This is a genomic window from Streptomyces canus (assembly GCF_030816965.1).
Classification (GTDB): Bacteria; Actinomycetota; Actinomycetes; order Streptomycetales; family Streptomycetaceae; genus Streptomyces; species Streptomyces canus_E.
This window is the reverse complement of record NZ_JAUSYQ010000002.1, coordinates 3,869,836-4,745,000: the sequence shown is the minus strand read 5'-3', so window position 1 is coordinate 4,745,000 and position 875,165 is coordinate 3,869,836. Positions and strand designations below refer to the sequence as shown.

The 875,165-nt window shown below is 70.2% G+C and carries 799 protein-coding genes, 7 tRNA genes, 5 rRNA genes, 1 other RNA gene, 25 pseudogenes and 2 riboswitches (1 of these 839 running past the window's edge); of the genes and pseudogenes, 456 read left to right on the top strand and 381 right to left on the bottom strand.

The features are described from left to right. The first annotated feature begins 249 nt into the window (after positions 1–249). Together QF027_RS22730 and rrf (QF027_RS22725) are read left to right on the top strand one after the other, a co-directional pair. Positions 250–3,372, top strand: a 23S ribosomal RNA gene (locus tag QF027_RS22730). A gap of 70 nt (positions 3,373–3,442) precedes the next feature. Next, positions 3,443–3,559 (top strand): 5S ribosomal RNA (gene rrf / locus QF027_RS22725). A gap of 132 nt (positions 3,560–3,691) precedes the next feature. Here the strand turns inward: rrf (QF027_RS22725) and QF027_RS22720 are convergent. Next, positions 3,692–3,889: a hypothetical protein gene (locus tag QF027_RS22720; RefSeq protein WP_307076630.1), complete on the bottom strand. Its 198-nt coding sequence runs from the start codon at positions 3,887–3,889 to the stop codon at positions 3,692–3,694. Positions 3,890–4,048: 159 nt separating this feature from the next. On the opposite strand from QF027_RS22720, the gene QF027_RS22715 reads away from it, so the two are divergent. Continuing rightward, on the top strand, positions 4,049–4,594 hold the full coding sequence (locus tag QF027_RS22715) for a GNAT family N-acetyltransferase (protein ID WP_307076628.1): 546 nt from the start codon (positions 4,049–4,051) through the stop codon (positions 4,592–4,594). A 57-nt stretch (positions 4,595–4,651) separates the two neighbouring features. After that, positions 4,652–5,509, top strand: a complete 858-nt coding sequence (locus QF027_RS22710; RefSeq protein ID WP_307076626.1) for a GNAT family N-acetyltransferase — start codon at positions 4,652–4,654, stop codon at positions 5,507–5,509. A gap of 3 nt (positions 5,510–5,512) precedes the next feature. On the opposite strand, the gene QF027_RS22705 is transcribed toward QF027_RS22710, so the two are convergent. The 9 genes from QF027_RS22705 to QF027_RS22665 all read right to left on the bottom strand — a co-directional run bounded on the left by QF027_RS22705 (position 5,513) and on the right by QF027_RS22665 (position 16,842). Further along, positions 5,513–7,033, bottom strand: coding sequence for a type VI secretion protein (locus QF027_RS22705; protein WP_307082466.1), 1,521 nt, complete (start codon positions 7,031–7,033; stop codon positions 5,513–5,515). Positions 7,034–7,049: 16 nt separating this feature from the next. Further along, entirely contained in the window at positions 7,050–8,459 is a 1,410-nt protein-coding gene (locus QF027_RS22700; RefSeq protein WP_307076624.1) for an ATP-binding protein, read from the bottom strand. A 10-nt stretch (positions 8,460–8,469) separates the two neighbouring features. Further along, positions 8,470–10,029 carry an SCO6880 family protein gene (locus QF027_RS22695; RefSeq protein ID WP_307076622.1) on the bottom strand — a complete coding sequence of 520 codons (1,560 nt, stop codon included), beginning with the start codon at positions 10,027–10,029 and terminating at the stop codon, positions 8,470–8,472. After that, on the bottom strand, positions 10,026–11,357 hold the full coding sequence (locus QF027_RS22690; protein ID WP_306979365.1) for a hypothetical protein: 1,332 nt from the start codon (positions 11,355–11,357) through the stop codon (positions 10,026–10,028). Before QF027_RS22690 ends, QF027_RS22695 begins: the two co-directional genes overlap by 4 nt. Continuing rightward, the gene (locus tag QF027_RS22685) at positions 11,347–12,180 is read right to left on the bottom strand and encodes a hypothetical protein (RefSeq protein WP_306979366.1); all 834 of its coding nucleotides are present in this window, start codon (positions 12,178–12,180) and stop codon (positions 11,347–11,349) included. The genes QF027_RS22690 and QF027_RS22685 overlap by 11 nt, the downstream gene beginning before the upstream one ends. A gap of 165 nt (positions 12,181–12,345) precedes the next feature. Beyond that, positions 12,346–12,654, bottom strand: coding sequence for a hypothetical protein (locus QF027_RS22680; RefSeq protein WP_007383036.1), 309 nt, complete (start codon positions 12,652–12,654; stop codon positions 12,346–12,348). A gap of 338 nt (positions 12,655–12,992) precedes the next feature. Continuing rightward, positions 12,993–14,267, bottom strand: a complete 1,275-nt coding sequence (locus tag QF027_RS22675) for a S53 family peptidase (protein ID WP_306979368.1) — start codon at positions 14,265–14,267, stop codon at positions 12,993–12,995. Between the two features lie 345 nt (positions 14,268–14,612). Next, on the bottom strand, positions 14,613–15,956 hold the full coding sequence (locus QF027_RS22670) for a S53 family peptidase (protein WP_306979370.1): 1,344 nt from the start codon (positions 15,954–15,956) through the stop codon (positions 14,613–14,615). Positions 15,957–16,227: 271 nt separating this feature from the next. After that, positions 16,228–16,842, bottom strand: coding sequence for a TetR/AcrR family transcriptional regulator (locus QF027_RS22665; RefSeq protein ID WP_306979372.1), 615 nt, complete (start codon positions 16,840–16,842; stop codon positions 16,228–16,230). Positions 16,843–16,914: 72 nt separating this feature from the next. On the opposite strand from QF027_RS22665, the gene QF027_RS22660 reads away from it, so the two are divergent. Beyond that, positions 16,915–17,829 (top strand): oxidoreductase, encoded by a 915-nt coding sequence (locus QF027_RS22660; RefSeq protein WP_306979374.1) that lies wholly within the window; start codon positions 16,915–16,917, stop codon positions 17,827–17,829. Positions 17,830–18,104: 275 nt separating this feature from the next. Here QF027_RS22660 and QF027_RS22655 read toward each other — a convergent pair whose 3' ends face one another. Next, positions 18,105–18,998: an alpha/beta fold hydrolase gene (locus QF027_RS22655; RefSeq protein ID WP_307076620.1), complete on the bottom strand. Its 894-nt coding sequence runs from the start codon at positions 18,996–18,998 to the stop codon at positions 18,105–18,107. A 109-nt stretch (positions 18,999–19,107) separates the two neighbouring features. Between QF027_RS22655 and QF027_RS22650 the strand changes: the two genes are divergently transcribed. The 3 genes from QF027_RS22650 to QF027_RS22640 all read left to right on the top strand — a co-directional run bounded on the left by QF027_RS22650 (position 19,108) and on the right by QF027_RS22640 (position 21,795). Beyond that, complete coding sequence (locus tag QF027_RS22650) at positions 19,108–19,833, top strand: trypsin-like serine peptidase (RefSeq protein WP_307076617.1); 726 nt, start codon at positions 19,108–19,110, stop codon at positions 19,831–19,833. An 87-nt stretch (positions 19,834–19,920) separates the two neighbouring features. Continuing rightward, positions 19,921–20,928, top strand: coding sequence for a C40 family peptidase (locus QF027_RS22645; RefSeq protein WP_306979379.1), 1,008 nt, complete (start codon positions 19,921–19,923; stop codon positions 20,926–20,928). A gap of 168 nt (positions 20,929–21,096) precedes the next feature. Continuing rightward, positions 21,097–21,795 (top strand): phosphatase PAP2 family protein, encoded by a 699-nt coding sequence (locus tag QF027_RS22640; protein ID WP_306979380.1) that lies wholly within the window; start codon positions 21,097–21,099, stop codon positions 21,793–21,795. Positions 21,796–21,805: 10 nt separating this feature from the next. Here the strand turns inward: QF027_RS22640 and QF027_RS22635 are convergent, their stop codons facing one another. Next, entirely contained in the window at positions 21,806–23,362 is a 1,557-nt protein-coding gene (locus tag QF027_RS22635) for an FAD-binding oxidoreductase (protein WP_307076615.1), read from the bottom strand. 297 nt (positions 23,363–23,659) lie between these two features. On the opposite strand from QF027_RS22635, the gene pstS reads away from it, so the two are divergent. The 4 genes from pstS (at position 23,660) to pstB (ending at position 27,775) form a co-directional block, all read left to right on the top strand. Next, a complete protein-coding gene (pstS, locus tag QF027_RS22630; RefSeq protein WP_306979384.1) occupies positions 23,660–24,784 on the top strand; it encodes a phosphate ABC transporter substrate-binding protein PstS in 1,125 nt (374 codons plus the stop codon). Positions 24,785–24,899: 115 nt separating this feature from the next. Beyond that, a complete protein-coding gene (pstC, locus tag QF027_RS22625; protein WP_307076613.1) occupies positions 24,900–25,904 on the top strand; it encodes a phosphate ABC transporter permease subunit PstC in 1,005 nt (334 codons plus the stop codon). Beyond that, positions 25,901–26,962: a phosphate ABC transporter permease PstA gene (pstA, locus tag QF027_RS22620; protein ID WP_306979388.1), complete on the top strand. Its 1,062-nt coding sequence runs from the start codon at positions 25,901–25,903 to the stop codon at positions 26,960–26,962. Before pstC ends, pstA begins: the two co-directional genes overlap by 4 nt. 36 nt (positions 26,963–26,998) lie before the next feature. Beyond that, entirely contained in the window at positions 26,999–27,775 is a 777-nt protein-coding gene (gene pstB / locus QF027_RS22615) for a phosphate ABC transporter ATP-binding protein PstB (RefSeq protein ID WP_306979390.1), read from the top strand. 103 nt (positions 27,776–27,878) lie between these two features. Here pstB and QF027_RS22610 read toward each other — a convergent pair whose 3' ends face one another. Continuing rightward, positions 27,879–28,877, bottom strand: coding sequence for an inorganic phosphate transporter (locus QF027_RS22610; protein ID WP_306979392.1), 999 nt, complete (start codon positions 28,875–28,877; stop codon positions 27,879–27,881). Between the two features lie 8 nt (positions 28,878–28,885). Next, positions 28,886–29,506 carry a DUF47 domain-containing protein gene (locus QF027_RS22605; protein WP_030043659.1) on the bottom strand — a complete coding sequence of 207 codons (621 nt, stop codon included), beginning with the start codon at positions 29,504–29,506 and terminating at the stop codon, positions 28,886–28,888. A gap of 201 nt (positions 29,507–29,707) precedes the next feature. On the opposite strand from QF027_RS22605, the gene QF027_RS22600 reads away from it, so the two are divergent. Continuing rightward, entirely contained in the window at positions 29,708–30,046 is a 339-nt protein-coding gene (locus QF027_RS22600; RefSeq protein ID WP_306979395.1) for a metal-sensitive transcriptional regulator, read from the top strand. A 35-nt stretch (positions 30,047–30,081) separates the two neighbouring features. On the opposite strand, the gene QF027_RS22595 is transcribed toward QF027_RS22600, so the two are convergent. The 9 genes from QF027_RS22595 to QF027_RS22555 all read right to left on the bottom strand — a co-directional run bounded on the left by QF027_RS22595 (position 30,082) and on the right by QF027_RS22555 (position 38,548). Then, positions 30,082–30,258, bottom strand: a complete 177-nt coding sequence (locus QF027_RS22595) for a hypothetical protein (RefSeq protein WP_167363066.1) — start codon at positions 30,256–30,258, stop codon at positions 30,082–30,084. 98 nt (positions 30,259–30,356) lie between these two features. Beyond that, positions 30,357–31,187 (bottom strand): hypothetical protein, encoded by an 831-nt coding sequence (locus tag QF027_RS22590; protein ID WP_306979399.1) that lies wholly within the window; start codon positions 31,185–31,187, stop codon positions 30,357–30,359. A gap of 314 nt (positions 31,188–31,501) precedes the next feature. Then, complete coding sequence (locus QF027_RS22585) at positions 31,502–31,927, bottom strand: NUDIX hydrolase (RefSeq protein ID WP_307076610.1); 426 nt, start codon at positions 31,925–31,927, stop codon at positions 31,502–31,504. Positions 31,928–31,944: 17 nt separating this feature from the next. Next, positions 31,945–33,009 (bottom strand): CHAD domain-containing protein, encoded by a 1,065-nt coding sequence (locus QF027_RS22580; RefSeq protein ID WP_307076607.1) that lies wholly within the window; start codon positions 33,007–33,009, stop codon positions 31,945–31,947. Continuing rightward, positions 32,990–35,224, bottom strand: coding sequence for an RNA degradosome polyphosphate kinase (locus QF027_RS22575; RefSeq protein WP_306979405.1), 2,235 nt, complete (start codon positions 35,222–35,224; stop codon positions 32,990–32,992). The genes QF027_RS22580 and QF027_RS22575 overlap by 20 nt, the downstream gene beginning before the upstream one ends. 276 nt (positions 35,225–35,500) lie before the next feature. Next, positions 35,501–36,328 (bottom strand): hypothetical protein, encoded by an 828-nt coding sequence (locus QF027_RS22570; protein ID WP_307076605.1) that lies wholly within the window; start codon positions 36,326–36,328, stop codon positions 35,501–35,503. Next, entirely contained in the window at positions 36,325–37,254 is a 930-nt protein-coding gene (locus tag QF027_RS22565) for a hypothetical protein (RefSeq protein ID WP_307076603.1), read from the bottom strand. Before QF027_RS22565 ends, QF027_RS22570 begins: the two co-directional genes overlap by 4 nt. Continuing rightward, on the bottom strand, positions 37,251–38,165 hold the full coding sequence (locus QF027_RS22560) for an ABC transporter ATP-binding protein (RefSeq protein ID WP_307076601.1): 915 nt from the start codon (positions 38,163–38,165) through the stop codon (positions 37,251–37,253). Before QF027_RS22560 ends, QF027_RS22565 begins: the two co-directional genes overlap by 4 nt. Then, positions 38,162–38,548 (bottom strand): GntR family transcriptional regulator, encoded by a 387-nt coding sequence (locus tag QF027_RS22555; RefSeq protein WP_059206816.1) that lies wholly within the window; start codon positions 38,546–38,548, stop codon positions 38,162–38,164. Before QF027_RS22555 ends, QF027_RS22560 begins: the two co-directional genes overlap by 4 nt. 111 nt (positions 38,549–38,659) lie before the next feature. On the opposite strand from QF027_RS22555, the gene QF027_RS22550 reads away from it, so the two are divergent. The 5 genes from QF027_RS22550 to QF027_RS22530 all read left to right on the top strand — a co-directional run bounded on the left by QF027_RS22550 (position 38,660) and on the right by QF027_RS22530 (position 43,531). After that, entirely contained in the window at positions 38,660–39,211 is a 552-nt protein-coding gene (locus QF027_RS22550; protein WP_307076599.1) for an RNA polymerase sigma factor, read from the top strand. Positions 39,212–39,629: 418 nt separating this feature from the next. Then, positions 39,630–40,457: a zf-HC2 domain-containing protein gene (locus tag QF027_RS22545; protein ID WP_307076597.1), complete on the top strand. Its 828-nt coding sequence runs from the start codon at positions 39,630–39,632 to the stop codon at positions 40,455–40,457. Continuing rightward, positions 40,454–41,317 carry an ABC transporter ATP-binding protein gene (locus QF027_RS22540; RefSeq protein ID WP_307076595.1) on the top strand — a complete coding sequence of 288 codons (864 nt, stop codon included), beginning with the start codon at positions 40,454–40,456 and terminating at the stop codon, positions 41,315–41,317. Before QF027_RS22545 ends, QF027_RS22540 begins: the two co-directional genes overlap by 4 nt. Then, entirely contained in the window at positions 41,314–42,858 is a 1,545-nt protein-coding gene (locus tag QF027_RS22535) for an ABC transporter permease (protein ID WP_307076593.1), read from the top strand. Before QF027_RS22540 ends, QF027_RS22535 begins: the two co-directional genes overlap by 4 nt. 37 nt (positions 42,859–42,895) lie before the next feature. Continuing rightward, the gene (locus QF027_RS22530) at positions 42,896–43,531 is read left to right on the top strand and encodes an ABC transporter (protein WP_307076591.1); all 636 of its coding nucleotides are present in this window, start codon (positions 42,896–42,898) and stop codon (positions 43,529–43,531) included. A 366-nt stretch (positions 43,532–43,897) separates the two neighbouring features. On the opposite strand, the gene mshD is transcribed toward QF027_RS22530, so the two are convergent. Beyond that, complete coding sequence (gene mshD, locus QF027_RS22525) at positions 43,898–44,824, bottom strand: mycothiol synthase (protein ID WP_307076588.1); 927 nt, start codon at positions 44,822–44,824, stop codon at positions 43,898–43,900. 174 nt (positions 44,825–44,998) lie between these two features. Between mshD and QF027_RS22520 the strand changes: the two genes are divergently transcribed. The 3 genes and pseudogenes from QF027_RS22520 to QF027_RS22510 all read left to right on the top strand — a co-directional run bounded on the left by QF027_RS22520 (position 44,999) and on the right by QF027_RS22510 (position 50,552). Beyond that, positions 44,999–46,813, top strand: a complete 1,815-nt coding sequence (locus tag QF027_RS22520; protein WP_307076587.1) for a bifunctional metallophosphatase/5'-nucleotidase — start codon at positions 44,999–45,001, stop codon at positions 46,811–46,813. A gap of 70 nt (positions 46,814–46,883) precedes the next feature. Continuing rightward, entirely contained in the window at positions 46,884–48,020 is a 1,137-nt protein-coding gene (locus tag QF027_RS22515) for an LmeA family phospholipid-binding protein (protein WP_307076586.1), read from the top strand. 746 nt (positions 48,021–48,766) lie between these two features. Beyond that, positions 48,767–50,552: pseudogene (locus tag QF027_RS22510) on the top strand (ABC transporter ATP-binding protein). Positions 50,553–50,569: 17 nt separating this feature from the next. Here the strand turns inward: QF027_RS22510 and QF027_RS22505 are convergent. From QF027_RS22505 to QF027_RS22460, 9 genes are all read right to left on the bottom strand, one after another. Then, positions 50,570–52,333 carry an immunity 49 family protein gene (locus tag QF027_RS22505; RefSeq protein WP_307076584.1) on the bottom strand — a complete coding sequence of 588 codons (1,764 nt, stop codon included), beginning with the start codon at positions 52,331–52,333 and terminating at the stop codon, positions 50,570–50,572. Positions 52,334–52,422: 89 nt separating this feature from the next. Beyond that, the gene (locus QF027_RS22500) at positions 52,423–54,480 is read right to left on the bottom strand and encodes a pectinesterase family protein (protein ID WP_307076582.1); all 2,058 of its coding nucleotides are present in this window, start codon (positions 54,478–54,480) and stop codon (positions 52,423–52,425) included. A 78-nt stretch (positions 54,481–54,558) separates the two neighbouring features. Then, on the bottom strand, positions 54,559–55,416 hold the full coding sequence (locus QF027_RS22495) for a hypothetical protein (protein ID WP_306979435.1): 858 nt from the start codon (positions 55,414–55,416) through the stop codon (positions 54,559–54,561). Positions 55,417–55,840: 424 nt separating this feature from the next. Continuing rightward, entirely contained in the window at positions 55,841–57,316 is a 1,476-nt protein-coding gene (locus tag QF027_RS22485; protein WP_307076580.1) for a sensor histidine kinase, read from the bottom strand. Further along, positions 57,313–58,050, bottom strand: a complete 738-nt coding sequence (locus QF027_RS22480) for a response regulator transcription factor (RefSeq protein WP_306979439.1) — start codon at positions 58,048–58,050, stop codon at positions 57,313–57,315. The genes QF027_RS22485 and QF027_RS22480 overlap by 4 nt, the downstream gene beginning before the upstream one ends. A gap of 100 nt (positions 58,051–58,150) precedes the next feature. Next, on the bottom strand, positions 58,151–58,333 hold the full coding sequence (locus QF027_RS22475; protein ID WP_306979440.1) for a hypothetical protein: 183 nt from the start codon (positions 58,331–58,333) through the stop codon (positions 58,151–58,153). Between the two features lie 29 nt (positions 58,334–58,362). Next, a complete protein-coding gene (locus QF027_RS22470) occupies positions 58,363–59,529 on the bottom strand; it encodes a S1C family serine protease (RefSeq protein ID WP_307076578.1) in 1,167 nt (388 codons plus the stop codon). Between the two features lie 130 nt (positions 59,530–59,659). Next, positions 59,660–60,682, bottom strand: a complete 1,023-nt coding sequence (locus QF027_RS22465; RefSeq protein WP_306979445.1) for a LacI family DNA-binding transcriptional regulator — start codon at positions 60,680–60,682, stop codon at positions 59,660–59,662. Between the two features lie 117 nt (positions 60,683–60,799). After that, entirely contained in the window at positions 60,800–61,600 is an 801-nt protein-coding gene (locus QF027_RS22460) for a response regulator transcription factor (RefSeq protein WP_306979446.1), read from the bottom strand. Between the two features lie 118 nt (positions 61,601–61,718). Between QF027_RS22460 and QF027_RS22455 the strand changes: the two genes are divergently transcribed. The 3 genes from QF027_RS22455 to QF027_RS22445 are packed head-to-tail and all read left to right on the top strand — an operon-like array spanning position 61,719 to position 64,337. Next, positions 61,719–62,618 (top strand): alpha/beta hydrolase, encoded by a 900-nt coding sequence (locus QF027_RS22455; protein ID WP_306979448.1) that lies wholly within the window; start codon positions 61,719–61,721, stop codon positions 62,616–62,618. A gap of 37 nt (positions 62,619–62,655) precedes the next feature. Beyond that, a complete protein-coding gene (locus QF027_RS22450; protein WP_007382997.1) occupies positions 62,656–62,910 on the top strand; it encodes a MoaD/ThiS family protein in 255 nt (84 codons plus the stop codon). Next, a complete protein-coding gene (locus QF027_RS22445; protein ID WP_373432426.1) occupies positions 62,910–64,337 on the top strand; it encodes a hypothetical protein in 1,428 nt (475 codons plus the stop codon). Before QF027_RS22450 ends, QF027_RS22445 begins: the two co-directional genes overlap by 1 nt. On the opposite strand, the gene QF027_RS49645 is transcribed toward QF027_RS22445, so the two are convergent. From QF027_RS49645 to QF027_RS22415, 7 genes and pseudogenes are all read right to left on the bottom strand, one after another. Next, positions 64,334–64,471 carry a VOC family protein gene (locus tag QF027_RS49645; RefSeq protein WP_373432425.1) on the bottom strand — a complete coding sequence of 46 codons (138 nt, stop codon included), beginning with the start codon at positions 64,469–64,471 and terminating at the stop codon, positions 64,334–64,336. The genes QF027_RS22445 and QF027_RS49645 overlap by 4 nt on opposite strands. A gap of 79 nt (positions 64,472–64,550) precedes the next feature. Further along, positions 64,551–64,742, bottom strand: a pseudogene (locus QF027_RS49640) (VOC family protein); the annotation flags it as partial. 10 nt (positions 64,743–64,752) lie between these two features. Further along, the gene (locus tag QF027_RS22435) at positions 64,753–65,013 is read right to left on the bottom strand and encodes a DUF3099 domain-containing protein (RefSeq protein WP_306979455.1); all 261 of its coding nucleotides are present in this window, start codon (positions 65,011–65,013) and stop codon (positions 64,753–64,755) included. A gap of 74 nt (positions 65,014–65,087) precedes the next feature. Further along, the gene (locus QF027_RS22430) at positions 65,088–65,375 is read right to left on the bottom strand and encodes a DUF1416 domain-containing protein (protein ID WP_020122955.1); all 288 of its coding nucleotides are present in this window, start codon (positions 65,373–65,375) and stop codon (positions 65,088–65,090) included. 58 nt (positions 65,376–65,433) lie between these two features. Further along, positions 65,434–66,273 carry a sulfurtransferase gene (locus tag QF027_RS22425; RefSeq protein ID WP_306979458.1) on the bottom strand — a complete coding sequence of 280 codons (840 nt, stop codon included), beginning with the start codon at positions 66,271–66,273 and terminating at the stop codon, positions 65,434–65,436. 430 nt (positions 66,274–66,703) lie between these two features. Then, positions 66,704–67,432 (bottom strand): LmeA family phospholipid-binding protein, encoded by a 729-nt coding sequence (locus QF027_RS22420; protein ID WP_307076576.1) that lies wholly within the window; start codon positions 67,430–67,432, stop codon positions 66,704–66,706. 134 nt (positions 67,433–67,566) lie between these two features. Continuing rightward, a complete protein-coding gene (locus QF027_RS22415) occupies positions 67,567–67,929 on the bottom strand; it encodes a DsrE family protein (protein WP_037711040.1) in 363 nt (120 codons plus the stop codon). A gap of 183 nt (positions 67,930–68,112) precedes the next feature. Here QF027_RS22415 and QF027_RS22410 point away from each other — a divergent pair, with 183 nt between their 5' ends. The 6 genes from QF027_RS22410 to ygfZ all read left to right on the top strand — a co-directional run bounded on the left by QF027_RS22410 (position 68,113) and on the right by ygfZ (position 72,879). Further along, the gene (locus QF027_RS22410) at positions 68,113–68,871 is read left to right on the top strand and encodes a hypothetical protein (protein ID WP_307076574.1); all 759 of its coding nucleotides are present in this window, start codon (positions 68,113–68,115) and stop codon (positions 68,869–68,871) included. Continuing rightward, positions 68,868–69,713, top strand: coding sequence for a hypothetical protein (locus tag QF027_RS22405; RefSeq protein ID WP_307076572.1), 846 nt, complete (start codon positions 68,868–68,870; stop codon positions 69,711–69,713). Before QF027_RS22410 ends, QF027_RS22405 begins: the two co-directional genes overlap by 4 nt. After that, positions 69,710–70,642, top strand: coding sequence for a hypothetical protein (locus QF027_RS22400; protein WP_307076569.1), 933 nt, complete (start codon positions 69,710–69,712; stop codon positions 70,640–70,642). Before QF027_RS22405 ends, QF027_RS22400 begins: the two co-directional genes overlap by 4 nt. 214 nt (positions 70,643–70,856) lie before the next feature. Further along, entirely contained in the window at positions 70,857–71,432 is a 576-nt protein-coding gene (locus QF027_RS22395) for an FABP family protein (protein WP_306979469.1), read from the top strand. Between the two features lie 33 nt (positions 71,433–71,465). After that, complete coding sequence (locus QF027_RS22390; RefSeq protein ID WP_057608747.1) at positions 71,466–71,903, top strand: Fur family transcriptional regulator; 438 nt, start codon at positions 71,466–71,468, stop codon at positions 71,901–71,903. 10 nt (positions 71,904–71,913) lie between these two features. After that, the gene (ygfZ, locus tag QF027_RS22385; RefSeq protein WP_306979472.1) at positions 71,914–72,879 is read left to right on the top strand and encodes a CAF17-like 4Fe-4S cluster assembly/insertion protein YgfZ; all 966 of its coding nucleotides are present in this window, start codon (positions 71,914–71,916) and stop codon (positions 72,877–72,879) included. A 15-nt stretch (positions 72,880–72,894) separates the two neighbouring features. Here ygfZ and dtd read toward each other — a convergent pair whose 3' ends face one another. Then, positions 72,895–73,320 (bottom strand): D-aminoacyl-tRNA deacylase, encoded by a 426-nt coding sequence (gene dtd / locus QF027_RS22380; RefSeq protein WP_306979473.1) that lies wholly within the window; start codon positions 73,318–73,320, stop codon positions 72,895–72,897. Positions 73,321–73,478: 158 nt separating this feature from the next. Between dtd and QF027_RS22375 the strand changes: the two genes are divergently transcribed. Together QF027_RS22375 and QF027_RS22370 are read left to right on the top strand one after the other, a co-directional pair. Further along, positions 73,479–74,105: an RsiG family protein gene (locus tag QF027_RS22375; protein ID WP_306979474.1), complete on the top strand. Its 627-nt coding sequence runs from the start codon at positions 73,479–73,481 to the stop codon at positions 74,103–74,105. A gap of 67 nt (positions 74,106–74,172) precedes the next feature. Continuing rightward, positions 74,173–75,420 (top strand): GNAT family N-acetyltransferase, encoded by a 1,248-nt coding sequence (locus tag QF027_RS22370; RefSeq protein ID WP_307076567.1) that lies wholly within the window; start codon positions 74,173–74,175, stop codon positions 75,418–75,420. 224 nt (positions 75,421–75,644) lie between these two features. Here QF027_RS22370 and QF027_RS22365 read toward each other — a convergent pair whose 3' ends face one another. Continuing rightward, complete coding sequence (locus QF027_RS22365; RefSeq protein WP_307076565.1) at positions 75,645–75,830, bottom strand: hypothetical protein; 186 nt, start codon at positions 75,828–75,830, stop codon at positions 75,645–75,647. A 185-nt stretch (positions 75,831–76,015) separates the two neighbouring features. Between QF027_RS22365 and QF027_RS22360 the strand changes: the two genes are divergently transcribed. Next, positions 76,016–76,933, top strand: a complete 918-nt coding sequence (locus QF027_RS22360; RefSeq protein ID WP_307076563.1) for a winged helix-turn-helix domain-containing protein — start codon at positions 76,016–76,018, stop codon at positions 76,931–76,933. Positions 76,934–76,968: 35 nt separating this feature from the next. Here the strand turns inward: QF027_RS22360 and QF027_RS22355 are convergent, their stop codons facing one another. Beyond that, entirely contained in the window at positions 76,969–77,157 is a 189-nt protein-coding gene (locus QF027_RS22355) for a hypothetical protein (protein ID WP_053851924.1), read from the bottom strand. Between the two features lie 165 nt (positions 77,158–77,322). On the opposite strand from QF027_RS22355, the gene QF027_RS22350 reads away from it, so the two are divergent. From QF027_RS22350 to QF027_RS22320, 7 genes are all read left to right on the top strand, one after another. Next, complete coding sequence (locus QF027_RS22350) at positions 77,323–78,204, top strand: winged helix-turn-helix domain-containing protein (protein ID WP_307076561.1); 882 nt, start codon at positions 77,323–77,325, stop codon at positions 78,202–78,204. Then, the gene (locus QF027_RS22345) at positions 78,153–78,938 is read left to right on the top strand and encodes an HAD family hydrolase (protein ID WP_306979484.1); all 786 of its coding nucleotides are present in this window, start codon (positions 78,153–78,155) and stop codon (positions 78,936–78,938) included. Before QF027_RS22350 ends, QF027_RS22345 begins: the two co-directional genes overlap by 52 nt. Positions 78,939–79,173: 235 nt before the next feature. After that, positions 79,174–80,055, top strand: coding sequence for a GntR family transcriptional regulator (locus tag QF027_RS22340; protein WP_306979486.1), 882 nt, complete (start codon positions 79,174–79,176; stop codon positions 80,053–80,055). Between the two features lie 176 nt (positions 80,056–80,231). Next, a complete protein-coding gene (locus QF027_RS22335) occupies positions 80,232–82,457 on the top strand; it encodes an aminoglycoside phosphotransferase family protein (protein WP_307076560.1) in 2,226 nt (741 codons plus the stop codon). Between the two features lie 104 nt (positions 82,458–82,561). Further along, positions 82,562–82,771 carry a hypothetical protein gene (locus QF027_RS22330; protein WP_307076558.1) on the top strand — a complete coding sequence of 70 codons (210 nt, stop codon included), beginning with the start codon at positions 82,562–82,564 and terminating at the stop codon, positions 82,769–82,771. Positions 82,772–82,801: 30 nt separating this feature from the next. Further along, positions 82,802–83,410 (top strand): TetR family transcriptional regulator, encoded by a 609-nt coding sequence (locus tag QF027_RS22325; RefSeq protein WP_306979488.1) that lies wholly within the window; start codon positions 82,802–82,804, stop codon positions 83,408–83,410. 56 nt (positions 83,411–83,466) lie between these two features. Further along, complete coding sequence (locus QF027_RS22320; protein WP_307076556.1) at positions 83,467–85,512, top strand: HelD family protein; 2,046 nt, start codon at positions 83,467–83,469, stop codon at positions 85,510–85,512. A gap of 80 nt (positions 85,513–85,592) precedes the next feature. Here the strand turns inward: QF027_RS22320 and QF027_RS22315 are convergent, their stop codons facing one another. Then, complete coding sequence (locus tag QF027_RS22315) at positions 85,593–86,444, bottom strand: nitroreductase/quinone reductase family protein (RefSeq protein ID WP_307076554.1); 852 nt, start codon at positions 86,442–86,444, stop codon at positions 85,593–85,595. Positions 86,445–86,637: 193 nt separating this feature from the next. On the opposite strand from QF027_RS22315, the pseudogene QF027_RS22310 reads away from it, so the two are divergent. The 3 genes and pseudogenes from QF027_RS22310 to QF027_RS22300 all read left to right on the top strand — a co-directional run bounded on the left by QF027_RS22310 (position 86,638) and on the right by QF027_RS22300 (position 88,566). Further along, positions 86,638–87,262, top strand: a pseudogene (locus tag QF027_RS22310) (RraA family protein). Positions 87,263–87,285: 23 nt separating this feature from the next. After that, the gene (locus QF027_RS22305) at positions 87,286–87,777 is read left to right on the top strand and encodes an HAD domain-containing protein (protein ID WP_307076552.1); all 492 of its coding nucleotides are present in this window, start codon (positions 87,286–87,288) and stop codon (positions 87,775–87,777) included. Positions 87,778–87,840: 63 nt separating this feature from the next. Next, positions 87,841–88,566 carry a class I SAM-dependent methyltransferase gene (locus QF027_RS22300; RefSeq protein WP_307076550.1) on the top strand — a complete coding sequence of 242 codons (726 nt, stop codon included), beginning with the start codon at positions 87,841–87,843 and terminating at the stop codon, positions 88,564–88,566. Positions 88,567–88,944: 378 nt separating this feature from the next. On the opposite strand, the gene QF027_RS22295 is transcribed toward QF027_RS22300, so the two are convergent. Continuing rightward, positions 88,945–89,685, bottom strand: coding sequence for a VOC family protein (locus QF027_RS22295; protein ID WP_307076548.1), 741 nt, complete (start codon positions 89,683–89,685; stop codon positions 88,945–88,947). Between the two features lie 150 nt (positions 89,686–89,835). Here QF027_RS22295 and QF027_RS22290 point away from each other — a divergent pair, with 150 nt between their 5' ends. The 3 genes from QF027_RS22290 (at position 89,836) to QF027_RS22280 (ending at position 91,607) form a co-directional block, all read left to right on the top strand. Further along, positions 89,836–90,360: a helix-turn-helix domain-containing protein gene (locus QF027_RS22290; RefSeq protein WP_306979524.1), complete on the top strand. Its 525-nt coding sequence runs from the start codon at positions 89,836–89,838 to the stop codon at positions 90,358–90,360. An 83-nt stretch (positions 90,361–90,443) separates the two neighbouring features. Beyond that, the gene (locus tag QF027_RS22285; RefSeq protein ID WP_307076546.1) at positions 90,444–91,124 is read left to right on the top strand and encodes a hypothetical protein; all 681 of its coding nucleotides are present in this window, start codon (positions 90,444–90,446) and stop codon (positions 91,122–91,124) included. Between the two features lie 144 nt (positions 91,125–91,268). Further along, positions 91,269–91,607 (top strand): DUF2516 family protein, encoded by a 339-nt coding sequence (locus QF027_RS22280; protein ID WP_280858520.1) that lies wholly within the window; start codon positions 91,269–91,271, stop codon positions 91,605–91,607. A 130-nt stretch (positions 91,608–91,737) separates the two neighbouring features. On the opposite strand, the gene QF027_RS22275 is transcribed toward QF027_RS22280, so the two are convergent. The 3 genes from QF027_RS22275 to QF027_RS22265 form a co-directional block, all read right to left on the bottom strand. After that, positions 91,738–93,033 carry a PP2C family protein-serine/threonine phosphatase gene (locus QF027_RS22275; protein WP_306979529.1) on the bottom strand — a complete coding sequence of 432 codons (1,296 nt, stop codon included), beginning with the start codon at positions 93,031–93,033 and terminating at the stop codon, positions 91,738–91,740. A 341-nt stretch (positions 93,034–93,374) separates the two neighbouring features. Then, positions 93,375–94,448 (bottom strand): C40 family peptidase, encoded by a 1,074-nt coding sequence (locus QF027_RS22270; RefSeq protein ID WP_307076544.1) that lies wholly within the window; start codon positions 94,446–94,448, stop codon positions 93,375–93,377. A 317-nt stretch (positions 94,449–94,765) separates the two neighbouring features. Next, complete coding sequence (locus QF027_RS22265; protein WP_307076542.1) at positions 94,766–95,596, bottom strand: class I SAM-dependent methyltransferase; 831 nt, start codon at positions 95,594–95,596, stop codon at positions 94,766–94,768. A gap of 212 nt (positions 95,597–95,808) precedes the next feature. On the opposite strand from QF027_RS22265, the gene mshA reads away from it, so the two are divergent. Together mshA and QF027_RS22255 are read left to right on the top strand one after the other, a co-directional pair. Next, entirely contained in the window at positions 95,809–97,146 is a 1,338-nt protein-coding gene (gene mshA, locus QF027_RS22260; RefSeq protein WP_306979535.1) for a D-inositol-3-phosphate glycosyltransferase, read from the top strand. Further along, entirely contained in the window at positions 97,139–97,639 is a 501-nt protein-coding gene (locus QF027_RS22255) for a YbjN domain-containing protein (protein ID WP_306979537.1), read from the top strand. Before mshA ends, QF027_RS22255 begins: the two co-directional genes overlap by 8 nt. A 26-nt stretch (positions 97,640–97,665) precedes the next feature. On the opposite strand, the gene QF027_RS22250 is transcribed toward QF027_RS22255, so the two are convergent. Continuing rightward, entirely contained in the window at positions 97,666–98,163 is a 498-nt protein-coding gene (locus QF027_RS22250; protein WP_306979539.1) for a hypothetical protein, read from the bottom strand. Between the two features lie 24 nt (positions 98,164–98,187). After that, on the bottom strand, positions 98,188–99,036 hold the full coding sequence (locus QF027_RS22245; RefSeq protein ID WP_306979541.1) for a helix-turn-helix transcriptional regulator: 849 nt from the start codon (positions 99,034–99,036) through the stop codon (positions 98,188–98,190). Between the two features lie 49 nt (positions 99,037–99,085). Here QF027_RS22245 and QF027_RS22240 point away from each other — a divergent pair, with 49 nt between their 5' ends. Further along, entirely contained in the window at positions 99,086–99,511 is a 426-nt protein-coding gene (locus QF027_RS22240; protein WP_307076540.1) for a DUF2000 domain-containing protein, read from the top strand. Positions 99,512–99,515: 4 nt separating this feature from the next. Here QF027_RS22240 and QF027_RS22235 read toward each other — a convergent pair whose 3' ends face one another. After that, positions 99,516–100,775, bottom strand: a complete 1,260-nt coding sequence (locus QF027_RS22235; RefSeq protein ID WP_307076538.1) for an MDR family MFS transporter — start codon at positions 100,773–100,775, stop codon at positions 99,516–99,518. Positions 100,776–100,925: 150 nt separating this feature from the next. Here QF027_RS22235 and QF027_RS22230 point away from each other — a divergent pair, with 150 nt between their 5' ends. Next, a complete protein-coding gene (locus QF027_RS22230; protein ID WP_306979546.1) occupies positions 100,926–101,687 on the top strand; it encodes a phosphoglyceromutase in 762 nt (253 codons plus the stop codon). 80 nt (positions 101,688–101,767) lie between these two features. Here the strand turns inward: QF027_RS22230 and QF027_RS22225 are convergent, their stop codons facing one another. The 4 genes and pseudogenes from QF027_RS22225 to QF027_RS22210 all read right to left on the bottom strand — a co-directional run bounded on the left by QF027_RS22225 (position 101,768) and on the right by QF027_RS22210 (position 106,100). Then, entirely contained in the window at positions 101,768–101,953 is a 186-nt protein-coding gene (locus tag QF027_RS22225; RefSeq protein WP_307076536.1) for a hypothetical protein, read from the bottom strand. 392 nt (positions 101,954–102,345) lie between these two features. Next, positions 102,346–103,343 (bottom strand): annotated as a pseudogene (locus tag QF027_RS22220) (tyrosine-type recombinase/integrase); the annotation flags it as partial. Between the two features lie 30 nt (positions 103,344–103,373). Continuing rightward, positions 103,374–104,186, bottom strand: a complete 813-nt coding sequence (locus QF027_RS22215; protein WP_307076534.1) for a hypothetical protein — start codon at positions 104,184–104,186, stop codon at positions 103,374–103,376. A gap of 33 nt (positions 104,187–104,219) precedes the next feature. Beyond that, positions 104,220–106,100: a serine/threonine protein kinase gene (locus QF027_RS22210; protein ID WP_307076532.1), complete on the bottom strand. Its 1,881-nt coding sequence runs from the start codon at positions 106,098–106,100 to the stop codon at positions 104,220–104,222. 190 nt (positions 106,101–106,290) lie between these two features. On the opposite strand from QF027_RS22210, the gene QF027_RS22205 reads away from it, so the two are divergent. Continuing rightward, positions 106,291–107,436 (top strand): FHA domain-containing protein, encoded by a 1,146-nt coding sequence (locus tag QF027_RS22205; RefSeq protein WP_306979554.1) that lies wholly within the window; start codon positions 106,291–106,293, stop codon positions 107,434–107,436. 1,243 nt (positions 107,437–108,679) lie between these two features. After that, positions 108,680–109,225, top strand: a complete 546-nt coding sequence (locus QF027_RS22200; protein WP_307076530.1) for a GIY-YIG nuclease family protein — start codon at positions 108,680–108,682, stop codon at positions 109,223–109,225. Positions 109,226–109,486: 261 nt separating this feature from the next. On the opposite strand, the gene QF027_RS22195 is transcribed toward QF027_RS22200, so the two are convergent. The 5 genes and pseudogenes from QF027_RS22195 to phoU form a co-directional block, all read right to left on the bottom strand. Then, positions 109,487–110,338, bottom strand: a complete 852-nt coding sequence (locus QF027_RS22195) for an MBL fold metallo-hydrolase (RefSeq protein WP_307076528.1) — start codon at positions 110,336–110,338, stop codon at positions 109,487–109,489. Positions 110,339–110,391: 53 nt separating this feature from the next. After that, positions 110,392–110,594: pseudogene (locus tag QF027_RS49635) on the bottom strand (hypothetical protein); the annotation flags it as partial. 145 nt (positions 110,595–110,739) lie between these two features. Beyond that, entirely contained in the window at positions 110,740–110,988 is a 249-nt protein-coding gene (locus tag QF027_RS22190) for an SCO4226 family nickel-binding protein (protein ID WP_306979560.1), read from the bottom strand. A gap of 171 nt (positions 110,989–111,159) precedes the next feature. Continuing rightward, positions 111,160–111,318, bottom strand: a complete 159-nt coding sequence (locus QF027_RS22185) for a hypothetical protein (RefSeq protein ID WP_167348002.1) — start codon at positions 111,316–111,318, stop codon at positions 111,160–111,162. Between the two features lie 156 nt (positions 111,319–111,474). After that, a complete protein-coding gene (phoU, locus tag QF027_RS22180) occupies positions 111,475–112,164 on the bottom strand; it encodes a phosphate signaling complex protein PhoU (protein WP_266563049.1) in 690 nt (229 codons plus the stop codon). A gap of 223 nt (positions 112,165–112,387) precedes the next feature. Between phoU and QF027_RS22175 the strand changes: the two genes are divergently transcribed. Then, on the top strand, positions 112,388–113,641 hold the full coding sequence (locus tag QF027_RS22175; RefSeq protein WP_307076525.1) for a sensor histidine kinase: 1,254 nt from the start codon (positions 112,388–112,390) through the stop codon (positions 113,639–113,641). After that, positions 113,638–114,318 (top strand): response regulator transcription factor, encoded by a 681-nt coding sequence (locus QF027_RS22170; protein WP_307076523.1) that lies wholly within the window; start codon positions 113,638–113,640, stop codon positions 114,316–114,318. The genes QF027_RS22175 and QF027_RS22170 overlap by 4 nt, the downstream gene beginning before the upstream one ends. 84 nt (positions 114,319–114,402) lie before the next feature. On the opposite strand, the gene QF027_RS22165 is transcribed toward QF027_RS22170, so the two are convergent. Continuing rightward, positions 114,403–115,047: a DUF461 domain-containing protein gene (locus QF027_RS22165; RefSeq protein ID WP_306979569.1), complete on the bottom strand. Its 645-nt coding sequence runs from the start codon at positions 115,045–115,047 to the stop codon at positions 114,403–114,405. A 597-nt stretch (positions 115,048–115,644) separates the two neighbouring features. Here QF027_RS22165 and QF027_RS22160 point away from each other — a divergent pair. From QF027_RS22160 to QF027_RS22135, 6 genes are all read left to right on the top strand, one after another. Then, positions 115,645–116,127, top strand: a complete 483-nt coding sequence (locus QF027_RS22160; protein ID WP_003953493.1) for a CarD family transcriptional regulator — start codon at positions 115,645–115,647, stop codon at positions 116,125–116,127. A 317-nt stretch (positions 116,128–116,444) separates the two neighbouring features. After that, on the top strand, positions 116,445–117,209 hold the full coding sequence (gene ispD / locus QF027_RS22155; RefSeq protein ID WP_266563052.1) for a 2-C-methyl-D-erythritol 4-phosphate cytidylyltransferase: 765 nt from the start codon (positions 116,445–116,447) through the stop codon (positions 117,207–117,209). Then, a complete protein-coding gene (gene ispF, locus QF027_RS22150) occupies positions 117,199–117,690 on the top strand; it encodes a 2-C-methyl-D-erythritol 2,4-cyclodiphosphate synthase (protein ID WP_306979571.1) in 492 nt (163 codons plus the stop codon). Before ispD ends, ispF begins: the two co-directional genes overlap by 11 nt. A gap of 48 nt (positions 117,691–117,738) precedes the next feature. Continuing rightward, positions 117,739–119,136, top strand: a complete 1,398-nt coding sequence (cysS, locus tag QF027_RS22145; RefSeq protein ID WP_307076520.1) for a cysteine--tRNA ligase — start codon at positions 117,739–117,741, stop codon at positions 119,134–119,136. Positions 119,137–119,238: 102 nt separating this feature from the next. Continuing rightward, complete coding sequence (gene rlmB / locus QF027_RS22140; RefSeq protein WP_306979575.1) at positions 119,239–120,180, top strand: 23S rRNA (guanosine(2251)-2'-O)-methyltransferase RlmB; 942 nt, start codon at positions 119,239–119,241, stop codon at positions 120,178–120,180. A gap of 120 nt (positions 120,181–120,300) precedes the next feature. Next, on the top strand, positions 120,301–121,938 hold the full coding sequence (locus tag QF027_RS22135) for a DoxX family protein (RefSeq protein WP_307076518.1): 1,638 nt from the start codon (positions 120,301–120,303) through the stop codon (positions 121,936–121,938). Between the two features lie 139 nt (positions 121,939–122,077). On the opposite strand, the gene QF027_RS22130 is transcribed toward QF027_RS22135, so the two are convergent. From QF027_RS22130 to QF027_RS22115, 4 genes are all read right to left on the bottom strand, one after another. Then, on the bottom strand, positions 122,078–122,809 hold the full coding sequence (locus tag QF027_RS22130) for a nucleotidyltransferase family protein (protein ID WP_306979579.1): 732 nt from the start codon (positions 122,807–122,809) through the stop codon (positions 122,078–122,080). A 60-nt stretch (positions 122,810–122,869) separates the two neighbouring features. Beyond that, positions 122,870–123,328 carry a hypothetical protein gene (locus tag QF027_RS22125; protein WP_307076516.1) on the bottom strand — a complete coding sequence of 153 codons (459 nt, stop codon included), beginning with the start codon at positions 123,326–123,328 and terminating at the stop codon, positions 122,870–122,872. Between the two features lie 216 nt (positions 123,329–123,544). Next, the gene (locus tag QF027_RS22120) at positions 123,545–124,684 is read right to left on the bottom strand and encodes an ABC transporter ATP-binding protein (protein WP_307076514.1); all 1,140 of its coding nucleotides are present in this window, start codon (positions 124,682–124,684) and stop codon (positions 123,545–123,547) included. Positions 124,685–125,001: 317 nt separating this feature from the next. Continuing rightward, complete coding sequence (locus QF027_RS22115) at positions 125,002–126,291, bottom strand: RNA-guided endonuclease InsQ/TnpB family protein (RefSeq protein ID WP_306979584.1); 1,290 nt, start codon at positions 126,289–126,291, stop codon at positions 125,002–125,004. Between the two features lie 173 nt (positions 126,292–126,464). Between QF027_RS22115 and QF027_RS22110 the strand changes: the two genes are divergently transcribed. Beyond that, a tRNA-Thr gene (locus QF027_RS22110) sits at positions 126,465–126,540 on the top strand. A gap of 11 nt (positions 126,541–126,551) precedes the next feature. On the opposite strand, the gene QF027_RS22105 is transcribed toward QF027_RS22110, so the two are convergent. Both QF027_RS22105 and QF027_RS22100 read right to left on the bottom strand, forming a co-directional pair. Then, a complete protein-coding gene (locus QF027_RS22105) occupies positions 126,552–127,667 on the bottom strand; it encodes a sensor histidine kinase (protein WP_306979586.1) in 1,116 nt (371 codons plus the stop codon). Beyond that, a complete protein-coding gene (locus tag QF027_RS22100; protein WP_307076512.1) occupies positions 127,660–128,355 on the bottom strand; it encodes a response regulator transcription factor in 696 nt (231 codons plus the stop codon). The genes QF027_RS22105 and QF027_RS22100 overlap by 8 nt, the downstream gene beginning before the upstream one ends. Positions 128,356–128,469: 114 nt before the next feature. On the opposite strand from QF027_RS22100, the gene QF027_RS22095 reads away from it, so the two are divergent. Together QF027_RS22095 and QF027_RS22090 are read left to right on the top strand one after the other, a co-directional pair. Further along, on the top strand, positions 128,470–128,697 hold the full coding sequence (locus tag QF027_RS22095) for a hypothetical protein (RefSeq protein ID WP_307076510.1): 228 nt from the start codon (positions 128,470–128,472) through the stop codon (positions 128,695–128,697). A gap of 35 nt (positions 128,698–128,732) precedes the next feature. After that, positions 128,733–129,800: an endonuclease/exonuclease/phosphatase family protein gene (locus QF027_RS22090; RefSeq protein ID WP_307082461.1), complete on the top strand. Its 1,068-nt coding sequence runs from the start codon at positions 128,733–128,735 to the stop codon at positions 129,798–129,800. 18 nt (positions 129,801–129,818) lie between these two features. Here QF027_RS22090 and QF027_RS22085 read toward each other — a convergent pair whose 3' ends face one another. The 3 genes from QF027_RS22085 to QF027_RS22075 are packed head-to-tail and all read right to left on the bottom strand — an operon-like array spanning position 129,819 to position 132,270. Beyond that, positions 129,819–130,862, bottom strand: a complete 1,044-nt coding sequence (locus QF027_RS22085; RefSeq protein WP_307076508.1) for a DUF4037 domain-containing protein — start codon at positions 130,860–130,862, stop codon at positions 129,819–129,821. Continuing rightward, complete coding sequence (locus tag QF027_RS22080) at positions 130,859–131,338, bottom strand: GNAT family N-acetyltransferase (protein WP_306979591.1); 480 nt, start codon at positions 131,336–131,338, stop codon at positions 130,859–130,861. The genes QF027_RS22085 and QF027_RS22080 overlap by 4 nt, the downstream gene beginning before the upstream one ends. Beyond that, positions 131,335–132,270: an aminoglycoside phosphotransferase family protein gene (locus tag QF027_RS22075; protein ID WP_373432048.1), complete on the bottom strand. Its 936-nt coding sequence runs from the start codon at positions 132,268–132,270 to the stop codon at positions 131,335–131,337. The genes QF027_RS22080 and QF027_RS22075 overlap by 4 nt, the downstream gene beginning before the upstream one ends. On the opposite strand from QF027_RS22075, the gene QF027_RS22070 reads away from it, so the two are divergent. Next, on the top strand, positions 132,269–132,922 hold the full coding sequence (locus QF027_RS22070; RefSeq protein ID WP_307076504.1) for a rhomboid-like protein: 654 nt from the start codon (positions 132,269–132,271) through the stop codon (positions 132,920–132,922). The two genes, QF027_RS22075 and QF027_RS22070, sit on opposite strands and share 2 nt — an antisense overlap. An 11-nt stretch (positions 132,923–132,933) precedes the next feature. Continuing rightward, positions 132,934–134,331, top strand: coding sequence for an NAD(P)/FAD-dependent oxidoreductase (locus tag QF027_RS22065; protein ID WP_307076502.1), 1,398 nt, complete (start codon positions 132,934–132,936; stop codon positions 134,329–134,331). Between the two features lie 71 nt (positions 134,332–134,402). Here QF027_RS22065 and QF027_RS22060 read toward each other — a convergent pair whose 3' ends face one another. From QF027_RS22060 to QF027_RS22050, 3 genes are all read right to left on the bottom strand, one after another. After that, the gene (locus QF027_RS22060) at positions 134,403–134,531 is read right to left on the bottom strand and encodes a hypothetical protein (protein WP_307076500.1); all 129 of its coding nucleotides are present in this window, start codon (positions 134,529–134,531) and stop codon (positions 134,403–134,405) included. A gap of 121 nt (positions 134,532–134,652) precedes the next feature. After that, positions 134,653–135,645, bottom strand: coding sequence for a zinc-binding dehydrogenase (locus QF027_RS22055; protein ID WP_307076498.1), 993 nt, complete (start codon positions 135,643–135,645; stop codon positions 134,653–134,655). A gap of 41 nt (positions 135,646–135,686) precedes the next feature. Beyond that, the gene (locus QF027_RS22050) at positions 135,687–136,847 is read right to left on the bottom strand and encodes an NAD(P)-binding protein (protein ID WP_307076495.1); all 1,161 of its coding nucleotides are present in this window, start codon (positions 136,845–136,847) and stop codon (positions 135,687–135,689) included. Positions 136,848–136,977: 130 nt separating this feature from the next. On the opposite strand from QF027_RS22050, the gene QF027_RS22045 reads away from it, so the two are divergent. Then, positions 136,978–137,691, top strand: coding sequence for a pentapeptide repeat-containing protein (locus tag QF027_RS22045; RefSeq protein ID WP_307076493.1), 714 nt, complete (start codon positions 136,978–136,980; stop codon positions 137,689–137,691). Positions 137,692–137,919: 228 nt separating this feature from the next. Here QF027_RS22045 and QF027_RS22040 read toward each other — a convergent pair whose 3' ends face one another. Beyond that, positions 137,920–138,420 carry a hypothetical protein gene (locus QF027_RS22040; protein ID WP_306979607.1) on the bottom strand — a complete coding sequence of 167 codons (501 nt, stop codon included), beginning with the start codon at positions 138,418–138,420 and terminating at the stop codon, positions 137,920–137,922. A gap of 40 nt (positions 138,421–138,460) precedes the next feature. Here QF027_RS22040 and QF027_RS22035 point away from each other — a divergent pair, with 40 nt between their 5' ends. Then, positions 138,461–139,867: a M1 family metallopeptidase gene (locus tag QF027_RS22035; protein ID WP_307076491.1), complete on the top strand. Its 1,407-nt coding sequence runs from the start codon at positions 138,461–138,463 to the stop codon at positions 139,865–139,867. A gap of 27 nt (positions 139,868–139,894) precedes the next feature. On the opposite strand, the gene QF027_RS22030 is transcribed toward QF027_RS22035, so the two are convergent. The 4 genes from QF027_RS22030 to QF027_RS22015 form a co-directional block, all read right to left on the bottom strand. Beyond that, the gene (locus QF027_RS22030) at positions 139,895–140,416 is read right to left on the bottom strand and encodes a GNAT family N-acetyltransferase (protein WP_306979611.1); all 522 of its coding nucleotides are present in this window, start codon (positions 140,414–140,416) and stop codon (positions 139,895–139,897) included. Positions 140,417–140,463: 47 nt separating this feature from the next. Next, positions 140,464–141,057, bottom strand: coding sequence for a Uma2 family endonuclease (locus QF027_RS22025; protein WP_307076489.1), 594 nt, complete (start codon positions 141,055–141,057; stop codon positions 140,464–140,466). A 49-nt stretch (positions 141,058–141,106) separates the two neighbouring features. Further along, positions 141,107–141,955, bottom strand: a complete 849-nt coding sequence (locus QF027_RS22020) for a helix-turn-helix domain-containing protein (protein ID WP_306979615.1) — start codon at positions 141,953–141,955, stop codon at positions 141,107–141,109. A gap of 202 nt (positions 141,956–142,157) precedes the next feature. Beyond that, positions 142,158–142,619 (bottom strand): ATP-binding protein, encoded by a 462-nt coding sequence (locus tag QF027_RS22015; RefSeq protein WP_307076487.1) that lies wholly within the window; start codon positions 142,617–142,619, stop codon positions 142,158–142,160. Positions 142,620–142,774: 155 nt separating this feature from the next. Between QF027_RS22015 and QF027_RS22010 the strand changes: the two genes are divergently transcribed. Beyond that, complete coding sequence (locus QF027_RS22010) at positions 142,775–143,629, top strand: helix-turn-helix domain-containing protein (protein WP_307076485.1); 855 nt, start codon at positions 142,775–142,777, stop codon at positions 143,627–143,629. Beyond that, positions 143,626–143,826 (top strand): DUF397 domain-containing protein, encoded by a 201-nt coding sequence (locus QF027_RS22005; protein ID WP_307076483.1) that lies wholly within the window; start codon positions 143,626–143,628, stop codon positions 143,824–143,826. Before QF027_RS22010 ends, QF027_RS22005 begins: the two co-directional genes overlap by 4 nt. A gap of 57 nt (positions 143,827–143,883) precedes the next feature. Here the strand turns inward: QF027_RS22005 and QF027_RS22000 are convergent, their stop codons facing one another. Then, positions 143,884–144,459: a TerD family protein gene (locus QF027_RS22000; protein WP_062044736.1), complete on the bottom strand. Its 576-nt coding sequence runs from the start codon at positions 144,457–144,459 to the stop codon at positions 143,884–143,886. Positions 144,460–144,633: 174 nt separating this feature from the next. On the opposite strand from QF027_RS22000, the gene arfB reads away from it, so the two are divergent. Together arfB and QF027_RS21990 are read left to right on the top strand one after the other, a co-directional pair. Beyond that, the gene (gene arfB / locus QF027_RS21995; RefSeq protein WP_307076480.1) at positions 144,634–145,071 is read left to right on the top strand and encodes an alternative ribosome rescue aminoacyl-tRNA hydrolase ArfB; all 438 of its coding nucleotides are present in this window, start codon (positions 144,634–144,636) and stop codon (positions 145,069–145,071) included. Positions 145,072–145,173: 102 nt separating this feature from the next. Beyond that, on the top strand, positions 145,174–146,016 hold the full coding sequence (locus tag QF027_RS21990; protein ID WP_306979625.1) for a sigma-70 family RNA polymerase sigma factor: 843 nt from the start codon (positions 145,174–145,176) through the stop codon (positions 146,014–146,016). Here the strand turns inward: QF027_RS21990 and QF027_RS21985 are convergent. Further along, a complete protein-coding gene (locus QF027_RS21985; protein ID WP_306979627.1) occupies positions 146,013–146,492 on the bottom strand; it encodes a GNAT family N-acetyltransferase in 480 nt (159 codons plus the stop codon). The two genes, QF027_RS21990 and QF027_RS21985, sit on opposite strands and share 4 nt — an antisense overlap. Before the next feature lie 43 nt (positions 146,493–146,535). Beyond that, entirely contained in the window at positions 146,536–147,111 is a 576-nt protein-coding gene (locus QF027_RS21980; protein WP_306979630.1) for a flavin reductase family protein, read from the bottom strand. A gap of 339 nt (positions 147,112–147,450) precedes the next feature. On the opposite strand from QF027_RS21980, the gene cdgB reads away from it, so the two are divergent. Then, a complete protein-coding gene (gene cdgB / locus QF027_RS21975) occupies positions 147,451–149,109 on the top strand; it encodes a diguanylate cyclase CdgB (RefSeq protein ID WP_306979632.1) in 1,659 nt (552 codons plus the stop codon). Between the two features lie 121 nt (positions 149,110–149,230). Then, complete coding sequence (locus tag QF027_RS21970) at positions 149,231–150,202, top strand: carbohydrate-binding protein (RefSeq protein WP_306979634.1); 972 nt, start codon at positions 149,231–149,233, stop codon at positions 150,200–150,202. Positions 150,203–150,451: 249 nt separating this feature from the next. Here QF027_RS21970 and QF027_RS21965 read toward each other — a convergent pair whose 3' ends face one another. The 3 genes from QF027_RS21965 to QF027_RS21955 all read right to left on the bottom strand — a co-directional run bounded on the left by QF027_RS21965 (position 150,452) and on the right by QF027_RS21955 (position 153,642). Then, entirely contained in the window at positions 150,452–151,381 is a 930-nt protein-coding gene (locus tag QF027_RS21965) for a 1-phosphofructokinase family hexose kinase (protein ID WP_306979636.1), read from the bottom strand. 78 nt (positions 151,382–151,459) lie between these two features. Further along, the gene (gene nagA / locus QF027_RS21960) at positions 151,460–152,590 is read right to left on the bottom strand and encodes an N-acetylglucosamine-6-phosphate deacetylase (protein WP_307082459.1); all 1,131 of its coding nucleotides are present in this window, start codon (positions 152,588–152,590) and stop codon (positions 151,460–151,462) included. A 107-nt stretch (positions 152,591–152,697) separates the two neighbouring features. Next, positions 152,698–153,642, bottom strand: a complete 945-nt coding sequence (locus QF027_RS21955) for an ROK family protein (protein ID WP_306979638.1) — start codon at positions 153,640–153,642, stop codon at positions 152,698–152,700. Positions 153,643–153,740: 98 nt separating this feature from the next. On the opposite strand from QF027_RS21955, the gene QF027_RS21950 reads away from it, so the two are divergent. Continuing rightward, positions 153,741–155,018: an ABC transporter substrate-binding protein gene (locus tag QF027_RS21950; RefSeq protein WP_307076478.1), complete on the top strand. Its 1,278-nt coding sequence runs from the start codon at positions 153,741–153,743 to the stop codon at positions 155,016–155,018. 33 nt (positions 155,019–155,051) lie between these two features. Then, on the top strand, positions 155,052–155,285 hold the full coding sequence (locus QF027_RS21945) for a DUF3263 domain-containing protein (protein ID WP_057608619.1): 234 nt from the start codon (positions 155,052–155,054) through the stop codon (positions 155,283–155,285). 13 nt (positions 155,286–155,298) lie between these two features. On the opposite strand, the gene otsB is transcribed toward QF027_RS21945, so the two are convergent. The 3 genes from otsB to QF027_RS21930 all read right to left on the bottom strand — a co-directional run bounded on the left by otsB (position 155,299) and on the right by QF027_RS21930 (position 158,886). Further along, entirely contained in the window at positions 155,299–156,141 is an 843-nt protein-coding gene (gene otsB / locus QF027_RS21940; RefSeq protein WP_306979642.1) for a trehalose-phosphatase, read from the bottom strand. Positions 156,142–156,439: 298 nt separating this feature from the next. Next, positions 156,440–157,846: an alpha,alpha-trehalose-phosphate synthase (UDP-forming) gene (locus tag QF027_RS21935; protein ID WP_307076475.1), complete on the bottom strand. Its 1,407-nt coding sequence runs from the start codon at positions 157,844–157,846 to the stop codon at positions 156,440–156,442. Positions 157,847–157,941: 95 nt separating this feature from the next. Next, entirely contained in the window at positions 157,942–158,886 is a 945-nt protein-coding gene (locus QF027_RS21930; protein WP_307076473.1) for a glucosyl-3-phosphoglycerate synthase, read from the bottom strand. 137 nt (positions 158,887–159,023) lie between these two features. Then, positions 159,024–159,182: riboswitch (SAM riboswitch) on the top strand. A 17-nt stretch (positions 159,183–159,199) separates the two neighbouring features. Between QF027_RS21930 and thrC the strand changes: the two genes are divergently transcribed. The 6 genes from thrC (at position 159,200) to QF027_RS21900 (ending at position 167,221) form a co-directional block, all read left to right on the top strand. After that, complete coding sequence (gene thrC / locus QF027_RS21925; RefSeq protein WP_307076471.1) at positions 159,200–160,483, top strand: threonine synthase; 1,284 nt, start codon at positions 159,200–159,202, stop codon at positions 160,481–160,483. Positions 160,484–160,529: 46 nt separating this feature from the next. Continuing rightward, complete coding sequence (locus QF027_RS21920) at positions 160,530–160,805, top strand: ubiquitin-like small modifier protein 1 (protein WP_057608614.1); 276 nt, start codon at positions 160,530–160,532, stop codon at positions 160,803–160,805. 443 nt (positions 160,806–161,248) lie between these two features. After that, complete coding sequence (locus QF027_RS21915; RefSeq protein WP_007382895.1) at positions 161,249–161,455, top strand: cold-shock protein; 207 nt, start codon at positions 161,249–161,251, stop codon at positions 161,453–161,455. Positions 161,456–162,481: 1,026 nt separating this feature from the next. After that, entirely contained in the window at positions 162,482–164,107 is a 1,626-nt protein-coding gene (groL, locus tag QF027_RS21910) for a chaperonin GroEL (RefSeq protein ID WP_057608613.1), read from the top strand. 376 nt (positions 164,108–164,483) lie between these two features. Further along, positions 164,484–165,605 (top strand): NADH:flavin oxidoreductase, encoded by a 1,122-nt coding sequence (locus QF027_RS21905; protein WP_307076469.1) that lies wholly within the window; start codon positions 164,484–164,486, stop codon positions 165,603–165,605. An 89-nt stretch (positions 165,606–165,694) separates the two neighbouring features. Continuing rightward, a complete protein-coding gene (locus QF027_RS21900; protein ID WP_307076467.1) occupies positions 165,695–167,221 on the top strand; it encodes a carboxylesterase/lipase family protein in 1,527 nt (508 codons plus the stop codon). Positions 167,222–167,233: 12 nt separating this feature from the next. Here QF027_RS21900 and QF027_RS21895 read toward each other — a convergent pair whose 3' ends face one another. From QF027_RS21895 to QF027_RS21875, 5 genes are all read right to left on the bottom strand, one after another. Continuing rightward, positions 167,234–167,803 carry a hypothetical protein gene (locus tag QF027_RS21895; protein ID WP_307076465.1) on the bottom strand — a complete coding sequence of 190 codons (570 nt, stop codon included), beginning with the start codon at positions 167,801–167,803 and terminating at the stop codon, positions 167,234–167,236. Between the two features lie 125 nt (positions 167,804–167,928). Beyond that, positions 167,929–168,741 carry a hypothetical protein gene (locus QF027_RS21890; RefSeq protein ID WP_307082457.1) on the bottom strand — a complete coding sequence of 271 codons (813 nt, stop codon included), beginning with the start codon at positions 168,739–168,741 and terminating at the stop codon, positions 167,929–167,931. Positions 168,742–169,010: 269 nt separating this feature from the next. Then, entirely contained in the window at positions 169,011–169,544 is a 534-nt protein-coding gene (locus QF027_RS21885) for a DinB family protein (RefSeq protein WP_307076463.1), read from the bottom strand. 25 nt (positions 169,545–169,569) lie between these two features. After that, a complete protein-coding gene (locus tag QF027_RS21880; RefSeq protein ID WP_307076461.1) occupies positions 169,570–169,764 on the bottom strand; it encodes a DUF397 domain-containing protein in 195 nt (64 codons plus the stop codon). Next, positions 169,748–170,587, bottom strand: coding sequence for a helix-turn-helix domain-containing protein (locus QF027_RS21875; RefSeq protein ID WP_307076460.1), 840 nt, complete (start codon positions 170,585–170,587; stop codon positions 169,748–169,750). Before QF027_RS21875 ends, QF027_RS21880 begins: the two co-directional genes overlap by 17 nt. A gap of 116 nt (positions 170,588–170,703) precedes the next feature. On the opposite strand from QF027_RS21875, the gene QF027_RS21870 reads away from it, so the two are divergent. Genes QF027_RS21870 through QF027_RS21860 form a run of 3 tightly spaced genes read left to right on the top strand, consistent with a single transcriptional unit; the run spans position 170,704 to position 172,461 of the window. Next, positions 170,704–171,096: a hypothetical protein gene (locus tag QF027_RS21870; RefSeq protein ID WP_307076458.1), complete on the top strand. Its 393-nt coding sequence runs from the start codon at positions 170,704–170,706 to the stop codon at positions 171,094–171,096. Positions 171,097–171,105: 9 nt separating this feature from the next. Further along, positions 171,106–171,792 carry a class I SAM-dependent methyltransferase gene (locus QF027_RS21865; RefSeq protein WP_307076456.1) on the top strand — a complete coding sequence of 229 codons (687 nt, stop codon included), beginning with the start codon at positions 171,106–171,108 and terminating at the stop codon, positions 171,790–171,792. A 30-nt stretch (positions 171,793–171,822) separates the two neighbouring features. Continuing rightward, positions 171,823–172,461 carry a dihydrofolate reductase family protein gene (locus tag QF027_RS21860; RefSeq protein WP_306979669.1) on the top strand — a complete coding sequence of 213 codons (639 nt, stop codon included), beginning with the start codon at positions 171,823–171,825 and terminating at the stop codon, positions 172,459–172,461. Between the two features lie 5 nt (positions 172,462–172,466). Here QF027_RS21860 and murQ read toward each other — a convergent pair whose 3' ends face one another. Beyond that, positions 172,467–173,402: an N-acetylmuramic acid 6-phosphate etherase gene (gene murQ, locus QF027_RS21855; protein WP_307076454.1), complete on the bottom strand. Its 936-nt coding sequence runs from the start codon at positions 173,400–173,402 to the stop codon at positions 172,467–172,469. A 34-nt stretch (positions 173,403–173,436) separates the two neighbouring features. Then, complete coding sequence (locus tag QF027_RS21850) at positions 173,437–174,324, bottom strand: MurR/RpiR family transcriptional regulator (protein WP_373432049.1); 888 nt, start codon at positions 174,322–174,324, stop codon at positions 173,437–173,439. Positions 174,325–174,379: 55 nt separating this feature from the next. On the opposite strand from QF027_RS21850, the gene QF027_RS21845 reads away from it, so the two are divergent. Together QF027_RS21845 and QF027_RS21840 are read left to right on the top strand one after the other, a co-directional pair. Next, on the top strand, positions 174,380–174,763 hold the full coding sequence (locus tag QF027_RS21845) for a hypothetical protein (RefSeq protein WP_307076452.1): 384 nt from the start codon (positions 174,380–174,382) through the stop codon (positions 174,761–174,763). Next, positions 174,760–175,020 carry a DUF4031 domain-containing protein gene (locus QF027_RS21840; protein WP_059206699.1) on the top strand — a complete coding sequence of 87 codons (261 nt, stop codon included), beginning with the start codon at positions 174,760–174,762 and terminating at the stop codon, positions 175,018–175,020. Before QF027_RS21845 ends, QF027_RS21840 begins: the two co-directional genes overlap by 4 nt. On the opposite strand, the gene QF027_RS21835 is transcribed toward QF027_RS21840, so the two are convergent. Both QF027_RS21835 and QF027_RS21830 read right to left on the bottom strand, forming a co-directional pair. Beyond that, positions 175,017–176,120, bottom strand: a complete 1,104-nt coding sequence (locus QF027_RS21835) for a GNAT family N-acetyltransferase (protein WP_307076448.1) — start codon at positions 176,118–176,120, stop codon at positions 175,017–175,019. The two genes, QF027_RS21840 and QF027_RS21835, sit on opposite strands and share 4 nt — an antisense overlap. A gap of 26 nt (positions 176,121–176,146) precedes the next feature. After that, positions 176,147–176,791 (bottom strand): HD domain-containing protein, encoded by a 645-nt coding sequence (locus QF027_RS21830; RefSeq protein WP_307076447.1) that lies wholly within the window; start codon positions 176,789–176,791, stop codon positions 176,147–176,149. Positions 176,792–176,834: 43 nt separating this feature from the next. Here QF027_RS21830 and QF027_RS21825 point away from each other — a divergent pair. Both QF027_RS21825 and QF027_RS21820 read left to right on the top strand, forming a co-directional pair. Then, positions 176,835–177,546 (top strand): annotated as a pseudogene (locus QF027_RS21825) (maleylpyruvate isomerase family mycothiol-dependent enzyme). Between the two features lie 89 nt (positions 177,547–177,635). Further along, positions 177,636–178,328, top strand: coding sequence for a copper homeostasis protein CutC (locus tag QF027_RS21820; protein ID WP_307076445.1), 693 nt, complete (start codon positions 177,636–177,638; stop codon positions 178,326–178,328). Between the two features lie 106 nt (positions 178,329–178,434). On the opposite strand, the gene QF027_RS21815 is transcribed toward QF027_RS21820, so the two are convergent. Together QF027_RS21815 and QF027_RS21810 are read right to left on the bottom strand one after the other, a co-directional pair. Further along, positions 178,435–179,133 (bottom strand): hypothetical protein, encoded by a 699-nt coding sequence (locus tag QF027_RS21815; protein WP_307076442.1) that lies wholly within the window; start codon positions 179,131–179,133, stop codon positions 178,435–178,437. 447 nt (positions 179,134–179,580) lie between these two features. Further along, positions 179,581–181,551 carry a HelD family protein gene (locus QF027_RS21810; RefSeq protein ID WP_307082452.1) on the bottom strand — a complete coding sequence of 657 codons (1,971 nt, stop codon included), beginning with the start codon at positions 181,549–181,551 and terminating at the stop codon, positions 179,581–179,583. A gap of 376 nt (positions 181,552–181,927) precedes the next feature. Between QF027_RS21810 and QF027_RS21805 the strand changes: the two genes are divergently transcribed. Together QF027_RS21805 and QF027_RS21800 are read left to right on the top strand one after the other, a co-directional pair. Continuing rightward, entirely contained in the window at positions 181,928–182,116 is a 189-nt protein-coding gene (locus QF027_RS21805) for a hypothetical protein (protein WP_306979686.1), read from the top strand. A gap of 72 nt (positions 182,117–182,188) precedes the next feature. Then, positions 182,189–182,551, top strand: a complete 363-nt coding sequence (locus QF027_RS21800) for a hypothetical protein (protein WP_307076440.1) — start codon at positions 182,189–182,191, stop codon at positions 182,549–182,551. Positions 182,552–182,564: 13 nt separating this feature from the next. Here QF027_RS21800 and QF027_RS21795 read toward each other — a convergent pair whose 3' ends face one another. Next, entirely contained in the window at positions 182,565–184,214 is a 1,650-nt protein-coding gene (locus QF027_RS21795) for a DNA repair helicase XPB (RefSeq protein WP_307076438.1), read from the bottom strand. A 138-nt stretch (positions 184,215–184,352) separates the two neighbouring features. Here QF027_RS21795 and QF027_RS21790 point away from each other — a divergent pair, with 138 nt between their 5' ends. Next, complete coding sequence (locus tag QF027_RS21790; RefSeq protein WP_307076436.1) at positions 184,353–184,901, top strand: hypothetical protein; 549 nt, start codon at positions 184,353–184,355, stop codon at positions 184,899–184,901. A 3-nt stretch (positions 184,902–184,904) separates the two neighbouring features. On the opposite strand, the gene QF027_RS21785 is transcribed toward QF027_RS21790, so the two are convergent. Beyond that, positions 184,905–185,804, bottom strand: a complete 900-nt coding sequence (locus QF027_RS21785) for a UTP--glucose-1-phosphate uridylyltransferase (RefSeq protein ID WP_306979694.1) — start codon at positions 185,802–185,804, stop codon at positions 184,905–184,907. Positions 185,805–185,904: 100 nt separating this feature from the next. Continuing rightward, entirely contained in the window at positions 185,905–188,427 is a 2,523-nt protein-coding gene (locus tag QF027_RS21780) for a helicase C-terminal domain-containing protein (RefSeq protein ID WP_307076434.1), read from the bottom strand. A 133-nt stretch (positions 188,428–188,560) separates the two neighbouring features. Between QF027_RS21780 and QF027_RS21775 the strand changes: the two genes are divergently transcribed. Both QF027_RS21775 and QF027_RS21770 read left to right on the top strand, forming a co-directional pair. Next, positions 188,561–189,619 carry a hypothetical protein gene (locus tag QF027_RS21775; RefSeq protein ID WP_307076432.1) on the top strand — a complete coding sequence of 353 codons (1,059 nt, stop codon included), beginning with the start codon at positions 188,561–188,563 and terminating at the stop codon, positions 189,617–189,619. Positions 189,620–189,671: 52 nt separating this feature from the next. Continuing rightward, positions 189,672–190,316, top strand: coding sequence for an HAD family hydrolase (locus QF027_RS21770; RefSeq protein ID WP_307076431.1), 645 nt, complete (start codon positions 189,672–189,674; stop codon positions 190,314–190,316). Here QF027_RS21770 and QF027_RS21765 read toward each other — a convergent pair. Next, the gene (locus tag QF027_RS21765; protein ID WP_057608587.1) at positions 190,283–190,543 is read right to left on the bottom strand and encodes a hypothetical protein; all 261 of its coding nucleotides are present in this window, start codon (positions 190,541–190,543) and stop codon (positions 190,283–190,285) included. The genes QF027_RS21770 and QF027_RS21765 overlap by 34 nt on opposite strands. A gap of 163 nt (positions 190,544–190,706) precedes the next feature. On the opposite strand from QF027_RS21765, the gene QF027_RS21760 reads away from it, so the two are divergent. After that, the gene (locus QF027_RS21760; protein WP_007382863.1) at positions 190,707–191,090 is read left to right on the top strand and encodes a cold-shock protein; all 384 of its coding nucleotides are present in this window, start codon (positions 190,707–190,709) and stop codon (positions 191,088–191,090) included. Next, positions 191,090–191,548, top strand: a complete 459-nt coding sequence (locus tag QF027_RS21755) for a hypothetical protein (protein WP_307076428.1) — start codon at positions 191,090–191,092, stop codon at positions 191,546–191,548. Before QF027_RS21760 ends, QF027_RS21755 begins: the two co-directional genes overlap by 1 nt. Here the strand turns inward: QF027_RS21755 and QF027_RS21750 are convergent. From QF027_RS21750 to QF027_RS21735, 4 genes are all read right to left on the bottom strand, one after another. After that, positions 191,541–192,389, bottom strand: a complete 849-nt coding sequence (locus QF027_RS21750) for a 1,4-dihydroxy-6-naphthoate synthase (RefSeq protein ID WP_306979708.1) — start codon at positions 192,387–192,389, stop codon at positions 191,541–191,543. The genes QF027_RS21755 and QF027_RS21750 overlap by 8 nt on opposite strands. Beyond that, positions 192,379–193,044 (bottom strand): futalosine hydrolase, encoded by a 666-nt coding sequence (locus QF027_RS21745; protein WP_306979710.1) that lies wholly within the window; start codon positions 193,042–193,044, stop codon positions 192,379–192,381. Before QF027_RS21745 ends, QF027_RS21750 begins: the two co-directional genes overlap by 11 nt. 19 nt (positions 193,045–193,063) lie before the next feature. Then, positions 193,064–193,567 (bottom strand): hypothetical protein, encoded by a 504-nt coding sequence (locus QF027_RS21740; protein WP_306979713.1) that lies wholly within the window; start codon positions 193,565–193,567, stop codon positions 193,064–193,066. Positions 193,568–193,638: 71 nt separating this feature from the next. Then, on the bottom strand, positions 193,639–194,982 hold the full coding sequence (locus QF027_RS21735; RefSeq protein ID WP_307076426.1) for an MFS transporter: 1,344 nt from the start codon (positions 194,980–194,982) through the stop codon (positions 193,639–193,641). A 371-nt stretch (positions 194,983–195,353) separates the two neighbouring features. On the opposite strand from QF027_RS21735, the gene QF027_RS21730 reads away from it, so the two are divergent. Next, positions 195,354–196,280, top strand: coding sequence for a DUF3027 domain-containing protein (locus QF027_RS21730; protein ID WP_306979716.1), 927 nt, complete (start codon positions 195,354–195,356; stop codon positions 196,278–196,280). Positions 196,281–196,568: 288 nt separating this feature from the next. Here QF027_RS21730 and QF027_RS49630 read toward each other — a convergent pair. After that, a pseudogene (locus QF027_RS49630) lies at positions 196,569–196,751 on the bottom strand (ALF repeat-containing protein); the annotation flags it as partial. A 620-nt stretch (positions 196,752–197,371) separates the two neighbouring features. Here QF027_RS49630 and QF027_RS21720 point away from each other — a divergent pair. The 3 genes from QF027_RS21720 (at position 197,372) to QF027_RS21710 (ending at position 203,351) form a co-directional block, all read left to right on the top strand. Then, entirely contained in the window at positions 197,372–197,872 is a 501-nt protein-coding gene (locus tag QF027_RS21720; protein ID WP_306979720.1) for a hypothetical protein, read from the top strand. Beyond that, positions 197,872–200,079 carry a S1 family peptidase gene (locus tag QF027_RS21715; RefSeq protein ID WP_307076422.1) on the top strand — a complete coding sequence of 736 codons (2,208 nt, stop codon included), beginning with the start codon at positions 197,872–197,874 and terminating at the stop codon, positions 200,077–200,079. The genes QF027_RS21720 and QF027_RS21715 overlap by 1 nt, the downstream gene beginning before the upstream one ends. Before the next feature lie 137 nt (positions 200,080–200,216). Beyond that, positions 200,217–203,351: a sacsin N-terminal ATP-binding-like domain-containing protein gene (locus QF027_RS21710; RefSeq protein WP_307076420.1), complete on the top strand. Its 3,135-nt coding sequence runs from the start codon at positions 200,217–200,219 to the stop codon at positions 203,349–203,351. Between the two features lie 5 nt (positions 203,352–203,356). Here the strand turns inward: QF027_RS21710 and QF027_RS21705 are convergent, their stop codons facing one another. Both QF027_RS21705 and QF027_RS21700 read right to left on the bottom strand, forming a co-directional pair. After that, positions 203,357–203,593 (bottom strand): DUF7683 domain-containing protein, encoded by a 237-nt coding sequence (locus QF027_RS21705; protein WP_306979725.1) that lies wholly within the window; start codon positions 203,591–203,593, stop codon positions 203,357–203,359. Further along, positions 203,590–203,835, bottom strand: coding sequence for a DUF7683 domain-containing protein (locus QF027_RS21700; RefSeq protein WP_307076418.1), 246 nt, complete (start codon positions 203,833–203,835; stop codon positions 203,590–203,592). The genes QF027_RS21705 and QF027_RS21700 overlap by 4 nt, the downstream gene beginning before the upstream one ends. Positions 203,836–203,926: 91 nt before the next feature. Between QF027_RS21700 and QF027_RS21695 the strand changes: the two genes are divergently transcribed. Together QF027_RS21695 and QF027_RS21690 are read left to right on the top strand one after the other, a co-directional pair. Beyond that, complete coding sequence (locus QF027_RS21695; RefSeq protein WP_306979730.1) at positions 203,927–204,781, top strand: calcium-binding protein; 855 nt, start codon at positions 203,927–203,929, stop codon at positions 204,779–204,781. Positions 204,782–204,914: 133 nt separating this feature from the next. Beyond that, the gene (locus tag QF027_RS21690) at positions 204,915–205,715 is read left to right on the top strand and encodes a hypothetical protein (RefSeq protein ID WP_307076415.1); all 801 of its coding nucleotides are present in this window, start codon (positions 204,915–204,917) and stop codon (positions 205,713–205,715) included. Between the two features lie 58 nt (positions 205,716–205,773). Here QF027_RS21690 and QF027_RS21685 read toward each other — a convergent pair whose 3' ends face one another. Beyond that, a complete protein-coding gene (locus QF027_RS21685) occupies positions 205,774–208,170 on the bottom strand; it encodes a cation-translocating P-type ATPase (RefSeq protein ID WP_307076414.1) in 2,397 nt (798 codons plus the stop codon). A 112-nt stretch (positions 208,171–208,282) separates the two neighbouring features. Next, a complete protein-coding gene (locus QF027_RS21680) occupies positions 208,283–208,567 on the bottom strand; it encodes a DUF2530 domain-containing protein (RefSeq protein ID WP_306979737.1) in 285 nt (94 codons plus the stop codon). A gap of 117 nt (positions 208,568–208,684) precedes the next feature. On the opposite strand from QF027_RS21680, the gene QF027_RS21675 reads away from it, so the two are divergent. Further along, positions 208,685–210,079 (top strand): NCS2 family permease, encoded by a 1,395-nt coding sequence (locus tag QF027_RS21675; RefSeq protein WP_306979739.1) that lies wholly within the window; start codon positions 208,685–208,687, stop codon positions 210,077–210,079. 7 nt (positions 210,080–210,086) lie between these two features. On the opposite strand, the gene QF027_RS21670 is transcribed toward QF027_RS21675, so the two are convergent. Further along, positions 210,087–210,269 carry a hypothetical protein gene (locus QF027_RS21670; protein WP_030317890.1) on the bottom strand — a complete coding sequence of 61 codons (183 nt, stop codon included), beginning with the start codon at positions 210,267–210,269 and terminating at the stop codon, positions 210,087–210,089. A gap of 151 nt (positions 210,270–210,420) precedes the next feature. Between QF027_RS21670 and QF027_RS21665 the strand changes: the two genes are divergently transcribed. Together QF027_RS21665 and QF027_RS21660 are read left to right on the top strand one after the other, a co-directional pair. Further along, positions 210,421–210,858, top strand: coding sequence for a MarR family winged helix-turn-helix transcriptional regulator (locus QF027_RS21665; RefSeq protein ID WP_306979741.1), 438 nt, complete (start codon positions 210,421–210,423; stop codon positions 210,856–210,858). Positions 210,859–210,883: 25 nt separating this feature from the next. Then, positions 210,884–212,224 (top strand): MFS transporter, encoded by a 1,341-nt coding sequence (locus QF027_RS21660; RefSeq protein ID WP_373432050.1) that lies wholly within the window; start codon positions 210,884–210,886, stop codon positions 212,222–212,224. Positions 212,225–212,227: 3 nt separating this feature from the next. On the opposite strand, the gene QF027_RS21655 is transcribed toward QF027_RS21660, so the two are convergent. Next, positions 212,228–212,758 (bottom strand): GNAT family N-acetyltransferase, encoded by a 531-nt coding sequence (locus QF027_RS21655; RefSeq protein ID WP_307076412.1) that lies wholly within the window; start codon positions 212,756–212,758, stop codon positions 212,228–212,230. A gap of 26 nt (positions 212,759–212,784) precedes the next feature. Between QF027_RS21655 and thpR the strand changes: the two genes are divergently transcribed. Continuing rightward, entirely contained in the window at positions 212,785–213,357 is a 573-nt protein-coding gene (thpR, locus tag QF027_RS21650; protein ID WP_307076411.1) for an RNA 2',3'-cyclic phosphodiesterase, read from the top strand. Between the two features lie 174 nt (positions 213,358–213,531). Here thpR and QF027_RS21645 read toward each other — a convergent pair whose 3' ends face one another. After that, positions 213,532–214,524, bottom strand: a complete 993-nt coding sequence (locus tag QF027_RS21645; RefSeq protein ID WP_307076409.1) for an aldo/keto reductase — start codon at positions 214,522–214,524, stop codon at positions 213,532–213,534. A gap of 121 nt (positions 214,525–214,645) precedes the next feature. On the opposite strand from QF027_RS21645, the gene QF027_RS21640 reads away from it, so the two are divergent. Continuing rightward, positions 214,646–215,575: a nuclear transport factor 2 family protein gene (locus QF027_RS21640; RefSeq protein ID WP_307076408.1), complete on the top strand. Its 930-nt coding sequence runs from the start codon at positions 214,646–214,648 to the stop codon at positions 215,573–215,575. Positions 215,576–215,850: 275 nt separating this feature from the next. Here QF027_RS21640 and QF027_RS21635 read toward each other — a convergent pair whose 3' ends face one another. The 4 genes from QF027_RS21635 to QF027_RS21620 form a co-directional block, all read right to left on the bottom strand. Then, entirely contained in the window at positions 215,851–216,771 is a 921-nt protein-coding gene (locus tag QF027_RS21635; protein ID WP_307076406.1) for an RNA polymerase sigma-70 factor, read from the bottom strand. A gap of 23 nt (positions 216,772–216,794) precedes the next feature. Next, positions 216,795–217,178, bottom strand: coding sequence for a DoxX family protein (locus QF027_RS21630; protein WP_307076403.1), 384 nt, complete (start codon positions 217,176–217,178; stop codon positions 216,795–216,797). A gap of 74 nt (positions 217,179–217,252) precedes the next feature. Further along, complete coding sequence (locus QF027_RS21625; RefSeq protein ID WP_307076401.1) at positions 217,253–217,882, bottom strand: maltokinase N-terminal cap-like domain-containing protein; 630 nt, start codon at positions 217,880–217,882, stop codon at positions 217,253–217,255. 33 nt (positions 217,883–217,915) lie between these two features. Then, entirely contained in the window at positions 217,916–218,089 is a 174-nt protein-coding gene (locus QF027_RS21620; protein ID WP_307076399.1) for a hypothetical protein, read from the bottom strand. 115 nt (positions 218,090–218,204) lie between these two features. Between QF027_RS21620 and QF027_RS21615 the strand changes: the two genes are divergently transcribed. Next, positions 218,205–218,516, top strand: coding sequence for a DUF4111 domain-containing protein (locus QF027_RS21615; RefSeq protein WP_373432424.1), 312 nt, complete (start codon positions 218,205–218,207; stop codon positions 218,514–218,516). On the opposite strand, the gene QF027_RS21610 is transcribed toward QF027_RS21615, so the two are convergent. After that, positions 218,509–219,243 (bottom strand): GbsR/MarR family transcriptional regulator, encoded by a 735-nt coding sequence (locus QF027_RS21610; protein ID WP_306979760.1) that lies wholly within the window; start codon positions 219,241–219,243, stop codon positions 218,509–218,511. The genes QF027_RS21615 and QF027_RS21610 overlap by 8 nt on opposite strands. Positions 219,244–219,490: 247 nt before the next feature. Between QF027_RS21610 and QF027_RS21605 the strand changes: the two genes are divergently transcribed. The 3 genes from QF027_RS21605 to QF027_RS21595 are packed head-to-tail and all read left to right on the top strand — an operon-like array spanning position 219,491 to position 221,936. Beyond that, a complete protein-coding gene (locus tag QF027_RS21605; RefSeq protein WP_307076397.1) occupies positions 219,491–220,159 on the top strand; it encodes a DUF4097 family beta strand repeat-containing protein in 669 nt (222 codons plus the stop codon). 38 nt (positions 220,160–220,197) lie between these two features. Beyond that, positions 220,198–221,154: an ATP-binding cassette domain-containing protein gene (locus tag QF027_RS21600; RefSeq protein WP_307076395.1), complete on the top strand. Its 957-nt coding sequence runs from the start codon at positions 220,198–220,200 to the stop codon at positions 221,152–221,154. Continuing rightward, positions 221,151–221,936, top strand: a complete 786-nt coding sequence (locus QF027_RS21595; RefSeq protein ID WP_306979766.1) for an ABC transporter permease — start codon at positions 221,151–221,153, stop codon at positions 221,934–221,936. Before QF027_RS21600 ends, QF027_RS21595 begins: the two co-directional genes overlap by 4 nt. 106 nt (positions 221,937–222,042) lie before the next feature. Here QF027_RS21595 and QF027_RS21590 read toward each other — a convergent pair whose 3' ends face one another. Beyond that, complete coding sequence (locus QF027_RS21590) at positions 222,043–222,720, bottom strand: GDSL-type esterase/lipase family protein (protein WP_306979768.1); 678 nt, start codon at positions 222,718–222,720, stop codon at positions 222,043–222,045. 114 nt (positions 222,721–222,834) lie between these two features. Here QF027_RS21590 and QF027_RS21585 point away from each other — a divergent pair, with 114 nt between their 5' ends. Beyond that, positions 222,835–223,824: a WD40 repeat domain-containing protein gene (locus QF027_RS21585; RefSeq protein WP_307076393.1), complete on the top strand. Its 990-nt coding sequence runs from the start codon at positions 222,835–222,837 to the stop codon at positions 223,822–223,824. Here the strand turns inward: QF027_RS21585 and QF027_RS21580 are convergent. Beyond that, complete coding sequence (locus tag QF027_RS21580; protein WP_307076391.1) at positions 223,807–224,580, bottom strand: TetR/AcrR family transcriptional regulator; 774 nt, start codon at positions 224,578–224,580, stop codon at positions 223,807–223,809. The two genes, QF027_RS21585 and QF027_RS21580, sit on opposite strands and share 18 nt — an antisense overlap. A gap of 275 nt (positions 224,581–224,855) precedes the next feature. Here QF027_RS21580 and QF027_RS21575 point away from each other — a divergent pair, with 275 nt between their 5' ends. The 4 genes from QF027_RS21575 to QF027_RS21560 all read left to right on the top strand — a co-directional run bounded on the left by QF027_RS21575 (position 224,856) and on the right by QF027_RS21560 (position 230,036). After that, on the top strand, positions 224,856–225,821 hold the full coding sequence (locus QF027_RS21575) for an ATP-binding cassette domain-containing protein (protein ID WP_307076389.1): 966 nt from the start codon (positions 224,856–224,858) through the stop codon (positions 225,819–225,821). Beyond that, on the top strand, positions 225,818–226,627 hold the full coding sequence (locus QF027_RS21570) for an ABC transporter permease (protein ID WP_306979777.1): 810 nt from the start codon (positions 225,818–225,820) through the stop codon (positions 226,625–226,627). The genes QF027_RS21575 and QF027_RS21570 overlap by 4 nt, the downstream gene beginning before the upstream one ends. 111 nt (positions 226,628–226,738) lie before the next feature. Beyond that, positions 226,739–228,253 (top strand): cellulase family glycosylhydrolase, encoded by a 1,515-nt coding sequence (locus QF027_RS21565; protein WP_307076387.1) that lies wholly within the window; start codon positions 226,739–226,741, stop codon positions 228,251–228,253. A gap of 166 nt (positions 228,254–228,419) precedes the next feature. Continuing rightward, entirely contained in the window at positions 228,420–230,036 is a 1,617-nt protein-coding gene (locus tag QF027_RS21560) for an alpha/beta hydrolase (protein ID WP_307076385.1), read from the top strand. 347 nt (positions 230,037–230,383) lie between these two features. Here QF027_RS21560 and serC read toward each other — a convergent pair whose 3' ends face one another. Beyond that, on the bottom strand, positions 230,384–231,502 hold the full coding sequence (serC, locus tag QF027_RS21555; protein ID WP_307076383.1) for a phosphoserine transaminase: 1,119 nt from the start codon (positions 231,500–231,502) through the stop codon (positions 230,384–230,386). Between the two features lie 91 nt (positions 231,503–231,593). Here serC and QF027_RS21550 point away from each other — a divergent pair, with 91 nt between their 5' ends. The 3 genes from QF027_RS21550 (at position 231,594) to QF027_RS21540 (ending at position 236,125) form a co-directional block, all read left to right on the top strand. Further along, positions 231,594–234,464, top strand: coding sequence for an FAD-binding and (Fe-S)-binding domain-containing protein (locus QF027_RS21550; RefSeq protein ID WP_307076381.1), 2,871 nt, complete (start codon positions 231,594–231,596; stop codon positions 234,462–234,464). A gap of 140 nt (positions 234,465–234,604) precedes the next feature. Then, positions 234,605–235,066 (top strand): GNAT family N-acetyltransferase, encoded by a 462-nt coding sequence (locus tag QF027_RS21545; RefSeq protein WP_307076380.1) that lies wholly within the window; start codon positions 234,605–234,607, stop codon positions 235,064–235,066. Between the two features lie 129 nt (positions 235,067–235,195). After that, positions 235,196–236,125: an EamA family transporter gene (locus QF027_RS21540; RefSeq protein ID WP_306979790.1), complete on the top strand. Its 930-nt coding sequence runs from the start codon at positions 235,196–235,198 to the stop codon at positions 236,123–236,125. Between the two features lie 99 nt (positions 236,126–236,224). Here QF027_RS21540 and QF027_RS21535 read toward each other — a convergent pair whose 3' ends face one another. Genes QF027_RS21535 through QF027_RS21525 form a run of 3 tightly spaced genes read right to left on the bottom strand, consistent with a single transcriptional unit; the run spans position 236,225 to position 238,060 of the window. Continuing rightward, positions 236,225–236,968: a class I SAM-dependent DNA methyltransferase gene (locus QF027_RS21535; RefSeq protein WP_307076378.1), complete on the bottom strand. Its 744-nt coding sequence runs from the start codon at positions 236,966–236,968 to the stop codon at positions 236,225–236,227. Between the two features lie 43 nt (positions 236,969–237,011). After that, on the bottom strand, positions 237,012–237,200 hold the full coding sequence (locus QF027_RS21530; RefSeq protein ID WP_307076376.1) for a DUF397 domain-containing protein: 189 nt from the start codon (positions 237,198–237,200) through the stop codon (positions 237,012–237,014). Between the two features lie 8 nt (positions 237,201–237,208). After that, a complete protein-coding gene (locus tag QF027_RS21525) occupies positions 237,209–238,060 on the bottom strand; it encodes a DUF5753 domain-containing protein (RefSeq protein WP_307076375.1) in 852 nt (283 codons plus the stop codon). A gap of 204 nt (positions 238,061–238,264) precedes the next feature. On the opposite strand from QF027_RS21525, the pseudogene QF027_RS21520 reads away from it, so the two are divergent. From QF027_RS21520 to QF027_RS21480, 9 genes and pseudogenes are all read left to right on the top strand, one after another. After that, a pseudogene (locus QF027_RS21520) lies at positions 238,265–238,677 on the top strand (ATP-binding protein). A 377-nt stretch (positions 238,678–239,054) separates the two neighbouring features. Next, positions 239,055–239,849: a TIGR03084 family metal-binding protein gene (locus QF027_RS21515; protein WP_307076372.1), complete on the top strand. Its 795-nt coding sequence runs from the start codon at positions 239,055–239,057 to the stop codon at positions 239,847–239,849. After that, entirely contained in the window at positions 239,846–241,519 is a 1,674-nt protein-coding gene (locus QF027_RS21510) for an acyclic terpene utilization AtuA family protein (RefSeq protein ID WP_307076370.1), read from the top strand. The genes QF027_RS21515 and QF027_RS21510 overlap by 4 nt, the downstream gene beginning before the upstream one ends. Next, entirely contained in the window at positions 241,516–243,114 is a 1,599-nt protein-coding gene (locus QF027_RS21505) for an acyl-CoA carboxylase subunit beta (protein ID WP_307076368.1), read from the top strand. The genes QF027_RS21510 and QF027_RS21505 overlap by 4 nt, the downstream gene beginning before the upstream one ends. 11 nt (positions 243,115–243,125) lie before the next feature. Continuing rightward, positions 243,126–244,967: an acetyl/propionyl/methylcrotonyl-CoA carboxylase subunit alpha gene (locus QF027_RS21500; protein ID WP_307076366.1), complete on the top strand. Its 1,842-nt coding sequence runs from the start codon at positions 243,126–243,128 to the stop codon at positions 244,965–244,967. A gap of 34 nt (positions 244,968–245,001) precedes the next feature. Continuing rightward, complete coding sequence (locus QF027_RS21495) at positions 245,002–246,132, top strand: acyl-CoA dehydrogenase family protein (RefSeq protein WP_307076364.1); 1,131 nt, start codon at positions 245,002–245,004, stop codon at positions 246,130–246,132. Between the two features lie 17 nt (positions 246,133–246,149). Continuing rightward, on the top strand, positions 246,150–247,718 hold the full coding sequence (locus tag QF027_RS21490) for a 4-coumarate--CoA ligase family protein (RefSeq protein ID WP_307076362.1): 1,569 nt from the start codon (positions 246,150–246,152) through the stop codon (positions 247,716–247,718). After that, positions 247,715–248,449 carry an enoyl-CoA hydratase family protein gene (locus QF027_RS21485; RefSeq protein ID WP_307076360.1) on the top strand — a complete coding sequence of 245 codons (735 nt, stop codon included), beginning with the start codon at positions 247,715–247,717 and terminating at the stop codon, positions 248,447–248,449. Before QF027_RS21490 ends, QF027_RS21485 begins: the two co-directional genes overlap by 4 nt. Beyond that, the gene (locus tag QF027_RS21480) at positions 248,437–249,051 is read left to right on the top strand and encodes a TetR/AcrR family transcriptional regulator (RefSeq protein ID WP_306979819.1); all 615 of its coding nucleotides are present in this window, start codon (positions 248,437–248,439) and stop codon (positions 249,049–249,051) included. Before QF027_RS21485 ends, QF027_RS21480 begins: the two co-directional genes overlap by 13 nt. Here QF027_RS21480 and QF027_RS21475 read toward each other — a convergent pair. Then, on the bottom strand, positions 249,048–250,160 hold the full coding sequence (locus QF027_RS21475; RefSeq protein WP_306979823.1) for a citrate synthase 2: 1,113 nt from the start codon (positions 250,158–250,160) through the stop codon (positions 249,048–249,050). The two genes, QF027_RS21480 and QF027_RS21475, sit on opposite strands and share 4 nt — an antisense overlap. 127 nt (positions 250,161–250,287) lie before the next feature. On the opposite strand from QF027_RS21475, the gene pdxH reads away from it, so the two are divergent. Then, on the top strand, positions 250,288–250,959 hold the full coding sequence (gene pdxH / locus QF027_RS21470) for a pyridoxamine 5'-phosphate oxidase (RefSeq protein ID WP_307076358.1): 672 nt from the start codon (positions 250,288–250,290) through the stop codon (positions 250,957–250,959). A gap of 20 nt (positions 250,960–250,979) precedes the next feature. Here pdxH and QF027_RS21465 read toward each other — a convergent pair whose 3' ends face one another. The 3 genes from QF027_RS21465 to QF027_RS21455 all read right to left on the bottom strand — a co-directional run bounded on the left by QF027_RS21465 (position 250,980) and on the right by QF027_RS21455 (position 254,398). Next, positions 250,980–252,380 carry a PAS domain-containing protein gene (locus QF027_RS21465; protein WP_307076356.1) on the bottom strand — a complete coding sequence of 467 codons (1,401 nt, stop codon included), beginning with the start codon at positions 252,378–252,380 and terminating at the stop codon, positions 250,980–250,982. A gap of 121 nt (positions 252,381–252,501) precedes the next feature. Continuing rightward, positions 252,502–252,966 carry a GNAT family N-acetyltransferase gene (locus tag QF027_RS21460; RefSeq protein WP_307076353.1) on the bottom strand — a complete coding sequence of 155 codons (465 nt, stop codon included), beginning with the start codon at positions 252,964–252,966 and terminating at the stop codon, positions 252,502–252,504. A gap of 655 nt (positions 252,967–253,621) precedes the next feature. Further along, the gene (locus QF027_RS21455) at positions 253,622–254,398 is read right to left on the bottom strand and encodes an SIS domain-containing protein (protein WP_307076351.1); all 777 of its coding nucleotides are present in this window, start codon (positions 254,396–254,398) and stop codon (positions 253,622–253,624) included. Between the two features lie 205 nt (positions 254,399–254,603). Here QF027_RS21455 and QF027_RS21450 point away from each other — a divergent pair, with 205 nt between their 5' ends. Continuing rightward, on the top strand, positions 254,604–255,296 hold the full coding sequence (locus QF027_RS21450) for a metal-dependent transcriptional regulator (RefSeq protein ID WP_057608532.1): 693 nt from the start codon (positions 254,604–254,606) through the stop codon (positions 255,294–255,296). Between the two features lie 548 nt (positions 255,297–255,844). Next, positions 255,845–256,783, top strand: coding sequence for an alpha/beta fold hydrolase (locus tag QF027_RS21445; protein ID WP_307076349.1), 939 nt, complete (start codon positions 255,845–255,847; stop codon positions 256,781–256,783). A 364-nt stretch (positions 256,784–257,147) separates the two neighbouring features. Here QF027_RS21445 and QF027_RS21440 read toward each other — a convergent pair whose 3' ends face one another. The 3 genes from QF027_RS21440 to QF027_RS21430 form a co-directional block, all read right to left on the bottom strand. Next, positions 257,148–258,737, bottom strand: coding sequence for a transporter (locus tag QF027_RS21440; RefSeq protein ID WP_307076347.1), 1,590 nt, complete (start codon positions 258,735–258,737; stop codon positions 257,148–257,150). After that, positions 258,734–259,504, bottom strand: coding sequence for an ABC transporter ATP-binding protein (locus tag QF027_RS21435; RefSeq protein WP_306979840.1), 771 nt, complete (start codon positions 259,502–259,504; stop codon positions 258,734–258,736). Before QF027_RS21435 ends, QF027_RS21440 begins: the two co-directional genes overlap by 4 nt. 63 nt (positions 259,505–259,567) lie before the next feature. After that, positions 259,568–260,230 carry a bifunctional DNA primase/polymerase gene (locus QF027_RS21430; protein ID WP_306979842.1) on the bottom strand — a complete coding sequence of 221 codons (663 nt, stop codon included), beginning with the start codon at positions 260,228–260,230 and terminating at the stop codon, positions 259,568–259,570. A 293-nt stretch (positions 260,231–260,523) separates the two neighbouring features. Here QF027_RS21430 and QF027_RS21425 point away from each other — a divergent pair, with 293 nt between their 5' ends. Then, entirely contained in the window at positions 260,524–261,909 is a 1,386-nt protein-coding gene (locus QF027_RS21425; RefSeq protein ID WP_306979844.1) for a transcriptional regulator, read from the top strand. Between the two features lie 170 nt (positions 261,910–262,079). Then, complete coding sequence (locus QF027_RS21420) at positions 262,080–263,840, top strand: hypothetical protein (protein WP_307076345.1); 1,761 nt, start codon at positions 262,080–262,082, stop codon at positions 263,838–263,840. 33 nt (positions 263,841–263,873) lie between these two features. On the opposite strand, the gene QF027_RS21415 is transcribed toward QF027_RS21420, so the two are convergent. Continuing rightward, the gene (locus QF027_RS21415; RefSeq protein ID WP_307076343.1) at positions 263,874–265,211 is read right to left on the bottom strand and encodes an ABC transporter substrate-binding protein; all 1,338 of its coding nucleotides are present in this window, start codon (positions 265,209–265,211) and stop codon (positions 263,874–263,876) included. A 118-nt stretch (positions 265,212–265,329) separates the two neighbouring features. Between QF027_RS21415 and QF027_RS21410 the strand changes: the two genes are divergently transcribed. Next, positions 265,330–265,830 carry an SCO4402 family protein gene (locus QF027_RS21410; RefSeq protein WP_307076340.1) on the top strand — a complete coding sequence of 167 codons (501 nt, stop codon included), beginning with the start codon at positions 265,330–265,332 and terminating at the stop codon, positions 265,828–265,830. Between the two features lie 46 nt (positions 265,831–265,876). Continuing rightward, positions 265,877–266,746 carry a formyltetrahydrofolate deformylase gene (gene purU / locus QF027_RS21405; protein ID WP_306979851.1) on the top strand — a complete coding sequence of 290 codons (870 nt, stop codon included), beginning with the start codon at positions 265,877–265,879 and terminating at the stop codon, positions 266,744–266,746. A 139-nt stretch (positions 266,747–266,885) separates the two neighbouring features. Here the strand turns inward: purU and QF027_RS21400 are convergent, their stop codons facing one another. Both QF027_RS21400 and QF027_RS21395 read right to left on the bottom strand, forming a co-directional pair. After that, positions 266,886–268,247 (bottom strand): zf-HC2 domain-containing protein, encoded by a 1,362-nt coding sequence (locus QF027_RS21400; RefSeq protein WP_373432505.1) that lies wholly within the window; start codon positions 268,245–268,247, stop codon positions 266,886–266,888. A 401-nt stretch (positions 268,248–268,648) separates the two neighbouring features. Then, positions 268,649–269,230, bottom strand: coding sequence for a sigma-70 family RNA polymerase sigma factor (locus QF027_RS21395; protein ID WP_307076338.1), 582 nt, complete (start codon positions 269,228–269,230; stop codon positions 268,649–268,651). Between the two features lie 315 nt (positions 269,231–269,545). Here QF027_RS21395 and QF027_RS21390 point away from each other — a divergent pair, with 315 nt between their 5' ends. Both QF027_RS21390 and QF027_RS21385 read left to right on the top strand, forming a co-directional pair. Then, entirely contained in the window at positions 269,546–269,926 is a 381-nt protein-coding gene (locus QF027_RS21390) for an STAS domain-containing protein (protein WP_306979855.1), read from the top strand. A gap of 164 nt (positions 269,927–270,090) precedes the next feature. Next, a complete protein-coding gene (locus QF027_RS21385) occupies positions 270,091–270,603 on the top strand; it encodes an EF-hand domain-containing protein (RefSeq protein ID WP_306979856.1) in 513 nt (170 codons plus the stop codon). Here QF027_RS21385 and QF027_RS21380 read toward each other — a convergent pair. Beyond that, positions 270,582–272,090, bottom strand: coding sequence for a class I adenylate-forming enzyme family protein (locus QF027_RS21380; RefSeq protein ID WP_307076336.1), 1,509 nt, complete (start codon positions 272,088–272,090; stop codon positions 270,582–270,584). The genes QF027_RS21385 and QF027_RS21380 overlap by 22 nt on opposite strands. A gap of 139 nt (positions 272,091–272,229) precedes the next feature. Here QF027_RS21380 and QF027_RS21375 point away from each other — a divergent pair, with 139 nt between their 5' ends. The 4 genes and pseudogenes from QF027_RS21375 to QF027_RS21360 all read left to right on the top strand — a co-directional run bounded on the left by QF027_RS21375 (position 272,230) and on the right by QF027_RS21360 (position 275,676). Then, positions 272,230–273,363, top strand: coding sequence for an acyl-CoA dehydrogenase family protein (locus QF027_RS21375; protein ID WP_306979858.1), 1,134 nt, complete (start codon positions 272,230–272,232; stop codon positions 273,361–273,363). A gap of 1 nt (position 273,364) precedes the next feature. Beyond that, positions 273,365–273,835: pseudogene (locus QF027_RS21370) on the top strand (acyl-CoA dehydrogenase family protein); the annotation flags it as partial. Between the two features lie 111 nt (positions 273,836–273,946). Beyond that, complete coding sequence (locus tag QF027_RS49625; RefSeq protein WP_373432504.1) at positions 273,947–274,705, top strand: acyl-CoA dehydrogenase family protein; 759 nt, start codon at positions 273,947–273,949, stop codon at positions 274,703–274,705. A gap of 509 nt (positions 274,706–275,214) precedes the next feature. Continuing rightward, complete coding sequence (locus QF027_RS21360) at positions 275,215–275,676, top strand: ATP-binding protein (RefSeq protein WP_306986641.1); 462 nt, start codon at positions 275,215–275,217, stop codon at positions 275,674–275,676. A 317-nt stretch (positions 275,677–275,993) separates the two neighbouring features. Here the strand turns inward: QF027_RS21360 and QF027_RS21355 are convergent, their stop codons facing one another. After that, positions 275,994–276,920 carry a cyclase family protein gene (locus QF027_RS21355; RefSeq protein ID WP_306979860.1) on the bottom strand — a complete coding sequence of 309 codons (927 nt, stop codon included), beginning with the start codon at positions 276,918–276,920 and terminating at the stop codon, positions 275,994–275,996. A gap of 85 nt (positions 276,921–277,005) precedes the next feature. Here QF027_RS21355 and QF027_RS21350 point away from each other — a divergent pair, with 85 nt between their 5' ends. From QF027_RS21350 to QF027_RS21335, 4 genes are all read left to right on the top strand, one after another. Continuing rightward, complete coding sequence (locus QF027_RS21350) at positions 277,006–277,872, top strand: SDR family oxidoreductase (RefSeq protein ID WP_307076334.1); 867 nt, start codon at positions 277,006–277,008, stop codon at positions 277,870–277,872. A gap of 109 nt (positions 277,873–277,981) precedes the next feature. Continuing rightward, positions 277,982–279,133 carry an acyl-CoA dehydrogenase family protein gene (locus QF027_RS21345; protein WP_307076332.1) on the top strand — a complete coding sequence of 384 codons (1,152 nt, stop codon included), beginning with the start codon at positions 277,982–277,984 and terminating at the stop codon, positions 279,131–279,133. After that, complete coding sequence (locus tag QF027_RS21340; protein ID WP_306979867.1) at positions 279,133–280,182, top strand: Zn-dependent alcohol dehydrogenase; 1,050 nt, start codon at positions 279,133–279,135, stop codon at positions 280,180–280,182. The genes QF027_RS21345 and QF027_RS21340 overlap by 1 nt, the downstream gene beginning before the upstream one ends. A gap of 76 nt (positions 280,183–280,258) precedes the next feature. Further along, on the top strand, positions 280,259–281,542 hold the full coding sequence (locus QF027_RS21335) for an MFS transporter (RefSeq protein ID WP_307076330.1): 1,284 nt from the start codon (positions 280,259–280,261) through the stop codon (positions 281,540–281,542). Here the strand turns inward: QF027_RS21335 and QF027_RS21330 are convergent. Continuing rightward, entirely contained in the window at positions 281,429–282,478 is a 1,050-nt protein-coding gene (locus QF027_RS21330; RefSeq protein ID WP_307076328.1) for a GlxA family transcriptional regulator, read from the bottom strand. The two genes, QF027_RS21335 and QF027_RS21330, sit on opposite strands and share 114 nt — an antisense overlap. A gap of 71 nt (positions 282,479–282,549) precedes the next feature. Here QF027_RS21330 and QF027_RS21325 point away from each other — a divergent pair, with 71 nt between their 5' ends. Then, on the top strand, positions 282,550–283,866 hold the full coding sequence (locus QF027_RS21325; protein ID WP_373430983.1) for an MFS transporter: 1,317 nt from the start codon (positions 282,550–282,552) through the stop codon (positions 283,864–283,866). A gap of 209 nt (positions 283,867–284,075) precedes the next feature. Continuing rightward, the gene (locus QF027_RS21320; RefSeq protein ID WP_307076326.1) at positions 284,076–285,605 is read left to right on the top strand and encodes a multicopper oxidase family protein; all 1,530 of its coding nucleotides are present in this window, start codon (positions 284,076–284,078) and stop codon (positions 285,603–285,605) included. 42 nt (positions 285,606–285,647) lie between these two features. On the opposite strand, the gene QF027_RS21315 is transcribed toward QF027_RS21320, so the two are convergent. After that, a complete protein-coding gene (locus QF027_RS21315) occupies positions 285,648–286,241 on the bottom strand; it encodes a flavin reductase family protein (protein WP_306979877.1) in 594 nt (197 codons plus the stop codon). 81 nt (positions 286,242–286,322) lie between these two features. On the opposite strand from QF027_RS21315, the gene QF027_RS21310 reads away from it, so the two are divergent. Continuing rightward, positions 286,323–287,234 (top strand): hypothetical protein, encoded by a 912-nt coding sequence (locus tag QF027_RS21310; RefSeq protein WP_307076324.1) that lies wholly within the window; start codon positions 286,323–286,325, stop codon positions 287,232–287,234. Positions 287,235–287,237: 3 nt separating this feature from the next. Here the strand turns inward: QF027_RS21310 and QF027_RS21305 are convergent, their stop codons facing one another. From QF027_RS21305 to QF027_RS21290, 4 genes are all read right to left on the bottom strand, one after another. Then, positions 287,238–288,029: an enoyl-CoA hydratase/isomerase family protein gene (locus QF027_RS21305; RefSeq protein ID WP_307076322.1), complete on the bottom strand. Its 792-nt coding sequence runs from the start codon at positions 288,027–288,029 to the stop codon at positions 287,238–287,240. Beyond that, positions 288,020–290,245, bottom strand: a complete 2,226-nt coding sequence (locus QF027_RS21300; protein ID WP_307076320.1) for an acetate--CoA ligase family protein — start codon at positions 290,243–290,245, stop codon at positions 288,020–288,022. Before QF027_RS21300 ends, QF027_RS21305 begins: the two co-directional genes overlap by 10 nt. 106 nt (positions 290,246–290,351) lie before the next feature. Then, positions 290,352–291,848 carry a flavin monoamine oxidase family protein gene (locus QF027_RS21295; RefSeq protein WP_307076318.1) on the bottom strand — a complete coding sequence of 499 codons (1,497 nt, stop codon included), beginning with the start codon at positions 291,846–291,848 and terminating at the stop codon, positions 290,352–290,354. Between the two features lie 148 nt (positions 291,849–291,996). Beyond that, on the bottom strand, positions 291,997–293,190 hold the full coding sequence (locus QF027_RS21290) for a flavin-containing monooxygenase (protein ID WP_307076317.1): 1,194 nt from the start codon (positions 293,188–293,190) through the stop codon (positions 291,997–291,999). A gap of 328 nt (positions 293,191–293,518) precedes the next feature. Between QF027_RS21290 and QF027_RS21285 the strand changes: the two genes are divergently transcribed. From QF027_RS21285 to QF027_RS21270, 4 genes are all read left to right on the top strand, one after another. Continuing rightward, positions 293,519–293,965: a DoxX family membrane protein gene (locus QF027_RS21285; RefSeq protein WP_059206620.1), complete on the top strand. Its 447-nt coding sequence runs from the start codon at positions 293,519–293,521 to the stop codon at positions 293,963–293,965. Then, the gene (locus QF027_RS21280; RefSeq protein WP_307076315.1) at positions 293,965–294,372 is read left to right on the top strand and encodes a Zn-ribbon domain-containing OB-fold protein; all 408 of its coding nucleotides are present in this window, start codon (positions 293,965–293,967) and stop codon (positions 294,370–294,372) included. Before QF027_RS21285 ends, QF027_RS21280 begins: the two co-directional genes overlap by 1 nt. An 8-nt stretch (positions 294,373–294,380) precedes the next feature. Further along, positions 294,381–294,977: a GNAT family N-acetyltransferase gene (locus QF027_RS21275; RefSeq protein ID WP_307076314.1), complete on the top strand. Its 597-nt coding sequence runs from the start codon at positions 294,381–294,383 to the stop codon at positions 294,975–294,977. 62 nt (positions 294,978–295,039) lie between these two features. Continuing rightward, entirely contained in the window at positions 295,040–295,918 is an 879-nt protein-coding gene (locus QF027_RS21270) for a GNAT family N-acetyltransferase (protein ID WP_307076311.1), read from the top strand. On the opposite strand, the gene QF027_RS21265 is transcribed toward QF027_RS21270, so the two are convergent. Beyond that, the gene (locus QF027_RS21265) at positions 295,897–296,562 is read right to left on the bottom strand and encodes a pyridoxine/pyridoxamine 5'-phosphate oxidase (protein ID WP_307076309.1); all 666 of its coding nucleotides are present in this window, start codon (positions 296,560–296,562) and stop codon (positions 295,897–295,899) included. The genes QF027_RS21270 and QF027_RS21265 overlap by 22 nt on opposite strands. Positions 296,563–296,565: 3 nt before the next feature. Beyond that, positions 296,566–296,991, bottom strand: a complete 426-nt coding sequence (locus tag QF027_RS21260; RefSeq protein WP_306979899.1) for a pyridoxamine 5'-phosphate oxidase family protein — start codon at positions 296,989–296,991, stop codon at positions 296,566–296,568. A 40-nt stretch (positions 296,992–297,031) separates the two neighbouring features. On the opposite strand from QF027_RS21260, the gene QF027_RS21255 reads away from it, so the two are divergent. Next, positions 297,032–298,354, top strand: coding sequence for a hypothetical protein (locus QF027_RS21255; protein ID WP_307076308.1), 1,323 nt, complete (start codon positions 297,032–297,034; stop codon positions 298,352–298,354). Here QF027_RS21255 and QF027_RS21250 read toward each other — a convergent pair. Beyond that, complete coding sequence (locus QF027_RS21250; RefSeq protein WP_306979903.1) at positions 298,351–299,520, bottom strand: thiolase C-terminal domain-containing protein; 1,170 nt, start codon at positions 299,518–299,520, stop codon at positions 298,351–298,353. The two genes, QF027_RS21255 and QF027_RS21250, sit on opposite strands and share 4 nt — an antisense overlap. 81 nt (positions 299,521–299,601) lie before the next feature. On the opposite strand from QF027_RS21250, the gene QF027_RS21245 reads away from it, so the two are divergent. Both QF027_RS21245 and QF027_RS21240 read left to right on the top strand, forming a co-directional pair. Continuing rightward, complete coding sequence (locus QF027_RS21245; RefSeq protein ID WP_307076306.1) at positions 299,602–301,131, top strand: acyl-CoA dehydrogenase family protein; 1,530 nt, start codon at positions 299,602–299,604, stop codon at positions 301,129–301,131. Continuing rightward, positions 301,128–301,598, top strand: coding sequence for a nitroreductase/quinone reductase family protein (locus QF027_RS21240; RefSeq protein WP_307076305.1), 471 nt, complete (start codon positions 301,128–301,130; stop codon positions 301,596–301,598). Before QF027_RS21245 ends, QF027_RS21240 begins: the two co-directional genes overlap by 4 nt. 73 nt (positions 301,599–301,671) lie before the next feature. Here QF027_RS21240 and QF027_RS21235 read toward each other — a convergent pair whose 3' ends face one another. Continuing rightward, positions 301,672–302,307 (bottom strand): TetR family transcriptional regulator, encoded by a 636-nt coding sequence (locus QF027_RS21235; protein ID WP_306986643.1) that lies wholly within the window; start codon positions 302,305–302,307, stop codon positions 301,672–301,674. A 135-nt stretch (positions 302,308–302,442) separates the two neighbouring features. On the opposite strand from QF027_RS21235, the gene QF027_RS21230 reads away from it, so the two are divergent. From QF027_RS21230 to QF027_RS21220, 3 genes are all read left to right on the top strand, one after another. Continuing rightward, the gene (locus tag QF027_RS21230) at positions 302,443–303,192 is read left to right on the top strand and encodes a VOC family protein (protein ID WP_307076303.1); all 750 of its coding nucleotides are present in this window, start codon (positions 302,443–302,445) and stop codon (positions 303,190–303,192) included. 170 nt (positions 303,193–303,362) lie between these two features. Further along, a complete protein-coding gene (locus QF027_RS21225; RefSeq protein WP_306979912.1) occupies positions 303,363–305,714 on the top strand; it encodes a serine/threonine-protein kinase in 2,352 nt (783 codons plus the stop codon). Between the two features lie 73 nt (positions 305,715–305,787). Next, on the top strand, positions 305,788–306,225 hold the full coding sequence (locus tag QF027_RS21220) for a hypothetical protein (RefSeq protein ID WP_307076301.1): 438 nt from the start codon (positions 305,788–305,790) through the stop codon (positions 306,223–306,225). Between the two features lie 41 nt (positions 306,226–306,266). Here the strand turns inward: QF027_RS21220 and QF027_RS21215 are convergent, their stop codons facing one another. Genes QF027_RS21215 through QF027_RS21205 form a run of 3 tightly spaced genes read right to left on the bottom strand, consistent with a single transcriptional unit; the run spans position 306,267 to position 308,597 of the window. Then, on the bottom strand, positions 306,267–307,052 hold the full coding sequence (locus QF027_RS21215) for an enoyl-CoA hydratase/isomerase family protein (protein WP_307076298.1): 786 nt from the start codon (positions 307,050–307,052) through the stop codon (positions 306,267–306,269). Continuing rightward, positions 307,037–307,444, bottom strand: coding sequence for a Zn-ribbon domain-containing OB-fold protein (locus QF027_RS21210; protein ID WP_307076295.1), 408 nt, complete (start codon positions 307,442–307,444; stop codon positions 307,037–307,039). Before QF027_RS21210 ends, QF027_RS21215 begins: the two co-directional genes overlap by 16 nt. A gap of 1 nt (position 307,445) precedes the next feature. Beyond that, positions 307,446–308,597 (bottom strand): lipid-transfer protein, encoded by a 1,152-nt coding sequence (locus tag QF027_RS21205; protein WP_307076293.1) that lies wholly within the window; start codon positions 308,595–308,597, stop codon positions 307,446–307,448. Between the two features lie 105 nt (positions 308,598–308,702). On the opposite strand from QF027_RS21205, the gene QF027_RS21200 reads away from it, so the two are divergent. Beyond that, positions 308,703–310,253 carry a FadD3 family acyl-CoA ligase gene (locus tag QF027_RS21200; protein ID WP_307076292.1) on the top strand — a complete coding sequence of 517 codons (1,551 nt, stop codon included), beginning with the start codon at positions 308,703–308,705 and terminating at the stop codon, positions 310,251–310,253. An 83-nt stretch (positions 310,254–310,336) separates the two neighbouring features. Here QF027_RS21200 and QF027_RS21195 read toward each other — a convergent pair whose 3' ends face one another. Continuing rightward, positions 310,337–310,525, bottom strand: coding sequence for a hypothetical protein (locus tag QF027_RS21195; RefSeq protein WP_307076290.1), 189 nt, complete (start codon positions 310,523–310,525; stop codon positions 310,337–310,339). Between the two features lie 200 nt (positions 310,526–310,725). Beyond that, a complete protein-coding gene (locus QF027_RS21190; protein WP_444876108.1) occupies positions 310,726–313,617 on the bottom strand; it encodes a BTAD domain-containing putative transcriptional regulator in 2,892 nt (963 codons plus the stop codon). An 892-nt stretch (positions 313,618–314,509) separates the two neighbouring features. Between QF027_RS21190 and QF027_RS21185 the strand changes: the two genes are divergently transcribed. The 7 genes from QF027_RS21185 to QF027_RS21155 all read left to right on the top strand — a co-directional run bounded on the left by QF027_RS21185 (position 314,510) and on the right by QF027_RS21155 (position 322,678). After that, positions 314,510–315,751: an amidohydrolase family protein gene (locus QF027_RS21185; protein WP_307076288.1), complete on the top strand. Its 1,242-nt coding sequence runs from the start codon at positions 314,510–314,512 to the stop codon at positions 315,749–315,751. After that, a complete protein-coding gene (locus QF027_RS21180) occupies positions 315,751–316,665 on the top strand; it encodes an LLM class F420-dependent oxidoreductase (protein WP_307082444.1) in 915 nt (304 codons plus the stop codon). The genes QF027_RS21185 and QF027_RS21180 overlap by 1 nt, the downstream gene beginning before the upstream one ends. A gap of 11 nt (positions 316,666–316,676) precedes the next feature. Beyond that, complete coding sequence (locus QF027_RS21175; RefSeq protein WP_307076286.1) at positions 316,677–317,447, top strand: SDR family NAD(P)-dependent oxidoreductase; 771 nt, start codon at positions 316,677–316,679, stop codon at positions 317,445–317,447. Between the two features lie 117 nt (positions 317,448–317,564). After that, complete coding sequence (locus QF027_RS21170) at positions 317,565–318,683, top strand: LLM class flavin-dependent oxidoreductase (protein ID WP_373430987.1); 1,119 nt, start codon at positions 317,565–317,567, stop codon at positions 318,681–318,683. Between the two features lie 14 nt (positions 318,684–318,697). After that, entirely contained in the window at positions 318,698–320,428 is a 1,731-nt protein-coding gene (locus QF027_RS21165; RefSeq protein WP_307076283.1) for an N-acyl-D-amino-acid deacylase family protein, read from the top strand. Positions 320,429–320,496: 68 nt separating this feature from the next. Further along, a complete protein-coding gene (locus QF027_RS21160; RefSeq protein WP_307076281.1) occupies positions 320,497–321,966 on the top strand; it encodes an aldehyde dehydrogenase family protein in 1,470 nt (489 codons plus the stop codon). A gap of 175 nt (positions 321,967–322,141) precedes the next feature. Further along, positions 322,142–322,678: a DUF3455 domain-containing protein gene (locus tag QF027_RS21155; RefSeq protein ID WP_306979936.1), complete on the top strand. Its 537-nt coding sequence runs from the start codon at positions 322,142–322,144 to the stop codon at positions 322,676–322,678. An 87-nt stretch (positions 322,679–322,765) separates the two neighbouring features. Here the strand turns inward: QF027_RS21155 and QF027_RS21150 are convergent, their stop codons facing one another. From QF027_RS21150 to QF027_RS21125, 6 genes and pseudogenes are all read right to left on the bottom strand, one after another. After that, a complete protein-coding gene (locus QF027_RS21150; protein WP_307076279.1) occupies positions 322,766–323,266 on the bottom strand; it encodes a cupin domain-containing protein in 501 nt (166 codons plus the stop codon). A 36-nt stretch (positions 323,267–323,302) separates the two neighbouring features. Then, the gene (locus QF027_RS21145) at positions 323,303–324,247 is read right to left on the bottom strand and encodes an NADP-dependent oxidoreductase (RefSeq protein WP_307076278.1); all 945 of its coding nucleotides are present in this window, start codon (positions 324,245–324,247) and stop codon (positions 323,303–323,305) included. Then, the gene (locus QF027_RS21140; protein WP_307076276.1) at positions 324,244–325,110 is read right to left on the bottom strand and encodes a helix-turn-helix transcriptional regulator; all 867 of its coding nucleotides are present in this window, start codon (positions 325,108–325,110) and stop codon (positions 324,244–324,246) included. Before QF027_RS21140 ends, QF027_RS21145 begins: the two co-directional genes overlap by 4 nt. Positions 325,111–325,476: 366 nt before the next feature. Beyond that, positions 325,477–325,659 (bottom strand): annotated as a pseudogene (locus tag QF027_RS21135) (helix-turn-helix domain-containing protein); the annotation flags it as partial. Positions 325,660–325,768: 109 nt separating this feature from the next. Beyond that, on the bottom strand, positions 325,769–326,593 hold the full coding sequence (locus QF027_RS21130) for a helix-turn-helix transcriptional regulator (RefSeq protein ID WP_306979945.1): 825 nt from the start codon (positions 326,591–326,593) through the stop codon (positions 325,769–325,771). A gap of 139 nt (positions 326,594–326,732) precedes the next feature. Further along, positions 326,733–327,125, bottom strand: coding sequence for a nitroreductase/quinone reductase family protein (locus QF027_RS21125; protein ID WP_306979948.1), 393 nt, complete (start codon positions 327,123–327,125; stop codon positions 326,733–326,735). 104 nt (positions 327,126–327,229) lie between these two features. On the opposite strand from QF027_RS21125, the gene QF027_RS21120 reads away from it, so the two are divergent. Further along, positions 327,230–328,057, top strand: coding sequence for an endonuclease/exonuclease/phosphatase family protein (locus QF027_RS21120; RefSeq protein ID WP_306979950.1), 828 nt, complete (start codon positions 327,230–327,232; stop codon positions 328,055–328,057). On the opposite strand, the gene QF027_RS21115 is transcribed toward QF027_RS21120, so the two are convergent. The 4 genes and pseudogenes from QF027_RS21115 to QF027_RS50040 all read right to left on the bottom strand — a co-directional run. Further along, positions 328,049–328,213, bottom strand: a complete 165-nt coding sequence (locus QF027_RS21115; protein ID WP_307076274.1) for a DUF397 domain-containing protein — start codon at positions 328,211–328,213, stop codon at positions 328,049–328,051. The genes QF027_RS21120 and QF027_RS21115 overlap by 9 nt on opposite strands. Before the next feature lie 10 nt (positions 328,214–328,223). Further along, positions 328,224–328,367 (bottom strand): hypothetical protein, encoded by a 144-nt coding sequence (locus tag QF027_RS21110; RefSeq protein WP_307082783.1) that lies wholly within the window; start codon positions 328,365–328,367, stop codon positions 328,224–328,226. A 525-nt stretch (positions 328,368–328,892) separates the two neighbouring features. Beyond that, a complete protein-coding gene (locus QF027_RS21105) occupies positions 328,893–329,213 on the bottom strand; it encodes a hypothetical protein (protein WP_307076270.1) in 321 nt (106 codons plus the stop codon). A gap of 300 nt (positions 329,214–329,513) precedes the next feature. Then, positions 329,514–329,723: pseudogene (locus QF027_RS50040) on the bottom strand (IS110 family transposase); the annotation flags it as partial. 543 nt (positions 329,724–330,266) lie between these two features. Here QF027_RS50040 and murJ point away from each other — a divergent pair. Continuing rightward, on the top strand, positions 330,267–332,099 hold the full coding sequence (murJ, locus tag QF027_RS21100; RefSeq protein ID WP_373432423.1) for a murein biosynthesis integral membrane protein MurJ: 1,833 nt from the start codon (positions 330,267–330,269) through the stop codon (positions 332,097–332,099). 109 nt (positions 332,100–332,208) lie between these two features. Here murJ and QF027_RS21095 read toward each other — a convergent pair whose 3' ends face one another. Continuing rightward, positions 332,209–333,342, bottom strand: a complete 1,134-nt coding sequence (locus QF027_RS21095; RefSeq protein ID WP_307076268.1) for an FAD-dependent oxidoreductase — start codon at positions 333,340–333,342, stop codon at positions 332,209–332,211. A 554-nt stretch (positions 333,343–333,896) separates the two neighbouring features. Here QF027_RS21095 and QF027_RS21090 point away from each other — a divergent pair. The 3 genes from QF027_RS21090 (at position 333,897) to QF027_RS21080 (ending at position 338,063) form a co-directional block, all read left to right on the top strand. Continuing rightward, a complete protein-coding gene (locus QF027_RS21090; protein WP_307076265.1) occupies positions 333,897–334,739 on the top strand; it encodes an LLM class F420-dependent oxidoreductase in 843 nt (280 codons plus the stop codon). 58 nt (positions 334,740–334,797) lie between these two features. Continuing rightward, positions 334,798–337,410, top strand: a complete 2,613-nt coding sequence (locus QF027_RS21085) for a bifunctional FO biosynthesis protein CofGH (RefSeq protein WP_307076263.1) — start codon at positions 334,798–334,800, stop codon at positions 337,408–337,410. A 92-nt stretch (positions 337,411–337,502) separates the two neighbouring features. Then, a complete protein-coding gene (locus QF027_RS21080) occupies positions 337,503–338,063 on the top strand; it encodes a hypothetical protein (protein WP_306979966.1) in 561 nt (186 codons plus the stop codon). Here QF027_RS21080 and QF027_RS21075 read toward each other — a convergent pair. Then, entirely contained in the window at positions 338,056–338,562 is a 507-nt protein-coding gene (locus QF027_RS21075; protein ID WP_306979967.1) for a DUF2165 domain-containing protein, read from the bottom strand. The genes QF027_RS21080 and QF027_RS21075 overlap by 8 nt on opposite strands. A 155-nt stretch (positions 338,563–338,717) precedes the next feature. Here QF027_RS21075 and QF027_RS21070 point away from each other — a divergent pair, with 155 nt between their 5' ends. From QF027_RS21070 to QF027_RS21060, 3 genes are all read left to right on the top strand, one after another. Then, a complete protein-coding gene (locus QF027_RS21070; protein ID WP_307076261.1) occupies positions 338,718–340,814 on the top strand; it encodes a LamG domain-containing protein in 2,097 nt (698 codons plus the stop codon). Between the two features lie 151 nt (positions 340,815–340,965). Continuing rightward, entirely contained in the window at positions 340,966–343,440 is a 2,475-nt protein-coding gene (locus tag QF027_RS21065) for a tetratricopeptide repeat protein (protein WP_307076259.1), read from the top strand. 261 nt (positions 343,441–343,701) lie between these two features. Further along, entirely contained in the window at positions 343,702–344,820 is a 1,119-nt protein-coding gene (locus QF027_RS21060; RefSeq protein ID WP_307076257.1) for an ADP-ribosylglycohydrolase family protein, read from the top strand. Positions 344,821–344,906: 86 nt separating this feature from the next. On the opposite strand, the gene QF027_RS21055 is transcribed toward QF027_RS21060, so the two are convergent. The 3 genes from QF027_RS21055 to QF027_RS21045 form a co-directional block, all read right to left on the bottom strand. Further along, on the bottom strand, positions 344,907–347,012 hold the full coding sequence (locus QF027_RS21055; protein ID WP_307076255.1) for a hypothetical protein: 2,106 nt from the start codon (positions 347,010–347,012) through the stop codon (positions 344,907–344,909). Positions 347,013–347,096: 84 nt separating this feature from the next. Next, positions 347,097–348,662 carry a sodium:solute symporter family protein gene (locus tag QF027_RS21050; protein ID WP_306979980.1) on the bottom strand — a complete coding sequence of 522 codons (1,566 nt, stop codon included), beginning with the start codon at positions 348,660–348,662 and terminating at the stop codon, positions 347,097–347,099. Positions 348,663–348,788: 126 nt separating this feature from the next. Further along, positions 348,789–349,577 (bottom strand): SDR family oxidoreductase, encoded by a 789-nt coding sequence (locus QF027_RS21045; protein WP_306979982.1) that lies wholly within the window; start codon positions 349,575–349,577, stop codon positions 348,789–348,791. 78 nt (positions 349,578–349,655) lie between these two features. Here QF027_RS21045 and QF027_RS21040 point away from each other — a divergent pair, with 78 nt between their 5' ends. Beyond that, complete coding sequence (locus tag QF027_RS21040; RefSeq protein WP_307076253.1) at positions 349,656–350,495, top strand: hypothetical protein; 840 nt, start codon at positions 349,656–349,658, stop codon at positions 350,493–350,495. Between the two features lie 14 nt (positions 350,496–350,509). On the opposite strand, the gene QF027_RS21035 is transcribed toward QF027_RS21040, so the two are convergent. Both QF027_RS21035 and QF027_RS21030 read right to left on the bottom strand, forming a co-directional pair. After that, on the bottom strand, positions 350,510–352,363 hold the full coding sequence (locus tag QF027_RS21035; RefSeq protein ID WP_307076251.1) for an MFS transporter: 1,854 nt from the start codon (positions 352,361–352,363) through the stop codon (positions 350,510–350,512). Between the two features lie 154 nt (positions 352,364–352,517). Beyond that, positions 352,518–355,001, bottom strand: a complete 2,484-nt coding sequence (locus tag QF027_RS21030) for a D-alanyl-D-alanine carboxypeptidase (protein WP_307076249.1) — start codon at positions 354,999–355,001, stop codon at positions 352,518–352,520. Positions 355,002–355,236: 235 nt separating this feature from the next. Between QF027_RS21030 and QF027_RS21025 the strand changes: the two genes are divergently transcribed. From QF027_RS21025 to QF027_RS21015, 3 genes are all read left to right on the top strand, one after another. After that, a complete protein-coding gene (locus tag QF027_RS21025; protein ID WP_057608460.1) occupies positions 355,237–355,992 on the top strand; it encodes a GOLPH3/VPS74 family protein in 756 nt (251 codons plus the stop codon). A 319-nt stretch (positions 355,993–356,311) separates the two neighbouring features. Then, positions 356,312–357,181, top strand: coding sequence for a helix-turn-helix domain-containing protein (locus tag QF027_RS21020; protein ID WP_306979992.1), 870 nt, complete (start codon positions 356,312–356,314; stop codon positions 357,179–357,181). A gap of 190 nt (positions 357,182–357,371) precedes the next feature. Continuing rightward, entirely contained in the window at positions 357,372–357,563 is a 192-nt protein-coding gene (locus QF027_RS21015; RefSeq protein WP_266518024.1) for a DUF397 domain-containing protein, read from the top strand. A gap of 214 nt (positions 357,564–357,777) precedes the next feature. Here the strand turns inward: QF027_RS21015 and QF027_RS21010 are convergent, their stop codons facing one another. Together QF027_RS21010 and QF027_RS21005 are read right to left on the bottom strand one after the other, a co-directional pair. Next, positions 357,778–358,281, bottom strand: a complete 504-nt coding sequence (locus tag QF027_RS21010; RefSeq protein ID WP_307076247.1) for a glutathione peroxidase — start codon at positions 358,279–358,281, stop codon at positions 357,778–357,780. Beyond that, entirely contained in the window at positions 358,278–359,282 is a 1,005-nt protein-coding gene (locus QF027_RS21005; protein WP_307076246.1) for an ArsR/SmtB family transcription factor, read from the bottom strand. The genes QF027_RS21010 and QF027_RS21005 overlap by 4 nt, the downstream gene beginning before the upstream one ends. Positions 359,283–359,353: 71 nt before the next feature. On the opposite strand from QF027_RS21005, the gene QF027_RS21000 reads away from it, so the two are divergent. Continuing rightward, a complete protein-coding gene (locus QF027_RS21000; protein ID WP_307076244.1) occupies positions 359,354–360,592 on the top strand; it encodes an MFS transporter in 1,239 nt (412 codons plus the stop codon). A gap of 43 nt (positions 360,593–360,635) precedes the next feature. Here QF027_RS21000 and QF027_RS20995 read toward each other — a convergent pair whose 3' ends face one another. Both QF027_RS20995 and QF027_RS20990 read right to left on the bottom strand, forming a co-directional pair. Further along, positions 360,636–361,781, bottom strand: a complete 1,146-nt coding sequence (locus QF027_RS20995; protein WP_307076242.1) for a DUF2235 domain-containing protein — start codon at positions 361,779–361,781, stop codon at positions 360,636–360,638. A 118-nt stretch (positions 361,782–361,899) separates the two neighbouring features. Continuing rightward, positions 361,900–362,817: a peptidoglycan recognition protein family protein gene (locus QF027_RS20990; protein WP_306980003.1), complete on the bottom strand. Its 918-nt coding sequence runs from the start codon at positions 362,815–362,817 to the stop codon at positions 361,900–361,902. Positions 362,818–363,014: 197 nt separating this feature from the next. Between QF027_RS20990 and QF027_RS20985 the strand changes: the two genes are divergently transcribed. Beyond that, positions 363,015–363,791: an SAM-dependent methyltransferase gene (locus QF027_RS20985; protein ID WP_306980006.1), complete on the top strand. Its 777-nt coding sequence runs from the start codon at positions 363,015–363,017 to the stop codon at positions 363,789–363,791. A gap of 110 nt (positions 363,792–363,901) precedes the next feature. Here the strand turns inward: QF027_RS20985 and QF027_RS20980 are convergent. Together QF027_RS20980 and QF027_RS20975 are read right to left on the bottom strand one after the other, a co-directional pair. Further along, positions 363,902–364,572, bottom strand: a pseudogene (locus QF027_RS20980) (polysaccharide deacetylase family protein); the annotation flags it as partial. Further along, complete coding sequence (locus QF027_RS20975) at positions 364,572–365,240, bottom strand: glycoside hydrolase family 11 protein (RefSeq protein ID WP_307076241.1); 669 nt, start codon at positions 365,238–365,240, stop codon at positions 364,572–364,574. The gene QF027_RS20975 and the pseudogene QF027_RS20980, both read right to left, overlap by 1 nt. A gap of 309 nt (positions 365,241–365,549) precedes the next feature. Between QF027_RS20975 and QF027_RS20970 the strand changes: the two genes are divergently transcribed. The 3 genes from QF027_RS20970 (at position 365,550) to QF027_RS20960 (ending at position 368,589) form a co-directional block, all read left to right on the top strand. After that, a complete protein-coding gene (locus tag QF027_RS20970) occupies positions 365,550–365,750 on the top strand; it encodes a hypothetical protein (protein ID WP_307076239.1) in 201 nt (66 codons plus the stop codon). A gap of 58 nt (positions 365,751–365,808) precedes the next feature. Then, on the top strand, positions 365,809–367,962 hold the full coding sequence (helR, locus tag QF027_RS20965) for an RNA polymerase recycling motor ATPase HelR (protein WP_306980014.1): 2,154 nt from the start codon (positions 365,809–365,811) through the stop codon (positions 367,960–367,962). 267 nt (positions 367,963–368,229) lie between these two features. Further along, positions 368,230–368,589, top strand: a complete 360-nt coding sequence (locus QF027_RS20960) for a hypothetical protein (RefSeq protein ID WP_306980017.1) — start codon at positions 368,230–368,232, stop codon at positions 368,587–368,589. Between the two features lie 268 nt (positions 368,590–368,857). On the opposite strand, the gene QF027_RS20955 is transcribed toward QF027_RS20960, so the two are convergent. Continuing rightward, positions 368,858–369,424, bottom strand: a complete 567-nt coding sequence (locus QF027_RS20955) for a Uma2 family endonuclease (protein ID WP_306980019.1) — start codon at positions 369,422–369,424, stop codon at positions 368,858–368,860. Positions 369,425–369,723: 299 nt separating this feature from the next. Between QF027_RS20955 and QF027_RS20950 the strand changes: the two genes are divergently transcribed. From QF027_RS20950 to QF027_RS20935, 4 genes are all read left to right on the top strand, one after another. Next, entirely contained in the window at positions 369,724–370,443 is a 720-nt protein-coding gene (locus QF027_RS20950; protein WP_306980022.1) for a Crp/Fnr family transcriptional regulator, read from the top strand. Positions 370,444–370,567: 124 nt separating this feature from the next. After that, on the top strand, positions 370,568–371,320 hold the full coding sequence (locus QF027_RS20945; RefSeq protein WP_307076237.1) for a hypothetical protein: 753 nt from the start codon (positions 370,568–370,570) through the stop codon (positions 371,318–371,320). Between the two features lie 13 nt (positions 371,321–371,333). Beyond that, positions 371,334–373,463: a hypothetical protein gene (locus tag QF027_RS20940; protein WP_307076234.1), complete on the top strand. Its 2,130-nt coding sequence runs from the start codon at positions 371,334–371,336 to the stop codon at positions 373,461–373,463. Then, positions 373,460–374,341 (top strand): hypothetical protein, encoded by an 882-nt coding sequence (locus QF027_RS20935; RefSeq protein WP_306980028.1) that lies wholly within the window; start codon positions 373,460–373,462, stop codon positions 374,339–374,341. Before QF027_RS20940 ends, QF027_RS20935 begins: the two co-directional genes overlap by 4 nt. Before the next feature lie 18 nt (positions 374,342–374,359). Here the strand turns inward: QF027_RS20935 and QF027_RS20930 are convergent, their stop codons facing one another. Continuing rightward, entirely contained in the window at positions 374,360–374,899 is a 540-nt protein-coding gene (locus QF027_RS20930; protein WP_306980030.1) for a hypothetical protein, read from the bottom strand. A 100-nt stretch (positions 374,900–374,999) separates the two neighbouring features. On the opposite strand from QF027_RS20930, the gene QF027_RS20925 reads away from it, so the two are divergent. Further along, positions 375,000–376,049: an OmpA family protein gene (locus QF027_RS20925; protein WP_307076231.1), complete on the top strand. Its 1,050-nt coding sequence runs from the start codon at positions 375,000–375,002 to the stop codon at positions 376,047–376,049. Between the two features lie 121 nt (positions 376,050–376,170). Beyond that, positions 376,171–377,355 carry a hypothetical protein gene (locus QF027_RS20920; RefSeq protein ID WP_307076229.1) on the top strand — a complete coding sequence of 395 codons (1,185 nt, stop codon included), beginning with the start codon at positions 376,171–376,173 and terminating at the stop codon, positions 377,353–377,355. Positions 377,356–377,687: 332 nt separating this feature from the next. On the opposite strand, the gene QF027_RS20915 is transcribed toward QF027_RS20920, so the two are convergent. The 4 genes from QF027_RS20915 to QF027_RS20900 form a co-directional block, all read right to left on the bottom strand. Then, positions 377,688–377,760: transfer RNA gene (locus tag QF027_RS20915), tRNA-Arg, on the bottom strand. A 744-nt stretch (positions 377,761–378,504) separates the two neighbouring features. After that, positions 378,505–379,239 carry an SDR family NAD(P)-dependent oxidoreductase gene (locus tag QF027_RS20910; RefSeq protein WP_307076227.1) on the bottom strand — a complete coding sequence of 245 codons (735 nt, stop codon included), beginning with the start codon at positions 379,237–379,239 and terminating at the stop codon, positions 378,505–378,507. A gap of 328 nt (positions 379,240–379,567) precedes the next feature. Then, positions 379,568–380,584, bottom strand: coding sequence for a hypothetical protein (locus QF027_RS20905; protein ID WP_307076225.1), 1,017 nt, complete (start codon positions 380,582–380,584; stop codon positions 379,568–379,570). Between the two features lie 114 nt (positions 380,585–380,698). Further along, positions 380,699–381,523 carry an SDR family oxidoreductase gene (locus QF027_RS20900; protein WP_307076223.1) on the bottom strand — a complete coding sequence of 275 codons (825 nt, stop codon included), beginning with the start codon at positions 381,521–381,523 and terminating at the stop codon, positions 380,699–380,701. 93 nt (positions 381,524–381,616) lie between these two features. On the opposite strand from QF027_RS20900, the gene QF027_RS20895 reads away from it, so the two are divergent. Further along, the gene (locus tag QF027_RS20895; RefSeq protein WP_307076221.1) at positions 381,617–382,237 is read left to right on the top strand and encodes a TetR/AcrR family transcriptional regulator; all 621 of its coding nucleotides are present in this window, start codon (positions 381,617–381,619) and stop codon (positions 382,235–382,237) included. Here QF027_RS20895 and QF027_RS20890 read toward each other — a convergent pair. The 6 genes from QF027_RS20890 to QF027_RS20865 form a co-directional block, all read right to left on the bottom strand. Next, positions 382,227–382,583: an MFS transporter gene (locus tag QF027_RS20890; protein WP_373432503.1), complete on the bottom strand. Its 357-nt coding sequence runs from the start codon at positions 382,581–382,583 to the stop codon at positions 382,227–382,229. The genes QF027_RS20895 and QF027_RS20890 overlap by 11 nt on opposite strands. A 206-nt stretch (positions 382,584–382,789) precedes the next feature. Next, complete coding sequence (locus QF027_RS20885) at positions 382,790–383,080, bottom strand: DUF4190 domain-containing protein (RefSeq protein ID WP_307076216.1); 291 nt, start codon at positions 383,078–383,080, stop codon at positions 382,790–382,792. 1 nt (position 383,081) lies between these two features. Then, positions 383,082–383,246: a hypothetical protein gene (locus QF027_RS20880; protein WP_307076214.1), complete on the bottom strand. Its 165-nt coding sequence runs from the start codon at positions 383,244–383,246 to the stop codon at positions 383,082–383,084. Positions 383,247–383,484: 238 nt separating this feature from the next. After that, positions 383,485–384,501, bottom strand: a complete 1,017-nt coding sequence (locus QF027_RS20875) for an NAD(P)/FAD-dependent oxidoreductase (RefSeq protein WP_307082440.1) — start codon at positions 384,499–384,501, stop codon at positions 383,485–383,487. A gap of 68 nt (positions 384,502–384,569) precedes the next feature. Continuing rightward, the gene (locus tag QF027_RS20870) at positions 384,570–384,713 is read right to left on the bottom strand and encodes an alpha/beta fold hydrolase (RefSeq protein WP_307076212.1); all 144 of its coding nucleotides are present in this window, start codon (positions 384,711–384,713) and stop codon (positions 384,570–384,572) included. A gap of 170 nt (positions 384,714–384,883) precedes the next feature. Next, on the bottom strand, positions 384,884–386,515 hold the full coding sequence (locus QF027_RS20865) for an MFS transporter (protein ID WP_307076210.1): 1,632 nt from the start codon (positions 386,513–386,515) through the stop codon (positions 384,884–384,886). Positions 386,516–386,773: 258 nt separating this feature from the next. On the opposite strand from QF027_RS20865, the gene QF027_RS20860 reads away from it, so the two are divergent. Together QF027_RS20860 and QF027_RS20855 are read left to right on the top strand one after the other, a co-directional pair. After that, a complete protein-coding gene (locus QF027_RS20860) occupies positions 386,774–387,394 on the top strand; it encodes a TetR/AcrR family transcriptional regulator (protein WP_307076208.1) in 621 nt (206 codons plus the stop codon). A 192-nt stretch (positions 387,395–387,586) separates the two neighbouring features. Next, on the top strand, positions 387,587–387,859 hold the full coding sequence (locus QF027_RS20855; RefSeq protein ID WP_307076206.1) for a hypothetical protein: 273 nt from the start codon (positions 387,587–387,589) through the stop codon (positions 387,857–387,859). A gap of 180 nt (positions 387,860–388,039) precedes the next feature. Here QF027_RS20855 and QF027_RS20850 read toward each other — a convergent pair whose 3' ends face one another. Both QF027_RS20850 and QF027_RS20845 read right to left on the bottom strand, forming a co-directional pair. After that, entirely contained in the window at positions 388,040–388,690 is a 651-nt protein-coding gene (locus QF027_RS20850; protein ID WP_307076204.1) for a TetR/AcrR family transcriptional regulator, read from the bottom strand. Between the two features lie 258 nt (positions 388,691–388,948). Further along, positions 388,949–389,316: pseudogene (locus QF027_RS20845) on the bottom strand (GH32 C-terminal domain-containing protein); the annotation flags it as partial. 42 nt (positions 389,317–389,358) lie between these two features. Here QF027_RS20845 and QF027_RS20840 point away from each other — a divergent pair. Both QF027_RS20840 and QF027_RS20835 read left to right on the top strand, forming a co-directional pair. Further along, the gene (locus QF027_RS20840) at positions 389,359–389,535 is read left to right on the top strand and encodes a hypothetical protein (RefSeq protein ID WP_307076202.1); all 177 of its coding nucleotides are present in this window, start codon (positions 389,359–389,361) and stop codon (positions 389,533–389,535) included. After that, a pseudogene (locus tag QF027_RS20835) lies at positions 389,529–389,775 on the top strand (IS5-like element IS4811 family transposase); the annotation flags it as partial. The gene QF027_RS20840 and the pseudogene QF027_RS20835, both read left to right, overlap by 7 nt. 63 nt (positions 389,776–389,838) lie before the next feature. Here QF027_RS20835 and QF027_RS20830 read toward each other — a convergent pair. The 3 genes from QF027_RS20830 to QF027_RS20820 all read right to left on the bottom strand — a co-directional run bounded on the left by QF027_RS20830 (position 389,839) and on the right by QF027_RS20820 (position 392,444). Further along, on the bottom strand, positions 389,839–390,561 hold the full coding sequence (locus QF027_RS20830) for a methyltransferase domain-containing protein (RefSeq protein WP_307082438.1): 723 nt from the start codon (positions 390,559–390,561) through the stop codon (positions 389,839–389,841). A gap of 494 nt (positions 390,562–391,055) precedes the next feature. After that, on the bottom strand, positions 391,056–391,550 hold the full coding sequence (locus QF027_RS20825) for a hypothetical protein (RefSeq protein WP_307076200.1): 495 nt from the start codon (positions 391,548–391,550) through the stop codon (positions 391,056–391,058). 270 nt (positions 391,551–391,820) lie between these two features. Next, positions 391,821–392,444, bottom strand: coding sequence for a TetR/AcrR family transcriptional regulator (locus QF027_RS20820; RefSeq protein WP_307076198.1), 624 nt, complete (start codon positions 392,442–392,444; stop codon positions 391,821–391,823). Positions 392,445–392,569: 125 nt separating this feature from the next. On the opposite strand from QF027_RS20820, the gene QF027_RS20815 reads away from it, so the two are divergent. The 5 genes from QF027_RS20815 (at position 392,570) to QF027_RS20795 (ending at position 397,426) form a co-directional block, all read left to right on the top strand. Then, a complete protein-coding gene (locus QF027_RS20815; protein ID WP_307076196.1) occupies positions 392,570–393,388 on the top strand; it encodes an oxidoreductase in 819 nt (272 codons plus the stop codon). Positions 393,389–393,668: 280 nt separating this feature from the next. Further along, positions 393,669–395,345 (top strand): FAD-dependent oxidoreductase, encoded by a 1,677-nt coding sequence (locus QF027_RS20810; protein ID WP_307076194.1) that lies wholly within the window; start codon positions 393,669–393,671, stop codon positions 395,343–395,345. 11 nt (positions 395,346–395,356) lie between these two features. After that, complete coding sequence (locus QF027_RS20805) at positions 395,357–396,814, top strand: ATP-binding protein (RefSeq protein WP_373432502.1); 1,458 nt, start codon at positions 395,357–395,359, stop codon at positions 396,812–396,814. Next, the gene (locus QF027_RS20800) at positions 396,811–397,161 is read left to right on the top strand and encodes a UBP-type zinc finger domain-containing protein (protein WP_307076190.1); all 351 of its coding nucleotides are present in this window, start codon (positions 396,811–396,813) and stop codon (positions 397,159–397,161) included. The genes QF027_RS20805 and QF027_RS20800 overlap by 4 nt, the downstream gene beginning before the upstream one ends. A gap of 25 nt (positions 397,162–397,186) precedes the next feature. Further along, complete coding sequence (locus QF027_RS20795) at positions 397,187–397,426, top strand: alpha/beta fold hydrolase (RefSeq protein ID WP_307076188.1); 240 nt, start codon at positions 397,187–397,189, stop codon at positions 397,424–397,426. Positions 397,427–397,601: 175 nt separating this feature from the next. Here QF027_RS20795 and QF027_RS20790 read toward each other — a convergent pair whose 3' ends face one another. Then, entirely contained in the window at positions 397,602–397,763 is a 162-nt protein-coding gene (locus tag QF027_RS20790; protein ID WP_307076186.1) for a hypothetical protein, read from the bottom strand. A 23-nt stretch (positions 397,764–397,786) separates the two neighbouring features. Between QF027_RS20790 and QF027_RS20785 the strand changes: the two genes are divergently transcribed. The 9 genes and pseudogenes from QF027_RS20785 to QF027_RS20745 all read left to right on the top strand — a co-directional run bounded on the left by QF027_RS20785 (position 397,787) and on the right by QF027_RS20745 (position 405,225). Further along, entirely contained in the window at positions 397,787–398,107 is a 321-nt protein-coding gene (locus QF027_RS20785; protein WP_307076184.1) for a hypothetical protein, read from the top strand. 236 nt (positions 398,108–398,343) lie between these two features. Continuing rightward, positions 398,344–398,631, top strand: a complete 288-nt coding sequence (locus tag QF027_RS20780; protein WP_307076182.1) for a hypothetical protein — start codon at positions 398,344–398,346, stop codon at positions 398,629–398,631. Further along, on the top strand, positions 398,628–399,563 hold the full coding sequence (locus QF027_RS20775) for an alpha/beta fold hydrolase (RefSeq protein ID WP_307076180.1): 936 nt from the start codon (positions 398,628–398,630) through the stop codon (positions 399,561–399,563). Before QF027_RS20780 ends, QF027_RS20775 begins: the two co-directional genes overlap by 4 nt. Positions 399,564–399,631: 68 nt before the next feature. Continuing rightward, positions 399,632–400,664 (top strand): annotated as a pseudogene (locus QF027_RS20770) (NAD(P)/FAD-dependent oxidoreductase). Between the two features lie 97 nt (positions 400,665–400,761). After that, entirely contained in the window at positions 400,762–402,261 is a 1,500-nt protein-coding gene (locus QF027_RS20765; RefSeq protein WP_307076178.1) for an MFS transporter, read from the top strand. 231 nt (positions 402,262–402,492) lie between these two features. Continuing rightward, positions 402,493–403,035: a hypothetical protein gene (locus tag QF027_RS20760; protein ID WP_307076176.1), complete on the top strand. Its 543-nt coding sequence runs from the start codon at positions 402,493–402,495 to the stop codon at positions 403,033–403,035. A 17-nt stretch (positions 403,036–403,052) separates the two neighbouring features. Then, the gene (locus tag QF027_RS20755; protein ID WP_307076173.1) at positions 403,053–403,598 is read left to right on the top strand and encodes a dioxygenase family protein; all 546 of its coding nucleotides are present in this window, start codon (positions 403,053–403,055) and stop codon (positions 403,596–403,598) included. 58 nt (positions 403,599–403,656) lie between these two features. Further along, a complete protein-coding gene (locus QF027_RS20750) occupies positions 403,657–404,451 on the top strand; it encodes a maleylpyruvate isomerase family mycothiol-dependent enzyme (RefSeq protein WP_307076171.1) in 795 nt (264 codons plus the stop codon). 378 nt (positions 404,452–404,829) lie between these two features. Continuing rightward, a complete protein-coding gene (locus QF027_RS20745) occupies positions 404,830–405,225 on the top strand; it encodes a transposase (protein WP_307076169.1) in 396 nt (131 codons plus the stop codon). A gap of 146 nt (positions 405,226–405,371) precedes the next feature. Here QF027_RS20745 and QF027_RS20740 read toward each other — a convergent pair whose 3' ends face one another. The 4 genes from QF027_RS20740 to QF027_RS20725 all read right to left on the bottom strand — a co-directional run bounded on the left by QF027_RS20740 (position 405,372) and on the right by QF027_RS20725 (position 409,614). Beyond that, positions 405,372–406,853: a hypothetical protein gene (locus QF027_RS20740; RefSeq protein ID WP_307076167.1), complete on the bottom strand. Its 1,482-nt coding sequence runs from the start codon at positions 406,851–406,853 to the stop codon at positions 405,372–405,374. Continuing rightward, positions 406,846–407,793, bottom strand: a complete 948-nt coding sequence (locus QF027_RS20735) for a hypothetical protein (RefSeq protein ID WP_307076165.1) — start codon at positions 407,791–407,793, stop codon at positions 406,846–406,848. Before QF027_RS20735 ends, QF027_RS20740 begins: the two co-directional genes overlap by 8 nt. A 329-nt stretch (positions 407,794–408,122) precedes the next feature. Next, entirely contained in the window at positions 408,123–408,812 is a 690-nt protein-coding gene (locus tag QF027_RS20730; RefSeq protein ID WP_307076163.1) for a hypothetical protein, read from the bottom strand. Between the two features lie 280 nt (positions 408,813–409,092). Continuing rightward, on the bottom strand, positions 409,093–409,614 hold the full coding sequence (locus QF027_RS20725; RefSeq protein ID WP_307076161.1) for a hypothetical protein: 522 nt from the start codon (positions 409,612–409,614) through the stop codon (positions 409,093–409,095). A gap of 463 nt (positions 409,615–410,077) precedes the next feature. Between QF027_RS20725 and QF027_RS20720 the strand changes: the two genes are divergently transcribed. Beyond that, positions 410,078–410,419 (top strand): helix-turn-helix domain-containing protein, encoded by a 342-nt coding sequence (locus QF027_RS20720; RefSeq protein ID WP_307076159.1) that lies wholly within the window; start codon positions 410,078–410,080, stop codon positions 410,417–410,419. Positions 410,420–410,430: 11 nt separating this feature from the next. Here QF027_RS20720 and QF027_RS20715 read toward each other — a convergent pair whose 3' ends face one another. Both QF027_RS20715 and QF027_RS20710 read right to left on the bottom strand, forming a co-directional pair. After that, positions 410,431–411,186 (bottom strand): hypothetical protein, encoded by a 756-nt coding sequence (locus tag QF027_RS20715; protein ID WP_307076157.1) that lies wholly within the window; start codon positions 411,184–411,186, stop codon positions 410,431–410,433. A gap of 12 nt (positions 411,187–411,198) precedes the next feature. Further along, on the bottom strand, positions 411,199–412,083 hold the full coding sequence (locus QF027_RS20710) for a DNA-processing protein DprA (RefSeq protein WP_307076155.1): 885 nt from the start codon (positions 412,081–412,083) through the stop codon (positions 411,199–411,201). Between the two features lie 203 nt (positions 412,084–412,286). On the opposite strand from QF027_RS20710, the gene QF027_RS20705 reads away from it, so the two are divergent. The 5 genes from QF027_RS20705 (at position 412,287) to QF027_RS20685 (ending at position 418,113) form a co-directional block, all read left to right on the top strand. Next, positions 412,287–412,724, top strand: coding sequence for a hypothetical protein (locus tag QF027_RS20705; RefSeq protein WP_307076153.1), 438 nt, complete (start codon positions 412,287–412,289; stop codon positions 412,722–412,724). Beyond that, positions 412,721–414,736, top strand: coding sequence for a hypothetical protein (locus QF027_RS20700; protein ID WP_307076151.1), 2,016 nt, complete (start codon positions 412,721–412,723; stop codon positions 414,734–414,736). The genes QF027_RS20705 and QF027_RS20700 overlap by 4 nt, the downstream gene beginning before the upstream one ends. Positions 414,737–414,924: 188 nt before the next feature. After that, positions 414,925–415,515, top strand: a complete 591-nt coding sequence (locus tag QF027_RS20695) for a hypothetical protein (RefSeq protein WP_307076149.1) — start codon at positions 414,925–414,927, stop codon at positions 415,513–415,515. Beyond that, positions 415,512–415,874, top strand: coding sequence for a hypothetical protein (locus tag QF027_RS20690; protein WP_307076147.1), 363 nt, complete (start codon positions 415,512–415,514; stop codon positions 415,872–415,874). The genes QF027_RS20695 and QF027_RS20690 overlap by 4 nt, the downstream gene beginning before the upstream one ends. Before the next feature lie 343 nt (positions 415,875–416,217). Then, positions 416,218–418,113 (top strand): hypothetical protein, encoded by a 1,896-nt coding sequence (locus tag QF027_RS20685; protein WP_307076145.1) that lies wholly within the window; start codon positions 416,218–416,220, stop codon positions 418,111–418,113. Between the two features lie 27 nt (positions 418,114–418,140). On the opposite strand, the gene QF027_RS20680 is transcribed toward QF027_RS20685, so the two are convergent. The 5 genes from QF027_RS20680 to QF027_RS20660 all read right to left on the bottom strand — a co-directional run bounded on the left by QF027_RS20680 (position 418,141) and on the right by QF027_RS20660 (position 423,636). Beyond that, a complete protein-coding gene (locus QF027_RS20680; RefSeq protein WP_307076143.1) occupies positions 418,141–418,554 on the bottom strand; it encodes a hypothetical protein in 414 nt (137 codons plus the stop codon). 137 nt (positions 418,555–418,691) lie between these two features. Continuing rightward, positions 418,692–419,120: a hypothetical protein gene (locus QF027_RS20675; protein ID WP_307076141.1), complete on the bottom strand. Its 429-nt coding sequence runs from the start codon at positions 419,118–419,120 to the stop codon at positions 418,692–418,694. A gap of 368 nt (positions 419,121–419,488) precedes the next feature. Beyond that, a complete protein-coding gene (locus tag QF027_RS20670; protein ID WP_307076139.1) occupies positions 419,489–420,112 on the bottom strand; it encodes a hypothetical protein in 624 nt (207 codons plus the stop codon). A 523-nt stretch (positions 420,113–420,635) separates the two neighbouring features. After that, complete coding sequence (locus QF027_RS20665) at positions 420,636–422,261, bottom strand: IclR family transcriptional regulator domain-containing protein (protein ID WP_307076137.1); 1,626 nt, start codon at positions 422,259–422,261, stop codon at positions 420,636–420,638. Between the two features lie 97 nt (positions 422,262–422,358). Further along, positions 422,359–423,636: a M6 family metalloprotease domain-containing protein gene (locus QF027_RS20660; protein WP_307076135.1), complete on the bottom strand. Its 1,278-nt coding sequence runs from the start codon at positions 423,634–423,636 to the stop codon at positions 422,359–422,361. 254 nt (positions 423,637–423,890) lie between these two features. Between QF027_RS20660 and QF027_RS20655 the strand changes: the two genes are divergently transcribed. Further along, on the top strand, positions 423,891–424,553 hold the full coding sequence (locus QF027_RS20655) for a TetR/AcrR family transcriptional regulator (RefSeq protein WP_306980042.1): 663 nt from the start codon (positions 423,891–423,893) through the stop codon (positions 424,551–424,553). Between the two features lie 113 nt (positions 424,554–424,666). Further along, positions 424,667–426,208, top strand: coding sequence for an MFS transporter (locus tag QF027_RS20650; protein ID WP_306980044.1), 1,542 nt, complete (start codon positions 424,667–424,669; stop codon positions 426,206–426,208). Between the two features lie 106 nt (positions 426,209–426,314). On the opposite strand, the gene QF027_RS20645 is transcribed toward QF027_RS20650, so the two are convergent. Continuing rightward, on the bottom strand, positions 426,315–426,824 hold the full coding sequence (locus tag QF027_RS20645; RefSeq protein ID WP_306980046.1) for a MarR family winged helix-turn-helix transcriptional regulator: 510 nt from the start codon (positions 426,822–426,824) through the stop codon (positions 426,315–426,317). A 117-nt stretch (positions 426,825–426,941) separates the two neighbouring features. Between QF027_RS20645 and QF027_RS20640 the strand changes: the two genes are divergently transcribed. After that, positions 426,942–427,733 carry a dioxygenase family protein gene (locus QF027_RS20640; RefSeq protein ID WP_306980048.1) on the top strand — a complete coding sequence of 264 codons (792 nt, stop codon included), beginning with the start codon at positions 426,942–426,944 and terminating at the stop codon, positions 427,731–427,733. 16 nt (positions 427,734–427,749) lie between these two features. Here the strand turns inward: QF027_RS20640 and QF027_RS20635 are convergent, their stop codons facing one another. Next, entirely contained in the window at positions 427,750–428,280 is a 531-nt protein-coding gene (locus tag QF027_RS20635) for a GNAT family N-acetyltransferase (protein WP_306980050.1), read from the bottom strand. A 193-nt stretch (positions 428,281–428,473) separates the two neighbouring features. Between QF027_RS20635 and QF027_RS20630 the strand changes: the two genes are divergently transcribed. Further along, positions 428,474–429,472 (top strand): sigma-70 family RNA polymerase sigma factor, encoded by a 999-nt coding sequence (locus QF027_RS20630; protein ID WP_306980052.1) that lies wholly within the window; start codon positions 428,474–428,476, stop codon positions 429,470–429,472. Between the two features lie 603 nt (positions 429,473–430,075). Here the strand turns inward: QF027_RS20630 and QF027_RS20625 are convergent. Further along, the gene (locus QF027_RS20625) at positions 430,076–431,053 is read right to left on the bottom strand and encodes a helix-turn-helix transcriptional regulator (protein ID WP_306980056.1); all 978 of its coding nucleotides are present in this window, start codon (positions 431,051–431,053) and stop codon (positions 430,076–430,078) included. A gap of 62 nt (positions 431,054–431,115) precedes the next feature. On the opposite strand from QF027_RS20625, the gene QF027_RS20620 reads away from it, so the two are divergent. The 5 genes and pseudogenes from QF027_RS20620 (at position 431,116) to QF027_RS20600 (ending at position 437,169) form a co-directional block, all read left to right on the top strand. After that, complete coding sequence (locus QF027_RS20620; protein ID WP_306980058.1) at positions 431,116–432,648, top strand: MFS transporter; 1,533 nt, start codon at positions 431,116–431,118, stop codon at positions 432,646–432,648. A gap of 194 nt (positions 432,649–432,842) precedes the next feature. Continuing rightward, positions 432,843–433,604 (top strand): DeoR/GlpR family DNA-binding transcription regulator, encoded by a 762-nt coding sequence (locus QF027_RS20615; protein ID WP_059206550.1) that lies wholly within the window; start codon positions 432,843–432,845, stop codon positions 433,602–433,604. Continuing rightward, the gene (gene pfkB, locus QF027_RS20610) at positions 433,601–434,548 is read left to right on the top strand and encodes a 1-phosphofructokinase (protein WP_306980062.1); all 948 of its coding nucleotides are present in this window, start codon (positions 433,601–433,603) and stop codon (positions 434,546–434,548) included. Before QF027_RS20615 ends, pfkB begins: the two co-directional genes overlap by 4 nt. Before the next feature lie 184 nt (positions 434,549–434,732). Next, positions 434,733–436,815, top strand: a pseudogene (locus QF027_RS20605) (PTS fructose transporter subunit IIABC). A gap of 99 nt (positions 436,816–436,914) precedes the next feature. Next, positions 436,915–437,169, top strand: coding sequence for a hypothetical protein (locus QF027_RS20600; RefSeq protein ID WP_069763917.1), 255 nt, complete (start codon positions 436,915–436,917; stop codon positions 437,167–437,169). A gap of 78 nt (positions 437,170–437,247) precedes the next feature. On the opposite strand, the gene QF027_RS20595 is transcribed toward QF027_RS20600, so the two are convergent. The 4 genes from QF027_RS20595 to QF027_RS20580 form a co-directional block, all read right to left on the bottom strand. After that, positions 437,248–437,994, bottom strand: coding sequence for a DUF6227 family protein (locus tag QF027_RS20595; protein WP_306980068.1), 747 nt, complete (start codon positions 437,992–437,994; stop codon positions 437,248–437,250). A gap of 177 nt (positions 437,995–438,171) precedes the next feature. Then, positions 438,172–439,398, bottom strand: a complete 1,227-nt coding sequence (locus QF027_RS20590; protein WP_307076133.1) for a L,D-transpeptidase family protein — start codon at positions 439,396–439,398, stop codon at positions 438,172–438,174. A gap of 710 nt (positions 439,399–440,108) precedes the next feature. Continuing rightward, positions 440,109–441,140, bottom strand: coding sequence for a P1 family peptidase (locus QF027_RS20585; RefSeq protein ID WP_307076131.1), 1,032 nt, complete (start codon positions 441,138–441,140; stop codon positions 440,109–440,111). A gap of 95 nt (positions 441,141–441,235) precedes the next feature. Continuing rightward, a complete protein-coding gene (locus QF027_RS20580) occupies positions 441,236–442,435 on the bottom strand; it encodes a low temperature requirement protein A (protein WP_306980074.1) in 1,200 nt (399 codons plus the stop codon). Between the two features lie 113 nt (positions 442,436–442,548). Here QF027_RS20580 and QF027_RS20575 point away from each other — a divergent pair, with 113 nt between their 5' ends. Continuing rightward, entirely contained in the window at positions 442,549–442,725 is a 177-nt protein-coding gene (locus QF027_RS20575; protein WP_294014523.1) for a hypothetical protein, read from the top strand. A 22-nt stretch (positions 442,726–442,747) separates the two neighbouring features. Here the strand turns inward: QF027_RS20575 and mscL are convergent, their stop codons facing one another. The 6 genes from mscL to QF027_RS20545 form a co-directional block, all read right to left on the bottom strand. Then, positions 442,748–443,215: a large conductance mechanosensitive channel protein MscL gene (gene mscL, locus QF027_RS20570; RefSeq protein ID WP_307076128.1), complete on the bottom strand. Its 468-nt coding sequence runs from the start codon at positions 443,213–443,215 to the stop codon at positions 442,748–442,750. Positions 443,216–443,353: 138 nt separating this feature from the next. Beyond that, complete coding sequence (locus tag QF027_RS20565; RefSeq protein ID WP_307082436.1) at positions 443,354–443,890, bottom strand: hypothetical protein; 537 nt, start codon at positions 443,888–443,890, stop codon at positions 443,354–443,356. 181 nt (positions 443,891–444,071) lie between these two features. Beyond that, positions 444,072–444,905, bottom strand: a complete 834-nt coding sequence (locus tag QF027_RS20560; protein WP_307076126.1) for an S-methyl-5'-thioadenosine phosphorylase — start codon at positions 444,903–444,905, stop codon at positions 444,072–444,074. A 99-nt stretch (positions 444,906–445,004) separates the two neighbouring features. Further along, the gene (locus QF027_RS20555; RefSeq protein WP_306980081.1) at positions 445,005–445,331 is read right to left on the bottom strand and encodes an FmdB family zinc ribbon protein; all 327 of its coding nucleotides are present in this window, start codon (positions 445,329–445,331) and stop codon (positions 445,005–445,007) included. A 67-nt stretch (positions 445,332–445,398) separates the two neighbouring features. After that, on the bottom strand, positions 445,399–446,667 hold the full coding sequence (locus QF027_RS20550) for an MFS transporter (RefSeq protein WP_307076124.1): 1,269 nt from the start codon (positions 446,665–446,667) through the stop codon (positions 445,399–445,401). A gap of 209 nt (positions 446,668–446,876) precedes the next feature. Next, positions 446,877–448,382, bottom strand: a complete 1,506-nt coding sequence (locus QF027_RS20545) for a potassium/proton antiporter (RefSeq protein ID WP_306986647.1) — start codon at positions 448,380–448,382, stop codon at positions 446,877–446,879. Between the two features lie 353 nt (positions 448,383–448,735). Here QF027_RS20545 and QF027_RS20540 point away from each other — a divergent pair, with 353 nt between their 5' ends. Further along, positions 448,736–451,552 (top strand): penicillin acylase family protein, encoded by a 2,817-nt coding sequence (locus QF027_RS20540; RefSeq protein WP_306980086.1) that lies wholly within the window; start codon positions 448,736–448,738, stop codon positions 451,550–451,552. A gap of 124 nt (positions 451,553–451,676) precedes the next feature. Here the strand turns inward: QF027_RS20540 and QF027_RS20535 are convergent, their stop codons facing one another. Next, positions 451,677–452,300 (bottom strand): 5-formyltetrahydrofolate cyclo-ligase, encoded by a 624-nt coding sequence (locus QF027_RS20535; protein WP_306986648.1) that lies wholly within the window; start codon positions 452,298–452,300, stop codon positions 451,677–451,679. Positions 452,301–452,393: 93 nt separating this feature from the next. Between QF027_RS20535 and galU the strand changes: the two genes are divergently transcribed. From galU to QF027_RS20500, 7 genes are all read left to right on the top strand, one after another. Beyond that, positions 452,394–453,296: a UTP--glucose-1-phosphate uridylyltransferase GalU gene (galU, locus tag QF027_RS20530; RefSeq protein WP_306980089.1), complete on the top strand. Its 903-nt coding sequence runs from the start codon at positions 452,394–452,396 to the stop codon at positions 453,294–453,296. A 4-nt stretch (positions 453,297–453,300) separates the two neighbouring features. Then, positions 453,301–454,623 (top strand): molybdotransferase-like divisome protein Glp, encoded by a 1,323-nt coding sequence (gene glp / locus QF027_RS20525; protein ID WP_307076122.1) that lies wholly within the window; start codon positions 453,301–453,303, stop codon positions 454,621–454,623. Positions 454,624–454,685: 62 nt separating this feature from the next. Beyond that, positions 454,686–455,165, top strand: a complete 480-nt coding sequence (moaC, locus tag QF027_RS20520; RefSeq protein ID WP_053852462.1) for a cyclic pyranopterin monophosphate synthase MoaC — start codon at positions 454,686–454,688, stop codon at positions 455,163–455,165. Continuing rightward, positions 455,162–455,668 carry a MogA/MoaB family molybdenum cofactor biosynthesis protein gene (locus tag QF027_RS20515; RefSeq protein ID WP_306980098.1) on the top strand — a complete coding sequence of 169 codons (507 nt, stop codon included), beginning with the start codon at positions 455,162–455,164 and terminating at the stop codon, positions 455,666–455,668. The genes moaC and QF027_RS20515 overlap by 4 nt, the downstream gene beginning before the upstream one ends. Continuing rightward, on the top strand, positions 455,665–456,303 hold the full coding sequence (locus QF027_RS20510) for a GNAT family N-acetyltransferase (RefSeq protein ID WP_079072327.1): 639 nt from the start codon (positions 455,665–455,667) through the stop codon (positions 456,301–456,303). Before QF027_RS20515 ends, QF027_RS20510 begins: the two co-directional genes overlap by 4 nt. A gap of 208 nt (positions 456,304–456,511) precedes the next feature. After that, positions 456,512–457,753, top strand: coding sequence for a divisome protein SepX/GlpR (gene sepX, locus QF027_RS20505; protein ID WP_307076120.1), 1,242 nt, complete (start codon positions 456,512–456,514; stop codon positions 457,751–457,753). Positions 457,754–457,842: 89 nt separating this feature from the next. Beyond that, a tRNA-Ala gene (locus QF027_RS20500) sits at positions 457,843–457,916 on the top strand. A gap of 60 nt (positions 457,917–457,976) precedes the next feature. Here the strand turns inward: QF027_RS20500 and QF027_RS20495 are convergent. Next, positions 457,977–458,453 (bottom strand): GNAT family N-acetyltransferase, encoded by a 477-nt coding sequence (locus tag QF027_RS20495; RefSeq protein ID WP_307076118.1) that lies wholly within the window; start codon positions 458,451–458,453, stop codon positions 457,977–457,979. A 66-nt stretch (positions 458,454–458,519) separates the two neighbouring features. On the opposite strand from QF027_RS20495, the gene QF027_RS20490 reads away from it, so the two are divergent. Beyond that, positions 458,520–459,323 carry an exodeoxyribonuclease III gene (locus QF027_RS20490; protein ID WP_307076116.1) on the top strand — a complete coding sequence of 268 codons (804 nt, stop codon included), beginning with the start codon at positions 458,520–458,522 and terminating at the stop codon, positions 459,321–459,323. On the opposite strand, the gene QF027_RS20485 is transcribed toward QF027_RS20490, so the two are convergent. Continuing rightward, positions 459,320–459,964 carry a MerR family transcriptional regulator gene (locus tag QF027_RS20485; RefSeq protein WP_306980106.1) on the bottom strand — a complete coding sequence of 215 codons (645 nt, stop codon included), beginning with the start codon at positions 459,962–459,964 and terminating at the stop codon, positions 459,320–459,322. The genes QF027_RS20490 and QF027_RS20485 overlap by 4 nt on opposite strands. 126 nt (positions 459,965–460,090) lie before the next feature. Here QF027_RS20485 and QF027_RS20480 point away from each other — a divergent pair, with 126 nt between their 5' ends. The 4 genes from QF027_RS20480 to QF027_RS20465 all read left to right on the top strand — a co-directional run bounded on the left by QF027_RS20480 (position 460,091) and on the right by QF027_RS20465 (position 463,704). Further along, positions 460,091–461,617 carry a flavin-containing monooxygenase gene (locus QF027_RS20480; protein ID WP_307076115.1) on the top strand — a complete coding sequence of 509 codons (1,527 nt, stop codon included), beginning with the start codon at positions 460,091–460,093 and terminating at the stop codon, positions 461,615–461,617. Continuing rightward, on the top strand, positions 461,614–462,531 hold the full coding sequence (locus QF027_RS20475) for an alpha/beta fold hydrolase (protein WP_307076113.1): 918 nt from the start codon (positions 461,614–461,616) through the stop codon (positions 462,529–462,531). Before QF027_RS20480 ends, QF027_RS20475 begins: the two co-directional genes overlap by 4 nt. Beyond that, complete coding sequence (locus QF027_RS20470) at positions 462,528–463,412, top strand: SDR family oxidoreductase (protein WP_307076111.1); 885 nt, start codon at positions 462,528–462,530, stop codon at positions 463,410–463,412. The genes QF027_RS20475 and QF027_RS20470 overlap by 4 nt, the downstream gene beginning before the upstream one ends. A gap of 88 nt (positions 463,413–463,500) precedes the next feature. After that, complete coding sequence (locus QF027_RS20465) at positions 463,501–463,704, top strand: hypothetical protein (protein ID WP_306980116.1); 204 nt, start codon at positions 463,501–463,503, stop codon at positions 463,702–463,704. A 61-nt stretch (positions 463,705–463,765) separates the two neighbouring features. Here the strand turns inward: QF027_RS20465 and QF027_RS20460 are convergent, their stop codons facing one another. Then, entirely contained in the window at positions 463,766–467,026 is a 3,261-nt protein-coding gene (locus QF027_RS20460) for a S41 family peptidase (protein WP_307076110.1), read from the bottom strand. 184 nt (positions 467,027–467,210) lie between these two features. On the opposite strand from QF027_RS20460, the gene QF027_RS20455 reads away from it, so the two are divergent. Together QF027_RS20455 and QF027_RS20450 are read left to right on the top strand one after the other, a co-directional pair. After that, positions 467,211–467,816 (top strand): TetR/AcrR family transcriptional regulator, encoded by a 606-nt coding sequence (locus tag QF027_RS20455; RefSeq protein WP_306980121.1) that lies wholly within the window; start codon positions 467,211–467,213, stop codon positions 467,814–467,816. A gap of 105 nt (positions 467,817–467,921) precedes the next feature. After that, the gene (locus QF027_RS20450) at positions 467,922–470,120 is read left to right on the top strand and encodes an MMPL family transporter (RefSeq protein ID WP_306980123.1); all 2,199 of its coding nucleotides are present in this window, start codon (positions 467,922–467,924) and stop codon (positions 470,118–470,120) included. A 42-nt stretch (positions 470,121–470,162) separates the two neighbouring features. On the opposite strand, the gene QF027_RS20445 is transcribed toward QF027_RS20450, so the two are convergent. Then, the gene (locus QF027_RS20445; protein WP_306980125.1) at positions 470,163–470,792 is read right to left on the bottom strand and encodes a GNAT family N-acetyltransferase; all 630 of its coding nucleotides are present in this window, start codon (positions 470,790–470,792) and stop codon (positions 470,163–470,165) included. 110 nt (positions 470,793–470,902) lie between these two features. Here QF027_RS20445 and QF027_RS20440 point away from each other — a divergent pair, with 110 nt between their 5' ends. The 3 genes from QF027_RS20440 (at position 470,903) to QF027_RS20430 (ending at position 472,860) form a co-directional block, all read left to right on the top strand. Beyond that, positions 470,903–471,400, top strand: a complete 498-nt coding sequence (locus QF027_RS20440; protein WP_306980127.1) for a YbaK/EbsC family protein — start codon at positions 470,903–470,905, stop codon at positions 471,398–471,400. Continuing rightward, complete coding sequence (locus QF027_RS20435) at positions 471,397–472,242, top strand: DMT family transporter (RefSeq protein ID WP_307076108.1); 846 nt, start codon at positions 471,397–471,399, stop codon at positions 472,240–472,242. The genes QF027_RS20440 and QF027_RS20435 overlap by 4 nt, the downstream gene beginning before the upstream one ends. A gap of 342 nt (positions 472,243–472,584) precedes the next feature. After that, entirely contained in the window at positions 472,585–472,860 is a 276-nt protein-coding gene (locus QF027_RS20430; RefSeq protein ID WP_307076106.1) for a DUF1876 domain-containing protein, read from the top strand. Between the two features lie 3 nt (positions 472,861–472,863). On the opposite strand, the gene QF027_RS20425 is transcribed toward QF027_RS20430, so the two are convergent. The 6 genes from QF027_RS20425 to QF027_RS20400 form a co-directional block, all read right to left on the bottom strand. Continuing rightward, positions 472,864–474,024, bottom strand: a complete 1,161-nt coding sequence (locus QF027_RS20425; protein ID WP_307076104.1) for a serine hydrolase domain-containing protein — start codon at positions 474,022–474,024, stop codon at positions 472,864–472,866. A 35-nt stretch (positions 474,025–474,059) separates the two neighbouring features. Then, positions 474,060–474,506 carry an organic hydroperoxide resistance protein gene (locus QF027_RS20420; RefSeq protein WP_306980138.1) on the bottom strand — a complete coding sequence of 149 codons (447 nt, stop codon included), beginning with the start codon at positions 474,504–474,506 and terminating at the stop codon, positions 474,060–474,062. Positions 474,507–474,613: 107 nt separating this feature from the next. Beyond that, complete coding sequence (locus QF027_RS20415; protein WP_307076102.1) at positions 474,614–475,075, bottom strand: MarR family winged helix-turn-helix transcriptional regulator; 462 nt, start codon at positions 475,073–475,075, stop codon at positions 474,614–474,616. Further along, positions 475,072–475,833: an energy-coupling factor ABC transporter ATP-binding protein gene (locus QF027_RS20410; protein ID WP_307076100.1), complete on the bottom strand. Its 762-nt coding sequence runs from the start codon at positions 475,831–475,833 to the stop codon at positions 475,072–475,074. Before QF027_RS20410 ends, QF027_RS20415 begins: the two co-directional genes overlap by 4 nt. Then, positions 475,821–476,582: a cobalt ECF transporter T component CbiQ gene (cbiQ, locus tag QF027_RS20405; RefSeq protein WP_307076098.1), complete on the bottom strand. Its 762-nt coding sequence runs from the start codon at positions 476,580–476,582 to the stop codon at positions 475,821–475,823. Before cbiQ ends, QF027_RS20410 begins: the two co-directional genes overlap by 13 nt. Position 476,583: 1 nt before the next feature. Continuing rightward, a complete protein-coding gene (locus QF027_RS20400) occupies positions 476,584–477,624 on the bottom strand; it encodes an energy-coupling factor ABC transporter permease (protein ID WP_307076095.1) in 1,041 nt (346 codons plus the stop codon). Between the two features lie 168 nt (positions 477,625–477,792). Here QF027_RS20400 and QF027_RS20395 point away from each other — a divergent pair, with 168 nt between their 5' ends. After that, positions 477,793–478,140 carry an SsgA family sporulation/cell division regulator gene (locus QF027_RS20395; protein WP_306980151.1) on the top strand — a complete coding sequence of 116 codons (348 nt, stop codon included), beginning with the start codon at positions 477,793–477,795 and terminating at the stop codon, positions 478,138–478,140. On the opposite strand, the gene QF027_RS20390 is transcribed toward QF027_RS20395, so the two are convergent. The 3 genes from QF027_RS20390 to QF027_RS20380 form a co-directional block, all read right to left on the bottom strand. Next, positions 478,137–479,810 (bottom strand): penicillin-binding transpeptidase domain-containing protein, encoded by a 1,674-nt coding sequence (locus QF027_RS20390; protein WP_307076093.1) that lies wholly within the window; start codon positions 479,808–479,810, stop codon positions 478,137–478,139. The two genes, QF027_RS20395 and QF027_RS20390, sit on opposite strands and share 4 nt — an antisense overlap. Positions 479,811–479,906: 96 nt before the next feature. Beyond that, positions 479,907–481,529, bottom strand: a complete 1,623-nt coding sequence (locus tag QF027_RS20385) for a penicillin-binding transpeptidase domain-containing protein (RefSeq protein WP_307076091.1) — start codon at positions 481,527–481,529, stop codon at positions 479,907–479,909. 125 nt (positions 481,530–481,654) lie between these two features. Beyond that, a complete protein-coding gene (locus tag QF027_RS20380) occupies positions 481,655–483,394 on the bottom strand; it encodes a dolichyl-phosphate-mannose--protein mannosyltransferase (RefSeq protein ID WP_306980158.1) in 1,740 nt (579 codons plus the stop codon). A gap of 85 nt (positions 483,395–483,479) precedes the next feature. Here QF027_RS20380 and rsmI point away from each other — a divergent pair, with 85 nt between their 5' ends. From rsmI to QF027_RS20340, 8 genes are all read left to right on the top strand, one after another. Then, the gene (rsmI, locus tag QF027_RS20375; protein ID WP_306980161.1) at positions 483,480–484,328 is read left to right on the top strand and encodes a 16S rRNA (cytidine(1402)-2'-O)-methyltransferase; all 849 of its coding nucleotides are present in this window, start codon (positions 483,480–483,482) and stop codon (positions 484,326–484,328) included. Positions 484,329–484,575: 247 nt separating this feature from the next. Then, positions 484,576–484,968: a hypothetical protein gene (locus QF027_RS20370; RefSeq protein WP_307076089.1), complete on the top strand. Its 393-nt coding sequence runs from the start codon at positions 484,576–484,578 to the stop codon at positions 484,966–484,968. A gap of 46 nt (positions 484,969–485,014) precedes the next feature. Further along, entirely contained in the window at positions 485,015–485,899 is an 885-nt protein-coding gene (locus tag QF027_RS20365; RefSeq protein ID WP_307076087.1) for a TatD family hydrolase, read from the top strand. A 118-nt stretch (positions 485,900–486,017) separates the two neighbouring features. Next, positions 486,018–487,412, top strand: a complete 1,395-nt coding sequence (locus QF027_RS20360) for a resuscitation-promoting factor (RefSeq protein ID WP_307076085.1) — start codon at positions 486,018–486,020, stop codon at positions 487,410–487,412. 33 nt (positions 487,413–487,445) lie between these two features. Beyond that, positions 487,446–488,321: a 16S rRNA (adenine(1518)-N(6)/adenine(1519)-N(6))-dimethyltransferase RsmA gene (gene rsmA / locus QF027_RS20355; RefSeq protein WP_306980169.1), complete on the top strand. Its 876-nt coding sequence runs from the start codon at positions 487,446–487,448 to the stop codon at positions 488,319–488,321. Beyond that, the gene (locus QF027_RS20350; protein WP_306980171.1) at positions 488,318–489,211 is read left to right on the top strand and encodes a 4-(cytidine 5'-diphospho)-2-C-methyl-D-erythritol kinase; all 894 of its coding nucleotides are present in this window, start codon (positions 488,318–488,320) and stop codon (positions 489,209–489,211) included. Before rsmA ends, QF027_RS20350 begins: the two co-directional genes overlap by 4 nt. Positions 489,212–489,295: 84 nt before the next feature. Then, a complete protein-coding gene (locus QF027_RS20345) occupies positions 489,296–491,098 on the top strand; it encodes an ABC-F family ATP-binding cassette domain-containing protein (RefSeq protein ID WP_307076083.1) in 1,803 nt (600 codons plus the stop codon). A gap of 232 nt (positions 491,099–491,330) precedes the next feature. Beyond that, the gene (locus tag QF027_RS20340) at positions 491,331–492,008 is read left to right on the top strand and encodes a helix-turn-helix transcriptional regulator (RefSeq protein ID WP_306980175.1); all 678 of its coding nucleotides are present in this window, start codon (positions 491,331–491,333) and stop codon (positions 492,006–492,008) included. 126 nt (positions 492,009–492,134) lie between these two features. Here the strand turns inward: QF027_RS20340 and QF027_RS20335 are convergent, their stop codons facing one another. Together QF027_RS20335 and QF027_RS20330 are read right to left on the bottom strand one after the other, a co-directional pair. Beyond that, positions 492,135–492,455 (bottom strand): hypothetical protein, encoded by a 321-nt coding sequence (locus QF027_RS20335; RefSeq protein WP_306980177.1) that lies wholly within the window; start codon positions 492,453–492,455, stop codon positions 492,135–492,137. A gap of 21 nt (positions 492,456–492,476) precedes the next feature. Beyond that, complete coding sequence (locus QF027_RS20330) at positions 492,477–494,165, bottom strand: sodium:solute symporter family protein (protein WP_306986649.1); 1,689 nt, start codon at positions 494,163–494,165, stop codon at positions 492,477–492,479. 112 nt (positions 494,166–494,277) lie between these two features. On the opposite strand from QF027_RS20330, the gene galT reads away from it, so the two are divergent. From galT to QF027_RS20310, 4 genes are all read left to right on the top strand, one after another. Next, positions 494,278–495,339 (top strand): galactose-1-phosphate uridylyltransferase, encoded by a 1,062-nt coding sequence (gene galT, locus QF027_RS20325; RefSeq protein WP_307076080.1) that lies wholly within the window; start codon positions 494,278–494,280, stop codon positions 495,337–495,339. Beyond that, the gene (gene galE / locus QF027_RS20320; protein ID WP_306980182.1) at positions 495,336–496,304 is read left to right on the top strand and encodes a UDP-glucose 4-epimerase GalE; all 969 of its coding nucleotides are present in this window, start codon (positions 495,336–495,338) and stop codon (positions 496,302–496,304) included. The genes galT and galE (QF027_RS20320) overlap by 4 nt, the downstream gene beginning before the upstream one ends. After that, entirely contained in the window at positions 496,304–497,458 is a 1,155-nt protein-coding gene (gene galK, locus QF027_RS20315) for a galactokinase (protein WP_306980184.1), read from the top strand. Before galE (QF027_RS20320) ends, galK begins: the two co-directional genes overlap by 1 nt. Before the next feature lie 88 nt (positions 497,459–497,546). Then, entirely contained in the window at positions 497,547–498,335 is a 789-nt protein-coding gene (locus QF027_RS20310) for a hypothetical protein (protein WP_307076078.1), read from the top strand. Here QF027_RS20310 and QF027_RS20305 read toward each other — a convergent pair. Next, complete coding sequence (locus QF027_RS20305; RefSeq protein ID WP_307076076.1) at positions 498,325–498,783, bottom strand: GNAT family N-acetyltransferase; 459 nt, start codon at positions 498,781–498,783, stop codon at positions 498,325–498,327. The two genes, QF027_RS20310 and QF027_RS20305, sit on opposite strands and share 11 nt — an antisense overlap. 273 nt (positions 498,784–499,056) lie before the next feature. Here QF027_RS20305 and QF027_RS20300 point away from each other — a divergent pair, with 273 nt between their 5' ends. Beyond that, the gene (locus QF027_RS20300; RefSeq protein WP_306980189.1) at positions 499,057–499,824 is read left to right on the top strand and encodes a LuxR C-terminal-related transcriptional regulator; all 768 of its coding nucleotides are present in this window, start codon (positions 499,057–499,059) and stop codon (positions 499,822–499,824) included. Here QF027_RS20300 and QF027_RS20295 read toward each other — a convergent pair. After that, on the bottom strand, positions 499,783–500,280 hold the full coding sequence (locus QF027_RS20295) for a MarR family winged helix-turn-helix transcriptional regulator (RefSeq protein WP_007382615.1): 498 nt from the start codon (positions 500,278–500,280) through the stop codon (positions 499,783–499,785). The genes QF027_RS20300 and QF027_RS20295 overlap by 42 nt on opposite strands. Before the next feature lie 89 nt (positions 500,281–500,369). Here QF027_RS20295 and QF027_RS20290 point away from each other — a divergent pair, with 89 nt between their 5' ends. From QF027_RS20290 to QF027_RS20280, 3 genes are all read left to right on the top strand, one after another. Further along, positions 500,370–501,170, top strand: a complete 801-nt coding sequence (locus QF027_RS20290; protein WP_307076074.1) for a trans-aconitate 2-methyltransferase — start codon at positions 500,370–500,372, stop codon at positions 501,168–501,170. Then, on the top strand, positions 501,170–501,523 hold the full coding sequence (locus tag QF027_RS20285) for a VOC family protein (protein ID WP_307076071.1): 354 nt from the start codon (positions 501,170–501,172) through the stop codon (positions 501,521–501,523). Before QF027_RS20290 ends, QF027_RS20285 begins: the two co-directional genes overlap by 1 nt. Positions 501,524–501,587: 64 nt before the next feature. Continuing rightward, on the top strand, positions 501,588–501,761 hold the full coding sequence (locus QF027_RS20280; protein ID WP_306980207.1) for a CsbD family protein: 174 nt from the start codon (positions 501,588–501,590) through the stop codon (positions 501,759–501,761). A gap of 61 nt (positions 501,762–501,822) precedes the next feature. Here QF027_RS20280 and QF027_RS20275 read toward each other — a convergent pair whose 3' ends face one another. After that, positions 501,823–502,503: a TetR/AcrR family transcriptional regulator gene (locus QF027_RS20275; protein WP_306980209.1), complete on the bottom strand. Its 681-nt coding sequence runs from the start codon at positions 502,501–502,503 to the stop codon at positions 501,823–501,825. Further along, the gene (locus QF027_RS20270) at positions 502,500–503,510 is read right to left on the bottom strand and encodes an acyl-CoA desaturase (RefSeq protein ID WP_307076070.1); all 1,011 of its coding nucleotides are present in this window, start codon (positions 503,508–503,510) and stop codon (positions 502,500–502,502) included. Before QF027_RS20270 ends, QF027_RS20275 begins: the two co-directional genes overlap by 4 nt. Positions 503,511–503,817: 307 nt before the next feature. On the opposite strand from QF027_RS20270, the gene ppc reads away from it, so the two are divergent. Continuing rightward, positions 503,818–506,559: a phosphoenolpyruvate carboxylase gene (ppc, locus tag QF027_RS20265; RefSeq protein WP_306980214.1), complete on the top strand. Its 2,742-nt coding sequence runs from the start codon at positions 503,818–503,820 to the stop codon at positions 506,557–506,559. A 63-nt stretch (positions 506,560–506,622) separates the two neighbouring features. Here the strand turns inward: ppc and QF027_RS20260 are convergent, their stop codons facing one another. The 7 genes from QF027_RS20260 to QF027_RS20230 form a co-directional block, all read right to left on the bottom strand. Then, positions 506,623–507,312, bottom strand: coding sequence for an LPXTG cell wall anchor domain-containing protein (locus QF027_RS20260; protein ID WP_307076068.1), 690 nt, complete (start codon positions 507,310–507,312; stop codon positions 506,623–506,625). A 138-nt stretch (positions 507,313–507,450) separates the two neighbouring features. Continuing rightward, positions 507,451–507,954 (bottom strand): hypothetical protein, encoded by a 504-nt coding sequence (locus QF027_RS20255; protein WP_307076066.1) that lies wholly within the window; start codon positions 507,952–507,954, stop codon positions 507,451–507,453. Positions 507,955–508,006: 52 nt separating this feature from the next. Continuing rightward, on the bottom strand, positions 508,007–508,609 hold the full coding sequence (gene pth, locus QF027_RS20250) for an aminoacyl-tRNA hydrolase (RefSeq protein WP_307076064.1): 603 nt from the start codon (positions 508,607–508,609) through the stop codon (positions 508,007–508,009). Positions 508,610–508,732: 123 nt separating this feature from the next. Next, positions 508,733–509,326, bottom strand: coding sequence for a 50S ribosomal protein L25/general stress protein Ctc (locus tag QF027_RS20245; protein WP_306980222.1), 594 nt, complete (start codon positions 509,324–509,326; stop codon positions 508,733–508,735). Between the two features lie 184 nt (positions 509,327–509,510). Further along, positions 509,511–510,491, bottom strand: a complete 981-nt coding sequence (locus tag QF027_RS20240; RefSeq protein ID WP_057610401.1) for a ribose-phosphate diphosphokinase — start codon at positions 510,489–510,491, stop codon at positions 509,511–509,513. Between the two features lie 75 nt (positions 510,492–510,566). After that, complete coding sequence (gene glmU, locus QF027_RS20235) at positions 510,567–512,015, bottom strand: bifunctional UDP-N-acetylglucosamine diphosphorylase/glucosamine-1-phosphate N-acetyltransferase GlmU (RefSeq protein ID WP_307076062.1); 1,449 nt, start codon at positions 512,013–512,015, stop codon at positions 510,567–510,569. Between the two features lie 115 nt (positions 512,016–512,130). Further along, positions 512,131–512,202: transfer RNA gene (locus QF027_RS20230), tRNA-Gln, on the bottom strand. Positions 512,203–512,422: 220 nt separating this feature from the next. Here QF027_RS20230 and QF027_RS20225 point away from each other — a divergent pair. Then, positions 512,423–513,730 (top strand): sensor histidine kinase, encoded by a 1,308-nt coding sequence (locus QF027_RS20225; RefSeq protein ID WP_307076060.1) that lies wholly within the window; start codon positions 512,423–512,425, stop codon positions 513,728–513,730. A 52-nt stretch (positions 513,731–513,782) separates the two neighbouring features. On the opposite strand, the gene QF027_RS20220 is transcribed toward QF027_RS20225, so the two are convergent. Next, on the bottom strand, positions 513,783–514,277 hold the full coding sequence (locus tag QF027_RS20220; protein WP_306980231.1) for an SUKH-3 domain-containing protein: 495 nt from the start codon (positions 514,275–514,277) through the stop codon (positions 513,783–513,785). Between the two features lie 92 nt (positions 514,278–514,369). Beyond that, on the bottom strand, positions 514,370–514,942 hold the full coding sequence (locus QF027_RS20215; protein ID WP_307076058.1) for a YwqJ-related putative deaminase: 573 nt from the start codon (positions 514,940–514,942) through the stop codon (positions 514,370–514,372). Between the two features lie 324 nt (positions 514,943–515,266). Between QF027_RS20215 and QF027_RS20210 the strand changes: the two genes are divergently transcribed. The 3 genes from QF027_RS20210 (at position 515,267) to QF027_RS20200 (ending at position 520,614) form a co-directional block, all read left to right on the top strand. After that, positions 515,267–516,259, top strand: a complete 993-nt coding sequence (locus QF027_RS20210) for an SMI1/KNR4 family protein (RefSeq protein WP_307076056.1) — start codon at positions 515,267–515,269, stop codon at positions 516,257–516,259. Positions 516,260–516,262: 3 nt separating this feature from the next. Beyond that, complete coding sequence (locus tag QF027_RS20205) at positions 516,263–519,511, top strand: SUKH-4 family immunity protein (RefSeq protein ID WP_307076054.1); 3,249 nt, start codon at positions 516,263–516,265, stop codon at positions 519,509–519,511. Between the two features lie 215 nt (positions 519,512–519,726). Beyond that, the gene (locus tag QF027_RS20200) at positions 519,727–520,614 is read left to right on the top strand and encodes a cellulose-binding protein (RefSeq protein WP_307076052.1); all 888 of its coding nucleotides are present in this window, start codon (positions 519,727–519,729) and stop codon (positions 520,612–520,614) included. A gap of 127 nt (positions 520,615–520,741) precedes the next feature. Here the strand turns inward: QF027_RS20200 and QF027_RS20195 are convergent, their stop codons facing one another. The 3 genes from QF027_RS20195 to QF027_RS20185 form a co-directional block, all read right to left on the bottom strand. Further along, positions 520,742–522,349, bottom strand: a complete 1,608-nt coding sequence (locus tag QF027_RS20195; RefSeq protein ID WP_307076050.1) for a sodium/solute symporter — start codon at positions 522,347–522,349, stop codon at positions 520,742–520,744. Then, positions 522,346–522,753, bottom strand: coding sequence for a DUF485 domain-containing protein (locus QF027_RS20190; protein ID WP_307076048.1), 408 nt, complete (start codon positions 522,751–522,753; stop codon positions 522,346–522,348). Before QF027_RS20190 ends, QF027_RS20195 begins: the two co-directional genes overlap by 4 nt. 252 nt (positions 522,754–523,005) lie before the next feature. Beyond that, positions 523,006–524,508 (bottom strand): MFS transporter, encoded by a 1,503-nt coding sequence (locus tag QF027_RS20185; RefSeq protein WP_373432422.1) that lies wholly within the window; start codon positions 524,506–524,508, stop codon positions 523,006–523,008. 415 nt (positions 524,509–524,923) lie between these two features. Between QF027_RS20185 and QF027_RS20180 the strand changes: the two genes are divergently transcribed. The 4 genes and pseudogenes from QF027_RS20180 to QF027_RS20165 all read left to right on the top strand — a co-directional run bounded on the left by QF027_RS20180 (position 524,924) and on the right by QF027_RS20165 (position 533,644). Continuing rightward, complete coding sequence (locus QF027_RS20180; RefSeq protein ID WP_059206461.1) at positions 524,924–525,712, top strand: ABC transporter ATP-binding protein; 789 nt, start codon at positions 524,924–524,926, stop codon at positions 525,710–525,712. After that, positions 525,709–528,288, top strand: coding sequence for an ABC transporter permease (locus QF027_RS20175; protein ID WP_307076045.1), 2,580 nt, complete (start codon positions 525,709–525,711; stop codon positions 528,286–528,288). Before QF027_RS20180 ends, QF027_RS20175 begins: the two co-directional genes overlap by 4 nt. A 255-nt stretch (positions 528,289–528,543) precedes the next feature. Then, positions 528,544–532,074: a transcription-repair coupling factor gene (gene mfd / locus QF027_RS20170; protein ID WP_306980248.1), complete on the top strand. Its 3,531-nt coding sequence runs from the start codon at positions 528,544–528,546 to the stop codon at positions 532,072–532,074. A gap of 294 nt (positions 532,075–532,368) precedes the next feature. After that, positions 532,369–533,644: pseudogene (locus tag QF027_RS20165) on the top strand (RNA-guided endonuclease InsQ/TnpB family protein). On the opposite strand, the gene QF027_RS20160 reads toward QF027_RS20165, so the two are convergent. Further along, positions 533,641–534,258 carry a TetR/AcrR family transcriptional regulator gene (locus QF027_RS20160; RefSeq protein WP_307076043.1) on the bottom strand — a complete coding sequence of 206 codons (618 nt, stop codon included), beginning with the start codon at positions 534,256–534,258 and terminating at the stop codon, positions 533,641–533,643. The pseudogene QF027_RS20165 and the gene QF027_RS20160 sit on opposite strands and share 4 nt — an antisense overlap. A 118-nt stretch (positions 534,259–534,376) precedes the next feature. On the opposite strand from QF027_RS20160, the gene QF027_RS20155 reads away from it, so the two are divergent. From QF027_RS20155 to QF027_RS20140, 4 genes are all read left to right on the top strand, one after another. After that, positions 534,377–535,291, top strand: coding sequence for an SCO6745 family protein (locus QF027_RS20155; RefSeq protein ID WP_307076041.1), 915 nt, complete (start codon positions 534,377–534,379; stop codon positions 535,289–535,291). Positions 535,292–535,309: 18 nt separating this feature from the next. Beyond that, complete coding sequence (locus tag QF027_RS20150; RefSeq protein ID WP_306980254.1) at positions 535,310–535,918, top strand: nucleotidyltransferase family protein; 609 nt, start codon at positions 535,310–535,312, stop codon at positions 535,916–535,918. A gap of 307 nt (positions 535,919–536,225) precedes the next feature. Continuing rightward, entirely contained in the window at positions 536,226–536,948 is a 723-nt protein-coding gene (locus QF027_RS20145) for an HNH endonuclease family protein (protein WP_306986650.1), read from the top strand. A gap of 127 nt (positions 536,949–537,075) precedes the next feature. Then, positions 537,076–537,819, top strand: coding sequence for a GNAT family N-acetyltransferase (locus QF027_RS20140; protein ID WP_307076039.1), 744 nt, complete (start codon positions 537,076–537,078; stop codon positions 537,817–537,819). 66 nt (positions 537,820–537,885) lie between these two features. Here the strand turns inward: QF027_RS20140 and QF027_RS20135 are convergent, their stop codons facing one another. Continuing rightward, the gene (locus tag QF027_RS20135) at positions 537,886–538,680 is read right to left on the bottom strand and encodes a hypothetical protein (RefSeq protein WP_307076037.1); all 795 of its coding nucleotides are present in this window, start codon (positions 538,678–538,680) and stop codon (positions 537,886–537,888) included. Between the two features lie 107 nt (positions 538,681–538,787). Then, a complete protein-coding gene (locus tag QF027_RS20130) occupies positions 538,788–539,486 on the bottom strand; it encodes a hypothetical protein (protein ID WP_307076035.1) in 699 nt (232 codons plus the stop codon). A 213-nt stretch (positions 539,487–539,699) separates the two neighbouring features. Between QF027_RS20130 and QF027_RS20125 the strand changes: the two genes are divergently transcribed. From QF027_RS20125 to QF027_RS20055, 15 genes are all read left to right on the top strand, one after another. Next, on the top strand, positions 539,700–541,952 hold the full coding sequence (locus QF027_RS20125; protein ID WP_307076033.1) for an N-6 DNA methylase: 2,253 nt from the start codon (positions 539,700–539,702) through the stop codon (positions 541,950–541,952). Positions 541,953–542,046: 94 nt separating this feature from the next. Then, on the top strand, positions 542,047–542,631 hold the full coding sequence (locus QF027_RS20120) for a hypothetical protein (protein ID WP_307076030.1): 585 nt from the start codon (positions 542,047–542,049) through the stop codon (positions 542,629–542,631). A gap of 38 nt (positions 542,632–542,669) precedes the next feature. Continuing rightward, positions 542,670–544,160 carry a serine/threonine-protein kinase gene (locus QF027_RS20115; RefSeq protein WP_307082434.1) on the top strand — a complete coding sequence of 497 codons (1,491 nt, stop codon included), beginning with the start codon at positions 542,670–542,672 and terminating at the stop codon, positions 544,158–544,160. A gap of 146 nt (positions 544,161–544,306) precedes the next feature. Further along, on the top strand, positions 544,307–545,134 hold the full coding sequence (locus QF027_RS20110; RefSeq protein WP_306980266.1) for a glycoside hydrolase domain-containing protein: 828 nt from the start codon (positions 544,307–544,309) through the stop codon (positions 545,132–545,134). Positions 545,135–545,278: 144 nt separating this feature from the next. Next, positions 545,279–545,926, top strand: a complete 648-nt coding sequence (locus tag QF027_RS20105; protein WP_306980268.1) for a SurA N-terminal domain-containing protein — start codon at positions 545,279–545,281, stop codon at positions 545,924–545,926. A gap of 147 nt (positions 545,927–546,073) precedes the next feature. Beyond that, a complete protein-coding gene (locus QF027_RS20100) occupies positions 546,074–547,099 on the top strand; it encodes a nucleoside triphosphate pyrophosphohydrolase (protein WP_306980270.1) in 1,026 nt (341 codons plus the stop codon). Then, positions 547,096–548,424, top strand: a complete 1,329-nt coding sequence (locus QF027_RS20095; RefSeq protein WP_373432053.1) for a cytochrome P450 family protein — start codon at positions 547,096–547,098, stop codon at positions 548,422–548,424. The genes QF027_RS20100 and QF027_RS20095 overlap by 4 nt, the downstream gene beginning before the upstream one ends. 192 nt (positions 548,425–548,616) lie before the next feature. After that, positions 548,617–549,597, top strand: a complete 981-nt coding sequence (locus QF027_RS20090; protein ID WP_307076029.1) for a transglycosylase family protein — start codon at positions 548,617–548,619, stop codon at positions 549,595–549,597. A gap of 206 nt (positions 549,598–549,803) precedes the next feature. After that, positions 549,804–549,971, top strand: a riboswitch (cyclic di-AMP (ydaO/yuaA leader). 3 nt (positions 549,972–549,974) lie between these two features. Then, positions 549,975–550,655, top strand: a complete 681-nt coding sequence (locus QF027_RS20085) for a LysM peptidoglycan-binding domain-containing protein (RefSeq protein WP_307076027.1) — start codon at positions 549,975–549,977, stop codon at positions 550,653–550,655. A 294-nt stretch (positions 550,656–550,949) separates the two neighbouring features. Beyond that, positions 550,950–552,236, top strand: a complete 1,287-nt coding sequence (gene eno, locus QF027_RS20080; RefSeq protein WP_306986654.1) for a phosphopyruvate hydratase — start codon at positions 550,950–550,952, stop codon at positions 552,234–552,236. A 101-nt stretch (positions 552,237–552,337) separates the two neighbouring features. After that, positions 552,338–552,814: an FtsB family cell division protein gene (locus QF027_RS20075; RefSeq protein ID WP_306980277.1), complete on the top strand. Its 477-nt coding sequence runs from the start codon at positions 552,338–552,340 to the stop codon at positions 552,812–552,814. 30 nt (positions 552,815–552,844) lie between these two features. Then, positions 552,845–553,450 carry a DUF501 domain-containing protein gene (locus QF027_RS20070; protein ID WP_306980279.1) on the top strand — a complete coding sequence of 202 codons (606 nt, stop codon included), beginning with the start codon at positions 552,845–552,847 and terminating at the stop codon, positions 553,448–553,450. Then, positions 553,447–554,388, top strand: a complete 942-nt coding sequence (locus tag QF027_RS20065; RefSeq protein WP_307076025.1) for a Ppx/GppA phosphatase family protein — start codon at positions 553,447–553,449, stop codon at positions 554,386–554,388. Before QF027_RS20070 ends, QF027_RS20065 begins: the two co-directional genes overlap by 4 nt. Before the next feature lie 433 nt (positions 554,389–554,821). After that, entirely contained in the window at positions 554,822–556,198 is a 1,377-nt protein-coding gene (locus QF027_RS20060) for an NAD(P)/FAD-dependent oxidoreductase (protein WP_306980285.1), read from the top strand. 203 nt (positions 556,199–556,401) lie between these two features. Beyond that, positions 556,402–557,700 carry an SAM-dependent methyltransferase gene (locus tag QF027_RS20055; RefSeq protein ID WP_307082432.1) on the top strand — a complete coding sequence of 433 codons (1,299 nt, stop codon included), beginning with the start codon at positions 556,402–556,404 and terminating at the stop codon, positions 557,698–557,700. 333 nt (positions 557,701–558,033) lie between these two features. Here the strand turns inward: QF027_RS20055 and QF027_RS20050 are convergent, their stop codons facing one another. Both QF027_RS20050 and QF027_RS20045 read right to left on the bottom strand, forming a co-directional pair. After that, on the bottom strand, positions 558,034–560,562 hold the full coding sequence (locus tag QF027_RS20050; protein WP_307076024.1) for an ABC transporter permease: 2,529 nt from the start codon (positions 560,560–560,562) through the stop codon (positions 558,034–558,036). After that, complete coding sequence (locus QF027_RS20045) at positions 560,562–561,323, bottom strand: ABC transporter ATP-binding protein (RefSeq protein ID WP_306986655.1); 762 nt, start codon at positions 561,321–561,323, stop codon at positions 560,562–560,564. The genes QF027_RS20050 and QF027_RS20045 overlap by 1 nt, the downstream gene beginning before the upstream one ends. Before the next feature lie 426 nt (positions 561,324–561,749). Here QF027_RS20045 and QF027_RS20040 point away from each other — a divergent pair. Then, positions 561,750–561,833, top strand: a tRNA-Leu gene (locus QF027_RS20040). A 49-nt stretch (positions 561,834–561,882) separates the two neighbouring features. Here QF027_RS20040 and QF027_RS20035 read toward each other — a convergent pair. After that, positions 561,883–562,143, bottom strand: coding sequence for a hypothetical protein (locus tag QF027_RS20035; RefSeq protein WP_280851067.1), 261 nt, complete (start codon positions 562,141–562,143; stop codon positions 561,883–561,885). Positions 562,144–563,081: 938 nt separating this feature from the next. Then, on the bottom strand, positions 563,082–563,474 hold the full coding sequence (locus QF027_RS20030; RefSeq protein ID WP_306980292.1) for a helix-turn-helix domain-containing protein: 393 nt from the start codon (positions 563,472–563,474) through the stop codon (positions 563,082–563,084). A gap of 232 nt (positions 563,475–563,706) precedes the next feature. On the opposite strand from QF027_RS20030, the gene QF027_RS20025 reads away from it, so the two are divergent. The 6 genes from QF027_RS20025 to QF027_RS20000 all read left to right on the top strand — a co-directional run bounded on the left by QF027_RS20025 (position 563,707) and on the right by QF027_RS20000 (position 569,474). Beyond that, positions 563,707–563,922 (top strand): hypothetical protein, encoded by a 216-nt coding sequence (locus QF027_RS20025; protein WP_225886303.1) that lies wholly within the window; start codon positions 563,707–563,709, stop codon positions 563,920–563,922. A gap of 51 nt (positions 563,923–563,973) precedes the next feature. Then, positions 563,974–564,192, top strand: a complete 219-nt coding sequence (locus tag QF027_RS20020; protein WP_007382551.1) for a hypothetical protein — start codon at positions 563,974–563,976, stop codon at positions 564,190–564,192. A 108-nt stretch (positions 564,193–564,300) separates the two neighbouring features. Continuing rightward, positions 564,301–566,244 (top strand): hypothetical protein, encoded by a 1,944-nt coding sequence (locus QF027_RS20015; protein ID WP_307076021.1) that lies wholly within the window; start codon positions 564,301–564,303, stop codon positions 566,242–566,244. A gap of 151 nt (positions 566,245–566,395) precedes the next feature. Beyond that, complete coding sequence (locus QF027_RS20010) at positions 566,396–567,070, top strand: hypothetical protein (RefSeq protein ID WP_307076019.1); 675 nt, start codon at positions 566,396–566,398, stop codon at positions 567,068–567,070. A 186-nt stretch (positions 567,071–567,256) separates the two neighbouring features. After that, positions 567,257–568,432, top strand: a complete 1,176-nt coding sequence (locus QF027_RS20005) for a 4-hydroxybenzoate 3-monooxygenase (RefSeq protein ID WP_307076017.1) — start codon at positions 567,257–567,259, stop codon at positions 568,430–568,432. A 148-nt stretch (positions 568,433–568,580) separates the two neighbouring features. Further along, complete coding sequence (locus QF027_RS20000; RefSeq protein WP_306980305.1) at positions 568,581–569,474, top strand: Bax inhibitor-1/YccA family protein; 894 nt, start codon at positions 568,581–568,583, stop codon at positions 569,472–569,474. A 65-nt stretch (positions 569,475–569,539) separates the two neighbouring features. Here the strand turns inward: QF027_RS20000 and QF027_RS19995 are convergent, their stop codons facing one another. Continuing rightward, the gene (locus QF027_RS19995) at positions 569,540–569,770 is read right to left on the bottom strand and encodes a DUF4287 domain-containing protein (protein ID WP_007382546.1); all 231 of its coding nucleotides are present in this window, start codon (positions 569,768–569,770) and stop codon (positions 569,540–569,542) included. A 104-nt stretch (positions 569,771–569,874) separates the two neighbouring features. Between QF027_RS19995 and QF027_RS19990 the strand changes: the two genes are divergently transcribed. Then, positions 569,875–570,186, top strand: a complete 312-nt coding sequence (locus QF027_RS19990; RefSeq protein ID WP_306980308.1) for a hypothetical protein — start codon at positions 569,875–569,877, stop codon at positions 570,184–570,186. 3 nt (positions 570,187–570,189) lie between these two features. Here QF027_RS19990 and QF027_RS19985 read toward each other — a convergent pair whose 3' ends face one another. From QF027_RS19985 to QF027_RS19975, 3 genes are all read right to left on the bottom strand, one after another. Next, positions 570,190–570,984 carry a hypothetical protein gene (locus QF027_RS19985; protein WP_306980310.1) on the bottom strand — a complete coding sequence of 265 codons (795 nt, stop codon included), beginning with the start codon at positions 570,982–570,984 and terminating at the stop codon, positions 570,190–570,192. Between the two features lie 289 nt (positions 570,985–571,273). Beyond that, positions 571,274–572,494 (bottom strand): acetyl-CoA C-acetyltransferase, encoded by a 1,221-nt coding sequence (locus QF027_RS19980; protein ID WP_306980312.1) that lies wholly within the window; start codon positions 572,492–572,494, stop codon positions 571,274–571,276. 254 nt (positions 572,495–572,748) lie between these two features. Further along, positions 572,749–573,780 (bottom strand): SGNH/GDSL hydrolase family protein, encoded by a 1,032-nt coding sequence (locus tag QF027_RS19975; RefSeq protein ID WP_307076014.1) that lies wholly within the window; start codon positions 573,778–573,780, stop codon positions 572,749–572,751. 162 nt (positions 573,781–573,942) lie between these two features. On the opposite strand from QF027_RS19975, the gene QF027_RS19970 reads away from it, so the two are divergent. Beyond that, on the top strand, positions 573,943–575,331 hold the full coding sequence (locus QF027_RS19970) for a cystathionine beta-synthase (RefSeq protein ID WP_307076013.1): 1,389 nt from the start codon (positions 573,943–573,945) through the stop codon (positions 575,329–575,331). 346 nt (positions 575,332–575,677) lie between these two features. On the opposite strand, the gene QF027_RS19965 is transcribed toward QF027_RS19970, so the two are convergent. Further along, the gene (locus QF027_RS19965) at positions 575,678–576,511 is read right to left on the bottom strand and encodes a helix-turn-helix transcriptional regulator (RefSeq protein WP_307076010.1); all 834 of its coding nucleotides are present in this window, start codon (positions 576,509–576,511) and stop codon (positions 575,678–575,680) included. Between the two features lie 150 nt (positions 576,512–576,661). On the opposite strand from QF027_RS19965, the gene QF027_RS19960 reads away from it, so the two are divergent. Beyond that, on the top strand, positions 576,662–577,426 hold the full coding sequence (locus QF027_RS19960) for an SDR family oxidoreductase (protein WP_307076008.1): 765 nt from the start codon (positions 576,662–576,664) through the stop codon (positions 577,424–577,426). 8 nt (positions 577,427–577,434) lie between these two features. Here QF027_RS19960 and QF027_RS19955 read toward each other — a convergent pair whose 3' ends face one another. The 5 genes from QF027_RS19955 to QF027_RS19935 all read right to left on the bottom strand — a co-directional run bounded on the left by QF027_RS19955 (position 577,435) and on the right by QF027_RS19935 (position 581,227). Next, on the bottom strand, positions 577,435–577,866 hold the full coding sequence (locus QF027_RS19955; RefSeq protein ID WP_307082430.1) for a hypothetical protein: 432 nt from the start codon (positions 577,864–577,866) through the stop codon (positions 577,435–577,437). Between the two features lie 80 nt (positions 577,867–577,946). Beyond that, entirely contained in the window at positions 577,947–578,876 is a 930-nt protein-coding gene (locus QF027_RS19950) for an ABC transporter substrate-binding protein (protein WP_306980321.1), read from the bottom strand. 11 nt (positions 578,877–578,887) lie between these two features. Further along, positions 578,888–579,550: an ABC transporter permease gene (locus tag QF027_RS19945; protein ID WP_306980325.1), complete on the bottom strand. Its 663-nt coding sequence runs from the start codon at positions 579,548–579,550 to the stop codon at positions 578,888–578,890. A 1-nt stretch (position 579,551) separates the two neighbouring features. Beyond that, positions 579,552–580,193, bottom strand: coding sequence for an ABC transporter permease (locus QF027_RS19940; RefSeq protein ID WP_266518422.1), 642 nt, complete (start codon positions 580,191–580,193; stop codon positions 579,552–579,554). Continuing rightward, a complete protein-coding gene (locus QF027_RS19935) occupies positions 580,190–581,227 on the bottom strand; it encodes an ABC transporter ATP-binding protein (protein ID WP_307076007.1) in 1,038 nt (345 codons plus the stop codon). Before QF027_RS19935 ends, QF027_RS19940 begins: the two co-directional genes overlap by 4 nt. A gap of 141 nt (positions 581,228–581,368) precedes the next feature. Between QF027_RS19935 and QF027_RS19930 the strand changes: the two genes are divergently transcribed. The 3 genes from QF027_RS19930 to QF027_RS19920 all read left to right on the top strand — a co-directional run bounded on the left by QF027_RS19930 (position 581,369) and on the right by QF027_RS19920 (position 584,441). Then, positions 581,369–582,916 (top strand): aromatic amino acid ammonia-lyase, encoded by a 1,548-nt coding sequence (locus QF027_RS19930; RefSeq protein WP_307076005.1) that lies wholly within the window; start codon positions 581,369–581,371, stop codon positions 582,914–582,916. Further along, the gene (locus QF027_RS19925; protein WP_307076003.1) at positions 582,913–583,764 is read left to right on the top strand and encodes a MurR/RpiR family transcriptional regulator; all 852 of its coding nucleotides are present in this window, start codon (positions 582,913–582,915) and stop codon (positions 583,762–583,764) included. Before QF027_RS19930 ends, QF027_RS19925 begins: the two co-directional genes overlap by 4 nt. A gap of 83 nt (positions 583,765–583,847) precedes the next feature. Then, complete coding sequence (locus tag QF027_RS19920; RefSeq protein WP_306980334.1) at positions 583,848–584,441, top strand: hypothetical protein; 594 nt, start codon at positions 583,848–583,850, stop codon at positions 584,439–584,441. A 16-nt stretch (positions 584,442–584,457) separates the two neighbouring features. Here the strand turns inward: QF027_RS19920 and QF027_RS19915 are convergent, their stop codons facing one another. From QF027_RS19915 to QF027_RS19895, 5 genes are all read right to left on the bottom strand, one after another. Then, positions 584,458–584,832 carry a hypothetical protein gene (locus QF027_RS19915; RefSeq protein WP_307076001.1) on the bottom strand — a complete coding sequence of 125 codons (375 nt, stop codon included), beginning with the start codon at positions 584,830–584,832 and terminating at the stop codon, positions 584,458–584,460. 20 nt (positions 584,833–584,852) lie between these two features. Beyond that, a complete protein-coding gene (locus QF027_RS19910; protein ID WP_307075999.1) occupies positions 584,853–585,374 on the bottom strand; it encodes a roadblock/LC7 domain-containing protein in 522 nt (173 codons plus the stop codon). Positions 585,375–585,408: 34 nt separating this feature from the next. Next, positions 585,409–586,347: a hypothetical protein gene (locus tag QF027_RS19905; RefSeq protein ID WP_307075997.1), complete on the bottom strand. Its 939-nt coding sequence runs from the start codon at positions 586,345–586,347 to the stop codon at positions 585,409–585,411. Then, a complete protein-coding gene (locus tag QF027_RS19900) occupies positions 586,344–586,760 on the bottom strand; it encodes a hypothetical protein (RefSeq protein WP_306980345.1) in 417 nt (138 codons plus the stop codon). Before QF027_RS19900 ends, QF027_RS19905 begins: the two co-directional genes overlap by 4 nt. A 147-nt stretch (positions 586,761–586,907) precedes the next feature. Then, positions 586,908–588,299, bottom strand: coding sequence for a diaminopimelate decarboxylase (locus tag QF027_RS19895; RefSeq protein ID WP_307082428.1), 1,392 nt, complete (start codon positions 588,297–588,299; stop codon positions 586,908–586,910). 169 nt (positions 588,300–588,468) lie between these two features. Between QF027_RS19895 and hutU the strand changes: the two genes are divergently transcribed. The 4 genes from hutU to hutI are packed head-to-tail and all read left to right on the top strand — an operon-like array spanning position 588,469 to position 594,012. Next, positions 588,469–590,133, top strand: coding sequence for a urocanate hydratase (gene hutU / locus QF027_RS19890; RefSeq protein WP_306980347.1), 1,665 nt, complete (start codon positions 588,469–588,471; stop codon positions 590,131–590,133). 56 nt (positions 590,134–590,189) lie between these two features. Then, positions 590,190–591,392, top strand: a complete 1,203-nt coding sequence (locus QF027_RS19885) for an allantoate amidohydrolase (RefSeq protein ID WP_307082426.1) — start codon at positions 590,190–590,192, stop codon at positions 591,390–591,392. Beyond that, the gene (locus tag QF027_RS19880; protein ID WP_307075995.1) at positions 591,389–592,726 is read left to right on the top strand and encodes a formimidoylglutamate deiminase; all 1,338 of its coding nucleotides are present in this window, start codon (positions 591,389–591,391) and stop codon (positions 592,724–592,726) included. The genes QF027_RS19885 and QF027_RS19880 overlap by 4 nt, the downstream gene beginning before the upstream one ends. Next, complete coding sequence (gene hutI, locus QF027_RS19875) at positions 592,723–594,012, top strand: imidazolonepropionase (protein ID WP_307075993.1); 1,290 nt, start codon at positions 592,723–592,725, stop codon at positions 594,010–594,012. The genes QF027_RS19880 and hutI overlap by 4 nt, the downstream gene beginning before the upstream one ends. 27 nt (positions 594,013–594,039) lie before the next feature. Here hutI and QF027_RS19870 read toward each other — a convergent pair whose 3' ends face one another. Further along, entirely contained in the window at positions 594,040–595,563 is a 1,524-nt protein-coding gene (locus tag QF027_RS19870; protein ID WP_307075991.1) for an RICIN domain-containing protein, read from the bottom strand. A 166-nt stretch (positions 595,564–595,729) separates the two neighbouring features. Beyond that, a complete protein-coding gene (locus QF027_RS19865) occupies positions 595,730–596,632 on the bottom strand; it encodes an RNA polymerase sigma factor SigF (protein ID WP_306980353.1) in 903 nt (300 codons plus the stop codon). 250 nt (positions 596,633–596,882) lie between these two features. Between QF027_RS19865 and QF027_RS19860 the strand changes: the two genes are divergently transcribed. The 5 genes from QF027_RS19860 (at position 596,883) to QF027_RS19840 (ending at position 601,432) form a co-directional block, all read left to right on the top strand. After that, the gene (locus QF027_RS19860) at positions 596,883–597,263 is read left to right on the top strand and encodes an STAS domain-containing protein (RefSeq protein ID WP_069764043.1); all 381 of its coding nucleotides are present in this window, start codon (positions 596,883–596,885) and stop codon (positions 597,261–597,263) included. Between the two features lie 225 nt (positions 597,264–597,488). After that, positions 597,489–597,983 carry an ATP-binding protein gene (locus tag QF027_RS19855; protein WP_306980356.1) on the top strand — a complete coding sequence of 165 codons (495 nt, stop codon included), beginning with the start codon at positions 597,489–597,491 and terminating at the stop codon, positions 597,981–597,983. Between the two features lie 132 nt (positions 597,984–598,115). Then, positions 598,116–598,811, top strand: a complete 696-nt coding sequence (locus tag QF027_RS19850) for an LPXTG cell wall anchor domain-containing protein (RefSeq protein ID WP_307075989.1) — start codon at positions 598,116–598,118, stop codon at positions 598,809–598,811. Positions 598,812–599,033: 222 nt separating this feature from the next. Further along, positions 599,034–600,125 (top strand): hypothetical protein, encoded by a 1,092-nt coding sequence (locus tag QF027_RS19845; RefSeq protein WP_307075987.1) that lies wholly within the window; start codon positions 599,034–599,036, stop codon positions 600,123–600,125. Positions 600,126–600,127: 2 nt separating this feature from the next. Next, positions 600,128–601,432, top strand: a complete 1,305-nt coding sequence (locus tag QF027_RS19840) for a hypothetical protein (RefSeq protein ID WP_307075985.1) — start codon at positions 600,128–600,130, stop codon at positions 601,430–601,432. A gap of 98 nt (positions 601,433–601,530) precedes the next feature. On the opposite strand, the gene QF027_RS19835 is transcribed toward QF027_RS19840, so the two are convergent. Next, a complete protein-coding gene (locus QF027_RS19835) occupies positions 601,531–603,075 on the bottom strand; it encodes a peptide MFS transporter (RefSeq protein WP_307075983.1) in 1,545 nt (514 codons plus the stop codon). A gap of 296 nt (positions 603,076–603,371) precedes the next feature. Here QF027_RS19835 and QF027_RS19830 point away from each other — a divergent pair, with 296 nt between their 5' ends. Both QF027_RS19830 and QF027_RS19825 read left to right on the top strand, forming a co-directional pair. Then, on the top strand, positions 603,372–604,049 hold the full coding sequence (locus tag QF027_RS19830; RefSeq protein WP_057611579.1) for a response regulator transcription factor: 678 nt from the start codon (positions 603,372–603,374) through the stop codon (positions 604,047–604,049). Between the two features lie 30 nt (positions 604,050–604,079). Then, positions 604,080–605,356: pseudogene (locus tag QF027_RS19825) on the top strand (ATP-binding protein). A gap of 42 nt (positions 605,357–605,398) precedes the next feature. On the opposite strand, the gene QF027_RS19820 reads toward QF027_RS19825, so the two are convergent. Continuing rightward, the gene (locus QF027_RS19820; RefSeq protein WP_306980370.1) at positions 605,399–605,917 is read right to left on the bottom strand and encodes a GtrA family protein; all 519 of its coding nucleotides are present in this window, start codon (positions 605,915–605,917) and stop codon (positions 605,399–605,401) included. A 165-nt stretch (positions 605,918–606,082) separates the two neighbouring features. Between QF027_RS19820 and QF027_RS19815 the strand changes: the two genes are divergently transcribed. The 3 genes from QF027_RS19815 to QF027_RS19805 are packed head-to-tail and all read left to right on the top strand — an operon-like array spanning position 606,083 to position 608,924. Beyond that, positions 606,083–607,222 (top strand): 5-(carboxyamino)imidazole ribonucleotide synthase, encoded by a 1,140-nt coding sequence (locus QF027_RS19815; protein ID WP_307075980.1) that lies wholly within the window; start codon positions 606,083–606,085, stop codon positions 607,220–607,222. After that, positions 607,219–607,740: a 5-(carboxyamino)imidazole ribonucleotide mutase gene (gene purE / locus QF027_RS19810; RefSeq protein ID WP_306980374.1), complete on the top strand. Its 522-nt coding sequence runs from the start codon at positions 607,219–607,221 to the stop codon at positions 607,738–607,740. The genes QF027_RS19815 and purE overlap by 4 nt, the downstream gene beginning before the upstream one ends. 5 nt (positions 607,741–607,745) lie before the next feature. Further along, complete coding sequence (locus tag QF027_RS19805) at positions 607,746–608,924, top strand: dipeptidase (protein WP_307082424.1); 1,179 nt, start codon at positions 607,746–607,748, stop codon at positions 608,922–608,924. On the opposite strand, the gene QF027_RS19800 is transcribed toward QF027_RS19805, so the two are convergent. Beyond that, positions 608,873–610,012, bottom strand: a complete 1,140-nt coding sequence (locus tag QF027_RS19800; protein ID WP_307075978.1) for an alkene reductase — start codon at positions 610,010–610,012, stop codon at positions 608,873–608,875. The two genes, QF027_RS19805 and QF027_RS19800, sit on opposite strands and share 52 nt — an antisense overlap. A 57-nt stretch (positions 610,013–610,069) precedes the next feature. On the opposite strand from QF027_RS19800, the gene QF027_RS19795 reads away from it, so the two are divergent. Beyond that, positions 610,070–610,429, top strand: a complete 360-nt coding sequence (locus QF027_RS19795) for a MerR family transcriptional regulator (RefSeq protein ID WP_307075976.1) — start codon at positions 610,070–610,072, stop codon at positions 610,427–610,429. 104 nt (positions 610,430–610,533) lie between these two features. Next, positions 610,534–611,015, top strand: a pseudogene (locus tag QF027_RS19790) (membrane dipeptidase); the annotation flags it as partial. A 15-nt stretch (positions 611,016–611,030) separates the two neighbouring features. Here the strand turns inward: QF027_RS19790 and QF027_RS19785 are convergent. Both QF027_RS19785 and QF027_RS19780 read right to left on the bottom strand, forming a co-directional pair. Beyond that, positions 611,031–611,414: a VOC family protein gene (locus QF027_RS19785; RefSeq protein WP_307075974.1), complete on the bottom strand. Its 384-nt coding sequence runs from the start codon at positions 611,412–611,414 to the stop codon at positions 611,031–611,033. Positions 611,415–611,442: 28 nt separating this feature from the next. Then, entirely contained in the window at positions 611,443–611,802 is a 360-nt protein-coding gene (locus tag QF027_RS19780; RefSeq protein ID WP_306980381.1) for a VOC family protein, read from the bottom strand. Between the two features lie 116 nt (positions 611,803–611,918). Here QF027_RS19780 and QF027_RS19775 point away from each other — a divergent pair, with 116 nt between their 5' ends. Beyond that, positions 611,919–612,428, top strand: coding sequence for a CGNR zinc finger domain-containing protein (locus QF027_RS19775; protein WP_307075972.1), 510 nt, complete (start codon positions 611,919–611,921; stop codon positions 612,426–612,428). 36 nt (positions 612,429–612,464) lie between these two features. On the opposite strand, the gene QF027_RS19770 is transcribed toward QF027_RS19775, so the two are convergent. From QF027_RS19770 to QF027_RS19750, 5 genes are all read right to left on the bottom strand, one after another. Continuing rightward, on the bottom strand, positions 612,465–613,154 hold the full coding sequence (locus tag QF027_RS19770; RefSeq protein WP_307075970.1) for a cupredoxin domain-containing protein: 690 nt from the start codon (positions 613,152–613,154) through the stop codon (positions 612,465–612,467). Next, complete coding sequence (locus tag QF027_RS19765; protein WP_306980387.1) at positions 613,151–613,609, bottom strand: hypothetical protein; 459 nt, start codon at positions 613,607–613,609, stop codon at positions 613,151–613,153. The genes QF027_RS19770 and QF027_RS19765 overlap by 4 nt, the downstream gene beginning before the upstream one ends. Before the next feature lie 119 nt (positions 613,610–613,728). Then, the gene (locus QF027_RS19760; RefSeq protein ID WP_307075969.1) at positions 613,729–614,754 is read right to left on the bottom strand and encodes a cupredoxin domain-containing protein; all 1,026 of its coding nucleotides are present in this window, start codon (positions 614,752–614,754) and stop codon (positions 613,729–613,731) included. Between the two features lie 42 nt (positions 614,755–614,796). Then, positions 614,797–616,116: a copper resistance CopC/CopD family protein gene (locus QF027_RS19755; RefSeq protein WP_307075967.1), complete on the bottom strand. Its 1,320-nt coding sequence runs from the start codon at positions 616,114–616,116 to the stop codon at positions 614,797–614,799. Then, positions 616,113–616,760, bottom strand: coding sequence for a hypothetical protein (locus tag QF027_RS19750; protein WP_307075965.1), 648 nt, complete (start codon positions 616,758–616,760; stop codon positions 616,113–616,115). The genes QF027_RS19755 and QF027_RS19750 overlap by 4 nt, the downstream gene beginning before the upstream one ends. Positions 616,761–617,377: 617 nt before the next feature. Between QF027_RS19750 and QF027_RS19745 the strand changes: the two genes are divergently transcribed. Next, positions 617,378–617,749: a nitrilase-related carbon-nitrogen hydrolase gene (locus QF027_RS19745; RefSeq protein ID WP_307075963.1), complete on the top strand. Its 372-nt coding sequence runs from the start codon at positions 617,378–617,380 to the stop codon at positions 617,747–617,749. Between the two features lie 252 nt (positions 617,750–618,001). On the opposite strand, the gene QF027_RS19740 is transcribed toward QF027_RS19745, so the two are convergent. Continuing rightward, positions 618,002–619,345: a UDP-glucose dehydrogenase family protein gene (locus QF027_RS19740; protein ID WP_307075961.1), complete on the bottom strand. Its 1,344-nt coding sequence runs from the start codon at positions 619,343–619,345 to the stop codon at positions 618,002–618,004. A gap of 178 nt (positions 619,346–619,523) precedes the next feature. Here QF027_RS19740 and QF027_RS19735 point away from each other — a divergent pair, with 178 nt between their 5' ends. The 3 genes from QF027_RS19735 (at position 619,524) to QF027_RS19725 (ending at position 622,200) form a co-directional block, all read left to right on the top strand. Then, on the top strand, positions 619,524–620,681 hold the full coding sequence (locus QF027_RS19735; RefSeq protein ID WP_307075960.1) for an acyl-CoA dehydrogenase: 1,158 nt from the start codon (positions 619,524–619,526) through the stop codon (positions 620,679–620,681). 178 nt (positions 620,682–620,859) lie between these two features. Beyond that, on the top strand, positions 620,860–621,222 hold the full coding sequence (locus tag QF027_RS19730; protein ID WP_306980399.1) for a four-helix bundle copper-binding protein: 363 nt from the start codon (positions 620,860–620,862) through the stop codon (positions 621,220–621,222). Between the two features lie 204 nt (positions 621,223–621,426). Then, entirely contained in the window at positions 621,427–622,200 is a 774-nt protein-coding gene (locus QF027_RS19725; protein WP_306986662.1) for a class I SAM-dependent methyltransferase, read from the top strand. A gap of 12 nt (positions 622,201–622,212) precedes the next feature. On the opposite strand, the gene QF027_RS19720 is transcribed toward QF027_RS19725, so the two are convergent. Further along, complete coding sequence (locus QF027_RS19720; protein WP_306980401.1) at positions 622,213–623,529, bottom strand: LCP family protein; 1,317 nt, start codon at positions 623,527–623,529, stop codon at positions 622,213–622,215. A gap of 119 nt (positions 623,530–623,648) precedes the next feature. Here QF027_RS19720 and QF027_RS19715 point away from each other — a divergent pair, with 119 nt between their 5' ends. After that, positions 623,649–624,206, top strand: coding sequence for an acyl-CoA thioesterase (locus QF027_RS19715; protein WP_306980404.1), 558 nt, complete (start codon positions 623,649–623,651; stop codon positions 624,204–624,206). Between the two features lie 34 nt (positions 624,207–624,240). Here the strand turns inward: QF027_RS19715 and QF027_RS19710 are convergent, their stop codons facing one another. Continuing rightward, positions 624,241–625,701 carry an LCP family protein gene (locus QF027_RS19710; protein ID WP_307075958.1) on the bottom strand — a complete coding sequence of 487 codons (1,461 nt, stop codon included), beginning with the start codon at positions 625,699–625,701 and terminating at the stop codon, positions 624,241–624,243. 131 nt (positions 625,702–625,832) lie between these two features. Here QF027_RS19710 and QF027_RS19705 point away from each other — a divergent pair, with 131 nt between their 5' ends. Further along, a complete protein-coding gene (locus QF027_RS19705; RefSeq protein ID WP_307075956.1) occupies positions 625,833–626,858 on the top strand; it encodes a glycosyltransferase family 2 protein in 1,026 nt (341 codons plus the stop codon). A 30-nt stretch (positions 626,859–626,888) separates the two neighbouring features. Here QF027_RS19705 and QF027_RS19700 read toward each other — a convergent pair whose 3' ends face one another. The 6 genes from QF027_RS19700 to QF027_RS19675 all read right to left on the bottom strand — a co-directional run bounded on the left by QF027_RS19700 (position 626,889) and on the right by QF027_RS19675 (position 636,115). Then, the gene (locus QF027_RS19700; RefSeq protein WP_373432421.1) at positions 626,889–628,520 is read right to left on the bottom strand and encodes an LCP family protein; all 1,632 of its coding nucleotides are present in this window, start codon (positions 628,518–628,520) and stop codon (positions 626,889–626,891) included. Positions 628,521–628,583: 63 nt separating this feature from the next. Then, positions 628,584–630,317 (bottom strand): LCP family protein, encoded by a 1,734-nt coding sequence (locus QF027_RS19695; protein WP_307075954.1) that lies wholly within the window; start codon positions 630,315–630,317, stop codon positions 628,584–628,586. A gap of 160 nt (positions 630,318–630,477) precedes the next feature. Then, positions 630,478–632,079, bottom strand: coding sequence for an LCP family protein (locus QF027_RS19690; RefSeq protein ID WP_306980412.1), 1,602 nt, complete (start codon positions 632,077–632,079; stop codon positions 630,478–630,480). A gap of 98 nt (positions 632,080–632,177) precedes the next feature. After that, entirely contained in the window at positions 632,178–633,923 is a 1,746-nt protein-coding gene (locus QF027_RS19685) for an LCP family protein (RefSeq protein ID WP_307075952.1), read from the bottom strand. A 153-nt stretch (positions 633,924–634,076) separates the two neighbouring features. Further along, positions 634,077–635,261 carry an LCP family protein gene (locus QF027_RS19680; RefSeq protein WP_307075950.1) on the bottom strand — a complete coding sequence of 395 codons (1,185 nt, stop codon included), beginning with the start codon at positions 635,259–635,261 and terminating at the stop codon, positions 634,077–634,079. 119 nt (positions 635,262–635,380) lie between these two features. Next, on the bottom strand, positions 635,381–636,115 hold the full coding sequence (locus tag QF027_RS19675) for a TIGR03089 family protein (protein WP_307075948.1): 735 nt from the start codon (positions 636,113–636,115) through the stop codon (positions 635,381–635,383). Between the two features lie 129 nt (positions 636,116–636,244). Between QF027_RS19675 and QF027_RS19670 the strand changes: the two genes are divergently transcribed. Beyond that, positions 636,245–637,765, top strand: a complete 1,521-nt coding sequence (locus QF027_RS19670) for a peptidoglycan recognition protein family protein (protein WP_306980420.1) — start codon at positions 636,245–636,247, stop codon at positions 637,763–637,765. A 159-nt stretch (positions 637,766–637,924) separates the two neighbouring features. Further along, entirely contained in the window at positions 637,925–639,007 is a 1,083-nt protein-coding gene (locus QF027_RS19665; RefSeq protein ID WP_306980423.1) for a nucleotidyltransferase family protein, read from the top strand. 266 nt (positions 639,008–639,273) lie between these two features. Here QF027_RS19665 and QF027_RS19660 read toward each other — a convergent pair whose 3' ends face one another. The 4 genes from QF027_RS19660 to QF027_RS19645 form a co-directional block, all read right to left on the bottom strand. Next, positions 639,274–640,281, bottom strand: coding sequence for a DNA-3-methyladenine glycosylase family protein (locus QF027_RS19660; protein ID WP_306980425.1), 1,008 nt, complete (start codon positions 640,279–640,281; stop codon positions 639,274–639,276). Positions 640,282–640,401: 120 nt separating this feature from the next. Continuing rightward, positions 640,402–641,712: a coenzyme F420-0:L-glutamate ligase gene (locus QF027_RS19655; protein WP_373432501.1), complete on the bottom strand. Its 1,311-nt coding sequence runs from the start codon at positions 641,710–641,712 to the stop codon at positions 640,402–640,404. A 386-nt stretch (positions 641,713–642,098) separates the two neighbouring features. Then, positions 642,099–643,058 carry a 2-phospho-L-lactate transferase gene (cofD, locus tag QF027_RS19650; protein ID WP_307075946.1) on the bottom strand — a complete coding sequence of 320 codons (960 nt, stop codon included), beginning with the start codon at positions 643,056–643,058 and terminating at the stop codon, positions 642,099–642,101. A gap of 34 nt (positions 643,059–643,092) precedes the next feature. Next, complete coding sequence (locus tag QF027_RS19645) at positions 643,093–643,602, bottom strand: cysteine dioxygenase (RefSeq protein WP_306980428.1); 510 nt, start codon at positions 643,600–643,602, stop codon at positions 643,093–643,095. A gap of 700 nt (positions 643,603–644,302) precedes the next feature. Between QF027_RS19645 and QF027_RS19640 the strand changes: the two genes are divergently transcribed. From QF027_RS19640 to QF027_RS19630, 3 genes are all read left to right on the top strand, one after another. Continuing rightward, on the top strand, positions 644,303–644,566 hold the full coding sequence (locus QF027_RS19640; protein WP_003990679.1) for a WhiB family transcriptional regulator: 264 nt from the start codon (positions 644,303–644,305) through the stop codon (positions 644,564–644,566). Positions 644,567–644,749: 183 nt separating this feature from the next. After that, on the top strand, positions 644,750–648,406 hold the full coding sequence (locus QF027_RS19635; protein WP_307075944.1) for a glycosyltransferase family 2 protein: 3,657 nt from the start codon (positions 644,750–644,752) through the stop codon (positions 648,404–648,406). Further along, entirely contained in the window at positions 648,403–649,884 is a 1,482-nt protein-coding gene (locus QF027_RS19630; protein WP_307075942.1) for a DUF5719 family protein, read from the top strand. Before QF027_RS19635 ends, QF027_RS19630 begins: the two co-directional genes overlap by 4 nt. A gap of 22 nt (positions 649,885–649,906) precedes the next feature. Here the strand turns inward: QF027_RS19630 and QF027_RS19625 are convergent, their stop codons facing one another. Further along, a complete protein-coding gene (locus QF027_RS19625) occupies positions 649,907–650,350 on the bottom strand; it encodes a metallopeptidase family protein (protein WP_088245448.1) in 444 nt (147 codons plus the stop codon). 355 nt (positions 650,351–650,705) lie between these two features. Here QF027_RS19625 and QF027_RS19620 point away from each other — a divergent pair, with 355 nt between their 5' ends. The 7 genes from QF027_RS19620 (at position 650,706) to QF027_RS19590 (ending at position 658,382) form a co-directional block, all read left to right on the top strand. Next, positions 650,706–651,080 carry a DUF3499 domain-containing protein gene (locus QF027_RS19620; protein ID WP_266518537.1) on the top strand — a complete coding sequence of 125 codons (375 nt, stop codon included), beginning with the start codon at positions 650,706–650,708 and terminating at the stop codon, positions 651,078–651,080. 135 nt (positions 651,081–651,215) lie between these two features. After that, positions 651,216–652,832 carry an L-lactate permease gene (locus QF027_RS19615; RefSeq protein WP_307075940.1) on the top strand — a complete coding sequence of 539 codons (1,617 nt, stop codon included), beginning with the start codon at positions 651,216–651,218 and terminating at the stop codon, positions 652,830–652,832. A 114-nt stretch (positions 652,833–652,946) separates the two neighbouring features. Continuing rightward, positions 652,947–654,314, top strand: coding sequence for a phosphomannomutase/phosphoglucomutase (locus QF027_RS19610; protein WP_307075938.1), 1,368 nt, complete (start codon positions 652,947–652,949; stop codon positions 654,312–654,314). A 287-nt stretch (positions 654,315–654,601) separates the two neighbouring features. Further along, the gene (locus QF027_RS19605) at positions 654,602–654,772 is read left to right on the top strand and encodes a Trm112 family protein (protein WP_306980442.1); all 171 of its coding nucleotides are present in this window, start codon (positions 654,602–654,604) and stop codon (positions 654,770–654,772) included. A gap of 156 nt (positions 654,773–654,928) precedes the next feature. Continuing rightward, positions 654,929–656,056 carry an SIS domain-containing protein gene (locus tag QF027_RS19600; RefSeq protein WP_306980444.1) on the top strand — a complete coding sequence of 376 codons (1,128 nt, stop codon included), beginning with the start codon at positions 654,929–654,931 and terminating at the stop codon, positions 656,054–656,056. A gap of 45 nt (positions 656,057–656,101) precedes the next feature. Further along, positions 656,102–657,253 carry a mannose-6-phosphate isomerase, class I gene (gene manA / locus QF027_RS19595; protein WP_307075936.1) on the top strand — a complete coding sequence of 384 codons (1,152 nt, stop codon included), beginning with the start codon at positions 656,102–656,104 and terminating at the stop codon, positions 657,251–657,253. Positions 657,254–657,398: 145 nt separating this feature from the next. Then, positions 657,399–658,382 carry a cation diffusion facilitator family transporter gene (locus QF027_RS19590; protein WP_306980448.1) on the top strand — a complete coding sequence of 328 codons (984 nt, stop codon included), beginning with the start codon at positions 657,399–657,401 and terminating at the stop codon, positions 658,380–658,382. A gap of 90 nt (positions 658,383–658,472) precedes the next feature. Here QF027_RS19590 and QF027_RS19585 read toward each other — a convergent pair whose 3' ends face one another. After that, a complete protein-coding gene (locus tag QF027_RS19585) occupies positions 658,473–660,653 on the bottom strand; it encodes a fructose-specific PTS transporter subunit EIIC (protein WP_307075934.1) in 2,181 nt (726 codons plus the stop codon). A 490-nt stretch (positions 660,654–661,143) separates the two neighbouring features. Here QF027_RS19585 and ahcY point away from each other — a divergent pair, with 490 nt between their 5' ends. Beyond that, positions 661,144–662,601, top strand: coding sequence for an adenosylhomocysteinase (ahcY, locus tag QF027_RS19580; protein WP_307075932.1), 1,458 nt, complete (start codon positions 661,144–661,146; stop codon positions 662,599–662,601). A gap of 132 nt (positions 662,602–662,733) precedes the next feature. Continuing rightward, positions 662,734–663,363: a hypothetical protein gene (locus QF027_RS19575; RefSeq protein WP_306980454.1), complete on the top strand. Its 630-nt coding sequence runs from the start codon at positions 662,734–662,736 to the stop codon at positions 663,361–663,363. Positions 663,364–663,432: 69 nt separating this feature from the next. Here QF027_RS19575 and QF027_RS19570 read toward each other — a convergent pair whose 3' ends face one another. Next, a complete protein-coding gene (locus QF027_RS19570) occupies positions 663,433–664,443 on the bottom strand; it encodes an RDD family protein (RefSeq protein ID WP_307075930.1) in 1,011 nt (336 codons plus the stop codon). Positions 664,444–664,573: 130 nt separating this feature from the next. Between QF027_RS19570 and QF027_RS19565 the strand changes: the two genes are divergently transcribed. From QF027_RS19565 to rrf (QF027_RS19550), 4 genes are all read left to right on the top strand, one after another. Next, complete coding sequence (locus tag QF027_RS19565; protein WP_306980459.1) at positions 664,574–665,581, top strand: stage II sporulation protein M; 1,008 nt, start codon at positions 664,574–664,576, stop codon at positions 665,579–665,581. 561 nt (positions 665,582–666,142) lie between these two features. Next, a 16S ribosomal RNA gene (locus tag QF027_RS19560) occupies positions 666,143–667,668 on the top strand. Between the two features lie 303 nt (positions 667,669–667,971). Then, positions 667,972–671,092: ribosomal RNA gene (locus tag QF027_RS19555) — 23S ribosomal RNA — on the top strand. Between the two features lie 70 nt (positions 671,093–671,162). Beyond that, positions 671,163–671,279 (top strand): 5S ribosomal RNA (rrf, locus tag QF027_RS19550). Together the 16S, 23S and 5S rRNA genes form the textbook arrangement of a ribosomal RNA operon. A gap of 98 nt (positions 671,280–671,377) precedes the next feature. Here the strand turns inward: rrf (QF027_RS19550) and QF027_RS19545 are convergent. From QF027_RS19545 to QF027_RS19525, 5 genes are read right to left on the bottom strand one after another with little or no spacing between them, the layout of a single operon-like run. Further along, complete coding sequence (locus QF027_RS19545; RefSeq protein ID WP_307075928.1) at positions 671,378–672,688, bottom strand: DUF58 domain-containing protein; 1,311 nt, start codon at positions 672,686–672,688, stop codon at positions 671,378–671,380. Beyond that, the gene (locus QF027_RS19540; RefSeq protein WP_306986666.1) at positions 672,688–673,677 is read right to left on the bottom strand and encodes an AAA family ATPase; all 990 of its coding nucleotides are present in this window, start codon (positions 673,675–673,677) and stop codon (positions 672,688–672,690) included. Before QF027_RS19540 ends, QF027_RS19545 begins: the two co-directional genes overlap by 1 nt. Further along, a complete protein-coding gene (locus tag QF027_RS19535) occupies positions 673,677–674,879 on the bottom strand; it encodes a DUF4350 domain-containing protein (protein ID WP_307075926.1) in 1,203 nt (400 codons plus the stop codon). Before QF027_RS19535 ends, QF027_RS19540 begins: the two co-directional genes overlap by 1 nt. After that, the gene (locus QF027_RS19530) at positions 674,876–675,589 is read right to left on the bottom strand and encodes a DUF4129 domain-containing protein (protein ID WP_307075924.1); all 714 of its coding nucleotides are present in this window, start codon (positions 675,587–675,589) and stop codon (positions 674,876–674,878) included. Before QF027_RS19530 ends, QF027_RS19535 begins: the two co-directional genes overlap by 4 nt. Positions 675,590–675,620: 31 nt before the next feature. Then, a complete protein-coding gene (locus QF027_RS19525; protein ID WP_307075921.1) occupies positions 675,621–676,934 on the bottom strand; it encodes a glycerophosphoryl diester phosphodiesterase membrane domain-containing protein in 1,314 nt (437 codons plus the stop codon). A 140-nt stretch (positions 676,935–677,074) separates the two neighbouring features. On the opposite strand from QF027_RS19525, the gene mtnA reads away from it, so the two are divergent. The 8 genes and pseudogenes from mtnA to QF027_RS19485 all read left to right on the top strand — a co-directional run bounded on the left by mtnA (position 677,075) and on the right by QF027_RS19485 (position 686,892). After that, positions 677,075–678,223: an S-methyl-5-thioribose-1-phosphate isomerase gene (gene mtnA, locus QF027_RS19520; RefSeq protein ID WP_306980467.1), complete on the top strand. Its 1,149-nt coding sequence runs from the start codon at positions 677,075–677,077 to the stop codon at positions 678,221–678,223. A 158-nt stretch (positions 678,224–678,381) separates the two neighbouring features. Further along, the gene (gene mtrA, locus QF027_RS19515) at positions 678,382–679,059 is read left to right on the top strand and encodes a two-component system response regulator MtrA (protein WP_009333493.1); all 678 of its coding nucleotides are present in this window, start codon (positions 678,382–678,384) and stop codon (positions 679,057–679,059) included. A 1-nt stretch (position 679,060) separates the two neighbouring features. Further along, positions 679,061–681,151, top strand: coding sequence for an MtrAB system histidine kinase MtrB (mtrB, locus tag QF027_RS19510; RefSeq protein ID WP_307075918.1), 2,091 nt, complete (start codon positions 679,061–679,063; stop codon positions 681,149–681,151). After that, positions 681,141–682,985, top strand: coding sequence for an LpqB family beta-propeller domain-containing protein (locus QF027_RS19505; RefSeq protein WP_307075917.1), 1,845 nt, complete (start codon positions 681,141–681,143; stop codon positions 682,983–682,985). The genes mtrB and QF027_RS19505 overlap by 11 nt, the downstream gene beginning before the upstream one ends. A 363-nt stretch (positions 682,986–683,348) precedes the next feature. Then, positions 683,349–683,660 (top strand): annotated as a pseudogene (locus QF027_RS50035) (ComF family protein); the annotation flags it as partial. 393 nt (positions 683,661–684,053) lie between these two features. Then, positions 684,054–684,938 (top strand): ComF family protein, encoded by an 885-nt coding sequence (locus QF027_RS49620; protein ID WP_373432420.1) that lies wholly within the window; start codon positions 684,054–684,056, stop codon positions 684,936–684,938. Positions 684,939–685,250: 312 nt separating this feature from the next. Beyond that, a complete protein-coding gene (gene hpf / locus QF027_RS19490; protein ID WP_069766607.1) occupies positions 685,251–685,943 on the top strand; it encodes a ribosome hibernation-promoting factor, HPF/YfiA family in 693 nt (230 codons plus the stop codon). A 202-nt stretch (positions 685,944–686,145) separates the two neighbouring features. Then, complete coding sequence (locus tag QF027_RS19485) at positions 686,146–686,892, top strand: response regulator (protein ID WP_059210138.1); 747 nt, start codon at positions 686,146–686,148, stop codon at positions 686,890–686,892. A 12-nt stretch (positions 686,893–686,904) separates the two neighbouring features. On the opposite strand, the gene QF027_RS19480 is transcribed toward QF027_RS19485, so the two are convergent. Further along, the gene (locus QF027_RS19480; protein WP_307075915.1) at positions 686,905–688,116 is read right to left on the bottom strand and encodes a winged helix-turn-helix domain-containing protein; all 1,212 of its coding nucleotides are present in this window, start codon (positions 688,114–688,116) and stop codon (positions 686,905–686,907) included. 50 nt (positions 688,117–688,166) lie between these two features. Next, positions 688,167–688,739, bottom strand: a complete 573-nt coding sequence (locus QF027_RS19475; RefSeq protein ID WP_306980482.1) for a GNAT family N-acetyltransferase — start codon at positions 688,737–688,739, stop codon at positions 688,167–688,169. A 271-nt stretch (positions 688,740–689,010) separates the two neighbouring features. Between QF027_RS19475 and secA the strand changes: the two genes are divergently transcribed. Then, entirely contained in the window at positions 689,011–691,848 is a 2,838-nt protein-coding gene (secA, locus tag QF027_RS19470) for a preprotein translocase subunit SecA (protein WP_306980484.1), read from the top strand. A 133-nt stretch (positions 691,849–691,981) separates the two neighbouring features. Here the strand turns inward: secA and QF027_RS19465 are convergent, their stop codons facing one another. After that, the gene (locus QF027_RS19465) at positions 691,982–692,761 is read right to left on the bottom strand and encodes an Rv3235 family protein (protein ID WP_307075913.1); all 780 of its coding nucleotides are present in this window, start codon (positions 692,759–692,761) and stop codon (positions 691,982–691,984) included. Between the two features lie 305 nt (positions 692,762–693,066). On the opposite strand from QF027_RS19465, the gene QF027_RS19460 reads away from it, so the two are divergent. Together QF027_RS19460 and QF027_RS19455 are read left to right on the top strand one after the other, a co-directional pair. Continuing rightward, on the top strand, positions 693,067–693,582 hold the full coding sequence (locus tag QF027_RS19460) for a DUF6912 family protein (protein ID WP_307075911.1): 516 nt from the start codon (positions 693,067–693,069) through the stop codon (positions 693,580–693,582). Between the two features lie 88 nt (positions 693,583–693,670). Beyond that, positions 693,671–694,336, top strand: a complete 666-nt coding sequence (locus tag QF027_RS19455; RefSeq protein ID WP_307075909.1) for an HAD family hydrolase — start codon at positions 693,671–693,673, stop codon at positions 694,334–694,336. A gap of 48 nt (positions 694,337–694,384) precedes the next feature. Here the strand turns inward: QF027_RS19455 and QF027_RS19450 are convergent. Then, positions 694,385–694,823, bottom strand: a pseudogene (locus QF027_RS19450) (DJ-1/PfpI family protein). Between the two features lie 457 nt (positions 694,824–695,280). On the opposite strand from QF027_RS19450, the gene QF027_RS19445 reads away from it, so the two are divergent. Then, positions 695,281–700,230, top strand: a complete 4,950-nt coding sequence (locus tag QF027_RS19445; RefSeq protein ID WP_307075907.1) for an NAD-glutamate dehydrogenase — start codon at positions 695,281–695,283, stop codon at positions 700,228–700,230. 74 nt (positions 700,231–700,304) lie between these two features. Here QF027_RS19445 and QF027_RS19440 read toward each other — a convergent pair whose 3' ends face one another. After that, entirely contained in the window at positions 700,305–701,120 is an 816-nt protein-coding gene (locus tag QF027_RS19440; protein ID WP_306980494.1) for an ABC transporter ATP-binding protein, read from the bottom strand. Continuing rightward, entirely contained in the window at positions 701,113–702,030 is a 918-nt protein-coding gene (locus QF027_RS19435; RefSeq protein WP_280858030.1) for an ABC transporter permease, read from the bottom strand. The genes QF027_RS19440 and QF027_RS19435 overlap by 8 nt, the downstream gene beginning before the upstream one ends. Before the next feature lie 279 nt (positions 702,031–702,309). Here QF027_RS19435 and QF027_RS19430 point away from each other — a divergent pair, with 279 nt between their 5' ends. Then, the gene (locus tag QF027_RS19430; protein WP_306980495.1) at positions 702,310–702,948 is read left to right on the top strand and encodes a TetR/AcrR family transcriptional regulator; all 639 of its coding nucleotides are present in this window, start codon (positions 702,310–702,312) and stop codon (positions 702,946–702,948) included. 7 nt (positions 702,949–702,955) lie between these two features. Here QF027_RS19430 and QF027_RS19425 read toward each other — a convergent pair whose 3' ends face one another. The 4 genes from QF027_RS19425 to QF027_RS19410 form a co-directional block, all read right to left on the bottom strand. Continuing rightward, complete coding sequence (locus QF027_RS19425) at positions 702,956–703,294, bottom strand: Crp/Fnr family transcriptional regulator (protein ID WP_307075905.1); 339 nt, start codon at positions 703,292–703,294, stop codon at positions 702,956–702,958. A 518-nt stretch (positions 703,295–703,812) separates the two neighbouring features. Then, positions 703,813–704,385: a dihydrofolate reductase family protein gene (locus QF027_RS19420; protein ID WP_307075903.1), complete on the bottom strand. Its 573-nt coding sequence runs from the start codon at positions 704,383–704,385 to the stop codon at positions 703,813–703,815. A gap of 449 nt (positions 704,386–704,834) precedes the next feature. Continuing rightward, a complete protein-coding gene (locus QF027_RS19415) occupies positions 704,835–705,041 on the bottom strand; it encodes a hypothetical protein (RefSeq protein ID WP_307075901.1) in 207 nt (68 codons plus the stop codon). 294 nt (positions 705,042–705,335) lie between these two features. After that, positions 705,336–705,749 carry an organic hydroperoxide resistance protein gene (locus tag QF027_RS19410; RefSeq protein WP_306980504.1) on the bottom strand — a complete coding sequence of 138 codons (414 nt, stop codon included), beginning with the start codon at positions 705,747–705,749 and terminating at the stop codon, positions 705,336–705,338. Between the two features lie 125 nt (positions 705,750–705,874). Here QF027_RS19410 and QF027_RS19405 point away from each other — a divergent pair, with 125 nt between their 5' ends. Both QF027_RS19405 and galE (QF027_RS19400) read left to right on the top strand, forming a co-directional pair. Continuing rightward, entirely contained in the window at positions 705,875–706,363 is a 489-nt protein-coding gene (locus tag QF027_RS19405; RefSeq protein ID WP_306980506.1) for a MarR family winged helix-turn-helix transcriptional regulator, read from the top strand. A gap of 98 nt (positions 706,364–706,461) precedes the next feature. Further along, a complete protein-coding gene (gene galE / locus QF027_RS19400; protein WP_307075899.1) occupies positions 706,462–707,442 on the top strand; it encodes a UDP-glucose 4-epimerase GalE in 981 nt (326 codons plus the stop codon). Positions 707,443–707,576: 134 nt separating this feature from the next. On the opposite strand, the gene QF027_RS19395 is transcribed toward galE (QF027_RS19400), so the two are convergent. The 5 genes from QF027_RS19395 to QF027_RS19375 all read right to left on the bottom strand — a co-directional run bounded on the left by QF027_RS19395 (position 707,577) and on the right by QF027_RS19375 (position 717,894). Further along, positions 707,577–709,835, bottom strand: a complete 2,259-nt coding sequence (locus tag QF027_RS19395; protein ID WP_307075897.1) for a bifunctional glycosyltransferase/CDP-glycerol:glycerophosphate glycerophosphotransferase — start codon at positions 709,833–709,835, stop codon at positions 707,577–707,579. Positions 709,836–709,975: 140 nt separating this feature from the next. After that, positions 709,976–710,884, bottom strand: coding sequence for a carbohydrate ABC transporter permease (locus tag QF027_RS19390; RefSeq protein WP_306980511.1), 909 nt, complete (start codon positions 710,882–710,884; stop codon positions 709,976–709,978). Continuing rightward, positions 710,881–712,224: a carbohydrate ABC transporter permease gene (locus QF027_RS19385; protein ID WP_307075895.1), complete on the bottom strand. Its 1,344-nt coding sequence runs from the start codon at positions 712,222–712,224 to the stop codon at positions 710,881–710,883. The genes QF027_RS19390 and QF027_RS19385 overlap by 4 nt, the downstream gene beginning before the upstream one ends. A 4-nt stretch (positions 712,225–712,228) precedes the next feature. Then, the gene (locus QF027_RS19380) at positions 712,229–713,623 is read right to left on the bottom strand and encodes an ABC transporter substrate-binding protein (protein ID WP_306980515.1); all 1,395 of its coding nucleotides are present in this window, start codon (positions 713,621–713,623) and stop codon (positions 712,229–712,231) included. 188 nt (positions 713,624–713,811) lie between these two features. Continuing rightward, positions 713,812–717,894 (bottom strand): FHA domain-containing protein, encoded by a 4,083-nt coding sequence (locus tag QF027_RS19375; RefSeq protein ID WP_307082418.1) that lies wholly within the window; start codon positions 717,892–717,894, stop codon positions 713,812–713,814. Positions 717,895–718,225: 331 nt separating this feature from the next. Here QF027_RS19375 and QF027_RS19370 point away from each other — a divergent pair, with 331 nt between their 5' ends. From QF027_RS19370 to QF027_RS19355, 4 genes are all read left to right on the top strand, one after another. Further along, entirely contained in the window at positions 718,226–719,914 is a 1,689-nt protein-coding gene (locus QF027_RS19370) for a serine/threonine-protein kinase (protein WP_306986668.1), read from the top strand. Between the two features lie 108 nt (positions 719,915–720,022). After that, a complete protein-coding gene (locus tag QF027_RS19365) occupies positions 720,023–721,279 on the top strand; it encodes a serine/threonine-protein kinase (RefSeq protein ID WP_307075892.1) in 1,257 nt (418 codons plus the stop codon). 76 nt (positions 721,280–721,355) lie between these two features. Then, positions 721,356–722,462 carry a peptide chain release factor 2 gene (gene prfB / locus QF027_RS19360; RefSeq protein ID WP_306980519.1) on the top strand — a complete coding sequence of 369 codons (1,107 nt, stop codon included), beginning with the start codon at positions 721,356–721,358 and terminating at the stop codon, positions 722,460–722,462. A 292-nt stretch (positions 722,463–722,754) separates the two neighbouring features. Further along, positions 722,755–723,453, top strand: a complete 699-nt coding sequence (locus QF027_RS19355) for a hypothetical protein (RefSeq protein WP_307075890.1) — start codon at positions 722,755–722,757, stop codon at positions 723,451–723,453. 118 nt (positions 723,454–723,571) lie between these two features. On the opposite strand, the gene QF027_RS19350 is transcribed toward QF027_RS19355, so the two are convergent. Beyond that, a complete protein-coding gene (locus QF027_RS19350; RefSeq protein ID WP_053851796.1) occupies positions 723,572–723,763 on the bottom strand; it encodes a hypothetical protein in 192 nt (63 codons plus the stop codon). A 236-nt stretch (positions 723,764–723,999) separates the two neighbouring features. On the opposite strand from QF027_RS19350, the gene ftsE reads away from it, so the two are divergent. From ftsE to QF027_RS19320, 6 genes are all read left to right on the top strand, one after another. Beyond that, entirely contained in the window at positions 724,000–724,689 is a 690-nt protein-coding gene (gene ftsE / locus QF027_RS19345; protein WP_007382424.1) for a cell division ATP-binding protein FtsE, read from the top strand. A gap of 42 nt (positions 724,690–724,731) precedes the next feature. Further along, positions 724,732–725,649: a permease-like cell division protein FtsX gene (gene ftsX / locus QF027_RS19340; RefSeq protein WP_306980525.1), complete on the top strand. Its 918-nt coding sequence runs from the start codon at positions 724,732–724,734 to the stop codon at positions 725,647–725,649. Positions 725,650–725,717: 68 nt separating this feature from the next. Further along, positions 725,718–726,896, top strand: a complete 1,179-nt coding sequence (locus QF027_RS19335) for a S41 family peptidase (RefSeq protein ID WP_306980527.1) — start codon at positions 725,718–725,720, stop codon at positions 726,894–726,896. 142 nt (positions 726,897–727,038) lie between these two features. After that, on the top strand, positions 727,039–727,587 hold the full coding sequence (smpB, locus tag QF027_RS19330) for an SsrA-binding protein SmpB (RefSeq protein ID WP_057610801.1): 549 nt from the start codon (positions 727,039–727,041) through the stop codon (positions 727,585–727,587). A 96-nt stretch (positions 727,588–727,683) separates the two neighbouring features. Then, positions 727,684–728,070, top strand: a transfer-messenger RNA (tmRNA) gene (gene ssrA, locus QF027_RS19325). Positions 728,071–728,155: 85 nt separating this feature from the next. Next, the gene (locus QF027_RS19320; protein WP_307075888.1) at positions 728,156–728,785 is read left to right on the top strand and encodes a hypothetical protein; all 630 of its coding nucleotides are present in this window, start codon (positions 728,156–728,158) and stop codon (positions 728,783–728,785) included. A 50-nt stretch (positions 728,786–728,835) separates the two neighbouring features. Here the strand turns inward: QF027_RS19320 and QF027_RS19315 are convergent, their stop codons facing one another. Next, positions 728,836–729,243 (bottom strand): nitroreductase family deazaflavin-dependent oxidoreductase, encoded by a 408-nt coding sequence (locus tag QF027_RS19315; RefSeq protein WP_306980530.1) that lies wholly within the window; start codon positions 729,241–729,243, stop codon positions 728,836–728,838. A gap of 58 nt (positions 729,244–729,301) precedes the next feature. Here QF027_RS19315 and QF027_RS19310 point away from each other — a divergent pair, with 58 nt between their 5' ends. Beyond that, positions 729,302–729,991, top strand: coding sequence for a hypothetical protein (locus QF027_RS19310; RefSeq protein WP_307075886.1), 690 nt, complete (start codon positions 729,302–729,304; stop codon positions 729,989–729,991). A gap of 31 nt (positions 729,992–730,022) precedes the next feature. On the opposite strand, the gene QF027_RS19305 is transcribed toward QF027_RS19310, so the two are convergent. The 6 genes from QF027_RS19305 to QF027_RS19280 all read right to left on the bottom strand — a co-directional run bounded on the left by QF027_RS19305 (position 730,023) and on the right by QF027_RS19280 (position 738,196). Beyond that, the gene (locus QF027_RS19305) at positions 730,023–731,027 is read right to left on the bottom strand and encodes a LacI family DNA-binding transcriptional regulator (RefSeq protein ID WP_306980533.1); all 1,005 of its coding nucleotides are present in this window, start codon (positions 731,025–731,027) and stop codon (positions 730,023–730,025) included. After that, entirely contained in the window at positions 731,027–733,276 is a 2,250-nt protein-coding gene (yicI, locus tag QF027_RS19300) for an alpha-xylosidase (protein WP_307075884.1), read from the bottom strand. Before yicI ends, QF027_RS19305 begins: the two co-directional genes overlap by 1 nt. Positions 733,277–733,289: 13 nt before the next feature. Beyond that, positions 733,290–734,114, bottom strand: a complete 825-nt coding sequence (locus tag QF027_RS19295; protein WP_306980537.1) for a carbohydrate ABC transporter permease — start codon at positions 734,112–734,114, stop codon at positions 733,290–733,292. Beyond that, positions 734,111–735,055: a carbohydrate ABC transporter permease gene (locus QF027_RS19290; RefSeq protein WP_307075882.1), complete on the bottom strand. Its 945-nt coding sequence runs from the start codon at positions 735,053–735,055 to the stop codon at positions 734,111–734,113. Before QF027_RS19290 ends, QF027_RS19295 begins: the two co-directional genes overlap by 4 nt. Continuing rightward, complete coding sequence (locus tag QF027_RS19285; RefSeq protein WP_307075880.1) at positions 735,052–736,344, bottom strand: ABC transporter substrate-binding protein; 1,293 nt, start codon at positions 736,342–736,344, stop codon at positions 735,052–735,054. Before QF027_RS19285 ends, QF027_RS19290 begins: the two co-directional genes overlap by 4 nt. A 511-nt stretch (positions 736,345–736,855) precedes the next feature. Further along, positions 736,856–738,196 carry an MFS transporter gene (locus QF027_RS19280; protein ID WP_306980544.1) on the bottom strand — a complete coding sequence of 447 codons (1,341 nt, stop codon included), beginning with the start codon at positions 738,194–738,196 and terminating at the stop codon, positions 736,856–736,858. An 89-nt stretch (positions 738,197–738,285) separates the two neighbouring features. Between QF027_RS19280 and QF027_RS19275 the strand changes: the two genes are divergently transcribed. From QF027_RS19275 to QF027_RS19260, 4 genes are all read left to right on the top strand, one after another. Beyond that, complete coding sequence (locus QF027_RS19275; RefSeq protein WP_373432500.1) at positions 738,286–739,293, top strand: LysR family transcriptional regulator; 1,008 nt, start codon at positions 738,286–738,288, stop codon at positions 739,291–739,293. 157 nt (positions 739,294–739,450) lie between these two features. Beyond that, a complete protein-coding gene (locus tag QF027_RS19270) occupies positions 739,451–740,473 on the top strand; it encodes a hypothetical protein (RefSeq protein ID WP_307075875.1) in 1,023 nt (340 codons plus the stop codon). A 307-nt stretch (positions 740,474–740,780) separates the two neighbouring features. Continuing rightward, positions 740,781–742,982, top strand: a complete 2,202-nt coding sequence (locus QF027_RS19265; RefSeq protein ID WP_307075873.1) for a glycosyltransferase — start codon at positions 740,781–740,783, stop codon at positions 742,980–742,982. Beyond that, positions 742,979–744,199 (top strand): acyltransferase family protein, encoded by a 1,221-nt coding sequence (locus QF027_RS19260; protein WP_306980552.1) that lies wholly within the window; start codon positions 742,979–742,981, stop codon positions 744,197–744,199. The genes QF027_RS19265 and QF027_RS19260 overlap by 4 nt, the downstream gene beginning before the upstream one ends. A gap of 160 nt (positions 744,200–744,359) precedes the next feature. Here the strand turns inward: QF027_RS19260 and QF027_RS19255 are convergent, their stop codons facing one another. Beyond that, on the bottom strand, positions 744,360–745,181 hold the full coding sequence (locus QF027_RS19255; RefSeq protein WP_307075871.1) for a MerR family transcriptional regulator: 822 nt from the start codon (positions 745,179–745,181) through the stop codon (positions 744,360–744,362). 833 nt (positions 745,182–746,014) lie between these two features. Here QF027_RS19255 and QF027_RS19250 point away from each other — a divergent pair. The 3 genes from QF027_RS19250 (at position 746,015) to QF027_RS19240 (ending at position 749,244) form a co-directional block, all read left to right on the top strand. Continuing rightward, positions 746,015–746,374, top strand: a complete 360-nt coding sequence (locus QF027_RS19250) for a hypothetical protein (RefSeq protein WP_307075869.1) — start codon at positions 746,015–746,017, stop codon at positions 746,372–746,374. Between the two features lie 234 nt (positions 746,375–746,608). Then, entirely contained in the window at positions 746,609–747,991 is a 1,383-nt protein-coding gene (locus QF027_RS19245; protein WP_306980559.1) for a nitrate/nitrite transporter, read from the top strand. Between the two features lie 98 nt (positions 747,992–748,089). Beyond that, complete coding sequence (locus tag QF027_RS19240; protein WP_306980561.1) at positions 748,090–749,244, top strand: uroporphyrinogen-III synthase; 1,155 nt, start codon at positions 748,090–748,092, stop codon at positions 749,242–749,244. A gap of 22 nt (positions 749,245–749,266) precedes the next feature. Here the strand turns inward: QF027_RS19240 and QF027_RS19235 are convergent, their stop codons facing one another. Then, positions 749,267–749,764 carry an anthrone oxygenase family protein gene (locus QF027_RS19235; RefSeq protein WP_307075867.1) on the bottom strand — a complete coding sequence of 166 codons (498 nt, stop codon included), beginning with the start codon at positions 749,762–749,764 and terminating at the stop codon, positions 749,267–749,269. Between the two features lie 199 nt (positions 749,765–749,963). Between QF027_RS19235 and QF027_RS19230 the strand changes: the two genes are divergently transcribed. The 6 genes from QF027_RS19230 (at position 749,964) to QF027_RS19205 (ending at position 757,040) form a co-directional block, all read left to right on the top strand. Beyond that, on the top strand, positions 749,964–750,584 hold the full coding sequence (locus QF027_RS19230; protein ID WP_306980565.1) for a CGNR zinc finger domain-containing protein: 621 nt from the start codon (positions 749,964–749,966) through the stop codon (positions 750,582–750,584). Between the two features lie 318 nt (positions 750,585–750,902). Then, the gene (locus QF027_RS19225; protein ID WP_010039908.1) at positions 750,903–751,424 is read left to right on the top strand and encodes a sigma-70 family RNA polymerase sigma factor; all 522 of its coding nucleotides are present in this window, start codon (positions 750,903–750,905) and stop codon (positions 751,422–751,424) included. Further along, positions 751,424–752,251 carry an anti-sigma factor family protein gene (locus QF027_RS19220; protein WP_373430993.1) on the top strand — a complete coding sequence of 276 codons (828 nt, stop codon included), beginning with the start codon at positions 751,424–751,426 and terminating at the stop codon, positions 752,249–752,251. The genes QF027_RS19225 and QF027_RS19220 overlap by 1 nt, the downstream gene beginning before the upstream one ends. Positions 752,252–752,314: 63 nt before the next feature. Further along, positions 752,315–754,705, top strand: coding sequence for a HelD family protein (locus tag QF027_RS19215; protein ID WP_307075866.1), 2,391 nt, complete (start codon positions 752,315–752,317; stop codon positions 754,703–754,705). A 342-nt stretch (positions 754,706–755,047) separates the two neighbouring features. After that, positions 755,048–756,463, top strand: a complete 1,416-nt coding sequence (locus QF027_RS19210) for an NAD-dependent malic enzyme (RefSeq protein ID WP_306980571.1) — start codon at positions 755,048–755,050, stop codon at positions 756,461–756,463. 295 nt (positions 756,464–756,758) lie between these two features. After that, a complete protein-coding gene (locus QF027_RS19205; protein ID WP_007382399.1) occupies positions 756,759–757,040 on the top strand; it encodes an HU family DNA-binding protein in 282 nt (93 codons plus the stop codon). A gap of 102 nt (positions 757,041–757,142) precedes the next feature. On the opposite strand, the gene murA is transcribed toward QF027_RS19205, so the two are convergent. Beyond that, complete coding sequence (gene murA, locus QF027_RS19200; protein WP_306980573.1) at positions 757,143–758,489, bottom strand: UDP-N-acetylglucosamine 1-carboxyvinyltransferase; 1,347 nt, start codon at positions 758,487–758,489, stop codon at positions 757,143–757,145. A 253-nt stretch (positions 758,490–758,742) separates the two neighbouring features. On the opposite strand from murA, the gene QF027_RS19195 reads away from it, so the two are divergent. From QF027_RS19195 to QF027_RS19140, 12 genes and pseudogenes are all read left to right on the top strand, one after another. After that, positions 758,743–759,315, top strand: coding sequence for a YqgE/AlgH family protein (locus QF027_RS19195; protein ID WP_306980575.1), 573 nt, complete (start codon positions 758,743–758,745; stop codon positions 759,313–759,315). Between the two features lie 363 nt (positions 759,316–759,678). After that, positions 759,679–759,957, top strand: a complete 279-nt coding sequence (locus QF027_RS19190) for a DUF3039 domain-containing protein (protein WP_057610823.1) — start codon at positions 759,679–759,681, stop codon at positions 759,955–759,957. A 182-nt stretch (positions 759,958–760,139) separates the two neighbouring features. Next, positions 760,140–761,435, top strand: a complete 1,296-nt coding sequence (locus QF027_RS19185) for an extracellular solute-binding protein (protein WP_306980578.1) — start codon at positions 760,140–760,142, stop codon at positions 761,433–761,435. Further along, positions 761,432–762,322 (top strand): carbohydrate ABC transporter permease, encoded by an 891-nt coding sequence (locus QF027_RS19180; RefSeq protein ID WP_307075864.1) that lies wholly within the window; start codon positions 761,432–761,434, stop codon positions 762,320–762,322. Before QF027_RS19185 ends, QF027_RS19180 begins: the two co-directional genes overlap by 4 nt. Next, complete coding sequence (locus tag QF027_RS19175; protein ID WP_306980583.1) at positions 762,319–763,152, top strand: carbohydrate ABC transporter permease; 834 nt, start codon at positions 762,319–762,321, stop codon at positions 763,150–763,152. The genes QF027_RS19180 and QF027_RS19175 overlap by 4 nt, the downstream gene beginning before the upstream one ends. A 1-nt stretch (position 763,153) precedes the next feature. Continuing rightward, positions 763,154–764,785 carry a beta-N-acetylhexosaminidase gene (locus tag QF027_RS19170; protein ID WP_307075862.1) on the top strand — a complete coding sequence of 544 codons (1,632 nt, stop codon included), beginning with the start codon at positions 763,154–763,156 and terminating at the stop codon, positions 764,783–764,785. A gap of 244 nt (positions 764,786–765,029) precedes the next feature. Beyond that, positions 765,030–765,923, top strand: coding sequence for an FAD binding domain-containing protein (locus QF027_RS19165; RefSeq protein WP_306980588.1), 894 nt, complete (start codon positions 765,030–765,032; stop codon positions 765,921–765,923). Then, positions 765,920–767,695, top strand: a complete 1,776-nt coding sequence (locus QF027_RS19160) for a 2Fe-2S iron-sulfur cluster-binding protein (RefSeq protein ID WP_307075860.1) — start codon at positions 765,920–765,922, stop codon at positions 767,693–767,695. Before QF027_RS19165 ends, QF027_RS19160 begins: the two co-directional genes overlap by 4 nt. After that, positions 767,692–770,001 carry a xanthine dehydrogenase family protein molybdopterin-binding subunit gene (locus tag QF027_RS19155; RefSeq protein WP_307075858.1) on the top strand — a complete coding sequence of 770 codons (2,310 nt, stop codon included), beginning with the start codon at positions 767,692–767,694 and terminating at the stop codon, positions 769,999–770,001. Before QF027_RS19160 ends, QF027_RS19155 begins: the two co-directional genes overlap by 4 nt. Then, a complete protein-coding gene (locus QF027_RS19150) occupies positions 769,998–770,126 on the top strand; it encodes a hypothetical protein (protein ID WP_306980595.1) in 129 nt (42 codons plus the stop codon). The genes QF027_RS19155 and QF027_RS19150 overlap by 4 nt, the downstream gene beginning before the upstream one ends. Continuing rightward, a pseudogene (locus QF027_RS19145) lies at positions 770,126–770,658 on the top strand (AAA family ATPase). The gene QF027_RS19150 and the pseudogene QF027_RS19145 overlap by 1 nt, the downstream one beginning before the upstream one ends. Positions 770,659–770,790: 132 nt before the next feature. Next, positions 770,791–771,948, top strand: coding sequence for an SUKH-4 family immunity protein (locus QF027_RS19140; protein WP_307075856.1), 1,158 nt, complete (start codon positions 770,791–770,793; stop codon positions 771,946–771,948). Here QF027_RS19140 and QF027_RS19135 read toward each other — a convergent pair. Further along, positions 771,903–772,496, bottom strand: a complete 594-nt coding sequence (locus tag QF027_RS19135) for an FABP family protein (RefSeq protein ID WP_307075854.1) — start codon at positions 772,494–772,496, stop codon at positions 771,903–771,905. The genes QF027_RS19140 and QF027_RS19135 overlap by 46 nt on opposite strands. 103 nt (positions 772,497–772,599) lie before the next feature. Further along, a tRNA-Cys gene (locus QF027_RS19130) sits at positions 772,600–772,671 on the bottom strand. A gap of 216 nt (positions 772,672–772,887) precedes the next feature. Here QF027_RS19130 and QF027_RS19125 point away from each other — a divergent pair. The 4 genes and pseudogenes from QF027_RS19125 (at position 772,888) to QF027_RS19110 (ending at position 777,372) form a co-directional block, all read left to right on the top strand. Continuing rightward, positions 772,888–774,342, top strand: coding sequence for an MFS transporter (locus QF027_RS19125; protein WP_307075852.1), 1,455 nt, complete (start codon positions 772,888–772,890; stop codon positions 774,340–774,342). A gap of 46 nt (positions 774,343–774,388) precedes the next feature. Then, positions 774,389–774,517, top strand: a pseudogene (locus QF027_RS19120) (death-on-curing protein); the annotation flags it as partial. Between the two features lie 120 nt (positions 774,518–774,637). Beyond that, on the top strand, positions 774,638–776,428 hold the full coding sequence (locus tag QF027_RS19115; protein WP_307075850.1) for a DEAD/DEAH box helicase: 1,791 nt from the start codon (positions 774,638–774,640) through the stop codon (positions 776,426–776,428). 302 nt (positions 776,429–776,730) lie between these two features. Beyond that, a complete protein-coding gene (locus QF027_RS19110; protein WP_057610834.1) occupies positions 776,731–777,372 on the top strand; it encodes an IclR family transcriptional regulator in 642 nt (213 codons plus the stop codon). A 121-nt stretch (positions 777,373–777,493) separates the two neighbouring features. On the opposite strand, the gene QF027_RS50030 is transcribed toward QF027_RS19110, so the two are convergent. Then, positions 777,494–779,368, bottom strand: a complete 1,875-nt coding sequence (locus QF027_RS50030; RefSeq protein ID WP_444876090.1) for a PucR family transcriptional regulator — start codon at positions 779,366–779,368, stop codon at positions 777,494–777,496. 99 nt (positions 779,369–779,467) lie between these two features. Here QF027_RS50030 and QF027_RS19095 point away from each other — a divergent pair, with 99 nt between their 5' ends. Genes QF027_RS19095 through QF027_RS19085 form a run of 3 tightly spaced genes read left to right on the top strand, consistent with a single transcriptional unit; the run spans position 779,468 to position 782,181 of the window. Then, the gene (locus tag QF027_RS19095; RefSeq protein WP_307075848.1) at positions 779,468–780,241 is read left to right on the top strand and encodes a chorismate synthase; all 774 of its coding nucleotides are present in this window, start codon (positions 779,468–779,470) and stop codon (positions 780,239–780,241) included. Then, entirely contained in the window at positions 780,238–781,347 is a 1,110-nt protein-coding gene (menC, locus tag QF027_RS19090; protein WP_306980629.1) for an o-succinylbenzoate synthase, read from the top strand. Before QF027_RS19095 ends, menC begins: the two co-directional genes overlap by 4 nt. Before the next feature lie 42 nt (positions 781,348–781,389). Next, positions 781,390–782,181, top strand: a complete 792-nt coding sequence (locus QF027_RS19085; RefSeq protein WP_306980632.1) for a S16 family serine protease — start codon at positions 781,390–781,392, stop codon at positions 782,179–782,181. Here the strand turns inward: QF027_RS19085 and QF027_RS19080 are convergent. The 7 genes from QF027_RS19080 to QF027_RS19050 all read right to left on the bottom strand — a co-directional run bounded on the left by QF027_RS19080 (position 782,178) and on the right by QF027_RS19050 (position 787,278). Beyond that, positions 782,178–782,360, bottom strand: coding sequence for a hypothetical protein (locus tag QF027_RS19080; RefSeq protein WP_307075846.1), 183 nt, complete (start codon positions 782,358–782,360; stop codon positions 782,178–782,180). The genes QF027_RS19085 and QF027_RS19080 overlap by 4 nt on opposite strands. Positions 782,361–782,372: 12 nt before the next feature. Continuing rightward, on the bottom strand, positions 782,373–782,945 hold the full coding sequence (locus QF027_RS19075) for an ArsR/SmtB family transcription factor (protein WP_307075844.1): 573 nt from the start codon (positions 782,943–782,945) through the stop codon (positions 782,373–782,375). A gap of 70 nt (positions 782,946–783,015) precedes the next feature. Further along, positions 783,016–783,972, bottom strand: coding sequence for a glycine betaine ABC transporter substrate-binding protein (locus QF027_RS19070; protein WP_307075842.1), 957 nt, complete (start codon positions 783,970–783,972; stop codon positions 783,016–783,018). An 88-nt stretch (positions 783,973–784,060) separates the two neighbouring features. Further along, positions 784,061–784,876, bottom strand: a complete 816-nt coding sequence (locus QF027_RS19065) for an ABC transporter permease (protein ID WP_306986670.1) — start codon at positions 784,874–784,876, stop codon at positions 784,061–784,063. A gap of 17 nt (positions 784,877–784,893) precedes the next feature. After that, positions 784,894–786,138 (bottom strand): betaine/proline/choline family ABC transporter ATP-binding protein, encoded by a 1,245-nt coding sequence (locus QF027_RS19060; protein WP_307075840.1) that lies wholly within the window; start codon positions 786,136–786,138, stop codon positions 784,894–784,896. Continuing rightward, positions 786,131–786,778 carry an ABC transporter permease gene (locus tag QF027_RS19055; RefSeq protein ID WP_307075838.1) on the bottom strand — a complete coding sequence of 216 codons (648 nt, stop codon included), beginning with the start codon at positions 786,776–786,778 and terminating at the stop codon, positions 786,131–786,133. Before QF027_RS19055 ends, QF027_RS19060 begins: the two co-directional genes overlap by 8 nt. Before the next feature lie 20 nt (positions 786,779–786,798). Continuing rightward, positions 786,799–787,278, bottom strand: coding sequence for an Lrp/AsnC family transcriptional regulator (locus QF027_RS19050; RefSeq protein WP_057610843.1), 480 nt, complete (start codon positions 787,276–787,278; stop codon positions 786,799–786,801). Between the two features lie 126 nt (positions 787,279–787,404). Here QF027_RS19050 and hppD point away from each other — a divergent pair, with 126 nt between their 5' ends. From hppD to nthA, 5 genes are read left to right on the top strand one after another with little or no spacing between them, the layout of a single operon-like run. Continuing rightward, entirely contained in the window at positions 787,405–788,550 is a 1,146-nt protein-coding gene (hppD, locus tag QF027_RS19045; RefSeq protein ID WP_306980645.1) for a 4-hydroxyphenylpyruvate dioxygenase, read from the top strand. Positions 788,551–788,574: 24 nt separating this feature from the next. Beyond that, positions 788,575–789,432: a phage baseplate protein gene (locus QF027_RS19040; RefSeq protein WP_307075835.1), complete on the top strand. Its 858-nt coding sequence runs from the start codon at positions 788,575–788,577 to the stop codon at positions 789,430–789,432. A gap of 18 nt (positions 789,433–789,450) precedes the next feature. Next, positions 789,451–789,732, top strand: a complete 282-nt coding sequence (locus QF027_RS19035; RefSeq protein ID WP_057610845.1) for an SH3-like domain-containing protein — start codon at positions 789,451–789,453, stop codon at positions 789,730–789,732. Then, complete coding sequence (locus QF027_RS19030) at positions 789,725–790,033, top strand: SH3-like domain-containing protein (RefSeq protein ID WP_306980648.1); 309 nt, start codon at positions 789,725–789,727, stop codon at positions 790,031–790,033. Before QF027_RS19035 ends, QF027_RS19030 begins: the two co-directional genes overlap by 8 nt. Beyond that, positions 790,023–790,607, top strand: coding sequence for a nitrile hydratase subunit alpha (nthA, locus tag QF027_RS19025; protein ID WP_307075833.1), 585 nt, complete (start codon positions 790,023–790,025; stop codon positions 790,605–790,607). Before QF027_RS19030 ends, nthA begins: the two co-directional genes overlap by 11 nt. Here nthA and QF027_RS19020 read toward each other — a convergent pair. Beyond that, positions 790,585–792,015: a tetratricopeptide repeat protein gene (locus QF027_RS19020; protein ID WP_307075830.1), complete on the bottom strand. Its 1,431-nt coding sequence runs from the start codon at positions 792,013–792,015 to the stop codon at positions 790,585–790,587. The two genes, nthA and QF027_RS19020, sit on opposite strands and share 23 nt — an antisense overlap. Before the next feature lie 92 nt (positions 792,016–792,107). Between QF027_RS19020 and QF027_RS19015 the strand changes: the two genes are divergently transcribed. Next, positions 792,108–793,514: an FAD-binding oxidoreductase gene (locus tag QF027_RS19015; protein ID WP_306980653.1), complete on the top strand. Its 1,407-nt coding sequence runs from the start codon at positions 792,108–792,110 to the stop codon at positions 793,512–793,514. Positions 793,515–793,533: 19 nt separating this feature from the next. Here the strand turns inward: QF027_RS19015 and QF027_RS19010 are convergent, their stop codons facing one another. After that, the gene (locus QF027_RS19010; RefSeq protein ID WP_306980655.1) at positions 793,534–794,016 is read right to left on the bottom strand and encodes an SsgA family sporulation/cell division regulator; all 483 of its coding nucleotides are present in this window, start codon (positions 794,014–794,016) and stop codon (positions 793,534–793,536) included. 275 nt (positions 794,017–794,291) lie between these two features. Here QF027_RS19010 and QF027_RS19005 point away from each other — a divergent pair, with 275 nt between their 5' ends. Further along, on the top strand, positions 794,292–796,046 hold the full coding sequence (locus QF027_RS19005; RefSeq protein WP_307075828.1) for an RDD family protein: 1,755 nt from the start codon (positions 794,292–794,294) through the stop codon (positions 796,044–796,046). A gap of 89 nt (positions 796,047–796,135) precedes the next feature. After that, positions 796,136–796,765, top strand: a complete 630-nt coding sequence (locus tag QF027_RS19000; RefSeq protein WP_307075825.1) for an RDD family protein — start codon at positions 796,136–796,138, stop codon at positions 796,763–796,765. A 591-nt stretch (positions 796,766–797,356) separates the two neighbouring features. Here the strand turns inward: QF027_RS19000 and QF027_RS18995 are convergent. Next, positions 797,357–797,629, bottom strand: coding sequence for a hypothetical protein (locus tag QF027_RS18995; protein WP_306980662.1), 273 nt, complete (start codon positions 797,627–797,629; stop codon positions 797,357–797,359). 337 nt (positions 797,630–797,966) lie between these two features. Between QF027_RS18995 and QF027_RS18990 the strand changes: the two genes are divergently transcribed. Together QF027_RS18990 and QF027_RS18985 are read left to right on the top strand one after the other, a co-directional pair. Continuing rightward, positions 797,967–800,321, top strand: a complete 2,355-nt coding sequence (locus QF027_RS18990; RefSeq protein WP_307075823.1) for an immune inhibitor A domain-containing protein — start codon at positions 797,967–797,969, stop codon at positions 800,319–800,321. 113 nt (positions 800,322–800,434) lie between these two features. Further along, positions 800,435–800,779 (top strand): hypothetical protein, encoded by a 345-nt coding sequence (locus tag QF027_RS18985; protein ID WP_062050903.1) that lies wholly within the window; start codon positions 800,435–800,437, stop codon positions 800,777–800,779. 11 nt (positions 800,780–800,790) lie between these two features. Here QF027_RS18985 and QF027_RS18980 read toward each other — a convergent pair whose 3' ends face one another. After that, positions 800,791–801,378, bottom strand: coding sequence for an isochorismatase family protein (locus QF027_RS18980; protein WP_307075820.1), 588 nt, complete (start codon positions 801,376–801,378; stop codon positions 800,791–800,793). Between the two features lie 75 nt (positions 801,379–801,453). Then, positions 801,454–802,800, bottom strand: a complete 1,347-nt coding sequence (locus tag QF027_RS18975; protein WP_306980669.1) for a nicotinate phosphoribosyltransferase — start codon at positions 802,798–802,800, stop codon at positions 801,454–801,456. Positions 802,801–802,939: 139 nt separating this feature from the next. Between QF027_RS18975 and clpS the strand changes: the two genes are divergently transcribed. The 7 genes from clpS (at position 802,940) to QF027_RS18945 (ending at position 808,013) form a co-directional block, all read left to right on the top strand. After that, positions 802,940–803,257 carry an ATP-dependent Clp protease adapter ClpS gene (gene clpS, locus QF027_RS18970; RefSeq protein WP_007382360.1) on the top strand — a complete coding sequence of 106 codons (318 nt, stop codon included), beginning with the start codon at positions 802,940–802,942 and terminating at the stop codon, positions 803,255–803,257. A 199-nt stretch (positions 803,258–803,456) separates the two neighbouring features. Further along, positions 803,457–804,059 carry a DUF2017 domain-containing protein gene (locus tag QF027_RS18965; protein ID WP_306980671.1) on the top strand — a complete coding sequence of 201 codons (603 nt, stop codon included), beginning with the start codon at positions 803,457–803,459 and terminating at the stop codon, positions 804,057–804,059. A gap of 341 nt (positions 804,060–804,400) precedes the next feature. Beyond that, a complete protein-coding gene (locus tag QF027_RS18960; RefSeq protein ID WP_307075818.1) occupies positions 804,401–805,855 on the top strand; it encodes an amino acid permease in 1,455 nt (484 codons plus the stop codon). Between the two features lie 81 nt (positions 805,856–805,936). Continuing rightward, a complete protein-coding gene (locus QF027_RS18955) occupies positions 805,937–806,365 on the top strand; it encodes a M67 family metallopeptidase (RefSeq protein ID WP_306980676.1) in 429 nt (142 codons plus the stop codon). 163 nt (positions 806,366–806,528) lie between these two features. Further along, a complete protein-coding gene (locus QF027_RS49615; RefSeq protein WP_311717690.1) occupies positions 806,529–806,624 on the top strand; it encodes a putative leader peptide in 96 nt (31 codons plus the stop codon). A gap of 153 nt (positions 806,625–806,777) precedes the next feature. Next, the gene (locus QF027_RS18950) at positions 806,778–807,056 is read left to right on the top strand and encodes a MoaD/ThiS family protein (protein WP_007382355.1); all 279 of its coding nucleotides are present in this window, start codon (positions 806,778–806,780) and stop codon (positions 807,054–807,056) included. 6 nt (positions 807,057–807,062) lie between these two features. Next, on the top strand, positions 807,063–808,013 hold the full coding sequence (locus QF027_RS18945; RefSeq protein ID WP_306980679.1) for a PLP-dependent cysteine synthase family protein: 951 nt from the start codon (positions 807,063–807,065) through the stop codon (positions 808,011–808,013). Positions 808,014–808,017: 4 nt separating this feature from the next. Here QF027_RS18945 and QF027_RS18940 read toward each other — a convergent pair whose 3' ends face one another. Next, positions 808,018–808,467 carry a type II toxin-antitoxin system PemK/MazF family toxin gene (locus QF027_RS18940; protein WP_306980681.1) on the bottom strand — a complete coding sequence of 150 codons (450 nt, stop codon included), beginning with the start codon at positions 808,465–808,467 and terminating at the stop codon, positions 808,018–808,020. A 234-nt stretch (positions 808,468–808,701) separates the two neighbouring features. Between QF027_RS18940 and QF027_RS18935 the strand changes: the two genes are divergently transcribed. Next, positions 808,702–809,454, top strand: a complete 753-nt coding sequence (locus tag QF027_RS18935; protein ID WP_307075816.1) for an MBL fold metallo-hydrolase — start codon at positions 808,702–808,704, stop codon at positions 809,452–809,454. A 72-nt stretch (positions 809,455–809,526) separates the two neighbouring features. Here the strand turns inward: QF027_RS18935 and QF027_RS18930 are convergent, their stop codons facing one another. Next, positions 809,527–810,780, bottom strand: coding sequence for a PTS transporter subunit EIIC (locus QF027_RS18930; protein ID WP_306980685.1), 1,254 nt, complete (start codon positions 810,778–810,780; stop codon positions 809,527–809,529). 196 nt (positions 810,781–810,976) lie between these two features. Here QF027_RS18930 and QF027_RS18925 point away from each other — a divergent pair, with 196 nt between their 5' ends. The 4 genes from QF027_RS18925 (at position 810,977) to rdgB (ending at position 813,220) form a co-directional block, all read left to right on the top strand. Beyond that, the gene (locus QF027_RS18925; RefSeq protein WP_307075814.1) at positions 810,977–811,210 is read left to right on the top strand and encodes a PTS glucose/sucrose transporter subunit IIB; all 234 of its coding nucleotides are present in this window, start codon (positions 810,977–810,979) and stop codon (positions 811,208–811,210) included. Between the two features lie 86 nt (positions 811,211–811,296). Then, a complete protein-coding gene (gene rph / locus QF027_RS18920; protein WP_306980687.1) occupies positions 811,297–812,034 on the top strand; it encodes a ribonuclease PH in 738 nt (245 codons plus the stop codon). Between the two features lie 145 nt (positions 812,035–812,179). Beyond that, positions 812,180–812,584, top strand: coding sequence for a hypothetical protein (locus tag QF027_RS18915; protein ID WP_306980689.1), 405 nt, complete (start codon positions 812,180–812,182; stop codon positions 812,582–812,584). Between the two features lie 33 nt (positions 812,585–812,617). Further along, on the top strand, positions 812,618–813,220 hold the full coding sequence (gene rdgB, locus QF027_RS18910) for an RdgB/HAM1 family non-canonical purine NTP pyrophosphatase (protein ID WP_307075812.1): 603 nt from the start codon (positions 812,618–812,620) through the stop codon (positions 813,218–813,220). A gap of 65 nt (positions 813,221–813,285) precedes the next feature. Here rdgB and QF027_RS18905 read toward each other — a convergent pair. Both QF027_RS18905 and QF027_RS18900 read right to left on the bottom strand, forming a co-directional pair. Continuing rightward, positions 813,286–813,368, bottom strand: a tRNA-Leu gene (locus tag QF027_RS18905). A gap of 54 nt (positions 813,369–813,422) precedes the next feature. Next, the gene (locus tag QF027_RS18900; protein ID WP_306980693.1) at positions 813,423–814,427 is read right to left on the bottom strand and encodes an HNH endonuclease; all 1,005 of its coding nucleotides are present in this window, start codon (positions 814,425–814,427) and stop codon (positions 813,423–813,425) included. Between the two features lie 92 nt (positions 814,428–814,519). Here QF027_RS18900 and QF027_RS18895 point away from each other — a divergent pair, with 92 nt between their 5' ends. Next, positions 814,520–815,026, top strand: a complete 507-nt coding sequence (locus tag QF027_RS18895) for a GNAT family N-acetyltransferase (protein ID WP_306980695.1) — start codon at positions 814,520–814,522, stop codon at positions 815,024–815,026. Here QF027_RS18895 and bcp read toward each other — a convergent pair. Further along, positions 815,007–815,474 (bottom strand): thioredoxin-dependent thiol peroxidase, encoded by a 468-nt coding sequence (gene bcp, locus QF027_RS18890; RefSeq protein ID WP_306980697.1) that lies wholly within the window; start codon positions 815,472–815,474, stop codon positions 815,007–815,009. The genes QF027_RS18895 and bcp overlap by 20 nt on opposite strands. A gap of 93 nt (positions 815,475–815,567) precedes the next feature. On the opposite strand from bcp, the gene QF027_RS18885 reads away from it, so the two are divergent. Together QF027_RS18885 and QF027_RS18880 are read left to right on the top strand one after the other, a co-directional pair. After that, the gene (locus QF027_RS18885) at positions 815,568–815,897 is read left to right on the top strand and encodes a DUF3618 domain-containing protein (protein WP_307075810.1); all 330 of its coding nucleotides are present in this window, start codon (positions 815,568–815,570) and stop codon (positions 815,895–815,897) included. Between the two features lie 44 nt (positions 815,898–815,941). Further along, the gene (locus QF027_RS18880) at positions 815,942–816,292 is read left to right on the top strand and encodes a GroES family chaperonin (protein ID WP_123761009.1); all 351 of its coding nucleotides are present in this window, start codon (positions 815,942–815,944) and stop codon (positions 816,290–816,292) included. A 61-nt stretch (positions 816,293–816,353) separates the two neighbouring features. Here QF027_RS18880 and QF027_RS18875 read toward each other — a convergent pair whose 3' ends face one another. Continuing rightward, complete coding sequence (locus tag QF027_RS18875; RefSeq protein ID WP_307075808.1) at positions 816,354–818,771, bottom strand: transglycosylase domain-containing protein; 2,418 nt, start codon at positions 818,769–818,771, stop codon at positions 816,354–816,356. A gap of 203 nt (positions 818,772–818,974) precedes the next feature. On the opposite strand from QF027_RS18875, the gene QF027_RS18870 reads away from it, so the two are divergent. The 4 genes from QF027_RS18870 to QF027_RS18855 are packed head-to-tail and all read left to right on the top strand — an operon-like array spanning position 818,975 to position 822,436. Next, positions 818,975–819,775, top strand: a complete 801-nt coding sequence (locus QF027_RS18870; RefSeq protein ID WP_306986672.1) for an ABC transporter permease — start codon at positions 818,975–818,977, stop codon at positions 819,773–819,775. Then, complete coding sequence (locus tag QF027_RS18865) at positions 819,768–820,589, top strand: ABC transporter permease (RefSeq protein WP_306980703.1); 822 nt, start codon at positions 819,768–819,770, stop codon at positions 820,587–820,589. The genes QF027_RS18870 and QF027_RS18865 overlap by 8 nt, the downstream gene beginning before the upstream one ends. A gap of 2 nt (positions 820,590–820,591) precedes the next feature. Then, positions 820,592–821,587 (top strand): ABC transporter ATP-binding protein, encoded by a 996-nt coding sequence (locus QF027_RS18860; RefSeq protein ID WP_306980704.1) that lies wholly within the window; start codon positions 820,592–820,594, stop codon positions 821,585–821,587. 33 nt (positions 821,588–821,620) lie between these two features. Beyond that, positions 821,621–822,436 (top strand): DUF1707 SHOCT-like domain-containing protein, encoded by an 816-nt coding sequence (locus QF027_RS18855; RefSeq protein WP_307075806.1) that lies wholly within the window; start codon positions 821,621–821,623, stop codon positions 822,434–822,436. A 44-nt stretch (positions 822,437–822,480) separates the two neighbouring features. On the opposite strand, the gene QF027_RS18850 is transcribed toward QF027_RS18855, so the two are convergent. Beyond that, entirely contained in the window at positions 822,481–823,815 is a 1,335-nt protein-coding gene (locus QF027_RS18850) for an SGNH/GDSL hydrolase family protein (RefSeq protein ID WP_307075804.1), read from the bottom strand. Positions 823,816–824,010: 195 nt separating this feature from the next. On the opposite strand from QF027_RS18850, the gene QF027_RS18845 reads away from it, so the two are divergent. Both QF027_RS18845 and QF027_RS18840 read left to right on the top strand, forming a co-directional pair. Further along, positions 824,011–825,378 carry a DUF445 domain-containing protein gene (locus tag QF027_RS18845; RefSeq protein ID WP_306980712.1) on the top strand — a complete coding sequence of 456 codons (1,368 nt, stop codon included), beginning with the start codon at positions 824,011–824,013 and terminating at the stop codon, positions 825,376–825,378. Positions 825,379–825,445: 67 nt separating this feature from the next. Continuing rightward, entirely contained in the window at positions 825,446–826,903 is a 1,458-nt protein-coding gene (locus tag QF027_RS18840) for an MFS transporter (protein WP_307075802.1), read from the top strand. A gap of 1,005 nt (positions 826,904–827,908) precedes the next feature. On the opposite strand, the gene QF027_RS18835 is transcribed toward QF027_RS18840, so the two are convergent. Then, entirely contained in the window at positions 827,909–829,363 is a 1,455-nt protein-coding gene (locus tag QF027_RS18835) for an alginate lyase family protein (RefSeq protein WP_373432419.1), read from the bottom strand. 155 nt (positions 829,364–829,518) lie between these two features. On the opposite strand from QF027_RS18835, the gene QF027_RS18830 reads away from it, so the two are divergent. After that, positions 829,519–829,890: a VOC family protein gene (locus tag QF027_RS18830; protein ID WP_307075800.1), complete on the top strand. Its 372-nt coding sequence runs from the start codon at positions 829,519–829,521 to the stop codon at positions 829,888–829,890. A gap of 4 nt (positions 829,891–829,894) precedes the next feature. Here QF027_RS18830 and QF027_RS18825 read toward each other — a convergent pair whose 3' ends face one another. Beyond that, the gene (locus QF027_RS18825) at positions 829,895–830,197 is read right to left on the bottom strand and encodes a hypothetical protein (RefSeq protein ID WP_266564142.1); all 303 of its coding nucleotides are present in this window, start codon (positions 830,195–830,197) and stop codon (positions 829,895–829,897) included. Positions 830,198–830,368: 171 nt separating this feature from the next. Here QF027_RS18825 and QF027_RS18820 point away from each other — a divergent pair, with 171 nt between their 5' ends. Next, complete coding sequence (locus tag QF027_RS18820) at positions 830,369–830,794, top strand: Hsp20/alpha crystallin family protein (protein ID WP_306980719.1); 426 nt, start codon at positions 830,369–830,371, stop codon at positions 830,792–830,794. Between the two features lie 119 nt (positions 830,795–830,913). After that, positions 830,914–831,327: a DUF2267 domain-containing protein gene (locus QF027_RS18815; RefSeq protein WP_307075799.1), complete on the top strand. Its 414-nt coding sequence runs from the start codon at positions 830,914–830,916 to the stop codon at positions 831,325–831,327. Between the two features lie 18 nt (positions 831,328–831,345). Here QF027_RS18815 and QF027_RS18810 read toward each other — a convergent pair whose 3' ends face one another. After that, complete coding sequence (locus QF027_RS18810; RefSeq protein WP_307075796.1) at positions 831,346–831,726, bottom strand: hypothetical protein; 381 nt, start codon at positions 831,724–831,726, stop codon at positions 831,346–831,348. Positions 831,727–831,913: 187 nt separating this feature from the next. Between QF027_RS18810 and QF027_RS18805 the strand changes: the two genes are divergently transcribed. Together QF027_RS18805 and QF027_RS18800 are read left to right on the top strand one after the other, a co-directional pair. Beyond that, positions 831,914–832,771, top strand: coding sequence for an alpha/beta fold hydrolase (locus QF027_RS18805; protein WP_307075794.1), 858 nt, complete (start codon positions 831,914–831,916; stop codon positions 832,769–832,771). Further along, positions 832,768–833,343, top strand: a complete 576-nt coding sequence (locus tag QF027_RS18800) for a GNAT family N-acetyltransferase (protein ID WP_306980726.1) — start codon at positions 832,768–832,770, stop codon at positions 833,341–833,343. The genes QF027_RS18805 and QF027_RS18800 overlap by 4 nt, the downstream gene beginning before the upstream one ends. A gap of 111 nt (positions 833,344–833,454) precedes the next feature. Here the strand turns inward: QF027_RS18800 and QF027_RS18795 are convergent, their stop codons facing one another. The 4 genes from QF027_RS18795 to QF027_RS18780 form a co-directional block, all read right to left on the bottom strand. Then, the gene (locus tag QF027_RS18795; RefSeq protein ID WP_307075792.1) at positions 833,455–834,120 is read right to left on the bottom strand and encodes a nitroreductase; all 666 of its coding nucleotides are present in this window, start codon (positions 834,118–834,120) and stop codon (positions 833,455–833,457) included. 89 nt (positions 834,121–834,209) lie between these two features. Then, complete coding sequence (locus QF027_RS18790) at positions 834,210–834,869, bottom strand: MSMEG_1061 family FMN-dependent PPOX-type flavoprotein (protein WP_307075791.1); 660 nt, start codon at positions 834,867–834,869, stop codon at positions 834,210–834,212. 147 nt (positions 834,870–835,016) lie between these two features. Beyond that, a complete protein-coding gene (locus QF027_RS18785) occupies positions 835,017–835,796 on the bottom strand; it encodes a hypothetical protein (protein ID WP_307075789.1) in 780 nt (259 codons plus the stop codon). Between the two features lie 46 nt (positions 835,797–835,842). Further along, positions 835,843–836,259 (bottom strand): SsgA family sporulation/cell division regulator, encoded by a 417-nt coding sequence (locus QF027_RS18780; protein WP_306980733.1) that lies wholly within the window; start codon positions 836,257–836,259, stop codon positions 835,843–835,845. 196 nt (positions 836,260–836,455) lie between these two features. Here QF027_RS18780 and QF027_RS18775 point away from each other — a divergent pair, with 196 nt between their 5' ends. Together QF027_RS18775 and QF027_RS18770 are read left to right on the top strand one after the other, a co-directional pair. Continuing rightward, complete coding sequence (locus tag QF027_RS18775) at positions 836,456–838,234, top strand: sigma-70 family RNA polymerase sigma factor (protein WP_307075787.1); 1,779 nt, start codon at positions 836,456–836,458, stop codon at positions 838,232–838,234. After that, a pseudogene (locus QF027_RS18770) lies at positions 838,186–838,305 on the top strand (SAM-dependent methyltransferase); the annotation flags it as partial. The gene QF027_RS18775 and the pseudogene QF027_RS18770, both read left to right, overlap by 49 nt. Positions 838,306–838,764: 459 nt before the next feature. Here the strand turns inward: QF027_RS18770 and QF027_RS18765 are convergent. From QF027_RS18765 to QF027_RS18755, 3 genes are all read right to left on the bottom strand, one after another. Beyond that, positions 838,765–839,067: a zinc-ribbon domain-containing protein gene (locus QF027_RS18765; protein WP_306980737.1), complete on the bottom strand. Its 303-nt coding sequence runs from the start codon at positions 839,065–839,067 to the stop codon at positions 838,765–838,767. A 64-nt stretch (positions 839,068–839,131) separates the two neighbouring features. Then, positions 839,132–839,443: an NUDIX domain-containing protein gene (locus tag QF027_RS18760; protein ID WP_307075785.1), complete on the bottom strand. Its 312-nt coding sequence runs from the start codon at positions 839,441–839,443 to the stop codon at positions 839,132–839,134. Positions 839,444–839,509: 66 nt separating this feature from the next. After that, positions 839,510–840,502, bottom strand: coding sequence for a BtrH N-terminal domain-containing protein (locus QF027_RS18755; RefSeq protein ID WP_307075783.1), 993 nt, complete (start codon positions 840,500–840,502; stop codon positions 839,510–839,512). A 144-nt stretch (positions 840,503–840,646) separates the two neighbouring features. Here QF027_RS18755 and QF027_RS18750 point away from each other — a divergent pair, with 144 nt between their 5' ends. Continuing rightward, positions 840,647–841,291 carry a class I SAM-dependent methyltransferase gene (locus QF027_RS18750; protein WP_307075781.1) on the top strand — a complete coding sequence of 215 codons (645 nt, stop codon included), beginning with the start codon at positions 840,647–840,649 and terminating at the stop codon, positions 841,289–841,291. Between the two features lie 10 nt (positions 841,292–841,301). On the opposite strand, the gene QF027_RS18745 is transcribed toward QF027_RS18750, so the two are convergent. The 6 genes from QF027_RS18745 to QF027_RS18720 form a co-directional block, all read right to left on the bottom strand. Further along, positions 841,302–842,180: a hypothetical protein gene (locus QF027_RS18745; RefSeq protein ID WP_307075779.1), complete on the bottom strand. Its 879-nt coding sequence runs from the start codon at positions 842,178–842,180 to the stop codon at positions 841,302–841,304. A gap of 471 nt (positions 842,181–842,651) precedes the next feature. Further along, complete coding sequence (locus QF027_RS18740) at positions 842,652–843,164, bottom strand: nucleoside deaminase (RefSeq protein WP_307075777.1); 513 nt, start codon at positions 843,162–843,164, stop codon at positions 842,652–842,654. Positions 843,165–843,204: 40 nt separating this feature from the next. Next, positions 843,205–843,753 (bottom strand): hypothetical protein, encoded by a 549-nt coding sequence (locus tag QF027_RS18735; protein WP_307075776.1) that lies wholly within the window; start codon positions 843,751–843,753, stop codon positions 843,205–843,207. Then, a complete protein-coding gene (locus tag QF027_RS18730) occupies positions 843,750–845,480 on the bottom strand; it encodes a hypothetical protein (RefSeq protein WP_307075774.1) in 1,731 nt (576 codons plus the stop codon). Before QF027_RS18730 ends, QF027_RS18735 begins: the two co-directional genes overlap by 4 nt. Positions 845,481–845,555: 75 nt before the next feature. Further along, positions 845,556–845,783 (bottom strand): DUF397 domain-containing protein, encoded by a 228-nt coding sequence (locus QF027_RS18725; RefSeq protein ID WP_307075772.1) that lies wholly within the window; start codon positions 845,781–845,783, stop codon positions 845,556–845,558. Then, the gene (locus tag QF027_RS18720) at positions 845,784–846,629 is read right to left on the bottom strand and encodes a helix-turn-helix domain-containing protein (RefSeq protein WP_307075770.1); all 846 of its coding nucleotides are present in this window, start codon (positions 846,627–846,629) and stop codon (positions 845,784–845,786) included. Between the two features lie 218 nt (positions 846,630–846,847). Here QF027_RS18720 and QF027_RS18715 point away from each other — a divergent pair, with 218 nt between their 5' ends. Beyond that, a complete protein-coding gene (locus QF027_RS18715; protein WP_307075768.1) occupies positions 846,848–847,480 on the top strand; it encodes an ATP-binding protein in 633 nt (210 codons plus the stop codon). Here the strand turns inward: QF027_RS18715 and QF027_RS18710 are convergent. After that, positions 847,477–848,226 (bottom strand): HNH endonuclease, encoded by a 750-nt coding sequence (locus QF027_RS18710; protein WP_307075765.1) that lies wholly within the window; start codon positions 848,224–848,226, stop codon positions 847,477–847,479. The genes QF027_RS18715 and QF027_RS18710 overlap by 4 nt on opposite strands. Before the next feature lie 161 nt (positions 848,227–848,387). Here QF027_RS18710 and QF027_RS18705 point away from each other — a divergent pair, with 161 nt between their 5' ends. Further along, complete coding sequence (locus QF027_RS18705; RefSeq protein ID WP_307075763.1) at positions 848,388–849,443, top strand: DNA cytosine methyltransferase; 1,056 nt, start codon at positions 848,388–848,390, stop codon at positions 849,441–849,443. Between the two features lie 9 nt (positions 849,444–849,452). On the opposite strand, the gene QF027_RS18700 is transcribed toward QF027_RS18705, so the two are convergent. The 4 genes from QF027_RS18700 to QF027_RS18685 all read right to left on the bottom strand — a co-directional run bounded on the left by QF027_RS18700 (position 849,453) and on the right by QF027_RS18685 (position 852,942). Then, positions 849,453–849,842, bottom strand: a complete 390-nt coding sequence (locus tag QF027_RS18700; protein WP_373432418.1) for a very short patch repair endonuclease — start codon at positions 849,840–849,842, stop codon at positions 849,453–849,455. 65 nt (positions 849,843–849,907) lie between these two features. Further along, positions 849,908–850,504 carry a hypothetical protein gene (locus QF027_RS18695; protein ID WP_307075758.1) on the bottom strand — a complete coding sequence of 199 codons (597 nt, stop codon included), beginning with the start codon at positions 850,502–850,504 and terminating at the stop codon, positions 849,908–849,910. Between the two features lie 41 nt (positions 850,505–850,545). After that, complete coding sequence (locus tag QF027_RS18690; RefSeq protein ID WP_307075756.1) at positions 850,546–851,934, bottom strand: PIN-like domain-containing protein; 1,389 nt, start codon at positions 851,932–851,934, stop codon at positions 850,546–850,548. A gap of 42 nt (positions 851,935–851,976) precedes the next feature. Further along, positions 851,977–852,942: a NaeI family type II restriction endonuclease gene (locus tag QF027_RS18685; RefSeq protein ID WP_307075753.1), complete on the bottom strand. Its 966-nt coding sequence runs from the start codon at positions 852,940–852,942 to the stop codon at positions 851,977–851,979. A 636-nt stretch (positions 852,943–853,578) separates the two neighbouring features. Here QF027_RS18685 and QF027_RS18680 point away from each other — a divergent pair. The 5 genes from QF027_RS18680 (at position 853,579) to chvE (ending at position 857,672) form a co-directional block, all read left to right on the top strand. Then, positions 853,579–853,911, top strand: a complete 333-nt coding sequence (locus QF027_RS18680) for a hypothetical protein (protein WP_307075751.1) — start codon at positions 853,579–853,581, stop codon at positions 853,909–853,911. A 95-nt stretch (positions 853,912–854,006) separates the two neighbouring features. Beyond that, a complete protein-coding gene (locus QF027_RS18675) occupies positions 854,007–854,855 on the top strand; it encodes a WXG100 family type VII secretion target (RefSeq protein ID WP_307075749.1) in 849 nt (282 codons plus the stop codon). 259 nt (positions 854,856–855,114) lie between these two features. After that, positions 855,115–855,498 carry a hypothetical protein gene (locus tag QF027_RS18670; RefSeq protein ID WP_307075747.1) on the top strand — a complete coding sequence of 128 codons (384 nt, stop codon included), beginning with the start codon at positions 855,115–855,117 and terminating at the stop codon, positions 855,496–855,498. Between the two features lie 177 nt (positions 855,499–855,675). Continuing rightward, positions 855,676–855,954 (top strand): hypothetical protein, encoded by a 279-nt coding sequence (locus QF027_RS18665; RefSeq protein WP_307075745.1) that lies wholly within the window; start codon positions 855,676–855,678, stop codon positions 855,952–855,954. Positions 855,955–856,580: 626 nt separating this feature from the next. Continuing rightward, positions 856,581–857,672: a multiple monosaccharide ABC transporter substrate-binding protein gene (chvE, locus tag QF027_RS18660; RefSeq protein WP_306980754.1), complete on the top strand. Its 1,092-nt coding sequence runs from the start codon at positions 856,581–856,583 to the stop codon at positions 857,670–857,672. Positions 857,673–857,834: 162 nt separating this feature from the next. Here the strand turns inward: chvE and QF027_RS18655 are convergent, their stop codons facing one another. Beyond that, complete coding sequence (locus tag QF027_RS18655) at positions 857,835–858,683, bottom strand: hypothetical protein (protein ID WP_306980756.1); 849 nt, start codon at positions 858,681–858,683, stop codon at positions 857,835–857,837. A gap of 340 nt (positions 858,684–859,023) precedes the next feature. On the opposite strand from QF027_RS18655, the gene QF027_RS18650 reads away from it, so the two are divergent. Continuing rightward, positions 859,024–859,503, top strand: coding sequence for a hypothetical protein (locus tag QF027_RS18650; RefSeq protein WP_306980758.1), 480 nt, complete (start codon positions 859,024–859,026; stop codon positions 859,501–859,503). Positions 859,504–859,832: 329 nt separating this feature from the next. Here the strand turns inward: QF027_RS18650 and QF027_RS18645 are convergent, their stop codons facing one another. Then, complete coding sequence (locus tag QF027_RS18645) at positions 859,833–860,843, bottom strand: SEC-C domain-containing protein (RefSeq protein WP_307075743.1); 1,011 nt, start codon at positions 860,841–860,843, stop codon at positions 859,833–859,835. Positions 860,844–860,944: 101 nt separating this feature from the next. After that, a complete protein-coding gene (locus QF027_RS18640; RefSeq protein ID WP_306980761.1) occupies positions 860,945–862,417 on the bottom strand; it encodes a beta-1,6-galactanase in 1,473 nt (490 codons plus the stop codon). 310 nt (positions 862,418–862,727) lie between these two features. Between QF027_RS18640 and QF027_RS18635 the strand changes: the two genes are divergently transcribed. Continuing rightward, positions 862,728–863,516 (top strand): class E sortase, encoded by a 789-nt coding sequence (locus tag QF027_RS18635; protein WP_307075741.1) that lies wholly within the window; start codon positions 862,728–862,730, stop codon positions 863,514–863,516. A gap of 5 nt (positions 863,517–863,521) precedes the next feature. Here QF027_RS18635 and QF027_RS18630 read toward each other — a convergent pair whose 3' ends face one another. Further along, positions 863,522–863,719, bottom strand: coding sequence for a hypothetical protein (locus QF027_RS18630; protein ID WP_373432055.1), 198 nt, complete (start codon positions 863,717–863,719; stop codon positions 863,522–863,524). Further along, a complete protein-coding gene (locus tag QF027_RS18625) occupies positions 863,716–865,107 on the bottom strand; it encodes an MFS transporter (protein ID WP_307075739.1) in 1,392 nt (463 codons plus the stop codon). Before QF027_RS18625 ends, QF027_RS18630 begins: the two co-directional genes overlap by 4 nt. A 67-nt stretch (positions 865,108–865,174) precedes the next feature. Here QF027_RS18625 and QF027_RS18620 point away from each other — a divergent pair, with 67 nt between their 5' ends. The 4 genes from QF027_RS18620 to QF027_RS18605 all read left to right on the top strand — a co-directional run bounded on the left by QF027_RS18620 (position 865,175) and on the right by QF027_RS18605 (position 867,835). After that, positions 865,175–865,702 carry a winged helix-turn-helix transcriptional regulator gene (locus QF027_RS18620; RefSeq protein ID WP_307075737.1) on the top strand — a complete coding sequence of 176 codons (528 nt, stop codon included), beginning with the start codon at positions 865,175–865,177 and terminating at the stop codon, positions 865,700–865,702. A 43-nt stretch (positions 865,703–865,745) separates the two neighbouring features. Further along, positions 865,746–866,057 carry a DUF6412 domain-containing protein gene (locus tag QF027_RS18615; RefSeq protein ID WP_306980768.1) on the top strand — a complete coding sequence of 104 codons (312 nt, stop codon included), beginning with the start codon at positions 865,746–865,748 and terminating at the stop codon, positions 866,055–866,057. 90 nt (positions 866,058–866,147) lie between these two features. Continuing rightward, a complete protein-coding gene (locus QF027_RS18610) occupies positions 866,148–866,861 on the top strand; it encodes a YidC/Oxa1 family membrane protein insertase (protein ID WP_306980771.1) in 714 nt (237 codons plus the stop codon). A gap of 116 nt (positions 866,862–866,977) precedes the next feature. Beyond that, positions 866,978–867,835, top strand: a complete 858-nt coding sequence (locus QF027_RS18605) for a fumarylacetoacetate hydrolase family protein (RefSeq protein ID WP_307075735.1) — start codon at positions 866,978–866,980, stop codon at positions 867,833–867,835. Between the two features lie 122 nt (positions 867,836–867,957). On the opposite strand, the gene QF027_RS18600 is transcribed toward QF027_RS18605, so the two are convergent. Genes QF027_RS18600 through QF027_RS18590 form a run of 3 tightly spaced genes read right to left on the bottom strand, consistent with a single transcriptional unit; the run spans position 867,958 to position 870,441 of the window. Next, complete coding sequence (locus QF027_RS18600) at positions 867,958–868,815, bottom strand: LLM class F420-dependent oxidoreductase (protein ID WP_307075733.1); 858 nt, start codon at positions 868,813–868,815, stop codon at positions 867,958–867,960. 46 nt (positions 868,816–868,861) lie between these two features. Beyond that, on the bottom strand, positions 868,862–869,371 hold the full coding sequence (locus tag QF027_RS18595) for a heme-degrading domain-containing protein (RefSeq protein WP_306980778.1): 510 nt from the start codon (positions 869,369–869,371) through the stop codon (positions 868,862–868,864). Continuing rightward, the gene (locus tag QF027_RS18590) at positions 869,368–870,441 is read right to left on the bottom strand and encodes a Gfo/Idh/MocA family protein (RefSeq protein WP_307075732.1); all 1,074 of its coding nucleotides are present in this window, start codon (positions 870,439–870,441) and stop codon (positions 869,368–869,370) included. Before QF027_RS18590 ends, QF027_RS18595 begins: the two co-directional genes overlap by 4 nt. A 48-nt stretch (positions 870,442–870,489) precedes the next feature. Here QF027_RS18590 and QF027_RS18585 point away from each other — a divergent pair, with 48 nt between their 5' ends. The 6 genes and pseudogenes from QF027_RS18585 to QF027_RS18560 all read left to right on the top strand — a co-directional run. Continuing rightward, positions 870,490–871,752, top strand: a complete 1,263-nt coding sequence (locus QF027_RS18585) for an ROK family protein (RefSeq protein ID WP_373432417.1) — start codon at positions 870,490–870,492, stop codon at positions 871,750–871,752. 83 nt (positions 871,753–871,835) lie between these two features. Continuing rightward, positions 871,836–872,636: a hypothetical protein gene (locus QF027_RS18580; protein WP_307075728.1), complete on the top strand. Its 801-nt coding sequence runs from the start codon at positions 871,836–871,838 to the stop codon at positions 872,634–872,636. 113 nt (positions 872,637–872,749) lie between these two features. After that, the gene (locus tag QF027_RS18575; protein ID WP_280851281.1) at positions 872,750–873,529 is read left to right on the top strand and encodes an HAD-IIA family hydrolase; all 780 of its coding nucleotides are present in this window, start codon (positions 872,750–872,752) and stop codon (positions 873,527–873,529) included. Positions 873,530–873,616: 87 nt separating this feature from the next. Beyond that, complete coding sequence (locus QF027_RS18570) at positions 873,617–874,156, top strand: hypothetical protein (RefSeq protein ID WP_307075725.1); 540 nt, start codon at positions 873,617–873,619, stop codon at positions 874,154–874,156. Between the two features lie 6 nt (positions 874,157–874,162). Further along, on the top strand, positions 874,163–874,864 hold the full coding sequence (locus QF027_RS18565) for a class F sortase (protein WP_307075723.1): 702 nt from the start codon (positions 874,163–874,165) through the stop codon (positions 874,862–874,864). Positions 874,865–875,105: 241 nt separating this feature from the next. After that, positions 875,106–875,165: pseudogene (locus QF027_RS18560) on the top strand (IS200/IS605 family accessory protein TnpB-related protein); its annotated part runs 198 nt beyond the window's last position; the annotation flags it as partial.

Genomic DNA, 875,165 nt, shown 5'->3' with positions numbered 1-875,165 from the left:
GACGGTGGTTGCTCATGGGTGGAACGTTGATTATTCGGCACACTTGATCGTCTTCTCCTTCTAGTACTGCTCTTCGGAGCGTGGAACGTTGAGGGGAGCGGGGAGTGGGCCGGGCACGCTGTTGGGTGTCTGAGGGTGCGAGCGTTGCTCGTCCTTCGGATGCCGGCCCCAGTGAACTCGGAGTGAAGCTCCGGGGTGATGGGTGGCTGGTCGTTGTTTGAGAACTGCACAGTGGACGCGAGCATCTGTGGCCAAGTTTTTAAGGGCGCACGGTGGATGCCTTGGCACCAGGAACCGATGAAGGACGTGGGAGGCCACGATAGTCCCCGGGGAGTCGTCAACCAGGCTTTGATCCGGGGGTTTCCGAATGGGGAAACCCGGCAGTCGTCATGGGCTGTCACCCATACCTGAACACATAGGGTATGTGGAGGGAACGCGGGGAAGTGAAACATCTCAGTACCCGCAGGAAGAGAAAACAACCGTGATTCCGGGAGTAGTGGCGAGCGAAACCGGATGAGGCCAAACCGTATGCGTGTGAGACCCGGCAGGGGTTGCGCATACGGGGTTGTGGGATCTCTCTTTCACAGTCTGCCGGCTGTGAGACGAGTCAGAAACCGTTGATGTAGGCGAAGGACATGCGAAAGGTCCGGCGTAGAGGGTAAGACCCCCGTAGTCGAAACATCAGCGGCTCGTTTGAGAGACACCCAAGTAGCACGGGGCCCGAGAAATCCCGTGTGAATCTGGCGGGACCACCCGCTAAGCCTAAATATTCCCTGGTGACCGATAGCGGATAGTACCGTGAGGGAATGGTGAAAAGTACCGCGGGAGCGGAGTGAAATAGTACCTGAAACCGTGTGCCTACAAGCCGTGGGAGCGTCGGACATCAAGCTTGCTTGGTGTCTCGTGACTGCGTGCCTTTTGAAGAATGAGCCTGCGAGTTTGCGGTGTGTTGCGAGGTTAACCCGGGTGGGGTAGCCGTAGCGAAAGCGAGTCCTAATAGGGCGTTTGAGTAGCACGCTCAAGACCCGAAGCGGAGTGATCTAGCCATGGGCAGGTTGAAGCGGAGGTAAGACTTCGTGGAGGACCGAACCCACCAGGGTTGAAAACCTGGGGGATGACCTGTGGTTAGGGGTGAAAGGCCAATCAAACTCCGTGATAGCTGGTTCTCCCCGAAATGCATTTAGGTGCAGCGTCGTGTGTTTCTTGCCGGAGGTAGAGCACTGGATAGGCGATGGGCCCTACCGGGTTACTGACCTTAGCCAAACTCCGAATGCCGGTAAGTGAGAGCGCGGCAGTGAGACTGTGGGGGATAAGCTCCATGGTCGAGAGGGAAACAGCCCAGAGCATCGACTAAGGCCCCTAAGCGTACGCTAAGTGGGAAAGGATGTGGAGTCGCAGAGACAACCAGGAGGTTGGCTTAGAAGCAGCCACCCTTGAAAGAGTGCGTAATAGCTCACTGGTCTAGTGATTCCGCGCCGACAATGTAGCGGGGCTCAAGCGTACCGCCGAAGTCGTGTCATTGCAGCAATACGCCCAACGGCGGCTGTGATGGGTAGGGGAGCGTCGTGTGCCGGGTGAAGCCGCGCCGGAAGGCAGTGGTGGACGGTTCACGAGTGAGAATGCAGGCATGAGTAGCGATACACACGTGGGAAACGTGTGCGCCGATTGACTAAGGGTTCCTGGGTCAAGCTGATCTGCCCAGGGTAAGTCGGGACCTAAGGCGAGGCCGACAGGCGTAGTCGATGGATAACCGGTTGATATTCCGGTACCCGCTGTGAAGCGTCAAACACCGAACCTATTGATGCTAAGGCCGTGAAGCCGTTCCGGACCCTTCGGGGAATGGAAAGTGGTGGAGCCGCCGAACCAAGGTGGTAGTAGGTGAGTGATGGGGTGACGCAGGAAGGTAGTCCAGCCCGGGCGGTGGTTGTCCCGGGGTAAGGGTGTAGGCCGTGCGGTAGGTAAATCCGTCGCACACAAGGCTGAGACCTGATGCCGAGCCGATTGTGGTGAAGTGGATGATCCTATGCTGTCGAGAAAAGCCTCTAGCGAGTTTCATGGCGGCCCGTACCCTAAACCGACTCAGGTGGTCAGGTAGAGAATACCGAGGCGTTCGGGTGAACTATGGTTAAGGAACTCGGCAAAATGCCCCCGTAACTTCGGGAGAAGGGGGGCCATCACTGGTGAGAGGACTTGCTCCTCGAGCTGGGGGTGGCCGCAGAGACCAGCGAGAAGCGACTGTTTACTAAAAACACAGGTCCGTGCGAAGCCGTAAGGCGATGTATACGGACTGACGCCTGCCCGGTGCTGGAACGTTAAGGGGACCGGTTAGTCCGACTTCGGTCGGGCGAAGCTGAGAACTTAAGCGCCAGTAAACGGCGGTGGTAACTATAACCATCCTAAGGTAGCGAAATTCCTTGTCGGGTAAGTTCCGACCTGCACGAATGGCGTAACGACTTCTCGACTGTCTCAACCATAGGCCCGGTGAAATTGCACTACGAGTAAAGATGCTCGTTTCGCGCAGCAGGACGGAAAGACCCCGGGACCTTTACTACAGTTTGATATTGGTGTTCGGTTCGGCTTGTGTAGGATAGCTGGGAGACTGTGAACTCCGGACGCCAGTTCGGGGGGAGTCGTCGTTGAAATACCAGTCTGGTCGTGCTGGATGTCTAACCTGGGTCCGTGATCCGGATCAGGGACAGTGTCTGATGGGTAGTTTAACTGGGGCGGTTGCCTCCTAAAGAGTAACGGAGGCGCCCAAAGGTTCCCTCAGCCTGGTTGGCAATCAGGTGTTGAGTGTAAGTGCACAAGGGAGCTTGACTGTGAGACCGACGGGTCGAGCAGGGACGAAAGTCGGGACTAGTGATCCGGCGGTGGCTTGTGGAAGCGCCGTCGCTCAACGGATAAAAGGTACCCCGGGGATAACAGGCTGATCTTCCCCAAGAGTCCATATCGACGGGATGGTTTGGCACCTCGATGTCGGCTCGTCGCATCCTGGGGCTGGAGTCGGTCCCAAGGGTTGGGCTGTTCGCCCATTAAAGCGGTACGCGAGCTGGGTTTAGAACGTCGTGAGACAGTTCGGTCCCTATCCGCTGCGCGCGCAGGAATATTGAGAAGGGCTGTCCCTAGTACGAGAGGACCGGGACGGACGAACCTCTGGTGTGCCAGTTGTTCTGCCAAGGGCATGGCTGGTTGGCTACGTTCGGGAGGGATAACCGCTGAAAGCATCTAAGCGGGAAGCCTGCTTCGAGATGAGTATTCCCACCCCCTTTGAGGGGTTAAGGCTCCCAGTAGACGACTGGGTTGATAGGCCGGATCTGGAAGCCCAGTAATGGGTGGAGGTGACCGGTACTAATAGGCCGAGGGCTTGTCCATATTTGCTCGCGTCCACTGTGTTAGTTCTGAGGCAACGACTGTGTGTTTTCCGGTCTGTGTTTCATAGTGTTTCGGTGGTCATAGCGTGAGGGAAACGCCCGGTTACATTCCGAACCCGGAAGCTAAGCCTTACAGCGCCGATGGTACTGCAGGGGGGACCCCGTGGGAGAGTAGGACACCGCCGAACAATTTTTGAGAAAACCCCCGTTCCATTCGAAACGGGGGTTTTTCTATTTCACCAGCTTTGTTTCGTACGCCAGGATCACCATGAGTTTTCACGGTTGACTCCGCCAGAGGTGAGGGCTTTCGCCGCCATTCGTCAGACGTCCCGCCGCTCCAGGGTCACTGCGGCCGCGGCCAGGGAGGCCGCCGCCCACAGGGACATGGCCAGCAGGGCCGGTCCCGAGGAGGACGAGCCCGCGGTGGTGAGGGTCTCCATGGCGCGGCCCGGAAAGTGACGGACGGCGTCGTCGACGCTGTCGTACGGCAGTATGGCCAGCACCTCGGGGAAGATCATGGCGTAGGCGCGGCCACCGCGGTTTTGTCGCCGTAGCGTTTGGTGAGGTCCTGTGCCGTAATCATGCTTCGATGCTCGCGCGGGCCGGGGCGGCGGGCATCGGACCGCGGGCAGTATTCCAGGTGAGGCGGCTAGTACCCGGGTACTACTGTGGCCCGCATGAGCTACGTGATCCGATCCGTCCGCGCCGACGAGTGGCCCGCAGCGAAGGAGTTGCGGCTTGCGGCGCTTCAGGATCCGGTCGCGCCTCTCGCCTTCCTGGAGACCTATGAGGAGGCCGTCGAACGACCGGACTCCTACTGGCGGGAGCGGACGGCAAAGGGCGCCGAGAGGGCGGACGGGGCCCAGACGGTCGTCGCCGAGGCGCCGGACGGGCGGTGGGTGGGGACGGTGACGGTGCTGCTGGAGGAGCCCGGGACCACGGACTGGGCCGGTTTTCCCGTGGAGCGCAAGCAGGGGCATCTCGTCGGGGTGTTCGTACGGCCCGAGGAGCGCGGCAGCGGGCTCACCGATGTGCTGTTCGACGCCGCTGTGGAGTGGGCGTGGGCGCACGGGGCCGAGCGGGTGCGGCTGATCGTGCACGAGGACAACGGGCGGGCGCAGCGGTTCTACCGCAAGGTCGGGTTCGAGCCCACGGGTGTGGTCGTGCCTCTGGGGTCGGCTCCGGGGGAGTCGGAGCTGGAGTTCGCGCTGGAGCGCGCCTGACGCTCTGCTCCGCGGATTCGCCGTCCGGGCCGCCGGGCCCGTGAGGGATCATGGGGCATGCGCCCGGACGACTGGTACCTCACCGAAGACATCGACGACTTTCTCGCTCGAGCCGGGGAGTTCCTGCGCTCGCGACCTGTCCCGCACATCATGCAGCTGACCTGGACCGCGAGACTGCGCACCCGTGGGGCGGCCGCGTACGACGCCGAAGCCGCCGCGTTCGGTCTGCTGGAGCGGGCGGGCGAGGTGCAGGCGGCCTTCTACCGGCTGTCGCCCGATCGCGGACTGGGCCTGACTCCGCTCACCGCCGGGCAGGCCGACGCCCTCGCCGCCCGGCTGGTCGCGCTCGGGCACTCGGTTCCCTCCGTCAGCGCGGACGACGCGACCGCCGCGGGTTTCGCCGCGGCCTGGCAGCGGCACACGGGGGCGACGCCGAGCGTGTGCGTCCGGCTCTGTCTGCACCGGCTCGGCACGCTCGTCCCGCCGGACCCGTTCCCGGCGGGCCGGGGCCGGGCCGCGGGGGAACGGGACCTTGAGCAACTCATGGACCTGTGCCGCGGGTTCGCCGCGGACGTGGGAGAAGCTGTCACCATCGACGCCGACTCCTGGGCCGACACCCGCTTCGCGGACAAGCACTACACGTTCTGGGAGGCCCCGGACGGTACGCCCGTCTCCATGGCGGGCACGAACCCGATGGTCGCCGGGCTGGTCCAGGTGGACCCCGTGTACACGCCGGCCCGCCTGCGCGGGCGTGGATACGCGGGCGCCGTGACGGCAGAGGTGAGCCGGGCCGCGCTGGCGGCCGGTGCTGAGCATGTCGTGCTGTTCACGGACGCGGCCAACCCCACCAGCAACGCCCTCTACCGGCGCCTCGGGTATGTACCGGTCGTCGACTGGGCGGTGTACGACTTCTGAGCTCTACGTCGGGAGGTCCGCGTCCGGCCAGCGGGTGCGGGCCTGTTCGCGGGACCGGAGCAGGGCCAGGGTCGGTAGCCCCCGGTCCGCTCCGGCGGCCAGCAGCTCCGGGAGCTGGGGAAGCGGAGCCACGGCTGCGACGTCGTCCAGGACGAGCGTCAGTGGTGGGTCGAGGCGACCGGAGGATGACCGTTCGGCCATGCGCCGGCCACGCTCGACCACGCTTGAGGTGAGGGCCGTCAGAAGGGGCATCGCGCCCGGATTGGTCCTGGGGTCCTCGATGGATTCACCCACCACATAAAGCGTGCCCCCTTCGTCGACGAAGGAATCCAAGGCGAGGGCATCATTTCGGTTGGGAGTGCATGCCTCGCGGATGTTGACCGTGAAGAGGGCGGAGAGGGCCCGGCTGGTCAACTCCTGGGCGATGTCGCGGCGTTCGGGATGCGCGGTGAGAGCGGCTTCGAGCTCGCCCGCGGAGCCGGGGGCCGCCTTGGGGTTGGTGCGGAGGGTTCTCACGGCGTCCTGGATCTGGGCGCCCTGGCACCAGCGGTGGACGTGGCGGATGGTGCGGGCTTCTATCGCCGCGGCATGGAGGTAGCTGCGCAGGAGCGTTTCGGCCACGTCGGCCACGGCCTGGTCGATCTTTGCGGTGGGGCGAACGGGGGCGAGCAGGGCCTGCGCCCTTGCCTTGGCTGTCTCCTTGGTCTCGCAGCCTGTGGTGGGGGACCAGTGGAGGCGGGCCGGGGTGTCGCAGAGGTGGGTGGGGTCGTAGACGTGGACCGGGCCCAGTTTGGCTCGGGCGTCCTTGGTGTCCTGCCAGATCGCGGGGTTCGAGGTGACGATGAGGGCGGGGCCTTCCGCGTCCCTGACGGCCTGGGTCGCGGTGGGGTGGCGGGATTCTCTCGGGGCGTAGAGGACCGCGCCATCGGGGCGAGGTGTTTCCCACCCGGCCATCGGTTCACCCTTGGACAGGGAAGTGCGCAGCTTGGCAGCCGTCGGTGTCGTGAGGACTGGCTCGGTGGGCTGTGGGGAGCTGGGGGCGGGAGCTGTGGCCGGTTGTGGCTGCGGCTCTGGCGTCGGTCTCGGGATCGGTACCTCGTGGACCGGTCCCGGCTGCGCACGTCGCTCCCGTGCCGCCAGTTTCTCCGCTCTCGTCCTCGCCCGTACCGCCCTCCAGCGAGCCAGTGTTCCCATCACGAAGATCGTCAGGACGCCCAGGATCAGCAGCTGGCCGATGAACAGGCCCCAGACCAGGCCGTAGCCGGAGAGCTGGCCGGCGGGGGTGTCGGGCCAGGCACCGAGGATGTCCTCGGGGTGGCCGATGAGGTGGCGCATGGCCTGGGGGGTGCGGGTGAAGGTGACGTCCTTGGGCCAGGTGCCGTGGGCGAACAGGCCCGCGAGGCCTGTCGCCGTCCAGACCAGCAGGGTCATGCCGAGGAGGAAGGCCAGTATGCCGACCAACAGCCCGTCCGGGACGCCTCCCTGGCCTCCCTGACCGCTCTGGTGGCGGTCGTCCGGTCTCACCACTTGCCCGCCCCTCCTACGCCACCGTCGACTCGGAGTCGCCCAGGTGCTGCTCCACGAAGGCCGCCGCCCGCTCCTCCGCCTCCAGCTCCGCGGCGCGCAGGGCGTCGTCGGTCAGGTCGCTGGAGGACTCCGTCATCGCGCGGTCGGTGTAGACCAGGGGGCGTTCGGTCTCGGTGACCAGGTGTTTGACCACCTGGACATTGCCGTTGACGTCCCAGACGGCGATGCCGGGGGTGAGGGAGGGGATGATCTCGACCGCCCAACGGGGCAGGCCCAGGACCCGGCCCGTCGCACGCGCCTCGTCCGCCTTCTGGGCGTAGATCGTCCTCGTCGACGCCATTTTCAGGATCGCCGCGGCCTCCTTGGCCGCCGCTCCGTCCACTACGTCGGACAGGTGGTGGACGACCGCGACGAAGGACAGGCCGAGCCGTCGGCCGAACTTCAGCAGCCGCTGGAAGAGCTGGGCCACGAAGGGGCTGGCGATGATGTGCCAGGCCTCCTCGACCAGGAAGATGCGCTTCTTCCGGTCGGGGCGGATCCAGGTGTGTTCCAGCCAAACTCCGACGATCGCCATGAGGATGGGCATGGCGATGGAGTTGCGGTCGATGTGGGACAAATCGAAGACGATCAGCGGCGCGTCCAGGTCGATGCCGACCGTTGTCGGGCCGTCGAACATGCCCCGCAGGTCACCGTCGACCAGGCGGTCGATGACCAGGGCGACATCGAGCCCCCACGCGCGGACGTCCTCTATGTCGACGTTCATCGCCTCGGCCGACTCGGGCTCGGGGTGCCGTAGCTGCTCCACGATGTCCGTGAGGATCGGCTGGCGGTCGACGATCGTCTCGTTGACGTAGGCGTGCGCGACCTTCAGCGCGAAGCCGGAGCGCTCGTCGAGGCCGTGGCCCATCGCGACCTCGATGATGGTCCGGAGCAGGGCGAGCTGACCGGTCGTCGTGATCGCTGGGTCGAGCGGGTTGAGGCGGATTCCCATGTCCAGGGCGGCCATCGGGTCCAGGCGGATGGGAGTTATCCCCAACTCCTGCGCGATCAGGTTCCATTCACCGACGCCGTCCTCGCCCTGGGCGTCCAGGACGACGACCTGGCGGTCGCGGAAGCGCAGCTGCCGTAGGACGTACGTCTTCTCGAGCGCCGACTTGCCGTTGCCGGACTCGCCCAGGACCAGCCAGTGAGGTGCCGGGAGCTGCTGGCCGTAGAGCTGGAAGGGGTCGTAGATGTAGCCCTTGCCGGAGTAGACCTCGCGGCCGATGATCACGCCCGAGTCGCCGAGGCCCGGCGCTGCGGTCGGGAGGTAGACCGCCTGCGCCTGGCCGGTGGAGGTGCGGACCGGCAGGCGGGTCGTCTCGACCTTTCCGAAGAGGAAGGACGTGAAGGCCTCGGTGAGGATGGACATCGGATCCCGCATGCGGCAGCCCCTACCTTCGAATGCCGGTGGCGAACGGAAGGGTGTTCACGAAGGCGCGATGGTGCTCGCGGTCGCACCACTCCAGTTTCAGGTACGACTTTCCGGCCGAGGCCCGGATGGTCCGCTTGTCGCGGGCCAGGGCCTCGGGGTTACGGGAGGAGACGGTGATGTAGCCGACCAGGTTGACGCCGGCCGCGCCGCTCGCCAGGTCCTCGCCGCGCTGGTCGAGCCGGTTGTGGGCGGCGATGTCGCGCGGGTCCACGGTCCGGTTCATCTTGGCTGCGCGGGAGGCCTCCGCCTCGTCGTTCGTCTTCTCGGTCAGCATGCGCTCGATGGCGATCTCGGTGGGTTCGAGGTCCATCGTGACGGCGACCGTGCGGATGACGTCCGGGGTGTGGACGAGCAGGGGCGCCAGGAAGTTGACGCCCACCGGGGTCATCGGCCACTCCTTCACCCAGGCCGTGGCGTGGCACCAGGGCGCGCGGGTGCTGGACTCCCGGGTCTTCGCCTGGAGGAACGTCGGTTCCATGGCGTCGAGTTCGGCCGGCCAGGCGTTGCGCTTGGTCATCGCCTGGATGTGGTCGATGGGGTGGTCCGGGTCGTACATGGAGTGGATGAGGGACGCGAGACGGCCCTGGCCGAGGGGCTGGCGGACCCGGATATCGGCCTCCTGGAGGCGCGAGCAGATGTCGGTCAGCTCACGGGCCATGACGACGGCGAGCCCCGCGTCCCGGTCGAGCTTGCGGCCGGACTGGGGGCGGGCCGCGCGGGCCATCGCCTGGGCCTCTGCGGCGAGTTCGCGGTTGAAGTGCATGCAGGCGACGAGGTAGGCGCGGTGCTGCTCGCTGCTGGTCGACACCATCGACTGGAGTTGGTCGTACGACGACTGCAGCCATGGCAGTGCCTTCTCGTCCCCGCGCATCGCGACGTCCTTGGCGTGGGCGTCGGGGTCGGCGGGGAGGGTGCGGGCGAGCATCTGGATACGGGTGACGAAGCCGTCGCCGTTGGCCACGTGCTTGAGGAGGGTGCCGAAGCGGTCGACGAGGGCTTCCTGGTCCTCGGAGTCGCGCAGGCCGACGCCGGGGCCCTCGATCTCGATCGCGGCCGTCACCGTGCGGCGGTCCGCGTGGAGCAGTACGGCGATCTCGTCGGGGCCGAACGGGGCGGCGAGCCAGTTGATCCGGCCGATGCCGGGGGGCGGGCCGACCTCGACCTCGCGGCCGTCGACGTGGGTGCCGGCCTCCATCACGGAGGAGCGGTAGGTCGTGCCCTGGCGCAGGGTCCGTTTGTAACTGCGGTTGATCTCGAACCACTTGTAGAACGTGCGGCGCTTGTAGGGCACGTAGACCGCGGCGAGAGCGACGAGCGGGAAGCCCATCAGCAGCACGATGCGCAGGGAGAGCACCGGGACGAGGAGCCCGCACATCATGCCGAGGAACGCGCCCACGATGATGAGCGCGATCTCGCCCGTCTCGCGGTTGCGGCCGACGATCGCGTTCGGCCGGGCGCGGCCGATCAGATATGTACGGCGGGGCGTGACCGTATGCGACACGTGGGACTCGGTCGTCAACGCCCGTCACCTCCTGTGCTGTTGCTACTGCTGTTGCGGGTGTTGCCGGCGTGCGGGCTGTTCACCGGGTTGCTCGAGCGCGGGGCGGGAGCGGCGGAGGGGACAGATCCGCCGCCTCCGTTCGGGGTGCGCGAGCTGTGGGCGGCGACTCCGCCGGACGCCGGGTTGCTCGGGCGGGCGCCCGAACCTCCGGAGGCCTGACCGTTGTTGTCGGCCCGGGAGCTGTGGGTCTTGATGCCCTGGGCGACCAGGGTGGCCGGGGAGCTGATCACCGCAGCGGCCTTGCCCTCGGCGTTCTGCATGATGCGGTTGTTGCGGGAGCCGGCGATCTCGTCGCCGAAGCCGGGGACGAAACGGTAGATCATCGCGCTGGCGAAGATGGCGAGCAGGATGATGGCGAGGCCGGAGACGACGGCGGAGAAGGCGTCGGGGCCGTCGTCGGAGGAGAGCGCGCCGGCGAGGCCGAGGACGATGACGATCACCGGTTTGACCAGGATGACGGCGATCATGATGCCGGCCCAGCGGCGGACGTGGCCCCAGAGGTTCTTGTCGACGAGGCCGGCGTAGACGACGGTGCCGAGGAGGGCGCCGACGTAGAGGAGGGCGGCTCGGATGACGAGCTCCAGCCACAGGACGCCGGCGGCGAGGATGCTGACCAGGGAGACGACGATCAGCATGATGGGGCCGCCGCCGATGTCGTTGCCCTTCTCCAGGGCGCCGGAGAAGGTGCCGAAGAAGGTGTCGGTCTGGTCGCCGGTGGCCTTCGCGAGGACCTCTGAGACGCCGTCGGTGGCGGAGACGACGGTGTAGAGGATGAGGGGGGTGAAGGCGGACGCGAGCACGGTCAGCCACAGGAACCCGATCGCCTCGCTGATGGCGGTGGTGAGGGGGGCGCCTCGCACCGCGCGCTTGGCTACGGCCAGCAGCCACAGGAGAAGGGTGAGGATGGTTGATGCCGCGAAGACGACCGCGTACTGCTGGAGGAACTTCTGGTTGGTGAAGTCGACGTTCGCGGTGTTCTTGACGGCCTCGCTGAGCTTGTCGATGGTCCAGGCGGCGGCCTTCGCGCAGCTTTTGGCCAGGGAGGACATGGGGTCGAGGGTGGAGGTGGGATCGTCGTTGATCGATCCGCCGTTCGACTTGCTGTTGCGGTCGCTCTCGCACAGGGAACGGGCGGTGCCGGTGATCAGGCGGCAGGCGTCGTCGCTCGTCGTGGGAGACGGTGAGGGCGACGGGGCCGCGAAGGCCCGGCCCGCCAGCAGCACGGTCGCGGTCTGCACGGCTGTGGCCGCCGCGGCGGCCTTGAGTACGTAGCGACTACCGGGCATAGGTGAACCCTCCGTACTCCGCGACAGCCTTCGCCATCTCGTCGGCGCTGGAGGCCGTGTCGTCGCCTGGGACGGGCGCCGGGCCTTCTTTCTGGGACTGCGTGACGACCTTCCAGTCGTCGGCGGTCCACTCGAGCTGCATGGTGATGGTGAACCAGCTGTTGGTGACGGGGTTCGTGGACTTCTCGCCTGCCATGCCGAGCAGCCCGCTGCACCAGACATCGACGGTCGCGCTGTTCTGGGAGGACTGGGTGACCTTGGTGCCGACCGGACTGGTACGGGACACGAAGGTGTAGCCGACCGGCGTGGAGCCGTCGTCGTTCAGTCCGATGCTTTTGCTGAAGGCCGGGGTGTAGGCCTTGTCCAGAGTCGACGTGAAATCGGCGACATGGGTGGGGGCGATGATCGTCTGCAGGGTCGCGTCGCGCTTGGCCTTGTTGAACATGTCGGCCGAGCCCAGCGCGACGGCGTAGTTCGCTGCCGCGCTCTGCGCGCCTTGGACGTCATGCGTGTAGCCCGTGGGAATCACTCCCGGCGTGGACTGCACCGGTTTGGTCCCGCTGGGTGCCGTCGACGCGACGTCCGGCTGGCCCCCCGCACCCTCCGCCGAAGAAGAGGCACCGCCTCCCCCACGGTTCGCGAAGGCGATCGCGGCGATCAGGAGGACGATGACGCCGACCACGGTGACCAGGCTTCGGGAGGACGAGCGGCCGGAGCGGCGGGCGCCGCCGTAGACGTCGCTGCCGCCCTCCGGGTACCGGGTGCGGGTCTGGCCCGTGCCGCCGTAACCGCCGGAGCCCTCTTGGTCGTCTCCGAGGCTCATGCCGCTCACGTCCCCTCGACGTCGTACGAAAACCCGTAGGAGTACGACGGTAGCCGCGCTGGTTTCCGCGCGGGTGCGGTGTGGTGACTCGACATCAGGGAACGCGACCTCAGCCGGTGGGTACTGCGGACGGGTGGGTTGGAGGGGCTGTACCGGACGCGGCGGCTATACGGCCATGCCGTACACGATGGTGAAGAGCGTGCCCAGGGAGCCGATGATGAAGACTCCTGTCAGCCCCGCGATGATGAGGCCCTTGCCCTGTTCCGCGCTGAAGGTGTCCCGCAGTGCGGTGGCGCCGATGCGCTGTTTGGCGGCGCCCCAGATGGCGATGCCGAGGCAGAGCAGGATGGCGACCGCCATGACGACCTGGATCATCGTCTTCGCCTCGGTCCCCAGCGCCCCGAAGGGGCCCCAGTCCGGAGCGATCCCGCCGATGATGGTGTTGATGTCTCCCTTGTCGGCCGCAAAGAGCATGTAAGTCACCGCCCCTGGTGGGTAGTTCCGTCTCCCCTGCGTGTGCGCAGAGGTCAGGCCTCATTGTCGCCGACAATTCCGCCGTCGTATGTCGACTTGGCGGCATTGGTTGGCGGGTTTCGTACGAATGACTGTCTGGTCACTCTGTGTATCACGGCAGGTAACGCCGGGCAATGAGGCCTGAGCGGAACCTGCCGTGTGGTTCCGTCGTTGACCCCTCTTACGACCTGCGGCGCTTCTGGCACCGATGTTCTGCGGGTGAAGGCTAACCCGGAGGACCACCGGCATGGCGAACGGGCCGCGGTAGGGGAGCCCGCGGCCCGTTCGTTGACGGAGAGTCAGCTGGTGAAGGCGCTTACTCCCTTCGGGGTGCCCCACCCGGTCGGGCCGTCGTAGCCCGAGGTGGCGGTGCAGAAGTAGCTCGTCGAGCAGCTGCCGTTGTTGCCCGATGTCACGTCGTTGAGGGAGGACGTGTGCCGGTAGGGGTACTGGGCCGGGTAGTCGCTGCTGCCCGGGATGCCCGCGAGGGCGTAGACGGCCGCGATGATCGGGGACGAGGCGCTGGTGCCGCCGAACGTGTACCAGCCGGCGGTGACGCCGTAGGAGTCGTAGACGGAGACGCCGGTGGCCGGGTCGGCGACGGCGGAGACGTCCGAAATCATGCGCTTGGTGCAGCCGGTGTCGGTCTGCCAGCTCGGCTTGGCGTCATAGGACGAGCAGCCCGAGCCCGTGCCCTCGGTGCTGCTGGTCTTCCAGACGGTCTCGGTCCAGCCGCGGCTGTTGGAGGCCGCGGAGAGCGCGGTGCCGCCCACGGAGGTCACGTACTTGGAGGCGGCCGGGTACTCGGCGCCGTAACCCCCGTCACCGGCGGAGACGGTGATGGCCACGCCGGGGTGGTTGAAGTAGGAGGAGTCGTAGGAGGTGTCCGAGGAGGACTCGGAGCCGCCGTAGGAGTTGGAGACGAACTTCGCGCCCAGGGTGACGGCCTCGTTCACCGACTTGCCCAGGTTGGCCATGGTGGCCGACTTGGCCTCGACGAGGAGGATCTTGGCGTTCGGGGCGATGGCGGAGACCATGTCGAGGTCGAGGGAGATCTCCTCGGACCAGCCGGCGTCGCTGGAGGGCAGGGAGGTCGTGGAGCCGGTCTGGGAGACCTTCTTGAAGCAGCCGTTGGCGGTGGTGCAGGCCGGCAGGCCGTAGTACGAGCGGTACTTGGCGAGGTCCGCCTCGGCGTTCGGGTCGTTGTAGGCGTCGACGATGGCGATGGTCTCGCCGGAGCCGTTGGCGGCGGCAGCGGCGGTCAGGCCGTACGCCGACTGGAGGTCGCTCGGGCCGTAGCCGGAGGGGGTGGCGGCGTCGGCGGCCTTCGGGGTGATGCCCCGGGCTTTCTGGAAGGCGGTGGCGCCGCCGGTCACGCGGAGGGAGTTGCAGGCGAGTTCGCCGGTCTTCTTGGGGGTGGCGCAGGGGGTCGCGGCCCAGGTGACCTTGGACGAGGTCGTCGCGTCCGCGTGGACCGCGGTGCCGGCGCCGGCGAGGACGAGGGCGGCGGTGACGGCCGTGGCGGAGCCGACGCGGTGCCATCTCAGGCGTACGTGGGGGAAGGTGGAACGCAAGGTGCAGCCTCCTGATGGTGAGGAAACAGGGGCGGTGCGGGTGCGTGCCGTCGGTACGGTTTCCCCGGCGGCGGGCGGCGGCCTGCGACGACGGTCCACCTTGTTCCGTACGCGACAACAGAGAATGGCTGGAATTCTGACCTCCGCCATACCGAAAGTTGTCCCGGGCTTACTCGTGCATGGCCGCTCGATGGACTGCGGGCGGTGGTGACTTGACTCGCGGGGACACGGCGAACGGGCCGCGACCGGATGTCGCGGCCCGTTGCCGTTGTGCCGCCGAGGGAACCCCACGTCCCCCTCAAGGGCGGCGCCCCCGTGACCCGACGGGGGCACTCGTGGACCGGATCAGCCGGTGAAGGCGCCCAGGCCTTCCGGGGTACCGAGGCCGGTCGGGCCGTCGTAGCCCGACTTGGCGGTGCAGAAGTAGCTCGTGGAGCAGGTGCCGTTGTTGCCGGAGGTCACGTCGTTGAGGGCGGAGGTGTCCTCGTAGGGGTACTGGGCCGGGTAGTCGCTGCTGCCCGGGGTGCCCGCGAGGGCGTACACCGACGCGATGATGGGGGCGGAGGCGCTGGTGCCGCCGTAGGTGTTCCAGCCCGTGCCGTCCGAGCCGTAGGAGTCGTAGACGGAGACGCCGGTGGCGGGGTCGGCGACGGCGGAGACGTCGGCGATCATGCGCTTGGTGCAGCCGGTGTCGGTCTGCCAGCTCGGCTTGGCGTCATAGGACGAGCAGCCCGAGCCCGTGCCCTCGGTGGAGCTGGTCTTCCAGACGCTCTCGGTCCAGCCGCGGGAGGTGGAGGAGGTGGACAGCTTGGTGCCGCCGACCGCGGTGACGTACTTGGAGGCGGCCGGGTACTCGGCGCCGTAGCCCTCGTCGCCGGCGGAGACGGTGATGGCCACGCCGGGGTGGTTGAAGTACGAGGAGTCGTAGGAGGTGTCCGAGGAGGACTCGGAGCCGCCGTAGGAGTTGGAGACGAACTTCGCGCCCAGGGTGACGGCCTCGTTCACCGCCTTGCCCAGGTTGGCCATGCTCGACGAACTCGCCTCGACCAGCAGGATCTTGGCGTTCGGGGCGATGGCGGAGACCATGTCGAGGTCGAGGGAGATCTCACCGGCCCAGCCGCTGTCGGCGGTGGGGAGAGAGGTCGTGGAGCCGGTCTGGGAGACCTTCTTGAAGCAGCCGTTGGCGGTGGTGCAGGCCGGCAGGCCGTAGTAGCTGCGGTAAGTGGCCAGGTCCGCCGCGGCGTTGGGGTCGTCGTAGGCGTCGACGATGGCGATGGTCTCGCCGGAGCCGTAGTTCGCGGACGCGTCGGTCAGGCCGTAGGCGTCCTGGAGGTCGCTCGGGCCGTAGCCGGTCGGGCTCGCGGAGGAGGCGTTCGGCTTGAGCGTCCTGGCGGTCATGCCCTTCAGCGCGGCCTGCTTCTCCATGTACGCGGTGGTGCCGCCGGTGACGCGCAGGGCGTTGCAGGCGGCGTAGCCCTTCTTGGGGGTGGCGTCACAGGCGCTCTCGTACTGCACATGGGCCTTGGCGACGGCGGTGGCGACGGCTTTGGCGCTCACGTGGTCGGGCGTGGCGGCGGTCGCGTGGACGGCGGTGCCGAGTCCGGCGAGGACGAGGGCGGAGGTGGCCACGGCGGTGGAGCCGATCCGACGCCATCTGCCGGACATGTGGGGGGAGTTGGGAGTACGCAACGTACAGCCTCCTGAGAGTGGTTGCAGAGGCCTGCGGTGGGGGGACCACCGGTGAGGTTCCCGGTGGGGGCGGCGACCCGCGTAGACCATCGCCTTGTTGAGTACGTGACAACAAGACGGGCGGTGCAATCCTGACTTCCGCCATACCGAAGGGCGTTGGGGGATTGCTGATCAATGGCGGGCGGATGGGCGGGGGATGGTCACGGCTTGACCATCTACACGCGTCGCACACAATCCCCGGATGCGTGGCGGGGGCGGGCGGGACTCCGGATCAGCGGGGCTTGAGGCCGTACATCAGGTGATGGACCAGTCCTGACACGGCGGTCATGGCGGCCTCGGTGGTGAACTTGCCGGTGACGGCGAAGGACGCCAGGCCGTGGAGGGCGGTGCCCACGACGAGGGTGAGCTGCTCGGGGTCGCCGTCGACGATCTCGCCGCGCTGCTGGGCGGCGGCGACGGCCCGCTCCAGGGCGCCCACCGTGCGGTCGATCGCGGCGGCCATCTGCTCGGCGGCGTCGGGCTCGTGCTTGCGGGCGTACATCAGTTCAAGGAGCTCGGCGTTGTCGATGGCGAAGCCAAGGTAGGCCCGGGCCAGGACGGTGAGGCGGTCCTGGAGGGGGAGCGCCGGTTCGTCGGCGGCTTCGAGGGCCTCGGCCATGCGGTCGTATCCGACCAGGGCGAGAGCGTTGAGCAGGGCCTGCTTGTCCTTGAAGTGCCGGCCGGGAGCGGCGTGGCTGACGCCGAGGTCGCGGGCGAGTTCGCGCAGGGAGAGGGAGGCGCTGCCCTTGTCGCGGAGGGTGCGCTCGGCGGCGGCGAGGAGGGCGGAGCGCAGGTCTCCGTGGTGGTAGGGGCGGGTCTCGGGCTTCTCGGCTGGCATGGATGCCATCGTATCCGGATGTAGGCGATGCCAGCATTGTTGTCATTGACAGCATTGTTGGCGGCGTCTACATTCGAGCGTATGGCTACCGACAAGCAGCAGAAGTGGAACGCGACCCGCCTCCCCGACCAGACCGGCCGCACGGCGGTGGTCACGGGGGCGAACAGCGGTATCGGACTGCGGGCCGCGCAGGCCCTGGCCGGGGCGGGCGCGCACGTCGTGTTCGCCGTACGGGACCCCGAGCGCGGTGAGGCGGCGGCGAGGACCGTGAACGGCAGCACGGAGGTCCGGCGGCTGGATCTGGCGGACCTGTCGTCGGTGCGGGAGTTCGCGGCGGGGTGGGACCGCCCGCTGGATCTGCTGATCAACAACGCGGGCGTGATGATGATCCCGCAGCAGCGGACGGTGGACGGCTTCGAGATGCAGTTCGGCACGAACCATCTGGGCCACTTCGCGTTGACGAACCTGCTGTTGCCGTATGTCACCGACCGGGTCGTGACGGTGTCCTCGGGTGCGCACCGCTGGGGCGACCAGCGGATCCACTTCGAGGACCTGAACATGACATCGGACTACGACCCGAGGGGCGTCTACGGCCAGTCGAAGCTGGCGAACCTGCTGTTCGTGCTGGAACTCCAGCGGCGGCTGACGGAGTCGGGCTCCGGGGTCCGTGCCCTGGCGGCCCACCCCGGCTACTCGGCCACCAACCTCCAGAGCCACGCGGCGAGCCCGGCGGCCCGGGTGTTCATGAAGTTCGGCAACAGGTTCCTGGCGCAGGACGACCGCGCGGGCGCACTGCCCACGCTGTACGCGGCGACGCAGGAACTGCCGGGGGCGAGTTATGTCGGGCCGGACGGGCTCGGCGAGATGAGGGGCGCGCCGACCCTGGTCGGCCGGAGCACGGCCGCGAGCGACCCCACCGTCGCCCGGCGCCTGTGGACGGCGTCGGAGGAACTGACGGGGACGCGCTTTCCACAGGGTGTGGGGACGCGGGGCTGAGTCGGTCGTTCGGTGTCCCTGTCGGGCTCAGGGTGATGTGGTCGGGTGTTCGGTGTTCGGCCGGAATGCGGGGATGCGGGGGTGAGTCGGTTCGCTCGGTGTCCGTGTCGGCCTCGGGCGATGCGGTGTCTGGCGTTGGCCCGGAATGCGGGGACGGTGGGGCTGAGTCGGCCCGGTGTCCCTGCCGGGCTCAGGATGATGTGGTCGGGTGTCTGGCGGTGGCCCGGAATGCGGGGACGCGGGGCTGAGTCGGTCGTTCGGTGTCCCTGTCGGCCTCAGGGTGATCCGGTCAGGTGTTCGGTGTTCGCCCAGAACGCGCGCAGTGCGCTGACGAGTTCCTCCGGGGCCTCCTCGGCCATGTGGTGCCCGGAGTCGATCGGACCGCCCTCCAGCCGGGCGCCCGCCCAGTCGCGCCAGACGGCCAGGACGTCGCCGTAGAGGTCGGTCATGTCGTCGCGGGTGGCCCACAGGACCTGCAGCGGGCTGTTGATGCGCCGGCCGGCCCGGCGGTCGGCGTCGTCGTGCCCCCGGTCGACACCGAGGCCGGCCCGGTAGTCCTCGCACATGGCGTGCACGGTGGCCGGGTCGTGGATCGCGTGCCGGTAGTCCTCGTACGCCTCGGCGCCCATCTGCTCGGCAGTGGCCGTGTACCAGGCGTCGGGGTCGGCGTTGATGACGCGTTCGGCGGGCTTGTCCGTCTGGCCGAGGAAGAACCAGTGCCACCAGCTCGCCGCGAAGCCGGCGTCGCAGCGGCGCAGGGCCTCCCCGATGGGGACGGCGTCCAGCACGCTGACGGCGGACACGGCCCCGGGGTGGTCGAGGGCGAGCCGGGTGGCCACGTACGCGCCCCGGTCGTGCCCGACGACCGTGAACCGCTCGTGCCCGAGGCGGCGCATCACCGCGAGGCAGTCGCCGGCCATGGCGCGCTTGGAGTACGGACGGTGTTCCGGATCGGTCGCGGGCTTGTCGGACCGGCCGTAGCCGCGCAGATCGGGGCAGACGACGGTGTGACCGGCCGCGGCCAGCAGCGGGGCGACGCGGTGCCAGGTGGCATGGGTACGGGGATGTCCGTGCAGGAGCAGCACGGCCGGGCCGCCGCCGCCGTGCCGCACCCGCAGCCGGACCCCGTCGTCGCCCTCGCACCGCGTCAGCTCGAAACCGTCGAACACACAGGCCTCCCGGGTTCGGTCGTCGAGGTCCGGCTGCCCTGGAGCGCGCGATCCACACGGTGACCACGGCCTTGCTCGCCCCTTGACGTGTTTCTCACCTTCGTGCGGAATGCTTCCCTCCGTGAAGCGCACGCCACGTCTCGCTCTCCACGCCGCCGCCGTCCTGCTCACCGTCACCTCGGCCTCGGAAGCCGTCGCCGACGACGGGGCGGGGCCCTTCGGGGTGACGACCGTCGCCGCGGCGACCTCGCCGAACGCCCGGGTGGGCGCCCTGTTCGACGGAGAACAGCACCACTGCACCGCCTCCGTCGTCCGCAGCCCGCACCGGGACCTCATCGTCACCGCCGCGCACTGTCTCGACGACAGCGACCGCGACCTCGTGTTCGTGCCCGGTTACCGGGACGGCAGAGCGCCGTACGGGAAATGGAAGGTGCTCAAGCGGTACATGCCCGAGGGGTGGTCCAAGGGGCAGGACGAGGACAGTGATGTCGCCTTCGCCACGGTCCAGGGGGACATCCAGGACGCCGTCGGCGGGAACCGGTTCGTGACCGGCACCGCCACCGGGGCCACCGCCGTCACCGTCACCGGGTATCCCTCCTCCCGTGACCTGCCGATCAGCTGCACCAACAAGCCGACCGCGCACAGCCGCACGCAACAGCGCATCGACTGCCCCGAGTTCACCGGCGGGACCAGCGGCAGTCCCTGGGTGAACGGGAACGGGCAGGTCGTGGGGGTGCTCGGCGGGCACGAGCAGGGCGGGGCGACGCCCGACGTGTCGTACAGCGTGGTCCTCGGGGCGGAGGCCGCCGCGCTCTACCGGGACGTGGTCTGCTGATCCTCGCGCCGCCCCGCCGAGTACCACGGTTTCCCGCGGGGAAGCTCCTAGACTGACGCGGGCGGACTCCCAGTGGGCGAGGGGCGGTTGACGGTGCGTAAGGCGTGGCTCGTGGCGGGCGCCGTTCTCGGGGCGGGGCTCAGCTTCGTGATGCTGCTCGTCGTGGGGGTCTACGTCGTCGCCGGCAACCTCGCCGGCGGGGTGGGCGGAGCCACCAGAGCCCTGGCCAAGGGCGCTGTTCCGGCCGCCTATCAGAACCTCGTGCAGAAGTGGGGCAACCTCTGCCCCGCCATCAACCCGGCCCTGCTCGCCGCCCAGCTCTACCAGGAGAGCGGATTCAATCCGAAGGCCCAGAGCGCCGCGGCGGCGCAGGGGATAGCGCAGTTCATTCCGGGGACCTGGGCCACGCACGGGGTCGACGGGGACGGCGACGGCGACAAGGACGTATGGGATCCCAAGGACGCGATTCCCTCGGCGGCTTCCTACGACTGCTCGCTCGCGTCCTATGTGAAGGACGTCCCGGGGAACATCACCGAGAACATGCTCGCCTCCTACAACGCGGGCGCCTACGCGGTCATCAAGTACGGGGGCGTGCCGCCGTACAAGGAAACCCAGAACTACGTGAAGACCATCACGACCCTGGAGGAGAGCTTCGCGGCGCCGGTGAGCCGGGTCGATCCCTCCAAGCAGGCCGCCGGGGCCATCTACTACGCGCAGAAGAAGCTCGGGACGCCCTATCTGTGGGGCGGGACCGGTACCGCCGAGCAGGGCGGGCGCTTCGACTGTTCGGGGCTGACGCAGGCCGCGTACGAGAGCGTGGGCGTCACGCTGCCGCGCGTCGCGAACGATCAGTACAACGCCGGGCCGCATCCGGCCAGAAGTGAACTGTTGCCGGGGGACCTGGTGTTCTTCTCCACGGACCTCACCAACTCGCGCGCCATCCACCATGTAGGGATTTATGTGGGCGGCGGGTACATGATCGACGCACCGAGAACAGGTGCTGTGATCCGGTTCGACCCGATCGACACTTCTGAGTACTTCGGTGCCACCCGGGTCACCGAAGATGGCGCGAAAGCATTGCCCACGACGGTGTGACCGAGCGTGAAACCCACCCCTGAGCTGCGGCGATGTGTCTCTCTTCGATAACGTCTGCGTGATCATTCAGTGGAGAGTGGAACGTATTAACGGAAGCCATGCGTTCCTGAGGGCGTAGCCGAGCGCACATGGGTACGCCGGGAAAGACGACGAAGGGGCCGCAGCACCATGGCTGTTCTCGCCGAATCCGGGTCGAACCCCGACGTCGACCTGCTCTACGACATCAACGGCCTGGCCAAGGACGCCCCGCACTGGTTCGACCGGGTCATGGAGTACGTCGGGGAGTACGGCATCCTGCTCGGGATGGTGCTGCTCATCCTGTGGTGCTGGTGGGCGGGCCGCCGGCGTGGGGGTCCGGACGCGGCTTCCTCCGTGGCCGCGTTGGTGTGGGCGCCGCTCGCCGCCGCGCTGGCCGTGCTGGTGAACGTGCCCATAAGGGGGTTCGTCGAGCGGCCCCGGCCGTTCCGGACCCATGAGGGGCTCGAGGTCCTGGTTTCCGGGAAGACCGACTACTCCTTCGTGAGCGACCACGCGACGATCACCATGGCCATGGCTGCCGGGTTGTTCGTGGTCAACCGGAAGTTCGGGCTCTTCGGCATCGCGCTCGCGCTGCTCGAAGGGTTCTGCCGGGTGTACATGGGTGTGCACTATCCGACGGACGTCATCGGCGGGTTCGCGCTCGGGACGGCGGTGGCTCTGTTGTTGTCGCCGCTTGCGATGGCTCTTCTCACGCCGGTGATGAAGGCGGTCGAGGGGTCTTCCAAGGGGGCGTGGATCGTCCGCGCGCGAGGCGTCGGGCGGGGGGCCCCGGTGATTCCCGGGGCCCGGCAGGAGGCCGCGGCCTCCGAGAGGGATCTCGCCGCGTAGCGCATGACGGCTACAGCGACTGCGGGTAGGTGAAGAACCCCTGCGGGTCGTACTGCTTCTTCACCTTGGTCAGCCTTGTCGCCGCGTCGCCGTAGTACGCCTTCCGCCAGTCCTTCAGCGTCGGGTCCGTGTAGTTCTGGTAGGCCGCGCCCGAGGCGTACGGCTTCATCGCGTCGTGGGCTCCCGTCAGCCAGGACCGGGCCGTCGTGCCCGTCGATCCCGCCTTCCAGGACGCTATGTACTGGGCCAGCATGCGGGAGCGGCGGTGGACGAAGGCCGTCGCGGTGGGGGAGACGCGGTTGACCGCTCCGCCGAGGGCGGTCAGGGCGATGCTGCCCGAGCCGCCCCGGACCGAGGCGATCTGCCTCAGGAGGGTCTGGATGCCCGCCGCCGAGAGCGAGCGGTCGAAGAAGTCCGAGTGAGCCGCGTAGGTCTCGCGCCCCAAGGCGCCCTGGGGGGAGCGGCCCGGGGTGGAGCCGGGCAGGTGGCACCTGGCGTCCGTGGCGAAGGACGAGCAGCCCGCGTACGCCTCCATCGCGCTCTCGTAGGAGTGCCGCCTGAGCCTCACGCTGCGGGCCGGTGAGCCGATCCTGTCGGCCAGGCGGTCGAGCGCGTTCTGCAGCTCGCCGTAGGTGCCCAGGGAGAACGCCGCGACCGCCACGGAGGGCGAGCCGCCGTTCTCCAGGTGGCAGGAGGACCAGATCTCGTCGGGCTGGGTGGGGCCCCACTCCTGCCATGCCTTCACCACGGCGGCCGCCCTGGACCACGGCCAGGTCGCGTACGCGGTCACGCCCTGCGGGGCGGGGTGGGTCCTGAAGTGCAGTTCGGTCACCACGCCGAAATTGCCGTTGCCCGCGCCGCGCAGCGCCCAGAAGAGGTCCTTGTTCGTGGACGCGTCGGCGGTCAGCTCCTTGCCGTCGGCCGTGATCAGCGTCGCCCGGGTGAGGCTGTCGCAGGTCAGTCCGTAGGCCCGGGAGGCCACGCCGTGACCGCCGCCCAGGGTGAGACCGGAGACGCCGACCGTCGGGCACGAGCCTCCCGGGATGGTCACGCCCTTGGCGGTGAGAGCCCGGTAGACGTCGATCAGCTTGGCGCCGGCGCCGACCACCGCGGTGCCGCCTGAGGCGCGCACGCGGTTCAGCCGGGAGACATCGACGATCAGCCTGTTGTTTCCCGAGGACCAGCCGGCGTAGGAGTGTCCGCCGTTGCGGATCGCCACCCGGATGCCGTGGGCGCGGGCATAGGCGAGAGTGGTACGTACGTCGTCCGCATGCGTCACGTACGCCACCGCCGCGGGCTTCAGTGAGTCGAAGCGGGTGTTGTAGAGCTGCCGGGCCGTCGCCCAGTCGGCGTCGCCGGGGCGGACCAGCGGGCCGTCCAGGTCGCGGGCGAGGGCCGACCAGTTCGCGGCGGCCGCGGCGGGCGTACGGGAGGAGAGGGGCTGGCCGACGGTGGACTGGCCGACGGTGCTCGGCGCGGCGCCGGCGCTCCCCCCGCCGTCGCACGCGGCCGTGGTCACCGCCGCGATCGCGGCCACGCCGCCCCCGATGAACGTACGCCGTTCCATGTGTCCGTGCCTTTCGTCGGCCTCGTCGGCTTCCGTGGTACGAGACGGGACTGAGGGGGTGAGGGTTCCCTGGAGGGTTCCGGAATCACACTGTGCCCTCGACGTAAGCGTTCCGTGACCTCACCGCACCTTCTGCAGGGGTTCACCCGCAGTTCACTTCCGGCCATGAACGCCTTCACCTGATCTGCCTAATTTCGGCCTTACGCGATGCGTGGTGCGTCACGAATGCGCATCCGTGTCTCCCAGACTTCGCGCACGCCGCCGGATTCAGGACGGCGGCTCCCGGAAGGAACTCAAGTGAAGCTTCAGCGCAAGAACCGGCGGGCCCTCGCCTTCGGTGCTCTCGCCGTCTCCGGCGCCCTGGCCCTCACGGCGTGCGGCTCGGACGACACCGGCGACGGCGGTGGCAGCGGCGCGTCCTCGACCGCCAATGCCAGCAGCGTCAAGTGCGACGACGCCAAGGGCCAACTGCTCGCCGACGGCTCCTCCGCGCAGAAGAACGCGATCGACGCCTGGGTCAAGCAGTTCACGCAGGCCTGTGGTGTGCAGATCAACTACAAGGGCAGCGGCTCCGGCGCCGGCATCACCGCCTTCACCAACGGCCAGGTCGCCTTCGCCGGTTCCGACTCCGCGCTGAAGCCGGAAGAGGTCACCGCCTCCAAGAAGGTCTGCTCCGGCGGCCAGGCCATCGACCTCCCGATGGTCGGCGGCCCGATCGCGATCGGCTACAACGTCCCGGGCGTGGACAAGCTCACGCTGGACGCCCCGACGCTCGCGAAGATCTTCAACAACAAGATCTCCAAGTGGAACGACCCGGCGATCGCGAAGCTGAACGCCGGCGCCAAGCTTCCCGACCTCAAGATCCAGGCGTTCCACCGTTCCGAGGACTCCGGTACCACGGACAACTTCACCAAGTACCTGATCGCCACCGCCAAGAGCGACTGGCCCTACTCGGGCGGCAAGGCCTGGCAGGCCGCGGGCGGCCAGTCGGCCTCCGGCTCCTCCGGCATCGCCCAGCAGGTGAAGCAGACCTCCGGCGCGATCGGCTACATGGAGCTGTCGTACGCCAAGGACGGCATCAACCCGGTCAGCATCGACACGGGTGCCTCCGCCCCGGTCGAGGCCAGCGTGGAGAACGCCACCAAGGCCATCGCCGACGCCAAGGTCGTCGGCACCGGCTCCGACCTGGCACTCCAGCTGAACTACGCCACCAAGGCAGAGGGCGCCTACCCGATCACCCTGGTGACGTACGAGATCGCCTGTGACAAGGGCAACAAGGCCGACACCCTGGCCGCCACCAAGGCGTTCCTGCGCTACATCGCCTCCGAGGACGGCCAGAAGGTTCTCGCGGACAACGACTACGCGCCGATCCCCGACGACATCATCGCCAAGGTCCGCACCACCATCGAGGGCCTGAGCTGACCTGAGCGTGTGGTCGGACCGGGCCCGCGTCGAGGGACCCGGTCCGACCGCACCGTCCGGTGCACCGCCGCCAGGAGCCGTACATCGCGTGTGGCTCAGCAGACCGGAGAACCCGATGGACACCACACAGATAACAGACGCATCTCCCCCCACCCCCCAGCAGACCGAGGCCGAGCTGAAACGCGCGGCCCGCGGCGCCACCCGGCCCGGTGACCGGATCTTCCTCGGTCTCTCCCGGGGGTCGGGCATCCTGCTGCTGGCGATCATGGCCGCGATCGCCGTCTTCCTCACCTACCGCGCCTCGATCGCGATCGGCAAGGACGACGGGAACTTCCTCACCACCTTCGAGTGGAACACCGGTCTGATCCCGCCGAAGTTCGGCATCGCCGTCCTCGCCTTCGGCACGATCGTCTCCTCGATCATCGCCATGGTCATCGCGGTCCCGATCGCGGTCGCCATCGCCCTGTTCCTCACCCACTACGCGCCGCGCAGGCTGAGCGGTCCGATCGCCTATGTGATCGACCTGCTCGCCGCCGTGCCGTCCATCGTCTACGGCCTCTGGGGCGCCCTGATCCTCGTCCCGCACATGAACGGCCTCTACGGCTGGCTCGACGACTACCTCGGCTGGACCGGCATCTTCGAGTGGCAGGGCGGCGCGCCCCGCTCGATGCTCACCGTCGGCATCCTGCTCGCGATCATGATCCTGCCGATCATCACCAACGTGAGCCGCGAGGTCTTCCGCCAGGCCCCGCAGATGATCGAAGAGGCGGCCCTCGCCCTCGGTGCCACCCGCTGGGAGGTCATCCGCATGGCGGTGATCCCCTTCGGCCGCTCGGGCGTGATCTCCGCGTCGATGCTCGGTCTCGGCCGTGCGCTCGGCGAGACGATGGCCGTGGCCACCGTGCTCTCCCCGACCTTCACCATCCAGGCCAGTCTGCTCGACCCGGGCGGCGGTACCTTCGCCCAGAACATCGCCAGCAAGTTCAGTGAGGCCAGCGACCTCGGCCGGGACGCCCTCATCGCCTCCGGTCTGGTGCTGTTCGTCATCACGCTGCTGGTCAACGGCGCGGCCCGCATGATCATCGCCCGCCGCAAGGAGTACTCGGGGGCCAACGCATGAGCAACGCCGTCATCGCCGACAAGCCCCGCAGCACCCTGCGCGGCGCCAGCCTCCCCAAGTGGAGCCCGTACGCCATCGCCGTCGGCTCGGTCGCCCTCGGCCTCGGTATCAGCGCGGCCGCCGGTCTGAACAGCAGCATCCAGTGGGCCCTGATGGCCGCGGCCCTGTTCGTCCTCGGCACGTACGTCGTCGCGGCCCGCGTCGAGGGGCGCCGGCAGGCCAAGGACCGGGTCGCGACCGCGCTCGTCTGGGTCGCCTTTCTGATCGCCCTGGTCCCGCTGGTCTCCCTGGTCTGGACGACCGTCGTGCGCGGTGTGAAGGTCCTCGACGTCTACTTCCTGACCCACTCGATGGGTCTGGTCTCCGACACCGAGCCGGGCGGCGGCATCTACCACGCGATCCTCGGCAGCCTGGAGCAGGTCGGCCTCGCCACGGTGATCGCGGCGCCGGTCGGTGTGCTCACCGCGATCTACCTCGTCGAGTACGGGCGGGGCAACCTCGCCAGGGCCGTCACGTTCTTCGTCGACGTGATGACCGGTATCCCCTCGATCGTCGCGGGTCTGTTCATCCTGTCGATCATGCTGATGTTCGACATGCAGCCCTTCGGCTTCGCCGGCTCGCTCGCGCTGGCCATCCTGATGATGCCGGTCGTGGTCCGCTCCACGGAGGAGATGCTCAAGCTCGTCCCGAACGAACTGCGCGAGGCGTCCCTGGCGCTCGGTGTCCCGAAGTGGCGCACCATCCTGAAGGTGGTCCTGCCGACCTCGATCGGCGGCATCACGACCGGCATCATGCTGGCGATCGCCCGTATCGCGGGCGAGACCGCGCCGGTGCTCCTCCTGGTCTGGGGCAACTCGCTCATCAACCCCAACCCCTTCGAGGGTGCGCAGGCCTCGCTGCCGCTGTACATCTACCAGCAGTACGCGAACAGCGCGGGCTCCGGTGCGGCCTACGACCGTGCCTGGGCGGCGGCGCTGACGCTGATCGCCTTCGTGATGATCCTCAACCTTGTGGCGCGCGGCATCGCCCGCTGGAAGGCCCCGAAGACCGGTCGCTGACGCGACCCCAGCGACTGATCTGGAAGTGAAGTAGTCATGGCCAAGCGAATCGACGTAAGCGGGCTCACCGCCTACTACGGCTCCCACAAGGCGATCGAGGACATCTCGATGACGGTCGAGCCGCGCTCGGTGACGGCCTTCATCGGCCCCTCCGGCTGCGGCAAGTCGACGTTCCTGCGCACCCTCAACCGGATGCACGAGGTCACCTCGGGCGGCCGGGTCGAGGGCAAGGTGCTCCTGGACGACGAGGACCTGTACGGCCACGGCATCGACCCCGTGTCCGTCCGCCGTGAGGTGGGAATGGTCTTCCAGCGCCCGAACCCGTTCCCCACGATGTCGATCTTCGACAACGTGGCGGCGGGCCTGCGCCTGAACGGCTCGTACAAGAAGAGCGAGCTGTCGGAGGTCGTCGAGAAGTCCCTCAAGGGCGCGAACCTCTGGAACGAGGTCAAGGACCGTCTGAACAAGCCGGGTTCGGGTCTCTCCGGTGGTCAGCAGCAGCGTCTGTGCATCGCCCGCGCGATCGCGGTGGAGCCCAACGTCCTCCTCATGGACGAGCCCTGCTCGGCCCTGGACCCGATCTCCACCCTCGCCATCGAGGACCTGATCGGTGAGCTGAAGGAGCGCTTCACGATCGTCATCGTGACGCACAACATGCAGCAGGCGGCGCGTGTCTCCGACCGTACGGCCTTCTTCAACCTGGCCGCCGTCGGCCGGCCCGGCAAGCTGATCGAGATCGACGAGACGGAGCGGATCTTCTCCAACCCGTCGGTCCAGGCCACGGAGGACTACATCTCCGGCCGCTTCGGCTGAGCCGACACCGACCCCTCGCGGTGCTGCATGGCGGTGCCACCGCGAGGACACAGAGGGCCCGCCCCCGGAATCCGGGGGCGGGCCCGTGTTACGTGCGCGGCTCCTACAGGAACGCCAGGCTCACGATCCAGAAGGCGCCGGCGGCCACGATCGCCGCCGCCGGCATGGTGATGAACCAGCCGAGGACGATGTTCTTGGCGACGCCCCAGCGGACCGCGTTGACGCGCTTGGTGGCGCCGACGCCCATGATCGCCGAGGTGATGACGTGGGTCGTCGAGACCGGCGCCTTGAACAGGTAGGCGGTGGTGAACATGATCGCCGCACCGGTCGTCTCCGCGGCGAAACCCTGCGGCGGATCGAGCTCGATGATCTTCCGGCCCAGGGTGCGCATGATGCGCCAGCCGCCCGCGTACGTGCCCAGCGACAGCATCACCGCGCAGGCGATCTTCACCCAGACCGGGATCGCGTCGCCGTACGTCTTGTGGCCGGAGATCACGAGGGCCATCACCACGACACCCATGGTCTTCTGGGCGTCCTGGAGGCCGTGACCGAGGGCCATACCGGCCGCGGACACGGTCTGCGCGATCCGGAAACCCCGCTTCGCCTTGTGCGGGTTGGCCCGCCGGAAGATCCACATGATCGCGGTCATCACCAGGTAACCGGCGATCAGGCCGACGACCGGCGAGAGGAACATCGGGATGACGACCTTGTCGAGCACACCGTTCCAGATCACTTCGGTGCCGCCCGCCAGCGCGGCCCCCACCATGCCCCCGAACAGCGCGTGCGAGGACGAGGAGGGCAGCCCGAAGTACCAGGTGACGAGGTTCCAGACGATCGCGCCGACCAGTGCCGCGAAGAGGATCCCCATCCCCTTCGAGCCCTGCGGCGTCTCGATCAGGCCCTCACTGACGGTCTTGGCGACCCCGGAGCCGAGGAAGGCTCCTGCCAGGTTCATGACCGCCGCCATGGCCAACGCGGCCCGGGGGGTCAGCGCCCGCGTCGACACCGAGGTCGCGATCGCGTTCGCCGAGTCGTGAAAGCCGTTGGTGTACGTGAAGAAGAGCGCGACCAGGATGGTCACGACCAGAGCGAAGGTGTCCATGGAAGAGGTCAGGACTCCTTGACGGCGATGGTCTCCACCGTGTTCGCCACATGCTCGAACGCGTCCGCGGCCTCTTCGAGGACGTCCACGATCTGCTTGAGCTTGAGGACTTCGATGGCCTCGTACTTGCCGTTGAAGAGCATGGCGAGCAGCTTGCGGTGGATCTGGTCCGCCTGGTTCTCCAGCCGGTTGACCTCGATCCAGTACTCGGTGAGGTTGTCCATGGTCCGCAGGTTCGGCATGGCCTCGGCCGTGAGCTCGGCGGCCCGCGCGAGCACCTCGATCTGCTGCTCGACGCCCTTGGGGAGCTCCTCGACGTTGTAGAGGACGACCAGGTCGACGGCCTCCTCCATGAAGTCCATGATGTCGTCGAGGGAGGACGCCAGGTTGTAGATGTCCTCGCGGTCGAACGGCGTGATGAACGAGGAGTTCAACTGGTGGAAGATCGCGTGAGTGGCGTCGTCACCGGCGTGTTCAGCGGCCCGCATACGCTCTGCGATCTCGGCCCGGCCGGCGGTGTCCGCGCCGAGCAGTTCCATCAGGAGCTTCGAGCCCGTGACGATGTTGTCCGCGGAGGCGGCGAACATGTCGTAGAAGCTCGTCTCCCTGGGGGTCAGACGAAAGCGCACAAGGGGTCCTCGGGGTGCATCGGTTTCGGTCAGGCTGATGCTAAGTGCATCATCCGGCCACGGCTAATGGGGCCGTCCCCCAGTGTCGCCCATCAGGCACAGTGGTTGGCACGGGGGCCGTCCGCAGGCCCTATACCCGGGAAAATTCGGTACGATATACCCAGGAGGGGTATAAGAATGCCCCTTGTTGTGGAGGACGCGATGACGACGACCGACACCGGCGCCCCGGCGCCCTCCGAGGCAGTGGCCGAAAACGTCACGCACGGCTACCACAAGCAGAAGGACGAACACCTCAAGCGCCTGCGGCGGATCGAGGGCCAGATCCGTGGCCTGCAGCGGATGGTCGACGAGGACATCTACTGCATCGACATACTCACGCAGGTCTCCGCCTCCACCAAGGCCCTGCAGTCCTTCGCCCTGCAGCTCCTGGAGGAACACCTGCGGCACTGCGTCGCGGACGCTGCCGTCCAGGGCGGCGCCGAGATCGACGCGAAGGTCGAGGAGGCCACGAAGGCCATCGGCCGGCTGCTGCGGACCTGAACCGGCCTTCCCTGCGACGGGACGGGCGCCCCGGCTCACTTGCCGGGGGCGCTCGCGCGTTCTTCGGCCACTTTCAGCACCTCGTCGATGCTCTCCAGGCTGAGCCGGTCGTCCGCGGCCGACGCCGCGATGATCAGCTCTCCGCACAGTTCGATCTCGGCGAGGGCCACGTGGTCCTGCACCGCCGTACCGCCGACCGGAGCCACGCGCATCACCTCTTCTCTGCCGTTACCGACTTCCTAGAGTAGGGAGCGGCATACACACCGCGCATGGCACGGACGGGCTAGTCCTTGACGCCCGTCACGGCCGCTCACCCCTCGGAGATCTCGCCGGCGTAGATGTCCCGGGCGGCCGGCAGACGTACGTCCGTGGCGATCCCGAAGTCGTACAGGAGGGTCGTCGAGGCGACCGCGACGGTGCCCTGCTGCCGGCTGTTGACGAAGCTGAAGCGGTGGCGGATCTTGCGGATGCGGCCCTGGTCGTCGAGGTAGACGTCGAAGGGCACCGCGGCCGTGGCGAACCCTTTCGCCGCCGCTGCCAGGACACCCTGGTTGGCGCCGGAGGCGCCCTTCGCCGCGGCGGCGAGGTCCGCCGTACCCCGGTAGTGCCGCACCTCGGTCCCCGCGAGCTCGGTCGTGCCGACGTACGTCGCCGTCCTGGTGCCGCGCAGCACCTCGGCGGCGGCGAACGGATCGGTGGCCCCGCCGGTGACGAGGTTGCCGTCGGAGAGGGTCGCGGTGTCGACGCGCACCCATTTGTCGGCGGGCACCCCCGCGCCCCGGTTCTTCATGAACAGCGCGCCGGGGGCGAGGAGTTCGGTGATCGGCCGGTGCTCGCTGGTGCCGGCCGGGTCCTGCGGCAGCATCACCTTCAGCCGCCCGAGCCGCTCGCGGTAGTCGTACACGCCCTCGCCGCGGATGGTGACCCGGGTGCCGCCGGTGGCCATCTCCATCGACGTGCTCGCCTTCGAACTGCCCGCGTCCTCAAGGGCGTCGGCGGCCCGGCGCAGGGTCCCGACCGGGTCGGCCGCGCGCGCGTCGTCGAGCGTGGCGCCGCTGCCCGAGCAACTGGTGGCGCAGGCGATGAGCACCGCCGCGACGACGACCGACCCGCCGGCCTGCCTCTGCTGCCGCTCCGTCATCGCCGCCTGCCCCCAGCCGATACGTCCGTCAAGGACCCCCTGTCGTTTCGCCTAACGACGGGCAGGAGGGGGTCGTCACGCGCATACCAGGCCTTTACCCGCGGTGGGTAACGTTGTCGGCGTGGCGCAGCAGGACAGGATCCCCCCACCTCCCTCCGACCGACCGGCCCACCACACGCAGATGGTCGAACAAGGCCGTTTCTGCCTGGCCCGGTGCACCTGCGGCTGGCGCGGACCGGCGCGCAGAGCCCGCAGCCAGGCACGGGCGGACGCGGAGGGGCACGCACCGGTCTGAGAGCCGCCCCCGCAAGGCCCTACGTGCGTTCGAGCACCCGCACCAGGAGCTCGTCGACGAGTGACCTGTCCCGGGGCTGGGTCAGCCGGTTCCTCGCGGCCGCCGGGGAGAGCCAGAGGATGCGGTCGACCTCGTCGTTCGGAGCGAAGGCGCCGGTGGTGGCCTCGGCCGCCCAGTAACGGACCTGCTTGGGGCGGCCGTTGGCGTAGTACTTCGCGGCGGAGAGCGGGACGCCGGGTGCGGCCCGGTACCCGGTCTCCTCCTCCACCTCGCGCAGCGCGCCGGTGAGGGCGTCCTCGCCGCGCTTCAGCTTGCCTTTGGGGTGCGACCAGTCGTCGTATTTCGGCCTGTGGACCAGGCAGACCTCCAGCTCGCCGTCGATCGGGGAGCGGCGCCACAGCACGCAGCCGGCCGCCTGTACGGGGGGTTGCGGGGTCTCGGTCACGGGAGTCGCTGCCTCCTTCAGGTGCTGACGGCCTGTTTCTGCCAGCACTGCTGGAACGCGAACCGGGCCGCCTCCACCTCGTGGCGCTGGTCGGCGTGCAGAACGCCGAGGGCGTAGGCGGTGGCCGGGGCGATGCGGGGGGTGCGGGCCGCTGCCGCGGCGGCGGCCGCGGCCTCCGAGGCGTCGCGGTGGCGGTCCAGGGCCTCACCTGCCGTCAGGAGCCGTAGCTCCACCGGGGGGTTGGCGCCGCAGAGGACCTCCCGCGCGTATCGGTGCAGGCGAAGGAGGAGGCGGACCTGGTGCCAGGGGGCGTCCTGGGGGTGGGGAGAGGGGTCCGGGGAGAGGCCGTGGATGAGGGCTTCGGCGTTGTAGGGATGGCCCGCGGTGACCAGGGGGAGGGAGGTCACCGCGTCCTCGAGGCGTTCCTGGGCCGTGGTGGCCATGGGCTGGAGGTCGGTGGTGACGGCTGTTTTCGTCAGGGGGACTTCGCTTGCCAGTAAGGCGATGTTGTCGGCGACCGCGTGGAACCGGGAGGAGCCGAGGGCCTGGAGGGCGGTGCTGTGGGCTCGGGTGCGGGCGAGGGTGAGCCGGCGGTCGAGGAGGGCGCCTGCTTTCGCGGCGCCCACGGTCAGGTTGCCGCGGTCCGGGGCGGGCACCGGGTGGTCGGGGGAGCCGGCGGTGACCACCGGGGCACTCGCCGGCTGCGTCGGAAACACCGCCCCCGACAGCCTGTGCAGGGCCAGCAACAGGCGTTCCAGACGGGACTCGTACGCGTGCTCCATGCCCAAGGTCCCTGACAGCCAGGCCAGTTCGGGGCGGAGGGACTCCGACCAGTCGGGGTCCAGGAGCGGGCGGAAGGTATGGAGGCTGGCGCTGATGCGGCGGACCGAGCGGCGCAGGGCCCGGGCCGCGGCGACGGGGTCCTCCGCGCCCGCCGCCGAGGCACCGCCGGACTCCCGGTGCTGGCGCAGGGCGCGGAGGAACTGCGTGGCCTGGGACCGCAGGTAGCCCGCGAGGGCGTCCCCGGTGATCCCGACGTGCCCGGCCAGCGGATCCGTCGGTTCAAGGTGTTGCTGTGCCACGCCGGCGCCTCCGGGCGTCTATGAGCATCTCCTGGACGTTGCGCAGGGGCTGGCCGTCCGCATCCGTGGCGTGCCGGGTCCACTCGCCGTCCGGGCCGAGATGCCAGGACGCGGTGGTGTCGGACATGCCGGTCTCCAGCAGCCGGTTGAGGGCCGCCCGGTGGGCCGGGTCGGTGACCCGGACCAGGGCCTCTATCCGGCGGTCGAGGTTGCGGTGCATCATGTCGGCGCTGCCGATCCACATCTCGGGCTCGCCGCCGTTGCCGAAGCCGAAGACCCGGGAGTGTTCGAGGAACCGGCCGAGGATCGAGCGGACCCGGATGTTCTCGGACATGCCGGCGACGCCGGGGCGGATCGCGCAGATGCCGCGCACCCAGACGTCGACCGGCACACCCGCCTGGGACGCGCGGTAGAGCGAGTCGATGAGCGCCTCGTCCACCATGGAGTTGACCTTGATGCGGATGAAGGCGGGACGCCCTGCGCGGTGGTGCTGGACTTCCTTGTTCACGCGGGAAATGAGGCCGTCGCGAAGGGACTTGGGCGCCACGAGGAGTCGGCGGTAGGTCTCGCGACGGGAGTAGCCGGACAGCCGGTTGAACAGGTCGGAGAGGTCCGCGCCCACCTGCGGGTCGGCGGTGAGCAGGCCAAGGTCCTCGTAGAGCCGTGCGGTCTTCGGGTGGTAGTTGCCGGTGCCGACGTGGCTGTACCGCCGGAGCGTGTCGCCCTCCTGACGGACCACCAGGGACAGTTTGCAGTGGGTCTTCAGGCCGACCAGACCGTAGACGACATGGCAGCCCGCCTCCTCCAGCTTGCGCGCCCACTTGATGTTGGCGTGCTCGTCGAAGCGGGCCTTGATCTCGACCAGGACGAGGACCTGCTTGCCGGCCTCGGCGGCGTCGATGAGGGCGTCGACGATCGGGGAGTCGCCCGACGTGCGGTACAGGGTCTGCTTGATGGCCAGGACGTCCGGGTCGTCGGCCGCCTGCTGGAGGAAGGCCTGGACGGAGGTCGAGAAGGAGTCGTAGGGGTGGTGCAGCAGGACATCTCGGGCGCGCAGGGAAGCGAAGATGTCGGGCGCGGACGCCGATTCGACCTCCGCCAGGTCGCGGTGGACGCCGGCGACGAACTTGCGGTACTTCAGCTCGGGGCGGTCGAGGCCCGCGATGCGGAAGAGGCCGGTGAGGTCGAGGGGGCCGGGGAGCGGGTAGACCTCCGCCTCGGAGATCTTCAGCTCGCGCACCAGCAGGTCGAGGACCTCGCGGTCGATGGACTCCTCGACCTCCAGGCGCACCGGCGGGCCGAAGCGGCGCCGCATGAGCTCCTTCTCCAGGGCCTGGAGGAGGTTCTCGGCGTCGTCCTCCTCGACCTCCAGGTCCTCGTTGCGGGTGACCCGGAAGGTGTGGTGCTCCAGCACTTCCATGCCCGGGAACAGCTCCTCCAGGTGGGCCGCGATGACGTCCTCGATGGGGACGTAGCGGCCGGGGGAGGACTCCAGGAAGCGGGACAGCAGCGGCGGGACCTTGACCCGGGCGAAGTGGCGCTTGCCGTTGACCGGGTTGCGCACGATCACGGCCAGGTTCAGCGACAGGCCGGAGATGTACGGGAAGGGGTGCGCCGGGTCGACCGCGAGGGGGGTCAGGACCGGGAAGATCTGGTGCCGGAACAGGGTGAAGAGGCGGGCCTGCTCCTTCTCCTGGAGTTCGCTCCAGCGGACCAGGTGGATGCCCTCTTCGGCCAGGGCGGGGGCGACGTCCTCGTGGTAGCAGGCGGCGTGCCGGGCCATCAGCTCGCGGGAGCGGGCCCAGATCATCTCCAGGACCTCGCGCGGCTGCAGGCCGGAGGCGGAGCGGGTGGCGACGCCGGTGGCGATACGGCGCTTCAGACCGGCCACCCGGACCATGAAGAACTCGTCCAGGTTGCTGGCGAAGATCGCGAGGAAGTTCGCGCGCTCCAGCATGGGGGTGTTCGGGTCCTCGGCGAGTTCCAGGACACGTTCGTTGAACGCGAGCCAGCTGCGCTCCCGGTCGAGGAAACGACCCTGCGGGAGCTGGGCGGCCCCGTCGACCGGGACCTCCTCGTACGCGTCGAGATCGGCGTCGAGGTCTGGCTCCAGATCGGAGACGGTGGCCGACACGGTGTGCGGGCGGTGCGCGGCTATGGAGCCCACGGAGGGCTGCACGTGCTGGACCTCTGCCTGGGTGTTCGACTGGCTCATGACCCCATTCTTCCGCGCCGGAAGCCAAACGGGCGCGTCGGAGGCGGCGAGCGGGAGCACGACGGCGACCGGGGCGTCCCCGTTCCCCGCGGATCCCTCGGGTGGCGGCGAAGGCTCTGGCACGGCGGGCTTCATTCGGTGAGGGTCGCAAGCCCGTCTGAACCAATGGTTACGGCGACATGGCGTTCGGGATATCGGAGGACGGCTCCCGAGCGTCCGCACCCCTGAACCGCACGTCCTTCCCGCTGCCGGGGGACGTGCGGTTCAGGGGCGTTCTCAGGCGGTACGGCGGCGCAGTACCCGGAAGGCGGCGGTGGTCGCGAGCGCGGTGACGGTGAGGACGACGCCGGTCTCGACGAGGTGCAGGGGCCAGAAGTGGGACGCGGGGTGGTAGCCGCCGCTCCGGGTCTGCCACAGGCCGGCGGACGCCTTGGCGCCGCCCGCCGTCGGCCAGAAGTCCTCGCGGTACCGCTCGACACACTGGTTGAGCACGATCATCACGGTGACCGCGACCGCGAGGGCGGGCAGGGAGCGTCGTAGGAGCAGCGCGGCGAGCGTGCCGACCGCCAGTGCGCACAGGCCGTACGCCACCACGGCCGGGCCGCGTGCGGCGAACACGTCCGGGAAGGACCAGTCGTCGCCCATCAGGTCCCGGTGCGCCGACCAGGCCCAGCGGTAGACGGGGACGAACACGGCGCCGGCGAGGACGATCAGCCCGGCGGGCACGGCGAGCTTGACGGCCAGCCAGCGGGTGGGCGTGCAGGACTGCGTCCAGGCCAGTCGCGCGGTGCCCGACTCCAGTTCACGGCCGATCAGCGCGCCGCCCGCCCAGGCGGCCACGGCCCAGAAGCTGTAGTACATGAACGTACTGATCCAGCCCATGGGCTCGGTGTAGTCGCGCCAGGCCCCGACACCGCACAGGCCCGGGCCGTCGTCGGGGCAGGCGGCCAGGGCCGCGTGGACCGAGTCGGCGGTGACCTCGGTCAGCCAGACCAGGTAGCCGACGGAGGCGAGGACGAAGACGCCCCACGCCACCAGGGCCGTGCGGTGCAGCCGCAGCACGGTCCGGGTGAGCCCCTGCCGGTGGAGCGTCGGGGTGCTCATCCGGTGGCTGCCCGCCTGCGCAGGATGCCGAACGCGAGGGCGACGGCCACGGCGGTGAGGGCGAGCAGGACACCGGTCTCCAGGAGCTGGCGGGGCCAGTAGTCGGGGGACGGCAGGTACTCGCGGGTGAAACGGACGACGTCGTGCTTCGCGAGGCAGGCCTTGTCGACGTAGCAGCCCGGGTCGCGGATCTCGGTGCCGGCGGAGGTGATCGCCCGGCTGCGCGAGCTGAGCTCGGGCTGCTGGTAGCGGCCCTGGAAGGGCCAGTGGTTGCCGCGGAAGGCGTAGACCAGGAAGTACGCGAACCCGCTGAAGGCGAGGGCGGGCAGGGTGCGGCGGGCGGTGAGGCCGATCAGGGCGCCGAGGGCGAGACCGAGCAGTGGTGCGGCGACGGTGGCCGGGCCGAGGGAGAAGTAGAGGGAGCGGGGGGCGATGCCGGCGATGAGCAGGTCGCTGTGGGTGGACCACAGCTGCTGGTACAGGACGGTCAGCAGGGTGGTGCCGAGGACGATGAAGGCCGCGGGGACGGCCAGCGCGGTGGCGAGCCAGCGTGCCGGGGAGACCGACTGGGTCCAGGCGAGCTGTGCCGTGCCGCTCTCCAGTTCGCGGGCGATCAGCGGGCCGCCGGCGAACAGGGCGATGGCGAAGGAGGCCACGGTGATCAGGGTGTCGGGGTAGTAGAACAGGTCGCTGAACTCGGTCGCGGGGCTGTCGGCCATGAGCAGCCCGGCGTACCCGTAGACGGCGAGCTTCCGCTGTGCGGGCTCGGCGCCGGGACCGAGGAGCCAGAGCAGGAAGCCCGCGGTGGCGGTCACGAAGGCGAGCCAGATCCACAGGGCGCCGCGGTGCAGGCGCAGGACGGTGCGGACCAGGCCGCGCGGTGTGCGCGCGGAAGCGGGGGGCGCTTCGAGGACGGCGGCGCTCATGCGGACACCGCCTCGGGTGCCGTGGTGCTCGGGGTGAGCAGGGCCGGGGCCTCGGGGGCGCGGAGATGGGCGAGCAGCAGTTCCTCCAGCGAGGGCTCCTCGGTCGCCCAGCCCTCGCCGACCGGACCGTTGCGGCGGATCAGGGCGGTCAGACCGCGGCCGGCGGTACGGGACTCGATCACCGTGTGCGGGGACAGGTCGGCGGGTGTGCCGCGGCCGGTGACCAGGGTGTGGGCGGCGAGCAGGTCGTCGATGCCGCCGCCGAGCCGGACCCGGCCGCCGCCCAGGAGCAGCAGGTGGTCGCAGGCGTCGGCGAGCTCGGCGACGATGTGCGAGGACATCAGCACGGTGGTGCCGCGCTCGGCGGCGTCCGCCATCAGGGTGCCCATCAGCTCGTGCCGGGCGAGCGGGTCGAGGTCGGCCATCGGCTCGTCGAGGAGCATCAGGTCGGGCCGCTTGCCGAGGGCGAGGGCGAGCGCGACCCGGGTGCGCTGGCCGCCGGAGAGCCCGCGGATCCGGGACTTCGGGTCAAGGTCGCCCTGTTCGACGATCCGGGCGGCGCGGGCGGCGTCCCAGCGGGACGGGTTGAGCTCGGCGCCCATGCGCAGGGTCTCGGCGATGGTCAGCTGGGGGTACAGCGGCTTGTTCTGGGCGAGGTAGGCGATCCGGTCGCGGGCCTCGCCGGGCGCCCCGCCGAGGACGGTGAGCGTGCCGGCGGTGTGGTGCAGCAGGCCGGCGGCTATCGCCAGGAGGGTGGACTTTCCGGCGCCGTTGGGGCCGACCAGCGCGCTGATGCGGCCGGTGGGCAGCCGGAAGGAGCAGCCGTCGAGGGCGGCGGCCCGCCTGCCGTACCGCTTGCCCAGGCCGGACGCCTCCAGGGCGACGGCCGGGGTGGTGCTGGTGGAACTCACTGGTCCCCCTTCGGGAAGTGCTCATCGAGTACGGCCGTGAAGAACGCGTCGACGTCCTCGCGCCCGAGGCCCGCGGACCGGGCGCGCTTCGCCCAGTCGTCGAGCTCGGCGCGCAGGGGCGTGTCGGCCGTGTGGGCGCCGAGCGTCCTGCGGACGAAGGTGCCGAGGCCTCGGCGGGCCTCGACCAGGCCCTCGCGCTCGAGTTCGCGGTATGCCTTGAGCACGGTGTTCGGATTGATGGCGGTGGCCTCCACGACCTCGCGGGCGGTGGGGAGCTTGTCGCCTGGTTCGAGCAGGCCCAGTCGTAGGGCCTGCTTGGTCTGCTGGACGATCTGCACGTAGGTGGCGACGCCGGAGCGCCGGTCGATGCGGTACTCGACCACGCGGACAACCACCCTTTCACTAATTGAGTAGTGAAAGGGTGGTTGAAGGGGGTCGTGAAAGTCAAGCGTGATGGTGTGAACCGGTCGGCGGGGGTCGTCCGATGAAGGGGCGTGAGGGAAACGGAAAGCGACGGGGATCTGCTGCGGGCCATCGCGGCGGACGGGGACCGGCGTGCCTTCGAGGAGCTGTACCGGCGGTACGCGCCCTGGCTGCTCGCGCGGCTGCGGGGGCGGTGCGCGGACGCGGCCCTGGTCGACGACGTCGTGCAGGAGACGTTCCTCGCGGTGTGGCGGGGGACCGCGCGCTACCGCGAGGAGGGGTACTCCGATGACGCAGCGGGGTGGCTGTGGCGGATCGGCTCGCGCCGGCTGATCGACGCGCTGCGTGGTGACGGGGCGCGGGGGCGGCTCAGGCAGGCCCTGTCCCGCCTGCGGCACCGGGACGAGGCGTCCGCGGAGGAACGCGTGCTCGCGGGGGTGGAGCACGGGGACCTCGCAGGTGCCCTCGTCCGGCTGTCACCGGAGCTGCGGGCGGTCCTTCAGGCAACGGTCATCGACGGCCTGACCACCCGCGAGGCCGCCGTCCTGCTGGGCATCCCGCCCGGCACGGTCAAGACCCGGGCGATGCGGGCCCGCAAGCAGCTGAGGGAGGCACTGACGTGAGCACGGACGAACGAACGCGGGCCGCTGCGCGGGGCTTGGCGCGGCGGATGGTCCTTGGGGACGGAGCGTGGGTGTCGGGGCGGCGGATGGTCCTTGGGGCTGGAGTGCGGGTTCCGGGGCGGCGGACGGTGGCTGCCGCCGCGGCGCAGGGCTTGGGGCGGCGGACGGTGGCTGGGGCCGGAGTGCAGGGCCCGGGACTGCGGACGGTGGCGCGGGCCGGAGCGTGGGTTCTGGGACTGCGGACGGTGGCTGCCGCCGCGGCGCAGGGCTTGGGGCGGCGGACGGTGCCTGCGGCCGGAGTGCAGGGCTTGGGACGGCGGACGATGGCGCGGGCCGGAGCGTGGGTTCCGGGACCGCAGACGATGGCCGGGGCCGGAGTGCAGGGTCCCGCGTGGGGGCGAGTGAAGGAGGTGGCGGCATGAGTTGGCATGTGGCCGAAGGTGATCTGCGGGCTTATGCCCAGGGCGAGTTGGCCGCCCCCCTGCTCTGGTCCGCCGACACCCACCTGGCGGCCTGCGCCGAGTGCCGGGGGCTGCTCGCCGAGGTCACCGACCCGGTGGCGCTGGACGCCGTGTGGGAGCGGCTGGACGCCGAGCTGGACGCGCCCCGGCCGGGATGGCTGGAGTCGCTGCTGACCCGGGCCGGGATCGCCGACCACACCGCGCGGCTGCTCGCGGCCACGCCGGTGCTCAGGCGCTCGTGGCTGGCGGCCGTCGTGTTCCTGCTGCTGACGACCGTCGGCGCGGTGCGCACCACCGAGTCGCCGACCCTGTTCCTCGCCCTCGCCCCGCTGCTGCCGCTGGTCGGCGTGGCCCTGTCCTACGGCCCGGCGCTCGACCCGACCTACGAGATGACGGTCGTCGCGCCCACCCACGGCTTCCGGCTGCTGATGATCCGCACGCTCGCCGTGCTGGTCGCGGGCCTCGGCCTCAACGGGCTCGCCACCCTCGCCCTGCCCGGCTACGGCCTGCGTGCCCTCGCCTGGCTGCTGCCCGCGCTCGCCCTCACCGCGACCGGCCTCGCGCTCACCCCGCGGCTCGGCCCGGTCCTCGCACCGTCCCTGGTGGGCGGCGCCTGGGTCGCCGTACTCCTCGCCGCGCAGGCCGCGCAGCAGACGGCCGCCGACCCGCTCGCACCCTTCACCGCGGCCGGGCAGGGCGTGGCCGGGACCGTCGCCGCGCTCGCCGCCGGGCTGCTCTTCCTCCTCCGTGACCGCTTCGACCTCTTCAACGGGAGCGCCGAATGACCGCCGCCGTCTCCGCCTCCGGGCTCCATCTCCGCTACGGCGGCACCCGCGCCCTCGACGACGTGTCGCTGCGGCTGACGCCGGGCGTGACCGGGCTGCTCGGGCCCAACGGGGCCGGGAAGACCACTCTGTTGAGGGTGCTCGCCACTGCCGTGCCCGCCGACCGGGGCACCTTCACCGTCCTCGGCCACGACCCCGGCACCTCGCGCGGCCGCCAGGAGGTCCGCCGCTCGCTCGGCTATCTGCCGCAGACCCCGGGGTTCCACCCGGACTTCAGCGCCTTCGAGTTCGTCGACTACGTCGCGATCCTCAAGGAACTCACCGACCGCACCGCACGCCACCGCGAGGTACGACGCGTGCTGGAGGAGGTCGACCTCGGGGACGTACGCGCGAAGCGCATCAAGAAGCTGTCCGGCGGGATGCGGCAGCGGGTCGCGCTGGCCGCCGCCCTCGTCGGCGACCCCGGGTTCCTCGTCCTCGACGAGCCGACCGTCGGTCTCGACCCCGAACAGCGCATGCGGTTCCGGGAGTTGATCGCCCAGGCCGGAGAGGGCCGGACCGTGCTCCTGTCCACCCACCAGACCGAGGACGTGGCGATGCTCTGCCACCGCGTCCTCGTCATGGCCCGCGGCCGCATCCTCTTCAAGGGCACCCCCGCCGACCTGACCGCCCGCGCCGCCGGCCGGGTGTGGAGCAGCACGGAACGCGCCCCGGACGCGAAGGCGGGCTGGCGCACCGGCACCGGCTCCTTCCGCAACGTGGGTGACCCGCCCGCCGGCGCCGACCTCCTCGAACCCACCCTGGAGGACGGCTACCTGCTCACCCTGGACGACACGGACGCGCAGGTGGCGGCCGCATGAGCCTCGCGACCCGGACGGCGGCCGAGTCCACCGCCGTACCCCAGGACGACCCGAGGCGCTCCTGGGCGGCCGTGTTCGCCCTCGCCCGCTTCGAGACACGCGACCTGCTGCGGTACATCCCGGTACTGGTGACGCTCATGCTGTACGTCGGCTACACCGCATGGACGCTGTTCCACGAGAAGGAGGGGATGGACGCCTTCCCGGCCCTCCAGGACGCCGACCGCGCCACCCAGACCGGGCCCCTGCTGCTCGGGATCGCCCTGTTCGTGTGCGTCAACCGGTGCACGCTGCGCTCCCGCAGGCGCGGTACCGACCGGCAGTTCGACGTGCTCGTCATGGAACCGTGGCGGCGGACGGTCGCGCATGTGCTGTCGGTGGTGCCCTTCGCCGCCGTCACCGCGCTGGTCGTGCTCGGCGAGTTCACCCGCCAGGCTCTGCGGCCGGGCGCGGTGGGCCACGGCTCACTCGCCGAAATGGCCGTCGGCCCCCTGTACGTGCTGCTGTGCGGTGCGTTCGGAGTGCTGCTCGCCCGGCTGGTCCCCTCCACGTTCGCGGCGCCGGTCGGCGTGGTCGGACTCTTCGTCTTCAGCGTGTTCATCTCCGCGGGCACCGGCGGCGCGGAGTGGTCGCGATGGCTGTCCCCGATCGTGGGCGAGAACAGCGGCAACACGGTCCTGCCGTCGGACCTCGTCGGCCGTCCCGCCGCCTGGCACGCCCTGTATCTGACCGGGCTGGTCCTGCTCCTGGCCCTCGGCGCGGTCCTGGCGAGCGGCGGGCGCACGCTGTATCTGAAGGCCGGCGCGGCGGGCGCGCTCGCGCTGACGCTGGCCGGCGCGGTGGGCCAGTCCGGGGGCGTGTCGGCGCAGTTGGCCGCCGCCCGCGAGCAGGCCTCGGTCTCCCCGCAGCGGGACCAGACCTGTGTGCAGCGCGGAGACTCGACGTACTGCGCCTTCCCCGAGTGGACCGGCCGCGCGGGCACCTGGGCGGAGGTCGTGGACCGCGTCCAGCCGCTGGCCGGGGGTACGGCCGCCCGGCAGCCCCTTCTCGTACGGCAGCGGGTCGAGGCCCGTTACGGACTGAGCGGCGACGGGGCGATCGATCCGCTCACCGCGCCGGGCCAGGTGACCGTCGGCACGCGCTGGGGCGGCAACCGGGTCCCCGAGTTCGCGGTCGGCGTCGCGTCCGTGCTGGTCGCCGGTGACGAGTCGAAGGGTGGCGAGCTGTGTGACGGGCGGGTGGTCACGACGATGTGGCTGGCCCTGGGCGGAGCCTCCCACCCGATGACCGACCTCGCGAACGTCCGCCTCGACGACAGTGTCACCGGGTCGGCGTACGTCCTGGCCCCGACCAGCGGGCTGTACATGACGGCCGGACAGACCGATGTTCTGCGGGAGTTGCTGGAACGCCCGCGCGGTGAGGTGACGGCTTCCGTGAAGCAGCACTGGACCCAGCTGACCGCGTCCGGGGTCTCGACGGCCCAGGTGGCGCGGGTGCTGGGGGCCGAGGTGCCGAAGGGGGCGAAGGACTGTGCGGAGGAGTGAGGGAGGTGTCGGGCCGGGGAGAAAGACCCCGCGAGGTGTGAGCTCGGCATTGGTGGTGGCCGTGGCACGGACCGTGCCGTGGCGGGCGGTCGCTGCCGGGGCGGTCGTGGGGCTGCTGGTGGCAGGTCTGCCGCGGGTGCTGTCCGGGACGCTCGACGCGTGGCTCGGTCTCGCCCTCCTCCGGGCGGCCGCGCTCGCCTTCGCCCTGGGCCTGACCTTCCTCCTGGACGATCCGGCGCGGGAGCTCACCCTCCCCGTCCCCACCCGGCGTTGGGTCCGGACGGGAGTGCGGGTCGCGCTGGTGGTGCCGGTCGCCGCGCTGTGGTGGACGGCCGCACTGAGCCTCCTGCCGGCACACGCCCGGCCCCCCGTCGGCGCGGTCACCCTGGAGGCCGCGGCGACGGCCGCCGTCGCCCTGGCCGCCGCGGCGGTCGCGGTCCGCTTCACCGACGAGCCCAGGCCCGGCCCGTCGGTGGCGGCGGGCCTGCTGACCCTCGCCCTCCTCGCCCCCCACCTGCTCCCGACCCGCTGTGACCTGTTCGTCCTGGTGGGGGACCCCGGCTGGGCGGTGGCGCATCTGCGGTGGGCCGTGGTGCTGGCGGGCGCGGTTCTGCTGGGAGCGGCCTGCGCTGTGGAGCCGCTGCGCGGCCTCAGATCACGCCCGGCGTCCTGACCGTACGGTGTCGCCGTACCGTCCCACCGGGCAGGACGACGCTCCGCCGCCAGGGTCGGTCCAGATCGCGACACCACCCACCAGGGCCGCCCGGGCCGGGCGCCAGGTGCCGGGTACGACGGGGAGGCCGAGGGCGTACAGCTCGACGTAGACGTCGGGGATTCGGTCGGCGAGGAAGAACAGCAGTTCGGGGGGCGGGGCGGGTCGGGTCCACGCCGAAGCCGACGGCCATGCCCTCGGTATCGTGGAGGAGGACTTCCGTCCAGCCTTGGTCCAGGGGGGAGTACGAGACCGTCGGGGTCGCGGGTGACCCGGCCGAAAGGTCGGTGAGGACCGAATCGACGAGTTCGCTCAGCCGCATCGCGCTCACGTCTCCGTGCGGTACATCAGGTCGGTCTCGTACGTCGTGAAGCCGAGGCGTTCGTAGACCGACACCGCCGCCTTGTTGTCGGCGTCGACGTACAGCATCGCCGTCGGCAGACCTTGGGCGGCGAGGTGGCGCAGGCCGATCGTGGTGAGGGCCTTGCCGAGGCCGCCGCCCTGGGTGCCGGGGCGGACGCCGAGGACGTAGACCTCGCCGAGCTGTTCGGCCGCATGCACCTTGGTCCAGTGGAAGCCGACCAGTTCGCCGTCGCGGAAGGCCAGGAAGAAGCCCTCGGGGTCGAACCAGGACTGCGCCTTGCGGTCGTCGAGGTCGCGCTGGGTCAGGGAGCCCTGTTCGGGGTGGTGGGCGAAGGCGGCCGCGTTCACCGCGAGCCAGGCGGCGTCGTCCTCGCCGGGGACGAAGGCACGGACCGTCACGCCCTCCGGGAGCACCGGGTCGGGCAGCTCAAGGCCGGTCAGGGGGCGCCGCATCTGCCGTAGTTCACGGAACAGGGTCAGGCCGAGGACCTGGGCGAGATGGCGGGCGGCGCTGTGGCCGCCGTGCGCCCACACCCGCAGCCGCTTGCCGGAGGCGGCGAGCAGGGCCGAGCCCAGGGCGCGGCCGTGGCCGTGGCCCCGGTGGGCCGGGTGGACGACCAGTTCCGCGGCCGGGGCCTCCACCGGGTCGGTGTCCTCCAACTGGGCGTAGCCGACCAGTTCGTCACCGACACGCAGCAGCAGATGGGACACGCCCTCGCGGGCACCGCCCCGCAGCTGCAACCTGCCCTGTTCGGACACCGCCTGCTGGCCGTCGTCGTGCGCGGCCTCGGCAAGGAGCCCGAGAACCGCCTCGGTCTGTTCCGGCGAGAGCGCCGAAAGGGTCTCGATGGAGCGGGAGATGCCGGGGCGTGCGATGTCGTCGCTGGTCATGGCTACGAGGGTAAGGGGAGGTCCGGGCAAAGCGGCGGCAAAGAAGCAACCAGGATGTAACCACGAAACCTCTGTCGCGCTACGCGCGTTGACCCTAGGCTGCGCCGGGACGGGGGCACTTCCTCATCCGGAATCACCGGAATCACCGGATTCAGCAGAAGCTCAGGGGGGCGTATGCCAGCCATATCCCAGCCGCACCAGCCGGACGCCGGTCGTCGCAGACGTCGTACGTACCGTCTGGTCGCCGCAGCCGCCGGTCTCGCCACCGTCGGCGCCCTCGGCGCCGCGCTGCCCGCCGGCGCGCACGACAACCAGCACGGCAAGCCGCTGCCGAGCCGCTACCAGGACGTCCAGCTGCTGTCCTTCAACGACCTGCACGGCAACCTGGAGCCGCCGTCCGGTTCCTCCGGCCGGGTCACCGAGCTCCAGGCGGACGGGACCACCAAGACGATCGACGCCGGTGGTGTCGAGTACCTCGCCACCCATCTGCGGGAGGCGCGCAAGGGGAACGCGTACTCCATCACCGCCGCCGGTGGTGACATGGTCGGCGCGTCTCCGCTGATCTCGGGTCTGTTCCACGACGAGCCCACCATCGAGGCGCTGAACAAGCTCGACCTGGACGTCACGTCCGTCGGCAACCACGAGTTCGACGAGGGTGCCAAGGAGCTGGCCCGTCTGCAGAACGGCGGCTGTCACCCCACTGCCGGCTGCTACAACGACGAGGGATTCGAGGGCGCCGACTTCCCCTACCTCGCGGCGAACGTCCTGGACGACAAGACCGGCAAGCCGATCCTCAAGCCGTACTGGGTGTGGAAGAAGAAGGACGTCAAGGTCGGCTTCATCGGCGTCACCCTGGAGGACACCCCTGGTGTCGTCTCCGCCGAGGGCGTCAAGGGCCTGAAGTTCAAGGACGAGGTCGAGACGATCAACAAGTACGCCAAGGTGCTGCAGAAGCAGGGCGTCAAGTCGATCGTGGCCCTCATCCACGAGGGCGGGCAGCCGGCCTCGGGCTCGTACAACTACAACTGTGACTCCCCGGGCGCCGGTGACGGCATCTCCGGCCTGATCGTCGACATCGCCAAGAACATCTCACCCTCGGTGGACGCCCTGGTCACCGGCCACACGCACGCCGCCTACGTGTGCACGATCCCCGACCCGTCGGGCAAGCCCCGCATGGTCACCTCGGCCGCCTCCTTCGGCCGGCTCTACACGGACACGACGCTGACGTACGACCGGTTCACCGGCGACATCGCCCGTACGGCCGTGAAGTCGGCGAACCACGTGGTCACCCGGACCGTCGCCAAGGCGCCCGACATGACCCAGCTGATCGGCAAGTGGAACACCCTCGCGGCACCCATCGGCAACCGCGCGGTCGGCTACATCTCCGCCGACGTCCCGAGCGCCGGCACCGAGTCGCCGATGGGTGACCTGATCGCCGACGCGCAACTCGCGTACGGCAAGGAGCTCGACCCCGGGACCGACCTCGCGCTGATGAACCCGGGCGGTGTCCGGGCGGGCCTGACCTACGCGGCCAAGGGGACCGAGGGCGACGGCGTGGTGACGTACGCCGAGGGCTTCACCGTGCAGCCCTTCTCCAACACCGTGAACCTCCAGGACTTCACCGGGGCCCAGCTGATCAAGGTGCTCCAGGAGCAGGTGAGCGGGTCGAACGCGGCCTCGCCGAAGATCCTGCTGCCGTCCACCGGCCTCACCTACACGCTCGACCTGACGAAGACCGGCGCGGACCGGATCGTCGTCGACTCCGTGAAGCTGAACGGCACGGCCGTCGACCCGGCGGCCACCTACCGTGTCGCGACCAACAGCTTCCTCGCGGGCGGCGGCGACGGCTTCACCACGCTGGGCCAGGGCACGAACGACCTCGTCGGCGGCGACGACCTCGCCGCTCTCGTGGAGTACCTGACGGCCAACTCCTCGGCGAGCAGCCCGATCGCGCCGCCGGCCGCGAACCGGATCACGGTCGTTCAGTAGATCGTGAACTGAGTCGCACAGGCCCGGGGTGGGTTGCGGGTGGGGGGCGTTCGCATGATCGGATGGATCGATGCGTTCCCCCCACCCCATACCCACGCATCCCCACCCATATGACGTCCCGCACGAAGAACCCCAGGCCCCGCCGACCACCCACCGCCGCACCGGGCGGAGGCGTCGGCGGGGCCGCTTCACCGGCCTGCCCTTCGCGCTGAAGACGGTCGCCTCGCTGCTGGTGCTGGCCGCCTTCCTCACCCTCGCCGACCGCTGGGCCGTCCTGTACGCCGAGCACAGGGCCGCGGACACGCTCAAGGACCGGCTGCGGCTGACCGCGGCGCCCGAGGTGGAGATCGACGGCTTCCCCTTCCTGCCGCAACTCGCGGGCAGGCGACTGGACTCGGTCAAGGTGACCGTCCCGGACGTGGCGGCCGACCGGGTCACGCTGGCCGCGGTGTCGGCGACGGCCCATGACATACGGCTCGACGGCGACGGGCCGACCTCCGTGCGCGGGGCGCGAGTTCCCCGCCTCGACGGCGACGTCCTGCTCTCCTTCGCCGACCTGAACCGTGAACTCGGCGCGTCCCAGGTGACGTTCACGGGAGCGGGCCGGGACCGGGTCGCCGTGCGCGGCACTCTTCCGGTCGCCGGACACGACCTGCGGCTGCGGGCCGACGTGCGCGTGGCGCGCGACGGGGAGCGGGGCGTCGACACCCGGATCGGCGGGATGCGCCTGGACATCGGGGAGCTGGCGACCTACCGGCCGGGCACGCGCTCCTCGCAGGGCCTGCATCTGACCCGTGCGTCCGCGGCGGCCCTGGCCCGGCAGACGCGCAAGGCCCGTGCCGTGCTGGCGGTCCCTTCCGTGGTGCGCGCGCTGGGCGTGCCCGACGCCACCGTGCGTGAGGCGCAGCGCTCCGACGCGGCGCTGTCCCGTCTGACCGGACGCCCGGAGTTCGTACGGCAGGCCATGCGCCTGAACCTCCTGGACCTGGCCCTGGCCCACCCCGAACTCCTGGACCGCCTGGGCCTGGATCCGGCACTGCTCGACGCCCTCTCCCGGCTGACCCGCCCGGTCCTCGCCGACCGTCTCTCCCTCGGCTTCCGGCTGCCCGAGCCGCCGAGCGGTGAGCTGCGCCTGCGGGACGTACGCGTGGCGAAGGACGGCATCAGGGTGCGCATCGAGGGCTCCGGACTGGCAGTCGGTCCGTAGATGTCCGTCCTTAAATTCTGTGTCAGCCTTTCGATTCTCAGGCGACGCACATCCAATCTTATTGAGGTCTAAGGCGGAATGGCTTTTTCGGCGGCAGGAATGCCGTAGTGTTTTCCATGTCGAAAGCGAACGACGCAAACGCAAAGGAGAGCATGATGAGCTTCCGCAAGATCGCTCCGGTGAAGAAGGCCAGCAAGCCCGCTCCGGCCCCCAAGAAGGCCCAGCCGAAGAAGGCGACGCCGAAGCGCCGCCCGGTCGGTCACAAGTAAGTTCCGCCTAAAACACGCCGAAGAGAAGGATGCAGTCATGAGCTTCCACAAGGTCGTCCCCGTCAAGAAGGCCGCCAAGCCCGTTCCGGCCCCGAAGAAGAAGGCGCCGAAGAAGCACGCGCCGAAGCGCCGCCCGGTCGCCCACAAGGGCTGACACAGAATTCACTGAAGTAAATCAAATTCATTCATAGGGAATTGCAGCAGATCGGTAGAGGAACTGTTGCAGAACCCGGACAGAGAAGGATGCAGACATGAGCTTCCACAAGGTCGTCCCCGTCAAGAAGGACGCCAAGCCCGTTCCGGCCCCGAAGAAGAAGGCGCCGAAGAAGCACGCGCCGAAGCGCCGCCCCATCGCCCACAAGGGCTGAGGGAGCACGCCGCGAGGCGGGGCCACCGGCAGCGAGCGCGTCTCGCGTCGGGGGCCCCGCCTCGGCCGTCTCCGCCACCCGCGACCGCCGCACACGAAAGGAAGTCGTCATGAGGGAAGTCCGCGAGGCGTTCCGCCGTTTCTGGCCGCTGACCCGCGGCGACCGCAAGTGGCTGGCGGCGATCGTCGCGTGCGTGGTGGTGTCCGCGCTCGCCGAGACCGCCGCGATCCTGCTGTTCGCGGAACTCACCGACACCGCCCTGAAGGCCGGTTCGCTCTCCGCCTTCTGGGGGCCGGCCGGCGCCTGGCTCGGTGTCGCCGCGCTCGGCGCGTTCGTCGGCTACCTCGGCAACTCGCTCGCGACCTGGACCGCGGAGAGATTCGTGCTGCGCCTGCGCGCGAAGGTCTTCCGGCACATCCAGGACCTGCCCCCGCACTTCTTCCAGAAGCACCGCCAGGGCGACCTGGTCGAACGCCTCACCGGTGACGTCGAGGCCATCGAGCAGATGGTCGTGTCCGGCGTCGTCGGCACGGTCGCCGCCGCCTTCTCGGCCGTCTTCTACTCGGCGGCCGCCCTGTACCTGCGCTGGGACCTCGCCCTGGCCACCTTCGTCCTCGCGCCCCTGTTCCTGTTCGCCGCCCGCCGCTTCTCCGGCCGCATCAAGGAGGCCTCGCAGGACGAGCGGGTCGCCGACGGCGCGATCACCTCCGTGGTGGAGGAGTCGCTCGGCAACGTGGTCCTCACGCAGGCCTACAACCGCCGCCGCGACGAGGAGAGGCGCCTCGACCGCGAGGCCCGCGCCTGGATGAGGGCCTCCGTGCGCGGGGGCCCGGCTGAGCGAGATGTACGAGCAGTTCGTCGAGGTCGTCGAGACGCTGTGTGTGCTGGCCGTGATCGGTCTGGGCGTCTGGGAGATCTCGGCCGGCCGTATGACCCTGGGTCAGCTCCTCGCCTTCGCCGCCTTCATCGGCTACCTGTACCCGCCGGTCCGCAACCTCGGCCAACTGGGTCTGACCCTCACGGCCGCCACCGCGGGCGCCCAGCGCCTGAACGAGATCCTGGACGCGAAACCGTCGGTCGGCGACCCGGCCGAACCCGTCCCCGTCTGGCCGGTCCGCGGCTGGGTCGGCTTCCACGGCGTGCACTTCCGCTACCCCACCGCCCGCCGCGACTCCCTCACCGACGTGTCCTTCTCGGCCGCGCCAGGCGAACTGGTGATCATCACGGGCCCGAGCGGCGCCGGCAAGTCCACCCTGTCCAAGCTCCTCACCCGTTTCTACGACCCCTCCGCGGGCGTGATCACCCTGGACGGCGTCCCGCTCACCCACATGGGCCTGGAGTTCCTGCGGGAGCAGGTCGCCCTGCTCCCGCAGGAGACCCTGATCCTCAACGGAACGATCCGCGAGAACATCGGGACGGGCCGGCCGGGCGCGAGCGACGAGGAGATCGAACAGGCGGCCCGGTCGGCGGCGGCCCACGACTTCATCTCCTCGCTCCCCGAGGGCTACGACACCGAGATCGCCCCCGGCACGGCGGCACTGTCCGGCGGCCAGCTCAAGCGGATCACCATCGCCCGCGCGATGCTCCGGGCCGCGCCCGTCCTGATCCTCGACGAGCCCACCGCCGGCCTCGACTCGGTCGCCGCGCGCCAGGTCGTGCACCCCCTGCGCAGACTGATGTCGGGCCGTACGACCATCATGATCACCCACGATCTGAGCCTGGCCCCCGACGCGGACCGGATCCTCGTGGTGGACGGCGGACGCCTGGTGGAGTCGGGCACCCACGCCGAACTGGTCGCCCGCCGAGGCTCCTACGCCCGCCTCCTGGGCCCGCTCCCGGAGGACACGATGATCCTCAGGAAGCTGCCGGACGACACGATGATCCTCAGGCGCTGACGCGCAGGCCGTACACGTCAGAACGGCTCCGCCGCCCCCACGATCCGGGCCGGCAGATACGGTGACCGCACTCTGATCCCCCAGCCCCGCCGCCGGGCGTGACAGACGAGGGCCAGGATGTCGAGGCTCAGCGCGGCGTCGGGGTCGGCGGGGCGGTCGGCGACGGCGTAGTGGTCGCGGTGGACCGTGAGAGCGTCCAGGAGGGCCAGGTTGAAGCTCTCCTCGTCGCCCTCCACGAGCTGGGAGAAGAGCACCGCGGGCGGCGGCAGGACACCCTGGTCGCGGGCCTTCCCGGCGTCCCGCAGCGCCAGGTCCGTGGCGGGCTCGGGGTCCTCGCCGCGCAGATAGGCGTGCAGGGCCCGCCGGTAGGAGGCCGGCACCGAACGGTCGGGGCCGACACGCTCCGGCCCGGCCAGGACCAGCGGCGCCAGATGCTCCCGCCGCCCCGTGACCAGCGCGAGGTGCACCGCCCGGTGCCAGGCCTCCGGCCCGGCGTCCTCGTCCCGGCAGGCGGGGTAGGTCACGGTCCTGCCGTCGATCGTCACCGGCACGTCGGTACCGGGCTCCGCCAGTGTCGTACGGAACAACGCCGCCCCCAGCTCCGCGGCCAGCCGCAGATTCTCCAGCTGGGCGTCGCTCGCGTCGGGCGTGTGCGAGGCACGGGTCCGGAAGAGGAGCTCCTGGTAGGTGACGGCGTAGGCCAGCTCGAAGGTGGTGAGCGACTTGCCGGGCATCGGGGTGATGGCGTCCCGGGTGTACCGCTCGAACTGCTCCTCACTGTCCGGGTCCAGGGGACGCGGCTCCAGGAGCCGCCCGAACTCCACCACCCCCGCGGCGAGTTCGGCCACCGCGTCCGGGCGGCGGTCCCGGCCGTAGGGCCCCACCCGCGGCGGGGTGGCCTTGAAACCGGTGACCAGCGCGTCCGGCAGATAGTCGCTGTCGACGGCCGGCGGCCAGCCCTCCTCGCGGTACGCCAGTGCCGCGAGGGCGATCGGGAGGAGGGGGAGAAGACTGCCCGGACGCGCTCCGGGCCCGGGAGTGCCGGTCAGCGGCCTCAGCAGTCGTACGACCGCCTCGTCGAACCCCTCCCGGTCACTCGCGGTCAGCGCGCGCAGCGCCCGCAGCCCGATGCCGTACGGCTGGTCGGCGAGGTGCTCGCCGGTCTCCGTCTCCCGTGCCCGGACCCGGTCGAGCGCCGCGTCGAGCGCTTTGAGCTTCTGCTTGCGGGAGGGCGGGTGGGTGACGTCGTCGTCGCCGGTGTCGCCGATGACGCAGGCCATGAAGCCGTTGATCAGTTCGGCGTCGGGGTGGCCGGAGCGGCCCTGCTGGGGGGCCTCGCGCGCGAACTGGAAGGCCTCGCCGTGCCGTTGGGTCCTCTCGGCGAGGATCGCCAGGCAGAAGGCGTCCAGCCACTTGGCGGCCGTGACCGGCTCCGGGGTGCCGTCGGGCTCGCGGTCGTAGACCAGGCCCCAGTCGGGGTAGGTGAGGAAGACCTCGAAGTGGTCGCGGGGGAAGTACGCCGCGTACGCCACCGCGCCGGCGGCCGCCTCGGCGGCGTCCTCCAGGACCGCCTTCGCCTCAGGAGAGTGCAGATCGGGGGTCTCCACCGAGAGCGCGCCAAGATACTCGACGAACTCCTGGGCGATCAGCCACCACTCCCACGCCGTCACCGGGCCGGCCTTGGACATGGAGTGGACCTGCGAACCGATCCTGTTCGCGAAGTCCTTCCGCACCGCCGAAACGGCCGCCTCGCCGACCCGATGCCTTTCGATACGTACCACTTTCCGCTCCCCCGTCCGACTTCTGATCTACGGAACCAGCCTAGATCGAGGGTCTGACACTGGAGCGGAAATCCGGTGAAAACACCAGGTCAGGACGGACTCGGTGTCCAGTCGCCCAGCCAGTCCGCGACTTCCTGGCCGGCGGCCTGCGCGTCGGTCAGCTGCGGCCGGCTGCTGCTCGCCGCACCCGAGCCCGCGCCGGTGTTCTTGTACTCCGCGAACCGGTCGTCCTTCCAGGAGAACCCGCTCATGTCGGTCCACGGCGTGGACTTGATCGCGGCGCTCAACGACGTGTTCCGGACCGTGGTCTGCGGATCGAGGCTCGCGTCACCGCCGGCGTGCCAGGGGCGGCCCAGGTAGAAGCTCGCGGAGGAGACGTCCCCGTTCACGGTCGAGTTGGCGATGAGGATGCCCTTGCGGCCCGCGGCGGTGCTGGGCGCGGTGACGTAACCGGCCGAGGTGCCGTTCCAGCGCTTCTTCAGCGTGATGACGGACTTGTCGATCACCGCGGTGGCTCGCCCGAAGATGAAGTCGACGTTGCCGATGACGTAGGAGTTGGTCATGTAGACCCGGCCCAGCTTCTCCTTGGCCGCGGTGTCCACGAGGAGCGTGTCCTGGTCGCCGCTGACGATGACCCCGTCGAGGAACACCTTGTCGGCGGCGGTGCGCAGGGCGACCGCCTGGTTGGCTATGTCCTGGTGACTGGCCTCGTCGAAGTCGTTGGAGATCGTCAGGTTGCGGGCCTGGAAGTCGTCGGCCTCGACGGCGACGGTGGCGCTGCCGCCGGTGCCGTAGGTGCCCGAGCCGTCGGGCTTGGGGGTGCCGGACGCGTTGTTGTAGACGATCACCGTGTCGCTACGGCTGCCGCCCGACCCCTGGATGGTGACGTGCGGTTTGTTGGACGGCACCTTGACCAGCTCGCGGTAGGTCCCCGGCTTCACCGAGATCACCACACGGGAGGCGTTGTTGGCCGGTACCGCGTTCACCGCTGCCTGCACGGTCGAGTACTGCCCGCTGGCGTCCTTGGCGACGGTGAGTGTGGTCGCGGCGGCGGCCTTCGTCGAGGCGGTCGCCGTCGTACCGATCGAACTCCGTGGCCCCACGCCGGACTTGAGAAGCGCCGGTACATCGGCCGTCTTGTCGAGCGTGTAGGCGTAGTACGTCGTCGGGTCGAAGGCGGTGCCTCCGCTCTCGTTGCGCCCGCTCGTCCCCACGAAGGTGTTGCCCTTCTGGACGATGCTCGCGGTGCTGTCCTTGATGACGGGGTTCTTGAAGCCCTGGAAGTAGGAGTTCTCCAGGACCATCCTGGTCGCGCCGCGCGAGTAGTTGCCGTAGGAGGAGTTGATGTCCGTCCCGGCCACGTCCTCCAGGAAGTTGTTGTAGAGGTGCGCGTGGGCCGCGTTGTCCGTGGACGGGTTGCGCTGCTCGGTCTCGCGGATCCAGTTGTGGTGAATGGTGATGTCGGTGACGACGTTCTCCGTCCAGCCGATGCCGAACGCCTTGTTGTCCTGGCTGAGTTTGTTCCAGGAGACCGTCACATAGGTGCTGTCCTTGCGGACGTCGATGAGTCCGTCGGCCATGTGCCGCAGGTCGTTGTGGTCGATCCACACGTGGTGGGCGCCGTCCATCTGGATGGCGTCGAAGTCGTGTTCCTTGTCGTTCCACACGCCCTGGTAGGCGTCCCGGATGGTGAGGTTGCGGATGATCACGTTGTGCACCCCGGTACCGAGGAAGAAGCCGCCGCCGACGATCTGCCCGGAGGTCCCGGACCCGACGATGGTCTTGTTGCTCTGGACCTTGATCTCTTTCCCGACCGGGTCCATGGTGATGGTCGCGGCGACGACGATGACGTACGGCTCGCTCGCCGTCGCGTACTTCTCCAGGTCGGCGAGCGTCTTCACGGTGACGATCTGACCGCCCCGGCCGCCGTAAGTGCCGTTCTGACCCAGCGCGTTGACGGAGGCGAAGCCGTCCGCGGTGGCGGTGGCCCAGACGGGGGCGGCGGTGGTGGCGGCGGCCGCCCGGGTCTGGGCGCCGGGCAGGGCGCCGTAGCCCATGACTCCGGCGGCGCTCAGCGCCAGCGGGACACCGACCGCCAGGGCCGTCTTCCTTCTGCGGTGGCGGGCCTTGCTGCGTGTCTCACTCATCTGCGGTTCCGTTCCGTGCGGGGGATGGACCGCAGTGCAGTCGCCGCCCCCGCACGGAAGGTTGCCGCTCGAATGCGCCTACTGGGCGCAGGACTTCGGGTCGAGGTCCTCCTGCCACTTGTCCTCACGGCCGTCGGGCTGGCCGTTGGGCAGGAGCTTGTCGGAGATGCCGTCGATGTAGTAGCCGTACGAGTAGATCGTCTTCCAGCTCGCGTCCCGGCCACGCCAGGTGTGCGTGGTGACGTCGCCGTCGCCCTTGTTCCACTGGTAGTCCTCGACGTAGAACACCGGGTTCACGCGGACCACCCGCTGGTACGGCGTCCACGTGGTCGCCACCTGGGTGCACGGCGGTATGGACTTCTCGCTGCGCCGCTCGAAGGACGAGGTCTTCTCCCAGCCCCACTCGTAGCCGGCGCTGCCGCCCAGGGTGCCGGAGAAGATGCTCTTGGCCAGGGACAGGCTGATGTTGGCGCCGACGCTCTTCTTGGCGAAGGTCTTGGTGCTGTACCCGCTGACGAAGGTCACCTTGTCCTCGGTCGTGCCGTGGTTGCCGGTCCACTCGGAGGTGCGGACGGGCTCGCCCTTGACGGACCAGGTGGAGGCCTGCGCGTACCCGCACCAGCCGCGGAACAGCTCCCACGGCCCGGCGGGCACCCACAGCCCGATCACGTCCCGCAGGTACTCGTCCTGCGTCTTGAACTCGCCGGTGTCGACGTTGAGCGCGCCGTAGACCCCGGTCAGGCTGGTCTCCTGGCTGCACAGCTGGTCCAGCATGACGTCGGTGTTCCCGGGGTCCACGCCCCGGACGTTCTGGGCCCCGCCGGGACCGGCCGCCTGAGCGGTCCCCGAACCGGCCAGCACACCGGCCAGCGCGAGGGCGGTGGAGGCGGCAACGAGGGCTGTTTTCTTCAGAGTTGACGTGCGGATGAGTCGCATGGGGGGTGGCTCACTTCCGAGTTCCGGCGACAGCTGCGTGGGGCGGCTGTCTGACAGCTCTGGAAGATTGCAGAGAACCCGTGAGTAGGGTCGAAAACGCGTGACGGTTGACAGGACATTGACAGAAAGCTGGCCGGATCCGGCACGGCACGAAGTTCTGATGGAGAGGGTGCGAGGCCGTTACGGTCGTAGACACGGCACGTCGAAGGAGGACATCGGCCATGGCTGCTCACGCAGCGGAAACCGATTCGGTCGTCCCCCCGATGCCCGATCGGACGCCGAAGGCGTTGCGCAGGGCCATTGCCGAGGATGCCCCGCACCTCCTCCCCGACTTCGACTCGCACTGGCGGCGGGCGATCGGCGACACGTACGACCTTGGACCTTCGCCCGCGTTCATGGCCCGCTGGTGGTGCGAGTACCGGAGTCACCCGACGGCAGGGGAGTGGCTGTCCGGCGGAGGAGTCGGCGCCCCGGGCAGTCGTACGGTCGCCACCATGCCGCCGCCCTCCGCGTGGGCCAGCGTGACCTCACCGCCCGCCTGCTCCACCGTCCGCGCGACGATGGACAGCCCCAGGCCCGAGCCGGGCAGCGCGCGGGCGCTGGGGGAGCGCCAGAAGCGGTCGAAGACGTGGGGGAGTTCGTCGGCGGGGATGCCGGGGCCGTGGTCCCGGACGGTCAGGACGCCCTGGGTGAGCTGGACGTCGATGATCCCGCCCTCGGGGCTGAATTTCACCGCGTTGTCCAGGATGTTGACCACCGCGCGCTCCAGGGCGGCCGGTTCGGCGCGGGTGTACCAGGGCTCCAGCGAGGCGTTGATGGTCAGCTCCGGGCCTCGCAGCCGTGCCCTGCGCAGGGCCGACTCGACGGCGTCCTCCAGCGAGACGACCTGTACCCGCTCACCGCGCTGGCTCTCCGAGCGGGACAACTCCTGCAAGTCACCGATCAGAGACGCCAGTTCGGTCATCTGCGCCTTCACGGACGCGAGCAGCGCCTTGCGGTCGGCCTCGGGGATGGGGCGGCCGGTCTCCTCGCTGCGGGTGAGAAGCTCGATGTTGGTGCGCAGGGAGGTGAGCGGAGTGCGCAGCTCGTGACCTGCGTCGGCGATGAGCTGCTGCTGGAGCTCGCGCGAGTTGGCGAGGGAGCTCGTCATCGAGTTGAAGGAGCGGGACAGCCGGGCGACCTCGTCCTCGGCGTCCTCCTCGACGGGGATGCGGATGCTCAGATCCTCGGTCCTGGCCACGTGCTCGACGGCCTCGGTGAGCTTGTCGACGGGGCGGAGACCGGCGCGGGCGACGGCGAGGCCTGCGGCACCGGCACCGAGGACTCCTACGCCGGAGACGAGGAGGAGGATGAGGGCGAGTTCGTTGAGGGTGGACTGGGTGGTCTTCAGAGGAACGGCCACGGTGAGCGCGGCCTCGGTGTACAGCTGGGGCTGTGAGCCCGGGCCCTGGCTGACGTACAGGGGTGTCGTCAGCACTCGTACGGTGTTGCCGTCAGAGTCGGTGCCGTTGCGAAGGACCCCCCTCTTGCTGGTCGCGTCCTTGACCACGTTCTCGTCGGCGTCGGTGGTCTTGACCCTGCCCAGAGAGTTCGACGAGACGCAGGCCTTGCCGTCCGCCTGCACCAGCTGGAGGTAGACCTCGTCCCTGATCCGGAAATCGCCGAAGGTCTCCACCGGTGTCTGGGGGCACTCGCTGAGGGTGGCCACGACCGCCTGTGCCTGCTGCGGCCGCGCCGCCTTCTGCAGATCCTCGTCGAGCTGGTCGTACAGCTTCCCCTGCACGATGAACCAACACGTCACCGACACCGCCGCCACCGCGAACGCCACCGCCGCCGCCACGAGCAGCGCCAGCCGTGACCGGATCGGAAGGGACCGATAACGGCGAACGACCCTCTTCACTCCGCGCCGCCCTGCCGCAGCACATACCCCACGCCGCGCACCGTGTGCACGAGCCGCGGCTCACCGCCCGCCTCCGTCTTGCGGCGCAGATACATCACGTACACATCCAGCGAGTTGGACGACGGCTCGAAGTCGAAGCCCCACACGGCCTTCAGTATCTGTTCCCTGGTCAGCACCTGGCGCGGGTGCGCCATGAACATCTCGAGCAGGGTGAACTCGGTACGGGTCAGCTCCACCGGCCGCCCCGCACGCGTGACCTCACGGGTCGCGAGATCCATCCGCAGGTCGGCGAAGCTGAGCGCCTCGTCGTCCTCGACGGACCCCGCACCGGCCGCCGCGGCGTACGAGCTGCGCCGCAGCAGCGCACGGACCCGGGCGAACAGCTCGTCGAGCTCGAACGGCTTGACCAGGTAGTCGTCGGCGCCCGCGTCGAGCCCGGTGACCCGGTCACCGACCGTGTCGCGGGCCGTCAGCATCAGGATGGGGGTCGTGTCGCCCGCGCCGCGGATGCGCCGGGCGGCGGTGAGGCCGTCCATGCGGGGCATCTGGATGTCGAGGACGACCAGGTCGGGCTGGTACGCGGTCGCCTTGTCGAGCGCGTCCGCGCCGTCCACGGCCACTTCCGTGTCGTAGCCCTCGAAGGCGAGGCTGCGCTGGAGTGCTTCGCGTACCGCCGGCTCGTCGTCGACGATCAGGATGCGCTGGGGGTCACGGTCGCCTTCGGCGGGGCTCATGGCTGGGGATTCCTCGGGTGCGGTGGGACGGCAGGGGGCTGAAGACAGTGAACGCTTTCAGCCTCGCATGGTTCCGGGCCGGTGCGTTCAGGGCAGGGGTTCAGCCGCGTGCGGGGCTGCGGCGGCGGCTGCGGGCGGTGCTCACCCCGCGGCGGGCCACCGTCACGGACGCCACCTCGGGCGCCCGCGTCACCGGCGGGTGCAGTTCGTACGCCACCTCGAGGGCCAGGGTGAATCCGGCCGGGCCGGTGCCGGCCGCCGGGTGCGAAACCTGCTTGATCATGACGTACTCCTCGCGAAGGTCAGGGGGTGTCAGTTGTCGGCGCCGCCGGCCCGCAGCGTGGCCAGGTCGGACTTGACGGTGTTGATCGGGATGGAGAAGCCGAGGCCCGCGCTGCCGGCCGTGGAGGAGTCCGAACTGGCGGAGTACATCGCGGAGTTGATGCCGATGATGTTGCCGTTCATGTCGATGAGCGCGCCGCCGGAGTTGCCCGGGTTCAAGGACGCGTCCGTCTGGATCGCCTTGTACGTCGTCGTGGACGAACCGGTGTCGCCGTTGAACTGCTGGCCGCCGAACTCGAACGGCCACTGGCCGTTGCCGCCGCCCTGGCCCTGGGTCTGACTCTGGCCCTCGTCGGTCGCGACGGTCACGTCCCGGTTCAGGGCGGAGACGATGCCGCTGGTCACGGTGCCGGTGAGGCCCTCGGGGGAGCCGATCGCCACGACCTCGTCGCCGACCTGGACGCCGTCGGAGTCGCCGAGGTTGGCCACGGTCAGGCCGGAGGCGTTCTCCAGCTTGATGAGGGCGAGGTCCTTCTTGCTGTCGGTGCCGACGACCTTCGCGGTGTAGGTCTTGCCGTCGCTGGTGCTCACCTTGATGGAGGTGGCGCCGGAGATGACGTGGTTGTTGGTGATGATCTCGCCGTCGCTGGTGATGATCACGCCGGAGCCGGTGGACTCACCTGCGTTCGAGGTGGCGTTGATCTCGACGATGCTCGGGCTGACCGCCTTGGCGACCCCGGAGACCGTGCCCTTGGCGGAGGACGGCACCACGTTGGTGCTGGTGCTGCTGCTGGTGGCGACCGTGTCGTTGCCGGTCAGCTCCTGGATGCCGTAGGCGGTGCCGCCTCCTATCGCCGCGGCGACGATCGCGACGGCGGCGAGGAGGGCGAGGGGGCCGCGGGTGCGCTTCTTGGGGGCGGGGGCCGCGGGCTCGGCCGGGGCCGCGGTGAGGAGAGCGGTCCCACCGCCGTTGCCGTCACCGCCGTACGAACCGGCGCCCTCGGAGGCGAAGGCGGCGGGCTGGGCCTGCGCCAGGGCCTGTGGGGGCACGGCCTGCGGGGTCGTAGTGGCGGGCGGCTGGGCCGGCGGGGGCGGCCACTCGGGGTTCACGGGCGAGGAAGCGTGCTGCTGCTGGGCGCCCTGGTAGGGGGTCTCGTACTGCTCGTACTCGCCGTCGCGGCGGAAGCTCTCGGTCATGGCAAAAAGCTTGTCGCCCCACCATGAGAGCTCCCTGAGTGCTCCCTGAGAAGCCCGGCAGAACCTCGTATGCCCGATATAAAGCCGCCGCTGGCCTCCGGCCAGATGTTCTCAGACGGTCCTCAGAAACTCACTCGCACCCGCAGGACCGCCGCACGACCAGCTTCGACGGGAACACCTTCAGCCGCTCCCGGCGGGACCCCGCGACCCGGAGTCCGTCGTCCAGCACCAGATCCACCGCGGCCCGGGCCATGGCCGACCGGTCCGACGCCATGGTCGTCATCGGCGGATCGGCGAGCGCGGCTTCCTTGATGTCGTCGAACCCGATGACCCCCAGCTCGCCCGGCACGTCGATGCGCAGCTCGCGCGCGGCCCGCAGCAGGCCGATCGCCTGGTCGTCGGTGGAGCAGAAGATCGCCGGGGGGCGATCGGGCCCGGAGAGCACCCCGAGCGCCACCTGATACGCGTCGTAGCGGTTGTACGGCGCCTCGAAGAGGCGTCCCTCGGTGGGGAGCCCCGCCTCTTCCATGGCCCGTCGCCAGCCCTCGACGTGATCGGAGACCGGGTCGCCCACGGCGGGAGTGTCGGCGGTACCGCCCATACAGGCGACGTAGGGGTATCCGTGGCCCAGCAGATGCTCGACGGCGGTCTTCGCGCCGGAGAGGTCGTCGAGGACGACAGCGACGTCGTCGATCGCCTCCGGCCGCTCATGCAGCAGCACGACCCGGGCGTCCCATGCCTCGATCTCGGCGGCGGCGTTGTCGTTCAGCGCGTGCGAGACCAGGATCAGCCCGGACACCCGCATCCCGAGGAACGCCCGCAGGTAGTGGACCTCGCGCTCGCCGATGTAGTCGGAGTTCCCGACGAGCACCATCTTCCCGCGCTCGGACGCGGCCTGTTCGACCGCGTGCGCCATCTCCGCGAAGAACGGCTGGCGCGCGTCCGGCACGATCAGGCCTATGAGATCCGTACGCCGGGACGCCATCGCCTGGGCGACCCGGTCGGGCCGGTACCCCAGCTCCTTGATCGCGGCGAGGACACGCTCGCGCGTGGCCGGGGCGACCGGCCGGGGTCCGTTGTTGATGACATAACTGACTACGGCGGTGGACGTTCCCGCCAGTCGCGCCACGTCATCCCTGGTTACCTTGGCCACGCGCGGAGTCTACGCGGATGGACCCGCTCTGGGCAGGGCGTGAAGGAGGCACTGTGCCCCCGCGAAGGCCTACCGGGAGGTAGCCGGTGCGGGAGCCATGCCCAGGCGGAGAACCCGCTATGCCTCGGCCGGTACCTCGGAGGCGTCCAGGGCGGCGCTGTCGTCCGCATCCTCCGTGTTTGCCTGGCCGGAAGCACCGGTCGCGGCGCCCTTGGCCTTGGCGTCGTCGCCCGCGCCGACGCTGCCCTTCTCCGGCGTAACGAATCGATAACCGACGTTCCGTACGGTCCCGATCAGCGACTCGTGCTCGGGTCCGAGCTTCGCGCGCAGCCGTCGTACGTGGACGTCGACCGTCCGGGTGCCGCCGAAGTAGTCGTACCCCCAGACCTCCTGGAGGAGCTGCGCGCGGGTGAAGACGCGGCCGGGGTGCTGGGCGAGGTACTTCAGGAGCTCGAACTCCTTGAAGGTGAGGTCGAGGACCCGGCCCTTGAGCTTGGCGGAGTAGGTCGCCTCGTCGACCGACAGGTCGCCGTTGCGGATCTCCATGGGGGAGTCGTCGTTGACGATCTGCTGGCGGCCCATGGCCAGACGCAGGCGCGCCTCGACCTCCGCCGGTCCGGCGGTGTCCAGCAGTACGTCGTCGATGCCCCAGTCGGCGGTGACGGCCGCGAGGCCGCCCTCGGTCACGACGAGGATGAGCGGACAGCCGGGCCCCGTGGAGCGCAGCAGCTGGCACAGGCTGCGGACCTGCGGCAGATCACGGCGCCCGTCGATGAGGATGACGTCGGCACCCGGGGTGTCGACGAGGGCGGGGCCTTCCGCCGGAGCCACACGCACGTTGTGCAGGAGCAGGCCGAGGGCAGGCAGCACCTCCGTCGATGGCTGGAGGGCATTGGTCAGGAGCAGCAGAGAACTCATATGTCTGGTTCCTCCTCGGTCCCGCGAGGTCACGGCTTTCGTATACAGGGGTATCCGAAAGCACAAAAGGACCCGGGGGCTGCATTGCCCGAGTCCTCTTCCGACGAGAATAGCCCACATGAGCATTGATCCGGCAGGTCGTGTGGCGCGTTCCACGGGGAGTCCGCACTCTGAGACGCGCAGACATGCACCTATACGGACGTTTCTGCACACCGACGACGGTGTGACGATCGATTCCGTATACGACCCGCCCTCCTTCGTATACGACGCCTCCCGGCCACCTGCGCATGACCTGGTGTTCGTGATCGCGCACGGCTTCACCGGCGATGTGGATCGTCCTCATGTTCGCCGGGTGGTGAACGTGTTGACGCGGTACGGCGCCGTGGTCACCTTCTCCTTTCGCGGCCACGGAGCCTCCGGCGGGCGCTCGACGGTCGGCGACCGCGAGGTGCTGGATCTGGCCGCCGCGGTGGGGTGGGCACGCGAACTCGGCCACGCGCGCGTGGCGACCGTCGGCTTCTCGATGGGCGGCTCGGTGGCGCTGCGGCACGCGGCGCTCTACCGGCCCGACGGCGGTCCGGACGGGCCGGGGCGCGAAGGGCGCACGGGGCGCGAGAGGCACACGGACGCGTACCCGGACGCGGTGGTCTCGGTGAGTGCGCCGGCCCGCTGGTACTACCGCGGCACGGCCCCCATGCGAAGACTCCACTGGCTGGTGACCCGGCCCGAGGGCCGCCTGGTGAGCCGCTACGGATTCCGTACGAGGATCCATCACCGCGAGTGGGACCCCGTCCCGCTCTCCCCGGTCGAGGCGGTCCCGGAGATCGCCCCGACCCCGCTCCTGATCGTGCACGGCGACCGCGACGGCTACTTCCCCCTCGACCACCCGCGGATGCTCGCGGAGGCCGCCGGTGACCACGGCGAGCTGTGGATCGAGCCCATGGGCCACGCCGAGCACGCGGCCGGCGACGAGCTGCTGGGCCGTATCGGGGACTGGGCTGTCACAGCGGGCGGCTAGCCTGGCCCCGTACACCATCGATCGATTGAGGAAGCGGATGCCAAAGGTCACGGTGCGCTACTGGGCCGCCGCGAAGGCCGCGGCCGGGATCGCCGAGGAGCCCTTCGACGCGGCCACGCTCGCCGAGGCGCTGGACGCGGCGCGCGAGCGACACCCCGGTGAACTGGTGCGCGTCCTGCGGCGATGCTCGTTCCTCGTCGACGGTGACCCCGTGGGCACCCGCGGACATGAGACGGTACGGCTGGCCGACGGCGGCACGGTCGAGGTGCTCCCGCCGTTCGCAGGAGGGTGATGATGACGAACCAGCCGTACGACGACTACGAGCAGTATCCGCAGCAGGGCTGGCCGGCCCAGCACGGTTACGACGAGGACGCCCAGGCAGCCCAGCAGCACACCCAGCAGTGGCAGGGCCAGACCTGGGACACCCAGGTGCACCGACCGGTCCAGTCCGCGCCGGAGACGGCGTACCTGCCGCAGCAGGACTACGAGGGCGAGCCCCAGGGGTACGCCCCCGGCTACGGGCCCGCGCAGGGGGCTCCGGGGGCCGGCGCGTACGGCCCCGCGGCGTACGGTTCCGCGCCGGCTTCTTCCGACCGCGCGGGTCATGGTCATGCGTCGGCGGCTCCCGGCTCTGCCGGGTACGGTTCCGCGCCGACTTCTTCCGACCGTGCCGGTCATGGTCATGCCTCGGCGGCTCCCGGTCCCGGAGGTCACGGGCCAGGCCCGATGGCCCCTGGCCCCGCCGGTCACGGATCTGCGCCGATGGCTCCCGGCTCCGCAGGCCACGGGTTTGCGCCGACGGCCTCCGGCCACGCCGGGCACGCTCACGCCCCGGCGAGTGGGAGCCCCGTCCATGGGGCCGCCCAGGCACATCCCGGCGCCGCCGCGCACGGGTCCGTTCCGGCGGACCCCGCTTCCGACCCCTCCGGCTACGGCCCCGCCACCCTCGCCGGCAACGCCCGCGTCACCGACGCCCAGCGTGCCCGCCTCGAGGGCCGCTCCCCGATCATCGAGCCCGGCATCCAGCCCGCCGCCCTCACCGCGCTGCTCGGCCTGCTGCTCTCCGGAACGGCGGCCGTCGGCTCGTACGCCCTCCTCGTGCCCCTCGTCGTCCTCCAGGCGGTCACCGCGGCCGGCTGGTTCCGGCTGAACGGCATGTGGCCCGCCCGCCAGGGCATCGCGCTGGCGTTCCTCGGGGCGCTGGTGGCGGACGCGGCACTCCTGGCGGCCGGCCGGGAGAACGCGCCCGCCGCGATCCTCGGCACTCTCGGCGTCTGGGTTCTGCTCAGCCTGGTGATGCAGCTCCGCTCGCACGCCGACCCCGACGAGCGGATGTACGGCCTGATGGCGACCGTCGCCTCGGCCGCCCTGGCGATCGTGGCGACCGGCCACCTCGCGGCGGACCCGGACGCGGTGACGGTCGGCGCGGCCGCGGTGGCGGTCGCGGTCCTGGCCCGCGCGCTGCCCCTGCCGACCCCGGCCTCGGTGGTCGTCTCCCTGCTCGCTGCGGCGGGCGCGGGCATCGCGGTCGGCGGGATGACGGGGCTCGGCGCGAAGGGCGCCCTTCTCGGCGCGGGCGCCGCGGTGTGCGCGCTGATCGGCCACCGGGTCGCGAGCTACGACTACCCGTCCCGCTTCGTGCACTTCACGGCGGGCGTGGCGCTGCCGCTGGCCGCGGCGGCTCCGGCGGTGTACGTGCTGGGCCGGACGATCGGCTAGGTCGGCCCAGGCGTCTCGGTCCACAGGCAGAAGGGGTGCCCGGACGGGTCGAACAGGACCCGGACGTCGTCCTGCGGCTGGTACTCGGCGAGCCGCGCCCCTTCCGCCACCGCCCGCGCGGTCTCGGCCGCCAAGGCGTCCGGGCCCGCCGTCGACCTCGATGTCCAGGTGCAGCATCATCTGCTGATCGCCCGGCGTGCGGGTGGGCCACACGGGCGGCACGTACTCGGCTTCGGTCTGGAAGGCGAGGGAGGTGCCCCCGATGCCGGGCGGCGGTCCGAGGAGGACCCAGTGCGGCTCCTCGGCGCGCACCACGTACCCGAGGAGGCGCTGGTAGAAGGCGGCGAGCTCGTGCGCGTCGTGCGTGTCGAGGACGACGGTGGACAGCCTCACGGAAGCAGACATGGGGGCCTTCCTACTGCCGCCGCTTCTTTCCGTCCAGCTCGTCCCACCACTCGTCGGACTTCGGGTCGCCGGAGGGGTCGTCCCACCAGCGGTCGTCGGGCCCGCGCCGGTTCGCGACGATCGCGGCGAGCGGGGGGATCACCATGGCCACCACGCACATTCCCACGGCCGCCGGTACCGACCAGAGCCGCACGACCCCCCAGGCCAGGACGAACAGCCCGATGCACGTGCCCATCATGGCGAAGTAGACATGCCGCCGTCGCGCCAACATAGGTCCAGCGTAGGCCTGGAAAGGCCGGAGGGCCGTACCCCTGGGGTACGGCCCTCCGGTGTCGGTCAGGTGCCTCAGACCGCGATCGCGACCTCGGCCAGGCCGCCCTGCTGGGCGACGACCGTGCGGTCGGCGGTGGCGCCGGGGACCAGGGCGCGGACGGTCCAGGTGCCCTCGGCCGCGTAGAAGCGGAACTGGCCCGTCGCGGAGGTCGGGACCTCCGCCGTGAACTCGCCGGTCGAGTCCAGGAGGCGGACGTAACCCACCACAGGCTCGCCGTCACGCGTCACCTGACCCTGGATCGTGGTCTCACCGGGCTTGATCGTCGAGGCGTCCGGGCCGCCGGCCTTCGCTCCACACATGTCGTTCTCCAAAGAGGGGTCTGACCGGAAGGAAGGCCGGTCGGGTTGGACGGGTGTCTTACTTGTTGGCGCCGAGCTCGATCGGAACGCCGACCAGGGAGCCGTACTCGGTCCAGGAGCCGTCGTAGTTCTTGACGTTCTCGACACCCAGCAGCTCGTGCAGCACGAACCAGGTCAGGGCCGAGCGCTCACCGATACGGCAGTACGCGATGGTGTCCTTGGCGAGGTCGACCTGCTCCTCGGCGTAGAGCTCCTTGAGCTCGTCGTCCGACTTGAAGGTGCCGTCGTCGTTGGCGTTCTTCGACCACGGGATGTTGCGGGCGGACGGGACGTGGCCCGGACGCTGCGACTGCTCCTGCGGCAGGTGGGCCGGGGCGAGCAGCTTGCCGGAGAACTCGTCGGGGGAACGGACGTCGACCAGGTTCTGCGAACCGATGGCCGCCACCACGTCGTCGCGGAAGGCGCGGATGGACTTGTCCTGCGGCTTCGCCGTGTAGGTCGTCTCGGCCCGCTCCGGGACCTCCTCGACCAGCTCGCGGGCGTCCAGCTCCCACTTCTTGCGGCCGCCGTCGAGAAGCTTGACGTTCTCGTGGCCGTACAGCTTGAAGTACCAGTAGGCGTAGGACGCGAACCAGTTGTTGTTGCCGCCGTAGAGGATCACCAGGGTGTCGTTGGCGATGCCCTTCGCCGACAGGAGCTTCTCGAAGCCCTCCTGGTCGACGAAGTCGCGGCGGACCGGGTCCTGCAGGTCCTTGGTCCAGTCGATGCGGATCGCGTTGCGGATGTGGTTCTTCTCGTAGGCGGACGTGTCCTCGTCCACCTCCACGATCGCGATGTTCGGGTTGTCGAGGTTGGCCTCGACCCAGTCGGCATCGACCAGGACGTCGCTGCGGCTCATGCTCTTTCTCCTCCGGGGCAGTTGCGGCGGGGCGTGCGGAAGGGTGCGCGGGGCGCACGGATGCCTGAGAGTGCCAGGGCAGGGGGATGCGGAGGTCGGTGCCGTCCGCTCAGAAGGGGCGACAGAGCATGGCGGCGACGCGGCACAGGTCTACTGCCCGCCGCTTCGTGAGATCCGCCTGTCGCTTCATAGTGGTCGATCGTAGGGACGGACATACCGGCATGTCACCGGTGTGTCGCATACTGAGATGCGATCGTCCGGAATGTGGGACCAGGAAGCCGCCCGGGCCGTGGTCCCACGGTTCCCGGGCGGGTGTGTCGCCCTCACGCCTACGCTACGGACGTCACCGTCTCGCCTGTCGGACGCGCGGCGTCCGGCGTACGCGTCCGGCGTCGGGGTACGGGGTACGGAGTACGGCCCGACGCTCGTCCTACCCGGCGAGCTTGACGTCCGAACCCTTCACGGCGATCTCCACACCGTCCGCACCCGCTTCGACCTTGTCGAGCTTGATACCGCCCGGCAGGCCCTCGATCTTCTGGTCGAAGTCGGCGATCGAACGGACGTCGGAGTCGGCGAGGGTGATGTTGCCGAAGCTCGGGATCGAGTCGGCGTGCACCCGTACGGTGTCCCCGTCCACGACGCTGACGGTGCTGAGCACGGAGACGGGCTGCTCCAGGGCGCTGACCTTGATGTCGACCTTGATCTTGCCGTTGCCGCCGTCGGAGAGACCGACGACCTTGGCGGTGACGCCCAGCGGGAGCTGGGTCTCCTCCGACCTGGCCGCCTTCAGCAGCTGGTCGTAGGCGATCGCCGCCGTGCCGGCGGCGGTGGAGGCGGTGGCGGAGCTGTAGTCGCCGGAGAACGCGACGCCCTTCATGGCGGCGTTCAGGTCGTCGATGCGGATCGTGCCGCCGCTGGTCCCGGTGTCCGCGTCGTAGTCCTTCATCCCGACCTCGACGTCGTCGAGCTCACCGCCGGCCACCTGGGTCAGGAACGGGAACCCCTTGATGTCCACGCTCGGCGTCGTGGTCAGCCCCTCCTGCGTCTTCAGCCGGTCCGCGACCTCGCCCTCCGCGAAGTGGACCGCCAGACGATCGGCGGCGACGAACAGCCCGCCGAGAATCACGGCGGTGATCAGAAGTATTCGCAGGGCGCGCATGCGGTGGGTCCCCCCGGGGCGGCGGTCTTGTCGACGGACGGGTGGCCGTCCAGCGTGAGACTAACCCCGCCGGGTAAGACGCCCGGCAATTTGTCGATCACCTGTGACAGGCCGCGGTCCCGCTCGGTGTCCGCTCAGTAGACGAGCGCCTGCGTCTCCTCGGCGAGCGCCTCCTGGACGAACACCTGTGCCCCCGCGATCCGTACGCCCTCGATGACGTCCTTCTCCGTGATGTCCCGGCGGGCCGCGCACTGCGTGCACAGGGTGAGCCGTCCGCCCGCGAGGATCGAGTCCAGCAGGTCGGGCAGCGGGGCCGCGTGCGGCAGCTCGAACTCGGCGGCCCGCCCCGGCAGCGCGAACCACGCCGACTCCCCGGTCAGCCACAGCGAGACGTCCACCCCACTGGCCACGGCCACCGCCGCCACGGTGAACGCCTGCGAACAGCGCTCGGGGGCATCGGCCCCGGCGGTCACCTTGATCACGAGCTTCTTCGCCATGCCGGCAGCGTAGTGCGTACGGCGGTCACGTCGTCGCGACGCAACCCGGACGGCGGCGCGTGCCGGGACGTTGCCCACGTGTCCGGATCGTGATCAAGTCGGCGTACAACCCTGGGTGTTGACCAGCAGTCTCCTGTGGAGCGTGCATACGGAATGCGCGCTTCACGTCTTGTGGGGAACGCGTTGGAAGTACTCGAAGTGCCCGAAGAGCCCGAGATACCCGAAGAGAGACCCCGTGCGCGTCGCCGGGGCCGTACGACACTGCTGATCGTCGCTGCGGCCGTACTCGGTGTCGTCGCCGGGACGTGCACGGGATACCTGATCCAGACCGACCGCGAGCCGACGAAGCTGGCCTCGCTCTCCCAGCCGGCGCTGGCACAGGCCAAGGGCCCGGCGCCCGAGCCGCTGCCCGCCTCCCAGGACCGCCGCGTGAAGACCGACGGCGACCTGCGCAAGCTGCTGCTGAAGAAGCCGGCCGGGGCGAAGACCGGCGACTGGGTCAGTGACGACCGCTGGTTGACGCTGGCCGAAGTCGCGGAGACGGCCGACAAGCCGGGCGGGGCGTTCGGCGACCTCGTCTCCAAGGAGTTCCGCCGCGCGGCGGACACCGGCTGGCGGGTCGGCAGCACCTACGGCGTCGAGATCCGCCTCGTGCAGTACAGGCAGGAGGAGGCGCCGGAGGCCTCCGACGCGGCCGACGGCGAGAACTACTACGAGGACTCCAAGGCCGGAACCGACAGCTGGTCGGTGCCGGGCAGCGGGAACGCCACGGCGTACGTCCACACGAGGCCGGACACCGAGCCCGGTTATCTGCCGCAGTACAACGCCGCGGCCGTCGCCTGGCGTGGGGACATCCTCATGAAGATCTTCGTCTGGGACACCAAGCCCATATCGAAGGCGAAGATCATGGATCTGGCCGAGCGGCAGGTGAAGAAGCTGTGAGCGAGAGCGAGAACCAGCAGGTGGGTGAGGTCGGCCCCGCCGAGCTCACCGCCTCCGTCGAGCCCGTCGAGCCGGGGGCGCCTGCCGCGAAGCCCGTTCGCCGTGGCCGCGTCGCCGCAGTCGTCGGGTCCGTGGTGCTGGTCGCCGCCGTCGTCGTCGGGGTGGGCTGCACCGTGGTCACCGTCGACGGTGCCGACCGTGACGCGGGTGCTCCCGTGTGGAAGTTCCCGAAGGGCGGGTCCGCCAAGGCGACGGCGGCGCCCGTGAAGGGGCTCGCGGGGATGCTCGTGCCGTACGGCGCCGACGGGTGGAGCCGTGGGCCCGACATCGGGGAGTACGGCTACGAGGCCCAGCTCAGCGGGGCCGAGGCCACCGCCCTGAGCAAGGAGTCGCTGAGCGGGCTGCCCCGGACCCAGCGCAAGGCGCTGGAGAAGCAGATCGACAAGCAGCGCCTCACGGGCATCGCGATGCGCAGTTACGTCAGCACCGACCAGCTCTCCTCCGTCTACACGGACAAGGCCTCCACGGTCACCATCGAGCTGAGGCAGCTGGACAACAAGGCGGCCGCGCGCGGGATCACGGAGTTCCAGAACGACTTCCTCGACGCGCTCGGCGACGTCCTGCGCGACGGGCCTCGGATCGAGGGTCACAAGGACGCGCGCTGTTTCCTGACGCCCAAGGACGCCGACACCAAGCTGGACTCGATGTTCTGCTTCGCCCTCCAGGGAAACGTCCTGGTCGACTTCACCGCCGACAGCGCCAGGCCCATGCAGCAGAGGGGGATCTCGATGCTCCTGCGTGAGCAGCTCGACCGGATCGCGGAGCCGGGGGAGTCGGTATGACCGACCAGACGGAAGAAAAGCCGGACCTCGTGCCGTCGCCGCGTCCCGACGCGCCGTCGTCCCACGCCCCCTCGTCCGAGCCGGCGCCCGAAGCGGTGGCCGTACTCGACGTGCCCGGCACCGCGCCCCTCTCCGCACCGGAGCCCGCACCCGCCTCCGTCCCGAAGGACCGCCGTGTCCTGCGGGCGACCCTGCGCTGGACCGCCGCGGTGCTCACCTTCGCGGTGATCGGAGCCGGTACCGCGTACGGGATCTCGGGGATGGAGCGGACGGACCTGCCGGGACTGGCGACGAGGGCGGACGGGCGGTGGGTGTATCCGACGCTGACGAAGGCGCCGTTGCCCTCCGGAAAGCCGGGACCGTTCGCCACGGAGAACAAGGCCGGCAGTCACTACGCCGATCTGCGGTCCCTGGTGCTGCCCGCACCGAAGGGAGCGACCGAGGACAAGGCGCTGCGCGGCACGGACGGCTGGCTCGCGGCGAAGGACCTCCTCGCGGAGTACGGCGAGAAGGAGGACCGCGAGGAACTGGGGGACAAGCTCTCCGACAACGGTCTGCGGCACATAGCGGCCCGCGGCTGGACCACCCCGGACGGTACGCACACCCGGATCTACCTGCTCCAGTTCGACACCGCGGCCGTCGTGGACGACCTGTTCGGCAAGGACATCGCCCCGTACGGCAGCCCCGGCTACGAACTGCGCGACGCCGCCACGTCCGTCTCCGACGAGCACTTCCCGAGCGCGGCCCGGATCCAGGACATCACCGCTTCCGTCTACATCGAGTCCAAGCCGTACGGCAGCGAACAGACCCGGCACGCCTACCTGTCCTCCGGCGACGTACTGGCCCTGGTCGTCCAGTCCCGCAAGGGCGCCGCGAACCCCGTCCCCTTCCAGCAGACCGTGACCCTCCAATCCCAGCTCCTCGGCTGAGGAGACCTCTACGGACCCCCGGGCCCCGGCCGCGTAAGCTGGGGCCCGGCCCGTGTACATGCACCGCACCACGCTCATCCGAGGAGCACCCCGTGGATATCTTCTTCGAAGCCCTGCTGGTCCTGGTCTGCGTCGGCGTTCTCGCCTTCGCCGGGCTGACCGTGAAGAAGCTGTACCAGGGCCAGCGCTGACCCCCCGCTAGGAACCGCCACTCATGATCGAGATCCCGTCCGACCTCCACAAGGACCTCGTCCCGCTCGCCTTCCTGCTCGGCAACTGGGCGGGCGCGGGCGTGTACGACTTCCCGGGCTCGGAGAAGTGCAACTTCGGCCAGGAGGTGACCTTCGGCCATGACGGCCGGGACTTCCTGGAGTACGAGTCCCACACCTGGGTGCTGGACAACGACGGCAACAAGGTCCGCCCGCTGGAGTCCGAGCACGGCTTCTGGCGCATCGACGCCGACCGCAAGGTCGAGGTGACGATGGTCCGCGACGACGGCGTCGTCGAGATCTGGTACGGCGAGATGGCCGACCAGAAGCCGCAGATCGACCTGGTGACCGATGCCGTCGCGCGTACGGCCGCCTCGGGGCCGTACAGCGGTGGCAAGCGCCTGTACGGCTACGTCAAGAGCGACCTCATGTGGGTCGGCGAGAAGCAGACCCCCGAGGTCGAGCTGCGCCCCTACATGTCGGCCCACCTGAAGAAGGTCGTCACCCCGGAGGAGGTCGAGCGCTGGGCCAAGGCCCTGCCCGACGACCTTCCGGACGACGGGATCGCCTTCTTCAAGTAAGCCTTCCGCCGAGTGGGTCCTAGACTTTCCGGTGTGGTGAGCACCGATTGGAAGAGCGACCTCAGGCAGCGCGGCTACCGGCTGACCCCGCAGCGCCAGCTTGTCCTCGAAGCTGTGGACACCCTGGAGCACGCGACCCCCGACGACATCCTCACGGAAGTGAAGAAGACGGCGTCGGGGGTCAACATTTCCACGGTCTACCGGACCCTGGAGCTCCTGGAGGAGCTCGGTCTGGTCAGCCACGCCCATCTCGGGCACGGGGCGCCGACGTATCACCTCGCCGACCGCCACCACCACATCCACCTGGTCTGCCGCGACTGCCAGAACGTCATCGAGGCCGACATCAAGGTGGCCGCCGACTTCACCGCGAAGCTCCGGCAGGAGTTCGGCTTCGAGACCGACATGAAGCACTTCGCGATCTTCGGCCGCTGCAAGGACTGTTCTCTCAAGGCTTCAACTACCGAGTCGTAGGCTTAGTCATATGAAGAGCCCTCTGCTGTCCCTGCCCGGTGCCGTCCCCGCCGAGGGCGTGGACGAAGGCGTTGCCGCGCACTACGGCGACCTGTTCCGCGAGCAGCGCGCCCTCGCCGAAGGCGCCGGATTCGTCGACCTCTCGCACCGCGGGGTCGTGTCCGTCACCGGCGACGACCGCCTCAGCTGGCTGCACCTGCTGCTCACCCAGCATGTCAGCGACCTCCCGACCGGCCAGGCCACCGAGGCGCTCATCCTCTCCGCGCACGGACACATCGAGCACGCCCTGTATCTCGTCGACGACGGCACGACCGTCTGGGCGCACGTCGAACCCGGCACCCAGGGGGCACTGATCGCCTACCTGGAGTCGATGAAGTTCTTCAACCGGGTCGACGTCGCCGACCGCACGGACGAGTTCGCCGTCGTCCACCTTCCCGCCGGTTCCATCGCCGAGGTGCCGGAGGGGGTCGTCGTACGCGAGACGCCGTACGGCCGTGATCTCTTCCTGCCGCGCGCCGACCTGGAGTCGTACGCCGAGAAGTCCGGACCCGCGATCGGCCTGCTCGCCTACGAGGCGCTGCGGGTCGAGCACCACCGCCCACGCCTCGGTTTCGAGACCGACCACCGCACCATCCCGCACGAGCTCGGCTGGATCGGCACCGCGGTGCACCTCCAGAAGGGCTGCTACCGGGGCCAGGAGACCGTCGCCCGGGTGCAGAACCTGGGCAAGCCCCCGCGGCGCCTGGTCTTCCTGCACCTGGACGGCAGCGAGGTGCATCTGCCGCCCGCCGGGACCGACATCCGGCTCGCGGACGAGGGGCCCGACGGCCGCAAGATCGGTTTCGTGACCACGTCCGTACGGCACCACGAGCTCGGCCCGGTGGCGCTCGCCCTGGTCAAGCGGAACGTGCCCCTGGACGCGCGCCTCGTCGCCGACACGACGGCCGCGGCCCAGGAAGTGGTCGTGGAGCCGTAGGACCACCGCGAAGGGTCACATCTCCAGCAGGACCGTGAACGGGCCGTCGTTCGTCAGGGACACCCGCATCCGCGCACCGAAGCGACCGGTGGCCACCGTCGCTCCCAGGGAGCGGAGCTGGGCGACGACCTCGTCGACGAGCGGCTCGGCGATGTCGCCGGGGGCGGCGGCGTTCCAGGTGGGGCGGCGGCCCTTGCGGGCGTCGCCGTACAGGGTGAACTGGCTGATCACGAGCAGCGGGGCGTCGATGTCGCTGCACGACTTCTCGTCGTGCAGCATGCGCACCGACCAGAGTTTGCGGGCGAGTTGGGCCGCCTTCTCCTTGGTGTCCTCGTGGGTGACCCCGACGAGGACGCACAGTCCCTCGCCGTTGATCTCCCCGACCGTCTCACCGTCGACGACGACGCTCGCGCCGTCCACCCTCTGCACCACTGCACGCATGTGCCCATCATGCCGGTCGCGCAGGAAGTACCCGTGTTCGGGTTTATTTTTGATCCTTAACCCCTCATCTGGGGCCGTTCGGGGGCACTCGGTCACATAGCGGCCACTTGGGGTGGCACGATGCTTCCACACGCCGGTCGAGGGGACGGTAGAAGCGCATGAGCACACCGAGTACCGGGCAACTGGGGCCCGTCCGCGTTGCCCACAGGGCGGAGCCGGAGACAGCCCGGCCGCCCGCGCAGCGTACGGACAGCCACCCGCTGCCCCCAGATCCGACCGAACATGATCTCGCCTCGCTGAGCCTGCCCGAGCTGCGCACTCTGCGCCGGGACGCCCAGCGGGACGAGGCCGACCTCAGCTATGTCCGACGGCTGCTGCAGGGCCGTATCGACATCCTCCGCGCGGAACTGCTGCGCCGGTCCCCGACGGGCGCGGACTCGGTGCTCGAACGCCTCCCCGAGGCCTCGGTGGTCGACCGGCTCCCGGAGATCCTCACCGACGCCCCGGCCCGCCACCGCTCCTCGGCCCGCCACGTCACGCTGGGCACCCCGCACAGCGAGGAGTACCGGCTGCTGGCCGCCGAGACCCTCGCCGAGGTCGAGCTGTCGGACCTCTCCGCGCGGACCGACCTGGAACTGAGCACCGCGATGGGCCGGCTCGTGCGGTACGAGCAGCAGGTGTCCGGACGGCGGCAGCGGTTGCAGCGGACAGCGGACGAGTGCAGCGGGGAGATCGCGCGGCGGTACCGGGAGGGCGAGGCGCAGGTGGCGGATCTGCTGACCTGAAACGTCGCGACGGGGCCTGGCAGAAAATCGAGGCGACACCTCATCCCCTCCCGCCTACCGTGGCCCCATGAGTGCCCCCGCCGACATAGACGTCCGTCCGGTCACCGAGGCCGAGCATCCCGAATGGCTGCGTGCCGTGCATGCCGGGTTCCTGCTGGAGCCGGCGGTGTCGGAGACGGAACTGGAGGCTCGCAGAAGCCAGTTCGAGCCGGGGCGGCTGCTCGGGGCCTTCGACGGGGACCGTTGCGTGGCGACCTTCCGGTCCTTCGCGCAGGAGGTGACGGCCGTCGGTGGTGAGTACGTGGCCGCCGACGCGATCACCGCCGTCACCGTGACCGCCACCCACCGCCGGCGCGGGCTGCTGACCCGCATGATGAGCCAGGACCTCGCCGCCGCGAAGGAGCGCGGAGACGTCCTGGCGACGCTGATCGCCGCCGAGCACCGGATCTACGGCCGCTACGGCTTCGGCCCCGCCACCTCGGCCGCCGAGTGGACGATCGACGTCCCGCGCGCCGGCCTCGACCCCTGTGGCCCGGATCTGGACGGCGGCCGTATCGATCTGGTGGAGCCCGGCGACGTACGCAAGCTCGGGCCGGAACTGCACGACCGGATGCGCCGTGCCATGCCGGGGGTGATCAGCCGGGACGACTGGTTCTGGCAGCTCAAGACGGGGGCCGTACGCCCCGACCCGAAGTGGACCGAGCCGTTCTTCGCCGTGTACCGGGCGGCGGACGGCACGGTGGAGGGGCTGATGGCGTACGAGGTGGACGACAAGTGGGCGGACATGCAGCCGTTGAACACGGCGAGCGTGCGGAGCCTGATCGCCTCGACCCCGGCCGCCGAGCGAGCCCTGTGGCACTACCTGTGCTCGATCGACTGGGTCGTGCAGGTCAAGAGCGGCTGGCGGGCCCCCGACGACCTGCTCCCGCTCCTGCTGCCCAATTCCCGGGCGGCCAGGATCACCATGCAGTCGGACTGGCTGTGGGTGCGGATCCTGGATGTCGTACGGGCCCTGGAGGCGCGGACGTACGAGGGGGAGGGCGCGCTGGTGCTGGAGGTCGTGGACGGATCCGGGGTGGCCGGCGGCCGGTACCGGCTGGAGGCCTCGCCCGACGGGGCCACCTGCACGGAGACGACTCGGAGCGCCGATCTCACGCTGGACGTACGGGAGTTGGCGACGCTGTGGCTCGGTGACGAGTCGGTGGCACGGCTCGTGGCGCTCGGGCGAGTGCGGGAAGAACGAGCGGGCGCCGGCCGGGGGGCCGACGCCCTGCTGCATACATCCAGGCGTCCTTGGTGCCCGGACATGTTCTGACGTTCCCTTCTGGCGGGGACGGTGGGCTGTTGCCTCGCATCCGTAGCGAGCTGTTCAGTTGTGGCTGTTCGTTGTTGCTGTTCAGTTGTGGCTGTGCGGTGTGTGCAGCTGGCGCTGCTGTTCAGTTGTCGGTGTTCAGTTGTGACTGTGCAGACCGACCGGGCTCCCGGCTCCCCTCCGGAAGGGAGCCCGATCAGCCGGATCCTGGGCCCGGCGGGCGGGAGTCATCCGGACTGGGCGAGCAGCATCACGAGGATGACCGCTCCGATGCCACCGATCGCGACGTTCTTGGACTTGACGCCGATGGTCAGCGCGACGAACGCCACGATGCCCATCGCACCCCACTTCCACTGCACGAGTGCCTCGAAGCCGACGGCAAGGGCGGCGATGGCGATTGCGATGAACGGCATGACGGTCCCCCCTTCGGGACGGTGGCCCCTGTCGGCCGCCGAGTTGGCCAACCCTGTGAAGTTTTGACCATGTTTCTCAAGGTTGCTCAAGTTGGCGACCAACTTCTCTGTACTTATCTCCGCTTGGATGCGGCTCATAACCACCTTCCGGTGAACTGCCCAAAGATGGCGGGAAGTTGTAGTGTTTGGTCGTGGACCCGAAACACGCCTCCGTCAATGGACGGAAGAGGTCGCAGCGGCCACACACGTCACCTCGCGAGGTGGCCGACGAGCTCCGCGCCCGGATCCGGTCCGGCAGGCTGCGGGCAGGTCAACGCATGCCCACACAGGCGCGGCTGGCCGACGAGTTCGGCGTCGAGCGCGGGGTCGTACGGCAGGCGCTGTACCTGCTGCAGACGGAACACCTGCTCACCGACGTCTCCAAGGGAAGCCCGGCGACCGTCGCCCCCGACCTGGGGCTCAGCGGGGCGCTCACCGGCCCCGGAGCCGTGCCGCAGCCCACGATGGTCGCCCTCGGCCCCCGGATCGCCACCGCCTTCGCGGCCCCGCACGTCGAGATAGACGCCTTGTGCCTGACGTCGGTGTCCCTCAACCTCGCCATCGGCGAGGGGTTGCGCCAGATCCACGCCGGGCGACTGAATCCGGCCAAGATCGACGTCCGCGTCCTGCTGCCGGGCCGGGACATCGACCTCGCCTTCCCGGTGTCGGTCGAGGACCGTGGCGACGACGACCCGGTCCACGAGCGCTGGCTGGCCCAGCGCAACGCGCAGGGCCAGGTCCTCCGGCACAACCTCCTGGCCCTGCGTGCCACGCACGACATCGACGTCCGCGTCTCCTTCCGCGCCCTGCCCTTCACACCACCGGTGAAGCTCTACCTCCTCAACGGCATGGAGGCGCTGTTCGCGTACTACACGCTGACGCGCCGCAAGGAGGAGATCGACCACGAGCACCTGGAGCTGTACGACTCCGAGGGCACCCAGTCGATGCTGTTCGCCTTCGAACAGGGCGCCGGCCTGCGGGACACGACCTTCGTGGAGCAGTCCCACCTGTGGTTCAACGCACTGTGGGAGACGATCAGTTCGGAGCTGGCGCTCACGGGCTGAGGTCTCCCACAGTGGCGTATCCGGGCGCGTTCGGGTCACAGGGCGGGCCCCGCGACCAGCAGAGCGAGCACCACGGCCCCGGTCGAACTGATCGCGGGGTTCTTGGCCTTGATGCCGATGGTGAGCAGGAGCATCCCGATGATGCCGCTGGCGCCGTACTTCCACTGCAGGGTCTGCTCGACGCCGACCACGAAGACGGCGGAGAGGAGAGCGAGGGCCGGCATGTTGGTTCCCCCTTCGGACTGCGGGCGGGCGAGGCGGGCGAGGAGGTAAAGCTTCCGCCAACTCATCCAAGTTGGCAACCAACTCTGCCTATGTTGTCCCCACTTGGTGGGGGTTGATAAACAACTTCCAGACAACTCCCGATAGATGGATTGGAGTTGTAACGTTTGGTCGTGACCCAGGAGAACGTGGCAGTGAACGGCAGCAGAAGGCTCTCGCCCCAGGAAATCGCCGACACCCTGCGGGAACGCATCCGCATGGGCGACCTCAGGGCCGGCGACCGCCTCCCCACGCAGGCCGAACTCGCGGAGGAGTTCGGCGTGGAACGGGGCGCGGTCCGCCAGGCGCTGCGCGCACTGCAGGAGGACGGGTTGCTCAGCAATGTGAGCAAGGGGAGTCCGCCGCGGATCGCGGAACGGGTGCCCGGGCTGTCGGGGGAGCCGCAGCCGACGATGGTCGGCCTGGCCCCCCGCCTCACGGAGGCCTTCTCCAGCCCGCACGTCCGCATCGACGCGGCTTGCCTGACCGCGGAGACCCTGATGGTGGCCCTGAGCGAGCCGGTCCGCCTCATTCACGAGGGCCGGATCCACCCCGAGTCCATCGATGTCCGCATCCTGCTGCCCTCCCGCGACATCAACCTGGCCTTCCCCGTCCCGGTGGAGGCCCTTGACGACGACAACCCGGTCCACCAGCGCTGGCTGGAGATGCGCAACGCCCAGGGTCACGTCCTGCGACACAATCTCCGTTCCCTGCGCTCCTCCCACGGGATCGACGTCAAGGTCAGGTTCCGTGCCCTGCCGTTCACCCCACCGGTGAAGCTGTACCTGCTCAACCAGGCGGAGGCGTTGATCGCGTATTACATGGTGGCGCGCCGGGAGGAGGCCACGGATGCCGGAATGCTCGACATGTACGACGTTCTCGGCACTGAATCGCTCCTCTTCTCCTTCGACAAGAACGCCGGGCAACGTGACGCCGCGTTCGTGGAGCAATCGCAGAAGTGGTTCGACGCCCTCTGGGAAACCATCACGACGGACCTGACACTCTCCTAGTGACTCCTGAGACGACGCACACTGAACCGGTGACAGCAGAGACAGCACGACTCGCATCACTGGTCGCCTCCGCTCGGTACGTGCTCTGGGACATGGACGGGCCGATGTGCCGGTTGTTCGCGGGGTATCCGGCGCATGAGATAGCCGGGCAACTGGTCGCCATGATCGACGGGTTGGGCATGGGCGCCCTCCTGACCGAGCAGGAACGATCTGGCGACGATCCACACGTAGCGCTGCGTGGTGTCCATGAACGGCACCGCGGAAGCGATCTGGTTCTTGCGCTGGAGGAGTGGCTCACCCGGCGCGAACTGGAGGCCGTCTCGAAGGCGATGCCCACCCCGCATGCCGACCCGCTGATCAGGACGTGGTCGGCGCGCGGAGTCAGGTTCGCGATCACCACCAACAACGCCGGCCTCGCGGCAGCGGCATACGTCGAGAGCCGCGGACTGGTGGGCTGCTTCCCGTACGTCTACGGCCGCACGGCGAACCTCGATCTGATGAAACCGAACCCGCATTGCCTGGAAGAGGCCATCAAGGCCATGGGCGCCGTGCCGTCGGCCACGCTGATGATCGGCGACGCGGCCACGGACCTCGAAGCCGCGCAGCGGGCCGGAGTGTCGTTCCTGGGCTACGCGCGTAATGCGGGCAAGGAGCAAGTTCTGAGGGATGCGGGCGCCGAGGTCGTGGTGCGCTCGTTGGAGCAGGTGCTGGAGGTCCTGCGCAGCCTTTCCTGAGCTGCCGGGCGCACCATCTGCGCGTAACCGGTCCACCATGCCGTCCACCGCCTGTCCACTTTGATGAAGCTGATCAATTAACGGTCCAATTGGACTGGTTGCCTTGAATCTGGTTGTGCCCTGACCGCTTGATCGACTAACCCGCCTGTAAATATTGGGCTGTTGGCCGGGCCGGGTTGACTGCCTGTGGACTGAAAGCGGTTTGAGTGGCCGGTGAGGGAGGTACGGTCGCGGTGTGAGCGAAGAACGCGGCAAGGGAGCCACCATCCTGGCGACGCTGCGGTCGCGTATCTCCGGCGGCGAGTACCGGCCGGGGTACAACCTGCCCGCGCAGCGGGCTCTCGCCGAGGAGTTCGAGGTCTCGCGCGACACGATCCAGCGCGTTCTGGAGGAACTGAAGACCGAGGGCTGGATCGAGTCCCGTCAGGGCAGTGGCTCGAAGGTTCGAGTGACGCTCCCCATCCATGTGACGACGCAGCCGAAGGTGTCTCCTGGCCGTGTGGCGCTCGGACCTTTCGTCGCCCGCGCTTTCGCTCAGTCCGTCGTGGAGCTGGATGTCTTCACGTTCACCTCGGAGAGCCTTGACACCCAGGTGCGGGTGCAGGCCGATGGAATCCGCAACGGGCAGATTCCTGCCCCTGAGCGCATCGCGATCCGGATACTGCTGCCTTCCGATTCGGCCGAACTGCCGTATCCGCGGGCGAGAGTGCGGGACTCCACCGCCGACGTGGAGGAGCTGGATCGGATCCTCCAGGCACGTACGCGGGAGATCATCCGACGGCACACCTCCTCCCTGCGCGACGCCCTGCGCAACCTCAAGACGGATGGACTGGTTCCCGACGTGGTGGTCTCCGTGCGCGAGGTACCGCTCGTGCCGACCCACAAGCTGTATCTGCGGCGCGGTGTCGAAGGGCTGATCGGTCCGTACAAGATCGTGGAGCGCAGGATCCTGATGGACGACGACACCGAGATCGACGCCTGGGATGTCCTGGGACTGGGATCCACCCTGATACGGCATGTGCAGGACGACGGTGACCCCAACGCGACCGGATCGGTGTTCATGCGGAGCTGGCAGGACTGGTTCGACTCATGTTGGCACCGCTATGAACCGTCTTGACCGAGGTCGCTGTTCGTTACATAGCTCGAACGGTGTGACGCCCAGGAGTGAAGACTGTTTCATCTGGGTAGCCAGTCCCGAATAAGCCCCGTCGGGGTCGCTTGGGCACTACAGTGTGGTCCCTCTCGTGCTGCGCATGAAAATCGGAGGCGCCGCATAGTTGCTCAGGAGTGCCCGTGGGTGGTCCATCCGGGCCCGCTGCCGCGTTCGCGGGGCGGGCGGCCCGCGAGGCGCTCGGTGAGCTGGTCTCCCACGCCAGGTCCGCGGGGAGGCTCACCCGCGGTCACCACAACCTGAACTACATTGTTCCGCCGCCCTCCTGGCTTGATCAGCTGACGGATCTCAAGTTCATCATGGTGCGTGAGCGTCAGCGCTCCGCGTTGCCGGTGGTGATCCGGACCTGGCAGGACGAAGCGGAGATCCTCAAGGCGATCGGCGGCGTTCTCCCCCATGTGCCGCGGTGCCTGTCGAAGTACGGCGACATCGCGGTCATGAGTTACGTCGACGGCGTCCCTCTGTCGAGCGTCTGCCCCAACGGCAAGCCCGTGGACCAGCATCTGGTCCGGGCCCTCGCCGAACTGCTGGCGGACATGACACAGGTCGGCCGCAAGGAGCTGCCCCCCCTGCCGCAGTCCTGGCCCCGGTCCAGCCGGGACAGCCGGGCCTTTCTGCGCACGCTGGCCCTGGCCACGGAAACGCAGGTCCGCCAGCGCAACTGGGCCAGGTTCGGCGGACTGTTCGCGATGCTGGGCATCCCCGAGGACGCCATGGTGCGGTTCGCGCAGCGCGTGCCCGCGATGATCAGCCGCCCTTTCAGCCTCCTCCACACGGACCTGCACCGCGACAACGTCATCGTGTCGTACGAGTCGGGTCCCCCGCTGATCTGCGTCGACTGGGAACTTGCCACGTACGGCGACCCGCTGCACGACCTCGCCACCCATCTGGTGCGCATGGGCTACCCGAAGGGACAGTGGGACGAGGCTGTCCACACTTGGCGCTCGGCGATGGCACTGAGGCGCCCCAAGGCCGTCAACGGCCTGGAGCGCGACCTGCGGCACTATGTGGCCTTCGAGCGCGCCCAGTCGGTCTACCCGGACGTGATGCGCGCCGCCACATCTCTGGGTGAATCGTTCGACCAGAAGGACCTGGACGCCGCGACCGAGGCGGTGTACTGGGCGTTGCAAGCGGCCGAGGAGCCCCTTCGGCTGAAGAACGTTCCGGACGAGAAGGCCATCGAGCGCATTCTTTTCCGCTGGAACGTTTCCCACGGCAAGCGCCACAGCCGTGACCGTGCGGTCTCGTCGATCTCCTGGGTACGTGATCCCAGGGTCCCCGAGCATCCGAAGTTCCCGGCGGCGGCCGTGCAGGAAGCGCTCTTCGAGGAGGGCGCCGCCTCGGCCGACCGAGTGTTCAAGGGGACGGCACATCTCAGTACGGCGGTGCGGGTGGAAGGCGTGCCGTACCCGGTGATGGTGCGGCGCAAGGTGGGAGCCGGCAACTCACGGGAGCGTCGGTTCCTGAACGAGCACGTCGTGCTGCGGGCGATCGAGGACTCGGGCGTGGCGGTGCGCGCGCCGCGCGTACTGGCGTTGGGAACCAGTGAACTCGGAGACCAGTTCACCATCCACTCCTTCGAGGGTTCGGAGGGTGAGATCCGGTATCCCGATCACCCCGCGAGCGGTCTTCTGCCGCACGAGGCGGACGACCTCGTGAACCAGCTCCACGCCCTCACAGAGGTCGACTGCGCGAAGCTTGCGGAGGACAGGTACGCACCGGTCGCGGGGTTCCATGAGCAACTGTGCGGCGAACTGATCCGGATGGTGTCGGAACTGCCGAAGGAGACACTTCAGCTGGCGGGGCAACTCGGCCTTCCCACGAGCAGCTTCCGCCTCGAACAGCTTCTCCGCCGGCACGTGGTGACCCCTCGACGTGCCGTACTTCTCCACGGAGACCTCAACCCGTGGAACATGATCCGCCGGGAGGACGGCACGGGACTGACCCTGATCGACTGGGAGATGGCGATGGTGGGCGACCCTCTGTACGACCTCGTCCGCCACATGCACCTGACGCCGACCCTCCCCGAGATCCGAACGCGCATGTTCGACCGCTGGTCGCAGCTGCTGCCGGAGGACTGCACGAGGGGCTGGCGTCTCGACTGGCGCGTCTACCGCCGGATCGAGACCGTGCGCTCTGCATATGTGGACCTGGACCGGCTGGTGACCCGGGACAGTCTTGAAGCCCCCAACGTCAGCCGCGCGGTGGACACATACGCCATGACTCTGACCGCGGCCACTGCGACGCTGGGGATCAGGTCCAAGTCGACGGCCAAGCCGTACCTCGCGCTTGCGCTCCCGCATGTGGATCAGGAGAAGGCGCCGGCCGGGAGTCCCTCAGGGGCATGACCCAGAAGCCGGTCTGCGAGGCGACATGAGGTGTTTCGCGAGTTCGGCATCCCAGCTCACGGGCCGAGTGACCCAATTCCCGGTTCCTCACGCGATTGGCCCTCGTGCGCAAGGACGCACTGCCCTCGCCGCCGGCTGAGTGGTCGCGCAACGAGAGGGACAGCCGGGCCTGTCTGGACCCGCTCGTGCGGCATGCGAAGCAGCGGATGTTCATCCCCGACCGGACTGCGATGACCCTGTCCGCCGCCACGGGCTCTCTGGGGCTGCGCAGGCGTGTCGTGCCGAGGGCGCCCGCCTCGCTCAGGGCGTCCTGACTGCCGGCCCCGGTGCGTAGGCTCACGACCATGAATGACCTCGGCCTGCGCCAGCGCAAGAAGCAGCGGATGTACGAGACCCTGTCGGAGATCGCCATCCGTCTCTTCCTGGAGAAGGGCTTCGACGCCGTCTCCGTGGCCGAGATCGCCGCCGCCGCCGAGGTCTCCAAGCCCACCCTCTTCCGGTACTTTCCGGCCAAGGAGGACCTCGTCCTCCACCGGATCGCCGATCACGAGGACGAGGCCGCGCGGGTCGTGGTGCAGTCGGACGAGGCGCCCCTCGTCGCCCTGCGGCGGCACTTCCTCGAAGGGCTGGAGCGGGACGACCCCGTCACCGGGCTCAACGATCACCCCAATGTCCTCGCCTTTCACTCGCTTCTCTACGGCACCCCCGCCCTCGTCGCCCGTGCCCACGGGCACCTGGAGCGGCAGGAGGCCGCGCTCGCCGAGGCACTCGGCGGGGATCTCGACGCGCGGCTGGCCGCCGGGCAGATCATCGCCGTGCGGCGGATTCTCGCCATGGAGAACTGGCGGCGGATCTCGGCGGGGGAGCGCTCGGAGGACGTGCGGGGGGATGCCGTGGCCGCGGCCGAGCGGGCCTTCGGGGTGCTGGCGGACGGGTTGCCGTGGCTCACCTGAGTAAGATCGAGTAAAAAATTTAACCCGGTTTTATTTTCTCGCGTACGCTCGTCACCATGACGTCAGCCGACCCCGCTCCGAACCCCGCCCTGAAAGAGGCCCTCCACCGCGAGCGCATCCACCACGACCGTTGCCGCACCGCCCTCGCCGCCATGATCGACGGAGCCCAGGAGCAGGTCGTCGTCGGCGAGGACGTCTCCGCCTCCGGGGCGGACGCCGAGGTGCTCGGGTATCAGCTGCGTAGTCAGGCCAAGGAGATGCGGGAGCTGCCCGAAGGACCTCTGTTCTTCGGGAAGCTGGAGTTCGACCACGGCGATCATGCCGGGCAGGCGTATCACCTGGGCCGGCTGCGGATCACCGAGCATCCCGCCGCCCCGCCCCTCGTCGTCGACTGGCGCGCGCCCGTCTCCCGCGCCTTCTATCAGGCGAGCGCCCGCGATCCGCAGGGCGTCGCCGTGCGGCGGCGGTTCGGGTGGGCGCCGGGGAGCAAGGGGGAGTCCGCCGATCTCACCGGGCTGGAGGACGAGCACCTCCGGGACGGCGGGCCGCCGCAGGTCAGCGACATCGTCACCCGCGAGATCGAACGGCCCCGCGTCGGCCCCATGCGGGACATCGCCGCGACGATCCAGCCCGAGCAGGACGATCTCGTACGAGGGGACCTCGCCGTCTCCGTATGCGTCCAGGGGGCTCCCGGGACCGGCAAGACCGCCGTCGGGCTGCACCGGGCCGCCTATCTCCTCTACACGCACCCGCAGCGGATGCGGCGCGGCGGGCTCCTCGTCCTCGGGCCCAACCGGACCTTCCTCTCCTACATCGCGCAGGTGCTGCCCGCGCTCGGCGAGACCGGCGTACGGCAGTCCACACTGCAGGACGAGATCGCCCGCCACCCGGTCACCGCCACCGACGCCCACCCCACCGCCGTCCTCAAGCACGACCCCCGGATGGCCGCGGTGCTGCGCCGGGCGCTGTACGCACGCGTGTCGAGCGAGGGCGTCCACTCCCTCGACGTTCCGGATGGTTCGTACCGGTGGCGGGTCGGCGCGGAGGAACTCACGCGGATCGTGGCGGACGTACGACAGGAGGAGCCGCCGTACGGTATCGGGCGGGAGCGGGTGCGCAGCCGGGTGGTGCGGAGTGTGCAGCTGCAAGCCGAGCGGCGGGCCGGGCCGCAGAGCGGTGCGTGGGTGCAACGGGTCTCGCGGTCCCGGGTGCTCGGGGCGTTCCTCGACGCCGTGTGGCCCAAGGCGCGGCCCGAGGAGATCGTGGCCGAACTGCTCGGTGACCGCGAGGAGTTGGCGGCCGCCGCCGACGGGATCCTCGACTCCGAGGAGCAGAGGAACCTGCTGTGGACCAAGCCGCCGCGGTCGTGGAAGTCGGCGCGCTGGTCGGCGGCCGATCTGGTGCTGCTCGACGAGGTCGCCGGGCTCGTGGAGCATCCCGAGAGCTACGGCCATCTCGTCGTGGACGAGGCGCAGGACCTGTCTCCCATGGAGTGCCGGGCGATCGCCCGCCGGGCCCGTTTCGGGTCGGTCACCGTGCTCGGTGACCTGGCGCAGGGGACCACGCCCTGGGCGGCCCGCTCGTGGCACACCGTCCTGCGCCATCTCGGCAAGCCGGACGCGGCCGTCGTACCGCTGACCATCGGGTTCCGTGTCCCGCAGGCCGTCGTCCAGCTCGCCAACCGGCTTCTCGGGCAGCTGGATGTGGCGGTGCCGGAGGGGCGATCCCTGCGCGGGGACGGGGAGTTGAGGATGCGCCCCACATCCCTGGACGCCCTGCCGGACGCGGTCGTGGACGCCGTACGGGAATCCCTCGCACACGAGGGGTCCGTGGGGGTCGTCGCCGCCGACGCCGATGTGGAACGCGTACGGCAGGCCCTCGACGCGGCCGGGATCGTCGCGGCCGGACCGGACGAGCTCGGTGCGCGGGTGAGCGTCGTACCGGCCGGTGCGGTCAAGGGGCTTGAGTACGACCATGTCGTGGCCGTCGAGCCGGCCGCGATCGCGGAGGCGGAGGAGCGCGGGCTGCACCGGCTGTATGTCGTGCTGACCCGGGCGGTGTCGCGGCTGGTCGTGGTGCACGGGCGGCCGCTGCCGTTCTAGCGCGGTGGCGGCCGTCCGTGGGAGCCGGGTGGGGGCCGCCCGTGGACAGCCCACCTGATGGCGGGCCGCCCGTGGGCGGGTCAGGCGCGGTCGAGGAGCGGGATCAACTGCTCTTCCTCGTACGTCAGATGGGCCTCCAGCTCGGTCGTCAGGCGGTCGACCTCCGTGCGGACGAAATCGACGTCGGTGCCGGAGAGCGCTTCACGCAACTCCTCGACCAGGGCCGCGATGTGCTCATGCTCGGAGCGCAGGCGGTCGATGGCCGGAGCCGCCTCCGGGTGGCGGTCGGCCAGGAACGGGAACATCGCCACGTCCTCGCCGGTGTGGTGATTGTGCAGGCCCTGGCAGAACGTCAGGCAGTTGACCCGCAGTTGCGCGCCGAGGGTGCTGCCTCCGTCGCTCCTGGAAACCAACTCCGTTCGGATGAGGGCGAGTTCGCGGCGGAAGGCGTCGTGGACGAGCCTGATGGCCTCGCCCGGGGACGAGGCGTTGATGTTCGGCGGGCCCGGGCGGGCGATCTCGTGCAGGGCGACCACGGGGAGGACGCGGTCGGTCTTCTCCTGGTACGCGGCCCAGCCGCGGTCCGACTCCACGGCCCGTGCGAAGGCCCGGTCGCGCTCCTCGCCCGCCAGGACGACTGCCTTCGCCTCGTACGTGAACACCCCGCTCTCGACGGTGACGTGAGGGTGCGCGACGAGGTTGCGGTACCAGTCGGGGTGGCGGGGCGAGCCGCCCGCCGAGGCGATCACGAGGATGCGGTCGCCGCCGTCGGGGAGGTAGCCGACGGGGGTGGTGTGCGGGGTGCCGGTGCGGGCGCCGGTGGTGGTGAGGAGGATCAGGCGGCCGCCCTCGAAGGGCCCGCCGACCCGGCCGTGGTGGGCGCGGAACTCGTCGATGATCCGCCGGTTGAAGTCCTGGATGGGGTTGGGCACTCTCTCTGCTCTCTCTGGTCTCCGGTCATTTCCTGGACGACTCAGAGAAAGCGGCGGACTCCTGGCCCTCCCCCACTCTCGACTGCGCTCGAGCGGGGGGACCCCCATCGGCCTCACTCAGAGGCCGGGCACCCAACTCGCTCACGGCGCAAGGCCGACCCGGCAGTCATGTACACACGGTAACGTCCGGGGCGTGATCGAGACCACCGAGTTTGCGGACATTCCCACGACCACCTTGGCCGATCTGCTCGGTCGGGACCAGGTCATGGACATCGGGATCCGGCCACTGTGGGGGCCGGTGCCGAGGATGGCGGGGCCGGCCTTCACCGTACGGTGCCCTCCCGGCGACAACCTCATGCTGCACGCCGCGATCCACCGGGCACCGGCCGGCTCGGTCATCGTGGTCGAGTCGGGGGACCTCGACCACGCCCTGGCCGGCGGGAACGTGTGCGCGGTCGCGCAGCGGCGGGGTATCGCAGGGCTCGTGGCCGACGGGCTGATCCGCGACCTCGCCGAGGTGCGGGAGGCCGGTTTCCCGGTGTTCGCCCGAGGGGTCATCCCGATCCCGGGCGCGAAGAAGGCCGTGGCGCCGCTGGGCGGGCGGGTGCGGTGCGGCGGGGTGCGGGTCGAGGCCGGGGACGTGGTGGTCGCCGACGAGGAGGGGGTCGTGGCCGTCCCCCGCCGCGCGCCGGTCCGACGTCCTCGCCGCTGCCCGCACCAAGCTGGCGAAGGAGGCGGTCGAGACGCTTGCCGCGTGGGAGGCGGCGCATCGGGCGCGTATCGACGAGATCCTCGCGGAGGCCGGGTTCGAGGGGTGAAGGATGAGGGATGGAGGCTGAGCGTGCTTCTCTTCCTGGACATCGACGGGACACTGCTGCCGTTCGGGGCGACGGGGCCGTATCCCCTGTACGAGCCGGCCTTTCCGCCCGCCGCGGCCGGCACCGGCCATCCGCTGCTGCCCCGTGTCGATCCCGCGCTCGGCGCGCGTCTGACGTCGCTGGGCTGTGCGCTGGTGTGGGCCACGACCTGGGGGGACGACGCCAACACCGCTCTGGCCCCCTGGCTCGGACTGCCCCGGCTGCCGTTCGTGGACTGGCCGGACTCGGACGACGACGAGACGACCGGCCTGCACTGGAAGACCCGCCCTCTCGTCTCCTGGGCGGCCGGACGACCGTTCGTCTGGGTCGACGACGAGATCACCGACGCCGACCGGGTCTGGGTGGCCTCCCATCATCCCGAACGGGCTCTCCTGCACCGAGTGGATCACCAAGTGGGACTCACCGAAGGGGACTTCGCGGTGCTGGAGGAGTGGCTGACGAGAGGCGGGCGGTGACGGTGACGGTGACCGGACGATATCGGGTGGTCGGCCGGGCCCCGCTCCCCTACGGTCGCCCGCATGGCTGACGAAGGCTTCACCCATCCACGGCTCGCCGCGATCTACGACGCGCTTGAAACCGATCGCAGCGACCTCGACGCGTATCTCCGGATGGTGGAGGAGTTCGGGGCGCGGCGGGTGCTGGACATCGGCTGTGGGACGGGGGTGTTCGCGCTGTTGCTGGCCGGGCGGGGAATCGAGGTGGTGGGGGTCGACCCCGCCCTCGCCTCGCTCGACGTGGCCCGGGGGAAGCCGGGGAGTGAGCGGGTTCGCTGGATCCATGGGGACGCGTCCGAACTTCCGCCGCTGCGCATCGACCTGGTGACCATGACGGCCAACGTCGCCCAGCAGATCGTAGAAGCGGATGCCTGGCGCGAGACGCTGCGGGGTGCCTACACGGCGCTACGGCCCGGTGGGCGGCTGGTGTTCGAGACGCGGGACCCTGCACGGCGGGCCTGGGAGGAGTGGCACCGGGAGGCGTCGTACGCCGTGACGGACGTGCCGGGTGCCGGAGCGGTGGAGAACTGGGTCGAAGTGACCGGCGTGGACGGGCAGTTGGTGACGTTCCGATGGAGCTATGTGTTCGCCGCGGACGGGCGGACACTGACCTCGGACTCGACCTTGCGCTTCCGGGAGCGGGGGGAGATCGAGGCGGAGCTGGTCGCGCGGGGGTTCGTGGTGGAGGACGTACGGGATGCGCCGGACCGGCCGGGCAAGGAACTGGTCTTCGTGGCGCGGCGCCCCTGAACCTAGTGCTGAAGCGGCTCAGTCGGACAGGCAGCCGCGCGCTCCTGCTGCGCGCTGAAGTCGCGTCGGCAGGGGCACCCAGCGGCGGGGGGGGGGCGTGGCCGTCGACCGCGTCCCGCCCGTCGCTGATCCGCAGACCCGCCCCGGCGCAGCAGTAGGCGAGGACGTCGGCGCCGTAGGGGAACGCGTGCTTGCGCTGCCAGAAACGGAAGGTCCAGTAGGCGTCCGGGTCCACCCCGTAGGCGGTGGTCCCCGCCGATATCGCCCGCAGCACGGCGTCATCGCTCGGCATGTACCCGTTCTGTGCGATCACACAGCCGCCGGGGGCACCATCGGGAACTTGCTCACCGGTGTCGGCCGACCAGGGACGCCCCCCCGTCAGGACGGAGAGAGGACGCAGAACTCGTGGCCCTCCGGGTCGGACAGACATGTCCACGGGACGTCGCCCTGGCCGAGGTCGAGGTCGGTGGCGCCCAGGGCACGCAGCCGGGCCACCTCCGCCGCCTGGTCGTCACCGGAGTGCGGCAGCAGGTCGAGATGGACGCGGTCCGGCACGCTCTTCGCGTCGGGCGTGCGGAGGAACTCGAGGTACGGGCCGACGCCCTCGGCGGAGCGCAACGACGCCTGATCGTCGGTCACTTCGTACAGGGTCCAGTCCGTCGCCGCGCCCCAGAACCGGGCCATGGCCCGCGGATCCGCGCAGTCGACCACCACCGCGGCGATCGGCCCGGTGTCCCGGTAGACCTCGCGAGGCTCCAGCACACAGAACTCGTTGCCCTCCGGGTCGGCGAGGACCGCCCACGGCACCTCGCCCTGGCCCACGTCGACGGGCGTCGCGCCAAGCGCCTCCAGGCGCGCGACCAGCTCCGCCTGATGGGCCGCGGAGGTGGTGGCGAGATCGAGGTGCACACGGTTCTTCGTCGCCGTCTTGGCGTCCGGGACGGGAACGACGTCGATGCCGACACCGACCGGGTCCGGCCACACGAGTCCGCCCGCGGGGCCGACGTAGGTGGTCACACCGGGGCGGTAGGCATTCCAGCCGAGCGCCTCCGCCCAGAACCGGCCGACCGCCGGCCCGTCAAGAGCCTTGATGTTCACCTGAACCGGTCGCAGCGCCATATCGGCGATCCTATGCACCACCCCTCGTGAGCTCGGACAGCCGCTTCCCGGGTCGCTGTTCTTGCGTGGCGCCTCTCCAAACGAGTGGCGCGACACACTATTGCAAGCGCCTGCTTGCAATAGTTAGCGCGGGTGGTGCACAGTGGGGACATGGCATCGCTCAACGTCGGCAATCTCGGTGAATACCTGCGTGAACAGCGGCGCACCGCGCAGCTGTCGCTCAGGCAGCTCGCCGATGCCGCCGGGGTGTCCAATCCGTATCTGAGCCAGATCGAGCGCGGGCTGCGCAAGCCGAGCGCGGAGGTGTTGCAGCAGGTCGCCAAGGCCCTGCGGATCTCCGCCGAGACCTTGTATGTGCGGGCCGGCATCCTCGACGCCGAGCGGGACCGGGACGACGTGGAGACACGTGCGGCCATCCTCGCCGATCCCACGCTCAACGAGCGGCAGAAGCAGGTGCTGCTCCAGATCTACGAGTCCTTCCGCAAGGAGAACGGCTTCGAGATCGCCCCGCCGGACGCGGCACCCGCCGCGCAGAGCGACGGTACGGCGGACACCCGGGAGGCCCTTCGGGACAGCGACGTCCAGGACAGTGACGTACTGGACGACGACACCGCCGTAGAAGACCCCCGCACCACCGACGGCAGCGACGCCGACCCGCACCGGACGGCCAGTTGAGGCGCGACACGCCTCACAGCACGCCGACTGGCGCCGCGGGACCCAAAACCCTCATCAGAAAGCGATCCGGGAGGACCACCACCATGGCCATCACCGACGACATCCGCAAGGCCGTCACGGACCCGACCCCGCTCTACTTCCTCGCCGGCGCCGGTGACCTCGCCCTCCAGGAGGCCAAGAAGGTGCCCGGCCTGGTGGAGCAGCTGCGCGCCGAGGCGCCGGCCCGTATCGAGGCCGTGCGCGGCACCGACCCGAAGGCGGTCCAGGAGAAGGCCCAGGCCCGTGCCAAGGAGGCCGGCGCCAAGGTCAAGGAGACGCAGGAGACCCTCCAGACCAAGGTCGGTGAGTTCATCACCAACCTGGACGGGGACATCAAGAAGCTCGGCACCACCCTCGACGCGGACCTGAAGAAGCTCGGCGAGTCCGCCCAGGACTTCGCCCTGCGCGGCGTCGGCGTCGCCGCCGAGTACGCCGTCAAGGCCCGCGAGACCTATGAGAAGGTCGCCGAGCACGGCGAGCAGGCCGTCAAGACCTGGCGTGGCGAGGCCGCCGAGGAGATCGAGGAACTGGCCATCGCCGTCGAGCCGAACGCCGAGCCGGGCGAGGTCAAGAAGCAGGCGACCGCGACGCCGGCCGCGAAGCCCACCCCGGCCACGGTCGCTGTCCCGGCCCCGGCGAAGAAGACGACCACCACCACCGCCACCGCCAAGAAGGCCACCCCGCGCAAGACCACGGCGAAGAAGACGACCCCGCCCGCCAAGTAAGGCACCGCGGGACACTTCAGGACTCAGGGCCGGGCACTTACCGAGTGCCCGGCCCGTTCTGCGGGTAGCGGACTCGCGGGAGCGGGTACGGTGACCGCGTAATCGCGAAATGACGAGCCGAGTCAGGTGGTGGACGTTGTGCTGATGCAGGGGTTCGCAGGCTTCATGTGGCTGCTGAGCATGGCCCTGATCGTTTTCAGCGGCTTCGCGCTGTTCGACGCTGCCATCCGCCGTGAGGACGCCTACCGCGCGGCCGACAAGAAGACCAAGCCCTTCTGGCTGATCATCCTCGGGCTCGCCTTCGTGGTGAACCTGATCTTCAACATCCTGTCGTTCCTGCCGATCATCGGCCTCATCGCGACGATCGTCTACATGGTCGACGTACGCCCGGCCATCCGCGCCCTCCCGGGCGGCGGCCGCAGCGGTGGGGGCAGGGGTTCGAGCAGCGACGGTCCTTACGGCCCGTACAACGGCGGCAGGTGATCATGCGGGCCGAGGGCGGCGCCCCTCAAGGGGCGCGGGCCGTGTCGCTGTGCGGCTCCGCCGCGTGGACGCGACCAGCCACCACGCACCTGCGGCCGGCACACGACAGCCACCCCTACGGCGCGAACCGCTAACCCTCCCGGTCGAGCAGCAGCACCGCCACGTCGTCCGCCAACTCGCCCCCGTTCAGCGAGCGCACCTCGTTCACCGCGGCCCGCAGCAGCGCCTCGCCGCGCAGCCCTTCGGACAGCTGGCGACGGATCATGGCGACCATTCCGTCCTGCCCCAGCCGCTCGCCGCCCTCTCCGACACGCCCCTCGATCAGCCCGTCGGTGTAGAGCATCAGACTCCACTCGGCCCCCAGCTCCACCTGCATCCGCGGCCACCGGGCCCCCGGCAGCAGGCCCAGCGCGGGTCCGTTGTTGTCGTACGGCAGCAGCCGGGCGGGCCGCCCCGGCCGGGCCACCAGCGGCGACGGGTGCCCGGCGAGACACAGCCCCGCCCGCCGCCCGTCGGGCGCGATGTCGACCGTGCACAGCGTCGCGAAGATCTCGTCGTCGGAGCGCTCGTGCTCCAGCACCTGCTGCAGCGTGCCGAGCAGCTCGTCCCCGCACAGTCCCGCCAGGGTCAGCGCACGCCAGGCGATCCGCAGCTCCACGCCGAGCGCCGCCTCATCGGGGCCGTGCCCGCAGACGTCGCCGATCATCGCGTGGACGGTCCCGTCGGGAGTCCGTACGACGTCGTAGAAGTCACCGCCGAGCAGCGCACGCGACCGGCCGGGCCGGTATCGCGCGGCGAACCGCAGCGACGACCCCTGCAGCAGCGGTGTGGGCAGCAGCCCGCGCTCCAGGCGCCGGTTCTCCTGCGCCCGCACCCGTCCCTCGGCGAGCCTGCGCTCCGCCGTGTCGGAACGTTTCCGCTCCACCGCGTACCGGATCGCCCGGCTCAGCAACCGTCCGTCCAGCTCGTCCCGGAAGAGATAGTCCTGGGCGCCCACCCGCACCGCCTCCGCACCGCGCTCGGCGTCGCCGGACGCGGTGAGCGCGAGGACGGCGTGCCGGGGTGCGAGCTCCAGGACATGACGGAGTACGGCGAGCTCGTCGTCGTCGGAGCGGCCGGGCGCGGGCAGCGCGAGGTCGAGCAGGATGCAGTGCACGTCGTCCGTGAGCAGCCGCTCCGCCTCGGTGAGGTTGCGGGCGGTGCGGACGCGGATCGGCTTGCCGGCCGAGTCCAGGAGTTCGGGGACGACTGTGGACCCGCCGGGATCGTCCTCGATCACCAGCAGGCTCAGTTGGGTGGTGGCGTTGTTGTCGACCGTGGCTTCCTTGCGCGGGGCTTCCTTGGAGGGGGCGTCCTTCGGTGCGGCCGGCGCCTGACCACTTTCCACGGCCGGGATCGCTCGCTGCCGCGGTATGGGTACGGGCATGGTCTCGGATTCCTTCCCTCCCCCCGAGGGCACGGTGGAGCGAGGGACCTCGATCCACCGACGGGGACCATAGCGGGTGCCGGGGCGGGAAAGGAATGGCGTAAGACACGACGCTTGGCCGGTGGCCACTGTCATATGCCGCGTTATCCACCGCAGTTGGACAGATGGCGCGTGCTGCGGGGATGACGAACGTCACGTTCGCGGAAGGTTTGCGGGGCCGTCAGGCGTGCCCCGCATCACATGTTCCGGGTCTCACCTGATCCCAGGCCTCACCTGATCCCAGGCCTCACTTGATCCCAGGTCTCACTTGATCCAGGTCGCGCTCGGTCGCGCGGCGGCGCTCACGCGTCCGGCCGCACCACTCCGAGTATCGGCATCGACCCCGCCCCGGCGATCGTCACCGTCCGTCCCGGCCGCGGCGCGTGCACGATCGCGCCCTCGCCGAGATACATCGCCACATGGCTGGCGTCGTCGAAGTAGATGATCAGGTCCCCGGGCCGCATGTCCTTGACGTCGACGTGCTTGAGCTGCTTCCACTGCTCCTGCGAGGTGCGCGGAATGGGTTTGCCGGCGCTCGCCCAGGCCTGTGAGGTCAGTCCTGAACAGTCGTACGAGTCAGGGCCCTCGGCGCCCCATTCGTACGGTTTGCCCATCTGGGTCGTAGCAAAGGCGACCGCGATCTTCCCGGCCGCGCTCGCCTTGCCGTCGATCTCGTCGAGGATGCCGGAGTCCAGCCAGGCGGTCTGCGCCTGATGAGCGGCCTGCTCCTCCAGTTCGGCGAGGCGCTTCTTCTCCTGCTCCTCCAGCTGGGACTCGAGCTCCTCGGCCGCCGCGATCTGCTGCTGGACCTTCTTCTTGGCCGTCGCCTTCGCCTTGCGGTTCGCCTCCAGCTTCGTCCACTGCGCGGAGGCGTCGTCGGCGTACTGCTTCAAGTCCTGCTGGGTCCGGGTCAGTTCCGCGATGAGCGCCTTGGTGGCGCGCTGTCCCTGCAGCACGCGGCCGGTGTTGTCCAGGAACTGCTGCGGATCGTCGCTCAGCATCAGCTGCGCCTCGTCCGACAGCCCGTAGCTGCGGTACTGGGCGGCGGCCGCGGCGCCCGCGCGGGCCTTCAGCTTCGCCAGCTTCTCCTGGCCCTTGACGATCTTCTGGGCCAGCGCGACGATCTGCGCCGACTGCTGCTCGGCCTTCTCCTCGGCGGCGTTGTAGGCGTCGGTGGCGACGGCCGCGTCGTGATAGAGCGCGTCGAGCTGCCGGCGTACGGCTTCGATGTCCCTGTTGGTCACCGCGGTCGGCGAAGTCGTGGGGCTGGGGGTCGGACTCGGGGCGGCGAAGGCGGTACCCGGTGCCGCCAGCACGGCTACCGCGCCGATCACGGTCACGGCCGTGGTGATCAGACCGCGCTTGCCCGTTCCCATACCCCTGCCCCCAAAGCTGATTTACCGTCAGTAACTTACGGTGCTCGGGGGATCGTGCCACGTCATGGCCGAAAGCGACAGAGGCGGGCCTGCCCGGCGTTTCCCTTCACGACCTGGCGCTTCCCGGTGCATCCCCCTCTCCCCGCCCCCCCCGAAGACGATCTCCCCGCCTTTGTGACGAACGACTCACACAGATCGTTCCCCGCAGGTCACCCCGGAGGGGTTCACCCGCCAGGCGCACCGGAGTTCACGCGTGCGGTGCTCCCCGCGGCGCACCGGAGTTCACGCGTGCGGCGCTCCCCGCGGCGCGCCGGAGCTCACGTGTGCGGCACCAGGCGCGGTGCCAACGCCCCCCACGCCACCGTCACTTCCCCCTGCCGCCACCGCGAAGGCCCGTCCACCACCGGCCAGTCGGCCGTCAGGTCCCGTACCGTCCGGATCCACCGCTGCCGGGCGCCGTACGACGCGTAGGGCGCGGCGGCCGCCCACGCGCGGTCGAAGTCGCGCAGGAAGGAGTGCACCGGCTCGCCCGGGACGTTGCGGTGGATCAACGCCTTCGGCAGCCGCTCGGCGAGGTCGGAGGGCCGCTCCAGCGAGCCCAGCCGGGTCGCGAAGGTGACCGTCCGCGGTCCCTCCGGACCGAGCGCGACCCATACGTGCCGACGCCCGATCTCGTCGCAGGTCCCCTCGACGAGCAGCCCGCCGCGCGACCCCCGCGCCGGATCGGCCGGCGCCAGCCGGGCACACAGCCGCTCCCATACGGCGGCCACCTCGGCCTCGTCGTACTGGCGCAGCACATTGGCCGCCCGGACGAGCAGCGGCCGCTGGGCGACCGGGATCTCGAAGCCGCCGTGCCGAAAGACGAGCCCCTCCCGCTCGTACGGTTTCGCCGCCGCCACCCGGGCCGGTTCGATCTCGACACCGACCACACGCGTGCGTGGAGCTTCCGCACGGAGCCGGGCGAGCAGCTCGACGGCGGTCCAGGGCGCGGCGCCGTACCCGAGATCGACGGCGACCGGATCGCCGGCGCGACGCAGCTCGGCGCCGTGTGCGGCCGCGATCCAGCGATCCATGCGGCGCAGCCGGTTGGGGTTGGTCGTCCCGCGCGTGACCGTGCCCACAGGACGGGAGGCGGCGCGGGATGTCATGCCTATGAGGGTATGCGGCGGGCGACGGGCCACCGCTCGCTCTCCCGGACCGCGCCGCGACGCACCCCGTCCTCGAACGGTTGAGCGAAATACGGTAATGCCTCGGCAAAAACCGCCCCGCACGGAATGGGAATGCCGACTTCCGGTGTTGCCTCCCTCGGAGGGTCCCCACGACCTGCGTCCGGCATGTCCGCAGCAAGGAGGAACGCCACGTGAGCCAGTACGTCAGCAGGCTCCAGCGTCGCTCCCAGGCCGCACCCCACCGGTTGCGCCTGCACCGCCGCCCCCGCCGCGTCGCCATGCTCTCCGTGCACACCTCACCGCTCCACCAGCCCGGCACCGGCGACGCGGGCGGCATGAACGTCTACATCGTCGAACTCGCCCAGCGCCTCGCCGCGATCAACATCGAGGTCGAGATCTTCACGCGCGCGACGGCGGGCGGTCTCCCGCCGACCGTCGAGATGGCCCCCGGCGTCCTGGTCCGCCACATCGACGCGGGCCCCTATGAGGGCCTCAACAAGGAGGACCTCCCCGCCCAGCTGTGCGCCTTCACCCACGGTGTGATGCAGGCCTGGGCCCGCCACCGCCCGGGCCACTACGACCTGGTCCACTCGCACTACTGGCTCTCCGGCCACGTCGGCTGGCTCGCCGCCCAGCGGTGGGGCACCCCGCTCGTGCACGCCATGCACACCATGGCCAAGGTCAAGAACGCCAACCTCGCCGACGGCGACACCCCCGAGCCCGCCGCCCGGGTCATCGGCGAGACCCAGATCGTCGCCGCCGCCGACCGCCTCATCGCGAACACCGCCGAGGAGCGCGAGGAACTCGTACGGCACTACGCCGCCGATCCCGCCAAGGTCGCCGTCGTCCACCCCGGCGTGAACCTCGAGCGCTTCCGCCCGGCGGACGGCCGAGCGGCGGCCCGAGCCCGTCTCGGTCTGCCCCAGGACGCCCTGATCCCGCTCTTCGCGGGCCGCATCCAGCCCCTGAAGGCCCCGGACATCCTCCTGCGGGCCGTGGCGGTGTTGCTCGACCAGCGCCCCGACCTGCGCTCCCGCATCCTCGTCCCGGTCGTCGGCGGCCTCAGCGGCAGCGGCCTCGCCAAACCCGAGGGCCTGCAGAAACTGGCCTCCCGCCTCGGCATCGCGGATGTCGTACGGTTCCACCCGCCCGTCGGCCAGGAGCAACTCGCCGACTGGTTCCGGGCCGCGTCCGTGCTGGTCATGCCTTCCTACAGCGAGTCCTTCGGCCTGGTCGCCATAGAGGCCCAGGCGGCCGGCACCCCGGTGCTCGCGGCGGCGGTCGGCGGGCTGCCGGTGGCCGTGGCCGACGAACGCACCGGTTTCCTCGTACGCGGACACGATCCGGCCGCCTACGCGCGCGTGCTGCGCGATTTCGCCGACAACCCGGCGCTCACGCCCCGCATGGGCGAGGCGGCCGCGCGGCACGCCCAGTCCTTCGGCTGGGACACCGCCGCCGCGGCGACGGCGGACGTGTACGTGGCCGCGGCCCAGTCGTACCGGCGTCACGTACGCTCCCACCATGGCTGAGGCAGAGAAGGCAGCGCAGGTCATCGAGGGCGTCCTCAAGGACGCCGAGGTCGAGTGGGAGAGCCCCGCACCCGGCAACTACGTCGTGCAGCTCCCCGGTACCCGCAAGCTGAAGACGACCGTCTCGCTTCTGGTCGGCCGCCACTCGCTGTCGCTGAACGCCTTCGTCATCCGCCACCCCGACGAGAACGAAGCCGGCGTCCACCGCTGGCTCCTGGAGCGCAACCTCAAGCTGTACGGCGTCAGTTACGCCGTCGACCGGCTCGGTGACGTCTACGTCGCCGGCAAGCTGCCCCTCGCCGCGGTCACCGCCGACGAGGTCGACCGCCTCCTGGGCCAGGTCCTGGAGGCGGCCGACGGCAGCTTCAACACCCTGCTGGAGCTGGGTTTCGCCACCGCGATCCGCAAGGAGTACGAGTGGCGCGTGGCCCGGGGCGAGTCGACGCGCAACCTGGACGCCTTCGCCCATCTGACCCAGCGCGCGCAGGACTGACAGCGGGGGTTTCCGCGGTCCTGGGCCTAGTTGGGCGGAAGCGACTCGGTGGGCTGAGGACCGTCGGTCGGCTCTTCGGTCCCGCCGGGATCCCCGGGCGCGGCCGGCTTGTCCAGCTGGTCCGCGAAGGCCCGCAGCGCGTCGGCGAGTTCCTTCTTGGTGGGCAGCTCGTCGACCTTCTTGTCGAGCTCGGCGATACGGCGGTTGAGCTCCGCCAGCTCGCTCGGGGCGGAGGGTTCGTCGGTGACCGGGGGTTCGTCGGGGGACGTGGAGGTCGGGCTGGGATCGGAACCGCCGGTGGAGCTCTCGTCGCCGCCACCGACCGTGCCGCCGTCGGTGCCACCACTGCCGCCGACCGTGCCTTCGTCCGGCGGGAGGCTGGTCGACACGCTCGGCTCGGCGCTGGGCTCGTCGTCGGAGTTCGCGGCGAGGGCGCCGCCGACGCTGAGGGCGACCAGGGCGGCCGCGCCCGCAACGGCCACGGAGAGACGTCTGAACGGTAAGGAGTTCTGTCTGTCATCCATGCCGACGACGCTAATCGGTGTCGATCACCGGACGGATACCTTCCGTCGAACTCCTGTCTCATCCGGCCTGGAGCTGTTGCGATAGCGCCCCGGCGTCACCCCCACCAGCCGCTTGAAGTGCCGGGTGAGATGGGCCTGGTCGTGGAAACCGGTGAGCGCGGCGACCTCGGCGGGACCCTGCCCCGCGAGCAGCAGACGCCGGGCCCGGCCGACACGGCGGGAGGTGAGGTACTGGTGCGGCGCGATGCCGTAAGCGGCACTGAACGCCCGTACGAGATGCGCCGGATGAGCCTGGACCACCCCTGCCGCCTCCTCCAGCGACAGCCCCTCCACGACCCGCTCGTCGAGGAGTTCGCGCAGCCGGCGGGCGAGGGCGGGATCGCGGCGTGCGGGCCCGTCGTGCAGCGGCGGCCGCAGGAGCGTCCTGAGCCGGTCGCCGATGAGCGTCAGCCTGCTCTCCGCCTCGAACTCCTCACCGGGCCTGGTCAGCGCCGCGTGCAACTGCCCCACCCGCTGCCGCAGTACGGGATCACGCAGATCGGGGCCGTCGACGGCGGGCCCGATGAGCTCGTCGCCGAGATGGGTGCCGTCGAGATAGACGACCCGCTTGCGGAAGCCGTCCGGCGACACGGGCGAGCCGTTGTGCGGGACGTGCGGCGGCAGCAGCGACACGGTGTCGTCCGGCGTGCCGTGCTCGTGCCGGTCGAGGTCGTACCGTACGGCCCCGTCGTCCACGATGAGCAGCGTCCACGCCTCGTGCACATGCATCGGATACGCGTACTCGGTGAAGTGGGCGTGGAAGACCTCGGTGACGCCCGGAACGGCGGGGCGCCACGCGGTGACCTCCTGCGCGGGCATGGTTCTGGCCGCCATGCAAAGAACGTACAAGACGAGGCCGTACGACGCCCGCGAGTCTCATCCCATGAGCACTGAACCCATCCGCTTCGACACGAAGATCGCCGTCCTGCTGCGCGAGGACCTGGAGACCTGGCAGCGACTGAACGTCACCGCGTTCCTCGTCAGCGGCCTGGGCACCCAGGCCCCGGAGGTGGTCGGCGAGCCGTACGAGGACGCCGACGGCGTGCCCTACCTGCCGATGTTCCGGCAGCCGGTGCTGGTCTTCGAGGGCACCAAGGAGACGCTGAAGACGGCCCACGCGCGCGTGCTGTCCCGTTCGCTCCCGCGCGCGCTCTTCACGAGCGACCTGTTCGCGACGGGCAACGACGGGGACAACCGCGCGGCGGTCCGGGCGGTCGCGACGGGGGAGCTGGACCTGGTGGGCCTCGCGGTGTACGGGCCGCGCAACGCCGTGGACAAGGTGCTCAAGGGTGCGCGGATGCATCCGTGACGGATCAGGCCGCGCTGGCCTCGGTGGCGGCGGACTTCTCGGATACGGCGGTCTCGGCGGCCGTTTCCCCGGACAGGCGGCGCATGAGGGCGGCGTATCCCACCGCCGCCACCGTCCCGACGACCGCGCACAGCCCCCACAGCCATTCCGCCCCGAACCGGTCGATGACGAAACCGGACATCAGGGGCGCCACGAGGGCGGCGACGGACCAGGACAGGGTGTACATGCCCTGGTAGCGGCCGCGGCCGTGGGCGGGGGAGAGGCGGACGACGAGCCCGGTCTGGGTGGGCGCGTTGATCATCTCGCCCAGGGTCCACACGCAGACGGTGAGGGCGAAGAGGCCGACGGACCCGGCGAAGGCGGTGAGCCCGAAGCCGTATCCCGCCAGCAGGGACGAGACAACCAGGAGTCGCTGGGGGTCCCGGTCCTGGATGAACCGGGTCACCGGGATCTGCAGCGCGACGATCAGAACGCCGTTCAGGGCGATGGCCAGGCCGTAGTCGGCGGGCGTGAACCCTGCCTCGCCCATCGCGACGGGCAGTCCGATGGAACCCTGCTGGAAGATCACGGCGACCAGGAAGGACAGCCCCACGACACTCATGAACCGCCGGTCGCGCAGGACGGTACCGAGGCCGACGTTGTCGGTGGCCTGTGCGGTCCGTGGCGTCGCGGGCCGGGACTCGGGCAGCTTGAGGAAGACGAGGACCGCGCAGACGGCGGTCATCCCGGCCTCGATCAGGAAGCCCGCGAGATAGCTGTACTCGGCGATGAACCCGGCGGCCATGGAGGAGACGGCGAAACCGAGGTTGATGGCCCAGTAGTTGAGCGAGAAGGCCCTGACCCGGTCCTCGGGCCGCACGATGTCGGCCATCATCGCCTGCACGGCCGGCCGGGAGGCGTTCGAGGCCATGCCGACCAGGAACGCGACGGCGGCGATGGCGACGGGGTGGTGCATGAAGCCGAGCAGCGCGACGGAGGCGGCGGTGGCGGACTGCGCGACGAGCAGGGTGGGCCGCCGCCCGAGCCGGTCGGTCATCACCCCCGCCCCGATCGACGACACGACCCCGCCCAGCCCGTGCAGCGAGGCGACGAGACCGGCGTAGGAGGCGGAGTAACCGCGGTCGAGGGTGAGGTACAGCGCCATGAAGGTGGCGACGAAGGCGCCGAGCCGGTTGACGAGGGTGCTGATCCACAGCCACCAGAACGCGCGGGGGAGCCCGGAGACGGTCTCGCGGGTAGCGCGTCTCAGGGTGGTGAGTGGCATGGACGATCCCCCGGGTGTAAGTGGCTCAGATGGTGAGCACAACTTACGAAGGCGAGGTGGTCACGGGCCACTCAATTAACAGATCCCGTCAACCGTCCGTCTGTCGAGCGGGCACCACCCCGACCGAAGGTGTGGATTACGCTCATACGCATGGCCGACGCACCGTACAAGCTGATCCTCCTCCGCCACGGCGAGAGCGAATGGAACGCGAAGAACCTGTTCACCGGCTGGGTGGACGTCAACCTCAACGAGAAGGGCGAGAAGGAGGCAGTCCGCGGCGGCGAACTCCTGAAGGACGCCGACCTCCTGCCCGACGTGGTCCACACGTCCCTCCAGAAGCGCGCGATCCGCACCGCCCAGCTGGCGCTGGAGTCCGCGGACCGCCACTGGATCCCGGTCCACCGCTCCTGGCGCCTGAACGAGCGCCACTACGGCGCCCTCCAGGGCAAGGACAAGGCGCAGACCCTCGCGGAGTTCGGCGAGGAGCAGTTCATGCTGTGGCGCCGCTCCTACGACACCCCGCCGCCCCCGCTGTCGGACGACTCCGAGTTCTCCCAGGCGTCGGACGCGCGCTACGCCACGATCCCCCCGGAGCTCCGCCCCCGCACGGAGTGCCTGAAGGACGTCGTCGTCCGCATGCTCCCGTACTGGTACGACGGCATCGTCCCGGACCTCCTGACGGGCCGCACGGTCCTGGTCGCGGCCCACGGCAACAGCCTCCGGGCCCTGGTCAAGCACCTCGACGGCATCTCCGACGCCGACATCGCGGGCCTGAACATCCCGACGGGCATCCCGCTGTACTACGAACTCGACGCGTCCTTCAACCCGGTCACCCCGGGCGGCAAGTACCTGGACCCGGAGGCGGCTGCGGCGGCCATCGAGGCGGTCAAGAACCAGGGCAAGAAGAAGTAACGCGACACCAGCAAGCCCCCGACCTGCGAAGTTCTCGCGGGGCGGGGGCTTTTTGGTGGGGCTGGGCCGTCCCTGGGCCGTCAGGCTCGGGTGGGCCTACGCGTCACGTGCGCGCGCAGGCGGAAGGCGATGAGGAAGCCGACGAGCGCGGCAGCCTCCTGCGGGAGGTCGATCCAGATGGGCAGCATCGCGATCACGCAGCCGATCAAGGGCATCGGCAATGCGTAGGGGGAGATGTGGATGGTGAGCCCCGTGCGTGCGAACATGGGTGTCCTCCAGGTGTTGGTATGCGCTACTTGCATTCATGGAGACAGGGCCGCTCCCCGGCAGGAGCGGCCCTACATTTCAGGCTGACTTTATTTGGCTTTATCTGTCGCCTGCAAATCTCCAGGTGGGGCCTAGTGGTGTCGAGTGGTTGCCTCGTCATGGGCTAGCTCGCGGGCGTCTCGGCTCAGCTTCGTGAGGCGCTTTCTGATCTTGCTTGTGCATGCATGCACGCACGCGGCGTGCATGCATGCACACAGGTGAGGGGTGTGCCAGTGAGTCAGTCGCGAAAGTTAGTCGCTCGATTCATTTGCCGCCCAAATGGCGTGACGGAAATCTAGGTGCAACATTTGCCTCACATTTGAAATGCTGGCGATGTGCAATGTTGCAGTCATCAAATGCTCGTCGAATCGGCGGGGTTGCAATTTTGCTGCGCGCTGAAGATTTGAGCCACGGCATTTCGGGTGCCTTCCTGGCTGGACGGCATGAGGTGCGCGTACACCCGGAGCGTCAGGCCCGGGTCCGAGTGGCCGAGGTACTCGGCGAGGGCCTTGATGTTCTCTCCGGCGTCCAGGAGCACCGAGGCGTAGAAGTGGCGGAGCGCGTGCATGCAGTTCTCGCGCGACTCGGCGTACGACTTGCCCGGCTTCCGTCGGGGATGACTCCAGCTGAGGCCAGCGCCCGCTTCCACACCTCCTCGTTGAGGGACGTCCGCCAGACGTGACCACCGCGCGGCCCGGTGAAGATCAGCCGCTTGGTCACCGGAGGCCCGTCCGCCACCTTCCACGGCAAGGTGACCTCGATCGGCGGGAACTGCTTCATGTGAGCCCGGAGCGCATCTGCGACCGGACCGGGCAGCGGCATGTCCCGGAGCTTGCCACCCTTGGGCGGGGCGAACACGGCCTTGCTCCGGCTCAGCTTGAGTTGCTGGACCACGTGGAGCGTGCCCGACACGAAGTCGATCGCATCGACGGCCACACCGAGGATCTCGCCCTGTCGCAGCCCGCAGCCGCCACCTAGGTCGACCATGGCCCGGAACCGCTCGGGCATGCCGGCCCGGACGGCGAAGACACGCTCCGGTGTCCAGGGAGCGACGCGCCTGTCATCGACAGTCGGGGGCCGGACCGATCGAGCCGCACAGGGATTCCGGGGAAGGTGCCCGTCGTCCACGGCCGCGCTGAGGGCGGCACGCACGTTGGCGTAGATGGTGCGGGCGTACGAGCCCCGGATGCCGTTCTCGCTCAGCTGCCGCACCCAGTCTCGGATGTGCGCAGGCTGGAAGGAGCCGAGTGGGCGCGATCCCAGGTACAGGAAGGCGCGTAGCCGAAGCTGCGACTCCATCGAGGCCTGGGTGTTTGGGTCAGCCCCCTGTGTGGATACCCAGGTCTCGGCGGAACTGCCAGGCCCGCGGTCGTCGGTGACTCACCCAAGGCGCTGGGTGATGCGTGACCACACACTGGGCGAGCCGGAGGGCATGGGGGCGGGCCGACGGTCGCGGAGCTGCTTCCACGTCGGCTTCGGGCAGCGTCCCTTGGGCCGGGCACCGGTGAACTTCTCGTAGGGCACCCGGCGCGGGAGAAGACCGATCTCGACCCAGTGGGCCTTACCGGAGGTGAAGTCCCAGCCGTCGTTGGGGATGCGGATGTGGTCCGCGCGGTCGTCCTTGTTCTGGCTGGTGATCTGGAGCACCTCGACGTGGCGGAGGCGGGGTCTCATGACCACGCAGTAGTGGGGCAGTTCGCCGTCCGAAGCCCGGAAGGGGACCAGAGCGTGCCAGATCTCGCCCGCGGCCGGGCGGCGCCGGCCGCCGTTGAGGCCGCCGTCCTCCCACCAGCGCGCCGCGCGGTGGCAGAGGAGAGCGGCGAGGCCGGCCGCCCCGCTCTGGGCCAGGGAGCGCGAGCTCCAGTCGGGTGAGTCGAACCGGGCCCCGGCCCAGGCGACGGCCGCCTGACTCAGGGCGACAACGGCCGCCGTCCGGGCAAGGAAGACCCACGGTGGGCAGGGGCGGGTCCGGCACGTGAACGCCGTCACGGCTGTGGCGGCCACGACGGGAATCCCGTACAGGACGGCGTACTGGTCGAGGCCGTGCACCTCCTGCGGAGGCTTCTGAGCGGCCATCAGGTCGGGCACAGTGGCCGGAAGCGCCAGGGCGTAGCCGACCAGAACCCACAGGTTCAGCTGCAGGTAGACCTTGACGGCGATGCCCAGGCAGGACGAGTTCGTACGACGGGACACGGATTCCTTCCGCTTCGTTCCCCGGCGGCCGGGTCAGGGCGCCTTCCAGAGGGTCAGTTCCGTGACGTAGTCGCGTGCCTTGTAGCCCGCGTCGTCCTTCTGGATGACGACGTCCTTGATGTTGAGCATCGCGAGGTTGTCCTCGTCGGTGACGGTGCACAGCACCGTGCCCGGGGTCAGCAGTTCGCCCTGGTCGTCGCCGTCGAGCTCGGAGGGCAGCGCGTTGGCCGCCGCGCCCTCGGCACACTCCTCGGGGGTGGTGCCCGCGCTCTTTCCCATGGTCGTCAGGAAGCGCAGGGTGTAGTTGCCGCCGAGCTCCTCGTACTGCAGCTCGTTTCCCTTCCCCTCGCTGAGGGCGTTCGTGTCGATCTTCGGCGCGTCCAGGTCGACGGTGGTGTACGAGAAGCGGGTGTCGGTGAACTGGGCGCGCAGGGTGAGCGGCTTGTTCTTGAAGATCTCCGTGTAGTCGTTCGACGCCGCGTTCGCTGTGGGCGACGCGTCGGTGCTCGGCGTGGCGGTGGCCTGGGATCCGTCGGACGCCGACGAGGCCGCCCCGCCGCCGCTGCCCTTGGCGTCCTTGTCGGTGTCGTTGTGCTGGGTGAAGATCCAGGCGCCTGCCGCGACCACCACCACGGCCAGCGCGACCGCGCCGACGCTCAGCGGGGTCCGGCTGCGGGCTGGTGCCGGCACCGTTGGCGGGCCGGAGGGGTGCGGTGCTCCCTGCGGGGGCGGGGCGGCGGATCTGGTGGGCGGCACCGGGGGCGCCGGGGCATGGTGCGGCTGGTCGCCGGGCCGGGAAGCAGCTGTGGGTGTGTACCCGCCGGACGCCGCAACACCCGGCGGTGCAGTATCGGCCGCCGCCACGAAACCGGGAGGCACGGCCGCCGCCACGGAATGGGGAGCCGTGGTCGCGGCTCCCGCCACGGAACCGGGAGCCATGGTCGCCGCCCCCGCCGCGTCCTCGGAGTCCGGTCCGGGCTCCGTCTCGATCTGCTGCCGGGCGAGTCTCTCCCGGTGGGCGATCTCCGCCGCGACGGGCGCGGGCAGCCAGCCGGTGAAGTCCCGCAGTGGCCGTCCACTCAACTTCTGGCAGAGTTCGGCCAGTTCGGCGGGCGTGGGCCGGGCGGCCGGGTCGGCGGCCAGCGTCCGTTCCAGGACGGTACGCAGCGGCTCGGGATACGCCGTCAGATCCGGCGGGCGGAACTCGGTGTTGGCGATCTTGGTGGCCAGGGTGATGGCCCCGGAGTCGCCGTAGGGGTGGCGGCCGGTCGCGGCGACGGCGGCGATCAGGCCGAGCGAGAAGACGTCGGTCGCCGGGGTGAGATCATCGCCGTTGGCGTGTTCCGGTGACATGAACTGGGGCGTGCCGATGAGCCCGCCGCTGCGGGTGAGCTGGGTGGCGTCGGCGGCCCGGGCGATGCCGAAGTCGATGATCCAGGGGCCTTCGGAGCCGATGAGGATGTTGCTCGGCTTCATGTCGCGGTGGATCACGCCCGCCTTGTGCACGGCGTGCAGTGCCTCCGCCGCGCAGCCGGTCAGCTGCAGCACCGCGGGCAGCGGGAGCGTTCCGTGCCCGGTGAGGATCTGGTCCAGGGCGAGGCCGGGGACATAGGTGGTGGCCAGCCAGGGCTGAGGGCCGGTGGTGTCGTGGTCGACGACGGGGACGATGTGGTAGCCCTGGACCCGGCGGGCGGAGGTCGCCTCCTGCTCGAAGCGGCGGCGGAACTCCTCGTCCTGGGCGTATTCCCGGCGGATCACCTTCAGGGCGACCGGCTGTTTGCCGCGCGTACGAGAGAGGTAGACGGATCCCATGCCGCCCTCGCCGATCCGGGCGAGCAGGCGGTAACCGGCCACTTCGCGCGGGTCGTCGGGGCCCAGCGGGCTCAACCCACCAGCGATTTCAGCACTGTTCAAGGATTCAACCTTCCCGTCGCTGGCGTGATCATAGTGGCGCGACGCCGCCAGCGGTACACATCTGTGGAGATCAAGTAAAAACAGCCAAGACCAAAGGGAATCAGGGAGGTTGGCGGGATTCATCCTGATGGCGGGGTGCCGACGGGCGGCCGTACAGTGACACCCCCTGCCGTCGGACAGCGAGGCGTTCATGGAACATCACCTGGCCACGTCGGCGGAGCGAGCCGACTATCTGGTGGAGCTCTCCAACATCGCCCGCGACACCTCCATCGGCCCACGCGGGCCGCGCTCCCTGCGCCGCCTCGGGCTGGTCCTGCGGGCCCTTATGGAGCTCACCGGGGATCCCGACGTCTCCGTCTACTTGGTCGCCGACAACAGCCTTCTGGGCGGGCACCGGGAGTTCGGCGACCAGGCCGAGGTCCGGCGGCTGCGGGGCTGGGTGGCCGACGGGCTGGTCGAGGAGGTCGACGACGCCGACGAACGCGTCCTCGACCTGGCACGCATGACCGCGACCCCGGTCATCACCGGCGACCAGTACGTCGACCATCGCGCCGGGCACCCGTGGATCCAGGGCAACACCTGGCAGTTCCTCAGACCCGAAGCGCGCCCCGACGGATCCGTCACCCTCGTCGCCATGGACATGGGCGTGCGCTCGGCGGCCGAGATCTCCCGCAAAATGGAACTGTCCGCGTTGAAGAAACAGGGTCTCCTCGGGCCCTCCAGGACGCCGCTGACCGACGTGATCATGCAGAGCTGGCGCTGTCCGGAGCCCCGCTGCTCCCTCTACGACATCCGCCGCGGCGACCGGATCCTGTTGCCCCGCATGCGGCGCGGCGTCCCCACCTGCGAGCTCCACGGCACGCCCTTGGAGAACGATGGCCCGCGCCTGGGCACCACCCAGCTCAAAGCCGTCATCGACGGCACCTGCGTGGCCCGCTACACCCTCGACGAGGGCTCCGAAGCATACGTCGGCCGACTGCCGGGTCCGGCGGGCATCGCCCTGCACAGCCTGCTGTCCCCACAGGTCGCCCAGCAGGTCAGCCGCAGGCATCTGGCCGTCTCCGCCCGGAACGGAACGGTCCTGATCCGCGACATCAGCACCTACGGCACCCGGATGCGTCGCACCGGCAAGCGCGGCGGGTTCGGACCCTGGGAGGCGCTGCCCCCGCAGACCGACCGTCCCTTCCGCCCCGGCGACGAGGTCGAACTCGCACCCGGCGTCGTCCTCACGCGCAGCGGCCGACGCTTCCCCGCCGAACTCGCCGACGCCTGGCGCACGCAAGCCGCCCGCACCCCGATGACGCCCATCGCGGCAGCGCCCACCCGCCGGGCCTGACCACCGCGATCGACTGATGGGTGATCCGCCGAGGAGCGAAACGGCCGCGGAGGCAGGGGTGTTCACGCCTCCTCGGTGATGAGCAGCTGGGCCCGTTCCACAACCACCTCGGCGAGGACCACCCGCACTCCAGGAATGTCCCGGTGGGCGGGCCGCGGAGCGAGGAGTGCGGTAAGGGCTCGGCACAGGCCGTCCTCGTCGCCCTTGGACGGGTTGGTGAGCGGCGACTACTCGTTGCTGACTGCAGATGCGACTGCCAGGCTGTGGCGACCCCCATCCCCTCCGCCTGGCTGACGAGGTGATTTTGAACGTCCCCGTGCGCATCGCGCAGCGTACGAATGCCGAGCTGCTCCATCCGAGCCAGGACTTGCGGAAGCTCGATGCGCACGGTCTTCATCCGGGTTGTGGGTAGCAGCTCAACCACCCATCCCCCCGCAAGGCCTTCCTCGATCCAACGACCGCCACGGGTCATGCTCTTCCAGAGCGTGATCGATTCGGCGTCAGCAGCAGCCGTGACCTCCAAGGCCGCGTACCTGTTGCGATCGCGGACGAGATCGAAGTCATGCCTGTTCGGGCGGGAACCGTCATCGTGGGGACGCACTTCCACGCCTGGGAGCGCAACCTGAAGGCACCTGCTCACCCACTGCTCATCTTCCCGAACCCTCAGGGCGGTTCATGCGAGACGCGAGTCCGGGACGAACCCGCAAGCCAGCCGCCGATGAACCCAGGTGAACGCCCACGCACGCACCTCGCCACCCCACCAACCCAGTTGGAAAGCGTGCGTCTGCTTTCGCAGGGCGCTGCTCGGTGCGCGGCCGGCGCTGGCAGGTCTCTCCTTAGCCATCGACGAAGCCCGACCGTTGGTTAGGTCCCGGGCCCTACCCGGGCCACCCCCAACAGAGCCGGGGATGCAGCTGCTCTACAGAGCTGGACACCTCGGGAGCCGGCCGCGCGTCTGAGACCTTAGCCACGTCCACTGACAGCACGCCCCGAGCATGGTCTCGACGCCGTGCGGCCTGCACCACAAGCGCACCAGATCAGCGGGGAACAGCGGGGAATCACGGTGAAGGCCAGTGGGGCCGACGAGGCTCGGACGCGACCGTTCGCCCAGGTCAGCCCCCGAACCACCCCCAAATGCCCGCAGCTTCCCAAGCTGATGTCACGCGGCTGCGTAGGCGAGGGATGTTCTGTCAGCGGTGACCAGTAACCTGCGACGATCAGCCGTCACGTGCCTGGAGGTGCCGTGGAAGCCACTGCTCTCGCCAGCCCCGATCAGTTGTGGTCGGCGCAGGAGGTCTTGGTGCGTCCGAGTCCTGTACCGGCGGCGGCAGGGGTCTACGGGTGGCACTTCGAGCAGCCGCCCCACCCCGACCTGGACGCTGGGCGCCTGCTGTACGTCGGTATAGCCCCGCGGTTCATGGCGAACCGGACCAGCACGCAGAACCTTCGCAAGCGGGTGCGTTACCACTACCGGGGCAACGCGGCCGGCTCGACGCTGCGGCTCACCCTCGGATGCCTGCTCGGACTTGAGCTGCGCCGGGTGGGCAGCGGCAAGCGAATGACCTTCGGCAAGGCCGGCGAAGCCACCCTGAGCAAGTGGATGGCGGACAACGCTCGGGTGTGCTGGATCGAGCAGAGCGAACCATGGGACCTGGAGTCACAGCTCATCGCCCAGCTCGACCTCCCGCTGAACCTCGACCAGAACCGCCACAACGCGTTCCACAGCCGCCTGAAGGAGATACGAGCCCAAGCACGCCAGCGAGCACGAGCGTTGCCCATCAGCTCGTAAGCCGCCAAACGGGCCGTTGCCTGGGCCGTCCGAGGCCGCTCGACAGTGGCCGATGACGACCAATGACGACCACCAAGCGCCCGGGACCACCGCTCCTGAGCAGCGAAAACGCAGGGCACCAAGATTCCCGGCAACACCCAGGGCAAGAAGAAGCAGCCATTGCGATCATGCCTCCCACCTGCGCGGGTGGGAGGTATTTTCACGCCAGCCGACCGCGTCACCAAGCTGTCGGGCAGCACCCCTGGAGGGCCACGGCCGCAGTCACGTCCCCGACGGGCGTGGTTGTTCCGGTGGCACCGAGCTCTCGGCAACCGCCATCCACTGGTCCAGGTCGGCCTGGGTGAACTCTGCCCACGGGGGGATTCCAGGGAGTTGGCGGAGGAGGTCGTAGGCCTCGGAGATCTGGGCTCCGCGGAGGACCGGGCAGTGGCAGCCGGCGATGACCTCGGCGTTCAGGTGCTGGAAGTCGGTGACGACCGCCCCGAACTTCTGGGCGTCCAGCAGGGCGACCCAGGGGGAGACCAGCCGTCCGCCGAAGAACTGGCCGTCGCGGAATTCGTCCGGCGACAGCGCCGCCGTTTCGGGCATGGGGGTCGGCACGTTCGTGGCGAAGGTGTCAACGGCCCACAGGACGTTGGCCTTCGGGTCGAAAAGGGCGCGGGTTGTGGGGTTGTCGTACAGGGGCGGTCGCTTGGCGACCAGGGTGCGATCGCCCGCGTCGATCGTGTCGCCGTCGGTCATGAAGCGGCACCGGTTGACAGGGGTCTCCCACTCCTCGGCCATGCGGCCGATGGAGAACCATGTCGTCAGCAGGGTCGCGTTCGGGCATTCCGCGAGGACCGCCAGGAGGTTGCCGGCGTGGTCGCGGTCGTCGTGGGTGAGGAAGATCCACCGTACGTCCAGGGGATCCACGACGGACCAGGCTGCCTCCAGCCACTGGGAGCGCACTGCGGGCGCCCCGGTGTCCACGAGGACCGGTTCGGTTCCCCGGATCACCATCGAGTTCATCGGGAAGTGGCCGACCGGCGGGGCCTCAAGGGCCCACGGGATGACGAATGTCTCCTCAGCGATCTTGTACGGCTGCAGAAGGTCGAAACTCTCCATGGTTGTCATCGCTGCTCTCCTTGGAACGGAGTCGCGTCGAGCCATCGTCAAACGCAGAACGTTCATGAGCCCTCGTTGGTGTGCTGACGGGGACTCTGTGTGTCGAACCGGTCGAATGCCCGGGTGATCTTGCCGGTCCAGGGCCATCGGGTCGCTGAGGCGGAGCCTGCGGCCGGGGCCGGGGGTGACGAGCGGGGGAGCCGCGGGCCTTACCGGTCAGGGCGAGCATCGGCATCCAGGCGAGTTGGTCGAGTGCGAGGGAGACGCGTCAGCGGCGAGCGCCCCGACGCCGGGCGGGCCGAAAGCGGCGGCGGTCTCCGTCGCCCGCAGCCACGTTCGCCGGATCCAGTTCCACGAGACGGGCGCGCGCCGTGGGCGCGAGGGCAGCAGGCCGGGCGTTCCGGACGTGGTCAAACCGACAACGGCACCGCGTGGATCTCGTCCGCCTTGTGGCCCGCCCGTTCGTGGATGCGTTGGACCGCCTCCGCCGACGGTGCCTCCGAGAGGCAGTACACGAGACCGGCCTCGGGGTCCGCCCAGGCGCGCTCGAAGTGCACGCTCTCGTCCTTCTCTATCGCCAGGTCGGCCTGGTGGGCCTCCATCAGCTGGTCGGCCGTGATGCCCTGCATCCCTCGGTGTACGTCCATGAACTGAGCCATGGCCTCCACCTTCCTGCCATTCCCCGAGCCGAACGGTCGTCCCCCGTCCCTCACCTTCATGCTCCTCCTCCCCGCTCGCCCGGTCGACCCGGGCAGGTCACGTGACACGACGAGGGGCCCCGGTGTCACCCGGGGCCCCTCGTCGTCGTACCAGATCCAGCCGTACCAGATTCAGCCGCACTGGCACGGATTGCCCGACTGGCACCCGCACCCGCAGCCCGAGCCGCAGCCGCACGCGCCGATGACCGTCAGGGTCCTGATCGCGGCGGGCTGCTCGGTCGGGCGTTCCTGCGTGGGGTCGGGCTGGGGAGTGCTGGGGGATTCGGCCATGGGTCCCTCCTCGATGCGAGGGCCAGAACGTCCCGACTGTCGGACCAGGCCCTGTACCCATTGCATGCCCGCTCCACTGGGCGCATCAACGGCGCACAGAGGCTTGCGCACGTCCCGAACGGGACCCGGCACACGCCAGGAACACTCCAGGAGTGGTCAGGCCCCCTCCACTCCCGTCACCGGCTGGATGTCCTGCTGCAGGTCGTCCGCGTGCTCACCCGTCACCAGGTACACCACCCGCTTGGCGACCGACACCGCGTGGTCGGCGAACCGCTCGTAATAACGGCCGAGCAGCGTCACGTCGACCGCCGTCTCGATGCCGTGCTTCCACTTGTCGTCCAGCAGGTGCTGGAAGAGCGTGCGGTGCAGCAGGTCCATCTCGTCGTCGTCCTGCTCCAGCTGGAGCGCGAGGTCGACGTCCTTGGTGACGATGACCTCGGCGGCCTTCGCCATCAGACGCTGGGCGAGCTGGCCCATCTCCAGGATGGTCGCGTGCAGGTCGTTCGGGATCGCACGCTCCGGGAAGCGCAGCCGGGCCAGCTTCGCCACGTGCTGGGCCAGGTCGCCGGAACGCTCCAGGTCGGCAGACATGCGCAGTGAGGTGACGACGATGCGGAGGTCCGTCGCCACCGGCTGCTGCCGGGCGAGCAGCGCTATCGCCCGGGCCTCCAGGTCGTGCTGGAGGTCGTCCACCTTCTGGTCGGCCTCGATCACGCTTTCGGCCAGCTTCAGGTCGGAGTCGAGGATGGCCGTCGTGGCGCGTCCGATCGCCGAGCCGACCAGCCGGGCCATCTCCACCAGACCGTCGCCGATCGAATCCAGTTCCTCGTGGTACGCGTCCCGCATCAGGGTTCCCTCTCGTACGTCATTCCTGTGGGTTCCAGGGGCCAAAACCGGCCGTGAAACCGGTGCTGCGTACCCCACGCTCCCACGTTCGGCCCTGCACGCGTCCGTTTCCGCCCTCCCAAATGAACCAATACTGGCTCCAAGGTGAACTCTGGGCGACGAGTGTTCGAGCTCGCACTCGGACGGCTGTGGCCAGGACCGATCCCATGCCTAACCTGGAGGCATGGACGTGAACGCGGCGGTCGCCGCAGCGGCGGCGATCGCCGGTGTGCTCACCGGTGTCATCGCCATGCTGGCGTTCCGCTGGAGCGAGCGGGAGCAGAAACGCCCCACCCGCACCTCCCTGCACACGGACCCGGTGCTTCCGCCGGGCGTGGACACCGTCCTGTCCGTGCTCCGCTCCTCCGCCGTCGTCCTCGACGAGGCCGACGCCGTCGTCAAGGCCAGCTCCGCCGCGTACGCCCTCGGGCTGGTCCGCGGCGGCAAGCTCTCCGTGGAGCCCATGCTCCAGATGGCCCGGGACACCAGGAGGGACGGGGAGATACGCCAGGTCGAGCTGGACCTGCCCAGGCGGGGGACCGGACGCGGCGAGGCCCTCGCGGTCTCCGCGCGCGTCGCGCCCCTCGGCTCCCGGCTGGTGCTGCTCCTCGTGGAGGACCTCACCGAGGCCCGGCGGATCGAAGCGGTACGACGCGACTTCGTCGCGAACGTCAGCCATGAGCTCAAGACCCCCGTCGGGGCGCTCTCCCTCCTGTCCGAGGCCGTCATGGACGCCTCGGAGGACCCGGAGGCCGTGGAGCGCTTCGCCGGCCGGATGCAGATCGAGGCCACCCGCCTGACCAGCCTGGTGCAGGAGATCATCGACCTCTCCCGGGTGCAGAACGACGACCCGCTGGAGGACGCCGAGCCGGTCCGCGTGGACGAGCTGGTCGCCGAGGCCATCGACCGCTGCCGGCACCAGGCCGGCAGCAAGCAGATCACCATGGCCGCCGCCGGCGCGGCCGAGCTGCGCGTCTGGGGCAACCGCGGCCAGCTCGCCGCCGCCCTCGGCAATCTCGTCGAGAACGCCGTCAACTACTCGCCCGCCCGCACCCGCGTCGGCATATCCGCCCGCCGGGTGGCCGTGCCGAGCGGCGACCTCATCGAGGTCGCCGTCACCGACCAGGGCATCGGCATCTCCGACAAGGACAAGGAGCGCATCTTCGAACGCTTCTACCGCGTCGACCCGGCCCGCTCCCGCCAGACCGGCGGTACGGGCCTCGGCCTCGCGATCGTCAAGCACGTGGCCGCCTCGCACGGCGGGGAGGTCACGGTATGGAGTTCCGAGGGACAGGGCTCCACGTTCACCCTCAGGCTGCCGGAGGCGGGCGCGGCCCGCGACCGCGCGCTCCAGCACCCCGACCTCGACGACGAGGACGGGCCCACCCCCGAGTCGGCTTCTTACGACCCGCTTCCCGCCCCGGAGGTCCTTCCGTGACCCGAGTGCTCGTCGTCGAGGACGAGGAGTCCTTCTCCGACGCCCTTTCGTACATGCTCCGCAAGGAGGGCTTCGAGGTCGCCATCGCGGCCACCGGCCCCGACGGACTCGACGAGTTCGAGCGCAACGGCGCCGACCTCGTCCTCCTCGACCTGATGCTGCCGGGCCTGCCCGGCACGGAGGTCTGCCGCCAGCTGCGCGGCCGCTCCAACGTCCCCGTCATCATGGTGACCGCCAAGGACAGCGAGATCGACAAGGTCGTCGGCCTGGAAATAGGAGCCGATGACTATGTCACCAAGCCGTTCTCCTCGCGCGAGCTGGTCGCCCGCATCCGCGCCGTCCTGCGCCGCCGCGGCGAGCCCGAGGAGGTCGCCCCGGCCGCCCTGGAGGCCGGTCCGGTCCGCATGGACGTGGACCGCCACGTGGTCACGGTCTCCGGCTCCAAGATCGACCTGCCCCTCAAGGAGTTCGACCTGCTGGAGATGCTGCTGCGCAACGCCGGCCGCGTCCTGACCCGCATGCAGCTCATCGACCGCGTCTGGGGCGCCGACTACGTCGGCGACACCAAGACCCTCGACGTCCACGTCAAGCGCCTGCGCGCCAAGATCGAGCCGGACCCGGGCGCGCCGAGGTACCTGGTGACGGTGCGGGGTCTCGGCTACAAATTTGAGCCGTAAAGAGGAACGCCTCACGTACGCCGAAGGGCGGGACCTCCTCGGAGGTCCCGCCCTTGGTGTCGTACGACGGTCTCGTACGGCCGCTCAGTGGCTCGCGGCCGACTCGGTGGCCGTCGCGCTCGCGGACGCCGCGTCGGTCGGCGTGACGGAGCCGCTCGGGGTCGCGGAGCCGGTCGGCTTCGGCGAGGTCTGCGGCGCCGACGGGACGGCGGTCGGGCCCCACTTGGTGAAGTAGCTGTCGGCCGGGACCACGAACGCGCGCAGGCTCACGTCACCGGTCGTGCTGAAGGTGAAGGTGACCTTCTGGGCGTTGCCGTCCTTGACGCTCTCGCCGATCTCGGCCACCGCGGCGGAGGCGTTGCCCTTGCCGCCCAGGATCACGGAGCCGTGCGCCGGGACGGTCACCTTGCCCCTGCCCTTGGCCGGCGTGATCTCGGCGCTGCCGCCGCCCTCGATGCTCACGGCGTCCAGCGTCTGGGCGGTGCCGGTGGTGTTGAAGACGGTGGCGGAGACCACGGCGGGGCCCTTGGTCTCGCCAGAGGCCTCGGTGGCGGGCTGGGTGATGACCACGACGTTCTGGAGCCTGATGCCGCCGACGCTGGTCTCCGCGTTGTCCGGCTTGACCTCCAGCGTCTGGGCGTCGGTTCCGGCCGCGCACGCGGAGAGCGCGGTGACCGAGAACGCGATGGCGGCGGCGGCGAGGACGCCGCGTCGAAGGCTGCTGCTCACGGCGGCGGCAACTCCTTGACTTGAGCGAGGCGGCCGTAAAGCCGCGCTAAGTGTCTGTCAGCGGCCTCAGGTTACCGAGCCGTTCCCGCCGGGCCGCACCCGACCCTCCCCAAGAGGCGTATCTCTCCGGTCACTCGGGTTCACAAGTGACTCGTGAGTCGCTTCGGCCCCGCACTCCGGCGCTCGTCCGGCATTCACATAAGAGCCTTCGGCATCCAGTGGCAAAACTTCCGTGAAGGAATGCGCGATCACCCCCGGAATTGATCACCGGCTGATCCGACCGGCTCGTGTGATCAATTCCTGAATCGGCGCGGAACCGACTCCTGGCTCGAACGGAGTAGCGTAAGTCGCACACTTGGAACCGGACATTTGTGGACGTTAGCCCGTCTGGAAGGGCTTCCGGATGTGTGTAACGTACGCGTTTCACCTCCCCCGGAGAGCCGCTCCGACCTGCGAATACCTTCTTCCGCTCGCCCCGCGCAGCACGTTCCTGTTGCTGTTGTCAAGCCCCGAGATATGCCCTGACCTGCGAAAACGCCATTCAGAACCCGCAGTTTCCGTGTTACCCTGGATAGCCACGGAAGGGGTACCTGTCACATGACGTTCAAGGTTGGCGACACCGTGGTCTATCCCCATCACGGGGCCGCGCTGATCGAGGCTATCGAAACTCGCCAGATCAAAGGCGTGGACAAGACCTACTTGGTTCTGAAGGTCGCCCAGGGTGACCTGACGGTGCGTGTGCCAGCGGACAATGCGGAGTTCGTCGGCGTGCGTGATGTGGTCGGTCAGGATGGGCTGGACCGGGTCTTCGAGGTGCTGCGCGCACCGTACGCCGAGGAGCCCACGAACTGGTCCCGTCGATACAAGGCAAACCTGGAGAAGCTCGCCTCCGGCGATGTCATCAAGGTCGCGGAAGTCGTGCGCGACCTGTGGCGTCGTGAGCGCGAGCGCGGACTCTCCGCAGGTGAGAAGCGCATGCTCGCCAAGGCTCGGCAGATCCTGGTGAGTGAACTCGCCCTCGCGGAGAACACGAACGAGGACAAGGCCGAGGCGCTGCTCGACGAGGTTCTCGCGTCCTGAGCGCTCCCTGTGCAGGCACCTTGCCCGCTCAGCTCAGCACACACTGAATCCGAATTGCCGCACTGAAATGCCGCGGTGCCCGATGACGCAACAGCTGTCGCCGGGCGCTGCGGCATGTCTGTCTCCGGATGCCGGACCTACGACGCCCCGTAGTGACGTGCGCGTGTTCCTCTCGGAGAAAGATCCCCCGATACTTGGCGTGCCGGGCCCGGGCAGCTGGCTCGACCGGCGTCACGGAAGGGTCCGGTCAAGGCGTCGCGCCCGGCACGCTGTCTCCGTACCCACGTTGGCCGAGCACACAAACCTGACAGGAACCGATGTCTGACGTTTCGCGCCCTTCGCCCGCCGAAGCACGTGCGGAAGCCCGCACCGCGGTGGTGATTCCGGCCGCCGGAAGGGGCGTACGCCTCGGTCCGGGCGCCCCCAAAGCGCTCCGCGCGCTGAACGGCACCCCCATGCTGATCCACGCGGTCCGCGCGATGGCCGCGTCCCGCGCCGTCTCCCTGGTAGTCGTCGTGGCCCCGCCCGACGGCGCCGGCGAGGTCAAGTCGCTCCTCGACGCCCACGCGCTGCCCGAGCGGACGGACTTCCTCGTCGTCCCGGGCGGTGACTCCCGCCAGGAATCGGTCAGGCTCGGCCTGGACGCCCTGCCCCCCGACTTCGGCATCGTCCTGGTCCATGACGCGGCCCGCCCGCTCGTCCCCGTCGACACGGTCGACGCGGTCATCGAGGCCGTACGGGAGGGCGCGCCCGCCGTCGTCCCGGCGCTGCCCCTCGCGGACACCGTGAAGGAGGTCGAGCCGGCGACCGCTCCCGGCGCGCCGGAGCCGGTGGTGGCGACCCCGGTCCGCGCGCGCCTGCGTGCCGTACAGACACCGCAGGGCTTCGACCGGGCGACCCTGATCCGCGCCCACGAGACGGTCACCGAGGACGTCACCGACGACGCGAGCATGGTCGAGCAGCTGGGTCTCACGGTCATGGTCGTGCCCGGCCACGAGGAGGCCTTCAAGGTGACCCGCCCGCTGGACCTGGTCCTCGCGGAGGCGGTCCTGGCCCGCAGGAGGCTCAACGATGGCTTCTGAGTCCGCGTTGCCGCAGGTCGGCATCGGCACCGACATCCACGCCTTCGAGGAGGGCCGCGAGCTGTGGTGTGCGGGCCTGAAGTGGGAGGGCGAGGGCACCGGCCTGGCCGGCCACTCCGACGCGGACGTCGTCGCCCATGCCGCGTGCAACGCCCTCTTCTCCGCGGCCGGACTCGGCGACCTCGGTCAGCATTTCGGCACCGGGCGCCCCGAGTGGTCGGGTGCATCCGGCGTCACCTTGTTGACGGAGGCGGCCCGGATCGTCCGCGCGGGGGGCTTCCGGATCGGCAACATCGCCGTGCAGGTGGTGGGTCCGCGCCCGAAGATCGGCAAGCGCAGGGACGAGGCGCAGAAAATCCTGTCGGAGGCGGCGGGGGCCCCGGTGTCGGTGTCGGGGGCGACCACGGACGGCCTCGGCTTCCCCGGGCGCGGCGAGGGCCTGATGGCGGTCGCGACGGCCTTGGTCGTAAGGGAAGGGTGACAAAAGGACTGCTCCCCGCACCCCCTTCGGCCCACTACCCTAGGTCCCGTGACTATTCGCCTGTACGACACCAGCGCCCGGCAGATCCGTGACTTCGCCCCGCTCACGCCGGGCTGTGTCTCGATCTACCTCTGTGGCGCCACGGTGCAGGCGGCCCCGCACATCGGCCACATCCGCTCCGGCCTGAACTTCGACATCATGCGCCGCTGGTTCGAGTACCGCGGCTACGACGTCACGTTCATCCGCAACGTCACCGACATCGACGACAAGATCATCGCCAAGGCGGCCGACCAGGGCCGCCCCTGGTGGTCCATCGGCTACGACAACGAGCGCGCCTTCAACGACGGCTACAGCGCGCTCGGTTGCCTCCCGCCGACGTACGAGCCCCGCGCCACCGGTCACGTCACCGAGATGATCGAGATGATGCGCGGCCTCATCGACCGCGGACACGCCTACGAGGCCGACGGCAGCGTCTACTTCGACGTGCGCTCCTGGCCCGCCTACCTGGAGCTGTCGCGGCAGGACCTGGACGAGATGCGCCAGCCCGCCGAGGAGGGCATCACCGGCAAGCGCGACCCGCGGGACTTCGCCATGTGGAAGGCCGCCAAGCCCGGCGAGCCGGACTGGGAGACCCCGTGGGGCCGCGGCCGCCCCGGCTGGCACCTGGAGTGCTCGGCGATGGCCCACAAGTACCTCGGCTCCGCCTTCGACATCCACGGCGGCGGCCTGGACCTGATCTTCCCGCACCACGAGAACGAGATCGCCCAGGCCAAGGCCTACGGCGACGAGTTCGCCCGGTACTGGGTGCACAACGCCTGGGTCACCATGAGCGGCGAGAAGATGTCCAAGTCGCTCGGCAACTCTGTCCTCGTCAGCGAGATGGTCAAGCAGTGGCGCCCGATCGTGCTGCGCTACTACCTCGGCACCCCCCACTACCGCTCGATGATCGAGTACAGCGAGGAGGCCCTGCGCGAGGCCGAGTCGGCGTTCGCGCGGATCGAGGGCTTCGTGCAGCGGGTGGTCGAGAAGGCCGGTGACGTGGAGCCCGCCGCCGAGGTGCCGCCCGCGTTCGCCGAGGCCATGGACGACGACCTGGGCGTCCCCCAGGCGCTCGCCGTCGTGCACACCACCGTCCGGCAGGGGAACTCCGCCCTCGCGGCCGACGACAAGGAGGCCGCGGTGGGCCGCCTCGCCGAGGTGCGCGCCATGCTCGGCGTCCTGGGCCTGGACCCGCTCGACGCGCACTGGGCCGGCGAGACCGACCGCGGGGACGAGCTGCACGGCGTCGTCGACAGCCTCGTCCACCTGGTCCTGGACCAGCGCGAGGCGGCCCGCGCCCGCAAGGACTGGGCCACCGCGGACGCCATCCGCGACCAGCTCGGCCAGTCGGGACTGACCATCGAGGACGGCCCCCAGGGGCCGCGCTGGACGCTGGGTCCCCGCTAGCCCCTTTCTTGATCGATTGTGCCGCCCGGCCCTCCGGGCGGCACACTGCATAGACGTACGAACATTTCACCGACGTAGACACTCACGTAGAACAGGTAGGTCATGGCAGCCAACAACCGCCGCATGTCCGGCAAGAAGGGCGCGCAGGTCGGCAGTGGCGGCCAGCGACGCAGGGGTCTGGAGGGCAAGGGGCCGACCCCGCCCGCCGAGATGCGCAAGGGCCACAAGAAGAACCGTGTCGCCAACGCCAAGTCGAAGCAGGCGGTACGCCGTCCCGTGGCGCGCGGCCGGGGCGGCAAGGGCACCTCGGAGATGGTCGTCGGCCGCAACCCCGTCGTCGAGGCGCTGCGCGAGGGCGTGCCCGCGGTGACGCTCTACGTCCAGCAGTTCATCGACAACGACGAGCGGGTGCGCGAGGCGCTCCAGCTCGTCGCCGACCGGGGCGGCGTCCACCTCATGGAGGCCCCCCGCCCCGAGCTCGACCGCATGACCAACGGGCTCAACCACCAGGGCCTGGTCCTCCAGGTCCCGCCGTACGAGTACGCCCACCCCGAGGACCTCGCCAACGCCGCCTACGACGAGGGGCAGGATCCGCTGATCGTGGCCCTCGACGGCGTGACCGACCCGCGCAACCTCGGTGCCGCCGTACGCTCCGTCTCCGCCTTCGGCGGCCACGGCGTCCTCGTGCCCGAACGGCGCGCGGCCGGCATGACCGCCGGGGCGTGGAAGTCGTCCGCCGGTACGGCCGCCCGCACCCCTGTCGCCCGCTGCACCAACCTGACGCGCGCGCTGGAGGCGTACAAGAAGCAGGGCATCGCGGTCGTCGGCCTCGCCGCCGACGGCGAGCACGAGGTCGGTGAGCTGGCAGCCCTCGGCGGTCCCGTCGTCATCGTGGTCGGCAGCGAGGGCAAGGGCCTGTCCCGCCTGGTCGGCGAGACCTGCGACTTCCGGGTGCGGATCCCGATGCCGGGCGGCGCCGAGTCGCTGAACGCCGGTGTGGCGGCGGGAATCGTGCTGTACGAAGCGGCTCGTCGGCGGGCCTGAACGGCCGTTCGGCGCCGTCCCCCACATGGGGGTGTTCCTGGCGTACGGGGCAAGCTTGACGGGGTCCGGACAGATCCGGGCGAGTCAAAGCAGTGTCCTAAGCACACGTCACTCTGTTAGATGAGTGTGGACACCAGAACACCCCGCACACCCACGGGGGGCAGCTCGTCGGGATTCGATACCGGGTTCGATGACGCTCCCGCGCTGAGCATGGTGAAGGTGCCGAGCGATCCGGCGCAGATCATCGTCAACCACGCCAGTTTCCGCGTCCAGTTGGGCGCGTCGACCCGGCGTGCTGCCCAATCCCCGCGGATCGCACGGCACTTGAGCGCCACCGAGGACACCGCACGCATCCCGGCCGTCGGCGGGGCGCCCGCCGCGGGGCGCCGCCGGCCCGTCGTGTGGAGCGGCAGGTCCGCCCCCGACGACACCGGCGCGCACCGCCTGCTCCAGGCCGTGCGAGGCGGCAGCGTCGGCCACGCCGAGCCGCCCGCCGCCGACGCCGGAGCCACCCAGGTCATCCCCCGCATCGACGCCGACCACGGCTACCAGGCCGACTACGGCGGCGAGTTGGCCCAGACCATGGCGACCCCGGTCGTCGGCGCCCAACGCACACCCGTCGGCGAGGGCACCCGACTCCTGCCCCAGATGCGCTCAGGCGGCAGCGCGTACGACGAACCCGCCTACGAGGGCGCGGAGTTCGACGACAGCTTCGAAGAGACCCCCGCCGACCGCGCCACGAGGCGACAGGGCGACGAAGCCGCACGACACGCGTACTTCCCGGGCCGCCGGATGAACCTGGGCGTCGTCCTCCTCCCGCTCCGCATCTTCCTCGGCTTCATCTCCATCTACGCCGGCATGGGCAAACTCTGCGACCCCGTCTACTTCGACGGCGGCAAACGCGGCTCCATGGTCAAGTGGCTCAACACCCTGCATCCGTGGGAAGTGGCCGAACCACTGCGCCAGTTCGCCCTCCAGCACCCCGTCGGCTCCGGCCTCGTCATCGCCTTCCTCCAGGTCATCGTGGGCGTCCTCACGATCCTGGGCTGCTGGCAGCGCGTCGCCGCGGTCGTCGGCGCAGGCCTGTCCGCCGCGCTCCTCGTCACCGTCAGCTGGAAGAGCGTCCCCGCCTACGACACCCCCGACATCATCTACCTCGCCGCCTGGTCCCCGCTGATCATCGCCGGCGCCCCCGTCTACTCCATCGACGGCCGCCTCGCGGGCAGCGCCTGGCGCCGCCTCGGACCCCTCTCCGACATCTGGGAGCTGCGCCGCTACGTCCTGCGCCGCGGCGCCCTCATCACCGCCATCGCCACCGGCCTCACCCTTCTGATCGGCTCCGTCCTCGGCGGAGCCGTCCGGGACGCCGACCGCGTGATCGTCCCCGGCCCCGGCGAGGCCCCGCGCAACGAACTGCCCGGCTCCCCGCTCCCGCAGGACTCCGCAAAGCCCCGCAAGAAGAGCCCGTCGGCGTCCACCTCGCCGAGCCAGGGCGTCACGAGCGGTCCGTCCGCCGGTATCTCGGCCACCCCCGACGCCCCCCGCGACACCGGCGTCACCACCGGCGGCTCGCCCAGCCAGACCCAGGGCACCACAGGCGAGACCTCGTCCCAGCAGTCCTCCCCGGTCCAGCAGGCCCCCAGCACCACATCGGGCCCCACCGGAGGCACAAGCACCTCCGGCGCTTCGACAGGCGGTCCCGACACTGGAGGCTCCTCCTCCGGCGAACCGGGCCTGGTGGGCGGCCTGTTGGGGTAGGCGGGCCGGTGGGCAACGTACTGGGCAAGCCCACCGGCTGAGAGACAACAGGCCCACGAGAAGGTCCCGCACCCATGGAGGTGCGGGACCTTCTCGGCGTACGACGCCTCTATCGACGACGCCTCTACCGACGACGCCTCTATCGACCGAGCGCCGCCAATTCCTTCGCCGCCGCGGTCAGATCCTTCGCCGTGTCGATGGCCCGCCAGTACGCCCCCTGAGGGATCGGGAACCCGGCCAGCCGCAGCTCACGCGCAAGCGTGGGGAACGTCGTCCGCTCATGATCCCCCCGCTCCGGCAGCAGATCGGCGAACGCGGGCGAGAAGACGTACACACCCGCGTTGATCTCGAACGTCGACGGCGGCGCCTCGATGAAGTCCGTGATGTGCCCGAACCCGTCGGTCTGCACCGCCCCCCACGGAATCCGCGGCCGCGCCAACGCGAGCGTCGCGACCGCGTCGCGCTCGGTGTGGAAGTCCGCCATGTCACGCAGCGAGAAACGGGTCCAGATGTCACCGTTCGTCGCGTACCACGCCCGGCCCGGGTGCGGCAGATGCGCGGCCGCGTACTTCAGGCCGCCACCCCGCCCGAGCGGCTCCGTCTCGATGACCGTCCGGACGCGCAACGGCAGCTCGGCCGTCTTCAGCCAGTCCTGCAGCACCTCGGCGAGATGCCCACAGCTGACCACGACGTCCGTCACACCCTCCTCGGCGAGCCAGACAAGCTGATGGCCGATGATCGGAGTCCCCGTCCCGGGGATCTCGACCATCGGCTTGGGCCGGTCGTCGGTGTAGGGACGCAGCCGGGAGCCCTGGCCGCCGGCCAGGATCACGGCCTGGGTGGGACGGGACGCGGCGTTCGGATCGGTCATGACCGGAACTCTACGGCGCGCCCCTTCCCCCACCTCGGTCGGCATTCCCCTCTCACGGAGTCAGCTGTGCGCGGCCGCCACACCCGTCGCGAAGGACGTGTCGCAGACCGGGCGGGCATACGACTGCGCGCGCGTGGGGCCGTACACACGGACCGCCGCGCGGCCCAGGGCCTTCGCGATGGACACGCAGTGCCTGGCGAGCGACGGACGCTCGTTCACGGCCTCCTGGAGGTGCGTGAGAGCGATGCCCGGGTTCTTCTCCTGGAGCTCGGTCAGGAGCTGCTCGCGCAGGACGTCCTGCGGCGCGAGGGGCGCGCTGCGCGGCTTGCTGTCCGAGACCGTGGCGTCCGCGGCGGTGAGCACCGAGGAGCTCGAGGGATTCCCCGACCAGTTGACTCGGGTGACCGCGAGGGTCCCGGAGAGCACCAGGACGACGGGCAGGACAAGGGCGAGGGAGCGGCCGATACGGCGGGCGGGGCCCCGGCCGCGTCGCGTCTGTTGGTTAGTGGTGTGCTTCACGCGTGTGAGGGTAGCGCGGGGTAATGATCTGGCGACACGGGGTCACCGGTTCGGGGGATGAGAAGGGGCCGATTTTTGGGTAGAGCGTTGACGCACACTGCTCGAAATGACCGGTGTGCCGGGGTATTTGTCGACAACCCCCCGACGCGAGAAGGGCCCCGCAGATGGTCTGCGGGGCCCTCTTCGTCAACCCGGGTGAATCGTTGCCGTACGTCCTCAGTCGGAGAGGCGCTCGCCCGTGGAGGTCGAGAACACGTGGGTCTCGCCCGGACGCGGCACGACGTGCAGCGTGGCGCCCTTCTCCGGGACCGCACGGCCGCTGACGCGGACGACCAGGTCCTTCAGCTCGCCGTCGACCTTGGCGGAACCGTAGACGTAGCCGTCGGCGCCGAGCTCCTCGACGACGTTCACGGAGACCGCGAGACCGGCCGGAGCGTCCTCGGTGTCCTTGGAGAGGGCCGAGGCGGCGGCGCCGTTGTGCTCGACGATGTCGAAGTGCTCGGGGCGCACACCCACGGTCACCGTGGTGTCACCCTTGTCGGAGGCGGCCTTGAGGGCCTCGCGGTTGACGGGCACCACGCTGTTGCCGAACTTCACGCCACCGTCGGTGATCGGAACCTCGACGAGGTTCATCGCCGGGGAGCCGATGAAGCCGGAAGCGACGAAGAGGTTCGCCGGGCGGTCGTACATGTTGCGCGGGGAGTCGACCTGCTGGAGCAGACCGTCCTTGAGTACGGCCACACGGTCGCCCATCGTCATGGCCTCGACCTGGTCGTGGGTGACGTAGACGGTGGTGATGCCGAGACGGCGCTGGAGCGAGGCGATCTGCGTACGCGTCGACACACGGAGCTTGGCGTCCAGGTTGGACAGCGGCTCGTCCATGAGGAAGACCTGCGGCTCACGCACGATGGCGCGGCCCATCGCGACACGCTGGCGCTGACCACCGGAGAGCGCCTTCGGCTTGCGGTCCAGGTACTCGGTGAGGTCGAGGATCTTCGCGGCCTCCTCGACCTTCTGCCGGATCTCCGCCTTGTTGATGCCGGCGATCTTGAGCGCGAAGCCCATGTTGTCGGCGACGGTCATGTGCGGGTAGAGCGCGTAGTTCTGGAACACCATGGCGATGTCCCGGTCCTTCGGCGGCAGGTGCGTCACGTCGCGGTCACCGATGCGGATGGCGCCGCCGTTGACGTCCTCGAGCCCCGCCAGCATGCGGAGCGAGGTGGACTTGCCACAGCCGGACGGGCCGACCAGGACGAGGAACTCGCCGTCCTCGATGTGGATGTCGAGACCGTCGACGGCGGGCTTCGTGGAACCCGGGTAAATGCGGGTCGCCTTGTCGAACGAAACAGTGGCCATGGCTCAGAGGCCCCCTTCTACCGGCAGGAACGTGCCGGACGATCCGTTGTAGGAAGGTGGTGGTGTAGTCCACACGAGTGGACTGGCTCAGGACGGTACCCGGCGTTCACGCGTATGTCAGTACCTGGGCCACTGTGAACTTCGCGGAAACTTTCGAATGGGGCAGAGCAACTCACTTTTGACCGTGCCCAGCGGCTTCCTGCTTCAACACCCACTGCCACCCACGCACAGCTACGGTGAGCTGGGCCTGACCGGTCTTACACGGACTCCACAGGCATTCCGGCCGACGGCCCGTCGGTCCGTACAGCAACGGCTGCCTACGCGGCCAACAAACGCAAACCCTCGTCCCGAAGGTTCACGGCGGCGTTCACGTCACGATCGTGCAGGGCCCCGCACCCGGCGCACGTCCACTTGCGAACCGAGACGTCCAGTCTTGGCCCCGTGACATGGCAGGCGGAGCACCGCCGTGTCGAGGGGAAGAAGCGATCTACAACCACCAGCGTCCGGCCGTACCACTCGCACTTGTAGCGCAGCTGCCGTAGCAACTCTCCCCACGAGGCGTCCGTGATCGCCTGATTCAGCTTCGCCTTCCGTCCTTGCCCCTTGCCGCGCGCCACCCGCATCAAGGTCTTGACCGACAGGTCTTCCACCACGAGCACTTGGTTCTCGCGCACGAGGCGGGTGGTGAGTTGGTTCAGCATGTCCCTGCGTACGTCACTGATCAAGGCGTAGAGCCGCGCGATCTTCTCCCGAACCTTCTGCCGGTTCTTCGATCCCCGCACCTTCCTGTGCAGCTCCCGCTGCAACCGCGCCAACTTCTCCGCGTACCGCTTCAACAACCGCGGATGATCGAACTTCGTCCCGTCATCCAGGATCACCAGCGACGCCAGCCCGACATCCACCCCCACTGCTTTCGGCTCCCGCGTCCCCGGCACGAACACCACAGGCAGCTCCGCTATCCGCTCCTCCACCAGCACGGACACGAAATACCGGCCCGCCCGATCCCGCGTCACCGACAACCGCACCGGAACCTCCCCGGCAGGCAACGCCCGAGACCACCGGATGTCCAACGGCACCGACTGCTTCGCCAACGTGATCAGCCCAGTCCCCGGCCGCCCCGGATCCTCCACCCACTTGAAACCCGTACGCACATACGTCGCCGTATCCCGCGAACGACCCTTCTTCTTCCGCCTCGGATACCTGGCCACACCCTTGAAGAAACGGCCGTACGCCTGATCCAGATGACGCAGAGACTGCTGAAGCACCGTCGACGACACATCCCCCAACCACGCCGTCGCCTCCTTCCGCTTCCAGCCGGTCAACGCCCGACACGTCTCCGCGAACCCCACATTCACCCGATGCCGCTCCCAGGCCCCCGAACGCAGCGCCAACCCCTCGTTGTAGACCCACCGACACGCCCCGAACGTCCGCTCCAACTGCTCGGCCTGCTCCTCGGTCGGATAGAAGCGGAACCGGTACAGACGGTGATGCGTGTCGGGTGCCTTGGCGTGGGACTTCAGCGGAGTCGCCTTGCGTGTGTGGTGCTTCCGGCGCTCGCCGATGCCGAGGACCTCGCGCTTGACGCGCTCGGCCTCTGTCTCCCCCATGACCCCTCCCTGACGATCCGATCTTCGGAACAGCACGTCAGCTCGATCAACGAACGGGTGCACGGATGGTTACGCACGGTTTTGAAGTCGGGTTGGGCGGAACTTCGTGGCTTGGGGAAACCGGCTCTGTGTACAGTGGTGCAGCCTTCGCGTACCGCGTTGCGATACGCGATGCCGCCTTAGCTCAATTGGTAGAGCGGGATCCTTGTAAGATTCAGGTCGTCGGTTCGATTCCGACAGGCGGCTCCATAAAGCCCAGGTCAGATGCTATCTGACCTGGGCTTTTGTGTTGGCAGCTCTACGCTGATGCGCAGCCCGCCCGCCGCGCGCGGGGTGAGGGTGAGCCTGCCGTCGTGGGCCTGGGTGATGGTCTTGACGATGGCCAGGCCGAGGCCGACGCCCGCGTGGTCGGTGTGAATGCGCTCGGTGCCGCGCTGGAACGGTTCGGTGAGGGTCGAGACCAGTTCCGGGGCGAGCTTCTCGCCGGTGTTCTCGACGGTGAGCACCACTGTTGCGGGGCGGGCGTCGGTGGTGATCCACACGGTGCCCCGGTCGGGCAGGTTGTGGACGATCGCGTTGTGGACGAGGTTCGTGGTGAGCTGGAGGAGAAGGGCTTGTGATCCGGTCGTCGGGGTGATGTCGCCGCTGGTTTCGAGGGTGACGCCGTGCTTCTCCGCGAGGGGGAGGAGTGTTTCGGTGGCCTCTTCCGCCATGAGGGACAGGTCGACACGTTCTCGGGTGAAGGACCGTTGCTCGGCGCGGCTGACCAGGAGCAGTGCCTCGGTGAGGTTGATCGCCCGGGTGTTGACGGTGTGGAGGCGGTTGATGAGTTCGGCGGTGTCGTGGTTCGGATCGGTGCGGGCCACGTCGAGAAGTGACTTCGTGATGGCGAGGGGGGTGCGTAGCTCGTGGGAGGCGTTGGCTGCGAATCTGCGCTGTTCGGCGACGTGTGCTTCGAGGCGCGTGAGCATGGTGTCGAAGGCGTCGGCGAGTTCGCGGAATTCGTCCTTGCGGCCCGGGAGCCGGATGCGGTGGGAGAGGGATCCGTGTGTGGCCCTGCGTGTGGCGTCCGCGAGGTGTGTCAGGGGGGCGAGCATGCGGCCGGCGAGGATCCAGCCCCCGACGAGGCCGAACACGAGCAGGAAGGCCAGTACGGCGGCTGCCCTTGGAGCGAATACGGCCAGGAGGGCGGAGCGGATGGGAAAGACACCGCCCGTGGGCATGTCGTCGGGGTTGTAGAGCATGGCGCGGTTGGGGACGTAGCGCAGGAGGAAGAGCCATACCGCGGCGAGCAGGAGCACCCCGGCCAGCATGAGGAATCCGGCGTAGCTGAGGGTGAGTTTGAGGCGGACGCTCAAGCCTGGTGCCCTATCCACGCTGGTCTCCCTGGTGGTCGGGGTCCGGTTGGACGTCGATGCGGTATCCGGCGCCGGGCACGGTGGCGATGACCCAGGGTTCGCCGAGCCGTTTGCGCAGGGCCGAGACGGTGATGCGTACGGCGTTGGTGAAGGGGTCGGCGTTCTCGTCCCACGCGCGTTCGAGGAGTTGTTCGGCGCTGACGACGCCGCCTTCGGCGGCGACGAGGACTTCGAGGACGGCGAACTGTTTCCTGGTCAGTGCGACGTAGCGGCCGTTCCGGTAGACCTCTCTGCGGAAGGGGTCCAGGCGTAGGCCTGCGATTTCCCGTACGGGTGGTCTGCTGTGGGCGCGTCGGCGGTCGAGTGCTCTGAGTCTGAGGGCGAGTTCCTGGAGTTCGAAGGGTTTGGTGAGGTAGTCGTCGGCGCCGAGTTCGAAGCCGGTGGCTTTGTCGTCGAGGCGGTCGGCGGCGGTGAGCATGAGGATCGGCATGCCGCTGCCGGAGTCGATGATGCGTGTGGCGATCTCGTCACCGGAGGGGCCGGGGATGTCCCGGTCGAGGACGGCGATGTCGTAGGTGTTGATGTTCAGCAGTTCCAGTGCGGTGTCGCCGTCGGGGGCGATGTCGGCGGCGATCGCTTCGAGGCGTAGACCATCGCGGATGGCTTCTGCCATGTAGAGCTCGTCCTCGACGATCAACACACGCATGCCTTCGATGCTACGAGTGGGCGCATATCGTCGGCGTATCGAAAACCGCATACGTGCCGGCAACAGTGCGTCGCTTTGACTGGCGGCATGATGCGAACGTCACTGTCAGCAGGCATGGCCATCCGTCGGGTGCACCGGTTCCCGGACCTCGTCCTGACCGGGGCGCCGGGTGAGGCCGATGGTGCGGTGCCGCTCGGGGCGACGTCTGCCGACGTGGGGTACGGGCTGGGCCGGATCTGCCGCAGCGAGCCCTGGCATGACGAAGTGCGCTTCGAGGCGGTCGGTCTCGGCTGCCCGCGTATGTGTGCCGACCCCACTCAGGATCCGGGGGTGCAGTGGTGAGCGACGCAGTGACCGACGGTGAGCGAGGTCGGGCGATGGCCCGGGTGGACGCGGTAGAGCCGGGAGAGGGCGGCGCGGACACCGCCTCCGGTGTCCGGCGCGAGGTCGTCCGCCGGGTCGTCCGCGTCGTCTCCCGGCCGGGTCCCTGGAAGCGCGGCCCGGTGCTCGCGGCGCTGGCGTTGCTGCTCGGCCTGCTGATGCTGCTGCATGCGGAGATCACGGACTACGGGGGGCTCGGCAGTCTGGTGGAGACCTTCCTGCCGTGGTTCGGCCTGTTCGTGCCGGTGCTGTTGGCCGGGGCGCTGTGGCGTCGCTCCGCCTCCGCGGTGGTCGCGCTGCTGCTGCCGGTCCTGGTGTGGCTGAGTCTCTTCGGCGGGCTGCTCGGTGACAGGTCCCGCTCGGGCGGTGATGTCGTCGTGGCCGGCCACAATGTCGGCGCCGACAACCCGGACCCGGTCGGTACCGCTCGCGACCTGGTCGCCTCCGGGGCGGATGTGCTGGGTCTGGAGGAGATCACCCCGCAGGCGAGGCCGGTGTACGAGAAGGCTCTGGCGAGGGCGTATCCGTACCACACGGTGCTGGGCACGGTCGGGCTGTGGAGCAGGCTGCCGCTGTCGGACGTCCGGCCGGTGGACACCGAGATGGACGCCGGGCCGCTGGGGGAGACCAAGCCGGCCGCCGTCAAGCTGGGCTACAACCGCGCGTTGCGCGCCACGGTGGCGACGAGCCGGGGTCCGCTGGCGGTGTACGTGGCGCATCTGGGGTCCGTACGGGTGATGCCCAGGACCGGCTTCTGGACGGGCAGCCGGGACCGTAACGCGAAGGCGCTGGCCAAGGCCGTGGCCGCTGAGCCGAACGGGCGGGTGGTGCTGCTCGGTGATCTGAACGGCACCACGGACGACCGTGCGTTCGCCGGCCTGACCTCGCGGCTGCACTCGGTTCAGGAGGCGGCCGGGGACGGTTTCGGTTTCACGTGGCCGGCGAAGTTCCCGGTGGCGCGGATCGACCAGATCCTGGTGCGCGGTGTGGAGCCGGAGAGTTCCTGGGTGCTGCCGGCCACCGGCAGTGACCACCGGCCGGTGGCGGCCGGGATCAGCTGGTGAAATGCACGCAGAGGCTGTCTACAGCTGTGTCTCCGGTTCGGTGTCCGCCGGTTCCGGCAGCGGCAGTTCACGGATCGTCCGGTCGGCGACGCGGGCCGTCAGGGCCTGCGCGAACCGTTCCGCGTGCAGGACGCGGTAGGGGCGTGAGTGGTACGGCCTTGTCGTCGGGTCGACCCGGTCGGTGAGGCCGAGCTGGTTGTGCAGGTCGGCGACGGTTTCGTAGGCGGCGGCGAGATGGCCCTCGCGGTCGTGCCAGTCGGTGGCCGCGAGGGCCGCCCTGAGGACCGGGGTGAGGCGGTCGCCCGCGGCGGTGTGGGCGAAGGCGCTGCCGAGCCATTTGCCGTACGGCGGATAGCGGCGGTCCATGAGGAGGCACAGGCGCATCAGGTGGCGGGTCAGGCGGGCGGCGACTACGGCCGAGCCGAGTTCGTCGCCGACCTCGCCGCAGCGGCCGACGAAGGCCTCCTCGTGGGAGATGCGCTGCCACTGGCGGGCCAGGACGTGGAGCCACAGGTCGTGCGGGTACCAGCGCAGGGCGGCGCGGGCGGGGGCGAGGGCGTGCAGGCCGTCGTGGAAGACGGCTCCGGCGGTGACCTCGGCGAGGCGTTGGGTGGGGGTGCGGAGCCAGTGGGCGGGGGTGATCGCGCGGGTCGGGTCGAAGCCGAGCGTGTCGGTGAACCACGAGGAGACGTGGGTGACCTCGATGCGGTGGTGGACAGGGCCGTCGGTGGTGCGCATGACGCGGATGTCGCGGGTCTCGCCGGTGGGTGCGAAGTGCGTGGGCCAGCCGTGGAAGGTCTTCGGGAGGTGCTCGGAGAGGACGTGTCCGATACGGTCCGCGTGGCGCGGGACGTCCTGGGAGCGCAGGAAGATCTGGAGGCGCGGGCCCCATTCGTGGTCGGCGGAGCGCGGGGTGTCGTAGCCGAGGACTTCGGAGCCGGGGCCGATGCGCGCGGCGGAGTGCGGGATCCCCGGGGCGGCTTCCTCCAGTAGGGGGCCCACGGTCTCGGCGTAGAAGCGGCGGGAGAGTTCGAGGCCGGGGAGGAAGGCGGGCGTGCTCACGATGTGCCGGATGCCTTGGCGAGGGCTTCGTCGGTCAGGCGGTACACCGTCCATTCGTCCTGGGGGCGGGCGCCGAGGGCCTGGTAGAAGTCGATCGCGGGGGTGTTCCAGTTCAGGACGGACCATTCGAGGCGCTGGTAGCCGCGCTCGACGCAGATGCGGGCGAGTTCGGTGAGCAGGGCCTTGCCGTGGCCGCCGCCGCGGGCTGTGGGGCGGACGTAGAGGTCCTCCAGGTAGATGCCGTGGACTCCGCGCCAGGTGGAGAAGTTGAGGAACCAGATCGCGTAGCCGATCACCGCGTCTGTCGCGTCGTCGGTCGCGACGTGCGCGTAGGCCGCGGGGCGGGAGCCGAAAAGGGCTTCGTGGAGTTGTTCCTCGGTCGCCTTCGCCTCCTCCAGTGCCTTTTCGTATTCCGCGAGTTCGCGGATGAGGGCGTGGATCGCGGGGATGTCGGCGGGGGTGGCGGGGCGGATCATGGCTGTCGGCTCCGGTGGGTGCGCAGGCGGTGGGCGATTTCGAGTTGGCGGGGTTCTACGGGGCGGCCGTCCTCGATGTCCCAGAGGCTGTTCTGGAGCAGCCGTCCCAGGGTCCAGGCACGCGCGCGTGCGCGGTCCAGGCCGAGGATGTCGGTCATGGCGTCGAAGCGCCAGGTGATCTCGTCTGCGTCGAAGCGGTTGTCGAGGGCGGGCCAGAGTTCGAACCCGGGGTCGCCGGCGAGGGGTTTGGGGTCGATGGCGAGCCAGGGCGCGCGTTCGGAGGCGAGGACGTTCTCGTCGTGCAGGTCCCAGTGCAGGAGCCGGTCGCCGGGTTCGTCGACGACTTCGCGTACGGCGGCCGCGCAGTCGGCGACGGTACGTCGGGTCTGGGCGTCGGGGACGCGCCTCAGGGCCTCGGGGGTCTTGTCCAGCATGGCCTGTGCGATGTCGCCGAGGTGCCGTAGACCGGCTGGGGCCGGGGTGGCGGTCAGGTGGGCGAGCAGACCGGCGATGACGAGGACCGCGTCGCGGGTGCCGGGCAGGGTGGACAGCATGCGGTCGGAGTCGAGGCGCTCCAGGAGCATGGTGTGGGTGACCGGGTCGTGGTCGAGGAGGCGGACCGCGCCGTCGCCGTCCCAGAGGCGCAGGGCGACGGGTTCGCCGATGCTCTCGTTGTCGAGGAGCTGGAGTTTGAGGGCGGCCGGGGTGCCGTCGGCCCGGCGGACGACGGGCAGGACCAGCGCGGCGACGCCGTGCATCGGGGAGCCGTCCGGTCTGAGCTGCCAGCGCTCCAGGAAGTCCTCGATCAGGGTCGGCAGTCCGGCGATGAACTCCCGGCCCTTGTCGCCGTTGTAGCGCTCCTGTGCCGCCGCCAGTTCCTCCGGGATGTCGATCACGTGCCGGACCCTACCGGCGTGGGTGAATCGCCTCATGCGAATTAACCGGGGTGCCCACCGGGTGTGGGCCTACGTCCGCAGCGCCCCCGGCACCTATGTGTGGCTGGCGGTCCTGTTCGTGACGACGGTGGCGCTGCACCACATGTCGCCGGAGTTCGAGGAGGAGTTCCTGCGGCAGCGCTCGACCAACATCCATGAGCTGTCGAGCAATCCGGTGCGGGTGCTGGTCGCCAGCGCGATGTGGATCGACGGCGGGCACTGGCTGCCGTACGTCGTCCTCTATTCCGTCTTCCACGCGCCGGCGGAGCGCTGGCTGGGGACCGCGCGCTGGCTGGCGGTGTGTGCGGCGGCGCACGTACTGGCCACGCTGATCAGTGAGGGGGCGCTGCTGTGGGGGATCCGGCACGGGATGGCGCCCGCGTCCGCGGTCAACACGCTGGACATCGGGGTGAGTTACGCCCTGGCCGGGGTGATCGCCGTGCTCGTGTACCGGATTCCGGCGCCGTGGCGGTACGTCTACGGGTTCGCGGTGCTCGTCGTGTACGGGGTGCCGCTGGTGACCGGGCGGACCTTCACCGATCTCGGGCACTTCACCTCGGTGCTGATCGGGTTCGGGTGTTGGCCGCTGGTCGGGGGGCGGGAAAAAGCACGGAATCCGAAGGAGACAGCGGCCGCGCCGACGGGTTAACGTCCCAGGCCATGAGCAGCACTGCCGTGAACGGCGGCATCTCCTTCTGGTACGCGGCCGACGGCTTCCCCGAGGCGCGGGAGCCGCTCGGCGGTGACGCGTCGGCGGACGTGGTGATCGTCGGCGGCGGGTACACGGGACTGTGGACGGCGTATTACCTGAAGAAGGCCGTGCCCTTTCTGCGAATCACCGTCCTGGAGCAGAAGTTCTGCGGCTACGGCGCCTCCGGGCGCAACGGCGGCTGGCTCTACAACGGCATCGCGGGCCGCGACCGGTACGCGAAACTGCACGGCCACGAGGCCGCCGTACGCCTCCAGAAGGCCATGAACGACACCGTCGACGAGGTCGTCCGGGCCGTCGGCGAGGAGGGCTTCGACGCCGGGCTGCACAAGGGAGGCGTCCTCGAAGTCGCGCGTACGCCCGCACAGTTGGCGCGGCTGAGGGCCTTTTACGAGCATGAGCTGGCGTACGGCGAGAAGGACCGTGAGCTGTACGGCGCCCGGGAGACGGCCGAGCGGATCCGGGTCGCGGACGCGGTCGGGTCGTCGTGGACGCCGCACGGGGCGCGGGTGCACCCGGTGAAGCTGGTGAAGGGGCTCGCGGCGGCCGTCGAGGCGCTGGGCGTGACCATCCACGAGCAGACGCCGGTGACGGAGATCCGGCCCAAGCACGCGGTGACGCCGTACGGCACCGTCCGCGCGCCCTATGTCCTGCGCTGCACCGAGGGCTTCACCGCCGCTCTGAAGGGCCAGAAGCGGACCTGGCTGCCCATGAACTCCTCGATGATCGCCACCGAGCCGCTGACCGACGCGCAGTGGGCGGCGATCGGCTGGGAGGGGCGTCAGACGCTGGGGGACATGGCGCACGCCTACATGTACGCGCAGCGCACCGCCGACGGGCGGATCGCGCTGGGCGGTCGCGGGGTGCCGTACCGCTTCGGTTCGCGCACCGACAACGACGGGCGGACGCAGGCGGCGACGGTCGAGGCGCTACGGGAGATCCTCGTGGGGTTCTTCCCGATGCTGGCCGGGACGCGGATCGCGCACGCCTGGTCGGGGGTGCTCGGTGTGCCGCGCGACTGGTGCGCGTCGGTGACGCTGGACCGGTCGACGGGTATCGGCTGGGCGGGCGGTTACGTCGGTTCGGGCGTCGCCACCGCCAACCTGGCCGCCCGGACCCTGCGTGATCTGGTCCAGCAGGACTCCGGACAGGGCGGCCGGACCGAGCTCACCGAACTGCCGTGGGTCGGTCACAAGGTGCGCAGGTGGGAGCCGGAGCCGCTGCGGTGGCTGGGCGTGCAGGGCATGTACGCCACGTACCGCACGGCGGACCGGCGCGAACGCACCAGCCACCGCGCGGAGTCGTCCCGGCTGGCGCGGTGGGCGGACCGGATCGCCGGGCGGCACTGAGCCTGCGGCTCAGATCACCGACTCCGGTACCGGGGCTTCCGAGGGAGCGTCCTGCTTCGGTGGTTTCGCTGTCACCTCAGGCCCGGGACCCGGCCGGCGAGGAGTGGAGTGAGCCGCAGCCGGTTGGCGTCGGACATGCCCAGGTCCTGCTGTGCGGAGGGGAGCGCGATGGTCACGATGGTCGCGTCGAGGACGACCATCAGCCGGGCGAGGGCGATGACCGTCAGGCCCCACCAGCGACGGGGTCGGCCGATTCGGGCGACTGGGTGACGCTCGTCTGGTCAGAAGGCCATGGATCGGTACGCGTCGCATCTGGACGTCTCATGGCTCCAGGACCACCTTTCCGGTCGTGCCGCGGGTCTCCAGCGCCCGGTGCGCGGCGGCCGCCTCGGCGAGCGGGAAGCGCTGTACGGCGGGGGTGAGACGGCCCGCGGCGGCTTCGGCGAGGGCGCGCAGTTCGAGGGTGCGGATCGGGTTGGGCCCGCCGGCCTTCTGCGCCATGACGGGCCCGAGGACCTGTTCGGAGACGCCTTCGACGAGGTACGGCTGTCCGTCGTGGATTCCCTCGCCGGACCAGCCGAAGACGATGTGCCGGCCTTGGTGTCGGCCTTGGTGGCCGAGAAGGCCGACGCACTCGCGGGCGACCTCGCCGCCCACGCCGTCGAAGACCACGGTGGCGGGCCGGCCGCCGAGGAAGGCGCGGACCTTCCCGGGCCACGCGGAGTCCTTGTAGTCGACGGCGAGATCGGCGCCGTTGGCGTGCACCTGTGCCGTTTTCGACGGCCCGCCCGCGAGGCCGACGACGGTCGCTCCGGTGTTCTTCGCGTACTGCACGAGCAGCGTGCCGATGCCTCCGGCGGCCGCCGGGATCACGGCCACCGAGTCCGGGCCGAGCTCGGCGAACTGCACGATCCCCATCGCCGTACGGCCCGTGCCGATCATGGCGACGGCCTGGGCGAAGTCGAGGTTCCCGGGGACCTCGTGGACGCGGTCGACATCGGTGACGGCGAGTTCGGCGTAACCGCCGGGGGCGAAGCCGAGGTGGGCGGCCACGCGCTTGCCGAGCCACAGTTCTGCGACGCCGTCACCGAGGGACTCGACGACTCCGGCGACCTCCCGGCCGGGGATGGTGGGCAGCGTGGTCGGTTGGGGCAGCGGTCCCTGCTGCCCCTCGCGCAGGGCGGTGTCCAGGAGGTGGACACCGGCCGCCCGTACGGCGATACGGACCTGACCGGGGGCCGGGACCGGGTCGGCGGTCTGCTCGTAGGTGAGGTTCTCGGCGGGGCCGAAGGCGTGCAGGCGGATGGCGTGCATGGAGGGACTCCCTCTGTAGGCAGGACACCCACCCTCCGACCTCAAGCATGCTTGAGGTCAAGGGCGTTCCGGCCGAGTGCCAGCGATACGGCGGTGAGCGCGCTGTTGAAGGAGACCTCCGAGAGCACCCCGGGCGCCGCGACCTGGTCGCCCGCGAGATAGACACCGTCGCCCCGGTCGACGGCCGGCCGGTCGCGCCAGTTCGTGCCGGGCAGGTCGACGGCTCCCGTACGGCCGTTCGCGACGGACTCACGCCGCCAGGTGACGCGTTCGCGCCAGCCGTCGAAGGCGAGATCGAGCAACTGTTCCGCGCGCGCGACCCCGTCCGCCCTGGTCTCGTGCGGGGCGATCGGGATCTGCCCCTGGAGGAGCTGTTCGCCCGCGGGTGCCAGGGTGCGGTCCTGGGCGGTGAACCGTTCGATCCAGCCGGGGGAGTCGAGGTCGGAGACGGCGAAGGCGTCACCCCGCCGGGTGCGCAGGGCCAGGTCGAGGAGTGTCGTACGGCCGCTCGGCCAGGTCAGCGAGTCGTCGCCGAGGAGCCGACGGGCCGCACCGAGGGAGGTGGCGACGACGACCGGGGTGTCGGTGGGCAGCGTGTCGACACGGGACAGGGTCTCCATCCGGACGCCCATGTTCCAGGCGCGGGCGGCCATCCGGTCGACGACGGTGGCCCAGCCGCCGCGCGGGTAGTGCGCCTCGGGCGGCAGCTTGGTGGCACGCCGCAGCCGTTCCTGCACGAACGCGGCGGACAGGGCGCCCGGGTCGTGATGGAACAGGGCGACGGCGGAGTAGTGGGCGGCTGCGCGGGCGCCCTCCTCGCCGGCCTGCCCGGTGGCCCAGGACATGAAGTCCACGTCGACGGGGGCCTGTTGGGCACTGTGACGCAGCAGCTTGAGCATCGCGAAGGGCGGGGTGCGGCGCAGAACGCCCTTGTGCCTCAGACGCAGCCGGGCCGCCTCCAGAGGCGGGAGCGGTGCGAGGGGTCCGATGAGGTCGCGCTGCCGGAGCCAGGACCAGTGCGGGCCGCCGTTGTAGAGAGCGTGCGGGCCGTCGTTCGTGCGGTACGGCCCCTCGGCGGTCCGGGCCCGGCCGCCGAGCGTGTGATGGGCCTCGTACACGGTGACCTTGGCGCCCGCCTCGGCGGCGGAGATCGCCGCGGTCAGCCCGGCGAGGCCACCGCCGATGACGGTGATGCGATGCATGGCTGGGGTCTCCCTCTGCTCGGGGGTGGGGTCCGTCGTCGGTATGACTGATTGAGGGCTCCGGAATGTGACATGGGGGCTGTCTGTGCAGGTCAGGCGGATTGTCAGTGGTGGGGTGCAGGATGGGGGCATGGCGAGGAGAGCGACGGCTGGGGCGAGCGGTACCGGTGGCGCCGGCGGTGCGGGCGGCTCGCGGGTGAAGGGGGCGCGGCGACCGGAGGTGCGGCTGCCACCGCTGGAGCCGCATGGGGGAGAGGAGCTGGAGCCGGACGGAGACTACGACGGGCTGGAGTTCCTGGAGGCGGACTTCGCGGGGCAGGACGGGGCGGGGGCCCGTTTCATGGACTGCGCGCTGAGAAGCTGCGCGCTGGACGAGACCCGGCTCCATCACGCCCGCTTCCTCGACTCGGTCCTCACCGGCATACGGGGCGTGGGCACCGACCTGGCGGAGTCGACCCTGCGCGACGTGGAGCTGATCGACGCCCGCCTGGGCGGAGTGCAGTTGCACGGCGCGGCCCTGGAGCGCGTCGTGATCCGAGGCGGCAAGATCGACTACCTGAACCTGCGCACGGCCGTCCTGAAGGACGTCGTCTTCGAGAGCTGCGTCCTGGTGGAACCGGACTTCGGCGGCGCACGGCTGGAGCGCGTGGAGTTCGTGGACTGCACCCTCAAGGGCGCGGACCTCACGGCGGCGACCCTCAAGGACGTGGACCTGCGCGGCGCCGCGGTCCTGGAGATCGCCCGGGGGATCGACCGGCTGGCCGGGGCGGTGATCAGCCCGTCACAACTGCTGGACCTGGCACCGGCGTTGGCGGCGGAGGTGGGGATCCGGGTGGAGGGGTGACGCGGGCGCGGGCGGGCCCGCACGCTCTCTTCCGAGCTGCCGGAAGTGAGGCCGAGCCTTGGGTTCCGGGCGCAGTTGTGGGCGTCGGGTCGGTCCGCGGTGCGCGGTCGCCCTGGCCGACGTGCGGCCTTGTGCGCACTCCCTGGTGGAGCAGCACCAACCCCTTCGACCAGGGCACCGGCCCGACCGCAGCAGATCCTCGTCGACCGGGATGCCGGCTCTCCGTGATCACTTCACCCTCGGGAACCGTGCCTGGAGCGTCCAGATCGCCGGGTTCTCGCCCAGGTCGTCGTGGAGGTCGATCAGGTCGGCGATGAGGTCGTGCAGGAAGTCGCGGGCCTCGCGGCGCAGGTCCGCGTGGGAGAAGGTGAGCGGGGGCTCCTCCGCCGGCATCCAGTCGGCCTCGATGTCCACCCAGCCGAAGCGGCGCTCGAAGAGCATGCGGTCGGTGGACTCGGTGAAGTCGAGCTCCGCGTGCTGGGGGCGGGAGGCACGGGAGCCCGCCGGGTCGCGGTCCAGGCGTTCCGCGATGTCGCACAACGCCCACGCGAAGTCGAGCACCGGCACCCATCCCCAGGCTGTGGACAGTTCCCGGTCCTCCTTGGTGTCCGCGAGATAGACGTCCCCGCAGAACAGGTCGTGCCGCAGCGCGTGGACGTCCGCGCGGCGGTAGTCGGTCTGCGGCGGGTCCGGGAAGCGGTTGGAGAGGGCGTAGCCGATGTCGAGCACGTACGAGATGGTGTCACGCGGCCTCTCATAGGATCACCGCGTGTCCCGATCCGCGCCGCTCGTCCCCACCGCCCTGCTCCCCACCGCCCTCCTCCTCGCGAGCGCCCTCACCGCGTGCGGCGGCGGAGTGCACGGCACCCCCGGCGGCTCCGGCCTGCGCGACCCGTACTTCCCGAAGGCCGGCAACGGCGGCTACGACGTCACCCACTACGACCTCGACCTCGCCTACGACCCGGACACCTCGAGGCTCTCCGGCACCGCGACCCTCACCGCCCGCGCCACCCAGGACCTCTCCGCCTTCCACCTCAACCTCGACGGCCTGGAGATCGAGAAGGTCACCGTCGGCGGAGCCAAGGCCCGCTGGAACCGCACCGGCCAGGAGCTGACGGTGCGCCCGCACGACGACCTCGACGAGGGCAGCGCCTTCCGCGTGACGGTCGCCTACTCCGGCACCCCCAAGACGATCACCGACCCGGACGGCTCCGAGGAGGGCTGGCTGCCCACCGAGGACGGCGCGGTGGCCCTCGGCGAACCGACCGGCTCGATGGCCTGGTTCCCCGGCAACCACCACCCCTCCGACAAGGCGTCCTACGACCTCACGATCACCGTGCCCGAGGGCCTCCAGGCCGTCTCCAACGGCGAGTTGACGGCGAGCAGGACCAGCGGCGGCCGTACGACCACCACTTGGCACACCGCCGAACCCATGGCGAGCTACCTCGCCACCCTCGCGATCGGCGACTACGACATCCACCGCACCACCACCCCCGACGGCCTGCCCGTCTTCATCGCCGTCGACCCGGCGGAGGCCGAAGCGAGCCGGAAGGTGCTGGCCCAGATCCCGGCCGTCATGGCCTGGTCCGAGGACACGTTCGGCCCGTACCCCTTCTCCTCCACCGGCGCGATCGTCGACCGCGAGGGAGACGCCGAATACGCGCTGGAGACCCAGAACCGCCCCTTCTTCCCCGGCGCCCCCGACACCGGGACCCTCGTCCACGAACTCGCCCACCAGTGGTACGGCGACTCGGTCACCCCGAAGACCTGGCGGGACATGTGGCTCAACGAGGGCTTCGCGACCTACGCCGAATGGCTGTGGGCCGAGGACCATGGCGGCGACAGCGCCCAGAAGACCTTCGACGCGCTCTACGACCACGGCGAGGACACCGACAAGGACCTCTGGGACTTCCCGCCCGGCAAGCCGTCGAGCGCCGCGCACCTCTCCGACAGCCCCGTCTACCAGCGCGGTGCGATGGTCCTCCACAAGATCCGCCAGCAGCTCGGCGACACGGCTTTCCGGGCCCTCCTCCGCGACTGGCCCACCACCCACCGCCACGGCACCGCGGACACCGACGACTTCACGTCGTACGTCGAACACCTCGCCCCCGACGAGGACTTCGGCCCGATCTGGGAGGAGTGGCTGTACGGGGGCGGGAAGCCGGAGCGGCCGTAGCGACGGGGCCTGGTCCGGTCAGGCCTGTCAGCCCTCCGACAGCGGCTTGCGCAACACCGAGCAGGGGCGCCCGCGTTGCAGGTCCGAGCGGTGGTCGATGACCTCGTAGCCGAGAGCCGTCCAGAAGGCGAGGGCGCGGTCGTTGCCGTCGAGGACGGCGAGGCGTACGGCGGTGCGGCCCTCGGTGCGGAAGCGGTCCTCGACGAGGGCGGCGAGCCGACGGCCGTAGCCCTGCCGGTGTACCTCCGCGTCCACCATCAGCAGCCCGATCCACGGGTCCGGGTCGGCCGGGTCCGGATGCTGGGCGAGCGTGATGGCCACCCCGACCAGCCGGCCCTCACTGCGCGCCAGCAGCACCTCCGCGTCCGGATGCGCGAGCTCCTCGGCCAGCGCCGCCGCCACCTGCTCCGGGCGGATGTCGTCCGGCTCCGGGAAGTCACCGCTGAGCGCGAAGAACTCGTGGTTGGCGGCGTAGAGGGCGGTGAGTCCGGTCAGGAGGGGGGCCGGGATGTCGTGGTCGGGGGTGAGGTCGAGGGGGGTGAGGAGCATGCCGGGCAGAGTAGTTGAGGCTCTGCGGCACCGACGGTGATGTCCGGCTAGTCCTTGTAGCGTGGCAGGCCGTCCGTCGAGATCGTCCAGTCGCCGATGGTGACGTCCTCTCCGTAGACGAAGTCCTTGCGGGTGGCGTAGCGGGGGCCGTCGGGCGTGGCGTGGATGTCGGTGAGGACGGCGCCGGTGGCGGTGCGCGGGTCGAAGATCGCGTAGATGGGGATGCCGATCAGGGGGTAGTCGCGCATCTTTCCGACCCAGTCGTTGTCGGGGTTTGAGCGGGAGACGACCTCGATGGCGGCGATGAGGGTATGTGGATCGATGGAGCCCTCGACGTTCAAGTCGTCCCATGCGATCACCATGACGTCGGGGTGACGCGTGATTCCCTCTGGTTCGTTCTCCACGTCCGGTGTGCCGTTGTGGGCCAGCAACTCGTCCGGCATGACCCTCTCCAGACGGCGGCTGACGTGGGCTGCCGTCACTTCGTGGGGTCCCCCCGGCGACATCATGTCGTGGACGATTCCTTCCTTGGTGATCTCGAATTTGCCGGGGAGGTTGTCGTCCATGGACTGAACGAGATCTCGCATGGCCCGGTAGACATGGGAGCCGCTCCGACGCGCGTCGTCCGGTGCGATGGTCATGGCGCTCGCTCCTCGTCTGTGCCCAGGGGCAAGGATCGTCACGTCCATGCTAGGCGGCCTCCCAGAGATCGCCTCGGCAGTCGCGGCAGCGGCCGGGTGCGGGGGCGCGGAAGACGCGGTCGCAGCCGTCGCAGTTCTGGAAGGGGTGTCGGATCTCCGGGGGCCGGGCGGGGGCCCGGTACGGGGGCGGTGGCGGGAGCCGGTCGGTCAGGCGGTGGGCCAGGAGGGCGGCCGGGCGACGCAGGTCCTCCGGGGGCAGGTCCGCGGTGAGGGCGTGGCGTATGGCGGTGGGGGTGACCTCGCGTTCCAGCCAGGCGGCGACGCCGGGGGCGAGGTGTTCGGCGTCGGTGGCCGACAGGAGCAGGCGGGGATCGTGGCGGCGCAGGGTGACGAGGACCTCGGTGGCGATGCGGAGGAGCTCCGGAGCCGGGTGACCGGGCTGGGGGACCGGAGGGAGTTTTCTGCGGGGCTTGTCCGGCGTGGGACGCCGGGCGGCCTTCCTGGGCCGGTCCGGCTCGGCGTCACGTCGGCCGGGCTGGTTGCAGGACGTCGTACGGGTGATGACACGGCCACCCGGGATGCGTACGCGTTCACGGCGCAGGTAGCCGTGGGTCTCCAGCTCGCGCAGAGCCGCCGCGATACGTGTCGTGCCCTCGGGGAAGCGGGCGGCGAGGGTCCGGATGTCGACGCGGGCCCCGGCGGGCAGGGACTGGAGGTACAGGGCCAGCCCCCTCGCGACGAGCGACAGCTCCGGGTGCTGGGCGAGGTGGTTGCCGATCACCGTGAAGCGGGTGGTGTGCCGGGCGTTCTCGTGAACGAGGCCACCCGCTTGGGAGTGTTTTTCGCCCGCCTTGCGGGACTGGGCGCGCGTCGGCGCGCTAGGGTTTTGGGTGTCCATCGGGAAGGTTTCGTCTTCCTTGGTGGTCAGGCCCTCGCATCGGGATGCCAGTCCCGGCGAGGGCCGTTGCATGTCTGCGGTTGTGTTGCGCCGACTGTAGGGCAGGCAACCGGGGCGAAATCCAGCTGAGTTGGTGATGTTCACCCGCGCGGGTGAGCTGCGCTTCGAGGCGGGAGGAAAGGTGGGGCTTGGTCGGGTTCTTTCACCCTGGAGTTCTTTGAGAAAGACCGCCCGCACCACCGAAGTACGGGTTTCCGGGACCCGGTGAGAGGTCGATTTCCGCCCACACCGTCTTGCGCGGACGGGGTCCCGGCGCCACGCCCCAACGGTCGGCGAGCGCGTCCACGAGCACGAGACCTCGGCCCGACTCGGCGTCCGGTGCGGGGAGTTCGGTGCGTGGCAGACGGTCACCCCGGGTGTCCGTGACCTCGATGCGCAGGGTGACGCCGACGACGTAGAGCGTGAGGCGGAAGTCGCGGCCCGGGACCCGGCCGTGTGTGGATGCGTTCGCCGCCAGCTCCGCCACGATGTGCTCCGCCGGGTGCAACGGCATTCCCCACTCGCGGAGTTGCTCGACCGCCAGCAGTCGGGCCAGGCGGGCTCCGCGGGGCGTGGGGGACAGCAGGATGCTGAAGTTCCGGATGACGGCGGTTCCTTGATTCACGTCACTCAGCGTGGCCGTCACTGCTTACCGTGAACAGTGACGATGCCGATGCGTACGGTGACTGTCCGGAGCTTGTCCGGTCGTGTCCGGGCTGTCGGGGGCGGTCGTCGGGGTAGGAGCGTCGCGGGTATGGACGTACGGCGGAGGGGCGCGGAATGAGCGTGGACGGCGAGGCGGTCGACCCGGGGTGGGAGGTCGACCCCGACGACGAGTGGGGCGTGGCCGTGATCGCAACGGTGGGTCGCCAACTGAAGCTGCGGCGGGAGGCGGTGGGGATGCGGGCCGCCGAGTTCGGGGAGGCGGTCGGGTACGGCGAGGACCTGGTCTACAAGATCGAGGGCGGGAAGCGGATTCCTCGACAGGAGTATCTGGACAGGGCCGACGAGGTGTTGGGGGCGGGCGGGCTCATCACCGCGACTTGGGAGGACGTCAAGAAGGTCCGGTACCCCAAGAAGGTGCGCGAGCTGGCCAAGTTGGAAGCGCAGGCGGTTGAGATCGGCGTGTATGAGCCCAACAGCGTCCATGGGCTGTTGCAGACGGCAGAGCATGCGCGGGCTCTGTTCGAGGCAGCGCAGCCGCCGTACTCGCAGGACGACGTGGAACGGATGGTGGTCGCCCGCTTGGCCCGGCAGTCAGTCTTTGATCGTGACCCGGCTCCCTCCATCCACTTTGTGCTGGAGGAGGCGGTCGTACGCCGACCAGTCGGGGGCACAATGGTGTGGCGACAGCAGCTCGAACGTCTGCTGGAGGTGGGGAGGCTGCGCAACGTCACGCTTCAGATCATGCCGACGAACAGCGACGCCCACCCGGGTCTGGACGGCAAGATCGAGCTGCTGAAGTTTCCCGACGGAACAGCGGTGGGGCGTTCGGACGGCGCCTTCAACGGCCGCCCCATCACCGACCCGAAACAACTCCGCATCCTTGAACTGCGGTATGGCACCATCCGGGCTCAGGCACTCCCTCCACGGGAGTCGCTGGCCTTCGTCGAGCAACTGCTGGGAGAGACATGATCCGCAAGTCCGCTGTCGGGGACGCCTCCGAGCTGGTGTGGTTCAAGAGCAGTTACAGCAGCGGCACGGACGGCAACTCCTGCGTCGAGATAGCGGCCACCCCCGGCACGGTTCACGTCCGCGACTCCAAGCAGACCACCGGCCCCCGCCTCAGCTTCGCCCCAACTGCGTGGAGCGCCTTCGTCTCGCAGGCCTAGAACGCCAGGAGCCCCCGGCCGACACGACCAGGGGCTCCAGCTCAGCGCAGCGAGACGTCAGACGTTCACGCCGAAGTCCGTCGCGATGCCCACCAGGCCGGACGCGTAGCCCTGGCCCACCGCGCGGAACTTCCACTCCGCGCCGTTGCGGTACAGCTCGCCGAAGACCATCGCCGTCTCCGTGGCCGCGTCCTCGGAGAGGTCGTAGCGGGCGATCTCGGCGCCGCCGGCCTGGTTGACGATGCGGATGTAGGCGTTGCGGACCTGGCCGAAGTTCTGCGAGCGGTTCTCCGCGTCGTAGATCGAGACCGGGAAGACGATCTTGTCGATGTCGGCCGGGAGGCCGGCCAGGTTGACGTTGATCGCCTCGTCGTCGCCCGCGCCCTCGCCGGTGCGGTTGTCACCGGTGTGGACGATGGTCTGGTCCGGGGTCTGCTTGTTGTTGAAGAAGACGAAGTGACCGTCCGAGTAGACCTTGCCCTCCGTGTTGACCGCGATCGCGGAGGCGTCGAGGTCGAAGTCCGTGCCGGTGGTGGTGCGGACGTCCCAGCCGAGGCCCACGGTGACGGCGGTCAGGCCCGGAGCCTCCTTGGTGAGCGAGACGTTGCCACCCTTGGACAGGCTTACAGCCATGGTTTGGGAGTCCTTCCCTCGTTTTTGTACGGCAAGTACGGGCTTGAAGTTACAGCTACCCCCATGAACGCCGCGAGGGGCGCCGAAGGTTCCCCGTGTCTTTACTTTCTTTACCAAAGAGTGAGCGGCCGCCCGGCGATATTCGGGTGACGTGGACCGGACAGAGCCGGGAACATGGAGTCCATGTCCGGTCCCTACGTCATCCGCGGCTCCGTCTCGCTTCCCGAGGCCGAGCTCATGTGGCGTTTCTCGCGCTCCTCCGGCCCCGGTGGCCAGCACGTCAACACCAGTGACTCCCAGGTGGAGCTGCGCTTCGACCTGGCCCGCACCGAGTCCCTGCCCGACGTGTGGAAGCAGCGGGCGCTGGACAAGTTGGCCGGGCGGCTCGTCGACGGGGTCGTCACCGTCCGCTCCTCCGAACACCGTTCACAGTGGCGCAACCGCGAGACCGCCGCCGTACGGCTCGCGGCGCTCCTCGCCGAAGCCACCGCGCCGCCGCCCAAGCCACGGCGGGCGACACGCATCCCGCGCGGAATCAATGAGCGGCGGCTTCGGGAGAAGAAGGCGCGATCGGACACCAAGCGGGGACGGCAGGGGCGGGACTGGGGGTAACCCCGGTCCTGCGACACATCATCAACAGACCTGCGTGTGTCACATCTCCCCCGTCCCGTCCGTCAACTCACCGACGGCGGACGACGACGAGAGCGGTGGCCCATGGGCGACGACGACTTCCTGGCCGAACGGTTCGAGGCGCACCGCGGGCAGCTGCGGGCGGTGGCGCGGCGGATGCTCGGGTCGGGAGCCGAGGCCGAGGACGCGGTGCAGGAGACGTGGGTGCGGATGAGCCGGTCGGACACCACGCACGTCGACAACCTCGGCGGCTGGCTGACGACCGTCGTGGGCCGGGTCTGCCTCGACATGCTCCGCTCCCGCAGGTCCCGTGCCGAACAGCCCCTGGAGCCCGAGGCGCCGGTCCCGGCCGTCACTCCCGACCCCGAGCAGGACGCCGTGCTCGCCGACTCGGTCGGCACCGCCCTTCTCGTCGTCCTCGACACCCTCGGCCCCGCCGAACGGCTCGCCTTCGTCCTTCACGACCTCTTCGCCGTCCCCTACGACGAGATCGCCGGCGTCATCGGCAAGTCCCCGGCGGCCACCCGCCAGCTCGGCAGCCGGGCCCGCCGCCGGGTGCGGGGCGCCCAGGTCACCGACACCGATCGGACGCGCCGGCGTGAACTCGTCGACGCCTTCCTCGCCGCCGCGCGCGACGGTGACTTCGACGGGCTGCTGGAGGTCCTGGACCCGGATGTCGTGGTGCGCACGGAGGTCGGGGTGACGACGGGGGCCCTGGCCGTGGCCAAGGGGGCGACGAGCTACTCGCGGCACGTCGTCGGCGTCGCGGTACCGGCTCTCGTCGAGGGTCGCACCGGTATCGCGCTCCTGCGGGACGGCCGGGTGTGGCGGACGCTGGCGTTCACGTTCGTACACGACCGGATCGCCGTGATCGACATCACTACGGACCCGGAACGGGCGGCGCGGCTGGACGTCACCTTCGTCTAGCGGGGACCGCCGAGGTCCAGTACCCCGACCGTCTCGTCCGCGCTCAGCTCCCCGGTCCGGCGGAAACCGAGCCTCAGGTAGAACTCCGCCGGGCCGTCGGCGCCCTCGTGCCAGGTGACGTACAACTCCTTCGTGCCCCGGCGGCGCAGCTCCGCGGCGACTGACTCGACGGCGAAACGGCCGTAGCCCCTGCCCTGGGCGTCGGCCGCGATGTTCAGCCGCCACAGGCCGGAGCGGACGACGCTGCCGCCGTCGGTGCGCCAGTCGATGTCGAGGAAGGCCATCAGGAAGCCGACGGTGCGGTCACCGTCGACGATCAGACGGGGCCAGGCGACGCCCGTGGGATGCACGTAGGCCTCGGCGAGGGACTGCATGACCGGGGAGACCGCGAATTCCTGCTCAGGGCGGACCCGTATGCCGGTCGCCGTTTCGAAATTCCCGGGTGTGATCTCTTCGAGGCGGGGTGCGAATGTCATCCGGTGACCTTATGCGGGGGTACCGGCGAGCGGCCATGGAATTTCATCCCAGCCGGCGGTACCTGCCCCGGAAATAGGTCAGCGGTCCGCCGTCCGCGCTCGGCACGTCGGCCGTGAGGACGCGGCCGATCACCAGGGTGTGGTCGCCGGCCTCCACGCGCTGTTCGGTGCGGCACTCCAGGGTGGCGAGGGCGCCGCCCACCAGTGCGGCGCCGGTGGCCGCGCCGCGGACGTACGGGATGTCCTCAAACAGGAGGCGGTCGCTGATGCGGCCCTTCATGGCGAAGCGGCCGGCGATGTGGCGCTGGCTCTCGGACAGGACGGAGACCGCCCAGTGGGGTTGCTCGTCGAGCAGGTCGTCCATGCGGGAGCCCGTACGCAGGCTGACCAGCACCAGAGGCGGATCCAGGGAGACCGACAAGAACGCCGTGGCCGTCATGCCGACGTCCTCGCCCCCGGGTCCCTCGGCGTCGAGCGGGGGCTCGAACGCGGTCACCAGGACCACGCCCGCGGCCAGCCGGGCCATGGCGGCGCGGAACTCGTCGTTGCTCACCCCCACAGCATGCCCGGAAGCGGGCGGAGGGATCATCGGGGCGGTGGCGGGGGGAGTGTTCGGCACGCCGGAAACGCTAATGTCCGGTCCGTGCGCTCCGCATCGGGCCTTCGTCCGAGGCCGGACCTAGGTCTACCGGCGGAGATGGACAGGGCGTTCACAAACGCCCAAAGTTTGCGTTCAGTAAACGCACAGGGAAAGCGCAGAAACCCCACTCAATTGTTCATCTTTCGCTGTGACTTGAGTCACAAGGGGCGGTATTTGTTGACCCTGTGTACCGAGTGGGCAGCGCGCTGTGATTCAGTGGCGGGGAAGGACCGACGAAGCCGCACCAACGAAGGCGCACTGAAGATACGCCGAAGAGAACCCTTGATTCGCTGCGAGGTCTCGGGGGGAGGGCGAGCAATGGAGAGCGAGTCGGAGCCGTACGTCCGTCTTGCGTCCCTGCGACAGCTGCACCAGGTCATGGCCGACATGAACACGGCCCGCAGCCTGGCCGACACACTGCAGACCGTCGCGAACGGCGTGGTCACCGCACTCGGTTACGAACTGGCGTGCGTCAATCTCGTGCGCCCCGACGGCGACCTCGTGGTCGCCGCCTTCTCCGGGAACCAGGCCGCCGAGTCGCTGATCACCGGCCGGGTGGGCTCCCGCGAGTCCTGGGATCGCCGGCTGAGCATGGGGGAGACCTGGGGCGACCTGGTCTTCATCCCGCACACCGAGGGCTGGGTCCTCGATGACGACGACGTCCCGCAGTGGTACACCGACGGCCCCGCGCCCCGCTTCGAGGACGAGTGGCACCCCTCGGACCGGCTGTTCGCGCCGATGTACACGCCGGGCGTGCAGGGCGGTCAGTGCGGCGAGCTGATCGGCGTGCTCTCCGTGGACCGGCCGCGCAACGGCCGCAGGCCGGGGGCATGGGGACGCGAAGCGCTCCAGATGTACGCGTTCCAGGCCGCCATCGCGATCAGCAACGCGCGTCTGCGGTCGAACATGCAGCGCGCACTGGTCAGGCTCGAAAGGGAGCAGCAGGCCCTCAGGGCCAGTGAAGAGAGCTTTCGGCAGGCCTTCGAGTACGCCCCCTCCGGCATGGCCATCGCCGAGATGGGCGGCGACCAGCACGGCCGGATCCTGCGTACCAACGACGCCCTGTGCCGCCTCCTCGGCCGCCCCGCGTCCGCGATGCGCCGCTACTCCTTCTCCGACCTGGTCCACCCCGAGGACATAGGCACCCTGCTGCGGACCTCGGCGGAAGGCGGGCGCGCGGAGCTCCGCCTCGGGCGCCGGGACGGCACCTACCTCTGGGTGTCCCTGCGCAACTCGGTGGTCGCCGACGCCGCCGACGGGCCGCGCTTCCTGCTCACCCACGTCGAGGACATCGAGGAGCGCAAGCGCCGCGAGCTCCAGCTCGCCCACCGCGCCTCCCACGACTCCCTGACCGGCCTGCCGAACTCCGCCGAGCTGCGCTCGCGGCTGTCCTCCCGGCTCTGTCAGCAGCGCTCCACCCACACGGGCGCGCTGGAGTCGATCGACGCGGCCTTCGGCCACCCGGCCTTCGACGCGAACGGCCATGGTTTCGACTTCCGGCCGGGCGGCGCTGAGGCGTTCGACACCTTCGACCACCATGTGCACACCGTCGCCCCCGAGGGCGAGCGCGACGACGGCACCAAGGGGCTCGCGGTGCTCTTCTGCGACCTCGACGGCTTCAAGTCGATCAACGACCGGTTCGGGCACAACGCGGGTGACGCGGTGCTCATCGAGGTCGCCCGGCGGCTGTCGCAGTGCGTGCGCGACGGCGACACCGTGGCCCGGCTCGGCGGCGACGAGTTCGTGATCCTCGCCGACGGCCTCGGCAAGGCGGACGCCGCCGACCTCGCCGTACGTCTGCGCAGCGAGATCATCCAGCCGATCCGTGCCGAGGGACGGGCCGTCCGGGTCGGTGCCAGCTTCGGCATCGGCTGGGCGCACTGCGGCATGACGGCGGACGAAGTGCTGAAGTCCGCCGACGAACGGATGTACGTCGAGAAACGATCTCGTCCCAAACAGCACAGACGCGCGGGATAAGCCCCAGGTCAGCGAGCTGATGCGATCCGAGTCACCCGTTTGGGCCATCAGGAGCGGGTAGGCTCGCCATTCTGACCATCCGTATCGCATCCGATGCCCATCTGTTTGAGGAGTACCTGGGATGACGTCCGGCAACAACGGGGCGAGTGCGCCCGAGGACGACGACCCGTTCGGCTACCTCTACGCCGACGGCCAGGCCAACGGCGCCCAGCCGCCGTCCGGCGGCGGCTACGGCTACGGCTACCCGAACTCCGTCAACCGGACGCGCTCGGTCGGCCAGCGGCAGTACGGCCAGCAGCAGGCGCCGGCCGCGCCGAACGGCCCGTACGGCCAGGTCCCGCAGCAGCAGGGCCAGACCGGCTACAACCAGCCCAGCGCCCACTACGCCGCCCCCGAGACCTTCCCGGGCGGCGCCCCCACCAGCCAGCAGCCCATGCCCGGCTACAGCGGTGGTGGCGGCGGCCGGAGCGGTGGCCCCAACACCAAGGGCCTGCTGATCGGCGCGATCGCGGTGGTCGCCGCGGTGGTCATAGGCATCGGCATCGCGATGGCGGGCGGCGACGACCAGAACGACGACAGCGGCAACCAGGCGGCGACGACCCCGACCACGTCACAGAGCTCGGAGCCGAGTCCGTCGAGCAGCGGCGACGCGGACGTCAAGGAGCTGCCCAAGATCGACGCCAAGGCGCTGAACCTCGGCACCGGTGTCACCCTGGCCTCGGACGTCGAGGGCGCCACCGCCGACGGCGGCGTGTACGTCTCGGGCCTCAATCAGACCGGCGCCTCCGTCACCTGGAACGTCAGCGGCATCCCGAAGAGCGGGGTCTACACCCTCTTCGCGCACTACAGCACGGCCGACGAGGACCAGTCGATGACGCTCACCGTCAACGGCAAGGATTTCGGCAGCAAGGTGAACTTCGGCAACTTCGCCCGTGCCAAGGACGGCGACTTCGCCAAGGGCTGGACCAAGACCTACGTCTGGCCCTCCTTGAACAAGGGCACCAACACGATCTCGGTCTCCTGCCAGGACGGAGACAAGTGCAACATCCTGCTGGACCAGTTCTGGCTGAAGGCGGGTCAGGTCAAGAACTAGTTCGTGCACGCCTGAAACGGCCGCCGGAGTGTCTGCACTCCGGCGGCCGTCATGTTCAGCGCTGTCAGATGCGTCCGACTTCGACGCACCTGGCGGCAACCCAGCCAGTTTTGCCAGCCCAATGGACCTTGTACCAGTCGTCGCCGGAAGGACCACCAGACCAGCACGTGTGAGAGGTAGATCATTGGTCGCCGATGATCTTAGGCGTCACGCAGGACGGGCACAGTCGACTTCCGGTCGTAGCCGGGCTCACGCCGCGCTGACCTCACCCGTGACCGTGACCCGGGCCAGCAGTTCCTCGTAGGCCGCGCGGTCGAACTCGCCCGCCACCGGGGCCAGTACGGTCGCGGCGGACAGGGCGACCGCCCGGGACAGCCGGTCCGGCCAGGGCAGTCGCTCCGCCAGACCCGACAGCAGGCCCGCCACCGCCGAGTCGCCGGCCCCCGTCGGATTGCCCTGGACAGGAGTCGGGGGAGCGGCGCGCCAGCGGCCCTCGGGAGTCGCGGCGAGGAGGCCCTCCTTGCCCAAGGACGCGATCACGGACTGCGCGCCCCTGCGGCGGGCGTCCTGCGTCGCGCGCAACGGCTCGTGGGAGCCGGTCAGTTCGGACAGTTCGTCGGCGTTCGGCTTGAGGATGTCCGGGCGGGCGGCGACCCCGCGGCGCAGTGCCTCTCCGCTGGTGTCCAGCAGGACCGGCACCCCGGCCGCCTTCGCCGTGCGGATCAGGCCCGCGTACGCCCCCACCGGCACCCCCGGCGGCAGACTCCCGCACAGGGCCACCGCCGAGACCGACGGGACGAGATCCCCGTACGCCTCCTGGAAGGCCGACCACTCCGCCGGCGTCACCGTCGGGCCCGGCTCGTTGAGCTGGGTGGTGTCGCCGGACTGTTCGTCCACCACGGCGATCGTGCGCCGGGTCGGTCCGGCGACCGGGACGAGCGCGTCCACCAGGCCCGGTACGGCGGTGAGCCGGTCCTGGACCATGCGGCCCGTGGCGCCGCCGGTGAACCCGGTGACCGTCACCTCGTGGCCGAGCGCGGCCAGCACCCGGGCCACGTTCAGGCCCTTGCCCCCGGGGCGTTCGGTGACCTCGGTGACCCGGTGGCTGGCGTGCGGCCGCAGCGACGGTACGCGATAGGTGATGTCGAGAGCGGTGTTCAGCGTGACGGTGAGGATCACCTGGGCCGACCTCCCCCGAAAGACAGAATGTGCCCGTCCAGTCTCCCAGGCTGCCGCCGGGCCCAACAGCGGGACACATCAGCCCAGTTGGGGATCGACCACCCATTCTCCCCGGCGCATGACGCCCTTGAGGTCGAATTGATGGTCGAGGAGGACCAGGTCGGCGTCCTTGCCGGGCTCCAGTGAGCCGATGCGGTCGGACATGCCCAGCAGACGGGCCGGGTTGGCGGAGATCGCCGCGACCACGTCCTCGACGGGGAGCCGGTCGACGGACACCGCCCGCTTGAAGGCGCGATCCAGGGTGAGCGTCGATCCCGCGATCGAACCGCCCTCCACGAGCCGGGCGACTCCCTCGCTGACCTCGACCTCCAGGGGACCGAGCATGTAACGGCCGTCGCCGAAGCCGGCCGCGTCCATGGCGTCCGTGATGAACGCGACGCGGTGTGCCGCCGCGTGGTGGAACGCGAGTTGCAGTGCGGCCGGGTGCAGATGCGTGCCGTCGTTGATCAGCTCGACCGTGATCCGCTCGTCCTCCAGGAGGGCGGCGATGGGGCCGGGGGCGCGGTGGCCGAGCGGCGGCATCGCGTTGAAGAGGTGGGTGGCCACGGTGGCGCCCGCGTCGATGGCCTCGAGGGTCTGCTCGTACGTCGCGTCCGTGTGCCCGATCGCCGCGATGACGCCGTGCTCGGCGAGGAGCCGTACGGAGTCGATGCCGCCGGGGAGTTCGGTGGCGAGCGTGACCATCTTCGCCTGTCCGCGAGCCGCGTCGACCAGCTTGCGGACCTCCGCCGGGTCGGGGTGGCGCAGGAGGTTCTCCGAGTGCGCGCCCTTGCGGCAGGGGGAGATGAACGGGCCCTCGAAGTGGATGCCGGCGATGTCGCCCTGCTCGGCGAGTTCGCTCAGCAGACCGGCTCGCTGGGCGAGGAAGTCCATGTCGCCGGTGACGGTGGAGGCGACGAGGGTGGTGGTGCCGTGGTTCTGGTGGGTGCGGATGCCGGTGACCACGTCGTCCGCGGTGCCTGAGGTGAACGAGGCTCCGCCGCCGCCGTGGTTGTGGATGTCGACGAAGCCGGGGACCAGCCAGTGGTTGGTTACGTCGATGACCTGGGCGTTCTCCGGGGCGGTACCGGTGATGCGCGTGCCCTCGATGACAACTTGGCCGTTCTTGACCGTTCCCGTGGGCAGGACCACGTCGGCGCCGGAGAGCACCAAGGGGGTTCCGTCCGTTGCGGGGTGCGGGAGCGTCGTGGCTGGTCGCGCTCGCGCGGCGGTAGCCGCACATTCAGCGCCGTCCCGCGCCCCTGGCTGGGCTGCCATCAGGGGGTTACCTCCGTACCGTCGGTGTTGTCCAGGAGATCCCAGGCCAGCAGGCCCGCGCCCAGGCATCCCGCCGTGTCGCCCAGGGCCGCGGGGACGATCGTCGGCAGCTTCTGGAAGGTGACCCGTCGGCGGACCGCCTCCCGCAGGGGTGTGAACAGGGTGTCCCCCGCCTCCGCCAGGCCGCCACCGATGATCAGGGTGCGGGGGTCCAGGAGGGTGAGCGCGGTGACCAGGCCGTCGGCCAGGGCGTCCACGGCGTTCTGCCAGACCTCCCGGGCTTTCGGGTCCCCGCCGTCCACCGCCTTCGCGCAGTCCGCCGCGTCCGTGTGAGGGTCGCCGGTGGCGTCCGACCACGCCTGCGACACGGCCGCCGCGGAGGCGTACCGCTCCAGGCAGCCCCGCTGGCCGCATGGGCAGGGCGTGCCGCCCGGGCGTACGACGATGTGGCCGATCTCGCCCGCGAAGCCGTGGGCGCCCGACTCCACCCGCCCCGCGATGCCGATCGCGCCCGCGATGCCGGTTCCCAGGGGGACGAAGAGGAAGCGGTCGGCGCCCTTGCCTGCGCCGATGCGGCCCTCCGCGAGGCCGCCGGTGCGGACGTCGTGGCCGAGGGCGACCGGGACGCCTCCGAGGCGGTCGGTGAGCAGCCCGCGCAGCGGGAGGTCCCGCCAGCCCAGGTTGGCGGAGTAGGCAGCGATGCCCTGCTCCTCGTCGACGATGCCGGGCACGGCGACGCCGGCCGCGAGCGCGGGGGCGCCGAGGTGCTCGATGCCGTACCCGCGCAGCTCGACGGCGAAGTCGAGGATGCCGTCGACGACCGCGTCGGGGCCGCGGTCGCGGCCGGTCGCCCGGCGCGCCTGGTGCAGGAGCTCGCCGCCCGCGCCGACCAAGGCCGCCTTCATCCCGGTGCCGCCCACGTCGAGGGCGATGACATGTCTCACAAGGACAGTGTGGCCCTTCGACCCGCAAGAGGTCTAGTCCACTCGCGTGGTGTAGACCTTACGTCCGAGATATGTATGACTTTTCGAAAGTTTCGAACATGAGTGTGGGGCGGTTGTCGGTGCGGCGGCGTAGGACGGGAACGATCGCGGCGGTGTCCGCGCTGGGCATGACGGCGGTCCTCGGCGGCTGCGGGCTGGGGAGCGGGACGGACGAGGTGACGCTGAGGCTGGTCGCCGCCGACTACGGCGACAGCTCGGCCAACAGCTCCCAGAAGTACTGGGACAAGCTCGTCAAGGAGTACGAGGCCGCGCACCCCGGCGTGAGGATCGACGTCAGCGTGTACTCCTGGACGGACGTGGACCGCAAGGTCAAGGAGCTGGTCGACGCCGGGAAGGCACCCGACATGGCGCAGATCGGCGCGTACGCCGACTACGCGGACAAGGGGCTGCTGTACAAGGCCGACGACCTGATCGGGATCCGGGAGCAGGCCGACTTCGTCGCGCAGCTGGCCTCGGCGGGGCGGATCAACGGGATGCAGTACGGCATGCCGTTCGCCGCGTCCACCCGGCTGCTCTTCTACAACAAGACCCTCTTCGCCGACGCCGGACTCACCCCGCCGACAACGTGGAAGCAGCTCGCCGCGGACGCCGAGGCGCTCAAGGCGGACGGCGTGAAGTACCCGTACGCGCTGCCCCTCGGTCCTGAGGAGGCGCAGGCCGAGACCATGCAGTGGCTGCTGAGCGGGGGCGGCGGATACATCGACTCCGTCGGGACGTACGCCATCGACTCCGTCGAGAACGTCACGACGCTGACCTGGCTCAAGGAGGACCTCGTCGGCAAGGGGCTGACCGGGCCGGTCGCGCCCGAGAACCTCAACCGGGCCGCCGCGTTCTCCGCGTTCGCCGCCGGGGACGTCGGGATGCTCAACGGGCACCCCTCGCTGATGAAGATCGCTGCCGAGAAGGGGGTGAAGTTCGGGATGGTGCCCATGCCCGGCGCCCACGGGGAGACCAAGAACTCCATGGGCGTGGCCGACTGGATGATGGCCTTCAAGCAGAACGGGCACGCCGAGCAGGTGGGCGACTTCCTCGACTTCGTGTACAGCGAGAAGAACGTGCTCGCGTTCTCCCGGGAGTACGACCTGCTGCCGGTGACCAACTCCGCGTCCTCGGTCATGAGCCGGGCCTCCCGGGACGCCGACCTCAAGCCCTTCCTCGACGCGCTGCCCAACTCCGAGCTGCCTCCGGTCGGCAAGACGTCCTGGGCCTCGGTCAGCGCGGCCGTGAAGAAGCAGATCGGGTCGGCGGTGAGTTCGGGCGGGAGCCCGTCTGAGGTGCTGCGCGCGCTGCAGCTGACCGCGCAGAAGGCGGAGTAGTCGCTGTCAGTGGCGGGCGTTACGGTTCCGGACATGGAGCATCCGGAGCTGGACCGCAGGGAGCGGGACATCCTCGCCCTGGAGCGCCGCGGCTTCCCGGGGCCCGGCGCCAAGGAGCGGGCGATACGGGAGGAGCTGGGGCTGGCACCGGTCCGCTACTACCAGTTGCTGAACGCGCTGCTGGACGACGAGCGCGCCCTGGCCTTCGACCCGGTGACGGTGAACCGTCTGCGCCGGGTCCGGGAGGCGCGGCGGCAGGAACGCTGAGGGCGGGTGAGGGTCAGGTGAGCCGTTCCGCCAGGGCGCGCAGCAGGCTCACCACGCCGCCCGGGCCGTCCACCACCAGGTCCGCCCGTTTACGCAGTTCCGTCACCTCGTCGCTGCCGCTGCAGACCAGGAGGCCGGGGGTGCCGGTGGCGCGGAGGTCGTCGACCGCGGAGAAGGCCGGGAGGTCACCCAGGTCGTCACCGCCGTAGAGGACGGACGTGGCGGCCAGTTCGCGGACATGGGTCAGGAGGGCCACGCCCTTGTCCATGCCCGGGGGACGCAGCTCCAGGACCAGCCGGCCCGGTTCGACGATCAGGCCGTGCCGGGTGGCCAGGTCGGTGAGGGGGGTGCGCAGGGCGTCGAAGGCGGCCTGGGGGTCCGGGGCCCGGCGGGTGTGGACCGCCACCGCCCGGCCGCCCTTCTCCTCGATCCAGGCGCCGGTTTTGTCGAGGAGCTCCGGCAGCTCGGCACGGACCGCGGCCACGCCCGGGTGCGGTTCGGGCGCCGTGACCTCGCCCGTCACCGCGTCCCAGCGTTCCGCGCCGTAGTGGCCGAGGACCGTCAGGTGCTCCAGACCGGGGACGCCCGCGAAGCCGCCGTAGCGGACCGCGATCTCGGCCGGGCGGCCGGTGATCACCGCGACGGAGGCCACCTTCGGTGCCAGGGCGGCGAGGACGGCCACCGCCTCGGGATGCGCCCGCGCCCGCTCCGGGTCCGCCACGATCGGCGCCAGCGTGCCATCGAAGTCGAGCCCGATGACCGCCCGCTGCGGCTCCGCGAGAAGCGCGCGCAGGCCGTCCCGCCCGACGGGCGTCGCCGGGCTCGGCAGGGCGCCGGGGTCGGTGTGGCTGCTCATGGGATCCCTCTCCGGGGGTGAAGTTCGGCAGTCGAGACAGTCGAGGCAGTCGGGGCATCGGTCAGTGGCCGCAGTCGGCTGGTGGCCGGGTGGCCAGGTGGCCGGGTGGCCCGGTTGGCGCAGTCGGCCAGTCGCCTGGCGGCGCAGTCGCCGCTCTCAGGGTCACCCGTTCACGGCGTTCGGCTGCTGTCCGGGGTCACTCGTTCACGGCGTTCGGCCGCTGTCCAGGGTCACTCGTTCACGGCGTTCGGCCGCTCACCAGGGTCACCGCTCACGGCGCTCAGGCGCTCCACCGCGGTCACCCACCCACCGCTTTCAGCGCGTTCAGTTGGTCCAGGAACCACTGGGCCGGCGGCAGTGCCGTCGCCGCCGCGGCGAGCCTCTTCGCGCGTTCGGCCCGTTCGTGGGCCGGCATCGTCAGGGCCTCGTGCAGGGCCTCCGCCGTCTGCTCCACGTCGTACGGGTTCACCACGAGCGCGTCGTCACCGAGCTCCTCGAACGCCCCGGCCTCCCGCGACAGGACCAGCGCGCACCCCTCGTCGGACACCAGCGGAACCTCCTTCGCGACCAGGTTCATGCCGTCCCGGATGGGGTTGACCAGTGCCACGTCGGCCAGCCGGTACGCGGCCAGCGAGCGCGCGAAGTCGTCCTTGACGTGCAGCACGACCGGGGTCCAACCCGGCGTCGCGTACTGGGAGTTGATCTCCTCCGCCACGCGCTGCACCTCGGCCGTGTAGTCCCGGTACACCGCCAGGTCCTGCCGCGACGGATACGCGAACGCCACGTGTACGACCCGCTCCCGCCACTCCGGCCGCGACTCCAGCAGCCGCCGGTAGGAGAGCAGGCCGCGCACGATGTTCTTCGACAGTTCGGTGCGGTCGACCCGGACGATCGTCTTGCGGCCCGCGCCGATCTCCTCGCGCAGGTCGACGATGCGCTCCTCGACGTCGGCCTCGTGGGAGCGGGCGCGCAGGAAGTCCGCGTCCGTGCCCAGCCCGTGCACCCCGATCCGGGTCTCCCCGAGCCCGTCCGCGAACTCCGTACAGCAGGCCGTGAAGGCGTCCGCCCAGCGGCGGGTGAGGAAACCGAGCCGGTCGGCGCCCAGCATGCCGCGCAGCAGTTGGGACGCGATGTCGTCCGGCAGCATCCGGAAGTAGTCCACCGGTGCCCACGGCGTGTGCGAGAAGTGGGCGATGCGCAGGTCGGGACGGAGCTCGCGGAGCATCCCCGGCACCAGGCACAGGTGGTAGTCCTGGACCAGGACCGCCGCCCCCTCGGCCGCCTCCTCGGCGAGCGCCTCCGCGAAGGCGCGGTTGTACGTCTCGTACGACCCCCACTGCCGCCGGAACTCCGCGTCGAAGGCCGGCTCCAGCGGGGTCTGGTACAGGAGATGGTGGACGAACCAGAGGACCGAGTTCGCGATGCCGTTGTACGCGTCCGCGTGCACGTCGGCCGGGATGGCGAGCATGCGGACGCCGTCCTCGCCGACCCCCTGCCGTACCGCCTCGCGGTCGCCGTCGGACAGCGCCGAGCACACCCACAGCGCGCCCGCCTCCGGACCGATCACCGAAAGCCCCGAGACCAGTCCGCCGCCACCCCGTTTGGGGCTCAGCGAACCGTCCTCCTTGACCTCGTACGAGACCGGGCCGCGGTTGGACGCGACCAGCACCTGGGCAGCACCCTGCACGGAAGACGTGGAAGCCATACGCCTCAACCTAGCCCGGCCCGGAAACGCTCAAACGTACGGGTGCGCTCAGTGCGCGGGCGTATACGGAACGCCCCGTTCTGCCACCCGGTCCGTCACGCGACCCTACGCTTCGCGTACTCCGCGATCTCCACCATCGGCGGCCGTTCCTCCGTGTCCACGGAGTACGTACGCGGCTCGAAGCCGTCCCGGCCCCGCTCGAACTGGGTGAGGGAGGGCCGGATCATATGGCCGCGGGCCAGCCTCAGCTGGGCGGTGCGGTAGATCGCGGCGGACATCCGGCCCAGGGCCTGCCCGTCCTGGTGACGGTGCTTGCGCACACCGACGTCGACCTGGGCGAGCGCGTCCAGGCCCACCAGATGCAGGGCGTCGACCAGCATGCCCAGCTCGACCCCGTACCCGACGGGGAACGGGAGCTGTTCCAGCAACGACCGCCGGGCCGCGTACTCGCCGCCCAGCGGCTGCACGAAACCGGCCAGCTGCGGCCAGTGCATGTTCAGCAGCGGACGGGCCATGAGCTCGGTGACCCGGCCGCCCTGCCCGGCAGCGCCGCCCAGGGGACGGTCGTACATGCCCTTGACCAGGTCGACCTCGGGGTCGGTGAGCAGCGGGCCGACGATGCCGGAGACGAATTCCGAGGAGAACTCCTTCAGATCGGCGTCGATGAAACAGACGATGTCCCCTGATGTGGCGAGCAGGGAGCGCCACAGGACCTCGCCCTTGCCGGGCACGGCAGGTATGCGCGGGAGGATGTCGTCGCGGTGGACGACCCGCGCACCGGCCGCGGCGGCGACCTCGGACGTGCGGTCGGTCGATCCCGAGTCGACGACGACGATCTCGTCGACGAGCGGGACCTGCTGCATGAGGTCATGACGGATCACGGCGACGATGTCACCGACCGTCTCCTCCTCGTTGAGCGCGGGCAGGACAACACTGACCGTCCGGCCCGTGCCCCGCTTCGCCGCCATGATCCTGTGCAGCGGGCGATCGGTCACGGACCAGGAACGCGTGGCCAGCCAGCGCTCGACTTCGTTCAGCACAGTGCGCGGCTCCTCTGCCTTTGATCCATCTCGCGGTTCGGACGTCTCTCTCAACTGTCCTGGCCGTCGGTTACAGTCTTGAACAACGCGGATGACCATCGCATGTCCTGGGTGGCCCGCCGTTCACAACTTCATACCGCTCATCCAGAGGGGCAGAGGGATACGGCCCGATGAAGCCCCGGCAACCCTCCAGTCGGTTCTCGTAGCGATCGCTGACGATCGTTTCCGCGAGGCTCCCGACTCGGGAAGGTGCCAAATCCGTCTCACGGCGAGATGCGTCGTGAGGAAGATGAGGAGAAAGGGCCTCGCCTCCATGGCTGTGCAGACTGTTGCAAGCACCACGAACTCCGTCGATCTGGGTCCCGCTGCAGCGCTGAGCTGCCGCGAATGCGGCCACCGCGTCCCGCTCGGCCCGGTCTTCGCCTGCGAGGAGTGTTTCGGCCCGCTCGAGATCGCGTACGACTTCTCGGCCTACGACACCGAGGAGCTCCGCAAGCAGATCGAGGCGGGACCCGCGAACATCTGGCGTTACGCCCCACTGCTGCCCGTCCCCGTTGACGTGGCGGACAAGCCGAACATCAACCCCGGCTGGACCAAGCTCGTCAAGGCCGACAACCTCGCCCGCGAGCTGGGTGTCGACGCCGGCAAGCTCTTCGTGAAGGACGACTCCGGCAACCCGACGCACTCCTTCAAGGACCGGGTCGTCGCGCAGGCCATCGAGGCCGCTCGCGTCTTCGGCTTCACCACCCTCTCCTGCTCCTCCACCGGCAACCTCGCCGGCGCCGTGGGTGCCGCCGCGGCCCGGGCCGGGTTCCGCTCCTGCGTGTTCATTCCGCACGACCTGGAGCAGGGCAAGGTCGTCATGGCCGCGATCTACGGCGGCGAGCTCGTCGGCATCGAGGGCAACTACGACGATGTGAACCGCTTCTGCTCCGAGCTGATCGGCGACCCGGCGGGCGAGGGCTGGGGTTTCGTCAACGTCAACCTGCGGCCGTACTACGCGGAGGGGTCCAAGACCCTGGCGTACGAGATCTGCGAGCAGCTGGGCTGGAAGCTCCCTGATCAGCTGGTCGTGCCGATCGCCTCCGGCTCGCAGCTCACGAAGATCGACAAGGGTCTGCAGGAGCTGATCAAGCTCGGGCTCGTCGAGGACAAGCCGTACAAGATCTTCGGTGCGCAGGCCGAGGGGTGCTCGCCGGTGTCGGTCGCGTACAAGGCGGGCCACGACGTGGTCCGGCCGCAGAAGCCGAACACCATCGCCAAGTCCCTCGCGATCGGGAACCCGGCGGACGGTCCGTATGTGCTGGACATCGCGCGTCGTACCGGCGGTGCGGTGGAGGACGTGAACGACGAGCAGGTCGTCGACGCGATCAAGCTGCTCGCGCGGACCGAGGGGATCTTCGCGGAGACCGCCGGTGGCGTGACCGTCGGCGTGGCGAAGAAGCTGATCGACAACGGTCTGCTGGATCCCTCGCTGACGACCGTCGTGCTGAACACCGGTGATGGTCTGAAGACGCTGGACGCGGTGGCGGGTACGGGTCTCACCGCCACGATCCGCCCCAACCTGGATTCGTTCCGCGAGGCTGGACTCGCGTAGTCGCCCGCGCCCCTGAAAGCCCTCACCCGACCGGAGGTCCTGAACCATGAGCGTTTCCGTCCGTATCCCCACCATCCTGCGCACCTACACCGGCGGGCAGGCCGAGGTGCAGGCCGAGGGCGCGACCCTCGCCGACGTCATCGCCGATCTGGAGAAGAACCACACCGGTATCGCCGCGCGCGTTCTCGACGACCAGGGCAAGCTGCGGCGGTTCGTCAATGTGTACGTCAATGACGACGATGTGCGGTTCGAGCAGGGGCTGGAGACGGCGACGCCCGACGGGGCCGGCGTCTCGATCATTCCGGCCGTCGCCGGAGGGTGACCGTATGACTGGTCATTACCTTCGGTAACGGTAATTACCCAGTGTTCATCGGATTGCCCCCTCTGCGAGAGAAGCGGAGGGGGCAATTCTCTATGGTTGAGCGCGGTACAGTTGGGGAAGCGGCGGCTTTCTTCTTGCCGCGTGCATATGAGTTCTCGCTCCACATGCGATGAGAAGTAGCCAAAGTGTGTGCGTCTTAAGTGCCTTATGTGTCTTTTATGGGGCCCGACTTGCCCCGAATTCAGGCGAATTCTCACTACATTCCGGACCTCCTCCGTCCAGAATTCTCGTCCGATTGACCTGTTGCAGACGGCAGTTGGACAGATACATTCAGCCGCGGTCGACGCGTTCCGGCGCACGCCCCCAACCATGTGGGGGGTGAGGTCTGACCCGGATCCACGAAGTGTGGATCCGTGCAAGGGCCAGTAATAGGGGAGTTAGGCATGGCTCAGGGCACCGTCAAGTGGTTCAACGCGGAGAAGGGGTACGGCTTCATCGCGGTCGACGGTGGTGCGGATGTATTCGTCCACTACAGCGCGATTCAGATGGACGGCTACCGCACCCTTGAAGAGGGCCAGCGGGTCGAGTTCGAGATCTCGCAAGGTCAGAAGGGGCCGCAGGCGGACATGGTTCGCCTGGCGACCGGCTGAAGCACGCGCCGGGTAACAACAGCGTCGTTCTTCTGTTCTTCTTCGAAGGGCTCGTACCCCATAGGGAGTCATGGGGCACGGGCCCTTCGGCATGCCCGGCGTCCCGACGAGTGCCGGGGGGAGCGGCTTTCGTGCCGCTGCGGGTCGCGGCCGTGATCGGGCCCGGGTCGCCGCCGGCGGTCCGGGATGGTGGACCGCACCTGCCGATCACCGGTCATGCGGACGGCGGCGGGCTGTCGTGTACGGCACGGGTACGGCCCGTGATGCCCGGATGCAGTGGCGTCGTTCGGCCGTACGGGCCGGTATCGAGCCGTCGCTGTCGCCTGGTAGCAGAGGTCGCACCGGCCGCGCACGGCCGAACGCTCGGTCGTCCACCGGACCGGCGAGGCGGCACCCGCGGCGGACGTCCTCCGGGCGCTGCTGCGGGGCGGCTCCGGCGCCCCGCCGCCGTGACCGGCTCCGCCGGTACCGTCCACGCGACCGCCCCCGTGCGGAAGGGGGGCGGCCGGGTCTCCTGCAGCGCTCGGCGGGGCGCCCGGGCCGTCGTGCAGGGCACTGGTACGCCCCCGTGGTCCACGGATGCCGTGGCGTCGGTCGGCCGTACGGGGCGGTATCGAGCCGTTGCTGTCGCTCGGCGCCCCCGTGCGGACGGAGCGGTCGGGATTCCCGCAGCGCTCGGCGGGGTGCCAGGAGGGCAGCCCGTGAGGCTCGGCCGGCCGTCGTGGGCGGCGTCGGTGCGGTCCCGTGGTGCCCGGACATCGTGGCGTCGGTCGGGCCGTACGGGCCGGTAACCAGCCGTCGCTGTCGCTCGGCGTCCTGCCCGATCCACGAGAGGCGCTTGCACTCGACCATGCCGAGTGCTAATCATTGGCGTTAGCACTCTGAAGGTGAGAGTGACAAAGATGGACCGGGTCGGTGAGGCCCGCAGGCCTTGTGGGGCAAGGATCCACAGGCCGGCGAGCCGTCCGTCGCGGGCGCGGGCGCGGTCCGAAGGAATCACCCCCAGTCCTGGAGGGACCACTTCACATGGCCAAGATCATCGCGTTCGACGAGGAGGCGCGGCGCGGCCTCGAGCGCGGCATGAACCAGCTCGCGGACGCCGTCAAGGTGACGCTCGGCCCCAAGGGCCGCAACGTCGTCCTCGAGAAGAAGTGGGGCGCCCCCACGATCACCAACGATGGTGTCTCCATCGCCAAGGAGATCGAACTCGAGGACCCGTACGAGAAGATCGGCGCCGAGCTGGTCAAGGAAGTCGCCAAGAAGACGGACGACGTCGCCGGTGACGGTACGACCACCGCGACCGTGCTCGCCCAGGCCCTGGTCAAGGAAGGCCTGCGCAACGTAGCCGCCGGCGCCAACCCCATGGCCCTCAAGCGCGGTATCGAGAAGGCCGTCGAGGCCGTCTCCGCCGCCCTGCTCGAGCAGGCCAAGGATGTCGAGACCAAGGAGCAGATCGCCTCCACGGCCTCCATCTCCGCCGCCGACACCCAGATCGGCGAGCTCATCGCCGAGGCGATGGACAAGGTCGGCAAGGAAGGCGTCATCACCGTCGAGGAGTCCCAGACCTTCGGTCTGGAGCTGGAGCTCACCGAGGGTATGCGCTTCGACAAGGGCTACATCTCGGCGTACTTCGCCACCGACATGGAGCGGATGGAGGCGTCGCTCGACGACCCGTACATCCTCATCGCCAACTCCAAGATCGGCTCCGTCAAGGACCTGCTCCCGCTCCTGGAGAAGGTCATGCAGTCGGGCAAGCCGCTGCTGATCATCGCCGAGGACGTCGAGGGCGAGGCCCTGTCGACCCTGGTCGTCAACAAGATCCGCGGCACCTTCAAGTCCGTCGCCGTCAAGGCCCCGGGCTTCGGTGACCGCCGCAAGGCCATGCTCGGCGACATCGCCATCCTCACGGGCGGCGAGGTCATCTCCGAGGAGGTCGGCCTCAAGCTGGAGAACGCGACCCTGGACCTCCTGGGCCGCGCCCGCAAGGTCGTCATCACCAAGGACGAGACCACCATCGTCGACGGTGCCGGTTCCTCCGACCAGGTCAACGGCCGGGTGAACCAGATCCGCGCCGAGATCGAGAACAGCGACTCGGACTACGACCGCGAGAAGCTCCAGGAGCGCCTGGCGAAGCTCGCCGGTGGCGTCGCCGTCATCAAGGCCGGTGCCGCGACCGAGGTCGAGCTCAAGGAGCGCAAGCACCGCATCGAGGACGCCGTGCGCAACGCCAAGGCGGCCGTCGAGGAGGGCATCGTCGCCGGTGGTGGCGTGGCCCTCATCCAGGCCTCCTCGGTCTTCGAGAAGCTGGACCTGGAGGGTGACGAGCTGACCGGCGCCAACGCCGTGAAGCTGGCCCTGGAGGCCCCGCTCAAGCAGATCGCCGTCAACGGTGGTCTCGAGGGTGGCGTCATCGTCGAGAAGGTGCGCAACCTGCCCGTCGGCCACGGCCTGAACGCCGCGACCGGTGAGTACGTCGACATGATCGCCGAAGGCATCATCGACCCGGCGAAGGTCACGCGCTCTGCCCTGCAGAACGCCGCCTCCATCGCCGCGCTGTTCCTCACCACCGAGGCCGTCATCGCCGACAAGCCGGAGAAGGCGGGCGCTGCCCCGGCCGGCGGCGGCATGCCGGGCGGTGACATGGACTTCTGATCGACCCCCGGCCGCCAGGCCTGACGGTTGATCAACGTCCTTCCCGGGGGCGGCACTTCCTGGAAACAGGGGGTGGCCGCCCCCGGTCTTTTCCTGCGCTATGCTTGATCACGAGCCGCTCGACGTGAATTCCCGTCGGTCGACTACGCGTTGGTGGTCCAAGGAAAGACGCCCCGCTTCCTGCGGGGAGATGCAGGTGCAAGGCCTGCCCGGCGCTCGACACGAAGCCCGTCCCATGGTTGTGGGACGGGCTTCTTCCATGCGTGGCCTCCATGCGTGGCCGGAGTCACAGCGCACCGGGAAATCGTGAGACGGATACGGCGGTTGGCGCCTGGGTAGTGTCCATGCGCATGCACATACCGAGGAGTACTGCCACGTGACCGCCCCCACCACCTCCCGCGCCGCCGAGATTCTCTCCCGGCCGGCCCACATCAACGGCCTGACCGTCCCGAACCGCATCGTGATGGCGCCCATGACCCGGATGTTCTCCCCGGGCGGCGTCCCCGGCGCGGACGTGGCGTCGTACTACTCCCGCCGCGCGGCCGCCGGAGTCGGTCTGATCGTCACCGAGGGCACCTACGTCGGCCACGAGTCGGCCGGGAACAGCGACAGCGTCCCGCGCTTCCACGGCGAGGAGCAGCTGGCGGGCTGGGCGAAGGTCGCCGAGCAAGTGCACGCGGCGGGTGGCACCATCGTCCCGCAGCTGTGGCACATCGGCATGGTCCGCAACCAGGGCGAGCCGCCGTACCCGGACGCCCCCGCCGTCGGCCCCTCCGGCATCCGCCCCGGCGCCGACGAGCCCACCGGCAAGGCGATGACCCAGCGCGACCTGGACGACGTCATCGGCGCGTTCGCCGAGGCCGCGGCCGCCGCCGAACGCATCGGCTTCGACGGTGTGGAGCTGCACGGCGCCCACGGCTACCTCCTCGACCAGTTCCTGTGGGCGGGCACCAACCGCCGCACCGACGCCTACGGCGGTGACCACGTCGCCCGTACGAAGTTCGCGGCGGAGATCGTGGCGGCCGTACGGGAGACGGTGTCGCCGGAGTTCCCGATCATCTTCCGGTACTCGCAGTGGAAGCAGGAGGCCTACAAGGCGCGGCTCGCCGAGACGCCGGAGGAGCTGGAGGCGATCCTCGCGCCGCTCGCCGCGGCCGGAGTCGACGCCTTCCACGCCTCCACGCGCCGCTACTGGCTACCCGAGTTCGACGGCTCCGACCTCAACCTCGCCGGCTGGACCAAGAAGCTCACCGGCAGGACCACCATCACCGTGGGCTCGGTCGGCCTCGACGGCGACTTCATCCGCGGCTTCATGGGCGAGGGCTCCCCGGTCAAGGGCATCGACGACCTGCTCGACGCCCTGGAGCGCGAGGAGTACGACATGGTCGCCGTCGGACGGGCGCTGCTTCAGGACCCGCAGTGGGCCGCGAAGGTGCTGGCGGGCCGTTTCGACGCGCTTGAGCCGTACGACGCATCCGCGCTGAAGTCGTTGAGCTGACGGCACAGGGTCCGCCGACTTGGTTGACTCACGCAAGGGTAAGGGGCTGAAGTGAATCGAACAGCCCCTTACCCGTGAGGAGTTCGACGATGACGTCAGCCGAGGATCTCGAAGTGCGCACCGCGGCCGGTGCCGTGCGCGGGCGGGCCGAGGGCGGACTGGTGGCCTTCCGGGGGATCCCGTTCGCCGAACCGCCGGTGGGCGAGGCGCGGTTCCAGGCGCCACGGCCCGCGAAGGGCTGGGAGGGGACCCGGGAGGCGTACGACTTCGGGCCCCCGCCCCCGCAGGAGTCGGGCTTCCAGGGCCGTGCCGCCGAACTGCCGGTACCCACCGGCGACGACTGGCTGACGGTCAACGTCTGGACGCCCGGTACGGACCCCTCGGCCCGCCGCCCGGTCATGGTCTGGATCTACGGCGGTGCCTACAAGCTGGGTCACGGCGGCAGCCCCGGCTACGACGCCCAGCACCTCGCGCGCGCCGGTGACGTGGTCGTCGTGACCTTCAACTACCGCGTCGGGATCGAGGGGTTCGCCCTGCTGGAGGGGGCGCCCGCGAACCGGGGGCTGCTGGACCAGGTCGCCGCGCTCAAGTGGGTGCGGGACAACATCACGGCGTTCGGCGGGGACCCCGGGCAGGTCACGGTGTTCGGGGAGTCGGCGGGGGCGGGATCGGTGGCCTCGCTCCTGGCGATGCCGAGCGCGCGGGGGCTGTTCGGGCGGGCCGTGGCGCAGAGCGTGCCCGGCACGTACTTCTCCGCCGAACTCGCCCGGGACATCGCGGTGGAGATCGGCAAGGAGGCGGGGCTGGCTCCGACGGCAGCCGCGTTGTCCGCCGTGGACCCGCTCGAACTCCCGTCGGCGGGCGAGCGGTTGAGCCTCAGAATGCGCGACTACGACGACCGGTGGGGACAGGTGGCGCCGACCGCCACACCGTTCTCGCCGGTGGTCGACGGCGAGGTGCTGCCGACCACCCCCTGGGAGGCGCTGGCGGCCGGCGCGGCCCGGGACGTGGAGCTGCTCGTCGGGCACAACCGGGACGAGTACCGGCTCTTCCTCGCCCTCGCCGACCAGCTCGGCAGGATAACCGAGGAGCAGGCGGCCTCGGCCCTGCGCATGTTCGCGCCGGGCCCGGACGGCGAACGCGCCTACCGCGAGGCCTTCCCGGACGCCACACCGACCGAACTCTACGAACGCGTGCAGACGGACTGGCTGTTCAACATGCCCTCGCTGCGCCTGGTCGAGGCGCAGGTCGCGGGCGGCGGCCGCGCCCACCTCTACGAACTGGCCTGGCCCGCCCCGGGGTTCGGCGGCGTGCTCGGAGCGTGCCACGGGTTGGACATCCCGCTGCTCTTCGGCACGTACGAGGCCGACCTAGGGAACCTGCTGTTCGCGGGGAGCGGGGTGCCGGACGAGGCGAGGGCACTGACCGCGCGCTTCCAGGCGGCGTGGACGGGGTTCGCGCGGACCGGGGATCCGGGGTGGCCGGCGTATGACGTGGCGGGCGGCCGGCTGACCCAGGTCCTGGACGCGGAGCCGGAGGTGCGGCCGTATCCGGAGGAGGTCTCCCGGCGGCTGTGGGAGACGTACGACTTCCGGACGCTCCCCCTGCTGCAGTAGGTCTCCCGAGCGCTAGAGATTGCCGAGCGGCTCGATGTCCACCTTGACCGGGGTGCCCCACACCCGCAGCACCTCGTAGTCGGTGAACTCGTGCACGAGCCGGTACGCCATCGCGGCGCGCGGGCCACGTCGCTGGGCGTTGATGTAGAGCTCGGCCTCGTGCCGGTCCCGCCTCGGGGTGCCGCACAGCTGCCACTCCTGGCCGGTCCACTGCTCCGGCAGCCAGCGCTGCTGGGGCTGGGGCCGGTCCTCCCGTACCCCGTACCTGGAGGGGGTGGGGCCGGCAGTCCTCGGGCGCGCGCCGGGACCGTTGATCTCGGCACGGCGGGCCGCCCGGCGCCGGGTCTCGCAGAGCAGGCACAGGTCGGTGGCGTTCTTGTCGACCGGGCCGTTGGGGTGCTCGGCGCAGCGGGTGGTGGGGGCGGCGGCGGTGACGCTGTCCTCCAGGAGGTCCAGGGCCCGCTTGATGTCCGCCTTCACTTCGTGCAGCTTGGCGTCGGGGGTGTCACCGGTGAGCGACTCGCCGTGCTCGCCGAGGAGACGGAGGGCGCGGCCCAGGGCGGTGAGCTGGGCGTGGTTCATGGGATGGCTCCGGGAATCTCGGGGCGGTCTCACGCGATCGCTGTGGCTCTTCCGGCTTGTTCACGACTGTACACACACAAGGGTCCTTACCTGGGGCGGGTCAGTCGGCGCAGCCCTGAGCGCGGTCACACAGGCGTCCCTTCTTCTCGTTTCCGGGACATCGCGGCCCGGATCTCGTCCGCGCGGGCGTGGATCACGGGGGCGGGCAGGAGCGAGGCGGGGCGCGCGGGGGCGTATCCGTCGCGACAACCGCCGCAGACGCCCCCTGGCAGGGACTCCGGACGCCCGGGCACTCCGCAGTCCGCGCACTCCAGGATCCGGCGGGGCTGCTGTGGGGTGGGCGGTTGCGGTGGGAGCTTGTCGGTCAGGCGGCGGCGGAGCAGGGCGGCCGGGTGGTGGACCGGGGTCGGCAGCCCGCTGGTCAGGGCGTGCCGTACGACCTCCTCGGTGGCCCCCCGGGCGAACCACTCCGTCACCAGCGGGGCGAGGGCCGCGCAGTCGGCGGCGGAGAGGGACAGCGAGGGGGTCTCGCGGCCCAGCGCGGCGAGGAGGATGTGGGCACGGGAGCGGGTGGGTGGGGGCGGAGTGTCCTCCGGTACGTCGCCCCGCGTGAAGGCGGCCCACCAGTCGTCGTCGCGTGCGGTACGGGACCACCACGATCGGGTGATCCAGTGGGCACTGCCCGAGTCGGCGGCCAGCTTTTCGCGCCCCCGGCGCAAGTGCCCTGCCTGTTGAAGGCGGTTGAGGGCTGTGCCGAGGGCGCATTGCCCGTACGGCAGCGTCTTGGCCAGTGTCTTTACGGAGATGTCGGCGCCGTCGGGGAGGCGGTCGAGGTACGCGGCGATGGCGGCTTCGCGAGGGGGGAGGTGGGTGAAGTCGTGCGCGGTGCGGGGGCGTTGGTCCGGGGCGGAGCGTTTGCCGTACCCAGGGTTCGCCATGGGGTGCGGAGACGCGTGCGCGGGCGGGGAGGCAGGACTAAGCTTGGCATCAGCCACGGGATCCCCTTGAGATCTCGTAGGTCAAGCCCCCGCAGGTGTTGGCGCACCTGGCGGGGGCTGTTCGGTATGTGGGCACGCTAGACGATCGTGACTGTGCGTGGCAAGCCGGTCGCTTCACGTCAACACGCGGGGTGGGTGGGCGGGTTGAGGCCCCTCACCCACTCCTCAGAAAGAGATCTCGGACCTCGACGCCTGAGCTTCGGGACCGGTCAGCCCATGCTCTTGGCGCCGTCCAGGGACTCGCGGATGATGTCGGCGTGGCCCGCGTGCTGGGCGGTCTCTGCGGCGATGTGCAGCAGCGTCCTGCGAGCCGACCATCGACCTCCGGGCTTGTTCCATGGCGCCTCGGGCAGCGGATGGGTGGCGTTCAGGTCGGGCAGGGCCATTACGAGTTCGTCGGTCCGGCGGGCCGTCTCGTCGTAGTCGGCCAGCACACCGGCCAGTGTCTCGCCGGGCAGCATCCGGAACTCGTCGGCCCGCCGGGCGAAGTCGTCCTCGGTCATGGCGGTGAAGTCGGGCATGGCCGAGGGGCCGTTGAGGATGAAGTCCGCCCAGTGCCGTTCCACCGACGTGACGTGTTTGATCAGGCCGCCCAGGCACAGCTCGCTGGGGGTGGTTCGCTGTCCGGCCTGCTCGTCGGTGAGGTCGCGGGTCGTGAAGCGCAGGAAGCGCCGGCTGTGGGCCAGCGCCTCCAGCAGGTCGGTGCGCTCGTCGGTGGTGATGGCGTGTGTGGTGTCGGTCATGGGTCCACGCTAGGAGCCGTTTAGGTCAGATCCTGACCTCTATGACCGCCTCGACGAAGGCGGACCATGCCTCGGGCCGGAGCATGAGCTTCGGGCCGTGGGGGGTCTTGGAGTCGCGGACGGGGACGGCGGTGGGGTGGCCCACGGCCACTTCGAGGCAGTCGCCGCCGCTGCCGCCGCTGTAGCTGGACTTGCGCCAGGACTCAGGGATGTTCCTCATGTGCGTAATCCTGCGCCATCGCCTCGATCAGGGCCAGAGACTTCTGAGGGGAGAGGGCGGCGGCCATCAGGAGCCGGTAAGTGAAGCGTTGGTGCCTGACGATGGCCGGATCGTCCTCCAGCCGCCCGGTGCCGACGCTCTCGAAGTAGACAAGCGGAGGGGCATCCTCGAACTCCATGAGCTTGGTGGAGCCCTCCATCGCCGCATGTGCTCCCGCATCGAATGGCAGCACCTGCACGATCACCCGGCCTCGGCGTGCCAGCTGAGCGATGTGGTGCAGGGCTTCCGTCATCACCGTGCGCCCACCCGTCACCCGACGCAGCGCCGCCTCGTCAACCACCGCCCACAACATCGGCTCTGTTGGATCGTCGAGGAGTCGAGCCCTCTCCATCCGGGCCGCCACCAGCTTCTCGATCTCCTCCTCCGGAGCCGTCGGCTGATACGCGCGGCACACCGCCCGTGCGTACGCGGCCGTCTGTAGCAACCCCGGGATCAGCAGCGGCGCGTACTGACTGATCGCCGAAGCCCGAGCCTCCGCCTCCGCCGCCTCGGCAAAGTGCTCGGGATACTTCGACTTCGCCGCCGCCCCACAGTTCCGCTGGAAGAAGTCCTCCGTCCCCAACACCTCGTCCAGCAACCGCGCATACTCCGGTTGCATCCTCCGCGTACCCGCCTCCAACTGCCCCACGAACGACCCGCTTACGAACAGCCGCTGCCCCAACTCCTCCTGACTCAGCCCGGCTTTTTCTCTCGCGTACCGCAACTCCGCGCCCAGCAGCGCCCTCGGTGACGACGACGGGTCGAGGTCCTTCGGTCCCGGCATGTGCGACTCCCCATCCACCAAGTGAGGTTGTTGGGCTGGCCCGTATGGCCAGGTTAGGGGCGCGCCGGACACGCTGTGTTGCGAACAGTGAACTCACCGTACCGATGGAGGAGAGCATGCGGTCCACGCAAGAAGTCCTGGAGTCCCTGCGAGCAGCCCTCGTCGGCGTAGGTGTCGTCCTGCCGTCCCTCGCCGTCGACCCCCTCACCGGCGCCGGTGACGAACCCTTCCCCCTGGTCGACCTCGGGCGGTGCAACGTACGCACGGCCGAGCGGCTGGCGTCCGTGCTGCGCGGGGAGAGGCCGCCCGTGGGGTCGTACGTCGTCGACGAGCGGGACGGACGCGTGGGCGAGGTGATGGGCCACCTGGGTGGAAGAGTGCAGCTCAGGCCCCTCGGCGGGGGCCGGGAGTGGGAGTGCGAACCCGGGTCCACCAAGCCCGCCCCGCAAGGCGACGTGCTGCGGGCCAGGGTGCGCAAGGTCAACAACGAGGGCCGCATGCCTTGTTGAATCGAACCCATGCCTCTCCTGGACGCCCTCGCTCGCTTCAACGACGCCCACCCCTGGTCCCACAACGCCCACTTCCACCCGTGGCTCATGCGGCAGCTGCCCCGCCGCTTCGACCGCGCCCTGGACGTCGGCTGCGGTGCCGGAGATCTCGTGCGGCTGCTGGCAACCCGCGCGACACATGTGCACGGCATCGACAGTGATGAGCGAATCATCGTCAGGGCACGGGAGTTGACCGATCCCGGCCTCCCCGTCACCTTCTCCGTCGCGGACGGGCTGTCGTACGGCGAAGGTGCCCCCTACGACGTCATCACGTGCGTCGCCGTACTCCACCACCTCCCCCTGACCGAGACCCTCACGCGCTTCAGACAACAGCTGGCCCCCGGCGGAACACTGGTGATCGTCGGGCTGACGCGAGAAGACACCCGCGTCCAGACACTCCTCGGCCTCGCGTCCGTCCCGCTCAACCTGGTCACCGGTTGGGTCAAGAACAGGGGACGTACGGCACCGCAGCGCCCCGTCGCGATGACCGCCCCGACCCGCCCGGCGGACGTCCCCTACACCGAGTTCGCCCGCGAGGTCCGCCGTATCCTCCCCGGCGCCCGGCTGAGGCGGCGGCTCTTCTGGCGCTACACCCTCGTCTGGAAAAAGGTGCGCGGGGATGTCGATCCCGGCAGGCTCGGAACGACGCAGAGGTGAGAGCACGACACCACACGAGAGGCGAAGACCATGCCCAAGGTCCGGGTACACAACGTGACGATCTCCCTCGACGGCTTCATGGCCGGTCCGAACCAGCGACTGGACGCCCCCTTCGGCGACGGCGTCGGCTGGGGCGACGACCTGCACAGCTGGTTCATGTCCGCGTCGCAGGACGCGGCCGCGGGGAAGTCCGGGATCGATGTCGACTACTTCGTCCGCGGTGATCAGAACATCGGCGCCACGATCATGGGGCGGAACATGTTCGGGCCGCAGCGCGGGCCGTGGGAGGACGAGTCCTGGCAGGGCTGGTGGGGCGACAACCCGCCGTACCACCACGACGTCTTCGTGCACACCCACCATCTGCGCCCGGCCCTGGAGATGGCCGGCGGGACGACCTTCCACTTCACCGACGAGCCGCCGGAGGCGGTCCTGCGGCGCGCGTTCGACGCCGCGGACGGCAAGGACGTCCGGATCGGCGGCGGGGCGGCGGTCATCCGGCAGTATCTGCGCGCCGGGCTGATCGACGAACTCCACCTGGTGATCGCGCCGCTCCTCATCGGACGCGGGGAGCGGCCGCTCGACGACCTGGGCGCCGGGATCGAGGGATACCGGGTGTCCGAGCTGGTCAGCTCACCGAACGTCACCCACGCGATGCTCGTCCGCAGCTGAGCCGGCTAGCGGGTCGTCGCCGCCAGTGCCGCCCGCAGATGGCCCCCCGACTCCTCAAGGAGCCGGGCCGCCGTGGGGCCGTCCACGTCGGCCAGGATGGTCAGGATGGCGTTCTTCACCTCGCCGTCCGTGGCGGCCAGGGCGCGCTCGACCTCCTCGTCGTCGGCGCCGGTGGCGAGGGCGACGATACGGCGGGAGCGGGCGCGCAGCTTCTCGTTGGAGGCGCGGACGTCGACCATCAGGTTTCCGTAGGTCTTGCCGAGGCGGATCATCGTGATCGTCGACAGCATGTTGAGGACGAGCTTCTGGGCCGTGCCCGCTTTGAGGCGGGTCGAGCCGGTGAGCAGCTCGGGACCGACGACCACCTCGATGCCGTGATCGGCGGCCGCGGCGAGCGCGCTGTCCGCGTTGCAGGACAGGCCGACCGTCAACGCGCCCTGCGCGCGGGCGTGTTCCACCGCGCCCACCGCGTAAGGGGTACGACCGGACGCGGACACCCCGACCACCGTGTCCACGTCCGTCACCGCGAGCCCGTCGAGGTCGGCCCGCGCCAGCTCCGCCGAGTCCTCCGCCCCCTCGACGGAGGTGACCACGGCCTCGGGGCCGCCCGCGATCAGGCCCACGACCTGGGCGGGGTCGGTGTTGAAGGTCGGCGGACACTCGGAGGCGTCCAGCACGCCGAGGCGTCCGGCGGTGCCCGCACCGGCGTAGATCAGCCGTCCGCCGCGGGCCATCCGGTCGGCGATCGCGTCGATGGCGGCGGCGATCTCGGGCAGTCGTCGCGCGACGGCGGCGGGGACGGTGGCGTCCTCGCCGTTCATCAGCCGGGCGATGTCGAGGGTCGGCAACTGATCGATGTCGGCGAGCTCGGGCCGGAAGGCCTCGGTGGTGAGCGACTCCAACGCGGCACGCAGCTCACGGGAAGGGGACGTGGACGTCATGGCGGTGACTCTTTCAGAGGTGCGTTCCGATCAACTATCGACGGTGCCGGTGCGCCAGCGCCTCGTAGGACGCGGCGAGCGCCGGCGCCGCCGTCTCGTACGTCCGCTGCGCCACCCCCACGAACAGACAGTCCACCACCAGCAGCTGACTCGTCCGCGAGGACATCGCGGCCGGCCGCAGCTCACTCTCCCGGGCCGTGGACGTCGTCAGCACATGGTCGGCGTACTGCGCCACCGCCCCGCCCGGCCGCCCGGTGATGGCGACGGTCGTGGCCCCGTGCTCGAAGGCGACCCGCAGCGGCTCGATGACATCCCCGGTCGCCCCGGAGTGCGTGATCGCGATCGCCACGTCGCCCGACCGCAACTGAACGGCGTTGGTCACGGCGAGATGCGGATCGCTGTGCGCCTGGGCTATCAGCCCTATCCGCAGCAGCTTCTGCGTGAGGTCCTGCGCGACGAGACCGGAGGCCCCCACTCCGTACACGTCGATGCGCCGCGCCGAGGCCGTCGCGGCGACCGCCGCCCCCAACTGCACGGTGTCCAGCCCGGCCGCCGTGTCCGCGAGGGTCTGCTGCTCGTCGTAGGCGAGCTTGGCGACCACGTCCGCGAGCGTGTCGTCCACCGCGATGTCCGTGGTGATCGCGGGCGCCCGCCCGGACTGCTGCTGCGCGGCCAGCCCGGCGAGGGCGAGCCGCAGGTCGCGGTACCCGGGATACCCCAGCAGCCGCGCCGTCCGCACGACGGTCGCCTCGCTGGTCCCGGTCAGTTCCGCGAGGCCCGTGACGGTGAGCGCCGCGCACCCCGCGGGGTCCTTCGCGACGGCCTCGGCGACCCGCTGCATGGAGCGCGTCATGGACGGACCCAGCGTGCGCACCTTCGCGGCGAGAGCGCTGCCGAAAATTTCCTTCACTTCCTGGGGCACGTATGAAAGATATTTTCGGCTCGGGCTCGTGGTCAAGAGCGCGCACAATGGCACCATGGAGTCGATCGATCCACTGGAACAGAGCCTGCACACGGCCCGTGCCCGCGTACTCGCCGACCTGGCCGCCGGTGAGGTCGCCGCCGCGGACGTGGTGTCGATGGTCGAGGACTCCGTCGTACAGCGGCGCTGGTGGGTGGAGCAGTGGCCCGAGGGTGCGGAATTCCTGGCGTGCCTGGTCGCCCAGGACGTCCAGGACGCCCTGCTGGAAACCTACGGCCGCTGGCCCCTGTGCCCGGTGTGCGGCTCCGGCGATCCGCACGCCCTGGAGGTCGAGCCGGAGCTCGGCCCCGACCCGCACTGGGTGTGCCACAAGGCGGGTGTGAAGGTCGCGGCGGTCGGCTCGCTCGGGACCGCGTCGGGCGGGACCTCCTCCTCGTGACCGTCTACATCGACCCACCCACCTGGCCGGGACACGGCCGCATGTGGTCCCACCTGATCAGCGATGCCTCCTTCGACGAACTGCACGCCTTTGCCGATGAGTTGGGCGTCCCGAGGCGCGCCTTCGAGCGCGACCACTACGACATCCCCTCGCACCGGTACGCGGACGTCGTGGCGGCCGGCGCGGTGGAGGTCAGCAGCCGCGAAGTGGTGCGGCTGCTGACGGGTGCGGGGTTGCGGCGGCCCAAAGGCCGTTAGCCGGCCCGGCCGGGCAGCACGTACAGCCGAAGGCCCGGTTCCGCCTCCGCGTACGCCTGCTCCTCCTCCACCGTCGCCCGAACGTACCCGGCCCGGGCGATCACCCGCTGCGAGGCGGCGTTGTCGGGTTCGATGGTGGCGCAGAGGCTGTGCACGTCGTCGCGGGCCAGGGCCCAGTCGCTGAGGGCGCGCAGGGCCTCCGTGGCGTAGCCCTGGCCTCGGGCGCTCTCGGCGAGGTCGTAGCCGACCTCCGCGCGGCCGTCCTCGTCGGGGGCGCCGTGGAAGCCCATGCCGCCGATCGCGCGGCCGTCCTCTCGCCGTACGAGGGCGAAGAGGCCGAACTCCGGGCGGTGGACGCCGCCTTCGTAGGCCTTGATGGTCATCCCGGCGGCCTCGCGGGTGCCTTCGAAGGGGCCGTCCTCGACCCACTCGAAGTCACCGTCGCCTCCCGCGGCCAGTTCGGCGGCCGAGGCGGGGGTGATGCCCTGGAGGGTGAGGCGTTCGGTGGGCAGGACGAGGTTGTTGCTCCAGCGCCACTCCGTGCGCGGGGCGCGGCCGGGCAGGTCGCCGCGACCGGTGGCCCACAGGAGGGTGCGCCAGGGGTCGGGGCCCGGCTGGACCTCGGGGAAGATCCGGGTGAGGACGTACTCGGGGAGGTGGGCGGGGGGCTCGTAGTCGAGGTCCAGGCCCTGCGCGATGTCGTACGTGTGCAGCAGCACCTCGGTGACGCCCATCGCGGCGAAGCCCGCGCGGTTCGCGCTGCGGAAGGGGTAAGGGTGGAAGGCGCGGGCCTCGCGGGGCGCGGTGCGGACCGCCGCGGTGAGCAGGGCGCCGCCTGTCTCCAGGACATGCAGCAGGCCCGTGTTGTCGGTGCCTTCGTCGAGCGTGATGTGGAAGGGGACGTAGGCGTCTTGGGCGCCCCCGGCCAGGTTCGCGGCGTACGCGATCAGGCAGCCGCAGATGTGGAAGGCCGTCTCGTGGACGTTCCACTCCATCCCGGCCGGCTTCACGGCCGTCCAGTCCTGGTCCACCGCCGCCCGCAGCACCGCCACCGCGTCCGCGACGGCCTCCGTCACCCGTTCCCCGCCCATGTCTGCCATGCGGGCAGGCTAAGGCGCCGGGCGCCTCAGAGCGACAGCATTTCCAGCTCCGAGGTGAGGTTGTAACGGGCTGTGGCCTCCCATTCCCGTTCCCCGTACGGCGTCCTGAACAGGCGTGGCAGATCCAGCAGTTGGCTCAGGATTCCGGACCGGCCCTCGCGGAAGGCGTCGGTCGGGACGAAGCCGTACTCCTCGCGTACGGCGGCCGTGTAGGCGGCGTAGGCGGAGGGCGGGGCGGCGAGGATCGCGAGGTCGGCGTCGCAGAGGACCTGGCCGTTGCGGTCGTCGTCGGCGGGGGCGTGGGTGGTGGTGAGGCGGACGAGGCGGGCTACTTCGGCCGTGCCTTCCTGGGAGAGTCCGGCCTCGGGGAGGGCGCGTTCGGCCAGTCGGGCGGAGCGCTCCTCGTTCTCCGAGCGGTCCGGGAGGTAGACGGCGTCGTGGAACCAGGCCGCGAGACGCACCAGATGCGGGTCGTCCGCGTACTCCTCCAGCACGTCGATGTGGTCGAGGACCGCCGTCAGGTGGTGGACGGTGTGGTACCGGCGCTGCGGCTCCTGCCAGCGGGTGAGCAGGTTGTCGGCGTACGGCCCCGGGTCGGGCCCTTCGGCCCCGGGACGGGCCCTCTCCAGGGCATGGGCGAAACGGTCGCGGAGGTCGTCGAGATCGGCCATGGCCTCATTGTCCCGCGCGGCGCGCCTTGGCAGTTTGACCCCCATGACTACGGACGTGGCTACCGACGCCGTACGTGATCCCGACCTCCCCGGCCGCCTCCTGACCAGCGAGCGCGCGACGCCCTGATCCCCCTCCTGCGCTCCCGCCCGGACGCCGATTTCGCGCTGCCGACGCGGGCGTGTCAGGGGTGGAGCGTGCGGGACGTGCTGGCGCACTGTTCGTCCGCGCTGACGCGGGTGGTGGAGGGCCGGTTCGAGAAGGGGGTCTTCTCGCCCGCGTCGAACGACCGGGACATCGCCGAGCGCGCGGACGGGTCGAACCGGCAGGTCGTGGACGAGCTGGAGCGCGGGATGACGGAGGCCGGGCCGGTGATCGCCGGAGCAGGTGGGGTGCTGGACATCATCGCGTTGGGGGTGGGGGTCCCCCCACGCCCTTAAGGCAGTGGGGGAGGGTGCATGCGGGGGATGTACGGGACGTCCTCGGGGAGCCGGGGGCGTACGCGGGTGCCGGCCTTCCGGACGCGCTCGCCCTGCTGGCCCGGACCACCTGGGAGCGCGGTCACCTGCCCCTCCACGCCGACGTCGACGACCTGGACGAACCGCTGCGCCTGGGCGATGTGGCCGGTGACCGCACTCCGGCGCGGTACATCGGGGACGCGGCGACCCTCGTACGGCTGTACTCGGGGCGTCCGGTGGAGGGGCGGGGGTACGAGCTCGCGGGGGCTGAGGCGAAGGAGCTGAACATCTTCGGCTGAGATGCGCTGGTGAGCGGGACCCCGGAGCGGCGTATTCTGGAATTGGACTAGACCTGTAGCCGCCCGAGACCGTCGACGAATGGGGTCCCATGAGCAAGCGTGCAGTCCTGGAGGTGATCGCCCTGGACGCCGAGGACGCGATCGCCGCCCAGGCCGGAGGCGCGGACCGGCTGGAACTGGTGACCGACATGGCGGCGGACGGTCTGACGCCGACGGTCTCGACGGTCGCCGCGATCCGGGCCGCCGTGGACATCCCGGTGCGGGTGATGCTTCGGCTGTCGGACGGGTTCGGGGCGGGGGACGTCTCGCGGGTGGCCCGGGCGGCCCGGGAGGTGGCGGACGCCGGGGCCCAGGAGTTCGTGCTGGGGTTCCTGGACGTGTCCGGTGAGGTGGACCTGGCGGCCGTCGAGCGGGTGGCCGCGGAGGTGGACGGCTGCCGCTGGACCTTCCACCGGGCCATCGACCACGCGGCGGACCGGGACGCGCTGCGCAAGCAGCTCGCGGACCTGCCCGGCCTGGACACGTACCTCACGGCAGGGTCGGCGGCCGGAGTCGACGAGGGGCTTCCCGTGCTGCTCGCGGAGGCGGCGCGGGCGGGGGAACCGGGGTACGAACAGCAGCTCCTCGTCGGTGGGGGGCTGCGGCTGGACCATGTGCGGGGGCTGCGGGCGGCGGGGATCGACGCGTTCCACATCGGGGGTGCGGCGAGGCCGGGCGGCTGGGAGGCACCGGTGTCGGCGGAGGCGGTACGGGAGTGGCGGCGGGTCCTGGACGAAGGGTGAGCAGAACTTCTCGGGGCCGCGGGGCTGTGACGTCAGCGGCTCCGCGCGGGGCGCGACCAGCCGCGACTAACCCGCGCCCGGCGGACGGCAGTGCGAGGCGGCCCCGTCAGCCCTTCAGTGGGCGCAGACACAAGGGCCTGTCGTGGTCCTTGCTGTACATCGGGCCGACGGAATGGTCCCCGGACGTGCACGTGTCGTTCGTCCAGGGATGAACGCGGTACTGCGCGGCCGAGGAGTCACAGGGCTCGGCCTTGAGGTCCTCGTAGGGCCAGGTCGCGTCGTTGCGGGCACACGAGCCGACGGTCAGGGTCGGGTAGACCTGGTTCGGGTAGTCGGACAGCCCACCGCTCTCACTGCTTTTGCTGCTCTCCCGGCTCGGCCCGACCACCGCGCCGATGATCACGAGCAGTGTGAACGCGAACACCGCCAGGCCCAGCAATCCCATCGGGATCAGGGCCAGGATGCCCGCCGGCCGCTTGAACACCGGCTTGCCGGGGTCCAGGGGCGGCCGGAAACCCGGCCCGACCGGTTCCGGGATCCGTCGGATGCCGGACAGCGCGCCGAGGTTGGTCAGCAGGGTGAAGGGCGTGATCAGCAGCGACAGCGGACCCCACCAGCCCAGCACCATCGTGTCCGCCTGCATGTCCCGGAAGCTCGCCAGCGCGCAGGTGCGGCAGAACAGCCCCTCGCGTTTCAGGAACTTCATGATCACCACCATGCCCTGGTGACCCCGGACCGTCACCGGCGCGGCGGGTGCCGCCCCGCAGATCTGACAGGCCGCCGGTCCCGGTCCGCCCGCGGGCATCCCACCGCCGTACTGCTGCGGCCGACCGGGGGCGGGCATCTGCTGGTACGGGCCGGGGGCGGGTGCTTGCTGGTACGCCCCGGGCGTCGGCCCTTGCTGGTACGCCCCGGGCGTCGGCCCTTGCTGGTACGCCCCGGGAGCCGGTGGCTGCTGATACGGCCCCGGAGCGGGCGTCTGCTGGTACGGCCCGTGCTGGTACGGCCCGGGGGTGGGAGCCTGCTGAAACCTCCCGGGAGCCGGCAGCTGCTGATGCGGCCCCGGAGTCTGCTGGTACGCCCCAGGAGCCGGTGGCTGCCGATAAGGCCCCGGAGCGGGCGCCTGCTCATACGTCCCCTGAACCGGCGTCTGCGGATAAGGCCCCGGAGTAGGCGGATTCACGGGATGCGAGGGCGGTGGCGTGCTCAACGGGGGCCTCTCCGGGGGGACATGGCGGAACGGAGCAGCACCCTACCCGGCGAGCGCCGCCGGCAACGGCGCCGCGTGGGTGACGATCAGCCCCGACACCGCTCGGGTCAGCGCCACGTACAGCCGCCGCAGGCCCGTGCGTTCGTCCGGTTCGCCGTCCACCACCGCCTGCGGCTCGTCCAGGACGACGTAGTCGTACTCGAGGCCCTTGGCGAGGGACGCCGGGACCAGGGTCAGACGGGTTTCGGCCGTCGTCTCCTCACCGGGGGCCAGGTGGCCGATGCCGGCCGTGGTCAGCGCCGCCGCCAGCTCCGGGACGCGGGCGTCGGCGGCGATCAGACCGGTCGAGCCCTCGTTGCGCAGCAACTCCTCGCACGCGGCGACCACTTGGTCCGTGGTCTCCACGGGGCGGACATCGAAGAAGCCCGGGTTCTCCCGGACCGACGCGACCGGGGTCAGGCCCGGCGCGATGTGCGGGAGGAGGCGGGAGGCGTAGGTGATGACGTCCGTCGGCACGCGGAAACCCGCCGTCAACTCCTCGATCACCCCGTCGGACTTGCCCAGGTGGGCCAGCGCCTCGTCCCAACTCCGCGTCGCCCAGGGTGTGGTGCCCTGCGCGAGGTCGCCGAGGACGGTCGCCGAACCCGTGGAGCAGCGGCGGCCGACCGCGCGGTACTGCATGGGGGACAGATCCTGCGCCTCGTCGAGGACCACGTGCCCCAGGGAGTGCGTGCGCTCCACGATGTCCGTCGCCTCGTCGATCAGCACCGCGTCCGCGGCGGACCACTTGGCCGACTTCACGCTCCGGACCGGCTTGCTCCACAGAATCGTCTTCTGCTCGTCCTCGTCGAGGATCCCCTCCGCGTGGACGGCGAGGAAGTCCGCGTCCGTCAGCAGCCGGAGCACCAGCTTCGCCGGATCCACCGGCGGCCAGATCGCCTTGACCGCCGCCTTCACCGCCGCGTTACGGGCCACCGCGTCCTGCACCCGGTCGTCCGGCGCCTCCCCGGACCGCTCCATCTGCACCAGCACGGCGTGCGCGATGCGCTGCGGGAGCGCCTCGCGGGCGGCGCCGTAACGGATGCCCCGGTCGAGCAACTCCCGGACGATCTCCTCGATCTCGTACGCCGGGACCCGCCACCTGCGCGACCCGCGGACGACCATCACCGGCTCGGTGGGCATGGTCACGTGCGCGTACACGGCCCGCTTGAGCACCTCCGCCATCCTCGCGTCGCCCTTGAGGACGGCGGCGGCCGCGTCGTCGGTGCCGCGCACCTCCAGGCCCGCCGACACCAGGTCGTCGACGGTCGCCTGCTTCACCGTCAACTCACCCAGAGCGGGCAGCACTTGCTCGATGTAGTGCAGGAAGGAACGGTTCGGCCCGATGACGAGGGTGCCGGTGCGGGCGAGCCGCTCGCGATGGGCGTAGAGCAGATACGCGACCCGGTGCAGGCCGACGGCGGTCTTCCCGGTGCCGGGACCCCCCTGTACGCAGACCGTGCCGCCGAGTCCGGACCGTACGATCTCGTCCTGCTCGGGCTGGATGGTCGCGACGATGTCGCGCATCGGGCCGACGCGCGGGCGCTCGATCTCCCGCTGGAGCAGCTTGCTGGTGGTCGCGGCCTCGGCGGGGTCGGAGAGGTGCTCGTCCTCGTAGGCCGTGATCTCGCCGCGCGTGTAGCCGAAACGTCGGCGCAGCCCGATGTCCATCGGGTCCTTCTTGGACGCCCGGTAGAACGGCTGCGAGACCGGCGCACGCCAGTCGATCACCATCGGGTCGCCGTCGTGGTCGTGGACGTGCCGGCGGCCGATGTAGAAGCGCTCGCCCTCCGCGCCTTCCGCCCGGTCGGCGCCGGGGGAGTGCAGGTAGTCGAGGCGGCCGAAGAAGAGGGGGGTGTCGCTGAGGTCGGCCAGCGACTTGATGCGCTCGCCGATCTGGCGGGCCAGGACCTCGGCGTTGACCCAGTTCGCGGTGACGTCCTTGATGTCCAGCGACTCGGCGTCCTCACGCATGGCGCGCAGTGCGGCACGGGAGCCGGCGAGGTGGGAGCGTTCGCGGGCGAGGGGGTCGTCGGCTACGGGCACGGGCGTGGGCGGCCTGGACAAGGGGGTGCCTCCGAAGGTGCTGCGGGGTGGATGGCTGCCGGGTGGACGGCAGCGGTGTGCCGGCCGGTTTCCGTCCGGTCGGCGGCGCTCCGGGAGGGAGGCGGGCAAGAGCGGAGATTCTAGACCGGCGGGGTGTGAGGCGGCCAACGAATTTTCCCGCGTCTCAGGGTCGGGCCCGCCGTCCCGTAGGGGTGCCTCCACCCAGGGGGTGTACTCAGGTAGCACAGGAAGTGGCTACCTGGGACCGATGCCCTCCTTATGCCTCGAAGGCCACTATGGAGACATGAGTGCAGCGACCTTCACCCCAGCTCCCGGTCGCCCGTCCGGGGCGACCCCCCTCTCCGGCCTCACCCACCGCCACCGCGTCGGCCAGGCCCTGCGAGCCGTCCGCGTCATCGCCGGCGCCGCCTTCGACGTGGTCATACTCGGCGAGTACGGCGAGGAGGCGGGCGTCGTCCGGCGTCACCGGTGAGTACGGGGCACGGTCCGGGATGAGTACCCGAGCCGATGCCTGTCCGTCCCCTCGGGCGGTTCACTCGGACGCATGACGACAGCGACCGCACCGGTTCACGCCACCGACCAGGACCGCCACGCCTGGGTGGCCCCCCTCATCGCGACGATCCTCCTGGTCCTCCTCGGACCGCCCGCCCTCCTCTTCGGCGGCCTGTCCGCGATGGCCGGCGACTCCTGCGGCCCCGACGGCTGCCCGTCGGCACTGACGACCTCCGTGACCGCGATCTACGCGACCCTGGGGTTCGGGATCCTGGTCACCCTGCCCGCGCTCGTCGCCTCCTGGGCGCTGCCCTGGCACCGCCGCTGGTCGGCCCTGCGTGCATGGCTGGCGGCCCTGGCGGTGCTGCCGCCGCTGACCGTACTGGTGCTGGTCTTCACGCTCCCGATGCCGTGACCCGGGCTCCGATTCACGCGCTGTCGTCGGCCAGGATCTCGTCCGCGTCCACGATCCGGTAGGCGTACCCCTGCTCGGCGAGGAACCGCTGGCGGTGGGCGGCGAAGTCCTGGTCGAGCGTGTCGCGGGCGACGACGGAGTAGAAGTGCGCCTGGTGGCCGTCCGCCTTCGGGCGCAGTACCCGCCCCAGCCGCTGCGCCTCCTCCTGCCGTGATCCGAACGTCCCCGAGACCTGGATGGCGACCGTCGCCTCCGGCAGGTCGATCGAGAAGTTCGCGACCTTCGACACCACCAGCACGCTGATCTCGCCCTGCCGGAAGGCCTCGAAGAGCTTCTCGCGCTGGGCGTTGGAGGTCTCGCCCTTGATGACGGGAGCGTTCAGATGCTCGCCGAGTTCGTCGAGCTGGTCGATGTACTGGCCGATCACCAGGATCTGCTGGCCCGCGAACCGCCGAACAAGAGCCTCCGTGACCTTCCGCTTCGTCGCGGTCGTGGCACAGAAGCGGTACTTCTCCTCCTGCTCGGCGGTGGCGTAGGCGAGCCGCTCGGAGTCGGTCAGGTTCACCCGCACCTCGACACAGTCGGCCGGCGCGATGTACCCCTGCGCCTCGATCTCCTTCCACGGCGCGTCGAACCGCTTGGGCCCGATGAGCGAGAAGACGTCCGACTCCCGCCCGTCCTCCCGCACGAGGGTCGCGGTCAGCCCGAGTCTGCGCCGGGCCTGGAGGTCGGCGGTGAACTTGAAGACGGGCGCCGGCAGCAGGTGCACCTCGTCGTAGAGGATGAGCCCCCAGTCCCGGGAGTCGAAGAGTTCGAGGTGCGGATAGACGCCCTTCCGCCGGGTCGTCAGCACCTGGTAGGTGGCGATGGTGACGGGCCGGATCTCCTTCCGCGTCCCGCTGTACTCGCCGATCTCCTCCTCGGTCAGGGAGGTGCGCTTGATGAGCTCGTGCTTCCACTGCCGGGCCGAGACGGTGTTGGTGACGAGGATGAGGGTGGTCGACTTGGCCTGCGCCATGGCCCCGGCGCCGACGAGGGTCTTACCGGCACCACAGGGCAGCACCACGACCCCGCTGCCGCCGTGCCAGAAGTTCTCCACGGCCTGCTTCTGATAGGGCCTGAGCGCCCACCCGTGCTCGTCCAGCTCGATCGCGTGCGCCTCGCCGTCGACGTACCCCGCGAGGTCCTCGGCGGGCCAGCCCAGCTTCAGCAGCGTCTGCTTGATCTGCCCGCGCTCGGAGGGGTGCACGACCACGGTGTCCGGGTCGAGCCGCGCCCCCACCAGCGGGATGATCCGCTTCGAGCGCAGGATCTCCTCCAGCACCGGCCGGTCGGTGGTGGTGAGCACGAGCCCGTGCGCGGGGTGCTTGCTGAGCGTGAGCCGCCCGTACCGGTCCATCGTCTCGGCGACGTCGACGAGCAGGGCGTGCGGCACCGGATACCGGCTGTACTGCACCAGCGCGTCGACCACCTGCTCGGCGTCGTGTCCGGCGGCCCGCGCGTTCCACAGCCCCAGCGGGGTCACCCGGTAGGTGTGGATGTGCTCGGGCGCCCGCTCCAGCTCCGCGAACGGCGCGATGGCCCGACGGCACTCGTCGGCCTGCTCGTGATCGACCTCGAGCAGCAGGGTCTTGTCGGACTGGACGATGAGAGGACCGTTCACGTACATGCATCCTTCCGCACGGGCCAAACGTCCAGTGTGCCTCAACCAGGGACGATCAAGGGAGCTCGGCGGCGTGCAACCCCGTCCCCTGCTCGTGTGTCTTGACTGACGGGAGCGGGGTGGGGAGGACACATGGGGATGTCTGCGGGCAGATGGGTGGTCGGCGGGGGAGCGGTCGCGGTGCTGGTGGCGACCGGTGCCTACGCGATGTGGCCGGCGACCGACGTCGACACACGGCTGTGGGACGAGGTCCGGCCGTTGATCGAGGCCCGGATCACGGCCGACGCGCGGGGCAGTGGATACGGCGAGACGGTGCCCGCCCTGAAGGCACGCTGGTTCTGCCGGGCGGAGGCGCTCGGCCTCCAGGAGCACGGGGACGACGTGCGGGCGGACGTCACCACGCTGTGCGTGGAGTACGGCGTGCGCCACGACACCCTGGTGGAGTGCAGCGCCGGGCAGGTCCCGCAGGTGGTGCGGCTGGAGCGGGATCACGCGGCCGCGGGCGGCTACCGGGTCGTGTCCCAGGAAGAGGCTCCCGACGGTGCCGGGAACGCCCGGTGGACGAGGGACCGCTTCGGGATCGTCGGTGCCTCGCTCGCGCAGGACGCGATGTCCTCCGGCGCCCTGGAGGACAAGGCCCGCACCCACTTCGGCCTGCCCGCGGGCGCCGCCGTCGTGGACTGCTGACCGTCAGGGCCGGTCCTCGGCGAGTTCGGCCAGCCGGCGCAGGTGGGGGCCGTACTCCGGGTCGGCGAGCGCGGCGGCGAACTGGGCCGTGAGGTAGGCCAGCGGATTGCCGGTGTCGTACCAGCGGCCCTGGATGACCTGGCCGTAGACGGCCTTGCTGCTCGCGTAGGCGTTGATGGCGTCCGTCAGGTAGATCTCGCCGGTCCGGTGCTCGTACCAGCGCTCGGTCTGGCTGCGCAGCTCCTCGATGATGCCCGGGGTGATGACATAGCCGCCGATGGCCGCGTAGGCGGAGGGCGCGTCCTGCGGCTTCGGCTTCTCGACCAGGCCGGTGATGCGCAGCAGCCCGTCACCGAGGTCCTCCTTGACCCGGGGCACGCCGTAGCGCTGCGAGTCGGCCGGGTCCATCGGCAGCAGGGCGAGGACCGGGCAGCTGGTCGCCTCGTAGGCGCGGATCAGCTGCTGGGCGCGCGGGACCTCGGCCACGAAGACGTCGTCCGGCCACAGGACCAGGACCGGCTCGTCGCCGACGTTGCGCGCGGCGTTGAGGACCGGGGTGCCGTTGCCGTACGGGCCGTGCTGGTCGAGGTAGGTGATGTGCCCGAGCCGGGAGAGCTCGCCGACCTCCTCCACGGCGTCCGCGTAGGCCGTCTTGCCGTCCGCCCGCAGCTGCGCGACAAGGGCCGGGTTGGGGCGGAAGTGGTCCTGGATCAGGCCCTTGCCGCCGGAGACGACGATGGTGATGTCGGTGATGCCGGACGCCACCAGTTCCCGGACGGTGTGCTCGATGACCGGCTTGTCGCCGACCGGCAGCATCTCCTTCGGGGTCGCCTTCGTCAGGGGCAGGAGACGGGATCCCAGCCCCGCCGCGGGGATGACCGCCCTGCGGATCGTCGTTGCCATGAAATCCCCTTCGCCGAAGACACCGAGTGTGCCGGACACGCGGTCCTGTCCAGGAGAGCGTTTCCCCTCCGCCCCCTCCCGGAAGCGCCGGTTTCGAGCCCTACGTCTCCTCCGCCAGCTCCGCCACCCCGGTCACCCGGTGCAGCGGATAGGTGCGGACCTCGTCCGCGGTGTGGTCGTAGGCCGTGACGAAGCCGCCCTCGACACGGACGGGGGCGATGAGGCGTTGGCTGGCGGCACCTTCGGCGTTGACGTAACCGATCCACAGGGCCTCGCCGGTGAGGACGGCGGCCTGCATGGTGGCGAGGGTCTCGGCGGAGTTGGTGCGGGGCAGCTCGCCGGTGGCGGGCGGGGGCCGGTCGGTCTGTCTGCGGGGGGTCGTCGAGGCCAGGTCACCTGCCCGGATCGCCCGGATCGCGGCCGACAGGAGCGTCGCGTCGGGGATCGGCGGGCCGTCCGGGACGGGTTCGGGGGCCGTGCGGAGCGGGGTGCGGTGGGCGTGGGCGCGGGTGATCAGGACGTCGCCCTCCGCGGACTCGGCGGCCGGGGCGAAGCCCATCGCGCGCAGGCCGTCCAGCAGTGACGCCGGGTCGGCCTGCGCGGCCAGCACCGTCGGGGCCAGGCGGCGCAGACGCAGGCCCGCGGCGCGCTTGTCGGCGAGGATCTCGTTGAGGACGGCGTCGTCGTCGCAGCGGACGTAGGCGGAGGCCGCGCCGACCCGCAGGTGACCGTGCCTGCGCGCCACGTCGTCGATGAGATACGTCAGTGGCTGCGGCACCGGCGTCCGGGCGTGTGCGGCGAGGAAGGCGTGCAGGTCGGAGGCGGACTGGCCGGCGTCCAGAGCACGGCGTACCGAGCCGGGGGTGAAGCGGTAGACCGTCGCCCCGCCCTTCGACTCCACGTCGGCCAGCACGTCCAGCACGTCGGCCAACGACCGTTGCAACGGACCGGGGGCCACCGCGGTCAGGTCGGCCTGGAGCAGGACGTGGTCCAGCGGCTCGGGCAGCAACGGCGCGAGCAGCCGGGCGGCCGCGGCGGACGCGGTGGCCTGCTCGGCGGGGGAGAGGGGTTCCGCGACGGTGGGGCGATGGTGCACGGGCAGCTTGTCCCCGGGGCCCTGCGGTGCCTGGTCCGGTGTCTTCGGGGCGGTCGCGCCCAGCAGCGCCCGCCCGTGCCCCGACAGCGCCCCCCGTCCCGTCACTCCCAGCAGCTCCGCCTCTGCCAGCGTCCACTCGGCGAGCCGTGACCGCAGGTCGTCCTCGCGCTGCGGACCCCGCAGCGGACGCTCCCAGCGCAGCCGGGCCAGCACCGACTCCTTCGACGGCGACGCGCCTTCCGGCAGCCCCGCCAGCAGCGTCAGCACCCGGTGCCGTACCTCTGGCGCCGCACCGCGGTCGAGTCCCGGGCCCAGCGTCGACAGCGTGCGTTCCTTCGCGTCCCGGCCGCCCACCAGGCCGGACACCCGCGTCGCCGTCAGCCAGGCCTCCACCAGACGGACCCAGCGCTGTGCCGCGGGCTGCTCCAGCCACTCGTCGTGGGCCGGGGTCGCCGCGTACCGTTCCTCCGCCTCACCGTCGGAGGCCAGCAGGCCCGCCGCGTACGCCAGCTCGACCCAGAACGCGGCGACCGGTTCCGCCACGTCCAGGGCGACGGCCGTGCGCTTGAGGTCGCGGACGCTGAGGCCGCCCGCTCGCAGCACCGCGGGCCCGCCCTCGTCCCAGTCCTTCAGCAGCTCCTCGACGGTCGCGAGCGCGGTGTACGCCTGCCCGGCCGCCGTCGCGTCCACAACCTGTGGACGGTGCGTCGCCGCGGGTTCCACGGTCGGCGGCAGCGGCTCCACCGCGCGGTGCGCACGGCCGCCGCGCAGATGCAGGGCCACTTCCCGCGGGAGTACGACCGTCCCGGGCGCCGTCGGCACCAGCAGCCCCAGGTCCAGCAGGCGCCGCAGATGGGCCGCCGGGTCGGCGGTGACCTGGCCGTACGGCGGGCCCCACACCAGCCGGGTGAGCACCTCCCGTGACTCCTCCGGGAGCCCGGCGAGCAGCGCGGACATCCGCTTGCTGTCCCTGAACAGGGCGGTCAGCGACGCCACCGCCGACACCGCGTCGTGGGTCGAGCCGAGCCCCGTCGCCGTCACGATGTCCTGGATGCGGCCCGGCGACATCCCCGCCGTGGCCTCCTGCACGGTCGGCCCGAGCCCGGTCGGCGACGGATGCTGCGGCGAGGGCGCGAGCAGCTCCCGGGCGGTGCGCACCAGCCGCAGCCGGTCGTCGTCGCCCCACACCAGGGCCTGCTCCCGCAGCGTGGCAAGGGCACGAGGGAGCGCCGAAGAGACGGCCGGGTCGCCGCCGTCGCCGGTCAGCAGCGCCCGCAGTTCCTCGTACGGCGCCGGGTCCGCGGCCACGGCCAGTGCCTCCGCCGTCTGCAACGCGAAACGGTCCAGCCGCTCCAGCGCCCGCACCACCGACGCCCGCGTCCCGGCCCGGGTCGCGAGCTGCGTCAGGTCCGTGGGAACGGGGGTGATGAGGTCGGGGCGGGCACGCAGAAGCGCGGCCAGGGAGGCGTCGTCCCTGGCCCGGAGCGCTTCCGCGAGGGAGCGCGGCGGTACGGCCGGGTTGCTCATCCGACCAACGGTAGCGGGTTGCCTGCGGCGGCCGGGCCGAGCAGGTGCGGTCCGCGGGGGTGCGCGTCCCCGGGGGCGGTGCGCTAGTTTCGTCCCACGAGGGAGCCAACGCACCAACCCCGGAGGGGACTTCGTGGGTATCGAGAGCGACCAGGTCGTCTACGAGTATCTGAGCCGCGTCGGAGACGTCGCGCAGCAGCGGCAGTTGCCGTCGTCCACCCGGATGAGACTCGTCTCGGAGTTGCGCAACGAGATCGACCGGCGGCGCGCCAAGGTCACCGTGGACTCGCCCGCCGCCGTGCGCCGGATCATCGCCAGGCTGGGCAGCCCCGACGAGGTGGTCACCGCCGCCGGAGGCACGGCGGGCAGTGCCCCGCAGACGCCGGTCGTCTCCATGCCCGTACAGCGGAACCGTGAGCCGGAGGAGACCGAGCGGCCCAAGGGCCTGCGCAAGGTCGTCCCCCGGCCGCGCCCCGGGACCCCGCCGCAGCCCGCCCCGGCCGCCGACCGCGACCCGTCCCACGGGCCGCATCTGGCCGGCCTTGACGAGCTCGGCGACAGTGCGGCGCAGCCCGACTGGTGGCGGGTGGACAGCAGTCCCTTCGGTGTCGGCGACAGCGTGCCGGGTTTCGTGGGCGGAGTGGAGATCCCGGAGCTGCTCAAGCCCCCGCCGCCCAAGGAGGAGAAGAAACCCGAGCTCGCGCCGGCCGTGGAGCAGGCGGCGCAGGCGCCGGTGGTGAAGACCCGTACCGCCTGGTGGAGGCCGAAGACGGTCGCGAAGGCCGCGGAACCGGTCGTCGAGGCCGTCCCGGCCCGCAGGCGCCCCTTCCTCCGGGCCGTCGGCTCGGGAGCCGGCGGCTGGAGCAACCCCCTCCTCCTGCTCGCCGCCGCCCTGCTCGTCGCCGGTGCCGTGCTCGGCAACCTGCTCGTCCTGATCGTCGGCTGGCTCATCGCCTGGGCCTCGCGCCGGCTGTCCGACACCGAGACCAAATGGGCCGTCGTGTTCCTGCCCGGCCTCTCGCTCACCGCGGGGCTCGTCTGGCTGTGGGGGAGGAACGAGGGCCGCTGGGGCGAGCCCATCGCCCAGGGCCACATGAACGACGCGATCTCCGAGACGTGGCCATGGGTGGTGCGGGGCGCGGCCGTGGCGTCGGCGCTGTTCCTGGTGTGGCGCTCGCAGCGGCAGCGGTAGGCCGCGTAAATCCGGTGTCCGCTCACCCCGCCGCCCGGGCACAATGGCCCATATGGCCTCTGCGAGCATCACCGCCCCGACCGTCGGCTTCGACCTCGACATGACGCTCATCGACTCCCGCCCCGGCATCCGCGCCTGCTGGGTGGAGCTGTCGGAGCGGACGGGGACGTACGTCGACGCCGACCTGGTGGTCACGCGGCTCGGGCCGCCGCTGGAGGAGGAGATGGCGTACTGGTTTCCGGCGGACCGCATCCCGGCCATGTCGGACCTCTACCGCGAGCTCTACCCGTCGTACGCCATCACCGGCACCCTGGCGATGCCCGGCGCCCGCGAGGCCATAGGCGCCGTACAGGCGGCCGGCGGGCGGGCGATCGTCGTGACGGCCAAGTGGGAGCCCAACGCCAAGCTGCACATGGAGCACCTGGGCCTGGAGCCGGACGCGGTGATCGGCAACCTGTGGGCCGAGCAGAAGGGCGAGGCGCTGCGCGAGCACGGGGCGCGCGTGTACGTCGGCGACCACACCGGCGATGTGCGCGGGGCACGAATCGCCGAGGCGCTCTCGGTCGCGGTGCCCACGGGACCGTGCACCGCCGAGGAACTCAGCGAGGCCGGAGCCGATGTCGTCCTCGGAGATCTCACCGAGTTCCCGGGGTGGTTTTCGGACTACCGTGCGGGCTGTCTTCCGGCCCGCGCCTGACGCCTTCCCGCCGCGACCGATTGCAGCACGCCCGCACCGGCCACCACGAACCCGACAGCCATGAGCATGCTCAATCCGAACATGTACGTCGGAAAAGGCGTCGTTCCGAGCAGGAACGGGGCCACGGTGACCAGAGTGGCCACCGCACCGATGAAGAAGACGATGGCTCCGGCACGGATCAGTCGGTCACCGGGAGCGGCGGAATTCGGTTGGGTTTTGTCACGCACCGGACCAGGGTAGTTCCCTGCGCGAAGGAACAACCGGGCGACGTCTTGTCACCGGCCTGAAGACCATTAGCCTGGGAACCGGCGGGTCCCGACGACCCGCCCCAGTGCTATCAAGAGCCGTTTCAGAAGCAGTTTTCCGACGAGTACGAGGACGAGGACAGACGTGCCTACCGGCAAGGTCAAGTGGTTCAACAGTGAGAAGGGCTTCGGCTTTCTCTCCCGCGACGACGGCGGTGACGTCTTCGTCCATTCCTCCGTCCTCCCTGCCGGAGTCGAGACACTGAAGCCCGGACAGCGGGTGGAGTTCGGGGTGGTCGCCGGGCAGCGCGGTGACCAGGCACTTTCGGTGGCCATCCTCGACCCGACCCCCTCGGTCGCGGCGGCGACCCGCAAGAAGCCGGACGAACTGGCCTCCATCGTCCAGGATCTGACGACCCTCCTGGAGAACATCACGCCGATGCTGGAGCGCGGCCGCTACCCCGACAAGGCCGCCGGCGGGAAGATCGCCGGTCTCCTGCGAGCGGTCGCCGACCAACTCGACGTGTAGTGAGCGAGACAGAGGCCGAGGCGCCGTCCCCGCAGCTGCTGGAGCGCGTCCGGCGGCAGCGGCGGCACACCCTGGAACTGCTCACGGTGTGCGCCGTGGGCCTGGTCCCGTGGACGATCCTGCTGGCGTTCACGCTGCCCAGCGGTTACACGGTGCGCCAGTGGCGCACCACCTGGGTCGGCTTCGACGTCCTGCTCCTGGTGGCGATGGCCGCCACGGCCCTGCTCGGCTGGCGTCGCCACCGGGGGGTCGTGGTGGCGGCCGTGTCGACGGGTGCCCTGCTGGTCTGCGACGCGTGGTTCGACGTGTCGCTGGCCCTGGGCACCCCGGAGGTCTGGTGGTCGGCGGCACTGGCGGTGTGCGTGGAACTGCCGCTCGCCGGCTTCCTGATCCACCGAGTCCTGGGAATGCTGAAACTGGCCCAATGGCCGAGCGCCCCGCGAGGACGCGTCAGGTGAACGACAACGCGTCGGGTCCCAAAGCGGGCACAAGGCCTTCCGCGGCCGCCCGGGTCAGCAGCCCCCGGATCGCGGCATATCCGTCTTCCCCGAGGTCCGCGGTGAACTCGTTGACGTACAAACCAATGTGCTGATCGGCGACAGCGGGATCCATCTCCTGCGCATGTTCCATGACATAAGGCCGGGACATCTCGGGCTCGTCCCAAGCGGCCCGCACGGACGTGCGGATGGACTCGGCGAGCGACTCCAGCCTCGTGGCACCGAGAGCGCGCTTGGCGATGATCGCCCCCAACGGAATCGGCAACCCCGTCGTCGACTCCCAGTGCTCGCCCATGTCCGCGAGCTTGTGCAGCCCGTAGTTCTGATACGTGAACCGCGCCTCGTGAATGACGAGCCCGGCGTCCACGCGGCCGTCCCGCACGGCCGGCATGATCTCGTGGAACGGCATCACGACGATCTCCCCGACCCCGCCCCCGAGGACGTCCGCCGCCCACAGCCGGAACAGCAGATACGCCGTCGACCGCTCGGACGGCACGGCGACGGTACGGCCGGTGAGGTCCACGCCGGCCTCCCGCGTCAGCACCAGCGGCCCGCACCCGCGCCCCAGCGCACCCCCGCAGGGCAGCAGCGCATACTCGTCGAGGACGTACGGCAGCACGGCGTACGACACCTTCAGCACATCGAACTCACCGCGCTCCGCCATCCCGTTGGTGATGTCGATGTCGGCGAAGGTCACGTCCAGCGAAGGCGCCCCCGGCACCCGGCCGTGGGCCAGCGCGTCGAAGACGAACGTGTCGTTCGGGCAGGGCGAGTACGCGATCTGCAGCGGCTCAGTCGTCATGGTGTTTCCAACCCTCCAGTACGGGCGTCAGCTTCCCGAACCCCTCGGTCAGGGCCGCGAGCGCGTCGCCGATCCGCCAGGCGGCCCGGTCGCGTGGACCGACCGGATTGGAGACGGCCCGGATCTCCAGCACGGGCACCCCGTGCGCCCCGGCCGCCTCGGCGACGCCGAAGCCCTCCATGGCCTCGGCGAGGGCGGTGGGATGGCGTTCGCTCAGGGCCATCGCGCGGGCGGCCGTACCGGTCACCGTGGAGACGGTGAGCACGGCCCCGGCCCGGCCCCCGGTCGCGGCCACGGCGGCACGTACGAGTGCTTCGGGCGGACGGTGGGTGACGACCCCGAACCCCAGGTCGGTCACCGGCACGAACCCCTCGGCGGTCTCGGCCCCGAGGTCGGCCGCGGTGATCTCGTCGGCGACGACGAGCGACCCGAGTGGCGCGTGCGGCAGAAACCCGCCCGCGATCCCGGCGGAGACGACGAGGCCGTAGGGAGCACCCTCCACGGCGGCCATGGTGAGCGCGGTGGCGGTGCGGGCGGCGGCGAGAGCGGGCCCCACCCCCACGGCGACGACGTCGACGGCCGACGCCGTGCCCTCGAACGCGCGAGCCACCGCGTCCCGTTCGACCGGGACGGCGGTGGCCACGAGGATGCGCATCAGCTACGGCTCCGACGGATCAGTAGTCGGAGTTCTCCAGCTTGAAGTTCCACACGCCCTTGTGTTCCTTGCTCTGGCCCGAGGTCGTCTTGTCCTGCTCGACGATGCTGATGTACAGCGTCTTCTGCGGGGCCTGGCCCTGCTGCTGGGCGAAGAGGTCGACGCCGTCGAAGGCGTAGTACGACTTCTTGTACACGTAGGTCATCTGCTGGCCGTTGATCCACAGGGCCCAGCCGGTGTCCGCGATCTTCTGGTCGACGCCGACGCGCAGGGTCTCGCTCTGCTTGACCTTGATCGTCTTGGCGTCGCCTTTCTCCAGGGCGCACTTGGCGGCCTTCGCCTGGCCGAGGTCGTTGCCGTCGTCGTAGCAGACGGCCTCGGAGCTCACCGAGGTCGAACCGACCGTGACGGTGACGCGCGGCGTCGGCTTGTCGCAGGCCGACAGGACGAGCAGTCCGGCGGAAACGAGGCCGGCGGCGGCGACGGCACGGCGGCGTCGCACATCGGATTGCAGCGTGGTCATGGCGGAAGGCTATCTGGCACGTCCTACGGTCGCCTTATGCGGGGTACGGCGTGCCGTGCGTCGGCGGCGGGTCAGGCCACGCGCGCCTTGGGCGCGTTGCCGTGCCGGGCCGAGCTGAGCAGTCCCTTCGCGGTGGCCAGCCAGCCCGCGGCGACGACCGCGGCGGCCACGGACAGGCCCAGGTAGCCGTTGAGCGGCATCACGATGCCGACCGCGCCGCCGAACACCCAGGACACCTGGAGCAGCGTCTCGGAGCGGGCGAACGCCGAGGTGCGGACGAGTTCGGGCACGTCCCGCTGGATCAGCGCGTCCAGGGACAGCTTGGACAGGGCCTGTGAGAATCCGGCGACCGCCGTCAGACACGCCACCAGGAACGCCCCGAAGAAGATCGCCGCCGTGATCGCCGCGCCCAGCACGAACGCCACCACCGTCACGATGATGATCTCCGGCGCTCTCGAGCGCAGCCAGGCCCCGACCGCCGTACCGAGCGCGTTGCCCGCGCCCGCCGACACGGCCACCAGGCCCAGGGAGACCGCCGCGCTCTCACCGGTCAGCGGATGCTCGCGCAGCAGGAAGGCGAGGAAGAAGGTGAGGAAGCCGGAGAGCCAGCGCAGGGCGGCGTTCGCGCCGAGGGCGTGGGTGACGGCGGTGCCGACCGTGCGCAGCCCGGGCCGCTTGACGGGCTTGAGGTGCGGTCCGTGCAGATGTTCCTCGTCGGCGGCGAGCAGCGCCACGTCCTCGCCCCTGGCCGAGTCGACCTTCGGCGGCAGGGAGAAGGACAGGAACGTCCCGGCGATGAAGATCACGAAGGCGCCGTAGAGCGGCCAGCGCGGTCCGACGGCCTGGAGCCCCGCGCCGATGGGGGCCGCGACACCGGTGGCCAGGAGGCCGCCGAGGGTGACGCGGGAGTTGGCCTTGACCAGGGAGAAGCGGGGCGGGAGCAGCCGGGGCACGACCGCGCTTCTGACGACGCCGTACCCCTTGGAGGCCACCAGTACGCCCAGAGCCGCCGGATACAGCTCCAGGCTGCCCGTGGCGACCGCCCCGGCGATGATGAGCGCGAGCATCGCCCGGGCGAGCATCGCGCCCGCCATGGCCGCGCGGCGGCCGTGCGGGAGGCGGTCCAGGAGCGGGCCGATCACGGGCGCGAGGACCGTGAAGGGCGCCATGGTGATGGCGAGATAGAGCGCGACGCGCCCACGGGCCTCGTCGGTCGGCACGGAGAAGAACACGGTCGAGGCGAGCGCGACGGTGATCATCACGTCACCCGCGCCGTTGACGGCGTGCAGTTCGATCAGCTTGCCGAGACCGGACTCGCCCGCCCCGTGCGCGTGGGTCGCCTTGCGGATCCCCCGGGCCGTACCGGTGAACGGGAGGTGCAGGGCACGCCCGACGGCACGGACGGACCCTGTCATCCGGCCCGTACCGCCACTGGTCCCGGTGGCTCCCTGGGGTGTCCTCGCCGCTGCCACCCCGTCATAGTGCCCCGAGAAAGCTGTGAGTAGTGCGCTTACCGCGCGTATGAACGCATATGAAGCGCCACCGGAGGCAACGGATCATCACGTCGGTGTAGGCCGAGCGGCGGCGAACAGGTAGCGTGCGTAGCGCGCCGTGGCGAACGTTCTCGGCCGCGCGCCTCTCTGACATCCCGCAGAATGGATAGGAGCAGGTGCGCCCGAGCGCGATCGGGCGCGGACGTCGACGCGGTCCTCTGGTCCGCTCCGTCCGCACCCGCCGCCTTCAGGCCGGCGCACCCGAGTGACGGCGTAGGAGAGAAGCGATACCTGTGAGCGCAGCGACCACGCGAAGCCGCACCCCCGACCGCCTGTGCGCCGAGGCCGTCGACCTCGCCCGCGCCGCCGCCGAGGAGGCCGCCGCGCCCGGTGTGGTGGGCGAGCACTCGGGCCTGGTCTCCGAGGGCGATCGTGTCGTCACGCACTTCTTCGAGTGCAAGGAGCTCGGATACCGGGGCTGGCGCTGGGCCGTCACGGTGGCGCGCGCCTCCCGCGCGAAGCTGGTGACGCTGGACGAGGTCGTGCTGCTCCCCGGCCCCGACGCGCTGCTGGCGCCGGAGTGGGTGCCGTGGAGTGAACGCCTGCGCCCCGGCGACATGGGCCCCGGCGATCTGCTCCCCACCGACGCCGAGGACCTCCGCCTGGAGCCCGGCTACACCGGCGAGGACGAACCGCTGCCGAGCGCGCCCGTCTCCGAGGAGATGGCCGAGCTGGTCGAGGCGGAGGACGCGGAGCTCACGGCGGGCACCCCCTCGCACCTCCCGGTGGCCCCGACCCGCGGCTCGATCGCCGCGGTCGCCGAGGAACTGGGCATGCGCCGCGCCCGGGTCCTGTCCCGCTACGGCCTCCATGTCGCCGCCGACCGCTGGGAGGAGTCCTTCGGCGCGCAGACGCCGATGGCCCAGGCGGCCCCGGCGCCCTGCGTCAGCTGCGGCTTCCTGGTCCCGCTCGGAGGTTCGCTGGGCCAGGCCTTCGGCCTGTGCGCCAACGAGTTCGCCCCGGCGGACGGCCGCGTGGTGTCCCTGTCCTACGGCTGCGGAGGCCACTCGGAGGCGGCGGTCATGCCGAAGCCCCCGCAGCCGGCCCCGCCGGTGATCGACGAGACCCGAGTGGACCCGTTCCCGCTGCGCCCGGCACCGGACTCGGGGTCGGTGCCGGTGCTGGCGGACGAGGACGCGGCGGAACTGGGTCACTCGTAGGAGCCGCCTTCGGCCGCACGTGTCCGCGTGACGTGGAGTCGAAGAGCGAGCTCCCGCAGGTCTCCTGCGGGGCGCGTGACGTGATGTCGGGCCAGAGCGCTGCCCGTTGTCCAGGACCTCGTGGATGTCGGAGGCGCTGCCGTCCAGGGCCTCGGCGGCGGTCTGCTCCACCAGGGTGCCGCCGACGTTCATGACGGCCGGCGTCTCGACGCGCTCGTCCTCCGCCACGGCCTTCGCCGGCCCACCCGTGAGGAACGCCTCCTGGGCTTCGGTGGAGCCGCTGTCCAGCGCCGCCTGTCCGGCCTTCTGCACGGCACGCCCGCCGGTGTTCACCTCGCGCAGCACCGCGACCCGCAGATCGTCGTCGTTCGGGGCCTGCCAGCCGGTCGTGAAGAAGGTGCTGATGTCCTCCGCGGTGCCGCCCAGGGCCTGCTGCGCGGCGGCGCGGACCCCCGGGCCGCTCTGGTTCATCAGGGTCAGGACCTCGACGCGGTCGTCCTCCTCGGACGCGATCCGCAGGTCTGTCTCCAGGAACGACTTCACCGCGGCGTCGGAACCGGTCAGCGTCTGCTCGGCGGCGTCCCGGGTGGCTCGCCGCCGAAGCGCCAGGCGGCGAGCACCTGCCCCCGCTCGGAGACGGTGGTCCCGGAAAGGGTCGCGGCCATCACGAGGGCTGCGACCGCCATTACCCGTCATGGTGGCCGGGACCGTCTGTGCGGCCTTCTGATCGTCAGCATTGACCCCACTTTTCTTCACCGGTCGAAAATCGCGGAAGAAGGATCACGCGTGTTATGCCGCTGAATTCACTCGAGGTGGGAAAAGTGCCCGCTTTGTCTGACGGAGCGGAAGGGCAAGTGGCCCAGGTCACGCGATTTTGGGGCCCCTTGTGGGGCCTTTCGGCGGTTTCATCCGACTGGACAAAGTTCAAGCAATGGGGTTGCATAGTCCGGCCAAAGGGTGGGCTCTGGCAATTTTTGTTTTGACGGGGGTTTTACGGGGGGTGTTGAGGTGCCCATATTTCGTGCTGCCTTTATTTCCCGGCCTTTCCTCCACGTTCCGCGTATTCGACGGAACCGACGACTAGGACAGTTATGAAGGCACGCAGCGCGATCACACGCGCTCTGGGTACCGCCGTGGGGGCGGGCGCCCTGGCTTGGCTCGTGATGGCAGGCGCCCCGGCCGCCACCGGCGGCACCTCGGCCGTCGCCGACGAGGCCCCCGGCTACGCCGTGGAGAACTTCGACTACCCGGGGGCCGACAAAATCCTCGCGGAGCGGAACATCACCCTCAAGCGCGGCGACGGCCACATCGTCCTCGCCGACTGCGCGAGCCAGACCGGCCTGCTGGAGGTCTGGGCCCGCAGCCATGACAAGGTCTGCTTCCGCGTCACCGGCAACTCGGGCTGGCTGACCCTGGAGATCCCGTCGGTCTACGGCGTCAAGGGCAACGACTACGCGACCACGGTCGACATGACCGTCGCCGACGAGGAGAAGTCGTACGACGTCGAGGAGAACGCCTGGACCGCGGTGGGCGAGAGCGCCGACGAGCAGGGGCGCGAGTTCATGCTCGTGGAGATCAGGAGCACCAAGTGATGAGACGCACCGCACCCCTTCGCCGCTCCGCGCTGGCCGCGGCCCTGATCGCCGGGCCCCTCGCGCTGTGCGCCACGCCGGCCGCCGCCGTCACCGGCCCCGCCGCGACCGGTACCACCTTCGCCTACACCGCCCAGCTCGACATCGGCGGCAACACGCACGGCTGCTCCGGCGTCCTCGTGGCCGCCGACTGGCTGCTGACCGCGGCCAGTTGCTTCGCCGACAATCCCGCCGCGAGCCTCGCGGTGCCCGCCGGCAAGCCCGCGCTGAAGACGACGGCGACCATCGGCCGTGCCGATCTCACCACCACCGAGGGCGCGGTGCGCGAGGTCGTGGAGCTCGTCCCGCGCACCGACCGAGACGTGGTCCTGGCCCGCCTGAACCGACCGGTCACGAATGTCGCCCCCGTCGCGCTGGCCACCGCCGCCCCGACCGCGGGCGAACAACTGAGCTTCGCCGGCTACGGCCGTACGAAGGACGAGTGGGCGCCGCTGAACCTGCACACCGGCACACTCTCCGTGGACTCCGCCGCCACCACGACCGCCACGGTCACCGGCAAGGACGGCGCGGCCGCGTGTGCGGGCGACGCCGGCGGCCCCGTGGTCCGCGTCGTGAGCGGCACGCACCAGCTGGCCGCGCTCAGCAGCCGGTCGTACCAGGGCGGTTGCTTCGGCATCGACACGGCCGAGACCCGTACCGGCGGGATCACCGCCCGGGTCGACGACCTCGGCTCCTGGGTGACCGCCAAGACCGACGCCGCCCGGGTCACCGACTTCAACTGCGACGGCGTCGAGGACATCGCGATCGCCGACCCCAAGGGCACCGTAGGCGGGAACGCCGGCGCCGGTCTCGTCCGCATCGTGTACGGCGGCGGCAAGGGCACCGCCGAGATCAGCCAGGCCCTCGCCTGGGTCTCCGGCTCCGCCGAGGCGAACGACGCCTTCGGCGAGGCGATCGACACCGTCGACTACGACGAGAACGGCTGCACCGACCTCGTCGTCGGCACCCCCGGCGAGGACCTCGGCACCGCCACCGACGGAGGCATGGTCGACATCCTGCACGGCGCCCCCGGCGGCCTCGGCACCGGCACCGTGAAGGTCACGCACTTCCAGCAGGGCGAGGGCGCGGGCTCCATCGCCGCGTCGAGCTCCGAGTCCGGCGACCGCATGGGCCACGCCCTCGCGGCCGGGGAGACCGCGGCAGGTGAGCCGTACGTCGTGATCGGTGTGCCCGGGGAGTCCCTCGGCACCATGACCAAGGCGGGCATGGCCTTCTACCTGCGCGGCAAGATCAACGCGAGTGTCCACCAGGACAAGACCGACGTCCCCGGCACCGCCGAGACCAACGACGGCTTCGGCACCTCGGTCGCGGCCGACGCCAACCACATCGCGATCGGCGCCCCCAACGAGGACATCAGCGGGGACGCGGCCTCCGGCAACCTCGCCGTCTTCTCGCACACCCTGCACGCCGACGGCCACCCCAAGCCGCTGTTCGGCCTCGACCAGGACCTCGACACCGTCTCCGGCGGCTCCGAGGCGGGCGACGAGTTCGGCAAGTCGCTCTCCCTGACCGAGTACCGCCCCGCGGGCGCCGCGGCCGCCACCGACTCGATCCTCGCGATCGGGTCGCCCGGCGAGGACCTGCCGGTCGGCGACTCCCCCAACCCGGACGCGGGCCGGGTGATCCTCTTCCGCGTCACCGCCGCAGGGGCCGGCAGCCAGCTGGCCGAGCTCAAGCAGGGCACCGCCGAGGACGACGTCAGCGGCTCCGCCGAGCCCGGCGACCGCATGGGCGAGACCGTCACCGCGATCAACACCGCGCCGCGCTCGGTGAGCACCACGGCGACGATGAAGCTCGCGGTCGGTGTCCCCGGCGAGGCCGTCGGCTCGCTCGCCAAGGCCGGCGCGGTCCACACCTTCTCGCTGCTCGGCACGCCGGGCGCGAACGACCGCTGGCTGGAGGCCGGCGACGGCGACGGCATCCCCGGCACCCCGGGCGCGGGCCAGGCCGTCGGCAGCAGCATCCACTTCACCGGCACCAGCCTGTACGTCGGCATGCCCAACGGCCCGTCCACGTACGGCGCCCTGCACGCGCTGCCGCTGTCCAACGTGACCGCCGGCGGCACCGTCGCCGCGGTGACCACGTACCAGCCCGGCACGGGCGGCCTCCCGGCCGCCGGCAGCCGCTTCGGCTACGCGGCCCGGTAACCCGGCACGTACCTCCACACCGACGGGCGGCGGGGCGCACACCCCGCCGCCCGTTCGGCGTCCGCGAACCCTCCCTGAGTCACGGTCCCCGCCCATCGCGGTACCTTCGTCGTCACGCCGACGAGGAGAGTGTGAACGTGAGCAAGTTCGTGCGGCCCGCCGCCGAGGGTGCCGACCCGTTCGGGACCGCCCGGCTCAGGCGAGGGGTGCTGGACGCCTGGGCCACCAGCCCCGCCCGGTTCCGGGAGGACGCCAACGCCGAGGAGGACCTCGTCCTCGGCGGGTACCGGGACCGACTCGTCGTCGAGCTCGCGCAGAACGCCGCCGACGCGGCGGCCAGGGCGGGCGTGCCGGGACGGCTCCGGCTCACCCTCCGCGAGGGCGTCCTGTTCGCCGCCAACACCGGTGCCCCGCTGGACGCGGCCGGTGTCGAGTCCCTCTCCACCCTGCGTGCCTCCGCCAAACGCGACAACCAGGACGGCTCGATCGGCCGCTTCGGCGTCGGCTTCGCCGCCGTGCTCGCCGTCACCGACGAGCCCGCCCTGGTCGGCCGGCACGGCGGGGTCCGCTGGTCCCTCGCCGAGGCCCGCGAGCACGCCGCCGACACGGCACGGCACAGTCCCGGGCTCGGCGACGAGATCCGCCGCCGCGACGGCCATGTCCCGCTGTTGCGCCTCCCGTTCGCCGCCGAGGGCACCGCGCCCGACCCCTACGACACCGTCGTCATCCTCCCGCTGCGCGACACCGCCGCCGCCGACCTCGCCGAGCGCCTCCTGAACGCCGTCGACGACGCTCTCCTCCTCGCCCTCCCCGGGCTCGAGGAGGTTGTGATCGAGACGGACACGACCCGCACGATCAGCCGCCGCACCGAGGGCGACCTCATCGTCGTGGAGGACTCGCGAGACGGTACGACCCGATGGCGTACGGCGTCCGCGCACGGGCCGCTCACCCCCGAACTCCTCGTCGGCCGACCCGTCGAGGAGCGGCTGCGGCCGCACTGGTCGCTCACCTGGGCCGTGCCCGCCGACACCGACGGCACCCCGGCCCACCCCCGCACCAGCCCCGTCGTGCACGCTCCGACGCCCAGCGACGAGCCGCTCGGTGTTCCCGCGCTGCTCATCGCGTCCTTCCCGCTGGACACCACCCGCCGGCACGCGGCACCCGGACCGCTCACCGACTTCCTCGTGCAGCGTGCGGCGGACGTGTACGCCGAACTCCTCGCCGGCTGGCGGCCGGTGAGCGAAGGGATCATCGGGCTGGTGCCCGGCCCGTTGGGGAAGGGTGAGCTGGACGGGGCGCTGCGGCAGGCGATTCTCGACCGCCTCCCGCGAACCGCGTTTCTCCCGCCCGCCCTCCCGGCTGTCCTCCCGCCCGCAGACGAACCCACCGACGATCTCCCGGAGGTCCTCCGCCCGCGCGAGGCCGAGGTCGTCGAGGGCGCCGGTGCCGACACCGTACGGGTGCTCGCCGAAGTCCTGCCCACCCTGCTGCCCGCCGGTCTCGAACGGCGTGTGGAACTGCGGACGCTGGGCGTCGCCCGTATCCCGCTGACCGACGCCGTCGACCGGCTCGCAGGGCTCGAGAAGGAGCCGGAGTGGTGGCAGCGGCTCTACGACAGCCTCGCGGGCGTCGACCCCGACCGGCTCTCCGGCCTTCCCGTGCCGCTCGCCGACGGGCGTACGACCATCGGGCCCCGGCAGGTGCTGCTGCCCACCTCGGACGGGCCCCTGATCGACCCCGAGATCCTCGCCCGGCTCGGCCTCAAGGTCGCCCACCCTGCCGCCGCCCACCCGCTCCTCGAGAAGCTCGGCGCGCTGCCCGCGACGTCGCGCGCGGTGCTCACCACGCCCCAGGTACGGGCTGCCGTGGCCGCCTCCCTGGACGACGACGGCGGGATGAGCTGGGAGGAGGACACCCCGGACGCCGAGGAGCTGGCCGACACCGTCCTCGCGCTCGTCCGGGACGCGGGACTCGAGCCCGGCGACGAGCCGTGGCTGGGCGCCCTCGCCCTGCCGGACGAGGAGGGTGAACTGGTCCCCGCCGGTGAACTCGTCCTGCCCGGCAGCCCGTTCGCCCAGGTCATGCGTGAGGACGAACTCGCCTACGTGGACGCCGAACTGGCCGGGAAGTGGGGCGAACAGCCCCTCGCGGCCTGTGGAGTGCTCGCCAACTTCGCCCTGGTCCGGGCCACGGACGTGGTGTTGGACCCGGACGAACTGGAGCCCCGCGAGGGCGACTTCGCGGAACCGGACGACGCCGGTCTCCTGGACGCCGTGGACGTGTGGTGCGAGGACATCCTCGACCGCTTCCCGGACACGCCGGTACCGCCGGTCGCCACCGAACTGGTCGCCGTACGCGACCTCGACCTGGTCGACGAGGACAAGTGGCCCGAGGCGCTGGCCCTGCTGGCCCAGCCGCCTCTCCGGGACGCGATCACCCAGCAGGTCCGCATCCTCCTGCCGGACGGCACACATGAACTCGTACGGCCGTACACCGCCTGGTGGTTGCGCGGGAACCCGGTACTCGACGGCCGCCGCCCCGCCGGTCTGCTGGCGGCCGGGGGCGACCCCCTCCTCCGCGGCCTGTACGACGAGGCGGACGCGACCGGGTTCGACGACGAGCAGGTCCTGCGGGCGCTGGGGGTGCGGACGTCGGTGGCCGCGCTGCTTGCGGAGCCGGGCGGAGCGGCGGAGCTGCTGGACCGCCTCGCCGACCCCGACCGACCGGTGACCGGATCCCAACTGCACGCCCTCTACAGCGCCTTGGCCGACCTGGACCCCGAACAGGTCACCCTCCCCGACGAGCTGCGGGCCGTCACCGACGGCCGGGTCGAGGTCGTGGACGCGGCCGACGCGGTGGTCGTCGACTCGCCTGACCTGCTGCCCTTCACGGAGGGCGTCCCCCTGCTGCCGGTCCGCCCGTCCCGGGCCGCGGAGCTGGCCGAACTCTTCCAGGTCCGCCGCCTGAGCGAGTCGGTGACGGGTTCGGTGGACTCCGAGGGCACGGAGCACGAGGTCCCGGAGTCGGTACGGATCCTGCTGGGCGCGGGCACCCCGTCCTCATATGTCGAGCACGAGGAACTCGTCGTCGACGGCGTGGAGATCGACTGGCGCCTGACGAACGACGGCGTCCTGCACGCGTCCACCCTGGAGGGCGTGGCGGCGGGCCTCGCCTGGGCGGCCCGTCAGTGGCCACGGCGCTTCGAGGTGGCGGCCCTGCTGGAGGACCCGACGCGCACGGAGGAACTGGCCAGGGACCGCTGGTTCGACTGAGCGTCTCAGCCGGAGCTGGGGTCCAGGAAGTAGTCGTACGTCTCCAGGTCGAGCGTGATTCCGGTCAACTGCCGGACACGCTCGGCATGCTCCTGTGTCAGGGGCACATCGCCGACGAGCTCGGCCGGCGGAATGCCCACGAGGTCCGCGAGGACGTCCACGCCGACGGCGGTGACGTCAACGGACGAATCGAGGAACCCGTCGTCCTTCGGGAAGCGGGAGATGGCGAGTCGGCCGTTCACAGGGACGGGTCCTCCTCCGGCTCCAGGAAGTACTCGTACCTCTCCAGGTCGAGCGTGACACCGGTGAACTGCCGGACACGCTCGGCGTGCTCCTGCGTCAGGGGATACACGTCGACCAGTTGCTCCAGCGGGGTTGTCAGGAGTTCTGCCCAGGCTTGCCCGCCGACCGCGGTGACGTCGGTGGTTGAGTCCGGATAGTCGTCATCCTTCGGATAACGGACGAGGGCGTAGACGATGCTCACACAAAACTCTTACCAGTCGTGCAACCTTTCGCCCCACTGGTTTATCTGATCAGTGGGTCACACAGACTCACTCATCTCACGTGGGGAACACATGCGTATACGTGCCACCGTGGCCGCCGTCACCGGCGCCCTGGCCCTTTCCGCCCTCGCCGTTCCGGCCGCGCAGGCCGCCGACGGAGGTATCGACAAGACCACCGCCGCCGAGCGCTTCGGCGTCTCCCGGTCGGCGATGAGCACGGCTGCCGCCGCGGAAGAGCTGCCGGTCGTCTCCAAGGTGACGATCAACGGTGCCAAGGGCGTCGTCGTCGGTACGACGGCCGCCAAGAAGTTCACCGTCTCCCTGACGGCCAGCCACTCCGCCGGCATCCAGGACGCCTACATCGACCTGTGGCACGGCAAGGACCTGGACAACGTCGACGGCTGGCTCCCGCCGAACGAGGAGGCAGCCAGCTGCACCGCGGTCAACGCCACCACCTCGAACTGCAAGCTCACCATCACGGCTGTCCCGGGCAGCGACCTGTACATGAACGCGCTGGCCGGTACCTGGCACGTCACGGCCGGTGTTCTCGCCAACGACGAGGCCGGCAGCGTCTACTGGAACGACTTCTACAGCACCCACCGGGTCCAGCGCCTCTCGAAGCTCACCGTCAACGCGTCTCCCGAGCCGGTGAAGAAGGGCAAGACCATCACCGTCACCGGCAAGCTGACGCGGGCCAACTGGGAGACCCGCAAGTACGCCGGTTACACGGCCCAGCCGGTGAAGCTGCAGTTCCGCAAGAAGGACTCCAACACCTACACCACCGTGAAGACCATCAAGACCAACAACAGGGGTGACCTGAAGACCACGGTCAAGGCCACGGTCGACGGCTTCTTCCGCTGGAGCTTCGCGGGCACGTCCACCACCCCGGCGGTCAACGCCGCGGGCGACTTCGTCGACGTCAAGTAGGTCGAAGAGAAGTAAAGCGTTGCGCATGTGCGGACAAAATCATGCCCCACGCGTACAACCAGTCGCGTGAGTGACGGATCTACGGACTGAGTCATCAGACTCCGAGATCCTTCTCTCCTCATGGGGAACGCACATGCGCATACGCGCCCTCGTCCTCGTCGCCTCCGGCGCCGTGGCACTCTCCGCCTTCGCCGTGCCGGCCGCGCAGGCCGCCACGGCCGGGCCCGCCGTCACCTTCTCCAGCCTGAAGGTCAACAGCGGCAAGAACATCGTGGTCGGCTCGACCGCGATGGTCACGGTCTCCGCGACCTACACCGTGAACAAGCCCGAGAACCTGAGCGCGAGCTCCTTCCAGACCGGGCCCGTGCTCTACCGCGGCACCACGCTCGGCGAGAACTCCGACGACGTGCTCGGCGGTGACACCCCCGGCACCTGCACGGCGTCCTCCTCGACGGTGCTGAAGTGCACGGCGAAGATCCAGTTCCGTCCGAAGGGCTCCGACGAGGACGGCGACCTCATCAGCAGTGAGGCGGGCACCTGGAAGCTGGGCGCCCTCGCGGTCAACGCCGACAACGGCGTCACCTGGCAGGGCGGTCTCGGCACCACCCACCTCCAGCGCAGGTCCACCCTCACCGTCAACGCGTCCCCCGAGCCGGTGAAGAAGGGCAAGACGATCACCGTCACGGGCAAGCTCGCCCGTGCCAACTGGGACACCAACACCTACGCGGGCTACTCGACCCAGCCGGTGAAGCTCCAGTTCCGCAAGAAGGGCGCCAGCACCTACACGACCCTCAAGACCATCAACACCAGCTCAACCGGCGCCCTGAAGACCACGACCACCGCGACCGTCGACGGCTACTACCGCTACAGCTTCGCGGGCACGACAACCACCCCTGCGGTGAGCGCGGCCGGCGACTACGTAGACGTCCAGTAAAACGCGCCCCTTCAGGGGCGCGGGGCTGTGCTGAGAACTACTCGGCCAAAGCCCAGCGCTAAGCGGAACCGCGGCGGTCCACCCACCTCCACAGGAGTTCCAGGGCGGCCGCCGCCACCACCGAGATGCCGACCGCGATCCACGGCATCGTCACCCCCACCAGCTTCAGCGCGAAGAAGTCCTGGAGCCACGGCACCGCCAGGACCAGGACGAACCCGAGGCCCATCGCCGCGACCAGCGCGAGACGCCACCAGGTGTACGGGCGGGCGATGATCGCCAGCACCCACATCGAGATCAGGAACAGGGTCAGGGTCGCCGCGCTCGTCTCCGCGTCCAACGCGCCGGTGCCCGTGTAGTGGTGCCGGGCGATCAGATACGTCACGAAGGTCGCGATCGCCGCCACCACCCCGCCCGGGACCGAGTACCGCATCACCCGCCGCACGAAGTGCGGTCGCGCCCGTTCCTTGTTGGGCGCGAGGGCCAGGAAGAAGGCCGGGACGCCGATCGTCAGCGTCGACAGCAAAGTCAGGTGCCGTGGCAGGAAGGGGTATTCGACCTGCCAGCACACCACGAAAATCGCCAGCAGCACCGAGTACACGGTCTTCACCAGAAACAGCGTCGCTACCCGGGTGATGTTGCCGATGACCCGTCGCCCCTCGGCGACGACGGACGGCAGCGTCGCGAAACTGTTGTCGAGCAGCACGATCTGCGCGACCGCCCGCGTGGCCTCCGACCCGGAGCCCATCGCCACCCCGATGTCGGCGTCCTTCAGGGCGAGCACGTCGTTGACCCCGTCACCGGTCATCGCGACCGTGTGTCCGCGCGATTGCAGAGACCCCACCATGTCCCGCTTCTGCTGCGGGGTGACCCGCCCGAACACCGTGCCCTCGTCGAGCGCCTTCGCCATCCCGTCCGGGTCGGCGGGCAGCTGACGTGCGTCGACCACGCTGCCGTTCAGCCCGAGCTTGGCCGCCACCGCCCCGACCGACACCGCGTTGTCGCCGGAGATGACCTTGGCGCGGACGTCCTGGTCGGCGAAGTACCGCAAGGTGTCGGCCGCGTCGGGCCGCAGCCGCTGTTCCAGTACGACGAGGGCGGTCGGCCGCGCTCCCCGGGCGACCTCGGGATCGTCGAGGTCGCGGGAGGCCCGGGCCAGCAGCAGCACCCGCAGTCCCTGCTCGTTGAGCCGCCCGGTGTCGGCGAGGGCGGGGTCGCCGGACGCCAGGAGCACGTCCGGCGCTCCCAGCAGCCACGTGCTGGACTCGCCGTCGCCCTCGCTGAAGGAGGCCCCGCTGTACTTGCGGGCGGAGGAAAAGGGCAGCGACTCGGTGCAGCGCCACTCCTCGACGTCCGGGTAGGCGTCGATGATCGCCTGGAGGGAGGCGTTCGGCCGCGGGTCCGACTCACCGAGGGCGCCCAGGACTTTTCGTACGTACGACTCGTCGGCGCCCTCCAGCGGCCTGAGCTCGGTGATGTCCATGCCACCCTCGGTGAGGGTGCCGGTCTTGTCGAGGCAGACCGTGTCGACGCGGGCGAGGCCCTCGATGGCCGGAAGTTCCTGGACGAGGGCCTGTTTCCGGCCAAGGCGGATGACGCCGATGGCGAAGGCGACGGAGGTCAGCAGGACCAGCCCCTCCGGGACCATCGGCACGATCCCGCCGACCGTCCGGGCGATGGAGTCCTTGAGGTCGTTGTCCTTCACGAACAGCTGGCTGATGACCAGGCCGATCGCGGTCGGGACCATCATCCACGTCACGTACTTGAGGATCGTGGAGATGCCCGAGCGTAGTTCGGAGTGGACCAGGGTGAACCGGGAGGCCTCCTCGGCGAGCTGGGCGGCGTAGGCCTCGCGGCCGACCTTGGTCGCCTCGAAGGCGCCGCCGCCGGCGACCACGAAGCTCCCCGACATCACCCGGTCGCCGGGCCGCTTCACCACCGGGTCGGCCTCACCGGTCAGCAGCGACTCGTCGATCTCCAGGCCGTCGGCCTCGACGACCACCCCGTCGACCACGGCCTTGTCGCCGGGCCCGATCTCGATGAGGTCGTCGAGGACGATCTCCGAGGTGCTGACCTGGGACGCGGTCCCGTCCCGCCGTACCGTCGGCCGGGCCTCGCCGATCACCGCGAGCGAGTCGAGGGTCTTCTTCGCCCGCCACTCCTGGATGATGCCGATCCCGGTGTTGGCGAGGATGACGTACCCGAACAGGCTGTCCTGGAACGGCGCGACGAACAGCATGACCAGCCAGAGCACACCGATGATCGCGTTGAACCGGGTGAAGACGTTCGCCCGGACGATCTCCCCCAGGCTCCGGCTGCTGCGCACCGGCACGTCGTTGACCTGTCCTCGCGTCACCCGCTCGGCGACCTCGGCCGCGGTGAGTCCGCCCGCGGCCGGTGCCCGGAGCGTCGTGGGGTGCACAGGGTCGAGTTCGGCGCCCGCGTCGGTGTGCGTCATGCATTCGACGGTACGTGCGGTTTTGCGGCTTCACCCGCCGAGTGACCGGAAGTTCCGACCTGGGGAGGAGACGGGAAGGGGCGAGTGATGCCGTGGTACTAGGGGACGCTCGTCACTCGGCAGCAGGGGTGGCGGCGGAGTCGGTGGTGGCCGCGTTCTTGATCGCCGCGTCCCGCTTCCGCACGTACCAGGTGCCGTACAGCCCGAGCACGCCCCCGGCCAGGCAGGTCCACAGCCACCAGGTGTGGTCGTGGTCCGCGAACCAGCCGTAGAAGGGAAGCTGCACGAGGAAGAGCACGAACCAGAGGATCGTGCCACCGGTGACGGTGGCGACGACGGGCCCTTCCAGCGGCTCCGGCGCCTCGTGCCTGATGGGTCCCGAAAAAAAACCGGCCATGGGGACAGCTTACGAGGCGATCACATCTACGCGCGGAGATGGTCCTGGTCGACGTATACGTTCATACTGAAACGGTTTATGTCTGTCCTTGTCTCATTCCACTCGTAGGAACATCCAATGCCGACCGCCCTCGACCGCTACTTCAAGATCTCCGAGAGGGGCAGCAGCCTGCCCCGGGAGATCCGGGGCGGCTTCGCCACGTTCTTCGCGATGGCCTACATCATCGTGCTGAACCCGATCATCCTCGGCAGCGCCAAGGACATGTACGGCCATCAGCTGGACAACGGCCGGCTGGTCACCGCGACCGCCCTCACCGCGGCCTTCACCACGCTCCTCATGGGCGTGGTCGGCAACGTCCCGATCGCGCTGGCCGCGGGCCTCGGTGTGAACTCGGTCGTCGCGCTCCAGCTCGCGCCCCGGATGTCCTGGCCGGACGCGATGGGCATGGTGGTCCTGGCGGGCTTCGTCGTGATGCTGCTGGTCGCCACCGGTCTGCGCGAGCGTGTGATGAACGCGGTGCCCTTCGGGCTGCGCAAGGCGATCTCCATCGGTATCGGCCTGTTCATCATGCTGATCGGGCTCGTGGACTCCGGCTTCGTCTCCCGCATCCCGGACGTCGCCCAGACCACCGTCCCGCTCCAGCTCGGCACCGACGGCCACCTCGACGGCTGGCCCGTCCTGGTGTTCATCCTGGGCGCCTTGCTGACCCTCGCGCTCATCGTCCGCAAGGTCTCCGGCGCCATCCTGATCTCGATCGTCACCATGACCGTCGTGGCGATGATCATCGAGGCGGTCGCCAAGGTCCCCTCCTGGGGGCTCACGGCCCCGAAGTGGCCCGGCAACCCGGTCGCCACCCCCGACTTCGGTCTGCTCGGCAAGGTCAGCCTCTTCGGCGGCTTCGACAAGGTCGGCGTGCTGACCGGCATCCTCTTCGTCTTCACGGTCCTGCTGTCGTGCTTCTTCGACGCGATGGGCACGATCATGGGCGTCTCCGACGAGGCCAAGCTCACCGACGCCCAGGGGCAGATGCCCGGCATCAACAAGGTGCTCTTCGTGGACGGTCTCGCGGTCGCCGCGGGCGGCGCGAGCTCCTCATCGGCCACCACCGCCTTCGTGGAGTCCACGGCCGGCGTCGGCGAGGGTGCTCGCACCGGCCTCGCGAACCTGGTCACCGGCGGTCTCTTCGCCTTGGCCCTCTTCCTGACGCCCGTCGCCACCATGGTCCCGTCGCAGGCCGCCACCCCTGCGCTGCTCGCGGTCGGCTTCATGATCCTGGCGAACTCGGTCCGCGACATCGACTGGGCCGACTACACCATCGCGATCCCGGCCTTCATCACGATGGTGATGATGCCGTTCACCTACTCGATCACCAACGGCATCGGTATGGGCTTCATCACCTTCGTGGTGCTGCGGCTGGCGGCCGGGCGGGGCCGGGAGGTTCCGGTGCCGATGTACGTCGTGGCCGCGGTGTTCGGCTTCTTCTACCTGATGCCGGCGCTGGGCCTGACGTGACCCGCTCTCACGTGACGCCGTAGAACTTCTCGGTCTCGTCGACGGCGGTCTGGAACCGCTCGTCGAAGTCGTCCCGGATGAGCGTTCGGATCACATAGTCCTGGACGCTCATCCCCCTTTTGGCCGCATGGTCGCGGAGCCGCTCGAGCAGCTCCCCGTCTATCCGCAGGCTGAGCACGCTGGTCCCCATGAGGACGAGGGTCGCCGCCCGCGCCGAGCGGCGTTCACATTCCGCCGTCGACTCACTCGTATGGGTGAAGATCGGGTTTCAGTGGCCGGAGTCACGGGAATCCCCGTGCGCGCGAGCTTGTTTAGCGAGAGTAATGAGTTACGCTAAAGAGATGCCGGACCTTACCCATGGCGACGACGTTGCCGCCGTGAACTCCCTGCGATCAGCCGTGATGCGACTGTCCCGTCGGCTCAAGCACCAGCGGGTCGACGAGTCGCTCAGCCCCACCGAGATGTCGGTGCTGGGCACCCTCTCCCTCTGCGGCAAGGCCACCCCGGGCGAGCTCGCCCGCAAGGAACACGTCCAGCCGCCGTCGATGACCCGCATCGTGGCGCTGCTTGAGGCCAAGGGACTCGTCCGGCTGGAGCCGCACCCCGAGGACCGGCGCCAGAAGGTCGTCACGAAGACCGAGCAGGCCGAGGCCATGCTCGCGGAGAGCCGCGTCAAGCGGAACGCCTTCCTGGCCACCCTGGTCGACGGCCTCGACGAGGACGAGTGGGCGAAACTGCGCGAAGCCGCCCCCGTGCTGGAGAAGCTCGCACACCTGTAAGCCACAAAGAGGAGGCGAACGCACTTTGAGTACGGGATCCGGAGCACACTCCGCCCCCGCACCGACCACCCACGACCCCCGCAAGTCCTCGATGTTCAGCTCGCTGAAGGTCAGGAACTACCGCCTGTTCTTCGTCGGCCAGGTCGTCTCCAACATCGGCACCTGGATGCAGCGCATCGCCCAGGACTGGCTGGTGCTCAGCCTCACCGGCTCCGCCACCGCCGTCGGCGTGACGACGGCCCTGCAGTTCCTGCCGATGCTGCTCTTCGGCCTCTACGGCGGTGTCCTCGTCGACCGGCTGCCCAAGCGCCGCGCGCTGCTGTTCACGCAGTCCGCGATGGGCGCCACCGGTGTCGTGCTCGCCGCCCTCACTCTGACCGGCCACGTTGAGGTCTGGCACGTCTACCTCGCCGCCTTCGTCGTGGGTCTCGCGACCGTCGTCGACAACCCGGCCCGCCAGTCCTTCGTCTCCGAGATGGTCGGCCCCGACCAGTTGCAGAACGCGGTCAGCCTGAACTCCGCGAACTTCCAGTCGGCCCGTCTGGTCGGCCCCGCGGTCGCGGGTGTCATGATCACCGGCGTGGGCACCGGCTGGGCGTTCCTCGCCAACGGCCTGTCCTTCGTCGCCCCGCTCATCGGCCTGATGATGATGCGGGCGCGTGAGCTGTACGTCGTCGAGCGCGCCCCACGCGCCAAGGGACAGCTGCGGGAGGGCCTGCACTACGTGGCCGGCCGCCCCGAGCTGATCTGGACCATCGTCCTGGCCGGGTTCGTCTCGACCTTCGGCTTCAACTTCCCCGTCTACCTGTCCGCCTTCGCCGACGACGTCTTCCACGCGGGCGCCGGCTCCTACAGCCTCTTCAACACGCTGATGGCCGTCGGCTCCCTCGCCGGCGCCCTGCTCGCGGCCCGGCGCGGCACCGCCCGGATGCGGGTGCTGCTGGCGGGCGCGGTGGCCTTCGGGACGCTGGAGATCGTGGCCGCGATCGCCCCCTCGCTGTGGCTGTTCGCCCTGCTCATGGCCCCGATCGGGATGTTCGGCATGACGGTCAATGTCACCGCCAACAGCAGCATCCAGATGAGCACCGACCCGGCGATGCGGGGCCGCGTGATGGCCCTGTACATGATGGTGTTCATGGGCGGAGCGCCGGTGGGCGCGCCGATCGCCGGCTGGATCACCGACGCGTACGGCGTCCGCGCCGGCCTCGCGTCGGGCGGCGCGATCGCCGCGGCGGCGGCCGTCACGATCGGCCTGGTCCTGGCCAGGGTCGGCAACCTGCGCCTGTCGGTGGGCTGGAACCACGGTCACCCGCACGTCCGGTTCGTGCCGCGCGAGGCGCAGGAGCAACTGGCCGCGGCGGCCTGAGTTCTACGGCAGCACCCGCATGGCCAGTACCTGGCCCGGCCAGTCGTTGTTCGCCCCGGCGGTGTAGGTCTCCGTCGGGGCGAAGCCGTTGGCCTCGTAGTAGGCGACCAGCTTGCGGTCGTCGCCCGCGTAACAGTCCACCCGCAACAGGGCGACGCCCGCGCGCCGGGTTTCCTCGGCGGCGTGCGCGAGGAGGGCACTGCCCACGCCGTGGCCCTTGAAGCGGCGGTCCGAGGCGAGCCAGTGGATGTACCGCTCGGGCTCGCCGGGCGGCGGAAGACGGTCCAGATAGGCGCCGGGCGCGTCGGTGATCGTGAGGGTCGCGGCCGGGACGCCGTCGGCCTCTGCGATGAACACCGTGCCCTCGTCGATGTACCGGGCGACGGACTCCACGGTCCTGGGGCTCCTGGACAGCGGCTCGGTCCCCCACTGGCCGGGACGTCCCTGCGCGACCAGCCACTTCACGCAGCTGTCGAGCATGCCGAGGATCACGGGTATGTCGTCGGGCCCGCCGTCCCTGATGCTGATCTCCATGCCCTCATGGTGACAGGCTGATCCCCATGAGACTCTTCGCCGCGGTGCTGCCCCCGCCGGATGTCACCGAGGAACTCGCCGCCGTGGTCGCCGAGTTGAGGAAGCTGCCCGGCGCGGAGGGGCTGCGTTGGACCGGCCGCCCGGGCTGGCACTTCACGCTCGCCTTCTACGGCGAGGTCGACGACGACGTCGTACCGGAGCTGTCGGAGCGGCTGGAGCGGGCGGCTCGGCGGACGGCTCCCTTCCCGCTGGCCGTGCGCGGCGGTGGGCAGTTCGGGCACGGGAGGGCGTTGTGGGCGGGGGCCTCGGGCGAGCTGCCGGCGCTGCGGTTGCTGGCGGAGCGGGCGGAGGCGGCGGGGCGGAAGGCCGGGGTGGAGATGGGGGAGCACCGGCGCTACAAGGCCCACCTGACCTTGGCGCGCAGTCGGGAGGCGGTGGACGCACGGCCGTGTCTGGAGGCGCTCGACACGTTCACGAGTCGTACGTGGACCGTGGAGGAGCTGGCGCTGGTGCGGAGCAACCTTCCGAAGTCCGGGGTGCCGGGGGAGCAGCCCCGCTATGAGGTGGTCGGCCGTTGGGCGCTGGGTGGGGCCGGTTAGGCTCGAGGCGTGGACCCGAAGACCCGGAACCGGATCATGGCCGGTGTGCTTGTGATGATGTTCGTCGTCGTTGCCTTGGCTGCTGCGCTCGGCAGGTAGGGGAACTGCGGCCAGTTGCCGGGCACGCGGGCCCGTCGTGGCTGGTCGCGCAGTTCCCCGCGCCCCTGCGGGGCGCTACCAGGCGAAAGCCTCCGGAGACGGACCCGGGCCCGGGAAGATCTCGTCCAGGCCTGCCAGGACCTCCTCGCTCAGCTCCAGCTCCACCGCGCGGATCGCCGACTCCAGTTGCTGTGCCGTGCGCGGGCCGACGATCGGACCCGTCACGCCGGGGCGGGTCAGCAGCCACGCCAGGGCCGCCTCGCCGGGCTCCAGGCCGTGCTTCTCCAGCAGGTCCTCGTACGACTGGAGGCGCGCGCGGGCGGCCGGGTCGGCGAGGGTGTCGGCGGCGCGGCCGGAGGCGCGGCGGCCGCCCTCGGCCTCCTTCTTGATGACACCGCCGAGCAGGCCGCCGTGCAGCGGCGACCAGGGGATGACACCGAGGCCGTACTCCTGCGCGGCCGGGATGACCTCCATCTCGGCGCGCCGCTCGTAGAGGTTGTACAGGCACTGCTCGCTGACCAGACCGATGGTGCCGCCCCGCCGGGCGGCGATCTCGTTGGCCTGGGCGATCTTGTAGCCGGGGAAGTTGGAGGACCCGACGTAGAGGATCTTGCCCTGCTGGACGAGGGTGTCGATCGCCTGCCAGATCTCCTCGAAGGGAGTGGCGCGGTCGACGTGGTGGAACTGGTAGATGTCGATGTAGTCCGTCTGGAGCCGCTTGAGCGAGGCGTCGACGGCACGGCGGATGTTCAGCGCCGACAGCTTGTCGTGGTTCGGCCAGGCCTCTCCGTCCGCGGCCATGTTGCCGTAGACCTTGGTGGCGAGGACGACCTTGTCGCGGTGGGCGGCGCTCTTCGCGAACCAGTTGCCGATGATCTCTTCGGTACGGCCCTTGTTCTCGCCCCAGCCGTAGACGTTGGCGGTGTCGAAGTAGTTGATTCCCGCGTCGAGAGCCGAGTCCATGATCGCGTGGGAGTCGGTCTCGTCGGTCTGCGGGCCGAAGTTCATGGTGCCGAGGACGAGTCGGCTGACCTTGAGTCCGGTGCGTCCGAGCTGCGTGTACTTCATGACTACCCAGCCAACGGCGTGGAGTGCGCTCTAGGCAAGCGATCTTGACGCTAACTACGAGTTAGTGCTTTCCTGTGGTGCGTGTGAGCTTGAAGTTTCAATATTAGCCTCAGGAGATCCAGTGCCCCCCACCAAGCCCGTCCGCAGGACCCTCGCCGGCCTCGTCGCCTCCGCCGCGCTCCTCGGTGCCGCCGCCGTACCGGCCGTGGCTGCGCCGCACACCGCTCCTTCCGTGCAGGCCGGCTACGGCGACTCCGCCCGCCTCGGCTACCAGAAGGCCGTCGCCGTCGAGGTGCTCAAGGGGGTGTTCGAGCGGGGCGACACCAAGGTCGTGGACCGTTTCGTACGGCCCGACTACATCCAGCACAACCCCCTCGCGCCCGACGGCGCCGAGACGCTGAAGAACCTCGGCACGTTCGTGCACCAGCAGTTCCCGGACGCCGAGTACCGCGTCCAGCGGGTGATCTCCGAAGGTGATCTCGTGCTGGTGCACTCCAACGTGGTGATGACCCCGGGGACCCGGGGGACCGCCGTCTTCGACATCTTCCGCTTCCAGGGCGGGAAGATCGCCGAGCACTGGGACGTCGGGCAGAACGTGCCGGACACCACCGCCAACGGCAACGACATGTTCTCCACGGTGAGTTGGCCGCAGGCCTCGTGGCCCGGCCCCGGTTTCCTCACCACGTACAACAAGAAGCTGGTGGCCACCGCCTTCGACCAGCTGATCGTGAAGAAGGACCTGTCCGCGCTCGACCGCTACTGGGCGCCCGGGTACGAGCAGCACAACCCGACCATCGCGAACGGGCTGTCCGGGGCGAAGGCCGGGCTCGGGGCGTACTTCAAGGCGGCGCCGCAGCTGAAGGTGGAGCCGAAGCGGGTCATCGCCGAGGGCGACCTCGTGGCCGTCCACAGCCACTACATCCCGGCGCCGGGAGAGCGGGGGCAGGCGGTCCTGGACCTGTTCCGGGTACAGGGCGGCAAGATCGTGGAGCACTGGGACGTGATCCAGGACGTGCCGACGACTTCGGCGAACGGTAACGGGATGTTCTGAGCCAACGTCCTGGAACGCGCTCCAGGCAAGGGGGTCTCCTTGCCGCCGGTGATGTCGGTCAGTCGGCGGTGCCGGCGGGGGTGACCCACGATGTCGGCTGTCCGGTGACTGAGGTTCCCAGGCTCACCTGATTCCTTTGGAAACTTACTTTCTGTTGCCCCCGCAAACCGCGACGGACTTCCGCCGGCGGTCGGTCCCGTCGGCCGGGGTGCCGTTCGTGGCGGGGGAGTTGTTGTGGGAGGCGGCAGGCCGGACGCTGAGGGCGTGACCGGAGGTCATCTCGCGGGGCGGCTCGCCCGGACCTCCCGGTCGATCGCCCACGCGTCCGCCACCGGGCCCACGTGTCGGAGCTTGTCTGGGTTGATGACCGTGCGGATCGTCTGGATGCGGCCGTCGAGGATGTCGAGGGCGAGGGTGTGGAGGACCTTGCCGTCGCGGTCGTAGAAGATCGCGCCTGGCTGGCCGTTGAGCTGGTGCGGCTCGAAGGTCACCTCGATCCGGGCCATCCGCGGGAAGACCGAGCCGAGCAGCCGGGCCACGTTGTCCGCGCCGACGACCGCCCTCGCCAGCTGTGGCGCCTTGCCGCCGCCGTCGCCGACCATCGAGGCGTCGGCGGCGAGGAGTCCCTGGAGGCCGTCGACGTCGCCCTCACGGAGGGCGTCGAAGAAGCGGGACGCCAGTTCCGCGCGTTCTTCCCGGTCCGCCTCGAAGCGGGGGCGGCCCGCCGCCATGTGGCGCCGGGCCCGGGACGCGAGTTGACGGCAGGCCTGTTCGGAGCGGCCCACCGCCGACGCGACCTCGGGGAAGCCGAAGTCGAAGACCTCCCGCAGGACGAACACCGCGCGCTCCAGCGGACTGAGCCGCTCAAGGAGCAGCAGGGCCGCCATCGACACCGAGTCGGCCAGTTCCGCCGCCCGCGCGGGGTCTTCGTAGGGGTCGTCGAGGAGGGGCTCGGGGAGCCAGTCGCCGACGTACTGCTCGCGGCGGACGCGCGCCGAGCGCAGTACGTCGATGGCGATCCGGGTCACCGTGGTCGAGAGGTAGGCCTTCACCGATCTGGGCTCGGTCGCGGTGGACTCGTAGCGCAGCCAGGTCTCCTGGACCGCGTCCTCGGCCTCGCCGACGCTGCCGAGGATCCGGTAGGCGATCGAGAACAGCAGCGGCCGTAGCTCCTGGAACTCCTCGGTCCTGCTCATACCTGTTCCTCGGTTGTCGTGGGTCAGCCGGTGAAGGATTCGGGGCCGAAGCGGCCCCACGCGACGAACACCGCGAGGGCCAGGTAGGCCAGGTTCAGCACGACGAGCGCGGACTCGCCGCGGCGGCCGTGGGTGATCATCGCGCCGATCATCAGGAGGATCCAGCAGATGGCGGTCACGGGGACCAGGACCGGTGCGATGTCGAGGGCGGCGGTCAGGACCAGGCCGGCCGCGGCCAGGAGTTCGAGGATGCCGAGGGTCTTCACGAAGGCCGTGCCGACCTCCCCGGTCCATCCTCCGCCGTGGGCCGCGGCCAGCTTCTCCCTGGGCACGAAGGTCTTGGTGACACCGCCGGTCAGGGCCACCGCGGCCAGCAGTCCGGCGGCGATCCACAGCGCGAGGTTCATCGTCCACTCCTTGATCGAGGTTTGCCTGCACCTCTCGGGACGAGACAGCTGCCTCCGCTGTGACATCCCCGGTCTCAGAGAGTGCGCAGGGTCGCGAACACGGCTCGGGCGCGGGTGCCGTCCGGGGCGTCCCAGGCCGCGGAGACATGGCCCGCCGTTCCCTCGGGGGCTGTGGGCAGCAGGCGTCGGTGCACGCGGAGAACCGTGCCGTGCGGTAGGGCGAGCCCGGTGCCGTCCTGGTCCTCGGTGACCTCGGCGGGGCCGGTCGCGAGGCCGGGGCCCGTGTAGGAGTGGGTGACCTCGTGGTCGGGGGTCTCGCTGATGCTCTGGGCCATGGCCTGGGTGCGGCCCTCGAACAGGGCGAGGAGTTCGGTGCGCAGGACCGGGTCGTGGCTGCCGTCGTAGGCCCACCGGGGGCCCAGGACGCCGTGTTCCATGGTGCCGACGAGGGCGTGGTCCGCGCCGGGGAGCGGGGCGGCGCGGTAGGTGAGGGGGGCCAGATAGGCGACGGGTTCGGGGCCGGAGGTGTCGATGGCCACCATGAACTCGATCCCGACCTCGCCCTCCGGGTCGTCCAGCCGGAACCCGCCGCCCTTGGTCAACTCCGGTGTGCCGGTGCCCGTGTACCACGGGCGGGTGGGCAGCCAGGTGGTGAGCAGTTCCAGCTTGGTGGGCTTGAGGGTGGTGTGGTGGATGATCGCCATACGGCGGATTCTGTCAGTCAGTCGCGGGGGAACTCATCGGTTTTGAGGGTGAGGCCGACGACGGACGGGGACTTCCGCCGTGGCGTAGGCGGTCTTCTTCGGGCCGTAGTCGTTGGCCGCGGTTCCCTTGGAGATCACCTCGGCGACGAACTCGACGTCCTCGTAGGACCAGTGGCCGCCCTCCGCCCTGGTGGCGCCTTCGGCCATCACCGTCACATCGGTCGCGCACGTCGGACTTCACGCGCTTCCGCGGGTACTTGGTCCGCAACTGCTCGTAGATGACGGACCTGCGCCCGCCCAACTCCTCGACCCCGTACCCCTCGTGGACCTCAGGCGCGCGATCGTCGCCGGGGTTCCGCAGCTCATGGCGGACCTGGACCACGACACCCGCAACGTACTGCTCACCCTCGCCCGTGTCTGGACCACCCTCGCCACGGACAGCATCCTGTCCAAGGACGCCGGCGCCGACTGGGCACTCGAGCGGCTGCCGTTCCGACACGGGGCCGTCCTCGCCTACGCCCGGGCCATCTACCTCGGGGAGGAGAAGGAGCGGTGGGACGGCGAGCTGCGTGCCGGTGTCCGGCCCTGCGCCGGCTTCCTCGTCGGCGCCATCGGGCGTCAGTGGCTCACGTAGCGCTGTCCGAGGGTGTCTCCGGTTTCGTGTGCAGGACCTCGCGGGCCTGGTCCGCGGCGCGGGCGATGCTCTCGGAGACGAAATCGAGGAAGCGGGCGATGTTTTCGAGGCGGACGGCGGCCGGGGTGCCGGGGCCGAGGACTCCGACGCCGTCCCGGGCGGTCTCGGCGACCTGGGCGGTGCCACGGGCGCTGGCCATCATCGATTCGTACATGATGTCGTCGTCGACGGTGTAGCGCTCGCGGCGGCCCGCGTCGCGTTCCCGGCGGACCATTCCCTGGCTCTCGAGGAACGCGACCGCTTTGGAGACGGACGCCGGGCTGACCTGGAGGCGCTGGACGAGTTCGGATGCGGTGAGGCTGCCCGCGTCGCTGAGGGTGAGGCCGGCCATCAGCCGGGCCGCCATCGTGGGCGTGCCCGACTGTATGAAGACGGTGGTGAGCGTCTCCTCATATGCGCGCACGGCCTCGGGGTCGCGCCCGTGGGCCTGCGGCCGCGCCTCCGGCCCCCGGGGTACGGCCTGCTTGCGACGATGAGCGCGACGTTCGGTGGCACGGTGGGCGAGGTCGGCGCGGTAGCCGGTGGGGCCGCCGTTGCGCATGACCTCGCGCGTGATCGTCGAGGTCGGTCGGTCCAGGCGTCGGGCGATCTCCGCGTAGGCGAGGCCGTCGGCCAGTCCCAGCGCGATCTGCTGGCGGTCCTGCTGGGTGAGTCTGCCTCCCGGCATCGCGGTCTCCTTCGTGCGCCCTTCTTCGGTGCCTCCACTCTAGCGTTCACTTCCAATCCATTGCAACGAGCGGCGCAGGGAATGTTGCATTAAGCTCGGGACCGTTGCAACGATTTAGCGGTAGCCACCTGCAATGATGGAAATTCAACGCAACGTCTGTGTTGTCGGATCATTGAATGCAACGTAGCTTTCCATCATCGGAAACAGCGGGCCGACGGAGCGCCCACTGCAGAAGAAGGAGAGCACCATGCAGAAGTTCGAGACCCCCGCCCCCGTCTCCGCCGTCCTCGACATCCCCGCTGGACGCATCCAGTTCATCGCCGCCGACCGCGCCGACACCACGGTCGAGGTTCTGCCCGCGAACGTCGCCAAGAGCCGCGACGTGAAGGCGGCGGAGGAGATCGAGGTCGTCTACGGTGACGACGGCGTCCTGCGGATCGAGGCCCCGGCGGCGAAGAACCGGACCCTCGGCAACTCCGGATCCGTCGAGGTCACCGTCCAGCTGCCTGCCGGCTCGGGCATCGAGGCGAAGACGGCCGCCGCCGAACTCCGGGCCGTCGGCCGGCTCGGCGACATCGCCTTCGAAGGCGCGTACCGCCAGATCAAGATCGACGAGGCCGCGAGCCTGCGCCTCACCGCGGTCGACGGCGACGTCGAGGTCGGCCGGCTGGGCGGCCCCGCACAGATCAGCACCGCGCGGGGCGACATCCGGATCACCGAGGCCGTGAGCGGCACGGTCGTGCTGCGCACCGAGTCCGGCGACATCTCGGTCGGCGCCGCCGCGGGCGTCTCCGCCGCCCTGGACGCCGGCACCGGCCACGGCCGCATCAGCAACGCCCTCAAGAACGACGGCACCACCGAGCTCGACATCCGCGCCACCACCAACAACGGCGACATCACCGCCCGCAGCCTCTGACCGCCCGTACCCACGAACAAAAAAAGGGGGCACCTCTCATGACCGACCTGGCCATCGCGGCGAACGGGCTGTGCAAGTCCTACGGCGACAAGACCGTCCTTGACGGCATCGACATCGCCGTACCGGAAGGCACGATCTTCTCCCTCCTCGGCCCGAACGGCGCGGGCAAGACCACCGCCGTCAAGATCCTCTCCACCCTGATCAGCGCCGATGGCGGTCGGATCCGCGTCGGCGGCCACGACCTGGCCGCCGCGCCACAGGCCGTGCGTGCCGCGATCGGGGTCACCGGGCAGTTCTCCGCCGTGGACGGGCTGATCACCGGTGAGGAGAACATGCTCCTGATGGCGGACCTGCACCACCTGCCCAAGAGCGAGGGACGGCGGGTCGCCGCCGAACTGCTGGGGCGCTTCGACCTCACCGAGGCCGCGAAGAAGCCCGCCTCCACCTACTCCGGTGGCATGAAGCGCCGCCTCGACATCGCCATGACCCTGGTCGGCGACCCGCGGATCATCTTCCTCGACGAACCGACCACCGGCCTCGACCCCCGCTCCCGGCACACCATGTGGCAGATCATCAGGGAGCTGGTCTCCGACGGCGTCACCGTCTTCCTCACCACGCAGTACCTGGAGGAGGCCGACGAACTCGCCGACCGCATCGCCGTTCTCCACGACGGCAGGATCGCCGCCGAGGGCAGCGCCGAGCAGCTCAAGCGCCTGGTTCCCGGCGGTCACGTCCGCCTCCGCTTCACCGACCCGGACACCTACCGGAGCGCCGCCTCCGCACTGCGCGAGGTCACAAGGGACGACGAATCCCTGGCCCTTCAACTCCCCAGCGACGGCAGCCAGTCGGAGCTGCGCGCGATCCTCGACCGGCTCGACGCGGCCGGCATCGAGGCCGACGAGCTGACCGTGCACACCCCCGACCTCGACGACGTCTTCTTCGCCCTGACCGGCGGCGCCGACGTCACCGACCAGCCCAAGGAGACCGTCCGATGAGCAACCTCTCCCTCGCCGTACGCGACTCGTCCACGATGCTGCGCCGCAACCTCCTGCACGCCAGGCGCTACCCCTCGCTCACCCTGAACCTGCTGCTCACGCCGATCATGCTGTTGCTGCTCTTCGTCTACATCTTCGGCGACACCATGAGCGCGGGCATCGGCGGCGGCGACCGCTCCGACTACATCGCCTATCTCGTCCCGGGACTGCTGCTGATGACCATCGGCTCGACCACGATCGGCACCGCGGTCTCGGTCTCCAACGACATGACCGAGGGCATCATCGCCCGCTTCCGGACCATGGCGATCCACCGCGGTTCGGTGCTCGTCGGACATGTCGTCGGCAGTGTGCTGCAGTCGATCATCAGCGTGGTCCTGGTCGGCGCGGTCGGCGTGGCCATCGGCTTCCGCTCCACCGACGCCGGCGTCCTGGAGTGGCTCGCGGCCTTCGGACTGCTCGTGCTCTTCGCCACGGCGCTCACCTGGATCGCCGTCGGCATGGGCCTGATCAGCCCCAACGCCGAGGCCGCCAGCAACAACGCCATGCCGCTGATCTTCCTGCCGCTCATCTCCAGCACGTTCGTCCCGGTCGACGCGATGCCGGGCTGGTTCCAGCCGATCGCCGAGTACCAGCCCTTCACACCGGCCATCGAGACCCTGCGCGGACTGCTCCTGGGCACCGGGATCGGCCACAACGGCTGGCTCGCCGTCGCCTGGTGCCTCGGCCTCGCGGTGCTCGGCTACCGCTGGTCGACCGCGAGGTTCAACGCCGACCCGAAGTAACCGCCATGACAGCGCGGGCCGGCTCCCGCACCCCGTCCCACCCCGGGGCGGCGTACCCCGACACCTCGTCGGAGTGCGCCGCCCCGTTCGTGTGCGAAGCGCCGAATCAGTCGGCCTCGTAGGGCCCGCCCAGATCCCACGCCTGGTGCATCGCCTCCGCGAAAGCCGCGGCGATCTTGCGCTCGCCGCTCGCGTTCGGGTGGGTGCCGTCGTAGGTGTCGTGGTTGATGTCGTACGACTCCGGGGGCGAGACCGGCAGCAGGGGGGATCGGGGCTCGTCCAGGTCCGCGATCGCCTTGGCGAGGAGTTCGTTGAAGCGGGTGACCTCCGTCGCGAAGGGCGTGTCCGACTCCGCCCGGACATTGGGGATCACCGGGAGGACGGCCATCCGGATCCGGGGGTCGGCCCGGCGGGCTGCGGCGACGAAGGCGCGGACGTTCTCCGCCGTCTGTTCCGCGTTCGTGTAGAAGCCCAGGTCGATCAGGCCCAGCGACACCAGGAGCACGTTCGCGCGGTGTGCCCGAACCGCGTCGCCGATCAGCGGGGCCATGTGCAGCCAGCCCTCGCCCCAGCCGGCCAGGTGGGCCCGGGGGAAGTCGGGATCGGCGTACGCGTACGACGTCGGGGCGTCCGCCGCCTTGTCGTACAGCGTCTCGCGCGGGCCCACGAGGGTGAAGGGGCCGCCGCAGGTGTCACGCAGGTGCTGCCACATCCGGTAACGCCAGGTGTGCTCGCCCGCGCTTCCGATCGTCATGGAATCGCCGACCGGCATGAATCTGAGCATCCGCTCATGATGGATCATCGGCGGGGACGCCGGCATGTGAGTCCGGCCACGCCTCCCCCCGGGCCTGTCCGGCCTCGCGCCTTCACACACATGTCGGGATGGCAGTCTTGGGGCATGCGTCGACCCTTCGCCCTCCTCGCCGGATCCCTGCTCGTGGGCGCCTTCACCCTGCCCGCCGCCGTGCCCGCCTCCGCCGCCGACGGGGACGGGAAGGGGGACAAGGGCTTCACCATCAGCGATCCCCGGATCACCGAGTCCAGCGGGCTCGCCGCCTCGCGGCAGCACCCGGGTATCTACTGGACCCACAACGACCAGGACACCGGCGCGTACCTGTACGCCGTCGACGGCTCCACCGGCAAGACCGTCGCCAGGATCACCATGACCGGCGTGGGTACCCCGCGTGACGTCGAGGCCATCGCCATCGGGCCCGACAACCAGATCTGGGTCGGCGACATCGGCGACAACGACGGGGTCACCTGGCCCTATGTGTGGATCTACCAGCTGCCTGAGCCGAAGGTCCTCAAGGACCAGTCCGTCAAGGCCACTCAGTACGTCGTGAAGTACACCGACGGCTCGCGCGACGCCGAGTCGATGGTCGTCCACCCCAAGACCGGGCGCGTCTACATCATCGACAAGCACGAGGACGGCGGGCATCTCTACGAGGGGCCCACCACCCTCTCCCCCTCGGGGACGAACGTCTTCAAGCCCGTCAAGCCCGTCGACCTGTGGGCGACCGACGCCGCGTTCTCGCCCGACGGCCGGCAGCTCGTCGTACGCGGGTACCTCGGCGGTGTCTGGTACGACTGGAACGGCGGCGACATCAAGCGCGGCGGCCGGATCAGCGTGCCGCTCGGGCAGGGGGAGTCCGTCTCCTACTCGCCCGACGGGACCAAGATCCTGCTCGGCATGGAGGGCGCGGACAGCGAGGTGGAGGCGCAGGACGCGCCCGGGGACGGAGGCTCCAAGTCGCCCTCCGGGAGCGGGAGTTCCTCGGCCTCCGGAAGAGACGGCGGGAACTCCGACGACACCATCAAGATCGGCGCCCTCGCCCTGGGGGCCGTCGCGGCCCTCTTCGGACTCCGGCGGCTATTCAGGCGCTCGTGAGCCCTCGCGCCGGCCGGCCACGAACACCTCGAGCCCGTCCAGGATCCGCTGGAGTCCGAACTCGAAGTGGTCGAACTCCGGGCTCCACGTGTCCTCGGCGAGGGAGCCGAGGACCGGGTAGCGGCCGGTGGCCATGACCTTCTCGATGAACGGGGCCTGGGCCGCGAAGAAGTCCGCGGTCGTCATGCCCGAGGTGCGCTCCGCCTCCCGCTGGTAGACCTGCGTGCGCGCGGCCCCGACGACGTACCCGTCGACCATGATGACCGCCGACACCAGCTCGGGGTCGGTCAGGCCCATCGGGCGGATCCGGCCGAGCACCTTCTCCATGCCGTCCAGCGCGCTCGGGCCGAGCAGCGGGCGGGCCTGGTTGACGCCGAGCAGCCAGGGGTGGCGGGTGTAGAGGGCGAGCGTGGCGTGGGCCATGGCCTCCAGGGCGGAGCGCCAGGTGCCGTCGCCGAGGTCGGCCGGGTTCTCGGAGGGGCGCTGGACGCGGTCGAGCATCAGGTCGAGCAGTTCGGCCTTGCCGGGGACGTACCGGTACAGGGACATCGCGCCGGTGCCGAGCTCGGTGGCGATCCGGCGCATCGAGACCGCGTCGAACCCCTCCTCGTCCGCGATCCGGACGGCCGCTTCCACGATCCGGTCCAGCGTCAGACCCGGTTTGGGCCCCCGGCTGGGGCGCGGGGCCCCGTCCCACAGCAGCTCGAGCGTGCGGACGATGTCCCCGCTGCCACTGGTGTCCCCGCTGCTCGTCATGGGGGCAGCCTAGGGCCTGCCCGGCGGATCAGTCCGGCGTCGCGGGGTCTGGCACGCACATCTGCGGCGTTGTCGTCGGTTGCCGACGCTCCGCGTCGACGCCCTCCTCCGCCTTGCAGTTGCACGCACCAGACCCCGCTCACCTGTGCTGATGAGGTGCCGTTCCTCCAAGCCGGCCTGATCCGCCGGACAGGCCCTGGTTCCGGAGAAAAATTGAGTACAGCGTACGCGTAACCGGGTACGCTGTACTCAATTAAGGAGCGAAGGGGGAACCCATGACCGACCACGGATACGCCGTCCATGCCGAGGGACTGGAGAAGCGCTACGGCGAGAAACGCGCCCTCGACGGCTTCGACCTCGCCGTGCGCGAGGGCACCGTGCACGGCCTGCTCGGGCCGAACGGCGCGGGGAAGACCACGGCGGTCCGCATCCTGTCCACGCTGATCCGGCTGGACGGCGGCCGGGCCACCGTGGCCGGCCTGGACGTGGCCCGGCAGGGGCGCGAGGTGCGGTCGCGGATCGGGCTGACCGGGCAGTACGCCGCCGTGGACGAGGTCCTCACCGGCCGGCAGAACCTGGAGATGTTCGGGCGGCTGTTCCACCTCGGCGGGAAGCGGGCCAAGCAGCGGGCCGCCGAACTCCTGGAGCAGTTCGACCTCACCGACGCCGCCGACAAGGGCGTAGGCAAGTACAGCGGCGGTATGCGGCGCCGGCTCGACCTCGCCGCCTCCATGATCCTCGCACCCGCCGTACTCTTCCTCGACGAGCCGACGACGGGCCTCGACCCCCGCAGCCGCGGCGAAGTCTGGGATTCCGTGAGGGCGTTGGTGGCGAGCGGCACCACCGTGCTGCTGACCACGCAGTACCTGGAGGAGGCCGACAATCTCGCCTCCCGCATCACCGTCATCGACCAGGGCCGGGCCATCGCCGACGACACCCCGGACGGGCTCAAGGACCGGGTCGGCGGCGACCGTATCGAGGTCGTGGTCGCCGACCGGTCGGAGATCCCACGCGTGGTGAAGGTCGTCGCCCGGGTCTCCGACGGCGAACCCGAGGCGGAGGAAGGGGAGCTGCGGGTGCACGCCCCCGTGGTCGACCGTGTCTCCGCGCTCACCGAAGTCGCCCGCACCCTCCAGGACGAGGGCGTGCGGGTCGAGGACATCGGACTGCGCAGGCCGAGCCTCGACGACGTGTTCCTGCGCCTGACCGGACACCGGACGGAGAAGGAGACGGCTGCATGAGCACCATGGAGGCCACCCGCGGCCGTACCTACTGGGTCCTCGCCGACGTGTGGAACATCGTCCGCCGCGGCCTCACCCACTACCAGCGCCAACCCATCAACATCGCCTGGCAGCTGGGCTTCCCGATCCTCTCCGTCCTGCTCTACGGCTATGTCTTCGGCAGCGCCATGCAGGTGCCAGGCGGCGGGGACTACAAGGACTTCCTGATGCCCGGCATGTTCGTGATGACGATGGCCTTCGGCTTCATCAACACGGCCACGCTCGTGGTGTACGACGCCACGAAGGGCGTGATCGACCGGTTCCGCTCGATGCCGATGGCCTCGTCCGCGGTGGTCGCGGGGCGCGGGGTGACCGATCTGCTCGTCGCCTGCGCCGAGTTGGCGATCATGATGCTCACCGCGGTGGCCATGGGCTGGCGGCCCGACGGCGGGCTCGGCTTCCTCGCCGCCTTCGGACTGCTGCTGTGGCTCAGGTTCGCGCTGATCTGGATCGGGGTGTGGCTGGGCCTGATGGTTCCCAACCCGGAGGCGGCGGGTGGCCTGTTCGCGGTCGCCTTCCCGCTCACGATGATCTCCAGCATCTTCGTCGCACCGCAGCTGATGCCCGACTGGCTGGGCGCGGTGGCCGCGTGGAATCCGATCTCCTCGACCGCTGCCGCCAGCCGCGACCTGTTCGGCACGCCGGTGGGCGGCGGGGACTCCTGGGTCGAGCAGCACGCCCTGCTGATGGCCGGGGTGTGGCCCGTGGTGCTCACGGCGATCTTCTTGCCGCTTGCGGTACGGAGGTTCCAGAAGCTGAGCAGGTAGCGTCCAGCGTCTTGACGTGTCCATGTGACCTGACTTCCATGGGAGGTGCAGGGTGGTGGGAGCGCTCCCACCGAGTTCCGGGCCCGCGCCTCCCGAGAGGAAGCAGCGAACATGTTCCGCAGCTTGCGAAGAGCGCTGTGCGCGGTGGCGGCGGCGTGCCTGTTAGCGCTGGGGACCGCTGGTCTTCAGTCGGCCCACGCCGCCGAGACGGCCGGTGCCGGCTACTGGCACACCAGCGGACGCCAGATCCTGGACGCCTCCGGGCAGCCGGTCCGGATCGCCGGGATCAACTGGTTCGGCTTCGAGACCAGTAACCACGTCGTCCACGGCCTGTGGTCCCGCGACTACAAGTCCATGATCGACCAGATGAAGTCGCTGGGCTACAACACGATCCGCATCCCGTACAGCGACGACATCTTCACGTCGGGCACCGTCCCCAACAGCATCGACTTCTCCAGCGGCAAGAACGCCGACCTCCAGGGACTCAACTCCCTCGGCGTCCTGGACAAGATCGTGTCGTACGCCGGCCAGGACGGCCTCAAGGTCATCCTCGACCGGCACCGCCCGGATTCCGGCGGCCAGTCGGCGCTCTGGTACACGGCCGCGGTTCCGGAGTCGACGTGGATCACCAACCTCAAGGCGCTCGCGACGCGTTACCAGGGCCAGAACACGGTCGTCGGCATCGATCTGCACAACGAGCCGCACGACCCGGCCTGTTGGGGCTGCGGGGACACCGCCACGGACTGGCGCCTCGCCGCCCAGCGAGCCGGGAACGCGGTGCTGTCGGTCAACCCCGAGCTGCTGATCTTCGTCGAGGGCGTCCAGACCTTCAACGGCGTCTCCGGCTGGTGGGGCGGCAACCTGATGGGCGTCGCGCAGTACCCGGTGCAGCTGAACGTCGCGAACCGGATCGTGTACTCCGCCCACGACTACGCCACCAGCGTGGCCCAGCAGAGCTGGTTCAGCGACCCGTCCTTCCCCGCCAACATGCCGGGGATCTGGGACAAGTACTGGGGCTACATCTTCAAGCAGAACATCGCCCCGGTGTGGGTGGGCGAGTTCGGCACCACCCTGCAGTCGACCGTGGACCAGAAGTGGCTGGCGGCACTGGTCTCGTATCTGCGGCCGACATCGACGTACGGCGCCGACTCCTTTCACTGGACCTTCTGGTCGTGGAACCCCAACTCCGGTGACACGGGCGGGATCCTGAAGGACGACTGGCAGACTGTGGACACCGTGAAGGACGGGTACCTCGCGAGTGTGAAGGCGCCGGGATTCCCCAGCTCGGGCGGAGGGACCGATCCGGGTGACCCAGGCGGCGGCACGGCGGCCTGCACCGCCGCCTACACCGTCAGCAGCGACTGGGGCGGCGGCTTCAACGCCGAGGTGAAGGTGACGAATTCGGGCTCGACGGCTCTCTCCTCCTGGAAGGTGACCTGGACCTGGCCGGGTGCACAGAAGGTCACCTCCATGTGGAACGCGTCGTACACCCAGACCGGCTCGACCGTGACCGCGACGAATGCCTCGCACAACGGCTCGCTCGCGGTGGGCGGTTCGGCGAGCTTCGGGTTCGGGGGAGCACCCGGCGGTGGTGGGGTGCCGAGTGTGAGCTGTACGGCGACGTGAGGTGTGCGTGACGGGGGCGCTCGGTGGGTTCCGAGCGCCCTCAGATCAAAGGAGTTTCAAATCTTTCGTTGAGATCATTCTCATCTGCGTGCATCTTCGGGAAGATCCGGTCCGGATCGTGAACTTTCCGGTCCTGACCCAACCCCCCATGGTTTGAGAGAACTTCATGAGAAGAAGCGCAGTCGTGCTGTGCGGCGCGACCGTCGTCCTGGCCGGGACACTCACCGCCGTCCCCGCCGAGGCCGGCACCTCGCTCTCCGCGGCCACCGCACAGGCAGTGGCCAAAGTCAGCTGGAAGAAGTGCGGCACCGACGACTACCCGACGCTCCAGTGCGGGTCGGTGAAGGTGCCGCTCGACTACGCCAAGCCGCAGGGCCGGAAGATAACCCTGGCCCTGTCCCGGGTCCCGCACACCGCGAAGAAGTACCAGGGCCCGCTGCTGGTCAACCCCGGCGGCCCCGGCGGCAGCGGTCTCACCCTCGCCGGCTTCGTCGCGGGCTCGCTGCCCAAGGCGGTCGCGGCGCAGTACGACGTCATCGGCTTCGACCCGCGCGGCGTGGGCGACAGCAAGCCCGCCCTCGACTGCGTGCCGGGCAACTTCAACCCGGTGCGCCCCGCCAGCGTCCCGAGCACGCCCGCGATCGAGAAGGCCAACCTGGAGCGCGCCAAGTCCTTCGCCGCCGCCTGCGGCCGCAAGTACGCGGACGTGCTGCCGTACATCAACACGATCAACGCCGTGAAGGACATGGACTCGATCCGCAAGTCCCTCGGCGCCAAGAAGATCAACTACTTCGGCTACTCGTACGGCACCTACCTGGGTCAGGTCTACGCCAAGCTCTTCCCGACCCACGTGCGCCGCCTGGTGCTGGACTCGATCGTCGACCCCGACGGGGTCTGGTACGACGCCAACATCTCGCAGGACTACGCCTTCGACGCCCGCCAGAAGGCGCTCATGGCGTGGATCGCCAAGTACAACTCCACCTACAAGCTCGGTACCGACCCGGCCAAGATCGAGACCAAGTGGTACGCGATGCAGGCCGAGTTGGCCAAGAAGCCCGCGGGCGGCAAGGTGGGCGCCGCTGAGCTGGAGGACACCTTCATCCCTGGCGGCTACTACAACGGCTACTGGCCCGCCCTGGCCGACGCGTTCGCGGCGTACGTCAACGCCAAGAACGCCGCCCCGCTGGTCAAGGCGTACGAGAACTTCGCCGCGATCGACGCCTCCGGCGACAACGGCTACAGCATCTACGCGGCCGTGCAGTGCCGTGACGCCTCCTGGCCGCGCGACTGGAAGCAGTGGCAGAAGGACAACTGGGCGGTCTACAAGAAGGCGCCGTTCATGGCCTGGAGCAACGCCTGGTACAACGCGCCGTGCGCGTTCTGGCCCACCAAGTCGCTGAAGCCGGTGAACGTCGCCAACTCCAAGCTCCCGCCGGTGCTGCTGTTCCAGGCGACGAACGACGCGGCCACCCCGTACCAGGGCGGCGTCACCGTCCACCGTCTGCTCAAGCACTCCAGCCTGGTCGTCGAGCAGGGCGGCGGCAACCATGGCATCTCGCTGAGCGGCAACGCCTGCCTGGACAAGTACCTGGCGAAGTACCTGACCGACGGCACGGTGCCGCGCGGCCACGGCACGGCCGACGCGGTCTGCAAGAAGCTGCCCGACCCGAAGCCGCCGACGACCCAGTCGGCGAAGGAGGCGGCCCTGAGCGGCACATCCGCTCCGCTCACCTCGGTGACCGGCGGCGCCACCCTGCACGGGATGCTCGGCTTCCGCGGCTGACCCTGAGCTGAACAGAGTGAGGGCGCCCGGCACTGCCGCCGGGCGCCCTCACTGTCGTCGGATGGACAGCGTCTTTCGCGTCCAAGTGGCCCACGACGAAGACGGCTTCCTGCTCGCCGTCGAGTCACAGAGCAAGCCGGACCCGGACAAACGCGGCAGGAAGTCTCCGACGCCGTCCGGGACCGGATCATGGGCTGCACCGACCTCGACGTGCTGACCGTCTGGTTCGACCGTGCCCTGACCGTGGCCGGCGCCGAGGAGCTGTTTTTCGAGGAGTAGCCGGAAGCGCGAGAAGGGGCGCCCGGTGTTCGCCGGGCGCCCCTTCGTCGTCGTAGCGGAAGCGGGGGTTACAGCTTCTCGATCACGTAGTCGACGCACTTCGTCAGCGCCTCGACGTCCGCCGGGTCGATCGCCGGGAACATCGCCACGCGCAGCTGGTTGCGGCCGAGCTTGCGGTAGGGCTCGGTGTCGACGATGCCGTTGGCGCGCAGGACCTTGGCGATCGCGGCGGCGTCGATCTCGTCCGAGAAGTCGATCGTGCCGATGACCTGGGAGCGCCTGGCCGGGTCGGTGACGAACGGGGTGGCGTGCTTGGACTCCTCCGCCCAGCCGTAGAGGCGGGTCGAGGAGTCCTTCGTGCGGGCCGTGGACCAGGCCAGGCCACCCTGGCCGTTGATCCACTCCAGCTGCTGGTTGAGCAGGAAGAGGGTGGCGAGGGCCGGGGTGTTGTACGTCTGGTTCTTGCGGGAGTTGTCGATCGCCGTCGGCAGCGAGAAGAACTCCGGGACGTGGCGGCCGGACGCGTGAATCCGCTCGGCGCGCTCGATCGCCGCCGGGGAGAACACGCCGATCCACAGGCCGCCGTCGGAGGCGAAGGACTTCTGCGGGGCGAAGTAGTAGACGTCCGTCTCGGCGATGTCGACCGGCAGGCCGCCGGCGCCGGAGGTGGCGTCCACGAGGACCAGCGCGCCCTCGTCCGCGCCGGCCACACGCTTGATCGGGGCCGCGACACCGGTGGAGGTCTCGTTGTGCGTGAACGCGTACACGTCGACGCCCGCCTCGGCCCGCGGCTCCGGGTGCGTGCCGGGGTCGGAGGAGATGACGGTGGGCTCGGCCAGCCAGGGGGCCAGCTTCGAGGCCTTGGCGAACTTCGAGCTGAACTCGCCGAAGGTCAGGTGCTGCGACTTGTTCTCGATCAGGCCGTGCGTCGCGATGTCCCAGAACGCGGTCGAGCCGCCGTTGCCGAGGACGACCTCGTAGCCCTCGGGGAGGGAGAAGAGCTCACTGATGCCCTCGCGGACCTGTCCGACCAGGTTCTTGACGGGGGCCTGGCGGTGGGAGGTGCCGAGGAGGGAGGTGCCGGTCGCGGCCAGCGCGTCCAGCGCTTCCGTCCGCACCTTGGAGGGGCCCGCGCCGAAACGACCGTCGGCGGGCTTGATGTCAGCGGGAATCTGGATCTCAGCCACGAGGGGAGCGTAGCCGTTGGAGGAAACCTGGTCGAAACGTAGTCCGTCGGGTGAGACGCGGCGGTGTTGACCGGACTGGTTTGCTGGAGTCATGACGGATCTTGAGGCCGATCTGCGCAAGGCCGTCCGGGGCGAGGTCGGTTTCGACGTCACCTCCCGGGCCCTGGTCACCATGGACGCGTCCAACTACCGGCGCGTCCCCCTCGGGGTCGTCGCCCCGCGGGACGCCGACGACGTGGCCGCCGTCCTGGAGGTTTGTCGTGGTCATGGCGTCCCCGTCGTCCCGCGCGGTGGCGGTACCTCCATCGCCGGGCAGGCCACCGGTACCGGAGTCGTGCTGGACTTCACCCGGCACATGAACCGGGTCCTGGCGCTGGACCCGGAGGCGCGTACCGCCGTCGTCCAGCCCGGCCTCGTGCTCGACCGGCTCCAGGACGCCGCCGCGCCGCACGGGCTGCGGTTCGGGCCCGACCCCTCCACCCACAGCCGGTGCACGCTCGGCGGGATGATCGGCAACAACTCCTGCGGCTCGCACTCGGTGGCGTGGGGGACCACCGCGGACAGCGTGAGCGAGCTCGACGTCGTCACCGTGCGCGGTGCGCGGCTGCGGCTCGGGCGGGGGTGGGCCGGGGCGCCGGCCGGGTTGCGGGAGCTGGTCGACGGGGAGCTCGCGCGGCTGCGGACCGGCTTCCCCGAGCTGCCCCGGCGGATCTCCGGATACGCCCTGGACGCCCTCCTGCCGGAACACCGGGCCGATGTCGCCCGGTCCTTCTGCGGCAGCGAGGGCACCCTCGGCGTGCTCACCGAGGCCGTCGTCCGGCTGGTGGAGGCGCCACGCGCGCGTACGCTCGCGGTCCTCGGGTACGCGGACGAAGGCGCGGCCGCCGATGCGGCGGCGGGGCTGCTGGTGCACCGCCCCCTGACGGTGGAGGGCATGGCGGCCGACCTGGTGCCCTCGGCGGCCGTGCTGCCCCGGGGCGGCGCCTGGCTGTTCGTGGAGACCGGCGGCTCCTCCGAGAGCGAGGCACGCGCGCGTGCGGAGGAGATCGTGCGCGCGGCCGACGTCCTCGACGCGCTCGTGGTGACCGACCCGGCCGGGCAGCGGGCCCTGTGGCGCATCCGCGAGGACGCCAGCGGTACGGCGACCCGGATGCCGGACGGTTCCGAGGCCTGGCCCGGCTGGGAGGACTGCGCGGTGCCACCGCAGCGGCTCGGCGCCTATCTGCGGGACTTCCGCGGACTGCTCGTCTCCCACGGCCTCAGAGGCACCCCGTACGGACACTTCGGCGACGGCTGCATCCACGTCCGCATCGACTTCGACCTGCTGACGCGGGCGGGGATCACGAGGTTCCGCCGTTTCTCCGAGGAGCTCGCCGACCTCGTGACGGCGCACGGCGGGTCGCTGTCCGGGGAGCACGGGGACGGGCAGGCGCGGGCCGAGCTGCTGCCCCGGATGTACGGCGACGAGATGGTCGCTCTCTTCGAGCGGGCGAAGGCCGTCTGGGACCCGGACGACCTGCTCAACCCCGGGATGCTGGTCCGCCCGGCCCCCCTCGACACCAACCTCCGCTTCTCCGTCCTGCCCCGCGAACCGGTCGAGGTCGCCTTCGGCTACCCGGCCGACGGCGGTGACTTCTCCGCCGCCGTACGGCGCTGCGTCGGGGTCGCGAAATGCCGTACGACATCGGCGACCGGGTCCGCCGTCATGTGCCCGTCCTTCCGGGCCACCGGCGAGGAGGCGCACTCCACGCGCGGGCGTGCCCGGCTGCTGCACGAAATGCTCGCGGGCGAGGCGGGCGGGCCGGTCACCGACGGCTGGCGGTCCGAGGAGGTGCGCGAGGCGCTGGACCTGTGCCTGTCCTGCAAGGGCTGCCGCTCCGACTGCCCGGTCGGGGTCGACATGGCCACCTACAAGGCGGAGTTCCTGCACCACCACTACGCCGGGCGACGGCGCCCGGCCGCCCACCACAGCATGGGCCGGCTGCCGCAGTGGCTGCGCCGGGTTGACCGGCTGCGGTTGGCTCCGCTGGTCAACGCCCTCGCCGCCGTGCGGCCGTTGGCGGCCGTCGCCAAGCGGCTCGGCGGGATCGCGGCCGAGCGGCGGATCCCGAAGCTGGCCACGGAGACGTTCAGCCGGTGGTGGGACCGGCGGAAGGCCGGCGGCACCGGTGACCTGGTCGTCCTGTGGCCGGACACCTTCACCGAGCACCTCTCGCCGTCCGTGGGGCGGGCGGCCGTACGCGTGCTGGAGGCGGCCGGACTGCGGGTGGCGCTGCCGCCCACCGTGCACCTGGAGCAGGCGCCGGTGGGCGACGGCAGGACGGTCGCCCTCGACCCGGTGTCCCTCCTGCGCGGCCGGGGCCGGGTCTGCTGCGGCCTGACGTACGTGTCGACAGGGCAACTCGACCGCGCCCGTACGGTGTTGCGCCGCACCCTCGACCTGATGGCTCCGGTGCTGGAGACCTCGGCCCCGGTCGTCGTCCTGGAACCGAGCTGCGCGGCCGCCCTCCGCACCGACCTGCCGGAACTGCTGCACGACGATCCGCGGGCCGCCCGGCTCGCCTCCCGGGTCCTCACCTTCGCGGAGGCGCTGGAGCAACTCGCCCCCGGCTGGCGGCCACCGGCCCTGAACCGGCCGGTCGCCGGCCAGACCCACTGCCACCAGCACGCCGTCCTCGGCGACGCGCCCGACCGCCGGCTGCGCGAGGCCGCGGGACTCACCGGCGACCTGGCCGGCGGCTGCTGCGGACTGGCGGGCAACTTCGGCTTCGAAAAAGGGCACTTCGAGGTGTCGCGGGCCTGCGCGGAGGAGCAACTGCTGCCGTCGGTACGGCAGGCGCCCGAGGACGCGGTGGTGCTGGCCGACGGATATTCCTGCCGTACGCAACTGGAGCAGCTGGCCGGGGCGCGGGGGCGGCATCTGGCGGAGGTGCTGGCGGAGGAACTTGACCGAAGGCCGTGAGCAGGCGGGGAGCGGGCGGGGAGCAGGCGCAATCCGCCCCGTGACCGGTGGACGACTGCCTGAACGCGCTCGCCCGGGGGCAGGGCCCGAGGAGCGGGACGGCTGGACCGGTTCCCGGGAGCCGTTGCGATACTCCCGCCGTGGAAACGAGCACCCTTCTCCCGAACTGGACCCTGCGTCCCGCGCACCCCGCCGACGTCGAGCCGATAGCCGAGTTGCGGGCCGTGGTGATGCGCCCGGACCTGGAACGGCTGGGGCGGTTCGACGAGCACCGGGTACGGCAGCGCTTCCGGGACTCCTTCGTCCCAGCGCACACGTCGGTCGTCCTGGCCGAGGGCCGATTCGCCGGCTGCGTCGCCCTGCGCCCCGCCGAGCACGAGCACTGGCTGGAGCACTTCTTCCTCGACCCCGCCCTCCAGGGCCGCGGCCTCGGCTCGGCCGTCCTGCGCAGCCTGCTCACCCGGACCGACGCCGACGGCCAACTCGTCCGCCTGAACGTCCTCCAGGGCAGCGCGGCCCGACGCCTGTACGAGCGCCACGGTTTCACCGTGGAGACCGAGGACCCCGTGGACGTCTTCATGGTGCGGGGACCCCGCCGGTAGCCGTTCGGGGCGGCCACCGAGCCGCCCGGGACAGTCGTATAACGGGTTTACGCACATGACCAGGTCCACTACCGTGGACCTGGTAGTGCATCATGATGGACGAACCCCGAGCCGATCCCTGGAAGCCTCGTGACCACCTCCAGCAGCGCCCCGACGTCGTCGCCGACCTCGGCGGCCACTCCACTCCCGGGCGGGCCCCGCCGCTCCAGCTCCCTCGGTCCCGTCGGCCTGGTGCTCGCCGGAGGCGTCTCCGTGCAGTTCGGCGCGGCGCTCGCCGTGACCCTCATGCCACGGGCGGGCGCCCTCGGGGTCGTGACCCTGCGGCTGCTGGCGGCCGCGCTCGTCCTTCTCGTCCTCTGCCGGCCCCGGCTGCGCGGGCACTCCCGCACCGACTGGGGCACGGTCGTCGTCTTCGGCCTCACCCTGGCCGCGATGAACGGCCTCTTCTACCAGGCCGTCGACCGCATCTCCCTCGGTGCCGCCGTGACCCTGGAGTTCCTCGGTCCCCTCGCCCTGTCGGTGCTCGCCTCCCGCCGCGCGGTCAACACCGTCTGGGCCGCGCTCGCGCTCGCCGGTGTCTTCCTCCTCGGCGGCGGCGACTTCGGCGACCTGGACCCGGCCGGTGTCGCCTTCGCGCTGGGCGCGGGAGCCATGTGGGCGGCGTACATCGTCTTCAGCGCCCGCACCGGCCGCCGCTTCCCGCAGGCCGACGGCCTCGCCCTGGCGATGGCGGTCGGCGCCCTGGCCTTCCTGCCGCTGGGCATCGCGGAGTCGGGCACGAAACTCCTCGACCCGGTGACCGTGGGCCTCGGCGCGGCGGTGGCCCTGATGTCCTCCGTCCTGCCCTACACCCTCGAACTCCTCGCCCTGCGCACCCTGCCCGCCTCCACCTTCGCGATCCTCATGAGCCTGGAGCCGGCCCTGGCCGCCCTCGCGGGCTTCCTGATCCTCGACCAGGCCCTGTCCGCGCTCCAGGCGCTCGCCGTCGCACTCGTGATCGCGGCGAGCATGGGAGCGGTCCGTACGCAGGTGGGGCGGGGCGACCCAGGGACTCCCTAGGAATCGCCCTGGACGCGGGGCGGGACGTACGCGCGGCTGTACGACGCGGACGGAAGGGATGCCGAGCTGTACGACCGCTCCGGCTGACCCGGAACCCGATCAGTCCGCGGCCTTCTCCCACACGGAGACATGCTGACGGCTGTCGTGGGTGAACGGCTTCCGTCCCCAGTCCTCCCACCGCTCCCGCAGCCGCATGCCCGCCAGCCGGGCCATCAGGTCGAGCTCGGCGGGCCAGACATACCGGAACGGGATGGACCAGAAGGAGCCCTGCCCGTCCTTTGTGACCTTGACGTGGTGGGAGGACATGGCCTGGGTGGCGAGGTCGTAGGTGTCGAAGCCGAGGCGGTGGTCGCCGACGTGGAAGGGGACGGTGTTCTGTCCGGGCGGCAGTTTCCGCAGGTCGGGAACCATGACCTCGACGACGAAGGTCCCGCCGGGCTTTAGGTGCCGGGCGACATTGCGGAAGCAGTCCACCTGGGCGTCCTGGGTGGTCAGATTCATGATCGTGTTGAAGACGAGGTAGGCGAGGGTGAAGTCGCCGGGCGCGCGGGCCGTGGCGAAGTCCCCGATGGTCACACCGACCGCGTCCCCGCCGGGCTTGTCCCGCAGCCGGTTCGCCATCGCCCGGGACAACTCGATCCCGTGCACGTCGACACCTCGCGCCGCCAACGGCAGGGCGATCCGCCCGGTACCGATGCCGAGTTCAAGTGCCCGGCCTTCACCGGCGAGCTCTGCGAGCAGCGCAACCGCGGGCTCCACGGCGTCCGGGGCGAACATGTCCGCGGTCGAGTCGTCGTAGGTCGCGGCGATGGGTTCGGAGAAGTAGCCGTCGTTGTCGGTCACCGGAGGACGGTACTGCGGGGGTGGGGGTGGGGGCGCGCGAATTTCAGCGGGGTGTCTTGAGGGCGGATATGAAGGTGGCGAAAGCGGTGCGGGGGAAGATGAGGGTGGCGTAGGTGCGGTGCTTGGAGTCGCGTACGGCGATGTGACTGTTGCGGTGGGCTATCTCCACGCAGGCGTTGCCGTCGCCGCTGCCGGAGTAGGAGGACTTCCTCCAGTCGCCGAGTATGGTCATCGGGTGCCTCACAGTTCTTTGGCCAGGCTGTGGATGAGGTCACGCGACCGCACGGGGTCGAGCGACATGCCTTCAACTCTATGGAAGAGCGCTCGAAAGACGCCGAGCTGTGCCTCGGAGTCGATGAGAAGCGTGCCGTGAGGACCGTCGCGCACCACGGTGTCCAGCTTCGGGACCGCACCGCCGACGTACACCATGGCGGCGGTGACGTCGGCAAAGTCGTCCAACTCGAAGGGGATGACCCGGACGGTGACGTGCTCGGACTCGGAGAGTTCCAGGATGTGGGCCAGCTGCGCCCGTGAGGCGGCCCGGCCACCGACCCTGATGCGCAGTGCCGCCTCGTGGATCACGGCCTCGTACGGGATCGGCTGCGGAGAATCGAGGACAGCCCGTCGCTGCATCCGATGCCTGACGCGCAACTCCAGGTCCTGAAGGGGGAGTTCCGGGATGCGGCGGGAGAAGATCGCCCGCGCGTAGTCCTCCGTCTGGAGAAGGCCCGGTACATGCAGGAAGTCCACGTCCCAGCGGAACGAGGCGTGATGCTCCAGTTCGGACAGGTCCAGGAACGACGTGGGCAGCAGCCCCTGGTACTCCTCCCACCAGCCGCGTGTGCGATCGGTGGCCATCACGACCAGGGCGTCGATGAACTCGGCGTCCGTGCAGGGGTAGTGAGCCGCGAGGCTGCGCAGCCGCTGCTCGCTCACGCCCGTGAGGCCCGTCTCGATGTGAGTGATCTGGACTCGCCCCGTCCCGATCAGCGCCGCCGCCTCGGCGGCCGACAGCCCTGCCGCGTCTCGGAGTCTGCGGAGTTCGGTGGCCAAGCGCATCTGGCGTGCCGTGGGCTCGCGCCTCAGGACCATCAACTGCTCCTCGGTTCAACACGCCTGGTGGGGCGACTCGTTCGAGGGGCAGGTTACGTGACCGGCTTGCCCCGGATGACATGATAGCCCTACTGTCAGTGACGCAACGCACACTCTGCGGAAGCGCACCGCCCCGTCCTGCCATGACGGCCGCGGCACTGCCACCGCCCGTCGAACCTCCCTCACCCGAACGGAGTCACCCGCATGCCCGAAGCCGAGCCCGAACCCTGGGAGTACGTCCTCCACGTCCCCAACGATCCCCGAGCCGTCACCGTGAGCCGCCGCACCCTCCGCCTGATCCTGACGATGCACGGCCTGATCCGCGTCGTGGACGTGGCGGAGCTCCTCGCAACGGAGCTGGTCTCCAACGCCGTACGCCACACAAAGGGCCCGGCCGCCCTCAGGATCCGCTGGTCGGCGGGGGTGCTGCGGATCGGCGCATGGGACGCGAGCCCGAACCCCCTGAACCTCCGGGGGAGTTGGAAGTAATGACCGACGCGGAGGAGGGCCGTGGCCTGGCGATGGTCCGAGCCTGCGCCGATCTGTGGGGCTGGCACCCGCTGGCCGGACACGGCAACCGGGGCAAGCTCGTGTGGTGTGAGTTGGCCGCGGTGTAGGGCGACGGCCGCCACGGCGAGACCGTCCGAGCCCTATGCCGTGAGCAGCACCGACGCGGTCGCCGCCTCCCGCCGCTTCCGCGGCCCCGTCCCGTCCCGGCGCACAGCGAAGACGTGCACCCGCAGCGCCACGAAGCGCCCCACGCCCGCGAGGCCCGACACGCCGAGTAGACGGCCTGTTCCGTCGGCAGGCCGGGGGACGACCGCACCAGGTGCAGGACGAGCACGGCGATGCTGGTCACCGCGTACGCCGCGGTGGCCGAGCCCGCCGACTGCCAGTGCTCGCGCCATCCGGCACCGCGCCCTTCGCTGAAGGTGGAGCGGGAATTAATGCAAGCATGCTTGCTTGTTTTGAGCCCCGCTGCCATCCTCGCCCCATGGCCGACCCCACCCCCGTCATCGACGATCTGTGCGCGGAGAGCGAGGAACTCGACCTGCTCGTGGCCGGGTTGAGCGCCGAGCAGTGGGCGCTCGCGACCCCCGCCGCCGGCTGGACCGTCGCCCACCAGATCGCCCACCTCGCCTGGACCGACCACTCCTCCCTGCTGGCCGTCACCGACCCGAAGGCCTTCTCCCGCGAGGTCGAGAAGGCGCTGGCCGCACCCGGGGACTTCGTGGACGAGGGCGCCGAGGAGGGCGCCCGCAAGCCTCCGGCGCGACTGCTCGCCTACTGGCGGGCCGGACGCGAGGACCTCGCGGAGGCCCTGCGCGCGGCACCCGAGGGCGCCCGTTTCCCCTGGTACGGCCCGCCCATGTCCACCGCCTCCATGGCCACCGCCCGCCTCATGGAGACCTGGGCCCACGGCCTGGACGTGGCGGACGCCCTGGGCGTGACCCGCACCCCCACCGACCGGATCCGGCACATCGTCCGCCTCGGCGTCCGCACCCGCGACTTCGCCTTCGGAGTCCACGGACTGACCCCGCCGTTCGAGGAGTTCCGCATCGAACTCACCGTACCTTCCGGCGAGTTGTGGACCTTCGGCCCCGAGAACGCCACCGACCGCGTCACCGGTCCCGCCCTCGACCTCTGCCTCCTGGTCACCCAGCGGGCCCACCGCGCCGACCTCGCCCTGCGCGCGGAGGGCGAGGACGCCGACCGGTGGCTCGACATCGCCCAGGCCTTCGCAGGTCCGCCGGGCAAGGGCCGCCCGCCGAAGGGGACCGCCGGATGACCCTGCGCATAGGCAACGCCTCCGGCTTCTACGGCGACCGCTTCGACGCGATGCGCGAGATGCTCACCGGCGGCGAACTCGACGTCCTCACCGGCGACTACCTCGCCGAGCTGACCATGCTCATCCTGGGCCGGGACCGGCTGAAGGACCCCGGGGCCGGATACGCCCGCACCTTCCTGCGCCAGCTCGAGGAGTGCCTCGGCCTCGCGCACGAACGGGGCGTGCGGATCGTCGCCAACGCGGGCGGCCTCAACCCATCCGGACTCGCGGACCGCATAAGGGAGTTGGCCGAACGCCTGGGCCTGCCGGTCCGGGTCGCCCATGTCGAGGGCGACGACCTCACCCCGGGACACCCGGGCGCGCTCGCCGCCCACGCCTACCTCGGCGGCTTCGGCATCGCGGCCTGTCTGCGGGAGGGCGCCGACGTCGTGGTCACGGGGCGGGTGACGGACGCGGCCCTGGTCACCGGGCCCGCCGCCGCCCACTTCGGCTGGTCGCCGACGGACCACGACCGGCTCGCCGGGGCCGTCGTCGCCGGCCACGTCCTGGAGTGCGGGACCCAGGCGACCGGCGGCAACTACGCCTTCTTCAGCGAGGGCCGGCACGATCTGAGAAGGCCCGGCTTCCCCCTCGCCGAACTCCACGAGGACGGCACCGCCGTCATCACCAAGCACCCCGGCACCGGCGGCTTCGTGGACGTCGGCACGGTGACGGCCCAGCTGCTCTACGAGACCCAGGGCGCCCGGTACGCGGGCCCCGACGTCACCGCCCGCCTCGACACGGTCCGGCTCACCCAGGACGGCCCCGACCGCGTCCGGATCTCCGGCGTGCACGGCGAGGCCCCGCCGCCCACCCTCAAGGTCGGTCTCAACCGCCTCGGCGGCTTCCGCAACGAGGTCACCTTCGTGTTGACCGGCCTGGACATCGAGGCCAAGGCCGCGCTGGTGCGGGAGCAGATGAGCCCCGCCCTCGCCAAGGCCGCCCACGTCGACTGGGACCTGGTCCGCACCGACCGCCCCGACGCCGGGACGGAGGAGACCGCCAGCGCCCTGCTGCGTCTGGTCGTCCGGGACACGAACCAGGAGATCGTCGGACGCGCGCTCAGCGGGGCCGCCGTAGAACTGGCCCTGGCCAGCTACCCCGGGTTCCACGTGCTGGCACCACCCGGCAAGGGCTCGCCCTATGGGGTCTTCGAGGATGTGTACGTCCCCCATGGAGCCGTCAACCATGTGGCCGTCCTCCACGACGGCCGACGAGTCCCCGTGGCCCCGGCCCAGGAGACCGCCGTACTCGACCATCCACCGACACCACCCCTGCCCGAACCGCTGCCGGAAGGCCCCACCCGCCGGGCCCCCCTCGGCCTGATCGCCGGTGCCCGCAGCGGCGACAAGGGCGGCAACGCCAACATCGGGGTCTGGGCCCGGACGGACGAGGCCTGGCGATGGCTCGCCCACACCCTCACCGTGGACCGACTCCGCGAACTCCTTCCGGAGACACGGGAGTTGAACGTCGTCCGGCACGACCTTCCCCACCTCCGCGCCCTGAACTTCGTCGTCGAGGGCATCCTCGGCGAGGGCGTCGCCGCGCAGCACCGCTTCGATCCGCAGGCCAAGGCCCTCGGCGAATGGCTGCGCTCCCGCCACCTGGACATCCCGGAGTCTCTGCTGTGACGATCCTGCAGACCACCCTCGACACGACCGGACCCGACTACCGGACGAACCGCGAGGCCATGCTCGCGAAGCTGGACCAGCTGACCGCCGAACACGCCAAGGCGCTCGCGGGCGGAGGCGAGAAGTACGTCCAACGGCACCGCAAGCGCGGCAAGCTGCTCGCCCGGGAGCGCATCGAGCTGCTCCTCGACCCCGACACGCCCTTCCTGGAACTGTCCCCCCTGGCCGCCTGGGGCAGCGACTACACGGTCGGCGCCTCACTCGTCACCGGCATCGGGGTCGTCGAGGGCGTGGAGTGCCTGATCACCGCCAACGACCCGACCGTGCGCGGCGGCGCCAGCAATCCGTGGTCGCTGAAGAAGGCCCTGCGCGCCAACGACATCGCCCTCGCCAACCGGCTGCCCTGCATCAGCCTGGTGGAGTCCGGCGGTGCCGACCTGCCGTCCCAGAAGGAGATCTTCATCCCGGGCGGCGCCGTCTTCCGCGATCTGACCCGGCTTTCGGCGGCCGGAATCCCGAGCGTCGCCGTCGTCTTCGGCAACTCCACCGCGGGCGGCGCCTACGTCCCCGGCATGTCCGACCACGTGATCATGGTCAAGGAGCGGGCCAAGGTGTTCCTCGGCGGCCCGCCCCTGGTCAAGATGGCCACTGGCGAGGAGAGCGACGACGAGTCCCTCGGCGGCGCCGAGATGCACGCGCGCGTGTCGGGCCTCGCGGACTACTTCGCGGTCGACGAACAGGACGCCCTGCGTCAGGCACGCCGGGTCGTGGCCCGCCTCAACCACCGCAAGGCGTACGGCGATCCCGGCACCGCCGAGCCACCCAAGTACGACGCGGAGGAGCTCCTGGGCATCGTCCCCGGCGATCTCAAGGTTCCCTTCGACCCGCGCGAGGTGATCGCCCGGATCGTCGACGCCTCCGACTTCGACGAGTTCAAGCCCCTCTACGGGACGAGCCTGGCGACCGGCTGGGCCGAGCTGCACGGCTACCCGGTGGGCGTGCTGGCGAACGCCCAGGGTGTTCTGTTCTCCGAGGAGTCCCAGAAGGCGGCCCAGTTCATCCAGCTGGCCAACCAGCGCGACATCCCGCTGCTCTTCCTGCACAACACCACCGGCTACATGGTCGGCAGGGAGTATGAACAGGGCGGCATCATCAAGCACGGCGCGATGATGATCAACGCGGTGAGCAACTCGAAGGTCCCGCACCTCTCCGTCCTCATGGGCGCCTCCTACGGGGCCGGCCACTACGGCATGTGCGGCCGCGCCTACGACCCCCGTTTCCTCTTCGCCTGGCCCAGCGCCAAGTCGGCCGTGATGGGCCCCCAGCAGCTCGCCGGCGTGCTCTCCATCGTCGCCCGCCAGTCGGCGGCCGCGAAGGGACTGCCGTACGACGAAGAGGGCGACGCCGCCCTGCGGGCCATGGTGGAGCAGCAGATCGAGTCCGAGTCGCTGCCCGTGTTCCTGTCCGGGCGGCTCTACGACGACGGCGTCATCGACCCCCGCGACACCCGGACCGTACTGGGAATGTGCCTGTCCGCGATCCACACCGCGCCCTACGAGGGCGCACGCGGCGGCTTCGGCGTCTTCCGGATGTGAGGAACCCTTCAGTGATCACTTCTGTGCTCGTCGCCAACCGGGGCGAGATCGCCTGCCGGATCTTCCGCACCTGTGCCGAGTCGGGAATCCGAACCGTCGCGGTGCACTCGGACCCGGACGCGAACGCCCTCCACACGCGCGTGGCGGACGCGGTCGTACGACTCCCGGGAGCGGCCCCCGCCGACACCTATCTGCGCGCCGACCTGATCGTGAAGGCGGCGATCGCCTCCGGCGCCGACGCCGTGCACCCCGGGTACGGCTTCCTCTCCGAGAACGCCGACTTCGCGCAGGCGGTTCTGGACGCGGGCCTGGTCTGGATAGGACCGCCGCCGTCCGCGATCGAGGCGATGGCGTCCAAGACACGTGCGAAGGAACTGATGGGGCTGGCGCTCCTCAGGGACGTGACACCGGCCGATCTGCCGGTGCTGGTGAAAGCGGCCGCGGGCGGCGGAGGCCGCGGAATGCGCGTCGTCCGCCGTATCGAGGACCTGACCGCCGCCCTGGAGAGCGCACGCGCCGAGGCCGCGAGCGCCTTCGGCGACGGCGAGGTCTTCGTCGAGCCGTACGTCGAGGACGGCCGCCACGTCGAGGTCCAGATCCTCGCCGACACCCACGGCACGGTGTGGGCCCTGGGCACCCGCGACTGCTCCCTCCAGCGCCGCCACCAGAAGGTGATCGAGGAGGCCCCGGCCCCCGGACTCCCGGAGGACCTCAGGGAGGAACTGCACGAGCTGGCGGTACGAGCCGCTCGCGCGGTGGACTACGTGGGCGCGGGCACGGTCGAGTTCCTGGTCTCCGGCACCAAGGCCCACTTCCTGGAGATGAACACCCGTCTCCAGGTCGAACACCCGGTGACGGAGGCGGTGTTCGGCATCGACCTGGTGGCGGAACAGATCCGCGTCGCCGAAGGGGTCCAGCTGCCCGACGAGCCGCCACGCGCGCGTGGCCACGCCGTCGAAGCGCGCCTCTACGCCGAGGACCCTTCGCGGGACTGGACTCCCCGGACCGGCACCCTGCACCACCTGTCGGTCCCCCCGTCCGTCCGCCTGGACACGGGCTACGAGAACGGCGACGACATCGGCGTCCACTACGACCCGATGCTCGCGAAGGTCGTCGCGTACGCCCCCACACGCGCGGAGGCGGTCCGCACACTGGCGGGCGCCCTGGAAAGGGCGACGATCCACGGCCCGACCACGAACAGGGACCTGCTGGTGAACTCCCTGCGCCACAAGGAGTTCGCGACGGCCCGCATGGACACGGGCTTCTACGACCGTCACCTGCCCGAACTCACCGAGCCGCACTCCGACCCGTACGCCCCCCTGGCCGCGGCCCTTGCGGACGCGGTCGGCCGCTCCCGCTTCGGCGGCTGGCGCAACCTGCCCTCGGCCCCGCAGACGAAGCGGTACGCGATGGCGGGGGAGGAGCACGAGGTCCACTACCGCCACACGAGGCAGGGCCTGGAGGCGGACGGGGCCCGGGTGGTCCACGCGGACGCGGCTCTCGTCGTCCTGGAGGTGGACGGCATACAGAGGAAGTTCGAGGTGTCCAGGTACGACGATCAGGTGTATGTGAACGGCACGACCCTGAAGGTCCTACCCCGCTTCCCCGACCCGACGGCCCAGCACGCACCGGGTTCCCTCCTGGCTCCGATGCCGGGAACGGTCGTCCGCGTGGCCGACGGACTGGCCGTAGGGACCGCCGTACAGGCGGGAGAGCCCCTCCTGTGGCTGGAGGCGATGAAGATGGAACACAAGATCACGGCGCCCCACGCAGGAACGCTGAGTGAGCTTCACGCACTGACCGGCCAGCAGGTGACGGTCGGTGAACTGCTGGCAGTAGTCGAACCCACCTAGGGGAATTGCGCGACCAGCCCCACCAAGGAGCCACATGCCCACGACCGAAACCGATGAGCACAAGTCCCTACGTGAAGCGGTAGCCGCCCTGGGCAAACGCCACGGCCGCGACTTCAACCGAGAAGAACTCTGGTCCGAAGCCGCCAAACTCGGCTACCTGGGAGTCAACCTTCCCGAGGAATACGGAGGCGGTGGCGGCGGCATCGCCGAACTCTCCATCGTCCTGGAAGAGTTGGGCGCAGCCGGTTGCCCCCTCCTCATGATGGTCGTCTCCCCGGCCATCTGCGGCACGGTGATCGCCCGTTTCGGCACGGAAGCCCAGAAACAGGAGTGGCTCCCCGCCCTCGCCGACGGCACCCGCACCATGGCCTTCGGCATCACCGAGCCGGACGCCGGTTCCAACTCCCACCGCATCACCACCACGGCCCACCGCGACGGAGCCGACTGGCTGCTCACCGGCCGCAAGGTCTTCATCTCCGGCGTGGACATAGCCGACGCCACCCTCATCGTCGGCCGCACCGAAGACTCCCGCACCGGCCGCCTCAAGCCCTGCCTCTTCATCGTCCCCCGAGACGCCGAAGGCTTCACGCGCCGCCGGATCGACATGGAACTCCAGGCGGCGGAAAAGCAGTTCGAGCTCACCCTCGACGACGTACGCCTCCCCGCCGAGGCCCTCGTGGGAGACGAGGACGCGGGCCTTCTCCAGCTCTTCGCCGGCCTCAACCCCGAACGCATCATGACGGCCGCCTTCGCGATCGGCATGGGCCGCTACGCCCTCGCGCAGGCGATCACCTACGCCCGGGACCGCACGGTCTGGAACACCCCCATCGGCGCCCACCAGGCCATCGCCCACCCCCTCGCCCAGGCACACATCGACCTCGAACTCGCCCGCCTGATGATGCAGAAGGCCGCACACCTCTACGACGAGGGCGACGACGTGGCCGCGGGAGAGGCCGCCAACATGGCGAAGTACGCCGCGGGGGAGGCCTGTGTGAAGGCGGTGGACCAGGCGGTCCACACCCTCGGTGGCAACGGCCTCACCCGTGAGTTCGGGCTCGCCTCGTTGATAACGGCCGCGCGCGTGGCTCGTATCGCACCGGTGAGCAGGGAGATGATTCTCAACTACGTCTCCCACCAGACCCTGGGCCTGCCCAAGTCGTACTAGGCGCTCTTGGAGGAACCGTGTTCCGCAGCGAGTACGCAGACGTCACGCCGGTAGAACTCCCCATCCACGAGGCGGTGTTGGCGCGAGCCGCCGAGTTCGGTGAGGCGCCCGCCCTGATCGACGGGACCGACGGCGCCACCCTCACCTACGGACAGCTAGACCGGTTCCACCGCCGGGTCGCCGCGGGCCTCGCGGAGGCGGGCGTCGCCAAGGGGGACGTGCTGGCACTGCACAGCCCCAACACGATCGCCTTCCCGGCCGCGTTCTACGCCGCCACGCGCGCGGGTGCCTCCGTCACGACCGTGCACCCGCTCTCCACGCCCGAGGAGTTCGCCAAGCAGCTCAGAGACTCCGCGGCCCGCTGGATCGTCACCGTCTCCCCACTCCTGGAAACGGCACGGCGGGCCGCCGAACTCGCGGGCGGGGTACGGGAGATCTTCGTCTGCGACAGCGCGCCCGGTCACCGTTCCCTGATCGACATGCTGTCCTCGACGGCCCCCGAGCCGGACCTCGCCATCGACCCGGTGACGGACGTCGCGGCACTGCCGTACTCCTCGGGCACCACCGGCACCCCCAAGGGCGTGATGCTCACCCACCGGCAGATCGCCACCAACCTCGCCCAGCTCGAACCGCTGATGGCGGCGGGCCCCGAGGACCGCATCCTCGCGGTCCTGCCCTTCTTCCACATCTACGGCCTCACGGCCCTCATGAACGCACCCCTGCGCCTCGGCGCCTCCGTCGTCGTCCTGCCCCGCTTCGACCTGGAGACCTTCCTCGCGGCGATCCAGAACCACCGCATCACCGGCCTGTACGTGGCCCCGCCGATCGTCCTCGCCCTCGCCAAGCACCCGCTGGTCGAGCACTACGACCTGTCGTCCCTGCGCTACATCGTCAGCGCCGCCGCCCCCCTGGACGCCCGCCTCGCCGCCGCCTGTTCGGCCCGGCTCGGCCTCCCGCCCGTCGGCCAGGCCTACGGCATGACCGAACTCTCGCCCGGCACCCACGTCGTCCCCCTGTCCGCGATGCGCGAGGCACCCCCGGGGACGGTGGGCAAGCTCATCGCCGGCACCGAGATGCGGATCGTCTCCCTCGACGACCCCGACAAGGACCTCGACGTCGGCGAGCCCGGCGAGATCCTGATCCGCGGCCCGCAGATCATGAAGGGTTACCTCGGCCGCCCCGACGACACCGCCGCGATGATCGACCCCGACGGCTGGCTGCACACCGGCGACGTCGGCCATGTCGACGCCGACGGCTGGCTGTTCGTCGTCGACCGGGTCAAGGAGCTGATCAAGTACAAGGGCTTCCAGGTGGCCCCCGCCGAACTGGAAGCCCTCCTGCTCACCCACCCCGGCATCGCCGACGCGGCCGTCATCGGCGTCTACAACGACGACGGCAACGAGGTCCCGCACGCCTTCGTCGTCCGCCAGCCGACCGCCACCGAACTCTCCGAGGGCGAGGTCATGATGTACGTCGCCGAGCGCGTCGCCCCCTACAAACGCGTCCGCCAGGTCACCTTCATCGACGCGGTGCCCCGGGCCGCCTCCGGCAAGATCCTCCGACGACAGCTCAGGGAACGCGCATGACACTGATCGGCCGCACACGCGCGCGTGGCATCGAAACCCTCACCCTCGACTCCTCGCACAACCGCAACGCCCTGTCCGCGGCGCTGGTGGGGGAACTGGCCTCCAGCCTGGCGGACTGCGCCAAGGACGACGCCGTGCGCGCGATCGTCCTCACTCACACCGGCAACACCTTCTCCGCGGGCGCCGATCTGAAGGACCCCCCGGACCCCGACGCCCTGGTCGGGCTCCTGCGGCAGATCGTGGAACTCGGCAAGCCGGTCGTCGCACGCGTCACCGGCCACGTCCGCGCGGGCGGCCTCGGCCTCCTCGCCGCCTGCGACATCGCCGCCGCGTCCACGCAGTCGACGTTCGCCTTCACCGAAGTACGGATCGGGCTCGCCCCGGCGGTCATCTCGCTGACACTGCTGCCCCGCGCCGACCCCCGCGCCCTCGCCCGTCACTACCTCACCGGCGAGCGCTTCGACGCCGCCGAGGCCGCCCGCATCGGCCTGGTGACGACGGCGGGCGACGACGTGGACGCCGTACTCGAACCGATCCTGGACGGTCTGCGCCGGGCCGCCCCCGAGGCCCTGGCCGAGACGAAACGGCTGCTCACGGCTAAGGTGCTGGAGACCTTCGACCGGGACGCGGCCGACCTGACCGCGCTCTCGGCACGGCTGTTCGCCTCATCGCACGCGCGCGAGGGCATGACGGCCTTCCTGGAACGACGGGATCCCTCATGGCTGGTGTGACCACGATCGGCGACCGCGCCGAACGCGTGCCCAAGCAGGACCGCAGCCGGGCCACCCGGCAGCGCCTCCTCGAAGCCGCCGTGGCCTGCCTCGCCGAACACGGCTGGGCCGGCTCCACGGTCACCGTCGTCGCCGAACGCGCCGGCGTCTCCCGAGGCGCCGCCCAGCACCACTTCCCCACAAGGGAGGACCTCTTCACGGCGGCGGTCGAATACGTGGCGGAGGAGCGCTCCACGGCCCTGCGCGCCCTGTTCCCGCAGGGCGCGGCACAAGACCGCCGCGCGGTGATCTCAGCCCTCGTGGACCTCTACACCGGCCCGCTGTTCCGCGCCGCCCTCCACCTCTGGGTCGCCGCCTCCAACGAGGAACAACTGCGCCCCCAGGTCACCGAACTGGAGGCGCGCGTAGGACGGGAGACCCATCGGATCGCCGTGGACCTGCTCGGCGCGGACGAGTCACGCCCAGGAGTCCGGGAAACGGTCCAGGGCCTCCTGGACATGGCAAGAGGCCTGGGCCTGGCCAACCTCCTCACCGACGACGCGGCCAGACGCGACCGTGTGGTGACGCAGTGGGCCGTACTGCTGAACGAGGCGCTGGCCTAGTCGGCGATGCCTCCGTACCCCTCGATGTCCCGGGGATCCCGCGCCGAGGGCCCCACATACCGCGCCGAAGGCCGCACCAGCCGCCCCGTCCGCTTCTGCTCGAGAATGTGCGCCGACCACCCCGCCGTACGCGCACACGTGAACATCGACGTGAACATGTGCGCCGGCACCTCCGCGAAGTCGAGCACGATGGCCGCCCAGAACTCCACGTTCGTGGCCAGCACCCGGTCCGGCCGCCGCGCATGCAACTCCGCCAGTGCCGCCTTCTCCAGCGCCTCCGCGATCTCGAACCGCGGCGCCCCCAGCTCCCGCGCGGTACGACGCAACACGCGCGCGCGGGGATCCTCGGCCCGGTACACCCGGTGCCCGAACCCCATCAGCCGCTCACCCCGGTCCAGCGCCTGCTTCACGTACGCCTCGGCGTCCCCGGTGCGCTCGATCTCCTCGATCATCCCGAGCACCCGGGAGGGCGCCCCGCCGTGCAGCGGCCCCGACATGGCACCCACGGCCCCGGAGAGCGCGGCGGCGACATCGGCCCCCGTGGAGGCGATCACCCGCGCGGTGAACGTGGACGCGTTCATCCCGTGCTCCGCGGCCGACGTCCAGTAGGCGTCCACGGCGGCCACATGCTTGGGATCCGGCTCCCCCCGCCAGCGGATCATGAACCGCTCGACGACGGACTGCGCCTTGTCGATCTCCCGCTGCGGCACCATCGGCAGCCCCTGCCCGCGCGCGGACTGGGCGACGTACGAGAGGGCCATCACGGCGGCCCGGGCCAGGTCGGCACGCGCCTGCCCGGCATCGATGTCGAGCAGCGGCCTGAGCCCCCACACCGGGGCGAGCATGGCGAGCGCCGACTGGACGTCCACGCGGATGTCCCCGGAGTGCACCGGGATCGGGAACGGCTCGGCGGGCGGCAGACCGGGGTTGAAGGCGCCGTCGACCAGCAGCCCCCACACGTTGCCGAACGAGACATGGCCGACCAGATCCTCGATGTCGACGCCCCGGTACCGCAGCGCGCCGCCCTCCTTGTCCGGTTCGGCGATCTCCGTCTCGAACGCGATGACTCCTTCGAGGCCAGGGACAAAACCGGGGTCGAAGTCGGACATCAGGCGGCTCCTCATGATGTGTACGACGGATGACGCCACGATATCCCCGAGTGCCACCCTTGGGGAGTCTCTGCGGCACTCAGTGCCACCATCGGTGGGCGAGCCATCCGTACGGCAAGATGACCGCGTGACCGACGCAGCAGACGCCGCCGCCCCGGACCCCGCCTCCATGCGCCAGCAGTACCGCGCGGAGGGTCTCGCCGAGACCGACCTGGCCGCCACCCCCGTCGAACAGTTCGCGCGCTGGTTCAAGCAGGCGGCCACCGAGGCGCACCTCTTCGAGCCGAACGCCATGGTCGTCTCCACCGCCGACGCCGAGGGCCGCCCCAGCTCCCGCACCGTGCTCCTCAAGCAGTTCGACGAACGGGGCTTCGTCTTCTACACGAACTACGACTCCCGCAAGGCGAGGGACCTCGCACAGAACCCGTACGTCTGCCTGCTCTTCCCCTGGCACCCCATGGGCCGCCAGGTCATCGTCACCGGCCTCGCCCGCCGCACCGGCCGCGACGAGACCGCCGCCTACTTCCGCACCCGCCCCCACGGCTCCCAGCTCGGTGCCTGGGCCAGCGCCCAGTCCTCGGTGATCGACACGCGCGAGCAGGTCGACACCGCCTACGCCGAACTGGCCGCCCGCTACCCCGAGGGCGAACAGGTCCCGGTCCCCCCGAACTGGGGCGGCTTCCGAGTGGCGCCGGACAGGATCGAGTTCTGGCAGGGCCGCGAGAACCGCCTGCACGACCGGCTGCGCTACGTGGCGCAGGCGGACGGAAGCTGGCGGGTGGAGCGGCTGAGCCCCTGAAAAAGCGGCTCAACGCAGCCCTACGCCCGACCCACCACGCCGCCCAGATCCAGCGCCGCAGCGATCCGTACCGCCACGTCCTCCGCGTACACCGCGTCGCCCCGCTCGAACTGTCCCCTCCCGGACCCCCGCAGGAACGTCACGACGCCCAGCGTCCGCCCCCGGCTCCGCAGCACCGCGCACAACGCGTGCACCACATCCGGAGGCCACTGCCGGGTCAGGGCCCACTCACGGGCCTGTTCACCCGACACCGACCCCACACTCGCGCGCACCGAACCGATCCGGTCCACGCACTGCAACGCCGGATGCCCCTCCCCGTACCGCACGGGCAACCCGGCCTTGCCCGACGCCTGCAGACTCGGCCCGGGTGCCCCGGAGGGCGTCGCGGCGACCCGTACGAGACGGACCGGGCCCGTCTCCTCGCCGTCGGCCACCGCGTCCCCGGCCACCCGGTCGATCAGCGCGTGGTCGGCGAACCCGGCAAGGGCGAAGTCCAGATGCACGACGGCAGCCTCGACCGGATCCTCGCACTCCGCGGCCGCCCGGGCCGCCCGGTGCAGCTGATTCGTCCGGAACCGCAACAGCGAGGCCTCCTGCTCGCTCTGCTTGGCCTCGGTGACGTCCTGGAACAGCCAGCCGACACCCAACGGCACCGGCTCCTCCGCGAGCGGCGAGGCCAGCCGTACGAACCCGCAGCGCCAGCAGCGCCGCTTCTCGCCGTCCGGTGTCCGCACCCCCACCCAGATCTCGGCCGGCGCCGGTGGCGCGCCCTCGGCCAGCACATGGGCGAGGGCGCTCTCCAGCTCCTCCACGCCCTGCGCGAGGAGCTCTCCGAGGGGCCGCCCCAGCACGGACGTACGCCCGATGCCCAGCGACCGGGCCGCGTGCGCGTTGACCACGGCGGGCCGCAGATCGGCGTCGACGAGCACGACACCCCACGAGGCGTCCTCGAACAGCGCCTCACTCAGCGCGATCGACCGCTCCAGGTCGATCTGCGTGTGCACCTCGCTGAAGGCGCAGTACACCCCGGCCGGCCTCCCGTCGGGCCCGCGTACGGCCGCGGACTGGGTGCGTACGAGCACCCGGCCGCCGTCCTTGGTCAGCAGCGCGAACTCGTGCACCTGCCGCCCGGGCGCCTGCATGGCGGACATCAGCCGCCCCTCGACCTCCTCGGCGTCCGCCCGCCGTACCGCCCACCCGGCGAACCCGTGCCGCCCCACGGCCTCGGCCGCGGTCCAGCCCAGGATCCGCTCGGCCTCACGATTCCAATGGGTGACCACACCGTCCGCGTCGAAGGCACACAGTGCCGCGTCCATGCCGTCCAGCAACGCGGCGAGCAGATCGGAACCGCCCGAGCCCTCCGGCCCGGGCCCGTCCGGCCCCAGCTCGTCGGTGGTCCCACTACGCCGGGAAGCACTCACCTGGACCCCCTGCCGACTGCTTCACTCACTAACAATCATTCAACTCGAACGTGACGCAGCACACACCAGGTTCCCGCAAGATTGAAGGAATCGTTGTACGCCGGAAACGCTCCGAATCCCCTTAAACCGCTCTCCGGTCCGGCTCCAGCCGCAGGTCGATCCACTCGTCGCTCTCGCCGTCCAGCACATACCGGTCGACCTCGACGAACCCGCGCGCCAGCGCGAACCGCACTCCGTCCCCATTGACGGCCAGCACACATGTCTCGATCACCCGGGCGCCGAGCACGCGCGCATGATCAAGACCCTTCTCGTACAGTGCCGTCCCGAAACCCCGCCCCCGGTAATCGGGCAGCACGCGCGCGATGACGGTCGCCACGGCGCCCTCCCCCTCCGGCGGCCGAACCGTCGAACACCCCACGAGCGTGTCCCCGAGATAGGCGTTCTCCAGCCGGTACCGCCGACTGCGCTCCCGTACGTCGTCGAGCCCCATGGCGGCGGGCGGAACGATCACGTTGTGCACGAATCGCCACTCCTCGGCCATCTCGTCCCCTACGACGGATTCGATCCGCAGGTCAGTCACGGTCACCACTCCCCCTCCGGGCGTACACCTCTGTCTCGATCTTCATCCTGGGTCGGCAAGGCCGCCGGACATGAGCGTCATCGCGGCCGAGCGGACCTCGGGTTCGAAGTCGTCCCGGACACGTGCCCCCGGTCCCCGTCGACCACGGGACCGCTCATGATCGCTCGTCGCGATCGGGTATGCCACCGGGGATCTCGTAAGAGCCAAGGTTCCGACTGTAACTGGGCCGGCACATGGACCGGCCGCATCTCTGTCCGAGCCAACGGACAGCACAGCCTCACCACATCAGCGGGCCGATTCAACGTTCGTCATCGGAATCTGCGGCTCATGCAGCGGGGCGACGGATACGGCTACAGCAGCCGACCGGAGCCCGCAGAGGCAACTTTGCGGAAAACCTGTTGATCGGGTGGCTCGCCCTTTCTTAGGGTGTGGAGCACCGAAGAAGGGAGGTGGTTCGGAGCATGTATGCATACCGGACGTCGGAGGTGGCTGCGGGCTAGCGCCCGTCACCCACTGAGTGCGGTGCCGGACCAGCGTGTACGAGATGCACGCAGCCGGCCAATCCAACGCAGTCACCCGACCCGCGAGCTCGCCGGTACGTCCGGCCGGCTCCCTCGCCGCAAGGCAGAGGGACCTGAGCTCGCGGGTCGTCTGCGTTCTGTCACTGCCGGTAGAAGATCCGGTCCCCGTACTCCTCGAACACGCGCTCATTCCACTCCAGCCCGCCGTCCACGTTCCCCGACCGCAGCAGCGGCGGCTCGATCCCCCGCTCCGCCAGCGCTCCCGCCGCCGTAGCCATCACCGCCTGGAGCAGTGCCGAGGTCACGACCGTGGAGGCGGGGGCGAAGGGGGCCGGGATGGTGTCGAGGGAGAGTTCCGCGTCGCCGACGGCGATCTTGGAGTCGAGGACGACGTCGCAGTGGTCCTTGAGGAAGGTGCCGGAGCTGTGGCGGGGCTTCGTCTGCGTCGTGTAGGCGACCGACGTGACGCCGATGACCTTCACGCCCAGCGAGCGCGCGGTCAGGGCCATTTCCACGGGGAGGGCGTTGCGGCCGGAGAGGGAGATGATCACGAGGGCGTCGCCCGCGCGGAGGGGCGAGCAGTTCAGGACCGCGCTCGCGAGGCCGTCGACGCGTTCCAGGGCGGAGCCGAGGGTGGCCGGCATGACGTCGACGCCCACGGCGCCCGGCACGGTCAGCAGGTTCATGAGGGCGAGTCCGCCGGCCCGGTAGACGAGGTCCTGTGCGGCGAGCGAGGAGTGTCCGGCGCCGAAGGCGAAGAGGCGGCCACCGGCGGCGACGGTGTCGGCGAGGAGTTCACCGGCCGTCGCGACGGACTCGGCCTCCTCGTCCCGGACCCGTTGCAGCAGCTCGATCGCGGCGTCGAAGAACTGCCCGGACAGCTTGCCGTCACCGCTCGCGGAGCCCGTCTCGCCCATGCGTCGTCCAACCCTTCGTCGCCGTGTCGCGGATCACCGTGCGGTCTGGACCAGTGGGATGTCAATACGGCCGCGCGCCTGGTCGTAACCGCTTGGTTTCAACGGCGCGGCACGCTTGTCAGTGGTATCCGGCAGAATTGATGCCAGGGCCAGCGCACGCGCCGGGAAGCTGTCGTGCTTCCGGCAATCTCATCAAGGGGCACGTATGTCCGGACTGATCGACACCACGGAGATGTATCTCCGCACCATCCTCGAGCTGGAGGAGGAAGGTGTGGTCCCCATGCGCGCCCGGATCGCCGAGCGGCTCGACCAGAGCGGGCCGACGGTCAGCCAGACCGTGGCGCGGATGGAGCGCGACGGGCTGGTGTCGGTCGCCAGTGACCGGCATCTGGAGCTGACGGACGAGGGCCGGCGGCTGGCCACGCGCGTGATGCGCAAGCACCGGCTGGCGGAGTGCCTGTTGGTCGATGTGATCGGCCTGGAGTGGGAGCAGGTCCACGCGGAGGCGTGTCGCTGGGAGCACGTGATGAGCGAGGCGGTGGAGCGCCGGGTGCTGGAGCTGCTGCGTCACCCCACCGAGTCGCCGTACGGCAACCCGATCCCTGGTCTGGAGGAGCTGGGCGAGAAGGACGGTGCCGATCCGTTCCTGGACGAGGGCATGGTGTCGCTGGCCGAGCTGGATCCGGGTCTCGACGGCAAGACGGTCGTCGTGCGCCGTATCGGTGAGCCGATCCAGACGGACGCGCAGCTGATGTACACGCTGCGTCGGGCGGGTGTGCAGCCCGGTTCGGTGGTGAGCGTGACGGAGTCGGCGGGCGGGGTGCTGGTGGGCAGCGGCGGTGAGGCCGCCGAGCTGGAGTCGGATGTTGCCTCGCACGTGTTCGTGGCCAAGCGCTGACGGCCGCCGGGTAGCTCAATTGCTGGGAGCTGTGGGGCAGTTGTGGCTTTCCTGAGCCTCTTGCCGGGGGTCGTCGAATCCAAGATTCACACTGCGGAATCGCAGCGCTTCGACGCTTCCCGTGCGAGGCTGTCGCGTGGGGCATATGACCTGAGGGGGCGGGCGGATGTGCCGTAGGCGTATGGATGGCCCCGGCACCTTTCGGCGCCGGGGCCGGTCCTCCCCTGTGCTGACCCGGAGCCCCGAGCTCTCAGGGTCATTCCCCTCGGACCGATTTCCCCGAGCGGTCCGCCTCCCGTTGAAGATCTCCCCTCGGTGGCGGCGATCATTCCTTGAGGGAGGTCACTCGAACGAGGGGTGTTGCCGTCCCGCGGACCTGTCTTCGAATGCGGATTCGATAATCTGCGAGTGACGGGACGCACGGGGCGTGCGCTGCAGGGATGTACGGCACAACAGCAACGACAGTCAGGACAGGCACGGCAGTCAGGACAGGGTTCACAGGGTGGCCCGAGCGGGGCGGGCGTCCGGGCGGAGCTAGGGGGGTGCCAATGGCGCGGCGCATCGACGTGACCGGGGCGGGCGGCGTACGTCTTGCGGCCTGGGAGTTCGGGGACCCTCCCAAGACCGACCTGACCGACCTGACCGACCCGACGGATCCGGCGAGGGAGCTCCCGCAGGCCCCGGAGGAACGACCACCCGGGGTGCTGTTACTCCACGGCCTGATGGGCCGAGCCTCGCACTGGGCGTCCACCGCCCGCTGGCTCTCCGAGCGCTACCGCGCCGTCGCGCTCGACCAGCGCGGTCACGGCCAGAGCGACAAGCCCCCTCGGGCCGCTTTCACCCGTGACGCGTACGTCGAGGATGCCGAGGCCGCCCTCGAACAGCTCGGTCTCGCTCCGACCGTCCTGATCGGCCATGCCATGGGCGCCCTCACCGCCTGGCAGCTGGCCGCGCGGCGGCCCGACCTGGTCCGCGGGGTGATCATCTGCGACATGCGGGCCTCCGCGCTCGGCGCCGCCTCGCAGCGGGAGTGGGGTGAGTGGTTCAAGGCCTGGCCCGTCCCCTTCGCCACGCTCGCCGACGTACGCAAGTGGTTCGGCGAGGACGATCCCTGGGTGGAGCGGCCCAACCCGGCGCGCGGCGAGTTCTACGCCGAGGTGATGGCCGAGTCCCCCGACGGCTGGCGCCCCGTCTTCGATCCCGAGCAGATGCTGTCCTCCCGCGAGACCTGGGTCTACGACGCCCACTGGGAGGAACTGACCCAGGTCAGGTGCCCGGCTCTGGTCGTCCGCGGCCTCGACGGCGAACTGGGCCGCGCCGAGGCCCAGGAGATGGTCCGCGTTCTGCCCCGCGGCGAGTACGCCGAGGTCGCCGACGCCGGCCACCTCGTCCACTACGACCAGCCGGAGGCATGGCGGGCCGCCATAGAGCCCTTCCTGGACGGCCTGGACGGCCTGGACGCCCCGGACGACAGGGACAACGACTGACGGCCCGCGGTCATCGCCATCCCCTCCCGTGGCGGGCGTGCCCGCCGCCGCGGCTTCCTGCCTTCCGCGGCGGGCATGTCCGCTGCCACGGCTTCCCGCGGCCGGCGCGTGTTCTGCCATGGCTTCCCGCGGTCGGCGCGTGTTCTGCCACGGCTTCCCGCGGTCGGCGTGTCTGCCGTTACGGCTTCCCGCGGCCGGGGCGTGCCCCGTCACGGCTTTCCGCGGGAGGCGTGTCCACCGGCCGCGGCCTCCCGCATCCCGCAGCCGACGTATCCGCCGCCAAGGCCTCCCCCGGCCGTCACCGCGGGCCCCGGGACCGGACAGTGGGACCGCACCGCGCGGCCTGCCAGCCCGCGTCCGCACGTCAGCCCTTGCTGACCGCCACCAGGATCTCCGGCAGGTGGCGTGCCGTTCGCGGGGCCGCCAGCCGTAGTCCCGCCAGCGTGATCACGGTGCCGTACACCGCGCCGATCGGCAGCAGCACCCAGCTCCACTCGTCGCCGTCCGCGCTGAGGTTGGCCCAGATCGTCAGGGCGATCACGGGAGCGCACAGCAGGGCGGCCGAGACCATCCCTCCGACGACGGCGGCGGCGGCGAGGCCGGACTGTCCCGGGGCCACGTTCTTGTAGCCCTCCTGCGGAATCGAGTACGGAAAGCGCGCTGACGTCCACGCCCCGGTCGCCAGCATCGCCCCGAGCAGCGCGAAGGACACGCCGAGCACCTCGGGCAGCTTCGGCCAGTCGTCGATCAGCGCGGTCGTCAGAACCGTGACGAGCGTGGCGTACGGCAATGTGATCACCAGCAACGCCAGCGCCCGTCCCCGCAGTTCGACGTAGGCGTCCCGCGTCGAGGAGATGGTCATCGCGACCATCCAGAACGCGGAGGTGTCCTGTCCGAACTGGTTGTACATCTGCACGCCGAGCATTCCCGCGGCGAAGCACGCGAAATAGATGGACCCCGTGCCCTGCACCGCGTTGAACACCGGCACGATCAGTCCGATGGCCAGCGAAGTCACCCACGCGGCCTTGGTCTTGGGGTCGCGCCACACATAGCGCAGGCTGCGTTCCATGACGGTGCCGGTGCGGCCGGCCGGCAGCAGCCGGGCGAGCCCCGCCGAGTTCCGCTCACGGGCGGCCCCCTGGGAGGAGGGGAGGGTGGAGCCGTCGGGGGAGGTCATCAACCGGGTCAGATGGCGGGACCACAGGGCGAGCAGCCCGATCAAGGCTGCTGCGGACAGGGACAGTTGGAGGACCGCGATCCCGTACGACCCCTCGCTCGCCGAGTCGGCCGCCCCGATCGCCGAGGCGGGCGGGATCCACTTCAGCACCTCGGCAGGCCCGTCCAGCTGCCCCAGTCCGCCCGAACCGAGCCGTTGCGCGCCGAAGTTCACGACCTGCGCGCCGACCGCGATGACCAGTCCGCTCAGCACCGCCAGATCGCGGCCCTTGCGGCTGGTCAGCAGCCGGATGTTGGCCACGGCGACGGCCCGCGCGAGGGCCACGCAGACCAGCAGCGCGAGCGCGACACCGATCACGGAGACGACGTACGCCGGCGCGCCGTGCGCGACCGAGACGACGGCCCCGACGAGTACGCAGAGCGTGAACACCGGTCCGATGCCGACCAGCGAGGCCGCCAACAGCGCCCGTACGAGGGGCCGGGGCCGCAGCGGCAGCATCACCAGGCGGGTGGGGTCGAGGGTCTCGTCGCCGCCGGGGAAGAACAGCGGCATCACGGCCCAGCCGACCGCCAGCACGGCGACCAGCGGGACGACGACGGAGGCGGCGTGCTCGTCGCCGCGCAGGGCGATGAGGCCGAGCAGCTGAAGGACGGAGAAGAGGAGTACGGCGACGGCCGAGGCGATGTATGCGGCCCGCCGTCCGCCGGACTGCCGCAGGCCGTTCCTGAGCAGCGACAGCTTCAGCCGTACGACGACCGGGGTGATGTCTCCGGTCATCGGGCCCCGCCGCCCAGCCAGTCGAGGTTCGCGCCGGTGTCCTGCGCCTGCGCGCCGACCAGTTCGAGGAACGCCCGTTGCAGTGAGGGCGCGCCACCGCGCACCTCGTCGAGCGGCCCGTGGGCGCGGATGCGGCCGGCGGCCATGACGGCCACCCAGTCGCACAGGGACTCCACGAGCTCCATCACATGGGAGGAGAAGACGACGGTGGCGCCGGAGGCCGTGTACCGCTCCAGCACGCCCCGGATGGTCTGTGCGGAGACGGGGTCGACGCCCTCGAACGGCTCGTCGAGAAACAGCACTTCGGGGTTGTGGAGCAGGGCCGCCGCGAGCCCGATCTTCTTCCGCATCCCGGTGGAATAGTCGACGACCAGTTTGTGCTGGGCCCCGGCCAGATCGAGGACGTCGAGCAGCTGAGCGGCCCGCCGGTCGACCTCGGCCCCGGGCAGCCCCCGCAACCGGCCCGAATAGGCGAGCAGTTCACGACCCGACAGCCGCTCGAACAGCCGCAGCCCCTCGGGCAGGACGCCGATCCGCGCCTTGACGTTCACCGGGTCCCGCCACACGTCCTGCCCGACGATCTCGACAGACCCCTGATCGGGGCGGAGCAGTCCGGTGACCATGGAGAGAGTGGTGGTCTTCCCGGCGCCGTTGGGCCCGACAAGCCCGATGAACTTCCCAGCCGGCAGTTCGAGATCAATCCCGGCGACAGCGACCTGCTGCCCGAACCGCTTCCAGAGCCCACGCACACTCACAGCCGACGTCATGAACGCCAACCTTAGGGGCGCGGGGGCCGTGCCTTTTCCTGCGGCTCCGCCGCGTGGCTCACGTCACCTGTCCCGACCGCACGCATAGGCAAGCGGGGAGATCAACTCCTCGGCATCCGGAAGCCAACGGTTCGCGGGCGTCGGACGGCAGGCCCACTGAACGGCACCGGACGACCCGTACCGAGTAGGGGGACCGGCGACATACGACCCTTCCCCCAGCGCGATCAGATCAAGCGACGAGGGAGTCCAGCCAAGATGCCGGACCAACTCCGGCATCTTCACCGACGCCCCCGGCAGCACGAAGAAGTGCATCCGGCGATCGGGCGTCACCGTCACGGGCCCCAGAGTCGCCTCCATGCGCTCCAAGCGGGCCAGCGCCAGAAACCCCGCCGTCTCCGGAACGGAGATCGCGTCGAACGTCCGGCCGGTCGGCAAGAGAATCGAAGCCGCAGGCTGCTTCTGCCACATCCGGCGCGCGACCGTCGCACTGCCCGTGGCCTGCGTCGCCCAGTCCTCCCGAGTGGGATGCGCCCCGGGCACGGCGCACGCGGCGTCACCGCAGGAGCACCGCTGCACCCCGTCGACGGCTTCCAGCCAGGTGCCGGGGACGACGTCCCAGTGGCGGTCCTCGGCGTATCGAACGGCTGTATCCAGCAGCGATACCCCGCGCTGCTTCGGAATCTGAGCGGCTTCGGTGCCCGCGATCGTCTCTTCCACGCTCAGCACAACTCCCGCGCCCACCTCGGGTTACGGCCAGGCCAGGACCTGCGCGCGGGGGCAGCGCATCGATTCCGCATTTGGGGCGCATGGATGCATGCGCGGGGGCGCAGAGGAGGAACCTCGGCGTGAGCTGGGTAACCACGTGTGGGGGTAGGTACGAGTCTTTACCCCGGCAATCCTCGCATGCTTCGCATTTTCGACATCTCGGCGGGGCATTGATCTTCACGGCCGGAACTTTTCGGTGGAAGACACGTCAACTCGGTGCGTGGGCAGGCACCGCAGCCACAGGGGGTACGCCAATGGCCGCAAGGCCTCTCGTCGCGCGGCAGCCGAACGAACGGCTGCAGGCGCTCATCCAGGAGGCGGGGTGCTCGAACGCCGGGCTGGCCCGCCGGGTCAACATGTGCGGCGCCGAGCACGGCCTCGACCTGCGCTACGACAAGACGTCCGTGGCCCGCTGGCTGCGCGGACAGCAGCCGCGGGGCAGGGCGCCCGCGATCATCGCGGAGGCTCTCGGGCGCAAACTCGGCCGTACGGTCACGATCGACGAGATCGGCATGGCCAACGGCAAGAACCTCGCCTCCGGTGTCGGGCTCCAGTTCTCGCCGACGGTACTGGGCGCCATCGAGCAGGTGTGTGAGCTGTGGCGCAGTGACGTGGGCCGCCGGGACTTCCTGTCCGGCTCCTCGGTGGCCGCGTCCGCGCTGGTCGAGCCGAGCCGCGACTGGCTGATCTCCTCGCCCGACTCGCAGGTGGCGCGCCAGGCGGGCCCGCGCGTGGGGCAGTCCGACGTGGCGGCCGTGCGCGCGATGACCCAGGCGCTCGTCGACCTCGATCACCAGTACGGCAGCGGGCATGTGCGCCCGGTCGTGGTGCACTACCTCAACAGCGTGGTCTCCGGGCTGCTCGCGGGGTCGTACCGGGAAGCGATCGGGCGTGACCTGTTCGCCGCCGTCGCCCGGTTGACGGAGCTCGCGGGGTACATGGCGATCGACACCGGGCAACCGGGCCTGGCGCAGCGGTACTACATCCAGGCGCTGCGGCTCGCGCAGGCGGCGGGCGACCGCGGATACGGCGGTTATGTGCTCGCCGCGTCCATGAGCCACCTCGCCGCGCAGCTCGGGAACCCGCGCGAGATCGCCCAGTTGGCGCGGGCGGCACAGGAGGGGGCGCGGGGTCGGGTGACACCGCGCGCGGAGGCGATGTTCTACGCGGCGGAGGCCCGCGGGCACGCACTCATGGGCGATGTGCGGGCCACCCAGGCGGCCTCCGGGCGGGCCGTGCACGCGCTGGAGGCGGCGGATCCCTCCTCCGGCGACGACCCCGCCTGGATCGCGCACTTCGACGAGGCCTATCTGGCCGACGAGTTGGCCCACTGCCACCGCGACCTCGGCCAGGCCGAAGCGGCGGCGCGGTGCGCGCAGGAGTCCCTGGACGGGCTCCCCGAGAACAAGGCGCGCCGGCGGGCCATCGGTCTGGTCCTGCTCGCCTCCGCGCAGGTGCAGCAGCGCGAGATCGAGCAGGCCTGCAACACCGGCCTGAAAGCGGTGGAGTTGCTGGAGACCGTCCGTTCCAACCGGGGCGCGGAGTACCTCGACGACTTCCAGCAGCGCCTCGAGCCGTTCCGGGACGAGCCCGTCGTAAGGGAGTTCGGGGCCCGGCTGGACCTTCAGGCGGCCGCGTAGAGGAGGACATATACAGCGGATACGAGCCCGGAACCGTCACGTGATCTCCCGGGATTTGTTACTGCGGTCACAGGGACGCAGGTCACGTCCTGTGCTACGTGGCACCGGGCTCGGAGGACCCGGTAGCGTGAGCCGACGATTCCGAAGTTCCCCCATAAGTAGGAGTCCCGGTGACGCAGAGTGGACAGGGCGAGCAGCCCTCGGCGCGCGAAGCGCGCGAAGGCATCGTGCTGCCCTCCGACGGCGGGGAACCCCTGCTGCCGGGACAGACGGGTGGGCACGGCGGTCCGCAGCCCGGATACGGGCCCCCGCAGCAGGGCGGTTATGGCGGCCCTCCGCAGCCGGGCCCGCCCGGCCCGGCGCCCGACGCGGCGTACGGCCAGCCGCCCGGCGGTCAGGCGTGGGGCACCCCGTGGGGCCCCGGCCGGCAGCAGGGCCAGGATCAGCCCGGCCAGGACCAGCCGCAGGCCCAGGACTGGTCGCAGCCGCCCGCCCAGACCTGGGGCACGCCCCAGCGGCCCGACGGCATACCGCCCCTGTCCCAGCCCGCGCCGGGTTACGACACTGACGAGCCGACCTCGTACTACCTGCCGCCCGTCGGCCAACCTGCCCCCCAGTCCCAGCCACTGCCCCCGCAGCAGGGCCAGGTCGCGCCCTACGGGGCTCCCGGGACCGGTGCTCCGCAGCAGCCCGCGCCGGGCTATGACTCCAACGAGCCGACCTCCTACTACCTCCCGCCCGTGGGTCAGCCCCTGCCGTCGGCCTCCGGCACACCCGCCTCCGCGCCCCTGCCGCCCGCCGACGAGGGCGCCACGCAGTTCATACCGCCGGTCACGGCCACCCCCGCCGCGCACGAGGGAGCCACCCAGTACCTGCCGCCCGTCCGCCCCGGCGCGCTCCCGCCCGAGGTGTCCGCCGAGGCGGCGCACTACCCGAGGCCACACCCGCAGGCCCCGTACGGCGCGCAGCCCCCGCAGAACGCGGCCCCCGGACCCGGTGCGCCGAGCGGTCCCGACGCCGAGGCCACGCAGTTCATCGCGCCCGTGCCCGGGCAGGCCCCCGGCGCGCCCTACGGCGGGGAACGGCAGCCGCCCTCCGAGTTCGACAACCTCTTCCGCGGTGGGCCGGGCGGTGACGGCGGGGCCGCGTCCACGCAGCAGATGCCACGGTTCGCCCAGCCCGAGACCGTACCGCCCGCGTACGGGGCCCAGCAGCCGTCGTACGGGGCCCAGCAGCCGTCGTACGGCGCCCAGCCGCCGTACGGCCCGCCGGGCGGTGACGTCTACGACGACGGCGACCGAGGGGGCCGCGGGCGGTCGCGGGCGGTCGTCATCGCGGCCGTGGGCATCGGAATCGTCGTGCTCGGCATCGGTGCGGGCGCGCTGCTCGCCGGGGGCGGCGACGGCGGCGACAAGAACCAGACCGTGTCGGCGACGGCCCCCGCGACCGACGGCTCCGCCTCGCCGTCCGCCGATCCCGCGAAGGCCCAGGCCGCCGAGCTGGACAAGCTGCTCGCCGACAGTGGCAACAGCCGTTCCTCGGTGATCAGCGCGGTGGCGAACGTGAAGTCCTGCAAGAACCTCGGCCAGGCGGCCAAGGACCTGCGGGACGCGGCGGCCCAGCGCACCGGACTGGTGACCCGGCTCAAGGCGCTCCCCGTCGACCGGTTGCCGAGCCACGCCGAGCTGACCGACGCCCTCACCAAGGCCTGGCAGGCGTCCGCGTCCGCCGACAACCACTACGCGGCCTGGGCCGACCAGGCCGCCGGCAAGAAGGGCTGCAAGAAGGGCCAGGCCCGCATCACGGGCCAGACCCAGGCCGGCAACCGGGACAGCGGCACCGCCAGCACCGAGAAGGCCGAGGCGGCCCGGCTGTGGAACGCGATCGCCAGGAAGTACAGCCTGACCGAGCGCACGGCGACCCAGCTCTGAGCGGTCCGCGGGGGGCGTCGCGCCCCCCGCGGGTCAGTTGACGTCCGCGTTCTGGAGCGTCCTCGTCACGTCGGTGAATCCCTTGCGCGCCGCCACGAGCTGGCCCTGACGCACCACCTGGAGCGTCACATGGGCGTTGACCATGCGCGGGAAGCCGACCGAGGCGAGGTCGTCGGCGGAGCTCCAGGTGTCCCGAGTGGTCCACCGCAGGGTCGGCGTCAGACCACCCGTCGGGGTCTTGAGGCCGTCGTTGAGGGTGGCGCGGACGCTGCCGGCGGACACCTCGCCGCTGGCGAGCGACTCGACGGCCTTCGTGAACACCGTGTAGGCGATCCAGGTGGTCTGCACCCCCGCGTCCGCCGAGTCGATGCGGTTGTCGCCGAAGGCCTCCTCGCTGATGACCTTCTTCATCGCGGCCCAGCGGGCATCGCTCTCCACGGGGTACCAGCCGGTGATGTACGACCCCTCGTAGGGTCCCGAGGCCCCGCCGGACGCGTCGATCACCGTCTGGTCGACGCTGCCCATCGCCATGGCCGTGCGTACCTGCGGGTACTCCTCGCGGGCGCGCCGGAAGGAGTCCATGAAGGTGCTGGTGCGGTCGCCGAGCGCGGGCACCACACATCCCTGCTTCGAGCCGGAAGCCGGGGCGCCGGACGTCGAGCCGTCGAGGGCCTTCGTGGACTGCGCCGAGTACTCGGTGGCGTCGTCCGCCGCCCGCACGTCGTCCGCGGCCCGGTGTCGGCCGGTGGTCAGTCCGGAGTCCAGCAGTACGGGCAGCTCGTCGCCCGCGATGGTGTCGGGCCGTACGAGGGTGACGTTGCCGCAGGTCGTGGCGAGCGCCTTGCCGAGGCCTGCCAGCAGGGTGGGCTGGCCGCCGTTGACGGGGTAGGACAGCGGGCTGGTGAACTCGGCGTTGGTGACGCCGTAGCCGCCTATGTAGGGGATGCCGGCGGCCTCGAGGGGCGGGAAGAAGGAGTCGGCGTACTGGCTGTAGGAGCCGACGACCGCGACGACGTTCTCCTTGACCGCGCGCCGGGCGCATTTCGCCGCGGACACTCCGTCGTTGTGGTCGTTGCAGGTCAGAACAGTGAGCTTACGGCCGTTGATGCCGCCCTTGGAGTTGATCCAGTGGGCGTACGCCTGGGCGAAGGCGGGCATGCCGGGCTTGTTGGTCGCCTTGGTGTCCGACGGGGCCCAGGTCATGACCTTGATCGGGCCGTCCTCGGAACCCCCCGCGGTACCGGGGACGACCCCGCAACCGGCGGCGAGGGAAGCACACGCCAGGAGTGCCCCCGCCGCGAGGGCGGTGGCTCTGACGGGCCGGTGGTGCCGGGGGAGGAAGGGGCTGCGGATGCGTCGCCTGCCGGTCATGGACCCACACGCTTCCGTCACATCGCCAACTCGGAAGTGACCCTCGGTAGATGAAGGGTGACGTAAAGGTGAACACCGGGGGCCTGTGAGGCACGTATGGGGGAAGAACGTACGATCGGTGACCGTGCAAGGTTCGGAGAACTCTTCCCGTCGCGGCCGTCGCTCCTCCACCATGGGCGGCATGCCACTGAACGACATGCCGTGGTGGCGCTGGCGCAGCAATGTGCGCTCCGCGCTGCACATGCTCTCCGACCCGCAGTTCCAGCAGAACGTCTGGCTGGCCGGCGTCGAGGGGTACGGGGACGTGACCGACGCCGTGTACCGCCTCGTCGAGGACACCTGGCTGGACAACTGGTCCGCCGAGAAGTACGTGGGCACGATCTTCCGGGACTCCCAGGAGGCGGCCCTTGTCGACACCGCCGTCCTCAGGGTGCTGCGGATCATGCACCAGGTCGGCCCGGACGCCCCCGTCTCCGTGTACATGGAGAACCCGGGGTGGCCGGACGCGGTGCGGGCGGCGCGGGACGCGCACGTGCGGATGGCGACGGCCGACGGGGAGGACCCGGACGTGCCGCCGCGCACGCTCCAGGTGCTGCAGATCATGACCCGGTCCGCGTGACGGACGCGATGTTTGCCGCACCGGTGGATATGCGACCCTGTCCTGCATGAACGAGCAGTCCGCCCCCGCCGACCAGTACGTCCTGACCCTGTCCTGCCCCGACAAGCCGGGCATCGTGCACGCCGTGTCGAGCTACCTCTTCATGACCGGCTGCAACATCGAGGACAGCCAGCAGTTCGGCGACCCCGACACGGGTCTGTTCTTCATGCGCGTCCACTTCTCGGCGGAGGCGCCGGTGACGGTGGACAAGCTGCGGGCGTCGTTCGCCGCGATCGGTGACTCCTTCCACATGGACTGGCAGATCAACCGGGTCGAGGACCGGATGCGGGTCGTGCTGATGGTCAGCAAGTTCGGGCACTGCCTGAACGACCTGCTCTTCCGCGCGCGCATAGGTGCGCTGCCGGTGGAGATCGCCGCGGTGGTGTCCAACCACACCGACTTCGCCGAGCTCGTAGGGTCGTACAACATTCCCTTCCACCACATTCCGGTGACGCGGGAGAACAAGGCCGAAGCGGAGGCGCGGCTGCTGGAGCTGGTGCGCGAGCAGGACGTCGAGCTCGTCGTGCTCGCCCGGTACATGCAGGTGCTGTCCGACGATCTGTGCAAGCAGCTCAGCGGCAAGATCATCAACATCCACCACTCGTTCCTGCCGAGCTTCAAGGGTGCGAAGCCGTATCACCAGGCTCATGCGCGGGGCGTCAAGCTGATCGGGGCGACGGCGCACTATGTGACCGCGGATCTCGATGAGGGGCCGATCATCGAGCAGGAGGTCGAGCGGGTGGGGCATGGCGTGACGCCGGACCAGCTCGTGGCGATCGGGCGGGATGTGGAGTGCCAGGCGCTGGCCCGGGCCGTGAAGTGGCATGCCGAGCGCAGGATCCTGCTGAACGGGCGGCGGACGGTCGTGTTCGCCTAGGAGCTCGGGGGCTGCTGCTTCGTGGGCGGCTGCGGGGGGTTCGTGGTTGCTCGCGCAGTTCCCCGCGCCCCTCAAGGCACGTTCCGCTGAGGTCTTTCAGGGGCGCGGGGAACTGCGCGACCAGCCCCCGCCCGCCCTCCTACATCCGGCTCAAGCTCGCCGCCGCGAACAGCACGTCCCTGATCGCCTCACGATCACCCAGCTGCCCCGCCGCAGCCTCCGCCGGCGGCACATGGCCCGCGGCCAGCTGGCAGAACTCCACGCCGTCCAGCGCCACATGGGCGACCTCGTGCTCCGCCGAACCCACCTCCGCGGGGGAGTCCAGGGGGATCAGCCACTCGCCCCCACCCAGGCCCTCGATCTCCAGACGCAGAGTGCGGCCAGGGCCTCCGGCGCTCACGAGATGCCGTCCATGGATCGGTGACGCCAGACCCTTCTGTCGCCGTTCCGCCAGCACTGCGGGCAGCACGCGGGCCGCCAGGTCGATCATGCGGTTGAGGTGGCGGGGGGACGGCGGCTCGTAGGGGTAGTCGACGGCCTCCGCGATGTCCTCCGCGTGGACCCAGCACTCGAAGGCGCGGTCCAGCATCGCGTCGTGGAGGGGGAGGACGAAGTCGCCGTAGTCCACCTCGAGTTTGCCGGAGGTGCCGCCGGTGAACGACACCGTGCGGACGAGATCGTGGCTCTGCTCGCGCCAGGGGGTCCGGACGGAGCGGGTCGGCGGGAAGTGCGACGCGCGCCAGTACGCCTCGGTGCGGCCGGCCGGCGTGGGCGCGTCCGCGGGGACCTCGCCCATCGGATCGTCCAGGCCCAGGGCGACCGCGACGAGGCCGTCGACCGACATCAGGTGGGCTATGACCCCGGCGACCGTCGTACGGCGGCTCGTCGCCTCGTCGGCGTCGAACCAGCGCAGCCGCACGGGCGCGTGCCACTCGGCGTCGCCGAAGTCCTGCAGCAGGGCGTCGAGGCGGGCGGTCTCGGCGTCGTAGGGCGTGGCCCACTCGGGCATCGGGATGCGCGGCGGGCGCCGGTCGAGGCAGCTGTCGAGGACGCGGGTGCGCAGGCCGGGGTCCAGGTCGAGGCTCTCCGGGCGCTGCAGCAGGCCCACCGCCCCGCGCAGCCGCAGTGCCTCGTCGGCGCAGGCGCCGCAGACGCCGAGGTGGTCCTCCACGGCGGCCGTCTCCTCCGCCGAACACGCGGCCAGCGCCCACGCCCCGAGCAGCGCCTTCAGCACACGGTGCTCCAGGACGAGGGGAGCGGAGGGGGCCGGCTCCTCCAGCACGGGCAGCGGACGGCCGGTGTCCTCGACGGAGGCGCGGGGGAGCGGTATGCGGGGTGGGTGCTGGGGGCCGGTGCCGTGCGAGGTGTTGCCCGCGGGGTCGTCGGGGTTGTCGGGTCCGCCGTCGCCCGCACTGCCCGCGCCTCCGGCGCCGGGACGGGTCGGGTCGCCTTCGCCGTCGGTCCCACCGGGGCCGGGGTTGCCCGGTCGGCCTGGGTCCAGGGGGGACGGATCGCCGGTGCCTCCCGTGGCGGGGTTGTTGGGGTCGGTGTTGGGGTGCGTGTGCGTGGCGGGGTTGTGCGGGTCGGTGTTGGGGTGCGTGTGCGTGGCGGGGGTGTTCGGGTCGGTGTTGGCGTGCGTGTCCGTGCCGGGGGTGTTCGGGTCGGCTTTGCCGTACTCGTCTGTGCCGGCGCGGGCAGGGTCGCCGGTGCCGTGCTCGTCCGCGCCCCGACCGCCCTCGTGGTCGTCGCCCGGGCCGTGGGGGCTGTCGTCGCCCTTTCCGAGGCCGTCGCTCAGTTTCTCCGTGCTCTCGGGAAACACCCCACGGTCCCCCGAACCCTCCCGCGCCCCCCTGCCCTCGTACCCGTCGTGCTCGTCGTGCGCCTCGAAACCGCCTGCTCCGCTCACGCCGCGCCTCCGTATCCCGGCGGCGCTCCAGGCGCTCCCGTGTCGTGGGCCGTGGACAGGAGTTGCAGGCCCAGGCGGAGGCGGCGGCGGGCCTCGTCCTCGGTGATGCTGAGGTCGGCGGCCGCCTGGCGGTAGTCACGGCGCTGGAAGTAGGCCAGCTCCAGGGCGGCCCGCAGCGGGGTGGGCATGGACTGGACGATGTAGTCGGCGCGGGCGGCGACCGAGGCGTGGCGCACCTTGCGCTCCAGTTCCTCGGTGGAGCCGTCGGTGCCCTGGGTGAGCGCGGCGGTCTCGGTGGCGCGCAGCCGCTGCACGGCCAGGCGGTGGGTCAGCCCGGCGACCCAGGAGCGCAGCGGGCCCTGCTTGGGGTCGTAGGCCTCGGGGTGCTCCCAGACGTGGACGAAGACCTCCCGTGTGATGCCGTCGGCCGCGCGTTCGTCTCCGAGCACGCGATGGGCGAGGCCGTGCACGAGTGAAGCGAAACGGTCATAGAGCTCGCCGAGGGCGGCCGCCTCACCGCGTGCGAGCCGCTGCTGCATCTTGCGGTCCCAGCGGGGCGGTGCGTCCTTCTTCGCCATGCGGCCCCCTCACCCCTGGAAGTGTCCGGGTCAAGCCTGCGCCCACCGTCTCCTCGAATGTAGTCGGCACCTCCGGCAGCGCACGCCCCTTTGTTCCAATGCACGCCCCCTGAGGGGCCGCAGGTGGTAGTGGGCCTTCCCCTACCCGCCCACTCACTGATCAGACCTGATCGAACAGGACCGAAGGCGACTAAAACAAGCCTCTTTCGAACGATTTCCGTTTCTCGGTCTTTGTTTCAGGGAACGGCCGCTGGGCAGCCGCGCTGCAAGGAAGCGTAGGAAAGGCTTCCGTTTGCTTTCCGGCGAGCGAAGGGCATGGTGGTGGCGTTCAATGTGACCGGCAATGAGCAGGGCGACTGGACCGTGCTCAGTGTCTCGGGCGAGCTGGACCTGGTGACCTCGCCGGTGCTCCGCCAGCGCGTCCACGACGTGGTGGCCGAGGGGCGCCACAGTCTCGTCCTCGACCTCTCGGATGTGTACTTCTGTGACTCCAGCGGTGTCGGCGTCCTCATCGCCTCCCGCCGTCTGATCCGCTCCTGCCAGGGTGATCTGCGCCTGATACTGCCGGCCCAGGGCGCCGCCGACGGCTCCCACGTCAACCGCGTCCTCGGCGCCCTCGGCGTCCGCCGCCTGTTCGAGGTCCACCCGGACCTGGACTCGGCGACCGACGAGGAGGCGGGACCACTGTCGGCCTGAGCACGTACACCGGTGGTGACCTGGGGCACCCCGACTGCCACACCGTTGTCCCGAAATCCCTCCGGTCCTGGCACAGGCGCCGCCTTCCGGCCCCCGGGGCGCCGCCCGCGTCGTACGCTCCGTGCGAGACGCACCCGATGTGATGTGAGGCGGCCCGAAGAGACATGGTCAGCAGCGAGTACGAGCGCAGGATCGCCGGCCGGTTCGTCACCTTCGACCAGGACGGCAACGGCTACATCGACCGCGAGGACTTCAACGTGGCGGCCAAGGCGCTGCTCACGGAGTTCGGTACCGCGGCACGCTCCGACAAGGGACAGGCGCTGTACGTCGGCGCGGAGGCGTTCTGGCAGGGCATGGCCGGGATCGCGGACCGGGACGGAGACCAGCGGATCACCCGGGACGAGTTCGTGAACGGCGCGGTCAAGCGGCTGCGCGACAACCCGGAACGCTTCGCCGAGATCGCCCGGCCCTTCCTGCACGCCGCGCTTGCCGTCGCGGACCAGGACGGCGACGGACGCGCCACCGTCGAGGACACCGCGCGCGTGCTGAGGATCCTCGGTGTGAGCGAGGACATCGCGCGGGCCGCCGCGGCCACCCTGGACACCGACGGCGACGGCAAGGTCGGTGAGGACGAGATCGTGCCCGCCTTCGCCCGCTACTTCACCGTGCCCGAATAGCGCTCCCTGAGCTTGTATTTCAGGACCTTCCGCAGGGTCTCGTTGCGCGGGAGGGCGTCCACCACCTCCACCTGCTCCGGCAGCTTGTGGGTCGACAGCCCTTCCGCGCGCAGATACGCGGTCACGGCGTCCAGGGTCAACCTCCCGGCCCCCTCGGGCTGTTCCACCACGGCACACACGCGTTCCCCGCGCTCGGCGTCCGGCAGCCCGATCACCGCCACGTCCCCGACGGCCGGATGCGCGGCCAGCAGGTCCTCGATCTCCTTCGCCGAGATGTTCTCGCCCTTGCGGATGATCACGTCCTTGAGCCGTCCGGTCAGCACCAGGTGGCCGGTGGCCGTGAGACGTCCGAGATCACCTGTGCGCAGGTAGCCCTCCTCGTCGAAGGCCTCCGCCGTCTGGGACGGGTCGAGATAGCCCTGACACACCGCCTCCCCCTTCAGCCGCACCTCCCCGTCCACGATCCGCACGGACATCCCCTGCGGCGGCCGTCCCTCGGTCGTCGCCAGGTTCTCCACCGTGTCGTCCGGATCGCCCATGGTGATCATCGGCACCTCGGTCATGCCGTACCCGTGTGTCAACTGCACCCCCAGCTCCCGTACGACGGCGTGATAGACCTCCGGCGGCTTGGGTGCCCCGCCGCCCGCGAGCAGCCGCAGGGAGGGGATGATCTTCTCGCCCGGCCGCTTGCGCTGCTCGGTGAGGAACATCGAGTAGAACGCCGTCGAACCGCCCGCCACCGTCACCCCGTGGCGGCGGTATCCCTCCAGCGCCTCCGGCAGGGCGAACTGCTCGAACATCACCGCCGGGAAGCCGTACAGCAGCAGCATGACGGTGTAGTCCGGGCCCGCGATGTGCGCGTACGGGAAGGCCATCGACCCCACGTCGTCCGCCGTGAGGCGCAGCGCGTGCGCGAGGCAGGAGCCGCCCGCGATCAGCGAACGGTCCGTGTGGAGAACGCCCTTGGGGTCGGAGGTGGTTCCCGAGGTCCAGTAGATCCACCGGACGGAGGTGCCGTCGGCGGGCGGGGCGGGGAGGACGGCCGGATCGCCGTCAGGGAGGTCGTCGTACGCCTCGAAGACGCCCTTCGCGCCGAGCCGCCGGGCCATCTCCGTGTGGTCGAAGCCGCGCCAGAGGCCCGGTACCGCGAAGAACTCCGCCTTCGACTCCCTCAGGGCGAAGGCGACTTCGCGGTCCCGGTAGAAGGGGATGACGGGCGACTGCACGGCGCCCAGACGGGCGAGCGCGAAGGAGAGCAGGGCCGTCTCGATACGGGTGGGCAGCTGCCAGGCGACGACCGTGCCGGGGCGTACGCCCATGTCGTACAGGCCGGCCGCCACCCGCTCGGCACGCGCGCGTAGCTCGCCGAAGGTGAGCGCGCGGTCATCCTGGAGAAGGACCCGGCGGTCGGGGGTCAGGTCGGCGCGGCGGGCGACCAGCTCCCAGAGGGTGCGGGACGCGCTGAGCGCGTGGGCGATGTCGGTCACGGCGGCCCCCTTGTAGAGCTGACGGGTAGTCAGAGCGTGGGCAGAGCGTAGGGCGGGACGCCTTGTCGGTCCAGGGGTGCGGGACTTAGCCTTCCGGTGCGAGCGGTATCTGACGGGTTATCAGATATGGAGTGCCGTCATGGATCTCGCGTACACGCCGGAAGAGGAGGAGTTCCGGGCGCGGCTGCGGGAGTGGCTCGCCAAGGCGCTCCCCACGCTGCCGCCGAAGCCCTCCCCGGAGGACTGGCCCGGGCGCAGGGCCTACGACCTCGGCTGGCAGCGCATGCTGTACGACGCCGGGTACGCGCACGTGCACTGGGACGCGTCGCCCACCACGCGGCTGATCTTCCTGGAGGAGACGGAGGCCGCGGGCGCGCCCTATGTGGGCGCCGGATTCGTCGGACTGCTCCACGCGGGACCGACGATCGCCGCCGAGGGCACCGCCGAGCAGCGGGAACGCTGGCTGCCGCCGATCCTGCGGGGCGAGGAGGTCTGGTGCCAGGGGTTCAGCGAACCGGACGCCGGGAGCGACCTCGCGGCGCTGCGCACGCGCGCGCGTAGGGACGGCGACGACTATGTGGTGAGCGGGTCGAAGATCTGGACCTCGCACGCCGAAGTGGCCGACTGGTGCGAGCTGCTGGTGCGGACGGATCCGGCGGCTGCGAAGCACCGGGGCATCACCTGGCTCGCGATGCCCATGTCCTCGCCCGGTGTCGTGGTGCGCCCCTTGCGCACGCTCGCCGGGTCCGCCGAGTTCGCCGAGGTGTTCCTCGACGAGGTGCGAGTGCCGGTGGCGAACCGGGTGGGCGAGGAGAACGACGGCTGGCGCGTGACCATGGTGACGCTGTCCTTCGAGCGCGGTACGGCCTTCGTGGGCGAGGTCGTCGCCTGTCGGCGGGTGCTGGGCGAACTCGCCCGTACGGCACGGGAGAACGGGCGCTGGGACGATCCCGTGCTGAGGCGGCGGCTGGGGCGGCTGAACGCCGAGTTCCGTGCGTTGTGGCGGCTGACGCAGTGGAACGTGAGCGAGGCCGAGGCGAGTGGCGGGGTGCCGGGGGTGGGGGGGTCGGTGTTCAAACTCCGCTATTCGCACGCCCGCCAGGAGTTGTACGACGCCGCTGCGGACGTACTGGGGCCGGACAGCCTGGATCTCGAACGGCCTTGGGTGCTCGACCGGTTGTCCTCGCTGTCGTACACGATCGCGGCCGGGACCTCGCAGATTCAGCGGAACATCGTGGCCGAGCGGATTCTCGGGCTGCCGAAGGGGCGTTGACGTGCGCTTTCAACTGACCGAGGAGCAGAAGGCGTTACGCGCCGGGATGCGGGAGCTGCTCGCGCGGCGCTTCGACGGGGCTGCGCTGCGGGCCGCCGCGGAGGAACCCCGTCTGGACCGGGCGCTGTGGCGGGAGTTGGGTGCGGCCGGGTTCTTCGCGCTGCGGATGCCGGAGGCGGACGGCGGGGTCGGGCTGGGGTTGCCGGAAGCCGTGTTGGTCTTCGAGGAGGCCGGGCGGGCCCTGCTGCCGGGGCCGCTGGTGGCCACCCACCTCGCGGCGGGCACGGTACCGGGGGCGGCCTCCGGCGAGGCGGTGGTGACGGACGTCGACAGCCGCGGGTTGGTCGAGTGGCTGTCCGAGGCGGACGTCCTACGCGGGGACGCCACGGCGGCCGTACCGCTGCGGTCCGTGGACCCGTTGACACCGCTGCACCGGATTCCCGGAGCGGGGTGCGGGCCGGGTCGGGCCGAGCCCGCGTGCGAACCGGCGACGGGGGCGGGGCAGGAATCCTCGGTGCCGTTTCCGGGGACGGGGGTGGGACAGGGCTCCTCCGTGCGGCTCCCGGCGACGGGCCCGTCGCCGATGCCCGGGTCGCCGTCGGCTGCCGCGCCCGGTTCGCCTTCCCTCGCCGCTGCCGGTGCGTCTTGCGTGGCCGCGCCGGGCTCGTCTTCCGTCGAGGGCGCCGGTTCGTCTTCCGCGGCTGTCGGTGGTTCGTCGTCGGCTGGCGCGTCCGGCTCGGCTTTCGTCGCCGGTTCCGGTTCGCGTTCGGCGGCTGTGCCGGGCTCGTCTCTCGTCGAGGGCGCCGGTTCGTCTTCCGCGGCTGTGTCTGGCGTGTCTTCCGGCGAGGCTGCCGGCCGGTCCTCCGCCACCGCCCCCGCGCGCGACCCCGCACCGTCAGTTCTCCCCGTGTCCCGATCCCCCCGCTGCGCCGACCCCGTCGCCGTACTCCTGACCGCCGCCGAGCAGCTCGGTACCGCCACGCGCGTGTGTGAGCTCGCCGTGCAACACGCCGGGACGCGGGAGCAGTTCGGGCAGCCGATCGGGGCCTTCCAGGCGGTCAAGCACCTGTGTGCGCAGATGCTGGTGCGGGCGGAAACGGCCCGGGCCGCGGTGTACGCGGCCGCCGTGACCGCCGACCCGGTGGACGTCGCCGCGGCCCGGCTGCTGGCCGACGAGGCCGCCGAGCGGGGTGCCCGGGACTGTCTCCAGGTGCACGGAGGCATGGGCTTCACCTGGGAGTGCGAGGTGCAGCTGCATCTGAAGCGGGCCTGGGTGCGGGCCCGGAGGGCCGGCGGCGGTGCGGAGAGTGAGGAGTTGCTCGCCGTCGATCTGTTGGCCTGAGGCGCCCGGGACCGGCCCGTTTCCCGGCGGGTCCGGAGCGGATGTCGCGGATTGTGGCATACCGGAATCACGGAGCGTTGGTATCGGGTTGTGTCCTATGTGTGACTCGTCACGTCCTGGAGTCGGCGCCCCGCTCCGGTACCTTGTGTGAGATGCGAGTGGTTCCGAGCATGAGCCATGCCGGTGTTGCCGAAGAGGCGGCCCCGGGCCCGGCGATGCGCGCCGCTGCTCCCGAGGCGGGAGGCCCTGCGGCTACCGCCTGTTCGACTTCCCGTGGCGGGCGTCGCACAGTATCCCGCACGGGTAATCCTTCGCGCTGGAATATGCCCGAAGCGCTTGTTGGCGTGACTGTACGTCAACCATGCTGCCCTGTAAGGGATTCACGTTCTGTGACCCCGGCTTTGGTCATTGTTCTGGTCATGCAAAAAATGGCTACGATCGTGGCCCTCGTGAGGCGCGAGGCCATGTGCCCGCCGGTTCGGATGGTGTGAGCGGTGCAGGTGCTTCAAGTGCAGCTGGAGATCCGGCCCGACCCCGCAGAGGTGGGGCGAGCCCGGCGGTGGGCCCGTTCGCGGCTCGCCGTATGCGGGATAGAGGTCGACGAACCGCTTGCCGAGATCCTGATCCTCCTCGTGTCGGAGCTCGTCACCAATGCCGTGGTGCACACCGGCCGACCGGCCGTTCTGCGGCTGTCCCTGCCGGATGCCGAGGTGGAGTCGACCACCGTCCGCCTTGAGGTCGCCGACCGCAGCGGCCGGGCCCCGGTGCCGCGCTGCGTCGACGGTGAGGCGACCGGCGGCCGCGGCCTCGCCCTCGTCGACGGCCTCGCGGACCGCTGGGGCTGGAGCCCCGAAGGTGCAGGCAAGAGCATCTGGTGCGAACTCGACCGCTGCGAGCAGCCGCGAAGGAGCGCGGACGCCTACGACATCGAGGCCTCGCCCTACGAGGGGTTCGCGTTCGAGGCGGTGTGACCGGCGCACGGTCGCAGAGAGCGCCGTCACCCTTTGCTCGGGGCGGGTCGGTGCGCCGGGACGTGCATCCGTGCGCGGTCGTGGCAAATAGGTCGTAAGTAATAAATCCCCGTACCGGTGTTGACGCAGCGTGTTCGAATGATGACGCTGGTGGTCAGCGATTCGCCGCGAGGGGACGCCGAGGGCTTCGGTGACGGAAGCCCCCGACGAGTGCGGATCGTGACGCGGTGTCGATTTCCTCAGGGCGGAAGGAAGTCGATGACGGCGGCGCGCGAGACCGTGCTCGGGGCGGATCTGCGCGCCGCCGGCCGACCTCCTCACAGAACGGCCACCGGGGCCACGGGCGTTCCGGTGCCGCCGGCGAACGGCTCGGGCATCGCCGACAGCAGGAACGCGTACCGGCCAAGTTGTCCACAGGCTGTGGACAATTCCTCCAGGTTCCAGTTCTGGCCCTGCAGCATCCCCATCTCCACCAGGTCCAGGGCATGCACCGGCAGCCACAGATCCTCGATCTCGGGCGGGAAGATCTCGAACGTGAGCGTGTCGTTGGCGACCGCCGCGACATCGCGCGCGTGGAACCACTCCGGGGTGCGGACCGACAGGCCCGGCGACGGATAGGCGTACGCCTCCTTGTCCCCGGCGAGATACACCTGGATCTGTCCGGTCCGTACGAGCACGATGTCGCCGGCACGCACGCGCGTGCCCGCGAGTTCCTCGGCGGCCTCCAGGTCCTCGGGGGTCACGGCGTGGCCGCCGTCGAGCCGGTCCACACCCCGCGCGCGGGCCACGTCGAGCAGCACCCCGCGCGAGACGACGTGCCGCGCCTTGTCGATCCCGCTGAACTCGGCGCCGCCGTGCGGGGTGATGGTGCCGGCCGGGCGTCCGTTGTAGAGCATGCCGGAGTGCGAGACGTGGGTGAGTGCGTCCCAGTGGGTGGCGGCCTGCAGGCCCATGGTCACCGCGTCGTCGCTGCACGCGACCGTCCCCGGGCCGAAGATCTCCTGGTTGATCTGCACCATCACATGCAGGGGGTTGACCCGGCCCGGCATCATCCCGGTCTGCACGCCGTCCTGCCTGAGCGGCAGGGCGAGGGGGATGCGACAACCCGTGCGGACGGTCGCGGCGGCCTCGCGGACGACCTCGTCGGTGATCAGGTTCAGGGTACCGATCTCGTCGTCGGCGCCCCAACGACCCCAGTTGTTCACGCGCTTGGCGATGTCGTGGAACGCGGCCGGAAGTGACATCGGGCCCTCCCCGGGGCTTGTGTCCGCACATCTGACGGGTCATAAAATCTAACGGTCCGTCAGAAACCGCGGGAAGGGGCCGGGCATGGGGAACTTCTTGGCAGGCAGGGTCGTCGCCGTGACCGGTGCGGGGCGGGGGATCGGGCGGGCGGTCGCGCTGGCCGCGGCGAGGGAGGGGGCGCGCGTCGTCGTCAACGACTACGGCGTCTCCGTGGACGGGGCGTCCCCTGCGAGCGATGTCGCTTCGGGTGTGGTGAAGGAGATCGAGGCGGCCGGGGGCGAGGCCGTCGCCGTGGCCGACGACATCTCGACGATGGCGGGCGGTCAGCGGGTGGTCGATACCGCGTTGTCCTCTTACGGGCGGCTCGACGGTGTCGTCTGTGTCGCCGGGATTCTGCGTGAGCGGATGCTGTTCAACATGACCGAGGAGGAGTGGGATCCGGTCGTCGCCACGCATCTGAAGGGGACGTTCACGGTGTTCCGGGCGGCCTCCGCGGTGATGCGGAAGCAGCGGGCGGGGACGTTGATCGGGTTCACCAGCGGGAATCACCAGGGGTCGGTTTCGCAGGCGAATTACAGCGCGGCGAAGGGCGGGATCATTTCGCTGGTCCGCAGTGCGGCGCTCGGGCTGCACAAATACGGGGTGACCGCGAACGCGGTGGCGCCCGTCGCCCGTACGCGGATGTCGGCGAACGTGCCGTTCGAGCTGACGGAGATCGGGGAGCCGGAGGACGTGGCCGCCATGGTGGTCTACCTGCTGTCGGCGCGGGCTCAGGAGATCACCGGGCAGGTGTACACCGTGGCGGGGCCGAAGATCGCGGTGTGGGCTCAGCCTCGGGAGCTGCGCGCCGCGTATGCCTCCGGCGGGTGGACGCCGGAGACGATCGCGGAGTTTTTGCCGGGGAGCGTGGGCGTGGATCCGATGCCGTTGCTTTCTGGGCCGGGTGCCTAGTGGGTCGGGGGTGATGGGTGTGGGGCGGCTGCGGGTTGTGTGTGGCTGGTCGCGCAGTTCCCCGCGCCCCTAGGTGGGACACCGGGTCCGGGCTGGAGAGGAGACGTTCGTGGAATTTGGGTTCACCGATGAGGATGAGGCGTTCCGAATCGAGGTCCGGGAATGGCTCTCCAGTCACGCTGATGGTTCTCAGGACCGTCGTAGTTGGGAACGAACCCTTGGGAAGTCCGGGTGGATCGGTCTTGGTTGGGGTGAGTCCGGATACGGGAATCGGACTGCCACGCTTACCCAACAAGTCGTCTGGGCCGAGGAATATGTGCGGTCGGGGGCGCCGGCTCGGTCCGGGCATATTGGGGAGAAGCTGCTGGCTCCCACTCTCCTCGCGCACGGTACGGACGAGCAGAAGGCGCGCTTTCTTCCTCCCGTCGCCGCCGGGGAGGAGTTGTGGTGCCAGGGGTACAGCGAACCCGGGGCGGGGTCCGACCTCGCGGGGGTGCGGACCAGGGCCACGCGGGTCGAGGACGGGACGTATCGGATCAGCGGACAGAAGATCTGGACGTCCCTCGCTCACGAGGCGGACTGGTGTTTCGTCCTCGCACGGACCGATCCGGAGTCCCGTCGGCATCACGGGCTGTCGTTTCTCCTCGTTCCCATGGACCAGCCGGGGCGCATCGAGGTGCGGCCCATTCGGCAGCTGACCGGGACCAGTGAGTTCAACGAGGTCTTCTTCGACGGGGCACACGCGCGCGCGGAGCATGCCGTCGGGGGCGAGGGGCACGGCTGGCAGGTGGCGATGAGTCTGTTGGGGTTCGAGCGCGGGGTGTCCACGCTGGCCCAACAGGTCGGGTTCGCCCAGGAGTTGGAGCGGGTGGTGCAGGCCGCCGTACGGACTGGCGCGGTTTCCGATCCGGTCGTGCGGGCGCTGCTCGTGCGGCAGTGGGCCGAGTTGCGGACCATGCGGTGGAACGCCCTGCGGACGCTGGGGGGTTCGGGGGACGCCGGGGCATCCAGCGTGGCCAAGCTGCTGTGGGCGGGGTGGCATCAACGGCTCGGCGAGCTGGCGATGCTCGTGCGGGGGGCGGAGGCTGCGGTCGGGCCCGGGGACTGGTCCCCTTCCTCGCCGTACGAACTCGACGCCCTGCAGCACCTGTTCCTGTTCTCGCGGGCCGACACCATCTACGGCGGCTCGGACCAGATCCAGCGCACCATCATCGCCGAGCGGGTGCTCGGTCTGCCCAGGGAACCCAAGGGGGTCGTCTGATGCGCGGCGTGCTGTTCGACGGGAGGCAGATCCAGGTCGTCGACGATCTGGAGGTGCGGGATCCGGGGCCGGGCGAGGTGCAGGTCGCGATCTCGGCGGCCGGACTGTGCCACAGCGACCTGTCCGTGGTGGACGGAACCATTCCGTTTCCGGTTCCGGTGGTGCTGGGGCATGAGGGCGCGGGCGTGGTGGAGGCGGTGGGGGACGGGGTCACCCATGTCGGGCCCGGTGACCATGTGGCGCTGTCCACGCTCGCCAACTGCGGTGCCTGCGCCGACTGCGACCGGGGGCGGCCGACCATGTGCCGCAAAGCCATCGGGCGGCCCCAGAAACCCTTTTCACGGGGCGGGGAGCGGGTGTTCCAGTTCGCGTGCAACTCCGCCTTCGCGGAACGGACCGTGGTGAAGGCCGTCCAGGCGGTCCGGATCCCGAAGGACATTCCGCTGCCGTCCGCCGCGCTCATCGGGTGCGGGGTGCTGACCGGGGTGGGGGCCGTGCTCAACCGGGCCCGGGTGGACCGGGGGGAGAGCGTGCTGGTCATCGGGACCGGGGGGATCGGGCTCAACGTCATCCAGGGCGCGCGGATCGCGGGGGCGTCGCGGATCGTGGCGGTGGACGCCAACCCGGCGAAGGAGGCGATGGCCCGGCAGTTCGGGGCGACCGACTTCCTGACGTCGGCGGAGGGAGTGCGGGACCTGCTGCCGCACGGCGTGGACCACGCCTTCGAGTGCGTCGGGCGGGTCGAACTCGTGCGCGCCGCCGTGGACTTGCTGGACCGGCACGGCCAGGCGGTCCTGCTGGGGGTTCCGGCGGCGGGCGCGGAGGCGTCCTTCGTCGTCTCCTCGATGTTCCTCGACAAGTCCATCCTCGGCTGCCGCTACGGATCGTCGCGGCCGCAGCGGGACATCCCGCTGTACGCGGAGCTCTACCGGCAGGGACGGCTGCTCCTCGACGAGCTGGTCACGGAGACCTACCCCATCGAGGACTTCGAGAAGGCGGTGGGGGACGCGGAGGCGGGGCGGGTGGCCCGGGGGGTGCTCACGTTCTAGGCAGCGGGTGCGGGGTTGTCCACAGGCCCTGGAAAACCCTTGGAGCGATGTCGGTGCCGGGCCCTAGCTTCGACGCATGACTTACCGAGACGTCGCCTCCCCACAGGTCCTGAGCTGGGCCTGCACGTCCGTCGGCGCCCGTATGCCGGTGGCGATGGCTCCCCTGGCCCTCGTCTTCCTGGTGCGCGAGAGACCAGGAGGGTATGCGCTCGGAGCGGTGCTCGCGGCGGCCTACGTGATCGGTGAGATCGTCGGCGCCCCGGTGCTCGGGATGCGGCTGCCCCCGGAGCGTCCCCGGCCCCAGCTGGCGGTGGGGCTCGCCACCGGGGCCTTCGGGTTCGCGGGGCTCGGGGTGCTTCCCGACGCCCCCTCCCTGGTGCTGGGCGCGTTCGCGTTCCTGGCCGGGGCCGCTCCCGCCGCTGCGACCGGCGGGCTGCGCGCACTGCTCACCGAACTGGTCCCGGAGCGGGCCGTCGCGCAGGCGCTGTCCACCGAGTCGATGCTCAACTCCGTCATCTGGGCCGTCTCCCCGGCCGCCGTCGCCGGCCTCGCCCTCCAGGCAGCGCCCCACGTCCCCCTGTTGCTCGCCGCCGCGCTGATGGCGGCGTCGGTCGCGGGGCTGTGGCTGCTCCCGGCCGGATGGACGGTGGAGGACTCGGCGGGCGGCGCGTGGTCCGGCGGATCGCTGCCCCGGCTGCTGCTGGGCGCCTGGCCGGTGTACGTCACGGGCGCGGCCAGCCTCAGCCTGCTGGGTCTCGCCGAACTCGTCCTGCCCGCCCTGCTCGAACAGCGCGGCATCCCTGTCGGCTGGTCGGGACCGCTGCTGACCGGGCTGGCGGTGGGCGCCGGACTCGGGGCCTTCCTCTACGGCCTGCGCACCTGGCCCGGTCTGCTGCGCACCCGCAGTGTCGTGCTGATGTGCGGCACCTCGGTCTGCGTGACGCTCATCGCGTTGATACCGAACACCGCCGGGATCGCGTCCGCGCTGGCCGTGGGTGGCCTGCTCCAGTCAGGCGCGCTGCTCACCCGCAACCTCGCCTTGCGCGACGCGCTTCCGCCCGGCGCCCTGGCCGCCGGCTACTCGGTGATGTACGCGGCGGCGGGCGCGGGTTACGCGGCCACGGGTTCGCTCGCCGGAGCCCTGCTCAAGGTGACGGTGCCGTCCACCGCCGTCCTGGCCGGAGTGGCGTTGACCCTCGCACTGACAGGGGTCGGCTGGTCGGGGGAGGTGCGCCGCGCGGGGAGCTCAGCGCGGGGCGCCGACGTCGGCGTAGTGCCCGGACGTGTGGTCGAGGGTCCCGCTTCCGGCGCGGAAGGTACGCCGATAGGCGGTCGGTGTGACGCCGAGGGCTGTCTGTAGGTGCTGGCGCATCGACTGGGCGGTGCCGAAGCCCGCGTCGTGGGCGACCTGGTCGACGGAGAGGTCGGTGGACTCCAGGAGGTGCCGGGCGCGTTCCACCCGTTGCTGGGTGAGCCACTGGCCGGGGCTGACGCCGACCTCCTCGCGGAAGCGGCGCGTGAAGGTGCGTACGGACATGGCCTCCTGCTCGGCCATGTCGCGCAGCTGGATCGGCTCGTGCAGACGGCCGAGCGCCCAGGCGCGGGCCGAGGTCGTGGTCGCCTGCTGCGGGTCGGGCACGGGCCGGTGGATGTACTGCGCCTGCCCGCCGTCGCGGTGCGGCGGTACGACCGTGCGGCGGGCCACCTCGTTGGCGACCGCCGTGCCGTGGTCGCGGCGCACCATGTGCAGGCACAGGTCGATCCCGGCGGCGACGCCCGCGGAGGTCAGGACGTCCCCGTCGTCGATGAACAGGACCTCAGGGTCGACCTTGACCTGCGGGAAGAGCCGCTGGAGACGGTCGGAGTCGGCCCAGTGCGTGGTGGCCGGGCGCCCGTCGAGAAGGCGCGCGGCGGCCAGGACGTAGACGCCGGTGCAGATCGAGGCAAGCCGGGTGCCGGGGCGGATGTGGGCGAGGGCGGCGGCCAGTTCGTCGGTCAGCACGCCCTGCTCGAAGACCGGGCCCAGTTCGTACGACGCCGGGACGATCACCGTGTCGGCGGTGGCCAGGATCTCCGGGCCGTGCTCGACCTGGACGGCGAAGTCGGCGTCGGTCCGCACCGGGCCCGGCGGGCGGATCGAGCAGGTGAGGACCTCGTACAGCGAGCGCCCCTCGGCGTCCCTGGGGCGGCCGAAGATCCGGTGCGGGATGCCCAGCTCGAACGGCAGGACACCGTCCATGGCGAGGACGACCACGCGGTGCGGGCGGAACTCCAGGGCACGAGGGTCAGGGCTCATGGCCCGATCCTAACGAATGCTGTCCTTCGGGCCAATGGATCCCGGGCGGCCCAGGACGGAAGCTCTATGTCGTGACCCAGACAAGCGATGCCGCCGTGCAGGCAGCCCACCCGGAAAACCAGTCGGCCCCTCGTATCCACCGCGCCTGGTTCGTCGCCGCCGTCACCTTCGTGACGATCATCGGCGCGGCCGCCTTCCGCTCCCTGCCGGGTCTGCTCATCGACCCCCTGCACGACGACTTCGGCTGGTCGCGCGGCACCATCAGCGCGGCCGTCTCCGTCAACCTCGCGCTGTACGGCCTGACCGCGCCCTTCGCGGCGGCGCTGATGGACCGCTTCGGCATCCGGCGGGTGGTCGCGGTCGCGCTGACCGTGATCGCGGTCGGTTCGGGACTGACCGTGTGGATGACCGCGGCCTGGCAGCTGATGCTGTACTGGGGCCTGCTCGTCGGTCTCGGCAGCGGCTCGATGGCACTGGCGTTCGCCGCGACCGTCACCAACCGCTGGTTCACCGAGCGGCGTGGCCTGGTCACCGGCATCCTGACCGCCGCCTCCGCCTCCGGCCAGCTGATCTTCCTGCCGGTGCTGTCCTGGATGGTCGAGAAGCACGACTGGCGCCCGGCGGCGATCACGGTCGCCCTCGCCGCCCTCGCGGTCGTCCCCTTCGTCTGGCTGCTGCTGCGCGACCACCCGGCCGACGTGGGCCTGAAGCCGTACGGCGCCAAGGAGTTCGTACCGAAGCCGGAGCCGGTCCCGGGCGCCGCGCGCCGAGCGGTGACGGTCCTGTTCAAGGCCGCCCGCACCGGCCCCTTCTGGCTGCTGGCCGGCACCTTCGCGATCTGCGGCGCCTCCACCAACGGCCTGATCCAGACCCACTTCGTGCCCGCCGCCCACGACCACGGCATGCCCGTCACCGCGGCCGCCTCACTGCTCGCGGTGATCGGCGTGTTCGACGTGGTCGGCACGGTGGCCTCCGGCTGGTTCACCGACCGCTTCGAGCCCCGCCGCCTGCTCGCCGTCTACTACGCCCTGCGCGGCATCTCGCTCCTGTTCCTGCCCATGCTGCTGGCCCCCTCCGTCCACCCGCCGATGCTCTTCTTCATCGTCTTCTACGGCCTCGACTGGGTCGCCACCGTCCCGCCCACCGTCGCCCTGTGCCGCGAGCAGTACGGCGACGACAGCGCGATCGTCTTCGGCTGGGTCCTCGCCTCCCACCAGGTCGGCGCGGCGCTGATCGCCTTCCTCGGCGGTGTCGCCCGGGACGTGTTCGGCTCGTACGACATGATCTGGTACGCGTCCGGTGCGCTGTGCGCGGCGGCGGCGCTGATGGCGCTGGTGATCAGGCGGCGGCCCGCGGTGCCGCTCCCGGCGGTGCCGGCGGCTGCGTGAAGGCGACCGCGGAGGGCGGGCGCCCGGCGCGCTGAGGGTGCGGCGGGGCAGGCGGGCGGCACCGAGTGCGGCAGGGATGCGTGGGCGGCAGGGACGCGGCGGCGGTGGCTCGCAACCCGCCGGTGATTACTCCACGTTCCGGGCGACCGCGTTCCGTAATGTGAGGCTCTCCGGTCCGCGCTGCCGTTCGCTGCCTGTGGAGGCGCCTCATGACAGCCCTGTCCCGTCGTGGCGTACTGAAAAGCCTGCCTCTCGCTGCCGGGGCCGTCGTGGCCGCAGGGGCGGCCGGTCCGCCCGCGGCGGCGCGACAGTCGACCGACCCCGCCTTCCCGGCACCGGAAACACGCAGTTCGTCGCCCGGCACCGGGCGGCTGGAGACCGAACTGACCGTCCGGCTCACAGAGCTGGACGTCCCCGGGGTCGGCCGCGTGTCCACCCGCACCTACGAGGGGACCGTCCCGGGGCCCACGCTGCGGGTGCACCCCGGGGACTCCCTGGAGATCACGCAGATCAACGCGCTGCCGGCGAACGGCGACGCGGCGCACCAGGCCATGAACGTCCCGCACCACTTCAACAGCTTCAACCTGCACACCCACGGCATGCACGTGGACCCCACGGGCGAGGCGGACAACGTCTTCCGTGTCTTCGGGCCCGCCGGCGCGCCGGGGGCCGTCGGCACCCACCGCAGCCGCATCGACGTGCCGGCCGATCATCCGGCCGGAACGTTCTGGTACCACCCCCACCTCCACGGGTCCGCCGCGACCCAGGTGCTGGGCGGCATGGCGGGAGTGCTCGTCGTCGACGGGGACGTCGACGCGGTGCCCGAGATCGCCGCCGCCCGGGAGGTCGTCGTCTGCATCAGCGAGCTCAAGGTGTCCGGCGGACGGGTCCCGGACCTGACCTCGCACGGCGTCTACGACGGCATCGCCTCGACCTTCCTGGTCAACGGCGCGAAGAAGCCCGTGCTGACCATCGCCCCGGGGGAGATCCAGCGGTGGCGGGTCGTCAACGCCGGCGGGCTCACGGCTCACTTCCTGAGCCTGGGCGGCCAGGAGATGCACCAAATCGCCTGTGACGGCATCACCTTCATGGAACCCGTCGCGACCACCGGAGTGACACTGCCCGTGGGCGGACGGGTGGACCTGCTGGTCCGCGGCGGCATGCCGGGCACCTACAAGCTGACCGGCGGTGGTCCCTCGCACCACCTGCTCACGCTCGTCGTCACCGGCGCCGCCCGCACCATGTCGCTGCCGGGCCGTCTGCCCGGGCGGCCCACCGAGCTGCCCGAGCCCACGCGTACCCGGACGCTGACCTTCCGCAGCTACGAGAACGTTTTCTCCGGCGCGTTCCCGAACGCCTACCGCATCCTGGGTGACGGCGAGACCCCGCCCGCCGGCCCCCAGGGCGGCCGGGGCGACGTCGCCTGGGGCCGCTACTCGCCCGGCTTCGTCAACCAGCGGGTGCGGCTGGGCGAGGTCGAGGAGTGGACGGTCGTCAACGACTCGCACGCCCACCACCATCATCCCTTCCACCTGCACACCAACCACTTCCTGCTGACCGCCGTGGACAACCGCCGGCTGGAAACGCCCGTCTGGCACGACACCGTCGCCGTCCCGTCGAACGGCTCGGTCACCTTCCGGCTGCGCGCCGAGGACTTCACCGGCCGCTCGATGGCGCACTGCCACCAGCTCCAGCACGGCGACGAAGGCATGATGCAGATCGTCGAGTACGTGAACTGAACGGCGCACAACCTGACGGCGGGCGGGCGGCGGGCGGCGGTGTCAGAGGAACCGGCCCCTGTGGAACAGGAGAGGCGGTTCGCCGTCTCCGTCGCCCGGCCCGAGCGCGTCCACCCGCCCCACCACGATCAGATGGTCCCCGCCGGTGTGCACCGCGTGGATGGTGCAGTCGATCCAGGCGAGGGTGCCCGCGAGGCGGGGTGCGCCGGAGGCCGGGGCCGGGTCGTGTGCCACGCCCGCGAACTTGTCCGCGCCGCTCACCGCGAACGCCCTGCACAACCCGCCCTGCTGCGCGCTCAGGACGTTCACGCAGAAGACGCCCGCCTGGGCGATGCGGGGCCAGGTCGTCGACGTACGGCCCACCATGAAGGCGACGAGCGGCGGGTCGAGGGAGAGGGCGGAGAAGGACTGGCAGGCGAAACCGGCCGGTTCCTCGCCGGGTGCCCCGGGTGCCGTCACCACGGTCACGCCGCTCGCGAACGATCCCAGCACGCGCCGGAACTCGGCCTGCTCGACGGGCGCGCGCTCGTCCTCTCGCACACACCGCAGCTCCGGGCGGGGCAGCGCCTCGACCGCGAGGGTCCTGCCGGACCGGAGGTAGCGGACGGCGGCCTCGGCCATTCCTGCTTGTCCCATCACACCCCCATTGAAGCTGACGGTATGTCAGATGAAAAGGGGCGGGGCACGCGCACATGAGACCACCCGTACGCTGCGTCCATGGGGTGGGGGAACGCACGGCTCAACGAGGCCGCCGCGGTGTGCGCGGCGCAGCTTCCGGCGACCGGCCTGATCTGGTGGATCGGGAACCTGCTCGGCGACGACTACGCGTACGCGGGCGCCTACGGGGCCCTCGCCGTGTTCGCCCTGGCGTGTCTCCTCGTCGCGGCGCCGCTGATCCTGCCGGTGCTCGGTCTCGCGCACGCGATGGCCCAGATCGTGCCGGCCGAGGCACTCGCGCGGCTCGCCGTCCGCCGCGCGCGAGGGCCCCTGTGGGCCTGGCACGTGTTGTGCGCGGCGGGGCTCGGCGTGGGCTGGGCGGCACTCGCCGGGCTGCTGTGGGACTGGCCGTTCACCGTCACGGCACCGCTCCTCGCCGCCCTCGGCGTGCTCCCGGTGCTCGGCCTCGGGTGGCTCCGGAGACGTACCCGAGGCTTCTGGGGCGTGTGGCTGCCCTCCCTGTTCGCCTCCGTCGGCCTGTTCCTCCTGGTGTTCCTCGGCGGCGTGCTGGCCACGACCACGGGAATCGTCGAGGAGTACGAGCCTCCCGCGCTGTCCGCCGGGCAGCTCACCGGGGTCTGGCGGGGCGACGAGGGCGCGGTCCTCAGCCTCGGCACGGGCGGCCGGGCCGAACTCACCGACCTGCCCACCGAGCCCGGGTCCGCCGACCCATACGCCGAGCCGCTCTTCGCCGTGTGCGACGGCACCGGCACCTGGCTGCTCGACGACAAGGGCGCCCACAACCCCTACGGCGACGCCTCCGAGGGGCGCGCCGGTGTCGTCGTACGGCTCGACGGTGAATGCGGGCGGGAGACGTACTGGAGGATCGGCGGGACCGAGTCCGAGCCCGAGCTGTTCGTGCCGTTCGGGGACCCGGACGCGCCGGACGTGCGGATCCTGACACAGGACTGAGTCTCAACGGCCCCGGTACTCGGGGCTCCTGCGCTCGACGAAGCTCGCCACGCCCTCCTGCGCGTCCTGCGTCGTCATGTTGATCTCCTGGGCGGCGGCCTCCGCGGCGAAGGCGGTGGCGCGGTCGGTGTCCAGGGAGGCGTTCACGAGCTGTTTCGTCAGGGCGAGGGCGCGGGTCGGGCCGGTGGCGAGGCGCTCGGCCCATGCGCGGGCCGTTTTGGTCAGCTCCTCGTCCTCCAGGACCCGGTTGACCAGACCCAGACGTTCGGCTTCGCGAGCGGTGAGCGCCTCGCCGAAGAACATCAGCTCCTTCGCCCGCCGCGGGCCGATCAGACGGGGCAGGAGATAGGCGCCGCCGCCGTCGGGGACCAGACCCCGGCGTACGAAGACCTCGATGAACTTCGCCGACTCGGCGGCCAGGACGAGATCGCAGGCGAACGCGAGGTGCGCGCCGAGACCGGCCGCGGTGCCGTTCACCGCGGCGATCACCGGCTTCTCGCAGTCGAGGACGGCCGCGATCAGCCGCTGGGCCCCCAGCCGCAGAGTGCGGGCCACATCGCCGGCCACGCGTTCTCCCGCACCGGAGGTCCCTCGCAGGTCCGCACCCGCACAGAAGCCGCGGCCGGTTCCGGTGAGGACGACGGCTCGCACGTCCGGATCGGCGGACGCCCGGCCCAACAGCTCGACGAGCAGGTCCCGTTGACCGGGGGTGAGGGCGTTGAGCACCTCGGGCCTGTCGAGGGTGATGTACGAGACCTGGCCGTCGACGATGTGCCGCACCTCGCTCACCGGCACACCACCAACGCGTCCAGCGCCACCGCGCCCTGCCCCCGGGGCAGCACCATCAGCGGGTTGATGTCGAGCTCCGCGACCTCGTCCCCCAGCTCGAGGGCCATGCGCTGCACGCGCAGTACGACCTCCACCAGGGCGTCGAGATCCGCGGGCGGCCGCCCCCGGACCCCGTCGAGCAGGGCCCGCCCCCGCAGGTCGCCCAGCATGTCCCGGGCCTGCTCCTCACCGAAGGGCGGCACGCGTACGGCGGTGTCCCGCAGCACCTCGACCAGCACCCCGCCGAGCCCGACCGTCACCGTCGGCCCGAACAGCTCGTCGTGCGCCGCCCCGACGACCATCTCGACGCCCCGCTCGACCATCTGGCAGACCAGGACGCCGTCCAGCGGGACGTCCTCGTAGCGGGCGATGTCGGTCAGCTCTCGGTAGGCGTCCCGGACCTGGCTGGCCGAAGTCAGGCCGATCTTCACCAGGCCCAGCTCGGTCTTGTGGGCGATCTTCGCGCCGGAGGCCTTCATCACGACCGGATAGCCCACCAGGCCCGCCGCGCGCACGGCCGCCGCCGCGCTGGTCACCAGCTGCTCGCGCGGCACCCGGATCCCGTACGCCCGCAGCAGTTGCTTCGCCGCGTGCTCGCTCAGCTGCTGGCCCGGGCGCATCAGGGCCTGCGCCTTGCGGAAGGACGGCGAGGGGGAGCGCGGGGCCTCGTCGAAGGGGGAGCGGTAGCCGCTGACGAAGCGGTGGTGGTCGAGGTAGGCGCGGACCGCGGTGATGCAGTTGCCGACCGTGCGGAAGGTGGCCACCCGGGAGGAACCGAGCAGGACCTCGCGGTAGGCCGGCTCCGTGCCCACGGGCGAACCCCACACCACACAGACCAGCTTGTCGGTCTGCTCGGCCGCGTCCACCAGGTCCTGCACCAGCCGGTCGCTCAGCGGAGGAAAGGGCCCGGTGACCGGACAGATCAGTACCCCGACCGACGGGTCCGCGAGGATCGCGTCGATGATCTTCCGGCCGCGCCAGTCGCCGACCGGGTGCCCGCCGTTGTCGACGGGGTTGGCCACGCTCAGGAACTCCGGTATCCACTGGTGCAGTTCGGCCTGCTTCGCCTCCGAGAGGGCGGGGAGCCTGAGCCCCGCCTCCGTCGCCAGGTCGGCGAAGTGCGCGCCCGTGCCGCCCGAGATCGAGTAGACGACGACCCCTTCGGCGCGCGGTGGCCTTGCGCGGGCCAACAGGGCCGCGGTGTCCTGGAGTTCGTCGAGACCGTCGACGCGGATCACGCCGTACTGCCGCATCGCGGCGTCCACCACCGTGTCCGCGCCGGTGAGTTTGCCGGTGTGGGAGGCGGCCGTGCGGGCGCCGGTCTCGGTGCGGCCGACCTTGACCGCGACCACCGGCACCTTGCGGCGGGCGGCCCGGTCGGCGGCGAGCAGGAAGGAGCGGCCGTCTTTCAGGCCCTCCAGGTAGCAGGCGATGGCGCCGACCTCGGGACGCTCGGCGAAGTAGGAGAGGAAGTCGGCACTCTCGAGATCGGCCTCGTTGCCGGTGGGGGCCCAGTGCGTGAGGCGGATGCCGAGTTCCTGGAGGGCGAAGACCGGGCGGCCCTGGTGGCCGGACTGGGTGATGAGGGCGATCCCGGGCCCGTCGAGGTCGTCGCGGAACGACGAGAAGGCGTTCAGGTTGGTGTTGGGCCCCAGCAGCCGCATCCCGGACTCCGTCACGGCGGCGGCGAGACGCTCCTGCGCCACCGCCCCCTCCTCGCCGGTCTCCGCGAAGCCGGAGGCGAAGACGACCGCGAACTTCACCTTGGCCTCGGCCAGCTGCCCGATCAGCGGAAGTGGCTCCGCGACCAGCAGGACGGCGAGATCGACCTGCTCGGGCAGGTCGGCGACGGATGCCACGCAGGGGACGCCGAAGACCGACGGGCGGGTCGGATGGACCGGGTGCAGCCGGGCTCCCACCCGGTCCGCCCAGTCGATCAGCTGCCGGGTGACACCGGTGTTCGGCCGGTCCTCGGCGTCCGAGGCGCCGATCACGGCGACCGACTCCGGACGGAAGAAGCGGTCCAGATCGGGGACGTCGGCGTACAGCGGACGGCCGCCGACGTCGAGATCGTCGACCTCGGCGGGCCGGCCGTGGACGGCGGGCCCGGGTTGCTCGCCGCACGCGACGACCCGGGCCCGGCGGGAGTCGGTGGTGAGGGTGCCGTGGGTTGATCCAAGCATCGGTCCGCCCGCTCCTGTCGTGACAGCACAAATAACTGACGCAGTGTCAGATTACAGAACTGACGAGGTGTCAGGAACGGGCGTGCACGCAAAGTTGATGCGCCGACTACAGGACCGCGAGAACCTCCTTGGCCACTCGCTCGCCCGACCGCACCGCACCGTCCATGAAGCCCATCCAGTGCAGGGACGTCTCCGTCCCGGCCCAGTGGATGCCGCCGACGGGGGCGCGCAGGGCGGGACCGTACTGGGTGAGCACTCCGGGCGCGCCGATGGAGACGGGGCCACCGCGGGTGTAGGCCTCGTTGTTCCAGCGTTGTAGGACGAAGGAGGTGGGGGAGGCCGCTTTCGAGCCGAAGTACGTCACGTAGTCCTTGAGGACGGCCGCCTTGACCTCCGCCTCGCTCGCCGCGTCGTACTTGCGGGCCTCGTCGGCCTCGATGAAGCCCATCAGGGCGCCGTAGGAGGCGTCGGGCGGGGAGTTGTCGAAGGTCGAGCTGATCACGCCGGTGTCGCTGACGACCTGGCCGTTGAGGCCGTCCGCCCGCCAGAAGGGGGTGTCGTAGATCGCGATCGCCTTGCCGACCGAGGCCATCGGGAGGCGCTGGGTGAGCTGGTCGCGGGCGGCGGGCAGCAACGGGTCGTAGGTGATGCGGGCCGCGAGCGGCGGCGGTACGGCGACGACGACCCGCTTGGCGGTGACGGTGACCCCGTCGGCCGTGACGACGTACTTCGAGCCGGACTTGGCGATCGTGCGCACCGGGGCGTTCAGCACCACCCGGTCGCCCAGCGTGGCGGCGAGCTTGATCGGCACCAGCTGGGAGCCGCCGACGAAGCGCAGTTCCTGGGCGCCGCCCGCGGTCTCGGTGAGGCGTTCCAGGGTGCCGGGCGTGGTCTCGTTGCCGGCCGCGGCGATGTAGAAGAGGACGAACAGGAGGGAGAGTTCACGGGGTTCGGCCGAGAAGATCGACGTGCAGGCCACGTCCAGGAGGAACTTGGCCGACGGGATCACGGCGTTGGCGCGCAGCCAGGTCTCGAAGGTCTGCCGGTCCCACTCCTCGGCCTTGGCCGCGGTCCAGGGCGCGTCGAGGGGGATCGTCTTGGCCATGTCGTCGAGGGAGGCCTGGACGATCGCCGCGTTGGCGAGACCGGCCGCGTCGATCGGCGGGACCGAGCCGAGGATGCCGTCGGTGGCGTAGGGGGTCTTCTTGCCGTCCTTGTAGAGAAGGTTGTTGCCGGTGTTGTAGGTGGCGAAGGTTCCCACCCCGAGCGAGTCTGCAAGGGCCTTGATGCGGTCCTGGGTGGGGCCGATGAACTCGCCGCCGCCCTCGGTGACACCGCCGTTGGCCAGGGGCAGGTTGAGGACCCGGCCGCCGACCCGGTCACGGGCCTCCAGTACGGCGACGGTCTTTCCGCCCGCGACCAGGTCACGGGCCGCGGTGAGCCCGGCGAGACCGCCGCCGACGATCGCGACGTCCACGTCACGGGTGGCGGCGGAGGCGGGGGAGGCGGCGGTGCCGGTCAGGGTGACGGCACCGGCCGCCGCGGCGGCACCGCCGAGCAGGGAGCGCCGGGAGAGCGGGGGGAGCTGTCTTTCGCGTGCCACGTGCGTCCTCCGTAGTGGAGAGAGTGTGGAGCTAGAACATGAGAAGTGTTCACATTCTGGCCCCGCACGATGGCACACGACAACGCTCCCGTCACATCTGACACAGGAGTAACGGGAGCTTTACTGAAGAGAGTTGAGGTTTTCTACGTCAGGCGGGAAGCCGCGAGAGCCCGTCCGCGCCGTCCTTCTCGACGGCCTTCGCGATCTTCTCCGCGTCGAGGGCCACTTCGCGGAAGGTGCCGCTGATGGGAGTGACGTAACCACTGAAGAAGAGGCCTGGGGCGTCGGCGGGGCAGCGGGAGCCGTTGACGACCGGTCTGCCGTGGGCGTCGAGGACGCCGAGGTGGCCGACCAGGCCCTCCAGCGAGCGGGCGTACCCGGTGGCCGCGATCACCGCGTCCGGGGCGACGCGGGTGCCGTCGGCGAGCAGTACCTCGCCGTCCTCGAAGCCCTCCACGGCGGCCACCACCTCGACCTTGCCCGTGCGGATCGCGTCGATGAGGCCGACGTCCTGGACCGGGATGGCGCCCTCCTTGACCCGGCTGTAGAGCCCGGTGTCGGGACGGGGCAGCCCGTGCTCCGACAGGTCGGGCACGCTGAGCTTCGCCATGGGCCGGGCCAGCCGGTCCACGAGGCCGACCGGCAGCCGCCGTACGAGAACGCCCGTGTACTGGGCGGCCCAGCCGGCCGTGGAGCGGCGGACGATGTGCGGGGCGGTGCGCACGGACAGCCGTACCCGCGAGGCGCCGCCCTCGACCAGGTCCACGGCGATCTCGGCGCCCGTGTTGCCCACGCCGACGACGAGGACGTCACGGCCGGCGTAGGGCTCGGGGTTGCGGTACTCGCCGGCGTGCCGGAGCTCGCCCTTGTAGGTGTCGCGGCCCGGCCAGTCCGGCAGCAGGGGGGTGTGGTTGTAGCCGGTGGCGACGACCACTGCGGCGCCGGTCAGCTCGCGGCCGCCGGTGGCGTGCAGCAGCCAGCCGGTGCCGTCGGGGGTGCGCTCGACGCGGGAGACCTCGACGCCGGTGACGGTCTCCAGCTCGTGGAACTCGGCGTACTTCTCCAGGTAGCGCACCACGTCGTCGCGGGCGACCCAGCGGCCGAAGCGGCGGGGTATCGGGAGGCCCGGCAGGGCCGACAGGCGGCGGGTGGTGTGCAGGTGCAGCCGGTCGTAGTGGCGCCGCCAGGAGGCGCCGACGTGCTCGGACTTCTCCAGGACGACCGCGCGGATGCCCCTGGCGCGCAGCGCGTACGCGACGGAGAGTCCGGCCGGACCGCCGCCGACGACGTAGACGGGACGATCGGGCTGGTCGGGGCGGTCTGCGGGTGTGGAGTCGGCCATGAGCGCGAGCGTAATCAGACAGCGCGTTGATGGGTCTCGGTCAAGACGGGAATTGGTTGCGGATCGATCACGGCTGTAGGAGGGCCGGGTGGGGCTTGTGGCGTAGGTCACGTGGTTGTGTGCGTACGGAAAAGGCCACGGCGCCGGGCCCGCGGGTGCGGGGCTCGGCGCCGTGGTGTGCGGCGGCCGGAGGCTGACGGGAAACCGGAGCCGCGGTACGGGGTGTCCTGGGGCAGGGGGCTACGCACAGGTTTCTCTCCTGCGGCCTTACCGAAACCGCTCCCCCGGGCCTTCCGGGCAACCGTCATCTGACGTACCGTCAGATTTCATGGACACGATCTGGCTGACCGGCGCGCAATGGCTGGCCGTCCTGCGCATCGGCCTCGGGCTGTGGTGGCTGGAGAGCTGGCGGCACAAGGACAAGAGGACGTGGTTCGAGGGCGGCGGCATCACCTGGGCCGCGGACATCGCCGCCAAGCACCGCTGGACCCCGGTCCGCAGCGGCTTCGACGTGCTGGTCGCCCCCCGCCCCAGGACGATGGCGTACGTCGTCGCGTACGCCGAACTCGCCCTCGGCGCGGGCCTGATCCTCGGCTTCCTGACCCCGCTCGCGCTGGTCGGCGGCCTGCTCCTGAACGTCCTCTACTTCACGCTCATGATCCACGACTGGGCCGAACAGGGGCAGAACTCGATGATGGCCCTCATCTCGCTCGTGGCCCTGTTCGCGATGTCCTGGCAGACGTGGTCGCTCGACGCCGCGCTGGGCTGGTTCTGATGGGCGCGAGGTACGACCTGCCCGAGGCGGACGCCTTCACGCGGACCTACTGGGACGCGGCGGCGCGGGGCGTCCTGCTGCTCAGGCGCTGCGGGACATGTGCCCAGGTCCACCACTACCCCCGTGAGTTCTGCCCGCGCTGCTGGAGCGAGGACGTCACGTGGTCCGCGGCCACCGGCCGCGCCACGCTCCACACCTGGTCCGTCGTCCACCGCAACGACCTGCCGCCCTTCAAGGACCGCACCCCCTACGTCGCCGCCGTCGTCGACCTCGCCGAGGGCCCCCGGATGATGACGGAGATCGTCGACTGCGCGCACGAGGACCTGCGGGCCGGGCTGGACCTGGAGGCGGTCTTCCCGGACGGGGTACCGAAATTCAGGCCGCGCGGGACGACCGCGCCGGTTTGAATGGGCGGATGACCGACGTCGACGATCAGCACCGCATCCGCCCCTTCACCCCGCTGCACGGCCACGGCTTGCGCCTGTGCGCCTGGGACGCGGACTCCGACACCCAGGCCCAGGACTGGCTGCGCGGCTCGCTGGACCCCGAGTTCGGGCGCTGGAACACCCCGCTCACCCTGATCCACGACCTCGACGGCGCCCGTGCCGTCATGCGACGCAGGGCCGCACAGGCGGCGCAGGGAACGAGCGTGTCGTACCGGATCACGGACGAGTCGAGCGGTACGACGCTCGGACACCTCGGCATCAACGTCATCGACCACGTCCTGCGCACCGCCCGCGTCGGCTACTGGGTGCTGCCCGAGGCCCGCGGCCACGGGGTGGCCACCCGCGCCCTCCGCCTCGGCGCCCGCTGGGCCCTCACCGACCTCGGCCTGTACCGGCTGGAGCTGGGTCACGCCCTCGGCCACGGGGCCTCCTGCACCGTCGCCGGACGCTGCGGCTTCCGTTACGAGGGCACGCTGCGGGGCGCGATGTTCGAGGCGGGGCGGCACGACGCGTTCCGGGACGTGCACCTGCACGGCCGACTGGCGACGGACCCGGAACCGTCGTGATGACGGACCCGGAACCGTCGTAATGCGGAGGCGTCCGGCGCGCTCGCGCAGGATCATGAGACATGCCTCCCACAGCTTGGTACTCCACCGAAGACCTCGACGAGTTCCTCACCCGCGCCGGTGACTTCCTGTACTCCCGGCCGGACCTGCACACCGTCGTCCTCACCGTGACCGAGGGGCTGCGCACCCGCGGGCTCCGGGCGTACGGCGACGAGACGCCCCGCTTCGGGCTGCTGGAGGAGGACGGGAGCGTGCGGGGCGCCTACTTCCGGACACCGCCGTACCGGCTGTATCTCACGCCCCTGACCACCGGGCGGGCCGACTCCCTCGCCGCCCATCTGACGGCCCTGGGCCATGCCGTGCCCGGCGTCAGTGCCGAGGCCGCGACCGCGGAAGGTTTCGCCGAGGCATGGCGGCGCCGGACCGGAGTGGAGGCCGTGCCGTATCAGCGCCAGCGGCTGTACCGGCTGGACACGCTGACCGAGCCGGAGCCGGTGCCGCAGGGGCGGCCGAGGATCGCGGGGGAGGGCGACCGGGAACTGCTGGTGCGCTGGTTCCGGGAGTTCGTCCGGGACATCGGAGAGAGCGAGAACGACTCCGTGCGCGCCGAGTCCTGGGCCGACGCCCGCCTCGCCTACGGCGGCGTCACCCTGTGGGAGGCCCCCGACGGCACCCCCGTCTCCATGGCCGGCCTCACTCCCCCCGTCGCCGGCCAGATCCGGGTGGCGCCCGTCTACACCCCGGCCGGCCTCCGCGGCCGCGGGTACGCCGGTGCCGCCACCGCCGAGGTCAGCCGGCTGGCGCGGGAGCGGGGCGCCGACGAGGTGCTGCTCTTCACCGATCTGGCCAACCCGACCAGCAACGGTCTCTACCAGCGCATCGGGTACCGGCCGGTGGCGGACTTCGCGGTGTACGACTTTCAGGGCCAGAGCAGTTCCTGAGCCCAACCCTGGCCCGAGCGCCGGTAGTTGAGCCTGATGTGCCGCCTGCGCTCGTCTCCCTGGAAGAACTCCACCTCGTCCGGAAGCAGTCGGTACAGCGTCCAGGACGGGACCGGCACCTCCGGCTCCCGCTGCGCCCGCTCCCAGGCCTCCTCGGACACCCGCGCCAACTCCCCGAGCGAGCCCAGGACTTCGCTCTGCCGTCCGGTGAGCGCGGCGGCCAGTGCGCCGGTCGAGCGGGCGTGCAGGTCGGCCTGGCCCTCCTCGGAGGGCGCGGCGCTCACCGGCCCCTTCACCCGCACCTGCCGGCCGAGGACCGGCCAGTAGAAGCCGAGGGCGGCGTACGGCCGTACCGACAGGTGCCCTCCCTTGCGGCTGTGGGAGTGGCTCGCGAAGGCCCAGCCGTCCTCGTCCGCGCCGTGCAGCATCACGGTGCGGACGTCCGGCCGGCCCTCCCCGTCCGCCGTCGCGAGGGACATGGTGTGCGGCTCGGTCTGCCCGGCGGCCACCGCCTCCGCGAACCAGGTGGTGAAGAGCTCCAGCGGGGTCGCGGGCGCGGTCGCGGGGTCGAAGGAGGGCAGCGAGGTGACCTCCGGGTCCCACACCCGCAGCGACCTGAGCAGCTCGTGAAGATCCGTTGCCATGCCTCAGACGGTACCGAGGTCGGACGTCACCCACCTTTCGGGCCGCATCCGGATGATCACCGATTCGCCGTGGTTCTTGGCGGCGAACTCGACGTACCCTTCGACCTTCTCGGCCGGCAGGTACCGGGCGGAGATCTCCTGGAGGTGTGCGAGGGTGCCGGGCACGGTGTCGAGGACCGGTCCCTCGACGGACACGTACCGGATGGTGGGCTCGAGGCGGTCGACCAGCAGGGAGAAACGGCCGGCCGCCCGGATCAGCTCGTGCTTGCGGGAACCGGCACCGGTCATGATCCAGACGTCGCCGCCCGGCGCGTACTGGTACCAGATCGGCACGGTGAGCGGCGCGCGCCCCTCTCCCGCGTCGACCGCCAGCGCGGCGACATGAGGCTCGGCCAGGAACTGTTCACGTTCTTCGCGAGTCAGGGCCATAGAGTGCAGGATACTTCGGCCGCCGGAGGAAGGGGGTGCGGTGAAGCGCTTGTTCAGTACGGCAGTTGGCGCGGTCGGCGTCCTCCTTCTCGCGTCCCTCGCCGCCTGCGACTCCACCACCGCGAAGTCCTCCCTGACCGTCCCCGAGCTCTACTACCTGCGTCCCTACGGCGACAAGTCCGGCCCGAAGGACAAGATGCCCTTCTCCGTGACGGCCGAGGACGGGAACGGGCCCGGGGTCCGCCGGCTCACGGTGGACGTGGCCCCCGACGGGCTGGACGTGGTCCGGTTGAAGAAGTACGGCCGTTGCGAGGGCGACTTTGCGCATCTGACCTGCGAGGTCGACGGCGACTACAGCAACTGGGCGGACAACGCCCGTGCGCAGCCGTACGCCGTCAAGGGCGCCGAGGCCGGTGCCACGGCCGTCGTCCGCTACACCTACACCACGAAGAGCGGCAAAAAGCTCACCGCACGGACCCGGTTCGTCGTCGGCGAGCCGGTGGTCGAGGCGGTGGCGCCCGCGTACGCGAAGGATCTCCTGCGGCCCGGCTCCGAGCTGGTCTCCCCGCTCGTCGTGCGGAACACCGGCGAGGTGCCGGTCAGGGGACTCGGGATAGCGATGACCGCCAACGGGACGGAGTTCACGCGGCGGTACGACAACTGCCGTTACCCCGAACTGCAAAAGGGCCACCTCGCGGTGTGCGAGCTGCCGGAGGTGACGATCGACCCGGGAGAGACGCTCGTCGTCCGCCCCGCCATGAGACTGCGCGTCCCCGCCGCGCAGATGTACCCCTCCTACGGCCGGCACGTCTGGGCCCTGGACATGGGCCCGGGGCAGTATCACAACTACACCAAGGGCGGCGGCCCCGGCGACGGACCGGCCCTGGAGGCCGAGCCGACCGCCGGCACCGGGGGCGCCTTCTTGGGGGGCGGCGGATCCACCCAGCTCGTCGTCGACACCCACGCCGACTACCAGGTCTCCGACGTCGAACTGCGCGGCGGTCCCGGCACCCGGCGCACCTTCCGCATCGAGGTCCGCAACAACGGCCCCGCCGACGCCGGTACCACGGCCGAGCTGGTCTTCGAGCCGCCCTTCGAGCTGAGGGTGGTGGAGGAGCCCATGGAGGAGTACGACGACGGCGTCTACCAGGCGTACTGCGACAACAACGGCTTCACCTACACCTGTGAGGTGCCCGACCTGAAGCCGGGCCAGACCCGTTCCTTCGAGTTCACGGCCGAACTCGGCGCCCCCGGAGAGGGCACCCTGAGCCTCCTGGAGAAGGACCGCTCCAGCCCGTGGGACGTGGGGCGCAGGGACCCGGACACCTCCAACGACAAGGCGGCCATCCGGGTCGTGCCCTAACGCCCCAGCACCACCGTCCCCGACGAGCAGAACCAGCCGCCCGTCCCGGATGCCACCGCCAGATGCGGCGCCGACCCGTCCGGGCGCCGCACCTGCCGTGCGCCCGCCTCCCCGCGCACCTGCCGTACGGCCTCCACGAGCAGGAACAGCCCGCGCATGCCCGGGTGCTGGGCGGACAGCCCGCCGCCGTCGGTGTTCACCGGCAGGTCCCCGCCCTCGACCTTCAGCCGTCCCTTCTCCACGAAGGAACCGCCCTCGCCCTTGGCGCAGAAGCCGAGGTCCTCCAGCGTCACCAGCGTCATGTAGGTGAACGCGTCGTAGATCTGGGCGAGTTCGATCTCCTCGGGGCGTACGCCCGCCCGCTCGAAGGCCAGCCGTCCGCTCACCGCCGCCGGGGACACGGTGAAGTCGGGCCACTCGGACATGCTGACGTGCGAGACGTACTCGCCGGTGCCCAGTACCCAGACGGGAGCGGTACGGCAGTCCCGTACGTACTCCTCGGCCGCGAGCAGCACCGCCGCGCCGCCGTCGGAGCGGATGCAGCAGTGCAGCTTGGTGAAGGGGTCCGCGATCATCGGGCCGGACAGGACGTCGTCGACGGTGATCGGGTCGCGGAACATCGCGTCGGGGTTGAGGGCGGCGTTGGCGCGGGCCTGGACCGCTATCTGTGCCAACTGCTCGATGGTGGTGCCGTGTTCGATCATGTGGCGGCGGGCCGCCATCGCGTACTTGGCGATCAGGGTGTGACCGTAGGGCACCTCGAACTGGAGCGGGCCGCGGGCGCCGAAGGAGAGGGTGCCGGTACGGCGGCCCGCCCTGATGTCGGCGCGGGCCGTGGAGCCGTAGACCAGCAGGACCGCGTTCGCGTGTCCGGCGGCGATCGCGTCGGCCGCGTGCGCCGCCATGACCTCCCAGGTGGAACCGCCGACCGAGGTCGAGTCGACCCAGGTGGGGCGCAGGCCCAGGTACTCGGCGATCTCGACGGGGGCGAGGGTGCCGGTGCCGGCCGAGGCGAGGCCGTCGACCAGCGAGCGGTCCAGGCCGGCGTCGGCCAGGGCGCGGCGGGCGGCCTGGGCGTGCAGGGCGTAGGGGGTCGTGTCGTCCACGCGGCCGCAGTCGGCCAGGGCCACGCCGGTGATCGCGACTTTCCGGCTCCCGTGGGGCATGAGGGGCTCCTGCCTCTGGGCATCTGGTGCGGGCGCTTCTAATATGACGGACCGTCAGATCGGGAGGGAAGAGGAAGAGCCATGGACGCTCGCTTCAGCGCCGAACAGGACGAGATCCGGCGTGCCGTGCGGGAACTGCTGCGGAGGCGCTGCGGGTCCGGGGAGTCCAGGAGTGCGGTCGACACTCCGGCCGGTTACGACCCGGCGCTGTGGACGGCCCTCGCCGAACAGCTGGGACTGCCGGGGCTGGCGCTTCCCGAGACGTACGGCGGTGTGGGGTGCTCGGTGACGGAGCTGGCGCTGGCCTGCGAGGAGACGGGGCGGGTGCTGGCGGCCACGCCGTTGCTGGGCACGGCGGTTCTCGTGGCCCCGCTGGTGCTGGCCCTGGGGACGGAGGAGCAGCGTGCCGGTCTGTTGCCTCGGATGGCTTCCGGCGCTTTGACCGCTGCCCTTGCGGTGCCCCCCGGGGCGGCGCTGGGGCTCACCGGCGACAACGGGGCCGAGTGGGCGGGCGGCGGGCGCGCGGGCGGGGTCCAGGCCCGACGGTCCGGCGGTGCGGGTGGGGGTGTCGTCGGCGGCCCGCGCGCGGCCGGTGCCGCTCACGGCGGGCCGGGAGGTGCCCCGGCGGCAGGACCGTCCGCGGCGATGAAGTGGGTGGAACCGCCCGTCGCCGGGCCGCGCTCGGCCGGTGCCGCTCTCGGCGGGCCGGGAGCCGCCCGGGCGCCACGACCGTCCGCGGTTACGGAGGGGGCGGGGGCGCCCGTCTCACCGCAGTTGTCGCGAGCTACGGAAGGGGCGGGACTGCCCGTCTCACCGCGGTCGTCGCGATCGGCCGCGGCTCCCTCGGCGTCACCGCCGACCCACCTCGCGCGGTCGCGCCCCGGAGATCAACCCCACGCTCCCGGCTGGCGGTTGTACGGCGAAGTCGATCAGGTCCTCGACGGCCACAGCGCCGACCTCCTGCTCGTCGCCGCACACGCCGGAGGGTTCGCCCGGTCCCGTACCCTCCTCTTCCTCGTCCCCGGTGACGCCGCCGGGCTCGTGCGCACCCGGCAGCGCGCCCTCGACGCCACCCGCCCCCGGGCCCGCGTCCAGCTGCGGGACGTCGAAGCCGAGTTGCTCGGCGACGAGGACGGGGCCGATGTCCTGGGGGCCCTCGCCCGCACCGGGGACACCGCCGCCACCGTCCTCGCCTGTGAGGCTGTCGGGGCCGCAGACCGTGTGCTGGAGATGACCGTCGAGTACGTCAAGCAGCGGGAGCAGTTCGGGCGGCCGGTCGGGTCCTTCCAGGCCGTGAAGCACCGGCTCGCCGATGTGTACGTTCAGCTTCAGGCGGCCCGTTCCGCTGCCTACTTCGCCGCCTGGGCCGCCGTGCACGACGAGCGGCGGGTCGGTGGGCTCGCCCTCGCCCAGGCCCTCGAAGCCCTGCGCACGGCCGCCGCCGAGGGCATTCAGCTGCACGGAGGCATCGGGTTCACCTGGGAGCACGAGGCGCAGCTGTACTTCAAGCGCGCCACCGGGGACGAGCTGCTCTTCGGCCCCGCGCACCGGCTGCGGGCGCACGCCGCCGACGCGGCGCGGCTCTTCGAGCGGGCGGAGGTTTCGGTGTGATCGGGGCGCGGGTGGTCCAGCGGGTGTCGTCCACGCGCGGCTTCGCCAAGGTCGCACCGCACGTGATTCCGGCCCTGGACCGGGCCGTGCACCGGATCACGCGGGGGAAGTTCCTGCTCAGCGCGCAGATGCTGCCGGGGCTCGTGCTCACCTCGACGGGGGCGAGGAGCGGGCTGTCCCGCCGGACCCCGCTCGCCTGCATGCCCGAGGACGAGGGCCGTACCTGGATCCTCATCGGCTCCAACTTCGGCCGCGACGGCCACCCCGCCTGGACCGCCAACCTCCTCGTCCACCCCGAGGCCGCGGTCAGCTGGAAGGGACAGGACATCGCGGTGACGGCGACGCTGCTGACGGGGGAGGAGCGGGCGGCCGTGTGGAAGACGGCGCTGGCGTTCTGGCCGCCGTACGCCACCTATCAGGCACGGGTCGAGCGGGAGATACGGCTCTTCCGGATCACCCGGAGGTGATGGCCGGACGCACGACAGGCGGCTGTCCACCCGTGTGAACAGCCGCCTGCCAGACAGGACTTGGATTGGGCCGTTATTTCGTCGGCTTCTTGCCCGTCACGCCCAGGTGCACCAACAGCGCCAGGTTCGGCTTGAGTTCGGCCTGCTTGACGCCCCAGGTCTGGAAGCCCTTCTGGTGCGAGGCCACCGCCGCGAGCATCGCGACGAGCGAACCCGCGACCGCGGCCGGGTTGACGTCCTTGTCGACCTTGCCCTTGGACTGGAGTTCGGTGACCGCGTCCACAAGGGAGTTGTTCACGGAGTTGAGGATCTTCATGCGGATCTTGTAGAAGCGTTTGTCGCCCTCGGCGGCGCCGAGGTCGACCACGCGCAGGATCGCGTCGTTCTTGCGCCAGAACTCGAGGAAACCCTCCACGAGTTCCTGCGCGGTCTGCCATCCCGCCTTGCCGACCCACGACCGGCCTTCGAGCAGCCGGGTCAACTGACCGCCCTCGGTGGCCATGTGCTCGGCGATCTCCAGGACGGCGCCCTCGACGTCCGGGAAGTACTGGTAGAAGGTCGCGGGTGAAGTGCCCGCCTTCCGGGCGACATCGATGACCTTGACGTCCCGGTAGGGGGAGGAGCTGAGCATCTCGCTGAGGCAGTCGAGCAGCTTCTGCCGGGTCGCCTGCCCACGCCGGCCGGCCACACGGCCGTCGACGGTACGCACTTGTCCTGTCATGCCGTCAGCTTACCGAGGGGTGATCGGAGCGCGATTCGGCCGACTGCAAATGGGGTGCACGGGGCCGGGGAGACGGGTGTGCCTGGTCCTGCGGGGTGCGTGCGACGCCGTTACTTTGGCGGTATGGCCGAAAACAGGGCATCCGCAGACGGAACGGGATACGGCGAGGGCGTCCCCTGCTGGGTGGACGCGCAGCTTCCCGACGTGGCCGCCGGACAGCGGTTCTACGGTGAGCTCTTCGGCTGGACCTTCCACGACCGGCCGGACGCCCACGGTTCCGTGTGGGCCCACCACAAGGGCCGCCCCGTCGCCGCCCTCGCCCACAAGACGGACGGCCGTATGCCCACCGTGTGGACGGTCTACTTCGCCACCCCGGACATCGAGGGCCTCGCCGACCGGATCTGGGCGGCCGGCGGACAGGTCGTCACCGCGCCCGTGCCGGTGGCGGAGCTGGGTACGTCCGCGCTGGTCACCGATTCGGAGGGGGCCGTCTTCGGCCTCTGGGAGCCGGGCAGCCACCCCGGGTTCGGTGTGCGGCACGAGCCCGGCACCTTCGCCTGGGCCGAGCTGTACGCGCGCGACACCGAGGCCGCCAACACCTTCTACGGCGGGCTCTTCCACGACGCCCTCTTCGGACCCGAGGCTCACCCCGACTTCGGCCGCGCCCTCGTCTCCGACGTGTTCCCCGACGAGATGCCGCCCCACTTCCTCGTGCACTTCGGTGTCGAGGACTGCGAGACCGTGCTCGGGACGGTCAACCGGCTGGGCGGGCGGGTCCAGGCGCCGCCATTCGAGACGTCGTACGGAAAAGTGGCGGTCGTCACCGACAATCAGGGGGCGTCGTTCGCCATCCTGGAGCGATCGGAGCGGTAGAAGGTTCCGCTTTGAGGTGAGACATCCCAATTGACCCCGGGTTCGCCACCAGGCCTCCGGCCAGGAAGAATCAGGGTTGCGTGCCGCCACGGCGGTGCGGTGGTGAGACGCTGCACGGGGTCGCGTACATATGTGGGTGGCGCGGCTTGTACGGGGAGGTGGCAGGCAGAGTGGTGGATCAGCTGACGCAGCACGATCCGCGCAGGATCGGGCCGTTCGAGGTGCTGGGACGGCTGGGTGCCGGCGGCATGGGGCTGGTCTATCTCGCGCGCTCGGCGTCCGGCCGGCGGGTGGCGATCAAGACGGTCCGGACGGAGCTCGCCGAGGACCAGCTCTTCCGGGTCCGCTTCACCCGTGAGGTGGAGGCAGCCCGGGCGGTCTCCGGTTTCTACACGGCCGCCGTGGTCGACGCCGACCCGCGCGCGGCCGTGCCGTGGCTGGCCACGGCGTACGTCCCCGCGCCCTCCCTCGAAGAGATAGTGAACGACTGCGGACCGCTCCCGGCCCAGGCGGTGCGCTGGCTCGCGGCGGGCGTCGCGGAGGCGCTGCAGTCCATCCACGGCGCCGGGCTGGTCCACCGTGACCTCAAGCCCTCCAACGTCCTGGTGGTCGAGGACGGCCCCCGGGTGATCGACTTCGGTATCGCCTCCGGTGTCTCGAACACCCGTTTGACGATGACGAACGTCGCCGTCGGCACCCCCGCCTACATGTCCCCCGAGCAGGCGAAGGACTCCCGCAGCGTCACCGGTGCCAGCGACGTCTTCTCGCTCGGCTCCATGCTGGTCTTCGCCGCCACCGGCCACCCGCCCTTCCACGGCGCCAACCCGGTCGAGACGGTCTTCATGCTGCTGCGCGAGGGCCCCGACCTCGAGGGCCTCCCGGACGAGCTGCGTCCGCTCATCGAGTCCTGTATGCAGATGGAGGCCACCGGGCGTCCCAACCCGGCCGACCTCCAGGCCCAGCTGGCACCCCACCTCTTCGGCTCCGGTTCCGACGACAGCGGTACGGCGTCGGCGTGGCTGCCCGAGAAGGCCGTGGCCATGATCGAGTCGCGGCGCGGCGGGCGCCCGGCGCCCACCCAGGCCGGTGGTGCCCGCAGCGGAGGCGGCCGCCCCGCCGCCGTACCGCCGCCGCCCGCCTACGACCCGCCGCCGCCCGCTCCCGTCCCCGTCGGCGCCCCCGACGCCGGCCCCGTGCGCCTCGCGGGGGCCCAGGTGCCCATCGGGCCCGGGCCGCGCGTCGCCGACGCCCGGGCCGCCGCCGTGAAGGCGCCCCCGCCGGAGGCCGGCCTGGTCGCCACCTGGACCCGGCCGCGCCCCGGCGTCAACGGCACGGAGCCCGCCGTGGGCCCCGCCGTACCGGCACCCCCGCCCGCGCCGCCGGAGAACTCGGGCGGCTGGCGGCCCTGGCGGTTCCGCATGTCGAACGACGTGTGGGGCACCCCGGCCGTCGCCGGGGACCTCGTCTACGTCACCTCCTTCGAGGTGCACGCCCTCGACGTCGGCACCGGCCGCCGTCGCTTCAAGACGCGGGACGTGGCCTGGTCGATGGCGGTCGCGGACGGCCGTATCCACGCCTCCGACGGCCCTACGCTCTTCGCCCTCGACGCCCGCGAGGGCGCCGACCAGTGGCGGCTGAGCACGGACGCGTGGGTGTACTCCCTCAAGGCCGAACGCGGGACGGTGATCACCGGGACCCGCGGCGGCGGCGTACAGGCATGGGAGGCCGCCACCGGCCGGAAGCTCTGGGAGCTGGCCGGCTGCCAGACCGACTTCGAGTCCCCCGAGGCCGGCCCCGCGCTCCACGAGGGCACGGTCTACGTCTGGCAGGAGGGCCGCCTGCGGGCCCTGGACGCCCGCACCGGCGAGGAGCGCTGGGCGTTCCCCATCGGCGACGCGGCCTCCTGCGGCGGGGTGCCGGTCCGGGTGGCGCAGGCCCACGACGGGTTCGTGTACATCTCGGCCGGGACGCGCGTCATGGCCCTCGACGTGGCGAGCGGACGGGTGCGCTGGCACTTCGAGGCCCCGGCGGTCTTCCTGTGCCCGCCGACCTTCGTGCCGGGGGCCGCGGTCACGGGCGGCGGGGTGTACCTCGCCGACTACCTGGGCACGGTCTACGCCCTCGACGCGACCGACGGCCGCGACCGCTGGCGCATCGCCACCGAGGCCCGGGCGTCGGTCGAGCCGGTGCTGGTGGCCGGGGGACATGTCCATGTGGGCAGCGGCAAGGGGCTGTACACGCTGGACGCGGTCACCGGTACGCCGAAGTGGCGGTTCCAGGCGGGCGGGGACATCGTGGGGGCGCCCGCGGTGGCCGAGGGCCGTATCCACTTCGGGTCCACCGACCATCTGCTCTACACCCTGAAGGCCGACGACGGCCGCCTGCGCTGGAAGCTCGCGACCGGCGGGGAGATCACCGGGTCGCCGGTGGTCAAGGACGGGGTCGTGTACGCGTGCAGCAAGGACCGTTGCGTGTACGCGCTGGACGCGGAGAAGGGGACGGGGACGGCCAGGGCCACCTGAGCGCGATGTCGGAGGCCCCCGTTAGAGTGATCGCATGCATTCACGGGGGCGTGTTCTCAGGTTTACGGCAGTCATGGCAGCGGTGGTGCTCGCGCTGACCGGTTTCTCCAGCGGGCACAAGAGCAGCGGGCGGCACAAGAGCAGCCACAGGGACAGTGACAGCGGCGGTGGCTGCAGCAGTTCCCGCCAGAACCACGACAGCTATACACCCCGCACCACCAGCACCCACCGCAGCTCGGCACTCAGGGACGGCACCGCGCTGGTGGTGAGCTGCGCGACGAAGGCGACCCCCTACGCGACGGTCGAGGTCACCAACCCGAACAGCCGCCAGGCCACCTTCGAGGTCGAGTTCGCCTTCGCGGACGCGGCAGGCACGGCGCTGAGCTCGCAGACCAAGCGGATCACGGTGCCCGCGAGGGGCACGTCGAACATCCAGGTGAAGGCGAGCCAGTCCCTCCTGGCCGAAATCGACCACTGCCAGGTCGAGCCGGAAGCCGACCTGGTGAACTGAACCACGGGGCGAGCACACGCCTGCATGGGGCACCGAAATTGCTAACGCAATCTGAATCCGGACTGCCGGGAACGGAACAGTTCGGCCTGCCGGTCCAGGGGGAGGTTCCCGAGGGAGACAAGGTGCGGTGCCTGCGCGAAGCCCTGTTTCACGGCGGCCTCTTTGGCGGCCCAGAGCGCGCGGACCGTGCCCTGCACCCCTTCCGGCGGATACCCGGCGATGACCTCGGCGGCGGCGGTCGCGGCGGCCAACGCCCCGCCCGGTGACGTGAGTTCGGTGACGAGCCCGATGGCGTGGGCGCGCTCGGCGGAGAGCCGTTCCGCCGTTCCCATCAGCGCCAACCGCGCGGCCTCCCCGTGCGGCATGACCTGCGCCATGAGCACCGACTCGTAGGCGCTGACCATCCCGTAGGTGGTGTGCGGGTCGAAGAACGTGGCGGCCGGGTCGGCGACCAGGAAGTCGCTCTCCCCCAGCAGGTAGAAGGCGCCACCGCAGGCCATCCCGTTCACGGCGGCGATGACCGGTTTCCACAGGTCGTTGGACTTCGGGCCGATGTGGAGGAGCGGATCATCCGCCATGTAGGGGGAGCCCGGCTGCGGGACCTCGGCGTTCCGGTCCAGGCCCGTGCAGAAGGCCCGCTCCCCGGCACCGGTCAGGACCACGGCCCGTACGGAGTCGTCGAAGCGCAACTCACGCCAGGTGGCGATGAGTTCGTCCCGCATGCCCAGATCGACGGCGTTCAGCCGGTGCGGCCGGTCCAGGGTGACGACGGCGACACCGGTGTCCTTGTCGGCGGTGACCCGCAGGCCGGTCACGACAGCACCCACTGCGGAAGCCCGTCGGCGAACACCACGTGCACCCGGGCGCCGATCCGGATCCGGCCCGGATCGAGGGAGTTCAGCGGTGCCCCGGCCACGGTGACCAGGTTCCCGACCAGCCGTATGCGGGGAGCCTCCTCCAACGCGACGACGACCACGTTGTACGGCGCCTGCGCCGCGTAGTCGGGCAGGAGGGGCGGGTGGGGGACGACGTAGGACCAGACGCGGCCGCGGCCGGAGACCGGGCGCCACTCCTCGGCGAACGACTGGCAGTGCGGGCAGCAGGGCCGGGGCGGAAAGCGGAGTTCCCCGCAGTCGGCGCAGGCCTGGACGCGCAGTTCGCCCCGGGCGGCGTACTCCCAGAAGGGGGCGCCCGTGGCGTCCTTCACCGGTTCGAGCATGTCAGCTCCTGTTGGTCAGCAGCAGGGCGGAGGTGGGGACGCCCTCGCCGGCGGTGACGAGGCAGGTGGTGGCGTCCGGTACCTGGGCGGTACTGGTCCCGCGCAGCTGTCGTACGCCCTCGTCGATGAGGTTGAAGCCGTGCACGTAGGCCTCGGACAGTCCCCCGCCCGACGTGTTGATCGGCAGCCGTCCGCCGATCTCCAGGGCCCCGCCCTCCGTGAAGGAACCGCCCTCTCCGCGACCGCAGAATCCGTAGCCCTCCAGGGAGAGCGGGACGAGGGAGGTGAACGCGTCGTAGATCTGGGCCACGTCGACGTCCTGCGGGGTGAAGTCGGCGTGCTTCCACAGGTGTCGGGCGGCGGTCCAGGCGGGGCCGGTGAGCGGGTCGTCGTTCCAGTAGTTGACCATGCCGTGGTGCTGGGCGGGCAGGCCCTGGGCGGCGGAGTGGACGTAGACGGGGGTGCTCGGGCAGTCGCGGGCGCGCTCCCGGCCGACCAGCACACAGGCCAACGCCCCGTCCGTCTCCAGGCAGTTGTCGAAGAGGCAGAGGGGTTCGCTGATCCAGCGGGAGGACATGTACATCTCGCGGGTCAGGGGGCGGTCGTACATGATCGCGGCGGGGTTCTGGTTGGCGCGGTTGCGGCAGGCGAGGGCGACGTTGAAGAGGTGGTCGCGGGTGGCCCCGTACTCGTGCAGGTAGCGGCGGGTGAGCATGGCGATCTCGTCGGCGGGGCGGAGCAGGCCGAAGGGTCTCGTCCACTGGGCCGGGGTGGGGAGCTGGACGGTGGTGTTGGTCCAGGGGCGGGGCCCCGAGCCGCGCTTCCGCGACCGCCAGGCGACGCCGACGCTCGCCTGGCCGCTCGCTATCGCCGCCGCGAGATGCGCGACCGTCGCGCACGAACCGCCGCCGCCGTAGCCGACCTTGCTGAAGAACGTGAGGTCGCCGAGGCCGACGGCCTTGGCCAGCTCGACCTCGTCCGTCTCCTCCATGGTGTACGAGGCCAGGGCGTCGACCTCGCCGGGGGCGATCCCGGCGTCGTCGAGGGCGGCGAGAACGGCCCGGCAGGCCAGGGTTCGCTCGTCCTCGGCGAGGTGTCTGGCGAAGGGGGTCCGTCCGATGCCGACGATCGCCGTGGCGTCCTTGAGGGTCACGCTGCTCGCACCTCCGCACACTGTGAGGCCTGCTGACAGCCCGTCAGGCTACAGCTAATCTGACGGGTAGTCAGCTAGCGTGTTGCCGCTTTCGGGGAGGCCGATGTGGAGTGGCGGAGCATCCCGGAGCTGGTCGCCCGGGCCGCGGAGCGGTACGCCGCCGCGGAGGCGGTCGTGGAGGGCCGCAGCCGGGTCACGTACGGCGAGTTGGGCGCCCGCGTGGAGCGGGCGGCGGCCGCCTGCATCGCCAACGGCGTGCGGCCGGGTGACCGGGTGGCCGTCTGGGCCCCCAACTCCCTGGACTGGATGGTCTCGGCGCTGGGCGCGGTGTCGGCGGGCGCGGTCCTGGTGCCCCTCAACACCCGCTTCAAGGGCGCCGAGGCGGCGGATGTGCTGCGCCGGAGCGGGACCCGGCTGCTGTTCGTGACCGGCACCTTCCTGGGGACGTCGTACGTGGCGTCCCTGCGCCGGGCCGTCGCGGAGGGTCCGGCACTGCCAGAGCTGGAGCAGGTGGTGGTGCTGTCGGACGACGCCCCGGCGGACTTCCGTACCTGGAAGGACTTCCTGGCGAGCGGGGACGGGGTCGGTCAGGCCGAGGCGCGGGCCAGGGCCTCGGCGGTCGAGGGGTCCTGGCCCTCGGACATCGTCTTCACCTCCGGGACCACCGGCCGCCCCAAGGGCGCGGTGATCACCCACGAGCAGACCTTGCGGGCGTACGACGTCTGGTGCGAACTGGCCGGGCTGCGGCAGGGCGACCGCTACCTGATCGTGAACCCCTTCTTCCACACCTTCGGTTACAAGGCCGGAGTGATCGCCTGTCTGATGCGCGGGGCGACGATGATCCCGCAACCGGTGTTCAACGTCGACACCGCGCTGGCGAACATCGCGGCGGAACGGGTCTCGGTGCTGCCGGGCCCGCCGACCCTCCACCAGTCGCTCCTCGACCATCCGGCGCGCGATTCCCACGACCTGTCCGCGCTGCGCCTGGTGGTGACGGGTGCGGCGGTGGTGCCGCTCAGGCTGGTCGAGCAACTGCACGGCGAGCTGGGCGTGGAGACGGTCCTGACCGCGTACGGCCTCTCGGAGGCGAGCGGCATCGTGACGATGTGCCGGCGCGGCGACCCGCTGCCGGTGATCGCGTCGACGTCCGGGCGGGCCATCCCCGGGACGGAGGTACGGGTCGAGGCACCGCCCGGCGAGCCCGGCGAGGTCCTGGTCCGCGGCTTCAACGTGATGCGCGGCTACTACGAGGACGAGGCGGCCACCGCCGAGGCCGTGACGGAGGACGGCTGGCTGCGCACCGGTGACATCGGCGTCCTGGACGCGGCGGGCAACCTGCGGATCACCGACCGGCTCAAGGACATGTTCATCGTGGGCGGCTTCAACGCCTACCCGGCGGAGATAGAGCAACTGCTCGGGCTGCACCCGGCGGTGGCCGACGTGGCGGTCGTCGGCGTGCCCGACGCACGGCTCGGCGAGGTCGGCAAGGCGTACGTGGTCCGCCGCCCGGGCTCGGTCCTCACCGCCGACGACCTGATCGCCTGGGCCCGCCGGGAGATGGCGAACTACAAGGTGCCGAGGTCGGTGGAGTTCGTGGCGGCGCTGCCGCGGAACGCGAGCGGGAAGGTGGTGAAGGGGGAGCTGCGCCGGTTCTGAGTGACCGGCCCCGGACATGCCTCGGCCGCGACGGCTCCCCCTCCGCGCCGCCGCGGCCGATCCCCGTGCGAGGTAAGTCCTTGTCAGGCCTCTTCGTCCGTGGCGTGGTTGTCGAGCGGCTTGACCGTGCCGTCCGTCGTGCCGACGGCCAGGGTGACGACCTTCTCGGCGCCCGTGGCGTGGTTGTCGAGCGGCTTGACCTCGTCCTCGGTCCCCGTGGCGTGGTTGTCGAGCGGCTTGACCGTGCCGTCCTGCTTCTCGGTTGCACTCATGGGTGGTGACTCTCCCGTTTGTGTGATGGGCGAAGCCCGCCCGGCGACTCCCCCGAGGGCCGCCGGGCGGGCATGTCAGGGTCGGTAACCCTAGCGATGGAGACCACCGCTGACCCGTCTGCCCCCCGACGCGACGGATCGACAACCTGAGGGTGCCGTGCGGCGATAAACGAACGATGAACGCCGGTCCGCCGGGCGCCCTACACGGTGGCCGACGGGGTGAGCAGGAGCCGTACGTCGGCCGCCTCCGGCGAGCCCAGCTGCTCGAAGATGCCGAGCGCCTCCTCCCAGCACGCCTCCGCCCGGCCGGGCTGCCCGAGCCCGCTGAGGGCGCGGCCGAGGACCGTCAGGACGTTGCCGCGCCGCCACTCGCCGCCGATGCCCCGCAGTACGGCCAGGGCCTGCTCGGTCAGGGCGGCGGCCTGCGCGGGCCTGCGGCCGACGAGGTGTGCCTCGGCGAGCCGGAAGAGCGTCATGCCCTCCCACAGTCGCTGCCGGCTGTCGCGGAAGACCTCGAGCGCCTCCGTCAGCCGGTCCACGGCGGCGTCCAGGCGCCCCTGCCCGGTGAGCGCCAGGCCCAGCGCGTACCGGCCGTTCGCGCCGCGCAGGGCGTGCCCGAGCCGGTCGTAGATGGCGATGCCCTGCTGGGCGAGTTCCACGGCGCTGGTGCTCTGCCCCATGGCCAGGTGGATGCGGGAGAGGTTGCACAGCGCGCTGGCCTCGCCCGCGAGGTTCCGGTCGAGCCGGAAGCTCTCGATGGCCTCCTTCAGATACGCCTCGCCCTCGGGGTGACGCCCTTGGTAGAGCGCGATGATGCCGCGGTCGTTGGCCGCCCAGCAGCGGGGCGCCAGGTCGTCCGCCGCGCGGGCGAGGTCCATGGCCAGCCGGGCCTCCGCGTCGGCCTGCTCGAAGCGGCCGGCGACGAGGTGGACGGCGGTCAGGGTGGTGAGCGCACGCGCGCGGCTGCGCGGGTCGTCCGCCGCGTCGGCCGCGTCCCGCAGGGCGACGGCGGCGACCTCGTACTGCTTGGAGTTGGCCCCCGACTCGGCCAGGTCCTTCGCCACCCACAGCAGATCCACCGCGCGCCGCAGCAGGGCCCCCTTCGCGCACTGCTGGACGAAGGCGAGCAGGGCGTTGGCCTCCGCGTACAGCCAGTCCTGGGCGGTGTGGCGGTCCGCGAAGGACAGCCCGGGGTAGCGGATCTCCTCCAGGTGCTCCACCAGCCGGTCGCCGGGACGCTCGATGGCGTACACGGCGGCCGCGGTCGAGAGATAGAAGTCCAGCAGCCGGGACAGCGCCGCCTCCCGCTCACTGGGCGGCCACTCGTCGCGTTCGGCGCACGCACGCGCGTAGAGCCGTACGAGATCGTGGAACCGGTAGCGGCCGGGCGCCGCCGACTCCAGCAGCGAGGTGTCGACCAGGGCCTCCAGAAGGTCCTCGGTGTCCTCGACGGGCAGGTCCAGTACGGCGGCGGCCGCGGCGAGCGAGATGTCCGGGCCGTCGGCGAGGCCCAGCAGGCGGAAGGCGCGGGCCTGGGCGGGCTCCAGCTGGCCGTAGCCGAGTTCGAAGGTGGCCTTCACCGCGAGGTCGCCGGCCTGGAGTTCGTCGAGGCGGCGGCGTTCGTCGGCGAGCTTCGCCGCGAGGACGGAGACCGTCCAGGTGCGGCGGGCCGCCAGGCGGGAGGCGGCGATGCGGATGGCGAGCGGGAGGAACCCGCAGGCGGCGACCACGTCGAGGGCGGCCTTGCGCTCGGAGGCGACCCGTTCCTCGCCGACGATCTTGGTGAACAGCTGGAGGGCCTCGTCGGGGGACATCACGTCCAGGTCGACCAGGTGGGCTCCGGCGAGGTCGACCATGCGGACCCGGGAGGTCACCAGGGCCGCGCAGCCTTCCGTGCCCGGCAGCAGGGGCCGTATCTGGGCCGCGTCGCGCGCGTTGTCGAGCAGGACCAGGACCCGGCGGCCGTCGAGGACCGAGCGGTACAGGGCGGACCGCTCCTGAAGGGAGTCCGGGATCGCGGAGTCGGCGGTGCCGAGGGCTCTGAGGAAGGCGCCGAGGACCGTCTCCGGCTCGGCCGCCCGGGACCCCGCGCCCTGGAGGTCGACGTAGAGCTGCCCGTCGGGGAAGGCCGCGCGGCACTGGTGGGCCACGTGCACCGCGAGGGTCGTCTTGCCGACGCCGCCGATGCCGGCCAGCGCGGAGACCGCCATCACGCGGCCCTCGGAGCCTGAGGCGAGCACCTGGCTCAGTTCGGTGACGAAGGACGCGCGGCCGGTGAAGTCCGGGACCGTGGCCGGTAGTTGGGCGGGCCGGACGGGGGCGGCGACCGGTTCGGGCTGCGGGGAGGAGGGGGCCGCGAGGCCGGGGTCGGCCTGGAGGATGCGCTGCTGGAGTTCGCGCAGGCCGGGACGGGGGTCGACGCCGAGTTCGTCGGCGAGCAGGCGGCGGGTGTCGGCGTAGACCGCGAGGGCCTCCGCCTGGCGGCCGGAGCGGTACAGGGCCAGCATGAGCAGCTCGCGCAGGCGCTCGCGCAGGGGGTGTTCGGCGGTGAGGGCGGTGAGTTCGGAGACCGCCTCCGCGTGGCAGCCCTGCTCCAGGTCCATGTCGAGGCGGGTTTCGAGGAGTTGCAGCCGCCACTCCTGAAGACGCACGCGCTGTGCCTCGGCGTACGGCCCCGGCACTCCCGCGAGCACCTCGCCGTCCCACAGGGCCAGCGCCCGGGTCAGCGCGTCCCGCGCATGGCCCAGGTCCCCGGTGCTGCGGGCCTTCTCCGCCTCGGTGGCGAGTTCCTGGGCGGCGGCCAGGTCGAGCGCGTCCTCGCCGAGCCCGCGGATCGCGTAACCGCCGGACTCGCTGACCAGGATCCCGGGGCCGAGGATCTTGCGGAGCCGGGAGGCGTACGTGCGCACGGCGGCCAGGGCCTGGGAGGGCGGTTCCTCGCCCCACAGGGCGTCGATCAGCTCGGCGGCGGTCGCGGTACGGCCCTCGCGCAGCAACAGGGCGGCGAGCAGCGCGCGTTGCTGGGGTGAGCCGGTGTTCAGCACCTCCTCGCCACGCCGGGCACGCACCGGCCCGAGCACGCTGAAGCGCAGCGGTGCGGGCGCCGTCGCGGGGTTGGTGTGCTGCTCGGATCCGGTGGCGGGGTTGGTGTGGTGCGCGGCTCCGGTGGCGGGGTTGGTGTGTTGGCCGGCTCCGGTCGCGGCGCCCGGGCTATCCCCGACTTCCGCCACGGGGCCCGCATGTTGCCCGGCTCCCGCCGCAGGGTCCGTGTCCTCTCCGACTCCCGTCGCGGGGTTGGTGTGTTGTCCGGCTCGCGCCGCGGGGTCCGTGTGCTGCTCGGCTCCGGTCGCGGGGCTCGCGTGTCGCGCAAGTCCCGCCGCCGAGTCTGTGTCCTCTCCGACTCCCGTCGCGGGGTTGGTGTGTTGTCCGGCTCGCGCCGCGGGGTCCGTGTGCTGCTCGGCTCCGGTCGCGGGGCTCGCGTGTCGCGCAAGTCCCGCCGCCGAGTCTGTGTCCTCTCCGACTCCCGTCGCGAGGTTGGTGTGTTGACCGACCCCCGCCGCGAGGCCCGCATGTTGCCCGGCTTCCGCCGCAGAGCCCGGGCCCTCCCCGACTCCCGCCACGGGGCCCGCATGTTGCACGGCTCCGCTCGCGGGGTCCGGGCCCTCCCCGATCCCCGCCGCGAGGCCCTCGTACCCCCCGGCCCCCGCCACGGAGCCCGTGTCCTCCCCGGCCCCCGCCGAGGAGCCGGGACGCCTCTGCTCCGGCACCCGCGGTACACCGTCCATCGCCGTCCCCCTAGGGCCTGTTTACAACTCGGTCAGTTTGCCTTGTCCATGGCGGATGCGTCAGCTGTGGGGAGGCTGATCACAGATGGGCGCGCGGTATATCACAAGGCCCTCACTCTCTCTCCGCACACTTCCGCACGGGAACCGTCGGCATCGGCCGCCGCACACCTAGCTGACGGGCCGTCAGATCGGCGCTACCGTGAGCGCCATGGAGACCACGACGGCACTTCCGAAGATCATCTCCGTCGACGACCACACGGTGGAGCCCTCCGACGTCTGGCAGAACCGGCTCCCGAAGAAGTACCTCGACACCGGCCCCCGCATCGTCCGCGCCCCGCTCAAGGAGATCAGCTTCCTGGGCGGCCGCTTCAAACCCGTGATGGGCGCCCCCGGGGACGACGGACCCCTCGGCGACTGGTGGCTGTACGAGGGACTCCAGCGCCCCCTCACCCGTCTCGACACGGCGGTCGGCTACAGCAGGGACGAGATCAAGCTGGAGGTCATCACGTACGAACAGATGCGCCCCGGCTCCTACGACGTCCCGCAGCGCCTCGCCGACATGGACGTCAACCACGTCCAGTCGGCCGTCTGCTTCCCGACCTTCCCGCGTTTCTGCGGCCAGACCTTCACCGAGGCCAAGGACCACGAACTGGGCCTGCTCTGCGTCCAGGCCTACAACGACTGGATGGTGGAGGAGTGGTGCGGCCCCGACGCGCAGGGCCGGCTCATACCGCTCACCCTGATCCCGCTCTGGGACGCCGAGCTGGCCGCCGCGGAGGTCCGCCGCAACGCCGCCCGAGGCGTTCGCGCCGTCGCCTTCTCCGAGATACCCCCGCACCTGGGCCTGCCCTCCGTCCACTCCGACGACTGGGACCCCTTCCTCGCCGCCTGCGACGAGACCGGCACGGTCATCGCGATGCACATCGGCTCCAGCAGCCGTATGCCCTCCACCTCCGCCGACGCCCCGCCCGCCGTCGGCTCCACGATCACCTTCGCCAACTGCTGCTTCTCGATGGTCGACTGGCTGATGAGCGGCAAGTTCGAGCGCTTCCCGAACCTGAAGATCATGTACGCCGAGGGTCAGATCGGCTGGATCCCCTACATCCTGGAGCGCGCCGACGTGGTCTGGGAGGAGAACCGCGGCTGGGGCGGCGTCGCCGACAAGGTCCACCGCCCGCCGTCCGAGCTCTTCACCGAGCACGTCTACGGCTGCTTCTTCGACGACGCGTTCGGCCTGAAGAACCTCGCCGCGATCGGCGTGGGGAACGTGCTGTACGAGACCGACTACCCCCACTCCGACTCGACGTGGCCCAAGTCGAGGGAGGTCGGGGAGGCCCAGATGGGGCACCTGGACGCCGACGTGGTGGAGCGGATCGTCCGCGGCAACGCCATCGACCTGCTCGGCCTCACCCCGGACGGCCTCTGGGACGGCCCGAAGTGATCGAGTACGGCATCCAGCTCCCCGTCCAGTCCCAGAGCACGATCTACGCCGAGCCCTGGGAGGCCGGCGCCGGGCCTGAAGACCTCGCCGAGGTGGCCGGGGCCGCCGACCGTGCCGGGTTCGCGTACATCGCGGCCTGCGACCACGTGGCCGTCCCACGCCGCCTCGCCCCCGCGATGAGCACGGTCTGGTACGACCCGGTCGCCACCCTCGCCTTCCTGGCGGGCGTGACCGAACGGGCGCGGCTGCTGAGTCATGTGGCGGTGGTCGGGCTGCGGCACCCCCTGCTCACCGCCAAGCAGTACGCCACCCTCGACCATCTCAGCGGCGGCCGGCTGATCCTCGGCGTCGGCGCCGGACATGTGCAGGAGGAGTTCGAGGCGCTCGGGGTCGACTTCGCGGGTCGCGGCGCCGTCCTCGACGAGTCGATCGACGCGCTGCGAAAGACCCTGGGGCCCGAGGAGTACCCCGAACACCACGGCAAGCTCTACGACTTCGAGGGCCTCGGCCAGCGGCCACGGCCCGTGCAGTCCCGCGTACCGGTGTGGGTCGGCGGGTCCTCTCCGGCCGCCGTACGCCGGGCCGCGCTCAAGGGTGACGGGTGGCTGCCCCAGGGGGACCCCCGGGACCGGCTGCCCGCACAGATCGAGCGGATACGGCGGCTGCGCGCGGAGGCGGGCATCGAAGGGCCGTTCAGCGTCGGGGCCATCGCCGAGCCGCTCTACGTCGGCACGCCCACGTGGGACGTCGGCAGCCGGACGCTCAGCGGCGCGCCCGACGCACTCGCCGCGTCACTGCGTGCCTACCGCGCGATGGGCGTGGACCAGATCCAGGTGCGCTTCCGCAGCCGCGGACGTACCGAACTCATCGACCAGATCTCGGCGTTCGGCGCCGACATAGGCCCCCACCTCTGAGGAGTCACCGCATGGGCAAGCTGGACGGACGCGTCGTCCTCGTCACCGGCGCGGCGCGCGGGCAGGGCGAGCAGGAGGCCCGGCTGTTCCGGGAGGAGGGCGCCGAGGTCGTCGTAGGAGATGTGCTGGACGAGCAGGGGAAGGCGCTCGCCGAGGAGATCGGGGCGCTGTACGTCCACCTGGACGTGAGCCAGGAGCCCGACTGGCGGCGGGCGGCACAGACCGTGGTCGAGGAGTACGGCCGGGTCGACGGGCTCGTCAACAACGCCGGCATCCTGCGCTTCAACTCCCTTCTCGACACCCCCCTCGACGAGTTCATGCAGGTCGTGAACGTCAACCAGGTCGGCTGCTTCCTCGGCATCAGGACCGTGGCGCCGGTCCTGTCCGACGGCGGCACGATCGTCAACACCGCCTCCTACACCGGGGTGACCGGGATGGCGGGCGTGGGCGCCTACGCGGCCTCCAAGCACGCGATCCTCGGGCTCACCCGGGTCGCCGCGCTGGAGCTGGCACCGCGCGGTATCCGGGTCAACGCCATGTGCCCGGGTGCCGTGGACACCGCGATGTCCAACCCGGCGGTCCTGGATCCGTCGGCGGACGGCGAGGAGGCATCCCGGGGGCTCGACCGGTTCTACCGCAAGGTCGTCCCGCTGGGCCGGATCGGGCGGCCGGAGGAGGTGGCGGCGCTCGCGCTCTTCCTGACCTCCGCCGACTCCTCGTACATCACCGGCCAGCCGTTCGTGATCGACGGCGGGTGGCTCGCCGGGGTCTCCGTCATCTGACGGCCCGTCAGCTATTGACGGTGTATGCGCCCGGTGCCACAGTCGGCGGCGGATCAGAAATCTGACGGTGTGTCAGAAACAGGAGTGTCAGAGACAGACTGGGGACGGTGAACCTCCTTGGAATTCGGGCTCTTTGTACAGGGATACGTGGGCAAACGTGCCGAGACCGACCCGCTGGCCGAGCACAAGGCGCTGATGGAGGAGACCGAGTACGTCATCCAGGCGGACCGGTCCGGCTTCAAGTACGCCTGGGCGTCCGAGCACCACTTCCTGGAGGAGTACTCGCACCTCTCCGCCAACGACGTGTTCCTCGGGTACCTCGCGCACGCGACCGAGCGGATCCATCTCGGCTCCGGCATCTTCAACCCCCTTGCGCAGGTCAACCACCCCGTGAAGGTCGCCGAGAAGGTGGCCATGCTCGACCATCTCACCGAGAACCGCTTCGAGTTCGGCAGCGGGCGCGGGGCGGGCTCGCACGAGATCCTCGGGTTCATACCGGGCGTGACCGATATGAACTACACCAAGGAGATCTGGGAAGAGACCATCGCGGAGTTCCCCAGGATGTGGCTCCAGGACGAGTACGCCGGCTTCCAGGGCAAGCACTGGCAGCTGCCGCCGCGGAAGGTGCTGCCGAAGCCGTACGGGAAGTCGCACCCCGCGATGTGGTACGCGGCCGGGTCACCGCCGTCGTACGCCATGGCCGCGCGCAAGGGGCTCGGGGTGCTGGGCTTCAGCGTGCAGAAGGTCTCCGACATGGAGTGGGTCCTCGAGCAGTACAAGACGGCGGTGGTCGACGCCGAGCCGATCGGGGACTTCGTCAACGACAACGTGATGGTGACGACCACGGCCATCTGCGCGCCGACGCACGCCGAGGCGATCGAGATCGCCGTGAACGGGGGGCTGCACTATCTGCCGTCCCTGGTGTTCCGGTACCACGACACCTTCCCGCGACCCGAGGGGTTCCCGGTGTGGCCGGAGACGCTGCCCGAGTACACCGCGGAGTTCGTCGAGGTGCTCATCGAGGAGGAGCTGCTGATCTGCGGGGACCCGGACGAGGTGGTCCGGCAGTGCAAGCGCTGGGAGCAGGCCGGGGCGGACCAGCTGAGCTTCGGGCTGCCGGTGGGGGTGCCGAAGGAGGAGACGCTGCAGACGATCCGGCTCATCGGGGAGCACGTGATTCCGAAGATCGACACGGATCCGGTGCACCGGACCACGCGGTTCCGCGAATCTGCGTAAGGGGGTTCGGTTCCATGCTCGACCACCTCATCAAAGGGGCGACCGTCGTCGACGGCACGGGCGCCCCCGCCCGCATCGCCGACGTCGGCATCCGTGACGGTCGTATCGCCGTCGTCGGCCACGTCACCGAAGACGCCCGCACCAGCGAGGACGCCACCGGACTCGTCCTCGCCCCCGGGTTCGTCGACCCCCACACCCACTACGATGCCCAGCTGTTCTGGGACCCGTACGCGACCCCTTCCCTCAACCACGGGGTCACCACGGTCGCCGCCGGGAACTGCGGCTTCACCCTGGCGCCGCTGAACCCGGGCCGCCCGGACGACGCCGACTACACCCGCCGGATGATGTCCAAGGTCGAGGGGATGTCGCTGGTCGCTCTGGAGGAGGGGGCACCCTGGAGCTGGCACTCCTTCGGCGAGTACCTGGACGCTCTCGAAGGCCGGATCGCGGTCAACGCCGGTTTCATGGTGGGCCATTGCGCGCTGCGGCGGTATGTCATGGGGCCGGAGGCCATCGGAGGGCAGCCGTCCGAGGAGCAACTCGCCCAGATGCTGCGGCTGTTCCACGAGGCCATGGACGCCGGCGCCTGGGGTTTCTCCACCACCCAGTCGTCCACGCACTCCGACGGCGACGGAAAGCCCGTGGCGTCCCGGCACGCGCTGCCCGCCGAGCTGCTGGCCCTGTCACGGGCCGTCGGGGAGCACGAGGGGACGCAGATCGAGGCGATCGTCGCCGGGTGTCTCGACCAGTTCAGCGACGCCGAGATCGAACTGTTCGCGGAGATGAGCGCGGCGGCCGGGCGGCCGTTGAACTGGAACGTGCTGACCATCGACTCGTCTGTGCCGGAGCGGGTGCCGCGGCAGCTGTTCGCGAGCGAGCAGGCCCGGAAGGCGGGCGGCCGGGTGGTGGCGCTGACCATGCCGATCCTCACCCCGATGAACATGTCCCTGGGCACCTTCTGCGCGCTGAACCTGATCCCCGGCTGGGGACCGGTTCTCGCACTGCCCGTCCCCGAGCGGATCGAGCGGCTGCGCGATCCCGACGTACAGAAGGAACTGCTCAGGCAGTCCCAGTCCAAGGAGGCCGGGGTCTTCCGACGGCTGACCAACTTCGGGCGGTACGTCATCGGCGACACCTACAGCGAGACGAACCGCGGACTCAGCGGGCGGGTCGTGGAGGACATCGCGGCCGAGCGCGGGCAGGAGCCCTTCGCCGCGCTGGTCGACATCTGCGCGGCCGACTCGTTGCGTACGGTCCTGTGGCCCATGCCCACCGACAACGACCCGGCGTCCTGGGCGATGCGTGCCGAGGCCTGGCAGCACGAGGACGTGCTGCTCGGCGGGTCCGACGCCGGCGCGCATCTGGACCGGATGTGCGGGGCGCCGTACACGACCCGCTTCATCGGGGACTGTCTGCGCGGGCGGCGGCTGACGTCGTTGGAGCAGGCCGTGAAGATGCTCACCGACGACCCGGCCCAGCTGTTCGGCCTGCGCGAGCGCGGACGGATCGAGGAGGGCTTCCATGCGGACCTCGTGCTCTTCGACCCGGAACGGATCGCCGCGGGCACGGCCACCCTGGTGCACGACCTGCCGGGTGACAGCCCGCGGCTCGACTCCAAGGCCATCGGGGTACGGGCCGTGTGGGTCAACGGGGTCGAGGCGATCCGGGACGACGTGGTGAGCGGGGCCGTACCGGGCCGGGTGCTGCGGTCCGGGCGGGACACGCGGACGGTGAGCACGAGGTGACTCCGTCGGGCGGTGCTTCGGGTGGTGGTTCCGGTGGTTCCGGTGGTTCTTCGGGGGGTGCCCGCCAGGTGACCGGCTCGGGTGGTTCCTCGGACGCGCAGAAGCTGTTCGTCGGTGGGGAGTGGGTGGCGCCCGACGGCGGCCACTACGCGGTGGTCGATCCGGCCACCGAGGAGACCGTCGGGTGGGCTCCGGAGGCCTCGCGGGATCAGGTGCACGCGGCCTGTGCCGCGGCCCGCGAGGCCTTCGGGGCGTGGTCGCGCACGACGCCGGAGGAACGGGGCGCTTTGCTGGCCCGGGCCTCCGACATCATCCGTTCCCGCCTGGTGCCGTACGCCGAACTCGCCCAGGCCGAGACCGGCGCGACCACGGGTGTGGCCCGAGGGATGCAGGTCGGCGTCGCCGCCGCCCGCTTCCGGCGGTACGCGCAGGTCGAGCCCGCCGAGTGGGCGATCCCGCCGCAGATCAACGAGGCCGGGCCGATGGGGAAGGCCGCGGTGATGGGCGCGCTGGCCGTCCGGCAGCCCGTGGGGGTCGTCACCTGCATCACGTCGTACAACAACCCCTGGGCGAACCCGGCGGGCAAGATCGCCCCCGCGCTCGCCATGGGCAACACGGTGGTCGTGAAGCCCGCCCCGCAGGACCCCCTCTCCGTCTACCGCATGGCGGAGGCGCTGGAGGCCGCCGGGGTGCCGCGCGGGGTCGTGAACGTGGTGAGCGGCCGTTCCGTGGAGGTCGGTGAGGCCGCGGTCGACTCCCCGGACGTCGACATGGTCAGCTTCACCGGCTCCACGGCGGTCGGACAGCGCATCGGCGAGGTGTGCGGGCGGTCCATGAAGCGGCAGTTGATGGAGCTGGGCGGGAAGGGAGCGGCGGTCGTCTTCGAGGACGCGGATCTCGCGTCGGCCGTGGCCGGGATCGGAACCACCTTCTCCTTCTACAGCGGACAGATCTGTACGGCACCGACGCGGGTGCTGGTGCAGCGGGGCATCTACGAGCGACTCGTCGATCAACTGGCCGGATACACAGGCAGATTGAAGGTCGGCAACCCCCGGGAGGCGGGGACGGTCGTCGGGCCGGTGATCTCGGCGGCGCACCGGGAGCGGGTGGAGTCGTACGTCGAACTCGGCCGCAAGGAAGGCGCCCGCGTGGTCGTCGGCGGTGAACGTCCTGCTCTCGACCGCGGTTTCTACGTCGCCCCCACCCTCCTCGCCGACTGCCACCGCGACATGCGGGTCGTCCGCGAGGAGATCTTCGGCCCGGTCGTGACCGTGACGCCCTTCGACGACGAGGAGGAGGGCATCGCGCTCGCCAACGACAGCGACTACGGCCTCATCGACTACGTCTGGTCCGGGGACGTCGCCCGCGCCTTCCGAGTGGCACGACGACTACGAGCTGGGGGAGTCGGGGTCAACACGGTCGGCCGCAACATGGAGGCGCCGTTCGGAGGCTTCCGCAGCAGCGGGGTCGGACGGGACTGCGGGTCGTACGCGCTGCACGCCTACAGCGAGGTGCAGTCGATCGTCTGGCCGGGGTGAGGCGGCTTCTCGGGACGGGGAGGCGGCTTCTCTGGACGGGGAGGCGGCTTCTCTGGACAAGGTTCGGCCAACTGGCCGGTAACCCTCGGGCGGGCCCGTAGAGTCCCGCACCGGGGGCGGCGACATCGATGTCGCTGTACTGAAGGCCAGTCAAGAACCCTTCCGGAGAACCGTTTTGAAGCTCACCAAGCGTCTCGCCCTGACCACCGCAGCCCTCGCCGCCGCGACCGCCTTCCTGGGGACGACCGCCGGTAACGCGGCCCCCGCGGACGCCGCGCCGAAGCCCGTGAAGGCCCCCGCGGCCCTCAAGGTGCCCGACGGCAACAAGCTGACGGGCGTCTACCCGGCCCGGGGCGTGCAGACCTACACCTGCACCGACGGTGCCTGGAAGCTCCTGGAGCCGGCCGCCACCCTGTCGGACAGGAGAGGCCGCACGGTCGCCCTGCACTCCCGTGGCCCCGTCTGGGTCTCCACGGTGGACGGCAGCGCGGTGAACGCCGCGGCGATCGCCAGCTCCCCCAAGACCGGCACCATCCCCGAGCTCCTGCTCCAGGCCACCGCCACCCGGGGCGCGGGCGTCTTCGCGGGCGTCTCCTACATACAGCGCCTGAACACCACCGGCGGTGTCGCCCCGGCCACCGCCTGCACCGGCACGGACCAGGTGAGCGTGGCGTACACCGCGACGTACGCCTTCTACAAGCCGGCGAAGTGACACATGTGACCTTCTGAGCGGCGCGGCGGTGGCTTCCCGCTGGAGCGGGGGCCGCCGCCGCGCCGCTTGCTCATGTGCTCCTGCCCCTCACAGGAACTCGCTCCGGTACGTCGAGGCCAACTCGACCGCGCGGCGGCGGCGCTCCATGAGCTCGTCCTCCGACAGCTGCGGCGGCGGCGCGTCCTTGCCCGCGACGACATCGCCGATGCGCGTGAAGTACTCGTCCTGGCCGGCGGGGGTGCACATGCACAGCATGCGGGCCGGCGCCCCCGAGGCGTTGCGGAAGTTGTGCGGAGCGTTGGCCGGGATGTTGACCGTGGACCCGGCCCGCACCGTGTGCTTCTCGCCGCGGAAGGTGAACTCGATCTCGCCCTCGAGGATCGTGAACATCTCCTCGAAGTCGTGCCGGTGCGGCGGCGGGCCGCCGCCGTCGGGGACGCGCATGTCGATCAGGCAGTACCGGCCGTCGGTCTGCTCGCCGGTGACCAGCATGGCGTACGTGTTGCCCACCAGAGCGATGTGCGTCGTGCCGGGATCGTCGGGGTCCGCCACGGTCAGCGAGCGGGACGGGTCATCGTCGGGAATCATCGGGGGCGTCTCCTTCAAGGGGCGGTCAGGTGAGGATCAGGTGCCGGGCGCGACGATGACGACCTTGCCGTGCAGCTCGCCCGTGGCGGCCCGGGTGTGGACTGCCGGCAGCTCCACCAGCGGCACTCGCTGCGCCACGTCGACGCGCAGCTCGCCGGAGTCGACCAGCGACACCAGCCGCGACAGCTGTTCGGCGTCGCTGTTGACGAACAGGTCGATGCCGCGCACGCCGCGTGGTTCGTCGCTGGGCGCGGGCATCCACACCGTGGTGTTCACCAGCACTCCACCGGAACGGATCACGGTGAGCAGCCCGGCCAGCTGCGCCGGCTCGATCGGCGCGAGGTTGAGCACGACGTCGACCGGCTCGGTCACCGCCGCGGTCACCTCGGTGGCGGTGTGGTCGACGACCTCGTCGGCACCCGCCGTCGCGACGTGCTCGCTGCTGCGCGGGCCGGCTGTGGCGATCACGTACGCGCCGGCGTTCTTGGCCAGCTGCACGGCGTAGCCGCCGACCGCGCCGCCCGCGCCGTTGATGAGCACGCGCTGCCCCGGCGCCAGCTTCGCGTGGTCGAACAGGGCCTGCCAGGCCGTGAGACCCACCAACGGCAGCGCGGCGGCGTCGGGCAGCGGGATGCTCCGGGGCGCCGGCGTCAGTATCTCGGCCGGAGCCACCACGTACTCCGCGGCAGCGCCGGTCTCCGCCATCGGCAGGAAGCCGACGACCCGATCGCCGATCTCGAGGCCGGCCACGCCCTCACCCAGCGACTCGACCGTGCCGGAGACGTCGATGCCGGGAGTGTGCGGCAACGTCACCGGGATGGGGCCCTGCATGAAGCCCCCGCGGATGTTGCCGTCGACACCGTTGAAGGAGGTCGCGGCGACCCGGATCAGAACCTGGCCCGCGCCGGGTACGGGCTGCTCGACGTCCTCGTGACGCAGGACGCTCGGTTCGCCGAACTCGTGGAAACGTACTGCCTTCATGGGAAATCCTTTCGAAGCACTTTTGGGTCATGCGATGCCTGAGCGCCCACGGCGGGCAGGAGTTGGAGCTTTTCGTAGCTGGGTGAGCCGGGTGTGGCGGAGAAGACGAGCAGTTCCTGGGCCTGGTCGGGGTCGATCAGGCGCTGGCAGTACAGCTCCAGTTCGCCCAGCTCGGGATGGCGGTAGCGCTTGAGGTCGTTGTGGTGGGTGACGTCCACCTCGTGCAGCCGCCAGACCTCGGCGAACTCGGCGCTGGTGGCCAGGAGCGCCGCGACGATCTCGCCGGCCCGGCCCTGCGGGTCCGCGGTGTACACCGTCCGCAGGTCGACGGTGAAGACCCTGCCGCGCAGGGCGTGGTCCTCGGCGGGGTAGAGCGCGCGTTGTGCGGGGTCGGTGAACCAGCGGTAGACCAGGTAGCGGGACATTCCGCTGAAGCGGGTGTAGTCGCCCAGCAGAGCGATGGCCGGACGGGTCTGCAGCAGCGTCTCGTTGAACCGGGACATCACCAACGCCGGTGTGTCCGCGAGCCGTTCGACGATGCGCATCATGGTGGGGCTGACGTGATCCCCGCGCAGGACCCGACGTGGCGCCGAGTGCCCGGCGAGGTCGAAGAGGTGGTCCCGTTCGCTCAGGCTGAGGTGCAGTCCCCGGGCGAGCCCGGCGAGCACCTGCTCGGACGGCATCGGACCGCGCTGCTGCTCGATCCGGCTGTAGTAGTCGACCGACATGCCGGCCAACGCGGCGACCTCCTCGCGCCGCAGCCCCCCGGTACGACGCCGCGGCCCGCGGGGAAGCCCCACATCCTCCGGCTGCAGCACCTCCCGGCGTGCCCGGAGAAAGTCGGCCAGCAGCGCCCGGTCCATCTCAGCCTCCCTTGTTCGACTGAGCAAGCGTGGCGTTGATCAGAACCCGGATGAAGGCCTTACTTATCCACGGACAAGTTGTCCGTGGCAGACCGAGCGGTGCAGGTGGAGATGACTCGTTGCCGCATCAGGCAACGTTCGCCCTGTCATGAGGCATCGCTCGGTGGTGTGTGTCAGATGAGCGGGCCGAGGGCGAAGTCTCCGTCGGTAGCCGCACTCACCCATCCCTCCCAGACCCAGCCCTGTTGACGACCTCGCGGAGGCGTTCGTCGGCGGCATGCTTGTTCCGCCAGATGATGCAGCGGCGGATCACGCTGCCCTGCTGTTTGTGGCTGGCGTGGTCGGTGCCGTCGTGCGTAGTAGCGCGGGCCTGCCGCCCTTGTACTTCGGGTAGAGCGCCTCGAAGCCATCCGCGTTGAAGTTGTGGATCACATCCGGACCCGGTCCGCACTGGTGAACGTCGCCTCGGCGATCTTCGCCACGGGCATGCTTTGCGCGGAACAGCACCATCTGGGTCCGCCGCCAGGTCACCACCGAACCGGTGCCCCTGCACCCGTTCAGCCACGTGATCATTCTGGCCGCCCGATGCCGCCCGATGCCGCCCGACGCAGCAACCGAGCGCTGCATCACGGCAGGGCGAACGTTGCCTGATGCGGCACTAGTCCCGCACGGTGGCCAGGAGTTGGAGCTTTTCGTAGCTGGGTGAGCCGGGTGTGGCGGAGAAGACGAGCAGTTCCTGGGCCTGGTCGGGGTCGATCAGGCGCTGGCAGTACAGCTCCAGTTCGCCCAGCTCGGGATGGCGGTAGCGCTTGAGGTCGTTGTGGTGGGTGACGTCCACCTCGTGCAACCGCCAGACCTCGGCGAATTCCGGGCTGACCTCCAGCAGTGCGGTGACGATCTCACCTGCGGTTCCCTGAGGGTCCGCCGTGTACGCCGCCCGGATCTCCGAGGTGAAGACCCTGCCTCGTAGATCGTGGTCCTCGGCGGGGTAGAGCTCGCGTTGTGCGGGGTCGGTGAACCAGCGGTAGACCAGGTAGCGGGACATTCCGGTGAAGCCGGTGTAGTCGCCGAGCAGGGCGACCGCCGATTGATTCTGCAGCAGCGTCTCGTTGAAGCGGGACATCACCAACGCCGGTGTGTCCGCGAGCCGTTCGACGATGCGCATCATGGTGGGGCTGACGTGGTCCTCGCGCAGGTGCCGCCGCGGTGCCGAGTGCCCGGCGAGGTCGAAGAGGTGGTCCCGCTCGCTCAGGCTGAGGTGCAGTCCCCGGGCGAGCCCGGCGAGCACCTGCTCGGACGGCATCGGACCGCGCTGCTGCTCGATCCGGCTGTAGTAGTCGACCGACATGCCGGCCAGCGCGGCGACCTCCTCGCGCCGCAGCCCCCCGGTACGACGCCGCGGCCCGCGGGGAAGCCCGACGTCCTCCGGTTGCAGCACCTCCCGGCGTGCCCGGAGAAAGTCGGCCAGCAGCGACCGGTCCATCCTTCTCTCAGCCTCCGCGAACACAACACATGCCGAAGGGACTGTCCGGTTCGGCGCGATCCACCGTATCGGAAAGGGCCTTACCCAGAGCCTGATCGTCCCAGGACAGGTCTTGCTCGCTGCCTAGTTGGCAGGCTCCTCAGCGGTCCAGATCCACCCGCACGGTCAACTGCCCGGCCCCTATGGCCCGTACCGCCGCGCTGTTCATCAGGGGCAGCGAGCGCAGTCGTACGGCGGTGTCGTCGTCCGGCATGAGATGGGCGGTCCCGGCGTGCCACCGCCCCCGGATGCGCACCCGCACCCGGGGATCCGCCTTGATGTTGCGGACGTACTGCGAACGCTCGCCGAACTCGGAGACCAGCCAGAAGGACTGGCCGACCCGCTTGCCGCCCACCGGGGTCCTGCGGGGCAGGCCCGAGGTGCGGCCGGTGGTCTCCAGGACGGTCTGGAGCGGCAGTCGGCGCATGATCGGGTTGAGGCGGCGCTGGAAGGCCGTGGCTGCGCGGTACTTGCGCTCGGCGTCGCGGGACATGGGTGGTGAGACTCCTGTCTCTGGTCTTCTCTCCGGTCTTCCGTAACCTGACCGTCGGCCTCGATGATCTCAGGGTGCGGCCGGGCGGACGAGGGGTGTAGGCGATGCGCGTGGTGACCTGGAACCTGTGGTGGCGCTTCGGACCGTGGGAGGAACGCCAGAAGGCGATCCTGACGGTGCTGCGGGAGCTGCGGCCGGATGTGGTGGGCCTGCAGGAGGTGTGGTCGGCGGGCGGTTCAGGTGGTGAGAACCTCGCGGAGTGGCTCGCGGGCGAGCTCGGCCTGCACTGGGCGTGGGCCCCGTCGCCCGCCTCGGAGCGCTGGCAGCGGCGGATCGGCGACCCGGGGGTCGAGGTCGGCAACGCGGTGCTGAGCCGCTGGCCGGTGATCGACCAGGCGGTCCTGCGGCTGCCGGCCCCCGATGCGCTGGACGACGGCCGCCTCGCCTTCCACACCCGGCTGGCCGGCCCGTCGTACGACATCCCCTTCTTCACCACCCACCTCACCTCGGCCCCCACCGCCTCTGCGATCCGCTGCCAACAGGTCACAGCGCTGGCGGAGTTCGTGGCCGCCCACCGCTCCGGCACCGAGTTCCCCCCGGTGATCACCGGCGACTTCAACGCCTGGCCCGACTCCGACGAGGTCCGCCTCTTCGGCGGCTACAAGACGGCCCCGGCCGCCCCGGACCAACTCTTCCTGGACGCCTGGGAGTACGCGGATCCGACGGCACCCTCCGCGACGTGGGACCCGGCGAACCCGTACGTCCGCGTGGCCCCACCGGTCCGTATCGACTACATCCACGTGGGCCCGCCAGGGGCTAGGGGGCTGGGCCATGTCCTGGGCGTCCGGCGCGCGGGCGACGGTCCGGTGGACGGGGTCTGGCCGTCGGACCATGCGGCGGTGGTGGCGGACCTGGCGGACGGGTCAGAGTGACTTCAGCAGGGCGGCGAAGGCGCCGTGGCTGACGGTGACGATGATTTGGGCGGCATCGGAGTCCGTGATGTGAACTTTGTTGAGGTCGGTGGATATGTGGACGCAGGCGTCGCCTTCCTGGCAGTAGGACGACTTCTGCCAACGGTCCGTGATCATGTCGGCTCCCTCACAGGTTCTGGGCGATGGAATGGATCAGATCCCGGGACTTCTCGGGACTGAGGGCGGTGGCTTCCACGATGTCCAGCAGGTTCCGGTACTTCGTCAGAAGGGCCTCGGCATCCAGCAGCACTGGCAGCTGCCCCTGCCGCACGAAGGGGCCGTACGCCTTCCGTCTCCTGTCGCCGTCCCTCGGGCGGGTCCGGGTAGCCGTCTGGGACACCGACCCCCGGGTCCCACCCGGCTTCACGACCGACAAGCCTCCCGCCGCCCCGGACGCCGAGAACGGCCGCGGCCTGCACTTGGTGCGGGCCTGCGCCGACGCGACGGGCGTGTCGGTACTGCGCGAACTGGGCGCGTGGAAGGGCGGGAAGCTGCTGTGGGCGGAGTGCGGGACGGGGGGACGGCATGGTGAACGGGACGATGCCGCTGCCGCCGATCCGGATCGGGGACGACCTGCGCAGCGCCCTGAGCCGGTACGGCTTCTTCGGGGAGCCGGCAGCGGCCACAAGGGCTCCCACACCCATACCGCCGACGTCATGAGCGCAGAACCGGCAGGCCGTCAGAACAAGGCGAAACGGCCCGTCAGTTGAACTGACGGGCCGCCATGAATGCCGGGGGGTGAAAGCGTGAGACGGACGTATTCAGATCCGCCGTTGCATCAGCGGCGAACTGCCTCTCAGCATCCTTCGGTGATGCTTATCACCCCGGCGTCGAAGACCGCGCTGCCCTTGCCGGCCGGGGTGAGCCAGCACGAGCTTCCCGAGCCGACATGCACCCTGACATATATCCCGCTGGAGCAGTGGTTGTTGTAGTAGATCGTGGTGGACGTGATTCCGTCGCTGAACGAGTAATTGGCGTAGTTACCTTGTGGCAGGGTGCATGCGAAGCTATAGCTCGTTTTAGGGCTCACGACGTCCGGGTGGTCAGCGGAGTCGGTCTGGGTTGACGCCGTGCTGACACCAGTTCCAAGTGCGAGCAGGAAACCTGTCGCTGCCACAGTCGCCACTATTCGACGCACTCGTTTTCCTCTCGTGAAGAGACGGTTTACCGGGCCTGATTTCATGTGCGGTCGCTAACTATCCATGAGGCACCCAACAGTGACCAGAGATTGTTTTCGGTCGAGGTGGATAAGGATTGGCGAGAATCGATCTTTCTTGACCTGCATTTCGCCCGAATTTGTCGCAATTTAAGTAGTTGTTGCTAGTGGAAGGTAAGTGCGGCACCGAGCAGAGTAAGAATTCATGCCACCTCGGGAGTCGCCCATCTCGGACCTGTAACTTGGGTCGCGCACGCCGCCGGCTTGTCGTCTCGCGAGGCAGAGGAGGGCTTGGGTGTGGTGCCTTCCCCGAGCGTTCTTCTTGTCGTAGCGAGCGTTCTTCTTGTCGCAGGTGGCCCGCGAGACCGGGTCGGCCGAGGCCGTGCAGGTGGCCAGGAAGAAGGCCCGCTTGAGCTGCTTGGTTCCTCGTCGGGAGGGCTGCTCACTCCGGATTCGGGAAGCCGAGCTGCGGGCGCCGCGAGGGTGGTGAAGACGTCGTCGATCAGCCGCTCGGCCGTCCGTGGGGCCTCGCCGGCCTCGCCGGCCACGTCGTCGTCGAAGCCGACGGCCTTCAACTTGCCGAGAACTCCGTGGTGTTCGGGTTCGCTGTCGGGCGGCCGCTGGTCGGGAGCCTTGACGTGCAGTCGGCGGTCGTACTCGCCCGGCCTGGGCACGGCAGCGATCGCCACATCCGCATGACGAAGAGCCTTGCTGTCTCTGAAGAGGCCGGAAGCCCCATTGCGGGGCTACGAAGAAGGTGATGGGGGACTGATGCGGGGCTTCCCGCACTCCTCGTCCGGGTGGGCGGATGCGTACGCGGGCACTGGGGAATCGAGAATCTCAACGACCACGGCAGAGATGTGGTGTCTGACGCCGAGTTGAAGGCTGAGGCATTACGGAGTCGAAGCACGCTGTCCGCAACGTCCGGCGGGCTTCGCAGAGTTGCCGCGCCGGTAGGGTGACGTGGCCGTAGCGGTAGTCGGAGATATGGATGGATGGAGCGATGGATCACGCATGAACATTGAAGGTGAGGGCAGCCGCACAGCCGCCTCGGAGCCCGGGCTACGGGAGCGTGTCCGGAATCCCGTGCCGGACAGGGCTGCCCGCGACTTCGAGACGCTCCAGCTTCGCCGAGTGTCCGGTTCTGCCTCAGCCATGAATTCTGTCGTGACTGACGCGATGCCAGTTGCTGGACAGAGCTCCGATGGCAAGCAGTCCGCCGGTCTTATGAAGTCCAGTGCTGTGATGGCGGCTGGAACTCTGGTGTCACGCTTGACTGGTTTTCTGCGCACTCTGGTCATGGGGGCGGCGCTGGGTGTGGGAACGCTAAATGACACCTACCAGGTGGCCAATACGCTGCCCACCATGATTTACGTGTTGGTGGGCGGAGGCGCCCTCAATGCGGTCTTCATTCCACAGTTGGTGCGATCGATGAAAGAGGACTCCGACGGAGGTGCTGCATACGCCAACCGTCTCATCACCTTGGTCATCACATTCCTCGGTTCGACCACCCTGATATGTGTCGTTGCAGCGCCGGAATTAATCCGTGTCATGGCGCCGTCCATGGCCGCCCATCCTGACCAATTCCGTGTCGCGGTAATCTTCGCCCGTTACTGCCTGCCCACCATGTTCTTCATGGGGATTCATGTGGTGATGGGGCAGATCCTCAATGCGCGCGGGCGGTTCGGGGCCATGATGTGGACGCCCGTTCTGAACAACATCCTGATCATCGTCGCTTTCGGGTCATTCCTCTGGGTATTCGGCACGGCTACACACTCGGGTATGTCGGCATCATCGATCACGCCGCAGGGAGTGCGCCTGCTTGGTGTCGGCACCCTTCTGGGGCTGACGGTTCAGGCTCTGGCCATGGTCCCCTATCTGCGTGAATCAGGATTTCGGATCCGCCTCCGCTTCGACTGGCGTGGCCACGGTCTAGGGAAAGCTCTTGGCCTCGCGAAATGGACCTTCCTGTTCGTGCTCGTCAATCAAGCCGGCATGGTCGTCGTGACGCGTCTTGCCACCGCCGCCGGCGCAGTCGCAGAGCGGGCCGGGCACCCCGGTACCGGCATCACTGCGTACAACTACGCGCTCCTGCTGTGGCAGATGCCGCAGGCCATCATCACCGTCTCTGTGATGACAGCCATCCTTCCCCGCATCGCCCGCGCAGCCGCCGACGGCGATCACGGAGCAGTGCGAGACGACATCTCACAGGGGCTGCGTACGTCGGCAGTCGCTATCGTTCCCTGTGCCTTCGCATTTCTTGCTCTCGGAGTGCCGCTGATTCGGCTGCTCTACGCCGGAGCCGGCGAGGAAGGCGCCCGCAACATCGGCTTCGTCCTGATGGCCTTCGCCTTGGGGCTGATCCCCTATTCGGTGCAGTACGTAGTACTGCGCGGCTTCTATGCGTACGAAGACACCCGCACCCCCTTCTTCAACACCCTCATCGTCGCGCTGGTGAACGGCGTTGGATCTTTTGCTGCCTATCTCCTGCTTCCCGCGCGGTGGGCCGTGACCGGCATGGCCTGCGTATACGGCCTGGCCTACGTCATCGGCGTCGGCATCGCCTGGAAACGACTCCGCAGCCGGCTCGGCGGCGACCTCGACGGTCGTCACGTCATCCGAACTTACGTGCGCCTCATTGGGGCGAGCCTCCCCGCGTCCCTGGCAGCCGGAGCGATCGCCGCCTGGCTGATGGCAGCGATTCACCCCCCCGTTGTCGCCGCGCTCACCGCACTCGCCGCCGGAGCGACGGTGCTGGTCGCTCTGTTCATCACCCTTGCGCGCATGCTGCGCATCAACGAAGTCAACGCCATGGTGAACATGATTCGCTCACGCCTTGGCCGCTGAAGGGACGCAGCGGGGCTGCACGAGGATTCCACCGCCGTCGACCTGGACGGATCGTAGACGTGGTCTCTGAGCTCCGTGGGTCACGGTTCCACCGAAGGCGGGCCGTGGCTCAGGCGCTCTCCCCCTGACCCGTGAACATGCTCAGCAGCCCATGGGGTGTGGTTTCGCCGAACATGAACTCGTACAGTTCGGCGCCCTCGGTGGCGGCCTCGGTGCTGCGGGGGAACATGGCCTGCTCGTACGCGATGAGCGCGGTCTCGAGGTTGTCGGGGTGGGCGGCCAGGGCCTGGCCGAGTTCGGCGCCGTCGAGCATGGCCAGGTTGGCGCCCTCGCCATTGGGGGCCGCGAGGTGGGCGGCGTCGCCAAGGAGGGTCACGCCCGGGACCCGGTCCCACCGGTGTTCGGCCGGCAATGCGTAGAGGGGGCGCAGGACCGGTGCGGTGTCGGTGTCGGTGATCAGGGCGGTGAGTTCGGGGGCCCAGCCATCGAACTCCGCCGCGATGCGGGTGGTGGCCGCGGCGGGGTCGGTGAAGTCGACGGCGGCGAACCAGTCCTGCGGCCGCGCGAGCATCGTGTAGGTGTGCAGGGTGCCGCCCTTCTCGCGGTGCGCGGTGAGCCCCTTTCCCGGCACCAGCGCGAACAGTGCCCCGTCGCCGACCGCCTTCGCGGTGGCCGGGCGCCGGATGTCGGCGTCGTACAGGTAGGTCTCGACGGACGACATGCCGGTGTACTCGGGTGTGGCGGTGGAGAGCAGTGGCCGCACCCGTGACCAGGCGCCGTCCGCGCCGACCAGCAGACCGGTGACGACGCTCCCGCCGTCGGCGAAGGTCACCTCGTGGCGGCCCTCGCCGAGAGCCCGGACGCCGCTGACCTTGTGGCCCCAGCGGACCGTGCCGGCCGGGAGCGAGTCCAGCAGGAGTTGACGCAGCTCGCCGCGCTGCACCTCGGGGCGGCCGCCGGTGCCGTCGTCGGCCTTCTCGAACAGGACGGTCCCGTCCCGGTCGAGCAACCGCGTCGCCTCACGACCCTCCAGGATGAGACCGCGGAACTCGTCCATCAGGCCGGCCGCCTGGAGGGCGAGCTGTCCGTTGTAGTCGTGGATGTCGAGCATCCCGCCCTGCGCACGCGCCGACGGTGAGGACTCCGCCTCGTAGACGGTGGCCGGGATGCCGTTGACGTGCAGGACGCGGGCGAGCGTGAGGCCGCCGAGTCCGGCGCCGATGATCGTGACGTGGGTGGTCATGGTGACTCCTTGAGGGGTGTGGGGCCGGTCGGGTGGTCACCGGCCGTCTCCAGAAAGGTTCCGGGGCCCCATCGACAAGCCGCCGACATCGGACCGACACCCCCGACAGATGACCGACCCCGAACCGGTCGGTCCCCCGCCGACAGGCGCTCGCCCCGGCCCTGGCCGACCGACACCGCACCGGTCCCCGGGCGACCGACACCCGCACCGGCCACCGTCGGCAGGCGCCCGCACCGGTCCCCGGCCGGCAGGCGCCCGCACGGCCACCGCCGGCAGGCGCCCGCACCGGTCCCCGGCCGGCAGGCGCCCCCACCGGCCCCCCGCCGACGGGCGCCGCACCGCCCCGCCCGACAGGCACCGCTCCCGACGCACCCGCCCACCGGGCCCACCCGGCCACTCGGCCCACGGCCCACTCGGTCCGCCCACCCGGCCCACCCGGTCCGTCCCCCGGCTCACTCCGCCCACTCCACTCACTCCGCCCCTCCACAAAGTCCCGCCCAGATGCCGACCAGTCGGTATGGACATCCCGGCCCCCGCCCGGTACAGATGCAGTCATGCGCATTTCCGTGACGATCTTCCTCACCGACGAGACCATCACCCCGACCCGGATCGCCCGTGAGCTGGAGGCGCGGGGCTTCGCCGGGCTGTATCTGCCCGAGCACACCCACATCCCCGTCGAGCGGACCACCCCGTACCCGGCCGGCGGCGACCTGCCGCGCGAGTACGGCCGTACCCTCGACCCCTTCGTCGCGCTCGGCCAGGCCGCCGCCGTCACCGAGCGGCTCGGTCTCGGCACCGGCATCACGCTCGTTGCCCAGCACGACCCGATCGACCTCGCCAAGCAGATCGCGACCCTCGACCACCTCTCCGGCGGACGGTTCACGCTCGGGCTCGGGTTCGGCTGGAACGTCGAAGAAGCCGCCGATCACGGCGTCGAGTGGCGGACGCGCAGGGAGCTGGTCCGGGACCGGATGGCGCTGATGCAGGCGCTCTGGGCGGACGAACCGACGGCCTACGAGGGGGAGTTCGGGAGTGTCCGGGCCAGCCACGCCTTCCCCAAGCCCGTTCGGAAGCGGACTCTCGTGGGCGGCGCCGCAGGGCCGAAGCTGTTCTCCCACATCTGCGAGTACGCCGACGGCTGGCTGCCCATCGGCGGCCGCGGCCTGACCGAGTCCCTGCCCGTGCTGCGCACCGCTTGGGCCGACGCGGGCCGCGACGCGGCCGCCCTCCAGGTCGTCCCGTACGCCGTCGTCCCCACCCCCGGCAAGCTCGCCCACTACGCCGAGCTCGGGATCGAGGAGGTCGTGCTGCAGCTGCCCCCGGCGGGGGAGAGCGAGGTGCTCAAGGTGCTTGACGAGTATGCCCGTTATGTCCAGGGGGATGGTGAGAGCGTGTGACGTCACCCACCTTCGGGCGACACCTCTGCCCTGATCACACCGCTCGTATGCTCGAAGGATGACGACTTCCGCGACCTCCGGAACCGGCCCCACCGACCGCCCCGGCGGTACCGGCCCCACCGAGAACTCCATGCGTCGCGCTCTCAAACGTGCCCGGGACGGCGTCGCCCTCGACGTCTCCGAGGCCGCGGTGCTGCTCCAGGCCCGCGGCCCGGCCCTGGACGACCTCACCGCGTCGGCCGCCCGCGTCAGGGACGCGGGCCTCGCCCAGGCGGGCCGCCCCGGTGTCATCACGTACTCGAAGAGCGTCTTCATCCCCCTCACCCGGCTGTGCCGGGACAAGTGCCACTACTGCACGTTCGTGACCGTGCCCGGCAAGCTCCGCCGGGCCGGCCACGGCATGTTCATGTCCCCCGACGAGGTCCTGGACGTGGCCCGCAAGGGCGCCGCGCTGGGCTGCAAGGAAGCCCTGATCACCCTCGGTGACAAGCCCGAGGACCGCTGGCCGGAGGCGAGGGAGTGGCTTGACGCCCATGGCTACGACGACACCATCGCCTACGTCCGGGCGATCTCCATCCGCATCCTGGAGGAGACGGGCCTGCTGCCCCACCTCAACCCGGGCGTGCTGTCCTGGACCGACTTCCAGCGGCTGAAGCCCGTCGCGCCGAGCATGGGCATGATGCTGGAGACGACCGCCGAGCGGCTCTGGTCCGAGCCCGGCGGACCGCACCACGGCTCCCCCGACAAGGAACCCGCCGTACGGCTGCGGGTCCTGGAGGACGCCGGGCGTTCGTCGGTGCCTTTCACGAGCGGCATCCTCATCGGGATCGGGGAGACGTACGAGGAGCGCGCCGAGTCCCTCTTCGCGCTCCGGCGCACAGCACGGGCGTATCACAGCATCCAGGAACTGATCATCCAGAACTTCCGCGCCAAGCCGGACACCGCGATGCGCGGCATGCCCGACGCGGAACTGGACGAACTGGTCGCCGCGGTGGCCGTCGCCCGCCTCATCATGGGCCCGGCCGCCAACATCCAGGCCCCACCGAACCTGGTCGACAGCGAGTACGAGCGTCTGATCGGGGCGGGGATCGACGACTGGGGCGGGGTCAGTCCGCTCACCATCGACCACGTGAACCCCGAGCGGCCCTGGCCGCAGATCGAGGAGCTCACCGAGCGGTCCGCGGCGGCCGGTTTCGAGCTGCGGGAACGTCTCTGCGTGTACCCCGAGTTCGTGCAGCGCGGCGAGCCCTGGCTGGACCCACGGCTGCGACCGCACGTGGCGGCGCTGGCGGACCCGGAGACGGGCCTGGCACGCCCCGACGCCCTTCCGCGGGGACTGCCCTGGCAGGAGCCGGAGGAGGTCTTCGTCCCGTCCGGCCGCACGGATCTGCACGCCACGATCGACACCGAGGGCCGTACGTCCGACCGCCGCGACGACTTCGACGAGGTCTACGGCGACTGGGGCGCCCTGCGCGAGGCGGCCGCCCCCGGCATGGTGCCCGAGCGCATCGACACGGACGTACGGGAGGCGCTGCGGGTCGCCGCCGACGACCCCACGCGCCTGACCGACGAAGAGGCCCTCGCCCTGCTGCATGCGGACGGGCCCGCCCTGGACGCCCTGTGCCAGGTGGCCGACGACGTCCGCAAGTCGGTGGCCGGAGACGACGTCACGTACATCGTCACGCGGAACATCAACTTCACCAACGTCTGCTACACGGGCTGCCGGTTCTGCGCCTTCGCCCAGCGGCGCACCGACGCCGACGCCTACACCCTGTCCCTGGACCAGGTGGCCGACCGCGCCCAACAGGCCTGGGAGGTGGGCGCGGTGGAGGTCTGCATGCAGGGCGGGATCCACCCGGACCTGCCGGGGACGGCGTACTTCGACATCGCGCGCGCGGTGAAGGAGCGGGTGCCCGGCATGCATGTGCACGCCTTCTCCCCGATGGAGGTCGTCAACGGCGCGACCCGCACCGGCATGTCCATCCGCGAGTGGCTGACGACGGCCAAGGAGGCCGGCCTCGACTCCATCCCCGGCACGGCCGCCGAGATCCTCGACGACGAGGTCCGCTGGGTGCTGACCAAGGGCAAGCTGCCGACGGCGACCTGGATCGAGGTGATCGAGACCGCGCACGAGGTCGGCATCAGGTCCTCGTCGACGATGATGTACGGCCATGTGGACCAGCCACGCCACTGGCTGGGCCACCTGCGCACGCTGGCCGGAATCCAGCAACGCACGGGCGGCTTCACGGAGTTCGTGACGCTCCCTTTCATCCACACCAACGCCCCGGTGTACCTGGCCGGCATCGCCCGCCCCGGCCCGTCCATGCGGGACAACAGGGCGGTGACGGCGATGGCACGCCTGCTGCTCCACCCCTGGGTGCCGAACATCCAGACCAGCTGGGTCAAACTGGGTACGGAGGGCGCGGCGGAGATGCTCCGCTCGGGGGCGAACGACCTGGGCGGCACGCTGATGGAGGAGACGATCTCGCGGATGGCGGGTTCGTCGTACGGCTCGTACAAGTCGGTGAAGGACCTGATCGCGGTGGCGGAGGCGGCGGGCCGTCCCGCCCGCCCGCGCACGACCCTGTACGGGGAGGTGTCCGAGGAGCGGCAGAAGGCCGCGCAGGTCTCCGACGGGCACCTGCCGGAGCTGCTGCCGGTGCTGGACTGACGGGAACTGACGGGAACTGACGGGAAAGGTGTCTCGGCGGGGGCCGGTACGATGATCCGACCCCCGTTCGACGGGGATCCTTAGCCGAGGAGATGCGTGCCGTGCCAGCCCCGAAGGTCTGGGTGACGGGTCTGACCGTGGGGGCGGTCGCCGCCGTCGTCGCCCTGGCCGTACAGGCCGACAAGGGAACGAAGCCGAGCGTGGCCGCCACCGCCCGGCCGAGCGTCTCGGCGTCCCCGCGCGCGTCCGCGCAGCCCGAGCCGTCGGCGACCGCGGTCCCGGACGCCTCCGGGACCGGCCGCCGGATCGTCTACTCGCTCGGCGACAAGCGGGTCTGGCTGATCGACGCGAGCGAGGCGCCCCGGCGGACCTTCGCCGTCTGGCCGGGGACGGTGGACCCGGCCCCCGGCACCTACTCGGTCTCGCTGCGCCGGGGAGACCCGACGACCGGGTCCGACGGCGTGCGGATCGAGCACATCGTGTACTTCACCGCCGTGGGCGGCGTGAACGTCGCCTTCTCCAACGCGGTGGACGGCTCCTCGCCCCCGCCCGCGAACGGCGTCCAGACCGGCGGCATCCGCATGAAGACGGCGGACGGGTCGGCACTGTGGACGTTCGGCGAGACGGGGACGAAGGTCGTCGTCGTCAACTAGCGCTGCGGTCCGGCAGGTTGACCACCAGCAGCACGACTCCGCTCAGCACGAACACCCGCAGCGCCGCGTCCAGGCCGTTCCAGGTGTCCGACTGCCACATGGAGAACCACTCCCCGCCGATCGCGATGAACCCGGCGCCGAAGAGCAGCATGAGCATGAGCAGGCCGTAGGTGGAGAAGCGCCGGGCACGCGGATCGTCCCCGCGCACCCACAGCCACGTGCCGTAGATCAGCACGAGCGCCGCGAGCGTCTCCCAGACGATGATCGCGACGTACGCCGTGTTCTGAAGTCCCTTGCTGGTGATGGCTCTCCACATCAGATCGTCGTCCTTGAACGTCGTATCCATCGCGAGAACATGCTGTACGAACGCCTGGTTGGTCCCGAAGTCCGTGATGTTCCCGAACGCCACGAGCGCTATGTACAGCGTGACGCTCGCGGTGAGGAGGGTGGCGGAGAGGTGGAGTGCGCTTCGTGTGGTGCGTGGGGGTGTCGATGCCATGGAGCTCATCTAACCGGAAACCGCTTCGACGATGTCAGTGCTCCTTGTTAGCCTCCAGCGGCCTGTGTGAACAGGCTCAAGGAAGCGCGGGGAGGGGACAGTTGAACAGACCGGGAAGATCACGTGGCGGCAGACTGTGGGCGGTGGGGTGCTCCATGGCGGCCGTCGTGGCGGCCACGTCCGGCGTGGCGCACGCGGCGGACAACCTGCCGCCGAAGCAGCCGCTCGTCGAGGACCTCACGACGGAGACCAAGGCGTGCGCGACAGGGGAGGACCGGGCGTACGTGGGAGCGCCGCCCACGCTGCGCGCAGCCCTGTACGACCCTGAGGAGGACAACCAGCCCGCCGAGGCCAACATGGTCAAGGGCGAGTTCGAGGCCTGGTGGACGGATGCCGACGGGGTGGAGCAGAGGCTCACGTACACCACGAACGCGACACTCTCTGGCGCTCGGCAGCTGTGGCGGATGCCGCAGGACAGTATCCCGGCGAACACCGTCGTCTCCTGGCACGTCCGGGCGGACGACGGCACGGAGAAGTCCCCCTGGAGCTCCGAAGGCGCGGGCTCCGTCTGCGAGTTCGTCTACGACGACGTGAGCCCCGAGCGGGCGACGATCACCTCTCCCGAATACCCCGAGGACGTGCTCTGGGTGGATGGAGTGGGCGTGTACGGCCACTTCACCATGGACTCGCCCTCGGACGACGTCGTGGCCTACACGTACAACTTCATCGGCGGGCCGTACGCGACCGTTCAGCCGAAGCAGCCGGGCGGGAGCGTGACCGTGCCCTTCCTGCCGTTGCGTTCGGGGCCGGACAGGCTGACCGTCCGCGCCATCGACCGCTCCGGACGCAGCAGCGGTGAGTCCACGTACCGCTTCTACGTGCAGTCCGGCCGCGCCCCGGTAGCCCACTGGCGGCTGGACGACGCGGCGGGAGCCACGAGTGCGGGAGCCGAGAAGGGAACGGCCGCGCGTGCCGGTTCCGGTGTGAGCTTCGGCGGTCCGGCCCCCCGGGGCACCGACCTGGCCTCCACGGCCCACCTGGACGGCAGCAGCCACGGCTATCTCACCCCGGACGCCCCGGCGGTCGCCGACCCGCGCAAGACCTTCGCGGTGAGCGCGTGGGTACGGCCCGCGCGCACCGACCGGACCATGACCGTCGCCGGCCAGGACGCGGGCCGGTCAGCGGCGTTCACACTCGGCCTGCGCCAGGAGGGCACGACGCCCCTCTGGTCGTTCGCCATCGGGGACGCACGGGTGTCCGGCGGCGCACCGGAGACCGGCGAGTGGGCCCACCTGCTGGGTGTGTACGACGCCGAGACCGGACACGCGAAGCTCTATGTCAACGGCCATGAGGTCGGCACCGAGGCAGAGGCCGCGCCCGCCGCGACCACCGGCGCCTTCCAGATCGGCCGCGTCCGCCATGGCGAGGCCTACCGCGACCGCTGGCGCGGTGACCTCGGCGACGTGCGGGTCCACGACCGGGTGGTCGTCCCGGCCGAGGCGAGCCAACTGGCGCGTCACCAACCGGGATTGCTCGGCCACTGGTCCCTGGAGACGGCCCCGGCCGGCGCCAGCCCCGACCAGAACGGCGGCGCGCCCCTGAAGCTGGGGGACGGCGCCGCCATCTACCGCAGTCCCGACAGCTCGTGCCTCCCGGAACTCGACCCGGACTGCCCCGTGATCCCGTCCCCGCTCGTGGGCGACGGCCATCTGACGCTGGACGGCCGCACCGGCTACGCGGCCACGGACGGCCCGGTCGTCGACACGTCGGACAGCTTCACCGTCGGCGTGGTCGTACGCCTGGCGGACGCCGAGCCGGACCGTCCGATGACCGTGCTCTCGCAGGGCGGTGAGCACACCGACGCCTTCAAGGTGCGCTACCAGCCCTCGAAGCACGCCTGGCAACTGGTGATGCCGCAGCGGGACGAACAGGGCGCGGCCGAGACCGTGGTGGCGCAGGTCGCCGCGGCGGACGGCGGCGAGGGCCGCGGACACCGGCTCGCGGTCGTCTACGACGACGCCACGGACCAGATCAGGCTCCACATCGACGGAGGGAGCATCACCGCCGCGACCGCGGACTTCCCGAACGGCTGGCCGAGCACCGGTCCCCTGCAGATCGGCCGGGCCCGGACCGGCGACGGATGGGGCGAGTACCTGCACGGCGATGTGGACGAGGTGCAGGCGTACGCCGGCGCCCTGAGCGCGGACGAGATCAACGGGCTGGGCTGGGGCACCGACCCGTGCCTGTGCTGATGCCTGTCTGAGCGAGTCGGGGTTACAGGGCCGTGGGACCCACCGGATGCTCCGGGCGCGGGGTCTCACGGCCCTCACTTGTTGCCACACTGGGGCGGAGCAGGTGGGGACGGACACGGGAGTGTGACCGATGAGGCCTACGCGGCCGTCGATGCAGGAGTTGATCCGGCAGCGCAGGCGGGCCGGGTTCGTGGGGCGGAGTGACGAGCGGGCGGCGTTCCGGCGCAACCTCGACCTGGCGCCCGAGGACGAGCGGCACCGGTTCCTCTTCCATGTGCACGGCAACGCCGGTGTCGGAAAGACGTTCCTGGTGCGAGAACTGGAACAAGTGGCCCGCGAGAAAGGCGCGTTCACGACGTATGTCGATGAGAGGGTCGGCAGCGTGCCGGAGGCGATGTCGGAGATCGGCCGTCAACTGGGCGCCCAGGGCTGCCGCTTCAAGGAACTGGAACGACTCCTCGCCACCCACCGCGAACGTCGGCGCGAGGCGGAGGCCGTCGCCGTCGCCACCCTCGAAGCGGAGCCCGAGGGGCCGTCGGCGGGCAGCATGGCCGCGGCGCGGGCAGGACTGGCCGGACTGGGAATGATGCCGGGCGTGGGAGCCTTCGCGGGAGTCCTGGACGCGGCTCAACTCGCCGAGGGCGCCGACCGGTTGCGGGCCGGCCTCAGCGCGCGCTTCCGCAGCCAGGAAGACGTCCAACTGGTCATGCACCCGGAGCGAGTACTCACCCCGGTGCTTCTGAACGAACTCACCGACGCGGCGGCCGCGGCCCCCTGGATCGTCCTCTTCTTCGACACGTACGAACGGACCAGCCCCTTCCTCGAAGGCTGGCTGCACGAGGTCATGACCGGCGACCGGTACGGCACCCTCCCCGCCACGGTCGTCGTGGTGACGGCGGGCCAACGCCCCTTCGACACCGCCCGCTGGGGCGCCTTCGCCGACTTCATGACGGACGTGCCCCTCGGACCGTTCACGGAGGCGGAGGCCCGGGGGCTGCTGGCGGGCAAGGGAGTGGTCGCCGAGCCCGTGGTGGAGGAGGTGCTGCGCCTCACGGGCGGACTGCCGGTCCTCGTGTCGACCCTCGCCGAGCAGCGCCCCACCGACCCCGACGACATCAGCGACCCGAGTGCGACGGCCGTAGAACGCTTCCTGAAGTGGGAACAGGATCCGGTACGGCGATCCGCGGCCCTCGCGTGCTCGCTGCCCCGGCAACTGGACATGGACGTGTTCCGGGCGGCCGTGGACTGCCCGGACGACGAGGTGGAACAGCTCTTCGCCTGGCTGCGGTCCCTGCCGTTCGTCACCGACCGCGGCGACCGGCTCCGCTACCACGACCTGGTGCGGGAGGCGATGCTGCGGATGCAGCGCGGGCGGTCACCGCGCGGCTGGGTCCGACAACAGGGGCGTCTGGCCCGGATTTTCGGCGAGTGGCGGGCGGAGCCCGAAGCCGGGCGCACGGACGGGGAGCTGTGGTCGGACGAGGAGTGGCGGGAGCTGCGGCTCGCCGAGTCCTACCACCTGCTGTGCGCTCAGGCGCGTGTCGCGCTGCCGCTGGTGCTGCGGGACTTCGTGGACGCCTGCGACACGGACGATGTCACCGCGGCCCGGTGGGCACGGACCCTGCTGGACGCGGGCCGGGACGGCGACACGGAAGCGGTCTCCCGGTGGGGGAGCGAACTGTCCCGGACGCTCACCGAGGGCGGCGTGCCCGCCGCACTCGCCCGACTGCTGTCCCGGGCGACCCTCGACGAACCGGCCCAGGCACACGCCCGAGTGGTACGGGGCAGCGCGCTACGGCTCCTCGGCGATCTGGAGGAGGCACTGCGCGAGTACGACCGGGCGGTGGCGCTGGATGCCGGGCTCGCGCGCGCCTATCGGGGTCGTTCCTCCGTGCGCGGCGAACTCGGCGACTACGAAGCGGCGGTCGACGACCTGGACCGGGCCATCGCGCTGGAGCCGGACAACGCCTCCGCCCACTCGGCGCGGGGTGAGTACCACAGGGTGCTGAACCACGGCGACGAAGCGCTCAGAGACCTGGACACGGGGATCGAACTGGACCCCGCCCACCACTCGGCCTGGGCGTCCCGAGGCGCCGTCCGCCTGACCCGAGGCGAACTCGACGCCGCACGGGCGGACTTGGACCGGGCACTCGACCTCAAACCCGACTACACCTGGGCCCTGGTCCGCCGCGCCCGCGTATGGCGCGGCCTCGGCGACGCCGCCCGCCAACTGGCCGACCTCGACCGAGCGGTCACCCTTCAGCCGGACTGGCCCTGGGGCCGCTGCGAGCGCGGCGACGCCCTCCGCAACGCCGGCCGCCTCGAGGAGTCCCTCCGCGACTACGATCACGTACTCGCCCTCGCCCCCGAGTACGCCTCGGCCCACGCGAGCCGAGGCGCCGCCCTGTCCCAACTGGGCCGCTTCGAGGAGGCCCTCGCCGCCCTGAACCGCGCCCTGGACCTCGACCCCGACTACACCTGGGCCCTGTGCCGCCGAGCCGAAACCCACCTCGCCCTCGCCGCCTTCGACGCGGCCGTCGCCGACGCGGAACGCGCATGCGCGTCGAACCCGGACGACGAGCGGGCGCGTGCGGTACGGGATCAGGTGCGCGGGGCCGCCGGATAATCGTCAGCCGTGGGCTCGGCGGGCCGGAAGGCGATCACCGAGCCAGACCCCTTTGCAGGTCAGCGAGCTCGTGGGCCGGGACCACCGCTGTTCCGGCGGTGACCAGAATGGGTGACCGTCCACGCCGTTCCAGGTGATAACCACCCTTCACGGGTCAATCGGGGCTCACCTCGCATACCCACACGCCCCCTGAACCTCCCACTCCCCGTCGATTACAGTGCTGAGCGTCGTACATACGGACGGTCGCCATGGGAGGTCTTGGTGGGTGCGACAGCCGGGGCCGTCGTCTGGGGGCGTGCCGAGCAGCAGGACTTCCGTAGCCGGGTGCGTGGGACGCTTCTCGGGGTGGCCGTGGGTGACGCGCTGGGCGCGCCGGTCGACGGGCTGGGACTGGACGAGATCCGGGAGTCGTACGGCGCCGAGGGGCTCGTGGACCTCGGGTTCGGGTACGGCCGACGCGGTGCCGTCACTCATCTCACCCAGCTCAGCCTCTTCACGGTGGACGGGCTCATACGGGCCCAGGTCCGACGGGACACCGGCGCCTGGCATCCGCCCACCGATCTGCACCGGGCGTATCTGCGGTGGGCCGCCACCCAGCGGGACTGGGGACCCGACGAGCGGCGCAAGGACGACGGGTGGCTGGCCCGGGAGGAGTGGCTGTACGCCCGCCGCGACCCGACCCGGTCGCTGCTCCTCGGGTTCGGCGACGACACCATGGGGACGCTGGAGTCGCCCAAGAACCCGAGCGAGCTCGGGCCCGAGGCCACGGCCCGTTCCGCGGCCTTCGGGCTGCTGGTCGGCTGGGAGCCGCAGCTCGTCGTACAGCTGGCTGTCGAGTGTGCCGCGCAGACCCACGGGCATCCCGTCGCCTATCTGTCGGCGGGCGCGTACGCCGTGATCGTGCACGCGCTGGCCCTCGGCGACAGTCTCGACGGGGCGGTGCAGCGGGCGCTCGCACTGCTGGCCGCGCGGCCCGGGCACGAGCCCGTCTCGGACGCGCTCCAGCACGCGCTCGGTGCCGTACGGCAGGGGATGCCCACCCCGGCGCGGGTGGAGGAACTCGCCGCCGACGGTTCGGCGGACGGGCTGCTGTCCGCCTCCGTGTACTGCGCGCTGGTCGGGGAGGACGTACGGCACGGTCTGTGCCTTGCCGTGAACCACGACGGCCCCTCGGCCGCGGCCGGCGCCCTCACCGGCGGCCTGCTGGGCGCCCTGCACGGCGAGACGGCCCTCCCGCCGGCCTGGCTGGCGGAATTGGAGGGCCGGCCCACTCTCCTCGAACTCGCCGACGACTTCGCCATGGAGATGACCCAAGGGCCCGCGCTGCATGGTCCGGCGGGGGCGTCTCCCGGCTGGCTGGCGCGATACCCGCGGGCATGACATCGCCCCGATCGCACTCAGCGCTTCGTCCACAGGACTGTGGTCGGGGGCGGGCATCCCGTGACCGGACGCCCGCCCCCGACCCGTTACAGCGGTGCCTGCGCGGACCAGAGTCCGCGTCCGTGCGTCGCCACCAGGAGGCGTCCGCCGTCGGGTGAGACGTCCAGGGAGACGATTCCGGCGTGGGGCAGTGCGCCGCCGAGCCGGTACCAGGTGCACGAGCCGGACGCGGTGGGCGCGGCGGCGAAGACGCCGACGTCCGTGCCGACGACCACGTGGCCGTGCCACAGGGCGAGCGCCCCGGCCGGCGCGTCCGGCAGGTCGCCGGTGCGGTCGGTCCAGGTGGTGCCGCCGTCGGTGCTCTCGAAAACGTGGCCCTCGCCCGCGCCGGAGACGTAGGAGCGGGTGAAGCCGCCGTACGTGGCCCAGACGTGGCGGGCGTCGTGCGGGTCGACGGTGAGCGAGGTGACGTACCGGTTCGGCAGCGGCGCCGTGAGCCGGTGCCAGGTGCCGCCCGCATCGGTGTCGATGCCGCTGGCGTACTGCTCGCCGCTCCAGTCCTCCCAGCCCGCGTACGTCACGGAGCCGTTCACGCCGAGGGCGGTGACGGCGTGGTCCTCGCCGGTGTCGTGGACGGCGGTCCAGTCACAGGAGTCGGCGGTGCAGCGAGTGTCCCAGCCCTTCCCGGCGTTGTCCCACACGTAACGGCCGCCCGCGACCCAGTGGTTCACGTCGGCGGTGTCGGAGGTGTAGGGGGCGATGAACTCGGGGCCCGGGTCGCAGCCCTTGAGGTCGGCGTTCCAGTCGCAGGCGGGGGAGATGCCGGTGAAGGAGGGCGTGGTGCCGTCGGAGCGGCCGCCGTTGGTGGTCAGGCTCATGTCCAGGTCGACGTACTCGTTGACGGCGCGGTCGGCGTCGGCCGGGTCGACGAGGACGAAGCCGCCGTCGCCGCCCGAGGGCTGGTACAGCTCCCGCGCGCCGGGCAGGCTCAGCACGTTGCCGTTGTCCTGGGTGCCGCCCCAGGTGGACAGGGCGCCGGTCGCCGGGTCGGTCCCGTAGGCGGCGTCGTAGTACTGGAGGGTGCGCAGGTCCTGGTTGAGGTTGGTCCAGCCCTTCGAGGGCAGCTCGGGGTCCGGACGCAGGGTCGCCGAGCGCTCGTAGACGCCGCCGTCGTTGCCGAAGTAGACGCGGTGGCCGGGGCCGAAGGCGAGGGCGTGCTGGTCGGCGTGGGTGGTCATCGGGCAGCCGCCCGCTATCAGCCCGTTGGTGTAGCACTTCAGGCCGTAGTTCCAGTACGGGCCGATGGTCGCCCAGGTCTTCCCGGCGTCCCAGCTCTCGAACACCTCGGAGAAGCCCGCGTACACGTGGTCGGGGTCGGCGGGGTCCACGGCGACGTACTGGTTGTACCAGGCGGCGCCGGCCGGGTCGCTGTTCTGCGCGCCGGATGCCTTGAGGACGTCCTCGTCGGCGACCGTCGTCCAGGGGCCGGCCGCGTCACCGGTGGCCGAGCGGTACACCGCGCCCTGGTCGCTGCTGCCCGAGGCGTCACCGACGAGGGCGAACAGTTCGTGGCCGTCGGCCGAGTACGACAGACTCGACCGGCCGGGGGTGACGCCCGCGAGGTCGCCGGTCGGGGTGACCTTGTGCCAGGTGCCGGGTTTCCCGGAGTCGTCGGACTGGTAGACGCCGTTCGCGTCGCCGACGCCGTAGAACTGGCGCGCGATCACGGCGGTCACCTGCCGCCCGCCGGTTCCGGGGCGTACGGCGACGTCGGTGGCGGCCGAGGACCAGCGGGTGTCCGGGGCGCCGGGGGCGAGGGCGACCGTCCAGTCGGCGGTGATGTCGTCGGCGGCGCGGCGCAGGACGCCCTCGTCGGTGGCCGCGTAGACGTTCCCCCGGCCGTCGAAGGTGATGCGGGGGACGATGCTGCCGTCGATCCGCCTGCCCACCTGCTTCCACGTGTTGCCCCGGTCGGTGGAGCGGTAGATGCCGAGGCCGGTGTAGGAGTCGCCGGAGTTGCTGGGCTCGCCGGTGCCTATCCACAGGGAGTGGTCGGCGGGGTTCACGGCCAGGGCGCCCATGGCGAGGGTCTGCTGCTGGTCGGACAGGGGCTTCCAGTGCCGCCCGTCGTCGTCCGAGCGCCACAGGCCGCCGTCGAACTCTGGAGTACACGGGCCGCAATGATCCGGCAAAGCAATCCCCTCAACCGCCCGAGAAGGCGAGGCGGTTGAGGGGACCGAGTGCTCCGAGGAGAGCGGGTACTCAGGAGGCCGAGGTCAGTCCTTCACCGGTGTACGGTCCGCCGGCCCCACCGGAGTCGGGATCGCCGCGGCCGCCGCCCCGTCCCCGTCCGTGTTGATCTTCTCGATGATCGCGAGGCGTTCCGGAGTGTCCTCGGGCTTGATGAAGCCGACGAGGATGTACAGGATCAGCGAGACCGCCAGCGGGATCGAGACCTGGTACTGGAGCGGGACACCGCCGTCGACGTTCCAGTTGATCGGGTAGTTGACCAGCCAGAAGGCGAGCAGACCCATCGACCAGCTGGTGAGCGCGGCCGTCGGGCCGGAGCGGCGGAACGGGCGCAGCAGGCCGAGCATCATCGGGATGGCCATCGGGCCCATGAGTCCGGCCACCCACTTGATCACGACGGTGATGATGTCCTTGAACGCGGGGGAGTTGACCTGGGTCGCCGCCGCCATCGACAGGCCGAGGAAGACGACCGTGGCGATGCGCGCGACCCTGAGGCCCTGTCCCTGGCTCCAGCTGCGCGCCCTGCGCCACACCACCGGTGCGCAGTCCCGGGTGAAGACGGCCGCGATCGCGTTGGCGTCGGAGGAGCACATGGCCATCGTGTGCGAGAAGAAGCCGACGATCACCAGGCCCAACAGGCCGTGCGGAAGCAGCTGTTCGGTCATCAGGCCGTAGGAGTCGGAGCCGTCGGGCTTCTGCGACTGGACCAGCAGCGGTGACATCCACATGGGGAAGAACAGGACGACCGGCCACACCAGCCACAGGATCGCCGACAGCCGTGCCGAGCGCTCGGCCTCGTGCGCGTTCGCCGTGGCCATGTAGCGCTGGGCCTGGTTGAGCATGCCGCCGTTGTACTCGAAGAGCTTGATGAAGAGGAACGCGAGCAGGAAGACCGTGCCGTACGGCCCCACCAGCGGCTCTCCGTGACCCTGGAGCTCAGGCTCGTCCCAGGCGCCGAAGAAGCCGATGCCCTTGTCGTTGAGCTTGAGGACGACGGCGACGAACATCGCGACACCGGCGAGGAGTTGGATGACGAACTGGCCCAACTCCGTCAGCGCGTCGGCCCACAGACCGCCGATCGTGCAGTAGACGGCCGTGATGCCGCCGGTGATGAGGATGCCCTGGTTGAGCGAGATCCCGGTGAAGACGGACAACAGGGTCGCGATCGCGGCCCACTTGGCGCCCACGTCCACGATCTTCAGCAGCATGCCCGACCAGGCCAGCGCCTGCTGGGTCTTCAAGTCGTAGCGGTTCTTCAGGTATTCGAGCGGGGAAGCCACATGGAGCCGTGAGCGCAGCCGGTTGATACGCGGCGCGAACAGCTTCGAGCCGATGGCGATGCCGAGTGCGATGGGGAAGGACCAGGTGACGAACGACGTGACGCCGTACGTGTAGGCGATGCCCGCGTACCCGGTGAACATCACCGCGCTGTAGCCCGACATGTGGTGCGAGATGCCCGACAGCCACCACGGCATCTTGCCGCCGGCCGTGAAGAAGTCGCTGACGTCGTCCACCCGTTTGTGCGACCAGACGCCGATCGCGACCATCACGCCGAAATAGCCGATGAGCACGGCCCAGTCGAGACCGTTCATGTGCGCCCTCCCAGGGATCAGCCCGGCGCTCATCGTGGGCGCCACCACGTGGACACGACAAGCTGGTGTAAGGTCAAAGGGAGGTAAAGATATTCGAGATGATGGCCTGCGTTCATCTACATGAACTCACCGCATCAGCTCCCCGGCGTTGACCAGCAACGACTGTCCGGTGATCGCCCGCGCCCGGTCCGAGGCCAGGAACACCGTCGCGTCCGCCACGTCCCCGTCGGTCGCGAGATCGGGCAGCGCCATCCGGTCGGTGAGCCGCTTGAGCACGTCCGCCTCCGGCACCTTCTCCGTATGCGCGGTGAACTGCACGTACGCCTGCACCGGCGGCCCCCACATCCAGCCCGGCAACACGGTGTTGACCCGGATCCGGTGCGGCCCGAGCTCCCGCGCCAGCGAGTACATCGCGCTGGTCAGCGCCCCCTTCGAGGCGGCGTACGCGGCCTGCCGCACCTGCGAGGGGGCGGCCACGGCAGACTGCGTCCCGACGAACACGACCGACCCCCCGCCCGCCGCCTTCAGTCCCGCCAGACACGCCCGGGTCATCCGCAGCGACCCCAGCAGGTTCACGTCGATGACCGACTGCCACGTCGCGAAGTCCGCGTCCTCGAGTCCGCCGAAGTAGCTGTCCCACGCGGCCACCTGCACGACCGCGTCCAGCCGCCCGAACCGCTCCACCGCCAACTCCGCGAGCCGCACGCACTGTTGCTCGTCGGTGATGTCCGTCGACCGGTACGCCGTGTGCGCCCCGTCCGGATCGATCTCGGCGGCGCTCTTCGCGAGGTTCGCCTCGGTCCGCGCACCCAGCACGGCGTTCCCGCCGTCCCGCACGACGGCCGCGGCGACCTGATGACCGAGCCCGGCGCCGACACCCGACACGACGACGGTCTTCCCGGAGAGAAGTGACATACCGGCGGCCTCCCTGCTCTGGCGCATTATCTGACGGGGCGTCAGAGTATGGGCGAGTGCTGGAGGAGGGAAGGTCCCATGTCAGAAGAGACCCACAGCGAGACGTACGCCGAACTGGCCGCCGTAGGGCCCTACGGAGTCCGCCCCGGCCACGCGCTGATCACCATGGTCGAACCGCATCCCGGCCACGAGTACGCCTACAACCGCTGGTACGAGGACGATCACTTCATCGCGGGAGCGATGGCCATGCCCTGGATGTACGCAGGACGCCGCTGGGTGGCCACCCGTGACCTCCAACTGCTGCGCGTCCCGGAGAAGTCGGCCGTGGCCCAGCCGGTGACGGCGGGCTGCTATCTCTCCACCTACTGGGTCACCGACGGCCGCTACGACGACCACATGAAGTGGACGGTGGCCATCAACAAGCGCCTCAACCGCGACGCCCGCGTCTACCGCGACCGCACCCACGTCTTCACGGCGTTCCAGGACCACGAGTCCACGGTCTACCGCGACGGGGCGGCGGGCCCGAGGGACTTCCACGCCCTGGACCACCCGTACCGGGGCTTGGTGCTGGAGGTGATCGACTCGGAATCCCCGGAGCGGCGGGGGGAGTTGCTGGAGTGGCTGGTCTCGCGGCACCTGCCGAAGAGCGTGACGGGCTCCCCGACGGCGATGGTGACCGTCTTCCGCCCGACCCCCCTCCCCGGCGACCGCATGACCTACGTGAAGCAGGTCGAGGGGGTGGACACGCGCCTCACGCTGCTGTGGTTCCTGGAGACGGACCCGAGGGAGTGCTGGGACCCCTGGTTCACGCGCCTGGAGGACAACGTCACCGAGTCAGGGCTCGGACGCGTGGAGCTGCTGGCGCCTTTCGTCCCGACAGTCCCGGGCACGGACACCTACGTGGATCAACTGCGCTGATCACACTGCGCTGATCACTTCAGCTCATCCGGACAGGGCGTCCCGCGCGGCACCGTGTACGGCGCAGCCAGCCGATACGTCCCCGCCTTCGGCGCGAGCAGCATCGTCCACTTGTCCCCGTCCGCGTCCTCCGGCGTCTCCATCAGGCACCCGTTGACGTTGTCGAAGGTCTTGGGCTCCCCGTCCTCCCGCTCCTTCGACGCGTCCGTCTCCTGCGGCGGCTTCAGCTTGTTGCCCTTCGCGTCCACGATCGACAGCCAGGGCGAGTAGGGGATCCGGATGAGGATGCGCCCGGCCTTCTTCACCCGCATCGTCATCTCGCCCTGCGCGGCCCGGTCGACCACCGTGTTCGGGGAGGCGAGCGGCGCCGGGTCGGTCACCTGGAACAGCTGCCAGTTCGCGTCGCCCCAGATCTGCTTCAGATACGGCATCCCGCGCTGGACCAGCTCCCGCTCCCGCTCGCCCCCGTCCCCGTCGGGCTCGTCCTTCGGCACGACCACGAAGTGCACGGCCCAGCGCTGGAGCCACTCGTGGTAGTTCGCGGAGTTCAGGGTGTCGTCGTAGAAGAGCGGGTTGCGCTCCATGTCGGCCTGCCGGTTCCAGCCCCGGGCGAGGTTGACGTACGGCGCGAGCGCGGACGCCTCGCGGTGGGAGGCGGCCGGTACGACCTCGACGCGGCCCTTCTCGGCGCCGACCTCCTGGAGCTCGTTGACGAGGGGGGCCAGCTCGCGTGCCCAGGACGCCGTGGGGGTCGTGTGGACGACGTCGTCGACGGACTTGAAGCCGATCCAGGTGGTGAAGCCGGCGAAGGCGATGACGATGGCGTACCACTTGCGGGTGCGCGGCACCGCGAAGGGCAGCGCGGCCGCCAGGGCCACCCCCGCGAACAGCATCGACAGGCGCGAGATGTTGGAGCCGATCTGGGAGCTCACCAGCCAGACCAGGACGACCGACAGGCTGTAGACCCCGGCCGTGATCCGGACCGTCGTCCACTCGCGCGGGACGAGGAGGAAGACCAGAAGGCCGTAGGCCAGCGGCAGGAGCACCGAGGCGATCTTCATCGGTTGGGTGCCGGCGAACGGGAAGAGCCACGCGGACACGGCGACGACTGCCGTGGGCGCGATGCCCAGGGCCCAGGCGCCCGGACGCCGTTTCTGCAGGAAGAGGGCGACCGCCACCAGGCCCACGAACAGGCCGGCGACCGGTGAGGCCATGGTCGCGAGCGCGGCGAGCGGGGCCGCGCAGAGGGCTTTCGCCCAGCGTTTGTAGCGCCAGCGGTGCGGCCAGCAGAAGACGACGGCGACCGCGCCGAGCGCGAACACCGTGCCGAGTCCGAAGGTCACCCGGCCCGAGGCCGCGTTGCACAGGAAGGCGTACACGCCCGCCAGCGAGGCCCACAGGGGGTTCCTCACCGACCGGCTGCGGATGAGGACCAGCGTCAGCAGTCCGGCCGAGACGGTCCCGGCCAGCATCATCGTCGTACGGACGCCGAGGACCGACATCAGATACGGCGAGACGATGCTGTACGACACCGGGTGCATGCCGCCGTACCAGGCCAGGTTGTACGCGGAGTCCGGGTGTCGGCCGACGAACTCGGCCCACGCGTCCTGCGCCGCGAGGTCGCCGCCACTGTTCGCGAACGTGAAGAACCAGACGATGTGGAGGACGCCGGAGAGCGCGGTCATGGAGAGGACGGGGTGGCGCAGCAGCCGCTCACGCAGCGCGAGGAGAGCGGTCCAGATCCTGGCCCTGAGGCCCGTGGGAGGGCTGCCGTTCCCGGTCTCGGGTTCTGCGGGCTCGCGTATTCGCGGGCCGGTACCCGGGCCCGGGTCGGTGTCGTCGGCGCGTGTCGGCTCCGCAGTGGCCACCTGAAGGCACTCCCCGTGGTGTCCCGTCTTCATTTCCCGGCCGCGCCCCAGCGTCGACCTGCCCCGGTTCGTGACGCTAGCACGCGGCCCGCCGTCCGGAACCCGGGCGGGGTCCGGCCGGTGGGCCGCGTGCGGTGTCCGTCCCGGTTCGGGATCAGCCGACGCGGGTCAGCTTGTCGGTGAATCCCGGTTCGGTCAGATCCTTCTGCAGGGTGACCGGCACCTTGACCGCGCCGCCCTCGCCGTCACCGACGGTGAGGCTGCCGACCTTGGTGCCGGCCTTCGCGGTGTGCGGTACGTCGTCGGCGGTGAAGGACAGCTTCACCTTGAAGCCGGCCCAGCCGACGGCGGTGACGTCCTTGGTGAGCACGACGGGGGTGTGACCGCCCAGGCCGTCGTCCACGTATCCGACGACGTCACCCTTCTTGAGGATCTTCGCCGAGGTCAGGGCGTCCTCGGCAGCGAGCAGCGCGACCTTGCTGACGTCGTTGACGGTCTTGATGATCGGCGCCTTGTGCTGGCCGAGGATCGCGCCGACGACGGTGACGGTCTCCCCACCGACCTCCTTGCGGGATGCGAAGAGGAGGTTGCCGCCGGCGGCGCTGGTGGTGCCGGTCTTGATGCCGATGCCGGTGTAGGGGACCAGATAGTTGTAGTTGTACCACTTCTGTCCGGACGGATCGATCCACTGTCCCATGGACGTGATCTCCATCAGCGCCGGGATCTTCACCAGCTCGTTGCCGAGCTTCACCTGGTCCTCGGCGGTGGAGACGGTGGTCTCCTTCAGGCCCGAGGCGTCGGTGTACTTCGTGTTCTTCATGCCGAGTTCCTGGGCGGTGTCGTTCATCTTCTTGATGAACGCCGCCTCGGAACCGGAGTCCCAGCGGGCGAGCAGCCGGGCGATGTTGTTGGCGGAGGGGATCATGATCGCCGCGATCGCCTGCCTCTGGGTGAGGACGTCGCCCTCCTTGACGGTGTTGAGGGTGGACTCGCCCTGCTTGTTGTAGCCGCCCTCCTTCTCGGCGAGCGCGTCGACGGTGATCTTCGCGCCCTCCTCGCCGGACTTGAGGGGGTGGTCCTTCAGGACGATGTAGGCGGTCATGGCCTTGGCCACGGAGCCGATCGCGACGGGGGTCTGCTTGCCGAAGTTCCCCATCGTGCCGACGCCGTTGACGTCCAGCCAGCCCTGACCCTGGGCGGGCCAGGGGAGGGTGGCCTTGCTGCCGTCGAAGGTGTAGGAGTCCTCGGCGGTGAGGCTGAGGGTGGGACCCGGCAGCGGGCGCAGGCTCTGCGCGATCGCAAACGCGACGACCAGGAGGATGAGGATCGGGGTCCAGATCTTGACCCGGCGGCCGAGGGTGCGCAGGGGGCTGGGCGGGGGCGGCGGGGTGTTGGTGAGCTCCGCGAGCAGGTCGAGGGGCGGCTTCGGCGGCAGGGGCTGCTGCGTGGTCCGCTCCGGGCCGACCTGGGGAACGGCGGCGGTCACGTCCGCCTTCGGCCGCGACTCGCGCGGCTCGTCGAGGGCCTTCAATGCGACGAACTTGCTCGTCCGCTCGGCGGGGGTCTCCGGCTTGCGGGGGGCGCCGGCATCCTTGGGCTCAGCTGCCGCCGCCGTCGCTGCCTCCGCCGCCTTGCCGAGCTTCAGCATGGTGGTGGGCTGGTCCACGGGGGGCCGGGGTGCCTTGAAGACGGCGGTGGGCTGGTCGACGGGTGCCTTGTCGCTCACGCCCGCGTCACCGGACCCACCGTCTTCGGGGGCCTCGCCGTCGCCGCCGGGCTTGTCGTCCGTGTGCGGGTCGGTGGGGGCGGGTCCCGCAGTTCCCCGCGCCCCTGGGGGGTTCGAGTCGCCGGTGTCCGGGACGTGGTCCTCGTCGTCGGCTACGGCCGTCTCGGTCGCCGCGTCGGTGTCCGTGCCGGATTTCGGCCCCGTGTCAGAGGCGGACTCGTCCTCGGAGACCTCGCCGGCGGGCTCGGCGCCCTTGCCCTCGGGTTTCTTCGCGGCCTCCGCCTTGCTGGAGCTGCCGTCGGGCCCGGTCTTCTCGTCCCCTGTGCGAACCCACGCCGCCACCGCGTCCCGCAGCCGCGCGTCGGGCGCGCCGGAGTCGCTGGAACTCCCGGCCGAGGCCGAATCGTCCGGTTCCTCGGTCGAGTCCGTGGCGTCCGGGTCTCCCGCTGTGCCGGAGTCGCCGGAGTCGCCGGAGCTCTCGGCCGTACCGGAATCGTCCGGGTCGTCGGTCGTGTCCGTGGCGTCCGCGTCTTCCGCCGTTTCGGAGTCGCCGGGGCTCTCGGCCGTGGCCGAGTCCTCCGGGCCCTCTGCCCCGTCGGCGTCCTCAGGGCGCTTCTCCGCGGCCGAGGGGGCGTCGTCGGGCTTCCCCGTGTCGGATCCGCCCGTTCCGGCGTCTGTGGGGCTCTCGGCGGGCTTCTCGGGGGTCTCCGGGAGGTCACGTACCGAGAAGACCCTCGTGGCCGTGTCGACGCCGCCGAGGGAGATGGACTCCCGCGCCACCGCGAGCCGGGGATCGCGGGCGGAACTCCTCGCCTCGGGAACCGTACTCGCGCTCCCCGACGTCGGTTCTGCCGACGACTCGCGCTGCTTCGACCTGTCGGGGGACTCGCCCGCCACCGATGCCTCCTCCATGTGCCGCGGGTGATCGGTATCCGTCACCCTGCGCCTGCCGAACCGTTGAATCGCCGCCCGGGCAGCCGCCACACCCCGCTGTCCGAACCATGTACCAGTGTCCTGTGTGTGGCGCTGTCCCAAGCGGTAGACGAGAACGACATACCTACCGGTTCCACTACAAAGAGGTCACGCACCCTCGACAGACCAATGTGAGAGGGGTCACCCTGTCTGTCATCCACGCGGGGAGGCATGGATGGGCAGGAGCCGCAGAACACTTCCGGAGGAGCTTCTGCTGCTGGCGTTGGACCCGACCACGGGTACCACCGCGCAGCCGCAGTCGCTCGACCTCGGTCTGGCCGGAGCGCAGCTAGTGGAGCTGGCGCTGGCCGGACGGATAGCCCCAGACGGGGATCGTATCGCCGTGGTAGCCCCACGGCCGACTGGAGATCCGACTTTGGACTGCGCGTTGGAGTTGCTGCGAAGGCGTGGCGCTCCCGTGCGGGCAGTGAACTGGATCGGCGGGCCGCGACTGGGGCTCCGCCAGACTTACCTCTCGCATCTGGAGCGGTGCGGCATGGTTCATGCCGTGGCGGGTCAGATGTGCGGAGTGCTGCCGACGACTCGCTATCAGGCGACGGACAACGAGATCAGCCGGGAGATCAAGTCCCGACTGGACTCGGCGATCCGCACCGGTGTACCGCCGGACCCGCGGACCGCCGCGCTCGCCGCCCTGGCACACGCGGTCGGCCTCGGCAAGCACCTGTATCCGGGCAACGAGGGACGGTCCTCGAGGTCCCGGCTGCGGGACCTCATCAGGCACGACCCGATGGGCGGTCTCGTCGCGCACGCCGTGATGGACGTCCAGAACGGTGTGGCCGCACAGCCACGTCGTAGCCCGGCACCCGCCGGCCGCCAGGCCGCCCCGGGAGCCAGGCCCGCACCGGAACCCGCTCGCGGCGTTCCGATGCAACCGCGCCGAGGACCGATGGCGCGCGCCGTGGCTCACTGAGCCGCAGTTCCACGGCACGCACCGCCGACAGCACGACCCGCACCACTCAGCCGCCGCACCGTCAGTCCCCAAAGACCGGTTCGGGAGCCGCTGGTCCGCGCGGGGCGACGGAACCGTACGTCCGCACATCGGGCGTCGCCGGGTTCCGCCACCCCGCGCGGCCGCATGTCCGGGCACGGTCGGCCCAGCGACCCTCGACTGACGTGTACGCAGCGCATATACACCGTTTCCCAGCGGTAATACGCACCTTGGTGGCAGTCTGCTCAACAGCAGATACGCAAAGTCAAGAACGAGGCACGCAGCCGGAGGTGCACGTCCCGTGGCGTCCAATGTCAATCCCACCGTCAGGCGGCGCCGGCTGGGCCAGGAGCTGCGCAGGCTCCGCGAGCTCAAGGGCATGACGGCCGAAGAGGTGGCGGAGCGGCTGCTCGTGTCGCAGTCGAAGATCAGCCGGCTGGAGAACGGCCGGCGCAGCATCAGCCAGCGCGATGTCCGCGACCTGTGCGGGGTGTACGAGGTCGAGGACCAGCGCATCGTCGACTCCCTGATGCAGATGGCCAAGGACTCGCGGCAGCAGGGCTGGTGGCATGCCTTCGGGGACATCCCGTACAGCGTCTACATCGGTCTGGAGACCGACGCCGAGTCGCTGCGGGTGTACGAACCCCAGATCATCACCGGCCTGTTGCAGACCCGGCCGTACGCCGAGGCCATCGTGCGCGGCGGCGCGCCCGAGGCGACGGAGACGGAGAACGACAAGCGGGTCGAGGTGCGGCTGCGGCGGCAGAGCCGGGTCGCGGCCGAGCGTGATCCGCTGCGGCTGTGGGTGGTCCTGGACGAGGCGGCCCTGCGCCGGGTCGTCGGCAGCCGGCAGGTGATGCGCGAGCAGTTGGAGTACCTCGTCGAGATGTCCCAGCAGCCCCATATCACCGTGCAGGTACTGCCGTTCGACGTCGGCGCGCACCCGGGGCTCAGCGGCCAGTACTCCATTCTGGAGTTCTCGGACGCGGCCGATTCCAGCGTCGTCTACATCGAGGGCGTCACCAGCGACCTGTACCTGGAGAAGGCGCACGACGTGCAGAAGTACACCGTGATGTACGAGCACTTGAGGGCGCAGGCGCTCAACGTCGACCAGTCGCGTCAGCTGATCGAGGACATCGCCAAGGAGTACGCCCGGGAATACACCCGTTGAACCGCTTCCGTACTGGGCGGGCCGGATAGTACACCCCAGCCCCGGCCGCCTGGAAGAGTCCTTTGGAATATGCCGCCAGAAGAGTGAATGGCTGCTCCGAAAGAGGAAGTCGGCGAGTAGCGTCGATCACGCCAACGATCAGTGAAGGTTGGCGTGATCCGAACTCTGCACATCTGGCTACGGAGCGAATATGGCAATTCGTCTGGGCAACCTGGACACATGGACGACCTCCACCTACACCAACGCCAACGGGGCGTGCCTGATGGTGAGGTCGACCGAAGAGGAAGCACTCGAACTCGGCGACACGAAGATCCCCGAGGGCCCCAAGCTGGCCTTCCCCGCCGAGGCGTGGAGCGCCTTCGTGGCCTCGGTCAAGGTGTGAGGGGCGGACCGGTCTGATCCCCGTCCCGTTCATCCACAACTGCACATCACAACTGCTCACGACAACAGCACAAGCACCACCACAGAGCCCTCTCGACCAGATCGCCGTCCTTGCCGAGGGGGCTCGGCGTGTGCCTGCGGCGCTGGGGCCGGGGGTGTGCGTCGGGTGCGGCTCGATGGGGGCTGGGCGACCAGCCCGACGGACCCGCAGCCGCCTACGCCAGCGCACCCTCCACGGCGGTGACGACCTCGTCCGACTCCGGCTCCGTCTGCGGGGAGAACCTCGCCACGACCGACCCGTCCCGGCCGATCAGGAACTTCTCGAAGTTCCAGCGGATGTCCCCGGTGTGCCCCTCCGCGTCGGCGAAGCCCACCAGACGGTCGTAGAGCGCGTGCCGCCCCTCGCCGTTCACCTCGACCTTCTCGGTCAGCGGGAAGGTCACCCCGTACGTCGCCGAGCAGAACTCCGCGATCTCCTCGGCGCTGCCGGGCTCCTGCCCCAGGAACTGGTTGCAGGGCACGCCGAGCACGGTGAAGCCCCGCTCCGCGTAGCGCTCCTGGAGCTTCTCCAGGCCGTTGTACTGCGGGGTGAGCCCGCACTTGGAAGCCACGTTCACGATGAGGACGGCCTTGCCGGCGTACCGGCCGAGGTCGGCGGAACCGCCCGTGAGGGCACCGATCTCGACGTCCAGGGGAGAGGAACCATCTGTAGTCGTCATGACCGGATGCTAACTCCGCTCAGTGAATCGCCGGTTCCGGCCCCCGACGCCTCCACGAGCACCTCCCCGGCCGCCGTCCGCGCGTACAGCACCGACCGCCCGGCCCGCCGCCGCTCCACCAGGCCCGCGTCCAGCAGCACCCGCAGATGCCGTCCCACCGAGCCCAGCCCCTGCCCGGTCACGGCGACGAGCTGGCTCGTGCTCAGGGGGGAGTCCAGGAGGACCAGCACCCGGGCCCGTGCGGCGCCGAGCAGCGTGCCGAGGCTCGCGGGCACGCTCCGGGCGCCCGGATCGGCGAGGGCGCCCGCGCAGCCGTAGACGATGGCGTACCGACGCGGCTCCTCCCACGTCGCCCAGCCGCGGCCCGGGGTGACCGGGACGAAGACGAGTTCGGCGCCGGAGATCTCGCGGGGCGGACGCTCGTGCCGGTTCACCTGGAGCCGGTTGTCGCCGAGCCAGCGGGTCTGGCCCGGGGTCAGGGAGTCGATGACGGCCGCCCAGCCGCCCCGGCTCACCTGCGCGGTCCGGGCGACCACGTCCGCCTCCAGGATCCGCCGCCGACGGTCCCAGTACGGCCGTACGGTCCGCGTCCAGACGTAGTCGAGGAGCGCGGCGGCCCGCTCCGGGAGGTCGTCCCGCTCCAGGTCGGCGGGCAGCGGGCCGCGCAGGGAGACCCGGACGTTCGCGCGGGCCTCGGCCGGGTCGGTCGCCCGGATCCGCGCGAGCGTCACCTCCAGGGGCGTGCCGTCGCGCGGCAGCGGCGCGAGGAAGTCGGCGATCCAGGACGTGCCCATCGCCGAGCGCACCAGCAGCGCGGTCACCGGGTCGGCCGCGAGGCGCGCGCGGTAGCCGGACAGGTGGGTGCGGAGCCAGGCCTCCTCGCCCGGGTGGGCGGCGGCGCCCGTGTGCAGCAGCCGCAGGGTCGCGAAGGTCTCGGTGAAGGGGCAGACCACGAACCGGCTGCGGACGAGGGTGTCCGCGTTGACCTGCCACCAGCCCATGGACCCCCCTTGGTTTCGCGACCGCGCGAAACACTAACCGTCAGCCGCCGACCGCTCCGAGACTCCCCCGCATGCGCAGCTACCGCACCCTCTTCCGCACCCCCGAATACACCCCCTTCCTCCTCTCCTTCGCCGGCTACGCCGCCGCCCAGACGATCGGCGGCCTGGCCCTGGCCACGCTGGTCTACCGGGCCACCGGCTCCCCGCTCCTGTCGGCGGTGAGCATGTTCGGACCGCAGCTGGCGCAGTTACTGGGAGCCGCGTTCCTGCTCTCCGGCGCCGACCGCCTGCCCCCACGCGCGATCCTGACCGTGATCTCCCTCGCCTTCGCGGCGGGTACGGCGGTGCTGGCGCTGCCCGGTCTGCCGGTCTGGGCGGTCTTCGTCGTCCTGCTCCTGCAGGGCCTGGTCGCGTCGCTCGGCGGGGGAGTGCGCGGCGGACTGATGAACGAGATCCTGCCCAAGGACGGCTACGTCCTCGGCCGTTCGGTGTTCAACATGCTCTGGGGCCTGGTGCAGGTGACCGGCTTCGCGACCGGCGGCGCGCTGCTGGCCCTGCTGGCGCCCCGCGTCTGTCTGCTCCTCGCGGCGGCTTTCTACGCGGCGTCGGCCCTCGTCAATCACGTCGGCCTCACGCCCCGCCCGCCGCGCTCGGCCGGCCGTCCGTCCTTCTCCGCGACCTGGCGCACCAACGCCCTCCTGTGGTCCTCCCGCCCCCGCCGCCTGGCGTACCTGGGCCTGTGGGTCCCCAACGGCCTGGTGGTCGGCAGCGATTCGCTCTACGTCTCCTACGCCCCCGCGGCCGCAGGCACGATGTACGCGTGCGGGGCGCTGGGCATGTTCGTGGGCGACCTGGCGGTCGGCCGCCTGGTGCCGCCCGCGCTGCGCCCCCGTCTCGCCACCCCGCTGCGCCTGCTGCTGGCGGCGCCCTACCTGTTCTTCGTCCTACGGCCGTCAGTGCCGTTGTCGGTCGTGGCCGCCACCGTCGCCTCCGTCGGGTTCGCCGCGAGCCTGGTCCTCCAGGAACGCCTGATGTCCCTCACCCCCGACCAGCTCGCGGGCCAGGCCCTCGGCCTGCACACCACCGGCATGGTCGCCCTCCAGGGCATCAGCGCCGTCCTCGCCGGCACCCTGGCCCAACTGACCTCCCCGCCCACGGCGATGACACTGATGGCGACCGCGTCGGTCGCGGTGACCCTGACGCTCTTCGCGCTGGAGAGGCGCGAGGAACGACAGCCGGGTGCCCCGGGCGACGACGCGCGGGGGCCGGCGGGTGCACCGACCGCCGCGGAGGCGAACGGCACCGGGTGAAGGGCGGTGGGGAGCGCGAGGCCCCGGGCGCGGTCGCCGGACCCTACGGAGTGGCGACCGCGCCTTCGGCGGCGGTGAGGGGGACCGCCTCGACGTGCTGCTCCCCGAACTCCTTCAGGTAGCTCTCGAGCGCCGGCGGGCGGTAGTCGGCGTCGTCCTTGCGGCGCAGCAGGACCGAGTCGGCCAGGTACTCGTGGCCGACGAGGCGGCCCTGCTCGTCCTTCTCCTGTCCCATGGGGCGGTGCAGCGGCTTGAAGAGCCGGTAGAACCCTTTCCGGGAGGGATCCCACGGGCCCGTCGGGTTCGGCTGGACGGCGAAGTCGACGCACTCGTCCGGGTCCATGGTGTCCGGCCCCTGCGCGCTGAGGACCCGGGGGTCGAACTCCAGGTCGTACCGGGCGGCCTGCCGGACCATCCACAGGAGGGTGATGTCGGACAGGCCCGAGTCCTTCTCGCCACCCCCGACGGCGGTGTGCACACCGGCGAACCAGACCTGTCTCAACTCCTGGCCTTCGGCGGCGTCTTCGTCCTGCCGCCACAGCGTCGGCGGGAACGCCGAGCGTTCCTCGTCCACGGCCAGGGCCTGGAAGGCGCCGTTCACCGATGTGCTGAGGGTGGTGTCGTGGAAGGCCCAGCGGTGGTTGAAGCGGTCGACGAGCGGCTGCAGGAACGAGGGCGCCGGAACCGGGATGCCCAGGGAGCCGACCGTGTCCCAGACGCCCACGAAACGGATCTCCGTCTCGTACGCGTACGCCCTGCGGAACAGCGTCGCGGCCACACTGGTCGGTTTGTCGACGCGGCTGCGGTACAGCGCCCATGCCTCGTCGATCCGGTAGGCCTGTTCCGGGCGCAGGATGCCGCAGTTGTGCACCAGCCCCGCCAGACTGCGCGCGGTGAACGCGCCCCGGCTGAACCCGAACAGGTGCAGCGTGTCCCCGGGTTCGTAGGTGTGGATCAGGAAGCGGTAGGCGTCGAGCACGTTGCGCGAGAGCCCCACCCCGAACGCCCCGCCCCGCAGCCGTTCCCGCCGGTTCGTGCCGACCCCGCTGTGGTAGTACACCCGCTGTTCCGTTCCGACAGCGGAGCGTCGCCGTACGGCCAGGGCCACCTTGGCGACATTGGTCTTGCTCGGCTGGTCGGCGAGATTCCATGTCCCGTCGCAGCAGATCACCAGACGCTTGGCCATCATGTGCCTCCTCTCCCTGTAGAGAGGACCCCGCGACTGCTCGGTGGATACAGCCAGTAGCGCAGGGACGGTGCCGACCCGCAACTCGGAGCCCGGTGGCGGGTCGGCGGCGGACCGGTGGTCAGGCCACGACCGTGAACAGTCCCGTCTTCTCGCCCAGCCTCGCCAGCGAGACCTTGCCCGGGATGCCGTTGGCGTCGGCGCCGCTGTAGCCCAGGTGGCGCTGCCACTTGGCGTAGGCGGCGACGGTGGTGGTGCCGAAGGAGCCGTCGCCCGCGTAGCTCCGGGAGAGATAGCCGAGTTCGACGAGGGCGGCCTCGGTGAGGTTGGTGCCGGCCATGTAGCTGACGTGGCCCTGCTTGGCCCCCGGATCGGTCTTGGCGGCCTTGACCAGCCGGGACAGGTCCACGCGGGGCTTGCCCGCCGGCTTCGTCGCCTCCGGCTTGCCGGGCCCCGCCGCCAGTTGCTTCTTCACGGCGGCCCGGAAATCGTCCATGTCGAAGCTCGGGTCGATCTTCCCCGGCTGGCACTCCTTGTGCCCGGCGACGGACTTCTCGCTCCAGCCGTGCGCCCGGCAGATCGCCGCCGCCCACAGCACGGCCTGCCGGTACTGCGCGTTCGGGTAGGGGTCCCCGCCCTTGCCGAGGTTCTCGATCTCCAGGCCGTACAGACAGTCGTTGCCGTCGGCCCTGGCCACGTCGTCGTGGGGGAGCGGCTTCTCCTCGCGGAGCGCGTTCAGGACATCGATGTCGGCGTAACCTGCGTGGTTGGTACGGCCGTTGCCGATCATCCACAGCCCGGCGGTCTTGCCGAGCCAGGCGTGGCACAGCGGCCCCGGCAGGTCGGATCTGCCCTTGTAGCAGAGCTCCTTGTCGTTGTGCCCGCCGGTGTGGTGGATCAGCACCCCGATGACGGGACCGAAGGACTTCCCGGACGCCGCGTCGCGGTTGTGGGTCTTCCAGCCGGCGTGCTCGTGCACGGTGAGGCCCTCGGCCTTCAGGGCGGCGAGCATCTTCGCGGCGGACAGGGGTGTGGCCATGGCTGCGGTTCCCTCCGGGAGGTGCGTCGAAAACGCGTCAAGTACCGTTTGGATCTTGTGCGTTGACGTTTCGTTGGCATTCAGTGGGACGTGCTCGCCCCGACGGTGCCCATGATTGCGTCAACACCGCGCCCCGCGGGGGGAATTGCAGCATTCACAGCCGAACGGGGCCCCGCCCCTCGTCCGCAGGAGTTGCCGTGCCGCACACCCCGGTCGACACCAGCAAGCCGCACTCCGCCCGCTTCTGGAACTACTTCGTCGGCGGCAAGGACAACTACGAGGTCGACCGGGAGATCGGCGACCACATCAAGGAGATCTTCCCCGGCCTCGTCGACGTGGCGGTCACCAGCCGGCGGTTCCTGGGCCGCGCGGTCCGCCATCTCGCCGGGGAGCAGGGCGTACGGCAGTTCCTGGACGTCGGCACCGGCCTGCCCACCGCCGACAACACGCACGAGGTCGCCCAGCACGTCGCCCCGGACGCCCGGATCGTCTACGTCGACAACGACCCCATTGTGCTGGCCCACGCGAACGCCCTGCTCACCAGCGCACCCGAGGGCAGGACGGCCTACCTGGACGCCGACCTGTACGACCCCGAGTCCGTCCTGGCGGCGGCCGCGGACACCCTCGACCTCTCCCGGCCGGTCGGCCTGATGATCCTCAACACCCTCGGCCACGTCGCCGACCACGACCGGGCCGTCGACCTGGTCCGGCGGCTCATGTCGGGCCTGGCGTCCGGCAGTTACCTGGTCATCAGCGACAGCACCGCCACGAGTGAGGGGATGATCGCGGCGTCGGAGGCGTACAACTCCAGCGGGGCGGTGCCGTACCACGTACGCCCCGTGGCTGACATCGCCGCGTTCTTCGACGGCCTGGAGCTGGTCGAGCCGGGGGTGGTGCGGGTGACGGAGTGGCGGCCGGAGGAGCCCGGCCCGGCCGGGGTGGACGCTTACTGCGGGGTGGGGCGCAAGCACTGAGCACTGTGAGCGCCGTACTCGCGCGGTGATGCGGTGAGCCGCGTTCGGCGCGGCGGCCCAAGGGGGACGACCGCCGCGCCGAGACGGGTCGCCGTGGCCGTGGATCAGCCCGGCGCCACCGCGCGGCCGGTCTGGGGCGAGATCATGCCGGAGCACAGCCCCTTGGCGGCCAGTGTCTGGGCGATGCGCGGGATGCCGCGCGGGTGTTGGCGGGCCAGTCGTGCATGAGGATGACCTGCCCGTTGGTGAGCCGCCCGACCGCCGCGACGATCGCGTCGGTACTGGCGTTGTTCCAGTCCTGCGAGTCGACCTGCCAGAGGACCTCGGTCAGCCCGTACTTCGCCTCCACGGCCTTCACCGTCGCGTTGGTCTCGCCGTACGGCGGCCTGAACAGCCTGGGCGTACCGCCGCCCGCGTTCGCGACGGCCTGCTGGGTGCGGGAGATCTCCGAGTCGATGGTGGCCTGGCTCTGCTGGGTCAGATGCGGGTGCGTGTAGCTGTGGTTGCCGACCCACATGCCTGCGCTGACCTGGGCCCTGACGAGTGCCGGGTTGGCGGCGGCGTTCTGGCCCGTGTTGAACATGGTGGCCCTGAGGCCGTACTGCTTCAGGGAGTTGAGCAGGGTGGTGGTGCCGCTGCCCGGGCCGTCGTCGAAGGTGAGTCCGACGTATCCGGAGCAGGCGGCGGCCTGCGCGGGGGCAGCCGCGGCGGGGACGGTGAGGGTGCCGGCGGCGGCCAGAGCGGCGGCGGCCAGTAACGGGAGGTGCGACCGGGCCCTCATCAGGACACCGTGATGTTCGAGCTGCCGCTGCTCTGGTAACCCTCGGTCGCGAGGATCATGTAGTACTTGAAGCTGCCCATCGGCATGCCGGCCCGGGCCCACGCGTCGAAGTGGTTGCCGGTGGTGATGGTGCCGCCGGTCCGCCTCGACTGCCGGACGCTCCAGTACTGGTTGAAGGTCTTGGTGCCTTCCACGGACGGGGCGTTGTACCGGGTGGTCTGGTAGATGTCGTACGTGCCGCCGTCGCTGGTGACGGTGCCCTTGTACGTTCCGGTGGGCCGGTAGGTGCCCCAGTTGTCGACGACGTAGTACTCCACGAGCGGGTTCGAGGTCCAGCCGTAGAGGGCCAGGTAGGCGTTGCCGGACGGGTTGAAGCTGCCCGAGTAGCTCACGGTCCTGCGGGAGCCGTTGCTCCAGCCCTTGCCGGCGACGAAGTTGCCGGTGTTGCGCCATGAAGTGCTGTAGTTGCCGCCGGAGTTCAGGGTCATGGAGACGGTGCCCTGCGCGTCCGTCCAGAACGAGTAGTAGTACCCGTTGTTGGTACCGGTCTGGTTCGTGGTGATGACCGTGGCCGCCTCGGCGGTGCCGGGCAGCGCCAGGGTGGCCCCGGTGGCCAGCAGGAGGCCGCAGACACTGCGGCGCGTGGGGTGTGCGGGTGTGGAATTCATGCCCCATAGTTTTGGCCTGCCCCTGTCAAGCGTCAACACTTTCGACACATGATTCGAAAGGTTCGATCGGCTGTGAGCTGGCTATATCTGATCAACTGCGGAGGGTAAGGCTTCGGACACTCGATCTATATCTTCGAATGTTTCGATGATCTTCCGGATGCTCGCGGCAAAAGAAAAAGGCAGGGAGGTCAGCACCTCCTTGCCATGTTCAACCTATAGCGCACCGGGGGGCTTGCGGCAAGGCCCCCGTCCTGCCGCAGACTTGCCGACCTGAGCCGGGGAATGTCGAAAATGGGGGATAGGTGGGATATGGGATCCGTCAACGAGGCCGACCACCAGGTACTCTCGCGCGACGGTCCGACGCCGACGCACGAGTCGCCGACGGCGGCGTTCACGAAGGCGCCGGCCGAGGAGACCCGCGTACGGGCGACCGAGGTGGCCGCAAGCATGTGTACGGACGGAGCGCGGGTGGCGGCGAAGTCGCTGCTGGACATGGCCGGCCGGGCGTGATCGCGCGTGGCTCGGCCCTCGTGGTCGTAGAAGATGACCTCACATCGGAGCTGCTGACTTGAATTCCCTGCCCACCAGCGTGTTCGCCCTTCCCGAGCGCCTCGCCGCCAAGGCCGACCCGACGCTGACCGCCGCCGACGAGCGGCACTTCGCGGCCATCGCGGAGTGCCTGGAGCAGACGATCGCCGAACTGTCCGCCACCCTCGACGCCACCCGCAGGGCGCCCGGCGGCATCGGCCAGGAGGCGATGGACCGGGACACGGAGATCCACCGGCTCAGCGCCCGGCTGCGCACCCTGCGCCGCTTCGGCCTGGACCTGTGCCTCGGACACATGGTCGCCGCCGACGACCCCGAGCCGGTGTACGTCGGACGGCTCGGCCTCACCGACAGCACGGGCCGCAGGCTGCTCGTCGACTGGCGGTCCCCCGCGGCCGAGCCGTTCTTCGGGGCCACTCACGCCAACCCGATGGGGCTGGCCAGCCGCCGCAGGTACCGCTGGACGGGTGGCCGGATCAGCGACTACTGGGACGAGGTGTTCGCCCCGGACGGGTTCGCCGGGCACCGCGCCTCCCTCGACGACCAGTCCGCCTTCATCGCCAGCCTGGGCAGCGACCGCTCGGAACGGATGCGGGACGTCCTCGGCACCATCCAGGCCGACCAGGACGCCATCATCCGCGCGGGATCCCGCGGCGCGCTCGTCGTCGACGGCGGTCCCGGCACCGGCAAGACCGTGGTCGCCCTGCACCGCTCCGCCTACCTCCTGCACGCCGACCCGCGCCTCGGCCACCGCCGCGGCGGCGTGCTGTTCGTCGGCCCGCACCGGCCCTATCTGGCCTACGTCTCCGACGTCCTGCCGAGCCTCGGCGAGGAGGGCGTACAGACCTGTGTCCTGCGGGATCTCGTGGCCGAGGGAGCCATGGCAGGGGTCGAGACCGACCCGGAGGTGGCCCGGCTGAAGTCCTCCGCGGACCTGGTGAAGGCGATCGAGAAGGCCGTCAGGTTCTACGAGGAGCCGCCGACCGAGGGCATGATCGTCACGACCCACTGGTCCGACATCCGGCTGACCGCCACCGACTGGGCCGAGGCGTTCGACGCGGCGGAGGGCGCCCCGCACAACGACGCGCGCGACCTGGTCTGGAACGAACTGCTCACGATCCTGGTGGACAGGCACGAGGGCGACGCCCCGGAGAACCTGCTCCGCAAGTCCCTGCGCCAGAACAGGGAGCTGCTCACGGCCTTCAACCGCGCGTGGCCCCTGCTCGAGGCGGCCGACCTGGTCTCGGACCTGTGGACGGTTCCCGCCTATCTGCGGATGTGCGCCCCCTGGCTCGACCGCGACGACGTACGCAAGCTCCAGCGCGCGGACGGCCAGGCCTGGACGGTGTCCGACCTGCCGCTCCTGGACGCGGCCCGGCAGCGGCTCGGCGACCCGCAGACCTCGCTCCGCAAGCGCCGGAACGAGGCCACCCTCGCCGCCGAACGCGAGCGCATGGCCACGGTCGTGGACAACCTGAGCGCGGTCGCCGACGACGAGTACGGCATGGGCCTGGTGACGATGCTCCGCGGCGAGGACTTCCACCACGCTCTGGTGGACGAGAGCGCCCTGCACACCGCCGACCCGGACCTGCTCGCCGGCCCCTTCGCGCACGTCGTCGTGGACGAGGCGCAGGAACTGACCGACGCGGAGTGGCAGATGCTGCTGCTGCGCTGCCCGTCCCGGAGCTTCACCATCGTCGGGGACCGCGCCCAGGCGAGGCACGGCTTCACCGAGTCGTGGCAGGAACGGCTCGAACGGATCGGCCTGGACCGCGTCACCCTGTCGTCCCTGAGCATCAACTACCGCACCCCGGAAGAGATCATGAAGGAGGCCGAGCCGGTCATCCGCGCCGTCCTTCCCGACGCCAACGTCCCGACCTCCATCCGCAGCACCGGCACCCCCGTCACTCACGGCTCGACCGGCGACCTGACCCCGACCCTGGACACCTGGCTGGCCGCCCACCCCGACGGCATCGCCTGCGTCATCGGCGACCCCGCCTTCCGGGCGACGCCCCGGGTCCGCTCCCTGCCTCCAGAACTCTCGAAGGGCCTCGAGTTCGACCTGGTGGTTCTTGTCGACCCGCAGAACTTCGGCGAGGGCATCGAGGGAGCGGTGGACCGCTATGTGGCGATGACCCGGGCGACGCAACAACTCGTCGTACTCACCAGTCCCTGACAGCCGGGTCCGTGCGTCAGAGCGCGGTGGCCGGCCACGCGGCGACGGCGGCGAGGAGGATCAGAACGAGGTTCAGGCCGGTGTCCTTCGCCTCCCCGCGCGACAGGTGAAGCCCGGCCGCGAGTATCTGAAGCGCCAGGAAGCCGACCGCGGCCTGGATCGCCGGAACCGGAACCCCACATCGAACGCCGTCACCAGGCCTACGACACCCGCGGCGGCTGACCTCCCCGGCCGTGTCGCCGGGGACGGTGCATAGAATCCGGTCCCATGGCGAACCCTGACGAGCTGATCGTTGACATCGCCGCCCTTGTGGAGTCCGGGCGGAGCAGTCACATGTCCCTGACCGTGGTCACCGGTGGTGCCGTCATCACCGGTCGACTGGCTCCCGAAGCCTTGTGGCGGCAGCGGGTGTCGGAGGTGCTGACGGACTCCTCAGATCTGGGCGAGTTCTCGGCGGTCTTCGACACCCCCGTGAAGAAGGACGGGCCGCCCACGCATCTGCACTTCCACGTCGCCCGGATCCTTCAGGGCACGGTGGGTATCCCGGAGACGGGCGGGATGTACCGCGTCGCGATCGAGGACGTCAGCGCCTGGACCGTGGGCGACTTCCGCTACTCCGACCACTGACACGCGGAACGGCCCCGGACGAGGAGTCCGGGGCCGTTCCGCGTGAGCGCCTGGTCATGCGGGGTGCCCCCGGCAGGATTCGAACCTGCGACACCCGCTTTAGGAGTGGGATTGGATCCTTGCCGGGGGATGCCTGGCGCTGCTGCGTGGTGCTGTTTCCCCTGGTCGGAACCGCGCGGCGAGCCACTTGATCCGGCTCATGCCGCCCTGTAGCTGGCAGTCCGCTCACGCATCGCTCACGCGCTGCTGGCTGCTGAGCAGCGCGTGGTCAGATCTGGCCGAGGTCGATCTCCACCGCGAAGGGGGCCACTACCTTGAGGACGCCGGTGAACATGTCTCCGTCCCGGTAGGTCTTCGTCGCGGGGTCGAGAAGGTAGGTGTACACGAGAGGAACGCCTGTCGCGGCCTGCTCGATGCGCCAGTAGAAGCCGATGCCTGCCTTGGCGTACTGGTCGACCTTTACGATCCGGTCGGTGGTCTCCGAGCCTGGCGACACCACCTCCGCGACCAGCAGCACGTGCTCAGGGCGGGTCGGGGTGATGTCGAGCGTGTCTGCGCGGTACACGACGACGTCAGGGCGGCGATTGGTGAGCGGAACGTCCTGAAGCCGGACGTCGAAGTCGGTGTCGGCGTTCCACTCCGGGCCCGAGGCGGCATCCAGGGCGTTCGCCAGAATCCGGGCCAGCCTGTTGTGCCGCTTGGACGCACTCGGACTCACGACGACCATCCCGTCCACGATCTCAATGCCGGCGCACTGTTCCTCGGACCAGGACTCGTACTCCTCCGCCGTGATCTGCTCATGCATCCACGCCGGGGCCACCATCTCGGCCGTCATGAAGCACCTCCCGGACACTGTGCTGCGGGCCCGATCCCGCTGGAATCAGCGTACTGTCTGCCATCCGTCCGGCAGGCTGATCTCGCTCACGCCCTCCCCGTCGGCTGGCATCCGCGTAGTAGCCGAGGCTGCTGCATGGGCGCTCATCGATCTGGTGTGCGCCCCTGGCGCGCGCCCAGCGCATCAAGTAGACCCTCCGCGCACTCTGCCCTGGTCCCCAGACAACTGCTTCTCTGGAACAGCTGATTCGCATGGATCAGAAACAGATCAAAGCGGTGCGGAGAAGGAGAGGAGCGCCCTTGACGCCGCAGTCCCCATCCCAGGGCCTGGAGGGGTGGCCCGCCCGCAGCTTCCTCGGGGGCCTGTCGGAACCCGTCCGCACCAAGCTGCTCGGGATCGGTACCCGCTGCCGTTACCGACCCGAAGAGATCCTGATCCGTGAGGGTGACTTCTCCAACCATGTGGTGCTCTTGCGCTCCGGATTCGTCAAGGTCACCGCTCGCCTGGACAACGGCCACGAGGCGTTGCTCGCCATCCGGGTCGGAGGAGACATAGTCGGGGAGATGGCCGCCATGGACGACGGTGCGCCGAGGTCGGCCACGGTCACCGCCTGCGGAGAGATCGTCGCCAGCATCGTCCGCGAGTCCGACCTCCGGTCCTTCCTCGAATCCCACCCCGAGGCGGCGCGCGCGGTCAACCGGATCGTCGTGCAGCGGCTGCGCTGGTCGAACCAACGGCGAGTGGAGTTCGGGGGGTATCCGGTCAAGGTGCGGCTTGCCCGCGTGCTCGCCGAGCTGGCGACCTCGTACGGGCATCCGGTGCCGCGTGGGCTAGTCATAGGGGTCGACCTCACCCAGCCGGAACTGGCCGCGCTCACCGGCTCGGCGGAGGTCACCATCCACAAGGCGCTCGCCGAACTGCGCAGAGACGAACTCATCACCACCGGCTACCGCCGCACCACTGTCCTCGACCTGAATCGGCTGCGGGAAATCGCCCAGCTGCCCGCGGCCGTTCCGTAACAGGGGCCGTCGCCCGCACCGCCTGCCGAAAACCGTATTTCTACGACCCACTCGGTGTTCCCCGCCTCCGGGCGCACAGTTGACGCCCGACCTCGTTCGACCAAGGCAGACGGGTGACCGAGCCATGACATCGCAATCACATTCGCAGGAGATCATCACGCGGCATCTGTGCATGGCTGCCGATGTGGAGAAGTACAGCCGCCTCGACACCCCGAGCCAGGAGGCCTGCCAAGCCGACCTGGTGCGGGTGCTGGAAGAGGCGGCGGTGCTCAGCGGCCTGGACCGCACGGCCTGGGAACGTCAGCCGCAAGGCGATCAGGAATTCGCCGTCCTGCCGCTGGAAACCCAGGAACCGGTGGTACTCGGCGGCTTTGTACGGAACCTGGCCGTCCGGCTCGGCGAGCGCAACGCCAACCGCACCGAAGAAGAGCGGATGCGGCTCCGGCTCGCCATCGACTTCGGCGTGGCCCGCACGGCCGCTCTCGGCTACAGCGGGCCCGCCCCCGTCTCCGTGGCCCGCTATCTCAACGCGCCCCAGCTGAAGCGGGTGCTGGAGGCTCTAGCCTCGACCGATCTCGCCTTGATCGTCTCCGACCGGGTCTACCAGGACGTGGTCCGGCTCCGAGGCGAGGGCCAGGGCCTGGATCCGAGTCGGTACGTCAGGGTGCACGTTCACCAGAAGGAGTTCAGCGGCTACGGCTGGATCCACGTACCGGAGCACGGCCGGGAGGAGCTGGAGCCGCTCGTGGCCGACCCGGAGCCGGAGGAGGCCGCGGCCCCCGCGCCCACCAACGTGGTGAAGAAGAACAAGGGCGGCGTCTTCCACTTCGGCAGTGGCGACGCGGCGAGGACCATGCACAAGAAGTACTACGGGTGATGGTGCGTGAAACATGGACGACAAGATCGAACCCGTGAGCGAACGCATGGACCCGCTTCCGGCTGAGCCGTCCGCCGATGAGGAGGAGGCCGCATCCACACCCGCCGGCACGGAGACGACCGACGAACAGGTCGATCACATCCGGCAGTTGCGGGAACGGGGCCTGGCGCAGACAGTCATCGACGGGGGAGTCAAGGCGAGAGCCGTCGGCTTCGGCAGCGGTGACGCGGCCGGGACGATCTACAAGAACTACTACGGCACCCCGGCCGTCGACCCTGTCGACGGCCGGGTCCCGGAGGACGACCTGGACCGGCTGCGCGAGCTGTACGTGGCACCGGCCGCGCACATCGCTCTGGTCGACCACCTGACCAGACACGGGATCGCGGTGCTGCGTGGAGCCCCCGGCTCGGGGCGTTACACCACGGCACTGCTCGCCGTGCGGCAGGCGATGGACACCGGCGTCGTCGTCCTGGACTCCGAGGCGGGCGTGCGTCGGCTGGTGACGGACGAAAGAGGCCTTCAGCCGAGCCGGGGCCACGTCATCGAGGGCGACGGCACGGAGTGGGCGAACGAACTGCGCCCGCAGCTGCTCATACGGCTGCGAGCAGCGACGTACGGCCGTTCCCCACTGGTGATCATCGTCGACGACCACGTGCCGGTCGGAGGTCTGACCGGGCACGTGGTCGAGCACGAGGTGGCGGACGGGATGCCGTTTCAGGTGCTGGAGCGGCATCTGACGGTGCTGCTCGCCGACCGGCCGCTGGACTGCCGCAAACTGTTGGAACACGAGGGCCTGCGGGAAGACCTGCGCGGGCGCAGGTCCATGGCCGAGGTCGCTGGCCTGGCCGGTCAACTGGCGCGGCGGGTGCGCGACAACGACGACGTCGACCAGATCGTGCAGGGGCTGGGAGCCGAGCTGCGGGCCAAGGCGGTGAGGCTCCTCGGACCGCCGCAGAAGAATGCGGCCGACGGGGCCGGCAGGCAGCAGCTGTCCCTGTGGTCGCACGCGTTCCTGCTGGCCTGTGTGGTGCTCGACGGTACGACGCTGAGCCGGGTCAGTCGGGAGTCCCACCGGCTCGCGGAGCTGCTGCACGGGGTGCGCTCACCTTCCTCGGTCCCGGCGATGCCGCTGTTCGAGGAGAGCGTGCGGGACTGGCTCGACCACTCCGACGTGGAGTTCACCGACCGGACCGGGCAACCGGTCGGGTCCCGGCACCCGGAGTGCCTGGTGCGGGTCAGCCAGCCCGGTCTCGGTGAGGCGGTCCTGGAGGTGCTGTGGCATGACCACAGCGGGGCCCGCGGCCCCCTGCTGGAGTGGCTGGACAGCCTCGCCGTCCGAGGTGAGGAGGACATCCGGGTGTCCGCCGCTCAGACGGTCGGTCTGCTGGCGACCTTCGACTGGGCCTACGTACACGAGGAACTGCTCGTACGTTGGGCATCCGAGCGAGGGGAACACGCCGACCGGCGGCGGTTCGCGGCGGCCTGGGCACTGGAACGGGCGGTGACCGATCCGCTGCTGGCCCCCCGGGTTCAGCGCCTGCTGTCGCGCTGGTCCCAGCGCCGTGACTTCCAGGCGTGCGCCCAAGCCGCGTACGGCACGCGGATCGGTGCGAAGTTCCCCGCGGAGGCGCTGAACAGTCTGGAGCGGATCGCCGGGGCGGGTATGAAGAGCGTGTGGGCCGCGGTACGGGAGATCTACGCGGCCGGATCGCGAGCCCAGGTGCTGGAGCGGCTGGCCCAGTGGTCGGCCTCGTCACGCCACTGGCTGCGCGACGACGCGGCGAAGTGTCTCCAGGGGCTCAGCAGATTCCGTGGCGAGCGAGCGGTCACCGCTTTCCTCAAGGAGCCGGGGCCCCGTGAGCATCTGCTGCTGCTGAGCCGGCGGACCCTGCTCAGCAGCAGCCGTACACACCGCCAGTGCGGCTGGAACTGCATGCGGCTGTGGGTGGAGCGGGCCGGGGACGAACCGGGCCTCGACGAGCTGGTGGCCGAGTTCTTCGCCGAGTTGCCCGAGCCAGACGTCGAGGGCGACCGGCTGCGGGAGCGGCTGCTGTTCCACCTGCGGCTGTGGGGTCATCAACTCCCCGACGGCGACACGGCCCTGCATATCAAGTCCCTTCTGGAGGAGAGGTGGTCGATGTGACCAGCACATCGCGTCGTGGCCCGTTCGCCTGGCTGCGAGGTCTGTTCGGCGGTCGACCGGAGCAAAGGACGCCCTTCGCAGCCGTGACGGTCGAGGTGCCGGAGATCGCGTCGGTGCATCGCAACTCGACCGTCAGGTTCGAAACCCCCGCCAAGGGCGACGGGTTCGGCTTCCAGGTCGAGATCCGCTGTGACTGGTGCGCCGAGGGGCGTCTCGACGATCAGACGCTCGGCCGTGCCCTCGACGGCTATCAGGCGGTCATGCCCCAACGACTCACGGAGCGAGTCCGTGATATCGCCCGCCGCTACGAGCCGTTCCGTGCCGAGGAGGCCGAGCGCGCCGTCAACGACCACCTGAGGGAGGGGGAATGCTTCGAGAACGGGCTGGTGAGCTGTCGTACCGTCGCCTATCTCCAGCCCGCGCCGGAGGTACTGGAACAGCAGCGCAAGGCGGCCCTGGAACTCCAGGACATTGAGCACCGGTACGCGAAGTCCGCGCTCCATGTACGGCTGCTGAGCGAGGTCGCCGAGAAGTGGCGGGCGTTCCTTGCCGGCGGGTTGGCCGGGGTGCGGCAGAACGATGACGCGCTCGCCTGGCTGACGCCATGGGCGGTGCTGCTGGCCGAGCAGCCGGACAAGGCGGCCACCGAGGTCGGTGAGATGTTCCGACAGCGGCAGAACCAGGTCGACGGGTTCGTCAAGCTCTTGGAGAAGCAGTCGAAGGCGTATCAGGCGCAGGATCTCTTCGAGTTCGTCGCCACCAACGAGCGTCAACTCGGCCATGCGATGCGGTTGTTCGGCCTTCCTCTGCCGGGCGAGCTGGACTCCGGACGAGAGCCGGCTGAGCCGCTGCCCCGGGCCCGGCCGACCCGGGAGTGAGACAACGGCGCGCGGGGATCAGGCCAGCAGCGGACCGGTGAGGAAGGACAGCCCGGCCGTCACCGCCATCAGCCCCGTCCAGACGACACACCTGGCGATGTACCGGTGCTTGGTCATCACCACTTGGGCGAGCACCGGGATCAGCTGCCAGATCTCCTTGCGTTCAACGGCCTCGTCCGCCGGCGGAGCGGTGCCGTCGGCGATGGCCAGCAACGGCAGACTGAACCTGTTGGGGGTGGGCGGCGGCCCCAGACGGGGGCGGAGAGCCTGGACCACGCAGTACACGGCGGGCAGGAACGTCGCCACGTGCAGCAACAGCAGGACGGGTGTGGCCCAGGCGCCGGGCCCGCCCCGCTCCCACGCCTCGCGCATCACGCCGCCCTGCGGTACGGCCGCGGCCATCAGCCCCGCTTGCACAGCACCGAGGATGCCGACCTTGGTGTCGGCGAACTGGGCCGACGCGTGGAGTGACGTGTAAACGGTCAGCCCCGACCGGAGATCGGCACCTTTCTCCTCTCCCCCGGTGGCGTTTCCGGCGGACGGATTGGAACTGGGCACGGAGGACCTCCTGGCACCGAATGGTCGAGGACTCCAGTAATTCCCCTGTTTCCGCTTGAGAACAGTCATAAATATGCATTTCCCTTTATTGGAGACCCCAGTGAGCCTCTTGACCCCAGCACGCCCCAGCCGGCTCCTCGCCGCGGCGTTGGCGCTGACCGCCGTCCTGGCGGGCAGCGGTTGCGGTGCGTTCGACACGCCCGAAGTGCGGCCCTGCGCCTGGCTGGACCGTAGCTCCGACGACGCGAACGACGCCCAGGAGCGGACCATCGTGCTCGTGGACCGCAGCCCGTCCGCCCGGCCGGACCGAACCACCCCGCCGGGGGACCGGGTGCCGGACTGGGCGACCACTGTGCTGGCCGCTCGGGAACTCGCGCCCCCGGCGTTGGAGGGCGGCATCCTGTCCGTCGCCGGCTTCGACGGCACCAGGGCCACCGTCAGTTGGGCGGTGGACCGTGTGTTCGTCACGCCCGTGAAGGGCAATGACACGCTGAAGAAGGACCGGCGCGACGGCCGGCGCGACTGTCTGAGGCGACGGCTGCGGCAGTTGGCCGCCGAAGCGCCGAGCACCGATCGAACCGATGTGCTCGGTGCGCTCGCCGCGGCCGACGACCAACTCATCTCAGAGGGTGGCCGCCGCCGGATCGTCGTGGCGACCGACGGGCTGACGAACACCGGCTGCGCCGACCTGCGCTCCGCCGGGTTCGACGGCACGGCGGAGATCAAGGAGGCCGTGGAGCGCTGTCGCAAGGCAGGCGAACTGCCCGACCTGACGGGCGCTGAGGTGACCCTCGTAGGCATAGGCCACGCTGCCCGGGGCGAGGCGCCGTCCTCTCCGCAGACCGCCTGGCTGGCACAGAGCGCGCTGGACGACGCCGCCCGGCGAATCAACGACCTCGATCCCGTCTCGGTCGCCATCTCCGGCCACACCGACTCACGCGGCAGCGAACAGCACGGCAGGCAGCTCTCGCTGGCCCGCGCGCGGGCCGTCCGGTCCGCCCTCGCCGAGCGCGGGATCACGGTGGCGTCCGCCCGTGGCTACTCCGACGACCGGCCCAGCTGCACCCCTGAGTACCACGACGGCGTACCGGACTACGCGGCCATGGCGTGCAACCGCCGTGTGGAAATCACCGTGACGGTGCGCCGCTGACCGACCCGACTCCGCCCGCAGCCGTTCGAGAAGCACATCGCAGAAAGGGACGTCACCCATGTCCCAGACCCATCGAGGCATCCCCTGCCACCACGGCTGTGGATGCGACATCCGACACCTGGTGAAAAGCGCGGAACACGGTCCCGAACGGGACCCGGAACACCTGGACAACGGTGAGATGCGGATGCTGCTGCGCGCGGCCCGCGAGGTCGCCGAACTCGTCGGCCACAACCGCGAGCAACTCGCCGCTGCCCGGGCCCGAACGATCGACGCCCACGCACGGACCGAGGAGGCGGTCCAGTCGCTGGCTCGTTTCGAGGCTGCAGCTTCTCTCCGGACAAGCCGAGTGGCCCACGAGGCAGTCGAATCCCGCCACGCGGAGGACGGCGCCCACGACCGGCGCCGCCGCGACATGTGGATACGGGTCCTGCGCTGGCCGGTCATCGCCGCCATGGCCCTGTTCGACGCGTGGTACTTCATGCGGGTCTTCCAGTACCTCACCACCAGTGAGGAGACGGTCTCACTGGCCGAGCAGACGGTCTCCTTCCTGCCCGGTGTCGTCCTCGCCCTGGCCCTGATGCTGTCCGGCCACGCGATCGCGGCCCCGCTGCACCGGGTACGCGAGTGGCTGCACGCTCTCCGCGACCGCCGCCCGGGACTGTCCTTGCTCGGTTCGCTCGCCCTGCCCGTCCTCTACCTGGCCGCCGTGTTGTCCACGGTCACCGTGTGGGCGGTACTGAGGGCCCGTGACACGGGAATGGAGGAGGTCGAGGGCGCCCGCTACGCGCCCGGCTGGGTCGCCGTACTGATGCTTGTGCTCGCGATCACCGCCGTGGCGATGAAGGTCGTCGCCCACAACCCCTACGCGGACAGCGCGGCCGAGGCCCGCCGTGGCCTGCTGCGGGCCAGGCTGACGTATGCCTGGCTGGTACGGCGAGTCGGCGATGCCTTGCGCGAGCATGAGCGGGCGTGGAGCGACCTGTGCGCGCTACGCGATGAACTGGCCTCGCAAGTACGCCTGGAGAGCATGCGCGTCTGGGAGGCGGCCATCCTCACCGCCCGCATGTTCCACGGTCAGGCCGGCCACCTCCCGCCCGCTCCGGCCGCCTCGCCCGGCGGAGTGGAGGCGCAGGCGCCGACAGCCGCGTGGGTGGCGCCGCTCTTCTCCGGCGTGGTCGAGCCCCCACCCGAGCTCGGTCCCTTGGTCGAAGCCCACCGAATCGCCGTCACCTGCGCCCCGACCGAGCTGCGGGCCCGTCGCACCGAGCTGATCAGCCGCATCGACTGTCAACTCGGCCCGGTATGACGTCGGCCGGGAACCGCCGCGGGAGCCCGCGTCGACTCCGCGTCAGCCTGATAGGTGTCCGGCCGGGTGCTGCGGGTCCTGACCGCATCCGAGTCTTGGAGAAGGCATCTCAGGCAAGGCCTCTCCGAGAACGCCGTACCCGAAGCGGAGCCCGAGCCCGACGATGCGGAGGATCCCGGCCGAAGTATGTGCCGGATGGTGCTGATCTTTAAGCAGAAATACCGGAGCCTGGCGATCCGTCCGCTCACGCAAACGGCCCCGGACGAGGAGTCCGAGGCCGAATAGGACCCCGCCCCGGGGGAGAAACCCCAGGTCAGAGCCGTAACGCGTTGTGCCCCCGGCAGGATTCGAACCTGCGACACCCGCTTTAGGAGAGCGGTGCTCTATCCCCTGAGCTACGAAGGCGGGGGCTTGTAGAAAACCTTGTTGAAAATCCAGGGTGTGGATCTTCGACGAGGAGCACAAGCCCGCTGGTCAGATGTGGTGCGACGCTCTCCGCAGAGTCACCTGAGCAGACAACGCGACGTACCAACGGCTGACCAGTCATAGCGTAGCGGATGCGCGTCGGCGAGAGTCCTCTGTATAGGGACAGGAGGGCAGGAAGGCGAGCTGGAGTGCCTCTGACCTGCCGTGCCTGTGGCTCGCAGCGCATGACTGGCGGGCGTTGAGGGAGCAGGCGCCGAGGGCGGTTGGACCGTTCTGCTCCCTGTGTCAGCTTGTGGGGCTGCTTGCTGCCGCCTCGGGTCGCCTGGCCTGACAGGCCGCCCCTTGTGGGTGGAGGTAGCCGCCTCATGCGCTGCCCGCAGGCCGGGGCTCACATTTCGCTGGTGCGAACCAGGCTGTGTCGCCGTTCGCGTTAGACCTGGTCCGCGAGGCTCAGCAGGACCTTGCGCGTGGAGCCCCATGTCAGCGCGTCGAGCATCCGCCGAGATGCTCGATGTGGGCCAGCGCAGAAGGACGCGCCCGAACCCCGTCGGAGACTCTGCGACGCATTGACGTGACCCGCCAGCCCCGCGTACACGCTCAGCTCGGAAGTGCCTAAAAGGGTCCATCCGACGAGGTGGAACCGTGCAGCTTCGCCACGAGGACGTCTTCGGCGCGGTCGCGGTCGGCAAGCCTGCAACCGCTGTGGCCGCACATTCTGAAGATTCAGATCGCTGTGTTGCCGCCATCTACCATTAGCGTTGTACCGGTGACGAAACTCGCTTCGTCACCGGCGAGGAAGGCGACGGCGGAGGCAATCTCGGCCGGTCGGCCGACCCTGCCCATGGGGATCCTGTCACCGTTCTCACGCAAGCCTTCGGCTGCACTCTTGCCGCGGTCGGCGATGCCGGAAAGCAGCATCGGCGTCTCTACATCGCCGGGGGCGACGGCATTCACACGGATCCCCTGGCGCGCATGGTCTATGGCAAGCGCCCGGGTCATCTGCACCACGGCGCCTTTCGAGGTGCAATAGGCGAGCTCGCCGCGTCCGGCGACAAAGGCCCAGTCGGAGGCGATGTTGACGACGGCACCGCCGCGTCCATCGGCATCAAACTGCGCGATCATGTGACGCACGGCGGCGCGAGAGAAGCGGAACACCGCCACTACATTCACCGCCATGATCTGGGCGAAGTCATCATCGGAAGTCTCGAGCACCGTGCCGCTGTGCACGATGCCGGCATTGTTGACGAGGATGTCGATCCGGCCGAACCGCGTTACGGTCTCCTGCACCAGCGCGTCGGCAATGCCGGGCGCGGTCACGTCGCCAGCTATGAAATCCGCGCCGAGCTTCGGCTCGCGCTTCTCCCGGATGGCGGTGAGTCCCTCCTCCACGTCGCCGGCGCGTCGCCGGAGAAGCTCGAACTGGCGCACCGGCTCGGCGCGACCCGTACGGTGCTTCACTGGGCGATCCTCGCCCGGGCGAGGTGCGGGTCCGGCTGCGGGCCAGCGGTGTCTGCCACTCCGACCTGCACTCCCGTGACGGTGCGCGACGGGCTGCTCGGCTGACCCCCGCGCCGGACACCCGGGACCGCCGGGTACGAGGTTCCGTACGACGCCGGCGCCTCTGTGTGAGCGCCACATCGAGGCCGTCGTCGCCGCACGTCGACAGAGGTTGCTTCCCTTGGGTGGGCGTCGTGGCCCCTCGGGCCGATGGGCACCCAGCCCATCACTCGAAGGGTCACCTGATCTCCGCCCGCACTGGTCGACACGCAACCGGCCAGGGCGCTTGTCAGGCTAGTGCGGCCGCGTTCTTGCGGCTCTGCACGATTTCGTTCAGGCGCGCGGTCTGCTCGTCGACGGCATGTGGCCCGTTGCCGGTCAGGACGCCGTGGGTGTCGTCCCGGATGACCAGAACCTCGGCCATGTTCTCGGTCACGTCGACCTCGTAGTCGGCGTCCTTGAGCGCCACGTCGACGAAGAAGGCCAGACGGGTCTCCTCGCCGAGGATCTTCGGGTAGCCGCCGTCGAGGATCTGCAGCTCGCCGTGCTCGGGCACGGTGGTGATGTGGGCGCCCTTGAACGCGTGGTCCTCGTTGACGCTCACCTTGCCGTTGGCGTCGACACGGTACTTGGCAGACGTCATCGCGACGGGCGCGTGGCAGATCAGCGAGATCGGGACGTCGTTCTCCCGCAGCTGGTGGAGCAGCTCGCCGACCAACGGGTTGTCGTGGAAGTCGATCATCGGTGCGTGGCCGCCCGGCGCGTGCATGAAGTCGAAGCCGGCGAGCGAGAAGTCGTCCGCTGCGTCGCGGTGCCGGGCGAGCAGTTCCTCGATGGAGTACCACTTGTGCTCCGGCAAGGCCTCCAGGCTGGCGACGAGGTCCTCACGGATGGAGCCGCCCTCCTTGTCGGTGTTCGGCAGGTTCGGGGAGACCGGCATCCGGCCGAGGTGGCGGCGCAGGAGGGCGAGCTCGGCGTCACGGCGGGCGACCAGCTCGGGGTTCTTCTCGCGCACCTCTTCGACGCTGTACTGCTCGTTCTGCATGGCTACGCGCATGCTGTCCGGGCCGAGGCTGGCGCCGCCGTGCATGCCGAGCGCCATGCCGTTGATGTCGAGCGTGGGGACCTTGCCGTCCGGCGTCGCGAGAACGAAGTCGTGAGTGTCCTCGTACTGGGCGAGAACGGCGGCCAGCTCGACGAGGAACCAGCCGATGGTGATGCTGCCCCCTTCCGGCTTGGTCAGCGGCAGCTGTGACCCGGACGAGACGACGATGAGTGCCTTGGGGCGGGTGCTGTCGTTGGTCATGAGGGTTCTTCCTTGCATCCGCTGTGGTTGTGGTCGCGGCGCATCAAAAGCGCGCTTGCGGGGGGCGTCGAAGACCCGGTCGGGTCGACGGCCAGAGGCGTACCGCTGCTTACTTCAGGCCGGGTTGCCCTGGGACAGGGTGGAGACGTCGGCCCAGTCCTGCCAGGTCTTGAGGCGCTCGGCATACACGGGGGGAAGCAACTCCAGGCCCGCGGTGCCGAAGAAGACGCGCAGCGGCGGGGCGTCGGCGTCGACGACCTTCAAAAGCGCCGGCCCGGCCGCGGCGGGATCGCCGATCTTCATGTTCCGCCAGCCCTCGGCCACGGCCGCGCGCACGCCGTCGTAGACGGGCAGCTGCTCGGCGAAGCTGGCGGAGGCACCGGCCCAGTCGGTGGCGAAGCCGCCGGGCTCGACCAGGGTGACCTTGATCCCGAATGCGGCGACTTCCTGGGCGAGGGACTCGGTCAGTCCTTCCAGGGCCCACTTGGAAGCGTGGTAGCCACCGAGGTTGGGGAACGTGGTCACGCCGCCGATGGTGGAGATCTGCACGATGTGGCCGCTGCCCTGCTCGCGCAGCAGCGGCAGGGCGGCCTGGGTCACCCACAGGGCGCCGAAGAAGTTGGTCTCCATCTGGTCGCGGACCTGCTGCTCGGTCAGCTCCTCGACGGCGCCGAACAGGCCGTAGCCGGCGTTGTTGACGACGACGTCCAAGCCGCCGAAGTGCGTGTGCGCCCGCTGCACGGCCTCGGTGGCGGCGGCCTTGTCCGTCACGTCCAGGATCAGCGGAAGGATCGCCTCGCCGTGCGCGGCGACCAGGTCCTTCAGGGACTCGGTGTTGCGGGCAGTCGCCGCCACCTTGTCGCCGCGCTGAAGGGCCGCCTCGGCGAACTGACGGCCGAAGCCACGCGAGGATCCCGTGACGAACCAGATCTTACTCATGGAAACACTCCTACTCGAAACGAGGGGTTATGAAGAGACCGTACACCTGCATGAGACTCAGTATCAAGTTGAGCTGTCGTGTATTCTTGAGGCATGACTGACTCCGCCGGGACTTCCACCCGCTCCGCCGCCAAGCCCGGGCTGCGTGAGCGCATGCGTGCGACCATCCGGGCGGAAGTCACAGAGGTGGCGCTCAGGCTCTTCATCGAGCAGGGCTTCGACCGGACGACCGTCGACCAGATCGCCGCCGAGGCCGGGCTGTCGCGCGCCAGCCTGTTCCGGCACTTCGGAACGAAGGAGGACATCGTTCTGGTCGACCTGGAGGAGATCGGCCGCCAGATCGCCGACACGCTCGCCGCCCGGCCCGACGAGGAGCGGCCGTGGGAGGCGCTGCGCCGGGCGTTCGACGTGATGACGCGCATGAACGAGGCGGCACCCGAGCACACGCTCAGCTATCTGCGAATGCTTCAGGAGACACCGTCCTTGCGCGCCCGGCACTACGAGAAGCAGCTGGGCTGGCAGGAAATGATGGTCCCGGAGATCGCACGCCGACTGGGGACCGGCCCCGATCATCCCGAGGATCCCCGGCCGACTGCTCTGGTCGCGGCCGCCCTCGCCTGCGCGGACGCGGCATCGGCGGGCTGGGTGACCTGTGAGGGCACTGTGCCACTGGCCGTGCTGCTCGACCGCGCGATGGGCGCCCTCACGGAGTAGCCCCCGCACATACCGCAGCGAGGGCGAGGACGGCGAACACGTACTGCCACCCCAGGTGGTGGCCGAGGACGTCGCCCAGCGGGGCGCCGGCCCATAGCGCGGAGAGCAGTCCGGATCCCACGAGCGCGAGGTGGGTGGCCCGTCGGTTTGCGGGAGCTGTGGCGCTGCAGAGTGCGTAGATCGTCGGTCCCGTGCCGGCTGCGGCCGCTCCGGCGACGACTCTGGCCACCACAAGCAGCGGGTAGTTCGGCGCCAGGGCCGTGGCGAAGTTGGCGAGGGTGAACAGCAGGAGCGAGACAACGAGCACTCGCCTGCGACCGAGGCGGTCGGCCAGCCTGCCGAGCAGTGGCGCGGTGACGAGGTAGGTCCCGGGGCGGTTTGACGTGCAAGATCCACCTCGCCGGTGAAGGCGGGTGCCGCCCCATGGCCTCCGTACGAAGTGGCGACGTTCACTTGTACGCCGACATCCCTGCACACGCCGACCACGAGCGGCACAAGGCCTGCAACTCGCAGACGCTGGTCATTTGTCAGACGCGAACTGCCCGACGGTCTTCAAATGCTCCAGGAGACGGTGCCGTCGGCGGTGACCAGGATCGCCAGGACGGCTAGGTCGGTGATGCCCAGTGCCATACCGAACCAGGCCCGCCCTTGTCGCTTCGTCCCGTTCCACAGGGCGATGGTGGCCAGCACGATGGCGGTGGGGCCGAGGAAGATGTTCCCCACCAAAAGACCCGGTAGGCCGAGGATGAAGGAGGCTACAGCCATGCTGTCGGCGTCCCGGCGACGGTCCGTCCTTATGGTTGCAGTGAGCGGAGTTGTCTTTTCCGGTGCGGTCAGCTGCATGTCAGGCGTCTCCTTCGCTGCGTCCGGATCGGTGTTCGCGCACCATGAAGATGGTCAGCCAGATGGCGATCAGGGCCCCGGCGATCAAGCTGACGGGTATGGGGATGTGGGCGACGGAGCCCAGGAAGAGCCCCAGGAGCAGGAGCGCGAAGACGATGAACACCATGGCTTGCCTCTCAGCGCGTGATGGTTTCTCGTTCGGGGTGGGTCGGCCGCTCGGGAAGCCGAGGATGTGGAGTCATCGAGGCGGGCGAGGAAGTCGAGGAGTGTGGCGTTGACCTCGGCGCGACGCTCCTGCTGCTTGTTTGCTGGGCATGGCTGAAAGCCGTCTGGAATCTGATGGGTTTCCTCACCGGTGAAGGTGAGGCGAGTGGGTGACGGGCTGAGATCTCAGGGCTTCGAGATCATCGTGTGGCCGCTTTGGGGCTTTCCTCGGCGATCGCCTGGAGGGCCGCGTCGGTGTCCGCGATGGCCAGCATCCTGTTGATGTCGGCGCCGGCCAGTGCGCCGGCCGCTGCGGAGGCCCCGACCTGGGCGACCAGATCGGTGGCGTTGCCGGCCACCCACACACCCGGCACCTCGGTGGTGCCGGCGATGCCGGAGGCGAAGCCGCGGCCCGTCGGCAGGTCCTGCACCGGCAGGCCCAGGCCTTCCAGGCCCTGGGTGCGGGCCTGCATCGGCGAGGCGACCGCGAGGACGCGGCGGGCCACGACCTGGCCGTCGGCCAGGCGCACCCCGGCGAGGGCACCGCCGGTGTCGTTGACGACCTCGGTGACCGGGGTGTCGATGACGCGGATGCCGCGGGCGGCGAAGCGGGCGCGGCTGTCCTCGTCCAGGTCGGTGCCGTGGGTGAAGTAGGTCAGGTCGTCGGTCAGCTGACGGAACAGATACGCGTGGTTGATGGAGGCGGGGCCGGTGGCGAGGATGCCGATGGGCTCGTCGCGCACCTCCCAGCCGTGGCAGTACGGGCAGTGCACCACACTGTGTCCCCAGTGCTCGGCGAGCCCGGGCACCTGTGGCAGCACATCCGTGAGGCCGGTGGCCACCAGGATGCGGCGGGCGGTGATGTGGCGGCCGTCGGCCAGGGTGACGGTGAACCGCAGGTCCCCGTCCGCCGACGGGGCGGCGGACTCGGCCGAGACCACCTCGCCGTGGATGACGCGTCCGCCGTACTGGCGCACCTGCTCCCGGCCCCGTCGAAGGATCTCGGACGGCGGGGTGCCGTCCAGGGCGAGCAGGCCATGTACGGCCTCCGCAGGCGCGTTGCGCGGGGAGCCGCTGTCGATCACGACGACCGAGCGGCGGGAACGGGCGAGGATCAGTGCGCCGTTCAGCCCCGCGGCGCCCCCGCCGATCACCACCGCGTCGACGGTCCCCTCGGCCAGAGCGTCGCTCGCGTACAAAGGAGTCGCCACAGCCATGGCCTCCTGCCTTTCCTTGTCCGTCATGGTTGGGTCAACCCTTCGAGTTCTGGGTGGTTGGAGGGGGGTCAGCTGTTCAGGAAGCCCACGATGTGGTCGGCGACCGTCTTGGGCTGTTCGAGGTGCGGGAAGTGCCCTGCGCCGGGTACGACGACGCGTTCGAGGCCGTTCGTGTACAGGTCGTCCATGCCCTCGCTCAACTCCACGGACATGCAGTCGTCGTCGGCCCCGTGCAGGTAGAGCGACGGGACGGTGAGGGCGCCGAAGACCCGGGCTTGCAGGGCTTGGGCCGCCTCGTCCGCAGGGGGCGATCCGGCGGAGGCGGTGCCCGGCGAGCCGGTGGACGCGTCCCCGGCGATCCAGTGGACGCTCCGTCGGCGGTCTAGCGGGTGGACCCGGTGTGCTCCCGCACAGTGGCCGCCTCGCTCGCCGTCGTCCCGGCTCCCGGCTCGGCGCTCTGCTTCGCGAACCCGCGCCGGCCCGGCAGGACCGCGAGGACGATCAGTGTTCCGGCGGCCATGATGATCCCGCCGATGAGGCTGGTCTGGGCGACGCCGTGGGCGAAGGCCTGGTGGACGGCGTCCACGGCGGCCTGGGCCTGCTGGGGCCCGGCGGCGGGATCCTGCGCGACCCGCTCCGCGACGGCCAGGCCGGCGCCGACCGAGTCCTTGGCGGTCTCCATCGCCTCCACCGGGAGCCGGTTGCCCACCAGGTCGGTCAGCTCGTCCCGGTAGGCCGTGCCCAGCAGCGAGCCCAGCACCGCGATGCCCAGCGCCCCGCCCAGCTCCAGCGCGGTGTCGTTGACACCGCCGCCGACACCCAGCTCGGACTCGGGGAAGGAGCCCATGATCGTGTCGGTCGCCGGGGAGATGGCCAGTCCGAGCGCGAGGCCCAGCATCATCAGCGGCGCCAGGAAGTCCCCGTACGTCGACCCCTTGTCGATCTGGGTGAGCAGGAACATGCCCGCCGTGCCGATGGCCATGCCGGTCACGACCATCACCTTCACCCCCAGCTTCGGGGTGAGCATCCCGGTCAGCGCGGACCCGAGGAACACCGCACCGCCCAGCGGCAGCAGCCGTAGGCCCGTGTCCAGGGCGCCGTAGCCGAGGACGAACTGCAGGAACTGCGTCGCGTAGTAGATCACGGCGAACATGCCGAAGAAGAAGAACATCACCGCGAGCATCGAGCCGGTGAAGGGCCGCAGCGCGAACTTTCGGACGTCCAGCATCGGGTGCGGGTGCCGCAGCTCCCAGGCGACGAAGGCGACCAGACCGACACCGGCGACCACGGCGGCGGTGACGGGGCCGGCGCCCCAGCCGGAGTGCGGGCCCTCGATGGCGGCGTAGATCAGGGAGCCGACCGTGACGATCGACAGCAGACCACCGACGTAGTCGATCCGGCCCATGCCCTCCGCCTTGGACGGCGGTACCAGGGCGAGCGCGCCGAACACGGCGAGGACGGCGATCGGCACGTTGATCAGGAAGGTCGAGCCCCAGGCGTGGTCCTCAAGCAGCCAGCCGGAGACCAGCGGGCCGACGGCTACCGCCACCCCGGAGGTCGCGGCCCAGGCGGTGATGGCCTTGGCCCGCTCGCTCCGGGGGAAGGTCGCGACCACCAGGGACAGCGTGGCCGGCATCACGACCGCGGCACCCACACCCATGATCGCGCGGGCCACGATGACCAGCGAGGTCTCGTCGACCATGCTCCCCATCACCGAACCGGCGGCGAAGACCAGCAGACCCACCACCAGCGCACCGCGCCGGCTGTACTTGTCGCCGATCGCGCCCAGCACCAGCATCAGCGCCGCGTACGGAACGGTGTAGGAGTCGACGACCCACTGCAGATCACTGCTGCTCAGGCCCAGGTCGGTGGTCATGTCGGGGGCGGCGACGATCAGCGACGTGTTCGCCATCACCGTGATCAGCAGGCTCAGGCACAGCACGAGCAGCGCCCACCAGCGCCGCGCGTACGGCCCGGTCATTTTCTCCACGGGGGTGTTCGCAAGAAAGGGCATCAGTAGCTCCTGAGAGGGACGGGGCGGATGAGCGGAAGCACTTAATTGCCCATCGATGTGCACACTAGTTTATTGCCCCTCGGTGTGCAACTATCGCGATGGCTCCCTTCTTCCACCCACCTTCGAGGTACCGACGTGACCAGCCGACCAGCACGAACGCCGACGTCGAGGCCGAAACGGTCTCCGGTCCGGCCCCACGAGACGCCGCCCCCTCCTACTCCGACTTCGTCCCCCTCGCCGACTTCGACCTCGACTTCGGTGCAACGTCGGGACGCGCGGGCCACCCGTGCCCGGATCCTCGACGCGGCTCGGCGGGAACTGACCCGCGACCCCGACAGCAGCCTGGAGGACATCGCCGGTGCCGCCGGTGTGGCCCGGCGCACCGTGTACGTCCACTTCGCCGGCCGCGCCGCGCTCGTCGAGGGCCTGGCCGCCGAGGCCGCGGAGGCGATCCGGCGCGCCGTCGTGGGTGCCCCGGCCCCGACCCCCGACGCCGTCGCGGACCTGGCGCGATTCGTCCTCATGGTGTGGCCCGTCGGCGACCGCTACCGCACCCTGATCCGGCTGGCCCGCGGCCAGGACCTCGCACGCGCACGCGTCGACGAACTGCTGACCCCCGCCCGCGACATGGCCGCGAGGGTCTTCGCCCACGGCCGCCAACAGGGCGTCTTCCAGACCACCGTCCCGCCCGACCCGCTCGGCCGAGCCATCGAGGCCCAACTGGTGGCCCTGCTCGACTGCATCGACCGCGGCCTGTGCTCCGACGACGGCACCGGCGCCGCCACCGCCGCCCTCATCGCCGCCGGAGTCGCCCCGGACACCGCCATCGCGAAGGTCGATCAGGTACGGAAGTCCATGTCGCCCCCGAGTCCCGTCTGAAACCCCTTGCCCGTACCCCACTCGCACTCACGCATGTCCGCCCCCAACTCCCTGTCCCCCGAAGCCCTTTGGAGGAGGGCCGATGTACCGCCCCCGCCCCGAGCACGACCGTGACCAGGAGTGCGAGTTCTCGTACTCGCACGAACCCGCCGACGGCTCCGACCGCCCGCTGCCGGTGACCGAACTCGCCCTGTGGATGGACGGGTTGACGAAGTCGGACGACGACAGCGAGGCCGGGCCCGCTCGGCGGAGGCGACCGTCTTCCTGTCGTACGCGGACCTGTCCGACGCCCTGGGCCTGGAACTGACCCGGGGCTACGGTTCCGACCGGATCCGCACTCGCGTCCTGACCACCCTCGGCTTCGAGGTCACCGCGACGACGACCGTCTCTGCGGCCTCCGGCAACCGTGTCACCTTCAAGGACTTCAAGGTCGCGGGGCCGCGTCGCCCTGCCCGAGGCCGATGAGACGTTGCCCGGCCAGGTCTTCGCCGAGCCGGTCGCGCCGCGGAACATTCCCGACGGCCTCCGACTGCGCTCAGTCACCACCACGGAGCAGGGCCTCACCGCCCACTTCTGGGCAAGTCGGTCACCCTCCGCCGCGACGACGCCCGGGACACCTCGTCGAACGAGTCGGCCGGAGAGAAATCAGGTGCCGTGCGCCGGAAGAGCCGTAGCCATCGCCGACGCAACCTCCTCGACCACCGCGCTCGCCCGATCCTCCGGCACGCCGGCCGCGATGAGGGTGGCCGTGGCGATCCGGTGCCCGTCGTCCTCCAGCGCGCCGGTGTTGACGGACTCCACCAGAGCTACGATCAACGCCATCAGGCCTGCGCTCTGCACGGCCGGCGGCAGATGGGAGTGGAAGACGCCGTCCCGCTGCCCGCGCTCCAGGATCCCGATGGCGGCCTCCCGGGCCGGCGCGAGCACCTCGGCGAAACGCTCGGCCCCGAGGTCCCGCCGGGTGAGCGCCACCAGCATGCGGTAGCGGTCACCCACGGGCCACATCCGGAGTACCATCCGCGCCAACGCCCGCTCGGCCGACTCCCCCGGCACCGTCCCGGCCTCCACCGTATTCCGCAACGTCTCGGCGGCTTCCTCGGCGAGCGCCTCCAGCAGCGCCGCCCGCCCCGGGAAGTGCCCGAAGAGGGTGCGCCGGACGACCCCGGCGGCCCGCGCCAGCTCCTCCAGCGTGACATCGGGGTTCCGCCCCAGCTCCTCACGGGCCGTGGCCAGGATGCGCGCCCGGTTGGACCGCGCATTACGGCGCTGCGGCTCGCGGGCCACGGGCTTGCTCACGGAGAACCTCGCAGCATCGACGGACGGACGAACGGCCCCTCATTTTGTCACGCCGAGCCGAAGCCCCCGTATCACGCCCCAGCGGCCGCTGCCTCACGCGGGACCCGCCCCACCTCATGGCCCCGAAGCTCGGCCGACGCGGAACCGAGCGCGCCCGGTGCGGCCCTCGCGCTTGTTCCTCGACGAGAGCCCCGGCGCGCCGGGCGCCGCCGCCGACCTCGTCCGTCGCGGTCATCCCACCGGCCACCCCCCTTCGGATCAGACCGCGAACTCCCGGATCACCATGTTCCGGAACACCGCCTGCCCGTCGATGGTGAGAGGGCCAGCCCGGTGTCGGACGGGTCGGGGAAGACCACGGTCGAGTGCGCGTACCGGCCGTCGTCGACGAACATCTCGACGGACGTGCGGTCGACGAGGACGCGCAGGCGGACCGTGCGGGCGGACAGGTCGAAGGGCGTCCGGTTCTCCTGCCAGCGGTCCGAGGCATCGGGGCCGGCGGTGTAACCGCGGTTGACGAAGGCGTAGTCGCCGTAGACCCCCACGTCGACGTGCCGCCCGCCGTCCGCCGGGCGCCGCAACTGCAGCCCGGCACCCGTCAGTTGGTCCCAGGTGATGTCGCAGGTCAGTCCTTCTGGTCCCTGTCGGGAACGCCTTGCCGGCGTGAAAACATGATCGCGGCGCCCGTCCGCCGACTCCGGTACGTCGTCGGCGATCGGCGCGGACGCCAGGTCGCGCCACTGCTCGTGCGGATCGGGATCGTCGCCGTCGTACTCGACGACCAGGCGGAGGCCCGCCGTGAACTCGCCGAGCTGACCGGCCGTTCGACCGGGCCGGTGACAACCTGACCGTCAAGCCGGTCAGCCGCCCCAGGACGCCTCTGGCTTCGTCGTGCTGCCCCGCCGCTGGGTCGTCGAGGTCGCTCGCGTGGATGATGCACGCACGCCGCCATGCCCGGGACTACGAACGGCTCATCCAGTACTGAGACCCTGATCGTCTGGGCCGTCATCACCCTCTTGACCAGGCGTCTCGCACGGAAGGGGGCCACCCCCAGCTGGCCAAGGAAACCCACATCGGCCACGAGCGCCTGGCAGGCGTGGTCGCCGTTCCCCGGTCAAGCGGATCCCCGCAGCCCGTGCTCCATCTGCTCTCTAGGCGGAGGCGGCAGCCACGAAGAACGGAATGGCGATGAGGAAGCGGTCGGCCTCGGCGCGTCGGTGCTGTTCGGCGAGCCACTCATCGGCCTGGTCACGGCCGACGGCACCGCTCATGCAGGCCGACTCGGCGAGCCCGGTGAGCAGCGACAGCATCGCGGGATCGGTGAACACGCTGGTGTGCACCTCGACGGTGACGTCGTTGAAGCCGCCGTCCAGGAGCAGGTTGCGGTACTGGCGGGCGGCGCGGGGCGTGCCCAGGAGGTCGGCGCGGGCGTGCACGATCGTGCGGGTGAGCGCCGCATCATCAGAGTCGACCATGATGGCGTCCCAGTCCTGCCCGACCAGGACGATCCTGCCGCCCGAGCAGAGGACGCGCCGCGCTTCCGCCACCGCGCGCCATGGCTCCTGAAGTGCGTGGAAGACCTTGTCGGCACGGTAGCCGCGCACACTTCCGTCGGCGAACGGCAGATCCTCCGCCCCCGCCTCCCGGAACTCGGCCGCCGGCCACCGTTTCCGGGCCGCGGCCAGCATCCACGGATCGGGATCCACGCCCACCGCGTGAACGCCACGCTCGGCCAGCTCGGCGACGGCCCGCCCGGCACCGCAGCCGACGTCCACGACAGACGAGCCCGGGACAAGAGACAGCAGCTCGTAGGAGCGGGCCCGCAGCAGGCTGGCGCTCGGCATCTGGTCCATCGCGTCGAGGAGGGCCAGCATGGCCTCGGTGCCGCGGTGCTTTTCCACGAAAGGAGTCGTCACAGCCATGGCCTCCTGCCTTTCCTTGCCAGTCATGGTTCGGTCAACCCTTCGAGTTCTGGGTGGTTGGAGGGGGGCAGTCGTTCAGGAAGCCCAGGATGTGGTTGGCGACCGGTGCCCTGTGCCGGGTATGACGATGCGTTCGAAGCCGTTCGTGAACAGGTCGTCCATGCCGTCGCTCACCTCCACGGAAAAGCAGTTGTCGTCGGCCCCGTGGAGGTAGAGCGACGGGACGGTGATGGCGCCAGGCGTGCACGCAGCCTGTCCGGTGAGCTCAGGACGGTTGTGTACTGAACAGTCAGAAACCTAGGTGGTTCTGTACTGAGTTGTCAAGTGCGTCGGACGGTGGTGCCGGTGACCACGGCGACCACGGCGGGCGCGTTCACGGGCCGGGGTCGGCCTTGACCGTGTCCTGCGCCGAGACCCCTCGCGAAAGGCAGGGAAGCCCATTGCCGTCAGCTCGGACGGACCATGTGGTCCTGCGCGGTCGTGCAGCCCGTCGTCTTGGTCTCGACGTCGGACACGGGCGTGATGTCCGGCAGCAGGTCGGGGGTGAACCTCGCAGACCTGTGGCTGGCGCGGCTCGAACTGGAACCCCTGGGCGGTGACGAGCGGCCGGGTGCGCGGTGGTGGCCGTGGGCCTGGGCGATCCTGCGCGTCAGCGGGGTGGTCGCCTGTGCCTGGGCGATCCTGCGCGTCAGCAGGGTGGTCGCCTGTGCCTGGGCGATCCTGCGCGTCAGCAGGGTGGTCGCCTGTGCCTGGTTGTGGTCCCGGTTGTACGGGGGCGTTCGCCTCGTGGGTGAGCAGGACGTCAGGTTGACGCTCGCGCAGGATGGCGATGATCGGACCGGTCGCCGACTCGTCGACGCCCAGCGGGAGTCCGTACCGCTGCCCGCATCCGCGGGGACGGCACCCACCTCTACGAGGGCACCGAGGCGGAGCACTGGCACGAATTCCTGCACGCACGGTCCGAGTTGGCGGAGCGGCGGCCGAAGTACCACTGTCTGCCGGCGGCGAGGCGTTCGGCGACTGACCGTGCAGTTCAGGCCCGGCGACACCGTGCATGTGGTGGAGCAACTCGACTGGATGCGGGTGCAGTTTTTCGGCCAGCCGCCCGGATGACCGCCCGGCGGCGGGTAAACCTGCGGGCCGTGTCTCCGCGGTGTCGAAGTGGGCCGGCCGCATCAGATGCCTGTGCAATGGGGCCGGCCGTGGCCTTGTCAGTGGTGGCGCGGGCGAGGCAGCAACGCGAACGCGCTCTCCGCAATCGAGGTCAGGCGGGCGGGACTGTGGCCGTACGCGCCTACGACATCGCTCCCGCGGATGACGGTCAGCAGAAGGTACGCAAGGTCGTCGGGATCCGCGTCGGGGTCGATGTCGCCGTTGCGCTGGGCCGCTCGCACACACTCGGCCACCGCCGTCCGGACTACGGAGAAGCAGTCGCTGGCCAGGCGTTTCACCTCGGGGTCGGAGGCGCCGATCTCCAGGGCCATCTTGGCGGCGAAGCAGGCTGCGGCCGTCCGGTCGGGGGCGGGGGGTACGTCGGGGGCGAGTGGCACCCCGTGGACGGCGCGGAGCAAGTAGGCGTGCAGTCGTTCCAGGGCGCCCTCGTCCGGTCCGTCGAGCATCTTCCGCGGACCCTGCCCCAGCCGGGCGAAGTAGCCGGTCATCGCCTGCAGCAGCACGCCGTGTTTGCCTTCGAACGCGGCGTAGAGGCTGCCGCGGCCTAGGCCGGTGGCGGCGCTGATGTCGTCGACGCTCGTGCCGTTGTAGCCCGTGGTGCGGAACTGCCGCTCGGCGGCATGGAGGACGTGGTCGGGGTCGAAGTTTCGTGGTCTGGCCATACATCGAAGGTAAAGCCGACCCACCCTTCTTGACAAGTCAGTACAGAACCATCTAGGTTCCTGACTGTTCAGTACACAACCACCCCGGGCTCGTGTTGGTCATGCCCACAACCGAAGGAACCACCATGCAGACAGCAGCTTCCCCCGTGGCCCTCGTGACGGGCGCCTCCTCCGGGATCGGGCGGGCGGCAGCGCTCGCCCTCGTGGGCGCCGGCTTCGCGGTGGTCGGCACGAGCCGCAACGCGGCGAAGGCCGAGCCGCTCGCCGGGGTGACGTTCCTCGATCTCGACGTGGCCGGCGACGAATCGGTCCGCGCCCTGGTCGGGGAGGTGATCGATCGGTTCGGCCGGATCGACGTCCTGGTCAACAACGCAGGCGTGGGCGCGGTCGGCGCCGGCGAGGAGAGCTCGATCAACCAGGCCAAGGAGGTCTTCGACATCAACGTCTTCGGCCTGATGCGGATGACCAACGCAGTGCTGCCCCACATGCGCGCCCAGGGCAGTGGCCGCGTGGTCAACGTCTCCTCGATGCTGGGTCGGATCCCAGCGCCCTTCATGGCCGTCTACGCCGCCACCAAGCATGCGGTCGAGGGCTACGCCGAGTCCGTCGATCACGAGCTTCGCGAGTACGGCGTCCGGATGCTGCTGGTCGAGCCGACCTACACACGCACGAGTTTCGAGGCGAGCAGCATGGCACCCGACTCGCCCCTGCCGATCTACGCCGCACAGCGGGAGGTCTCCCGAGACGTGCTGGCCACGGCCTTGCGCAACGCCGACCACCCGGACGTTGTCGCGAAGGTGATCGTCGCGGCCGCCACCGATTCCAAGCCCAAGCTCCGCTACACCGCCGGCTCGATGGCCGCACGCGTCAGCCTCCTACGCCGGATCGTGCCCTCGCGCGCCTTCGACAGACAAGTCCGCAAGCTCAACCGACTGGCCGGCTGACCGCAGTACACCCGGCTCCTGAGGAGTCGCACGTGTCCAAAACCAGAGACACCGAAGCCGGCATCAGCATCTGTCGTCCGACCGCTCTTGGAGAAGGCTGACGCACATGGAGTTCGAACACGTCACCTTCGACCTGCCACACGGCACCCGAGTTCATGGTGCTCGGCTCGCGGCGGAGCTGACCGGAGCGAAGCAGGGCGACGAACATACGATGGCTGAAAGGCGGCGCGGCACCGAGCCCGCGCCGAGCAGTGATCCGATCACTCGGGGTGGGAGACATATGGCACAGGCCGCGGACGCTGCGCGGACCGTCATCATGACCGTGGACGACGATCCCGGGGTGTCCCGGGCCGTCGCCCGTGACCTGCGACGGCGCTACGGCAAGTCGTACCGGATCGTGCGCGCGGAGTCCGGCGAGTCCGCGCTGGACGCGCTGCGGGAGCTGAAGCTGCGCGGTGATCTGGTGGCGGTACTCCTGGCCGACTACCGGATGCCGCAGATGAACGGCATCGAGTTCCTCGAACACGCCATGGACGTCTATCCCGGCGCCCGCCGCGTACTGCTCACCGCCTACGCGGACACCGACGCGGCGATCGACGCGATCAACGTCGTCGACCTCGACCACTATCTGCTCAAGCCCTGGGATCCCCCGGAGGAGAAGCTCTACCCGGTCCTCGACGACCTCCTGGAGGTCTGGCGGTGCAGCGACTACCGCCCAGTGCCCGCCACCAAGGTCGTCGGGCACCGATGGTCGGCCCGCTCGTCGGATGTACGGGAGTTCCTGGCCCGCAACCAGGTGCCGTACCGCTGGTACTCCACCGAGGAACCCGAAGGGCAGCGGCTCCTCGCGGCCTGCGGCCAGGACGGGGAGCGGCTGCCGGTCGTGATCACGGCGGACGGTACGGCGCTCGTCGAGCCGGAGGTGCCCGAACTGGCCGCGCACGTGGGCCTCGCCACGACACCCACGGCCGACTTCTACGACCTGGTCGTCATCGGCGGCGGGCCGGCCGGGCTGGGCGCGGCCGTGTACGGGGCCTCGGAGGGCCTGCGCACGGTGCTCGTGGAGCGGTCGGCGACCGGCGGGCAGGCCGGGCAGAGTTCGCGGATCGAGAACTACCTGGGCTTCCCGGACGGGGTGTCCGGCGGCCAGCTCACCGACCGGGCGCGACGCCAGGCCACGAAGTTCGGCGCCGAGATCCTCACCGCCCGTGAGGTGACTGGCCTGGAGAGCAGCGGGGCGGCGCGGCTCGTACGGTTCGCGGACGGGTCGGCGATCGCGGCGCACAGCGTGATCCTGGCGACCGGTGTGTCGTACCGGCGGCTGGAGGCGGCGGGTGCCGACGAGTTGTCGGGCCGCGGGGTGTTCTACGGGTCCGCGCTCACCGAGGCCGCCGCCTGCCAGGGCCACGACGTGTACATCGTCGGCGGCGCCAACTCGGCCGGCCAGGCGGCGATGTACCTGTCCAGGGGCGCCAAGTCGGTCACCCTGCTGGTGCGCGGAGAGGACCTCACCGCGTCGATGTCGCACTACCTGATCCAGCAGATCGCCCAGTCGCCGAACATCTTTGTACGGGCCCACACGGTCGTCGAGGCAGCGCACGGCGACAACCACCTGGAACAGCTGACGTTGCGCGACACGACGAGCGGGCAGACCGAACTCGTCGACGCGCAGTGGCTGTTCGTGTTCATCGGCGCGGCCCCGCTGACCGACTGGCTGGACGGCACGGTACTGCGGGACGAGCGCGGGTTCATCCTGGCCGGCCCCGACCTGACCGCCGACGGGCGGCCACCGGCGGACTGGGGGCTGGACCGGCCGCCGTATCACCTGGAGACCAACCTCCCCGGCGTGTTCGTCGCCGGGGACGCGCGCGCGGAGTCCGCCAAGCGGGTCGCTTCCGCCGTCGGAGAGGGAGCCATGGCCGTGATGCTCGTACACCGATATCTGGAGCAGTCGTGAGCGGGCGGCTGATGCCGTGCAGCGCGGCGGAGATCAGCTCGCTGTTCCTCTTCGAGAAGCTGAACGCCGAGCAGCTCGGCAGGCTGTGCAGCGAGGGACGGATCGAACTGTTCGACCCCGGGCCGGTGTTCACCGAAGGTGACCCGGCGACCGACTTCTACGTGATGATCGAGGGCACGGTCGTCATGTCCCGCCGGGTCGGCGCCGACGACATCGAGGTGAGCCGCACGTCCCAGCCAGGGGTGTACGCGGGGGCCGTGATGGCGTTCCTCTGGGACGGGAAACCGCAGCGGTACATGAACTCGCTGCGGGTTTCGGAGCCGACGCGGTTCTTCGTCCTGCCCGCCGAATCGTTCGCGAACTTCATCCACGAGTGGTTTCCGATGGCGGTCCATCTCCTGGAGGGGATCACCCTCGGTTCGCAGACCTTTCAGCGGGCCGTCGGGCAGCGCGAACGGCTGCTGGCGCTGGGCTCGTTGTCCGCGGGTCTCACCCATGAGCTCAACAACCCGGCCGCGGCGGCCGTACGGGCCACCTCGTCGCTCAGGGACCGGGTCGCGCACATGCGCAACACGCTCGGCGTCATCGCCTCGGGCCCCCACCACGGCGACGCCCTGAAGGCCCTGGTCGACCTCCAGGAGCGTACGGCCGAGCGGGTCTCCAAGGCGCCGGCACTGAGCGCGCTCGAAGCGTCCGACCGGGAGGACGAACTCGCCGACTGGCTCGACGACCACGGTGTCCAGAACGGCTGGCAGATCGCGCCGACCTTCGTGCAGGGCGGTCTCGACGTCGACTGGCTGGAGCAGATCGCGGCGGCCGTCGACGAGCCGGGAATCCTGCAGAGTGCCATCGAGTGCCTCAACTACACGGTCGAGGCCGAGCTGTTGATGTCCGAGATCGAGGACTCCACCACCCGTATCTCGCACCTCGTCGACGCCGCCAAGCAGTACTCGCAGCTGGACCGCGCGCCCTACCAGGTCGCCGATGTGCACGAACTCCTCGACAGCACGCTGCTGATGCTGTCGGGCAAGATCGGTCCACAGGTCAAGGTCGTGAAGGAGTACGACCGTTCGGTGCCGAGGATTCCGGCCTACTCGGCCGAACTGAACCAGGTGTGGACCAACCTGATCGACAACGCGGTCTCCGCCATCAAGGGCGCGGGCGGCGAAGGGACGTTGACCGTACGCACCGCTCTGGTGCACGACCGGCTGCTGGTGGAGTTCCGCGACACGGGCCCGGGAGTGCCGGCCGAGATCCGCGGCCGGATCTTCGACCCGTTCTTCACCACCAAGCCGGTGGGCGAGGGCACCGGGCTGGGGCTCGACATCTCCTGGCGGATCGTCGTCAACAAGCACCATGGTGACCTGAAAGTCGAGTCCGTACCCGGCGACACCCGCTTCCAGGTGCTGCTCCCTCTCACCGCCACCGACCCCGATACCGTCCCCGACCCGGCCCAGGAGCCCTCATGACCAAGGACACCGGCATCGACCCGGGCGTCCCGCCCAGCGGTGCCGGATGCGTCGACTGCGACGCCGACGGCGGCTGGTGGTTCCATCTGCGGCGCTGCGCCCAGTGCGGTCACATCGGCTGCTGCGACGACTCACCCGCCAAGCACGCCACCGGCCACTTCCGGGCCACCGGCCATCCGGTGATCCGCAGTTACGAGCCGGGCGAGGCCTGGTTCTGGAACTTCGAGACGTCCGAGCTCTACGAATCCGGTCCGGCCCTGGCGCCCCCGGCTAGCCACCCGGCCGACCAGCCTACGCCGGGACCGGCGGGACGCGTGCCGGCGAACTGGGCGGACACGCTGCGCTGAGCCTGGCCGACCAGGACTGTCAGTGGTGGATGTCAGGATTCATCTGTGCCGCAGAACCTGTTCGGCACTCCACTCATCGACCGATCGCGATGCCCTCCTGCAGCTCCACGGTGCCGACGACGGCTGCATCCTCCCCGCGCGGGTCGACGACCGACATCGGTTCGCCGCCCCGCACGCGCTGGAGGTCGTCCCCGATGTCGGTCACTTCCTGCACATCGAGGCCCCCGAGGCGATCGCGGAACGGATCGCGGCATGGGCCGAGTAGCGGATCACTCGGCCCTCGCGGCGAGACCACCGGGATGGGCGGCGCGGGGCGGACTCTGACATGGCGTTGTTGCGGACGGCGGGATGGGGCGGATCTCCGCCCGGCGACCAGCCATGCAACCGTCAACCCGGTCGGTCAGAACCGTCAGGTGAACGCTGCTCGCCGATGAAGGCGATCACCAGCCGTTGCGGGGGTCGGGCTCCCCGGCGAAGAAAGTTGTGGCCGCCTTCAGGATCGCCACGTCCTCACGCAGCCGGCGGATCTCCTCGTTCTCCTCGGTCGTGACCCTGGGCGCCTCGCCGCCGTCAATCTCGGCCTCGGCGCCCCAGCGCCACAACGACTTCTGCCTACCCCGACCTGTTGGACACCGTCAGCACCGCCGCGGTATCTGGTCGGGTACTGGGCACGGTGCTACAGCATCAGCCGGACGGCTCGGGCCCTCAGCTCGGGATCCACCTTCTTCGGCATGACATGCATCCTTCCAACTCAAGAAGATGCGGCATCAAACCGGCCCCTACCTGGTCCACGCTGAGTCTCGATCACAGCGTGGCAGCGCGGTCTTCTGCTGTTCGCCTCGGCGAGGACTTCGCCGGCATCTACGGGCCCGAAACCATCGAGCGGTTCGGGCTGTTGCTCGGCGGCATGCTCATCGAATGGGCGTCGTGGCGGTGGGTGATGTAGGTGAACGTGGCCTTCGCGGCCCCTGCCCTGATCGGTGCCTTGCTGCTGCTGGCCAAGCCTGTGATCGCCTAGAAGCCCGAACTCGACATTCCAGGCATCGTCATGGTGCGCGAGGGTCGACCTGCCGCACTTGACAACTCAGTACAGAACCGCCTAGGTTTCTGACTGTTCAGTACACAACGTCCTGAGCTCACCAAACAGGCTGCGTGCACGTCTGGCGCGATCGAGGGCAACCCATGCCTTTGAACTCCTCCGCGCCGCCCGGCGTTGCGACGCCTTCCAGGCCGGCAAGGCCCGGTCTGGTCCTCGCGATCCTCGCGACGGCGAGTTTCATCGCCGTACTGGATCTGTACATCACGAACGTCGGGCTGTCCTACATCGGCCGCGGTATCCACGAGTCCTCGCTGTCGAACCTGAGCGTGGTGCTCAGCGCGTACGCGATCACCTACGCCGCTTACTTGCTACCTGGTCCGGGCTTGCCGGACCGCGACGCCGCGAAGGCGGCTTGGAGGTTGAACTCATGACACAGACGACCCAGCGACCGCCCTTTGGCGAGGACTCCCCGGCCAGGGGGTCCCAGGCGAGCGACCGCATCCGTCATCGGACGGTTCAGGCGGGCGGACTGGAGGTCCCGATCCTTGAGGCCGGCAGCGGGCCGCTCGTTGTGTGCCTCCACGGGTTTCCCGACCATGCCGCCAGCTGGACAGGGATCCTCGACCGCCTTGCGCAGGAAGGGTACTGGGCGGTCGCGCCCGCACAGCGCGGATACTGGCCCGGCGGCGCGGCCCCCGACGGCTCCTACCGCATTGCCACGACCGGCCAGGACGTCCTCGCCCTCATCGAAGCACTTGGGCGCGAGCAGGCGGATCTCATCGGCCACGACTTCGGAGCCGCGGCGGCGTACGCGGCGACGAGCCTCGACCCGAGACGTGTCCGCAAGCTTGTCACCATGGCGGGTCCCCCTGGCCGTCAACTGCTGAACGCATTGGTCACCGACGGTGACCAGCAGCGACTCAGCTGGTACATGTTCTTCTTCCAGACAGCCATGGCCGAGGCGGCCATCGAACTCGACGACTTCGCCTTCATCGACCGGCTCTGGCGGGAATGGTCGCCCGGCTACGAGCTGCCGGACGCGGAGCGTGCCGCGCTCAAGGAAACCCTGGGTGCTCCAGGAGTCCTGACCGAGGTCCTGGGCTACTACCGCCAGTTGTTCACGCCCCCCGCGGACGAGGCGACCCAAGCCCTGCAAGCCCGGGTCTTCGGCGCCCTCACCGTCCCCTCGCTCTACCTCCACGGGGCCGACGACAACTGCATGTCCGTGGAGTTGAGCGACGGCATGGACGACCTGTACACGAACGGCCTCGAACGCGTCGTCGTACCCGGCGCAGGGCACTTCCTGCACCTCGAACAGCCCAAGACGGTCGCCGACCACATCGTGGGCTTCCTGAACAGCTGACCCCCCTCCAACCACCCAGAACTCGAAGGGTTGACCCAACCATGACGGACAAGGAAAGGCAGGAGGCCATGGCTGTGGCGACTCCTTTGTACGCGAGCGACGCTCTGGCCGAGGGGACCGTCGACGCGGTGGTGATCGGCGGGGGCGCCGCGGGGCTGAACGGCGCACTGATCCTCGCCCGTTCCCGCCGCTCGGTCGTCGTGATCGACAGCGGCTCCCCGCGCAACGCGCCCGCCAAGGCCGTGCACGGTCTCCTCGCCCTGGACGGCACCCCGCCGTCCGAACTCCTTCGACGGGGCCGGGAGCAGGTGCGCCAGTACGGCGGACGCGTCGTGTCCGGCGAGGTGGTCTCGGCCGAGTCCGCCGCCCCGTCGGCGGACGGGGACCTGCGGTTCACCGTCACCCTGGCCGACGGCCGCCACATCACCGCCCGCCGCATCCTGGTGGCCACCGGCCTCACGGATGTGCTGCCACAGGTGCCCGGGCTCGCCGAGCACTGGGGACACAGTGTGGTGCACTGCCCGTACTGCCACGGCTGGGAGGTGCGCGACGAGCCCATCGGCATCCTCGCCACCGGCCCCGCCTCCATCAACCACGCGTATCTGTTCCGTCAGCTGACCGAGGACCTGACCTACTTCACCCGCGGCACCGACCTGGACGAGGACAGCCGCGCCCGCTTCGCCGCCCGCGGCATCCGCGTCATCGACACCCCGGTCACCGAGGTCGTCAACGACACCGGCGGTGCCCTCGCCGGGGTGCGCCTGGCCGACGGCCAGGTCGTGGCCCGCCGCGTCCTCGCGGTCGCCGCGCCGATGCAGGCCCGCACAAAGGGCCTGGAAGGCCTGGGCCTGCCGGTGCAGGACCTGCCGACGGGCCGCGGCTTCGCCTCCGGCCCGGCCGGCACCACCGAGGTGCCGGGTGTGTGGGGTGGCCGGCAACGCCACCGATCTGGTCGCCCAGGTCGGGGCCTCCGCAGCGGCCGGCGCACTCGCCGGCGCCGACATCAACAGGATGCTGGCCACCGCGGACACCGACGCGGCCCTCCAGGCGATCGCCGAGACAAGCCCCAAAGCGGCCACAACGATGATCTCGAAGCCCTGAGATCTCAGCCCGTCACCCACTCACCTCACCTTGACCGGTGAGGAAACCAATCAGATTCCAGACGGCTTTCAGCCATGCCCAGCAAGCAAGGGAAAAAATGAGTACCAGCATCGACCGCGGGGCGCCCGCCTCCGGAAAGAAAGACTCGGGCCTTCGCGGCTCACATGCCGTGCGCTGGTGGGTGCTGGCCGTCATAGGCATGGCACAGCTCATGGTCATGCTCGATGCGACCGTCGTGAACATCGCGCTGCCCGAGGCGCAGCAAGATCTCGGCTTCAGCGACGGCAGCCGGCAGTGGGTCATCACGGGTTACGCCCTGGCGTTCGGCAGCCTGCTGCTGCTCGGCGGCCGACTCGGTGACCTGTTGGGCCGACGTACCCTCTTCGTGATCGGCTTGGCAGGTTTCGGGGCCGCGTCCGTCGTCGGCGGCTCGGCCGGCAGCTTCGAGATCTTCGTCGCGGCACGTGTTGCCCAAGGCCTCTTCGCCGCAGTGCTCGCGCCCGCGGCGCTCTCACTGCTCAGTGTGACCTTCACCGAGAAGTCCGAAAGGGCGAAGGCCTTCGGTATCTTCAGTGCGCTGGGCGGTGCGGGCGGCGCGATCGGGCTGCTGCTCGGCGGCATGCTCACCGAATGGGCCTCCTGGCGCTGGGTGATGTACGTGAACGTCGCCTTCGCGGCCCCCGCCCTGATCGGCGCCTTGATGCTGCTGGCCAAGCCCATGATCACCAAGAAGCCCAAACTCGATATTCCTGGCATCGTCGTGGTGAGCGCCGCGCTGTTCGCCGTCGTCTACGGGTTCGCGCACGTCGAGTCCACCAGCTGGACCAACCCGGTCGCCCTCGGCTCCATGATCGTCGGCGTGGTGCTGCTCGCGGTGTTCGTATGGCTGCAGTCCAGGGTCGCGCATCCGCTGCTGCCACTGCGCGTCGTGCTGGACCGGACCCGCGGTGGTTCGTTCATGGCGGTGTTCGTCCTGGGCATGGGGATGTTCTCGATCTTCCTGTTCCTGACCTACTACTTCGCGGCCAGCCTCGGCTACTCGCCGATCAAGACCGGTCTGGCGTTCCTGCCGATGGTCGCGGCCGTCGTCGCTTCGTCGACCACGATGCCTTCGCTGGTGCTGCCCAGGGTCGGCCCGAAGATCGTCGTCAGCGCCGGCTTCCTGGTCGCCGCAGCCGGTATGGCCCTGCTGACCCGGCTCGAACTGGACAGCACCTACGCCGCCCACATCATGCCCGGCCTGATCCTGCTGGGCCTCGGCATCGGCGCGGTGATGACCACCGCGTTCCAGGGGGCGACCTCAGGCCTGCGCCACGAGGACACGGGCGTCGCCTCGGCGCTGATCAACACCGGTCAGCAGGTGGGCGGCTCGATCAGTACGGCGCTGCTGACCACCGTCGCCTCGTCGGCCGCGACCGATTACCTGACTTCGCACAAGCCCGGCGCGCTGGCCGCGGCGCAGGCCGGGGTCGAGGGCTACACGGCCACCCTGGCGTGGGGCTCCGGGTTCTTCGTGGTCGGTGCGGTGCTCGCGGCGTTCCTGCTGCCGAATCGGGCTCTGGAGCCGTCCGAGGGCGAGCCCGTGATGGCCCACTGAGCCTGGATCCACCCTGGAGACGCCCTGCCACCTGCGATGACTGTTGTTCACAGGACACGAATCAGCGCAGGAAAGCAGGGAATCTCCAGGGTTCCACCGCGACCGTCTCGCGCTGCGCATCCACGACAGGGCGTTCTCAACGATGGACCTCACCGCCCGCCACCCGCGCACCAGAGAACTGCTGTCCACGGCGAAGTTCATGGTGCGCCAGACCCAACAGGAGACGCTCCCATGAAACGACGTACATTCCTCAGCGCGACCACCGCATCGCTGGCCGCCGCCCAACTCGCCGGACCCGCCCACGCCACCAGTCCAACCGCTGGCCCAACCGCCGGTCAGTACACGGTCGTCGCCCGCTTCTGGGGCTCGATGCCGACGGGTGTCACCGTCTCACGCCACGGCCGTATCTTCGTCAACTTCCCCCGCTGGGGCGACGACGTCCCGTTCACCGTCGCCGAACTGCGGCACGGGAAGCCCGTGGCCTACCCCAACGCTGAGGTGAACCGCGAGGACGCCTCCGACCTGGCCGGGCACTTCCAGTCGGTGCAGAGCGTCGTCGTCGACCCAGCCGACCGGCTATGGATCCTCGACACCGGAAACCCGCTGTTCCGTCGCCTCGGACCGGCACCTGTACGCCACCGCCAGCCAGCTCAACCGGATGTCGCTCTTCCACGAGGGCGAGGATCTGCGCCGCAAGCCTTATCTCCTGGTCCGCCTGCCGATCGACGCCGGGCCGGTCAGGCTCGTGTGACCTCTCCGGCCCGCGTCACGTAACTGCCTGGTCGCTGTCCTTGTCCGGACCGGCCGCGCACACCCCGCTCGTCTACGCCTTCGGGGGCTTCCACCCGCGCTACTACACGATGCGGTACGACACCCCTGACGCGACCGCGCTCGCCCGCCGAGTCGCCGGAACCATGCCGGACGGCGAACCGGTCCACCAGCACGCCGGCCGAGGGCTCGACCACGGGGGGGGGGCCTGGGTGCCGCTGATGGCCATGTACCCGCTGGCCGAGGAGGGTGTGCTGGTGATCGGCTCCGGCTTTATGATGCACGGGCTGCCGTTCATCAGCCGTGCGATGCTCGAAGGCCAAGTCCCGGGCTGGTCCGCCGACTTCGACGCCTGGGCCGCCGACGCCCTCGCGCGCGGCATGGTGGACGAACTCGCCGCGTTCCGGACGAGGGCGCCCGGTATGCCGTACGCCCATCCGACCGTCGACCACTACATCCCGCTGTTCATCACCCTGGGCGCCGCCGCGCACCCCGACCGGCCGGTGCGGACCACCGTCGAGGGGTACACGATCGGCTTCTCCAAGCACTCGTTCCAGACCGCCGTGTGACACCGACAGCCGTGTGACGACAACACCGAATCAGATCGCCTTCATTGGGGAAAAGAACATGACCGAAGCCACAGACCGGATCATCGGCGCCCTGCGCAGCGGGCACAACCACCTCGCCGCTGTGGTGCACAGACTCACCGCCGCCGATCTCACCCGCCCGTCCGGCGCGTCGGAGTGGGACGTCTCCCAGGTGCTCAGCCATCTGGGCAGCGGCGCCGAAATTGGCCTGGCCGCACTGGAGGGCGCGACGGGCGGTACGGGTGCCCCCGACGGCGACTTCAACAAGTCGGTGTGGGCCCGCTGGGACGCGATGACCCCGGCCGAGCGCGCCGAAGGCTTCGTCACCGCCAACCAGGCGCTGGTCGAACGTTACGAGGGCCTCGACGCGGGGGCCCGCAGCGACCTCCGGATCGACCTCGGCTTCCTGCCCGCGCCGGTGGACGTCGCGACCGCGGCGGGGCTCCGGCTCAGTGAGTTCGCCCACCACTCGTGGGACGTCGAGATGGCCTTCGACCCGTCGACGACCCTGGCGTCCGCCGCGACCGGGCCGCTCCTCGACCAGGCCGGAATGATGCTGGGCTTCCTCGGCAAGGCGGACGCCCTGGAGAACCGCCCCGTCGCCGTCGCGGTGCACACCACCGCACCCGAGCGCGCCTTCGGTCTCTCGGTGGGCAAGACGGTCGCGCTCACCGGCGAACCCGAGAACGCCGACGCCGTGCTGACGGCTCCCGCCGAGTGGTGGCTGCGACTCGTCGCCGGTCGGCACGCCCCCGCCCACACCCCGTCCTCCGTGACCCTCACCGGCGACACCCTCACCCTCGACGACCTGCGCAGGATTTTCCCCGGGTTCTGAGCCCGGCAGCGAGGCAACGGGCACGGAAACACGCCCTGGCCCGCGCGTTTCACTCGGGGTCGTGTCCGGAGCATGAGCGGCACAGCGAAAGTGCCTTCTGACCTGGGACGACAGGGCTTGTCCAAGGCTTCTGTCGTCTCGAGGGGGAAGGCACTTTCCGCGTGCACACCACCGGGTCACGTCCCCGACTTGTGGTCTCGGCCGACGGTCGCGGGGTGGTCAGCCATGCCGGATCCCGTCTGCCGGCCGATCTGGCCGAAGTCACCGGCCCGACCAGCGCATTCACCCGCCTCGCAGCCCTGCCCCAGCCATGCCGTGGCGGATGGTTGCGTCGGCTGCGGCCGCGCGGCACGGGGCACGGGGCACGCCCCCGGCCGGGTGGCGGTCGACCTGGCCGTGATGCTCGCCGACGGCGGCGAGACCATCACTGACCTCGCTGTCCTGCGTGACCAGCGCGAGGTGTTCGGCCCGGTCGCCGCCACACCCACCGCACGCGAAATCGCCTGGCTGCAAGCCGCCGACACCCGCGACGGCATACCAGCGTCCCGCGCGGGCGGGCGCGACCTGCCCTGCCTGGTCCTGGACCTCGACGCCACCCTGGTCACCTGCCACTCCGAGAAGGAGCAGGCAGCCGCCGCCTACAAGCGCGGCTTCGGCTACCACCCGCTGCTGTGCTTCCTGCACCACATCCGGGCCCTGCCCGACCGGGTCTCTGGCACCCGGCCCTGGAACAGGACGGATCCCTGCGCGACGGAGCAGAGGCCGCCGAGCTGACCGGCATGATCGACCTCACCGGCTACCCCGACGGCACCCGCGTCATCGTGCGGCGTGAGCGTCCGCATCCCGGTGCCCGGCTGTCCCCATCGGTTGATCCGTCATGGAAGCAGGCAGAGAGCCGCCGACTGATCTTCTCGGCAGTACTACGCCGACTTCCGCCCTGTTCCCACCGCCTGTAGTGCCCCTGATCGCTCCAGCGAGACGCGTCGGCTGGTGGCGTTCTGGGCGAGGGCGAAGCCGAGGAGGAAGACCTTCTGGCGTTCGAGACCGTAGGAGATCATGCGGTTGTTCCACATGCTCTGGTCCAACTGGTTGTGTACGGACTCGGAGTCGCTGCGGTAGGGGTAGAGCTGCTGGTGGGTGAGGGTGGACTCCGGGATCTGTTGAAGGTGTTCGGCGCGGTGGAAGTCGCGCTCGGCGTCGCTCTTCTGTCTGCGGCCGGTAGCCGGGTCCGTGCCGGTGCGGTCATTGGGGGTCGTGGTGATCGCGACCTGGACGCGGTACGCGTGGGCGCCGTGGCGGCAGGGGATGAGCAGCAGGTGGTACCAGCGTGACTTCGTGCGGCCCTGCCGGTGTTCGAGGCGACTGATGGGGACGGGGATCAGGGTGCTCGTGCCGTCGTCGAGGAGGACGCGCTCGGCGATGCGGCCCTGGTCGCACCACAGGTCGTGGCGGCAGCGCCCGAAGCGCAGGAGTTCGTAGGCACGTGGCTTGACCGAGCCGTGCTGCCGGTTGATGACCAGCAGTCCGCGCCGGGCGAGGGCGTCGCGGTGGACGCCGCGGAACGTTCCGTCGTAGATGACGCCCATGCAACCGGGCAGCACGCTGCTCAGATGGCTGAAGGAACGGACGGCGACGGCGGCCTCGTCTTCGTAGTCGCCGCCGGCGACATGCCGGACGGTCAGGATGACGCGCTGCCAGTAGCCGTCGTCACGGGCCGAGGCGAAGAACCACTTTGTGCCCCGTGCGGGACGCTTCTCCTTCTCGCCGTTCTCGTAGTAGAGGCGGGCCGCGGGGTCTACTCGATGTCTGCGCATCTCCCCGGTGGTGGTGTCGACGGTGAAGGAGTGCTCCGCTTTGGAGGGCGCTTTGGGGACAGTGGCGTCGCCGACGAGGAGTTGGCGCCGCTCGGGCCTTACCCAGTTGCGCGTGACGTTCTCCGGGAACAGGCCCTGGTGCAGAGCCTGTTGGACGGCGTGCTGCTCGAAGAGGTCCTGGAGCAGATCGATGCTGGGGGCCAGGAGCTTCAGCTCGGCGTACTGGTACTGGAAGCGACTCGGTGCGGTGAGCGGCAGCAGGGCGGCTGCGGTGCGTCCGGCGTTCCGTCGTATGGAGGCGCGGACGGCACGCCACTGTTTGTCGTCGAGGGTGCCGACGGCGGAGCGTTTGGAGCCGGTGACGGTCATCAGAGCGGCGAGTAGGAGGTAGACGACGGCTGGGTACTGGCGGGGGCAGCCGCGGCTGGCCGGCGCGGGCAGGCGCTCGGCCATCTCGTAGATGAGGGGCTCGTCGAGGCAGTCCGCGATCCGCTGTTGCTGGGTGCGCTGTTCCCTGTCGCTCAGCTGGCGCTTTCGGCTGGGCCGGAGGTCCTGAGGGACAGGGTCGCCGAAGATGTCGTCAGGCACCGGCCGCCTCCTGCCCGTCCTCAGAGCTGGGAGTGCGCCATGTGTGGCCGACGACCGCTGCGGCGCGATCCAGGGAGCGTAGGCCGAGACGACGGGCGGCGTCCTCGATGAGCCCGGTGCGTTCGAACTCAGCGACCGCGGCCCAGGCAGTGATCGAGGACGGTTTGACGTCCTCCTCGTCACCCAGACCGATGCGCCTGAGGAGGTCGCCCAGGGCGACACAGGCACGTGCCTGCAGGTAGGCGTCGGAGCCATGCCGGTCGGACACGGCCAGACGGGCGTTCGGTGCGGACTCCTTGCGCAGTTGCCGTGCGCTGACGAACTGGGCGCGGCTGGTCAGGACGTTGAGGCCCCAGTCGTCCAGGGGGCACCAGCGTGCGTCCACCTTGGTGGAGCCGTGCATCCACACGCGGCGACGGCTGACGTCGAGGTCTCGTACGCGGATGTGCCCGATCTCCCCGCTGTGACCACCGGCCAGCGCGAGCGCGGCGGCGGCTCCATGACGGCTCGGACGGGTGACGAACGAGGCGCGGTGGCGCAGATCAATGACCTCGTCCTCGGCCAGCGGCCGGACGCCACCGATCGCGCGAGCGGGCAGGACGATGTCCCGGGCGGGGTCGGCGTCGCTCAGACCGAGTTCGCGCAGGGTGCGGTAGGCGGTGCGGACCACCGAGCGACGCAGCCGCATCGTGGCCGCCGCAGAGTCGGTGACGCGGCCGTGGCGGCTGCGGCCGCGGGCGGTGACGAAATCCTCGGCCAGATCGGCAGTGACATCGCCGAGGACGACGACCCCGCGCAGTTGCATGTAGCGCTCACAGCGCTTGAGCAACAGACCGAACTTGTCGAGGGTCTGCTCGGTGAACTCGCCGCGGGCGGCCATCGTCTGCCAGGCGTCCTGGACACGGCCGAACGCGTACGTGAGAGAGGGATCGCTTCCCACAGTGAGGGCCCTTCGCCGGGGTGGCACCAGCACAACCGGCTCTGATCCCTGAACAACAGGATGCGCGAATGAAGGGATCAAAACGGTCGAAATCGTGGTGTTCCATACATGCGACACCTTGGGCATGGATGATCTCCGCGGCAACAGGAGGGAGGCAAACGGGGGTGACAGACGCAGCGGCCGCGCTGGCAGGACGCAGACATGATCAAGCGCTGTGCCGACACAGCTCCTCCGTGGTGGCACGACCGCTGACCGCCTGGCTCGGCGAGTGCAGGCGGTGAAGAGGCGCCACGGCCGAGAAGCCGCGTGGCGCCGGGAAGAGGGCTCGGTCAGCCCTTGGTCTGCTGTCGAATCGGCGGAGACAGCGAGGCGAAGACGGTCTGGTAAGCGCCCATCAATGCGATGAACTGGGCATCGGGCAACGCTGAGATCTCGGCGGGAGTGGCACTCATCAACGGATCCAGAACTCCCAATGACTCCTGCTCCTTCGGTGCGGAGGCTGTCGGGGGCTCCTCTCCGGCGGGGATTGTGCATCGCCCCAGTTCGTCACGGTGGACCAGTAGGGCGTACACCAGCCACTCCGTGAGATAGAGGCCGCGTTCCGCGGGGCCTGGGGCGCCGGCCTTGAGCCGTCGGGCCAGCTCGGCTTCCTCCAAAGGCCCGGACGACAGGTGTTGTACTGCGGATCGCTGGAACCACTGGCCCTGCCAGCTGTCCCGCAGCAGAAGCCGGGCGCGTGCCGAATCGGTGCTTCGCAACTGTGCGAGCGTCAAACCGAGCTCGGTCAGTGCCAAGGAGCCGGGGTCGGACCGAAAGATCCCGGCCTGAGCTAGGAAACCGGCCGTCCCACTGACGGACCTCGGAGCGATATTGAGCCGCTTCCCGACGGTCGTGGCCCTGACGGGCGCCCGGTCGGGGCCACCGAGTTCGGCTATGGCGTCGATGACTTCAAGCTGCCGACGCGGGGTGAGGCGCTCGGTCGGAAGAATCCGCGTTCGCGCGGAATCGGAGAGCGCCATCACGCACCTCCTGCATGCAGTGTGCAGTGAGTCATGGGCAGCGCGGAGAAGCGGCATTTACTGATGTATGGCGCCAGAAATGGCATAACGGGCCCTCAGTTCGTGTCCTACTACAGGCATTTCTGATCAGGGCCCGACGCGGAACAGGGGCTATGCCCTAGGGTGGTGTTCGATGCGTGGGCCCTCAGCTGACGTGTCACCGGCGCCGCTGGAGGAGAACCGGCAAGTACTCTCTGGCGGCGCCACGCGCACGTTGCTGCTGGGTGTGATGTTGTGACCTCTAGATGTCTGTGCGGTACGCCTCCGGGATCACCAGCAGTCGGTAGAAGCCCCGGCGGACGATTTCCACCGTCTCCCTCTTGTGCAGGGTCGCTATGGCGGCGCGGATCGCACTTGCGGTCGAGTCCGGTCGGACCTCTCGTACGCGCTCGTAGATCAGCGTCAGCGGAGTGATCTCTCCGATGTCGAGTGCGTCCACCACGAGGTGCTTCAGGGAGCGCCCTGGAGCACTCGGAGCGGCAGCCGTGTCCGCGCCGCGCTGCTCTGTTTGTTCGTCGCGGGAACCAATGTCCGATGCGTCCTGTGCCTGTTGCCCCACGTACGCTTCGGCGGCCTCGACGGTCGCCAGGACAGCGGCATGGCGCTCGGCCGCGACACGCTGAAGCTGTTGGGTTTCCTGCAGCACCCGCTCGGCTTCCGCTACGGCCAGATCGGCCGCTTCGCTGCGGGCTCGCTCGACATCTGCCAGCTCCCGGAGTCGAGTGATGAGCGGCTGAGCAGGAGTGCTCGTCGCGTTACCCACCACACCCTCCTCGGCTGCTCCCGGAGCGACTTGTGGATCACCCTACCTGGCGGCACAGCCAACCGCAGCAAGTAGCTGAATGCTCCGTGAGCAAAACGCATCTGATGGTTCGTCTGCTCACGGCGGGGGGTCAGATTAGTTATGATCTGAGGTCATTCGCGTCAACAAGTTCCGCCCAACCTGCCAGTTACCAAGGCGAGTTGATGCATTAGATCAGCAGTGCGTAGTGGCAACTCACTGAGTTTCGAGGGTGGTTGCCAGCTGAGGGCAGCGGTACGCCGACAGGTACAAGAGGAAAGGAGACGTAGATGCCCAGTCGTCGTGTGTGACCCAGAGGGGACGGCTTCAGGCGCCGCGGGCGACCTGGATGGCCGTAGCATCCCGGGGCCGGACCGTATTTCGACGGGTTGCAGCGCTCGCAGAGCCTGCCCAGGGGCGGTACTGCGCGTGGCACGATCGGGCCATGCCCCGCAGCAACAACGACAAGCCCCCTCTGTTCTACGTGGCGGACGGCACCTGGCCTGAGGTAACCCTCGCCTTGGATGCTCCGCTGAGCGCTCACTGCGGCCTGTTGCTGGCGCGAGACCTGCGCCGGACGATGCGGTCACGTGGTCTGTCCCTGCGGGGACTCGCCGAGGTCGCCTGTGTCGCCCATTCCACCGTCGCCCGCGTGGTCAACGGTGACGTGCTTCCCGACATCGGCACTCTCACGCGCCTGGAGGACGCCCTCGACCATCAGCTCTGGCCGGGACCGTCTGCGGTGCGGTCGGCCGCGGTCTCGATTCCCAGGACTGTGGCTCGATGAGGCGGGAGCGGTCAGTCCTGTGCGTGGTCCCAAGGCTTGAGCGCGCAGGTGCCCCAGGAGAAGCGACGCAGCCGCGCCTGCTGTACATGTGTCGCGGTGTCGCCGTAGGAGGTGTTGAGGTGTCGCCCGAGGACGACGACCGCCACGCTGCCCGCACCGGCCGACTTCAGAGCTGCCGCCGCTGACTGGGCGTGGTTGCCGCTGGTCCATGTGTCGTCGATGAGCAGCACGTTGTTGCCCCACAACGCCGACGATGTGTAGCGCTGGGAGGAAGCGGCACGGCCGAGAGTTGCTGCGTTCGGCACCGGACTGAGCAGGTCGCGGTAGCGGCGTCGGGTGACAGCGATCAGGTCGGCGACGATGTCCCGCAGGGGGTGGGTGGGGCGTCCGCTGGTACTGGGCACCGAGGTGACCGTGTCGAAGGCGGGGACCGCGCAGTGCGCTGCGACGCAGGCTTCGTGCAGGGCGAGGAAGCGCCACAGCACGGCTGCCAGCCCCATGCGGAAGTACTGCTGCTGAGGCCCGGTGGTGTTCTTGTAGCGCCACAGTTCGTTGGCGTACTGCTCGCTCTTGAGGGCCAGACTCACGGGGACCACGGCGTCGGCGACCCCTGCCCCGAGGATCGTGGCCGCTTGCTGGCAGGGCCAGCAGGTGGGGTAGCCGCTGTTCGCCGTGCCCCGGCAGATCTGGCAGACGCCGGGGCCGGGCAGCAGTGGGTGGACGAGGAAGTTGGTGTAGCGGGCGGACAACTCGCCGACAGTTGCCACCCGGGCCGCCGACTACGCCCAGGTGAGCTCGCCCGTGGTGGGGACGAGGGAGTCGAGTTGGTCGAACACGTCGTCCGCGCTGTCAATGACGGTGGTGTTGGGCCGGGAGGCATACTCGCGGGCCCATTCGTGGGTCATGAGGGAGCGCATGAGGAACACCCGGCGGCCGTGCTCGAGGGCGAGGCGGGCCTGCATGCGGGCGCCGCTGCGGTAGGCGGCCTCCACCACGACGGTGGCCAGGCTGTAGCCGCTCATCACGGCGTTGCGCATGGGGAACGATGCCTTCGAGGGCGGAGCATCTGGCCAGAACTGGGAGATCACCAGCCCCCGCTCGGCGATCTCCTGCTGTAGCCGGGCGTTCTGCGCCGGATAGGTGCGCCGCAGGCCGGTCCCGATGACGGCGACGGTGCGGCCGCCGACGGCGAGCGCTGTGCCATGCGCGGCTGTGTCGATGCCGGCTGCGAGGCCGCTGACCACGGTGACGCCGCGTTCGGCAAGTCCGCCCGCGATCGCCCGGGCCTGGGCGATGCCTTCCGGGGTGGGATTGCGGGTGCCGACGACTGCGACCCGTAGATCCTCCTCGACCGCCGTTCCACGCAGAAACAGGAACGGCGGGCGCTGGTGGACCAGCCGCAGATAGAGCGGATAGTCCTCGTCCAGAATCGTCACCAGCCGCATGCCCTCGCGCTCCCAGGCAGCGATTTCCGCGGCAACGGCTTCCAGGTCCACGGTCGGCTCGGTGTCGAACAGGGCGCCCTGTCCTGAGGCGTCTAGTGCGCTTTCCAGGACCTCGCGTGCACTCCCGACCGTCTCGATCTGGTCGGTGAGATCTGGCCAGGGGCGATCGCCGCGCCGCAAGAGCGCGACGAGGGCGGCTCGCTCCAGCTCCTGGTCCATGCCGCAAGTATAGGAAGGGCGGCCTTGGTGGGGCGATGAGCGGAGGAGCCTCGTTTTATGTAGTGGCATGATCGCGGAGCGTAATGGCTTTTCGGACATGTTGCGCTCTAATCGCGCCGAGGTCCGCTCTGTGCTCATGAATGCGGGATCAGGGAGGGAATGGATCGGTCTCGTCGATGTCGTGAGTAGGGGGAGGGGCGGTCTTGGACGTGTCCGGGGAACTGGCGACTGTGGGGACGGCCAGCGCGTTGGCGCTGGTCACGGCGATGACGACCGACTCGTGGCGTGGTGTCCGCACATGGTTCGGACGGTGGCTCGGAAGAGGGAGGTCCGAGGCCGAGGCGCATCAGCTCACCCGCCTGGACCGGGACCAGGGAGTGTTATTGGCCGCGGGAGCCGATGGCGAGGAGCAACTGGCGCGCGAGCTGGCCGCGGCGTGGGCCGTCCGGCTGCAGGACATCGCGGACATGGACCAAGGCGCGGGCCGAGAATTGCTGGAGTGGGTGGCCCGGTGGCGGGCGGAGAATCCTGAGGCTGCCCGGTCGGCGGCGGTCATCAAGCAGAACGCCAAGGGGAGCGGGCGGTCCCGCATCACTCAGGTCGGCGGCAACCAGACCATCATCCGCCCGGAGCGCTCATGACAGCCGGGGGCGAGGCCGATTCCGAGCGGCCACAGATGGAGGCAGAGGCATCCGACCACGCCGTCGTCACACAGGTGGCCGGGGACTACGAGGAACACCACCACACCTATGTGCGCGGCTGGGAGTACCTGAGCGCTGTCGGCGTCAGCGAGGACGAGATCAACTTCGTCGAAGAGGCTTACGTCCATGACACCAGGGACGCCGGGGTGGCACAGCCGGTCCAGCGTGCCGTCAACGCGCTCAGACGCCCGGTGGGCCAGAGCAACATCGTGATTCTGGTCGGCCGTTCGGGGACGGGACGCTACACCACAGCGCTCCGCGTGCTGCGAGACGTGGGAGTGGCGGGTAAGGCCATCCACAGCCTGGTCCCGGACTGGGACCGGCCCCGCACAGCCCAGATTCCCAGCACGTCGGGGCACGGCTTCATCCTTGACCTGTCCGCCTACAGGAGTCTGCCGAAGGACTTTTACCAGGGCCTGGGTGACTACCAGCGGGAGGCCGCGAGCAAGGACGCGTATCTGGTCGTGCTGGTCACGCCGGAGACCTGGAAGCCCGGAGGCCTGGTATCGGTGCCCGCCGTCGAGTGCGTGGGACCGCCGGCGGACAAGGTCGCCAGAGCGCATGTCCGTCACATGGCAGCCGATCGTGAGAACTGGCTCGACGAACTGAAGGATCTGATCGGCAATACGACGTCGCCGGAGGACGCCGCACAGCTCGCCCGGATCATCGCCAATCCTGACATCGGGAGTGTGGGTGAGGCCGAGAACGAGTTCCTGAACTGGAACGCCTACCTGCTCAAGTGGTTCGCGGACCACAACAGCGGCGAAGAACTGCGTGACAGGGCCCTGCTGATCGCGGCGGCACTGTTGGAGAGGCTTCCCGCCGACATCGTCATGAACGCCGCAGACCGGCTGTTCCACCGGGTGAAGGGGGCACTTCCTCCTGGCGGCGCGCTGGCCGGCCTCGATCTCGACAAGAGGCTGGAGGCCATCGGAGCGAGCCGCGTAGACGACGACCGGATCTCACTGAGCGAAGAGCGGCACGCTCTGCACGAGGCAGTCCTCGCCCATGTGTGGCAGCAGCGTCCGCAACTGCGACGCGTGCTGCTGGACTGGGCCTCGGAACTCAGCGCTCCGGGTGGCATCGCCGTGAAACACCTGGAACACATCGCCGAGAGCGTCACGCGGCTGGCCGCCGGGCCGAGCGGCGGTACGGTCCTCCAGCTCGTCATTAAGTGGACGGCGACGGACAGCAAGACCCACCGCCGGCTCGCCGTCGGCGTACTGGAGGGCATGGCGATCCACCCAGTCATCGGGGCGGCCGTCCGCAAGTACCTCTACGACTGGGCCGGGCAGAAGAACACCAGCGAGGCCCTCGCCCAGGCCATCGCGAAGGTCTGTGCCGGTGCGCTCGGGCGCGTGTACCCGCGGGTCGCGCTCACCCGGCTCAGGATCCTGGCCTCTCGAGAGGACCAGCGGGGCGCTGCCGCGGTCGCCGAGGCGATCCGCGCGCTGGCCAGTACCCCTGAACGCCGTGTCCTTGTGCTGGGCGAGATCGTGGAGTGGGCGCAGAGCGAGGACCTGGTCATGCGCCAGGCCGGGGCGACGGCATTCCTCGCCCTCAGCGAGCTGACCGGCGAGGACCCCATCGCATTGTCCCTGGCGGCCGAACTGAGCGCGAGTCGCGAAGTGGCGCCGGAGGACGAGTTGTTCGTACGAGGCTGGCGCGCGGCCTGGCGCCACGAGGCCACAGCCGTTCAGGCCCAGACGTCTTTGGCCGCCTGGCTGGACTCGGCGGATGTACCCGACGAACAGGTCATCGGCATCGCCCGGGCGGTGCTTACCGGACGCCTCGGTGACAAGGGTGTGGCCGACCTGCTGGTGGGCTCTGATGCCATCACCGCGGTAGGGCGTTGTCGCCGAAAGGTGCTGTTCGACCAGCTGCTGTACGCGGTTGCCACACCTGCCGAAGAACCCGAGCAGCCGGAGGAACAGACCGCGACGGCAGCGTGATCGTGTTTGCCCTCCGAAGGAGATCTCCGGGACCGCCTGGTGACGCCACGCTGGCGGTCCCGAAGTCCAACAGCAGAGCCATCGAGGTGCGAGGGGACCGGCTGCCCAGCCGCGACCCAAGCGTGTTCTTCACCGTCCGCATCGACGGCATATGGCGCCCATGCGAAAGCGAGTCGCCACAGGAGGAGGTGGACCTTGCCGCGCTCGCGCGACACCAGTTGCGCGAACGGATACGACGAACCCTCGCGTTTTACACAGTCCTCGATGCCGGCTCAGCGCAGGACGCCGTCAACGCCGACATCACCCAGTGGCACAACGCCGACCCACGACTCGAGACGCGAGGCTCCGTACGGCTGAGCGTGGGAGCCCAGGACGCATCGCTGGCCGAGGAGCACCTCCGCAAGGAGCAGGCCCGTTCGCTCGAGCAGCAGGAAACCCTACGCCGCCTCACGTTCCTCCAACATGTCATGTCCGACCCCGACCTTCGACTCGTGTGGTGGATCGACCGTCACCCTGACCGTCTCCACGAACTGGACGCCGTGGGGACGGCGTTGCAGGACCTCAGACCGCCACGCGACCCGTCCTACGACGTCCTGCGCGACGAGGTCGTCAGGTTCGTGGACCAGCTGCTCGCAGACATTCGCACGCCCCAGCAGCGCCAAGTCTTTCTCCGCGCACTCGCGCAGACACTGCAGGCCCTGGGCAGCACCGAACTCCACACCGCAGCCGCCCAATGGCTCGACACCGCCGCACCGGACCCCGGGAGTTCTTCCGCATGAATCAGCACCACAGGCGCTGGCTCCTCGCCCCTGTACGTCAATGGCGGACCCGCCGCCTGATGGCCCAGCACGGCCCGTCCCTCGCATACTCGACCGCATGGGCGCTGATCACCCTGGCCACAGCCCCGCGAGAAGTCGCCTTCGTACAGCAGTCGATACGGGAATCCGACGAACCTGGCGAAGCAGGTCTCTGCTTCGACGACTGGACGGAACTGACCGACCAGGAGCGCGAACACCGCCGCCGCTGGCTGTCACGCCACGACCGGTCCCCCATACAGATGCTGGAGATACCCGAGGAACTCCTGAAGACGACCGGTCTCCGCGTCAACGACTGGGGCGAACCCGACCCCCAGCCATGAGCCCGAGGTCTTCGGCATCAGACAGCAACGACACCGCCGCCGTTGCCGTGCACGCCGTCGTGGCATCCAGTTCCAGACGGCTGGCTTGAGGTCCCTCACTCCAGGCGAGCCCACCCGCTGGATGCCCTTCTCATCGTTCCGGGCCCTCGGTGAACCCTGCGTGGGAACCATGAGAACAGGCAGCCGACGAAAGCGATTTGCCTGCGCCGGTCACCGGCGGAGCCGATGTCAGTGCCGTACGTCAGCATGCTGAGTAGGCACACCAACAATCCTTGATGGAGAATCTCTCGTGACCGGCCAAGACTCCGACGCTGTGCTTTCCTCTGAATTTCTCCTCACGGCGATGGCTGACCACGGTCCTGACGACCCCGTGGTGAGACTGGCGGCGCAGCAGGTTCGCTCAGGCCAGCCTCGATACGACCGCTCCGTCCTTGCTGAGGCTCTGCTGTCGGGCCCGCATGCCGAGGAGGCGCCCCAGTGGCTTCTGGAGGCGGCCGTGGCGGCGGATCTGGAGGCCGAGACGGAACCGTCCCACTACGACCGTCGGCCGGCCCTGGTCGCGCTCGCGCTCGGTCACCCGTCCTGTTCGGCGTCCCTGCGGGACCGGACACTGAAGCGGTGCACCGCTGAGCAGTTGGCCCAGCTCGGGAGCCCACGCGCCGCTGAGCGGCTGGCCGGTGCGGTCGCGGACGAGGTGCGTGCCCGCGGCGGTACGCCGCCGCCCATGACTCCGCACCTGCTGGAGGAACCAACCCCGGCCCAGATCATGTTCCGGCACGGCCCGCTGCACGACCTGGTGTTCGGGGCAGCTTGCGACACGCTCCCAACGGCTCCCGACTCCGGCAAGCCTGGCGACGGAGATGACGTCACGGACTGGCTGGAGCGTCACAGGCAGGCGTACAAGGCGTGGAAAAGCATGTGGCGCCGGATACTCAAACGGAATTCGGACCGTCACAGGGAGTTCGTGGAGTGGGCCAAGGACACCGACGCCGAGCGGACGGTCCGCGACGAGTTGCTCGGCAGCCTGCCCTGGGCGGTCGAGCCGGAGCTGCTGACCGAGCTTGCCGCAGCTGACCTCGGGCGTTTCCCTTTCGAGCTCCTGCTGGCCCAGAGCTGCCGTATGCGTCGCGACGGATCGGATGAGCAGCAGGTCCTGGATCGCTTTGCCGCGGAACTGTCCACCTTGACGGACGAAGAGCAGGTCCGCGTCCGTCACTTCCTGGGTCCTGAGAGCACCACACTGCTCGACATGGGGTGCCATGCCCCCGTCACCTGGGTGCAGCACACCGCATCCGGAACGTGGCGTCACCTCCTTAATCCGACGCAGGCCAGGGACGACTACCGATCGGTTGAGTGGTGGGCCTCCGCCACCACGCTCGCCGATCTCGCGGCGAGGTTCGCCGAGACGGCTGCCCGTGCCCTTCCCTTCTGGGAGCCGGAAGACCGTTACTCGGCCATCAATTCGGACGAGGTGGCCTGGGTACGCGACATGCTGCTGCACCTTCCGACGGTCACCGAGGACGTCAAGGCCGGAGTCCGCCCGATCGTCCAACATGCGCGCAGACGGCTGAGCCCTCGTCATCCCGGCCTGCAGCCACGTTACGACCAGCGCCGCGAGCTCGAGGAGATCCTCGACACGGTCGAGCGCGTCCTTGCCGACCCTCCGCCGGCCATCGGCGCGGATCGCCGCCGAACCGCGCTCGGCGCCCCGGATGCGGTGACCGTGCGCGAACTGGCCGGCGTCCCGGCCCAGGTGTTGAGCGAGTACCTGGACCGGCACCCTGGTGATGACGCCCTCGCGGAGAAGGCACTCCTCGCCTGCGCCGCGAGCGGGTGCCGGTCCGACGACGACTTCGCGGGGGTACTGCGCCGGCACGGTTCCCCGGACACGGTGCTGCTCCGTCTTACCGAGGGCCTGCGCAGGCACCTGGGTGGCGGGCCGTCGTGGCGCGAGGCCTGGACCCGCCTGGTCCTGGCCAGGCCGGACACCGGGCCGGAACTTGTACGTGCCCTGCCGGCCTGGTCGGCGCTGCGCGCCCGGGGTGGCCGTCATGGGAGCGCGCATCCGTCAGTGATCTCCGTGGCACGCGAGGCCCTGGGCGCCGATCAGGATGCGTGGGACCGGTTCGCAGCCTGCCCGGCTACGTCCTCGGGGCCGACCGCCTGGCTGCGCCTCGGCGATCTGTTGGACGCGGCTGCCGCGGAAGCGCCATGGCCAAAGCCACCGGGCAGCCGCTGAGTGGTCGGCGAGGGCTGGGGATACCTTTCATGGAAAGAGGCCAGGGTCTTCCGTGCTTTGCGCAGGGCCACCGAGGTCAGCAAGGATCCGCCTGATATCTGCGGCCAACGTCGCGGGTGTGGAAACGGGGCCGGCTCGAACGGTCAGAGCACCCGGAGTGTCAGCCGGATAAGCCTCCACCAGGTAGCCGACTTCCGACAGGATGCCGAACAGGGCCGCGTGCAAGTGACGTCGAGCGGTCTCGTGTGCGCGGTCCGCGGCGGCCATGGGCCAGCCTCGTAGCTGCTCGTCGGCGGCGGCGCGACGCAGACTCCGAGAGGTGAACCATTCCACGCCGACCGATTCACCGCTATCGGTCACCACGAAACCGTGTGCGCGATAGCGGTCGTCGTTGCCCGCTTCGGGCAGTCCTGCGGCTGCCAGAAGGGTCCGAATTTCCACTCCCAATGGACCTCGAGTTGGGGATCGGCGTCGATGCTGAGAACTTGCCACGGGCATGCTCCTTGGTGAGAGTAGGCCAGGCATCAAGAAGGGTAGCGGTGTTTTACTCGCGGATCGCATTCGTGTGGAATGCGCGGTCACTCGACGAGAGTGATGAAACCATCGGGGATCCAGCCCTCTAGGTATCCACGTAGAAAAGGGCCGAGTTCGCGTGGATACACATCAAAATCCTCATCCTCGACATCGGACAGTGGATGCCAGACATAGTCGGCATCCGGAGAGGAACGGGCGCGAGCGCGAAGACTGATCTGCCTCATTCTGTCGCGACGGACGACGAAAATATACGTCCGGCCAGCCGGGCCGCCTCGCGCCGAAAGCGGATCGAACCTGCCGACTACCGGGGTAGTGGCAAGGAACCAGTGAGAGAAGAGCGGGTCCAGAACGTGAATGACAGAGAACCTGGACGGCCGGACACGGATCACTCTTGACTTCACCGGCCGCCAAGCAGACTCACCGTGAATTCGGCAGAGCAAGACCCGTTCCTGGCCGTCGATCACAGCCAGCACGATGGATGACGATTTCCTTCGGATAACTCTTCTCATGCGCTGAGCGTCCGTCAGAAGCGATGCTCATGCCTCCGCTGAGTTGCAAGCGAATGAAGCCGACAACAATCAGGCGGTTCACTGAAGTGAGGTGACTGCGAGAGACGCGCGGCGCATTGCCCTTAGCGATGTATCACGCCTGTCGGCTTGGGTGAGCAGCTTCCGTGCTGGGGAGGGGTTGTCCCCGTCGAACTGCTGACGATGCGACAGCCACTGGCATCATCCGGCTATGCGCCCTGACCTGCAGCGATCAGCTGAGCGTTTCCGAATCGACAGGTGTGCGTTCCGGAGCGATCTCCTGGCCAGTCGCTGACCTGCGGCGACGGAGTTTTCTACAAGCCCCACGAAGGCGGGGATCTGTCGGAAAACGTGTCTGAAATTAGCGCCCAGATGATACGAGCGTCAGACATGCTCCCGGCAGTGTTGCGGTGGCAGGGCTGGCGTGCAGCCGTGCCACCGCCCACAGTGTAGCGGCTGTCGCTGCGGCGGCTGGAGGGTTGGTAGGTGCGCAGCCCTTCCTGCCATTGCCGCAGAGCGTCTGCCGCAGGTTGCCTGCGGTCCCGTTCACCGCCCAGTCGGGTGCCGATGGCTTCGATCAGGCTCAGCGGCCCGCGGTTCCGGGCCGGCACCGCCACGTGGATCGATCCCTCGTCCGGGACGGTGTCCGAGGGCGCCTTGCTCACTGCCTCTGCGTAGCGAGGTGATGCTCGGAAGGCGGAATGGCTGAGCGTGACTGCCCGGGCCAGTACTGCGGATTTCCCACTGGCGGCGGTGCCGGTCACGATGAGGACGCCCGCGGGACCTTTGACGAAGGCCGTCAGTCGGCGGTTGAGTTCCTGGCGGCCGGAGAAGTACCAGCCGGGATCGTCGCGGCTGGCGCGGCCGCTGGCGCGGTCCAGCCAGTACTCCAGTTCCTCGGGCGTGGCTGCGACTTCCTCTCTGGCTTCTGTGACCACCCGCGGTTTGGGCTGGTAGCCAGGGCGGCGTGGATTCCTTGGCTGGTCTCCGGTGCGAAATAGCCGACGTTGCGGGTCGGAACGCGCAGGTCCTCAAAGCAGGATGGGGCGACGGGCATATCAAGGCCAGGACCACCGTGAATGCTCCGGGCTTGTACCGTGTCACCGTTCGCACCATTGACGGCCATACCATCACCCAACTGGTATTGGCCAGTGAACCCGGCGCCATGCAAGAAGTGGAATAAGTCCAGCCTCGGGACTTCGCTCCCGTCGGGCTTCTTGGCCACGGCCACCCGCGGTAGCAGTGAGATCTGGCCAACGCGGGCGTCGTCAACGCCACCGGCGACGCCGCCCCGGACGCCTGGCGACGCGTCGTCGCCCTGATCATCCAGTCCAACGAGGCCCCGGCGCGCGGCTCCCTGCCTGCCTCACCCGGGCACGAAGCCCTCTGCAAGGCCATGCTCCGCGCCGGTCAGGGCACCTCCGCACCGCCCTCAGGCAAGAGCGGCTGACCGCGGGGGTGTCAGAGGAGGGGGACCCGGGTGAAGCGGCTCGCCGCGTGGAGTTCGGTCTCCATACGGGTCGCCGTGAGACGCAGTTCCGGGAGGATCTCCGCCACGCATTCCTCGGCCGTGCGGCCCGCCGCGTGCAGGGCGACGTTGATGGCGGCGACCACCCGGCCCGTACGGTCGCGGACGGGGACGGCGATGGTGCGAAGCCCGTCCTCCCAGTCTTCGTCCAGCAGGGCGTAGCCCTGGGTGCGGACGCGGTCGAGGTCGGCGGAGCCCTCCGTGTCCGCCAGCAGGACCCGGCCCAGGGAGGTCGCCGAGGCCGGCAGGCGGGTGCCGGTCCTGATGTCCACGCCCATGATCCGGGGGGACACCGCCCTCGCGGTGTACTGGATCTCCGCCCCCTCGCCCGATCCCGGCGGCACCAGGACCGCCAGTGCCGTCGACTCCCTCACCCGTGCCGAGAGGTCGGCCAGATGCGGGGCCGCGATGCGCGGGAGGTTCGTACGGGAGAGGGCTGGGAAGCCCAGGGACAGGACCCGGGGGGTGAGGCCGAAGGTCCGGGACTCCTGCTGCTGGCGGACCAGGCCCAGGTGTTCGTAGGTGATCAGGGCCCGGCGGGCCGTCGCCCTCGGCAGGCCGGTCGCCCGGGCCACGTCCGTCAGCGTCAGCGCGGCCCTGCCCTCGTCGAACGCCGTCAGGACCGTCAGGCCGCGCGCGAGGGACTCGATGAACTCCCGGCCCAGTTCGTTCTTGGCCGCGCCGATCCAGGAGGCCGATCCCGAGGGGGGCGAGCCCGGGTCCTGGTCCGGGGTGGACGCCAGTTGGCGTTCCATCTCCGCCACCGTCGCCCGCAGCCGCGGCAGCAGGGTCTCGCGCAGGTCCGTCGCGGTGTGGCGGCTGGTGTGGCTCACGACGTTCGCCACGCAGGCGATCCGGGCCGTGCGCGGGTCCCGTACGGGGACGGAGACCGCCACCAGCCCCGGCTCGATCAACTGGTCGTCCAGCGCCCAGCCGTCCCTTGCCGCCTGTGCCGCCTTCGCCTCGAACTCCCCCTCCTCGGCAGGGAGTTCCCGGGGCGGTACGGCGGAGAAGCCCCGGTCCTCCGGATCCGCCGCCCGGCGTTCGCGCCAGGCCCGCCAGTCGGCGTCGGTCCACTCGGACGCGAACAGGGGCCCCGGCGCGGTGCGTTCGGCGGGGAGCAGGTCCCCGATGCGGAAGCTCAGGGACATCGCGCGGCGGCGGGTGGCCTGGTGGATGAAGCGGATGCCGTCGCGGTCGGCGACCGCGAGCGACACCGACTCGTCCAGTTCGTCGGCGAGGGCGTCGGCCCGCCCGGACAGCAGGGCGGGCAGGCGCAGGGCGGCGAGATAGGCGTTGCCGAGTTCCATCAGCCGGGGGGTGATCACCGCGTCCCGGCCGTCCAGGCGGACGTATCCCATGCGGGTCAGCGTGGACGTGATGCGGTCGACCGTGGAGCGTGCCAGGCCCGTCGCCCGCTCCAGAGCGCTCGGGCTCAGCGTCCCGCCCGCCTCGGTCAGCTCCCGCAGCACCCTGACCCCCCGGATCAGCGGCGCGACCGCCTCGGCCGGCACGGCGGACTCCGGCACCGGCAGGGATGTGAGCGTGTCAGCGGGCATCGGTTCTCCGGTACGGCGATCGCGGGACGCCTACGGTAATGCGAACGTCGGCCACGGCACGCCCACGGTCACCTGACTCGGCACCCTCGCCCCGCGCCTACTCCCGCGTGACCCGCACCCGGTAGTCGCCGTCCCCGTCCGCCCCCACCACCCGCACCCGGACCCCCTGGCCCGGATCCCTGAACTCCTCGCCGACCGCGAACGACGCGTCCGAGAGTTCCGCCTGGACGTTGGGGCTCCGCGTGCACCCCCCGCTGTTGCGCCGCGAGTCGTACACCCGCACCGGGCCCCGACCGGTGTCCACGTCCGCGTCGACCTTGTAGACGAGGACTCCCGGCCGGCACACCGTCTCGTCGTTGCCCTCGCGGGTGCGGAGCTCGACCGCGTAGCCGGTGCGGCTGCCGAGGGGGACGAAGAGGAGTTTGGTGCCCAGGCCGGGCCGGGCCAGCGGGGTCAGGGTGTGCTCCGAAGTTCCGCGCGCCGTCAAGCAGTTGACCTGTGCCGCGTCCAGCCAGCCCAGCTTCCACTTGTGCCAGCCGAGGAGGTCGTTGTTGGCGCCCCAGTCCTCGCTCATGATGTCCCAGTGGCCGACCGCGCTCCCGCCCGCCTGGGTGTAGAGGTCGGGCAGGCCGAAGACATGGCCGTTCTCGTGGGGCAGGACCCGGTAGCCGGTCTGCGCGTAGGAGTCGGAGCCGTCGTCCTGGCGGGAGTACACGAAGGAGGCGTTGCCGACCGGGACGCCGTCGGCGACCGGGGCGTCGGGGTTGCCGGCGAAGCTCACCGACAGGACCGTGTCGAGGGCGGAGGGACCGGCGTTCGGGGTCACCAGCACGTTCAGGAAGTCGTAGGACCGGAAGTCCACCTTGGGATCGGCGGTGGTCACGATGTCCTGGATCAACCGGCGGTAGCCCGGGTCGAAGGGGGCGCCGCGCTCTATGCCGTAGGCCCGGAAGGACTTCGGCATGCGCAGCCAGTCGGTGATCGGGGCCTCGGGGCGGTAGTCGAGACGGCCGTAGGAACTGGTCCGGAACCAGTCCTGGGTCTGCGGGAAGAACTCGCGGAATCGGTCGAGCGCGGTCCCGGAGCCGGGTGCGTCGGAGAAGTCGATCATCAGGGTGAGGGCGCGGACGGTGCCGGTGGAGCGGGAGTAGCCGCCGGGCGTGGGCAGGCCCTCGGACATCTGGACGGCCGGGCCACCGCTGATCAGACAGGCGTGGTGGGCGTCGGAGCGGGCCACGGGGATCGGACCGGCGGTCGTGGTACCCGGAGCGAGGCGCTCGGTGCCGGCCGAGGTGCTGACCGCGAGGGTCAGCGCGGTCACGGACACGACGGCGGCGACACGGCGCGGGCGTATGCGACGACTGGTCCACGGCATGCAGGCACCCTCCGGAGCGCGGCAGCCGCTGGTCGGAAGGCTGCACCTTCTCGATCACCCTCTGCCGGGGGAGGGGGCGACGCGCGCTGGAGGAGACCGAACGTGGGTACCGCCAGATCTGTGACTCAGGTCACAATATAATTTCCCCTCAACCTGAAATAACCGGGGAGCGTCTCCCCGTTTAGACCTGTGTCCGAGCGAAACGGGGACTGAATCCCCGGATCGCCGAAACCAGACCCCGAAGGGAGCGCACCGTGACCGCCACGACGACCGCGCAGCGCAAGGCGCCCCGGCCCCGCGCCGACGCCCTGCGCAACCGCGAGCGGATCGTCACCGCCGCCCGCGAGATGTTCACCGAGTTCGGCCCCGACGTGCCGCTCGACGAGATCGCCCGCCGGGCCGGCGTGGGCAACGCCACGGTGTACCGCAACTTCCCCGACCGCGACGCGCTCGTCCGTGAGGTCGTCTGCTCCGTCATGGACCGGACGGCGGAGGCGGCCGAGCTCGCGCTCGCGGCGACCGGGGACGCCTTCGGCGCGCTGGAGCGCTTCGTGCACACCGCCGCCGACGAGCGGATCACCGCACTGTGCCCGATGGTCCAGAGCACCTTCGACCAGTACCACCCCGACCTGGTGGCCGCACGCGAACGCATGGAGCAGCTCGTCGAGCAGCTCATGGACCGGGCCAGGGCGGCCGGTCAGCTGCGCGGCGACGTGAGCTTCGGTGACCTGATGGTCGCCGTGGCCCAGCTGTCCCGGCCCCCGGCCGGAGTCGGCTGCCTCACCCTCGACGGGTTCGTGCACCGCACCCTTCAGGTGTTCCTGGACGGACTGCGGGCCCCGGCCCGCTCCGACCTGCCGGGTGCGGCGCTGACCATGGAGGACCTCCGCCAGGCCCGATCCGACGAGAACCGATGAGTTCAGAGCGCGAGAACAGTCACTAGCAACGACTTTCGACCGGCCGTCACCGAAGACGGACCGTCCCCTCAAGACATCTTTTTCCGTCCCGAAGTACCGGAGTGGGTACCCCCATGTCTGAAACAGCCGCAAAGGCACCCGGCGCACCGGCCACGTCCGGTGACGCCAACCGCTGGAAAGCGCTCGTCTTCATCGCGCTCGCCCAGCTGATGGTCGTCCTCGACGCCACCATCGTGAACATCGCCCTGCCGTCCGCCCAGACCGACCTGGGCATCTCCGACGGCAACCGTCAGTGGGTCGTCACGGCCTACGCCCTCGCCTTCGGTGGCCTCCTGCTCTTCGGCGGCCGCATAGCCGACCTGTGGGGCCGCAAGAACGCCTTCGTGGTCGGCCTGATCGGCTTCGCGCTGGCCTCCGCACTGGGCGGCGCGGCCACCAGCGGCGCCATGATGTTCGGCGCCCGAGCCCTCCAGGGCGTCTTCGGCGCGCTGCTCGCGCCCGCCGCGCTCTCCCTGCTCGCCGTGATGTTCACGGACGCCAAGGAGCGCGCCAAGGCCTTCGGCATCTACGGCGCGATCGCCGGTGGCGGTGGCGCGGTGGGCTTCATCCTCGGCGGTGTGCTGACCGAGTACATGGACTGGCGCTGGACCTTCTTCGTGAACATCCCGTTCGCGATCGCGGCCGCGCTCGGCGCGTACTTCGTCATCCGTGAGCCCGAGGGCGGTCGCAACCGCAACCCGCTCGACATCCCCGGCGTCCTGCTGTCCACCCTGGGCCTGGTCGCGCTGGTCTACGGCTTCACCCGCGCCGAGTCCGACGGCTGGGGCGACTCCGTGACCGTGGGCATGTTCGTCGCGTCGGCCGTCCTGCTGGTCGCCTTCGTGGTCACCGAGGCCAGGGTCAAGGCCCCGCTGCTGCCCCTGCGCGTGATCACCGACCGCAACCGCGGCGGCATCTACCTCTCGCTCGGTATCGCGATCATCGCGATGTTCGGCACCTTCCTGTTCCTCACCTACTACCTGCAGATCGTCAAGGGCTTCTCGCCGATCAAGACCGGCTTCGCCTTCATGCCGATGATCGTCGGCATGATGGTCGGCTCCACCCAGATCGGCACCCGTCTGATGACCCGCCTGCCGGCCCGTCTGCTGATGGGCCCCGGCTTCCTGGTCGCCGCGGTCGGCATGCTCCTGATGACCCAGCTGGAGATCGGCTCGTCGTACGCCTCGACGATCCTGCCGGCGATGCTGCTGCTCGGCCTCGGCATGGGTACGGCGTTCATGCCCGCCATGTCCCTGGCCACCCTGGGCGTCGAGCCCCGGGACGCCGGTGTCGCCTCCGCGATGGTCAACACCTCGCAGCAGGTGGGCGGCGCGATCGGTACGGCCCTGCTGAACACGATCGCCGCGTCCGCCACGACCTCCTACATCGCCGACCACATCGGCTCCGCGACCTCCAAGTCGCAGCAGCAGCTGGTCGCGCTGGAGGGCCAGGTGCACGGCTACACCAACGCGATCTGGTTCGCCGTCGGCATGCTGGTGCTCGCCGCCGCGATCGTCGTGACCCTCGTCAACGCCGGCCGCCCGGACACGTCCGCCGTGACCGGCTCCGGAGAGGGCGCCGAGGAGGAGCTGGCGATCCCGGTCGTCGCCCACTGACGGCGACCGGTCGGTCGTACCCCTTCGAGAACCACGTACGTACGGGGAAGGGGACGCCCCGTACGTACGACCCCAGGAACTGCCCTGGTCCCGCTGAGTGAGCGGCTCAGCGGAGCCAGGGCAGATCCGCGCCGGCCTCGTTCGGCTGGAGTCCCTCGGCGACGATCTGCATGATCTCGCCGAGGGACTTCTGCTGTTCCGGGGTGAGCCGGTCGAAGACGGCGTTGCGTACGGCCCGCACATGGCCGGGCGCGGCGCCCTCCAGCATCTCCAGGCCCGGATCGGTGAGCACCGCGAACTGGCCGCGCTTGTCGTCCGGGCAGTCCTCCCGGCGCACCCAGCCGTTGCGCTCCAGACGGGCGATCGCGTGGGAGAGGCGGGACCGGGTGATCTTCGCCTTCATGGCCAGTTCGGTCATCCGCAGCCGCCGGTGCGGGGCCTCGGCCAGCCCCACGAGCAGCCCGTAGTAGATGTGCGGCATGCCGGCGTCCCGCTGGAGCTGGCGGTCGAGGTGATCCTCGAGGAGGGTCGTGGCGTGCACATAGGAACGCCAGATGCGCTGCTCTTCGTCGTCGAGCCACTGGGGCTCCTCGCCGGGGACGGATGCCGTGTTCATGGTTCCCACTCTACGAGCTCTCTCCTTGAAGCTTAAACAAATGAGGCGTACAGTCATCTCTAGAAGCTTTAAATTTTAAGCACTGCCTGCATCGGAAGTACCGGAGGAGTCCCCGCCATGTCCGCCGACACGCTGGAGCGCATGCCCGCCCTCTATCTGAGTCACGGCGCCCCGCCGCTCGCCGACGACCCGATCTGGCCCGGCGAGCTCGCCGCCTGGTCCGCGGACCTGCCCCGCCCGAAGGCGATCCTCATGGTCTCCGCCCACTGGGAGGAGGCCCCCCTCGCCCTCGGCGCGGTGCGGCCCGTCCCGCTCGTCTACGACTTCTGGGGCTTCCCCGAGCACTACTACAGGGTGACGTACGACGCCCCCGGCGCCCCCGAACTCGCCGATTCCGTACGCAAGTTGCTGCGCGCCCCCGGCATCCCCGTGCAGGACATCCCGGACCGCGGACTGGACCACGGCGCGTATGTCCCCCTCGTCGAGATGTTCCCCGAGGCCGACATCCCCGTCCTCCAGATCTCCATGCCGACCCTCGACCCCGTCAGGCTCATGGAGATCGGCCGCAAGCTCGCACCGCTGCGCGACGAGGGCGTTCTGATCGTCGGCTCCGGCTTCTTCACCCACAACCTCGCCGCCCTGCGCCACACCGGCTCCGGGGTGCCCACCTGGTCCTCGGAGTTCGACGACTGGGGCCGGCGGGCACTGGAGGCGCGGGACGTGGACTCCCTGCTGGACTTCCTCAACAAGGCTCCGGCCGGGCGCTACGCCCATCCGCGCACCGAGCACTTCGCGCCGCTGTTCGTGACGATGGGCGCGGCGGACGTGAGCGGCGAGCTGGACGCGCAGAAGTCCGTCATCGACGGGTTCTGGATGGGGATGGCGAAGCGGTCGGTGCAGTTCGGCTGACACCCTCTCGCGGGGGCTAGAGGTCCTTTTCGTACCAGGCCACGTCCCAGTAGCGGCCGAACTTCCTGCCCACTTCCCGGTAGGTGCCGACGTGCCGGAAACCGAAGCGTTCATGCAGCCGCGTGGACGCTTCGTTGGGTTGTGCGATGCCCGCGTAGGCACGATGCAGGTCCTCGTCGGCCAGGGCCTCGAAGAGAGCCTTGTAGAGGAGGGTGCCGATGCCCCGGCCGCCCGCGTCCGGGGCGAGGTAGACGGTGACCTCCACGGAGGTCGCGTACGCGGGCTTGGCGCGGAAGGGGCTGGATGTGGCGTACCCGAGGATCCGCTGTGAGGTTCCTGTCGGGTCCGTGTCGGTGGCAACCATCAGGCGGTACGGGCCGTCTTCAGGGTGGGAGAGCAGCCAAGGGCGGCGCTCTTCCGGGGTGAAGACGGCGGTATCGAATGTGATGGGCGTCTCACGAACGTAGTGGTTGTAGATGTCGGTGAGGGCCCCGAGGTCGCTTTCGGCTCCCGGCCTGACCTGCACCTCTGTACGTTCCGACGGCATCACGCCTCCTCATGTGGCCGGACAGGGTACTGCAAGATCAGAAAAATAGCGGCACGCCCTGGGAATTCTGTCCGGTTTCCAGTCGTTGTTTCCATCGGATGCAGGGCACCCGAGGAGAGTCCGGAAGCAACCGGAGCCGGGAACCAGCGTCCGAAGGACCACCCGCTGACCCAAACATCGCAAGGGAGCACGCATGGCAACCCGTGCCGTCGCCCGTCGTAAGTCCGCCACCGGCGGGTCGACCGACGCGGCGCGCAGTGTTCGCGTCCATGGCGGCGAGATCGCCGACCGCGACCTGGTCGGCATGTACCTCGACGAGATCGCGCGTACGCCGCTGCTCGACGCCGCCAAGGAAGTCGAGCTGTCCCAGATCATCGAGGCGGGTGTGTTCGCCCGACAGGTCCTCGACGGGTACGAGGAAGCCAAGGCGGACGCCACCCGCGAGGAGCTGGAGGCCCTGGTGGAGGAGGGGGAGCGCGCCAAGGACGTGTTCATCCGCTCCAACCTCCGCCTGGTCGTGGCCGTGGCTCGCCGCTACCCCCGCAGCGGTCTGCCCCTGCTCGACCTGATCCAGGAGGGCAACGCCGGCCTGGTGCGCGCGGTCGAGAAGTTCGACTACCGCAAGGGTTTCAAGTTCTCCACGTATGCGACGTGGTGGATCCGTCAGGCCATCACCCGCTCCATCGCCGACCAGTCCCGCACCATCCGGCTGCCCGTCCACCTCGTGGAGGAGCTGGGCCGCATCCGCCGTGTGCAGCGCGAGTTCAACCGCGAGCACGGCCGCGACCCGGAGCCCGCGGAGGTCGCCGCGGAGCTCGGTTCCAACCCCGAGCGCGTGATCGACGTCCTGGACTGGGCCCGCGACCCGGTCTCGCTGAACATGGCGGTGGACGACAACGGCGACACCCAGTTCGGTGACCTGCTGGAGGACACCTCCGCGGTCTCGCCGGAGCAGTCGGTACTGACGCTGCTGCGCAGCGAGGAACTGGACGACCTCATCGGCCGCCTCGACCAGCGCACCGCTTCCATCATCAAGATGCGGTACGGCATCGACGACGGGCGCGAGCGGACGCTGACCGAGGTCGGCAAGGAGCACGGGCTCACCCGTGAGCGGATCCGGCAGATCGAGAAGCACGCCCTGCTGGAGCTGAAGAAGCTGGCGCGGGACACCGGGTTCGACGCGGCGGCGTAGGCGGGGTCTGCCCGCGTACGCCGGGTGGCGAAAGACCGCGTAAACATGGCTGTACTAGGCCGCTTCAACCTGGCGGACCCTGGGAACAAGACTTCAGGGTCCAGGTGTTCGGGTCCCGGAGGTCCTGCCTCCGGAACCTGCTGAACCAAGTCCCGACGCAATCCCCCCCGGCGCCGGGACTCTCCCGAGCCGGACTTCGGCGCCCCTCCCCCCGGGCGCCGGGGTCCGGCTCTTTTTCCGCCCCGGCAAACGGAACGGTGGGCCACCCCGTACCTGAACCACGGGGTGACCCACCGGACGGCGAATTCTGTCACATCGGCACAGTGCGCCGGTTGTGAGCAGGTCCGTCGTGGTGCGCGGTGTGGCGAACGGCCCGTCGTGGTGCGCGAGGTGGGGATCGGTCCGTCCTGGCGCGGGTGACTCCGGCTCCCCAGGGGCGCGGGGCTGTATCGATAGCTCCCCCGGGGGCGCGGGGCTGTATCGATAGCTCCCCCGGGGGCGCGGGGCTGTATCGATGTGCGGCTCCGCCGCGTGGGCGCGACCAGCCCCCACCGGCCCGCAGACGCGCAAAGACCTGGCGCGCCACCCCCGTAGGCGCCCGGCTCAGGCCCCGTGCAAGCGGTCCGCAGCCCGGACCAGCCGTCCCCCCAACTCCCGTACCGCAGAGACCAGTTCCGCAGGCTCCTCCACGCGGAACTCCACCCCCGTCATCGCCAATCGCACCGCCATCCACTCCACCGCGTCCCCCACGGTCGCCCGCAACCGGCACCGCCCCTCCCCGAGGGACTCCGGCACCCCCATCCACGCCGGCACCCGAGCCCCCACCACCGACACGTCCGCCTCGAACGTCACGGCGATCTCGTACGTCTCCTGGCGGCGGTACATCGACTGCCGCAGATACTCCGCCGCACTCCCCGTCGGCAACTCCCGCGGTGCGAACCGCGCCCCCGTGGCGAAGGGATCGTTCACCCGGTCGACCCGGAAGGTCCGCCAGTCGCCGCGGTCGAGGTCGTAGGCGACGAGGTACCACCGCCGCCCGGTGGAGACCAGACGGTACGGCTCCACGACGCGTCGCGACTCGGCCCCGTCCTTCGCGCGGTAGGCGAACCGCAGCCGCTCGTGGCCGGCCACCGTGGACGCCATCACCGTCAGGGTCTCGGTCGCGATGCTCGCCCCGTCCCCGCTGGTCAGCGGAGTCGTCGCGGCCTGGAGGGTGGACACACGGTGCCGCAGGCGGGAGGGCAGGACCTGTTCCAGTTTCGCCAGTGCCCGTACGGAGGCCTCGTCCATCCCCTCGACCGCGTGCCCCGCCCCCGCCCGCAGCCCGACCGCGATGGCCACCGCCTCCTCGTCGTCGAGGACGAGCGGGGGCATGGCCTTGCCCGCGACGAGCCGGTAGCCGCCGTCGGAGCCCTTCGTCGCCTGGACGGGATAGCCCAGCTCGCGGAGGCGGTCGATGTCCCGTCGGACCGTGCGGCGGGAGACCCCGAGGCGGTCGGCGAGCTCACCGCCGGGCCATTCACGGGGCGTCTGGAGGAGGGAGAGCAGCGTCAGGAGCCGTGCCGGGGTGTCCGTCGTCATGAGTGCGAGGATGCCGTAGAACTAGGACACGATCTGACCTAGTGGGGTCGTAGCTTCACGGTATGACCTCCACCGGGACCACCCTTTCGGGCACCCTCGACGCGCTGCCCGCCGCAGGCGACCGGCGTCGCTGGTTCGCCCTCGCCATCGTGATGACCGCGGCCTTCATGGACCTCGTCGACGTCACCATCGTCAACATCGCCATCCCGTCCATCCGGCAGGACGCCGGTGCCTCCGTCAGCCAGATCCAGTGGATCACCGCCGGCTATGCCCTCGCCTTCGCCGCGGGCCTGATCACCGGCGGGCGGCTCGGTGACATCCACGGTCGCAAGCGGCTGTTCCTCGTCGGCATCGGCGGGTTCACGCTCGCGTCGGCGCTGTGCGGCTTCGCCGCGAACCCGGAGATGCTGGTCGCGTCCCGGATCCTCCAGGGCGGCATGGCGGCGATGATGGTGCCGCAGGTCCTGTCGATCGTGCACGCGACCTTTCCGGCGCATGAGCGGGGGAAGGTGTTCGGACTGTTCGGCGCGGTCGTGGGGCTCGGGGCCGTCTCCGGTCCGCTGCTCGGCGCGCTGCTGACCGAGTGGAACCTGTTCGGGCTCGAGTGGCGGCCGATCTTCCTCATCAACCTGCCGGTCGGGATCGCGGGGCTCGTGCTCGGCAGCCGCTTCATCACCGAGTCCAAGGCCCCGCGGGCGCTGAAGCTGGACCTGGTGGGCGTGGGACTCGTGGTGGTGGGGTTGCTGCTGCTGCTCTACCCGCTGACCCGCGGTGAGGAGCTGGGCTGGCCGCTGTGGGGGTATGTGGCCATGGCCGGTGCGCCCCTCGTCTTCGCCGCGCTGGTGGCGTACGAGAAGAGGAAGGGCGCGCGGGACGGGTCGCCGCTGGTCGAGCTGTCGCTGTTCAAGGTGAAGAGCTTCGCGGCCGGCATCGCGGTGCAGACCGTGTTCGGGGTGGGGCTCGGCATCTTCTTCCTCGTGTGGACGCTGTACATGCAGACCGGGCTGGGCTGGAGTCCGTTGCGTGCGGGGCTGACGGGGGTGCCCTTCTCGATCGCGGTCTCCACGGCGGCGGGTCTGTCGGTGCAGAAGCTCGTCCCGCGCTTCGGGCGCAAGGTGCTCCAGGCCGGTGCGCTGCTGATGACGGTGGGTGTGCTGCTCTACCTCTGGGAGGCCGAGCGGTACGGCACGGGCATCAGCTCGTGGCAGATGACGTTGCCGCTGGTCGTGATGGGTGTCGGCATGGGTCTGATCGTCGCGCCGCTGACGGACGCGGTGCTCTCGGAGGTGCCGCGCGAGCACGCCGGTTCGGCGTCGGGGCTCATCAACACCGTGCAGCAGATGGGCAACGCGCTCGGACTCGGGCTGGTGTCCGTGGTGTTCTTCGGGGTCATCGGCGACGACCTGCGACCCGCTCAGGTGGGGCCGGCCTTCGTGGACGCCTTCCAGTACGCGCTCGGGTGGGTCGCGGCGGTGATGGGCGTGATCTTCCTGCTGATGTTCGCGCTGCCGAAACGGCCCGCGCAGCACGTGGAGGGGGCCGAGGGAGGGGCGGAGCTTCCGGTGGCGGAGGAGAAGGCACCCGAGCTCGTATAGCGGTTGCTCGGCGTGGGGCCCGGTACCTGTCGTCAGGTGCCGGGCCCTTCTGGCGTCGCCTTCTGTTCCACGCGGGCAGGGATCGGAAGTCCGTTCATGCCCGGATCGCGCCCGAACCTGTTTACTTTCCAGAAATGCAGGCGTAGCCTCCGTCTGAAACCACACGTTCGGGCATGGATCGGAGGCGAACGGACATGTACGCACCGGAGCGGCAGCAGGAGATCCTCCGGCTCGCTCGTGACGGCGGGCGGGTGGACGTCGTCTCACTGGCCGAGGAGTTCCAGGTCACGGCCGAGACGATCCGCCGGGACCTGAAGGCCCTCGACCGGGCGGGGCTGCTGCGCCGGGTGCACGGCGGGGCCATCCCGGCCGGGCGCCTCGACTTCGAGCCGGACCTCGCCGAGCGCGAGACGACCGCGGCCGACGAGAAGGACCACATCGCCAAGGCGGCCCTAGCGGAACTGCCGACCGAGGGCACCCTGATCCTCGACGCCGGTACGACCGTCGCCCGCCTGGCCGCCGCCGTCCCGCTGGAGGCCTCGCTCACCGTCGTCACCCACAGCCTGCCGATCGCGGCCCGCCTCGCGGACCACCCCGGCATCCAGCTCCACCTCGTCGGGGGGCGCGTACGGCACCGTACGCGCGCCGCGGTCGACGCCTGGGCGCTGCGGGCGTACGGCGAGATCCGGGCCGATGTCCTCTTCGTGGCGGCCAACGGCTTCTCCGCCGATCACGGCCTCACCACCCCCGACCTCGCCGAGGCCGCGGTCAAGCGCGCGGCGATCGCCGCCGCCCGCCGGGTGGTCCTGCTCGCCGACTCGGCCAAGCACGGCCAGGAGCACTTCGCCCGCTTCGGTGACCTGAGCGACGTGGACCTGCTGATCACCGACAGCGGGCTGAGCCCCGACGACGCCGCCGTGATCGAGCGCGGCGGCACGGAAGTAGTGCGCGCATGATCCTCACCGTCACCCCGAATCCGTCCCTGGACCGTACGTACGAGGTCCCGTCCCTGGAGCGCGGCGAGGTCATCCGCGCCACCGGTGAACGCATGGACCCCGGCGGCAAGGGCGTCAACGTCTCGCGCGCCGTCACGGCCGCCGGGCAGCGCACGGTCGCGGTCCTGCCCCTGGGCGGTGCGCCGGGGGCGCTGGTCGCCGACCTGCTCGACGCGCAGGGCATCCAGGTCGCGCCGGTGCCGGTCGCGGGCGCCACCCGCTCGAACATCGCGCTCGCCGAGTCGGACGGGGTGCTCACGAAGATCAACGCGCCGGGTCCGGAGCTGTCCGCCGCCGAGCAGGAGCTTTTGCTGGAGACCGTGCGCGAGCAGTCGCGCGACGCCTCGTGGATCGCGTGCTGCGGGAGCCTGCCCCGGGGGCTCGCGCCGTCGTGGTACGCCGAGGTGGTCGCGCGGGCGCACGCCGGTGGTGCGCGGATCGCGCTGGACACCTCGGGGCGCGCACTCCTGGAAGCGCTGCGCGAACGGCCCGACGTGGTGAAGCCGAACGCCGAGGAGCTCGCGGAGGCTGTCGGGCGCCCTCTCGCCACGGTGGGCGACGCAGTGAAGGCCGCCGAGGAACTGCGTGAGATGGGCGCGCGCGCCGTGCTCGCCAGCCTGGGCGCCGACGGGCAGCTGCTCGTGGACGGCTCGGGCGCCTGGTTCGGCAGCGCGCACGTGGAGGTCGTACGCAGCAATGTCGGCGCCGGCGACTCCTCGCTGGCCGGCTTCCTGATCGCCGGCGGCAGCGGCCCCGAGGCCCTCGCCTCCGCGGTCGCGCACGGGGCGGCGGCCGTTCAGTTGCCCGGCAGCGTGATGCCGACGCCGGACGACCTGGACCCGGCCGCGGTGTCGGTCACGGCCGAGGTGCCCATGGACCGCGTGCTGAAGGAGCCGGTGTCATGACGGACCCCCTGTTGTGCCGGACGGCGCTGAGGCGGCGAGCCTCCCCGTTACTCGCCGCGGCCCACGGGTGGCAGGGCCGTCTGAGCCACCCCACCACCCCCGAAACCCCACACCGCTGCACCCCCGTCCCCCTCACCACCGCCCACCCCACTCCCCGGGCGATACGCGTGCGAAGGAGCCCGCGATGAGCGACATGATCACCGCGGACCTGGTCGATCTCGACCTGTCCGCCGACACCAAGGAAGCGGCGGCGCGTGCCCTCGCCGAGCGCATGGTCGCCCTGGGCCGGGTGACCGACCTGGAGGGCTTCCTCGCCGACGTGGCCGCCCGCGAGGCCCAGATGCCGACCGGCCTCGACGGCGGCATCGGCATCCCGCACTGCCGCAGCGAACACGTCACCGAGCCGACGCTCGCCTTCGGGCGCAGCGCGGCCGGGATCGACTTCGGCGCGGCCGACGGTCCTGCCGACCTGATCTTCCTGATCGCCGCACCGGCCGGCGCGGACGACGCCCACCTGACGATCCTGTCCTCACTCGCGCGCCAGCTCATGAACGCCGAGTTCACGGACGCGCTGCGGTCGGCGGGGAACGCGGAGAGCGCCGCGGCGCTGATCCGTGGGGACGAGGCACCGGCGGAGGCGGCCGCCGAGGCCACTCCGGGTGCCGGTGAAGACTCCGTTGCGGCATCGGCGGCGGCCTCCGCCGATGCCGCAACGGCCAGTACCGCAACGGCCAGTACGGCAGCGGAGCCGGCGCAGGACGCGCGCCCCTTCCGGATCGTCGCCGTCACGTCCTGCCCGACCGGCATCGCCCACACCTACATGGCGGCCGAGTCGCTGGAGAACGCCGGCCGCGAGGCGGGCGTCGAACTCGTCGTCGAGACGCAGGGCTCGGCCGGCTTCACCCGGCTCGACCCGGCGGTCATCGCGGCGGCGGACGGCGGTGATCTTCGCCCACGACGTGCCCGTGCGCGAGAAGGACCGCTTCGCCGGGAAGCCCACGGTCGACGTCGGCGTGAAGGCCGGCATCAACAAGCCCGCCGAACTGATCGCCGACGTGCGCGGCAGGGCCGAGCGCGGCGAGGTCACCGCGGGCGCCCAGGGCGGTACGCCCGTTGAGCGGGCCGGCGAGTCCGGCGACAGCTACGGCACCAAGCTCCGCAAGTGGCTGATGACCGGCGTGAGTTACATGGTCCCGTTCGTCGCCGCGGGCGGTCTGCTGCTCGCTCTCGGGTTCGCGATCGGCGGCTGGCAGATCGCGAGCGCGCCCTCGGTCATGAAGCACTTCTCCTGGACCGAGATCGACAGCTGGGGCGCCCTGCTGTTCCAGATCGGGGGGGTCGCCTTCGGCTTCCTCATCCCGGTCCTCGCCGGATACATCGCGTACGGCATGGCGGACCGCCCCGGTCTTGTCCCTGGCTTCGTCGGCGGAATGATCTCCTCGCAGATCGCCGCCGGCTTCCTGGGCGGCCTGGTCGCCGGTCTGCTGGCGGGTGGTGTGGTCCTCGCGATCCAGCGGATCAAGATCCCACCGGTGCTGCGCGGCATCATGCCGGTGGTGGTGATCCCGCTGATCTCCTCGCTGATCGTCGGCTTCCTGATGTTCGTGGTGATCGGCAAGCCCATCGCCGAGGCCCAGAAGGGCATGACGGACTGGCTCAACGGCCTCTCCGGCAGCAACGCCATCCTGCTCGGCGTTCTCCTCGGCCTGATGATGTGCTTCGACCTCGGCGGCCCGGTCAACAAGGTCGCGTACGCCTTCGCCACCGCCGGCATCGCCGTCCAGGCCCCGAGCGACTCCGCGATGAAGGTCATGGCCGCCGTGATGGCCGCGGGCATGGTCCCGCCGCTGGGCATGGCACTGGCGACGACCGTCCGCAAGAAGCTCTTCACACAGACCGAGCGCGAGAACGGCAAGGCGGCCTGGGTCCTGGGCGCCTCGTTCATCTCCGAGGGCGCGATCCCGTTCGCCGCGGCCGACCCGCTGCGCGTCATCCCCGCCTCCATGGCGGGCGGCGCGGTCACCGGCGCCCTGTCGATGGCCTTCGGCGCCACCCTGCGCGCCCCGCACGGCGGCATCTTCGTGGTCCCGCTGATCGGCAGCCCGTTCCTCTACCTGATCGCCATCGCGGCGGGCGTGTGCGTCACGACCGGCCTGGTGGTCGTCCTGAAGAGCATGCGCAAGCCGGCCGCGGGGACGGCGGCCACCGCGGCGACGGGGGCCGCCGACGCCCCGACGCCCGAGCAGAAGCAGCCGGTCGCCGCGTAACCCCTGCCCTTTTGGGGCGGCTGTGAGTTGTTCACGGCACCTGCGAGATACGTCACGGTCCGGGGCCAAAGTCCCGGACCGTGGTGTCTACTGGAACGCATGCCTGAGCACGTCTCCGTCTACCAGTTGCTTGGTATGACCCTTCTCGTCCTGGTGGCCGTCGCCTGGGCGATCGGGCTGGCCGTCATGCTGCGCCGCGGCCGCCACGAGGCCGCGCTGTGGCGCTCCGGCCATGGCCTGCCCGCCCTGCCCCACCAGCGACAGACCGGCCCCGGCCACGAGTCCGTCGAGCTGACCCCGGCGGAGGAGGACGCGTTCGCGGGTCTGGTACGACAGCTCAGCGGCGGTCGCTGACACGGGCCCGGAGTCGGACGTACGGGGGGCGCTTGCGCGGCGTTTGTACGCGGGCCCTTGGGCGGGGGCGTGAGCCCCTCAGGAGACCTGAGCCGCGCGCCGCTCCATGGCGTCGCGGGCCGCGTCCTCGGTGACGTACACCTCGCACATGTGCCGCCCGTCAGGCGTCGCCGTGTGCTCGACCTCCCACAGGGAGATCTCCGCGCCGTCGCGCAGCAGGAACGCGTGCTCGTACAGCGAGAAGCCCAGTCCGGCGCGCCCCGCCCGGCACGGGCGTCCGAACGCCTGCGTGATCTGGTGGGCGAACGCCTCGGTCAGCAGTGCGGCCGTCTTGGGGCCCGGCCGGTCCGTGTTCTCCGCGCGGCGCAGGAGCCGGCGCGCGTGGTCCGCCGAGTCGTCCGGGACGTAGGCGTGCCGCGGTGTCTGCACGGCTGTGAGCTGCACCGTCACCGGCAGCTCGAAGTCCGGGGTGTCGGGCGGCAACGGCAGCCGCGTGGTCGCCGCACGCACCTCCTCCTCGTCGACGTACACCTCGTGCTGCGGAACGCTGTCCCGCGCGGTGTTGTGGACCAGCTCCCAGAGAGTGAGCGCCGAACCGTCGGCGAGCAGCCACGTGTGCCGGTACGTCTCACGGTGCAGCCCCGAGCTGTGGTGCGCGGAGTGCAGCGAACTGTCGTGCGCCAGCGCGCAGTCCAGTCGCCGTATCGTCTCGTCGGGCAGCTCGAAGGAGTTCAGGGCACGACCGAGGAGCCGCGCGAGGTGCTCCTCCGGAGACTCGGGCGACTCGGGTGGTTCGTACGCTGCCGTCTCGTACGGAACGCTCAAGGTTTCTCCCGGCGTTGCTGCATGTCACCTTGTGGGTGCATACCGTAGCTCCTCGGTCGGACATCATGTCCGGGAACCGAGAAAACGTGCACCCGGAAAACGCCCGGGCCGCGCAGGAAGTTCCCACGCGGCCCGATGCTCCGTCAAAAACCCCCGGTCAGAAGGCCTTTGCGATGATCAGGAGGTGCTGACGGCGCTCCCCGCGACCCACTCGTTCCACGACAGGTTCCAGCCGTTCAGCCCGTTGTCGGGCGCCACCGTCTTGTCGGGGGAGTTCTTCACGATCACCACGTCCCCGATCAGTGAGCTGTCGTAGAACCACTTCGCCGGGGTGTCCCCCTGGCCGCCCTTCACGTCCTGCAGTCCGACGCAACCATGGCTGGTGCCCTCGCGCCCGAACGGCGGATTGGCCTTGTTGTACCAGTAGTTGCCGTGGATGAAGGTGCCGGACTGCGTCAGCCGCATCGCGTCCGGGACATCGGGGATGTCGTACGCGTTGGCGAGGGCGACCGTCCGGCTGTCCATGCGGATCTTCTTGTACTTCTCGGAGATCACCATCTGCCCGTTGTACGTGGTGAACTCCGGACTGCCCGTCGAGATCGGCACCGACTTGACGGTCTGCCCGTCCCGTACGACCTTCATGGCCTGCGTGTCGGCGTCCACCGTGGACACCTGGGAGCGCCCGATGGTGAAGCTGACGGTCTTCTCCTGCACACCGGTGACGCCGTTGGCGCCCTTGACCCCGTCCAGGTCGATCTTCATCGTGACCTTGGAGCCGGCCTTCCAGTACTCCTCGGGCCGGAAGTCGAGCCGCTGCGCCCCGAACCAGTGCCCGACCACCTGCTGCCCGCTGCTGGACGTCACCGTGATGTGCGACTGCACGGCCTTCTTGTCGCTGATCGCCTTGTCGAAGCTGAAGGACACCGGCATCCCCACGCCGACCGTCGTCCCGTTGTCCGGCGCGTACGTTCCGATGAAGCTGTTCGCCTTGGAGACGGTCGTGAAGACGGACTTCGCGGCCACGGACTTGCCGTCCGAGTCCTTCGCCGTAGCGGCGATCTGGTACTTCGTCCCGCGCTCCAACTGCTCCGTGGGCTTCCAGCTCTTCCCGCCCGCGGCCATCGACCCCGGCACGTCCTGCCCCGTGCCCGCCACCGTCATCTTCACGCCGGTCAGTGTGCCGTCACTGACCTTCACGCCGGTCGAGTTGATCGACGCGCCCGTCGAACCGTTCTTGGCGGAGATGACGATCTCCGCCGCGGAGGTCTTCGCGGGGTCCTTGCCGCCCTTGCCTTCACTCCCGGCGTCGGAGCCGCCTCCGCACGCGGTGAGGGTGAGGGCACCGACCATCAGGACGGCACAGGCCCCCAGTGCGCGCCGTGCTGCTATGTCCGGCGTTGTCACGAGATGCTCCAGATTCATGTGATGTGCGCTGTCCGCTCCACTCCGTGAAGAAAGAGGGACCCGGTCCCCGCTCGAGTTCCCTGACGACGCGACGAATGCCATCCCGTGACAGAACCCGGCTGGAATGCTGGGATGCGCTTGAGGTTGGCCGGAGCGCCCCATGGGGTCCCGAGTCGGGGCGCTGGGCGGCTGCGGGTCCGAAGTGGCCGGTCGCGCCCGCGCGGCGGTGGCCGCACATCGAAACAGCCCGGCGCCCCCGGGGAGTCGCAGTGACCCGCACCACGATGGACCGTTCGCCGCACCGCGCGCCATGACGGGCCGGTAGTCGCGTACGGCGGTGAGGGGACGGGGCGGGGGTGTCCGCCCGCAGTGGTCGGCGTCCGGCACCGAGCCCTGCTCAAGCGGCCGAACCGCCGGACCGAGGACGGACACCCCCCCACCCCGTCCCCGACCCACCCACCGGACCCGTCACGCTCCACCCACCCCCACCGAAGCCGGAAGGGGCCGGGCCGCCGCAGGCATCCCGCTCAACCGCCGGAGGTTCCGGCTCCCACCGAAGCCGGAAGGGGCCGGGCCGCCGCAGGCATCCCGCTCAACCGCCGGAGGTTCCGGCTCCCACCGAAGCCGAAAGGGGCCGGGCTGCCGCAGGCATCCCGCTCAACCGCCGGAGGCTCCCGCCCTCACCAAACCGATACAGGCCGCCGCAGGCATCACGCCCCAGCGCCGTACAGCTCCCGGTAGGCCGGCCACGCTCCACCCGCCCCCTCCACCGACTCCGCCGCCCGCACGGCCCGCACGATCGCCCGCGTCACCACATCCGCACCCGCGGCGAGCACGGGGTTGAGCGCGAGCGGATCCCCGGCGGCGAGCGGTCGCGCCCCCGTGGCCAGGGTGAACACTGTGTCGCCATCGTGCAGCAGGTGCACCGGCCGCACGGCACGCGCGATGCCGTCGTGCGCGGTCCCGGCCACCTTCTGGGCCTGTGCCTTCGACAGTTCCGCGTCGGTGGCCACCACCGCGAGCGTGGTGTTCAGAGGCGGCGGCGCATTCTTCGCCGCGGTCTCGGCGAGCCGCCGACGCGCGGCGTCGTGCACCCGCTCCTCCGGATACCGCACCCGCCCGTCGAACAACTCCCCATACAGAACCCCCGTCTCCGGATCGGACACCGCCCCCACCGCGTTGGCCACCACCAACGCCGCCACGGTGATCCCCGAGGGGAGGACGACGCTCGCCGTCCCCACCCCTCCCTTCATCGCCCCGACCGCGGCCCCCGTCCCCGCCCCCACACACCCCTCCGGCACCTGCGCACCGAAGGCACTCGCCGCGGCGGCCTCGACGGCGGCCCGCCCGGTCGCCGCGTCCGGCCGGGCCCGGAAGTCACCGCCCCGCCCCAGGTCGAAGACACACGCGGCAGGCACGACAGGCACCACATGCGAGGGATCCGGCCCCACCCGCACCCCCCGGCCCTGCTCCTCCAGCCAGGCCATCACCCCGGAGGCCGCGTCGAGCCCGTACGCGCTGCCCCCGGTCAGCACGATCGCCTCGACCTTCTGCACCAGGTTGCGCGGATCGAGCGCGTCGGTCTCCTTGGTGCCGGGACCTCCACCGCGTACGTCCACCGCGGCGACGGCCCCGCCCTCCGGGGCGAGCACGACGGTGGTGCCGGTGAGCCAACCGTCGCCGGTGCGCGTCGCGTGCCCCACGCGCACCCCGGCGACATCCGTCAGAGCGTCAACTGTCATGGAACCAGTCTCGGCCAGCCCCGCCGCACTCCTCACAACCGGCGGTCCGAACTCCTCGCGGCCCAGCCGGACGAGGTGGCCCCAGCCGGACGAGGTCACGCCGCCCGAACCGGCTCCCCGCGCTCCCGGGCCGCCGTACGCGCGGTCAACGTCGTCCCGGTCACCACCGCCAGCGTCGCCACGATGCCCGCGGCCGGCACCGCCCAGTCGCCCAGGAAGGTGCAGCAGATCACCGCCAACGCCGTGGCCGGCAGCACCAGTTGCTGCGCGATGCCCACCTTGAAATGCCTCGAGTGCAGGACCCAGACGGTCAGCAGATAGAGGGCGGTCGGCAAGGTCACCGCGGCCGACGCGGCCAGTGTCGAGATGTGTGCCTTGCCGACGGCCTGTTCCACGGCCACCTCCAGGCCCGCCCCGATCGCGGCGGCCGAGGCGAACACCAGGTAGTGGCCGTATCCCCACAGGAACGCCTGCTTGTTGGAGCGCAGATGGCCGTGGATGGGCACCACGAAATAGATCCACCAGGCGGCGAAGATGATCAGCAGTCCGCCCATGGCGATCGGCAGCAGCTCGTCCAGCGCGTCGTTCTCGTCGAGGCCGGACTTCACGGCGACCGTGGCGGCGGCGATCGTCTCGCCGAGCACGATGATCGTGAACAGCCCGTACCGTTCCGCGATGTGGTGCGGATGCCACGACGTCGGATGGTCCCTCTCGGCGAAGGGCGGCACAGCCATCTCCAGCACCACCATCACCAGGAAGACCCAGGCCCGTCCGCCCTCGGGCAGTAGCAGCAGCCCCAGCCAGCCGACCTGGCACAGCAGCACGCCGAACACGTACCGCAGGGCCATCGTCCGCTCCGCGCCCTCGCTCGAACGCGCCACCCGCAGCCACTGTGCGATCAGCGCCAGCCGCATGATCACATAGCCCAGCCACACGGCCAGGAACTCGTGGTCCTCGAACGCCCGGGGCACGCCGGCCGCCAGCACCAGAACACCGGCGATCTGCAGCAGGGTGACGACCCGGTAAAGCGCGTCGTCGTTGTCGTACGCCGAGGCGAACCACGTGAAGTTCATCCACGCCCACCAGATGGAGAAGAAGAGCATCGCGTAGTTGAGGAGCCCCTCGCCGGCGTGGCCCTCGGCGATGGCGTGCACGAGGGCCACGCCCGCCTGGGCGATGGCCACGACGAAGCACAGGTCGAAGAAGAGCTCCAGTGGCGAGGCGACCCTGTGGGCCTCGTCCCGGCCGCGGGCGGTGAGTCTGCGCAGTGGACTGCGCGTCGGACTGGATGTCATGGCCCAAGCACAGCAGATACCGAACGGAAATTCCTTTGCGCCCGTTCACAAGCTGCCCCGGTGAGGGATCCGCGTCATACGAGCCGTCGGGACCGCTGCCGTACCCTGGACCTGTGAGCACCGCCCCCGACCCCGCGCCCTCCGAGCCGAAGCCCGCGCTGGTCTTCGACGATCCGCTGGACCAGCAGTCCCCGGACGACACCGACCGAGGCTGGGGCGACCGGCCGCGCACCGACAGCGCGGCCGACCTGAAGCGCTTCCTCGACGAGAAGCCGCCCCACCACCTCTGAGCGAGGCGCGCGGCCCAGCTCGCTAGCGCCCGTCGTGGCCCGAGCCCCGCTGCGCGACCAGGGCGTCGCGGATCTCCTTGAGGACCTCCAGCTCGGTCACCTCGATGACCTCGTGCGTGCCCTCCTTCGCCTTCCGGCGGGCCTCCATGCGAGCCAGGTACTTCGACATCGGCAGGACCATCAGGAAGTAGACGACGGCCGCGGTGATCAGGAAGGTGAGCGTCGCGCCGAGGACCGAGCCCCACAGGATCCGGACCCCCGTCGCGCTGTCGCCGGTACCTGTACAGGGGCCCTTGAGGCACGAGTTGTAACCGTCGAGGTTCTTCGTCCCGATCGTCCCTACCAGCGGGTTGATGATTCCCTTCACCACCGAGTTGACGATGTTGGTGAAGGCGGCGCCGATGACCACCGCGACAGCCAGATCGACGACGTTCCCGCGCATCAGAAAGGCCTTGAAGCCCTCCCAGACGTTCGGCTTCTTCTCGCTCACCTAGAGGCCTCTTCTCGCACGCACATGTTGTGGAACAAACAGCTCCGCAACCTACGTCAACGCGAGGTGACCCTGTCCAATGGGGGAGCCCGAAAGGGACCCTTGCCGGAAACTCCCGCAACGGAGGGACCGCACGGCTCAACACAGCGTCACCGCCAACCGTGCCGTCGCGCTCGCGCCCGCGAGGCGTGCCGCCGTCGACCGCGGCACCGAGAGCACGACCAGTGCCCCGCCCTCGGTCACACCGTCCAGCGGCTCCGGCACCTTCGTCACCCGCGCCCCGCGCGCGACCACCCGGGCATCCCCGCCCAGCCCCGACTCCTCGGCCGCGATGACGTCGACCCGGTCCCCGGGGCGCAGCAGCCGGACCGTCGCACCGTCGGCGATCCGCACCGGCGCCGACACCGTCTCCACGGCACGGTGCTCGCGTACCGGCTCGGTTGCCGGATGCCCCCGCGCCCCGTCGTCGCCCCGCGGGCCCGCCGCCACCAGCGCGGCCGCGGTGACGGCCAGGCCGAGGGCCAGGGCCCGCCCGCGGTGCCGTACGAACCGTCGTAGCTGCCGGCCTCCGCCGCGCACCCGCACCGGCGCGAAGTGCGGGACCTCGCAGGTCGGGGGAGCGTCGGTACCCAGCGGGAGGGGAACGAGGGGAGAGGGGGACGGAGCGAAGGACATGAGGACCACCACCAGCGACGAGACATCGGCTTGCGCTGCCACGATGAGGCTTCGCGCCGGATCCCGCCGAGGCCGGTGGACTACCGACCGGTTGTGGAAAACTCCCTCGCCCGAACGAGAACTTCCGTCCCCGCCAGGGAGGTTCGAGATCAGGGAAGTTCGAGATCGGCAAAGCTCGGGATCAGGGAAGTTCGAACCCAGGACTCATCCCGCCCAGCGCGTTCACGCACAGGCAGTCCCGCTCCCCGTTCGAGGGCAGCGCGGCCACCGCGTCGAACAGCACGCCCCGCAGCCGGTCCACGTTCGCCGCGAACACCCGCAGCACCTCGTCGTGCGAGACGCCCTCACCGGTCTCGGCGCCCGCGTCGAGATCGGTGACCAGGGTCAACGAGGTGTAGCAGAGCTCCAGTTCACGGGCGAGCGCCGCCTCGGGGTGGCCGGTCATGCCCACCACCGACCAGCCCTGGGCCTGGTGCCACACCGACTCGGCGCGGGTCGAGAACCGCGGCCCCTCGATCACGACGAGCGTGCCGCCGTCCACCGCCTCCCAGTCCTGCCCACGGGCCGCCTTCAGCGCGGCCGCCCGCCCGACGGGGCAGTACGGGTCGGCCAGCGACACATGGACCACGTTCGGCACACCGCCGTCCGGCAGCGGCAGCCCGTCGAAGTACGTTCCCGCCCGGGACTTCGTACGGTCGACCAGCTGGTCCGGCACGAGCAGTGTGCCGGGGCCGTACTCCGGGCGCAGCCCGCCCACGGCGCACGGGCCGAGGATCTGCCGTGCCCCCACCGACCTGAGCGCCCACAGATTGGCCCGGTAGTTGATCCGGTGCGGCGGCAGATGATGGCCGCGCCCGTGCCGGGGCAGGAAGGCGACCCGTCGGCCGGCGACCTCGCCGAGGAAGAGGGAGTCGCTGGGCGGACCGTAGGGGGTGTCCACCTGGACCTCGGTCACGTCGTCGAGGAACGAGTAGAAGCCGGAGCCGCCGATTACGCCGATCTCTGCGTTCGCCATGACCAGCACAGTATCCGGCCCCGGAAGCCCGCGGCGGTCGGGCCCGGGAAACGCCGAAGACCCCGCCGTCGTACGACGGCAGGGTCCCGGAAGTGAGACCTACGCGGCGGAGCTGCTGCTGGACGAGGTGCCCGAGCTCGACGACTTCGAGTCCGAGGAGGACGAGGAAGAAGACGAGGACGACTCGGACGACGAGGTGGACGTCGACGGCTTCGAGGACGACGACGCCGGGGAGCTGCTCGACGAGGAGCCGCGGCTGTCGTTGCGGTAGAAGCCGGAGCCCTTGAAGACGATGCCGACCGCGGAGAACACCTTCTTGAGGCGACCCTGGCAGTTGGGGCACTCGGTCAGAGCGTCGTCGGTGAACTTCTGCACCGCCTCGAGGCCCTCGCCGCACTCGGTGCACTGGTACTGATAGGTGGGCACTGTCTTCCTCCTGGCACTCTCACTCAATGAGTGCTAACGATGGTCCATAGTGACGTATTCCCGGGGATCAGTCCACTGCCATCGGCACTCGGTGACCGATGCCACGTGCGACGGTCCGGCTCCGGGGCCGCGCCACGAGGTGTGAGCGCAGCGCCAGCAGAGTCGCCAGGGCGAGCAGCGTGCCACCCATCGGCACCAGGAACCCGGCGCCGCCCCAGAAACGGTCCTCCAGCTGTCCGGCGATCGTGACGGCGGCCGCCTGGCCGAGCGCCACCGCGCCGGTCAGCCAGGTGAAGGCCTCGGTGCGGGCGCCGGCCGGGGCCAGGCTCTCGACCAGGGTGTAGCCGGTGATCAGGGCGGGTGCGATGCACATGCCGACCAGGAGGCCGAGGCCCGCCAGGACAAGCACCGAGTGCGCGGCCCACAGGCCGGAGGCCGTCAGCGCGAGGGCGCCGTATCCGACGATCAAGCGCCGCTGGGGAGCCACCTTCCAGGCGATGGCGCCGCAGACCAGGCCGGAGAGCATGTTGCCCGCGGCGAAGACGCCGTACAGGACACCGTTCAGGCCGGGTTCGCCGATCGACTCGCTGAACGCGGCCAGCGAGACCTGCATGCCGCCGAAGACGGAACCGATGCCCAGGAACATCACGATCAGGACCCGCACCCCGGGGATGCGCAGTGCCGAGGCGTGCTCCACGCGTGCGTGCCCGTCGACGGCCGTGACCGACGGCTGCGTGCTCTTCTGCGCGGCGAACAGCAGGCCGCCGAACAGGGTCAGGGACGCCTCCGTCAGCAGGCCCGCGGCCGGGTGCACGGCGGTGCACAGGGCGGTGGCGAGCAGTGGGCCGAAGACGAAGGTCAGCTCGTCCGTGACGGACTCGAAGGCCGCCGCAGTGGTCATCAGGGGCGAGCCCTGCAGCTTCACGCCCCAGCGGGCGCGCACCATGGGCCCGATCTGCGGCACCGAGGCACCCGTGGGCACGGCCGCCGCGAACAACGCCCACAGGGGCGCGTGCGCGAGGGCGAGGGCCGTCAGGGACAGGCCCGAAAGGGTGTGCACCAGCACGCCGGGGATCAGCACGGCGCGCTGGCCCCGGCGGTCCGCGAGACGGCCGCTGTAGGGCGCGAACAGCGCCATGGCGACACCGGTGACGGCCGCGACGGCGCCCGCCGCGCCGTACGAGCCGGTGGTGTGCTGCACGAGCAGCACGAGGGAAAGGGTGAGCATCGCGAACGGCTGGCGCGCCGCGAAGCCGGGGAGCAGGAACGTCCAGGCGCCGCGGGTGCGCAGCAGCTGCCCGTATCCGGGGCGGGAGGAGGTGACCGTGGATGCCACGGCCCGTGCCTTTCTGCCGCCTGGTAGCGCGGCTCCCCTTCCAAAGGGGCGGCGCCGAGAGCTGTCCTCTTGCGCGGACTGCGGTAGATGCCGAATCCGACTGCTCAGGGATGTCTCGGCCGCCATACGGTCGCGCCAGCTCTGCGTCAGGCAGAGTTGGTTCGATCAGGGGTGCGAGCTCATCCTACAGGGCAGCGTGTAACACGCTCTTAACGTGTGCCGTCGGCGCCGTCCGTACCCAGCCAGTCGGCCAGCTTGCCGCCATGGCCCACCGCGCGCAGCCGCCGTTCCGCGGCGTCGCGGACCGGGTCGGTGGCGACGACGAGCAGTTCGTCCCCGCGCCGCAGCACCGTGGTGGGCAGCGGAACAAACGATTTTCCCTCGCGGACGACGAGGGTGACCGCGGACCCGGCCGGCAGGCGCAGCTCGTTGACCTCGACGCCGTGCATCCGGGACGCCTCGGGGATCGCGACGGACAGCAGGTGCCCGCGCAGCCGCTCCAGGGGCGCCGACTCGATACCGAGGTCGGCGGCCTCGGCGTCCCCGCCCAGGCGCAGTTTGCGCGCCAGCCAGGGCAGCGTCGGACCCTGCACGAGGGTGTAGACGACGACCAGGACGAAGACGATGTTGAAGATGCGGCGGCTGCCCTCGACACCGCTCACCATGGGGATCGTCGCCAGGATGATGGGCACGGCGCCGCGCAGTCCGGCCCAGGACATGAGCGTCTGCTCCTGCCAGGGCACCCGGAACGGCGTCAGGCACAGCACGACGCTGAGGGGCCGCGCCACCATGGTCAGCACCAGCCCGATGACGAGCCCGGGCAGCACGTCGTCGCCCAGCTCGTGCGGAGTGACCAGCAGGCCCAGCAGGACGAACATGCCGATCTGGGCGATCCAGCCCAGGCCGTCGGCGAAGCCGCGGGTGGCGGGCCAGTGCGGCAGCTTGGCGTTGCCCATCGCCATGGAGGCGAGATAGACGGCGAGGAAGCCGCTGCCGTGTGCCAGCGCGCCCGCCGCGTACGCGGTGACGGCGATCGCCATGACCGCGATCGGATAGAGGCCGGAGGCGGGCAGGGCGACGTGCCTGAGGCCCCAGGAGCCCAGCCAGCCCACCGTGATGCCGATGGCCGCGCCGATGGCCAGCTCCAGGGTTATCTCGCCGATCAGCACGTACCAGTGCTCGACCGGGCCCGCCTGGGAGAAGGCGACCACCAGGATGACCACCGGGGCGTCGTTGAAGCCCGACTCGGCCTCCAGTGTGCCCGTCACGCGCGTGGGGAGCGGGATCTTGCGCAGCACCGAGAAGACCGCCGCCGCGTCCGTCGAGGAGACGACCGCCCCGATGATGAGCGCCTGACGCCAGTCGAGGCCGATCAGGTAGTGCGCGGCCGTCGCCGTGACCCCGACGCTCACCGCGACCCCGCCCAGCGCCAGCGCGGTGGCGGCCGGCAGGGCCGGCTTGATCTCCTTCCACTTCGTGCCGAGGCCACCCTCGGCCAGGATCACGACCAGGGCCGCGTACCCGATGACCTGGGTCAGTTCGGCGTTGTCGAAGTGGATGTCGCCGATGCCGTCCTGGCCCATGGCGATCCCGATCCCCAGGTACACGAGCAGGCTGGGGAGCCCGCTGCGCGAGGAGATCCGGACCGCTGCCACGGCGACGAGCAGGACGAGCGAGCAGACGAAGAGGAGCTGGTTGAGGTGGTGGACAGTCAGCGGCCGTTCCCTTCACTGGCTCACCCGCATCACGCGCGCGTGAGCTCACGTACATAGGACACGAAGTGGTAGGACTCCGCATCCAAGTACTTCGTTACCTTACCTAACTCTTGACGATTTCTTGACGCTTCGCGAGGCAAGATCGAACGCTCGTCCGCGCTGGTTCCGCACTCCGCGTCAAGTCCGCCTGGGCCCTGCGCCTATGGTTGCTCCAGCGCGCAGAGCCTGCGTCACACCCCCGGCCGGGCGCGCGGCGTCTGGTGCGTGCGCTGATCCGGCCGGGGATGTGACGCAGGCTCCCCGTGAAAAGCACAGCCCGCCCTGCCGCTCGCGTTAGGACAGCAAGGACAGCGATGCCCCCCACCACCACCGCCTCATCGGGTCAGCAGCCCGGCAAGTCCGGCAGGAAGAAGGGGCGAAGAGCCCGTCTGGTCGTTCTCGTCCTCGTCCTGGCCGTCATCGGCGGCGTCGCCTACGGCGGGTACTGGTCGGTGAGCACCGTCCGTGCCTCCTTCCCGCAGACCAAGGGCTCGATCGAGCTCGAAGGCCTGTCGGGCCCCGTGGACGTCAAGCGCGACGGCTACGGCATCCCGCAGATCTACGCCTCCTCGGACGCGGACCTGTTCATGGCGCAGGGCTACGTCCAGGCGCAGGACCGCTTCTACGAGATGGACGTGCGCCGTCACATGACCTCCGGGCGCCTGTCGGAGATGTTCGGCAAGGGCCAGGTCGACGACGACGAGTTCCTGCGCACACTGGGCTGGGACCGGGTCGCGAAGAAGGAGTACGACACCAAGCTGTCGGCCTCCACCAAGAAGTACCTCCAGGCCTACGCCAAGGGAGTCAACGCCTACCTCCAGGGCAAGAGCGGCAAGGACATCTCCCTGGAGTACGCGGCCCTCGGCTTCAGGAACGACTACAAGCCCGCGAAGTGGACCCCGGTCGACTCGGTCGCGTGGCTGAAGGCCATGGCCTGGGACCTGCGCGGCAACATGCAGGACGAGATAGACCGCGCCCTGATGACGAGCCGCCTCGGCCCGAAGCAGATCGCCGACCTGTACCCCGAGTACCCGTACAGCCGGAACCAGACGATCGTCCAGGAGGGCCAGTACAGCGAGCTGACCCAGACGTTCGAGCGGAACGGCAGCACGGAGAACAGCGGGACGACCGGCTCCGGCACGTCCTCGAGCGGCTCCGGAACGTCCACGAGCGGCACCACGGGCACGTCGGCCTCCACCGCCTCGTCGACCTCCTCCTCTACCGCCTCGGCGCTCCAGAGCCAGCTCTCGGGCCTCTACAACGTCCTGGACGACGTCCCCACGGCCGTCGGCGTCAACGGCCAGGGCATCGGCTCCAACTCCTGGGTCGTGGCGGGCTCGCACACCATCACCGGCAAGCCGCTGCTGGCCAACGACCCGCACCTGTCGCCCTCCCTGCCGTCCGTCTGGTACCAGATGGGCCTGCACTGCCGGACCGTCTCCAGCAAGTGCCAGTACGACGTCTCCGGCTACACGTTCGCGGGCATGCCCGGCGTGGTCATCGGCCACAACGCGAAGATCGCCTGGGGCATGACGAACTCCGGCGTCGACGTCACCGACCTCTACCTGGAGAAGCTCTCCGGCGACGGCTACCTCTACGACGGCAAGACCAAGCCCTTCACCACGCGCGAGGAGACCATCAAGGTCGCCGGCGGCGAGTCCAAGAAGATCGTCGTCCGTGAGACGAACAACGGCCCCCTGCTCTCCGACCGCTACGACGAACTCGTGAAGGTCGGCAAGAAGGCCACCGTCGACAACGCGGCCCCCGACCGCGGCGACGGCTACGGCGTCGCCCTGCGCTGGACCGCGCTCGACCCCGGCACCTCCATGGACGCCGTGTTCGCGATGGACAAGGCGTCGAACTGGAGCGAGTTCCGCGCGGCGGCGGCCCTGTTCGACGTGCCCTCGCAGAACCTCGTCTACGCTGACTCCGAGAACATCGGCTACACGCTGCCCGGCCGCATCCCGATCCGCGCGAAGGGCGACACCGGCGCCATCCCGGCCCCGGGCTGGGACCCCAAGTACGCCTGGACCGGCAAGTACATCGAGCAGGACGAGCTGCCCTACGAGTACAACCCGTCGCGCGGCTACATCGTCACCGCCAACCAGGCCGTGATCGACAAGGAGAAGTACCCCTACACGCTCACCACGGACTGGGGCTACGGCACCCGCAGCCGGCGCATCACCGACCTGATCGAGCAGAAGATCAAGGGCGGCGGCAAGGTCTCCACCGACGACATGCGCCAGATGCAGCTCGACAACAGCAGCGAGATCGCCAAGCTGCTCGTGCCCAAGCTGCTGAAGATCGACGTCGAGGACAAGGACGTCCGTCAGGCGCAGGAGCTGCTGGCGGGCTGGGACTACACCCAGGACGCCGACTCGGCGGCGGCCGCCTACTTCAACGCCGTCTGGCGCAACGTCCTCAAGCTCGCCTTCGGCAACAAGCTGCCCAAGGAGCTGCGGGTCAAGGGCCAGTGCCTGTGGGTCGACCCCATCAACACCACCGGGCCCGCGGACGAGGCGGACAAGGTCCGCGAGTGCGGCCAGCGTGACGCCGACCAGGCGCAGCCCGACGGCGGCGACCGCTGGTTCGAGGTCGTGCGCAACCTCATGGACGACGAGAACAGCGACTGGTGGAAGACCCCGGCCGGCGCGGGCGACCGTCCCAAGGCCGACAACCGCGACGAACTGTTCAAGCGCGCCATGATCGACGCCCGCTGGGAGCTGACCGCCAAGCTCGGCAAGGACCTCGACACCTGGAGCTGGGGCCGGCTGCACCGCCTGTTCCTGAAGAACCAGACCCTGGGCATCGAAGGTCCCGACATCGTGAAGTACATGCTCAACCGCGGCCCCTGGAAGCTCAGCGGCGGCGAGGCGACGGTCAACGCGACCGGCTGGAACGCCGCGGGCGGCTACGGCGTCGTCTGGGTCCCGTCGATGCGCATGGTGGTCAACCTCGGCGACCTCGACAAGTCGAAGTGGATCAACCTCACCGGCGCCTCCGGGCACGCCTACAGCGCGCACTACACCGACCAGACCGGCAAGTGGGTCAAGGGCGAACTGCTGGACTGGTCGTTCTCGGACGACGCCGTCGACAAGAGCACGACCGACACACTGGTGCTGAAGCCGTGAGCCTCCGGCGGTAGCGCGAAGAAGGGGCCCGCCGCACGCGCGTGTGGCGGGCCCCTTCATACGCGAGGAGGACGTTCGCCGAATCGCGCCCATGCGCACCCGATCCCGTGCGTCCCGTGGATGTTCATGCGCCGCTGTGGAAGCGGCGCACACCCGACGGCGTCACCACCGCGTGCACCGGCCGGTCGTGCGCCTCCCCGGGGACATGTGCGACGACCTCGGAGTCGTACAGGAGCACCACAAGCGCCGGTCGTGCGCCCGCGCGCTCCAGGCGCGTGAGCACCCGGTCGTACGACCCCCCGCCGCGCCCCAGGCGCATCCCGCGCCCGTCCACCGCCAGGCCGGGCATCAGCACGACATCGGCGCCGGTCACGGCGTCCGGGCCCAGCCGCTCGCCGGAGGGCTCGAAGAGGGCCATCTTCCCGCCGTGCTGGACGCGTGCGACAGAGCCCTCGCCGGTGTAGGCGCCCCAGTCCAGATCGTTGTCCGGCAGAAGCGCCGGGAGCAGAACGCGCACGCCCCGCTCGCGCAGCGCGTCAAGGAGCGTGAGCGTGCCAGGTTCGTTCCCCACCGAGACGTACGCCGCCACCGTGCGCGCACGCGCCAGTTCGGGCAGCTCAAGGGCCCGGTCGGCCAGCGCGGCCGCCGCTTCTCGCACGTCATCGGCCGTCAACCTGTTCCTCACCGCTAGGTATTCTTGCCGCAACGTTCGCTTGTCAGGCTTGGTGGGACGTCCGATATGACTCAAAGTCTGCACCCATACCCTTCTAATACGCTCATATAAGAGCTTATTAACCGGAGCCCCAGATTCCAGGCAAAGGCACCGGATAGGGTGGCGAACATGACTCAGTCGCACCCTCGGATCAGCAAGGCTGTCATTCCGGCAGCAGGGCTCGGCACCCGGTTCCTGCCGGCAACCAAGGCCACTCCCAAGGAGATGCTGCCGGTGGTCGACAAGCCGGCGATCCAGTACGTGGTCGAGGAGGCCGTCTCGGCGGGCCTCGATGACGTCCTCATGATCACGGGACGCAACAAGCGCCCCCTGGAGGACCACTTCGACCGCAACTACGAGCTCGAGTCCGCCCTCCAGAAGAAGGGCGACGCCGACCGGCTCGCCAAGGTCCAGGAGTCCAGCGACCTCGCCACCATGCACTACGTGCGCCAGGGCGACCCCCGCGGCCTCGGCCACGCAGTCCTGTGCGCGGCCCCCCATGTGGGTCACGAGCCCTTCGCCGTCCTCCTCGGCGACGACCTGATCGACGCCCGCGACCCCCTGCTCAAGCGGATGATCGAGGTGCAGGAACAGTACGGCGGCAGCGTCATCGCGCTGATGGAGGTCGCGCCCGAGCAGATCCACCTCTACGGCTGTGCCGTCGTCGAGGAGACCGAGGACAGCGACGTCGTCAGGGTGGGCGGCCTGGTCGAGAAGCCGGAGGCGTCCGACGCCCCGTCGAACTACGCGGTCATCGGCCGGTACGTCCTCGACCCGCACATCTTCGACATACTCCGCAAGACCGAGCCGGGCCGGGGCAACGAGATCCAGCTCACCGACGCCCTCCAGCAGCTCGCACAGGACGAGAAGGTCGGCGGCCCGGTGCACGGCGTCGTCTTCAAGGGCCGCCGCTATGACACCGGGGACCGCGGCGACTATCTGCGTGCCATTGTCAGACTCGCGTGCGAACGTGAAGACCTGGGCCCGGACTTCCGGACCTGGCTTCGCAGTTTCGTAGCCGAGGAGATGTAGCGAGTTGAGCAGCGCCGCGAGCCGCCCCACCGAACAGGACCACCTCTGGTCGGTGGACGAACACCTGGAGGACATCCTCGCGACCGTCCGCCCCCTGGAACCCATCGAGCTGCAGCTGCTCGACGCCCAGGGCTGCGTCCTGGTCGAGGACGTCACGGTCCCGGTGTCCCTGCCGCCGTTCGACAACAGCTCCATGGACGGGTACGCGGTGCGGGTCGCGGACGTGGCGGGCGCGAGCGAGGAGTTCCCGGCCGTCCTGGACGTCGTCGGGGACGTCGCGGCGGGCGAGGCGGAGTTGCTGCAGGTCGGTCCCGGGCAGGCCGCCCGCATCATGACCGGCGCCCCGCTGCCGCCCGGCGCCGAGACCGTCGTCCCCGTCGAGTGGACCGACGGGGGTCTCGGCGAGGGCCCGGTGACCGGGATGCGCGCCCGTAGTCTCGCCCCCGAGGGCGCCGAGGGACACGTGCACGTCTACCGGCCCGCCGAGGCACGCGCGCATGTGCGCGCCGAGGGCAGCGACGTGCGGGCCGGCGACCGCGCCCTGGACGCCGGCACCGTCCTCGGCCCCCCGCAGATCGCCCTGCTCGCCGCCATCGGCCGCGGCACCGTCCGCGTGCGCCCGCGCCCGCGCGTGGTCGTCATGTCCACCGGCAGCGAACTCGTCCAGCCCGACGAGACCCTCGCCACCGGCCAGATCTACGACTCCAACAGCTTCGCCCTCACCGCGGCCGCCCGGGACGCCGGCGCCATCGCCTACCGCGTGGGCGCCGTCGCCGACGACGCCGAGACCCTGCGCTCCACCATCGAGGACCAACTCGTCCGCGCCGACCTCGTGGTCACCACGGGCGGCGTGAGCGTCGGCGCGTACGACGTCGTCAAGGAGGCGCTGTCCTCCGTGGGCGACGAGGACGAGCCCGGCAGCGGTGTCGACTTCCGCAAGCTCGCCATGCAGCCCGGCAAGCCCCAGGGCTTCGGCACCATCGGCCCCGACCACACCCCGCTGCTGGCCCTGCCGGGCAACCCGGTGTCGTCGTACGTCTCCTTCGAACTGTTCGTCCGCCCCGCGATCCGCACCCTCATGGGCCTCGACGACGTCCACCGGCCGCGGACCAGGGCGACCCTGACCGCGGACAAGGCGCTGACCTCGCCCAAGGGACGCCGGCAGTTCCTGCGCGGTGCCTACGCAGACGGCTCGGTCGCCCCGGTCGGCGGCGCCGGATCCCATCTGGTGGCCGCCCTCGCGCAGGCCAACGCACTGATCGTCGTCCCGGAGGACGCGGAGTCCGTCGAGCCCGGGACCGAGGTCGAAGTGGTCCAGCTCGGCTGAGCACCCCTGGTTGGCGGTACCGTGTCGCGCACAACAGGCCGGACCGGGAGCGCCGCACAACCATGAGTACGCAGGACCGACTGACGCACATCGACGAAGCGGGAGCCGCCCGCATGGTCGATGTCTCCGGCAAGGACGTCACCGCACGCACCGCGCGTGCCAGTGGACGTGTTCTCGTTTCCCCCCGAGTGATCGAGCTGCTGCGTGGCGAGGGCGTCCCCAAGGGCGACGCGCTGGCCACCGCGCGGATCGCGGGCATCATGGGCGCCAAGCGCACCCCCGACCTCATCCCGCTGTGCCACCCATTGTCGGTGTCCGGTGTGAAACTGGATCTGTCGGTCGCGGACGACGCCGTGGAGATCCTGGCCACCGTGAAGACCACGGACCGCACGGGCGTCGAGATGGAGGCCCTCACCGCGGTCTCCGTCGCCGCGCTCACCGTGATCGACATGGTCAAGGCGGTCGACAAGGGAGCGGTCATCACGGACGTGCGGGTGGAGGAGAAGACGGGCGGCAAGTCGGGCGACTGGAGCCGGGCATGACGTATCGCGCTCTTGTGGTCACCGCCTCCAACCGGGCCGCCGCCGGGGTCTACGAGGACAAGGGCGGCCCGCTGATCGCAGACGGCCTGAAGCGCTTCGGGTTCGCCGTCGAGGGCCCGCAGGTCGTGGCCGACGGGCGGCCCGTGGAGGCGGCCCTGCAGGCCGCGGTCGACGCGGGATACGACGTCGTCGTCACCACCGGCGGCACCGGCATCTCACCCACCGACCGCACCCCCGAGGCGACCCGTGCGGTGATCGCATACGAGGTTCCGGGCATCGCGGAGGCCATCCGGGCGTTCGGACGGGAGAAGGTGCCGACGGCCGCGCTCTCCCGGGGTCTGGCCGGGGTGGCGGGACGCACACTGATCGTCAACCTGCCGGGTTCCAGTGGCGGGGTGAAGGACGGACTGGCCGTTCTGGAGCCCCTGTTGCTGCACGCCGTCGACCAGATCCGCGGCGGCGACCACCCGAGACCCGGCCCCGGCAGTGGGGGTGCGAGCTGAACAGCCCATCCTGGCCCGTCGTACTGGCGGACGGCGATGTCGTCCTGAGGCCGATAAAGATGCGTGACCAGCGGCTCTGGCGTGAGGTCAACCGGCGCAACCGGGACTGGCTGCGCCCCTGGGAGGCGACCATCCCGCCGCCCACCCCGAGCGGGCCGATCGCGCACCGGCCGACCTACCGTCAGATGGTCCGCCACCTCAGGTCCGAGGCGAACGCGGGGCGGATGCTGCCGTTCGTCATCGAGTACCGGGGGCAACTGGTCGGGCAGTTGACGGTCGCCGGAATCACCTGGGGCTCGATGTGCTCGGGGCACGTCGGCTACTGGGTGGACCAGTCGGTGGCCGGTCGCGGGGTGATGCCGACGGCCGTGGCGCTGGTCGTGGACCACTGTTTCCGCACGGTCGGCCTGCACCGCATCGAGGTCTGCATTCGCCCCGAGAACGGGCCCAGCCGTCGGGTGGTGGAGAAACTCGGATTCCGCGAGGAGGGACTGCGGCCGCGTTATCTCCACATCGACGGCGCCTGGCGCGACCATCTCGTGTTCGCGCTCACCGCGGAAGAGGTGCCCGACGGTTTGCTCCGACGCTGGCAGCGGGCACGCTCCAGGAGTACACCGCACGACAATCCCGCGTAGCCGGGAAGCCGTTCCCGCGCCTGGCCCGAAAATGGAATAGGTGTTCGAAAATGATCGGTGCATGACCGTCTCAGGCCATTGAATTCACGACTCGTGCGGCCTGATGATCGGATCGGTCACAAAAAAAGCTCGAAATATCAGCCAGATCGTGCGACACACCGGCGCAATTGGCAGATGGCCTCACGCAAACCCCTCTACCGTGTGAGGCGTGAGCAGCAGCGGCCTCATCTACGCAGTCATTGTCGGGGCCTGGGCCGCCTACTTGGTGCCGATGTGGCTCCGTAGGCAGGACGAGCTGAACGAGGCCCGTCCGACGGAACGCTTCAGCACGGCCATCCGGTTGCTGTCCGGACGGGCGGGCATGGAGCGTCGGTACGCCAAGGACCTGCGCGCGCGCTCCGCCGACGAGGGGGAGCACGGCGCCGACGAACCGGATGCCGTCACCGAGTCGGTGGACGTCCGGGCCTTCGCCATGCCTCCGACCCGTCCGCAGACCCAGGCGACGGTCCAGCCGTCGGCTTCGGAACACCGCGAGGCGCCGCGCGAGTCCGCGCCCGAACAGGGTGCCGCGCCGACGCGCAAGCAGGCACCCGCACCCGCCGCCTCGGCGGCATCACAGCCTCAGACGCATGCCCCCGCACCCCGGCGCACGGCAGCCGCGGAAGCGGCCGCAGCGCGCGCCCGGCGCACGAAGGTACTCGCGCGCCGACGGCGTACGACCGTGATGCTCTTCCTTGCCTTCACGCTCGGCACGATCGTCGCCGCCGTCGGAGGACTCGCCTTCCTGTGGGCGCCCGGTGTGCCCGCCGTGATGCTCAGCGCGTACATCGCGTACCTGCGCTCCCAGGAACGCCGCCGCTTCGCCTACCAGATGGACCGGCGCCGGGCCGAGGCCGCCGCACAGCGACTGCGGGAGCGCGCGCGCCAGCCGCGCCGGCGGGCGTCCGTGAGCACCGGCGTGGAAGCCGACGAACCGGAAGAGGGACCAGGGACGGAGACCGATACCGGGCTCTCGGCGCTCGCCGCCGACCGGCGCGCCCTCGTCGAGCAGACCGATCACGCCGAGTGGATCGACCAGCAGCGTGAACGGCAGCACAGGCCGGGGCACGGGGACAGCTGGGACCCGGTACCGGTGCCGCTGCCGACGTACGTGACCGCGCCGGTAGCTCCGCGGGCCACCTCGGACGTGGACCTCGGGGCGCCGGACGCGTGGAGCTCGGCGCGGTCCAGCAGCGCCGCCACTCCGGAGCAGTCGGGCCAGGAGGCGACGCCCGTCGCGGAGGACGAGGAGTCGGAGGAACTGCCGGACGACGCGGAGGACAAGCCGGTGGCGGGCGGCCGCAGCGACGCCCGTCGCGCCGCCTCCGCCCGCCGCGCACGCGAGCGTGGCCGTACACCGCTCTTCGACCAGTACGAGGAAGGCGACCGGCCGCGCGCGGCCAACGAGTGACGGACGGGGGCGGGATCACCGCGCCCTGACCAGCCGGGAACGGATTTCCAAGCACCCGGACGGGGATGCTAGAGTTTCACTCGTTGCAAGGGCCTGTGGCGCAGTCCGGTAGCGCACCTCGTTCGCATCGAGGGGGCCAGGGGTTCAAATCCCCTCAGGTCCACGCATCATGAAGACCCGTTCCTGATTCAGGAGCGGGTCTTCTGTCATGTGTGCGGTGTTCTCACAGCGGCTTGGCGAAGCACCTGCTGTCCTCGTGGAAGCGGTAGTAGCCGAACTTCCCACACGGCTCGTAACCGCTCGACGTGTACAGGGCGATGGCCTCCGGTTGCTTGTTGCCGGTTTCCAGGACCATGCGGATGCGGCCGGCCGCGCGGGCGTCGTCCTCCAGGGTGGTGAGGATGCGGCGGGCGAGGCCCCGGCCGCGCGCCACGTCGACGACGTACATGCGCTTGAGCTCGGCGTCGCCGTCCATGGTGCCCTCGCCGTTCGCGTCCCGGGCGCGCCAGCCGCCCGTGGCCACGGGGGCGCCCGTCTCGTCGTACGCGATCAGGAAGACGCCGTTCGGCGGCTCGAAGTCCTCCGGTGCCAGGGCCGTGGCGTCGCCGCCGTCGCCGTAGCGAACGTGGTACTCGGCCTGTACCTGGTCGTTCAGCTTCACGGCGTCCGGGTGGTCGAAGGCGACCTGGCGTATGCGCATGTCCATCCCCACGAATCGATCCAGTCCACAACAGGGTCCGGTCCAGTGTGCCGGTATCGTTCCCGGGTGCTCACTGTGACCTCCGCCAATGTGAACGGACTGCGCGCCGCCGCGAAGAAGGGCTTCGTGGAGTGGCTCGCGGACACCTCCGCCGATGTGCTCTGCCTCCAGGAGGTGCGCGCCGAGCCGCAGCAGCTGCCCGACGGCGTCCGTGCTCCCGAGGGCTGGCATGTCGTGCACGCGCCCGCCGCCGCCAAGGGCCGGGCCGGTGTCTCCCTTTACACCCGCCGTGAGCCGGACCGCGTCCGGATCGGCTTCGGGTCGTCGGAGTTCGACACCAGTGGCCGCTACGTCGAGGCCGACCTGCCCGGTGTCACCGTCGCCTCCCTCTATCTCCCCTCCGGCGAGGTCGGTACCGAGCGGCAGGACCAGAAGGTCCGCTTCATGGACGAGTTCCTCGTGTACCTGAAGAACCTGCGTGAGCGCGCTGCCGCCGACGGCCGCGAGGTCGTCGTCTGCGGCGACTGGAACATCGCCCACCAGCAGGCCGACCTCAAGAACTGGCGTGCCAACCAGAAGAGCTCCGGGTTCCTGCCCGAGGAGCGGGCCTGGCTGAGCCGGGTCCTCGACATCACCGACGGGGGGTACGTCGACGTCGTACGGTCGCTGCATCCGGACGTGGCGGGGCCGTACTCGTGGTGGTCGTACCGGGGGCAGGCCTTCGACCGCAACACAGGTTGGCGCATCGACTACCACCTCTCCACCCCCGGCCTCGCCGCCAAGGCGGTCAAGGGGTTCGTGGAGCGCGCGGCCACGCACGCCGAGCGCTGGTCGGACCACGCGCCGGTGACCGTGGTCTACGACCTCTAGACCTGCGGTTTCCGCAGCCGCCGGTCCAGCGCCAGTGACAGTTCCGCCTCCACCACGCTCCGCGCCAGCGGGCGCAGGCGGTGGAGGTCGTCCTCGCCCGCGTGCCGCAGGACCAGTTCGGCGAACATCTCGGCCAGGTCGTCCACGTGCTCGCGGACCCGTTTGCCGGCCGCCAGGACCTCCCCCAGGGGAATGCCCTCGCGGACCAGTTCGGAGGAGACGTCCAGGAGGCGGCGGCTGATGTGGACGATCTCGTCGCCGTCGGTGCCGAGGTAGCCGAGGTCGAGAGCGGCCGCGAGGTTCTCCGGGGTCACCTCGCCCTCGAAGCGGGCGGCGAGTTCCTCCGGGGTGAGGCGGACCGGCTCCTCCTCACTCGGCACGACCCCCAGCACGTCGGCGACGTCACGGCCGTGGTCCAGGGCCTCGGCGAGTTCCGCGATGCCGGTGAGGGTGTGGCCGCGTTCCAGGAGCGCGGCGATCGTGCGCAGACGGGCCAGGTGGTGGTCGTCGTACCAGGCGATACGGCCCTCGCGGCGAGGGGGCGGGATCAGTTTGCGTTCGCGATAGAAGCGCAGGGTGCGCACTGTGATGCCGGCCAGGCGGGCCAGTTCCTCCATGCGGTATTCGCGCTTGTCCGTCACGTCCGCAGCCTATGTTGTACCGCCGGTAACTTTCCTTCCCCCGCCCCCTACCCATCGGTACGGAGCTGCTCTACCCTCCCATTGCGCCAGTGTTCACTGGCAGAGTCGGGCAGGGAAGGCATCGGCATGGCCGAACACGAGCATGTGCGGGTGGCGGTGGTCGGGTCCGGATTCGGTGGGCTGGGGGCCGCCGTACGGCTGCGGCGCGAGGGTGTCACCGACTTCGTCGTGCTGGAGCGGGCCGCCAGTGTGGGGGGTGCCTGGCGGGACAACAGTTATCCGGGGTGTGCCTGCGATGTGCCGTCCCACCTGTACTCCTTCTCCTTCGCGCCCAACCCGGACTGGCCGCGCACCTTCTCCGGGCAGGACCACATCCGCGCCTACCTGGAGCATGTGACCGACGTCTTCCGGCTCCGCCCGCACATCCGCCTCGACTCCGAGGTGACGCGGATGACCTGGGACAGCCAGAAGCTGCGCTGGGACATCGAGACCGCTGGGGGCCCCTCCCAGGCTTTCGGCACTGGGGGAGGCGCTCTCTCGGCCGACTTCGTCGTCTCCGCCACCGGGCCGCTCTCCGATCCCAAGATCCCCGACATCCCCGGTCTGGACTCCTTCCCGGGCAAGGTCTTCCACTCCGCCCGCTGGGACCACGACTACGACCTGCGCGGCAAGCGGGTCGCCATGGTGGGGACCGGCGCCTCGGCCATCCAGATCGTCCCGGCCATCCAGCCGCTCGCCCGGAAGGTCACGCTCTTCCAGCGCACCCCGCCCTGGGTGATGCCCCGCATGGACCGGGCGATCAGCGGCGCCGAGCGCTGGCTGCACCGGCAGCTGCCCTTCACCACCCAGGCCCGTCGTGGACTGCTGTGGGGCATCCGGGAGTTGCAGGTCCAGGCGTTCACCAAGCGGCCGGGCGAGCTCGGCGCGGTGGAGCAGTTGGCCAAGCGCAACATGGCCCGTGCCGTCAAGGACCCGGCCCTGCGCGCCAAGCTCACCCCCGGCTACCGCATCGGCTGCAAGCGGATCCTGCTGAGCAGCACGTACTACCCGGCGCTCGCCCAGCCCAACGTGGACGTGGTCGCGAGCGGGCTCAGCCGGATCGAGGGGTCGACACTGGTCGCCGCCGACGGCACCGAGGCCCAGGTCGACGCGATCGTCTTCGGCACGGGCTTCCACGTCACCGACATGCCGATCGCCGACCGGGTCGTCGGCGCGGACGGGCGGACGCTCGCCGAGGCGTGGAAGGGCGGGATGGAGGCGTTGCGGGGCGCCTCCGCCCCCGGCTTCCCCAACTGGATGACCATCATCGGGCCGAACACCGGTCTCGGGAACTCCTCGATGATCCTCATGATCGAGTCCCAGCTGAACTACCTGGCCGACTTCGTACGGCAACTCGACGTCCTCGGCGGCCGGGTGGCCCTCGACGCCCGGCCCTCCGCAGTACGGGACTGGAACCACCGGGTGCAGGAGCGCATGAAGCGCACGGTGTGGAGCACCGGCGGCTGCACCAGCTGGTACCTGGACGCGAACGGCCGCAACAGCACGATCTGGCCCGGCACGACGACCGAGTTCCGGCGGGCCACCCGGCGGGTGGACCTCGCCGAGTACGAGGTGCTGCGGGTTCCGGCGCACGCGGAGGCGACCGCCGTATGAGCCGTCCGACGCACGCGGTCTCCGGGCCGTACGCCCCACCCGTCCCGGTGCGCGAACTCACCGCCCTCTCCGCCGACGGCGCGTGCCTGCACGTGGAGGTGCACGGTCCTGACGACGCGCCCCCCGTCGTCCTCGCCCACGGCTGGACCTGTTCCACGGCCTTCTGGGCCGCCCAGATCCGCGAGCTCCGCGTCGACCACCGGGTCATCGCGTACGACCAGCGCGGCCACGGACGCAGTCCGGCGAGCCTTGCCTGCGGTGCGGACATGCTCGCCGACGACCTCGAAGCCGTACTGGAGACGGCCCTCGGGGCAGGCGGGAAGGCGGTGATCGTCGGTCACTCCATGGGCGGGATGACCGTCATGGCCGCCGCCGAGCGTCCCGCGTTCCGTGCGCACGCGGCCGCCGTCCTGCTGTGCAGCACCGGTTCGTCGCGACTGGTCGCCGAGTCGACCGTCGTACCGATCCGGGCCGGGCGGCTGCGCACCTGGCTGACCCGGCACGTCCTCGGGGCGCGGGCGCCGCTCGGACCGGTCACGCCGCTCGCCCGGCGGATCCTCAAGTACGGGACGATGGGCCCCGGTTCGGCCCCGCACATGGTGGAGGCGTGCGCGCGGATCGTGCACGCCTGCCCGCGCAAGGTGCGCCACGCCTGGTCGCAGGTCCTCGATCTGCTCGATCTGGACCACGGCGTACGGCAGCTCGCCGTGCCGACGGCCGTCCTCGTCGGTACGGCCGACCGGCTCACCCCGCCCGTGCACGCGCACCGGTTGGCCGCCGCGCTGCCCCACTGCCTCGGAGTGACCGAACTGCCGGGCGTCGGCCACATGACGCCCATCGAGGCGCCCGAGACGGTCACCGCACGGATCCGGGAACTCGTCACCACCTACGTCCAGGTCAAGGAGGGCGCATGAGCAGGGTCGGACTCGAAGGACAGGTGGCGGTCGTCACGGGGGCCGCGCGGGGCGTGGGCGAGCTGCTCGCCCGCAAGCTGTCGGCGCGCGGGGCGAAGGTCGCGCTGGTCGGCCTGGAGCCGGACGCGCTCAAGCAGCTCTCCGAACGGCTGCACGGCGACAGCGACCACTGGTACGCCGACGTCACCGATCACGAGGCGATGGCCCGGGTCGCGCGGGAGGTCAAGGAGCGGTTCGGGAAGGTCGACGTCGTGGTCGCCAACGCCGGGGTCGCCACCGGGGGGCCCTTCGTCGACTCCGATCCGCAGGCCTGGCGACGGGTGATCGAGGTCAACCTCATCGGATCGGCCGTCACCGCCCGGGCGTTCCTGCCGGTGCTGATGGAGAGCCGGGGGTATCTGCTGCAGATCGCCTCCCTGGCCGCGATCACCCCGGCGCCGATGATGACCGCGTACTGCGCCTCCAAGTCCGGTGTGGAGGCGTTCGCGCACAGCCTGCGCGCCGAGGTCGGCCACAAGGGCGTGCGGGTCGGGGTCGGGTACCTGTCGTGGACCGACACCGACATGGTGCGCGGGGCCGACCAGGACGACGTCATGCGGGAGCTCAGGCAGCGGCTGCCGTGGCCAGCCAACAAGACGTACCCGCTGGGGCCGGCCGTCGAGCGGATCGTGGCCGGGATCGAGCGGCGGTCGAGCCATGTGTACGGGCAGGGGTGGCTGCGCGGGATGCAGGGGATGCGCGGGTATCTGCCGGGGCTCATCGGGACGGTCGGGCAGCGGGAGATGCGGCGCTTCGGGGAGCGTCTGGAGGGAATGCGGGTGGGACTCGTCGGCGCAGGTGGGGCCGCGGACGAGGAGGCCCGCGCTACGCACCGTGACTGATCGAAATGCGTTTTTTGTCCGGGCGTGTGAATCTGGTCGAGGCCCCGGCCAGGGGCCTTTCCCCTCACCCCCACGGGAGTGAACCCACATGGGTATGAAGGACCAGTTCCAGGAAAAGTCCGAGCAGTGGCAGCAGAAGGCCAAGCAGAAGGCCGAGCAGGCCAAGGAGCAGGGCCAGCGGGGTCGTCAGGGTCAGGGCCAGGGCCCGGACCGCGACCGCATGCGGGACGAGGAGACCGAGCGGCTCCAGCGCGAGGAGCAGGAGCGGCTCGACCCCGACTACGACATGTAGTCACTGCTTGACGCGTGGGGTGCCCTCTCTCCTGGGAGGGCACCCTGCGTTGCTCTGTCTCTCAGGACCTCGGCGGAAGCTTCGGCCTTGACCTGTCCGGTACGTTCCGGTAGTTGGGTGGCGTCGCCGGGGGGTTCGTCTCCAGCAGGTCCAGCGCCAGCCGTACCGCGTCGTCCAGTTGGGCATGGCGGCCCTCCGCCCAGTCCAGCGGGGTGCGGAGGATCTCCAGGTCCGGGGGCACGCCCTGGTTCTCGATCGACCAGCCGTACGCGTCGAACCACGCCGCGTTCATCGGTACGGTGATCACCGTTCCGTCGCCGAGCTGGTGGCGGCCGGTCATGCCGACCACTCCGCCCCAGGTGCGCTGGCCCACCACGGGGCCGAGCTTCAGCAGCTTGAACGCCGCCGTGATCATGTCGCCGTCCGAGGAGGTCGCCTCGTCGGCCAGGGCGACCACCGGGCCGCGCGGGGCGTTCGAGGCGTACGACACCGGCTGGGCGTTCCTCGTCAGGTCCCAGCCGAGGATCGTGCGGGTCAGTTTCTCCACGACCAGCTCGCTGATGTGGCCGCCCGCGTTGCCGCGTACGTCGACGATGAGGGCGGGGCGGGAGACCTCCATCCGCAGGTCCCTGTTGAACTGGGCCCAGCCCGAGCCGCCCATGTCGGGAATGTGCAGATAGCCGCACCGGCCGCCGCTCAACTCCCGTACGACAGCACGGCGTTTGGCCACCCAGTCCTGGTAGCGCAGGGGGCGTTCGTCCAGGAGCGGGACCACCGCCACCCGGCGGGCTCCGCCGACGGGTGGGGCGAAGGTCAGCTCCACCGTCGTACCGCCCGCCGCCGCGAGCAGCGGATAGGGGCCCGCGACCTCGTCGACCGCGCGGCCGTCCACATGGGTGAGGACCGCGCCCTCGCGGATGCCCGTGCCGGCCAGCGGGGAGCGTGCCTTGGAGTCCGAGGAGTCGCCGGGGAGGATGCGCTTGACCGTCCAACCACCCTCCCTGAGCACGAGGTTCACACCCAGCAGGCCCTGGCGGCGCTGGTAGTGCGGGGGGCCCTCGTTGCGGCGGGCGGCGGTGACATAGGCGTGGGAGGTGCCCAGTTCGCCGAGGACCTCGCGCAGCAGGTCGGCGAACTCGTCGGGGGAGGCGACCCGTTCGAGCAGCGGGCGGTACTGGTCGAGCACCGCGTCCCAGTCGATCCCGCACATCCCCGGTTCCCAGAAGTACGACCGGATCAGGCGGCCGGCCTCCTCGTACGACTGGCGCCATTCGGCGGCCGGGTCGACCTCGTGGAGGATGCGGCGCAGGTCGATCCAGACGATCGTGTCGCTGTCGCCGGACTCCGTGGCGGGGGTCGCGCGCAGCTCGCCCTCGTCCACCACGACCAGCCGGGAGCCGTCGCCGCTGACCGCGAACCAGTCCAGGTGCTCGACCAGTTCGGTCTTCTTCGCCTTGCCGACGGCGAAGTGTTCGAGGGTCGGACGCTCGGAGGTGTCGTCCGGGTTCACGAAGGTCTCACCGAGGGCGCCCGAGATCGGCCAGCGCAGCCAGACCAGGCCACCGCCCGCGACCGGGTACAGCGCCGAGTACTTGGAGGCGGGGACCGGGAACGGGGTCACCCGGCTCTCCAGCCCTTCGAGTTCGACCGTCACCGCCCCGCCCTCGCCGCTCTCGTCCTCGACCGGGTCCAGGCCTCCGGCAGCCGGGCGGCCCTCCGGATTCAGGGCGAAGGGGGAGGGGGTCGCCGAGGACAGCGGGACCAGGTAGGGCCGGCAGCCGAGCGGGAAGGACAGGTCGCCGGTGTGGACGTCGTACACCGGGTCGAAGCCCCGCCAGGAGAGGAAGGCCAGGTAGCGGCCGTCCCGGGTGAAGACCGGGTTCTCGTCCTCGAAGCGGCCGTTGGTGACGTCGACGATCAGGCGGTCCCCTCCTCCCTTCGGGGAAATACGGGCCATCTTGATCTGGCGCAGGGAACGGCCGATCCCCGGGTGCGACCACGTCAGCCAGGAGCCGTCCGGGGAGAAGGCGAGGTCCCGCACCGGGCCGTTGACCGACTGGATCAGCTCGGTGACCTCCTCGTCGGAGTCCTCCGTGCCCGCGGCGTCAGCCGCATTGTCGGGCACCGTGAGCAGAAGGAGCCGTCCGTCGTGCGAGGCGATGGCCAGGCGCTCGCCCTGCGGATCCGAGACCAGCTCCAGAACGCGGCCCAGCTCACCGGAGGCCAGCCGTCGCGGCTCGCGGTCACCGGTCGCCCGCGGCAGATACGCGATCTCGACGGCGTCCTCGCCCTCCGCGTCCGTCACATACGCGACCTGGCCGACGGAACCGAGCATCTCCGGGAGCCGGACCCGTACCCCCGGGGTGTCCGTGATCGTGCGGGCCGGGCCGTCCCGGTGGGTCAGCCAGTACAGGCTGCCGCGGACGACGACGGCGCTCGCGCGGCCCGTCTCGTCGACCGAGACGCCGTCCACGTGCTGAGCGGCGGGCACCTGGTACGTACGGCGTCCCGCGCGCGGCCCGCTCAGGCGTACGTCGAGCTTGCGGGCCACGGACGAGAGGTCGTCGACGATCCACAGGTCGCCCCCGCACTGGTACACCACCCGGGTGCCGTCGCTGGAGGCGTGCCGGGCGTAGAAGGCGTCGTGGTCGGTGTGGCGGCGCAGGTCGGAGCCGTCGTGGGCGCAGGAGTAGAGGTTGCCGATGCCCTCGTGGTCGGAGAGGAAGGCGATCCGGTCGCCGACGAACATGGGGGAGTGGAGGTGGCCGCCGAGGTCGGGCAGCAGGCGTTCGCCGTGCAGCCAGAGCCGGCCCGTGGCGCCGCCCCGGTAGCGCTTCCAGGCGGCCGGTTCGTGCGGTGGGGTGCCGGTGAGGAGGAGGGTCTTGCGGTCGGCGACCTGGATGTCGGAGACCGGGCCCCAGGGGAGCTTGAGGCCCGGGGAGCCGTCGGTGGGGACCTTGTACGCCCAGGTGAAGTAGGAGAAGGGCTCGCCGTGGGAGGCGACGGCGAGGATGGTGGCCCCTTTGTCCCCTTCGGCAGGTGTCCAGCCACAGACCTGGGTGTCCGCGCTGCCCCAGTAGGTGAGCCGCCGGGCCGGTCCGCCGTCCACGTCCGCCAGGTGGATCTCGGGCACGAGACTGCGCCAGCTCGTGTACGCGATGTGGCGGCCGTCGGGCGAGAAGCGGGGATGGCCGACCTTGGTGCGGTCGACGGTCAGACGCCAGGCGCGGCCCGGACCGTCGAGAGGGGCCAGCCAGAGATCGTCCTCGGCCACGAAACACAACAGGTCGCCGCTCAGATGCGGAAGGCGCAGATAGCTCACCTCCCCATGCTTTTCCGGGGAATGGACCGGAGCAACTTATGAAAAATCGGCCGGAGGTGACCTGCGGCGATCGCCGTGAGCCACAACACGAACGAAACCGTTTCGTTTCGCTGAGAAGTGCGCTACATTCGTGTCGTACGAAACAGTGTCGTTCGAAGTCCCGGAGCGGAAAGGGTGAGTTGACATGACCGAGGTCTCGACCGCGCGTCGCAGCCGCATCACCCCCGAGCGTGAGGCCGAGCTGTACGAGGCCGTGCTCGAACTGCTCCGGGAGGTCGGCTACGACGCCCTCACCATGGACGCCGTCGCCGCGCGCACCCGTTCCAGCAAGGCCACGCTCTACCGCCAGTGGGGCGGCAAGGCCGAGCTGGTGGCGAAGGCGGTGCGGCACACCAAGCCGGGCGGTCTCGGATTCGACGAGATCGACACCGGGTCGCTCAAGGGCGACCTGCACGCCCTCACCATGCGCTCGGACGACTGCACCATGGAGCAGAACTCCGCGCTCATGCGGGGTCTGGCCATGGCGATCCACGGCAACCCGGATCTCCTGAGGGCGTTCCGCGCGCACCTCATCGAACCCGAGATGGCGGAGTTCCGCCGAGTGGTGCAGCGGGCGATCGACCGGGGCGAGGTGCGCCCCGACAACCCGGCGATCGAGTTCATGATCCACATGATGATCGGCGGGTTCGCGGCCCGCACGATGATCGACGAGCTGCCGCCGACCCAGGCCTTCCTCCTTTCGTACATCGACGCCGTGGTCCTCCCCGCCCTCGGTGTTGCCGTCGACTGACCCACAGTCACCCCAGCAAGCCCTCCACCTGACGTAACCGCTCACGTCGTCGGGCTGATCATCCCTGCCCTGAAAACCTCACGACCTGACCGGGAGTACGCCTTCGTGGCCACTTTCCTCTACCGGCTCGGCCGGCTCGCCTTCCGGCGACGGCATTTCGTCGCCCTGATATGGGTGGCCCTGCTGACCCTCGCGGGCGTCGGCGCGGCCAGTGCGCCCGCCGCCGGATCCACCTCCTTCTCCATCCCGGGCACGGAGGCGCAGAAGGCCTTCGACCTGCTGGAACAGCGTTTCCCCGGAGCCAGCGCCGACGGCGCCACCGGGCGCATGGTCTTCAAGGCGCCCAAGGGCGAGAAGATGACGGACGCCGCCCACAGGGCGACCGTCGCGAAGACCGTCAAGGAGCTGGGCGACGGCTCCGAGGTCGTCTCCGTCACTGACCCGTTCACGACCCGGGCGGTGAGCAAGGACGGCACGGTCGCCTACCTCTCGGTGAAGTACGACGCTCCCGCCGTCGGGCTCAAGGACGCGACCAGGGACGCCCTGGAGACCGCCGGTGACGACGCCCGGGCCACCGGCCTGACCGTCGACGTCGGAGGCGACGCGCTCCAGGCCCAGCCCGACGCGGGGGCAGTCGGCGAGGCCATCGGTCTCGCCATCGCCGCGGTCGTCCTGGTCATCACCCTGGGCTCGATGATCGCGGCCGGGTTGCCGCTGCTGACCGCGATCATCGGTGTCGCGATCGGCGTCTCCACCATCGCCGCCCTCGCCAAGGCACTCGACCTCGGCAGCACCACCTCCACGCTCGCGGGGATGATCGGCCTGGCGGTCGGCATCGACTACGCGCTGTTCATCGTCTCCCGCTACCGCGCCGAGCTGGCCGAGGGCCGCGACCGCGAGGAGGCGGTGGGCCGGGCCACCGGCACCGCCGGTTCCGCGGTGGTCTTCGCGGGCCTCACGGTCGTGATCGCGCTGGCCGGTCTCTCGGTCGTCAACGTGCCGATGCTGACCAAGATGGGTCTCGCCGCGGCGGGCACGGTCGTGATCGCCGTCCTCATCGCGCTGACGATGATTCCGGCGCTGCTCGGGTACGCGGGCCGCAAGATCCGCCCGGCGGGCGAGAAGCGTGGGAAGACCACCGGGACGGCGCTCGCGAAGCCCAACCTGGGCACGCGCTGGGCGAGCTTCGTCATCCGCCGTCCGGCCGCCGTGCTGCTGCTCGGTGTGGTCGGCCTCGGCGCCGTAGCGCTGCCGGTCAGCCAGCTGGAGCTGGGCCTGCCCGACGACGGCTCGCAGCCGACCTCCACGACCCAGCGCCGCGCCTACGACCTCCTCTCGGAGGGCTTCGGACCCGGCTTCAACGGCCCCCTGATGATCGTGGTCGACGCGAAGAACAGCGACGACCCGAAGGCCGCGGCCACCACGGTGACCGACGGCATCAAGGGACTCGAGGACGTCGTCACGGTCACCCCGGCGACCTTCAACAAGGCCGGCGACACCGCGACCATCACGGTCGTCCCCGACTCCAAGCCGTCCTCGGCCCAGACCGAGGACCTGGTGCACGCCATCCGTGACGACGTCGCGTCCAAGGCGGACGCGGACGTCCTGGTCACCGGCACGACGGCGCTGAACATCGACTTCTCGCAGAAGCTGAGCGACGCGCTCATCCCGTACCTGGCCCTGGTCGTGGGCCTGGCCTTCCTCCTCCTGATCGTGGTCTTCCGCTCGATCCTCGTCCCGCTGAAGGCGGCCCTCGGCTTCCTGCTGTCGGTCCTCGCCGCGCTCGGTGCCGTGGTCGCGGTCTTCCAGTGGGGCTGGCTCGGCGGGCTGCTCGGCGTCGAGGAGACCGGCCCGATCATGTCGATGATGCCGATCTTCATGGTCGGCGTGGTCTTCGGCCTCGCGATGGACTACGAGGTGTTCCTCGTGACCCGGATGCGCGAGGCGTACGTCCACGGCGAGTCCCCGAGCCAGGCCATCGTGACCGGGTTCAAGCACAGCGCCCGGGTCGTGGTCGCCGCCGCGGTCATCATGATGGCCGTCTTCGGAGGCTTCATCAGCTCCGGCGAGTCGATGATCAAGATGATCGGCTTCGGCCTCGCGATCGCCGTCTTCTTCGACGCGTTCGTGGTCCGCATGGCGATCGTTCCCGCGGTCCTCGCCCTGCTCGGCCACCGCGCCTGGTGGCTGCCGAAGTGGCTGGACCGCGCGCTGCCCAACGTCGACGTCGAGGGCGAGGGACTGCGCACCCAGGCGGAGAAGGACACGGATCCGGACGAGGACCGGGAGCTGGTACGCGTCTGACGCACGCCGCGTGAGAGTGGTCGGCCGGTGAGGGGGATGCCCTCACCGGCCTTCGTCTGCCGTGGGCCGGCCGAGATAAGTGACGGGCCCGGGATCCGGTACGGCGATCTCGTGAAAGCCGAGACGGTCGTAGAAGGCACGGGCGGGCGTGTTCGCGGACACCATCGACAGGTGTACGGCGGCCACGCCCCGCTCGTGCAGCGCGCGCAGGAAGCTCTCCATCAGCGCGCGCCCGTACCCATGCCCCTGCCACTCGGGGAGCAGGTCGATGTGCAAGTGGGCGGGGTAGGCGGCGACTTCGGGCACGAGCATCCGCTCGGGGCGGTGCAGCAGCGCGACGATCTCCTCGTCCGGGGTGCGCGGCTCGTGGCGGGGCTCCGGGTAGCGGCCGGCCACCAGGGGCAGCCATGTCGCGCGGTAGTCCGCCACGAACCGGGGCGTGTCGGCGGTCCCGACGATGTACCCGACGGCCCGTCCCTCCCCGTCATCGAGCACGAAGGCCAGCTCCGGTTCGAGATGGACGTACGGCGCCGCGAAGGCCGCCGGGAAGACGCCGGGGTCCTGGTAGTGCGGGCGGCTGTCCCGACCCGCGTGGGCGGTACGGACGCAGATGTCCTCGAGGGCGTCGCGGTCCTGGGGGCGGTAGGGGCGTACCGCGGGAGACGGGGTCATCGCAGCATCCTGCCGCTTCAGCACGGCAGCACGCCACAACAAGCCCGCTCCACGCCGTCCGACGGTGAATTCGGTCGTGACGTTTGTATCCGGCAGCTAACCTGCCGGGCATGACGCCTTCGGACTCTGGAGCCCACACCCGTTTCGCCGAGGCCCTCCGCGAGTTGGGCCTCGGTGAGCTCATCGCGCAGGTCCGCCGATTCCCGGACGCGACCCGTACCGCAGCCGAGGCCGCCGCGGCCATCGGGTGCGAGCTGAGTCAGATCTGCAAGTCGCTGATCTTCGCGGCGGACGGGGTGCCCGTGCTGGTCCTGATGGACGGGGCCTCGCGGGTCGACCTCGAGCGGGTCCGGGAGGAGCTCGGCGCCGACAAGGTCACCCGGGCCAAGGCCGATGTCGTACGGGAGACGACCGGGTACGCCATCGGGGGCGTGCCGCCCTTCGGGCACCGTACGAGGACCCGGGTGCTGGCCGACCGTTCGCTGCTCGAACACGAGCTGGTGTGGGCCGCTGCCGGCAACCCGTACGCCGTGTTCCCCATCGCGCCCAAGGACCTGGTCGCCCAGGCCGGCGCCGCTCTCGTGGACGTCCGCGAGAGCACCGCGTGACGCCGCTCGTCACCGCGGCCGTTCTCCTCGCCGCCATCACGCACGCCAGCTGGAACGCCATCGCGCACCAGATCACCGACAAGCTGGTCGGGTTCACGCTGATCTCGGGCGGGGGGATGCTCATCGGGCTGGCGATCATCCCGTTCGCGGCGGTTCCGGCGGCGGGCGCGTGGCCGTATCTCCTCGCCTCGTCCTGCATCCATATCGCCTACTACGCGCTGCTGATGAAGTCCTTCCAGCTCGGGGACTTCGGACAGGCCTATCCGATCGCGCGCGGCACCGCGCCCCTGGTCGTGACCGTGCTGGCCGCCCTCTTCGCGCACGAGGTGCCGGACGGGTGGGCCGCCGCCGGAATCGCCCTCTCCTGTGCGGGACTGACCGGCGTCGCGCTGTGGGGGCTGCGCGGCCGCCGGCCCAACTGGCCCGCGATCGGCGCCGCGTTGGCGACCGGGCTGACCATCGCCGCGTACACCGTCGTCGACGGGCTCGGCGTGCGCGCCTCCGGTTCCTCGCTCGGGTACATCGTCTGGCTGATGGCGGTGCAGGGGGTCGTGATCCCGGCGTACGCCCTCACCAGGTGGCGCGGCCGATCCGTCGCCGTACTGAGGCCGTTCGCAGGGGTCGGGCTCGTCGGCGCCGCCCTCTCCGTGGCCGCGTACGGGCTCGTCCTGTGGGCCCAGACCAAGGCCGAACTCGCCCCCGTCGCCGCCCTGCGCGAATCCTCGATCATCGTCGGCGCGGCCATCGGCGCCGTGTTCTTCAAGGAGCGGTTCGGGGCGCCGAGGATCGCGGCGGCCGGGCTGCTCGTGGTGGGGATCGGGCTGATGTTGCACGCCGGGTGAGACGGGTCGTGCAACTCTCGCGCGTCACTCGCCCTCATCGCCGCCCTGGGAGTTCGACGGTCAGGGGGTTGATGACCGCTCGCCAGGGAGTGCGCAGGAGATCGAGTCAGCTCGATCGGCTGATCGCACCAACGCCGAGCAGATGACCGTTGCACCTGGTACCAGCCGCACGCCTGGACCAAGCCGTACCCCGGCGACAGCAAGGTCTACGCGCCGAACGACGTACCCGGCGCCTACCTGCCGTCGGCGGAGTCCGGCGGCTGACGTCACTTCCGGCGGTCACCGTGTGATGTGGCCGCCGGAGGAGCACTCTGGAAGCAGAGGTATCCGGAGGTGATCCCCATGACGCACACCGCAGTCGGATGGCACGTCGAGCTGGAGTTCCGGGAGGACGAACGGCACACGGAGGCGGTCGCGCTGGTGCGCCTGCCCGACGGGAGCGAGGTTCGGGCACGCGGACACGCCAGCCGCCACCGCAGCGACACGAATCAGCCGCGGGTCGGCGAGGAGGTCGCGGGGGCGCGGGCGCTGAACGAACTCGCGATGCAGTTGCTGACCAAGGCGCACGACGAGATCGACGAGGCGTCCGGGCGGACGTCCCACTCGATCAACGTGTAGCCGTCACAGGGCCGCCCGCACCGCCCTGACCAGAGCCTGAGCCCTCGGATCCGCCGTGACCGTCTTGCGGAACCCGTTGGTGACATAGCCGAAGGCGATGCCCGTCTCCGGGTCGGCGAAGCCGAGGGAGCCACCGCGGCCGGGGTGCCCGAAGGAACCCGCGCCGAGGAACGGCGACGCGCTGCCGTGCAGCATGTAGCCCAGTCCGAAACGAGTGTTCACGACGAGCACCCGGTCCGGACCCGCCGACTCCTCGGTGCGGGCGAGCTCGACCGTGGCCGGGTCGAAGAGCCGCACCCCGTCGATCTCACCGACCATCGCCGCGTAGACGCGCGCCAGCCCGTCGGCCGTCGCGATCCCGTTGGTCGCGGGCAGGGCGCTCGCCCGGTACTCCGGTGCGTTCTGGTCGGGGAAGGGAGTGATCGCGGCGAAGGCGCGGCGGGTGAGGGAGCCGGGATCGTCGTAGGCCTCGGTGACGGACCGCTTGGGACGGGCGCGCAGGCCGCCGGTGGGCTCGGGGCCTTCGACCCGTCCGACCCGTCCCGTCCGCCCGGCCGCTTCCTCGTCCTGCGGCAGCCCGAGCCAGAACTCGGCCCCCAGCGGCCCGGCGATCTCCCGCGCGATCCACTCACCGGCCCCGAGCCCGGTCACCCTGCGTACCAGTTCGTCCAGCAGCCAGCCGTACGTCAGCGCGTGATACCCGTGGTCCGTGCCGGGCTCCCAGACGGGTGCCTGCGCGGCGACCGCCTCGGGGCCCTTCAGCGGGTCCAGGGACTCCTCGGGGGTGAGCGGCCGGTCGATCACCGGCAGCCCGGCCCGGTGGTTCAGCACGTGCCGGACCAGCACCCGCTCCTTGCCGCGCGCCTTGAACCCGGGCCAGTACTCGGCCACCGGCGCGTCCAGGTCCAGCTCCCCACGCTGGTGCAGCATCAGGGGTACGGCGGCGGCGACGCCCTTGGTCGCCGAGCGCACGACCTGCGCGGTGCCGTGCCGCCAGGGCTCGGTGCCGTCGATGTCCCTGCTGCCGGCCCACAGGTCGACCACCTTGCGCCCGTCCCGGTACACGGCGACCGCCGCGCCCCGGTCCCCGAGCGCCTCGAAGTTCCGGGCGAACACTTCCCTGACCGGCTCGAAGCCCTCGGCGACTGTGCCGTTCACGTCCACGCCCGTACTCCCTCTGCTGCCGCTCGAAGCTCCCCTCAGCCAAGCAGAATCGTCACGTCGATGTTCCCGCGGGTCGCGTTCGAGTACGGACAGACCTCGTGGGCCGCGTCCACCAGCCTCCCCGCGAGGCCCGCGTCGAGGATCGGCAGCGAGACGCTCAGGGCGACCGCGAGGCCGTAGCCGCGGTGTCTGTTGGGGCCGATGCCGACCTTCGCGGCGACCGTGGAGCCGGTCAGGTCGTAGCCCTCGCGGTTGCCGACGAGGATCAGCGCGTTGTGGAAGCAGGCGCTGTACCCGGCGGCGAACAGCTGCTCCGGGTTGGTGCCGTTGCCGTCCCCGCCGAGAGCCGGCGGCATCGCGACCTTCAGCTCGATCTGGCCGTCCTGGCTGGTGACATAGCCGTCCCGGCCGCCGTGTGCCGTGGCCTCGGCGACATACATGATCTTCGTCGGCCGGGTGTCGACGGCGGTTTCCTCAGGCATGGCTGGTCTCCCCCCGGAGAAGTGCGCGCAAGTACATCGTGCACAAGATACTGACCGGTAGGCTGACCCCGGACTACCAGGGGGTGGCAACCTCGGGTAACAGGAGGTCAGCGGGGGCGCTCGGAAGCTTCGTGCGCTCTGTTCGCGAGCCCCCACAAGTCCTCGCGCAGTCTCGCGGCCTCCTTGGTGTCGAGCCCGGTCGCGGAGAGGAGGGCGCCGGGCACGGCTGCCGCGCGCTCCCTGAGCTCCTCCGCGCGCCCCGTGCATGCCACCAGCACCGAGCGCTCGTCGCTCGCCGCGCGCTCCCGGCGTACGAACCCCGCGCTCTCCAGCCGCTTGAGCAACGGCGAGACCGTGCCGTAGTCGAGGCGCAGGGCGGCTGCCAGCTCCTTCACGGTCGTCTGACCGCACTCCCACAGCACCAGCAGCACGAGGTACTGCGGATAGGTGAGCCCGAGCTCGTCGAGGAGCGGCCGGTACGCGGCCGTCACCGCGCGCTGGGCGGCGTACAGCGCGAAGCACAACTGGTCGTCGAGCAGCAGCGATCCGGCGTCCTCTTCGTTCGTCACGCGCCCATTGTCACGGACCGCGGATCGAATCCGAAGGGCAACTCCAGCCGGTGGGCCCGCATCAGCGCGTCGTCGGCGAGGAGCTCGGCGGTCTTCCCGTCCGCGGCGATGGTGCCCTCGCTCAGGATCAGCGAGCGCGGGCACAGCTCCAGTGCGTACGGCAGGTCGTGCGTCACCATCAGGACCGTCACGTCCAACGAGCGCAGGATGTCGGCGAGTTCGCGGCGGGAGGCCGGGTCGAGGTTGGAGGAGGGCTCGTCGAGGACGAGGATCTCCGGCTCCATCGCCAGCACGGTGGCCACCGCCACCCGGCGCCGCTGGCCGAAGGAGAGGTGGTGCGGGGGCCGGTCCTTGAAATCCGCCATGCCGACCCTGGTGAGCGCCCGGTCCACGCGTTCCTCCAGCTCGGGCCCCCTGAGCCCGGCCGCCGCCGGTCCGAACGCCACGTCCTCGCGCACGGTCGGCATGAAGAGCTGGTCGTCGGGGTCCTGGAAGACGATGCCGACCTTGCGCCGGATCTCGGCCATGTGCTTCTTGTCCACGGGCAGCCCGGCGACCGTCACCGTGCCCACCCCGCCGCTCAGGATGCCGTTGAGGTGCAGCACCAGGGTCGTCTTGCCGGCGCCGTTGGGGCCGAGCAGCGCGACCCGCTCGCCGCGCGCGAGGGAGAAGTCCACGCCGAACAGGGCCTGATGCCCGTCCGGATAGGCGAAGGCGAGGCCGGAGACCTCCAGGGAAGCAGTGCTCACAGGGCCCATCCCAACACGCAGACGACAAGGGCGGCGACGGGGAGCGCGAGGGCGTACGACCACTGCGCCCGGGACGCGGTCACCTCGTCGATGACCGGCATCGAACCGGCGTACCCCCGGCTGACCATGGCCAGGTGTACGCGCTCGCCGCGCTCGTAGGAGCGGATGAACAGCGCGCCGGCCGACTTCGCGAGGACGCCCCAGTGCTTGACGCCGCTCGCCTCGAACCCCCGCGACTCCCGCGCGATCCGCATCCGCCGCATCTCGTCGGTGATGACATCGCCGTAGCGGATCATGAAGGAGGCGATCTGGACCAGCAGCGGCGGGAGTCTGAGCCGTTGCAGGCCGAGCAGCACCGAGCGCAGTTCGGTGGTGGACGCCAGCAGCACCGACGCGGCGACCCCCAGCGTGCCCTTGGCGAGTACGTTCCAGGCGCCCCACAGGCCGCTCACGCTCAGGGAGATCCCGAGCACCTCGACCCGCTCGCCCTCCGCGACGAACGGCATCAGCACGGCGAACGCCACGAACGGCACCTCGATCAGCAGCCGCTTCAGCAGGAAGTCGGCCGGCACGCGCGCGGCGTACGCGACGACGCCCAGGAGGACGGCGTACAGGCCGAACGCCCACATCGCCTCGCGCGGGGTCGAGACGACGACCACCACGAAGCCGAAGGCCGCCGCGAGTTTGGTGTGCGGTGGCAGGGCGTGCACCGGCGAGTGTCCGTGCCGGTAGAGCCGGTGCGCGTGTCCGGCGCCCATGTCAGACGCCCGTGCCGACGGGGGTGGTGTCGGCCGTACGGCGCCTGCGCACCACCCAGAACACCGTGCTGCCCGCGACGACGGTGACGCCGACGCCGATCACGCCCGCCAGCCCCCCGGACAGGCGGGCGTCCTCGACGTCCTTCACGCCGTAGTCGGCGAGCGGTGAGTCCGCCGTGGCGTGCTTCTCGGTCTTGGCGTCGATGCCCTTGTCGGCGGCGACCTTCTCCAGCCCGTCCGGGTCGGCGGACGCGTAGAAGCTGACGACGCCGGCGAGCACCAGGGAGGTGACCAGGCCGGTGATCCACACCTTGCGGTGCGACCGGGCGGCGACCGGGGCGGGTTCGGCGGGCACGTCGACGAGTTGGCCGTCCACCCGCAGCTTCAGCTTCTGCTGGAGGCCGCGGGCGCCGTACACCAGGTCGGGGCGTACGGCGACGACGGCGCCGACGGTCAGCGCGGTGATGACCGCCTCGCCGATGCCGATGAGGACGTGGACGCCGATCATCGCGGTGGCGACCTTGCCGATGGAGACGTCGGTGGTGCCGCCGACGGCGTAGATCAGGGTGAAGGCGACGGCCGCGGCGGGCACGGAGAGTACGGCGGCCACGAAGGAGGCGGCGGTGATGGAGCTGTGCTTTCTGGGGAGCACCTTCACCAGCCCGCGGAAGACGGCGTACGCCACGACCGTCGTGACGACGGCCATGTCGGTGATGTTCACGCCGAGCGCGGTCAGGCCGCCGTCCGCGAAGAGGATGCCCTGCATGAGCAGGACCACGGAGACACAGAGGACCCCGGTGTAGGGGCCCACGAGGATCGCGGCGAGGGCTCCGCCGAGGAGGTGTCCGCTGGTCCCAGCAGCCACCGGGAAGTTCAGCATCTGCACGGCGAAGATGAACGCCGAGACGAGGCCGGCCAGGGGCGCGGTGCGTTCGTCCAGCTCGCGGCGGGCGCCGCGCAGGCTGACCGCGACGGCGGCCGTGGCGACGACTCCGGTCGCTGCCGAGATGGGGGCGTCTATGAATCCGTCAGGCACATGCACCGTTCGATGATAGTGGCTTGTTGCGAACCCTTTGCAAGAGGGCCGATCCGCGAACAGCAACTCGCAGGCTTTCGGTCCAGGGGGCGGAGCGCGGGAAATGTGCGACGCTGGGAGGGGAGTGGACGCACAGCTTCCACACAGGTTACGCAGCGTGAGAGGCCCGTCACGATGTCTGTAGTCGAACAGTACGCACGAGCCCATATCGTTTCGGACGTGGACATCGCGGAGGACGAGGCGATCCCGGTGGTCCTGCGCTACGACCCGGAGACCGACCCGCGCTCGGTACGGATCGGCCTGCCGGGCATGCACGAATGGACCTTCTCGCGGGCGCTGCTCGAACAGGGACTCAGGGCGCCGGTCGGCAGCGGTGACGTGCGGGTGTGGCCGTGCGGGCGGGTACAGGCCGTGGTGGAGTTCCACTCCCCCCAGGGGGTGTCGGTGGTGCAGTTCGAGCAGAAGGCCCTGCTCAGGTTCCTGCGGCGGACGTACACGGCCACGGCACCCGTGCGGAACTAGCCGCCCATCTTCAGCAGGGCCGCCACGATCGGGCCCGCCGTGTCGCCGCCGTGGCCACCCGCCTGGACGACGCCGGCGGCCGCGAGGTCGCCCCGGTACGCGGTGAACCAGCCGTTCGGCTTCTTCTGGCCGTCGACCTCCGCGGAACCGGTCTTTGCGCCGACGTTGCCGTAGACCCCGGACATCGCCTCGGCCGCCGTGCCGTAGCCCGCCGTGTACGCCATCAGCTCACGCAGCTGCGACAGGGTGCCCGAGGACAGCGTGCGCGAGGCGGTGGCCAGCGTGCGGTGGTCGACCGAGGGGGAGACCAGGTAGGGCTGCTTGAAGGTGCCCGACTCGACGGTGGCGGAGACGGACGCCATGTTCAGCGGGTTCATCCGGACCCCGCCCTGGCCGATCAGCGAGGCCGCCTTCTGGGCCGCGCTCTGCACCGGCACCGAGCCGTCGAAGGACGGGACGCCGATCGCCCAGTTGTTCATGGACAGGCCGAAGACCTGCTGGGCCTGCTTGGTCAGGCTGTCGTTGTCCAGCTTGCCCGCCTGGCTGATGAAGGCGGTGTTGCAGGAGCGGGCGAAGCTCGCCTTGAAGGTGCCGCCCTTGATCTCGAACTTGTCGTCGTTCTGGAACTTCCAGCCGCCGTACGTGAAGTACTTCGGGCACGGGTGCGCCTTGTCCGCCGACGCGAGGTCCTTGTCGATCAGCAGCGAGGAGGTGATGACCTTCATCGTGGAGCCCGGGGCGAGGGAACCCTGGAAGGCGGTGTTGAAGCCGTGGCTCGCGTTCGCCACCGCGAGGATCTCGCCGGTCGACGGACGCAGCACGACGACGGAGGACCGCGCCTGCTTGGCGACCTGCGCCTCGGCCGCCGCCTGGAGCGTCGGGTTCAGGGTCGTCCGCACGGTGCCCGGGGTGCCCTTGCTGAGCTCCACCAGGGTCTTGTCGGAGGACTTGGAGCCCTTCCCGCGGATCACCCGCAGCTCGATGCCCGCCTTGCCGCCGGCCTTCTTGCCGTACTTCTCGCGCAGACCGTCCAGCACCGTACCCAGCGACGGGTACGTGGCCTCGGTGATCTCGCCGCCGTCCCGGTCGACCGCCTTGATCGGCGGGGTCCCGGACTCGCCGGTGACCAGGGTGTCGCCGTCCTTCAGATCGGGGTGGACGACCGAGGCGGTCCAGCCGACCTGGGGCTTCCCGGTGCCGGTGTTGCGGACGACGGTCAGGGAACTGCCGTACGTCAGCGGCTTGCTGGTGCCCTTGTACGTCACCGTCGCCTTCACGGAGAAGGGCACCTTGTCGCCGGTGCGGGGGCCCGGGGTGAGGGTGACGCCGGTGATGTGGGCGTCCTTGGTGTAGCCGGTGAGGAGGGCGGTGGCGGCCGCGCTGTCGCTCGTCGCGGCGGCGGCCGTGCTCACCTTGCCCTGCTGCCAGGAGGTCAGGAAGGTGGTCGCGACGGTGGTGACCTCGGTCGCCGACAGCGGTCCGGTCTTGACCTTGGGCTTGTGGTCCGCGGCGGACACGGAGGTGTTCTGCGTCCGGTCGTCGGCCGCGGCCCCGGCACCGTAGAGCGCGTAGACGCCGAGGCCGGCGCCGCCGACGACCACGGCGATCATCCCGCCGACCACGGCGGGCTTGGTCTTCCGTCGCTCGGCGACGCGCCTTCTGCTACCCACGGCTTCCGTTTCCTCCGCCAGTTCCCAGGGTCCCCGTTGCCCTCATCCATCCCAACGACGGCAACAGCCTAGAGTCCCTGTCCCGCACGGGTGACGTCAGCCTGCGGCTCGTAGCACAGCTGCGACAATCGGACCCGCCGCGTCGCCGCCGTGGCCACCCTCCTCGGTCATGGCCGCCGCGGCCATGTCGTTGCGGAAACCGGTGAACCAGCTGTTCGACACCTGCTGCCCGTCGACCTCCGCGGAACCGGTCTTCGCGCCGATGTCCCCACCGAGCCCCGCCATCGCCTTGGCCGCCGTGCCCTGGGTCGCGGTGAGCCGCATCATCTGCTTCAGCTGGGAGGCGGTGTTGTACGGCAGCCCCTTCGCGGTGGCCAGTTCACGGCTGTCGAGCTTCGGCGAGACCAGGTAGGGCTGGCGGAAGGCACCGGTGATCGCGGTGGCCGTCACCGAGGCCATGTTCAGCGGGTTCATCTGGACCTGGCCCTGGCCTATCGCGTTCGCCGCGCGGTCCGGACCGCTGACGGCGGGCACCTTCCCGTCGAAGGAGACGATGCCGGTCTTCCAGTCCTCGCCGATCCCGAACCGGTTCTGGGCCTCCAGCGTCAGCGACTCGTCGGTGAGCGGCTTCTCGTCGATCAGCTTGATGAAGGCGGTGTTGCAGGACCGCATGAAGCTGTTGGCCAGCGAGGCGCCCTCGTTGGGCTGCATGCCGGTGAGGTTCTTGAAGGTCTGCCCCTGCCACACCGCGTCGGGCGGACAGGGAGCCGGGCCGTTCATCGAGGTCACGCCGTTGTCGATGAGCATCGCGGCGGTGATGATCTTCATCGTGGAGCCGGGGGCCTTGGTGCCCTCGAAGGCCGCGTTGAAGCTGTCCGTACGGTTGTTGGCCACGGCCAGCACCTCACCGGTGCTCGGCTTGACGGCGACGACCGACGACTGGCCGTACAGCTTCACGGCCTTCTCGGCGGCCGCCTGCGCGGTCGCGCTGATGGTGGTCTCCAGCTTGCCCGCCTTGCCCTCGGAGAGGGTCAGCAGCGAGGTGTCGGGCGTCTGGTCCGGGTGCTTGATGACCAGTTCGATGCCGGGGGTGCCGCCGGCCTCGGCTCCGTACTTCTCGCGCAGGGCGTCCAGGACCGGACCCAGCGACGGGTACTTCTCCTTGGTCAGCACCTTGCCGTCGCGGGCCACCGCCTCGATGGACGGGTTCGCGGACTCGCCGGTGACCAGCCGGTCGTCCCTCTGGAGCTTCGGATAGACCACGGAGGGCTGCCAGTCCACCAGCGCCTTCCCGGTGGTCACCCCGCGCACGACGGTCAGCTTGCTCCGGTACGCCAGCGGCTTCGACTTCCCGTCGTAGGAGACGGTCGCCTTCACGCTGTACGGCACGGTGGCGCCGGTCGCCTTGCCGGGCGTGATGTGCACCTCGCCGATGTGCGCGTCCGTCCCGTAGGCGGCCAGCAGCACCTCGGCCGCCGTGTTGTTGTTCGTGAACGCGGCCGCGCTCGCCGCGTCGCCCTTCTCCCAGGCGGCGAAGAAGTCCTTCGACGTCTTCGCGATCTCGTCGCTGGTGGGCGGCCCGCTCCGCTTGGCGTCCCCGACCCCGCCGCTCCCGTCGTCGCTCATCGCCGACACGAAGTTGTACGCCCCGTATCCGGCCCCGCCGACCATCACGGCGAACACCGTGCTGACGACAGCGACCTTCACCCCCTTGGCCATGGTCTGGCCCCCTCCCCAATGCCCCGTTGTTGTGGGAACTCTAAGCGGGAGGTGTGACACGGGGGGTAAGAGTTTCCTGATTCGTCGAAGCAGGTGCTCAATCACATATGTGAATGACAGTTCCTCTAGACCCATGTATCCAGCCACATCCGCGACCGCCAGTCGTCGATCGGGATGCTCGTGCCGGTGTACAGGGGCCAGAAGTAGATGAAGTTCCAGGCGATCAGGAGGACCAGGACTCCGGCCGCCGTGGCGCCCGCGACCCGGCGGGTGTCCCTGGAGCCCGGCGGGCCGACGAGGGCGCCGATGAGCATGGCGACGGCCAGGCAGAGGAAGGGGAGGAAGACGATCGTGTAGAAGAAGAAGATCGTGCGTTCCTGGTAGTTGAACCAGGGGAGATAACCGGCCGCGATACCGCAGGCGATGGCGCCCGCACGCCAGTCGCGGCGGAAGAACCAGCGCCACAGGACGTAGAGGATCGCGAAGCAGGCGGCCCACCACAGCAGCGGCGTGCCGATCGCCAGGACCTCGCGGGCGCACTTCTCGCCCGCGTCGGCCGGGCAGCCGTCGGTGCCGGGCGCGGGGGACTCGTAGAAGTACGAGACCGGGCGGCCGTCGACGATCCAGCTCCACGGGTTGGACATGTACGTGTGGGGCGAGGACAGGCCGACGTTGAACTTGTAGACCTCGTGCTCGTAGTGGACCAGGCTGCGCCACCAGTCCGGCAGGAAGGTCCAGCTGCCGCCCCTGCCGTCGTTCGCGGCCCAGTTGCGGTAGTAGCCGCCGGTGCCGTCCGCGGGGGAGAGGATCCAGCCGATCCACGAGGTGACGTAGGTGACGACCGCGACCGGCACCATGGCGAAGAGCGCGATGCCGAAGTCGTACTTGAGGACCGCCAAGTGGGGGTGCCGCGCACCCGCGACGCGGCGCGAGCCGACGTCCCACAGGACTGTCATGATGCCGAAGGCGATGAGGAAGAACAGGCCGTTCCACTTGGTGCCGATGGCCAGACCCAGGAGCAGGCCCGCCAGCCAGCGGTAGGGGCGCAAGCCCAGGAACAGGGTGTCCCCGATGTGCGCGTCGGGGCGCACGAGGCCGTAGGAGTCGACCGGCAGCGCGGCGGCGAGTTTCTCCCGTGCCCGGTCGCGGTCGATGACCAGACAGGCGAACGCGGCCAGTACGAAGAACATCAGCACACCGTCGAGCAGCGCGGTCCGCGCCATCACGAAGGCCAGGCCGTCCACGGTCATCAGCGCGCCCGCCAGGCAGCCCAGGAACGTGGAGCGGAAGATACGGCGGCCCACCCGGCACACGATCAGCACCGACAGCGTCCCCAGCAACGCCGTCATGAACCGCCAGCCGAACGGGTTGAACCCGAACATCAGCTCGCCGAGTCCGATGACGTACTTGCCGACCGGCGGGTGCACGACATAGGCGGCGTTCGTCGGGAGCGGAACGTTCCCGTCGGAGTTCAGGATCAGACTGTCGACGTTCTTGTCCCAGCTGAGCTCGAAGCCGCGGTGGACGAGCGCCCACGCGTCCTTGGCGTAGTACGTCTCGTCGAATATCACCTTCTTCGGGCTGCCCAGGTTCCAGAACCGCATCAGCCCTGCCACCAGCGTCACCAGCAGCGGCCCGATCCAGCCCGACCAGCGCGCGATCCGCTCGGCGAGCGTCCGGGGCACACCCAGGACCTGCCACATCCGCGGACTGGGCTCGACGAAGGGCGGTACCAGGCGCTCGCGCACGTCGCTTCTGGTCTCGGCCGTGTAGCCGAAACGGCGCAGCCTCTGCTGCCACGACGGCCGCCGGTCCTGGGGGGCCTGGTCCTGCCGGGTGTCCGTGGAGGACGCGGTACTGGTCACCGCGCCATCGTAAGGAACGGCGCTGTGTGAGTCCCGTGCATGGGTGGATGCGTCCGGTTCGGGGCGCCCCTGGGAGGATGGGGGTGTGACTGGAACCCTTGTCTTGGCGGGCACCCCCATCGGCGACATCGCGGACGCTCCTCCCCGGCTGGCGGAGGAACTGGCCGGGGCCGACGTGGTCGCGGCCGAGGACACCCGGCGGCTGCGGCGGCTGACCCAGGGGCTGGGCGTGACGCCCAAGGGCCGGATCGTGTCGTACTTCGAGGGCAACGAGGCCGCCCGCACGCCCGAACTCGTCGAGGAACTCCTCGCCGGCGCGCGCGTGTTGCTCGTCACCGACGCCGGGATGCCGTCGGTGTCCGACCCCGGGTACCGGCTGGTCGCCGCGGCGGTCGAGAAGGACGTCCGCGTCACGGCCGTACCGGGGCCGTCCGCCGTCCTCACCGCGCTCGCGCTGTCCGGGCTGCCCGTCGACCGGTTCTGCTTCGAGGGGTTCCTGCCGCGCAAGGGCGGTGAGCGGCTCTCACGACTGCGGGAGGTCGTCGGCGAGCGGCGCACCCTGGTGTACTTCGAGGCTCCCCACCGGCTCGACGACACGCTCGCGGCGATGGCCGAGGTGTTCGGGGCGGAGCGGCGGGCGGCGGTGTGCCGGGAGTTGACGAAGACGTACGAGGAGGTCAAGCGGGGGACGGTGGGCTTTCTCGCCGAGTGGGCCGCGGAAGGGGTCCGGGGGGAGATCACCGTCGTGGTCGAGGGGGCGCCCGAGAAGGGGGCCGAGGAGATCGACGACGCGGAACTGGTGCGCAGGGTGCGGGTGCGGGAGGAGGCGGGCGAGCGGCGCAAGGAGGCGATCGCCGCGGTCGCCGTCGAGGCGGGAGTCCCCAAGAGGGTTGTTTTCGATGCGGTCGTCGCGGCGAAGAACGCCCCTTCCTGACGCGCCGCATGAGGGGGGTCACACCCCCTCTGAGCAGGGCGCATGACTTCTGAGCGTGCGCCCCATGTGCCGGCAAAGCGGTGTCTCGGAATGCAAAGCTCCGCGCGGTCTCGCGGGGCGGTTCGGCAAGGAACGCCCAAATCGCCTCCAACAGTCGACAGGCCTGTCGCGTTCGGGTCCGGGGAGGCGTCCACTGGGGTGAGGGACGTACCCGTCCTTCGAAACCAGCGGACAAACAGGAGCTGGAATGAGCGAGATCGCAGGGCACCCCGGTGCGACAGCCGTCGTCAACGAGTCCTATTCCTTCGCCTGCATGCGCTGCGGGCACGGGTGGGAGCAGTCGTACGAGATAGAGCACCACATCGACGCCGACGGCCGGGAATTCGTGCAGTACGTGGTGGACGGACGGGTCGTGCCCTCTCCGCTCTCCAGGCCCGCGTGCGCGAACTGCGACCACCATGTCGTACGGATCATGCGGCCCGGCCGGGTCGCGTCCGCCCGTGACGCGGCCCACCGGCAGCACCGCACGCCCCCCGCCGGGCCCGTGGAGGCGCCGGCGGCCGGGGGCGAGGAGTCGGGCGAAGACCATCACTGGCACCTGGCGGACCTGCTGCACGTGTTCCAGCGCAAGGCGAGCTGACCGCTCCGGCAGCCGGGTGGGCATGCCCCTTCCGTAGGATCGGGGCATGCCTTCGAACAACCCCCGAGAGAAGAGCGCGGCGCCGCCGCTCCCGGAGCCCCTCCGGGTGCCGGTCGCCGACTCCCACACCCACCTGGACATGCAGGACGGGACCGTGGAGGAGGGGCTCGCGAAAGCCGCGTCGGTCGGGGTGACGACGGTCGTCCAGGTCGGCTGCGACGTACGGGGCTCCCGCTGGGCGGCCGAGACGGCGGAGCGGTACGACGCCGTCCACGCCACCGTGGCCCTGCACCCCAACGAGGCGCCCCGGATCGTCCACGGCGACCCCGACGGGTGGTCCCGGCAGGGGGCGCGCGAGGCGGGGGGCGCATCGGCGCTCGACGAGGCGCTCGCGGAGATCGACCGCCTGGCCGGACTCCCGCAGGTCAAGGGCGTCGGCGAGACGGGTCTCGACTACTTCCGCACCGGGCCCGAGGGCAAGGAGGCGCAGGAGGCGTCCTTCCGCGCCCACATCGAGATGGCCAAGCGGCACGGCAAGGCGCTCGTCATCCACGACCGCGACGCCCACGCGGACGTCCTGCGCGTGCTGAAGGAGGAGGGCGCTCCCGAGCGCACCGTCTTCCACTGCTACTCCGGGGACGCCGAGATGGCGGAGATCTGTGCCGGCGCCGGATACTTCATGTCCTTCGCCGGCAACGTCACCTTCAAGAACGCCCAGAACCTGCGGGACGCGGTGGCCGTGGCGCCGCTCGAGCTGCTGCTCGTGGAGACCGACGCGCCCTTCCTGACGCCGGCGCCGTACCGCGGACGGCCCAACGCCCCCTATCTCATTCCGGTCACGGTGCGCGCCATGGCCGCCGTGCGCGGCATCGACGAGGACGCGTTGGCCACGGCACTCGCCGCCAACACCGCACGCGCCTTCGGGTACTGACCCCATCGGACGTAACTCCGGGTAGTCGTGTCACTTTGGAGAGTGACGACCGCTCCGCTAGGTTCTGTGGGCCCGATCCGGACCCCTCTGGACCCCTCGGCCCCTGGAGCGTGTCGGCGTGAGCAACTCGCAGCACGAGACGTACGAGACGAACGAGACATACGGGCCCTATGAGCCGTACGGCCCGACCGAGCCGTACGGACCACCGGCGCACGGCGGTTTCGACACGCCCCCCGCCGAGCACACCGCGGAGACGCTCGCCTACGGGCTGTACGGGGCACCGGACCCGGCGCGGACGCTGCCCTACGAGGACACTTACCGGCCCGCGTACGAGGTGCGGGGCCAGGCGCCCGTGCCGTCCCCGCGTGCCGAAGCGGGGCGGGCCGCGCACCGACGCCGGGCGCGGTACGCGGATCGCCCGGACAGCGCGATGCGCCGACTGCTTCCGCAGGCGCTGGTGGTCGCGTTCCTGGCGGGCGGTACCACCGCGTTCGTCGCCAAGGACAAGGCGATCGAGCTCAGCGTCGACGGCAAGCCGCGGACTCTGCACACCTTCTCGGACGACGTGAGCGAACTGCTCGCGGAGGAGGGTGTCGCGGTGGGGGCGCATGACGTCGTCGCGCCCGCCCCCGGCGAACAGCTCGCCAGCGGGGACGAGGTCGCGGTGCGGTACGGGCGTCCCGTGCGGCTCACGCTCGACGGGCACCGGCGTGAGGTGTGGACCACGGCACGAACGGTGGACGGGGCGCTCGAACAGCTGGGGGTGCGCGCGGAGGGCGCTTATGTGTCCACCTCGCGCTCCCGGCCGATCGGGCGGGAGGGGCTCGCGCTGGATGTGCGGACCGAGCGGTCCGTGACGATCATGGCGGACGGCCGGGCGCGGACGATCCGGACCAACGCGGCGACCGTGGGGGAGGCCCTGGAGGCGGCCGGGATCACGCTCAGAGGCATGGACACCACCTCGGTGGCGCCGGGGAGCTTTCCGCGCGACGGGCAGACCGTCACGGTGCTGCGGATCACCGGGACGAAGGAAGTGCACGAGGAGCAGATCCCGTTCCGGGAGGAGCGGAGCGAGGACGCCTCGCTCTTCAAGGGCACGGAGGTCGTGGAGCAGGCGGGGGTGCCGGGGGTGCGACGGGTCACGTACTCCCTGCGGACCGTCAACGGGGTCCGGCAGAAGCCGCGCCGGATCAGGGTCGAGTTGGTGCGGGAGCCCCGGGCGCAGCGGGTCAGGGTGGGCACGAAGCCGATGCCTACGTCCGTGCAGGGAGCGGACCATCTGAACTGGCAGGGGCTCGCGGTGTGCGAGTCCGGGGGCCGGCCGGACGCGGTGGATTCCTCGGGGACGTACGGAGGGCTGTACCAGTTCGACACGAGGACCTGGCAGGGGCTGGGCGGCTCGGGGCGGCCGCAGGACGCGTCTGCGGCGGAACAGACGTTCCGCGCGAAGAAGCTGTACGTACGGCGGGGGGCGAGCCCGTGGCCGCACTGCGGAGCTCGCTTGCACGGGTGAGCGCAGCACCCCCGGCCCCGTACCCTTGGGGCCGTGAGCAGCAGCCCCTCCCCAGACGCCCTCCTCGGCCCCGCCGACATCCGTGAACTCGCGGCCGTCCTAGGGGTCCGCCCCACCAAACAGCGCGGCCAGAACTTCGTGATCGACGCGAACACGGTCCGCCGTATCGTCAGGACCGCGGGCGTCCGCCCCGACGACGTGGTGGTGGAGGTAGGGCCCGGGCTCGGCTCGCTCACCCTGGCGCTGCTGGAAGCGGCGGACCGCGTCACCGCCGTGGAGATCGACGACGTACTCGCCTCCGCACTGCCCGCGACGATCGCCGCCCGCATGCCCGACCGGGCCGACCGCTTCGCCGTCGTGCACTCGGACGCGATGCACATCACCGACCTCCCCGGCCCCTCGCCGACGGCACTGGTCGCGAACCTGCCGTACAACGTCGCCGTACCCGTGCTGCTGCACATGCTCGAAACCTTCCCGAGCATCGAACGCACCCTCGTCATGGTCCAGGCGGAGGTCGCCGACCGGCTCGCCGCACCGCCCGGTTCGAAGGTGTACGGCGTCCCGTCCGTGAAGGCCAACTGGTACGCCGAGGTCAAGCGGGCCGGGTCGATCGGCCGCACTGTCTTCTGGCCCGCACCGAATGTGGACAGCGGGCTCGTCTCGCTGGTGCGGCGGGCCGAGCCGATCAAGACGTCGGCGTCGAGGCGCGAGGTGTTCGCGGTCGTCGACGCCGCGTTCGCCCAGCGCCGCAAGACGCTGCGGGCCGCGCTCGCCGGGTGGGCGGGTTCGGCCGCGGCCGCCGAGACGGCCCTCGTGGCGGCGGGCGTCTCGCCCCAGGCCCGCGGCGAGTCGCTCACCGTCGAGGAGTTCGCGCGCATCGCCGAGAACAAGGAGTCCGGTCAGCAGTGAGCGTCACCGTCCGCGTCCCCGCCAAGGTCAACGTCCAGCTCGCGGTGGGCGCCGCCCGCCCCGACGGCTTCCACGACCTGGCCAACGTCTTCCTCGCGGTCGGACTCTACGACGAGGTGACCGTGACGCCCGCCGAGGAGCTCCGCGTCACCTGCGCGGGACCCGACGCCGCCGAGGTCCCCCTCGACCGTACGAATCTCGCGGCCCGCGCGGCGATCGCCCTCGCGGAGCGCCGCGGGCTCGACCCCGCCGTGCACCTCCACATCGCCAAGGACATCCCCGTCGCCGGCGGCATGGCGGGCGGCAGCGCGGACGGGGCCGGTGCGCTGCTGGCCTGCGACGCGCTGTGGGGGACGGGCGCCTCCCGTGCGGAACTGCTCGAGATCTGCGCCGAGTTGGGCAGTGACGTGCCGTTCAGCCTGGTGGGCGGGGCCGCGCTCGGGACGGGCCGCGGGGAGAAGCTGCGCACCCTCGAGGTCGGCGGCGGCTTCTCGTGGGTGTTCGCGATGGCGGAGCGCGGGCTGTCGACCCCGGCCGTCTTCCGGGAGTTCGACCGGCTCACCGAGGGCCTCGACGTCCCCGAGCCCGTCGCCTCCGAGGACCTGCTCGACGCGCTGGCCGGGGGCGACCCGGACGCGCTCGCCGCCGCCGTCTCCAACGACCTCCAGCCCGCCGCCCTCTCGCTCTTCCCGGAACTCGCCGACACTCTCGCGGCCGGCAGCGCCGCGGGCGCCCTCGCCGGGCTCGTCTCCGGCTCGGGCCCGACCACGGCGTTCCTCGCCCGTGACACGGAGTCGGCGGTGAAGATCGCGGACGCACTGCGCGCCTCCGGCACGTGCCGGACGGTGCGTGTGGCGTCGGGGCCGGCGCCGGGTGCGACGGTGGTCTGATCCGGCTGGAGAGCCGCGGGGCGAGGGGATGTCGTGCGCCGGACTACCCTGGAGGGTCGATCGATCCCCCTGGGCAGGAGAGAAATGGCCGTCAATCTGGTCAATGTCGAGAACGTCAGCAAGGTGTACGGCACCCGTGCCCTGCTGGACGGTGTCTCGCTCGGCGTCTCCGAGGGCGATCGCATCGGCGTCGTGGGCCGCAACGGCGACGGCAAGACCACCCTGATCCGCATGCTCGCCAAGCTGGAGGACGCCGACACCGGGCGCATCACGCACTCCGGCGGGCTGCGGCTGGGCGTGCTCACGCAGCACGACTCCCTCGACCCGACGGCCACCGTGCGGCACGAGGTCATCCGGGACATGGCCGACCACGAGTGGGCCGGCAACGCCAAGGTCCGCGATGTGCTGACCGGACTGTTCGGCGGGCTCGACCTGCCCGGCTTCCCGCAGGGCCTCGACACCGTCATCGCGCCGCTCTCGGGTGGCGAGCGCCGCCGTATCGCCCTCGCCAAGCTGCTCATCGAGGAACAGGACCTGATCGTCCTCGACGAGCCCACCAACCACCTCGACGTCGAGGGCATCTCCTGGCTGGCGAAGCACCTGCGCGAGCGGCGCTCGGCGCTCGTGTGCGTCACCCACGACCGGTGGTTCCTCGACCAGGTCTGCACGCGGATGTGGGACGTGCAGAAGGGCGACGTCTTCGAGTACGAGGGCGGGTACTCCGACTACGTCTTCGCGCGTGCCGAGCGGGAGCGGATCGCCGCCACCGAGGAGACCAAGCGGCAGAACCTCGTCCGCAAGGAGCTGGCGTGGCTCAGGCGCGGCGCCCCCGCGCGGACGTCCAAGCCGCGTTTCCGGGTGGAGGCCGCCAACGAGCTCATCAAGGACGTGCCGCCGCCGCGGGACAGCAGCGAGCTGATGAAGTTCGCGTCGTCGCGGCTGGGCAAGACGGTCTTCGAGCTGGAGGACGTGACCGTCCAGGCCGGCCCGAAGGTGCTGCTGAAGCATGTGACCTGGCAGCTCGGTCCGGGTGACCGGATCGGCCTGGTCGGGGTCAACGGCGCGGGCAAGACGTCCCTGCTGCGGGCCATGGCCGAGGCCGCGTGGACCGAAGGCGAGACACAGCCCGTGGGCGGACGGGTCGTGGTCGGCCGGACCGTCAAGCTCGCCTATCTCTCGCAGGAGGTCGCCGAACTCAACCCCGCGCTGCGGGTGCTGGAGGCCGTCCAGCAGGTGCGGGAACGCGTCGACCTCGGCAAGGGGCGCGAGATGACCGCCGGGCAGCTGTGCGAGACGTTCGGCTTCAGCAAGGAGAAGCAGTGGACGCCGGTCGGGGACCTCTCGGGCGGTGAGCGGCGGCGGCTGCAGCTGCTGCGGCTGCTGATGGACGAGCCCAACGTCCTCTTCCTCGACGAGCCCACCAACGACCTCGACATCGAGACCCTGACCCAGCTGGAGGACGTCCTCGACGGCTGGCCCGGCTCGATGGTCGTCATCTCCCACGACCGGTTCTTCGTCGAGCGCACGACCGACCGGGTCTTCGCGCTGCTCGGGGACGCCACCCTGCGGATGCTGCCGCGCGGTATCGACGAGTACCTGGAGCGGCGGCAGCGGATGGAGGAGGCGGCCGCGGCTTCGGCGCCGGTGGTGCTGAAGCCGGTGGCCGAGAAGAGCTCCGCGGATCAGCGGACCGCGAAGAAGGAGCTCCAGAAGATCGAGCGGCAGCTCGACAAGCTCTCCGAGAGGGAGACGAAGCTGCACGCTCGGATCGCCGACAACGCCACGGATTTCGCGAAGGTGGCCTCCCTCGATGCCGAGCTGCGGGATCTCGCCGGGGAGCGGGAGGAACTGGAGATGCGGTGGCTGGAGCTGGCCGAGGACGCGTGAAGGTGCGGCACATCATCCTCGAATGACAGGAAAGCCAGGAATTAAGCTCTTCCGGGACACTTCTCACCGGTAGGGGAAGCGCAACGTCGAACTAGCGTGTAGCTTCCGGGGGCATGAAGGGCGGGGGCGCTGGGAGAGTGCCTCTGTCCGTGCGGATCAGAGGGCATCCATAGTGGGGCCCTCACGCGGATCCATGGGGGGACTGGGGGGTTGCTCGATGGGAGTTCGGCTCATGGTGGTCGACGACCACCGATTGCTCGCCGAGGCGCTGGCCTCGGCGCTGAAACTGCGCGGGCACCGGGTGCTCGCGGCGGCGGCACCCGCCGCGGGGGCGGCGGAGCTGGTGATCAGCCGGGCGCCCGAGGTGTGCCTGCTGGGGACGGCCACGCCGGCCGAGCCGGGGATGTTCGACCCGGTCGTGAGGATCAAGCGGGAGCGGCCGCAGGTGGCGGTGCTGGTGCTGGGGCCGGTGCCCAGCCCTCGGGGGATCGCCGCCGCTTTCGCCGCGGGGGCCTCCGGTTATGTGCGGCACGACGAGCGCATCGAGGGGGTCGAGCGGGCGATCATGAAGGCCCGGGCCGGGGAGGCGGCGGTTGCCCCGCAGTTGCTTCAGGGGGCGTTCAGCGAGCTGCTGAACCCCGCGGCCCAGCCGGACGACGAGGGGCAGCGGCTGCTGCAGATGCTGACACCCAGGGAGGTGGAGGTGCTGGTGCGGGTGGCCGACGGCGAGGACACACGGCTGATCGCGGCGGGGATGGGGATAGCGCCGTCCACCGCCCGTACCCATGTGCAGCGGGTGCTGATGAAGCTGGGGGTGGGGTCCCGGCTGGAGGCGGCGGCGCTGGCAGCCCGGACGGGGCTGCTGGATCGGGCTGGGCCGGTGGGAGGGCCTCCGGCGGTTGAGCCGTGATGCCTGCGGCGGGGTCTGCATGTGCGCACACCGTCCCCACCCAGGGGCGCGGGGAACTGCGCGCCCAGCCGCAAAGGGCCCGCAGTCGCCCGACAACCTGACCTGGCACCCCGATGGGCGCTGTCGCTATTCGCCCGGCTTCTCGTCCGGTACCGCCTCCGGTACCGGCGGCGGAGTCGGGCGCATCTTCAGCCAGACCAGGAAGAAGATGCCCAGGATCAGCATCCCGAGGCCGGTCCAGAGGTTGATGTTGACTCCCTCCGACTTGTCGAGGGAGGAGTCGGAGGGGTTGATGCCGGCGATCGTGACGATGATGCCGTAGAGGACGAACAGGCCGCCGATGATGCGGCGCAGGTCGAAGATGCGGGCCGCGGTGGCCGACTTGGCCTGGAGTTCGGCGACTTCCCGCTGGACGTCGTGTTCGGAGTAGCCGTGGGGCTCAGACATGGTTCCTCGATTCTCCCGCGGTCAGAACGAGAAGGGGATGTAGCAGGCGGCCGCGAGGACGATCGCGCCCCAGCCCAGCAGGGCAGGCCTGCGGTACCAGGCGTCGTCGCCGGCGGCGGGGGGCTCGGTCATGCCGGGGGACGTCGTGCCGTAGACGAGGCCCTGGAGTTCCTCGGCGGACTTGGGGGCCGTGAAGAGCGACACGGCGACCATGACCACCGCACCGGCCACGAAGCCCACGATCGCGGAGACGAAGTTGGCGCCCTGGTCGGAGGGGATGTCGATGATGCCCTGCTTGTAGATCCAGAAGTAGTTCACCATCGCCGCCACCGTGCCGGCGAGCAGGCCCCAGAAGCCCGACTTCACGGACGCGCGCTTCCAGAACATGCCGACGATGAAGACGACGAACATCGGCACGTTGAAGAAGGAGAACAGCGTCTGGAGGTAGCTCATGATGTTCGAGAACGAGGACGCCAGGAAGGCCGTGCCGACTGACGCGCAGACGCCGATCACCGTGATCAGGCGGCCGAAGCGGACGTAGTACGCGTCCTCGCGGCCCCTGACCACGTACCGCCCCCAGATGTCGTTCGTGAACACCGTGTTGAAGGACGAGACGTTGGCCGCCATGCCCGCCATGAAGGCGGCCAGGAGGCCGGTGACCGCGATGCCCAGGACTCCGTTCGGCAGGAGCTGTTCCATCAGGTAGGGGATGGCGTCGTTGTACTGGTAGCCCGAGTCGGTGGTGCCGAAGCCGGGGATCAGGGCCGCGGCCGTCAGGCCCGGGATCATCACCAGGAACACGATGAAGATCTTCGGGAAGGCCGCGATCAGCGGAGTGCGCTGGGCCGCGCTCAGGTTCTTCGCCGACAGCGCTCGCTGGACCTCCGCGAAGTTCGTCGTCCAGTAGCCGAAGGACAGGACGAAGCCGAGGCCCAGGACGATCGTCAGCCAGTTCGCGCCCAGCGGGTTCGCGCTGCCGATGCCGGTGCCGCCCCATGCCGTCGTGAAGTTCGCCCCGTGGTCCGCCGTCAGTTTGTCGGTCAGGCCGTCCCAGCCGCCCACCTTCTTCAGGCCCAGCACGACGAGCGGAATGAGGGCCGCCAGGATCACGAAGAACTGGAGGACCTCGTTGTAGATCGCGGAGGAGAGGCCGCCGAGGGTGATGTAGGCGAGGACGAAGGCGCCCGCCACCACGATCGCCACCCACTGCGGCCAGCCCAGCAGGGCCTCGACCACGATCGCCAGGGCGTAGAGGTTCACCCCCGCGATCAGGATGGCCGCGAAGGCGAACAGGGCCGAACTGAGCAGGTGTGCCCACTTGTCGAAGCGCAGGAGCAGCATCTCGGGAACCGAGCGCACCTTGCTGCCGTAGTAGAAGGGCATCATCACCAGGCCCAGGAAGACCATGGCCGGGATGGCGCCGATCCAGTACCAGTGGACCGTATAGGCGCCGTACTGCGCGCTGTTGGCGGCCATCCCCAGGATCTCCGTGGCGGCCAGGTTGGCCGAGATGAAGGCGAGGCCGGTGATCCAGGCCGGCAGCGAGCGGCCCGACAGGAAGAAGTCGAGGCTCGTTTTGACCGAGCGGCGGGCCGCGAAACCGATGCCGAGGACGACGACGAAGTAGATGCCCAGGATCGTGTAGTCGAGCCAGTTGGTGGGGAGCCGGAGCTCGGCTGCCAGGTATGCGCTTTTTGTGGGGTTTTGCATAGTCAACAAGTGAACACCTCGACTGATGCGCTTTGTTTGATTCTGATGTTGACGTGGGATGGGCGGTTATGGTTACTTGTGTTTAGTTATGTTTGAGTGAAGGAGTCCAGCGGTGAAGAAGACCTCGACCCGGCTGGCCGACGGTCGCGAGCTCATCTACTACGACCTGCGCGACGACACCGTCCGCGACGCCGTGGACCAGCGTCCGCTGGAGCGGACTGTCACCACGTCCGAGGTTCGTCGGGATCCGCTGCTCGGCGACTCCGTGGCCATCGCCTCGCACCGACAGGGGCGCACCTACCACCCGCCCGCGGACCAGTGCCCGCTGTGCCCCTCGCAGGGTGAGCGGCTGAGTGAGATCCCGGACTCCTGGTACGACGTCGTGGTCTTCGAGAACCGCTTCCCGTCGCTGGCCGGCGACTCGGGGCGCTGTGAGGTCGTCTGCTTCACCTCGGACCACAACGCGTCCTTCGCCGACCTCACGGAGGAGCAGGCGCGGCTCGTCCTGGACGCATGGACCGACAGGACGTCGGAGTTGTCGCATCTGCCCTCCGTAGAGCAGGTCTTCTGTTTCGAGAACCGGGGTGCGGAGATCGGTGTGACCCTGGGTCACCCGCATGGCCAGATCTACGCCTACCCCTTCACCACCCCCCGCACCGCCCTGATGCTGCGTTCTCTCGCCACGCACAAGGAGGCGACCGGAGGTGAGAACCTCTTCGACGCCGTCCTGGAGCGCGAGCTCGCCGACGAGCGGGTCGTCCTGGAGGCCGAGCACTGGGTCGCCTTCGTGCCCTACGCGGCGCACTGGCCGTACGAGGTGCACCTCTACCCGAAGCGCCGGGTTCCGGATCTGCTCGGCCTCGACGAGGACGCGCGCACAGAGTTTCCCCAGGTGTATCTGGAACTCTTGAGGCGCTTCGACCGGATATTCGGGGAGAGCGAGTCTCCGACGCCGTACATCGCCGCCTGGCACCAGGCGCCGTTCGGCCAGCTGGAGGAGTTCGAGGGCGTCAACCGCGACGACTTCGCGCTGCACCTGGAGCTTTTCACCATCCGCCGTACGTCCGGCAAGCTGAAGTTCCTCGCGGGTTCCGAGTCGGGCATGGGCGTGTTCATCAACGACATCCGACCGGAGGCCGCGGCACAGCGACTGCGAGAGGTAGCGAGTTCATGAAGTACCTGGTGACAGGTGGCGCGGGGTATGTCGGCAGTGTCGTGGCCCAGCACCTGCTGGAGGCGGGGCACGAGGTCGTCGTCCTCGACAACCTCTCCACCGGCTTCCGCGAGGGCGTCCCGGCCGGAGCCGCCTTCATCGAGGGCGACATCCGCGACGCCGCCAAGTGGCTCGACTCCTCCTTCGACGGCGTCCTGCACTTCGCCGCCTCCTCGCAGGTCGGCGAGTCCGTCGTGAAGCCCGAGAAGTACTGGGACAACAACGTCGGCGGCACCATGGCGCTGCTCGGCGCCATGCGCCAGGCCGGCGTGCGCCGACTCGTCTTCTCCTCCACGGCCGCCACGTACGGGGAGCCCGAGGAGGTGCCGATCGTCGAGTCGGCGCCGACCAGGCCCACCAACCCGTACGGCGCCTCCAAGCTCGCCGTCGACTTCATGATCACCAGCGAGGCGAACGCGCACGGGCTGGGTGCCGTGTCCCTGCGCTACTTCAATGTGGCCGGCGCATACGGCAAGCAGGGCGAGCGGCACGACCCCGAGTCGCACCTCATCCCGCTGATCCTCCAGGTCGCCCAGGGCAAGCGGGAGGCGATCTCCGTCTTCGGCGAGGACTACCCGACCCCGGACGGCACCTGCGTCCGCGACTACATCCATGTCGCCGACCTGGCCGAGGCCCACCTCCTCGCGCTGAAGGCCGCCGCGCCGGGCGAGCACCTCATCTGCAACCTCGGCAACGGCGAGGGGTTCTCCGTCCGCCAGGTCATCGAGACGGTCCGCAAGGTCACCGGCCACCCGATCCCCGAGGTCGTGGCCCCCCGCCGGGGCGGCGACCCGGCCACTCTGGTCGCCTCCGCCGCCACCGCCCGCGAGAAGCTGGGCTGGAACCCGTCCCGCGCGGATCTCGCGGGGATCGTCGCGGACGCCTGGGAGTTCGCTCAGACCATCAGCGCAGCAAGGGAGCAGTAGTGGCGGCACAGCAGGTTCGGGACGGTTTCGTCGAGCTCTACGGAACCGAGCCCGAGGGTGTCTGGTCGGCGCCGGGCCGCGTCAACCTCATCGGTGAGCACACCGACTACAACGACGGCTTCGTGATGCCCTTCGCGCTGCCGCACACCGCGGTCGCGGCCGTCTCCCGGCGCACGGACGGCGTCCTGCGCCTGCACTCCTCGGACGTCGAGGGCGGGGTCGTGGAGCTGCGCCTCGACGACCTCGCGCCGGAGAGCGACAGGAACTGGACCGCGTACCCGGCCGGTGTCGTCTGGGCACTGCGCGAGGCCGGACATCCGGTCACCGGCGCGGACGTCCACCTCGCCTCGACGGTCCCGGCGGGCGCGGGCCTGTCCTCCTCGGCGGCCCTGGAGGTCGTCGTCGCGCTCGCGTTGAACGACCTGTACGACCTCGGTCTCCAGCGCTGGCAGCTGGCCCGCCTGTGCCAGCGCGCCGAGAACGTCTACGTCGGCGCCCCCACCGGGATCATGGACCAGACCGCGTCCGCCTGCTGCGAGGCCGGCCACGCCCTGTTCCTCGACACCCGGGACCTCTCCCAGAAGCAGATCCCCTTCGACCTCGCCGCCGAGGGCATGGTGCTGCTCGTCGTCGACACCCGCGTCAAGCACTCGCACAGCGAGGGCGAGTACGGCAAGCGCCGCGCGGGCTGCGAGCGGGGTGCCGCGCTGCTGGGCGTGGACGCGCTGCGGGACATCCCCTACGGCGAGCTCGACGCGGCCCTCGAGAGGCTCGGCGACGACGAGGAAGCCGTACGCCTGGTGCGCCACGTCGTCACCGAGGACGAGCGGGTCGAGAAGACCGTCGCCCTGCTGGAGTCGGGCGAGACCCGCGCGATCGGCCCCGTGCTGGTCGCCGGCCACGCCTCGCTGCGCGACGACTTCCGTATCTCCTGCCCGGAGTTGGACCTGGTCGTCGACACCGCCCTCGCCTCGGGTGCCCTGGGCGCCCGGATGACCGGCGGCGGCTTCGGCGGCTCGGCGATCGTGCTGGCGGAGGCGGCCGACGTGGAGCCCCTCACCAAGGCGGTCCAAGAGGCCTTCGCCGCAGCGGAGTTCACCGCTCCGCGGGTGTTCGAGGCGGTGCCCTCGGCGGGGGCACGTCGCCTGGTCTGAGACCGGCTGACCGCTGTTTTGCCCGGCTTGATCCGAACTTGGGGAAAGCCGGGCACCTCCCTGACATACGCCCCAGTAGCGTCGGAGCGTGAGTCGAGGGCGCCATCGCATCCTGTCGGCGATCAGCGTCGGCTGCTACGCACTGGCCGCGATCGTCGGCTTCTTCCTCCTGGCCGGCCACCATGGCTCCGGTCTCCTGGTGTCCCTGTGGGTCGCGCACGGCGTGCTCCTCGCCGTGCTGCTGACGAAGCTCGCCGCGGACGAGACGGGCCTTTCCGCGGCGCTGGTCGTGGTCGGTGCCTCACTGGTGGCGGTGTACTTCGCCGACCTGGCCCGCGACGACCTCACCCTGGAGCGGCGGGGTGAGCGGATCACCGCCACCGTCGTACGGGAGTGGCTCGCCCCGGACCAGGGGCGGGAGGTCGACACCTACGACTACGCCCTCGCGCGCCGCGACGGCACCAGGGTCCGGGGTCCCGCCCTCCAGGCCCGGTCCGGCACCTTCGCCGTCGGCCAGACCATCACGGTGCTCGCGGACCCCGAGGGCGTGCTGCGCCCCCGTGCCCCCGGGGACGCGGACGCGACCGGCACCGTCCTGGGCGTGGGCGCGTTCGCGTCGCTCGTGCTCGGCATCGTGGCGGCCACGGCCCGCCGGGGCGCGATCGTCGTACGGCAGCGGGAGGAGCGGGCCCGGCTGGCGGAGCAGGAACACATACTCCGCGAGGCCCTCCGCACGGCCTCGGCCGATGTGCACGGCTTCGTCGAGGTCCACCCCGGCCACTACCCCGACGTCTCCCACCGCCGCGCGGCCGGCATCGCCGGGGAGCTGGGTCTGGCGCCGACGGACGAGCCGGGCTCCTGGCGCTTCAGGCGCTGAGCCGCTTGGTCAGCGTGTACTCCGTGACCCCCGGCGGATAGTCCGGGATCACGCACACCACCTCGTATCCCTGTTTCCGGTAGAACTCCGGTGCCTGGAAGTCCCAGGTCTCCAGGCGTACGGAGGTGCAGCCCCGGCCGCGGCGGGCCAGGCGCTCCGCCCGTGCGAGCAACTGCGAACCCAGGCCCGCGCCGCGGTGCCGCTCGTCGACCCACAGGTAGGTCACGTGCAGCCAGCTCGTCCAGGTGTGGCCGACCAGTCCGCCCGCGACGGCACCGGAGTCGTCCAACGCCCAGACGTGGAGCGGAAGTTCCCGTTCACCTGGGGTTCCGCGCAGCGCGCGCAGGATCGGGGAGGCCGCCGTGTTCGTCTCCCGCAGCCGGGAGCGCAGCAGATCGCGTCGGGCTTTGTCGACTTCTGTCTCCAGACGAAACATGCGGCTCACCATAAACGCACCGGACAGCCAGTTCTGCAAATAACCTTCCGCTCCTGCCCCCCGGCCGTACCCTGATGAACAGCACCGGTGGGGGCCGGTGCTGATCAGGGGGGCGAGACAGTCGGGTACGGCGCCCGAAGTGGGGGTAGCAGTTCTTGCGCGGCGACGGCCGTGCGGCCATCGTGCTTCGTGAGTCGTACCCGCGGCGGTGTCGTCTCCCGAGTCGTCCTCAGACGATGACGATGGGTATCCCCTGCTCTTCGAGAGCTTGGGGAAGGGGGTTTCGTGGTTCGTATCCGAGTCCTGGTCGTCGACGACCATCGCATCTTCGCCGAGTCGCTCGCCGCCGCACTGGCGGCCGAGCCCGACGTGGAGGTCTCCGCGGCCGGCAGCGGTCCCGCCGCGCTGCGCAGTCTGGAGCGCGCGGCCGCCGAGGGCCGCCGTTTCGACGTGCTGCTCGTCGACGCAGATCTGGGCGGCAACGTCCAGGGCATCAGGCCCGCCGTGTCCGTACAGGACGGCAACGAAGAAGGGCTGGTCGACGGCATATCGCTGGTCGCCGGGGTCCGTACGGGGCAGCCGGCGGTCCGCATCGTGGTGCTCGCGGAGAAGGACGATCCGCGGCGGGCCGCGCTCGCGCTGCAGGCCGGCGCCTCGGGCTGGGTCGCCAAGGACTGCTCGCTGTCCCGGCTGCTCACCGTCATCCGGGGGGTGCTGCGGGAGGAGACCCATCTGCCGCCCGCTCTGCTCACCGGCGTGCTCCGGGAGCTCACCGCCGCCCGCAAGCACCGCACCGAGAGCGAGCAGCTGGTGGAGTCCCTCACCCCGCGCGAGCGGGAGGTGCTGCGCTGCATGGTGGCCGGGCTCGGCCGCAAGGCGGTCGCGGAGAGACTGTTCCTGTCCCCGCACACCGTGCGCACGCATATGCAGAACGTCCTCGGCAAGCTGGGCGTCCACTCCACCCTGGCCGCCGTCGCCCTGGCCCGCCGCGCGGGCGTGGGACCGGCCGACCTAGCCGGGGATGTTGTCGAACGGGGCGGTCAGCTGGCGTAGCAGCCCGGCCAGTTCCCCGCGCTGGGCGCGGGAGAGCTCGGCGAGGATCGCGCGTTCCTGTTCCAGCAGGCCGGCGAGGGCCTGGTCCGCGCGGTCCTTGCCGTCCTCCGTGAGCCTGACCAGCACCCCTCGCCGGTCGCTCGGGTCGGGCAGCCGCTCCACCAGGCCCTTCTTGGCCAGGCGGTCGATGCGGTTGGTCATCGTGCCCGAAGTGACCAGAGTCTGTGTCAGCAGCTGTCCGGGGGAGAGCTGATACGGCGTCCCCGCGCGCCTGAGCGCGGTCAGCACGTCGAACTCCCAGGGCTCCAGACTGTGCTCGGCGAAGGCCAGCCGCCGCGCCCGGTCCAGGTGCCGGGCCAGTCTGCTCACCCGGCTGAGCACCTCGAGCGGTTCCACGTCGAGGTCAGGGCGCTCCCGGCGCCACGCAGCGACCAGCCGATCGACCTCGTCCTCCATGACGATCAGTGTAGTGGTTGTGTCGACATGAAGTCTCTTGATGTCGAGTCTCTTGACATCAAGATAATTTGGCGGGGAAAGTGAGAGACATGACGACCCCCACCTGGGACCCCACCCAGTACCTCCGCCACGCGGACCACCGTGCCCGCCCCTTCACCGACCTCCTCGCCCGCGTCCCGGACCTGCCGGGGGACCCGCCCCTCATCGCCGACCTGGGCTGCGGCCCCGGCAACATGACGGCCGTGCTCGCCGCACGCTGGCCCACGGCCCGGATCACCGGCTACGACAACTCGGCCGAGATGCTCGACAAGGCGCAGGTCGAGTACGCGGGCCTCACCTCCGGCGGCGGGCACCTCGACTTCGCCCACGCGGACGTGCGCACCTGGGCGCCCTCACAGCCGTACGACCTCATCGTCAGCAATGCGACGCTGCAGTGGGTGCCGGGACACGTGGAGCGTTTCGCCGACTGGATCGCCGGTCTCGCACCCGGCGGCACCTTCGCCTTCCAGGTGCCTGGCAACTTCGACTCCCCCAGCCATCGTCTGATGCGCGAACTCGCCGAGTCCATGGGCCTCGCGGGGACACTGCGCCACGACGACGCCGTCCTCGCGCCCCAGGCCTATCTGGCGGCGCTGGCCGACCTGGGCTGCGAGGTGGACGCGTGGGAGACGACGTACGTGCACCTGTTGCAGGGCCGGGACCCGGTCCTGGACTGGGTCGAGGGGACCGGTCTGCGGCCGGTCCTGACCGCCCTCGCCGGCGACCCGCCGGCCAGGGAGGAGTTCATGGGCGCCTACCGGGCGGCCCTGCGCGAGGCGTATCCGGCGGGGCCGCACGGCACGCCGTTCCCGTTCCGCCGCATCTTCGCCGTCGCCCGCAGGGCACGCTGATGCTCGCGGCCGTGCACCATGTGCAGCTCGCCGCGCCGCCCGGCTCCGAGGACCTGCTGCGCGCCTACTACGTCGACGTCCTCGGCATGACCGAGATTCCCAAGCCGCCGGTGCTCGCGGCTCGGGGCGGGTGCTGGTTCCGGGCGGGGGCGGTGGAACTGCACCTGGGGATCGAGAACGACTTCAGACCGGCCAGGAAGGCCCACCCGGGACTCGAAGTCACGGACATCCCGGCGTACGCAGCCCGGCTGGACGAACGCGGAGCGACGGTCGCCTGGGACTCGGGCCTGCCCGGGCGGCGGCGGTTCTACTCCCGCGATCCGGTGGGCAACCGGCTGGAGTTCCTTGTTTGACCGCGGCCGTCAGGGTCACCCGCAGTGCGGACGGCCAAGTCGACCAGCACTGGGAGTGAGAACGGTGGCAGGAGACCAGAAGGCCAAGGCCAAGAAGGAACAGCTCAAGGGCAAGGCCAAGGAAGCCGCGGGCCGCGCGGTCGGCAACGAGCGCATGGAAGCCGAGGGCCGCGCAGGCCAGTCCAAGGGCGACGCCCGCCAGGCCAAGGAGAAGACGAAGGACACCTTCAAGCACTGAAGCCGCTCGACAGCGGCTGCCGGGCACCGCGGGACCCGCTCCCGCGGTGCCTTCGCGATGTCTAGCTCTTGCGGCGTCCTATCAGGCGCGGCTTCGCCTCCAGCCCGTCCAGGCCGTGCCACGCCAGGTTCACCAGATGCGCCGCCACCTCCGCCTTCTTCGGGCGGCGCACGTCCAGCCACCACTGGCCGGTCAGGGCGACCATGCCGACCAGGGCCTGGGCGTACAGCGGGGCCAGCTTGGGATCGAAACCGCGCCTCTTGAACTCGCGGCCCAGGATGTCCTCGACCTGCGTGGCGATGTCCGAGATCAGAGAGGCGAAGGAACCCGTGGACTGGGGGATCGGCGAGTCCCGGACCAGGATGCGGAAGCCGTCCGTGTACTCCTCGATGTAGTCGAGGAGAGCGAAGGCCGCCTGTTCGCACAGTTCGCGGGGGTGACCGGCGGTCAGCGAACTCGTCACCATGTCCAGCAGGCGCCGCATCTCCCGGTCCACCACCACCGCGTACAGGCCCTCCTTGCCGCCGAAGTGCTCGTACACCACCGGCTTCGAGACGCCCGCCTTCGCCGCGATCTCCTCCACCGACGTAGCCTCGAAGCCCTTCGTGGCGAAGAGCGTGCGACCGATCTCGAGCAGCTGCGCGCGGCGCTCGGCCCCCGTCATCCGGGTGCGCCGGACACGCCGCGGCTTCGCTTCGTTGCTCGGGGTACTGCTGGAGTCGGTCGCCACGGCGTCCATCATGCCGCCTCGGCGGCCTCCTTCTTGCGCCGGGAGCCGTCCCCGTCCGTGTTCCGGCGGGAATCGATACGCGAGCGTGACGGCCAGCGCACGTCGTACGCCCAGCCGAGCATCTCGAACCAGCGGATGATCCGCGCCGAGGAATCCAGCTGGCCCCGCATCACCCCGTGCCGCGCCGAGGTCGGGTCGGCGTGGTGCAGGTTGTGCCAGGACTCACCGCAGGACAGCACGGCCAGCCACCACACGTTGCCCGAGCGGTCCCGCGACTTGAAGGGCCGCTTGCCGACCGCGTGGCAGATCGAGTTGATCGACCAGGTCACGTGATGCAGCAGGCAGACGCGGACCAGGGAGCCCCAGAAGAAGCCGGTGAACGCCCCCCACCAGGACATCGTCACCAGACCGCCGATCACGGCGGGCAGGGCGAGGGAGAGCATCGTCCAGTAGATGAAGTGTCGGGAGATCGCGCGGATCGCCGGGTCCTTGACCAGATCCGGCGCGTACTTCTCCTGCGGGGTCTGCTCCTCGTCGAACATCCAGGCGATGTGGGCCCACCACAGGCCCTTGATCAGCGCCGGGACCGTCTCCCCGAACCGCCACGGCGAGTGGGGGTCGCCCTCGGCGTCGGAGAACTTGTGGTGCTTGCGGTGGTCGGCCACCCACCGCACCAGCGGCCCCTCGACCGCCAGCGACCCCATGATCGCCAGCGCGATCCTCAGCGGCCGCTTGGCCTTGAAGGAGCCGTGCGTGAAGTAGCGGTGGAAGCCGATCGTGATGCCGTGGCAGCCGAGGTAGTAGAAGAAGACCAGAAGGCCCAGATCGAGCCAGCTCACTCCCCAGCCCCAGGCCAGCGGCACCGCCGCGAGCAGGGCGAGGAACGGGACGGTGATGAAGAGGAGCAGCGTGATCTGTTCGAGCGAGCGTTTCTGCTCACCGCCCAGCGTCGCGGAGGGCGGTGTCGAGCCGTCGGGCGCCTTCGGGGCGTCTGCGATCACATCGGAGCGCGTGGTCATGGGCGTCCCCTGTGGGGTTTCGAGGATGTGAGACAGGTGCCGGGCTGCGGGAAGCCTTCCCGGGTTCCGTGACGACGGTCCCTACGGTTCCGTAACCTACGGCGTCGTAAGTATGGCAGCGCGACGTCCGGCGGCAAGAGCCCGACATTCTGCGCGTCCGCATGGACACCTATCCTTGGAGTCGGTCGGACAGCGCGGTCCGCTCTGAATTCTTCCCGGATGGCCCGGCCGTATGCGGCGGCTGCCGCACGACCGCACTCCGGGTTCCCCTGCCGGACGAGCTTCAACACTGCAAGGAGCCGCACCTGTGAGCAGTGCCGACGACCTGACTACGAGCGCCACGTCGACCAGTAGTGAGCTGCGCGCCGACATCCGCCGGCTGGGCGACCTCCTGGGCGAGACCCTCGTCCGCCAGGAGGGCCCCGAGCTGCTGGAACTCGTCGAAAAGGTGCGCCGCCTCACCCGCGAGGACGGCGAGGCCGCCGCCGAGCTGCTGCGCGGCATCGAACTGGAGACCGCCGCCAAGCTGGTGCGCGCCTTCTCCACCTACTTCCACCTGGCCAACGTCACCGAGCAGGTCCACCGCGGCCGCGAACTGCGGGCCAGGCGCGCCGCCGAGGGCGGACTTCTCGCCCGTACGGCCGACCGCCTCAAGGACGCCGACCCCGAGCACCTGCGCCAGAGCGTCGCCAACCTCAACGTCCGCCCGGTCTTCACCGCCCACCCGACCGAGGCCGCGCGCCGCTCGGTGCTGAACAAGCTCCGCCGGATCGCGGCGCTGCTGGAGACCCCGGTGATCGAGGCGGACCGCCGCCGCTACGACACCCGGCTGGCCGAGAACATCGACCTCGTCTGGCAGACCGACGAGCTGCGCGTCGTGCGCCCCGAGCCCGCCGACGAGGCCCGCAACGCCATCTACTACCTCGACGAGCTGCACGCCGGCGCCGTCGGCGACGTCCTGGAGGACCTGACGGCCGAGTTGGAGCGCGTCGGCGTCAGGATCCCCGACGCGACCCGCCCGCTCACCTTCGGCACCTGGATCGGCGGTGACCGCGACGGCAACCCCAACGTCACCCCCCAGGTCACCTGGGACGTCCTGATCCTCCAGCACGAGCACGGCATCAACGATGCCCTGGAGCTCATCGACGAGCTGCGCGGCTTCCTGTCGAACTCCATCCGCTACACCGGCGCCACCGAGGAGCTCCTGGAGTCCCTGAAGGCCGACCTGGAGCGCCTGCCGGAGATCAGCCCCCGTTACAAGCGCCTCAACGCCGAGGAGCCGTACCGCCTCAAGGCCACCTGCATCCGGCAGAAGCTGGAGAACACCAAGACCCGCCTGGCCAAGGGCATCCCGCACGAGGACGGCCGCGACTATCTCGGCACCGGCGAACTGCTGCACGACCTGACCCTGATCCAGACCTCGCTCAGGGAACACCGCGGCGGCCTGTTCGCCGACGGCCGGATGGACCGCACCATCCGCACCCTGTCCGCCTTCGGCCTCCAGCTCGCCACCATGGACGTCCGCGAGCACGCCGACGCCCACCACCACGCCCTCGGCCAGCTCTTCGACCGGCTCGGCGAGGAGTCCTGGCGGTATGTGGACATGCCCCGCGAGTACCGCACCAAGCTGCTCGCGAAGGAACTGCGCTCCCGCAGGCCCCTCGCGCCCACCCCGGCACCGGTCGACGCGGCCGGCGAGAAGACCCTCGGCGTCTTCCAGACCGTGAAGCGGGCCCTGGAGGTCTTCGGGCCGGAGGTCATCGAGTCGTACATCATCTCGATGTGCCAGGGCGCCGACGACGTCTTCGCCGCCGCCGTCCTCGCCCGTGAGGCCGGACTGCTCGATCTGCACGCCGGCTGGGCGAAGATCGGCATCGTGCCGCTCCTGGAGACCACCGACGAGCTCAAGGCAGCCGACACCATCCTGGAGGACATGCTCTCCGACCCGTCCTACCGCAGACTCGTGGCCCTGCGCGGGGACGTCCAGGAGGTCATGCTCGGCTACTCCGACTCCTCGAAGTTCGGCGGCATCACCACCAGCCAGTGGGAGATCCACCGGGCGCAGCGGCGGCTGCGTGACGTGGCGCACCGCCATGGGGTGCGGCTGAGGCTGTTCCACGGCCGCGGTGGCACCGTCGGCCGCGGTGGCGGCCCCTCCCACGACGCCATCCTGGCCCAGCCCTGGGGCACCCTGGAGGGCGAGATCAAGGTCACCGAGCAGGGCGAGGTCATCTCCGACAAGTACCTCGTGCCCTCGCTGGCCCGCGAGAACCTGGAACTCACGGTCGCCGCCACGCTCCAGGCATCCGCCCTGCACACCGCGCCCCGCCAGTCCGACGAGGCGCTGGCCCGCTGGGACGCCGCGATGGACGTCGTCTCCGACGCCGCGCACGCCGCGTACCGCAGGCTCGTCGAGGACCCGGACCTGCCGACGTACTTCCTCGCGTCGACGCCGGTGGACCAGCTCGCCGACCTGCACCTCGGCTCACGGCCCTCCCGGCGCCCCGGCTCGGGCGTCTCCCTCGACGGACTGCGGGCCATCCCGTGGGTGTTCGGCTGGACCCAGTCCCGGCAGATCGTGCCCGGCTGGTTCGGAGTCGGCTCCGGCCTGAAGGCGCTGCGCGAGGCGGGCCTGGGTACCGTGCTCGACGAGATGCACGAACAGTGGCACTTCTTCCGGAACTTCATCTCCAACGTCGAGATGACGCTCGCGAAGACCGACCTGCGCATCGCGCGCCACTACGTCGAGACCCTCGTCCCCGCCGAGCTCCAGCACGTCTTCGCCGACATCGAGGCCGAACACGAACTCACCGTCCGCGAGGTCCTGAAGATCACCGGCGAGGACGAACTCCTCGACGCCACCCCGGTCCTCAAGCAGACCTTCGCCATCCGCGACGCCTACCTGGACCCGATCTCCTATCTCCAGGTGACCCTGCTCAAGCGCCAGCGCGACGCGGCGGCCGCGGGCGAACAGCCCGACCCGCTGCTCTCCCGCGCCCTGCTCCTCACGGTCAACGGCGTGGCCGCGGGCCTGCGCAACACCGGCTGAGCCCGTGCACACGGCGGTGCCCCCGAGCCGGCCGGCTCGGGGGCACCGTTTTTCGGTTCTGCGTCAGGCCCGGCGCCGCCTGACGACGAGGTAACCGCCGGCCGCCAGCAGCGCCGCCGCGGCACCCGAGAGCAGGCCGACGGGAGCGCCGTTCCCGGTCTCCGCGAGGTCACCGGTGGAGCCCTGCGCGGAAGCGGAAGCGGACGAGGAGGAAGAGGCCGACGGGGAGGTCCCGGCCCCAGCGGATCCGCTGGGATCGGCGCTGGGAGAGGCGGATTCGCCCGACCCGGGAGTGCCGGAGGCCGACGCGGTGGGCGTGGCCGTCGTACCGCCGCCGCCTTCCTCGTCCTCGCAGTCCGTCCAGAACACCTTGTGCTTGGCGGCGCCCTTCTCTCCGTCGAAGTTCCAGAACAGCTTGTAGTGCCCGTCGGGCAGTGACAGGTCCTCCGTACGGCCGTGACCGTCGGTGTCCAGCGTGATCTCGCCGGACTTCACGGTCTCGCCCTTGACGTCGGCCGTCGGGGCCCAGGCCTCGATGTGCCAGTCGACCTCCTGGACGGCGTCGAAGCCGAAGGCGTCGAGGTAGAAGGTGCAGACGTGCGGCTCGTTCTTACGGAGCTCTTCGCCGGTGGTGGCGTCGTGGATCTTCACGGTTCCGTTGTCACCGGGAGCGGTGGCGTGGGCGACCGGTGCGACCAGAAAGGCCGCCGAAGCGACGGCGCACACGGCGCCGACGCGGGAGAGGGTACGCATGGGGCAGTAATCCATCTTCGAGAGTCAAACGGGAAGATGTGGAGGGGGCGGCTCAGCATCCAGCCGTGACTGACCTCTGGTCAATCACGAACAGAGAACACTCACGTTCTCCACAGAAGCGGAGAACGGCGAAAGCCGTCAGATGGTTACGAAAGCCGCCGTGAGCAGCGCGATCCCCGACCCCGCCAGCACCCACGCGAGCCGCGTCCGCCGCATCCCGCCCGCCACGACCACCGAGGCGAGCAGCAGCGCCCCGCCCATCGGCACCCACGCGTACAGCACCCCGGCCGGCCCGGACCGCACGACATCGGCACTGCCGGGCTTCACCACCACCGTGTAGGTCCGGCCCTTCCGCACGGCCACCGTCTTCTCGATGACGACCCGGCCCCGCGCCTGCGACCCGTGCGACAACGGCGTGTACGGCCCGCTGCACACGTCCTGCGCACACCGCGCCACCTCGATCGTGCCGCGCTCGCGCCCCTTGGTCAGCATCACGTACTGCGCGCTGCCCCAGGACGCCCACACCCCCGCGATCAGGATCAGCACCGCGACCACCCCCATCGACGCGAGGCGTCCGAACCGCAGCGCGGCGACCGAGGCCTGGCGGGAGGTGAGGGCTGTGGCAGGCATGGCCGGGATCATTAGCCATGGTCCTGCGCGTGGTCAACTCCGCCCCGGCCACCGGGCGGACAAGTCAGGAGTTGTACGTGCTTTGCGCCCGCTCGAGACCCTCGATCACCAGCGCCTCCACCGCGTCGGCCGCCCGGTCCACGAAGTAGTCGAGCTCCTTGCGCTCGCTCGACGAGAAGTCCTTCAGCACGAAGTCCGCGACCTGCATACGGCCCGGAGGACGCCCGATCCCGAACCGCACCCGGTGATACTCCGACCCGAACGCCTTCGTCATCGACTTCAGCCCGTTGTGACCGTTGTCCCCGCCGCCCAGCTTCAGCCGCAGGGTGCCGTAGTCGATGTCCAGCTCGTCATGGATGGCGACGATGTTGGCGACCGGCACCTTGTAGAAGTCCTTGAGCGCGTTCACCGGACCGCCGGACAGGTTCATGAACGACATCGGCTTCGCCAGGATCACCCGCCGGTTCCCCGGCCCCGGCGGCCCGATCCGCCCCTCCACGACCTGGGCCTGCGCCTTCCCGGCCCGCTTGAACCGGCCCCCGACCCGCTCGGCCAGCAGATCGGCCACCCTGAAGCCGACGTTGTGCCGATGGCCCGCGTACTCGGGCCCCGGATTGCCGAGGCCGACGATCAGCCAGGGGCCGTTGGCGGGGGTAGTCACGTCCATCTCTCCTCTGCACATGCCGCAGCCGCCGCCCCCTGGACAGGGGCGACGGCTGGAGCGTATATCGCTACCGCGGTGCCGGGCGCCGGGGAACCGGCGGCACGACAGCTACGGCCGGACCGCCGGTCAGGCCTCCGCGGACTCGTCGCCCTCGCCGGCCTCGCCCTCGGACTCCTCGGCCTGCGCGGCCAGGACCTGCAGGACGACGGTGTCGCCGTCGACGGCCAGCTTGGTGCCCTTCGGCAGGGTGATGTCCTTGGCGAGGACGGAGTCGCCGGCGGCCAGGCCCTCGATGGAGACGGTGACCGACTCGGGGATGTGCGTGGCCTCGGCCTCGACCGGCAGCGCGTTCAGGACGTGCTCCAGCAGGTAGGCGCCCGGGGCCAGGTCACCCTCGGTGTGGACGTAGATCTCGACGTTGACCTGCTCGCCGCGCTTGACCAGCTGGAGGTCGACGTGCTCGAGGTAGCCCTTGATCGGGTCACGCTGCACGGACTTCGGGATCGCCAGCTCGTTGGTCTTGCCGTCGATGTCCAGGGCGATCAGGACGTTCGACGTACGCAGCGCGAGCAGCAGCTCGTGGCCCGGCAGGGTCAGGTGGATCGGGTCGGAACCGCGACCGTACAGAACACCGGGAACCTTGTTGTCACGGCGGATACGGCGGGCGGCACCCTTGCCGAACTCGGAACGGGTCTCGGCGACGATCTTGACCTCGGACATGCGGATCACTCCTCGTGGAAACAGCGGCGGACGTGGTCACCCGGCCACGAACGGCCTGCTACGAAGAGCGCGTCGATAACGGACCGCCGACACCTGCGCGAACAGGTACGGCCTCCCTCGCCGAGCAACTGGAGCAGTCTACTCGGAGAGGGAGGCCGTACCCAAAAGGATCTCTGCAGAACCCTTACTGCTCGTCGAACAGGCTCGTCACCGAACCGTCCTCGAACACCTCACGCACCGCGCTCGCGATCGTCGGCGCGATCGACAGGACCGTCATCTTGTCCAGGTCGCGGCCCAGCTCACCCGGCGTCGGCAGGGTGTTCGTGAACACGAACTCGCTCACCCGGGAGTTCTTCAGCCGGTCCGCGGCCGGCCCGGACAGCACACCGTGGGTGGCCGTCACGATGACGTCCTCCGCGCCGTGCGCGAACAGCGCGTCCGCGGCGGCGCAGATCGTGCCGCCCGTGTCGATCATGTCGTCGACCAGGACACACACGCGGCCCTTGACCTCACCCACGACCTCGTGGACGGTCACCTGGTTCGCCACGTCCTTGTCACGCCGCTTGTGCACGATCGCCAGCGGCGCACCCAGCCGGTCGCACCAGCGGTCCGCGACCCGCACCCGGCCCGCGTCCGGGGACACGACCGTCAGCTTGTCCCGGTCGACCTTCCGGCCCACGTAGTCCGCCAGCAGCGGAAGGGCGAAGAGGTGGTCCACGGGCCCGTCGAAGAAGCCCTGGATCTGGTCCGTGTGCAGATCGACGGTGAGGAGGCGGTCCGCACCCGCCGTCTTCATCAGGTCCGCGATCAGCCGCGCCGAGATCGGTTCACGGCCACGGTGCTTCTTGTCCTGCCGCGCGTAACCGTAGAACGGCACGATGACCGTGATGGAGCGGGCCGACGCACGCTTCAGCGCGTCGATCATGATCAGCTGCTCCATGATCCACTGGTTGATCGGAGCCGTGTGGCTCTGGATCACGAAGCAGTCCGCACCGCGTGCCGACTCCTGGTAGCGGACGTAGATCTCGCCGTTCGCGAAGTCGAAGGCCTTGGTCGGGACAACCCCGACACCCAGCTGCTCGGCGACCTCCTTGGCAAGCTCGGGGTGGGCGCGGCCGGAGAAGAACATCATCTTCTTCTCGCCGGTCGTCTTGATCCCGGTCACAGCTGTCTCCTCAGAGGTGTTTCAACTGGGTGTGCAGATATCACGGTACGACGACTTCGGCGCACCTGTTTCCGGTCAGTCCTCGCTCGCGCCCTCCCGGGAAGCCGCCTCGGCAGCCTTCGCCGCCGCGCTCCCCGGACGCTTCCGGGCCACCCAGCCCTCGATATTCCGCTGCTGGCCACGGGCCACGGCCAGCGAACCGGGCGGCACATCCTTCGTGATCACCGACCCTGCGGCGGTGTACGCGCCGTCCCCGACCGTGACAGGCGCCACAAACATGTTGTCCGAACCCGTGCGGCAATGCGACCCGACCGTCGTGTGGTGCTTGTCCTGACCGTCGTAGTTCACGAACACGCTCGCGGCACCGATGTTCGTGTAGTCGCCGATCGTCGCGTCACCGACATAGGAGAGATGCGGGACCTTCGCCCCCTCCCCGATGCTCGCGTTCTTCGTCTCGACGTACGTCCCGATCTTGCCCTTCGCGCCCAGCCGGGAGCCGGGACGCAGATAGGCGAACGGTCCCACGCTCGCGTGGTCGCCGATGTGGGCGCTGTGGGCGACGGTGTTGTCGACGCGGGCTCCCGCTCCGACATGCGTGTCCGTGAGGCGGCTGTGGGGACCCACCTCGGCGCCCTCACCGAGGTGCGTCGAGCCGTGCAGCTGCGTGCCCGGGTGGACGACGGAGTCCTGGCCGAAGGTGACGCCGACGTCCACCCAGGTGGTGGCCGGGTCGACGACGGTGACGCCGGAGAGCATGGCGTGCGTCAGCAGCCTGTGGTTGAGGATCCGCCGCGCCTCGGAGAGCTGCACACGGTTGTTGATCCCGGCGATCTCACGGTGATCGGCGGCGACGGAAGCGCCGACGCGGTGCCCGGCCTCCCGGAGAATCCCGAGAACGTCGGTGAGGTACTCCTCGCCCTGGGAGTTGTCGGTCCGCACCTTGCCCAGCGCGTCGGCGAGGAGCTGCCCGTCGAAGGCGAAGACGCCCGAGTTGATCTCGCGGATGGCCCGCTGCGCCTCGGAGGCGTCCTTGTGCTCGACGATCCCGGTCACGGCACCGGACACCGTGTCCCGCACGATCCGCCCGTACCCGGTCGCGTCCGGCACCTCGGCGGTCAGCACGGTGACCGCGTTCCCGTCCGTGGAGTGCGTGGCGGCAAGGGCGTTGAGGGTCTCGCCGGTCAGCAGAGGGGTGTCCCCGCACACGACGACGACGGTCCCGTCGACACGGCCACCGAGTTCCTCCAGCGCCATCCGGACGGCGTGCCCGGTGCCGTTCTGCTGCGCCTGCACGGCCGTTCGTACGGCGGCGTCGGTGTCGGCGAGGTGAGCGGTGACCTGCTCCCGGGCGTGCCCCACGACCACGACGAGGTTCTCGGGGTCCAACTCGCGGGCGGCGGCGAGCACATGCCCGACGAGGCTGCGGCCACAGATCTCGTGCAGGACCTTGGGTGTGGCCGACTTCATACGGGTGCCCTCACCCGCTGCGAGAACGACGACGGCTGCCGGGCGAATGGCGCTCACGGGATGCCCTTCGGCTGTGGAGGGGGTGGGGTGACATCCGCAGGATACCGGGGCGTTTCTTGGGGGACATGAGAGCGGGCCCTGACGGTGCTGTCAGGGCCCGACCAGGGTGCGGCTCCCCCGCCAGGACTCGAACCCGGACAGATGGCACCAAAAGCCACAGTGCTGCCAATTACACCACGGGGGAATAAACCCGACTGAACCGGACATTCAGTCAGGTCGCCGAGTGGCGGCTCCTACTATGCCGTACCAGGCGCCTTCGACGCGACGGTACGGATCGGTGCCCCTGCGGACTCCGATGCCGAGGATATCGGGCGGTTTCGTGGTCGATCGGTCACTCAAGGTGGTGTGGGCCAGTCGTCGAAATGCACCGGAAAACCTCCCACCGCCGAACGTAGGCTGGAGGCATGACCACGACGGGGGAAGACACCACCGCGGCTCAGACGGGGCCGTGGTGGTGGGCACGGTGGCGTAGCGCGGTACTGGACGTGAGCCTGGCGTCGGCGTCCGCTGTCGAGTGTGCGTTCGAGGGGATCCGGTTCGCGGAGGACGCCGGGATCCCGATGGCTGCCGGAATCGTGTTCGGTGTGCTGACGGGGTCGGTGCTGGTCGTCCGGCGCAAGTGGCCGATCGCCGTCGTGCTCGTCTCGATCGCGATCACGCCGGCCCAGATGGGCTACCTCATGGGCATCGTCGGCCTGTACACGCTCGCCGCGTCCGAGCTGCCGCGCCGGATCATCGGCTCGCTGGCGGGGATGTCGCTGGTCGGCATGCTGATCGTGATGTTCGTGCGGGTACGGCAGGACATGGCGCACGGCGAACTGGACCTGGGGGACTGGTTCGTCCCCTTCGCGTCGATCACGACCGCGATCGGCATGACCGCACCGCCGCTGCTGCTCGGGCTGTACGTGGGTGCCCGGCGCCGGCTCATGGAGAGCCTGCGGGAGCGGGCCGACGATCTGGAGCGAGAGCTCCAGCTGCTCGCCGAGCGGGCCGAGGAGCGGGCCGAGTGGGCGCGGGGCGAGGAGCGGACCCGTATCGCGCGCGAAATGCATGACGTCGTGGCGCACCGCGTGAGCCTGATGGTGGTGCACGCGGCCGCGCTTCAGGCCGTCGCCCGGAAGGATCCCGAGAAGGCCGTCAAGAACGCCGCACTGGTGGGGGACATGGGGCGGCAGGCGCTCACCGAGCTGCGGGAGATGCTCGGGGTGCTGCGCAGTGGGGACGGTTTCGGGCGGCGGGAGCGGTCCGCGGTGCCACTCGTCGCGGTGGGGATGGCGGCGGCCGTGGCGGCCTCGCGGGCCGTGGAGGAGGCCGACGGGCCCTGTCTGGACGATCTGGAGACGTTGATCGGGCAGTCGGCCGCGGCGGGGATGGCCGTGGATCTGTCGGTGGAGGGTGACGTGCGGTCGTATGCCGCGCAGATCGAGCAGACGGCGTTCCGGGTGGTGCAGGAGGCGCTGACGAACGTCCACAAGCACGCGGCGGGCGCGAAGACGCACGTACGGCTGGCGCACCGGGCGTCGGAGATCGCGATGCAGGTGGAGAACGAACCGCCGCCGGAGGTGCCGTCGCTCGCGTCGGCGCGGCTGCCGTCGGGGGGCAACGGCCTGGTGGGGATGAAGGAGCGGGTCTCCGCGCTGGGCGGGGTGTTCGTGTCGGGGCCGACGGAGGCGGGGGGCTTCCGGGTGTCGGCGGTGATTCCGGCGGCATGACCGTCGCGGGGACGCGGGGACGTGCGGACGTGGGGCCTCGGGACCCTGGGGCTCAGCCCGCGATGAGCCGGGTCGGTTCGATGCCCGAGACGAGGCCGGTGAGGGCCTGGTCGATGTCGGGGCCGAGGTACCAGTCGCCGGTGTGGTCGAGGACGTAGACACGGCCCTCGGTGTCGATGCAGAGGATGGCCTGGGAGTCGGTCTCGGCGCCGAGCGGGCAGACCTCGGTGTCGAGGGCGCGGCCGAGGTCGGCGAGGGTGCGGGCCATGTGGAGACCGTGCAGCGGGTCGAGGTGGAGGTGGACGGGGGCGACCTGGCGGCCGGGGCCGGTGGGGGTCAGGTGCAGTCCGCCGAACTCGGCCCAGGCCTCGACCGCCGCCGGGAACACGGCGTGCCGGTGTCCGGCCGGTGAGGTGTGTTCGCGCAGGGCGTCGGCCCAGATCTCGGCCTGCTTTATGTCCCAGCGTCCGGGCTGCCAGCCGGCGGCGCGCAGAACGGCGTCGACGGGGACGGGGAAACGGGTGGTGCCGGTGCGGTCGGGGTGCATCTGCCCTTCGCGTTCGTCGAGGTCATGGGTGGTCGCCGTGGTGCACGGCGGCGCCGTCGTGCGGGTGGTACGGGTCGTACGGGTGGGGGGTGTCAGCCGCCGTTCGCCGTCGGGTCGACGATGCGTACGCCGAAGTGGGCGCTCAGAGCGGTACAGGCGCGGCAGGGAGCGGCGAAGCTGCCGTGCAGCGGGTCGCCGTCCTCGCGGATGCGGCGGGCGGTGAGCTTGGCCTGCTTGAGAGCGCGGCGGGCCTCGCCGTTGGTCATCGGTTTGCGGCCGGCGCGCTTGCTGCGGGCGGCGTCGGCGGCGGCGATGTGCCGCGATATGAGCATGGTCTCGGCACAGCGGCCGGTGAAGCGGTCGCGCCGGTCGCTGCCGAGGGTGTCGAGGAAGTCCTGGACGAGCGGGTGCAGCGGCGGGGCCTGGTCGCCACGGGCCGCGGTGGAGGTGAGGGTGGCGCCGCGGACGGAGAGGGCGGCGGCGACCGTGGGCAGTATGCCGTCGCGGCGGTGGCGGAGGGCGGGCGCGTGGGGTCTCTCGGCACTGCTCCAGCCGATGCGGGGATCGCCGTTGAGGCCGGCGTGCGGGCTGCCGTTCGCGCCGGTCGTCGTGCCCGTGTGCGGTCCTGTGTGCGGTCCCGTCTGCGTCGTGTTCATGATCGTCATCCCCTCCCGAGCATCCCCCCGGAGGTCACAGACTGCCAAACGGCGGGGCTGGTGCGGAAGCTGGGGCGGTGCGACACGCCCGGTTCGGGCGGGCTGTCACGGCGGGGTGACGGCTGGTCACGGAAGCGGAGGGGTGCTGACCGGTGCCCGGTGACCGGTGTCGTCGTACCGCATAGGCTGTCGGCACCGCGATCCAAGTGGTCGCCGCGATGCGCGCGGTTGACGCGCGGAGACGGACGAGACAGTCGATACGGCGCGTGGCGGCCCTGCTTTGCCCAAGGGGTCGCCGCGGGTCGTACCAGAGCGCCGCAGGGGGCTTTCGCCATGACGACAGGTCGGCTCGGGCAACAAGCCGCGCCGCCGAACGCGGCCTATGCCGGGCAGGTCGTGCATTTCCCGGATCCGGTCCGGGCCACGCGTCATCCCAGAGGGGTGCGGGTGGACGAGCGTGGCTACCCCGACTTCTCGCCGTACGCGCGAGCCGCCGCCGAGATCGCCGATCCGCCGGAGGGTTTCGGGGTCGACGAACTGCGGCTGACGGACTACGTGTCGGCGAACGCGGCACTGTCGGCGACCGGTCACGATCTGTGGGACACGGTGCCGGCGGTGGCGACGCCGCACGGCTGGACGTGGCACCACGTGGTGGGTTCGCGGCGGCTCGAGCTGATCCCGGTCGAGGTGAAGGCCCTGCTGCGGCATCACGGCGGGATCGCGACGACACGTGTCGACCAGAACAAGCGGGGGACGCGGCCGTTGCAGGAGACGCGTCCGGCGCATTTCGGGCTGCCGAAGTCGTCGGTGGCGGTGACGGAGTCGCAGGTGCAGGGGGTCGAGGAGGATCTCGGGTACCGGCTGCCGGGCGCGTACCGGTCGTTCCTGAAGGCGGCGGGCGGGTCGGCGCCGGTGGGGGCCGCGCTGGACGCGGAGTTGGGACTCCTGGTCGACCAGCCGTTCTTCACGGTGCGGGACGAGGCGGCGGTCAACGACCTCGTGTACGTCAACAAGTGCCTGCGCGACCACCTGACGAAGGACTACCTCGGTGTCGGCTTCGTCCAGGGCGGTCTGCTGGCCGTGAAGGTGAAGGGCGAGGGGGCCGGATCGGTCTGGTTCTGCGCCTACGACGACGCGCGGGATGTCGATCCCTCGCTGCCGCCGGCGGAGCGCGTGCAGCGGCTGTTGCTGCCCTGCGGTGCGGACTTCGATGTGTTCCTGTCCCGACTGGCCGGTAATCCGCCGGAGTTGGAGACGGTGGCGAACCTGATGGTGGACGGCGGTTTCGCGCGGTCCGTTCCGGTGTCCTCGGTGGGGGTGAACTGACCGATGGTGACGTTCGCGCAGGCGCAGGAGCGCGCGGAAGAGTGGATCAACGGGGATGTGCCGTCGTATCAGCATCGTGAGGTGCGGGTGCGGGAGTTCGACCTCGGGTTCGTGGTGTGGGCCGAGGACCGGGCGGAGGGACCGCGTTCCGACGGCGGTGCGCAGCGGCTGGTGATCGCCCGGGACAGCGGGGAGGCCACGCTGTGGCCCTCGTTGCCGGTGGGCGAGGTGATTCGCCGGTACGAGGAGACGTACGGCCGGGAGGACGGGGTCGAGGACGCGGGGGGCGTGTCCGCGGCGTCCCGGGTCGATCTGAACCAGACGTCGTTTCTCCTGACGCCGCCGGAGTGGTTGCAGGACGCGGCGGACAAGCTGGGGATCGGCGGCGACGGCGCGGGGGCTTCGTCCGGGGCTCGGGACGGTGGGCCTGGTGGTGCGGGGTCGAGTGCTGGTTCGGATGCTGATTCGGGTGCCGCGTCGGGGGTGCCTGCCGGGGCGAGGCCGTGGACCGGGACCGACACCAACGGGGGTGAGGACCTCTCCGTGGCGTTGCCGGAGACGGTGTTCTCGGCGCCGGTGAGCGGTGGCGGTACGGAGGAGGGGGCTTCGTCGGCCTTGGAGGGCTCGGAGGTCGCGGAGGTCTCGGAGGGCGTGGACGTCCAGGAGGTCTCGGAGATCTCGGAGACCTCGGACTCCAGGACTGCGCGGATTTCGGGGGGCGCGCGGTCGTCGTCCGGGGTGCGTGAGGAGGGGGCGCGGGGGGTTACGCCGCCGGGGGGGTCTTCGTACGGGTATCCGCAGGGGTCGGGTGGGCCAGGTGCCGGGGCGACTCCGTCGTCTGCGCCGGGTGCCTCCTCGTACAGTTATCCGCAGGGTGCCGGTGCTTCGGGTGTGGCTGGTTCTCCGCCTGCGCCGGGTGTGTCTTCGTACGGGTATCCGCAGGGTGCTGGTGCTTCGGGCGTGGCTGGTTCTCTGCCTGCGCCCGGTGTGTCTTCGTACGGGTATCCGCAGGGGGCGGGCGCTTCGGGTGCGGCTGCTGCGGGTGGTCCGGGGGCTGGTGTCACGCCTCCGCCCCCGTCTGCGTTGGGTGCGTCCTCGTACGGGTATCCGCAGGCGCCCGGTGGTGGTGCTGGGGCGCCTCGGCCGCCGGGTGTGCCTGGCGCTCCCGGTGCTCCGGGGCCCGCGCCGAGCGCCGGGGACATCGCTGATGTCGCCACCAGCAAGTTGGCGCCTCCCTCGCGTGGGGCGCAGGCCGGCGGATCGACCCCGCCGCCTCCGCCGGGTCCCCCCGGGGTGCCCGGTGCGCAGCAGGGGAACTCGACTCCGCCGCCCGCTCCTGGTGCGCCGGGGGGCGGGTATGTGCCCACCCAGTTCGTGTCGGCGCCGGGTGTCGAGGGGCCTTCGGGATCGGGAGCACCGCAGCCTCCGGGCGCACCGTCCGCTCCTGGTGGTGCGCCGACTCCGCCTCCGCCCGGGGCTCCGGGTATGCCGCATTCGTCCGGCGGCCCGGGGTTCCCGAGTGCACCGGGCTCTGGTGCTCCGGGTGTGCCGCAGGGTTCTGGTGGCCAGGGTTCATCGCGGTTTCCGGGTGTGCCGGGTGGGTCTGGTGTTGCGCAGCCGGCCGGTGTTCCAGGTGGTCCGCAGGCTTCTGGTGCTCCCGGTGTGCCGCAGGGTTCTGGTGGCCAGGGTTCATCGCGGTTTTCCGGTGTGCCGGGTGGGTCTGGTGGTCCGCAGCCGCCCGGTGCCCCGGGCGCTCCGCAGGCTTCTGGGGCTACGGGTGTGCCGGGGGCTCCCGGCGTGCCGCAGCCTCCTGGTGCCCCCGGTGTTCCACGGACCGCGCCTGGGGCCGTGCATCACGCGGAAACCGTGTTGTCCTCGCCCCCGTCGGGCGGCCCCGGCATTCCTCCGCCGCCGCAAGCGCCCCGCTCTCCTGGCGCCCCCGGAACCCCGGGCTCTCCCAGCGTCCCCGGGGCCCCTGGAACCCCCGGCGCCCCTGGGGCGGCTGTGGGCGCTCCGCAGCCGATGCCGCCCGGCACGATGCCGCCCCCGCCTCCGGGTGCCGTACCGTCCCCGGGCCTGGTGCCTCCGCCCGGGCAGCCCGCGTCCGGGCAGCCGATGCCGGGACAGCCCGCGCCGGGACAGTCTCTGTCCGGGCAGCCGGTGTCGGGACAGTCCGCGCCGGGTCCGTCCGCGCCGGGTCCGTCCGCGCCGGGTCCGTCCTCGCCCGGTCAGCCCGGGCCCGGTCAGCCCCCGGCCTACGGCTACCCCCAGCAGACGCAGCCCACCGTCGGGCCCGGGTATCAGGCGGTCCTTCGCTACCGTGCGCAGGACGGGTCGGAGCAGCAGTTGATCCGGCGGTCGGCGCCGGGGACGCCGCACCCCGAGTGGCAGATCTTCCACGAGCTGCGTGGCATGAACGTGCCCCCGGACCAAGTGCTGGAGCTGCACACCGAGTTGGAGTCGTGCGAGCTGCCGGGGGCGTACTGCGCACGGATGATCCGGGAGCAGTGGCCGCAGGCGCGGATCGCGAGCATCGCCCCGTACGGCACGGATCACGCGAGCCGGCAGCAGGGCATGCAGCAACTGCTGGCGCACCAGGGCGAGTTGCACCAGGTGGCGGATGGGCCTGCCCGTCCGGGGCCGGTGCGCGCGCCGTTGCCGCCCGTCCAGTCCGCGCCGCCGATCCCGCCGGAGGGCGTGGCGCAGGAGCTGGCGGGGGCTTTCGGCCCCGGCATCTTCCGGTTCGAGCAGGCCGCGGTGTCCCGCCAGGGCGTACCTCCGGTGGTCGCGCACTCGCTGGTCGTGGCGGGGTTGCCGTTGGACATGGGCCCGTTCTTCTGGGCGCAGGCCCAGCCGGGGCGTCCGGTGCCGACGCTGGCGGAGCTGGCGGCCGAGCGCGGGGTGCAGCCGGCCTCCGACGCGGGCTCGTACCTCGTCATGGGCAGCGACTTCGGCAAGGCGATCTGCGTGCAGTACGGGACGGCGAACATCGTCGCCGTACCCGTCGAGGCGGGCCCTGGCGGTGTCCCCGTACCGCCGCAGTTCGTGAACACGGGCCTGCCCGAGTTCCAGCGCTGCCTGGCGCTGCTCGGCCGGATGTGGCGGCTTCGCTTCGGTCTGAACCAGGAGCAGGCGGGTCGTTGGACCGTCGACTTCCAGGCCCAGCTGGCCTCGCTCGATCCGGCGGCGCTGGGCTCGCCGGAAAGCTGGTGGTCGGTGCTGCTGGAGCAGATGTGGGACGGGCTGCTGTGACGCCCCGCCGTCGCTGATCTGTACGTGTGCGTGGAGGGCCGGGCCGGTCGGGTGACCGGGCCCGGCCCTTTCACGTGTGCGCGATGACGCCCGTCATGACCGGGACCTGTACGCGGAGTGTCGCGTTATGAGCATTTCCGTCCGATACATCAAGATGTGCGCGAAATCATCATTTCGCGTCCGTTCGCGCGGTTTCGACGGAGAGGGGTTCCAGGATGAGCAGCGCACAGGTTTCGCCGCAGGGGTTCGTGGCCGTACGAGGGCGCGGCTACCGTCCCGAACAGGTCGAGGCGTACGCCGCCGCGCTGTCCCGGGACCGTGACGCCGCCTGGGAACGGGCCGCCCGGCTCACCGTGCTCGCCCGGGAGATGGAGGCGGAGGTGGTGCGACTGACGGAGGTCGTGGCGGGGCTGGCACCGCAGGTGTACGAGGCGCTCGGCGAGGGTGCGCGCCGGCTCTTCGAACTGGGGCAGGAGGAGGCCGCGGACGTCCGGGAGAGGGCGCGACAGGAGGCGCAGCGCCTCGCGGACGAGGCACAGGCGCATGCCGACGGCGTACGGGGTGCCGCGCAGGCGCACGCCGACACCGTGCGTGCCGAGGCCGACGAACGCGCCCGTCAGCGGCTGCTCGCCGCGCGCGCCGAGGCCGACGAGATCCGTGTCGCGGCCCGGCGTGAGGTGAAGGCGGGGCGCGGGGAGGCGCTCGCCGCATTGCGCGACGTACGCCAGCGCACCATCGGGATGCTCGCCGAGCAGACCAAGGAGTATGCGGAGCGATGGGCCGAGGTGGAGCGGGCCGAGGAGCAGGGGGCGGCCGAGGCGGACGCGCGGAACGCCGAACGGGTGGCGCGGGCGGAGGCGGCGCTGTCGGACGCGAAGCGGGAGTTCGCCGCGGCGGAGGCCGCGGTGGGACGGTGCGAGGAGGACGCACGCGCGCGTGCGGCGGAGATCCTTGCGGAGGCGCGGGCCCAGGAGGAGCGGATCGCCGGGGAGACGGAGCGGGTACTGCGGAAGCACGAGGAGCGCCGGGACGAGGTGCAAGCACAGATGGACCACGTACGCAGCAGCCTGACGGCACTCACCGGGACAGCAGCGACGGAGTGACGGCCGGGGCAGCCGGGCAGGGGCGCAGGCCTGGCGCCGCCCACCCGCACCCACCCAGGGGCGCGGGCAACTGCGCGACCAGCCCCCACTCAGCTGCACCCGACAGACGACCCCGGCTCCCCCCGGCTCACCCCCTCCGCACGGCCCCCGCCAAGATCCACCCCTCCACCGCCTCGTACTGCCGCCGCTGCTCCTCCGCCTTCCGTCGCCCGGAAATCACCGTCCCCAGCCATCCGAACAAGAAGCCCGCCGGAATGGACACCAGTCCCGTCGTCGTGAACGGCAGCCAGTTGAAGTCGGCTTCGGGAAACGCGGACACAGGCGACCCCGACACGAGATTCGTGCCCGGCATCAGCAAGAGCACCGTCAGCGTGCCGCCGATCAGCGTGCACAGCAGCCCCGTCCGCGTGTAACGCCGCCAGAACAGGCTGTACACGAGCGCCGGCGCCAGCGCGGACGCGCCGACGCAGAAGGACAGGATCACCAGCGGCTGCAGACTGCGGTGCTGGATCATCGTCGCGAGGAAGATCGTGGGGACGCCGACCGCCAGCGCGGACACCCGGGCCAGCAGGATCTCGCGGTGCGCCGGCATCGACCGTGCCCGCGCCGCGAACACGTCATGCGCAAGGGAGTTGGCGCAGGCGAGGATCATGCCGGCGACGGAGGCGAGAAGGGTGAGGAAGAGCGCCGTGGTGACCGTGGTGAAGAGAAACGTCTCGCCGGTCGACACCTCGGGCCCGAACACCGCCCGGGAGCCCAGCAGATACGCCGTGTTGCCCTGCGGATCCGCTTCCGCGATCACCGCCCGTCCGATCATCGCGGTCGCCCCGACCCCGACGACCGTGATGACCAGGACGAACACGGCCACCGACGACACCGCCCAGGACATCGAACGGCGCACCTGACGTGCGCTGGACGCGGTGTACATGCGCATGGTGACGTGCGGCAGACACGCCCCGCCGATGACGACCGCGAGCTGCGAGGTGATCATGTCGAGGCGCGGGTACGGCCCGCCCGCGAACTCCAGGCCGGAGCGCAGGTAGTCCGGCCCCACCCCGCTCTGCCGGGCCGCCGTGTCGAACAGCGCTGCGGGGTTCCAGTCGAACCGGTTCATGACCAGTACGGCGACCACGGCGCCGGATCCGAGGAGCATGACCATCTTCAGGATCTGGATGAGGGCGGTGCCCTTCATACCGCCGATGGCCGCGTAGCTGATCATCAGGATGCCCAGGCCGATGATGAAGCCCGTCTTCAGGGAGTCGCCGGAGAAACCGAGGATGAACGCCAGCAGTTGGCCGGTGCCGGCGAGCTGAACCAGCATCAGCGGCAGCAGCGCGGCGAGGGTGACCAGACATGCGGCGATGCGCACCGCACGGCCCGGCATCCGGCGCGCGAGCGCGTCGCCCATGGTGAACCGGCCCGCGTTGCGCAGGGGTTCGGCCAGCAGGAACATCAGCAGCATCAGCGACAGGACCGTGCTCAGCGCGAGGACGATGCCGTCGTAGCCGTAGAGCGCGATGACCCCGCCGGTGCCGAGGACGGTCGCGGCGGAGATGTAGTCGCCCGCGATGGCGAGGCCGTTGCGCATGGCGGACAGGGAGCTGTAGCCGGTGTAGAACTCGTCGAGGTCGTCGCGGTCCGGGCCGGTCATCACGCACAGCAGGAGGGTGATGGTGGCGACGGCGGAGAACGCCACCAGGCTCATCGCCTGCGCGGAGTCGCTGAAGCCGGTCATCGGGCGCCCGCCTCTCGCCTGGCGTCCACCTCGGACTGCTTGCGGATGCGGTCCGCGAGCGGGTCGACGCAGCGGCGCGCGGTGTGCTCGTACACGGCGATCGCCAGCCAGGTGACGGGCAGTTGGAGCAGGGCGAGGAGCAGGCCGGTGGGCAGCCCGTCGGTGACGCTGCTCGCCATGAAGGACGGCGCGTACGCGGACAGCACCAGGAAGAGCGTGAAGTACCCGAGCGCGGTCAGTGTGGCGGTGCGCCGCTGCCAGCGGTAGGCGCTGCGCAGGATCCGCAGGTCGCTGTGGTGGCCGAGCGGGGAGCGGTGGCGCGGGTGCCGGGTGGCCGGTTCGGGCGGCGAGGGGGGCGGCTGCCAGGGGTAGGTGGAATACGGCTGTGACGGGTCGTAAGACACCCGGTGCTCCTTGCGAGGCTCGGGTCCGGCGCGGCGGACCGCAGGGAGTTGGGGGGGGTGGACGGGGGAGCGGAGCCCCGCACGTTACTCGGCGGTTCGGAATTGCACAGCCCTTTCGACAAACTGATCGGTCGGTATGCGCTTACTTCTCTGACCTGCGGTGTTACCCCCGTTAACTCAGACTTTTGGTCTCACCGGAGCGTGCACAGGCCCTTACTTCAGGTGCGCGTCAGCCGCCGACCGACGCCTCGCTCACTGCTCCTCGATCACCGGAAACCGCCGTGGCGCCAGCACCAGCAGCACCACGAACGCCAGGGCCGCCGCGCACCCCGCCCCCACGTACACGGTGTGCACCGCCTCGGCGATGGCCGCGCGGGTCGTCTCCGGGGCCGTGCCGGCGTCCAACGCGCGCGTGACGGAGTCGAGGTCGCTCGCGCCGCCCAGGCGTGCGGCCAGGACGCCGTTGGCCACCGCGCCGAAGACCGCCGCGCCCACCGTCTGGCCGGTCTGGCGGCAGAAGAGGACGGACGCCGTGGTCGTGCCGCGTTCCGCCCAGCCGACCGTCGACTGGACCCCGACGATCAGGGGGAGTTGGAACAGTCCCAGCGCGGCACCCAGGAGCAGCATCAGCAGGGTCGGCTGCCAGGCCGCGCCCGGGTAGGGGAGGAAGGGGAAGGCGAACAGGATCAGGGCTGCCGTGCCGATGCCCAGCATCGCCGTGTTGCGGAAGCCGATGCGCCGGTACACGTGCTGGCTCAGGGCCGCCGACACCGGCCAGCTCAACGTCCATACGGACAGCACGAATCCGGCGGCGACCGGGGTGAGGCCGAGCACCGACTGGGCGTAGGTCGGCAGGAAGACCGTAGGGGCGACCATGAGGAGTCCCAGGGCGCCCAGTGCCAGGTTCACCGCGGCGATCGTGCGGCGGCGCCAGACCCAGCCGGGGATGATCGGCTCCGCCGCCCGGCGTTCGATCAGGACCACGGTGGCCACCAGGGCAAGTCCCGTGCCGAACAGGCCCAGTGACGGCCACGACAGCCACGCCCAGGCCACCCCGCCCTGCACGAGCGCCGTCAGCAGCACGCCCCCGCACGCGAACACCGCGAGCGCGCCCGCCCAGTCGACACGCGCGCGCGGGGAGGTCTTCTCGGCGCGCCGTGGCTCGTGCAGGTGACGGACGATCAGCCACAGGGCCACCGCCCCGATCGGCAGATTGACCAGGAAGATCCACCGCCAGTCCGCGTACGCGGCGAGCACCCCGCCGATGCCCGGTCCCGCGACCGCCGCCACCGCCCACACCGTGGACAGCTTGGCCTGGATCTTCGGGCGTTCCTCGAGCGGATACAGGTCGGCGGCAAGGGTCTGGACCGTGCCCTGCAGCGCGCCGCCGCCCAGCCCCTGGACGATCCGGAACGCGATCAGCGCCCCCATGTTCCACGCCACCGCGCACAACAGCGAGCCGAGCAGGAACACCGCCGAGCCCGCGATCAGCACCGGCTTGCGCCCGAAGGTGTCGGAGAGCTTGCCGTAGACCGGCAGCGTCACCGTCACGGCCAGCAGATAGCCGGAGAACAGCCAGGAGAAGACCGAGAAGCCGCCCAGGTCGCCGACGATCTGTGGGACCGCCGTGGAGACGATGGTGGCGTCCAGGGCAGCAAGGGCCATCGCCAGCATCAGGGCCGCTACGACAGCTCCGCGCCGGTTCGTGGAGACGTCCCGCGCGGGCTTCCGTATCGCCGGCTTCGTGTCGTCCACGCGGATTCCTTCCCCCTGCATCCATCTGCCGGCGACCACTGTCCCACTTGACCCTCGCGCGGCGGCAGGGTGCAGCCTGGCTGCACCGGAGGGTGGACCCGAACCCCTAGATCGCCTCCACCCGGCGGTGGAGTGCCCCTAGGGGTACCTCCGTACTACGGCTCGGGGAGGGTTCGTACCGCCGGAGGAGGAGAAGGGCCATGGTCCGTCCTTAACCTGGCTTTACGCCGCTGGGGAGCGGTGGGGGCGGGGACGACCGGATCGACGGGGGTGGGGTTTTCCCCCGTAGAAGAGGGTGCTGAGCACCAGCGCGCCGGACCGTCTCGCGGCACCAGACTGAACGCCGTACCCAAGCAACGAACCGATCGCCCTACAGATCGGCTGTTGATTCGCTGACCGATATAGGAGACATACCGTGACATCGGCTGTAACCATCACCAGGCACGGGGGCACTGGAGGGCGTACGGCCGTTGCCGCGCGGGCGCGGCAGGTCGTCAAGGCGTACGGGTCCGGTGAGACCCGTGTCGTCGCCCTCGACCATGTGGACGTGGACATCGCTCGCGGGCAGTTCACCGCGATCATGGGCCCCTCAGGGTCCGGCAAGTCCACCCTCATGCACTGCCTCGCCGGTCTCGACACCGTGACGAGCGGTCAGATCTACCTGGACGACACCGAGATCACCGGCCTGAAGGACAAGAAGCTCACTCAGCTGCGCCGGGACCGGGTCGGTTTCATCTTCCAGGCGTTCAACCTGCTCCCGACGCTCAATGCGCTCGAGAACATCACGCTGCCCATGGACATCGCCGGGCGCAAGCCCGACAAGCAGTGGCTCGCGCGCGTGGTGGACACCGTTGGACTTTCCGACCGACTCAGGCACCGGCCCACCCAGCTTTCCGGCGGACAGCAGCAGCGTGTCGCCGTGGCCCGCGCCCTGGCCGCCCGTCCCGAGATCATCTTCGGTGACGAGCCGACCGGAAACCTCGACTCGCGCGCGGGCGCCGAGGTACTGGGCTTCCTGCGCAAGTCCGTCGACGAACTCGGGCAGACCATCGTGATGGTCACGCACGACCCGGTGGCCGCCTCGTACGCGGACCGCGTGCTGTACCTCGCCGACGGCCGGATCGTCGACGAGATGTACAAGCCCACCGCGGAGGCCGTCCTGGACCGCATGAAGGACTTCGACGCCCGGGGGCGTACGTCATGACCGTCATGAAGACCTCCATGCGCAACTTCTTCGCGCACAAGGGACGCATGGCCCTGTCGGCCGTCGCGGTCCTGCTGTCGGTCGCCTTCGTCTGCGGGACGCTGGTGTTCACCGACACGATGAACACCACCTTCGACAAGCTCTTCGCGGCCACGTCCTCGGATGTGACGGTGAGCGCCAAGGGTGCCTCCGACAGCGGCGAGACGACCTCGGACAACGGCAAGCCGCCGGTCATGCCGGCCTCCGTGGTCGGCAAGGTGCGCGAGGCGCAGGGCGTCAAGTCGGCGGAGGGGACCGTCTTCTCGACCTCGGTGACCGTAGTGGACGCCGACAAGGACAGCCTCTCGCCGTCCGGCGGCGGCCCGACCATCGTCGGCAACTGGAACCGCAACGACGCCCGCACCATGAAGGTCACCTCCGGTACGGCGCCGAAGAACTCCGGCCAGATCATGGTCGACAAGGACACCGTCGACAAGCACCACCTGAAGCTCGGTGACGAGATCGGCGTCATCAGCGCGGTCGGCACGCACACCGCGAAGATCTCCGGCGTCGCCGAGTTCCAGGTCACCAACCCCGGTGCCGCGATCTTCTACCTCGACACGAAGACCGCCCAGGAGAGCCTGGTCGGCGAGACGGGCGTGTACACCAACGTCAACGTCACGGCCGCCTCCGGGGTCACCGACGCCCGGTTGAAGCAGAACGTCGCGGCCGAACTCGGCGGCGCCTACAAGGTGCAGACGGCCAAGGAGACCGCCGACGCCAACCAGAAGGACGTCGAGGGCTTCATGAACGTCATGAAGTACGCGATGCTCGGCTTCGCCGGGATCGCCTTCCTCGTCGGCATCTTCCTGATCATCAACACCTTCTCGATGCTTGTCGCGCAGCGGACCCGTGAGATCGGCCTGATGCGGGCCATCGGGTCCAGCCGCAAGCAGGTCAACCGTTCCGTGCTGGTCGAGGCGCTGCTGCTGGGCGTGACCGGTTCGGTGCTCGGGGTCGGCGCCGGCGTCGGCCTCGCGGTCGGCCTGATGAAACTCATGAGCTCCCTGGGCATACACCTGTCGACCAGCGACCTGACGATCGCCTGGACCACCCCGGTGGTCGGACTGCTCCTCGGTGTGGTCGTCACCGTGCTGGCCGCCTGGCTGCCCGCCCGCCGCGCGGGCAAGGTCTCGCCCATGGCCGCCCTCCGGGACGCGGGCGCCCCCGCCGACGCCAGGGCGGGCCGTGTACGGGTCCTGCTGGGCACGCTCCTGACCGCCGGCGGCGGCTACGCGCTCTACCTGGTCACCCAGGCGGACAAGGCCAAGGAGGGCTCCCTGTGGCTCGGCCTCGGCGTGGTGCTCTCCCTGATCGGCTTCGTCGTGATCGGCCCGCTCCTCGCGGGCGGTGTGGTGCGCGTCCTGGGTGCGGTCGTCCTCAGGGTGTTCGGCCCGGTCGGCCGCATGGCCGAGCGCAACGCCCTGCGCAACCCGCGCCGTACAGGAGCCACCGCCGCCGCCCTGATGATCGGCCTCGCGCTGGTCGCCTGTCTGTCGGTCGTCGGTTCGTCCATGGTCGCCTCGGCCACGGACGAGCTCGACAAGACGGTCGGTACGGACTTCATCATCCAGTCCGACAGCGGGCAGCTGGTCACTCCGGCCGCGGTGAAGGCCGTCAAGGGCACGCCGGGCCTGGAGCGGGTCACCGAGTACAGGACCACGGAGGCCGACTACACGACCCCCGACGGCAAGACGCTCAAGGACACCGACATCACGGCGGCCGACCCGTCCTACGCGACCGACCTGCAGACCGAGACCGTCGCCGGGAAGCTGGCCGACGCCTACCGGCCCGACTCGATGTCCGTGCACGAGAAGTTCGCCAAGGCGCACGGCATCCACCTGGGCTCGAAGATCAAGGTCGCCTTCAAGGACGGTGCCACCGCCGAGCTGACGGTCCGGGCCATCACCAGCAGTGACGTCGTCATCGACGCGGGTTCGAAGTACATCTCGATCGCCACGCTCGCCAAGTACGTGCCGGCCGACAAGATGCCGCTCGACCAGTTGGTCTTCGCCAACGCCAAGGACGGGCAGCAGGACGCCGCGTACAAGTCGCTGAAGTCGGCGCTGCACGACTATCCGCAGTACACCGTGCGCGACCAGACCGACTACAAGGAAGCCTTCAAGGACCAGATCGGGCAGCTCCTGAACATGATCTACGGCCTGCTGGCCCTCGCGATCATCGTCGCGATCCTCGGTGTCGTGAACACCCTGGCGCTCTCGGTGGTCGAGCGGACCCGGGAGATCGGCCTCATGCGCGCGATCGGCCTCTCGCGGCGCCAGCTGCGACGGATGATCCGCATGGAGTCGGTGGTCATCGCGCTCTTCGGCGCACTGCTCGGCCTGGGCCTCGGCATGGGCTGGGGCGCGACCGCCCAGAAGCTCCTCGCCCTGGAGGGCCTGAAGGTGCTGGAGATCCCCTGGCCGACGATCATCGGCGTCTTCGTCGGATCGGCCTTCGTGGGCCTGTTCGCCGCCCTGATCCCGGCGTTCCGGGCGGGCCGGATGAACGTCCTGAAGGCGATCGCCACGGAATAGCCACCCTGGAGACGGGGGAACGCCCGGCGCCGAGAAGTCATGGGGGACTTCTCGGCGCCGGGTTCTTCGTTGTCCAAGGGGAGCAGCTTGCGGGCGCTTCGCTGTCCACAGGCGACCGTGGGCGAGGCGGGGTTGTCCACAGGCTCCGACGGCCGGGCCGAGGCCGTCGTAGGCTGGAGAACCCCCGGCCCTTCGTTGTGTCGGGCCCTTCGCGTTGCCCACCCCCAGAAAGCCCCCGGACGAAAGCCGCCCAGAATGAGCTTGCACGGTCTGCTCGACGCCGTCGTCAAGGACCCCGCCCTCGCGGAAGCGATCACGGCGGCCCAGGACGGCAACCGCATGCACGTCGACCTGGTCGGCCCACCGGCGGCCCGTCCCTTCGCGGTCGCCGCCCTCGCGCGGGAGGCCGGCCGGCCCGTGCTCGCGGTGACGGCGACGGGCCGCGAGGCGGAGGACCTGGCCGCGGCCCTGCGCTCCCTGCTCCCGTCGGAGGGGGTTGTGGAGTACCCGTCCTGGGAGACCCTCCCGCACGAGCGCCTCAGCCCCCGCAGCGACACCGTCGGCCGCCGCCTGGCCGTCCTGCGGCGCCTCGCCCACCCCCGCCCCGACGACCCCGAGACCGGCCCGGTCTCCGTGGTCGTCGCACCCGTACGGTCCGTGCTCCAGCCGCAGGTCAAGGGCCTCGGCGACCTGGAACCGGTCGCCCTGCGCACCGGGCAGACCGCCGACCTGAACACGATCGTGGAGGCTCTCGCCGCCGCCGCGTACGCGCGCGTGGAGCTCGTCGAGAAGCGCGGCGAGTTCGCCGTACGGGGCGGCATCCTCGACGTCTTCCCGCCCACCGAGGAACACCCCCTGCGCGTCGAGTTCTGGGGCGACGACGTCGAGGAGATCCGCTACTTCAAGGTCGCCGACCAGCGCTCCCTGGAGGTCGCCGAACACGGCCTGTGGGCTCCGCCCTGCCGGGAACTGCTCCTGACCGATGACGTGCGGGCACGCGCGCGTGCCCTCGCCGAGGAGCACCCCGAGCTCGGCGACCTGCTCGGCAGGATCGGCGAGGGGATCGCCGTGGAAGGCATGGAGTCCCTGGCGCCCGTCCTCGTCGACGACATGGAGCTCCTGATCGACGTCCTGCCCAAGGGCGCCATGGCCGTCGTGTGCGATCCGGAGCGGGTTCGCACACGTGCGTCCGACCTGGTGGCCACCTCGCAGGAGTTCCTCCAGGCGTCCTGGGCGGCCACCGCGGGCGGCGGCGAGGCGCCCATCGACGTCGGCGCGGCCTCCCTGTGGGCCATCGCCGACGTCCGCGACCGCGCGCGTGAGCTGGACATGATGTGGTGGTCGGTGTCGCCGTTCGCGGCGGACCTCGAACTGGAGGCGGACACCCTCAAGCTGGGCATGCACGCCCCCGAGAGCTACCGCGGCGACACCGCCAAGGCCCTCGCCGACACCAAGGGCTGGCTCGCCGACGGCTGGCGCACCGTCTTCGTGACCGAGGCGCACGGCCCGGCGGCCCGTACCGTCGAGGTGCTGGGCGGCGAGGGCATCGCGGCCCGCCTCGACGCGGAGCTCACGTCGCTGAGCCCGTCCGTCGTGCATGTGGCGTGCGGCTCGATCGAGTACGGCTTCGTCGATCCGGCGCTGAGACTCGCCGTGCTGACCGAGACCGACCTGACCGGCCAGAAGGCGGCCGGCAAGGACGGCGCCCGGATGCCCGCCCGACGCCGCAAGACGATCGACCCGCTCACCCTGGAGACGGGCGACTACATCGTCCACGAACAGCACGGCGTCGGCCGCTACATCGAGATGGTCCAGCGGACCGTGCAGGGCGCCACGCGCGAGTACCTCGTCGTCGAGTACGCCCCCGCCAAGCGCGGCCAGCCCGGCGACCGGCTCTACATCCCGACCGACCAGCTGGAACAGATCACCAAGTACGTCGGCGGCGAGGCCCCCACCCTGCACCGCCTCGGCGGCGCCGACTGGACCAAGACCAAGGCGCGCGCCAAGAAGGCGGTCAAGGAGATCGCCGCGGATCTCATCAGGCTGTACAGCGCGCGGATGGCGGCCCCGGGGTACGCCTTCGGCGCGGACACCCCGTGGCAGCGCGAGCTGGAGGACGCCTTCCCGTACGCGGAGACGCCGGACCAGCTCACCACCATCGCCGAGGTCAAGGAGGACATGGAGAAGTCGATCCCCATGGACCGCCTGGTCTGCGGCGACGTCGGCTACGGCAAGACCGAGATCGCGGTCAGGGCCGCCTTCAAGGCCGTACAGGACGGCAAGCAGGTGGCCGTCCTCGTACCGACGACCCTGCTGGTGCAGCAGCACTTCGGGACGTTCTCCGAGCGGTACTCGCAGTTCCCCGTGGTCGTGAAGGCGCTCAGCCGCTTCCAGACCGACACCGAGGCGAAGGCCGTCCTGGAGGGGCTGCGCGACGGATCGGTGGACATCGTCATCGGCACCCACCGGCTGTTCTCCTCCGAGACCAAGTTCAAGGACCTCGGCCTGGTCATCGTCGACGAGGAGCAGCGCTTCGGCGTCGAGCACAAGGAGCAGCTGAAGAAGCTCCGCGCCAACGTCGACGTCCTGACCATGTCCGCGACTCCGATCCCGCGCACCCTGGAGATGGCGGTCACCGGCATCCGCGAGATGTCGACGATCACCACTCCGCCGGAGGAGCGCCACCCGGTGCTCACCTTCGTCGGGCCGTACGAGGAGAAGCAGATCGGCGCCGCCATCCGGCGTGAACTGCTGCGCGAGGGCCAGGTCTTCTACATCCACAACCGCGTCGAGTCGATCGACCGGGCGGCTTCCCGCCTGCGCGAGATCGTCCCCGAGGCGCGCATCGCGACCGCCCACGGCCAGATGTCGGAACAGGCCCTCGAGCAGGTCGTCGTCGACTTCTGGGAGAAGAAGTTCGACGTGCTCGTGTCGACCACGATCGTCGAGTCGGGCATCGACATCTCCAACGCGAACACACTGATCGTGGAGCGTGGCGACAACTTCGGTCTCTCGCAGCTGCATCAGCTGCGAGGACGGGTGGGCCGAGGCCGCGAGCGCGGATACGCCTACTTCCTGTACCCGCCGGAGAAGCCTCTGACCGAGACCGCGCACGAGCGGCTCGCCACCATCGCCCAGCACACCGAGATGGGCGCGGGCATGTATGTGGCGATGAAGGACCTCGAGATCCGCGGCGCGGGCAACCTGCTCGGCGGCGAGCAGTCCGGGCATATCGCGGGCGTCGGCTTCGACCTGTACGTGCGCATGGTCGGCGAGGCCGTCGCCGACTACCGGGCCTCCCTGGAAGGCGGTGTCGAGGAGGAGCCGCCGCTGGAGGTCAAGATCGAGCTCCCGGTCGACGCGCACGTCCCGCACGACTACGCGCCGGGCGAGCGGCTGCGTCTGCAGGCCTACCGCGCCATCGCCTCGGTGAACACCGAGGAGGACGTCAAGGCCGTACGGGAGGAACTCGTCGACCGCTACGGCAAGTTGCCGGAGCCGGTGGAGAACCTGCTGCTGGTGGCGGGGCTTCGGATGCTCGCACGCGCGTGTGGCGTCGGCGAGATCGTCCTCCAGGGCACCAACATCCGCTTCGCGCCGGTGGAGTTGCGGGAATCGCAGGAGTTGCGGGTCAAGCGGCTCTACCCGGGCACCGTCATCAAGCCGGCCGTGCACCAGGTGCTGGTGCCTCGCCCGAAGACGGCGAAGGTGGGCGGAAAGCCGCTGGTCGGGCGGGAGTTGCTCGGCTGGGTGGGGGAGTTCCTCACGTCGATCCTGGGGTCGTGACGGCGGGGGACCGTGGCCGGGTGACCTCGGCGGTGTGAGCCGCGCTCGCGCCACCGGGTGAGTTCAGCGGATTCTTGCGAGGAACCCCAGGGCTTCAGCCCTGGGAGGAATCGCATCCTCGTGGTCGCGGCGCGGAGCGCCGCGATATCACTTCTGCGTGCTCGGCCGCGAAGCGGCCGGGGTTCGTGTCCGGTGCAGCCGGTGCTGCGTCGATGCGGCGGCGTGTTCACTCGGTCGGGTGATCTGCGACGAACGTACGGTGGGCAGTCGTACGCATGTGTAAGTTTGATGATCGTGAAGCTGATGGTGCAGGTCAGACTGCTGCCGACGCCCGTACAGGGGACGGCGCTGGAGGCGACCCTGCGCGCCTGCAACGAAGCGGCGACCTGGGCCAGCGGCGTGGCCTTCGAGAAGGACGTGAAGAACAACTTCGCGCTGCGCGAGCACACCTACCGCCAGGTCAAGGACCGCTGGGGACTGGGGGCGCAGGCCGCCCAGCACGTCATCAAGAAGACCTGCGACGCCTACGCCACGCTGAAAGCCAACCTGAAGGCCGGGAACCTGGGGAAACCTGGCTCGAAACGCTACCGCAGGGCGGTGGAGAAACCGATCGCCTTCCGCCCGCAGGGCGCGCAGTCCTATGACGACCGCATGCTGTCCTGGCAGATTGCCGATCGCCGGGTGTCGATCTGGACGACTGCCGGGCGGGTGAAGGACGTGGCGTTCACCGCCTCCCCGGAGCAGCTGGCCACCCTGGCCCTGTACCGCAAAGGCGAGTCCGACCTGCTGGAGCGGGACGGCATGTGGTTCCTGAACGCCACCTGCGAGGTCCCCGAAGCACCGCAGAACATCGATCCGGTGGACTTCCTCGGCATCGACCTGGGCATCGTGAACATTGCCACCACCTCCGACGGCGAGATCATGGCCGGACGGGAACTCAACCGCATCCGCGCACGGGAACGCGCGCTGCGCACCAAGCTGCAGAAGAAGAACACCCCGTCCGCCAAGCGGCGGCTGAGGAAGCGCCGCCGCAAGGAGGCGCGGCGGGCGCGGGACATCAACCACAAGATCGCGAAACATGTGGTGGCCGAGGCTGGGGGCACCTCCCACGCCCTTAAGGCAGTGGGGGAGCACCGGTCGCGGAATCGCCCTGGAAGACCTCACGGGCATCCGCGAGCGGGTACGGCTTCGCAAGCCCCAACGGGCCACCCACTCCAGCTGGTCCTTCGCCCAGCTCGGCAGTTTCATCGCGTACAAGTCCCGCAAGGCCGGGGTGCCGGTGGTGCACGTCGATCCGGCGTACACCTCCCGCACCTGCGCCGAATGCGGCCACACTGACAAAGCGAACCGGGTCTCGCAGGCCTGGTTCGCGTGCCGGAGCTGCGGATTCGTTGATCACGCAGACCGGAACGGCTCCCGCAACATCCGCGCCAGAGCGTGGGAGTTGTGGCGACGCGGGGCTCAGTCAACGGCCCCCGCCCCACCACCCGAGCACGTGCGCCGGGGTGGGGCTGGACGCAAACGCAGCATCACCACCAGTGATGCCCGTTGTGCAAGCCCGTCGCTTTAGCGACGGGTAGTTGACGGCGTACGGAACAACGTGCTCGCGAGGGTACGGAACACCTCCTCGGGGTCACGGTCGCCGACCGGGCCGTCGAGGTTGTGGCCGAGGAGCAGCGTGGCGAAGCCGTGGGCGAGGGACCAGGCGGCGACTCCCGCGAGGCGGCTGTCGATGCCGAAGTCCTCGGCGTGTACGGCTGAGACCGAGGTACGCAGGGCGTCGGTGGCCAGGGCGCGGGCCGTGGTGAGTTCGAGGTCGTCGGCGCGCAGCTGTCCGGGCGCGAACATCACCTGGAAGTGGGCCGGGTGTTCGCGGGCGAAGCGTACATAGCGCACGCCCGCGTCCTTGAGGTCCGAGGCGTCGTTGAGGGCGGCCGCGAGCAGCGCGAAGCCTTCGGCGGCGATCGCTGTGAGGAGCCCGGTGCGGTCCCTGAAGTGGTGGGCGGGGGCCGCGTGCGAGACACCGGCGCGGCGGGCCAGATCACGCAGGCTCAGCCCGGTGGGGCCGTCGGCGGTGATGACGTCGAGGGCGGCGGTGAGGATCGCGCGGCGAAGGTCGCCGTGGTGGTAGGGGCGGTCCTGCTTGTGGGGGCGATTCGGCTTGTCGGTTTCCGCGGATGCCATGGACAGAGCGTACGCCCGATCTAGGCATTGACAAGTTTGGGCCGTCCAGGCAATCTAGTCAGTGTCAAGTTCCCGGGGTGGACTCGAGGGGACTTCGCTGACGACGGGGAGGCGTGTCATGTCGAAGCACGACGGCAGGACCGAGAAGGAGACCGGCGGGGTGGGGCATGCTGTGGAGCCGGCCCGCGTGCGCCAGCTCTGGCACCTGCTGGAACCGCTGCACGCGGTGCTCTACTACGCGCCGGAGGTCTTCGAGGAGGCGGCAGCGCTCGGGTACGACACGAAGGAGCGCTGGCCGAGCTACTTCCCCCTGCGTGCCGCTCCGTTGGGGCGGGTGGGCGCCGAGCAGGTGGCGTCCGCCTTCTACAGCTTCAGCCCCCGTATGGTCGCCGAGCACATCGACTCCGCGTGGGCGACCGCCGAGCCCGGCGCGATCCTGGCGGCGAGGCTGCGGGGGATCGACGGGGCCTACCGCGCGATATTCGGTGACCGCGTCGACAGTCCCGAGCTGGTGGAGGCCGCTGCCCTCGCCCGGCGCGTGGCCGAGGCGGCGAACACCGCGGGCCGTCCGCTCGCCGCGGCCAACGCCGCCTTGGAGTGGCCCGAGGCCCCTCACCTCCAGCTGTGGCAGGCGGCGACGATCCTGCGTGAGCACCGCGGCGACGGCCACATAGCGGCCCTGCTCGTGGCCGGCCTCGACCCGGTCGAGTCGCTGGTCTCCTTCGCCGCGATCGGCGCCGCGTCCGTGGAACGCTTCGAGAGCCGGGGCTGGAGCGCGACACAATGGAAGTCCGCGCGCGAGCGTCTGACCGCCCGTGGCCTGCTCGAGGAGAACGGCGAGGCCACGGACGCCGGCCGCGACCTGCGTCACCGCGTGGAACACCACACCGACCAACTCGCCACCGCACCATGGCAGTTGCTCGGAACGGCCGACACAGCCCGGCTCGCGGACCTGCTCGGCGAGTTCTGGGTCGCGGTGCTGTCCTCCGGGCTGCTTCCGTCGGAGACGACCCTGGGCATAGGCAAGGTCTGACCGTGATAGTCAGGACGGATGCTCGGACGACTTCCGCTTGAGGAACAACTGGACGCGTTCCGTTCCGTGCTCGGCCAGAACGAGACCCTGACCGAGGTGATGGCCAGGACGGCGACGCTTGACCTGCCGGGCTGGTACGTGACGGCGGGCTGCCTGTTCCAGACCGTGTGGAACGTGGTCACCGGGAGGCCCCCCACTCGGGGCATCAGGGACTACGACATCTTCTACTTCGACGACACCGATCTCTCCTGGGAGGCCGAGGACGCCGTCATCAAGGCGGGACAGGAAGTGTTCGAAGGCCTGCAGGCCGAGGTGGAGATCCGCAACGAGGCCCGGGTGCACCTCTGGTACGAGCGGAAGTTCGGAGTGCCCTGCCCGCCGTACGACTCCACCGAGTCCGCCATCGACCGCTTCGCCGCGACGACTTGCTGTCTGGGCGTGCGGCCGGAACCCGACGGGACGTGGCGCGTCTACGCACCCCACGGTCTGTCCGACGTGTTCAACCTCGTGGTCCGGCCCAATCCCGTGCTCGCTCCGAGAGCGGTCTACGAGACCAAGGCCGCGCGCTGGAAGGAGGAATGGCCGGAGCTCAGGGTGCTGCCGTGGCCTGCCGACCCACCGGAATGACCCCGGCGTGAGCAGCCCGCACGCCCCTTCGGGAACGTGAAGCCGCCGGCGGGAGACGAATCTCCGCGGACGGTCCTCCATGGGTCTTCGGCTATACGGCTGCTCGTGCCTGTCGCGATCCATGGCGTCTCAGCAACGACGATAGGGCCGATACGTCCGCATTGCCTACTTGGAAGGGGTGTGGTCTGGACCTTTGGACCTCCTGAATGCGGCGGTGCGCCCGCTCGTTACGGTGTGCGTGACGCCGTACGAGGGAAAGCGCTCCGTGCGGGGGCCGGACCGGGTTGCAAGGGGAGGGGCGCACGTGATGCGTCTGAGGGGCGGGGCCGCGGCCGCCGTCGTGCTGGTGTTCGCCGTGGCCGGGTGCAAGGCGGAGACGACCACAGGGTCCGGCGGGCCGGAGGAAACCGGGGGTGCGGGCGGTTCGGGCGCGGCCCTCACCGCCGCCGAGTCGCTCACCGTGAAGGGGCGGGCGCCCAAAACGGGTTACGAGCGCGACAGGTTCGGCACCGCGTGGGCGGACACGGACTCGAACGACTGCGACACCCGCGACGACATACTCAAACGCGATCTGGAGGACGTGAAGTTCACCCGGGGGGACTGCAAGGTGTCCTACGGCGTGCTCGAGTCGGACCCGTACTCGGGCAAGGAGGTGACCTACCGGCGTGGTCGCAGCCAGGTCGACATCGACCACGTGGTCGCGCTCTCCGACGCCTGGCAGAAGGGGGCCAAGTACTGGGAGCCCAGCAAGCGGATAGCTCTTGCCAACGACCCCCTCAACCTCCTCGCCGTCGACGCGAGCACCAACCGTTCCAAGGGGGACGGTGACACGGCGACCTGGCTCCCGCCGAACAAGGCGTACCGGTGCACGTATGTGGCCGCCCAGGTCGCCGTGAAGAAGAAGTACGACCTGTGGGTAACGGCCGCCGAGAAGTCCGCGATGGAGAAGGTCCTCTCGGGCTGCCCGGGCCAGAAGCTCCCGGCAGGCGGCAATCCGACGGCGGCGCCGCCGCGGTTCCACGCGGACTGAGGACTCGCGTCGGCCGTAGGCCTCAGGGCTCGCGGGCTGGGTCTCCAGGGCTTTCGCCGAGCGGTCGTGGGCCGGGGCGGGCGGAAATGCGCTTTCCGGTGGGCGGGTCCGCCCCTACGGTGACCGCATGGAGCTGAAGGTGTCGAGTCTCGCCGAACGTCCCGAGATGCGGGAGCGTGTTCTCGGCATGGCCAACAGCTGGCCGGAGTTCGTGACCGAGGACCCCGTGGGCAACGCCCACTACGGACGGATCTCCGGCGAGCTCCCCGAGCACGTGCTGTTCGCCGAGGACGAGCGGGGCGAGATCGTCGCGCGCGCCCACAGCGTCCCGTTCGCCCTCCACGCCGAGGACCGCGGTGAACTGCCCGCGCGGGGCTGGGACGAGGTGCTCGTGTGGGCGTTCGAGGATCTGCGTCGTGGCGTACGGCCCGACACGGTCAGCGCGATCTCGGTCGTCGTCGACCCGCGCCTCCAGGGTCACGGCCTGTCCGCCCGGATGCTCTCGGCGATGCGTGACAACGCCCGCGCCCACGGCTTCAGCGAGGTCGTCGCGCCGGTCCGCCCCAGCGCCAAGCACCTGGAACCGCACACGCCGATCCAGGAGTACGCCTACCGGGTACGTCCCGACGGTCTGCCGTACGACCCCTGGCTGCGCGTCCACGCCCGGGCCGGCGGTGTCGTCCACGCGGTGGCGCCGGCCTCCATGACGGTGTCCGGCTCGCTGGAGCAGTGGCGCCGCTGGACCGGACTGCCCTTCGACACCCAGGGCGACATCGAGGTGCCCGGGGCGCTGGTGCCGGTGCGGTGCGAGCCGGAGCGCGGGTACGCGGTGTACGTCGAGCCCAACGTGTGGATGCGGCACGCCCTTTGAGCGTGCCGCGTCCTTGGCGCGTCCTGGTGCGCCGCGTCCCGGCATGCCGCGTACGGCCCCGGTGGCTCAGCCGCCCAGGGCGTCCAGGTCCAGGATCTCGCCGGCCGGCTTGTTCGCCGGGACCGGTTCGTCGAAGTCGCTGAAGGTGACGGACCCCTGGTCCGCTCCGGCCGTGCTGTCGACCCGCAGCAGATACGGCTTGCCCTCGGTGGCGACGTACAGCGTGTAGCGGTCCTTGCCGTCCTTCTCGTGCAGGGTGATCGCGGGTGCCCCGTCGACGGTGGCCGTGCTGCCGCGGCTCGCGTCGGAGTTGCTGTCCTCGGCGCCGTCGAGCACCGCACCCAGGTTGCAGAAGCCCTCGAACTCCTTGGCGTCCTCACCCGTCGCCTTCGTCTTGGTCCACTTGCCGGCCAGCATGGCCACGGCCGCGTCGGTGTCCGTCTTCGACTCACCCTCGCTCTGCTCACGCAGGAGCGCCTCGTCGAACTTCATGTACACGATGTCGCCTGTCTTGATCAGCTCGGCCTTGCCCTTGCCGCCCATGCCGATGGTGCCGGCGCACTCGCCCTTCTTGTTCAGGAGGACGTCGAGGCTGATGGTGCCGCCGCTCTCGTCGTCGGGGATGGCGCCCTTCATCCGCAGCGAAGAGGCGCCGGTCGTGGCCTTTGTGGCCCGGTCGGCTATCTCGCCGCCGGTCAGCCCGGCGAACGGTTCCTTCTTCGCGGCCGACTTGCCCGGCTCGGCGGATGCGCTGGACGCGCTCGTCCCGCTGTCCGCCTTGTCCTGGCCCGGCTGGCAGCCGGTGAGTCCTGCGGTGGCCGCGGCGGCGATGCAGAGAGCGGCAAGTGCGGTACGACGCATGGTGATTCCTTGATGGGGATGCGGTGAGGTGATGAGGTGCGGGGCGCGCTGTGTGTGGGGCGCGCCCCCAGTGGTGAGCGAAAGGAGGCGAAAGCGGGCCTGCCGGCTCAGCCGGTCTTCTTCCAGTCCTTGCAGCCGGTCGTCTTGAAGTAGGCGTCCGAGGCGCTGATCCTGACGACGGCCGTGCCGTTGACGTTGTCGTTCGCGAGGATCGACTCGACGCCGTGTTCGGCGTCCTTGGTGCGCTCCCAGTAGCAGGAGTCGTCGGTGTTGCCGGTGGACTTGTAGGTGCCCGGGGCGATGTCGGCGCCGACTGCGAACATTCCGCCGTCACCGGAGATCCGGGCGGCGGGGGAGCCCTTCGCCTTCTCGCCGACGGCCTCCCAGGCGTGGCAGTCGCTCGACTTGAAGAGTTTGTCGGTGGCCTTGACGGTGACGTAACTGGTGCCGGTGACATTGTCATTGGCCAGCAGCGAGTCCATCTCGCCCGAGGCGTCCTTGGCCCGCTCCCAGTAGCACATGCCGTCGCTGTTGCCGGTGGTGCGATACGTGCCGGGCCTGATGTCCGAACCGACCTGGAAGTGGCCGTCCCCCGCGAACGCGGCCTTCTTCTCGGCGACCTCGGCCTTGCCGGTGTCCTTGGTGTCCTTCCTGCCCCGGGCCTCGCGCTCCGCGGACGCCGAAGAGCCCTTGCCCGTGCCGCCGGAGGTGCCGCTGTCCCCGTTGTGCCCGGCGTTCGCCGAGACGACTCCGATGACGACGACTCCCACGACGGCGCCCAGCGCGATCCTGCCCTTCATGCCCATGGCTGTATCCCCCCTCCCGGCGCGACAACCGCCGCTACTCGGCGGTCTTCTCGTTCGCTGAGTCAATGAGAGCAGAGCTTGTGAACCGAGTCAACACGATTCACAGAGTCCATGGTGTACACGGTCGTGAAGGGGTAGATCTTGCATGCATCGGTATGCTCGGCGTCACATGCGTGGCTCAGGGCTGCTGCGGTACGACGAGGGGAGCGGCGGGTGCAGGACAACGCGACTGAGGTGACCGCTGCCGGTATCGCACGGCTGGCCGGCGTGGGCCGCGCGGCCGTCAGCAACTGGCGCCGTCGGCACGCCGACTTCCCGAGGCCTGTCGGCGGCACCGAGACCAGCCCGTCCTTCGCGCTCGCCGAGGTCGAGTCCTGGCTGCGCAAGCAGGGAAAACTCGCTGAGGTCCCCTTGCGGGAACGCGTCTGGCAGCAGCTCTCCGGCCACCCTGAGGGCCCGGTCACCGCACTCACCCACGCGGGCTGCCTCCTGTTGCTGATCCACGACCGCCCGACGGTCTGGCTGGAGGTGAGCGCCGGCTCCGACGAGCGGCTCTCGGAGATGCTGCCGGGTGCGCTGCGCGAGGTGTTCACGCCGCGATTCGGACGCGAGTCGGCCATGAACACCGAGCCTGCTGTGAACACGCCGGGGCGGGTTCACATCCCCGACGCCGGCCTGGCCTCGGCGAATGCCGTGGACGGTACGACCGCCGCGGACGCTGCGAACCCCGCCACGAGAGTGAACCTCGCGGACGCCGTGAACACCGCGGACGCCGTGAACCCTCGACCCCCCGCCCGCCCCGCCTCCAGTGTTCACACCCCCGCCGCTGTGAACGCCCACCCCGCCCTTCACCTCCCCACCGGCCCGGAACTCCTGCCCTCCGCCCCCCTCCTGCGGGGCGCCGCCGAGCTGGCCGCCGAGCTGGGCGCCCGGCAGACCTTCGAGTTCCTGCTCGGCCGGCACCTCGACGCCAACCCGCGCCAGTACACGCTCACCCCCGCCGACCTGGCCGCTCTCATGGCCGACCTCGCTGGCCCCGCCCGCACCGTCCTGGACCCGGCCTGCGGCACCGGCGCCCTCCTGCGGGCCGTTGCCACCCGCCCCGACCAAGAGCTCTACGCCCAGGACAGCGCCCCCGAACTCGCCGCGCTCACCACGCTCCGGCTTGCCCTGCAGACCTGGTCCACCGTGCGCGGTGCGGTCGGCGACAGCCTGCGCGCCGACGCCCACCCGCGGCTGCGCGCAGACGCCGTCCTGTGCCACCCGCCGTTCAACGAGCGCAACTGGGGCCACGACGAACTCGCCTACGACCCCCGCTGGGAGTACGGCTTCCCGGCCCGCACCGAGTCCGAGCTCGCCTGGGTCCAGCACGCACTCGCCCGCCTCAAGGACGGCGGCGCCGGCGTCCTGCTCATGCCGCCCGCCGCCGCCTCCCGCCGCTCCGGCCGCCGTATCCGCGCCGACCTGCTGCGCCGCGGTGCCCTGCGCGCCGTGATCGCCCTGCCGGTCGGGGCGGCACCGCCGTACAACATCCCGCTGCACCTGTGGGTGCTGCGCCGCCCGGAGAAGGCGCCCGCGCAGCCGGAGGTGCTCCTCGTCGACGTGGGGCAGTTCGCGGGGGAGGGGCGCGGCGGGCCGGACTGGCGGGCCGTGCGCGAGGCCGTTCTCGACGCCTGGCAGGCCTTCGGGCGGCCCGGCCGCTTCGCCGAACGGCCCGGACTGGCCCGCGCGCTGCCCGTCATCGAACTCCTCGACGACGACGTGGACCTCGCTCCCGCCCGTCACCTGCCACCCCCCACGGCGACCGACGGCGCCGAACAGCTCACGGCCGTGCGCGAGCACCTGGGCGAGACCCTGCGCCTGACCGCCGATCTCACCCCGCCGCGCGCCGACGCCGCGCACCCCGCGCGGTGGCCGCTCACCACCATCGGCGAACTCGCGCGCGGGGGAGCTCTGATGCTGCGCACGGGCGGAAACGGCGGCCACACACGCGTGCCCGTGCTCACCGACCACGACGTCCTCTTCGGGGCCGACCCCTCCGGGACGCTTCCCGAGAGCGAGGAGGAGGCCGTACTGACCGAACCGGGCGACGTCGTCGTACCGGTGCTGGGCGGGGGCTCGGTGGCGCGCGTGATCGACGCGACGACCGGGGGAGCCGCCCTCGGGCGCAACCTCGTCCTGCTGCGCCCCGATCCCGCGGCGCTCGACCCCTGGTTCCTCGCCGGCTTCCTGCGCGGCACCGCCAACAACCGCCAGGCCAGCAGCTATGCCTCCACCGCGACCCGCCTGGACGTGCGCAGGCTCCAGTTGCCCAGGCTCCCGCTCGACGAGCAACGGCGCTACGGCGAACGCTTCCGCGCGCTCGACGAGTTCGAGCGGGCGCTCAGGCACGCGGGCCGGCTCGGAGAGCAGCTCGTGCGCGGGATGTACGACGGACTCACCGATGGAACGGTCGCGCCCGACTGATCAGGACGACAACGGTTCGGTACAACCCGTGACCGGTTGTCGGTATCGGCCTATACGCTCGAACCCCACATCGAATCCCGGTTCAGGAGCGTTCATGTACGGCCACGGCGCGGTGCCGCCCGCCCGCAGCTCGGGCACCGTCATCACCTTGCGCGTGCTGTTCGCCGCCGCCGGTTTCCTCTCGTGCGGCCTGCTCGCCTGCGCTCCGCTGTTCCGGGTCGCCTTCCTGCGCGGGCGGTCGATCGACTGGGTGCTGTCCTGGGCGAGCCTTCCGCTGTCCATCGCGTGTTTCGCGGTGGTCGGCTCCCTGCCGGAGAGCGATGCCAGGACCGACGTCGCCATGTCGCTGGTCCTGCTCCTCGGCCTGTTCAGCAGCGTGTACTTCCTCGTGATGGACATCCGGGTGCACCAGCAGCGGCGGTTCGTCGGCCACCCGCCGCCCCAGAGCCCGACCGTCCACACCGGCTACGGCTATCCGCAGCCGACGCCGACGCCGCCGCCGTACACGTCCACGCTCCTGCCGCAGCCGCCGACTTCTCCGGTCTCCGCCCCCGGTGTCGTCCCGCCCCCGCCGCCGCAGCGCCCCGCGCCCGCCCGGATCGACCAGGTGCGCGCCGAACTCGACGAGCTCAGCGACTATCTGCGCAAGCACGACGGCAACACCGAGGGCGGCAGGTGACCGTGGCGACAGGCCGTGTCGTCGCCGGCCGCTATGAACTGTCCACGCTCATCGGACAGGGCGGCATGGGCCAGGTGTGGACGGCGTACGACCAGCGGCTCGACCGGCGCGTGGCGGTGAAGCTGCTGCGCCCCGACAAGGTGGCCGGGCAGGAGGCGGACGAACTGCGCCGCCGGTTCGTGCGGGAGTGCCGGGTGACCGCGCAGGTCGACCACCCCGGGCTCGTCACCGTGCACGACGCGGGCAGCGAGGGCGAGGAGCTGTTCCTCGTCATGCAGTACGTCGACGGCGCGGACCTCTCCGACCATCTGGCCGAGCACGACCCGTACCCCTGGCAGTGGGCGGTCGCGGTCGCCGCACAACTGTGCGCCGTACTGAGCGCCGTGCACGCCGTGCCGATCGTCCACCGCGACCTCAAGCCGCGCAACGTGATGGTGAAGCAGGACGGCACGGTCACCGTCCTCGACCTCGGCGTCGCGTCCGTCATGGACACCGACACCACCCGCCTCACCCACACCGGTTCGCCGATCGGCTCGCCCGCCTACATGGCGCCCGAGCAGGCCATGGGCGGCGCGGTCGGCCCGTACACCGACCTGTACGCGCTCGGCGTACTGCTGCACGAACTCCTCAGCGGCGACGTCCCGTTCGCGGGCTCCACCGCGCTCGGCGTGCTGCACCGGCACCTGTACGAGCCCCCGCTGCCCGTGCGCCGCACCCGTCCCGAAGTCCCCGAGGCCCTCGAAGCGCTCGTCCTGCGGCTGCTCGCCAAGGACCCGCAGCACCGCCCGGCCTCCGCACAGGACGTGTACGAGGACCTGGCGCTGCTGCTGCCCGCGCGCGGGACGCCCACGGGAGCACCCCTCGACCCCACACGGCCCTTCCTTCGCCCGCACGCCCCCTGGCCGGACCGCGCGCGCACGCCGGCACCCCAGCCCGCCCCGGTCACGCCGGCCCCGGAGGCGACCGAGAAACCGGACGTCGCGCGCGCGGTCGACGAGGTCAAGCGGCTCCTCGGCGAGGGCCGCATCACCCAGGCCGTCGACATCCTCGGCGCGATCCTGCCCGCGGCCGCCGAACAGCACGGCGTGAACTCCCCGGTCGTACGCACCCTGCGCAAGCAGTACGCCGCCACCCTCATGGACGACGGCCAGTACCGCCGCGCACTGCCCGAACTGCGCCGCCTCGCCGACGAACGCGCCAGCGAGGCGGGCCACGCCGACCCGCAGTCCCTGCGCTTCCGCTACGACGCCGCCCAGTGTCTGGAACAACTCGGCGAACCCGCGGCCGCACTGGCCGAATACCGTGCCCTGCTGCCGTACTACGAGAACCAGTACGTGGCCGGCGACCCCCAGCTCGCCCACGACGTCCGCCGCCGCATCGGGCACCTCCTGCTCGCCCTCGGCGACCGCGCCGCCGCCCACGACACACTCGCGCGGCTGCTGCACGACGTGGAGCGCCTGCACGGACCGGCGCACCCGCTCGCGGTGGAGGTCCGCCGGACGCTCCAGTGGCTGGGCCAGGTGCGCTAGAGCGAGCTGCAGATTTTGCCGTTCCCGGAGGGAAACTTGCCCCTTTCGGGGGGTTGGGTTTCCGAAAGGCAGAACCGGCGCCGGATACCTTTGCTCGTTTCAACTACGCACAACATGTACAGCACAACCAAGGGGTGGGGTCGTCCATGTCCAGCCATAGGCAGTCGAAGAAGCGCAGATACGTCACGTGGGGCGTCGCCGGAGCGGCCGTGGTCGCCGGCGCGGGCCTCGCCGCGCAGAGCTCGATGGCCGCGACCACCTGGCCCGCGCAGAGGACGTACACCGGCCGCGCCTTCGACACCTGCGCCGCCCCCTCCCTCCCCGCGATGAAGGCCTGGCGCGGCGGCCTCTACGGCGCCGCCGCCGTCTACGTGGGCGGCAAGAACCGCGGCTGCTCCCAGCCCAACCTCACCGCCTCCTGGGTCAAGTCGGTCAGCTCGGTCGGCTGGAAGCTCATCCCGCTCTACGTCGGAGCCCAGCCGCCCTGCCAGAGCGGCTCCAACCCGGAGAAGCTCACCGCCTCCACCGCCGCCTCCCTGGGCGCGACGGACGGCGCGGACGCGGTGGCCAGGGCCTCCGCGCTCGGCATGAAGGTCGGCAGCCCGATCTACCTGGACATGGAGGCGTACGACATCACGAACAAGGCGTGCAACGACGCCGTGCTCACTTATGTACGCGCCTTCGACAAGACCCTGCGCGCGAAGACGTACCGAGCGGGCTTCTACGGCTTCACCAGTTCCAGCGCCAAGGCGATCGCCAACGCGACCAACAAGACCGACCTGCCGGGCAACCTCTGGTACGCGCTGTGGGACAAGCAGAACACCACCACCGCGGACTGGCCCTTCGGCGCCACGCAGTTCACGGACCACAGCCGTGGCCACCAGTACCTCGTGAACAGCAAGGAGTCGCGCAACGGCTACACGATCACCGTGGACCGGGACGCCTGGGACGGGCCGGTGGCGATCACCGGTTGACGGCAACCACGCGCGCGTGGCGCGGCGGTGCCCGAAGTCCTGGTGAATCGTTGGTCGAATGGGTTGGCCAGAGCCGGTCCCCTGCCTACCATCGATCACCGCAAGACCTTGTGCACCGTCGCACAATCTCCTCGGGAGGCCTCCTTGCACCGCCGTCGTCGCACCGCGCTCGTCCTCTCCGCCGCCCTCGCCGCCGCGGCACCCCTGCTCACCGCCTGCGCGAACGACGCGCATCCCGGCGCGGCGGCCGTCGTCGGCGGGCAGCGGATCACCGTCTCCCAGCTGGAGAACCGGGTGACCGAGGTGCGTGACGCGCAGCGGGCCGCCGTCACGGACGAGACGCAGTACAAGCAGGCCATCGCCAAGACCGGCACCCTCACCCGCGACGTCCTGCACGGCATGGTCCTCGACCGGGTACTGCACCGGGCGGCCGCCGACGCGGGCGTGTCCGTGACCCGCAAGCAGGTCCAGGAGCTGCGGTCGGGCCTGGAGGAGCAGGCGGGCGGCGCCAAGGGCCTGGAGACGGCCTGGCTCCAGCGGTACGGCATCGCCCCCGAACGTCTCGACGAGAACCTCCGCCTCCAGCTGGAGGCCCAGAAACTCGCGGGAAAGCTCGGCACCGACACCAGCGACCCCGCCTTCTGGAACGCCCTGAGCAAGGCGTCCAAGCAACTCGATGTCGACCTCAACCCGCGCTACGGCACCTGGGACGTCACGAAGAGCACCCGCGTCGACGCGAAGACCCCCTGGGTGCGGGAGGTCACGACGGCGGGCAGCGAACAGAGCGCGTAGCAGGACCGAGGGCAGCCCGCACCGCGGGACCGGCCCCACACAGCGGGGCAGCCCACACGGCAGGCGGATGATCGTACGATCACCCCGCCATTCCCCGCCTGTGGACAAACTGATCGCCTCGTCGACGCCGTGCGTTAGCTTCGAACTGTGAACGCAACCGGCTTCGAGCCCGCCCCTGACCAGGACCCCGACACGGCGCCCGCCCCCGGCCGCATCATCCTGCTCACCACCAGCCACCGCGTCGCCCCCGGCCTGCTGTCCTGGCCCGCCTGGCAGGCGCTGCACGCCGCCGACCGTGTTCTGTGCGCGGACGGAGCCCACCCCCAGCTGCCCTATCTGCGGGAGGCGGGGATAGCGGTCGCCGAGACGTCCCCGACCGCCGAGGAGCTGGTCGGAGCGTGCGCGGGCGGCCACACGGTGGTCGTCGTGGCCACGGGCGAGGGCGAGCCGGCCCTCACGGACGGTCTGGCACGCCTCGCCGGATCCGGACGCATACAGATGCCCGAGCTGGAGCTGCTCCCCGCCTCCTACGACCTGCCCGGTGCCCGGCTCCTCGACCTCGTCCAGGTCATGGACCGGATCCGCGCCGAGTGCCCGTGGTCCTCCCAGCAGACCCACGAGGGGCTCGCCAAGTACGGCATCGAGGAGGCGTACGAACTCGTCGAGGCCATCGAGGAGGGCGACCGCGACGAACTGCGCGAGGAGCTCGGGGACGTCCTGCTCCAGGTCGTCTTCCACTCCCGTATCGCCGAGGAGGACCCGGACGCCCCCTTCTCCGTCGACGACGTCGCCGGTGGCATCGTCGCCAAGCTCATCCACCGCCATCCGCACGTCTTCGGCGACGAGACGGCCAGCACCCCCGAGGAGGTCAAGGCGCACTGGCTGCGCACCAAGGCGATAGAGAAGCAGCGCAGTTCGGTGACCGAGGGCATCCCCCTCGGCCAGCCCGGCCTCGCCCTCGCGGCGAAGCTGGCGTCGCGGGTACGTACGGCGGGCCTTGACGTCCCGCTCCCGAAGACCGAGGGCATCGGTTACGAACTCCTCGTCCTGGCCGCCCGCGCCGAGTCGGAGGGGGTCGACCCGGAGGCGGCCCTGCGCGCGGCGGCACGGCTGTACCGGGACGCGATCCGGGAGGTCGAGGCACCGCACCCGCCGGATAACGTCAAGGAGTGACCGACCAGCCCTCAGTCGACCCCGCCAACCCCGCGACCCCCGGCGCCCCCGCGTTTCCTGCCGTTGGCGCCGCCGCGACTCCCGCCCCCGAGTTGTTCTCCTGGGAGTTCGCCACCAACCCCTACCCCGCCTACGCCTGGCTCCGCGAGCACGCCCCCGTGCACAGGACCCGGCTGCCCAGCGGGGTGGAGGCCTGGTTGGTCACCCGGTACGCCGATGCCAAGCAGGCCCTCGCCGACCAGCGTCTCAGCAAGAACCCGGCCCACCACGACGAGCCCGCGCACGCCAGGGGCAAGACGGGTATCCCGGGGGAGCGCAAGGCGGAGCTGATGACGCATCTGCTGAACATCGACCCGCCGGACCACACCAGGCTCCGACGGCTCGTCAGCAAGGCGTTCACGCCCAGGAGGGTCGCCGAATTCGCGCCGCGGGTGCAGGAGTTGACCGACCGTCTCATCGACGGGTTCGCGGCCACCGGCACCGCCGACCTCATCCACGACTTCGCCTTCCCGCTCCCCATCTACGCGATCTGCGACCTGCTCGGCGTCCCCCGCGAGGACCAGGACGACTTCCGGGACTGGGCGGGCATGATGATCCGTCACGGAGGAGGCCCGCGCGGCGGGGTCGCGCGGTCCGTGAAGAAGATGCGCGGCTATCTCGCCGAGCTCATCCACCGGAAGCGGGAAGCGCTGCCCGGCGAGCCGGCCCCGGGCGAGGACCTCATCTCCGGGCTGATCCGCGCCTCCGACCACGGCGAGCACCTCACCGAGAACGAGGCCGCGGCGATGGCCTTCATCCTTCTGTTCGCCGGTTTCGAGACCACCGTCAATCTCATCGGGAACGGCGTGTACGCCCTCCTCACCCATCCCGACCAGCGGAACCGGCTGCAGCAGGCCCTGGCCGACGGGGAGAAAGGCCTTCTGGAGACCGGTGTGGAGGAGCTCCTGCGGTACGACGGCCCGGTCGAGCTGGCCACCTGGAGGTTCGCCACCGAGCCCCTGCGGATCGGCGGTCAGGACATCGCGGCCGGCGACCCGGTGCTCGTCGTGCTCGCGGCGGCGGACCGGGATCCCGAGCGGTTCGCCGACCCTGATGTGCTCGATCTGTCTCGCCGTGACAATCAGCACCTCGGTTACGGCCACGGCATCCACTACTGCCTCGGTGCCCCGCTGGCCCGCCTGGAGGGGCAGACCGCGCTCGCCACCCTCCTCACCCGTCTCCCGGACCTGCAACTCGCGGTGGATTCAGCCGATTTGCGCTGGCGTGGGGGGCTCATCATGCGTGGACTGCGTACTTTGCCCGTGGAGTTCACGCCCGTCCGGTAATCGACCGAGGGGTCCGGCCTATCCCCGCATGGGGCCGCGTAAACATGACGTGCCCTCAAGTCTGTGATCTTCACGTGATCTACGCGGCATTAACTTGTGACAAGTGATCGAATCCCTATACGTTCACGGACCAGCGCGGTGCCCTGCACCACCCGCCGCGCAGATCCCTGCTCTCTCGGGAAAGGTCCCCGCATGCTCTCCGGGAACGGTCGTCACCGTCGCCCCCGTCAGGCTCCGGCTCTCCTCGTCGCGGCCGGTGTGACGGGATCCGCCATTGCGATCCCACTGCTCGGAGCGACCGGAGCGAGCGCCGCCACCGGCACCACCTGGGACCGGGTCGCGGAGTGCGAGAGCGGCGGCTCCTGGAGCGCGAACGACGGCAACGGCTATTACGGCGGCCTCCAGATGTCCCAGGAGAACTGGGAGAAGTACGGCGGTCTCGAATACGCCAGGACCGCGGACCTGGCCAGCCGCAACCAGCAGATAGCCGTGGCCGAGAAGCTTCTCGCGGACCAGGGCATCGCCGCGTGGCCGACTTGCGGTCTGCTCGGCGGTCTCAGCAAGGACTCGGGCTCGGCCGATGTCGACACGGGTCTGGAGAGCGGGACGCCCTCGCCCTCGGCCTCCGGCTCGTCTGAATCATCCGATTCGTCTGGTTCCTCCAACTCGTCGGGCTCCGAGGAGTCTTCCGGTCTGCTCGACGCGCTGGACGGTTCGTCCGCGACCCCCTCGCCGTCGGCGACCCCCTCCAGTGGTGACGACGGTTCCGGCAAGTCGGACAAAAAGAACTCCTCGGGTTCCGAGGGCTCCGCCACGGAAGAAGCGCAGCCTTCCGACAGCTCGCCCGTAGTGAGCACAGAAGAGGACGAAGCGGACAAGTCGTGGCAGGAGGGCGGCTCTTCGGCCCTCGTGGACGTCGGCGCCCTCGGCTCCGGCAAGCACCGGGGCGACAGCGCCGAGGAGAGTGCGACGAAGAGCACGGCCTCCTCCGCGGCCGGCCGCCACGCCGCCCGTACCTACACCGTCCAGGAGGGCGACTCCCTCGCCTCCATCGCCGACTCCCTTGGCCTCGACGGCGGATGGCGTGCCCTCTATGCCGAGAACAAGGACCGCATCGGGGCCGACCCGAGCAACATCGTCGCCGGTCAGACGCTCGACACAGGGGCTGAATAGGGCAGAAAAGCCCAGAAAAACAGCGGGAGTTCACGTCACACTTCGCACCGAATGTCCACTTTGGTGAAAGTGTGGGATGAGTCTCAGAAGGCCTGATCGTCTTTGAAATTCCGCCGAGCGCGTGTCTACGGTCGTGACCGCTCGGCAACCCGAGCCCCGTCTGTCGCAACGCCGAATCCTGCCAGCGGCCGTACGGGAACAGTCGTCGCTTCACAGCGCCGTAGGCAGGAGCGGGGGACCCAAGGTAAGCGCCGGGCCCAGCAGTTGAGCTGGATCCGGCTTGGGGTTAAGTCGCGCACCGCGAGGTGCGTGACCGGGCAACTCAACCGGCCCGAACCCGACAGCTCACCTCGCAGGCGTCGGTGAGGGGATCCACCATGCTGTTTTCCGGCAAGGGCAAGCACCGTCGTCCGTCCAAGGCCACCCGCGCCGCCGCGCTCGCCGGTGTCACCGGTGTCGCCATCGCCGCCCCGCTGATGGCGGTCGGCAACGCCTCCGCCGCCACCGCCTCCGAGTGGGACACCGTCGCCCAGTGCGAGTCCGGCGGCAACTGGTCCATCAACACCGGCAACGGCTACTACGGCGGTCTGCAGTTCTCGGCCTCCACCTGGGCCGCTTACGGCGGCACGCAGTACGCCGCGCAGGCCAACCAGGCCAGCAAGTCCCAGCAGATCGCCGTCGCCGAGAAGGTCCTCGCCTCGCAGGGCAAGGGTGCCTGGCCGGTCTGCGGCACGGGCCTGTCCAGCGCCACCTACAGCGGCGGCAGCAGCTCGTCCTCCTCCGGCAGCTCCTCGAACACGAGCAGCCGTTCGACCGAGGAGCAGAGCGCCTCCCGTTCGACCGACCGTCCGGCGGCCAAGAAGACCGTCACCACCCCGACCGGCAAGAAGGTCAAGAAGGGCGACGGCGAGTACAAGGTCGTCAAGGGTGACACCCTCAGCTCGATCGCCGAGAAGCACAAGGTCAAGGGCGGCTGGCAGAAGCTGTTCAAGCTGAACAAGGACATCGTCACCGACGCCGACTTCATCTACCCGGGCCAGCAGCTGCACCTCAAGTAAGACCCAGCTGAACCACAGCGCTCTCACATCCGTGTCCTTCATGATGAAGGCCTCGTGAGGGTCCCCCCCCGTCCCCACGGGCTCCCCGCTCCGGTGCGTGTTCCCCCGTACGCACCGGAGCGGGGTTTTTTCATGCGCCGCCGCCGGGACGTCTTTGTTCAGTTCAGAAACAATTTACTCTCGGTTCTGTCCACGGGGCGGTCCACACGGTGGCCGATCCCCCGGAGCCGGTTAGGCTCGGTCTCGCAGAACCCACCGCGGTCCCGGCGGACCGTGTCACACCCCAAGAAGGAGATGCTCGTGCCGTCCATCGACGTCGTCGTAGCCCGGGAAATCCTGGACTCCCGAGGCAACCCCACGGTCGAGGTCGAGGTCGGCCTCGACGACGGCAGCACGGGTCGTGCCGCCGTCCCGTCCGGCGCCTCCACGGGCGCCTTCGAGGCCATCGAGCTCCGCGACGGTGACCCCAACCGTTACCAGGGCAAGGGTGTCGAGAAGGCCGTCCTCGCCGTCATCGAGCAGATCGGCCCGGAGCTGGTCGGCTACGACGCCACCGAGCAGCGCCTGATCGACCAGGCGATGTTCGACCTGGACGCCACCGACAACAAGGGCTCCCTCGGCGCCAACGCCATCCTCGGTGTCTCCCTCGCCGTCGCCCACGCCGCCTCCGAGGCCAGCGACCTCCCGCTCTTCCGCTACCTGGGCGGCCCGAACGCGCACCTGCTGCCGGTGCCGATGATGAACATCCTCAACGGCGGCTCGCACGCCGACTCCAACGTGGACATCCAGGAGTTCATGATCGCCCCGATCGGCGCGGAGTCCTTCTCCGAGGCGCTGCGCTGGGGCACCGAGGTCTACCACACCCTCAAGAAGGTCCTGAAGAGCAAGGGCCTGTCCACCGGCCTCGGCGACGAGGGCGGCTTCGCGCCGAACCTGGAGTCCAACCGCGCCGCCCTGGACCTCATCCTCGAGGCCATCAAGGAAGCCGGTTACATCCCCGGCGAGCAGGTCGCCCTGGCGCTCGACGTCGCCGCCTCCGAGTTCTACAAGGACGGCAAGTACCAGTTCGAGGGCAAGGACCGCTCCGCCGCCGAGATGACGGAGTACTACGAGGAGCTCGTGGCGGCCTACCCGCTCGTCTCCATCGAGGACCCGCTGTTCGAGGACGACTGGGCCGGCTGGAAGGTCCTCACCGACAAGCTCGGTGACAAGGTCCAGATCGTCGGCGACGACCTGTTCGTCACCAACCCGGAGCGCCTGGCCCGCGGCATCGAGGAGGGCGCCGCCAACGCCCTGCTCGTCAAGGTGAACCAGATCGGCTCGCTCACCGAGACCCTGGACGCCGTCGAGCTCGCCCAGCGCAGCGGCTTCAAGTGCATGATGTCCCACCGCTCCGGCGAGACCGAGGACGTCACCATCGCCGACCTCGCCGTCGCCACCAACTGCGGCCAGATCAAGACCGGTGCCCCGGCCCGCTCCGAGCGCGTCGCCAAGTACAACCAGCTGCTGCGCATCGAGGAGATCCTCGACGACGCCGCGGTGTACGCCGGCCGTAGCGCGTTCCCCCGCTTCAAGGGCTGACCCCACCAGGGTCAATCCTTAGCCAGTCGTACGTACGTCCCCGTACCGGTCCCGTACCGTGTGCGGGGACGTACGCACGTAGAAGGGGAGGCGGAAAGCCGATGGCTGTGAAGGACCGGGACCGTTTCTCCACCGCGACCAGGATCAGACTGCTCGGCGAGCAGACCGCGGCCCGTGTCTACCGCTCCCAGACCAAGCGACAGGCCCGCCGCTCCCGGCTGACCGGCCGGGCCGCGCTGCTCGCGCTCGTGCTGTGCACGCTGGTGGTGGCGCTGGCGTACCCGATAAGGCAGTACGTCTCCCAGCGCGCCGAGATCGCCGATCTGCAGCGGGAGAAGGCGCAGGCCGCCGAGCGGGTGGAGAAGCTGCGCGACCTCAAGGCGCGCTGGCAGGACGACACGTACGCCGAGCAGCAGATCCGGCAGCGGCTGCACTATGTGATGCCGGGCGAGACGGGCTTCATCGTGGCCGGCCCGGACGCGGCCAAGCAGTCGCGCACCGACCTCGGCGCCGCCGACCGCCCCTGGTACGCGAACGTCTGGGACGGGGTCGACAAGTCCGACGCCTCCGACCGGTGAACCGACCGATGGACCGATAGAAAGACAGGCATGGAAACGCCTCCGCCCTCCACTCCGCGAACCGAGCCGACCGACGCGGACGTCGAGGCCTTCAAGCAGCAGCTCGGGCGGCCGCCGCGCGGGCTGCGGGCGATCGCGCACCGGTGTCCGTGCGGACAGCCGGACGTCGTGGAGACCGCGCCCCGGCTGCCCGACGGCACGCCCTTCCCGACGACGTACTACCTGACGTGCCCGCGCGCCGCCTCGGCGATCGGCACCCTCGAGGCGAACGGCGTCATGAAGGAGATGACGGAGCGGCTCCAGACCGATCCGGAGCTCGCGGCGGCGTACCGGGCCGCACACGAGGACTACATCGCCCGGCGTGACGCCATCGAGGTGCTGGAGGGCTTCCCGAGCGCGGGCGGCATGCCGGACCGGGTGAAGTGCCTGCATGTCCTGGTGGGCCACTCGCTCGCCGCGGGCCCGGGCGTCAACCCGCTGGGCGACGAGGCGATCGCGATGCTGCCGGAGTGGTGGCGCAAGGGGCCCTGCGTGACGCCTTCCGGGCCGCCGACCGGTGAGGGGTGGCAGGTGGACGCCGCCGAGGACGGCGCGGGCCACTTCGCCTCCAAGCCGGTCGAGGGAGGCGACCGATGACCCGCGTCGCCGCCGTCGACTGCGGTACGAACTCCATCCGTCTCCTCGTCGCCGACTGCGACCCCGAGACCGGCGAACTGGTCGACCTGGACCGTCGTATGACCATCGTGCGGCTCGGGCAGGGCGTCGACCGGACCGGGCGGCTCGCCCCCGAGGCGCTGGAGCGGACCTTCGCCGCGTGCCGGGAGTACGCGGCGGTCATCAAGGAGCACGGCGCCGAGCGTCTGCGGTTCGTCGCCACCTCCGCCTCCCGGGACGCGGAGAACCGGGACGAGTTCGTGCGCGGGGTCCTCGACATCCTCGGGGTCGAGCCCGAGGTCATCTCCGGGGACCAGGAGGCGGAGTTCTCCTTCACCGGGGCGACCAAGGAGCTCAAGGGCAGCGACCACCTGGCCAGGCCCTACCTCGTGGTGGACATCGGCGGTGGTTCGACGGAGTTCGTGGTGGGCGACGACCATGTGCGCGCCGCACGCTCCGTCGACGTCGGCTGTGTGCGGATGACCGAGCGGCACCTCGTGCGGGACGGGGTCGTCAGCGACCCGCCCACCGACGACCGGATCGCCGCCATGCGGGCCGACATCGAGGCCGCTCTCGACCTGGCCGAGGAGACCGTCCCGCTGCGCGAGGCGCGCACGCTGGTGGGGCTCGCCGGGTCCGTCACCACCGTGTCGGCGATCGCGCAGGAGCTGCCCGAGTACGACTCCGAGGCCATCCACCACTCCCGGGTCTCCCACGACCGCGTCCGTGAGATCACCGACTGGCTGCTGCACTCCACCCACGCCGAGCGCGCGGCCGTCCCCTCCATGCACCCCGGGCGCGTGGATGTCATCGCCGCCGGGGCCCTCGTACTCCTGTCGATCATGGAGCGGATCGGCGCCGAGGAGGTCGTCGTGAGCGAGCACGACATCCTCGACGGCATCGCGTGGTCGGTCGCGTAGGACTCTGCCGAGCACCTCTGCTGAGCAGGGAGAACAACGTATGAGCGCGTCCGGGGGGCCCTTCGGGGCCCCTCTTCGACGTGTCGCCGGGAAAGTTCGTGAAGTTCTTCACAAGGATTTGGGCCCTGTCGGACGACGAATCTGGTCCGGTTGGCCCTTCCGGGGTCCCGACACCCGTGTGAACACGTTCAAAACGGGGGGATGCGGACCTCGGGTGAGGGGCGCGTGAGGGGGTCGCGCGGGTCTCTCACAGGAGGGCTTTCGGTGCAGAGAGGCAGCTCACGCGGCATTGACAACGGGTCGCCCTACACGGTGGTTCCCCTCTTGCGCCATGACGTGGATCACGCGAGTCGCGGAGGATAGCACACCCTCTGGGGAAGCTTGTGAAGGGGCGCACGAGCTACCCCCCTGGGGCGGGTGGATACTCGATGGCATGAGCACCACGGAGCGTCCCAGGATCCTCGTAGTAGGCGGTGGGTACGTAGGCCTGTACGCAGCTCGGCGCATTCTCAAGAAGATGCGCTACGGCGAGGCGACCGTCACGGTCGTCGACCCCCGGTCGTACATGACCTACCAGCCCTTCCTCCCCGAAACCGCCGCCGGCAACATCTCCCCGCGCCACGTCGTCGTCCCGCTGCGACGCGTGCTGCCCAAGGCGGAGGTTCTCACCGGCCGGGTCACCACCATCGACCAGGACCGCAAGGTCGCCACGATCGCCCCGCTGGTCGGCGAGGCGTACGAGCTGCCCTTCGACTACCTGGTGATCGCGCTCGGCGCGGTCTCCCGCACCTTCCCGATCCCCGGCCTCGCCGAGCAGGGCATCGGTATGAAGGGCATCGAGGAGGCCATCGGCCTGCGCAACCACGTGCTTGAGCAGCTCGACAAGGCCGATTCCACGAACGACGAGGAGATCCGCCGCAAGGCGCTCACCTTCGTCTTCGTCGGCGGTGGCTTCGCAGGTGCGGAGACCATCGGCGAGGTCGAGGACATGGCCCGCGACGCGGCCAAGTACTACACCAACGTCTCGCGCGAGGACATGCGGTTCATCCTCGTCGACGCCGCCGACAAGATCCTCCCCGAGGTCGGCCCCAAGCTCGGCCAGTACGGCAAGGAGCACCTGGAGAGCCGGGGCGTGGAGATCTACCTCTCCACGTCGATGGACTCCTGCGTCGACGGCCACGTGGTCCTCAAGAACGGCCTCGAGGTCGACTCCAGCACCATCGTGTGGACCGCCGGCGTCAAGCCGAACCCGGTCCTGGCCCGCTACGGCCTCCCGCTGGGCCCGCGTGGCCACGTCGACGCCCAGCCGACCCTCCAGGTCACCGGCACCGACTACATCTGGGCCGCGGGCGACAACGCCCAGGTCCCGGACGTCGCCGCCCGCAAGGCCGGGGTCGAGAACGCCTGGTGCCCGCCGAACGCCCAGCACGCCCTGCGCCAGGCGCGGGTCCTCGGTGACAACGTGATCTCCGGAATGCGGGGCTTCCCGCAGAAGGACTACAGCCACTCCAACAAGGGTGCTGTCGCGGGTCTCGGCCTGCACAAGGGCGTCGCTATGATCGTCATGGGCAAGATGAAGATCAAGGTCAAGGGCCGTCTCGCCTGGTACATGCACCGCGGCTACCACGGTCTGGCCATGCCGACCTGGAACCGCAAGATCCGCGTCTTCGCCGACTGGACTCTCGGCATGTTCCTCAAGCGCGAGGTCGTCTCCCTCGGCGCCATGGAGAACCCGCGCGAGGAGTTCTACGAGGCCGCGAGGCCCGTGCCGGCCGCCGAGCCGAAGAAGACCGAGGCGAAGGCCTCCTGACCGGCTCCGGTCGCTGATCCACCCCGAAGGACCTCCCGCCATCCGTGGTGCGGGAGGTCCTTCGGCGTTCCCGCGCCCACCGGATGTACGTGGTCGTTGCATGTGTTTTGCCCAGACGTAACCCGCCGAAGGGACTGCGTCCCGGCATGCCGCTGTTTACCAAGGTGGACAATTCCGGGATCCTCGTCACGGAGGTGTACGCCATGGCAGATGCCGCGCTGCGGCTCAGAGACCTCGTCGGACAGTTGCTGGGAGTGCCGCTACCGCTGCGGATCCGCGCCTGGGACGGTTCGGAGGCCGGGCCGCCGGACGCGCCCGCGCTGGTCGTGCGCAACCGGCGTGCCGTGCGCCGGCTGCTGTTCAAGCCGGGTGAGCTGGGGCTGGCCCGCGCCTGGGTCACGGGAGACCTGGACATCGACGGCGATCTCTACACCGCCCTCGACCTGATCTCGGGGCTCGTCTGGGAGCGCGGAGAGGACGCCAGGACCCTCTTCCAGGCCCTGCGCGACCCCGAGGTGCGCTCCGCCGTCCGCGGGCTCGTCGCCCTCGCCGGACCGCCGCTGCCGCCCGCCCCGCCGCCCGAGGAGATCCGCCGGGCCCGCGGCCATCTGCACACCAGGCGCAGCGACAAGCGGGCCATCAGCCACCACTACGACGTCGGCAACGGCTTCTACGAGATCGTCCTCGGACCGTCGATGGTGTACTCGTGCGCCTACTGGGAGGCTCCCGAGCCCGAGGGAACCCTGGAGCGCGCCCAGCGCGACAAGCTCGACCTCGTCTGCCGCAAGCTCGATCTGCGGGCCGGGCAAAGGCTCCTCGACGTGGGCTGCGGATGGGGCTCCATGGCCATCCACGCCGCCCGCGAGTACGGCGTGAGCGTCGTCGGCATCACCCTCTCCCAGGAGCAGGCGGCCTACGCCCGCAAGCGCGTCGCCGACGAGGGGCTCACCGACCGGGTCGAGATCCGGGTACAGGACTACCGGGACGTCACCGACGGGCCGTACGACGCCGTCTCCTCCATCGGCATGGCCGAACACGTCGGCGCGGAACCGTACTTGGAGTACGCCGAGGTCCTGCTGAAGCTCCTGAAGCCCGGCGGACGGCTCCTCAACCACCAGATCGCCCGGCGCCCGCAGCGCGACGAATCGGCGTACGACCTCAACGAGTTCATCGACGCCTACGTCTTCCCCGACGGCGAACTCGCCCCTCTCGGCACCACCGTGACCATGCTGGAGCGAGCCGGGTTCGAGGTGCGGGACGTGGAGTCGATCCGCGAGCACTACGCCCACACCCTGCGCCGCTGGGTCACCAACCTGGAGGCACAGTGGCAGCGCGCGGTCCGGCTCGCCGGGCCCGGGCGGGCCCGTGTGTGGCGGCTGTACATGGCCGCGTGCGCCCTCGCCTTCGAACGCAACCGCATCGGCGTCAACCAGGTACTCGCCGTCAGAACCACCGAATCCGGCGCGTCCGGGCTGCCGCTGAGGTCCCGCACCTGGAACTGACTCCCGGGGAAGCCGGCTGACATCGCCGTCCGCCCATGGGCACGACCCAGCGGCCGTGACGACAGTCCCGCCGGGCGGGCGAAGCGGCTGATGCGACTGGTCGCGGCGTGCGGATCCCGGCTGGGTCGGCGGCGTGTCGGGCAGTAACGAGGGGCCCGCCGAGCGGGGTCCCCTCGTGCGGTACGGCTGCTGGTCCTACGTGGTGTGCCGGTCGGCCGGAGTGGTTGGGGCGAGGAGGCGCGGCGTGCGGATCCCGTGAGGGTCGGCGGGGTGTTGGGCAGGAGAAGTGGCCCGCCGGGCGGCGGGCCACTCGTGCCGTACGGCTGCCTGGCCTTACTCCGCCTTGATCGCCGCCAGCATGTTCATGCGGGCCGCCCGGCGGGCCGGCCACAGTGCGGCGAGGATGCCCACCGTCGCCGCCAGCAGCAGGAACACCGCCATCCTGGCCCAGGGCAGGACGAGTTCGTACGTCGCCATCTTCGTGCCGAGGAGCTCACCGGCCGCCCAGCCGAAGAAGACGCCCAGGCCGATGCCCAGAACCCCGCCGAACAGGGAGATGACCAGGGACTCCAGACGGACCATCCGTTTGATGCCCTTGCGGTCCAGGCCGATCGCGCGGAGCATGCCGATCTCCTGGGACCGCTCGAACACCGACATGGCCAGGGTGTTGATGACTCCGAGGACCGCGACGATCACCGCCATGGCGAGCAGGCCGTAGAGCATGTTCAGCATCAGCGTGAACATCTGCGCGATCGAGTCGGACAGATCCTTCTTGTCCTGGACCTTGATGGCCGGGTTGGAGCCGAGGGCCTTCTCCAGCTTGTCCTTGGTCGCGGTGGAGGCGCCGTCCGACGTCTTCAGCATGACCTGCATGTCCGACAGATCGCTCAGGTGCGGACTGAGCGTCGCGGTGTCGAGCATGATGCCGCTGATCAGTTCGTTGCCCTCGTAGACCCCGGCGACCGTGAGCTGCTGCGCCTTGCCGTCCTCGTAGTGGACGGTGAAGGTCGAACCCGCCTTCCAGCCGAAGGACTTGGCCCTGTCCTCGTCCACGACCACCTGGCTGCCGCCTACCTTGAACGCGCCGTCGTCCACCTTCAGGTCGGTCAGCTCGCCGATCGCGGAGCCGTTGACGCCGGTCAGGTACTCGGTCTGGCCGTCGATGCGCGAGGCCGCGTTGCGCAGCGGGCTGACGGCGGTGACGTCGTCGACCTTCGCCAGCTTCTTCTCGACGTCTGCCGAGAGTTCGTTGCCGTTGGCCATGGAGACGACGTAGTCCGCCTTGAGGGCCGCCGACGCCATCTTGTCGATCGACTTCTGGAGGCTGCCCGCCATCACCGTCATCCCGGTGATCAGGGTGAGGCCGATCATCAGCGCGGACGCGGTGGCGGCCGTACGGCGCGGGTTGCGCACCGAGTTCTGGCGGGCCAGCTTCCCGGAGATGCCGAACACGCGCAGGAGCGGTGCCGCGGCCGCGATCAGCGGGCGGGACAGGAGGGGGGTGAGGACGAAGACACCGATGATCAGCAGGACCGCGCCCATGCCCATGGGGGCCTGGCCGTCCGAGCCGTCCATGGTGGTGGCCGCCAGGATGACGGCGACACCCGCCCCGCTGAACAGCGCGCCCAGCGTGTTGCGCAGCACCAGCGACTTGGTCGTCGCCTTCGCGTGCACACTGCTCATCGCCGCGACCGGCGGGATCTTCGCCGCCCTGCGGCCCGGCAGCCAGGCCGCCAGCATGGTGATCAGGACGCCGACCGCGAGGGCCACGCCGACCGTGCCCGGCGTGATGACGAGCGGCCCGTCCGGGACGGTCGCCCCGAGCGTGCCCATGAGGGACTTGAGCCCGGCGCCGATGCCGATACCGGCCACGAGACCGGTCACGGCGGCGACCAGGCCCACCACGAACGCCTCGATCAGCACCGACCGCGTGACCTGCCTGCGGGACGCGCCGACGGCCCTGAGCAGCGCCAGCTCCCTGGTGCGCTGGGCGACCAGCATGGTGAAGGTGTTGGCGATGATGAAGGTGCCGACGAAGAGCGCGATGCCCGCGAAGACCAGCAGTCCCTGCTTGAGACCGCTCATCGAGGACGAGATCATCTCGGCCTGCTCGTCGGCGAGGTCCCTGCCGGTCTCGGTCTCCACCAGGTCCGAGGGAAGCGACTTGTCCAGCACGGCCTTCAGCGCGGTCTGGGAGGTGCCGGAGGCCGCCTTCACGTCGATCTCGTCGTACGTCCCCGGCTTGCCGAACAGCTTCTGGGCGGTGGCCGTGTCGAAGAGGGCGAGGCTGCCGCCGGCGGCGACATTGCCGTCGTCGGTGGTGAAGATGCCGGTGACGACCGGCTTCAGGACCGGGCCGTCGACCGAGATGCGCACGGTGTCGCCGACCTTGTAGCCGGCCCGCTCGGCGGTCTCGGAGTCGATCGCGACCTGGTTCGCGCCGTGCGGTGCGGCGCCCTCGGACAGCGGGTACCGGGGGTCCTTGTCACCGTAGTAGTTGCCGCCCTGCGACTGGAAGCCGCCGCCGATGAGCTTGCCGTCCTTGTCGGCGATGGCGGTGAAGCCGCTGACGACGCCGCTGGCGTGCGAGGCCCCCGGAACCTCGGCGCTCTTCTCGAGCAGCGCCTGGGTCAGGTCGGGGTTCTTCCCGATCGTGTTGCCCTTGTCCTCCCGGGACTCGGCGGTGACGGCCACGTCGACCTGGTCGAAGCCCTTGGCCGAACTCTTTTGGTAAGCCTCGGAGATGGTGTTGGTGAAGACCAGCGTGCCGGACACGAACGCCACGCCGAGCATGACGGCGAGCACGGTCATGAGCAGTCTGGCCTTGTGCGCGAGTACGTTGCGCAGGGCGGTGCGGAACATCAGGAGGTGCGGCCCTTCGCGTCGAACTGCTTCATGAAATCGAGCACGTTGTCGGCCGTGGGCTGGTACATCTCGTCCACGATCCGGCCGTCCGCGAGGAACACCACCCGGTCCGCGTACGCCGCGGCCACCGGGTCGTGGGTCACCATGACGACCGTCTGCCCCAGCTCCCGAACGGAGTTGCGCAGGAAGCCCAGCACCTCGGCGCCGGAGCGTGAGTCGAGGTTTCCGGTCGGCTCGTCACCGAAGATGATGTCGGGCCTGGACGCCAGTGCCCGGGCGACGGCGACACGCTGCTGCTGGCCGCCGGAGAGCTGTGCGGGCCGATGGCTGAGGCGGTCCCGCAGCCCGACCATCCGGATGACCGACTCCAGCCACTGCTTGTCCGGTTTACGGCCGGCGATGTCCATCGGGAGGGTGATGTTCTCCAGGGCCGTCAGGGTCGGCAGCAGGTTGAACGCCTGGAAGATGAAGCCGATCTTGTCCCGCCGCAGCTTGGTCAGCTGCTTGTCCTTCAGGGAGCCGAGCTCGGTCTCGCCGATGCGGACCGAACCTGAGGAGAAGGTGTCGAGGCCGGCGACGCAGTGCATCAGCGTGGACTTGCCGGAGCCGGAGGGGCCCATGATCGCGGTGAACTCGGCCTGCCGGAACTCGACGGTGACCCGGTCCAGGGCGACCACCTGGGTCTCGCCCTGTCCGTAGATCTTCGACAGATCCGTGGCGCGCGCGGCCACGGTGGTGGTCCGGCCGGCTGGGGGCACCTCCGGACGAAGTCTGGGGGAGGGTGTGGTGGTCACGGGATGGAACTCCTAGCGGGACGACATCGTTGAAGGACGTCTTCCATCGTGGTGGCCGCAGCGCGCCGTGTAGTCAGCCGCAGTTCTGGTTCCGAAGGCAGACTTCGGAGGGACCGCGCCACTCGGTGTCATACCTGGGGATGACGGCGGCCCCTGATCGGGGCAAGTGCAGAGAACAGGTGGAGCGTCCTCGTTCGTACGGTGAAATTCCGTCATTCCGCGTGCGCGGCCGGGTGTCCCACGTAACGCTATTGGCAAGTGCGGATGGCGTGTTCCGTGGTCTGATGCACCCTCAGACGTCAATAAAATAAGACAACATCGGTCCGCCCGTCCGCTGTTCGGGGGAAGCGTCCCGATAGGCTCGGAACCTCGACGCGGAGCCCATGGCCTGCCCGGATGGTGGAATGCAGACACGGCGAGCTTAAACCTCGCTGCCCCTTCGCGGGCGTGCCGGTTCAAGTCCGGCTCCGGGCACTTTCCCGCCCACGCAGCGAGTTCTCACGCGTGGGCCGGTACTCCGCCGTCAACCTTCGTAGACGGTCAGTACGGCACCGTCGATCTCGATCCGGCGGCCGGCGCGCATGCCGTCGCGGCGCAGTGTTCTCAGACAGGTGTGGAACAGGGGCAGCTCGTCCGCGTCCAGGACGGCGGCGGCCAGTTCCACGAGTTCGGTCACTGACTGATCGGTCAGTACCTCGGGCAGCTCGCCGGAGAGCAGAACGACCGATTCACCGGCGGGTCCGCGGACCACGGCTGTGGCCGGCCCGCCATGCACGAACAACACATTCCCCCCTGGGAGCCCGGGGTCGTGCGGCTCTCGCTCCTCGGGCAGGACGAGAGACTAGCGGGGGAGTGGGGTGCTTTCGGCCACAGTCGAAATTCTTTTCCGACTCCACGGAAGAGCGAACATCCGCGGTCGCGGACCGCCGGGACATGCTTCCGGACGGTCACTTCCTTGGCCAGAGGTGGCGGAGGGGCGGGTTTCGGAGGCTCGTTCGCGTGGCGGACTCGTGGTTCGGGGTCGTGCCCGTGGGGTGGGGCCGGGGTCCCGGGTGGGTGCGTGGTGCGAGGGCGGCCCCGGAAGGTCGCTTCCTGGGGGAAGGGGCGGGTGCCGGATGCTTCTGCGGTCCGGAGCGCGTGTCAGGCGGTGTTTGCCAGTGCGGGGTCGCCCCTGAGGGCTCGCGTGGTGCGGAGCAGGGGCCCGAAGGGGCGCGCCTTCGGGCCGGGGTGGGTCGGCTCGGGCGCCCGTCTGGCGTGGCGTGGGGATGGGCGTCGCCCGTCTGGCGTGGCGTGGGGTCGGATGTCGGCGGGCTGCTCGCGTGGCGTGGGGTCGGATGTCGGCGGCCTGCTCAGGTGGCGTGAGGTCGTCGGGTGCCAGCCGGCTGCTCGCGCGGCACGGGCCCGGATGAGCCGCGTCCGCGGGGTGAGTCAGCGCCCGGGCGGCCAATTGCGGGTGCAGGGTCGGGGCCGTGAAGGGCGCGTCCGCGGGGGTGGTGGGTCGGGGTCAGGGTGCGTCTGCGGGGGTGGGCCAGCGTCCGGGTGGCCGTGAAGGGCGCGTCCGCGGGGTGGTGGGTCGGGGTCAGGGTGCGTCCGCGGGGTCAGTGCCCCGGTGGCCGTGAAGGGCGCGTCCGCCGGGTGGGCCAGTGCCCGGGTGGCCGCTTGTGTGGGGCGGGGTCGTTCTCCGGAGTGGCGCTCGGGAACGGACGTGGTGTGGCCGGGTGGTTACTTCTTCGGGGTGCGGTCCAGTAGGGACTCCACGAGCGCGGCCACGTGGCGGCGGTCGTCGGCCGAGAGTTTCTGGAGGCTGGCGATGAGCAGGTCCACCTCGGGGTCGGCCGAGCGGACCGTGCCCTCGGGGTCCTGGCCCGCCGGTGAGCCGTACACATGGATGCCGCAGGCCTCCGCGGCGGAGCGGCGCACGGTGTCCAACGGCAGTTCCAGCCCCTTGGACAGGCCCTCCAGGGTGGTCGACTGGGGCATGCGGACGACTCGGTCGGTGGTCGCCAGGTGGTGGACGGTGGAGCGCGGGATGCCGCCGCGGCGCGCCACGTCGCCGTAGGACCAGCCCTTGCGGTCCAGGCGCTCACGGATCAACTGCTGCAGTGCGTTGGCCACGGGTGGGTCACTTCCTGCTCGCCGCTCGGCGGAACCGTCCATGTCGCAGCCGATTCTACGGGCGGCCCCTCCCGCCGCCGAAAGGGTGATTCCCCGAACGGGTTGCGCACAGGCCCTGCCAGGCCCTAGTGTCCAATCTCGTTGGACAGTACGTCCGACCAGGTTGGACAGAGTCTGGGGGGAACCTGACTCGGTCCGACCGGAAGTGCCCATCCCTGAGGGGGAATTGATCATGATGGACGCTCACGAGCTCGAGGCCGAGTCCGCGGAACTGCTGCCGGGCCGGGAGGCCCTCGGTCGTCTGAAGTTCAGCTTCAACAAGACGACCAACGTGACCAAGCACATCGCCAACGTCGAGGCCCACAACTCGTCCCTGGCCGTCAACGACCACTCCTTCGCGTCGGCCGCCGCCTCCAGCGCGGGCCAGAGCATCACGGTCACCCAGTAACACCCGTGCACCACCTGGAACCCCATCCACACCACTGAAAGGACGTCCGTCATGAGCATGGACATGCACGAGCTGGAGACCGAGTCCGCCGAGCTGCTGCCGGGCCGGGAGGCCCTCGGTCGTCTGAAGTTCAGCTTCAACAAGACGACCAACGTCACCAAGCACATCGCCAACATCCAGGCCGACAACCAGTCCGCGGCGCTCAACGACCACTCCTCGTACTCGGTCGCCGAGTCGCAGGCCTCGCAGTCGATCGTCGTCAAGCAGTAGCGCCGGCCTGACCACGGTCGTCGGGGTGGACCACCCGTACCAGCGGTGCGGTCCACCCCGACGGCCATGCAAGGGGGGAAACGGGGAGGACGTGGGGGGAGACCACATATGACAGTGCTCGGAGACGGACCCCCGACGCTGTACGACCCCGGGCCGGTGCCCGGGCCGGGCGGCTGGCCGGTGACGTACGAGCAGGTGGCCACGGGCAGCCTGCCGGTCGTCGAACAGCTGCTGGTGCCGCGGCTGAGCGCGGGACTGCGCCTGCACGGCGAGTACCAGGGATCGGGCTTCACCGAGCCCAAGTACATCGCCCGCCGGGGGGACGGGCAGGTCGTGCAGCTGTCACGGCTGCTGCATCTCGTGGCGTCGTCCGTCGACGGCGTACGCGACACCGAGTCGATCGCCCACCGGGTGAGCGCGAGATTCGGCCGCGAGGTCAGCGGCGAGAACATCCGCTACCTGGTGGAGAAGAAGCTCGAACCGCTCGGGGTCACGGTCCCCGAGGGCCAGGAGAGCGACGAGGTCGACGCACCGCGCTCCGACCTGCTGCTCGCCCTCAAGGGCCACCGGGTCATCTTCGACGAGCGGCGTACGGCACGGATCGCGCGGATGTTCGCGTGGCTGCACCGGCCGGTCGTGGTCGCGGCCGTGCTGCTCACGACCGTGGCCATGGACGTGTGGCTGTTCGGTTTCTTCGGGGCGATCGAGCCGGTCCTGGAGGTTCTCGACCAGCCGGTGCTGATCCTGATCGTCTTCGCCCTGACCGTGGCCTCGCTCGTCTTCCACGAGTTCGGCCACGCCTCCGCGTGCACTTACGGCGGCGCCCGGCCCGGGTGCATAGGCTGCGGGATCTTCCTCATCTGGCCGTCGATGTACACCGACGTCACCGACGTCTACCGGATCGGGCGCGGCGGGCGGATCAGGACCGACCTGGGCGGGGTCTACTTCAACGTCGTCTTCATGCTCGGCATGGCCGGGCTGTACTTCGCCACGGGGGAGCCGTTCTTCCTGGCCGCGGTGTATCTCGGGCACTTCGAGATCCTCGAACAGCTGATGCCGGCGGTACGCCTTGACGGCTACTACATCCTGGGCGACCTCGCCGGGGTTCCGGACCTGTACGGCAAGATCAAGCCGATCCTGCTCGGCCTGGTGCCGGGGCGGAAGGGACGGGCCGCGCGCAAAGAGGTCGCCAGGCTGAAGAAGTCGGCGCGGACCATCGTGGCCGCGTGGGTGCTCACCATGGTGCCGCTGATCATCGGCGAGATGGGCTACGCGCTGTGGAACCTGCCCCGGATCATCGCCACGATGACCCGGTCCATGGTCGAGCAGTTCTCCGGCACCGGCTCGGCCTTCGCGGCCGGCAAGGTCGTCGAGGGGCTCGTCGGGGTGCTGGGCTGTCTGATGCTGCTGATCCCGATGGGCGGTGTCGTCTATCTCTCCGTGAAGATCGGAGGGCGGATCCTGCGGGCCGTGAAGCGGTCCACGGCGGGGCGGCCCCGGTTGCGGGTGGCGCTGTGCGCGGTGCTCCTCGCCGGACTGACGGGCCTCAGTTACGCATGGACGTCCGGACTGACACCCCAGCCGCTCCCGAAGAAGCCTCCGATCGCGCCGATCCTGCAACCCGGTGTGTCGACGGAGGAACCGCAGCCCCGCCAGGCCACTACGCCTGACGGCAACGCCTCGACGTCGGACCAGGACGCCTCGGACGACCCGGCGGGCACGGGCCCCGGTGCGGTTCCACCGTCGGCGGCGGGGCGCTCCGCGGGCTCCGGCGCCCCCACCCCCGGGACATCCACCGGCGCATCGGCGTCCGCCTCACCGGCGCCGTCCGCGACGGCACCGGGCTCGGTGCCCGGAGGCTCCTCCCGCGGACCGGCGTCCCCGACCCAGGGCACGTCGGCGGCCCCGGAGCCGTCGTCACCGGGTACGGGAGCGGGCCCCTCCACCCCCCTCTCGTCCCCGACCCCGTCGGAAAGCATCCCGCCCTCACCCACCGAGGCCACCGAGGCCCCGTCCCCGCCGCCGGCCAGCGGTTCACCGGGGGCGTCCTGAGAGGGCCGGGGTCGTGCCTCCGCAACGGGGCGGTCCGACGAGGGCGCGGTGGGGGTGCCCACCGCGCCGGTCCGGTCGCCACCGCCGCCACCTCCGCCTCGGTTGCCACCTCCGCCCCCCACATCCGTACGCATCCATCCAAGGAGATCCCTTGAACAGCCACCGAAAACCCCGTACCTCCACCCCGTTCACCCGGCGTGCCGTCCGCGTGGGGCTGTTCGCCGCCGGTGTCGCCGGTGTGGCGACCGCCGTGCCGGCGCAGGCCGCCACCGGCGGGGCGACCCAGGTCGCCGTCGCGTCGGACCATGTCTTCAGTCATGCCGACCGTCTCGACCACACGGAGGAGAAGGACTCGTTCACCATCCGGCAGTTCGGCAAGGTGAACGCCGCCTCCGTGCGCAACCAGGCCAACGCGGTCTCGTCGGGCTGCACCGCCGACGACGCCTGCCGTTCGGTCGCGCTGTCCTTCCAGATCGTCACCATGGCGGGTGAGCACACCCGCCTGAACGCCGTGAACCTCAGCGACGCCACCAACAAGAGCTGCACCGGCTGCCAGACGCTGGCCGGCGCCTACCAGTTCGTGGTCTCCACGCCCACTCCGCTCACCCTCGATTCCGGCCACCGCCGCCAACTCGCCGAAATCCACCGTCGGCTGGACACCCTGACCCGCTCCCGGATCCCCGCGGCCGACCTGCGGACCCGGGCCGACGCCCTGGCTGCCGAGGTCAACACCGTCCTCCAGGACGCCGTGGCCGACGCCCCGAAGGGCGACGCACAGGACGACGTCACCATGCACCGTCATCTGGACGGCTGGCCCGGCCGCTGACCCGTCCGGCCGCCGGACCCGCGGCAGCCTTCCGCGGGTCCGGCGGCCGCACAGACCGTTGACATCGGCAGATCACGGGCGCAGACTCGGCATCGAAGTGAAAGAAATTTCACTACGCGAACAGCGCGCAGCATCACGCGAGCCGAGGCAGCGCACACGAACCAAGGTCTCCGAAGGGAACGCCCGATGCGTACCACCGTCGGCATCATCGGAGCCGGCCCCGCCGGCCTCCTCCTCGCCCGGCTCCTCCACAACGCCGGCATCGACTCGGTCGTCCTGGAGAGCCGCGGCCGCGCCTACGTCGAGCACCGCCAGCGCGCCGGGATCCTGGAGCAGGGCACGGTCGACGTGCTGCGCGCGGCCGGTGCCGGGGAACGCATGGACCGCGAGGGACTCCCGCACGACGGCATCGAGCTGCGCTACGACAGGAAGCGCCACCGCGTCGACTTCCCCGCCCTCACCGACGGCCGGTCCGTGATGGTCTACGCCCAGACCGAGGTCTGCAAGGACCTCATCGCCCTCCAGCTCAAGGACGGCGGCCCCCTCCTGTTCGAGGCGGAGGCACTCGCCGTCGAGGGCGCCGACACCGGCACGCCGCGCGTCCGCTTCCGGTACGAGGGCCGCGAGGACGTCCTGGAGTGCGAGTACGTCGTCGGCTGCGACGGCTTCTGGGGCATCGCGAGGAAGGCGATCCCCGCCGAACCGACCAAGGTCTTCGAGCGGGCGTACCCCTTCGCATGGCTCGGCATCCTCGCCGACGTCCCGCCCTCCCACGACGAGCTCGTCTACGCCCGCCACGACCGCGGCTTCGCCCTCCTGTCCATGCGCTCCCCGTCCGTCTCCCGCCTCTACCTCCAGGTCCCCGAGGGCACGGACGCCGGGAGCTGGGACGACGAGGAGATCTGGGACGAGCTGGAGCGCCGCTTCGAGACGGACGACGACTGGACCCTGGAACGCGGCCCGATCACCCAGAAATCCGTCACCCCCATGCGCTCCTACGTCCACGAGCCCATGCGCCACGGCCGTCTCTTCCTCGCCGGCGACGCGGCGCACATCGTCCCGCCCACCGGCGCCAAGGGCCTGAACCTCGCCGTGGGGGACGTCGTGACCTTCGCGAGGGCGCTGACCCACCAGAAGGAGACCGGTTCGGCCGAGCGCCTCGACGCCTACTCGGAGACCTGCCTGCGCCGGGTGTGGCAGGCCGAACGGTTCTCGTACGACATGACGAGCCTCCTGCACCGGGCACCCGACGCCACTCCCTTCGAGGACCGGATGCAGCTGGCCCGTTTGGAGCGGATCGCCGGTTCGCGGGCCGCCGAGACCGACCTCGCCGAGGGATACACCGGCTTCCCCTTCGGGTGAGGCCCCTCCGGTGCCGGGAATCACGCGTGCGCGTAGCGTGTTGGCCAGCACAACGAGGGAAGATCCTCCTCAAGCACTAGGGTCATTCCTTTGCCTACCCATTACTCTTGAGGGCAAGGTCCACAGACGGTGGCCATGGAGGAGTGAAATGAGGAGCAGCAACCCGGTCTTCTCGCGACGGGGGTTCAGCCGCGACAACGGCTACGCGGGCTTCAACACCGCGCCGCAGGCCGGGGCCGCAGCCGTGGGCACGCAGGGCAACCCCTACGCGCAGCCGCAGGGCAACCCGTACGCGACCAACCCCTATGCCCAGCAGGACCTGCAGCAGGGCGCACCGCCGCAGACCCCGGTGACCACCGGCCGCATGACGATGGACGACGTCGTCATGCGCACCGGCACCACGCTCGGCATCCTGATCGTCACGGCCGCGCTGGCCTGGGCGCTGCTGCCCGTCGACGACGCCAACATCGGCCGCTCGTACGGCATCGGTATCGGTGCCGCGGTGATCGGCATGGTCCTGGCGCTCGTGCAGTCCTTCAAGCGCACGGCCTCGCCCGCGCTGATCGTGTCGTACGCCGCGTTCGAGGGCGTGTTCCTCGGCGTCGTCTCCAGCGTGGTCGACAACCGCATCGCGAGCGGCGCGGCCATGCAGGCCGTGATCGGCACCCTGGCGGTCTTCGCCGCGGTACTGGTGGCGTACAAGGCCGGCTGGATCCGCGTCAACCGGCGGTTCTACGGCTTCGTCATGGCGGCCGCGCTCGGCTTCATGCTGCTGATGGTGGTCAACCTGCTGTTCGCCGCCTTCGGCGGCGGTGACGGCCTCGGCTTCCGCAGTGGCGGCCTCGGCATCCTGTTCGGCATCGTCGGCGTCCTGCTCGGCGCGTGCTTCCTCGCCCTCGACTTCAAGCAGGTCGAGGACGGCATCGCCTACGGCGCCCCGCGCGAGGAGGCGTGGCTGGCCGCGTTCGGTCTCACGCTGACGCTGGTGTGGATCTACATGGAGTTCCTGCGGCTCATCGCGATCCTCAACAGCAACGACTAGTCCTCGACGGTCGTACGGCGAAGGGCCCCCGGTTCCGACCGGGGGCCCTTCGGCATGTGCGCAGCTCAGAAGTACCTGCGCGCGGCCCTCCTCAGGTCGTACTCGTGGATGATCGCCTTGGCGTGGCCGTACGCGAGGTTGTGTTCGTGGCGGAGCCAGCTGACCTTTTCCTCGAAGCGGAAGAGGGCCGGGCCTTCGTCGACGGTGCGGAGCCAGTCGGAGACTTCACGACCGGTGCAATGGGGGATGCGGGCGAGCAGGTTGCGGTGGGTCTCCTCGGAGAGGACGTGGGACATCGGCGCCTCCGGACGCAAAGGGGATGTAAGCCGGTCCTTCAGGTCACCGTGCCTGAGCGTTCGCCCGTTGGCAACAGTCCCGGTGGGACGCGTACGGTTGCCGGGTGGCTGATACTTCGCGTCTGACCCGGGCCGTGGACCACTTCGCCGACCGTCTGCGGGCCGCGCCGCAGAGCCGGTTGCAGCGGGGCGCCGCCGCTGAGGCGCTGGGGCTGGCCCGGGAGTTCGCCCGTCGGACGCAGGTTCTCGAGGAGCCGGGGACCGAGCTTCGCGAGATGCCGGACGCGGGGATGTTCGCCGCCGCCGACCAGATCACCGTGGCCGTACATGACTTGGCTCTCGTCCTGACGGACGAGAGCCAAGTGGAAGAAGCGGTGGAACTGGTGGCACAGGCCCAGCGGCGTGCCGGAGTGTGACTCCTACAGGGAGGCTATGACCCGGTCCGCCAGGATGTAGACGTTCTCCTCGCCGCACGCGAACGTCAGCGTGTACGCGCCCGAGATGCCCGAGCCGCCCAGCAGCACCGGTGTCTCGCCCGCGCGCAGGGCCGCGGACAGGCGCTCGGCCGTCTCGCGGTGGCCCGGGGTCATGCAGAGGGTCGTGCCGTCGGCGAAGACGTAGACGTCCAGCGTGCCGAGGGGGCCCGGTCGGACGTCGGCCAGTTCGGTGCCGGAGGCGGCCAGTTCCTCCAGGGTCGCCACCGTGCGCTCATGGTCGCCCACCATCGGTGAGCCGACCGGGACGAAGTCCGGGTGGGAGGGGTGGCGGCGGCGGGCCGCGGCCAGTTCGGGGCTGTCTCCGGGGGTACCACCGGCGAACTCGTCCGCGTCGGCCGAGGACTCCGACACCGGCTCCAGGCCCACGAAATCGGCCTGCCGGGGCAGGAACAGGTCACTGTCGGGCAGTCCGAGCAGCGAGGGCGCGTCGGAGCCGTCACGTGCCTCCTGGGCGGCCCAGAAGGCACGCGCCTCCGCGAGTTCGCGCTCGCGTTCCTCGGCGAGGGCCTCGGCCACGGCGGCTCGTATCTCGTCGACGTCAGCGGCGGGACGGGCGGCCGGTACGAGACCCCGTACGGGCGCGGTGTTGTTCCTGGCGAGCTCGGTGTGCAGGGCGGCGACCTGCCGGCGCAACACCATGAGGGTGCGCAGGACGGCGACGCCCACGGCGCCCGTGGCGGCCGTGGTGACCAACAAGGCGATCGGCATGGCGCTCACTGACGTACTCCCGGTTCAAAGTCGACCCCCGACTTCCTACATCAGCTTGAAGGGCGGACTATCCAACTGTCAGTGCGTAACGTCACGAATCGGACAGGACTTTGGGTCGGGGGTTTGGTGGGGAAACGGCTCTGACCTGCGTAAATCCCTTCCCGAAGGGAGATAGGTCACATCCTGGGGGAGATTGGATCACAAATCGGCCCAGAACCTTGGGGTTTCCTCGGTTCTGGGCCAAAGAGTGGCACTAAGTGCCCATACGGATACGGAGCGTTGACGTTCTTGTCGCCTTTTAGCTCAGGCGCTCGATGACCATCGCCATGCCCTGGCCGCCGCCCACGCACATGGTCTCCAGACCGAACTGCTTGTCGTGGAACTGGAGGGAGTTGATGAGCGTGCCGGTGATGCGGGCGCCCGTCATGCCGAAGGGGTGGCCGACGGCGATGGCGCCGCCGTTGACGTTCAGCTTGTCGAGGTCGATGCCGAGGTCGCGGTAGGAGGGGATCACCTGGGCGGCGAACGCCTCGTTGATCTCGACCAGGTCGATGTCGTCGATCGTCAGGCCGGCGCGGCGCAGGGCCTGGTTGCTCGCGTCGACCGGGCCGAGGCCCATGATCTCCGGGGAGAGGCCGGAGACGCCGGTGGAGACGATGCGGGCGAGCGGGGTGAGGCCGAGCTCGCGGGCCTTGGTGTCGCTCATGATGACGACCGCGGCGGCACCGTCGTTGAGAGGGCAGCAGTTGCCGGCGGTGACCAGGCCGTCGGGGCGGAAGACCGGCTTGAGGCCCTGGACGCCCTCCATGGTGACGCCGGCGCGGGGGCCGTCGTCCTTGGAGACGACCGTGCCGTCGGGGAGCGTGACCGGGGTGATCTCGCGCTCCCAGAAGCCGTTCTTGATGGCTTCCTCGGCGAGGTTCTGCGAGCGGACGCCGAACTCGTCCATGTCCTGGCGGGTGATGCCCTTCACCCGGGCGAGGTTCTCGGCGGTCTGGCCCATCGCGATGTACGGGTCGGGGACGAGGCCGTCCTCGCGCGGGTCGTGCCAGGTGGTGCCCTCCTGCTGGGCGACCTCGGCGGTGCGGGCCTCGGCCTCGGCGAAGAGGGGGTTGTGCGTGTCCGGGAGGCTGTCGGAGTTGCCCTTGGTGAAGCGGGAGACCATCTCGACACCGGCCGAGATGAACACGTCGCCCTCGCCGGCCTTGATGGCGTGCAGGGCCATCCGGCTGGTCTGGAGGGAGGAGGAGCAGTACCGGGTGATCGTGCAGCCGGGGAGGTGGTCCATGCCCATCTGTACGGCGACGATGCGGCCGAGGTTGTTGCCCTGCTCGCCGCCGGGCAGACCACACCCGAGCATCAGGTCGTCGATGTCCCTGGGGTCGAGCTCCGGGACCTTGGCGAGTGCGGCCTGGATGATCGTGGCGGTGAGGTCGTCCGGGCGCAGGTCCTTGAGGGAGCCCTTGAAGGCGCGGCCGATGGGGGAGCGGGCGGTCGAGACGATCACGGCTTCGGGCATCACGGCTCCAAACAAGAAGGGGTGGCGCGTAGCGCCTCGTTGAGGGGCGGTGGTCGGGCGGCGGGTGGGAGTACGAGGGTGTTCCTCGGTCTTCGGGTCGTGGCTTGATGGGGAAGTTACCCGTACGTATGGGCTGGGTCACGGGGATGGCGGTGTGACCTTTGTCTAAGCGCTTGCTTTGTACTCCGGTGGTTGCGCCGACAAGGCCGCGCGGCCGGCGCCGGACGGGCTGGAAGTGCCCGAACCGGCGCTTGTCACTGGACGCCCGTCGCGCTGGTGGGTGACGGCTCCGCCTCCTTGACCCGCCGCCTGCGCCGCCGCTTCAGCAGGGCCCACGGCCCCTTCGGACCCGTCGGCATCGCGGCCGCGACCTCCGTGCCCGCCTCCGACGCTGCCTCCGCCGCGGCCCTCGCCACCGGCAGGAAGCCCTCACGGCGGGAGGCGTCCGGGCGGTCCTCGTCGGCCGGCCAGAGGCTCAGGGCCGCGCACACCGTCGGCAGCACCGCCATCGCCGCTGTCGCATAGCCCTCCGCCGAGGGGTGGTAGTTGTCGGGGCCGAACAACTCCCGCGGGTTCGCCTCGAACTCCGGGCCCAGCAGATCGCCCAGGGACACCGTGCGGCCGCCCTGTTCCACCGCGCCGATCGTCTGCGCGGCCGCCAGCTGGCGCGAGGCCCGGCGGGCCAGCCACCGCAGCGGCTGCTGGACCGGCTCGATCGTGCCCAGGTCGGGACAGGTGCCGACCACGACCTCAGCACCGGCCGTGCGCAGCCGCCGTACCGCGGAAGACAGATGGCGCACGGAACGCGTCGGCGGCATCCGGTGCGTGACGTCGTTCGCGCCGATCATGATCACGCAGACGTCCGGGATCCTTTCGGGGTCCGCCAGCGTCAGCGCCACCTGACGGTCCAGGTCGTCCGAGGTGGCGCCGGGGAGGGCGACGTTACGCAGTTCCACCGGGCGCTCCGCCACCGCCGCCAGACCGGACGCCAGCAGGGCGCCCGGGGTCTGGCCCGCCCGGTGCACCCCCTGGCCCGCGGCCGTGGAGTCGCCCAGCATCATCAGCCGCAGGGGCGGCTCGCCGACGGTGGCATAGACGTGGCCGTACCGGCCCTCGGCCTGCGGGACGTGCGGCGCCGTGCCGTTGCCCACCTGCCGCCTGGCCAGCCGCACCTCCGCCAGCAGCAGACCCATGGCCGCCGCGCCGACCAGACCGATCCCGCCGCCGCCGTACGCCGCGCCGGCCGCGATCCGCCTGGCCGTCCTCGCCCTCGACATGCTCGTCATACGTCGCCGCCACCTCCGTCGAACCCGCTACACCCACTCCTTGCCCCGCACGGACCGTGGCCCAATCCCAACGGGGAGTGAACGACCGTCATGGCGCCCGATCAGGCCATAGGCTGGCTGGACCACTAGGACCACTTCTTTTGCAAGCATCCGGAGACAACGGTGCAATTCCACGACTCGATGATCAGCCTCGTCGGCAACACCCCGCTGGTGAGGCTCAACAGCGTGACCAAGGGCATCAAGGCGACCGTCCTGGCCAAGGTCGAGTACTTCAACCCCGGCGGCTCCGTGAAGGACCGCATCGCCCTGCGCATGATCGAGGCGGCGGAGGAGAGCGGGGCACTGAAGCCCGGGGGCACCATCGTCGAGCCGACCAGCGGAAACACCGGGGTCGGGCTCGCCATCGTGGCGCAGCAGAAGGGGTACAAGTGCATCTTCGTGTGCCCCGACAAGGTGTCGACGGACAAGATCAACGTCCTGCGGGCCTACGGCGCCGAGGTCGTCGTCTGCCCGACCGCCGTGGACCCCGAGCACCCGGACTCCTACTACAACGTCTCCGACCGGCTGGTGCGCGAGACGCCCGGTGCGTGGAAGCCCGACCAGTACTCCAACCCCAACAACCCGCTCTCCCACTACCACTCCACCGGCCCTGAGCTGTGGGAGCAGACGGAGGGGAGGATCACCCACTTCGTGGCGGGCGTCGGCACCGGCGGCACCATCTCCGGCACCGGCCGCTATCTGAAGGACGCCAGTGACGGCAAGGTCCAGGTCATCGGCGCCGACCCGGAGGGGTCCGTGTACTCCGGCGGGTCCGGGCGGCCGTATCTCGTCGAGGGCGTCGGCGAGGACTTCTGGCCGACCGCCTACGACCGGACCGTCGCCGACGAGATCGTCGCGGTGTCGGACAAGGACTCCTTCCAGATGACCCGCCGGCTGGCCAAGGAGGAGGGCCTGCTGGTGGGCGGCTCCTGCGGCATGGCCGTCGTCGCGGCCCTGCGGGTCGCCGAGCGCCTGGACGAGAACGGCGTCGTGGTGGTCCTGCTCCCGGACAGCGGGCGCGGGTACCTCTCGAAGATCTTCAACGACGAGTGGATGGCCGACTACGGCTTCCTGGAGGACGAGGGTCCCAGCGCCCGCGTCGCCGACGTCCTCAACGACAAGGTGCACGGCGCCATCCCCTCCCTCGTCCACATGCACCCGGACGAGACGGTGGGCGAGGCCATCGAGGTACTGCGGGAGTACGGCGTCTCGCAGATGCCGATCGTCAAGCCGGGCGCCGGCCACCCGGACGTGATGGCCGCGGAGGTCGTCGGCTCGGTCGTCGAACGCGAGCTGCTCGACGCCCTGTTCGCCCAGCGGGCCTCGCTGGAGGACCCGCTGGAGAAGCACATGTCGGCCCCCCTTCCCCAGGTCGGCTCCGGCGAGCCGGTCGGCGACCTGATGTCGGTCCTCGGTCGGGCGGACGCGGCCATCGTCCTCGTGGAGGGCAAGCCCACCGGCGTCATCAGCCGCCAGGACCTGCTGGCCTTCCTCGCCAAGGGCGGGAAGTAGCGGGAAACGTCCGGTGAACCCCGGGTGCCGGCGGCGAACTTGCGGTTTCCCACCGAAAGGGTGGACTTCGCGGAACTGGTACGAGCGTGTCACGTCCGCGCAGCACACGCTTAACACGGGTCGGGCACATTAGTGGATGTCGGCAGGGCGGGAGCGGCTCCCCGCCCCGGCCGGCGCCGAACGTCCAAGGACCTCCGGAGCGGCTCCCGGACCTCCATGGACGCCGGACGTGAGACCTGGCCTGACCCGGTCCACGTCCTTCGCGGGGACCGCCGTCGTCCCGCCCCCCGGTAACGGGGGTGCGGCGGTCCCCGCGCATATCTTTGCTGCTTTTCGCTGCTCTTTTCTACGCGCTCGTACTGGTCCAACTGCCCAGCAGCGCAAGCCTCTCCGCCGTCTCCGACCCCGGCTCCGGCGTGTACGCCACGAGCGTCCGGTCGGGGGTCTCCGGCAGGACCAGGGACTCGTACGGCAGGGTCAGCAGGCCCGCCACCGGGTGCCGGACGCGTTTGACGCCGTACATGCACGCCTTGACCTGGTGGTCGGCCCACAGCCGGCGGAAGTCCTCGCTCTTGAGGGAGAGTTCGCCGACGAGGTCGCGCAGTGCGGGGTCGTCGGGGTGGGCTCCCGCGTTCAGGCGCAGATGGGCCACGCTCTGGGAGGCGACCGCCGCGAAGTCGGGATAGAGGTCGCGGTCCTCGGGCTCCAGGAAGAGCTGGCGGACGATGTTGCGGCGTGCGGGAGCCATGCGGCTGTAGCCGCTCAGCGCATCGGCGAGGGCGTTCCAGGCGAGCACGTCCATCCTGGGCCCGAGGACGAAGGCGGGGGTGCGGTCCATGCTGTCGAGCAGCAGTTGGACTCCGGGGCGCACGCGTGGCGCGGCCTCGCGGCGCGGGCCCGGCTTCTTCCTCGTCGGCCGGGCCACCGTACGCAGATAGGCGTGCTCGGTCTCGTCCAGGCGCAGTACGCGCGCGACCGCGTCCAGGACCCCCTCCGAAACGCTGGGGCCCCTGCCCTGCTCCAGCCGGATGTAGTAGTCCACGCTCACTCCGGCCAGCTGCGCCACCTCTTCCCGGCGCAGACCGGGCACGCGGCGCCTGCCGTGCGAGGGCAGCCCCACCTCCTCGGGCCGGATGCGGGCGCGGCGTGAGCGCAGGAAGTCTCCGAGGTCCCCGTTCATGGGTTCGATCGTAGGGGAGGTCCCGGTTTCTAACCTGGTACTGGCAGACCCAGGAAAAGCGCATCCCTGGGTACGGCTGCCCGGACGCCGCAGGGTGGTGGACGAGGCCGGGGAGCGACCCCGGCGGACATCCCACCGAGGAGCACATCGATGTCGTACGAGAATCTGGCCGGACGTACCGCCGTCGTCACCGGAGCGGCGAGCGGCATCGGAGAGGCCACGGCGGTGCTGCTGGCCGCGCAGGGGGCGCGGGTCGCGCTGCTCGCGCGGCGCGGTGAGCGGCTGGAGGCGATCGTCGGGAAGATCCGGGCCGACGGAGGTCAGGCGCTGGCCGTGGTCGCCGACGTCACCGAGGACGCGTCCGTGGCGGCGGCCGTGGAGAGCGTCCACGCGGCCTACGGCACCGTCGACCTGGTCGTGAACAACGCGGGCGTGATGCTGCCGAACCCGATCGCCAACGCCCGTGTCGACGAGTGGCAGCGGATGATCGACACCAATGTCACCGGTGTTCTGCGCGTCATCGGGGCCCTCGCCGGTGACCTGAACGAGGCGGCCGCGCAGGGGCGCAGCGCGGACCTGGTGAACGTCTCGTCCATCGGCGCGCACGTCACCAACTTCACCAACTACGCGGTGTATGGGGCGACGAAGGCCGCGGTCACCCATCTCTCGGCGCTGCTGCGCAACGAGTTCGGGCCGCGGGGGGTGCGGGTCACCAACATCGAGCCGGGGCTGACGGAGAGCGAGCTGGCCACGCACATCGACGGCGACGGGCTGCGGGAGCAGGTCGTCGGGATGGCCGAGGCGATGGGCACGCTGGCGGCCACGGAGCTCGCCGACCTCGTCGCGTACGTCACCAGCCGGCCGCGGCACGTCAATCTGCGTCAGGTCATGGTGCTGCCGACCGCGCAGGTGTGAGCGCCGGGTCAGCCCTCCCAGTCGCTGCTCGGGGAGGACGGCTTCGCGCGCCGGCCCCGGAAGAGGTCCGGGTTGACGCGCAGCGCCTGGAAGGCGTTGACGCCGACGATGCCGACCCAGGAGACCAGCAGGCCGGGCAGGTGGGCGACGCCGCCGCCGATCGCGGAGAGCGGGATCGCCAGGACCATGGAGACGATGCCGAAGCCGAAGCGTTCGCCGAAGGAGTCGGTGGACTTCGGCGAGCGGGCGCCCCGGGCCGTCACCATCTGCTGCTCGGCGAGCTGCCGGCGCAGGCGGCGGTCCACGGCGCCGTCGATCCGCTGGTCGACCTTCTCCAGGAACGAGTCGACCAGCGCGGACTCGTACTCCTCGCCCAGTTCCCTGCGGGCCTGCAGGGTGGCGTTGAGTTCCTTCTTGAGTTCGGGGTCCCGCTCATCCATTGGGGTCATGGAACCCACGGTAGGCAGCCGGAACGCCCGCTGCACTGGGGTTATCCCCCCTGTTGCGGCGGGGGTCCTTCCTAGGCCAGCCCGTGCTGCTTCGCGTATGCGTTCGCCACGTCCTCCGGGTCCTTCTTGTCGTTGTCGACCTGGCTGTTGAGCTGGGTGAGCTGCTCGGTGGTGAGGACGTTCCCGAGGCGGGCGAGCGCCTTGCGGACCGTGTCGTCGGCCTTGCGGTCGGCGATGAGGGGGACGATGTGCTGGCTGGGGATGAGGTTCCTGGGATCGGTGAGCACCACCCAGCCGTTGGCCGCGATGTCGGTGTCGGTGGTGAACAGGTTCGCCACGTCCACGTCCCCCTTCTTCAGCGCGCCCTTGACCAGCGGGCCGTCCGAGTCGAGCGACTTGAACTCCTTGAACTCGACGCCGTACACGTCCTTCAGCCCGACCGCGCCCACCCGGCGCTTCTTCACCTCGGGCGCGGCGCCGATGACCAGCTCGCCGTTCTGCTTGGCGAGGTCGGCGAGGGAGGTCAGGCCGTACTTCCGTGCGGTCGCCCGGGTGACGACGAAGCAGTCGGAGTCGGCCGCCTGGCCGTACGGCAGCACCTGGAGGCCGCCGGGCAGCGCCAGGGTGAGCGCGTTCTGCATGGTGCCCGGCTCGGCGGAGGCGTCCTTCGGGGCGAGGTAGTTGAGCAGGGCGCCCTGGTACTCGGGCAGCAGGTCGATGTCGCCCGCCTTGAGCGCGGGGATCACGATCTCGCGGGTGCCGAGGTTCGGGCGGACCTTCACCTTCACGCCGGCCTGCTGGAGCACCGCGGCGTAGAGGTAGCCCAGCACCTGGTTCTCGGTGAAGTTGGCGGTGCCGATGGTGACTCCGCCCTTGCTGGAGCCGCTCCCGCCGGAGGTCGTCCCGCCGCCGTCGAGCGAGGTGACGCCGCTGGAGCAGGCGGAGAGCGCGGGTACGGAGGCCGCCGCGAAGAGGCCGGCGAGGAGGGTGCGTCGGTTCATCTGGGAGGTCCCTATGCAGTGCGGTGGCGGAAGAGGAAGCGCTGGAGGCCGGACAGCAGCAGGTCGAGGGCTACGGCGACCACGGCGACCAGCACCGCTCCGCCGAGCACCTGTACGAGGTCGCGCTGGGCGAGGCCGTCGAAGACGTAGCGGCCCAGGCCGCCGAAGGAGACGTAGGCCGCGATGGTCGCGGTGGCGACGACCTGGATGAGTGCCAGGCGCAGGCCGGTCATGATCAGGGGGAGTGCGAGCGGCAGTTCGACCTGGAGGAGGACCTGGTGGCCGCGCATGCCCTGGCCGCGGGCGGCGTCCTTGACGTCCGGGTCGACGGCCGTCATGCCGGCGTAGGTGTTGGTGACGATCGCCGGGACCGCGAGCGCGACCAGGGCGACATAGACCGGGAGCATGGACAGGCCGCCGGCCAGGAAGACCAGCACGACCAGGCCGACGGTCGGCAGGGCGCGGCCGAAGGAGGCGAGGTTGATCGCGAGGAAGGCGCCCTTGCCGGTGTGGCCGATCAGCAGGCCGAGGGGCAGGCCGATCGCGGCCGCGACGAGGGTCGCGAGGAGTGAGTACTGAAGGTGCTCGGCGAGGCGATGGGCGATGCCGTCCGAGCCGGTCCACTGGGAGCCGCTGGTCAGCCAGGAGCCGAGGTTCTTGAAGAGTTCGTACATGTCAGGCTCGCCTCCGCCGCCACGGGGTCAGGACGTACTGGAGGGCCACCAGCAGGGCGTCCGCGACCACGGCGAGCAGGAGCGTGAGGACCACGCCCACGATCACCGGGGTCGGGAAGTCGCGCTGGAAGCCGTCGGTGAAGAGCTGGCCGAGGCCGCCGTCGCCGATGTAGGTGGCGACCGACACCAGGGAGATCGACATGACGGTCGCGATCCGCACGCCCGCCATGATCACCGGGAGTGCGAGGGGCAGTTCGACGGTGAGGAGCGTGCGCAGGGGGCGCGTACCCATCGCCTTCGCGGCCTCCTTCGTCTTCGCGGGGACCGAGTCGAGGCCCTCGACCGTGTTCCGCAGCAGGACGACCAGGGTGTAGACCGTCAGGCCGATCACGGTCGTGGTGCGGGTCAGACCGCTGACCGGCAGCAGAAGCACGAAGATCGCGATGGAGGGGATCGTGAACAGGACGTTCGAGAGCCCGAGCAGGAACCCGCGCAGGGGGCGGATCCGGTGGGCGACCACCGCGAGGGGCAGCGAGATCAGCAGGCCGAAGAAGACGGCGCTCAGGGCTGCCTGGAGGTGGGAGACCGTGAGGGTGGTCAGGTCGTCGGTGTGGCCGGATATCCACGACCAGTCGATGGTCATGCGGCCACCCGGGCTTCCGTGTGGGCGCGGCCGGCGTGCCGGTGGATGTCGTCGCGGGAGGTGACACCGGTCAGGACGCCGTCGGCGTCGACGCGGGCGACCAGGCCGGTGGGGGAGGCGAGGGACTCGTCGAGGGCGGCGAGCAGGGAGTCCCCGTCCTTGAGGGGTCGTACGGGGAGTTCGAGGGCGTCTGCCGAACGCCAGTGCGCCGGCTTCCCGGCTTCGTCGCGTACGAGCGTCCAGGCGCCGCCGTCCGGGGCCGGGCCCTGCGGGACCTCGGCCAGGGTCTTCAGCGAGAGCAGCTTCAGCCCGCGCTCGGCGCCGAGGAAGTCGGCCACGAAGTCGTCGGCCGGACGGGCGAGGAGCTCGGCGGGCGGGGCGCACTGGACGAGGTGACCGCCGGTCCGGAAGATCGCGATGCGGTCGCCGAGGCGTACGGCCTCGTCGACGTCGTGGGTGACGAAGACGATGGTCTTGTTCAACTCCTTCTGGAGCCGGAGCAGTTCGTCCTGGAGCTGGGTGCGCACCACCGGGTCGACCGCGCCGAAGGGCTCGTCCATGAGGAGCACCGGTGGGTCGGCCGCGAGGGCGCGGGCGACTCCGACGCGCTGTTGCTGGCCGCCGGAGAGCTGGTGGGGGTACCGCTTGCCGGCCTCGGCGGTCAGGCCGACGGTCTCCAGCAGTTCCGCCGCCCGGGCCCGGGCCTTCTTGCGGCCGTGGCCGAGCAGGAGCGGGACGGTGGCGATGTTGTCCAGCACCGTGCGGTGCGGGAAGAGGCCCGACTGCTGGATGACGTAACCGATGGAGCGGCGCAGTTCGGCCGCGTCCTGCCGGGTGACGTCCTTGCCGCCGACCTTGATGGTGCCGGAGGTCGGCTCGACCATCCGGTTGATCATTCTGAGGGTGGTCGTCTTGCCGCAACCGGAGGATCCGACGAGGACGGTCACGCCGCCTTCCGGCATGTCGAGGGTGAGATCGTGCACTGCTGTCGTGCCGTTGGGGAAGCGCTTGTGGACCGTGTCGAACTGGATCATGAGATGTCCCTTGCCCGGCTGTATAACGTCATGCAGAGTTCTCGGTAGCTGAATAGGTTGTCAACGGTTCGGTGTTAATCCGAGGTAACGGATGACCGCCAGGCAAGATCGAATGTCCGCTTTGAGGGGAGTTTGAGCTAGATGTCGTCTCGGATCGTGGACACTCCTGATCCCGTCAAGGTCGGGCACACGGGCTTGGTGGTCCTCGACGGGATCGGTCTCGGCGTCGCGGACGTCGTCCGCCTCGCCGACGGGAGCGCGCGGCCGGTGCCCGGGACCGACGCGATGAAGCGCGTCACGGAGTCCTGGGACGCCGCCCGCCGGATCGCCGCGACCGGACGCGTCTACGGCCGCTCGACCGGTGTCGGCGCCAACCGGAACGAGGACGTGCCCACCGAGGCGGCCGCCGAACACGGTCTGCGGCTGCTGCGCAGTCACGCCGGCGCGATCGGCGAGGAACTCCCGGCCCGGCAGGTCCGGGCGACGCTCGCGGTGCGGGCCAACCAACTGCTCGCGGGGGGCGCGGGGCTGCGGCCGACCGTCGTGACGGCCCTGTGCGAGGCGCTGGAGAGCGGGGCGTACCCGGTCGTCAACGAGTTCGGCTCGGTGGGCACGGGAGACATCGCGGCCCTGGCCCAGGTGGGGCTGGCGCTGGCGGGGGAGCATCCTTGGCGAGGGACGGACGGTGCTGCCGGGGCGGGCTCCACCGGGGGTGCCCCCGAGCCCCAGCTCCTCGACAACAACGACGCCCTCGCCTTCATCAGCAGCAACGCCCTCACCCTCGGCCAGGCCGCCCTCGCGCTGCACGAGCTGCGCGGGCTCATCGAGGCCACGCAGGTCGTGGGGGCGCTGTCGCTGCTGGCCGTGGACGGGTCGCACGAGGCGTACGCCGCCCCCGTGCACGCCGCCCGGCCGCACCGCGGATCCGTCGAAGTGGCGCGGAGGATGCGGGAGTTGATCGGGGCGGAGGACCGGCCCACCCCGCCGCTCGGCCGGATCCAGGACCCGTACGGCTTCCGGTGTCTCCCCCAGATCCACGGGCCCGCCCAGGACGCCGCCGACACCCTGGAGGAGGTCCTCGCGATCGAGATCAACGCGGCCGCCGAGAATCCGCTCATCTCCCCCCAGGACATGGCCGCCTACCATCACGGCGGCTTCTACCAGGCCCAACTCGCCCTTGCTCTCGACCACTTCAGGCTGGCCCTCACCCAGGTCGCCCGCCTGTCCACGTCCCGGCTCTCCACGCTCAACGAGCCCGCCTTCACCCGCCTGCGGCCCTTCCTCGCCGACCAGGAGCCCGCCTCCTCCGGCGTGATGATCCTGGAGTACGCCGCCGGAGCCGCCCTCGGCGATCTGCGGGCCTTCTCCGCGCCCGCCTCGCTCGGCCACGCTGTACTCTCCCGAGGCGTCGAGGAACAGGCCAGTTTCGCCTCGCTCGCCGCCCGTCAGACACTGCGGGCGTGCGGCGCGTACCGTCTCGTCGTCGGCTGCGAACTCGTGGCCGCCGTACGGGCGCTGCGCCAGCGCGACCTCAGGCCCGACCCGGATCTCCCGGTGGGCCGCGCGCTGGAGCTCGCCGAGGCGGTCCTCGAAGAGGACCCGGCCGACCGGCCGCTCACGGGCGACGTGACGGCGGCGGCCGCACTGCTCGACCGGTTCACGGACATCTGGAGGGGGAGCGAGGCATGAGCGACACGGGTGGCGCGGACACTCCCGCGGGACGGCTGCAGGCACTGTTCGAGGGGCACCGGCTCACACCGACCCAGCGGCGCATCGCGCACAGCATGGTGCGGCGGGCCGCGGACGTGCCGTTCCTGTCCAGCGTGGAGCTGGCCGAACTGGCCGGGGTCAGCCAGCCCTCCGTCACCCGCTTCGCCGTCGCCCTCGGGTTCGACGGCTACCCCGCCCTGCGCAGGCACCTGCGCGAGGTCGCGCCCACCGAACAGTCGGTGGCCTCGGCGTCGTACAACGAGTACCAGCAGGCCGTCGAGGCCGAGATCGAGAACCTCAGACACCTGGCGGAGATCCTCGCCGACCCGCGGCCGGTACAGAAGGCCGGCCGGCTGCTCGCGGCCTCCCGCCCCCTGCCGGTGCTCGGTCTGCGGGCCGCCGCCTCCCAGGCGTACGGCTTCGCGTACTTCGCCGCCAAGGTCCATCCGGACGTACGGCTGCTCAACGAGGGCGGCACGATGATCCACGACCGCATCGACGCCGCCGTCCGCGCGGGCGCCATGACCCTGCTGTGCTTCGCGCTGCCCCGGCATCCCCGTGAGGTCGTCGACACCCTCGCCTACGCCAAGGAGGCGGGCCTGAGCGTCGTCACGGTCGCCGACTCCGCCTTCGCCCCGGTCGCCAAGGTCTCCGACCTGCTGCTGCCCGCCGCCGTCGGCACCGGCCTCGCCTTCGACACCGCCTGCGCGCCGATGCTCCTCGGCCGGGTGCTGCTGGAGGCGATGTGCGACGACCTGCCGGACGCGCAGGCCCGGCTGGAGGAGTTCGACGCGCGGGCGGCGGCGCGAGGACTCTTCGTGGAGTAGGGCGTTTTTTCAGACGCGTCTCACGTTCGCTCGCTACCCTCCCCGACCGGCAGGACTGTGCCAGGACGACGAGGAGGCGGGACGTGGCACGCGGAGATCGCAGGGTTCAGGGGCTGGCTCGGGTGGCCGTCGTCGTGCGCGCCGGGGCGGCGCCGCTGTGGTGGCTCGGAGTGTTCGCGGCGGCCGTCGGGCTGCTGATCCCGGGCCTGACCGGGCGCCGGATCGGGGTGATGGCGGGCGCGGCGCTGTTCATCGTCGCCGTGGCCGTGGTGTCGTACAGCCGCCGCAAGCGGTACACGACGCTGGGGCGGGCGGCCGCTCGCGCGGGAAAGCACGACGTGCTCCAGGACCGTGCGGTCAGTGTGCGCAACTGGCGCCGCGGACACCGCTGGTGGCTGCTGCTGGCCTGGCTGGTCGCGCTGGCGAGTTCGTTCGCCGTGCCTGTCGCGGGCGGCATGCTGCTGGCCGGGTGCGGTACCGGACTGAGGCTCAAGGCCGCCTGGCTCGGGCGGCGCGAGCGGGCCGAGGACGCGCTGCTGTGGGTGCGGGTCGACTGGCTCGCCGCGAACGGCGGCCGCCCGGCCGGCAAGGCGGTCAAGGCGTACCGCAGCACGGGTATCGCGGCGGGCGACGCGGCCCCGGGAGGATCGCGCCGCCGCACCGCGGCACTGGTCTAGTTCCGGTGCTCCCGGGTCACACCTCCAGGTCGGTTTCGATCTGCCTCAGCTGGTGGCGGGCCATCGCGAGGTTGGAGCGCTTGGCGTCCAGGACCAGGTAGAGGAAGAGTCCGTTGCCACCGCGTCCGCTGATCAGGCGGATCAGGTGGTACTGGTCGGACAGGGTGATCAGGATGTCCTCGATCTGGCCCTTGAGGCCGAGGTGTTCCATCGTGCGCATCTTCGCGCGGACCACGTCGGTGTTGCCCGCGGCGGCCACGTTCAGGTCGAAGCCCTTGCTGCCGCCCATGGTGCCGAGCGCCATGCCGCTGGTGTAGTCGACGAGCGCGACGCCGGTCGCGCCCTCGATGGAGGCGAGAGCCTCCTTCAGTGCGGTTTCGGTGTTGGCCATGACTGTGTCTCCTCGTTCTCTCAACTTTCGGTGGTGGTGCGGGCCGCCGTCGGTGCGGTGGCCGCGGCGCGGGGGTCCGTGGGCTTGGCCCGGGACGCGCGAGCCGCTCTGGCACGTGCCGGAGCGGGTTTCGCGGGCGCCTTCGTGATGGCTTCTGTGTGCTCGGCGGCCGCGCTGTCGACCAGCTCTCCGATCCGGGCACCCGCCCGGCGGCCCTCGAGATGCAGGCGGCCGACGTTGACCCGGTCCTGCGCGAACAGGGTGACGACGGCCCCGGCACCCGCCGCGTACGTGGCGACGTAGCCGTACACGCCCCGCACGAGCAGTTCGCGCAGATCGCCCTGGCCGGTCTGGTCGGCCAGCTGGGCGGCGAGCGCCCGGGTGGCCCCGGTGAGCGCGGCCACCGCCTCCGGATCGACACCCGGGGTGTCTTGGGCCAGGACGAGACCGTCGGCGTCCGCCGCGAGGGCGCCCGTGAGCTGCGGCACCCGGGCTCTGAGCCGGCGCAGCTCCTCCAGGATCCCGTCCTGAGCTGCTGCCATCAGATCTCTCCTCTCGGCGCGGATCCGCTGCCGCTCAAAGGGCCTCCAGCGCATCCCTGAGCCTCTTCAGCAAGGTGATGTGGGGATCGACGGACTCGACGAGGGGGCCGTCGCCCGGCGGCCCGGGCAAAGGCTCGGTGAGGGACACCGGCGGGCGGGGCGCGACCACTCCGGCCGCCACCAGCCGCCGTACGTCCACCAGGGTGTGGAAGGCCGGGCGGCCCAGCTCGCGCGCGATCTCCGACGCCGTGCGGATGCCGTCCACACGGACCAGCACCGCCTGCCGCCGGGCGGGGAGCGGCGGGGGCGCGGGGCGGTGCTCCCGGGTCAGCGGCACCTCGTCCGGCAGGGCGTCCGGCCAGATGCGGTGCAGCAGGTCGCGGCGGCGCAGGGTCTCGCGCTCCAGGTCGGCGACCGGGACCGGGCGCGGGCCGCCCGGGGTGTCGTCGGGTTCTCGGGGCTCGACGGCGGGCTCGTCCGGTCCGTCCTCGGTGCCGTAGCGGAAGCGGCCCGGGGTGCTGCTCGGGGCGAGGGCGAAGTACGCCGCGTCGTACAGCGCGGTCAGCCGGCACATCTCCAGGGCGCCCGCGGTGAGCAGGCCGCCCGCGACCAGCCGGCGGCCCGCCCGGTGCACGGCCTCGGCGCCGGTGAGGCGGCGGACCCCGGTGCCGGCGCTCCCCGTGCTCGCGACGCTCTCGGCCAGGGCCTGCCGCCAGATGTCGGGGTCCAGCGTGCCGTGGGCGGCGAGGAGGACGTCGGCGCCGGGGGCGGCCGGGCTCTCGGCGTGCACCACCTTGCCGTCGGCGAGGTGCAGGGTGCCGCGCTCGCGCACCAGGACGCCGGTGGCGCGCTCGGCGGCCAGCCGGGTCAGCATCGGCGAGACACCGCCCCAGCCGCGGCCCAGCGCGGCCGCCTTGTCGCGCACCGGCAGCCGGGGCGGCGGGGTGGCGGGCGTGGTCCTGACGGCCGTCATCCGAGCTCCAGCCGTCCGGCCATCTCGCCGAGCCGGATCCGGGCCAGCGCGAGGTTGCCGTCCGCGCGGGTCAGCCACAGGTGCAGGAACACACTGCTGTCGAAGGACGTCGGCACGAACCTCAGGACGTGGTAGCTGTCCCGGTTGCTGAGGATGAGATCTTCGACCGGCGGGTCAGGCTCGTCCCCGGGCGCCCCCGCCTCAGCGGCCCGGGAACTCTCGGAGGCGAAGGCGCGCTGCTCGGCGGCGAGCCGGGCGAGCTCGGCGGCCTCCGCGGCGGCCGCCTCCTGGTCGCCGCCGGGGGCTTCTCCGACGGCGCCCAGGGCCAGCCCGCTCGTCCAGTCGACCAGCGCGGCACCCCGCGCACCCGGCAGCCGCATGGCTTCCAGCAGGCACTCGTCGATTCCCTGCACCGTGGCTCCCCTCCCGCCTGGGGTTCGGCTGAGTGACGCCGAAACTACGCAACGTGTGCGCGACGGGTGAGGGATCTGGCATTTTCCGGTGGAACATGCTCGGGATGACTAGAGTGGGTCAACTTGCCTTGTTTGCAGGGCAATTGATCACTTGACCCGCCGCTGCGTGTCAACGGCTCCGGGTCCGTGGAGGGTGGTGAGCGCCCCGGCGTGCGCCCCTCCGGACTCGGCCACGATCGAGGCGAGCGTCTGCGGATCGCGCACGGTCGCGAAGCGCACGCCTCCCGCCCGGTCGGGGACGAAGCCGTAAATGCCCGGCCGGGCCAGCGAGTTGTACGCGTAGTGGTGCGCGAAGTAGTACGCGCCCGTGTCCAGCGCCGCCGCGTAGTCCCCCTGGTCGAGCAGCGGCAGTGCGCGCCCCTCGGCCAGCAGGTCGCCCGCGAAACAGGCGGGACCGGCGACGTCCTGCACCACCTCGGGCCCGCTCTTGGGCCGTCCCTTGCCGTCGTACGCGGTGATCCTGAGCGGCCACGAACCCGGTACGTACACCGTCCGCGTCGCCACCTGCACGCCCGCGTGCGTCACCGCGACCGCCCGCCCGCCCGCGCTCTTGGCGTACTCCACCCGCGCCACGATCGTGCCGTGCTTGGCCAGCAGCGACCGCCCGAACTCGGTGACCAGCCCGTACCGCCCGTCGAACAGCCCCGGTACCGCCTCCCTGAGAGCCCGCGCGTACTCCGCGTACGTCGGTGCCGTCACGTCCGAGGCGAAGTTCACCGGCAGCCCGCCGCCGATGTCGATCGTGTCGATCTGCGGCCGCCCGATGCGCCGGTTGATCTCCTCGGCGAGCGCGTACGTCTCCGCGACCCCCTGGGCCATCAGAGGGAGCGGGATGCCCTGCGAGCCGGTGTGCGCGTGCAGCCGGCTCAGCCAGGGCCGGTCGAGGTAGGCGCGCACGACCCACTCGCGTGCCCCCTCGTCCCGCAGCGCCACCCCGAACTTCGAGGTCGCCGTGGCCGTGGAGGTCGCCCCGATGGAGCCCCCGCCGACCTGCGGGTTGACCCGGATCCCGAGCGGGGAGCGGCTGACCGCCGACCGCACGAGGCCGTCGATGCGGTCCAGCTCCTGCGGGTTGTCCGCGTTGACGGCGATCCCCAGCGCCAGTGCCTCCCTGAGCTCGGCCGGCGTCTTGGCGGGCGAGTCCAGGACGGTCTGGGCCGGCGACAGCCCCGCCGCCCGCGCCAGCGCGAGTTCGCCGGGGCTCGCCACCTCCGCGCCGATGCCCTCCTCGCGCAACAGCCGCAGTACCGGCACCAGCGGGGTCGCCTTCACCGCGAACGCGTGCAGCACCGGGGTGCCCGGCGCGGTGACCTCGGCGAAGGCCGCGCGGAGCTCCGCCGCCGACTCCCGGATCCCGGTGACGTCGAGAAGTCCGACGATGGGGGAGTCCGGCCCCAGCAGGCCCTGCTCCACGGCCGAGCGCACCGCCTCGTCCCGGCGGGCGGCCCGTCCTTCGCCGGTGTTGCCGTACTCGTCCACCACGACTCCTCCTCGTCGTCCCTGCCGTCGCGCCGCGTTCGGATGCCCGAACGAAACATCCCTGCCCTACCGATGCTGACGCCAGAACGTATTGACTAGTTCTATTCAGAAAGCCAGGATGTGAATATCGACAGCAACAATCCGGCAGCAGAGCCCCAGGAGGCAGACCATGTCAGGACCCCGCCCCGTACGAGCGCCGCGCGGTACGGAACTGAGCGCCCTGGGATGGCAGCAGGAAGCCGCCCTGCGGATGCTCCAGAACAACCTCGACCCCGAGGTCGCCGAGCACCCCGACAAGCTCGTCGTCTACGGCGGCACCGGCAAGGCCGCCCGCGACTGGCGCTCCTTCGACGCCATGGTCCGCACGCTGCGCACCCTCAAGCAGGACGAGACCATGCTGGTCCAGTCCGGCCGCCCCGTCGGCGTCATGCAGACCCACGAGTGGGCCCCGCGCGTCCTGATCGCCAACTCCAACCTGGTGGGTGACTGGGCGAACTGGGAGGAGTTCCGGCGCCTCGAGCAGCTGGGGTTGACCATGTACGGGCAGATGACCGCCGGTTCCTGGATCTACATCGGCACCCAGGGCATCCTCCAGGGCACCTACGAGACCTTCGCCGCCGTCGCCGCGAAGAAGTTCGGCGGCACGCTCGCCGGGACGATCACGCTGACGGCCGGTCTTGGCGGGATGGGCGGCGCCCAGCCGCTCGCCGTCACCATGAACGACGGTGTCGCGATCTGCATCGACGTCGACCCGCGCGCGATCGAGCGCCGTATCGAGCACCGGTACCTCGACGTCCGGGCCGACAGCCTGGAGCACGCCCTCCAGCTCGCGGTCGAGGCCCGGGACGCCCGCCGCCCGCTCTCCATCGGTCTGCTGGGCAACGCGGCCGAGCTGCTGCCGCGCATGCTCGCCGAGGGCGCGCCCATCGACATCGTCACCGACCAGACCTCCGCGCACGACCCGCTGGCGTATCTGCCGGTGGGTGTCGCCTTCGAGGACATGGCCGACGCCGCCGCCAAGGACCCGGCCGGGTTCACCGTGCGGGCCCGTGAGTCGATGGCCCGGCACGTCGAGGCCATGGTCGGCTTCATGGACGCCGGTGCCGAGGTCTTCGACTACGGCAACTCGATCCGGGGCGAGGCCCAACTCGCCGGGTACGAGCGGGCGTTCGCCTTCCCCGGGTTCGTCCCCGCCTACATCCGCCCGCTGTTCTGCGAGGGCAAGGGACCCTTCCGCTGGGCCGCGCTGTCGGGTGAGGCGTCCGACATCGCCAAGACCGACAAGGCGATCCTGGAACTGTTCCCCGAGAACGAGTCCCTCGCCCGCTGGATCAAGATGGCGGGAGAGCGGGTCCACTTCCAGGGCCTTCCCGCGCGTATCTGCTGGCTCGGTTACGGCGAGCGGGACAAGGCCGGGGAGCGGTTCAACGACATGGTGGCGAGCGGAGAGCTGGCCGCGCCGCTGGCGATCGGGCGGGATCACCTGGACGCCGGGTCCGTCGCCTCCCCGTACCGCGAGACCGAGGCCATGCTCGACGGATCCGACGCGATCGCCGACTGGCCGCTGCTGAACGCGATGGTCAACGTGGCTTCGGGCGCGTCCTGGGTCTCCCTCCACCACGGCGGTGGCGTGGGGATGGGACGGTCCATCCACGCCGGGCAGGTCACGGTGGCCGACGGCACGAAGCTGGGCGGGGAGAAGGTCCGCCGGGTACTGACGAACGACCCGGGCATGGGCGTCATCAGGCACGTGGACGCGGGGTACGACATCGCCGAGTCCGTCGCCGACGAGCGGGGTGTGCGGGTGCCGATGCGTGAAGGTGATTCGGCGTGACGGAGCGCGGTACCTCCGGAACGGTCCAGAGGCGCGGCACCGCCTCCTTCCAGGAGATGTGGCGCGAGCTGCTCCCCATCGGCCGGCACCCCGACTCCCACGGCTACCGGCGCTTCGCCTGGACCGGGGCCGACACCGAGTGCCGGGCCTGGTTCAAGGAGCAGGCCGAAGCCCGCGGACTGACCTACGAGGTCGACCGGAACGGCAACCAGTGGGCCTGGCTGGGGGACCCCGCCCAGGGGGACGCCGTCGTCACCGGGTCGCACCTCGACTCCGTGCCCGACGGGGGCGCCTTCGACGGGCCCCTCGGAGTCGTCTCCTCCTTCGCCGCGCTCGATGAACTGCGGTCGCGGCAGGCGGAGTTCGCCAAGCCGCTCGCCATCGTCAACTTCGGGGACGAGGAGGGGGCCCGGTTCGGGCTCGCCTGTGTCGGGTCCCGGCTCACCGCCGGGCAGCTCACCGTCGAGCAGGCGCACCGGCTGACCGACGGGGAGGGGGTCATGCTCCCGCGGGCCATGGAAGCCGCCGGACACGACCCCGACGGCATCGGAGCCGACCCGCAGCGGCTCGCCCGTATCGGCGCCTTCGTCGAGCTGCACGTCGAGCAGGGACGGTCGCTGGATCTGTCCGGCGACCGGGTCGGCATCGCCAGCGCCATCTGGCCGCACGGCCGCTGGCGGTTCGACTTCCGGGGCGAGGCCAACCACGCCGGCACCACCCGCCTCGTGGACCGGCGCGACCCCATGCTGTCGTACGCCGAGACCGTGCTCGCCGCCCGCCGGGAGGCCGAACTCGCTGGAGCCGTCGCCACCTTCGGCAAGATCGCCGTCGAGCCGAACGGCGTCAACGCCATCCCCTCCCTGGTGCGCGGCTGGCTCGACTCCCGCGCCGCCGACCAGGAGAGCCTCGACCAGGTGGTCGGCGGGATCGAGAAGGCCGCCAGGGAGTACGCGCAGGCGCACGGCATCGCCCTCGACGTCGTCCGGGAGTCCTTCACCCCCGTCGTCGAGTTCGACCACGCCCTGCGCGACGAACTCGCCCGCATCCTGGGCACCGACACCGATCTCAAGGTGCCCGTCCTGGGTACCGGCGCCGGACACGACGCCGGGATCCTCTCCGGGAGCATCCCGACCGCCATGCTGTTCGTGCGCAATCCCACGGGCGTCTCGCACTCCCCGGCGGAATCCGCCGCCGAGGACGACTGCGTGGCCGGGGTCCTCGCGCTCGCCGACGTACTGGAAGGGCTGGCCCGCAGGTGACACCGAAGACCTACTGGCTGGAGCACGCCTGGCTCGACACCCACGTCGAGCCGGGGGTGGCCGTGGACGTGGAGGGCGGCCGCGTCGCCGCCGTCCGTACGGACACCGACACCCCGCCCCCCGGCGCCGAGGTCCTGCGCGGACTGACGCTCCCGGGCCTGGCGAACACCCACTCGCACGCCTTCCACCGGGCCCTGCGCGGCACCGTCCAGGTCGGCTCCGGAACCTTCTGGACCTGGCGCGAGGTCATGTACTCGGTCGCCGACAGGCTGACCCCGCAGACGTACCACGCGCTCGCCCGTGCCGTGTACGCGGAGATGGCGCTGGCGGGTGTGACGGCGGTCGGTGAGTTCCACTACCTGCACCACGCCCCGGGCGGCACTCCCTACGCCGACCCCAACGCCATGGGCGAGGCCCTGATCGAGGCCGCCGCCGAAGCCGGTATCCGTATCACCCTCCTCGACACCGCCTATCTCTCCTCCGGCTTCGGACAGCCGCCCACCACCCACCAGCTCCGCTTCTCCGACGGCAGCGCGGACGCCTGGGCCGAACGCTGTTCAATTCTCAAGGACCGGGATCACGCGAGGATCGGTGCGGCGGTCCACTCCGTACGGGCCGTGCCCGCCGGGCAGTTGGCGACCGTGGCCCGCTGGGCCGAGGAACGGCGGGCCCCGCTCCATGTGCACCTGTCCGAGCAGACCGCCGAGAACGACGCGTGCCGCGAGGCCCACGGGTGCACGCCCACCGAACTGCTCGCCGAGCACGGTGTCCTCGGGCCGCGCACCACCGGCGTCCACAACACCCACCTCACCGACGAGGACATCGCCCTGATCGGCGACAGCGGCACCGGCACCTGCATGTGCCCGACGACGGAACGGGACCTGGCCGACGGCATCGGGCCCGCGCTCGCCCTGCAACGCAGGGGCTCACCGCTCTCCCTCGGCTCCGACAGCCACGCCGTCATCGACCTGCTCGAAGAGGCTCGCGCGATGGAGCTCAACGAGCGCCTGCGCACCCGCAGACGAGGTCACTGGACGGCGGCGGCCCTCCTGCGGGCGGCCTCGGCCGACGGCCACGCGGCCCTCGGCTGGGACGGCGCCGGCACCCTGGAGCCCGGCGCGCTCGCCGACTTCACCACCATCGCCCTCGACTCGGTCAGGACGGCAGGGCCGGTTCCGCGGCTCGGGGCCGAGACGGCCGTATTCGCCGCGTCGGCAGCAGACGTGTCGCACACGGTCGTGGGAGGCCGGCACGTCGTACGGGACGGGGTCCACGCGCTCGTGCCGGATGTGCCGGGAGCCCTCGCGGACGCCGTCGCAGCGCTGCACGGATGACCCCGGGCCGCCCGCCCCCACGGCCGGCCCCCGAACCAGCCCCCACCGCCGACCAGGCCACCGAGGACGCCATGAGCAACGCGACGACCGTCAGCCCCGCCCACTCCGCGAGCACCGCAAGCACGCTCATCACCAACATCGCCGCCCTGGTCACCAATGACCCCTCCCTCGGTGACGGATCTCCCCTCGGACTGATCCAGGACGCGGCCGTCGTCATCGAGGGCGACCGCGTCGTGTGGACCGGTGATCAAAGCAAAGCACCCGCCACTGACAATCGGGTCGACGCGGGCGGCCGGGCGGTCCTGCCCGGCTTCGTCGACTCCCACAGCCACCTCGTCTTCGCGGGCGACCGCACGCAGGAGTTCAACGCCCGCATGTCGGGGCGGGCCTACAGCGCGGGCGGCATCCGTACGACGGTCGCCGCGACCCGCGCGGCCACGGACGCCGAACTGGAGGCGGGCCTCACCCGCTACCTGGCCGAGGCACTGCGCCAGGGCACGACGACCTTCGAGACCAAGTCCGGCTACGGCCTGACCGTCGAGGACGAGGCGAGGGCCCTGCGCATCGCCGCCGCCCACACCGACGAGGTCACCTATCTCGGTGCCCACATCGTGCCGCCGGACTACACGGACGACCCGGCGGGCTACGTCTCCCTCGTCACCGGCGAGATGCTCGACGCCTGCGCCCCGTACGCCCGTTGGATCGACGTCTTCTGCGAGAAGGGCGCCTTCGACGGCGACCAGGCCCGCGCGATCCTCACGGCGGGCAAGGCGAAGGGCCTGCACCCCCGCATCCACGCCAACCAGCTCTCCTACGGCCCCGGCGTACAGCTGGCCGTCGAGCTGGACGCGGCCAGCGCCGACCACTGCACCCACCTCACCGCCGAGGACGTGGACGCCCTGGCGAACAGCCGTACGGTCGCCACGCTCCTCCCCGGCGCGGAGTTCTCCACGCGCGCCGAGTGGCCGGACGCCCGCCGCCTCCTGGACGCGGGCGTCACCGTCGCCCTGTCCACGGACTGCAATCCGGGCTCCTCCTTCACCTCCTCGGTGCCCTTCTGCATCGCCCTCGCGGTACGCGACATGCGGATGACGCCGGACGAGGCCGTCTGGTCGGCCACGGCGGGCGGAGCGGCCGCCCTCCGCCGCGAGGACATCGGCCGTCTCACTCCGGGCGCCTACGCCGACCTGATCCTCCTGGACGCCCCGAGCCACGTACACCTGGCGTACCGGCCGGGGGTGCCGCTGGTCAGCGGAGTGTGGCGGCGCGGCACACGCGTGGTCTGAGCCACCCGCACGAGCCGGCCGCGACGATCACGTCGCCCCCGCCCGCCACCGCTGCTCCGCACCCCCGGTCAGCGGCTCCAGCGAGACACCGTCCCCGCCCCCGGGTGTCATCCCCGTCGCGATGGCGATCGCCGGACGGATCACCCCGTCGGGGTCGACCGTGAAGCGGAGGTTGTCGCCTTTGTCGCCCTCGACCGAGTCGCAGGACCAGATGCCGAGGCCCTTGTCGACGTCGCCGCGGCTGTCCAGGCAGAAGTCGGGGTCGGCGGCGGACTGGAGGACACCCCGGTCGGAGTCGACGCGCCAGCGTTGGGAGCCGGCCGGGGAGCAGGGGGCGGTGACGACGTCGGTGCCGTTGCCGAAGTCACCGGCGACGTCCAGGCAGCGGGCCGTGGAGAGGTTGACCACCTGGGCGTAGGAGCCGCCCGGCGGGCGGAACGGGGGCGGGCTCGTCCTCCGGGGCGGCGCCGAACTCCTTGCCGCGGAAGGGGACGCAGAGGGGGACGGTGGCCTGCTGGTCGAGGAAGGCGAGGGCGAGGGCGAGACCGTCGTCGTCACCGTCACCTGCGGTGGGCCGGGCAGCACCCCGCCCGCTGAAGCCGGGGCCGAAGTCGAGGCCGAGGCAGACGCTCCCGTCGGGGAGTCACCCCCCTGTGACACCAGGAACAGCAACAGCGGCGCGAGAGCCACCCCCAGCGCCGCCGAGGCCAGGACGAGCCGACGCGGGCGTGGCCAGGTGCCGGACGGCGTACGGGACCCCGCCCGCGGTCGCGTCTCCGGCTCGGCCGTGCTGCGCCCCACGTACGCCGTCCCGCCCCACGGCAGCAGCCCCTCCGCCAGTGCCGACCGCGGAGTGTCCCGCAACGCGCACAGTTCCTCGTGGGCCGCCGCGCAGTGCGGGCAGCGGACCATGTGGGCGTGCAGGTCGGTGCTGGCGCGGGGACTGTCCGGACGTACGGACTCCTCGATGAGGCGGCGGAAGTCCGCGCAGCGGGAGTCGTCCGAGGCGGCGAGTCGCAGCCTCAGACAGGTCCGGGCCAGGGACTGCAGGGCCCCCTCCATGCCGTACACCACGTCCTCGCGGGTCAGGCCCAGGTGGTCGGCGGTGCGGGCTTCCGGCTCGGCCTCCACCAGGCCGTACCAGACGAGGCCCTGGGTGCGGGCCGGCAGGGACTCGAAGGCGGTGAGCATGGGCGGCACCGGGCCACCGGGCCCCGCCGTGTTCAGGAGCAGCAGGACGCCCGGGTCCAGGCCCGCCGCCCGCTCGTCCCCGGCCCACGCCGCCGCCGACCGGGCCGTCAGCAGCAGGAGCCGATGGCGCCACGGGACGCCCGGGTCGACCCCGCGGGCCGTCTCCCGGGCCGCGAGCGTGAAGGTCTGCCCGGCCAGCTGCCGTGCGGCGCTCTCACCGGCCGTGCAGAGGCGGGCGTACGCCAGGACCGACGGCTGGTGGCGGGCGCGGAGCTCCAGCAGGGCCGCGTACGCCGTGACCGTGTCGGCGCGCAGCAGCTCCGTGAGCCGGGCGTCGGACGCCCCGTCGGGGCGAGTCATGCGCACCCTCCTCCTGACGTACCGGCCAGTCTGTGAGGGACCATAGTGGGGGAAGTGAACCGCTGGGGAAAGGGTTTCTCCCAGTAATCGCGAGCCACCCCGAACGCACGGTGCCCGGTGTCCCACCGGACACCGGGCACACGCACAGGTCAGTAGTGCCGACGCGTCACTCCTCGACGGTCAGCCCCTTGCGCAGTCGTACCAGAGTCCGCGACAGCAGCCGCGAGACGTGCATCTGCGAGATTCCGAGTTCGTCGCCGATCTCCGACTGGGTCATGCCCGCGACGAAGCGCAGCGAGAGGATCGTGCGGTCCCGGGAGGGGAGTTCGGCGATCAGCGGCTTCAGGGACTCGACGTACTCGATGCCCTCCAGACCGTGGTCCTCGTAACCGATCCGATCGGCCAGCGCACCCTCGGAGTCGTCCTCCTCGGGCTGGGCGTCCAGCGAGGAGGCGGTGTACGCGTTGGACGCGGCCATGCCCTCGACGACCTCGTCCTTCGACAGCCCCAGACGCTCGGCGAGCTCGCCCACCGTCGGGGCGCGGTCGAGCTTCTGGGCCAGTTCGTCGCCGGCCTTGGCCAGGTCGAGCCGGAGCTCCTGGAGGCGGCGCGGCACCCGCACCGACCAGGACGTGTCCCGGAAGAAGCGCTTGATCTCGCCCACGATGGTTGGCATCGCGAAGGTGGGGAACTCCACACCGCGGCTGAGTTCGAAGCGGTCGATCGCCTTGATCAGGCCAATGGTGCCGACCTGGATGATGTCCTCCATCGGCTCACTGCGGGAGCGGAAGCGGGAGGCGGCGAACTTGACCAGGGCGAGGTTCAGTTCGACGAGCGTGTTGCGGACGTACGAATACTCGTGCGTGCCCTCCTCCAGCGACTCCAGTCGCGCGAAGAGGGTCTTGGAGAGGGCGCGCGCGTCCACGGCCCCCACCTCTTCGAAGGGTGGGATCTCCGGGAGCCCGGCGAGCACGTCGTCTTCGCTGTCCTGCTCGATGGGATTCAGATGTTCCGGGGGGGATGTCGACGTCGCCTGATGGGTATGCGAGGCGTCGAGCCGGGGTGACATGATGTCCTCCATCGTTCTCGGCATAAGGCTGCCGAAGCCAGTTCGTGCACTGCGGTGTGCGGCGCCTCCAAAGCCGGCCGTGTCGAGTACGTGTCTCTACTAGCCCTACCCGGTTTCCCGACACGACCGCAAGTGTGTTCTGTGTGGTTATGTCCGTTTGTGTGTGATTGTTCGGGTGTCGGAGGGTGTGGAGAAGGCGTAGTGTTCGTGGGCGTCATCAGCAGCCACGATGTCGGGAGAGAGAGACGGCATGGACCGCGGGACGGTCGGCAGCGCACAGTCTGGCCGGCTTCTGGTTGAGGTGCGGCAAGAGGGCTCCAGCGCCGTCGTGACTCCAGCAGGTGAGTTGGATCACCACACGGCCGATTTGTTGCGTGAGCCACTCGAGGACTGCCTCGCCAAGGGGAAGAGCCGGCTTGTCGTCGACTGCACACGGCTGGAGTTCTGTGACTCCACCGGACTGAATGTGCTGCTCGGGGCGCGGCTGAAAGCTGAGGCGGCGGGAGGCGGCGTGCACCTTGCGGGCATGCTGCCGGTCGTGGCGCGGGTCTTCGAGATCACGGGGGCCGATGCGGTCTTCACCGTGCACGACACCCTGGACGAGGCCCTGGCCGAGGAATCCGGCGGCTGAGGCGGCGAGACGAGTGGTGGTCCCGGTGCCCTGGCTCGCGCCCCGCTCGTCTCCTCCGGCCGGTCGCCATCGGGTGTCACACCCCTGGTGTCGGACATACGTCCCCAATGGAGGGGTGTTCTACCGGTCCGCTCGGGCAGGAGACATCCGTACTGACTGTTCGGTGAGCGACCATGCAGTGACGTTTTGAATCGTGAACCGGTGAATCGGTGAGGTGAAGCGCTGATGAGCACCACCCGGCCCTGCTCGCCGGGCGACCGTGACCCGGAGCCCAGCGTGGAGCCTGGCGGCGAAGCCGAGGTGCCGACGGGGCGGCAGGTCCGTCGGCTGAGCTTCGAGGGGGAGAGCGGGGTGGTCCCGCTCGCGCGCGACTTCACCCGGCAGGCGTTGCACGCGTGGGGGTGGCTGCCGGCGGCGTCCGCCGACAGGCGGGCCGTGGCGGAGGACGTGCTGCTCGTCGTCTCCGAGCTGGTGACGAACGCGTGTCTGCATGCGGAGGGCCCGGACCAGTTGTGGATCTCCTGTGGCAACAAGGTGATCCGCCTGGAGGTCTCGGACAAGGGCACCGGGCAGCCGGCGCCGCGGACTCCGCACCAGGCCGGACGGCCGGGCGGGCACGGGATGTTCATCGTGCAGCGGCTCTGCCTGGACTGGGGAGTCGTACGGGCCCCCGGGGTGGCCGGCAAGACCGTGTGGGCGGAGCTCGGGGCACCCGCCTAGGGCCCGTCCGGCGCTCTTCCGGTGGTGTCCCCACAGTTCCGACACTTACTTTCTCTTCCTTCCTCTGGTGCCCCGGCGTACCTTGACGGCCGATCTGATGTGCCGTCAGGAACGAGTAAGGGGAGCGGAACCGTGTCGTACCCGAAACGAACCGCCGCGCTCGCGTCCGTCGCGGCTCTGGCCGGCTCGGCGGTGCTGATGGCCGCCCCCGCCGCCCGTGCCGAGGTCGTGAACGTCAACTACCAGTGCAAGACGCCGATCGGTGACAAGAGCGCCGTCTCGCCCATCGACATCAAGGGCGTCAAGAGCGGCAGCGGCTACAGGATCACCATGTCCTGGCAGAAGGGCGTCTCCTCCAGCCCGGTCGATCTCGGCAAGGGCGCGATGAACCCGAGCGCCACCATCAAGCTGGGCGGCGCGGACAGCGGGACCATGAGCGTGACGGGCCCGGCCAACCAGGCGACCGTCCCCGCCAACACCCCCATCAAGATCAATGACCTGACCGGGACGTACACCCCGAAGAAGTCCGGCAAGGTCACCTTCACACCGGGCGTGCTCACCATCAAGGCGCTCGGAACGACGACCACCTGCACGCCGACCAACAGCCCCGGCGCCTCGCTGACCCTGGACGTCACCGCCGCCTCGGGCTCCTCCGGCGGCACCCAGAGCGACAGCAACGCGTCCGGCAGCGGCTCCGCCCTCCCGCAGACCGGTCCCGAGGACTCGGCGATCGCCCTCGGCACGCTCGGCGGCACGGTACTGCTCGCGGGCGCGGCCGGCGCGCTGTGGCTGACCCGGCGCAACCAGGCGGCCCGCGCGCGCCGCTGAGCGGCCCGGACCGCTTTTCGTACGACAGCTGGAGCCGCCCATGCCGTCCACCGCCCGCGTTCTGCCTCCGCCGATCCCGCCGGCTCGTGTCACCGACGGGTGGTCCCCCACGCCCCACGGCGAGGTGGCGGGGGGCGGTTGGTCTCGCGTACGGCGTCCAGGGCGTCGTACGGCCGCATCCGGGTCCGAATCCACGGAGGCCGAGTTGACGGGAGTGACGACGTGAGCCCGAGCGGCAGGGTGCGATGGGCGGTGCTGTCGGCAGTGCTCGCGCTGCTGCTTCCGCCCCTGGCAGGGACGGCGGCCGCGGCGGACAAGCCGAGCGTGAAGCTGTCCAGGTCCCAGGCGGGGACCGGGAGTTCGATCACCGTGAGCGGCGAGGGATGGCGTGAGCGGGCGCTGCTGATGATCCTGGTCTGCGGGCAGGCGGTCCCGTCGCGCGGGGTGCCCGGAGGCACCAACTCCTGTGCCAACGCGGACGGCCGGGCCGTCACCACGGACGCGAAGGGGCGCTTCAGCAAGAAGCTGCCGGTCGCGGAGCCGCCGGTGCCCTGTCCCTGCGTGGTGCACGTGGCCACGGTGACCGGGGCGAAGGCCGAGGCCGACGCGATCTTCCAGGTGGCCGGACACGCCGTGGAACCGCTGCCCGCCGAGACGGACGGCGGGCGGCTGTCCGTCCTCACCGACACCCGGCTCGACGGCTCGGGCTCCCTGCTGACCTGGTTCGGGGCACCCCCCGCCCGCACCCTCGTCTTCACCGTCGGCAACGTCGGCACCTCCGCCGTCAAGAACCCCGTCTTCCAGATCGGCACCGCACACGGCGTGTTCGCCCCGCAGTGGGAGGAACAGCAGTGGCGCGGCACGATCCAGCCGGGCGGAAAGGCGCGGCTCGAACTGCCAGTCGAGCTGACGGGCGGCGCGCACGGCGAGTACACGGTGTCGCTGAAGTACGGCGGCAAGGTGCTGGCCGAGCAGCCCTGGGACGTGGGCCGGCCCTGGGGCGTGACCCTGTTCTGGATCCTGGTCTGCCTGGTGGTGCCCGCCGCGCTGTTCCGCATCGGCATGGCCGTGGTGGACCGGGTACGGCCACGGCCCGCCGGAGGCATCCGGCACCGCGGACTGCGGCTGCCCGAACTCGCCCTGCGCCTGCCGGGTTTCAGGCCCTCCACAGCCGCGCACGCGGCCACATCGACGTCCACCCTGCCGTGGTTCACCCCGGACGCGGATCCGGGCGCGGCCGGTGGCCGGCTCTCCGCACCGCACGACGACAGCCCGACGAGTCCGACGACTCCCACCAGAGAGGGATCCCCGTGAGCATGCGAAGGAGAGTCACCCCGGCCGACGGGCCGAGAAGAGCGGCCGCGGCGGGTGCGGCGCTGGTGCTGGCCGGAGCGGGGCTGGTGCTCGGCCTGGCCGCCGGGCCCGCCCAGGCCGCTGAGGTGTCGTTCGCGACGCGGTGCGTGCCGCCCGCGGGCGTCGGACTCGACCCCGTCAACGGCACCACCAAGGTCGAGATCACCGCGCCGGCCACCGCGAAGGTCGGCGACGAGATCGACGTGGTGTGGAAGTTCACGCAGGCCGCGTCGAAGAACCCGAACATCATCGATCTGCCCGCCGACTCCGTCCAGCCGACCGGCACGTTGAAGGCCGCGGGCGCACAGACCGCCGACATCGCGATGACCGGGCCGCGCGAGAACCCGGCGATCCCCAAGGGCGGCGACATGGTGCTGTCCGACATGAAGGGCACGCTGAAGCTGACGGCGGCCGGGGAACTCACCCTGACACCGGGCCCGTACACGGTGAACGCGATGGGGACGAACACGGTGTGCACGCCGACGGAGACGGTGCCGAAGGGGGCGACGGTCACCGTGGCGGCGGGCGAGGGGACTTCGCCGCCCACGCCCACGCCGACGGAGACGGAGTCCCAGTCCCCCGACCCGACCGACAGTGCCACGCCGACCGACACCGCGAGCCCGACCTCCACCGCGTCGGACGACGGCCAGACCGACTTCACCGGCAAGGCGGTCGACATTCCCTACACCTGCCAGTCGCCCCTCGGCGAGAAGAAGGCCACCTCCACGATCCAGATCAACGCCAAGAAGAGCGGCGGCAGTTACGGCCTCACCGTGCAGTTCAAGAACTCCCCGATGGACAGCCCCGCCGACATCCCCGCGGACTCGGTCAAGCCCTCCATGGAGGTGGTTGTGGGCGGCGACGACAAGGGCTCGGTCCATGTCGAGGGCCCTACCAACTCCGAGGCCATCAAGTCGGGCGACCCGATAGAGATCCCGGACATGACGGGCACGTACAAGCCCGGTGCGACGGGTGAGTCGACGCTGTCGCCGGGTGTCCTGACGATCAAGGCACTGGGCACGACCACGACCTGCAAGCCGGACAGGACACAGGTCTCCCTGACCCTGACCACGCAGGAGCAGGAGGGCGGGGCGTCGGGCGGTTCGTCGAGCGCAGGTGGCACGAGCGGTACGTCGACGAGCGGCGGCCTGGCGGCCACGGGCGCGGACGACCACGCGGCGCTGAAGGCCCTGGGCCTGGTGGCGGGAACGGCGGTGCTGCTGGGGGCGGCCGTGTTCACGTTCATGCCTGGAAGAAGGGCGCGCTGACCGACTCAGGGGCGCGGGGAACCGCGCACGCCGGTGAAACGCACGGGGCCGCCGCACCCAGGCAGGTGCTGCGGCCCCTACGGTTCAGCGTGCCGGCCCTAACGAACGTCCCCCATAAGAGACTTCACCTTTCGCCGGTACATCCACACGGCGAACCCGGCGAGAGCCGCCAGCGCCGCCTCCCCGAACACCGCGGGCGTCCCGCTGAGGTCGACCCCGGCGATCGCCGGGTTGGACAGCAGGCCGGTGATCGAGTCGCCCGCGGTGACCGCGAGGAACCAGACACCCATCATCTGCGAGGCGTACTTCGCGGGAGCCGTCTTCGTCGTCACCGACAGGCCGACCGGCGAGAGGCACAGCTCACCCACGGTCTGGATGAAGTAGATGCCCACGAGCCACATCGGGCTGACCGCGGTGCCGTTCGCCGCCATCGCGATCGGGACCAGGAAGAAGAAGAACGAGACACCGACCAGGACCAGGCCCATCGCGAACTTCACGATGGTGCCGGGCTCCTGGCCCTTGCGGTTCAGCCACACCCACAGCCAGGCGAAGACCGGGGCCAGCGCCATGATGAACAGCGGGTTCAGCGACTGGTACCAGGAGGTCGGGAAGTCGAAGCCGAGCAGTGATCCGGCCGTCTTCTGGTCGTTCGAGCCGAATGCCTGGACCGTGGACGCGCCCTGGTCGTAGATCATCCAGAACACGGCGGCCGCGACGAAGAACCAGATGTAGCCGGACATCTTCGACTGCTCAGTGGCCGTCAGCTCCTTGTCCCGCTTGATGCGCAGCAGCACACCCGCCGGGACGACCAGACCGATGACGGTGAGCGGGATCATCGCCCAGTTCAGCGTGAAGTGGCCGGTGAAGCCGACGACGCCGTAGAAGACGGTCGCGGCGATCACCCAGAACAGGCCCTTGCGCAGCCAGGCCGCGCGCTCCTCGGCCGCCAGGGGCTTGGGCACGAGGTTGCTCCGCGGGCTCAGGTTGCGGGTGCCGAGCAGGAACGCGGCCAGACCGATCGCCATGCCGACCGCGGCCATGCCGAAGCCGAGATGCCAGCTGACCTCCTGGCCGACGGTGCCGATGGCCAGCGGGGCGAAGAAGGCGCCCGCGTTGATGCCCATGTAGAAGATCGTGAAGCCGCCGTCGCGGCGCGGGTCGTCGGGGCCGTCGTACAGGTGGCCCACCATCGTGGAGATGTTGGCCTTGAGCAGACCGGAACCGGCCGCGACGAGCGCGAGACCGGCGAAGAACGGTGCCTGGCCGCCGGGCAGCGCCAGCACCAGGTGACCGCACATGATCGTGACGGCCGCGATGGCCACGGTCTTGCGCGGGCCCCAGACGCGGTCGCCGAGCCAGCCGCCGGGCATGGCGAGCAGATAGACCATCGCGGAGTAGACGGAGACGATCACGGTGGTGGTCGCCAGGTCCATCGCGAGGCCGCCGCCCATGCTGCCCTTGCCGGCGTCGGGGCCGCCGGAGAGCAGGTAGACGGTGAGCAGGGCCTTCATGCCGTAGTAGGAGAACCTCTCCCACATCTCGGTCATGAAGAGTGTGGCCAGTCCGCGGGGGTGGCCGAAGAAGGTTTTGTCGGAACCGGGGGTGCCCGGAGTCACCGAGTCCTTCGTCAGGCTGGACGCCATGGTCGTTCCTTGCTGGTGGGGATTACCGCACACAAAAGAGACCTTCAGCGACAGATGCGCGCCAAAGGCCCCCACGATGCGACAGGCATTGATTCACCATACGGCAGGATACGGACCGAAATGAAAGGACTTGAGACGTGAATCACAGGTGGTCGAGGAACCGTACACCCTGTTTCTAAGGTCCTCACGGCATTGTCACCCCACACTCACAGGTTCACACCACATCCACGAAAGGTAAGAATCACGGGGTTGCGATCACACCACAGCATCTTTCAAGAGCGGTCTACCATCAGCTCATGACCCGTGTACTGCTCGCCGAGGACGATGCGTCCATTTCGGAGCCGCTGGCCCGCGCCCTGCGCCGGGAAGGGTACGAGGTCGAGGTGCGTGAGGACGGCCCCACCGCACTCGACGCCGGAATGCAGGGCGGCATCGACCTGGTCGTCCTCGACCTGGGTCTGCCCGGCATGGACGGCCTCGAGGTGGCCCGCCGACTGCGCGCCGAGGGCCACGCCGTACCGATCCTCATCCTGACCGCACGTGCCGACGAGGTGGACACCGTCGTCGGTCTCGACGCGGGCGCCGACGACTACGTGACCAAGCCCTTCCGGCTCGCCGAGCTGCTGGCCCGGGTCCGGGCCCTGCTGCGACGCGGGGCGTCCGAGCCGGCCCAGCCGCCGGCCACCCACGGGGTGCGCATCGACGTCGAGTCGCACCGGGCGTGGATGGGCGACGAGGAACTCCAGCTCACCGCGAAGGAGTTCGACCTGCTGCGGGTGCTGGTGCGGGACGCGGGACGGGTGGTGACCCGGGACCAGCTGATGCGCGAGGTCTGGGACACGACGTGGTGGTCGTCGACCAAGACGCTCGACATGCACATCTCGTGGCTTCGCAAGAAGCTCGGCGACGACGCGGCCAACCCGCGCTACATCGCGACGGTACGAGGAGTGGGCTTCCGCTTCGAGAAGAGCTGAATCCCTGGGTATCCGGCTAGGTAAGAGGACATGCGCCGTCGACTGATCCAGTCCACGCTCGCCGTAGTGCTCGTGGTGATCGCCGTCTTCGGCGTCTCCCTCGTCATCGTCGAGACCCGCACCATCAGCAACAGCGCCCAGGAGCGGGTGGATTCCGAGGCGATCCGGCTGGCCGGGATCGTGGACAGCCGGCTGTTCGCCGCGGAGGACGTGACCGCGGAGATCCTGCGCGACCAGGTCGCGCAGGAACGGTATGCCGTGATCCGGATCCCCGGACAGCCGCCGATCGAGGTCGGTTCCAGGCCGGTCGGCCAGGTCATCAGCTCCACCGAGAACGGTGAGGAGGGCGAGACGGTCACCGTGCAGGAGCCGCGCTCCTCGGTGACCCGGGAGGTCGGCCGCACGCTGCTGATCATCGGCCTCGTGGCACTGCTCGCGGTTCGATCGCCGCGGCGCTGCTCGCGATCCGCCAGGCCAACAAGCTGGCCTCGCCGCTGACCGACCTCGCCGAGACTGCGGAACGGCTCGGCTCGGGCGACCCGCGGCCCCGGCACAAGCGGTACGGCGTCCCCGAGCTCGACCGGGTCGCCGATGTGCTGGACTCCTCCGCCGAGCGCATCGCGCGCATGCTGACGGCGGAGCGGCGCCTGGCCGCCGACGCCTCCCACCAGCTCCGTACGCCGCTGACCGCGCTCTCGATGCGCCTCGAGGAGATCACCCTCACCGACGACCCGGACACGGTGAAGGAGGAGGCGAACGTCGCGCTGACCCAGGTGGAGCGGCTGACGGACGTGGTGGAGCGGCTGCTGACGAACTCCCGCGACCCCCGGGCCGGCAACGCCGTCACCTTCGACCTCGACGAGGTCATCCAGCAGCAGCTCGCGGAGTGGCGGCCGGCGTATCGCAGTGCGGGCCGGGCGATCGTCAGCTCGGGCAAACGGCACCTCACCGCCGTCGGCACGCCCGGCGCCGTGGCCCAGGTTCTGGCCGCGCTGATCGAGAACTCCCTCATGCACGGCGGCGGCACGGTGGCGCTGCGCACCCGCGTCACCGGCAACCAGGCCGTCATCGAGGTCACCGACGAGGGCCCCGGCGTCCCCGCCGACCTCGGCGCGCGGATCTTCGAGCGCACCATCAGCGGCCGCAATTCCACGGGCATCGGCCTCGCGGTCGCCCGGGACCTGGCGGAGGCCGACGGCGGCCGCCTGGAAATGCTCCAGGCCCAGCCCCCGGTCTTCGGCCTGTTCCTCTCCCGTACCCCGCTGAAGTCGGCGGTGCTGGACGACGACGAGCCGATGGTGCGGTGAGCTGCGCGCGCTGAACCGGGGACGGTGGGCCGGGGGCCTGTGTCAGAGCATCCGCTGCCTGGGCCGGGGCGGCTTCCTGACCGCCGCCTGCTCCGCCGCCTCCAGGAACGACTCCGCGCTCGCCACCGCCTCGCGGGCGGGGAGGGTCTTGAAGACCCAGCTGCGGTAGGACCAGAAGCGGAAGAGGGTGGCGATGCCGATGCCGACGAACTTGAAGATGTTGCTCTGGAGGGGGCTGTCCCAGCCGAAGCCATAGGTCGCGGCGTACAGGATGCCGTTCTCGATGACCAGGCCGACCACGCTGAACAGCAGGAACAGCGTCAGTTCCTTCGTGCGGCCGCTCTTGTCGCGGTCGCGGTACGTGAAGTACCGGAACCCTATGTAGTTGAAGACGATCGCCACGACCGTGGCGACGACGCTCGCACGGACCACCGGAAGCTCGGTGAGATGCCGTACGAGGTTGAACACGACGAGGTTGACGAGGAGGCCCGCTCCGCCCACCGCACCGAACTTGGCGACCTCGCGAAGGATCCTTCGCAGCCCTGAGGAACCATGTCCCATGGTCGTACAGGCCCCCAGTCGATTGGTTTCGTCAACTCAACCATGCTAACCACCCCTCTGGCCCATTGCCTGCGGATGAACTCACACACCGGGAAACAAGCTGGTAAGAGGGCCGGTAAGAGGCGCTGAATCCGGCCGCCGTGGCGTGACCGATACCCTGGGGTCGTGACGTTCCCCGTAGTCGGCATGGTCGGCGGAGGCCAGCTCGCTCGTATGACACACGAGGCAGGCATTCCGCTCGGCATCAGGTTCAAGCTCCTCAGTGACACCCCTCAGGATTCCGCGGCGCAGGTGGTGAGCGACGTCGTCATCGGCGACTATCGCGACCTCGACACGCTGCGCGACTTCGCGCGCGGGTGCGACGTGATCACCTTCGATCACGAACACGTACCCACCGAGCACCTCAGGGCCCTGGAGGCGGACGGCATCCCCGTGCGCCCCGGCCCCGACGCGCTCGTGCACGCCCAGGACAAGGGCGTGATGCGCGCGCGGCTCGACGCGATCGGCGTCCCGTGCCCACGGCACCGGATCGTCAGCGATCCCCAGGACGTGGCGGCCTTCGCGGCGGAGGGCGACGGCTTCCCCGTCGTCCTCAAGACCGTCCGCGGCGGCTACGACGGCAAGGGCGTGTGGGTCGTCGACTCCGTCGAGGAGGCCGCGGACCCCTTCCAGGCGGGCGTTCCCGTCCTCGCCGAGGAGAAGGTCGACTACGTCCGCGAGCTCGCCGCCAACGTCGTACGGTCGCCGCACGGCCAGGCCGTCGCCTACCCGGTCGTCGAGTCCCAGCAGGTGAACGGCGTCTGCGACACCGTGATCGCCCCCGCGCCCGGCCTCGACGAGGCCCTCGCCCTCAAGGCCGAGCAGCTGGCCCTGTCCATCGCCAAGGAACTGGACGTCGTCGGCCACCTCGCCGTCGAGCTCTTCCAGACCCGCGACGGCCGCGTCCTCGTCAACGAACTGGCGATGCGCCCGCACAACTCGGGCCACTGGTCGATGGACGGCGCGATCACCTCCCAGTTCGCCAACCACGTCAGGGCCGTCCTCGACCTCCCGCTCGGCGACCCGCGCCCCCGCGCGAAGTGGACCGTCATGGTCAACGTCCTCGGCGGCGACTTCCCCCACATGTACTCCGCGTACCTGCACTGCATGGCCCGCGACCCCAAGCTGAAGATCCACATGTACGGCAAGGACGTGAAGCCCGGCCGCAAGGTCGGCCACGTCAACACCTACGGCGACGACCTGGACGACGTTCTCGAACGCGCACGTCACGCTGCCGGCTACCTGAGAGGCACGATCACAGAATGAGCCCCGTTGTTGGTATCGTCATGGGTTCGGACAGCGACTGGCACGTCATGGAGGCCGCCGCCCAGGCACTCGACGAGTTCGAGATCGCGTACGAGGTCGACGTCGTCTCCGCGCACCGCATGCCGCGCGAGATGATCACGTACGGCGAGCAGGCGGCCGAGCGGGGCCTGAAGGTGATCATCGCGGGCGCGGGTGGCGCCGCCCACCTTCCCGGCATGCTCGCCTCCGTGACCCCCCTTCCGGTGATCGGCGTCCCGGTCCCGCTGAAGTACCTCGACGGCATGGACAGCCTCCTGTCCATCGTGCAGATGCCGGCCGGTGTCCCCGTCGCGACCGTCTCCGTCGCCGGTGCCCGCAACGCCGGTCTGCTCGCGGCCCGGATCCTCGCCGCCCACGACGAGGAACTCCTCGGCCGCATGCGGGAGTTCCAGCAGGAGCTCAACGACCAGGCGACCGAGAAGGGCAAGCGCCTGCGCGCCAAGGTCGAAGGCTCCAGCGGCTTCGGCTTCGGCAAGTGACGGCCGTGGGTTCGCTGGAGAGCGCCCGGGAACTCCTGCGCGAGTTCCCGGTCGTCGACGGCCACAACGACCTGCCCTGGGCGCTGCGCGAACAGGTCCGCTACGACCTCGACGTCCGTGACATCGCCGCGGACCAGTCGGCTCACCTGCACACCGACCTGGCGCGACTGCGGGCCGGCGGGGTCGGGGCGCAGTACTGGTCGGTGTACGTCCGCTCGGACCTGCCCGACGCGGTGCCGGCGACGCTGGAACAGATCGACTGCGTACGGCAGTTGATCGCGCGGTACCCGCAGACACTGGCGCCCGCGCTGACGGCCGCCGACATGGAGGCTGCGCGCTCCCAGGGCCGTATCGCCTCCCTCATGGGCGCCGAAGGCGGCCACTCCATCGCCAACTCCCTCGCCACGCTCCGGGCGTTGTACGCGCTCGGCGTGCGCTACATGACCCTCACCCACAACGACAACGTGGACTGGGCGGACTCGGCGACCGACGAGCCCGGCGTCGGGGGCCTGTCGGCCTTCGGCCGTGCGGTGGTCCGGGAGATGAACCGCGAGGGCATGCTGGTGGACCTCTCGCACGTGGCGGCGACGACCATGCGGGACGCGCTCGACGCCTCGCTCGCGCCGGTGATCTTCTCCCACTCGTCCTCGCGGGCGGTGTGCGACCACCCGCGCAACATCCCGGACGACGTCCTGGAGCGCCTCCCGTCCAACGGCGGCATGGCGATGGTGACCTTCGTCCCGAAGTTCGTCCTCCAGGCCGCCGTCGACTGGACGGCCGCGGCCGACGAGAACATGCGCGAGCACGGCCTCCACCACCTCGCGACCACCCCGGAGGCGATGAAGGTGCACCGCGCCTTCGAGGAGCGCAACCCGCGCCCGGTCGCCACGGTCTCGACGGTGGCCGACCACCTGGACCACATGCGCGAGGTGGCCGGCGTGGACCACATCGGCATCGGCGGCGACTACGACGGCACGGCCTTCACCCCCGACGGCCTGGACGACGTCTCCGGCTACCCGAACCTGATCGCCGAACTCCTGTCCCGTGGCTGGTCGAAACCCGAGCTGGCCAAGCTGACCTGGCAGAACGCGGTCCGGGTGCTGGGCGCGGCGGAGGACGTGGCGCGGGGCCTTCAGGCGACCCGTGCGCCGTCCAACGCGACCATCGAGTCGCTGGACGGCTGACCGCCATCGGCCTCCAGGGCGGGGTAGTCGGTGTAGCCGTCCGCCCCGCCCACGTACATCAGGTACCGGTCCCGGACCCGGTTGAGGGGCGCGCCCCGCCGCAGCCGGTCCACCAGGTCCGGGTTGGCGAGGAACGGCCGACCGAGGGCGACCAGGTCGGCTCCGGCGGCCAGCATGTCGTGGGCCGCCCGGGTGACGGTCCCGGTGGTGAGGCCGGACAGCACCGGGTTGCCGATCAGGACGCCGGGCCAGTCGGCGCGGATCCCGCGGTACCACCGTGTTGCGGGGTCGGCGTGCACGAGGTGCAGGTAGGCCAGGTCCAGGTCCTTCAGCCGGGCCAGCAGAGCCGGGTAGAGGTCCTCGGTGTCGTCCTCCTCGACACCGTTGACCGTGCTCCCGGGAGAGAGCCGTACGCCCACCCGGTCCGCGCCGATCGCGTCGGCCACCGCCTCGGTGACCTCCGTCGTGAACCGGACCCGCCGCTCCACCGACCCGCCGTAGCCGTCCGTCCTGCGATTGGTGTTCCCGGCGAGGAACTGGTGCAGCAGATGCCCGTTGGCCGAGTGCACCTCGACGCCCTCGAAGCCCGCTTCGACGGCCCGGCGGGCGGCGGCGGCGAAGTCGGCGACGGTGGACCGGATGTCGGCCGCGGTCATCTCCCGGGGCACGACGGCCGCCCGGTGTCCGCCCGGAGTGAAGATCGTCTCCGGAAGCGGTACGGCGGAGGGCGAGACGGGCGTCAGACCCGTGGTCGCCGGATGGGAGACCCGGCCGCCGTGCTGGAGCTGGAGGAACATCCGCCCGCCGCGCGCCCGCACGGCCTCGGTCACCCGCCGCCAGCCGGCCGTGTGCCGGTCGGTGTGGAGCGCGGTGATGTTCGGATACGTCTGCCCGACCGCGTTCGGTGTGGCGGCCTCGCCGATGATCAGGCCGGCGGAGGCGCGCTGGGCGTAGTAGGTGACCATGAGGTCGGTCGGGGTGCCGTCGGCCTCTGCCCGGTTGCGGGTGAGCGGGGCCATCACCAGGTGATGGGGGAGTTCGAGCCGGCCGAGCCGGGCCGGTGCCAGGAAGTCCGGTGTCTTCGTCATGGCCGTACGCTAGAACCTGACACTGATGTCAGATTCAAGTCCTGGGGGTGACCGTCTGTGCGGATCGGTGAACTGGCGCGGCGGACGAACGTGAGCGAGCGGTCGCTGCGCTACTACGAGACCCAGGGGCTGCTGGCGGCCGACCGCACGCCCGGCGGGCACCGTGACTACCCGGAGGCGGCCGTGGACCGGGTCGTACGGATCCAGGAGCTGTACGCCGCCGGGCTGCACAGCGACAGGATCCGGCAGCTGCTGCCGTGCATGCGCGACCAGGACGGCGGGCCCTCCGCGACCGCCACCCCGCGCCTGGTCGCCGACCTCACCGAGGAGCGCGCCCGTATCGACCGGATGATCGCCGATCTGAAGCGGTCCCGGGACACCCTCGACGACGTCATCGAGGCGGCACGCGGCACCTGACACCGCCGTACCCCCGAACACCCCGCCCACCCGGAAGCCCCCCCGTGCTCCGTGCGACGGTGGCCGTACGGCGATGAGGAAGATCACGACGTACGGAGCCCGTCATGGCAGACCTCCAGGACGAACTGCCCCCACGGCCGAGGCGGGAGAGCTGCCCCGGCTCTTCGAGGCCGTGCCGGAGCTGTACACGCCCGTCTCCGACCCGGACAGCGAGCCCCTGGACCGTGCCCGCGCGATTCTCGCCGCGCACCCCGTCGCCGACGGCTACAGCGGACTGCCCTGGGCCCTGAGACACCTGCCCTGGTTCGACCTGGAGGTCGGCGAGAGTGCCGTGGACACGGATGTGCCCCGCCTCAGGGAGGGCCACGTCGGCGCCCTGATGTGGTCGCTGCACCTGCCCGAGGGTCTCGACGGGGACCGCGCCGTCGGCGCCACCCTGGAACAGCTGGACCTGGTGAAGGCGGTCGTACGGAATCACCCGGAGGAGCTGCGTCTGGCCTGCACCGCCGGACAGACCACCGACGCCCGCAACACCGCGCGGGCGGCGCAGCTACGGCGCGAGCCGTCCACGGCGAAGATCGCCGAGCTCGACGGATAGTCGTCACACCGGGTCGATCCGGCAGAGGCAGAAGGGGTGCCCCGCCGGGTCCGCGTACACCCGGAAGTCCTCCTTGTCCTCCGCGTGCAGCGGCCGTCCACCCAGCTCCAGCACCCGGGCCTCGGCCGCGTCGATCTCCTCCCAGGTGGTCCCGCCGTCGAAGTCGAGGTGGAACTGCTGCGAGTTGCGGTCCGCCCGCGGCCACTCCGGCGGGGTGAGCCCCGGTGCGCTCTGGAAGGCCAGCCGGGGGCCGCCGGGGACCCGCAGGACCACCCACTCGGGGTCGTCGTCCTCCGAGGTGCCGCCCACGATCCCGGCGTAGAAACGGGCGAGCGCTCGGGGGTCGGGGCAGTCGATCACGACGGAACGGAAGCGTGCGACAGTCACGAGAGATCCTCCTGGTTCGACCGGCGGTTCAGCAGGCGCAGAGACAGAACGGGTGCCCCGCCGGGTCCGCGTACACACGGAAGGTGCGGGAGCGGTCCTCGGCGTCCAACGGCTTCGCCCCGAGCGCCAGCACCTCCTTCTCGGCCGCGTCCAGGTCCTCGACGGTCAGGTCCAGATGGAACTGCTGCGAGGCGTCGGGGGCGGGCCACTTCGGCGGTACGAAACCGGGGGCGGCCTGGAAGGCCAGCGACGGTCCGCCGGGGGTCCTGAGGTCCACCCAGTCGCCCTCGCCCTCGACGTTGCCGCCGAGGACACCGGCGTAGAAACCGGCGAGCGCGCGGGGATCGGGACAGTCCAGTACGACGACTCCGAGTTCGGCGATGGCCATGGCTTCCTCCTTGAAGCGCTGTTACCTGTAGAGCGGGGTAACCAGTAACCGTTACTGCATGCTCCCGTATTGGGGGTAACCTCGCAAGGGGTCCACTAGCTAGGTAGCGTGCAGCCATGAGTGAGCGATCACCCGCGCCCGGGGGGCTGGACCTGGTCCAGGCCCTGGTCAACACGGTGGATCTGGAGTCGGGTGCCGATTCGCTGGACACGGACGAGGGGCGGGCGCGCTTCGGGATCGCCGAGGGCGAGGTCGCGGAGGCGCGCGAGCTGCGGGAGTCGCTGCGGGTCGCTCTGCTGGCCCACGCGGGGCATCCGCCCCATCGCGCGGTGACACCGCTGGGCGAGTTGCTGGCGGCGGCGCCCCTGGTCCTGATGGTGGCCGCGTCGGACGGCTCGGCCGCCCTCGCCCCCGCCGACCCCCGCCCGCTCCTCTCCCGTGTCGCCGCCGCCGTCGCGGAGTCCCTGATCGGCGGCACCTGGATGCGGCTGAAGGCCTGCGAGGCGGCGGACTGCCATTGGGCGTACTACGACCGCAGTCCGGCGGGCCGGGGGCGCTGGTGCTCCATGCAGGTGTGCGGCGCACGGGCGAAGATGCGGAGGTACCGGGGGAAGGGGGCGTCCTAGGAGGTGCGGGTGCGGCCACGACGGCGCCGCACCCGCCTACGCGCCCTCCTCACTTCCACGCGGAGCGGTCGCGGCCGCCCGTGACCCCACCAGAAGCAGGCACAGCACCGCGACCCCTGCGACCAGGCCCGCCAGGATCAGCAGCGGATCCAGCGGCCGGGCCGTGGACGCGGCGGTCTGGGTGGCGGCCGGCTGTGCCGCCTGTGGGGCCTGCGGCGACGGCGCTGTCTGCGGTACGGCCGCCTGGGACTGCGTGGGTGAGGGCGACGAGCCGGCACGGGTCGCCGAGGGGCTGCGGCTCGTCGTCATGCCCGGCATCGTCGAGTGCTGTTGCCGGCTCGTGGACGGCTGGGTGTGCTCGTGCTGCGTCGGGGTCGGCGCCGGAGCCGCCGCCCGGACCGTGATGCCCGCCGTCATGTCCGGGTGGACCGTGCAGACGTAGCCGTAGGCACCGGCCGTGGTGAACGTGAAGCTCCAGCTCTCGCCCTTGTTCAGCATGGGGGAGTGGATCGCGAGCGGACCGGAGGTGGTCTTCACGTCGTGCGGTGCCGTGTCGTAGTTGGTCCAGGTGACCGTGGACCCGGCCGGCACGGAGAGGGAGGCGGGAGCGAACGCGTAGCCCTTCATCGCCACCTGGAACGTCGCCGCCGACGCCTCGTGACCGTACGGCAGCATCCCCACGACGAGCAGCGCGAGCACCGCCGCGGCCCGCATCATCCCCCTCATGCGAACTCCGCCGCGACGAGCAGCCTGAGGCGCGTGGCCGGAATCCGCCATGGCAGCCGGAATCCGGTGGCCCGGCGCAGCAGCCGGTACGGCAGCTTGGCCGCGCCCACGACGAGCAGCCGGTCCTCGGCCCGCTCGACCACCCGCAGCCGCAGCAGGACGGGGAAGGCGACGCCGTTCAGGGCAAGGTCGCCGGTGAGCTGGAGCCGGTCGCCGGGTACGGCGTCGACCCGCTCGGAGGTGAGGACGGCCCGCAGTTCACGGTCGTCGAACTCGAATCGGAACGACGGCTGCTCGGCGTCCTGGGACGTCTCCATGGACGCCCCGGCGAGCGGCACCCGCCGTCGCCGTAGCGGCAACGGCCCGTACCAGGCGGTGAGTTCGGCGAGGGAGCGGCCGGGGGCCACGGTGTGGCGCTGGGGCGGAGGAACGGTGGGCAGGGTGACGGTTGTCATCCCGAACTCCTTGGAAAGCGGTTCCCGAAATGTGGCGGGGGTGTGGAGAATGGGTCATGGACGCCGCTCCGGCCGGCTGAGCCCCGGCCGGAGCGGCGTCCACCCTTGCGCGGGACGCGTCAGCAGCTGGCGGTGAGGAAGTCCGTGGTGGGCTTGAGCATGTGCCCGGCCCAGACGGTGTGCATCTTCACGTAGCTGTCGACGTCGAGCAGGTCGGTGACCTGCTGTCCGAGCGATTCCTCCAGGTGTGCCGAGTAGATGTGCTGGAGCAGCACGGTGAGGGTGTCGTCGGCCACCGAACCACCGTCACTGACGGCCGGCTTGAGGATGGACTCGATCCACACCGTGTGCATCTTGAGGTACGAGTCGAGCGCCAGCGCGTCCTGTACCTGCTGGCCCGGCGACTCCGACAGGTGCGCAGCGTAGAGGTGCTGGAGGATCGGCAGCAGTTCGTTGTTGATGCTGGCGCACTGCTCGCCGGAGCCCGAGCCACCACCGGAGGTCGGCGTGGCCGTCGGGGTCGCGGTGGGCGTGCCGGCGGGCGGCGTCGAGGTGGGGGTGGCCGTCGGAGTGGCCGTGGGCGTGCCGGTCGGCGTCGCGGTCGGGGTGGGCGTGGGCGCCGTACCGCCACCGCCACCGCCACCGGACGCGGCGACGACCTTCACGGACGACACCATGTCCGGGTGCACCGCGCAGTAGTACTCGTACGTCCCCACCTTGGTGAAGGTGTACGACCACGACTGGCCCTGCTTCAGGGTCCCCGAGTCGAAGGCCACCGGGGCCTTGGTCGTGGTCACCGTGTGCGGTGCGCTGTCGTGGTTGGTCCACTGGACGGTCTGGCCGGCCTCGACGACGAGCTGCTTACCGTCGCCGAACTTGTAGCTCATGATGTCGACCTGGTAGTCCGGCTTTGCGGCCGCGGCGGGCTGGACCTCGGCAGCGGCGGCAGCGGGCGCCTGAGCCGCGCCCGCGGTCTGCTGCGAGGAACTTGTGGAACCCGATGCCGCGTTCAGCAGTCCGAGGCTGAGCACGGCCGCGAGCGCCGCACCGAGCCCCACGAACAGCAGGGACCGGCCCCCGGACTTACCGGCCTTGGCCGTCGGCGGCTTGAGCCGCCGCTCACCGGTCTCATCGCTTCTATTCACTTCAACTCCTATTGTTTCCCAGGGAGTTGTTTCCCATGGAGTTCAGCGGCCAGGATCGGCCGTGACCAGCAGACTCGTCACGGCGAGGACGACGAGGACCAGCCCCGTCTCGACCGCGACCGAGTAACCGAAGGGCCGCACGGTGGCGGCGTCGCCGCGCAGCAGCACGGCGAGATCGAGGCGGGTGCGCACCCACTGGCGGCTCGCGTACGCGGCCACCAGGACGCCCCCGAGGACGGCTGTCTTGACGAGCAGCAGATGCCCGTACGAGGTGTGCAGCAGGGCGCCGTACGACCCCACCACCTGCCAGGCGAGCACCAGCCCGGCGCCGACGATGCCCGTGACGCTCACGGCCGCGAGCTTCGAGTAGCCCGGCACGACCCGCGCCAGCTCCCCGGCCTGGCGGCGCGGCAGTACGGCCAGCGCGAGCATGGCGAGCCCGCCGATCCACAGCGCGGCTCCGAGCAGGTGCACGAAGTCGGCGACGGCGCCCCAAGTGGGCTCGGTGCCCTCGGAGTTGTGGCCCGTCATGCCGGTCGTGCGCAGCAGACCGAAGGTCACCGCGAGGGCACCCACCCGCCAGCCCGCCGAGCGGGAGGTGGCCGCGCCGCCCTGGAGCAGGGCGCTGAGCACCACGGCCGCGAGCACCCACATCAGCCCCCGTGCGGCGAGCACGATGCCGGGTTCGGTGGCCAGGACGTCCGCGTAGGTCGCCGGGCGCAGCGCGTCCCGCAGCCCGCCGAAGGAGGTGTAGGCGCCCTGGAGCCCGACGGCCGCCACGGTCGCCAGCAGCCCGCCCGTCCAGGCGAGCCCCAGCAGCGCCCGGGCGCGCGGTTCGTGGGTGCCGCCCGGCCACAGCAGCGCGACGAACGCGAGCCCGCCGACGAACAGGGCCAGCGCGAGGTATCCGGTCCAGCGGACGGCGACGAGGCCCTTGCGCACCGAGGGGGACGGTGCGGGAGCGGCAGCCGGGGCCTCGTCGCCGTCGGTCTTGGTGGCGGCCGTGCCGGCGGTGAAGGCGATCCGGCCGGAGGAGGCGTGCCCGTCCGCCTCGTCCACGACGGACCAGACGACGGCGAACCTCCCGTCCGCCGGGCTGTTGAGAGCGACCCGCACGACATTCTTCTTCGCCGTAGCCGACACCGGCAGCCGGTCGCCGTCCACCGTCAGCACCCGTACGTCGGCCAGGTCGACGGCCTCGTCGAAGGTGAGGGTGAGCCGGTCGGGGGCCTTCGCCAGGTCGGCCCCGTCCTTGGGGGAGGAGCTCACCAACCCGGTGTGGGCGGAGGCGGGTTGGACCGCGCCGAGCAGGGCGCAGAGCAGGGCGGCGAGGAGGAGAAGGGCCCGGCGCGGAGTCGTCACGGGGTCGCCTCCGGCTGCGGGGAGGCGGAGGCGGGGGCGAGCATGCCGCCGAGGAGGCCGGCGGCGGGGGCGAGCCCGACGCAGGGGGAGGCGGTCGGCGACGGGGAGGGGGTCGCCGCCGGGCTGTTCAGGAGGCCGAGGACGGAGTCGGTGACCCCGACGAGCAGCGGCTGTACGAGCTTGACCTCGCCGTCCGTGCAGGTGTCCGTGTCCGAGGGGGAGGGCGTGGGGGTGGAGGGCGTGGGCGTGGGGGAGCCGGTGCCCGGGACCGGCGTGGTCCCGTGGCCGGCGTGCCCGCCGCCCTGACCGCCACCGGAGCCGATGGGGACGGTACCGGTCACCGCGCCCCCGCCGCCGGTGCCGTACCCGCCGCCGTATCCGAGGCCCCCGCCGACTCCGCCGACTCCGCCGTAGGACGGCAACTCCCCGGGGCCCACCGGGGCTTGACCGGCCCCCGGGGTGGTCGTCGCCGGTGCCGCGGGCGGGGTGACCGGGGGAGCGGCCTCGGCCGCGCCGGAGGCGGGGGCGCCGATGCCCGACGCGTAGCCCAGCACGATCACCACGGTGCCGACGAGCGCCCCGGCGACCAGTTCGTCGCGGTGGTCTCGCGGAGGAACACCCGTCGCCCTGCGGAACAAGGGCATGACTCACTCCTGACATGCTCAGCTCAATCTGACCGGAGAACGCGGCCGATGACGAACAGTGGAGTGGAGGGCGGATTCCGCATCACTACGCACCGGTTAACCGATGGTTGCCTACCTCTCCATTACGGGGGTGTGGTCTGTGAGAACGGTCGATTCCGCACTGTGCTCGAATGCAAATCGAACTCGTGTTGAGGATTCCGGGGAGGGTGGGCATATGCCAACACGGAAGGTCCCGACGGGAATTTCAGAGCAAGCAGACCGATGACGGCCGCGGCTTGCTCCGGCTGCTCCTCCAGCCGGCTTCCCAGGTGTTTGCGCACGGCTTCCTCGGCCTGGGAGGGGCCGGCTGTTTGCGAGACTCCGGATCCGCTCCTGACGGGAGCCGCACCGCTGCCGGCCCACCTCCACCACCCCAGCCGTTTCGAATCCTCTCGCTCGAAGCGGATGACCTCCGGACGGAGGTGACCAATGAGCGGCGCCCCTGAGGGCGTTGATTCACTATCGTGCCCTGATGCGCGGGACGTTACGGCTCGCGGTCGCTCAGAGCACGGTCACGGAAGATCCCACCGACCCCGGGAACCTGCGGGCGAGCGGCGCGGAGATCCGCGGGCTGATGCGTGACGCGCGGGCCGCCGGAGCGAGGCTCGTGCAGTTCCCGGAAGGGGCGACACCTGCCCCGGCAAGCACGTGATGTCGTCCGGCCCCCGGGGACGCTCGCCGCCGCGGACTGGGGCCGGGTCGACTGGGACGTCGTACGTGCCGAGGCGCGGGCCGTCGCCGACCTGGCGGGAGAACTGGGTCTGTGGGTGGCCTTCGGAGCACCGCACCCGTTGACCCCGCCGCACCGCCCGCACAACAGTCTGTACGTCGTCTCGGACACCGGGAAACTCGTCGGCCGCTACGACAAGCGCTACCTGTCGCACACCGAGGTCTCGTACCTGTACACCCCCGGCACGGCCCCCCTCGTCTTCGAGGTCCGTAGACGCTGACACCGCCGGGGTCGAGACGGTCGGCCGCACCGGTGTCCCGGCGCCGGCGGTGTCGAGGTGGTCGGCCGGGCGGCGGTTCGGGTGCTGTCCGTGTCGGGTGGTCGGCGGCGTTGGGGTTCGGGTGCTGTCCGTCTCCGGTGGTCGGCCGAGTCGGGGTTTCGGTGCTGCCGTGTCCGGTGGCCGGCCGCGTCGGGGTTTCGGTGCTGTCCGTGTCAGGCGGCCCCCGTACCGGGTTCCTGGGGCCACCCACGATCAGGCCGTAGGCCGCCCCATCGCCCGGTAAGTCCACCCGGCCTTCCGCCACAGCACCGGGTCCAGCGCGTTGCGGCCGTCCAGGACGACCTTTGCCGCCGCCACCTCGCCGAGGGCCGCCGGGTCCAGTTCGCGGAACTCCCGCCACTCCGTGAGGTGGAGTACGACGTCGGCGCCCCGGACCGCGTCCACGGCGGTGTCGGCGTACGCGAGCGTCGGGAAGAGGCGGCGGGCGTTGTCCATGCCCTTCGGGTCGTAGACCGTGACCTGGCCGCCCTGGAGGTGGATCTGCCCGGCGACGTTCAGCGCGGGCGAGTCCCGGACGTCGTCCGAGTCGGGCTTGAACGTGGCGCCGAGCACCGCGACCCGCTTGCCGAGGAACGGCCCGCCGCCCAGTATCTGCCGGGCCAGTTCCACCATCTGGCCGCGCTGGCGCATGTTGATCGAGTCGATCTCGCGCAGGAAGGTCAGCGCCTGGTCGGCGCCGAGTTCACCCGCACGGGCCATGAAGGCCCGGATGTCCTTCGGCAGACAGCCGCCGCCGAAGCCGATCCCGGCCCGCAGGAACTTCTTCCCGATCCGGTCGTCGTAGCCGATGGCCTCCGCCAGCTTCGCCACATCACCGTCCGCGGCCTCGCACACCTCCGCCATCGCGTTGATGAACGAGATCTTGGTCGCCAGGAAGGAGTTCGCGGACGTCTTCACCAGCTCGGCGGTCGGGAAGTCGGTGACCACGAACGGCGTGCCCTCGCCGAGCGGGGTCGCGTACACCTTGCGCAGCAGCTTCTCCGCGCGCTCGCTGCGCACACCGACGACGATCCGGTCGGGGTGCAGCGTGTCGTCCACCGCGAAGCCCTCGCGCAGGAACTCCGGGTTCCAGGCCAACTCGGCGTCGGTGCCCGCGGGGGAGTGGTCGGCCAGGTAGCGGGCGAGCCGGTCGGCGGAACCGACAGGCACCGTCGACTTGCCGACGACGAGGGCCGGGCGGGTCAGGTGCGGGGCGAGGGAGGCGATCGCGGAGTCGACGTACGACATGTCGCAGGCGTACTCGCCGTGCTTCTGCGGGGTCGTCACGCAGACGAAGTGGACATCGCCGAAGGCGGCGACCTCGGCCCAGTCCATGGTGAAGCGGAGGCGCCCGGTCGAACCCTCGATCCCGGCGACGTGCTTGCGCAGCAGTTCGTCGAGGCCGGGCTCGTACATCGGGGCCTCGCCCCGCTCCAGCTTCTCGATCTTCTCGGGCACCACGTCGAGCCCCAGCACCTCGAAACCGAGCTCGGCCAAGGCCGCGGCGTGGGTGGCGCCGAGGTAGCCGGTGCCGATCACGGTGATCTTGAGGGCCATGGAGACTCCAGACAGGGGGACGGGCCAGTGCGCGCCCGAGCATAGTCGGAGGGCCTGACGGGCAGTTTTCCCGCTGTCGCCAAGCTCACGTATCACTCCTGTGGGCCGGGCCCTAAAATTTGAGTTACTTAACGGTAATTAGCACAGGCATTGCAGCGTCCTTGGAGCGTGAGAGACCTTGGCCGGATCGGCTGACTTCGACCTGTACCGCCCGTCCGAGGAGCACGACATGCTCCGGGACGCCATCCGCTCGTTGGCGGAGGCGAAGATCGCGCCCCACGCCGCCGCGGTCGACGAGGAGGCCCGCTTCCCGCGCGAGGCGCTGGAGGCGCTGGTCGCCAACGACCTGCACGCCGTGCACGTCCCCGAGGAGTACGGCGGCGCGGGCGCCGACGCGCTGGCCACGGTCATCGTGATCGAGGAGGTGGCGCGCGCCTGCGTGTCCTCCTCGCTCATCCCCGCCGTGAACAAGCTGGGCTCGCTCCCGGTGATCCTCTCCGGCTCCGAGGAGCTGAAGAAGAAGTACCTCGGCCCCCTCGCCAAGGGCGACGCGATGTTCTCGTACGCCCTCTCCGAGCCGGACGCCGGCTCCGACGCGGCCGGTATGAAGACCAAGGCGGTCCGCGACGGCGACCACTGGATCCTCAACGGCGTGAAGCGGTGGATCACCAACGCGGGCGAGTCCGAGTACTACACGGTCATGGCGGTCACGGACCCCTCGAAGCGTTCCAAGGGCATCTCGGCGTTCGTCGTCGAGAAGTCCGACGAGGGCGTCTCCTTCGGTGCCCCGGAGAAGAAGCTCGGCATCAAGGGCTCCCCGACCCGCGAGGTCTACCTCGACAACGTCCGCATCCCCGCCGACCGCATGATCGGCGACGAGGGCACCGGCTTCGCCACCGCGATGAAGACCCTGGACCACACCCGCATCACCATCGCGGCCCAGGCCCTCGGTGTCGCCCAGGGCGCCTTCGACTACGCCAAGGGCTACGTCCAGGAGCGCAAGCAGTTCGGCAAGGCCATCGCCGACTTCCAGGGCATCCAGTTCATGCTCGCCGACATGGCCATGAAGATCGAGGCGGCCCGCGCCCTGACGTACCAGGCGGCGGCGAAGTCCGAGCGCGGCGACAAGGACCTCACCTTCCAGGGCGCCGCCGCCAAGTGCTTCGCCTCGGACGTGGCGATGGAGGTCACCACGGACGCGGTCCAGCTGCTGGGCGGATACGGCTACACCCGGGACTACCCGGTGGAGCGCATGATGCGCGACGCGAAGATCACGCAGATATACGAAGGCACGAACCAGGTCCAGCGGATCGTCATGGCGCGCAACCTGCCGTAGCCGGTCCGACCGGCGACGACCGAGCCCCCGGATGCGTTCCGGGGGCTTTTGCCGTACTGCGGGTGGGGCATTTCGGGGTGGATTGTTCGCGTCCGCCCGATGGCGCCCCGCGAGGCGGGGGCGTAGGACAGAAGGGCACGGGACCCGCCCCGGGTTCCCGCATCCCCCAGGAGGAGCCATGACCCAGGCCGAGAGCATGTCCGCGATGAGCAAGGAGATGCAGGACTGCGTGGCGGCGTGCATGGAATGCCACAGCGTCTGCGAGGAGACCATGAGCTCCTGCATGCAGATGGGCGGCCAGGAGCAGATGCAGATCATGCGCGCGCTCATCGACTGCGCCGAGATGACCCGCATGTGCGCGGACATGATGATGCGCCGCTCGCCCCTGTCGGCGGAGATGTGCGCGATGTGCGCCACGGCGTGCGAGATGTGCGCCGAGGCGTGTATGTCCATGCCGGACGATGCCCAGATGATGCGCTGCGCGGAGGCGTGTCGTCGCTGCGCACAGACCTGTCGGGCGATGTCGGGGATGGCGATGTGACGCCTGCCGGCTGACTGGATCAAGGGCACCCGCTGGGGTGCCCTTGGTCACCGGGCGGGCAGACTGCTCAACATGACCTCGCCCGAGAACACGACACCGCTCTACACGGATGAGCGGGGACGGCCCGCGGACCGGCTCTTCCAGCCGCCGCCGCTGCCCCCGACGGCGGACGCCACGGAGGCCTTCGACGCCGCCGAGCGGGACATGTGGCAAGGCCGGACCGAGGCCTACGCCGGGAGTTTCGCGCGGCTGTGCGCCCACCCGGTGGGGGCTCTGCTCGACGCGGCCGGAGTGGGTGAGGGGACGCGGGTCCTCGACGTCGGGACCGGCACCGGTACGGCGGCCGTGGCGGCGCGGGCGCGCGGTGCCCGGGTGAGTGCCGTGGACGCCGACGCCGGGATGGTGGCGGCGGCGCGTGCCCGCGGGCTCGACGCGCGCATCGGTGTGCTGCCCGAACTCCCTTACCGTGACGGCGAGTTCGATGCCGTCGTCGGCAACTTCGTCGTCAACCACGTCGGCCGCCCCCGCGCCGCCCTCGCCGAACTCCACCGCATCCTGCGCCCAGGCGGCCGGATCGCCCTCACGACGTGGAGCGCACGGCGCGGCGCGGGACAGGACCTGCTGGGCCGGGCCTGCCAGGCGGGCGGGGCCGTACCGCCGGCCTACCTCCCGCGGCTGGATCCGGCGGAGGACTGGATCCGCACGGCGGACGGCCTCGCCGAACTGCTCGGAGGGGCCGGATTCATCGAGGCGGAGGCGGCCGAACTCACCTGGGAGCACCGGGCCGGAGTCGAGGAGTGGTGGAGCGCCGCCGCGGGCGGCGTCGCCACGATCGGACTGATCGTCACCTCGCAGGACCCGGAGACCGTCGTACGGATCCGGCGGGAGTACGAGCGTCTGAGCGCTGAACACACGGTGGCGGAAGGGCAGTTGGCCCTTCCGCACATCGCGCTGCTCGGCTCGGGACGGCGGGCGTGAGGACCCTGGCCCTCAGTTGCCCGAGACCGTGACCTTCTCGTCGTTCTTCAGCTCGTCGACCAGGGTCTTCACCTTGGCCTTGTCCCAGAGCAGGTTGCCGCCCGTGGAGCCGGAGATCGGCATGTTCATGGAGGTGCCGTCACCGCCGTTGACGCCCTTCATCGCCCAGAACATCTTGCCCAGGTCGTACAGGCCCATGTCCTTGTCGACGATCAGCGAGTCCAGGCCCGCGCCCATCGTCGGGTAGAGCTTGAACGGGTTCAGGATGGTGCTCGGGGTGGCGACCTGGTTGGCGAGCGCGTTCAGGAACTTCTGCTGGTTCTTCGTGCGGTCCAGGTCGGAGCCCGCGAGCGCGTACCGGGTGCGGACGAAGGCGAGGGCCTGGTCGCCGTTGAGGGTCTGCTTGCCAGCCGTGAAGTCGGCACCGGACTTGGTGTCCTTCATGCCGCCCTTCGGGATGTCGATCTCGACCCCGCCGACCGCGTCCACGATGTTCGCGAAGCCGGCGAAGCCGATCTCGACGTAGTGGTCGATCTTCAGACCGGTGTTGTACTCGACCGTGCGCACCAGCAGTTCGGGGCCGTCCTCGGCGTAGGCGGCGTTCAGCTTCACGTGCCGGCCCGTGCCCTTGTAGGTCTTGCCGGACTCGGAGCCCACGAAGGTCGGGATCTCCACGTCCGAGTCGCGCGGCAGCGAGATCAGCGTGTCGCCGTTGCTGCCGGTGTGCAGGATCATCATCGAGTCGGTGCGCTTGCCCGCGGCGGAACCGGTGTGCAGCTGCTTCTTCTGCTCGGAGGAGAGCCCGGCGCGGCTGTCGGAGCCGACGATCAGGTAGTTGGTGCCCTCGCCCTGCTCCGGCCGGTCGATGACCTTGGACAGGTCGACCTCGCGGTTGAGCTTGGAGTCGGCCCAGAAGTAGGTGCCGACGGTCGTCACGACCAGCCCGGTGATCACGACGATGGCGGTCCACTTGATCCGCTTGCGCCAGTTCGGCGCGGGCCGCGGACCCCGGCCGCCGCCGGGGTCGCCGGGCCCGCCCTGGTCACCGCCACCCGAGCCGCCGTAGACCTGGCCCGTGTTGTAGCCGCTGTCATAGGCGTCGTAGCCACCGCCGTGGCCCCGGCCGTCGACGTATGACGGCTGCTGGGGCACGCCGTTGCCGTACGGCGGCGCGGACGGGCCCTGACGGCCGTACGCGCCCTGCCCGGGCGCCCCCTGACCGCGGCGGACCTGCCGCATCACGCGGGCGCTCTCGGGCTGTGCGCTCGCGCTGCCGCGTCCGTACCGGTCGCGGTCGTCGCCGGACCATCCCTCGGGCCAATCGTTCATGGGCCCCAGTGTGCAGGTACGGGCTGTGCCCTATACAAGGGTCGTCGGAAAATCAGGGCAGCGCTGTTGCCAAGCTGACACAAATTCCGCGATTGTCATCACGGCATAAGGTGGAGGCCATGACAGACCAGGCCACCGTCGCGCAACCGGGTACTCCGGAGATCCCGGGCAAGCCCACCTCGGCGTCCCGCACCACGCTGAGCCACATCATGACCCAGGCCGACACCAACCTCCTCGGTACCGTGCACGGTGGCGTGATCATGAAGCTGGTGGACGACGCGGCGGGAGCGGTGGCCGGGCGGCACAGCGGCGGACCCGCGGTCACCGCCTCCATGGACGAGATGGCGTTCCTGGAACCGGTCCGGGTGGGTGACCTCGTCCATGTGAAGGCCCAGGTCAACTGGACCGGCCGCACCTCGATGGAGGTCGGTGTGCGGGTCCTCGCCGAGCGCTGGAACGAGTCCACGCCCGCCACCCAGGTCGGCTCCGCCTACCTCGTCTTCGCGGCCGTGGACGCCGACGGCAAGCCGCGCCGGGTCCCGCCGGTGCTCCCGGAGACGGAGAAGGACGAGCGCCGCTACCAGGAGGCCCAGATCCGCCGCACCCACCGCCTCGCGCGACGCCGGGCGATCATGGATCTGCGGGAGAAGCGGGCGGCGGAGGGCTTCGAGGACTGAGCCCACGTGAGAGCGGTCACGGACACGGCTGCGCCTACACGCACCCCACCTCGTCCCCCGTGACCACCCCGAACTCGCCCTGGAGCTCGTCCTCGGCCCGTACCTTGCGTACCCGCTCGAAGTCCGTGCCCGCGATCACCTTCAGCACCGCCCCCTGACCCTTCACCGCCCGCAGCTCGCTGCCGGGCAGGGCCGCCGCCAGGGAGCGGGCGGAGCGGTCCCAGCGGGGGTCGTAGGCGACGACCGTGCGCTTCAGCGTGCGGTCGGCGGAATTCACCGGGAACCCCGTCGTACGGAACCCCGTCGACGCCAGCGCCGCGTCCACGCGCTTGCCGAGTCCGCCCGCCGCCGTGCCGTTCTCGACCTGGACGCGGATCTGCTGCGGGGCCACCGGGACCAGCAGCGCCTTGTTCTTCGGCTTGAACGCGGCCAGCGGCTGGTCCTCGCGCAGGGACCTGAAGAGCCGCGACGACTTCACCGGGTCCCACTTCAAGGTCGACCCCGCGCCCTTGACGACGTATCCCATCTGCCCGATCGGCACGGTCGTGAACTCCGAGGAGGAGGGGGAGAAGTTCCGCATCGCCCGGCCCAGACCGAGCAGTTCGTCCGTGCCGAAGTCCTTGTCGGCGCGCACGGAGCCGAGAACGGCCCGAGTCACGTCGCGGAACCTCATCGGGTTCAGGAGGATGCCGGACGAGGTCGCCCGGTCGATCAGCGCCGCGAGGAAGCGTTGCTGCCGCTTCATCCGGCCGAGGTCGGAGGAGCCGTCGGCGTGCCGGGAGCGGACGTACTGCAGGGCCTGCCCGCCCATCAGCCGGTGCCGGCCGGTCGCGAGGTCGAGGCCGGTGTAGGGGTCCTTGAGCGGGTCGGCGTTGCAGATCTCGACGCCGCCGAGCACGTCCACCGTCTTCATGAAGCTGGTGAAGTCGACCTCCAGATAGTGGTCGATCTTCACGTGGGTCATGTTCTCGACGGTCCGGACCGTCAGCTGGGGCCCGCCTTCCGCGTAAGCCGCGTTGATCTTGATGGGGTGCCCGTGGTGGCGTTCCCCCATGGTCGTGTCGACGTGCGCGGGCGTCATCGCGTACGAGTCGCGCGGCAGGCTCACCACGCTCGCCCGCTCCCGGTCCTCCGAGATGTGCACGATCATGATCGTGTCGGTGCAGTGGCAGGGCGCGCCGCCCAGCCGGTACTTCTGCCGCTCGGCCTCGGTGATCTTGTCGCGGCCGTCGGTGCCGACCAGCAGCACGTTCATGCCGTCTCCGGCGCGCGGCCGGTTCTTCATGTCCTTGAAGGGGTCCACACGCGCGATGTCCGCGTCGAGGCTGGTGACGACCGCATGCCCGATCCCGGCGGAGGCGAGCACCACGACGGACAGCGTGGTCGCCGCCCGCATTCCCCAGCGGGGCCGCTTGCGTCGCACGGGCGGCCGGGAGGGCCGGCGCTGCGGGGGGCGAGGGCGGGCGGCGGAGGGGCGGGGCGGCGTGCTGGGCATGGGGGGACACCTCCGCGAGGGCAGCCGAACGAGGGATCATGAGCACCGTAGGCCCATACGATCTGCGACGACCGGCACCGCCCCGGGCGGGGCGCGGCGGTGTCCCCCGTTCGCGGTAACGTGAGCCCCCTATGAACGCCAAGCCCGACGTGCAGCTCCCCGCCGTATCTGTGATCATGCCCGTCCTCAACGAGGAGCGGCATCTGCGCGGAGCCGTCCAAGCGATCCTCGCGCAGGAGTACGCCGGCGAGATGGAGGTCGTGATCGCCCTCGGTCCGTCCATGGACCGCACGGACGAGATCGCGGCTCAGCTCGTGGCAGAGGACTCCCGCGTCCACACCGTCCCGAACCCCACCGGCCGCACGCCCGCCGCCCTCAACGCCGCGATCAAGGCCTCCCGCCACCCGATCGTCGTCCGCGTCGACGGGCACGGCATGCTCTCGCCGAACTACATCGCGACCGCCGTACGGCTCCTGGAGGAGACCGGCGCGCAGAACGTCGGCGGCATCATGCACGCCGAGGGCGAGAACGACTGGGAGCGCGCGGTCGCCGCCGCGATGACCTCGAAGATCGGTGTGGGCAACGCGGCCTTCCACACCGGTGGCGAGGCACAGGCGGCCGAGACCGTCTACCTCGGTGTCTTCCGGCGCGAGGCGCTGGAGCAACAGGGCGGCTACAACGAGGAGTTCATCCGCGCCCAGGACTGGGAGCTCAACTTCCGGATCCGTGAGGCGGGCGGGCTGATCTGGTTCTCGCCGGAGCTCAGGGTGTCGTACCGCCCGAGGCCGAGCGTCAAGGCCCTCGCCAAGCAGTACAAGGACTACGGCCGCTGGCGGCACGTCGTCGCCCGCTACCACGAGGGCTCCATCAACCTGCGCTACCTCGCCCCGCCGACCGTCGTGTGCGCGATCGCGGCCGGAATCGTGGTCGGTGCCGCGCTGACCCCGCTCGGCTTCGTCGTCCCCGGCGGCTACCTCGCGGCGATCGTCCTCGGCTCGCTGCCCGCGGGCAAGGGGCTCCCGCTGAAGGCACGGCTCCAGATCCCCGTGGCGCTCGCCACCATGCACATGTGCTGGGGCTACGGCTTCCTGACCAGCCCGCGCTCGCTGGCCAGGCGGGTCATCGCCTCGCGGCGGCCCGCGGTGCTGAAGGTGTGAAGGGGGTGCCCCTCTCCGGGGCACCCTCGCTCACCAGGTGAAGTCCGGGTTCACATGCATACAGGCCGTGTCGTCCGCGCCGTTGAGGGCCTCCGCGGTCTTCGGGGTCGTGTCGTCCTGCTTGGGTGCCTTGTACGTCGTACCCTCGCGCCAGTCGGTGCCGACGACGAGGGTGACCCCGGAGACGTCCGTCGACTTCTTCACCGAACTCATGGGGATTCCCAGGGACTTGGCGACCGCCTGGGCGTCGCCCTCCAGTTCGGCGCTCGGGTAGCGCACCAGCGTCGTCGCCTCGCTCAGGGACCCCGTCCGGTCGGAGACCGCCTTGTCGTAGCCCTTCTCCACCAGCAGTCCGGCCACCGCGCTCGCGCGGCCGCTCGTCGCGGCCAGGGCGCTGGTGCGGGTGCCGTTCTGGACCAGGATCCCGATCTCGTCCTTCGCGGCGGCCGGGTCGTCGGAGGCCGCCTCGGCCTTCTCGGCGGTCGCCTTCTTCGCGTCCTTGCCGTCCAGCGCGATGTCCTCGCGCACCAGCCGGAAGAGCTGCTCGGCGTCCTCGGTGGGCTCCACCCGGACGCCCACGTACCGGTTGGGCATCGTGGTCATGGTGATGCGCTCCGGCTCCACCTTCCGCAGCTCGTTGCTGAGGTCGTAGAGCTTCTTCACGGTGCCGAGCCCCGAGTCGACCGTGACCGCCCGCGTGGCCTGCTCGGCGAGCTTGCGCAGCTTGTTCGGGCTGCTCAGGGTGGCGTTGGCGCGCAGCTCGCGGACCATCGAGTTCATGTACATGTGCTGGGCCTTGGCGCGCGCCAGGTCGCTGCCGTCCTCGAAGCCGTAGCGGGTGCGCAGCCACTGAAGGGCCTGCTCGCCCTTGATGGGCCGGGTGCCCTTCTTCAGCTTCAGGCCGGAGCCGTGCCCCTGTCTGTCCCGCGAGTCGATGTTGGCGTCCACGCAGACCGGGACGCCGCCGATGGCGTCGGCCATGGACACCACGCCCGAGAAGTCGATCATCATGAAGTGGTCGATGTGGATACCGGTGAGCTCCTGCCAGGTGGCCACCGTGCAGCCCGGGCCGCCGTGGCCGAGGCTCTGGTTGGTCATCGCCCGGCCGTCGCTCGCCGCGTACACCTTGCCGTCGTCCGGATCCGTGCACTTGGGGATCTGCACGAGGGTGTCGCGCGGCATGCTGACGACCGAGAGGTTGCTGCGGTCGGCGGACAGGTGCACCAGCATCTGCACATCCGCGAGCGGAGTGGCACCGAACGTCTCCTTGGCGCCGCCCAGCTTCTGGTTCTCCTCGTTGTCCCGCGCGTCGGAACCGATGATCAGGATGTTCAGCGGGGTCTGGCCCGCCGCGTTCGGCGTCGGCTCGGCGACCTTGTTGTCGCCCAGGTTCAGCTCGTCCTGCTCGATGTTGGAGTTCAGGTGCCGGTAGTAGAGGTAGCCGGTCCCGGCCACCGCGAGTATCAGCACCGCGAGCGTCGTCGCGGACCATCTGAGCATCCGGTGCTTGCGCGGCGCCCTACGACTGCCGCGCCCGGATTCCGCCTCGGTCCCCGGCGCGACTTCCTGCACGCTGTATTGCGTTGTCAACGTTTCCGTCCTCCCCGCCCACCCCACCGGACCCGCACGCCGTGCGACGGGCCCGCCGCACGTCTTAGACATACGACGGGCCCGTGAGGTTGCCCTACGAACCTGTGTGAGACCTGGGGCCTGCCTCGGGGGACCTCAGCTCGCGCACTGCGCCTTGTCCGCCGTGGACTTGTCCACGCCCGGTGCGGCCGCCGTGGAGGAGTTGAGCTTCACGCCCGCGCCCTTGAAGTCCTTGCCCAGGGTGAGGGTCATGGTGGGCAGGCCCTGGGAGTTGGTGACGCTCTTGCCGGGCTTCAGCGCCGAGCCGGACAGCCCCATGATGTCCGCGAGGCGGCGCGCCTGGTCGGCCTGGTCGGGGGCGTACTCCAGGGTCGTCTTCGCCAGCGCCGCCTCGGCGTTGCCCGCGTTCTCGGACTTGGTCACGCCCGCCTCGGTCTGGAGGTAGGAGAGCTGCTGCTGCGCGCTGCCCCCCGCCGCACCGCCGTTGAGGATGCGCACGCGGACGTCGGAGGCGGTTGACTTGGTGCCCTTGAGCCGGGCCGCGACTTCGGCCTTCTCCTTCTTCTCCTGCGCCTTGACCTCGGTGAAGGAGACGTCGTTGTTGATCGCGTCGACGACCTGCGGAGCCTTCGACTCGTCGACGACCACTGTCACCGGGGTCGACTCGGCCGGGTTGTCCTTGACCGGGATCGTCATGAAGGTGATGTTCTTCGTCGGCACCTTCTTCAGCTCCAGGGCGATGTCCTTGAGCGTGCCGACCTTGCCGATCGCCTCGTCCACGGTCAGGGCGTTGGTCGCGGCCTCCGCCAGCTTCAGCAGCTTGGCGGGGCTGGTGAGGGTGTCGCCGGAGGTCATCTTGCGCATCAGCGAGCCCAGGAACTGCTGCTGCACCTTGATCCGGTCCAGGTCGCCCTTGTTGCCGAAGGCGTGCCGGGTGCGCACGAAGGCGAGGGCCTGTTCGCCCTCCACCGTCGACTTGCCCGCGGGCAGGTCGAGCTTGGACTGCTTGTCCTTGACGGCCTTCTCCACACAGACCTCGACCCCGCCCACCGCGGAGGTCAGGGTCTTCACCGCGTTGAAGTCGGCCATCACGAAGTGGTCCGGTTTGATCCCGATGGCCGCGTCGACCGTGCGCATCGTGCAGCCCGCGTCCCGGCCGCCCTGGCCGAGGCTCGTGTTGAACCGGTCGTTCTCCGTGCCCGGGACGATGTCCTGGGTGCCGTCCTCCTTGTTGGTCTCGCAGTCCGGCACATCCACGATCAGGTCGCGCGGGATGCTCAGCGCGGTCGCGTTCGTCCGGTCCTTGGCGACGTGCAGCAGGATGGTGGTGTCGGCGTGGCCCACGCTGCCCGCGTCGCCGTAGCCCCCGTTGCCCTCACCGGTGCGCTTGTCGGTGCCGATGATGAGGATGTTGAAGGCCTCGTCCTTGCTGAAGGTGCTCGCGGCCGCGTCGCCGACGTCGGTCGTGCCGACGTTGCCCTCGAGGTGCTTGAGGTAGAAGTAGCCCGTCGTGGCACCGGCGACCAGGACGAACGCCATCGTGCCGCCGGTCCACAGCAGGGCCTTCTTCGCCTTCGACTTCTGCTTGACCGGCCGCCGTCCGCGCCGCCCCGGCAGCGGCTCCTCGGGAGGCGCGCCCCGGCGCCTGCGCGGTGGCGGTACGTCCCGGCCGGGGGCCAGGGGGGCGGTCGTACGACTGCGCGGTGCACCCGTCCTGCTCGGCGAGGGCGCGGCCCTGCGCGGACCGGGAATGCCCGACTGCGGTGCGGAAGGGCTCAGTCGCAGTTCGTATTCACCGGTGTTCGGATTGAGCACCCACTGGTCTGCGGGGTCGACGTCGTCCGCCCGCCCACGGCCTTGTGCGTCCACGGTTGTCCGAATCCTCCGTCAGGGCCACGCGGCGATCGCTGGATTGCTCACACTATCGGCCCGGTTGGGCCTTGAGCGACGTGAGTTGTGCCCGTGCCGATTCTGTAAGTATGTACGTACGCCCGGACCCCTCCGTTCGAACCCCGGGCGTCCCGTTCGACTACCAGCGGTAGACCCAGTACACCTCCATGCACTGACCGGTGTCCGAGCCGTTGATGGCGTCCGAGTTGGCCGGCAGATCACCGGCCTTGGCCTCGGACTGCTTCGGATACGCCGTCCCGGTACGCCAGTCGGCACCCACGACGAGGGTGACCCCGGAGACATCGGTCGACTTCTTCACCGAACTCATCGGGATTCCCAGGGACTTGGCGATGCGCTGGGCGTCACCCTCCAGGTCGGCGCTCGGGTAGCGCACGACCGTCCGGTCCTCGGAGAGGCCCGCCGTCGCGTCCTTGGACGCCTGCGAGAAACCTTTCCTCACGAGCTCCTCGGCGATCGTGCCGGCGCGTCCGCCCACCGGGCCGAGGGTGGCGGTCGCCGTCGCGTTCTGCACGAGGACGCCGATCTCGTCGTCCGGCGCGGAAGGGGGTTTGGTGGCCGCGACGGTCTTCTTCCCCGCCGGGGCCTTGCCCTTCTTGTCGAGGGGCACGTCGTCGCGGAGCATCTCCCACAGTTTGTCCGCGTTCGCGCCGTCGGGTACCACGTGGACCTTGTTCTGCGAGTCCTGGACGTTCGGCATCGTCACCGAGGTGATGCGGTCCGTCGGCACCGACTTGAGCTGCATGCCCAGGTCGTAGAGCTTCTTGACGGAGCCGATCTCCTCGGACACCTTGAGGGACTTCGTGGCCGCCTCGGCGAGGCCCATCAGCCGCGGGGTGTCGGTGAAGACGTTCTGCCCCTTCAGTGTCCGGATCATCGAGTTCAGGTACATGTGCTGGGCCCTGGCCCGCATCTGGTCGCTGCCCCAGGCGTGCCGGGTGCGCAGCCACTGCAGGGCCTCCTTGTCCTCGACCTTGTGCGTGCCCGCCGTCATCTTCAGCCCGGAGCCGCCGGGCGCCTCGGCCGTCGGGTGGTCCCACACGTTCTGTTTCACACAGACGGAGACGCCGCCGATGGCGTCCGCCATCCTCACCACGCCCGAGAAGTCGATCGTCATCCAGTGGTCGATGTATATCCCGGTGAGGTTCTGCCAGGTGGCGAGCGTGCAGCCGGCGCCGCCGCGTGCCAGGGAGGTGTTGATGATGTCGTTGGTCGGCGGGTACTTCTTCCCGGTGTCCGGGTCCTCGCACCTGGGGATGTCGACCCGGGTGTCGCGCGGGATGCTCACCATGGCGGCGCTCTTGCGGTCCGCGGACAGGTGGATGAGCATCTGCACGTCGCCCAGCGGCGGGTTGCCGCGGTTGTCCTTGCTGCCGCCGAGCTTCACGTTCTCGTCGGAGTTACGGCTGTCCGAGCCGATCAGCAGGATGTTCAACGGCGTCTGCCCGGCCGCGTTGGCCTCGGCCTTCCGCGCCTTGGAGTCACCGCTGCTGCGCTCTCCCTTGCGGATGTTGCCGTTCAGATGCTCGTAGTAGAGATATCCCGCACCGGCGCTGCCAAGTATCAGCACCGCGAGCGTGGTCGCCGACCATCTGAGCACCCGGTGCTTGCGCTGGGCCCTGGCCCGCCGCCGCCCGTGCCGCCCGGGTCTGTCCGGACCGGGCCCCTCGGCGGGCCGTACGTCCGGCCGCGCCCCCTCCTCGTGCACACTGCTGTGCGCCATCCCCTGTCTCCCCACCCTCATGCAGAACGAACGAAAAGACCTGCCGTACGACTGGTTAGACGCACGACAGGCCGCTTAGGTCACCGCGGAGCCGACTCTCACTTGGCGCACTCGACCTTGTCGGCCGTGGACTGCTGCACCCCCTCGGGTGCCTTCGTCGCCGTGGTGAAGGACACCCCGGCGCCCTTGAAGTCCTTGCCGAGGGTGAGGGTCATGGTGGGCAGGCCCTGGGAGTTGGTGACGCTCTTGCCGGGCTTCAGCTGGGCCCCGGACAGGCCCAGGATGGCCGCGAGCCTGCGTGCCTGGTCGGCCTGGTCGGGGGCGTACTCCAGCGTGGTCTTGCTCAGCGCCACGTCCGCGTTGCCCGCGTTCTCCGACTTCAGTACGCCCTCTTCGTTCTGGAGGTACTCCAGCTCGGCCTGCGCGCTGCCCGCCACCGCACCGCCGTTGAGGATGCGCACCCGCACCTCGGACGCGGCCGACTTGGTGCCCTTGAGCCGGGCCGCCTCCTCGGCCGCCTCGGCGCTCTTGGACGCGCTGGCCTTCTTCTTGACCTCGGTGAACGACACGTCGTTCTTGATCATGTCGAAGACGGTGGGGGCCGTCGCGTCGTTGGGGACGACCGTCGCCTTCACCTTCTCCGTCGGGTTGTCGACGACCGGCACGGTGGTGAACGTCAGGTTCTTCACATTGAGCTTGCCCAGCTCCAGACCGAGGTCCTTCAGCTTGCCGATGCTGTCGAGCTGCGAATCGACGGTCAGCGCCTTGGTGCCCGCCTCGGCCAGCTTCAGCATCTTCGCCGGGTCGGTGAGCGTGTCGTTCGACTTCAGCTTGCGCATCAGCGCGCTCAGGAACTGCTGCTGGAGCGTGATCCGGCTCAGGTCACCGCCGAGGCCGACCGAGTGCCGGGTGCGCACGAAGGCGAGAGCCTGCTCGCCCGAGATGCGGTGCGTGCCCTTCGACAGCTTGAGCTTGGAGTCCTTGTCGTCGATGTCCTTCGCCAGACAGATCTCGACCCCGCCGACCGCCGTCGTCAGCGTCTTGACCGCGTTGAAGTCGGCCACGATGAAGTTGTCGGCCTGGATCCCGGTGAGCTCGGTCACGGTCCGCACCGTGCAGCTGGGCGTACGGTCGGCCTGCCCGAGGCTCTTGTTGAAGCGGACGTTGTCCGTGCCCGGGATGACCTTGGTGGTCCCGTCCGCCTGCGTGGTCGGGCAGTCCGGGATGTCGACGATCAGGTCGCGCGGGATGCTCAGCGCGGTCGCGTTCGTCCGGTCCTTCGAGACGTGCAGCAGGATCGTGGTGTCCGCGTGCCCGACGCTGTCCTTGTCGCCGTAGCTCTCGTTGCCCGCGCCGGTGCGCTTGTCGGTGCCGATCAGCAGGATGTTGATCGCCTTGTCCGACTGGAAGCCGCCGGTGCTCGCACCGTCGTCGGAGACGGAGGTGATGTTGCCGTTCAGGTGCCGGATGTAGAGATAGCCGCCGCCCGCCGCCGCGACCAGCACGAACGCCATGGTGCCGCCGGTCCACAGCAGGGCCTTCTTCGCCGTCGACTTCTTCTTGACCGGCCGGCGCCCACGGCGCCCCTGCAGCGGCTCCTCGGGCGGCGCGCCCCGCCGCCTGCGCGGCGGTGGCACTGCACGGCCCGGCGCCACGGGACTGGCCGTACGACCGGCGGGGGCGCCCGCCCTGTTCGGGGAGGGCGCGGATCTACGGGGACCGGGAATACCCGACTGCGGTGCGGAAGGGCTCAGTCGCAGTTCGTATTCACCGGTGTGCGGGTTGAGTACCCACTGGTCTGCGGGGTCGATGTCGCCCGCCCGCCCACGGCCTTGTGCGTCCACGGTTGCTGAATCCTCCGTCGGCCGGATGCACCGGAGCGCTCACACTAGCCGCCCGATTCGCCGACAGGTTACGACGGTGACGAATTCCACGCCCCTACAACCGGGCAATCCGCCCATTTGCTCGGACACCGGTTCGCCGCCTTGGGAAACGCTTTACCCGCAGCTGTTCTCGGCGGCCGTGTTGCCGCGGAAGGTGGGCGCTCCGCTCTCGTTCTCAGATTCCCCATAGGGTTCTTCATCATGAGAATGTTCTGAGAACTTCGGGGCTTTCTCCGTCACCTTCACCGGCGCATCCTTGCGCAACCGTTCGAAAAGTCGCCTGGCCTCGGGTTCCGCGAGTTGATCACGATTGGCGTCGTCGACGTACGGCTCCCGCGGCACGGTAAGGAATTGCACACGCTCCGTGGGGATGTGCCGCAGGCCGCGCGCGAGTTCGTACAGCCCGCGCAGACTCGCCAGATCGGGATCGGTGGTGAGCGAGGAAGTCGCCGCGTCCAGCACGGGATAGAGCTTCACCGGATTCAGCAGTACGTCATTGCTCTGCACCTTGTGGACGAGCGCCCCGAGAAAACGCTGCTGACGGTCCATCCGCTCGGTGTCGCTGCCGTCGCCGAGGGACTTGCGGGCCCGCACATAGCCGAGCGCCTCCTCGCCGTCCAGCGTCACCCGCCCCGCCGGAAGCCGCAGCTTGGCCGCCTTGTCGTTGATCGGTTCGTCCAGACAGACCGTCACTCCGTCGACGGCGTCCACCATGTCCTTGAACCCATGGAAGTCGACGACCATGTGATGGTCCACGCGAATGTTCGTGAGTTTCTCGACGGTTCGGATGGTGCAGGCCGAACCGCCCTTCTGGAAGGCGCCGTTGAACATCGTGAACGCGGGCTCGCCACGGGTCCCGTCCGACCCCAGACAGGCCGGCACCTCCACCATCAGGTCCCGCGGCAGCGACACGGCCGTCGCGGTGCGCCGTCCGGCGGACAGATGCAGCAGGATCGTGGTGTCCGACCGCTCGGTCCCCGAGTCCCGCCCGTACCGCGCGTTCTCGTCCCCCGACCGTGAGTCGGACCCGATCAGCAGAATGTTCTGCGCGTCCTTGACGAGCGAGGTGGGCCGCTCCTTCTCGTACCGGGCGAGCTCGGCGGCGGCCGCGTCGTCCGGGGTGATGTTCCCGTCGAGCTTGGCGTAGAGGGCCCATGCGGCACCGGCGGCGGCGGCCACGGCCACGGCGACGGCGAGGCCGGAACCGCGCAGCCACCGCCGCCGCCGGCGGCGTATGAGCCCGTCACCGCCGGCCGACGCCCCGAGGCCGGGTCCGAGGGCGCGAGCGCTGTCGATCACGAGTCGGCCCACCCCTCATGGCGTACGAATCTGTACTTACGACCATGACGCGGACCGGTTCCCGAGGGCGGCCGGTACTGCTCCACTCGGGTGACCGCACCCGGCGCTCGGCCGTCCGGTCATCGACGAACGGCCGTGACCCGCTCGCTCTCGATCCGCTTGGCGAGCCCCTCCTCGCCCAACCGCTCCAGATGACGGCACAGCACCACGGACCCCCCGGTGGCGAGCGCCCCGTACAACCCGGCGTTCAACCCGTCCCACGTGTCGTACGGCAACCCCGACAACACGCGATCCCCCGTCCCCTCGGCCCGAGCCCGCTCGACGACCTCCGCCGCGCTGAACTCCCGCCCCGCCACGATCAACGCGGGCTCATCAGGGTCCAACGGGGCGAACGGAACAAACCGGTCCCCCTGTCCCGGTACCTCCACGGCGTAGTCCACGAAGCCGTCCGGCGTCTGCGGAAAGCGCCCGCCCAGCGGACGCAGGGCCAACGCGACCCGCTCCCCGGAACACGCCCGCGCCGCCTCCAGGGCGTCCGGCCCGCTCACGACCACGTCGGCCGCGGCCGGATCACCGCCGACATCCGCGACCACCCCCACCGATGCGCAGGCCAGCAACCACACCGCCGTCTGCCAGTGCGCGGGCAGCAACAGCGTCACCCGGTCACCGGGCGCCGCGGCGAGGTCGCCCTGGAGGAGGTTCGAGGTCTTGGCCACCCAATTGGCGAAGGTGGCCACAGACAATTCGACACGTTCGCCCGTGGCGTCGTCGTAGAAGGTCACCAGGGGGCGTGCGGGATCCGCGGCGAGCGCGGAACGCAGCAGGTCGGCAGGGGTGCGATCGGTGGCGTTCATCCGCAGAAGCGTACGCGGGCACGCGGCCGGACGCCCCCGAGCGGGGCCACCGGTTCGGCGCAACAGCACCCGACGGACCGTCAGTTTTCGGATGGACAGATTTATATGACTATGTCCAGGATCGGGAGCATGCGTGGACTACTTGCTTCCTCGGTCGGCGTCACCTGCGCGGCCGCCCTCGCCCTGTCCCTCACCTCGCCCGCGGTCGCGGCGAGACCGGTGTCCCCGGCGGCCGTGAGACCGGCGTCGGGCGCGGAAGCCCCCGGCAGCACCCAGTCGCTGCCCCTCGCGCCCCTGGCCTCCCGCGACTTCACCCTCGCCCCGGCCGACGAACAGGGCCTGCCCCGCCGGGACGTACGGCACTTCTCCCTCGCAGGCGTGATCTGGGACGACCCGGACACCGAGCTGCACGGCCGCGTCCAGATCCGTACCCGTGCGGCCGGCACCGGCACCTGGTCCGGCTGGCAGGACCTGGAGGCCCACAACGACGACACCGCCGACCCCGGCGCGGCCGAGCGCAACTCCGGCCGCGTCCACGGCGCCACGGCACCGCTGTGGGTGGGCGACTCGGACGGCGTGGAGGTGAGGGTCCGGGCCGAAGACGACCGCAGGGCCGAGGACATGGCCCGCGGCTCCCGTACGGTGACCACGACCGCTCCTCTCCCGAAGGGGCTGCGTCTGGAACTCGTGGACCCGGGGGAGAGCGCACCGGCGTCCGCCCGGCGGGAAGCCGCGGCGGCAGACGCCCCCCACCGCGCCGTCGCACCTCGCTCCGCCCCCACCCCCGAACCGGCCGAAGCTCCCGCCACGATGGACACGCCCGCCCCCACCCCCGAACCGGCCGAAGCTCCCGCCACGATGGACACGCCCGCCCCCACCGCCGAACCGCCCGAAGGCGCCGCCGCGATGGACGCGTCCGCCGCCAACGCCGGTCTGGCCGCTCCCGGCGCCATCGAGATCCCGGCGCTGAACCGGCAGCAGACCGAACAGGAGCTGTTCGCCCTGCGCGCGGGGGAGTTGACGGAGAGGCAGCGGGCGAAGCCGTACATCGGACCGCGCCCGCGCATCGTCACCCGGCGCGGCTGGGGCGCCGACGAGGGGCTGCGGGAGCGGAAGTTCGTCTACACGAAGAAGGTCAAGGCGGCCTTCGTGCACCACACGGCGTCCGGCAACGGGTACCGCTGTACGCAGGTGCCCTCGCTCATTCGCGGTATCTACCGCTACCACGTCAAGAGCATGGGCTGGCGTGACATCGGCTACAACTTCCTCGTCGACAAGTGCGGAAACATCTACGAGGGCCGGGCGGGCGGCGTGGCGAGGCCGGTCCTCGGCGCCCACACCCTCGGATTCAACAGCAACAGCGTGGGGATCGCCGTCGTCGGCAGCTACGGCTCCAAGAAGCCGCCCGCCGCCGTGACGAACGCCGTCGCGCGGCTCGCCGCGTGGAAGCTCGGCCTGTACGGCGCGAATCCGAAGGGGAAGACGTATCTGAAGTCGGGCGGTGGCAACCGCTATCCGAAGGGTAGGAAGGTTCGACTGAACGTGATCTCCGGCCACCGGGACGGCTTCGCCACGGAGTGCCCCGGACGGAAGCTCTACCGCAAACTCGGATCCACCCGCACGACAGCTGCCCGTCTCCAAGGTCGTTGACGGTCGCTGAGGACCGAGGAGAGTTCGTACCACCCGTTTCACCGCCGTCGGGGGGCAGGCGCGAATGCCGCACGGCCACCGAAGGTGCCGCACAACGGTCTGCATACACTGGCCGGTCGAACAGTTCGGGCCGGTCCCGGCAGGAAGCGGAGACAACAGGTGACAGAAGCGATCCTCCTGGTCGGCGGCAAGGGCACGAGACTGCGCCCCCTCACGGTCAACACCCCGAAGCCCATGGTCCGCGCGGCAGGCGTCCCCTTCCTCACCCACCAGCTGGCCAGAGCGAGAGCGGCGGGCGTCGACCACATCGTCCTCGCCACCAGCTACCTCGCGGAGGTCTTCGAACCGCACTTCGGCGACGGCTCCTCCCTGGGGCTTCACCTCGAGTACGTCACCGAGGTGGAGCCCCTCGGCACGGGCGGCGCGATCCGCAACGTGGCCGCCCGTCTGCACTCCGCCCCCGACGAGCCGGTCCTGGTCTTCAACGGCGACATCCTGACGGGCCTGGACATCAGGGCGCTGGTGCGCACGCACGAGACAACGGGCGCGGACGTCTCCCTGCATCTGACGAAGGTGACGGATCCGCGGGCCTACGGACTGGTCCCCACGGACGAGACGGGCAGGGTCCTGGCGTTCCTGGAGAAGCCCCAGACCCCGGAGGAGATCGTCACCGACCAGATCAACGCGGGGGCGTACGTCTTCCGCCGCTCGGTCATCGACACGATCCCGCGGGGCCGCCCGGTCTCGGTGGAGCGCGAGACCTTCCCCGAACTCCTGTCGGCCGGAGCCCACCTCCAGGGCATGGTCGACTCGACGTACTGGCTGGACCTCGGCACCCCCGCCGCCTTCGTCCGCGGCTCGGCCGACCTGGTGCTGGGCCGGGCCCCGTCCCCCGCGGTGCCCGGCCGCTGCGGCGACCGCCTGATACTCCCCACGGCCAGGGTCGCCCCGGACGCGAAACTGACCGACGGCACAGTGGTCGGCGAGGGCGCGTACATCGCGGAAGGTGCCAGGGTCTCCGGCTCGACGATCCTTCCCGGCGCAGTGGTCGAACCGGGTGCCGTCATCACCGACTCCCTGATCGGCACCAGGGCCCGCGTCGGCGAACGCTCGATCCTCACCGGCACGGTCATCGGCGACGGCGCGATCATCGGCGCCGACAACGAACTACGGGACGGTGCGCGAGTCTGGTGCGACGCGAAGATCCCGGCGGGAGCGGTCCGCTTCTCATCGGACCAGTGACGAGGGGTTTCCGGCGCGGGGTGTGGGGGGCGTCACCTGTTGAGGCGGGATGCCGGCTGTTGAGGCCGGTCCGCTTCTGTCGGCCCGTCCGGCGTCTGAGGACGAGGCCCCTTCAGGGCTGACGGGGTCCCGGGCGGAGTCCCGGCGGGGGGGTGCAGGGGGCGGAGCCCCCTGTGCCGGGCCGAAGGGGCGGCAGCCCCTGGAGATGGGACGGGTAGGGGTAGCGGGGGCGAAAACCGTGACGGCAGCCCCCACCCGCCGCACCGTCACAACCGCCCGATGTCCCCCCGAGTCATCCGCGGCGCCCGCCGCCCCGGAACCCGCCCACTCAAAAGGATCAGCCGAGCCGCCCGATGCCGCTGCCCCGCATACGGCTCCAGCAGCGACAACATCGCCGCATCATCCGCATCCCGGTCCCCCGCCAGCGCGAACCCCACGATCCCCGGCAGATGCAGGTCCCCCACGGTCACCGCATCCGCCGCCCCATGACTGCGCTGCACCACCTCCGCGGACGTCCACGGCCCCACCCCCGGCACCACCTCCAACCGAGCCTGCGCAGCCGCCGGAGACATCCCCACCGCCTCCTCCAGCCGCGCAGCCACCCGCACGGCCCGCAGAATCGTCGAGGCCCGTTTGTTGTCCACCCCGGCCCGATGCCACTCCCACGACGGAATCAACGCCCACGTCCGGGGTGACGGCATCACCCACAACCGCCCACCCGCCGCAGGCCCCGGCGCCGGCTCCCCGAACTTCCGCACCAGCAACCGCCACGCCCGATACGCCTCATCGGTCGTGACCTTCTGCTCCAGCACGGAAGGAATCAACGACTCCAGCACCAGCCCGGTCCGCGTCAGCCGCAGCCCCGGCCGCCGATGCCAGGAATGAGCCACCACCCGATGCCGGGGCACGAAGACAGAAGGATCGTCCGCGGCCCCGAGCAGCTCCGGCAACCGCGAGAGCAGCCACTCACCCCCGGGCCCCCACGCCTCGCCGCGCACCTCACCGCCGTACACGCAGACCCGCAGGGTCCCGGGACCGACAGGCGTACGACTGGCCCGCCACACAGACCCGTCCGGAAGAGCCCGGAACGTGGGGTCCCCGGGCCCCCGCCTGAGCGCCCCGAGCACCAGCCCGAGATCGACGGGCCACCCCGGCGCCCACTTCCGCACCAGCGGAGCCTCGACCCGCGGCACCTCCCGCCGCGCGGCGGGCACGACGACCTCCCCACCGCGCACGGTCGTACGCGTGGGCCGGGGAGCGAAACGTCCTGCCACGAATGAAATCCTGGGATATGAGAGGAACCGGAGCCGGGGTACGAGAGGAACCGGAGGAAGCCCTACGAGACTAGGCGCAAGCCGAGGCCCACCACCGCACCTCGACGAAACGGGCGCACATCACCGCACCTCGATGAAACTCCCCGCGTCCCGATCCGGCCGCGGCCGAGGCTCCTCCGCCGGATGCCCCACCGCAACGGCCCCCATCGGATCCCAGTCCTCCGGCAGCCCCAGCACCTCCCGCACCACATCGCGGCAGAACATGGTGGACGACACCCACGCCGACCCCAGCCGCTCCCCGGCCAGCGCGACGAGGAAGTTCTGCACCCCGGCTCCCGCGGCGACGACGAACATCTCCCGCTCGGCCGCGTCGCGCCGCACATCGCCGTACGTGTGCGACCCGTCCATCACCAGACAGGGCACGACGAGATACGGCGCGTTCCGCAGCACGTCCCCGCGCCGCACCCGCTTGGCTATGGAGTCCTCGGACTTCCCGTCCCGCCGCAGATCGGAGATCCAGGCGTCCCGCATGGCGTCCAGCAGCCCGGTCCGCGAGGCCTCGGACTCCAGCAGCACGAACCGCCACGGCGTCGTGTGATGCGGCGCCGGCGCGGTGACGGCCGCGGCGACGGCCCGTCGTACGGCTCCGGGGTCGACGGGCTCGTTTGTGAAGGCCCGTACGGTACGGCGCTGGGTGACCGCCTCCCGGACTGCCTCCGAGGTTCCCAGCCGGAACATGTCGTCGCGCGCGGGACGCACCATGGCCCGCGCCCCCTCCCCGTGCTCCTCACCCACGATGTGTGCCAGCCCGCGCACGACGGCGACGGGGAGACCGGCGGCCTTGCCCTTGACGAGATCACCGGCGGCGGCCAGTTCGTCGGCCGTCGCCACGACGGTCGCGCTGAGCGGATTGCCGTACGCGTCCGTGCCGCCCCGCAGATCGTCCAGCACCCGCACCCCGGCGGCCCCGATCGCGACATCGGTGAGCCCGGCGCGCCAGGGCCGCCCGAAGGTGTCGGTGACGACGATCCCGACGTCGACCCCGAGGGCGTCCCGCAGCCCCTCCCGGATCGCCCGCGCCGACGCGTCCGGGTCCTCGGGCAGCAGCAGCACGGTCCCCGAAGGGGTGTTGGAGGCGTCGACCCCGGCGGCGGCCATCACGAGCCCCTGGCGGTTCTCGACGATCCTGAGCGCCCCGCGCCGCGCCACGATCCGTACGGTCTCGGCATCGATCGCGGCCTCCCGGTCGCTCGCCTCGACGACCCGCCCCTCCGCCTTGGACACGATCTTCGAGGTGACGAGCAGCACATCCCCGTCGACCAGCCCCGGTTCGGCGGCAGCGATCAGCTTGGCGAGGTCGTCCCCGCGCGCGACCTCGGGCATACCGGAGACAGCCCACACACGGAAACCGTCCCCCGCGATGTCCTTCACGGACTCATGGCCCGACGAGTTCACCGTGCCGTCTGCTGTCCCGTGGCCGGGCGGGTTCGTGGTGCTGCCTGCCGTTGCCTGGCCGGGCGGGTTCGTGGTGCCGTCTGCTGTCCCGTGGCCGGGCGGCGTCGTGGTGCTGCCCGCCGTTCCCTGACCGGACCGGTTCGCTGCCTTGCCCGCTCTCCCATGACCGGACCCGTCCCCCGTGCTGCCCATCGACCCACGACCGGACCCGGTCACCGCGCCCCCCGCACTCCCGGGCCCGTCGCTCGCGGCCATGTCGTCGTTCACCGGCCCGTCGCCGACGGCATGCGCGTGGCCCCGGCTCCCGGCCACCGCTCCCGGTGCCTCCCCCGGGCCCCGTGCCTCATCCGACACCTCGCCGCTCAAGCTCCGCGCACCTCCTCCGCCAGCTCCAGCGCCTCCTGCGCCATCCGCGCGGTCGCGTCCAGGTCGGTCATCATCAGGGGTACGGCCCGGCAGCGGATGCCGGCCGACGCGATCCGCTCCACCGCTCCGGCGTCCACGGTGTCGACGAGCCAGCCGTCCAGCAGCCCCGAGCCGTAGTGCTCGGCGACCGCCGCGGCCGTGGACTCGACGCCGACCGCCGCCAGCACCTTGTCGGCCATGCCGCGCACGGGCGCGTCCCCGACGATGGGGGACAGGCCCACCACCGGCACCCCGGCCTCGGCGATCGCCTCGCGGATGCCGGGCACGGCGAGGATCGTGCCGACGGACACCACCGGGTTGGACGGCGGGAACAGCACGACGTCCGCCTCCGCGATCGCCTCCAGCACCCCCGGCGCCGGCTTGGCCTGCTCCGCGCCCACGGGCACGACCGCGTGGGCCGGAACCGACGCCCGCAGCCGCACCCAGTACTCCTGGAAGTGAACGGCCTTGCGCTCGCCGTCGACCTCCACGGCCACATGCGTCTCGACCCGGTCGTCGGTCATCGGGATCAGCCGCACCCCCGGCTTCCACCGGTCGCACAGTGCCTCGGTCACCGCGCTCAGCGGATACCCCGCACCGATCATCTGCGTCCGCACGATGTGCGTGGCGAAGTCCCGGTCCCCGAGGCCGAACCACTCGGGCCCGACGCCGTACGCCGAGAGTTCCTCCTTGAGGTGGAACGTCTCGTCGGCCCGCCCCCAGCCCTGCTCCTCGTTGATACCGCCGCCGAGCGTGTACATCACCGTGTCGAGGTCCGGGCAGACCTTCAGCCCGAAGAGGTGGATGTCGTCCCCGGTGTTACCGATGACCGTGATGTCCGCGTCCGGCGCGGCCTGCTTCAGACCACGCAGGAACCGGGCACCGCCGATGCCGCCTGCCAGAACCACAATGCGCATGGGAGCAAGTCTTACAGGCGGGTACGACAACGCGTCATGCGGTTACGACGTCCACCTCGTCGTGGGTCTCGCGGGCGGTGCAGGCGGTGTGCATCGGCATCTCGGTCAGCCCCGGGTAGTAGACGTGCAGACTCACCGCCGGCTCCAGCGCGTCGTTGACGACTTCGTGCATGTACCCCGGCGCGAAGACCCGCTGTGCCCCCGCCCCCAGCGCGCGCGTGCCCCGCTCGGTGCGCTCGGTCAGCGTGCCCTCCAGGACGGTGAGGACCCCGGAGGAGCGGCCGTGGTCGTGCAGCCCGCTGCCCTGACCGGGGACCCAGGACAGCAGCCACACCTCGTAGCCGGGTCCGGTACGCAGCCGGTGGTACCAGCGGCTCGTGGCGTCGTACTGGACGAGGTGCGCCCACTGTGAGCGGTCGGCGGCGATGGAGCGTGCCAGGCCGACGAAGTCGGCGACGGTGGCCGGGTGCTCGCTGGGGGCCTGGAGGAGGTGCGGGACCTCGAGGAGGTCGCCGGCGATCTGGAGGTCGTTGTCGCTGTTCATGGGGTGCGATGGGTCCTCGGCGAAGAGTGTGGGGGCTGGCTGGGTGTCGCGTACCGTCCGCCCGGGTCACGGGAAGACAGGAATGCCCGGGTGCGGGCGGGGAACAAGCAGCCGAGTCACGGTGGACTCAGGAGCAGCCGGAGCGCGTTGGGCTCAACAGCTGGAACAGCAACAACAGCTACAGCGAGCGTGGGCAGCACCATGGGACCCGGCCGTGCGGGTCGAGGTGAGTGCCAAGTTCGCGAGCATGCCCACAAGGACAGCGGGTCACACGTTCACTGTCAACTCGACACCCGGGAAGTGGGACATGTTTCACCTCATCCGGTCCATCTCCCTGATGAAAGGTTTGTTCACGCGTCTACCGGGACACATGGCGCACAACCGGGCGCACGGGCCGCGACTTCGCACGACTTCCACGGCGCACACGGAACGAGTTCGAACTGATGGGCGTCCTTCCCCGTACAGGTCCGAAAGGGCCGGCACGGCTCGGCAGCCCTTTCGGGTCCCGTCTGCTTGTCAAGGTTTATGCCGATTTGAACACTTTCTGCAAGGCCTTGGTTCCGCAGAGTGAATAAGGGGCTCAATAGCAGATCTCGGCTTGACTCGCCCGGAGCAGCACACTTGTAATTTCACTCGTGTCGTTCAGCCGAAATCGGTAACGGCCGTCACACGGGGACGCGAAGACAGACGAGGGGCGCACATGACCGAGCTGGTGCAGCAACTGCTGGTCGACGACGCGGACGAGGAACTCGGCTGGCAGGAGCGCGCGCTGTGCGCCCAGACCGACCCCGAGTCCTTCTTTCCCGAGAAGGGCGGCTCCACCCGCGAGGCCAAGAAGGTCTGCCTCTCCTGCGAGGTCCGCTCCGAGTGCCTCGAATACGCCCTCGCCAACGACGAGCGCTTCGGCATCTGGGGCGGCCTGTCGGAGCGCGAACGCCGCAGGCTGAAGAAGGCCGCAGTCTGACGCGGGGCACGCTTTGCCGCCCTCTTCGTACGCAACCGAACGGCCCGTCGCACGTGGGTTATCCACAGGCGGCGGGCCGCCGTCTTGCCCAGCCGATAGTGTGGGCGCTCGTCCGAGACGCCTCGCCGCCCCCTCAGGGCACAGGCGCCCACCGCAGTCCACCGAACCGGGGCCCGTACCTCGATGTCCGTGCACAGCCACACGGCAGCCCAAGATCACGCTGCCACTCCTGAGTTCCCGCGTCATGTGGTGACCGCGGTGCTCGTCTCCCACGACGGCGCCCGCTGGCTGCCCGACGCGCTCGCCGGGCTGCTCGGCCAGGAGCGCCCCGTGCAGTTCGCCATGGCCGCCGACACCGGCAGCGCGGACGACTCCGCGCAGCTGGTCACCGACGCCCTCGGGGCCGACCGGGTCCTGCACCTCGCCCGGCGCACCGGCTTCGGCCAGGCCGTCGAGGAGGCCGCCCGCACCGCTCCCGTGCTGACCCCGGACGAGCTGCCGTATCTGAAGCGTCCCAGCGGCTGGGACCCGGTCTCGCGCACATGGCGCGACGACGCCTACGACCTGCCGGAGCTGCCGCACGGCGAGCCGGTCCAGTGGCTCTGGCTGCTGCACGACGACTGCGCCCCCGAGCCCGACGCCCTGGCCCAGCTGCTGCGCGTCGTGGAGAACGAACTGGAGCTCGGCCGGGACGACGTCGCCGTCGTGGGCCCCAAGCTCCGCGGCTGGTACGACAAGCGGCAGCTCCTGGAGGTCGGCGTCTCCATCGCCAACTCCGGCCGCCGCTGGACGGGCCTGGACCGCCGCGAACAGGACCAGGGCCAGCACGACCACGTCCGGTCCGTGCTGTCCGTGTCCACCGCGGGCATGCTGATCCGCCGCGACCTCTTCGAGCAGCTCGGTGGCTTCGACCGGCGACTGCCCCTCATGCGTGACGACGTCGACCTGTGCTGGCGCGCCCAGGCCGCCGGCCACCGCGTCCTCATCGCCCCCGAAGCCGTCGTACGCCATGCCGAGGCGGCCTCCCGGGAGCGCCGTACCGTCGACTGCGCGGGCCGCACCACCGCGTCCCCGCACAAGGTCGACAAGGCCGGAGCCGCCTACACCCTGCTCGTCAACGCGCGTACGGCCGCGCTGCCCTGGGTGCTCGTGCGCCTGGTCCTGGGCACCCTGCTGCGGACCGTCGCCTACCTCGTCGGCAAGGTCCCCGGACAGGCCCTCGACGAGATCCGCGGCCTCCTGGGCACCCTGCTGCGGCCCGAGCGGATCATCGCCGGGCGGAGCAAGCGGGGCACGCCGGTCGTCGACAAGGACGAACTCAGGCAGCTGTTCCCGCCGCCCGGCGCGACCGTCCGGGCCACCGTGGAACAGGTCGCGGGGAACTTCTTCGGCGGTTCCGACGCCGAGGCCTCCGCGGCCGGACGCCATGGCGGAGGCATCGAGTCCGGGCCCGGCGGCGACGACGCGGACTTCCTGGAGATCGAGCAGTTCGCCCGCCTCAAGCGCGTCGCCCGCAAGCCGGGACCGGTGCTCTTCCTGGCGCTGCTGCTCGTCGCCCTGGTCGCCTGCCGCAATCTTCTGGGGGGCGGCGCGCTCGCGGGCGGCGCCCTGCTGCCCGCCCCGGCCGACGCGAGCGAGCTGTGGTCGCGCTACGCGGACGCGTGGCACGCGGTGGGCGCCGGTGGCACCCCGTCCGCGCCGCCGTATCTGGCGATCATCGCCGCGCTGTCCTCCGTACTGTTCGGCTCGACCGGTCTCGCACTGACGGTCCTGCTGGTCTGCTCGGTGCCACTGGCCGGCTTCACGGCCTACTTCGCCTCCCGCCCGCTCGTCGAGTCCCGCCTCCTGCGCGCATGGGCGGCCGTCGTCTACGCCTTCCTGCCCGCCGCCACCGGAGCCCTCGCCGGCGGCCGCGTCGGTACCGCCGTCCTCGCCGTCCTGCTGCCGCTCATCGCGCGCGCGGGCGTCGTGGCCGGCGGCCTGACGAACACCACGGGCACGCGCGGCAGTTGGCGCGCCACCTGGGCGTTCGCGCTCCTGCTCACGATCACCACCGCGTTCACGCCGATCATCTGGCCGATCGCGCTGATCCTCGGCATCGGCCTGCTGGTCGTGCGCCGCGCCGACATCACCGCCTACGGCCTGCGCTTCCTGGCCCAGTTCGGCACCCCCCTGCTGGTCCTCGCCCCCTGGTCGCTGACGCTGCTCCCGTTCGGCTTCTTCGAGCAGGCGGGCCTCGCGTACGGCTCCTCGGCCGCCACCGCCCTCGACCTGCTCGGCGCGAGCCCCGGCGGCCCCGGCACGGTCGACGGGCTGATGCTCATCGGCGTCGTGCTGGCAGCCCTGGCCGCCCTGCTGCGCACCGAGCGGCAGTTCGGCATCTGGACGGCCTGGGCGGTGGCCCTGGTGGGCCTCGTCTTCGCGGCCCTGTCCAACGACTCGACCTGGGCGGGCCCCGCCACCCTCGTCTACGGCCTCGCCCTGCTGGCCGCCGCCGTGCTCGGCGCCGACGGGGCACGCGCACGCGTGGCCGAGCAGAGCTTCGGCTGGCGCCAGCCGGTCGCCGCCCTGATCGCCTTCGCCTCCGCCGCGGGCCCGCTGCTCGTCGCCGCGGGCTGGATGATCGGCGGCGCCGACGGACCGCTGGAGCGCCGCGACCCCGTCCAGGTGCCCGCGTTCGTCGCCGAGGAGAGCGGCACCCGCGACCAGGCCCGCACCCTCGTCCTCGACAGCGACTCCGCGGCGCACGTCGGCTACATGCTGGTGCGCGGCTCCGGCGCCCGACTCGGCGACGCCGAACTCGCCGCGGCCGACGGCGAGAACGACAAGCTGGACAAGGTCGTCGCCAACCTCGTCGCCGGCTCCGGCGCCGACCAGGCGAACCAGCTCGGCGGCTTCGCCGTGCGCTACGTCCTCGTCCACAAGGGCGCGCCCCGCGAGGTCACGCGCGTGCTGGACGCCACGCCCGGCCTGACCCGGCTCAGTCAGCAGGACGGCAGCGGACTGTGGCGGGTCGACCAGGAGGTCGCGCGCGCCACCATCGTCGCCAAGTCCGGTTCGGGTACCGCGCAGCCGGTGGCCGCGGGCCCCGTGGACATCCACACCACGGTCCCGCCCGGCGCCGACGGCAGGATCCTGCGCCTCGCGGACACCGCCGACGAGGGCTGGACCGCCACCCTGGACGGCAGGCCGCTGACCCGCACCACCGTCGACGGCTGGGCCCAGGGCTTCGAGCTGCCCGCCTCCGGCGGCAAGCTGGACGTCACCTTCGACGATCCCTTCATCCACACCCTGTGGCTGTGGATCCAGGGCTTCCTCGCCGTCGTCCTCGTGGTCATGGCCCTGCCCGGCCGCCGCCGCGACGTCGACGACGACCTCCCCGAGGAGCCGTCGGTCCCCGCCCAGGCCGTGGCGGGCGAGGGCCGCCGCGCCCGCCGTCTGCGCGCCCAGGCCGAGGAGGCCATGCGCCCCGACGACGTCCCCCCTCCTCCGCAGGAGGCCCCCGCCGCGGTCCCGCATCAGCAGTCCTACGGCGACTGGGAAGCCCCGACCTACGCGAACGCCGAGTACGGCACCTACGGCGGCGAGCAGTACCAGGACACCGCCCAGCAGTACCCGGCGGGCGGCTACGACCAGCAGCCCTACCAGGCGGACCCCTACCAGGGCGGCCAGTACGACCCGTACGCCTACGGCGGCCAGGACCAGCAGGCGTCGTACGACCAGACGTACGGCGGCCAGTACGAGCAGCAGTACGACCAGGGCTACGACCCCGCGTACGACCCGGCGCAGCAGCACCCGGACTCCACCGGCAGTGAGCGCCCCGACGGGAGTCAGCAGTGAACCGCACCACCGTGTCCCTCATCGCCGGCACCGCCGCGCTCGCTGCCGTCACCGGGTTCGCCACGCTCAGCTCACCGCAGGCCGCCGGCACCGCCAGGACGGCCGCCGAGCTGCCCGTGGAGCGCACCAGCCTGCTGTGTCCGGCGCCGAGCACCTCCGACATAGCGGAGACGTCGTACACGTCCTTCACGCCCGTCACCAAGGACGCGGGCAGTGGCGGCAAGGCCGAACTCCAGGCGGCCGCCGAGGAGTCGTCGGACGGCAAGAGCGCGGGCAAGAAGGCCTCCAAGCCGGTCCTCGACCCCGAGGAGCCCGGCAAACCCGCCACCGGAGAGACCTCCGGCGGTGACGCGCAGGCCCTCGTCGGCACCGCCGAGGGGAAGTTCGCGCCCGGCTGGACCGTCCAGGAGACCACGAAGGTCGCCGCGGGCTCCGGACGCGGGCTGCAGGGCGTCAACTGCTCCGCCCCCGACACCGAGTTCTGGTTCCCGGGCGCGAGCACGGCCGCCGACCGCACCGACTACGTCCATCTGACCAACCCCGACGACTCCGCCGCCGTCGTCGACATCGAGCTCTACGGCAAGGACGGCGCCCTGGACTCCACGCTGGGGGAGGGCATCACCGTCGCGCCGCACTCCAGCGACCCGATCCTGCTGTCCACGCTCACCGAGGAGAAGCAGGAGAACCTCACCGTCCATGTGAACGTCCGCAGCGGGCGCGTGGGCGCGGCCGTGCAGGCTCTGGACGACAAGCTCGGCGGCGACTGGCTGGCCGCGTCGACGGACCCGTCCGGCAGCCTGGTGCTGCCCGGTATCCCGAAGGACGCCACCGCCGTACGCCTGGTCGCCTTCACGCCCAGCGACTCCGACGCAGACCTGAAGGTGCAGCTCGCGTCCCCCTCCGGCCTGATCACCCCCGCCGGGAACGAGACGCTGCACGTGAAGGCGGGCATGACCGCCTCGGCCGACCTCGGCGACGTCACACGTGGGGAGGCCGGTTCGCTGGTCCTGACCCCCACCGACGCATCCGTGCCGGTGGTCGCCGCCCTGCGGGTCGTCCGCGGCAAGGGCGACAACCAGGAGACGGCCTTCATCCCGGCCACGCGTCCGGTCGGCACGCGCGCGACGGTCGCCGACAACAGCGCCAAGGGCAGCACGCTCTCGCTGACCGCCCCCACCCGGGCGGCCACCGTCAAGGTCACGGCGTCGGCGGGCAGCGAGGGCGGTGAGGCCGTCTCGAAGACGTTCACCCTCAAGGCGGGAACCACAGAGAACGTGGAAGCCCCCACCCCGACCGGCCTCAAGGGCACGTACGCCCTCACGGTCGAGCATGTCTCAGGGGGCCCGGTCTACGGCGCCCGCACCCTGGCGGCCACCGCGGACGGAGTGCCGGGCTTCACCATCCAGGCTCTCCCGGACGACCGGGGCATGGTGGCGGTGCCGGAGGCGGACCAGGACCTGTCGGTGCTGCAGAAGTAGCCCGGGGCGATCCGCGGGCGGTTCAGTCCTCGCCGTACCGCGGATCCACCGTCTCCGGAGTGAGCCCCAGCAGCTCGGCCACCTGCTCCACGACGATCTCGTGCACCAGCGCCGCCCGCTCGTCGCGGCCCTTGGTGCGGATCTCCACCGGCCGCCGGTAGACGACCACGCGCGCGGGGCGTCCCTCACGCGCCGGAATCGTCCCGCCGAGCGGCACCGCCTCGTCGTTCCAGGACTGCCCGTCCAGCCGAGGCACCTCCAGGACCAGGAAATCGATGTCGGCGAGCTGTGGCCAGCGCCGCTCCAGGCGCTCCACGGAGTCCTGCACCAGGTCCGCGAACGCCTCGGCTCGGCTCGCGGCGAGGGGCACCTGCGGCGGGGCGATCGGGCCGCGCATGCCTCGGCCGTGGCGATCACGGCGGCGGGGCCCGGGGCCGGTGGCGCGGGGCGGTACGGGGTTGTCCATCACTGGTGAAGGGTAATCCTCGCCGCACCCCCGTGCCCGCCGCCCACGCGGTACCCCGGAACGGTCCGAAACGACGTACGTTCTCCTCGTACGTCATGTCGGCAGTTGACCATTCCAGCCAAGGTTGGGCTCGATTCCGTATCTCTCCGAGAGCGTTGATCCCAAGGCAATTGACACGGTTTGTACCAACTGATGATCGGTTTCAGATGTGCTCGGCCCCTCGGAAGCGGGTGTTCGCGCAGGTCACCGCGGTGTGACCGGAGTGGCGTGTGGGGCGATTCACAGCACGACACGGTGGGGTGACCTGGGGGAGAGTCGTCGCGGCCCGTTCAAGAGTGCGGTACCGTCCAACGTCGTGAGCCCTGTACGTCGCTGTTCGCGCACCGCTTGCGGCCGTCCCGCCGTCGCGACGCTGACGTACGTCTACGCCGACTCGACCGCGGTCCTCGGCCCGCTCGCCACCTACGCCGAACCCCACTGCTACGACCTGTGTGCCGAGCACTCCGAGCGCCTCACCGCCCCGCGCGGCTGGGAGGTCGTCAGGCTCCTCGACGCCTCGGCCCCGGCCCGGCCCAGCGGGGACGACCTGGAAGCGCTTGCCAACGCCGTGCGCGAAGCGGCTCGTCCGCAGGAGCGCGCCGCCGAAGCCGGCGGCGGAGCTCGCGCGGCCGACCCGATGGAGGTCGCACGCCGCGGCCATCTGCGGGTCCTGCGCTCCCCCGACAACTGACCCGCCTCTGTGCGTGTTCGCGCGCTTCTCGCTCGGTGACGCACGCCCATTGACGTGGACTTGGCGCGGACACGACTATTCCGTCAAGCCGAAGTGAGAAATCGCTTTCCGCATGACGGAATCGGGGAGGCGCCCGTGTACGTCCAGGAACTCGAACCTGTCGCCGGCTCGCTCGGGCTGTCCGCCCTCGTCGCGGCCCTGCCCTTGGTGATCGTCCTCGTCCTGCTCGGCGGCGTCCGCGTGAAGGCGCACCTGGCGGGCCTCACCGGCCTCCTGGCGGCCGCTCTGGTCGCCCGGCTCGCCTACGGCATGCCGCTGGGCCAGACCGCCTCCAGCGCCGCACAGGGGGCCGCCTTCGGGCTCTTCCCCATCCTGTGGATCGTCGTCAACGCCCTGTGGGTGTACCGGATGACCGTCCGCACCCGGCACTTCGACATCCTGCGCCGCTCCTTCGGCAGGCTGTCCGACGACCCGCGCATCCAGGCCCTCGTCGTCGCCTTCTGCTTCGGCGCGCTGCTGGAGGCCCTCGCCGGGTTCGGCGCACCGGTCGCGATCTGCTCGGTCATGCTCGTCGCCCTCGGCTTCGACCCGGTGCGCGCGGCGATTGTCGCGCTGGTCGCCAATACCGCCCCGGTGGCCTTCGGCGCGATGGGCACACCGGTCGTGACACTCGCGCAGGTCACCGGTCTGCCGTTGGACGACGTGGCGTCCGTGGTGGGCCGTCAGACGCCTTTGCTGGCCCTCGTGGTGCCCCTGGTGCTGGTCTTCCTGGTCGACGGCAGACGGGGCCTGCGAGAGACCTGGGTGCCCGCGCTGGTCTGCGGAATCGCCTTCGCCGTCGCCCAGTTCGCGGCCTCCAACTACGTTTCCGCGCAACTCGCCGACATCGGGGCCGCCTTGGCCGGCGCGGGCGCTCTGGTCGCTGTACCGCACGTGCGCGTACCGGCCGACGAGTCCGTACGCGCGTCCGTGCTGACCGGCGCGCGCAGCGAGGACCTCGACGAGGCGGACCCGCGCGGCGAAGTCCTGCGCGCCTACGCCCCGTACGCGCTGATCGTCGTGATCTTCTCCGTCGCGCAGATCCTGGCCGTCAAGGAGTGGCTGGCGAAGGCGACCCGGACGTACGACTGGCCCTTCCTCAACGTCGTGAATCCCGACGGGGATCCGGTCGGCGGCAACGTCTTCGCCTGGCCGATCGTCTCCACCGGCGGCACCCTCGTGCTGCTCGCGGGCGTCCTGACGGCCCTCGTGCTCGGCGTGCACGCGCGCGTGGCGATCCGTGAATGGGCGGCGACGGTCCATGAGTTGAGGTTCGCGATCCTGACCGTGACGTCCGTGCTGGCGCTCGCGTATGTCATGAACCTCTCCGGACAGGCTGCCACCATCGGCCACTTCGTGGCGGCGGCGGGTGCCGGACTGGCCTTCCTGTCGCCGGTACTGGGCTGGTTCGGAGTGGCCGTCTCCGGTTCGGACACCTCGGCGAACGCGCTGTTCGGGGCGTTGCAGGTGACCGCCGCGCGGGAGTCCGGGCTCTCCCCGGAGCTGCTGGCCGCCGCCAACAGCTCGGGCGGGGTGCTCGGCAAGATGATCTCGCCACAGAACCTCACCATCGCGTGCGCGGCCGTCGGGCTCGCGGGCCGCGAGGGGGATCTGCTGCGCAAGGTGCTGCCCTGGAGCCTCGGACTGCTGCTGGTGATGTGCCTGATTGTGGTGGGACAGAGCTCACCGGTGCTGGGCTGGATGCTGCCCTGACCCCGTCGAGGCCGTCTGACCTCAGGTAACGGCTCGGAGTCCACTCAGCTCCCGCACAACCCACTGTCAGTGGCTACGGGTAGTTTGTGGTGACCGACAGGACTTTCAGAAGGGTTGGCCGTGGCTGATCTGTCACAGCTCGTGAAGGCGTACGACGTGCGCGGAGTCGTTCCCGACCAGTGGGACGAGACGCTGGCCGAGCTTTTCGGTGCCGCCTTCGTCCAGGTGACCGGGGCGAGCGCGATCGTTACCGGCCACGACATGCGGCCCACGTCCCCGGGTCTGTCGCGGGCCTTCGCGCGCGGAGCGGCCGCCCGCGGCGTGGACGTCACCGAGATCGGCCTGTGCTCGACCGACCAGCTGTACTACGCCTCCGGCGCGCTGAACCTGCCGGGCGCGATGTTCACGGCCTCCCACAACCCCGCCCAGTACAACGGCATCAAGATGTCCCGCGCGGGCGCGGCCCCGGTCGGCCAGGACACCGGCCTCGCCGAGATCCGCGAACTGGTAGAGCGGTGGAGCGAGGCGGGCGCCCCGGAAGCGGCCGAGGAGACCGGCACGATCACGCAGCGGGACACGCTGGACGACTACGCGGCCCACCTGCGCTCCCTCGTCGACCTGGCCTCCATCCGCCCCCTGAAGGTCGTCGTGGACGCGGGCAACGGCATGGGCGGCCACACCGTCCCGACGGTGTTCGCGGGCCTGCCCCTGGACGTCGTCCCGATGTACTTCGAACTGGACGGCACGTTCCCGAACCACGAGGCCAACCCCCTCGACCCGGCGAACATCGTCGACCTCCAGAAGCGGGTCCGCGAGGAGGGGGCCGACCTCGGCATCGCCTTCGACGGCGACGCCGACCGCTGCTTCGTCGTCGACGAGCGCGGCAACCCGATCTCCCCGTCCGCCATCACCGCCCTGGTGGCCTCCCGCGAGCTCGCCAGGCACGGCGGCAAGGGCACGGTCATCCACAACCTGATCACGTCCTGGTCGGTCCCGGAGGTCGTCAAGGAGAACGGCGGCACGCCGGTACGCACGCGCGTGGGCCACTCCTTCATCAAGGCCGAGATGGCGAGGACCGGCGCGATCTTCGGCGGCGAGCACTCGGCGCACTACTACTTCAAGGACTTCTGGAACGCGGACACGGGCATGCTGGCGGCCCTCCACGTCCTCGCCGCACTGGGCGGCCAGGAAGGCCCGCTCTCGTCCCTGGTGGCCCAGTACGACCGTTATGTCGGATCCGGTGAGATCAACTCCACGGTCGCCGACCAGACGGACCGCCTGGCCGCGATCAAGGCGGTCTACGAAGGCCAGGAGGGCATACAACTCGACGAACTCGACGGCCTCACGGTCACCACCCCCGACTGGTGGTTCAACGTCCGCCCCTCCAACACGGAACCCCTCCTGCGCCTCAACGCGGAGGCGAGGGACGAGGCGACGACGGCGAAGGTACGCGACGAGGTACTGGCGATCATCAGAGCCTGACGGGACGCGGGCTGTCAGTCTGTCCGGCGCTTGAGGACGAGGCCCTTTCCGGCCGACGGGATTCCGGGCGGGGTCCCGGCGGGGGTGCAGGGGGCGGAGCCCCCTGTGCGGGGTCGAAGGGGCGGCATCCCATGGAGATGGGACGGGTAGGGGCGGCGGGGGCGAAAACCGCGACGCCAACCCCCACCAGCCGACCTCGCCCCAACCCCGGCACCCCCCTCTCCCCGGCGGTACCCTGACCAGGCACATCCGCACATGCAGCCGTACCGCTCCCGAAGGGAACCCCCATGCCGCTCGAAGCCGGCCTCCTGGAGATCCTCGCCTGCCCGGCCTGCCACGCCCCCCTCACGGAGCAGGACACCGAGCTGATCTGCACAGGCCAGGACTGCGGCCTGGCATACCCGGTCCGCGACGGCATCCCCGTCCTCCTCGTCGACGAGGCCCGTCGCCCCGCGTGAGCGCCCCGCTGCCGCCGTAGGCGGGACAGCGCCCCAGCCGCCGTAAGAGCGACAACCACACAGCGACCACCGGTGTCCCGGACGTGCGCGACCGACGACCCGGCGAAGCGACAACCCGGCGTCCCCGGAGACCCGGCGATCGGAGGCTGCCGCCCCATGCTCGACGAATCGCTGCTAGACACCCCCGAGGCCCTCTCGGAGGCCGACCGCCGAGGGCTGCTCCGCGGCGCCGCAGAGGCCGGCGCCCGCGTCCGCACGGCAGCCCGGCACGCCGCCGAGGCGGGGGTGAACGACCTCAAGCCCGACGGCCGCCCCCGTGCCGTCCTCATCGCAGGGCCCGGCGCCGCCGCCACCTGCGCCGCCGACCTCCTCGGCACACTCGCCGGCGCCGGCAGCCCCGTCACCCGCCTCGCCCCCGCCGGAGTCGCCCCCGCCGCGGGCGCCCTTCGCTGGGAACTCCCCGGCTGGGCGGGCTCGGTCGACCTGCTTCTGGTCGCCACTCCCGACGGCACCGAACCAGGCCTGTCCCTCCTCGCGGACCAGGCCTACCGCCGCGGCTGCACGGTCGTCGCAGTGGCGCCCGCCCGCACCCCGCTCAGCGAGGCGGTCGAGGGCGCACACGGCCTGTTCGTGCCCATGGCCACGGCCCCGTACGAGCAGGACACACCCCTCACCGCATCCGCCCCCGGCGTCCTGTGGGCCCTGCTCACACCGCTCCTCGCGATCCTCGACCGCACCGGCCTGCTCACCGCCCCGCCCGACACGCTCGAGAAGATCGCCGACCGCCTCGACCACATCGCCGAGCGCTGCGGCCCCGCCATCGCGACCTACAGCAACCCGGCCAAGACCCTCGCCGCCGAACTCGCCGACGCGCTCCCGGTGATCTGGACCGAGGGCACCTCCGCGGGCCCCGCGGGCCGCCGTTTCGCCGCCGCCCTCGCCGAGCTCTCCGGCCGCCCCGCCCTCGTCTCGGAACTGCCCGAGGCCCTCGCCGCGCACAGCACCCTGCTCGCCGGGCCGCTGGCCGCCAGCGCAGACCCGGACGACTTCTTCCGCGACCGCGTCGAGGAAGCTCCCGCGCTGCACGCGCGCGTGGTGCTCCTTCGCGACCGTCCCATCGGCGGTCTCAGCGCGGCTCCGGCCGCCCGTGACCTGGCCCTCAGCCACGACACGCCGATCAGCGAGCTGGAACCGGAGTCCGGCGGCGAGATCGAGACCCTCGCGGAACTGATCGCCGTCACGGATTTCGCCGCCGTTTACCTGGCGCTCGCCTCGGGGGCCTGACGTTGCCCAGGACGCCCTGATCGCCGTACGTACAGAAAGAGCCTGATGGACCGCCTCGACAACACCATCCGCCCCTACGCCTGGGGTTCCGCCACCGCCATCCCCGAACTCCTCGGCGTCCGGCCGACCGGTGAACCGCAGGCGGAGATGTGGATGGGCGCCCACCCGGGAGCCCCCTCACGCACCGGCCGGGGCACGCTCGTCGAGGTCATCGCCGCGGACCCGGCGAAGGAGCTCGGCGCCGAGGCCGTCGCCAAGTTCGGCCCCCGGCTGCCCTTCCTGCTCAAGATCCTCGCCGCGGGCGCCCCGCTCTCCCTCCAGGTGCACCCCGACCTCGCCCAGGCGAAAGAGGGTTACGACGACGAGGAGCGCCGCGGCATCCCCGTGGGCGCGGGCCACCGCAACTACAAGGACGCCAACCACAAGCCCGAACTGATCTGCGCGCTCACCGAGTTCGACGGCCTGTGCGGCTTCCGCGAGCCCGCGCGCGCGGCCGAACTGCTCGACGCGCTCGGCGTCGACTCCCTCAAGCCGTACGTCGACCTCCTGCACGCCCGCCCCGAGGAGGCGGCCCTGCGGGAGGTCCTGACGGCCGTCCTGACCGCCGACCGCGCGGAGATGGCCCACACGGTCACCGAGGCCGCGGCCGCCTGCGCCCGCCTCGGCGGCGACCACGCCCCGTACGCCGACATCGCCCACCACTATCCGGGCGACCCGGGCGTCATCGCGGCGATGCTCCTCAACCACGTCCGACTCCAGCCCGGCGAGGCCCTGTTCCTCGGCGCAGGCATCCCGCACGCCTACCTGAGCGGCCTCGGCGTCGAGATCATGGCCAACTCCGACAACGTCCTGCGCTGCGGCCTGACCCCCAAGCACGTCGACGTCCCCGAACTCCTGCGCATCGTCCGCTTCGAGGCCGCCGACCCGGGCGTTCTCCGTCCCGAGGCGTCCCCCGACGGCGAGGAGGTCTACGAGACCCCCATCGACGAGTTCCGGCTCTCCCGCTACGTCCTTCCCGAGGGCGGCGCCACCCACGACCTGACCCGCCCGACCCCGCAGATCCTGCTCTGCACGGCAGGTTCCGTGCGAGCCGGGGAACACGAACTGAGGCCTGGCCAGTCGGTGTTCGTACCGGCCGGCGAGAAGGCCGAGGTGTCCGGCACGGGCACGGTCTTCCGGGCGACGGTGATCGTGTGACCGTGACGTGTGATCGTATGACCGGGTCTGTGGACGGCTGAGACGTCCGTGCCGGGAGAGGCTGCAAGAATGGCCCACCGGCAAAGGACGGGCAAAGGCCTGGACGGGCGTAGAGGCACTTGAGGCGAAGGGACAACGCGAGCAGATGAGCGCGTCAGGCGGAACCAAGGCGATCGTGGCGGCACTCGGCGCCAACCTCGCGATCGCGGCATCGAAGTTCGTGGCGTTCGCGTTCAGCGGCTCCTCGTCGATGCTCGCCGAGGGCGTGCACTCCCTCGCCGACTCCGGAAACCAGTTCCTGCTGCTCGTCGGCGGCAAGAAGGCCCAACGCGAGGCCACCCCGCAACACCCCTTCGGGTACGGCCGCGAGCGCTACATCTATGCCTTCCTGGTCTCCATCGTCCTCTTCTCGGTCGGCGGCATGTTCGCCGTCTACGAGGGCTACGAGAAGATCAAGCACCCCCACGAGATCGAGCACTGGTACTGGCCGGTGGGCGTCCTCGTCTTCGCGATCATCGCCGAGGGCTTCTCCTTCCGGACGGCCATCAAGGAGTCCAACCCGCTGCGGGGCGACCTCTCCTGGAAGGAGTTCGTGCGCCGCGCCAAGGCACCCGAGCTCCCGGTCGTCCTCCTGGAGGACTTCGGCGCGCTCGTCGGCCTGGTCCTCGCCCTCGGCGGTGTCGGCCTGGCCCTGCTCACCGGCGACGGCGTCTGGGACGGCATCGGCACCCTCTGCATCGGCATCCTGCTCATCCTGATCGCCCTCGTCCTGGCGGCGGAGACCAAGTCCCTGCTGCTCGGCGAGGCCGCCGGCATCGAGGCGGTCCACAAGATCGAGGCCGCGATCGTCGACGGCCACACCGTCACCGGCATCATCCACATGCGCACACTCCACCTCGGCCCCGAGGAACTGCTCATCGCCGCCAAGATCGCCGTCCAGCACGACGACACGGCCGCCGAGGTCGCCTCTGCGATCAACGCCGCCGAGTCCCGCATCCGCGAGGCCGTGCCGATCGCCCGCGTCATCTACCTGGAGCCGGACATCTACAGCGAGACCGAGGCCGCCAAGGGCGCCGACCGGGAGGCGACCCCCGGGGGACCTGCACAGCAGCCGGCGCCCGGCCACTGAGATTCTGCCGCGGTACGGCTTTTGCGCTGGACGAGGACGGGGCCCGCCGACTTTCTCGGCGGGCCCCGTCGGTTCTCGGCGCTCCGGCAGCTACCGGACCTCGCTCAGCACCTCCAGCACCGCCCCCTCGTCCGGCGCCGCGATGAGCCGCTCCCGGAACCCGGGGTCCATCAGCTTGCGCGACAGCAGCGCCAGGATCCGTAGGTGTTCATCGCCCGCTGCCGCCTCCGGCACGGAGATCATGAAGACCAGCCTGGCCTTCGTACCGTCCAGCGAACCCCACTCGACACCCTCGGCGGACCGCGCGAACCCGACGACGGGCCTGGTCACCGCATCCGTCTTGGCATGCGGAATCGCGATCTCCTCCCCGAGCCCGGTGGTTCCCTGCTCCTCCCGCCGCAAGGCGGTGGCTACCAGTTCGTCCAGGTCCGCCACCTTGCCGGTCCGGGCGAGCAGCTCGGCCATCTCCCGGATGGCGGCCTCCTTGTCACGGGCCTCGAGAGCGATCTTCACGGTCCGCTCGCTGAGATAGCCGGAGAGGACTTCGCCGTCGGCTTCGGCCGCGGGGATGCCGGCGGCCTTGGTGCCGGCACCCGTATTGGTGTCAGCGTCGGCGTTGGCTTTTTTGCCGGCGCCGGTGTCCCCGACGTTCGGCGTCCCGGCCGGTGCCGCCTCCGCGGCGGGCGCGCTCGACGAGGCCACGACCCGCTGAGCCACCACGGCACCGGCGGCTCCACCCGCCGCCGCACCGGCGCCCACCCCGACCAGCGCGGGCTCGAGCGGCCCGGCCACGCCCAGTCCTGCCACCGGCGCCGCACCCCTGCGCCTCCGCTCACTGACGTCGACCAACGTGACCGTCGTCAGCGCGGTGACCGCGGTGCCGATCAACACGGCCACGAAGAACATCGGCACCCCGCTCACCGCGCCCAACACCGCCACGATCGGCCCGCCGTGCGGCACCGCGTCCTCGACCCCGGCGACACCGGCGATCGCGCCGGCCACCGCCCCGCCGAGCATGTTGGCCGGAATCACCTGTGCGGGCCGCGCCGCGGCGAACGGGATCGCACCCTCGGAGATGCCGAAACAGCCCATGAACAGCGCGGCCAGACCGGTCTCCCGCTCCTGCTCGGTGTAGAGGCGCTTCCGTATCAAGGTCGCCAGCCCCTGCCCGAGCGGCATGACAGGGATCGCGGCCGCGCACATACCCATGACCGTCTGGTTGCCGGTCGCGATCAGCCCCGTACCGAACAGGAAGGCCGTCTTGTTGACCGGCCCACCCATGTCGAACGCGATCATGAGCCCCAGAATCGCGCCCAGCAGGATCGCGCTCGTCCCCGTCATCCCGCTGAGCCAGTCGGTGAGGTGCTCGAACACCCAGGAGATCGGCTTCCCGATGACGTAGATGAAGAACAGCCCCAGCGCCGTGGTCGCCACGATAGGGATCACGATGATCGGCATGATCGGCTGCACGAACTTCGGGACCTTGACCTTCTTGATCCACAGCACCAGATACCCGGCGAGGAACCCGGTCACGATCGCCCCGATGAACCCCGCGCCCGCCTTCGAGTCGTACAGGTCACCCGTGTTCGCGATCCAGCCACCGATCATGCCCGGCACGAGGGCGGGCCGGTCCCCGATGGCGTAGGCGATGTATCCGGACAGGATCGGCACCATCAGCGTGAAGCCGATGACACCGATGTTGTTGATGTCCATCCAGAAGGAGTCCTTCGGGATGACCAGGCCGCCGGACGGGTCGGTGTGCCCGCCGAGCGAGAGCGAGATCGCGATCAGCAGCCCGCCGACCACCACGAACGGGATCATGTAACTGACCCCGTTCATCAGCGCTTTGTACGCGACGCTCCGCTCCTTGCCGCCGCCCGATGCCGATGTGGCCGGGGTGGCGCCCGCCGTGTGCACCGGCGCAGACCGCACCCGTTCGATCAACTGCTCAGGGTGATGGATCCCTTCCGCCACCCCCACTGTCAGAACGCGCTTGCCCACGAAACGGCTCAGGTCCACGTCCTTGTCCGCGGCGACGATGACGCCGTCCGCGGTGCTGACATCGTTGTCATCTAGAATGTTTTCAGCCCCGATCGAGCCCTGGGTCTCCACCTTCATGTCGATTCCACGGCTCGCTGCGGCCTGCGCGAGCTTCTCTGCGGCCATATATGTGTGGGCGATGCCGGTCGGGCACGCGGTCACCGCGAGCAGTTTCCATCGCTGCTGCTCACTGCCGCCGCCCGTGGGGGGAGGTCCGGCCGGACTGGTCACGTCGATCTCCTCACGCCTTTGTCACGCGGAAACGCCGTCCCGGACGCCCCGCAAGATCGATCAGATCTGCCGATCTCTTCGCATCCTCCCTCACCTGCCCAGACCACCCAAGAAGCAAAAGTCCCCCGATGACCTGGTCTGTTGTCGCCTGTTCCGCAGTTCTCAGGCTCGTTGGCACGGCAGTCACCGCGCCCTGTCAGGACGACCGACGGCACCTCGCCGACCTCCCGGACGTCCACCCGTGATCGGCCTGATGTGTGCGGAGGCGGACTGGGGTGCCCCGGCCGACCGGTGTAGCTTGGGACGGAGCCAGACGTCGCTGCTGATGGCGGTCGGGCGGTCCGCACGCGGACCGGCCGAGGGAGAGAGGGCCTCCGACGGACTGCGCTGCGCGCACCGGGCATGCCTGTGTCCTCTTCGGGCACCCCTGTGTCCGCCGCCGCGCAGACCAGCAGTACTACCGCGCCCCAACCCCGAGGAGCAGCTCGTAATGACGACTGTCGACAACCGACAGGACTTCAAAGTCGCCGACCTCTCCCTGGCCGAGTTCGGCCGCAAGGAGATCACCCTCGCCGAGCACGAGATGCCCGGCCTGATGGCGATCCGCAAGGAGTACGCCGAGACGCAGCCGCTCGCCGGCGCCCGCGTCACCGGCTCCCTGCACATGACCGTGCAGACCGCCGTCCTCATCGAGACCCTGGTCGCCCTGGGCGCCGAGGTCCGCTGGGCGTCCTGCAACATCTTCTCCACCCAGGACCACGCGGCCGCCGCCATCGCCGTCGGCCCGAACGGCACCGCGGACAACCCCCAGGGTGTCCCGGTCTTCGCCTGGAAGGGCGAGACCCTGGAGGAGTACTGGTGGTGCACGGAGCAGGCGCTGACCTGGCCGAACACCCCCACCGGCGGCCCGAACATGATCCTGGACGACGGCGGTGACGCCACTCTCCTCGTCCACAAGGGCGTCGAGTACGAGAAGGCCGGCAAGGTTCCCTCCGTCGACACCGCCGAGTCCGACGAGCACCGCTGCGTCCTCGAACTCCTGCACCGCACCATCACGGACGGCTCGCAGAAGTGGACCCAGCTGGCCTCTGAGATCCGCGGCGTGACCGAGGAGACCACGACCGGCGTCCACCGCCTGTACGAGATGCAGCGTGACGGGGTCCTCCTGTTCCCGGCGATCAATGTGAACGACGCCGTCACCAAGTCGAAGTTCGACAACAAGTACGGCTGCCGCCACTCCCTGATCGACGGCATCAACCGCGCCACCGACGTCCTCATCGGCGGCAAGACCGCGGTCGTCCTGGGTTACGGCGACGTGGGCAAGGGCTGCGCGGAGTCCCTGCGCGGCCAGGGCGCCCGCGTCATCGTCACCGAGATCGACCCGATCTGCGCTCTGCAGGCGGCGATGGACGGCTACCAGGTCACGACGCTGGACGAGGTCGTCGACAAGGCCGACATCTTCGTCACCACGACGGGCAACAAGGACATCATCATGGCCTCGGACATGGCCAAGATGAAGCACCAGGCGATCGTCGGCAACATCGGTCACTTCGACAACGAGATCGACATGGCCGGTCTCGCCAAGATCCCCGGCATCGTCAAGGACGAGGTCAAGCCGCAGGTCCACACCTGGAAGTTCCCCGACGGCAAGGTGCTCATCGTGCTGTCCGAGGGCCGTCTGCTGAACCTGGGCAACGCCACCGGCCACCCGTCGTTCGTGATGTCCAACTCCTTCGCGGACCAGACCCTGGCCCAGATCGAGCTGTTCACCAAGCCCGACGAGTACCCGACCGACGTCTACGTGCTGCCCAAGCACCTCGACGAGAAGGTCGCCCGCCTCCACCTGGACGCGCTCGGCGTGAAGCTGACCCAGCTGCGCCCGGAGCAGGCGGCGTACATCGGCGTCGAGGTCGACGGCCCGTACAAGCCGGACCACTACCGCTACTGAGCCCTACGGCACAGCAGCAGACCCTCCGAGGCAGGCCCCCGCACCCCCGTGTCGGGGGCCTGCCCCTTTGGCCTTGTGACCCCTCGCCGTGTGACCGTCAGGCCGGACAGCCCGTCAGAACCCAGGACCCCCATGCCCCGCGGCCGTTATTCGCTCCATGATCCGCATGATCACACCCCCCTCGCAGAAGAACACTTCCAGTGCGCCCCCGGCCCGTCCGGCTGGCGCTACGTCTCCCAACTGACCACCCCCGCGGGCGATCACAGCGGCTCGGTCGACCTCACACTCGACGAACTCGGCCGCCCCATCCGCCTCGAACTGCACGCCGCGAGCTGGCAGGTGCGCGGTGCCGCGCTCGACGGCGTCACCTGGGTCCGCACAGACCCCACCGGGGCCCACGCCACGGAAGGCAATGTCGCCGCCCATGCCTTCACCGGCACATCCCCCGCGTTCCTCGTCGCCACCACCCGTCTCCTGCGCCTCACCCCCTCCGCATCAGCAACCCGCGTACGCCTCGTGGCCTTCACGGACCCCGTCCTCGCCCCGCGCACCGTGGACCAGTCCTGGACCTTGCTGAAAAGAGAAACACACGCCACTGACAACGGCCTGCTGAGCGTGGAGGAATACCAGGTCACAGCCCTGGACACGGGCGAACAGCACACCGTGCACATCGCCGGCGACGTGGTCCTCGCGGCTCCCGGGATCGAGCTGGAGGACCTCGAATCACCGCCGTCGACGTTCCCCGCACCACCGCTGGACTGACGCGACCTCAGACTTCAGCGGGTGCCCGCTCCCGCACCTGACATCAGCGGCACGCGGTAATCCGCAGGATCACGCCGGCGGAACGAACCCGGAAGCGGGCCTGCCCTCCGGCGGCACGGCGGGCCGCGGCCCCTCGGAGGACTTCTCGGACGAGGCTCCATCCACCGGAACACCAGGACGCGCCACGCCCGGAGCCGCCTCGACGTCGTACGAGACAGGCGGCTGAGGAGACAACGGAGCAGCAGACTGCGCCCCCGGATACGGGTAACCGCCGTGCACTCCGACCGCAGGGCCGGGCCTCGATGCAGGAGACGGACCGGCCTCCGTCGTGCCACTGCCGTAGGCCCGCCGGGCCTCGCGGGCTTGTCGTTCCTGCACCACCGCCGCCAGATACGCGCCCGGGGGCACATCCTGCGGCGCAGGAGTTCCCGTATGCGCCGCGAGATCGGACGCCAGCCGCTCCGCCATGGCCCAGCCGACCTGCGGGTCGAGTTGGTGCATCCGCGTCAGGTACTGACGGATGGCAAGCCACAGGCCATCGGGAACCGCCGACAGATCGAGCCCGGAGAACCGGCCGGACAGCCAGGGCGGAGGCGGCGGCACGAATCCGCTGGGCCCCACCGGAATCCGCTCCCGCACGACCAGCGTCCCCGCGAACACGTCACCGAGCCGACGGCCACGTGCCGAAACGAGCGAGGCGATGCAGGCCACCACCCCGAACGTCATGAGAATCTCGATCACACCGATCGCGCCCCGCACCAGTGCATGCCGGAAGCGGATGGGCCCGCCGTCGTCCCGGACCACGCGAAGTCCCACGGCGAGCTTCCCCAGAGATCGGCCATGGCTGAGCGTCTCGACCGCGATCGGACCGCCCACCAGTACAAGCAGGAACGCGGCGATCGAGAGCGCCACCTGGGCAGCGTCGTCCAAAGAAGCGGAAGCGGCCACCAGCGCGACGGTCACGGCGATGTACACGACCATGGCCACGATCAGATCGATCAGCACGGCCAACGCCCTGCTGGGCAGTTTCGCAGGGCGCAGCTCAAGCGCCACCGCCTCGCCCGTCACGAGCTCACTCACGCCTGCCGTCCTTCCCCTGACCCGACTGGTCAACGGCCAGTCTGCCAAGCTGAGGGCGCATCGCGTCGCAGTACGACAAGCTGACACTCATGACGGACCGCCGACGATCAGCCGAGGAGCAGGAAAACCGATGGACCTCGACGTCTTCGTCACCGCTCACCGAGCCGAATGGGACCGCCTCGACGCCCTGCTCCGGCGCCAGCGCCGGCTCAACGGCGCCGAAGCGGACGAACTCGTCGCCCTCTACCAGCGCACCGCCACCCACCTCTCGCTGATCCAGTCCAGCGCCCCCGACCCGCAGCTCACCGGCCGGCTCAGCCAACTCGTGGCACGCGCGCGTAGTGCCGTCACAGGAACCCGCCGCGCCTCCTGGCGCGATGTCACACGCTTCCTCGCCTACGGCTTCCCCGCCGCCGTCTATCGATCGCGGCACTGGTGGGTGCCCACCGCGCTGCTGTCCACCGTCGTCGCAGCCCTCCTGGGCTGGTGGATCGGCACCCACCCCGAGGTGCAGTCCTCCATCGCGGCCCCCAGTGAACTGCGCGAGCTCACCCGCCCCGGCGGCCAGTACGAGACGTACTACTCGAGCCATCCCGCGGCATCCTTCGCCGCCCAGGTCTGGACGAACAACGCCCAGGCGGCCGCCATGTGCCTGGTCCTGGGGGTCTTCCTGGGCCTCCCGGTCCTCTGGATCCTGTTCCAGAACATGCTCAACCTCGGCGTCGGCATCGGCCTGATGTCGTCGGTCGGCCGTCTCGACACCTTCCTCGGCCTCGTGCTCCCGCACGGCCTCCTCGAACTCACCGCGGTCTTCGTCGCGGCCGGCACGGGCCTGCGTCTCGGCTGGACCCTGATCGATCCCGGCCCTCGCTCCCGACGCACGGCGCTGGCGGAAGAGGGCCGAGCCGCCGTGGGCATGGCGATAGGCCTCGCGCTGGTCCTGTTCGTCTCCGGCGCCATAGAAGGCTTCGTCACCCCCTCGGGTCTGCCCACGTGGGCCCGGGTAACCATCGGGGTCGTCGCCGAGTCGGCCTTCCTCGCCTACGTCTTCGTCCTGGGCGGACGAGCGGCGCGTGCGGGTGACACGGGCGATGTCGAGGCTGCCGAGCGCAGCGCAACCGTCCCCACCGCCGCCTGATGTGCAGCGGACCCTGCTGAGCTGCTACTGTCTCCTTCGCCCCACAGGAGCCGTTGACACGGAGCCTGCGGGGAGGTAGATTCGAACAGTTGCCTGGAGCTGGGTTCCATCCCGCTCGGCAGCAGCGAGTATCTGTCTGCTTCTGGAAATCTTGATTTCAGAGAAGCCCTCTCCCGATCAAATCGGAAACAGATGGCCGGTCAGCCCGGTCTGAAAGTTCTGATAATGTTGGGAGCGCCGGAAAGGGAAACCCGAGAGCGGGAACCTGGAAAGCACCGAGGAAATCGGAACCGGAAACGGTCTGATAGAGTCGGAAACGCAAGACCGAAGGGAAAGCCCGGAGGAAAGCCCGAGAGGGTGAGTACAAAGGAAGCGTCCGTTCCTTGAGAACTCAACAGCGTGCCAAAAATCAACGCCAGATATGTTGATACCCCGTCTCCGGCCTTCTTGGCCGGGGCGAGGTTCCTTTGAAGTAAAACACAGCGAGGACGCTGTGAACGGTCGGGCTTATTCCGCCTGACTGTTCCGCTCTCGTGGTGTCGACCGGATTACCGGTAAACATTCACGGAGAGTTTGATCCTGGCTCAGGACGAACGCTGGCGGCGTGCTTAACACATGCAAGTCGAACGATGAACCACTTCGGTGGGGATTAGTGGCGAACGGGTGAGTAACACGTGGGCAATCTGCCCTTCACTCTGGGACAAGCCCTGGAAACGGGGTCTAATACCGGATACCACTACCGCAGGCATCTGTGGTGGTTGAAAGCTCCGGCGGTGAAGGATGAGCCCGCGGCCTATCAGCTTGTTGGTGAGGTAATGGCTCACCAAGGCGACGACGGGTAGCCGGCCTGAGAGGGCGACCGGCCACACTGGGACTGAGACACGGCCCAGACTCCTACGGGAGGCAGCAGTGGGGAATATTGCACAATGGGCGAAAGCCTGATGCAGCGACGCCGCGTGAGGGATGACGGCCTTCGGGTTGTAAACCTCTTTCAGCAGGGAAGAAGCGAAAGTGACGGTACCTGCAGAAGAAGCGCCGGCTAACTACGTGCCAGCAGCCGCGGTAATACGTAGGGCGCAAGCGTTGTCCGGAATTATTGGGCGTAAAGAGCTCGTAGGCGGCTTGTCACGTCGGGTGTGAAAGCCCGGGGCTTAACCCCGGGTCTGCATTCGATACGGGCTAGCTAGAGTGTGGTAGGGGAGATCGGAATTCCTGGTGTAGCGGTGAAATGCGCAGATATCAGGAGGAACACCGGTGGCGAAGGCGGATCTCTGGGCCATTACTGACGCTGAGGAGCGAAAGCGTGGGGAGCGAACAGGATTAGATACCCTGGTAGTCCACGCCGTAAACGGTGGGAACTAGGTGTTGGCGACATTCCACGTCGTCGGTGCCGCAGCTAACGCATTAAGTTCCCCGCCTGGGGAGTACGGCCGCAAGGCTAAAACTCAAAGGAATTGACGGGGGCCCGCACAAGCAGCGGAGCATGTGGCTTAATTCGACGCAACGCGAAGAACCTTACCAAGGCTTGACATACGCCGGAAAGCATCAGAGATGGTGCCCCCCTTGTGGTCGGTGTACAGGTGGTGCATGGCTGTCGTCAGCTCGTGTCGTGAGATGTTGGGTTAAGTCCCGCAACGAGCGCAACCCTTGTCCTGTGTTGCCAGCATGCCCTTCGGGGTGATGGGGACTCACAGGAGACCGCCGGGGTCAACTCGGAGGAAGGTGGGGACGACGTCAAGTCATCATGCCCCTTATGTCTTGGGCTGCACACGTGCTACAATGGCAGGTACAATGAGCTGCGATACCGTGAGGTGGAGCGAATCTCAAAAAGCCTGTCTCAGTTCGGATTGGGGTCTGCAACTCGACCCCATGAAGTCGGAGTTGCTAGTAATCGCAGATCAGCATTGCTGCGGTGAATACGTTCCCGGGCCTTGTACACACCGCCCGTCACGTCACGAAAGTCGGTAACACCCGAAGCCGGTGGCCCAACCCCTTGTGGGAGGGAGCTGTCGAAGGTGGGACTGGCGATTGGGACGAAGTCGTAACAAGGTAGCCGTACCGGAAGGTGCGGCTGGATCACCTCCTTTCTAAGGAGCATCTAGGCCGCCGAGCTTGCTTGGTGGTCCAGGGCCATTACGTCGGCACACGTTCGACGGTGGTTGCTCATGGGTGGAACGTTGATTATTCGGCACTCTCAGTCATCTCGGGCTGCAAGTACTGCTCTTCGGAGCGTGGAACGCTGATCACGAGTGGCGGGGGTGCCGGGCACGCTGTTGGGTGTCTGAGGGAATGAACCCCCTCGATGCCGGCCCCAGTAACTCGCCTGTGAGGGCGGGGTGATGGGTGGCTGGTCGTTGTTTGAGAACTGCACAGTGGACGCGAGCATCTGTGGCCAAGTTTTTAAGGGCGCACGGTGGATGCCTTGGCACCAGGAACCGATGAAGGACGTGGGAGGCCACGATAGTCCCCGGGGAGTCGTCAACCAGGCTTTGATCCGGGGGTTTCCGAATGGGGAAACCCGGCAGTCGTCATGGGCTGTCACCCATACCTGAACACATAGGGTATGTGGAGGGAACGCGGGGAAGTGAAACATCTCAGTACCCGCAGGAAGAGAAAACAACCGTGATTCCGGGAGTAGTGGCGAGCGAAACCGGATGAGGCCAAACCTACGACGTGTGAGACCCGGCAGGGGTTGCGTCGTGGGGGTTGTGGGATCTCTCTTTCACAGTCTGCCGGCTGTGAGACGAGTCAGAAACCGTTGATGTAGGCGAAGGACATGCGAAAGGTCCGGCGTAGAGGGTAAGACCCCCGTAGTCGAAACATCAGCGGCTCGTTGGAGAGACACCCAAGTAGCACGGGGCCCGAGAAATCCCGTGTGAATCTGGCGGGACCACCCGCTAAGCCTAAATATTCCCTGGTGACCGATAGCGGATAGTACCGTGAGGGAATGGTGAAAAGTACCGCGGGAGCGGAGTGAAATAGTACCTGAAACCGTGTGCCTACAAGCCGTGGGAGCGTCGGGCAAGCACTTGTGCTTGCCTCGTGACTGCGTGCCTTTTGAAGAATGAGCCTGCGAGTTTGCGGTGTGTTGCGAGGTTAACCCGGGTGGGGTAGCCGTAGCGAAAGCGAGTCCTAATAGGGCGTTTGAGTAGCACGCTCAAGACCCGAAGCGGAGTGATCTAGCCATGGGCAGGTTGAAGCGGAGGTAAGACTTCGTGGAGGACCGAACCCACCAGGGTTGAAAACCTGGGGGATGACCTGTGGTTAGGGGTGAAAGGCCAATCAAACTCCGTGATAGCTGGTTCTCCCCGAAATGCATTTAGGTGCAGCGTCGTGTGTTTCTTGCCGGAGGTAGAGCACTGGATAGGCGATGGGCCCTACCGGGTTACTGACCTTAGCCAAACTCCGAATGCCGGTAAGTGAGAGCGCGGCAGTGAGACTGTGGGGGATAAGCTCCATGGTCGAGAGGGAAACAGCCCAGAGCATCGACTAAGGCCCCTAAGCGTACGCTAAGTGGGAAAGGATGTGGAGTCGCAGAGACAACCAGGAGGTTGGCTTAGAAGCAGCCACCCTTGAAAGAGTGCGTAATAGCTCACTGGTCTAGTGATTCCGCGCCGACAATGTAGCGGGGCTCAAGCGTACCGCCGAAGTCGTGTCATTGCAGCAATACGCCCAACGGCGGCTGTGATGGGTAGGGGAGCGTCGTGTGCCGGGTGAAGCCGCGCCGGAAGGCAGTGGTGGACGGTTCACGAGTGAGAATGCAGGCATGAGTAGCGATACACACGTGGGAAACGTGTGCGCCGATTGACTAAGGGTTCCTGGGTCAAGCTGATCTGCCCAGGGTAAGTCGGGACCTAAGGCGAGGCCGACAGGCGTAGTCGATGGATAACCGGTTGATATTCCGGTACCCGCTGTGAAGCGTCAAACACTGAACCTATTGATGCTAAGGCCGTGAAGCCGTTCCGGACCCTTCGGGGAATGGAAAGTGGTGGAGCCGCCGAACCAAGGTGGTAGTAGGTGAGTGATGGGGTGACGCAGGAAGGTAGTCCAGCCCGGGCGGTGGTTGTCCCGGGGTAAGGGTGTAGGCCGTGCGGTAGGTAAATCCGTCGCACACAAGGCTGAGACCTGATGCCGAGCCGATTGTGGTGAAGTGGATGATCCTATGCTGTCGAGAAAAGCCTCTAGCGAGTTTCATGGCGGCCCGTACCCTAAACCGACTCAGGTGGTCAGGTAGAGAATACCGAGGCGTTCGGGTGAACTATGGTTAAGGAACTCGGCAAAATGCCCCCGTAACTTCGGGAGAAGGGGGGCCATCACTGGTGAGAGGACTTGCTCCTCGAGCTGGGGGTGGCCGCAGAGACCAGCGAGAAGCGACTGTTTACTAAAAACACAGGTCCGTGCGAAGCCGTAAGGCGATGTATACGGACTGACGCCTGCCCGGTGCTGGAACGTTAAGGGGACCGGTTAGTCCGACTTCGGTCGGGCGAAGCTGAGAACTTAAGCGCCAGTAAACGGCGGTGGTAACTATAACCATCCTAAGGTAGCGAAATTCCTTGTCGGGTAAGTTCCGACCTGCACGAATGGCGTAACGACTTCTCGACTGTCTCAACCATAGGCCCGGTGAAATTGCACTACGAGTAAAGATGCTCGTTTCGCGCAGCAGGACGGAAAGACCCCGGGACCTTTACTACAGTTTGATATTGGTGTTCGGTTCGGCTTGTGTAGGATAGCTGGGAGACTGTGAACTCCGGACGCCAGTTCGGGGGGAGTCGTCGTTGAAATACCAGTCTGGTCGTGCTGGATGTCTAACCTGGGTCCGTGATCCGGATCAGGGACAGTGTCTGATGGGTAGTTTAACTGGGGCGGTTGCCTCCTAAAGAGTAACGGAGGCGCCCAAAGGTTCCCTCAGCCTGGTTGGCAATCAGGTGTTGAGTGTAAGTGCACAAGGGAGCTTGACTGTGAGACCGACGGGTCGAGCAGGGACGAAAGTCGGGACTAGTGATCCGGCGGTGGCTTGTGGAAGCGCCGTCGCTCAACGGATAAAAGGTACCCCGGGGATAACAGGCTGATCTTCCCCAAGAGTCCATATCGACGGGATGGTTTGGCACCTCGATGTCGGCTCGTCGCATCCTGGGGCTGGAGTCGGTCCCAAGGGTTGGGCTGTTCGCCCATTAAAGCGGTACGCGAGCTGGGTTTAGAACGTCGTGAGACAGTTCGGTCCCTATCCGCTGCGCGCGCAGGAATATTGAGAAGGGCTGTCCCTAGTACGAGAGGACCGGGACGGACGAACCTCTGGTGTGCCAGTTGTTCTGCCAAGGGCATGGCTGGTTGGCTACGTTCGGGAGGGATAACCGCTGAAAGCATCTAAGCGGGAAGCCTGCTTCGAGATGAGTATTCCCACCCCCTTTGAGGGGTTAAGGCTCCCAGTAGACGACTGGGTTGATAGGCCGGATCTGGAAGCCCAGTAATGGGTGGAGGTGACCGGTACTAATAGGCCGAGGGCTTGTCCATATTTGCTCGCGTCCACTGTGTTAGTTCTGAGGCAACGACTGTGTGTTTTCCGGTCTGTGTTTCATAGTGTTTCGGTGGTCATAGCGTGAGGGAAACGCCCGGTTACATTCCGAACCCGGAAGCTAAGCCTTACAGCGCCGATGGTACTGCAGGGGGGACCCTGTGGGAGAGTAGGACACCGCCGAACTCCTTTTAGACGGAAAGGCCCACACCTCATGGTGTGGGCCTTTCCGCATTTCAGGTTCGGTTTCCTCAAGGGGGCGCTTCGCGCCCCCTTTTTTTCGTTTACAGGCGTCCTGCCGCCTTCAATGCCAGATAGGCATCGGCCAGCGCTGGGGCCAGTTCGTCCGGTGTCGCGTCGACGACAGTCACCCCATGGCGGCGGAGTTGTTCCGCCGTGCGATGGCGTTCAGTCTGCGCCTGGGCAGCCGTTGCGGCGTCGTAGACCGCATCGGTGGTGCCGCGGGCCATGGCCATGCGAGCGATGTGAGGGTCCGCCACTGAGGCCAGAAGGACCGTGTGCCGTTGGGTGAGCTGAGGAAGAACAGGCATCAGGCCCTCCTCGATCGGTGCGGCGTCGAGACTGGTGAGCAGCACGATAAGGGAGCGGCGAGGGGCCGTACGCAGGGCTGTGGCTGTGAGGGCCCGAGCGTTCGTCTCGACGAGCTCGGGTTCAAGGGGGGCCATCGCGTTGACCAGGGAGGGGAGCAGGTCCTTGGCTGTTCGGCCTTGGACCAGGGCGCGTACTCGGCGGTCGTATGCGAGGAGGTCCACGCGGTCGCCGGCGCGGGAGGCGAGGGCGGCCAGGAGCAGTGCCGCGTCCATGGATGCGTCAAGGCGGGGGGCGTCGCCCACGCGGCCCGCCGATGTGCGGCCGGTGTCGAGGACCACGAGGATGTGGCGGTCGCGTTCGGGGCGCCAGGTGCGTACGGCGACGGACGTCTGGCGGGCGGTGGCTCGCCAATCGATGGAACGGGTGTCGTCGCCGGGGACGTACTCGCGCAGGCTGTCGAATTCCGTGCCTTCGCCTCGGGTGAGGACGCTGGTGCGGCCGTCGAGTTCGCGCAGGCGCGCGAGCTTCGAGGGGAGATGCTTGCGGCTGGTGAACGGGGGCAGGACGCGGACCGTCCAGGGGGCCTTGTGAGTGCCCTGGCGGGAGAAGAGCCGCAGGGGGCCGTAGGAGCGAATCGTCACTCGGTCGGCCTGGCGGTCGCCGCGGCGGGTGGGGCGTAGGCGAGTGGTGAGGCGTCGGCGTTCGCCGGCGGGGACGGTCAGCTGATGGCGGGAGGCTTTCACTTCGGTGCCGGGCTGCCAACTGCTGGGGGCCCAGGCGTCGCGCATGTGGGCGCGGAGGGGGCGACCGGACGGGTTGGTGACGGTGAGGGTGACGTCGGCGGCCTCGCCCAGGCGGGCGGAGGTGTCACCGGAGCGTGCCAGGCCGAGTCGTCGTACGGGTGCCGCCAAGGCGAAGTCGCAGGCGCAGGCCACCGCCAGGGGGGCGTTGACGGCGAGGATGCCCGTCCAGCTGGGTTCCCAGATGCCGACAGGGAGAGAACCCAGGGCTGCGAGGAGTGCGGCGCGTCCGGTGAGGGCCATCAGCGGGGGACCGGGACGTGGGCGAGGATCGCGTTGATGACGGAGTCGGCCGTCACGCCCTCCATCTCGGCCTCCGGGCGCAGTTGTACGCGGTGGCGGAGGGTGGGGAGGGCCAGCGCCTTCACGTCGTCGGGGATCACGTAGTCGCGGCCCGTCAGCCACGCCCATGCGCGTGAGGTGGCCAGGAGGGCCGTGGCGCCGCGCGGGGACACACCCAGGGTGAGGGAAGGGGACTCGCGTGTGGCGCGGCAGATGTCGACGACGTAGGCGGTGATCTCGGGGGAGATCGTGGTTTTGGCGACCGCGGCGCGTGCGGCTTCGAGGTCGGCGGGGCCTGCCACGGGGCGTACGCCGGCGGCGCGCAGGTCGCGGGGGTTGAAGCCCTCGGCGTGGCGGGTGAGGACGTCGATCTCGTCCTGGCGGGAGGGGAGGGGGATCGTCAGTTTGAGGAGGAAACGGTCCAGCTGGGCTTCGGGGAGGGGGTAGGTGCCCTCGTATTCGACCGGGTTCTGGGTCGCGGCGACCAGGAACGGGTCGGGGAGGAGGCGGGGGGTGCCGTCGACGGTCACCTGGCGTTCCTCCATGGCCTCCAGGAGGGACGACTGGGTTTTGGGCGGGGTGCGGTTGATCTCGTCCGCGAGGAGGAGGTTGGTGAAGACCGGGCCGGGCTGGAAGGAGAACTCGGCGGAGCGCGTGTCGTAGACCAGGGAGCCCGTCACATCGCTCGGCATGAGGTCGGGGGTGAACTGGACGCGCTTGGTGTCGAGTTCGAGTGCGGATGCGAGGGCGCGGACGAGCAACGTTTTGGCGACCCCAGGGACTCCTTCCAGTAGTACGTGTCCGCGGCAGAGGAGGGCGACGACGAGACCGGTCACGGCGGGGTCCTGGCCGACCACGGCTTTGGCGATCTCGGCGCGCAGGGCTTCCAGGGAGGCCCTGGCGGGGCCCGGGTCCCCGGTGGTCCCGGCGTTGTCAGTGGTCGGGTCCATCATGAACGGCGTACCTCTCTTTCGAGGGCGTCGAGTTGGTCGGCTAGGGAGATGAGGGCTGCGTCGTCGCTGGGCGTCGGGCCGAAGAGGAGGGGCTGCAGGGACTGTCCGTCTCCCTCTCTGTGGAGATGGGCGGACAGAGCGGTGAGCAGTGCTTCGGGCGCATGCGCCTGGGTGACGGGGACGCCTACGAGGGGGGCGAGGCGGGTGCGGGTGGTGGAGCGAAGAGCGGTGGCCGCGCGGTCGCGGGCGTTGGCTTTGCGGTAGAGGCGGGCGCGGCCTTCGACGGTTTCGGAGGCGCGGATCGCCACGGGGAGTTTCTCGGGCACGAGCGGGCCCAGTCGGCGTGCCCTCCACAGGGCGGCGAGTGCTGCCGCGAAGAAGAGCTGGAGTGTGCCCCACAGCCAGCCCGAGGGGAGCAGGTCGAGGAAGCCCTTTTCCTCGTCCGGGTCGGTGGCTGAGGGGTCGGAGAGCGAGGGGAGGTACCAGACCAGATGGGGGCGGGAGCCGAGGAGTTGGAGGGCGAGCGAGGCGTTGCCCTGCTCGTCGAGGGTGTCGTTGTAGAGGATGTCGGGGGCGCCGAGCACTACGGTGTCGCCGTCTCCGGAAGCCGCGGGGACGCGCACCAGGGTGGGCAGGCGCTCGCTGGGGTAGCACTCGTCGTAGCCGGGCTGTGTGACGGTGTAGCGGATACCGCCGGTGTCGGCGGAGCCCGCGCGCTGGGCCGCCGGCAGGGCGCAGTCGGGGGAGAGCGTCGAGTCGAGGCTGGTGGCGGGGTTCGCGACGACGCCGGGGGCCAGACGTTCCACGGACGAGCTGCCGGGGGCGACGACGAGGGTGCGGCCGCCGGAGTCGGCGGTCGCGGAGTGCAGTTGGCTCTGCTGGCGGTGCGTCAGGAGGTCGGGTATGGCGATCAGGAGCGTGGTGTCGGGGCCGGCCGCGGCGCGTGCTTCGTCGAGGGTGGTGACCACTCGGGTGTCGACGCCTCGGTCGGCGAGGAGTTCGGCGACGGCGCGGCTGCCGTAGGGGTCCGCGGAGCGCGGGTCGAGGCCGCCGTGGCGTTCGGTGGAGCGGATCGCCGCGATCGCCACGGCCGCGACGAGGAGAAGCACGAGGGCGAGCACGACGCCTCGCGCGCGGGTCCACACCTGGCGGACGGTGGGCGAGGCCGAGGTGGACGGGAGCGTGGCCTCGGTGGTCATTCGGCGGCTCCCTGGCGGGCGTTGTGGGCCGCGCTGTGGCTGCTCGCACTGGCCGCGAGCACCGGCTTGCTGTGTTCCAGGTCGCGGTCGAGTTCGGCGATGCGGTGGTACGACTGCTCGGTCGCGGCCCGGCCGCCGTACGTGACGTCGTCGAAGTCCCGGGCCGCGGCGCGCAGCCGGTCCGTGTGGGAGGGCAGGGCGCGGCCCGCTTCCGCGGCGGCCTCGTCCGCGGTGCGGCCGGGGCGGATGTCGAGGAGGGTGCGTTCCTCCAGGGAGCGAACGATGGCTCGCATGCGTTCCTGGACGGCCTGGTTCCAGTGGCCCTGCGCGGCGTGTGCCTCGGCGGCCGCGCGATGGCCGGCGGCGCTTCGTGGGCGGTCGTCGAACAGGGCGGCGGAGGAGGCCGGCCCGCGGCGCGGAGTGCCGAGGCGCCACCACAGCGCGGCGACGACCAGGAGGACGGCGGCGATGACGACGACGAGGCCGAGTGGTCCCCCTGGTGTTGCGGACGCAGCGGAGTTGAACAGCTTGTCGACCCAGTCCCAGAACGCGTTGAGGGCGCGCTGGAACCAGCTGGGGTCGTTCTCGTGGTACATGCGCTTGGACAGCTCGCGACGGGCCGCCTCTCGCGCGGGGTCGCGCGGGATCGTCAGTGGTGGTTCGTCGGACCGTGCCAGTGACAGCACGGATGTGTCTTTGGCGCGCAGCATGGTGAGCACTCCCCCCGGCAGGTTCACCGCATCAGCTCCCGGGCGTGGGGCCGGTGCCGTAGTCCTGGACGCCGGCTGCCCGGGCCAGTTCGAGGTCGAGGCCCTCGCGGCGGATGCGCTGGTCGATGTAGAGGAGCACGGTGACGCCCGCCGTGATCGGGAAGGTGATCATGGAGCCGATCACCGAGCCGATGCCGCTGATGATGAGGAACGTCCAGCCGAGGTCGCCGGTGCCGTTGACGAAGCCGCCGACACCCTCGCCGCTGAGCGCTGCGGCGAGGAAGGTGAAGGGGATGACGACGATCGCCGCGACGATGTTCGCGATGATCCCGGCCAGCAGCTGAATGCCGAGGACCCGCCACCAGGAACCGCGGACCAGCTTCGTGGAGCGGCTCATCGACTTCACGATGCTCTGCTTCTCCAGCATCAGCGCGGGCGAGGCCAGGGAGAAGCGGATCATCAGCCACAGCGCGACGACGCCGGCGCCGAGGACGCCCAGGATGACGAGGGCGATGCCGCCGCCGTTCGAGCCCGCAGCCGCCACGAGGATGCCGGGCAGTGCCCCGACGGCAAGCACACCGAAGGTGAGGAGCAGCAGAAGGAAGATCAGGCCGAACAGCCTGGGCACCTGCGGGCGAGCGTCGCGCCAGGCCTCACCGGTGGTGACCGGCCTGCCGAGCACGGCCCGGCTGGTGACCGTTGTCAGCAGCGCGGTCGCGGCGATCGTGCCGATCAGGGAGATAAGGAAGACGACAGTGCTGCCGACCATGGTCTCGCCCAGGGCGCGGGTCAGCTCGTCGGCGCTGGCGCTGGGATCGTTGAGGGCCTCGGTCCCTGCGCTGTCGTTCAGGACGAAGCCCTGGAGCAGGATGACGAGGACCTCGGTCACGACCGCGACGGTCAGCGAGATGCCGAGGACTGTGCGCCAGTAAGTGCGCATGGTGGAGACCGCGCCGTCCAGGATCTCGCCCACGCCGAGCGGGCGCAGGGGGATCACACCGGGCTTGGCCGCGGGCGGGGGGCCGCCCCAGCCGCCGCCCCAGCCCGGGGGAGGGCCGTAGCCTCCGGGCGGGCCGGTGGGGGGCTGGGATCCCCAGCCCGGGCCGGGCGGCGGGGGCGGAGGTGTCTGAGCGGGAGCGGCGGGGCCTGTGGGGGCGGACCACTGGCCGGGGGGCGGCTGTTCCTGGGACCACTTCGAGTCGGCGTCCTGCGGGCTGTCCTGCGGCTCGTGCGCGGGGTTCGCAGTCTCGGGCCGGTCGGCGGGCTCGGCGGGATCGGACGTGCCGGGCTTGTGCCCGTCGGGCGGGGCGGATCCGGGCGAGGCCCAGCCCGGAGTGTCGTTCATCGTCGCTCCTTCACGGTGCCCGTCCGCGGTCGCGGCGGCAGGTTGGCAGCCATCGTGCCATGGGGTGGTCGGCGAAGGACCAGCCGCGGTATGAGCTGCACACCTTCAATACTCCGGCGCACAAGGGGCAGACTGACGACATGGCTGATCAGTACGCGCAAATCGGCGAGGACAGCAAGCCCACCGAGATTCCTGCAATCCGCTGGGAGGAGCCACCCGAAGGCCCCGTCCTGGTGCTTCTCGACCAGACGAGGCTGCCGGCCGAGGAGGTCGAACTGGTCTGTACGGACGCGTCCGCGCTGGTGGAGGCGATCCGTTCGCTCGCCGTGCGCGGGGCGCCGTTGCTCGGCATCGCGGGGGCGTACGGTGTCGCGCTCGCCGCCGCGCGCGGGTTCGACGTGGATGAGGCGGCGGCCGTGCTGGCGGGCGCGCGCCCGACCGCGGTGAATCTCGCCGTCGGGGTGCGCAGAGCCGAGGCCGCGTACCGGGCCGAGCTCGCGAAGAGTGGTGACGAGGAGCTGGCGGCCGGGGCTGCGCTGGCGGCGGCACGCAGGCTGCACCGGGAGGACGCGGCGGCCAGTGCCGCGATGGCCGAGCGTGGGCTGGCACTCCTGGACGAACTGCTGCCGGGTGGCGGGCACCGGATCCTGACGCACTGCAACACCGGTTCGCTGGTGTCGGGCGGCGAGGGGACGGCGTTCGCGGTGGCGCTCGCGGCTCACCGGGCGGGGCAGCTGCGGCGGCTGTGGGTGGATGAGACGCGTCCGCTGCTCCAGGGTGCCCGGCTGACGGCGTACGAGGCGGCGCGCAGCGGGATGGCGTACACCTTGCTGACCGACAACGCGGCGGGTTCGCTGTTCGCGGCCGGGGAGGTGGACGCGGTGCTGATCGGGGCCGACCGGATCGCGGCCGACGGGTCGGTGGCGAACAAGGTGGGGAGCTATCCGCTCGCGGTGCTCGCGCGCTACCACCATGTGCCGTTCATCGTGGTGGCGCCGGTGACCACGGTCGATCCGGACACGCCGGACGGGGCGTCGATCGAGGTGGAGCAGCGGGCCGGGCACGAGGTGACCGAGATCGCGGCGCCCCAGGTCCCGGTGGCGGGATTCGAGGCGGGCGGTGGGATTCCGGTGGCGCCGCTGGGGACCCAGGCGTACAACCCGGCCTTCGATGTGACGCCGCCCGAGCTGGTGACGGCGATCGTCACGGAGGAGGGCGTGGTGTCGCCGGTGACGGCCGAGGCTCTTGCTGAGCTGTGTGCAAGGTCCCGGGAGGTGACGACCAGCTGATCCGGATGTGGTGGCCACGTATTCCGCCTGAATCCACGGTGGACCGTCGCGGCGGCGGCCGAGGCAGACAGTGACGGTCCAGTACGACTAAGGTCACTGGTCGGTGAGCTGTCTCACCACTGCCTTCACCACTGTTATGAGAATGGGATGATGTCTTTATGAAGGGACGAGTCCTTGTCGTCGACGACGACACCGCACTTGCCGAGATGCTGGGCATTGTGCTGCGTGGTGAAGGTTTTGAGCCGTCTTTCGTAGCCGACGGTGACAAGGCGCTGGCCGCGTTCCGTGAGGCCAAGCCGGATCTGGTGCTGCTGGATCTGATGCTGCCCGGGCGGGACGGCATCGAGGTGTGCCGCCTGATCAGGGCGGAGTCCGGGGTGCCGATCGTGATGCTCACGGCGAAGAGCGACACCGTCGATGTGGTCGTGGGCCTGGAGTCCGGTGCCGACGACTACATCGTGAAGCCGTTCAAGCCGAAGGAGCTCGTGGCCCGGATCCGGGCGCGGCTTCGGAGGTCGGAGGAGCCGGCTCCCGAGCAGCTCGCCATCGGTGACCTGGTCATCGACGTGGCCGGGCACTCCGTGAAGCGGGACGGGCAGTCGATCGCGTTGACGCCGCTGGAGTTCGACCTGCTGGTCGCGCTCGCGCGCAAGCCGTGGCAGGTGTTCACGCGTGAGGTGCTCCTCGAGCAGGTGTGGGGCTACCGCCACGCCGCCGACACCCGGCTCGTCAATGTGCATGTGCAGCGGCTGCGCTCCAAGGTCGAGAAGGACCCGGAGCGGCCGGAGATCGTGGTGACCGTCCGTGGTGTGGGGTACAAGGCAGGGCCCAGCTGACATGTCCGGAGACAGTGCTGCTTCGTCGCCGGGACGGACCGGGGCGGGTGCGGGGCGGCCTGTCGGGCGGAAGTCGGCGGGTTCCCGCTGGGGACGTTTCGTCGAGGGTGGGCTGCTTCAGGGGGGAGTCCAGGGCAGCCCGGTCCTCAGGCTTTTCATGCGTTGGGTGCGCCGGCCGCTGCTGCCCGTGATGCGGCTCTGGCGGCGCAACATCCAGCTCAAGGTCGTCGCCACGACCCTGCTGATGTCGCTCGGTGTGGTGCTTCTGCTGGGCTTCGTCGTCATCGGGCAGGTGCGCAACGGGCTCCTCGATGCCAAGGTCAAGGCGTCGCAGAGCCAGGCCACCGGAGGGTTTGCGGTGGCCAAGCAGAAAGCGGACGAGGCCGGTGCCGGGACCGACGACGCGGCCCCGGCGGAGGGTCAGTCCGACCAGTTCGTCATCGAGTGGATGAGCAACCTCGTCTACTCGCTCTCCAGCGGCGGTCAGGGCGCCTTCGACGTGGTGACCCTGCCCGTGGGCGGCGACAGCGGGAGCGGGCGCGGACCGCGTGCCTCGGGCGATGTCGACCCGACGGCCAGCGTCCCCGAGGCTCTGCGCGAGAAGATCGACGAGAGCACCACGGCTGCCCAGAGCTACACCCGCATCGTCTACGACCCCTACCAGGATCCCCAGCCGGCCCTGGTCATCGGCAAGCAGGTCAACGACCCCAACGGCGACCCGTACCAGCTGTACTACCTCTTCCCGCTCACGCAGGAGGAGAAGTCGCTCAGCCTGGTCAAGGGCACCCTGGCGACCGCCGGGCTCTTCGTCGTCGTACTCCTCGGCGCGATCGCCTGGCTGGTCGTGCGGCAGGTTGTCACGCCGGTGCGGATGGCCGCCGGGATCGCGGAGCGGCTGTCCGCCGGGCGGCTCCAGGAGCGCATGAAGGTCACCGGTGAGGACGACATCGCGCGGCTCGGTGAGGCCTTCAACAAGATGGCGCAGAATCTTCAGTTGAAGATCCAGCAGCTGGAGGACCTGTCGCGGATGCAGCGGCGGTTCGTGTCTGACGTGTCGCACGAGCTGCGGACGCCGCTGACGACCGTACGGATGGCCGCCGACGTCATCCATGACGCCCGCGAGGACTTCGATCCGATGACCGCGCGGTCGGCCGAGCTGCTCGCCGACCAGCTGGACCGGTTCGAGACGCTGCTCGCGGACCTGCTGGAGATCAGCCGCTTCGATGCGGGCGCGGCGGCGCTGGAGGCGGAGCCGATAGACCTCAGGGAGGTCGTACGGCGAGTGGTCGGCGGGGCAGCGCCACTCGCCGAGCGCAAGGGCACCACGGTCCGGGTCGTGGGCGACCAGCAGCCCGTCGTCGCCGAGGCCGACGCCCGGCGCGTGGAGCGGGTGCTGCGCAATCTCGTCGTCAACGCCGTCGAGCACGGTGAGGGCAAGGACGTCGTGGTCAAGCTGGCTTCGGCGGGCGGGGCGGTCGCGATCGCGGTGCGCGACTACGGCGTCGGGCTCAAGCCCGGCGAGGCCACGCGCGTGTTCAGCCGTTTCTGGCGGGCCGACCCGGCACGCGCGCGTACCACCGGCGGTACGGGACTGGGGCTGTCCATCGCCCTGGAGGACGCGCGGCTGCACGGCGGCTGGCTGCAGGCGTGGGGCGAGCCGGGCGGCGGTTCACAGTTCCGGCTGACGCTGCCGAGGACGGCCGACGAGCCACTGCGGGGCTCGCCGATACCCCTGGAGCCCAAGGACTCGCGCCGCAATCGTGGACTCAATGACGCCGGTCTGCCGCGTGGTGGCGGCGACAAGACGGCCACCGTGCCGGTTCAGCCGACGGGTGGCCAGGTGACCTCGCGGGACCCGATAGCGCCCAGGTCGGCCTCCGCGACACCCACGGCCGATCCGACGGCGCTGCCCGGCAACGGCGCACGCGTGGTGCCCCGGCCGACGTCCGGTGCGCCACGGCCGGACAGCACTTCCGCCGGGGAAAGGCCCGGCGGTGAGACCGTGAGCCGCCCGGACGTCGCCGGGTCGCAGGAGTCGTACGAACAGCAGGAGTCGTACGAACAGCAGGGGGAGGCATTCCGTGGACGCTGACCGCGAGGGGGGCGGCCGGCACACGCCGAGGCGGGCTATGGCGTACGCCGCCTGTGGTGTCGTACTGCTGGCGGGATGTGCCTCCATGCCGGACAGCGGGGATCTGCGCGGGGTCGACGCCACCCCGCGGCAGGACACCCAGGTGCGGGTCTACGCGATGCCGCCGCAGGAGGACGCCGAGCCCCTGGACATCGTGCAGGGCTTTCTGGAGGCGCTGACCAGCGACGATCCGGACTACGAGACGGCCCGCAAGTACCTGACCCGGAGTGCGGCGAAGCAGTGGCAGCCGGGGCTGTCCACCACGGTGCTCGACGACGGGCCCGGGGCCGACGTCGTGCCTCCCGTGGGCCGGGAGCAGGGCGATGACACGGCGTTCACGCTGACCGGCACCAAGGTGGCCGTGGTGGACGCGCAGCAGTCGTACACGCCGGCCTCCGGCGAGTACCGGGAGACCGTGCACCTCGTGCACGAGAAGAAGACCAAGCAGTGGCGGATCGACAGCCCTCCGCCGGGTGTCGTCATGGGGAAGTCGGACTTCCAGCGCAACTACGTGTCCGTCAACAAGTACTACTTCGCCTCGAACACCAGGGCGGCGACGGCTCCGCAGACCGTCGCGGTCGCCGATCCCGTGTATGTGCGCGAACGCGTGGACCCCATGACGCAGTTGGTGCGATCCCTGCTCAGCGGGCCGACGAGCTGGCTCGACCCCGTTGTCAGGACGCGCTTTCCGACGGGTACCGCGCTGAAGAACGGCGTCTCCTCGCTGACTCCCGACGACCAGAACATGTTGACGGTGCCGCTCAATGCCAAGGCCGGGCACGTCGGTATGGACCAGTGCGAAGCGATGGCGACCCAGCTGCTGTTCACCCTGCAGAACCTCACCCCCGCGGTGGACATGGTGGAAGTGCAGGCGGACGGCAAGCAGTCGTGTTCCGTGAAGGAGAACGAGGCCAACGGCATCGCCACGCGCGGTTCGGTCGAGAATCCCGCGTACCTGTACTTCGTGGACGGCCGGCACCGGCTGGTGCGGATTTCGGCCGAAGCGGATGCCGGCGGGACGAAGGCCGATCCGGTGCCGGTGCCCGGAGCCCTGGGCGACGGCGACAAGGACCTGCGGTCGGTGGCCGTCTCGCGTGACGAGCACACGGCGGCCGGTGTCGGCATCGACGGCAAGGCGCTGTACGTCGGGTCGCTGGTGTCGGGCGGGTCACTCGGGGATCCGGTGCTGGTCAGCAGCGGCAAGACGGCCGAGGACCGGCTGACCACGCCGAGCTGGGACACCGAGGGCGATCTGTGGGTGGCCGACCGGAACCCCGCCGATCCGCGGCTGCTGCTGTTCAAGGAGGGCGCGGGCAAGCCGCTTGAGGTGGCGACTCCTGGGCTGGACGGGCGTATCAAGGACCTGCGGGTGGCCGCCGACGGGGTGCGGATCGCGCTCGTCGTGGAGAAGGGCGGCAAGCAGTCTCTGTTCGTCGGGCGTATCGAGCGGGAGGGCAGGACCGGGGATCCGCAGAGCGTCTCGGTGCGGGAACTGCGCTCCACCACGCCTGATCTGGAGGAGGTCACGACCATGTCCTGGGCCGGCGACAGCAGGCTCGTGGTGGTCGGACGTGAGCAGGGTGGTGTGCAGCAGACGCGGTACGTCCAGGTCGACGGCTCCACTCCGGAGGGGCCGCCGCCGGCCGCACTCACGGGTGTGAAGGAGATCGCCGCGTCCGAGGACGACGAGATGCCGTTGGTGGCCTACTCGGAGGACGGGATCGTACGGCTGCCTTCCGGGGCGCAGTGGCAGAAGGTGGACGCGGAGGGGACGGCGCCGGTCTATCCGGGGTGAGGTGACGGGACCGCGCTGTCGGGAGCGGCTGCTTTTGCCGGGGCGAGGCCCTGGTGGGGGTGGCCGCTTTTGTTCTGGGGCGGGTGGGATTCGCGGCTGGTCGGGCGCGCTGGATTCGCTGGGTGGGACGGCTTCGTTGTGTGGCTTCGTTGTGTGGCTTCGTTGTGTGGCTTCGTTGTGTGGCTTCGTTGTGTGGCTTCGTTTGTACGAGGGACTGATTCGCGGGCTGTGTTCGGCCGACCGATTGCTTTATGGGAGGCCGGAGATTGTGGTGGGAACTGTTGTTCGTGCCGAAGGCGGTTTTCCACAGGGAGTTATCCACAGGGGTGGCCGGTCGGGTTCGGTGTTGGCACAGTGGTGGGCATGCGGGGGTGGTGGCGGGACCTGACCGATCTGGTGCTGCCGGCCGAGTGCGGGGGCTGTGGGAGGCCTCGCACGGTGCTCTGTCCGGAGTGCCGTGCCGCCTTGGACGGGGCCGCACCGAGCCGGGTACGACCGGTGCCGGAGCCGCCCGGACTGCCGGTCGTGCACGCGGCTGCTCGGTATGCGGACTCGGTACGGGCGGTGTTGCTGGCCCACAAGGAGCGGGGGGCGCTGGGTCTGGCTGCGCCGCTCGGTACGGCTCTTGCGGGGGCGGTGCGTGCGGCGGTGTGGGAGGTGTGTGAGCCGGGCGGTGGGGGATTTGCGTCGGGGTGGCCTCGGGGGTCCAGGGAGGAGGGCTGCGGGGCTTTGGTCGGGCCCGGTGGAGAGGTGGGGAGTGCGTCTTCCGGTCGGGTGACGGTGGGCCTTGACGGGGGCCGGGCTGGTGGGGTGGGTGCTTCTTTGGGGCGGGGTGGCGCGGTGGGTGCGTGCGGCGGGCGGGACGGCGCTGCGGGTGCGTCCGCGGCCCGAGCCGGTGGGGAGGGGTGGTCGTGGGCGGTCGGCGGTACAGGTGAAGCAGCTTTGGCCCGGGGTGGTGGCGTGTCGGGGTCGGAGGCTCTGGCCATGGGCCGTGATTCGTCGGGAGCCCCGGCTCTGGGCCGGGGTGGTGACGTGCCAGGAGTAGAACCTCTGGCCAGGCGTGGAGATGTGCCAGGAACAGAAGTCTGGGCCGAGGGCAGCGTGCTGAGTGGTGAGGCCCCCTCCGGGGGCGGTGGCCTGGGGGCGGAGGCGTTCCTCGGGGGCGGGCGGAGGGGGGACGGGCTCGGTGTGCCGGTGCTGCTCGTTCCCGTGCCGTCCGCGCGGCGGGCGGTTCGGGCTCGGGGGCATGATCCGGCGCGGCGGATCGCGCTCGCGGCGGCGGGGGAGCTGCGGCGGGCGGGGATGCATGCGCGGGTGGTGGCCGTACTGCGGCAGCGGCGGTGGGTGGCCGACCAGTCGGGGCTCAACTCTCGGCAGCGGCTGGAGAATCTCGCGGGTGCGCTGACCGTGGTTCCCGGCGGCGGACGTCTGCTGGCCGAAGGGCTTGTCGTGCTGGTCGACGACCTGATGACGACAGGCGCGTCCCTCGCCGAGGCGGCACGGGCCGTCCGGGAGGCGCGGGCTCGGGAGAACATCGGGAACCGCGGTGAACAGATGAGGGCCGGACACCGTGATCAACGGCAACAGGGGGCGGGAGGGCGCAGGGAGTGCCGGCCGCTGGAGACGGGTGCACGGCAGGGTCATCGGCAACCGGGGACAGCGGGACAGCACGTCCAAGAGGGAACGGACGAATGGCATGGGCGGCAGCGCCAGGACGTGAACGGGCGCCGTGGCGGACGCGTGGTGGCCGGATGCGACGGTGAAGGGGCGGACTTCGTGTACACCGCTGCAACTCGGGAAAGCATGGGGGAACGGTTGGTCACAGTGGCAGAGGAGGACACGGACCGGGAGCGCTGCTCGGTGACAGCGGCGGGCGTCGGTGGCGTCCATGGCGTGGTCTGCGCGGCTGTGGTCGCGGCCTCACCGGATTCCTTCGAAATAAACCGGAACTGACTGCGTAGTTGCATCGTTGCAGGTTACGAGAGGATCAATTCACCTGAACGGAGGTACGCCGCGGTAGAGGGTGACGACATCCGTCCAGGCGAGATATGTTCGGTTGTGAGAGAAAGGCGCAGGCCACGCCTCGCAAATCCGAATGCCGTGCCCGCGGGATTTCCACCATCACCCGCGACGGTGGAATGGAGATCTTGCCCGCGGGGGAGGAGGTGGAAGTCACCGAGTCCGAGGTTCCGGGGCTCACCGGAGCCTGGTGCAAAAGGGAGACGCTCCGCATCGAGGCGGAGCGATCCGGGAACGGAGTTCTGCGTGGACATCGTCGTCAAGGGCCGCAAGACCGAGGTGCCCGAGCGGTTCCGCAAGCACGTGGCCGAGAAGCTGAAGCTGGAGAAGATCCAGAAGCTCGATGGCAAGGTGATCAGCCTCGACGTCGAGGTGTCCAAGGAGCCGAACCCCCGACAGGCCGACCGTTGTGACCGAGTGGAGATCACGCTCCGCTCCCGCGGTCCGGTGATCCGGGCGGAAGCGGCAGCCAGCGACCCGTACGCGGCACTCGACCTGGCGGCGGAGAAGCTGGATGCCCGGCTGCGCAAGGAGCACGACAAGCGCCACACACGCAGGGGCGCACGGCGACTCACGGCTGCCGAGGTCGCCGACCACGTTCCGGGCGCGGCGACGCTCAACGGCAACGGGCAGGCCGTTCACGAGGAAGAGTCGGACGGTGTGCCCACCAAGAAGATCGGCTCGCTGGAGATCAAGGGTGAGGGCCCCCTCGTGGTCCGCGAGAAGACCCACGTCGCCTCCCCGATGACCCTCGACCAGGCGCTCTACGAGATGGAACTGGTCGGGCACGACTTCTATCTGTTCGTCGACTCCGAGACCAAGGAACCGAGTGTCGTCTACCGGCGGCACGCCTACGACTACGGCGTCATCCACCTGAGCACGGACCCGATGGTCGCCCGGGCGCACTCTCCCGCGGCCGGAGACACGACGGGTGGCTGACCCTCCCGGATGACAGCTGAGCCGGTGCCCCTGGAGCGCTTGTGCGCCCCCAGGGGCACCCGCGTGCGACCATTTCGCGTCCCGCTCTGTCATCTCACTGTCGTCCGGGCATGAAATCATGGCCACACCGGCCCAACCGGTGGGTCGTTGCCTTGGGTTGGCGATGGCACAGGACCAGCCACAGCCTTCAGGGGGAGGAACGATGGCGGACAGCTTCGGACCGCTGCACGGCGAGGACGCCGGCGATGGCGTCGTCAGCATGGGCACGGACGCTGGCTCTCCACGCAAGGAGCCGATCCGGGTTCTCGTCGTGGACGACCATGCACTCTTCCGGCGCGGACTGGAGATCGTGCTCGCGGCCGAGGAGGACATCCAGGTCGTGGGGGAGGCGGGTGACGGCGCGGAGGCCGTCGACAAGGCCGCGGACCTGCTGCCGGACATCGTTCTGATGGATGTGCGGATGCCCAAGCGGGGCGGGATCGAGGCGTGCACCTCCATCAAGGAAGTGGCACCCAGCGCCAAGATCATCATGTTGACGATCAGCGACGAGGAAGCCGACCTCTACGACGCGATCAAGGCCGGCGCGACCGGATATCTCCTCAAGGAGATCTCCACGGACGAGGTGGCGACCGCCATTCGCGCGGTGGCCGACGGACAGTCGCAGATCAGTCCTTCCATGGCGTCGAAGCTGCTCACCGAGTTCAAGTCGATGATCCAGCGGACGGACGAGCGGCGTCTCGTGCCCGCCCCGCGGCTGACCGACCGTGAGCTGGAGGTCCTCAAGCTCGTCGCCACCGGGATGAACAACCGCGATATCGCGAAGGAGTTGTTCATCTCCGAGAACACCGTGAAGAACCATGTGCGCAACATCCTGGAGAAGCTGCAGCTGCACTCCAGGATGGAAGCGGTGGTCTACGCGATGCGGGAGAAGATCCTCGAGATCCGCTGATTCGGCTCCCGGTCAGCGCAAGGCCGTCGTCAGCGCTCCGGTGACTTCCTTGGCGAGGGGCTCGCGCAGGTCTGGCGCGTCCACCCGCTCGACCCGAATGTCCGTGCAGTCCACCCAGCTCGCCGCCTCGACCAGGGCCTGGGCCACCGCCGGAACCGCCTTCGGGCCGTCCAGGGTGACTTGCCTGGCCACCAGCGTGCTCCCCTCGCGGGCCGGGTCCACGCGGCCCACGAGACGGCCACCGGCCAGCACCGGCATCGCGAAATAGCCGTAGACCCGCTTGGGCTTGGGGACGTACGCCTCCAGTCGGTGGGTGAAGCCGAAGATCCGCTCCGTGCGCGCGCGTTCCCAGATCAGGGAGTCGAACGGGGACAGCAGGGTGGTGCGGTGGCGGCCGCGCGGGGGTGTCTCCAGAGCCGCGGGGTCGGCCCAGGCAGGCTTGCCCCAGCCCTCGACCGTGACCGGCACCAGGCCGGAGTCGGCTATCACCGCGTCGACCTGTTCGCCCTTGAGGCGGTGGTAGTCGGCGATGTCCGCGCGGGTACCGACCCCCAGGGACTGGCCGGCGAGACGAACCAGGCGGCGCAGGCACTCGGCGTCCTCCAGCTCGTCGTGGAGCAGGTCGGCGGGGACGGCGCGCTCGGCGAGGTCGTACACACGCTTCCAGCCACGACGCTCCACGCAGACCACCTCGCCGTACATCAGGGCGCGCTCGACGGCGACCTTGGTGCCCGACCAGTCCCACCACTCGCTGGTCTTCTTCGCGCCGCCCAACTCCGTGGCGGTGAGGGGCCCTTCGGTGCGGAGCTGCTTGATGACCTGGTCGTAGGTGCCGTCCGGGAGCTGGTGGTTCCAGTGCGGGCGGCTGCGGTAGGCGCGGCGGCGGAAGGCGAAGTGGGGCCATTCCTCGATGGGGAGGATGCACGCCGCGTGCGACCAGTACTCGAAAGCGTGGGGTCGTGCCGGAGGCGCGCCAAGGGGAGCAGTCGTCCAGTAGGCGCTCTCCACCTTCTGGCGGCCCACCGCGCCGAGACGGGCGTACGGGATCAACTCGTGGGAGCGGGCGAGCACCGAGATGGTGTCGAGTTGGACCGCCCCGAGGTGACGGAGGACGCCGCGGACTCCGGCCCGGCGGTCGGGGGTGCCGAGGAAGCCCTGGGCGCGCAGCACGATGCGGCGGGCCTCGTCGGCCGAAAGGTCGGTGGCGGGAGGCGGGGTCGTCATGGGTCCGAACGATAGGGCCCGGCACTGACAACGCGAGGTGACCTGCGGATCTACTGAGAGGAGGGAAGATACTGCGCCGTCGACGGCAGGCCCAGGTCCGAGGGGAGCAACGCGCCCACCCAGCAGTCCCGGCGTACGCCCTGGTGGACGAGCGAGGAACGCAGTACACCCTCGATGGTGAAGCCGGCGCGCTCCGCCACCGCGCGCGAGGCGTGGTTGCCGACCTCCGCCCGCCATTCGACGCGGTCGATCGACCACTCGCTGAAGGCCCAGCGGGCGGCGGCCTCGACGGCCTCGGTGACGTAGCCGTTGCCGCGCTGTTCCTTGGCGCTCCAGTAACCGATCTCGGCCGTCCCCGCGGAGCGCTTGGTGAGGCTGAGCATGCCCACCAGCTCCTCTCCTTCGGAAAGGAAGAGGCCCCAGGTGAACATCGTGTCGTTCGCCCAGCCTTCCGGGACCAGCTGCCCCGTGAAGCCCTCGGCGTGCTCGCGCAGGTACGGCGAGGGGATCGTGGTCCAGCGCAGGATGTCGGGGTCCTGCACGACCGCGAGGACGGTCTCGGTGTCCCGCGGGGTGGGCGTGCGCAGCAGGAGACGGGCCGTGGTCAGGGTGACGGGTTCCATCAGCTGATTCTGCTCAGGTGTGCGGTGAAGACGCCAATGATTTCGCTGTGAGTGAGCGGGCGATCACAATTCGCGCAATTCGTGGGCGGGGTGCGGCACCATCGGTGTTCCCCGTCCGTTGTTCCCTTTGAAACAGATTTGAAGGAGCTGACAGCCGGCCTGTCCGGCAGGCCTCCCGACGCGGCGGGGTCCTCGCATACGATGGCCGTTGCTCAGTAAGTCAAATGGAAACCGACCGTCCCAGGCCCGACCGGCAAGGAGACCAACCCCCGTGTCCGTCCTCTCGAAGATCATGCGTGCAGGCGAAGGCAAGATCCTGCGCAAGCTGCACCGCATCGCGGACCAGGTCAACTCCATCGAAGAGGACTTCGTCGACCTCTCCGACGCCGAGCTGCGGGCCCTCACCGATGAGTACAAGCAGCGGTACGCCGACGGTGAGAGTCTGGACGACCTGCTGCCCGAGGCGTTCGCCACCGTGCGCGAGGGTGCCAAGCGCGCGCTCGGCCAGCGTCACTACGACGTGCAGATCATGGGGGGCGCCGCCCTCCACCTCGGCTATGTGGCCGAGATGAAGACCGGTGAGGGCAAAACCCTCGTCGGCACGCTGCCCGCGTACCTGAACGCGCTGTCCGGCAAGGGCGTGCACCTGATCACGGTGAACGACTACCTGGCCGAGCGCGACTCCGAGATGATGGGCCGCGTCCACAAGTTCCTCGGCCTGAGCGTCGGTTGCATCCTCTCCAACATGACGCCGGCCCAGCGCCGCGAGCAGTACGCGTGCGACATCACGTACGGCACGAACAATGAATTCGGCTTCGACTACCTGCGCGACAACATGGCGTGGTCCAAGGACGAACTCGTCCAGCGCGGCCACAACTTCGCCATCGTCGACGAGGTCGACTCCATCCTCGTCGACGAGGCCCGTACGCCGCTGATCATCTCCGGTCCGGCCGACCAGGCGACCAAGTGGTACGGCGACTTCGCCAAGCTGGTCACCCGCCTGAAGAAGGGCGAGGCCGGAAACCCGCTCAAGGGCATCGAGGAGACCGGCGACTACGAGGTCGACGAGAAGAAGCGCACGGTCGCCATCCACGAGTCCGGTGTCAGCAAGGTCGAGGACTGGCTGGGCATCGACAACCTCTACGAGTCGGTCAACACCCCTCTGGTGGGCTACCTGAACAACGCCATCAAGGCGAAGGAGCTCTTCAAGAAGGACAAGGACTACGTCGTCATGGACGGCGAAGTCATGATCGTCGACGAGCACACCGGCCGTATCCTCGCCGGCCGCCGCTACAACGAGGGCATGCACCAGGCGATCGAGGCGAAGGAAGGGGTGGACATCAAGGACGAGAACCAGACCCTTGCCACGATCACCCTCCAGAACTTCTTCCGCCTCTACAAGCGCCACGACCACAACGGCAAGGAACAGCCGGGCCTCTGCGGCATGACCGGTACGGCGATGACCGAGGCTGCCGAGTTCCACCAGATCTACAAGCTCGGCGTCGTCCCGATCCCGACCAACCGGCCCATGGTCCGCAAGGACCAGTCGGACCTGATCTACCGCACCGAGGTCGCGAAGTTCGAGGCGGTCGTCGACGACATCGTCGAGAAGCACGAGAAGGGTCAGCCGATCCTCGTCGGCACGACGTCGGTCGAGAAGTCCGAGTACCTCTCCCAGCAGCTCAGCAAGCGCGGCGTCCAGCACGAAGTGCTGAACGCCAAGCAGCACGACCGTGAGGCGACGATCGTCGCCCAGGCCGGCCGTAAGGGCGCCGTCACCGTCGCCACCAACATGGCCGGTCGTGGTACCGACATCAAGCTCGGCGGCAACCCCGAGGACATCGCGGAGGCGGAGCTGCGCCAGCGAGGCCTCGACCCCGAGGAGCACATCGAGGAGTGGGCCGCGGCCCTGCCCGCCGCCCTGGAGAAGGCCGAGCAGGCGGTCAAGGCGGAGTTCGAGGAGGTCAAGGAGCTCGGCGGGCTCTACGTCCTCGGTACCGAGCGGCACGAGTCGCGCCGTATCGACAACCAGCTGCGCGGTCGTTCCGGCCGACAGGGCGACCCCGGCGAGTCCCGCTTCTACCTCTCCCTGGGCGACGACCTGATGCGGCTGTTCAAGGCCCAGATGGTCGAGCGCGTGATGTCGATGGCGAACGTCCCGGACGACGTCCCGATCGAGAACAAGATGGTCACGCGCGCGATCGCGTCCGCGCAGTCGCAGGTCGAGCAGCAGAACTTCGAGACCCGCAAGAACGTCCTGAAGTACGACGAGGTCCTCAACCGCCAGCGCGAGGTCATCTACGGCGAGCGGCGCCGCGTCCTGGAGGGCGAGGACCTGCAGGAGCAGGTCGTGCACTTCATGGACGACACGATCGACGCGTACATCGCGGCGGAGACCGCCGAGGGCTTCGCGGAGGACTGGGACCTCGACCGGCTGTGGGGCGCGTTCAAGCAGCTCTACCCGGTGAAGATCACCGTCGAGGAGCTGGAGGAGGCGGCAGGCGACCGCGCGGGCCTGACCGCCGAGTACATCTCCGAGTCGATCAAGGACGACATCCACGAGCAGTACGAGGCGCGTGAGGCGCAGCTCGGCTCCGAGATCATGCGTGAGCTGGAGCGCCGGGTCGTGCTGTCGGTCCTGGACCGCAAGTGGCGCGAGCACCTCTACGAGATGGACTACCTCCAGGAGGGCATCGGCCTGCGCGCGATGGCGCAGAAGGACCCGCTGGTCGAGTACCAGCGCGAGGGCTTCGACATGTTCACCGCCATGATGGAGGGCATCAAGGAGGAGTCCGTCGGCTACCTGTTCAACCTGGAGGTCCAGGTCGAGCAGCAGGTCGAGGAGGTCCCGGTCGAGGACGAGAAGCCGTCCCTCGCCAAGCAGGACGCGGTTCCGGCGCAGGCCGGCTCGCGCCCCGAGATCCGCGCGAAGGGGCTCGACGCCCCGCAGCGCAGGGACCTGCACTTCTCCGCGCCGACCGTGGACGGCGAGGGCGGTGTCATCGAGGGCGAGTTCGCCGACGACGAGCCCGTGCGCTCCGAGGCGGACGGCCTCACGCGCGCGGAGCGGCGCAAGCAGTCCCGTGGTCGGGGGCGGCGCAAGAAGTAGTGCCTACGGTGCGATGGGCGCCGCAGCGGATCGATGTGACGGTGCGTGTGGCGCCGTGGCATAGGAAGGGCCGGTCACCTCGGGGTGACCGGCCCTTCGGCGTGTGACGGACCAGCGGGCTTCTCCGGGCCTGTCAGTCGTCGTCCGGACGGGGAGCCCGGGAGCCGCCCAGTTCGACCGCGGTGCAGCGCCAGCGGAGGTCCTGGCCCTGTTCCAGGCGGAAGGCCATGGCGCGCAGCTGGTCGCCGGCGCCGATCCGGGCGAAGGCCTCCACAGCGCCCGGTCGGGGGACGTAGTAGCCGATGTCCCGGACGACGGGGCGGGCGCCGCGGGTGCGCAGGGGACCGCGTTCGGCGAGCCAGGCCAGCTCGTCGTAGGCCCGGCCGGCGGTGTGCCGGAGCATCGAGTGGACGGGGCGCTGACCGCTCAGGACGGCGAGGAGGAGGTCTGCGAAGAGATCGGTGGGGCGGGGCTGGGGGACCAGCGGGCGGCGCGGGGTCTGGGACGGGACGACAGGGGCGGTTGCGGGGGCGGGACGGGGCCGGGTGGCGGGGGCTGCGGTGCGTCCGTCGGCGAGTGCTGCTGCGACGCGGGTGGTGGACACAGGACCGGCTGTGCGGCTCGTGTCGGTGGTGGTGCCGGCTGTCCTGGGGCCTGCCGTGGTGCTGCGGCTCGGAGCTCCGGTGACCGGGTCGTTCGTACCCGGGATGCTGTGCGGGCGGGTGTCCGCGGGGCGCGTACGGGTGCGGGGGCCGCTGCCGGGAGTGCCCGGTGGGCGGCCGTCGCCCGGGGCCGTGCGCGGCGCGCTGCCGCCGGGAGCGCGGGGTGGCGTGCCGCTCGGGCGGCGGGAGTCGCCGCGAGCCGGCGGGCGGCTGCCGGGGTGGTGCTGAGCCCTGGTCATGACCTTGTTCATGGGATCCCCGTTCTGCGAGCCCGGAAAGTACCGGGCGGTAACTTCGTTGGGGATCTTGTACGGGGCCGTGGGCCACGGCGGCAAGGAAGCGGCGGGCCGCGTCGGGTCGCCGGAATGTTCACCTATCAGGGTGGTCGGGCAGGGCGGAACCCCGTGACCCCGGGGGTGGGGCGGGTGAATTCCGGGCCCGGGGTGGACGTCCGCCGAGGGGTGGGCAGGGACTCGAAAGGGGACGCCCGCACGTATCCTGAAGGCCTTCGCGGAGCCCTTCCGATCACGTTCTCCGACCACGAAAGCAGCCAGCCATGCGCGTCTACGTCCCCCTGACCCTCTCCGGTCTCGCCGAGGCGTACAAGACGGGTGAGCTGGGGGCCGGACCGCTCCTCGCCTACGCCGTCACACCCGCCCTGCGCGAGTGGTACCTCTCCGACGACATCGAGGAGCTGGAGTACGCGGCGCTGAACCGGGCCGCACTGGCCTCGCTGCGGCTGCTCGCGGTGGACGCCGGGGCCGCGCGGCGCCGGGTGGTGGTGGCCGTCGACGTGGCCGACGGGGCGGCGGCCGCCGATCCCGACCGGGCGCTGGATCCCTCGGCGCTCGGTGAGGTGCGGGTGGCCGGGACGGTGCGGCTGGCCAAGGCGGCCGCGGTGCACGTCGACTCGGACGACGCGGAGGAGGACGTCAGCGCTGCCGTGGACGCGCTGGAGGCGGCCGACGCCGGGGACGACGACGCGCAGTTCGTCGTGGACGGGGCCGAGGACCACGAGCTGCTGTGGTACGCGACACAGGAGATCCCGAATCTGGTGGGACTGGGCGGCTGAGCCCGTGATCCGTCCTGCCGGGTCGCCGCTTTGCCCTCTTTGACCTGCTGGTCTCTTGATTGTCAGTGGGGGCGGGTACGTTTTTGGCATGGGGAAGCTGACAGGGGCGCACATCGTCTGGGACTGGAACGGCACGCTGTTCCACGACAACGACGCGATCATCGGGGCGACGAACGCGGCGTTCGGCGAGCTGGGGCTCGCGCCGATCACGATGGAGCAGTACCGGGCGCTGTACTGCGTGCCGGTTCCGAAGTTCTACGAGCGGCTGCTCGGCCGGCTGCCCACCGACGCGGAGTGGGAGGTCATGGACGAGACCTTCCATCGGTACTACGCCGAGCATCGGGTCGGGTGCGGGCTCACCGACGGGGCGGTGGAGCTGCTCGCGGGATGGCGGTCGGCCGGGCACAGCCAGTCGATCCTCAGCATGTACGTGCACGACGAGCTGCTCCCGCTGGTGCGGGGGTTCGGGATCGAGGCGCACTTCCTGCGGGTGGACGGGCGGACCGGGCCGTCCGGGGGGAGCAAGGCGGAGCACATGGAGCGGCATCTCACCGCGCTGGCGGGGGTCGAGGCGGCTCGGACCGTGGTGATCGGGGACGCCGCGGACGACGCGGTGGCGGCGATGCGGGTGGGGGCTCGGGCCGTGCTCTACACCGGGGGGTCGCACAGTCGCGCCAGTCTCGAGGTGGCGGGGGTGCCGGTGGTCGACACCCTGGCGGAGGCGGTTGCGGAGGCCGAGCGAATAGCGGCGTGACGGTTGTTGTCGGTTCCGCGAGCACGCGGCATGCAGACACCCTGTCGGCTACGCCACCGGCGCCTTCGCCCCGAGCACCCTCAGGAACTCCCGCATCCAGCAGCCCGAGTGGGTCGGGTTCCAGGGCCGGACAGGCCGTGACGCGGCGGCCGCGGAGACCGTCGATCGCGGCGGTGAGCAGCGGGCCGTGGCAGATCTGGGCGACCGGCTTGTCAGCGTCGAAGAAGGACTTGAGGATCTTGCGGAGCTCGGGGTCGTCGCGCAGGTACTCCGGGGCGCGGCCGCCGGGGATGACGAGGGCGGCGTACCGACCGGCGTCGAACTCGGCGAAGGCCAGATGGGCGGGCCAGGCGCAGCCGGGCTTCTCGGTGTAGGTGTCGAAGCCGGGTTCGAAGTCGTGGACGAAGAAGCGGAGCTTCTTGCGGGCGGGGGCCGCGAGGTGGGGGGTAAGGACCTCCTGTGACTCTGCTGCGTCGCCGGTGACGATGAGGTCATGGCCTGGATGCGACGTGGGGGACTGTGCAGAGTGTCAAAGTTCCACCCCAGGTTTTGTACACATACGGCTCATGACGACCCCCCTGTAAGGAGCGATAGCCTTGGTGGCGTGATCAGCGCGATAGTTCGCGGGGGCGCTGTGGCCCCCGCCCTGCGCCCGGTGCGCACGGAACACCTCCGTGGCCGGGCGGCGGTCGCTGGTCCTCGCGGGCGGGACGGGGCCGTAGGGGCCCTCATGACGCCGAGTACACCCTCGTCACCGGCGCGGCAGAGAGCAGCGTCACACCTGGCGGGCGTGTCGAGAATGGCTGATATACCCCCGCTCATCTCACCTTGCGGCATAGCGTCGGAGCAGACCGGAGACCCCGGGCCGTGGCGTCGAGCCGCAGGGGAAGAGACCGTACTTCCTTCTACGTCACGCAACGGCGCGCGACAGGAGTCAGAGGACAATGCAGACCAAGCTGGACGAAGCCAAGGCCGAGCTGCTCGAGAGGGCCGCACGGGTAGCTGAGAACAGCCCGGCCGGGGGGCACCTACCGACTGGGGCGACGGACGAGGACAGCCCCCGTACCCCGGACACCCCGGACAGCGAGACCGTCCTCGCGTTCCTCCAGCGCTACTACCTGCACACGGCCCCCGAAGACCTCACCGACCGCGACCCGGTCGACATCTACGGAGCCGCTCTCTCCCACTTCCGGCTGGGCCAGACGCGCCCGCAGGGCACGGCCAACGTGCGGGTGTACACGCCCACGGTGGAGGAGAACGGATGGACGTGCACCCACACGGTCGTCGAGGTCGTCACCGACGACATGCCCTTCCTCGTCGACTCCGTCACCAATGAGCTGACCCGGCAGGGGCGCGGCATCCATGTCGTCATCCACCCCCAGGTCGTCGTCCGCCGTGACCTCACCGGCAAGCTGATCGAGGTCCTCACCGTCCCGCCCGCCGGTGATCTGCCGCACGACGCGCACACCGAGTCCTGGATCCACGTGGAGATCGACCGCGAGACCGACCGCGGCGACCTGAAGCAGATCACCGCCGACCTGCTGCGCGTCCTGTCCGACGTCCGAGAGGCCGTCGAGGACTGGGAGAAGATGCGGGACGCGGCCCTGCGCATGGCCGACGAACTGCCCGCCGAGCCCATCGCCACCGATCTGCGCGACATGGAGATCGACGAGGCCCGCGAGCTGCTGCGCTGGCTGGCCGCCGACCACTTCACCTTCCTCGGCTACCGGGAGTACCAGCTCAGGCCGGACGACTCCCTCGCGGCAGTCCCCGGCACCGGTCTCGGCATCCTGCGCTCCGACCCGCAGCACGCCGGCGAGGAGGGCCACCCGGTCAGCCCGTCCTTCGAGCGGCTGCCCGCCGACGCCCGCGCGAAGGCCCGCGAGCACAAGCTGCTCGTGCTGACCAAGGCCAACAGCCGGGCGACGGTGCACAGGCCGTCGTATCTCGACTACATCGGTGTCAAGAAGTTCGACGCGGACGGCAATGTCGTCGGCGAACGGCGTTTCCTCGGACTCTTCTCCTCCGCCGCCTACACCGAATCGGTGCGCCGGGTTCCGGTCATTCGGCGCAAGGTGGACGAGGTGCTCGAAAGGGCCGGATTCTCGCCCAACAGCCACGACGGCCGCGACCTGCTCCAGATCCTGGAGACCTACCCGCGCGACGAGCTCTTCCAGACCCCCGCCGATGAGCTGGAGTCCATCGCCACCTCCGTCCTGTACCTCCAGGAGCGGCGGCGGCTGCGCCTCTACCTGCGCCAGGACGAGTACGGCCGCTACTACTCGGCTCTCGTCTACCTGCCCCGCGACCGCTACACCACCGGCGTCCGACTCAGGATCATCGACATCCTGAAGGAGGAACTCGGCGGCATCAGCGTCGACTTCACCGCCTGGAACACCGAGTCGATCCTGTCCCGGCTGCACTTCGTGGTCCGCGTTCCGCAGGGCACCGAGCTGCAGCAGCTCAGTGACAGCGACAAGGAGCGCATCGAGGCCCGCCTGGTCGAGGCCGCCCGCTCCTGGGCCGACGGATGGACCGAGGCGCTCAACGCCGAGCTCGGCGAGGAGCGCGCCGCCGAGCTGTCGCGCCGCTACGGCAACGCCTTCCCCGAGGGCTACAAGGCCGACCACACCCCGCGCTCCGCGGTCGCCGACCTCGTCCACCTCGAACGGCTCGGCGAGGAGAACGACTTCGCGCTCAGCCTCTACGAGCCGGTGGGCGCCGCCCCCGAGGAGCGCCGCTTCAAGATCTACCGCAAGGGCGACGCCATCTCCCTGTCCGCCGTGCTGCCGGTCCTCAGCCGGCTCGGCGTCGAGGTGACGGACGAGCGGCCCTACGAACTGCGCTGCTCGGACCGCAGTATCGCCTGGATCTACGACTTCGGCCTGCGCATGCCCAAGTCGCAGAACGGCGGCGGTGACTACCTCGGTGACGACGGCCGCGAGCGCTTCCAGGAGGCCTTCGCCGCGACCTGGACCGGCAAGGCGGAGAACGACGGCTTCAACGCCCTGGTGCTGAGCGCCGGCCTGGGCTGGCGCCAGGCGATGGTGCTGCGGGCGTACGCCAAGTACCTGCGCCAGGCGGGCTCGACGTTCAGCCAGGACTACATGGAGGACACCCTCCGCCACAACGTTCACACCACCCGGCTGCTCGTCTCCCTGTTCGAGGCACGGATGTCGCCGGACCGTCAGCGCGCAGGGCACGAACTCGTGGACGCCCTCCTGGAGGAGCTCGACGCGGCCCTCGACCAGGTGGCTTCGCTGGACGAGGACAGGATTCTCCGCTCCTTCCTGACCGTCATCAAGGCGACCCTGCGCACCAACTTCTTCCAGGAGGCCGCGGGCGGCAAGCCGCACGACTACGTCTCCATGAAGTTCGACCCGCAGGCCATCCCCGACCTCCCGGCCCCGCGCCCGGCGTTCGAGATCTGGGTCTACTCGCCTCGCGTCGAAGGCGTGCACCTGCGCTTCGGCAAGGTCGCGCGCGGCGGTCTGCGCTGGTCGGACCGGCGTGAGGACTTCCGCACCGAGATCCTCGGCCTGGTCAAGGCGCAGATGGTGAAGAACACCGTCATCGTGCCGGTCGGCGCCAAGGGCGGCTTCGTCGCCAAGCAGCTGCCCGACCCGGCCGCCGACCGGGACGCGTGGCTGGCCGAGGGCATCGCCAGCTACAAGACGTTCATCTCGGCCCTGCTCGACATCACCGACAACATGGTGGCCGGTGAAGTCGTCCCGCCCGCCGACGTCGTACGGCACGACGAGGACGACACCTACCTGGTCGTCGCCGCCGACAAGGGCACCGCGACCTTCTCGGACATCGCCAACGGGGTGGCCGAGCAGTACAACTTCTGGCTCGGCGACGCCTTCGCCTCCGGCGGCTCGGCCGGCTACGACCACAAGGGCATGGGCATCACCGCCCGCGGTGCCTGGGAGTCCGTCAAGCGGCACTTCCGCGAACTGGCCGTCGACACCCAGTCCGAGGACTTCACCGTCGTCGGTATCGGTGACATGTCCGGTGACGTGTTCGGCAACGGCATGCTGCTCTCCGAGCACATCCGCCTGGTCGCCGCCTTCGACCACCGGCACATCTTCATCGACCCGAAGCCCGACGCTGCCACCTCCTACGCCGAGCGCCGCCGTGTCTTCGAGCTCCCGCGCTCCAGCTGGGCCGACTACAACACCGAGCTGATCTCGGCGGGCGGCGGCGTCTTCCCCCGTACCGCCAAGTCCATCCAGGTCAACGCCCACATCCGCGAGGCCCTCGGCATCGAGGACAAGGTCACCAAGATGACCCCGGCCGACCTGATGAAGGCGATCCTCAAGGCGCCGGTGGACCTGCTGTGGAACGGCGGCATCGGCACCTACGTGAAGGCCTCCACCGAGACCCACGCGGACGTCGGCGACAAGGCCAACGACCCGATCCGCGTCGACGGCGCCGACCTGCGGGTGCGGGTCGTCGGCGAGGGTGGAAACCTGGGCCTGACCCAGCTCGGCCGGATCGAGTTCGCGCTGCACGGCGGGAAGATCAACACCGACGCCATCGACAACAGCGCCGGCGTGGACACCTCCGACCACGAGGTGAACATCAAGATCCTGCTCAACGGCCTGGTCACCGAGGGCGACATGACGGTCAAGCAGCGCAACAAGCTGCTCGCCGAGATGACCGACGAGGTCGGCCGCCTGGTCCTGCGCAACAACTACGCGCAGAACACCGCCATCGCCAACGCGCTCGCCCAGTCGAAGGACATGCTCCACGCCCAGCAGCGCTTCATGCGCCACCTGGTGCGCGAGGGCCACCTCGACCGGGCCCTGGAGTTCCTGCCCACCGACCGCCAGATCCGCGAACGCCTCGGCGCCGCACAGGGCCTGACGAGCCCGGAAACGGCCGTCCTGCTGGCCTACACGAAGATCACGGTCGCCGACGAGCTGCTGCACACCTCGCTGCCGGACGACCCCTATCTGCGCGGCCTGCTGCACACGTACTTCCCGGCAGCGCTGCGCGAGAAGTTCCCCGAGCACATCGACAACCACCCGCTGCACCGCGAGATCACCACGACCGTCCTGGTCAACGACACGGTCAACACCGGTGGTACGACCTACCTGCACCGCCTGCGCGAGGAGACCGGCGCGTCGCTCGAGGAGATCGTCCGGGCGCAGACCGTGGCCCGCGCCATCTTCCGCTCCGGCGTGGTGTGGGACGGGGTCGAGTCCCTCGACAACCTGGTCGAGGCCGCCGTGCTGACCCGGATCAGGCTGCACTCGCGCCGACTGGTCGAGCGCGGCACGCGCTGGCTGCTCAACAACCGGCCGCAGCCGCTCCAGCTCGCGGAGACCGTCGAGTTCTTCGGCGATCGCGTCGAACAGGTGTGGTCGCAGCTGCCGAAGCTGCTGCGGGGCGCCGACCTGGAGTGGTACCAGAAGATCTACGACGAGCTGACCGGCGCCGGCGTCCCGGACGAGCTCGCCACGCGCGTGGCCGGGTTCTCCTCCGCCTTCCCGACGCTGGACATCGTCTCGGTGGCCGACCGCATGGGCCGCGACCCGATGGACGTCGCCGAGGTGTACTACGACCTCGCCGACCGCCTCCACATCACCCAGCTCATGGACCGCATCATCGAGCTGCCCCGCGCCGACCGCTGGCAGTCCATGGCCCGCGCCTCCATCCGTGAGGACCTCTACGCGGCCCACTCGGCGCTGACCGCGGACGTCCTGGCCGTCGGCAACGGCACCTCGACCCCCGAGCAGCGCTTCAAGGCCTGGGAGGAGAAGAACGCCCCGATCCTGAGCCGGGCGCGCACCACCCTGGACGAGATCCAGGGCTCGGACGCGTTCGACCTGGCCAACCTGTCGGTGGCGATGCGCACCATGCGGACGCTGTTGCGGCAGCATTCATAAGTGATACGACGACGAGGGCGCCCGGGACGGTGAAGTCCCGGGCGCCCTCGTCGTCGTGCAGCGAAAGCCGTGGGTCAGGCCGCGACCTTCGCCTTCGCCTTGTCCGGGCCGCCCGTGAAGTCCTCGTAGGCCGCCAGGACCTCGTCGGTCGGGCCGTCCATGCGCAGTTCGCCGCGCTCCAGCCAGAGCACCCGGTCGCAGGTGTCGCGGATCGACTTGTTGCTGTGGCTGACCAGGAACACCGTGCCCGCGGTCTGGCGAAGCTCGCGGATGCGGGCCTCGGAGCGCTTCTGGAAGGAGCGGTCGCCGGTGGCGAGGGCCTCGTCGATGAGCAGGACGTCGTGGTCCTTGGCGGCGGCGATGGAGAAACGGAGGCGGGCCGCCATGCCGGAGGAGTAGGTGCGCATCGGCAGGGTGATGAAGTCGCCCTTCTCGTTGATCCCCGAGAAGTCGACGATCTCCTGGTAGCGGTCCCTGACCTGCTCGCGGGTCATGCCCATCGCGAGCCCGCCGAGGTGGACGTTGCGTTCGCCGGTGAGGTCGTTCATCAGGGCCGCGTTGACGCCGAGGAGGGAGGGCTGACCGTCGGTGTAGATACGGCCGTTCTCCACCGGGAGGAGACCTGCGACGGCTTTGAGCAGGGTCGACTTGCCGGAGCCGTTGGTGCCGATCAGTCCGACAGCCTCGCCCTTGTAGGCGACGAACGACACGTTCTTGACGGCGTGCACCTTGCGTACGCCCGCTGCCTTCTCGGCCTGTCCCCGGCGCATCATGCGGTTGAGGGCGGCGGTGGCGGAGCCCCTGCCCGCGCCGGTGCCGTTGACGCGGTAGACGATGTCCACGCCGTCGACGACGACGGTGGGGATCTTGTCGTTCTCGATGTCAGCCACGGCCGTACGTCTCCTCAGCCTTCCAGAAGTAGATGAAGCCGCCGACGCCGGCGACCAGCGCCCAGCCCACCGCGAGCGCCCACACGTGGTGGGGCAGCTGACTGGCGTGGAAGCTGTCGATCAGGGAGTAGCGCATCAGGTCGATGTAGACGGCGGCCGGGTTGGCCTGGAGGACGGGGACCACCCAGGACGGCCAGTCGTGGTGGCCCTTGGCCAGCTTGTCGATGCTCCACATCACGCCGGAGACGTACATCCAGGTGCGCAGGACGAACGGCATCAGCTGCGCGATGTCCGGCGTCTTGGCGCCCATCCGCGCCATGATCATCGAGACGCCCGCGTTGAACGTGGACTGAAGGACCAGCGCCGGGATCGCCAGCAGCCAGGACGCGGCGAGAGGCACACCGAAGCAGAGCAGGATGACGACCAGGGCGGCCATCGAGAAGAGCAGCTGCTGGAGCTGCTGGAGGGCGAACGAGATCGGCAGCGCGGCCCGCGGGAAGTGCAGGGCGCGCACGAGGCCGAGGTTGCCGGAGATCGCGCGGGTGCCCGCCATGATCGAGCTCTGCGTGAACGTCCAGATGAACACGCCCGTGACCAGGAACGGGACGTAGTCCGGCACGTTCCTCTTGGTGCCCAGCAGCACGCCGAAGATGAAGTAGTACACCGCCGCGTTCAGCAGCGGGGTCATGACCTGCCAGACCTGGCCCAGCTTCGCCTGGCTGTACTGCGCAGTGAGCTTGGCGGTCGAGAACGCGGTGATGAAGTGGCGCCGCGCCCACAACTGGCGGACGTACTCCGGCAGCGAGGGACGGGCGCCGCTGACCGCGAGACCGTGCCGCGCGGCCAGGGCCGCGAGGTCGTCGTCGGTCGGGGGCGCTGTCGGGGGCGGTGTGTCGAGGACCTGGCTCACATCCGCTGCTTTCACTCGGGGGGTGGGGGTGGTGCGCATGCGGTCGGCGCGTCCCGTCATCCGACGTTTCCTTACATGACTCTTCACGTTCTCTTACGTCGGGACGGGACCGTATCGTCGCAACGTGAGCGTAGGACGAGTGAGCGTCGGAACGCAACCGTTTCGTCGTGACGGAAGACGATGGAACGTAACCGTATCGTCGTAACGCGCCACGCCGGGACGCGCCTGTTTCGTCGTGGCGGTACGCGTCGGGACGGGACCGTTTCGTCGCTACGCCCTATGCTGGTCCGCATGACGACCAACGCCGACGCGCCGCCGACCCGTCCGCGCCGCCGTGCCCCGGCAGGAGCCGCCGTCCTCCGTGAGGATGTGACGGAAGCCATTCGGGCGGCCGTCTTCGAGGAGCTCGCGGCCGCCGGATACGCACGGATGTCGATCGAGGGCATCGCGCGCCGCGCGGGCGTCGGCAAGACCGCGGTCTACCGCCGCTGGCGTTCCAAGCTGCACCTGGTCCTCGACGTCGTCTCGGAGATCGCGGTGATGGGCCTGCCGGTACCGGACACGGGCTCGCTCGAGGACGACCTGCGGATGCTGTACGAGGTGACGTCCCGGGCGCTGCGCCACCCGGTGGCCTCGCAGGTCATTCCGGACCTGCAGGCCGAGGCGGCCCGCAACCCCGAGATCGCCGAGGCCCTGCAGAACGCGTTGCAGAAGGGCCAGGAGGGCGTCGCCAACAAGATCATCACGGCGGCGGAGCAGCGCGGCGAGCTCCGCACGGGCTTCAACGACGAGCTGGCCCTCGACCTGATCTCCGGCCCTCTGTACTGGCGCTCGGTGGTGATCCGCAGCCCGAAGCTGCCGAAGGGATACCTCGCGGCACTGGCGCGGGCGACGACGGAGGCGCTGAAGGCCCTCTGAGCCTGCCTCAGCGGCCGTGGCGGGTATACGGCGCCGCGCGCAGGGCGAGGAGTTCGGGGGCGAGCACCCGGATCCGGCCGCCGCCGTTCTCCGTGGGGCCGATGAGTCCGTCCCGCCTGAGCCGGGACAGCGCACGGTTGACCGTGACGCGGGTGACTCCGAGCAGGTCGGCGAGTTCGCGCTGACCGCCGGGGAGGGGGACATGGCCGTCGGTTCCGTCCCGGCTGAGTCCGTCCAGCAGCCAGGCCGCGAGGCGGGCCTCGCAGGGAAGGGTGGCCGTGTCGGTGAGTCGTTCCTGCTGGGTGCGTGCCTGGGCGGCGAGGAGCCGGAAGACGTGGGCGCGCACGGTCGCGGAGTCGTCGAGCAGGGTCGTGAAGCGGCCGCGTGGGACGGCCTGTACGGCGCATGGGGTGAGTGCGGTGAAGGTGGCCGTGTGGCCGCCTCCGTCGAGCAGCGCGACCTTGTCGAGGGCGCACGGGCCGGCCCACGTTCCGAACCGTATGACGCGTCCGGCGGTGGTCGTGACGGAGGCGGACGCGGTGCCGCGCGCTCTGCGCGAACGGCCATCCGCGCAGGTTGGCCCGGCCCTTGGGGAGTACCCGAACGGAAATCAGCGGTAGTTGAGCGATCTTGGTTCCGGTTCGGTGACTTGCCCGTTTTGCCTGGTCAGCAAGCTCTGCGGTCCTCGGCATGCCTGTTGAGTACCTGTCTGCTGAGCAAGAGGCCCGCTACGGCCGGTTCGCCACGGAACCGTTGCCCGGGGAGCTGGAACAGTTCTTCCGCCTGGACAAGAAGGCTTTGGGCCTGGCGCGGGCCAAGCGCCGTCCGGCGACGAGGTCGGGGTGGGCGGGTTCGGGAGCCTTGTCAGCGGACGACATCGAAGACGTTCTTTTGCAGGCCGTTGGCGTACGCCTCATGCTCGACCAGTTTCAGCTTCTGGGTGTCCTTGTCCGTGGCGCTGAACAGACGCTTTCCCGCACCGAGCAGGAGCGGGAAGACGAGCAGGTGGTAGCGGTCGATCAGGCCGGCGTCCGAAAGGCTCTGGTTCAGGGCGGCGCTGCCGTGCACGATGATCGGGCCGCCCTCGGTCTCCTTCAGCGCGGCGACCTCGTCGAGCGAGCGCAGGATCGTCGTCTCGCCCCAATTCGACACCAGGTCGTCCTCGGTGAGCGTGGTGGAAACAACGTACTTCGGCATCACCTTGTAGTCGGCGAAATCCTCCATGCCAGGCCACACCGGGCTGAACGCCTCGTAGCTGGTACGGCCCATCAACATCGCGGTGGCTTCCTTCTGCTCCCGGCCCTTGATGTCGAACGCCTCGGGCAGGAACTCAACCTCCTTGAAGGTCCACCCGGAGTTCCGGTAACCGGGCTCGCCGCCCGGGGCCTCCACAACGCCGTCGAGCGAGATGAAGGCAGTGCTGATCAGGGTACGCATCTAAGGTTCCTCCGGACTCGTGGCTGCTTCACCGGGTCAGACGGGGCACCCCGACGGAACTCATCGCCATCGGACGAAGATTTTCAAAAAACTTTCGGCGGGCTGCGCAGCATGCGGTCGTGCAACCGATGAGTCCCCGACCGGTCGGCGGTCTGAGCCGGTACGGATACCGTGGCGATCACCTGCTGCCCGCTCCCTCCCGCGGCTGGGCCGTGCCTCTGTGAGCAGCCGGCCGCGTTTCTGACGACCCATCCGGACGCGGCGGTCGTCGTCTGCGACGTCTGCGCTGTCGAGCGGGCCACGGCGGCCGACCTCGATCACCTCGCCCAGCTACGGCCGGCCGCGCGGCGCACCGGTCGGACCTGGTGCTGCGCGGTGTCGGGCCTCGGCTGCAGCTGCTGGTGCTGACCGGCCTGGACGAGGTGTATGGAGGCGAGTCCGGCGAGCCGTCAGATCCTCGCGGCGTCGGCGGTGAGTCGCATGGGCAGCCCCCATAGCGGGAACAGCCGCTTGGTGTCTATGTGGTTGGTCATGGTGCTGATCCGGCCGTCGGTGATCTCCAGTAGCGTGATGCCCCACGGGGTCCAGCCATTGCCGTCCTCGGCCGGTCGGTACTGGGCGAACGCGGGCGTGCCGTTCGCCTTCACGGGGAGCATCCGCGATCCCCGGCAGCCGCAGCCGCAGCCGCAGCCGCAGCCGCAGCCGCAGCCGCAGCCGCAGCCGCAGCCGCAGCCGCAGCCGGCGCCGAGCCACCACTCGAGGGCCAACCCCGAGCAGTTACGGCCCCCCCCCCCCCCCCCCGCGCGTGTCTGCCGCGGCCTGCAACGCCCTTCCGCGCGGGCCGGACCTGAGCCGTCGGCCGCCCGCGCAGGCGAGCCCTCATGCGACCGCCGGTGCGGCGCCCGGCCGCTACGGTCGGTGCCGCCGGCCCGGAGGTCGGGTTTCCGGATCTACTCGATGACGAGCTCGACCTCGATGTTGCCGCGGGTGGCGTTGGAGTAGGGGCAGACCTGGTGGGCCTGCTCGACGAGCTTGCGGCCGGTCTCCGCGTCCACGGAGTCGGGCAGCTCGACGCGGAGGGCGACCTTGAGGCCGAAGCCCTCGCCCTGCTTGCCTATGCCGACCTCGGCGGTGACGGCAGCGTCACTGACGTCCACCTTGGCCTGGCGGCCGACGAGACCGAGGGCGCTGCCGAAACAGGCGGCGTAACCAGCGGCGAACAGCTGCTCCGGGTTGGTGCCCTGTCCGTTGCCGCCCAGCTCCACCGGCGGGGCCAGCGCGACGTCGATCTTGCCGTCGTTCGTGTAGGCCCGGCCGTCCCGGCCGTGGGTGGCGGTGGCGACAGCGGTGTAGAGCGCGTCCATGAAAGACCATCCCTCTCGAATTTCTCGTCCGTGAGGCGGCTCTTCCGCGCCGCCTCACGGCTGCAAGTAGAGCACACAATTTAGTTGTGTACAACTAAATGGCTCACAAGAGCTATCCTGGACGCATGGACACGTCCCCGACCGCTGCTCCGGCCACCACCGACTGGCTCCGCCTGGACCAGCAGATCTGTTTCTCCCTGAACGCGGCCTCCCGTGCCTTCGGCAGCGTCTACCGCGTGATCCTCAAGGACCTGGGGATCACCTACCCGCAGTACCTGGTGATGCTGGTGCTGTGGGAGCACGGCGACCTGCCCGTCAAGAAGCTCGGCGAGCACCTGCGGCTCGACTCGGGCACCCTGTCCCCGCTCCTCAAGCGACTGGAGGCGGCAGGCCTGGTCCGGCGCGAGCGCAGTGCCCGCGACGAGCGCTCGGTGGAGGTGCGGCTCACCGAGCAGGGCGTCGCCCTGCGCGAGCGCGCGGTGCAGGTGCCGCGGCGGATCGTCTCGGCGACCAGCTTCGACGTGGACGAGATCCGCGACCTGCGGGCCCGCCTGGACCAGCTCACCGCGGCGCTGGACGCGGCGGTGCACGCCGAGCTGCCCGACGAGAACTGACCGGACAGGCACTGACCGAAAATCGGTTCCCGCACCGCACCCGACCGCCTGTTTCACTGATGGACGGACAGGGTCAACCGAAGAGGGGACGGCCGTACATGACCTGGCTGATCACCGGCGGCGCCGGCTACATCGGGGCGCACGTCGTGAGGGCGATGACCGAGGCGGGCGAGCAGGCGGTCGTGTACGACGACCTGTCCACCGGCGTCGCCGAGCGCGTGCCGGACGACGTGCCGCTGGTGGTGGGTTCCACGCTGGATGCCGAGCGCGTCGCGCACACCCTGGCGGACCACGAGGTCACCGGCGTGGTCCATCTCGCGGCGAAGAAGCAGGTCGGCGAGTCGGTGGAACTGCCGCTGCACTACTACCGGGAGAACGTCGAGGGCCTGCGCGTCCTCCTGGAAGCGGCGACGGCGGCCGGGGTCCCCTCCTTCGTCTTCTCGTCCTCCGCGGCGGTGTACGGCATGCCGGACGTCCCGCTGGTGACGGAGGAGACCCCGTGCGCGCCGATGTCCCCGTACGGCGAGACCAAGCTGGCCGGTGAGTGGCTGGTCCGCGCGACCGGCCGCGCGACAGGCCTCTCCACGGCCTGCCTCCGCTACTTCAACGTGGCGGGAGCGGCGAGCCCCGAGCTGGCCGACACGGGCGTCTTCAACATCGTCCCGATGGTCTTCGAGAAGCTCACGGCCAACGCGGCCCCGCGCATCTTCGGCGACGACTACGACACCGCCGACGGCACCTGCGTCCGCGACTACATCCACGTCGCCGACCTGGCCGAGGCCCATGTGGCCGCCGCCCGGGCCCTGCAGTCCTCTCCCGGCCGCGATCTCACCGTCAACATCGGCCGCGGCGAGGGTGTCTCCGTCCGCGAGATGATCGATCACATCAACGCCCTCACCGGCTACGACCGCCCCCCGACGGTCGTTCCCCGCCGCCCCGGAGACCCGGCCCGAGTCGTCGCCTCGGCCGACCTGGCAGCCACAGAACTCGGCTGGAAGGCCAAACACGACGTCCAGGACATGATCACGTCGGCCTGGGAGGGATGGGTACGGCGGCATCCGGAGGCGGCCCGGGGGTAGGGCGGGCGCTCAGGAGCGCGTGCCGGACGCCGGCTCGCAGCAGCGGAGCCGACGCCCCGGTCGTCCCACCGGGCGCCAGGTGGACGGACGGGTCGGTGTGGGATGGGACGGGCTGGACGGCATGGGGACCCCTTCTAGTGGGTCTCGGTGACGGGCACGCCCGTCGCGGGAAGGGGCACGGTGGCCAACGGGAAGCGGTCGAGCGCCGCCGCCGCCGACGGCACCGGATGGCGCTCGGCGAGCGGGATCACCGGGGGCAACTCGGTCTCGCCCAGGACGACATGGCGTACGACCCGCTCGGCGGCGCGGCCGTCGTCGTACGGGCAGAAGCGCGCTCGGAACGCCGAGCGCAGCTGGGTGGAGCGGGAACCGCGCCAGTGGCCGGTGGCGAAGATGTCGGTCAGTTCGTCCTCGCTGCGCGCGACCGCGCCCGGCGCGAAGGTCCGCAGGTCGAAGTAGGTGCCACGGGCCGCCTCGTACGCCTCCCGGTCGTCGGCGTGGATCACGATCGGGCGGTCCAGGTTGGCGTAGTCGAACATCAGGGACGAGTAGTCGGTGACCAGGGCGTCCGAGGCCAGACACAGGGACTCGACGCTCGGGTGGTCGCTGACGTCGATGACCCGGCCGGTCGCGGGGGAGACGAGCGGGCCGCCGTGGCGGTGGTGGGCGCGGGCCAGCACGACGAAGCGGGGGCCCAGACGGAGCAGGAGGCGGTCCAGGTCGAGAGTGGCGCGCTGGGTGCGGCGGTAGTCGCGGTGGGTCGGCGCGTACAGGATCGCGACCGACCCCGCCGGAATGCCGAGGGACTCGCGCAGCCTTCGTACGTCCTCCGAAGTCGCCCGCTGGAACACGTCGTTGCGGGGATAGCCGTAGGGAAGCATGGTGTAGCCGCCGGGGTAGACGCGTTCCCAGGTCAGGGTGGCGTGGCGGTTGGGGGACACAAGGTAGTCCCACTGGTCGACGCCGCTCAGCATCTCGTCGAAGTCCAAGTGACCTGCCGCCGCCGGGCGTTCCTGGAGGTCCAGGCCCATGTGCTTGAGGGGAGTGCCGTGGTGGGTCTGGACGAGGACCTGGCCGGGGCGTTTGACCAGACGGCGGTCGAAGTCGGTGTTGTTCACCAGGTACTTGGAGCGGGCGAGCGCCGTCCAGTAGGCGGCCGTGCCGGGGCGCAGCCTGAGAGTCGCGGTCGGGATCGTGTGGTGGTGCTCGGGACGGGCGATCCACGCGGTGCGGATGTGCGGGGCGAAGGCGCGGAACGCCTCCTCCAGCGCGCCCGGGTTGCAGCCGTGGCCGCGACCCCCGTACGCGGCGAAGACGGCCCGGTCCTCGCGCAGGGGGAGGCGCAGCTGGACGCGGTAGTGGAGCCGGAGGGCCGCCGCGTGCAGCGCCCTGGTGAGGCGGCGGACCGGCCTGGTGGCCCGCTGCCTGAGCCGCTGGGCCAGTTCCACGACCCGGTAGGTGCGGTACAGGCCCAGGTGGATCACCTTGTGGCGCGGCCAGGAGCGCACCGGGACCGGGTGGCCCGGGGTGCGGTGGGCGCGGTAGTGGTCGCGGGCCCGCCGCAGGAACTCGGCGCGGCTGCCGCGCGGGAGACGGTCCCGCCCGGCGAACACCGCCCAGAGGTCGTCCACCATGCGGCGGAACAACACCGGCCGCCACCGCGCGAGTTCGGGGCGCGAGCCGACGTGGGCGAAGACCCTGTCGTACTGGTCGAAGATGTCGAAGTGGCCGGCCGTGCCGAGGGCCCGGCTCCGTCGGCGCTGTCGGTGGTGGACGCAGACCCGGTCCAGGGTGGCGATCGACTCGGCGGTCATCAGGACCGGGTAGGTCCAGGGGGTGTCCGCGTGGTGGCCGGACGGGAAGGCGAAGCCCCCGCTTTCGACGAACTCCCTGCGGTACGCCTTGTTCCAGGCCACCGTCTGCGCCCACAGCAGCCCCGGGCGGTCCTCCAGGAGGAAGGGGGCCGGGCCCTGCTCGGTGAGCTGCCCGCTGAAAGCGTTGCGGACGGTCTCGCCCGACCAGGGGGCGAGGGCGTGGTCGTAGAGCAGGACGTCCGGTTCGCCGGTCTCCTTCAGCCGGTCGGCGATCGCCCGCAGCGCGTGCGGGGTGAGCGTGTCGTCGCCGTCCAGGAAGACCAGGTAGTCGCCTGTGGCCTCCGAGATCCCCGCGTTGCGGGCGGGACCGAGCCCCTTGTTCCGCGCCAGGTGGACCGTCCGGACACGTGGATCGCGGGCCGCGAACTCGTCGGCGATCTCGCCGCACGCGTCCGGCGAGCGGTCGTCGACCACGAGCAGTTCCAGATCTTCGTACGACTGTGACAGCACCGATTCCAGGCATGCGGGCAGGTATGCCTGAACCTCGTACGCGGGGACGATGACACTCAACCTGGGCACGGCACATCCATGGGTCGGCGCGGGAGTTCTGCCCGGGAACGCCCCATGGAGGAGCTTGGTTACGGTCTGTACGGCATTCGGGCGAACGCGAAGGGGCGGACCGGTATCGGCCCGCCCCTTCAAGTCGGCTGTCGGACGGGCTACTTGACCGCGCCCGCCATCACGCCGGACACGAACTGCCGCTGGAACGCGAAGAACACGAGCAGCGGGATCACCATGGAGATGAACGCACCCGGTGCCAGGACGTCGACGTTGTCGGCGAAGGCGCGCATCTGGGTCTGCAGGGCGACCGTGATCGGCTGGCTGTCGGCGTCCGTGAACACCAGGGCGATCAGCATGTCGTTCCACACCCACAGGAACTGGAAGATGCCCAGGCTCGCGATCGCGGGCCCGCCGAGCGGCATCACCACCCTGGTGAACAGGCGCAGTTCACCCGCGCCGTCGAGCCTTGCCGCCTCCAGGAGTTCGCGGGGGATCTCCGCGAAGAAGTTCCGCAGCAGGAACACCGCGAAGGGCAGACCGAAGCCCGTGTGGAAGAGGATCACCCCGAAGATGTTGCCGAACAGGCCCAGCTTGCCGAAGAGTTCGGCGATGGGGATCAGCGCCACCTGCACCGGCACCACCAGCAGACCGACCACGCCCATGAACCACCAGTCTCGGCCCGGGAATTCCATCCACGCGAACGCGTAGCCCGCGAGCGCGCCGATGACGATCACCAGGACCGTCGCCGGGACCGTGATCAGCACGGTGTTGACGATGGAGCCGGTGATGTCGCTGTTGTGGAGCAGCTTGTCGTAGCTGTCGAGGGTCATCTGGGACGGCTCGGTGAAGACCTTCCACCAGCCGGTCGCGGCGAGGTCCTGCGGGGTGCGCAGCGAGGAGATCAGCAGCCCGATCGTCGGCACCAGCCAGAACAGGCCGACGAGGACGAGGACGACGCTGATCAGGCCGCCGCTGACGCGTTCGACGAGCCGTGAGCCGAGCGACTGCTTCGCCTTCACCCCGTCGGTCGGTGCCGTCTCGGGAAGCCTTTCGGCCTGAGTGGTCATCGCCGTACCTCCCGCCTGAGCCGACGAATGTTGAACCACATCACCGGGATCACCAGCAGCAGCAGGAACACCGAGATGGCGCTCGCGATGCCCGGCTGGTCCTCGGCGAAGCCCTTGCGGTACAGCTCCAGGGCGAGGACGTTCGCGTCGTCCTGCGAGGAGCCCGGGGCGATGATGAAGACCAGGTCGAAGATCTTCAGGACGTTGATCATCAGGGTCACGGTGACGACCGCGAGAACGGGCGCGAGAAGCGGGACCGTGACCCTGCGGAAGACCTGCCACTCGCTCGCGCCGTCGACCCGGGCGGCCTCCAGGAGTTCGCGGGGGATGCCCGCGAGCCCGGCCGCGATCAGCACCATCGCGAAACCGGCCCACATCCAGATGTACGACCCGATGATCGCCGGCGTCACCAGCGACGGGCCGAGCCAGTCCAGCCCGTTGTAGGCCTCCTTGAAGTTGCTCGCCGGAAGCCGCAGTCGGGCCCCGTCGGCCTTCTCCGAGAAGGAGAACGTGCCGTCGTCACCGGCCTTCGCCGTCTCGACGACCTTGCCGTCCTTGACCGCCTCGATCTTCATGCCGGGGTAGCCGAGTTCGGTCGGGTCGACCCCGCCGAGCTTGCCGACCCCCTTGCCGCGCGTGAAGTCCTGCCAGGTCGTCCCGGTGATCCTGCCCGGGTCCGCCTGCGGCGCCACGGCCTTCTTCGCGTCGCCGGGCATCTGGTCAGGGGCGACACCCACCAGGGGCAGGGTGACCGTGCCGCCGGTGTGGACCGGCGTCCTGGTGATGAACCCGCCCCCCTGAGCCACCAGCGGTGACTCACGGCCCGGGTGCGCCTTCGGGAACGCCGAGGACTGACTGAACGTGTCGTGCACGCCCACCCACACCGCGTTCGCGAAACCCTTGTCCGGGTCCTGGTCGTAGACGAGCCGGAAGATGATGCCGGCCGCCAGCATCGAGATCGCCATCGGCATGAAGACGACCAGCTTGAACGCCGTTCCCCAGCGCACCCGTTCGGTCAGCACCGCGAAGATCAGCCCGAGCGCGGTGGCGATCGTCGGCGCGAACACCACCCAGATGATGTTGTTCTTCAGGGCCGTACGGATGCCGTCGTCGGTGAACAGGGCCTTGTAGTTGTCGAATCCGGCGAAACCGTCGCCGGACTGGTTGTAGAAGCTGCGGACGATCGAGTACCCGATCGGGTAGACCACGAGCGCGCCCAGCAGCACGAGGGCGGGCAGCAGGAACAGCACTGCCACGGTCTTTCGCGTGCCGGTCACGCTCTTGCGCGACTTGGGGGAGGCAGGGGCCGGAGGGACCCCTGCCTCGGTGGCCGAGGTCATCGCGTCAGTTCCCGTAGGCGGCCGCCGCGTCGGCCTCCAGCTTGGCCTGCGTGCCCGCGACGTCCTTCGGGTTCGTCAGGAAGTCCTGGAGGGCCTTCCACTCGCCCTTGCCGGGGGTGCCGCCGAAGGCCTGCGGGGCCTGGTCGGACATGTCGAAGCGGAAGTCGTCGCCGGAGTCGATCAGCGCCTTGGCGATCTTCTGCTGCACCGGGTTCGGATACGCCGAGATGTCCACGCTCTTGTTCGGCGAGAGATAGCCGCCCAGCTTGGCCTGGATCGTCGCCGCGTCGGGCGAGGCCAGGAAGGTCGCCAGCGCCTGCGCCGCCTTGGAGTCCTTCAGGATCACGGCCGCGTCGCCGCCGGAGACCACGGGGGCGGTGTCACCGACCTTCGGGAACGGGAACACCTTCGCGTCCGTGCCGACCTTCGCCTTGGCCGTCTGGATGTTGACCTGTGCGAAGTCGCCCTCGTAGACCATCGCCGCCTTGGGCTGGTCGCCGCCGGTGAAGGTCTGCGTCACCGAGGCCGGGAAGTCCGTCTGCAGCGCGCCCTTCGCGCCGCCCGCGACATAGTCCTTCTTGCCCCATACCTGGGCCAGCGTGGTCAGCGCGTCCTTCACGGACGGGTCCGTCCACTTGATCTCGTGCTTGGCCAGCTGGTCGTACTTGTCCGGGCCGGCCTGGGAGAGATAGATGTTCTCGAACCAGTCCGTCAGGGTCCAGCCCTCGGCGCCGCCCACGGAGAACGGGGTCACACCCGAGTCGTAGACCGTCTGGGCGGTGGTGAGCAGTTCGTCCCAGGTCTTCGGCTCGGTGGCGCCCGCGTTCTCGAAGACCTTGGCGTTGTACCAGATCAGGGACTTGTTGGCGGCCTTGTAGTAGACGCCGTACTGGGTGCCGCCGATCTTGCCGATGTCCTGCCAGCCCTGCGAGTAGTTCTTGGCGAGCTCGGCCTTGGCCTCGGTGCCGAGGGGCTTGGCCCACTTCTTGTCCACGGCCTGCTTGATGGCACCCGGCTGCGGAAGCATCGCGATGTCCGGCGGCTGACCGCCCGCGACCTTCGAGCCCAGGAAGTTGACGATCGGGTCCTGGGCGGGCACGAAGGTCACCTTGGCACCGGTGCGCTTCTCGAACTCCGCGAGGACCTTCTTGAAGTTGGCCTGCTCCTCGCCGCTCCAGACGGCGGCGACCTGGAGGCTCTGGCCGTTCAGCTTGGGCAGGGTGAGGCTGGTGCCTGTCTCCTTGCCACCTGTCGCGCCCGTGTCACTGCTCTTGTCGTCGTCTCCGCCGCATGCGGCGAGTGAGAGGGCGAGGGCTGCCGCGAGGGCGGCGGCCGCCGTTTTCGCGGAAGCCCTGTTCGCTGACCTGGGCTTCCGGTTGGTGCTGCTCGTGCTGCGCATCACGACCCCGTTCTTCGTTCCTCGTCGAACGTTCGAGGGCTGTCCCGTGCGAACTGGTCTACGCCGGGGGAACGAGGTCGGCAAGTAGGCGTCCGCTGTCAAGTGGAAGATCGTGATGCCGTCGTGACCAGTGCCGGTGCGTTGGGGCACGCGTCGTTCGGGGGCACTGCCCCCGGATCCCTTCACGACTAGAGCAGCGACGGGACCTCTGCCGCTGCGACTTCCCTCGCTGCGCGTTCCAATGCACTCGCCAGCAGGGCCAGATCCGTCGGACCGTTGCCCAGTTCCCGGACCGGGCGGCGGGCCGGGGGGTCGCCCATGCGTTCCCATTCCAGGGGGACGACCGTGGGGCGCAGGGTCGCGGTGCGGGGTATGCGGCCGGTGACCCGGCCGGCCTGGAAGGCCGTGACCCGGCCGTCGGACCAGGTCAGCCGACCGCGGCCGGGAGCCGGTTCGTCCGGCCCGGTGGCCGGGGGGTCAAGGGTGACGCGGAGGGTGGCCCGGCGGGCCGCTTCCGACTCCGCGGTACGGCCGCCCGGGCCGGTCGCGGCCACCAGGTGGACGCCCAGGCGCTCGCCCTCGCGGGACACCGCCTCCAGCGCGCGTATGACGGAGCCGGCGGCAGGCCTGCCGGGGGAGCCCAGGGGCGGGGAGACCAGGGCGTCCAGGTCGTCCACGATCACGACCAGACGGGGAAGCGGGGGTGCCGTCTCCGTCCGCCGACGGGCCGCCGCCGGGCGCAGCCGGATCGTGGAGCTGGGCGGGGAGTCCAGGTCACCGGCGGCCGTGTCACCGGGGGTGCCTGTCGTGCCCCGCGGATGCGCCGTGCGCTGGGCGACGATACGACCCGACAGCTCCCGGCCGGTGTGCCACTCCGTGAAGTCGGAGCGGCCGAGCAGCTCCGCGCGCCGCTTCAGCTCGGCGCTCAGGGACTGGGCGAACTCCCGCATGCGCACCGGGTCATTGGCGGTGAGGTGAGTGGTCACATGCGGCACATCCGTGCACACGTGCAGGCCCTCGCCGTGACCGCCTGCCCCGGAGGAGGTACCCCCGGTGCTCACGCTGTCCCGGCCGTCCATCAGGACGATGCTCAGCCGGTCGGGGCGCTCGGCCGCGGCCAGCGAGGCGACGACCGCCCGCAGCAGTTCCGTACGGCCGCTGCCCGCGGGGCCCTCGACCAGCAGGTGCGGGCCCTCGGCCACGAGGTCGGCGCAGACCGGGCCGCGCGGTCCGGCACCCAGCACCGCCCACGCCCGGCCGCCGAGCGACTCCGGGTCGTCGGCCGCGTCCGCCCAGCGTGTCATCAGCGACGGCGGGGTGGCCCGGGCCAGCCCCAACTCGTCGAGCAACCGCGCCGCCTGGGGCAACGGCGAGGACACGCGCGCGTGCCCCCCACCGGCGGCGCCGTCCGTACGCAACGGCGCCAGCGCGCGCGCGAACCGCTCGGCCCAGGCCGCGGAGACGGCGTCCACGGCGGCGACGGTGCCGTGGCCGACGGGGGCGGGGGCGGGGTCGGTGGTGAGGTGGATGGTGTCGGCGCCGGTGCGCGTACGGGCGTCGGCGCGCGTGCCGGTGGGGTGGGCCTCGGTGCTGGTGCGGGACACGTCCGCCTGGCGAGCGTCGGCCGGGGCCGCGGTGGTTGCGGGGCGGGACGTGCCGGTGGCCGGGCGTCCGGGCTCGGGGCGGTTTCCGGAAGGGGCCGCGCCGGTGCCGTCGGCCTCGGTGCCCGCCTGCGTGGGAACCCCCGCCCGCGCCACCCGCATCAGCCGCAGTGCCGTCGCCACGTCCCCGCTGAGCAGGCCGACCGCGCCGCACTCGCGGAAGGTCGGGGCCGCCGCGCACGCCGCCTCGTACGTGTCCGTCACCGGGGACGCCGGGGAGGCCGGGGCCGTCTCGGCCAGGCACACGACGTGGATGCCGGCCCGGGGGCCCTCCGCCGCCAGCCGCGCCACCGCCTTGCGCAGGTCGGCGCCACCGGGGTCGCCGTCCACCACGACCACGGTGTACGGCCCCGGGAAACCGCCGCTCGTCTCGTCCTCCGCGTCGTCCCGGGCCCAGGAAGGCCGTCGGGCGGTGTTGCGGAGGCGGTCCTGCGGGGCGGCGGAGCGGGCGGCCGGGATCGTCCTGCGGGCCGGTGCGGCCTCCACGTCGGACAGGTGGTCGTCCAGGCGCCGCAGAAGTTCGTCGGTGCGGGCCGCGGCCTGCTCGCGGTCATGGGCGAGCAGGAGGCGGCAGTCCTGGCCGTGACCCGGGCGGACATGGGGGAGCCAGCCGAGCCAGGACCACTCGGCGGTGCGCTCCCGCGCGGGCCGGGAGCGGTCCGCGCTGATCAGGACGATCTCCAGGGTCTCGGGCGCGTGCAGGGCGGCGAGCTGGGCCACCACCGCGCGGGCCAGCCCTGCGAGCCGCGCGCGCGGACCGGCGAGGCCCAGTGCACCGCTCTCGCGCAGATCAGCGGTGACCGGAACGGCCGGCAGCAGCCTCGAGCCGTCGGGCGCCGCACGGTCGGCGGTGCCGAGCCGCACGGTGAGGGCCTCCGGATGCCCGGGCCCGCGCTCCCACAGACGCGCGCCGGGGCCCAGCGCCGTCAGCAGCAGGGCCGCCGGATCGGGCCAGGCCTCGGGCGCCTGGGCCGCGGCGGCCGACGGAACCGCGGTCACGGGCGCGGTGTCCTCGTCGTACGCCTCGTCCCGCCGGGGCGTCTCCTGCTCGCTCCGCCCACCGGCCAGTCGCCGGGCCCACGCGGACAGCCCACCACGCCGCCGCACGCCTTGCGGTACGTCGGTTCCGCGCAGAGGGGTGCCCTTGCGGCGGCCGGTCGCCGGGGCGTCAGGCCCCGAGGGCAGGTCCTGGCCGGTCGCGGGAGGCGGGGGGACGGCGGTGGTGCGCGTCACTTCGAAGGAGCCGATTCCGGACCGGCCGCCGTGGGTGTCCCCGCCGGGGCCCCCGCCGTGCCCGTGGCCCGGGTCGTCGGAGACCGCTCCGGCGGCGCCCCGGAGGTTGTCGTCAGCGTCCGGACGTCCGCCGTCGGTTCCGTCCCGGCGCTCGATCCGGGGCGCACCGCCCTGCCCCGGCACGACGACCGGCGGTTCAGCGGGTCCGTGGCCCTGCGCTCCCGTGCCCTCGGGGCCTCCGCCCGAGGCGCCCCAGCCCGCGGAGCCGTAGGTGTGGTGGGTCCGGTCGGTGGTCGACCGGGGTGAGGTGTCGCTACTGCCGTGGCCTTCACGCGTGCGTGCCGAGCCCTCGGCCGGCCCCGCGTCCGAGGACGGCGCGGACCTGCCGGACCCGGCCCCTCCTGCGCCTGCCGACACCCTGCCACGCGCGCGTGGGGAGCGCTCGGTCTGCCCGGCGGCCGAGCCGGAGGCATCTCTGCCGTCCTCGCGGGTTCCTGCCGCTGCGCGCCCCTGGACCACATCTGAAGCGCGCCCGGCTGTGCCGGACTCCGCAGTGGTCTCCGAGCCCCGGCGCGCCCCGGTCACGCTCGGTCCCTGACCACCGTTGCCCGGCGCGTAGCCGGCTCGGCCGGTCCGGGCGGCGGCATCCGAGCCCCCGGGCCCCTGCTGGTCGCCCGCCACGAGCCCGGCTTCGCCGGAGGTCACCCGCACGTGGCCCTCGCCGTCAGGTTCCGTACCGAGCCGTCGCCCACCGCTCGGGGACAGCCGCAGCACCGACTCGCCGATCCTCAGCAGCGCCCCCGGAGGGAACCGGACCGGGCGGGTGCCCACGCGGGTGCCGTCCAGGGTCGTGCCGTTCGTGGAGTCCAGGTCGGCCACCGAGACGCGGCCGTCGGCGGCGACCGTGACCGCGCAGTGCAGGCGGGAGACGTCGGGGTCGTCCAGAGGGACGTCGGCGTCGGCGGAGCGGCCGATGTGGATCTGGCCGCCGTGCAGCAGATGGACGCCGCCGGCGTCGGGGCCGGCGACCACGTGGAGCTGGGTGGGGGCGTCGTCGAGCTCGGGGTGGGGTTCGGGGGCCGCCGGGGCACCCAGGGACAGCACGGCGCCGTCGATCAGCGGTGGCTCGCCCAGAGTGGCTCGTTGAGTGTCGAGCCGCTCCCCGTCCGCGTACAGCACGACCGGGCCGCCCCCCCGCTCGGCTTCGCCCGCGCGGGAGCTGCCCCCGTCCGCCGGGACCGCCGAGGCGAGTGCCGTCGCCACCGCGGCCAGGGCTGTGCCGACGGGAGCCGTGACCAGCACGTCGCAGCTCGCGGCGCGGCCCCGGGCCCGGTCGGGCGGGCCCAGCGGGTCTACGACGGTCAGCCGGATCTGCATCGCCGTCAGCGGTCCCTTCTGCGCGGACGAGTTCGCGGACAAGCACGCGCCCAAGTTCGTCGGCCTTGACGGTAGGCATCCTCGCACCTGCCACTGACAACACGCCCGCCGCCCGAGGGCAAGTGATCTTGATTGGTCGGCTCTGCCCCCAAAAGTGCCTGACCAGTGCTGCGCCGACGATCACTTGAGATCGGTCACGTCCACCTCCGGCAACCAGCGGACCCGGCCGGAGCGTCTTTCCTTCGAACACGCTTGGGAACGCTTACGTAGTGCCTTGAGGAGCGGCACTACAGTGGGTCGGAACGACAGCAAGCAGCAGGGAGTGCATGACGTGCGGCCGGTAGGCAGCAAGTACTTCCTCGAGGAGCCGCTCGGACGCGGTGCCACGGGGACCGTGTGGCGAGCCCGCCAGCGGGAGACCGCGGGCGCCGAGGCCGCCGTACCGGGACAGCCCGGCGAGACCGTCGCGATCAAGGTCCTCAAGGAGGAGCTCGCGAGCGACCCGGACATCGTGATGCGGTTCCTGCGCGAGCGCTCCGTCCTGCTGCGGCTGACCCATCCGAACATCGTGCGGGTGCGTGACCTGGTCGTCGAAGGCGATCTGCTCGCCCTGGTCATGGACCTCGTCGAGGGCCCCGACCTGCACCGCTATCTGCGCGAGAACGGCCCCTTCAGCCCCGTCGGCGCCGCCCTGATCACCGCCCAGATCGCCGACGCCCTCGCCGCCAGCCACGCCGACGGGGTGGTCCACCGCGATCTCAAGCCCGCCAACGTGCTGCTGCGGCAGTACGGCGGCGAGATGCACCCCCTCCTGACCGACTTCGGCATCGCGCGTCTCGCGGACTCCCCGGGCCTGACCCGGACGCAGGAATTCGTCGGCACGCCCGCGTACGTCGCTCCCGAGTCCGCCGAGGGCCGCCCGCAGACCTCCGCGGTCGACATCTACGGCGCCGGCATCCTGCTGTACGAGCTGGTCACCGGCCGTCCGCCGTTTTCCGGCGGCTCCGCCCTGGAAGTCCTGCACCAGCACCTGAGCGCCGAACCGCGCCGCCCCTCCACGGTCCCCGACCCGTTGTGGACGGTCATAGAGCGCTGCCTGAGCAAGAACCCGGACCGGCGCCCCAGCGCCGAGAACCTCGCGCGCGGGCTGCGGGTCGTCGCCGAGGGCATCGGCGTGCACGCGAACTCCGCGCAGATCGCCGCCGCGGACAACGTCGGCGCGCTGCTGCTGCCCGACCCGGCCCCGGCGGCGGTACCGGACGCGCCCGGCGCCGCCGACCCGACGCAGGTGCTGCCGCACGGCGCGGGTGCCCAGGGCGCCTTCGACCCGAACGCCGCCACCAGCTTCCTGCCGCACACCGGCCCCGGGAACCCCGTCGGCGCCGCCGACCCCACCGCCGTGCTCCCCAACCGTGGCGCGGCCGATCCGACCGCCGTCATGCCGCCGGTACCGCCCGGCCGGCCGGGACAGGGGCAGTACGGGCAGCAGGGGCCGCAGCCCGGCGGACCCGAGGAGCCGCACCCCTGGCAGAACCAGCTGCGCGCGGCCCGGGACCGCAACGAACAGACGCAGGTCCAGTACCTCGACCCCAGCGAGGACCCGCTGCGCCGCCGTCCGCAGCGGCAGGTCGCCAGGCCGGAGCAACAGCAGCCGCAGCGACAGCAGCGGCCCCCGCAGCGGCCGCCGCAGGACGGCGGTCACGGCCGCCGGCAGCAGCCCCAGCCGCAGCAGTACGCCCCGCAGCCGCAGCGGTACGCGCCCCCGCCGCAGCCCGAGCGCCCCGCGCGCGAACCCCGGCAGCGCAGCGCCAACCCGATGAAGATCCCGGGTCTGGGCTGCCTCAAGGGCTGCCTGTTCACGATCGTCATCCTGTTCGTCGCGAGCTGGCTGATCTGGGAGCTGAGCCCGCTCCAGGACTGGATCGGTACCGGCAAGAGCTACTGGCAGCAGCTCGGCGACATGATCGACACGGTGAGCGGGTGGATCGGCGATCTGGGCGGTAAGTCCTCAGGTCAGTAGCGACTCAGGGGATTTGTCGACATCCGGCGGGTGATTTCCGTCTCCGCGGTGAAGGTTGGCTCTTCCGACGCGTAGTTTTATCGGCAACACGCGTCTGTAGGAGCAGCCTTGGCACGGAAGATCGGCAGCCGGTACACCGCCAACCAGATCCTGGGGCGGGGCAGCGCCGGCACGGTGTGGCTGGGCGAGGGACCCGAGGGGCCCGTCGCCGTCAAGCTGCTGCGCGAGGATCTCGCGTCCGACCAGGAGCTCGTGGGCCGCTTCGTCCAGGAGCGCACGGCCCTGCTCGGCCTGGAGCACCCCCACGTGGTCTCCGTACGCGACCTCGTGGTCGACGGCAACGACCTCGCGCTCGTCATGGACCTGGTCCGGGGGACGGATCTGCGCACCCGGCTCGACCGGGAGAAGCGGCTCGCGCCCGAGGCGGCGGTGGCGATCGTGGCGGATGTCGCGGACGGGCTGGCCGCGGCGCACGCCAAGGGGGTCGTGCACCGGGACGTGAAGCCGGAGAACATCCTGCTGGACATGCAGGGCCCGCTGGGCCCCGGGGGCTCGCATCCCGCCCTGCTGACCGATTTCGGTGTGGCGAAGCTCATCGACTCGCCGCGGCGGACCCGGGCCACCAAGATCATCGGGACGCCGGACTATCTGGCGCCGGAGATCGTCGAGGGACTGCCGCCGCGGGCGTCCGTGGACATCTACGCGCTCGCGACCGTCCTGTACGAGCTGCTGGCCGGGTTCACGCCGTTCGGGGGAGGGCATCCGGGGGCGGTGCTGCGCCGACATGTCACGGAAACGGTGGTTCCGCTTCCGGGTATCCCCGACGAGCTGTGGCAGCTGATCGTGCAGTGCCTGGCCAAGGCGCCGGCCTCTCGGCTGCGGGCGTCCGAGCTGGGGGTGCGACTGCGGGAGCTGTTGCCGTTGCTGGCCGGGATGCCGCCGTTGGACGTGGACGAGCCGGACGCGGAGGACGAGGAGGAGCCGGACGGCGAGGCGCCGACGGCGGCTTCCGACGGGGACGCGGCGTCCTCCGGGCGGCCGGTGCGGCGGGGAGCCGTGCCGTTGGTACCGGGCGCGAAGCCCGCCGACTCCAACCGGGACACGCACACGTCGATGCGGGTGCCTGCGCCCGATGAGCTGGCCGGGGGTGCGCGAGGGACCGCCCGGGTGCCTCGGGCCGCGGGTGCGCCCCGTCCGGGTTCGGCCCGGCATCGGGCGACCACGAGGCGGCGTCGGCTGGCCGTGGGGGCCGCGGCGGTAGTGCTCGTGGCCGCGGCGGGAGTCGGGGTGTGGGCGGCCACGTCGGGCGACGACGCGGGGGCGTCACCGCAGGACACGAAGAACTCGGCGCCCGCCTCACCATGAGGGAGCCGGGGCGGCGGCCCCCGGTGCCGGTGGTGGTCGGGCGAGGTCGGTTGCCACAGCCGTTAGGCTGGAGGGCGTGGCAGTCGTCGATGTATCCGAAGAGCTCAAGTCCCTCTCCTCGACCATGGAGTCGATCGAGGCCGTTCTGGACCTCGACAAGCTGAGGGCAGACATCGCCGTGCTCGAGGAGCAGGCGGCCGCGCCGTCCCTGTGGGACAACCCGGACGAGGCGCAGAAGATCACCAGCAAGCTGTCCCATCTCCAGGCCGAGGTCAGGAAGGCCGACGCGCTGCGCAGCCGGATCGACGATCTCTCCGTGCTGTTCGAGATGGCCCAGGAGGAGGACGACCCGGACACCCTCGCCGAGGCCGAGTCGGAGCTCACCTCCGTCAAGAAGGCGCTCGACGAGATGGAGGTCCGTACGCTGCTCAGCGGTGAGTACGACTCCCGCGAGGCGCTCGTGAACATCCGGGCCGAGGCCGGTGGCGTCGACGCCGCCGACTTCGCCGAGAAGCTCCAGCGGATGTACCTGCGGTGGGCGGAGCAGCACGGCTACAAGACCGAGATCTACGAGACGTCGTACGCCGAAGAGGCCGGCATCAAGTCGACCACCTTCGCCGTGCAGATCCCGTACGCCTACGGCACCCTCTCCGTGGAGCAGGGCACCCACCGCCTCGTGCGCATCTCGCCCTTCGACAACCAGGGGCGCCGCCAGACCTCCTTCGCGGGCGTCGAGATCCTCCCCGTGGTCGAGCAGACCGACCACATCGAGATCGACGAGTCCGAGCTGCGGGTGGACGTCTACCGCTCGTCCGGGCCCGGCGGCCAGGGCGTGAACACCACCGACTCCGCGGTGCGCCTCACCCACCTCCCGACCGGCATCGTCGTCTCCTGCCAGAACGAACGCTCGCAGATCCAGAACAAGGCGAGCGCGATGAACGTCCTCCAGGCCAAGCTGCTCGAGCGGCGCCGCCAGGAGGAGCAGGCCGCGATGGACGCCCTCAAGGGCGACGGCGGCAACTCCTGGGGCAACCAGATGCGTTCGTACGTCCTGCACCCGTACCAGATGGTCAAGGACCTGCGCACCGATTTCGAAGTCGGCAACCCCGAGGCTGTGTTCAACGGCGAGATCGACGGCTTCCTGGAGGCCGGGATTCGCTGGCGCAAGCAGCAGGAGAAGTAACTTTGTCGACTTGGTAATCCTTCCGCAACTGCCGTCCATCGGGCGGCAGTTTGCTTTATGTCTGGGTTTTACATCACACTCACAGACCGCTTTCCCCGGCAAAGGGCCCTTACCAGGACATCGCACACTCAACGGCCTTGACGTTGCTTTGAAAAATGGGAAGGGTAAAGCGTGGCATGCGTATCTCTGGGGCGCATGTGAACCGGGGGACTCAAGTACAGCTACCTTCTCCCGTCGATCACGGCCCCGAGCGCCGCCTCATTGACGATGAGCTACTGGGGGTAGCAACCACATGACGAAGAAGACGCGGATCCGGATCGCGCGCATAGCTGCCGGTGCCGTGATCGCGGCCGGTGCCTCGCTGACCGCTGCCGGCGCCGCTTCCGCGCTGGAGATCGGTGTGAGCGTGGACGAGAGCGGGGTCGGCGTGAACGTCGACACCGGCCTCGGCGACGACGACCCGGGCAACCCCGGCGACCCGACCGACCCGGGCATCCCGACCGAGCCCAACGACCCGACCGACCCGGGCACTCCGACCGACCCCGGCATCCCGACCGACCCGGAGACTCCGCCGGTCACCGAGGAGCCGACGATCCCGACGGAGCCCACCGAGGAGCCGACCGAGCCCACCGAGGACCCGACCGACCCGGGCAACGGGAACGGCAACGGGAACGGCAACGGCAACGGGAACGGGAACGGGAACGGCAACGGAAACGGAAACGGCAACGCCGGGGGCGGCAACAGCAACACCGACCCCGACGGCGGTTCCGGCACCTCCACCCAGGAGGAGGGCTCCTCGGCCCTCACCGAGACCGGCACGGACACCACGTCCGACACCGCGGCCCAGGGCACGGGCGGTGCGCAGCTCGCCGAGACCGGTGCCGGGCAGACCGCCTTCCTGGTCATCGGTGCCGCCACGATGATCGCCGGCGGCGTCGGCTTCCGCCTCCTGCCCCGCCTGGCGGGCGGTCGCGGTGGCGCTGCCGCCTGAAGGTGACTCCCGATAGTCACGCGCTCGCTTGACGTGTGCGTGCGCTACGACGAAGGGCCCGGAGCGGGTGTCGCTCCGGGCCCTTCGTATGTCTGCGTAATGTCTTCGGGGTGCCCGCCTACGCGGTCTGGTGTGCCAGCAGAGCCACCGCTGCGATCAGCACCGCGAGCAGGGCGATCAGGGCCATCGGGTTCAGGCCCGCGAAGAGGTTCTCCTGCTGCAGCCGCTCGCGGTTGGCGCGGCACACGGGGCACCGGCCCTCACTCACGGGCGCCGCGCAGTTTGCGCACACCAGGCGGTCGTACGTCATGCGCGTCACCCTTCTTGCAGTCGGTTCCATACAGGACAACGCTCCCGGGTAGCAGAACGTTCCCTTCCCTACTGTGCCAGGTTCCACCGAGGGCCGCCTGTGCGCTGCCGAAGGGGAGGTTTCCAGGTCGGCACAAAACCGCCCATCCCATATGCAACGCGAACCGGCGCCTGCGCTCCCGCACCCGGTTCGCGTATGGTCACGCTCATCTACCCCCGGCCTACCGTGGTGCATCCGTGATCCGATTCGACAACGTATCCAAGGTCTACCCAAAGCAGACCCGCCCCGCACTCAGGGATGTCTCCCTGGAAGTGGAGAAAGGCGAGTTCGTGTTCCTCGTCGGGTCCTCCGGCTCCGGAAAGTCCACCTTCCTGCGGCTGGTTCTCCGCGAGGAGCGGACCAGTCAGGGCCAGGTGCACGTTCTGGGCAAGGACCTCGCGCGCCTCTCCAACTGGAAGGTGCCGCAGATGCGTCGCCAGCTGGGGACGGTCTTCCAGGACTTCCGGCTCCTGCCGAACAAGACGGTGGCGGAGAACGTCGCCTTCGCGCAGGAGGTCATCGGCAAGTCCCGCGGCGAGATCCGCAAGTCCGTGCCGCAGGTGCTCGACCTCGTCGGGCTCGGCGGCAAGGAGGACCGGATGCCCGGCGAGCTGTCCGGCGGTGAGCAGCAGCGCGTGGCCATCGCGCGGGCCTTCGTCAACCGGCCCAAGCTGCTGATCGCCGACGAGCCCACCGGCAACCTCGACCCGCAGACCTCCGTCGGCATCATGAAGCTGCTCGACCGCATCAACCGGACGGGCACGACAGTGCTGATGGCGACCCACGACCAGAACATCGTGGACCAGATGCGCAAGCGCGTCATCGAGCTGGAGAAGGGCCGTCTCGTCCGCGACCAGGCACGCGGCGTCTACGGCTACCAGCACTGACCGCCGTTCGAAGAGTCCCCGGAAAGGCCTGAAGAAGACGCCATGCGCGCCCAGTTCGTACTCTCCGAGATCGGTGTCGGTCTCCGTCGCAACCTCACGATGACGTTCGCCGTCATCGTCTCCGTCGCCCTGTCGCTCGCCCTGTTCGGCGGTTCGCTCCTGATGAGCGACCAGGTCGGCGCCATGAAGGGCTACTGGTACGACAAGGTCAACGTCTCGATCTTCCTCTGCAACAAGAGCGACGCCGAGTCGGACCCCAACTGCGCCAAGGGCGCGGTGACCGACGACCAGAAGAAGGACATCCTCTCCGACCTGAAGAAGATGTCGGTCGTCGAGACGGTCGCCCACGAGTCCCAGGACGAGGCGTACAAGCACTACAAGGAGCAGTTCGGCGACTCCCCGCTGGCCGCCTCCCTCACGCCGGACCAGATGCAGGAGTCGTACCGGATCAAGCTGAAGGACCCGGAGAAGTACCAGGTCATCGCGACCGCGTTCAACGGGCGCGACGGCGTGCAGTCCGTGCAGGACCAGAAGGGCATCCTGGACAACCTCTTCACGATGCTGAACCTGATGAACCGGGCCGCGCTGGGCGTCATGGCGCTCATGCTGGTCGTCGCCCTGCTGCTGATCGTCAACACGGTGCGTGTCTCGGCGTTCAGCCGTCGGCGGGAGACCGGGATCATGCGGCTCGTGGGCGCCTCGGGCTTCTACATCCAGGCGCCGTTCATCATGGAGGCCGCCGTAGCCGGCGCGATCGGCGGTGGGCTCGCCTGTGTCTTCCTGGTCGTCGGCCGGTACTTCACCATCGATCACGGCATGGCCCTGTCCTCGAAGCTCAACCTGATCAACTTCGTGGGCTGGGACGCCGTACTGACGAAGCTGCCGCTGATCCTCGCGGCGAGTGTGCTGATGCCCGCGTTGGCCGCGTTCTTCGCGCTGCGCAAGTACCTGAAGGTGTGACGCATGCCAAGAGGGCCGTACGGTCAACCGGCCGTGTGGCCCTCTTGCGTTGTCCTAGACTCACCGGCATGTCAGGCCGAGACCTGTTCTGTCAGCCCCGCCGCATCCGCCGCGGGGCGGCCCTGACATTGGTGTTCGCGAGCGTGCTGGTGGCCGGCGCGGCGACCGGTTCGTTTCCCGAGGCAGACCCCGGCGACCGGAAGTCCTCGTCGGACTCGGCCCGTTCGGCCGCTCCCGCGGGTCATCACGAGGACGTGGCGGAGGCGGCCGAGGAGGCCGTGGCCGACGGCACGTCCCCCATGGAGGCCGCCGAGCGTGCCGTCAGCCGCAGCGGAGACCGCTGGGGGGCCGTCTACTCCCGGGGCGAGTACGAGGAGTTCGAGGAAGCCCTCGACGGCCAGTACACCGGCGTCGGGCTGTGGGCGCGGCGCGAGCGGGACGGCCGTATCGAAGTGACCAAGGTGAGCTCGGACTCGCCCGCGGCGTCCGCCGGGATCCGCAAGGGCGACCGGTTGCGCAGCGTCGACGGGGAGAAGGTCGACGGGCATCCGGTCACCGAGGTGGTCTCCTTGTTGCGCGGCGACGCCACGGACGCGGCCGCCGGTACGACGGTCCGGCTGGGCCTCGAGCGCGGCACGCGCGCGTGGACGAAGACCGTTCGGCGTGCCCGTCTGTCCACGGACTCGGTCACCGTTCGAGAACTCGCCGGCGGGATCACCGTCATCAAGATCGACTCGTTCACCAAGGGCGTCGGGGACCAGGTCCGGGACGCCGTCCGGGAGGCCCCTGCCGACGGGGGGATCGTTCTCGATCTGCGCGGGAACTCCGGTGGGCTGGTCACCGAGGCCGTGACCACGGCGTCCGTCTTTCTCGACGGGGGCCTGGTCGCGACGTACGACGTCGACGGGTCGCAGCAGGCGCTGCACGCGGAGCCCGGTGGGGATACGACCCGTGCGCTGGTCGCTCTTGTCGACGGCGGGACGATGAGCGCGGCGGAGCTTCTCACCGGGGCGCTGCAGGACCGGGGGCGGGCGGTGGTCGTGGGGTCCAGGACGTTCGGCAAGGGGTCGGTGCAGATGCCCAGCCGGCTGCCGGACGGGGCGGTGGCCGAGCTGACCGTGGGGCACTACAGGACTCCGTCGGGGCGCGGCGTCGACGGGCGGGGGATCACGCCTGATCTGGAAGCGGACGATCGGGCTCTCCAGCAGGCCGAGACTGTTCTCGGGGGACTGGGAGACGCGGACTGAGGGTGCGGCTTTGACCGCCGGCCGGTGGGGGCTTGTCGCGCCGTTCCGCGCGCTCCGGGTGGGGAGAGCTGACGCCCGCTGATAAGGACTGGTCTTCGCCCCCCTCACTAGTGCGAAAATGGGCAGCACTATGAGCAAGGGAATGTACGTACCGAAGGAGTCCCAGCCGAAGCAGGGTGGCGGGGGCGGCAAGGCCCAGGACGGGGAGAAGGGCGGCAAGCGCAAGATCGTCGCCCAGAACAAGAAGGCCCGGCACGACTACGCGATCATCGACACCTTCGAGGCCGGGCTGGTCCTCATGGGCACCGAGGTCAAGTCGCTGCGCGAGGGCCGAACCTCGCTGACCGACGGCTTCGTCCAGATCGACGGGGGCGAGGCGTGGCTGCACAACGCCCACATCCCGGAGTATCACCAGGGCAGCTGGACCAATCACTCCGCACGCCGCAAGCGCAAGCTGCTGCTGCACCGCGAGGAGATCGACAAGCTGGAGTCGAAGGCCCAGGAGACGGGCCACACGATCGTGCCCCTCGCCCTGTACTTCAGGGACGGCCGGGCCAAGGCCGAGATCGCGCTCGCGCGAGGCAAGAAGGAGTACGACAAGCGGCAGACCCTGCGCGAGAAGCAGGACCGGCGGGAGTCGGACCGGGCGATCGCGGCGGCGAAGCGGAAGCAGCGGGCCCAGGCCCAGTAGGAATAGGCTGGCACCGTCGTGCGTTGGTCACGTACGATGGGTCCTGCACCTCACCGAGGGTGCACGCTCCTCTTCGGAGCATTGAAAAAACAACATGGGGATGATCGGTTTCGACAGCGGCTGTTGAAGCAGGGGAAGCGTGTCGAGGAAGCGGCAATGATCTCGTTAACCATATGTCGCAACCAATAATCGCCAATTCCAAGAGCGATTCCCGCGCCTTCGCCCTCGCTGCCTAATAAGCAGTGAGTGAAGGCCCCAACGGGTGTCAGCCCGGGGATGTTCCCGACCCGGACCCTGGCATAATCTAGGGGACTAAACCATCGAGCCCGGTCACGGGGTTCGATGGGAAACCAAACAGTGACTGGGCCCGTCGGCGACTTGTTCGCGTGATCGCCGGGGCCGAGAAAATCGCAGCGAACTGCACACGGAGAAGCCCTGATTCTGCACCGTTGGACGCGGGTTCGATTCCCGCCATCTCCACTCGCCTCTTCCGAGAGGCAACCCCATGTGGGCGAAGGCCCCGCTGCTTCACGGCAGCGGGGCCTTCGTCATGTCCTGGAGGTGACGGATGGTACGAAGCATCGATGAGTCCGACTTCGGTGTGACCTGGCTGATGAGCATGTTCCACGCGGACTGGACCCATCACGGGCCCACGGCCGCCGAGGCGGTCGGCTACCACCTCTGGGACGACCTGGACCCGGCGAACGTCGACGCGGTCCGGCGGGACGCGGCGCTGCTGCTGCGCCTGCCCTCGGCGACGATCGAGGTGCTGTGGTCGGCCGGTACAGAGACCGGGCCGTCCTTCTTCTCCGGAGGGCGTACCGATGTCACCTCGGGAACGCGGTGGATGGAGACGCTCACCGGCCTGTGCGACACCTGGCTGTCCCGGCACGCCGGGGCCGGTGTGGTCGCCGCCGTACCCGCCGAGTGGGACGGCGTGGAACTGGCCGCCACGGTCCTCACCGAGATCTCAGCGGCGGACTTCCTGCCGGACGAGGTCGGGCGGGCGCTGACCGAGTGCGTCCGGCGCTGCACACCGGACCTCGCGTTCCGCCTGCTGCTGCGGGCGATGCAACAGATCGGCACCGCCTCCGGCGCGGCGCTCTCGCCGGAGCACTACGCGCGGCTCGCGGCAGTTGGCTCGGCGCTGCGGTACGGCGAGTTCGTGGTGGCGGAGGTGCAGCACCTGGTGGCGTGACGGACGGTGCCCCCTGGGACCCTGCCGGTGCCGCCAGGGGCACCGGCTTCTCATGCGCGGATGCGGAAGACGGGGTGGTCCGCGGGCGCCGGCAGGGCGTCGAGGACGCCGGAGACCGTGGGCATGCCGCCGTAGCGTTCGCGGTAGGCGGCGAGCAGCGGTGGACGGTCGGGTTCCGGGACCTCCTCCACAGTGATCGTCTCGGTGCGGCCGCCGCCGGCGAGGCGGGCCTCGGGGGTGGCACGCAGGTTGAGGGCCCAGTCGCTGAGGCCACGGTAGGAGACGAGGTAGCGCTCACCCTCGTGGTCCAGGACGGCCACCGGGACCGTGCGCTCGCGACCGGAGCGGCGGCCTCTGACGGTGAGACGGGAGATCATCGACCGCTGGAACAACGGGACCAGCCGGTTGGCTATGTGGCGCTGCATCCAGGGCGGCTTCAGATAGACGCGGGCGGTCATGCTTCCCACGATAGGGTGACCCCGAGATTCTGGTAACCATCGTGGAAGCGAACCCCGCATGACCTCGATGCGCACACCACGCCAACTGCTCGTCCGTGCGCGGGGCGACGACTCACCGCTGTATCTCGCGGGCGAGGAAGGCGCCGACGACCTCTCCTCATTCACCCGCTCCGTGTCGCCCGACGACCCCTGGCTCGGGCTGCCCGAGTCCCTGGCCGAGCAGCTGACCTCGTGGTCCCGGGCCCGCCCCGGGGGAGGGCCGGCGTCCCGTCAGAACCTGCGCGAGCATGCGAGGCAGGGGCTGGAGATCGCCCAGGCGCTGGCCCGGTACCTCGGACCGCAGTGGGTGGTGCGGTACCGGGACGACGCGTACGCCACCGACAAGTTCGTCTGCTGGGGGTGCAGGCGACTGCACTGGTCCCTCGACGAGCACGACACGCCTCCGTATCCGCTTCGCATCACCGTCGAGGGTGAGTACAAGTGGCACCCGCTCCGCGCGGAGGGATTCGGGGACTTCGCTCCGGACGACCCCGCTGCCGGGCTGGACCTGTCCGACGAGCTGGTCACGGACCTGTACAGGTGGGCGGCCGACTTCGACGCCGGCATGGAGCAGTACCTGAACGACCGGGACGACGCGAAGGACGACACGAGGCGCAGGGAACTGGATCTGCGGGGCCGTGACCTGGCCGAGCGCGTGGCCTGTGAAGCAGGCCCGGCCAGGACCGTCACCTATGGCGGACTTGCCTAGGGCCATGGGAGGCCCGTCCTCTGCCGACGGGTCAGGAAACCGTCCGCTGCCCCGTGCTCGCCCGCTCCGTCATCCGCGGTGGCAGCAGGGTCGACTCCGGTACGGCTGTCCCGGCCAGTTTCTTCATCAGGAGTTCGACCGCTCGCGCGCCCACCTCCGCCGACGGCAGCGCCACCGAGGTGATCGGGACGCGGACCGACTCGGCCAGTTCGTCGGGGCAGATCGCGGTGACCGACAGGTCGGCCGGGACGCGTAGGCCCAGTTGCTCGAAGGCGTCCACCAAGGGTTGCAGCAGGGGTTCGTTGTGGACGACCACTCCCGTCAACGCGGGTTGATCGCGCAGGAGTTGTTCGGCCACCGCGCGGGCGGCACCCGGCTCGCAAGGGTGGACCGTCGACGACATCCCGCGGCGGTCGGCGGCGGCCGTGAAGCCCTGGACCACACTCTGGGCGAAGGCGGTCTGCCGGACGTAGACCTCCGGCGGGGAGCCGACGAGGGCCACCACCCGGTGGCCCAGCCGCGCCAGATGCTCCACGCACGCCTCGCCCGCCGCCTTGAAGTCGAGGTCGATGCAGGTCAAACCCTCCGAGGAGGCGGGGAAGCCGATCAGTACCGACGGCAGGTCCAGTGTGCGCAGCAACGGCAGCCGCGGATCGTCCAGTTGGACGTCCATCACGATCAGTGCGTCCACCAGTGCCGTGTCCGCGACCCGCGTCAGTCCGTCCTCGCCCTCCTCCTGGGTCAGCAGCAGCACATCGTGGTCGTACCGGCGGGCCGTCGTCACCACCGACACCGCGAACTGCATCACGGTCGGGACGTGGATCCCGGTCCTCAAGGGCACGACCAGCGCCAGCACGTTCGACCGTCGGCCGGCCAGGGCACGGGCGCCCGCGTGCGGGCGGTAGCCCAGCTCGCGGACGGCGTCCTCGACCCGCTGCCGGGTTTCCTCGGAGATCGGGCGCTTGCCGCTGAGGGCGTAGGAGACGGTGCTGGGGGAGACCCCGGCCCGCCGCGCCACATCGGTGATCTTCACCATCAGCCCAGCTCCAGGGAGAGGAAGCCGGTCCCGGCCCGCGCCCGCGCCGCGTGCCCGCCCGCGGCCAGTCCCCAGGGCGCCGACGGGTCACCGCAGGACGCCCGCAGCGTGTCGCCTTCGCGTACGACGGTGAAGGCGACCTCGCCGACCCGCACCGTGACCTGCTCGCCCCGCCCGAGGCCGTACGCCCGCAGGGTCACCCCGTCGGCGTGGGCGTAGTCGGGTCGGTCGTCCACCGCCCCCACCGGGAGCACCGCGCCCGGCCTGACCAGCAGCGGCACGCTCAAGAAGTCGTGCTTCTCGCGTACCCAGCGCGGCCCGGTCACCGTCTCGCCGGTCACGAAGTGGGTCCACGTGCCTTCGGGGACGTAGTAGGAGACCTCGCCCTCGTCGTTGAACACCGGCGCCACCATCAGGTCGGGGCCGAGCATGTACTGCCGTTCCAGATGCGCGCACCCGGGATCGTCCGGGAACTCCAGGACCATCGCCCGCATCACCGGGACACCCTCGGCGTGGGCGGTGCGCGCGGCCTCGTAGAGGTACGGCATGAGCTTCAGCTTGAGGTGGGTGAAGTGCCGTAGGACGTCCACGGATTCCTCGTCGAACAGCCACGGCACGCGGTAGGAGGAGCTGCCGTGCAGGCGGCTGTGGGAGGAGAGAAGTCCGAAGGCCAGCCAACGCTTGAACAGCGCCGGTGTCGGGGTGCCCTCGAAGCCGCCGATGTCGTGGCTCCAGAAGCCGAAGCCGGACAGGCCCAACGACAGCCCCCCGCGCAGCGACTCGGCCATCGACTCGTAGGTCGCCTCGCAGTCGCCGCCCCAGTGCACCGGGAACTGCTGGCTGCCCGCGGTCGCCGAGCGCGCGAAGACCACCGCCTCCTCCTCGCCGCGGTGCTTGCGCAGCACGTCGAAGACGGTCCGGTTGTAGAGGTAGGTGTAGTAGTTGTGCATCCGCTCCGGGTCGGAGCCGTCGGACCACTCCACGTCCAGGGGTACCCGCTCGCCGAAGTCGGTCTTGAAGCAGTCGACGCCCTGCGCGAGGAGTGCCTCCAGCTTGGACGCGTACCAGTCGCGGGCTGCCGGGCTGGTGAAGTCGACCAGGGCCATGCCGGGCTGCCACAGGTCCCACTGCCACACGCTGCCGTCGGGGCGCTTCAGGAGATGGCCGAGCGCCTTGCCCTCCGCGAACAGGGGCGATCTCTGGGCGATGTACGGATTGATCCATGCGGAGACCCTCAGACCCCGGGCGTGCAGTCGCGCGAGCATGCCCTCCGGGTCGGGGAAGACCCGCGGGTCCCACTGGAAGTCGCACCAGTTGAACTCGCGCATCCAGAAACAGTCGAAGTGGAAGACCGAGAGGGGGAGTTCGCGCTCCCGCATGCCCTCGATGAAGGACGTCACGGTCTCCTCGTCGTACGACGTCGTGAAGGACGTCGACAGCCACAGGCCGAAGGACCAGGCGGGCGGGAGGGCCGGGCGGCCGGTGAGGGCCGTGTACTTGCGGATGATCTCCTTCGGACTCGGGCCGTAGATGACGTAGTACGTCAACTCCTGCGTCTCGGCGCTGAACTGCACCCGCGAGACCGCTTCCGAGCCCACCTCGAAGGAGACCTTGCCCGGGTGGTCGACGAAGACGCCGTAGCCCGCGTCCGTGAGGTAGAACGGGACGTTCTTGTAGGCCTGTTCGGTGGCCGTGCCGCCGTCGGCGTTCCAGATGTCGACGACCTGGCCGTTCTTCACCAGCGGCCCGAACCGTTCGCCGAGGCCGTACACCGAGGTGCCCACGCCGAGCCCCAGCTGCTCGCGCAGGTAGTGGGCGCCCGACGCGTCCCGCATGATGCCCATGCCCTTGGGGCCGCTGCCGGTCAGCAGCCGTCCGTCCGCGAGGAAGTCGACCTGCCAGGTGTCCGTGCGGGCCACCCGGACCGACAGCGCGCCGGAGGTGAGGGTGGCGTGCTCCTCGTCGTACTCCGTGTGAGGCCTGAAGTCCTCTGTGCGGACCTCGAATTGGGGCCCCTGCGGCTGCTCGCCCTCGAAGTGGGTGAAGGTGACGCCGATGACGTCGGGTATCGGGGCGTGGGCGCTGATCGTCACGACCGGTCCCTTCAGCAGGTCGCCGCGGCGGCGGATGGGCTGGGTCGGCGCGAGGATGTCCAGCCGGCCGTCCGATGCGGAGACCTCGTGGACCTGGGCCGGATGCGCCGCGGTGACGCCCTCGCGCAGCAGCCAGTAGCCGTCGGTGAACTTCATCTGTGGGGGGTCCTTACTTCACGGCACCCACGGCGATACCGCGGGTGAGGGTTCGCTGGAAGACGAGGAAGAACACGATCGCGGGCAGAACGCCGAGCAGGGCGGCCGCGTTGGTCATCGTGGCGTCCATCAGGCGCTGGCCCTGGAGGACGCCGAGGGCCACCGACACCGTCTGGTTGTCGTTGGAGATCAGCATGACCAGGGGGAGCAGGAACTCGTTCCAGGTCCAGATGAAGAAGAAGACCAGCAGTACACCGAGCGTGGGACGGCTGACGGGGACGACGATCCGCCACAGGACCTGCCACCTGTTCGCGCCGTCGATCCGGGCCGCCTCCAGGATCTCGCGGGGGAACTGGCCGAGGACCGCGGAGAGCAGATACGTGCCGAAGGCCGCCTGGATCACCGTGAACACGATGATCACGCTCAGTCTCGTGTCGTAGAGGCCGACTTCCTTGCTCAGGTAGTAGACCGGGTAGACCAGCGCCTCCTGCGGCAGCATGTTCGCGAGGACGAAGAAGGCGAGGACCCAGGTCCGGCCCTTGATGCGGCCGATGCCGATCGCGTAGGCGTTCAGGACGGACAGGATCACGGCCAGTACCGCCACCGAGCCGCTGATCAGGACCGAGTTGACCAGCTTCTGCCCGAAGTCGACGCGTTCCCAGAAGTCCTTGATGCCGGTCGTGTACAGGCCGTCGGGAAGGCTGAGGGGGCCGTTCTGGGCGTACTCCGTGGGGGACTTGAAGGCGTTGACCGTGACGATCAGGAACGGCACGATCATGAACAGGGCCGCGACGCACAGAGCGATCAGGACCGGGTAGCGGCGCAGGGCGGTGGTCATGGGTCGGTCCTCTCCTGGAGCCTCAGACCGATCAGGGAGAGCGCGAGGATGAGCACCGTCAGCACGGTGGAGATCGCGGCGCCGTAGCCGACCTGCGTCTTCTCGAAGAACGTGGTGAAGGAGAAGTAGGAGGGCACGTCGGTGGCGCCGCCGGGCCCGCCCTTCGTGAGCACGTACACCGCGCCGAACACCTTGAGCGCCGCGATCGAGCACCAGGTGAGGACGACGTAGATCTCCGGCCGGATCTGGGGCAGCGTGATGTGCCAGAAGCGGCGCCACCAGCCGGCGCCGTCCAGTTCGGCCGCCTCGTACAGCTGGGGGTCGACGCGTTGCAGGCCGGCCATGAAGATGACCAGGGGGAAGCCCAGTTGGACCCAGATCATGACGCCCATGACACTGTAGAGCGCGAGGTCGGGGTCGCCCAGCCAGTCCTGCTGCCAGGAGCCGAGGCCGATCGCCTTCAGGAGCGCGTTGAGCGAGCCGTCGTCCGGGGCGAGGATCCAGCTCCAGACGATGCCGGCGACCGCGATCGGCAGCACCTGTGGGAGGTAGAAGCAGGCGCGGAGAACGGCGGCTGTTCTGGATCCGAAGTGCTTGCCGACGTAGTCGAACAGGGCTGCGGCGAGGACCAGTCCGAGGGCCGTGGGGATCGCCGCCATCGCCACGACCATGAACAGGCTGTGCCGGAAGGACGCCCAGAACTCGGAATCGTCCATCAGCTCCCGGTAGTTGGCGAGTCCCGACCACTCGGGGGAGCCCACGCCCTGCCAGTCCGTGAAGCTCACGTACGTGTTCATCACGAACGGCAGGACGATGACCGCGAGGAAGGCGAGGGCGCCGGGGAGGAGGAAGAGGGCGTAGGAGTCGCGGGGGCCGCGCGGGGGCTTTTGGGCGTTGCTCTTGCCGACCGCCCGCGCGTTCCGTTCGACGGTCACCGTCATTGCTTCGGCGCGCCCTTGTCGTAGGCCTCCTGGAGATCGCTGAGGTAGTCGTCGGGCTTCTCACTGCCCGTGATCAGCTTCTGGGTCCCGGAGACGAGGACGTCGTAGAAGCCGGGGACCGGCCAGTCGGGGTAGAAGGCCAGGCCGTCGTTCTTGGAGAGGGTGTTGAAGTCGTCGATCAGGGTCTTCGACTGGGGGTCGGTGATGGCGGAGGCGTCGGCCGCGACCGGGACGCCGCCGGAGTTGCCGAGCAGGTTCTGGATCTTCTTCGACATGGTGATGTCGATGAAGTCGTAGGCGAGGTCCTTGTTCTTCGAACCCTTCGGTACGACCCAGAGGTTGCCGCCGGAGCCGAGGGTGAGCTTCGAGTCGGGCCACCGGAAGGTGCCCCAGTCGAACTTGTTGTCCGTCTTGAAGCGGCCGTACCACCAGCTGCCGGAGAACAGGATCGGCGCCTTGCCGGAGGTGAAGGAGACACCGGCGGCCTCTTCGTTCTGGCCGCTGGAGGACTTGCTGAAGTAGCCCTTCTTCACCCAGTCGGCGAAGGTCTCGGCGCCGTAGGTCCAGGCCGCGTCGTGGAAGTCCGTCTTGCCCTTGTAGAGCTGGTAGGCGTCGACCCACGAGCGGTCGGCCTTCGACAGCGCGAGTTGGTAGAGGTACTGCTGGGCGGGGTAGGCGGCGCCGCCGTTGGCGAGCGGGGTGACTCCCTTGGCCACGAACGTGTCCATGGCGGCGGTCAGTTCGGCGAACGTCTTCGGCTCGGCGACGCCGTACTTCTTGAAGAGGTCCTTGTTGTAGTAGACCAGCGTGTACTCGGCGTAGTTGGGGACGCCGTACCACTTGCCGGAGCCCATCACGCCGTTGGTGTCGTAGAGGCTCGTCGTGCGCACGCTCGGGCTGAGCTTCTTGTCCCAGCCGCGCTTGGTCGCCTCTTCCGTGAGGTCGGTGAGCAGGCCTTGCTTCGAGAGCAGGCCCGCCGTCGCGTTGCCCTTGTTGTACTCCATGAGGTCGGGCGCGTCCGAGGAGTTGAGGACCATCGGGGCGGTCTTCTGGATCTGGTCGAAGCTCTTCTCCTCGAACTCCACCTTGACGCCGGGGTGTTTGGTCTCGAACTCCTTGATCGCCTCCTTCCAGGCGATGCCCATCGCGCTGGTCGGACCCTCGTAGTGCCAGAGCCTGAGTGTCTTGCCGTCGGAGGACCCGCTGTCCGAGTCCCCGCAGGAGGCCACCAGCAGCGATCCGGTCAGGACCACCGCCGCCGCCACCACACGCCGTCGTGCCGTCAACATCCCGTACCTCCGGGGAGTCGGATGGTGCTTCGGGCCGCGCCCCGGGCAGGGGCCGTCGATTCGACTCGATTCGACGACCCCTGTCGAAGCGCTTCGACGAAGGAACGTATGTGGCGCCTTTGAAGGTCGTCAATGGGTTATGCAGGATCGGGTGAAGCGATTCGACGATCCGGGTTCGGGCGAGGGGGGTCGCCAGGGGGTGCGGCGGTTGTGGTGGCGGGGGTGCTGTGGTGGGGTGCGGGCGGGAGGCGGGAGGCGGGAGGCGGGAGGCGGGAGGCGGGAGGCGGGAGGCGGGAGGCGGGAGGCGGGAGGCGGGAGGCGGGAGGCGGGAGGCGGTCGGCTGTTCGGCTGTCGGGTGTGCTGGTGTGGGGTCCTGTGGACTGAGCGGGAGTGAGTCCGTTCAGCCGCGCGCCCCGAACGGTCTTGGGCGAGCTGGTCCCCGGCGAACGGTGTTGCTGTTGTGGGTCGTGGGTGAGCGTGCTTGATCGTCTGGTCGGCGCGAGCGGGCTCGTCAGGGTCGCCGCTGCGGTGGTCGGGGCGCTGTAGTGCGTCGTGGGGGAGACGTGCTCGATCGTGAGGCTGACGCGAGGGCGGTCGTCAGGGCCGCGGCTGCCGCCGTGATCGGGACTCCGTAGCCCGCCGTCGGTGAGATGTGCTCCACCGTCCAGCCGCCCGCCGCGCTGCCGCAGGCGATTCCGCCGAGCAGGCCGGTCACCGCGAGTGTCATGCCCTCGTTGAGGCGGCCAGGCGGGGTGCGCCGCTGGATCAGGGTCATCCCGGTGACCATCGTCGGGGCGGTCGCCATCCCGGCGATCAGCAGCGCGGCCGCCAGGGCGAGCAGGGAGCCGGTGAGGGAGGCGGCCAGCAGGGGGAGCGTCAGCAGGGTCGTCATGGCGGCGATGCACCACACGTACCGGTCCTCGGCGGATCCGGTCCGTCGTATCGCCCCGTAGACGAGCCCCGCCGCGCACGACCCGGCCGCCTGGAGCGCGAGCACGATCCCGGCCGCCGAGCGGTGTCCCTGCGCGTCGGCGAAGGCGATGGTGACGACCTCCATGGAGCCGAAGACGGCACCCATGGCAAGGCAGACGGCGAGCAGGGGCGGGATACCGGGGGCGCGGAAGGGTGCCTGGGAGAGGTCGCGCTTCCGCACCGGCGGTTCCGTCGAACGCTGCGCGGCGAACACCAGCACGCCCGTCACCAGCAGCACCACCCCGGCCAGCGTGCCCGCCTCCGGGAAGAACGCCGTGCACAGGAAGGCCGCGAGAACCGGGCCCAGCATGAAGCACGCCTCGTCCACGACCTGCTCGAAGGAGTTCGCGACATGGAGGGACTTCTCGTCGCCGGCGAGGAGGTGGGCCCAACGGGCACGGGACATGCCGCCGAGGTTGGGGGTGGTGGCGGTGGCGGCGTACGACACGAAGAGCGTCCACGCCGGTGCGCCGAGGTGGACGCACAGCAGCAGTGCCAGCGAACCCAGTGCGGCGAGTGCCGTGGCCGGTACGGCGATCTTGGCCTGTCCATGTCGGTCGACGAGCCGCGCGGTCCAGGGGGCGACCACCGCCGTCGCTGCGAGGCCCGCCGCGGTGACGGCGCCGGCGAGGGCGTACGACCCACGCGTCCCGGCGATCATGACGACCGCGCTGACGCTGAACATGCCCATGGGCAGGCGGGCGAGAAGGTTCCCGATGGTGAAGGCGCGGGCTCCGGGGGTGGCGAGAAGACGGCGGTAGGGGCCGGGGGCGCGCCGGCAATGCGGGGAGCGCCGGGCGCGTGGGCCCCGTCGGCTGAGGTCGACGATGACGAGCGCGTCCGCGGTCGTGGTGAACATCGGTCGGTTCGGTTGCGGCATGCGCCTACCGTCGCGTGGCGGCGATCAACGGGTCCAACACCTTCTCCGCGCCGATTCACGCACCTGTGTTGTAAGTTCGCCCGGTGTCCGTGCCCAGCCCGAGTCCCGGCCCCCGTTCCCTCCCCCTCGGCCGCTCCCACCATCTCGACCCGCGTCTCCTGCGCGCCTTCCTCGCCGTCGCCGACGAGCTCCACTTCACGCGCGCGGCGGCCCGGCTCTACGTCGCCCAGCAGGCGCTCAGCCGTGATGTGCGGCGGCTGGAGCGGGAGTTGGGTGCAGAGCTGTTCGTGCGCACGACCCGGCAGGTGACGCTGACCGGCGACGGCGAGCGGCTGGTGCCGTACGCCCGCCGGGTCCTGGACGCCCAGGACGAGCTGCTCGCCGCCTTCGCGCAGGCCCGCCCGCTGCTCGTGGACCTCAACTTCCCCGACCAGGCCACCGCCCGCGCCGTGCTGCTGCGGGCCCGGGAACTCGCCCCCGAACAGGAGCTGATGGCCCGCTACGAGAGCGGGCTGACCGGCGCCGTGAGCGAGCTGCTGGCCGGTCGCCTCGACGCGTCCTTCGGCCGGTTCGCCGGTCTCGATCCGGCGCTGCGGGCGGGCCTGGACCACCAGCCCGTGCGCCTCGAGCCCATGGCCGTCGTCCTGCCCGAGGACCACCCGCTGGCCTCCCTGGGCCGGGTGCCGCTTGCCGCCCTGGAGGGCGAGACCGTGTACGCGGGAGCCGGAAATCCGCGGACTCCGGAATGGACCGATCTCGCTCGTCGGCTGTTCGAAGGAAGGGGCATCGACATCGCCCCGCCGGCCCCGCTCGCGGTCGGCGACGAGGAGTTCCAGCGGATTATGGCGAAGACCCGGAACCCGATTCTCGCGGTCGTGGATTTTCCGGCCATGCCCTCCACCGTGCTGCGTCCGCTGGTCGACCCGGTACCGCTGTCGCTGGTGTCGCTGGTGTGGCGGAGGGGTCTGGCGCATCCCGCGTTCGACGCACTTCGGCACGCTGTAATCGAACTGTCCGTCGAACATGACTGGCTTCGTCGGCCCGCCGATGGATGGATTCCAGCCACCGATGAGCTCCTTATGAACATCCATAAATGACACCTGGCAAACACACTTCCTTCGTGTGCGCTACATTCGTGATCTGAGCACGGTGTGGTAAAGGGGGCGCTCGGACCGGGTGGGGGCCCGGTTCAGCCGACGTGTGCTCAAGGTCGACAGCGCGCCCAGAACAGCCCGTGGGGGGATGTGTGTGCGCGTGAAGAACGTAAAAAAGTGGCGCGAAGACGCCCAACCGGAATGGCCCGAGGCTGCACCAGGCACCCAGGACATACCGACAGCTGGGGGCACCACCCAGACGTTTTCGGAAACCGGCGAAACCGGCGCAACCGGAGTCCCGGCCGACGACGGAAACCGGGACTTCCCCGGGGCCCCGAGAGCGGACCGCGGCGAGGATGCCCCGGAGCCGGCCGGCCGCAGAGCCGTCGTACGCGACCCGTGGGACGAGTCCGGCAGCGGTGCCGGTCACGCACACGACCCGCACGAGGTGACCGTCCAGCTCGATGGGGTCGGCCTGAACGGCGACGAGCGCATCGAGGGCCGCCCCGGAGGCGAGGGCGGGTCCGAGAGCTCCGACGGCCCGGTCTTCGTCGACGAGTCGGGTCGGCGCAGCCGCCGCTTCCGACGTATCGGCATCGCCGTGGGCCTGGCCTGCGCGGTCTACGCCGTCGTCATCGTCGTCACCCTGCTGTCCGGCAACTCCAACGCGCCCTGGCTCCCCGTGACCGGCCCGAAGGACGATGCCCCGGCCGGCGAGGTCGACACCAGTCCGATGCCGGCGGAGTCCGCCGAACCCTCCCTCCCCGCGGGGGTGATCTCGGGGACCACCCCGACGGTCAGCGGCGGAGTGACACCGGCTCCCGGAGCCGGGGTCACCGCGCCCGGCGCCACCATGAGTCCGGGCAAGCCGGGGACGTCTGCCGATCCGTCGGCGACCGCAACCCAGCCCGGCGGCAAGCCGTCGGTCAGCGCCGATCCCTCGACGCAGCCGACCCAGTCCGTCACCCCGCCGCCCAGCCCCTCGGTCACCCCGCCCGTCACCACCAGCCCCGACCCCTCGGTCGCCCCGACCGAGACCACGGGCGGTGGCAGCGCGGGCCCCGGCACGGTGGCCGACGGCCCGCCCTCACCCGCGCCCGTCGCGTCGGAGACCTCCGGTGCGCCGGCTCCGGTGCCTTCCGGTGCTCCGCTGTCGTCCCCGTCCCCGGAGCAGGCTCTGTGATGGCATCCCGTATCCGCGGCGCGGGGGCCTTTGCCGGCTCGGCCGTCTTCTCGCCCGTCGCGTCGGGGACCTCCGGTAGCTCGGCTTCCGTGCCTTCTTGGTGCTCCGTCTCCGTCTCCGTCTCCGTCTCCGTCCCCGTCCCCGTCCCCGGAGCAGGCTCTGTGACGGCCTCCCGCACCCATCGCGCGGGGGCTTTTGCCGGCTCGGCCGTCTTCTTGCCCGTCGCGTCGGGGACCTCCGGTAGCTCGGCTTCCGTGTCTTCCTCCGACGCCCCGCTCTCCTCCCCGTCCCCGGAGTACATCCTCTGATGGCATCCCGAACCCGCCGCCCGGGGTCCGCACCAGGAGCCCCCGACGGCTCCAGGCGCCGTCGCCTGCCCATGCGCCTGCTGCTGCCCGTGCTCGTCCTCGTCGCCCTGATGGCGATGCTGATGCTGCGCGGCTACGTCCACAGCGAGATCCTCGCCGACCACCGCGTCCGGTCCGAGGCCTCCACCGACAAGGTGCCGGAGAAGATCCTCGAGGGCGGCCCGGTGATCGACACCCGCAGCGGCCGCGCCACCAGCCTGAAGATGCCGGACCGCCGACTCGTCCTCACCTTCGACGACGGTCCCGACCCGACCTGGACCCCCAAGGTCCTGGACGTCCTCGAGAAACACCACGCACACGCGGTCTTCTTCGTCACCGGCACCATGGCCTCCCGCTATCCGGACCTGGTCAAGCGCATCGTCGACGAGGGCCACGAGGTCGGGCTGCACACCTTCAACCACCCCGACCTGTCCTTCCAGTCCAAGAAGCGCATCGACTGGGAGCTGTCCCAGAACCAGCTCGCCCTCGCCGGCGCGGCCGGTATCCGCACCTCGCTCTTCCGCCCGCCGTACTCCTCCTTCGCCGACGCCATGGACGACAAGTCCTGGCCGGTCACCGAGTACATCGGCACCCGCGGCTACATCACCGTCGTCAACAACACCGACAGCGAGGACTGGCGCAAGCCGGGCGTCCATCAGATCCTGCGCAACGCCACCCCGAAGAACGGCAAGGGCGCGATCGTGCTGATGCACGACTCCGGCGGCGACCGCCACCAGACGGTCCAGGCGCTCGACCGATTCCTGCCCGACATGCAGGACAAGGGCTACGAGTTCGACAACCTCACCGAGGCACTCGAGGCGCCCACCGCGCACACCGCCGTCACCGGCCCCGAGCTGTGGAAGGGCAAGGCGTGGATCTTCCTGGTCCAGGCCTCCGAGCACATCACCGACGTCCTCGTCGTCGGTCTCTCGATCATCGGCTCCCTGGTCATCGGCCGCTTCGTCCTCATGCTGCTGCTCTCGGGCATCCACGCCCGCCGGGTGCGCCGCAAGGACTTCCGCTGGGGAGAGCCGGTCACCCAGCCGGTGTCGGTGCTGGTCCCGGCGTACAACGAGGCCAAGTGCATCGAGAGCACCGTCCGTTCACTGATGGCGAGCGAGCACCCCGTCGAGGTGCTCGTCATCGACGACGGTTCGAGCGACGGCACCGCCCGGATCGTGGAGGCGATGGGCCTGCCGAACGTGCGGGTCGTACGCCAGCTGAACGCGGGCAAGCCCGCGGCGCTGAACCGCGGTCTGGCGAACGCCCGTCACGACATCATCGTGATGATGGACGGCGACACCGTCTTCGAACCGTCCACGGTCCGCGAGCTCGTGCAGCCCTTCGGCGACCCGCGCGTGGGAGCCGTGGCCGGCAACGCCAAGGTCGGCAACCGGGACTCCCTGATCGGCGCCTGGCAGCACATCGAGTACGTGATGGGCTTCAACCTCGACCGCCGGATGTACGACGTCCTGCGCTGCATGCCGACGATTCCCGGCGCGGTCGGGGCCTTCCGCCGCTCCGCCCTGGAACGCGTCGGCGGCATGAGCGACGACACGCTCGCCGAGGATACCGACATCACGATGGCCATGCACCGGGACGGCTGGCGTGTGGTGTACGCGGAGAAAGCGCGCGCTTGGACAGAGGCACCGGAATCCGTGCAACAGCTGTGGTCCCAGCGCTACCGGTGGTCGTACGGCACCATGCAGGCGATCTGGAAGCACCGGAAGGCACTGGTGGAACGGGGCCCGTCGGGCCGCTTCGGCCGCGTGGGCCTCCCGCTGGTCTCCCTGTTCATGGTGGTGGCGCCCCTGCTGGCCCCCCTGATCGACGTATTCCTTCTCTACGGCGTCGTGTTCGGCCCGACCGAGAAGACGATCGTGGCCTGGCTGGGCGTCCTCGGGATCCAACTGGTCTGCGCCGCCTACGCGTTCCGGCTGGACCGGGAACGCATGACACACCTGATCTCGCTGCCGTTGCAGCAGATTCTCTACCGCCAGCTCATGTACGTCGTGCTGCTCCAGTCCTGGATCACGGCCCTCACCGGAGGCCGCCTGCGCTGGCAGAAGCTGCGCCGCACGGGAGTCGTCGAGGCACCGGGCGGACCGGTGCCGCGGCAGCGGACGCGCAGTGAGAGTGACGAGCGGAGGCCGGTCGGATGACGCAGGAGTACACGGCGGGCCAGCGGGAACAGGCCGGGGTGGTTCCTCCACCCAAGGCGCCAGGCCGGGACCGCTATCTGGACCTTCTCCGCTCCCTGGCACTGGTCCGAGTGGTCCTGTACCACCTCTTCGGGTGGGCATGGCTGACCGTGCTCTTCCCGTCGATGGGCGTGATGTTCGCGCTGGCGGGATCGCTGATGGCGCGCTCGCTGAACAGGCCCACGCTGAGTGTGATCAGGGGCAGGATCCGTCGACTCCTGCCTCCCCTCTGGGCGTTCAGCGCGGTGGTGCTGCCGCTGATGTTCGTCGGCGGCTGGAAGCTCTCGGAGGACCCGGACCACAGCGGCACCTGGGGCCTGCTGGAGCTGGTCAACTACGTCATCCCGATCGGGGCGCCGCCGTACCCCTGGGAGGTCGGCTTCCCGAAGGACCTGCTGGAGAGCACGTGGGCGGATCAGGCGGTGGGACCGCTGTGGTACCTCCGCGCGTATCTGTGGTTCGTGCTGGCCTCCCCGCTGCTGCTGTGGGCGTTCCGCAGGGTGCCGTGGGCGACATTGCTGGCACCGCTGGCCCTGACGGCCGTGGTGGGCACGGGACTGGTGACGATCCCCGGCGAACTGGGCAACGCGGTCACCGACTTCGCGGTCTACGGCAGCTGCTGGGTCCTCGGTTTCGCGCACCACGAGGGGGTGCTGGCGAAGGTCCCGCGCTATCTCGCCGTCTCCGGTTCGGTCATGGTGATGGCCTTCGCCCTGTGGTGGGTGTCCGGACATCCGGGCCCCGAGGGCTGGGACCTGAACGACATCCCGCTGGCCCAGGCGACCTGGTCCTTCGGTTTCGTGGTGATCCTGCTCCAGTACTCGCCCTCCTGGCAGGAGTTGCCGGGCCGCCTGGCCCGCTGGGACAAGCTGGTGACCCTCTCCAACAACCGGGCCGTCACCATCTACCTCTGGCACAACCTGCTGATCATGGCCACGGTCCCCATCATCGACCTGGCCTACCGCCTCCCCTTCATGCAGAGCGACCGCGCGGTCGCCGCACTCGACGCGACGGACATGCTCTGGATGTTCTTCCTGGTCTGGCCACTGATCGGACTCGCGATCCTGGCGTTCGGGTGGATCGAGGACCTGGCGGCGAAGCGCAGGCCGAGGCTGTGGCCGAACGGTTCACGACGGGGTCGAGTGAGGGCTGCGGCGACCGGGGGACAGGGGTCCTGACGACTTCGGGCTCCGTCCCCCTGTGGGAGGCGGAGCCCGGCGATGTCGTCCGATGGAGAGCCCTTTCGGCCGGCAGCGCTGGAAGATCGAGCAGTCGATCATCCGGCTGTTCGGCTGCCGCTCTGACCCTGCCAGCTGGAGGGCACTCTCAAGACTGAGGTCAGATCCGGGTCACCGGTGCCTGTAGTTCCGTCACCCAGTCGTCGCGGTTCTCGGGGCACTCCAGGTTGATCTCGCGGGGGTATCCGGTCGACTGGTAGCCGTTGGCGTCGATCCAACGGGCCAGGGCCTGGGCGGTGGGGAGCACGGTGTCCATCGAGCCGCGGTGCACGATGGTCGCCGCCTGGTCGAGAGACGGCAGGTCGAGGATGCGGAAGGCGCCGTCCTGGAGAGGGGCGGAGACCTGGACGGCGGCGTGGACGCTGATCCTGCCACCGCCCTCCGGGGCGTCCTCGTAGTAGGCCACTCCGGGGCCCGTGGGGGTGACGCCCGCCGAGCCCAGGCGCCGGAACAGCTCGTCGTAGAGCGGCCCGATGACCGGGCCGATGTCCTCGGGCTCGAAACTCGCGGCGGTTGCGGTCAGCTCCGCCACCCGGACGGTGGGGACACTCTTGAGCACAACGTCGTTCGTGGGCATGCGCCCCTCGCTCTCGATCGCTCGGAGCCTCGCCTCGACCTGGATCAGCCGCGCCCCTGCGGTAGCCATAGCGGTCTCCAGTTCGGCCCGCCGCAGCCGCAGCATGCCGCGCAGCTCCTCGGCGCTGACCCTTTCGTCGACGATGTCCTGGACCTGCTGGAGGGTGAATCCGAGATCCTTGAGCGCGATGATCCGGTTGAGGCGGGCGAGTTGGGCGGCGGTGTAGTAGCGGTAGCCGCTGGCGGGGTCGACGTGGACCGGACGCAGCAGGCCAGTCGCGTCGTAGTGCCGCAGCATCCGGACTGAGACGCGGCCGTGCCGGGCGAAGTCTCCGATGGTGAACATGATGTCTCCGAGCTGACCGCCTGACACGGTGTGAGGGTCAAGAAGCTACTTGGCGGCGGGGGGACAGCAAGAACGCGGGCCGGGCTAGTGGTGAGGGGACCCCTCCCCGATAGCCACCTACGCATTTACAACGGTGCAGAGGACACCTCTGCACGACACAAGCGCCTCTGAGCGTTTCATCTTGTTTGGCGAGCGCTGGGCATACGGGTGCCGATGGTTCCGCGTGACCCGGGAGAACGGAGCGGAACTGGCCCGACTCATGCCCGCCACGCTCACTGGTCCGCGTGGCTGGGAATCCGGAGTTGCAACCCAGGCCTGAGCCATTGAACGAGACTTCACCGCCTTCGTAGCCCCGCGAAATGCCAAGGGGCCCGCCTTGGTGAGGCTGACGGCCCTCGGCGAGGCGGCTTCGGGGCGGGGTCTGGGACAGCCACCCCTACATCCCCGCTCCCTTCGCCCGACCTCGTGGCAATCGCGTTCCGCCTGCCTCGGTGGACGGGGTCGGTGGGCGTGGGCTGTTCCTTGTGCAGGAGTTCGCCGATGCGTGGGGCGGCTGGTCACTCGGGGACGGGCTTCTCGACCGGGGTGCGGGGAAGTTGGTGTGGTTCGAGGTGGGTGGGGGCGCCGCGGTGTGATCACGGGCGACCGGGTCGCCGTAACGCAATCAGGCCTACGGCGGTGGTGCACAGAGAAGGCGGTCAGGAACGCGCCGCGCCTACACGGGCGCCCCAGCCACCGTTGACCGCGAACCCGGCCCCGTTCGCGCCGGCGCGCCTCATGGCATCGGATCATGGCATGCGGCGCGGACAATTCACCGAGGGCAGGAGGCGAGCTTGAGGGATCCGATGCCGGCGATGGATGTCGCCCCGCTCCTTACGGACGGAAGGCAGAGCACGCTCTCCATGGCGATGCGTGCCCTCGTCGGCCGCGGCCTGCCTCAGGATGTGATCGACGTCCACGCGGCCTGCCTGTACTACTCCGTGATCGAGCTCGAGCAGCTGGGAGACTTTGACCTCGTTGAGCTGCGCGACCGCCTCGAAAGCATCGTATGGGTCGGCGACGAGGAGTTCGCCGCCCACGGACTCGCCCTCGAGGACATCACCGACCTGCGCCGATGGGCCCTGGACTGGGAGTCCGACCTCGGGCTGCGGATCCTCGAGGACTACGACGAGCCCGAGGATGCCGACGACTGAAGCGGTAGCCTGCGGCGTGGACCGGCTCTCACACCGCGGTTCCCCGGCGCGGAGCTGTTCGTAACACAAAGACCCCACGACCTCTCATCCCGCCCCCCGCCGGGGTGAGAGCAACGTTCCTTTCCGGTCACCCTGTGCCACAGGCAGGAAACGCGCCATCCCTACCTTCGGGACCTATCACCGCTCAGCATCCCCGCAAAGAACCACCGAGTCCCGGAGCACCGTGGAGGCGTCATGACAGCCCCTAGTACAGCCCCCGCACCCCCGAGCAGGGGCGGCCGCTGGATCCAGCAGTGGGATCCGGAGGACGAGACCTTCTGGAAGGAGACCGGAGAGAAGGTCGCCAAGCGCAACCTGCTCTTCTCCGTTCTCTCCGAGCACATCGGGTTCTCGATCTGGACCCTGTGGTCGGTGCTCGTGCTCTTCATGGGCCCGGAGTACGGCCTCACCCCGGCCGACAAGTTCATGCTGACCTCGATGGTCACCCTGGTCGGAGCCGTCGTCCGGGTGCCCTACACCTTCGCCGTGGCGATCTTCGGCGGGCGGAACTGGACGATCATCTCGGCCAGCCTGCTCCTCGTCCCCACCGTCGCCGCCTTCACCGTGATGAAGCCGGGCACCTCGTTCAACACCTTCCTGCTGGTCGGCCTGCTGGCCGGTATCGGCGGCGGCAACTTCGCCTCCTCGATGACCAACATCAACGCGTTCTTCCCCCTCCGTAAGAAGGGGTGGGCCCTCGGGCTCAACGCCGGCGGCGGCAACATCGGCGTCCCGGTCATCCAGCTGGCCGCCCTCGCGATCATCGGCGCCAGCGGCGGACCCCGGGTACTGCTCGGGATCTACATCCCGCTGATCCTCGTCGCCGCCGTCCTCGCCGCGGTCTTCATGGACAACATCGAGAACGTGAAGAACGACACCGGCGCCGCCAAGGACGCCGCGAAGGACGGCCACACCTGGATCATGTCCTTCCTCTACATCGGCACGTTCGGCTCGTTCATCGGCTACAGCTTCGCCTTCGGGCAGGTGCTGACGAACCAGTTCGGGCGCACCCCGCTGGAGGCCGCGTACGTCACCTTCATCGGCCCGCTGCTCGGCTCGCTGATCCGTCCCGTCGGCGGCGCGCTGGCCGACAAGTACGGCGGCGCGAAGATCACCCTGTACAACTACGTCGGCATGGGCGTGGCGACCGCGGTCCTGATCGCCGCCAGCATGCAGAAGTCGCTCGGACTGTTCACGGTCGCGTTCGTGGTCCTGTTCGTCCTCAGCGGCCTCGGCAACGGCTCGACCTTCAAGATGATCCCCGGCATCTTCCACACGAAGGCCTTGGGCAAGGGGCTCGAGGGCGAAGCGGCCGCCGCCTACGGACGCCGACTCTCCGGAGCCTCCATGGGCCTGATCGGCGCGGTCGGCGCACTCGGCGGCGTCGGCATCAACCTCGCCTTCCGGCAGTCCTTCCTCTCCTACGGCTCCGGAACCGGCGCGTTCGTCGCCTTCCTCGCCTTCTACGCGGCCTGCTTCCTGGTCACCTGGGCCGTATACCTTCGCCGCTCGGCCGCCCAGGGCCAGGCCACGACCGCCTCCGAGGCGAAGCCGCAGCTCAGCTACGCCGAGGTGTGACGTAACACTGGCGACATATAGCGGAACCGAGCCTGTCACGAGCCGTTGACAGGCTCGGTCGGCATGTAGGTCAGACGACAGACTGTGGGACGACAGCCATGTACGACGAACAGCAGGCAGCAGAGCAACACGGCCCCCTCGCGGGGTTCACCGTGGGAGTCACGGCCGCGCGCCGAGCAGACGAACTCGGTGCGCTGCTCCAGCGCCGTGGGGCCGCCGTACTGCACGCGCCGGCCCTGCGGATCGTTCCTCTCTCCGACGACAGTGAACTGCTGGCGGCGACGAAGGATCTGATCGACCAGGCGCCCGATGTCGTGATCGCCACGACCGCCATCGGCTTCCGGGGGTGGGTCGAGGCTGCCGACGGGTGGGGGCTCGGTGAGGCGCTCCTCGACCGGCTGCGCGAGGTGGAACTGCTCGCGCGCGGCCCGAAGGTCAAGGGATCCATAAGGGCCGCCGGGCTGACGGAGGACTGGTCGCCGTCGTCCGAGTCCATGGCCGAGGTACTGGACCGGCTGCTGGAGGAGGGGGTCGAGGGGCGTCGGGTCGCCATTCAGCTGCACGGGGAGCCGTTGCCCGGGTTCGTGGAGGCGTTGCGGGCCGCGGGAGCGGAGGTCGTGGGGGTGCCGGTGTACCGGTGGATGCCGCCGGAGGACCTCGGGCCGATGGACCGGCTGCTGGACGCGGCTGTCTCGCGGGGGCTGGACGCGGTGACCTTCACGAGCGCGCCCGCCGCGGCTTCCCTTCTCTCCCGGGCCGAGGACCGGAGTCTGCTTCCGGAGCTGCTCGCCGCTCTCCACCACGATGTGCTGCCGGCGTGTGTCGGGCCGGTGACGGCGTTGCCGTTGCAGGCGCGAGGGGTGGACACCGTGTCGCCCGAGCGCTTCCGGCTCGGGCCGCTCGTGCAGTTGCTGTGCCAGGAGCTTCCCGGGCGGGCCCGGTCGTTGCCCATCGCCGGCCACCGGGTGGAGATCCGGGGGCACGCGGTGCTGGTCGACGGGGCGCTGCGGCCGGTGCCGCCGGCGGGGATGTCCTTGCTGCGGGCGCTGTCCCGGCGGCCGGGCTGGGTGGTGTCGCGGGCGGAACTGCTGCGGGCGCTGCCGGGCGCCGGCCGGGATGAGCACGCGGTGGAGACGGCGATGGCCCGTCTCCGTACGGCCCTGGGGGCGCCGAAGCTGATCCAGACGGTGGTGAAGCGGGGGTACCGGTTGGCACTGGACCCGGCCGCCGACACCAAGTACGCGGACGTCTAGCGCCTGCCGAGGGACTGGCTGGCTAGTCGACCCTCGCGGCACGGCTGCCCGTGGCCTTCACCAGAAGGCCCAGCGCCACCGTCAGCAGCACCGCCCGCACCACGTTCCACGCCACCCAGGGATCTTCGAACTCCTCGCGGAGCGCGCCGGGGTCGCCGCCCCGCGCGAGGCCGTCGTTGAGGGGGATGTTGAAGACGACGGTGACCAGGAACGCCAGGGCGGAGGCCGCCAGGGCCGCCCACACCCACCACCGGTGGCGGCTGCCCCGGGCCTGCCAGGCCGCCACCGCCGTGAGGGCCGGTGCGCCCAGCAAGCTCAGGAAGAACACCGGGTTCTGGATGACCTGGTTGATGTCGCGCATCACGGTGACGTAGACGCGGTCGTCGCTGTGCGCCAGGCCCGGCATGACGGCGCACGCGAAGGCGTAGAAGGCCCCGGCGATCAGGCCCGTGGCGACCGTGGCCGCGCCCAGGACGAACCGGCTGAGGACGAATCGGCTCCTCCCGCTGCTCTGTGTCATGTCTCCAGTCAAGGGCCCCGCCCAGCGCGCCGACATGGCCGAGACGCGCCGCCGCATACGTGCGCGTCCAGGCACCGCTCCCGGTACGAGGGGTTCCGGCGGCGAGAGCGGGAGGGCACTGTAAGAGGGAGCCCCGGAGCAGCCGCGAAGCACCTCACCGACCCCTTACGGCCGGGGCACCCTAGGCGGTGACTGGCACATGGCACTGGGTATGGCCACGGTCGCGTACGAGCTGCGGTTCGACGCCGGACGGATCAGCCTCGACCTCCTCGCGACCACCCACCCCGAGGAACGCCTCGACTCGACGGAGGTGTTGTGCGCCTGGATCGTCGGTTCGGGGCTGGTGCCGGACGGGACCGACCTGACGCACGCGGACCCGTCCTGGCTCGTGGGCTTCCGGGAACTGCGCGGATGGATCGGGCAGTTGGTGCGAGGAGCGCCAGGGGGTCAGCCGGGCCGTGTGAATTATGCCGGTAACTCCCACGGCTACGACCTCGCGCTCGCCCACGTCAACGACGTCGCCCGTGCCGCACCTCCGGCCCCGCGCGCGGTACGGGACGAGGACGGCTCACTGGTGCGCGAGTTGGACGGTCCGCCCGGCTGTGCGGCACTGCTCGGGGCCATCGCCAGGGACGCCGTGGGGCTGCTGACGGATCCGGTCGCACGGGCGGCGATCAGAGAGTGCGAAGGGGACAACTGCCCCATCGTCTATCTGGATACGTCACGGGGGCGCAGGAGGCGCTGGTGCTCCAGTGAGGTCTGTGGGAACCGCGAAAGAGTGGCCCGGCATCGGAGGCGGGCGGCTCTCTCGCGCACCTGACTGGTCGTTATGTCCCTTCTGCGGAGGGCCTGTCGAAGTGATTTCGATTACATGTCGTTTACTCGCTCAACCTCACGGGCCGTAGTGGTGATCTTGCCTGTGTGGTGGAAATGTAAAGATCGCGCGGCGGGAATGTGCGCGCATGTCCTGTCTCGTCACGTCACTCAGGAGAAAACTGTCGTCGCACTTTGAACACCCAACACCTCACGTCCGTACCCGTAGTCGAGCGACCGACTGGGGGAACCCGGGACATCGGAGGTGGGCGTGCGCAAGGATTCCGTCGTGGCCAATGAACGTGGATCGAGGGCCCGACATCGCATGTCCCAGCCCTCGGAACCTGATGAGGAGCTGATGCGTGCCCTGTACAGAGAGCACGCCGGGCCTCTCCTTGCGTATGTCCTCCGGTTGGTTGCGGGTGACCGCCAGAGAGCCGAGGACGTGGTGCAGGAGACGCTCATCCGTGCCTGGAAGAACGCCGGACAGCTCAATCGAGCGACCGGATCGGTACGCCCCTGGCTGGTGACGGTCGCCCGGCGCATCGTCATCGACGGCCACCGCAGCCGGCAGGCCCGGCCGCAGGAGGTCGATCCGTCGCCGCTGGAGGTCATCCCCGCGGAGGACGAGATCGACAAGGCGCTGTGGTTGATGACGCTGTCGGATGCGTTGGACGACCTGACCCCCGCCCACCGGGAGGTACTCGTCGAGACGTATTTCAAGGGGCGTACCGTCAACGAGGCGGCCGAGACCCTGGGCATTCCCAGCGGAACCGTCCGCTCGCGGGTCTTCTACGCCCTGCGGTCGATGAAGCTCGCACTGGAGGAGCGGGGGGTGACGGCGTGATGAGTGTGTATGGGGGTAACCAGGGATTCGGCACAGGTGGTTCGGGTATGTCAGGTTCCATGATGGGATCTCCGGTGCCGAACGAGCATGAGACCGTCGGCGCCTACGCCCTCGGGATCCTCGACGACGCCGAGGCAACCGCTTTCGAGGCTCATCTCGCCACCTGCGAATGGTGCGCCCAGCAGCTCGACGAGCTCGCCGGCATGGAGCCGATGCTCGCCGCCCTCGCGGACCTGCCGGGCTCCGGCACCCCCGCGATCGGTGAGTCGCTCTCCGCCAAGCCCAGTCCGCGGATCGTGAACAAGCTGGTGGACGAGGTCGCCGAGCGCCGTGCCCAGAAGCGGCGCCGCAGCTTCTACATGGTCGCGGCCGCGGCCGCGCTGATCATCGGCGGTCCGTTCGCCGCGATGGCGGCGGGCGGCGGCGACTCCGGCGGCGACAGTGAGCAGCCGAGAGTCCTCGCGAGCACCGCGAAGGAACTCTTCGAGTCCATGAACGACAAGGTGTCGGCGACCGACTCCTCGACCGGCGTCAGCGCGACCGTCGCCATGCAGACGAAGGACTGGGGCACCTCGCTCGGTCTGGAGCTCAAGGGCGTCAAGGGAGAGCTCAAGTGCTCCCTCATCGCCGTCACCGACAACGGCGAGCGCTGGACGGCCTCCACCTGGTCCGTCGGCAAGTGGGGCTACGGCATCCCGGACGGCAAGACTCCGGAGTCCAAGCAGCCTCTCTACATCGGCGGCGCGGTCGCACCGGCTCAGAACACGATCGACCACTTCGAGGTCGTCACCTCCGACGGCAAGAAGCTCGTCGAGGTCGACGCGTAACTTCCCGCCGGGCCCCCCTTCGCGTACGGTTGACGGCTGCCCAGCACGTCAGAAGGGGGCCCGGTGGCCGCTCAGGCTCAACAATCCGCGGTCGGCTCGGTTCAGGACTCGGTTCGGGACCACGAGATCGGCGTCGAACAGGAACATCTGGACCGGGTCTACCGGCGCCTCGAGGAGAAGATCCACGAGGCGGAGTTCCTCATGCACGACGCGGCCAAGCGCGGCCAGGTCGGCACACCGGGCGCTCTCGCCGAGCGGGACGCCCAGGTTTTCCGGGCCGGTGTGCACCTCAACCGGCTCAACAACGAGTTCGAGGACTTCCTGTTCGGCCGGATCGACCTGCTCCTCGGCAAGGACGGCAAGAAGGGGCCCGACGGCGCCTACACCGCCGTGGAGCCCGCCGAAGGCGCTGTCCGGGAGGACGGCACCGCGGACATCGCGGAGACCCTGCACATCGGCCGGATCGGAGTCCTGGACTCCGAGTACGCGCCGCTGGTCATCGACTGGCGGGCGCCGGCCGCCGCCCCCTTCTACAGGTCCACTCCAGTGGATCCCGGGCGTGTCGTACGACGCCGGGTGATCCGCTCCAAGGGCCGCAAGGTCCTCGGTGTCGAGGACGACCTGATGCGCCCCGAGCTCAAGGCGTTCCTCGGCGGCCACGAGCTGGCCGTCATCGGCGACGGCGCCCTGATGGCCGCGCTGGGACAGGCCCGCAGTCACACCATGCGGGACATCGTCGCCTCCATCCAGGCCGAGCAGGACCTGGTCATCCGCGCCCCCGCCGCGTCCGTGACCTACGTCGAGGGCGGCCCCGGCACCGGCAAGACAGCCGTGGCCCTGCACCGGGCCGCGTATCTGCTCTACCAGGACCGGCGCCGCTACGCCGGCGGCATCCTCATCGTCTCGCCCACCCCGCTGCTCGTGGCGTACACCGAGGGTGTCCTGCCGTCGCTCGGTGAGGAGGGCCAGGTCGCCATCCGCGCGATCGGCTCCCTGGTCGACGGCGTCGAGGCCACCCTGTACGACTCCCCGGCGGTGGCCCGCGCCAAGGGGTCGTACCGGATGCTGAAGGTGCTGCGGAAGGCGGCGCGGGGGGCGCTGGAGCTGGGGAGCCACAGCGGGGGGAGCGGTTCCGGGCAGCTCGCCTTCGGCGAGGAGGAGCCGTCCACCACATCCTCCACCGCACCCTCCACCCGTCTCCGCGTCGTCGCCTTCGGGCGCCGGCTCGAACTGGAGGCGGACGAGCTGGAAAACATCCGCCGGAACGCCCTCAGCGGTACCGCGCCCGTCAACCTGCTGCGGCCCCGGGCCCGCAAGCTGCTCCTGGACGCCCTGTGGGCGCGGTCCGGGGCGGGCCCCCGGCACACCGATCCCGAACTGGCGGCCGAGCTCCGGTCGTCGTTCGACGAGGACATCACCTCCGAGGACAGCTTCATCGAGTTCCTCGACGCCTGGTGGCCGGAGCTCACCCCGAAGGCCGTCCTCGCCGCCATGGCCGACGAGCGGCGCCTCGGCCGCTGGGCCCGCCGCATCCTCAATCCCGGCGAGGTCCGCAGGGTCGCCCGCTCACTCAGACGTGACGGCCTCTCCGTGCACGACATCGCCATGCTCGACGAGCTCCAGGCGGTCCTCGGCACCCCGGCCCGCCCGAAGAAGAGGCGCGAACTGGACCCGCTCGACCACCTCACCGGGCTCGAGGAGCTGATGCCGGTCCGCGAGGAGTCGCAGCGCGAGCGGGCCGAGCGGCTCGCCCAGGAACGCGTCGAGTACGCCCACGTCATCGTCGACGAGGCCCAGGACCTCACGCCGATGCAGTGGCGCATGGTCGGCCGCCGCGGCCGGCACGCCACCTGGACGGTCGTGGGAGACCCGGCGCAGTCCTCCTGGTCCGACCCCGACGAGGCCGCCGAGGCCCGCGACGAGGCCCTCGGTACGCGTCCCCGCCGCCGCTTCCAGCTCACCGTGAACTACCGCAACCCCTCCGAGATCGCCGACCTCGCGGCCAAGGTGCTGGCCCTCGCCATGCCCGGCTCCACGGCACCCTCGGCCGTACGGTCCACCGGCGTCCAACCGCGTTTCGTGACAACGAACCACGGACGCGGCACGGTCGCACGGAGGTCGCTGGGAGAGAGCGTCCGAGAGGAGGCGGCCCGCCTCCTCGACCTCGTCGACGGGACGGTGGGCGTCGTCGTCGCCATGAACCGCCGGGAAGAAGCCGCCCGCTGGCTCACCGGGCTCGGCGACCGGGTGGTGGCGCTCGGCAGTCTGGAGGCCAAGGGCCTGGAGTACGACGCGACGGTCGTCGTCTCCCCGGCCGAGATCGCCGACGAGTCCCCGGCCGGACTGCGGGTGCTCTACGTCGCCCTCACCCGGGCCACCCAGCAGCTGACGGTCGTCTCGGCGGAGCGCGACCAGCCGGACCGGGACGGGGTGCCCGATCTGCTGAGAGATTGAACTCTCGGTACGAATCGGGAGGTGTCGGCGCGAAGCGCCGTCGTTGAGGGGCGGTGGTCGGGCGACGGGAGGGAGTTTCGGGATCCGTTTGTTAGCCTGGACGTGACACCGGCCCGATCCAAGCCCCCGGGCCCAACCTTCGTCGCTACGAGCGACCACTTGCCGCGAGGCGAGCATGGCGGGTCGGTGTCATTGACCTGAGAGAGGCCCACGTCCATGTGACGTGGGCCTCTCTCGTCATGAACAAAAAGTCCGCAATCCGGTGTGGCTAACGCCTACTCATCAGTAGGTGCGACCATCGGACGGCATCAGCGTCACAGGTGAAAGCAGAGGAAGTCGGCCATGGCAACGGCGCCCAGCGTCTCCTACTCGATTACGGTCCGGCTGGAGGTGCCGGCGGGCGGCACCGCGGTCTCCCAGATCACCACGGCCGTAGAGTCCCACGGAGGCTCGGTGACCGGCCTCGACGTGACCGCCTCAGGCCACGAGAAGCTCCGGATGGACGTCACCATCGCCGCGAGCTCCACGGCGCACGCCGACGAGATCGTCCAGCAGCTGCGCGGCATCGAGGGCGTCACCCTCGGCAAGGTCTCCGACCGTACGTTCCTCATGCACCTCGGCGGCAAGATCGAGATGCAGTCCAAGCACCCCATCCGCAACCGTGACGACCTCTCGATGATCTACACGCCGGGTGTGGCGCGCGTCTGCATGGCGATCGCCGAGAACCCCGAGGACGCCCGCCGGCTCACCATCAAGCGCAACTCCGTTGCGGTCGTGACGGACGGCTCGGCCGTGCTGGGTCTGGGCAACATCGGTCCCAAGGCCGCCCTCCCGGTCATGGAGGGCAAGGCGGCCCTCTTCAAGCGGTTCGCCGGCATCGACGCCTGGCCGCTGTGCCTGGACACCCAGGACACCGACGCGATCGTCGAGATCGTCAAGGCGATCGCCCCCGGGTTCGCCGGCATCAACCTCGAGGACATCTCCGCGCCGCGCTGCTTCGAGATCGAGGCCCGGCTGCGTGAGGCCCTCGACATCCCCGTCTTCCACGACGACCAGCACGGCACCGCGATCGTGGTCCTCGCCGCCCTGACGAACGCACTTCGCGTCACCGGCAAGGCAATTGAGAACATCCGGGTGGTCATGTCCGGTGCCGGCGCGGCCGGTACCGCCATCCTCAAGCTGCTGATCGCGGCGGGCGTGAAGAACGCCGTCGTCGCCGACATCCACGGCGTGGTGCACGCCGGCCGTGAGGACCTCGTCGACGCCGCTCCGGGCTCGGCGCTGCGCTGGATCGCCGACAACACCAACCCCGAGGCCCTGACCGGGACGTTGAAGGAGGCCGTGCGCGGCGCTGACGTCTTCATCGGCGTCTCCGCCCCGAACGTCCTGGACGGCGCCGACGTCGCCGCCATGGCCGAGGGTGCGATTGTGTTCGCGCTCGCGAACCCCGACCCCGAGGTCGACCCGGCGGTCGCCCGTCAGACGGCGGCCGTCGTGGCCACCGGACGCTCCGACTTCCCGAACCAGATCAACAACGTGCTGGTCTTCCCGGGTGTCTTCCGCGGTCTGCTGGACGCCCAGTCCCGCACGGTCAACACGGAGATGATGCTCGCGGCCGCGAAGGCCCTCGCGGACGTCGTGACCGAGGACGAGCTGAACCCGAACTACATCATCCCGAGCGTCTTCAACGACAAGGTCGCGGGTGCGGTCGCGGGTGCGGTGCGGGACGCGGCGAAGGCCGCCGGGGCGACGGCGTAGGGCCCGCGTCTACAGTGAGCGTCGGCTGTGAGGATTGCCACGGCGGTCCTCCGGCCCGGCGCGTCGCGGAACCGGGCGTTTCAGGGCACCCTCTAGGGTGGCGCCACGCCCAGGCCTCTGTTCGTGTGACCCCCTAGGGTGTTCATACGAGTCCTACGGGTGCCGGATTGGCTTTCCCGCAGCAGGTAGGGGCAGGATGCGTCCCTGGGCGCGAGCGCATCGGCTTCGCTGTGCCTCGTGTGCGGCCCCGCCGCGTGGCACACCCCAACGGCAAGAAGAACACGGGAGTAACAACATGAACCGCAGTGAGCTGGTGGCCGCGCTGGCCGACCGCGCCGAGGTGACCCGCAAGGACGCCGACGCCGTTCTGGCCGCGTTCGCCGAGACCGTCGGCGAGATCGTCGCCAAGGGTGACGAGAAGGTCACCATCCCCGGCTTCCTGACCTTCGAGCGCACCCACCGTGCCGCTCGTACCGCGCGCAACCCGCAGACCGGTGACCCGATCCAGATCCCGGCCGGCTACAGCGTCAAGGTTTCGGCGGGCTCCAAGCTCAAGGAAGCCGCCAAGGGCAAGTAGGTCCGACGGTGCGTCTCGGGACGACGTACACGTCTCAGTAACGCCAATGGGGCGGCCACCCGGAACCGGGCGGCCGCCCCATCGTCGTACCGGAAGAGGGCGTCAGCCGAGCGCCTTGCCCGGCAGCTCCACCTTCGCGCCCAGTTCCACGAGCTTCTCCATGAAGTTCTCGTAGCCGCGGTTGATGAGGTCGATGCCGTGGACCCGGGATGTGCCCTGGGCCGCCAGCGCCGCGATCAGGTACGAGAAGCCGCCGCGGAGGTCGGGGATGACCAGATCGGCGCCCTGGAGCCTGGTGGGGCCGGAGACGACCGCCGAGTGCAGGAAGTTGCGCTGGCCGAAGCGGCAGTTCGAGCCGCCCAGGCACTCGCGGTACAGCTGGATGTGAGCACCCATCTGGTTCAGCGCGGAGGTGAAGCCCAGGCGGGACTCGTAGACCGTCTCGTGAATGATCGACAGGCCGGTGGCCTGCGTGAGCGCGACCACCAGAGGCTGCTGCCAGTCCGTCTGGAAGCCCGGGTGCACGTCGGTCTCGAGCGCGATGGACTTCAACTGGCCGCCGGGGTGCCAGAAGCGGATGCCCTCGTCGTCGATCTCGAACGCACCGCCCACCTTCCGGTAGGTGTTCAGGAACGTCATCATCGAGCGCTGCTGGGCGCCGCGGACGTAGATGTTGCCCTCGGTCGCCAGCGCGGCGGACGCCCAGGAGGCGGCCTCCAGGCGGTCCGGCAGGGCGCGGTGGTTGTAGCCGCCGAGCCGGTCCACACCCGTGACGCGGATGGTCCGGTCGGTGTCCATCGCGATGATGGCGCCCATCTTCTGCAGGACGCAGATCAGGTCCTCGATCTCCGGTTCCACCGCGGCGTTCGAGAGCTCGGTGACACCTTCGGCGAGGACGGCCGTCAGCAGGACCTGCTCGGTCGCGCCGACGGACGGGTACGGCAGCGTGATCTTCGTACCCCGAAGCCGCCGCGGCGCCTCCAGGAACTGCCCGTCCGCGCGCTTCTCGATCGTCGCGCCGAACTGCCGCAGCACCTCGAAGTGGAAGTCGATGGGCCGGCCGCCGATGTCGCAGCCGCCGAGGCCCGGGATGAAGGCGTGACCGAGGCGGTGCAGCAGCGGACCGCACAGCAGGATCGGGATGCGGCTGGAACCCGCGTGGGCATCGATGTCAGCGACGTTCGCGCTCTCGACGTGCGTGGGGTCCATCACCAGCTCGCCCGGTTCCTCACCCGGACGGACCGTCACCCCGTGCAGTTGCAGCAGTCCGCGTACGACCCGCACGTCACGGATGTCCGGAACGTTGCGCAGTCGACTCGGCCCGCTGCCCAGCAGGGCGGCGACCATGGCCTTCGGTACGAGGTTCTTCGCACCGCGGACCCGGATCTCGCCCTCCAGCGGGGTTCCGCCGTGGACAATCAGTACGTCGTCAGAGCCGTTGACGGTCATGTATCTCGCGTTCCGATGAGTCGGGCAGGGGGCAGAAGGGAAAGGGTAATCGCCGCCCACCCCCCTCCCGTAAGCCCAAGTGCCGCCCGGACACGTCATAGCTGTGTCACAACACGAAGGGTTCCCTGCCGGGCACATGCGGTCACGGGTTCACGTTGTGCGCGTGGGGCGCATCGTTGCGCTCTGAGCTGCATCCACTGCCGTAGAGGCATTGCCTCCCCACGCGGAGGGAAGATGCGGGATCATGTCTGGCATGACCGAGGTGTCCTCGCTCACAGGGCGGTTGCTCGTGGCAACGCCCGCCCTGGCGGACCCGAACTTCGACCGTGCGGTGGTGCTCCTTCTCGACCACGACGAGGAGGGCTCCCTCGGTGTCGTCCTCAACCGGCCCACCCCGGTGGACGTCGGCGACATCCTGGAGGGCTGGGCCGACCTCGCCGGCGAACCCGGTGTCGTCTTCCAGGGCGGCCCGGTCTCCCTGGACTCGGCTCTGGGGGTCGCCGTCATCCCCGGCGGCGGGGCCGTCGACGGGGCCCCGCTGGGCTGGCGCAGAGTGCACGGTGCGATCGGACTGGTCGATCTGGAGGCCCCGCCGGAACTGCTCGCCTCGGCCCTCGGCAGCCTGCGCATCTTCGCCGGTTACGCCGGCTGGGGCCCGGGCCAGCTGGAGGACGAGCTGGTGGAGGGCGCCTGGTACGTCGTCGAGTCGGAACCGGGCGACGTCTCCTCCCCGTTTCCCGAGAGACTCTGGCGCGAGGTCCTGCGCCGCCAGCGCAGCGAGCTGGCGATGGTGGCCACGTACGCGGACGACCCTTCGCTCAACTGATCGCGCGTTCGAGTGCCGGGAACGGGGCTCGAACGGAGCTCGTGGCCGGACGGGGAGATCGGTCGTCTTCCGTCCGGGAGCGGAAGCTGTGGCGACGCCGCAGTCGCGGGACTGCCCTGGAGGGTCTGACGGGCGTCCGCGAGCGGGTGCGGCCTCAACGCCCCGACGGGCCACCCGCTCCGGCTGCTCGCAACATTCGCGCCCATGCGGGGGAGTTGCGGCGAGCGGGGCGCCACCAGCGGCCGCTGCCTCATCGCCGCGCGGGCGGGCTGGGGCCGGGCGCAAACGCGGCATCACCGCCCGTGGCGCTGGTTGTACGAGCCAGGGATCCATAGTGCCCGGCGGTTGATTACTCTTGGCCGTATGAGCACTCTCGAGCCCGAGCGCGGGACTGGTACGGGGACCCTCGTAGAGCCGACGCCGCAGGTGTCCCACGGCGACGGCGACCACGAGCGCTTCGCCCACTACGTCCAGAAGGACAAGATCATGGCGAGCGCCCTCGACGGGACCCCCGTCGTGGCGCTGTGCGGCAAGGTGTGGGTGCCCGGCCGCGATCCCAAGAAGTACCCCGTGTGCCCCATGTGCAAGGAGATCTACGAGTCCATGGGCTCCGGGGACGACGACAAGGGCGGCGACAAGTAGTCCCGCTGCCCGGCTGAGCTTCACAAGGCCCCTGAGGCGCGTTCCGCGCGCCGCAGGGGCCTTTTGCGTGTCACGAATTGGTTGAGACCTCTTGTGGGCGTGTTCATGCAAGCCATAGCCTCCGTTGCGTTGAGCGAAACCGTCATTGCATATGTTGCAACGCACGTCCGGAGGATCACTCCATGAAGCTCTCCCCCCGCCTGCCCGCCCTGCTTCTGACGGCCCTGGTCGTCACGGCCTGTGCCCCCCAGACCTCCTCCAACTCCTCCTCCGACAAGGACGAGAAGACCGGCACCCTGCGCGTCTGGCTCTTCCAGGAAGTCGGCAACCAGCCCAAGGAGAAGGTCGTCGACGCCGCCGTCGCCGCCTTCGAGAAGGCTCACGAGGGCACCAAGGTCGACGTCGAGTACATCCCGATCGAGACCCGCGCCCAGCGCGTCAAGGCCGCCTTCAACGACCCGTCCTCCGCGCCCGACGTGATGGAGTACGGCAACACCGACACCGCCGGCTATGTGAAGGACGGCGGACTCCTCGACGTCACCAAGGAGTTCGGCGCCTGGAACGAGGCCAAGGACACCGACCCCACCGCGAAGACATCGGTCACCGTGGACGGGAAGGTGTACGGCTCGCCCTTCTACGTCGGCGTCCGCGCGCTGTACTACCGGACCGACGTCTTCAAGGAACTCGGTCTGCAAGCGCCCAGGACCATGGCCGAGTTGGCCGAGACCGCCCGCAGGATCCGCGCCGCCGAGCCCGAGTTGTACGGCCTGGTCGTCGGCGGCGCCTACACGTACGGCGCGATGCCCTTCATCTGGGCCAACGGCGGTGAACTCGCCACCGGCAAGGGCGGCTCGTACGCCTCCGCGATCTCCGGCGCGGCCGCCCAGAAGGGCATCAAGGAGTACACCTCGCTCTTCACCGACGACAACTGCCCCGCCGCGAAGTGTGCCGGCATGGGCGGCAACGACACGATCACCGCGTTCGCGGCGGGCAAGGCCGGAATGGCGATCGGGGGTGACTTCAGTCATACGGCGGTGGAGGCCGGGAAGGTCAAGGGCAAGTACGCGGTGGTGCCGCTGCCGGGGGTCTCCGCGGGGTCGATCGCTCCCGCGTTCGCCGGTGGCAACAACATCGGGGTGCTGAAGAGCACGTCCCACCGGACACTGGCGGTCGAGCTGATGGAACAGCTCACGTCGAAGAAGACGCAGGCGTCGATGTTCGACGCGATGGGGTTCCTGCCGACGTTCGCGGACGTCCGGACGCGGGTCGCGGCCGAGCAGCCGTATGTGAAGCCGTTCGCGCAGACCCTCGCGGCCGGGACGAAGTTCGTGCCCGCGTCCCCCGCGTGGTCGCAGATCGACTCCTCGCTGGTGCTGCCGACGATGTTCCAGGAGGTCATCAGCGGCAAGAAGAGTGTGGCGGCGGCCTCCGGGGAAGCGGCGAAGAAGATGAACGACGCGTTCGGAACCGTCGGGTGACCTCGGCGCCCCACCGCGCCACTCGGGCGCCCTGGCTCTATCTCGCCCCCGCCCTGGTCGTCCTCGGCGGACTGCTCGTCTACCCCATCTACCAGCTCGGCCTGATCTCCCTCTTCCAGTACACCCAGGCCCAGGTCAGCGGCGGTGAGCCGACCACCTTCGAAGGGTTCGGGAACTACTCGGCGCTGTTCTCCGACCCGGAGTTCTGGCGGGTGCTGCTGGCCACCGTGCTGTTCGCGGCGGGCTGTGTCCTGTCGACGCTCGCCGTCGGGTGTGCGCTGGCGGTGCTGCTCACGCGCGTGCGTGCCGTGCCGCGGCTGGCCTTGATGCTGGCCGCGCTCGGGGCGTGGGCGACACCGGCCGTGACCGGGTCGACGGTCTGGCTGTTCCTCTTCGACCCCGACTTCGGCCCGGTGAACCGGATCCTGGGGCTCGGTGACCACTCCTGGACGTACGGGCGGCTCAGCGCCTTCTTCCTCGTCCTGCTCGAAGTCGTCTGGTGCTCCTTCCCGTTCGTGATGGTCACGGTCTACGCCGGGATCCGCGCCGTACCGGCCGAGGTGCTGGAGGCCGCCGCGCTGGACGGTGCCTCGCAGTGGCGGATCTGGCGGTCGGTGCTCGCGCCGATGCTGCGGCCGATCCTGACCGTCGTCACCATCCAGTCGGTCATCTGGGACTTCAAGGTCTTCACCCAGATCTACGTCATGACGAACGGCGGCGGCATCGCGGGCCAGAACCTGGTCCTGAACGTCTACGCCTACCAGCAGGCGTTCGCCTCCTCGCAGTACAGCCTCGGCTCGGCGATCGGAGTCGTGATGCTGCTGATCCTGCTCGCCGTGACGCTCGGGTACCTGCGGCTGCTCCACCGCCAGGGGGAGGAACTGTGAACCTTCTACGACGTCCTTGGCGGCTGGCCGCGGAGGCCTCGGCGTTGCTCATTGCCCTCGTGGTCGCCTTTCCCCTCTACTGGATGGTGCTCAGCGCCTTCAAACCGGCCGGAGAGATCGAGTCGACCGAGCCCCGGCCCTGGACGCTCGCGCCCTCGCTGGATTCCTTCCGGCGCGTGTTCGGGCAGCAGGATTTCGGTCGGTATTTCGTCAACAGCCTTGTTGTCGCGTGCAGTGTCGTGATCGTCTCGGCGTTGATCGCGTTTCTCGCGGCGACCGCCGTGACACGATTCCGCTTCCGCTTCCGGACCACCTTGCTGATCATGTTTCTGGTGGCCCAGATGGTGCCCGTGGAGGCCCTCACCATCCCCTTGTTCTTCCAGATGCGGAACTTCGGTCTGCTGAACACGCTGGGCTCGCTGATCCTGCCCCACATCGCCTTCTCGCTGCCCTTCGCGATCTGGATGCTGAGGGGGTTCGTGAAGGCCGTACCGGAGGCTTTGGAGGAGGCCGCGTACATCGACGGGGCGAGCCGCGCGCGATTCCTGTGGCAGATTCTGTTCCCCCTCGTCCTCCCCGGCCTGGTGGCCACGAGCGTGTTCTCCTTCATCTCGGCCTGGAACGATTTCCTCTTCGCCAAGTCGTTCATCATCAGCGACACTTCGCAGTCGACCCTGCCGATGGCCCTGCTGGTCTTCTACAAGCCGGACGAGCCGGACTGGGGCGGGGTCATGGCCGCGTCGACGGTGATGACGATTCCGGTGCTGGTGTTCTTCGTACTCGTACAGCGACGTCTGGTCTCGGGGCTGGGCGGAGCGGTTAAGGACTGACGTGACTTCACTGATTCCCGCGCCGTCGAGCGTCGGCGCCCCCGGCGGGCGGCCGTTCGTCCTCGACGAGGACACCGAGATCGAAGCCGGCCGGGGCGCCGGAGGGGTGGCCCGCTGGCTGCGCACCACGGTCGGCGCGGCGACGGGCCTGCCGCTGGAGCCGTACGCCTCCGGCGGGAGCCGCATCCAGCTGCGGATCGCGCCGTCCCTCGCGGACGAACTCGGCAGCCCCGAGGCGTACCGCCTCACCGTGGACGAACACGCCGTCGTCATCGACGGGGCCGGCCGCGAGGGCCTGTTCTACGGCGCCCAGACCTTCCGTCAGCTGATCGGCCCCGCCGCCTTCCGTCGCGCCCCCGTCACCTCCGAGCGCGCCTGGGAGGTGCCCCCGGTCACCATCAGCGACGCTCCCCGATTCCGTTGGCGCGGCCTCATGCTCGACGTGGCACGGCACTTCACGCCCAAGGACGGAGTCCTGCGCTACCTCGACCTGATGGCCGCGCACAAACTCAACGTCTTCCACTTCCACTTGACGGACGACCAGGGCTGGCGGATCGAGATCAAGAGGTACCCCCGGCTCACCGAGGTGGGCTCATGGCGGGCGCGTACCAAATTCGGCCACGGGGCCTCACCGCTGTGGGAGGAGAAGCCGCACGGTGGCTTCTACACCCAGGACGACATCCGGGAGATCGTCGCCTACGCCGCCGAGCGGCATATCACCGTCGTCCCCGAAATCGACGTACCCGGACACTCGCAGGCCGCCATCACCGCGTACCCGGAACTCGGCAACACCGACGTCATCGACACGACCTCCCTCACGGTCTGGGACAGCTGGGGCGTCTCTCTGAACGTACTCGCCCCCACTGACAACACCCTGCGCTTCTACGAGGGCGTGTTCGAGGAACTGCTGGAGCTGTTCCCTTCCGAGTTCATTCACATCGGCGGCGACGAATGCGCCAAGGAGCAGTGGCGGGAGTCGCCCCTCGTCCAGGCCCGTATCGAGGAACTCGGGCTCGACGACGAGGACGGACTGCAGTCGTGGTTCATCGGTCACTTCGACACGTGGCTGACCGCGCGCGGGCGCAGGCTCATCGGCTGGGACGAGATCCTGGAGGGCGGACTCGCCGAAGGGGCCGCCGTCTCCTCGTGGCGCGGCTACGAGGGCGGGATCGCCGCCGCACGCTCCGGCCATGACGTCGTGATGTGCCCCGAGCAGTATGTGTACCTGGACCACCGCCAGGACGGCGGAACGGACGAGCCGGTGCCGATCGGCTACGTCCGCACCCTGGAGGACGTGTATCGCTTCGAACCCGTTCCGCCGCAGCTGACTTCGGAGGAGGCCGCGCACGTCCTGGGCACGCAGGCCAACCTGTGGACGGAGGTGATGGAGGATCACGGGCGCGTGGACTACCAGGCGTTCCCGCGCCTCGTGGCCTTCGCCGAGGTGGCCTGGAGCGCTCTGCCAGCCCCCGCGGAACGGGACTTCGCCGACTTCGAGCGGCGGATGGCCGCCCACTACGAGCTGCTCGACGCCCTGGGCGTCGGCTACCGGCAGCCCACGGGGCCGCTGCCGTGGCAGAAGCGGCCCGGTGTGCTCGGCCGGCCCATCGAGGGAGCGCCTCCGAACAGGTAAGGGAAAAAGAACCCTAAGGGTCACCGAAGAGTGTCAATCGGTATGTGTAGGTGATCCCGTGTGAAAACGGACCTCTCCCTGATGGGGCGGGCGAATGCCACCGAACGTCTCCTAGCGGACCCCTGTCTTCGAGTGTTGCGAAGATGTGCCAGAGTTGCCACGTCCGCCCTGTCAGCACGTACCGTACGGCAGCAACAGGCAGGACCAGCAGGACCAGGTGGGGCAGCGGGAAGGGGCAGCCGGTTTGACCACGCACACACCGCAGGCGGCGCAGGCCGTCACGCTGCCCACGACGCTGGACGAGGCCGTGGCGGCCCTCACCGCCATGCCCGCCGCCGTGCCCGTCGCCGGCGGCACCGACCTGATGGCCGCCGTCAACTCCGGGCAGCTCAGGCCGGCCGCTCTCGTCGGCCTCGGCCGCATCAGCGAGATCCGCGGCTGGCAGTACCAGGACGGCCACGCGCTCCTCGGCGCCGGACTCACGCACGCGCGCATGGGCCGCCCCGACTTCGCCGCTCTCATCCCCGCGCTGGCGGCCGCCGCCCGCGCCGCCGGTCCGCCGCAGATCCGCAACGCGGGCACCCTGGGCGGCAACATCGCCTCGGCGGCGCCGACGGGCGACGCGCTGCCCGTCCTCGCCGCCCTCGAAGCCACGCTGATCATCGCGGGCCCGGACGGAGCCCGCCGGGAGATGCCGGTCTCGCACCTGCTGGCCGGCATGGAGATGCTGCGCGCGGGCGAACTCATCGGCTACGTGCGCGTGCCGCTGCTGCACGCCCCGCAGGTCTTCCTCAAGGTCACCGGCCGTACCGGCCCGGGCCGCGCGATGGCCTCCGTCGCGCTGGTCCTCGACCCGGCCAGGCGCGGGGTCAGGTTGGCCGTCGGTGCCATAGCGCCGATGCCGCTGCGCCCCCTGGACGCCGAGCAGTGGGTCGCCCGGCTCATCGACTGGGACAACAACCGCGCGATCGTCCCGGAGGCCCTGGAGGCCTTCGGCGAGTACGTGTCCGCGGCCTGCATCCCCGACCCGGCACCGGCCGCGGACGGCACCGTGCCGCAGCATCCGCCCGCAGTACTGCATCTGCGGCGCACTGTCGCCGCGCTGGCCCGACGAGCACTGGGGAGGGCACTTTCGTGACCGACGACCAGCACGGAGAGGGCACGCCCCGGGCAGCCGGCCGCTGGGACCCGCTGCCCCAGGGTGACTACGACGACGGCGCGACCGCCTTCGTGAAGCTCCCCGAAGGGGGCATTGACGCCCTCCTGGCCTCCGCCGACAGCCCGCTGGCCGCGCCCGGTCACGGCTACGTGCCGCCGCAGATAACGGCCGCGCCGGGTGACGGGACCGACCCGGCGGCGCCGGGCAGCTGGGCCGTGCCGGTTGAGGGCGCGCAGTGGCCCGACCCGAGCAACCTGCCGCAGGGCCAGACCGGGCAGTTCCCGTACAATCCCGCGACCACTCAGCAGTGGAACGTCGAGGACACCGCGGCCGCGCCCGCGCCGGGCCACGACGTCACCGGACAGTGGTCGATCCCCGTCGCCGGCGGCGACCTCCCGGACGAATCGGGCGAGTTCACCACGTCGTCCCTGGTCGAGCAGTGGGGCGGCACCCCTCCGGCGACCCTGCCGGGCGGCGCGGCCGCACCCTGGGCGACGCAGCCGGCACAGCCGTGGGGGGACCAGCCCCAGGACGGCCCGGGAGCGGGACCCGAGCACGACGAACCGGCCGGGGAACGGCACACGCACGTGCCGCACGGTGGCGGCTTCGACAACGGTCACGGTGGGGCGGTGGGCGACGGCCACACCGGGCCGGCGGGCGACGGCCACGCGCATGAGCCCGCCGGTGACGGACCGGCCGGTGACGCGCACGCCGTGACGGCGGACGACACGCACCTGCCGTCCGCCGCGCACCCCGGAAGTCACGCCGTCGCCGACGCGCCGCTGCGGCCCGAGCCGGCCCAGGACTCCGCACAGCCCCACGCCGACAGCAACGGCCACGGCATCGGTCTCGCCGAGTCCCTTGGGAACAGCCCCTCCGCAACCGCCTCACAGCCCTCTCCCGGCCTCGGTGAGGCATCGGCGCCCCCAAGGGGCTCCGAGGATCCCGAAGAGGCCGTGGGAGCCGCTGACGGCCCCGCCGAGCCCGGTGCGGAGCACGCCCTGGCCGACGGCGGCGACGAACGGGGGCCGGAGGCCGCGGAGGAGCGCGCGAGCGACTCCGACGAGAACCCCGACGACCAGGCCCCCGCGCTCCCCGGCGAGGAACACCCCCTCGCCTCCTACGTCCTGCGCGTCAACGGCGTCGACCGCCCCGTCACCGACGCCTGGATCGGCGAGTCGCTGCTCTACGTGCTGCGCGAGCGGCTCGGGCTCGCCGGCGCCAAGGACGGCTGCTCGCAGGGCGAGTGCGGGGCGTGCAACGTCCAGGTCGACGGGCGGCTCGTCGCCTCCTGCCTGGTGCCCGCGGTGACCGCCGCCGGCAGTGAGGTCCGTACCGTCGAGGGTCTCGCCGAGGACGGCCGGCCCTCCGACGTGCAGCGGGCGCTCGCCCGGTGTGGCGCCGTGCAGTGCGGGTTCTGCGTGCCCGGCATGGCGATGACCGTGCACGACCTGCTCGAGGGCAACCCCGCACCCACCGAGCTGGAGACCCGCCAGGCGCTGTGCGGCAACCTCTGCCGCTGCTCCGGCTACCGGGGCGTCGTCGACGCCGTCAAGGAGGTCGTCGCCGAGCGCGAGGCACACGCGACGGGCGACGGTGAGACGGACGGCGACGAGGCACGTATCCCGCATCAGGCGGGCCCCGGGGGCGGAAGCGTCCACCCGTCGGCGTTCGACTCTCCGGGGTTCCCGGGCACCGCCGGACCGCATGAGCAGGCATACGGACAGGGACAGGACGGAGGCCAGGCGTGAGCAACGAAGCCGCCACCGCGACCACCGCCGCGGAGGCAGCACCTGCCCCCGAGCCGATTCCGCACGGCATCGGCGTCTCTCTGCCGCCCGCCGACGCCCGCGCGAAGACCGAGGGCACCTTCCCGTACGCGGCCGACCTGTGGGCCGAGGGCCTGCTGTGGGCGGCCGTCCTGCGCTCCCCGCACGCGCACGCGCGCATCGTGTCCATCGACACCTCCCACGCGCGTGAGATGCCCGGAGTCCGCGCGGTCGTCACCCACGAGGACGTGCCCGGCAGCCCGGTGCACGGCCGCGGCAAGGCCGATCGTCCGGTCTTCGCCTCCGAGGTCGTACGCCATCACGGCGAGCCCATCGCGGCCGTCGCCGCCGACCACCCCGACACCGCGCGCATGGCCGCGGCGGCCGTCATCGTCGAGTACGAGGTCCTCGACCCGGTCACCGACCCGGAGCAGGCCTTCGAAGCCGAGCCCCTGCACCCCGACGGCAACCTGGTCCGGCACATCCCGCTGCAGCACGGCGACCCCTCCGCGACCGGTGAGATCGTCGTCGAGGGCCAGTACCGCATCGGCCGCCAGGACCCCGCCCCCATCGGCGCCGAGGCCGGTCTCGCCGTGCCCCGCCCCGACGGCGGTGTCGAGCTCTACCTGGCCTCCACCGACCCGCACGCCGACCGCGACACGGCCGCCGCCTGTTACGGACTCGAGCCCGAGCGCGTCAAGGTCGTCGTCACCGGCGTCCCCGGTGCCACCGCCGACCGCGAGGACCAGGGCTTCCAGCTCCCGCTCGGCCTGCTCGCGCTCAAGACCGGCTGCCCGGTCAAGCTGACGGCCACGCGCGAGGAGTCCTTCCTCGGCCACGTGCACCGTCATCCCACCCTGCTGAGATACCGTCACCACGCCGACGCCGAGGGCAAGCTGGTCAAGGTCGAGGCACAGATCCTGCTCGACGCGGGCGCCTACGCCGACACCTCCTCCGAGGCCCTGGCCGCCGCCGTGGGATTCGCCTGCGGACCGTACGTCGTCCCGAACGCCTTCATCGAGGGCTGGGCCGTCCGCACCAACAACCCGCCCTCCGGCCATGTCCGGGGTGAGGGCGCGATGCAGGTGTGCGCCGCCTACGAGGCACAGATGGACAAGCTGGCCAAGAAGCTGGGCGTCGACCCGGCCGAACTGCGCCTGCGCAATGCCCTCGCCACCGGCGACATACTCCCGACCGGCCAGACGGTCACCTGCCCCGCTCCGGTCGCCGAACTGCTCCAGGCCGTACGGGACTTCCCGCTGCCTGCCCTCCCCAAGGACACCCCCGAGAACGAGTGGCTGCTGCCCGGCGGCCCGGAGGGCGCGGGCGAGCCGGGCGCGATCCGCAGGGGCGTCGGCTACGGCCTCGGCATGGTGCACATGCTCGGCGCGGAGGGCGCGGACGAGGTCTCCACGGCGACCGTACGGGTCCAGGACGGCGTCGCCACGGTGCTCTGCGCGGCCGTGGAGACCGGCCAGGGCTTCACCACCCTGGCCCGCCAGATCGTCCAGGAGACCCTCGGCATCGACGAGGTCCATGTGGCCCCCGTCGACACCGACCAGCCACCGGCCGGCCCGGGCTGCCGCGGTCGTCACACCTGGGTCTCGGGCGGCGCGGTGGAGCGCGCGGCCAAGATGGTCCGCACCCAGCTGCTCCAGCCCCTGGCGCACAAGTTCGGCATGTCCACCGAACTGCTCCAGATCACCGACGGCAAGATCACCTCGTACGACGGAGTCCTGTCGACGACCGTCACCGAGGCCATGGACGGCAAGGAACTGTGGGCGACGGCCCAGTGCCGTCCGCACCCGACGGAACCCCTCAACGAGATCGGCCAGGGCGACGCCTTCGTCGGGATGGCGTTCTGCGCGATCCGCGCGGTGGTCGACGTCGACATCGAGCTCGGCTCGGTCCGTGTGGTCGAGCTGGCGCTCGCCCAGGACGTCGGCCGGATCCTCAACCCCGCCCAGCTGGAGGCCCGTATCGAAGCGGGCGTCACCCAGGGCGTCGGGATAGCGCTCACCGAGAACCTGCGCAGCGCGCGCGGGCTGATCCGCCACCCGGACCTCACGGGGTACGCGCTGCCGACGGCCCTGGACGCGCCGGAGATCCGGATCGTCAAGCTCGTCGAGGAGCGGGACGTGGTCGCCCCGTTCGGTGCCAAGGCGGCCAGCGCGGTGCCGGTGGTCACGTCCCCGGCGGCCGTCGCGTCGGCCGTACGGGCCGCGACGGGCCGTCCCGTGAACCGGCTCCCGATCCGTCCGCAGGCCGCGGTGGTGACGGACCGATGAGTGCTCCCGGTCAGGAGCCCCGCGAGTACGAACCGCCGCCCGGACTGGGCAAGCTGGCGCTGTGGATCCTGCTGTTCGTGGTGGCGGCGATCGTGGTCGTGGTGGGCGGCGTGTACTTCGCGTGATGCGCGGGGTCGTGCTGGTCACCGGCGTGATGGCGGCCGGGAAGTCCACGGTGGCGCAGGCGCTGGCCGAGCGGTTGCCGAGGGCGGCGCATGTCCGGGGGGACGTGTTCCGGCGGATGATCGTGTCCGGGCGTGCGGAGTAGTGCCCGGCGCCTCCGGAGAGGCTTCGGCTCAACTCCGTCTGCGTTACCGGTTGTCGGCCGCGACGGCGGACGCGTACGCCGAGGCCGGGTTCACGGCCGTCGTGCAGGACGTGGTGCTGGGCGAGGACCTGACGGCGTACGCCGGGCTGGTCCGGACCCGGCCGCTGTACGTCGTCGTCCTGGCCCCGGACGCCGCGACGGTGGCCGCCCGGGAGGCGGGCCGGGCGAAGACGGGCTACGACGACGAGGTCTGGACGATCCCCGCGCTGGACGAGGCGCTGCGGGCGTCGACTCCGCGGATCGGCCTGTGGCTGGACACCTCCGCACTGACCCCGGCCCAGACGGTGGAGGCGATTCTCGCGGGGCGGGAACGCGCGAGGGTGCTCTGACGTCTCCCAGGTACGGGGGCGTTGTCAGTGGTGGCGCGTAGTGTTTCGAGCAGTGGGGGACGAGCGCAGGCCCGACGGGTTCGCCGTGCCGTGCCCGGCCAGGGGACTGCGTACGAAGCACACGGGGGAGCCATGAGCACGACCGATGCCGCCGTAGCGGCGATCAGACTGACCGAGGACGAACTGCATCCGTACATCTCGCATGTGTCGACCCGCCGCTGGCTCAGCGGCCCCGGACTGCCAGGCGACAGCGACCTGTTCACCTTCGAGGAGCTGCGCCGGGAAGGCCTGCGGACGGTGGCGGACGCGACGGCCGGCCCGGGCGGACAGCTCAGCCAGGAGGTGTGCGACCAGCTGGTGATAGGCGGGCTGACGGATCTGCACGGCAGGGAGCGGGAGTCGGTCCTGCTCGACGGCGTCACGGGCGAGGTCTCGACGACGGCGTTCTTCCCCGGCCGCCCGGACCTGATGGACCGCACCCCGCTGGCCCCTTCGCTCCCCACCCTGGTCCGCTTCGCGACGGCGACGGACGAACTGACGGAGGTGCGCGGCCAGTTCGCGGCGTACGCCGGCCGCTTCGGTCCCACGGCCGTGGAGGAGGCGACGCGTCAGCTGCTGACGGTGTTCGAGGAGGGCACGGGCGGCGAGGTACCGACGTTCTGGAAGATCGCGGCCCTGATCCGCCCCCTGGCCCTGGTGGCGGGCCCGGGCACGGCGTCCGGCCTGGCCCTGGACCTCCCGCCGCGCCTTTTGGACCAGGAGTTCGGCCGCAGCCACGTCGTCCGCTTCGAGGACATCGACTTCCCGTCCACGCTCACGCATGCCCCGACCCGCCGGTTCCTGGCGGAGACGGGCCTGCCCGAGGACGGTGTCCTCTTCCACACCGACCCGGACGCCCCGCTGCCGACCCTCGCGGAGCACCGGGCCGACCGGCTGGTCGCCCTCCCGTCCCGCGCCGAACACCTGATCGTGCTCGGTCACCTGATCGAGGACAACACCCTCGTGGTCGACGGCGAGACGGGCGCGGTCCTGAACTGGAGTGAGCGGGAAGGGACTCTCCACCCCCTCAACAGCGACATCTCCACCCTCGCCTTCACCCTCTGGCTCCTGCACCGGGAGCGCCAGATAGACGAGTCGCTCGCCCACGAGCTGACGAACACGCTGTACGTCCAGGTCGCCAAGACGATGGTCCGGGCCCTGTCCACCATCGACCCGACGGGCACGACGACGGACGCCGACTGGCACTACTGGACGGAGTTGTTCCAGGACGAGGTGGGCGGGGTGCTCTGACCGGCCGGCGTGGTGCGGCGCAGGGTTGCCGAGAGGTGGTGCTGCAGGGGCTGCCCGACAGCCGCGAGGTCGTGGACGAACGTGAAGGTGTCGCTGTCGGCCAGGGTGTAGCGGCGACGGGTGGCGGTCACGTCCTTGGCGGTGGGGGTCAGGGCCACGGAGTGCGTGGAGAGATCGACCGCGCCCTCGCCTGCATGCCCGACCAGGATCTCGGTGATGCCGGTGGGCTGGGTGACCAGTGCCTCCACCCGGCCGTCCGGCTGAAGCCGCCACCACCCGCTCTCCCGGGCCGCGGGCCGCAACGGCGCCCCGTCACCGTCGAGCAGCCAGGCCCGGGCCTCGTACCGGAGGAAGGGACGCCCGTCGTGCAGAAGGCTGACCTCCTGCGCGTACGCGAAATCGCCGTCGAGCGTCGGATACCCACCTCGGCCCCGACCGCGCCACACACCCAGAAACCCGAGTACGGGCTCGAGCAGCGCATGCGGACCAGGCGCCTCATCGGCCCGAAGGGCATCGGGAAAGGGAGGATCCGCCACACTCTCGGCCACGCCCGCACTCCTCACTCACGACCACTGTTGACCGCAAGCCTAGAACGCGGCACAGCCGAAGGGGCGACACCCTCAACGGGATGCCGCCCCTTCTCCACACCAGAGGCCGTGGCGGGAATCGAACCCGCGTAACTCGCTTTGCAGGCGAGTCCCTGAACCACTCGGGCACACGGCCGGGTCGGTGGAGCGAGGTGCTCCTGCCGAGCTCGTGGAATGACCGTATGGCGGGGTGGGGGAGGGCTCAAGGGGATCGTGGGGCCTGCAACGGGACTGCCATACGCCGTTCATGAACGGGCGGACCCGGCCGGCGGTGGTCGTACGACCAAGGTCTCAGGTCCGGGTGGGCTTTTGACAGGGGTCAACGGGGGCTGTGGCCCTTACTCTGGCGAGCATGGCAGTCCTGGAACCGCGTGACGCCGGTGTCACCGACGACCCTGAGGTCCTGTCCGTCAACGAGGTGGAGGAGGGGGTGCTGGGGCGTTCGTACCGGGCGCTGAGTATCGGCATCGTGTCCGTCGTGCTGCTCATCGCGTTCGAGGCCACCGCTGTCGGGACCGCGATGCCGGTTGCCGCGCGGGAGTTGGACGGGGTCGCGCTCTACGCGTTCGCGTTCTCCGGGTACTTCACCACCAGCCTGTTCGGGATGGTGCTGGCCGGGCAGTGGGCGGATCGGCGGGGGCCGCTCGGGGCGTTGGCCGCCGGGATCGCCGCCTTCGGTGCCGGGCTGCTGTTGTCCGGGACGGCCGGTGCGATGTGGCAGTTCATTCTCGGGCGGGCCGTGCAGGGGTTCGGGGGCGGGCTGGTCATCGTGGCGCTGTATGTCGTCGTCGGGCGGGCCTACCCGGAGCGGCTGCGTCCCGCGATCATGGCGGCGTTCGCGGCGGGCTGGGTCGTGCCCTCGATCGTGGGGCCGCTCGCGGCCGGGGCCGTGACCGAGCACCTCGGGTGGCGGTGGGTGTTCGTCGGGATTCCGGTGCTGGTGGTCTTTCCGCTGGTGCTCGCCCTTCCGCAGATACGGCGGCGGGCGTCCGGGCCGGTCGACGACGACAAAGGACAGGCCGCCTTCGACCGGCGCCGCATCCGGCTCGCCCTCGGGATCTCCCTCGGTGCCGGACTCCTCCAGTACGCCGCCCAGGATCTGCGTCCTCTCTCCCTGCTCCCCGGCCTCGCGGGCGTCGCGCTGCTCGTGCCGGCCGTGCTCGGGCTGCTCCCGCGCGGGACGTACCGGGCGGCGCGCGGGCTGCCCTCCGTCGTGCTGTTGCGCGGGGTCGCCGCGGGGTCCTTCGTCGCCGCCGAGTCCTTCGTGCCGTTGATGCTGGTCACCCAGCGGGGGCTGTCGCCGACGCTGGCCGGGTTCTCGCTCGCGGCGGGCGGCGGTACGTGGGCGCTGGGGTCGTGGGTGCAGTCGCGGGCGCGGGTGGAGCCCTACCGGGAACGGCTGATGACCGGGGGGATGGTGCTGGTCGCGGCCGCGATCGCCGCCGCGCCGAGTGTGCTGATCGACTCCGTGCCCGTCTGGACCGTCGCCGTCGCCTGGGGCTTCGGCTGCTTCGGGATGGGGCTGGTGATCTCCTCGACCAGTGTGCTTCTGCTGCAGCTCTCCGCCCCCGAGGAGGCCGGCACCAACTCCGCCTCCCTCCAGATCTCCGACGGCCTCTCCAACGCCGTCCTGCTGGCGGCGGGCGGGGCGGCGTTCGCGGCGCTGGGCGGGGGAACGGTGAGTCATACGGCGACGGAGGTGTCCGCCTCCCATCCGGCAGCGTTCGCCGTGGTGTTCCTGCCGATGGCGGGGGTGGCGTTGGTGGGGGCGTGGGTGACGACCCGGTTGCACGCCGCAACGCCTTGACACCGAGTGGTACCGCCTAGTGCCGTCGAGTTGTAGCTGGACTGAACACGTGAGCGGCCACCCGCTGGACGCGGACTTCGACGTCGACGTGGCCGAGCAGTTCGTCCTGGACGTCTGTCAGGGCCGCCTGGACGTACCCAGGATCGCTGCCCACGTGCCGCGCTTCGCACGCTGACTGTGACCTCGGTCCCACCCAAGGGTGACCCGGCCCCGTCCCCGCGTTGACGACGTCGGCCCGCCGGTAAGGTGACCCGGTCGTCATACACAGCCAAGCCGCTCGACCCCGACGGAGACCGTGACTACCACCGCCGCCTCCTCCCACCACCTTTCCCCCGCCTTCCCCGGCCGGGCCCCCTGGGGTACCGCCAGCAGGCTGCGTGCCTGGCAGCAGGGTGCGTTGGACAAGTACGTCCAGGAGCAGCCGCGTGACTTCCTGGCCGTCGCGACCCCCGGCGCGGGCAAGACGACCTTCGCCCTCACCCTCGCCTCCTGGCTGCTGCACCACCATGTCGTGCAGCAGGTGACGGTCGTCGCGCCGACCGAGCATCTGAAGAAGCAGTGGGCCGAGGCGGCGGCGCGGATAGGGATCAAGCTCGATCCCGAGTACAGCGCCGGGCCGCTCGGCAAGGACTACCACGGCGTCGCCGTCACCTATGCGGGTGTGGGCGTACGGCCCATGCTCCATCGCAACCGGGTCGAGCAGCGCAAGACCCTCGTCATCCTCGACGAGATCCACCACGCCGGTGACTCCAAGTCCTGGGGCGAGGCGTGCCTGGAGGCCTTCGAGCCCGCCACCCGCCGACTCGCGCTCACCGGTACGCCCTTCCGGTCCGACACCAACCCCATCCCCTTCGTGGCGTACGAGGAGGGCAACGACGGCATCCGGCGGTCGGCCGCCGACTACACCTACGGGTACGGGAACGCGCTGGCCGACCATGTCGTGCGGCCCGTCATCTTCCTCTCCTACAGCGGCAACATGCGCTGGCGGACCAAGGCGGGCGACGAGATCGCCGCCCGGCTCGGCGAACCCATGACCAAGGACGCGATCAGCCAGGCCTGGCGTACGGCCCTGGATCCGCGCGGTGAGTGGATGCCGAGCGTCCTGCGCGCCGCCGACCAGCGGCTGACCGAGGTCAGGAAGGCCATCCCGGACGCCGGTGCCCTCGTCATCGCCTCCGACCAGGACTCCGCGCGCGCGTACGCCAAGCTGATCCGCGAGATCACGGGCAACAAGGCGACCCTCGTGCTGTCCGACGACGCCGGCGCGTCCAAGCGGATCGACGACTTCAGTGCGAGCAACGACCGGTGGATGGTCGCCGTCCGCATGGTGTCCGAGGGCGTCGACGTGCCCCGGCTGGCCGTGGGCGTCTACGCCACCACCATCTCCACGCCGCTCTTCTTCGCCCAGGCCGTCGGCCGTTTCGTACGGTCCCGGCGGCGCGGTGAGACCGCCTCCGTCTTCCTCCCGACCGTCCCGGACCTCCTGACCTTCGCCAACGAGATGGAGGTGGAACGGGACCACGCCCTCGACAAGCCGAAGAAGGAGGGCGAGGAGGACCCCTACGCCGAGTCCGAGAAGGAGATGGAGGAGGCGAACAAGGAGGAGGACGAGGACACCGGCGAGCAGGAGCAGTTCGCCTTCGAGGCGCTGGAGTCCGAGGCCGTCTTCGACCGCGTCCTCTACGACGGTGCCGAGTTCGGTATGCAGGCGCACCCGGGGAGCGAGGAGGAGCAGGACTACCTCGGGATTCCCGGGCTCCTGGAGCCGGATCAGGTGCAGCTGCTGCTCCAGAAGCGGCAGGCCCGGCAGATCGCGCACAGCCGTAAGAAGCCGGACGCCGAGGCGGACCTCCTCGAGCTGCCCGCCGAGCGGCGGCCCGTCGTCTCGCACAAGGAGATGATGGAGCTGCGCAAGCAGCTCAACACGATGGTCAGTGCCTACGTCCACCAGAGCGGCAAGCCGCACGGGGTGATCCACACCGAGCTGCGCCGGGTGTGCGGGGGGCCGCCGAGTGCCGAGGCCACGGCCGGGCAGCTGCGGCAGCGGATCGCCAAGGTGCAGGAGTGGGCCACCCGGATGAGGTGACGCGGGGCGCCTGTCGCCCGCGGCACGGGACCGTACGTATCCGGACAAACGGAGTGGTCCGTGCCGGTTGCTGCCCGGATTCTGGACGGAGGCTTCCGCTGAGCGAACCCGCTTCGCTACTGTCCCGCTACGCACACGCCCCGTGGCAGCGCCGCCGCGGAGCGCAGCCGTGAAGCGACGCGGTCCGGAAACAGACCGGGCCGCCGTCCGATCGGCGGCCTCTGAAGCGCGTCACCGACGGGACTCGGTGACGCACCGCCGTGAGGGGCCCGCCGACCTCACCACTTGGAGGAGTGGGCGTCGTGACCGCGGAGACCTCTCAGACGCTTGACCGGGGACTGCGTGTCCTCAAGCTCCTGGCCGACACGGACCACGGGCTCACCGTCACCGAGCTTTCCAACAAGCTGGGTGTGAACCGGACCGTGGTGTACCGGTTGCTGGCCACGCTGGAGCAGCACGCCCTCGTCCGGCGTGATCTGGGCGGGCGTGCCCGGGTGGGGCTGGGCGTACTGCGACTCGGGCGGCAGGTGCATCCGCTGGTACGGGAGGCCGCGCTGCCCGCGCTGCGCTCGCTCGCGGAGGACATCGGGGCGACGGCGCACCTCACCTTGGTGGACGGAGCCGACGCGCTGGCCGTGGCCGTCGTGGAGCCCACGTGGACGGACTATCACGTGGCGTACCGGGCGGGGTTCCGGCATCCGCTGGACCGTGGCGCCGCGGGGCGGGCGATTCTCGCGGCTCGGCAGCAGGGGTTCGGGGAGCCGGGGTACATGCTGACGCACGGCGAGCTGGAGGCCGGGGCCAGTGGGGCGGCCGCTCCTTTGCTCGGGGTCACCGGGGTCGAGGGCAGCGTGGGGGTCGTGATGCTGGCCGACGCGGTGCCGGAGCGGGTGGGGCCGCGGGTGGTGGACGCGGCACGGGAGGTCGCGGAGGCGCTGCGCTGAGCGGTGCGGTTCATGTATCCCCGGGAACATCTTCGACCGCGGGTCCGGTGGGGGCTGGTCGCGCCCGCGCGGCGGTAGCCGCACATCGTCGATACAGCCCCGCGCCCCTGGGCGGGTGCGGTCACCGCCGGCCGACCGGCCCGCGCCCTGAACCGGCAGCCGCGCCGGCCGGTATGCCTGCGTGTTGATCCGGCAGCCGCCGTTGGTCGGTATGCCTGCGTGCTGATCCGGCAGTCGCCGTCGGTCGGTATGCCCGTGTGTTGATCCGGCAGTCGCTGTCGGTCGGTATGCCTGTGCTGATCCGGTAGCTGCCGTCGGTCGGCACGCCCACGTGCTGAACCGGCCGCCGCGCCGGCCCGTATGCCCGCGTGCTGAACCGGCAGCCGCGCCGGCCAACACGCCCGCGCCCGGAACCGGCAGCCGCCGCCGGTCGGCACGCCCGCGTGCTCAACCGGTAGCCGCCCCAGGCCCGAGTCCCGCCAGCACCCTCAACTGCAGCCACAGCACCAGGCGTTCGTCGGGGTCGTCCAGGTCGATCCCGACCTGCTTCCGTACTTGCTTCAGCCGGTAGCGGCACGTGTTCGGATGCACGGCCAGCAGCCTCGCCGCCTCCGCCCATGTCGCACCCCGAATCGAACCAACAGACCAGCGTGCGGGCGTAGTCCGTCCGGTGCTCGGCGTCGTACGCCAGCACCGAACGCCAGGGTCCCGCGGTCAACTCCGGCTTGGCACCGAGTACTTCGGCAAGCCGCAGCAGAGTCACCCGCGGCCGCACCTCGTCGATCGTCGCCACCGGCAGCGAGGGCCCGAGCACCCGCAGCACAAGATCGGCGTCCGCCCGCGACCCGGCCACCTCCCCGACCCCCGCCACCACCTCACCCAGCCCCGCCCGCACCGGCACCCTCAGCGACTGCCCCGCCCGCGCGACGATGTCCTCCGCCAGCCGCCGGTGGCGAGCCCCGGGTGCCGGCAACAGCGCGTACACCACCCCGTCGACCAGCACACACGCATGCCGCCCGTACCGCGCCGCGCACTGCAGCCGTACGACGTCCAGCAGCCGCAGTCCGGTCTGCTCGGCGTCCGGAAGGCCGGCCGCGTCCAGGACGAAGGCGGCCACCCGTACCGGGCCCTCGACTCCCAGCCCCACGGCGGACGTCGCCGCGTCCGCCGTCCCCTCCAGCACCCGCCGCAGCAGATCACTGTTCTGGTGCCGGGCCAGCTCCTGTGCCGCCCGCGCCCGCAGGAGCAGCAGCGCTGCCGTCGTCGCCCCCTGGACGAGCGTCTCCTCCGCGTCCGCCGCGAGCGTGCCGTCGTCGACGACCCACACCGAGCCGAGGGTCTCCCCGCCGGCCCGGACGGCGACCGCGAGGCGGGGCAGGGCGCCGTCCCCCAGCGCGGGCAGCCGCAGCGGGCCGTCGGCCGCGAACAGCATCCGGTACTGCTCGGTGTTCTCCACATCTGCCGGTACCTGGAGGCCCAGGATGCCCTGGCGGCGGTCCTCGTCGACCGGCTGGCCGGGGACCGTGGAGTAGGCGAGGATCCGCTGCCGGGGATCCTCCACGGCCGTCGCCCCGCCGGTCGCCGCCGCGATGGCGTCGGCGAGCGCGAAGAGGTCGCCGTGGCCGCCCGTGGCCGGGACCGGCCGGGCGCCGATCGCCGAGGCCAGCAGCAGGTGCGCCTGGTGCCAGGCCGTGTCCTCGGCGACGGACAGCAGCGCCACGCCGTACGTCTCCGCCTCGGCCGCCGGCCCGTCCGGACCGCGCACCACCAGGCCGGTCATCCCGGCCTCCGCGACCGCCCTCACCAGCGGTCCGGCCGCCGCCGCCCGCACTCCGACCGCCAGCAGCAGCGCGCCCGGCACCCGGGGAAGCGGGGCGTGGGCGTCGTGCAGGAGCGCCTCCGTGACCGGGACGGCGAGCCCGGCGGGTGCGGTGTGCAGGCGTACGGACGTGCCGCCGACGGCGTCCAGGAGGTCTCCGAGAGTGCAGGCGTCCATGGGTGCCCCCAGATGGCTTGGCCGATCCGCAAAGAAACGTACGTACACATGGTGGGACCGCACAACCCGGGGCGGCCGCCCGGGTCGGAGACTCGGCACATGACCGGAGTGAGTATCCGTACCGTCCACGACGTCGCCGGCCTCCACGCCGTCAGCGCGTACTTCGGCGAGGTGTGGCGGACCCCGCGCACGGCCCCGCCCTACCCGGCCGAGGTGCTGCACAGCCTGGTCCACGCGGGCGGCGCGGTGCACGCCGCGTACGACGGTGAGCGCCTCGCCGGGGCCTGTGTCGCCGTGTTCGGGCCGCCGGGCTCGCAGGAGGTGTACTCCCTGGTCGCCGCCGCGGAGCCCGGGCTCGGGCAGCCGGTGAAGCGGGCGCAACGGGACTGGGCGCTCGGCCTCGGGGCCCGCACGATGCGCTGGACCTTCGACCCGCTGGTCGCCCGCAACGCCCGCTTCAACCTGGCCAAGCTGGGCGCGGTGGGCACCGAGTACGTCGTCGACTTCTACGGCCCCATGAGGGACGGCGTGAACGACGGCGACGAGAGCGACCGGCTGACGGTGACCTGGGACCTGGTGGCGCCGGGGCAGCCGTACGACCCGGGGGAGCGCGAGGCCGCACCCGCCACCCACCGTGCCCCCGACGGAGCGACCCTCGCCCGCCGCGACCTCGCCGACCTGCACGTCTGGTGCCGGGCCCCGGACGACGTCGTCAAGCTGCGGTCCGCCGACCCGGCGCTCGCACTGCGCTGGCGGCGGGCCGTGCGCGAGGTGTTCACGGAGGCCTTCGGGCAGGGGTTCCGGGCGACCGGGATGTCCCACGACGGCTGGTACACGCTCACCCGCGAGAACGACGAGGAAGGCACCGTATGAAAATCGAACGCGTCGAGGTCGTCCATGTGGCGATCCCGCTCGTCAGCCCCTTCCGCACCTCCTTCGGCACGATGACGACGAAGGACACCTTCCTGCTGCACGTCGTCACGGACACCGCGGAGGGCTGGTCGGAGTTCGCCGCCGACCCCCAGCCGCGGTACTGCTCGGAGTTCACGGCGGGCGCGGAGCTCGTGCTGCGGGACTTCCTGGTGCCGAGGGTGGCGGCACTGCCCACGCTCACGGCAGCGCTGGTCGGGCCCGCGGTCAGCGGGATCAAGGGGCATGAGCTGGCGAAGGCGGCCCTGGAGACGGCGATCCTGGACGCGGAGCTGCGGTCGTACGGCATGCCGCTGGCGGTGTATCTCGGCGCGGTGCGCGAGCGGGTGCCCGCGGGGGTGTCGGTGGGGATCAAGGACTCCGTGCCGGAGCTGCTGGACGACGTCGAGCGGTATCTCGCCGAGGGGTACGTCCGGATCAAGCTGAAGATCGAACCCGGCTGGGACGTCGAGCCGGTACGGGCCGTGCGCGAGCGCTTCGGCGCCGCACTGCCCCTCCAGGTCGACGCCAACACGGCGTACACCCTCGCGGACGCCGAACACCTGCGGCGGCTCGACGAGTTCGGGCTGCTGCTGATCGAGGAGCCGCTGGACGAGAACAACCTGTACGGCCACGCGCGCCTCCAGAGCCGTATCGCCACCCCCGTCTGCCTCGACGAGTCCCTGCACAATGCCCGGGACACCGCCTCCGCGATCGCGATGGACGCGTGCCGGGTCGTGAACATCAAGCCCGCGCGCGTGGGCGGCTATCTGGAGGCCCGCCGCATCCACGACGTGGCTCGCGCGCACGGCGTGCCGGTGTGGTGCGGCGGCATGCTGGAGACGGGAATCGGCCGCGCCCCGAACCTCGCCCTGGCCGCCCTGCCCGGCTTCACGCTCCCCGGCGACACCTCGGCCTCCGCCCGCTACTTCGCCGAGGACATCACCGAGCCGTTCGTCCTGGTGGACGGCCACCTGCCGGTGCCGCGGACGCCCGGCATCGGCGTCGAACCGCTGCCGGACGTCCTACGGCGCTTCACGCGCGCGAGGCGGGACCTGTACGGGGGCTGACCGGCTCGTGGCCGGAAGTGACCGCCGCGTTAGATTGATCCCGTGCTCTCTCGCCTCACGCGCCCCCAGGCCCTCGCCGTCTGCGCCCTGCCCGTCGTGGCACTGGTCGCCACGGCCCTCTTCGCGCCGCTGCCCTTCGCACTGGCGCAGCCCGGGATGACGGCGAACGTGCTCGGCGCGAACAAGGGCGCGGAGGTGATCACGATCTCCGGGGCGAAGACGCGTGCGACGAGCGGGCAGCTGCGGATGACGACCATCGAGGCGACCGGGCCCGACACCCATGTCTCGCTCGGTGACGTCTTCGACAGCTGGTTCCGCACCGACCGGGCGGTCATGCCCCATGACGCGGTCTACCCGAGCGGGCAGAGCGTCAAGGAGATCGAGAAGCACAACACCGCGCAGATGAAGGAGTCCCAGGACGCGGCGACCGAGGCGGCGCTGAACTACCTGAAGCTCGGGAACGACAAGGTCGAGGTCACGCTGAAGCTCGCGGACGTGGGCGGGCCCAGCGCGGGGCTGCTGTTCACTCTGGGGATCATCGACAAGCTCGACGGTGACGGCGCCGGGGGCGACCTCACGGGCGGCCGCACCATCGCCGGGACGGGGACGATCGACGCGGACGGGACGGTCGGCGCGGTGGGCGGCGTGGCACTGAAGACGCAGGCCGCGAAGCGGGACGGGGCGACGGTGTTCCTGGTCCCCGAGGAGGAGTGCTCCGACGCGAAGGCGGAGCTGCCGAAGGGGCTGCGGCTGATCCCGGTGACGTCCCTGAAGGGGGCGATGAGTGCGCTGACCGCACTGGAGTCGGGTAAGGGGTCCGTCCCCGCCTGCTAGTGCGCGAGGGCCGGCCTGGGAGAGGCCAGCCGGAGGCCGACCTCCACCAGGGTCCAGCCGAGCCGGGTCCTGATGGCGTACGGCCGCTTGGCCTGGACGGCGAGGCGGTGGGCGTCGGCCTCGGCACGGAGGTCGGCGGCGCGGAGGTGGTGCAGGGCGAGGTGGGTCTCGGGGTGCATGGCGGGGCCCTTTCAGTCCGTGGCTACGGGGAAGGCGTGCGTGTGGATGCGTACCTGGGCCGCGTTGTCTCCGGTGGTGGACCGGTCGCGGTAGGTGTCGATCAGGGCGTGCATCTTCTCGATGAGTTCTTTGGTCAGCTCGGGGGTCAGCCGTAGCGTTGCGCTGCTCATGTCCCAGACGCGGTTCCACTCCTCGGGCCAGGTGGCACGGTCGCCCAGCCAGTTGGAGAGGTTCTGGATCTGGGTGGTGGCGACCTCGTGGAGGTACATGTCGGCGGCTCCGCGGACGGCCGGATCGCTGTCCGTGAGCAGGGAGTCGTCGAAGCTCAGCCCCTTGTGGACCGACTTCCACCAGCGCTCCCGACCCTTGCCGCGCTCCGGGGCGTCCTCCACGAAGCCGTGCGCGGCCAGCTGACGCAGGTGGTAGCTGGTGGCGCCGCTCGACTCGCCCAGTTTCTCGGCGAGTTGGGACGCGGTGGCGGGACCGCCGTGGCGCAGGGCGTCCAGCAGCTGCATCCGCAGGGGATGGGCCAGCCCGCGCAGTGAACGGGCGTCGAGTTTCCGTACGTTGGGCTCTTCCGGCATGCGTACAAAGATAGCGTTGCAAAGAGTTCTTTGCAACGGGTTCTTTGTAACCCTGTCCTGGCGACCAGGCCTACTTCACGAACCCCTGCGCCTTCATCCAGTCCAGCGCCACCTGATGCGGATCCTCCCCGGCGACATCCACCTTCGCGTTCAACTCCCGCGCCACCGTGTTGTCCAGCTCCTTCGTGACCGGGTTCAGGACCTCCGCGATGGCAGGCCACCTCTTCAGGGCCTTGGAGTTGATCACGGGAGCCGCGTTGTAGTTGGGGAAGAACTTCCGGTCGTCCCGCATCACCACCAGGTTCATGGACGTGATGCGCCCGTCGGTCGTGAAGACCTCCCCGTACCGGCAACTGCCCTTCGCCACCTGGGTGTAGATGATCCCGGTGTCCATCTGGGTGATGTTCCTCGCCGGGATGCTCATCCCGTACGCCTTCTCCATGCCCGGCAGTCCGTCGGCGCGGTTGGCGAACTCGCCCTCCACGCACAGCGTCACCGCACCGGAGTCCTTCTTCGCCAGCGCGGCCACGTCGGAGAGCGTCTTCGTGCGGTACTTCCTGAAGCCGGCCTGGTTCATGGCGAGGGCGTAGGTGTTGTTCAGGGACGCCTTGGGCAGCCATGTCAGTCCGTTCCCCAGGTCGGCCTTCCGTACTGCCGCCCACTGCTCCTGCGGATCGGCGATCGGCTCACCGTTGCCCTGGTACGTGATCCACGCGGTGCCTGTGTACTCGTACATCCCGTCCGCGTCACCGGACTTGACCGCCTCCCGCGCCCCGACCGACCCCTGGATCCCCGTGCGGTCGAGCACATCCGCCCCGGCCGCCTGGAACGCGATCCCCATGATCGCGCCGAGGATCAGCTGCTCGGTGAACTCCTTCGACGTGACCGTCAGATCCGCGCCCTCGAGCGGCTCACCCCGCCCGATCGAACCCGGCTTCACCTCGTCGACCATGGGGGAGCCACTGGTCAGCCCGCAGCCGGACAGCAGGACCAGGACCCCGGCCAGCGTCAGAGGTGTCCGTCTCATGTGTCCACCTTCGGCCGCTGGGGTGTGGGCGGCGGTTCGGTTGGTGGAGTGGGACACGGGGTCCCGGCTGTCGGCCGGCAGGTCCGCCTCACGTTCCTGCCTCCAACCCGCGTGGCCTGAGCAGCAGTTCGGCCAAGGAGGCCAGCCAGTCGACCAGCAGGGCCAGCGTCACCGTGAGGATCGAACCGAGCATCAGCACCGGCATCCGCTGGTTGGTGATGCCGGTCGTGATCAGGACGCCCAGTCCGCCGCCCCCGCCGAAGGTCGCGAGGGTCGCCGTACCGACGTTGAGGACCAGGGCCGTGCGGACGCCCGCGAGGATCAGCGGGACGGCCAGCGGGAGTTCGACGCGTGACAGCACCCCCATGGACGACATCCCGATGCCCCGTGCCGCCTCCAGCAGGGTCGGGTCGTTCGCCTTCAGGCCCGCGATCGTGTTCGACAGGACCGGCAGGACGGCGTAGGCGACCATGCCGATCAGGGCCGCCCTCATGCCCGTGCCCAGCCAGATCACCAGCAGGGCCAGCAGGCCGATCGCCGGGGTCGCCTGGCCCATGTTGGCGACCGCCATCGCCACCGGGCTCGCCTTCCGGAAGGCCCTGCGGGTCAGCACGATCCCCAGCGGGATCGCGATGATCAGCACGAAGAACGTCGAGATCGCCGTCAGCTCCACCTGCTGCCACAGGGCCCTGGACACCTGCCCGTTCGACAGCGCGTTCTCGGAGATCGGGTCCAGGTCGGCCCGCTCGAACCACAGCCAGGTCGCGAGCAGGACGGCGATGAGGAACGCGGGCAGAAAGGTCAGCTTCTGCCAGGTCACCCGCTTGCCGGGCGGGTCCGGCGGGAGAGGGCCCTCGGTCTCCTCCGGTTCCACCGTCTCCTCCGGTGCGACGGTCTCCGGCATCTCCAGCTCGGGCGTCGTCACGCCTTCCTCTCCCCTCCGCCCGCGCCTTCCTGCTCGGCGTGCGTCTGGGCGGCCCGGATCTCCTCCAGCGCGTGCTGGTGCTCCCTGGCCTCCAGCCGGTCGGCGTCCAGAAGCGTGTGCACGGAGTTCAAGAGCGTCTCCATGTCGACGACCCCCGCGTACTCACCGCGCCGCCCGGTCACCGCGACCCGCCCCGCGTTGTCGGTCAGCACGGCCTCCAGCGCGTCCCGCAGCGTCGCGTCCGTGGTCACCGTGTCGCTCACCAGCGTCCCGGCCCGGGCCGACGATCCCTTGGCGCGCATCATGTCGCCGCGCCTGAGCCACTTGTACGGCCGTCCGCGCCTGTCGAGCAGCAGGATCTCGTTCGTGCCGCTGCCCCGGAGCTTGTTGAAGATCTCCTGGACGGGGTCGTCGACGGTCACCGTCGGATAATCGGTGATCTCCACATCCCGTACGCGGGTGAGGTTCAGCCGTTTCAGCGCCGCCCCGGCTCCGACGAAACCGGACACGAAGTCGTCCGCCGGGTTGGTCAGGATGGCCTCGGGGGTGTCGAACTGGGCGATGTGGGACCGTTCGCGCAGGACGGCGATCCGGTCACCGAGCTTGATCGCCTCGTCGAAGTCATGGGTGACGAAGACGATCGTCTTGTGCAGCTCGTGCTGGAGCCGGATCAGCTCGTCCTGGAGATGGTCGCGGGTGATCGGGTCGACCGCACCGAACGGCTCGTCCATCAGCAGGACGGGGGGATCGGCCGCCAACGCCCTCGCCACCCCCACCCGCTGCTGCTGGCCGCCGGAGAGCCCGCGTGGATAGCGGCCGAGGAACTCCCCGGGGTCGAGCCCGACGAGGTCGAGCAGCTCCTCCACGCGGTCCTTGATCCGCCCCTTTCCCCAGCCGATCATCTTCGGCACGAGGGCGATGTTCTGCGCGACCGTCATGTGCGGGAAGAGACCGGCCGACTGGATCGCGTAGCCCACCCTGCGGCGCAGCTCGACCGGATCGATGCCGGTCACGTCCTCACCGTTGATCCGGATGCGCCCACCGGTCGGCTCGATCAACCTGTTGATCATCTTGAGTGTCGTCGACTTACCGCATCCGGACGGCCCGACGAAGACGACGAGCTCGCCGGCCTTGATCTCCATGGTGACGTTGTCGACGGCGGGCCGCGGATTGCCGGGGTACCTCTTGGTCAGGTTCTCCAGCTCGATGGACGCACCCGAGGTGCCGGACGTCTCAGCCACGGATCCCCCTCGGAATGGTCAGCCGTCCGATGAGGACGTACGCGGCATCGAACAGCAGGGCGAGGACGATGATCCCGAGCGTGCCGGCGAGCACCTGGTTGAGCGCGTTCTTGCTGCCCAGAGAGGCGATGCCGCGGAAGATCTCGTTGCCGAGGCCGGGTCCGGAGGCATAGGCGGCGATCGCGGCGATGCCCATCAGCATCTGGGTCGAGACCCGGATCCCGGTCAGGACGGGCGGCCAGGCGAGCGGCAGCTCGACCCGTGCCAGCCGCATCACCCGGGACATCCCGATGCCCTTGGCCGCGTCCACCAGCGAGGGATCGACCCCGCGCAGCCCGACGATCGCGTTGCGCACGACCGGCAGCAGCCCGTACAGCGTCAGGGCGATCACCGTGGGAGGTACGCCCAGGCCCACGGCCGGGATGAGCAGACCGATCATGGCGAGCGAGGGAACGGTCAGAATCGTCGAGGTGGCCGTGGTGGCGAGGTTGCCGCCCCACTCGCTCCGATAGGTCGCGACCCCGATCAGCACCCCGATCACCGTCGCCACGACCATGCACTGGAAGACGACGCTCGCGTGCTGGTAGGCGTCCGCGAGCAGCTGCTGGTGGCGATTGCCGAGGTACTCCCAGAAGCTCACGGCTCACCCCACGGTCGCGGTCAGGTCCTCGCCGAGTCCTCCGCCGCCTGCTCCACCAGCGGGATGATCCGCAGCGGAACGGGGTTCTCCATGACGATCGCGGTGGCGGCCCGGACGATCCCATCGAAACCGACAACCCGGTCGATCACACGTTGGAGATCGGCGTTGGACCGGGCCACGAGGCGGCACAGCATGTCCCCGCTGCCGGTGGTGGTGTGCAGCTCCAGGACCTCCGGCACGGTAGCCAAGTGCGCCCGTACGTCGGCCCCTTGCCCCTGCCTGATCTGCAGCGTGGCGAACGCGGTCACCGGGTAGCCCAGCGCCGCCGGATCGACCTGCGGACCGAATCCCCGGATGACTCCGTTCGACTGAAGCCGGTCGAGCCGCGCCTGCACGGTCCCCCGGGCCACCCCCAGCCGCCGGGACATCTCCAGCACGCCGATCCGCGGCTCGCGCGCGAGGAGCACGATGATCCGCCCGTCCAGCTCGTCGATCCCCACGCAGGCCTCCCGGACCAGTGGTCATCCTGTACAGAAAGGCCGCCGACACGACCGTATCGCTGAACATATTGTCCAGTGAACACGCAAACTATTGCGCACCTTGCAGACCGGAGCCAGGCTTCGCACATGACGCAGACCACACACCACACTCCCGACACCGCCCGGCAGGCCGACCCCTTCCCGGTCAAGGGAATGGACGCGGTCGTCTTCGCCGTCGGCAACGCCAAGCAGGCGGCGCACTACTACTCGACCGCCTTCGGCATGCGGCTCGTGGCCTACTCCGGACCGGAGAACGGCAGCCGCGAGACCGCCTCGTACGTGCTGGAGAACGGCTCCGCCCGTTTCGTGTTCACCTCGGTCATCAAGCCCGCCACCCCCTGGGGCCACTTCCTCGCCCAGCACGTGGCCGAGCACGGCGACGGCGTGATCGACCTCGCCATCGAGGTCCCGGACGCCCGCCGCGCCCACACCTACGCCCTCGAGCACGGCGCCCGCTCGGTGGCGGAGCCGTACGAGCTGAAGGACGAGCACGGCACGGTCGTCCTCGCCGCGATCGCCACCTACGGCGAGACCCGCCACACCCTGGTCGAGCGCACGGGCTACGACGGCCCTTACCTCCCGGGCTACACCGCGGCCGCCCCGATCGTCGAACCGCCCGCCCACCGCACCTTCCAGGCCGTCGACCACTGCGTCGGCAACGTCGAGCTCGGCCGGATGAACGAGTGGGTCGGCTTCTACAACAAGGTCATGGGCTTCACGAACATGAAGGAGTTCGTGGGCGACGACATCGCCACCGAGTACAGCGCGCTGATGTCGAAGGTCGTGGCCGACGGCACGCTCAAGGTGAAGTTCCCGATCAACGAGCCCGCCATCGCCAAGAAGAAGTCCCAGATCGACGAGTACCTGGAGTTCTACGGCGGCGCGGGCGTCCAGCACATCGCGCTGAACACCAACGACATCGTGCAGACCGTGAGGACCATGCGCGCGGCGGGAGTTCAGTTCCTCGACACCCCCGACTCCTACTACGACACCCTCGGCGAGTGGGTCGGCGACACCCGGGTACCGGTCGACACGCTCAGGGAGTTGAAGATCCTCGCCGACCGCGACGAGGACGGCTATCTGCTGCAGATCTTCACCAAGCCGGTCCAGGACAAGCCGACCGTGTTCTTCGAACTCATCGAGCGGCACGGCTCGATGGGCTTCGGAAAGGGCAACTTCAAGGCACTGTTCGAGGCCATCGAGCGAGAGCAGGAGAAGCGGGGTAACCTCTGATCCCCGATGATCCATGGGGGGACCGTGACCGAGCGCTTCGACCTGGCCGTGCCGGCCGTCCGCCGGCTCTGGAAGAAGACGCTCCACGAGGGCACGGTCCTCCAGTCCTTCGCCTTCGACGAAGCGCACAAGCACCTCTACGCCCTCCAACTCGCCGCGGGTGGCGCCGAGTCCGGCGACCTGTGCCTGAACCGGCTCGACTACGACGGCACGTTGCTCGGCCACATGTACCTGAAGGGCTTCGGGCACGGCGTCAGCATGGGTGTGCAGAACGCCGCCGACGGCAACGTCTGGATCTGGACCGAGGCCGCCGCGCGGAACGGCTACGGCCAGGGCGTCACCCGTTTCCGCTTCTTCGACGGCGCCACCCGCACCGGTGACGACGTCGCCATCCGCGAGCCGATCGCCCGGTCCACCAACAACCAGCCGTCGGTGTGCATGACGTCCCAGCGCGTCGCGATCCGCTATCGCCTCGACAACAAGCCCCGCTACCGGGTCTGGGACCTCGACGCCTTCGTCGCCCGCGACTACGCCGACCCGATCGCCGACCTGGCCCAGACGGGCCTGCACCCCGACTCCTCGGTCCCCTTCCAGGGGTACGCCCTCTACGGCGACCACCTCTACCAACTGGCCGGGACCGCCTACGACACCGCCACCAACCCGCCCGAAATGCACGGCAACGCGTACCTGTCCTGCCTCGACATCCGCACCGGCAAGCTGGTCCAGCGACAGCGCACCGAGGCCGGCCACTCGCTCGACCACCGGGAACCCGAGGGTGTCGCCGTACGCCACGCCGGCACACCGCAGCTCTACCTGGGACTCGCCTCGGGCTCGGCGGGCGCACGCCTTTTCTCCCTCTACTACAAGCCGCTTTCCGCGTGACGCTCGTAGGCTGGCCCCATGGCCAGGATCAATGACGTGGGCGGCACCCAGGGCTTCGGCGCGATCGACACCACCGACGACACCGAGCCCTTCCACGCGGACTGGGAGGCGCGGGTGGTCGGGCTCTACAACACCCTGCGCGCACAAGGGATCTTCAACACGAACGAGTTCCGGGACGCGATCGAGTCCATGCCACCGGCGGACTATCTGGCGACCTCGTACTACGAACGCTGGTTCCTGGCGATCTGTTCGCTGCTGGAGCGCAAGGGCGTGATCGAGCCGGGTGAGCTCGATGACTGACGCGCCCCCCGACCGCTTCCCGCCCGGCACCCGGGTCCGCACCTTCCGCCACGACCCGCCGCACCACACCCGCCTGCCTCGCTACGCGCGCGGCAAGCGGGGCGTGGTCGTCGAACCGGAGGGCCCCGACGAGCTGCCCGACATCAGCGCGCAGGGCCGCGGCGACGCACCCGTCGAGCAGATCTACGCCGTCCGCTTCGCGGCCCGTGACCTCTGGGGCGAGGGCGACCACCACGTCGTACTGGATCTGTGGGAGAGCTACTTGGAGGCGGACGAAAGGAGCGGGGCCGATGAGCGGTGACCACCACACCGACGCGACGACCGCCCGGCGGGTACGGCGCCTGGAGACCCTCCTGGAGGAGAAGGGGCTGATCACCGGCGAGCGGCTGGACGAGGCGATCGACGCGTTCCTCGCGGAGTCCTCGCCGGCGAACGGAGCACGGGTCGTGGCGCGCGCCTGGACCGACGACGCCTACCGTGCCCGCCTGCTCGCGGACGGCACGGCGGCGGTCCAGGAGCTCGGCCACATGGAGGGCTCGTACCAGCGCCTGAGGGTCGTGGAGAACACCGAGTCGGTCCACAACGTCATCGTCTGCACCCTGTGCTCCTGCTACCCGCTCCGCCTCCTCGGCCCCTCTCCCAGCTGGTACAAGTCCGAGGCCTACCGCTCCCGCGTGGTCCGCGAACCCCGTGCCGTCCTACGGGAGTTCGGCCTGACTCTGCCCGACTCCGTGGACATCGTGGTGTGGGACTCCAGCGCGGAGACCCGCTACATGGTCCTGCCGCGCAGGCCTCAGGCCACGGAAGGACTGGGCGAGGAGGAGCTGGCGGCGCTGGTGACGCGGAACGCCCTCATCGGTACGGGCGCGGTGTGACCGCCTTCGCGTCGTCCACCGGCAGGTCCTGGTCCGGCACGTCTCCCAGTGCCGCCAACGCCTCGCGCGCCGCCCGCACCCGCGAGGGCGAGAAGTAGGGATTGATCCGCAGGGCCTCCTGGAGATGCCGGCGCGCGGGGGCGGGCTGCTCCAGCTCCCGCTCGATCATGCCCAGGTGGTACGCGTACAGCGCGCTGCGCACCCCGCCCCCGTGCGCCTTGTCCGTCGCGATCCGGGCGTACCGCAGGGCTTCCCGGTCCTCGCCCGCCCGGTGCAGGGCCCACCCCAGCGCGTCCGCCACCGCGATCCCCGGCTGCCGTCGCCACTCGGCCCTGAGGCGCCGTACGGCGGAAGCCGGGTCACCGTGATCCGCCTCGAACTGCCCGAGAACCAACTCCTCGTCGGCCCCGGACTCCGCGGCGGTCCGCACCCTCGCCAGCAGCAGGTCGTACTGCACCCGGGCCGCCTGCCCGAGTCCCAGCCACTCGTACAACTCGCCCAGCTCCAGGGCGTATTGCGGCAGCGGCTGCTTCGCCAGGGCCATCCGGTAGGCGTTCAGGGCCTCCGTCGTGCGGCCCAGCGCCGCAAGGGCCCGCCCCTGCCCGGCCTGTGCGGCCCGCTGGTCGGGGTCGATACGGACCGCCTCCTGGAAGTGCCGCAGCGCGTCCTCGCGGTCGCCGCGCTCCCAGGCGAGCTGCCCGGCCCGCTCCAGATACTCGGCCCGCTCGGCCGGCGCCCGCGCCCCCGCCGCCGCGTCGGCCAGCTGGGCGGCCGCGTCCTCGCGCCAGCCCCGGTCCCGGTACACGCCCGCCGCCCGCGCCCGCACCGCGGGCCCCGACCGCAGCTCCATCAGCCGCTCCAGTGCCCCATGGGCCGCCTTGTAGTCCCCGAGCCCCGTGTACGCGTCGATCAGCGCCGGATACGTCGTCCACCGCTTCGGCTCCAGGTTCCGCGCCGCCTCACCCCAGGTCAGCGCGGTCCGGAAGTCCCGGCGCGCGTTCGCGAGGACGGCCAGACCACCGAGGGCCGCCGCGTTCCTGCGGACCTGCAGGGACGTCCGCAGCGTGTCGTCGGCCTTCGCGTAGAACGCCGTGTCGGCCGTCCGCCGCGCCTGTTCGACGTACGCCGTCCCGAGCACCGCCCACGACTCGGCGTCCCCGGGATGCCTGCGCAGATGGCTCTCCCGCGCATCGATCAGCGCCGCCAGGTCGGGCAGCGCGGCCGGCACCCCGGCGGCGACCGCCGACAGCGCCTGGGCACCCGGGGCCGGGGCGGGCGAGCGGGTCGCCGTCCGCTCCGGGGGCAGCAGCATCAGCGCCGTACCGAGCACCGCGCAGCCCGCGACCGCGGCCATCACCACACGCCCGTGCAGCCGGGCCCGGCGGTTCTCCGTGGCTTGGTTCTCCATGGCGCTCACTGTGCGTCAATACGACGACCACACCCCGGCGCTCGGCAGTCGGCGCTGGTGGGGTTCACACCGATGGCCCCCGGTGCGACGCTGTGATCATGAGCCGTATCGAAGCCCCCCGCGACGAGGTCACCGGCAACCTCGTCGACCGTCTGCTGAGCGGTCTGCCCGCCGAGGCCGTCCTCGCCGACCCGGACGTCACGGTCTCCTACGCCAACGACATGGCGAGCTTCTGCCCGGCCGGCACCCCCGCCGTGGTCGTCCTGCCCCGTACGGTCGAGCAGGTCCAGCACGTCATGCGCATCGCCACCGAACTGCGCGTCCCGGTCGTCCCCCAGGGCGCCCGCACGGGCCTGTCGGGCGCGGCCAACGCCACCGACGGCTGCATCGTGCTGTCCCTGACGAAGATGGACCGGATCCTGGAGGTCAACCCGGTCGACCGCATCGCCGTCGTCGAACCCGGCGTCGTCAACGCGACCCTCTCCCGCGCGGTGAACGAACTCGGCCTCTACTACCCGCCGGACCCCTCCAGCTGGGAGATGTGCACGATCGGCGGCAACATCGGCACGGCGTCCGGCGGGCTGTGCTGTGTGAAGTACGGGGTGACGGCGGAGTACGTCCTCGGACTGGACGTCGTCCTCGCCGACGGGCGGCTCATGTCCACGGGCCGCCGTACCGCCAAGGGGGTCGCCGGATACGACCTGACCCGCCTCTTCGTCGGCTCCGAGGGCTCGCTCGGCATCGTCGTGCGGGCGACCCTGGCGCTCAGGCCGAAGCCGCCCGAGCAGCTGGTGCTGGCCGCCGAGTTCGCCTCCGGGGCCGCCGCCTGCGACGCGGTGTGCCGGATCATGGAGGACGGGCACGTGCCGTCCCTCCTCGAACTGATGGACCGTACGACGGTCAGGGCCATCAACGAACTGGCGCACATGGGACTCCCGGAGACCACCGAGGCCCTGCTCCTCGCGGCCTTCGACACCACGGACCCGGCGGCCGACCTCGCGGCGGTCGGCGCGCTGTGCGAGGCGGCGGGCGCCTCGCAGGTCGTCCCGGCGGAGGACGCGGCCGAGTCGGAGCTGCTGCTCCAGGCCCGCAGGCTCTCCCTCACAGCCCTCGAGGCCGTCAAGGGCACCACAATGATCGACGACGTGTGCGTGCCCCGTTCCCGGCTCGGCGAGCTGCTCGAAGGAACCGAGCGGATCGCTGAGAAACACCAGCTCACCATCGGTGTCGTCGCCCACGCGGGCGACGGCAACACCCACCCCACGGTCTGCTTCGACGCGGCCGACCCCGACGAGTCCCGGCGTGCCCGCGAGTCCTTCGACGAGATCATGGCCCTCGGTCTGGAGCTCGGCGGCACGATCACCGGGGAGCACGGGGTGGGCGTACTGAAGAAGGAGTGGCTGGCGCGTGAGATCGGCCCGGTGGGGGTGGAGATGCAGCGGGCGGTGAAGGGGGTCTTCGACCCGCTGGGGATCCTGAACCCCGGCAAGCTGTTCTGATCCGGTTCCCGCCCCGGGATCACTCCCCGTCCGCCGATTCGTCGCTCGGCCAGGGGTCGCGCAGCCGGAGTTCGTCGTGACAGCCCGGGGTCGGGGCCAGCAGTTCGGCGAGGCCGTCGTCGATACCGAGCTGCTCCGCCTCGGAGCCGGGCGGGACCACCCTCAGCGTGCGCTCCAGCCAGGACGAGACCTGCGCGGCCGGGGCCTCCAGAAGGGCGTCGCCGCCGGGGGAGCTCAGCGCCATCAGGACGACGCCGCGGCCCGCGACCTTCGTCGGCCACACCCGTACGTCCCCGTGCCCGCACGGGCGGAAGACACCCTCCACGAGGAGTTCGCGGGCGAAGGTCCAGTGGACGGGGTGGTCCGAACCGATGTGGAAGGTGACGTGGACGGCGAAGGGGTCGTCGCTGCGGTAGCCCAGCCGGGCCGGGACCGGGACGCTGCGTTCGGGCGACAGGATGAGTTTGAGCTCCAGTTCGCGCTCTATCACCGTGCGGTGCATGGCGTTCGTTCCTCTCTCGACTCTCGTCCGGGTCCTGCGGTGGGCCCGTACGAGTGGAGAGGGGGGAGGGGCCGGGATCATTACGCGGGTTCGGCGAACTTTTTTCCGGCCGTGTCGCGGTGGGCGTCACGGCCGGTGCCGCGACCGGTATCACGGCCGGTGCCAGGTCGTGCTCAAAAGGGGTGGGTCCGGTGGGACTGGCGGTGGGTCTTGCGCCGGTCTGATAGATGTGGAGCCCCCTCTATTGACCCCCGAGCAGATACGGGACGACGGACATGAGCGCCCCAACCCCGGCACCCGGTGACGACAGGCCCCGCGAGGGCTATTACCCGGACCCGTCCATTCCTGGATATGTCCGTTACTGGAACGGTTCCTCCTGGGTACCGGGCACCAGCCGTCCCGCCCCCGCGGCCGGCGAACCGCTCGGGCCACCGGCGGGCGGCGGCCCCGCGTCCGCTCCCGTGGAGGAGACGGGCCCGCACTTCTTCGACGAGGACCCGGCCGAGGAAGCCCCGCACCCCGGCACCCAGCACGGCAGCCGCCCCGAGCCCGCGTCCGCGTGGGGCGCCGACCGGGCCCACCAGGCCGGCTTCGGCGGCGACCAGGACCGCCGGGTGTCGTGGGGGTCCCCGCAGGGCCCCGCGCAGGCTCAGCAGGGCGCCCAGCAGGGACCGCCGCAGGGAGGTGAGCCCCAGGGGGCCGCACACGGCGGCGCTCAGCAGGGCGGGACAGGCGGACCTCAGGGTGCTCGGCACGGTGGTGTACCGCAGCAGGGTGGTCCGCGGGGCGCCGACCCGAGGGTGGCCGGTGCCGGCCGGCCCGCCGACGGTGCCTCCCCGGCCCAGGCGGACGGGCACGACGCCCGTACCGACGGCACGGCGACGATCCCGCCCACCGAGCCGGACGAGGACGGCGGCACGCGTGTCTTCCGCCGGCCCACGGCCGGGTCCGGGGGAGCGGGAGCCGCCCAGCAGTCCGACGACGGGACCATGAAGTTCCGCGCGGTCTCCCCGCGCACGGCGCAGCAGAGCGGGGGTGCCGGGGCGCAGAACGGAAGCACGCCGGGGCCCGCGTACTCGGGCCCCACGGCACAGGGCGGCCAGGGCGGTCCAGCAGGCAGCGCCGTCGCACCCACCGGCCCTCAGGGCCCCGGCTTCGGTGCCGGCAAGGCCGCCCGGGCCGCGGCGACCGGTGCCCCAGGGCCCCAGGGCCCCGCCTCCGCCGCTGCCGCCCCCCTCTCCGGCCCCCAGCAGTCCACCCCCGCCTCCGGCCCGCAGACGGCCCCTCCGGGCGTGCCTCAGCAAGGCGTGCCCCAGCAAGGCGTGCCCCAGCAGCAAGGCCCCCAGCAGCAAGGCCCTCAGCAGGCCGCCGGAGTCCAGCCCGCCGGCGCCCAACCCCCCGCCACTCCCATGAGCGCGGGCCCCGGTGGCGGTCAGCCCTCCTGGGCCCAGCAGGTGCACCGCCTGGCCGGGCCCGACGAGGAGCAGCCCGCCCCGTGGAAGCCGCCGGTGGAGGACATCTTCCAGGCGGCCGCCCGCCGTCAGGCATCCGCCAGGCCCGCCGGCCTCGGCAAGCGCCTGGCCGCACGCCTCCTCGACACGCTCGTCGTCGGCGCCGTGACCGCCGTCGTCGCCGTTCCCCTCGGCACCAAGGCGGCCGACCACATCAACGAGAAGGTCGACGCGGCCAAGCTGTCCGGCGAGACCGTGACGGTCTGGCTGCTGGACGGCACCACGTCGGTGTACCTCGGCATCGTGGTCGCCGTGCTCCTCGTCGCCGGTGCCCTGTACGAGGCGCTGCCCACCGCCAAGTGGGGCCGCACCCTCGGCAAGAAGCTGCTCGGCCTGGAGGTGCGGGACATCGAGGGCCACGAGCCCCCGTCCTTCGCCGGTGCCCTGCGCCGCTGGCTGGTCTACAGCGTGCCGGGCCTGCTCGGTATCGGCCTCGTGGGCGTCGCGTGGTGCCTGTTCGACCGGCCGTGGCGCCAGTGCTGGCACGACAAGGCGGCGCATACGTTCGTGGCGGGCTGAGCCGGTCCCGCGAACGGCGTACAGGATTCGGTACTCCGGACGGCCGCTCGCCGGATGCGGAGCCGGGGGGTTCGCGGTCGACTCGGGCCATGAGCAGTGAACCGCCTCCCGGCTCCGGACAGCAGCCGCCGGATGACGACCCGTTCAGGAAGCAGCCCCCGCCTGCCGAGGGCTCGGGATCGCCGTACAGCACGCCGCCGCCGTACGGCGGAAGTCCCTACGGCGGCGGTGACCCGTACGGCGGTGGCCCCGCCGACCCGCTGGCCGGCATGCCACCACTGGCACCCAGCGGCCGGCGCACGCTCGCCCGGATCATCGACATGATCATGGTGGCCGTCGTCGTCTGGCTGATCACCTGGGGCTTCGGGGTCAGCGAGTTCGACGTGGACAGCGACGACATGCAGTACGGCAAGTCGCTCGCCCAGTCGGCGCTCGCAGCGGTGCTCTACATCGCCTACGACACGATCCTGATCACCCGGTCCGGACAGACGCTCGGCAAGAAGTGGCTCGGCATGCGGGTGGCGAACCTCGACAACGGCTCCACGCCCTCCGCGCAGACCACGCTGATCCGCTCGGCGGTGCTGTGGATCCCGTTCGCGTTCTGCTGCGCCTGCATCTGGACCGCCATCTCGGGCGGCTGGAGCTACTTCGACAAGCCCTACAAGCAGGGCCTGCACGACAAGGCGGCGAAGACGGTGGTGGTGGTCAGCACCACCTGACCCGTGCGGGCCCGGACTTCGTCCCGGGGAGCACGTGGGCCGAGCGGCCGGGACCGTGACGCCGGGGCCTGAGCCGTGTCTCCGGGACCGGCACGGCCTGAACCTCCGAGCCGCCGGCGGCCGATGGCGAATACGAGGGGCGCGCCCTGGCTCGCCCCTGGTGAACCCGGGGACGACCTGGCGCGCCGGGCTTGGCGAGCGCGGTGTTCGGGCGGCGGCCCGCCGAGCCGCTGCCGAGCTGCCGGCGGCCGATGGCGAACAGGAGGGGCGCGCTCTGGCTCGGCCCTGGTGAACCCGGGGACGACCTGGCGTGCCGGGCTTGGCGAGCGCGGTGTTCGGGCGGCGGCCCGCCGAGCCGCTGCCGAGCTGCCGGCGGCCGATGGCGAACAGGAGGGGCGCGCCCTGGCTCGCCCCTGGTGAACCCGGGGACGACCTGGCGTGCCGGGCTTGGCGAGCGCGGTGTTCGGGCGGCGGCCCGCCGAGCCGCTGCCGAGCTGCCGGCGGCCGATGGCGAACAGGAGGGGCGCGCTCTGGCTCGGCCCTGGTGAACCCGGGGACGACCTGGCGCGCCGGGCTTGGCGAGCGCGGTGTTCAGGCGGCGGTCTTGGAGCCCGTGGCCACGGCGGGCACGGGCTCTTCCGCCGGGTGCTCGGCTGCGTGCTCGGCGGGCCTGCTCACCGCGACGACACGGGGCTTGGGCTGCGGCACCGTCATGGCGACCAGCAGACCGAGGGCGAGCGCCGAGACGGCGATGACCGCGGTCCCCACGGCCGAACTCGTCTGTGACAGCAGCAACATGGCGAGCGTCGAGAAGATGACGGTGATCGAACCGTAGGCGATCTGTGCGGCGGTCGGACGAGGCATGTCAATCGTGTCCTCGGAATCGGGGGTCCACGGGGGGCGTCGGCCTGGCATTCCGCCGACACCCGGGCGTTCCGCCAATCGACTCTAATCGCCTGTGTGCCCGAGTGGAACGAACAGTAAGCGTGACCTAACCAACAGTGCCGGAGCACAGGGGGCGCACGGAGTCATGACGTCCATCAAGTGGACGGCTGTGCGCGCCTGTCGTGTTGCAGTCGTGTGTCCGCAATGCGAACACCGGCTCCCAATAATGCAATTGGCGGGTCCAAGTCAAGATCTGTCTTTTCTCCCCAACCTTTAGTCAAATACGGCTCACTTGCCTGTTAGGGGAGGGGCACAAGTGACTGACAGATCCTGGACGTTCAGGACGGCGGCGACAGTCGTCGCCCTCGCGGCCGCCTCGGCCACGTTCTCGACGTTCGCCGTGGCACAGGCCGCGGACACCACGTCCACGAAGGCCTCCGCGGTCGACCGGAACGACCCGCAGCCGGCCAAGGCCAGGGAGCACGACTTCGACGGCCCGCTGACCAAGACCAAGGAGGCGCAGCGCCAGGAGGCGCTCGACCAGGTCATATCCGGGAACGCCACGGTGAAGAACCGCAACGGCTCCCAGGTGGTCGAGCTCAAGAGCCGCAAGGGCGACAGCAAGTACGTCGAACTCGGCCGGGAGAAGACCGACAAGATCTTCACCATCCTGGTGGAGTTCGGCGACCAGGTCGACCCCCGCTACGGCGGCACGGCCGGCCCGCTGCACAACCAGATCGCCCAGCCGGACCGCAAGCAGGACAACAGCACGGCCTGGCAGGCGGACTACAACCAGGCGCACTTCCAGGACCTCTACTTCGGCACCGGCAAGAAGACCGAGTCGCTGAAGAAGTACTACGAGAAGCAGTCCTCGGGCCGCTACTCGGTCGAGGGCGAAGTGACCGACTGGGTCAAGGTCCCCTACAACGAGGCCCGTTACGGCTCCAACGACGCCCCCACCGGCGCCTGGTACGCGGTCCAGGACGGCGTCAACGCCTGGGTCGCCGAGCGCGAGGCCGCCGGTGACTCGGCCGCCGAAATCAGCGCGGAACTGGCCGAGTTCGACCAGTGGGACCGCTACGACTTCGACGGTGACGGCAACTTCAACGAGCCCGACGGCTACATCGACCACTTCCAGATCGTGCACGCCGGCGAGGACGAGTCCGCCGGCGGCGGCGCCCAGGGCGCGGACGCCATCTGGGCCCACCGCTGGTACGCCTTCGCCAGCGACGCCGGCGCCACCGGCCCCGCAGACAACAAGCTCGGCGGCACCCAGATCGGCGACACCGGCATCTGGGTCGGCGACTACACCATCCAGCCGGAGAACGGCGGCCTGGGCGTCTTCGCCCACGAGTACGGCCACGACCTCGGCCTGCCCGACGAGTACGACACCTCCGGCGGCGGCGAGAACTCCACCGGCTTCTGGACCCTGATGTCCTCCGGCTCCTGGCTCGGCACCGGCAAGGAGTCCATCGGCGACCTGCCCGGCGACATGAACGCCTGGGACAAGCTCCAACTGGGCTGGCTCGACTACGACGTGGCCAACGCGGGCAAGAGGTCCACCCACAAGCTGGGCGTCGCGGAGTACAACACCAAGAACGCGCAGGCGCTCGTGGTCCAGCTGCCGGAGAAGACGGTCACCACCCCGGTGGTCACCCCGGCACAGGGCGCAACCCAGTGGTGGAGCGGCAGCGGTGACGACCTGCGCAACACGCTGACCCGCCCGCTCGACCTGACCGGCAAGTCCTCGGCGGCGCTGACCCTCGACGGCTGGTGGGACATCGAGCAGGACTTCGACTACCTCTACACCGAGGTCTCCACCGACGGCGCCAACTGGACGCCGGTCGACGGCACTCTGGCCGACGGCACCGCCATCCCGAGGGACGGCAGCGGCAAGCCCGCCCTCACCGGCACGGTCGACGCCCACCAGAAGCTGACCTTCCCGCTGGACGCCTACGCGGGCAAGAACATCCAGCTGCGCTTCCGCTACCAGACCGACGGCGGAGTCGCCCAGAAGGGCTTCACGGCCGACGAGATCACGGTGACCGCCGACGGCGCGACCCTGTTCTCCGACAACGCCGAGACGGCGGACACCGCCTGGACCGCGAACGGCTTCTCCCGCATCGGCGCCTCGATCACGGACGACTACGCGCAGTACTACCTCGCCGAGAACCGCCAATACGTGTCGTACGACAAGGTGTTGAAGGTCGGCCCGTACAACTACGGCTTCTCGACGACCCGTCCGGACTGGGTGGAGCACTACGCCTACCAGAACGGCCTGTTGATCTGGAAGTGGGACACCTCCCAGGCGGACGACAACACCAGCCAGCACCCCGGCGAGGGCCTGATCCTTCCGGTCGACTCCCACCCGACCGCGCTGAAGTGGTCCGACGGCACGCTGATGCGCAACCGCATCCAGGCCTACGACTCCACCTTCAGCTGGTACCCGACGGACTCGATCACGCTCCACAAGGCGGACGTCCCGACGAAGATCACGTCCAAGCCGGGCGTCCCGGTCTTCGACGACGGCACGTCGAGCTACTACGACACGTCGAACCCGTTCGCCGGCGTCAACATCACTGACACCGACACCCGGATCAAGATCGTCAAGGAGCCCCTGGACGGCTCGACGATCACGCTCCAGGTCGGACCTTCGGCCAAGAAGAAGTAAAATCGCAGGTCAGAAGCGTATCGGCGGCAACCCCTGGCGGGTTGCCGCCGATCGTGTTTAGGTGCGTCCTGTGGCTCCCTTATTGACACCGACGCACACGGGGGTGTGACCGCATGGCCGCAGGAGGTTTCTGCAAGCTGCCGAACGGCAGGGTGGTGGTGGCGCTGAACCTGCCCCGCCCGCCCACCGACGGCTGCGGCAGCGTGCGGGTACTCGTCCACGCCCAGAACCGGGCGCGCGCCCTGACCAGGCTGCGCAACCTGGGTCTGCGCGCGGTGTACCTGCGCGGCAACGGCGCGCCCCCCACCCCGGACGAGATCACGGCCGTACTCCACCACCCGGACGGGCTGATATGGCGGACCGCCCCTGACAACGCTGTCGTGGGCGGTCCCGAGCTGGTCCAGGAGCTGTGGCATCCGATCAGGTCACTGCTGAGGAGGCCGACGGCACCGGCCTGAACGCCCGTTTCCTAGACGACCGGCTTCCCGGACAGCTCCACGCCCGCCTCCCGCATCTCCTCGATCGCCCGCTCGGTCGTCGCCTCGGTGACCCCGGCGGTGAGGTCGAGGAGGACGTGCGTACGGAAGCCCTCCCGGACCGCGTCCAGCGCGGTGGCCCGTACGCAGTGGTCCGTGGCGATCCCGACCACATCGACCTCGGCGACCTCCCGCGCCCGCAGCCAGTCGGCCAGCGTCACGCCGTTCTCGTCGGCCCCCTCGAACCCGCTGTACGCCGCCGCGTACGCCCCCTTGTCGAAGACCGCGTCGATCGCCCCGGAGGCGACGGCCGGCGCGAAGTTCGGGTGGAACCCCACCCCCTCGGTCCCGGCGACGCAGTGCGCGGGCCAGGAGTGCACGAAGTCGGGGTTGTCCGCGAAGTGGCCGCCGGGCGCGATGTGGTGATCGCGGGTGGCCACCACATGCTGGTAGCCGGAGCCCGCCGCCTGCCCGATCAGCTCGGTCACGGCGGCGGCCACATCGGCACCGCCGGCCACCGCGAGGCTGCCTCCCTCGCAGAAGTCGTTCTGCACGTCAACGACGATCAAGGCGCGGCGCATGTGGGTGTCCTTCGACTGTTGGGTGAACTTACGAGCCTAGAGACTTCGGCGGCACTGCGGGAGGGCGCACCCGCATTAGCTACCCGAGCGCCCCTGGACATACTCCGTCGGAAGGACCGGTTCTCCGCGCGACAGCTGGGTCGCCGACAGCGGCAGGTTGGCCCGGGCAGCGGCATGCCGGTCCCGTACGACGTCCAGCGGCTCCCGCGCGACGACCTCGCCGCCCTTGACCAGCTCCACCAGCAGCTGCCGGTCCGCGAGCGCGGGCGGAACCGCCCCCGTGCCCACGACCTCGGCCTCCGCGACCCCGTCCGCGTCCAGCCGCCGCGCCGCCCACTTGCGGCCGCCGACCGAGCTCTTGCCCCCGGACGACTTCTTCGCGACGGGGATCAGCGGCGCCTTGGGATCGTCCGACTCGGCGCGCGCGACCAGCTTGTAGACCATCGAGGCGGTCGGATGTCCCGACCCCGTCACCAGCTGGGTGCCCACGCCGTACGCGTCCACCGGGGCCACGGCCAGCGAGGCGATGGCGTACTCGTCGAGGTCGGAGGTGACGATGATCCGTGTGCTCGTCGCGCCCAGCTCGTCCAGCTGCTGCCGCACCCGGTGCGCGACGAGGAGCAGGTCGCCGGAGTCGATGCGCACGGCACCCAGCTCTGGTCCGGCGACCTCGACGGCCGTACGGACGGCCTCGGTGACGTCGTACGTGTCGACGAGCAGGGTGGTGCCCCGGCCCAGCGAGTCCACCTGGGCCTGGAAGGCGTCCCGCTCGTGGTCGTGCAGCAGCGTGAAGGCGTGGGCGGAGGTGCCCACCGTGGGGATGCCGTAGCGGAAGCCGGCCGCGAGGTCGGAGGTGGTCGCGAAGCCGCCGACGTAGGCGGCCCGGGAGGCGGCCACGGCGGACAACTCGTGGGTGCGGCGGGCACCCATCTCGATCAGCGGCCGGTCGCCCGCGGCCGAGGACATCCGGGAGGCGGCCGCGGCTATCGCGGAGTCGTGGTTGAGGATCGACAGGATCACGGTCTCCAGGAGCACGCACTCGGCGAAGGAGCCCTCCACCCGCATGATCGGCGAGCCCGGGAAGTACACCTCGCCCTCCGGGTAGCCCCAGATGTCGCCGCCGAAGCGATAGGAGGCGAGCCACTCCAGGGTCTCCTCGTCCACGATGTTCCGCTCCCGCAGAAAACCGAGGACGTCCGCGTCGAAACGGAAGTTCTCCACCGCGTCCAGCACCCGGCCGGTGCCCGCGACGACGCCGTAGCGCCGCCCCTCCGGCAGCCGCCGGGTGAAGACCTCGAAGACGCTGCGCCGCTCGGCGGTACCCGCCTTCAGCGCGGCCTGCAGCATCGTCAGCTCGTACTGGTCCGTGAAGAGCGCCGTCGAGGGAACATCCACCGGCAGCCCAAGGTCCGCTACATCCACGACAGTTCTCCTAGCTATGACTTTCAAGGGCGCCCCCAGGCCGGCCGGGGGTCCGGGGGTTGTCCCCCGGTGTATGCGGCATGGCGAGGATGGTACCCCCATTCGCGTCAGTGTGACGATTTATGCTGTGCGTGGCAGCATGGGCCGTGTGACGTCACCCGCTCCCGTAGAGATCGAACGCACCGAGTCGGCGGAAGAGGTCTTCGCCGTCCCCGAGCCGGACGTCCCCTGGGTCACGATCGTCCACAACGACCCGGTCAACCTCATGAGCTACGTGACCTACGTCTTCCAGACGTACTTCGGCTACTCGAAGGACAAGGCCACGAAGCTGATGCTCGACGTCCACCACAAGGGCCGGGCGGTCGTCTCCAGCGGATCCCGCGAGGAGATGGAGCGCGATGTGCAGGCCATGCACGGCTACGGTCTGTGGGCCACGCTCCAGCAGGACCGGAAATGACCCGCCCCCGCCCGCAGGACCGGAAGTAGCGGCAACCCCTTGGCAGGCCTCCTCTGGATCAGCTCGGCGTCGCGGGTCCGGCACGCACTGCCCCAGAGGGGGGACCCCAGCCGCGTTGTCGTCGCTCCCCCATGACCCCGCTCGGGTAGGCCAAGACGCACTCGGCGCTACTGCCAACCTGATCCAGAGGACACCTTCCATGCCAGGAACCTTCGAACCGCTCCCCGGCGGCGGCGCGGCCGTCGCCCTCGACGACGTCGAGATCTCCATCATCCGGTCGCTGGCCGTCCAGCTCCTGGAACTCATCGGCCCGGGCCCCGCCGAGGACGCCCCCGACGACCCCCTCGCCGAGCTGTTCGCGGACGGCCCGAGTGAGCCGCCGTCCGACCCGGTGCTCAGGCGCCTGTTCCCGGACGCCTACAGCGACCCCGAGGGCAACCCCCAGGCCAAGGAGGCCGAGGAGCAGCGGGCGTACTCCTCGGAGTTCCGCCGCTACACCGAGAACGACCTGCGGACCGGCAAGCGCGAGAACGCCCTCGCGGTGGTCCGCTCCCTGGACGCGCTGAACTCCGCGGGCGAGGGCGGGGCGGTCCTCAAGCTGTCGACCGGTGAGTCCCAGCAGTGGCTCGGCGCCCTCAACGACCTGCGGCTCGCGATCGGCTCCCGCCTCGACATCACCGACGAGGAGGACACCGACCTCCTCTACCGGCTGCCGGACGAGGACCCCCGCAAGCCGATGGTGATGGCGTATCTGTGGCTGGGCGGTCTCCAGGAGACCCTCGTGACCACCCTTATGCCGTGAGATGTGACGGTTTCGTGCCCGTCCTTGAGGGCGATGTGTTCGCTCAGAGGACGCTCAAATCCGGATAACGATCACGTCACCGCGCTGACGGCTTTCGCGTGTCCCGGGCGCCGTTTGTCCCCTTCTTCCTGTGACCTGTGCCATATGTCGCGCAGGTGATCAACGTCGCGGCCGTGATAAATCTTCACGACCGCCCGGCGAACACCACCCGTATGTTCGTCCGGGTGCGCCACCGAGCCGACGACCGTCGGCCAGGCACCACTCCATCAATCCGGGGGGATCGAAACCCGATCCGAGGCCGACGAGAGGCCCGGTTCGGTATGGAGAAAGGCGCACCACATATGACCTCCGCTCAGGTCGACACCGGCACGGGCCCAGGCTCGGAAAAGGCCCCGAAGGAGTCGGAAGAGGGGTACGAGCGCGGACTCGGCAGCCGTCAGGTCCAGATGATCGCGATCGGCGGCGCCATCGGCGTCGGCCTCTTCCTCAACGCCGGGGCGAACATCGCCAAGGCCGGTCCGAGCCTCATCCTGATGTACGCCGTCGCCGGCGTGATCATCTTCTTCATCATGCGGGCACTCGGCGAGCTGCTGCTCTACCGCCCGGTCTCCGGTTCCTTCGCCGAGTACTCCCGCGAATTCCTCGGCCCGTTCTTCGGCTACTTCACCGGCTGGACCTACTGGCTGCTGTGGGTCGTCACCGGTATGGCGGAACTCACCGCCGCCGCGATCTACGTCAACTACTGGTTCCCGGCCATCCCCCAGTGGACGACGGCCCTGGTCTTCCTGGTCGTCCTGTTCGTCGCGAACCTGATCTCGGTGAAGCTTTTCGGCGAGATCGAGTTCTGGTTCTCGATGATCAAGGTCACCGCCCTCATCGGCATGATCGTGATCGGCCTCGGTGTCCTCACCTTCGGCTTCAGCGCGGCCGGCGACACCGCCGCGGTCTCCAACCTCTGGGCCTTCGACGGCTTCTTCCCCAAGGGCATCGGCTCGTCCCTGATGACCCTGCAAGGCGTGATGTTCGCCTACCTCGCCGTCGAACTGGTCGGGGTGACCGCCGGTGAGTCCGAGAACCCCGAGAAGACCCTCCCCAAGGCGATCAACACCCTGCCCTGGCGCATCGGTCTCTTCTACGTCGGTGCCCTCACCGTCATCCTGTGCGTCGTGAAGTGGACCGAGTTCGCGGCCGGCGTCAGCCCCTTCGTCAAGGCCTTCGCCGTGATCGGCATCCCCGCGGGCGCCGGCATCGTGAACTTCGTCGTCCTCACCGCGGCGCTGTCCTCCTGCAACTCCGGCATGTACTCCACGGGCCGCATGCTGCGCACCCTGGCCGACAGCGGCGAGGCACCGCAGGCCTTCAACAAGCTCTCCGCGACGCGGACGCCGGCCCTGGCCATCACGGTCTCCGTGCTCTTCATGGGCATCGGCGTGGTGCTGAACTACGTCGTGCCGGAGAAGGCCTTCGGATACGTCGTCTCGGTCGCGACCGCGGCGGGCATCTGGACGTGGCTGATGATCCTGGTCAGCCATGTGCGCTACCGCCGCGAGGTCGTGGCCGGCCGGCTGCCCGCCTCCTCCTTCCCGGCACCGGGCGGCTCGGTCGGCAGCTGGATCGCCATCGTGTTCCTGCTCTTCGTGACCTGCCTGATCGCGTACGACGCCGACTCCCGCGTCTGCCTGTACGTGATGGCCGGATGGGCCGCCGCGCTGGGGATCGGCTGGGCCGTACTGAAGACCCGCAACCCGGAGATCGCGGACCGGCGCGAGCCGGAGTTCGAGAAGACCGCGGGCTAGGAAGCCCCGCACACGTCCGGCATGTGGGCCGCTCCGTACCGATCCTCGGTACGGAGCGGCCCACTGCTTATCCTTTCCGACATGCTGACCATCACCCAGGCCCTCGTCGACCAGATCGTCGCGCACGCGCGCAAGGACCACCCCGACGAGGCGTGCGGAGTCGTCGCGGGGCCGGCCGGATCGGACCGGCCCGAGCGGTTCATCCCGATGCTGAACGCGGCCATGTCACCCACGTTCTACGAGTTCGACTCCGGCGACCTGCTCAAGCTCTACCGCGAGATGGACGACCGCGACGAGGAGCCGGTGGTCATCTACCACTCCCACACCGCGACCGAGGCCTACCCGTCCCGCACGGACATCTCCTACGCCAACGAACCCGGCGCCCACTACGTCCTGGTCTCGACGGCGGACACCGACGGCCTCGGCGACTTCCAGTTCCGCTCCTACCGGATCGTCGACGGCGAGGTCACCGAGGAGGAGGTGGAGATCGTCGCGGCGTACCAGGTGTAGTGACCCGCAGGGTCGTACGCGAGGCCGTCCTCGGTGGTCGTACCGACCGGACTGGTCCGCAGGCAGTCCGCCTGAGCTGCCGTATCTCAGCCAGCGGCCCCATTTCGTCCACATGGTGGGATCACACTCCGGGATCCGGACCGGGAATCGATACGATGACCCCATGGTTTCTTACGACGTGAGCGAGAAGACGCCGGGCAGCCTGCTCGTGGCGCGGCTGCACGTCGACCTGTGCAGGCTCGCCAGCGCCATCTGTTGACGCTGCCTCTGCCGCCGTACGGCCGTGGGGCGGTGGGGGCACCACCCGCGCGAGCGAAGCCGAGCGTGGGGGAGCTCCACACACGCACGACCTGCTGTACCAGCGCTGCCGCGCGCCCACCGACCCGACACCATCCGACAGGAGCCCTGAGCCATGGCCATCGAGGTCCGCATCCCGACCATCCTCCGCACCTACACCGACGGCCAGAAGGCGGTGGAGGGCAACGGGAACACCCTCGCCGAGCTCTTCGCCGACCTCGAGACCCGGCATGCGGGCGTCCAGGCCCGGATCGTGGACGGCGGGGAGCTGCGCCGCTTCGTCAACGTCTACCTGAACGACGAGGACGTCCGCTTCCTCGACGGCATCAACACCAAGCTCACCGACGGCGACAACGTCACGATCCTGCCGGCCGTGGCCGGCGGCATGGCCTGATCGTCGATGCGTTACGACTCCCCGCTGGCCGCGGTGGGCAACACCCCTCTGGTGCGCCTGCCGCGGCTCTCGCCGTCCGCCGACGTCCGCATCTGGGCGAAGCTCGAGGACCGCAACCCGACCGGCTCGGTCAAGGACCGCCCGGCCCTGCACATGATCGAGCAGGCGGAGAAGGACGGCCGCCTCACGCCCGGCTGCACCATCCTCGAACCCACCTCCGGCAACACCGGCATCTCCCTCGCGATGGCCGCCAAGCTCAAGGGCTACCGGATCGTGTGCGTGATGCCCGAGAACACCTCACAGGAGCGCCGGGACCTGCTCGCCATGTGGGGCGCCGAGATCATCTCGTCCCCCGCCGCGGGCGGCTCCAACACTGCCGTACGGGTCGCCAAGGAGCTGTCCGCCGAGCACCCCGACTGGGTGATGCTCTATCAGTACGGCAACCCCGACAACGCGGGCGCCCACTACGCGACCACCGGCCCGGAGATCCTCGCCGACCTCCCCTCGGTCACCCACTTCGTCGCGGGCCTCGGCACCACCGGCACCCTGATGGGCGTCGGCCGCTACCTGCGCGAGCACAGGCCGGACGTGAAGATCGTCGCAGCCGAACCGCGCTACGACGACCTCGTCTACGGCCTGCGCAACCTCGACGAGGGCTTCGTACCCGAGCTGTACGACGCCTCCGTCCTCACCACCCGCTTCTCGGTCGGCTCCGCCGACGCGGTCACCCGCACCCGCGAGCTCCTCCAGCAGGAGGGCATCTTCGCGGGCGTCTCCACGGGCGCCGCCCTGCACGCGGCGATCGGCGTCGGCACCAAGGCCGTGAAGGCCGGCGAGAGCGCGGACATCGTCTTCGTCGTGGCCGACGGCGGCTGGAAGTACCTCTCGACGGGCGTCTACACGGCGGCCACGACGGAGGAAGCGATCGAGACCCTGCAGGGTCAGCTCTGGGCGTGACGTTCTACGTCGCCAGGTGACGGACCTGGTCCCAGAGGACCGGGTCCACCACCCCCACCTTCCGCCGGAAGGCCCCCACCGGCACCGCCCGCAGCTCATCGGTCTCCAGGAAACTCGCGCGCCCCTGCGTGTCCCCGACGGCACCCGGCGGCAGCGGGATCACCCCGGACCGCTCGTCGTGGTACTTGCTGGTGATCTTCGCGACGGTCACCCGCTTCCCGTGCACCGCGAGCACCAGACAGGGCCGGTCCTTGCCCCCGGGCCCGTCCTCGTACGGCACGTTCGCCCACCAGATCTCCGCGGGCCGCGGCCGGACCACGGTTCGTCCGGAGGGACGGCCGACCCGGTCCGCGCGCCCCTTCGGCCTGCGCCCCCGGCCCCAGCCGTCCACGAGCGTGGCGACCAGCGCGAGCAGTACCACCGCCGCGAGCGCGAGCCACCAGGACGTGTCCATGAGGACGACGTTACCGGCGCGCGATCAGGCCCGCGCGCCCTCTGTGCAAGCCGTAAGCGCGGTCACACTCCCCGCACGCCCTCGGTCCAGCCGAACCGGTGACACCACAGGTGAGTTCGCCCACAACAGCCCTTGGCGGAGGAGCGACCGGAGGTTTTGCGCCTTACGCTCGACGGACCGCACGACCCCCGTCTCCATCCCAGAAAAGTTCCCGCCAGCGGAGGTTTCTGTTTTATGAAGCTCACCGTCGTCGGCTGCTCGGGGTCGTTCCCGTCCGCGGAATCGGCCTGCTCGAGCTACCTCGTCGAGGCCGACGGCTTCCGGCTGCTTCTCGACATGGGCAACGGTGCCCTTGGCGAGCTGCAGCGCCACTGCGGTCTCTACGACCTCGACGCGATCTTCCTCAGCCACCTGCACGCCGACCACTGCATCGACATGTGTGCGTACTTCGTCGCACGCTACTACCGCCACGACGGCGGCCGCTGCGACCCCATCCCGGTCTACGGCCCCGAGGGCACCGAACACCGCCTCACCACGGCCTACGCCGACACCCCCACCGCCTCCTCCATGAGCGAGGTCTTCGACTTCCACACGGTCAAGCCGTCCACCTTCGACATCGGCCCGTTCACGGTCCACACGGAGCGAGTGGCGCACCCGGTGGAGGCGTACGGCATCCGCGTCGAGCACGGCGGGAAGTCCCTGACGTACTCCGGCGACACCGGTCTGAGCCCCGCCCTGACCGAACTCGCCCGCGACACCGACCTGTTCCTGTGCGAGGCCGCCTTCACGCACGGCAAGGAAGACATCCCCGACCTGCACCTCAACGGCCGCGAGGCGGGTGAGACGGCGGCCCGCGCAGGAGTCCGCCGCCTGGTCCTCACCCACATCCCCCCGTGGACCGACCCCCAGGTCAACCTCGCCGACGCACGCGCGGTCTTCGACGGCCCGGTGGAACTGGCGGCGCCGAGACTGGCGTACGACATCTAGCCCCTACGGCATGACGAAGGCCCCCGGAGAGGTTCAGGACTCCGGGGGCCTTCGTCATGCTCCAGCCGGTGGTCAGGCCTTCGTGAGGTCCTCGACCTCCTCCTCGGGCTCGCGGCCGGGGGTGGGGAGGTTCCACTTGATGATGGCGAAGCGGAAGACCGAGTAGTAGATCGCCGCGAACACCAGGCCGATGGGGATGATCAGCCAGGGCTTGGTGGCCAGGTTCCAGTTGAGGAAGTAGTCGATCGCGCCGGCCGAGAAGCTGAAGCCGTGGTGCACGCCCAGCGCCCAGGTGACGGCCATGGACACGGCGGTCAGGACCGCGTGGATGACGTACAGCACGGGTGCGATGAACATGAAGGAGAACTCGATCGGCTCGGTGATGCCGGTGACGAACGAGGTCAGCGCAAGCGACATCATCATGCCGCCGACGGCCTTGCGACGCTCGGGGCGGGCGGTGTGCGTGATCGCCAGGGCGGCGGCCGGGAGCGCGAACATCATGATCGGGAAGAAGCCGGTCATGAACTGGCCGGCGGTCGGGTCGCCGTGGAAGAAGCGGGGCAGGTCGCCGTGCCAGACGGCTCCGGAGGAGTCCTTGAAGGTGCCGATCTCCTGCCAGGCCACCGTGTTGACGAACTGGTGCATGCCGACCGGGAGCAACGCGCGGTTGATGGCACCGAAGATCGCCGCGCCGACGGCTCCGAGACCGGTCATCCACTCGCCGAAGTTGGTGATCACCTCACCGATGGGCTCCCAGACCAGACCGAAGAAGACGCCGACGGCGGTGCCGATGAACGCCATCAGGATCGGCACCAGGCGGCGGCCGTTGAAGAAGCCCAGCCAGTCGGGGAGCTTGGTGCGGTGGAAGCGCTGCCAGGTGACGGCGGCTATGAGGCCCATGATGATGCCACCGAGGACCTTGGGGTCGTTGTAGGTGGCCGCGACATCCGCACCCTTGGTGATCTTGGCGTCGGCGATCGGGAACGCGGTCAGCACGTTCTTGTAGACGAGGAAGCCCACCAGCGCCGCCAGCGCCGTCGAGCCGTCGGACTTCTTGGCGAAGCCGATGGCGATACCGACGCAGAACAGCAGCGGCAGGTTGGAGAAGACGGCGTCGCCGGCGGTCATGAACACGGCCGCGACCTTGTTCCAGCCGAGGCCGTCCTTTCCGAATACGTCGGGCTGACCGAGACGCAGCAGGATACCTGCCGCAGGCAGCACGGCGATCGGCAGCTGCAGGCTGCGGCCGACCTTCTGCAGGCCCTGGAAAAGGCCTGATCCCCACTTCTTCGCGGGGGCCGCCGAGGGCGCGGTGGCGGTGCTCATAACACTCCTCCATCGGGTGGTGGTCTACACCACTCAGTGGTGTAGACCTGTTGTACACGATGAGGGCGTTATAAGGAACCCGTCAATTCCGCAACCGGAGGACTGCCTCCGACGCCGCTCCTGGGTTGGCGACCACCCACCAGGTGGTGTAGACCAGTCACGGACGATTGGGTCCACTGTGCGTGAGGAGACCGACATGGCCACCAAGGCAGAGAAGATCGTCGCCGGACTCGGCGGTATCGACAACATCGAAGAGATCGAAGGCTGCATCACCCGCCTCCGCACCGAGGTCGTCGACCCCGGCAAGGTCGACGAAGCCGCCCTCAAGGCCGCCGGCGCCCACGGCGTCGTCAAGATGGGCACCGCCATCCAGGTCGTCATCGGCACCGACGCCGACCCGATCGCCGCGGAGATCGAAGACATGATGTGAGGCCGGAGATCGTCCCGGCCCAAGGGGCCCCTCCCATCCCAGGAGGGGTCCCTTCCGCATCCCCGTCTCCGGCTAGGCTCAACGCCATGTCTCGAATCGACGGCCGCACCCCCGAACAACTCCGCCCGATCACCATCGAACGCGGCTGGAGCAAGCACGCCGAGGGCTCCGTCCTCGTCTCCTTCGGCGACACGAAGGTCTTCTGCACCGCCACCTTCAGTGAAGGCGTCCCCCGCTGGCGCAAGGGCAGCGGCGAGGGCTGGGTCACCGCCGAGTACTCCATGCTCCCCCGCGCCACCAACACCCGCGGCGACCGCGAGTCCGTCCGCGGCAAGATCGGCGGCCGTACACACGAGATCAGCCGCCTCATCGGCCGCTCCCTGCGCGCGGTCATCGACTACAAGGCACTCGGCGAGAACACCATCGTCCTCGACTGCGACGTCCTCCAGGCCGACGGCGGCACCCGCACGGCAGCCATCACCGGCGCCTACGTCGCTCTGGCCGACGCCGTCGCCTGGGCCCAGGGCAAGAAGCTGATCAAGGCCGGCCGCCAGCCGCTGACGGGAACCGTGAGCGCCGTCTCCGTCGGCATCGTCGGCGGAGTACCCCTCCTCGACCTCTGCTACGAGGAGGACGTGCGCGCCGACACCGACATGAACGTCGTCTGCACCGGCGACGGCCGCTTCGTCGAGGTCCAGGGCACCGCCGAGGCCGAGCCCTTCGCCCGCGACGAGCTCAACTCCCTCCTCGACCTCGCGGTGTCGGGCTGCTCGGAACTCGCTGTCCTGCAGAGCAAGGCGCTTGATACGGTCCTCGAAAGGTAAAGGGACCGCCAAGAACGGTGGCCGGCGCGCGCAACCCGACCGGCCGCCCCGGCGTCTTCGGGAGTACGGGCGCCCGCTGTGCACAAAGGGCGCCCGGCCAGTCAACGGGGGCCTCCTGAGGCCTGCCACAAGGAGGAACAGATCCATGGCCGCGAGCCGACGCCGCCGTAGTCGCCATATCACCATCGCCGCCGCGGTGGCCGCCGTAGGACTCACGGTCGGCCTCACCACCGGCTGCGACGCCGTCAGCAAGGCACTGGACTGCGTCCAGACCGCCGAGGCGGTCGCCGACAGCGTCACCGACCTCCAGCAGGCCGTGGAGAACGCGTCGAACGACCCGACCCAGATCGACGAGGCCCTCACCTCCATCGACCAGAACCTCGACGAGATCGGCGACAAGACCGACAACACCGACGTCAACCAGGCGGTCGACAACCTCAGCGAGGCCGTCACCAACGTCCGTACGGCGGTCAAGAACGGCGACGAGACGCCGGACCTGAGCCCCATCACCGACGCGGCCGGCGAGTTGACGAAGGTCTGCACACCGTAAGAACCAGGGCGCCGGGCCCGGAATACTGGTGGCATGACCCGCCTGATCCTCGCCACCCGCAACGCCGGCAAAATCACCGAACTCCACGCGATCCTCGCCGACGCAGGTCTGCCCTTCGACCTCGTCGGCGCGGACGCGTACCCCGAGATCCCCGACGTCAAGGAAACCGGCGTCACCTTCGCGGAGAACGCGCTCCTGAAGGCCCACGCCCTGGCCCAGGCAACGGGGTTGCCCGCTGTGGCCGACGACTCGGGCCTGTGCGTCGACGTCCTCAACGGCGCCCCGGGCATCTTCTCGGCCCGCTGGTCGGGCACGCACGGAGACGACAAGGCCAACCTGACACTGCTGTTGGCCCAACTGTCGGACATCGCCGACGAACATCGCGGCGCCCACTTCGCCTGCGCGGCGGCGTTGGCGTTGCCGGACGGCACGGAGAGGGTGGTGGAGGGCCAACTCAAGGGCGTCCTGCGCCACACACCCACCGGCACGAACGGCTTCGGCTACGACCCGATCCTCCAGCCGGAGGGCGAGACCCGGACCTGCGCCGAACTGTCGCCGGACGAGAAGAACGCGATCAGCCACCGGGGGAAGGCGTTTCGGGCGCTGGTGCCGGTGGTGCGGGAACTGCTGGGCTGAGGAGTGCTTCCCGGCAAGGTCCGGATTGCGTAAGTCGCAAGCCGGACCTTGCAAGTGAAGGTGTGTGCGGCCTGAGGGATTCGAACCCTCACGGGATTGCTCCCATCGCGCCCTAAACGCGAGGCGTCTGCCGTTCCGCCAAGGCCGCTGGTCGCCCGTCGTGGAGGATGACGCGCGCCTGCAAGTGTACGGGGACCCGCAGCTATCCCGCGAGCGGCCTTCTCTCTTTCTGTCGGCACCACGTCTCCGTCAGAGCGTGGCAGTTGGGGCAGAGGTATCGCAGATTCTCGCGACGGTTGTCGCGCCACTCGCCGTTGACGTGATCGATCTGCAAGGTGATCGGCTGCCCTAGCCACTGGCCCGTGTTGCCGCAGGTTTCACATGCGTAGGGCACCCCGATCTCCGTCAGTGCACGGTGGAGCTGAATCCTGTTGGTTCGCCCGGCGTGATCAGGGAGTACAACGAGTACCCGGTGGGCGGTGGGTGCAGGCGCCGGACGGTCCGCTCGCCCCCATGCCCGGCGTGTGAAGTGGCTCGTGTCGAGGCCCAGTCGAGCCGCCGCTCGCCGGACCCGTCGGTGATTCGTGTCGTTGACGTCCAGGCCGAGGTCGCGCATCACGTCGGCGTAACTGGTGGAGTTCTGGACGAGGTCACGGAGTCTGTCCTCGGGAATCGGTACACGTCGGTGTGAGAAGTGTTCCGTGCTGATGCTCCGGGCGCGCATCATGCGGTGCAGAGTCGCACGAGACCGGCTGTCGTCCGGTACACCGAGGGCGCGAGCAACGCCGCGCACGCTGGTAGCCGCTGCTGCTGCCACCCTGAGTTCTTCAGTGGTGAAGGGCAGTTCCAAATCGGGTCGGTTGATGCCCGGGAAGTGGCTGATGTCGATGTCGGCGGCATGAATGCGGCGGCGAATGTGAGACAGGGTGCCGGTGGCCGGAGTGGCCCCCAGCTTCCATGCCACTTCGCGCAGTGAGGACGACGTGGCGGCAGCTTCGGCGATAGCGGCATCCGGGTACTTGCGCCAAGGGCTGCGCTTGACGAAGTGGCTGGTGTCGAGCCCGTGCTCCGCAACCTTCCCCTGCAGCACCCGCCGCTGTCCTCCACTCGTCCTCAGTCCGAGCCTCCGCATGAGATCGGTCCAGTTGCGAGCCTCGGCTACGGCTGATGTGAGTTGTTCCTCGCTGTATGAGTTCTGCACGTCCATCGCCCCCTCCGTTCTCGGCCACACGTTCGCGACGTCGTACGGAGTAACGAACCGCTTATCGGACAGTCACGCTCGCCGTGTAAAGCTCAGACATGACCGCTGATCTGAATCTCCGAACGGCGACCCCCACCGACCGCCCCGCCATCGAGCGTCTCTGGCTCATGTTCAAGCACGACATGTCAGAGTTCGTCGGGGGAGTGCCCAACCCCGACGGGGCCTTCCGCAGTGAGCGGTTGGAGGCGGCCTTCTCCGATTCGGTCGACTGGGCGCCGTATCTCATCAGCCTCAGTGACCGGCCCGTCGGGTTCGTCTTCGTGCGGGGGCTCAGCCGGCCCACCCGCGTGCTCAACAGCTTTTTCGTCGTGCGGGGTGTGCGGCGTGCCGGGGTCGGGCTGTGGGCCGTGCGGGAGGTGATGGCGCGGCATCCGGGAGAGTGGGAGGTCGCGTTTCAGGAGAACAACGGGAGGGCTGTGCGGTTCTGGCGGCGGGTCGGCGAGGAGTTCGCGCCCGGAGCCTGGACCGAGGAGCGCAGGCCGGTGCCCGAGCGGCCCGACCTGGCTCCTGACTGCTGGATCTCGTTCAGATACCCAAATCCTTGATGATCTTCGCCACGTGGCCCGTCGCCCGGACGTTGTACAGGGCCCGTTCGACCTTGCCCTCCTCGTCCACGATGATCGTGGAGCGGATGACGCCCATGTAGGTCTTGCCGTAGTTCTTCTTCTCGCCGTACGCCGCGTAGGCCTCGGTGACCTTCTTGTCGGGGTCGGCGAGGAGGGTGACCTTCAAGGACTCCTTCTCGCGGAACTTCGCCAGCTTCTCCGGGGCGTCCGGGGAGATGCCGATGACGTCGTACCCCGCGCCGGCCAGCACCTCCAGGTTGTCGGTGAAGTCGCAGGCCTGCTTCGTGCAGCCCGGTGTCAGGGCGGCCGGGTAGAAGTAGACGATGACCTTGCGGCCCTTGTGGTCCGACAGGGAGATCTCGTTGCCGTCGGCGTCGGGCAGGGTGAAGGCGGGGGCCACGTCCCCGGGCTGGAGTCGCTCGCTCATTGGGTCAGCGTAACCGGGGGTCCTGACAGTGCGGTCGCGGTCGGAACTGACAGACTGTCCAGGACACGTAGCAGCGATCCCGGAGGCCCCACCGTGGCGGACACGTCGGACATCAGAACCCCGGCGCAGATCGAGGCGGACATCAAGCGCCGCCGCGAGTTGCTGGCCGAGACGCTCGACGAGATCGGGGTGCGGGTGCACCCGAAGACGATCGTCGGCGACGCCAAGGCCAAAGTCGTCTCCAACATCGACCACACGCTCGGGCGGGCGTACGTCTCCGTCAACAAGGCGGTCACGGACGTGAAGGCCCAGTTCGTGGACGAGGAGGGTGCGCCCCGGCTGGAGCGTGTCGTGCCCGTCGCGCTGGTCGCCGTGGGACTCGTGGGGCTGCTCGCCCTGGGAGCCCGGCGCCGCAGGGGCTGACCCGGCCGCGTACACGGGCGTCGAGGACAGGTAGGTTCAGTGGCGTGAGCGCGAAGAGAAACGACACCCCGCACGACAAGCTGCCCATCCGGATGCTGCATGACCGCGTACTCGTGCGGCAGGAGAACGGTGAGGGCGAGCGGCGGTCGGGCGGCGGCATCCTCATTCCCGCCACCGCGGCCGTCGGACGCCGGCTGGCCTGGGCCGAGGTGGTCGCCGTGGGGCAGAACGTACGGACCGTGGAGCCCGGTGACCGGGTGCTGTACGACCCCGAGGACCGGGCCGAGGTCGAGGTGCGCGGGACCGGTTACGTCCTCATGCGTGAGCGTGATCTGCACGCGGTGGCGGCCGACCGGTTCGAGGGCTCCGAGGACTCGACGGGTCTGTACCTGTAGATCGACGCCAGAGGGGCCAGTGACAGCAGTCACCGGCCCCTCTCGCCGTGCCGCGGGACGGTCAGTCCCGTCTGGACGTGCTCACCAGGCCCGCGCCCTCCGTCGTTGCCCCGCCGCTCGGTGTGTCTCCGGTGGTTCCCCCGGTCGTGTCACCCGTCGTGCCGCCGCCGGTCGTGGTGCCGCCGGTCGTGGTGCCGCCGTTCGTGGCGCCCCCCGTCCCGCCGGTCGTCGTGCCGCCGGTGGTCGTGTCGCCGGTCGTGCCGCCCGTCGTGGTGTCGCCGCCGGTCGTGGTCGTGCCGCCGTTGCCCTGGCCCTGGGTCTGGCCCTGGGTCTGTCCCTGGGTCTGGCCCGGGGTCTCCTCGCCGCCGGTGGTGTCGCCGGTGGTGCCGCCGTTGTCCTGGCCGCCCGTGGTCGGGTCGACCGGGGCCTGGCTGCTCGGGGCCTGGATCTCGGCGCCCGGCTGGAGCTCGAGGTCGAAGTCGGTGACCGGCTTCCCCTTGAGGGCGGCCTTGGTGTACTGCGCCCAGATCTCGGCGGGCGGCCCGCCGCCGTTGACGCGCTCCAGGCCCATCGCGTTGTACAGCGACTTGTGGGCGGCGGTCACCGGGTCCTGGCCCATGACGGAGACGACCGTGGCGAGTTCGGGGGTGTAGCCGGCGAACCAGGCCGCGGTGTCCTCCTCGGCGGTGCCGGTCTTGCCGGCTGCGGGGCGGTCGGCGGCCTGGGCGGCGGTGGCGGTGCCGTTCTCGACGACGCTCTGAAGGATCGAGGTGGTGGTGTCGGCGGCCTCGCGGCTGACGGCCTGCTTGGTCTTCTGCTGGGGCAGCTCGACGGTCTCCGCGCCGTCCTTGGTGATCTTGTCGATCATCGTGTACGTGCCGTGCCGGCCGTGGTTGGCGAGGGTGGCGTAGGCCTCCGCCATGTCGAGGACGCTCGCGGTGTTCACGCCGAGCGCGATGGACGGGGAGGCCGTCAGGTCCGGGGTGTCGGAGGGGATGCCCAGGTCGATCGCGGTCTGCTTGACCTTGTCGGAGCCGACGTCGACGGCCATCTGCGCGTACACCGAGTTGACGGACTTGTCGGTGGCCTCGCGGACGGTGATCTCGCCGTAGGAGCCCTGGTCCTCGTTCTCGGGGGCGTAGGTGCCGCCGTTCCACCCCACGACCGGGCGTTTGTTGGTGCCGTCGTAGTAGGTGTTGGGGGTGATGGTCTGGCCGTCCTGCGTCTCGGAGTCGTTCTGGACGGCCGAGGCGAACACGATGGGCTTGAAGATGGAGCCGACCTGGAAGTCGCCGCGGGTCGCGCCGTTCGTGTACTGCTTGACGTAGTCGACGCCGCCGTACATCGCGACGACCTTGCCGGTCTTCGGGTCGACGGAGGCGCCGCCCGCGCGGACGTAGTTGTCGACCTTGTTGTTCTTCTTGTCGAGTTTCTTCATCACCTGGTCGTTGACGGCCTTCACGAAGGCGTCCTGCTTGGACTTGTCCAGGGTGGTGGTGATGCGGTAGCCGCCGGCCTCCAGCTGCTCCGCGGTGACGATCTTGTTGGTGGTGAGGTAGTCCTTGATCGCCTGCACGATGTAGCCGCGCTGCCCGGACAGGCCGGTGGAGACGGTCTGCTCCTTGGGCATCGGGAACTTCAGGCCGGTGCGCTCGGACTGGGCCAGCCAGCCCTTCTTGACCATGCCGTCCAGGACGTAGTTCCAGCGGGCCTCGGCCGCCGCCTTGTTCTCGGGGTGCGCGACGACGTCGTACTCGCTCGGCGCGTTGACCAGCGCGGCGAGGTAGGCGGCGTGGGCCGGGTCGAGGTCGACGGCGTCGACGCCGTAGTAGGCCTGGGCGGCGGACTGGATGCCGTACGCGGTGCGGCCGAAGTAGCTGGTGTTGAGGTAGCCCTCTAGGATCTGGTCCTTGGACTGGGTGCGGTCCAGCTTGATCGAGATGAAGAACTCCCTGGCCTTGCGGGTGACGGTCTGCTCCTGGGCCAGGTAGTAGTTCTTCACGTACTGCTGGGTGATCGTGGAGCCGGACTGCTTGCCCTTGCCGGTGGCGGTGTTCCAGCCGGCGCGGAGCATGGCCTTGGGGTCGATCGCGGACTCGGTGTAGAAGTCGCGGTCCTCGGCGGCGAGGACGGCGTGCTGGGCGTCCTTGGAGACCTGTGCGAGGGAGACGTTCTCGCGGTTGACCTCGCCGTCGCGGGCGAGCTGGCTGCCGTCGGCGTAGAGGTAGACGTTGGACTGCTTCATGGCGAGCGCGTTGGCCGGCGGGATGTTGACCATGGAGTAGCCGAGGAAGAACAGGCCGGCCAGGGCGATCAGCCCGAGGACGAAGGTGCCCAGCACCATGCGCCAGGTCGGGATCAGCCGTCGCCAGCCGGTGCGCCTGGGCCGCTTGGCCTTCTTCTTCCCGCCGGGCTCTTCGGGCGTCTGTGGGTCTGTCGGTGCCCAGCCCTCGGTCGGCTGCTGCGGCTGGTCGCTCATCTCGTGCACGGACTCCTGTTTCGCCTCGTACGTTCCCGTACGCCCTCGTACGCCTTCTGCGTCCCCTGTTGAAGACTCTCGCACCCTGCGTTCCGTTCCCGGATATGGCGCGCGTCTCGCCCGGAAAAGGGGTGGCCCGCTTCGTCACCTGCGCACTAGGCTCCTGCGCTTCGGTGTCTGCGGGGCCGAGGAGGGCTGTGAAGGTGGGTTCCTGGCGGTTGTACGCGGCCGTCGCGGCAGGGGGATTCAGACGATACGCGACATATCGAGCGGCCACGTTCGCGGGGGTGTTCACCAACACCGTCTTCGGTGTGATCCTCGTCTACACCTATCTCGCGCTGTGGGACGAGAAGCCCCATCTGGGGGGCTACGACCAGGCGCAGGCGGTCACCTACGTATGGCTGGGGCAGTGTCTCTACTCGACGCTGGCCATCCAGGGCGGCGGTGCCGAGAAGGACGTGATCGAGCGGATCCGCACGGGTGAGATCGCGGTCGACCTGTACCGCCCGGCCGATCTCCAACTGTGGTGGCTGGCGAGCGACTTGGGCCGTTCGCTGTTCCAGCTGATCGGTCGGGGCGTGATCCCCTTCGCGTTCGGCGCGCTGTTCTTCCCGATGGCGCTGCCCACCGACGTCATGTCCTGGGCGGCCCTGTTCGTGGCGCTGCTGCTCGCGATGGTGGTCAGTTTCGGGATCCGCTATCTGGCCGCCCTGAGCGTGTTCTGGCTGATGGACGGCATGGGCATCATGCAGGGCGTGATGATCACGGGCGTCTTCTGCTCGGGCATCGTGTTCCCGCTCAACGCCTTCCCGGGGGTACTGGGCGACATCGTGCGGGCGCTGCCGTGGGCGGCGCAGCTCCAGATGCCGGCGGACGTACTGATGGGGGAGGCCGATCCGCTCGGGGCGTACGCCTTCCAGGCGACGTGGGCGGTGGTGCTGCTGGCGGTCGGCCGGCTGCTGCAGTCGGCGGCGACGCGGCGGGTGGTGGTGCAGGGTGGCTGAGACGTCCCGCCTGGGCGAGGGTGTGCGGGCCTACTGGCTGATCGCGGGCATGTGGGTGCGGTCCTCGATGGCCTACCGCACCTCCTTCGTCGTCACGATGTGCGGCAACCTGCTGATGACCTGCCTGGACTTCGTCGGGATCCTGCTGATGTTCTCGCAGGTCGACTCGCTGGGCGGCTGGGGCCTGCCCGAGATCGCCTTCCTCTACGGCCTCTCGGTGACCGCCTTCGGGATCGCCGACCTGGTGCTCGGCTCGATGGATGTGCTGGGCGCCCGGATCCGTGACGGCTCCTTCGACATCCTGCTGGTGCGGCCGGTACCGGTGCTCGCCCAGATCGGCGCGGACCGTTTCGCGGTGCGCCGCCTGGGCCGGATCACCCAGGGCACGGTGGTGCTGGTCTGGGCGCTGGCGTCGGTCGACGTCGACTGGAGTGCGGCGAAGGTGCTGCTGGTGCCGGTGATGGTGGTCAGCGGTGCGGCGATCTTCTGCGCGGTGTTCGTGGCGGGCGCGGCCTTCCAGATCTTCGCGCAGGACGCCTCGGAGGTGCAGAACGCGTTCACGTACGGCGGTACGACCCTGCTTCAGTATCCGCCGACGGTGTTCGGGAAGGACTTCGTGCGCGGGGTGACGTTCATGCTGCCCCTCGCCTTCGTCAACTGGGTGCCGGCCTCCTATGTGCTGGACCGGCCGTACCCGCTGGATCTGCCGCAGTGGGCGGCCTTCGCGTCGCCGCTGGTGGCGGTGGCGTGCGGTGCGCTGGCCGGGCTCGCGTGGCGGGCGGGCCTCGGTTCGTATCGGAGTACGGGGAGTTAGGGGTGGACCAGGTGGTGGACGTGGCGGTGGACGCCTTCATCGAACTCGACCACGTCGAGAAGGTCTTCGACGTGCGCAAGAAGACGGGTTTCCTCAGACGGGAGCGGCGCCAGGTGCGGGCGGTCGACTCGATCTCCTTCACCGTGGCGCGCGGCGAGATGGTCGGGTACATCGGCCCGAACGGCGCCGGCAAGTCGACGACGATCAAGATGCTGACGGGCATCCTGACGCCGAGCGGTGGCCGCCTGCGGGTGGCGGGGATCGACCCGTCCCGGGAGAGGACGAAGCTCGCCCACCGCATCGGCGTGGTCTTCGGCCAGCGCACGACCCTGTGGTGGGACCTCCCGCTGATCGACTCGTACAAGCTGATGCACCGCATGTACCGCATCCCGGACGCCCGTTACCGCGAGAACCTCGACCGCTGCGTCGAACTCCTCGAACTGGCCGACCTGTTGGACGTTCCGGTGCGTCAGCTGTCCCTGGGTCAGCGGATGCGGGGTGACATCGCGGCGGCCCTGCTGCACGACCCCGAGGTGCTGTACCTGGACGAGCCGACCATCGGACTCGACGTCATCTCCAAGGCCAAGGTGCGTGGATTCCTGCGGGAGTTGAACACCGAGCGTGGCACGACGGTCCTGCTGACCACCCACGACCTCCAGGACATCGAGCAGCTCTGCTCGCGCGTGATGGTCATCGACCACGGGCGCCTGATGTACGACGGTCCCCTTGCCGGTCTCCACGAGGTGGGCGAGAGCGAGCGCACCCTCGTGGTGGACCTGGAGCGGGAGCTGCCGCCGATCGAGGCGGCGCCCGCGCGCGTGGTGAAGGTGGAGGGGCCCCGGCAGTGGCTGGCGTTCCCGGCGTCCGAGTCGGCGGCGGCGCTGGTGGCCCGGGTCGCGGCGGAGTACCCGCTGGTGGATCTGTCGGTGCGGGAGCCGGACATCGAGGCGGTGATCGCGAAGATGTACGCGGGAGAAGCGGAGAAAGCGGTGTCGTAGCCGTGGGGTGCGGTAACTCGTAGGCTGCTGTGCATGACCGACGCTGTGCCTTCTGGGGGGACACCCCCCAGGCCCCCCGGCTCGGAACTCCGGGCTTCCGACGCCGATCGTGAGCGAGTCGCCGAGGTCCTGCGGGACGCCCTCGCGGAGGGGCGGCTCGACATGGAGGAGTTCGAGGAACGGCTGGACGCGACGTACAAGGCGCGGACGTACGGCGAACTCGCGCCGATCACCCGGGATCTTCCGGTCGGCCAGGTGGCCGCTCCCAAGCTCGACATGCTGAAGCGGCCCGAGCCGGACGGGAGTTGGGCGTCCCGGATCGTCGGCGGTGAGGGCTCGTCCACGTGGGCCGTCGCCGTGATGTCCGGGTTCCAGCGCAAGGGGCGGTGGACCGTGCCCCGGCGGTTCAACTGCTTCGCCTTCTGGGGCGGTGGTGAACTCGATCTGCGGGAGGCGAACTTCGCCGACGGCGAGGTCGAGATCAACTGTGTCGCGATCATGGGCGGGGTGCAGGTGATCGTGCCGCCGGGGGTCGAGGTCGTGGTGCGGGGGATCGGGATCATGGGCGGGTTCGACCACCGTGAGCAGGGTGTCCCGGGGGAGCCGGGGGCGCCTCGGGTGGTCGTGACCGGGTTCGCGTTCTGGGGCGGGGTCGGGGTCGAGCGGAAGCTGAGGAGGGCCGAGCGGCAGCAGCTCCGGGAGGAGCGGCGGCAGCAGCGGCTCGATCGCCGGGAGGCTGTCCGGGAGCTGAGGGAGTCGGTCCGGGACGATGTCCTCGACACGCATCGGCGGATGATCGGGGGACACCGCGACATGACGCGCCACCGGCGCCGACGGGGTGGGGACTGAGCGGCCGGTGGGCGGGGGCGCGACAGGCCCCCGCCGGCCCGCGGCTACAGCCGTGCCGCCGCCGACCCCTTCAGGTAGTCCAGATCGAAGGAGTCCGCCATCCGCTCGTACCCCTTGTCGTTGGGGTGGAGCCGGTCCCCGGAGTCGTACATCGCGCGGAGCCCACGGGGGTTGTAGGGATCCCTCAGCGCCTTGTCGAAGTCGACCACCGCGTCGTAGACCCTGCCCGAACGGATCTCCGCGTTGATCGTCTGGCGGACGCTCTCGCGGGCCTCGGTCCAGGTGGTGCGCCTGCCGACGGGCATGAGGGTCGCGCCGACGACCTTGATGCCGCGGGCGTGGGCCTGGCGGACCAGGTCGCGCAGGCCGGTGAGGATCTTCTGCGGGTCGGCGGTGCCCGGGGTGCGGAGGAGGTCGTTGATGCCGAGGTCGATGACCACGATCTTGACGTTGGGGCGGTCGAGCACGTCCCGTCGGAAGCGGCGGATGCCCGCCTGGTTCTCCAGGGGGCGGCCACGGGCGTCCGAGAGGACCCGATTGCCGCCGATCCCCGCGTTGACGACGCTGTAGCGGGGCAGGTCCCGGCCGGCGGCGAGCGCGGTGCGCAGGCGCCGGTTCAGGTGGTCGGGCCAGCGGGCGTTCGCGTTGACGGTGGAGTTCTTGCCGTCGGTGAGTGAGTCGCCGAAGGCGACCACCGTGCCGTCGGCCTCGCCGCTGAGCACGTCCAGCGCGGTGAGATACCGCCAGTGGTCGACCTTTTCGGTGTACGCCGTCCCGGTCGCGTCCTCGGTGAGGTCGCCCTCGCCGGCGTACGAGGTCTGCCGTGCCGTCGGGTGGTAGGTGACCGGCCCGGACAGGCTGGGGGAGTAGGTGGTGACGAGGACGTCGCTGCCCGCCGGGACGGCCAGGGCGACGGCGTCGCTGAGCACCTGCCCGCCCGCCGCGACGACGACCGTGGTGTTGCCGGCGAACGTGAGCGGCCGCATGGTTCCCGCGCGCGCGGCGGCGGTCTCCGTGCCGGCGGCGAGGGCGATCGAGGAGTGCGTGATGGTCAGCGCGGTCCGGCCGTAGAGATTGGACAGCGTGACGCGGGCACTCGTACCGCCGACGGCGGCGTGGACGACGTTGCGGACGGAGCGGCCGGTCATGCCCTCGGCCTGGGTGCCGGGCTCGGCGCCGACCGGGGAGGCGGACCAGGTGCCGACCCAGACTCCGGCGGAGGCGGGTGCGGCGGAGGGGCGTGCGGGCCGGGAGCCGGACAGTGAGGTGTGGTCGCTGGTGCCGGTGTCGGCCGCCACTCCGACGTAGATGGCGGTGGACATGGCCACGATCACGGCGATGATCGCGGCAAGCAGGGCGTAACCATGACGCCGAGTCATGTGGTGCTGTTCTCCTAGGGCGATGGGAGCCCGAGGCTCCGATCTGATCACCTCATGATGAGGCATGAACCTGAGAGCAAGGGACGAGACCCCCTCCGGTTCGCTCGTCCGGAATGACGCCGGGAACTCCTGTTCCGTTCCGGGAGTCGCTCAGGAAGGGACAATGTGTGAGGGATCACCGAACGGGTGGAGCGGATGGAACGCACGAAACCTCAGGAAACGGGACCATCTGACGTGGAGCAGCATGCCCGGCCGGACGGGGCCGTGAACCGTGCCGTCCCCGCTTCGGCCGTACGTGCGATGAACACCTTCAGCGCGGCGGACGAGGAGAAACAGCGCGGTGTGCGCCAGATGAAGCTCATCGCGGCCGGGCTGCTGCTCTTCGTGGCGCTGGTGTACGTGCTGGCCACGTGGGCGTCCCATGAGGGCGCCGGTGCCTGGGCCGGCTATGTCGCCGCGGCCGCCGAGGCCGGCATGGTCGGCGCGCTCGCCGACTGGTTCGCGGTCACCGCCCTCTTCCGCCATCCGCTCGGCCTGCCCATCCCGCACACCGCGATCATCCCCACCAAGAAGGACCAGTTGGGGGTGTCGCTGGGCGAGTTCGTCGGCGAGAACTTCCTCTCGGAGGACGTCGTACGACAGCGGCTGCGTGCCGTGGGGATCGGCAGCCGGCTCGGGGCCTGGCTGGCCGAGCCCGAGCACGCCGACCGGGTCACGGCGGAGCTGTCGGCAGCGCTCAGGGGTGCCTTGACCGTCCTGCGGGACTCCGACGTCCAGGCCGTGGTCGGGGAGGCGATCACCCGGCGGGCCGACGCCCAGGAGATCGCGCCCGGCATCGGGAAGATGCTGGAGAAGGTCGTCGTCGACGGGGGACACCGGCGGGTCGTCGACCTGGTGGTGGCCCGGGCCCACGACTGGCTCGTGCTCCATGACGAGCAGGTCATGGACGCGGTGCAGGGGGGCGCGCCCGGCTGGACCCCGCGCTTCGTCGACAAGAAGGTCGGCGAGCGGGTCTACAAGGAGCTGCTGCGCTTCGTCACCGAGATGCGGGACATGCCGTCCCATCCGGCGCGGGGCGCGCTGGACCGGTTCCTGACGGACTTCGCCTCCGACCTCCAGTCCGACACGGACACACGCGCGCGTGTCGAGCGGCTCAAGGGCGAGGTGCTGGGGCGCGGAGAGGTCCAGGACCTGATCGCGTCCGCCTGGACCGCCGTACGGTCGATGATCGTCTCCGCCGCCGAGGACGAGCGCAGTGAGCTGCGGCTGCGGGTGCGGGCGTCGCTGCTGTCGCTGGGGGCGCGGATGGCCGTCGACCCGAAGGTGCAGGCGAAGGTCGACGGGTGGGTGGAGGGGGCCGCGGTGTACGTGGTCACCACCTATCGGCGGGAGATCACCTCCCTGATCACGGACACGGTGGCCGGCTGGGACGCCGAGCACACGACGCGGAAGATCGAGGCGAACATCGGCCGTGACCTTCAGTTCATTCGGATCAACGGCACGGTGGTCGGGTCGCTCGCGGGGTTGTTGATCTATACGGTGTCGCGGGTGCTGGGGGCGTAGGCGGGCTGGTCGGGGGCACCCGGGTGGGGTTCGCTCGACGACCGCTCGAGGGGGAGGGAGCCCTTCTGTGACCACCGCTCAGGCCGATACCGGCCGCACCGTGACGACGAACATCCCGGCCCGGCTCGACCGGCTTCCCTGGTCGCGCTGGCACTGGACGATCGTCATCGGACTCGGCACCGTGTGGATCCTCGACGGCCTGGAGGTCACGGTCGTCGGCAACATCGCGAGCCGGCTCTCGGAGCCGGGGAGTGGCCTGTCCATCTCCTCCGGGCAGGTCACCGGGATCGCGGCGGCGCTGTATGTGGCCGGGGCGTGCGTGGGGGCGCTGTTCTGGGGGCGGCTGACGGACAAATGGGGGCGTAAAAAGCTGTTCATGATCACGCTGGCGGTGTATCTCGCCGCTACGGCGCTGACGGCGGTGTCCTTCGACTCCTGGTGGTTCTTTCTGTTCCGCTTCCTGACCGGGTTCGGGATCGGTGGGGAGTACGCGGCGATCAACTCCGCGATCGACGAGCTGATTCCGGCGCCGTACCGGGGCCGGGTCGACCTGATGATCAACGGGAGTTTCTGGCTGGGAGCGGTGGGCGGCTCGCTGCTGTCGATCGTCGCGCTGAACACGGACATCTTCGCGAAGGATGTGGGGTGGCGGCTGACGTTCGCGCTGGGGGCGGTGCTGGCGTTCGTGATCCTTCTTGTACGGCGGCATGTGCCGGAGAGTCCGCGGTGGTTGCTGATCCACGGGCGGGACGGAGAGGCGGAGCGGATCGTCACGTCGATCGAGCAGCGGGTGGAGGCGGAGAGGGGCGGCGAGCGGTTGCCGCGGCCCGAGGGTGAGATCACGATCCATCAGCGGCGGAGCGTGACGTTCGTGGAGATCGCGCGGACGGTGTTCTCGGACTACCGGCGCCGTTCGGTGCTGGGGTTCTCACTCTTCATAGGCCAGGCCTTCCTCTACAACGCGATCACGTTCGGGTTCGGGGCGATCCTCACGACGTTCTTCGACGTGCCGACGGGGGACACCGGGTACTACTTCGCGGTCATCGCGATCGGTAACTTCTGCGGACCGCTGTTGCTGGGGAAGCTGTTCGACACGGTGGGGCGGCGGGTGATGATCTCGTCGACGTATCTGCTGTCGGGGCTGCTGCTGTTCGGGACGGCGTGGTTGTTCGACCAGGGGTCGTTGAGCGCGAGCACGTTGACGGCGTGCTGGTGTGCGGTGCTGTTCTTCGCGTCGGCGGGGGCGTCGAGCGCCTACCTCACGGTGTCCGAGGTGTTCCCGATGGAGACGCGGGCCATGTCGATCGCGTTCTTCTACGCGCTGGGTACGGCGGCGGGCGGCATCAGCGGACCGCTGCTGTTCGCCGACCTGACGAACACGGGCAAGGTCGGCGACACGGTGCTGGCGTTCCAGATCGGGGCGGGTCTGATGTGCGCGGCGGGTCTGGTGGCGGCGTTCCTGGCGGTGCGGGCGGAGCGGCGGTCGCTGGAGGACATCGCGAAGCCACTGACGGCGTCGGCTTGAGCGGGCCCTTGCCTGCGGCGCCTGTTTGGGTTCGGTGGGGGCGGGTGCCTCCGGCGGTTGGGCGGGGTGCCTGCGGCGGCCTGTTTCGGTTCGGTGGGGGCGGGTGTAGCGCGTGCGGTCTGTGGGTGGGGCGGGGCCGGGGTGGGGGGCATCCGTCCTCGGTCCGGCGGTTGCTGTCGCCTCGGCTGTACTGGATGACGGACGCCGGCCGCTGCGGGCGGACACCCCCCACCCCGTCCCCTGCGCGCCGTACGCGGCTACCGGCCCGTCGTGGCGCGCGGTGCGGCGAACGGCCCGTCGGAGCACGCGGGGTGGGGATCGGTCCGTGGTGGCGCGGGGTGCGGCGAGCGGTCCGTTGGGGTGCGCGAGGTGGCGAAGGGTCCGTGGTGGCGCGGGGTGCGGCGAGCGGTCCGTTGGGGTGCGCAGGGTGGGGATCGGTCCGTGGTGGCGCGGGGTGCGGCGAACGGTCCGTTGGGGTGCGCAGGGTGGGGATCGGTCCGTGGTGGCGCGGGGTGCGGCGAGCGGTCCGTTGGGGTGCGCGAGGTGGCGAGCGGTCCGTGGTGGCGCGGGGTGCGGCGAACGGTTCATCGTGGCGCGGGTGACTGCAACTCCCCAGGGGCGCGGGGAACTGCGCGACCAGCCCCCACCGGCCCGCCCCCGCCCGACAACCTGACCCGGCACCCCCGTAGGCGCCCGGCCCAAGCCCGGCGCAGCTACCCGCGGGGAACTGCGCGACCAGCCCCCACCAGCCCGCCCCCGCCCGACAACCCGACCCGGCACCCCCGTAGGCGCCCGGCCCAAGCCCGGCGCAGCTACCCGCGGGGAACTGCGCGACCAGCCCCCACCAGCCCGCCCCCGCCCGACAACCCGACCCGGCACCCCCGTAGGCGCCCGGCCCAAGCCCGGCGCAGCTACCCGCGGGGAACTGCGCGAGCAACCACAACGGACCCGCAGCCGCCCCAGGACCTGGCGAGGCACCTCAATAGGCGCCCGACCCCGTGCCCCCTACTCCGCACCCCCACGCCGCACCCGATCCCGCCGCCGCAGCAGAAGCAGTCCCCCCGCCACCGCAGTGATCCCCGCGGCCGCGGACCACCCGACGATGTCGTCGGAACCGGTGGCCGCAAGGTCCTCGCCGGCGGCCGGGGACGCCGTACCCCCCGTCTGGGGCCGTGCGCCGGAGGCCGGAGACGCGCTCGGACGAGTCGCCGGAACAGGAGAAGCCCCCGTGTCCGAAACCCGGTCCCGTGTGAACGCCAGTGTGCCGAAGCCCAGTTGGTCGTAACCCCCACTGTTGGGGCCGTAGTCCCCGCCCCCACCCTCCGGCGCGGACTTCGCCGCGATCCGTGTGACGTACGACGCCGAAAGCCCCCGCCGCTTCGTGTAGTGGTTGGCGATCATCGCCCAGATGGGGCGGGTCATCGTGGGGTCGACGCCGGCCGCCGCGGACGCCGTCTCCCTCCCGGACCACCCCCCGATCGCCCCCTTCGCGCGGGTGTTCGCGGTGTAGGAGACCTCCCCTCCCATGCCCCACTTCGCCACATACTGGGCGCCCTTGAGGAACCGGCTGTCGTCGTAGCCGTACAGGTCGTACCCCTGGTTCCACGCCATCTCGCAGAACGTGCCCATCAGGCCGACGCCGAGGAGCGCGTGCCCCTGGTCCCGGCCCGCCTCCAGCCACTCGCCGAGGCCGTCGTCGTACACGACGGGGATGGCGTTCTTGACGGAACCGAGGCCCTCCCCGTGCTTGAAGTAGTCGACGGCACGGGCGACTTGGGAGGCGTCGTCGCAGAAGATGCCGGTGGCCAGGACGCAGGCCATGGCGCACAGGTCCCAGTTGGTCCAGTAGTTGGTGATGACGGCACCGTTGTGCCGGACCAGGAAGTCGTCGCTGAGCGGGGCGAAGACCTTGGTGAGCATCTCCTGGAAGCGGGAGAGGTCGAAGTCCGGGTGGTCCCGGACGAGTTCGGCGGCGTTGGCGAACTGGTAGCCGTAGAGCCCGGCGGCGAGGAATCGGTCCGCGCTGCCTTCGAGGGAAGTCAGCTTCGCCGACCAGGCGTTGAGGATCGCCACGGCCGTGTCGGCGTACGCGCTGTCGCCGCTGACGTGGTGGCGGAGGCCGTTCTGGTATGCGGCGTGGATGTCGTTGTAGAGCGTCGCGTAGTTCTGGGGGCTGCCCGCACCCCGGTACACCGTCGCCTGTGGGTTGGGCGTCCAGCCGCTCTGCGCATGGCGGTTGGCGGTCAGCTTGGCGAAACCGGCCGTGTAGGGCGCGGCGCCCGCCTTCACCTTCGCGGCCATGCGGGCGAGGTCGGCCTGCGTGTGCAGCAGACCCGGGTGCGCGAAGGCGGAGTCGGCGGCGGTGGCGGGCAGGGCCGTCGCGGCGGTCACCGCGACACCCGCGGCTCCCGCCGCCTTGAGCATGCTGCGACGGCTGATCTGTGAAGTCACGAACGTCATTCCTCGCGTGCCGGTGGCTGGGGACGGTCAGGAGACGCGAGGGTGGGGGAGGCGATAACAGAAAGGCGCCGACGAGAGAAAGACGCCGGTGACAGAAAGACGCCGATGACAGAAAGACGCAGCAGGCCGCCGATGACAGAAAAGGGGCCGCGCCCATGAGCATCCGCAGGATCACGCCCGACATCCATGTCGAGTCCGGGGAGGCCCTGACGGCCAACCGCGCCTTCTACGGTCTGCTCGGCTTCGAGGAGGTCATGGACATGGGGTGGGTCGTGACGCTGGCGTCGCCCGCCAATCCGACCGCCCAGATCAGCTTCCTCACCGAGGAGCGCACCGCCCCCGTCGTCCCCGACCTGAGCGTGGAGGTCGAGGACGTCGACGCCGTGTACGCGCAGGTCCTGGCGTCGGGCGCCGAGGTCGTACGGGAGCTGCGGGACGAGGAGTGGGGCGTACGACGCTTCTTCGTCCGGGACCCGAACGGCCGGGTGGTCAATGTGCTGACCCACCGGGCCGCGGGAGGCCGGTGACCCCTCAGGCGTTGCGGTCCGCCACCGCCCACGACGCCAGGGCCACCGCTCCCGCCACGCCGAACACCGCCGGCCACGCGCCCACTTTCTTGGCCAGCGGGTGGGACCCGGCGAAGGCGGCGACATACGCGGCCGTCAGCGCCCCGGCGGCCTTCCCGCCGGCCCGTTCCCGCCACTGCTGGGCCGCCGCGGCCCCGGCGACGGCCAGCACCGCCCCGCCCAGCTGCCGCTTCTTCGTCCAGCGGGCCACGCCGTACCCGCCGACGATCCCGCCCGCCGCGACCACCGCACTCGGAACCTTCGCCATGTCTGCCTCCTGAACGATCGCGATCGACAGCGCCGATGAGACCGAGGCTAACTCCGGGCCGGTGCCGAAAAACGAACCTGAGTCGGGGCTTGTCAAGTTTCCTGGTTCCGAGCTATATAAGAAGGCGTAGGGCATCGCACCGCAGAGTCTGTGGAAAGGAGATGGACTGTGATGCTCATGCGTACCGACCCCTTCCGTGAGTTCGACCGGCTCGCGCAGCAGGTTTTCGGTTCCACCGCCCGTCCCGCCGCCATGGCGATGGACGCGTACCGGTCCGGGGACGACTTCGTCGTCCACTTCGACCTTCCCGGTGTCGACCCCGAGACGATCGAACTGGATGTCGAACGCAACGTCCTCAACGTCCGCGCCGAGCGCCGCCTCCCCGCCCCCGAGGGCGCGGAGATGATCGTCGCCGAGCGCCCCACGGGCTCCTTCACCCGTCAGCTCTTCCTCGGCGACACCCTCGACACGGAACGCATCGACGCCTCGTACGACGCGGGCGTCCTCACCCTGCGCATCCCGGTGGCCGAGCAGGCCAAGCCACGCCGTATCCAGATCACGGGCGGCGACAGCGACCGCAAGCAGATCAGCGGCTGACCTGGCCCTCGCAACAGGCAGCGGCTGACCCCCAGCCCTCGCAACAGACAGCGGCGTCCCGCGGGCCGGTGTGTCCGTCCGCGGGGCGCCCGGCGCGACAACCCCCTGGAGACCCGTACATGAGCGCGAACCGACCCAGCTGGACCGACCTCGGCGAGGCGGTGCAGGACGCCGGACAGTACGTGAGCACGGCGGAGGCGGAGCACGTCCTGCGCGTCGTCCTGTCCGCCCTCGGCGACCACGTCACCGGCGAGGAACGCGTCGACCTCGCCCGGGCCCTGCCCGAGGAGGCGGCCAGGATCATCGCCTCCCGCATCCCGCTCAACAGACCCCTGTCGGCACCGGAGTTCGTGGACACGGTGGCCGCCCGTATCGAGGGTGCGACCCCGGCGACGGCCCGCTGGCACGTCAGCTCTGTCCTGAGCGTGCTGCCGGAACTGGTGGGCGACGAGCTCGTGGACCGTGTCCTGGCCCGACTGCCCTCCGGCTACGCCCTGTTGTTCGGCAAGGCGGAGCTGGTTCCCGTGGGCTGACGCATCCGCCCGCCGTGCCTAGGCGGCCTCGCCCTTGCGTGCCCCGGCCCGCAGCCGCAGTTCCGCCACATAGGCGGAGGCGACGGCGCAGCCGACGGCGGCGAGGGCGGAGCCCACGGCGACGGGATTGACGTACCCGGGGATCACCTCGGCCGGATAGCTGCCGCCGTCCTTCATCTCGCAGTCGAAGGAGAGGGGGAAGAAGCTCACCGAGTAGTCGATGACATGGACGGCCTGCTCGTTCCCACGGCACGGCGGTAGCGGCGAGGAGCCCGTGCCGCCGTCCTCCGCCTCCAGGATCGAGCCGGCGAGATGCAGCAGTCCCCACGTGTACACGACGAGCGCCACGAGCCCCGCCAGCGTGGCGAACCCACGCAGACGACGAATCACCGACGACATCCCGGCCCCCTGACCATTCGTTTCCGGGTCCGCCGAGTCCAGCAGCACGCAAGGCGAACGGCTGTGGCGGAGCCCACAGTTCCGGCTACAGGGCTGTCACAGACGGGACGCGGAAAACAGCTGGCGCGCGGCGCGCGGGCGGGCGAGTCTTCCCTCACGTATGCAACCCAGGCGAGGGGAAGGGAAGTTGACGCGCTGTACCACGCGCCACATCAGGCGCCTCACGGTCGGCGACGGCACCCGCATCGCCTACCGTGACCGCCCTGGCCCCGGCCCTGGCCCCGGCCCCGGCACCGGCCCCGGCCCCGAACCGTCCGTGCTGCTCCTGCACGGCCTCGCGGGCCATCTGGGCGAATGGGACGACCTGGCAGGGCGGTTGGAGTCGTCCGGGCACCGCGTGGTGTCGTACGACGCCCGTGGCCACGGTGAGAGCACCCGCCGCCCGGCGTCGGTGAGCCGCGCCGCCCATGTCGAGGACGCCGTGACCCTGCTGCGGGAACTGGATCTCGCCCCCGCGATCCTCGTCGGCCAGTCCCTGGGCGGCCTTACGGCGATGCTGCTCGCGGCGGACCACCCCGGACTGGTCCACTCCCTGATCCTGGTCGAGGCGGGTCCGGCGGGCCGGAGTCCGGAGCTGCCCGGTGAGATCGCGGACTGGCTGGACAGCTGGCCCCTTCCCTTCGCGTCCCTGGAGGAGGCGACGGCCTTCCTCGGCCACGAGGCATGGGCGCGGGGGCTTGAGGAACGGGCGGACGGCCTTCGTCCACGCTTCGACCGTGACACGCTGGTCCGGACGATCACGGAACTGGCCGAGGACGGATACTGGACGCAGTGGTCGCGGATCCGCTGCCCCACACTCCTCGTGCGCGGCGCGTCCGGCACCATGAAGCCCGCGGAGGCGGCCGAGATGCCGGCCCGTCGCCCGGACACCCGTACGGCCGTGGTCCCGGGCGCCGCCCACGACGTACACCTGGACCAGCCGGAACTGCTGCACCGGGAGATCGAGGAGTTCCTGGGCGAGGAGCCGACGAGGAGAAGCCCGTGACGTACGTCTTCCTGGAGACCCGAAGGCTGCGGCTGCGGGCGTTCACCGAGGCCGACGACGAGCATCTCGTCGCCCTGGACGGCGACCCCGAGGTGATGCGCTTCCTCACCGGCGGCGCGCCCACGCCCCCCGAGACGATCCGCACCCGCACCCTGCCCCGCCTCCTCCACGACCACCCCGGCCTCGGCACCCGCGGCTACTGGGCGGCCGAGGAGAAGTCCACCGGCACCTTCCTCGGCTGGTTCGAGTTCCGCCCCCTCGACGACGACAGCCCGGCCGTCGTCGAACTGGGCTACCGCCTGAACAGGGCCGCCTGGGGCCGCGGTTACGCCACCGAGGGCTCCCGCGCCCTCATCGACAAGGGCTTCACCGACCTCGGCGTCGAACGCGTCACCGCCAACACCATGACCGTCAACAAGGGCTCGCGCCGCGTGATGGAGAAGTCCGGCCTGACCTTCCTGCGCACCTTCTTCGGCGACTGGCCGGAGGCGATCGAGGGGTCGGAACAGGGCGAGGTGGAGTACGAACTCCTGCGCACCGTCTGGGAACAACGCCGACTCGAGCACTCATGAACACCGGGCGCCCGCTTCCTCGGCAACCCGAAGCTCGCCCTGCTGGAGCGGCGACGGGCTCAGGACAGGACGGTCGCGCCAGGGCGGTCCCATGGCACTTGACCGCAGCGGTCAGACGCCGATGAAGCTCACTGTTTCTGTCATGTGCGCCCGCCCGGTGCGCAGCGGTGGCACGCCTTCCTTCTCGTATCCCACCGCGACACCGCAGAACAGCACGAGCCCGTCATCGGCTCCGACCATCTGGCTGACGGTCTTGCGATACATCGTCCACATCACCTGAGGGCAGCTGTGCAACCCTTCCGCCCTCAGCAGCAGCATGACCGTCTGCAAGTACATCCCCGCGTCCCCCCACTGCCCGGGCCCCATCGTCCGGTCGAGGTAGCAGAACAGCACAACGGGGGCCCCGAACGCCTCCGAGTTCAAGGCGGCGATCTTTTTGGGCCTGTCGAGGTCGTCGCGCTCGATCCCCAGTGCTTCGTACCGCTGGGCGGCCGCGGCCGAAAAGCGGTCCAGATATGGCGAGGTCAGTTCGGTCGGGTACATCGGGTACTCCCGCTCGTCACCCGGGTCGCCCGCCAATGCCCTGGACGTCGCGCGCCTCTTCAGTTCGACCAAGGGCTCGCCGCTCACGACATACAGATGCCACGGCTGGAGGTTCCCACTCGATGGAGCCCGCGTCGCTGCAGCCAGCACTCGTTCGAGTGCCTCTTTGGCAACCGGCACATCGCTGAACGCCCGCACGGCCCGACGACTGTCCACCGCTTCATACACGTCCACGTCTTCTCGTCCCTCTCAGCCAACGACAGCAACCTCTCCTTCGTCTTCAGCGTGCATGAAGGCATCAGAGGGGTCGTATCGCCGGCCCGTTACTCGTACCGGTACTTCAGCGAATCCGCCTCCGCCTGCTCGATGTCGGCGATCGTCAGCTCCGGCATCCGCAGCTGGGCCAGCGTCACCTCGGCCGAGGTCGGCTGGGCGTCCGCCGGCAGCCACTGCTCCGCCTTCCAGGCCCCGCTGCGCAGGAGCGACTTGGGGCAGTGCGGGTAGACCTCCTCGATCCCCACCACCAGCGCACTGGTCGGCGGCTTACCGACGGCGGTCAGCTGGGACAGCAGCTCCGGGCGGGTGGAGACGCAGGCCCGACCGTTCACCCTGAGCGTCGTGGTGCGCCCCGGAATGACGAACAGCAGCCCGGCCCGTCCGGTGGCCACGACGTTCTGCAGGGTGTCCAGACGCTTGTTGCCGGTCGCGTCCGGTATCGCCACCGTCCGTGCGTCCAGGACGGCGACGAATCCGGCGGGGCCGCCGCGGGGGGAAACGTCACAGTTGCCCTCGGCGTCCGCGCTGGCGACCAGGACCAGCGATGAGCATCCGATCAACCGCCGGGTCTGTTCGGTGAGTTCGGTCATCTGCTTGCGCACGGCCGCGTCGCTGGGGAGTTCGTAGGCCCGGCGCAGGGCCTCCTGGTCGGGCAGGGCGTCGAGACGGAGCGAGTCGAAGGCACTGCCGGTAAGAGGTGTCGTCATGCCCCGACCGTAATGGGCCGACCCGCGAGCCTTCTTGGCGTTTTCTGCCCGGACGGGAAGCGATCCCAAGGGGATCCCCGTCGAAGCCGCGCTGCACAGCCTCAGGCGGGGTGTGCCGTGCTGCCCTCGTAAGACGCAGACTTCGGACTACGCCCAGTCGTCCGGTGCGCCCGCCGTGCGGCCGAAGGTCCAGATACGGTCGAACTCGGACTGGAAGTTCTCGTACCAGTGGCCGTCGCGGCCCGGGCGCAGGGTGAACACGGCGTCCCCGGTGGCGGAGCTGTGGGAGTAGATGTCGACGTGGATGAGCCCGTTCGGTCGCTCCGGGTCCAGCAGGACGAGGCCGAACGCGGGGACGAAGGGGAGGAACCGCACCTCGACCCGGGTCCCGGCCCCCGGGGTCTCCACCAACTCTCGCAACAGGTCGAGGGAGGAGCGCAACCGGTTCTCGTACACGGCCGGCCGGTCGGGCATCGTGCTGCGCCGGGCCGCCTCCGCCGGAGTGGAACCGCTCGGGTCGATCAGCGCCACCCTGACCGTCGCCCCGGCGGCCGCCCGGCCCTGCAACTCGTCGATCAGATTGCGCAGGGTCCGCCCCAGCGTCACCCCGACGATCCTGATGTCCTGCGCTCCGCGCACCTGTTGGACGAGCTCGGGTTTGTCGTGGGCCAGGAAGTCCTCCGCTGAGACCTCCCCAGCGATCCGTGACCGCACCTGCTCCGCCAGGTCCGTCAACTGTCTGCGGCTGCCCAACAGACCCCCGGCGAGCAGGGCCAGCGTCGCGAGGGTTGCGGCGGCCAGCGTCTTGCCGCCGACCAGGTCCAGTGCGCCGAGCACCGCGAGGGCCAGGGACAGCAGGGCCGTCGAGTAGATCTCCAGGTTCTCGCCGCGGGACAGGTCACGGCCCACTCGCCGCAGGAAGCGCATGCGGGTCAGTGTGGGGGTGGGGTACGCCCCTGTCGAGATCGCCGCCTCACACCTCGTCGAGCAGCGCCGCCAGCCCCTGGTCGAGTTCCGGCCCCAGATCCTCCGTGCCCGGCTCGACGACGGCGTAGGAGCGCAGCAGGAAGCGGCGCAGGGCGGCCGTGCCGAAGCGGATCACGGCGCGGCCCAGCGGTGAGTGGAACTCGACGACGGTCCGGGCCCACCCCTGCGGCCGTATCCGAACGTCCCCCTCTCCCGCGGATGTCCCGAGTCCCTCCTCCAGCAGCGCCCGCCCGAACATCCACGTCACGCCCTCGCCGTCGGCCGAGACATGCGCGGGGAAGTCGATGTGCACGGCGAACGGCTCGGCGGAGCTGTAGCGCAGCGTGGGACGCACCAGGAGTTCCGGGTGGTCGGAGGTGATCAGGCGGGCGCGGACGGTCTGTTCCAGGGTGGTGGGGCGCATGAGCGGCGGTCTCCTTCTCGGTGGGGAGCATGGGTCGGTTGCCATGTCGAGCCGCAGGAGTGCCCCTTGATTACGCGGGGGCCGGAGTTCATTCATGTGACCTGAATCACGGCCGGAACTGAATGGTTGAAAGTTCTGTCATCTACGCTGACAAACCCGTCCGCGTCCCGCCCGCCGGGAACTGGAGCGTCCCCGCATGACCGACCAACCGGCCAGAGTGCCCGCCCAGGCATCCCCCTCCGCGACCGCCGCATACGTGCGGATCTACGAGGAGGAACAGCCGCGCCTCGTCGCGTACGCCCGCTCGCTCACCCGCAACACCTGGGCGGCCGAAGACCTCGTCGCCGAGGCGCACTTCCGCGTGTGGCGGCGGCTGTCCGCCGGGCACGAGATCGACAACGTCCCGGCGTACCTCATGACGACCGTGCGGCACCTCGCGTCGTCCGTCGCGAGCGCCACGCACGAGACCCCGCGGGATCCGCAGATCCCCGAACAGGCGTCCTCCGGGCACGTGGAGGACCCAGCCGAACAGGTCTCCTCCACCGACCTGTTGGTACGCGTCCTCGGCGAACTCCCCGAACGCTGGGTGCAGGCCCTCTGGCTCGCCGACGCCGAGGGCCAGCCGCTGGAGACGGTCGGCCGGCAGATCGGCGCCAAGCAGGGCGCCACGGCCGTACTGCTGCACCGCGCCCGCGAGGGCATGCGTCAGGCGTTCCTGCGCTCGCAGACCGAGGCCCCCGACGATCCCGCGTGCGAGGTCCACTGGGTCCGTATGCCGGCCTACGTCCGCGGCAACGCGACCCCGCGCCAGTCCGAGCGCCTCCTCGCCCACGTCGACGCCTGCGACGGGTGCCGGGGCCGCCTCGCCGTCCTCATCCGCGCCAACAACCGGCTGCCCGCGCTCGTGGGCCCCGCGCTGCTGGTCTTCGTGGTGGGCGGCGGCACGGGGAAGTTCCTGGCGTCGCTCACGGCAGGGTCCGCGGGGGCGGCCTCCGTGACAGGGCAGGGTCTTCTTCATACGGTCCGTGCGGCGGGCCCGAAGACCAAGGCCGCCCTCGCCTCCGGTACGGCGGCTGCCGCGGCCGTCGCGGTCGTGCTGGCCCTCGGGGTGAACGAGTCGCCCGCGACGGTGACTTCGCCGGGGAAGGCGCCGGTGGCGCAGGGGCCGGTGGTACAGGCGCCGGTGACGCAGGCGCCGGTGACGGAGCCGTCCGCGGGCGCGGCGGGGGAGACGCCGGGGGGCGCCGCCCGGCAGGTTGAGCGGGATGAGGATCGGGGTCGGACTCGGGGTGACGGGGTGGGGGCCGTCGTAACCGAGGATGTCGGGGGAACGGGGAACTCCGGGGATTCCGGGAGCGCTTCGGGCAGTTCGGACGGCGGGGGTGGTGAGGGCGATCCGGGAGCACCGGAGCAGCCTGCGCCGGAGGTGCCGGATCCGGGGCCGAGCCCTGTGGAGCCCGCGCCGGAGGTGCCCGACCCGGGCCCCAACCCGGTGAAGCCCGCGCCCGGGGGTGAGGAGCCGGAGCCGCCCGCGGAGCCGGAGCCGACGCCGGCGCCGCCGAAGGAACAGCAGCCCGAGCCCGAGCAGCCGAAGCCCGGCACGCCGGGGGAGGAGCCCCCCGTACCGGAGCCGAGTACCCCAACTCCGGCTGATCCCGACCCCGTTGGTGAGACACCGGAGCCCCCGACGTACTCCGAACCGCCGACTGCCCCGGAGCCGCCGGAACCATCAGAACCGTCGGAGCCGCCCGCACCGGAGACCCCGGAGCCACCCACCCCCGGCGACGACTGCGGCCCCGCGCCCACACCCGAGCACACCACCGCACACAGTGGGAGCCATCAACGTCCTATGGGCCGGGCTGGTCCGTCGCGACGCCAACCCGGCGTAACGAGAAGCCCCCGGCTTCAGCCGGGGGAGGAGTCACGAACCTCCGCACCCGTGAGATCGAGCGCTTCTTCGACGGCTTCGAGCTGATCGACCCGGGCCTGGCCCAGGTCCCGTTCTGGCGCCCGGACACACCGTTCCTGGACAGTGAGCGGGAGTGAGTCCACACACTGGCACGCCCCGAACGGTCTTGGGCGTTCCCCCACTGCCTTAAGGGCGTGGGAGGTACCCCCAGGTCCCCGGCGTACTCGACCCCGGGGCGGCGACACGCATCCTGTGCGTGGTCCGGGCCCGGGAGGCCCCCGCGGCCGGAGGCCGCTGATGGACGCCGCCCCATGCGACCTGGCCATGTGGCTACGGCCAGAGGCGACGGGGAGGCCCTGAACCATCTCTCTGGTGGAGCAGGGGCCCCGCACGCTGGCACCGTACCCGGCGTCCCAGATCGCACGATCACGTTAACCCGATCGGCCCAGGGCCCCGCAAGCCCGCGACCGGACCATCACCCGATCGAGCTAAGTCGACCTCGTGCACACTCTCCGGCGAGCAACTACAACCCCCGCCGCCCCGCTCGCGGGAGATCGGCTTCTACGGCGGGGTGGCCCGGAAGCTCACCTGAGCCCTTACTGGTGGTACGGCTGCTGCGGGGCCTGTCCGCCCCGCACCTGACCCCCGGCCCCGCCACCGGCGGTGGCCTGCGTCTGAAGCTGCTCCGCCTCCTCCGCGCTCACCTTGCTCTCCGCACCGCAGAACGTGCACTGCGTCGCGTACTTCGTGGAGATCGGGAACAGCGGCACGAAGAACAGCGTGAACTTCGTGACGCGCTTGCGCAGGGTGTGCGCGGCCGGGTTCCCGCAGCGCCCGCACACCAGGGTGAGTATCGCGAGCTGGTACAGGTATCCCTTGGTGCCAAAGAGAATGAGCATGATGTCGTCGCCTTCCAGGGTGGGTGCTTGAGAGGCAGTATCCCCGCGGCCGGCGTCCGACCGCTCAGAGCTCCGGCAGTACGCGGTCGAAGAAGACCAGGTCCTCCGCGAAGACAGGATGCAGCCCGGCGAACTCTGCTGCTGTGACCCAGCGCACGGCACTCACCTCACCGGGGTCCACGACCACGTCCCCCGCCTCGGCCTCCGCGGTCCACCAGTGCAGCCGGAACCTCTTGTCATGGGTCTCGGATTCCCACACCTTGGCCCCCGGCACCACCCGCAGCCCGACCTCCTCCGCCACCTCCCGCACGAGCGCCTCGGCCTGCGTCTCCCCGGCCTCGACGGTCCCGCTGAGCGGCGCCCAGTACCCGGGCATCCGGGCCGCGGGCCCGCCGAGGCCTCCTCGCAAGAAACAGGTGACGTGCCCGGACCGGGTTTTGCTTCACGCCTCCAGGCGGCTCAGCGTCTCCATGGCCTCGCGTTCGATGCGTGACAGCTCGTGGAGGGCGGTGCCCGCCCGTACGAGGTACTGCTCATCGCCCGACTCCCCGGCTCGGGTGATCAGCGCGGCGACCTCCGTCCACAGCGCGGCGGCCTCGGCGTACAGCCGGTGGCCGGTGCGCAACTGGGGACTCGGCTCCAGCACTTGGGCGCATTCGGCGAGGAAGTCGCGGTAGAGATTGCGGAACAGGGCGCCGCCGGTACCGGCCTTATCCATCAGAAGGGCGGCCTGCGTCAGGTCCCGCCGCGGGTCGTCGGCCCGCTGGAGCCAGGTGCGCACCAGCTTGCCGCTCTTCTCGATGCCGCGATGACCCAGGTTGGCGATGGGCGGGTTGAGAAAAGCCTCGGCGCAGGCGGTGATGGCGGGAACGATCCTCTCGCGAGCCGCGGGCAGGTCCTGGGGAGCGGTGAGGGTGAAGGACCGGTGCCTGGCGGTCATGGGTCCACGCGCGGCCCGGGCCTGAGCAAGGCCGCCCAGACCGGTGGACACCGCTCCGCCCTGCTGCTCGGTGTCCACGAGGTAGGCGACCTGGTCGTCGTAGCCGTACAGGGCGACGACATGACCACCGAAGTGCACCTTCGACCTGAAGTAGTTCAGGTGGTAACTGTCGAGCTGTAGCCCCACGGGACGCCCGGCGTCGACGGCGGCCACCACGTTCGCCCACCCCTTCCGAGGAGAGGCGGTCTCCTGCACCCGAAGATCCAGCCCAAGGGCGCCGGCCAGATTCCTGGTGAGCTCGAACGGCCTGACCCGCCCCCCGAGAAAAGGGAACCCCATGCTCTTGCTGTCCCAGTAGACGAAGGACAGCCCACGACCGAGACCGAACAGCATGGGCTCGGACAGATCAACCCCCTGATGCCGCAACAGCACTCCCAGAGCAGTCGTCTCACAGTGCCGCATACCGCGGGCGTCGATGCCCTCTACTGTGCTCACGCGATGCTCTCCTGAACGGGGAAGACCGGCCGGGTCACAAGTCCACACCTGGGCCGTCGCAGAAGCCGAACAGGCCCACAGCTCCTGCCTTTTACGGGCACTCTTACGGGCCTTGACTCTCCTACGCCAAGGCAGGCACCCATCATGCCCAACCCGGACAGTCAGATCCCCTATTGGGACGCCGCCGCGACCACGAAGACCTTCACTCATCCCCTCCACCTGCCCTGGCTGGGCGGCCTGGACAGACACGCCGCGATCCTCGACTACGGCTGCGGATACGGCCGTGTCATGTCCGACCTCGCTCAGTACGGCTTCGAGAACCTCACGGGTGTGGACACGTCGCCGGAAATGATCAGTCGGGCCCGCCGCGAACACCCCACTCTGCGCTTCACGACCCCCGACGAGCTCCCCCGTTCACCGGCGTCCTTCGATGCGGCCCTGCTCTTCGCCGTACTGACGTGCATCCCCGCCGACGAAGCCCAACACTGCCTGATCACCGGCCTGCACCGCCTCCTGCGGCCGGGCGGCACCCTCTACATCAGCGACCTCCTCCTCCAGCCTGACGAACGCAACCGCCGCCGCTACGACCGTGATGCCGACGCTCATGGCACTTACGGCGTGTTCAGCACGAGCGACGGGGCGATCTGCCGCCACCACTCCCGCGAACGGCTCTCCACTCTGCTTGCCGACTTCGAGATCACCGAAAGCCGGACCATCACGGTGCCGACGATGAACGGGCATGCGGCGGCGGGAATCCAGATCCTCGCGAGCAAGCCCTCGGTCACCTGACGAAGTCCTGTCAGAAGGCACCTTCTCCAGGGCCGTCGGCGTCGACACTCGGTCTGTCCCAGTCGTCCCAGATCCTCGTGTCGATGCGGTGGACCACCGGCCAACCGAAGAGCGCGACCGCCATGCGTACCGTGGCCGGGTCGTACCTCTGCGAAGCCGGTCGGGTCGCCGGGTTCAGCTCCGCGTGCTGCTCACGGGCCAGACTCAGGGCGAGTTCGCCCTTGCCGGTCACGTGGGGCATGGTTCGGGTGGCCGCCGGCGGCACCGCTGAAACCAGCAGCGACATCAAGCCGATGAACAACACCAGGCCGCCCCGGACCCACGCGTGATCGAGGGCCAGTAGGGCCATCGTCGGCACCGCCGCGGCCGCGGCCGCGGCCGACCACCATCCCCGGAGTCGCTGCCCGCCGGGAATGGGCTGCCCCCGCCTCCGCAGGTAGCCCTCACCGAGCAGCCACGTCTCGGCTTCGGCCGCGAGAGGGGAGCCGCCGGGCAGACTCCACAGGTAGCGGTCCCATCTGTCGCGAGCCGGTAGCGCCGCGGCCAGCACATCGCGTTCGCAGTCATCGAGCCCCTCGGGTGCGGGACCGCGGGTGCGCCACGACGCCCGGCCCGCCACATCGGCGGGCTCCCGGCGCAGCGCCCTCTCGGCGACGAGCCGGGCCACCACTCCCAGTTTCACGCGCTCGGCTCCGCCGTAGTCGAGCAGTTCCAGTGCCACCGGGCCGAGTTCCCGCAGCGCGTCCGGCGTGACGACGGCGCTGCGCCGGTCGTCGGCCACGAACGCCTCCCGCCGGGCGTCCTCGGCGGCGCCATGTTTCGTCCCGTCGAGCGACCACGCCGTCAACGTGATCACCACGAAGCACGCGAAGACAAGCCAGTCCGTCATGCTGTGATATTGCCCGCCGCGCCTCCCGAAAGACAGACCCGGCCGAGCGTTTGAACCCCCTGTGCGTATCGGTCAGTTCCTCACTGCGCCAGGTCTCGGCAGCGCGCTCGGCAGGCGTGGCCAACAAATGCAGGAGACCGCAGCCCAGGCAGCTGTACCGTCTGGCGCCGTGAGTACGGACATCCACGGCGGTATCCAGTTCCGCCATCCCGGCGTCGGCACGGACTACTACGAGGACGAGCCGTGGGTCAGCGCGATGGACCTGTGGCCCTTGTACGACGAGACCGACTATGCGTCCTTCGTGCCATGGCAGGCCCGGAAGAGCAGCTCGAATGTCACCGAGAGTGCAACGGCAGCGTCGCAGGTCCGGGCGTCTCGGCGTGCTGTGCGCTCACGATCGTCTGCGCCGTATCGAGCTGCTCTTGCGCGGTGGATCACTGAGGTGATCAAGAGGAGTGACTGCCGGAAACCTCAGAGCTTCGGCTCAACGGGGAAAGGCAGCTTGTCCGCCCAGCCGGCGAGGGCCGAGGCTGCGATCTCACGGGCTTCACCACCTGCGGAGGTCTCCGCCAGGAGGGTCCGTTCGGCGTTGGGGAGGGCGAGTTCGCGGTAGAACTGGAGGTCCTCGAAGCCGTTGACACCGACGTCGTGACTGGTGGCGGCATACACGAGACGAGGGATGCGCGCCCAGTAGCAGGCGGTCAGGCACATGGGGCACGGTTCGCTGCTCGAGTACATCACAGCGTCTTCCATCAGATGGCGCCCGAGCTTCGTACCGGCGGCACGCAGGGCCATGACCTCGGCGTGTGCCGTGGGATCGCGGAGCTCGACGACCGAACTGGTACCCGTGGCCACGACTTCGCCGTCGATGACGACGATCGCGCCGAACGGGGTCTTGCCCTCGTCCTCAAGGGCGTGGCGGGACAGATCGATGGCCTGGGTGAGGAAGTCGTGGTCCTGAGGGGTCTCGGGAGCGTAGGGCACCTGTTCTCCAAGTGTTCCGTCGAGCCGGTTGCGGGTGCACTTACATGTAGATGGAGGGATCGGCGTCGCCGAAGGGGCCGTCGAAATCCATGTCGTAGCCGGTGAGCGGGGTGGTCGCTCCGGCGGTGGTGACGGTGTGCAACGCCAGTTCGGCCTTGTGGGGGTCGGTCCAGTCCCCGTTTTTCAACAGTTCGACCATATCCGGGATGTCTGCGCCGGACTGGTCGCCGCGGAGTATGAGCCGGTGAATGCGCGGAGCGGCGGACGAGCCTGCCGGGCAGAGCAGCACTCCCGTGGCGGACAGCCGCTCGTGCCACTCGGCGAAAGCCCGGTCGACAGCGGGCGGTCGGGAGATCGTCTCGCGGGTGAGAGGGAGGTTGTGCAGGATGACGCGGGTGAGGGTGAGACGGTCGCCGCGTCGCAGCTGAGCGGTCATCAAGGCTTGGTCCACTTCGTTACGGAAGGCCGTGAACTCGGGCTGGAGCCAGACCTGGCCACACTGCACGACCACGGCCGCGGTCACGTCCGGCGCTGCGAGCCCGGCGAGGCGTTCGCGCCAGGAAGCCATGTCTATGACGGGGTCGGTCACGATCCCTCCCGGGTGTGGGCGCCGACCAGTTGCAGGACGGCCAGGCCGGTGACGACGGCCTCGACGGGGTCGCTCTCCCCGGCCGCCCCGGGCAGCACACGCGTGGCAAGGCGGGCGGTCGCCTGCAGGGCAGGAGCGGGGAGTACGGCGAGAAAGTCACGCAGTTCGGAGTCGCTCTCGGCGGGAGTGAGCGGGGCCAGGCGGCAGGCGACGGCGAGAACCATGGCGGCGGGCCGCCGCTGGGGCTCGACCAGCGGGACAGGCAACCGGTAGGTGCGGCCGCCTCGGGCATGCCGTATCTCCGCGGTGGCCGAACCGGGAGGGTCGGCGCGGCAGACAAGACCCAGGAGGGCCTCGCGGCCCCCGGCTGCCGTGGTGAAGTAACGGTGGGTGGCGAAGGTCCGCAGGTAGGCACCCAACAACTGGTGGTCGGGCGTGAATTCGGGCCGTATCAGTTCCGGTGGGTGGGGCAGCCGGGCATCGCGCAGGGTCGCGAGCGCCGTCACGGAGACGAGGGCCCAGAAGTGGTCGTAGTCCTCGACCGAACCGAGAGCCCGTCGGGCGGCGTCGGCTTCGGGCGTGGAGACGCGGCCTTGATCGCCGTACAGGGACTGACGCAGCTGACTGAGGATGGAGGCCCCGTCCCAGTAGTTCCCCATGAACTTGGTGCCGGTGAGGATCTCGTACGTCCCGTACAGCGCGCTGGCCTGATGGGCGCCGTGGAACTCGGTGAAGTCGCCGGTCCACAGCAGCACTTGGAGCGGGCTGGTGAGAATGGAACCGAGTTCGTCATGGTGGGCGGCGGACTTGGGGTCGGGGTCGACACAGCGCAGGATCTTCAGTCGGGCGTCGGTGGTGAGGGCGGCCAGCTCACGGGCGGCCCGGCTGGAGGCGACGCCACGTACCGACATCAGCAGGGCGGTGTTGGCGAGCCAGGCGAGGTAGCGGCTGAGGGCGCCGAGCGGCGGTGCGGGGTCGGACAGCCGTCGGCAGTGACCGATCACCGAGTCGATGAGCGCATGGGCGCAGGAGACGACCTGGATCGGATCGGCACCGCCGGCGAGAGTGGCCCGAACGAGGCGGTGCAGTACGTCGAGATGAACGGTGATGGTGTCGTCGACGCCCTCGACCGGCACCTCCGCCTCCACCAACTGGTCGACGAGATGCCGAATGGCTGTCGGGTCGTTGCCGGTTGAGGCCTGACTCACGGTCCCTAGATAGGAGTTGACGATGGGATCGTGCTCAAGCCAGGCGGAGAGCGAGCCGAGACGGCTGCTGCCTCTGCTCTCTCCCTGCCGAGCCAGCGCGTCAGCCAGGGTGTGGCGCAGCAGCCGGTTTCGGCCACCGATGCTGGCCAGCCCGAAGAGCCGTACGAAGGAGAAGACTCCGTAGATGTTCGCCAGCAGGAACAGCAGCGCGCCGTAGGTGGCACTGGTGGCGTTGTCGCCGAGCAGTCCACAGCCGGTGAACAGCGCAGCGAACCATCCGATGAGCACCCACTCCCGGAACGCGATGTGCCCGTCGATCGCCCGTAACGACGGCCACGAACTCGCCGCAGAGAAGGTGAGCGCGAAGATGACCGCCTCACCGGTCAGCAGCGTCGCGAAGAAGGCGATGCTGAACTGGGTCGCGTCGACGACGTCGTCGTGACTACGGGGATAGGCGAGAGCGACGAACGCGAGGCCCACGGCGCACAGGAACAGCCAGATCTGTCTCCATACCTGCACTGTCGCTCCGTGTCCCCTGAGCCTCGCTAATGTTGCTCAACTCTTGCAGGGATGAAGGAGGTTGCCAACAGGTGATCAGGTCGGTTCGGAGTTGATCGCTGATTGCTGCAAGATGCTGCTCGTCAGGAACTCGGCCCAGGACAGTGCTGACACTGTGAGGTGCCGATGCTGTGGGCGCTTCGAGTCCCGTATGAGTACCCCGGAGGGGACGAACGCGGCTTCGACGCATTCGGTCGCGTTGCCGCCGCTGTACGACGACTTGAACCAGGCAGGCTCGGAGGTGGTTTGAGGGCCGACGGGCATTCACAGCTCCTTGCGGACGCGATGGATCATGGCGGAGGAGGCTTCCATGTCCAACGCTTGTGCGCGGAGGTACTCGAACGCAAGTCTGTATCGGTCCAGTTCCTCGTCCTTCTCCAGGAAGAGGGAGCCTGTGTGGAAATCGACATACACGACATCCAGGCCTGATTCGGCACCGCCGATGACGACGAAGCTTCCCAGAGCGGCAGCGTGGGCTCCTTTGGAGAAGGGCAAAACCTGGAGCGTTATGTGAGGCGACTCGTTGGCTTCGAGCAGGCGGTCGAGCTGTTCCCTCATGGTCGCCGACGATCCGACGAGACGGCGGATCACAGACTCGTCGAGGATGGCCCACAGGCGTGGCGGCTTCGGGCGGGAGAGGATGTCCTGCCGCTTCATGCGGATGTCGACCAGCCGCTCGATCTCCGCGGGTTCCAGCGGCACCTCGTTGGCCTTCTGCAGAGCCGTACTGTAGGCGCGGGTTTGCAGAAGGCCAGGGACGTAGACACACGCGAAGTGACTCTCGTGTACCGCCTCATCTTCCAGGGTGAGCAGGAGGTTCATGCTCTCGGGGATGGCGTCGGCGAAGGAACTCCACCAGCCTTGCTGCTTGGCGTCCTTGGCAAGCCTGACAATGGCCGCACGCTCGGCGTCGGTTGCCCCGTACTCGCGGCAAAGTGCATCGACGACGATCCACTTGACCGGTCCGGCCTGGGTTTCGTACCTGCTCACCGTTGCCTTGGAAACTCCGACGAGTTTTCCGGCCTCCTCAAGCGTCAGGCCCTTGCGGGCGCGCAACTTGCGCATCGTCGCGCCTAGTTGACGACGCCGGGTTGTGGTGCGTTCAGGCATGTGGCTCCTCCGCCAAGTACCGGGTCGTCAGGCCCGGAGATCCCATCAGGCTAGGCAGGGAGCAGCCGGACCCACCATCAGATTCACCCGATGGGTTCTCATGAGAAGTTACACAGTGAGACTTCTCTGTGCCATGCTCGCCCTCAGACCGCTACACAGTGCAGTCGTGTGAACACGGCAGGCGCAGCATCTGTGTGGCTTGGGAGGGAGGAGTAGCCATGCCCGGCTACGAGATGTCCGAGCCCCAACTCCGCTGTGTCCTGCCCTTCGAGGCGGTACCAGCGGAAGTGCGCCTTCTCCGGAAGGCCGCTGCCAAGCAGCTGAACCTGTGGGGCGTGTCCACAGCGACGGATGAGGCAGAGCTGCTCGTTACGGAGTTGGCGACGAACGTCTTCAAACATGTAGGCGAAGGCGTTTCAGCGACTCTGATCCTTGAACGGAGGGGAGAGCGGTTGAGGCTGGAGGTCCACGACAAAAGTCAGGCGGTGCCGACATCCAAGTCGGGAGGCTGTGACGAGGAGTGTGGCCGCGGTCTGCACCTTCTCGCGGCGCTGGCGGTGGACTGGGGAACTGTCCTGACCGCCGTCGGCAAGGCGGTCTGGTGTGAGATCGCGATCAGCTCGGGACAGGCATGCCGACGCATCGAGCGGGCCGTTGAGGCGCTTGAGCGATACCAGGGACGCATCGGTGGCCTTGGTCTGTGCGGAGGGAGGCGGGATAGGGCTCTGGAGGAGTCAGCGATCGAGCTGATCGCGGACCTCCTTCACTGGACCGCCGCCCGTGGCCATGATCCGGACGACATGCTCGACCGCGCTCAGGTGCACTACGAGGCTGAAGCGGACGCAGCCTAGTGGCAGGCACTCTGAGCGGACTTCCGTATCTGCTCCCGGAGGGCGGCCGGCGTGCGCCAGGATTCTCCGGGGCGGCTCCTGTGGCACATGCGGTGGCAATTGGCGCACACGCATGCGAGGTCGTCGAGCTTGGTCTCCCGTGTCCCGGAGACGTAAAGGGGAGTGACGTGATGCACTTCGATATAACCCTCGCCCAAGTCCCCGTAGGCGCGGGCGAAGTCGAAGTCGCAGACCTCGCACCGGAGTGGACGCCCGCGACGCTGAACCTGTTTGATCTTCAGCGCGCGAAGCTTCGGGTCTCGTTCACGGGCCAGCGCACGGCGGACAAGGAGGCGTCCCTCGATGGCGGATGCGCCGCTCTCGTCGACTTCATCGGGTTGCTCGGGGATGCGGTGCAGTTCCCCAGAGGAGATACCTTCCTCAAGCGCTTCGGCGGCTTGAAGCATCTCGGCCTCTCGGGTCGAAAACGCATCAATCATGAGCAGAGTGGGCTTGCCGCAGCGGGTGGCCTTGCCGGAGTACAGCCTGTGGTTCGACATGAAGTCGGTGGTCTTGCGGCTCACGCTGCCAGGAGACCGAAATCCCGGAAGGGCTCGCTGCTCCGGCGAGTGGATCGGGAGCGAGCGGATCAGCTCCGACAGGTCCTGGACCTCCTGGTCGTTGGTCCGCAGCTCGCGCCAGCCGTTCTTCACGACCAGGGCTCCGGCCAGTACAAGTTCGTCCTCGGCCCAGGCAGGTATCCGCATGTGCAATATCGTATGAGTGTTCGGCGTAGCGCAGGGTGCGTTCAGCGAACCATGGAACGTGCTGCAAACTTGGTGAGGTCTCGTTGTCAGTGGGGTCTGTCACCCTCAGTGACGGTGGATAGCAAGATGCGTCTGCCGCTGTACGACCGTAAGGAGGGGGCATGACCCGCACGAAGGACCGCAAGTACACCTCGGTGGAAATCTGCGCCGGAGCCGGAGGGCAGGCCGTCGGACTGCACAACGCGGGCTTCAAGCATGTCGCCCTGATCGAGATCGACAAGGACGCCTGCGAGACGCTCAGGGCCAACACTGAGGGCAACCCGGAGTGGACAGCCTGCAAGGTCATCGAAGCTGACCTACGGCAGTTCGACCCTGGCGTCCTGGGGCTTGAGTCTGGAGAGCTTGATCTTCTGGCTGGCGGAGTACCTTGCCCTCCCTTCTCGGCCGCAGGCAAGCAACTCGGCCGGGATGACGAACGGGACCTCTTCCCCACGATGTTGGAGCTCGTCGAGCATCTTGAGCCCAAGGCCGTGATGATCGAGAACGTACGCGGACTGCTTGATCCGAAGTTCGTGGAGTACCGCCAGGACATCATCAAGCAGCTCGTATCCCTGGGGTATGAGGAGTGCTACTGGGACATCCTGGAGGCCAAGAACTACGGAGTGCCACAGCTTCGTCCCCGCGCCATCTTGGTCGCAATGAAGCCCGAGTACGCCCGCTACTTTGAGCACCACAAGCCTGCAGAGACCAAGGTAGTCACCGTAGGCGAGGCCCTCGAAGACTCCATGAGGGAGCGGTACGACGCAGTTGCGAATGATCCCAGGGCTGAGAAGGCCTTCAAGAACTGGTACGAGAAGGCGCTGGAAGGTGTGGCACCCACGGTCGTAGGTGGTTCGAAGAAGCATGGCGGCGCTGACCTCGGCCCAACGCGTGCCAAGCGGGCTTGGGCCGAACTGGGTGTGTGCGGGATGGGGGTCGCCAACGAGCCAGAGGAAACCAAAGACGTGGAGCGTGATCTCTTCGCGCCGGCCGGTCCCAAGCTCACCGTGACCCAAGCAGCCCTGATCCAGGGCTTCCCGAAGGACTGGAAGTTCACCGGCCGCAAGACAGCGGCGTACCGGCAAGTCGGCAACGCCTTCCCGCCCCCCGTGGCCCAGGCTGTCGGTGACCAGATCTACGCTGCGTTCGAGGCTGCTGAGAAGGCGAAGAAGAACTGAGGCGGAGCCTCACCCCTTCTTGGGATTCTTCAAGCGGCTGACGGTAGCGGCGATCTTCACAGCGCATTCCTCGGCCGGATCGTGTTCCCAGAACCGGAGCACGGTCCAGCCGGCGGCCAGGAGCTGCTCATCGGTATCGCGGTCACGAGCCATGTTCCGGGCGACCTTGTCCGACCAGTAGCCCTGATTGGTTTTGGGGGGCACATAGTGCTCGGGGCAGCCGTGCCAGTAACAGCCGTCGATGAACACAGCCAGCTTCGTGGGCCGGAAGACGATGTCAGCTGTTCTGCGAAGGCCTGGCAGAGGTTTGGCAGCCACGCGATAACGCAGCCCCTGAGCATGCAACAGGCTGCGGACCAATCGCTCCGGCTTGGTGTCCCGGCTGCGGATGGCCTGCATGTTCCGTCGCCTGGCCGCCGATGAAGCCCATGACCCTTGCGGTGGCTCCCAGTCGGTTTCCTTACTCATTTTACTGGGATTCCTGCATTTCTTAGGAGCCGCTCCCTTTCGGCCTTGGACTTCCTTTTATTTCTCACAATGGTCCTGACTAGTGAAGGAAGCACTTCGAAGTTCAAATCGAAAGACCGTAGTACGTAAAAGTCAAGGCCGTCTTCTTCGTACCAATCCACATCCATTCCGAGTTCCCTCAGCTCGCGCGTGCGTCGTTCCGTGTGGACTCCGTCGGCGGTGACGATACGGAGCTTTGCCGCTTCTATCGGTTGTGAAAAATTCTCCTCAAGCAGGGAGAACAGGCGCTCGTGCAATTGATTCCCGTAGGGTGCCTTAAGGAAGCCGTCAGGGAAAAACTCCCCGTATTGGACGTTAAGCTCTTTCTGTACCTTTGCATACAGTTCCCGGAACTTGGAATTCTCCGCCGGAAGATGCATGAGCATCCGAGATTTCAAGGCATCTGCCGTCACTCGCTTGGCGTAAGTGTACGCTTCGAATAGCTCCTGAGGATTCGTGTGCCTGTTAATCTGGGAAAGCAGCGTTTGGAGAGCGTGCTCGGCGTCGGATTTGAGATTTTTCCACTCGCCCTCGAAAGGGGCCTGGTCGGGCATATGATTCTCCGTTCGGCAAACATAGCGATTTTCGTGGGAGGCTATTCAGAATCCGTTACGTCTAGCTGTTGTGCGGCGAGGCGCTGGAGAATGCGCCTGTCAGCCGGGGGCGTGCTATTGACGACTTGAGCAAACCATGGTGCAATCCAAGATGAGCTCTGAAACGGCCATTCGCCGAGTCGGAGACAGTTTCCTGGAAGCCATTCGGGGGCAGGCGGAAGTGCTGAACGAGTAGCGACAGCTACTGATACTCGTGGCTCGCCGTCAAGGGGCGGTCGGCGCCCCAGTTGTGCAGTCACTCCGATCAGCCACCAGCTCAATATATTTGGAAAAGAGTTGGGAAATGGCGGAATATGCAAGCCAGCGGCCCTGTACGCAGACAGCGTCAGGTCGGTGGGCGGCTCAGTGTGTGCTGCCTCCCGTTCGGTGACGATGATCTCTTCCGCATTCTCGGCTGCTCGGTCGATCTCTTCGTACGTCTCGGCAGCAATTTCTGCGTCCAGGAAACGATTCACGCCGCGATAAAACTGGCCCGGAGTTTCAATACGAAGTTCTGCTCCCGCACGCGCCCTTAGCTCGCTCGCTAGTGACGGCCAGGGGCGTCGACCTCGGCCGAGCTCCTCGGGTTCATACCAGTCTTCTTTCGTATCACGGGAAACGAAGAGAAGCCGGTCTCGATCAGATGAGGCTGCAATGAAGCGGACAACCTCTTCCCAGAGGAGATAATCTCCAGCAGCGGACAGCGGAGTAGTCTTTCCTGCATCGAAGAAACCTGGAGGAATCTGATTTGGGAACCTGTACGAAGATGCCTCATCCACGCGGACCCGGATCTCTGCGGGATCGGGGGCCTCAGCTATGTTGGATCCAAACAGCTCCGCAACCCGAGGGAGCACGGGATCGTTGGCATCCATAGAGGACGGCGCAAGGTCGTGCTGCTTTAGGCCCTTCACGAGAGCTATGAGTTCCTTTTTCCAGTCGTCCAACAGCATATCGACCGCTTGGCTTGAGATTTTAGATGCCAGGATCTCACTGGTTTCTGTGTCACGCGCATATTTGATCAAGAGCTCCTGAACAAATTCCCTCGCCCCTATGATTGCCTTGTTGGCTTCTCCCAATCGGCGGTTGAGGGTATTAGGAGCGTCTTTGAGCGCCTTCGCTCTCTCGGCAATCACTCGATGGCGACCGCGCACGAACTCAAGACCGACCTGATGGGGGAGCCAGAGACGCTTCTGTACGCTCTTGAGTGCGTTGAGGACTTGCTCGCGAGCCGAGGGTGTGTACTCGTACAGACTGAGAAGGACGTTCGTGTCGAGTACGACAATCCCGTGCGTGAAGAATTCTGGTCGGTCCGGGCTGTCTTCGGCTGGATTCCCCTGTAGCCAGTCCTTGTACTGCCTGATCAGTGGCAGCTCGCCCTCCGGGCCTTTCACCCGCTAGCTCCCTTGCTGATAGGTGTATTCGATTGATCAGTGTTAGACGGTGTGCTTCGGAAGCAAAGGCCCCCATTCATGCGGGTCGCCAGGGCCTGCGGGCTTCCACCATCCGCCATCGAGGTTCACTTGTGGCTGGGAATCGTCACCAGGACCAGCTTTGACTACACGTACGCTAACAAATTCTCCTTCCTCAGGCACGGGTACCTGCAGTTTGGCTGCGATTTCCTGGTGGCTGGCATAATCCCCCATGATTATGATTCCTTCACGCTGGAGCGCGGACCGGGCGCCGCCGTTGCCTCGCACGCGCTTCATGTAGTCTTTCTGTTGGGCGACGGTACGTACGACGTTGCGCCCAATGCGCCGGGACTGAACCAGGCGAAATAGCTCGTTGAGCCGCGCCTGTCCGGATTTATGCGAGAAGACGCGATCCCGATCTTTTGGATCCATGTGAAGCAAGACGTTTTCAGGTAGCACTGCATCACGCCAAAGCCAGAATATCTTGCTGCGGTGCTCGGCTTTGATTGTGAGTTTCAAGTCGCGGTTATTTCCGCCATTGAGCCATTCGCGGCGTATGCGGAGCAGTCCTGCGCTCCAGAGGCCCTTAGAATCGTCTGCCCACACCAGCAAGCACAGATGTCCGATCGCTTCGGGAGGAATCATCCAGCCGCCGAACTGCTGAGAATATTTACAATCAACATCGACGCCCGCTATCCGGTAGTCCATATCAATACCGTCACTGAATTTGAACTCGCGCTGCAGGTTAATTTCTACGAGGGTTCCAGCGTGAGTTTTTTCTGTTTTAAAAAGGGTTTTCCAGTCAAATCTGCCCGTAACTTCACCGTTGAGCAACTGGTCGATTGTGTCGCGCAGGACCACAGAGAAACGTCTGCCGGTGGGGTCGAGTCGACAAATGTGATCACGGACGGCAATCAGTGCAGGATCGTGTTGAAGGGCAGACTGGGCGCTGATGTTGATCGCGGCTGCGATGTCGTCCAGGGGGAGCACAGTCTGTTCCTCTGCTGTGGATTGGCGTTGGCGTGAGTTGGTGCACAGAGCGCCTTTGTCGGGGACATTACCCATACGGGTAGGCTTCTTGCTCTGGGATCAGCCAGTTTAAGGTGACGCACTCCCTGCGGCGATGGGCTGCGAAGCTCGACCGCAGGACTCCAAGGTCCTGTGCGCAGTCGAGTCCGGCATCATTCCTCAAGGGCCGCAGGGTCATAGGAGCGGGGTGTGACGATCTCGCGACCTATGGCGTAAATAATGTCCTTTTTGTATGTTTATTTGATAGTTGTGATCGGCTCGTGCGTCATCGACGCGTCGATTTCGTTCGGCGCGAAGTGCTCTGATGTTGGCCAGGATGCAACGGTCGCCCCTCGCTCGGCAGTCCCGCCGCGAGCTCCTCGGTTTGACGCTCGGCGGCTGAGATCTTTCAGCGCTGCCAGTCCAGGGTGAGGGCGGAGCTGGGGCCCAGGCGTGAACGATGTGGCAGCTCAACCAGACTTTGAGGAACCAAGGTCGTTTTGGCGCGGTCAAGCTGTCCCGCCTGGCTTTTGAAGGATGGCCCTGTTGGCTCCAAGGCGGCCTTGTGCTAGGAATTTTGAGAATCTTGACCAACACAACGCGCTGCACGGGGGATGCATGGCGTCACAGTATGCGGTCACTCAGGACGCACTGACCCGATTCTCAAGGACTGCGCAGGACCGCGCTGATCGGCTGCGGCGGATCCAGGAGGCGCTGGGCGCGCACTCTCCCAGTGCGAACGCTTTCGGCAAGCTCCCGGAGTCCGAGGAGACTGGTCAGGACTACCGCGAGCGTGTCGACGCCACGCTGGAGAATCTCGACTTCGCCGTAGGACAGCAGGAGCAGATCGCCGAGTTCATCGAGCGGACCGGCCGCTCGTACCAGGCGGTGGAGGACCACACGGTGGACCAGGTCCGTAGCATCGCGGCCCAGGCTCGGGGGACGATGTGAGCGGGCCGGCAGGTGCGGCGGTCGATGCCTACGGCAAGGTCAACGACTGGATGAGTCCGCTCAGCGGGCTGCTGGACGAGCTGATGCGCCCGGTGGTGGAACCGCTGGCCGAGCAGCTCGAATTCGTCACCGGCGACCCCGAAGGCCTCCAGAACGCTGCTGATCTGTGGGCCAAGCAGGCTGGTGAACTCCGCGATCTCCTGGCCGACCAGCGTCGTGATCGCGCAGATCTCGCTCATGAATGGTCCGGTGAGGCAGCGGACGCCTTTTTCGACGAACTCATCGACCTGGAAGCGGAGTTCGAGGCCGAGGCCGCGGACATGGAGGGAACGGCCGAGCTGCTCCGGGAAGCGGCCGAAGAGTGCCGCGTGGTCCAGGAGATGGTCGAGACGGTCATCCGCGAGCTGATCGAATGGGCGCTGATCACTCTCGCTGCTTCCGCCGCCTTCGCCGCGCTGACCGCGGGTGTTTCCGCGGCCGCCGGTGCCGCCGCGGCCGCCGCTGAGGGCTCCTTGGCCGCCACCCGGATCGCGAGCCTGGTGGCACGGCTCGCCAGAGCCTTGGAGAAGATCGCGGAGCGCATGAGGGCGCTCAGCGTGCTCGCCAAGACGAACAGGTTCAGTACGGCCAAGCCGTGGACTTGGAAGCACGTCGGCGACTTGCAGACCCCCGACGGGCTTCGAGCCTTCGTCGCTCATCGGGTCGTGAAGACCACGGGAAAGGCGGCACTCGGCGCGGTCGGCCTCACAGGTGACCCTGTCGGGCAGACACATCAGGAAGGCATGCAAGGCGCCATGGGCATCGGCGCCGACGAAGCCGACGACCGGCTGGCGGGGAACCGTAATCCCAGCACGGCGGCTCGTGAGGACCTCGGCATCGCCAACCCGTCAGATCACGATCACCAGACGGTGGAACCCCGGTTCCGGGACAATCCGTTCGGCTGACGACTCGTCCGATCAGAGAGACACGGGAATGAACGACGACTGCCGCGACCAGGTCCAGCCGCACCTCCAGGCCGGGGAGCGGCTGATCGCAGGCTGCAAGTGCTACATGGCTCCCGGGGTACCTGAGCGGCCGGTCTGGTTGAGACAGCCACCGCAGGAGTCGGAACTGGAGCGACGGATCAAGTCCCGCCTCCCCGGGGCGGTACAGAGGTTCCTGCGGCCGAGTGAACCAAAGCCCGTCGGGCGGGTGGAACGGAGGATGGAAGGTGCCGAGCTGGCTGTCGACAACGCCCTCACGCAGGCAGCTCACGGCAAGGGTATGCATGGCGGATGGGAGAGCCAGGCCGGGCAGTTCCTGGTGACGCACTACAGCGCCGCGCCCGCCTCGACGCTGGTGGTCGCGTTCACCGACCGTCGGGTGCTCGTACTGGCGGACCGCGCAAAACTCTGGCAGACCAGTCAGGTGTTCGAGCCGCAGTGGGAGGCTCCGCGCTCCACTGCCCTCGGAGTCCGGGCCAACCCCAAGGGTGTACTCCAGCGCGGCCGCTTCGAGCTGGTGTTCGCGGACGGGTCGTGGATCGCGTTGGTGGCCTCAGTGCCGACGCATGCCGAGCCGTTTGCAGCACAGGTGGGCGGCCGATAGATCGCCGAGCAGGGCCAAGGGGCTGGCAGGAAGGGGCTGCGTACCCACTACGGCTGTCTTTTCCGCCGAGGCTCGGATTTCCGATAGTGGTCAGCAGTCCCAGCGGCTGGTCGGCAGGGAAGCCGTCGTCGCCGGAGCGGCTCGCAGGTGGGGGCTGGTGAGGCTGCTGATCTGGATGTGGCGCACACCGACCCCGCCGGCATCCGCACCTGGCTACGCGACCGCCTCGACCACGGATGGGAACTCCTGCCACTCCTGGCCGCACTCATCACGCCCCAGCAGTTCCCGTTCCTCCTCATCGACAACGAGACCTGGGCCGGCCTCGACGCCATGTCCACCCATGACGACCTCTACACCCGCCTCACCCCCTCCTCGACAACTGCCTGTCCCGCCCAGGCGCCTCGCCCCCTCTGCTCCGCGTGGAGGCCGAAAGCAGTTTCAAACATCTTTCTGTAACCGTTCCAGTTCGCCCCGTTGACACCCCGTACACGGCCGCTTACTGTCACGCCAACTTCCGAACAGTTGGCGAGATTTCGAACATGTGAAAGGCGATTGCCCTGTGCACCCCCGGAATCAACACGCACGTGGCCGGAACGCCGTGGCGCAGCCCGACGTAGGTACAGGAGCACGCCGGCAAAGGGAGCATGAGAGTCGGCGATGCCGGACCGTAGCAACGCAATGATCGGCGATGTGCGGGATGCCGAGGGGTCTGAGCACCGACTCGAGCAACGTGCCGGGCCGGCCTGACCTCAACCGTGCGAGCGGGGTCCGCCAGTTGCTCACTCGCTTTGAAACCCGTGCACCAAGACCCCGACGACCTCGGCTGCTGCGTTCGGATCGGCAAGGGCGCCGAACTGATCCGCCCCGGTGCACCGCTCAGTCCGAAGTCCGGTCCGCCCGGGGATCTACCCGTACAGCACTCGTCTGCGACGTCTGACCCTGGCACAGCGCCCGGGAGCGCGAACAGCGCACCGACTCGCTCTCGACCTGCCTGCCGAGCGCCCGGCCCGCTCCACCACTTCCCCCTCGACGTCTGATCCGCCGCCATTCCTCAACGATGAGAAGGACAAGGAACGATCACCGTGTTCAACCGAAGAACCGCCCTCGCCTCCCTCGCCGGAGCCGCCTCCCTCGCCCTCACCGTGTCCGCCTGCGGCCAGAGCAGCGTGCGCAGCTCCGAGGGCACGTCCGAGGGCGGTACCGTCGGCATCGCCATGCCGACCCGGTCCTCCGACCGCTGGCTCACCGACGGCCGGAGCATCGTCAAGGACCTGAAGGGCCAGGGGTACAAGGCCAAGCTGGTCTACGGCGACGACGACCCGAAAGCCCAGGTCTCCCAGATCGAGAACCTGATCAAGCAGCGCGTCGACGTACTGATCATCGCGGCCATCGACGCCAAGTCGCTGAACGGCGTGCTTCAACAGGCCGCCGCTGCGCACATTCCGGTGATCTCCTACGACCGGCTCATCCTCGGCACCAAGAACGTCGACTACTACGTCTCCTTCGACAACGAGATGGTCGGCCGGATGCAGGCTAACCACATCATCAAGAAGCTCGGACTGGAGGACGGCAAGGGCCCGTTCAACATCGAGCTGTTCGCCGGTTCCCCCGACGACAACAACACCAAATACTTCTTCGAGGGTGCGATGGCGCTCTTGCAGCCGTTCCTGGACAGCAAGCAGTTGGTCGTCCCGTCGGGTCAGACCAAGCTCAGCCAGATCACCACCTTGCGCTGGGACGGGCCCACCGCGGAAAAGCGCATGAGTGGCATCCTCGCCACGTGGTACCGCAGCAGGAAGGTCGACGCGGTCCTGTCGCCGTACGACGGCATCTCCAGGGGCGTCCTGTCCGCGCTGAAGTCGGACGGCTACGGCTCCGGCAGCGGGCTCCCGGTCATCACCGGTCAGGACGCCGAGCCTGCCTCGGTGAAGTCGATCATCGCGGGTCAGCAGTCGGAGACCGTCTACAAGGACGTCCGCGAACTCGCCGACGCCGCGGCAGAGATGGTCGACGACCTACTCAAGGGCAGGCTGCCGCAGGTCAACAACAGACGCGACTACGACAACGGCGTCAAGGACGTGCCCGCCTACTTGCTGCAGCCGCAGAGCCTCGACAAGACCAACTATGAGGTTCTGATCCGGGACGGTTACTACACGGCCGATGAGCTCGAGTAGCGACGGATCCCGATCACCAGACGGTGGCCGAGCTGGCGGTTGACAACACCCTCGCTCAGGCGGCCCATGGCAAAGGGATGCCACGGCTCCGCGGTGCCGGCATCCGGATCACAGCGAGCAACCACCGCTCACCAGCAAAGACTCGCGGTGCTACCGAACTGCTTACCTGACGTCGACGAAGTCGCCGGGCGCCGTCGCTGCGGCGGTGGTGGCGGTGCCCGCGAAGACGTAGCGGTAGTAACCGTCAACCGTGGCCTTGGTGGTGGTCTTCAGGACGCCGGTGCTGTTGGTCTTGACCGTCTTGAGCGTGGTGTAGGTGTTGCTGCCCTTCTTGCGGAACTGAAGCTTCGCGGGCTGGGACACGTAGCCCGCGAACTTGCCCGTCGACCAGTTCGCGCGGGCGAGCTTGCCCGTGACCGTGATGGTCTTGCCCTTCTTGACCGGTTCGGGCGTGGCGTTGGCGGTCAGCGTGGAGGCCTTCTTGATCGCGACGGTGGCGACGTCGTCGTTGTAGCTGGCGTTTGCGTACAGGTCCCAGGCGCCCAGGAACAGCTTCCAGGTCCCGGCCACGCCGTTGTCCTTCATGTCGGTGGCGGGGTGGATGTTGAAGACGGCCTTGCAGGTGTAGGTGCCCTGGGTCGCCGTCTCCGTGCAAACGGGGTCGTCGTCCGTCCCCAGGCCGCCGGTGATGCCGTCCGTGGTCGAACTGTCGGTGCCCTGCCACAGGAAGGCCTCGGTGAGGGCGACGCCGTTCTGGTCCGTGGCGGTGTACGTGACGGTGACGGACTTCGTGCCGGTGGTGCCGAGGACGATGTCCTTGCCCCCGTTGATGACCGCGTGCGAGAACTTGGTGTTGCCCAACGAGTCTCTCGGCTGAACGGACTTCGAGGCGAAGGAACCGAGCTTCGCCGCCGCACCCGTCCGCTCCGCCGCCTGGGCGGCCACCGGAAGAGCGAGTGCGGACAGAACGACGGCGCCGGAGATGACGGTGGCCGCAACGCGTATACGCATGAATCCCCCACGGGAATCTGAGAGGCCCGCCCAAGTCCCTCCTTGGCCAGGCCTGTTGATCTCCGGATCATATGGACTCAGTTCGGGATCGGTGAAGATCCTTTGGGTAAATAGTGTGTCTTTCCCGGCGCGGGCGGGGGGCGTCGCCCAGGACCTGTCCGCCGAGGGCGGCGGTCGTGATGGTCCTGCACGCCGGGGCCGTGCTGGTCGAGCCGGTCCGCCGGACGTAGTCAGGCGGAGATTTCGTGAAAAGCCGGGTGTTGACTCCGCGACAGGCAGAACATCTGGGTGCGAACCTGTCATGTACCGGATTAGCGACATCTCACCACAGGAGTTGCGGATGAAGCGTTTACGGAGAACACAGCTGCTCGGCCTCGGTGTCATGGCGCTGATGCTCGGTCTGGTCGCCGCCCCGACCGCGCAGGCGGCACCGGCCGGGGTAGCAACTGCCGCCGCTCCCGCGGCCGTTGAGTGCAGCGGCAGCTGGGACGGCAAGTCGTACTGGGCCAAGAGCCCTTCGGGGACAAACGGGGGCGGCTACGCGCGCACCTACTGGAACGCCTCGACCAAGCGGAACTGCGCGAAATTCTTCTCCAGCCCCTACGACGGTCTGGCGTCCTACATCACGCTGTACCTCCACGACGAGAGCGGTGACTACGTCGCCGACCCGCCGCCGGAGCACCCGGCGAACTATCACTACTACGCCGGGCCGCTCTACACCTGGTTCGACGCGACCAATGAGTGCATCCACCTGAGCGGGTCACTGATCCGGGGCGGGGTGAGGTACACCCTCAGCACCCCGGACATCCGGTGCGGCTGATCCAGTGGCGTTGAACCGTCCAGCGGCACCGCTCACTTCATAGGTCGGCACCGCTCACTTCATAGGTGCCGTCGGGCCGCCCGCTTCTTGGCCAGTGTCGTGCTTCCGCGGACTGCCTCAAGGGCGGGTGGCCCAGGTGAGTTGGGGGTAAGTCAGCTGCCCTGTGAGTGGGGTTGGATTGCGCGGTCGCGTCTCGGTGGCACGCCCGGTTTGCCTAGCGGCTTGCGGCCGGTGGGAGCGCGGGCGCGCCTCGGGTGGGGTGAAAAGGGCACACCAACGCCGCCATCAAGCAGCAAGGGGCCGAGGAATCAACTCGGCCCCTCTCCGCGTCACTCGCCGTGGCACTCCCCATAAACCCGCCCCGACCCGCACCAGCACGCCGTCCCCCGTTGCGGCGGCCACTCCACCGCGCGGCCCCGTGCCGCCAGGGTCGTCGCGTACTGGGGGAGCAGTGAGATCTCCGCCGGGGACATGCCCTCCGACGCCGCGAAGGCCTCGTACGACGGGACCGTCCCCGTCACGATGCCCAGGTTCGCCGTGCCGGAGGCGGACAGCTCGCGCAGGGACGCCTCTATCGTCGCCAGGTGCTCCTCGTGGGAGGGGTACTCCGACGCCAGCGAGGGATACCCGCTCACCAGCTCGGACAGCTCCGACGCGGGCCAGTGCAGCACCGCCACCGGGAAAGGGCGGGACAGCGCCTCCCTGAACGTGCCGAGTTCGGCGCGCAGGCGGGAGATCTCCGCCTCCAGCTCCGCCGGGTTCTCCGAGCCGAGCGACCAGACGCGCTTCGGGTCGTGCAGCTCGTCCAGGGAGACCGGGGAGGAGTTGACGGTGTCCGCCAGGAGGTCCCAGTCGTCGTGGGCCAGGCCCAGCATGCGGCGGACGCGGTGGCGGCCGAAGAGCAGCGGATGCGTGGAGTACGGCGGCTCCGCCACGTCCGTCAGGAGCACCCTGGCCCCCTCCGTGAACGTCTCCTGCGCCTGCTCCAGCTCGTCGTGGGACTCCAGGGCCTCCGCGACGATCACCCAGGGGGCCGGGTCCCGGGGTGACGCCACACGGACGCCCTCGATGATCGCGCGGGCCTCGGCCTCATGGCCGTACTCCCAGAGGTTCGCGGCCTTGAGGGCTCGTACCAGATGGGGGTTCTCCAGGCCCTGGGACGAGGACAGCAACCGGTCGTAGAGGGAGGACGCGGCGGGGCGGTCGCCGGCCAGTTCCAGATGGGCCGCGGCCTGCAGGAGCAGGGCTTCGGCGTCCTCGGGATACCGGTCGGCGGTCCGCTCCAGGCGCGCCGCTTCGGCGTTGTGGTCGACGTTCTCGGCAGGCGTGTCGGGGCGCATGGGTGACACCGTACTGCCGATCAGTGGCAAAGAAGAGGGAGGTGCAGGCCAGGGCCCGGTTAACAGGAGAAGAGCCCGGGGCCCGGCCCGCACCCCCGGCCTCAGATCGTCACGCCGTCGATCTGGAGCGTCTGCACGGCCTTGGCCGCGAACGGCACCGCCACCGACTTTCCGCTCAGGAACGTGTTGGAGTACGACACGTACTTGTCGCCGCCCGTCGTCACCGTGTTCCAGCGCGGGACCAGGCCGCCGGAGCCGCCCGTGACCGTCGTGAAGCGGGACAGGTCGAAGGTCAGGGTCTGGGCCGACGTGGAGGTGTTCAGGGCCACGATGACCAGGCGCTTGGCCGAGGAGTCGTAGGCCGCGACCGCGTTGCTCACGCCCGTGTCGATGATCTTCATCCCGGGGCGGATGTGCCGGGCGAACTGGGCCATGACGTAGTACTTCGTCTGGACCGCGGTCGGCTGGAGGGTGTTCTGGTCGTACGCGATCATCGCCCAGCCCGTCGACGGGTCCATGACCTGCCAGTAGACCCAGGCCGTGGGGTGCAGCCAGCGGAAGTCGTAGAGGAGGTTGAAGGCCATGGTGTAGCCGGTGCCGTCGCTGTCGCCGGTCTCGGAGTTCCACAGCTTCTTGCCGGCCGTGGTCACGACGTCCGTGTACAGGAGGTCCCTGCGGCCGCTCGAGCCCTGGTAGCCGTGCACGTTGACCTGGTTGACGTACCCCTTCGTCGTCGAGCTGAAGGAGTTCCAGGTGGTGCGGGCGAGGTCGTAACTCGTCTCGTCGGAGGCCGAGATCTTCACGCCGGTCAGGCCGCGGTTGTTCAACTCGCTGCGCAGGTACGGCAGTACGGCCGACTGGACCGTCGCGTCCATGTGGCATCCCTCCTGCGTGCCGGTCGCCGTCCACCAGGACGAGGAGGGCTCGTTGAAGGCGTCGACCGTCGAGAAGTTCACGCCCCAGTTGTTCTTGGCGTACAGGGCCGTGGCCGCCAGGTGGGAGGCGTGCTGGCGGTAGTTCCAGGTCTGGAGGTTGTTGCCGCCGCCCGAGGCGCCCGAGGGGTTGTGGTTGCTGCACATCCACCACATCGGGGAGTTCGCGAAGAGCTCCGAGGTCGCGCCCCTCGACGTCGCCTTCACCAGCATCGCCCGCTGGTTGGCGTCGGCCGTCCAGTCCCACGCCGAGGACGTCGGGTCCTCGTTGTTCCAGTCCTGCCAGTAGCCCTCGATCTGCTTGAAGGCGGGGATGTTCGGTGACGCGACCATCGACGAGCCGTTCACCGTGTTCCAGCTGGACGCGCCCAGGTTGTAGCGGGCGATGTTGAGGCCGAGGCCGGGGAGCGTGGTGCCGTTGTAGGACGTCGACTTGGTGGTGAAGAAGATGTCGGCGAAGTCGTCCCGGGCGCCGAACACGTTGGCCCACCAGGCCAAGGAGGTGCCCCAGCCCTCCCAGGTGCCGTACGACGTCCCCGGGCTGACCGCGATCGTGGCGTCCGCGCGGGCGGTACCGGTGGCCAGCGCGCTGCCGAGGAGGGTGCCTCCTGCGGCTGTCAGCAGCGTTCTGCGTCGGATCATGGCTACTCCGAACTCCGATGGATCGACGCGGCCTTCTGACCCGCGTCGTGGCCTGCCCCGTTCATGCCACGAGGAAGCATCGGGTGTGGCCAGTGGGGTTGTCGAGAGTTCTGACAGCCCTTCCTAAAACCTGTGGAGGAAGTTCGGTATGCCGGACGCGCCGACCCCTCCGCCGGCTCCCGTGACCGCTCCGCCGACTCCCCGCCGACTCCCGTCGACCGCTCCGCCCGCTCTACGAGGCGTTCGGCACTGGTGACTTGAAGGCCCGGCCCTTATCGTGCGGGCGGCCCTGTCCGAGGAGGCGTGAGGTATGCGGCAGCGCGTCATGCACCACGGAGCCCGGCGCCGGCGCGAGCGTCGCCGCCGCGCGGTGTGGACCGGTGGCGAACTTCTGGTCACCGTGGGCGTCGTCCTGCTGCTGCTCGTCGTGCACCAGCTGTGGTGGACCAACCGGGAGGCCAGGGAGGGCGCTCAGGACGGGGTCGAGGCGCTGGAGCGGGAGTGGGGACGGGGCGGGGGAGCCGACTCCGGTACGGCCGCCGGCTCCGGGTCCCCGTCCGCGTCCTCTTCTACGGCGTCTCCGGGCTCCCGCGCCGAGCGGGATCTCCGCGCCGCCGCCCAGGACCCCGCCGCCCTGACGCCGGGCCGGTCCCAGTCGTACGCCATCCTCACCGTCCCCCGTCTCCACCTCCGCGTCCCCGTCGCCGAGGGCGTCGGCAAGCGGAGCGTGCTCAACAAGGGGTACGTCGGTCACTACCCCGGCACCGGACAGCCGGGCCGGGCCGGGAACTTCGCGCTCGCCGGGCACCGCAACACCCACGGCGAGCCCTTCCGGTACATCAACCGCCTCGCGCCCGGGGACACCGTCCGGGTGGAGACGCGCAGCGCGGTCTACACGTACGCCGTGGACAGGACCCTCCGCCAGACCTCGGCCCGCGACTCGGGAGTGATCCGCCCGATCCCGCGCTCGACGGTCCGTCCCACCTACGGCTACACCGCGCCCGGTTACTACCTCACCCTCACCACGTGCACCCCGGAGTACACGTCCCGGTACCGGCTGGTGGTGTGGGGCAAGCTGGTGTCGATGCGGCCGCGTTGAGGGGCTCAGCACTCGCGCATCGCGATGTCCGCGCCGTGGGCGAGGCCGCCGCCGGAGGACGTGGCGATCGCGATCGTCAGGGCGACTCCGGCACGCGGGCCGATGTGGCGGAAGGTCTCCCCGCCGCCCGATCCCGTCGCGGGCCGGGCGGCGGGGAAGGACTGCACGGCGAGCAGCGGGGTGGTCGCGTTGAGGGGGCTCACTGCTCCCGCAGCGCCACCACGCTCCCCGCCGCCACCAGCGCCAGCACAGCCGACACCAGCATGGCGATGTCCGCGCCGTGGGCGAGGCCGCCGCCGGAGGACGTGGCGATCGCGATCGTCAGGGCGACTCCGGCACATGAACCGATGTAGCGGAAGGTCTGCTGGGCGCCCGATCCCATCGCCGCCCGGGCGGCCGGGACGGACTCCACCGCGAGCAGCGGGAGTGCCGCGTTCAGCAGGCCGCTGCCGATGCCGGCCACCACGAGACCGGGGAGCAGCCGTACCCAGGAACCGGCGTCCAGCGAGCCCAGCATGGTCAGGACGCCCGCCGCGTGCAGCAGGAAGCCGATCGCTAGCTGCCATCGCGGCGGCACCCGGCCCGCGAGGCGCCGGACCTGGAGGGCCACCGCGAAGGACAGGCCGGACCAGAGGAGGAAGAGCCAGGCGGTGTCCATCGCGGACAGGCCGACCGTCTGCTGGAGGAGGGCCGGGAGGAAGCTGAACAGGCCGATCACCGCGAGACCCGTGAACAGGCCGCTGGAGGAGGACGCGAGGAACCGGCGGTGGCGCAGCAGGCCCAGGTCGATCATGGGGGTCCGGGCGCGCCGCTCCACCGCGACGAACCCGGCCAGCAGGACCACGAACGCCAGCAGCAACAGCGCGACCGGTGCCCGCAGCCAGCCGTCCCGGCCCAGTGTCAGCGCTGCCACCAGGGCGACCAGGGCGAGCCCGAAGGTCACGGCTCCGGCGAGGTCGGGGCGGCCGCCGCGCGGGGCCCGGGACTCGGTCAGGAGCCGTGCGGACAGGGCGGCCACGAGCACGGCCGCGGCGCCGAGAACGCCGTAGGACACCCGCCAGCTCGGCATCGCGCCGCTCAGCAGGGGGCCGACCGCGATGCCGCCGCTCACGAACGCGCCCCACACCCCGGTCGCGTGCAGGCGCCCTCTCGGCGAAGGGAACGCGTGGACGATCAGGCCGAGGCTGCTGGCGAGGAGCGCCGCGCTGGCCGCGCCCTGGGCGATGCGGGCCAGGGTGAACAGCCAGGTGGACGAGGTCAGCGCGCCGAGGGCCGTGGTGAGGCCCAGCGCCAGGGTGCCCGCGACGAAGATCCGGCGGCGCCCGTAGTCGTCGGCGAGGCTGCCGGCGACCAGGAGGAGGGCGGCGAGGCCGAGCGGGGTGCCGTTCAGGAGCCAGGCCTGGGCGGACAGCGGGGTGTGCAGGTCGGCGGCGACATCGGGGAGCGTGACCATCGGAGCCGTGTACGTCATCAGGGCCACGGCGGTGGCGGCGCTGGTCAGGGCCAGGGTCGCGGAAGGGCGCGGGGACGCTGGGGCCGGGGCGGCCGACACCTTCGCCTCCCTGAGAGTTCGTTCACTGAACCTAGTCATGCCGAGAACCGTAGCAGAGTAGGTTCGGTCATTGAACCTACTGCCGGAAAATGGTTACAGTGGCGCCATGGCACTGGGTAAGGACTACGCGACACAGCAATGCTCGATCGCCAGCGCGCTGGAGATCGTCGGCGAACGCTGGACCCTCCTCGTCGTCCGCGACGCCCTCTACGGCGTCCGGCGCTACAACGACTTCCTCGTCCACCTCGGCATCCCGCGCGCGGTCCTCGCCGCCCGCCTCCAGATGCTCACCGAGGAGGGGATCCTCGAGAAGCGCCGCTACCAGGAGTCCCCGCCGCGCGACGAGTACGTCGTCACCGACCGCGCCATCGCCCTGTGGCCCGCCCTGCGCGCCCTCGGCCGCTGGGGCCGCGAGCACTACGGCAAGACCGTGCTGCGCACCTTCCAGCACACCGAGTGCGGCACCGAGATCGGCTCCTACGGCGAATGCCCCGCCTGCGCGAGGGTCGTACCGGTCGAGGAGGTGCTGATGCTGCCGGGCCCCGGACTCGATCCCCACCCGGCGGATCCGGTCAGCCGGGCCCTGCTCAAGCCGAAGAGGCTCTTGCAGCCCGTCGTGGTCGATCAGGTATAACCGGGGGAGGACCGACAACGACAACAGGGAGAGGGGGAGTGCCGTGATCCGCAGCTGGACCGGCGTGCGGCCCGCCGCCGTGCTCCTGCTCCTCGTCCTCGACGTCGTCCTGCTCGACACCGGCAGCCTCTCCGCCGCCGTCGCGCTCGCCGCGACCGCCGCGGCCGGCTCCGCCTTCGCCGCCTGCTCGCTGATCGCCTCGCGCTGCGCGCCCGCCGTACCGCCCACCCGGGTCCGTACGGCCATCCGCGACCGCGCCCGCCGCACGGCCTTCCTCCCGCAACGCGACCCCGACGCCAAGGGCCGCCCCCGCCCCCGAGCGCCCGGACACGCCCTCCCGGCGACCGTCGCGTAGGGACTCACTTCTCGTAAGGACACCCCGCGCGGGTCGTCATGCCGCCTCGCACCACTCCCGGCACGACGAGACCCCCCGGAGGGCTCACCCATGTCCGTCTTCGCTGATCTGGTCCAGCATCTCGCCGACCTGCTCCACCCCCTGTTCGGCGCCACCGCGGCCGCCGCCGCGATCGTCCTGTTCACCGCTTTCGTACGACTGCTCGTGCACCCCCTGTCCCGCGCCGCCGCCCGCGGTCAGAAGGCCCGCACCAGGCTCCAGCCGAAGATCGCCGAGCTGCGCACGAAGCACAAGGGCAACCCCGACAAGCTCCAGAAGGCGATGCTGGAACTGCACGCCGAGGAGAAGGTCTCACCGCTGACCGGCTGCCTGCCCGTGATGTTCCAGATGCCGGCGTTCTTCCTGCTCTACCACCTCTTCTCCAACACGACGATCGGCGGGAAGGCCAACGAACTGCTCGGCCACGAGCTGTTCGCCGCACCGCTCGGCGGGCGCTGGGCGGACGCGCTCGGGGACGGCGGGATGTTCCAGGGAGCGGGGCTCGTGTACGTCTGCCTGTTCGCGTTCGTGATCGTGGTGGCGACCTTCAACTACCGCCGCACGAAGCGGATGATGGCCGCGAACCCGGTCATGCCGGTGACGGACGGGCAGCCGGTGCCCGGGGCGGGCGCGATGAGCAAGGTGATGCCGTTCATGTCCTTCTTCACCCTCTTCACCGTGGCCGTGGTGCCCCTGGCGGCAGCGCTGTATGTGGTGACCAGTTCGACGTGGGCCGCGGTCGAGAGGGCGGCCCTCTACCGCTGACCGGTCCAGTCCGTGAACCAGGTATTGCGGACTGGACACTCAGCTTGGAGGATCGACCAGTCATCCGATGGCTGCACCCGTCGGCTGGCGCCCCGCAATCGAGGGAGATAGTGATCATGAAGCTGCTGCGAGTCGGTACGGCGGGAACGGAGACGCCCGCGCTGCTCGACGCCGACGGGGTCCTGCGGGACCTGTCCGGTGTCGTGGACGACATCGACGGGACGCTGCTCGCCGACGACGCGGCACTCGGCCGGGTCCGTTCGGCCGCGGAGGCCGGGGAACTGCCGGCGCTGGACGCCACGGGGCTGCGCGTCGGGCCGCCGATCGCCCGGATCGGGAAGATCGTCTGCATCGGGCTCAACTATCACGACCACGCGCGCGAGACGGGGGCCGAGCCGCCCGCCGAGCCGGTGATCTTCTTCAAGGCCGCGGACACGGTGGTGGGCCCTTACGACACGGTGCTGGTGCCCCGGCGGTCGGTGAAGACCGACTGGGAGGTCGAGCTGGCGGTCGTCATCGGGCGTACGGCCCGCTACCTGGAGTCCGCGGCGGAGGGGCTCGCCCATGTCGCCGGGTACGCGGTGGCGCACGACGTGTCCGAGCGGGAGTTCCAGATCGAGCGCGGGGGGACGTGGGACAAGGGGAAGAACTGCGAGACCTTCAATCCCCTGGGGCCCTGGCTGGTGACCGCGGACGAGGTTCCCGATCCGCAGAATCTGTCCCTGAAGCTGTGGGTCAACGGAGAGCAGAAGCAGAACGGCACGACCGCCGAGCAGATCTTCCCGGTCGGTGAAGTGGTGCGGTACGTCAGCCAGTTCATGACCCTGTACCCCGGAGACGTCATCAACACCGGCACACCGGCCGGGGTCGCGATGGGGGAGCCCGAGCCCAAGCCCTATCTCCGGTCCGGGGATGTGGTGGAACTGGAGATCTCGGGGCTCGGGCGTCAGCGCCAGGAGTTCAAGGACGCGTAGGCGCTCCGCTGGGAGAGCCGGGGACTGCGCGTTGTCCGGCGACCGCGGGCCGTCTGCGGCCTGTCGCGCCCACGCGGCGGAGCCGCACATGGACACAGTCCCGCGCCCCTGGGTGGGTCCAGTCACCCCAGTAGCGACGCCAGCCTGCGCCAGGCCTGCCTCGGGAGGTCGTAGCGCGGGCCTCCGTCCACGATCTGCAGGGCCACATGGTCCGCGCCCGCCTCGATGAACTCGTCGATACGGGCGCGGATCTTCTCGTCCGTGCCCCAGGCGTAGACCGCGTCGACCAGGCGGTCGCTGCCGCCGTCCTTCAGGTCGTCCTCCGTGAAGCCGTTGCGGAGGAAGTTGTTGGTGTAGTTGGGCAGGCCCAGGTAGATGGCGAGGTAGTCGCGGGCCACGCTGCGGGCCTTGGTGGGGTCGGATTCGAGGACGACCTTCAGCTCCGGTGCCAACAGGGGTGCCTCGCCCAGCAGTTCGCGGGACCGTGCCGTCTGCTCCGCGGTGATCAGATACGGGATCGAGCCGGCCGCGCGGTCCCGGGCCAGCGCGATGGTTTTGGGGCCCAGCGCGGCCAGCACGCGGCTTTCGGCAGGGACTCCCGCCTCGTCCAGGGCGTCCAGGTAGGCCACCAGGGCCGAGTACGGGCGCCGGTACTGGTCGGCGAGCTTGGCGTGGCTGACGCCCAGGCCCAGGACGAAACGGCCGGGGTGGGCGGCGTTCAGGTCGGTGAAGCTCGCGGCGGCGGACTCCGGTTCGTGGTCCCAGATGCTCTGGATGCTGGTGCCGACGGCGATCCGGGAGGTCGCCTCGAGCAGCGGGGCGGCGTTGGCGGCCGAACTGCTGCCGCCCAGCCAGATCGCGCCGAACCCGAGTTCCGCCAACTCGGCGGCGGCCTCGGCGCGTTCGCCCCGCTGGGACGGGTCCTCCGAACGCAGGCCGCCGCCGTTCCAGATGCCGTACTTTCCGATGGTCTCCTTCATGGCAGGTGCCAACGTGGGAGGCCCCGGCGATAATTCCTGTCCCGGACTATCGGTCCTTGCTCAGGAACTCCTCCAGCACCTCGACCACGAAACGGTGGTCCTGGAGCTGGGGCAGGCCCGAGACCGTCACCGTGCCGACGACGCCCACGCCCTCCACCGTGATGGGGAAGGAGCCGCCGTGGGCCGCGTACTCGTCCGGGTCCAGCCGCGAGGACTCCTCGAAGGTGCTGCCCTTGGCGCGGAAGCGGGCACCGACCAGGTAGGAGGCGGAGCCGTAGCGCTCCACGACCCGGCGCTTGCGGTCGATCCAGGCGTCGTTGTCCGGGGTGGAGCCCGGCAGGGCGGCGTGGAAGAGCTGCTGGCCGCCGCGGTGGATGTCGATGGCCACCGGCGCCTGCCGCTCCCGGGCCAGCTCGACCAGCAGGGATCCCAGCGCCCACGCGTCGTCGTACGTGAACTGCCGGAAGACCAGGCGGCGTTCCTGCGCCTCGAGCTCCTCAAGGGGCGGGGTCAGTTCCGGATGGAACTTCGGGGTCAGCTCGGTGTTGTGCGTCACAGCTCCACCGCCACTCCGTCGTGGGCCGAACGGCGCGCCGCCTCCAGTACGTCGAGGGCGGCGGCCGCCTCCAGTGCGGGCACCGGGTTGGTGCCGGCGCCGGTAAGGGCCCTGGCCACGGCCGCATAGTAAGCGGGGTAGTCGCCGGAAAGGGTGGGGACGGGGCTGCCGCCGCCCGTCACGGGGGACTCGCCCGAGCCGAGCCGGCCCCACAGCGACTCCGGCTCCCGGCCCCAGCCGGCCGCCGCGTTGGGGCGCTCGCCCTCCCGCAGCGCGGCCTCCTGCGGGTCGAGGCCGTACTTCACATAGCCCGCCTTGGAGCCCAGCACCCGGAAACGGGGGCCGAGTTGGGCGGTGGTGGCGGAGACGTAGAGGTGGGAGCGGACGCCGCTCGCGTGGGTGATCGCGATGAACGTGTCGTCGTCGACCTCGGCGCCCGGGCGGCGGACGTCCGCCTCCGCGTACACGGAGGCGGCGGGTCCGAACAGGGTCAGGGCCTGGTCGACGACGTGGCTGCCGAGGTCGTAGAGAAGACCTCCGACCTCTGCGGGGTCGCCGGACTCGCGCCAGCCGCCCTTGGGCTGCGGCCGCCACCGCTCGAAACGGGACTCGAAGCGCCATACGTCGCCCAGTTCGCCCTCGTCGAGGAGCTTGCGGAGGGTCAGGAAGTCGTTGTCCCAGCGCCGGTTCTGGAAGACGGAGAGGAGCACGCCGCGCTCCTCGGCCAGCGCCGCCAGCTCCCGCGCCTCGGCCGCCGTACCTGCGATCGGCTTGTCGACCACGACCGGCAGGCCCGCCTTCAGGGCGGTGGTGGCGAGCGGGACGTGCGTCTTGTTGGGCGACGCGATGACGATGAGGTCCAGGTCGGCGGCGCGGGCGAACAGCTCGTCGGCGCCCGCGACCGTACGCACGTCCGGGAACTCGGCGCGGGCCTGTTCCTGCCGCTCGGGGTTCGAGGTGACCACCGTGTCGAGGGTGAGGCCCTCGGTGGCGGCGATCAGCGGGGCGTGGAAGACGGAGCCCGCGAGGCCGTAGCCGACGAGGCCCACGCGGAGGTCAGCAGCAGTCATGCCTCCCACTTTGGCAACGCTGTTGCCAAAGTGCAAGCGTGGCGGAGAATGGCAGACGTGAACAGGACGAACGGCGGCGCCAACCTCCTGGCCCTGCGCAGCCACAACACCGCGCTCGTGCTCGACCTGCTGCGGGGCGCGGGCGCAGAGGGAATCAGCCGGCTGGAACTCGCCGACCGCACGGGCCTCACCCCCCAGGCCGTCAGCAAGATCACCGCCCGGCTCCGGGAGGAGGGCCTCGCGGTGGAGGCGGGACACCGCGCCTCGACGGGCGGCAAGCGGCGGACGGTACTGCGACTGGTGCCGGGCGCGGGCCACGCGGTGGGCGTCCACCTGGACCGGGACGCACTGCGGGCCGTGCTGGTGGACCTGGCGGGAACGGTGGTGGCCGAGCGCTGCGCCGCGCTGGACCTGGGCGCGGGGGCGGAGGCTGTCGTGGCGGTGGTCGCGGGGCAGGTGGAGGCGCTGGCGAAGGGGGTGCGGGCAGGGGACGGGACGGGGGCCGCTGGGCAGGACACGGGTGCATCCACCGGCGCCGCGGGGTTGCCGGGCGGTGGGTCGGCGTCGGTGGAGGGGGTTCAGGGTCCGGGTGAGGTGGGGGCGGCCGGTGCGGACACGCGGTCATCCACCGGTACCCCGGAGCTCCCCGCCGAGTTCCTCCCCGCCCTCCTCGGTGTCGGCGTCGCCCTTCCCGGTCCCCTCGACCACAGCCGGGGTGTGCTGCACCGCGTCACCGGCTTCCCCGAGTGGGACGGCTTTCCGCTGCGGGACGCGCTCGCGCGGCGGCTCGGGGTGCCCGTGGTCGTCGACAAGGACACCAACGCGGCCGCGCTGGGGCTCGCGGTCGCGGGGGAGCGCGGGTCGTTCGCGTATCTGCATCTCGGTACGGGCCTCGGCGCCGGGCTCGTCATCGACGGGGCCGTGCACCGGGGTGCGCGGACCGGGGCAGGGGAGTTCGGACACCAGGTCGTCCAGCTCGACGGGCCGCCCTGCGGATGCGGTGACAGGGGCTGCGTCGAGGCGCTGTGCCTGGCGGCGGTGGCCCGCGGCAACCTCGCCGAAGCGGCACGGGTCCTCGGCATCGCGACCGGCAACCTCGTCGCCCTGCTCGACATCGACGTGGTCCTGCTGGGCGGCCGTACCATCGCCACCGCCCCGGACGCGTTCCTCCGAGGGGTCGCGGCCGTCCTCGACGAACGCGCCCGGCGCGCAGGCGAGGAGCCGGTCCCCGTACGAGCCGCGCCCGGCGAGGTCGCCGACGGGGCGGCGCAGCTCGTGCTGGGCCCGCTGTTCGGACGAGCCGACGCCTGACGTCCGCTGATCGAGGGGACTTCCGGGACCTCACGGAGCGGCATCCCCGGCCGGCCGCCCGCGCCCGACAGGGTCATGTGTTCATGCGACGGTATGTGCACGCCTATACGCCAGCCCTCCTCGGCCTCGCGGCGGCAGCCGCCCTGTTCCCCGCACCCCCGGCGGCGGCCTTCCGGGCCCCCGCCACTCCCACCCCCGTGGTCCGCGTCGGTGACTCCTGCGCCCCCACCGGCCGCGTCTTCCCCCTCACCACCCGCATCCACGGCGGTCCCGCCGTCTATGAGGCCGGTGGCGGCTACAGCATCTGGTACCTGGACCTCACCAACACGACCCGGCGCACCTGCGCAGCAGTCCACCCCGTCGTCGTCCTCGTCGACGAGCGACACGTCCTGAAGCCCTCCCAGCCCCGCCTGGAGTTCTACGACGGCCCCCGCACCCGCGCCGTCCGCTTCGAGAGCACCGACGAGGACGAACTCGTCGGGGCTTTCGGAGGAGCCGGGTTCACCGTCGGCCCCGGAAAGACCGTCACCGTGAAGGTCCGGCTCGCGCTCACCCCGGACGCCGTGCCGAACGAGGTCACCGTCAACGCGGCCGTCGTCCAGCGGCACGGTGATGACGGCGACTGGGTGGGGCAGTCCAACGACTACCGCTTCGGCATCGGCACCGGCACCGGCACCAGCACTGGCGCCGGCATCGACACCGATCCGAGCCCGAGCCCGAGCTCGAGCCCGCACCCCGACCCGGCCACCCCGGAAGGCCTCCCCTTCACGGACGCGGTCGAGGAACTCGCCAGCACCGGCCCCGGCGTGGCCGCCGCCCTCGCGGCCGTCTCCCTCCTCCTGGTCACGGTGGGCGCGATCCTGCGAGCCCGCGGCCGCCGTTGACCCCGAACCTTCCGAGACCTGTCCCGAACTGGCCATTCCCCCAAGATCCGGCCACTGTCTAGGCTGGGGCCGACGCAGCACGGCGTACACGCGTACGGCAGGAGACCCCGCACATGGCAGACCGCAAGCCCATCGATTCGTGGCTCACCGACATGGACGGTGTGCTCATCCACGAGGGCGTGCCGATCCCCGGCGCCGACGCCTTCCTGAAGAAGCTCCGCGAGTCCGGCAAGCCCTTCCTGGTGCTGACCAACAACTCCATCTACACCCCGCGCGACCTGCACGCCCGCCTGCGCCGCATGGGCCTGGACGTTCCGATCGAGAACATCTGGACCTCCGCCCTGGCCACCGCCCAGTTCCTGGACGACCAGCGGCCCGAGGGCACGGCGTACGTCATCGGCGAGGCGGGTCTGACCACAGCGCTGCACGACATCGGCTACATCCTCACCGACCACGAGCCCGACTACGTCGTTCTCGGGGAGACCCGCACCTACTCCTTCGAGGCCATGACCAAGGCGGTCCGGCTCATCAACGACGGCGCCCGTTTCATCTGCACCAACCCCGACGAGACCGGCCCCTCCGCGGAGGGCGCGCTGCCGGCCACCGGCGCCGTCGCCGCCCTGATCACCAAGGCGACCGGCAAGCAGCCGTACTTCGCGGGCAAGCCCAACCCGCTGATGATGCGCACCGGACTCAACACCATCGGCGCGCACTCCGAGACCAGCGCGATGATCGGCGACCGCATGGACACCGACGTCCTGGCCGGCATGGAGGCCGGCATGCAGACCTTCCTGGTGCTCACCGGCCTGACCCGCCCCGAGCAGGTCGAGGCCTTCCCGTACCGGCCCTCGAAGGTCGTGGACTCCATCGCGGACCTCGTCGACCGGATCTGAGGCGGACCCGAACGGAGCACACGGCACCTCCTCCGGGATGCGGACCCGGGCCTCCCGGGAGACCCTCCAGGTATCTGGAGGTTCACGATGGGTTCAGTACGCCTCACTCTCTGTACCGTTGTTCTGGCTGTCGCCGCCTTCGCCCCGGCCGCGCAGGCGGCGGACGGCGGCAGCGTCTCGGTGACTCCCTCCTCCCCGGCCGCCGGCGCCGACCTCACGCTGCGGGTGACCGGCTGCGCGGGGAAGACGGCCACCGCCGCCTCGGCCGCGTTCGTCGCGGACGCCCGGCTGACGGGGGCCGACGGCAGCCTCGCCGGCGAGACCCGCGTCCGCTCCTCGATCGAACCGGGCCCCTACGACGTGGAGATCACCTGCGCCGACTTCCAGGTGAAGGGCCGCATCACGGTCGTAACGGCAAAGGGCGCCACCGCCTCCGCGAACGCCCTCGCGACCCCTGTCGCCCCGGTGAACGCGGGCGGCGGCTGGACCGCCACCCACCTCTCCGCCATGGAGCCCCAACCCACCGGACCCGGCACCGGGCAGGCCGTGACCGGCCTGGTGCTCGCCGGGGTCGCGGCGGTCGCCGTAGTGCTGCGCCGCAGCCGCCGGAGTCGGGAGACGGGCTGACCGCAGATGTCCGACCGTTTCTCCGACCCGGAAGGCGGCCCCGCCCACCGCGAACACGTCTCCGGGACCGGACGGCTGCTGGCCGGCGTGACCTGGGCGGTGCTGCTGCTCGGGCTGTGGCTGTGGGGCCGCGAGGTGACCGACGTACGGCACGGCATGTCCGCGCCGACCACCGGTGACGTGGCCGCGGTCGGGCGCCTGCCCGGGGCCGTCGAACTGCCGCCCGCCGCAAGGCCCTTGAAGGGAGCACGGCCGCAGCGCCTCGATATCCCGGACCTCGGGGTCCAGGCGCCCGTGGTGACCCGCGGACTGGACGCGAAGGGCGCCCTCGACCCGCCGCCCTTCGGCCGGCCCGGAATCGTCGGCTGGTACGCGGCCGGCGCGAAACCGGGGGCCGCCGGGACCGCGCTGATGGTGGGACACGTCGACACCGAGACCCGGCCCGCGGTGTTCTACCGGATCAGCACCCTGAAGCCGGGCGAGACGGTCCGGGTGATCCGCGACGACGGCAGGGTCGCCGAGTTCACCGTCGACGACGTACGGGTCGTCAGCCGTGAGAGCTTCGACGCCCGCCAGGCCTACGGCCCCCGCGAGTCGGGCCGCGCCGAACTGCGCCTGATCACCTGCGGCGGCACCTTCGACCGGGCGACCCGCAGCTACACGGCGAACGTGATCGTCTCGGCGTATCTGACGGGGACGGGCCTGTAGAACCCGGGAGGCAGCACCTGGCCCGGTCGGCGACCCGCTCCCCCGAAGTCGCCGACCGGGCTGGTCCTCGACCACGCACGCTCGGGCTGCGGGAGTAACCCGACGACGGCGCGGGAGGCCTGGGAGGCACGGTGGGTGCTGACTGCGGCCAGGGGGCTGGGGCCGTGTCCGTATGAGGCGACTCTAGAACGTACGAGCGCCCGGGCCTAGAGGCCGATGGACGCCAAGTACCGTGCTCGTGGCTCGGGGACACCCGATCCGGCGACGGACGACACCGCCCCGTGCACACCAGAGCGATGTG

What these genes read in the sequence shown, in the direction of transcription:
- QF027_RS20840 (WP_307076202.1), top strand. Translation starts at nt 389,359, where the DNA reads ATGATCGCGGCGCCCGTCCGCCGACTCCGGTACGTCGTCGGCGATCGG.
- QF027_RS19930 (WP_307076005.1), top strand. Translation starts at nt 581,369, where the DNA reads ATGTCGTCTCGGATCGTGGACACTCCTGATCCCGTCAAGGTCGGGCAC.
- QF027_RS22635 (WP_307076615.1), bottom strand. Translation starts at nt 23,362, where the DNA reads ATGGAACGGCGTACGTTCATCGGGGGCGGCGTGGCCGCGATCGCGGCG.
- QF027_RS21740 (WP_306979713.1), bottom strand. Translation starts at nt 193,567, where the DNA reads ATGACCACGCTGCAATCCGATGTGCGACGCCGCCGTGCCGTCGCCGCC.
- QF027_RS20955 (WP_306980019.1), bottom strand. Translation starts at nt 369,424, where the DNA reads ATGACGGCCGAGATGGTGGCCCCGGCGTGGATGCATGAGCAGATCACG.
- QF027_RS22030 (WP_306979611.1), bottom strand. Translation starts at nt 140,416, where the DNA reads ATGCTCCTCACCCCCCTCGACCTCACCCCCGACCACGACATCCCGGCC.
- QF027_RS21880 (WP_307076461.1), bottom strand. Translation starts at nt 169,764, where the DNA reads ATGAGGAACATCCCTGAGTCCTGGCGCAAGTCCAGCTACAGCGGCGGC.
- QF027_RS19750 (WP_307075965.1), bottom strand. Translation starts at nt 616,760, where the DNA reads ATGCCCTTGTTCCGCAGGGCGACGGGTGTTCCTCCGCGAGACCACCGC.
- QF027_RS18875 (WP_307075808.1), bottom strand. Translation starts at nt 818,771, where the DNA reads ATGAGCGACCAGCCGCAGCAGCCGACCGAGGGCTGGGCACCGACAGAC.
- QF027_RS21595 (WP_306979766.1), top strand. Translation starts at nt 221,151, where the DNA reads ATGAGCAACCTCTCCCTCGCCGTACGCGACTCGTCCACGATGCTGCGC.
- QF027_RS20395 (WP_306980151.1), top strand. Translation starts at nt 477,793, where the DNA reads ATGTCTGTAGTCGAACAGTACGCACGAGCCCATATCGTTTCGGACGTG.
- QF027_RS21510 (WP_307076370.1), top strand. Translation starts at nt 239,846, where the DNA reads ATGACCCTGCGCATAGGCAACGCCTCCGGCTTCTACGGCGACCGCTTC.
- QF027_RS22480 (WP_306979439.1), bottom strand. Translation starts at nt 58,050, where the DNA reads ATGAGCCCCGCCGAAGGCGACCGTGACCCCCAGCGCATCCTGATCGTC.
- QF027_RS20205 (WP_307076054.1), top strand. Translation starts at nt 516,263, where the DNA reads ATGGTGACGTTCGCGCAGGCGCAGGAGCGCGCGGAAGAGTGGATCAAC.
- QF027_RS18590 (WP_307075732.1), bottom strand. Translation starts at nt 870,441, where the DNA reads ATGACTGCTGCTGACCTCCGCGTGGGCCTCGTCGGCTACGGCCTCGCG.
- QF027_RS21285 (WP_059206620.1), top strand. Translation starts at nt 293,519, where the DNA reads ATGGACACGATCTGGCTGACCGGCGCGCAATGGCTGGCCGTCCTGCGC.
- QF027_RS19230 (WP_306980565.1), top strand. Translation starts at nt 749,964, where the DNA reads ATGGCACTGGGTATGGCCACGGTCGCGTACGAGCTGCGGTTCGACGCC.
- QF027_RS22715 (WP_307076628.1), top strand. Translation starts at nt 4,049, where the DNA reads ATGAGCTACGTGATCCGATCCGTCCGCGCCGACGAGTGGCCCGCAGCG.
- QF027_RS22295 (WP_307076548.1), bottom strand. Translation starts at nt 89,685, where the DNA reads ATGGCGCTGCGACCGGTTCAGGTGAACATCAAGGCTCTTGACGGGCCG.
- groL (WP_057608613.1), top strand. Translation starts at nt 162,482, where the DNA reads ATGGCCAAGATCATCGCGTTCGACGAGGAGGCGCGGCGCGGCCTCGAG.
- QF027_RS21770 (WP_307076431.1), top strand. Translation starts at nt 189,672, where the DNA reads ATGGCCTCTGCGAGCATCACCGCCCCGACCGTCGGCTTCGACCTCGAC.
- QF027_RS18930 (WP_306980685.1), bottom strand. Translation starts at nt 810,780, where the DNA reads ATGAGCACCGCCACCGCGCCCTCGGCGGCCCCCGCGAAGAAGTGGGGA.
- QF027_RS22130 (WP_306979579.1), bottom strand. Translation starts at nt 122,809, where the DNA reads ATGACCGATCCGAACGCCGCGTCCCGTCCCACCCAGGCCGTGATCCTG.
- QF027_RS21435 (WP_306979840.1), bottom strand. Translation starts at nt 259,504, where the DNA reads ATGACGTCGGCTGTGAGTGTGCGTGGGCTCTGGAAGCGGTTCGGGCAG.
- QF027_RS19480 (WP_307075915.1), bottom strand. Translation starts at nt 688,116, where the DNA reads ATGACGACCCCGCCTCCCGCCACCGACCTTTCGGCCGACGAGGCCCGC.
- QF027_RS22135 (WP_307076518.1), top strand. Translation starts at nt 120,301, where the DNA reads ATGAGTGTGGACACCAGAACACCCCGCACACCCACGGGGGGCAGCTCG.
- QF027_RS18625 (WP_307075739.1), bottom strand. Translation starts at nt 865,107, where the DNA reads ATGACTAGGTTCAGTGAACGAACTCTCAGGGAGGCGAAGGTGTCGGCC.
- QF027_RS19960 (WP_307076008.1), top strand. Translation starts at nt 576,662, where the DNA reads ATGTCGTACGAGAATCTGGCCGGACGTACCGCCGTCGTCACCGGAGCG.
- QF027_RS21550 (WP_307076381.1), top strand. Translation starts at nt 231,594, where the DNA reads ATGACGGATCTTGAGGCCGATCTGCGCAAGGCCGTCCGGGGCGAGGTC.
- QF027_RS21670 (WP_030317890.1), bottom strand. Translation starts at nt 210,269, where the DNA reads ATGGGGACCAGCGTGCTCAGCCTGCGGATAGACGGGGAGCTGCTCGAG.
- QF027_RS20090 (WP_307076029.1), top strand. Translation starts at nt 548,617, where the DNA reads ATGCTCTCCGGGAACGGTCGTCACCGTCGCCCCCGTCAGGCTCCGGCT.
- QF027_RS21680 (WP_306979737.1), bottom strand. Translation starts at nt 208,567, where the DNA reads ATGGCCGGTTTTTTTTCGGGACCCATCAGGCACGAGGCGCCGGAGCCG.
- QF027_RS20720 (WP_307076159.1), top strand. Translation starts at nt 410,078, where the DNA reads ATGCCCCGCAGCAACAACGACAAGCCCCCTCTGTTCTACGTGGCGGAC.
- QF027_RS19430 (WP_306980495.1), top strand. Translation starts at nt 702,310, where the DNA reads ATGCTGGTCCGCATGACGACCAACGCCGACGCGCCGCCGACCCGTCCG.
- ispD (WP_266563052.1), top strand. Translation starts at nt 116,445, where the DNA reads ATGTCTGACGTTTCGCGCCCTTCGCCCGCCGAAGCACGTGCGGAAGCC.
- QF027_RS22710 (WP_307076626.1), top strand. Translation starts at nt 4,652, where the DNA reads ATGCGCCCGGACGACTGGTACCTCACCGAAGACATCGACGACTTTCTC.
- QF027_RS21340 (WP_306979867.1), top strand. Translation starts at nt 279,133, where the DNA reads ATGCGCGGCGTGCTGTTCGACGGGAGGCAGATCCAGGTCGTCGACGAT.
- QF027_RS18935 (WP_307075816.1), top strand. Translation starts at nt 808,702, where the DNA reads ATGAAGCTCACCGTCGTCGGCTGCTCGGGGTCGTTCCCGTCCGCGGAA.
- QF027_RS22545 (WP_307076597.1), top strand. Translation starts at nt 39,630, where the DNA reads ATGAGTTGGCATGTGGCCGAAGGTGATCTGCGGGCTTATGCCCAGGGC.
- QF027_RS20475 (WP_307076113.1), top strand. Translation starts at nt 461,614, where the DNA reads ATGAGCCGTCCGACGCACGCGGTCTCCGGGCCGTACGCCCCACCCGTC.
- mtnA (WP_306980467.1), top strand. Translation starts at nt 677,075, where the DNA reads ATGGCTGATCAGTACGCGCAAATCGGCGAGGACAGCAAGCCCACCGAG.
- QF027_RS21320 (WP_307076326.1), top strand. Translation starts at nt 284,076, where the DNA reads ATGACAGCCCTGTCCCGTCGTGGCGTACTGAAAAGCCTGCCTCTCGCT.
- QF027_RS20805 (WP_373432502.1), top strand. Translation starts at nt 395,357, where the DNA reads ATGCCGTGCAGCGCGGCGGAGATCAGCTCGCTGTTCCTCTTCGAGAAG.
- QF027_RS18965 (WP_306980671.1), top strand. Translation starts at nt 803,457, where the DNA reads ATGCCAGGAACCTTCGAACCGCTCCCCGGCGGCGGCGCGGCCGTCGCC.
- QF027_RS18760 (WP_307075785.1), bottom strand. Translation starts at nt 839,443, where the DNA reads ATGCCCGGGTACTGGGCGCCGCTCAGCGGGACCGTCGAGGCCGGGGAG.
- ygfZ (WP_306979472.1), top strand. Translation starts at nt 71,914, where the DNA reads ATGAAGAGCCCTCTGCTGTCCCTGCCCGGTGCCGTCCCCGCCGAGGGC.
- QF027_RS22185 (WP_167348002.1), bottom strand. Translation starts at nt 111,318, where the DNA reads ATGGCCGAATCCCCCAGCACTCCCCAGCCCGACCCCACGCAGGAACGC.
- QF027_RS20945 (WP_307076237.1), top strand. Translation starts at nt 370,568, where the DNA reads ATGACATCGCAATCACATTCGCAGGAGATCATCACGCGGCATCTGTGC.
- QF027_RS19705 (WP_307075956.1), top strand. Translation starts at nt 625,833, where the DNA reads ATGAACGCCAAGCCCGACGTGCAGCTCCCCGCCGTATCTGTGATCATG.
- QF027_RS20455 (WP_306980121.1), top strand. Translation starts at nt 467,211, where the DNA reads ATGACCGAGGTCTCGACCGCGCGTCGCAGCCGCATCACCCCCGAGCGT.
- QF027_RS22685 (WP_306979366.1), bottom strand. Translation starts at nt 12,180, where the DNA reads ATGAGCCTCGGAGACGACCAAGAGGGCTCCGGCGGTTACGGCGGCACG.
- QF027_RS19720 (WP_306980401.1), bottom strand. Translation starts at nt 623,529, where the DNA reads ATGAACGATTGGCCCGAGGGATGGTCCGGCGACGACCGCGACCGGTAC.
- QF027_RS21890 (WP_307082457.1), bottom strand. Translation starts at nt 168,741, where the DNA reads ATGGCGAACCCTGGGTACGGCAAACGCTCCGCCCCGGACCAACGCCCC.
- QF027_RS21620 (WP_307076399.1), bottom strand. Translation starts at nt 218,089, where the DNA reads ATGGCCGAAGGCGCCACCAGGGCGGAGGGCGGCCACTGGTCCTACGAG.
- QF027_RS22540 (WP_307076595.1), top strand. Translation starts at nt 40,454, where the DNA reads ATGACCGCCGCCGTCTCCGCCTCCGGGCTCCATCTCCGCTACGGCGGC.
- QF027_RS21070 (WP_307076261.1), top strand. Translation starts at nt 338,718, where the DNA reads ATGGCGGCCGTCGTGGCGGCCACGTCCGGCGTGGCGCACGCGGCGGAC.
- QF027_RS19065 (WP_306986670.1), bottom strand. Translation starts at nt 784,876, where the DNA reads ATGCCGGAGACCGTCGCACCGGAGGAGACGGTGGAACCGGAGGAGACC.
- QF027_RS19415 (WP_307075901.1), bottom strand. Translation starts at nt 705,041, where the DNA reads ATGCTCCCCGTGAAGGCGAACGGCACGCCCGCGTTCGCCCAGTACCGA.
- purE (WP_306980374.1), top strand. Translation starts at nt 607,219, where the DNA reads ATGAGCCCCGTTGTTGGTATCGTCATGGGTTCGGACAGCGACTGGCAC.
- hppD (WP_306980645.1), top strand. Translation starts at nt 787,405, where the DNA reads ATGACGCAGACCACACACCACACTCCCGACACCGCCCGGCAGGCCGAC.
- QF027_RS20155 (WP_307076041.1), top strand. Translation starts at nt 534,377, where the DNA reads ATGTCGAAGCACGACGGCAGGACCGAGAAGGAGACCGGCGGGGTGGGG.
- QF027_RS19225 (WP_010039908.1), top strand. Translation starts at nt 750,903, where the DNA reads ATGTCCCAGCCCTCGGAACCTGATGAGGAGCTGATGCGTGCCCTGTAC.
- QF027_RS21130 (WP_306979945.1), bottom strand. Translation starts at nt 326,593, where the DNA reads ATGGACCGGTCGCTGCTGGCCGACTTTCTCCGGGCACGCCGGGAGGTG.
- QF027_RS19310 (WP_307075886.1), top strand. Translation starts at nt 729,302, where the DNA reads ATGACCTCGATGCGCACACCACGCCAACTGCTCGTCCGTGCGCGGGGC.
- QF027_RS21720 (WP_306979720.1), top strand. Translation starts at nt 197,372, where the DNA reads ATGAAGGCACGCAGCGCGATCACACGCGCTCTGGGTACCGCCGTGGGG.
- QF027_RS20650 (WP_306980044.1), top strand. Translation starts at nt 424,667, where the DNA reads ATGTCTGAAACAGCCGCAAAGGCACCCGGCGCACCGGCCACGTCCGGT.
- QF027_RS20365 (WP_307076087.1), top strand. Translation starts at nt 485,015, where the DNA reads ATGCCTTCGAACAACCCCCGAGAGAAGAGCGCGGCGCCGCCGCTCCCG.
- QF027_RS20960 (WP_306980017.1), top strand. Translation starts at nt 368,230, where the DNA reads ATGGCGAACCCTGACGAGCTGATCGTTGACATCGCCGCCCTTGTGGAG.
- QF027_RS19465 (WP_307075913.1), bottom strand. Translation starts at nt 692,761, where the DNA reads ATGAACAAGGTCATGACCAGGGCTCAGCACCACCCCGGCAGCCGCCCG.
- QF027_RS19885 (WP_307082426.1), top strand. Translation starts at nt 590,190, where the DNA reads ATGTGGCGCGAGCTGCTCCCCATCGGCCGGCACCCCGACTCCCACGGC.
- QF027_RS21000 (WP_307076244.1), top strand. Translation starts at nt 359,354, where the DNA reads ATGCGCAGCTACCGCACCCTCTTCCGCACCCCCGAATACACCCCCTTC.
- QF027_RS20870 (WP_307076212.1), bottom strand. Translation starts at nt 384,713, where the DNA reads ATGTCCGTGGAGTTGAGCGAGGGCATGGACGACCTGTACACGAACGGC.
- QF027_RS19625 (WP_088245448.1), bottom strand. Translation starts at nt 650,350, where the DNA reads ATGGACAACCCCGTACCGCCCCGCGCCACCGGCCCCGGGCCCCGCCGC.
- QF027_RS22275 (WP_306979529.1), bottom strand. Translation starts at nt 93,033, where the DNA reads ATGCCCGTACCCATACCGCGGCAGCGAGCGATCCCGGCCGTGGAAAGT.
- QF027_RS18705 (WP_307075763.1), top strand. Translation starts at nt 848,388, where the DNA reads ATGACCCGCACGAAGGACCGCAAGTACACCTCGGTGGAAATCTGCGCC.
- QF027_RS22010 (WP_307076485.1), top strand. Translation starts at nt 142,775, where the DNA reads ATGAGCGTGGACGGCGAGGCGGTCGACCCGGGGTGGGAGGTCGACCCC.
- QF027_RS19150 (WP_306980595.1), top strand. Translation starts at nt 769,998, where the DNA reads ATGAGTGCTCCCGGTCAGGAGCCCCGCGAGTACGAACCGCCGCCCGGA.
- QF027_RS22455 (WP_306979448.1), top strand. Translation starts at nt 61,719, where the DNA reads ATGAGCATTGATCCGGCAGGTCGTGTGGCGCGTTCCACGGGGAGTCCG.
- QF027_RS19645 (WP_306980428.1), bottom strand. Translation starts at nt 643,602, where the DNA reads ATGAACAGCGACAACGACCTCCAGATCGCCGGCGACCTCCTCGAGGTC.
- QF027_RS19070 (WP_307075842.1), bottom strand. Translation starts at nt 783,972, where the DNA reads ATGAGACGGACACCTCTGACGCTGGCCGGGGTCCTGGTCCTGCTGTCC.
- QF027_RS19445 (WP_307075907.1), top strand. Translation starts at nt 695,281, where the DNA reads ATGCAGACCAAGCTGGACGAAGCCAAGGCCGAGCTGCTCGAGAGGGCC.
- nthA (WP_307075833.1), top strand. Translation starts at nt 790,023, where the DNA reads ATGAGCGGTGACCACCACACCGACGCGACGACCGCCCGGCGGGTACGG.
- QF027_RS20255 (WP_307076066.1), bottom strand. Translation starts at nt 507,954, where the DNA reads ATGATCCCGGCCATGCCTGCCACAGCCCTCACCTCCCGCCAGGCCTCG.
- QF027_RS21575 (WP_307076389.1), top strand. Translation starts at nt 224,856, where the DNA reads ATGACCGACCACGGATACGCCGTCCATGCCGAGGGACTGGAGAAGCGC.
- QF027_RS21695 (WP_306979730.1), top strand. Translation starts at nt 203,927, where the DNA reads ATGCGTATACGTGCCACCGTGGCCGCCGTCACCGGCGCCCTGGCCCTT.
- QF027_RS22100 (WP_307076512.1), bottom strand. Translation starts at nt 128,355, where the DNA reads ATGCGTGTGTTGATCGTCGAGGACGAGCTCTACATGGCAGAAGCCATC.
- galE (WP_307075899.1), top strand. Translation starts at nt 706,462, where the DNA reads ATGACCTGGCTGATCACCGGCGGCGCCGGCTACATCGGGGCGCACGTC.
- QF027_RS19205 (WP_007382399.1), top strand. Translation starts at nt 756,759, where the DNA reads ATGAACCGCAGTGAGCTGGTGGCCGCGCTGGCCGACCGCGCCGAGGTG.
- QF027_RS20175 (WP_307076045.1), top strand. Translation starts at nt 525,709, where the DNA reads ATGACCGTCATGAAGACCTCCATGCGCAACTTCTTCGCGCACAAGGGA.
- QF027_RS21065 (WP_307076259.1), top strand. Translation starts at nt 340,966, where the DNA reads ATGCAGGAGTTGATCCGGCAGCGCAGGCGGGCCGGGTTCGTGGGGCGG.
- QF027_RS22300 (WP_307076550.1), top strand. Translation starts at nt 87,841, where the DNA reads ATGGCTGACGAAGGCTTCACCCATCCACGGCTCGCCGCGATCTACGAC.
- QF027_RS21665 (WP_306979741.1), top strand. Translation starts at nt 210,421, where the DNA reads ATGCCGGACCTTACCCATGGCGACGACGTTGCCGCCGTGAACTCCCTG.
- QF027_RS21985 (WP_306979627.1), bottom strand. Translation starts at nt 146,492, where the DNA reads ATGACATTCGCACCCCGCCTCGAAGAGATCACACCCGGGAATTTCGAA.
- QF027_RS21330 (WP_307076328.1), bottom strand. Translation starts at nt 282,478, where the DNA reads ATGAGCCCTGACCCTCGTGCCCTGGAGTTCCGCCCGCACCGCGTGGTC.
- QF027_RS21565 (WP_307076387.1), top strand. Translation starts at nt 226,739, where the DNA reads ATGTTCCGCAGCTTGCGAAGAGCGCTGTGCGCGGTGGCGGCGGCGTGC.
- QF027_RS21475 (WP_306979823.1), bottom strand. Translation starts at nt 250,160, where the DNA reads ATGTCCGACTTCGACCCCGGTTTTGTCCCTGGCCTCGAAGGAGTCATC.
- QF027_RS19710 (WP_307075958.1), bottom strand. Translation starts at nt 625,701, where the DNA reads ATGCCCAGCACGCCGCCCCGCCCCTCCGCCGCCCGCCCTCGCCCCCCG.
- QF027_RS21835 (WP_307076448.1), bottom strand. Translation starts at nt 176,120, where the DNA reads ATGGCAGACATGGGCGGGGAACGGGTGACGGAGGCCGTCGCGGACGCG.
- ahcY (WP_307075932.1), top strand. Translation starts at nt 661,144, where the DNA reads ATGACGACTGTCGACAACCGACAGGACTTCAAAGTCGCCGACCTCTCC.
- QF027_RS21530 (WP_307076376.1), bottom strand. Translation starts at nt 237,200, where the DNA reads ATGACCATACTCGGCGACTGGAGGAAGTCCTCCTACTCCGGCAGCGGC.
- murA (WP_306980573.1), bottom strand. Translation starts at nt 758,489, where the DNA reads ATGACCGTCAACGGCTCTGACGACGTACTGATTGTCCACGGCGGAACC.
- QF027_RS18785 (WP_307075789.1), bottom strand. Translation starts at nt 835,796, where the DNA reads ATGCGCTTCCTGCGGCGAGTGGGCCGTGACCTGTCCCGCGGCGAGAAC.
- QF027_RS22495 (WP_306979435.1), bottom strand. Translation starts at nt 55,416, where the DNA reads ATGCGACTCATCCGCACGTCAACTCTGAAGAAAACAGCCCTCGTTGCC.
- QF027_RS18825 (WP_266564142.1), bottom strand. Translation starts at nt 830,197, where the DNA reads ATGGCGAAGGTTCCGAGTGCGGTGGTCGCGGCGGGCGGGATCGTCGGC.
- QF027_RS18635 (WP_307075741.1), top strand. Translation starts at nt 862,728, where the DNA reads ATGCGGCAGCGCGTCATGCACCACGGAGCCCGGCGCCGGCGCGAGCGT.
- QF027_RS22520 (WP_307076587.1), top strand. Translation starts at nt 44,999, where the DNA reads ATGCCAGCCATATCCCAGCCGCACCAGCCGGACGCCGGTCGTCGCAGA.
- QF027_RS21605 (WP_307076397.1), top strand. Translation starts at nt 219,491, where the DNA reads ATGCAGAAGTTCGAGACCCCCGCCCCCGTCTCCGCCGTCCTCGACATC.
- QF027_RS20335 (WP_306980177.1), bottom strand. Translation starts at nt 492,455, where the DNA reads ATGTCTGAGCCCCACGGCTACTCCGAACACGACGTCCAGCGGGAAGTC.
- QF027_RS21210 (WP_307076295.1), bottom strand. Translation starts at nt 307,444, where the DNA reads ATGCTCGAACCGGTGAAGGACGCCACGGGCGCCCCCTTCTGGGAGTAC.
- QF027_RS18640 (WP_306980761.1), bottom strand. Translation starts at nt 862,417, where the DNA reads ATGATCCGACGCAGAACGCTGCTGACAGCCGCAGGAGGCACCCTCCTC.
- QF027_RS22400 (WP_307076569.1), top strand. Translation starts at nt 69,710, where the DNA reads ATGACCGACCAGACGGAAGAAAAGCCGGACCTCGTGCCGTCGCCGCGT.
- QF027_RS20050 (WP_307076024.1), bottom strand. Translation starts at nt 560,562, where the DNA reads ATGTTCCGCACCGCCCTGCGCAACGTACTCGCGCACAAGGCCAGACTG.
- QF027_RS19830 (WP_057611579.1), top strand. Translation starts at nt 603,372, where the DNA reads ATGACCCGTGTACTGCTCGCCGAGGACGATGCGTCCATTTCGGAGCCG.
- QF027_RS19390 (WP_306980511.1), bottom strand. Translation starts at nt 710,884, where the DNA reads ATGACCACTCAGGCCGAAAGGCTTCCCGAGACGGCACCGACCGACGGG.
- QF027_RS21250 (WP_306979903.1), bottom strand. Translation starts at nt 299,520, where the DNA reads ATGCCCCACGGGAGCCGGAAAGTCGCGATCACCGGCGTGGCCCTGGCC.
- QF027_RS21450 (WP_057608532.1), top strand. Translation starts at nt 254,604, where the DNA reads ATGTCCGGACTGATCGACACCACGGAGATGTATCTCCGCACCATCCTC.
- QF027_RS18915 (WP_306980689.1), top strand. Translation starts at nt 812,180, where the DNA reads ATGGCCGCGAGCCGACGCCGCCGTAGTCGCCATATCACCATCGCCGCC.
- QF027_RS18995 (WP_306980662.1), bottom strand. Translation starts at nt 797,629, where the DNA reads ATGCCTCGTCCGACCGCCGCACAGATCGCCTACGGTTCGATCACCGTC.
- clpS (WP_007382360.1), top strand. Translation starts at nt 802,940, where the DNA reads ATGGGCCGTGTGACGTCACCCGCTCCCGTAGAGATCGAACGCACCGAG.
- QF027_RS19195 (WP_306980575.1), top strand. Translation starts at nt 758,743, where the DNA reads ATGACCGAGGTGTCCTCGCTCACAGGGCGGTTGCTCGTGGCAACGCCC.
- QF027_RS18605 (WP_307075735.1), top strand. Translation starts at nt 866,978, where the DNA reads ATGAAGCTGCTGCGAGTCGGTACGGCGGGAACGGAGACGCCCGCGCTG.
- QF027_RS19535 (WP_307075926.1), bottom strand. Translation starts at nt 674,879, where the DNA reads ATGACCACCGAGGCCACGCTCCCGTCCACCTCGGCCTCGCCCACCGTC.
- QF027_RS19925 (WP_307076003.1), top strand. Translation starts at nt 582,913, where the DNA reads ATGAGCGACACGGGTGGCGCGGACACTCCCGCGGGACGGCTGCAGGCA.
- menC (WP_306980629.1), top strand. Translation starts at nt 780,238, where the DNA reads ATGAAAATCGAACGCGTCGAGGTCGTCCATGTGGCGATCCCGCTCGTC.
- QF027_RS19855 (WP_306980356.1), top strand. Translation starts at nt 597,489, where the DNA reads ATGAGCACCACCCGGCCCTGCTCGCCGGGCGACCGTGACCCGGAGCCC.
- QF027_RS22045 (WP_307076493.1), top strand. Translation starts at nt 136,978, where the DNA reads ATGGCGAGGAGAGCGACGGCTGGGGCGAGCGGTACCGGTGGCGCCGGC.
- QF027_RS19420 (WP_307075903.1), bottom strand. Translation starts at nt 704,385, where the DNA reads ATGCGTACCCTGATCAGCACTGCCTTCATCTCGCTCGACGGCGTTGTG.
- QF027_RS19525 (WP_307075921.1), bottom strand. Translation starts at nt 676,934, where the DNA reads ATGAACGACACTCCGGGCTGGGCCTCGCCCGGATCCGCCCCGCCCGAC.
- QF027_RS21120 (WP_306979950.1), top strand. Translation starts at nt 327,230, where the DNA reads ATGCGCGTGGTGACCTGGAACCTGTGGTGGCGCTTCGGACCGTGGGAG.
- QF027_RS20330 (WP_306986649.1), bottom strand. Translation starts at nt 494,165, where the DNA reads ATGCAAAACCCCACAAAAAGCGCATACCTGGCAGCCGAGCTCCGGCTC.
- QF027_RS22160 (WP_003953493.1), top strand. Translation starts at nt 115,645, where the DNA reads ATGACGTTCAAGGTTGGCGACACCGTGGTCTATCCCCATCACGGGGCC.
- QF027_RS18985 (WP_062050903.1), top strand. Translation starts at nt 800,435, where the DNA reads ATGGCCGCAGGAGGTTTCTGCAAGCTGCCGAACGGCAGGGTGGTGGTG.
- QF027_RS21865 (WP_307076456.1), top strand. Translation starts at nt 171,106, where the DNA reads ATGCCTCTCCTGGACGCCCTCGCTCGCTTCAACGACGCCCACCCCTGG.
- QF027_RS21515 (WP_307076372.1), top strand. Translation starts at nt 239,055, where the DNA reads ATGGCCGACCCCACCCCCGTCATCGACGATCTGTGCGCGGAGAGCGAG.
- QF027_RS22175 (WP_307076525.1), top strand. Translation starts at nt 112,388, where the DNA reads ATGGACGTGAACGCGGCGGTCGCCGCAGCGGCGGCGATCGCCGGTGTG.
- QF027_RS20800 (WP_307076190.1), top strand. Translation starts at nt 396,811, where the DNA reads ATGACCAAGGACACCGGCATCGACCCGGGCGTCCCGCCCAGCGGTGCC.
- QF027_RS21195 (WP_307076290.1), bottom strand. Translation starts at nt 310,525, where the DNA reads ATGAGTGCAACCGAGAAGCAGGACGGCACGGTCAAGCCGCTCGACAAC.
- QF027_RS21525 (WP_307076375.1), bottom strand. Translation starts at nt 238,060, where the DNA reads ATGGTCCTGAGGCGCGAGCCCACGGCACGCCAGATGCGCTTGGCCACC.
- yicI (WP_307075884.1), bottom strand. Translation starts at nt 733,276, where the DNA reads ATGAAGTTCACCGACGGCTACTGGCTGCTGCGCGAGGGCGTCACCGCG.
- QF027_RS19935 (WP_307076007.1), bottom strand. Translation starts at nt 581,227, where the DNA reads ATGATCCAGTTCGACACGGTCCACAAGCGCTTCCCCAACGGCACGACA.
- QF027_RS20495 (WP_307076118.1), bottom strand. Translation starts at nt 458,453, where the DNA reads ATGCGCATACGCCAGGTCGCCTTCGACCACCCGGACGCCGTGAAGCTG.
- QF027_RS19290 (WP_307075882.1), bottom strand. Translation starts at nt 735,055, where the DNA reads ATGACGGTGACCGTCGAACGGAACGCGCGGGCGGTCGGCAAGAGCAAC.
- otsB (WP_306979642.1), bottom strand. Translation starts at nt 156,141, where the DNA reads ATGAGCAGCCACACCGACCCCGGCGCCCTGCCGAGCCCGGCGACGCCC.
- QF027_RS19285 (WP_307075880.1), bottom strand. Translation starts at nt 736,344, where the DNA reads ATGTTGACGGCACGACGGCGTGTGGTGGCGGCGGCGGTGGTCCTGACC.
- QF027_RS21315 (WP_306979877.1), bottom strand. Translation starts at nt 286,241, where the DNA reads ATGGGACAAGCAGGAATGGCCGAGGCCGCCGTCCGCTACCTCCGGTCC.
- QF027_RS19080 (WP_307075846.1), bottom strand. Translation starts at nt 782,360, where the DNA reads ATGCACCCCGAGACCCACCTCGCCCTGCACCACCTCCGCGCCGCCGAC.
- QF027_RS19640 (WP_003990679.1), top strand. Translation starts at nt 644,303, where the DNA reads ATGACCGAGCTGGTGCAGCAACTGCTGGTCGACGACGCGGACGAGGAA.
- QF027_RS21415 (WP_307076343.1), bottom strand. Translation starts at nt 265,211, where the DNA reads ATGACCGGCAGGCGACGCATCCGCAGCCCCTTCCTCCCCCGGCACCAC.
- QF027_RS21820 (WP_307076445.1), top strand. Translation starts at nt 177,636, where the DNA reads ATGAGCAAGCGTGCAGTCCTGGAGGTGATCGCCCTGGACGCCGAGGAC.
- QF027_RS20750 (WP_307076171.1), top strand. Translation starts at nt 403,657, where the DNA reads ATGACCGAAGCCACAGACCGGATCATCGGCGCCCTGCGCAGCGGGCAC.
- QF027_RS21810 (WP_307082452.1), bottom strand. Translation starts at nt 181,551, where the DNA reads ATGCGTGAGGACGCCGAGTCGCTGGACATCAAGGACGTCACCGCGAAC.
- QF027_RS21050 (WP_306979980.1), bottom strand. Translation starts at nt 348,662, where the DNA reads ATGAACGGTCTCGACTGGGCCGTGCTCATCGGCTATTTCGGCGTGATG.
- QF027_RS21265 (WP_307076309.1), bottom strand. Translation starts at nt 296,562, where the DNA reads ATGGCAACGGATCTTCACGAGCTGCTCAGGTCGCTGCGGGTGTGGGAC.
- QF027_RS19355 (WP_307075890.1), top strand. Translation starts at nt 722,755, where the DNA reads ATGACGAAGAAGACGCGGATCCGGATCGCGCGCATAGCTGCCGGTGCC.
- QF027_RS19910 (WP_307075999.1), bottom strand. Translation starts at nt 585,374, where the DNA reads ATGGCAGCAGCTCAGGACGGGATCCTGGAGGAGCTGCGCCGGCTCAGA.
- QF027_RS21645 (WP_307076409.1), bottom strand. Translation starts at nt 214,524, where the DNA reads ATGAAGTACACGCAGCTCGGACGCACCGGACTCAAGGTCAGCCGACTC.
- QF027_RS20780 (WP_307076182.1), top strand. Translation starts at nt 398,344, where the DNA reads ATGCCTTTGAACTCCTCCGCGCCGCCCGGCGTTGCGACGCCTTCCAGG.
- QF027_RS20905 (WP_307076225.1), bottom strand. Translation starts at nt 380,584, where the DNA reads ATGACCAACGACAGCACCCGCCCCAAGGCACTCATCGTCGTCTCGTCC.
- QF027_RS20480 (WP_307076115.1), top strand. Translation starts at nt 460,091, where the DNA reads ATGGCCGAACACGAGCATGTGCGGGTGGCGGTGGTCGGGTCCGGATTC.
- QF027_RS21425 (WP_306979844.1), top strand. Translation starts at nt 260,524, where the DNA reads ATGGCCGCAAGGCCTCTCGTCGCGCGGCAGCCGAACGAACGGCTGCAG.
- QF027_RS18955 (WP_306980676.1), top strand. Translation starts at nt 805,937, where the DNA reads ATGCTGACCATCACCCAGGCCCTCGTCGACCAGATCGTCGCGCACGCG.
- QF027_RS19905 (WP_307075997.1), bottom strand. Translation starts at nt 586,347, where the DNA reads ATGACGGCCGTCAGGACCACGCCCGCCACCCCGCCGCCCCGGCTGCCG.
- galE (WP_306980182.1), top strand. Translation starts at nt 495,336, where the DNA reads ATGAAGTACCTGGTGACAGGTGGCGCGGGGTATGTCGGCAGTGTCGTG.
- QF027_RS20055 (WP_307082432.1), top strand. Translation starts at nt 556,402, where the DNA reads ATGGCAGATGCCGCGCTGCGGCTCAGAGACCTCGTCGGACAGTTGCTG.
- QF027_RS19380 (WP_306980515.1), bottom strand. Translation starts at nt 713,623, where the DNA reads ATGCGCAGCACGAGCAGCACCAACCGGAAGCCCAGGTCAGCGAACAGG.
- QF027_RS19865 (WP_306980353.1), bottom strand. Translation starts at nt 596,632, where the DNA reads ATGTCACCCCGGCTCGACGCCTCGCATACCCATCAGGCGACGTCGACA.
- galU (WP_306980089.1), top strand. Translation starts at nt 452,394, where the DNA reads ATGACTCAGTCGCACCCTCGGATCAGCAAGGCTGTCATTCCGGCAGCA.
- QF027_RS22475 (WP_306979440.1), bottom strand. Translation starts at nt 58,333, where the DNA reads ATGATCAAGCAGGTTTCGCACCCGGCGGCCGGCACCGGCCCGGCCGGA.
- QF027_RS20820 (WP_307076198.1), bottom strand. Translation starts at nt 392,444, where the DNA reads ATGGCCAGACCACGAAACTTCGACCCCGACCACGTCCTCCATGCCGCC.
- QF027_RS22325 (WP_306979488.1), top strand. Translation starts at nt 82,802, where the DNA reads ATGAATGACCTCGGCCTGCGCCAGCGCAAGAAGCAGCGGATGTACGAG.
- QF027_RS20295 (WP_007382615.1), bottom strand. Translation starts at nt 500,280, where the DNA reads ATGGAGGACGAGGTCGATCGGCTGGTCGCTGCGTGGCGCCGGGAGCGC.
- QF027_RS18960 (WP_307075818.1), top strand. Translation starts at nt 804,401, where the DNA reads ATGACCTCCGCTCAGGTCGACACCGGCACGGGCCCAGGCTCGGAAAAG.
- QF027_RS22265 (WP_307076542.1), bottom strand. Translation starts at nt 95,596, where the DNA reads ATGACATCCCGCGCCGCCTCCCGTCCTGTGGGCACGGTCACGCGCGGG.
- QF027_RS19590 (WP_306980448.1), top strand. Translation starts at nt 657,399, where the DNA reads ATGAGCGCGTCAGGCGGAACCAAGGCGATCGTGGCGGCACTCGGCGCC.
- QF027_RS19840 (WP_307075985.1), top strand. Translation starts at nt 600,128, where the DNA reads ATGCGAAGGAGAGTCACCCCGGCCGACGGGCCGAGAAGAGCGGCCGCG.
- QF027_RS21585 (WP_307076393.1), top strand. Translation starts at nt 222,835, where the DNA reads ATGCGTCGACCCTTCGCCCTCCTCGCCGGATCCCTGCTCGTGGGCGCC.
- QF027_RS19965 (WP_307076010.1), bottom strand. Translation starts at nt 576,511, where the DNA reads ATGAACGGGGACCTCGGAGACTTCCTGCGCTCACGCCGCGCCCGCATC.
- QF027_RS22370 (WP_307076567.1), top strand. Translation starts at nt 74,173, where the DNA reads ATGAGTGCCCCCGCCGACATAGACGTCCGTCCGGTCACCGAGGCCGAG.
- QF027_RS21900 (WP_307076467.1), top strand. Translation starts at nt 165,695, where the DNA reads ATGACGTCAGCCGAGGATCTCGAAGTGCGCACCGCGGCCGGTGCCGTG.
- QF027_RS19740 (WP_307075961.1), bottom strand. Translation starts at nt 619,345, where the DNA reads ATGGCCCTCAAGATCACCGTGATCGGCACCGGCTACCTCGGCGCCACC.
- QF027_RS22445 (WP_373432426.1), top strand. Translation starts at nt 62,910, where the DNA reads ATGATGACGAACCAGCCGTACGACGACTACGAGCAGTATCCGCAGCAG.
- QF027_RS19280 (WP_306980544.1), bottom strand. Translation starts at nt 738,196, where the DNA reads ATGCCGCAACCGAACCGACCGATGTTCACCACGACCGCGGACGCGCTC.
- QF027_RS21750 (WP_306979708.1), bottom strand. Translation starts at nt 192,389, where the DNA reads ATGACGACTGAGCCGCTGCAGATCGCGTACTCGCCCTGCCCGAACGAC.
- QF027_RS21800 (WP_307076440.1), top strand. Translation starts at nt 182,189, where the DNA reads ATGACGACAGCGACCGCACCGGTTCACGCCACCGACCAGGACCGCCAC.
- cbiQ (WP_307076098.1), bottom strand. Translation starts at nt 476,582, where the DNA reads ATGGGCGCCGGACACGCGCACCGGCTCTACCGGCACGGACACTCGCCG.
- QF027_RS19545 (WP_307075928.1), bottom strand. Translation starts at nt 672,688, where the DNA reads ATGGCCCTCACCGGACGCGCCGCACTCCTCGCAGCCCTGGGTTCTCTC.
- QF027_RS22090 (WP_307082461.1), top strand. Translation starts at nt 128,733, where the DNA reads ATGGCCCGGGTGGACGCGGTAGAGCCGGGAGAGGGCGGCGCGGACACC.
- QF027_RS19530 (WP_307075924.1), bottom strand. Translation starts at nt 675,589, where the DNA reads ATGCTGCGCGCCAAAGACACATCCGTGCTGTCACTGGCACGGTCCGAC.
- QF027_RS21870 (WP_307076458.1), top strand. Translation starts at nt 170,704, where the DNA reads ATGCGGTCCACGCAAGAAGTCCTGGAGTCCCTGCGAGCAGCCCTCGTC.
- QF027_RS20645 (WP_306980046.1), bottom strand. Translation starts at nt 426,824, where the DNA reads ATGAACACGGCATCCGTCCCCGGCGAGGAGCCCCAGTGGCTCGACGAC.
- QF027_RS21275 (WP_307076314.1), top strand. Translation starts at nt 294,381, where the DNA reads ATGACCGACGTCGACGATCAGCACCGCATCCGCCCCTTCACCCCGCTG.
- QF027_RS19140 (WP_307075856.1), top strand. Translation starts at nt 770,791, where the DNA reads ATGAGCACGACCGATGCCGCCGTAGCGGCGATCAGACTGACCGAGGAC.
- QF027_RS22365 (WP_307076565.1), bottom strand. Translation starts at nt 75,830, where the DNA reads ATGCCGTTCATCGCAATCGCCATCGCCGCCCTTGCCGTCGGCTTCGAG.
- QF027_RS18950 (WP_007382355.1), top strand. Translation starts at nt 806,778, where the DNA reads ATGGCCATCGAGGTCCGCATCCCGACCATCCTCCGCACCTACACCGAC.
- QF027_RS20470 (WP_307076111.1), top strand. Translation starts at nt 462,528, where the DNA reads ATGAGCAGGGTCGGACTCGAAGGACAGGTGGCGGTCGTCACGGGGGCC.
- QF027_RS19410 (WP_306980504.1), bottom strand. Translation starts at nt 705,749, where the DNA reads ATGGACGCGCTCTACACCGCTGTCGCCACCGCCACCCACGGCCGGGAC.
- QF027_RS21090 (WP_307076265.1), top strand. Translation starts at nt 333,897, where the DNA reads ATGCGCATTTCCGTGACGATCTTCCTCACCGACGAGACCATCACCCCG.
- QF027_RS20580 (WP_306980074.1), bottom strand. Translation starts at nt 442,435, where the DNA reads ATGACATCCAGTCCGACGCGCAGTCCACTGCGCAGACTCACCGCCCGC.
- QF027_RS20275 (WP_306980209.1), bottom strand. Translation starts at nt 502,503, where the DNA reads ATGATGGACGCCGTGGCGACCGACTCCAGCAGTACCCCGAGCAACGAA.
- smpB (WP_057610801.1), top strand. Translation starts at nt 727,039, where the DNA reads ATGTACGTACCGAAGGAGTCCCAGCCGAAGCAGGGTGGCGGGGGCGGC.
- QF027_RS19800 (WP_307075978.1), bottom strand. Translation starts at nt 610,012, where the DNA reads ATGACGAAGACACCGGACTTCCTGGCACCGGCCCGGCTCGGCCGGCTC.
- QF027_RS19485 (WP_059210138.1), top strand. Translation starts at nt 686,146, where the DNA reads ATGGCGGACAGCTTCGGACCGCTGCACGGCGAGGACGCCGGCGATGGC.
- QF027_RS20420 (WP_306980138.1), bottom strand. Translation starts at nt 474,506, where the DNA reads ATGCCTGAGGAAACCGCCGTCGACACCCGGCCGACGAAGATCATGTAT.
- QF027_RS19220 (WP_373430993.1), top strand. Translation starts at nt 751,424, where the DNA reads ATGAGTGTGTATGGGGGTAACCAGGGATTCGGCACAGGTGGTTCGGGT.
- QF027_RS21815 (WP_307076442.1), bottom strand. Translation starts at nt 179,133, where the DNA reads ATGCCCGCGGGCGGACCGGGACCGGCGGCCTGTCAGATCTGCGGGGCG.
- QF027_RS19095 (WP_307075848.1), top strand. Translation starts at nt 779,468, where the DNA reads ATGACCGGAGTGAGTATCCGTACCGTCCACGACGTCGCCGGCCTCCAC.
- QF027_RS22055 (WP_307076498.1), bottom strand. Translation starts at nt 135,645, where the DNA reads ATGCACGCCATCCGCCTGCACGCCTTCGGCCCCGCCGAGAACCTCACC.
- QF027_RS21495 (WP_307076364.1), top strand. Translation starts at nt 245,002, where the DNA reads ATGCCCACGACCGAAACCGATGAGCACAAGTCCCTACGTGAAGCGGTA.
- QF027_RS18895 (WP_306980695.1), top strand. Translation starts at nt 814,520, where the DNA reads ATGACCGCTGATCTGAATCTCCGAACGGCGACCCCCACCGACCGCCCC.
- QF027_RS22425 (WP_306979458.1), bottom strand. Translation starts at nt 66,273, where the DNA reads ATGAGCCGCAGCGACGTCCTGGTCGATGCCGACTGGGTCGAGGCCAAC.
- QF027_RS22020 (WP_306979615.1), bottom strand. Translation starts at nt 141,955, where the DNA reads ATGGACACCCAAAACCCTAGCGCGCCGACGCGCGCCCAGTCCCGCAAG.
- rdgB (WP_307075812.1), top strand. Translation starts at nt 812,618, where the DNA reads ATGACCCGCCTGATCCTCGCCACCCGCAACGCCGGCAAAATCACCGAA.
- QF027_RS19945 (WP_306980325.1), bottom strand. Translation starts at nt 579,550, where the DNA reads ATGTACGAACTCTTCAAGAACCTCGGCTCCTGGCTGACCAGCGGCTCC.
- thpR (WP_307076411.1), top strand. Translation starts at nt 212,785, where the DNA reads ATGAGACTCTTCGCCGCGGTGCTGCCCCCGCCGGATGTCACCGAGGAA.
- QF027_RS21080 (WP_306979966.1), top strand. Translation starts at nt 337,503, where the DNA reads ATGCGTGCCGTGCCAGCCCCGAAGGTCTGGGTGACGGGTCTGACCGTG.
- QF027_RS21860 (WP_306979669.1), top strand. Translation starts at nt 171,823, where the DNA reads ATGCCCAAGGTCCGGGTACACAACGTGACGATCTCCCTCGACGGCTTC.
- QF027_RS19020 (WP_307075830.1), bottom strand. Translation starts at nt 792,015, where the DNA reads ATGGAGAACCAAGCCACGGAGAACCGCCGGGCCCGGCTGCACGGGCGT.
- QF027_RS22665 (WP_306979372.1), bottom strand. Translation starts at nt 16,842, where the DNA reads ATGGCATCCATGCCAGCCGAGAAGCCCGAGACCCGCCCCTACCACCAC.
- QF027_RS19030 (WP_306980648.1), top strand. Translation starts at nt 789,725, where the DNA reads ATGACTGACGCGCCCCCCGACCGCTTCCCGCCCGGCACCCGGGTCCGC.
- QF027_RS21455 (WP_307076351.1), bottom strand. Translation starts at nt 254,398, where the DNA reads ATGGGCGAGACGGGCTCCGCGAGCGGTGACGGCAAGCTGTCCGGGCAG.
- QF027_RS22435 (WP_306979455.1), bottom strand. Translation starts at nt 65,013, where the DNA reads ATGTTGGCGCGACGGCGGCATGTCTACTTCGCCATGATGGGCACGTGC.
- QF027_RS22005 (WP_307076483.1), top strand. Translation starts at nt 143,626, where the DNA reads ATGATCCGCAAGTCCGCTGTCGGGGACGCCTCCGAGCTGGTGTGGTTC.
- QF027_RS22640 (WP_306979380.1), top strand. Translation starts at nt 21,097, where the DNA reads ATGGCTGTTCTCGCCGAATCCGGGTCGAACCCCGACGTCGACCTGCTC.
- QF027_RS20000 (WP_306980305.1), top strand. Translation starts at nt 568,581, where the DNA reads ATGAGGAGCAGCAACCCGGTCTTCTCGCGACGGGGGTTCAGCCGCGAC.
- QF027_RS21970 (WP_306979634.1), top strand. Translation starts at nt 149,231, where the DNA reads ATGACGTCCGGCAACAACGGGGCGAGTGCGCCCGAGGACGACGACCCG.
- QF027_RS50030 (WP_444876090.1), bottom strand. Translation starts at nt 779,368, where the DNA reads ATGGACGCCTGCACTCTCGGAGACCTCCTGGACGCCGTCGGCGGCACG.
- QF027_RS22255 (WP_306979537.1), top strand. Translation starts at nt 97,139, where the DNA reads ATGGCTGAGGCAGAGAAGGCAGCGCAGGTCATCGAGGGCGTCCTCAAG.
- hutU (WP_306980347.1), top strand. Translation starts at nt 588,469, where the DNA reads ATGTCAGGACCCCGCCCCGTACGAGCGCCGCGCGGTACGGAACTGAGC.
- QF027_RS20290 (WP_307076074.1), top strand. Translation starts at nt 500,370, where the DNA reads ATGACGACCCCCACCTGGGACCCCACCCAGTACCTCCGCCACGCGGAC.
- QF027_RS19235 (WP_307075867.1), bottom strand. Translation starts at nt 749,764, where the DNA reads ATGACACAGAGCAGCGGGAGGAGCCGATTCGTCCTCAGCCGGTTCGTC.
- QF027_RS22070 (WP_307076504.1), top strand. Translation starts at nt 132,269, where the DNA reads ATGCGAATTAACCGGGGTGCCCACCGGGTGTGGGCCTACGTCCGCAGC.
- QF027_RS20775 (WP_307076180.1), top strand. Translation starts at nt 398,628, where the DNA reads ATGACACAGACGACCCAGCGACCGCCCTTTGGCGAGGACTCCCCGGCC.
- QF027_RS18570 (WP_307075725.1), top strand. Translation starts at nt 873,617, where the DNA reads ATGGGTTCAGTACGCCTCACTCTCTGTACCGTTGTTCTGGCTGTCGCC.
- QF027_RS21785 (WP_306979694.1), bottom strand. Translation starts at nt 185,804, where the DNA reads ATGGCAACGACGATCCGCAGGGCGGTCATCCCCGCGGCGGGGCTGGGA.
- QF027_RS19565 (WP_306980459.1), top strand. Translation starts at nt 664,574, where the DNA reads ATGGACCTCGACGTCTTCGTCACCGCTCACCGAGCCGAATGGGACCGC.
- QF027_RS22060 (WP_307076500.1), bottom strand. Translation starts at nt 134,531, where the DNA reads ATGGTCGTCCTCGACGCGACCATCGTGACCATCGCGCTCCCCTCCGCA.
- QF027_RS20225 (WP_307076060.1), top strand. Translation starts at nt 512,423, where the DNA reads ATGACCACGACGGGGGAAGACACCACCGCGGCTCAGACGGGGCCGTGG.
- QF027_RS21445 (WP_307076349.1), top strand. Translation starts at nt 255,845, where the DNA reads ATGGCGCGGCGCATCGACGTGACCGGGGCGGGCGGCGTACGTCTTGCG.
- QF027_RS21085 (WP_307076263.1), top strand. Translation starts at nt 334,798, where the DNA reads ATGACGACTTCCGCGACCTCCGGAACCGGCCCCACCGACCGCCCCGGC.
- QF027_RS20160 (WP_307076043.1), bottom strand. Translation starts at nt 534,258, where the DNA reads ATGGCATCCGCGGAAACCGACAAGCCGAATCGCCCCCACAAGCAGGAC.
- QF027_RS22250 (WP_306979539.1), bottom strand. Translation starts at nt 98,163, where the DNA reads ATGGATGACAGACAGAACTCCTTACCGTTCAGACGTCTCTCCGTGGCC.
- QF027_RS19000 (WP_307075825.1), top strand. Translation starts at nt 796,136, where the DNA reads ATGAGCAGTGAACCGCCTCCCGGCTCCGGACAGCAGCCGCCGGATGAC.
- QF027_RS20515 (WP_306980098.1), top strand. Translation starts at nt 455,162, where the DNA reads ATGACGTATCGCGCTCTTGTGGTCACCGCCTCCAACCGGGCCGCCGCC.
- QF027_RS20815 (WP_307076196.1), top strand. Translation starts at nt 392,570, where the DNA reads ATGCAGACAGCAGCTTCCCCCGTGGCCCTCGTGACGGGCGCCTCCTCC.
- QF027_RS18845 (WP_306980712.1), top strand. Translation starts at nt 824,011, where the DNA reads ATGGAACGCACGAAACCTCAGGAAACGGGACCATCTGACGTGGAGCAG.
- QF027_RS19670 (WP_306980420.1), top strand. Translation starts at nt 636,245, where the DNA reads ATGCGTGGACTACTTGCTTCCTCGGTCGGCGTCACCTGCGCGGCCGCC.
- QF027_RS21355 (WP_306979860.1), bottom strand. Translation starts at nt 276,920, where the DNA reads ATGTCACTTCCGGCCGCGTTCCACGACATCGCCAAGCGCGTGAACAAC.
- QF027_RS21485 (WP_307076360.1), top strand. Translation starts at nt 247,715, where the DNA reads ATGACACTGATCGGCCGCACACGCGCGCGTGGCATCGAAACCCTCACC.
- QF027_RS21745 (WP_306979710.1), bottom strand. Translation starts at nt 193,044, where the DNA reads ATGCGCATCCTCGTGGCCACCGCCGTCCCGGTCGAACGGGACGCGGTG.
- QF027_RS22025 (WP_307076489.1), bottom strand. Translation starts at nt 141,057, where the DNA reads ATGACCATCGCACCGGACGACGCGCGTCGGAGCGGCTCCCATGTCTAC.
- QF027_RS19005 (WP_307075828.1), top strand. Translation starts at nt 794,292, where the DNA reads ATGAGCGCCCCAACCCCGGCACCCGGTGACGACAGGCCCCGCGAGGGC.
- QF027_RS20135 (WP_307076037.1), bottom strand. Translation starts at nt 538,680, where the DNA reads ATGCGTCGTACCGCACTTGCCGCTCTCTGCATCGCCGCCGCGGCCACC.
- QF027_RS20440 (WP_306980127.1), top strand. Translation starts at nt 470,903, where the DNA reads ATGACGCCTTCGGACTCTGGAGCCCACACCCGTTTCGCCGAGGCCCTC.
- ispF (WP_306979571.1), top strand. Translation starts at nt 117,199, where the DNA reads ATGGCTTCTGAGTCCGCGTTGCCGCAGGTCGGCATCGGCACCGACATC.
- QF027_RS21635 (WP_307076406.1), bottom strand. Translation starts at nt 216,771, where the DNA reads ATGAGCAGGACCGAGGAGTTCCAGGAGCTACGGCCGCTGCTGTTCTCG.
- QF027_RS21335 (WP_307076330.1), top strand. Translation starts at nt 280,259, where the DNA reads ATGACTTACCGAGACGTCGCCTCCCCACAGGTCCTGAGCTGGGCCTGC.
- QF027_RS20690 (WP_307076147.1), top strand. Translation starts at nt 415,512, where the DNA reads ATGAATCAGCACCACAGGCGCTGGCTCCTCGCCCCTGTACGTCAATGG.
- QF027_RS22395 (WP_306979469.1), top strand. Translation starts at nt 70,857, where the DNA reads ATGATCGAGATCCCGTCCGACCTCCACAAGGACCTCGTCCCGCTCGCC.
- QF027_RS19350 (WP_053851796.1), bottom strand. Translation starts at nt 723,763, where the DNA reads ATGACGTACGACCGCCTGGTGTGCGCAAACTGCGCGGCGCCCGTGAGT.
- QF027_RS18945 (WP_306980679.1), top strand. Translation starts at nt 807,063, where the DNA reads ATGCGTTACGACTCCCCGCTGGCCGCGGTGGGCAACACCCCTCTGGTG.
- QF027_RS22230 (WP_306979546.1), top strand. Translation starts at nt 100,926, where the DNA reads ATGGCCGACGCACCGTACAAGCTGATCCTCCTCCGCCACGGCGAGAGC.
- QF027_RS21280 (WP_307076315.1), top strand. Translation starts at nt 293,965, where the DNA reads ATGGGCGCGAGGTACGACCTGCCCGAGGCGGACGCCTTCACGCGGACC.
- QF027_RS21260 (WP_306979899.1), bottom strand. Translation starts at nt 296,991, where the DNA reads ATGGCCCTGACTCGCGAAGAACGTGAACAGTTCCTGGCCGAGCCTCAT.
- QF027_RS21630 (WP_307076403.1), bottom strand. Translation starts at nt 217,178, where the DNA reads ATGAACCTCGCGCTGTGGATCGCCGCCGGACTGCTGGCCGCGGTGGCC.
- QF027_RS21300 (WP_307076320.1), bottom strand. Translation starts at nt 290,245, where the DNA reads ATGCTTGGATCAACCCACGGCACCCTCACCACCGACTCCCGCCGGGCC.
- QF027_RS19125 (WP_307075852.1), top strand. Translation starts at nt 772,888, where the DNA reads ATGGCAGTCCTGGAACCGCGTGACGCCGGTGTCACCGACGACCCTGAG.
- pstA (WP_306979388.1), top strand. Translation starts at nt 25,901, where the DNA reads ATGAGCAACGCCGTCATCGCCGACAAGCCCCGCAGCACCCTGCGCGGC.
- QF027_RS19675 (WP_307075948.1), bottom strand. Translation starts at nt 636,115, where the DNA reads ATGAACGCCACCGATCGCACCCCTGCCGACCTGCTGCGTTCCGCGCTC.
- QF027_RS22460 (WP_306979446.1), bottom strand. Translation starts at nt 61,600, where the DNA reads ATGAGTTCTCTGCTGCTCCTGACCAATGCCCTCCAGCCATCGACGGAG.
- QF027_RS22470 (WP_307076578.1), bottom strand. Translation starts at nt 59,529, where the DNA reads ATGACCGAGAGCTTCCGCCGCGACGGCGAGTACGAGCAGTACGAGACC.
- QF027_RS18610 (WP_306980771.1), top strand. Translation starts at nt 866,148, where the DNA reads ATGTCCGTCTTCGCTGATCTGGTCCAGCATCTCGCCGACCTGCTCCAC.
- QF027_RS19995 (WP_007382546.1), bottom strand. Translation starts at nt 569,770, where the DNA reads ATGTCCCACGTCCTCTCCGAGGAGACCCACCGCAACCTGCTCGCCCGC.
- QF027_RS19315 (WP_306980530.1), bottom strand. Translation starts at nt 729,243, where the DNA reads ATGACCGCCCGCGTCTATCTGAAGCCGCCCTGGATGCAGCGCCACATA.
- QF027_RS49615 (WP_311717690.1), top strand. Translation starts at nt 806,529, where the DNA reads ATGGTTTCTTACGACGTGAGCGAGAAGACGCCGGGCAGCCTGCTCGTG.
- QF027_RS20990 (WP_306980003.1), bottom strand. Translation starts at nt 362,817, where the DNA reads ATGGCCACACCCCTGTCCGCCGCGAAGATGCTCGCCGCCCTGAAGGCC.
- QF027_RS20020 (WP_007382551.1), top strand. Translation starts at nt 563,974, where the DNA reads ATGAGCATGGACATGCACGAGCTGGAGACCGAGTCCGCCGAGCTGCTG.
- QF027_RS22205 (WP_306979554.1), top strand. Translation starts at nt 106,291, where the DNA reads ATGGAACATCACCTGGCCACGTCGGCGGAGCGAGCCGACTATCTGGTG.
- QF027_RS20220 (WP_306980231.1), bottom strand. Translation starts at nt 514,277, where the DNA reads ATGCACCCCGACCGCACCGGCACCACCCGTTTCCCCGTCCCCGTCGAC.
- QF027_RS18710 (WP_307075765.1), bottom strand. Translation starts at nt 848,226, where the DNA reads ATGCGGATACCTGCCTGGGCCGAGGACGAACTTGTACTGGCCGGAGCC.
- QF027_RS22450 (WP_007382997.1), top strand. Translation starts at nt 62,656, where the DNA reads ATGCCAAAGGTCACGGTGCGCTACTGGGCCGCCGCGAAGGCCGCGGCC.
- QF027_RS20110 (WP_306980266.1), top strand. Translation starts at nt 544,307, where the DNA reads ATGTCCAGCCATAGGCAGTCGAAGAAGCGCAGATACGTCACGTGGGGC.
- arfB (WP_307076480.1), top strand. Translation starts at nt 144,634, where the DNA reads ATGGAGTCCATGTCCGGTCCCTACGTCATCCGCGGCTCCGTCTCGCTT.
- QF027_RS18650 (WP_306980758.1), top strand. Translation starts at nt 859,024, where the DNA reads ATGAAGCGTTTACGGAGAACACAGCTGCTCGGCCTCGGTGTCATGGCG.
- QF027_RS20940 (WP_307076234.1), top strand. Translation starts at nt 371,334, where the DNA reads ATGGACGACAAGATCGAACCCGTGAGCGAACGCATGGACCCGCTTCCG.
- QF027_RS21390 (WP_306979855.1), top strand. Translation starts at nt 269,546, where the DNA reads ATGGTGGTGGCGTTCAATGTGACCGGCAATGAGCAGGGCGACTGGACC.
- QF027_RS21690 (WP_307076415.1), top strand. Translation starts at nt 204,915, where the DNA reads ATGCGCATACGCGCCCTCGTCCTCGTCGCCTCCGGCGCCGTGGCACTC.
- QF027_RS19255 (WP_307075871.1), bottom strand. Translation starts at nt 745,181, where the DNA reads ATGTTCACCATCGGAGACTTCGCCCGGCACGGCCGCGTCTCAGTCCGG.
- QF027_RS21895 (WP_307076465.1), bottom strand. Translation starts at nt 167,803, where the DNA reads ATGAACCACGCCCAGCTCACCGCCCTGGGCCGCGCCCTCCGTCTCCTC.
- QF027_RS21025 (WP_057608460.1), top strand. Translation starts at nt 355,237, where the DNA reads ATGGGCAGGAGCCGCAGAACACTTCCGGAGGAGCTTCTGCTGCTGGCG.
- QF027_RS19335 (WP_306980527.1), top strand. Translation starts at nt 725,718, where the DNA reads ATGTCAGGCCGAGACCTGTTCTGTCAGCCCCGCCGCATCCGCCGCGGG.
- QF027_RS22050 (WP_307076495.1), bottom strand. Translation starts at nt 136,847, where the DNA reads ATGCATCGCATCACCGTCATCGGCGGTGGCCTCGCCGGGCTGACCGCG.
- QF027_RS19725 (WP_306986662.1), top strand. Translation starts at nt 621,427, where the DNA reads ATGTGGCAAGGCCGGACCGAGGCCTACGCCGGGAGTTTCGCGCGGCTG.
- manA (WP_307075936.1), top strand. Translation starts at nt 656,102, where the DNA reads ATGGACCGCCTCGACAACACCATCCGCCCCTACGCCTGGGGTTCCGCC.
- QF027_RS22595 (WP_167363066.1), bottom strand. Translation starts at nt 30,258, where the DNA reads ATGCGCGTGGCTCCGGTCGGCGGTACGGCGGTGCAGGACCACGTGGCC.
- QF027_RS21885 (WP_307076463.1), bottom strand. Translation starts at nt 169,544, where the DNA reads ATGACCGACACCACACACGCCATCACCACCGACGAGCGCACCGACCTG.
- QF027_RS21990 (WP_306979625.1), top strand. Translation starts at nt 145,174, where the DNA reads ATGGGCGACGACGACTTCCTGGCCGAACGGTTCGAGGCGCACCGCGGG.
- QF027_RS18725 (WP_307075772.1), bottom strand. Translation starts at nt 845,783, where the DNA reads ATGCCCGTCGGCCCTCAAACCACCTCCGAGCCTGCCTGGTTCAAGTCG.
- QF027_RS20585 (WP_307076131.1), bottom strand. Translation starts at nt 441,140, where the DNA reads ATGACAGTTGACGCTCTGACGGATGTCGCCGGGGTGCGCGTGGGGCAC.
- QF027_RS19770 (WP_307075970.1), bottom strand. Translation starts at nt 613,154, where the DNA reads ATGAGGGGGATGATGCGGGCCGCGGCGGTGCTCGCGCTGCTCGTCGTG.
- QF027_RS22680 (WP_007383036.1), bottom strand. Translation starts at nt 12,654, where the DNA reads ATGCTCTTTGCGGCCGACAAGGGAGACATCAACACCATCATCGGCGGG.
- QF027_RS22240 (WP_307076540.1), top strand. Translation starts at nt 99,086, where the DNA reads ATGAGCACTGAACCCATCCGCTTCGACACGAAGATCGCCGTCCTGCTG.
- QF027_RS22120 (WP_307076514.1), bottom strand. Translation starts at nt 124,684, where the DNA reads ATGGCCACTGTTTCGTTCGACAAGGCGACCCGCATTTACCCGGGTTCC.
- rlmB (WP_306979575.1), top strand. Translation starts at nt 119,239, where the DNA reads ATGGCAGCCAACAACCGCCGCATGTCCGGCAAGAAGGGCGCGCAGGTC.
- QF027_RS18745 (WP_307075779.1), bottom strand. Translation starts at nt 842,180, where the DNA reads ATGACGGACTGGCTTGTCTTCGCGTGCTTCGTGGTGATCACGTTGACG.
- pth (WP_307076064.1), bottom strand. Translation starts at nt 508,609, where the DNA reads ATGGACGTGACTACCCCCGCCAACGGCCCCTGGCTGATCGTCGGCCTC.
- QF027_RS20875 (WP_307082440.1), bottom strand. Translation starts at nt 384,501, where the DNA reads ATGGCTGTGGCGACTCCTTTGTACGCGAGCGACGCTCTGGCCGAGGGG.
- QF027_RS18830 (WP_307075800.1), top strand. Translation starts at nt 829,519, where the DNA reads ATGAGCATCCGCAGGATCACGCCCGACATCCATGTCGAGTCCGGGGAG.
- QF027_RS22565 (WP_307076603.1), bottom strand. Translation starts at nt 37,254, where the DNA reads ATGAGCGCCGCCGTCCTCGAAGCGCCCCCCGCTTCCGCGCGCACACCG.
- QF027_RS19455 (WP_307075909.1), top strand. Translation starts at nt 693,671, where the DNA reads ATGGGGAAGCTGACAGGGGCGCACATCGTCTGGGACTGGAACGGCACG.
- QF027_RS21045 (WP_306979982.1), bottom strand. Translation starts at nt 349,577, where the DNA reads ATGTCACTTCTCTCCGGGAAGACCGTCGTCGTGTCGGGTGTCGGCGCC.
- QF027_RS20685 (WP_307076145.1), top strand. Translation starts at nt 416,218, where the DNA reads ATGGCTGACCACGGTCCTGACGACCCCGTGGTGAGACTGGCGGCGCAG.
- QF027_RS19240 (WP_306980561.1), top strand. Translation starts at nt 748,090, where the DNA reads ATGTACGACGAACAGCAGGCAGCAGAGCAACACGGCCCCCTCGCGGGG.
- QF027_RS18820 (WP_306980719.1), top strand. Translation starts at nt 830,369, where the DNA reads ATGCTCATGCGTACCGACCCCTTCCGTGAGTTCGACCGGCTCGCGCAG.
- QF027_RS21005 (WP_307076246.1), bottom strand. Translation starts at nt 359,282, where the DNA reads ATGGGCTGGTGGCAGGTCAACGCGGACACCCTCGTCCGCAGCCGGTTC.
- QF027_RS20015 (WP_307076021.1), top strand. Translation starts at nt 564,301, where the DNA reads ATGACAGTGCTCGGAGACGGACCCCCGACGCTGTACGACCCCGGGCCG.
- pfkB (WP_306980062.1), top strand. Translation starts at nt 433,601, where the DNA reads ATGATCCTCACCGTCACCCCGAATCCGTCCCTGGACCGTACGTACGAG.
- QF027_RS20070 (WP_306980279.1), top strand. Translation starts at nt 552,845, where the DNA reads ATGGAAACGCCTCCGCCCTCCACTCCGCGAACCGAGCCGACCGACGCG.
- QF027_RS20120 (WP_307076030.1), top strand. Translation starts at nt 542,047, where the DNA reads ATGTACGGCCACGGCGCGGTGCCGCCCGCCCGCAGCTCGGGCACCGTC.
- QF027_RS20260 (WP_307076068.1), bottom strand. Translation starts at nt 507,312, where the DNA reads ATGCGTACCCTCTCCCGCGTCGGCGCCGTGTGCGCCGTCGCTTCGGCG.
- QF027_RS20140 (WP_307076039.1), top strand. Translation starts at nt 537,076, where the DNA reads ATGGAGCTGAAGGTGTCGAGTCTCGCCGAACGTCCCGAGATGCGGGAG.
- QF027_RS19835 (WP_307075983.1), bottom strand. Translation starts at nt 603,075, where the DNA reads ATGGCGTCCAGCCTGACGAAGGACTCGGTGACTCCGGGCACCCCCGGT.
- QF027_RS21220 (WP_307076301.1), top strand. Translation starts at nt 305,788, where the DNA reads ATGGCAGCGGTGGTGCTCGCGCTGACCGGTTTCTCCAGCGGGCACAAG.
- QF027_RS22570 (WP_307076605.1), bottom strand. Translation starts at nt 36,328, where the DNA reads ATGAGCACCCCGACGCTCCACCGGCAGGGGCTCACCCGGACCGTGCTG.
- QF027_RS18940 (WP_306980681.1), bottom strand. Translation starts at nt 808,467, where the DNA reads ATGGACACGTCCTGGTGGCTCGCGCTCGCGGCGGTGGTACTGCTCGCG.
- QF027_RS20215 (WP_307076058.1), bottom strand. Translation starts at nt 514,942, where the DNA reads ATGACGATCATGAACACGACGCAGACGGGACCGCACACAGGACCGCAC.
- QF027_RS19605 (WP_306980442.1), top strand. Translation starts at nt 654,602, where the DNA reads ATGCCGCTCGAAGCCGGCCTCCTGGAGATCCTCGCCTGCCCGGCCTGC.
- QF027_RS18850 (WP_307075804.1), bottom strand. Translation starts at nt 823,815, where the DNA reads ATGACTCGGCGTCATGGTTACGCCCTGCTTGCCGCGATCATCGCCGTG.
- QF027_RS21715 (WP_307076422.1), top strand. Translation starts at nt 197,872, where the DNA reads ATGAGACGCACCGCACCCCTTCGCCGCTCCGCGCTGGCCGCGGCCCTG.
- QF027_RS21290 (WP_307076317.1), bottom strand. Translation starts at nt 293,190, where the DNA reads ATGGCCGACTCCACACCCGCAGACCGCCCCGACCAGCCCGATCGTCCC.
- QF027_RS21935 (WP_307076475.1), bottom strand. Translation starts at nt 157,846, where the DNA reads ATGGCTTCCACGTCTTCCGTGCAGGGTGCTGCCCAGGTGCTGGTCGCG.
- QF027_RS20065 (WP_307076025.1), top strand. Translation starts at nt 553,447, where the DNA reads ATGACCCGCGTCGCCGCCGTCGACTGCGGTACGAACTCCATCCGTCTC.
- QF027_RS21245 (WP_307076306.1), top strand. Translation starts at nt 299,602, where the DNA reads ATGGACGCTCGCTTCAGCGCCGAACAGGACGAGATCCGGCGTGCCGTG.
- QF027_RS21570 (WP_306979777.1), top strand. Translation starts at nt 225,818, where the DNA reads ATGAGCACCATGGAGGCCACCCGCGGCCGTACCTACTGGGTCCTCGCC.
- QF027_RS22700 (WP_307076624.1), bottom strand. Translation starts at nt 8,459, where the DNA reads ATGCGGGATCCGATGTCCATCCTCACCGAGGCCTTCACGTCCTTCCTC.
- QF027_RS21230 (WP_307076303.1), top strand. Translation starts at nt 302,443, where the DNA reads ATGGCCGAAAACAGGGCATCCGCAGACGGAACGGGATACGGCGAGGGC.
- murQ (WP_307076454.1), bottom strand. Translation starts at nt 173,402, where the DNA reads ATGACGTCCACGTCCCCTTCCCGTGAGCTGCGTGCCGCGTTGGAGTCG.
- QF027_RS21735 (WP_307076426.1), bottom strand. Translation starts at nt 194,982, where the DNA reads ATGACAGGGTCCGTCCGTGCCGTCGGGCGTGCCCTGCACCTCCCGTTC.
- QF027_RS22285 (WP_307076546.1), top strand. Translation starts at nt 90,444, where the DNA reads ATGGCCATCACCGACGACATCCGCAAGGCCGTCACGGACCCGACCCCG.
- QF027_RS19075 (WP_307075844.1), bottom strand. Translation starts at nt 782,945, where the DNA reads ATGCCGGAAGAGCCCAACGTACGGAAACTCGACGCCCGTTCACTGCGC.
- QF027_RS22280 (WP_280858520.1), top strand. Translation starts at nt 91,269, where the DNA reads ATGCAGGGGTTCGCAGGCTTCATGTGGCTGCTGAGCATGGCCCTGATC.
- QF027_RS21440 (WP_307076347.1), bottom strand. Translation starts at nt 258,737, where the DNA reads ATGACCGGAGACATCACCCCGGTCGTCGTACGGCTGAAGCTGTCGCTG.
- moaC (WP_053852462.1), top strand. Translation starts at nt 454,686, where the DNA reads ATGAGTACGCAGGACCGACTGACGCACATCGACGAAGCGGGAGCCGCC.
- hutI (WP_307075993.1), top strand. Translation starts at nt 592,723, where the DNA reads ATGACCCCGGGCCGCCCGCCCCCACGGCCGGCCCCCGAACCAGCCCCC.
- QF027_RS22000 (WP_062044736.1), bottom strand. Translation starts at nt 144,459, where the DNA reads ATGGCTGTAAGCCTGTCCAAGGGTGGCAACGTCTCGCTCACCAAGGAG.
- mfd (WP_306980248.1), top strand. Translation starts at nt 528,544, where the DNA reads ATGAGCTTGCACGGTCTGCTCGACGCCGTCGTCAAGGACCCCGCCCTC.
- QF027_RS20620 (WP_306980058.1), top strand. Translation starts at nt 431,116, where the DNA reads ATGACCTCCACCGGGACCACCCTTTCGGGCACCCTCGACGCGCTGCCC.
- QF027_RS18695 (WP_307075758.1), bottom strand. Translation starts at nt 850,504, where the DNA reads ATGCCCGACCAGGCCCCTTTCGAGGGCGAGTGGAAAAATCTCAAATCC.
- eno (WP_306986654.1), top strand. Translation starts at nt 550,950, where the DNA reads ATGCTCGTGCCGTCCATCGACGTCGTCGTAGCCCGGGAAATCCTGGAC.
- QF027_RS19295 (WP_306980537.1), bottom strand. Translation starts at nt 734,114, where the DNA reads ATGACCACCGCCCTGCGCCGCTACCCGGTCCTGATCGCTCTGTGCGTC.
- QF027_RS20865 (WP_307076210.1), bottom strand. Translation starts at nt 386,515, where the DNA reads ATGCCCTTTCTTGCGAACACCCCCGTGGAGAAAATGACCGGGCCGTAC.
- QF027_RS21655 (WP_307076412.1), bottom strand. Translation starts at nt 212,758, where the DNA reads ATGGAGATCAGCATCAGGGACGGCGGGCCCGACGACATACCCGTGATC.
- QF027_RS20345 (WP_307076083.1), top strand. Translation starts at nt 489,296, where the DNA reads ATGGCCGTCAATCTGGTCAATGTCGAGAACGTCAGCAAGGTGTACGGC.
- QF027_RS19955 (WP_307082430.1), bottom strand. Translation starts at nt 577,866, where the DNA reads ATGGATGAGCGGGACCCCGAACTCAAGAAGGAACTCAACGCCACCCTG.
- QF027_RS20195 (WP_307076050.1), bottom strand. Translation starts at nt 522,349, where the DNA reads ATGACCGGCTTCAGCGACTCCGCGCAGGCGATGAGCCTGGTGGCGTTC.
- QF027_RS18815 (WP_307075799.1), top strand. Translation starts at nt 830,914, where the DNA reads ATGAGCGCGAACCGACCCAGCTGGACCGACCTCGGCGAGGCGGTGCAG.
- QF027_RS22690 (WP_306979365.1), bottom strand. Translation starts at nt 11,357, where the DNA reads ATGCCCGGTAGTCGCTACGTACTCAAGGCCGCCGCGGCGGCCACAGCC.
- ftsX (WP_306980525.1), top strand. Translation starts at nt 724,732, where the DNA reads ATGCGCGCCCAGTTCGTACTCTCCGAGATCGGTGTCGGTCTCCGTCGC.
- QF027_RS19540 (WP_306986666.1), bottom strand. Translation starts at nt 673,677, where the DNA reads ATGGACCCGACCACTGACAACGCCGGGACCACCGGGGACCCGGGCCCC.
- QF027_RS20730 (WP_307076163.1), bottom strand. Translation starts at nt 408,812, where the DNA reads ATGGCGCTCTCCGATTCCGCGCGAACGCGGATTCTTCCGACCGAGCGC.
- QF027_RS19975 (WP_307076014.1), bottom strand. Translation starts at nt 573,780, where the DNA reads ATGACGAGCATGTCGAGGGCGAGGACGGCCAGGCGGATCGCGGCCGGC.
- QF027_RS19320 (WP_307075888.1), top strand. Translation starts at nt 728,156, where the DNA reads ATGGTACGAAGCATCGATGAGTCCGACTTCGGTGTGACCTGGCTGATG.
- QF027_RS20665 (WP_307076137.1), bottom strand. Translation starts at nt 422,261, where the DNA reads ATGCCCGCTGACACGCTCACATCCCTGCCGGTGCCGGAGTCCGCCGTG.
- QF027_RS20625 (WP_306980056.1), bottom strand. Translation starts at nt 431,053, where the DNA reads ATGACGACGGACACCCCGGCACGGCTCCTGACGCTGCTCTCCCTCCTC.
- QF027_RS21480 (WP_306979819.1), top strand. Translation starts at nt 248,437, where the DNA reads ATGGCTGGTGTGACCACGATCGGCGACCGCGCCGAACGCGTGCCCAAG.
- QF027_RS18980 (WP_307075820.1), bottom strand. Translation starts at nt 801,378, where the DNA reads ATGCGCCGCGCCTTGATCGTCGTTGACGTGCAGAACGACTTCTGCGAG.
- QF027_RS22195 (WP_307076528.1), bottom strand. Translation starts at nt 110,338, where the DNA reads ATGACAACCATGGAGAGTTTCGACCTTCTGCAGCCGTACAAGATCGCT.
- QF027_RS18565 (WP_307075723.1), top strand. Translation starts at nt 874,163, where the DNA reads ATGTCCGACCGTTTCTCCGACCCGGAAGGCGGCCCCGCCCACCGCGAA.
- QF027_RS22720 (WP_307076630.1), bottom strand. Translation starts at nt 3,889, where the DNA reads ATGATCTTCCCCGAGGTGCTGGCCATACTGCCGTACGACAGCGTCGAC.
- QF027_RS18775 (WP_307075787.1), top strand. Translation starts at nt 836,456, where the DNA reads ATGACCGACCAACCGGCCAGAGTGCCCGCCCAGGCATCCCCCTCCGCG.
- QF027_RS19775 (WP_307075972.1), top strand. Translation starts at nt 611,919, where the DNA reads ATGAGTGAGCGATCACCCGCGCCCGGGGGGCTGGACCTGGTCCAGGCC.
- QF027_RS22515 (WP_307076586.1), top strand. Translation starts at nt 46,884, where the DNA reads ATGCGTTCCCCCCACCCCATACCCACGCATCCCCACCCATATGACGTC.
- QF027_RS20410 (WP_307076100.1), bottom strand. Translation starts at nt 475,833, where the DNA reads ATGGGCCCTGTGAGCACTGCTTCCCTGGAGGTCTCCGGCCTCGCCTTC.
- QF027_RS21140 (WP_307076276.1), bottom strand. Translation starts at nt 325,110, where the DNA reads ATGGACCGGGCGCTGCTGGCCGACTTTCTCCGGGCACGCCGGGAGGTG.
- QF027_RS18780 (WP_306980733.1), bottom strand. Translation starts at nt 836,259, where the DNA reads ATGCGCCCCACCACCCTGGAACAGACCGTCCGCGCCCGCCTGATCACC.
- bcp (WP_306980697.1), bottom strand. Translation starts at nt 815,474, where the DNA reads ATGAGCGAGCGACTCCAGCCCGGGGACGTGGCCCCCGCCTTCACCCTG.
- QF027_RS20565 (WP_307082436.1), bottom strand. Translation starts at nt 443,890, where the DNA reads ATGTCCTTCGCTCCGTCCCCCTCTCCCCTCGTTCCCCTCCCGCTGGGT.
- QF027_RS21075 (WP_306979967.1), bottom strand. Translation starts at nt 338,562, where the DNA reads ATGGCATCGACACCCCCACGCACCACACGAAGCGCACTCCACCTCTCC.
- QF027_RS18655 (WP_306980756.1), bottom strand. Translation starts at nt 858,683, where the DNA reads ATGCGTATACGCGTTGCGGCCACCGTCATCTCCGGCGCCGTCGTTCTG.
- QF027_RS18600 (WP_307075733.1), bottom strand. Translation starts at nt 868,815, where the DNA reads ATGAAGGAGACCATCGGAAAGTACGGCATCTGGAACGGCGGCGGCCTG.
- QF027_RS21145 (WP_307076278.1), bottom strand. Translation starts at nt 324,247, where the DNA reads ATGAAGGCAGTACGTTTCCACGAGTTCGGCGAACCGAGCGTCCTGCGT.
- QF027_RS20060 (WP_306980285.1), top strand. Translation starts at nt 554,822, where the DNA reads ATGAGCACCACGGAGCGTCCCAGGATCCTCGTAGTAGGCGGTGGGTAC.
- QF027_RS19780 (WP_306980381.1), bottom strand. Translation starts at nt 611,802, where the DNA reads ATGGCCATCGCCGAACTCGGAGTCGTCGTACTGGACTGTCCCGATCCC.
- QF027_RS19475 (WP_306980482.1), bottom strand. Translation starts at nt 688,739, where the DNA reads ATGGAACCCGTCACCCTGACCACGGCCCGTCTCCTGCTGCGCACGCCC.
- QF027_RS20630 (WP_306980052.1), top strand. Translation starts at nt 428,474, where the DNA reads ATGGCAACCCGTGCCGTCGCCCGTCGTAAGTCCGCCACCGGCGGGTCG.
- QF027_RS22575 (WP_306979405.1), bottom strand. Translation starts at nt 35,224, where the DNA reads ATGAGCCAGTCGAACACCCAGGCAGAGGTCCAGCACGTGCAGCCCTCC.
- QF027_RS20430 (WP_307076106.1), top strand. Translation starts at nt 472,585, where the DNA reads ATGACGCACACCGCAGTCGGATGGCACGTCGAGCTGGAGTTCCGGGAG.
- QF027_RS20385 (WP_307076091.1), bottom strand. Translation starts at nt 481,529, where the DNA reads ATGGCCAAGGGGGTGAAGGTCGCTGTCGTCAGCACGGTGTTCGCCGTG.
- QF027_RS19185 (WP_306980578.1), top strand. Translation starts at nt 760,140, where the DNA reads ATGAAGCTCTCCCCCCGCCTGCCCGCCCTGCTTCTGACGGCCCTGGTC.
- QF027_RS21805 (WP_306979686.1), top strand. Translation starts at nt 181,928, where the DNA reads ATGAGTGCAGCGACCTTCACCCCAGCTCCCGGTCGCCCGTCCGGGGCG.
- mtrA (WP_009333493.1), top strand. Translation starts at nt 678,382, where the DNA reads ATGAAGGGACGAGTCCTTGTCGTCGACGACGACACCGCACTTGCCGAG.
- QF027_RS20085 (WP_307076027.1), top strand. Translation starts at nt 549,975, where the DNA reads ATGCTGTTTTCCGGCAAGGGCAAGCACCGTCGTCCGTCCAAGGCCACC.
- QF027_RS22190 (WP_306979560.1), bottom strand. Translation starts at nt 110,988, where the DNA reads ATGGCTCAGTTCATGGACGTACACCGAGGGATGCAGGGCATCACGGCC.
- QF027_RS20445 (WP_306980125.1), bottom strand. Translation starts at nt 470,792, where the DNA reads ATGACCCCGTCTCCCGCGGTACGCCCCTACCGCCCCCAGGACCGCGAC.
- QF027_RS21015 (WP_266518024.1), top strand. Translation starts at nt 357,372, where the DNA reads ATGGCAATTCGTCTGGGCAACCTGGACACATGGACGACCTCCACCTAC.
- QF027_RS22320 (WP_307076556.1), top strand. Translation starts at nt 83,467, where the DNA reads ATGACGTCAGCCGACCCCGCTCCGAACCCCGCCCTGAAAGAGGCCCTC.
- QF027_RS18750 (WP_307075781.1), top strand. Translation starts at nt 840,647, where the DNA reads ATGCCCAACCCGGACAGTCAGATCCCCTATTGGGACGCCGCCGCGACC.
- QF027_RS20885 (WP_307076216.1), bottom strand. Translation starts at nt 383,080, where the DNA reads ATGCAGCTGACCGCACCGGAAAAGACAACTCCGCTCACTGCAACCATA.
- mtrB (WP_307075918.1), top strand. Translation starts at nt 679,061, where the DNA reads ATGTCCGGAGACAGTGCTGCTTCGTCGCCGGGACGGACCGGGGCGGGT.
- QF027_RS18575 (WP_280851281.1), top strand. Translation starts at nt 872,750, where the DNA reads ATGGCAGACCGCAAGCCCATCGATTCGTGGCTCACCGACATGGACGGT.
- QF027_RS21600 (WP_307076395.1), top strand. Translation starts at nt 220,198, where the DNA reads ATGACCGACCTGGCCATCGCGGCGAACGGGCTGTGCAAGTCCTACGGC.
- QF027_RS21920 (WP_057608614.1), top strand. Translation starts at nt 160,530, where the DNA reads ATGAGCGTTTCCGTCCGTATCCCCACCATCCTGCGCACCTACACCGGC.
- QF027_RS20995 (WP_307076242.1), bottom strand. Translation starts at nt 361,781, where the DNA reads ATGATGGCCAAGCGTCTGGTGATCTGCTGCGACGGGACATGGAATCTC.
- QF027_RS18900 (WP_306980693.1), bottom strand. Translation starts at nt 814,427, where the DNA reads ATGGACGTGCAGAACTCATACAGCGAGGAACAACTCACATCAGCCGTA.
- QF027_RS19690 (WP_306980412.1), bottom strand. Translation starts at nt 632,079, where the DNA reads ATGGCGCACAGCAGTGTGCACGAGGAGGGGGCGCGGCCGGACGTACGG.
- QF027_RS20540 (WP_306980086.1), top strand. Translation starts at nt 448,736, where the DNA reads ATGCCCCCCACCACCACCGCCTCATCGGGTCAGCAGCCCGGCAAGTCC.
- murJ (WP_373432423.1), top strand. Translation starts at nt 330,267, where the DNA reads ATGAACATTGAAGGTGAGGGCAGCCGCACAGCCGCCTCGGAGCCCGGG.
- QF027_RS22500 (WP_307076582.1), bottom strand. Translation starts at nt 54,480, where the DNA reads ATGAGTGAGACACGCAGCAAGGCCCGCCACCGCAGAAGGAAGACGGCC.
- QF027_RS21395 (WP_307076338.1), bottom strand. Translation starts at nt 269,230, where the DNA reads ATGGCGAAGAAGGACGCACCGCCCCGCTGGGACCGCAAGATGCAGCAG.
- QF027_RS21040 (WP_307076253.1), top strand. Translation starts at nt 349,656, where the DNA reads ATGTCAGAAGAGACCCACAGCGAGACGTACGCCGAACTGGCCGCCGTA.
- phoU (WP_266563049.1), bottom strand. Translation starts at nt 112,164, where the DNA reads ATGCGGGACGCGTACCACGAGGAACTGGATTCGATCGGCGACGGTCTG.
- QF027_RS18645 (WP_307075743.1), bottom strand. Translation starts at nt 860,843, where the DNA reads ATGCGCCCCGACACGCCTGCCGAGAACGTCGACCACAACGCCGAAGCG.
- QF027_RS19715 (WP_306980404.1), top strand. Translation starts at nt 623,649, where the DNA reads ATGACAGACCAGGCCACCGTCGCGCAACCGGGTACTCCGGAGATCCCG.
- dtd (WP_306979473.1), bottom strand. Translation starts at nt 73,320, where the DNA reads ATGCGTGCAGTGGTGCAGAGGGTGGACGGCGCGAGCGTCGTCGTCGAC.
- QF027_RS19980 (WP_306980312.1), bottom strand. Translation starts at nt 572,494, where the DNA reads ATGCCCGAAGCCGTGATCGTCTCGACCGCCCGCTCCCCCATCGGCCGC.
- QF027_RS19385 (WP_307075895.1), bottom strand. Translation starts at nt 712,224, where the DNA reads ATGACCTCGGCCACCGAGGCAGGGGTCCCTCCGGCCCCTGCCTCCCCC.
- QF027_RS22600 (WP_306979395.1), top strand. Translation starts at nt 29,708, where the DNA reads ATGACGACGACCGACACCGGCGCCCCGGCGCCCTCCGAGGCAGTGGCC.
- thrC (WP_307076471.1), top strand. Translation starts at nt 159,200, where the DNA reads ATGGCTGTGCAGACTGTTGCAAGCACCACGAACTCCGTCGATCTGGGT.
- QF027_RS18790 (WP_307075791.1), bottom strand. Translation starts at nt 834,869, where the DNA reads ATGACGACACCTCTTACCGGCAGTGCCTTCGACTCGCTCCGTCTCGAC.
- QF027_RS19375 (WP_307082418.1), bottom strand. Translation starts at nt 717,894, where the DNA reads ATGCAGATCCGGCTGACCGTCGTAGACCCGCTGGGCCCGCCCGACCGG.
- QF027_RS22415 (WP_037711040.1), bottom strand. Translation starts at nt 67,929, where the DNA reads ATGGCGAAGAAGCTCGTGATCAAGGTGACCGCCGGGGCCGATGCCCCC.
- QF027_RS19265 (WP_307075873.1), top strand. Translation starts at nt 740,781, where the DNA reads ATGGCATCCCGAACCCGCCGCCCGGGGTCCGCACCAGGAGCCCCCGAC.
- QF027_RS19035 (WP_057610845.1), top strand. Translation starts at nt 789,451, where the DNA reads ATGGCCAGGATCAATGACGTGGGCGGCACCCAGGGCTTCGGCGCGATC.
- purU (WP_306979851.1), top strand. Translation starts at nt 265,877, where the DNA reads ATGAACGAGCAGTCCGCCCCCGCCGACCAGTACGTCCTGACCCTGTCC.
- QF027_RS18715 (WP_307075768.1), top strand. Translation starts at nt 846,848, where the DNA reads ATGCCCGGCTACGAGATGTCCGAGCCCCAACTCCGCTGTGTCCTGCCC.
- QF027_RS22590 (WP_306979399.1), bottom strand. Translation starts at nt 31,187, where the DNA reads ATGACGGAGCGGCAGCAGAGGCAGGCCGGCGGGTCGGTCGTCGTCGCG.
- QF027_RS20305 (WP_307076076.1), bottom strand. Translation starts at nt 498,783, where the DNA reads ATGGTGAGCCGCATGTTTCGTCTGGAGACAGAAGTCGACAAAGCCCGA.
- QF027_RS20340 (WP_306980175.1), top strand. Translation starts at nt 491,331, where the DNA reads ATGGTGGTCGACGACCACCGATTGCTCGCCGAGGCGCTGGCCTCGGCG.
- QF027_RS21560 (WP_307076385.1), top strand. Translation starts at nt 228,420, where the DNA reads ATGAGAAGAAGCGCAGTCGTGCTGTGCGGCGCGACCGTCGTCCTGGCC.
- QF027_RS20810 (WP_307076194.1), top strand. Translation starts at nt 393,669, where the DNA reads ATGGCACAGGCCGCGGACGCTGCGCGGACCGTCATCATGACCGTGGAC.
- QF027_RS18855 (WP_307075806.1), top strand. Translation starts at nt 821,621, where the DNA reads ATGACCGACGCTGTGCCTTCTGGGGGGACACCCCCCAGGCCCCCCGGC.
- QF027_RS20075 (WP_306980277.1), top strand. Translation starts at nt 552,338, where the DNA reads ATGGCTGTGAAGGACCGGGACCGTTTCTCCACCGCGACCAGGATCAGA.
- QF027_RS19765 (WP_306980387.1), bottom strand. Translation starts at nt 613,609, where the DNA reads ATGACAACCGTCACCCTGCCCACCGTTCCTCCGCCCCAGCGCCACACC.
- QF027_RS21875 (WP_307076460.1), bottom strand. Translation starts at nt 170,587, where the DNA reads ATGCCGGGACCGAAGGACCTCGACCCGTCGTCGTCACCGAGGGCGCTG.
- QF027_RS21685 (WP_307076414.1), bottom strand. Translation starts at nt 208,170, where the DNA reads ATGACGCACACCGACGCGGGCGCCGAACTCGACCCTGTGCACCCCACG.
- QF027_RS21385 (WP_306979856.1), top strand. Translation starts at nt 270,091, where the DNA reads ATGGTCAGCAGCGAGTACGAGCGCAGGATCGCCGGCCGGTTCGTCACC.
- QF027_RS21830 (WP_307076447.1), bottom strand. Translation starts at nt 176,791, where the DNA reads ATGGCCGATCTCGACGACCTCCGCGACCGTTTCGCCCATGCCCTGGAG.
- QF027_RS20895 (WP_307076221.1), top strand. Translation starts at nt 381,617, where the DNA reads ATGACTGACTCCGCCGGGACTTCCACCCGCTCCGCCGCCAAGCCCGGG.
- QF027_RS18620 (WP_307075737.1), top strand. Translation starts at nt 865,175, where the DNA reads ATGGCACTGGGTAAGGACTACGCGACACAGCAATGCTCGATCGCCAGC.
- QF027_RS20370 (WP_307076089.1), top strand. Translation starts at nt 484,576, where the DNA reads ATGAGCGAGATCGCAGGGCACCCCGGTGCGACAGCCGTCGTCAACGAG.
- QF027_RS20025 (WP_225886303.1), top strand. Translation starts at nt 563,707, where the DNA reads ATGATGGACGCTCACGAGCTCGAGGCCGAGTCCGCGGAACTGCTGCCG.
- QF027_RS18680 (WP_307075751.1), top strand. Translation starts at nt 853,579, where the DNA reads ATGGCGTCACAGTATGCGGTCACTCAGGACGCACTGACCCGATTCTCA.
- QF027_RS22610 (WP_306979392.1), bottom strand. Translation starts at nt 28,877, where the DNA reads ATGGACACCTTCGCTCTGGTCGTGACCATCCTGGTCGCGCTCTTCTTC.
- QF027_RS19460 (WP_307075911.1), top strand. Translation starts at nt 693,067, where the DNA reads ATGCGCGTCTACGTCCCCCTGACCCTCTCCGGTCTCGCCGAGGCGTAC.
- QF027_RS19870 (WP_307075991.1), bottom strand. Translation starts at nt 595,563, where the DNA reads ATGACTCGCCCCGACGGGGCGTCCGACGCCCGGCTCACGGAGCTGCTG.
- QF027_RS18810 (WP_307075796.1), bottom strand. Translation starts at nt 831,726, where the DNA reads ATGTCGTCGGTGATTCGTCGTCTGCGTGGGTTCGCCACGCTGGCGGGG.
- QF027_RS21845 (WP_307076452.1), top strand. Translation starts at nt 174,380, where the DNA reads ATGGAGTCGATCGATCCACTGGAACAGAGCCTGCACACGGCCCGTGCC.
- QF027_RS21165 (WP_307076283.1), top strand. Translation starts at nt 318,698, where the DNA reads ATGCTCGACCACCTCATCAAAGGGGCGACCGTCGTCGACGGCACGGGC.
- QF027_RS21150 (WP_307076279.1), bottom strand. Translation starts at nt 323,266, where the DNA reads ATGATTCCCGACGATGACCCGTCCCGCTCGCTGACCGTGGCGGACCCC.
- QF027_RS20765 (WP_307076178.1), top strand. Translation starts at nt 400,762, where the DNA reads ATGAGTACCAGCATCGACCGCGGGGCGCCCGCCTCCGGAAAGAAAGAC.
- QF027_RS19860 (WP_069764043.1), top strand. Translation starts at nt 596,883, where the DNA reads ATGGACCGCGGGACGGTCGGCAGCGCACAGTCTGGCCGGCTTCTGGTT.
- QF027_RS21125 (WP_306979948.1), bottom strand. Translation starts at nt 327,125, where the DNA reads ATGTCCCGCGACGCCGAGCGCAAGTACCGCGCAGCCACGGCCTTCCAG.
- cofD (WP_307075946.1), bottom strand. Translation starts at nt 643,058, where the DNA reads ATGCGCATTGTGGTTCTGGCAGGCGGCATCGGCGGTGCCCGGTTCCTG.
- QF027_RS20970 (WP_307076239.1), top strand. Translation starts at nt 365,550, where the DNA reads ATGGGATCCGTCAACGAGGCCGACCACCAGGTACTCTCGCGCGACGGT.
- QF027_RS21950 (WP_307076478.1), top strand. Translation starts at nt 153,741, where the DNA reads ATGAGTGTGGGGCGGTTGTCGGTGCGGCGGCGTAGGACGGGAACGATC.
- QF027_RS20640 (WP_306980048.1), top strand. Translation starts at nt 426,942, where the DNA reads ATGTCCGCCGACACGCTGGAGCGCATGCCCGCCCTCTATCTGAGTCAC.
- QF027_RS21115 (WP_307076274.1), bottom strand. Translation starts at nt 328,213, where the DNA reads ATGATCACGGACCGTTGGCAGAAGTCGTCCTACTGCCAGGAAGGCGAC.
- QF027_RS18700 (WP_373432418.1), bottom strand. Translation starts at nt 849,842, where the DNA reads ATGCAGGCCATCCGCAGCCGGGACACCAAGCCGGAGCGATTGGTCCGC.
- QF027_RS19575 (WP_306980454.1), top strand. Translation starts at nt 662,734, where the DNA reads ATGCCCCGCGGCCGTTATTCGCTCCATGATCCGCATGATCACACCCCC.
- QF027_RS22420 (WP_307076576.1), bottom strand. Translation starts at nt 67,432, where the DNA reads ATGCGCGCCCTGCGAATACTTCTGATCACCGCCGTGATTCTCGGCGGG.
- QF027_RS20660 (WP_307076135.1), bottom strand. Translation starts at nt 423,636, where the DNA reads ATGCCGTGGACCAGTCGTCGCATACGCCCGCGCCGTGTCGCCGCCGTC.
- QF027_RS19700 (WP_373432421.1), bottom strand. Translation starts at nt 628,520, where the DNA reads ATGTCTAAGACGTGCGGCGGGCCCGTCGCACGGCGTGCGGGTCCGGTG.
- QF027_RS19635 (WP_307075944.1), top strand. Translation starts at nt 644,750, where the DNA reads ATGTCCGTGCACAGCCACACGGCAGCCCAAGATCACGCTGCCACTCCT.
- pstB (WP_306979390.1), top strand. Translation starts at nt 26,999, where the DNA reads ATGGCCAAGCGAATCGACGTAAGCGGGCTCACCGCCTACTACGGCTCC.
- QF027_RS21270 (WP_307076311.1), top strand. Translation starts at nt 295,040, where the DNA reads ATGCCTCCCACAGCTTGGTACTCCACCGAAGACCTCGACGAGTTCCTC.
- QF027_RS19915 (WP_307076001.1), bottom strand. Translation starts at nt 584,832, where the DNA reads ATGGCCAACACCGAAACCGCACTGAAGGAGGCTCTCGCCTCCATCGAG.
- QF027_RS18670 (WP_307075747.1), top strand. Translation starts at nt 855,115, where the DNA reads ATGGAAGGTGCCGAGCTGGCTGTCGACAACGCCCTCACGCAGGCAGCT.
- QF027_RS19305 (WP_306980533.1), bottom strand. Translation starts at nt 731,027, where the DNA reads ATGGTGAAGATCACCGATGTGGCGCGGCGGGCCGGGGTCTCCCCCAGC.
- QF027_RS20600 (WP_069763917.1), top strand. Translation starts at nt 436,915, where the DNA reads ATGCCTGAGCACGTCTCCGTCTACCAGTTGCTTGGTATGACCCTTCTC.
- QF027_RS19190 (WP_057610823.1), top strand. Translation starts at nt 759,679, where the DNA reads ATGAGCACTCTCGAGCCCGAGCGCGGGACTGGTACGGGGACCCTCGTA.
- QF027_RS20130 (WP_307076035.1), bottom strand. Translation starts at nt 539,486, where the DNA reads ATGGGCATGAAGGGCAGGATCGCGCTGGGCGCCGTCGTGGGAGTCGTC.
- QF027_RS20760 (WP_307076176.1), top strand. Translation starts at nt 402,493, where the DNA reads ATGAAACGACGTACATTCCTCAGCGCGACCACCGCATCGCTGGCCGCC.
- QF027_RS21310 (WP_307076324.1), top strand. Translation starts at nt 286,323, where the DNA reads ATGGGGTGGGGGAACGCACGGCTCAACGAGGCCGCCGCGGTGTGCGCG.
- QF027_RS20005 (WP_307076017.1), top strand. Translation starts at nt 567,257, where the DNA reads ATGCGTACCACCGTCGGCATCATCGGAGCCGGCCCCGCCGGCCTCCTC.
- QF027_RS18835 (WP_373432419.1), bottom strand. Translation starts at nt 829,363, where the DNA reads ATGACGTTCGTGACTTCACAGATCAGCCGTCGCAGCATGCTCAAGGCG.
- QF027_RS21175 (WP_307076286.1), top strand. Translation starts at nt 316,677, where the DNA reads ATGGGCAAGCTGGACGGACGCGTCGTCCTCGTCACCGGCGCGGCGCGC.
- QF027_RS20830 (WP_307082438.1), bottom strand. Translation starts at nt 390,561, where the DNA reads ATGCTGGCCCTCCTCGACGCGATGGACCAGATGCCGAGCGCCAGCCTG.
- QF027_RS20700 (WP_307076151.1), top strand. Translation starts at nt 412,721, where the DNA reads ATGACAGCCGGGGGCGAGGCCGATTCCGAGCGGCCACAGATGGAGGCA.
- rph (WP_306980687.1), top strand. Translation starts at nt 811,297, where the DNA reads ATGTCTCGAATCGACGGCCGCACCCCCGAACAACTCCGCCCGATCACC.
- QF027_RS18765 (WP_306980737.1), bottom strand. Translation starts at nt 839,067, where the DNA reads ATGCTCATTCTCTTTGGCACCAAGGGATACCTGTACCAGCTCGCGATA.
- QF027_RS22375 (WP_306979474.1), top strand. Translation starts at nt 73,479, where the DNA reads ATGAGCACACCGAGTACCGGGCAACTGGGGCCCGTCCGCGTTGCCCAC.
- QF027_RS22225 (WP_307076536.1), bottom strand. Translation starts at nt 101,953, where the DNA reads ATGTTCGCACGCACGGGGCTCACCATCCACATCTCCCCCTACGCATTG.
- QF027_RS21095 (WP_307076268.1), bottom strand. Translation starts at nt 333,342, where the DNA reads ATGACCACCCACGTCACGATCATCGGCGCCGGACTCGGCGGCCTCACG.
- QF027_RS21915 (WP_007382895.1), top strand. Translation starts at nt 161,249, where the DNA reads ATGGCTCAGGGCACCGTCAAGTGGTTCAACGCGGAGAAGGGGTACGGC.
- QF027_RS22650 (WP_307076617.1), top strand. Translation starts at nt 19,108, where the DNA reads ATGCTTCCCTCCGTGAAGCGCACGCCACGTCTCGCTCTCCACGCCGCC.
- QF027_RS22270 (WP_307076544.1), bottom strand. Translation starts at nt 94,448, where the DNA reads ATGGGAACGGGCAAGCGCGGTCTGATCACCACGGCCGTGACCGTGATC.
- QF027_RS21780 (WP_307076434.1), bottom strand. Translation starts at nt 188,427, where the DNA reads ATGAGCAACCCGGCCGTACCGCCGCGCTCCCTCGCGGAAGCGCTCCGG.
- QF027_RS19940 (WP_266518422.1), bottom strand. Translation starts at nt 580,193, where the DNA reads ATGACCATCGACTGGTCGTGGATATCCGGCCACACCGACGACCTGACC.
- pstC (WP_307076613.1), top strand. Translation starts at nt 24,900, where the DNA reads ATGGACACCACACAGATAACAGACGCATCTCCCCCCACCCCCCAGCAG.
- QF027_RS21010 (WP_307076247.1), bottom strand. Translation starts at nt 358,281, where the DNA reads ATGACGACTACAGATGGTTCCTCTCCCCTGGACGTCGAGATCGGTGCC.
- cdgB (WP_306979632.1), top strand. Translation starts at nt 147,451, where the DNA reads ATGGAGAGCGAGTCGGAGCCGTACGTCCGTCTTGCGTCCCTGCGACAG.
- QF027_RS22065 (WP_307076502.1), top strand. Translation starts at nt 132,934, where the DNA reads ATGAGCAGCACTGCCGTGAACGGCGGCATCTCCTTCTGGTACGCGGCC.
- QF027_RS19260 (WP_306980552.1), top strand. Translation starts at nt 742,979, where the DNA reads ATGACGCAGGAGTACACGGCGGGCCAGCGGGAACAGGCCGGGGTGGTT.
- QF027_RS21375 (WP_306979858.1), top strand. Translation starts at nt 272,230, where the DNA reads ATGGATCTCGCGTACACGCCGGAAGAGGAGGAGTTCCGGGCGCGGCTG.
- QF027_RS20245 (WP_306980222.1), bottom strand. Translation starts at nt 509,326, where the DNA reads ATGTCCGAGGTCAAGATCGTCGCCGAGACCCGTTCCGAGTTCGGCAAG.
- QF027_RS21790 (WP_307076436.1), top strand. Translation starts at nt 184,353, where the DNA reads ATGTCTGCGGGCAGATGGGTGGTCGGCGGGGGAGCGGTCGCGGTGCTG.
- QF027_RS19405 (WP_306980506.1), top strand. Translation starts at nt 705,875, where the DNA reads ATGGACACGTCCCCGACCGCTGCTCCGGCCACCACCGACTGGCTCCGC.
- QF027_RS22430 (WP_020122955.1), bottom strand. Translation starts at nt 65,375, where the DNA reads ATGTGTGGAGCGAAGGCCGGCGGCCCGGACGCCTCGACGATCAAGCCC.
- QF027_RS22075 (WP_373432048.1), bottom strand. Translation starts at nt 132,270, where the DNA reads ATGAGGCGATTCACCCACGCCGGTAGGGTCCGGCACGTGATCGACATC.
- QF027_RS20200 (WP_307076052.1), top strand. Translation starts at nt 519,727, where the DNA reads ATGAGCAGCGCACAGGTTTCGCCGCAGGGGTTCGTGGCCGTACGAGGG.
- QF027_RS22660 (WP_306979374.1), top strand. Translation starts at nt 16,915, where the DNA reads ATGGCTACCGACAAGCAGCAGAAGTGGAACGCGACCCGCCTCCCCGAC.
- QF027_RS22245 (WP_306979541.1), bottom strand. Translation starts at nt 99,036, where the DNA reads ATGGCGGCCAGAACCATGCCCGCGCAGGAGGTCACCGCGTGGCGCCCC.
- QF027_RS22235 (WP_307076538.1), bottom strand. Translation starts at nt 100,775, where the DNA reads ATGCCACTCACCACCCTGAGACGCGCTACCCGCGAGACCGTCTCCGGG.
- QF027_RS21675 (WP_306979739.1), top strand. Translation starts at nt 208,685, where the DNA reads ATGCCGACCGCCCTCGACCGCTACTTCAAGATCTCCGAGAGGGGCAGC.
- QF027_RS20975 (WP_307076241.1), bottom strand. Translation starts at nt 365,240, where the DNA reads ATGAATTCCACACCCGCACACCCCACGCGCCGCAGTGTCTGCGGCCTC.
- QF027_RS20710 (WP_307076155.1), bottom strand. Translation starts at nt 412,083, where the DNA reads ATGGACCAGGAGCTGGAGCGAGCCGCCCTCGTCGCGCTCTTGCGGCGC.
- QF027_RS49625 (WP_373432504.1), top strand. Translation starts at nt 273,947, where the DNA reads ATGCCCGGGTCGCCGTCGGCTGCCGCGCCCGGTTCGCCTTCCCTCGCC.
- QF027_RS18720 (WP_307075770.1), bottom strand. Translation starts at nt 846,629, where the DNA reads ATGCCTGAACGCACCACAACCCGGCGTCGTCAACTAGGCGCGACGATG.
- QF027_RS19245 (WP_306980559.1), top strand. Translation starts at nt 746,609, where the DNA reads ATGACAGCCCCTAGTACAGCCCCCGCACCCCCGAGCAGGGGCGGCCGC.
- QF027_RS20900 (WP_307076223.1), bottom strand. Translation starts at nt 381,523, where the DNA reads ATGAGTAAGATCTGGTTCGTCACGGGATCCTCGCGTGGCTTCGGCCGT.
- QF027_RS18585 (WP_373432417.1), top strand. Translation starts at nt 870,490, where the DNA reads ATGGCAGACGTGAACAGGACGAACGGCGGCGCCAACCTCCTGGCCCTG.
- QF027_RS21625 (WP_307076401.1), bottom strand. Translation starts at nt 217,882, where the DNA reads ATGGCGATCATCCACCACACCACCCTCAAGCCCACCAAGCTGGAACTG.
- QF027_RS21610 (WP_306979760.1), bottom strand. Translation starts at nt 219,243, where the DNA reads ATGCCGGGAGGCAGACTCACCCAGCAGGACCGCCAGCAGATCGCGCTG.
- QF027_RS20465 (WP_306980116.1), top strand. Translation starts at nt 463,501, where the DNA reads ATGGGTATGAAGGACCAGTTCCAGGAAAAGTCCGAGCAGTGGCAGCAG.
- QF027_RS18580 (WP_307075728.1), top strand. Translation starts at nt 871,836, where the DNA reads ATGCGACGGTATGTGCACGCCTATACGCCAGCCCTCCTCGGCCTCGCG.
- QF027_RS20560 (WP_307076126.1), bottom strand. Translation starts at nt 444,905, where the DNA reads ATGGCGAACGCAGAGATCGGCGTAATCGGCGGCTCCGGCTTCTACTCG.
- QF027_RS21030 (WP_307076249.1), bottom strand. Translation starts at nt 355,001, where the DNA reads ATGGAGGAGGCATCGGTGGCGGGCGAGTCCCCCGACAGGTCGAAGCAG.
- QF027_RS20615 (WP_059206550.1), top strand. Translation starts at nt 432,843, where the DNA reads ATGTACGCACCGGAGCGGCAGCAGGAGATCCTCCGGCTCGCTCGTGAC.
- QF027_RS20150 (WP_306980254.1), top strand. Translation starts at nt 535,310, where the DNA reads ATGCTCGGACGACTTCCGCTTGAGGAACAACTGGACGCGTTCCGTTCC.
- QF027_RS21590 (WP_306979768.1), bottom strand. Translation starts at nt 222,720, where the DNA reads ATGCTCAGATTCATGCCGGTCGGCGATTCCATGACGATCGGAAGCGCG.
- QF027_RS20270 (WP_307076070.1), bottom strand. Translation starts at nt 503,510, where the DNA reads ATGACCACGCGCTCCGATGTGATCGCAGACGCCCCGAAGGCGCCCGAC.
- QF027_RS22095 (WP_307076510.1), top strand. Translation starts at nt 128,470, where the DNA reads ATGGCCATCCGTCGGGTGCACCGGTTCCCGGACCTCGTCCTGACCGGG.
- QF027_RS19210 (WP_306980571.1), top strand. Translation starts at nt 755,048, where the DNA reads ATGGCAACGGCGCCCAGCGTCTCCTACTCGATTACGGTCCGGCTGGAG.
- QF027_RS18925 (WP_307075814.1), top strand. Translation starts at nt 810,977, where the DNA reads ATGGCCACCAAGGCAGAGAAGATCGTCGCCGGACTCGGCGGTATCGAC.
- QF027_RS20145 (WP_306986650.1), top strand. Translation starts at nt 536,226, where the DNA reads ATGCGTCTGAGGGGCGGGGCCGCGGCCGCCGTCGTGCTGGTGTTCGCC.
- QF027_RS20880 (WP_307076214.1), bottom strand. Translation starts at nt 383,246, where the DNA reads ATGGTGTTCATCGTCTTCGCGCTCCTGCTCCTGGGGCTCTTCCTGGGC.
- QF027_RS21350 (WP_307076334.1), top strand. Translation starts at nt 277,006, where the DNA reads ATGGGGAACTTCTTGGCAGGCAGGGTCGTCGCCGTGACCGGTGCGGGG.
- QF027_RS20635 (WP_306980050.1), bottom strand. Translation starts at nt 428,280, where the DNA reads ATGCCGTCGGAACGTACAGAGGTGCAGGTCAGGCCGGGAGCCGAAAGC.
- QF027_RS22355 (WP_053851924.1), bottom strand. Translation starts at nt 77,157, where the DNA reads ATGCCGGCCCTCGCTCTCCTCTCCGCCGTCTTCGTGGTCGGCGTCGAG.
- QF027_RS21945 (WP_057608619.1), top strand. Translation starts at nt 155,052, where the DNA reads ATGGAGCATCCGGAGCTGGACCGCAGGGAGCGGGACATCCTCGCCCTG.
- QF027_RS19730 (WP_306980399.1), top strand. Translation starts at nt 620,860, where the DNA reads ATGACCCAGGCCGAGAGCATGTCCGCGATGAGCAAGGAGATGCAGGAC.
- QF027_RS19950 (WP_306980321.1), bottom strand. Translation starts at nt 578,876, where the DNA reads ATGAACCGACGCACCCTCCTCGCCGGCCTCTTCGCGGCGGCCTCCGTA.
- QF027_RS22080 (WP_306979591.1), bottom strand. Translation starts at nt 131,338, where the DNA reads ATGATCCGCCCCGCCACCCCCGCCGACATCCCCGCGATCCACGCCCTC.
- QF027_RS21580 (WP_307076391.1), bottom strand. Translation starts at nt 224,580, where the DNA reads ATGACGAGCAGCGGGGACACCAGTGGCAGCGGGGACATCGTCCGCACG.
- QF027_RS20285 (WP_307076071.1), top strand. Translation starts at nt 501,170, where the DNA reads ATGCTCGCGGCCGTGCACCATGTGCAGCTCGCCGCGCCGCCCGGCTCC.
- QF027_RS19010 (WP_306980655.1), bottom strand. Translation starts at nt 794,016, where the DNA reads ATGCACCGCACGGTGATAGAGCGCGAACTGGAGCTCAAACTCATCCTG.
- QF027_RS19600 (WP_306980444.1), top strand. Translation starts at nt 654,929, where the DNA reads ATGCTCGACGAATCGCTGCTAGACACCCCCGAGGCCCTCTCGGAGGCC.
- QF027_RS22290 (WP_306979524.1), top strand. Translation starts at nt 89,836, where the DNA reads ATGGCATCGCTCAACGTCGGCAATCTCGGTGAATACCTGCGTGAACAG.
- QF027_RS20210 (WP_307076056.1), top strand. Translation starts at nt 515,267, where the DNA reads ATGACGACAGGTCGGCTCGGGCAACAAGCCGCGCCGCCGAACGCGGCC.
- QF027_RS22535 (WP_307076593.1), top strand. Translation starts at nt 41,314, where the DNA reads ATGAGCCTCGCGACCCGGACGGCGGCCGAGTCCACCGCCGTACCCCAG.
- mshD (WP_307076588.1), bottom strand. Translation starts at nt 44,824, where the DNA reads ATGACCAGCGACGACATCGCACGCCCCGGCATCTCCCGCTCCATCGAG.
- QF027_RS19820 (WP_306980370.1), bottom strand. Translation starts at nt 605,917, where the DNA reads ATGGGACATGGTTCCTCAGGGCTGCGAAGGATCCTTCGCGAGGTCGCC.
- QF027_RS22115 (WP_306979584.1), bottom strand. Translation starts at nt 126,291, where the DNA reads ATGGGGGAGACAGAGGCCGAGCGCGTCAAGCGCGAGGTCCTCGGCATC.